General features: G+C 63.2%; 831 protein-coding genes, 6 tRNA genes, 36 pseudogenes and 3 riboswitches (2 of these 876 cut by a window edge). Of the genes and pseudogenes, 511 read left to right on the top strand and 362 right to left on the bottom strand.

Translation table 11 applies throughout. The features are described 5' to 3' along the window. Positions 1-529 carry the 5' portion of an HAD-IIA family hydrolase gene (locus ACVW1B_RS22765; RefSeq protein WP_245311788.1) on the bottom strand. The gene continues 281 nt to the left of window position 1, outside the view, so the window shows 529 of its 810 coding nt (coding positions 1-529); its start codon is at positions 527-529; its stop codon lies off the left edge, out of view. A gap of 341 nt (positions 530-870) precedes the next feature. Between ACVW1B_RS22765 and ACVW1B_RS22760 the strand changes: the two genes are divergently transcribed. From ACVW1B_RS22760 to ACVW1B_RS22745, 4 genes are all read left to right on the top strand, one after another. Beyond that, the gene (locus ACVW1B_RS22760) at positions 871-2433 is read left to right on the top strand and encodes an ABC transporter substrate-binding protein (protein WP_057020614.1); all 1563 of its coding nucleotides are present in this window, start codon (positions 871-873) and stop codon (positions 2431-2433) included. Positions 2434-2534: 101 nt separating this feature from the next. Further along, on the top strand, positions 2535-3515 hold the full coding sequence (locus ACVW1B_RS22755; RefSeq protein WP_092083050.1) for an ABC transporter permease: 981 nt from the start codon (positions 2535-2537) through the stop codon (positions 3513-3515). 2 nt (positions 3516-3517) lie between these two features. After that, positions 3518-4435, top strand: a complete 918-nt coding sequence (locus tag ACVW1B_RS22750; RefSeq protein ID WP_253607664.1) for an ABC transporter permease — start codon at positions 3518-3520, stop codon at positions 4433-4435. Between the two features lies 1 nt (position 4436). Next, positions 4437-6257, top strand: a complete 1821-nt coding sequence (locus ACVW1B_RS22745; RefSeq protein WP_229158481.1) for an ABC transporter ATP-binding protein — start codon at positions 4437-4439, stop codon at positions 6255-6257. Between the two features lie 4 nt (positions 6258-6261). On the opposite strand, the gene ACVW1B_RS22740 is transcribed toward ACVW1B_RS22745, so the two are convergent. Then, positions 6262-7668: an amidase gene (locus tag ACVW1B_RS22740; protein ID WP_253607665.1), complete on the bottom strand. Its 1407-nt coding sequence runs from the start codon at positions 7666-7668 to the stop codon at positions 6262-6264. A gap of 201 nt (positions 7669-7869) precedes the next feature. Between ACVW1B_RS22740 and ACVW1B_RS22735 the strand changes: the two genes are divergently transcribed. Both ACVW1B_RS22735 and ACVW1B_RS22730 read left to right on the top strand, forming a co-directional pair. After that, entirely contained in the window at positions 7870-8826 is a 957-nt protein-coding gene (locus ACVW1B_RS22735; protein ID WP_063790183.1) for a phosphotransferase family protein, read from the top strand. Then, the gene (locus ACVW1B_RS22730; RefSeq protein ID WP_168856098.1) at positions 8823-9779 is read left to right on the top strand and encodes a choline/ethanolamine kinase family protein; all 957 of its coding nucleotides are present in this window, start codon (positions 8823-8825) and stop codon (positions 9777-9779) included. The genes ACVW1B_RS22735 and ACVW1B_RS22730 overlap by 4 nt, the downstream gene beginning before the upstream one ends. 26 nt (positions 9780-9805) lie before the next feature. Here ACVW1B_RS22730 and ACVW1B_RS22725 read toward each other — a convergent pair whose 3' ends face one another. The 3 genes from ACVW1B_RS22725 to ACVW1B_RS22715 all read right to left on the bottom strand — a co-directional run bounded on the left by ACVW1B_RS22725 (position 9806) and on the right by ACVW1B_RS22715 (position 12531). Then, positions 9806-10597: an inositol monophosphatase family protein gene (locus tag ACVW1B_RS22725; protein WP_168856097.1), complete on the bottom strand. Its 792-nt coding sequence runs from the start codon at positions 10595-10597 to the stop codon at positions 9806-9808. Positions 10598-10664: 67 nt separating this feature from the next. Beyond that, positions 10665-11696, bottom strand: coding sequence for a helix-turn-helix domain-containing protein (locus ACVW1B_RS22720; RefSeq protein WP_253607666.1), 1032 nt, complete (start codon positions 11694-11696; stop codon positions 10665-10667). A 13-nt stretch (positions 11697-11709) separates the two neighbouring features. After that, on the bottom strand, positions 11710-12531 hold the full coding sequence (locus tag ACVW1B_RS22715) for a DeoR/GlpR family DNA-binding transcription regulator (RefSeq protein WP_092083044.1): 822 nt from the start codon (positions 12529-12531) through the stop codon (positions 11710-11712). Between the two features lie 352 nt (positions 12532-12883). Between ACVW1B_RS22715 and ACVW1B_RS22710 the strand changes: the two genes are divergently transcribed. The 6 genes from ACVW1B_RS22710 to ACVW1B_RS22685 are packed head-to-tail and all read left to right on the top strand — an operon-like array spanning position 12884 to position 20311. Then, the gene (locus tag ACVW1B_RS22710) at positions 12884-14227 is read left to right on the top strand and encodes an aspartate aminotransferase family protein (protein WP_253607667.1); all 1344 of its coding nucleotides are present in this window, start codon (positions 12884-12886) and stop codon (positions 14225-14227) included. Between the two features lie 50 nt (positions 14228-14277). Beyond that, positions 14278-15645, top strand: a complete 1368-nt coding sequence (locus ACVW1B_RS22705; RefSeq protein WP_456780073.1) for a glutamine synthetase family protein — start codon at positions 14278-14280, stop codon at positions 15643-15645. A 34-nt stretch (positions 15646-15679) separates the two neighbouring features. Further along, on the top strand, positions 15680-17065 hold the full coding sequence (locus ACVW1B_RS22700; RefSeq protein ID WP_076834237.1) for an aldehyde dehydrogenase family protein: 1386 nt from the start codon (positions 15680-15682) through the stop codon (positions 17063-17065). A 16-nt stretch (positions 17066-17081) separates the two neighbouring features. Beyond that, positions 17082-18254 carry an iron-containing alcohol dehydrogenase gene (locus ACVW1B_RS22695; RefSeq protein WP_168856093.1) on the top strand — a complete coding sequence of 391 codons (1173 nt, stop codon included), beginning with the start codon at positions 17082-17084 and terminating at the stop codon, positions 18252-18254. Between the two features lie 3 nt (positions 18255-18257). Beyond that, entirely contained in the window at positions 18258-19088 is an 831-nt protein-coding gene (locus ACVW1B_RS22690) for a type 1 glutamine amidotransferase (RefSeq protein WP_253607669.1), read from the top strand. Further along, on the top strand, positions 19085-20311 hold the full coding sequence (locus tag ACVW1B_RS22685; protein ID WP_456780075.1) for an allantoate amidohydrolase: 1227 nt from the start codon (positions 19085-19087) through the stop codon (positions 20309-20311). The genes ACVW1B_RS22690 and ACVW1B_RS22685 overlap by 4 nt, the downstream gene beginning before the upstream one ends. 1036 nt (positions 20312-21347) lie before the next feature. On the opposite strand, the gene ACVW1B_RS22680 is transcribed toward ACVW1B_RS22685, so the two are convergent. Next, on the bottom strand, positions 21348-21545 hold the full coding sequence (locus ACVW1B_RS22680; protein ID WP_253607671.1) for a hypothetical protein: 198 nt from the start codon (positions 21543-21545) through the stop codon (positions 21348-21350). Between the two features lie 85 nt (positions 21546-21630). Beyond that, positions 21631-22011 carry a hypothetical protein gene (locus ACVW1B_RS22675; protein WP_253607672.1) on the bottom strand — a complete coding sequence of 127 codons (381 nt, stop codon included), beginning with the start codon at positions 22009-22011 and terminating at the stop codon, positions 21631-21633. Positions 22012-22171: 160 nt separating this feature from the next. Between ACVW1B_RS22675 and ACVW1B_RS22670 the strand changes: the two genes are divergently transcribed. From ACVW1B_RS22670 to ACVW1B_RS22655, 4 genes are read left to right on the top strand one after another with little or no spacing between them, the layout of a single operon-like run. Then, positions 22172-22489 (top strand): DUF485 domain-containing protein, encoded by a 318-nt coding sequence (locus ACVW1B_RS22670; protein ID WP_083715219.1) that lies wholly within the window; start codon positions 22172-22174, stop codon positions 22487-22489. After that, on the top strand, positions 22486-24180 hold the full coding sequence (actP, locus tag ACVW1B_RS22665) for a cation/acetate symporter ActP (protein ID WP_256558674.1): 1695 nt from the start codon (positions 22486-22488) through the stop codon (positions 24178-24180). The genes ACVW1B_RS22670 and actP overlap by 4 nt, the downstream gene beginning before the upstream one ends. 23 nt (positions 24181-24203) lie before the next feature. Then, positions 24204-25559, top strand: a complete 1356-nt coding sequence (gene fahA, locus ACVW1B_RS22660) for a fumarylacetoacetase (protein WP_253607673.1) — start codon at positions 24204-24206, stop codon at positions 25557-25559. 15 nt (positions 25560-25574) lie between these two features. Next, the gene (locus ACVW1B_RS22655) at positions 25575-25727 is read left to right on the top strand and encodes a hypothetical protein (protein ID WP_456780077.1); all 153 of its coding nucleotides are present in this window, start codon (positions 25575-25577) and stop codon (positions 25725-25727) included. Here ACVW1B_RS22655 and ACVW1B_RS22650 read toward each other — a convergent pair. After that, positions 25690-26766, bottom strand: coding sequence for an AraC family transcriptional regulator (locus ACVW1B_RS22650; protein ID WP_253607674.1), 1077 nt, complete (start codon positions 26764-26766; stop codon positions 25690-25692). The two genes, ACVW1B_RS22655 and ACVW1B_RS22650, sit on opposite strands and share 38 nt — an antisense overlap. 249 nt (positions 26767-27015) lie before the next feature. Here ACVW1B_RS22650 and ACVW1B_RS22645 point away from each other — a divergent pair, with 249 nt between their 5' ends. The 8 genes and pseudogenes from ACVW1B_RS22645 to ACVW1B_RS22610 all read left to right on the top strand — a co-directional run bounded on the left by ACVW1B_RS22645 (position 27016) and on the right by ACVW1B_RS22610 (position 34819). Continuing rightward, positions 27016-27783, top strand: coding sequence for an enoyl-CoA hydratase/isomerase family protein (locus ACVW1B_RS22645; protein WP_092083035.1), 768 nt, complete (start codon positions 27016-27018; stop codon positions 27781-27783). A 2-nt stretch (positions 27784-27785) separates the two neighbouring features. Continuing rightward, the gene (locus ACVW1B_RS22640) at positions 27786-28997 is read left to right on the top strand and encodes a CaiB/BaiF CoA transferase family protein (RefSeq protein WP_225159570.1); all 1212 of its coding nucleotides are present in this window, start codon (positions 27786-27788) and stop codon (positions 28995-28997) included. An 803-nt stretch (positions 28998-29800) separates the two neighbouring features. Next, on the top strand, positions 29801-30208 hold the full coding sequence (locus ACVW1B_RS22635) for a hypothetical protein (protein ID WP_253607675.1): 408 nt from the start codon (positions 29801-29803) through the stop codon (positions 30206-30208). Positions 30209-30218: 10 nt separating this feature from the next. After that, positions 30219-30476 (top strand): annotated as a pseudogene (locus ACVW1B_RS22630) (helix-turn-helix domain-containing protein); the annotation flags it as partial. 221 nt (positions 30477-30697) lie between these two features. Next, complete coding sequence (locus ACVW1B_RS22625) at positions 30698-31948, top strand: acetyl-CoA C-acetyltransferase (protein WP_076834214.1); 1251 nt, start codon at positions 30698-30700, stop codon at positions 31946-31948. An 18-nt stretch (positions 31949-31966) separates the two neighbouring features. Further along, positions 31967-32749 carry an SDR family NAD(P)-dependent oxidoreductase gene (locus ACVW1B_RS22620; RefSeq protein ID WP_028336964.1) on the top strand — a complete coding sequence of 261 codons (783 nt, stop codon included), beginning with the start codon at positions 31967-31969 and terminating at the stop codon, positions 32747-32749. Positions 32750-32769: 20 nt separating this feature from the next. Beyond that, positions 32770-33537: a crotonase/enoyl-CoA hydratase family protein gene (locus ACVW1B_RS22615; protein ID WP_456822277.1), complete on the top strand. Its 768-nt coding sequence runs from the start codon at positions 32770-32772 to the stop codon at positions 33535-33537. Between the two features lie 121 nt (positions 33538-33658). Next, complete coding sequence (locus tag ACVW1B_RS22610) at positions 33659-34819, top strand: acyl-CoA dehydrogenase family protein (protein ID WP_253607676.1); 1161 nt, start codon at positions 33659-33661, stop codon at positions 34817-34819. 37 nt (positions 34820-34856) lie between these two features. Here ACVW1B_RS22610 and ACVW1B_RS22605 read toward each other — a convergent pair whose 3' ends face one another. Beyond that, the gene (locus ACVW1B_RS22605; RefSeq protein ID WP_253607677.1) at positions 34857-35534 is read right to left on the bottom strand and encodes a GntR family transcriptional regulator; all 678 of its coding nucleotides are present in this window, start codon (positions 35532-35534) and stop codon (positions 34857-34859) included. 145 nt (positions 35535-35679) lie between these two features. Between ACVW1B_RS22605 and ACVW1B_RS22600 the strand changes: the two genes are divergently transcribed. Next, positions 35680-39081: a molybdopterin-dependent oxidoreductase gene (locus ACVW1B_RS22600; protein ID WP_253607678.1), complete on the top strand. Its 3402-nt coding sequence runs from the start codon at positions 35680-35682 to the stop codon at positions 39079-39081. 53 nt (positions 39082-39134) lie between these two features. Then, positions 39135-40589 (top strand): short-chain fatty acid transporter, encoded by a 1455-nt coding sequence (locus ACVW1B_RS22595; protein WP_253607679.1) that lies wholly within the window; start codon positions 39135-39137, stop codon positions 40587-40589. Between the two features lie 42 nt (positions 40590-40631). On the opposite strand, the gene ACVW1B_RS22590 is transcribed toward ACVW1B_RS22595, so the two are convergent. Next, entirely contained in the window at positions 40632-40829 is a 198-nt protein-coding gene (locus tag ACVW1B_RS22590) for a hypothetical protein (RefSeq protein ID WP_253607680.1), read from the bottom strand. 120 nt (positions 40830-40949) lie between these two features. Here ACVW1B_RS22590 and ACVW1B_RS22585 point away from each other — a divergent pair, with 120 nt between their 5' ends. Then, positions 40950-41171: a hypothetical protein gene (locus tag ACVW1B_RS22585; protein WP_253607681.1), complete on the top strand. Its 222-nt coding sequence runs from the start codon at positions 40950-40952 to the stop codon at positions 41169-41171. Positions 41172-41180: 9 nt separating this feature from the next. Here the strand turns inward: ACVW1B_RS22585 and ACVW1B_RS22580 are convergent, their stop codons facing one another. The 3 genes from ACVW1B_RS22580 to ACVW1B_RS22570 are packed head-to-tail and all read right to left on the bottom strand — an operon-like array spanning position 41181 to position 45714. Beyond that, entirely contained in the window at positions 41181-41906 is a 726-nt protein-coding gene (locus ACVW1B_RS22580) for a formyltransferase family protein (protein WP_253609932.1), read from the bottom strand. A 38-nt stretch (positions 41907-41944) separates the two neighbouring features. Beyond that, positions 41945-43303, bottom strand: a complete 1359-nt coding sequence (locus ACVW1B_RS22575) for a hypothetical protein (protein ID WP_456822276.1) — start codon at positions 43301-43303, stop codon at positions 41945-41947. A gap of 59 nt (positions 43304-43362) precedes the next feature. Then, a complete protein-coding gene (locus ACVW1B_RS22570; protein WP_456822275.1) occupies positions 43363-45714 on the bottom strand; it encodes a hypothetical protein in 2352 nt (783 codons plus the stop codon). 464 nt (positions 45715-46178) lie between these two features. Between ACVW1B_RS22570 and ACVW1B_RS22565 the strand changes: the two genes are divergently transcribed. The 12 genes and pseudogenes from ACVW1B_RS22565 to ACVW1B_RS22510 all read left to right on the top strand — a co-directional run bounded on the left by ACVW1B_RS22565 (position 46179) and on the right by ACVW1B_RS22510 (position 56517). After that, positions 46179-46385: a hypothetical protein gene (locus tag ACVW1B_RS22565; protein ID WP_253607684.1), complete on the top strand. Its 207-nt coding sequence runs from the start codon at positions 46179-46181 to the stop codon at positions 46383-46385. Continuing rightward, positions 46382-47083: an RNA polymerase sigma factor gene (locus ACVW1B_RS22560; RefSeq protein ID WP_028336955.1), complete on the top strand. Its 702-nt coding sequence runs from the start codon at positions 46382-46384 to the stop codon at positions 47081-47083. Before ACVW1B_RS22565 ends, ACVW1B_RS22560 begins: the two co-directional genes overlap by 4 nt. Positions 47084-47223: 140 nt before the next feature. Next, positions 47224-48048 (top strand): flagellin, encoded by an 825-nt coding sequence (locus tag ACVW1B_RS22555; protein WP_028336954.1) that lies wholly within the window; start codon positions 47224-47226, stop codon positions 48046-48048. A gap of 63 nt (positions 48049-48111) precedes the next feature. After that, a pseudogene (fliD, locus tag ACVW1B_RS22550) lies at positions 48112-49810 on the top strand (flagellar filament capping protein FliD). After that, complete coding sequence (locus tag ACVW1B_RS22545) at positions 49810-50253, top strand: flagellar export chaperone FliS (protein WP_253607687.1); 444 nt, start codon at positions 49810-49812, stop codon at positions 50251-50253. The pseudogene fliD and the gene ACVW1B_RS22545 overlap by 1 nt, the downstream one beginning before the upstream one ends. Before the next feature lie 103 nt (positions 50254-50356). Beyond that, a complete protein-coding gene (locus ACVW1B_RS22540) occupies positions 50357-50863 on the top strand; it encodes a hypothetical protein (protein ID WP_456792591.1) in 507 nt (168 codons plus the stop codon). A gap of 231 nt (positions 50864-51094) precedes the next feature. Next, positions 51095-51754 (top strand): flagellar hook assembly protein FlgD, encoded by a 660-nt coding sequence (locus ACVW1B_RS22535; RefSeq protein WP_456822274.1) that lies wholly within the window; start codon positions 51095-51097, stop codon positions 51752-51754. Between the two features lie 19 nt (positions 51755-51773). After that, positions 51774-53063 carry a flagellar hook protein FlgE gene (gene flgE, locus ACVW1B_RS22530; protein WP_028340077.1) on the top strand — a complete coding sequence of 430 codons (1290 nt, stop codon included), beginning with the start codon at positions 51774-51776 and terminating at the stop codon, positions 53061-53063. Next, positions 53060-53314 carry a hypothetical protein gene (locus ACVW1B_RS22525; RefSeq protein WP_456780086.1) on the top strand — a complete coding sequence of 85 codons (255 nt, stop codon included), beginning with the start codon at positions 53060-53062 and terminating at the stop codon, positions 53312-53314. The genes flgE and ACVW1B_RS22525 overlap by 4 nt, the downstream gene beginning before the upstream one ends. Before the next feature lie 19 nt (positions 53315-53333). Continuing rightward, positions 53334-53789, top strand: a complete 456-nt coding sequence (locus ACVW1B_RS22520; RefSeq protein ID WP_038379117.1) for a hypothetical protein — start codon at positions 53334-53336, stop codon at positions 53787-53789. A 27-nt stretch (positions 53790-53816) separates the two neighbouring features. Further along, positions 53817-55592, top strand: coding sequence for a flagellar hook-associated protein FlgK (gene flgK, locus ACVW1B_RS22515; protein ID WP_456822273.1), 1776 nt, complete (start codon positions 53817-53819; stop codon positions 55590-55592). Positions 55593-55608: 16 nt separating this feature from the next. Continuing rightward, the gene (locus ACVW1B_RS22510; protein WP_456780088.1) at positions 55609-56517 is read left to right on the top strand and encodes a flagellin; all 909 of its coding nucleotides are present in this window, start codon (positions 55609-55611) and stop codon (positions 56515-56517) included. A 12-nt stretch (positions 56518-56529) separates the two neighbouring features. Here the strand turns inward: ACVW1B_RS22510 and ACVW1B_RS22505 are convergent, their stop codons facing one another. The 4 genes from ACVW1B_RS22505 to ACVW1B_RS22490 all read right to left on the bottom strand — a co-directional run bounded on the left by ACVW1B_RS22505 (position 56530) and on the right by ACVW1B_RS22490 (position 59964). Further along, complete coding sequence (locus tag ACVW1B_RS22505; RefSeq protein WP_253607692.1) at positions 56530-57468, bottom strand: substrate-binding periplasmic protein; 939 nt, start codon at positions 57466-57468, stop codon at positions 56530-56532. Next, a complete protein-coding gene (locus ACVW1B_RS22500; RefSeq protein ID WP_253609934.1) occupies positions 57465-57752 on the bottom strand; it encodes a c-type cytochrome in 288 nt (95 codons plus the stop codon). The genes ACVW1B_RS22505 and ACVW1B_RS22500 overlap by 4 nt, the downstream gene beginning before the upstream one ends. 76 nt (positions 57753-57828) lie before the next feature. After that, positions 57829-59493, bottom strand: coding sequence for a methanol/ethanol family PQQ-dependent dehydrogenase (locus ACVW1B_RS22495; protein WP_018272901.1), 1665 nt, complete (start codon positions 59491-59493; stop codon positions 57829-57831). Positions 59494-59718: 225 nt separating this feature from the next. Further along, positions 59719-59964, bottom strand: coding sequence for a hypothetical protein (locus ACVW1B_RS22490; protein WP_225647641.1), 246 nt, complete (start codon positions 59962-59964; stop codon positions 59719-59721). Positions 59965-60156: 192 nt separating this feature from the next. On the opposite strand from ACVW1B_RS22490, the gene ACVW1B_RS22485 reads away from it, so the two are divergent. The 4 genes from ACVW1B_RS22485 to ACVW1B_RS22470 all read left to right on the top strand — a co-directional run bounded on the left by ACVW1B_RS22485 (position 60157) and on the right by ACVW1B_RS22470 (position 62432). Next, complete coding sequence (locus ACVW1B_RS22485; RefSeq protein WP_456822272.1) at positions 60157-60555, top strand: EF-hand domain-containing protein; 399 nt, start codon at positions 60157-60159, stop codon at positions 60553-60555. A gap of 334 nt (positions 60556-60889) precedes the next feature. Then, a complete protein-coding gene (pqqA, locus tag ACVW1B_RS22480; protein WP_009031067.1) occupies positions 60890-60970 on the top strand; it encodes a pyrroloquinoline quinone precursor peptide PqqA in 81 nt (26 codons plus the stop codon). Positions 60971-61193: 223 nt separating this feature from the next. Continuing rightward, positions 61194-62078: a hypothetical protein gene (locus ACVW1B_RS22475; protein ID WP_375167067.1), complete on the top strand. Its 885-nt coding sequence runs from the start codon at positions 61194-61196 to the stop codon at positions 62076-62078. Between the two features lie 117 nt (positions 62079-62195). Further along, a complete protein-coding gene (locus tag ACVW1B_RS22470) occupies positions 62196-62432 on the top strand; it encodes a hypothetical protein (protein WP_168856069.1) in 237 nt (78 codons plus the stop codon). 5 nt (positions 62433-62437) lie between these two features. Here the strand turns inward: ACVW1B_RS22470 and ACVW1B_RS22465 are convergent, their stop codons facing one another. Genes ACVW1B_RS22465 through ACVW1B_RS22450 form a run of 4 tightly spaced genes read right to left on the bottom strand, consistent with a single transcriptional unit; the run spans position 62438 to position 65204 of the window. Beyond that, on the bottom strand, positions 62438-62791 hold the full coding sequence (locus ACVW1B_RS22465) for a hypothetical protein (protein ID WP_057020572.1): 354 nt from the start codon (positions 62789-62791) through the stop codon (positions 62438-62440). A 40-nt stretch (positions 62792-62831) separates the two neighbouring features. After that, positions 62832-63542, bottom strand: a complete 711-nt coding sequence (locus tag ACVW1B_RS22460) for an ABC transporter ATP-binding protein (RefSeq protein ID WP_016847784.1) — start codon at positions 63540-63542, stop codon at positions 62832-62834. Further along, the gene (locus tag ACVW1B_RS22455) at positions 63532-64269 is read right to left on the bottom strand and encodes an ABC transporter permease (protein ID WP_057020570.1); all 738 of its coding nucleotides are present in this window, start codon (positions 64267-64269) and stop codon (positions 63532-63534) included. Before ACVW1B_RS22455 ends, ACVW1B_RS22460 begins: the two co-directional genes overlap by 11 nt. A 2-nt stretch (positions 64270-64271) precedes the next feature. After that, entirely contained in the window at positions 64272-65204 is a 933-nt protein-coding gene (locus ACVW1B_RS22450; RefSeq protein WP_456781885.1) for an ABC transporter substrate-binding protein, read from the bottom strand. 149 nt (positions 65205-65353) lie between these two features. Between ACVW1B_RS22450 and ACVW1B_RS22445 the strand changes: the two genes are divergently transcribed. Then, positions 65354-65695, top strand: a complete 342-nt coding sequence (locus tag ACVW1B_RS22445; protein ID WP_371852187.1) for a hypothetical protein — start codon at positions 65354-65356, stop codon at positions 65693-65695. 124 nt (positions 65696-65819) lie between these two features. Here the strand turns inward: ACVW1B_RS22445 and ACVW1B_RS22440 are convergent, their stop codons facing one another. Both ACVW1B_RS22440 and ACVW1B_RS22435 read right to left on the bottom strand, forming a co-directional pair. Next, positions 65820-66644, bottom strand: coding sequence for a quinoprotein dehydrogenase-associated SoxYZ-like carrier (locus ACVW1B_RS22440; protein WP_456780090.1), 825 nt, complete (start codon positions 66642-66644; stop codon positions 65820-65822). A gap of 43 nt (positions 66645-66687) precedes the next feature. Beyond that, positions 66688-67614: a quinoprotein relay system zinc metallohydrolase 2 gene (locus ACVW1B_RS22435; RefSeq protein ID WP_456780091.1), complete on the bottom strand. Its 927-nt coding sequence runs from the start codon at positions 67612-67614 to the stop codon at positions 66688-66690. 167 nt (positions 67615-67781) lie between these two features. Here ACVW1B_RS22435 and ACVW1B_RS22430 point away from each other — a divergent pair. Continuing rightward, positions 67782-68664: pseudogene (locus ACVW1B_RS22430) on the top strand (substrate-binding domain-containing protein). Continuing rightward, positions 68661-69215 carry a PQQ-dependent catabolism-associated CXXCW motif protein gene (locus ACVW1B_RS22425; RefSeq protein WP_456822271.1) on the top strand — a complete coding sequence of 185 codons (555 nt, stop codon included), beginning with the start codon at positions 68661-68663 and terminating at the stop codon, positions 69213-69215. Before ACVW1B_RS22430 ends, ACVW1B_RS22425 begins: the two are co-directional and overlap by 4 nt. Positions 69216-69242: 27 nt before the next feature. Here the strand turns inward: ACVW1B_RS22425 and ACVW1B_RS22420 are convergent, their stop codons facing one another. The 6 genes from ACVW1B_RS22420 to ACVW1B_RS22395 form a co-directional block, all read right to left on the bottom strand. Then, entirely contained in the window at positions 69243-69539 is a 297-nt protein-coding gene (locus ACVW1B_RS22420) for a copper-binding protein (protein ID WP_456822270.1), read from the bottom strand. Positions 69540-69681: 142 nt separating this feature from the next. Then, positions 69682-70299 carry a hypothetical protein gene (locus ACVW1B_RS22415; RefSeq protein ID WP_076834158.1) on the bottom strand — a complete coding sequence of 206 codons (618 nt, stop codon included), beginning with the start codon at positions 70297-70299 and terminating at the stop codon, positions 69682-69684. After that, entirely contained in the window at positions 70296-71144 is an 849-nt protein-coding gene (locus ACVW1B_RS22410; RefSeq protein WP_253607697.1) for an ABC transporter permease, read from the bottom strand. The genes ACVW1B_RS22415 and ACVW1B_RS22410 overlap by 4 nt, the downstream gene beginning before the upstream one ends. Further along, positions 71141-71962, bottom strand: coding sequence for an ABC transporter ATP-binding protein (locus ACVW1B_RS22405; protein WP_253607698.1), 822 nt, complete (start codon positions 71960-71962; stop codon positions 71141-71143). Before ACVW1B_RS22405 ends, ACVW1B_RS22410 begins: the two co-directional genes overlap by 4 nt. Further along, complete coding sequence (locus ACVW1B_RS22400; RefSeq protein WP_253607699.1) at positions 71959-72936, bottom strand: YVTN family beta-propeller repeat protein; 978 nt, start codon at positions 72934-72936, stop codon at positions 71959-71961. Before ACVW1B_RS22400 ends, ACVW1B_RS22405 begins: the two co-directional genes overlap by 4 nt. A 5-nt stretch (positions 72937-72941) precedes the next feature. Continuing rightward, positions 72942-74123 carry an ABC transporter substrate-binding protein gene (locus ACVW1B_RS22395; RefSeq protein WP_456822269.1) on the bottom strand — a complete coding sequence of 394 codons (1182 nt, stop codon included), beginning with the start codon at positions 74121-74123 and terminating at the stop codon, positions 72942-72944. 146 nt (positions 74124-74269) lie between these two features. Between ACVW1B_RS22395 and ACVW1B_RS22390 the strand changes: the two genes are divergently transcribed. Next, complete coding sequence (locus tag ACVW1B_RS22390; RefSeq protein ID WP_456780093.1) at positions 74270-74788, top strand: DUF3280 domain-containing protein; 519 nt, start codon at positions 74270-74272, stop codon at positions 74786-74788. A gap of 179 nt (positions 74789-74967) precedes the next feature. Here the strand turns inward: ACVW1B_RS22390 and fghA are convergent, their stop codons facing one another. Continuing rightward, positions 74968-75807 (bottom strand): S-formylglutathione hydrolase, encoded by an 840-nt coding sequence (gene fghA, locus ACVW1B_RS22385; protein ID WP_141339819.1) that lies wholly within the window; start codon positions 75805-75807, stop codon positions 74968-74970. A 30-nt stretch (positions 75808-75837) separates the two neighbouring features. Further along, positions 75838-76458 carry a response regulator transcription factor gene (locus tag ACVW1B_RS22380; RefSeq protein ID WP_016847801.1) on the bottom strand — a complete coding sequence of 207 codons (621 nt, stop codon included), beginning with the start codon at positions 76456-76458 and terminating at the stop codon, positions 75838-75840. Positions 76459-76639: 181 nt separating this feature from the next. Between ACVW1B_RS22380 and ACVW1B_RS22375 the strand changes: the two genes are divergently transcribed. Continuing rightward, the gene (locus ACVW1B_RS22375) at positions 76640-78004 is read left to right on the top strand and encodes a histidine kinase (RefSeq protein WP_456822268.1); all 1365 of its coding nucleotides are present in this window, start codon (positions 76640-76642) and stop codon (positions 78002-78004) included. Here the strand turns inward: ACVW1B_RS22375 and ACVW1B_RS22370 are convergent. Both ACVW1B_RS22370 and ACVW1B_RS22365 read right to left on the bottom strand, forming a co-directional pair. Then, positions 78001-78435, bottom strand: coding sequence for a YkvA family protein (locus ACVW1B_RS22370; RefSeq protein WP_456822267.1), 435 nt, complete (start codon positions 78433-78435; stop codon positions 78001-78003). The genes ACVW1B_RS22375 and ACVW1B_RS22370 overlap by 4 nt on opposite strands. Positions 78436-78465: 30 nt before the next feature. Next, positions 78466-79440, bottom strand: coding sequence for a helix-turn-helix domain-containing protein (locus ACVW1B_RS22365; RefSeq protein ID WP_016847804.1), 975 nt, complete (start codon positions 79438-79440; stop codon positions 78466-78468). A gap of 420 nt (positions 79441-79860) precedes the next feature. On the opposite strand from ACVW1B_RS22365, the gene xoxF5 reads away from it, so the two are divergent. The 7 genes and pseudogenes from xoxF5 to ACVW1B_RS22330 all read left to right on the top strand — a co-directional run. Next, entirely contained in the window at positions 79861-81666 is a 1806-nt protein-coding gene (gene xoxF5 / locus ACVW1B_RS22360) for a lanthanide-dependent methanol dehydrogenase XoxF5 (RefSeq protein WP_092082995.1), read from the top strand. A 123-nt stretch (positions 81667-81789) separates the two neighbouring features. Further along, positions 81790-82272: a c-type cytochrome, methanol metabolism-related gene (locus tag ACVW1B_RS22355; RefSeq protein ID WP_456823061.1), complete on the top strand. Its 483-nt coding sequence runs from the start codon at positions 81790-81792 to the stop codon at positions 82270-82272. Between the two features lie 50 nt (positions 82273-82322). Next, positions 82323-83432, top strand: a complete 1110-nt coding sequence (locus ACVW1B_RS22350) for an S-(hydroxymethyl)glutathione dehydrogenase/class III alcohol dehydrogenase (RefSeq protein WP_026193090.1) — start codon at positions 82323-82325, stop codon at positions 83430-83432. Between the two features lie 33 nt (positions 83433-83465). Further along, entirely contained in the window at positions 83466-84029 is a 564-nt protein-coding gene (gene gfa, locus ACVW1B_RS22345) for an S-(hydroxymethyl)glutathione synthase (RefSeq protein WP_016847312.1), read from the top strand. A 137-nt stretch (positions 84030-84166) separates the two neighbouring features. Then, positions 84167-85120, top strand: coding sequence for a hypothetical protein (locus ACVW1B_RS22340; RefSeq protein WP_456822266.1), 954 nt, complete (start codon positions 84167-84169; stop codon positions 85118-85120). A 306-nt stretch (positions 85121-85426) separates the two neighbouring features. Next, complete coding sequence (locus ACVW1B_RS22335) at positions 85427-86566, top strand: epoxide hydrolase family protein (protein WP_456822265.1); 1140 nt, start codon at positions 85427-85429, stop codon at positions 86564-86566. Positions 86567-86605: 39 nt separating this feature from the next. Next, a pseudogene (locus ACVW1B_RS22330) lies at positions 86606-88171 on the top strand (metallophosphoesterase family protein); the annotation flags it as partial. 177 nt (positions 88172-88348) lie between these two features. On the opposite strand, the gene ACVW1B_RS22325 reads toward ACVW1B_RS22330, so the two are convergent. The 3 genes from ACVW1B_RS22325 to ACVW1B_RS22315 all read right to left on the bottom strand — a co-directional run bounded on the left by ACVW1B_RS22325 (position 88349) and on the right by ACVW1B_RS22315 (position 90126). Then, on the bottom strand, positions 88349-89383 hold the full coding sequence (locus ACVW1B_RS22325; RefSeq protein ID WP_253609936.1) for an AI-2E family transporter: 1035 nt from the start codon (positions 89381-89383) through the stop codon (positions 88349-88351). Positions 89384-89468: 85 nt separating this feature from the next. After that, positions 89469-89933, bottom strand: a complete 465-nt coding sequence (locus tag ACVW1B_RS22320; protein WP_253607707.1) for a GNAT family N-acetyltransferase — start codon at positions 89931-89933, stop codon at positions 89469-89471. A 67-nt stretch (positions 89934-90000) separates the two neighbouring features. Continuing rightward, entirely contained in the window at positions 90001-90126 is a 126-nt protein-coding gene (locus ACVW1B_RS22315; protein ID WP_456792579.1) for a hypothetical protein, read from the bottom strand. Between the two features lie 108 nt (positions 90127-90234). Here ACVW1B_RS22315 and ACVW1B_RS22310 point away from each other — a divergent pair, with 108 nt between their 5' ends. Beyond that, positions 90235-90867: an invasion associated locus B family protein gene (locus ACVW1B_RS22310; RefSeq protein WP_456792578.1), complete on the top strand. Its 633-nt coding sequence runs from the start codon at positions 90235-90237 to the stop codon at positions 90865-90867. A 418-nt stretch (positions 90868-91285) separates the two neighbouring features. Further along, positions 91286-92692, top strand: coding sequence for an adenylate/guanylate cyclase domain-containing protein (locus tag ACVW1B_RS22305; protein WP_253607709.1), 1407 nt, complete (start codon positions 91286-91288; stop codon positions 92690-92692). A gap of 227 nt (positions 92693-92919) precedes the next feature. Here ACVW1B_RS22305 and ACVW1B_RS22300 read toward each other — a convergent pair whose 3' ends face one another. Continuing rightward, positions 92920-93165 carry a hypothetical protein gene (locus ACVW1B_RS22300; RefSeq protein ID WP_253607710.1) on the bottom strand — a complete coding sequence of 82 codons (246 nt, stop codon included), beginning with the start codon at positions 93163-93165 and terminating at the stop codon, positions 92920-92922. Between the two features lie 437 nt (positions 93166-93602). Here ACVW1B_RS22300 and ACVW1B_RS22295 point away from each other — a divergent pair, with 437 nt between their 5' ends. Together ACVW1B_RS22295 and ACVW1B_RS22290 are read left to right on the top strand one after the other, a co-directional pair. Next, positions 93603-93950, top strand: a complete 348-nt coding sequence (locus ACVW1B_RS22295; protein ID WP_456792577.1) for a hypothetical protein — start codon at positions 93603-93605, stop codon at positions 93948-93950. A 1235-nt stretch (positions 93951-95185) separates the two neighbouring features. Further along, on the top strand, positions 95186-95821 hold the full coding sequence (locus ACVW1B_RS22290) for a hypothetical protein (protein ID WP_456822264.1): 636 nt from the start codon (positions 95186-95188) through the stop codon (positions 95819-95821). Here ACVW1B_RS22290 and ACVW1B_RS22285 read toward each other — a convergent pair. After that, the gene (locus ACVW1B_RS22285) at positions 95818-96165 is read right to left on the bottom strand and encodes a hypothetical protein (protein WP_253636027.1); all 348 of its coding nucleotides are present in this window, start codon (positions 96163-96165) and stop codon (positions 95818-95820) included. The two genes, ACVW1B_RS22290 and ACVW1B_RS22285, sit on opposite strands and share 4 nt — an antisense overlap. 576 nt (positions 96166-96741) lie before the next feature. Between ACVW1B_RS22285 and ACVW1B_RS22280 the strand changes: the two genes are divergently transcribed. Together ACVW1B_RS22280 and ACVW1B_RS22275 are read left to right on the top strand one after the other, a co-directional pair. Continuing rightward, a complete protein-coding gene (locus ACVW1B_RS22280) occupies positions 96742-97104 on the top strand; it encodes a hypothetical protein (protein WP_456822263.1) in 363 nt (120 codons plus the stop codon). Positions 97105-97202: 98 nt separating this feature from the next. Then, positions 97203-97397 carry a hypothetical protein gene (locus ACVW1B_RS22275; RefSeq protein WP_456792576.1) on the top strand — a complete coding sequence of 65 codons (195 nt, stop codon included), beginning with the start codon at positions 97203-97205 and terminating at the stop codon, positions 97395-97397. A 170-nt stretch (positions 97398-97567) separates the two neighbouring features. Here ACVW1B_RS22275 and ACVW1B_RS22270 read toward each other — a convergent pair. Further along, positions 97568-98006, bottom strand: a pseudogene (locus ACVW1B_RS22270) (PaaI family thioesterase). 614 nt (positions 98007-98620) lie between these two features. Here ACVW1B_RS22270 and ACVW1B_RS22265 point away from each other — a divergent pair. Both ACVW1B_RS22265 and ACVW1B_RS22260 read left to right on the top strand, forming a co-directional pair. Then, complete coding sequence (locus tag ACVW1B_RS22265; protein WP_229163156.1) at positions 98621-99037, top strand: helix-turn-helix transcriptional regulator; 417 nt, start codon at positions 98621-98623, stop codon at positions 99035-99037. A gap of 314 nt (positions 99038-99351) precedes the next feature. Then, positions 99352-100494, top strand: a complete 1143-nt coding sequence (locus tag ACVW1B_RS22260) for an MBL fold metallo-hydrolase (protein WP_229163158.1) — start codon at positions 99352-99354, stop codon at positions 100492-100494. A gap of 277 nt (positions 100495-100771) precedes the next feature. Here the strand turns inward: ACVW1B_RS22260 and ACVW1B_RS22255 are convergent. Further along, positions 100772-101535 (bottom strand): IS5 family transposase gene (locus tag ACVW1B_RS22255; RefSeq protein ID WP_092083899.1). Its coding sequence is split into 2 segments (ribosomal slippage): positions 100772-101197 and positions 101200-101535, totalling 762 coding nucleotides; the frame shifts between segments, so codons are not numbered across the junction. 529 nt (positions 101536-102064) lie between these two features. After that, positions 102065-102859, bottom strand: coding sequence for a class II aldolase/adducin family protein (locus tag ACVW1B_RS22250; protein WP_021080321.1), 795 nt, complete (start codon positions 102857-102859; stop codon positions 102065-102067). Positions 102860-103045: 186 nt separating this feature from the next. Between ACVW1B_RS22250 and ACVW1B_RS22245 the strand changes: the two genes are divergently transcribed. Further along, positions 103046-104542 carry a M81 family metallopeptidase gene (locus ACVW1B_RS22245; RefSeq protein ID WP_253607716.1) on the top strand — a complete coding sequence of 499 codons (1497 nt, stop codon included), beginning with the start codon at positions 103046-103048 and terminating at the stop codon, positions 104540-104542. Next, the gene (locus ACVW1B_RS22240) at positions 104539-105549 is read left to right on the top strand and encodes a glutathione S-transferase N-terminal domain-containing protein (RefSeq protein ID WP_253607717.1); all 1011 of its coding nucleotides are present in this window, start codon (positions 104539-104541) and stop codon (positions 105547-105549) included. The genes ACVW1B_RS22245 and ACVW1B_RS22240 overlap by 4 nt, the downstream gene beginning before the upstream one ends. Before the next feature lie 39 nt (positions 105550-105588). Here the strand turns inward: ACVW1B_RS22240 and ACVW1B_RS22235 are convergent, their stop codons facing one another. From ACVW1B_RS22235 to ACVW1B_RS22215, 5 genes are all read right to left on the bottom strand, one after another. Continuing rightward, positions 105589-106218, bottom strand: a complete 630-nt coding sequence (locus ACVW1B_RS22235; RefSeq protein ID WP_456780108.1) for a DsbA family protein — start codon at positions 106216-106218, stop codon at positions 105589-105591. 508 nt (positions 106219-106726) lie between these two features. Next, the gene (locus ACVW1B_RS22230; RefSeq protein ID WP_253607718.1) at positions 106727-108649 is read right to left on the bottom strand and encodes a flavin-containing monooxygenase; all 1923 of its coding nucleotides are present in this window, start codon (positions 108647-108649) and stop codon (positions 106727-106729) included. A 9-nt stretch (positions 108650-108658) separates the two neighbouring features. Next, a complete protein-coding gene (locus ACVW1B_RS22225) occupies positions 108659-109432 on the bottom strand; it encodes an SDR family NAD(P)-dependent oxidoreductase (RefSeq protein ID WP_225645907.1) in 774 nt (257 codons plus the stop codon). Further along, on the bottom strand, positions 109429-110073 hold the full coding sequence (locus ACVW1B_RS22220; RefSeq protein WP_157345231.1) for a TetR/AcrR family transcriptional regulator: 645 nt from the start codon (positions 110071-110073) through the stop codon (positions 109429-109431). Before ACVW1B_RS22220 ends, ACVW1B_RS22225 begins: the two co-directional genes overlap by 4 nt. Then, complete coding sequence (locus ACVW1B_RS22215; RefSeq protein ID WP_456822262.1) at positions 110070-111566, bottom strand: AMP-binding protein; 1497 nt, start codon at positions 111564-111566, stop codon at positions 110070-110072. Before ACVW1B_RS22215 ends, ACVW1B_RS22220 begins: the two co-directional genes overlap by 4 nt. A gap of 171 nt (positions 111567-111737) precedes the next feature. On the opposite strand from ACVW1B_RS22215, the gene ACVW1B_RS22210 reads away from it, so the two are divergent. The 10 genes from ACVW1B_RS22210 (at position 111738) to ACVW1B_RS22165 (ending at position 120672) form a co-directional block, all read left to right on the top strand. Beyond that, positions 111738-112997 carry an ABC transporter substrate-binding protein gene (locus tag ACVW1B_RS22210; RefSeq protein WP_038383532.1) on the top strand — a complete coding sequence of 420 codons (1260 nt, stop codon included), beginning with the start codon at positions 111738-111740 and terminating at the stop codon, positions 112995-112997. 98 nt (positions 112998-113095) lie between these two features. After that, positions 113096-113998, top strand: a complete 903-nt coding sequence (locus ACVW1B_RS22205) for a branched-chain amino acid ABC transporter permease (RefSeq protein WP_456822261.1) — start codon at positions 113096-113098, stop codon at positions 113996-113998. Further along, positions 113995-115023 carry a branched-chain amino acid ABC transporter permease gene (locus ACVW1B_RS22200; protein ID WP_456822260.1) on the top strand — a complete coding sequence of 343 codons (1029 nt, stop codon included), beginning with the start codon at positions 113995-113997 and terminating at the stop codon, positions 115021-115023. The genes ACVW1B_RS22205 and ACVW1B_RS22200 overlap by 4 nt, the downstream gene beginning before the upstream one ends. Beyond that, on the top strand, positions 115020-115799 hold the full coding sequence (locus ACVW1B_RS22195; RefSeq protein ID WP_456822259.1) for an SDR family NAD(P)-dependent oxidoreductase: 780 nt from the start codon (positions 115020-115022) through the stop codon (positions 115797-115799). Before ACVW1B_RS22200 ends, ACVW1B_RS22195 begins: the two co-directional genes overlap by 4 nt. Before the next feature lie 2 nt (positions 115800-115801). Continuing rightward, a complete protein-coding gene (locus ACVW1B_RS22190; RefSeq protein ID WP_076834112.1) occupies positions 115802-116560 on the top strand; it encodes an ABC transporter ATP-binding protein in 759 nt (252 codons plus the stop codon). Further along, positions 116557-117273, top strand: a complete 717-nt coding sequence (locus ACVW1B_RS22185) for an ABC transporter ATP-binding protein (protein ID WP_075968245.1) — start codon at positions 116557-116559, stop codon at positions 117271-117273. Before ACVW1B_RS22190 ends, ACVW1B_RS22185 begins: the two co-directional genes overlap by 4 nt. A gap of 92 nt (positions 117274-117365) precedes the next feature. Then, positions 117366-118565, top strand: coding sequence for a CaiB/BaiF CoA transferase family protein (locus ACVW1B_RS22180; RefSeq protein WP_456822258.1), 1200 nt, complete (start codon positions 117366-117368; stop codon positions 118563-118565). Positions 118566-118581: 16 nt separating this feature from the next. Continuing rightward, positions 118582-119358: an enoyl-CoA hydratase/isomerase family protein gene (locus ACVW1B_RS22175; protein WP_018272841.1), complete on the top strand. Its 777-nt coding sequence runs from the start codon at positions 118582-118584 to the stop codon at positions 119356-119358. After that, positions 119359-119814 (top strand): MaoC family dehydratase, encoded by a 456-nt coding sequence (locus tag ACVW1B_RS22170; protein ID WP_016847346.1) that lies wholly within the window; start codon positions 119359-119361, stop codon positions 119812-119814. A 3-nt stretch (positions 119815-119817) separates the two neighbouring features. Continuing rightward, positions 119818-120672: an HpcH/HpaI aldolase/citrate lyase family protein gene (locus tag ACVW1B_RS22165; RefSeq protein WP_028336895.1), complete on the top strand. Its 855-nt coding sequence runs from the start codon at positions 119818-119820 to the stop codon at positions 120670-120672. Positions 120673-120757: 85 nt separating this feature from the next. Here ACVW1B_RS22165 and ACVW1B_RS22160 read toward each other — a convergent pair whose 3' ends face one another. The 3 genes from ACVW1B_RS22160 to ACVW1B_RS22150 all read right to left on the bottom strand — a co-directional run bounded on the left by ACVW1B_RS22160 (position 120758) and on the right by ACVW1B_RS22150 (position 123150). Next, complete coding sequence (locus ACVW1B_RS22160; protein ID WP_456792566.1) at positions 120758-121909, bottom strand: OpgC domain-containing protein; 1152 nt, start codon at positions 121907-121909, stop codon at positions 120758-120760. Between the two features lie 164 nt (positions 121910-122073). Further along, positions 122074-122349 carry a hypothetical protein gene (locus ACVW1B_RS22155; RefSeq protein WP_076834102.1) on the bottom strand — a complete coding sequence of 92 codons (276 nt, stop codon included), beginning with the start codon at positions 122347-122349 and terminating at the stop codon, positions 122074-122076. Between the two features lie 162 nt (positions 122350-122511). Beyond that, complete coding sequence (locus ACVW1B_RS22150) at positions 122512-123150, bottom strand: LexA family transcriptional regulator (protein WP_141339796.1); 639 nt, start codon at positions 123148-123150, stop codon at positions 122512-122514. 129 nt (positions 123151-123279) lie between these two features. Here ACVW1B_RS22150 and ACVW1B_RS22145 point away from each other — a divergent pair, with 129 nt between their 5' ends. The 4 genes from ACVW1B_RS22145 (at position 123280) to ACVW1B_RS22130 (ending at position 126803) form a co-directional block, all read left to right on the top strand. After that, on the top strand, positions 123280-123516 hold the full coding sequence (locus ACVW1B_RS22145; RefSeq protein ID WP_456780113.1) for a GcrA family cell cycle regulator: 237 nt from the start codon (positions 123280-123282) through the stop codon (positions 123514-123516). 380 nt (positions 123517-123896) lie between these two features. Next, complete coding sequence (locus ACVW1B_RS22140; protein ID WP_253607725.1) at positions 123897-124472, top strand: hypothetical protein; 576 nt, start codon at positions 123897-123899, stop codon at positions 124470-124472. 354 nt (positions 124473-124826) lie between these two features. Continuing rightward, positions 124827-125249 (top strand): GFA family protein, encoded by a 423-nt coding sequence (locus tag ACVW1B_RS22135; RefSeq protein WP_026193083.1) that lies wholly within the window; start codon positions 124827-124829, stop codon positions 125247-125249. Positions 125250-125540: 291 nt separating this feature from the next. Beyond that, positions 125541-126803 carry a CaiB/BaiF CoA transferase family protein gene (locus tag ACVW1B_RS22130; RefSeq protein ID WP_253609938.1) on the top strand — a complete coding sequence of 421 codons (1263 nt, stop codon included), beginning with the start codon at positions 125541-125543 and terminating at the stop codon, positions 126801-126803. A gap of 248 nt (positions 126804-127051) precedes the next feature. Here ACVW1B_RS22130 and ACVW1B_RS22125 read toward each other — a convergent pair whose 3' ends face one another. Further along, a complete protein-coding gene (locus ACVW1B_RS22125) occupies positions 127052-127237 on the bottom strand; it encodes a hypothetical protein (protein ID WP_016847356.1) in 186 nt (61 codons plus the stop codon). Between the two features lie 25 nt (positions 127238-127262). Between ACVW1B_RS22125 and ACVW1B_RS22120 the strand changes: the two genes are divergently transcribed. Continuing rightward, positions 127263-127445 carry a hypothetical protein gene (locus ACVW1B_RS22120; RefSeq protein ID WP_168856031.1) on the top strand — a complete coding sequence of 61 codons (183 nt, stop codon included), beginning with the start codon at positions 127263-127265 and terminating at the stop codon, positions 127443-127445. A gap of 25 nt (positions 127446-127470) precedes the next feature. Here the strand turns inward: ACVW1B_RS22120 and ACVW1B_RS22115 are convergent, their stop codons facing one another. From ACVW1B_RS22115 to ACVW1B_RS22100, 4 genes are read right to left on the bottom strand one after another with little or no spacing between them, the layout of a single operon-like run. Further along, positions 127471-127791, bottom strand: coding sequence for a cupin domain-containing protein (locus ACVW1B_RS22115; RefSeq protein WP_253589728.1), 321 nt, complete (start codon positions 127789-127791; stop codon positions 127471-127473). Next, on the bottom strand, positions 127788-128528 hold the full coding sequence (locus ACVW1B_RS22110) for a YqcI/YcgG family protein (RefSeq protein WP_253607726.1): 741 nt from the start codon (positions 128526-128528) through the stop codon (positions 127788-127790). Before ACVW1B_RS22110 ends, ACVW1B_RS22115 begins: the two co-directional genes overlap by 4 nt. Before the next feature lie 40 nt (positions 128529-128568). Further along, positions 128569-129861, bottom strand: coding sequence for an MFS transporter (locus ACVW1B_RS22105; protein ID WP_225645893.1), 1293 nt, complete (start codon positions 129859-129861; stop codon positions 128569-128571). Continuing rightward, on the bottom strand, positions 129861-130595 hold the full coding sequence (locus ACVW1B_RS22100; protein WP_456780114.1) for a hypothetical protein: 735 nt from the start codon (positions 130593-130595) through the stop codon (positions 129861-129863). Before ACVW1B_RS22100 ends, ACVW1B_RS22105 begins: the two co-directional genes overlap by 1 nt. 42 nt (positions 130596-130637) lie before the next feature. Here ACVW1B_RS22100 and ACVW1B_RS22095 point away from each other — a divergent pair, with 42 nt between their 5' ends. From ACVW1B_RS22095 to ACVW1B_RS22085, 3 genes are all read left to right on the top strand, one after another. Beyond that, a complete protein-coding gene (locus tag ACVW1B_RS22095) occupies positions 130638-131663 on the top strand; it encodes a GlxA family transcriptional regulator (protein ID WP_456792564.1) in 1026 nt (341 codons plus the stop codon). Between the two features lie 165 nt (positions 131664-131828). Next, the gene (locus ACVW1B_RS22090; RefSeq protein WP_253607728.1) at positions 131829-132962 is read left to right on the top strand and encodes an alpha-hydroxy acid oxidase; all 1134 of its coding nucleotides are present in this window, start codon (positions 131829-131831) and stop codon (positions 132960-132962) included. Positions 132963-133105: 143 nt separating this feature from the next. Then, the gene (locus tag ACVW1B_RS22085; protein WP_253607729.1) at positions 133106-133309 is read left to right on the top strand and encodes a hypothetical protein; all 204 of its coding nucleotides are present in this window, start codon (positions 133106-133108) and stop codon (positions 133307-133309) included. A gap of 13 nt (positions 133310-133322) precedes the next feature. On the opposite strand, the gene ACVW1B_RS22080 is transcribed toward ACVW1B_RS22085, so the two are convergent. Continuing rightward, on the bottom strand, positions 133323-133508 hold the full coding sequence (locus ACVW1B_RS22080; RefSeq protein ID WP_018272817.1) for a hypothetical protein: 186 nt from the start codon (positions 133506-133508) through the stop codon (positions 133323-133325). A 210-nt stretch (positions 133509-133718) separates the two neighbouring features. On the opposite strand from ACVW1B_RS22080, the gene ACVW1B_RS22075 reads away from it, so the two are divergent. Continuing rightward, the gene (locus tag ACVW1B_RS22075; RefSeq protein ID WP_016847366.1) at positions 133719-134072 is read left to right on the top strand and encodes a phasin; all 354 of its coding nucleotides are present in this window, start codon (positions 133719-133721) and stop codon (positions 134070-134072) included. A gap of 27 nt (positions 134073-134099) precedes the next feature. Here the strand turns inward: ACVW1B_RS22075 and ACVW1B_RS22070 are convergent, their stop codons facing one another. Then, complete coding sequence (locus ACVW1B_RS22070; protein WP_050383887.1) at positions 134100-134360, bottom strand: hypothetical protein; 261 nt, start codon at positions 134358-134360, stop codon at positions 134100-134102. Positions 134361-134559: 199 nt separating this feature from the next. Here ACVW1B_RS22070 and ACVW1B_RS22065 point away from each other — a divergent pair, with 199 nt between their 5' ends. After that, positions 134560-134862, top strand: coding sequence for a hypothetical protein (locus ACVW1B_RS22065; RefSeq protein ID WP_057020638.1), 303 nt, complete (start codon positions 134560-134562; stop codon positions 134860-134862). A 100-nt stretch (positions 134863-134962) separates the two neighbouring features. On the opposite strand, the gene ACVW1B_RS22060 is transcribed toward ACVW1B_RS22065, so the two are convergent. Continuing rightward, positions 134963-135148 carry a hypothetical protein gene (locus ACVW1B_RS22060; protein WP_092082963.1) on the bottom strand — a complete coding sequence of 62 codons (186 nt, stop codon included), beginning with the start codon at positions 135146-135148 and terminating at the stop codon, positions 134963-134965. A gap of 838 nt (positions 135149-135986) precedes the next feature. Between ACVW1B_RS22060 and ACVW1B_RS22055 the strand changes: the two are divergent. The 4 genes and pseudogenes from ACVW1B_RS22055 to ACVW1B_RS22040 all read left to right on the top strand — a co-directional run. Then, positions 135987-136082: pseudogene (locus ACVW1B_RS22055) on the top strand (GNAT family N-acetyltransferase); the annotation flags it as partial. Between the two features lie 408 nt (positions 136083-136490). After that, a complete protein-coding gene (locus tag ACVW1B_RS22050; RefSeq protein WP_375167139.1) occupies positions 136491-137666 on the top strand; it encodes an acyl-CoA dehydrogenase family protein in 1176 nt (391 codons plus the stop codon). Positions 137667-137676: 10 nt separating this feature from the next. Then, positions 137677-138231, top strand: a complete 555-nt coding sequence (locus tag ACVW1B_RS22045) for a flavin reductase family protein (protein ID WP_076834073.1) — start codon at positions 137677-137679, stop codon at positions 138229-138231. Beyond that, positions 138228-138914: a TetR/AcrR family transcriptional regulator gene (locus ACVW1B_RS22040; protein WP_018272811.1), complete on the top strand. Its 687-nt coding sequence runs from the start codon at positions 138228-138230 to the stop codon at positions 138912-138914. The genes ACVW1B_RS22045 and ACVW1B_RS22040 overlap by 4 nt, the downstream gene beginning before the upstream one ends. Positions 138915-138920: 6 nt before the next feature. Here ACVW1B_RS22040 and ACVW1B_RS22035 read toward each other — a convergent pair whose 3' ends face one another. Continuing rightward, positions 138921-139796, bottom strand: coding sequence for a polysaccharide deacetylase family protein (locus ACVW1B_RS22035; RefSeq protein WP_253607731.1), 876 nt, complete (start codon positions 139794-139796; stop codon positions 138921-138923). 12 nt (positions 139797-139808) lie between these two features. Continuing rightward, positions 139809-140906, bottom strand: a complete 1098-nt coding sequence (locus ACVW1B_RS22030; protein ID WP_456792562.1) for an LLM class flavin-dependent oxidoreductase — start codon at positions 140904-140906, stop codon at positions 139809-139811. 169 nt (positions 140907-141075) lie between these two features. Here ACVW1B_RS22030 and ACVW1B_RS22025 point away from each other — a divergent pair, with 169 nt between their 5' ends. From ACVW1B_RS22025 to ACVW1B_RS21990, 8 genes are all read left to right on the top strand, one after another. Further along, the gene (locus tag ACVW1B_RS22025; protein WP_456822257.1) at positions 141076-141957 is read left to right on the top strand and encodes an FAD binding domain-containing protein; all 882 of its coding nucleotides are present in this window, start codon (positions 141076-141078) and stop codon (positions 141955-141957) included. Then, positions 141954-142439 carry a (2Fe-2S)-binding protein gene (locus tag ACVW1B_RS22020; protein ID WP_456822256.1) on the top strand — a complete coding sequence of 162 codons (486 nt, stop codon included), beginning with the start codon at positions 141954-141956 and terminating at the stop codon, positions 142437-142439. Before ACVW1B_RS22025 ends, ACVW1B_RS22020 begins: the two co-directional genes overlap by 4 nt. Next, positions 142436-144826, top strand: a complete 2391-nt coding sequence (locus ACVW1B_RS22015) for a xanthine dehydrogenase family protein molybdopterin-binding subunit (RefSeq protein ID WP_456822255.1) — start codon at positions 142436-142438, stop codon at positions 144824-144826. The genes ACVW1B_RS22020 and ACVW1B_RS22015 overlap by 4 nt, the downstream gene beginning before the upstream one ends. 68 nt (positions 144827-144894) lie before the next feature. Next, positions 144895-146148: an ABC transporter substrate-binding protein gene (locus ACVW1B_RS22010; protein ID WP_253607735.1), complete on the top strand. Its 1254-nt coding sequence runs from the start codon at positions 144895-144897 to the stop codon at positions 146146-146148. A gap of 52 nt (positions 146149-146200) precedes the next feature. Continuing rightward, positions 146201-147085 (top strand): branched-chain amino acid ABC transporter permease, encoded by an 885-nt coding sequence (locus ACVW1B_RS22005; RefSeq protein ID WP_076834052.1) that lies wholly within the window; start codon positions 146201-146203, stop codon positions 147083-147085. Positions 147086-147094: 9 nt separating this feature from the next. Beyond that, positions 147095-148081, top strand: a complete 987-nt coding sequence (locus ACVW1B_RS22000; RefSeq protein ID WP_253607737.1) for a branched-chain amino acid ABC transporter permease — start codon at positions 147095-147097, stop codon at positions 148079-148081. Beyond that, the gene (locus ACVW1B_RS21995; RefSeq protein ID WP_168856021.1) at positions 148078-148848 is read left to right on the top strand and encodes an ABC transporter ATP-binding protein; all 771 of its coding nucleotides are present in this window, start codon (positions 148078-148080) and stop codon (positions 148846-148848) included. Before ACVW1B_RS22000 ends, ACVW1B_RS21995 begins: the two co-directional genes overlap by 4 nt. A gap of 3 nt (positions 148849-148851) precedes the next feature. Continuing rightward, a complete protein-coding gene (locus tag ACVW1B_RS21990) occupies positions 148852-149556 on the top strand; it encodes an ABC transporter ATP-binding protein (RefSeq protein ID WP_253607738.1) in 705 nt (234 codons plus the stop codon). Positions 149557-149592: 36 nt separating this feature from the next. Here ACVW1B_RS21990 and ACVW1B_RS21985 read toward each other — a convergent pair whose 3' ends face one another. After that, positions 149593-150744, bottom strand: a complete 1152-nt coding sequence (locus tag ACVW1B_RS21985) for a zinc-dependent alcohol dehydrogenase (RefSeq protein ID WP_456822254.1) — start codon at positions 150742-150744, stop codon at positions 149593-149595. Between the two features lie 194 nt (positions 150745-150938). Here ACVW1B_RS21985 and ACVW1B_RS21980 point away from each other — a divergent pair, with 194 nt between their 5' ends. The 5 genes from ACVW1B_RS21980 to ACVW1B_RS21960 are packed head-to-tail and all read left to right on the top strand — an operon-like array spanning position 150939 to position 155491. Further along, positions 150939-151946, top strand: coding sequence for an ABC transporter substrate-binding protein (locus ACVW1B_RS21980; RefSeq protein ID WP_253607740.1), 1008 nt, complete (start codon positions 150939-150941; stop codon positions 151944-151946). 38 nt (positions 151947-151984) lie between these two features. Next, entirely contained in the window at positions 151985-152800 is an 816-nt protein-coding gene (locus ACVW1B_RS21975) for an ABC transporter permease (protein ID WP_076834043.1), read from the top strand. Positions 152801-152804: 4 nt separating this feature from the next. Then, positions 152805-153590 carry an ABC transporter permease gene (locus ACVW1B_RS21970; protein ID WP_253607741.1) on the top strand — a complete coding sequence of 262 codons (786 nt, stop codon included), beginning with the start codon at positions 152805-152807 and terminating at the stop codon, positions 153588-153590. After that, positions 153587-154651, top strand: coding sequence for an ABC transporter ATP-binding protein (locus ACVW1B_RS21965; RefSeq protein WP_456822253.1), 1065 nt, complete (start codon positions 153587-153589; stop codon positions 154649-154651). The genes ACVW1B_RS21970 and ACVW1B_RS21965 overlap by 4 nt, the downstream gene beginning before the upstream one ends. A 3-nt stretch (positions 154652-154654) precedes the next feature. Continuing rightward, a complete protein-coding gene (locus ACVW1B_RS21960; protein WP_456822252.1) occupies positions 154655-155491 on the top strand; it encodes a phosphodiesterase in 837 nt (278 codons plus the stop codon). Between the two features lie 219 nt (positions 155492-155710). On the opposite strand, the gene ACVW1B_RS21955 is transcribed toward ACVW1B_RS21960, so the two are convergent. Then, positions 155711-155863 carry a hypothetical protein gene (locus tag ACVW1B_RS21955; protein WP_225645868.1) on the bottom strand — a complete coding sequence of 51 codons (153 nt, stop codon included), beginning with the start codon at positions 155861-155863 and terminating at the stop codon, positions 155711-155713. Here ACVW1B_RS21955 and ACVW1B_RS21950 point away from each other — a divergent pair. Both ACVW1B_RS21950 and ACVW1B_RS21945 read left to right on the top strand, forming a co-directional pair. Beyond that, complete coding sequence (locus tag ACVW1B_RS21950; RefSeq protein ID WP_233442927.1) at positions 155853-156524, top strand: Crp/Fnr family transcriptional regulator; 672 nt, start codon at positions 155853-155855, stop codon at positions 156522-156524. The genes ACVW1B_RS21955 and ACVW1B_RS21950 overlap by 11 nt on opposite strands. 119 nt (positions 156525-156643) lie before the next feature. Next, positions 156644-156925: a hypothetical protein gene (locus ACVW1B_RS21945; RefSeq protein WP_253607744.1), complete on the top strand. Its 282-nt coding sequence runs from the start codon at positions 156644-156646 to the stop codon at positions 156923-156925. Positions 156926-156989: 64 nt separating this feature from the next. Here ACVW1B_RS21945 and ACVW1B_RS21940 read toward each other — a convergent pair whose 3' ends face one another. Then, a complete protein-coding gene (locus ACVW1B_RS21940) occupies positions 156990-157331 on the bottom strand; it encodes an amidohydrolase family protein (RefSeq protein ID WP_456823060.1) in 342 nt (113 codons plus the stop codon). Positions 157332-157407: 76 nt separating this feature from the next. Next, a pseudogene (locus tag ACVW1B_RS21935) lies at positions 157408-158085 on the bottom strand (amidohydrolase family protein); the annotation flags it as partial. A gap of 831 nt (positions 158086-158916) precedes the next feature. Here ACVW1B_RS21935 and ACVW1B_RS21930 point away from each other — a divergent pair. The 3 genes from ACVW1B_RS21930 (at position 158917) to ACVW1B_RS21920 (ending at position 160844) form a co-directional block, all read left to right on the top strand. Further along, positions 158917-159120 carry a hypothetical protein gene (locus ACVW1B_RS21930; protein WP_092082946.1) on the top strand — a complete coding sequence of 68 codons (204 nt, stop codon included), beginning with the start codon at positions 158917-158919 and terminating at the stop codon, positions 159118-159120. Between the two features lie 433 nt (positions 159121-159553). Further along, a complete protein-coding gene (locus tag ACVW1B_RS21925; protein ID WP_141342846.1) occupies positions 159554-159760 on the top strand; it encodes a hypothetical protein in 207 nt (68 codons plus the stop codon). A gap of 664 nt (positions 159761-160424) precedes the next feature. Continuing rightward, a complete protein-coding gene (locus tag ACVW1B_RS21920; RefSeq protein ID WP_456822251.1) occupies positions 160425-160844 on the top strand; it encodes a hypothetical protein in 420 nt (139 codons plus the stop codon). Between the two features lie 432 nt (positions 160845-161276). Here ACVW1B_RS21920 and ACVW1B_RS21915 read toward each other — a convergent pair. After that, positions 161277-161358: transfer RNA gene (locus ACVW1B_RS21915), tRNA-Arg, on the bottom strand. Here ACVW1B_RS21915 and ACVW1B_RS21910 point away from each other — a divergent pair. Then, positions 161326-161736, top strand: coding sequence for a hypothetical protein (locus tag ACVW1B_RS21910; RefSeq protein WP_456822250.1), 411 nt, complete (start codon positions 161326-161328; stop codon positions 161734-161736). The genes ACVW1B_RS21915 and ACVW1B_RS21910 overlap by 33 nt on opposite strands. 185 nt (positions 161737-161921) lie before the next feature. Here ACVW1B_RS21910 and ACVW1B_RS21905 read toward each other — a convergent pair whose 3' ends face one another. The 3 genes from ACVW1B_RS21905 to ACVW1B_RS21895 all read right to left on the bottom strand — a co-directional run bounded on the left by ACVW1B_RS21905 (position 161922) and on the right by ACVW1B_RS21895 (position 165790). Then, on the bottom strand, positions 161922-163361 hold the full coding sequence (locus ACVW1B_RS21905; protein ID WP_253607763.1) for an IS1182 family transposase: 1440 nt from the start codon (positions 163359-163361) through the stop codon (positions 161922-161924). Positions 163362-163500: 139 nt separating this feature from the next. Beyond that, positions 163501-163932, bottom strand: coding sequence for a nuclear transport factor 2 family protein (locus ACVW1B_RS21900; protein WP_168856011.1), 432 nt, complete (start codon positions 163930-163932; stop codon positions 163501-163503). A gap of 280 nt (positions 163933-164212) precedes the next feature. After that, a complete protein-coding gene (locus ACVW1B_RS21895) occupies positions 164213-165790 on the bottom strand; it encodes a winged helix-turn-helix domain-containing protein (RefSeq protein WP_168856010.1) in 1578 nt (525 codons plus the stop codon). A 284-nt stretch (positions 165791-166074) separates the two neighbouring features. Here ACVW1B_RS21895 and ACVW1B_RS21890 point away from each other — a divergent pair, with 284 nt between their 5' ends. From ACVW1B_RS21890 to ACVW1B_RS21880, 3 genes are read left to right on the top strand one after another with little or no spacing between them, the layout of a single operon-like run. Beyond that, positions 166075-167688: a calcium-binding protein gene (locus ACVW1B_RS21890; protein WP_456822249.1), complete on the top strand. Its 1614-nt coding sequence runs from the start codon at positions 166075-166077 to the stop codon at positions 167686-167688. 35 nt (positions 167689-167723) lie between these two features. After that, on the top strand, positions 167724-169859 hold the full coding sequence (locus tag ACVW1B_RS21885) for a type I secretion system permease/ATPase (protein ID WP_456823059.1): 2136 nt from the start codon (positions 167724-167726) through the stop codon (positions 169857-169859). Further along, positions 169846-171294 carry an HlyD family type I secretion periplasmic adaptor subunit gene (locus ACVW1B_RS21880; RefSeq protein WP_456822248.1) on the top strand — a complete coding sequence of 483 codons (1449 nt, stop codon included), beginning with the start codon at positions 169846-169848 and terminating at the stop codon, positions 171292-171294. Before ACVW1B_RS21885 ends, ACVW1B_RS21880 begins: the two co-directional genes overlap by 14 nt. Positions 171295-171901: 607 nt before the next feature. Here the strand turns inward: ACVW1B_RS21880 and ACVW1B_RS21875 are convergent. Both ACVW1B_RS21875 and ACVW1B_RS21870 read right to left on the bottom strand, forming a co-directional pair. Next, complete coding sequence (locus tag ACVW1B_RS21875; protein ID WP_456822247.1) at positions 171902-172201, bottom strand: hypothetical protein; 300 nt, start codon at positions 172199-172201, stop codon at positions 171902-171904. Positions 172202-172214: 13 nt separating this feature from the next. Next, positions 172215-172733, bottom strand: coding sequence for a class I SAM-dependent methyltransferase (locus ACVW1B_RS21870; protein WP_456822246.1), 519 nt, complete (start codon positions 172731-172733; stop codon positions 172215-172217). Positions 172734-173086: 353 nt separating this feature from the next. On the opposite strand from ACVW1B_RS21870, the gene ACVW1B_RS21865 reads away from it, so the two are divergent. The 11 genes and pseudogenes from ACVW1B_RS21865 to ACVW1B_RS21815 all read left to right on the top strand — a co-directional run bounded on the left by ACVW1B_RS21865 (position 173087) and on the right by ACVW1B_RS21815 (position 183215). Further along, the gene (locus ACVW1B_RS21865) at positions 173087-174022 is read left to right on the top strand and encodes a PAS domain S-box protein (protein ID WP_233475395.1); all 936 of its coding nucleotides are present in this window, start codon (positions 173087-173089) and stop codon (positions 174020-174022) included. Beyond that, a pseudogene (locus ACVW1B_RS21860) lies at positions 174019-174438 on the top strand (formyltetrahydrofolate deformylase); the annotation flags it as partial. The gene ACVW1B_RS21865 and the pseudogene ACVW1B_RS21860, both read left to right, overlap by 4 nt. Before the next feature lie 57 nt (positions 174439-174495). After that, a complete protein-coding gene (locus tag ACVW1B_RS21855; protein WP_456823058.1) occupies positions 174496-175395 on the top strand; it encodes a bifunctional methylenetetrahydrofolate dehydrogenase/methenyltetrahydrofolate cyclohydrolase in 900 nt (299 codons plus the stop codon). 31 nt (positions 175396-175426) lie between these two features. Continuing rightward, positions 175427-176182 carry a M24 family metallopeptidase gene (locus tag ACVW1B_RS21850; protein ID WP_456822245.1) on the top strand — a complete coding sequence of 252 codons (756 nt, stop codon included), beginning with the start codon at positions 175427-175429 and terminating at the stop codon, positions 176180-176182. 72 nt (positions 176183-176254) lie between these two features. Beyond that, positions 176255-176669: pseudogene (locus ACVW1B_RS21845) on the top strand (aminoacyl-tRNA deacylase). 107 nt (positions 176670-176776) lie between these two features. Then, the gene (locus ACVW1B_RS21840) at positions 176777-177721 is read left to right on the top strand and encodes an N-acyl homoserine lactonase family protein (protein ID WP_092090393.1); all 945 of its coding nucleotides are present in this window, start codon (positions 176777-176779) and stop codon (positions 177719-177721) included. A gap of 89 nt (positions 177722-177810) precedes the next feature. Next, complete coding sequence (locus ACVW1B_RS21835) at positions 177811-178776, top strand: ABC transporter ATP-binding protein (RefSeq protein ID WP_092090394.1); 966 nt, start codon at positions 177811-177813, stop codon at positions 178774-178776. After that, entirely contained in the window at positions 178773-179474 is a 702-nt protein-coding gene (locus tag ACVW1B_RS21830; protein WP_092090395.1) for an ABC transporter permease, read from the top strand. The genes ACVW1B_RS21835 and ACVW1B_RS21830 overlap by 4 nt, the downstream gene beginning before the upstream one ends. An 11-nt stretch (positions 179475-179485) precedes the next feature. Further along, entirely contained in the window at positions 179486-181069 is a 1584-nt protein-coding gene (locus ACVW1B_RS21825) for a Gldg family protein (protein ID WP_456822244.1), read from the top strand. 38 nt (positions 181070-181107) lie between these two features. Further along, entirely contained in the window at positions 181108-182127 is a 1020-nt protein-coding gene (locus tag ACVW1B_RS21820; RefSeq protein ID WP_456822243.1) for a DUF4340 domain-containing protein, read from the top strand. After that, positions 182124-183215: a HupE/UreJ family protein gene (locus ACVW1B_RS21815; protein ID WP_456822242.1), complete on the top strand. Its 1092-nt coding sequence runs from the start codon at positions 182124-182126 to the stop codon at positions 183213-183215. The genes ACVW1B_RS21820 and ACVW1B_RS21815 overlap by 4 nt, the downstream gene beginning before the upstream one ends. A 168-nt stretch (positions 183216-183383) precedes the next feature. On the opposite strand, the pseudogene ACVW1B_RS21810 reads toward ACVW1B_RS21815, so the two are convergent. From ACVW1B_RS21810 to ACVW1B_RS21790, 5 genes and pseudogenes are all read right to left on the bottom strand, one after another. After that, positions 183384-183836, bottom strand: a pseudogene (locus tag ACVW1B_RS21810) (DUF7146 domain-containing protein); the annotation flags it as partial. Between the two features lie 221 nt (positions 183837-184057). Further along, a complete protein-coding gene (locus ACVW1B_RS21805) occupies positions 184058-185305 on the bottom strand; it encodes a hypothetical protein (protein ID WP_456822241.1) in 1248 nt (415 codons plus the stop codon). Positions 185306-185410: 105 nt separating this feature from the next. Beyond that, positions 185411-185689 (bottom strand): hypothetical protein, encoded by a 279-nt coding sequence (locus ACVW1B_RS21800; RefSeq protein ID WP_456822240.1) that lies wholly within the window; start codon positions 185687-185689, stop codon positions 185411-185413. Next, positions 185686-187293, bottom strand: coding sequence for an amino acid adenylation domain-containing protein (locus ACVW1B_RS21795; RefSeq protein WP_456822239.1), 1608 nt, complete (start codon positions 187291-187293; stop codon positions 185686-185688). Before ACVW1B_RS21795 ends, ACVW1B_RS21800 begins: the two co-directional genes overlap by 4 nt. Positions 187294-187307: 14 nt before the next feature. Next, positions 187308-188378, bottom strand: a complete 1071-nt coding sequence (locus tag ACVW1B_RS21790; RefSeq protein WP_456822238.1) for an LLM class flavin-dependent oxidoreductase — start codon at positions 188376-188378, stop codon at positions 187308-187310. Positions 188379-188637: 259 nt separating this feature from the next. Here ACVW1B_RS21790 and ACVW1B_RS21785 point away from each other — a divergent pair, with 259 nt between their 5' ends. Beyond that, the gene (locus tag ACVW1B_RS21785; RefSeq protein WP_456822237.1) at positions 188638-190404 is read left to right on the top strand and encodes a carbamoyltransferase family protein; all 1767 of its coding nucleotides are present in this window, start codon (positions 188638-188640) and stop codon (positions 190402-190404) included. A gap of 301 nt (positions 190405-190705) precedes the next feature. On the opposite strand, the gene ACVW1B_RS21780 is transcribed toward ACVW1B_RS21785, so the two are convergent. Next, on the bottom strand, positions 190706-192145 hold the full coding sequence (locus ACVW1B_RS21780; protein ID WP_456823057.1) for an IS1182 family transposase: 1440 nt from the start codon (positions 192143-192145) through the stop codon (positions 190706-190708). A gap of 342 nt (positions 192146-192487) precedes the next feature. On the opposite strand from ACVW1B_RS21780, the gene ACVW1B_RS21775 reads away from it, so the two are divergent. From ACVW1B_RS21775 to ACVW1B_RS21765, 3 genes and pseudogenes are all read left to right on the top strand, one after another. After that, the gene (locus tag ACVW1B_RS21775; protein ID WP_456822236.1) at positions 192488-194368 is read left to right on the top strand and encodes a GAF domain-containing protein; all 1881 of its coding nucleotides are present in this window, start codon (positions 192488-192490) and stop codon (positions 194366-194368) included. Next, positions 194365-194753, top strand: a pseudogene (locus tag ACVW1B_RS21770) (response regulator). The gene ACVW1B_RS21775 and the pseudogene ACVW1B_RS21770 overlap by 4 nt, the downstream one beginning before the upstream one ends. Further along, positions 194750-196000 (top strand): adenylate/guanylate cyclase domain-containing protein, encoded by a 1251-nt coding sequence (locus tag ACVW1B_RS21765; RefSeq protein ID WP_456822235.1) that lies wholly within the window; start codon positions 194750-194752, stop codon positions 195998-196000. The pseudogene ACVW1B_RS21770 and the gene ACVW1B_RS21765 overlap by 4 nt, the downstream one beginning before the upstream one ends. 1345 nt (positions 196001-197345) lie before the next feature. Here the strand turns inward: ACVW1B_RS21765 and ACVW1B_RS21760 are convergent. Beyond that, the gene (locus tag ACVW1B_RS21760; protein ID WP_212059888.1) at positions 197346-197543 is read right to left on the bottom strand and encodes a DUF3606 domain-containing protein; all 198 of its coding nucleotides are present in this window, start codon (positions 197541-197543) and stop codon (positions 197346-197348) included. 87 nt (positions 197544-197630) lie between these two features. On the opposite strand from ACVW1B_RS21760, the gene ACVW1B_RS21755 reads away from it, so the two are divergent. Next, on the top strand, positions 197631-197912 hold the full coding sequence (locus tag ACVW1B_RS21755) for a hypothetical protein (protein ID WP_456822234.1): 282 nt from the start codon (positions 197631-197633) through the stop codon (positions 197910-197912). 199 nt (positions 197913-198111) lie between these two features. Here the strand turns inward: ACVW1B_RS21755 and ACVW1B_RS21750 are convergent, their stop codons facing one another. Continuing rightward, positions 198112-198396, bottom strand: coding sequence for a hypothetical protein (locus ACVW1B_RS21750; RefSeq protein ID WP_456822233.1), 285 nt, complete (start codon positions 198394-198396; stop codon positions 198112-198114). 93 nt (positions 198397-198489) lie between these two features. Here ACVW1B_RS21750 and ACVW1B_RS21745 point away from each other — a divergent pair, with 93 nt between their 5' ends. Together ACVW1B_RS21745 and ACVW1B_RS21740 are read left to right on the top strand one after the other, a co-directional pair. Beyond that, positions 198490-198855: a PRC-barrel domain-containing protein gene (locus ACVW1B_RS21745; protein ID WP_456822232.1), complete on the top strand. Its 366-nt coding sequence runs from the start codon at positions 198490-198492 to the stop codon at positions 198853-198855. Positions 198856-199019: 164 nt separating this feature from the next. Beyond that, positions 199020-199390, top strand: a pseudogene (locus tag ACVW1B_RS21740) (hypothetical protein). 332 nt (positions 199391-199722) lie between these two features. Here the strand turns inward: ACVW1B_RS21740 and ACVW1B_RS21735 are convergent. Beyond that, a pseudogene (locus tag ACVW1B_RS21735) lies at positions 199723-200663 on the bottom strand (transposase); the annotation flags it as partial. Between the two features lie 73 nt (positions 200664-200736). Here ACVW1B_RS21735 and ACVW1B_RS21730 point away from each other — a divergent pair. Then, positions 200737-200997 (top strand): annotated as a pseudogene (locus tag ACVW1B_RS21730) (tyrosine-type recombinase/integrase); the annotation flags it as partial. A gap of 910 nt (positions 200998-201907) precedes the next feature. Here ACVW1B_RS21730 and ACVW1B_RS21725 read toward each other — a convergent pair. From ACVW1B_RS21725 to ACVW1B_RS21715, 3 genes and pseudogenes are all read right to left on the bottom strand, one after another. After that, positions 201908-202195, bottom strand: a complete 288-nt coding sequence (locus ACVW1B_RS21725) for a hypothetical protein (protein WP_456822231.1) — start codon at positions 202193-202195, stop codon at positions 201908-201910. A gap of 163 nt (positions 202196-202358) precedes the next feature. Next, on the bottom strand, positions 202359-202583 hold the full coding sequence (locus ACVW1B_RS21720; RefSeq protein ID WP_456822230.1) for a hypothetical protein: 225 nt from the start codon (positions 202581-202583) through the stop codon (positions 202359-202361). A 235-nt stretch (positions 202584-202818) separates the two neighbouring features. Beyond that, positions 202819-203246, bottom strand: a pseudogene (locus tag ACVW1B_RS21715) (Mu transposase domain-containing protein); the annotation flags it as partial. A gap of 1027 nt (positions 203247-204273) precedes the next feature. Here ACVW1B_RS21715 and ACVW1B_RS21710 point away from each other — a divergent pair. From ACVW1B_RS21710 to ACVW1B_RS21700, 3 genes are all read left to right on the top strand, one after another. Further along, positions 204274-206061: a caspase family protein gene (locus ACVW1B_RS21710; RefSeq protein WP_456823056.1), complete on the top strand. Its 1788-nt coding sequence runs from the start codon at positions 204274-204276 to the stop codon at positions 206059-206061. After that, positions 206040-206672 (top strand): papain-like cysteine protease family protein, encoded by a 633-nt coding sequence (locus ACVW1B_RS21705; protein WP_253623547.1) that lies wholly within the window; start codon positions 206040-206042, stop codon positions 206670-206672. Before ACVW1B_RS21710 ends, ACVW1B_RS21705 begins: the two co-directional genes overlap by 22 nt. A gap of 324 nt (positions 206673-206996) precedes the next feature. Further along, positions 206997-208256, top strand: coding sequence for a serine hydrolase domain-containing protein (locus ACVW1B_RS21700; protein ID WP_456822229.1), 1260 nt, complete (start codon positions 206997-206999; stop codon positions 208254-208256). A 99-nt stretch (positions 208257-208355) separates the two neighbouring features. Here the strand turns inward: ACVW1B_RS21700 and ACVW1B_RS21695 are convergent, their stop codons facing one another. Together ACVW1B_RS21695 and ACVW1B_RS21690 are read right to left on the bottom strand one after the other, a co-directional pair. Beyond that, positions 208356-209873, bottom strand: coding sequence for a caspase family protein (locus ACVW1B_RS21695; protein WP_456822228.1), 1518 nt, complete (start codon positions 209871-209873; stop codon positions 208356-208358). Positions 209874-209956: 83 nt separating this feature from the next. Continuing rightward, positions 209957-212212, bottom strand: coding sequence for a caspase family protein (locus tag ACVW1B_RS21690; protein WP_456822227.1), 2256 nt, complete (start codon positions 212210-212212; stop codon positions 209957-209959). A 290-nt stretch (positions 212213-212502) separates the two neighbouring features. On the opposite strand from ACVW1B_RS21690, the gene ACVW1B_RS21685 reads away from it, so the two are divergent. From ACVW1B_RS21685 to ACVW1B_RS21670, 4 genes are all read left to right on the top strand, one after another. Beyond that, positions 212503-213141 carry an OmpA family protein gene (locus ACVW1B_RS21685; RefSeq protein WP_253623551.1) on the top strand — a complete coding sequence of 213 codons (639 nt, stop codon included), beginning with the start codon at positions 212503-212505 and terminating at the stop codon, positions 213139-213141. Between the two features lie 240 nt (positions 213142-213381). After that, the gene (locus tag ACVW1B_RS21680; RefSeq protein ID WP_456822226.1) at positions 213382-214476 is read left to right on the top strand and encodes an autotransporter outer membrane beta-barrel domain-containing protein; all 1095 of its coding nucleotides are present in this window, start codon (positions 213382-213384) and stop codon (positions 214474-214476) included. Positions 214477-214648: 172 nt separating this feature from the next. After that, the gene (locus ACVW1B_RS21675) at positions 214649-215203 is read left to right on the top strand and encodes a hypothetical protein (RefSeq protein ID WP_456822225.1); all 555 of its coding nucleotides are present in this window, start codon (positions 214649-214651) and stop codon (positions 215201-215203) included. A gap of 271 nt (positions 215204-215474) precedes the next feature. Further along, positions 215475-215975, top strand: a complete 501-nt coding sequence (locus ACVW1B_RS21670; RefSeq protein WP_456822224.1) for a hypothetical protein — start codon at positions 215475-215477, stop codon at positions 215973-215975. Between the two features lie 330 nt (positions 215976-216305). Here ACVW1B_RS21670 and ACVW1B_RS21665 read toward each other — a convergent pair. After that, a pseudogene (locus ACVW1B_RS21665) lies at positions 216306-216506 on the bottom strand (tripartite tricarboxylate transporter substrate-binding protein); the annotation flags it as partial. A 205-nt stretch (positions 216507-216711) separates the two neighbouring features. On the opposite strand from ACVW1B_RS21665, the gene ACVW1B_RS21660 reads away from it, so the two are divergent. The 3 genes from ACVW1B_RS21660 (at position 216712) to ACVW1B_RS21650 (ending at position 220867) form a co-directional block, all read left to right on the top strand. Then, positions 216712-217782: an extracellular solute-binding protein gene (locus ACVW1B_RS21660; RefSeq protein WP_456822223.1), complete on the top strand. Its 1071-nt coding sequence runs from the start codon at positions 216712-216714 to the stop codon at positions 217780-217782. Positions 217783-217907: 125 nt separating this feature from the next. Then, entirely contained in the window at positions 217908-220007 is a 2100-nt protein-coding gene (locus tag ACVW1B_RS21655) for a molybdopterin oxidoreductase family protein (RefSeq protein WP_456822222.1), read from the top strand. Between the two features lie 80 nt (positions 220008-220087). Beyond that, positions 220088-220867, top strand: coding sequence for an enoyl-CoA hydratase/isomerase family protein (locus tag ACVW1B_RS21650; protein WP_456822221.1), 780 nt, complete (start codon positions 220088-220090; stop codon positions 220865-220867). 58 nt (positions 220868-220925) lie between these two features. Here ACVW1B_RS21650 and ACVW1B_RS21645 read toward each other — a convergent pair whose 3' ends face one another. After that, positions 220926-222200, bottom strand: coding sequence for a hypothetical protein (locus tag ACVW1B_RS21645; protein ID WP_456822220.1), 1275 nt, complete (start codon positions 222198-222200; stop codon positions 220926-220928). Between ACVW1B_RS21645 and ACVW1B_RS21640 the strand changes: the two genes are divergently transcribed. Both ACVW1B_RS21640 and ACVW1B_RS21635 read left to right on the top strand, forming a co-directional pair. Beyond that, the gene (locus tag ACVW1B_RS21640) at positions 222183-223382 is read left to right on the top strand and encodes a YadA-like family protein (protein WP_456822219.1); all 1200 of its coding nucleotides are present in this window, start codon (positions 222183-222185) and stop codon (positions 223380-223382) included. The genes ACVW1B_RS21645 and ACVW1B_RS21640 overlap by 18 nt on opposite strands. 59 nt (positions 223383-223441) lie before the next feature. After that, the gene (locus ACVW1B_RS21635) at positions 223442-224179 is read left to right on the top strand and encodes an invasion associated locus B family protein (RefSeq protein WP_456822218.1); all 738 of its coding nucleotides are present in this window, start codon (positions 223442-223444) and stop codon (positions 224177-224179) included. A gap of 69 nt (positions 224180-224248) precedes the next feature. Here ACVW1B_RS21635 and ACVW1B_RS21630 read toward each other — a convergent pair whose 3' ends face one another. The 4 genes from ACVW1B_RS21630 to ACVW1B_RS21615 all read right to left on the bottom strand — a co-directional run bounded on the left by ACVW1B_RS21630 (position 224249) and on the right by ACVW1B_RS21615 (position 229661). Beyond that, positions 224249-225142, bottom strand: coding sequence for a 3'-5' exonuclease (locus ACVW1B_RS21630; protein WP_456822217.1), 894 nt, complete (start codon positions 225140-225142; stop codon positions 224249-224251). Positions 225143-225375: 233 nt separating this feature from the next. Continuing rightward, positions 225376-225804, bottom strand: a complete 429-nt coding sequence (locus ACVW1B_RS21625; RefSeq protein WP_076833912.1) for a GlcG/HbpS family heme-binding protein — start codon at positions 225802-225804, stop codon at positions 225376-225378. Continuing rightward, the gene (locus ACVW1B_RS21620; RefSeq protein WP_456822216.1) at positions 225797-228775 is read right to left on the bottom strand and encodes an FAD-binding and (Fe-S)-binding domain-containing protein; all 2979 of its coding nucleotides are present in this window, start codon (positions 228773-228775) and stop codon (positions 225797-225799) included. The genes ACVW1B_RS21625 and ACVW1B_RS21620 overlap by 8 nt, the downstream gene beginning before the upstream one ends. A gap of 133 nt (positions 228776-228908) precedes the next feature. Continuing rightward, positions 228909-229661, bottom strand: a complete 753-nt coding sequence (locus ACVW1B_RS21615) for a GntR family transcriptional regulator (RefSeq protein WP_092088147.1) — start codon at positions 229659-229661, stop codon at positions 228909-228911. Between the two features lie 132 nt (positions 229662-229793). Here ACVW1B_RS21615 and ACVW1B_RS21610 point away from each other — a divergent pair, with 132 nt between their 5' ends. The 9 genes from ACVW1B_RS21610 to ACVW1B_RS21570 all read left to right on the top strand — a co-directional run bounded on the left by ACVW1B_RS21610 (position 229794) and on the right by ACVW1B_RS21570 (position 240638). After that, entirely contained in the window at positions 229794-230996 is a 1203-nt protein-coding gene (locus ACVW1B_RS21610; protein WP_456822215.1) for a pyridoxal-phosphate-dependent aminotransferase family protein, read from the top strand. Between the two features lie 45 nt (positions 230997-231041). Beyond that, positions 231042-232325, top strand: a complete 1284-nt coding sequence (locus ACVW1B_RS21605) for an MFS transporter (RefSeq protein ID WP_168858736.1) — start codon at positions 231042-231044, stop codon at positions 232323-232325. Positions 232326-232453: 128 nt separating this feature from the next. Then, positions 232454-233647 (top strand): pyridoxal-phosphate-dependent aminotransferase family protein, encoded by a 1194-nt coding sequence (locus ACVW1B_RS21600; protein WP_456822214.1) that lies wholly within the window; start codon positions 232454-232456, stop codon positions 233645-233647. Positions 233648-233695: 48 nt separating this feature from the next. Then, positions 233696-234493, top strand: a complete 798-nt coding sequence (locus tag ACVW1B_RS21595; RefSeq protein WP_456822213.1) for an enoyl-CoA hydratase/isomerase family protein — start codon at positions 233696-233698, stop codon at positions 234491-234493. A gap of 737 nt (positions 234494-235230) precedes the next feature. Then, a complete protein-coding gene (locus ACVW1B_RS21590) occupies positions 235231-236208 on the top strand; it encodes a Bug family tripartite tricarboxylate transporter substrate binding protein (RefSeq protein ID WP_370144256.1) in 978 nt (325 codons plus the stop codon). 259 nt (positions 236209-236467) lie between these two features. After that, positions 236468-237343 (top strand): S-methyl-5'-thioadenosine phosphorylase, encoded by an 876-nt coding sequence (locus ACVW1B_RS21585; RefSeq protein ID WP_057020489.1) that lies wholly within the window; start codon positions 236468-236470, stop codon positions 237341-237343. Positions 237344-237384: 41 nt separating this feature from the next. Then, positions 237385-238485 carry an S-methyl-5-thioribose-1-phosphate isomerase gene (mtnA, locus tag ACVW1B_RS21580; protein ID WP_456822212.1) on the top strand — a complete coding sequence of 367 codons (1101 nt, stop codon included), beginning with the start codon at positions 237385-237387 and terminating at the stop codon, positions 238483-238485. Between the two features lie 76 nt (positions 238486-238561). Beyond that, positions 238562-239104 carry a tripartite tricarboxylate transporter TctB family protein gene (locus tag ACVW1B_RS21575; protein WP_229158109.1) on the top strand — a complete coding sequence of 181 codons (543 nt, stop codon included), beginning with the start codon at positions 238562-238564 and terminating at the stop codon, positions 239102-239104. A gap of 22 nt (positions 239105-239126) precedes the next feature. Then, positions 239127-240638, top strand: a complete 1512-nt coding sequence (locus ACVW1B_RS21570; RefSeq protein WP_038380818.1) for a tripartite tricarboxylate transporter permease — start codon at positions 239127-239129, stop codon at positions 240636-240638. A 56-nt stretch (positions 240639-240694) separates the two neighbouring features. Here ACVW1B_RS21570 and ACVW1B_RS21565 read toward each other — a convergent pair whose 3' ends face one another. After that, a complete protein-coding gene (locus ACVW1B_RS21565; RefSeq protein ID WP_038380817.1) occupies positions 240695-241888 on the bottom strand; it encodes a CaiB/BaiF CoA transferase family protein in 1194 nt (397 codons plus the stop codon). Positions 241889-242184: 296 nt separating this feature from the next. On the opposite strand from ACVW1B_RS21565, the gene ACVW1B_RS21560 reads away from it, so the two are divergent. The 7 genes from ACVW1B_RS21560 to ACVW1B_RS21530 all read left to right on the top strand — a co-directional run bounded on the left by ACVW1B_RS21560 (position 242185) and on the right by ACVW1B_RS21530 (position 250433). Next, entirely contained in the window at positions 242185-243738 is a 1554-nt protein-coding gene (locus ACVW1B_RS21560) for a lipopolysaccharide biosynthesis protein (RefSeq protein ID WP_456822211.1), read from the top strand. A 2-nt stretch (positions 243739-243740) separates the two neighbouring features. Then, on the top strand, positions 243741-245579 hold the full coding sequence (asnB, locus tag ACVW1B_RS21555; RefSeq protein WP_456822210.1) for an asparagine synthase (glutamine-hydrolyzing): 1839 nt from the start codon (positions 243741-243743) through the stop codon (positions 245577-245579). Positions 245580-245582: 3 nt separating this feature from the next. Continuing rightward, positions 245583-246677, top strand: a complete 1095-nt coding sequence (locus tag ACVW1B_RS21550; protein WP_456822209.1) for a glycosyltransferase family protein — start codon at positions 245583-245585, stop codon at positions 246675-246677. Positions 246678-246902: 225 nt separating this feature from the next. Further along, positions 246903-247472: an acyltransferase gene (locus tag ACVW1B_RS21545; RefSeq protein ID WP_456822208.1), complete on the top strand. Its 570-nt coding sequence runs from the start codon at positions 246903-246905 to the stop codon at positions 247470-247472. Then, positions 247462-248313 carry a class I SAM-dependent methyltransferase gene (locus ACVW1B_RS21540; protein WP_456822207.1) on the top strand — a complete coding sequence of 284 codons (852 nt, stop codon included), beginning with the start codon at positions 247462-247464 and terminating at the stop codon, positions 248311-248313. Before ACVW1B_RS21545 ends, ACVW1B_RS21540 begins: the two co-directional genes overlap by 11 nt. A 3-nt stretch (positions 248314-248316) precedes the next feature. After that, positions 248317-249246: an NAD-dependent epimerase/dehydratase family protein gene (locus tag ACVW1B_RS21535; protein ID WP_456822206.1), complete on the top strand. Its 930-nt coding sequence runs from the start codon at positions 248317-248319 to the stop codon at positions 249244-249246. Positions 249247-249257: 11 nt separating this feature from the next. Beyond that, positions 249258-250433 (top strand): glycosyltransferase family 4 protein, encoded by a 1176-nt coding sequence (locus tag ACVW1B_RS21530; RefSeq protein WP_456822205.1) that lies wholly within the window; start codon positions 249258-249260, stop codon positions 250431-250433. Between the two features lie 29 nt (positions 250434-250462). Here ACVW1B_RS21530 and ACVW1B_RS21525 read toward each other — a convergent pair whose 3' ends face one another. Further along, positions 250463-251689: a hypothetical protein gene (locus ACVW1B_RS21525; protein ID WP_456822204.1), complete on the bottom strand. Its 1227-nt coding sequence runs from the start codon at positions 251687-251689 to the stop codon at positions 250463-250465. Between the two features lie 376 nt (positions 251690-252065). Between ACVW1B_RS21525 and ACVW1B_RS21520 the strand changes: the two genes are divergently transcribed. Continuing rightward, positions 252066-252323: a hypothetical protein gene (locus ACVW1B_RS21520; RefSeq protein ID WP_456822203.1), complete on the top strand. Its 258-nt coding sequence runs from the start codon at positions 252066-252068 to the stop codon at positions 252321-252323. A gap of 338 nt (positions 252324-252661) precedes the next feature. On the opposite strand, the gene ACVW1B_RS21515 is transcribed toward ACVW1B_RS21520, so the two are convergent. Further along, the gene (locus ACVW1B_RS21515) at positions 252662-252901 is read right to left on the bottom strand and encodes a hypothetical protein (RefSeq protein ID WP_456823102.1); all 240 of its coding nucleotides are present in this window, start codon (positions 252899-252901) and stop codon (positions 252662-252664) included. Between ACVW1B_RS21515 and ACVW1B_RS21510 the strand changes: the two genes are divergently transcribed. The 3 genes from ACVW1B_RS21510 to ACVW1B_RS21500 are packed head-to-tail and all read left to right on the top strand — an operon-like array spanning position 252854 to position 255495. Next, positions 252854-253915: a Gfo/Idh/MocA family protein gene (locus ACVW1B_RS21510; RefSeq protein WP_456822202.1), complete on the top strand. Its 1062-nt coding sequence runs from the start codon at positions 252854-252856 to the stop codon at positions 253913-253915. The two genes, ACVW1B_RS21515 and ACVW1B_RS21510, sit on opposite strands and share 48 nt — an antisense overlap. Beyond that, a complete protein-coding gene (locus tag ACVW1B_RS21505; protein ID WP_429037121.1) occupies positions 253912-254379 on the top strand; it encodes an acyltransferase in 468 nt (155 codons plus the stop codon). The genes ACVW1B_RS21510 and ACVW1B_RS21505 overlap by 4 nt, the downstream gene beginning before the upstream one ends. Before the next feature lie 18 nt (positions 254380-254397). Then, positions 254398-255495, top strand: a complete 1098-nt coding sequence (locus tag ACVW1B_RS21500) for a DegT/DnrJ/EryC1/StrS family aminotransferase (RefSeq protein ID WP_456822201.1) — start codon at positions 254398-254400, stop codon at positions 255493-255495. A 29-nt stretch (positions 255496-255524) separates the two neighbouring features. Here the strand turns inward: ACVW1B_RS21500 and ACVW1B_RS21495 are convergent, their stop codons facing one another. Further along, on the bottom strand, positions 255525-256055 hold the full coding sequence (locus ACVW1B_RS21495) for an HAD-IIIA family hydrolase (RefSeq protein WP_456822200.1): 531 nt from the start codon (positions 256053-256055) through the stop codon (positions 255525-255527). Positions 256056-256239: 184 nt separating this feature from the next. Here ACVW1B_RS21495 and ACVW1B_RS21490 point away from each other — a divergent pair, with 184 nt between their 5' ends. After that, entirely contained in the window at positions 256240-257589 is a 1350-nt protein-coding gene (locus ACVW1B_RS21490) for a hypothetical protein (protein ID WP_456822199.1), read from the top strand. A 271-nt stretch (positions 257590-257860) separates the two neighbouring features. Continuing rightward, positions 257861-258793: a glycosyltransferase family 2 protein gene (locus ACVW1B_RS21485; RefSeq protein ID WP_456822198.1), complete on the top strand. Its 933-nt coding sequence runs from the start codon at positions 257861-257863 to the stop codon at positions 258791-258793. A gap of 242 nt (positions 258794-259035) precedes the next feature. On the opposite strand, the gene ACVW1B_RS21480 is transcribed toward ACVW1B_RS21485, so the two are convergent. From ACVW1B_RS21480 to ACVW1B_RS21455, 6 genes are all read right to left on the bottom strand, one after another. Beyond that, a complete protein-coding gene (locus ACVW1B_RS21480) occupies positions 259036-260496 on the bottom strand; it encodes a hypothetical protein (RefSeq protein ID WP_456822197.1) in 1461 nt (486 codons plus the stop codon). Positions 260497-260616: 120 nt separating this feature from the next. Continuing rightward, positions 260617-261666 (bottom strand): rhamnan synthesis F family protein, encoded by a 1050-nt coding sequence (locus tag ACVW1B_RS21475; RefSeq protein WP_456822196.1) that lies wholly within the window; start codon positions 261664-261666, stop codon positions 260617-260619. Positions 261667-261767: 101 nt separating this feature from the next. Beyond that, positions 261768-264200, bottom strand: coding sequence for a glycosyltransferase (locus ACVW1B_RS21470; RefSeq protein ID WP_456822195.1), 2433 nt, complete (start codon positions 264198-264200; stop codon positions 261768-261770). Between the two features lie 311 nt (positions 264201-264511). Beyond that, positions 264512-265951 carry a DUF2142 domain-containing protein gene (locus ACVW1B_RS21465; protein ID WP_456822194.1) on the bottom strand — a complete coding sequence of 480 codons (1440 nt, stop codon included), beginning with the start codon at positions 265949-265951 and terminating at the stop codon, positions 264512-264514. A 284-nt stretch (positions 265952-266235) separates the two neighbouring features. Beyond that, a complete protein-coding gene (locus tag ACVW1B_RS21460) occupies positions 266236-267513 on the bottom strand; it encodes a calcium-binding protein (protein WP_456822193.1) in 1278 nt (425 codons plus the stop codon). 202 nt (positions 267514-267715) lie between these two features. Next, positions 267716-268426 carry a hypothetical protein gene (locus ACVW1B_RS21455; RefSeq protein ID WP_456822192.1) on the bottom strand — a complete coding sequence of 237 codons (711 nt, stop codon included), beginning with the start codon at positions 268424-268426 and terminating at the stop codon, positions 267716-267718. A gap of 811 nt (positions 268427-269237) precedes the next feature. Between ACVW1B_RS21455 and ACVW1B_RS21450 the strand changes: the two genes are divergently transcribed. The 3 genes from ACVW1B_RS21450 to ACVW1B_RS21440 are packed head-to-tail and all read left to right on the top strand — an operon-like array spanning position 269238 to position 273328. Then, positions 269238-271001, top strand: coding sequence for a type I secretion system permease/ATPase (locus tag ACVW1B_RS21450; protein WP_456822191.1), 1764 nt, complete (start codon positions 269238-269240; stop codon positions 270999-271001). Beyond that, complete coding sequence (locus ACVW1B_RS21445; RefSeq protein WP_456822190.1) at positions 270998-272308, top strand: HlyD family type I secretion periplasmic adaptor subunit; 1311 nt, start codon at positions 270998-271000, stop codon at positions 272306-272308. Before ACVW1B_RS21450 ends, ACVW1B_RS21445 begins: the two co-directional genes overlap by 4 nt. A gap of 9 nt (positions 272309-272317) precedes the next feature. After that, the gene (locus ACVW1B_RS21440; RefSeq protein ID WP_456822189.1) at positions 272318-273328 is read left to right on the top strand and encodes a M23 family metallopeptidase; all 1011 of its coding nucleotides are present in this window, start codon (positions 272318-272320) and stop codon (positions 273326-273328) included. 166 nt (positions 273329-273494) lie between these two features. Here ACVW1B_RS21440 and ACVW1B_RS21435 read toward each other — a convergent pair whose 3' ends face one another. The 6 genes from ACVW1B_RS21435 to ACVW1B_RS21410 all read right to left on the bottom strand — a co-directional run bounded on the left by ACVW1B_RS21435 (position 273495) and on the right by ACVW1B_RS21410 (position 278942). Continuing rightward, a complete protein-coding gene (locus ACVW1B_RS21435; protein ID WP_456822188.1) occupies positions 273495-274580 on the bottom strand; it encodes a glycosyltransferase family 2 protein in 1086 nt (361 codons plus the stop codon). A gap of 10 nt (positions 274581-274590) precedes the next feature. Next, entirely contained in the window at positions 274591-275022 is a 432-nt protein-coding gene (locus ACVW1B_RS21430) for an EamA family transporter (protein WP_456822187.1), read from the bottom strand. Between the two features lie 323 nt (positions 275023-275345). Further along, positions 275346-276308: a glycosyltransferase gene (locus ACVW1B_RS21425; protein WP_456822186.1), complete on the bottom strand. Its 963-nt coding sequence runs from the start codon at positions 276306-276308 to the stop codon at positions 275346-275348. After that, positions 276283-277254 carry a hypothetical protein gene (locus tag ACVW1B_RS21420; RefSeq protein ID WP_456822185.1) on the bottom strand — a complete coding sequence of 324 codons (972 nt, stop codon included), beginning with the start codon at positions 277252-277254 and terminating at the stop codon, positions 276283-276285. Before ACVW1B_RS21420 ends, ACVW1B_RS21425 begins: the two co-directional genes overlap by 26 nt. 141 nt (positions 277255-277395) lie before the next feature. Beyond that, positions 277396-278178 (bottom strand): ABC transporter ATP-binding protein, encoded by a 783-nt coding sequence (locus ACVW1B_RS21415; RefSeq protein ID WP_456822184.1) that lies wholly within the window; start codon positions 278176-278178, stop codon positions 277396-277398. A gap of 5 nt (positions 278179-278183) precedes the next feature. After that, positions 278184-278942, bottom strand: coding sequence for an ABC transporter permease (locus ACVW1B_RS21410; protein ID WP_456823055.1), 759 nt, complete (start codon positions 278940-278942; stop codon positions 278184-278186). A 395-nt stretch (positions 278943-279337) separates the two neighbouring features. Here ACVW1B_RS21410 and rfbC point away from each other — a divergent pair, with 395 nt between their 5' ends. The 10 genes from rfbC to ACVW1B_RS21360 all read left to right on the top strand — a co-directional run bounded on the left by rfbC (position 279338) and on the right by ACVW1B_RS21360 (position 294057). After that, a complete protein-coding gene (rfbC, locus tag ACVW1B_RS21405) occupies positions 279338-279901 on the top strand; it encodes a dTDP-4-dehydrorhamnose 3,5-epimerase (protein ID WP_456822183.1) in 564 nt (187 codons plus the stop codon). 19 nt (positions 279902-279920) lie between these two features. After that, positions 279921-280982: a dTDP-glucose 4,6-dehydratase gene (gene rfbB / locus ACVW1B_RS21400; protein WP_456822182.1), complete on the top strand. Its 1062-nt coding sequence runs from the start codon at positions 279921-279923 to the stop codon at positions 280980-280982. Next, the gene (gene rfbD, locus ACVW1B_RS21395) at positions 280979-281884 is read left to right on the top strand and encodes a dTDP-4-dehydrorhamnose reductase (RefSeq protein ID WP_456822181.1); all 906 of its coding nucleotides are present in this window, start codon (positions 280979-280981) and stop codon (positions 281882-281884) included. The genes rfbB and rfbD overlap by 4 nt, the downstream gene beginning before the upstream one ends. Then, the gene (gene rfbA, locus ACVW1B_RS21390; protein WP_456822180.1) at positions 281881-282753 is read left to right on the top strand and encodes a glucose-1-phosphate thymidylyltransferase RfbA; all 873 of its coding nucleotides are present in this window, start codon (positions 281881-281883) and stop codon (positions 282751-282753) included. Before rfbD ends, rfbA begins: the two co-directional genes overlap by 4 nt. 334 nt (positions 282754-283087) lie before the next feature. Continuing rightward, positions 283088-283660: a D-sedoheptulose-7-phosphate isomerase gene (locus tag ACVW1B_RS21385; RefSeq protein WP_456822179.1), complete on the top strand. Its 573-nt coding sequence runs from the start codon at positions 283088-283090 to the stop codon at positions 283658-283660. Between the two features lie 24 nt (positions 283661-283684). Then, on the top strand, positions 283685-285520 hold the full coding sequence (locus ACVW1B_RS21380) for a glycosyltransferase family 2 protein (RefSeq protein ID WP_456822178.1): 1836 nt from the start codon (positions 283685-283687) through the stop codon (positions 285518-285520). Beyond that, positions 285514-290028, top strand: a complete 4515-nt coding sequence (locus ACVW1B_RS21375; RefSeq protein WP_456822177.1) for a class I SAM-dependent methyltransferase — start codon at positions 285514-285516, stop codon at positions 290026-290028. Before ACVW1B_RS21380 ends, ACVW1B_RS21375 begins: the two co-directional genes overlap by 7 nt. 163 nt (positions 290029-290191) lie before the next feature. Next, entirely contained in the window at positions 290192-291160 is a 969-nt protein-coding gene (locus tag ACVW1B_RS21370) for an NAD-dependent epimerase/dehydratase family protein (RefSeq protein ID WP_456822176.1), read from the top strand. After that, complete coding sequence (locus tag ACVW1B_RS21365) at positions 291157-293052, top strand: HAD-IIIA family hydrolase (RefSeq protein ID WP_456822175.1); 1896 nt, start codon at positions 291157-291159, stop codon at positions 293050-293052. The genes ACVW1B_RS21370 and ACVW1B_RS21365 overlap by 4 nt, the downstream gene beginning before the upstream one ends. A 21-nt stretch (positions 293053-293073) precedes the next feature. Beyond that, positions 293074-294057, top strand: a complete 984-nt coding sequence (locus ACVW1B_RS21360) for a GHMP family kinase ATP-binding protein (RefSeq protein WP_456822174.1) — start codon at positions 293074-293076, stop codon at positions 294055-294057. Between the two features lie 37 nt (positions 294058-294094). Here the strand turns inward: ACVW1B_RS21360 and ACVW1B_RS21355 are convergent, their stop codons facing one another. From ACVW1B_RS21355 to ACVW1B_RS21345, 3 genes and pseudogenes are all read right to left on the bottom strand, one after another. Continuing rightward, on the bottom strand, positions 294095-294841 hold the full coding sequence (locus tag ACVW1B_RS21355) for a methyltransferase domain-containing protein (RefSeq protein ID WP_456822173.1): 747 nt from the start codon (positions 294839-294841) through the stop codon (positions 294095-294097). Between the two features lie 138 nt (positions 294842-294979). After that, on the bottom strand, positions 294980-295270 hold the full coding sequence (locus tag ACVW1B_RS21350; protein WP_456822172.1) for a hypothetical protein: 291 nt from the start codon (positions 295268-295270) through the stop codon (positions 294980-294982). Between the two features lie 377 nt (positions 295271-295647). Then, positions 295648-295846 (bottom strand): annotated as a pseudogene (locus tag ACVW1B_RS21345) (hypothetical protein); the annotation flags it as partial. A gap of 122 nt (positions 295847-295968) precedes the next feature. On the opposite strand from ACVW1B_RS21345, the gene ACVW1B_RS21340 reads away from it, so the two are divergent. Next, the gene (locus ACVW1B_RS21340) at positions 295969-296622 is read left to right on the top strand and encodes a class I SAM-dependent methyltransferase (protein WP_456822171.1); all 654 of its coding nucleotides are present in this window, start codon (positions 295969-295971) and stop codon (positions 296620-296622) included. Between the two features lie 202 nt (positions 296623-296824). Here ACVW1B_RS21340 and ACVW1B_RS21335 read toward each other — a convergent pair. From ACVW1B_RS21335 to ACVW1B_RS21320, 4 genes and pseudogenes are all read right to left on the bottom strand, one after another. Then, positions 296825-297148, bottom strand: a pseudogene (locus ACVW1B_RS21335) (integrase core domain-containing protein); the annotation flags it as partial. Positions 297149-297217: 69 nt separating this feature from the next. Then, positions 297218-297844, bottom strand: coding sequence for a hypothetical protein (locus ACVW1B_RS21330; RefSeq protein WP_456822170.1), 627 nt, complete (start codon positions 297842-297844; stop codon positions 297218-297220). Beyond that, the gene (locus tag ACVW1B_RS21325; protein WP_456822169.1) at positions 297841-299019 is read right to left on the bottom strand and encodes an ERF family protein; all 1179 of its coding nucleotides are present in this window, start codon (positions 299017-299019) and stop codon (positions 297841-297843) included. Before ACVW1B_RS21325 ends, ACVW1B_RS21330 begins: the two co-directional genes overlap by 4 nt. Next, positions 299003-299818 (bottom strand): YqaJ viral recombinase family protein, encoded by an 816-nt coding sequence (locus tag ACVW1B_RS21320; RefSeq protein WP_456823054.1) that lies wholly within the window; start codon positions 299816-299818, stop codon positions 299003-299005. Before ACVW1B_RS21320 ends, ACVW1B_RS21325 begins: the two co-directional genes overlap by 17 nt. Before the next feature lie 284 nt (positions 299819-300102). On the opposite strand from ACVW1B_RS21320, the gene ACVW1B_RS21315 reads away from it, so the two are divergent. Together ACVW1B_RS21315 and ACVW1B_RS21310 are read left to right on the top strand one after the other, a co-directional pair. Beyond that, the gene (locus ACVW1B_RS21315) at positions 300103-300489 is read left to right on the top strand and encodes a hypothetical protein (RefSeq protein ID WP_456822168.1); all 387 of its coding nucleotides are present in this window, start codon (positions 300103-300105) and stop codon (positions 300487-300489) included. Positions 300490-300848: 359 nt separating this feature from the next. Then, on the top strand, positions 300849-301064 hold the full coding sequence (locus ACVW1B_RS21310) for a hypothetical protein (RefSeq protein WP_456822167.1): 216 nt from the start codon (positions 300849-300851) through the stop codon (positions 301062-301064). A gap of 851 nt (positions 301065-301915) precedes the next feature. Here the strand turns inward: ACVW1B_RS21310 and ACVW1B_RS21305 are convergent. Then, positions 301916-302242, bottom strand: a complete 327-nt coding sequence (locus tag ACVW1B_RS21305) for a hypothetical protein (RefSeq protein ID WP_456822166.1) — start codon at positions 302240-302242, stop codon at positions 301916-301918. Between the two features lie 368 nt (positions 302243-302610). Between ACVW1B_RS21305 and ACVW1B_RS21300 the strand changes: the two genes are divergently transcribed. From ACVW1B_RS21300 to ACVW1B_RS21280, 5 genes are all read left to right on the top strand, one after another. Continuing rightward, on the top strand, positions 302611-302754 hold the full coding sequence (locus tag ACVW1B_RS21300; protein ID WP_456822165.1) for a hypothetical protein: 144 nt from the start codon (positions 302611-302613) through the stop codon (positions 302752-302754). 477 nt (positions 302755-303231) lie between these two features. Next, the gene (locus tag ACVW1B_RS21295; protein ID WP_456822164.1) at positions 303232-304533 is read left to right on the top strand and encodes a hypothetical protein; all 1302 of its coding nucleotides are present in this window, start codon (positions 303232-303234) and stop codon (positions 304531-304533) included. A gap of 172 nt (positions 304534-304705) precedes the next feature. Continuing rightward, a complete protein-coding gene (locus ACVW1B_RS21290; RefSeq protein ID WP_456822163.1) occupies positions 304706-305200 on the top strand; it encodes a hypothetical protein in 495 nt (164 codons plus the stop codon). Between the two features lie 330 nt (positions 305201-305530). Beyond that, positions 305531-305974, top strand: coding sequence for a hypothetical protein (locus ACVW1B_RS21285; protein ID WP_456822162.1), 444 nt, complete (start codon positions 305531-305533; stop codon positions 305972-305974). A 399-nt stretch (positions 305975-306373) separates the two neighbouring features. Beyond that, a complete protein-coding gene (locus ACVW1B_RS21280; RefSeq protein WP_456822161.1) occupies positions 306374-306634 on the top strand; it encodes a hypothetical protein in 261 nt (86 codons plus the stop codon). A 597-nt stretch (positions 306635-307231) separates the two neighbouring features. On the opposite strand, the pseudogene tnpC reads toward ACVW1B_RS21280, so the two are convergent. Further along, positions 307232-308339: pseudogene (tnpC, locus tag ACVW1B_RS21275) on the bottom strand (IS66 family transposase); the annotation flags it as partial. Here tnpC and ACVW1B_RS21270 point away from each other — a divergent pair. From ACVW1B_RS21270 to ACVW1B_RS21260, 3 genes are all read left to right on the top strand, one after another. Continuing rightward, complete coding sequence (locus ACVW1B_RS21270; protein ID WP_456822160.1) at positions 308233-308892, top strand: DUF5372 family protein; 660 nt, start codon at positions 308233-308235, stop codon at positions 308890-308892. The pseudogene tnpC and the gene ACVW1B_RS21270 sit on opposite strands and share 107 nt — an antisense overlap. Positions 308893-309043: 151 nt before the next feature. Then, positions 309044-309505 (top strand): helix-turn-helix domain-containing protein, encoded by a 462-nt coding sequence (locus tag ACVW1B_RS21265; protein WP_229172375.1) that lies wholly within the window; start codon positions 309044-309046, stop codon positions 309503-309505. Between the two features lie 285 nt (positions 309506-309790). After that, entirely contained in the window at positions 309791-311908 is a 2118-nt protein-coding gene (locus ACVW1B_RS21260; RefSeq protein ID WP_456822159.1) for a recombinase family protein, read from the top strand. Here the strand turns inward: ACVW1B_RS21260 and tnpB are convergent. Beyond that, positions 311879-312124: an IS66 family insertion sequence element accessory protein TnpB gene (gene tnpB / locus ACVW1B_RS21255; RefSeq protein ID WP_456822158.1), complete on the bottom strand. Its 246-nt coding sequence runs from the start codon at positions 312122-312124 to the stop codon at positions 311879-311881. The two genes, ACVW1B_RS21260 and tnpB, sit on opposite strands and share 30 nt — an antisense overlap. A 1-nt stretch (position 312125) precedes the next feature. Between tnpB and ACVW1B_RS21250 the strand changes: the two are divergent. After that, positions 312126-312593, top strand: a pseudogene (locus ACVW1B_RS21250) (IS630 family transposase); the annotation flags it as partial. 391 nt (positions 312594-312984) lie between these two features. Here ACVW1B_RS21250 and ACVW1B_RS21245 read toward each other — a convergent pair. Further along, positions 312985-313596 carry an addiction module antidote protein gene (locus ACVW1B_RS21245; protein WP_456822157.1) on the bottom strand — a complete coding sequence of 204 codons (612 nt, stop codon included), beginning with the start codon at positions 313594-313596 and terminating at the stop codon, positions 312985-312987. 107 nt (positions 313597-313703) lie between these two features. Here ACVW1B_RS21245 and ACVW1B_RS21240 point away from each other — a divergent pair, with 107 nt between their 5' ends. After that, complete coding sequence (locus tag ACVW1B_RS21240) at positions 313704-314495, top strand: outer membrane protein (protein ID WP_456822156.1); 792 nt, start codon at positions 313704-313706, stop codon at positions 314493-314495. Positions 314496-314748: 253 nt separating this feature from the next. Here ACVW1B_RS21240 and ACVW1B_RS21235 read toward each other — a convergent pair whose 3' ends face one another. Beyond that, on the bottom strand, positions 314749-314934 hold the full coding sequence (locus tag ACVW1B_RS21235) for a hypothetical protein (RefSeq protein ID WP_429037017.1): 186 nt from the start codon (positions 314932-314934) through the stop codon (positions 314749-314751). 487 nt (positions 314935-315421) lie between these two features. After that, a complete protein-coding gene (locus tag ACVW1B_RS21230) occupies positions 315422-316645 on the bottom strand; it encodes a phenylacetate--CoA ligase family protein (RefSeq protein ID WP_456822155.1) in 1224 nt (407 codons plus the stop codon). Positions 316646-316740: 95 nt separating this feature from the next. On the opposite strand from ACVW1B_RS21230, the gene ACVW1B_RS21225 reads away from it, so the two are divergent. Beyond that, a complete protein-coding gene (locus tag ACVW1B_RS21225) occupies positions 316741-317892 on the top strand; it encodes an AGE family epimerase/isomerase (protein ID WP_456822154.1) in 1152 nt (383 codons plus the stop codon). Positions 317893-317956: 64 nt separating this feature from the next. Here ACVW1B_RS21225 and ACVW1B_RS21220 read toward each other — a convergent pair whose 3' ends face one another. The 6 genes from ACVW1B_RS21220 to ACVW1B_RS21195 form a co-directional block, all read right to left on the bottom strand. Then, on the bottom strand, positions 317957-318796 hold the full coding sequence (locus tag ACVW1B_RS21220) for an ABC transporter ATP-binding protein (RefSeq protein ID WP_456822153.1): 840 nt from the start codon (positions 318794-318796) through the stop codon (positions 317957-317959). Between the two features lie 167 nt (positions 318797-318963). Then, complete coding sequence (locus tag ACVW1B_RS21215) at positions 318964-320247, bottom strand: ABC transporter substrate-binding protein (protein WP_050383787.1); 1284 nt, start codon at positions 320245-320247, stop codon at positions 318964-318966. A 60-nt stretch (positions 320248-320307) separates the two neighbouring features. Next, on the bottom strand, positions 320308-321381 hold the full coding sequence (locus ACVW1B_RS21210) for a branched-chain amino acid ABC transporter permease (RefSeq protein ID WP_057020451.1): 1074 nt from the start codon (positions 321379-321381) through the stop codon (positions 320308-320310). A 3-nt stretch (positions 321382-321384) separates the two neighbouring features. After that, positions 321385-322278, bottom strand: coding sequence for a branched-chain amino acid ABC transporter permease (locus ACVW1B_RS21205; RefSeq protein WP_028343071.1), 894 nt, complete (start codon positions 322276-322278; stop codon positions 321385-321387). Positions 322279-322417: 139 nt separating this feature from the next. After that, complete coding sequence (locus ACVW1B_RS21200) at positions 322418-324346, bottom strand: AMP-binding protein (protein ID WP_456822152.1); 1929 nt, start codon at positions 324344-324346, stop codon at positions 322418-322420. Continuing rightward, the gene (locus ACVW1B_RS21195) at positions 324343-325164 is read right to left on the bottom strand and encodes an ABC transporter ATP-binding protein (protein ID WP_456822151.1); all 822 of its coding nucleotides are present in this window, start codon (positions 325162-325164) and stop codon (positions 324343-324345) included. Before ACVW1B_RS21195 ends, ACVW1B_RS21200 begins: the two co-directional genes overlap by 4 nt. 400 nt (positions 325165-325564) lie before the next feature. Between ACVW1B_RS21195 and ACVW1B_RS21190 the strand changes: the two genes are divergently transcribed. The 4 genes from ACVW1B_RS21190 (at position 325565) to ACVW1B_RS21175 (ending at position 329501) form a co-directional block, all read left to right on the top strand. Further along, entirely contained in the window at positions 325565-326239 is a 675-nt protein-coding gene (locus ACVW1B_RS21190) for a Crp/Fnr family transcriptional regulator (protein ID WP_456822150.1), read from the top strand. Between the two features lie 141 nt (positions 326240-326380). Then, positions 326381-327481, top strand: coding sequence for a GDP-mannose 4,6-dehydratase (gmd, locus tag ACVW1B_RS21185; RefSeq protein WP_304557736.1), 1101 nt, complete (start codon positions 326381-326383; stop codon positions 327479-327481). Continuing rightward, a complete protein-coding gene (gene fcl, locus ACVW1B_RS21180) occupies positions 327462-328406 on the top strand; it encodes a GDP-L-fucose synthase (protein ID WP_456822149.1) in 945 nt (314 codons plus the stop codon). The genes gmd and fcl overlap by 20 nt, the downstream gene beginning before the upstream one ends. Before the next feature lie 117 nt (positions 328407-328523). Beyond that, on the top strand, positions 328524-329501 hold the full coding sequence (locus ACVW1B_RS21175) for a tripartite tricarboxylate transporter substrate binding protein (RefSeq protein ID WP_456822148.1): 978 nt from the start codon (positions 328524-328526) through the stop codon (positions 329499-329501). Here the strand turns inward: ACVW1B_RS21175 and ACVW1B_RS21170 are convergent. After that, the gene (locus ACVW1B_RS21170; RefSeq protein WP_456822147.1) at positions 329498-330343 is read right to left on the bottom strand and encodes a uroporphyrinogen-III synthase; all 846 of its coding nucleotides are present in this window, start codon (positions 330341-330343) and stop codon (positions 329498-329500) included. The genes ACVW1B_RS21175 and ACVW1B_RS21170 overlap by 4 nt on opposite strands. Positions 330344-330477: 134 nt before the next feature. Here ACVW1B_RS21170 and purU point away from each other — a divergent pair, with 134 nt between their 5' ends. Continuing rightward, the gene (purU, locus tag ACVW1B_RS21165; protein WP_456822146.1) at positions 330478-331341 is read left to right on the top strand and encodes a formyltetrahydrofolate deformylase; all 864 of its coding nucleotides are present in this window, start codon (positions 330478-330480) and stop codon (positions 331339-331341) included. Positions 331342-331396: 55 nt separating this feature from the next. Here the strand turns inward: purU and ACVW1B_RS21160 are convergent, their stop codons facing one another. Then, positions 331397-331675 carry a hypothetical protein gene (locus ACVW1B_RS21160; RefSeq protein ID WP_456823053.1) on the bottom strand — a complete coding sequence of 93 codons (279 nt, stop codon included), beginning with the start codon at positions 331673-331675 and terminating at the stop codon, positions 331397-331399. 375 nt (positions 331676-332050) lie between these two features. Here ACVW1B_RS21160 and ACVW1B_RS21155 point away from each other — a divergent pair, with 375 nt between their 5' ends. The 6 genes and pseudogenes from ACVW1B_RS21155 to ACVW1B_RS21130 all read left to right on the top strand — a co-directional run bounded on the left by ACVW1B_RS21155 (position 332051) and on the right by ACVW1B_RS21130 (position 337948). Further along, the gene (locus ACVW1B_RS21155; protein ID WP_456822145.1) at positions 332051-333232 is read left to right on the top strand and encodes an ABC transporter substrate-binding protein; all 1182 of its coding nucleotides are present in this window, start codon (positions 332051-332053) and stop codon (positions 333230-333232) included. Positions 333233-333442: 210 nt separating this feature from the next. After that, the gene (locus ACVW1B_RS21150; RefSeq protein WP_168855056.1) at positions 333443-334312 is read left to right on the top strand and encodes a branched-chain amino acid ABC transporter permease; all 870 of its coding nucleotides are present in this window, start codon (positions 333443-333445) and stop codon (positions 334310-334312) included. 7 nt (positions 334313-334319) lie between these two features. Next, on the top strand, positions 334320-335351 hold the full coding sequence (locus tag ACVW1B_RS21145) for a branched-chain amino acid ABC transporter permease (RefSeq protein ID WP_456822144.1): 1032 nt from the start codon (positions 334320-334322) through the stop codon (positions 335349-335351). Next, positions 335348-336101 (top strand): annotated as a pseudogene (locus ACVW1B_RS21140) (ABC transporter ATP-binding protein). The gene ACVW1B_RS21145 and the pseudogene ACVW1B_RS21140 overlap by 4 nt, the downstream one beginning before the upstream one ends. Next, positions 336094-336810: an ABC transporter ATP-binding protein gene (locus tag ACVW1B_RS21135; RefSeq protein ID WP_229191356.1), complete on the top strand. Its 717-nt coding sequence runs from the start codon at positions 336094-336096 to the stop codon at positions 336808-336810. The pseudogene ACVW1B_RS21140 and the gene ACVW1B_RS21135 overlap by 8 nt, the downstream one beginning before the upstream one ends. A 19-nt stretch (positions 336811-336829) precedes the next feature. Then, positions 336830-337948, top strand: a complete 1119-nt coding sequence (locus ACVW1B_RS21130; RefSeq protein WP_456822143.1) for a cobalamin-independent methionine synthase II family protein — start codon at positions 336830-336832, stop codon at positions 337946-337948. A 111-nt stretch (positions 337949-338059) separates the two neighbouring features. On the opposite strand, the gene ACVW1B_RS21125 is transcribed toward ACVW1B_RS21130, so the two are convergent. After that, entirely contained in the window at positions 338060-339793 is a 1734-nt protein-coding gene (locus tag ACVW1B_RS21125) for a caspase family protein (protein ID WP_456822142.1), read from the bottom strand. A gap of 197 nt (positions 339794-339990) precedes the next feature. Between ACVW1B_RS21125 and ACVW1B_RS21120 the strand changes: the two genes are divergently transcribed. The 4 genes from ACVW1B_RS21120 to ACVW1B_RS21105 all read left to right on the top strand — a co-directional run bounded on the left by ACVW1B_RS21120 (position 339991) and on the right by ACVW1B_RS21105 (position 345580). After that, positions 339991-341346, top strand: coding sequence for a hypothetical protein (locus ACVW1B_RS21120; RefSeq protein WP_456822141.1), 1356 nt, complete (start codon positions 339991-339993; stop codon positions 341344-341346). Between the two features lie 60 nt (positions 341347-341406). Next, positions 341407-342603 (top strand): methionine adenosyltransferase, encoded by a 1197-nt coding sequence (metK, locus tag ACVW1B_RS21115; RefSeq protein WP_456822140.1) that lies wholly within the window; start codon positions 341407-341409, stop codon positions 342601-342603. Between the two features lie 126 nt (positions 342604-342729). Further along, on the top strand, positions 342730-344157 hold the full coding sequence (gene ahcY / locus ACVW1B_RS21110) for an adenosylhomocysteinase (RefSeq protein ID WP_456822139.1): 1428 nt from the start codon (positions 342730-342732) through the stop codon (positions 344155-344157). A 292-nt stretch (positions 344158-344449) separates the two neighbouring features. Then, a complete protein-coding gene (locus tag ACVW1B_RS21105; protein ID WP_456822138.1) occupies positions 344450-345580 on the top strand; it encodes an acyltransferase family protein in 1131 nt (376 codons plus the stop codon). A gap of 119 nt (positions 345581-345699) precedes the next feature. On the opposite strand, the gene ACVW1B_RS21100 is transcribed toward ACVW1B_RS21105, so the two are convergent. From ACVW1B_RS21100 to ACVW1B_RS21080, 5 genes are read right to left on the bottom strand one after another with little or no spacing between them, the layout of a single operon-like run. Continuing rightward, complete coding sequence (locus tag ACVW1B_RS21100) at positions 345700-345846, bottom strand: hypothetical protein (RefSeq protein ID WP_456822137.1); 147 nt, start codon at positions 345844-345846, stop codon at positions 345700-345702. Between the two features lie 9 nt (positions 345847-345855). Next, positions 345856-346650, bottom strand: a complete 795-nt coding sequence (locus ACVW1B_RS21095) for an IclR family transcriptional regulator (RefSeq protein ID WP_456822136.1) — start codon at positions 346648-346650, stop codon at positions 345856-345858. Positions 346651-346677: 27 nt separating this feature from the next. Continuing rightward, positions 346678-347442: an SDR family NAD(P)-dependent oxidoreductase gene (locus ACVW1B_RS21090; protein WP_456822135.1), complete on the bottom strand. Its 765-nt coding sequence runs from the start codon at positions 347440-347442 to the stop codon at positions 346678-346680. Then, the gene (locus ACVW1B_RS21085; RefSeq protein WP_456822134.1) at positions 347439-349157 is read right to left on the bottom strand and encodes an FAD-dependent oxidoreductase; all 1719 of its coding nucleotides are present in this window, start codon (positions 349155-349157) and stop codon (positions 347439-347441) included. The genes ACVW1B_RS21090 and ACVW1B_RS21085 overlap by 4 nt, the downstream gene beginning before the upstream one ends. 10 nt (positions 349158-349167) lie before the next feature. Next, positions 349168-350370: an ABC transporter substrate-binding protein gene (locus tag ACVW1B_RS21080; RefSeq protein ID WP_456822133.1), complete on the bottom strand. Its 1203-nt coding sequence runs from the start codon at positions 350368-350370 to the stop codon at positions 349168-349170. 353 nt (positions 350371-350723) lie between these two features. On the opposite strand from ACVW1B_RS21080, the gene ACVW1B_RS21075 reads away from it, so the two are divergent. Next, the gene (locus tag ACVW1B_RS21075; protein ID WP_456822132.1) at positions 350724-351653 is read left to right on the top strand and encodes an aspartyl/asparaginyl beta-hydroxylase domain-containing protein; all 930 of its coding nucleotides are present in this window, start codon (positions 350724-350726) and stop codon (positions 351651-351653) included. A gap of 90 nt (positions 351654-351743) precedes the next feature. Here the strand turns inward: ACVW1B_RS21075 and ACVW1B_RS21070 are convergent, their stop codons facing one another. Further along, the gene (locus ACVW1B_RS21070; protein ID WP_016843659.1) at positions 351744-351899 is read right to left on the bottom strand and encodes a hypothetical protein; all 156 of its coding nucleotides are present in this window, start codon (positions 351897-351899) and stop codon (positions 351744-351746) included. 325 nt (positions 351900-352224) lie between these two features. Between ACVW1B_RS21070 and ACVW1B_RS21065 the strand changes: the two genes are divergently transcribed. From ACVW1B_RS21065 to ACVW1B_RS21050, 4 genes are all read left to right on the top strand, one after another. Further along, positions 352225-353922: an NAD-dependent malic enzyme gene (locus ACVW1B_RS21065; protein WP_456822131.1), complete on the top strand. Its 1698-nt coding sequence runs from the start codon at positions 352225-352227 to the stop codon at positions 353920-353922. A gap of 254 nt (positions 353923-354176) precedes the next feature. Continuing rightward, a complete protein-coding gene (gene ggt, locus ACVW1B_RS21060) occupies positions 354177-355859 on the top strand; it encodes a gamma-glutamyltransferase (RefSeq protein WP_456822130.1) in 1683 nt (560 codons plus the stop codon). Positions 355860-356127: 268 nt separating this feature from the next. Further along, positions 356128-357492: an MFS transporter gene (locus ACVW1B_RS21055; protein ID WP_229191982.1), complete on the top strand. Its 1365-nt coding sequence runs from the start codon at positions 356128-356130 to the stop codon at positions 357490-357492. Between the two features lie 21 nt (positions 357493-357513). Beyond that, the gene (locus ACVW1B_RS21050) at positions 357514-357888 is read left to right on the top strand and encodes an SPW repeat protein (RefSeq protein ID WP_229191981.1); all 375 of its coding nucleotides are present in this window, start codon (positions 357514-357516) and stop codon (positions 357886-357888) included. Positions 357889-357979: 91 nt separating this feature from the next. Here the strand turns inward: ACVW1B_RS21050 and ACVW1B_RS21045 are convergent, their stop codons facing one another. Further along, a complete protein-coding gene (locus tag ACVW1B_RS21045) occupies positions 357980-358252 on the bottom strand; it encodes a hypothetical protein (protein WP_246786545.1) in 273 nt (90 codons plus the stop codon). Positions 358253-358460: 208 nt separating this feature from the next. Here ACVW1B_RS21045 and ACVW1B_RS21040 point away from each other — a divergent pair, with 208 nt between their 5' ends. After that, complete coding sequence (locus ACVW1B_RS21040; RefSeq protein ID WP_141342916.1) at positions 358461-358685, top strand: hypothetical protein; 225 nt, start codon at positions 358461-358463, stop codon at positions 358683-358685. A 67-nt stretch (positions 358686-358752) separates the two neighbouring features. Here the strand turns inward: ACVW1B_RS21040 and ACVW1B_RS21035 are convergent, their stop codons facing one another. Next, on the bottom strand, positions 358753-359454 hold the full coding sequence (locus ACVW1B_RS21035; RefSeq protein ID WP_076825777.1) for a fumarylacetoacetate hydrolase family protein: 702 nt from the start codon (positions 359452-359454) through the stop codon (positions 358753-358755). A 153-nt stretch (positions 359455-359607) separates the two neighbouring features. Between ACVW1B_RS21035 and ACVW1B_RS21030 the strand changes: the two genes are divergently transcribed. Beyond that, on the top strand, positions 359608-360786 hold the full coding sequence (locus tag ACVW1B_RS21030) for a dipeptidase (RefSeq protein ID WP_456822129.1): 1179 nt from the start codon (positions 359608-359610) through the stop codon (positions 360784-360786). A 6-nt stretch (positions 360787-360792) separates the two neighbouring features. On the opposite strand, the gene ACVW1B_RS21025 is transcribed toward ACVW1B_RS21030, so the two are convergent. After that, on the bottom strand, positions 360793-362604 hold the full coding sequence (locus tag ACVW1B_RS21025) for an ABC transporter ATP-binding protein (protein WP_456822128.1): 1812 nt from the start codon (positions 362602-362604) through the stop codon (positions 360793-360795). Between the two features lie 110 nt (positions 362605-362714). Further along, on the bottom strand, positions 362715-363728 hold the full coding sequence (gene galE / locus ACVW1B_RS21020) for a UDP-glucose 4-epimerase GalE (protein WP_456822127.1): 1014 nt from the start codon (positions 363726-363728) through the stop codon (positions 362715-362717). A 138-nt stretch (positions 363729-363866) separates the two neighbouring features. On the opposite strand from galE, the gene ACVW1B_RS21015 reads away from it, so the two are divergent. Next, complete coding sequence (locus tag ACVW1B_RS21015) at positions 363867-364907, top strand: glycosyltransferase family 4 protein (RefSeq protein ID WP_456823052.1); 1041 nt, start codon at positions 363867-363869, stop codon at positions 364905-364907. On the opposite strand, the gene waaF is transcribed toward ACVW1B_RS21015, so the two are convergent. Continuing rightward, positions 364889-365953 carry a lipopolysaccharide heptosyltransferase II gene (waaF, locus tag ACVW1B_RS21010; protein WP_456822126.1) on the bottom strand — a complete coding sequence of 355 codons (1065 nt, stop codon included), beginning with the start codon at positions 365951-365953 and terminating at the stop codon, positions 364889-364891. The two genes, ACVW1B_RS21015 and waaF, sit on opposite strands and share 19 nt — an antisense overlap. A gap of 135 nt (positions 365954-366088) precedes the next feature. On the opposite strand from waaF, the gene rfaD reads away from it, so the two are divergent. The 6 genes from rfaD to ACVW1B_RS20980 all read left to right on the top strand — a co-directional run bounded on the left by rfaD (position 366089) and on the right by ACVW1B_RS20980 (position 374048). Beyond that, positions 366089-367069, top strand: coding sequence for an ADP-glyceromanno-heptose 6-epimerase (rfaD, locus tag ACVW1B_RS21005; protein ID WP_456822125.1), 981 nt, complete (start codon positions 366089-366091; stop codon positions 367067-367069). An 18-nt stretch (positions 367070-367087) separates the two neighbouring features. Then, positions 367088-368560 (top strand): D-glycero-beta-D-manno-heptose-7-phosphate kinase, encoded by a 1473-nt coding sequence (gene rfaE1, locus ACVW1B_RS21000; RefSeq protein WP_456822124.1) that lies wholly within the window; start codon positions 367088-367090, stop codon positions 368558-368560. 8 nt (positions 368561-368568) lie between these two features. Further along, positions 368569-369849 carry an O-antigen ligase family protein gene (locus tag ACVW1B_RS20995; RefSeq protein ID WP_456822123.1) on the top strand — a complete coding sequence of 427 codons (1281 nt, stop codon included), beginning with the start codon at positions 368569-368571 and terminating at the stop codon, positions 369847-369849. Positions 369850-369933: 84 nt separating this feature from the next. Next, on the top strand, positions 369934-371847 hold the full coding sequence (locus ACVW1B_RS20990) for an SDR family NAD(P)-dependent oxidoreductase (protein ID WP_456822122.1): 1914 nt from the start codon (positions 369934-369936) through the stop codon (positions 371845-371847). Positions 371848-371895: 48 nt separating this feature from the next. Then, on the top strand, positions 371896-373110 hold the full coding sequence (locus ACVW1B_RS20985; RefSeq protein WP_456822121.1) for a glycosyltransferase family 4 protein: 1215 nt from the start codon (positions 371896-371898) through the stop codon (positions 373108-373110). Next, the gene (locus ACVW1B_RS20980) at positions 373107-374048 is read left to right on the top strand and encodes an NAD-dependent epimerase/dehydratase family protein (protein WP_456822120.1); all 942 of its coding nucleotides are present in this window, start codon (positions 373107-373109) and stop codon (positions 374046-374048) included. The genes ACVW1B_RS20985 and ACVW1B_RS20980 overlap by 4 nt, the downstream gene beginning before the upstream one ends. Positions 374049-374053: 5 nt before the next feature. Here ACVW1B_RS20980 and ACVW1B_RS20975 read toward each other — a convergent pair whose 3' ends face one another. After that, on the bottom strand, positions 374054-375064 hold the full coding sequence (locus ACVW1B_RS20975) for an MraY family glycosyltransferase (protein WP_456822119.1): 1011 nt from the start codon (positions 375062-375064) through the stop codon (positions 374054-374056). 10 nt (positions 375065-375074) lie between these two features. Continuing rightward, positions 375075-376082, bottom strand: coding sequence for a lysylphosphatidylglycerol synthase transmembrane domain-containing protein (locus ACVW1B_RS20970; protein ID WP_456822118.1), 1008 nt, complete (start codon positions 376080-376082; stop codon positions 375075-375077). A 353-nt stretch (positions 376083-376435) separates the two neighbouring features. Between ACVW1B_RS20970 and ACVW1B_RS20965 the strand changes: the two genes are divergently transcribed. From ACVW1B_RS20965 to ACVW1B_RS20940, 6 genes are all read left to right on the top strand, one after another. Then, positions 376436-377848, top strand: a complete 1413-nt coding sequence (locus ACVW1B_RS20965; RefSeq protein ID WP_456822117.1) for a mannose-1-phosphate guanylyltransferase/mannose-6-phosphate isomerase — start codon at positions 376436-376438, stop codon at positions 377846-377848. 251 nt (positions 377849-378099) lie between these two features. Then, a complete protein-coding gene (locus ACVW1B_RS20960) occupies positions 378100-379116 on the top strand; it encodes a Gfo/Idh/MocA family protein (protein WP_229159034.1) in 1017 nt (338 codons plus the stop codon). Positions 379117-379146: 30 nt separating this feature from the next. Then, complete coding sequence (locus tag ACVW1B_RS20955; RefSeq protein WP_456822116.1) at positions 379147-380298, top strand: DegT/DnrJ/EryC1/StrS family aminotransferase; 1152 nt, start codon at positions 379147-379149, stop codon at positions 380296-380298. A gap of 43 nt (positions 380299-380341) precedes the next feature. After that, the gene (murJ, locus tag ACVW1B_RS20950; protein WP_253607834.1) at positions 380342-381871 is read left to right on the top strand and encodes a murein biosynthesis integral membrane protein MurJ; all 1530 of its coding nucleotides are present in this window, start codon (positions 380342-380344) and stop codon (positions 381869-381871) included. 128 nt (positions 381872-381999) lie between these two features. After that, positions 382000-384309 (top strand): xanthine dehydrogenase family protein molybdopterin-binding subunit, encoded by a 2310-nt coding sequence (locus ACVW1B_RS20945; RefSeq protein ID WP_456822115.1) that lies wholly within the window; start codon positions 382000-382002, stop codon positions 384307-384309. 103 nt (positions 384310-384412) lie between these two features. After that, positions 384413-384859, top strand: a complete 447-nt coding sequence (locus ACVW1B_RS20940) for a c-type cytochrome (protein WP_141340701.1) — start codon at positions 384413-384415, stop codon at positions 384857-384859. Between the two features lie 106 nt (positions 384860-384965). On the opposite strand, the gene ACVW1B_RS20935 is transcribed toward ACVW1B_RS20940, so the two are convergent. Next, a complete protein-coding gene (locus ACVW1B_RS20935; RefSeq protein WP_057016700.1) occupies positions 384966-385388 on the bottom strand; it encodes a CHRD domain-containing protein in 423 nt (140 codons plus the stop codon). Between the two features lie 165 nt (positions 385389-385553). On the opposite strand from ACVW1B_RS20935, the gene ACVW1B_RS20930 reads away from it, so the two are divergent. Further along, positions 385554-386483, top strand: a complete 930-nt coding sequence (locus ACVW1B_RS20930; protein ID WP_225644532.1) for a c-type cytochrome — start codon at positions 385554-385556, stop codon at positions 386481-386483. 121 nt (positions 386484-386604) lie between these two features. Here the strand turns inward: ACVW1B_RS20930 and ACVW1B_RS20925 are convergent, their stop codons facing one another. Next, the gene (locus ACVW1B_RS20925; RefSeq protein ID WP_016845986.1) at positions 386605-386850 is read right to left on the bottom strand and encodes an Lrp/AsnC ligand binding domain-containing protein; all 246 of its coding nucleotides are present in this window, start codon (positions 386848-386850) and stop codon (positions 386605-386607) included. Positions 386851-387045: 195 nt separating this feature from the next. On the opposite strand from ACVW1B_RS20925, the gene thiD reads away from it, so the two are divergent. The 4 genes from thiD (at position 387046) to ACVW1B_RS20905 (ending at position 391108) form a co-directional block, all read left to right on the top strand. Continuing rightward, on the top strand, positions 387046-387843 hold the full coding sequence (gene thiD, locus ACVW1B_RS20920) for a bifunctional hydroxymethylpyrimidine kinase/phosphomethylpyrimidine kinase (RefSeq protein ID WP_456822114.1): 798 nt from the start codon (positions 387046-387048) through the stop codon (positions 387841-387843). A gap of 317 nt (positions 387844-388160) precedes the next feature. After that, positions 388161-388973 carry a UDP-2,3-diacylglucosamine diphosphatase gene (locus ACVW1B_RS20915; RefSeq protein ID WP_141340705.1) on the top strand — a complete coding sequence of 271 codons (813 nt, stop codon included), beginning with the start codon at positions 388161-388163 and terminating at the stop codon, positions 388971-388973. Next, positions 388970-390061: a glycosyltransferase family 4 protein gene (locus tag ACVW1B_RS20910; RefSeq protein ID WP_456822113.1), complete on the top strand. Its 1092-nt coding sequence runs from the start codon at positions 388970-388972 to the stop codon at positions 390059-390061. Before ACVW1B_RS20915 ends, ACVW1B_RS20910 begins: the two co-directional genes overlap by 4 nt. A gap of 57 nt (positions 390062-390118) precedes the next feature. Next, positions 390119-391108: a threonine/serine dehydratase gene (locus ACVW1B_RS20905; RefSeq protein WP_076825738.1), complete on the top strand. Its 990-nt coding sequence runs from the start codon at positions 390119-390121 to the stop codon at positions 391106-391108. Positions 391109-391247: 139 nt separating this feature from the next. Here the strand turns inward: ACVW1B_RS20905 and ACVW1B_RS20900 are convergent, their stop codons facing one another. After that, positions 391248-392558 (bottom strand): hypothetical protein, encoded by a 1311-nt coding sequence (locus tag ACVW1B_RS20900; RefSeq protein ID WP_456822112.1) that lies wholly within the window; start codon positions 392556-392558, stop codon positions 391248-391250. Positions 392559-392633: 75 nt separating this feature from the next. Here ACVW1B_RS20900 and ACVW1B_RS20895 point away from each other — a divergent pair, with 75 nt between their 5' ends. Next, the gene (locus ACVW1B_RS20895; protein ID WP_456822111.1) at positions 392634-393806 is read left to right on the top strand and encodes an MFS transporter; all 1173 of its coding nucleotides are present in this window, start codon (positions 392634-392636) and stop codon (positions 393804-393806) included. Here ACVW1B_RS20895 and dgcA read toward each other — a convergent pair. After that, positions 393803-394804 carry an N-acetyl-D-Glu racemase DgcA gene (gene dgcA, locus ACVW1B_RS20890; protein WP_456822110.1) on the bottom strand — a complete coding sequence of 334 codons (1002 nt, stop codon included), beginning with the start codon at positions 394802-394804 and terminating at the stop codon, positions 393803-393805. The two genes, ACVW1B_RS20895 and dgcA, sit on opposite strands and share 4 nt — an antisense overlap. A 141-nt stretch (positions 394805-394945) precedes the next feature. Here dgcA and ACVW1B_RS20885 point away from each other — a divergent pair, with 141 nt between their 5' ends. The 3 genes from ACVW1B_RS20885 (at position 394946) to ACVW1B_RS20875 (ending at position 397838) form a co-directional block, all read left to right on the top strand. Beyond that, entirely contained in the window at positions 394946-396079 is a 1134-nt protein-coding gene (locus ACVW1B_RS20885; RefSeq protein WP_253607843.1) for an MlaE family ABC transporter permease, read from the top strand. 2 nt (positions 396080-396081) lie between these two features. Further along, positions 396082-396852 carry an ABC transporter ATP-binding protein gene (locus tag ACVW1B_RS20880; RefSeq protein ID WP_028338275.1) on the top strand — a complete coding sequence of 257 codons (771 nt, stop codon included), beginning with the start codon at positions 396082-396084 and terminating at the stop codon, positions 396850-396852. Between the two features lie 119 nt (positions 396853-396971). After that, on the top strand, positions 396972-397838 hold the full coding sequence (locus tag ACVW1B_RS20875) for an MlaD family protein (RefSeq protein WP_018272595.1): 867 nt from the start codon (positions 396972-396974) through the stop codon (positions 397836-397838). A gap of 294 nt (positions 397839-398132) precedes the next feature. On the opposite strand, the gene ACVW1B_RS20870 is transcribed toward ACVW1B_RS20875, so the two are convergent. Beyond that, on the bottom strand, positions 398133-404150 hold the full coding sequence (locus ACVW1B_RS20870; RefSeq protein ID WP_456822109.1) for an apolipoprotein A-IV repeat region-like domain-containing protein: 6018 nt from the start codon (positions 404148-404150) through the stop codon (positions 398133-398135). A 382-nt stretch (positions 404151-404532) separates the two neighbouring features. Between ACVW1B_RS20870 and ACVW1B_RS20865 the strand changes: the two genes are divergently transcribed. Together ACVW1B_RS20865 and ACVW1B_RS20860 are read left to right on the top strand one after the other, a co-directional pair. Beyond that, positions 404533-404910, top strand: a complete 378-nt coding sequence (locus ACVW1B_RS20865) for an Hpt domain-containing protein (RefSeq protein ID WP_076825720.1) — start codon at positions 404533-404535, stop codon at positions 404908-404910. A gap of 161 nt (positions 404911-405071) precedes the next feature. Then, positions 405072-405392, top strand: coding sequence for a 2Fe-2S iron-sulfur cluster-binding protein (locus tag ACVW1B_RS20860; protein ID WP_016841525.1), 321 nt, complete (start codon positions 405072-405074; stop codon positions 405390-405392). 6 nt (positions 405393-405398) lie between these two features. Here the strand turns inward: ACVW1B_RS20860 and ACVW1B_RS20855 are convergent, their stop codons facing one another. Beyond that, on the bottom strand, positions 405399-405860 hold the full coding sequence (locus ACVW1B_RS20855) for an acyl-CoA thioesterase (protein ID WP_092085034.1): 462 nt from the start codon (positions 405858-405860) through the stop codon (positions 405399-405401). 164 nt (positions 405861-406024) lie between these two features. Between ACVW1B_RS20855 and ACVW1B_RS20850 the strand changes: the two genes are divergently transcribed. Beyond that, positions 406025-407053 carry an NAD(P)/FAD-dependent oxidoreductase gene (locus ACVW1B_RS20850; protein WP_168855018.1) on the top strand — a complete coding sequence of 343 codons (1029 nt, stop codon included), beginning with the start codon at positions 406025-406027 and terminating at the stop codon, positions 407051-407053. Positions 407054-407175: 122 nt separating this feature from the next. After that, entirely contained in the window at positions 407176-407742 is a 567-nt protein-coding gene (locus ACVW1B_RS20845; RefSeq protein WP_057016746.1) for a DUF2147 domain-containing protein, read from the top strand. A 166-nt stretch (positions 407743-407908) separates the two neighbouring features. On the opposite strand, the gene ACVW1B_RS20840 is transcribed toward ACVW1B_RS20845, so the two are convergent. Both ACVW1B_RS20840 and ACVW1B_RS20835 read right to left on the bottom strand, forming a co-directional pair. Next, the gene (locus ACVW1B_RS20840; protein WP_456822108.1) at positions 407909-409876 is read right to left on the bottom strand and encodes a hypothetical protein; all 1968 of its coding nucleotides are present in this window, start codon (positions 409874-409876) and stop codon (positions 407909-407911) included. Positions 409877-409981: 105 nt separating this feature from the next. Then, on the bottom strand, positions 409982-411058 hold the full coding sequence (locus ACVW1B_RS20835) for a lysylphosphatidylglycerol synthase transmembrane domain-containing protein (RefSeq protein ID WP_456792468.1): 1077 nt from the start codon (positions 411056-411058) through the stop codon (positions 409982-409984). Positions 411059-411675: 617 nt separating this feature from the next. Here ACVW1B_RS20835 and ACVW1B_RS20830 point away from each other — a divergent pair. Both ACVW1B_RS20830 and ACVW1B_RS20825 read left to right on the top strand, forming a co-directional pair. Further along, a complete protein-coding gene (locus tag ACVW1B_RS20830; RefSeq protein WP_456823051.1) occupies positions 411676-413064 on the top strand; it encodes an MFS transporter in 1389 nt (462 codons plus the stop codon). Between the two features lie 147 nt (positions 413065-413211). Continuing rightward, positions 413212-415614 carry an EAL domain-containing protein gene (locus ACVW1B_RS20825; RefSeq protein WP_076825716.1) on the top strand — a complete coding sequence of 801 codons (2403 nt, stop codon included), beginning with the start codon at positions 413212-413214 and terminating at the stop codon, positions 415612-415614. Between the two features lie 79 nt (positions 415615-415693). Here the strand turns inward: ACVW1B_RS20825 and ACVW1B_RS20820 are convergent, their stop codons facing one another. Next, entirely contained in the window at positions 415694-416128 is a 435-nt protein-coding gene (locus ACVW1B_RS20820; RefSeq protein ID WP_456780209.1) for a hypothetical protein, read from the bottom strand. Between the two features lie 82 nt (positions 416129-416210). Between ACVW1B_RS20820 and ACVW1B_RS20815 the strand changes: the two genes are divergently transcribed. Both ACVW1B_RS20815 and ACVW1B_RS20810 read left to right on the top strand, forming a co-directional pair. Next, a complete protein-coding gene (locus ACVW1B_RS20815) occupies positions 416211-416819 on the top strand; it encodes a hypothetical protein (protein ID WP_456823050.1) in 609 nt (202 codons plus the stop codon). A 74-nt stretch (positions 416820-416893) separates the two neighbouring features. Continuing rightward, positions 416894-417250: a hypothetical protein gene (locus ACVW1B_RS20810; protein WP_156436156.1), complete on the top strand. Its 357-nt coding sequence runs from the start codon at positions 416894-416896 to the stop codon at positions 417248-417250. Positions 417251-417340: 90 nt separating this feature from the next. Here ACVW1B_RS20810 and ACVW1B_RS20805 read toward each other — a convergent pair whose 3' ends face one another. Further along, positions 417341-418684: an aminotransferase-like domain-containing protein gene (locus ACVW1B_RS20805; RefSeq protein WP_229159674.1), complete on the bottom strand. Its 1344-nt coding sequence runs from the start codon at positions 418682-418684 to the stop codon at positions 417341-417343. Positions 418685-418866: 182 nt separating this feature from the next. Between ACVW1B_RS20805 and ACVW1B_RS20800 the strand changes: the two genes are divergently transcribed. After that, complete coding sequence (locus ACVW1B_RS20800) at positions 418867-419103, top strand: DUF1127 domain-containing protein (RefSeq protein WP_057016744.1); 237 nt, start codon at positions 418867-418869, stop codon at positions 419101-419103. Positions 419104-419370: 267 nt separating this feature from the next. Further along, positions 419371-421911 carry a sensor domain-containing protein gene (locus ACVW1B_RS20795; protein WP_456792467.1) on the top strand — a complete coding sequence of 847 codons (2541 nt, stop codon included), beginning with the start codon at positions 419371-419373 and terminating at the stop codon, positions 421909-421911. 237 nt (positions 421912-422148) lie between these two features. Here ACVW1B_RS20795 and ACVW1B_RS20790 read toward each other — a convergent pair whose 3' ends face one another. The 4 genes from ACVW1B_RS20790 to ACVW1B_RS20775 form a co-directional block, all read right to left on the bottom strand. Next, positions 422149-424575: an arylsulfatase gene (locus ACVW1B_RS20790; RefSeq protein WP_456822107.1), complete on the bottom strand. Its 2427-nt coding sequence runs from the start codon at positions 424573-424575 to the stop codon at positions 422149-422151. Positions 424576-425078: 503 nt separating this feature from the next. Further along, on the bottom strand, positions 425079-426719 hold the full coding sequence (locus ACVW1B_RS20785; RefSeq protein ID WP_456781892.1) for an arylsulfatase: 1641 nt from the start codon (positions 426717-426719) through the stop codon (positions 425079-425081). A gap of 13 nt (positions 426720-426732) precedes the next feature. After that, positions 426733-427731, bottom strand: a complete 999-nt coding sequence (locus ACVW1B_RS20780) for a formylglycine-generating enzyme family protein (protein ID WP_456780213.1) — start codon at positions 427729-427731, stop codon at positions 426733-426735. A 354-nt stretch (positions 427732-428085) separates the two neighbouring features. Continuing rightward, the gene (locus ACVW1B_RS20775) at positions 428086-428451 is read right to left on the bottom strand and encodes a hypothetical protein (protein WP_456792465.1); all 366 of its coding nucleotides are present in this window, start codon (positions 428449-428451) and stop codon (positions 428086-428088) included. A gap of 482 nt (positions 428452-428933) precedes the next feature. Between ACVW1B_RS20775 and ACVW1B_RS20770 the strand changes: the two genes are divergently transcribed. Further along, complete coding sequence (locus ACVW1B_RS20770; protein ID WP_456822106.1) at positions 428934-430025, top strand: SphA family protein; 1092 nt, start codon at positions 428934-428936, stop codon at positions 430023-430025. Between the two features lie 648 nt (positions 430026-430673). Then, positions 430674-430805: pseudogene (locus tag ACVW1B_RS20765) on the top strand (IS5/IS1182 family transposase); the annotation flags it as partial. A 247-nt stretch (positions 430806-431052) separates the two neighbouring features. Here ACVW1B_RS20765 and ACVW1B_RS20760 read toward each other — a convergent pair. Both ACVW1B_RS20760 and ACVW1B_RS20755 read right to left on the bottom strand, forming a co-directional pair. Continuing rightward, positions 431053-431478, bottom strand: a complete 426-nt coding sequence (locus ACVW1B_RS20760; protein ID WP_016840840.1) for a universal stress protein — start codon at positions 431476-431478, stop codon at positions 431053-431055. 157 nt (positions 431479-431635) lie between these two features. After that, the gene (locus ACVW1B_RS20755; protein ID WP_283070254.1) at positions 431636-432178 is read right to left on the bottom strand and encodes a SixA phosphatase family protein; all 543 of its coding nucleotides are present in this window, start codon (positions 432176-432178) and stop codon (positions 431636-431638) included. 95 nt (positions 432179-432273) lie between these two features. Here ACVW1B_RS20755 and ACVW1B_RS20750 point away from each other — a divergent pair, with 95 nt between their 5' ends. The 5 genes from ACVW1B_RS20750 (at position 432274) to ACVW1B_RS20730 (ending at position 440177) form a co-directional block, all read left to right on the top strand. Next, entirely contained in the window at positions 432274-433770 is a 1497-nt protein-coding gene (locus tag ACVW1B_RS20750) for an NAD(P)/FAD-dependent oxidoreductase (RefSeq protein ID WP_456822105.1), read from the top strand. Positions 433771-433845: 75 nt separating this feature from the next. Beyond that, complete coding sequence (msrB, locus tag ACVW1B_RS20745; protein ID WP_283070257.1) at positions 433846-434346, top strand: peptide-methionine (R)-S-oxide reductase MsrB; 501 nt, start codon at positions 433846-433848, stop codon at positions 434344-434346. Positions 434347-434529: 183 nt separating this feature from the next. Further along, on the top strand, positions 434530-436362 hold the full coding sequence (locus tag ACVW1B_RS20740; protein WP_456822104.1) for a flagellar hook-basal body complex protein: 1833 nt from the start codon (positions 434530-434532) through the stop codon (positions 436360-436362). A gap of 46 nt (positions 436363-436408) precedes the next feature. Continuing rightward, complete coding sequence (gene flgK, locus ACVW1B_RS20735; RefSeq protein WP_456822103.1) at positions 436409-438286, top strand: flagellar hook-associated protein FlgK; 1878 nt, start codon at positions 436409-436411, stop codon at positions 438284-438286. A 7-nt stretch (positions 438287-438293) separates the two neighbouring features. Continuing rightward, positions 438294-440177 carry a flagellar protein gene (locus ACVW1B_RS20730; protein ID WP_456822102.1) on the top strand — a complete coding sequence of 628 codons (1884 nt, stop codon included), beginning with the start codon at positions 438294-438296 and terminating at the stop codon, positions 440175-440177. A gap of 780 nt (positions 440178-440957) precedes the next feature. Here the strand turns inward: ACVW1B_RS20730 and flbT are convergent. Beyond that, on the bottom strand, positions 440958-441389 hold the full coding sequence (gene flbT, locus ACVW1B_RS20725; protein ID WP_076825678.1) for a flagellar biosynthesis repressor FlbT: 432 nt from the start codon (positions 441387-441389) through the stop codon (positions 440958-440960). A gap of 367 nt (positions 441390-441756) precedes the next feature. Here flbT and ACVW1B_RS20720 point away from each other — a divergent pair, with 367 nt between their 5' ends. From ACVW1B_RS20720 to ACVW1B_RS20710, 3 genes and pseudogenes are all read left to right on the top strand, one after another. Next, complete coding sequence (locus ACVW1B_RS20720) at positions 441757-442926, top strand: flagellin N-terminal helical domain-containing protein (protein WP_028337699.1); 1170 nt, start codon at positions 441757-441759, stop codon at positions 442924-442926. A gap of 207 nt (positions 442927-443133) precedes the next feature. Further along, positions 443134-443500: pseudogene (gene flaF / locus ACVW1B_RS20715) on the top strand (flagellar biosynthesis regulator FlaF). Positions 443501-443528: 28 nt separating this feature from the next. Further along, the gene (locus ACVW1B_RS20710; protein WP_016846761.1) at positions 443529-443894 is read left to right on the top strand and encodes a hypothetical protein; all 366 of its coding nucleotides are present in this window, start codon (positions 443529-443531) and stop codon (positions 443892-443894) included. A gap of 18 nt (positions 443895-443912) precedes the next feature. Here ACVW1B_RS20710 and ACVW1B_RS20705 read toward each other — a convergent pair whose 3' ends face one another. From ACVW1B_RS20705 to ACVW1B_RS20690, 4 genes are all read right to left on the bottom strand, one after another. Continuing rightward, positions 443913-444299, bottom strand: a complete 387-nt coding sequence (locus tag ACVW1B_RS20705) for a hypothetical protein (RefSeq protein WP_028337698.1) — start codon at positions 444297-444299, stop codon at positions 443913-443915. A 160-nt stretch (positions 444300-444459) separates the two neighbouring features. Continuing rightward, entirely contained in the window at positions 444460-444963 is a 504-nt protein-coding gene (locus ACVW1B_RS20700) for a hypothetical protein (protein ID WP_456822101.1), read from the bottom strand. Between the two features lie 19 nt (positions 444964-444982). Continuing rightward, positions 444983-445339: a flagellar assembly peptidoglycan hydrolase FlgJ gene (gene flgJ, locus ACVW1B_RS20695; RefSeq protein WP_168854999.1), complete on the bottom strand. Its 357-nt coding sequence runs from the start codon at positions 445337-445339 to the stop codon at positions 444983-444985. Beyond that, complete coding sequence (locus tag ACVW1B_RS20690; RefSeq protein WP_038385504.1) at positions 445339-446463, bottom strand: flagellar basal body P-ring protein FlgI; 1125 nt, start codon at positions 446461-446463, stop codon at positions 445339-445341. The genes flgJ and ACVW1B_RS20690 overlap by 1 nt, the downstream gene beginning before the upstream one ends. 268 nt (positions 446464-446731) lie before the next feature. On the opposite strand from ACVW1B_RS20690, the gene ACVW1B_RS20685 reads away from it, so the two are divergent. Beyond that, the gene (locus tag ACVW1B_RS20685; RefSeq protein WP_057016669.1) at positions 446732-447145 is read left to right on the top strand and encodes a flagellar assembly protein FliX; all 414 of its coding nucleotides are present in this window, start codon (positions 446732-446734) and stop codon (positions 447143-447145) included. A gap of 51 nt (positions 447146-447196) precedes the next feature. On the opposite strand, the gene ACVW1B_RS20680 is transcribed toward ACVW1B_RS20685, so the two are convergent. Further along, a complete protein-coding gene (locus tag ACVW1B_RS20680) occupies positions 447197-447583 on the bottom strand; it encodes a winged helix-turn-helix transcriptional regulator (protein ID WP_028337693.1) in 387 nt (128 codons plus the stop codon). 104 nt (positions 447584-447687) lie between these two features. On the opposite strand from ACVW1B_RS20680, the gene ACVW1B_RS20675 reads away from it, so the two are divergent. The 3 genes from ACVW1B_RS20675 (at position 447688) to ACVW1B_RS20665 (ending at position 449920) form a co-directional block, all read left to right on the top strand. Then, positions 447688-448299 (top strand): NAD(P)-dependent oxidoreductase, encoded by a 612-nt coding sequence (locus ACVW1B_RS20675; RefSeq protein ID WP_456822100.1) that lies wholly within the window; start codon positions 447688-447690, stop codon positions 448297-448299. Between the two features lie 210 nt (positions 448300-448509). Continuing rightward, positions 448510-448875, top strand: a complete 366-nt coding sequence (gene dksA, locus ACVW1B_RS20670; RefSeq protein WP_170991616.1) for an RNA polymerase-binding protein DksA — start codon at positions 448510-448512, stop codon at positions 448873-448875. 238 nt (positions 448876-449113) lie between these two features. Next, a complete protein-coding gene (locus ACVW1B_RS20665) occupies positions 449114-449920 on the top strand; it encodes a phytanoyl-CoA dioxygenase (RefSeq protein ID WP_456822099.1) in 807 nt (268 codons plus the stop codon). A 231-nt stretch (positions 449921-450151) separates the two neighbouring features. Here the strand turns inward: ACVW1B_RS20665 and ACVW1B_RS20660 are convergent. Next, positions 450152-450533 (bottom strand): annotated as a pseudogene (locus ACVW1B_RS20660) (winged helix-turn-helix transcriptional regulator). A 116-nt stretch (positions 450534-450649) separates the two neighbouring features. Here ACVW1B_RS20660 and ACVW1B_RS20655 point away from each other — a divergent pair. Further along, complete coding sequence (locus ACVW1B_RS20655) at positions 450650-451678, top strand: SDR family oxidoreductase (RefSeq protein ID WP_456780224.1); 1029 nt, start codon at positions 450650-450652, stop codon at positions 451676-451678. A 108-nt stretch (positions 451679-451786) separates the two neighbouring features. Beyond that, positions 451787-452575 carry a 2-keto-4-pentenoate hydratase gene (locus ACVW1B_RS20650; protein WP_456822098.1) on the top strand — a complete coding sequence of 263 codons (789 nt, stop codon included), beginning with the start codon at positions 451787-451789 and terminating at the stop codon, positions 452573-452575. Between the two features lie 216 nt (positions 452576-452791). On the opposite strand, the gene ACVW1B_RS20645 is transcribed toward ACVW1B_RS20650, so the two are convergent. Further along, entirely contained in the window at positions 452792-453544 is a 753-nt protein-coding gene (locus tag ACVW1B_RS20645; protein ID WP_253607866.1) for a carbonic anhydrase, read from the bottom strand. Positions 453545-454318: 774 nt separating this feature from the next. Here ACVW1B_RS20645 and ACVW1B_RS20640 point away from each other — a divergent pair. The 5 genes from ACVW1B_RS20640 (at position 454319) to ACVW1B_RS20620 (ending at position 456513) form a co-directional block, all read left to right on the top strand. Then, positions 454319-454642, top strand: coding sequence for an ArsR/SmtB family transcription factor (locus ACVW1B_RS20640; protein WP_016846748.1), 324 nt, complete (start codon positions 454319-454321; stop codon positions 454640-454642). Beyond that, on the top strand, positions 454639-455070 hold the full coding sequence (locus tag ACVW1B_RS20635) for an SRPBCC family protein (protein ID WP_057018633.1): 432 nt from the start codon (positions 454639-454641) through the stop codon (positions 455068-455070). The genes ACVW1B_RS20640 and ACVW1B_RS20635 overlap by 4 nt, the downstream gene beginning before the upstream one ends. A gap of 199 nt (positions 455071-455269) precedes the next feature. Next, positions 455270-455503 (top strand): hypothetical protein, encoded by a 234-nt coding sequence (locus ACVW1B_RS20630; protein ID WP_076825666.1) that lies wholly within the window; start codon positions 455270-455272, stop codon positions 455501-455503. 46 nt (positions 455504-455549) lie between these two features. After that, the gene (locus ACVW1B_RS20625) at positions 455550-455981 is read left to right on the top strand and encodes a DUF1801 domain-containing protein (protein WP_253607867.1); all 432 of its coding nucleotides are present in this window, start codon (positions 455550-455552) and stop codon (positions 455979-455981) included. Between the two features lie 34 nt (positions 455982-456015). Further along, a complete protein-coding gene (locus tag ACVW1B_RS20620; RefSeq protein WP_076825662.1) occupies positions 456016-456513 on the top strand; it encodes a GNAT family N-acetyltransferase in 498 nt (165 codons plus the stop codon). Positions 456514-456543: 30 nt separating this feature from the next. Here ACVW1B_RS20620 and ACVW1B_RS20615 read toward each other — a convergent pair whose 3' ends face one another. From ACVW1B_RS20615 to flgF, 7 genes are all read right to left on the bottom strand, one after another. Then, positions 456544-456864, bottom strand: coding sequence for a hypothetical protein (locus tag ACVW1B_RS20615; protein ID WP_253607868.1), 321 nt, complete (start codon positions 456862-456864; stop codon positions 456544-456546). A 153-nt stretch (positions 456865-457017) separates the two neighbouring features. Continuing rightward, positions 457018-457311: a hypothetical protein gene (locus ACVW1B_RS20610; protein WP_026193017.1), complete on the bottom strand. Its 294-nt coding sequence runs from the start codon at positions 457309-457311 to the stop codon at positions 457018-457020. Positions 457312-457407: 96 nt separating this feature from the next. After that, positions 457408-457740 carry a hypothetical protein gene (locus ACVW1B_RS20605; protein ID WP_371852101.1) on the bottom strand — a complete coding sequence of 111 codons (333 nt, stop codon included), beginning with the start codon at positions 457738-457740 and terminating at the stop codon, positions 457408-457410. Between the two features lie 428 nt (positions 457741-458168). Continuing rightward, entirely contained in the window at positions 458169-458921 is a 753-nt protein-coding gene (gene flgH, locus ACVW1B_RS20600; RefSeq protein ID WP_028337175.1) for a flagellar basal body L-ring protein FlgH, read from the bottom strand. A gap of 5 nt (positions 458922-458926) precedes the next feature. Beyond that, positions 458927-459982 (bottom strand): flagellar basal body P-ring formation chaperone FlgA, encoded by a 1056-nt coding sequence (gene flgA, locus ACVW1B_RS20595; protein ID WP_253589861.1) that lies wholly within the window; start codon positions 459980-459982, stop codon positions 458927-458929. A gap of 2 nt (positions 459983-459984) precedes the next feature. Next, a complete protein-coding gene (flgG, locus tag ACVW1B_RS20590; RefSeq protein WP_076825657.1) occupies positions 459985-460773 on the bottom strand; it encodes a flagellar basal-body rod protein FlgG in 789 nt (262 codons plus the stop codon). Between the two features lie 16 nt (positions 460774-460789). Next, positions 460790-461554, bottom strand: coding sequence for a flagellar basal-body rod protein FlgF (flgF, locus tag ACVW1B_RS20585; protein WP_016846737.1), 765 nt, complete (start codon positions 461552-461554; stop codon positions 460790-460792). Positions 461555-461935: 381 nt separating this feature from the next. On the opposite strand from flgF, the gene fliL reads away from it, so the two are divergent. From fliL to ACVW1B_RS20565, 4 genes are read left to right on the top strand one after another with little or no spacing between them, the layout of a single operon-like run. Next, on the top strand, positions 461936-462424 hold the full coding sequence (gene fliL, locus ACVW1B_RS20580; RefSeq protein WP_456792455.1) for a flagellar basal body-associated protein FliL: 489 nt from the start codon (positions 461936-461938) through the stop codon (positions 462422-462424). 18 nt (positions 462425-462442) lie between these two features. Then, positions 462443-463645, top strand: coding sequence for a flagellar motor switch protein FliM (gene fliM, locus ACVW1B_RS20575; protein ID WP_057018625.1), 1203 nt, complete (start codon positions 462443-462445; stop codon positions 463643-463645). Continuing rightward, positions 463642-464106, top strand: a complete 465-nt coding sequence (locus tag ACVW1B_RS20570) for a DUF6468 domain-containing protein (RefSeq protein WP_253623688.1) — start codon at positions 463642-463644, stop codon at positions 464104-464106. Before fliM ends, ACVW1B_RS20570 begins: the two co-directional genes overlap by 4 nt. After that, a complete protein-coding gene (locus ACVW1B_RS20565) occupies positions 464103-464915 on the top strand; it encodes a MotE family protein (RefSeq protein ID WP_057018623.1) in 813 nt (270 codons plus the stop codon). Before ACVW1B_RS20570 ends, ACVW1B_RS20565 begins: the two co-directional genes overlap by 4 nt. Positions 464916-464955: 40 nt before the next feature. Here ACVW1B_RS20565 and ACVW1B_RS20560 read toward each other — a convergent pair whose 3' ends face one another. Further along, complete coding sequence (locus ACVW1B_RS20560) at positions 464956-466161, bottom strand: glycosyltransferase family 87 protein (RefSeq protein WP_456822097.1); 1206 nt, start codon at positions 466159-466161, stop codon at positions 464956-464958. Positions 466162-466569: 408 nt separating this feature from the next. Here ACVW1B_RS20560 and ACVW1B_RS20555 point away from each other — a divergent pair, with 408 nt between their 5' ends. Next, positions 466570-467787 carry a glycosyltransferase family 87 protein gene (locus ACVW1B_RS20555; protein ID WP_316397389.1) on the top strand — a complete coding sequence of 406 codons (1218 nt, stop codon included), beginning with the start codon at positions 466570-466572 and terminating at the stop codon, positions 467785-467787. A 382-nt stretch (positions 467788-468169) separates the two neighbouring features. Continuing rightward, on the top strand, positions 468170-469012 hold the full coding sequence (locus tag ACVW1B_RS20550; protein ID WP_456780229.1) for a c-type cytochrome: 843 nt from the start codon (positions 468170-468172) through the stop codon (positions 469010-469012). Positions 469013-469111: 99 nt separating this feature from the next. On the opposite strand, the gene ACVW1B_RS20545 is transcribed toward ACVW1B_RS20550, so the two are convergent. Continuing rightward, complete coding sequence (locus tag ACVW1B_RS20545) at positions 469112-469402, bottom strand: addiction module antidote protein (RefSeq protein WP_028339801.1); 291 nt, start codon at positions 469400-469402, stop codon at positions 469112-469114. Between the two features lies 1 nt (position 469403). Next, complete coding sequence (locus ACVW1B_RS20540) at positions 469404-469694, bottom strand: type II toxin-antitoxin system RelE/ParE family toxin (RefSeq protein ID WP_456822096.1); 291 nt, start codon at positions 469692-469694, stop codon at positions 469404-469406. 186 nt (positions 469695-469880) lie between these two features. Here ACVW1B_RS20540 and ACVW1B_RS20535 point away from each other — a divergent pair, with 186 nt between their 5' ends. Further along, positions 469881-473693 (top strand): tetratricopeptide repeat protein, encoded by a 3813-nt coding sequence (locus ACVW1B_RS20535; protein ID WP_456822095.1) that lies wholly within the window; start codon positions 469881-469883, stop codon positions 473691-473693. A gap of 12 nt (positions 473694-473705) precedes the next feature. Here ACVW1B_RS20535 and ACVW1B_RS20530 read toward each other — a convergent pair whose 3' ends face one another. Beyond that, positions 473706-474542: a glyoxalase superfamily protein gene (locus ACVW1B_RS20530; protein WP_253607875.1), complete on the bottom strand. Its 837-nt coding sequence runs from the start codon at positions 474540-474542 to the stop codon at positions 473706-473708. Between the two features lie 274 nt (positions 474543-474816). On the opposite strand from ACVW1B_RS20530, the gene ACVW1B_RS20525 reads away from it, so the two are divergent. The 6 genes from ACVW1B_RS20525 (at position 474817) to ACVW1B_RS20500 (ending at position 479265) form a co-directional block, all read left to right on the top strand. After that, positions 474817-475056 carry a hypothetical protein gene (locus ACVW1B_RS20525; protein ID WP_253607876.1) on the top strand — a complete coding sequence of 80 codons (240 nt, stop codon included), beginning with the start codon at positions 474817-474819 and terminating at the stop codon, positions 475054-475056. A 193-nt stretch (positions 475057-475249) separates the two neighbouring features. Further along, positions 475250-475813 carry a histidine phosphatase family protein gene (locus ACVW1B_RS20520; protein WP_456822094.1) on the top strand — a complete coding sequence of 188 codons (564 nt, stop codon included), beginning with the start codon at positions 475250-475252 and terminating at the stop codon, positions 475811-475813. A gap of 48 nt (positions 475814-475861) precedes the next feature. Further along, a complete protein-coding gene (locus tag ACVW1B_RS20515) occupies positions 475862-476827 on the top strand; it encodes a LysR family transcriptional regulator (protein WP_253607878.1) in 966 nt (321 codons plus the stop codon). 87 nt (positions 476828-476914) lie between these two features. Beyond that, positions 476915-477625, top strand: a complete 711-nt coding sequence (locus ACVW1B_RS20510) for an SDR family NAD(P)-dependent oxidoreductase (protein ID WP_456780233.1) — start codon at positions 476915-476917, stop codon at positions 477623-477625. A gap of 22 nt (positions 477626-477647) precedes the next feature. Further along, positions 477648-477899: a tautomerase family protein gene (locus tag ACVW1B_RS20505; RefSeq protein WP_038385470.1), complete on the top strand. Its 252-nt coding sequence runs from the start codon at positions 477648-477650 to the stop codon at positions 477897-477899. Positions 477900-478020: 121 nt separating this feature from the next. Beyond that, positions 478021-479265, top strand: coding sequence for a YbfB/YjiJ family MFS transporter (locus tag ACVW1B_RS20500; protein WP_456780234.1), 1245 nt, complete (start codon positions 478021-478023; stop codon positions 479263-479265). On the opposite strand, the gene ACVW1B_RS20495 is transcribed toward ACVW1B_RS20500, so the two are convergent. From ACVW1B_RS20495 to ACVW1B_RS20480, 4 genes are all read right to left on the bottom strand, one after another. Beyond that, positions 479262-480413, bottom strand: coding sequence for an aminotransferase class V-fold PLP-dependent enzyme (locus ACVW1B_RS20495; RefSeq protein WP_456780235.1), 1152 nt, complete (start codon positions 480411-480413; stop codon positions 479262-479264). The two genes, ACVW1B_RS20500 and ACVW1B_RS20495, sit on opposite strands and share 4 nt — an antisense overlap. Before the next feature lie 55 nt (positions 480414-480468). Then, positions 480469-481356, bottom strand: a complete 888-nt coding sequence (locus tag ACVW1B_RS20490) for a hypothetical protein (RefSeq protein ID WP_456780236.1) — start codon at positions 481354-481356, stop codon at positions 480469-480471. Positions 481357-481443: 87 nt separating this feature from the next. After that, positions 481444-482196, bottom strand: a complete 753-nt coding sequence (gene fliP, locus ACVW1B_RS20485) for a flagellar type III secretion system pore protein FliP (RefSeq protein ID WP_063709685.1) — start codon at positions 482194-482196, stop codon at positions 481444-481446. After that, the gene (locus ACVW1B_RS20480) at positions 482193-483137 is read right to left on the bottom strand and encodes a flagellar biosynthetic protein FliO (protein WP_310880131.1); all 945 of its coding nucleotides are present in this window, start codon (positions 483135-483137) and stop codon (positions 482193-482195) included. Before ACVW1B_RS20480 ends, fliP begins: the two co-directional genes overlap by 4 nt. Positions 483138-483496: 359 nt before the next feature. On the opposite strand from ACVW1B_RS20480, the gene flgB reads away from it, so the two are divergent. The 9 genes and pseudogenes from flgB to ACVW1B_RS20435 all read left to right on the top strand — a co-directional run bounded on the left by flgB (position 483497) and on the right by ACVW1B_RS20435 (position 491741). Then, entirely contained in the window at positions 483497-483907 is a 411-nt protein-coding gene (gene flgB / locus ACVW1B_RS20475) for a flagellar basal body rod protein FlgB (RefSeq protein ID WP_028337153.1), read from the top strand. 38 nt (positions 483908-483945) lie between these two features. Beyond that, positions 483946-484371, top strand: a complete 426-nt coding sequence (flgC, locus tag ACVW1B_RS20470) for a flagellar basal body rod protein FlgC (RefSeq protein ID WP_018272466.1) — start codon at positions 483946-483948, stop codon at positions 484369-484371. Between the two features lie 26 nt (positions 484372-484397). Beyond that, on the top strand, positions 484398-484709 hold the full coding sequence (gene fliE, locus ACVW1B_RS20465) for a flagellar hook-basal body complex protein FliE (RefSeq protein ID WP_057018333.1): 312 nt from the start codon (positions 484398-484400) through the stop codon (positions 484707-484709). 145 nt (positions 484710-484854) lie between these two features. After that, entirely contained in the window at positions 484855-485118 is a 264-nt protein-coding gene (gene fliQ, locus ACVW1B_RS20460; RefSeq protein ID WP_016844766.1) for a flagellar biosynthesis protein FliQ, read from the top strand. A gap of 18 nt (positions 485119-485136) precedes the next feature. After that, a complete protein-coding gene (fliR, locus tag ACVW1B_RS20455; RefSeq protein WP_016844767.1) occupies positions 485137-485907 on the top strand; it encodes a flagellar biosynthetic protein FliR in 771 nt (256 codons plus the stop codon). Positions 485908-485918: 11 nt separating this feature from the next. Next, a complete protein-coding gene (gene flhB, locus ACVW1B_RS20450; RefSeq protein WP_057018335.1) occupies positions 485919-486992 on the top strand; it encodes a flagellar biosynthesis protein FlhB in 1074 nt (357 codons plus the stop codon). 143 nt (positions 486993-487135) lie between these two features. Beyond that, positions 487136-489707: pseudogene (gene cckA / locus ACVW1B_RS20445) on the top strand (cell cycle histidine kinase CckA). Between the two features lie 242 nt (positions 489708-489949). Next, positions 489950-490912, top strand: coding sequence for a Tim44 domain-containing protein (locus tag ACVW1B_RS20440; protein ID WP_028337150.1), 963 nt, complete (start codon positions 489950-489952; stop codon positions 490910-490912). 151 nt (positions 490913-491063) lie between these two features. After that, positions 491064-491741, top strand: coding sequence for a lectin (locus tag ACVW1B_RS20435; RefSeq protein WP_076825625.1), 678 nt, complete (start codon positions 491064-491066; stop codon positions 491739-491741). 119 nt (positions 491742-491860) lie between these two features. Here the strand turns inward: ACVW1B_RS20435 and ACVW1B_RS20430 are convergent, their stop codons facing one another. After that, a complete protein-coding gene (locus ACVW1B_RS20430; RefSeq protein WP_456822093.1) occupies positions 491861-492268 on the bottom strand; it encodes a DUF3606 domain-containing protein in 408 nt (135 codons plus the stop codon). 153 nt (positions 492269-492421) lie between these two features. Between ACVW1B_RS20430 and ACVW1B_RS20425 the strand changes: the two genes are divergently transcribed. Next, the gene (locus ACVW1B_RS20425; RefSeq protein WP_253607886.1) at positions 492422-493129 is read left to right on the top strand and encodes a glutathione S-transferase; all 708 of its coding nucleotides are present in this window, start codon (positions 492422-492424) and stop codon (positions 493127-493129) included. 101 nt (positions 493130-493230) lie between these two features. On the opposite strand, the gene ACVW1B_RS20420 is transcribed toward ACVW1B_RS20425, so the two are convergent. Both ACVW1B_RS20420 and ACVW1B_RS20415 read right to left on the bottom strand, forming a co-directional pair. After that, positions 493231-493590 (bottom strand): GFA family protein, encoded by a 360-nt coding sequence (locus tag ACVW1B_RS20420; RefSeq protein ID WP_253607887.1) that lies wholly within the window; start codon positions 493588-493590, stop codon positions 493231-493233. A 9-nt stretch (positions 493591-493599) separates the two neighbouring features. Beyond that, positions 493600-494274, bottom strand: a complete 675-nt coding sequence (locus tag ACVW1B_RS20415; RefSeq protein ID WP_253607888.1) for a methyltransferase family protein — start codon at positions 494272-494274, stop codon at positions 493600-493602. 146 nt (positions 494275-494420) lie between these two features. On the opposite strand from ACVW1B_RS20415, the gene ACVW1B_RS20410 reads away from it, so the two are divergent. After that, the gene (locus ACVW1B_RS20410) at positions 494421-494747 is read left to right on the top strand and encodes an ArsR/SmtB family transcription factor (protein WP_253607889.1); all 327 of its coding nucleotides are present in this window, start codon (positions 494421-494423) and stop codon (positions 494745-494747) included. Beyond that, positions 494747-495187, top strand: a complete 441-nt coding sequence (locus tag ACVW1B_RS20405) for an SRPBCC family protein (RefSeq protein WP_225647937.1) — start codon at positions 494747-494749, stop codon at positions 495185-495187. The genes ACVW1B_RS20410 and ACVW1B_RS20405 overlap by 1 nt, the downstream gene beginning before the upstream one ends. Here the strand turns inward: ACVW1B_RS20405 and ACVW1B_RS20400 are convergent, their stop codons facing one another. Further along, entirely contained in the window at positions 495188-495649 is a 462-nt protein-coding gene (locus tag ACVW1B_RS20400; RefSeq protein ID WP_225164254.1) for a hypothetical protein, read from the bottom strand. 103 nt (positions 495650-495752) lie between these two features. Further along, the gene (locus ACVW1B_RS20395) at positions 495753-496070 is read right to left on the bottom strand and encodes a Kazal-type serine protease inhibitor family protein (RefSeq protein WP_253607890.1); all 318 of its coding nucleotides are present in this window, start codon (positions 496068-496070) and stop codon (positions 495753-495755) included. A gap of 231 nt (positions 496071-496301) precedes the next feature. On the opposite strand from ACVW1B_RS20395, the gene ACVW1B_RS20390 reads away from it, so the two are divergent. Then, a complete protein-coding gene (locus ACVW1B_RS20390; RefSeq protein WP_038386003.1) occupies positions 496302-497957 on the top strand; it encodes a fumarate hydratase in 1656 nt (551 codons plus the stop codon). Between the two features lie 9 nt (positions 497958-497966). Next, the gene (locus ACVW1B_RS20385) at positions 497967-498638 is read left to right on the top strand and encodes a DUF429 domain-containing protein (protein WP_253607891.1); all 672 of its coding nucleotides are present in this window, start codon (positions 497967-497969) and stop codon (positions 498636-498638) included. On the opposite strand, the gene ACVW1B_RS20380 is transcribed toward ACVW1B_RS20385, so the two are convergent. The 5 genes from ACVW1B_RS20380 to ACVW1B_RS20360 form a co-directional block, all read right to left on the bottom strand. After that, entirely contained in the window at positions 498635-499579 is a 945-nt protein-coding gene (locus ACVW1B_RS20380; protein ID WP_456780242.1) for an SH3 domain-containing protein, read from the bottom strand. The two genes, ACVW1B_RS20385 and ACVW1B_RS20380, sit on opposite strands and share 4 nt — an antisense overlap. Before the next feature lie 19 nt (positions 499580-499598). Further along, positions 499599-499895: a hypothetical protein gene (locus tag ACVW1B_RS20375; RefSeq protein ID WP_021077922.1), complete on the bottom strand. Its 297-nt coding sequence runs from the start codon at positions 499893-499895 to the stop codon at positions 499599-499601. Positions 499896-500015: 120 nt separating this feature from the next. Continuing rightward, on the bottom strand, positions 500016-500570 hold the full coding sequence (locus ACVW1B_RS20370) for an inner membrane-spanning protein YciB (protein WP_028337137.1): 555 nt from the start codon (positions 500568-500570) through the stop codon (positions 500016-500018). A 54-nt stretch (positions 500571-500624) separates the two neighbouring features. Next, the gene (locus ACVW1B_RS20365; RefSeq protein WP_253609959.1) at positions 500625-501200 is read right to left on the bottom strand and encodes a hypothetical protein; all 576 of its coding nucleotides are present in this window, start codon (positions 501198-501200) and stop codon (positions 500625-500627) included. A gap of 242 nt (positions 501201-501442) precedes the next feature. Continuing rightward, the gene (locus ACVW1B_RS20360; RefSeq protein WP_253607893.1) at positions 501443-502846 is read right to left on the bottom strand and encodes a carotenoid oxygenase family protein; all 1404 of its coding nucleotides are present in this window, start codon (positions 502844-502846) and stop codon (positions 501443-501445) included. Positions 502847-502959: 113 nt separating this feature from the next. On the opposite strand from ACVW1B_RS20360, the gene ACVW1B_RS20355 reads away from it, so the two are divergent. Next, positions 502960-503685: a TetR/AcrR family transcriptional regulator gene (locus tag ACVW1B_RS20355; protein WP_253607894.1), complete on the top strand. Its 726-nt coding sequence runs from the start codon at positions 502960-502962 to the stop codon at positions 503683-503685. A gap of 178 nt (positions 503686-503863) precedes the next feature. On the opposite strand, the gene ACVW1B_RS20350 is transcribed toward ACVW1B_RS20355, so the two are convergent. Further along, complete coding sequence (locus ACVW1B_RS20350; protein ID WP_375167141.1) at positions 503864-504436, bottom strand: hypothetical protein; 573 nt, start codon at positions 504434-504436, stop codon at positions 503864-503866. Between the two features lie 194 nt (positions 504437-504630). On the opposite strand from ACVW1B_RS20350, the gene ACVW1B_RS20345 reads away from it, so the two are divergent. Continuing rightward, positions 504631-505302, top strand: a complete 672-nt coding sequence (locus ACVW1B_RS20345) for an SET domain-containing protein (protein ID WP_456780246.1) — start codon at positions 504631-504633, stop codon at positions 505300-505302. 22 nt (positions 505303-505324) lie between these two features. On the opposite strand, the gene ACVW1B_RS20340 is transcribed toward ACVW1B_RS20345, so the two are convergent. Next, positions 505325-505615: a DUF6522 family protein gene (locus ACVW1B_RS20340; RefSeq protein ID WP_057018349.1), complete on the bottom strand. Its 291-nt coding sequence runs from the start codon at positions 505613-505615 to the stop codon at positions 505325-505327. Next, positions 505612-506046, bottom strand: coding sequence for an RrF2 family transcriptional regulator (locus ACVW1B_RS20335; protein ID WP_057018350.1), 435 nt, complete (start codon positions 506044-506046; stop codon positions 505612-505614). The genes ACVW1B_RS20340 and ACVW1B_RS20335 overlap by 4 nt, the downstream gene beginning before the upstream one ends. A gap of 83 nt (positions 506047-506129) precedes the next feature. On the opposite strand from ACVW1B_RS20335, the gene ACVW1B_RS20330 reads away from it, so the two are divergent. Beyond that, the gene (locus tag ACVW1B_RS20330) at positions 506130-506591 is read left to right on the top strand and encodes a group III truncated hemoglobin (RefSeq protein WP_253607897.1); all 462 of its coding nucleotides are present in this window, start codon (positions 506130-506132) and stop codon (positions 506589-506591) included. Further along, positions 506588-506746 (top strand): hypothetical protein, encoded by a 159-nt coding sequence (locus tag ACVW1B_RS20325; protein ID WP_016844794.1) that lies wholly within the window; start codon positions 506588-506590, stop codon positions 506744-506746. Before ACVW1B_RS20330 ends, ACVW1B_RS20325 begins: the two co-directional genes overlap by 4 nt. A gap of 55 nt (positions 506747-506801) precedes the next feature. Here the strand turns inward: ACVW1B_RS20325 and ACVW1B_RS20320 are convergent, their stop codons facing one another. Both ACVW1B_RS20320 and ACVW1B_RS20315 read right to left on the bottom strand, forming a co-directional pair. After that, entirely contained in the window at positions 506802-507200 is a 399-nt protein-coding gene (locus ACVW1B_RS20320) for a hypothetical protein (RefSeq protein ID WP_157343192.1), read from the bottom strand. A gap of 32 nt (positions 507201-507232) precedes the next feature. Next, entirely contained in the window at positions 507233-507457 is a 225-nt protein-coding gene (locus tag ACVW1B_RS20315; RefSeq protein ID WP_253607898.1) for a hypothetical protein, read from the bottom strand. 94 nt (positions 507458-507551) lie between these two features. On the opposite strand from ACVW1B_RS20315, the gene ACVW1B_RS20310 reads away from it, so the two are divergent. From ACVW1B_RS20310 to ACVW1B_RS20300, 3 genes are all read left to right on the top strand, one after another. Further along, positions 507552-508376 (top strand): helix-turn-helix domain-containing protein, encoded by an 825-nt coding sequence (locus ACVW1B_RS20310; protein ID WP_038385984.1) that lies wholly within the window; start codon positions 507552-507554, stop codon positions 508374-508376. Between the two features lie 63 nt (positions 508377-508439). Continuing rightward, positions 508440-509105, top strand: coding sequence for a DsbA family oxidoreductase (locus ACVW1B_RS20305; RefSeq protein ID WP_253607899.1), 666 nt, complete (start codon positions 508440-508442; stop codon positions 509103-509105). Between the two features lie 86 nt (positions 509106-509191). Beyond that, positions 509192-509830: an NIPSNAP family protein gene (locus tag ACVW1B_RS20300; RefSeq protein WP_168854961.1), complete on the top strand. Its 639-nt coding sequence runs from the start codon at positions 509192-509194 to the stop codon at positions 509828-509830. A 278-nt stretch (positions 509831-510108) separates the two neighbouring features. Here ACVW1B_RS20300 and ACVW1B_RS20295 read toward each other — a convergent pair whose 3' ends face one another. Next, positions 510109-511293 (bottom strand): GNAT family N-acetyltransferase, encoded by a 1185-nt coding sequence (locus tag ACVW1B_RS20295; RefSeq protein ID WP_253607900.1) that lies wholly within the window; start codon positions 511291-511293, stop codon positions 510109-510111. Positions 511294-511464: 171 nt separating this feature from the next. Beyond that, complete coding sequence (locus ACVW1B_RS20290) at positions 511465-511917, bottom strand: hypothetical protein (protein WP_253607901.1); 453 nt, start codon at positions 511915-511917, stop codon at positions 511465-511467. Positions 511918-512075: 158 nt separating this feature from the next. On the opposite strand from ACVW1B_RS20290, the gene ACVW1B_RS20285 reads away from it, so the two are divergent. The 3 genes and pseudogenes from ACVW1B_RS20285 (at position 512076) to ACVW1B_RS20275 (ending at position 515978) form a co-directional block, all read left to right on the top strand. After that, positions 512076-512303 carry a hypothetical protein gene (locus ACVW1B_RS20285; protein ID WP_016848541.1) on the top strand — a complete coding sequence of 76 codons (228 nt, stop codon included), beginning with the start codon at positions 512076-512078 and terminating at the stop codon, positions 512301-512303. Positions 512304-512432: 129 nt separating this feature from the next. Further along, the gene (locus ACVW1B_RS20280) at positions 512433-513881 is read left to right on the top strand and encodes a caspase family protein (protein ID WP_253607902.1); all 1449 of its coding nucleotides are present in this window, start codon (positions 512433-512435) and stop codon (positions 513879-513881) included. Between the two features lie 71 nt (positions 513882-513952). After that, positions 513953-515978: pseudogene (locus ACVW1B_RS20275) on the top strand (pyrroloquinoline quinone-dependent dehydrogenase). Between the two features lie 281 nt (positions 515979-516259). Here ACVW1B_RS20275 and ACVW1B_RS20270 read toward each other — a convergent pair. Continuing rightward, positions 516260-518059 carry an adenylate/guanylate cyclase domain-containing protein gene (locus ACVW1B_RS20270; RefSeq protein WP_253609960.1) on the bottom strand — a complete coding sequence of 600 codons (1800 nt, stop codon included), beginning with the start codon at positions 518057-518059 and terminating at the stop codon, positions 516260-516262. A gap of 377 nt (positions 518060-518436) precedes the next feature. Here ACVW1B_RS20270 and ACVW1B_RS20265 point away from each other — a divergent pair, with 377 nt between their 5' ends. After that, on the top strand, positions 518437-518730 hold the full coding sequence (locus ACVW1B_RS20265) for an HdeA/HdeB family chaperone (RefSeq protein ID WP_456822092.1): 294 nt from the start codon (positions 518437-518439) through the stop codon (positions 518728-518730). Between the two features lie 273 nt (positions 518731-519003). Here the strand turns inward: ACVW1B_RS20265 and ACVW1B_RS20260 are convergent, their stop codons facing one another. Together ACVW1B_RS20260 and ACVW1B_RS20255 are read right to left on the bottom strand one after the other, a co-directional pair. Next, positions 519004-519465 (bottom strand): PaaI family thioesterase, encoded by a 462-nt coding sequence (locus ACVW1B_RS20260; protein ID WP_253607905.1) that lies wholly within the window; start codon positions 519463-519465, stop codon positions 519004-519006. A 38-nt stretch (positions 519466-519503) separates the two neighbouring features. Then, the gene (locus ACVW1B_RS20255) at positions 519504-520979 is read right to left on the bottom strand and encodes an amidase (protein ID WP_456822091.1); all 1476 of its coding nucleotides are present in this window, start codon (positions 520977-520979) and stop codon (positions 519504-519506) included. 218 nt (positions 520980-521197) lie between these two features. Between ACVW1B_RS20255 and ACVW1B_RS20250 the strand changes: the two genes are divergently transcribed. The 3 genes from ACVW1B_RS20250 (at position 521198) to ACVW1B_RS20240 (ending at position 522137) form a co-directional block, all read left to right on the top strand. Continuing rightward, the gene (locus ACVW1B_RS20250) at positions 521198-521329 is read left to right on the top strand and encodes a peptidylprolyl isomerase (RefSeq protein ID WP_253607907.1); all 132 of its coding nucleotides are present in this window, start codon (positions 521198-521200) and stop codon (positions 521327-521329) included. Positions 521330-521506: 177 nt separating this feature from the next. Beyond that, complete coding sequence (locus ACVW1B_RS20245; RefSeq protein WP_076828393.1) at positions 521507-521809, top strand: hypothetical protein; 303 nt, start codon at positions 521507-521509, stop codon at positions 521807-521809. Positions 521810-521906: 97 nt separating this feature from the next. After that, positions 521907-522137, top strand: coding sequence for a hypothetical protein (locus ACVW1B_RS20240; RefSeq protein WP_016848527.1), 231 nt, complete (start codon positions 521907-521909; stop codon positions 522135-522137). 110 nt (positions 522138-522247) lie between these two features. On the opposite strand, the gene ACVW1B_RS20235 is transcribed toward ACVW1B_RS20240, so the two are convergent. The 5 genes from ACVW1B_RS20235 to ACVW1B_RS20215 all read right to left on the bottom strand — a co-directional run bounded on the left by ACVW1B_RS20235 (position 522248) and on the right by ACVW1B_RS20215 (position 526351). Continuing rightward, positions 522248-522451 (bottom strand): hypothetical protein, encoded by a 204-nt coding sequence (locus ACVW1B_RS20235; protein WP_253609962.1) that lies wholly within the window; start codon positions 522449-522451, stop codon positions 522248-522250. A gap of 1023 nt (positions 522452-523474) precedes the next feature. After that, positions 523475-523714 carry a hypothetical protein gene (locus ACVW1B_RS20230; protein ID WP_253607908.1) on the bottom strand — a complete coding sequence of 80 codons (240 nt, stop codon included), beginning with the start codon at positions 523712-523714 and terminating at the stop codon, positions 523475-523477. Between the two features lie 704 nt (positions 523715-524418). After that, positions 524419-524655, bottom strand: coding sequence for a hypothetical protein (locus tag ACVW1B_RS20225; RefSeq protein ID WP_253607909.1), 237 nt, complete (start codon positions 524653-524655; stop codon positions 524419-524421). A gap of 585 nt (positions 524656-525240) precedes the next feature. Beyond that, positions 525241-525780: a hypothetical protein gene (locus ACVW1B_RS20220; protein WP_253607910.1), complete on the bottom strand. Its 540-nt coding sequence runs from the start codon at positions 525778-525780 to the stop codon at positions 525241-525243. Between the two features lie 349 nt (positions 525781-526129). Then, entirely contained in the window at positions 526130-526351 is a 222-nt protein-coding gene (locus ACVW1B_RS20215; protein WP_253607911.1) for a hypothetical protein, read from the bottom strand. Between ACVW1B_RS20215 and ACVW1B_RS20210 the strand changes: the two genes are divergently transcribed. The 3 genes from ACVW1B_RS20210 to ACVW1B_RS20200 all read left to right on the top strand — a co-directional run bounded on the left by ACVW1B_RS20210 (position 526340) and on the right by ACVW1B_RS20200 (position 529624). After that, complete coding sequence (locus ACVW1B_RS20210; RefSeq protein WP_456822090.1) at positions 526340-526630, top strand: hypothetical protein; 291 nt, start codon at positions 526340-526342, stop codon at positions 526628-526630. The genes ACVW1B_RS20215 and ACVW1B_RS20210 overlap by 12 nt on opposite strands. Before the next feature lie 691 nt (positions 526631-527321). Continuing rightward, positions 527322-528410 (top strand): recombinase RecA, encoded by a 1089-nt coding sequence (gene recA, locus ACVW1B_RS20205; RefSeq protein WP_092090369.1) that lies wholly within the window; start codon positions 527322-527324, stop codon positions 528408-528410. Between the two features lie 227 nt (positions 528411-528637). After that, positions 528638-529624 (top strand): hypothetical protein, encoded by a 987-nt coding sequence (locus ACVW1B_RS20200; protein WP_253607913.1) that lies wholly within the window; start codon positions 528638-528640, stop codon positions 529622-529624. 39 nt (positions 529625-529663) lie between these two features. Here ACVW1B_RS20200 and ACVW1B_RS20195 read toward each other — a convergent pair whose 3' ends face one another. The 4 genes from ACVW1B_RS20195 to gcvT form a co-directional block, all read right to left on the bottom strand. Next, complete coding sequence (locus ACVW1B_RS20195) at positions 529664-530095, bottom strand: acyl-CoA thioesterase (RefSeq protein WP_310883390.1); 432 nt, start codon at positions 530093-530095, stop codon at positions 529664-529666. A gap of 217 nt (positions 530096-530312) precedes the next feature. Beyond that, positions 530313-533186, bottom strand: coding sequence for an aminomethyl-transferring glycine dehydrogenase (gene gcvP, locus ACVW1B_RS20190; RefSeq protein WP_456822089.1), 2874 nt, complete (start codon positions 533184-533186; stop codon positions 530313-530315). 23 nt (positions 533187-533209) lie between these two features. Then, on the bottom strand, positions 533210-533575 hold the full coding sequence (gene gcvH, locus ACVW1B_RS20185; RefSeq protein WP_253607916.1) for a glycine cleavage system protein GcvH: 366 nt from the start codon (positions 533573-533575) through the stop codon (positions 533210-533212). Positions 533576-533594: 19 nt separating this feature from the next. Beyond that, entirely contained in the window at positions 533595-534740 is a 1146-nt protein-coding gene (gene gcvT, locus ACVW1B_RS20180; RefSeq protein ID WP_456780255.1) for a glycine cleavage system aminomethyltransferase GcvT, read from the bottom strand. Positions 534741-534881: 141 nt separating this feature from the next. Then, positions 534882-534970, bottom strand: a riboswitch (glycine riboswitch). A gap of 202 nt (positions 534971-535172) precedes the next feature. On the opposite strand from gcvT, the gene alaS reads away from it, so the two are divergent. Next, positions 535173-537860 carry an alanine--tRNA ligase gene (gene alaS, locus ACVW1B_RS20175; protein WP_438072633.1) on the top strand — a complete coding sequence of 896 codons (2688 nt, stop codon included), beginning with the start codon at positions 535173-535175 and terminating at the stop codon, positions 537858-537860. Positions 537861-537871: 11 nt separating this feature from the next. Further along, positions 537872-539121 (top strand): annotated as a pseudogene (locus tag ACVW1B_RS20170) (cyclic nucleotide-gated ion channel). Between the two features lie 93 nt (positions 539122-539214). On the opposite strand, the gene ACVW1B_RS20165 reads toward ACVW1B_RS20170, so the two are convergent. The 3 genes from ACVW1B_RS20165 to ACVW1B_RS20155 form a co-directional block, all read right to left on the bottom strand. Further along, a complete protein-coding gene (locus ACVW1B_RS20165; protein WP_456822088.1) occupies positions 539215-539715 on the bottom strand; it encodes a DUF3455 domain-containing protein in 501 nt (166 codons plus the stop codon). Positions 539716-539751: 36 nt separating this feature from the next. Continuing rightward, positions 539752-540966 carry an NADP-dependent isocitrate dehydrogenase gene (locus ACVW1B_RS20160; RefSeq protein WP_253607920.1) on the bottom strand — a complete coding sequence of 405 codons (1215 nt, stop codon included), beginning with the start codon at positions 540964-540966 and terminating at the stop codon, positions 539752-539754. A gap of 227 nt (positions 540967-541193) precedes the next feature. Further along, positions 541194-542921, bottom strand: coding sequence for an alpha/beta hydrolase family protein (locus tag ACVW1B_RS20155; RefSeq protein WP_456822087.1), 1728 nt, complete (start codon positions 542919-542921; stop codon positions 541194-541196). 315 nt (positions 542922-543236) lie between these two features. On the opposite strand from ACVW1B_RS20155, the gene ACVW1B_RS20150 reads away from it, so the two are divergent. Together ACVW1B_RS20150 and ACVW1B_RS20145 are read left to right on the top strand one after the other, a co-directional pair. Continuing rightward, the gene (locus ACVW1B_RS20150) at positions 543237-544436 is read left to right on the top strand and encodes a TrmJ/YjtD family RNA methyltransferase (protein WP_253607922.1); all 1200 of its coding nucleotides are present in this window, start codon (positions 543237-543239) and stop codon (positions 544434-544436) included. A gap of 211 nt (positions 544437-544647) precedes the next feature. Beyond that, positions 544648-545634: pseudogene (locus ACVW1B_RS20145) on the top strand (IS30 family transposase); the annotation flags it as partial. An 85-nt stretch (positions 545635-545719) separates the two neighbouring features. On the opposite strand, the gene ACVW1B_RS20140 reads toward ACVW1B_RS20145, so the two are convergent. From ACVW1B_RS20140 to ACVW1B_RS20125, 4 genes are all read right to left on the bottom strand, one after another. Continuing rightward, on the bottom strand, positions 545720-546565 hold the full coding sequence (locus tag ACVW1B_RS20140; protein WP_253607923.1) for a class I SAM-dependent methyltransferase: 846 nt from the start codon (positions 546563-546565) through the stop codon (positions 545720-545722). Between the two features lie 187 nt (positions 546566-546752). After that, complete coding sequence (locus ACVW1B_RS20135) at positions 546753-546989, bottom strand: hypothetical protein (protein ID WP_253607924.1); 237 nt, start codon at positions 546987-546989, stop codon at positions 546753-546755. A gap of 178 nt (positions 546990-547167) precedes the next feature. Beyond that, complete coding sequence (locus tag ACVW1B_RS20130) at positions 547168-547860, bottom strand: glutathione S-transferase C-terminal domain-containing protein (RefSeq protein WP_253607925.1); 693 nt, start codon at positions 547858-547860, stop codon at positions 547168-547170. A 215-nt stretch (positions 547861-548075) separates the two neighbouring features. Then, positions 548076-549314, bottom strand: a complete 1239-nt coding sequence (locus tag ACVW1B_RS20125; RefSeq protein ID WP_253607926.1) for an ABC transporter substrate-binding protein — start codon at positions 549312-549314, stop codon at positions 548076-548078. Between the two features lie 227 nt (positions 549315-549541). Here ACVW1B_RS20125 and ACVW1B_RS20120 point away from each other — a divergent pair, with 227 nt between their 5' ends. Then, positions 549542-550270, top strand: a complete 729-nt coding sequence (locus ACVW1B_RS20120) for an SDR family oxidoreductase (protein ID WP_253607927.1) — start codon at positions 549542-549544, stop codon at positions 550268-550270. 16 nt (positions 550271-550286) lie between these two features. Here ACVW1B_RS20120 and ACVW1B_RS20115 read toward each other — a convergent pair whose 3' ends face one another. Both ACVW1B_RS20115 and ACVW1B_RS20110 read right to left on the bottom strand, forming a co-directional pair. After that, positions 550287-551504, bottom strand: coding sequence for a GGDEF domain-containing protein (locus ACVW1B_RS20115; protein ID WP_253607928.1), 1218 nt, complete (start codon positions 551502-551504; stop codon positions 550287-550289). Between the two features lie 298 nt (positions 551505-551802). After that, complete coding sequence (locus ACVW1B_RS20110) at positions 551803-552468, bottom strand: TetR/AcrR family transcriptional regulator (protein WP_456781895.1); 666 nt, start codon at positions 552466-552468, stop codon at positions 551803-551805. A 267-nt stretch (positions 552469-552735) separates the two neighbouring features. Between ACVW1B_RS20110 and ACVW1B_RS20105 the strand changes: the two genes are divergently transcribed. From ACVW1B_RS20105 to cynS, 7 genes are all read left to right on the top strand, one after another. Next, on the top strand, positions 552736-553278 hold the full coding sequence (locus ACVW1B_RS20105; protein ID WP_225164216.1) for an OsmC family protein: 543 nt from the start codon (positions 552736-552738) through the stop codon (positions 553276-553278). 36 nt (positions 553279-553314) lie between these two features. Then, positions 553315-554490, top strand: coding sequence for an acyl-CoA dehydrogenase family protein (locus ACVW1B_RS20100; RefSeq protein WP_456780258.1), 1176 nt, complete (start codon positions 553315-553317; stop codon positions 554488-554490). A gap of 125 nt (positions 554491-554615) precedes the next feature. Continuing rightward, positions 554616-555494, top strand: coding sequence for a sulfurtransferase (locus tag ACVW1B_RS20095; protein WP_253607931.1), 879 nt, complete (start codon positions 554616-554618; stop codon positions 555492-555494). A 106-nt stretch (positions 555495-555600) separates the two neighbouring features. Beyond that, positions 555601-556992 (top strand): ABC transporter substrate-binding protein, encoded by a 1392-nt coding sequence (locus tag ACVW1B_RS20090; protein ID WP_438072609.1) that lies wholly within the window; start codon positions 555601-555603, stop codon positions 556990-556992. Positions 556993-557149: 157 nt separating this feature from the next. Continuing rightward, positions 557150-557989 (top strand): nitrate ABC transporter permease, encoded by an 840-nt coding sequence (gene ntrB, locus ACVW1B_RS20085; protein WP_253607933.1) that lies wholly within the window; start codon positions 557150-557152, stop codon positions 557987-557989. A gap of 196 nt (positions 557990-558185) precedes the next feature. Further along, positions 558186-559097, top strand: coding sequence for an ABC transporter ATP-binding protein (locus ACVW1B_RS20080; protein ID WP_456822086.1), 912 nt, complete (start codon positions 558186-558188; stop codon positions 559095-559097). Between the two features lie 19 nt (positions 559098-559116). Continuing rightward, complete coding sequence (gene cynS / locus ACVW1B_RS20075) at positions 559117-559605, top strand: cyanase (protein ID WP_050387665.1); 489 nt, start codon at positions 559117-559119, stop codon at positions 559603-559605. A 67-nt stretch (positions 559606-559672) separates the two neighbouring features. Here cynS and purB read toward each other — a convergent pair whose 3' ends face one another. The 3 genes from purB to ACVW1B_RS20060 all read right to left on the bottom strand — a co-directional run bounded on the left by purB (position 559673) and on the right by ACVW1B_RS20060 (position 563323). Continuing rightward, on the bottom strand, positions 559673-561103 hold the full coding sequence (gene purB / locus ACVW1B_RS20070) for an adenylosuccinate lyase (protein WP_076828436.1): 1431 nt from the start codon (positions 561101-561103) through the stop codon (positions 559673-559675). 166 nt (positions 561104-561269) lie between these two features. Then, positions 561270-562160 (bottom strand): hypothetical protein, encoded by an 891-nt coding sequence (locus ACVW1B_RS20065; RefSeq protein WP_456822085.1) that lies wholly within the window; start codon positions 562158-562160, stop codon positions 561270-561272. Positions 562161-562495: 335 nt separating this feature from the next. Next, positions 562496-563323: an isocitrate lyase/PEP mutase family protein gene (locus ACVW1B_RS20060; RefSeq protein ID WP_456822084.1), complete on the bottom strand. Its 828-nt coding sequence runs from the start codon at positions 563321-563323 to the stop codon at positions 562496-562498. A 112-nt stretch (positions 563324-563435) separates the two neighbouring features. Here ACVW1B_RS20060 and ACVW1B_RS20055 point away from each other — a divergent pair, with 112 nt between their 5' ends. Beyond that, complete coding sequence (locus ACVW1B_RS20055) at positions 563436-564380, top strand: LysR family transcriptional regulator (RefSeq protein WP_253589906.1); 945 nt, start codon at positions 563436-563438, stop codon at positions 564378-564380. A gap of 29 nt (positions 564381-564409) precedes the next feature. On the opposite strand, the gene ACVW1B_RS20050 is transcribed toward ACVW1B_RS20055, so the two are convergent. Next, positions 564410-564733, bottom strand: coding sequence for a DUF1476 domain-containing protein (locus tag ACVW1B_RS20050; RefSeq protein WP_057018385.1), 324 nt, complete (start codon positions 564731-564733; stop codon positions 564410-564412). 349 nt (positions 564734-565082) lie between these two features. Here ACVW1B_RS20050 and purC point away from each other — a divergent pair, with 349 nt between their 5' ends. From purC to ACVW1B_RS20015, 7 genes are all read left to right on the top strand, one after another. Then, entirely contained in the window at positions 565083-565850 is a 768-nt protein-coding gene (gene purC / locus ACVW1B_RS20045; protein WP_016843454.1) for a phosphoribosylaminoimidazolesuccinocarboxamide synthase, read from the top strand. A gap of 15 nt (positions 565851-565865) precedes the next feature. Then, on the top strand, positions 565866-566108 hold the full coding sequence (gene purS / locus ACVW1B_RS20040) for a phosphoribosylformylglycinamidine synthase subunit PurS (RefSeq protein WP_456822083.1): 243 nt from the start codon (positions 565866-565868) through the stop codon (positions 566106-566108). An 11-nt stretch (positions 566109-566119) separates the two neighbouring features. Further along, a complete protein-coding gene (locus ACVW1B_RS20035; protein WP_456822082.1) occupies positions 566120-566371 on the top strand; it encodes a hypothetical protein in 252 nt (83 codons plus the stop codon). Continuing rightward, positions 566368-567069, top strand: coding sequence for a phosphoribosylformylglycinamidine synthase subunit PurQ (gene purQ, locus ACVW1B_RS20030; protein ID WP_057018388.1), 702 nt, complete (start codon positions 566368-566370; stop codon positions 567067-567069). The genes ACVW1B_RS20035 and purQ overlap by 4 nt, the downstream gene beginning before the upstream one ends. A 63-nt stretch (positions 567070-567132) precedes the next feature. After that, the gene (locus ACVW1B_RS20025) at positions 567133-568095 is read left to right on the top strand and encodes a tripartite tricarboxylate transporter substrate-binding protein (RefSeq protein ID WP_253609965.1); all 963 of its coding nucleotides are present in this window, start codon (positions 567133-567135) and stop codon (positions 568093-568095) included. Positions 568096-568225: 130 nt separating this feature from the next. Next, the gene (locus ACVW1B_RS20020) at positions 568226-569830 is read left to right on the top strand and encodes an ABC transporter substrate-binding protein (protein WP_456822081.1); all 1605 of its coding nucleotides are present in this window, start codon (positions 568226-568228) and stop codon (positions 569828-569830) included. 248 nt (positions 569831-570078) lie between these two features. Further along, positions 570079-570675, top strand: coding sequence for an invasion associated locus B family protein (locus ACVW1B_RS20015; RefSeq protein ID WP_456780264.1), 597 nt, complete (start codon positions 570079-570081; stop codon positions 570673-570675). Between the two features lie 42 nt (positions 570676-570717). Here the strand turns inward: ACVW1B_RS20015 and ACVW1B_RS20010 are convergent, their stop codons facing one another. Further along, positions 570718-571695 (bottom strand): DMT family transporter, encoded by a 978-nt coding sequence (locus ACVW1B_RS20010; protein WP_456822080.1) that lies wholly within the window; start codon positions 571693-571695, stop codon positions 570718-570720. Between the two features lie 235 nt (positions 571696-571930). Here ACVW1B_RS20010 and pstS point away from each other — a divergent pair, with 235 nt between their 5' ends. Then, complete coding sequence (gene pstS / locus ACVW1B_RS20005) at positions 571931-572992, top strand: phosphate ABC transporter substrate-binding protein PstS (protein WP_253607942.1); 1062 nt, start codon at positions 571931-571933, stop codon at positions 572990-572992. Between the two features lie 14 nt (positions 572993-573006). Here pstS and ACVW1B_RS20000 read toward each other — a convergent pair whose 3' ends face one another. The 3 genes from ACVW1B_RS20000 to ACVW1B_RS19990 form a co-directional block, all read right to left on the bottom strand. After that, entirely contained in the window at positions 573007-574017 is a 1011-nt protein-coding gene (locus tag ACVW1B_RS20000) for a methyltransferase (RefSeq protein ID WP_456822079.1), read from the bottom strand. Positions 574018-574265: 248 nt separating this feature from the next. After that, a complete protein-coding gene (locus ACVW1B_RS19995) occupies positions 574266-576500 on the bottom strand; it encodes an alkaline phosphatase family protein (RefSeq protein WP_456780266.1) in 2235 nt (744 codons plus the stop codon). A gap of 250 nt (positions 576501-576750) precedes the next feature. Next, the gene (locus ACVW1B_RS19990) at positions 576751-577230 is read right to left on the bottom strand and encodes a PaaI family thioesterase (protein WP_092088532.1); all 480 of its coding nucleotides are present in this window, start codon (positions 577228-577230) and stop codon (positions 576751-576753) included. Positions 577231-577403: 173 nt separating this feature from the next. Between ACVW1B_RS19990 and purL the strand changes: the two genes are divergently transcribed. Beyond that, complete coding sequence (gene purL / locus ACVW1B_RS19985; RefSeq protein WP_456780267.1) at positions 577404-579635, top strand: phosphoribosylformylglycinamidine synthase subunit PurL; 2232 nt, start codon at positions 577404-577406, stop codon at positions 579633-579635. 97 nt (positions 579636-579732) lie between these two features. Here the strand turns inward: purL and ACVW1B_RS19980 are convergent, their stop codons facing one another. Together ACVW1B_RS19980 and soxR are read right to left on the bottom strand one after the other, a co-directional pair. Then, positions 579733-579993, bottom strand: a complete 261-nt coding sequence (locus tag ACVW1B_RS19980; protein WP_016843463.1) for a GlsB/YeaQ/YmgE family stress response membrane protein — start codon at positions 579991-579993, stop codon at positions 579733-579735. A gap of 107 nt (positions 579994-580100) precedes the next feature. Continuing rightward, positions 580101-580577: a redox-sensitive transcriptional activator SoxR gene (gene soxR, locus ACVW1B_RS19975; protein WP_057018397.1), complete on the bottom strand. Its 477-nt coding sequence runs from the start codon at positions 580575-580577 to the stop codon at positions 580101-580103. A gap of 131 nt (positions 580578-580708) precedes the next feature. On the opposite strand from soxR, the gene ACVW1B_RS19970 reads away from it, so the two are divergent. Next, a complete protein-coding gene (locus tag ACVW1B_RS19970; protein ID WP_456780268.1) occupies positions 580709-581824 on the top strand; it encodes an efflux RND transporter periplasmic adaptor subunit in 1116 nt (371 codons plus the stop codon). Positions 581825-581857: 33 nt separating this feature from the next. Beyond that, positions 581858-584938 (top strand): efflux RND transporter permease subunit, encoded by a 3081-nt coding sequence (locus ACVW1B_RS19965; RefSeq protein WP_456780269.1) that lies wholly within the window; start codon positions 581858-581860, stop codon positions 584936-584938. A gap of 99 nt (positions 584939-585037) precedes the next feature. Here ACVW1B_RS19965 and ACVW1B_RS19960 read toward each other — a convergent pair whose 3' ends face one another. Then, positions 585038-586222 carry an acyltransferase family protein gene (locus ACVW1B_RS19960; RefSeq protein ID WP_456780270.1) on the bottom strand — a complete coding sequence of 395 codons (1185 nt, stop codon included), beginning with the start codon at positions 586220-586222 and terminating at the stop codon, positions 585038-585040. Positions 586223-586409: 187 nt separating this feature from the next. Between ACVW1B_RS19960 and ACVW1B_RS19955 the strand changes: the two genes are divergently transcribed. Continuing rightward, positions 586410-586583, top strand: a complete 174-nt coding sequence (locus ACVW1B_RS19955; protein WP_024582607.1) for a DUF1328 domain-containing protein — start codon at positions 586410-586412, stop codon at positions 586581-586583. Between the two features lie 123 nt (positions 586584-586706). On the opposite strand, the gene ACVW1B_RS19950 is transcribed toward ACVW1B_RS19955, so the two are convergent. Beyond that, positions 586707-587066, bottom strand: a complete 360-nt coding sequence (locus ACVW1B_RS19950) for a DUF427 domain-containing protein (protein ID WP_057018401.1) — start codon at positions 587064-587066, stop codon at positions 586707-586709. Between the two features lie 187 nt (positions 587067-587253). Between ACVW1B_RS19950 and ACVW1B_RS19945 the strand changes: the two genes are divergently transcribed. Both ACVW1B_RS19945 and ACVW1B_RS19940 read left to right on the top strand, forming a co-directional pair. After that, on the top strand, positions 587254-587490 hold the full coding sequence (locus ACVW1B_RS19945) for a BolA family protein (protein ID WP_016843470.1): 237 nt from the start codon (positions 587254-587256) through the stop codon (positions 587488-587490). 33 nt (positions 587491-587523) lie between these two features. Beyond that, a complete protein-coding gene (locus tag ACVW1B_RS19940) occupies positions 587524-588705 on the top strand; it encodes a low temperature requirement protein A (protein ID WP_092088544.1) in 1182 nt (393 codons plus the stop codon). A 9-nt stretch (positions 588706-588714) separates the two neighbouring features. Here the strand turns inward: ACVW1B_RS19940 and ACVW1B_RS19935 are convergent, their stop codons facing one another. From ACVW1B_RS19935 to egtB, 3 genes are read right to left on the bottom strand one after another with little or no spacing between them, the layout of a single operon-like run. Continuing rightward, entirely contained in the window at positions 588715-589110 is a 396-nt protein-coding gene (locus ACVW1B_RS19935; protein WP_456822078.1) for a DUF4345 domain-containing protein, read from the bottom strand. A gap of 27 nt (positions 589111-589137) precedes the next feature. Then, complete coding sequence (gene egtD / locus ACVW1B_RS19930; RefSeq protein WP_092088546.1) at positions 589138-590106, bottom strand: L-histidine N(alpha)-methyltransferase; 969 nt, start codon at positions 590104-590106, stop codon at positions 589138-589140. 53 nt (positions 590107-590159) lie between these two features. Next, positions 590160-591413 (bottom strand): ergothioneine biosynthesis protein EgtB, encoded by a 1254-nt coding sequence (egtB, locus tag ACVW1B_RS19925; protein WP_456822077.1) that lies wholly within the window; start codon positions 591411-591413, stop codon positions 590160-590162. 292 nt (positions 591414-591705) lie between these two features. On the opposite strand from egtB, the gene grxD reads away from it, so the two are divergent. From grxD to ACVW1B_RS19900, 5 genes are all read left to right on the top strand, one after another. Beyond that, positions 591706-592038 carry a Grx4 family monothiol glutaredoxin gene (gene grxD, locus ACVW1B_RS19920; protein WP_016843475.1) on the top strand — a complete coding sequence of 111 codons (333 nt, stop codon included), beginning with the start codon at positions 591706-591708 and terminating at the stop codon, positions 592036-592038. Between the two features lie 2 nt (positions 592039-592040). Next, complete coding sequence (locus tag ACVW1B_RS19915) at positions 592041-592586, top strand: O-acetyl-ADP-ribose deacetylase (protein WP_456822076.1); 546 nt, start codon at positions 592041-592043, stop codon at positions 592584-592586. Between the two features lie 49 nt (positions 592587-592635). Further along, on the top strand, positions 592636-593919 hold the full coding sequence (locus ACVW1B_RS19910) for a serine hydrolase domain-containing protein (protein WP_456822075.1): 1284 nt from the start codon (positions 592636-592638) through the stop codon (positions 593917-593919). A gap of 103 nt (positions 593920-594022) precedes the next feature. Continuing rightward, positions 594023-595285 carry a serine hydrolase domain-containing protein gene (locus ACVW1B_RS19905; protein WP_456822074.1) on the top strand — a complete coding sequence of 421 codons (1263 nt, stop codon included), beginning with the start codon at positions 594023-594025 and terminating at the stop codon, positions 595283-595285. 21 nt (positions 595286-595306) lie between these two features. Continuing rightward, complete coding sequence (locus ACVW1B_RS19900; RefSeq protein WP_143029727.1) at positions 595307-596821, top strand: serine hydrolase; 1515 nt, start codon at positions 595307-595309, stop codon at positions 596819-596821. A gap of 44 nt (positions 596822-596865) precedes the next feature. Here ACVW1B_RS19900 and ACVW1B_RS19895 read toward each other — a convergent pair whose 3' ends face one another. The 8 genes from ACVW1B_RS19895 to murI form a co-directional block, all read right to left on the bottom strand. Continuing rightward, positions 596866-597933: a threonine aldolase family protein gene (locus tag ACVW1B_RS19895; RefSeq protein WP_456822073.1), complete on the bottom strand. Its 1068-nt coding sequence runs from the start codon at positions 597931-597933 to the stop codon at positions 596866-596868. Positions 597934-597972: 39 nt separating this feature from the next. Further along, entirely contained in the window at positions 597973-598251 is a 279-nt protein-coding gene (locus ACVW1B_RS19890) for a type II toxin-antitoxin system RelE/ParE family toxin (RefSeq protein WP_310881200.1), read from the bottom strand. Beyond that, positions 598248-598475, bottom strand: a complete 228-nt coding sequence (locus tag ACVW1B_RS19885) for a hypothetical protein (RefSeq protein WP_076828477.1) — start codon at positions 598473-598475, stop codon at positions 598248-598250. Before ACVW1B_RS19885 ends, ACVW1B_RS19890 begins: the two co-directional genes overlap by 4 nt. A 119-nt stretch (positions 598476-598594) precedes the next feature. Further along, entirely contained in the window at positions 598595-599212 is a 618-nt protein-coding gene (rpsD, locus tag ACVW1B_RS19880; protein ID WP_076828559.1) for a 30S ribosomal protein S4, read from the bottom strand. 268 nt (positions 599213-599480) lie between these two features. Then, positions 599481-600266: an acyltransferase gene (locus tag ACVW1B_RS19875; RefSeq protein ID WP_253607955.1), complete on the bottom strand. Its 786-nt coding sequence runs from the start codon at positions 600264-600266 to the stop codon at positions 599481-599483. Between the two features lie 119 nt (positions 600267-600385). Then, positions 600386-600775, bottom strand: coding sequence for a cupin domain-containing protein (locus tag ACVW1B_RS19870; protein WP_253607956.1), 390 nt, complete (start codon positions 600773-600775; stop codon positions 600386-600388). A 291-nt stretch (positions 600776-601066) separates the two neighbouring features. Next, a complete protein-coding gene (locus ACVW1B_RS19865; RefSeq protein ID WP_456822072.1) occupies positions 601067-601843 on the bottom strand; it encodes an HpcH/HpaI aldolase family protein in 777 nt (258 codons plus the stop codon). 59 nt (positions 601844-601902) lie between these two features. Further along, positions 601903-602700, bottom strand: coding sequence for a glutamate racemase (gene murI / locus ACVW1B_RS19860; RefSeq protein ID WP_057018411.1), 798 nt, complete (start codon positions 602698-602700; stop codon positions 601903-601905). A 184-nt stretch (positions 602701-602884) separates the two neighbouring features. On the opposite strand from murI, the gene ACVW1B_RS19855 reads away from it, so the two are divergent. Then, a complete protein-coding gene (locus tag ACVW1B_RS19855) occupies positions 602885-603448 on the top strand; it encodes a cytochrome b (RefSeq protein ID WP_456822071.1) in 564 nt (187 codons plus the stop codon). 138 nt (positions 603449-603586) lie between these two features. Next, a complete protein-coding gene (locus tag ACVW1B_RS19850; protein WP_057018413.1) occupies positions 603587-604609 on the top strand; it encodes an agmatine deiminase family protein in 1023 nt (340 codons plus the stop codon). Positions 604610-604664: 55 nt separating this feature from the next. Here the strand turns inward: ACVW1B_RS19850 and ACVW1B_RS19845 are convergent, their stop codons facing one another. From ACVW1B_RS19845 to ACVW1B_RS19835, 3 genes are all read right to left on the bottom strand, one after another. Further along, positions 604665-605837: a M20 aminoacylase family protein gene (locus tag ACVW1B_RS19845; protein WP_076828489.1), complete on the bottom strand. Its 1173-nt coding sequence runs from the start codon at positions 605835-605837 to the stop codon at positions 604665-604667. A 168-nt stretch (positions 605838-606005) separates the two neighbouring features. Next, on the bottom strand, positions 606006-606674 hold the full coding sequence (locus ACVW1B_RS19840) for a response regulator (RefSeq protein ID WP_253607959.1): 669 nt from the start codon (positions 606672-606674) through the stop codon (positions 606006-606008). 1 nt (position 606675) lies between these two features. Then, the gene (locus ACVW1B_RS19835; protein WP_076828560.1) at positions 606676-608046 is read right to left on the bottom strand and encodes a histidine kinase; all 1371 of its coding nucleotides are present in this window, start codon (positions 608044-608046) and stop codon (positions 606676-606678) included. A 244-nt stretch (positions 608047-608290) separates the two neighbouring features. On the opposite strand from ACVW1B_RS19835, the gene ACVW1B_RS19830 reads away from it, so the two are divergent. The 7 genes from ACVW1B_RS19830 (at position 608291) to ACVW1B_RS19800 (ending at position 614038) form a co-directional block, all read left to right on the top strand. Next, positions 608291-609073 carry a MotA/TolQ/ExbB proton channel family protein gene (locus ACVW1B_RS19830; protein WP_253607960.1) on the top strand — a complete coding sequence of 261 codons (783 nt, stop codon included), beginning with the start codon at positions 608291-608293 and terminating at the stop codon, positions 609071-609073. Then, the gene (locus ACVW1B_RS19825) at positions 609070-609759 is read left to right on the top strand and encodes a hypothetical protein (protein WP_076828495.1); all 690 of its coding nucleotides are present in this window, start codon (positions 609070-609072) and stop codon (positions 609757-609759) included. Before ACVW1B_RS19830 ends, ACVW1B_RS19825 begins: the two co-directional genes overlap by 4 nt. Beyond that, a complete protein-coding gene (locus tag ACVW1B_RS19820) occupies positions 609752-610360 on the top strand; it encodes a hypothetical protein (RefSeq protein WP_253607961.1) in 609 nt (202 codons plus the stop codon). The genes ACVW1B_RS19825 and ACVW1B_RS19820 overlap by 8 nt, the downstream gene beginning before the upstream one ends. Positions 610361-610981: 621 nt before the next feature. Next, a complete protein-coding gene (locus tag ACVW1B_RS19815; protein WP_016843141.1) occupies positions 610982-611116 on the top strand; it encodes a hypothetical protein in 135 nt (44 codons plus the stop codon). Continuing rightward, positions 611113-611706 (top strand): TetR family transcriptional regulator, encoded by a 594-nt coding sequence (locus tag ACVW1B_RS19810; protein WP_028336783.1) that lies wholly within the window; start codon positions 611113-611115, stop codon positions 611704-611706. The genes ACVW1B_RS19815 and ACVW1B_RS19810 overlap by 4 nt, the downstream gene beginning before the upstream one ends. Positions 611707-611813: 107 nt before the next feature. Continuing rightward, a complete protein-coding gene (locus tag ACVW1B_RS19805; protein ID WP_456780276.1) occupies positions 611814-612554 on the top strand; it encodes a metallophosphoesterase family protein in 741 nt (246 codons plus the stop codon). 5 nt (positions 612555-612559) lie between these two features. After that, positions 612560-614038 carry a serine/threonine protein kinase gene (locus tag ACVW1B_RS19800; RefSeq protein WP_456822070.1) on the top strand — a complete coding sequence of 493 codons (1479 nt, stop codon included), beginning with the start codon at positions 612560-612562 and terminating at the stop codon, positions 614036-614038. A gap of 13 nt (positions 614039-614051) precedes the next feature. Here the strand turns inward: ACVW1B_RS19800 and rpe are convergent, their stop codons facing one another. Then, entirely contained in the window at positions 614052-614753 is a 702-nt protein-coding gene (gene rpe / locus ACVW1B_RS19795) for a ribulose-phosphate 3-epimerase (RefSeq protein WP_028339914.1), read from the bottom strand. A gap of 252 nt (positions 614754-615005) precedes the next feature. On the opposite strand from rpe, the gene ACVW1B_RS19790 reads away from it, so the two are divergent. Continuing rightward, positions 615006-615797, top strand: coding sequence for an EF-hand domain-containing protein (locus ACVW1B_RS19790; protein WP_253607964.1), 792 nt, complete (start codon positions 615006-615008; stop codon positions 615795-615797). A 170-nt stretch (positions 615798-615967) separates the two neighbouring features. Here ACVW1B_RS19790 and ACVW1B_RS19785 read toward each other — a convergent pair whose 3' ends face one another. The 6 genes from ACVW1B_RS19785 to ACVW1B_RS19760 form a co-directional block, all read right to left on the bottom strand. Next, a complete protein-coding gene (locus ACVW1B_RS19785; RefSeq protein WP_253607965.1) occupies positions 615968-616963 on the bottom strand; it encodes a P1 family peptidase in 996 nt (331 codons plus the stop codon). 181 nt (positions 616964-617144) lie between these two features. Continuing rightward, the gene (locus tag ACVW1B_RS19780) at positions 617145-618263 is read right to left on the bottom strand and encodes a branched-chain amino acid ABC transporter substrate-binding protein (RefSeq protein WP_456822069.1); all 1119 of its coding nucleotides are present in this window, start codon (positions 618261-618263) and stop codon (positions 617145-617147) included. A 166-nt stretch (positions 618264-618429) separates the two neighbouring features. Continuing rightward, complete coding sequence (locus tag ACVW1B_RS19775) at positions 618430-619179, bottom strand: ABC transporter ATP-binding protein (RefSeq protein ID WP_456780277.1); 750 nt, start codon at positions 619177-619179, stop codon at positions 618430-618432. Then, a complete protein-coding gene (locus ACVW1B_RS19770) occupies positions 619176-620009 on the bottom strand; it encodes an ABC transporter ATP-binding protein (protein WP_028336791.1) in 834 nt (277 codons plus the stop codon). The genes ACVW1B_RS19775 and ACVW1B_RS19770 overlap by 4 nt, the downstream gene beginning before the upstream one ends. Then, positions 620006-621331: a high-affinity branched-chain amino acid ABC transporter permease LivM gene (gene livM / locus ACVW1B_RS19765; protein WP_309145024.1), complete on the bottom strand. Its 1326-nt coding sequence runs from the start codon at positions 621329-621331 to the stop codon at positions 620006-620008. Before livM ends, ACVW1B_RS19770 begins: the two co-directional genes overlap by 4 nt. 10 nt (positions 621332-621341) lie before the next feature. Continuing rightward, the gene (locus tag ACVW1B_RS19760; RefSeq protein WP_028339921.1) at positions 621342-622259 is read right to left on the bottom strand and encodes an ABC transporter permease subunit; all 918 of its coding nucleotides are present in this window, start codon (positions 622257-622259) and stop codon (positions 621342-621344) included. Between the two features lie 369 nt (positions 622260-622628). Between ACVW1B_RS19760 and ACVW1B_RS19755 the strand changes: the two genes are divergently transcribed. Further along, entirely contained in the window at positions 622629-622775 is a 147-nt protein-coding gene (locus tag ACVW1B_RS19755) for a hypothetical protein (protein ID WP_456822068.1), read from the top strand. 94 nt (positions 622776-622869) lie between these two features. On the opposite strand, the gene ACVW1B_RS19750 is transcribed toward ACVW1B_RS19755, so the two are convergent. After that, on the bottom strand, positions 622870-623358 hold the full coding sequence (locus ACVW1B_RS19750) for a hypothetical protein (protein ID WP_456822067.1): 489 nt from the start codon (positions 623356-623358) through the stop codon (positions 622870-622872). Between the two features lie 64 nt (positions 623359-623422). On the opposite strand from ACVW1B_RS19750, the gene ACVW1B_RS19745 reads away from it, so the two are divergent. Both ACVW1B_RS19745 and ACVW1B_RS19740 read left to right on the top strand, forming a co-directional pair. Then, the gene (locus ACVW1B_RS19745; protein ID WP_456822066.1) at positions 623423-623719 is read left to right on the top strand and encodes a hypothetical protein; all 297 of its coding nucleotides are present in this window, start codon (positions 623423-623425) and stop codon (positions 623717-623719) included. 101 nt (positions 623720-623820) lie between these two features. Further along, the gene (locus ACVW1B_RS19740; protein WP_310881185.1) at positions 623821-624354 is read left to right on the top strand and encodes a hypothetical protein; all 534 of its coding nucleotides are present in this window, start codon (positions 623821-623823) and stop codon (positions 624352-624354) included. Between the two features lie 74 nt (positions 624355-624428). On the opposite strand, the gene ACVW1B_RS19735 is transcribed toward ACVW1B_RS19740, so the two are convergent. From ACVW1B_RS19735 to ACVW1B_RS19725, 3 genes are all read right to left on the bottom strand, one after another. Beyond that, on the bottom strand, positions 624429-624812 hold the full coding sequence (locus ACVW1B_RS19735) for a carboxymuconolactone decarboxylase family protein (protein ID WP_028336796.1): 384 nt from the start codon (positions 624810-624812) through the stop codon (positions 624429-624431). Positions 624813-625066: 254 nt separating this feature from the next. Next, positions 625067-625849, bottom strand: a complete 783-nt coding sequence (pcaD, locus tag ACVW1B_RS19730; protein WP_456781897.1) for a 3-oxoadipate enol-lactonase — start codon at positions 625847-625849, stop codon at positions 625067-625069. Positions 625850-625932: 83 nt separating this feature from the next. Further along, positions 625933-627288, bottom strand: coding sequence for a 3-carboxy-cis,cis-muconate cycloisomerase (locus ACVW1B_RS19725; RefSeq protein WP_456822065.1), 1356 nt, complete (start codon positions 627286-627288; stop codon positions 625933-625935). Positions 627289-627499: 211 nt separating this feature from the next. Here ACVW1B_RS19725 and ACVW1B_RS19720 point away from each other — a divergent pair, with 211 nt between their 5' ends. The 9 genes and pseudogenes from ACVW1B_RS19720 (at position 627500) to ACVW1B_RS19680 (ending at position 634999) form a co-directional block, all read left to right on the top strand. After that, positions 627500-627946 carry an SRPBCC family protein gene (locus ACVW1B_RS19720; RefSeq protein WP_016840413.1) on the top strand — a complete coding sequence of 149 codons (447 nt, stop codon included), beginning with the start codon at positions 627500-627502 and terminating at the stop codon, positions 627944-627946. A gap of 155 nt (positions 627947-628101) precedes the next feature. Further along, complete coding sequence (locus ACVW1B_RS19715) at positions 628102-628587, top strand: (2Fe-2S)-binding protein (RefSeq protein ID WP_028336799.1); 486 nt, start codon at positions 628102-628104, stop codon at positions 628585-628587. Positions 628588-628623: 36 nt separating this feature from the next. After that, entirely contained in the window at positions 628624-629430 is an 807-nt protein-coding gene (locus tag ACVW1B_RS19710; protein ID WP_456822064.1) for an FAD binding domain-containing protein, read from the top strand. Between the two features lie 48 nt (positions 629431-629478). Next, on the top strand, positions 629479-630387 hold the full coding sequence (locus ACVW1B_RS19705; RefSeq protein ID WP_438072534.1) for an AAA family ATPase: 909 nt from the start codon (positions 629479-629481) through the stop codon (positions 630385-630387). A gap of 121 nt (positions 630388-630508) precedes the next feature. Further along, positions 630509-631711: a vWA domain-containing protein gene (locus tag ACVW1B_RS19700; RefSeq protein ID WP_456822063.1), complete on the top strand. Its 1203-nt coding sequence runs from the start codon at positions 630509-630511 to the stop codon at positions 631709-631711. Positions 631712-631740: 29 nt separating this feature from the next. Continuing rightward, on the top strand, positions 631741-632064 hold the full coding sequence (locus ACVW1B_RS19695) for an XdhC family protein (RefSeq protein WP_018272401.1): 324 nt from the start codon (positions 631741-631743) through the stop codon (positions 632062-632064). Positions 632065-632066: 2 nt separating this feature from the next. Beyond that, positions 632067-632768, top strand: a complete 702-nt coding sequence (locus tag ACVW1B_RS19690; RefSeq protein ID WP_057018431.1) for an XdhC family protein — start codon at positions 632067-632069, stop codon at positions 632766-632768. Continuing rightward, positions 632765-634370: pseudogene (locus tag ACVW1B_RS19685) on the top strand (NTP transferase domain-containing protein). The gene ACVW1B_RS19690 and the pseudogene ACVW1B_RS19685 overlap by 4 nt, the downstream one beginning before the upstream one ends. Before the next feature lie 278 nt (positions 634371-634648). Continuing rightward, positions 634649-634999, top strand: coding sequence for a DUF4189 domain-containing protein (locus ACVW1B_RS19680; protein WP_420888210.1), 351 nt, complete (start codon positions 634649-634651; stop codon positions 634997-634999). 60 nt (positions 635000-635059) lie between these two features. Here the strand turns inward: ACVW1B_RS19680 and ACVW1B_RS19675 are convergent, their stop codons facing one another. Beyond that, positions 635060-636277 (bottom strand): NAD(P)/FAD-dependent oxidoreductase, encoded by a 1218-nt coding sequence (locus ACVW1B_RS19675; RefSeq protein WP_456780282.1) that lies wholly within the window; start codon positions 636275-636277, stop codon positions 635060-635062. A gap of 311 nt (positions 636278-636588) precedes the next feature. Between ACVW1B_RS19675 and ACVW1B_RS19670 the strand changes: the two genes are divergently transcribed. Next, positions 636589-636999 carry a DUF2000 family protein gene (locus ACVW1B_RS19670; protein WP_438072525.1) on the top strand — a complete coding sequence of 137 codons (411 nt, stop codon included), beginning with the start codon at positions 636589-636591 and terminating at the stop codon, positions 636997-636999. A 29-nt stretch (positions 637000-637028) separates the two neighbouring features. Here the strand turns inward: ACVW1B_RS19670 and ACVW1B_RS19665 are convergent, their stop codons facing one another. Beyond that, positions 637029-637781 (bottom strand): bestrophin-like domain, encoded by a 753-nt coding sequence (locus ACVW1B_RS19665; RefSeq protein ID WP_456823049.1) that lies wholly within the window; start codon positions 637779-637781, stop codon positions 637029-637031. 381 nt (positions 637782-638162) lie between these two features. Next, complete coding sequence (locus tag ACVW1B_RS19660) at positions 638163-638369, bottom strand: hypothetical protein (RefSeq protein WP_253610085.1); 207 nt, start codon at positions 638367-638369, stop codon at positions 638163-638165. Here ACVW1B_RS19660 and ACVW1B_RS19655 point away from each other — a divergent pair. The 6 genes from ACVW1B_RS19655 to ACVW1B_RS19630 all read left to right on the top strand — a co-directional run bounded on the left by ACVW1B_RS19655 (position 638281) and on the right by ACVW1B_RS19630 (position 644344). Continuing rightward, a complete protein-coding gene (locus ACVW1B_RS19655; protein ID WP_253641422.1) occupies positions 638281-638904 on the top strand; it encodes a TetR/AcrR family transcriptional regulator in 624 nt (207 codons plus the stop codon). The genes ACVW1B_RS19660 and ACVW1B_RS19655 overlap by 89 nt on opposite strands. Continuing rightward, entirely contained in the window at positions 638901-639686 is a 786-nt protein-coding gene (locus ACVW1B_RS19650; protein ID WP_253607975.1) for an HlyD family secretion protein, read from the top strand. Before ACVW1B_RS19655 ends, ACVW1B_RS19650 begins: the two co-directional genes overlap by 4 nt. Next, complete coding sequence (locus ACVW1B_RS19645) at positions 639683-640642, top strand: ABC transporter ATP-binding protein (RefSeq protein ID WP_456822062.1); 960 nt, start codon at positions 639683-639685, stop codon at positions 640640-640642. Before ACVW1B_RS19650 ends, ACVW1B_RS19645 begins: the two co-directional genes overlap by 4 nt. Before the next feature lie 31 nt (positions 640643-640673). Next, positions 640674-641837: an ABC transporter permease gene (locus ACVW1B_RS19640; RefSeq protein WP_456822061.1), complete on the top strand. Its 1164-nt coding sequence runs from the start codon at positions 640674-640676 to the stop codon at positions 641835-641837. Between the two features lie 112 nt (positions 641838-641949). Further along, positions 641950-643263: an adenylate/guanylate cyclase domain-containing protein gene (locus ACVW1B_RS19635; RefSeq protein WP_456780285.1), complete on the top strand. Its 1314-nt coding sequence runs from the start codon at positions 641950-641952 to the stop codon at positions 643261-643263. Between the two features lie 163 nt (positions 643264-643426). Beyond that, a complete protein-coding gene (locus tag ACVW1B_RS19630) occupies positions 643427-644344 on the top strand; it encodes a PhzF family phenazine biosynthesis protein (protein WP_253607978.1) in 918 nt (305 codons plus the stop codon). Here the strand turns inward: ACVW1B_RS19630 and ACVW1B_RS19625 are convergent. Both ACVW1B_RS19625 and ACVW1B_RS19620 read right to left on the bottom strand, forming a co-directional pair. Next, the gene (locus tag ACVW1B_RS19625) at positions 644341-644802 is read right to left on the bottom strand and encodes a DUF488 domain-containing protein (protein ID WP_456822060.1); all 462 of its coding nucleotides are present in this window, start codon (positions 644800-644802) and stop codon (positions 644341-644343) included. The genes ACVW1B_RS19630 and ACVW1B_RS19625 overlap by 4 nt on opposite strands. Before the next feature lie 10 nt (positions 644803-644812). Continuing rightward, positions 644813-645661 (bottom strand): DUF72 domain-containing protein, encoded by an 849-nt coding sequence (locus ACVW1B_RS19620; RefSeq protein WP_057018468.1) that lies wholly within the window; start codon positions 645659-645661, stop codon positions 644813-644815. Between the two features lie 139 nt (positions 645662-645800). Between ACVW1B_RS19620 and ACVW1B_RS19615 the strand changes: the two genes are divergently transcribed. The 7 genes from ACVW1B_RS19615 to ACVW1B_RS19585 all read left to right on the top strand — a co-directional run bounded on the left by ACVW1B_RS19615 (position 645801) and on the right by ACVW1B_RS19585 (position 653300). Next, positions 645801-646172, top strand: a complete 372-nt coding sequence (locus ACVW1B_RS19615) for a hypothetical protein (RefSeq protein WP_028339943.1) — start codon at positions 645801-645803, stop codon at positions 646170-646172. 67 nt (positions 646173-646239) lie between these two features. Beyond that, positions 646240-646446 (top strand): hypothetical protein, encoded by a 207-nt coding sequence (locus ACVW1B_RS19610; RefSeq protein WP_456780287.1) that lies wholly within the window; start codon positions 646240-646242, stop codon positions 646444-646446. 248 nt (positions 646447-646694) lie between these two features. Further along, positions 646695-647828 (top strand): glycosyltransferase, encoded by a 1134-nt coding sequence (locus ACVW1B_RS19605; RefSeq protein WP_076828534.1) that lies wholly within the window; start codon positions 646695-646697, stop codon positions 647826-647828. Between the two features lie 7 nt (positions 647829-647835). Further along, positions 647836-649338, top strand: a complete 1503-nt coding sequence (locus ACVW1B_RS19600; protein WP_456822059.1) for a glycosyltransferase family 39 protein — start codon at positions 647836-647838, stop codon at positions 649336-649338. Between the two features lie 77 nt (positions 649339-649415). Continuing rightward, on the top strand, positions 649416-650111 hold the full coding sequence (locus tag ACVW1B_RS19595; RefSeq protein ID WP_253607983.1) for a DUF899 family protein: 696 nt from the start codon (positions 649416-649418) through the stop codon (positions 650109-650111). A gap of 426 nt (positions 650112-650537) precedes the next feature. Then, the gene (locus tag ACVW1B_RS19590) at positions 650538-651680 is read left to right on the top strand and encodes a tlde1 domain-containing protein (RefSeq protein WP_456822058.1); all 1143 of its coding nucleotides are present in this window, start codon (positions 650538-650540) and stop codon (positions 651678-651680) included. A 123-nt stretch (positions 651681-651803) separates the two neighbouring features. After that, on the top strand, positions 651804-653300 hold the full coding sequence (locus ACVW1B_RS19585) for an AMP nucleosidase (protein ID WP_456822057.1): 1497 nt from the start codon (positions 651804-651806) through the stop codon (positions 653298-653300). Positions 653301-653322: 22 nt separating this feature from the next. Here ACVW1B_RS19585 and ACVW1B_RS19580 read toward each other — a convergent pair whose 3' ends face one another. After that, complete coding sequence (locus ACVW1B_RS19580) at positions 653323-653916, bottom strand: cysteine hydrolase family protein (protein ID WP_028336826.1); 594 nt, start codon at positions 653914-653916, stop codon at positions 653323-653325. A gap of 123 nt (positions 653917-654039) precedes the next feature. On the opposite strand from ACVW1B_RS19580, the gene ACVW1B_RS19575 reads away from it, so the two are divergent. From ACVW1B_RS19575 to ACVW1B_RS19550, 6 genes are all read left to right on the top strand, one after another. Beyond that, positions 654040-654879, top strand: coding sequence for a LysR family transcriptional regulator (locus ACVW1B_RS19575; protein ID WP_310881168.1), 840 nt, complete (start codon positions 654040-654042; stop codon positions 654877-654879). A gap of 203 nt (positions 654880-655082) precedes the next feature. Then, positions 655083-655154: transfer RNA gene (locus ACVW1B_RS19570), tRNA-Phe, on the top strand. Positions 655155-655156: 2 nt separating this feature from the next. Continuing rightward, positions 655157-655223 (top strand) — tRNA-Ile (locus ACVW1B_RS19565). A 338-nt stretch (positions 655224-655561) separates the two neighbouring features. Beyond that, entirely contained in the window at positions 655562-656713 is a 1152-nt protein-coding gene (locus tag ACVW1B_RS19560; RefSeq protein WP_456780290.1) for an SPFH domain-containing protein, read from the top strand. A 225-nt stretch (positions 656714-656938) separates the two neighbouring features. Further along, complete coding sequence (locus tag ACVW1B_RS19555) at positions 656939-660301, top strand: adenylate/guanylate cyclase domain-containing protein (protein ID WP_456822056.1); 3363 nt, start codon at positions 656939-656941, stop codon at positions 660299-660301. Between the two features lie 336 nt (positions 660302-660637). Continuing rightward, positions 660638-661375: a Crp/Fnr family transcriptional regulator gene (locus ACVW1B_RS19550; protein WP_456823048.1), complete on the top strand. Its 738-nt coding sequence runs from the start codon at positions 660638-660640 to the stop codon at positions 661373-661375. A gap of 18 nt (positions 661376-661393) precedes the next feature. On the opposite strand, the gene ACVW1B_RS19545 is transcribed toward ACVW1B_RS19550, so the two are convergent. The 4 genes from ACVW1B_RS19545 to ACVW1B_RS19530 all read right to left on the bottom strand — a co-directional run bounded on the left by ACVW1B_RS19545 (position 661394) and on the right by ACVW1B_RS19530 (position 664557). Continuing rightward, the gene (locus ACVW1B_RS19545) at positions 661394-661591 is read right to left on the bottom strand and encodes a hypothetical protein (RefSeq protein WP_456822055.1); all 198 of its coding nucleotides are present in this window, start codon (positions 661589-661591) and stop codon (positions 661394-661396) included. Positions 661592-661631: 40 nt separating this feature from the next. After that, positions 661632-661847, bottom strand: a complete 216-nt coding sequence (locus tag ACVW1B_RS19540; RefSeq protein ID WP_028352345.1) for a hypothetical protein — start codon at positions 661845-661847, stop codon at positions 661632-661634. A gap of 711 nt (positions 661848-662558) precedes the next feature. Further along, on the bottom strand, positions 662559-664199 hold the full coding sequence (gene groL, locus ACVW1B_RS19535) for a chaperonin GroEL (RefSeq protein WP_244071133.1): 1641 nt from the start codon (positions 664197-664199) through the stop codon (positions 662559-662561). A gap of 43 nt (positions 664200-664242) precedes the next feature. Beyond that, positions 664243-664557, bottom strand: coding sequence for a co-chaperone GroES (locus ACVW1B_RS19530; RefSeq protein ID WP_038383333.1), 315 nt, complete (start codon positions 664555-664557; stop codon positions 664243-664245). A 392-nt stretch (positions 664558-664949) separates the two neighbouring features. Here ACVW1B_RS19530 and ACVW1B_RS19525 point away from each other — a divergent pair, with 392 nt between their 5' ends. Beyond that, positions 664950-665240 (top strand): usg protein, encoded by a 291-nt coding sequence (locus tag ACVW1B_RS19525; protein WP_026192965.1) that lies wholly within the window; start codon positions 664950-664952, stop codon positions 665238-665240. Between the two features lie 100 nt (positions 665241-665340). Next, positions 665341-665907 (top strand): cupin domain-containing protein, encoded by a 567-nt coding sequence (locus ACVW1B_RS19520; RefSeq protein WP_456822054.1) that lies wholly within the window; start codon positions 665341-665343, stop codon positions 665905-665907. Positions 665908-666054: 147 nt separating this feature from the next. Here the strand turns inward: ACVW1B_RS19520 and ACVW1B_RS19515 are convergent, their stop codons facing one another. Next, complete coding sequence (locus ACVW1B_RS19515; protein ID WP_253605578.1) at positions 666055-667404, bottom strand: IS701 family transposase; 1350 nt, start codon at positions 667402-667404, stop codon at positions 666055-666057. Between the two features lie 258 nt (positions 667405-667662). Further along, entirely contained in the window at positions 667663-668625 is a 963-nt protein-coding gene (locus tag ACVW1B_RS19510) for an HWE histidine kinase domain-containing protein (protein ID WP_456822053.1), read from the bottom strand. Between the two features lie 497 nt (positions 668626-669122). Here ACVW1B_RS19510 and ACVW1B_RS19505 point away from each other — a divergent pair. Together ACVW1B_RS19505 and ACVW1B_RS19500 are read left to right on the top strand one after the other, a co-directional pair. Next, positions 669123-669404, top strand: a pseudogene (locus tag ACVW1B_RS19505) (response regulator); the annotation flags it as partial. Positions 669405-669409: 5 nt separating this feature from the next. Beyond that, positions 669410-669820 (top strand): response regulator, encoded by a 411-nt coding sequence (locus ACVW1B_RS19500; RefSeq protein ID WP_456822052.1) that lies wholly within the window; start codon positions 669410-669412, stop codon positions 669818-669820. 49 nt (positions 669821-669869) lie between these two features. Here the strand turns inward: ACVW1B_RS19500 and ACVW1B_RS19495 are convergent, their stop codons facing one another. Then, a complete protein-coding gene (locus tag ACVW1B_RS19495; protein WP_456822051.1) occupies positions 669870-670181 on the bottom strand; it encodes a hypothetical protein in 312 nt (103 codons plus the stop codon). Positions 670182-670530: 349 nt separating this feature from the next. Between ACVW1B_RS19495 and ACVW1B_RS19490 the strand changes: the two genes are divergently transcribed. After that, positions 670531-670770 carry an MGMT family protein gene (locus ACVW1B_RS19490; protein ID WP_456822050.1) on the top strand — a complete coding sequence of 80 codons (240 nt, stop codon included), beginning with the start codon at positions 670531-670533 and terminating at the stop codon, positions 670768-670770. Positions 670771-670859: 89 nt separating this feature from the next. Here ACVW1B_RS19490 and ACVW1B_RS19485 read toward each other — a convergent pair whose 3' ends face one another. Continuing rightward, entirely contained in the window at positions 670860-672116 is a 1257-nt protein-coding gene (locus ACVW1B_RS19485) for a NupC/NupG family nucleoside CNT transporter (RefSeq protein ID WP_456822049.1), read from the bottom strand. A gap of 116 nt (positions 672117-672232) precedes the next feature. Between ACVW1B_RS19485 and ACVW1B_RS19480 the strand changes: the two genes are divergently transcribed. After that, positions 672233-673456, top strand: a complete 1224-nt coding sequence (locus ACVW1B_RS19480) for an MFS transporter (protein WP_456822048.1) — start codon at positions 672233-672235, stop codon at positions 673454-673456. Between the two features lie 238 nt (positions 673457-673694). After that, entirely contained in the window at positions 673695-674858 is a 1164-nt protein-coding gene (locus tag ACVW1B_RS19475) for an IS4 family transposase (RefSeq protein ID WP_057015126.1), read from the top strand. A 259-nt stretch (positions 674859-675117) separates the two neighbouring features. On the opposite strand, the gene ACVW1B_RS19470 is transcribed toward ACVW1B_RS19475, so the two are convergent. Both ACVW1B_RS19470 and ACVW1B_RS19465 read right to left on the bottom strand, forming a co-directional pair. Continuing rightward, positions 675118-675879: an SDR family oxidoreductase gene (locus tag ACVW1B_RS19470; RefSeq protein ID WP_456822047.1), complete on the bottom strand. Its 762-nt coding sequence runs from the start codon at positions 675877-675879 to the stop codon at positions 675118-675120. Between the two features lie 12 nt (positions 675880-675891). Continuing rightward, the gene (locus ACVW1B_RS19465) at positions 675892-676653 is read right to left on the bottom strand and encodes a peptidase (protein WP_456780294.1); all 762 of its coding nucleotides are present in this window, start codon (positions 676651-676653) and stop codon (positions 675892-675894) included. 298 nt (positions 676654-676951) lie between these two features. Here ACVW1B_RS19465 and ACVW1B_RS19460 point away from each other — a divergent pair, with 298 nt between their 5' ends. Beyond that, positions 676952-678562 carry an ABC transporter substrate-binding protein gene (locus tag ACVW1B_RS19460; protein ID WP_456822046.1) on the top strand — a complete coding sequence of 537 codons (1611 nt, stop codon included), beginning with the start codon at positions 676952-676954 and terminating at the stop codon, positions 678560-678562. Between the two features lie 188 nt (positions 678563-678750). Here ACVW1B_RS19460 and ACVW1B_RS19455 read toward each other — a convergent pair whose 3' ends face one another. Together ACVW1B_RS19455 and ACVW1B_RS19450 are read right to left on the bottom strand one after the other, a co-directional pair. Next, positions 678751-679044: a GYD domain-containing protein gene (locus tag ACVW1B_RS19455; protein WP_026192964.1), complete on the bottom strand. Its 294-nt coding sequence runs from the start codon at positions 679042-679044 to the stop codon at positions 678751-678753. A gap of 341 nt (positions 679045-679385) precedes the next feature. After that, on the bottom strand, positions 679386-679604 hold the full coding sequence (locus tag ACVW1B_RS19450; RefSeq protein ID WP_253607995.1) for a hypothetical protein: 219 nt from the start codon (positions 679602-679604) through the stop codon (positions 679386-679388). A gap of 170 nt (positions 679605-679774) precedes the next feature. Between ACVW1B_RS19450 and pdhA the strand changes: the two genes are divergently transcribed. From pdhA to ACVW1B_RS19435, 3 genes are read left to right on the top strand one after another with little or no spacing between them, the layout of a single operon-like run. Then, a complete protein-coding gene (gene pdhA / locus ACVW1B_RS19445; RefSeq protein ID WP_176937213.1) occupies positions 679775-680872 on the top strand; it encodes a pyruvate dehydrogenase (acetyl-transferring) E1 component subunit alpha in 1098 nt (365 codons plus the stop codon). After that, the gene (locus ACVW1B_RS19440; protein WP_456780296.1) at positions 680865-681845 is read left to right on the top strand and encodes an alpha-ketoacid dehydrogenase subunit beta; all 981 of its coding nucleotides are present in this window, start codon (positions 680865-680867) and stop codon (positions 681843-681845) included. Before pdhA ends, ACVW1B_RS19440 begins: the two co-directional genes overlap by 8 nt. A 20-nt stretch (positions 681846-681865) precedes the next feature. Next, on the top strand, positions 681866-682963 hold the full coding sequence (locus tag ACVW1B_RS19435) for a dihydrolipoamide acetyltransferase family protein (RefSeq protein WP_456780297.1): 1098 nt from the start codon (positions 681866-681868) through the stop codon (positions 682961-682963). Between the two features lie 30 nt (positions 682964-682993). On the opposite strand, the gene ACVW1B_RS19430 is transcribed toward ACVW1B_RS19435, so the two are convergent. The 4 genes from ACVW1B_RS19430 to ACVW1B_RS19415 form a co-directional block, all read right to left on the bottom strand. Continuing rightward, positions 682994-683419, bottom strand: coding sequence for a carboxymuconolactone decarboxylase family protein (locus ACVW1B_RS19430; protein ID WP_076830207.1), 426 nt, complete (start codon positions 683417-683419; stop codon positions 682994-682996). 187 nt (positions 683420-683606) lie between these two features. Beyond that, positions 683607-684449, bottom strand: coding sequence for a transglutaminase family protein (locus tag ACVW1B_RS19425; RefSeq protein WP_253607999.1), 843 nt, complete (start codon positions 684447-684449; stop codon positions 683607-683609). A 187-nt stretch (positions 684450-684636) separates the two neighbouring features. Further along, positions 684637-685581, bottom strand: coding sequence for an alpha-E domain-containing protein (locus ACVW1B_RS19420; RefSeq protein WP_456822045.1), 945 nt, complete (start codon positions 685579-685581; stop codon positions 684637-684639). A gap of 170 nt (positions 685582-685751) precedes the next feature. Beyond that, positions 685752-687170, bottom strand: coding sequence for a circularly permuted type 2 ATP-grasp protein (locus ACVW1B_RS19415; protein ID WP_168856780.1), 1419 nt, complete (start codon positions 687168-687170; stop codon positions 685752-685754). 225 nt (positions 687171-687395) lie between these two features. Here ACVW1B_RS19415 and ACVW1B_RS19410 point away from each other — a divergent pair, with 225 nt between their 5' ends. From ACVW1B_RS19410 to ACVW1B_RS19400, 3 genes are all read left to right on the top strand, one after another. After that, complete coding sequence (locus tag ACVW1B_RS19410; RefSeq protein WP_456822044.1) at positions 687396-688148, top strand: competence/damage-inducible protein A; 753 nt, start codon at positions 687396-687398, stop codon at positions 688146-688148. A gap of 6 nt (positions 688149-688154) precedes the next feature. Next, positions 688155-688682: a xanthine phosphoribosyltransferase gene (gene gpt / locus ACVW1B_RS19405; RefSeq protein ID WP_057019092.1), complete on the top strand. Its 528-nt coding sequence runs from the start codon at positions 688155-688157 to the stop codon at positions 688680-688682. A 153-nt stretch (positions 688683-688835) separates the two neighbouring features. Then, entirely contained in the window at positions 688836-689459 is a 624-nt protein-coding gene (locus tag ACVW1B_RS19400) for a hypothetical protein (RefSeq protein ID WP_456780299.1), read from the top strand. Between the two features lie 16 nt (positions 689460-689475). On the opposite strand, the gene ACVW1B_RS19395 is transcribed toward ACVW1B_RS19400, so the two are convergent. Further along, a complete protein-coding gene (locus ACVW1B_RS19395) occupies positions 689476-690498 on the bottom strand; it encodes a methionine synthase (RefSeq protein ID WP_253639494.1) in 1023 nt (340 codons plus the stop codon). A 98-nt stretch (positions 690499-690596) separates the two neighbouring features. Between ACVW1B_RS19395 and ACVW1B_RS19390 the strand changes: the two genes are divergently transcribed. The 4 genes from ACVW1B_RS19390 to ACVW1B_RS19375 all read left to right on the top strand — a co-directional run bounded on the left by ACVW1B_RS19390 (position 690597) and on the right by ACVW1B_RS19375 (position 694091). Continuing rightward, on the top strand, positions 690597-691301 hold the full coding sequence (locus ACVW1B_RS19390) for a glutathione binding-like protein (RefSeq protein ID WP_076830192.1): 705 nt from the start codon (positions 690597-690599) through the stop codon (positions 691299-691301). A gap of 99 nt (positions 691302-691400) precedes the next feature. After that, the gene (locus ACVW1B_RS19385) at positions 691401-692012 is read left to right on the top strand and encodes a 2-hydroxychromene-2-carboxylate isomerase (RefSeq protein ID WP_168856778.1); all 612 of its coding nucleotides are present in this window, start codon (positions 691401-691403) and stop codon (positions 692010-692012) included. Then, a complete protein-coding gene (locus tag ACVW1B_RS19380) occupies positions 692012-692989 on the top strand; it encodes an NADPH:quinone oxidoreductase family protein (RefSeq protein ID WP_456780300.1) in 978 nt (325 codons plus the stop codon). The genes ACVW1B_RS19385 and ACVW1B_RS19380 overlap by 1 nt, the downstream gene beginning before the upstream one ends. A 175-nt stretch (positions 692990-693164) precedes the next feature. After that, entirely contained in the window at positions 693165-694091 is a 927-nt protein-coding gene (locus tag ACVW1B_RS19375; protein WP_253608005.1) for a ketopantoate reductase family protein, read from the top strand. Here ACVW1B_RS19375 and ACVW1B_RS19370 read toward each other — a convergent pair. The 10 genes from ACVW1B_RS19370 to ACVW1B_RS19325 all read right to left on the bottom strand — a co-directional run bounded on the left by ACVW1B_RS19370 (position 694088) and on the right by ACVW1B_RS19325 (position 706772). Continuing rightward, positions 694088-694774 carry an alpha/beta fold hydrolase gene (locus ACVW1B_RS19370; RefSeq protein ID WP_253608006.1) on the bottom strand — a complete coding sequence of 229 codons (687 nt, stop codon included), beginning with the start codon at positions 694772-694774 and terminating at the stop codon, positions 694088-694090. The two genes, ACVW1B_RS19375 and ACVW1B_RS19370, sit on opposite strands and share 4 nt — an antisense overlap. Next, the gene (locus ACVW1B_RS19365; protein WP_057019086.1) at positions 694771-695661 is read right to left on the bottom strand and encodes a crotonase/enoyl-CoA hydratase family protein; all 891 of its coding nucleotides are present in this window, start codon (positions 695659-695661) and stop codon (positions 694771-694773) included. The genes ACVW1B_RS19370 and ACVW1B_RS19365 overlap by 4 nt, the downstream gene beginning before the upstream one ends. A 122-nt stretch (positions 695662-695783) precedes the next feature. Beyond that, positions 695784-697202 carry an amidase gene (locus tag ACVW1B_RS19360; protein ID WP_456780302.1) on the bottom strand — a complete coding sequence of 473 codons (1419 nt, stop codon included), beginning with the start codon at positions 697200-697202 and terminating at the stop codon, positions 695784-695786. Then, positions 697195-698367, bottom strand: a complete 1173-nt coding sequence (locus tag ACVW1B_RS19355; RefSeq protein WP_016846360.1) for a M20 aminoacylase family protein — start codon at positions 698365-698367, stop codon at positions 697195-697197. The genes ACVW1B_RS19360 and ACVW1B_RS19355 overlap by 8 nt, the downstream gene beginning before the upstream one ends. 6 nt (positions 698368-698373) lie before the next feature. Continuing rightward, complete coding sequence (locus ACVW1B_RS19350) at positions 698374-699894, bottom strand: M81 family metallopeptidase (RefSeq protein ID WP_253608009.1); 1521 nt, start codon at positions 699892-699894, stop codon at positions 698374-698376. Between the two features lie 222 nt (positions 699895-700116). Next, the gene (locus ACVW1B_RS19345; protein WP_253608010.1) at positions 700117-701766 is read right to left on the bottom strand and encodes an ABC transporter ATP-binding protein; all 1650 of its coding nucleotides are present in this window, start codon (positions 701764-701766) and stop codon (positions 700117-700119) included. Between the two features lie 141 nt (positions 701767-701907). Next, complete coding sequence (locus tag ACVW1B_RS19340; RefSeq protein WP_057019082.1) at positions 701908-702795, bottom strand: ABC transporter permease; 888 nt, start codon at positions 702793-702795, stop codon at positions 701908-701910. 3 nt (positions 702796-702798) lie between these two features. After that, the gene (locus ACVW1B_RS19335; protein ID WP_028336105.1) at positions 702799-703740 is read right to left on the bottom strand and encodes an ABC transporter permease; all 942 of its coding nucleotides are present in this window, start codon (positions 703738-703740) and stop codon (positions 702799-702801) included. Positions 703741-703900: 160 nt separating this feature from the next. After that, positions 703901-705259, bottom strand: coding sequence for a D-amino acid dehydrogenase (locus ACVW1B_RS19330; RefSeq protein WP_253608011.1), 1359 nt, complete (start codon positions 705257-705259; stop codon positions 703901-703903). Positions 705260-705325: 66 nt separating this feature from the next. Further along, positions 705326-705440, bottom strand: a riboswitch (glycine riboswitch). Between the two features lie 3 nt (positions 705441-705443). Next, positions 705444-705550, bottom strand: a riboswitch (glycine riboswitch). A gap of 91 nt (positions 705551-705641) precedes the next feature. After that, positions 705642-706772 (bottom strand): M20/M25/M40 family metallo-hydrolase, encoded by a 1131-nt coding sequence (locus tag ACVW1B_RS19325; RefSeq protein WP_456780304.1) that lies wholly within the window; start codon positions 706770-706772, stop codon positions 705642-705644. Positions 706773-707037: 265 nt separating this feature from the next. On the opposite strand from ACVW1B_RS19325, the gene ACVW1B_RS19320 reads away from it, so the two are divergent. After that, positions 707038-708657 (top strand): ABC transporter substrate-binding protein, encoded by a 1620-nt coding sequence (locus tag ACVW1B_RS19320; RefSeq protein ID WP_456780305.1) that lies wholly within the window; start codon positions 707038-707040, stop codon positions 708655-708657. A 278-nt stretch (positions 708658-708935) separates the two neighbouring features. Here the strand turns inward: ACVW1B_RS19320 and ACVW1B_RS19315 are convergent, their stop codons facing one another. Both ACVW1B_RS19315 and ACVW1B_RS19310 read right to left on the bottom strand, forming a co-directional pair. After that, positions 708936-709256: a hypothetical protein gene (locus ACVW1B_RS19315; protein WP_456780306.1), complete on the bottom strand. Its 321-nt coding sequence runs from the start codon at positions 709254-709256 to the stop codon at positions 708936-708938. A gap of 169 nt (positions 709257-709425) precedes the next feature. Beyond that, positions 709426-709512: transfer RNA gene (locus tag ACVW1B_RS19310), tRNA-Leu, on the bottom strand. A gap of 224 nt (positions 709513-709736) precedes the next feature. Between ACVW1B_RS19310 and ACVW1B_RS19305 the strand changes: the two genes are divergently transcribed. Continuing rightward, entirely contained in the window at positions 709737-710171 is a 435-nt protein-coding gene (locus tag ACVW1B_RS19305) for a twin-arginine translocation pathway signal (protein ID WP_456780307.1), read from the top strand. Between the two features lie 39 nt (positions 710172-710210). Here ACVW1B_RS19305 and ACVW1B_RS19300 read toward each other — a convergent pair whose 3' ends face one another. After that, positions 710211-711413: an FAD-dependent monooxygenase gene (locus ACVW1B_RS19300; RefSeq protein WP_456780308.1), complete on the bottom strand. Its 1203-nt coding sequence runs from the start codon at positions 711411-711413 to the stop codon at positions 710211-710213. Between the two features lie 7 nt (positions 711414-711420). Next, positions 711421-711666 carry a zinc-finger domain-containing protein gene (locus tag ACVW1B_RS19295; RefSeq protein WP_018272338.1) on the bottom strand — a complete coding sequence of 82 codons (246 nt, stop codon included), beginning with the start codon at positions 711664-711666 and terminating at the stop codon, positions 711421-711423. A gap of 234 nt (positions 711667-711900) precedes the next feature. On the opposite strand from ACVW1B_RS19295, the gene ACVW1B_RS19290 reads away from it, so the two are divergent. Then, positions 711901-713034 carry a hypothetical protein gene (locus tag ACVW1B_RS19290; RefSeq protein ID WP_456822043.1) on the top strand — a complete coding sequence of 378 codons (1134 nt, stop codon included), beginning with the start codon at positions 711901-711903 and terminating at the stop codon, positions 713032-713034. Between the two features lie 57 nt (positions 713035-713091). Next, positions 713092-713844 carry an alpha/beta fold hydrolase gene (locus tag ACVW1B_RS19285; RefSeq protein WP_456822042.1) on the top strand — a complete coding sequence of 251 codons (753 nt, stop codon included), beginning with the start codon at positions 713092-713094 and terminating at the stop codon, positions 713842-713844. 3 nt (positions 713845-713847) lie between these two features. Here ACVW1B_RS19285 and ACVW1B_RS19280 read toward each other — a convergent pair. After that, positions 713848-715239 (bottom strand): annotated as a pseudogene (locus ACVW1B_RS19280) (hypothetical protein); the annotation flags it as partial. Positions 715240-715421: 182 nt separating this feature from the next. Between ACVW1B_RS19280 and cysE the strand changes: the two are divergent. After that, positions 715422-716249, top strand: coding sequence for a serine O-acetyltransferase (gene cysE, locus ACVW1B_RS19275; protein ID WP_092089661.1), 828 nt, complete (start codon positions 715422-715424; stop codon positions 716247-716249). Positions 716250-716399: 150 nt separating this feature from the next. Further along, positions 716400-716612: a DUF3126 family protein gene (locus tag ACVW1B_RS19270; RefSeq protein WP_021077729.1), complete on the top strand. Its 213-nt coding sequence runs from the start codon at positions 716400-716402 to the stop codon at positions 716610-716612. Positions 716613-716730: 118 nt separating this feature from the next. Here ACVW1B_RS19270 and ACVW1B_RS19265 read toward each other — a convergent pair whose 3' ends face one another. Further along, complete coding sequence (locus tag ACVW1B_RS19265) at positions 716731-717441, bottom strand: hypothetical protein (protein WP_168856765.1); 711 nt, start codon at positions 717439-717441, stop codon at positions 716731-716733. Positions 717442-717660: 219 nt separating this feature from the next. Here ACVW1B_RS19265 and ACVW1B_RS19260 point away from each other — a divergent pair, with 219 nt between their 5' ends. Both ACVW1B_RS19260 and ACVW1B_RS19255 read left to right on the top strand, forming a co-directional pair. Further along, entirely contained in the window at positions 717661-717990 is a 330-nt protein-coding gene (locus ACVW1B_RS19260) for a DUF6949 family protein (RefSeq protein ID WP_028336117.1), read from the top strand. Between the two features lie 192 nt (positions 717991-718182). Then, positions 718183-718713: a gamma carbonic anhydrase family protein gene (locus tag ACVW1B_RS19255; protein WP_028336118.1), complete on the top strand. Its 531-nt coding sequence runs from the start codon at positions 718183-718185 to the stop codon at positions 718711-718713. A 4-nt stretch (positions 718714-718717) separates the two neighbouring features. Here the strand turns inward: ACVW1B_RS19255 and ACVW1B_RS19250 are convergent, their stop codons facing one another. Next, positions 718718-718972, bottom strand: coding sequence for a hypothetical protein (locus ACVW1B_RS19250; protein ID WP_456822041.1), 255 nt, complete (start codon positions 718970-718972; stop codon positions 718718-718720). An 87-nt stretch (positions 718973-719059) separates the two neighbouring features. Between ACVW1B_RS19250 and ACVW1B_RS19245 the strand changes: the two genes are divergently transcribed. From ACVW1B_RS19245 to ACVW1B_RS19235, 3 genes are all read left to right on the top strand, one after another. Continuing rightward, positions 719060-719374 (top strand): hypothetical protein, encoded by a 315-nt coding sequence (locus ACVW1B_RS19245; protein WP_057019070.1) that lies wholly within the window; start codon positions 719060-719062, stop codon positions 719372-719374. 155 nt (positions 719375-719529) lie between these two features. After that, entirely contained in the window at positions 719530-720042 is a 513-nt protein-coding gene (locus tag ACVW1B_RS19240; RefSeq protein ID WP_456780313.1) for a hypothetical protein, read from the top strand. A gap of 371 nt (positions 720043-720413) precedes the next feature. After that, entirely contained in the window at positions 720414-720563 is a 150-nt protein-coding gene (locus tag ACVW1B_RS19235; RefSeq protein ID WP_253608020.1) for a hypothetical protein, read from the top strand. 456 nt (positions 720564-721019) lie between these two features. Here the strand turns inward: ACVW1B_RS19235 and ACVW1B_RS19230 are convergent, their stop codons facing one another. The 3 genes from ACVW1B_RS19230 to ACVW1B_RS19220 all read right to left on the bottom strand — a co-directional run bounded on the left by ACVW1B_RS19230 (position 721020) and on the right by ACVW1B_RS19220 (position 722895). Then, positions 721020-721511, bottom strand: coding sequence for a hypothetical protein (locus tag ACVW1B_RS19230; RefSeq protein ID WP_076830140.1), 492 nt, complete (start codon positions 721509-721511; stop codon positions 721020-721022). A 190-nt stretch (positions 721512-721701) separates the two neighbouring features. After that, positions 721702-722232, bottom strand: a complete 531-nt coding sequence (gene fabA, locus ACVW1B_RS19225; protein ID WP_456781899.1) for a bifunctional 3-hydroxydecanoyl-ACP dehydratase/trans-2-decenoyl-ACP isomerase — start codon at positions 722230-722232, stop codon at positions 721702-721704. Between the two features lie 33 nt (positions 722233-722265). Then, complete coding sequence (locus ACVW1B_RS19220; RefSeq protein ID WP_253608021.1) at positions 722266-722895, bottom strand: TetR/AcrR family transcriptional regulator; 630 nt, start codon at positions 722893-722895, stop codon at positions 722266-722268. Between the two features lie 108 nt (positions 722896-723003). On the opposite strand from ACVW1B_RS19220, the gene ACVW1B_RS19215 reads away from it, so the two are divergent. Continuing rightward, positions 723004-723414 (top strand): hypothetical protein, encoded by a 411-nt coding sequence (locus ACVW1B_RS19215; protein WP_456780314.1) that lies wholly within the window; start codon positions 723004-723006, stop codon positions 723412-723414. A 290-nt stretch (positions 723415-723704) separates the two neighbouring features. Here ACVW1B_RS19215 and ACVW1B_RS19210 read toward each other — a convergent pair whose 3' ends face one another. From ACVW1B_RS19210 to ACVW1B_RS19190, 5 genes are all read right to left on the bottom strand, one after another. Next, complete coding sequence (locus tag ACVW1B_RS19210) at positions 723705-724319, bottom strand: transglutaminase-like cysteine peptidase (RefSeq protein ID WP_456822040.1); 615 nt, start codon at positions 724317-724319, stop codon at positions 723705-723707. Positions 724320-724652: 333 nt separating this feature from the next. Continuing rightward, positions 724653-725270 carry a PilZ domain-containing protein gene (locus ACVW1B_RS19205; RefSeq protein WP_028342942.1) on the bottom strand — a complete coding sequence of 206 codons (618 nt, stop codon included), beginning with the start codon at positions 725268-725270 and terminating at the stop codon, positions 724653-724655. A gap of 57 nt (positions 725271-725327) precedes the next feature. After that, positions 725328-726947 carry an FAD-dependent monooxygenase gene (locus ACVW1B_RS19200; RefSeq protein WP_456780315.1) on the bottom strand — a complete coding sequence of 540 codons (1620 nt, stop codon included), beginning with the start codon at positions 726945-726947 and terminating at the stop codon, positions 725328-725330. A gap of 255 nt (positions 726948-727202) precedes the next feature. Beyond that, complete coding sequence (locus ACVW1B_RS19195) at positions 727203-728162, bottom strand: acyl-CoA desaturase (RefSeq protein ID WP_225160270.1); 960 nt, start codon at positions 728160-728162, stop codon at positions 727203-727205. Between the two features lie 161 nt (positions 728163-728323). Next, entirely contained in the window at positions 728324-728920 is a 597-nt protein-coding gene (locus tag ACVW1B_RS19190) for a hypothetical protein (protein ID WP_456780316.1), read from the bottom strand. Between the two features lie 169 nt (positions 728921-729089). Here ACVW1B_RS19190 and ACVW1B_RS19185 point away from each other — a divergent pair, with 169 nt between their 5' ends. The 4 genes from ACVW1B_RS19185 (at position 729090) to plsY (ending at position 734191) form a co-directional block, all read left to right on the top strand. Then, positions 729090-730241 (top strand): zinc-binding dehydrogenase, encoded by a 1152-nt coding sequence (locus tag ACVW1B_RS19185; RefSeq protein WP_225160268.1) that lies wholly within the window; start codon positions 729090-729092, stop codon positions 730239-730241. A 119-nt stretch (positions 730242-730360) separates the two neighbouring features. Then, positions 730361-732304 (top strand): patatin-like phospholipase family protein, encoded by a 1944-nt coding sequence (locus ACVW1B_RS19180; RefSeq protein WP_456822039.1) that lies wholly within the window; start codon positions 730361-730363, stop codon positions 732302-732304. Between the two features lie 58 nt (positions 732305-732362). Continuing rightward, complete coding sequence (locus ACVW1B_RS19175) at positions 732363-733502, top strand: amidohydrolase/deacetylase family metallohydrolase (protein WP_456822038.1); 1140 nt, start codon at positions 732363-732365, stop codon at positions 733500-733502. Between the two features lie 35 nt (positions 733503-733537). Further along, on the top strand, positions 733538-734191 hold the full coding sequence (plsY, locus tag ACVW1B_RS19170; protein ID WP_456822037.1) for a glycerol-3-phosphate 1-O-acyltransferase PlsY: 654 nt from the start codon (positions 733538-733540) through the stop codon (positions 734189-734191). Between the two features lie 255 nt (positions 734192-734446). Here the strand turns inward: plsY and ACVW1B_RS19165 are convergent, their stop codons facing one another. The 4 genes from ACVW1B_RS19165 to ACVW1B_RS19150 form a co-directional block, all read right to left on the bottom strand. Continuing rightward, complete coding sequence (locus tag ACVW1B_RS19165; protein ID WP_456822036.1) at positions 734447-735667, bottom strand: ABC transporter substrate-binding protein; 1221 nt, start codon at positions 735665-735667, stop codon at positions 734447-734449. 227 nt (positions 735668-735894) lie between these two features. Beyond that, positions 735895-737088 (bottom strand): aspartate kinase, encoded by a 1194-nt coding sequence (locus ACVW1B_RS19160; protein WP_456822035.1) that lies wholly within the window; start codon positions 737086-737088, stop codon positions 735895-735897. Positions 737089-737127: 39 nt separating this feature from the next. Next, positions 737128-737745, bottom strand: a complete 618-nt coding sequence (locus ACVW1B_RS19155) for a hypothetical protein (RefSeq protein ID WP_456822034.1) — start codon at positions 737743-737745, stop codon at positions 737128-737130. Between the two features lie 896 nt (positions 737746-738641). Continuing rightward, positions 738642-740081 carry an IS1182 family transposase gene (locus tag ACVW1B_RS19150; RefSeq protein ID WP_253607763.1) on the bottom strand — a complete coding sequence of 480 codons (1440 nt, stop codon included), beginning with the start codon at positions 740079-740081 and terminating at the stop codon, positions 738642-738644. Positions 740082-740580: 499 nt separating this feature from the next. Between ACVW1B_RS19150 and ACVW1B_RS19145 the strand changes: the two genes are divergently transcribed. Continuing rightward, a complete protein-coding gene (locus ACVW1B_RS19145) occupies positions 740581-743079 on the top strand; it encodes a hypothetical protein (protein WP_456822033.1) in 2499 nt (832 codons plus the stop codon). Between the two features lie 199 nt (positions 743080-743278). Beyond that, positions 743279-744631 carry a transposase gene (locus ACVW1B_RS19140; protein ID WP_456822032.1) on the top strand — a complete coding sequence of 451 codons (1353 nt, stop codon included), beginning with the start codon at positions 743279-743281 and terminating at the stop codon, positions 744629-744631. A gap of 463 nt (positions 744632-745094) precedes the next feature. Here ACVW1B_RS19140 and ACVW1B_RS19135 read toward each other — a convergent pair whose 3' ends face one another. After that, positions 745095-746705: an ABC transporter substrate-binding protein gene (locus ACVW1B_RS19135; protein WP_456822031.1), complete on the bottom strand. Its 1611-nt coding sequence runs from the start codon at positions 746703-746705 to the stop codon at positions 745095-745097. Between the two features lie 317 nt (positions 746706-747022). On the opposite strand from ACVW1B_RS19135, the gene ACVW1B_RS19130 reads away from it, so the two are divergent. The 5 genes and pseudogenes from ACVW1B_RS19130 (at position 747023) to coaA (ending at position 752434) form a co-directional block, all read left to right on the top strand. Then, on the top strand, positions 747023-747481 hold the full coding sequence (locus tag ACVW1B_RS19130; protein WP_253608035.1) for a hypothetical protein: 459 nt from the start codon (positions 747023-747025) through the stop codon (positions 747479-747481). Between the two features lie 247 nt (positions 747482-747728). Further along, the gene (locus ACVW1B_RS19125; RefSeq protein ID WP_253609983.1) at positions 747729-748589 is read left to right on the top strand and encodes an FAD binding domain-containing protein; all 861 of its coding nucleotides are present in this window, start codon (positions 747729-747731) and stop codon (positions 748587-748589) included. A gap of 4 nt (positions 748590-748593) precedes the next feature. Further along, positions 748594-749088 (top strand): (2Fe-2S)-binding protein, encoded by a 495-nt coding sequence (locus ACVW1B_RS19120; RefSeq protein ID WP_253608036.1) that lies wholly within the window; start codon positions 748594-748596, stop codon positions 749086-749088. Beyond that, positions 749085-751343, top strand: a complete 2259-nt coding sequence (locus ACVW1B_RS19115; protein ID WP_456822030.1) for a xanthine dehydrogenase family protein molybdopterin-binding subunit — start codon at positions 749085-749087, stop codon at positions 751341-751343. The genes ACVW1B_RS19120 and ACVW1B_RS19115 overlap by 4 nt, the downstream gene beginning before the upstream one ends. A 159-nt stretch (positions 751344-751502) precedes the next feature. Next, a pseudogene (gene coaA / locus ACVW1B_RS19110) lies at positions 751503-752434 on the top strand (type I pantothenate kinase). Between the two features lie 120 nt (positions 752435-752554). On the opposite strand, the gene ACVW1B_RS19105 reads toward coaA, so the two are convergent. Beyond that, positions 752555-753499: an ornithine cyclodeaminase family protein gene (locus tag ACVW1B_RS19105; RefSeq protein WP_253608039.1), complete on the bottom strand. Its 945-nt coding sequence runs from the start codon at positions 753497-753499 to the stop codon at positions 752555-752557. 158 nt (positions 753500-753657) lie between these two features. Between ACVW1B_RS19105 and ACVW1B_RS19100 the strand changes: the two genes are divergently transcribed. Both ACVW1B_RS19100 and ACVW1B_RS19095 read left to right on the top strand, forming a co-directional pair. Beyond that, on the top strand, positions 753658-754398 hold the full coding sequence (locus ACVW1B_RS19100) for a bestrophin-like domain (RefSeq protein WP_253608040.1): 741 nt from the start codon (positions 753658-753660) through the stop codon (positions 754396-754398). Between the two features lie 259 nt (positions 754399-754657). Next, positions 754658-755044, top strand: a complete 387-nt coding sequence (locus tag ACVW1B_RS19095; RefSeq protein WP_210262721.1) for a COG4315 family predicted lipoprotein — start codon at positions 754658-754660, stop codon at positions 755042-755044. Positions 755045-755211: 167 nt separating this feature from the next. Here ACVW1B_RS19095 and ACVW1B_RS19090 read toward each other — a convergent pair whose 3' ends face one another. Further along, positions 755212-755793, bottom strand: coding sequence for an HdeD family acid-resistance protein (locus ACVW1B_RS19090; protein WP_057017581.1), 582 nt, complete (start codon positions 755791-755793; stop codon positions 755212-755214). Positions 755794-756038: 245 nt separating this feature from the next. Here ACVW1B_RS19090 and ACVW1B_RS19085 point away from each other — a divergent pair, with 245 nt between their 5' ends. Next, entirely contained in the window at positions 756039-756260 is a 222-nt protein-coding gene (locus ACVW1B_RS19085) for a dodecin (RefSeq protein WP_026192947.1), read from the top strand. A gap of 323 nt (positions 756261-756583) precedes the next feature. Here ACVW1B_RS19085 and ACVW1B_RS19080 read toward each other — a convergent pair whose 3' ends face one another. From ACVW1B_RS19080 to ACVW1B_RS19065, 4 genes are all read right to left on the bottom strand, one after another. Beyond that, complete coding sequence (locus ACVW1B_RS19080) at positions 756584-757144, bottom strand: N-acetyltransferase family protein (RefSeq protein WP_456822029.1); 561 nt, start codon at positions 757142-757144, stop codon at positions 756584-756586. Positions 757145-757162: 18 nt separating this feature from the next. After that, the gene (locus ACVW1B_RS19075) at positions 757163-759520 is read right to left on the bottom strand and encodes an Orn/Lys/Arg family decarboxylase (protein ID WP_456822028.1); all 2358 of its coding nucleotides are present in this window, start codon (positions 759518-759520) and stop codon (positions 757163-757165) included. Between the two features lie 106 nt (positions 759521-759626). Further along, entirely contained in the window at positions 759627-760778 is a 1152-nt protein-coding gene (locus tag ACVW1B_RS19070) for a DJ-1/PfpI family protein (protein ID WP_456822027.1), read from the bottom strand. A 201-nt stretch (positions 760779-760979) separates the two neighbouring features. Beyond that, entirely contained in the window at positions 760980-761576 is a 597-nt protein-coding gene (locus ACVW1B_RS19065) for a tetratricopeptide repeat protein (protein WP_375162608.1), read from the bottom strand. A gap of 257 nt (positions 761577-761833) precedes the next feature. Between ACVW1B_RS19065 and ACVW1B_RS19060 the strand changes: the two genes are divergently transcribed. After that, the gene (locus tag ACVW1B_RS19060; RefSeq protein ID WP_456822026.1) at positions 761834-762220 is read left to right on the top strand and encodes an ester cyclase; all 387 of its coding nucleotides are present in this window, start codon (positions 761834-761836) and stop codon (positions 762218-762220) included. A gap of 28 nt (positions 762221-762248) precedes the next feature. Here the strand turns inward: ACVW1B_RS19060 and ACVW1B_RS19055 are convergent, their stop codons facing one another. Both ACVW1B_RS19055 and ACVW1B_RS19050 read right to left on the bottom strand, forming a co-directional pair. Beyond that, a complete protein-coding gene (locus ACVW1B_RS19055; RefSeq protein WP_456822025.1) occupies positions 762249-763982 on the bottom strand; it encodes an adenylate/guanylate cyclase domain-containing protein in 1734 nt (577 codons plus the stop codon). Between the two features lie 129 nt (positions 763983-764111). Then, entirely contained in the window at positions 764112-764666 is a 555-nt protein-coding gene (locus ACVW1B_RS19050; RefSeq protein ID WP_057019672.1) for a PAS domain-containing protein, read from the bottom strand. Between the two features lie 486 nt (positions 764667-765152). Between ACVW1B_RS19050 and ACVW1B_RS19045 the strand changes: the two genes are divergently transcribed. Together ACVW1B_RS19045 and ACVW1B_RS19040 are read left to right on the top strand one after the other, a co-directional pair. Beyond that, positions 765153-765950, top strand: a complete 798-nt coding sequence (locus tag ACVW1B_RS19045; protein ID WP_057019671.1) for a rhomboid family intramembrane serine protease — start codon at positions 765153-765155, stop codon at positions 765948-765950. A 191-nt stretch (positions 765951-766141) separates the two neighbouring features. Beyond that, positions 766142-766570, top strand: a complete 429-nt coding sequence (locus ACVW1B_RS19040; RefSeq protein WP_057019670.1) for a CBS domain-containing protein — start codon at positions 766142-766144, stop codon at positions 766568-766570. 3 nt (positions 766571-766573) lie between these two features. On the opposite strand, the gene ACVW1B_RS19035 is transcribed toward ACVW1B_RS19040, so the two are convergent. Next, the gene (locus ACVW1B_RS19035; RefSeq protein ID WP_456822024.1) at positions 766574-767620 is read right to left on the bottom strand and encodes a patatin-like phospholipase family protein; all 1047 of its coding nucleotides are present in this window, start codon (positions 767618-767620) and stop codon (positions 766574-766576) included. A gap of 278 nt (positions 767621-767898) precedes the next feature. Here ACVW1B_RS19035 and ACVW1B_RS19030 point away from each other — a divergent pair, with 278 nt between their 5' ends. Together ACVW1B_RS19030 and ACVW1B_RS19025 are read left to right on the top strand one after the other, a co-directional pair. Continuing rightward, entirely contained in the window at positions 767899-768975 is a 1077-nt protein-coding gene (locus ACVW1B_RS19030) for a hypothetical protein (protein WP_253608046.1), read from the top strand. A 178-nt stretch (positions 768976-769153) separates the two neighbouring features. Beyond that, positions 769154-771637: a putative bifunctional diguanylate cyclase/phosphodiesterase gene (locus ACVW1B_RS19025; RefSeq protein ID WP_456822023.1), complete on the top strand. Its 2484-nt coding sequence runs from the start codon at positions 769154-769156 to the stop codon at positions 771635-771637. 109 nt (positions 771638-771746) lie between these two features. Here ACVW1B_RS19025 and ACVW1B_RS19020 read toward each other — a convergent pair whose 3' ends face one another. Both ACVW1B_RS19020 and thrS read right to left on the bottom strand, forming a co-directional pair. After that, a complete protein-coding gene (locus ACVW1B_RS19020; RefSeq protein WP_076831733.1) occupies positions 771747-772310 on the bottom strand; it encodes a nitroreductase family protein in 564 nt (187 codons plus the stop codon). Between the two features lie 84 nt (positions 772311-772394). After that, the gene (gene thrS, locus ACVW1B_RS19015) at positions 772395-774443 is read right to left on the bottom strand and encodes a threonine--tRNA ligase (protein ID WP_253608048.1); all 2049 of its coding nucleotides are present in this window, start codon (positions 774441-774443) and stop codon (positions 772395-772397) included. A gap of 227 nt (positions 774444-774670) precedes the next feature. On the opposite strand from thrS, the gene ACVW1B_RS19010 reads away from it, so the two are divergent. Continuing rightward, entirely contained in the window at positions 774671-775969 is a 1299-nt protein-coding gene (locus ACVW1B_RS19010) for an ATP-dependent Clp protease proteolytic subunit (RefSeq protein ID WP_456822022.1), read from the top strand. Between the two features lie 106 nt (positions 775970-776075). Next, positions 776076-777212 (top strand): MFS transporter, encoded by a 1137-nt coding sequence (locus ACVW1B_RS19005; RefSeq protein WP_253609985.1) that lies wholly within the window; start codon positions 776076-776078, stop codon positions 777210-777212. A gap of 81 nt (positions 777213-777293) precedes the next feature. Here the strand turns inward: ACVW1B_RS19005 and ACVW1B_RS19000 are convergent, their stop codons facing one another. Next, positions 777294-777461 carry a hypothetical protein gene (locus tag ACVW1B_RS19000; protein ID WP_016843922.1) on the bottom strand — a complete coding sequence of 56 codons (168 nt, stop codon included), beginning with the start codon at positions 777459-777461 and terminating at the stop codon, positions 777294-777296. A gap of 125 nt (positions 777462-777586) precedes the next feature. Beyond that, positions 777587-777898, bottom strand: coding sequence for a membrane protein insertion efficiency factor YidD (gene yidD, locus ACVW1B_RS18995; RefSeq protein ID WP_076831624.1), 312 nt, complete (start codon positions 777896-777898; stop codon positions 777587-777589). Positions 777899-778180: 282 nt separating this feature from the next. Between yidD and ACVW1B_RS18990 the strand changes: the two genes are divergently transcribed. Then, positions 778181-779104: a hypothetical protein gene (locus ACVW1B_RS18990; RefSeq protein ID WP_456822021.1), complete on the top strand. Its 924-nt coding sequence runs from the start codon at positions 778181-778183 to the stop codon at positions 779102-779104. Positions 779105-779230: 126 nt separating this feature from the next. Here ACVW1B_RS18990 and ACVW1B_RS18985 read toward each other — a convergent pair whose 3' ends face one another. Beyond that, entirely contained in the window at positions 779231-779677 is a 447-nt protein-coding gene (locus ACVW1B_RS18985; protein ID WP_057019663.1) for an iron-sulfur cluster assembly scaffold protein, read from the bottom strand. A 240-nt stretch (positions 779678-779917) separates the two neighbouring features. Between ACVW1B_RS18985 and folE the strand changes: the two genes are divergently transcribed. The 10 genes from folE (at position 779918) to ACVW1B_RS18935 (ending at position 788836) form a co-directional block, all read left to right on the top strand. Further along, complete coding sequence (gene folE / locus ACVW1B_RS18980) at positions 779918-780598, top strand: GTP cyclohydrolase I FolE (RefSeq protein ID WP_229189351.1); 681 nt, start codon at positions 779918-779920, stop codon at positions 780596-780598. A gap of 28 nt (positions 780599-780626) precedes the next feature. Continuing rightward, positions 780627-781055 (top strand): phosphoribosyl-AMP cyclohydrolase, encoded by a 429-nt coding sequence (gene hisI / locus ACVW1B_RS18975; protein WP_057019662.1) that lies wholly within the window; start codon positions 780627-780629, stop codon positions 781053-781055. A 202-nt stretch (positions 781056-781257) separates the two neighbouring features. Beyond that, a complete protein-coding gene (locus tag ACVW1B_RS18970; protein WP_253608052.1) occupies positions 781258-781869 on the top strand; it encodes a c-type cytochrome in 612 nt (203 codons plus the stop codon). 13 nt (positions 781870-781882) lie between these two features. Beyond that, a complete protein-coding gene (locus tag ACVW1B_RS18965; protein WP_375167078.1) occupies positions 781883-783133 on the top strand; it encodes a c-type cytochrome in 1251 nt (416 codons plus the stop codon). 115 nt (positions 783134-783248) lie between these two features. Continuing rightward, positions 783249-783428, top strand: coding sequence for a hypothetical protein (locus tag ACVW1B_RS18960; RefSeq protein WP_016843914.1), 180 nt, complete (start codon positions 783249-783251; stop codon positions 783426-783428). Then, positions 783428-783991 (top strand): cupredoxin domain-containing protein, encoded by a 564-nt coding sequence (locus ACVW1B_RS18955; RefSeq protein WP_057019660.1) that lies wholly within the window; start codon positions 783428-783430, stop codon positions 783989-783991. The genes ACVW1B_RS18960 and ACVW1B_RS18955 overlap by 1 nt, the downstream gene beginning before the upstream one ends. Then, positions 783981-785606 carry a b(o/a)3-type cytochrome-c oxidase subunit 1 gene (locus ACVW1B_RS18950; RefSeq protein WP_456822020.1) on the top strand — a complete coding sequence of 542 codons (1626 nt, stop codon included), beginning with the start codon at positions 783981-783983 and terminating at the stop codon, positions 785604-785606. The genes ACVW1B_RS18955 and ACVW1B_RS18950 overlap by 11 nt, the downstream gene beginning before the upstream one ends. After that, the gene (locus ACVW1B_RS18945; protein ID WP_456780332.1) at positions 785603-786394 is read left to right on the top strand and encodes a c-type cytochrome; all 792 of its coding nucleotides are present in this window, start codon (positions 785603-785605) and stop codon (positions 786392-786394) included. Before ACVW1B_RS18950 ends, ACVW1B_RS18945 begins: the two co-directional genes overlap by 4 nt. A gap of 92 nt (positions 786395-786486) precedes the next feature. After that, the gene (locus ACVW1B_RS18940; protein WP_253608055.1) at positions 786487-787491 is read left to right on the top strand and encodes a transglycosylase SLT domain-containing protein; all 1005 of its coding nucleotides are present in this window, start codon (positions 786487-786489) and stop codon (positions 787489-787491) included. 163 nt (positions 787492-787654) lie between these two features. Further along, positions 787655-788836: a DUF2336 domain-containing protein gene (locus tag ACVW1B_RS18935; protein ID WP_456822019.1), complete on the top strand. Its 1182-nt coding sequence runs from the start codon at positions 787655-787657 to the stop codon at positions 788834-788836. A 69-nt stretch (positions 788837-788905) separates the two neighbouring features. Here ACVW1B_RS18935 and ACVW1B_RS18930 read toward each other — a convergent pair whose 3' ends face one another. From ACVW1B_RS18930 to ACVW1B_RS18920, 3 genes are all read right to left on the bottom strand, one after another. Further along, positions 788906-789484, bottom strand: a complete 579-nt coding sequence (locus tag ACVW1B_RS18930) for an Hpt domain-containing protein (RefSeq protein WP_253608057.1) — start codon at positions 789482-789484, stop codon at positions 788906-788908. Positions 789485-789493: 9 nt separating this feature from the next. After that, a complete protein-coding gene (locus ACVW1B_RS18925) occupies positions 789494-790039 on the bottom strand; it encodes a response regulator (RefSeq protein ID WP_456822018.1) in 546 nt (181 codons plus the stop codon). Positions 790040-790144: 105 nt separating this feature from the next. Beyond that, positions 790145-790924, bottom strand: a complete 780-nt coding sequence (locus ACVW1B_RS18920) for an NAD kinase (protein ID WP_253608058.1) — start codon at positions 790922-790924, stop codon at positions 790145-790147. A 163-nt stretch (positions 790925-791087) separates the two neighbouring features. Here ACVW1B_RS18920 and ACVW1B_RS18915 point away from each other — a divergent pair, with 163 nt between their 5' ends. Then, entirely contained in the window at positions 791088-792689 is a 1602-nt protein-coding gene (locus ACVW1B_RS18915) for a S10 family peptidase (RefSeq protein ID WP_253608059.1), read from the top strand. A gap of 12 nt (positions 792690-792701) precedes the next feature. Next, positions 792702-793088, top strand: coding sequence for a hypothetical protein (locus ACVW1B_RS18910; protein ID WP_456822017.1), 387 nt, complete (start codon positions 792702-792704; stop codon positions 793086-793088). A 19-nt stretch (positions 793089-793107) separates the two neighbouring features. Here the strand turns inward: ACVW1B_RS18910 and ACVW1B_RS18905 are convergent, their stop codons facing one another. After that, complete coding sequence (locus tag ACVW1B_RS18905; protein WP_026192934.1) at positions 793108-794004, bottom strand: DUF2189 domain-containing protein; 897 nt, start codon at positions 794002-794004, stop codon at positions 793108-793110. Between the two features lie 546 nt (positions 794005-794550). Between ACVW1B_RS18905 and ACVW1B_RS18900 the strand changes: the two genes are divergently transcribed. The 8 genes from ACVW1B_RS18900 (at position 794551) to ACVW1B_RS18865 (ending at position 801351) form a co-directional block, all read left to right on the top strand. Next, the gene (locus tag ACVW1B_RS18900) at positions 794551-795384 is read left to right on the top strand and encodes a cytochrome c oxidase subunit II (RefSeq protein WP_076831602.1); all 834 of its coding nucleotides are present in this window, start codon (positions 794551-794553) and stop codon (positions 795382-795384) included. An 83-nt stretch (positions 795385-795467) separates the two neighbouring features. Next, entirely contained in the window at positions 795468-797243 is a 1776-nt protein-coding gene (gene ctaD / locus ACVW1B_RS18895; RefSeq protein ID WP_229159874.1) for a cytochrome c oxidase subunit I, read from the top strand. Then, positions 797240-797944 (top strand): cytochrome c oxidase subunit 3, encoded by a 705-nt coding sequence (locus tag ACVW1B_RS18890; protein ID WP_456822016.1) that lies wholly within the window; start codon positions 797240-797242, stop codon positions 797942-797944. The genes ctaD and ACVW1B_RS18890 overlap by 4 nt, the downstream gene beginning before the upstream one ends. Before the next feature lie 14 nt (positions 797945-797958). Then, positions 797959-798681, top strand: coding sequence for a heme-copper oxidase subunit III family protein (locus tag ACVW1B_RS18885; protein WP_057019651.1), 723 nt, complete (start codon positions 797959-797961; stop codon positions 798679-798681). Between the two features lie 8 nt (positions 798682-798689). Then, complete coding sequence (locus ACVW1B_RS18880; RefSeq protein ID WP_050384760.1) at positions 798690-799097, top strand: cytochrome C oxidase subunit IV family protein; 408 nt, start codon at positions 798690-798692, stop codon at positions 799095-799097. 140 nt (positions 799098-799237) lie between these two features. Then, on the top strand, positions 799238-800146 hold the full coding sequence (locus ACVW1B_RS18875) for a heme o synthase (RefSeq protein ID WP_253608061.1): 909 nt from the start codon (positions 799238-799240) through the stop codon (positions 800144-800146). 452 nt (positions 800147-800598) lie between these two features. Continuing rightward, positions 800599-800763 (top strand): hypothetical protein, encoded by a 165-nt coding sequence (locus ACVW1B_RS18870; protein ID WP_168856726.1) that lies wholly within the window; start codon positions 800599-800601, stop codon positions 800761-800763. A 150-nt stretch (positions 800764-800913) separates the two neighbouring features. Then, positions 800914-801351 carry a DUF5658 family protein gene (locus ACVW1B_RS18865; protein ID WP_057019648.1) on the top strand — a complete coding sequence of 146 codons (438 nt, stop codon included), beginning with the start codon at positions 800914-800916 and terminating at the stop codon, positions 801349-801351. A gap of 78 nt (positions 801352-801429) precedes the next feature. Here ACVW1B_RS18865 and ACVW1B_RS18860 read toward each other — a convergent pair whose 3' ends face one another. Continuing rightward, the gene (locus tag ACVW1B_RS18860) at positions 801430-801936 is read right to left on the bottom strand and encodes a hypothetical protein (RefSeq protein WP_225160228.1); all 507 of its coding nucleotides are present in this window, start codon (positions 801934-801936) and stop codon (positions 801430-801432) included. A 371-nt stretch (positions 801937-802307) separates the two neighbouring features. Further along, positions 802308-803189 carry a LysR substrate-binding domain-containing protein gene (locus ACVW1B_RS18855; RefSeq protein WP_253608062.1) on the bottom strand — a complete coding sequence of 294 codons (882 nt, stop codon included), beginning with the start codon at positions 803187-803189 and terminating at the stop codon, positions 802308-802310. Positions 803190-803370: 181 nt separating this feature from the next. On the opposite strand from ACVW1B_RS18855, the gene ACVW1B_RS18850 reads away from it, so the two are divergent. The 14 genes and pseudogenes from ACVW1B_RS18850 to ACVW1B_RS18785 all read left to right on the top strand — a co-directional run bounded on the left by ACVW1B_RS18850 (position 803371) and on the right by ACVW1B_RS18785 (position 817533). Further along, the gene (locus tag ACVW1B_RS18850; RefSeq protein WP_057019645.1) at positions 803371-803832 is read left to right on the top strand and encodes a (2Fe-2S)-binding protein; all 462 of its coding nucleotides are present in this window, start codon (positions 803371-803373) and stop codon (positions 803830-803832) included. A gap of 3 nt (positions 803833-803835) precedes the next feature. Further along, on the top strand, positions 803836-806013 hold the full coding sequence (locus ACVW1B_RS18845; protein WP_456822015.1) for a molybdopterin cofactor-binding domain-containing protein: 2178 nt from the start codon (positions 803836-803838) through the stop codon (positions 806011-806013). 87 nt (positions 806014-806100) lie between these two features. Beyond that, the gene (locus ACVW1B_RS18840) at positions 806101-806502 is read left to right on the top strand and encodes a hypothetical protein (protein ID WP_168856723.1); all 402 of its coding nucleotides are present in this window, start codon (positions 806101-806103) and stop codon (positions 806500-806502) included. A gap of 99 nt (positions 806503-806601) precedes the next feature. Beyond that, positions 806602-807003 (top strand): FixH family protein, encoded by a 402-nt coding sequence (locus ACVW1B_RS18835; RefSeq protein WP_168856722.1) that lies wholly within the window; start codon positions 806602-806604, stop codon positions 807001-807003. Positions 807004-807014: 11 nt separating this feature from the next. Next, the gene (locus tag ACVW1B_RS18830) at positions 807015-808448 is read left to right on the top strand and encodes an efflux RND transporter periplasmic adaptor subunit (RefSeq protein ID WP_253608064.1); all 1434 of its coding nucleotides are present in this window, start codon (positions 807015-807017) and stop codon (positions 808446-808448) included. Then, positions 808445-811621 carry an efflux RND transporter permease subunit gene (locus ACVW1B_RS18825; RefSeq protein ID WP_456822014.1) on the top strand — a complete coding sequence of 1059 codons (3177 nt, stop codon included), beginning with the start codon at positions 808445-808447 and terminating at the stop codon, positions 811619-811621. The genes ACVW1B_RS18830 and ACVW1B_RS18825 overlap by 4 nt, the downstream gene beginning before the upstream one ends. A 123-nt stretch (positions 811622-811744) precedes the next feature. Further along, positions 811745-812182, top strand: coding sequence for a hypothetical protein (locus ACVW1B_RS18820; RefSeq protein ID WP_309145025.1), 438 nt, complete (start codon positions 811745-811747; stop codon positions 812180-812182). 77 nt (positions 812183-812259) lie between these two features. After that, complete coding sequence (locus ACVW1B_RS18815) at positions 812260-812559, top strand: hypothetical protein (protein ID WP_456822013.1); 300 nt, start codon at positions 812260-812262, stop codon at positions 812557-812559. A gap of 9 nt (positions 812560-812568) precedes the next feature. Next, positions 812569-813994 (top strand): annotated as a pseudogene (locus ACVW1B_RS18810) (TolC family protein). 12 nt (positions 813995-814006) lie between these two features. After that, positions 814007-815362 carry a multicopper oxidase family protein gene (locus ACVW1B_RS18805; protein ID WP_253608069.1) on the top strand — a complete coding sequence of 452 codons (1356 nt, stop codon included), beginning with the start codon at positions 814007-814009 and terminating at the stop codon, positions 815360-815362. Positions 815363-815406: 44 nt separating this feature from the next. Then, positions 815407-815880 (top strand): cupredoxin domain-containing protein, encoded by a 474-nt coding sequence (locus tag ACVW1B_RS18800; protein ID WP_253608070.1) that lies wholly within the window; start codon positions 815407-815409, stop codon positions 815878-815880. 29 nt (positions 815881-815909) lie between these two features. After that, positions 815910-816212: a copper-binding protein gene (locus ACVW1B_RS18795; RefSeq protein WP_253609987.1), complete on the top strand. Its 303-nt coding sequence runs from the start codon at positions 815910-815912 to the stop codon at positions 816210-816212. A 151-nt stretch (positions 816213-816363) separates the two neighbouring features. After that, on the top strand, positions 816364-817113 hold the full coding sequence (locus tag ACVW1B_RS18790; protein ID WP_253608071.1) for a cation transporter: 750 nt from the start codon (positions 816364-816366) through the stop codon (positions 817111-817113). 141 nt (positions 817114-817254) lie between these two features. Then, positions 817255-817533 (top strand): hypothetical protein, encoded by a 279-nt coding sequence (locus ACVW1B_RS18785; RefSeq protein ID WP_038381721.1) that lies wholly within the window; start codon positions 817255-817257, stop codon positions 817531-817533. A gap of 177 nt (positions 817534-817710) precedes the next feature. Here the strand turns inward: ACVW1B_RS18785 and ACVW1B_RS18780 are convergent, their stop codons facing one another. Further along, the gene (locus ACVW1B_RS18780) at positions 817711-818259 is read right to left on the bottom strand and encodes a tetratricopeptide repeat protein (protein WP_253608072.1); all 549 of its coding nucleotides are present in this window, start codon (positions 818257-818259) and stop codon (positions 817711-817713) included. Between the two features lie 286 nt (positions 818260-818545). Between ACVW1B_RS18780 and ACVW1B_RS18775 the strand changes: the two genes are divergently transcribed. The 4 genes from ACVW1B_RS18775 (at position 818546) to ACVW1B_RS18760 (ending at position 821142) form a co-directional block, all read left to right on the top strand. Beyond that, positions 818546-818866: a His-rich protein BRANT gene (locus tag ACVW1B_RS18775; protein ID WP_063790156.1), complete on the top strand. Its 321-nt coding sequence runs from the start codon at positions 818546-818548 to the stop codon at positions 818864-818866. Between the two features lie 230 nt (positions 818867-819096). Then, entirely contained in the window at positions 819097-819522 is a 426-nt protein-coding gene (locus tag ACVW1B_RS18770; RefSeq protein WP_253608073.1) for a hypothetical protein, read from the top strand. A 358-nt stretch (positions 819523-819880) separates the two neighbouring features. After that, positions 819881-820597 carry an outer membrane protein gene (locus tag ACVW1B_RS18765; protein ID WP_057019633.1) on the top strand — a complete coding sequence of 239 codons (717 nt, stop codon included), beginning with the start codon at positions 819881-819883 and terminating at the stop codon, positions 820595-820597. Positions 820598-820902: 305 nt separating this feature from the next. Beyond that, positions 820903-821142 (top strand): DUF6719 family protein, encoded by a 240-nt coding sequence (locus ACVW1B_RS18760; protein WP_026192929.1) that lies wholly within the window; start codon positions 820903-820905, stop codon positions 821140-821142. Between the two features lie 69 nt (positions 821143-821211). Here the strand turns inward: ACVW1B_RS18760 and ACVW1B_RS18755 are convergent, their stop codons facing one another. Next, complete coding sequence (locus ACVW1B_RS18755; protein WP_016843366.1) at positions 821212-821460, bottom strand: hypothetical protein; 249 nt, start codon at positions 821458-821460, stop codon at positions 821212-821214. A gap of 492 nt (positions 821461-821952) precedes the next feature. On the opposite strand from ACVW1B_RS18755, the gene ACVW1B_RS18750 reads away from it, so the two are divergent. From ACVW1B_RS18750 to ACVW1B_RS18740, 3 genes are all read left to right on the top strand, one after another. After that, positions 821953-822321 carry a hypothetical protein gene (locus tag ACVW1B_RS18750; protein ID WP_229162601.1) on the top strand — a complete coding sequence of 123 codons (369 nt, stop codon included), beginning with the start codon at positions 821953-821955 and terminating at the stop codon, positions 822319-822321. After that, positions 822318-823166 carry an alpha/beta fold hydrolase gene (locus ACVW1B_RS18745; protein ID WP_456822012.1) on the top strand — a complete coding sequence of 283 codons (849 nt, stop codon included), beginning with the start codon at positions 822318-822320 and terminating at the stop codon, positions 823164-823166. Before ACVW1B_RS18750 ends, ACVW1B_RS18745 begins: the two co-directional genes overlap by 4 nt. A 101-nt stretch (positions 823167-823267) precedes the next feature. Then, positions 823268-824428: a DUF2652 domain-containing protein gene (locus ACVW1B_RS18740; protein WP_253608075.1), complete on the top strand. Its 1161-nt coding sequence runs from the start codon at positions 823268-823270 to the stop codon at positions 824426-824428. 36 nt (positions 824429-824464) lie between these two features. Here the strand turns inward: ACVW1B_RS18740 and ACVW1B_RS18735 are convergent, their stop codons facing one another. The 9 genes from ACVW1B_RS18735 to ACVW1B_RS18695 form a co-directional block, all read right to left on the bottom strand. Beyond that, entirely contained in the window at positions 824465-825004 is a 540-nt protein-coding gene (locus tag ACVW1B_RS18735) for a hypothetical protein (RefSeq protein ID WP_253608076.1), read from the bottom strand. Positions 825005-825138: 134 nt separating this feature from the next. Beyond that, positions 825139-825369 (bottom strand): hypothetical protein, encoded by a 231-nt coding sequence (locus ACVW1B_RS18730; protein WP_253608077.1) that lies wholly within the window; start codon positions 825367-825369, stop codon positions 825139-825141. 138 nt (positions 825370-825507) lie between these two features. Next, positions 825508-825687, bottom strand: a complete 180-nt coding sequence (locus tag ACVW1B_RS18725; protein WP_253608078.1) for a hypothetical protein — start codon at positions 825685-825687, stop codon at positions 825508-825510. A 55-nt stretch (positions 825688-825742) separates the two neighbouring features. After that, complete coding sequence (locus ACVW1B_RS18720; RefSeq protein ID WP_057019624.1) at positions 825743-825931, bottom strand: hypothetical protein; 189 nt, start codon at positions 825929-825931, stop codon at positions 825743-825745. 175 nt (positions 825932-826106) lie between these two features. Beyond that, positions 826107-826352, bottom strand: coding sequence for a hypothetical protein (locus tag ACVW1B_RS18715; protein ID WP_076831538.1), 246 nt, complete (start codon positions 826350-826352; stop codon positions 826107-826109). A 68-nt stretch (positions 826353-826420) separates the two neighbouring features. Further along, entirely contained in the window at positions 826421-826654 is a 234-nt protein-coding gene (locus tag ACVW1B_RS18710) for a hypothetical protein (RefSeq protein ID WP_168856709.1), read from the bottom strand. 14 nt (positions 826655-826668) lie between these two features. Beyond that, complete coding sequence (locus ACVW1B_RS18705) at positions 826669-826926, bottom strand: hypothetical protein (protein ID WP_253608079.1); 258 nt, start codon at positions 826924-826926, stop codon at positions 826669-826671. 577 nt (positions 826927-827503) lie between these two features. Continuing rightward, positions 827504-827578: transfer RNA gene (locus ACVW1B_RS18700), tRNA-Thr, on the bottom strand. Between the two features lie 162 nt (positions 827579-827740). After that, entirely contained in the window at positions 827741-828181 is a 441-nt protein-coding gene (locus tag ACVW1B_RS18695; RefSeq protein ID WP_253608095.1) for a hypothetical protein, read from the bottom strand. A 194-nt stretch (positions 828182-828375) separates the two neighbouring features. On the opposite strand from ACVW1B_RS18695, the gene ACVW1B_RS18690 reads away from it, so the two are divergent. The 3 genes from ACVW1B_RS18690 to ACVW1B_RS18680 all read left to right on the top strand — a co-directional run bounded on the left by ACVW1B_RS18690 (position 828376) and on the right by ACVW1B_RS18680 (position 830363). Beyond that, positions 828376-829116, top strand: coding sequence for a sulfite exporter TauE/SafE family protein (locus tag ACVW1B_RS18690; protein ID WP_057019619.1), 741 nt, complete (start codon positions 828376-828378; stop codon positions 829114-829116). Between the two features lie 255 nt (positions 829117-829371). Further along, positions 829372-829845, top strand: coding sequence for a hypothetical protein (locus tag ACVW1B_RS18685; protein ID WP_057019618.1), 474 nt, complete (start codon positions 829372-829374; stop codon positions 829843-829845). Between the two features lie 98 nt (positions 829846-829943). Beyond that, complete coding sequence (locus ACVW1B_RS18680; RefSeq protein ID WP_253608096.1) at positions 829944-830363, top strand: hypothetical protein; 420 nt, start codon at positions 829944-829946, stop codon at positions 830361-830363. A gap of 704 nt (positions 830364-831067) precedes the next feature. Here the strand turns inward: ACVW1B_RS18680 and rlmB are convergent. Continuing rightward, entirely contained in the window at positions 831068-831892 is an 825-nt protein-coding gene (gene rlmB, locus ACVW1B_RS18675; protein WP_253608097.1) for a 23S rRNA (guanosine(2251)-2'-O)-methyltransferase RlmB, read from the bottom strand. 308 nt (positions 831893-832200) lie between these two features. Here rlmB and ACVW1B_RS18670 point away from each other — a divergent pair. Further along, positions 832201-832286: transfer RNA gene (locus ACVW1B_RS18670), tRNA-Tyr, on the top strand. Between the two features lie 520 nt (positions 832287-832806). Next, complete coding sequence (locus ACVW1B_RS18665; RefSeq protein WP_456822011.1) at positions 832807-834444, top strand: reverse transcriptase domain-containing protein; 1638 nt, start codon at positions 832807-832809, stop codon at positions 834442-834444. A gap of 8 nt (positions 834445-834452) precedes the next feature. Here the strand turns inward: ACVW1B_RS18665 and ACVW1B_RS18660 are convergent, their stop codons facing one another. Then, positions 834453-836315, bottom strand: a complete 1863-nt coding sequence (locus tag ACVW1B_RS18660; RefSeq protein ID WP_456822010.1) for a hypothetical protein — start codon at positions 836313-836315, stop codon at positions 834453-834455. 105 nt (positions 836316-836420) lie between these two features. Between ACVW1B_RS18660 and ACVW1B_RS18655 the strand changes: the two genes are divergently transcribed. The 4 genes from ACVW1B_RS18655 to ACVW1B_RS18640 all read left to right on the top strand — a co-directional run bounded on the left by ACVW1B_RS18655 (position 836421) and on the right by ACVW1B_RS18640 (position 840884). Further along, positions 836421-837110, top strand: coding sequence for a hypothetical protein (locus tag ACVW1B_RS18655; protein ID WP_456822009.1), 690 nt, complete (start codon positions 836421-836423; stop codon positions 837108-837110). Beyond that, positions 837083-838183: an AAA family ATPase gene (locus ACVW1B_RS18650; RefSeq protein ID WP_456823047.1), complete on the top strand. Its 1101-nt coding sequence runs from the start codon at positions 837083-837085 to the stop codon at positions 838181-838183. Before ACVW1B_RS18655 ends, ACVW1B_RS18650 begins: the two co-directional genes overlap by 28 nt. Further along, positions 838180-839700: an ATP-dependent helicase gene (locus ACVW1B_RS18645; RefSeq protein ID WP_456822008.1), complete on the top strand. Its 1521-nt coding sequence runs from the start codon at positions 838180-838182 to the stop codon at positions 839698-839700. Before ACVW1B_RS18650 ends, ACVW1B_RS18645 begins: the two co-directional genes overlap by 4 nt. A 356-nt stretch (positions 839701-840056) precedes the next feature. Then, positions 840057-840884 carry a hypothetical protein gene (locus ACVW1B_RS18640; RefSeq protein WP_456822007.1) on the top strand — a complete coding sequence of 276 codons (828 nt, stop codon included), beginning with the start codon at positions 840057-840059 and terminating at the stop codon, positions 840882-840884. Positions 840885-840898: 14 nt separating this feature from the next. On the opposite strand, the gene ACVW1B_RS18635 is transcribed toward ACVW1B_RS18640, so the two are convergent. The 3 genes and pseudogenes from ACVW1B_RS18635 to ACVW1B_RS18625 form a co-directional block, all read right to left on the bottom strand. After that, positions 840899-841126: a type II toxin-antitoxin system YafQ family toxin gene (locus ACVW1B_RS18635; RefSeq protein ID WP_456822006.1), complete on the bottom strand. Its 228-nt coding sequence runs from the start codon at positions 841124-841126 to the stop codon at positions 840899-840901. Beyond that, positions 841044-842030 carry an RNA-guided endonuclease InsQ/TnpB family protein gene (locus ACVW1B_RS18630; protein ID WP_456822005.1) on the bottom strand — a complete coding sequence of 329 codons (987 nt, stop codon included), beginning with the start codon at positions 842028-842030 and terminating at the stop codon, positions 841044-841046. Before ACVW1B_RS18630 ends, ACVW1B_RS18635 begins: the two co-directional genes overlap by 83 nt. Next, positions 842030-842251, bottom strand: a pseudogene (locus ACVW1B_RS18625) (helix-turn-helix domain-containing protein); the annotation flags it as partial. The gene ACVW1B_RS18630 and the pseudogene ACVW1B_RS18625, both read right to left, overlap by 1 nt. Positions 842252-842318: 67 nt before the next feature. Here ACVW1B_RS18625 and tnpA point away from each other — a divergent pair. Both tnpA and ACVW1B_RS18615 read left to right on the top strand, forming a co-directional pair. Continuing rightward, positions 842319-842743 (top strand): annotated as a pseudogene (gene tnpA, locus ACVW1B_RS18620) (IS200/IS605 family transposase). Between the two features lie 500 nt (positions 842744-843243). After that, positions 843244-843696, top strand: a complete 453-nt coding sequence (locus ACVW1B_RS18615; RefSeq protein ID WP_456822004.1) for a hypothetical protein — start codon at positions 843244-843246, stop codon at positions 843694-843696. A gap of 208 nt (positions 843697-843904) precedes the next feature. Here the strand turns inward: ACVW1B_RS18615 and ACVW1B_RS18610 are convergent, their stop codons facing one another. The 4 genes from ACVW1B_RS18610 to ACVW1B_RS18595 form a co-directional block, all read right to left on the bottom strand. Further along, a complete protein-coding gene (locus ACVW1B_RS18610; protein WP_456822003.1) occupies positions 843905-844729 on the bottom strand; it encodes an HNH endonuclease in 825 nt (274 codons plus the stop codon). Next, complete coding sequence (locus ACVW1B_RS18605) at positions 844726-846429, bottom strand: AAA family ATPase (protein WP_456822002.1); 1704 nt, start codon at positions 846427-846429, stop codon at positions 844726-844728. The genes ACVW1B_RS18610 and ACVW1B_RS18605 overlap by 4 nt, the downstream gene beginning before the upstream one ends. A 221-nt stretch (positions 846430-846650) precedes the next feature. Continuing rightward, positions 846651-846866: a DNA-binding protein gene (locus tag ACVW1B_RS18600; RefSeq protein ID WP_456823046.1), complete on the bottom strand. Its 216-nt coding sequence runs from the start codon at positions 846864-846866 to the stop codon at positions 846651-846653. Between the two features lie 1527 nt (positions 846867-848393). Continuing rightward, positions 848394-849191 carry a hypothetical protein gene (locus tag ACVW1B_RS18595; RefSeq protein ID WP_456822001.1) on the bottom strand — a complete coding sequence of 266 codons (798 nt, stop codon included), beginning with the start codon at positions 849189-849191 and terminating at the stop codon, positions 848394-848396. Between the two features lie 80 nt (positions 849192-849271). Here ACVW1B_RS18595 and ACVW1B_RS18590 point away from each other — a divergent pair, with 80 nt between their 5' ends. Beyond that, entirely contained in the window at positions 849272-851647 is a 2376-nt protein-coding gene (locus ACVW1B_RS18590) for a recombinase family protein (protein ID WP_456822000.1), read from the top strand. Positions 851648-852029: 382 nt separating this feature from the next. On the opposite strand, the gene ACVW1B_RS18585 is transcribed toward ACVW1B_RS18590, so the two are convergent. Next, complete coding sequence (locus ACVW1B_RS18585; protein WP_456821999.1) at positions 852030-853931, bottom strand: AAA family ATPase; 1902 nt, start codon at positions 853929-853931, stop codon at positions 852030-852032. 1279 nt (positions 853932-855210) lie between these two features. Between ACVW1B_RS18585 and ACVW1B_RS18580 the strand changes: the two genes are divergently transcribed. Continuing rightward, positions 855211-855480 carry a helix-turn-helix domain-containing protein gene (locus ACVW1B_RS18580; protein WP_456821998.1) on the top strand — a complete coding sequence of 90 codons (270 nt, stop codon included), beginning with the start codon at positions 855211-855213 and terminating at the stop codon, positions 855478-855480. Positions 855481-855561: 81 nt separating this feature from the next. Here the strand turns inward: ACVW1B_RS18580 and ACVW1B_RS18575 are convergent, their stop codons facing one another. Further along, a complete protein-coding gene (locus ACVW1B_RS18575) occupies positions 855562-855834 on the bottom strand; it encodes a helix-turn-helix domain-containing protein (protein WP_456821997.1) in 273 nt (90 codons plus the stop codon). 937 nt (positions 855835-856771) lie between these two features. Between ACVW1B_RS18575 and ACVW1B_RS18570 the strand changes: the two genes are divergently transcribed. Then, on the top strand, positions 856772-857182 hold the full coding sequence (locus tag ACVW1B_RS18570) for an ACT domain-containing protein (RefSeq protein ID WP_456821996.1): 411 nt from the start codon (positions 856772-856774) through the stop codon (positions 857180-857182). Positions 857183-857404: 222 nt separating this feature from the next. Here the strand turns inward: ACVW1B_RS18570 and ACVW1B_RS18565 are convergent, their stop codons facing one another. The 3 genes from ACVW1B_RS18565 to ACVW1B_RS18555 all read right to left on the bottom strand — a co-directional run bounded on the left by ACVW1B_RS18565 (position 857405) and on the right by ACVW1B_RS18555 (position 860854). Continuing rightward, the gene (locus tag ACVW1B_RS18565) at positions 857405-857557 is read right to left on the bottom strand and encodes a hypothetical protein (protein ID WP_456821995.1); all 153 of its coding nucleotides are present in this window, start codon (positions 857555-857557) and stop codon (positions 857405-857407) included. A 235-nt stretch (positions 857558-857792) separates the two neighbouring features. After that, positions 857793-859472: a hypothetical protein gene (locus ACVW1B_RS18560; RefSeq protein WP_456821994.1), complete on the bottom strand. Its 1680-nt coding sequence runs from the start codon at positions 859470-859472 to the stop codon at positions 857793-857795. 89 nt (positions 859473-859561) lie between these two features. Continuing rightward, positions 859562-860854, bottom strand: coding sequence for a hypothetical protein (locus ACVW1B_RS18555; RefSeq protein ID WP_456821993.1), 1293 nt, complete (start codon positions 860852-860854; stop codon positions 859562-859564). A 565-nt stretch (positions 860855-861419) separates the two neighbouring features. Here ACVW1B_RS18555 and ACVW1B_RS18550 point away from each other — a divergent pair. The 3 genes from ACVW1B_RS18550 to ACVW1B_RS18540 all read left to right on the top strand — a co-directional run bounded on the left by ACVW1B_RS18550 (position 861420) and on the right by ACVW1B_RS18540 (position 865698). Continuing rightward, positions 861420-862658 carry a hypothetical protein gene (locus ACVW1B_RS18550; protein WP_456821992.1) on the top strand — a complete coding sequence of 413 codons (1239 nt, stop codon included), beginning with the start codon at positions 861420-861422 and terminating at the stop codon, positions 862656-862658. A gap of 9 nt (positions 862659-862667) precedes the next feature. Continuing rightward, complete coding sequence (locus ACVW1B_RS18545; RefSeq protein WP_456821991.1) at positions 862668-863894, top strand: phospholipase effector Tle1 domain-containing protein; 1227 nt, start codon at positions 862668-862670, stop codon at positions 863892-863894. Between the two features lie 316 nt (positions 863895-864210). Then, the gene (locus tag ACVW1B_RS18540; RefSeq protein ID WP_456821990.1) at positions 864211-865698 is read left to right on the top strand and encodes a hypothetical protein; all 1488 of its coding nucleotides are present in this window, start codon (positions 864211-864213) and stop codon (positions 865696-865698) included. A gap of 458 nt (positions 865699-866156) precedes the next feature. On the opposite strand, the gene ACVW1B_RS18535 is transcribed toward ACVW1B_RS18540, so the two are convergent. Beyond that, on the bottom strand, positions 866157-866861 hold the full coding sequence (locus ACVW1B_RS18535) for a hypothetical protein (RefSeq protein ID WP_456821989.1): 705 nt from the start codon (positions 866859-866861) through the stop codon (positions 866157-866159). A 306-nt stretch (positions 866862-867167) separates the two neighbouring features. On the opposite strand from ACVW1B_RS18535, the gene ACVW1B_RS18530 reads away from it, so the two are divergent. The 3 genes from ACVW1B_RS18530 to ACVW1B_RS18520 all read left to right on the top strand — a co-directional run bounded on the left by ACVW1B_RS18530 (position 867168) and on the right by ACVW1B_RS18520 (position 870658). Then, positions 867168-867884 (top strand): hypothetical protein, encoded by a 717-nt coding sequence (locus ACVW1B_RS18530; RefSeq protein WP_456821988.1) that lies wholly within the window; start codon positions 867168-867170, stop codon positions 867882-867884. 69 nt (positions 867885-867953) lie between these two features. Then, positions 867954-869582 carry a hypothetical protein gene (locus ACVW1B_RS18525; protein ID WP_456821987.1) on the top strand — a complete coding sequence of 543 codons (1629 nt, stop codon included), beginning with the start codon at positions 867954-867956 and terminating at the stop codon, positions 869580-869582. Between the two features lie 41 nt (positions 869583-869623). Beyond that, positions 869624-870658: a C1 family peptidase gene (locus tag ACVW1B_RS18520; RefSeq protein ID WP_456821986.1), complete on the top strand. Its 1035-nt coding sequence runs from the start codon at positions 869624-869626 to the stop codon at positions 870656-870658. A 135-nt stretch (positions 870659-870793) separates the two neighbouring features. Here ACVW1B_RS18520 and ACVW1B_RS18515 read toward each other — a convergent pair whose 3' ends face one another. Beyond that, positions 870794-871345, bottom strand: coding sequence for a carboxymuconolactone decarboxylase family protein (locus ACVW1B_RS18515; protein WP_456821985.1), 552 nt, complete (start codon positions 871343-871345; stop codon positions 870794-870796). Between the two features lie 25 nt (positions 871346-871370). Between ACVW1B_RS18515 and ACVW1B_RS18510 the strand changes: the two genes are divergently transcribed. Both ACVW1B_RS18510 and ACVW1B_RS18505 read left to right on the top strand, forming a co-directional pair. Continuing rightward, positions 871371-872066 carry a hypothetical protein gene (locus ACVW1B_RS18510; RefSeq protein ID WP_456821984.1) on the top strand — a complete coding sequence of 232 codons (696 nt, stop codon included), beginning with the start codon at positions 871371-871373 and terminating at the stop codon, positions 872064-872066. Further along, positions 872057-872668, top strand: a complete 612-nt coding sequence (locus ACVW1B_RS18505) for a hypothetical protein (protein WP_456821983.1) — start codon at positions 872057-872059, stop codon at positions 872666-872668. Before ACVW1B_RS18510 ends, ACVW1B_RS18505 begins: the two co-directional genes overlap by 10 nt. A 234-nt stretch (positions 872669-872902) precedes the next feature. Here ACVW1B_RS18505 and ACVW1B_RS18500 read toward each other — a convergent pair whose 3' ends face one another. Next, a complete protein-coding gene (locus ACVW1B_RS18500; protein WP_456821982.1) occupies positions 872903-873637 on the bottom strand; it encodes a GntR family transcriptional regulator in 735 nt (244 codons plus the stop codon). 130 nt (positions 873638-873767) lie between these two features. Next, positions 873768-873944 carry a hypothetical protein gene (locus tag ACVW1B_RS18495; RefSeq protein WP_456821981.1) on the bottom strand — a complete coding sequence of 59 codons (177 nt, stop codon included), beginning with the start codon at positions 873942-873944 and terminating at the stop codon, positions 873768-873770. Between the two features lie 286 nt (positions 873945-874230). Between ACVW1B_RS18495 and ACVW1B_RS18490 the strand changes: the two genes are divergently transcribed. Both ACVW1B_RS18490 and ACVW1B_RS18485 read left to right on the top strand, forming a co-directional pair. After that, positions 874231-874542: a hypothetical protein gene (locus ACVW1B_RS18490; protein ID WP_456821980.1), complete on the top strand. Its 312-nt coding sequence runs from the start codon at positions 874231-874233 to the stop codon at positions 874540-874542. Then, positions 874527-875456, top strand: coding sequence for a DMT family transporter (locus ACVW1B_RS18485; RefSeq protein WP_456821979.1), 930 nt, complete (start codon positions 874527-874529; stop codon positions 875454-875456). The genes ACVW1B_RS18490 and ACVW1B_RS18485 overlap by 16 nt, the downstream gene beginning before the upstream one ends. Before the next feature lie 489 nt (positions 875457-875945). Here the strand turns inward: ACVW1B_RS18485 and ACVW1B_RS18480 are convergent, their stop codons facing one another. From ACVW1B_RS18480 to ACVW1B_RS18470, 3 genes are all read right to left on the bottom strand, one after another. Continuing rightward, entirely contained in the window at positions 875946-876959 is a 1014-nt protein-coding gene (locus ACVW1B_RS18480) for a zinc-dependent alcohol dehydrogenase family protein (RefSeq protein ID WP_456821978.1), read from the bottom strand. A 123-nt stretch (positions 876960-877082) separates the two neighbouring features. After that, positions 877083-878183, bottom strand: a complete 1101-nt coding sequence (locus ACVW1B_RS18475; RefSeq protein WP_456821977.1) for an NADH:flavin oxidoreductase — start codon at positions 878181-878183, stop codon at positions 877083-877085. A 976-nt stretch (positions 878184-879159) separates the two neighbouring features. Further along, a complete protein-coding gene (locus ACVW1B_RS18470; RefSeq protein ID WP_456821976.1) occupies positions 879160-879825 on the bottom strand; it encodes a TetR/AcrR family transcriptional regulator in 666 nt (221 codons plus the stop codon). A gap of 213 nt (positions 879826-880038) precedes the next feature. On the opposite strand from ACVW1B_RS18470, the gene ACVW1B_RS18465 reads away from it, so the two are divergent. From ACVW1B_RS18465 to ACVW1B_RS18430, 8 genes are all read left to right on the top strand, one after another. Next, positions 880039-881271: an acyl-CoA dehydrogenase family protein gene (locus ACVW1B_RS18465; RefSeq protein WP_456823045.1), complete on the top strand. Its 1233-nt coding sequence runs from the start codon at positions 880039-880041 to the stop codon at positions 881269-881271. A 144-nt stretch (positions 881272-881415) separates the two neighbouring features. Next, positions 881416-882474: a phosphotransferase family protein gene (locus tag ACVW1B_RS18460; RefSeq protein WP_456823044.1), complete on the top strand. Its 1059-nt coding sequence runs from the start codon at positions 881416-881418 to the stop codon at positions 882472-882474. A gap of 724 nt (positions 882475-883198) precedes the next feature. Continuing rightward, positions 883199-884392 carry a CaiB/BaiF CoA transferase family protein gene (locus ACVW1B_RS18455; protein ID WP_456821975.1) on the top strand — a complete coding sequence of 398 codons (1194 nt, stop codon included), beginning with the start codon at positions 883199-883201 and terminating at the stop codon, positions 884390-884392. A 421-nt stretch (positions 884393-884813) separates the two neighbouring features. Further along, on the top strand, positions 884814-885806 hold the full coding sequence (locus ACVW1B_RS18450) for an ABC transporter permease (protein ID WP_456821974.1): 993 nt from the start codon (positions 884814-884816) through the stop codon (positions 885804-885806). Between the two features lie 82 nt (positions 885807-885888). Continuing rightward, positions 885889-886911: a sugar ABC transporter substrate-binding protein gene (locus ACVW1B_RS18445; RefSeq protein ID WP_456821973.1), complete on the top strand. Its 1023-nt coding sequence runs from the start codon at positions 885889-885891 to the stop codon at positions 886909-886911. A gap of 135 nt (positions 886912-887046) precedes the next feature. Further along, positions 887047-889182, top strand: a complete 2136-nt coding sequence (locus ACVW1B_RS18440) for an ABC transporter permease (RefSeq protein WP_456821972.1) — start codon at positions 887047-887049, stop codon at positions 889180-889182. A gap of 12 nt (positions 889183-889194) precedes the next feature. Beyond that, positions 889195-890316, top strand: a complete 1122-nt coding sequence (locus ACVW1B_RS18435) for an SMP-30/gluconolactonase/LRE family protein (RefSeq protein ID WP_456821971.1) — start codon at positions 889195-889197, stop codon at positions 890314-890316. Positions 890317-890327: 11 nt separating this feature from the next. Further along, the gene (locus tag ACVW1B_RS18430) at positions 890328-891863 is read left to right on the top strand and encodes a sugar ABC transporter ATP-binding protein (protein WP_456823043.1); all 1536 of its coding nucleotides are present in this window, start codon (positions 890328-890330) and stop codon (positions 891861-891863) included. A 99-nt stretch (positions 891864-891962) separates the two neighbouring features. Here ACVW1B_RS18430 and ACVW1B_RS18425 read toward each other — a convergent pair whose 3' ends face one another. After that, positions 891963-892538 (bottom strand): TetR/AcrR family transcriptional regulator, encoded by a 576-nt coding sequence (locus tag ACVW1B_RS18425; RefSeq protein ID WP_456821970.1) that lies wholly within the window; start codon positions 892536-892538, stop codon positions 891963-891965. 259 nt (positions 892539-892797) lie between these two features. Between ACVW1B_RS18425 and ACVW1B_RS18420 the strand changes: the two genes are divergently transcribed. Together ACVW1B_RS18420 and ACVW1B_RS18415 are read left to right on the top strand one after the other, a co-directional pair. Then, complete coding sequence (locus tag ACVW1B_RS18420; RefSeq protein ID WP_456821969.1) at positions 892798-894039, top strand: ABC transporter substrate-binding protein; 1242 nt, start codon at positions 892798-892800, stop codon at positions 894037-894039. A 151-nt stretch (positions 894040-894190) separates the two neighbouring features. Continuing rightward, positions 894191-894954 (top strand): annotated as a pseudogene (locus ACVW1B_RS18415) (SDR family NAD(P)-dependent oxidoreductase). A gap of 1064 nt (positions 894955-896018) precedes the next feature. On the opposite strand, the gene ACVW1B_RS18410 reads toward ACVW1B_RS18415, so the two are convergent. Next, positions 896019-897524, bottom strand: a complete 1506-nt coding sequence (locus tag ACVW1B_RS18410) for a flavin-containing monooxygenase (RefSeq protein WP_456821968.1) — start codon at positions 897522-897524, stop codon at positions 896019-896021. A gap of 58 nt (positions 897525-897582) precedes the next feature. Continuing rightward, positions 897583-898058 carry the 3' end of a cytochrome P450 gene (locus ACVW1B_RS18405; protein ID WP_456821967.1) on the bottom strand. It continues 781 nt past the right edge of the window, so only the last 476 of its 1257 coding nucleotides appear in the window; the start codon falls outside the window, past its right edge; it ends in the stop codon at positions 897583-897585.

The following is an 898058-nucleotide window of genomic DNA, read 5'->3' as shown; positions in this document are numbered from 1 at the left end:
CCGCGGCCGTGATCACGCCGACGCAGGGATCGTAGCCGTCATGAACCGGCGTCAGGACATCGGGATTGGTGGCGATGACGGTTGCGCCGGCGAGTGCGGCCCTGACCGCGGTGCGCAGCTTGGCGTAGTCGAGCGTGGCATCGAAGCCGAGCACGACGATCTTGGGCTTGACGTCGGTCAGGTGATAGCCAATGTCCTCGATCGCCTCGAGCAGTGGTCGTTCGCCGATCGCAAACACGGGCGTGGTGCGCGGCCAGCGCCGTTCGAGCAGGGACGTGACCGCCGAAATCGTCGTGAAGACCTGTGACGGTTCGGCCGGAATGCCGATGCGGCTCAGCTTGGCGGCAAATTGCGCGGCGGATTTCGTCGAATTGTTGGTGACGAACGCATAGGGCAGGCCCCGCTCGCTCCATCCGCGAAACGCCTTGACGGAGTCGTCGATCGGAGTGTCGCCGCGATAGGCGACGCCGTCGAGATCCGAGATGACGCCGCGAATGGGATGGTTGGCCGGAGCAATGCGCTGTTCCAATGCTGGGATTCCGTTCAGTTCCGCGAGCGTGATCATATGGTTGCCTGCATGGCGTTGCTGCTCTGTGCATCCATGATTTGTGTGCTGCACATTGGAAAGGCGTCCTTGCCTTGCCGGTGTGCGCCATGCTTCCGGGAGCGGAAAATCTCCGTGCGCGACTGCGGCGCCCCGGGAGTGTCAGCAACGGAATCGTGGAGCAGCAGGAATCGGGCGATTGCGGCCTTTGGTCTAGGCTTTGCAGGCGTGAAAGCCACGATTTGTGCAAGACGATCGAAACGGCTGAGTGCCTTGCGGCCTCGAGAGCAGTTTCAGCGTTGCCGAAATCATCGAGGGATTACCATATGATCAACCGCAGAGACTTGATGTTAGGGGGATTGGCCGGGGCCGCGGCGTTCGGCTTCGGGCGGGTCAATCCCGACTTTCTTGTGAATTCCGCCTTTGCCGCCGAAGGCAAGACACTGCGCTTTCTCGGCGCGGAAGCGCTGACCGGCAACTGGGACCCAACCACCCATACCAATCTCGGCCAGCTCATCGTCGAGGGCTTCGTGTTCGGCTACCTGACGCGGGCGCCGATGCGGCCGGAGAAGCCGGACGAGCTGATCTTCGAGCTGGCTGAATCGATGAAGCCCATCGACACCTATACAATGGAGGTGAAACTCAGAAAGGGCGTCAAATTTCACGACGGGACCCCGTTCACAGCGGCCGACGTCAAGGCGACCTATGAATATGGCTGCCAACCCGATCGTCCGGCGCAGTGGTACCCCGGTCTCGTCACCGTCGACGTCGTCGACGACTACACCTGCCACATCAACACGAAGGTGCAGGGCTATCCGGCGACGCTCTACTATTACCTGTCGTCCTTCCTGCCGATCATGTCGGCCAAGGACGTTGCCAATAAGGCGCAGCTCTCGGCGCGCATGAACGGCACGGGCCCCTACAAATATGTCGAGCAGAAAGGCGACACCACCGTTCTCGCCGCCAATCCCGACTTCTTCCTCGGCGCAGCGAAGATCCCGGGTGTCGAGTATCACTTCGTCGGTGACACCACGACGCGCACGCTGTCGCTGTTGAACGGCGAGGCCGACATCATCGAGCGGCTCGAGCAGGAGCAGGTCGAGACCATCTCGAAGGATGCCCGCTTCAGCATCCACAAGGCGGTTTCGGTCGAGAACAAATACCTGTTCTTCCGCTGCTCGAAGAAGCCGTTCGACGATCCGCGCATTCGCCTCGCCGCATGCTACTCGATCGACCGCAAGCAGGTGCTCGACGTGCTCGGCGTCTCCGGCATCTATTCCAAGGCGCACATCTCGCCGGTCAAGTTCGGCTATGCCGAGGTGGCCGACTATCCTGAATTCGATCCGGACAAGGCGCAGAAGCTGCTCGCGGAGGCCGGCTTCCCCAAAGGCCAGGGCCTGCCCGAGCTCACCTATTACACGTCGGTCGGCTTCTATCCGAAGACGAAGGAATATGCCGAGTTGATTACCGGCATGCTCCAGGAGCAGGGGTTCAAGGTCAATCTGCAGACGCTCGAAGTCGCGGCGTGGGGTAATTTGCTTTACGACAAGCCCGGCGGCGGTGAGGGCAACATGATCGACTGCGGCTGGTGCACCGGCTCGCCCGAGCCGGATCTCGTCCTGCGCACCCACTTCCACTCCTCCTCCAAGCGCATCACCGGCATCGTCGACAAGGACATCGACGCGGTGCTGGACAAGGAGCGCAACGCCACGACAATCGAGGAGCGCAAGAAGATCCTGCAGACCGAGACGCTGCCGACCATCGCCAAGAAGGCCCCGGCGCTCGCGTTGTTCACCTCGGTCTTCATCCATGCCTACAGCAAGAAGCTGGATGGTCTGTACATCTATCCGAACGGCATGCAGGACATGACCAAGGCAACATTGGCATGATGATTGCTCGGCCGGCCGGGTACGCCCGGCCTGCCGGTTCGCGAACGCAGGCCGGACTGGTCGGGTCTGGTCCTCATGAATTGCAAGGGTAGCTCTTCTCGATGTTGATCCTGGAATTCCTGGTCAAGCGGATCGCGCAGGGCATCCTGATCGTCTTCATCACGTCGTTGATCATCTTCACGCTGCTGCGCGTGGTGCCGGGCGATCCCGTGCGCCTGATCGTCGGCGGCATGGCGCCGGCCGACGTGGTCGAGAAGGTCGCGACCAAGATGGGGCTGCGCGACCCCATCATCGTGCAATATGGTCGGTACATGCGCGGGCTGGTACAGGGCGATCTCGGGCAATCCTATTTGCGGCCGCGCAGCGGCATGATCGCGACCGGCGGGCAGTATGTTGACCCGACCAAGTCGGATATGGCGCCGGTGATCGATCTCATCCTCGAACGCCTGCCGTTCACGCTGCAACTGGGCGGAATGGCGCTCGTGTTCGCGCTGCTGCTGTCGTTTCCGATCGGCATCGCGGGCGGGCTGCACCAGCATCGCTGGCAGAATGCGTTGGCGTTCGGAATGCAGTCGCTGTTCGTCTCGATTCCGAATTTCTGGCTCGCGATCGTTCTGATCCTGTTTCTGTCGGTGAAGCTGAAGCTGCTGCCGGCGCTCGGTTACCAGGGATTTTCCTATGTCATCCTGCCGGCCTTCGTGCTCGCGGTGGAGATCGCCCCCTTCATCATCCGCACGCTGACGACCTCGCTCGGCGAGGTCATGCAAGCGCCGTTCATCGATGAGGCGCGGGTGCGCGGCCTGTCTCGCCGCCGCATCGTCTATTCGCACGCCCTGCGCAACGCGGCAGTGCCGCTAGTCAACCTGCTCGGGATCCAGCTTTCGACGCTGATCGGCGGCGTTCTCGTGATCGAATACATTTTCGACTATCCTGGCCTCGGCAATCTGACCGTGGTCTCTGTCGTCGGGCGCGACTTTCCGGTCATCCAGGGCATCGCCATCACGACCAGCGCCGTCTTTGTCTTCATCAATATCATCGTGGATTTGGTCGCCTATCTGGTCGATCCCCGCGTGGAGATCTGAGCATGACGGCCACCACGATCATCGCCGAGGAGCCCGCCTTGCCGGCGGCCCCAATCCGTTCCGTCAACCGCCGCATCATGGCCGCCGCCTGGCGCATGCCGAGCTTCAAGATCGGTTTCTTCATCTTCATGGCGCTGGTGCTGGCCTCGGCCATCTATCCCGAGGTGTCCTCGATCAGTGCGACCAAGATGGTGGTGAAGGACAAGTTCATGTCGCCGGTCTTTCTCGGCGACAAATGGACCTGGGATCATCCGCTGGGTACGGATCAGCTCGGCCGCGACATGCTGATGCGCAGCCTGATCGGCCTGCGCTATTCGCTGCTGGTCGGCGTCGTCACGGTCCTGCTCATCTTTGTCATCGGCTGCGGCCTTGGCCTGTTCGCCGGCTTCAAGGGCAAATGGTGGGACACCGTCATCATGCGGATCACCGATGCCCAATTGTCGATTCCGATGATCATCCTGGCGATCACCATTCTCGGCGTATCGCGGCCGACGGTGCCGACCATCATAAGCGTGCTGGCGCTGTCCGGCTGGCCGCTCTACGCGCGCGTGGCGCGCAGCGCCGCGGTCACCGAGCGCGGCAAGGAATATGTCCGCGGCCTGCGCGTGCTCGGCGCCGGGGACTGGCGGATCCTGTTTCTGTTCGCCGCGCCGAACATCCTGCCGCCGATCGCATTCGTCGCCGTGCTCGACGTCGCACGCATGATGATCTTCGAAGCGATCCTCGGCTTCCTGGGGCTTGGCATCCAGCCGCCGACGCCGAGCTTCGGCAGCATCATCGCCGACTCCCGCAAATACCTGATCAATGCCTGGTGGATCGCGACCACGCCGGGCGTGTTCCTGGCTATCGCGCTTACCTCGATCAACCTGATGGGGTCGGCGCTCGAGAAGGCGCGCAACCGCATCTATGGGGGTCTCTGAGATGGATCTCTCGCTCATTCTGGAGGTCGACGACCTCACGGTCGGTGCTTCGGCGCCGGGCGCCGCACCGATCCTCGATCACATCTCCTTCCGCCTCAACACGTCGGAGATCTTCGGCATCTATGGCGAAAGCGGCGCCGGCAAGACCGTGCTCAGCCGCGCATTGGCGAACTGGCTGCCGGAAAGTCTGGCGTATCGCTCCGGACGGGTCACGTTCGCCGGCCACGACATTCTCGGCGCCGGGGCGCGCGAGGTGCGGATCGGCCGCGACATCGCCTATATCGGCTCCAAGCCGCAAAGCTCGCTCGATCCGACGATACCGGTCGGGACCCAGATCGCGGAAAAGCTGCACAGCGTCAGGCCCGAATGGAATCCGCGCGAATGCCGCGAGCGGGTCGTGCAGCTCCTCGGCGAGGTCCGGATTCCATCGCCGAAGGAGCGCTATTGGGACTACCCGGCAAAATTTTCCGGCGGCATGATGCAGCGCGCGATGATCGTGGACGCGATTTGCGCCGAGCCCGCCGTCCTGATCGCCGACAACATTACCCAGCCGCTCGATGTCACCATCGCGGCACAGATCGTGGCGCTGCTCCACGACCTGTGCCTCCGCCACAGGATGGCGACAATCTATCTGTCGTCTTCCTTGCCCACGCTTGGCCAGTTCGGCGACCGCACGGCCGTGCTCCATCAGGGCCGGTTCGTCGAGCAGCAAGCGTTTGCCGGCCTGCTCGCCTCGCCACAGACCGACTACACGCGCAAGGCCATTGCCAGTGTGCCGCGCATGTGGGCGACCACCGAGGGCCCGCTGGCCCGCCGCAAGGCGCAAGACGAAGTGCCGCTGATGAAGGTGGAGCACGTTGTTCGGACCTATCGCGCGCGCAAGCGGGGGACGTTCAATACCTACAGCAACGTGCAGGCGGTGCGCGGCGTAACGCTCGACATCATGCCGCGCGAGAATTTCGGCATCGTCGGGGAATCCGGCTGCGGCAAGTCGACCCTCACGCGCCTGCTGGCCTGGCTGGAGGTTCCCGACAACGGCAGCATCGTCCTCAACGGCACGTCGCTCGGGGCGTTGTCGCCGCGCGAGCTGATCCGCACCCGCAGCGAATTCCAGCTGCTGCTGCAGGATCCGTACAACGCGCTGCCGCCGCGCACCACCGTCGGCCGCATGATCGAGGAGAGCCTGCTGATCCGCGGCAATGTCGCCCGCGCGGACCTGCGCAGCCGGGTCATCGCAGCGATGGCCGAGGTCGGTCTTGCCGCCGAGCTCTATGACCAGCTCCCGAACACGCTCTCCACCGGCGAGCGCCAGCGCATCTCGATCGCGCGTGCCCTGATCCTCGATCCCAAGCTGCTGATCCTCGACGAAACCTTGTCCGCGCTGGATCAACGCGAGCAGTCAAGGCTGATCGACCTGTTCTCGAAGCTGCAGGAGAAGAACGACCTCACCTATGTCTTCATCTCCCATGATCTCGCAATGGTGCGCAGGGTCTGCACGCGCATTGCCGTGATGTATCTCGGTGAGATGGTCGAGATCGCCGACAACCGCGAGCTGTTCTTCGATCCCCAGCATCCCTACACCAAGGCATTGCTCTCGGCCGCCCCGACGCTGGAGGAGAAGCCGTTCAACCCGGCGGACTTCTTGCTGGAGGGCGAGCCGCCGAGCCCGATCGATATCCCGGCGGGATGCAGCTTTGCCTCGCGCTGCCCGAAGGCGTTCGGCCGCTGCCGGCTGGAGACGCCGAAGCTGGTCGAACACGCGCCGGGGCGCTTCGCCGCCTGCCACCTTCTCGACGGCGAGCCGGCGCAGGCCGCGGCCTGAGCGCTCAGGGCCGTGGCTTGAAGGGCCAGTCCATCGCGAACGAGCGCATGTCCTCCAGCGCCTTGGTCACCTGCAGCACGCCGAGATCGTCGAAGCGGTGCCCGGTCACTTGGACGCCGATCGGCAGATGGCGGGAATCGAATGCCATGCAGACGGTGGAGGCGGGCTGGCAGGTCTGGTTGAACATGGCGGTGAACAGCGTGTGCGCGAGCGGCATCTCACGCGACACGCCGGGCTCCTCGGCCGGGAAATTCACCACCGGCAGCGTCGGGGCGATGACATAGTCCCAGCCCTCGAAGGCCGCGAGCAGCGCCGCCTTCATCTTGGCGATCTGGCCCAGCGCCCGGTAGAGGTCGGCGCCCGAATGTTTCGCCCCGCCAAGGCACCATGCGCGAACGTAGGGATTGATGTCGCGTGCGGTGTCGCCATGCGGCGGCAGCGATGCATATTCGAGATAGCCGCGCACCTGGAGGAACAGGTCGATCGGCGCATAGGCGTCGTCGGTGAGCGGAGAGGTGAACGGCTCGACGATCGCGCCGGCGCCGGCGAGCAGCTTGCCGGCCGCATCGACCGCGCTGCGAACCGTAGCTTCGGCCTTCATGCCGAAGCCCATGTCGGTGAGGACGCCGATCTTCAGTCCCTTCACGTCGCGCTTCAGATGCTCGTGATAGCGCACGCCATCGGCGGGCAGGCTCCAGGTGTCGCGCTCGTCCTGCCGCGTCAGCACGGTCAGCAGGCGCGCGATATCATCCACGCTGCGACCCATCGGGCCTGCCATGCGCATGGTGTCGGCCGGCAAATGCGGCACACGGCCATGGGTCGGCTTCAGTCCGGCCAGTCCGCAATGGGCGGCCGGAAGGCGGACCGAGCCTGCGATATCCGTGCCGACGGAAACATAGCCGGCGCCAGCGGCGACGGAGGCGCCTGCGCCGGCCGACGAGCCGCCGGTATTCCAGGCGAGCCCCCAGGGGTTGCGGGTAACGCCGTGCAGCGAGCTGATGCCCGACGCCATCAGGCCGCAATCCGGCATCGTGGTCTTGGCAAAGATCACCGCGCCGGCCTCGCGGAGCGCGATCGCCGGCGGCGAATCGTAGTTGGACGGCGGCAGGGCACGGTTGGCGCCGATGCCGTGAAAATAGGGCCAGCCGATCATGGCGACGCTGTCCTTGACCGTCATGGGGACGCCGTCGAGCGGACCCAGCGCGGCTCCCGCCTTCCATCGCGCTTCCGAGCCTTGCGCGCTTGCGATGGCTTGCTCCGGACGGAAGCAGAACAGCGCATTGATCGCGGGATTGACCGCCTCGGCATGGCCGAGCACGGTTCGCAACACCTCCACCGGCGACAATGCGCGCGATGCGTAGGCCTCCGTCAGCCCCGCAAGGCTCATCCCGATCAGTTCCGCAGCAGACATCTTGGCCTCGACAAATGGCGTTCTGGATCAGTGTCCGGATAGCGAAAGTCGCCCCTGTCGGGGTAGTGCCGCTGCCGTAAGGGCATGATTTGGTGGAGTGCGAGGCATCCCTTTTGCATCTGTCTTGATCGAATTTGTCATCAAACCGGGAGGCCCGCGACAGGCGGGCCGAACGACACCCGCGAGAGATCAGAAGTCGTCATGAGCCAATCTGGAACGCAAATCGCCACGGTCCGGAACTACATTGCCGGGCTCCCGGGATGGGGGACGGGCGATATCGTGATCGAGCCCGCCATTCCGGTCCTCGCCTCGCCAAGCTGGCGCGGGGTCGACGGCGCTCCCTGGCGCGCCACCAGGAACGGAAGCGGCGAGAGCATCTTCATCAAGAACATGGATGTGGATGCCAAGCTCTACATCGACGTTGCCTGCGCGTTCGAAGCGGCCCGGCGCGCATCCGATCTCGGTATCGGTCCCAAGGTGCTTGCGGCGGATCCGGACGCGGGACTTCTGGTCATGGAAGATCTCAACCGTGGCTGGCGGGTCGGCACGCTGGAGCGGATGCTGGAGCCGAAGATCGTCGACGCGGTCATCGCGGCGCGGCGCCTGTTCCAGGCAGGGGCGCCTCTGCCGCGGCGCATGGGAGTCTTCGACGAGATCGAGCACTTCTACGAGGCGGCAAAGGCCGCGAAGGCGCAACTGCCGTCTGATGCGGAATGGCTGGTCAAGGAGCTGCGTTTTGCGGCCGATGCCTTGAGGAAACTCGACATCAAACCGGTGCCAATCCATGGCGATGGCAATGTCTCGAACATCCTGATCAGCGACACCGGCGAGGTTCGCCTGATCGATTGGGATCGCGCCACGACGGCCGACCCGCTGGAGGACCTCGGCAGCTTCCTCGTCGAAGCCTTCGCGCAGGAGCCGGAGGCGCGCGACGCCTTCAGCCGCAACGCCGGCGGATTCGACGAGCGCGCATTCAGCCGCGCCCGCATCTACGGCATGGCGGATGATCTGCGCTGGGGCCTGATCGGCGCCGTGCTCGCCGCGCGGTCGGCGCGCAACACCTTTGAGTTTTACAAGTTCGCCAGCTGGCGCTTCGTACGTTGCCGCATGACGGTCCGGGAGCCGCGCTTTGGCGAGATGCTTCGGAGGATCGCATGACTGTCCGCAGGAAGCTCGGCGAGGGAGCGACAGTCCACGAGCGCAATATCGAGGCAGCGATCGCCCGCGTGCCGCAATGGCACGGCAAGGGGGCGGCCTATACCCCGCTGGTCGGCGGCCTCATGAATCAGAACTGGCTGGTCGAGATATCCGGCGATGGACGGCGCTACTTCATCAAGGTGCCCGGCGAGGGCTCGGAGATGTTCATCGATCGCGTGACCGCCAACGAGGCTGCGCGCAATGCCCACGCCATGGGCGTTGCGCCCGAGGTGATCTTTTTCGACGCCACGGACGGGCTCGAGATCAGCGAGTTCCTCGAAGGCTATCGCGCCTGCACCAATGCCGATTTCGGCGATGCCGCCATCCAGGCCGACGTTCTCGACCTTTACCGCCGCCTGCATGCCGGCCCGAAGCTCGGCCAGACCAAGACCATCTTCGACATGATCGAGGAACATATCGAGCAGGGCAGGGAGCTCGGCGCGCATTTCCCGCAGGACATGCCCTGGCTGATGCATCGCTACAATCAGGCCAAGTCGGCGTTCCTGGCGTCGGGTCTCGATCTCGTGCCGTGCTTCAACGATCCGATGCCGGGCAATTTCCTGATCTCGGCGGAATCAGGCGCCCCAAGGCCGATGAAGCTGATCGACTATGAGTTCGCTTCCAACAACGAGCGTAGCTATGAGCTCGGCGTCCTGTTCGCCGAGATGTTCTTCGACGAGCATCTGACGGAGGCCCTGATCGAGCAATATCTGGGCGAGGTGCGGCCGCAGATGGTCGCGCGCGTGATACTCAACCGGGCGCTCGCCGACCTGAAATGGGCGTCATGGGCGGTCGTGAACAGGAAGCTCAAGGACTGGGATTTCGACTATCAGAAGTACGGCGTCTGGAAATACATGCGTGCCCGCGACGTGATGTACGATCCCCGCTGGGATGGCTGGTTGCGGCTCGTCTGAGCCGCGCGACAGGAGGGCTTCCGCAGTTATTGATTGAGGATCGCGAGCGCCTGCTCGAGCAGGCTGTCGTTCGCGGCCGCGATGATCCGGCCATCGGATTCCGGCGACAGCGGCCGCCCCTGCCAGTCGCGGACGATGCCGCCAGCGCCCTCGACCACCGGAATCAGCGGCATGAAGTCGAACGACTTGAGGGAGGTTTCGACCACGAGATCGCAGTGGCCGGATGCGAGCAGGCCATATTGGTAGCAGTCGCCGCCAAATCGCCGGAACATGGCCTTCTGGCTGAGCGCATCGTAGCGGGCCCAGTCGCTCGGCGTGAAGAAGTCCGGCGATGACGTGTAGATCTGCGCGTCTTCCAGTCGCGTGGTGCGGCTCACCCTTGCCAGCTTGCCGTTGAAGGTGGTGCCTTGCCGGGTGCCGTACCACCGCTCGGCCAGCGCGGGCATATCGATCATGCCGGCGGTGATCGATCCATCTCTCTCGTCGGCGAGCGCGACGAGCGTGCCGAACAGCGGCATGCCGGAGATAAAGCTCTTCGTTCCGTCGATCGGATCGAGATACCACGTGTAGCGGTCCCCGGCCGTCGATCCCATCTCCTCGCCGAGGATGCCGTGATCGGGGAAGCGCGAACCGATCAGCTGCCGTAGCTCCATTTCGATCGCACGATCGGCGATCGTGACCGGCGTCAGGTCCGGCTTGCGCTCGAAATCGACGCGGGAACGGAAGTGCGTCACGGCGATCCGTCCGGCCACGTCGGCAAGCTCGTTGAAGAACGAAGCGAGCTCGCTTGCGGATAATCTGTCTTGAATGTCGTCCAATGGTCGCTCCGGGCGGGAGGCGCGCCGACGTCGCGGGACGCACGACGCCTTGCCTTGGGATGGGGCGTTACGCGGTCTCGTGGACCGACTGCTTGTCGATCTCCCAATAGGGGGAGTCGAATCCGTTGCGCCGCGCCACTCGGGCGGCAGGGCTCCTCGGCTGCGGCGAGCGCACGCCAGCGGCCGGCTGCGGCGCCGACACGGGCGCCTGGCGAACGTCGCGCGGCGCCACCTTGAAGTGCCGGCTGAAGCAGCGGGAGAAATGCGACACGTTCTTGAAGCCGACTTCGTAGGCGACCTCCGAGACGGTCCGCCGGCCCTTCGGATCGGCGACTAGGATTTCATACGCCCGCTGCAGCCGCTTGGTCTGGACGAACTGGCTGACCGTGGTCTCGTTGTCGTTGAACAGGCTGTACAAATAACTGAGCGAGATGCGGCTCGACGCCGCGATCTTCTTCGGCGACAACGACTGGTCACCGAGATGGCCCTCGATGAAGTCGACGATCCGGCGGCGGAGGTGATAGCGCGCGTTGCGCACATCGGTTGCGGCGCCGCGATCCTCCGATCCGATGGTCAGCGCGACGAAGCTGATCATTTCGGTCGCGAGCGCCTGGGGGTTCGGCGGCGGCGAGGCGACGAACAGTTCGGCCACGCTGCGGATCATGCCCGCCAGCAGGTGCGTCATCTGTTCGTTTGGCTTGAAGCGGCGACTGATGTGATCTTCAACCGAGACGAGCCGGCCGCGCAGCTCGGCGGCCGGAATCCGCAACATCAGGAAGCGCGCGGTCTTGTCAGACGACAATTCGTAGAAGGCGAGCTCGCTGAGCAGGACATATTCGCCGGGACGTGCGATCCCGTTGCGGCTGTCCTGGCTGAATGCGACGCATCCTGTCTGCGGAAACACCAGCACATAGGCGGCATCGTGGATGCAGGCAACGCGTTCCCAGTTGCGGGCAAAGGCGTGGTCCGGCCCGACGAGTTCGAGATCGAGGCGTCCGATCCGGGTCCGCCAATCCTGCGTGGGACCGGGGCCCTTGTCGTTGCCAGCATGAAGGCCGGTGTGTTCCTCGCGGGAAGCAACAGATGTCAGGCGTGCCATGGCTGGGCCTTTCTCAGGGTTGCGCAACGATGATCTCCGTTCCGGCTTCACGGAGAGCGGTTGCCAGAGCTCCCTCTGGCTGCCGATCGGTAACCAGGCGATCGATATCGGTCCAATGTGCGAAGACGGTGAGCGCACGCTGGTCGAATTTGCCGTGATCGGCCACCAGGATGGCTTCTGCGGCGCGCTTGGCCATCGCGCCATAGATGGCACCGGCCTCATCGTCGGCATCATTCGCGCCGCGCGCGCTGATGCCGGTCGCGCTCACGATGGCGCGGTTGGCTTCATAACTGTTGATGTTCGCGATCGTCTGCGTGCCGAACACATAACCTTCGGTGGGGTGATAGCGGCCGGGACAGCAGAGCACGCGGATCGACGGATTGACGGCTAGCGCGGCCGCAATGGCGTAATCATGGGTGATCACGGTGATGTCGTGCGCGCGTGAGGCCAGCCGTCGCGCGATGTGAAACGTGGTCGCGCCGGCGCCGAGCATCAACACCTCGTTCGGCAGGATCAGGTCGGCGATCACCGCGGCCATCGCCTCGCGCTCGGCGATCATGATCGCCTTGCGATCGGTCAGCGCCGGCTCGAGCGCGAAGGGACGGGACGCTCCGCCATAGGTGCGGTTGATGAGCTTCTGCTCCTGAAGCTCCATCAGATCGCGCCGGATGGTCTCGCCGGAGACGCCGAGCACGGCGGCGAGCTCGGAAGCCCGCAGCGTCGGCGCGGCGGTGAGTTGCGAGATGATGTGCTTGTGGCGCGCGAGCTTCGAGAGGCGGTCGCCGTCGGCCTTTCGTGGCCGCTTGTCGGCCGCAGCAGGGGCGTCGCTCGTCATTCCGCTGTCTCTCCGGCTGCAAACCTCTCCAGCGTCCGTGCCATGATCGTTCCCCAAGTGATGTTGTGAGTCCACATCAATTGTGTGGCATATTCCTCATTTTTTGGGCGCCGTGCTGCCTATGGAATTCGCAAAGGAATCATGGCGATCACATAAGACACTGAAACATATGAAGTATGGCTTTGGAATGCGGAGCGCATGTCTGACGTTCTGGTGTCTCTTGCCTGCAATCTGCTTTTCAGTTGTGGGGATTCGCACATAGATCCAAGGTCGCGGTGGAACGGCTGGGGAATGATCGCCGCAGGGGACGGCTTTGGTCCGCGCAGGCCGCGGGCCAAAGGGAAGGCAGGCGATGCAGCAGGAGAAAGGGATTCTGGCGTTGAACGCCTTCGATCAGAGCCGGGTGTCGTCAATCGACCCAGCGCTCGGCGAGGCGGTGCAACGACGCCTGCGTTCGTTCGGAAAAGCCTCGGTGCTGTTCTATCAGGAGCCGATCAGGATGGCGCGCGCCGAAGGCGTCTATATGTTCGACGTCGATGGCCGGCGCTATCTCGATCTCTACAACAACGTCCCGTCGGTCGGGCATTCGCATCCGCGCGTTGTCGAGGCGATAAGCCGTCAGGCCGGCCTGCTCAGCACGCACACACGCTATCTCAACGACGTCGTCGATGGCTATGCGGAGCGTCTCCTGGCGACGTTTCCGCGCGGGATCGATCATCTGGTCCTGACTTGCACCGGCAGCGAGGCGAATGACCTTGCGCTACGGGTCGCGAAAGTGACAACCGGGCGGATGGGCTTCATTGTCACGGAGACCGCCTATCACGGCAATAGCGCCGCAGTGACCGATGTCTCGCCGTCCTCGCGTCCCGGTCAGCCGCTGCCGCCCCACGTGCGGGCAGTTCCCGCACCCGAGATGTATCGCAATCCGGTCGGCGATCCCGGCCAGCGCTTTGCCGACAGCGTTGCCGCAGCGATCACCGATCTCGAGCGAAGCGGCTTCGGCTTTGCTGCGCTGCTGGTGGACACCATCTTTTCGAGCGATGGCATCTATGCCGACCCTGCCGGCTTCCTGGCCCACACCGTGAAGCTCGTGCACGAACGTCAGGGACTGTTCATCGCCGACGAGGTGCAGCCAGGCTTCGGACGAACCGGGGCGGCGATGTGGGGCTTCGCGCGCCATGGCGTCGTCCCCGACATCGTCACGATGGGCAAGCCCATGGGCAACGGCTTTCCGATGGGAGGCGTCGCCATGCGCGCCGCGCTGCTCGATCGCTTTGCCGCGGAAGTGAAGTACTTCAACACCTTCGGCGGCAACCCGGTGGCCGCGGCCGCAGGCCTTGCCGTGCTCGACGTCATCGAGGACGAGGGCTTGATGCAGAGTGCGCGCGAGGTCAGCCGTCACCTGATGGATGGATTGCGCGAGATCGGCAATCGCCACATGACCATCGGAGACGTTCGTGGTGCCGGCCTGTTCATCGGGCTCGAGCTGGTGCGCGACCGCGACAGCAAGGAGCCCGCACCGGAGCTCGCTAGCCTGCTGATCAATCGCCTGCGCCGGCGCGGCATCCTGATCGGTGTTGCCGGTCCGTTCGGCAGCACGCTCAAGATTCGTCCGCCGCTGTGCTTCGGCAAGGACCACGCCGACATGTTCATCACCGCGTGCGACGAGGAGTTGAGCGAGGTGGCCGCGTCGTGACGCGATCGCCGATAGCCCGCGATGCCACAGAAGCCGAAGATTTGAAGATCATGGATGCAAGAAGCGTACGAACTATCGCCGAGGCGAAGGCCCTTGTCGAGGAGCGGGGCCTCTCCCACGTCAAGCTCGGCATCGTCGATCTCGACGGCGTCATTCGCGGAAAATATCTCGCGCGCGACAAGTTCGTCGGCGCGCTGGAGGCCGGCTTCAGCTTCTGTGACATCGTGTTCGGCTGGGACTCCAACGACCAGATGTACGACAATTGTGCATTCACCGGCTGGCATACGGCCTTTCCCGACGCGACCGCGCGCATCGATCCTTCGACCTGCCGCAATGTGCCGACGGAAGAGAACATGCTGTTCTTCCTCGGTGAATTCGAGGGCGCCGCGGCGGGGGTGTGTCCGCGCCGGCTGCTGCGGCGCGTCATTGACCGCGCCGAGGGCATGGGATTCTCGCCGTCCGTGGCCGCGGAGTTCGAGTTCTTCGTGTTCGACGAGACGCCGCACAGCGTGCGCGAGAAGGGCTTTCGCGGCTTGAGGAATCTCACGCCGGGCTGGTTCGGCTATTCCATGCTGCGCGCCTCCGTCGAGTCCGAATTTCATCGCTCGCTGCTCAAGCTCTGCAACGAGATGGACATGCCGGTCGAAGGCCTGCACACCGAGACCGGACCCGGCGTGCTGGAGGCCGCGATCCAATACACCGATGCGCTCGCGGCCGCCGACCGCGCCGTGCTGTTCAAGACCTTCTCCAAGGTCTGGGCCGAGCGTCAGGGCAAGATGCTCACCTTCATGGCCAAATGGTCGAACGCCTATCCCGGACAATCCGGGCATCTGCATCTGTCGCTGCGCGACCGAGACGGCAAGCCGGTGTTTCACCAGAGCGGCAGGCCCGGCGACATGTCCGACACCATGCGCTGGTTCGTCGGCGGCCAGCAGGCGCTGCTTCCGGAGCTGCTCGCGATGGTGGCCTCGACCGTGAACAGCTACTCGCGCCTGATCCCCGGCTTCTGGGCACCGACCGACGCGACCTGGGGAATCGAGAACCGGACCTGCGCGTTGCGCGTCATTCCCGGCAAGCCGGCCAGCCAGCGCGTCGAGTACCGCGTCGCTGCCGCCGACATCAATCCGTATCTGGCGATCGCGGCCGCGCTCGGATCGGGCCTCTGGGGAATCGAGCACAGGATCGAACCGGACGAGCCGATCATCGGCAACGCCTATGAGCGCAAGCATCCGCCCGAGCGCGCGTTTCCGCGCACGTTGTCGGAGGCGGCCGACCGGCTGGTCGCCTCGCAGGCGGCGCGCAATCTGTTTGGTGACGTCTTCGTCGATCACTACGCGATGACGCGGCAGTGGGAGGAGCGCGAGTTCCGCAAGGCCATCACCGACTGGGAGCTCGCTCGCTACTTCGAGATCATTTGAGACGGATCCTCCCTTCCAAAACGAGTGACATCACGTGAACGATATCGTCTGCATTTCGCCGGTCGACGGCAGCGAGGTTGCCCGGCGGCCCGTCGCAACGGGTGCCGAGGTCGCCGCGGCTCTCGCGCAAGCACGGAAAGCGCAGCAGGAATGGTCGAGCATATCGCTCGCCGAGCGCAAGGCCATGATGCTCGCCTTCCTGCACGAGATGCGGGCGCAGAACGACGAGGTCGTTCCGGAGCTCGCGATGCAGATGGGCCGGCCGGTGCGCTATGGCGGCGAACTGCGCAGCCTGGAGGAGCGGGTCCGCGTGCTGGTCGAGCTCAGCGATGAAGCGCTGGCGCCGATCGTGCCGACCGGGCAGCCCGGCTTCCGCCGCATGATCAAGCGCGTTCCTGCCGGCATCGTGCTGGTGATCGCGCCCTGGAACTATCCCTATCTCACCGCGGCCAACACCATCGTGCCGGCGCTGCTGGCCGGCAACGCCGTGATCCTGAAGCATGCCGCGCAGACCCTGCTGGTCGGTGAGCGCTTCCAGGCGGCACTGGACCGGGTCGGCCTGCCCAAGGGGGTGTTCAGGACGCTCACGCTCGACCATGTCATGACCAGTGAGCTGATCTCATCGCGCTCGGTCGACCATGTGAACTTCACCGGTTCGGTCGCCGGCGGCCGGGCCGTCGAGCGAGCGGCGGCCGGGACATTCATCAGCCTCGGGCTAGAGCTCGGCGGCAAGGATCCGGCCTATGTGCGGCCGGATGCCGATTTCGATTTCGCGGTCGAGCAGCTCGTGGACGGCGCCTTCTACAACTCCGGCCAATGCTGCTGCGGCATCGAGCGGATTTACGTGCATGAGCGGATCTATGACTCCTTTGTAGACGCCTTTGCCGGCCTGACCGCGCGCTACCGGCTCGGCAACCCGCTGTCGCAGGACACGACGCTCGGCCCGATGGCGGCGACACGCTTTGCCGATACCGTCCGCGCCCACATCGGCGAGGCCGTCGCAAAAGGCGCGCAGCCTCTGATCGATCCGGCCCGGTTCCCGGCGGACAAGATCGGTACGGCCTATCTGATGCCTCAGGTCCTGGTCGGCGTCGATCACTCCATGCAGGTGATGATGGAGGAGAGCTTCGGGCCTGCGGTCGGTCTCATGAAGGTCTCCTCCGATCAGGAGGCGGTTGGCCTAATGAACGACAGCCCCTATGGCCTGACTGCATCGGTCTGGACCGAGGACGCCGCCGCAGCCGAACGTATCGGTGACGGCATCGCAACGGGCACCGTATTCATGAACCGCTGCGATTATGTCGATCCCGCCCTGGCGTGGACCGGCCTCAAGGACACCGGACGTGGTGTCGGCATGTCGCGCCTCGGCTTCGAGGCGCTGACCCGCCCAAGATCATTCCACCTTCGCATCGAGCATTGAGCATTGAGAGCAGCACATGGACGTTCAGATCACCGGCGCCTGGAATTTTCCGACGCGCGTCGTCACCGGCGCGGGCCGCATTGCCGAGCTTCCCGAGGCGTGCCAGACCAACGGCCTCACCAGGCCATTGCTGGTCACCGATCACGGGCTTGCCAAGACCGATCTCATCGCCAGCATCGTCGACCGTGTGCGCGAGGCGGGCATTCCGCTCGCCGTGTTTTCCGACGTGAAGACCAATCCGACCGAAACCAACCTGACGGCCGGCGTCGAAGCCTTCAAGGCCGGCGGTCATGACGGCGTGATTGCGGTGGGCGGAGGTTCGGCGCTGGACGTCGGCAAATGCGTGGCGTTCATGGTGGCGCAGTCGCGCCCGGTCTGGGATTTCGAGGACGTCGGCGATTGGTGGACGCGCGCCAACACCAAGGGCATCGCGCCGATCATTGCGGTGCCGACGACGGCAGGCACGGGGTCCGAGGTCGGCCGCGCCGGTGTGATCACTCGTGAGGATACCCATGAGAAGAAGATCATCTTCCATCCCATGATGATGCCCAGGATCGCAATCGAGGATCCCGAGCTCGCGGTCGGTCTCTCGCCGTTTCTCACCATGGCAACCGGCATGGATGCGCTGTCGCACTGCTTCGAGGCCTACTGCGTCAAGGCATTTCACCCGCTTGCCGACGGCATCGCACTGGAGGGGATGAAGATCGTCGATAACTATCTGCCGCGCGCGGTCGAGAACGGTCGCGACCTCGAAGCGCGCGCCTACATGTTCGCCGCGGCCTCGATGGGAGCCACCGCGTTCCAGAAGGGGTTGGGCGCGATCCACTCGATATCCCATCCGGTCGGCGCCCGATACGATACCCATCACGGGCTGACCAATGGTGTGGTCTTCCCTTATGTCCTGGTCTGCAACAAGGCTGCGATCGCCGACAAGATTCCGCACATTGCCCGCGCGCTCAACCTGCCGAGCCAAGACTTCGATGCCGTGCTGTCCTGGCTGCTGGCCTTCCGCAAGAAGCTCGGCGTGCCGCATACGCTCGCCGAGCTCGGGGTGAAGGAGACCGACGCCGGAACGATCGCGGCCGATGCCGTCAAGGATCCGACTGCGGGTGCCAATCCGCGGCCGTTGACCGAGCCGGAGTTCAAGCAGCTGACGCTGGCCGCCATTCGAGGCGATCTTGGAAGCTGAGCCGTGCTGAGGCTGCTCGTTCTCGAGGGCAACACGCTGGCCGGCCGGCGACGGATCGCCGAGACGGCGGGCGCAATGCCTGCGGAGAGCTATGCGGCGGTCCTGCGGTCGCTTGCACCTCGCGTCGTCGTCGACATCGCGACACCGGCGGATGCGAGCTTCGCGCTGCCGCAACCGCTCGAAGCTTACCACGGCATCGCGATCACGGGGTCGGCCCTCAATATCTACCAGCGAGAGGTCGAAGCGCTGCGGCAGATCGACCTCGTGCGCGAGATCTTCGTTCGCGGAGTGCCAATGTTCGGCTCGTGCTGGGGCTTGCAGCTCGCCACGGTCGCAGCGGGCGGCGAGGTCGGTCTCAACCCGGCGGGGCGCGAGGTCGGGTTCGCGCGAAGGATCATGCTGACGGCTGACGGCCGCGCTCATCCCATGCATGCTGGCCGTGCGGCGGTGTTCGACGCGCCGGCCATCCACAGCGATATTGTCACCCGCCTTCCGCAGTCCGCAACCGTCACCGCCTGGAATACCATGTGCGAGGTTCAGGCGGCGGAGATCCGTTTCGGTCGCGGGCTATTCTGGGGCGTGCAGTATCATCCCGAATATCGCCTGCACGACGTCGTCGCCGTCATCCGGCGCTACGGACAGCTCCTGGTTGACGAGGGTTTCTTTGCCGATCTGGACGCGCTCGCGCGTTATGCCGGCGACCTCTCGGCGCTCGAGGCGGACGAACGGCGTGGCGATCTCGCCTGGAAACTGGCACTTCACCGCGACATTCTGAGCCATGATTGCCGGCAGACCGAGCTGAGGAACTGGATCGCATCGCTGGAGCAGACATGACCGCATTGCATGACCTCATCGCGCGCTTTGCCAGGATCGGTGCGACCGACGACGGTGGCGTGTGTCGGCTGGCTGGAACGGCGCGCGACAAGGAGGCGAGGGACCTCTTCTTGCACGAGATCGCCGATCGCGGCCTTGTTCCGAGGATCGATGCGATCGGCAATCTGTTTGGCGTGGCGATGCTGGCACCGGCGTCTACGGACGTCGTCATGACCGGCTCGCACCTCGATTCCCAGCCGACGGGAGGGCGATATGATGGGGTCTTCGGCGTGCTCGCCGGGATCCTCGCGGTCGAGGCCGTCAGGGAGCGTTGCCGTGCCAATCCCGGCGCCGCGCGACGCAACCTCGCCGTCGTGAACTGGACCAATGAGGAGGGTGCCCGCTTCCAGCCCAGCCTGACCGGCAGCTCGGTTTTCGCCGGCGCCCTGAGCCTGAAGGATGCATATGCGTGCAGCGACGCAGAGGGCGTCACCCTGGGCGAGGCGCTGGCCGCGATCGGCTATTGCGGGACGACGCCGCTCGAACACAATCCGGTGCGCTATGTCGAGTTGCATGTGGAGCAGGGCGATCGCCTGGAGCAGGCGGCTGGCGACATTGCCGCAGTGTCCGGCGCGTGGATGACGCGCAAGATATCGGTGATGTTCGAAGGCGACTACTCGCACACCGGACCGATGCCGATGGCGTTCCGCCGCGACGCCCTGCGCGCAGCGGCCCGGGCGATCGAGGCGCTGTACCAGGAGGTCGCGAGGGAGACTGCGGGCGCCCATGCCTCCGCGGGGCGCATCAGCGTTTATCCCAACTCGCCGAATGTCGTGGCGGGCCGTGTTCGGGTCTGGTTCGAGATCCGGCATGAGGCCGAAGCCGTGGTCTCGGCGATCAGCGATCGCTTTCTGAAGCGAATCGCGCGTGAGTCGGGCGAGATCGGCGTTGGTATCTCGATCGCTGCCGACGAGAGGCGAGCGGGGACCGTGCTTGATCCCGGCGGCGTGACACTGGTTCTTTCTGCCGCCGCGGATCTCGGTTTCAAGGCCATGACGTTCAAGACCATCACTGGCCACGACGCGCTGGCGATCCAGAAATCTGTTCCGTCCTCGCTGATCTTCGTCCCGAGCCAGGGCGGGCTCAGCCACAATCCGCGCGAGTTCACGGCGCCCGCGGCCCTCGACAAGGGCTACGCGGTGCTGACCGAGGTGCTGTGGAGAATGGTTACCGCGAAGGCGTGAGGCATTTCGGGTGGATGATCCTAAATGGGCGATGAAGGGACACCACCCGACAAGTAATTGATTTGCTGGTGGGTCCGGCGGGACTCGAATCTGCAACCAGACCGTATGAGCGACGATCGCGTTCGAAGCTCGTCTGCCGCATATCAAAGTAGACCGTTAGCTGATTTCCGCTTCTGGCCGATTGTGTTGCAAAAGTCGATTTTCGCCGATGACCAAAATTCTGCGGGCCGTGGGCGCGGCTTTCGCGTACAAGATGTGAGGGACCTTACGGCCTCACGCAAAATTCACAGGCGACTTCGGTAACGCGATTGAGGTCATCGATCGCTCGCTGCTCAGTGTTTTCGCGAAAAATCTTGAGGCCTGCAACTTTCGACTTCTGCAACGAAATCGGCCCAAAGCCGAACTTTGCAGAAGGTTGCAATGTCCGCCTTCGGGAGGAAAGCCGACCAAGGCGAAGCGGACCGCCGAGGTCGGCTTGGACCCATATGACGGACCTCGTGCGCATTGAGCCCAGTTACGGAACCAGTATCGCAATCGATAAACTTCGATTTGCTCTGCAAGCCTTTCTTTTGAACGAGCCGATAAACGCTTCGGGCACGAAGGATTATTTCGGGATGATGTTGAGCAGGAATTCGGCGATGGTCTGCTCTTTGGCTTCGCCGGCGTAGACTGCAACGGCCGGCCGCGGCGATGCCGCAGAAGAAGCCATAGCCGCGGCGGGCGGATAACGGTAGTCATCCCTTAATGATGAGGCGCCCTAGGAACGCATTGCAGGCCCGCTCGGCTTCAGCGAACGAACTGAAGGGAGACCCGGATACGTGAGCCGCTGGCATATTCAGAAAGTCAGGGCGATATGATGCAACAAAGCCCGGCTCTCCATGCAATCCAGGTCCACTCCGGCTCTCGTTGCTGATGACGAATGAATAGTCGTCGCTGCTTGCGATCCATATCTCCAGTTCAGTATCGACTCGGCGGAAGTGCAGGGCCATTTCACCCTCACAAACTTTGGTCCTCCGTGATCATCCACATGGGACGCTTAGTCTACTTTTGTGCGGTTGGCCGCTTCTGCCTCCCGCGCCAGCCGTTCGGCCTTTAGGCGCTCTCGATTATCATGGACCGCTTTTTGCGCTTTGGCGTAATCCGTCATAGCATCCTTCGGCCTGACAGTTTTGAATGCCTTGTTTGCTTCGCGTTCCGCAGCCGTCGGCGCCCGTCGGTCTCGCTCTTTAATCATTGTTGACCTCCCATTTGGGCTGATTAATTCAACGCGCGAAGCAAGCTTTCGATCCTATTATGGGGCAATGATCTTGAGGGTGTGATCATTTTAGATTTCTGTCGCGGCGCACCTTGTGAAACTCCTCCGGCCCTTTGATCAGCTTGCGCTTGCGGCTGGCCTGATCGTCTTGGCTGGCTGTACTGTCGGTCACCTTGTGGATTGCGTCGCCTGCCAATTCGCGGGCGCGCTCCCTGGGGCTGTGCCGTTCAGCGCGCAGCGCCGTGGGCGATACAGTTAGCTCGAACTCGATGAGCCGGCGGACGTCCTCAGAGCGGCCCGGAGTATCGTCCTGCTTTGCCGCCCAGGCATCGACGACGGCCCGTAGGTCGGCTGACAGGCGAATTACGACTCTCCGGCTTGTGCATCGTCCCGGGATGTCGAGACAGGCGATGGCGCGACAATCGCGGCGCACCCAGCATGGCATGAAATCACCCGGAGTTTGGCAGGATATCACCTTGCCGGATGTGGTCCGGATTCTAATGCTCGGAGCCTCGGAACAGAGACGCCCTGAGCCCCGAATCCCTGCGGCGCAACGCACGCGGAAGGACGCGACGGTCGGAAAATGTCTCTGAGGGAGGAATCGGATGCCACAACTGTCGCCCGAGCGCACGCGAAAAATCCTTGCCGATAGCGCGTTCAGAGAGCTCGTCTCAGGCCGCGCGAGGTTGCGATGGTGGCTCTCCATCCTGACGCTAGTCATGTTCTTCGGCTTCATCGCGCTGATCTCGACCGCGAAAGCCGCGCTCGGCGCGAGTTTCGCCGGCAGCGCGATGCCGCTCGGCTTCGCGCTCGCCCTTCTCATGGTTGCGGCGATCATCGCTTTCACCGCCTTCTATGTTCAGCGCTCGAACACGCGCTTCGACGAACTCGCGCGCAGAGTCAATCGGGAGCTCGGCCGATGATCGCCAGATGGCTGCTGATCGCACTTTGCGTGGTGTTTCCATTCGCGGCGATGGCCCAGGGCGCGCCCGCCGCGGCGGCGCGTGGGCCCGACTGGATCGCGATCGGAATGTTCCTGATTATCGTCGCCGTCACGCTCGTCATCACCTGGCGCTCGGCCGGCAGCACCGGATCGAAGGCGGGCTTCTACACCGCCGGACACGCGATCACGCCGGTGCAGAACGGTCTGGCGACCGCTGGCGATTTCCTGTCGGCGGCCGCATTTCTCGGCATATCCGCGCTGGTCTACGCCAATGGCTTCGACGGCTTCATTTACGCGCTCGGCTTTCTCACGGGATGGCCGATAGTGCTGTTCCTGATGTCGGAGCGCATGCGCAATCTGGGCAGCTACACCTTCGCGGATGCCGCCGCGTTTCGCCTGCAGCGGACGCCGGTCCGGCTCGTCGCCGCGACCGGAAGTCTCGTCGTTGTGCTGTTCTACCTGATCGCGCAGCTGATCGGCGCGGGCAAGGTGATCCAGCTGCTTTTCGGCATCAACTACATCTTCGCCGTGCTCGGCGTCGGCGTGCTGATGATCCTTTATGTGATCGTGGGCGGCATGCAGGCGACCACTTGGGTTCAGATCACCAAGGCGGTGCTGCTGCTGTGCGGCGGAACGCTGCTCGCGCTGGCTGCCCTGTGGCATTTCGAGTTCAGCCTCGGACGGCTGCTGGAGGCCGCAAGCCACGTCCATCCCAAGGGAGCCGCTATTCTGGTCCCCGGCGGACTGTTCGCCGAACCGGTGTCCGCCATCTCGCTCGGCCTCGCGCTGGTGTTCGGCACCGCCGGCCTGCCGCATATCCTTATGCGGTTCTTCACGGTGAAGGACGCCGCCGCGGCCCGCAAATCGGTGTTCTATGCGACGGCCTGCGTCGCGTATTTCTGCTGGATCATTCCGGTGCTGGGCTTTGCCGCCGCAGCGATCCTTATGACGGATCCGAGCTATTTCAATGTCGCGGCATCCGGGCAGTTCAACAAGATCGCCGATCTGGTCGGCGGGCCGAACATGGCGTCGATCCATCTCGCCCACGCGATGGGCGGTCCGCTGCTGCTCGGATTCATCTCCGCGGTGGCATTCGCGACCATCCTTGCCGTCGTCGCCGGCCTGACGCTCGCCGGCGCCTCCGCCGTCAGTCATGACATCTACGGCCAGGTGCTGGCCGGCGGCAAGGCATCCGAAGCGCGCGAACTGCTGGTCTCGAAGGTCTCGGCTGTGGCCATCGGCGTCGTTGCGGTTCTGCTGGCCTACGCCTTCGAGAACCAGAACGTGGCGTTCATGGCCGGACTTGCGTTGTCGGTGGCCGCGAGCTGCAATTTTCCGGTGCTGGCGATGGCGATGTTCTGGCGTGGCACCACGACGCGCGGCGCCGTCGCCGGCGGTCTCGCGGGCCTCGTCGCGTCGGTCGTGCTGGTCGTGCTGAGCAAGACGGTCTGGGTCGCCGTCCTCGGCTTTCCGACGGCGCTGTTCCCCTACGACAATCCGGCTCTGGTCTCGATGCCGCTCGCCTTCCTGTTCGTCTGGCTGTTCTCGGTAACGGATCGCAGCGAGCGCGCTGCGCGCGAACGCGAGGCGTTTGCGGCGCAGTTCATCCAATCCGAGATCGGAGCGGCTTTGGCCAGCGAGCGGCCGGCTCTCGCAGCCGCAGCCTCGTGACATCGAGGAACCTGGAAAACAGCATGACCAACGCAGTTCAACTCGACGAGACCCACGACCCGGCCCGGCGGAGTTTTGTCGAGACGGCAAACGGCGGCGCGACCGACTTCCCGATCCAGAATCTGCCGCTTGGCATCTTCAGCACCGCGGCCGATACGCAGCCGCGGATCGGCACCGCGATCGGAGATTTCGTCTTCGACCTGAAGCGAGCGCTCGGTTCCGATGAGCACCTCGCGGCGCCGATCCGCCAGGCGCTCCAGCAAGGCACGCTCAATGCGCTGTTCGCGCTCGGACCTATGGCGATGCGGGAGCTGCGCCGCCGCGCCGCCGATCTGCTGGGGCAGGGCAGCACGGCCAATGACACCAGGCGCCGCGCCTCCGAATTGCTGACGTCGATCGCGGATGCGACGCTGCATCTGCCCACACGCATCTCGAACTACACGGACTTCTACGCCGGCATCTATCATGCGCGGGCGGCGGGCGCGCTGCTGACGCCGGAAAATCCGCTTCCCGCGAACTACAAATGGGTGCCCATCGCCTATCACGGCCGTGCCTCGTCGGTGCAAGTGGGGCGCGGGATGGTGCGACGGCCACTCGGGCAACGCCCGCCCACGGTGGCGGGCGCAGCGCCGGGCTTTGGCCCGTGCGAACGGCTGGATTTCGAGCTCGAGATGGGCTTCTACCTCGCTGCCGGCAACCGGCTCGGCAATCCCGTCCCGATCGCCGAAGCATCGCAGCAGATCGTCGGCTATTCGCTGCTGAACGACTGGTCGGCGCGCGACATCCAGCGCTGGGAGATGTTTCCGCTCGGACCGTTCCTCAGCAAGAGTTTTGCTACCTCGGTGTCACCGTGGGTCGTCACGTCGGATGCGCTGGCGCCGTTCCGTGTCCCGGCGCTGGCGCGGTCGGACGGCGATCCGCGTCCGCTCGACTATCTGTTCGACGCGGCCGATCAATCGCACGGCGGACTCGATGTCCACCTCGAGGTCCTGCTCTCGACCGCGCAGATGCGCGCCGCGAACCAGCCCGCCGCGGCGATTCTCACATCCAATGCCAAATACCTGTATTGGACCCCGGCGCAGATGATCGCGCATCACAGCATCAACGGCTGCAATCTGCTGCCGGGCGACCTGATCGGCACTGGCACCATTTCGGGGCCTAGCCCGGCGCAGCTTTCGAGCATGCTCGAGTTCACCGCCGCCGGATCACGGCCGGCCGTGCTTCCGAGCGGCGAGCGCCGCAGTTTCCTCGAGGATGGCGATGAAGTCACCTTCCGCGGCCGCTGCAGCCTAGAAGGTTTTGCGAGCATCGGCTTCGGCTCATGCGTCGGCAGGATCGGGCCGGCGGACGCCGTCATTGCCGGAAACAACCATGCCTGATGGCGGGAGGGTGATATGGAGTGTCAATCGCTGCTAACCTACGCACAGCTCCAGAACGCGGCGCTCGATCCAGACGACTTCCGCTTCGGACAGCTCCTGACATTGGCGGTCGGGTTAGCGCTGCTGCTGATCACGCGTCTGGCGACACTGCTGGCCGCTGCGCTGTAGGGTGACGGAAGTCCGACGGCGAGCGGTTGGTCCACTTCTTGAACGCCTTGCGGAAGCTGGTAGCGTCGGCAAAGCCGACACGCTCGGCGACCTGATCGATTGCCAGATGGGTGTTCTCGAGCAACTCCGTCGCAATCGACTGCCGCATCCCGTCGACGATCGACTGGAACGACTGCCCGTCCTCCGCCAGCCTGCGGTGGAACGTTCGCAGCGACAGCCCGAGCTTGGATGCGATCTCCGGCGCGCCCGCAAATCGGCTGGGGCTGTTGAGGCAGGCGGCTCTGATCCGCCTTACTAGCTCGGATTCGCCGGGATGCTCGGTCAAGACGACGTCACAGAGCTGCTGGCAGATCTTCGCGGTGATCGGGTTTGCATTGGGGCAGGGTAGATCGAGCACCTTGGCATCGAAATGCCATTCCATGCGATCGGCGCCGAAGTCGATCGGGCAGTTGAACATCCGCTCGTAGTTGCGCCAGTGCACGGGTGCGGCAAACGGAAAGATCATCCTCTTGCTCGGGAACGGCGACTCGAGGATGCGGCTGAACACCGCGGTCATCGAGCTGCGCCAGAATTCCGCGGCGAACGGCAGCAGCTCGCCGAGCGGGTCGAGCCCATGGCTGCGAAGGATCGCGGTCGTCCCGTGCTCGATCCGGAAGCTGATCTGCCTTACCGCCGGCCCGGCCATGGTGATGTGATCGAGCGAGAACATCAGCGCTTCGCCGAATGTCCGGCTCGACACCAGCGCATAGCCGTAAATGCCGTAATCGCTGATGCGCTGCCGAGCGCCTGCGAGCAACCCTATATCGGAGCGCTTCGCCAATCGCATCGCGTTGCGGTAGATCGCCAGCCGCTGGCGGTGCGAGATGCGAGCGTGGGGATCCTCGAGCTGGGAGGCATCGAGACCGGTCCGTGCAAACAGCTCCCGAACCGACAGGCCCTGCGCCGCCAGCTCGGCGGCCAGCGCGCCGAGTCCGAGCAGGCTCTGCGTCGGCGCATCGGGGTCGCTCGAGATCGGCATCACGATCTTGATCGGCTTCATGGCACTTCCTCCACGTCCGGCTGGCACAGATTGACAGGCCGACGAACGGCTCTTCCGGCCGTTTGGCAATCTTCGACATCATAATTGGCAGAGCTTGACGTTGTCACGTTTGTTATGACGGACGACATTCAAATCATCAGAACAGCGGGATCTGCGCCGGGCAGGCCCGCAGCGAGGAGACGTCTGACCGCCGTGACGCTGCGTCGAAAGCGCTGCCGGCCGGCTTTTGCATCGAGCGGAGGGAACCTGATGACGACAGTACTTCACGAGATGGACGGCAAGGTTGGCGTGGTGACGCTGGCGAAGCCGCCGCACAATTTGCTCGACGACCAGCTCATCAACGATGTGGTCGGCGCCTACCACGCGGTGGTTGCGGCCGGCTGCCGCGCTATCCTGCTGCGTAGCTCGATGCGGCACTTCTGCGCCGGCGCGGAGATGGCGTCCTGGGGAATCGGCACCAAGCTGCACACCGATCAGGCCGGTCTCGAAAAAATCTGGCGTAGTCTCGAGGATGTACCGGTTCCCACGGTTGCCGCCGTCAATGGCGGCGTGCTTGGCGGCGGGCTTGAGCTCGCGCTGACCTGCGACATGATTATCGCAGCGAACACCGCGTTCCTCGGCCAGGTCGAGGTTGCGGTCGGGTTGCTGCCGCTGCTCGGCGGCACGCAGCGCATCGCGCAACGCGCCGGCATCGCGCGCGCCAAGGAGATCGCGATGCTCGGCCGCCGTCACACTCCCGAGGCGTTCGAACGCTGGGGCATCATCAACCTCGTCGTCCCGGAAGCCGAATTGGGCGCTTCATCGATGACCATGGCCCGACAGCTCGCCGCCGGCCCGACCAAGGTCATCGCGGGCATCAAGATGCAGGCGAACCTGCAGGCGCGCGGCGGCGTCGCCGCTGCCGACGCGCGACAGGTCGAGATCAACGACATGATCTGGAAGGCCAGGGACCGCCAGCGCGGCGCCGACGCCTTCTTCGCGTCGGGCCCGGCAACAGCTGTCTTCGAGGGAGACTGACGATGTCGGCTGCGCCTCTTCAGGGATTGCGGGTGGTCGATTTCACTCGCGTGCTGGCCGGTCCGCATTGCACCAAGGCGCTGCGCGACCTCGGCGCCGAGGTCACCAAGATCGAGCCGCCGTCCGGCGACATTGGCCGCGCCGGACTGCCTTACGTCGGTGGTATGGGTCTCTATTTCGTGCAGCAGAACGCCGGCAAGCGGAATCTCAGCATCGATCTGAACTATGTTGAGGGACGCGAGATAGTCACCCGCCTGTGTAGGGGGGCCGACGTCATCGTCGAGAATTTCCGTCCCGGCACCTTGGCGCGGTTCGGCTTCAGCTACGACGACGTCCGTGCCTTCAACCCCGGCATCATCTATGTCTCGCTGAGCGGCTACGGGCAGTCGACCTCCTGGCGCAACCGGCCGGCCTTTGCGCCTACGGTGCAGGCCGAGACCGGCCTGACCTCGATCGTGCAGGACCATTTCGGTGCGGCATTGTCGGAGCCACGCGGCGATTCATGCAGCCATGCCGATGTCTATACCGGGCTGCAGGGCGTGATCGCCGTGCTCGCCGCGCTCCAGCATCGCAACCGCACCGGCGAGGGACAGCACGTCGACGTGTCGATGGCTGCGACGATGCTGTCGGTCAACGAGCGCGCCGGCGCGATGATGTCGGGGATCGACACCGACGGCGAGCCTATCGCGCTGTCGGCTAATGAGTCGCACATCTTCGAGATGTCCGACGGCACCCGCCTGACGATCGCCGCCAGCCCGATCTATTCGCCGATGTTCACGCGCTACTGCGCGATGATGCGGCGAAGCGATTTGCTGGCCGATGCCCGCTACGCCACCGCCAGCCTGCGCCGGCAGAACCTCGCGCCGTTGCTCGCCGAAATCCGCGCCTGGATTACGACGTTCGAGAATCTCGAGCAGTTGCAGGCGCAAGTCAGTGAAGCCGGGCTCGCGGTTGGGCGCGTGCGCACCGTCAACGAGTTCGTGGAGACCGATTGGGCCAAGGAGTGGAATGCCGTGGTCGAGGTCGATGACCGGGCCGGCGGATTGGTCCGAATGCCGGGCAATCCCTGGATCTTCAGCCGCTCGGAACTGCCGTCGCCCGGCACGCCGGCCTATCAGGGCGAACACAATGAAGACGTCCTTGGCCAGCTCGACTTTGCGCCCGAGAGGATCAAGGATCTGCAGTACCGCAACATCCTGCTCAGCCGGCGATAGGCGGAGCTTGTCCGGGCATGGCAAAAAGATCGCTTCAATTGGATGGAGGAGGAATCCGACGACATCGAGCGATCCGCTCCGACCTTCTCGGCACTTTCCGCGACGGACATTTCGCGACGCGAGCCTCCCGAGGCCGGCACCTAACTGGTTCCAACCCTCTCGCAGTGGAATTGCGGGCGAAAGGAGGCCTTTGACGGGGTATCAGGAGGCGACCTCGCGAGTTTGCCTGCCCGTAGGTAGAAAAGAGGGCTTCGAGAATAGTGGGCTTAGCGATGCAGCGGACCAGTGCCTCGAATTCCCGACGCCTTATCGTTAGTTGGTCCGGGCTCGCTCGAAATTTGCCTTGCCCCATTCCGACAAGAGGAAATCAAACTGGAGGTTCAATGCACGCGAGCCCTGGTGCGCCCACCAAGCTTTCATAGCTTAAGTCCGCCCTCGTAACGGTCATCCCGGCCAGCGGTCGCGTCTGTTCCGGCAACCGCTATCGCCTGCTTCCTCACGCCGCTTCCTGATCTCCGCCCTCAATTGCTTGCGCCTGCGTTTCGCACCGGCCGGCAAATCGTCGGGGCATGTCCGCTATCGCGCGCGGAATTTCGATCGCCGTTCGGCAGCGGTCTGAATCTGACGAAGTTCATCACGACAGGTCCGCGATCACTGCGCTGACAGGCGTTGGGGTGAAGGTGCGGGCTGAGCGCGGGGCGCCCTGCAGCGAGGGCGGTTGACAGGGGAGAGCGCCCACTTTAATCACGTGACTAATTAATCAATTAATTAAAGCCCAAAACCCTAGGGAAAGAATCCGCCTGATGCTGGCCGGCCAGAGACATCCGAAGCTGCTTGCCCCGCGCGGCCGCAGCCTCACTTGGCTGGAAAACAAGGTGCTCGTGCATTCCGTGCGCAGCGGCCTCGAACAGGCTGAGAATGACCTTGCCGAGCCCGCCGCACGCTTTGCCGAGCGCAACGTCAGGGTGATCACCGCGGGCAGACCGAACGCCGGAGCGACCGGCCATCGCGTCAAACCGTCGATCCCGGAAAAACCCGTGCAGCACCGCTGCAATCGCCCACGCGGTGCACGCCGCCGATCACTGCCGCCGAATCCCGCACATCAGTTCGGGCGCGCGAGCGATGCGCGCCCCGGCAGTGATGTCGCGGATCGGCGTCTGCCGCCCGAAGCAGAGTGGGCTTCGTTCACCCGTATGGAAAATGAGGAGTGAGGCGTAAACGATGGGACGTCGATCTGAGGTACTGATGGCGCAAGAGACCGCCGGCACGGACAACCGGCGCGTGATCCAGGTGGTGTCGCGCGCATTCGACATCGTGCGTTGCTTCGAAGGTCGAAGCATACGCCTGGGAAATCGCGAAATCGCCGATCGCTGCGGTCTTCCGCGATCGACGGTCTCGCGTCTCACCTTGACGCTTACCCAGATCGGGCAGCTGATCTATCTGCCGCAAGAGCAGAAATATGCTCTCGGTCCCCACGCCGCCCCGGCCGGTGCGCCGTTGTTTGCGCAGGGTTGCGACAAGCCTGCCTGCGCCGACGAGCCGCAACTCCGCCAGGTGCCGCGCTTCGGGTACTTCGAAGATCAGCGCAACTCGATTGCCGAGCCGCTTGCGGTGACGCCACACCGTTGATGCCTCGCGGAAACGGCTGGGACCACCGGCACGAGCGCAACTAACGATACATTCGAAGCAAAGGGAAACGCATGTCTGAAGCATACATCATTGACGCTGTTCGCACGCCGCGGGGCATCGGCAAGCCGGGCAAGGGGGCGCTGTCGCACCTGCATCCGCAGCATCTGGCCGCGACGGTGCTCGGCGCGCTCAAGGAGCGCAACAAGCTCGACACGTCGACCGTCGATGACATCATCTGGTCGACATCGACTCAGGAAGGCAAGCAGGGCGGCGATCTCGGACGCATGTCGGCGCTCGCGGCAGGCTACGACATCAACGCCAGCGGCACGACGCTGGATCGTTTCTGCGGCGGCGGCATCACGTCGGTGAACCTCGCGGCAGCGTCGGTGATGTCGGGGATGGAAGATTGCGTCATCGCCGGCGGCACCGAGATGATGAGCTATCAACAGACTCTCGCAGCCGAGCGTTCCAAGGCCGGGCAGCCGGCGCGGATGATGGGTTCGGGCAATCCGGCGCTCGACGAGATTCACCCGCAGTCGCACCAGGGCGTGTGCGGCGACGCCATCGCGACGCGCGAGGGGATCAGCCGCGAGGCCTGCGATGCACTGGCACTGACGAGCCAGCAGCGCGCCAAGCGGGCCATCGATGAAGGCCGCTTCGCCAAGTCGGTGATCCCCGTCCTCAACGACGACGGCAGCGTTGCCCTCAATCGCGAAGAATTCCCGCGCCCGGAGACCACGGCTGAAGGCCTTGCTTCGCTGAAGCCGAGCTTCGAGCAGCTTGCCGATTTCGACCTCGGCAACGGCACGACGTTCAAGAAGCAGATCCAGCGCCGCTATCCGGACCTCGAGTGGAAGGGCGTGCACCATGCCGGCAACAGCTCGGGCGTGGTGGACGGCGCCGCCGCGGTGCTGATCACGTCGAAGGCATATGCCGAGAAGCACGGCCTCAAGCCGCGCGGCCGCATCGTGGCCTATGCCAACCAGGGTGACGATCCGACCCTGATGCTCAACGCGCCGGTTCCGGCGGCCAAGAAGGTACTCGCCAAGGCCGGCCTGACCAAGAACGACATCGACGTCTGGGAGATCAACGAGGCCTTCGCGGTCGTCGCCGAGAAGTTTATCCGCGACCTCGAGCTGGACCGCGAGAAGGTCAACATCAATGGCGGCTCGATCGCGCTCGGCCATCCGATCGGCGCGACCGGATCGATCCTGATCGGCACGGCGCTCGACGAGCTCGAGCGCAGCGGCGGACGCTATGGCCTGGTCACCATGTGTGCCGCCGGCGGCATGGCACCAGCCATCATCATCGAACGCATGTGATCGCGAAAGGATATTGCCATGAAACTCGATTCATCGGTCGCCGCCGTCGTCACCGGTGGGGCTTCCGGCCTTGGTGCTGCCACCTCGCGCGCGCTGGCTGCGCAAGGCGTGAAAGTCGCGATCTTCGACTTCAACGAAGAGAAGGGTGAAGCAATCGCCAAGGAAATCGGCGGTGTGTTCTGCAAGGTCGATGTCACCTCGGACGAGCAGGTCGATGCGGGCTTTGCCAAGGCCCGCGCGGCGCATGGCCAGGAGCGCATCCTGGTGAACTGTGCAGGCACCGGCAATGCGGTGAAGACCGCGGGCCGCGACAAGAAGACCGGCGAGCCCACCCACTTCCCGATCGACGCCTTCAACCGCATCATCCAGATCAACCTCGTCGGCACCTTCCGTTGCATCGCCAAGTCGGCGCAGGGCATGCTGTCGCTGGCTCCGCTGGAGCACGGCGAGCGTGGTGCGGTCGTCAATACAGCCTCCGTCGCGGCCGAGGATGGCCAGATGGGGCAGGCGGCTTATTCTGCCTCGAAGGCCGGCGTGGTCGGCATGACCCTGCCGATCGCGCGCGACCTGATGGCCGAAGGCATCCGCGTCAACACCATCCTGCCGGGCATCTTCAACACCCCGCTGCTGCAGGGCGCCCCGGAAAACGTCAAGGCCGCGCTCAGCGCGTCGGTGCCGTTCCCCAAGCGTCTCGGCATGCCGGAGGAATATGCGCATCTGGCGCTGACCATGATCACCAATGGCTACTTCAACGGTGAAGACGTCCGTCTCGACGGCGCCATCCGCATGGCTCCGCGTTAAGCGATCAGGAGACCAAAGCGATGTCCGAAGAAACCCCGGTCCTCACTGAAGTCCGCGGACCGATACTGATCATCACCCTGAACCGGCCGGAAGCCAAGAACGCGGCCAACCTCGCCCTCTCCAAGGGCGTGGCCGCGGCGATCGACCGGCTCGACGCCGACGATTCCCTGAGCGTCGGCATCATCACCGGCGCCGGCGGCACATTCTGCTCGGGCATGGACCTCAAGGGGTTCCTGAAAGGCGAGCGGCCGTCGATCGCCGGCCGCGGCTTCGCCGGCCTGACCGAGGCCCCGCCGAAGAAGCCGCTGATTGCGGCTGTCGACGGCTACGCGCTCGCCGGCGGGATGGAGATCGCGCTGTCGTGCGACATGATCGTCGCCAACCGCAACGCGAAGTTCGGGATCCCCGAGGTGAAGCGCGGACTTGCGGCAGCGGCCGGCGGGCTAATCCGCATGCCGCGCCAGATGCCGTTCCGTGTGGCGATGGAGTTCGCATTGACGGGCGAGTTCTTCGGCGCCGAGCGCGCCCATCAACTCGGCATCATCAATCGCGTAACCGATGGCCCGGCGCTCGACGCCGCGCTTGAGCTCGCGGCAGCGATCGGCGCCAACGGCCCGCTCGCCGTCAAGGCATCCAAGCAGGTGATCGTCGAATCCCGGCTCTGGCCGGAAGATGAGATGTGGAAGAGGCAGCAGGAGATCGTCGGTCCTGTCTTCGTATCCGAGGATGCCCGCGAGGGCGCGGCTGCCTTTGCCGAAAAGCGCGCGCCGAACTGGAAGGGCAAGTAGGGCATCGCCTGTTTCGATGACGGGGCGTCGGTTTTGATTGCAGCAGAACCGGCGCTCTAAACTTTTTACGATGCCTCGCCGTACGTCGGTGGGCTTCCACGAGAGCGCTATTGGGTGATTGATGCGCAGCTTTACCGAAGACCAGGTCATTTTCCGCGACTCCTACCGCAAGTTCCTCGCCAGCGAGATCACGCCTCACATGGAGGAGTGGCGGGAAGCCGGCATCGTCGACCGCAGCGCGTTCAAGAAGGCCGGTGACCTCGGCTTCCTGATGATCTGGCCCGAGGAAAAATACGGCGGAATGGGCGACGAGGACTTCCGTTACGAGCAGATCATCATCGAGGAGACCGCGCGCTCGGGCTGCAAGGGCTGGTTCAACACGCTGCACAGCCGACTGGTCGGATCCTACTTCAAGCGCTTCGGCACCGAGGAGCAGCGCGACCGATTCCTGCCGAAATGCGTCAACGGCGAGACCATCCTGGCCATCGCGATGACCGAGCCCGGCGCGGGCTCAGACCTCGCCGGCATGCGGTCGACCGCGGAAGACAAGGGCGATCATTTCCTGCTCAATGGCTCGAAGACCTATATTTCCAACGGCATCAATTCCGACGTGGTGATCGTGGCGGCCAAGCTCGCGGGCGCCGAGAAGAAGCATGCCATGGTGCTCCTGATCGTCGAGCGCGGCATGGAAGGTTTTGAGCGCGGCCGCAATCTCAAGAAGATGGGCATGCCGGCGCAGGACACTGCCGAACTCTTCTTCAACAATGTGAAGGTGCCCAAGGCCAACGTGCTGGGAGAACCCGGCAAGGGCTTTTACTATCTCATGGAAGGCCTTGCCGAGGAGCGGCTAATCTCCGCGGTCGGATCGATCGCCAATGGCCGCAAGGCGTTCGACATCACGCGCACTTACGTGATGGACCGCAAATTGTTTGGCCGGCCGCTTGCCGAACAGCAGAACACCCAGTTCCGCATGGCGGAGATGGATGCCGAAATCGATCTCGTGCAGGTCTATGTCGATCACTGCGTGGCCGAGCACAATGCCGGACGCCTGACCAGCAATATGGGCGCCAAGGCCAAGATGATGTCGTCGGAGGTCGAGTGGAAGATGCTCGATCTTGGCGTCCAGTTGCACGGCGGCGCAGGTTACATGGATGAATATCCGATCAGTCGCATGTTTACCGACGCGCGCGTCAATCGAATCCTCGCTGGAAGCTCTGAAGTGATGCGGCTGATCATCGGCCGCGATGTCTTCTCGGAGCACTACAAGAGCATTCTGGACTAGCCGGTCAGCACGACCGGCTAACTGCCTCCGTTCCGCATCAGCCGCGGGCCTGCCGCAGCGGCTCGCGCGCATGCTCCTTCGAGCGCAGCAATGCATCGACGAAGATCGGCTCCCAGGAGCGGATGTGAGTGCGGAGCAGGGCGGTCAGCGCCTCGGTCTCGCCGGCGAGCGCGAGCTCGATCAACCGGTAATGTTCGGGCACTGACGCTTGCTGCCGCTCGTGGCCCGCGCGGGAGCTGATGCCGTAGAGCCGCATCTTGTCGCGCAGCCCCATCACCGTGTCGGTCAGCAGGTCGTTGCCGGCGGCGGCGATGAACTCGCGATGATAGTTGCGGTCGGCTTCCAGATAGAGCTGGACGTCGTCGGTCTCGACTGCCCTGGCGATCTGGTCGGCCCAGCCGCGCACGATTGTTAGATCCTTCGGCGGATTGGTGGCGACCAGCACGGCGGCGTGCAGCTCGAGCACTTCGCGCATGTCGAACAGGTTGCGCAGTTCGGTCAGCGTCGGCTCGACCACCTTGAAGCCGCGGTTGCGTATCGGCTCGACCAGACCGCCGCGGCTGAGCTCGAGCAGCGCCTCGCGCACCGGCGTCGAGGAGACGCCGAGGCTCGCCGCGAGACTCGGCACCGAATACATCGTGCCCGGAAGGCTCTGCCCGGAAATGATCTCGGCCCGCACCCGCTGCAGCACCTGTTCTCGCAAATTCTGGTCCATCGGTGGTCGTGGCCGCCTCTCGCTGGGAACTCCGATTCGTCGCTGATTATTACTTAGCCTTGACGCGGCCGGTAGCGTATGACGTAAATGTGTAACGCATTACAAAAATGCGTCACATGGATTGACTGGGATAGGTGAGACGGCGGTGAAACAGCGGCTGCCCGGCTATTGCACGCTTTGTCGCTCGCGCTGCGGTGCCGTCACCGTGGTCGAGGATGGGCGTCTTGTCGGTGTAGAGGTATTAAATAACCACCCGACCGGCGGCGCGCTTTGCGCCAAGGGCAGGGCGGCGCCCGAAATCGTCGCCAGCCCGCGCCGGCTGACCGTCCCGCTCAAGCGGACCCAGCCGCGCGGCGCCGCCGATCCGGGCTGGGTCGAGGTGTCGTGGGACGAGGCCTTGACCGAGATCGCCGCCCGGCTCGGTACGATCCGCGCGGAGAGCGGCGCCGAGGCGGTGGCGTTCGGCGTCACCACGCCGAGCGGCACGCCGATGGTCGACAGTTTCGAGTGGGTCGAGCGCTTCATCCGCGGCTTCGGCAGCCCGAACCTGATCTATGCGGTCGAGATCTGCGGCTGGCACAAGGACTATGCGCACGCGCTGACCTTCGGCCGCGGCATCGGCTTTCCCGATTACGACAATGCCGATGCGATTATCCTGTGGGGCCACAATCCGGCGCGGACCTGGCTTGCCCAGGCAACGCGGATCGCCGATGCGCGGCGGCGCGGCGCCAAGGTCGTGGTGATCGATCCCAAGCCGAACGGCTCGGGGCAGCAGGCCGATCTGTGGCTGCGCGTTCGTCCGGGCGCCGACGGCGCGCTCGCGATGGGCGCGATCCGTCACCTCATCGCTACCGGCAGCTTCGATGCGGATTTCGTCAGCGCATGGACCAATGGATCGCTGCTGGTCGATCGTGCGACGGGACGCTTCCTGCGCGCCGACGCGTTGTGGCCGGATGGCGCGCCGGAGGCCTTCGTTCGTCTCGATGCGTCGGGCGCGCCCGTGCCTTGCGACACGCGTTACGTGCCGGAGAGCTGTGGCCAGTTGCGTGGCGCGCTGCAGGTCCGCACACGCGACGGCGGGCTGATAGCGGCGGCTACCGCGTTCGAACTGCTCGTCGAGCGAGCCGCGCCATACACGCCGGCGCGCGTCGCGGAGCTGACCTGGCTTCCTGTCGAGGACGTCGACGCGTTCAACACGCTGCTCGCTCGCCGGCCGCGGCTCGCCTACCATTCCTGGACCGGCGTCGGCCAGCACACCAACGCGACCGCGATCGAGCGCACGATTGCAACGTTGTATGCGCTGACCGGCGCTTGCGATCGGCCCGGCGGCAATCGCTGGCCGGTGCCGCCGCCGACCCGCGCCCTCAACGACTACAATATCCTGTCGCCGGAGCAGCAGGCGAAGGCGCTGGGCATTACTGAGCTGCCGCTCGGCCCGCCGGCCAAGGGCTGGATCACGGCGCGCGATTTCAGCAGGGCCGTGCTTGACGGCGAGCCCTACCGGGTGCGCGCGCTGGTCGCCTTCGGCACCAACTTCGTCGTCTCGCAGGGCCATTCCGAGCGTAACCGCGCCGCGCTGAACGCGCTGGAATTCCAGGTTCATATCGACATGTTCATGAATCCGACCGCGGAGAGCGCCGATTTCGTGCTGCCGGCCAGCACTCCGTGGGAGCGCGATGCGCTCAAGATCGGATTCGAGATCACGCAGGAAGCTGTCGAGACCGTGCAGTTTCGCCCGCGCATGGTCGAGCCGGTCGGTGAGGTGAAGGCCGATTACGAGATCGCCGCCGCGCTCGCGCTCAAGCTCGGGATGGGCGACTTGTTCTTCGGCGGCGACATCAAGGCCGGGTGGAATTACCAGTTGGCGCCGCTCGGCATCGGTGTCGAGGATCTGCGCGACCATCCGGAAGGCCGCCGTTTCCCGCAGATCTTCCGCGACGAAAAATACGCCGTGGCGCGCGAGGACCGCACGGTTGCCGGATTCTCGACGCCGACGCGCCGCGTCGAGATCTATTCGGAGCTGATGCTGGGGCACGGGTATGATCCCTTGCCCGACCATGTCGAGCCGGTCGGCAGCCCGCTCACGGCAGCGCCGGATGCACGCTTTCCGCTCGTGCTTTCCACCGCCAAGAGCGGCTGGTTCGTTCACTCCTCTTATCGGCACGTCGCCTCGCTGCGGCGCAAGTCACCCGATCCGGCCGTCGAGATCAGTCCGCAGCTCGCCGCGCGGCGCGGCCTTGCCGAAGGCGACTGGGCCGTGGTCGAGACGCATGGCGGTGACGTGCGCCTGAAGGTGCGCCTCAATGCGGCGCTCGACGATCGCGTCGTCGTCGCCGAATTCGGCTGGTGGGAAGACTGTCCGCCGCTCGGCCGCGAGCGTTCCGCGACGGCAGGCATCCACACCCGCAACATCAATGCCGTGCTGCACGATGATGCGCGCGATCCGGTCAGCGGCTCCGTCCCGCTGCGCGCGATCGTCTGCGACATCAGGCGCGACGGCGTTGCCAGTCGTGGCCTGTGGAGCGGTCAGCGGCGGTTCACGCTCGGTGCGCGCCGCGCCGAGGCGGATAATGTCATCGCGCTCAACCTGCTGCCGCTTGACGATGGTCCGCTGCCCGACTTCCTGCCGGGCCAGCACGTGATGGTCTCGCTGCCCGGCGCAACGCAGGCACGGGCCTATTCGCTGACCGGATCGGGCGATCGGCCGGATGTGCTCTCGATAGCGGTGAAGGGGCGCTTCTTCAATGAGGCGCCGAGTGGCGATGCGCCGTTCTTCATGCCGGATCGTCTGCACCGTCTTGCCGTCGGAGACGAGGTCGTGCTGGAGCCGCCGGGCGGCATCTTCACGCCGCCATTGAAGGGGCCGCGGCCGCTGATCTTCCTCGCCGCCGGCATCGGCATCACGCCGTTCATCAGCCATCTCGAAACGCTGCAACGGATTGCCCCACAAGATCGCGTTGGCGAAATCCTGTTGCTCCACGGCTGTCGTAGCAGTCGGGAGCATCCGTTTGCCGTGCGGCTTGCGGAGCTGGAAACCGGTATTCCAGAGCTGAAGCGTATGACGTTCTATTCCGCGCCGTTCGCGCAGGACCCGATTGACTTGCATTCGTCGCGCAAGGGGAGGGTTGATCTCGAGCAGGTCGAGCCGCTGTTGCCGCGTTGGCCGCTGGTCTACATCTGCGGCTCGCCGGAATTCGTTGCGGCGCAGATCGAGGCCGTGACGGCGCTCGGCGTGCCGCGCTTCGACATTTTCGCCGAAAGCTTCGTGTCGCCGCCGTCGGTACCGAGCGATCTTGCGCCGCGCACCGTCCGCCTTCTGGGCAGCAAGCAGAATTTTTCCTGGCGGCCGGAGCAGGGGACGCTGCTTGATGCGGCGAGTGCGGCGGGCGTCGCGCTGCCGAGCGGCTGCCGTGTCGGGCAATGCGAAAGCTGCGCGGTTCAGGTCGTCGATGGGGAGTTCACCCATCTTGGCGCTGTCGATGGCAGCGAGGGACAGTGCCTCGCCTGCCAGGCCGTGCCGCTGACCGATCTGACGCTCGCGCTTTGATGACCGAACACGATTGAAGGCTGTAACCGCATTACCGGAAGGGGATCAGATTGATGACGAATGCAACGCACGATCAAACCGTGAGCTTGCGAAAACCTGTCGCGGACAACATCATAGCGCGATTTTCGCAAGCCCTGGTGGCGTTTGCGGAGCGCTGGTTTCCGGATGCCTACGTCTTCGTCCTGATCGCGGTGATTGCGGTCGCGATCGGCGCGATCCTGCATGGCGGTTCGCCGCTCGCCGTCAGCCGCGCGTTCGGTGACGGGTTCTGGAACCTGATTCCCTTCACGATGCAGATGGCGCTGGTCGCGATCGGCGGCTATGTCGTGGCGATGTCGCCGCCGGTGGCGGCGGTGCTGGCACGGCTCGCCAGCGTGCCGAAGACCGGGCGCGGCGCCGTGGTCTTCGTCGGCGTGCTCAGCATCTTTCTGTCGCTGCTGAACTGGGGCCTGAGCCTGATCTTCTCGGGTCTTCTGGTGCGGGAGATCGCTCGGCGCACTGACATCAGGCTCGACTACCGGGCGGCCGGCGCCGCGGGCTATCTCGGGCTCGGCTGCGGCTTCACGCTCGGCATCACGTCATCAGCTGCGCAGCTGCAGGCCAATGCCGGCAGCATCCCGGCGTCGCTCCTGCCGATCACCGGCGTGATCGGTTTCTCGGAAACCATCCTGACCTGGCAGAACATGATCACCGTCGCGATGGTGACCGTGGTCTCTGCTGCGATCTGCTATTTCACGACGCCGGCGCCCGAGCAGGCCAAGACGGCGGAAGACCTCGGCGTTGCGCTCGGCAATGATCGCATCGAGGCCAGGAAGCCGGCGCGTCCGGGCGACTGGCTGGAGTTCAGCCCGCTGCTGACGATCCTGATCGCGCTCCTTGCCGCCGGCTGGTTGTGGCAGACGTTCCAGTCGGGCAATCCGTTGATCACGCTGTCGGGCCTCAACACCTATAATTTCGTCTTCCTCATCCTCGGCATCGTGCTGCACTGGCGTCCGCGCAGCCTCATCGAGTCGTTCTCGAAGGCGATGCCGAGTGTCTCCGGCGTGCTGTTGCAGTTTCCGTTCTACGCCGGCATTGCGCAGATTTTGACCAAGGTCCCGAACAGCAGCGGCACGACGCTGTCGGACACGATCGCGCACTGGTTCGTCGGCGCCTCCAGCAATTCCACCGTGTTTTCGTTCCTGGTCGGAATCTATTCGGCGCTGCTCGGCTTCTTCGTGCCGTCGGCCGGCGGAAAGTGGATCATCGAGGCGCCCTACATCATGAAGGCGGCCAACGACATCGGCGCGCATCTCGGCTGGACCGTGATGGTCTACAACATCGCCGAGACGCTGCCGAACTTCATCAACCCGTTCTGGATGCTGCCGCTGCTCGGCATCCTCGGCCTGAAGTCGAAGGACCTGATCGGCTACACCTCGGTGCAGTTCTTCATCCATTTCCCGATCGTGATGCTGTTGGCGGCGATCCTGATGGCGACCTTCACCTATCACCCGCCGATCCTGCCCTGAGCGACCTTGGCCGGGCGCCGGGATGCACGGTGCCCGGCCAATTCAGCGCTCCACGACCGTCACCACCAAAACTGTGCTGTTTTTCCGCTGGCCGCGAATGAGGCGTCGCGCCGGGCTCTTATCTTTGGTCAGCCATTTCATTGACTGCCGCGCGGTTCGGCCGGATATTGCTGCGCGATACCCCGCGTTGTTCAAGGCCACCGCAATGAGACACGACCACCGCAGCTTGATGTGCGACATGCGAAACCGCATGCAGCATCGCTGCGTCTCGGCGGCGACCGGCGTCTGTTGTTGATCGCTCCAACAAGTCAAGCACCCGACAATCAGACAGGAGCGCCGTCGTCCGGCGATCGAACACGCATGTCCCAAGCCCAAATGTCTCAAGCCTATGTCATCGAAGTATCGGATCGGACCGCTGGTATCGTCGTCAGCGACAAAAGCGGCTTCTGCTTCTTCTCCTCGGATCGCGCCTTTGACGGCCTCGACGGTGGCTATTTCGGCTCCGCGCGCGCCGCGGAGCGCGCGGTGAGGGCGCATTTGCAGCGGCACCGCGAGGTCCGGGGCCGTGCGACGCGCGGTTGAGGCCGTTTCTCAGGAGGCCGCGGCGAGCGGCGGCGAGACCACCTGTGGTGCCTCGGGCACCTGCATGGCAGTCGTTGCCAGCTGGAAGCGGATGCCGTGCAACGAGCAGGTCAGCGGGATGCCGCGAAAGTCGTCGTGGAAGGCACGGATCCGGCGCGCCAGCTCGCCGGCGCTGATGTCGGTGGGGAGCTCGCACATCTCGCGGTACATCCACCGCGTGCTCTTGATTCCGCACCAGGCGATCTCCAATTCCGCCAACGGCGTGGGATCGCAGGCGAGATCGCGTGACATCCGCCAGAACAGATGGGCAAGCCGCACATAGGCGATCTGTTCGAGCCCGCGCACGCTGATCTTGTCGGGAATGATGAAGGTCTCGACCCCGACGATCGGGCCGGAATCGACGCGCGCGGCCATCACATGGGCCGTCGCGCCGAAGGTGCGGGCACCGTCATAGAGCGCGAAATGCGCCGGCGCCCAGCCGGGATATTGCGGCGGGCCGGGATGGAAATTGTAGGCGCCGTGGCCGAGCGCCGCCAGAATGTGCTCCGGCACGATGACGCTGGTGGTGAAGGCCAACAGCCGGGCCTCGCGCAAGACCTCCGGCTCGATCGCGGCGAGCTCGTCGGCCGTTACCGCGCAGCTGAACGACAGCGCCGGATTGTGCGCCTTCAATAGTTCGGTGAGCGCGAATTGCTGGTTGGCGACACCGGTAAGAAGGATGATTGTCTTCATGATGTCGATGTCCTTCCCTTGCTCTGTCTTTCCGGCGTTCATCAGCCGCGCTGCCCGGCCATCACGACGACGCTGCCGGCATCGCGGGATTGACCCACGGTGCGGAACAGGTCGGCCGGCAGCGTCTGCCACGGCGCGATCTCGATTATGCGGTTGTTCGCGCTTTTCGCGGCCGATTTCGCCGCGCGGATATCGTCCTGCCAGGGGCAGAGTGCGAGCTCGAGCCGGCCGAACCCGCCGCAATCGGCTGCGAACGCGCCGGTGACCGCCTCGATGCTGGCAGCCATTTCGCGCGCGTCGCTGGCCGCGATATCGCGCATGATCACGGTGATCGCATCATTCGAGGCCGCCTGCGACCGGATCACGATCATGGCGTCACGGCCGCCGCTGCGGCTGGCGCGCCGCGCGGCCCGCATCGCGACGCCGAATTCGGCATCCGGTCCAAGATCGCTGCTGTCGGTGGGCAGGTCGTGAACGACCGTGGTGTGGCGGGGCGTGCCGGCGTCTTCGGCCGGAGCGTGGTATGAGCGCGGCAGCCAGACGGTGTCGAGCGCCATCTGTGACGATGTCAGGCTCCAGGCCTGGTCGAGCAGATAGCCTTCCCAGACCGCGGGATAGGCGCTCGCGATGTGATGCCAGTTGCGCAGCACCGCTTCGGCGGCGGGCGAACGGGCGAGATAGAGGGTGCGCGCCGACATTTCCCACCGGTTCCATTTGTGAAGCGCGATGTCGCATGCGAGGGACGACGGCAGCATTGGCGGCTCGCTGAGGACTGCGTCGGCCTCGATGAACAGCAGCGGCTCACGATGCTGCTCCCACATCCGCAGCAAGAAGGCGGATTTCTCTGCTGCGCGCATGTGCTCGCCGTCTGCGGTGTCGATCGGTGCGATATCGCAGGGGATCCGAAATTCGGCCAGCTTGTCGCGGAGAGCGCGGGCATGGTCGTCGCCGCAAGCGCGGGGATAGCAGGAGACCACGCGCAGCGATGCCTCGGACCTTGAGCCTTGCTCGGGCGCGATCGGGCGCCAATTGAGGCCGCCCCACCACATCTCATGCGGGCCATCGAAGCTCGGCCCGATCGTTCCGAAGTCGGTCAACTTGGACTTCAGGAAGTCGAAGGCGGGATTCTCGCCGAAGGGGACGACGACCGCGCAGTCGGCGCGAAGCGACCGGCAAAGCATCTCGGCGGCGGGGCCGCTCGGCGGCTCGACGAGGATGATGACGCCATGGTCCCTCGCCGGCGCCGAGCCGGCCTGATGGACGACCGCGGGTCCGAGCCGCTCCGACAACCATGCGAGCCGCCGGCGCTGCGCCGCGCTCATCCGGATGCCGTTCGCCGCCAGCAATTGGTCGAAGTTCGTCTGCAAGCCGTCCGCTTGCGCCGTGTCAACAGAAATCATGCCCGCACTACCCCTCGTTAACCTTCTACGTGCGGGGCGGGCCGGATCAGGCGGACAAATCAGCTGTCGTTGTTCGTTGTCGGCATGCCTCTGGCGCTGCGCCAGGTCAGTGTGGCCGAAGCGGCGCCGTTGCCGTCGCGGTCCGCGACCGCAAGGATGCGGTCATGGTCGAGGGCGGTCAGCGCGACCGTGTAGATGGCGACGTCGTCTTCGAAGCCGTCGACGGGGATGAGCAGCATGCCGTCGTCACTGGTGGCGCGGAAGTGACGGCCGCGCCGTTTGAGGCCGACATCGATGAGCCGTCCCTCGGCGATCGCTGTCACGTTCGAACCCTCGGCGGCTTTCGCGGCGCTCTCGCCATATTGGACCGTGATGCCGTGGAGCATCCCGTCGCGGGTGAGCTTGGCCAGCGGCAATGCGATGGTCGCGATTGCCATCCGGCGCGACAGCGGGATCCGCAGGCGAAGATCGCCGAGCCCGGTGTGATAGACGCTGATCGCCTCCAGCGACGCCTGGCCGTTCCGATCGAACAGACCGACCTGCAGCGTCCCGCACAGCGCTTCGCCGAACACGCTAGCGGGCAGGCGATTGGCGCCGAACAGCGTGTAGAGATAGGCATGCGACGGCGACAGGGCGGCAAAGCTGCCCGCCAGCCACATCGGGGGCGCCGGAGCCGTGCAGGCGGTCATGAGGCCGCGGGCGATGATGCTATCATTGACGAAGTCGGCATCGAGCAATGGCGCCAGCGCCGGGGTGCCGAGATTGACGTCATGCTTGATGCCGCCGAGCAGCGCGAGCTCATCATCGTCCGGCAGCAGCAGCAGGAGGCGGCCGAGCACGGCGGCCGTCCAGCGCGCCGCGACCGCGGGGGCGGCATCGGGCTGCAATCCGTAGCGTGGTGCCAGCTCGCGGGCGCGCGAAACATAGGCCAGCGTTCCGGATTGCACCTCGGTCGCCAGCGCCAGTTGGGCGGCCGGGCGCTGATCACCCTCGCGCAATACCTCACCGTCGCGATAATCCCGCGCCGATCCTTCCGTGGAACAGCACAGCTGCTCCAGCAATGCGACGTTGCGGATCAGCATGCGCTTGACGTGCGGCGTGACGACGCGATCAGAGACCAGGCCCTCCGCGGTGTCGTCATCGGAGATGCCGTCGAAGGCATCGTCAAGCGTCAGCAGATAGGCGCCGTGCAGGCGGATGCGGATGCCCTCGCGATCGAAAATTCGCCGCAACGACTTCTGCACGCTTGCGGAATAGCCGAGGTCGACCAGGATCAGATCGGTGCAGCCGTCGAAATCCCGGATATGCGCGCGAAGATAGGTCAGCAAACGGGTCCGGACACCGGCAGCGATATCGGTGATCTCGCGCGGGTCCATCAGATCGGGCAGGGCGTCGGCGAGTTCGCGGCCGCTGGCAATGCCGTCGGGATACTGCGCGAAGAACTTCATCACGGCGGGCGGCTGCACCTTGACGATGTCGATAAAGGTCGCCGCGTCGATCTTGACGACCCGGCTCAGCAGCTCACAGAGTGGTTCGAGCGTATCGGCAGACCCGACCAGGCTGACGCGACGATTGATCTCGATATAGGCGCCGGTCTCGCCGTGGTTTGCCTGCCAGACGCGATGCGGCAGCAGGCCGTCGCGGCCGAGGAAGCAGACCGCAACGCGCGCGCCCTCGCGAGCAAGCGCGCTGCGCCGCGCGGCAATGAATGCGTCGAACGCCGCCATCACGGGGCCGAGCACGGTCACGCCGAGGTTGAAGGCGGGAGAATGCTCCGCGCTCTTCGCCGTCACCGCGCGCCGCAGCGTGCGGGCGCCGCAATCGAGCCGCGACGGCTGATCGGGACACAGCAATTCGAAGATCGATGCTTCGCGTTGAAACTTGGAAGCCAGCGCCGCGCCGGCCTGCGGGTAGTAGCGCGGACGGATGCCGTGACGGCGCGCGCCGTTGACATCCGCGGTGTGGTTGTCGCCGACATGGAACGAGCTTGCCGCGTCGATGCCTTGCTCGGCGAGATAGGCTTCAAACAGTGCCTCGCTCTTGCTGCTGCCGTGATCGCAGGACGCATAGAGGAAATCCCAGCTCAGCCCGGGACTGCAGCAACGCAGCAGCTGCGCGAGTTGGTCTGTGCTCCAGTAGGTGTCGGAAATGAAACCGACGCGAAAACCGCCGCGCTTCATGTCCAGATATTGCTCGAGCATTTCGGGATTGGCGCGGCACAGCTCGAGCTCGGTCTCGAACTCGATCTGCGCAAGATCCTGCAACGCATCGCGGGTCAGGCCGAACAGCCTGAACGGAAAGTATTTGTAGATGTCGGCGATGCGCACTTCAGTTGAGCCGCACCGCTCCTGCGATACTTTGCGCGCCCGCGCCTCCGCCTGGATTCGATGCTGAACGAAACTGACGGACATGTTCGGAAATTTTTCAGCAATGCAGGAACGCTGAAAAACCCCTTCAAATACGCCATCCGCCGTCGTGCAGGCGCGCAACAGAAATGTATCGAAAACATCGAATGAACATGCAGAAACATTCTGCGCTCGACGCGTCGCGTCGACCGTCATGATTGTCATGCGCAAAATTCCCGCCAGTCCTCATGCGTTGAACGCGCGCGTGAGACAAATCAGGCGCGACAGTTCAAAAAAGTTGATGCGGGATTCGAAAACGCGCGCTTCGCGACTGACAGATTCAAAAAATCCGATAACGTCGAAACAGTGATTCGGAAAAAATTGCCTAGTCGCAATCGTCGAATGCAAGATGGCGACCAACGGCGGTGAGTCACTCGCATGCTCGGCGCATGCATGGGTTCGCGTGGCGTTAGTTGGTGTGACAACAGCGTTTTCCGACGCGACGATCTCTTCCGCGGAAATGCGAGGCGATGCTGAACGACTGCTCCAAACTCCGTCGCATTTTTCCCTGCGCCAAAGCGCAGCGGCAGCTTTTGCCGGGCGGTCGGCAAAAACATCCGGCTAAGCATTTGAAAAATAACAAAAAAAGTTCGCCTGGTTTGCTGACGCTCTCCGTTCAACGCTCAGAAGCCGCATGGAATGTGTGCCAGCGGCGTTGGTTGGAGAGCGGCGGATGAGTTACGCGCTTGATATGAGGGCACCGGCCGAAGTGGAGGCCACGCCGGCCGCGGTTGCGCCGGCCGAAGCGGCTGCTCCGTGGAGCAACGTTCCGACCGTTGCCGATGCGGGTCCGCTCGACACCGTCGAGATCCACGACGAAGACAAGGAATTGCTCGACCGTCTCGCCGCCGGCGACGAGACGGCGTTCCGTGCTCTGGTCGAACGTCACGTCGATCGCGCCTACGCGATCGCGCTGCGCATCGTCGGCAACGCCGCCGACGCCGAGGACGTGGTGCAGGACACGATGCTGAAGGTGTGGACGCATCGCGGCCGCTGGCAGCATGGCCGCGCCAAGTTCTCGACCTGGCTCTATCGTGTCGTCAGCAACCGCTGCATCGATCTGCGCCGCAAGCCGCGCACCGAGAATGTCGATGTCGTGCCCGAGGTCGCCGACACCCAGCTCGATGCCTCCGCCGTGATCGAGCGCAACGAGATCGGCAATCTGCTGGAGGTCGCGATGCAGCGGCTGCCCGAGCAGCAGCGCGTCGCGGTGATCCTCTCCTATCACGAGAACATGAGCAACGGCGAGATCGCCGAGGTCATGGATACGACCGTGGCCGCGGTGGAGTCGCTGTTGAAGCGAGGACGGCAGCAGCTGCGCGAGATGCTGAAGCGGCACGAGCGCGACCTGCGCGGCGCGTTTACCGACTGCTAACCATAAATTCCGGCTTCTGAAGATTTTGCGCCTGACCACCGGCGGCCGACCCGTTTGATCGGGCGGACGGGGGCTGGATCCGCGTCACCTCTCATTTTTCACGATGCGGCATGCCATGCCCATCAGCACAGGAGCTACTCATGCCGGCAATCTCCACCAACACCGCCGCGAACTCCGCGGTCCGTTACCTCAACATCAACTCGCAGCAGGAAACCAGCGCGCTGTCGAAGCTGTCGAGCGGCTCGCGCATCACCTCGGCTTCCGACGATGCGGCCGGCCTTGCGATCTCGACCCGCATCTCCTCCGACATCACGACGCTGCAGCAGGCCGCCACCAACGCGGCGCAGGCGACCTCGATCCTGCAGACCGCCGACGGCGGCGCCTCCAATATCTCGGACATCCTGGCCCGCATGAAGTCGCTGGCTTCCGAGTCCGCCTCCGGCACCGTGGCCGATTCCAGCCGCGCCTACATCAACTCGGAATTCACGCAGCTCAAGGGCGAAATCGACTCGATCGCCAGCGGCACCCGCTACAGCAGCCAGAGCTTGCTCGACGGTTCGAGCGTGTTCTCCTCGGGCGTCTCGGTGCTGGTCGGTTCGACCTCGGCCGACACCATCACGATCACGCTGACGAGCCTCACGGCCTCGTCGCTGTCCGTGACGTCGCTCGATGTGTCCAGTCTGTCGAGCGCCACCAGCGCGATGACGGCTCTCGACACCGCGATCGACAAGGTTTCGTCCGCACGCGCCGAGATCGGTGCTCAGGAATCCCGCTTCAACTTCAGCGCTGACTCGATCTCGACCCAGACCCAGAACCTGCAGTCGGCGAACTCGGCGATCAAGGACGTCGATATCGCTTCCGAGCAGGCGACGCTGTCCTCGGCCGAGGTGAAGACCCAGGCCGCGGTCTCGGCGGAAACCGCGGCGAACCAGATGCCGCAGTACCTGCTGAAGCTGCTCGGCTAATTCGAAAGATCGATCGGGCCGGCATGATGCCGGCCCGATTCCTATCGCGGCGGAAGTGTCGACATGACGGTTAGCAGCGCCACCTCGAGCACATCAGGCACGACGTCGACCAGTTCCGCCAGCACGGTGACAACGACCGGCACGACCAATTCGACCAGCATCGATTGGGATGCCCTGATCGAGGCCGAGGTCAACGCCAAGCTCGCATCGGCGACCTCGATCACCACGACGATCACCGCGAACCAGGCCAAGATCACGGCCTATCAATCGCTGCAGACCGAGCTGTCGACGCTGGCGGACCGGGTTGTCGTCGCTCAGCACGTCGATCATTAATTCGATTGCCACCAACGCGTTCGCCACCCGGGCGGCGACGATCTCGTCCACCGGTGACGTCAGCGCCTCGTCGGCGCTCAACATGAGCGTCAACAGCGGCTCGGCGACCGGCGATCACACGCTCCAGATCACCCAGCTCGCAACCGCGCAGAAGGTGATCGGCTCCTCGCAGCCGAGCAGCTCGACGGCGCTGGGCCTCTCCGGCACTTTCTCGCTCGGCCTGTCCGGCGGCACCAGCACGGCGATCTCGATCACCAGCGGCATGTCGATGCAGGATATCGTCGACACCATCAACGCCCAGACCTCGACCACCAATGTCCAGGCCTCCATCGTCCAGGTGTCGAGCGGGTCCTACGAGATGGTGCTGACGGGGACGCAGGACGCCGCTGACATCGCCTATTCGTCGACGTCGGGCGATGACATCCTGAACAAGCTCGGCGTCACCGACACGTCCGGGGCGTTCACCGACGTGCTGCAGAAGTCGCAGTCCGCGGAGTTCACCCTCGACGGCATCGCGCTCACGCGTAACACCAACGACATTTCCGACGTCCTGTCCGGCGTCACGTTCGACCTGCTGCAGCCGACGCCGAGCGGCACCAGCCTCAACATCAGCATCGAGACCGACACCAGCCAGATCACGTCAGCGCTGCAGACCTTCGTCACCAACTACAACGCATTTCGCGACCAGGTGATCGCGCAGTCGGCGCAGAATTCCGACGGCACGGCCGCGTCGAGCGCGGTGCTGTTCGGCGACAGCACGATGCGCGATCTCATGACCCAGCTGCAGCAGGTGCTCAGCGGGACGGTCGGCGGCATGACGATGGCCGATCTCGGCCTGTCCTTCAATGAGAACAACGAGCTCCAGCTCGATACCGGAACGCTGTCGACGGTGCTGACGCAAAATCTCGCCGGCGTCACCCAGCTGCTGTCGGCGCAGACCGCCACTTCGTCCAGCCAGCTCAGTGTGGTCAATACCGGCACATCGCCGCAATCCTTCACGCTCGACCTCACGGTGGACTCCACCGGTACGCTGACCGGAGCCTCGGTCGGCGGCGACAGCTCCCGCTTTTCGGTGGTCGGCAACACCATCATCGGCAATTCAGGAACGATCTACGCCGGTATGGCCTTCACCTATACGGGCTCGACCTCGCAATCGATCACGGTGACATCGTCGTCCGGTTTGGCGACGCAGCTCTACCAGCTCGCGCACACCAGTTCCGGCACCAGCGGTCAACTCCAGACCATGATCTCCAACTTGCAGTCGCGCGATACCGACCTGCAGTCCCAGGTCAGCGACATTCAGAGCAATGCGGCGACGTTCAAGGCTCAGCTGCAGGTTCAATACGCCAATTACCAGGCGGCCATCGAAAGCGCGAACAACACGCTGGGCTACCTGAAAGCACTCCTAGACGCATCATCGAGTAACTAATGACCCAAAACGCGACCGCCTACCACGCCAACAATGCCTATCGATCCGCCGCAGTGGCGGTGCCGCCGCTGAAGGCGGTGGTGATGCTGTGCGACGGCGCGATCACGCTGTTGCAGAAGGCGCTGGAAGCGCACGAGGCGAAGCGCTTCGAGGAAGGGCACATCTATCTGACGCGGGCGACCGCGATCCTGCGCGGGCTGAGCCACAATCTCGATTTCACCCGTGGCGGCGCGATGGCCGATCGTCTCTACCGCACCTATAGCGCCCTGATCATGGCGTGCCTGCGCTCCTATGGCCGGCCGCAGGCCAGGGAGAATTTCCGGCGCATCATCGCGAGCCTGGCGGAACTGCGCGACGCCTGGAAGTTCGTCGAGGCGACCGCCGGCAAGGCCGCCAAGGCCAGGGCACTCGACAAGACGCTCGAATCAGCCGCCGGCCGCTGAGCTTGGAGAGGGCCGCGAATCACCCGACGAGGGCGCTTAGCCGGCGCAGCAAAGGGCCTGAGCGGGCGCCCTGGTTGGGGAAAATAGCCGTGCGGCAAGCACCTTGCTGGACCTGATGCGGCAGCGGCGGAAATTGATTTCCGCCGTCCTGCGAATGCTTTATGACAGCCTTGGCGACGAGGCTGGATCTGCGCGCGCGATGGACGTTGCGACATTCGAAGACCTGATCGACCGGCTGGGGGAGGATCTGTCCCGCTGGCCCGACGATCAACGTCTTGCCGCCGTCCAGCTCCTGGCATCTTCGGCCGAGGCGCGGACGCTCTACGAAGAGGCGAGTGCGGTACGCGGCGGGCTCGCGGCGCCGCCGGTTCGCGCACCCAAGGGTCTTGCCGACCGCATCGTGACCGCGGCGGCGAAGTTGCCCCAGAAGCCCGCTTCGGGGCCGGCCTCGGCTGACGATCAGCCGAACGATGCACAAGCACCGGGCCAATCCGCACAGCAAGGCAAGGTGCTGCCTGCGCTGCTGCTGGCCCTCTGCCTGTTGCCCGCATTGACGCCGCCGGCATTGATGCTCGGCGAGCCGGATCTGCCGATCAGCCTTTCGCTCTAAAACGCTGCGCATTGCCGTTGCAGCTCTCCGCGGGCTCTCGCGGCGAGATGCACGCCTGCGAGCCATGAACCTGCCACGGACACGGCAAATTCTGCCGATTCATCAAGTGATTCCGGGTGGATGAATCCGCGCCTGAAATCGGCGCGTCATCCGTTCTATCTGCGAACGACATCACGACCCCAATGTTCCACCGCGTTCCGTCGCGCATTCCGCGGCGAAGAGAGCCTTGTCATGACCGTCTCCTCGGCAACCTCTGCTGCAACCTCCACCACGTCGAGCTCGTCGTCGAGCGCGTCGATGGGAATGAGCTCGACCGATTTCCTCAACCTTCTCGTCAGCGAGCTGCAAAACCAGGATCCGCTGAACGCCACCAGCACGACCGACTTCATCAACCAGCTCACCTCCTACGCCAACTTCACCGAGCAGCAGTCGACCAACGCCAGCATGACATCGCTGGCGAGCTCGTTCTCGAGCCTCGTGGCGCTCAACTCGGTCAACTATATCGGCCACACCGTCGAGGCGAAGACGAACACGGCGGAACTGACCAACGGCTCGGCGACCTTCGGCTACTCGCTCACATCGGCCGCGTCCAACGTCGCGATCACGATCCAGGACTCCTCGGGCAACACGGTGTGGAGCGGCAAGGGAACCGGAACCGCCGGCTCCAACACCTTCACCTGGAACGGCCAGACCTCCGACGGGACCCAGCTCAAGGACGGCGGCCAGTACACGATTCAGGTGACCGCGACCGACTCCGCCGGAAACTCGCTGCTCAGCTACACCACGATGACGGGAACGGTGACCGGCATCGATGCCTCCGGCTCGACGCCGTCGCTGCTCGTGAACGGCGTCCCCGTCAGCGCCGCCAACATCATCGGCGTCACGTCCTGATTGCTTCCGGAGTAATGTCATGAGTCTCACTGGTGCTCTTTCCTCGGCGATCTCGGCGCTCAATGCGCAGAGCCAGTCGTTGGCAATGATCTCCGACAACATTTCCAACGCCGATACCACGGGCTACAAGACCACGTCGGCGATGTTCCAGGATCTGGTGACCGCGTCGAACAGCGCCACCTCATATACGTCCGGCGGCGTCACGGTGTCCGGCCGCGCCAACATCACCCAGCAGGGCTTGCTGTCCGCGACCACCAACGCCACCGACGTCGCGATCCAGGGCAGCGGCTTCTTCGTCACCACCAACGCGACGTCCGGCGGCACCACCTCCTATACGCGCAACGGTGCGTTCACCACCGACAATCTGGGCTACCTCGTCAACAACGGCAATTACCTCGAGGGCTGGCGCACCGACGCTGACGGCAACATCATCGGCAATGCCTCCGCCGCGAGCCTTGGTCCGATCAATACGCAGGTGGCTTCCACCAGCGGCAGCGCCACCACCAAGACCACGGTCGCGGCGAACCTGCCGGCCGATGCCGCGGTCGGTGCGACCTTCAATAGCTCGATGACGGTCTACGATTCGCTTGGCACGGCAAGCACGATCCAGATCGATTGGAAGAAGACCGCCGACAACAGCTGGCAGGCCAGTTTCGAGACGCCAAAGCTCGCCTCGGACTCCACGACAGACAGCGCCAACGCGATCACCGATACGGTGGATATCACCTTCAACAGCGACGGCTCGCTCGCCTCGACCAGCCCCAGCCCTCCCGTCATATCGGTGACGGGTTGGAAGGATGGGGCGGCCGACAGTTCTGCCGCCAATGGCACGGCCATCACGCTCAATCTCGGCACGGCTGGCAAAACCGACGGCCTCACGCAGTATTCGTCAGGCGAGACCACGCCGGCCGTCGACCTTACGAGCATCACGTCGGACGGTCTGCCCTATGGCAAGCTGAGCAGCATTTCGATCGGCAAGGGAGGCGTGGTCGACGCCACCTACTCCAACGGGCAGACGATCGCGATCTACAAGATTGCGGTCGCGACCTTCAGCGATCCCAACGGATTGAGCGCGGCCAGCGACGGCATGTACTCCGCGACGGCAGCTTCCGGCAACGCCACGCTGCAGACCTCGGGCACCAACGGCGCCGGCACGATCTACGGCAGCGAGCTGGAGTCGAGCACCACCGATACCAGCGGCCAGTTCTCCAACATGATCTCGGCGCAGCAGGCCTATTCGGCGGCCTCGCAGGTGATCACCACAGTCGACAAGATGTTCGATACGCTGATCTCGGCGGTGTCGCGATGATGACCGACAAGCGGAATGACCGCTTGCTGGTCAGGCTTCAGCGGCTGAAGGCGAAGGCCGCTGCGGTTCGGCCGGACGACCGGGCGCAGCTCCGTGCGTTGCTCGACGATGTGGGAACGTTGCGGGACCAGCTGATGCGCGAATGCGCTCGGCTCGACCATGAACTCAACCGGGCCACGGTCCGGGTAACGGCGATCACCGCGTACGGGCGCAGCGCACAATCAGTTCGCGCCCTGCGTCGCGGACACTAGCTTGAACGGGAGCGATGACATGACACCGGAACGCAACATCAAGATCAATCCCGCGGGCAATGACGAGCGCGCCAGGTCGTTGATCGCGCTGATCGACAATCTGATCGCGATCGTGAACGAGGAGAATGTCGAGCTCGCCAAGGGGCTGCCGGCCTCGCGGCTGAAGCAGGTCGACGAGAAGCACCGCCTCGCCACCCTGTTCGAGCAGTGTGTGGCGGAGGCGGTCGGCAAGACCGCAAACCTCAACGTCCAGGATCGTGTGCTGCGGGAGCAACTGATGGATCGGATCCTGAAGCTTCGGATGGCGATGGACGAGAACGTGATGCGGTTGCGGGCGGCGATCGATGCGAGCAACCGCAGGATCGAGGCGATCATGCAGGCAATCCGCGAGCAGATCGCCAACGTATCGCCCTATGGTGCCGGCGGCCGTCGCGTCACGCCCGCGATGTCCTATGGCACCAACGTGCGGGCGTGATCGGGCCGGCGCCGGAGGGAGGTTGTCGTGTCGTCGCTCGATATTGCACGGAGCATCGCATTCAGCGGGCTGTCAGCCACGCAGGTGCAGATCAGCGTAGCCTCGGCCAACATCTCCAATGCCGACACCAAGGGCTATACCGCGAAGACCGCCAACCAGAGCAGCAGCGTCACCTCTGGTGTCGGGACCGGCGTCACGATCACGGGGATCAGCAGCGCGGTCGACAAGCTGCTGCTGAAGTCGCTGGTCGGAGCCGATTCCGATCTCGGCGCCGCCGACACCAACAACAACTATCTGACCGAGCTCCAGCAGCTCTATGGCAGCACCTCGAGCAGCGACAGCTCCACGACAGGCACCTCGCTGGCGAATACGATCGCGGCATTCGAGTCGGCGCTGTCGTCGTTGGCGAGCACGCCGAGCAGCGCGTCGCTGCAGTCGAACGCCGGCAGCGCGCTTGCGGCCGTGACGACGCTGCTGCAGCAGACCTCGAGCGGCATCCAGAAGCTGCGCTCCAATGCCGACCAGGACATCGCCTCGTCGGTCAGCGACATCAATTCCGATCTGCAGCAGATCTCCGACCTCAACAAGCAGATCAAGCAGGAAGCGGCCGCCGGCCAGTCGACCGCCGATCTGGAGGACCAGCGCAACAGCGCGCTGCAGGATCTCGCGTCGATGATGAATGTGAGCTATTTTACCACGTCGAGCGGCGATCTGCAGGTCTATACCGGATCGGGGCAGGCGCTGGTCGATAGCACGGCGCATCCGCTGAGCTATACGGCGCTGCCCAGCGTCACGGCGTCCACGACATATAGCGCGGGATCGTTGAGCGGTTTCAGCGGCATCACCGTCAATGGGGTCGACGTCACCTCGCAGATCTCCTCGGGCAAGGTCAGCGCGCTGATTACCTTGCGTGACCAGACGCTGCCGGCGGCGCAGTCGCAGCTCGACGAGCTGGCCCGGCAGCTGACCGCGACCGTCAACGCGGTATCGAACCAGGGCGCGTCGGTGCCGCCGCCGGCGAGCCTGACCGGGACCGGCACCGTGAGCAGCACGACGCCGCTGTCGGCGACCGGCACGGTGCGCATCGCGGTTGCGGACAAGAGCGGCAATCTGGTGTCCTACCAGGACCTCGATCTGTCGTCCTACGCAACGGTCGGTGATCTCGCCACCGCGATCAACGGTATCTCGGGGCTGTCAGCTTCGGTCGATGCCAACGGACACTTGTCGATCTCGACGACCACATCCGGCAACGGCGTTGCGATCAACGAGATGACGAGCTCGGTCGGCAGTTCGGGCGAGGGCTTTTCGGATTACTTCGGGTTCAACGACCTGATCACCGGGACCGGCGCGTCCGACATCGCCGTTCGCAGCGACATCCTCAACGGCACGGCGGCGCTGCCGACGGCGACGCTCGATGCGTCGTCCACGATGACGGCCGGAAACTCGGTGCTGTCACCGGGCTCGGCGACGGTGGTGAACGCGCTCTCGAGCGCGCTGACGGGGTCGACCAATTTCGGCATGGCCGGCGGCCTCGGGGCGACCACCGGCTCTTTCACGGACTACGCGGCCGCCATCGTCGCCAACGTCGCCGGCAAGGCGACCCAGGCGTCGGCGGCCTACACCGCCAAGCAAACCGCGCAGTCGACATATGCGAATTCGCTGTCGTCGCAGTCCGGCGTCAACATTGACGAGGAATCCGCAAATCTGAGTGCGTTGCAGAACAAATACGCCGCCGCGTCCCAGATCATTACGGCCATCAACGCCATGTTCTCGGCGCTGATGACTGCGATGAGCGCCAGCTGAGCCCGAGGCCGTCGTCATGATGATGCGTGTTGCCACCTTTGCTCAGTCGGACCAGATGATATCAAACGCGCTGCGGGTGCAGGCGGTCATGGCCAACGAGCAGGTGCAGGAGTCCTCCGGGCTGCAATCCGAGGATTTCGGCGGCTATGGTTCCGGCGCCGGGCGCGTCATCAATTTGCAGGTGTCGGTGACGCGCGCGCAGTCCTATATCGATGCCGGCCAACTGGCCGGTAACAAGGTGCAGGTGATGTATTCGGCGGTCGGTTCGGTGACCGACATCATCACGCAGCTGCGGACCCAGCTCAGCGCGGCCACCACCGGCAGCGGCACGGCGACGGCATCGGTGATCAACTATGCCCAGCAGGCCATGGCGCAGATGCAGGGGCTGCTCAACACCCAGTATGACGGCGAATATGTCTTCAGCGGCGCCCGCACCGACACCGCGCCGGCGGATTTGTCGAGCTTCGACACCGGCACCGGATCGCTGACGACATCAGACGCCAGCTATTACAAGGGCGACAGCGAGATCGCGTCCGTACGCGTGTCGGACAGCCAGTCGATTTCCTACGGCGTCACCGCCGACAATCCGGCGTTCGAGCAGGTCATGCGGCTCTTGAAATTCGTCGGCAACAGCACGACGCTGTCGTCGAGCGACATCACGCAGGCGCTCGACCTCGCGAGCAATGCGCTGGATGCCACATCCACCGTGCAGGCAAAGTTGTCGGCCGCGGCGTCGCAGATCGAGACCGCCAGCACAAACCAGAGTGACTATCAGAATTTTGCGAAGACGCTGTCGACGGACCTCACCAGCGTCGATGTCGCGGCCGTGACGGCACAGCTTTCGACCTATCAGGCGCAGCTGACGGCGTCCTATTCGGCGATCTCCAAGATCCAGAGCATGAATCTGGCGAGCTATTTGCGATAGCTATCGCCGGCATCACCGGTTCAGGATCTTCAGCCAGACATCGCCGAGGATGATCGGCTCACGCGGCGGAAGCCAGGTGAGGCCGGCGGCCTTGCCGAGCTCCGCGATGGTGCCCTTGGCCTGCAGATCGGCGAGGACCTTGTTGACGGCTTCCAGCAGCGCCTTGTCGGTTTCGAGCGCAACGTAACCGCGGTTGGCGCCGATCGGATAATAGTAGCCCGAGGCCGTGATCCTGGTGTCCGGATGTTCAGCGCGGTAGGCGTCGAAGCGGCGCAGGTCGAGCAGCGTGGCGTCGAATTCGCCGCGTTCCAGTTCTCCGAGCAGGTCGCTGCGCCCCGGAACGAGGTGCGTGATGTCGTCGATCAGCTTACCCTTGTCAAAGGTCATCAGGATGGCGTCGCCCAGCGTGCCGCTTTCGATCGTCAGGCGAAGGCCGGCGAGATCGCCGATGCCGGTGATCTTGCGCTCCTTGAGCTTGTCCTTGGCCTTGGGACCGAGGACGATGGTCATCGGCGAATAGATGTAGGGCTGGCTTGGCGCCAGCACGCCGATCGGGATCCGCCGGCGGCGATCCTCGCGGGTGGCGCCGTCGAAGTCCGGCAGCTTGGCCGTCGTGACGCCGGGCGCCTTCAGCGAGTCCGTGGTAAGCGCGTAGCCGCCGACCAGCGAGCAGCGCCCGTCCGACAGCAGCGCATTGGCTTCGAGCGCCGGGCTCGAATCTTCGTCGAGCTTGCTCTCGAACCACTGGATCTTGAGCGGCCGTCCAAGTCGCTCGGCAATGGCCTGCGCGAGCGCGACGTCGAAGCCGGCATCGGGCTTGCCGCGATGATGCGCCGATAGCGGCGGCAGATCCTCGTCGAGGCATACCTTGAGCGGTTCGTCGGCGGCATGCGCTGCCGACGACAAAGCGAGAAGCAGGGCTGTCGCGGCGCCCGCAAGAAGAGCCCTCATTGGGTCCTCCGGCTCGACACGAAGGCCCAGACGTCGGCGATCTCCTGCTCGTTCAGGATGTCGACCCAGGGCGGCATCTTGCCGTTCTTGCCTTGCTTCACGGTGGTCACGAAGCGCGTCTTGTCGTCGGGAAACGCGCGCAAGTCCGGCGTGATGGTGCCGGAATTGACCATGTTGGGCCCATGGCAATGCGAGCAGTTCTTGGCGTAGGTGACCTTGCCCTGGTCGGCCTGACCCTCAAGGTCGATTGCGGTGGTTTGCTGTGCGGCGGCCGGAATCAGCATGATCACCGCCGCCGCGACGGCGGCGAAGATCGCCGCCGTCAACAGGGTTACTCGTTCAGTCACGTGTGCTCCGCGCTCAGTTCTTGACCGCGAAAACCCATAGCGAGCCGCCGGGTGGGACCTTGGCAAGCCGCTCGTCGCCCGAGAACAGCGAATAGACGCCGCCATAGCCGGAGGTGACGGCGACATACTGCACGCCGTCCTGCTGCCACGTGACGGGTTGTCCTTCGATGCCCGAGCCGGTCTGGAACTGCCAGAGCTTCTTGCCGGTATCGGCGTCGAACGCCTCGAATTCACCGGTCAGCTGACCGGAGAACACCACGCCGCCACCGGTGGAGAGCACGCCGGAGAAGCGCGGAATATCGCTCGGCGCTTCCCACTTCGCCTTGCCGGTCATCGGATCGATCGCCTTCAGATGGCCGCGCGGTCCGGTGCCCCATTCCCAGGGATCGGTGAGATCCATGCCGAGATACCATTCGCCCTGCTTGAACGTCACCGGCTCGGCCTTGTACTTGCCGCCGAACGCGAGCGTGTTGGCGTAGGCGAGGCCGGTCTGCGGATTGAACGACATCGGCTCCCAGTTCTTGCCGCCGAGGATCGACGGGTAGACGGTGACCTTCTTGCCTTCACGCGCATCCTTGGTGATGTCGGTCTCGATCGGCCGTCCGGTCTTCATGTCGATGCCGGTGGCCCAGTTGACGTTCACATAAGGATTGGCCGCGAGCAGCTTCCCGTTGGTGCGATCGAGCACGTAGAAGAAGCCATTGCGGTTGGCGTCCATCAGCACCTTGGTCGGCTTGCCCTCGACATTCATGTCGGCGAGCACCATCTCGGCCACCGAGTCATAGTCGAACGGATTGTTCGGCGAGAACTGGTAGTGCCACTTGATCTTGCCGGTCTTCGGATCGAGCGCCAGCACTGAGCAGGTGTAGAGGTTGTCGCCGGGACGCACCGCCGAGTTGAACGGTCCAGGATTGCCGATGCCCCAATACACCGTGTTCAATTCGGGATCGTAGGAGCCGGTGATCCAGGTCGAGCCGCCACCGAGCTTCCAGGTGTCGCCCTTCCAGGTGTCGCCACCGGGTTCGTCCGGGGTCGGGATCGAGTAGGTACGCCAGAGCTTCTTGCCGGTGGCGGGATCCCAGCCGTCGATGAAGCCGCGGGTGCCGAACTCGGCGCCCGAGATGCCCGTGATCACGACGCCGTCGGCAACCAGCGGGGCCACCGTCATCGAGTAGCCTTCCTTGATATCCGCGGCCTTCTGGCGCCACAGCTCCTTGCCGGTCTTGGCATCGAGCGCGATCACATTGGCGTCGAGCGTGGTGCGGAACACCTTGCCGTCATACAGCGCAGCACCGCGATTGATGATGCCGCAGCAGACGATACGCGGCGTCTCGGCGGGATACTCGACCTTGGTCTTCCAGATCTGCTTGCCGGATTTGGCGTCGATCGCGATCGTGGCGTTGTGCGTGGTGACGTAAATGACGCCCTGGTAGACGAGCGGCTGCGATTCCTCGCTGCGATCGTCGTTCAAACTGTAATTCCAGACCGGCACCAGATTTTTGACGGTGTCCTTGTTGATCTGGTTCAGCGTCGAGAAGCGTTGAAGATTGTAACCCATGCCGTAATTGAGAACGTTCGAAGTATCAGTCGCCCCCTTGACCAACTGCTCGTTGGTCTGGGCGCTTGCACCATACGATGCAAGAATCACAAGGCTTGCGGCCAGCGCAATGCGTCTCATCCTATCCTCCCAATGAATCTTTTTTCCGCACGCCTATTCCTGACGTTGCGGACGGAACCATCCGCCTGAAACCAAAACGGGTCAATACGAAAACGTGAACGAGCGCCCGCTAACCGCAAGAGACTGATCGAAAGCGTCAGGTCTTTCGCAGATGCGTTCGTGGCTTGCCGTCGCGTGGAATACGCTACACCAGCGCGGCCCGCCGTGATGCCGCGGCACGAACGGTCAGCTGGACGGCGTCGGGGGACAGACACTCGGCCGCGGTTTCGCGCCCCGCTTGTCCGGCGGCACATTGCAATTATCGATACGCTGCTCGTCGGTCCATTTGCGGCCGAGCCGCTCCTTGCCGGTGAGCACGCGCTGCTGGACCGCCTCCGCCGATGGGGCAGGGTGCCGGGTCTGCGCGGACACGGGCGCGATAAGACCGAATGCAACAAGGCAGCCCAATGCGTTCTTGCAAATGCTGGTCATGGGTCACCTCGCTCGTTGTGATGCAATCGCGAGCGCCACAGATGACCCGTGAGGCAATCGCTTTCCACCCGAAACCCGACAGGATTTCGCCGCGTACACGAACCGTGGGAAGCTCCGCTGAAGCTGCTATGGTAGGGTCCGATCGCAGGCGCTCCGTGTCTTCGCCGGAGCGGCACTTACGGGAGACGAACGATGATTTCGCGCCGATCGCTTGCGCTGAGTTTGGCCATTGCCATCCTGTCGGGGCCCGCCCTGGCGGCATCCAACCGCAAGGGCGCGCTGAAGATGCTTGATCCTGATAATGACGGTACGGTCGATCTCGCCGAAGCCAAGAAGGCTGCTGCCGACCTGTTCGCGAAGCTCGATCCCGACCATGACGGCACGCTCGACGCGCGCGAATTGCGCGGACGGCTGACCGCGAAAGAACTGGCCGCGGCCGATCCGGATCACGACGGCACCCTGACGCTCGACGAATACCTTGCGGTCGTCGAGCAGCGCTTCAAGGCCGCCGATCCCGACAATGACGGAACGCTGGATGCGAAGGAGTTGAACTCGCGCGCCGGCCGGGCCTTGCTGCGCCTGCTCAAATAGCTTGCCTTTCCGGCGCATCTTGCTAGGCGGATTGCCGGATATTGACGCAGGAATCCGCGCATAACAAAAAAGTTGCGAGTTCGCTCTTGGGCAAGACGCGGCTGGATGAATCGGGTCTCCTTACCCACGCGTCGCCGCCCGGCAGCCGGAAAATGCCCGACGGATCAATGTCGGAGTTCCCGATGCCGGGCAGATGTCAGCGAGCCGTCGTCCGCTTCGGCATGTCCAGCAGCGAAGTCGGGTCCTTACCCGGCCGGCTTGCGCCCTGGAAAAGGCAGCCCTAGCTTGCCGCGCGGCGCGAGGCTTGCGCCAACTTATGACTTGGGAGAAGGAAATGGCCTGGAAAACACCGAAGATCGTCGAAGTGCCGGTGGGCATGGAAATCAACATGTACGCCTGCGCAGCGCGCAAGTAATCTTAAGACAAGTAACGCGAGACAGCCTGCCCGGCTCGTGCAGCGCGCTGCATCGAGCCGGGCAGGCGTCTTTTGTCGAACGTGTCTTTCTCGGGCGCTGCGGCCGCTCGGACAGCTTCTCTCATACCCTTCCCACAAGACCTTGAGACCGACACCACCTGCGCGATTGGCGGGCCTAGCTGCTTTGTCCTACAGTGTGGCCTGAGGCGGTGGTGCGGGGACGATGAATCCAAAACTCAAGACCGGGCGTTGGGCGGGGATGCTGTGCGCGGCGATTGCCGGCATCGCGGCGGTGTTGCCGCCTGGCGCATATGCCGAGGACTTTGATACCGAGCACATCTTCGGCTTCATGATCGGCTCCGACGTGGGCAATGTCGGTGAGCGCGAATTCCAGAGCCAGACCACAGGGCGCTTCGCCAAGGACGGCGGCCGGTATCGCACGCTCAATCAGGAAATGGAGCTCGAGCTCGTGCCCGCGCAGAATTTTCGTGTCGAGCTCGGAACGTCATTCGGCGCATACGACATCAACCGCGTTCCGGGTCTTGACGATCGGCGCCAGCTGTCGTGGCAGAGCGTCTCGGTCGATTTCCGCTATCGCTTTCTGAATCGCGAGACGGCGCCCTTTGGCATGACGGTCGCGCTGGAGACGCGTGCCGATCGCGTCGACGAGACGACGGCCGCAGCCGTCCGTAGTTATGGCACCGAACTCACGGTCGCGTTCGACCGCGAGGTGATCCCGAATTTTGTCATCGCGGCCCTCAACCTAAGCTATGAGCCGGAATGGACGCGCACGCCGCGCACCGGCGCTGCGGATCAGGATGCCACCATCGGTGCCGCATTCGGCCTCATGGCCAGGGTGAAGCCGGATATCCTGATCGGCGGCGAAGCGCGCTATTTCAGGAAGTACGAGGGAATCGGCCTGGATGAACTGTCCGGGCAGGCGCTGTTCATCGGACCGACCGCCTATTTCCAGCTCTCCGAACGTTCACGCCTGACCGCGACATGGAGCGTCCAGGCCTGGGGGCAGCGGGCCGGAAGCAATGCCGCCCTCGACCTCGTCAATTTCGAGCGCCATCAGGCGCGGCTGGTGTACGGTTTGAACTTCTAGAGCGTGAAGCCTCCCGGACCGGGTTCCCCAACCTCTCACGGGGCTGTGAAACCCGGACGTGGCTGATTACGTATTTCGCCGTGTTATCTATTGCATGAGCACGCTTAGGGATCGCGCATGAACCCGATTGATCTGATCGTCACGGTATGTGCCGTGCTGTCGCCCGCCACCTGCGAGGAGCAGCATCTGGTGTTCAACTGGAACGGCTCGCTGCAGCAATGCGCCATGGCCGCGCCGCCTTACATCGCGCGGTGGGTCGGCGAACATCCGAAATGGACTGCGGTGCGCTGGCGTTGCGAATATCCGCACAGCAACGATCGGGCCGGCACGGGCGGCGAGCTGCCGGCGGGTTAGCCTTCCTATTTGTTGCAGTCCTTCAAGTCCTTGTCGGATACCGAAAACACGGCGTCGGCCTTGATCTCGATGTCGCGAACGAAGCACTGCCTGGCGCCGCTGTAGCCGACCTTGGCGTCGTAGCGGCCGGGCTCGACGCCGGTGATCCGCAGGCGCTCGTCATGGTCGACTTCCTTGTCCTTGTCGTTGAGCGTCTGGTTCGGACCCCACTCGTTCTTGCCTGCCGGCGACAGCGCGAAGCTCGAAATCGTGGCGCTGGTCAGATTCCACAGCCGAATGCCTTTGCCCTTGCTTTGGGCGAGCACCGTCGCCGGCAGCACAAGCGACGCAACACCAACAGCGATCAACGCGCGCGACATCCAGCCTCTCCTTTATGCTTCGTCCAAGGATGACGGCGTCTCACATATTTGCAAGGTCCAACTGTGAGAGTTGCCGCTTGATTTCGTCGATCTCGGGTTCGCCGCGCGTCGCGCGTGGTGCGGCAATGGTCTCGACGTGGAGGATTCGGGCCGGCCGCGATGACAGGAAGAACAGGCGATCGCCGAGGCGAACGGCGTCGTCGAGATCGTGGGTGACGAGCAAGGTCATCATTTTCCGGCTCGCCACCAGCGTCGCGACCTGGTCGCGCAGCCGCCCCGCGAGCGCATTGTCGAGCGAGGCCAGCGGCTCATCGAGGATCAGGAAATCGGGCTCGATGGCGAAGGCGCGGGCCAGCGCGACGCGGCGGGCGAGGCCGAGCGACAGCTCCGCGGGAAAATGGTTGCGGTGCGCGCCCAGTTCGAGCACCTCGAACAGCGCAGAGAGCGTGCTGTCGTCGACATGCGGCGCGGCCAGCCGCACATTTTCCTCGACCGTGCGCCAGGGCAACAGCCGCGGCTCCTGGAAGACCATGCCAAGGCGCATGCCCGGCGACCGCGCGACATGGCCCCGGTAGTTGGCGTCGAGCCCGGCGAGGATCCGGAGCAAGGTGCTCTTGCCGCAGCCTGACGGGCCGAACAGCACGCCGACCTCGCCAGCGTTCAGCGTGAAGGTGACGTTGTCGAGCACGTCGTGCCGCTTCCCGGCCGCGCTCTCAAAACTCTTGCCGGTGATATTGACTTCAAGCTGCACGGAGCCGCCACCGCGTTAGCCTGGTTTCAAACGGCTGCACCAGCAGGGTTTCGATGATGAGCACGACACCCGCAAAGCTCAGCGAATAGGCAAGCAGCAAGGGGATGTCGAACAGCTGGAAGGCAACCCCGATCTCGAAGCCGACGCCGTTCGGCCGGCCGAGATATTCGGCGACCAGCACGATCTTCCAGACCAGCGAGAGCCCGGAGCGCGCAGCGGCCGCGATGTAGGGCGCAAGCTGCGGCAGGATCACATGACGGAAGGCGCGGCCGCGCGGAAAAGAAAACGCTGTCGCCATTTCGTCGAGCGCAGGATCGAGCGCGCGGGCGCCTTCGCGCAGGGTGACGACGGCGGTCGGCAGTTTGTTGATGGCGATGGCGGCGATCGCGGCGACCTCGGTCAGCCCGGCCCAGATGTAAGCGAGCACGATGACGACGAGCGCGGGCAGGTTGAGCAGCAGGATCAGCCAGGGATCGCCAAGGCGATTGGCAAGCGAGACGCGGCCCATCAAATAGCCGATCGCCGAGCCGAGCGCCATGGCAAGGGTGAAGGCCAGCGCGACCCGGGCCAGGGTTGCGCCGAGATTGACGAACAGCGCGCCCGATCGGGCTTCGGCGACGAGCACCGACAGCACCGCCGGCGGCGCCGGCAGCTTCGCATCGCCGATCAGGAGAGAGGCAATCCACCAGGTCGCGATGAACAGCGTGAATGAGAGGAGACGCAGCACCGCTAGTCTCCCGGGATCGCTTGGTAGAAGGTGCCGGGATCGAGCTCGGTTGCCGTGCCGACCAGATCGCGGCCGCCGAGCTGCGCCAGCACCCGGTAGAGCACGCGCGCATCGGCCTCTTCGTCCGCGATCGGACGGCGCGGGATGCCTTCGCGGTAGCGCTCACGATAGGCATGCAGGGTTGCGGGATCCTGCGCGCCGGTGAGCGGCGCGATCGCGTCCCATTCGGAATCCGAGGTCGCCAGAATCTCTTTCGCCGCGCGGGTCACCGCGATGAAGCGGGCCACCAGATCCTTGTTGGCATTGGCCCAGGCTTCGTCGAACACGTAGCCGATCATGGCGATGCGGCCCTTGCTGCCGAGCTTTTGCAGGATCTCTTCCATCCCGGCGAGCCGGCGAAAGCCCTTGGCTTCGAGCGCGGCGCAGAAATTCCAGTAATTGAGCGTCGCGTCCATCTCGCCGCCGAGCGTCTTGGCGGCGAGCAGCGGCGGCGCGCCGTAGACGATGGTCGCCTGCGACTTCAGGTCGATGCCGTCCTGCTTCGATGCGGCTTGCAGCAACAGCCAGTTCTTGTCGATCGCCCCGCCGGCAATAGCAAGCTTCCGCCCCTTGAGGTCCGCGAGCGTTTTGACCGGCGAGGAGGCCGGGACCATCACGGCGCCCAGCGCGCTCGAATAGGGATAGAATTGCAGCTTGGCGCCGAGCGACCGCTCGCGCGACACCCAGGGCCAGTCCGATACCATCACGTCGGCCGTGCCGGCGCGCAGCGCGATCTTGCCGGCCTCGGGGCTGGCCAACTCGACGACGTCGATCGACAGATTGGCCTTCTTGTCGAGACCATGGGAGCGAATGACGGCCAGTTCCCAGGCCAGCGTTCCGGTCTTCTGCGCTGCAACGCGGATGGTCTGCGCGTAGCACGAGGTGCCGAACTGCATGACCGCCAGAACTGCCGCAGCCAACACCGTGCGTACAGAGATGATCATCGTTTCTTGAGCCACTTCCCCGAATGTTTTCTTTTCTGATCAACATCCATAGCATAGCTTGCGGAAAGAGAAGAGGAAGCAGGACCATGGCAGGAGCTGGCATGCTACGACCGATTGTCGCCATCCTGGTGCTTGCCGGGACGGCCGTCAGCGTGCGGGCCCAGGAGATCAACGACTATCCGACCTCGGCGCGGGCGGAATATGTGTTCGGCTGCATGAAGGCCAATGGCGAATCCCGGCAGTCGATCGAGCAATGTTCCTGCTCGATCGACGTCGTCGCCTCGATCATCCCCTATGATCGCTATGTCACCGCCGAGACCGTGCTGAGCATGGCGCAGGTGCGGGGCAATCTGGGCGGCCAGTTCCGCTCGTCCGAGCAGGCCGCGAACGCGCTCAACGACCTCAGGCGCGCCCAGGCCGAAGCCGAAGTCAGGTGCTTCTAGAGCATGATCCGAAAAAGTGCGAAGCGGTTTTCCGGAAAGATCATGCTTAAATACCGGGCTAAGGCGCGATAGCGATCCAACCTGATCTCATTGCATTTTGCGTCCGTCGTGAGATCGCGAGGCGTCAGGTGCCGGGATTCTCGACCTTCCATTCGTGCTCGAAGATATGCCCTTCGGTGTCCTTGGCTTCGGCACGGAAGCGCTTGGCGCCATTCGAGACGTAGGTGAAGCGGATATTGGGATCCTCGGAAATCGAGATTCCGCCCTCCATCGCCAGCACCGGACTGTCGTCCTGCCAGATGTGCAGCTCGTTGACGAAGAAGGCCGGGATATAGAGCTGCGTGACCTGGTCCATCTGCAGGCCTGAATTATTCGGATGCCCGATCATGATCTGGGCTTCCCGCGTGCTGGTCGCAGGTCCCTGTTCGGACTTGGTGAATTGCCGGTAGCGCATCTGGCCGAGGCGGTTCCTGGCTTCCTCGACGTTCTTGCCGGCCGGCGCCGAGCAGCCGCCGGAGGCTTTGACATAGATCTTGCTCACATAGAGCTTGCCGTCGCTGAGCTCCGCGACGGCGTGCACATTGGTGTAGTTGTTGACGCGGACACGGGTCGAGATCTCGGTGACGTTGGCGGCCGGCCCCAGCGTGAACTTCGCGGCCATCGGCGCCGGATTCTCGTCGATCACAAGCGTGATCGCGACGACGCGGCGGCTGTCGCTCGGCTGCAGCTTGGTGCGCAGCGTCACTGGCACGATCGCGGCGTCTTCCGCGCGCATCGGCATCTCGATGCCGATGACATCATTGCCGTCATTCATCGGGCGGTTGCTGAAGATGTCCTGGACAAGACCCGGCCAGGGATCATAGGCCTCCGCGGCGGGCGCAGCCGGTGTGCCCAGCGCGATCGTGAGCAGGCTTGCGATGCAAAGCAGGCGGGCGCGATGTCCGGTCATGTTCGCGAAATCCTATGCAGCCGCGTAAGTATAGGACGAACAGCTATTCCCATTCAATTTCCGAGAATGCTGCAGTTGCGTTGCGGGCGTTGTAATCGTCGAACAATTGCCAGCGCGGCCGCTCGGCGGCTGCCGCGTGCTCCGCCGCGGCCGTGATCGGCTTGCCGCTTGCGACCAGTGCGCGCACATCCGCGGCCAGCACCCCAAGATAACGGCGCTCGTCGGCAAGCGCAGCCGGCCACGCGCTCACGGGTCCGTGACCGGGAACAACACGCTCGGCGGAGATCGCCGCGAGCTCGTCGAGCGCACGCAGCCAGCCCTTGAGGCTGCCGTCGACCACGGGAATATGGATGAGAAACACCATATCGCCGGAGAACAGGGTTCTGGTTTGCCCGTCGAGGACCGTGAGGTCGTTGTCGCTATGGGCGGGCGGCCACGCTTTCAGGGTGAGGGCCCGGCCGCCGAGGTCGAGCTTCAGCGTGTCCGCGACCAGCACAGTCGGGGGGATGATCTTCACTTCGTCGATCAGCTCATCGCCCATGGTCCGGCGAAACCCGTCGAGGTAGAATTGTCCGCGCGCGGCCAGCGCGCGTGGCAGAGACTTATGGCCGACGAAGCTGGTCCCGTCACCGACGAAAGCCGCATTGCCGAAGCTGTGATCCGGATGCGCGTGGGTGTTGATCACGTAGCGGATCGGCTTGTCGGTACGGCTGCGGACCGCGGCGAGCAGCTGTCGTCCTTCGCGGACGCTGCCGCCGGTGTCGATGACCGCAACGGCACTGTCGCCGATCACGAACCCCACATTGGCGATGGCGCCTTCGTTCTCGCGCGTCATCAACGCGGTGACCCCGGTGTGAACGAATATTCCGGGAGCGACTTCGCTTACAGGCAATTCCACCTCTTGCGCCCGCGCTATGGTCGGCGCCCAAAGCATCAGGAGCAGCGCAAGCACCGAACCGCCATGAGCCATGTTTCCGCCTCAGTTACTCCGGGACGCGCGATCGATGTCGTCGCGTTCCAGTTTGCGCTGCAGCAAGCAGCGCGGCGTGGTCGCGATCATTATTCCTGTTGCACGTCATGGTGCGCCGGGCAATTGCTGGATGGCGGCGATCGATCCGATCAAGAGGAGACCGCGTAATGAGAATTGTCGGATGCCGTCCTGTTCTGCTCGCGCTTGTCGGCTTCATCGCCTGTCTGGCCGGCCGCGACATCGCGCGCGCGCAGGTCAATGATCAGGGCGAGCTTTCCATCGAGCTCATCGATGCCCGCGTGCTGCGCATCTGTGCCGATCCCCGCAACCTGCCGTTCTCGAACGACAAGGGCGAGGGGTTTGAGAACAAGATCGGCGAACTGCTGGCCGGGAAGCTGCAAAAGAAGCTCGACTACATGTTCTTTCCGCAGGCGACCGGCTTCGTGCGGATGACGCTCGGTGCGCATCGCTGCGACGTGATCATGGGCTTTCCGCAAGGCGATGACCTCGCGCAGGGCACCAATCCCTATTACCGCACAGCCTATGCGATCGTCGCGAAGCCGGGCAGTGGGCTCGATGAGGTCACGACGCTCGAGGACCAGCGGCTGAAAGGCAAGCATATTGGCATCGTGGCGGGAACGCCGCCCGCGACCAACATGGCCATCAACGGTCTGATGACCAATGCGAAGCCTTATCCGCTGATGATCGATACGCGCTACGATTCGTCGGGCCGAGGCGATGATGAACGATCTCGCCAAGGGTGAGATCGACGCCGGCATCCTGTGGGGACCGATGGCGGGCTTCTACGCCAAGAAGGCCAACCCGCCGCTGCACATCACCCCGCTGGTCAAGGAGACCACGGGACCGAAGCTGATCTATCGCATCGGCATGGGCGTGCGGGCGTCCGACCAGAACTGGAAGCGCCAGCTCAATCGCCTGATCCAGGAGAACCAGCCCGAGATCAACAAGATCCTGCTCGACTACGGCGTCCCGCTGCTCGACGAGAACGACCGTCCAATCGGGCCGGAGACCGCGACCAAATCACCATGATCAGGCTCGCGGCCATGCTTGCGGTGATGCTCGTCGCCGCTTCGCCTGTCCGCGCGCAAGACCCACCCGCAGAGCCGGAGGGCTATCGCACCGAGGACTACCGCGCTCCGGTGCCGGTGACGCTTGCCGGCGCACGGGTGCTCACCACCGCGGAAGCGGAAGCGATCTGGCGCGACAAGTCCGCCGCCTTCGTCGACGTGCTGCCGCGTGCGCCGAAGCCAAATCTGCCCGCCGGCACGGTGTGGCGCGAACGGCCGCACCTCAACATTCCCGGCAGCATCTGGCTGCCTGACACCGGCTACGGCAAGCTCGCCGCGCCCACGGAGGACTACCTGCGACGCGGGCTGGTCCGCGCCTCAGGCGGCGACGCCACCAGATTGCTCGTGATCTACTGCCAGGAGAATTGCTGGATGTCGTGGAACGCGGCCAAGCGCGTGCTGTCCTACGGCTACCGCAACGTGGCGTGGTATCCGGAGGGAACTGACGGATGGGAGCGTGCCAAATTGCCGCTGGCGGATGCCGAGCCCGAGCCGCGCGAGGGAGAGCAGTAAGCCCGGCCTCGCGCGCCACGTGGGCCGTTACTTCAGCTTGTCGAGCTTGTTGATGGTCTTGCCGCCGTCGCTGTCCGTTGTGGTGAACGAGACCTTGTCACCGGCGTGGAAGGCCTCCAGCGATTGTCCCTTCGGCACCTTGTATTCCTGGATCGCGCCGCCGGACGCGCCCACTGTGCCGCCTTGCGTCTGCTGGATCGAGATGGTTCCACTCAGTCGGTCAATCTTGGTGACCATTCCCGACATGGATTGCTGGGCCAAAGCCGCTGTGGTGACCAGGCTTGCGGCGGCAAGGCTGGTCATGACGATCTTGGCTGCTTTCATGGAGGTCTCCCAAGTTCAGATATAGTTGGAGACAACGAGCGGGCAGTGCAGTTTGTTCCGGATCGGCGTGGCCCAACAGACTGTTACCCAAAAGACCGTCAAAACGGCGCGTTGACGATCCCGGGGCGTTTGGTCGCAGGCCTCAATCGAGCTCCTGCTGGATGGTGCGGCCGAGCGCGAACAGGCGCTGATCGATGGCGGTCGGCACCTCGCAGACGAATTTCACCACGCGCCCGCGGTCCTCGAAGATGCGGGTCTCCCAGACCAGCTGGTTGCCGAGCTCGTCGACCTTGGCCTGGTCCGGCGGTGTCGCGTCCTGCAGCGCCTGCAGCTTGAGCGTGTCGTCGCGGATCTTCTCCGCGGCTTCGCGCTGCTTGCGCATCACGCGCTCGAGCCCGTTCATGACCGAGGCGCGCTGTCCGTTCAGCGTATCGAACAGACCGGCAAACAGCAGTTTTCCCGCATTCGCCTTGTCGGCCGCGGCAGCTGACAGGAATTCGGTGATTTCCTTCTGCGCTTCTTCGAGCGGAACGCGGCGCGCCGCGAGCTTGATCGCGAGCGCGCTGACTTTCGGGTCGTCCTTCCACTTGGTCTCGGCATCGCCGAGCGGCGGCCCGGCCCAGACTGCGGCGAGCGAGATCTCGGGCACCTTGGCCTGTTGGCAGGGCCAGTCCGGATAGCGCGGGTCGGCAGCCGATGCGGCCTGGTTCGACAGAACCATCGCGAGCAGCGCGCCCAGTCCTGTTCGCCAGCCTGTCATGCCTCGCCTCCGCCGGGTCCGCGGCGCACCAGGCCGCGCGATGGATCGTAAGCCAGGATCGCGCCGATCATGAAGACGACGGTGCAGCCGCCGACCACCGCGAGCGAAACCCAGTTCATCTTGCCGTACAGTGCAAACCGGATCAGCTCCACCGCATGCGTGAACGGATTGCACTGGCAGATATAATACAGCATCGGGCTGCCTTCCTGCACGCGCCACAGCGGGTAGAGGGCCGACGATGCGAAGAACATCGGGAAGATCACAAAGTTCATCACGCCGGCGAAATTTTCCAGCTGCTTGATGCTGGCCGAGATCAGCATGCCCAGCGCGCCGAGCATCAGGCCCGACAGCACCAGCGCCGGAAGCACGGTGAGGTAGCCGATGGTCGGCGGCGAGATGTCCCAGAACCACGCGATGACAAGGAAGGCATAGACCTGGAGCAGCGACACCGCCGTGCCGGCAAGCAGCTTGCAGAACAAGAGATAGCTGCGCGGCAGCGGGCTGACCAGCAGCGTGCGCATGTTGCCCATCTCGCGGTCGTAGACCATCGACAGTGAGGATTGCATGCCGTTGAACAGCTGGATCATCGCCATCAGCCCGGGCGCGATATAGACCTCGTAGAGGATGTAGGTCTCGTAGGGCGGGATGATCGAGATGCCGAGCACCTGCCGGAAGCCGGCCGCGAAGATGAACAGCCAGACCAGCGGCCTGACCAGCGCCGACACGAAGCGCTCGCGCTGATGCAGGAAGCGCAGCGCTTCGCGCCACACGATGCCGTTCAGGCAGACGATGTATTCCGACAGCGAGAAGCCGCTTCGCTCAGGCGTAACCGTCGTGCTGGTCATGACGGCGGTCTCCCCGCGAGTGTTGCCGTTCCGGTCAGGCGCATGAACGCGGTGTTGACGTCCTGGGCGCCGGCGTCGGTGATCACCCGTGACATCGGGCCGTGCGCCAGCATTCGGCCCTGATGCAGCACGACGAGGTCGTCATTTGGCATGATCTCGTCGAACAGATGCGTCGCCCAGAGCACGCCGATGCCCTGTTCGGTGACGAGCTGCCGGACATGGTCGAGAATGTCGGCGCGCGCCTTGACGTCGAGCCCGACCGTGGCCTCGTCGAGCAGCAGCAGCCGGGGCCGGTGCAGCAGCGCGCGGGCGATCTCAAGCCTTCGCATCTGGCCGCCCGAGAGATCGCGCACCTTGCTGGCGGCGCGGTCGGCAAGCCCGATGCGGCCGAGCACCTCGGCGCTGCGCAGCCGCGCCTCGCGCCGCGAGATGCCGTGCAGCGCGGCGTGATACAGCAGGTTCTGCGTCAGCGAGAGGTCGAGATCGAGCGTGCGCGGCTGGAACACCACGCCCATCAGCCGCAGCGCTTCACCCGGCGTCCGGCTGATGTCGTGGCCGAAGATCTTGATCTGGCCGTTCTGGATGCCGAACAACCGCGTCACCAGCGAGAACAGCGTGCTCTTGCCGGCGCCATTGAGACCCAGCAGCGCGGTGAAGCTCGCAGGCTGGACCGTGAAACTGACATCGATCAAAGCGCGGCGCGGACCGTAGCTGTGGCTGACATTGCCGATCGACAGCGCCGGCTGCACGGCCGCGGCTGTTCCAGGGCCTGCATCCGGCGAGAGCTGGTTCGCGATATGGGCGTCGGTTGAGGTCATGGCTGCGCGATCGTGATCCCCCAGGGCAGTTCGCCGACCTGAATGGTCTTGATCACCTTCTGGGCCGCGACGTCGATCACCGAGACGTCGTTGGAGACGCCGTTGGTGACCAGCAGATATTTTTCGTCCGGGGTGAAATCCATGTGCCAGACCCGCTGGCCGACCAGGAGATATTTGAGAACCTTGTGGCTCGTGCCGTCGACCACGGCAACGCGGTTGGCGGGGCCGAGCGCAACGAATGCGGTCTTGCCGTCCTTGGTCATGCCGATGCCGACTGGCTGGATCGCCTCGTTGCGCAAGCCCGGAATTTCGAAGGTGATCTTGCCGGTCACCTCGCGCTTGACCGGATCGATGATCGACACCGTGCCGCCGATCTCGGAGGAGACCCACAATTCGGAACCGTCGCGCTTGAACTGGGCGAAACGCGGCCGCGAATCGACCAGCACATTGGCGACGATCTGGCGCGTCGACGTATCGATGAAATGCGCCATGTTGGTGGTCTCGGACGTGTTGATCAGGATCTTGCCGTCCGGGCTGATCGTCATGCCCTCAGGCTCGACGCCGACCTGGATGTCGCCGATCCGGGCGCGCTTTTCGAGATCGATCACGGTGACCGTGTTGTCGTTCTCGTTGGCGACATACATGGTCTTGCCGGCGGCATCCTGGGTGAACAATTCGGGGTCGGGACCGGAGGGCAGGGTGTCGACGATCTCCTGGGTCTTGGTATCGATCACCTGGATCGTGTCGTCGTCGCCGACCGCAACCATCACGAACTTGCCGTCACGCGAGAACTCGATGCCGCGCGGCCGCTGGCCGACCTTGATGGTTTTGGTCACCGTCCAGCTGTTGGTGTCGATCACCGTGACGGTGTTGCCCTTCTCGTTGGAGACGTAGGCAACGAAGGCGGACGCCGGTGTCGCGGCAAGCCAAACGAGCATCCCGGTCAACAGACAGCGGCGCCACATGCGTATCATCTCCCTCACTGCAGCTTGCACTTCGTTTCAGGCCGGTCAACTCCGAGCGTGTCGAGTTCGGAGACCTGATGCAGGAAACCTTCCTGCGGCGAGACCGAAACGACCATACGACCATCGGCCAGCAGGATCGGCTGGCGGAGTTGCAGATTCCAGTCTCGCAGGGTCAATCGCGTGCCCTTGAAGGCGGCAATCGAGAAATCCTTGCCCTTGAGGAAGGCGATAACCTTCTTGGGGTCTCCCGAATTGGTGCGCGATGTGGCTTCCCCGATCATGCGCGCGGCAGTCCAGGCCTGCATGTCGAGCGCCGTCATGCGGCGCATGTTCAGCTTGATGAAGCGGTTCTGGATCTGGACCGCGCCCCACTGGTCATGCGCCGCGTCCCAGCTGGTCGGCACGAGACCCGCCGAGCCCGCCACCGGACGCGGGTCCCAGGTGCGGTACGGCAGATAGTTCGCGAACACCTCGCTCTCGTCGGCGGCGACCAGCACGTCGTAAGCCGGCGCCTGCTGGGTGAACACCGGCATCTGGCGCTGGATCAAGGTCACGCCGCTGTCGGTGCGGCGCGCGCCGCCAGTGTCCTCGAAGGTCCGTTCCTGGACGATCTTGGCGCCGAAGCGGGTCGCGGCGCGGCGCAGCGCGTCGGCGTAAAGCTTGTCCTGATCATGCGAGCCGACCACCAGCAGCCAGCGTTTCCACTGCTTCCACACCAGATATTGGCCAAGCGCATCCGCCAGCATCGAGCGGGTGGGTGCGATGTGGATGACATTGGCGCGGCAGTCCTGCTCGCGCAGCCGATCGTCGATCGCGCCGGCATTGAGCAGCACGGTGCCGCGGTCGCGCAGCGCGTCGGCGACCTTGAGCAAGGCGTCGGCGGGCAGGTCGGTGATGATATAGTCGTTGCGTCCGGCGAGGTCGGTCGCGACCTTGGCGACATCGTCGCTATCCTTGACCTTGACCTCGTCGAGCACGAAGCGCTGGTTGACGAATTTGCCGGTCGTGTTGTTGTCCTCGATCGCAAGGCGCGCGCCTGCGATGCCGTCATTGTCGGCGGGCTGCTCGACCAGCGAGAGCGTCGATTTGACGCCGGCATGACCGAGATAGCCGATATGAACCTCGACGGGATCAGCCGCCAGCGCGCCGGTCGCCACCATGCTGAGCGCGATCGTGCCGATCAGCCATCGCAACATAACTCCTCCCGCAGTCTTTTTTCACTCGGCATGGCGTTCGGAAATCCGGCTTCCATGCTGTTGACTTGCAAGATGCCGGAATTGGCCTAGCTTGCAACCCCGCTTTTTGTCGTTGCGACGTTACAAACTACGATTGGTTCACAATCATGAGATCAGCGTTTGCCTTCGCCGTTTCTTTGCTGGTGGTGTCTTCGGCGGCAGCGCGCGCGGAGCCGCCCAAGCTCGCGGTGTTCGACCTCGAGATGATCGACACGAGCCTGCAGGGGGAAGTGAGCGGGCCACGCAGTGATGAGCAGGCGCGGCTGCTCCGGGCCGGCGATCAGGTGCGCAAGGAGCTCGCGGACTCCGGCAAGTTCCGCGTGCTCGACATCGCGCCGGTCAATGCTGCGGCGCATGGCAGCAATCTTCAGGCCTGCGGCGGCTGCGATGTGAAGCTGGCCGGCGAACTGGGCGCTGATCTCGTGATGACGGGCGTGGTGCAGAAGGTCTCCAACCTCATCCTCAACATCAATCTCTATTTGCGCGACGTCCACAGCGGGCAATTGCTGGCGGCGGCGAGCGCCGACATGCGCGGCAACACCGACGAATCCTGGTCGCGCGCCACCGACTACCTCGTGCGCAACCGCCTGCTCGCGCCGAACTACGGCGCGCCGCAAGCGCGGTAGCCTGCGCTCACGAATGGACTGCAGTCATCCTGAGGTGCGAGCCTTGCGGCGCAATTGCGCCGCTGGGCGAACTTCGAAGGATGAATCGGCCCGGTTACAGCCACACGTAGAAATTCGGGACGTGCATCCTTCGAGACGGCCGCTTCGCGGCCTCCTCAGGATGACGGACTGCGTGACGCTCAGGCCTTCAGCCGCGCGGCGTGCCAGCGCAGATGATCGGCCATGAAGGTCGAGATGAAGTAGTAGCTGTGGTCATAGCCCGGCTGACGCCGCAGGGTGAGGGGGATGTTGGCCTTCTCGCAGGCGGCCTTCAGGAGTTCGGGCCGCAGCTGCTCGGTGAGAAAGCCGTCGGCATCGCCGTAGTCGACCAGCAGATCGGAGAAGCGGGCACCGTCCTCGATCAGGGCGACGGCGTCATGCTTGCGCCACGCCTGCTTGTTGCTGCCGAGATAGCCGCCGAGCGCCTTGTTGCCCCATGGCACCTGCGACGGCGCCACGATCGGCGCAAACGCGCTCGCCGCGCGATAACGATCGGGATAGCGCAGCGCGACCGTCAGCGCGCCATGGCCGCCCATGGAATGACCAAGGATGGATTGCCGCGTTGTGTCGACCGGGAACTGCTCGGCGATCAGCTTCGGCAATTCCTCGGTGACGTAGCTCCACATCCGGTAATTGGTCGCGAACGGCTGCTCCGTCGCATCGACATAGAAGCCGGCGCCGAGACCGAAATCGTAGGAGTTGGCGGGATCGCCGGGGACGCCTTCGCCGCGCGGGCTGGTGTCGGGCGCGACGAAGATCAGGCCGAGCTCGGCGCATGCCTGGCGGAATTCGCCCTTCTCGGTGACGTTGGCGTGGGTGCAAGTCAGGCCCGACAGGTAGGTGACGACGGGCAGCTTGGCGCCGGCCGCATGTTCAGGGACGAACACCGAAAAGGTCATGTCGGTCTTGGTCTCGCGGCTTGGATGCCGATAGACGCCTTGCGTGCCGCCATGCGACTTGTTCTGGGAAACCGTCTGCATTGTCGTATTCCTCTTGGTTGGAGCGCTGCGTCAGGCGACGCCGCTCTCGATCGCCAGCCGCACCAGCTCTGCCGAAGTGCGCACGCCAAGCTTCTGGCGCATGATCGATGACGTGTTTGCGACCGTCTTGTATGATGAATGCACCAGCCAGGCGATCTCCGACAGGCTCTTGCCGGAGCTGAGCAGGCGCAGGATCTCCATCTCGCGTGAAGTGAGCTTGGAGAGCGGATTTTGCGCAAAGCCCGGCCGCGCAAACGCCACGTTGCGCGCGATCGCTGGCGGCAGATAGACGCCGCCATTGCCGACCTCGCGCACTGCTTCCACCAGATCGTTGGGATCGCCGGTCTTCGAAACGTAACCCTTGGCGCCGATGTCGATGGCGCGGGCGGCGAACACCGGGTCATCGTTCATGCTGAACATGATGAGGCGCGCAGACGCATCATGCGTCAGGATGCGGCGCGCCAGCTCGAAGCCGGAGACCGTCGGCAGGTTGATGTCGATCACGCAGAGATCGGGCTTCTCCGCGACGAACGCCCGTTCGCCGCTTTCGGCATCCGCCGCTTCCAGCAGCGTGATCTCGGGATCGTCGGCGAACACGGTGCGGCAACCGGAGGCAACGATGGGATGATCATCAACGATCAGAATGCGCATGGCGTTGTTCCGGCGACCTGCTTCGATTCACTCATCATCACGTCGGTTTGCGCGAAGGACAGGTCGGTTCCGACCGGTTGTGCACCTCGTGCGGGATTGCGATAGGGTGCGATTAGATAGCCGGGCAAATTTGGCTGTCAACGATCCTCTCGGAGGAGGGATCGCGGTCGGGGGCAACGTCATGTGGCAAAAGCTATCTTTGCGCGCGCGGATCAACCTGCTGCTGGCGCTGATCCTGGCGCTTGGCCTCGGCATCAATATTGCGCGGCTCGTGCTGGAAGCGGGGCCGCGTGTCCAGGCCGAGGACCAGAGCGTGATCCGTCTGGCGCGTGAATTCGTTGCGACGATCGTGGCCGGTCTCGACGAGGCGCCGGATCCCGATGCGCGGCTCGATCAGATCGTCCAGGACCTGAGCCGGCTGCGTCACGTCAGCATCACGCGGCAGGATGGCGCGACCGCAAGATCTCCTGATCGCCCCGAGGACGTCGGCGATCAACGCGCTCCGCCGCAGTGGTTCGTCGCGCTGGTTCATCCCGAGCAGACCTCGGTGCGGGTGCCGATCTCGGTGCACGGCAAGCCGCAATCGCTGGTCATCACCTCGCATCCCGACGACGAAGTCGCCGAGATCTGGGACGGCATCGTCACCCAGATCGAGGTCGGCTCCGCGATCACGGTCGCGCTGCTTCTGGTCACCATGCTGGTGGTCGGCCGCGCGCTGGCGCCACTGGAGGCACTGTCGCAGGCCATGACCGGCATCGAGGCCGGGGATTACGATGCCCGCGTCGAGCCCGGCGGATCGCCGGAATTGGCCGCCATCTGTGCCAAACTGAACCATCTGGCGGCGACCCTTGGCGATGCCGTCGAGGGCAAGCGGCAGCTCGCCGAGCGCGCGGTCTCGCTGCAGGATTCCGAGCGCAAGGAGATCGCGCGCGAATTGCACGATGAGTTCGGGCCCTATCTGTTTGCCTTGCGCGCGCATGCCGGCGCGCTGACCCGGCTGGCGGAAGTCGAAAAGCCGGACCCTGCGGCATTGCGCAAGCACGGCAACGCCATCCTCGAGCAGGTCAACGCGCTCCAGCAGTTCACGCGCCGGATTCTTGAGCGATTGCGGCCGGTCGGCCTGGCCGAGCTCGGGCTTGCGGAAGCGCTCGGCGCGCTGGTGCGGCTATGGAGCGAAACGCACCCGGAGGTGAAGATCGAGAGCCGCATCTCGCCGGCGCTCGGCGATACCGGCGAGATGGCCGACCTCACGATCTATCGCATCGTCCAGGAGGCGCTCACCAACGTGTTCCGCCATGCCGGCGCGACCGCGGTCGATATCACGGTCGAACCGGCGGAATGCCAGGCCGGCCTGCGCGGCAGCCGCGACTGCGCGCTCGTGCGGGTTCGCGACAATGGCCGCGGCCTGCTGAGGGATCACAGGCTTGGCCGCGGTTTGACCGGGATGCAGGAGCGGATCCTCGCGCTTGGCGGCACGCTTAACATCAATTCCAGCGATGATGGCGTGACGGTCGAGGCGCTCGTGCCAAAGGCCGCACGGTCCTAGACGATTGGCTGTCGCCAATATCTGAAAGCCGCCCAAGCCAGCGCCGCCGCGCCGGCGATCCAGAGCACGACGATCGCGATCATTCCCGCCCGGCTGGTCGGACGCTGCAAGACGGCGCCGGCCTTGGTACGGCATTCCGCCATCACCTCGTCCGGCACGAGCGAGATCGCAAGCCAGATGCCGAGCGGCAGCAGGATCAGATCGTCGAGATAGCCGATCACCGGAATGAAATCCGGGATCAGATCGATGGGAGACAGCGCATAGGCCGTGACGGCGACGGCAAGGGCCTTGGCATACCAGGGCACGCGCGGATCACGCGATGCGAGATACAGCGCAACGCTGTCCCGCTTGAGGTTGCGCGCCCAAACCTTGATCGAGGACAGCTTGATTGAGGACAACTTGGTTGGAGAAAGTCTGTCGGCGGACGGCATGGCGCAACGCCTGCACGTCGGATGGAACCGCTATTCCAGCACCACATCGGCCGGCATACCGCCGTGCAGGCCCTTGTGGACGGAGGAGGGCGCGATGCCGAAATACTTCCGGAAGACGCGGCTGAAATGCGACGAGCTCGAGAAGCCCCAGGAGAACGCGACGTCGGTGATGGTCTTGCCGTTCTGGGACTCCAGCTCCTGCCGGCAGTTCTGCAGCCGGGCCTTCCAGATGTAGTCGCTGACCGTCATGCCGCGATCGCTGAACAGCATGTGCAGATAGCGCTTCGAGCAGCCGAGCGCCGCGGAAATGCGGTCGATGCAGAGATCCGGATCGCGCAGATGCTCGCGGATGAAGCCCTGGGCCCGCACATAGGTGGCCTCGGCGCTGCCGCGGTCGAACATGGCGCCGGTCTCGCGCAGCGGCAACAGCAGCAAGTCGATCAGCGCATCAGCCACGCCGACGGCGTTGACCGGCGTCAGCGTCGGTGCCTCGCCGAAGGCGGCATGGACGAAATCATAGGCGATGCGGCCGGTGCCGTTGCGCGCCGACAGCTTGCACGGCGCCATCTTGGAGAGCTGGAAGCCGCGCTCCTTGAGCAGGTCCTTTGGAACGATGACGACCTCGTGCCGCGTCAGCGACGGGCTGATGATGGTGTGCGGACACGACACGTCGTAGGCGAAGCAGTCGCCCGGCATGATGTCGAAGTGCAGGCCGTCTTGCTCGAAATGCGAGACGCCGTGGGTCTGGAACACGATCTTGATATAGGGGTGCTCGCTCAGCTTGATGCGCGAGATGGTATGCGCGATCCGGTGCTGGCTTGCCTCGATCTGACACAGCTTCAGGCGCGATACCGTCGTGAAATTGACCCGGGCTTCGAGCGAGGATCCTTCCAGCGCATCGACGTCGAACTGGCCGCAAAGGTCAGTGAGCGCATCCGACCAGCGCTGAATCTGCCGCTTGGGCGTCAATCCGTTCGTGCTGAGAGAATGGACTGTATCGGACATCTTTCCAGCCACCGATTCGATCCCCACGTGACTGCTCACCGAGCTTAAGTCTGGCCCGAGATGATGCGCCTTCTCCCTGATTCTGAATAGCTTAGGGAGGCGGCGGGATTTCTTCCCGGTTAATGTCGGGTGATCCTCCGACTTAGTTCTAGGCTCGTCAAGCGCAACCTTAGCACGCGTCAATCTGGCATCCGGATCGCGCCGGCCGCGATTGATGCCCTGCAACATGAAGCAAGCTTTCCAGCCAAATCAGGGCCGGGCGACAAAAATCTGACGAAGCTTCGCTTTTGAGCAAACGGCTCTTCTCTTTTGGGCAAGTCAGCGCGCTTCGAGAGGACTACGACTGGGGCACCAAAATGGAAGAAGTGGGGCCGTTTCGGCGGAAACCCTTGAGCTCTTGAACCTGGGAGGAAATCCACGATGCGCAAGATGCTTTACGCGACCGGCCTTGGGGCAATGGCGGTATTTGCCGCCGGAGCGGCCAACGCCAATGACGAACTCCACAAGATGTCGCAGAACCCGAAAGACTGGGTGATGCCGGCCGGAGACTACGCCAATCAGCGTTACTCCAAGCTGAATCAGATCAACGCCTCGAACGTCGGAAAGTTGCAGGTCGCCTGGACGTTTTCGACCGGCGTGCTGCGCGGCCACGAGGGTGGCCCGCTGATCATCGGCAACATCATGTACGTCCACACCCCGTTCCCAAACAAGGTCTATGCTCTTGACCTTTCGCAGGACAACAAGATCGTCTGGAAGTACGAACCGAAGCAGGATCCGAACGTCATTCCGGTGATGTGCTGCGACACGGTCAACCGCGGCGTTGCCTATGGCGACGGCAAGATCTTCCTGCACCAGGCCGACACCACGCTGGTGGCGCTCGATGCCAAGACCGGCAAGGTGGAATGGACGGTGAAGAACGGCGATCCCAGCAAGGGCTCGACCGGTACCTCCGCGCCGCTGGTGGTCAAGGACAAGGTGCTGCTCGGCATCTCCGGCGGCGAGTTCGGCGTCCAGGCTCATGTGACCGCTTACGACATCAAGACCGGCAAGCAGGTCTGGCGCGGCTTCTCGGAAGGCCCGGATGACCAGCTCCTGGTCGACGACAAGACCACCGAGCTCGGCAAGCCGATCGGCAAGGATTCGAGCTTGAAGACCTGGCAGGGCGATCAGTGGAAGATCGGCGGCGGCGCGACCTGGGGCTGGATCTCCTACGATCCCGAACTGAACCTCGTCTATTACGGGTCGGGCAATCCCTCGACCTGGAATCCGAAGCAGCGTCCCGGCGACAACAAGTGGTCGATGACGATCTGGGCGCGTAACCCGGATACCGGCGTCGCCAAGTGGGTCTACCAGATGACGCCCCATGACGAATGGGACTATGACGGCGTCAACGAGATGATCCTCTCGGATCAGACGATCGACGGCAAGGCGCGCAAGCTGCTGACGCATTTCGATCGCAACGGCCTCGGCTACACGCTCGATCGCACCACCGGCGAACTGCTGGTCGCCGAGAAGTACGATCCGAAGGTGAACTGGACCTCCGGCGTCGACATGAAGAAGGACTCGCCGACCTATGGTCGTCCGAAGGTTCTTGACGCAGCGTCGACCGACAAGGCGGGCGAGGACGTCAACGTGAAGGGCATCTGCCCGGCAGCGCTCGGCTCGAAGGACGAGCAGCCGGCAGCCTACTCGCCGGACACGCAGCTGTTCTACGTGCCGACCAACCACGTCTGCATGGACTACGAGCCGTTCAAGGTGAGCTACACCGCAGGTCAGCCCTATGTCGGCGCGACGCTGTCGATGTATCCGCCTCCCGGTGAGACCAACATGGGCAACTTCATCGCCTGGGACGGCAAGACCGGCAAGATCGTGTGGTCGAACAAGGAGCAGTTCTCGGTCTGGTCGGGTGCGCTCGCGACCGCCGGTGGCGTGGTGTTCTACGGCACGCTGGAAGGCTACCTGAAGGCTGTCGACGCCAAGACGGGCAAGGAGCTCTACAAGTTCAAGACCCCGTCCGGCATCATCGGCAACGTCACCACCTATGAGCATGCCGGCAAGCAGTACGTCGCCATTCTGTCGGGTGTTGGCGGTTGGGCAGGCATCGGCCTCGCGGCTGGTCTGACTGATCCGACGGCCGGTCTCGGTGCAGTCGGCGGCTATGCCGCGCTGAGCAACTACACTGCGCTTGGCGGAACGCTCACTGTGTTCTCGCTGCCGCAGCAGTGAGCTGAGCAACCTCGTTCCGGCGCATGGAGCGATCTCCATGCGCCGGTCCGTCTTCAATCTGCACGCGAGGATATGCTTTTGCGTAAGATCTGGTTTGTGAGTGCTGCGATCTTTGTCGTGGCAATGGGTGGAGTTGCCTCCGCCGAGGACGCTGGCGACCCGACCGCCGTCAAGTCCGAGGACGGCAAGTATCTCGACAAGGATGGAAACCCGACGTTCAAGGTGACATCCGACGGCACGACGGACTGGTACACCTACTCCGGCTATCGCCGCTATCATTCGGAGTGCCATGTCTGCCACGGCCCCGACGGCATGGGATCGACCTATGCTCCGGCGCTGGCGAATTCGCTGAAGACCATGAGCTACGCGGATTTCATGGGCGTGGTCGCGAGCGGACGCAAGAACGTTTCCACGGCGCAGGAGAACGTGATGCCGGCGTTCGGCGATAACCCCAACGTTGCCTGCTACATGGACGACCTCTATGTCTACCTGCGCGCCCGCGCCAATGACGCGGTTGGGCGTGTTCGGCCGGCCAAGCACGAAGATAAGTCGGAAGCGTATGGAAAGGCGGAAGACGCCTGCATGGGTCACAACGACAAGAAGTGAGCCTGTCCGGTGCGAACGAGAAACCTGTTTGACGTTTTGTGGAGACCAAGATGAAGACCCGCGCCGCAGTCGCATTTGAAGCAAAGAAGCCGCTTGAGATCGTCGAGCTCGATCTGGAGGGCCCCAAGGCCGGCGAGGTCCTGGTCGAGATCAAGGCGACGGGCATCTGTCACACCGATGCCTACACGCTCGACGGCTTCGACAGCGAGGGCATCTTTCCCTCGATCCTCGGGCACGAAGGTGCGGGCATCGTTCGCGAGGTCGGCGCCGGCGTGACGTCGGTCAAGCCGGGCGATCATGTGATCCCGCTCTACACGCCGGAATGCCGGCAGTGCAAAAGCTGCCTGAGCCAGAAGACCAATCTCTGCACCGCGATCCGCGCCACCCAGGGCAAGGGCGTGATGCCCGACGGCACCTCGCGCTTCAGCTACAAGGGCAAGACGGTCTTCCACTATATGGGCTGCTCGACCTTCTCGAACTTCACCGTGCTGCCCGAGATCGCGGTGGCCAAGATTCGCGAGGACGCGCCGTTCGACAAGAGCTGCTACATCGGCTGCGGCGTCACCACCGGTGTCGGCGCGGTCGTCAACACCGCCAAGGTGACGCCGGGCTCCAACGTGGTGGTGTTCGGCCTCGGCGGCATCGGCCTCAACGTGATCCAGGGCGCCAAGATGGTCGGCGCCGACAAGATCATCGGCGTCGATATCAATGACTCCAAGGAAGCCTGGGGCAAGCAGTTCGGCATGACGCATTTCGTCAACCCGACCAAGGTTTCCGGCGACATCGTCCAGCACCTGGTGGGCCTGACCGATGGCGGTGCCGACTACACCTTCGACTGCACCGGCAACACCAACGTGATGCGGCAGGCGCTGGAAGCCTGCCATCGCGGCTGGGGCGTCTCGGTGGTGATCGGTGTCGCGGAGTCCGGCAAGGAGATCGCGACCCGGCCGTTCCAGCTCGTCACCGGACGGGTCTGGAAGGGCACGGCCTTCGGCGGCGCACGCGGCCGCACCGACGTGCCGAAGATCGTCGACTGGTACATGGGCGGAAAGATCCAGATCGATCCGATGATCACCCACGTGCTGAAACTCGACGAGATCAACAAGGGCTTCGACCTGATGCACGAGGGAAAATCGATCCGTTCGGTCGTCGTATTCTGAAATCACAACACCAAGCACTAGGAGGATAGGTCAATGACTGTTCATATCCACCCGTCGGTCGACAATGGCGTCAAGCAAGGCTCCGGCAGCTTTGCCGGCGGCACGCTGGTCTGCAAATGCGCGGACAAGCCGGTCAAGGTCGGCATCAAGGGCGACGTCGCCCACAACCATGCCTGCGGCTGCACCAAGTGCTGGAAGCCTTCGGGCGCCACCTTCTCGGTGGTCGCGGTGGTGCCGCGCGAGAATGTCACCGTGCTGGAGAACGGCGACAAGCTGAAGATCGTCGATGCCGCGGCGGTGATCCAGCGCCATGCCTGCACGGGATGCGGCACCCACATGTACGGCCGGATCGAGAACAAGGGCCATCCGTTCTATGGCCTCGACTTCATCCATCCCGAGCTGTTCCAGGAGTCCGGCTCGGCTGCGCCCGGATTTGCCGCCTTCGTGTCGTCGGTGATCGAGTCCGGCGTCAAGCCGGCCGATATGGCCGGGATCAGGTCGCGGCTCAAGGAGCTTGGGCTCGAGCCCTATGACTGCTTGTCGCCGCCGCTGATGGATGCGATCGCTACCCACGTGGCGAAGTCCAAGGCGGCCTGACGACGGCACCGTGACAAAGGCGGCCTGACTGACTCGCCTTGACGAGATCCTGCGCCGGCAGAGGGTCTGCCGGCGAGGGATATGCTGGTAGTACCCGTGACCTTGAACCTTGCATGCCCTGCGGACGACCACAGGGCATGCATTTTATCTTCCGCTTTGCCCTCGTCCTTTCCCCGATCCTGCTGCTTTCGCCGGCCCGCGCCGCGTCGCAGGAAGACCGCTATATCGCCGCGCGTGACGCCGCGATCGCCAAATTCGCCAAGCTGTCGAACGACAACAAGATCAATGAGGTCGTCGACAAGGCCGAGGCAGCCGCGCGCGACGAGCTGAAGGGGCAGCTGACGGCCATCCTGTCACAGCCCGCCCGGCCGGGCTTTGCTCCCGCCCAGCTCAACCTCGACACTCTATACAAGGGCGATACGGGGTTCGGCATGCTGGACGGCCTGCGCTTCGATGCCGACACCGGCAGGGACGGGGCAAAGATCGGAGAAAAACGCGCCGACGGCAGCTTCGTCGAGCCGAAAGCCCATATCATCGTCACCACCGAGCCTCTATTCACGCGCTGGCTGCACGAACACAAGACCTGGTGGGACAAGGGCAGCAAGAACGTGCCGCAGCAGGTCGATGCCGCCCTGAAGTTCGAGGGCCTCTACACCCAGGCGATCTCGACCGATGCCGCGGTGGTCAATTTCGACGACCTGCCGATCGCCAAGCCGGCGTCGGCCACCCTGGCTTACGGCTTCCTGGCCGGCCGCACCCAGGATTCGTTCCCCGACAAGGCCGACGAGGCGTTCGTGGCGGCGCTCGCCGGCGGCAAGATGTATGTCGCCTATGGCGAGATCGAGCCGGCGGTGGAAGTGCCGGCCTGCACCGCGATCCGCACAGACTACAACAAGAAGGCCGATGCGGCGGCCGAGAGGCTCGAGCGCAAGCAGATCACCCGGCAGGCCTATGACAAGCTCGGCGACCTGCGCCAGCAGGGCGAGGATGCGTTCAAGCGCTGCTTCACCGAGCGCGCGCCGCAACAGCCGGCCTTCGCCGCGGCCACCAGGCAGGCCCAGGCGCTGCTCGAGGCGGCGATCGGCAAATAGCTCAGCGAGCTATTGACCAGCGGCAATCCCGACTTCAACACGGCATCTTGTCTGTCATGGATGCCAATCAGATAGATTGTCACAACGAGCTCCGTCCTCTGCGACATCAGCGCTTCGATCGCCTGCGCGTGATGTCGATCTATTGTGGCCGATGTCTTAGCAAGATCGCGGTGCCGATGGTTCTTGTCGTCAGATTTCGCGGCTAGTCGTGCAGGGTTCGTGCAGGCGAGGTTTGCGGCGCGGGGTTTGATCGGCGACCCGCGCCAGCCTATCTTCCCCGAAAGTTCAGCATCCCGGGGAGACGCCATGACCGCCATCAGCCCGTTCCGCATCGCCGTCAGCGACGATGCCCTCGAGGATCTGCGTAGTCGGCTGCGCCGGACCCGCTGGCCGGAAGCCGAGCTGGTCGACGACTGGAGCCAGGGCGCGCCGCTGCAATGGATCAAGGACGTCTGCCATTATTGGGCCGAGACCTATGACTGGCGGCAGCGCGAGGCGCGGCTCAACCGCTTCAGCCAGTTCACCACCGAAATCGACGGGCTCGACATCCACTTCATTCATGTCCGCTCGAAGCATCCGGAGGCGCGGCCCTTGATCATCACCCATGGCTGGCCGGGATCGGTGGTCGAATTCCACAAGGTGATCGAGCCGCTGACCGATCCCGTGGCCCATGGCAGCCGCGCGGCCGATGCCTTCCACGTGGTGTGCCCGTCATTGCCGGGCTTCGGCTTCTCGGCCAAGCCTATCGCCACCGGCTGGGGCGTCGACCGGATCGCCAAATCCTGGGCCGTCCTGATGCAGCGGCTCGGCTACGCCAACTATTTCGCGCAAGGCGGCGACTGGGGCTCCGCGGTCACAACCGCGATCGGCGGACAGGATGCTGCGCATTGCGCCGGCATTCACATCACGCTTGCGATGTCGACCCGGCCCAATGTCGAGGGGCAGCCGACGCCGGAGGAGACGAGGGCGCTCAACGGCATCAAATATTATGCCGACTGGGATTCCGGCTATTCCAAGCAGCAGTCCACCCGGCCGCAGACGCTAGGCTATGGCCTGACGGATTCCCCGAGCGGGCAAGCGGCCTGGATCCTGGAAAAATTCTGGGCCTGGACCGATTGCGACGGCCATCCGGAAAACATCCTCAGCCGCGACGAACTGCTCGACAACGTCATGCTGTACTGGGTCACCGCGACGGCTGCGTCATCGGCGCGGCTCTATTGGGAAAGCTTTGGGCCGGGCAAGCGAACCCCGCACAAGGTGGGAGTGCCGACCGGCGTTGCCGTGTTTCCCAAGGAGATCGTCACGCCGGTTCGCAAATGGATGGAGACAAACTTCACCAACATCCAGCACTGGAGCGAGATGCCGAAAGGGGGACATTTCTCGGCATTCGAGCAGCCCGAGCTGTTCGTCGGCGAGGTGCGCGAGTTCTTCGGGAAGCTGCGCTAAGCCTGACGCGTATGTTGGTCTGAAGCGGTTTGTGACAGAATGCGCCGTGCAACGGAGGACGTCGGCGTGCTGCTTGATCCCCGCCGCGGCGACTTTGAGGACAATGCGGCCAGCCCGGAACAGCGTTCGTTGTTCGCGATCCTGGGTAGCCTTCTGGTTGAGATAAGCCCGGCGAAACTGTTGTTCGCCTGGACGGTTTCGCTTCTGCTTCCGGGCGTGCTGCTCGGCCTTGCGCCACTGGTCGCATCCGCCTGGATTTCGAGCCTTTCGCAACACGCTCTTGCCCTGTCCGAAGTGGGCGCCGTGCTGGCGCTGGTTGTGATCGCAGCGTTGGGATGGCTCGGCGGACGACCGCTGCTTCAAATCGCGGAAACAAGCTTCTGGTCGCTGAACGCGCTCGCGGTCCAACCGAGTTATGCCTTCACACGCGAGGCGCTGGGCCATCTGGCGGAGCTGCTTTGGCGCACCGGCGCGACTCCTGCCTCTCGCACGAGGCTGCGCCGCGGTTGCTCGGTCGGCGCCGGCATACTGCTCTCCGCGGGGGCGGCATTGATCGCGGCCCTGGCCTGGCCTGCCTCGCAATGGACTGCGACCGTCAATGACCTTGTTCTGGTCCATCGTCTGGTGTTGCCGACGTTCGCGAACGCCGCGGTGCTGGTGTCCTGCTATCTTGCGGTCGCGTCACTGGCCTGGAGCGTGGCCGACGCCAGTATGGAACAACCGGCCGACCTGGCCGGATTCGACGCGACTCCGTCCGGAGGCCGCTGCTGGCGCCTTGCGCATCTGTCCGATCTTCACGTGGTCGGCGAGCGGTACGGTTTCCGCATTGAAAGCGGGACCGGCGGTCCGCAGGGAAACGAGCACTTCAATCGCGTGTTGGCTCGCCTTGCCGAAATTCACAGCGTTGATCCGCTCGACCACGTGCTGATCAGCGGCGATATGACGGACGCTGGCCGGCCCGGCGAATGGGCGGAATTTCTCGATGCATTGGCAGGTCATCCCGAGCTTGCAGCACGCATCATCATGCTTCCGGGCAATCATGACGTTAACGTCGTGGATCGTGCCAATCCTGCGCGCCTCGACCTGCCGTTCAGCCCAGGCAAGCGGCTACGGCAGATGCGTACCCTGTCGGCGATCGCGGCCGTCCAGGGCGATCGCGTGCGTGTCATCGACGGTTCCGGCAAACCGTCGGCCACGCTGAACCAGGCGCTGGCCCCTTATCATGATCGGATAACACGATTTGCGCAGCACGGGGGCGTGCGCCGCGCAGCGGCGCTCCGTGGCCTGTTCGATGATCAATTCCCAATGATCCTGCCGCCGGACCAGGACGGTGGCCTCGGGATCGCCATTCTCAACTCCAACGCCGAAACCCACTTCTCCTTCACCAACGCGCTCGGTTTGGTTTCGGAAGCGCAAACGCGGCGGTTGGAGGCTGCGATCCGTCATTTTCCGACGGCATGCTGGACCATCGCGTTACATCATCACGTGATGGAATATCCCATGCCAGTGAAGACATTTGCCGAGCGCATTGGGACAGCCTTGATCAACGGCAGCTGGTTTGTACGCAGGTTGCAACGGTTTTCCGATCGCTCAGTGGTGATGCACGGTCACCGGCATATCGATTGGATCGGTACATGTGGTGCGTCGAGGATCGTCTCGGCCCCGTCGCCGGTGATGGGGGCCGACGATGAAGTCAGCTATTTCTATATCCACAAAATGATGGTCGGCCCGGACCGGAAGCTTTGCCTCACCGAGCCCGAGCGGGTTGAGATTGCCGCCAAGCTAGGACGCTTCCAGCTTATCTTCGTGCGATCCGCCACACAGATCGGCTATCCATGCGGCCGACGGACTCTCGGCACAGAAGGTCAGAATAGCGAGCGTGATCGGTACGCCGATGAAGGTCCCGAACAGGCCCCAAAGCGAGCTCCAGAAGAAGATCGCAAACAGCACCAGAAACGGCGAGATCGACAACGTCGAACCGGCCACCCGCGGTTCGATATAGCTGCCGACCACGAACTGGATGACGTTGAGACAGGCGAACACGCCGAACACCGCGGGCCAGCTCTCGAACTGTGTCATGGCCAGCAGCGTGGGGAACAGCGTCGCGATGAAAGGACCGACGAAAGGAATGTAGTTGAGGACAAAGGCGATCACGCCCCATTCGAATGCGAATGGCAGCCCGGTCACAGCGGCGAACAGGCCGACTAAGAGACCCGTCACCGCGCTCATCTGCGTCCGCACCAGCATATATTTACGAAACTTGGCGGCCGTCGCTTTGCTGCCCTTGAGCAGGACGCGCGCAGCTGTGCGATTCTCCAGCCGCTGGATTCGTCGACCAGCGTCTTCGACCTCGAGAAGTCCCAGCACGACATAGACCAGCGCGATGAGCCAGAAACTCAATGTGGTGTTGACGCGGCCCGTAACGTATTGCGTGGTACGCAGCAGCCAGCCGACATTGAAATGCTCCGCCCAGACGCCGGCGAACGAGACGCCATGGCCGTCGAGCCAGATCACCGCGGCATCGTAGAAGGCCTGATACCGCGCCGCATCCGCAATCAAGGAGCGCCCGACGCGGCCGAACCCCCATGCTGCCAGCGAGGCAAACGCGATGCAGGTGGCAACCGTAACAACGACGGTAATGGCGAGCGCGAGGAGTTTCGGCAGCCACGACTGCAGCCGTTGCTGAACGGGCCAGACGATCGCGATGATAAACAGGGCGGCCGCAAGCGGGGCGAGCACGCTGCGCGCCTGAGCCACCGCCGCAATGACCAGCACCGCGGCGATGATGCCGGTCGTGATCTTCAACCCGCCAGCCATCCTTGGGTTACCCGATCTCCGTGAACGCAGACATTGCCAGTCTGTCTCGTAGCGCGACAAGACCGGAAATGGACCTGCGGCGCAGCTACAGCAATCCTCGATAGATCCCCGGCGCGGAACCTTCGATGGCCACCGCGCCGACAGCTTTCGTATAGAAATCCGCCGGCCCGACGCCGCCGATGATGGCGTAGCCGAACCCCTGGTGCTTCATGTCCTCGAGGCAGGCGAACAGCAGCGCCTTGCCGATTCCGCCTTGCTGCGCCTTCGGCGCGACGCCGGTCGGACCGAAGAAGTTGCGACAGGCCGCGTCATGGCAGGCGAATCCGAGGATCTTCTTTTGCTGGATCGCGATGAAGCAGGAGACTGGTTGGCGGCTGAACGCGACCTCGGTTTCGCTGGCCCACGCCTCGCTGAATGTCTCCCGCACCCAGGCGACAACCTTGTGCTTTTCCGGGGCGAGCGCGCGGCGCATGATAATTCCGGCCTTGAGCAATCGATCGTAGGCGGGCCGGGAATCGGGCAGGGCGTAGAGCTTGACGAGCATGTCCATCCGGTGAGCTTAGTTGAAAACGCATCCCGCGGGCAAATCACGGGAGCAAGGTCGAGGCGCCGGACTACTATTTGCGTTGTTGCTTGTTCGCGGCCTTGTTCGAGGTCATGGCTTCACGTGCAATTGCCCAGAAATACCCGCCGCAGAATGCAACAATCGCGACAATCACGCCGGCGGCGATCAGCTCTTGCATATCAGCGGTTCTCCAAGTAGGTGCATCTCGTTCAGGTGGGAATTATGCCCACGAATACGCCGACGAAAAGGCAGATCGGTCGGGACGTAACGAGGCGGAGCGGATGCGATGGTGACGGTCAGCACAGCAGACAGGCGTCTTCGGGCGATCGTCGCTCTCGTCGTCATGGCCGGCGTCGGTTCGGCGCAAGCCGCCCGAACACCCGATGTGTCGGATGCCAGTGGGAGCGCCGTCTCCATGCCGATCGACACACGGAGCCAGACGTCCGCGATGGATGGCGTGGTCCGCGCCGTCCAGCTTCCCAAGGGCGCTTCCGCGATCAGCGAGACCTACGGAGACTGGATCGTCAAATGCCAGCTCGACGGCGGGGCCAAGCTGTGTACCCTCGGGCGGACACAGCTCGCCAAGGAAACCAATCAGCAAATCTTCGCCATCGAACTGATTCCCAGGGACGGAAAGGCCGAAGGCAACATCTTGATGCCGTTCGGGCTGAAGTTCGACGCCGGGGCCGTCCTCAAGCTTGACGGAAAGGATCTGGAGCAGACGCGCTTCTCCACCTGTACGACGCAAGGCTGCTTGCTGCCGGTATCCTTTCCCACGGTCGTGACCGACACCATCAGCAGGGCCAAAATGCTCACCGTTGCCGCACAGAGCATCAGCAACGGGCAGGCTGTCGTCTTTAACGTCCCCCTCAACGGCTTCGCCGCGGCGCCGGAGCGCACCATTCAGCTCGGAAGCTGAACGGCACGACGCTCCGCGCCCACCGCACGATGGCTGCGACAAATCACCCCGACGGGCAAAATCCCGCTTCCGTCGTCGGGCAAATCAGTGATCCAATTCCGCCCGTCTCACCCGATTGAGGGGCGCTTCGCGGTCGTCACGAACGTGGGTCGAGATGCGGTGGACGCCGATTGCGCAACTGACGAGTGCGCATGACGTGGACGGTGAAGTCGTGTGGTCCTGACGCAAGCTCTTTTTTCGTTATCCAAAGAACGAATAAAAGCCATATCTGTTAATGGTTTGAGCAGCCATTCTGGGTCAGCAGAAAGGTCCAGCCGATTGAGCTGGGCCCCAATAGGCCCTTAGAGCGTTCACCTTCAGGTGCCAGACCACAGCTTCGGCCCATCGCGTGACGGGCAATACCGGGTATCTACGGTGGATGACGTCCGTTGATGTCCGGCCTGATCTGGAAGATAGTTGGAAACGCGAACAAATGGTGGGGGCCGCGATGACGGAAGTAGCGTTGCCCGAGACGCAGTATGCGCAGAGCGGCGACTTCAACATCGCCTATCAAGTCATGGGCGACGGGCCTACCGACATTATCCTAGTTCCGGGCATTATATCCCACATCGATTTTCAGCACGAACTCCCGGGCTATACGCGCTTTCTTCGTCGCTTGGCGAAGTTCTCAAGGGTCGTCACGTTCGACAAGAGAGGTCAAGGACTATCAGATCGGTTGGCCGACGTACCGTCTCTTGAGGAACGTATCGACGATGTCCGCACGATCATGGACGCAATCAACTCCAAGCGTGCTGCGCTAGTTGGCTTCTCTGAAGGCGCGTCGATGAGCGTTCTATTCGCAACGACCTACCCAGAGCGCGTTTCCCACTTGGTCTTATTCGGAGGGCTGGCGCGGATATCAGACCTGCTCCCGCCCAACCTCACGCCATCCGAGGTTCAGGAACGGTTAGCTTACGTCGTAAAGAGTTGGGGAAACGGGGACTTCCTCAAGCGAGTTTTCGCGAGTGATGCTGGCAATTCGGAGATACTCGCTCGCATCGCAAAATTCGAAAAGTTGGGCAGCAGTCCTGGCGCACTAAAATCCTACATACTTTCGAACCGACGGATAGACATCAACCCCATCCTCCCAGTCGTCCGCACGCCAACTCTAGTGCTGCACCGAACAACCGACGCGCAGGTGCCTGTAACGTTAGGCCGCAAGCTCGCCGCCGGTATCCCGGGAGCGAAATACATTGAATATCCGTCGGGCGATCACGCGTTCTGGACGGGAGACATTGAGCGCGTTACCGGAGACATCGAAGAATTCATCACTGGACAACGCGCCAGCGAGGGAATTGATCTGGAGCGCATACTCGCTACCGTTCTCTTTACTGATATCGTTGGATCGACCAATCTCGCTTTGCAACTCGGCGATCACCGTTGGCGCGACCTCTTGGACAATCACGACGATCTTTCCGGCCGGATTGTCAGCAAGCATCGCGGCACTTTGGTGAAGAGCACAGGCGATGGCGTTCTGGCGACCTTTGACGGGCCGGGGCGGGCTGTGCGATGCGCCTTGGCGCTCAGTGAAGAGAGCAAGAGTATTGGCCTGCCCGTACGCGCAGGTCTTCATTGCGGCGAGGTCGAAATCAGAGGCAACGACATCGGTGGCATTGCCGTCCACGCAGCCGCGCGGGTGATGTCGCAGTCGGGAAGCAATGAGGTATTTGTCTCGCGGGTGGTCACCGACCTCGTAGCAGGCACCGATCTGAAGTTCTCCGAGCGAGGCTCATACGAATTAAAGGGGCTGCCCGGGAAATGGGACCTTTTCGCCGCGAGCAAATAGTATCCCGAGCGCTTGCGTCGTATTGTTCCTCCGCTATAAGCCGCGCAGGCCTCCGCATTTTGCGCTTCCGTTTCGTGTCGAGGCCGAGATCGCCGAGATGTCTATGCGTGTCTACTTTGCCCTCAACATCAACTTGACGGATAAGCAGCAAAGTACGTTCGAGGAACTCAACCTCAAGCCTGGCGCTGTTTGCAGACTGACAAAGTAAGGCGCCCGCATTGCGATGCCTACGTAGGCTTACGCCGTTCGCGCTCAGCCCTGTTCGCTGCTTTGAGCAGGTCTCCGATGTAGTCGGAGATGTCGCCGATCTCAGCTTGCAAGTCGGCCGCCGAGAAACCCTGCTCCTTGGCAGCCGCGACAAGACGGCGGGTCAGTTCGGCGATATCCTGCGACGCGCCGACAGTGCGAAACTGCTCGACAGCGTGAATGCTATTCTCGACCCAGAAATCGATAAACTCGCGGGCCTTGCTCACCGGATACCCCCCAACGCCAAACCAAGAACTAGCGTTAGCGCCGGTGCGTGAACACGGCAGGGCCGCCTCAGTTGTCCCTCTTCGTTTGCCATCGTAGCGATGGCCACGCCGCCGCCGCACCCCACAAGTCGAATTGCGCCCCGCTAGGCTTTATCCCAACGTCGGAGCACGCAGCCGACGGGGACGGCCTTTGCATCTATTGTTCCGACTATTGGTGGCGTCGGTTCTGTTGGGTTTTGCCGTTTGGCTGACGATGGGACCGCCGCCGAAGAATGCCCCGAAGCCAGGTCTGCTCGCGCATCGAGTGCCGTAAGCGCAGCTTTCCCGGGGGAGCAGGGTTGTCGTGGTAACCTCTGCCACCGGGCTGAGAGGGCAAAATATGTCCATCTATTCGCACTTACAAATCGACGCCATGGCGTCGAAAGACGCCAACCTTATTGAAAAAGCTGCACGCGCTCAGCGTCAAAGATCGCGATGACCCGCTGACGGAAATGATCGCGAAGACGATTATCAAGGTCGCGCAATCTGGTCTCAGGGACCCCGCCGAGATTTCGGCGCAGGCGATCAAGGCACTGGAAGTTCCGGTGACGCCGGGAGTTGATGTCTTCCCGCGCGCGCTCTGGAACGACCGCCTTATCCCAATTAGGAACGAGATACGCGAGCCAGCATTGGCGACAATGGACGACAAAAACCTGCAAGCGCACAGTGAACAAGCCCTTGTCGTGGTGGCCCTCAGCACGGCAACTCTGATCACGTCCGTCGCCCTCTTGGTATCCGCATGGTAAGGCCGTCTCAGGTTAGGGCCTCGATGCTGAGATCAGATCAGGCTCAATATTTGAACCGCGTTCCCGAGTGGAACCAGGACGACAGCACCGATCGCAACATCCGCTCCCGCGTTCGGGAACCGAAACATTCCGGCCCTCGGAGAATTAGCGCTTGGAGGCTTCGGGGCTTCGCAAGATGCGAGGCATATCATGATCCCACTGTCAGCGGGCAACGCCTTCCTCATAGTTGCGATTATGAGCGTCACTTTCCTGACTGAGGTCGCCTTTTTCATCGTGATCGGGCTGTTCTGAAAGGAACGCGCGCACTGGCACGGCGCAGCCGATGTGAGGACCCAGTCCTTCTCCCGGCTCAACGACGAGGCTTATCCCAGCGCTCACCCGCTGGAATGATTGAGGGCGACTGCTCTTCAAATTCGCGGAGTCGGTCGATTTGCATTTTGAGCCTCGGCGAGAGTTCCGTCTCTGGTTCCAGCGACGCTCGTCTCGCCGATCTCCCGGACAATGGCCCGGCTGTGAACGTGGTCGATGTCGATGCGGTTGCGCATTACACAGCCTCCGGTCGGAATGAACAACGCACCGGCAGGCCGAGAGTGCGCTCCCCCCGCAAACACATCGGGGCGCGGCTAGCGATTGTGACTAAACCGGAGACCGCCGCTTTTGGCTATCTTGCGCGAGCGCTGGTTTTTGACAACAGCGGGTCTTTGGTAACGACCTTTGGCTATCTGCGACATGCGCCGGGTTGTTCGCCAGCGAGCGGCGGCCTCATGGCTTCTAAGTCTTGGCTAGCCTCTTCGTTCCCCAATTCTGATCGCGAACGGAATGAGGAACCTACGGAGCACAGAGCCGAAGCATCGACCATGCAAAGCGCCGGGCAACGCCGGCGATACTCATAGGAAATCGCTCGCGCTCGGGAACCAATTCCAAAAGTGTCGGGTTAATTGATGGGGCCGATGCAAGGGACCATCGCCATGAGGATCGAATATCTCGCTGCAATTGCGATAGCTGTTTGGACCGCTGGTGCTGGATTGGCAGCGGTCCATTCCGTCGGCTCGCCGCTCGAAACGCAGTCCACGCCGACCGCCACTGAATTGGCGACCCGAATAGCCGCGTCCGTGGATGCATTCTCGCCTCGGCCTGGCGGTTAACAGCCGCCCCCACGCGAGTGCGTCTAGGCACCGGCCGCCACCCGTATTCGTCCGGGATGGAAGTTTTTCCCGCGCCGCAGCATATTCGCGGTGTTCATCGAGTTCATATTTCCTCTCCGCCCGGCCGTCTCATTGACGGCCGGGCTTTTGCATGCGCGCCACGCGTTTTTTCGGCAGTTAGTTCTTCTTGAGATCGCTCAGCCTGCGCATGTAATAGCCGTGGCTCTGAACCGCCTGCCTGATCTCCTCGCTAACCCTGACGACCCTCTTCTTGCTCTTGCGCCATTTGCCCTGAGCGCTGATGTCCGGCACTGGAAATCCGTTTTTCACAACGAGGAGATCGCGCCTGACGTTGAAATACACCTCGACCATATTGTCTCCCAAAAGGCTGAAAGTATCCGTTCAGAGCAGAGCGCGGCCCGCAGAAATGCAACCGGCTCTTTCGCGCCTGCCTGTGAATATCGAGGAGAAATGCTGCGCTCGTTGTTTCGACAAGACATTTTCTGGTTGGATGTTGTTCGCATGCCGCACCCAACGACCAACGATTATCTGGACGAGTATGACCGGGAGCTAGACGAGATCGTTGCCGCCTGTGACGGCGATGTGCGGAGCGCTCTCAGGGCGCTCTTGCTGGTCAATGAGCAGTTGGAGCACATCCTAAACTGTTTGAACGCGGAGCTCGTTGATCACGTGTCGCGGCATCACCGACGGCAGACGTTACATTAAACCGCAACTATCGCTTCACCGGCAGGGGTCAGCCTCACGAAAGTCCCGCTGCCATCGCGGTCCTCGATCCAGCCGAAGCTTTCGGCAAACTTGAGCCCGGCAGCTAGATCATCGCGCTTTGCACCAGCAGCGCTCCAAACCGCATCAATCGTCTCTCGGCGGATGACCTGTCCCGCGCCAAGTCCGGCGGCCTTCATGACGTCGATCAATTTGAGGCCGTGTTTCTCGATCTCGTCCATTTTGTCCTGGCGTGGTTTCAATCCTGCGGGCGAGCCAACCGGCTTCCAATTTACACGCCGGTTGTGGCACGATGAAGCTAGCTCAATCATAACGGCAGCAACCATGGCCGATTTCATCTTTCGGGCCAACATCGCTCACACAAAGAACTTTTGGAAACGGAAGCCAACGCTCGGAAGATCGAGACCTTGCACAAGCTTTTGGCCGAGGAGGAAGCCAAGCTAGCCGAATGGCAGGCGCAAAATCGACGGTCACGCGGTAAGGATTGAGGACGCCGTTGACAATAATCAATGAGCCGCGCCGGTTCGCCGGCTAGTCAGTGATGATGTGGATGCCGATTGAAACCGCCCCGTTCGATCGCGACTTGGAATTGGCCGTTATCGACGCTAAGGGGGACATATACTCTCTGATCTTCCCCTGTCGTCGTGACCACAATGGCTGGATCAAGACGGCAACGAACCGCGCCGTGGAGGTTCATCCCACTCACTGGCGCAATTGGGGCGAGCAGCAAGGCCGCTCGGCGTAGGGGCTACGCGAGCCCGATGCGCGACCGCTCACCTCAGGAATACCGCCGCAACATTCATGAGTATGCCGATGGTCGGGATGTTCCACACGAGCGAGCGCGCCAGCGGCAAGTCTGCTGCATACAAGATCGCGTAGGCGACACGTCGGCCGCGCCGCATGTGGTGCCGTTCGTCGCCGCCGCCGTGGCGCAGAGCAAGGAACGGTACAATAAGAGCATCGGCGAAGCGCGCCTGATGATCGGCAATGCCATCCGCATGATGGCGCCTGCACCGAAGTCGCGCGCGGGCTGCCATTTCGCGGCGGCCATCGGCTTGCGGTCATCGCTGGAGGATTTCGCCCCGACGATACCGGACTGGGCTCATGATCAGCACACGATCAAGGGCAAGGCGATGGGTCGCGGCCTCGATCACTTCCGCCGCGAAGGTGCCAAGCTGATCCCGCCGCCGACAGAGGATGATCCCTACGAGGACGAGGCCTACCGGCATTGGGCGCTCAAGCAGCGCGGCAATGGGCTGATCTAGGGCCGTGTACTCCTAAAGGCGAGTGGCCGCCGAGCCGCGCCCCTCCCCATTTTGGTGTACGAGACGAGCAGGTCCTCGTGTGCCATCGGAGATGGGCAATGACCGTAAGAACCTTCTGCACACTTGCCGCCGCCTTCTTTGCCCTGATCGCGCTTCTGCAGTTGATCCGGATTGTGATGGGTTGGTCCATCACGTTGAATGGCGTCGATGTACCGTTCTGGCCGAGCTGGATTGCCGTCATTGTGGCGGGCGCGTTGAGCTTCGTCGGCTTCCGCGCCGCCTTGCGCAGCTAAAGGCTGGCAGAGCGCCCGGCCAATCTGTCGCTGGGTAGCGGAGCCACTTTCCTACTCGCGGGCGTCGGGCCGTCGTGCTCTACCGCGACAGCGGTGTGGTGAACGTCCGGTACGGCCTAAGAGCCGACGTAGAACGCAAGTCGCGTTTTGACCCGGATCGGACGTAGACGCTAACGGGGATGAGTGTCACCCTCATGCTTCGGCACCACGCGAAACGTGGCGTTCGCACGCGCGATTACACTGTCGTCGGCCTTGATTAGGCTTTGTGCGAAGCAGATCGTTCTGCCGGTTTTGATCACCTCGCTGTCCACGGTGATCCATTGCCCGATCTGCGCGATGCCGGTGAAGTCGACCGCAAGAGTGATTGTCGCCAGCGACGATGCCCAGCCAATCGCCTGTGCGCAGCTATAGCCCATCGCGTTGTCAGCAAGCGCGGAGATCAGCCCGCCCATGAACGTTGCCACGCGCATTGGTGTGCGGCTTGGCCAGCCGTAATCCGATGATCACGGCTTTGTCCGTGCGCTTCGAATAGAGCGGTTCCCAAGGATCGGTGAAAGGGCTCTTGCGGAAGTGAGGCTCGAAACCTTCGGGGATACCGATGCTGTTCATGGTCATGCGCGAGCTCCGTTGTTGGCGAAGACCTGTTCGCAGACGATCTGCTCAAGAGTTACGACAAGTACGATAGGCGCGACGGCTGCACTGACGGCTCGGACTTCGACAATGTCGGACGACGGCATTGCGCCACATCGCGCACCGCCTTTTTGTGCCAGTTCGTACAAAAATAAAATCGAAAATGCGCGATGGCAAATATCCTCACACGTCGCCGTCGCGCGGTCCCCGCGCCAAGTTCCGGCCTCCACAGGACCCTGTCGACTGATTGCGGAGGGGCTGCCACCGCTCGACGGTCGCGCCGTAATACGTCGAGATCGAGCGCGGCATCGTCCTCGACCCCGGAGTTACGCTCACCGTGATGTGCTCGGTTGCAGGTCTGGCGGATGTCTCCCTTTGGGTGCATAGTTCCAGCGCCGATCCGACCGCGCGGACGCTGGGGCTGCTGGTGGGGTCGAGGAGGGCATGGTCATGCATCACCCATTCCAACCGCTGCCTCATCGCGAAATCGCGTTCACCATGGGCGTCATCGGCCTCGGGTTGCTCCCGATAGCGATGGCAATTGCGGCGCTGTTCGTGTCCTGACCCAATTCGACGGACAGCTAGGGCCGCCGATGCTTGAACGACCGCCGATCTTGAGCCCGCGCGAGAAGCAGCTATTGCGGCGTTTCGCCCAAGGCAAATCGGACAGGACAACTGGGCTGGAGATCGGCGGCACCGAGAAGCAGGTCGCCGCACAGCGCGCAATGCTGGTCAAGAAGCTGCAAATTTTTCGCAGGAGCATCTCTTGTCGGTCGCCAGCCAGTTTGCTGCTTGGCGTGTGCGGTCATCCGATTGATGTTCGCTTGCGCCGCGCGTCAAGCGCGGCTTGCAGGCCAACTCTCCGCACGATCAGTTCACGCCCTCCACGGTATCTCGGGCAGATCGATCACCTTGTCGTCCTCGACGCGACCGCGACACCACGGCGGCGGCAGACGGCGCGCATCGGGAGCGGACAGCATGCTGCTAACAGCGGCCATGTCCGCTTTTAGGGCTGGAGCAGACCTTCGGCGAGTAACTCCGGTATGCCGCCTTTTGACCGAACCGGACCAAGCACTGCGCTTGTATCCCCGATCACACGCGCGCACGGCCAGCTTCTACCTTGCCGTCGAAACTTGGCTCGGCCTCGCCCGTGCCGAATGACACTCGCCACGATGTCCAACGGGGGATAGGATGCAATGATCCTCGGTGTGCGGGCTGCCAGACGCTGGTGTGTTCGGCACTCCAACGCCTCCGCCCTTGGTTGGAGTGCGTTTCCGCGCGATGCCTTGCGGCAGCAAAGGCCGCGCAAAGGGAGGATTTGACTATGTTCATTTGCCAGTGCAACGCAATTCATCGACGCGATGTGGTGTGCGGCGGTGGTGCTGCCCTGTTCAGCGCCGTCGTGGCGTCGTTGATGGGCGGCGCGAAGCCGGTGCGGGCAGAAGCGATGGCGGGTAAGGTTCCGGAGATCGACCGCGTGGCAGTACGTGTAGTGGTCGACAGCTATCAATTCGCCGTGGCACCGAGCCGGAAGGTTGCCGATGTAGAGATCGAACACTTCGGCTGGGGCATCGGCGGAGGCAAGCCGCCCGGTAAAACGCTGATCAGTGAGTTCGGCCTGTCGATGCACGTCGAGACGCGGCGCGGCACCGAGGCACGTAATGTCTTGGTGGATTTCGGCTTCTCACCTGACGCGCTTGTCAACAATGCCAATCTCGTCGGCATCGATCCGGCCGCGCTTGACGCCCTTGTCTTGAGCCATGGTCACTACGATCATTTTGGCGGTCTTGCTGGCTTCCTAAAGCAAAACAGCAGCAAGCTGAAAGCCAAGCTGCCTATCTACATCGGCGGCGAGGAAGCATTCTGCTCGCGCGAATGGACCGCTCCGCCGGTGCGCGGCGACTTCGGAGCCTTGGATCGGAAAGCGCTGGAAGACGCCAATGTTGCAGTCACCTATGTAGAAGGACCGGCACTGGTCGCCGATCACGGCTTCACCACAGGACACATCGACCAGACAAGCTTTGAGAAGCTGCTGTCCCCCAGCGCCATGAGGATCGGCGTGGACCACGGCATTGGATGCTATGCCGACAAGCTTCCAGAGGACGAACGGACGAAGGCTGTCATCCCGGACCAGTTCCGGCACGAGATCGCCACCGCATTCAATTTAAGAGGCCGCGGGTTGATCGTATTGACCTCTTGCAGTCATCGCGGGGTGATCAACGCAATCAAACAGGCCCAAGCGGCTTCGGGCGTCAACAAGGTTCATGCGGTGATCGGCGGCTTCCACCTCGCGCCCTACAACGAAGGCTATGTGCGCGACACGATCACAGCGCTCAAGAGTATCGATATCGACTACGTTATTCCACTGCACTGCACTGGTGAGCCGTTCTACGAGATGGCCAAGGCCGAGGTGCCGAACAAGCTCCTGCGCTCCTACACGGGCACACGCTTCGTCTTCGCTTCCTGAGCAAGAAGGACACACGCAATCCGAGCGCTTACGGCCGCGATAGGAAGGCCAAACAGCGGCCCGGCGCGAGGGGGCTACAGGGCACCGGGCCAGCCGCGCTCGCGCATACGTGAAACTAGGGCCTATCGGGGCCCAGCGGGTCCGGACGGGCAACTCGCTCGCCCAACACAATGCGGGAAATGCCTTTATTTTCCGGCACTTCCACCGTTTTCAACAAGTCGAAAAAGTGGCTAGACATCAAGTCGTGTGGTCCTGACGCCCTAGGCGGTGTGGACAGTTATCGCAGCCATAGGACGATGGCTGCGAGAGTGATGACGGCAAGGTAATTTCGGGCGGTCTTTTCGAAGCGGGTTGCGACGCGGCGGAATTGCTTGAGCTTTGAGAAGCAGCATTCGACGAGATGGCGCTGGGCATAGAGATGCTTGTCGAGCGGATACTTGAGCGCGCGTGACGGGTTGTTGGGGATGACGGCGAGCGCGCCCTTGGCTGCAATGTCCTGGCGCAGGTGATCGGCGTCATAAGCCGTATCGGCCATGAAAACCTCGGCAGGCAATCCCTCGATCAATGTGGCGGCTTGCGGTGCATCGCCCTTCTGGCCTGCGGTGATCGTGAACCGTACCGGACATCCCAAGCCGCGAACGGCCATATGTATCTTGGTGCTCAGGCCGCCGCGCGAACGGCCAAGCGCCTGATCTTCAGACCCCCTTTTTTGGCCCCGGCAGCATGCTGATGGGCTCGAACAATGGTGGAATCGACAATCAGATATTCGAAGTCCGGATCGTCGGACATTGCCTCGAAGATCCGCCACCAGACGCCTTTGGCACTCCATCGGCTGAAGCGCCGGAACGCGCTGTTCCAATCCCCGAACGCTTCCGGAAGATCACGCCAGGGAGAGCCCGTGCGAACGATCCACAGCACACCTTCCACGAACATCCGATTGTCGCGCCCGGTCGAGCCCTTCTGGTCAGGCCGGCCTATGATCAGCGGCGCCATCCGCTCCCAAGCCGCATCGCTCAACACCAGACGATCCATCACACCCAAGACTGCCTCCCAAAAGCAGCCTTGAATCTGATTTGCTCCTAAAAGGGAATCCTTAGAGTCCACACCGCCTAGCGGTAGGTGTCTTTTCGAATTGCGCGATGCGCGTTGCGAAGACGGTGACAAGCAAGCCCAGTCTCGCCGGGGAGAGCACGAAATAAGCCGTAGCCCATCGCGCTGGGAAAGCCGGGTTGTTTCCGGTTACACCTGTGGTCCTACCCCCGAGCTTACTACCCATTGCTCGGGGCCCATGGGTGCGATCGGCACCCAGCTTTCCCTGCGCCCTCTCTTTCAGAGGGTGAAACGAACAGCAAAGCTCGGGCGAAAGGCGCCGCGAGAATGGGATGTGTGACTCACAGATCGTGCAACAATTTCAGCGTCGTCCCGGCGAAGGCCGGGACCCATTGCCACGAATGCGAATTGTGGCGCGACGCTGGGCCACGGCCTGTTTTTCAACAACGCTATTCTGTGGTTATGGGTCCCGGCCTTCGCCGGGACGACGAATGGAGAAGGCCTAAGCCGGCTTTCGCTCTCAATCCCGATACGACGGATCCGCCCGGTCGAGCTTGCGCAGCAGCGCGGGCCAGGCGAGTTCGCCGTTGCGGGCGGCGCGGCCCGGCTTCGGCAGCATCCGCTCATAAGTGTCTTCGAGGATGTTTTGCGGCGGATAGATCAGCTTGGTATTGCAGGACAGCGCCATCACCTGGGTCTGGCAGGCGCGCTCGAGGCGGAACAGCACGTTGAAGGCGGCGGGCACGGTACGGCCGACGACCAAGAGGCCATGATTGCGCAGGATCATCGCCTCGTTGTCACCGAGGTCGCGGACCAGGCGTTCGCGCTCGTCGACATTGTCGGCGATGCCCTCGAAGTCGTGATAGGCGATGTGCAGGAAGCGCATCGAGGTCTGCGCCAGCGGCAGCAGGCCGCATTCCATCGCCGAGACCGCCATGCCGGCCGGGGTATGGGTGTGCGCGACGCAATCCATGTCGTGCTTGGCCATGTGGATGGCGCTGTGAATGACGAAGCCGGCGACGTTGACGTCGTAGTCGGTGGCGTTGAGCAGCGTGTTGCCCTCGACGTCGACCTTGATCAGGCTGGAGGCGTCGATCTCCTCATACAGCATGCCGTAGGCGTTGATCAGGAACTGGTCGGTGGTGCCGGGCACGCGGCAGGAGATGTGGTTCGCGATCATCTCGGTCATGCCGTACATCGCCGTCAGCCGATAACAGGCGGCAAGATCGACGCGGGCCTGCCACTCCTCGGCGCTCACCTGCTCGCGAACCGATTTGACGACCTTGATCGCGGGCGAACTGACGGGGGGATTCATGGCGTTCTCTCCTTGAGATATCTGCGGGGCCGCGGCCCGATTGTTGCGGCGACCATAGCAGAATCCGCGCGGCGGCAAGCTGTGCTGCGCCTGCTTATTTGCAGGTCTGGCGGGCAAAAACCGAATGCGGATTGGCGCGCAGCGCCTTCAATGCCACAATGCGGAAAACAGCCGAGGCGCACCAAAATGAGCGATCGCAAGATACGTATCGCCGTCCTGCATTTCTCCCACGAAACCGTCTCGTTCCTGCCGAACGAGACCACGCTCGACGACTTCATCTATCCGGGCTCGCCGGCCAAAGGCGAGGCGCTGCTGCGGTTCGATCCCAAGAACTATATGGGCGGCTTCGTGCAGGTGGCGCGCGAGTTCTCCGAGGTCGAACTGGTCGGCATCGAATCCCCGCTGTGGCCGAAGACTTACACCGGATCCGGCTGGATTACCGAGGAAGCTTATCGCACCTTCACCGGCAAGATGATCGCCGGATTGAAGGAGGAGGGACCGTTCGACGGCGTCTATCTGTGCCTGCATGGCGCGATGGCCGTGCGCGGCGTGCCGCGTCCCGAAGCCGATCTGGCGCGGCAGGTGCGCGAAGTGGTCGGCCGCTCCGCCTTCATTGCGGCGACGTTTGATCCTCACGGCAATGAGGACGAGGCGTTCCTCGAGCAGGCGGACATGGCATTCGCGGTCAAATATTTCCCGCATTATGACGCGCATCTGCAGGGCGAACGCGCGGCGCGTATGCTGGTGCGGGCGATCCGAGGCGATTACAAGCCGGCGCACAGGACGATCAAGGTTCCCGTGATCTTGCCCACGGTGCTGCAATGGACCGGGGCGCGGCCTTGGATGGACCTCGTGCAGCGCGCGCTGGTCTGGGAGGCGCGCGAGGTCGACGTCTATGTCAACATCTTCTTCGGCTTCCCGTTCGCCGACGTTCCCGATCTCGGCATGACCGTGCAGGTTCTGACCAACGACAATCCAAAGCTCGCCGAGCAGGTCGCGCGCGATCTCGCCGGCACGATCTGGCGGCTGCGCGAAGCCTTGCTGCAATCGACTAGGCTGTACAGCATCACCGAGGGTGTTGCGCTGGCCAAGCAGGCCGTCGCCGCTGGCAATACACCGGTGGTGCTGGCCGATCACAGCGACCGGTCGGGGTCGGCGACCTGGCTGCTGCGTGAGATCATCGCGCAGGACCTCGCCAACACCGTGATCGCGACCATCGCCGACGCCAGGGCGACCGCAAGCCTGAAGGCCGCCGGCGCCAAGGCCGGCGATACCTTCGACATGGAGATCGGCGGCCGCGCCGACGAGTCGGCAGGCGATCCGGTTCGGATTCAGGGTACGGTTTCGGCGGCGGGCGAGGGCTACGGCCAATTCTGGGTCTGCGTGCGCTTCGGCCGCAACAATGTGCTGATCCTGTCCACTTATCTGGTGCAGATCATGGAGCCGTTTTCGCTGAAGGCGCTGGTGCCCGACATCGGCGCCTTTGACGTGATGGCGATCAAGTCGCGGGTCCATTTCCGGCGCGGCTTCGACGACAATGGATTTGCCAAGACGATCCTCCTGGTCGAACCCGACGAGCCGTTCCTCGGTACCACGCGTCTCGACAAGCTGCCGTACAAGAACGTCGATCTCGCGCAGTTCTATCCGTACGGCAATCCGGCATTTTCGGAGGCGTCGCCATGACGGAGAACCGCTATCGCCTGATCGGCTCGACCGCCTCGCCCTATGCGATCAAGTTGCGCGCGCTGATGCGCTACCGTCGGATCCCGCACGACTGGGTGATCATGACCAAGGCTTTGCGCGAGGCAACCGCGCATCTGAAGCCGATGCTGATCCCGGTGCTGCAATATCCCGACGGCAGCTACCGCGGCGAGACCACGACGCTGGCCTATGATCTGGAAGCGCGGCATCAGGGACGGTCGGTGATCCCCGAAGACAAGGCCATCGCTTTCATCTGCGATCTGCTCGAGGACCTCGCCGACGAATGGGCGGTGAAGCCGTTGTTTCTCTATCGTTGGTGGGATCCGGAAGACCAGGCCTATGTCTCGCGCTGGGCCGGCGAGGAGTGGTCGACATCGGAGGCCGAGGCCGGCAGCTGCGAGGAGATCGAGGAGTTCCGGCAGCGGCAGATTTCGCGCATGGTCATTCTCGGCGCAACGGATGAGAACAGGCCGCTGCTGGAGGAGAGCTACCGGCGTACGCTTGCCGCGTTCGAGCCTCAGGTCGGCATGAGGAGCTATCTGTTCGGCAGCCGGCCGTCGCTGGCGGATTTTGCCTGGTTCGGCCAGCTCAGCGAGATGGCGACCGACCCGACCCCGATGCGGATCATGCGCGAGCGCGCGCCGTTCACCGATCACTGGGTGCGGCGGCTCGACGATGCGTCAGGTGTCGAGGGTGACTGGTATCCTCGTGAGCAGGCGCTTGGCGGATTCGCGGAGGCGCTGCTGCGGATCGCCGGCGAACTTTATCTGCCGTTCCTGGCGGCCAACGCGGATGCCTTCGCGAAGGGCCTCGAACGGCTCGAGATCAACGTCTGGGGACTGCCCTACGCGCTGGCGCCGTTCAAATATCAGGTCAAATGCCTGCAGCAGCTGCGCGAGAAGTTTGCCGCGCTCGATGCCGGCGAGCGCGCGGCGTTGAAGCCGGTGCTGGAACGCACCAGGTGCTGGGCGATCCTGAACGGAGGCTGATCGATCAGCGACGATAGGCCGATTCGAAACGGTCGGCGCCTACGTCCGGTGCCGGCTGCCAAGCGCGATCGCAATCGTCTCAGGCTGCTTGATCCGCTCGATCAGCATGTCGATGCGGTCGCCGCCCCAGAACAACTCGCCGTTGAACACCATGCTGGGCACGCCGAACACGCCGAGGGCTTCGGCCTCGTCGATGATGCGATCATGTTCGGCGCGGGCAGGACCGCGAACATAGGCCTCGAAGGCGTCGGCGGAGCCGCCGACCGCGGTGATCACGTCGGCAATCTCGGGCAGTTCGTCGATCTCGAGCTCATGGTTCCAGAATCTCCGGAACACCGTGTCGTGATAGGGTCGGAACAGCCCGTGACGCTGCGCGAACAGCATCCCGGCGCTGGCGTAGAAGGCGTCGTAGATCCGGCGCGGGCCCTTCATGGTCAATCCCTGCGCGTTGGCGAACCGCCGCGCATCCATGTAGGCGTAGCGCACCTTGCGCCAGAAGTGCGGCGTGCGTTCCTCGACCGTGCCCATGAATTCGGGAATGCGAAGCGTGTAGGGCAGCCATTCCAAATCGACGCTGTAGATCTCCTCGAGTTCGAATAGCCGCTTGTTGGCGACGTAGGCATAGGGAGACTTGTAGTCGGTGTAGATGCGTACGCGCGGCTTTTCCATCATCGTTCCTCACCCGGTCGGGACAATTGTTTCCGATCCCGCGCGGGGGTGCAATGCGGCCTGATGAAGGGAGATGGCAGGCAAACGAATGGGCCCCGGTGCATTCAAGCATCTTGCGGGGCCCTGCTACTTCGTTTTAGCGAAGGATGTCTGGTAAAGACCAGTGGTGTTTCGGGACCTAAAAGCGCGTGGCCTTTGCGCTCTCGTCCTGCGGATATCTTCAGATTGTCGGCAGTGCACGCGGCTAGCAGCTGCTGTTCGCCTCAACGTGCACCGTGACCTTGCCGCTGAGCAAGGTCGCTGGCTTTCGCCGGTGGCGTCATGCTCCTCTCCGAGGGGTGGTCCAACGGACATCTGTCCGCTTCTGCTGCCTGGCGGCCGATCCCATAATCGTCCGTCAATTCCTGCGACGCGAGGAGCAAGCGCTCCAGCACCCCAACAGGTGCAGTCAGCGAAATGCTGCGGCAGTTATGGCCTTCTGTCAAGTTAACGAGCGAGGGAACTCAGGTCAGGAGTCCTGTCGCGCCTTGGTCTTTCGATATTGGGTGAAGTCCGGATCGTGCGTCATTTTCCAGTAGTCGACGAACCGCCACGGCATCGCCGAGAACACGCGGCCGCCGCTGTTGCGGTAGTAGGTCGTCATGCCCGGGTGCGTCCAGATCAGTTGCTCATGCTCGGCGTCGACGTTGCGGATATACGCGTCATGCGCGTCGGGATGCACGTCGATCGCGGCGATGTCGTTCTCGATCATCTCGACAAGGCAGGCGGAGATGTAGCGGCTCTGGCATTCCGACTGGAAGATCACGCTGCCGCCATGCGCGGGCCCCGAGTTGGGACCAAGCATCAGAAACAGGTTGGGGAAATCAGGCACGGTGAGGCCGAGATAGGCGGTCGGATTGTCGTCGTGCCAGGTCTGCTTGAGGTTCTTGCCGTCACGCCCGGTGATGTTGAGCCGCGCCGCCATCTCGGAGACCTTGAAGCCGGTCGAGATCACGACGACGTCGTGCTGCCGCGACGTGCCGTCGGCCGTGACGATTCCGTGCCGATCGAAATGGTCGATCTTGTCGGTGACCAGCTCGACATTCGGTTTGGTCAGCGTCTTGAACCAGTTGTTGTCGAGCAGGATGCGCTTGCCGTAGGGCGGATAGGTCGGCATGCATTTCTCGATCAGGTCGGGGCGATCCTTCAGCTCGGACAGGATGAAGTCGGCGAGCTCCTGGCGATGCCGGTCGTTGCCCTTGTTGACGGCGCGGTCCGGATGCGGCCAGGCCGGATCCTTGCGCAGGAACGGCAGCAATCCGTCGCCGTAACGCCAGAACATGTTGAAGCGATACCACTGCACATAGAACGGCAGATGCGCGAGCAGCCACTGCGCACCTTCGGTGATCGGATCGGAATAGCCCTTCACCGGCCGCGCCCATTGCGCGGTGCGCTGGTAGACGGTGACCGAGGCGACGCGGTCGGCGATCGACGGCACCAGCTGCATCGCGGTTGCGCCGGTGCCGATCACGGCGACATGCCTGTCGTCGAGCTTGATGTCGTCGGACCACAGCGCCGAATGGACCTTCAGGCCTGTGAAGGCCTCGTCTCCCTCAAAGCGGGCAGGCAGGGGATCATTGAGCTGGCCGATCGCGCTGACCAGCGCGGTGGATTCAAAGGTTTCTTCGCCGCGGGCAGTCTTCAGCGTCGAGATCCAGCGTCGCTTGCCTTCGTCCCAGCGCGAGGCGACGAGCTCGGTATTGAGGCGGACATGCTTGCGGATGTCGTATTCGCGCACGACCTTGAGCAGATAATCGAGCAGCTCCTGGCGCTGCGCGAAATAGCGGGTCCACGGATTGCGGGCGCCGAACGAGAAGGAATAGGAGTGGTTCGGCGTATCGACGCCGCAGCCGGGATAGCGGTTGACGTACCAGGTGCCGCCGATCTCGTCCTGCCTCTCGACAATCGTATAGGGGATGCCGAGCCGGCCGAGCGCGACGCCAAGCGCGATCGCGCAGACCCCGGCGCCGACGATCAGCACATGCTGCTGCGCCAGCTTCTCGCCAGAAGGGCGCTCGCGCCAGCGCGCGTCGCGTGGGATGAAGCCCATCTCCTCCCGCATCAGCGGCGCATATTCCGGCGCGACATTGTCGCCGAGCGTCGCGCGCATCATCCGCAGCATCAGCTCATTGCCGGGATCGGTGATGACGGGCTTCGGGGTGCCGTTCGCGAACAGGTTCAGGACCGCCGCGCGAATCTCGTCCTGGATCTCCTGAGGCACACCGGCGTCGGGATCCGGGATCAGGCGGACGTCGCGCTTCGGCTTGTAGGGCGGCTCGAGCCACTTCTCGTCGCCGGTCATGTGCACCAGCACCATCAGCAGCACGCGGATGTCACCCTCGGCGATGGCGGAGGACAGATCGAGGTGTTTGCGCGGAAGCTCGATATTCATGCGTTGTCCTCAGCTGCGTGGGGCTTCCGGCAGGCCGCCATAGGCGGCCCAGGTGGTGCCTGCGATGTAGCCGGCATCGACCGGCAGGTTGATGCCGGTGATGCCGCTGCTCTGCGGCGAGAGCAGCCATGCGATCGCCTGCGCGACTTCGATCGGCTCGACCAGCCGGTTCAGCGCGGTCGGCCGCGCCAGCAGGTCCTTGTTCAGGGCGCCCGATGCGATGCCGGCCTCGAGCGCTGCCGTGCGGGTGAAGCCGGGCGACACCGCGTTGACGCGGACGCCGGAACGGCCCCATTCGGCGGCGAGCGTCTGCGTGATCTGGATGACGCCGGCCTTCGCCGCGGTATAGGCGTGGATCGGGCCCGACGTCATGCCGGCCACCGAGGCGACGTTGACGATCGCGCCATGCCGCCGCTTCGCCATGGCGATGCCGACGCTGCGCGCGACCAGGAAGGTGCCGCGCAGATCGATATTGACCTCGCGGTCCCATTGCTCCATCCGCACCCGTTCGATCGTGTGCATCTTACCGAACACGCCGGCGGCGTTGACGAGGCCGCTGATCGGACCATGCGCGGTCTCGATATCGGCAATGCCCGCGACAACGGCGCTCTCGTTCGCGACGTCGAACGGCGCCGGCCACAGGACGGCGGCAGTTCCAACCAGCGGCTCGGGCGCGATGTCGACGATGACGACGCGATGCCCCTGATCGGCGAGCAGTGTCGCGGTCGCCGCACCAATGCCGCGGCTGCCGCCGGTGACGAGGATGGTGCCCTCAGCGCTCATGATTTTCTTCCCTTGTCGCTGGTGGTGAACAGGCCGCGGGTGACCAGTTTTTGATAGGCGGTGATCACATAGTCGGGCACCGCGGTGACGCCGCGCTCGGAATAGGAATAGCGGCGGCTGAGATAACCGCGCGCGCCCATCAGCACCTGGACGATGGCCTCGAATTCCTCGTCGCTGAACGCGTTGGTCGCACCGGCAGCCCGCGCGCGTTGCAGGATCCGCACATAGGCGCTCGAGATGTTGTCAAAATGCTTCTGGTAGCCGATCGGCGCGAAGAATTCGGCCTCGTTGAGGATGCGCAGGAATTCCGGCACCTCGCGGATGAAATCGAAGAAGGCGCTGAAGCGCTCGACCTCCTGCCGGGCTTCGCTTGCGGTGCCGGTGCGCGCATGGATGAAGCGGACCATGTCGAGGCCGATCTTCGGCAGCAGCTGGTCGAGCAGCTCCTGGCGGTTCTCGAAATGATTGTAGAAGGTGCCCTGCGCGACGCCGGCGGCCTCGGTGATGCGCGCGACCGAGGCTTCGGCATAGCCGTATTTGCCGACGACCTTGGTCGCGGCGTCGAAGATCTTCTGCTTGGTCCAGGCGTTGCGCTCGACCCGGTTGAGCTTTGTCACTTTGGCGGTTGTCGCTTGCGTCATGCGGTGGCCTCGAGTTCGGCGCGGAGCACGCGTTTGAGCACTTTGCCGGATGGATTGCGCGGCAGGCTGTCGCGGATGACGAGCTGCCGCGGCACCTTGAAGCCGGCGAGCCGTGTCCGGCAGTGGTCGGTGAGACCGGGCAGGTCGAGCTTGGCGTCGTCGGCCAGCACCACGATCGCGACCGGCTTCTCGCCCCAGCGCGCGTCCGGCAGGCCGATCACCGCGACCTCGCGCACTTCGGGCATTTCGTAGATGACGCGCTCGACCTCGGAGGAGGCGATGTTCTCGCCGCCGGAGATGATCATGTCCTTCTTGCGGTCGGTCAGATACAGGAAGCCGTCATCGTCGAGATAGCCGACATCGCCGGTGCGGAACCAGTCGCCGAAGAACGCGGATGCGGTCTTCTCCGGATCCTTCCAGTAGCCCTGCGTGACCTTCGGGCCGCGCAGGCAGATCTCGCCGTTCTGGCCGGCCGGCAGGCGCTTGCCGGCATCGTCGCGAATCTCGATCTCGACATGGGCGATGGCGCGGCCGGTCGAGCCGATCTTCTCGATCTCGCGGCCGGCGTCCATGAAGGTATCGCCGCCGCAGCTTTCGGTGAGGCCGTAGGCATCGATGTAGCGCGCGTTCTTGAAATAGTCAGAGAAGGCGCGGATGCGGACTTCCGGTGTCTTCTCGCCGCCGCCGATCGCCCATTGCAGGCTGGAGACGTCATAGCGCTCGCGGTTCGGGCAGGTGAGGAGCGCCGTGGTCATGACCGGCGCGAACCATGCCGCGTTCAGTTTCTCCCGCTCGATCGCGGCGAGTGCGGGTTCAGGCTCGAAGGTGCGGTGAATGCACAGCATGCCGCCATGCCAGAGCACCGCGATGCCGGGCAGGTCGAGCGCGCCGACGTGATAGAGCGGACCGACCACGAGCAACCGCGTGTCGGTATTGAGCCCGAGCACCAAGGTCTGGTCGGCGGACTTCCAGTAGACGTTCTCGTAAGTGAGCATCACCCCCTTGGGACGATCGGTCGTGCCCGAGGTGTACATCAGCCGCATCAGGTCGCGCGGCCCGCGCACATGGATCGGCGCCGGCGCGATGTCGGGCGCAAGGTTGGTGACGCTGGACTGCGCGACCTCATCGAGCAGCACGACCGGCGCGCCGCCGGTTTCGATCGCGGCAAACTCCTCGTCGGCGACCAAGAGGCGCGCGCCGGAATTGCCGACGATGTAGCCGACCTCATCGGCCGAGAGGCGATAGTTGATCGGCAGGAACACCGCGCCGATATGGCTGGTCGCGAACGCCAGCTCGAGAAAGGCCGTGCTGTTCTTCATCAGCACGGCGACGATGTCGCCGGGCGCGATCCCGCGCGCCGCGAGCCAGCCGCCGACCTGCCGGATCCGCAGATCAAAGTCGGCGTAGGAGACGTCCTCACCGCGATATTTCAGCGCACAGCGGTCCGGAGTCCGCCGGGCATGAAATGCGATGAAGCTGGAAAGGTTGATCATTTGCCGCCCGCGGGGCCGATTCCGGCGCCGTTTTCTCCCTGGATGAATTGTGAGTCGTAATTCATCTTTGGCTTGACGTCACCCCCCTTGCTCTGAAAACATCGTGGTCATGGAGACGGAACGATCTCCGGCAGGGATTTTGGGAACGCGAATCCGACAGGGAGGGGAATGATGAAGAGGACCCGGAAACCGGGCATCACCCGGCGCTCGACGCTTGCGCTGATGGGCGCCGGTGCGGTGAGCTTTGCCGCGCCATGGGTGGCGCGCGCACAGGCCAAGACGATCAAGATCGGCATGCCGACCATTCTGTCGGGCCGCGTCGCGCAGCTCGGAACGTCCTCGCGCAACGCAGTGCTGCTGGAGGTCGAGAAGGTCAATGCCGCCGGCGGCCTTGCCGGGCGGCAGATCGAGATGGTGATCCGCGACTCCAAGGGACAGCCGCAGGAAGCGGCGCGCATCGCGCGCGAGCTCGTCAACACCGACGGCTGCGAGATGCTGCTTGACGGCGAAGCGTCCTCGGGATCGTTCGCGGTTCACGAAGTGGCGCGCGATCTCGGCGTGCTGTGCATCCACACCTGCTCGGAAGCGTCATCGCTGACCGCCGATCCCAAGCAGCACATCCCGAACGCCTTCCGTTGTGTGCGGCAGGGCATTCATGATTCGATCGTCGGCGCCAGCTACGCTGCAGGGATCGCCAAGGCCAAGGGCCTGAAGAAATGGGCGACCTGTTCGCCCGACTATGCCTATGGCCGCGACACCACCGGCGAGTTCGTGCTCTACCTGAAGAAGTTCGCGCCTGACGTCGAGATCATCAGCGAGTCCTGGCCAAAGCTGTTCCAGCCCGATTACACCGAGGTGGTGACCAAGATCCTGCAGGCCAAGCCGCAGGCGCTTTATTCGTGCCTGTGGGGTGGCGATCTCACCTCCTACATCGACCAGGCCAACATCTACGCGATGTTCACCCAGATGGAGGTGTTCGCGGTCAACATGGCCGACTACACCGCACTCACGGTGGTGAAGAACTTGCCCAAGGGCATCCACTCCGGCGACCGCTACATCAAGACATTCCCGCCGACGCCGGAAAATGCGGCCTGGGGCGATGCCTACAAGGCCAAGTACAACGAGTACCCGACCAACTGGTCGTGGCAGAACGCCACGGCGGTCATGTTCCTCAACGAGGCCGTCAAGAAGGCGAACTCGACCGACGGCAAGAAGGTCGCGGAGGCGCTCACCGGCCTCACCATCAAGTGCCCGTTCGGCGCCGACGGCACCGTGACCATGCGCGCCGACGATCACACGCTGGTCGGCTACGCCATCGGCTGGGGCACCACGATCCCGCAGGAGCCCTACGTGCCTGACGTGAAGGCCGGAGACTGGAAGACCATCTTCGAGCTCGAAGCCGAGTGGAAGAAGAGCAAGGGCTACACCTGATCCGCATGTGCGGCGGAGGCTGCCGCCGGCTGCCTCCGCCTCGCATCTGATGTTTGTCGCGCGCCGACGTTGCGGCCCGCCGTGATGGATGATTTTCCGTGGACCTCGACGCGCTCGCCAGTTGCCTCGCCAGCCCTGCCTGTCTGGTGACGCAAACCACCAGCGGCCTGATCATCGGCATGCTGCTGTTCCTTGTCGCCGTTGGGCTGACGCTGATCTTCGGCGTGCTCAAGGTGGTCAATTTCAGCCACGGCGCCTTCTATATGTTCGGCGCCTATTTCGCGATGACGGCCTATCAGTTCACCGGCAGCTTCGCGCTGGCGATGCTGAGCGGCGCCGCCGGCACCGCGATCCTCGGCCTGATCTTCGAGCGCGTGTTCATGAGCCGGGTCTACGGCCGCGACGTCTTGATGCAGCTCCTGGTCTGCTACGCCTTCGTGCTGATCTTCGACGATGTCGTCCGCATGATCTGGGGGCCTGAGTTCAAGTCGATGGGCATGCCGGCTGCATTCCAGGTGCCGCCGCTGTTCATCGCCGGCGGCGTGGTGCCGCCGTACTATCTGCTCTTGATCGGGGTGGCGCTCGCCGCGGCGGTTGTTCTTGGCCTGGGGCTGGCGCGCTCCAGGATCGGCAAGGTAATCCGTGCGGCTGCGCATAATCCCGGAATGGTCTCGGCGCTGGGGATCAATACCGGGCTGATCTATGGCGGCGTATTCGCGCTCGGCGGCATGCTGGCGGGACTGGCGGGAGCGCTTGCCGCGCCGGTGCGCTCGCTGACGCCGGGCATGGGCTTCTCGGTACTGATCGAGTCCTTCATCGTGACCGTGATCGGCGGCATGGGCTCGATCCTCGGCGCGTTGATCGGCGCGCTTTTGATCGGCCTGATCCGCTCCTTCGGATCGCTCGGCTTCCCGCTGTTCACCGAGGGGCTGATGTATCTGTTTATGGTGATTGTGCTGGTCTCGCGCCCGACCGGGCTGTTCGGCAAGGAGGTCGCATGACCGAATTGCAGGCCGGGCAGAGCACGCAGCCCCTCGATGTTACCCGGATCGACGCCAGGCCGCAGCGGTACCGCGATGTGCTGATCGCGCTCGCGGCCTTTGTCCTGCTCGCGCTGCTGCCGTTTATCTTCGGCAGCAAGCAGCTGCTCGACTTCGTGATCCGCTGCGCCGCCTACGGATTGTTCGCGACGTCGCTCAACCTTCTGGTCGGCTATACCGGTTTGATCTCGTTCGGCCACGGCATGTTCTTCGGCCTCGGTGCCTATGGTTTCGGGCTGATGATGCAGAAGACCGGCGTGCCGATCCCGGTGGCCTTCGTCGCCACGCTGGCGATGACCCTGGTCGTCGCCGTCGTCATCGGTGCGATCTGCGTGCGGCTGAAGGAGATTTATTTCGCCTTCGTCACGCTGGCATTCCAGATGCTGATTCACTCGACCATCCTGTCGTGGCAGTCGCTGACCGGCGGCGACCAGGGCCTGCGCGGCGGGATTCCGCGACCGCCGTTTCTCGGCATCGATCTGTCGAACCATCTGCATCTCTACATCACGAGCTGTGCCCTGCTGGTGATCGGCCTGCTGCTCATGCGCCAGATCGCGCAATCGCCGTTCGGCTACACGCTGCGCATGATCCGCGACAACGCCACGCGGGCGAGCTTCATCGGCATCGATGTCTGGCGCGCCAAGCTGACGATCTTTGTGCTCGCCGCGCTGTTCGCCGCGACCGGCGGCATCATCATGGCGCTGTTCGTCTCCGGCGCCTATCCCGAGTTCGCCTATTGGACGATCTCGGGCGAGGGCATCTTCATCAACATGCTCGGGGGCGTGACAACCTTCCTCGGACCGATGGTCGGCACGGTGCTGCTGCTGATCCTCAACGATACCGTTACCCGCCTGACCGAGTATCACGGCATCGTGCTCGGCATTGTGATCCTGTTCTTTGCCATCGGCCTGCGAAAGGGCCTGATGGACTTTGTCGTCGAATGGTTCGCGCAGCGTCGCGGAGAAGCCGGGGAGCGCGCGCCATGAGTGCACAGACGCGGATCAGCGTCGTAACCGGCGGCGCCAGCGGCATCGGCGCGGCGTGCGTGCGTGAGCTCGCAGCGGCCGGCGATCTCGTCGCCGTTCTCGACCGCGATCTTGCCAAGGCGCAGACGATTGCGGCGGAAGTCGGTGGCAAGGCGTTTGCGGCCGACGTGGCGGACGAGCGCAGCGTCGAGGCCTGTGCGGCCGCGATCGAGCGCGACTGCGGCCCGGTCGCGGTGCTGGTCAACAGCGCCGGCATCATCCAGGTGCCGGTCCGGCCGCACGAGCTGCCGATGACCTCCTGGGACGACGTCGTGCGCGTCGACCAGCGCGGGACCTATGTCGCCTGCGTTGCCTTTGCGCGGCAGATGATCGCGCGCAAGCGCGGCAGCATCGTCAACATCGCCTCGATTGCCGGCATGCGCTCGATGCCGCTGCATGCCTATGCGCCCGCCAAGGCGGCGGTGATCGCCATCACCGAATGCCTCGCGGCCGAATGGGGGCCGTCCGGCATCCGCGTCAATGCCGTGTCCCCTGGCTATACGCTGACGCCGGCGCTGAAGAATGCCATCGATCGAGGGGAGCGGGATGTCTCGGCGTTGGCTGCCAATGCAGCACTTCGCCGCCTTGTTGACCCCTCGGAGATCGGCCGCGTCGTCGCATTCCTGGCCTCCGACGCGGCCTCCGCGATGACCGGCGCCAACGTGCCGGTCGATTGCGGCTGGCTTGCCGGCACATCGTGGAGCACGTATGGCGGTCTACGGGAGGCGAGTGGCTAGCCATGCTGGAGATTCGCGGACTCTCGAAATCCTTTGGCGGCGTCAAGGCGACCGACAACGTCTCGCTCGACTTCGCCGATGGTTCGCTCACCGCCGTGATCGGCCCCAACGGCGCCGGCAAGAGCACATTCTTCAACCTGATCACGGGCGCGCTGCAGCCTGATGCCGGGCAGATCTTGCTCAACGGCGTCGACATGGCGGGCAAGGCCCCGCCGGAGATCGTGCGCCATGGCATCGGCCGCGCCTTCCAGGTCGCGAGCATATTCCCGTCGCTGACGGTGGAGGAGACGATGCTCGCTGCAGTCTGCGCCGATCAGCGCCGCGCCGGCGTGATGCATCGCCGGTTTCCGCTGGCCGAGACGCGCGACCGCGCCGAGCATACGATGGAGCTGCTCGGCCTCGCCGGGAAGCGCAACCGGACCGCGGCGACGCTGTCGCATGGCGACCAGAAGCTGCTCGATATCGCGCTCGCGCTGGTGCTCGAGCCCAAGGTGCTGCTGCTCGACGAGCCGACCGCGGGCATGGGTACCGAGGAGCGCTGGCGCATGATCGACAAGGTGCGCGAGCTCTGGGAGAAGCAGAAGATCACCGTCGTGTTCATCGAGCACGACATGGACATCGTGTTCAAGATCGCGCCCCAAATCGTCGTGCTGTGCTACGGCCGGATCCTGGCGACCGGGACGCCGGACGCGATCCGCAGGAACGATGCCGTGATCGAGGCCTATCTCGGCAGCGACGACCACGCGGGAGCGGTGGCATGAGCGCGCAGCCGGTGGTGCAGGTCGAGGACCTCGACGTCTATTACGGTACCAGCCAGATCCTGTTCGGCGTCGGCCTGTCGGTGCGGCAGGGCGAGACCATGGCGCTGCTCGGCCGCAACGGCGCCGGCAAGTCGACCACCATGAAGGCCATCATGGGGCTGGCGCCGGCGCACCGCGGCAGGGTGACCCTGCGCGGCCAGGTGGTCTCGGGAATGCGGCCGCATCACATCGCGCGGGCCGGGCTCGGCTTCGTGCCGGAAGACCGCCAGATCTTTCCCGAGCATACCGTCGAGGACAATCTCGTCATCGGCCAGAAGAAGGGGCCCGATGGCGAGGACGAGTGGTCGATCCGCCGCGTCTATGATGTGTTCCCGCTGCTCGAGCCGCTGCGGCACCGGATCGCCGGAAGGCTGTCCGGCGGCGAGCAGCAAATGCTGGCGATCGCCCGCACGCTGATGGGCAATCCGGTTCTGCTGCTGCTGGATGAGCCGAGCGAGGGGCTGGCGCCGATCATCGTGCAGCGCATCGGCGAGCTGCTGCGGCAGCTCCGCGGAACCGGTGCCACAGTATTGATCGCCGAGCAGAACATGCATTTTTGCCTTGGCCTTGCGAGCCACGCGACGGTTATCGACAAGGGACAGATCGTCTACACATCCTCCATCGAAGAGCTGAAGGCCAACGACAACATCCGGCAGCGCTATCTGGCGCTGTAGGGCATGATCCGGAAAAAAGCGACAAGCGCGTAGCGGTTGCGCGGGGATCATGCCCAAAGGACAGGGCTCTTTCGACAGCGATGGGAGGACAAATGGCGGGCAAGCTGTCGCCGACGCATGAAGCGCCGTATCGCGGGCTGAAGGTCCTCGATTTCGGGCAGGGGATTGCCTCGCCCTATTGCGCGATGCTGCTTGGGGTCTACGGCGCCGACGTCATCAAGGTCGAACCGCCGGAGGGCGACTGGTCGCGCTATCTCGGCACGACCTACGGCAATCACACGACGCTGTCGGCGGTCTACAACCGCGGCAAGCGCAGCCTGTGCCTCGACATGAAGCACAAGGATGGGATCGCGATCGCGCAGCGGCTGTCGCGCGAGGCCGACGTGCTCATCGAAGGATTTCGTCCCGGCGTCGCGGAGCGGCTCGGGCTCGGCTACGAGGGCCTGTCGCGCGACAATCCCGCCCTGGTCTATCTGTCGGTCAGCGGCTTCGGGCAGAGCGGCCCGTACGCCAAGCGGCCCGGCTCGGATTCGGTGGCGCAGGCGTTCTCGGGGCTGGTCTCGGTCAATCTCGGCGCCGATGGCGTGCCGCATCGGGTCGGCACCACGATTTCCGACGTCGTCACCGGCGTCTATGCGTTCCAGGCCATCGCCACGACGCTATTCGCGCGTGCGACCGTCGGCACCGGCCGCTGGATCGACGTCAATCTCTGCCAGTCGACGTCGGCGCTGCTCGGCCACAAGGTGGCGGAGTTCATCCTCGAGGGCGGCGCGCCGCGCGCGCTGAACGTTCCGGCCGGCACCTACCAGACCCGGGACGGCTGGATGATGGTCACCCTGGTGAACGAGCCGCAATACAAGCGGCTGTGCGGTGCGATCGGCCGTGAGGATCTCGCCGCCGATCCGCGTTTTGCCGACTTCGCCCGGCGCGCCGACGCGGCCGACGCGCTGATCCCGCAATTGCGCGAGGTGTTCCTGACCCAGGCGACGGATGCCTGGCTGACCCGGCTGCATGCGGCAGATATCATCGCCGAGCGGATCCTCGATCCCGGCGAATGGCTGCGCAATGTCCATGTCGAGGCGACCAGGGCATCGGTGCGCCAGGACACACCCGGCGTCGGCGCGGTCTACACGCCACGCACGCCGGGGATCGCGAGCCTGTCCGAGGATCACCTTTGCCCCGCGCCTGACGTCGGGCAGGATAGCCGCGCCGTGCTGACGGAGGCCGGCTTCGGTTCCGCCGAGATCGATGGCCTGCTGCTCTCGGGCGCGGTGCGGCAGACCAAGAGCTAACGGGAGGCAATACATCATGAGCACCGACCTCGTTCGTTACTCGGTCACCGACCAGATTGCGGAGATCGTGCTGGATCGCGCGCCGGTCAACGCACTCAGCATTCCCCTGATCGACGCGCTGCTGGCGGCGCTGGCGAAAGCGCGCGACGACGACGCGGTGCGTGCCGTCATCATCAGCAGCGCTCACAAGGTGTTTTGCGCCGGCCTCGATCTCGACATCGTCAGGGGCAAGCCCGCGATCGAGACCAAGACGTTCCTCGAGCGGCTGTATTTCGCGCTGAACGATACGCAGTACCGCATGGGCAAGCCGACGATTGCGGCGATCGATGGCGCGGTGCGCGCCGGCGGCATGACGATCGCGATCTCCTGCGACATGATCGTCGCGGGCGACGGCTCGACCTTCGGCTATCCCGAGATCGATGTCGGCCTGATCCCGGCGATCCATTTTGTGCAGTTGCCGCGGCTGGTCGGTAAGCACCAGGCGTTCGGCCCGCTGTTCCTTGGCGAGCCCTTCGATGCCGCGACCGCCTTTCGCATGGGCCTGCTCAGCGAGGTGGTGCCGAAGGGCACTGCGCTCGCGCGCGCCCGCGAGATCGCACGCAAGCTCGCGGCGAAATCGCCGATCGTGATGAAGATCGGCCGCGACGCCTTCATGCGTGCGGTCGATGCCGATTTCCGCCGCTCGGTGGAGAACACGGCGGAAAGTTTCGTTGTGGTCGCATCGACGGAAGATTGCCAGGAAGGGCTGAATGCGTTCGTCGAGAAGCGGGCGCCCAACTACAAGGGACGGTAAATGGCTGGATTGTATTTCGAGGAGTTCGAGATCGGACAGGAATTCCATCACGAGTTCAGCCGCACCGTGACCGAGATGGACAACACCATGTTCAGCCTCCTGACCATGAACCCGCAGCCATTGCATATCGACGCGCATTTCTCCGAGAAGACCGAGTTCGGCCAGCGGCTGTTCAACAGCCTCTATACGCTCGGCATCATGATCGGCATGAGCGTGTACGATACGACGCTGGGAACGACCGTCGGCAATCTCGGCATGACCGACGTCAAGTTCCCGAAGCCGGTGTTCCATGGCGATACGCTGAAGGCGCACACCAGGATCATCGGCAAGCGCGCCAGCAAGTCGCGGCCGACCCAGGGCATCGTCGAGTTCGAGCACACCATGACCAACCAGCGCGGCGAGGTGGTGGCGAGCTGCCGCCGCACCGGCCTGATGCACTGCAAGCCGAAGGCGTAAGCGATGCGATCGTTCCTGTTCGTTCCCGGCGACAGCACCCGGAAATATGAAAGCGCGAAGAAGACCGCAGCCGATGCGCTGATCCTCGACCTCGAGGATTCCATCGCGCCGGACCAGAAGGTGGTTGCGCGGGGCATCACGCGCCAGATGCTCGATGCGCGCAATCCGGAGCAGAAGCTTTATATCCGCGTCAACGCGCTCGACACCGATCTGACGCTCGGCGATCTCGCCGCCGTGATGCCCGGCAAACCCGATGGAATCGTGCTGCCGAAATGCGCCGGTGCCGCCGACGTCAACCGGCTCGCACTCTATCTTGACGCATTCGAGGCGGCCTCTGATATCGCGCAGGGCACCACCCGGATCGTGACGGTCGCGACCGAGACGGCGCGGGCGGTGCTGAAAATCCTCGATTTCGAGAACATGAGCCCGCGGCTATGGGGCATGATGTGGGGCGCGGAGGATCTCGCAGCCTCGCTCGGGGCAACGCGCAATCGCAGCGATGGCCGCTATCACTCGCCCTTCATCCTGGCGCGCGATCTCTGCCTGATCGGCGCGGCCGCCGCCGGCGTCGTCGCGATTGATACCATCGCGACCGACATCAACGATCTCGATGCCTTGAAGGCCGAGGCGGTCGCCGCACGCCAGGATGGCTTCCTCGCCAAAGCCGTGATCCATCCCAAGCATGTCGACGTCGTCAACGCGGCCTTCATGCCGACGGATGAGGAGATTGCATGGTCGGAGCGGGTGATCGCCGCGTTCGCCAATAACCCGTCGGGGGTCGCCAAGATGGATGGCAAGATGCTGGACAAGCCGCATCTGCGCGCCGCCGAGAAGATCCTGGCGTCGCGCAAGAAATAGTCGGGGAGGCGGGCCGATACCGCCATGTTGCGCGATAGTGAGGCGCGGCTGCGGCGGTCGCTGGCGATCGACTAAACCGCTGGGATCAGGAATGAGCGACCGCCGACTTGCCGTCCTGCTGCTTCGACCATGAGACGTAGTAGGCGACGGCCGTCATCGCCGCGATACCGGCGATGCTGACCGCGACCTGCCTTGCCAGTGAGTATGGGCCCGTAATCAGGATCAGGTGCGCAGCGAAGGAGAGGAAGACGCCTGCACAGAACACGGCGAGCCATTCCTCGCCGCACTTGATGATCGGCTGCAAGGCGGGAGATCGCAGGTATTCCCAATCGCGCGGCACCAGCCAGCTGAACAGGAACGTCAGGACCAGGAAGTGCAGGATGCGATGAGGCGCGATCTCCTCCCGGTCGTTTGGCAGCAGCATATCGCTCAGCCCGCTCGGCATCATTTGCGCGAGCGCCGGGATATCGCTGCTCGAGATGATCGTCAGGGCGAACAGCAGATACAGCAACGCCATGGCGCGCAGCGCGGGAGCAGCCTGCATCGCGCGGATCGCGGGCGCATATCGCGCGCCGATCAGCGCGAGCCAGCCGCCCATCACGAACAGCAATTGCCAGCAGAACGGATTGAGGTACCAGTCTCCATACGGATATGACGACAGGTTCCAGTTGAGCAGCCGGCCGGCCGCATAGAGGGTCACGGATGCGACGACCGTCGCGTTCGGCACGTACAACAGCCCGAACACGATGATGGGCTGGAACGCCATCAAGGCAATGGTGAGTTGCAGCACGTCGAGATTGAGCGGCTTGGCCTGCAGGAACAGGCCGTAGATCAACGTCCGGATCGGGTGATCGATGAAGCCCGTGATGTTGAACTCGCTGATGATCTCCGGCGCCGCGGTCCGGGTAGCGACATAGCTGATCAACTCGACATAGATCACGAACAGAACGATATAGGCAGCATAGAGCTGCCATACGCGCTTGAAGATGCGGGTCGCGGCCACCAGGAATCCGCGTTCCAGCGTCATCCTGGCGTAGATGAGCGTCACTGCGTAGCCGCCGACGAATACAAAAAGGTCGGTTGCGCCGCTGAAGCCGAAGTTGCGCATGGTCAGCGCGCCGACGACGTTGTGCGGAATATGGTCCAGAAACAGAAACCAGTTTGCGATGCCAAGCAGCAGCGCGATCCTGAGATCGCCATCGGCTTTCGCGATCTCGGCGTTTGTTGTCGAAGTCATCTGAAGCTGAAATTTGCCGGCCCGAGAAACGAATCGCTAATCTAGAGGGAACCCGCGCCTGGTCCGAATAGACTTTGCGTGAACCCTATCTAGTCCGTTTCGGGTTCCGGCCAAGTGGCTGGCTCAAGAAAGATCACGTTTTCGCAATCAACTCGTGAGCGGTGTCAGACCGGTTCGTGTTTGCGCAGGTCGCGGGTGTGATCCAGCGTATTGGCTTGCAGGTTCGCGCCGGTCACGGGGAGCTCCGGCAGGGCGGCCTCGGCCAGCAGGTCGTCCGTCACATCCTCGACCGAACGCTCGGCAATCTCGTGAATGAAGCTGATGTTCGTATATTCGCCCGAGGCGATTCGTGAGACGACGTCGCGTCGTGTCATTCCGGGATCGACGATCGCCTCGCGGCCACGGCGGCCATAGTCGATCATCACGACGAAATACTGCATTGCCTGATCGTTCGATGTTCTGACTGTTATTGCGCATTATTTCCGATAATCGGAAGTATGTCAAGGGTGAATTGTTGAAAACCGAAATTCAGGCATGCATGGCCGGACCGATTCGGTCCGAAGGCGTCCGAATCGGTTCGGCCGGTCCCTGAAGCGGCGCGGTTACTTCTCGGACGATCGCCCGCCCTGCGTCCGGGCAGATTTGCGACTCTTCGCCCCCGACTTGCCGCGCAGCCTTTCGATCTGGCCGCGAGGCAGGGTGACGCAGATTTCGCCGATCCATTCGAGCTTTACGCCGTTGATCGGCTTGGCATTAAAGCTCTTGAGGTTGACGGTGCCCGACGAACTGCCGCGTTCGATCGTCTTCAGATATCGCTCGCCGCTCTTCAGCCGGACCGCAGCTTCCTCTCCGTAGAAGCTCGACAGCGGATAGCGCTGCTCGCGATACACCACGATGACGTCGCCGTTCTCGTATTTCGGCAGCATCGAATCGCCCGAGACCTCGAAAGCGACGGTCTCCTCCGTCATCGGGAACGGAAGCTCGATTTCGCCGAGACCCTCCGGCGGGACCTGCTCCAGCTCCGGCTGGATCGAGGCGCCGGCGCCGACCCGGCCCACGATCGGCACCGAATTCAGCTCCAAATACTCCATGATCGGGGCAATCTCGGATGCCTTGATCAACCTTATTCCCGACAGGATTTCGGAGACCGCCCCGGCCCGAACCCCCATCGCGCGGGCAAGCCCGCCTTTGCTCTTCCCAGTCTTTTCCAGTGCTCGTTCGATCAGTGCCGCGTCCAGCATGTTTCATCCTTTCCCAAACCCGAAGGCACTATATCCGTTACGATTATCAGAAACAAGCTTGGCTTTTTTTCTTCTGAATATCGAAAGGTGTGCGAGGCGCCGGCGGAATGACAGAAATGGGAATTTGGAATGGAAATGATGAACTGGCTGCCGGAGCATTCGGCAGCCCTGCAGGATCTCCGCGCCCGCGGCTTGTCCTATTCGGAAATCGCTGACACGATCAACGCTACCTTCAATACGGCCTATACGCGCAACGCGGCGCTCAGCCGAGCGCAGCGCATGGGGTTGGCGGGCCTCGAAAGGCCCGAGCCGTCCCTGCCGGGCTCCGAAGGATCAGGCGGCTGCGTGAAGGGCGCGCCGAACTGACGCCGGATCTGCTTCGCGAGCCAAAGATCTTCACTGAAACGGTGGAGATGCCGCAGCTTCGTTGCGCGGCGGTCGTGCCGCGGCATCTTTCGCTGCTCGACCTCAAGCCCGGAGACTGCCGCTATCCCTATGGCGGGATAGCGACGGCGAGACCATTACCTTCTGCGGTCATCCGTGCCGGTCGGGCTTGAGCTACTGCACACCGCATTTTCACCTGAGTCGCGATCCTGAGGCCACGAGGCCGGTATTGAGCGCCGACTAGCTTCAAGCCATCGGGGCCGGTTGAGGCAATTCATCACCTGACCGAAGGACATTGGTCCGCAACTGCGATCGCGCGGAAGCCTCCGCGCGCCCATCATCAGACATTTTGGAGGTTACCAATGCCGCGAGCCAAGCGCCGGAAGCCGTACGATCCCGCCGGAGCGCACGATCGACGTGCCCAGGATCTGCCGGTTAATGCCGAGGTGGCGACCGTCGACGTCGACGATCCCCTTGCGCTCGAGCCAGGCGAGAAGATCGTTGCTTTTCGCTCGATCCGCAACGATCCGCTCGGCCGGTTGCACGCGCACCGCCAGATCGACGATACGCAATATCGGAGTGGCCGGGCGTTCCAAAACGACTGGCAAAAGGCCGAGCGCGGGCCGCGCGCGGTGGATACGACGCGCGAATTCGTCGATCGCGGCCTGCGATGCAAGCCGATCACCGAGGGGCGGCGCCAGACGACGCTGCGCCTCAATCGCGCCGAGCATGAACTCGGCGCCGACGGTTCGGCGCCACTGCACGATGTCCTGATTCTCGGCATGACCATGGAGCAGGTTGGACAGCGGCGCCGACTGTGTACGCAGCGCTGGCAGGACTATTTTGCGCGGCGTCTCAAGGAATGCTTGGATCGGCTGGCGCTGATGTACGGGCTTGCGACGGCAAGCAGGGTTCCGCTGAAGGACCATCAACGCTGACCTGACGTGATTGCTGACGTGCCGGTTTGCCGCGCAGGAATCCGGCGCGGTAGCCCTCATCGCATGACTGTGCCTTGCCTCACACTGAACTCCTTCCTTGTGTGCGGTCGGGATTGGCCCGGCCAAGGCTGTGAAGATGGTCGACAGCGGCGCGGACTCTCATGTAACTTCCGTCGCGTCGACGACCTGCCTGCATTCGAGGCCTCGCGCGGGGAAGGGTCTGGTACGTCCACGCAAGGGAGTTCGCCGCGGCTACGCACTGTCTACATCTTCTCTGCATCACGAACACCACGAGCAACGTGGATCGATGCCGACGCTGAGCCCAATCAAAATAACCCAAGGGAGAACCGACCGATGAATCACACTGGAAACTGCTTTTGTGGCGCCGTCGAACTCAAGGTGAGCGGAGAGCCTGAGGCAATGGGCTATTGCCACTGCCGTTCATGCCGCTCCTGGTCCGGTGGTCCGGTGAATGCGTTCAGCCTCTGGAAGCCCGAGGCGGTCGAGGTCACCAAGGGCGCCGACCACATCGCGACGTTCGAGAAGACCGCGATGAGCCAGCGCAAATATTGCACAAAGTGCGGCGGTCACCTGATGACCAACCACCCGACGCTCGGGCTCGTCGACGTGTTCACCGCAACGATCCCGACGCTGAAATTCAGCCCAGGCGTTCACGTCAACTATTCCGAGGCAGTGCTGCAGATACGCGACGGCCTGCCGAAGTTGAAGGATTTTCCGGCTGAGTTCGGCGGCTCCGGCGAAATGATCGCCGAATAGCTCGAAGGCTCCCCATCACGAAAGCGGGCGGCGGCGTGCCGCCACCCGCCTGCGTATGGGCTCCGCGCCCCACAAATCGGTATCCGGCAGGCTTGCTTCGCATGCGAGGCGTCCGACCATGTCGGCGGCCGCCGGGTCGTCTTTGGCCATCGACAGCCATGTCGGACGAAGGTCCCGCCCTGCAAAATCCGGGTTTGGTTTTGCTGACGAGCTTCCGCTAAAAGGCGAGCAGTGCCGGTCTTGGCAGGGACCGTCGTATTTCGCCTGATAAAATAACAGAGGAAGCGTCAGATCATGACCAGACCAGAATTGCCGGGGCGCACGCCGCGCGGGGAGGGAGTTCCGACGGCGCTCGACGGCCTGCTGGTCGTCGACTTCACCCGCGTCGTGGCCGGCCCGGCCTGCACGCAAACGCTGGCCGACTTCGGGGCCGAAGTCATCAAGATCGAGAATCCGGACGGCGGTGATGACACGCGCGCCTATGAGCACGCCGAAATCGGCGGGGAGAGCGCGGCGTATCTGAGCCTCAACCGCAACAAGCGCGGCATTGCGCTCGATTTCAACAATCCGGCCGCGCTCGAGGTGGCGCGCGCGTTGATTGCCAAGGCCGACGTCGTGGTCGAGAATTTCTCCGGCGGCGTGATGAAGAAATTCGGTCTCGATTATGCGTCGGTGGCGCCGACCAACCCGCGGCTGATTTATTGCTCGATCTCCGCCTACGGCCGCAAAGGCGATTTCGCGCTGCGCCCGGGCTTCGACCCGATCACGCAGGCCGAAAGCGGCTTCATGTCGCTCAACGGCTTTCCGGATGGCGAGCCGGTGCGCACCGGGCCGCCGATCGTCGACATGGCGACGGGCATGTCGGCCTGCAACGCCATTCTGCTGGCGCTGATTGCGCGCGATCGGCTCGGTCGCGGTCAGCAGGTCGAGGTCGCATTGATCGACACAGCGGTGTCTATGACCGGCTTCTACGGCATGGCCTATCTCATCAATGGCAACAATCCCGGCCGTTTCGGCAACTCTCCGAACGGTTCGCCGACCGTCGGCGTCTACCGGGCCTCCGATGGTCCGCTCTACATGGCCTGCGCCAATGACCGACTGTATCGCCGGCTCGTCACCGACGTGCTGGATCGCCCGGATCTCATCACCGATCCCGAGTTTGCTCACCGCAAGGCGCGCACGGCTAACAAGGAGAAGCTGCGCGCGATCATTGCCAGCGTGTTTGCGGGCGACACGCTCGAGAACTGGATGGCGAAGATGAAGAAGGCCAACATTCCGGTTGGCTATCTGCGGACGGTCGAGGAGGGGTTCAACGCGCCCGAGGTGCGCGACCGGCATCGCCTGAGCAGGATTGCGCATCCAACCGCCGGCTTGGTTCCGAACATCGAGTCGCCGGTCAATATGAGCCTGACGCCGTCCGTTGATCCTGTTGCTGCCCCGCTGCTCGGTCAGCATACGAAGGACGTGTTGAGCAAGACGCTCGGCTACGACGATCGGCGCATCGCCGCGCTGGCCGAGGCCGGCGCGTTCGGCAAGGCAGGCAACACCGGCTAGGGCCTTTTCCGTTCCGATGGAATCGGAATGGGGCTCTGGCTTCTAGTTTGACGCGTTTCCTTGACACGAACCGGTATCCGCTTCGCTCGAAAACGCTCCAGCGTGCTCAGCCTGCACAAAAGATCAACTATTCGCAAAACAACCTGACAGCAGGCGAGAGGAAAGCCTCTCGCCTGGCGAGATGTCTTTCAGGCGTCGCAGGCCCCGGCGCGTCGCCGGCGGCCTTGAAGCTGGTCCGTTTCGGGAACTCAGTTCGGCTTGCTGCGCAAGTTGTTCCTTGGCATACTTTCAACTTCTTCGGGTTCCGCCCGATCAATCTCGAGGCGTGCCATCCGGAGGATGAGGGTTGCCGTGGTCAGGCCGAGGCGTTCGGCCTCTTGTGCTGCGGTGTCGACCTTCTGGGCCAAGCCTTCACGTTTACCTGGGTATGCCATTCGTAATCCTCACTTAAGGTGCGAGATGAAAAATCCCACATACGTTGCGGAGCTGCAGAAGAAGCTCGGAGCTCCATCGAGCGAAACACTGGAAAGCCTGCGACTGTTGAAGGCTTTCCTTCGACTTGCGCCCGACCAGCGTTCCGAGGTCATCGAGCTGATCGAACGTTTGGCGGTTGAGCCGCCGCGCGATCCCTCACTGTCCTGAGGTGCTCGCAAATCTTTCCTGTGCGTCAGCTGTTCATTGGCTTGGCGGGCGCTTGCGTCGCGATCACGTAGATCGCGCCGCCCTCGAGCGCTTCGGATTGGTGACGGGTGCCGGCTGGCAGCAGGATGGTGTCGCCGGCGCCGACCACCCGCTCGCCGCCATCCCAGATGAAGTTCAGCCGGCCGCTGACGATCATCAGGATCTCGTCGACCGGATGGGTATGGAACTGATGCACCTTGCCGGCCGCATCATGCTGCAGCTCGACCGAGCCCTGGGCCGGGAGCAGGTTCAGGATCTCCGGGGCGATGGCAAATTCAGTCTTCGTGCCTGCGATGATCTGGGTCATGCTGCCTGCTCCTTGTTCGCGATCGGTTGAGCCTTGTTCTGCGCGAGCTTGGCGAAGGGGCAGCCCGAGCTCGCATGGTTGTCGTCGTGCAGGAAGTACTGCAGATACTCGCGGCCGTCGGTTGCGCCGTAGCGGCCAAGAAGCGGAGAGGGGCTTGCGCTGTCGTACGGGATCAGGCGCTTGCGCACCTCCGCGAACGCGGCGTTCGCGGCCTTCTCCGTCCCGAGGATCTTGTCGAACACCCAGCGCGGCTGGAACGTGAGCATGAAGGCGCTGGACCGGCGGCTCTGCCGCATCACATGCGCGGGCGTCGTGCAGACCACGAAGATCGGCTCGCCCGCAAACGAGAACTCCCACATCGGATGGTCGATCTGTTCCGGAATCTCTGATGGCCACGGGTTCTTGTCCAGCCGCGCGAGCTGATCGAGCGTCAGCCACATCTTGCGATAATAGGCATCGAGCGTCTGCACCGGGCGGGGCCGCGTGAACACGATCAACGAGGTGTTGGGACCGAACGAGCGCGCCTGCGAGACATATTGCCCGAGTTGCTCGCCCAGCACCGCCACGTCATATGGATCGAGGAAAAGGTAGCGGAGCTGATCCTGGCGATGTCCGGTCACGCCGAACACGCAAGGGAACGGCCTTGCCTCGCTGCTCATCTGCGCTTCAAACTCGGAGAACATCACGCTCTGCCAGCTGCTGACCGGAAAGTTTGACGTGACTTCGCCTTTTCTCAAGAACAAGCGCTCCATAACACCCCCTACACTCATAACGACACTAACGAGCTATCAACTTGCTTCTCATCAAGAGCGGTCCGGCAATGCCCGGCAGCGACATGAGAAGCAGAATGACAATCAAGGCGCTGTAGCCGCCGTCGCCGATCGCGGCCGTGTTGTGTACGGCGTCGGTCCCCGAGGCGTTGCTGGCGGCGAGCATCGCGAAGCCGATGATGGGCTGCGAGATGCCGGCGAAGATACCGGCGGCTGTGGTGTTCACGGATGCGCCCACACCGATCAGATCGGCGGTGTAGAGCTTCTTGACGCATTTCAGCACCAGCGGGACGGTGCCGCCAGCGACGAGCCCCAAGGCAGTGAACACGACGGTGACGTAGGCGAGACCAAATGTCTGGGCGATCGGCGGCAGCAGCATCGCGATCAGCAGCATGCGCAGCACGCAAATGCCGATCAGCGCGCGCTCAAGCGCCGCCGCGGCGCGATCGGCGGCGTGACCCAGGAAGATCGAGCCGAGCGCATTGCCGATCATGAAGGCGAGCAGGGGCGTGCCGGCCGCCGTCGGGGAGATGTGGAAGAAGTGCGCGACCATCGGAATGCCCCAGACGCCCGACAGCGTCGTCACCACCGCGAAGTGCGACGCAAACGTCATTGCGCAACCCCAGTTCGCGACATGAGCCAGCGATTGCCGCGCGGCGATCACCACGCCCTTCAGCGTCTTGTTGCTGTGCGAGGCCGGATCTGGCTTGAGCGCGAGCTTGGCGAAAGCCAGGTTGGCCAACCCAATGCAGGCGATGAACAGGAAGCAGGCCCGCCAGCCGAACCCTGAGACCGCAGCTGCAAGCGGCGTGGTCGCGATCACGCCCCCGACATAGCCGGAGACCTGCGAGATGCCCGACATCATGCCGAACCGCTCATCCGCGAAGCTCTGTGCCACGAGCTTCAGGAGTGCGGTGAAGACCAGCGCATCGCCGCAGGCGACGATCAGGCGCGCAACAAAAACGTCGAGCAGGTTCGGTGCTAGCGCGAACGCGGCGCTGCCGAGCGAGGAGGCGATCATGCTGACGAGAACGACGCGCTTGACGCCGTAACGGTCGACCAGAAGGCCTGCCGGAATCTGCATCAAGGTGTAGCCCCAGAAGTAGCTTGAGGCGAGCATCGCAACGCCGGCCGCGTCGGTGTTGAAGTCGTGCATGAAGCTGAGGCTGACCGACTGCGGCGATACGCGCTGCAGGAAGGCGATGGCGTAGGCGATGGCCACCGCCGTCCACGCGAGATAGGCGCGATCGGTGAAGCGCGACGTCGGGGCATAAACAGCTTGTTGTCCGAGCATCGACATCACACCCTCGCGTAACCCACCGAGAAAAGGGCATCCGCTGAATTCGGAATCTTCCGCGATATCGCGGCATCGACCAGCGACGCGGTGCCATGATAGGCCTGCCGATGGTGCTTAATGTGGCCGTAAGCGCCACGCATGATCATGTCGGGCAGTTCGAGCGGCTTGCCCGGATAGAGCGAGGTGCACATCTCGATACAGGCCGCCTGCAGGGCGAGATCCTGCGTATCGTCGAGCAAAGATGGAGTCACTTTTTCGCAAATCTTAGCGTTCGCTGCCCAGACGATCGGGTTGCGGGTTCGCCAGCCGTAGAGCACGTTGCCCTCGGCTCTCGCGGCGGCGCCGGAGCATTTCAGGACTTCCGATGTGAAGAAGCCGTAGAAGCCGCGGCCCTGGTGCGCCGGGAGCACTTCCGTGCCGCTGCGATAGATTCCAAGTCCGGCCGACATCTCCAGGATGCGGTAGACCGAGAAGGCAATGAGGCCGGACCGATCGTAGACAAGGATCAGGCTATACTTCTTGTCGAAGGGCGAGGAGGTTGTTGTCCAGTGCGGCTCGGTGGCCTGCCAGTTGACGGCAATGATGCCGTTCATGGCGTCCATCAGCGGCTGACGGTCGCACGCTTCGACCCGGGAGGCATCGGGTAGACTGTAGATCGCGTAATCCGTCCAAGGCGATTTGATCGCCTCGTATCCGCTGCCCAGACTTCGCGGCATGGCAGAACTCCAGAATTCCAATGCGAGCTATACAGGGCAGCCTCGAATGGCTTAAAGGACAATATGCCCTCGAAAACTGCCAAAGCGCCCCGGCCCCGGCCTGAGCCGCGCGACAAGAAAGCGACGCGGCGGATCGCGATCGTTGCCTTTCCGGGTGTGACCTTGCTCGACATCTCGGGACCGGCGCAGGTGTTTGCAGAACTGGAAGCGATCGAGCTGCCGGGACCGGACTACTCGCTGTCCTACCTGTCGACCTCCGGCGGGTTGGTGCCAACCGATGTCGGCATGATGATCGACACGACGCCGATCGACAGTATTGCGCCGGCCGAGGTCGACACGCTGGTGATCCCCGGCGGGCCCGGTATCTGGAAGATTCGCAACGACGCGAAGTTGATGAACTGGATCGCGGAGGCGCTGCCGAAGGCGCGCCGTATCGCGTCGGTTTGCCTTGGCGCATTTGCGTTGGCCTGGACCGGGATTCTGGACGGCAAGCGGGCAGCAACGCACTGGCGTTATTGTCCCCGTCTGCAGGATAGCTTTCCCAATATCCGGGTTGAGCCCAACGCGATTTTCGTCAAGGACGGACGGGTCTGGTCATCGGCCGGGGTCAGCGCCGGCATCGATCTGGCGCTCGCCATGATCGAGGAGGATTTCGGCCACACCATCGCGCTCGATGTTGCGCGCAGACTTGTGGTGTTTCTGAAACGGCCGGGCGGTCAGAGCCAGTTCTCCACCGTCCTTGCCGCACAGGCATCGGACGTCGAGGGACGCTTCAGCGCGCTGCACGCCTGGATCATCGAGAACATCACGAGCGACCTCAAGGTCGAGACCCTCGCGGAAAAGGCGGGGATGACGCCACGCACCTTCGCCCGGACCTATGTCAGCCGCACCGGCATGACACCGGCAAGCGGCGTCGAGGCGCTGCGCGTGGAGACGGCCCGCTTGCTGCTCGAAAGCCGCCAGATCGGCGGTGTGGTCGAGGTCGCCAAGCGCGCGGGATTTGGCGATGACGAGCGAATGCGGCGGGCCTTTCTGCGCCACCTCGGCGTATCGCCGACCGAGTACCGAAACCGGTTTTCGGGCAGCTAGCTCGCCTCGGGCGAGGTCGTCTGGATACGAACCGCGTCGCGTCGAGAACCGATCTATCTCACGAGCGAATAGCTGGCCTTCGCTGGCCGGATTCGTGGCTCAAGGTGGTAGCTTTTCCGGTTTGTCTGCGGCTAATGTGCCGGCCAAATCGGGAGAAGAAACACCATGAATGACGGGACCCCCATTCGGCAGACGCGCAATGTCGAACTCGGCGCCAGCGGCGAGGAATTCCAGAACCTGCACGAATTCGCGCGAAAGGCCCGCGCCAAGCTGAATCAGAACGCCTGGGACTACATCGTCGGCGCCTCGGAGACCGAGACCACGATGCGCCGCAACAGAATGGCGCTCGACGAGATCGCGTTCCGGCCGCGCGTCCTGCGCAACGTCATCAACGTCGATCCTTCCATCGAGGTATTCGGACGCAAGCTCCGGCTTCCCGTGATGATCGCCCCGGTCGGCGCGCTCGAGATCTTCGATCCGAATGCGGGCGCGGCCGTCGCGCGTGGAGCGGGAACGTTCGGCGCGGCGCACATGCTGAGTTCGGTTTCCGAGCCCGGGCTGGAGGACACCGCCAGGGCGGCACCGGATGCGCTTCGCATCTTCCAGCTCTATGTGCGCGGCGACGATGCCTTTGTCGAGGATGTGGTCAGCCGCACCATCGACAACGGTTACGCCGCGTTCTGCCTCACGGTCGACACCGCCCACTACAGCCGGCGCGAGCGCGACATAGCCAAGCGCTATGTCCGCGAGAGCCGCATCCGCGCCACCGGCGGCGATTTCCAGAAGGGGCTGGAATGGCGGACGGTGAAGCTGATCAAGGACAAGTTCAAGATTCCACTTATCCTCAAGGGGATCGCCACCGCCGAAGACGCCAAGATCGCCCTCGACCACGGGGTCGACTGGATTTACGTCTCAAATCATGGCGGCCGACAGCTCGACCATGGCCGTGGGTCCATGCATGTCCTGCCCGAGATCGTTCAGGCGGTCGCGGGCCGTGCCAAGATCATGGTCGACGGCTCGTTCTGCCGCGGCACCGATATTGTGAAGGCTATCATTTCGGGCGCTGATCTTGTCGGCATCGGCCGCCTGCAGTGCTGGGCGCTTGCCGCGGCCGGCGAGGCCGGCATTGTCCGGATGCTTGAACTGCTGGAGGACGAGGTGATCCGCTGCCTCGGTCTGCTCGGCGTCACCAGCTTTGCCGAACTGGACAAATCCTACCTGCATCCGGCGATGCCGACCAATCTGCCGAGCGTGTTCAGCGCATTCCCGCTTCTCGATATCGATCCCTACCGCTACTGAGCCGCTGCGAGCAATCTATGAAGCGTTGGCGTGGTCGAGGCATTGTGCGCCTCGATCGCGCCAGCGGCGATCAATCTGTGGTGTCCATGAAGCCGCCGCGGCAACGACAAAGTCTGATCCAAATGCCGCACTAGTCGAGGCGGATGGCAAATAATCCATTCGCGGAATTTTCACTCGAGCGCGCGATCGGCTTGCGCTGGACCTTGCGGGATATTCAGGCCGGCAGGCTCAAATTGTCACCGGTCAGCGACGAGGATCTGCACATCCTCGCTGAGCTCGGTCTCGTCGAACTGCATGACGACGAGCCCGGGCTGACGGAGACGGGAGCCGCCGTGGTGAGGGACTGAATAGGCGCGCAGCCTAGCGCGCGTTCAGGAAGCTTTCACCGGAATTGCAAGGCGTGCACTGATAGGTCAGCACGTCGTAGACTTGGTCGCGAGGCTCGATCAAGGCAAGCCGCATTTGCGTGCCGCACTTCATGCACGGCATCTCTATGCTGGTCTTGAACCGGGTGCAGGTCGGTGTCGGACGAACGGCGCGCAGCATCGGATCCCCTTATTCCCCAGAGACGCGAACGCGGCCGACGAAGAAGCCGAATCACTATGCCACAGTGCTGACATAATTGGAATCGGCTGTCGGTCGTGGCTAGGTAATTTTTCCTCAATTGGCCGGAGCGAGTCATTGCTCGCGATCCGGCGCTGACGCCGTCACAATCTATGCTAACCTCGCCAGACGCTTATTTCAGGGGGCGCGATCATGATTGAGCCTAAGCTTGAAGTTCCCGCCGAGTTGCGCGATCTCGCGGAAAAGACCATCGACCAGGCCGAACAGGCCTTCAGTCTGTTCTTTGATGCTGCGAGCAAGTCGATGACGTCGATGCCGGGCGCCGGTACCGAGATCTCCAAACAAGCGCTGTCGTTCACCGAGCAGAACATGAAGGCGGCGTTCGAGCATGCGCGCAAGCTCGTGCACGCAACGGATCTGCAGGAGGCGATGCGGATCCAGTCGGAATTCCTGCGCAGCCAGTTCACCAATGCCGGCGAACACATGCGGCAGATCAGCGGTAGCGTGATGTCGGCGACCAAGGACGCGACGAAGGGCAAGTTCTAGGACGGCGTTCGCGGCCCCATCGACGGTTTAGCGCCGGCGCGCGACGGCGACGCCGAGCAGAAACGCGACGAACAGGCTTGCGAGCGGCGCTTCGCGCGTGACCGCACTCACGGTGGCCAGGGCTCCGCCCGGTCGGCGCGAGGTCGCGATGGCATCGCTGAGGCGATCGGCGGCGGCTCGGAGTCCATCCGACACCTCCGTGATCGTACGCGAGACGTCCGTCGCGGTGTCGATCGCTCGTTCACCGAGTGTGGGTTGAAGCGGGAACTCGGGTGTTTCGGAGCTCATGTGCCGTGCCGCGATTTATTGAAAGTCAGGTGACCAACGCCTTTGCCATCCGCACGTATTGAACGGCGATGGCGGTCACATATCCCAGAAATTCCGCAGCGGCGGATTGGTTCCACCGACATGCCTCGCTTTCACATCGGGGAACCGGAAACTTACGCGCGGGTCGCGGCTTGTTTCCGTGGAGGAGACGATGATGACAATGCAGGCGCATGGCATTGCAGATGGCGGTTCGGTCAAGCATCGAAATCGGCATGGTGGCACGCCGCTGTTGGTCGCGGCCGTGGTTGCGATCCTCGGCGTGCTCGGCATGCTGATCGTGGATCACGGTCCGTGGAACAAGCCGAACGTGCAGCCGGCCGCTTCGGCTAACTACTCAACGACCGGCGAGGCGGCGCGCGCGGCTGGCGCAAAGGTCATACCGACCGAGCCCAAGGCACCGATCGAGCCTGATCCACCCGGCCCAAAGCCCGCTCATCCGGCAAACCCGAGCACGCCGCAATAGCTGCGGGCGTTCGTGGGATCACATCCCGACGCAGGGCGCGGGAATTGACACGTCGGGCAAATCAGCGGCACAAAATCATCGTCGGAATGTCGCGGGATGATCAGCGAATGCTGACCAGCATGCCCCACGCTGCTGCAAATCCTGCACCAACGAGAACCAGCACCGGGCTGTCGCAGAACATGCCGCCATACTGGCACATGGTGGCACCGAGAGAGCCGATCTGATGATGGCCCGCGGCGTAGAACAGGCCGGACAGGACCGCGAGCACGGCAGCAACGAAATACATCGACGCTTCCTCCTTGCAATCAAATGCGGCGCGGGTCAGTTCGACCGACGCAGGCCAAAAACTGCATTGATGTCGATCCAAATATTGTGAGATGTCCGCTTGACGCGTCGGGCACACATCATCGCAGCAAGCATAGGCGCTTGGCACCGGCCTGCGCTGCGATTCCGGATCAATGCCCAAACTTTCGCTCAAGGCGGTTTCTCACCATCGAAGCCGACGCATCGCATTTTACCGATCGCATTCAGCCCGAAATAGGTTTGACACGTCGGGCAACTCAGGGTCATAATCCGAAAATCAGAAATTGTTGAGCCCGCGCGGAGCAATCCGCGGCGGGCTTTTCCTTTGCCGTTTCACCAATCGGACGGCGACCGCACCGTCACGACGCCATATCCTCCCAGCCCGTCGCCTGAGTGTCGCAAGCGCGCCGCCGTCCGGCCCCCTTGAAAAGAGAACGAATTGGCTGGTGCGCGCGAACGCGCCGGTCCTGCGGCGCGGCGAAAGCCGGCGCCGCCCGCGGCCCCACTCGTCAGGGCTAAGGTTCGCGCCCCAAAGATCGCCGCCCGCTGCGCGATCTGCCGCACATTCATGCCATGGCCGCATCGCGCGCTGACGGCCGATCAACGAGGTTTGCATGACCGCCTATCTGATATCGCTCGCGCTCGCGGATCTGGTTGCCATCGCGTTGTGGGAGCTTGCATGAGCGCCGAGATCATCCAGTTCATTCAGCGCCCGCATTCCAAACGCGAGCAGACGGACGTTCCCACGGTCGCATTTTCGTGCGGTGTTGCCTGATCCTGATCCGGATTGCGACACGGCTCCGAGCGAGTACATCTTCTTGGCCAATGATTTTATCCGGCGAGGATATCGGCTCTTCGAACCTGTCTCGCCCTGGGCATGGCAGCACACGCTGTATTGGAGGAAGGAGCTCGTCTAGATCCTGCGACGTGGGTTCGGGTTGTCGCGAACAATTCGATGACGTTGAGCGCCCGGTGGCTTCGGCGATCGGGGTTTTTTGCGTTTCTGGCCATGGGTAACATCCTTTGGCAAGCCGCGGTCGTAGCCGGCATCGAATTTTGGGCGTGGGGATGCTAGAATGGGCCTCTGCAGTGCGAACGAAGCATCGCTGGAAGCGTTTCCTTAAATGGGCGCCCGGCGGCAGTCGTGGATCCTGAGCGCTGAATTCGCGGAATGCAGGCTTGCGCGCCTTGATCTCTGGTGATCGATCGATAAACTGAGTTGACGGCTCGATCGCGCGCGCAAATGTCTTGGAGATCGAACGAAGGAAGAGACCATGGTTGAGGTTGGCCGCGGGCTCGACACGAAGGTACAGCCAGGCCCGGATATGGATCGTTATTCGGTCATGGTCGCACGCGCCAGGGCGCTTGTTCCGGCATTGCGCGAACGGGCATCGCGGACCGAAGAGCTGCGCAGATTGCCGCCGGAGACCGAGCGGGATTTGCTTGACAGCGGCCTTTTCCGGATCCTGCAGCCCAAGCGCGTCGGAGGCAGCGAGCTCGACTATGTTGCCCTGGTCGACTGCGCCGATGCCCTCGGGCAGGGAGACGCCTCGGTCTCCTGGAATTTTGCCAACCTTGCAAGTCACCACTGGATGCTGGGTATGTTCGCGCCCGAAGCGCAGAGCGCGGTGTGGGGAGAGGATCCGGATGCGCTGATCGCGTCTTCCTTTGTCTTCCCGGCAGGTCGTGCGAGGAAGGCAAGTGGCGGATATGTTCTGAGTGGTCATTGGCCGTTTTCGTCCGGGGTGGAATCCTGCGGATGGAACATGCTCGCGAGCGTGGTCGCCTCGGATGATGAGGCCGATGGTGTCGAGTATCGGCTATTCCTGTTGAACAGGCGGGACTACAGCATCGACGACACTTGGAATGCGGCTGGCTTGCGCGGAACGGGATCGAACGACGTGCGGGTCACCGACGCATTCGTTCCCGAGCATATGACCGTTGCCGTCAGCGATCTTGCGGGAGGTGCGACGCCGGGCAGTATCGTCAATCCGAATGCGCTCTACATGCTTCCGGTCTTTTCGTTGTTTCCCTATGTGTTGTCCGGGGTTGGTTTGGGAAATGCGCAGGCTTGCCTTGATGACTATGTCGAGATCGCGCGACACCGCGCTTCGACATATAACCGGGCCAAGATTGGGGACCTGCAAAGCACACAGATCAAGATCGCCGAGGCGTCGGCGAAGATCGATGCCGCGCGGCTAATCATGCGCACGAGCTGCGTTGAGGCACTTGCGGAGGTCCGGCGTGGCGATATCCCGGGCATTGCAGCGAAGACGAAGCTTCGGCGCGACGGTGCGTTCGCGGTCAATTTGTGCACCGAGGCGGTGTCTCTTCTATTTGCGGCGGGCGGCGCACGCAGCCTGTTTACCTCTGGAGCGTTGCAGCGCCAATTCCGCGACGCGCACGCGGTGAATTCGCATCTCGCGTTCAATTTTGACGCGGCGGGCACCAATTACGGGCGGGTGGCTCTGGGGCTGCCGTCTGAAAACCTGACGCTTTGAGGTAAGCCGGATGTCCGACTCGCCCAAACATCCGCTGGATCCCGCCAGTGAGCTCGCAAGCGATAGTTCGGCGATCGATCCCCGTGATTTCCGCAATGCGCTCGGTACGTTCGCAACAGGTGTGACGATAGTCACCGCGATGGCGGCTGAAGGACGGCCCTATGGAATTACTTGTAATTCCTTTGCATCGGTGTCGCTCAATCCGCCACTTGTGTTGTGGAGCCTGGGCATGTTTTCGCAGGGACTGCCGATCTTCCAGAATGCCAGCCATTTTACGGTCAACGTTCTAGACGCGTCGCAACAGGCGCTGGCGGTGCAGTTTGCCAGATCGTCGGGTGACAAGTTCGCGGGTGTGAGCTGGACGCCGGGCCTCGGGAATGCTCCCGTGCTTGCCGATGTGGTCGCGAATTTCCAGTGCCGTGCCGCCAACCGCTACTATGGCGGGGATCACGTCATTTTCCTGGGCGCGGTGGAAGCCTACGCCTATAACCGGAACAATCCGCTGGTGTTCGCGCGCGGAGGTTTTGGCGGGTTTTTGGCTGAGGGTGGTGACAAGACATCATGAATCGAAAGACGCCCGTCAAGCGCGTTCGTGCCAAGCAGAGGCGACTATCAGCCGTCGATCGTCGCAGTGAATTCGTTACCAAGGCAACCGAGCTATTTGCGGAGGAGGGATTTGGCGGCGGCACGCGCGCCCTTGCTCACAAGCTCGGCGTAACGCAGCCGCTGCTTTACCGTTACTTTCCGAGCAAGGACGATCTCATCAAGGAGGTCTACCGCAAGGTATATCTCGAACCGCTTGAAATCGGCTGGGAGAAGTTGCTCTCGGATCGGTCACGTCCGCTCCGCGTGCGGCTTCAGGAATTTTACGAGATCTATACCGACGCGATTTTCAACCGAAGATGGCTCCGGATCTATCTCTACTCCGGCCTGAAGGGCCTCGATATCAATCGGTGGTATGTTGGCATGGTCAAGGACAAGATCCTGACACGCATTCTCCGGGAATGCCGCCACGACGCCGGCCTCGCGACGCAAGGCAGGCCCAGCGCCGCAGAACTCGAGCTGGCCTGGGTGTTTCACGGCGGCATCTTCTATTATGGCGTACGCAAGTACATCTACGAAGCGCCTGTCCTCGAGGACAAGGCGCAAATGATCAGTGACGCGCTGGATATCTTCCTCGCGGGATTTGAGAGGATGGCGGAGAGCGCGACCGATCGTCGACGGGCGCCGATCAAGGTCGTCGGCTGACCCGGGCTACATTGTCGCCATCTGACCCCGATACCAATCTCCGATCTCGCTTGCCGTCATGAGGGCGACGCCGTCATGGCCGATGACGTAATCGAGCAGGGCCTCCAGGTACTTGATACGATGCGGCACGCCCGTGATGTAGGGATGCACCGAGATGGCCATGATCCGCGCGTTCTCTGCGCCCTCAAGGTACAGCCGATCGAACTGGTCAGTGCAGCGGGTCAGGAACTGTTCCGACGGAAGGTGTTGCAGCGCGTGAATGACAATGTCGTTGGTCTCGACCGAATAGGGAATCGTCGTCACGGTGCCGTGCGGCGTGGCGATGTCCTGGGGGAGATCGTCGATCACCCAATCGGCCACGTATTCGATCCCGTTGAGGCGCAGGAGATCGAGCGTTTTTTCGGTTTCGGTCAGGCCCGGGCTTTCCCATGATCGCGGCGGCTTGCCGGTAAATCCAGCAATCGTGTCGACCGCGCGCTTGATTGCGTCCGCCTGGTTCTCGACCTTGTGCATCGGGCCCTGAACAAACCCGTGTCCCATGAATTCGAAGCCCGCCTCGCGCGCCGCCGACGCCACACGCGGATAGCTGTTGCAGACGTTGGCGTTCGCAGCCAGTGTCACCGGTATCTTTCGATCGGTCAGAGCTTTGAACTGCCGCCAGAAGCCGGCGCGCATGCCGTATTCATGCCACGACCAGTTCGGCACGTCGGGCAGCAAGGGCTGGCCCATCGGTGGGCTCAGCACGGTGCGTGGCATCGCATTCTCGATGCGCCATTCCTCGACATTGAGGATAACCCACACGGCAAGCTTCTTGCCGTCAGGTAATGTCAGTTTCGGTCGATCGACCTGCGCCTGGTACGGAATGCGATCAGTAAAGGCCATGTCGAACCTCCTTCACGTCGATGATCCGGCAGCAGTGGCATTGATCCGCGGCAGGACCTTCTCGGCCATCAGGATCATCGATTGACGGCCAAGCTCGCGATCTTTCCAGTCCTTGCCGGCGTAAAGCAGGGTTCCGAAGGTGCCAATCTCTTGCTCGAACGCCAGCAACTGGTCAGCCACGCTTTCGGGCGTGCCGTAGATGATCAATTTGTCGCAGATCGACTCCAGTGTGACCTCGGCGTCGGGTTGATCCCGTCGCGTCTTGAACAACTCGAGCCGGCCACTGCGCTTCAGCTTCGTGAACAGCTGGTGATAATAGTACACGTAGGGACTGTCGCGCGACGTGGCATAGGCCTTCGCGGTTGCTGCATCCTTTGCCACGAACACGCTCTTGGCGACACGCCAATTGGCAGGCTCGGCTGCCCGGTTCACGCGCGCACAACCCTCGACATATTTCGGCCAGTGGCTCTTCACCCATGCCGGCATCAGGAAGTTTGCCGAGATCGGATCCCAGCCGCGCGCCGCCGCCTCCGTCACGCCCTTTGAGAATGGCGCAACCGCGGTCACCACGATTGGCGGGTGAGGGGCCTGCAAGGGGCGAGCGACGATTCCCTGGCCGATATCCTCGATCAGAGTCCTTTTGACCGAAATGTTCCAATATTTGCCCTGCAAATCATAGGGCGGCTTACCGGCCCAGATATCAAGAACCTGATTGATGGCTTCGAGGAACATGGCATTGCGGTCGGCATCGAGATTGCCGAAAACCTCCGCGTCGGACAGCAATCCACCGGGGCTGATTCCAAGGATGAAACGGCCATCAAGCATGTGATCGAGCATGGCGACGGACGCTGCGATGGCTGCCGGATGCGTGTTTGGCATGTTGATCGTGCCGGTTCCGAGCTTGATGTGTTTGGTTGCGGCTGCGAGCCAGGCAATGAAGGCGATGCTGGAGGTGATGTTCTCGGCCTTGTCGGTGACGTGTTCGCCGACATACGCCTCGGTGAAGCCGAGCTCGTCCGCGAGCAGAAAAGCCTCGCGATCCTCCCGGAGCGATTGCCGCCAATCCTTGTCGAGAGGATGGATCGGCATCGTAAAGAAACCGAGCTTCATGATCCGCCTCCCCGCGATTTGAACTCTAGTTGGCAAGGAACCTGCGGCCTTCCCGAGGCGAAGACAAGCCCTGCTGCACAAATAATCACTCGATAAACAAACTTGACCTTTGAAGAGGGCGGCCCTCTAATCGGGCAAACCAAAATTGGGCCCGGGAGGCCACGCCCACATGAAAGCTGCGGCTTTCGCCTACGCCCGCGCGACCAGCGTCGTGAACGCGCTGGAGTTGCTCGCCATGCACGGCGACAAGGCGAAGGTTCTGTCGGGTGGTCAGAGCCTGATGCCGGCGATGAACCTGCGGCTCCTGTCTCCGGACATTCTGGTCGATATCGGCGGCCTCGCCGAGTTGCGCGGCATCACCGTGAGGGGAGACCTGCTGGTCATTGGCGCGCTGACCCGGCACGTCGATCTGCTCAGATCGCCGGAGGTTGCACTGCACGCGCGGCTGTTGCGCGATGCCGTTGCCCACGTTGCCCATCCCGCAATTCGCAATCGCGGAACGATCGGCGGCAGCCTCGCTCACGCCGATCCTGCGTCGGAGCTGCCGGCCTGTGTTGTGGCGCTTGACGCCACGATCGTTGTTCGGGGCTCGGCCGGCGAGCGCCGGATTGCTGCGACGGAGTTTTTCAGGGGAATTTACGAAACGGCACTGTTGCCCGACGAGTTGCTTGTCGCGGTCGAGGTGCCGGTCGCAGGCCAAGGCTCGACATTTTTCTTTCAGGAAAATGCCCGGCGGCATGGCGACTACGCTGTCGTTGGTCTCGCCGCCCGTGCCGTAGTTGCGGCCGGCAGGTTCTCAGCTCTTCGCCTCGGCTTCTTTGCTGTTGGCGACCGGCCATTGCTCGCGGCGGCCGCCGGCAAACTGATCGATGCCACGGTAACTCCCGCCTTGCTCGCAGAGGCGGCGGCCGCATTGGCCGATGAACTCGATCCACAGGAGGACCAGCAGGCGACCGCGGCCATGCGTCGACACCTCGCGACGGTCTTGCTCCGGCGCTGCGTGGCAGCATTGCTCGCACGGCCAGAACTGGAAACGGGAGTCGGCAAGTGAACGCTCCGGTACCGGTCTCGCTTCTGGTCAATGGCGAACCCATCGACGCCTTCGTCTTGCCGCGGCTCAATCTTGCTGATTTCCTCCGGGAGAATCTCAAGCTTACCGGAACTCACGTTGGGTGCGAGCACGGCGTTTGCGGTGCCTGCACGGTCCGACTCGATGGCGAGATCGTTCGCTCCTGTCTGATGCTGACGGTCCAGGCGCAGGGCGCGTCAGTCGAGACAATCGAGGGGCTGTCTGACAGCGGTGAGATAGCCGATCTTCAGGCGGCATTTCGCGAGCGCAATGCATTGCAGTGTGGCTTTTGCACGCCTGGGATGCTGATCACGGCGCAGGACTTGCTGAAGCAGGTGTCCGTGCCTGATCGTCGAGCAATCCGCGAGCATCTTTCCGGCAACTATTGCCGCTGCACCGGCTATCAGGCCATCGTGGATGCGGTGGAGGCGACAGCCATCACGCGCGCGGAGCGGGGCGTATGACGGTGACGCGGGCGCCAGCGGACACGCTTTCGGTGCTTGATCGCCCGAATTCCTACATCGGCAAGACCGTGCCGCGGCCGAACCTCGACAGGTTGCTGCAGGGGCGCGGCCAATATGTCAGTGATCTCGAATTGCCGCGGATGGCGCATGTGGTTTTTCTACGGTCGCCACATGCCCACGCCAAAATCGCAGCGATCGACGCCGACGCGGCAAGGCGCATGCCCGGTGTCGTTTCCATCGTCACGGGTCGTGAACTTGAAGCGGTCATCACGCCGTGGGTCGGGGTGCTCTCGCACCTGAAGGGACTGAAGTCAGCGCCGCAGCACGCGATCGCGGTCGACCGCGTGTGCTGGCAGGGCGAGGCCGTTGCAGCGATTGTGGCGACCAGCCGTGCTGCAGCCGAAGATGCCATGGAGCATATTTCAGTCGACTACGAGGAGCTCGAGGCGGTCACGGACATGCGTGCTGCGCTCGATCCGGCAGCTCCCGTCATTCATGCTGCGCTCGGCGACAATCTTGCCTTTGAGCGGACGCTCGACGCCGGCGACGTCGATCATGCATTGTCGGGGTCCGAACTCGTCGAGGCCGACTTCGTATTCGGGCGCCATACCGGCGTGACACTTGAACCGCGCGCCGTCGTTGCCGATTGGAATGCGGCCGAGGCACGGCTCACGATCTATCAGGGCACGCAAGCGCCCCATATGGTGCAGAACATCGCGGCGCTGCATCTTGGGTTAGGGGAAGCGCAGGTCCGAGTGGTCTGCAAGGATGTCGGCGGCTCGTTCGGCATCAAGGTCCATATCTACGCCGACGAAATGGCGACCTACGCGCTGTCCAAGCTGCTGCGGCGGCCGGTCAAGTTCGTGGCGGACCGCGTAGAGAGTTTCAACACGGACATCCACGCCCGCGATCATCGGTGCAGGGGAAGGATCGGCGTCAGGCCGGACGGCACCATCACAGCCTTCGAGATCGACGACCTGACGGGGATCGGCCCGTATTCGATGTATCCGCGCACCAGCGCCATCGAGGCCAATCAGGTGGTCAACCTGGTCGGTGGGCCCTATGTCACGGCGAACTATCGGGCGCGGGCGCGCGTCGTTTTCCAGAACAAGAACGTAATGTGCCAGTACCGGGCGGTCGGACACCCGATCGCCTGTTCGGTCACCGAAGGCCTGGTCGATCTGGCGGCAGCGAAGATCGGCATGGACCCCGTCGAAATCCGGCGGCGCAATCTGATCGCCGACGATGCCTATCCGTGTGCATCGCCCTCGGGCATGAAGTTCGAGCAGCTTTCGCATCACGCCTCGTTGACCAAGCTGCTTCAGATGATGGATTACGACGCGTTGCGGGCTGAGCAAGCGGCCTTGCGCGCCAGAAACGTCCATCGAGGCATCGGAATCGCGAGCTTCATCGAGGTGACCAATCCCAGCGCTGCCTTCTATGGCGTGGGCGGCGCGAAAATCTCATCGCAGGATGGCGTTGCGGTCCGGCTCGACGCGCAAGGGTCGGTGATCTGCCAGACCAGCATCACGGAACAGGGGCAAGGGTCGGAATCGCTGACGGCCCAGATCGTCGGCAGCGTGCTTGGCGTTTCGATGGAACGCGTCCGCGTCATCCTGGGCGACACCGACCACACGCCCTATGGCGGTGGTACCTGGGCCTCGCGCGGTGCCGGCATCGGCGGCGAAGCTGCATTGCAGGCAGCCAAGGGCCTGCGAGAGAACATCCTGAACGTCGCCGCGGCCATCCTGCAATCGACGCCGGACGGGCTCGATATCGTCAACAACACGATCGTCAACGCCGCCGACGGCGCGCTTCGCATCGAACTGAACGAGCTGGCGCGGATCGTCTATTTTCGACCGGACACCCTGCCGCCCGGTGTCCAGCCCGAATTGATGGCGACCCGGCATTTCGTTCCGCGCCAATATCCCTTTGCGTTCACCAACGGCGTTCAGGCCTCATGGCTCGAGGTCGATACCGAGACCGGGTTCGTCAAGCTGCTGAAGCATTGGGTTGTCGAAGACTGCGGCACCATCATCAACCCGCAACTGGTCGACGAGCAGATCCGGGGCGGGGTCGTGCAGGGGCTCGGCGCTGCGCTGTTCGAGAAGTGCATCTACGACGAACGCGGTCAGCTGACCAATGCCAATATGGCGGACTATCTGGTCCCGATGTCCGGCGAGATGCCCGACATCGAGGTCGGCCACGTGGTGTCTCCGACGCAGGAATCGGAACTGGGAGCCAAAGGGGCTGGGGAGGCGGGGACGGCCGGCGCGGCAGCAGCGGTTGCCAACGCGGTCAATGACGCGCTCCGGCCGCTTGGCGCAACAATTACCGAGATTCCGCTCACGCCTCAGGTTATCCTGACCGCCCTGGGACGGATCTGAGTGGAGACGTTCCGGGCAACGATAATACGATAAGCAAAAACGCAGACAGTTCTTGGGGAGGAATAGTCATGACGAAGAAGGTCACCAAAGCTGGATCGATATCACGGCGTCGTCTGCTGACGACGGCAAGCGCCGGCGCCGTTCTCGCCGTCTCGCCTTTTCGCATCAATCTGCTTCAGGCCCAGGAAGCGCCCATCAAGATCGGCTTCCCGGTTCCTTTGACCGGTCCATACGGTGCCGAGGCCCAGGACCAGGTGCGGGCGGGTCAGCTTGCTGTCACCCAGTTCAATGATGCCGGCGGTCTCAACGGCCGCAAGGCCGAGCTCGTCGTGCGTGACGACAAGCTGAATCCTGGTGAGGCGGCGACGCGGACCCTGGAATTGGTCGAGAAGGAGAAGGTGAATTTCGTCGTCGGCAGTCTATCGGCGGCGGTTCAGCTCGCGATCAACAACGTCACCAAGGAACGCGGCGTCATCTTCAATTCGATCAGCCAGTCCGACGCCATCAACGAGGCAGCAGATTTCAGCAAATACACGTTCCACGAAGCGCTGAACCCGCACATGACGTCAGGGGCGGTCGGGCGCTACGCCTTCACCAAATTCGGCAAGAAGGTTGCGTTTCTCACAGCGGACTATGCTTACGGTCACGAGATGGTTCGCGGCTTTCTCGAGGTCGGGAAGGAATTCAACATCGAGAATCTCGGTGACATCCGCCATCCGTTAGGGACGACTGATTTCTCGACCCTGCTGCCACGTCTCCAGGCGCTGAAGCCCGATATTCTCTGCATCAGCAATTTCGGCCGCGATCAGCAGATCGCGCTGAAGCAGGCAACCGACTTCGGCATCAAGAAATCGATCCAGATCATCGCGCCGCTGCTGTCGCATGCCAGTCGCGTTGCGGCGGGCCCCCAGGCATTCGAAGGCGTCGTCGGGGGCTGCTCGTTCTTCTGGGGCATCGAGGACAAGTTCGCCTCGACCAAGGCGTTCAACGACGCGTTCCGCAAGATGTATGACGGCAAGTTGCCTACCGACTACGGTGCGCTAGGCTATGGCGGTGTTCGGACGGTGCTCGAGGCGGTCAGGGGCGCGGGCAGCGTGGAGACCGACAAGGTCGTCGCGGCACTGGAGGCTCTGAAGTACGACTACTACAAGGGGCCGCAATACTATCGCAAATGCGATCACCAATCGGTGCAATCGGTGCTCGTGATCAAGTCGAAGTCCAAGGACATGAAGAACGAGTCAGATGTGTTCGAGGTTCTATCGACCGAAGAGCCTAACGAGAAGAACCTGCGTACCTGCGACACGCTTGGCCACAAGAGCTGAGCCATGCGCCGGCGCGCACCGCGGAGCGGTGCGCGTGCTGAGGGGGGGACAAATGGCGGGCCTGAGCTTTGATCTGATTGCACTGCAACTATTCGCTGGGCTGGCGCTCGGCGCGATCTACGTGCTGTTTGCGATCGGCCTCTCGCTGATCTTCGGGATGTTGACCGTCGTCAACTTCGCTCATGGCGCGTTCTACATGGTCGGCGCCTATGTCGGGCTGTACCTGATTTCGATCGGCGGCAATTTCTGGCTCTGCTTGCTGGCGGTACCGCTTCTGATCGGGCTGTTCGGCCTTGCCGTCGAGCGCGTGCTGATCCGGCCGCTTTACGGCCGCGGCATCGATTATCCGCTGCTGCTGACCTTCGGGCTGAGCTACGTCATGGTCGAATGCGTGCGCATTGCCTTCGGCAAGACCGGTTATCCCTTCGACACGCCTGAGCTTCTGCAGGGGGCTGTCGACATCGGTGTCGGATATTTTCCACTTTACCGCCTGTTCGTGATCGGCGCGACGGCCGTTGTCTTGTTGGCGCTCTGGCTGTTTCTGGAGAAGACCAGCTTCGGACTCATTATCCGCGCCGGCGCGCGCGATCCGCAAATCGTCCGCGTCCTCGGGGTCGACGTTTCCAGGGTCTGGTTGATCGTGTTCGGGATAGGCACCGCGATTGCGGGCTTTGCCGGGCTGCTGGCTGCCCCGCTTCAAGGCGTCATTCCCGAGATGGGCGGCACGATTCTCGCCGAGGCTTTCGTGGTTACGGTCGTAGGAGGCATGGGCTCGATCGGTGGCGCCGTACTGGCGGGCCTCCTCGTTGGTGTGGTGGTCAGCATGACGTCGCTGTTTGCGCCCGAGATGGCCAAGGTTTCGATCTTTGCCCTGATGGCGATCGTCCTGATCGTTCGTCCCCAAGGCTTCTTCGGCCGCGCCGGACTGATGAGCTGAGAGCCAGGGATGATCGGAGCCACCGAATCCGTCAAACAGTCTCGTGCCACGACGGGCAGTTGGTACGAATTCGCAACGCGGCATCGCGCCAGCATCGTGGCCGCGGTGATCCTGATTTTCCCGTTGGTGATGCCGTTCACGGCCCTCGCGGTGAACATCCTGATCTATGGATTGTATGCCGTCGGCTTCAACCTCGTGTTTGGTTATCTCGGTCTGCTGTCGTTTGGTCACGCGGCGCTGTTCGGAACCGGTGCCTACCTGTGTGGCATCGCCATCGTGCATTTTGGCTGGCCATGGTATGCGGCCATCGCAGCCGGGATCGCCGGCGGCCTGTTGATGGCATCGTTGATTGGCGTGCTCGCGATCAGGACCCGCGGCATCTACTTCGCGATGGTAACGATGGCGCTGTCGCAATGTGTCTACTACCTGTTCTATCAGGCGGTTGACCTGACCGGCGGCGAAAACGGCCTCCGCGGCATCAATGTCCGCACCATCGATCTGTTCGGCTTGCGGCTCGACTTCATCAATCCGATGATCCGTTACTATGTCATCGCGGCTTTTGTGATTGCCGCGTTTTTCGTGATGTCGCGCATTCTTGCCTCGCCATTTGGCGCCGTCATTGAGGCCGTGCGGGAGAATGAGATGCGCGCCCGCGCGTCAGGCTATGACGTCACCAAGACCCGATTGCTGACCTTCGTTTTGTCTGGCGGCTTCTGCGGTCTCGCGGGAGCCTTGCAGGCGCTGCATCTGTCGATCGTTCCGATCGAGATCCTGCACTACGAGACGTCGGGTCTGGTTGTGATGATCGCATTGCTGGGCGGTATGGGAACGTTCTTCGGGCCGATGATCGGCGCCGCCGTCTTCCTGGTCCTGGAGAACGTGGTCTCCGTGTGGACGGTTCACTGGCAACTGATCGTTGGCACCATTTTCATTGCATGCGTGCTATTCTTCCCCGCCGGCATCTGGGGCACGCTGATCGCGCGAGGCAGGCGATGAGCGCCGCGGAAGGCCAAACCAAGGAAATCATTCTGCGTACCAGGGGCGTCGGCAAGACGTTCGGGAAGTTTGTTGCGCTGAACAATATCTCGGCGGAGTTTTCCAGAGGAGCGATCACCTCCATTATTGGTCCGAACGGGGCCGGTAAGAGCACCTATTTCAATTTGCTGTGCGGCGCGTTTGCGCCCACCAAAGGCAGCGTTGAATTCGAGGGCAAGGATGTCACCGGGCTGCCGCAGCACCGCTTTGCGCATATGGGGATCGCAAAGTCCTTTCAGATCACCAGCGTGTTCCCGCAGCTCACGACCCGTGAAAACATCCGCGTCGGTCTGCAGGCGCTGGTGTCGAGATACGACATCTGGCGTCCCCGCGCGCGCCTGACCGAGCTGGTCGAGCGGGCGGACGAGCTGCTTGCGCTGGTCGGATTGTGGGAATCTCGCGAACGTGCCGCCAGGACGCTGGCCCATGGCGAGCAGCGGGCGCTGGAGATCGGCATGGCGCTTGCCAGCCAACCCCGGTTGCTGTTGCTGGACGAGCCGACGGCCGGCATGAGCCCGGAGGAGACCCGGACCATGATGGATCTGATCGTGAAGCTCGCAAAGGAGCGTACGGTCATCCTCGTCGAGCACAAGATGAAGCTGGTGCTCGGGATCAGCGATCGCATCCTCGTGCTGCATCACGGAGAACTTCTCGCCGAAGGAACGCCGCAGGAGGTCCGGCAGAACGAGGCGGTGAAGCGCGTCTATCTCGGCCAGCGGGAGCATTGACGAATGCTGCAGATCAGCAAGCTCAATGCCTGGTACGGCGCAAGTCACGCGCTGCAGGACATAACTCTCGAAGTGACCAAGGGCGAGATCGTCTGCCTGATCGGTCGCAATGGAGCCGGCAAGACGACGACGCTGAAATCGATCATGGGGTTGATGGGACGAACGCGCGGCTCGGTCACCTTCAAGGGCAAGGAGCTGCTGAGCCGGCCGGCGCATGTGCGCTTCGCGCTGGGACTTGCCTATGTTCCCGAAGAGCGGCGGATTGTGCAGGGATTGTCGGTCCGGGAAAATTTGCGGCTCGGGCTGGTGGCGTCGCCGGCGAAGAAGCGGGAGGCCGAGCTGATCGACGAGATCGCGGTGATATTCCCACGGCTGGCCGAGCGCATGGACCAGGAGGCGGTCACGATGTCCGGTGGCGAGCAGCAGATGCTGGCGATCGCGCGGGCGATGATCGCAAAGCCCGACCTGATCATGCTGGATGAGCCTTCGGAGGGCATCATGCCGGTCCTGGTCGACGAAATGTTCGAGCTATTCCGCAGTATGAAGGCGCAGGGAACGACGGTGCTGTTGGTTGAGCAGAATGTCGAGCTCGCGCTTGGCATCGCCGATCGTGCCTACGTCCTTGATCAGGGGGCGGTGGTGCACCAGGCGTCGGCGCAGGCCCTGCTGGCCGACGACGAGATCAAGGAACGATATTGTTCGGTGTGAGCGGGCTCTCCGGTCTCCCGCCGGCGCGAACGGACCTTACTCCGCAGCGCGCGCGATCGCGTCGGCCTTGCTTGTGGTGACGACGACCTTGATCGCGTCATCGACGCGATCCCGTGCATATCTGAGCGCCGTCGGCAGGTCTTCCAGCGGAAACGTATGCGTGTGGATTCTTGTCGCGTCGAACCGCTTCGCTGCCATCAATTCCATGGCGCGGCGCGTGGCGCTGCGGCCCTCGCCGCGGATCCCGTAAGCGTAGATGTTGTTTCGCACGAGATGCGCGATATCCAGCGTCGCGGCCTCGTGCGGGAAGGCGGCCAGACAAATCTTGCCGCCGCGATTGGTCATGTGAATGGCCTGGTTGAGTGTCGCTTCGGTGCCGGCACATTCGACGACATAGTCCGCGCCGATCTCCCCTGTTAGTTGCTTCACGACCTCAACGGCGTCTTCGTCGTTGATGTTGATGACGCGGTCGGCCCCCAGTTCCTGGCCGATCGCCAGCCGCTTGTTGCGCGTGCCGGTCAGAATCACCGGGCTTGCGCCAAGCGCCTTGGCCACGGCAACTGCGAGAAGTCCGATCGGCCCCGGGCCGATCACCACGACGCTCTCGCCCGCCACCAATCCCCCCAATTCCGTCAAGCCGTACATCGACGTGCCTGCGGTCACCACGAGCGTCGCCTCCGCATCGCTCATGCTATCCGGTACGCGCGCCAGCGTATTGATGTGGTTGACTGCGTACTCCGCGAATCCGCCGTCGGTCGTAAAGCCGTTGGCGCGGTGGCCCCTCTCCGGCTTTCCATAGTTGAGACAGGATGTGTACATGCCCTGGCGGCAGCGTTTGCATTGGCCGCAACCGGCATGGATTTCGACGCTGACCCGATCACCGATCCTGAATTCGTCAACGTCCGGCCCGAGTGCGGCGACCGTGCCCATGTATTCGTGGCCCGGCGTAAAGTTCTTGTTGAAGGGCAGGCCGCCCTGAATGCTTGCCGGCGACCCGGCATGGATGATTTCGAGATCGGTGGCGCAGATCGCAACCGCGTCGATGTGCACCAGCACCTCGGCACGCGAGGGGACCGGCGTCGGCTTTTCGCAAAGCAGGAGCCGGCCGGGGTCACCAAGGACCCAGGCCTGCATCAGGCCGGGAACGGGAAGATCGGGCGATGTGCTGACGCCGGGCGGCTGGTACATGGGCGCTTCCTCTTTTGGTTGACAGCCTAGCGCGAAACGACGGGCTGCCGCGAGCACCCGATGGTCGGCATCGGAGCCGTTGCATTTGCTGCACGGCAGCAAGCGCGTCGCAAAACATTCATACGCGGCCTATACTTGGTCGCCCGGTTGATGTTGAAATCCTCTTTGCATTCTCTCCCAGACCGGAGCCTCCCATGAAGACCGTCCGCCTTGTCCTTGCGTTGCTGGCGCTGACGCTGATCGCGCCGTGGCAATCCGCCAGGGCGGCCGACGTGATCTGCTACAATTGTCCGCCGGAATGGGCGGATTGGGCGTCGATGCTGAAGGCGATCAGGGCGGACCTCAACTACGATATTCCGCACGACAACAAGAATTCCGGTCAGGCATTGGCCCAGATCCTGGCCGAGAAGAGCAATCCGGTCGGCGATATCGGCTATTTCGGCGTGACCTTCGGCATGAAGGCCAAGGCCCAGGATGCGCTCGAGCCCTACAAGCCGGCGCATTGGGATCAGGTCCCGGCCGGCCTCAAGGACCCCGATGGCTACTGGACCACGATCCACTCCGGCACGCTCGGTTTGTTCGTGAACAAGGATGCGCTTGGCGGCAAGCCGGTGCCGGCCTGCTGGAAGGATCTCCTGAAGCCCGACTACAAGGGGATGGTCGGCTATCTCGATCCGTCGTCGGCGGCGGTCGGCTATGTCGGCGCGGTCGCCGTCAATCTGGCGCTCGGCGGCTCGCCAGGCAACTTCGATCCGGCGATCAGCTTCTTCAAGGAGCTGCGCAAGAACGATCCGATCGTACCCAAGCAGACGTCGTATGCCCGCGTCGTCTCCGGTGAGATGCCGATCCTGCTCGACTACGACTTCAATGCCTATCGCGCGAAATATTCGGAGAAGGGCAACTTCGAGTTTGTGATTCCCTGCGAGGGATCGGTGGTGTTTCCCTATGTCGTTGGTCTCGTGAAGAACGCACCCGACAAGGAGAAGGCCAAGAAGGTGATGGACTATCTCTTGTCCGACAAGGGGCAGGCGATCTGGACCAATGCCTATCTGCGTCCGGCCCGCCCGATCGAGCTGCCGGCTTCCGTGAAGGGGAAATTCCTCCCCGACAGCGACTACGCCCGCGCCAAGAGCGTCGACTGGGGCGAGATGGAAAACGTGCAAAAAGCCTTCGTCGACCGCTATCTCGCCGAGGTTCGCTGAGGCAATATGGTGCCCTTCGCCGGGGCACCATTCTTCCGATGTCGCAAAAATCCTTCGTTTGGCTCTGCCTGCTGCCGCTCGCGGTCGTGACCACGGCATTCTTCCTGCTGCCGATGGCACGGCTGGTTGTCGCAGGCGCCGAAGGGCCGCACGGGCTCGCCGGATATCTCGCCATCCTGACCGAATCTCGTTATCGCGCGACGCTGATCAATACCGTGCTCCTGGCGGCGGCAACGACCGTCGTCACGCTGATCGTGGCGACGATAGCCGGAATGTTTCTGCAGCGGCACCGCTTTCCAGGCCGGGCCGTGCTGATCGCGATGCTGACCTTTCCGCTGGCGTTTCCCGGCGTGGTGGTCGGCTTCATGATCATTCTGCTGGCGGGGCGGCAGGGGCTGATCGGCGATCTGTCGAACCGGATCTTCGGCGAGAAGTTCGTCTTCGCCTATTCGATCTACGGGCTGTTCCTCGGCTATCTCTACTTCTCGATCCCGCGCGTGATCCTGACCATCATGGCGGCCGTGCAAAAGCTCGATGTCGGTCTGGAAGAAGCCGCGCGTTCGCTCGGCGCCAGCCCCTGGGCGGTCCAGCGTGACGTCGTGCTGCCGGCGCTGGCGCCGGCCTTCGTTGCGTCCGGCGCGATCGCATTTGCGACGGCGATGGGGGCCTTCGGGACTGCGTTTACGCTGGCGACGAATATCGATGTGCTGCCGATGCTGATCTATACCGAGTTCACGCTGGCCGCCAATTTCGCGACCTCGGCCGCGCTGTCGGTGGGACTTGGCCTGATCACCTGGCTCATCCTCGCGCTCGCCCGCTCGTTCAGCGGCAGCGCGGTCGCGGCGGCCGGGTGAACGCATGCGTGATCGCTTGATCTTCACCGGCCAGTTCATCTTCACGCTGCTCGTTGCCGCCTTCCTGGTCGTCCCCGCGGGGTTGTCGATCTCCGCCGGCGTGACCGTGAACTACTTCCGGGGCATCCAGTCCGGCGTGACCCTGCAATGGGTCGCGCAGGTCTGGGAGCTCTATGCCGGCACCATCCTGCTCTCCTTCGTGATCGCATTCGCGACCCTTGCCGTCACGCTGCTCGCCGGCGTTCCCGCAGCCTATGCGCTGCATGCGCGGGGAGGCCGGCTTGCGCGCATCGTCGAGGAAATCATTACGCTGCCCTTGGCGATCCCCGGGCTTGCGATAGCGCTCGCACTGCTGCTCGCCTATGGCAGCTTCGGCGACTTTCGCCGTTCCTGGCTGTTCATCCTGGTTGGCCACGTGGTCTTCACCATGCCGTTCATGGTGCGGTCGGTGATGGCGGTGTTCGCGACCGTGGACATCAAGACGCTGGATGAGGGGGCGGCCTCGCTCGGGGCATCGCCATGGCGACGCTTCCGCGACGTCATCGTGCCGAACGCGCTACCCGGAATTCTCGCCGGCGCGCTAATGGTGGTCACGCTGTCGCTCGGTGAATTCAACCTGACCTGGATGCTGCATACGCCGTTGACGAAGACACTGCCGATCGGGCTCGCCGACAGCTACGCCTCGATGCGGCTCGAAGTGGCGTCGGCCTATACGTTGATCTTCTTCGTGATGATCATTCCGCTGCTGGTCGCAATGCAGCTATTGGCCGACAGGGATCACAAGCGATGAGCACGGTCGGGCATGGCGCAGCGGTGCGGATCGAGGCGTGCGGCAAGACCTTTGCCGACGGCACGCGCGCGCTCGATCCCGCGACCCTCGACATTGCGCGTGGCGAGACGCTGGTGCTGCTTGGGCCGTCCGGCTGCGGCAAGACGACGATGCTGCGCATCATCGCAGGCCTCGAGCTGCCGGATGTCGGCGGCAAGGTCCTGTTCGACGGCAAGGACATGACCTCGGTCCCGATCGAGCGGCGCAATGTCGGGATGGTGTTCCAGTCCTACGCCCTGTTCCCCAACATGACGGTGGCGGACAATATCGCCTACGGGCTGAAGATCCGCGGTGTTGCCAGGGGCGAGCGTGCCGCACGCGTCGCCGAGCTGGTTGCTCTGACGAACATCACGGGATTGGAGAATCGCCGCATCGACCAGCTTTCGGGCGGCCAGCGTCAGCGCGTCGCACTGGCGCGCGCCGTCGCGATCCGGCCCGGCATCTTGCTGCTCGACGAGCCCTTGACCGCGCTCGACGCCGCGTTGCGGGACCGGCTGCGCAGCGAGCTCAACCGGCTGTTGCGAGCGCTTGGGATCACGACGATCTATGTCACCCACGATCAGTCCGAAGCCATGGAATTGGGCGACCGGATTGTCGTGATGCGGAAAGGCGCAATCGCCCAGATCGGTACGCCCCGCGAGGTCTACTTCGCGCCGAAGGACCGGTTTGTGGCGGAGTTCATCGGAGCGGCGAACATTGTAGAGGCTCCGGTCGAGAACGGGGCATTGATCCTGCCCGGCGGGCGACTGCCGATCGAGGGTGCAGCTACGACCGCGAACGCGACCGTCATGATCCGCCCCGAAACCATTCGCGTGACGGAGGCGGGCGAGGGTTTGCTCTCGGGACTCGTCGATTCCGTCAGCTTCATCGGCGACCGGCAGCGGCTCGTCGTGAGTGATGCATCGGGCAAGCCGCTCAATGTCGACGCTCCCAACACGATTCAAGCCAGGATCGGCGATCGTGTCGGGCTTTCGATTGCGCCCGACGCTGTCCGTCTGCTTCCCTCCGAACCACGAGATTGATCGATGCCGTCGAAACCGGTCCTCATCGCCCAGATTTCCGACCTCCACATCAAGCCGCCGGGAGCCTTGGCCTATGGCCGGGTCGATACCGCGAAGGCGCTTGAACGCTGCGTGGCGGCGATCAATGGATTCGAGCCGGCGCCCGATTTCGTCGTCATCTCGGGCGACCTTGTCGATACGCCGTCGGTCGAGGAATACGACCATCTCAAACGACTGCTCGCGCCGTTGCGCGTTCCGTTTGCCGGAATTCCCGGCAATCACGACTCGCGTGCGTGGATGCGCGCCGCGTTTCCTGCCGCACCCTATGTTCACGCGACAGGCCCGCTCGACCAGGAGATCGAGGTGAATTGCCTCGATCTGCTGCTGCTTGATTCAAGCGTTGCCGGGAAGCCTCATGGCATGCTCGAGCCGTCGACGCTGCAATGGCTGGACGCGACACTGGCGGCAGCAGACCGGCCCGCGCTGCTTTTCCTGCATCACCCGCCGTTCAAGGGCGGCATCTGGCACATGGACCGTCAGGACCTTTTCGATGCCGCAGAACTGGCAGCAATCGTCAGGCGCCATCCGCGGGTGCGTTTGATCGGCTGCGGGCACGTCCATCGTGCCATGCTGACCTCCTTCGCCGGGATTCCCGCGACATTGTGCCCCGCGCCGAACCATGCGGTTGACCTGGACCTCGGACAGCTCCGCGAACCGTCGTTCAAGGTGGAACCGCCGGCATTTCACTTGCACACGTGGTTTCCCGGACCGGATTTTGGACAGTTGGTCACGCACCAGGTCCCGATCGGTCAGTTTGACGGGCCGCATCCGTTCTTTGGGCCAGACGGCAAGCTGCTGTGAGCTGGCCGCGTTGACCCCTCGCGCCGACGGGATCTTGCCAGGCGAGATTGTCGCGGATCGGCCGGGCATGTCAGATCAAGGGCAGCGCGCAGCTGCAATTGAGCGTTGCATCGACACAGATTTATTCCAAATTGTACCTTGGATGCCTTCCATCCCAACTGCGCCGGCCCGGACCTTTGTTGCTGTAGGGCCCCGGGGGGGCTATACTTCCGTCTGCTTTCATTGATCGATGGCTTTGTCGGCGTCCGCTGTGCTGGCGGGCCGATTGAACGCAACACAATCAGTCTGGATCACGATGACCGGTGCGTCGCCCATAGAACGAACTTCCGGCGCGCCGTTGTTTTCGAACAACAAGCTGTCGGTGTTGCGCAAGCATCCCTATTTCGCCGATCTCGAGCCCGAGGCATTCGATCAGCTCTGCCGCTACGCCAAGCACACCACGCTGAAGCGGGGCACGACGATCTTTTCCAAGGGCGATCCGGGCACCAGCCTGATTGCGGTGATCTCGGGCACGGTCAAGATCAGCATCTCGTCGCCGGATGGTCGCAACGCGATTTTGAACCTGATCGAGGCCGGCGAGATCTTCGGCGAGATCGCGCTGCTCGACGGCTTGTCGCGGACGGCCGATGCCACCGCCAACACCAATTGCGAGCTGTTCGTCATTGACCGGCGCGAGTTCATTCCGTTCGTGCGCAGCCAGCCGACGCTTGCGATGAAGTTCATCGAGCTGCTTTGCGAAAGACTGCGCCGGACCAGCGATCAGGTCGAGCAGGTCATCCTGCAGAACCTGCCCGGCCGTCTGGCCAGCGCGCTGCTGCGCCTGAGCGACAAGCACAAGCCGCAGGGGCGCACCATCTCGATCACTCAGCAGGAGATCAGCGAGATGGTCGGGATGACGCGCGAGAGCATCAACAAGCAGCTCCGGGCGTGGGCAATACGCGGTTGGGTCAGGCTCGAGCATGGCGCGATCGTCGTGTTGAAGCGCGAGACCCTCCAGGAGCTGGTCGACGCCGGGGCGAACGACGGCGAGTAGTCGCGCCGGCCGCCCGGTCGGTCGCGCATTTCACGAAACGGTGAGCTGAACAGGCCTGTGAAGCCATTCACATCGGCCTTGCACGCGCTGCGGTAAGTGACGCGTCAGGGGAGCACAATATGGACGAATCCATGCAGAGCTCTTTCGACAAGCGACGGCAGGACCCACAGCACAATTACCAGAGCTTTAGCATCAAGCTTGTCGCGCTGCCGGTGCTTGTCGTCGTTGCGCTGATCGGGATGCTGGTCAGTCATCCGGCGGCGGTCAGATGGATATCGGACGCGACGCAAGCGGAGTTCGTCGGAACCGACACCGTCTACACTGATCCGATACCCAATATCGCGCAGGTGGCACCAACGGTTCGGCCGGGCAGCGAGATCCGGACGGTGAAGGCCTACTGATCGTTGATACTGTCGTTGCGCGGCAAGGCGCGACGACAGCCGCTTGTCCAGCAGCAAGCCGCCTTCACGCGGCTACTCCAAGCAGCTTTGCTGCGGTCCGCCCGAGAATATTGGCCTTGTCATCGTCGCTTAGCGACGACGAGGCGAAGATGTGGTCGACCGCTGCCAGTTGCCATGGATAGGGATAGTCGCTTCCCAGCACGATCTGGCCGGCGCCAACCTGGGCGGCGAGGTGCCTGATCGCCTCCGGCGTGAAGATCAGAGAGTCGAAATAAATCTGCTTGAGATACTCCGCCGGCGCCTTCTGGAGCTTGATCTCCGGATTGCATCCCTTGGGTCCAACCAGACAGGCATGGTCCGAGCGGTCGGCGTACGAGCCGAGATAACCGCCGCCATGTGCGGCGATGATTTTCAGTCCCGGGGAAGCGGTCGAGCGTGCCTTCGAAGATCAAATGGGAGAGTGCGATCGTGGTCTCGAGCGGATTGCCGATCGTGTTGCCAAGCCACCCATTGCCGGAGAGCCGCTTGTTGAGCTCGGGCACGCCCTGCGGATGGATGAACAGGGGAACGCCGAGTTCCTCGGCCTTGGCCCATACCGGATGAAACTTCGGATTTGAGAATTCGGCGCCGTCGACGACACCGCCGATCGCAGCGCCCTTCAGCCCCTGCTTTTTCACCGCCGTTTCCAGCTCCTGCACCGCAAGGTCCGGTGCCTGCAGCGTCAGCGAGGCGAACGCCGCGAACCGGTCGGGCTTCGAGGCACAGAGTTCGGCGAGCTTTTCATTCTGGATTTTCACGATCTTTCCGGCCAGATCGCGGTCGCGGTCGTACCAGAACGGATTGATCGAAAGCACCTCCATGTCGATGGCCTGCGCGTCCATCGCAGCCAGCCGCTTGTCGATCTCGATGAAGGCTTCCGCGGCGCCGTTGACCGGCGGCAGTTGATATTTTCCGGCGTCCGCGCCGAGCAGCGCGCCCGCCTCGCGGAAATGGCAATGCGCGTGAATGTCGATCGTCTTGACACGTTTGCCGTTGACCGTGACCGGCAACTGCTGGCGCGATTGCTGCGCATTTGCGTTGTGGACGAGCCCGCAGCCGCAGAACACGATGCCTGCCGCCGCATTTGCTCCCGCCTTCAGGAAATCCCGCCTTGTAGTCATGACGATCGCCTCCCTGGTTGTTTTGTTATAGGGGGAGCGTAGGGATGCTGGCTCGTGCTCGCAAGATCACACGCTGTGCGTGTCGCGCAATGTTGATCTGCTCTGACCGGTTTGATTCCCGCCTTTGCGATGATGTCGCGCCATTTCGGCACTTCGTCTGCAATACGCCTGCGCATGCCATCGCGCTGTTTGCGGGCAAGTCGCCGTGTAATGGATAGCATTCAGTCAGATCGGCAATGCGTCACCCTCGCTCGACTTTGATCAGGCCGCGAACACGACAACGCCAATATCACGACCGCACCGTTCAGTATGCAAGTGAAGGCATTGATCACTATCGCCACTTTCGCGAGCGCTTTTCGAGCGGATTGGCGCCGCCAGCAATCTCGCTGGATCAAAGGCCACTTAGCCCTCTCGCGATTTCGCGCGGATGCCGGACATCAAAGGTTTTCTGGCGCCACCCCCAAAATCGTGAATTCCCCGTCGGACTGAAACCGCGACAGATCGCCGTCCGTCGCCATCCGCTTGTTCATCATCCACTAACCTTGCGCTTTCACCGCATTTGCTAGCTGCCAACGCTGTGAAAATGCCCGGCCAATCAAGACGAATCTCCTGGTAACGATAGCGGGATTTCCTCAAGAGCCGACGCGATCCAGCGGTGTGCGGCGGAGCCGCGTGCTCCGTTGGCGGAACGGAACGGCGATTTCATGCTAGAATGAAAGAAGCGAGGCCGAAATAGGGTCTGCTTACGCCGAAGCCGACCAGACGCGAGCACTGCCTCGTCTAAGCAACAAGGAAACGTCCTCGTGAGAGACGGGTTCGATGGGAGGGAAAATGGACCGAAACCTTGTGATCCTGAATGTGACTGGTTCGGAGACGATGTTGCGTTCCGACGGACATGCTGCCATTCGTCTGGAAACTAAGGAGATGGGCCCCGTCGCCTTCGAGGTGAGCCTTCAAGCAATTGCCGCACTTCGTCGCCACTTGGCGCGAGCCGAAATACACATTCTGCAGAGTCAGAATCAGACCAAAAACTGACTATCTTCGGCAGACGTGACTAAGGTGGCTATCAGATTACCCCCTGAGGCCCGAGGGCGGGAATCCAGTCGGAGGCGCCTGCAAGTCTACTGGTGGTGTTACCGACGCAAATAGACCGGTGCCGTCTTGAAGACGACGGTACGTTCGCCGTGCGACTTCTTATCGTTTGACGAACGGCGTTGACCGCAGCGGATTTTTGATTCCGCCATTCGGAGGTTCGATTCCTCCCGCTATCAGGCAAGCGCCTGAAAATGCATGAGAATAGGCCCAAAATGGCTGACTTCTACGGATCGCGTCGGTCTCCGTCATCTCGGCGTTTACTGCTTCCGAGCCCAGACGGCCGAAAGTCTCCCGCCGTGTCCCCGGAAGTTCCCATTTTGGCGAGCGACCCGGCGGAGACTGATTCGATCAAGACTGCCACCCGACCCGGCAGTTGGCCGATCAGGTTGACCGACAATCTAGGGATATGACTCTCGTCCCTCGCATCGTGGAGGCGGTCAACACGAACTTGCCTAGCTACTATCGGACGCTGCAGAATATTGCGACAAGAAATGGCTTTGCTTACTCTGGCGAGTTGCGACGCGAAAACTACGAAGCGATGTATGCCGTTGCAGAAAAATACGGCAAGCTGAATCGTTGATCCCGAGATATGGTGTGCCGCTCTGGGAGCAGGGAATGACGGCCTACCTTAAGACATCGCCGCCGAACGACCGGCGCATATGCGGCGCCGGCTGCGTCGCATTAAAGAATGGCGCAGAGCGCACTTCTGTCGGTTATTGGACGGGCCAGACCGCGATACGGCGATCAGTGCGGCGCGGCTCTACCTTGAAGTTGGTGCGCGGCGCATGGCGGTGAGCGGGGGCTTGTTTAGCGAACCTTGGTAGGTTTGCTCATCTCCGCAAGCCCACCAGCAGTAATGCGATAGCTGACCTTTCCGTTGGCCTCTCGGGCTTCAATCCATCCGTGGCGAAGTAGGGTCAGTTTTAACTTTGCCTGATCTGGCAGATCTGCAGCATGGACCCAATCACCGCTCCGAAGGTGCTCCAGAAATTGTCGATGGCGATGGTTGAACAACGTGGCCAAGCCAAGCCCAAATAGCAAAAATCGTTCGCGGATTGAGAGTGGACGAATCCAGCAGTCCAGACATCATGGGCCTCGAAGGCCAATCCGTCGTGATCTAAATGGGTTACAGATGCGGGTTCGCGCCATGAAAACACGGCGACAGACCATCCCTGACGCGACAGAGTGAGTTGTTGAACACAACCGAATGCGTCAAGCGGGCTCGTATATTTGGGAGAGCGTTCATGAGATTCTCTTTTCTCGGTATCGCAATGGTCGGAATCGTGGTCGGGACACAGGCAAAGGCAGGCGCTAGCGGGGATTACGAGGTCGACTATTACGCGGAGCGACAGCTTCTGACGCAGGTCGGAACGTTTTACAAGCCATGCGGAACCGGCGCCGCCACAATGACCGGGCAACGAACGCACTACTTCAAGAAGTCGCAATCATCATGTCTGGACACTGGGGGACATCCGCCGCCAGCGACGATAAGCTGCCGCTTCACCCAAGCGGGTTGCACAGACGCTCTCGCACATGCGTTTCCACTCATCCCTCACGCACCCGGCTTCAGCCTGAGCATGGGTGGTGCACCGGCGTTGTTTCAAGCCAGCGCCGCTGACCAGGAGCTTTATAAGAGAAACCAGCGCGATTCCGGTGTGAAGTAAAATCGCATGGCGGCGGGGCTCTGGTCCCGATCTCCGAATGAAGATTGAGTCAATCGATCCGGACGTGGAAACGTTCGTATAGCGACACCGAGACACCCAAAGCGCGTCCGCGACGGGCTTTGACGAATATCCACCGGTACGATCGTATCACGAGCTCACCGCTCGTGGCCGCGAGCCAAAGCAAGGGCAAGACCCATGATTTGGCTTTACGTTCTTGATGCTGCTTATAGCGTCGATCAAGAACTACCGTCGTTGATTGGGATGGGGTCGGAGAAATCCGGCCCCATTTTCTTTACCGGAGGTGATGACGAGGGCGCCGCCTGGAGGGGGATAAGCACCGATCAGTTACGGTATTGTTTACCCAGCCGTTTACCCAGCGCGAAAATCGCCATCTATGGGTAGATGCAGCGTCAGCTAAGTGATTGATTTCATTGGCGCGCTTGGAGAGATTCGAACTCCCGACCCTCGGAATCGAAATCCGATGCTCACGGATGTTCGCGTTCCACAAGGTCGCGGCGCGGAAACCGAAGCTCACATCAACGAGGCGCTTCGCCTTTCTCCGCGCGACACCCTCGCCAACCGATGGCTCGCATGGATCGGGATTGCCGAGGTGGCGCTTAATGCCGACACCGAAGCAATTGCCGGGCTGCGTCGGAGCCTTGAGGCAAACCGGAATTTCTCCATAGTGCACTTCCAGCTCGCGGCAGTGCTCGCGCGGCTGGGGACGATCGAAGAGGCGCGCGCCACAGCTCAGGCAGGACTTGCACTCGATCCACTATTTACCATTCGCCGCTTCCGTACTGCCAACACGTGGATCGACAATCCGGCGGTTCTTGCCGGACGCGAGCGTCAGTGCGAGGGTTTGCGGTTGGCAGGGGTTCCTGAAGGATGACAACGGCTGAAGCTGAAGCGCCGGATCTTGTCTGCCGTTGGCCCACAGCTGACCGCCTGTAAGACTATCGGGACCGTCGGCTCTTCGTGGTGAACCGGAAGTCACACGGCTTGGTCGCCGCGGGCGGCTTTTGACTTTGGTCGTGTAAAAACGCCAGTCCCGAGGCAGTCGGGACTGGATTGGTGTCATGCCGCGATCGCAGCCATCAGCGGCTTGATCCCGACGATGTTCATGACCCGTGTCAGATTGTAGGCCAGGACGGAGAGCGCCATTTCGGCCGCCACTTTCGGAAGCGTTTTGGTGAGGAAGTGTGTCGCTCCCATGCGGGCCTTCATGGTGCCGAACGGATGCTCGACAGTTTCGCGGCGCTGACGCATGGCGTGCGGGCTTGCATCAAGGCGCTGCTGCACAGCCTCGAGCAGATGCTCATGCTCCCATCGCGTAATCCGCCGTTCTGACCCAGGCGTGCATTGGGTCTTGAGCGAACAGCTTTGACAGGCCGTGGTCCAGTAGCGCCGCAGCACCTTGCTGTCTTCTTCATTCGTATAGCGATATGATAGCCGCTCCCCGGCCGGGCAGCGATAGACGTCCTCCTCTGGCAAATAGGCAAAGTCCTGTTTACCGAAGCGTCCGTCTGCCTTAGCGCCGGACGTTAGCGGTTTGGGCAGAGTTACCGTGATGCCCGCTTCGTGGCACGCAAGGATCTCTGGGCTGTTGAAGTAGCCGCGATCGGCTACAGCTTCGAGCGTCTCAGTCTTCAGAACAGCCTTCGCCCGCTTGGCCATATTGGCAAGTTGTGCCCGATCCGAGCCGCTGTTCGTCACCTCGTGCGTCACAATCAGATGGTGTTCGGTGTCTACGGCGACCTGTACGTTGTAGCCGACAACACCAGAGCCGCGCCCGCTCGTCGCCATCGAGCGGCTGTCGGGGTCGGTCAGGGAGATTTGCTGGTCGGGTGACGCAAGCATCTGCTTCTCGTAGACGGCAAGCTTGCCCATTTCCTCCTTCAGTTTCGTCAGCTTCTCGGTAAGCCTCGTCACCTTCGTGGCCAGGGCCTCGGTCGGCTCCTGGCGGTCGGCCGTGTCAAGTTGGCTCAGATAGCGCGCGACGCTCTCCTCCAACTGAGCACGCCGTCGCTCCATCTTCGCGCGCGTGAAGTTCCTGTCCCGGTTGTTCACGGCCTTGAACTTGCTGCCATCGATGGCGACGCTCGCCGTCGCCAGCAGACCCATCTCTCGGCAGAGTTCGACGAAGCGCGCACATACCCTGCGCAGCGCCAGGCCGTTGTCCTTGCGGAAGTCCGCAATCGTCTTGTGATCGGGAGCGAGCCGACCCAGCAGCCACATCACCTCGACGTTGCGCCCGGCCTCTCGTTCCAGCCGCCGGCTCGACTGTACCCGGTTCAGATAACCGTAAATGTAAAGCTTCAGGAGCACCGAGGGATGGTACGACGGCCGACCGGTGGCCGCCGGCTCCACACCCTCAAAGCCCATCTCAGCCAAACCGAGCGCATCGACAAATACGTCGATCACGCGAACAGGGTTGCTCTCGTCAATGAAGTCATCGAGGCATTCGGGCAACAGCGACCGCTGTCCACGATCCGCCTCTTCAACGAAGCGCCTCATCGATTCCCCCAAAGAATCACAGGAGAATCATAACAGCAGCCCAGCGTTTTCACACAGCCAGGACTCGGAGCGGACTCGTTGGCCTCCGTGGCTGGATCTTCGGCACAGTGGATGGCCTAAACGCGGCTTTGCCCATCGGTCAGCGTATGATCGGCTTGCGATACACGTCCTTCGTAGCGATTTTGCCACCTTCGAACGTGTAGTGCTCGATACCGTGTTGCTCCCGGCGCTCGCCGGTTGAGCGTACAATCTCGCTAACGCCGAATGTCATGAAGGAAACGACGGGAAGGTGATGATAGACGATCTCATGGAAGCGGCTTGTCGCGAAAAAGGTCTTCTTCTCCTCGAGGTGCTTGAGGATGGCCTCACGCCCCACGAGTACAACTTCCGGCGAAACCCCATCGTGATATCGCCAGACGAACTCCGGGGAGACAACTCTGTAAAGCGCCTCCATATCGTGTTTGAACAACGCGCGAGCAAACTCTTCAAACAGCGCGTCGCGCTCAGCAGGTGTTGGGATCTCCATAGGCTCATCCGATTTGTGGCCGGCGATTACTTCAAAATAGAACATCAGGACGGGGCTCTCCAGCGCTATGACTATCCTCTCAACCGGCTACCGGCCTCTCGGCTCTTGCTCCCGCGCAGCGGGCTGGAGCGCAGCGACTTTGTGCCGTGGCCCATCGCTTCCGTTGGCGCGTCGCAAGGAGATGTCCGGTGCCGTGGGTAAACCGGAAAAACCCGGGCGGTGGTCGAAACGGCGCTTTTGACCCATCTGCGACATTGCGGCTGGCGGGGAGGGGTTTTGTCGGTCATCCTGATTTGTGGTACTTTGAGCCCAGGAAGAGCACAAGCTAACTCAAGCCGGCCCGGCGGAAGGCTTCCAGATAGTGCTCGCGGTCGGCCTCGTATTTGAACGGCAAGTTCTTCCCGATCCAGGCTAGGGAGAAATCGGGCTGTCTGCGGAGCAGTTCCTGCAATGCAGCCGTGGCGATTTCGCCTCGTCCGGCCATCGCAGCCGCCGCAGTCAGCATGCGGTAGCCGGAGACATGATCGGTGCGAAGCCGAATGCTGGCTCCGGCCAGGCGCATCGCCTCCTCGTAATTTCGTCCGACCAACTGGGCATGGGCGGCGATGCCGTTGTAGATCGCCGCAAATGGATCGCGCGGGCTGAGGCGCAACGCCTTCGTGGTGGCGACGCCGGCTTCCTCCCAGTGGCCGCTGAACGTCAGCGCCAGGCCGTACACGCTAAGTGCCAGCGCAAAGCTTGGATTGAGCTTCAGCGCCAGCTCAAACTCGCCAAGCGCTTCGTCGAAACGTCGCAGCAGCACATGAACGCAACCCAGCGCATGATGCGCCCAGGGATCCTCGCTGTCGGCGCGGACTGCCGCCAGCGCCGCGCGTTCGGCAATCGGCACCGACGTCGCCATCTCGCTCCAGCCATTGTAGGCGCAAAAGGTGTGGCTGGCGGACAGAACGGCAAGCGCTTGTCCGTAGTACGGATCGATCGCAATAGCCTTCTCCAGCAGCTCCTGGGCTTTGACATAGTCGGCTGGCGTGATCCGCCAGAAATGCGACATCGCCCGCATCACCAGACCCCAGGCGTCCATGCTGTCCGGGGTCTTGCGTTTGGAGTGAAAATGCTCCGCCGCATAGAGCTGCGGCTCGATCGACGCAACGATCGCCTCGGTGATCTCGTCCTGCACGGCAAACACATCGGCGAGGCTGCGATCGTAACGTTCCGCCCACAGGTGGCTTCCGGTGGCGACGTCGTTGAGCTGCGCGGTGATGCGCACGCGATCGCCTTCCTTGCGCACGCTGCCTTCGATGACATAACCGACGCCGAGGGTCTCCCCGACCTCTTTGATGTTGACCGACTTGCCCTTGTAAGCGAACGACGAGTTGCGCGCGATCACGAAGAACCAGCGCAGCTTCGAGAGCGCGGTAATGAGGTCCTCGCTGATGCCGTCGGAGAAATAATCCTGGTCCGGATCGTCGCTCATGTTGGCAAAAGGCAGCACGGCGATGGCGGGACGGTCAGGCAGAGGTAATGCCGCAATTCGCTCGCTGGATTCGTTCAAGTCCGGCTCCGCGCAAAGCTCTCCGAGCTCGTCGTCCATCGGCGGCGTGCGCACTTCGCCGACGAAGCGCAGACCCTTGCGCGAAATGGTGCGGATCAGCTTCTGCTGCTGGCCGCTGTCGCCGACCGCCTTGCGCACGGCATAGACGCGGCTGGTCAGCGTCGCATCCGAGGTGACGCGGCCGCCCCACACCGAAGCAACTAGATCGTCCTTGGTGACGACGCGATCGCGATTCTCGATCAGGTAGAGCAGAAGGTCGTAGACCTGGGGCTCGACTGCAATCAGTTCAGACCTGAGCCGCAGCTCGCGGGCGCTGGTATCAAGCACGTAATCGGCGAAATGAAACTGCATGCTCGTATCCTGGACCGGACTGCCGCAACGGCCTGTCGCGATTTGGACCGCATCGACCGTGGTTGCAACCGTCTTTGGTGCGCCGCGGCGCGTGTTTGCCGCGTCCGGCTGGGGGCTCAGGCGATCACGGCCCGATCACGGCCCGATCACAATAGCACAATCAGGAAATCAGCAGGGCTTCTTCAGGCAAATCACGGCGTTCTCAAGACCGGCTTCAAGCCTGTCATCCTCTTCGCGGCTAAGTATCGGTCAAGGGGCATGAAACCTCTGGAAGGATGACGACCATGGCTATCAAAGCTGGCTTTTCTCCGACCACCGGCCTGCTGTCGGTGTTCGACGACAATCTCAACAACTCGATCACCGTGAGTCGCTCCGGGGCCGGAACGATCCTCGTGAATGGCGGCGCGGTCCCGGTCACGGGGGGCACCTCGACGGTCGCTAACACCTCCTTGATCCAGGTGTTCGGCACCGGCGGCAACGACACAATCGCGCTGGACGAGGCCAACGGTGCACTCCCGGCAGCTCAGCTGTTCGGCGGCGCCGGCAACGACGTCATCACCGGCGGCTCCGGCAACGATCAGCTGTTCGGCGGCGCGGGCGACGACACCCTGATCGGCAAGGGCGGCAACGACCTGCTGTTCGGCGGCGGAGGCAATGACACGCTGGTTGGCGGCGCGGGCGACGACCAGATGTTCGGCGGCGCCGGCAACGATCTCATGGTCTGGAATCCGGGCGATGGCACCGACCTGATGGAAGGTGGCGACGGCATCGACACCGCCCAGGTCAACGGCGGCAACGGCGCCGAAAGCTTCACCCTCACCGCCAACGGCTCCCGCGTACGATTCGATCGCATCAGCCCGGCGCCGTTCTCGCTCGATATCGGCACCACCGAGAACATCGTGCTCAACATGAATGGCGGCGACGACGTCTTCACCGCCGGAAACGGCCTTTCCAGCTTGATCAAGCTAACCGTAGACGGCGGTGCGGGCAACGACTCCATCACCGGTGGCGACGGCAACGACACGCTGCTCGGCGGTGACGGCAACGACACCATCATCGGCGGCCGCGGCAACGATCAGCTGTTCGGCGGCGCGGGCGACGACACCTTCGTCTGGAATCCGGGTGACGGCAGCGACAAAGTCGACGGCGGTGACGGCAACGACACCCTGGTGTTCAACGGCGCCAATGTGACCGAGAACATGACCGTCTCGGCCAAGGGCAGCGGCGCCACCCTAACCCGCGACGTCGGCACGGTCTCGATGAACCTCGCCGGCATCGAGACCATCGATGTCAATGCGCTAGCTGGTGCGGACACCATCACCGTCAACGACCTGACCGGCACCAGCGTCAGTCAGGTCAACATCGACCTCGGCGGTAATGACGCGCAGCCGGACACGGTTGTGCTCAACGCGACCAACGGTGACGACGCGATCAATGTCACCGAAAGCAACGGCGTCATCACGGTGACGGGTCTTGCGACGGACGTGACCATCTCCAATGTCGGCGCCGGCGACCGTCTCGTCATCAACGGCCTCGGCGGCGACGATGTGATCTCGGCTTCCGGACTGCGCAACGGCATCCTGCTCACTGCCAATGGCGGCGGCGGCGACGATGTCCTGATCGGCGGGAACGGCAGCGAGATCCTCAGTGGCGGCGCGGACGATGACATTCTGCTCGACGGCAGCCCGCAGAATGTCCTCGATGGCGGTGCGGGACACAACGTCGTGATCCCGGGCGCGGCGCCAGGCCTCGCGCATACGGCGGCGGCAAGCGCGAGCTTGCTCGGCCAGTTCATGGCGTCGAGCTTCGTCTCGGCGGGAGCGGATCACGGCGCGATGCCCGTCGCCGAGCCGCCGTTGAGCCAGCAGCCGCAGCTCGCTCAGCCGCACGCCGCCTGACGCCGACGGCGTCGTCCTGGAGAACAACCATGAGCATCGAAACCAATGGTGTGAGACCGACCGACCCGGGTCTCGAAATCCTCGTAACGCTGCTGCATCTCCAGGGCGTTGCGGCCGATGCCGGACAGATCGGGCATCGGCTGGGAACGGACAGGATCGGCGCAGCGGATATGCTCCGCTGCGCCAGGGATCTCGGCCTCAAGGCCCGTGCCTACCGAACCGATTGGTCACGGCTCGGCAGCACGCCCTTGCCCGCCATCGCGTCCCTGCGCGATGGCGGATTCCTTCTCCTTGCCAAGGCAGATGCGGACCGGGTGCTGGTGCAGTCGCCGCTTGCGCCTCGGCCAGCATTGATGTCACGGGACGAACTCCTCGCCATCTGGGATGGGCAGCTGATCCTGATGACCCGACGTGCCGGATTGTCCGACATGGCGCGGCGATTCGACATCAGCTGGTTCGTCGCCGCGATCCAGAAATACCGGCATCTGCTGGGTGAAGTGCTGGTCGCCTCATTCTTCCTGCAACTGCTCGGCCTGGCTTCGCCGCTGTTCTTCCAGGTGGTCATCGACAAGGTGCTGGTGCATCGATCGCTGAGCACGCTCGATGTCCTCGTGCTCGGGCTGGTGACGATCTCGGCTTTCGAGACCGTGCTGGGAATTCTGAGGACCTATTTGTTCGCGCACACCACCAACCGCATCGACGTCGAACTCGGCGCACGGCTGTTTCGGCAATTGCTGGCTTTGCCGATGGCCTATTTTCAGGCGCGTCGCGTCGGCGATTCGGTCGCCAGAGTTCGCGAGCTGGAAAACATCCGGAGCTTCCTCACCAGTTCGGCGCTGACGCTGCTCATCGACCTGTTCTTCACCTTCGTCTTCGTCGGCGTGATGTTCTTCTACTCGCCGCTGCTCAGCTGGATCGTGCTGGGCTCGTTCCCATTCTATATCGCGATCTCCGCCGGAGCGACGCCGCTGTTCCGGCAGCGGCTGGACGAGAAATTCCGCCGCGGCGCCGAGAACCAGGCCTTCCTGGTCGAGAGCGTCACCGGGATCGAGACGGTCAAGGCCATGGCGGTCGAGCCGCAGATGCAGCGGCGCTGGGAAGAGCAGCTGGCGGGCTATGTGGCTGCGAGTTTCCGGGTCCTGAGCCTCGGCAACAGTGTAAGCCAGACGGTGCAGCTCGTCAGCAAACTCGTCACCGCAAGTATCCTCTACTGTGGCGCAAGGCTCGTGATCGACGGCAGCCTTTCCGTGGGCGAGCTGGTCGCCTTCAATATCCTCACCGGCAGGGTGAGTACGCCGGTGCTGCGTCTTGCGCAGCTCTGGCAGGATTTCCACCAGGCGCGCCTGTCGATCGCACGGCTCGGTGATATTCTTAACACCGCCGCCGAGCCGACCTATTCGGCGGCGCGGGCGCGGCTGCCGGCGATTCGGGGGGACATCAAGTTCGACCACGTCTCGTTCCGCTATCGCGTGGACGGGCAGGAAGTCCTGCGCGACGTCTCGTTCGAGGTGCCGGCAGGCCAGATCGTCGGCGTTGTCGGACCTTCCGGGTCCGGCAAGAGCACGTTCGCCAAGCTGGTCCAGCGCCTTTACGTTCCGGAACGCGGACGCGTGCTGGTCGACGGAATGGATCTCGCGATGGCCGAGCCCACCTGGCTGCGCCGCCAGATCGGCGTCGTGCTGCAGGAAAACATGCTGTTCAACCGCTCGGTGCGCGACAACATCGCGCTTGCCGATCCGGCGATGCCGATGGAGCGCGTGATCGCGGCGGCGCGGCTTGCAGGCGCGCATGAATTCATCCTCGAACTCGCAGAAGGCTATGACACCATGGTGGGCGAACGCGGTTCGACTCTATCCGGCGGCCAGCGCCAGCGGATCGCCATTGCGCGGGCCCTCGTCACCGACCCGCGCATCCTAATCTTCGACGAAGCGACCAGCGCGCTGGACTATGAGAGCGAACGAATCATTCAACAGAACATGAAGGATATCGCCAACGGGCGGACCGTGCTTGTGATCGCGCACCGGCTGTCGACCGTGCGGACGGCGGACCGCATCGTGACGCTCGATCGCGGCCGCCTGGTCGAGGATGGCAGCCACGACACATTGATCAAGACCGGCGGCCGCTATGCGTCGCTGCATCGGCTGCAGGGAGGATTCCATGAGGTCGGCTGAACTCGCGGCGCCTAAACCGTCAACGCAACACGTGATCGCGTTCCGCAGTCCGCGAGGGAGGCGCCGCGAAGAGCTGGCGTTTCTCCCCGCCGCGCTTGAAATCGTGGAGACGCCGCCATCGCCGCTCGGTCGCACGATCGGCAGTACGATCGTCGTCTTGTTCTGCCTGGCTCTGGCTTGGGCCTGGTGGGGCACGATCGATATCGTCGCGTCGGCCACGGGAAAAGTCCTTCCCAGCAGTCGCGTCAAGATCATCCAGCCGTTCGAGACCGCCGTCGTGCGCTCCATTCGGGTACAGGACGGCCAGGTGGTCAGGGCCGGCGATGTCCTGATCGAGCTCGATCCGACCGCGAACGAGGCGGAGCGAGATCATCTGCGCAACGACCTCCTTGCCGAGCGGCTCAATATCGCACGTTTGCGCGCGGCGCTTTCGGAGAATCCAGCGGCCGATTTCATGCCGTCGGCCGGCGTAGATCCGGAGCTGATCAACACGCAGCGTCAGCTGCTGCTCAATCAGGTGACGGAGCATCGCGCCAAGATCGCCGCGCTCGCGCGACAGCAAGCTCAGAAGGAAGCCGAACTGGCCACGACAGGGGCGACGATCCACAAGCTGGAGACCATCATTCCGGTCATTCAATCACGCGTCGATATCCGCAAGATGCTTGTGGAGAAGGAACTGGGCTCGAAGCTGACCTATTTCGAGGTGTTCCAGCTCCTGGTCGAGCAGCAGGAGGAACTCGTGGTTCAGACCAGTCGCTTGCACGAGACGGAAGCGGCCATCGCAGCGATTCGCGAGACGCGCAGCCAAGTGGCAGCGGAGTATCGGCACACGATCTCCGACGACCTCGCCAAGGCCGAACAGAAAGCGAGCGGGCTCACCCAGGACCTGATCAAGGCCGAGCAAAGAACGAAGCTGCAGCAGTTGACGGCGCCGGTGGACGGCGTGGTGCAGCAGCTTGCGGTTCACACCGTTGGCGGCGTAGTGACGCCGGCGCAGCAGCTGCTTGTGGTGGTGCCGAGCGAGAGCCGGCTCGAGATCGAGGCCATGGTGTCGAACGGCGATATCGGCTTCATCCATGCCGGACAACAAGCCGAAATCAAGGTCGATACTTTCAATTTCACCCGCTACGGCCTGTTGCATGGCGAGGTGCTGTCGGTGTCACAGGACGCCGTGATCCACGACCGCCCGCAGGATCGCGCCGGCGATCGGGCGCTGGGTACGGCACGCGAGAGCAGCGAGCCGAAAGGCCAGGAACTGAACTACAGCGCGCGAATCTCGCTCGATTCTACCCAAATGCAGATCGACGACAGAATGGTCAATCTGTCGCCCGGCATGGCCGTCACGGTGGAGATCAAGACGGGATCGCGGACCATCCTGAGCTATCTGTTGTCGCCGCTCCGCCGCTATCGGCAGGAAACTTTGCGGGAGCGCTAGCAGGCAGGGCAATGTTCGCACTGATTTCGGCAAGGCCGTTCAAACGCTGGAATAGCTCGATCTGGTGTTGTCGGCGGCGCTGTTTGGCTAGACCAACCGGCTGATGCACGCGCTCGGCGAACCGCGGGCGTGACGACGGCCTGCTGGAGCATGATGAGGTCGGGTTGAATCGGTCTCTCGACCGCCGCGCTGCACTCCTTGCGAGCGGGAGCCCACCGACTTCGCTATGACCATTCAACCTGATCGCATCGCGCTCTACGCACGCACTCATAAATCCGGGATGTCCGCCCTTGAGGCAGAGCAGACTCGCAGCCCTGACCGAATGGGCTCGCCTTGTGGCCCTGGCCGTGTGAAAACGTCGATGCTTTTCTAAGATTCCCTGGTCATTGTGTGGGGGGAAGCTGATGAGGCGCTTCGTGAAGCAGGCGGATCGTGGACAGTGGACGCTAGCCGACCTTTCTTAGAATGCCCCCAATGTCCGCAGCCGGGAGGGAAGCCGACCAAAGTCGAGCGGGGCGTCGTGGTCGGCTTTTGACCATCCCGGACGTCGGCCCCAACCCGCAAGCGCCAGCGAAACCTTCATTTGAACATCGGCTATGTCCGACCACTATGCTCCCTTCACCGCACTGGCGAGGTGTGCCTTTATCGGAAACTTTAGCCCATCATCGGCGGCATGAGACGTCAGCGCGTCTTCTACCTCGCTGACCAAGACCCTACGGGTTTCATCCGAGACTTTGGCCACATGGCCTGAGAGCGGCGATCCGCGCACATAGTCCTGCACGAACCGCGAAACTGACGGAAAACGAACGGTTCCTGCAGCCGACTCAATCGTTATGTCGCTGAAACCTTCCGCAGCCACAAGCGCGCGTAGCTGTTTGGCATCGGCGAGCGCAAAAGGAGCGCGCATTATGCTCGCCGCCTCAGTGCTGACGTGCCGCGAAAGCGCACCGGCTAAGGCGCTGAACCCAGGACTGTATTGGATGTCCTGCCACACCATAAAGCCGAGGCGGCCGCCAGGTACCAGCACGCGATACATCTCGCGCAGTGCGGCGGGGTCGATCTGGAAAGAACTGGAGTCCCAATTGGCAGTACACGACATCGAATGTCCCCGCAGGCAGAGGCATGTTCGTCGCGCTGGCCTCTTGCCACGTGATCGGTGCGCTTGTGGTCGGGCGGGCAGCTGCGATTGAGGCGGCGACCGCCAGCATACCGGGATTCAGGTCGAGACCGGTCACGCTCCCGGCGGGGCCTACTCGCTGCGCGGCGAGCCGCGCCACAACGCCGGTACCGCATGCAACGTCCAATACGCGCTCACCTGCTCGCGGGTCTGCGAGTGCAACTACGAGCGGTGCCCAAGGTGCGAAGACAGCCGGAACAAGGGCGTCCTCGTATGTCTCAGCGGCATTTCCAGCTACTTGCCATTGTCCTTCGTCAACCATGGCCTATCCTTGATAGCCACGTCCCCCGCTCGCTTCCGTGTGAAGCTAGCACATCGAGGGGGGCAGCAGTCGCGGCCCTTTAGCGCACGTGAACATCGCAAAGTGCTCGATCTGAGGCGTGTACTCATAAACGTTGGCTTGCGGTCATAAAGCGGAAGTCGCCCGGTCTGACCGCCAAGGGCGGCTTTTGACCCAGCGGAAACGTCGCAGCTCTTTGCGTTTGGTGTTATGATTGGGCACCAACGGCGGTGCAGCATCTGGGTTTCGGGGAGCGGCCATTGGGGCCTAAAAACGAGTCGGGATTTCAACTCAAGCCGTTGGCCAGCGAGCGAGCTCTGGAGCGCGCTGAGCGATTGGCCAATCTTCTGGCCTCCATCGTCGAGTCCAGCGACGATGGAATTGTGAGCAAGAATCTAGATGGCATTATTACGAGTTGGAACAAGGCGGCCGAGCGCATTTTCGGTTACTCGGCCACGGAGGCTATTGGTCAGCCCATTACACTCGTGATTCCGCAAGACCGGCTCAGCGAAGAACGGGAGATTTTAACCCGCATCCGACGAGGTGAGCGCATCGACCATTTCGAGACTGTCCGGCGACGTCGGGATGGTAGCTCAATCATCGTTTCGCTAACTGTTTCTCCTGTCAAAGACGCCCACGGCAACATCGTCGGCGCATCAAAAATTGCTAGAGATATTACCCAGCAGAAGCGAACTCAGGAGCAGATTAGCATTCTGGCTCGCGAGGCGGAGCATCGAAGCAAGAACATCCTTTCTAACGTACAGGCAATTATCAACCTTTCTCAGTCCGACACCTCCGAGGGCCTCAAGGAAGTGATCAGCGGGCGCATCCAAGCGATGGCAAATGTTCACTCGCTGTTTGTTGAAACGCGGTGGATAGGAGCCGAAGTCTCGGCGATCGCCAAGCAGGAGTTTGCCCCTTACCTCGAAGAGAGTCACCAGAAGCGGATTGTGATGGAGGGGCTGCAGACGGTGTTAGAACCCATCGCTGCGCAGGCGATTGCTGTTGTCCTGCATGAGTTAGCAACCAATGCTATCAAGTATGGAGCGCTATCCAACACAAGAGGCCGGATAGAATTGGCCTGGTCGCGCGCCGAGGATGGACAGCTGGTGCTCCGCTGGACCGAACTGGGCGGACCGAGGGTAAAGGCGCCCCAACGCAAGGGATTTGGTAGTCGGCTCATCGAAGGGACGATCAATCCACTTGGCGGGAAGGTGCTGTTTGACTGGCGCGCGGAAGGGCTGGTTTGCGAAATCGCCGTTCCGACGTGAGATGCCAATCCAAGGACAACAAGCCGAAAGCGGAAGCTCAACTTATCGAGCTGGTTGACCAGACCGGGACCGAGCTCATCGTGTTGGCGCGGTACATGCAGGTGCTGTCCGATGGGCTCTGCAAGCGAATGGCCGGCAAGATCATCAACACCCATCATTCCTTTCTTCCGTCATTCAAGGGAGCCAGCCCTTATCGACAGGCTTATCAGCGCGGCGTGAAGCTCATCGGCGCTACGGCTCACTACGTTACGGCTGATCTGGATGAAGGGCCGATCATCGAACAAGACATCGTTCGGATCACCCACGCACAGAGCCCTGATGATTATGTGTCGCTCGGACGCGACGTCGAGAGCCAGGTCCTTGCGCGTGCCATCCACGCCCACATTCATCACCGCACGTTCATCAACGGCAGCCGAACGGTGGTATTTCCGGCCGGGCCCGGGAGTTACGCATCGGATCGAGTGGTTGACGCAATGGCAAACATCATCAACGGAAAAAGCGTCGCCGCGTCGGTTATCGATGCGGTCAAAGCCGATGCTGCGCGGCTTGTGACCGAGGCAGGAATTATGCCGGGTCTTGCTGTCATTATTGTTGGTGACGACCCGGCGAGCCATGCCTACGTCGGTGCAAAGAGCCGGATGGCCAAGGAGTGCGGCTTCCATTCAGTTCAGCACACTCTCCCGGCAGAGACGAGCCAGCAGGAACTGGCGGACTTGGTCGCGTCGCTCAATTCCGACTCTACGATCCATGGGATCCTCGTGCAGCTCCCGCTGCCCAAACCTCTGCAGTCCGATCCGATCATACAGGCGATCCGACCGGAGAAGGACGTGGACGGCCTTCACGTCGTCAACGCCGGCAAATTGGCGGTGGGGAATCTGCAGACCGGGTTGATTTCGTGCACGCCGGCGGGCGCGATGCTGCTGATACGCTCCGTACACGGCGACGACCTCTCGGGGCTAAATGCCATTGTCATCGGGCGTTCAAATCTGTTTGGAAAGCCGATGGGGCAGCTGCTGCTGAACGCCAATGCTACTGTCGTGATGGCGCATTCTCGCACTAGCCAGCTGGCGGCGATGACCGGCACAGCTGACATCGTTGTGGCAGCTGTCGGCCGGGCCGAAATGGTCAAGGCCGACTGGATCAAGCCTGGCGCGACCGTGATCGATGTCGGTATCAACAGAATTCCCGCACCTGAGAAGGGCCATGGAAAGAACAAGCTGGTGGGCGATGTGGCATTTCAGGAGGTCGCCCAGATCGCCGGCGCGATCACGCCGGTGCCGGGCGGAGTGGGGCCGATGACTATCGCCATGCTGATGGCCAACACGGTTATTGCGGCTGCACGCAGCGGCGGACTTAGCCCGCTCAAGTTGTAGAGCTAAGGCGTATGTCGGCTGTTTGGTCCAGATGAGGGGCAATCGGCTGGCTCTTGCGGCGGCGCAGGCGGTCGAACATTACGAAATCGCCCCGGAACTGACCAAGCTGCGCACGGCTTCCGATCTCGTGATCGCGTCCATGCTCGACGTCATCGCCCACCACGGCCCCGGCACCACCAAGCGGCAGCTGTTCGATGCGCTGAAGGTCGCGGAGGTCAAGCGCGGCTTGACGTTCGAATATTGCCTGCTGGCGGCAGGCACGAGCCACAACCGGGCGCCGTCGGAGCAGCGCTGGGAGCAGGGCGACGTGTTCTCGCTCGATTCCGGCGGCAATTATCACGGCTACATCGGTGATCTCGCCCGCATGGCCGTGCTTGGCGATCCCGACCAGGAACTGAAGGATCTGCTTGCCGAGATCGAAGCCGTGCAGCGCGCGGCCTTTGCCGTGATCAAGCCCGGCGCCATGGGCGGCGCGATTTACATCGCCGCGGAACGCGCGCTGAAGGAGACGAGCCAGCGCGACCACGCCGAGTTTCTCGCCCACGGCATGGGCCTCGTCAGCCACGAGGCGCCGCGGCTGAGGGCGACCGGCCCGGTTCGCTACGACGCCTATGATGCGGAGCGGCCGCTCGAGGCTGGCATGATGATCTCGGTGGAAACCACAATGAAGCATCCGAAGCGCGGCTTCATCAAGCTCGAGGACACGGTGGCCGTGACCGCAACCGGGCACGAAATCTTCGGCGAAGGCGGCCGCGGCTGGAATTTAGGTGGCACGGCGGTGCGGTAAAAACGCTGCTAGCGTGGCAGTGGTCCGGCCGCGAACTCGGTTTACCTCTCCCATAGGGCTACGGGAGCCGCCGTGCAGACATATGTTTATGACCCCGACGCCGAGAGCATCGGTCTGCAGGCCGCTTCCGCACTTGGCGAGGATCCGGCGCGCGTCCTGAAGATGCTGATGGCGCAGGCCGACGGCAAGCCGGTCTGCGTGATCGTGCCCTCCGACCAGGAAGTCTCGATGAAGAAGCTCGCCGCCGCTGTCGGCGGCAAGTCGGCGCAAATGATGAAGCCGCCGGAGGCCGAGCGCCTCACCGGCTACAAGGTCGGTGGGATCAGTCCGTTCGGGCAGCGCAAGCCAATGCGCACCGTGTCGAGCAGCGCGCGCTGGCGCATGATCAGGTCTATGTGAATGGCGGCCAACCTGGCTTGCAGGTGCGCCTCAGGCCACCGATGCGCGCGACGTCCTCAAGGCGGCCCTGGCCGATATCATCGCCTGACCACGCCAGCAGGCCACGCCAGTTGCGATGCACAAAGGTGGAACCGCCCCGCAGTCGAATTTGTCTGCAGGCTCGCGTGCATTGAGCCTGCACAGCCGCACCAGATTATGGTAGGGTACATTTATCCGCTTAAAAAAGTGCGTCGAAACAGGGAGGACGACATGCGGGTGATTGCGTCGAAGGTCCTTGGCTCGCTGGCCGCAGGACTTTTTTTTATGTCGGCTGCCGCCATGGCCGCTGATCCACCGAAGGAAATGAAGCTCTACGTCTTCTCCTCAGGGGCGCTCAATCTCGACAAGTCAATCATTCAGAACGGCAGTAGCGGCAAGGTCCAGATCCCCGTCGGCTTTTTCCTGATCCGGCATCCCAAGGGCGACGTTCTGTTCGACTGCGGCAACAACGACCGGATCATCAAGGACCCCGACTATTGGGGCCCGTTCGTGAAGGCGCTCGATCCGGGCCGCGATCCCGACATCGCCATCGACGCCCAGCTCGCCAAGATCAATGTCAAGCCGTCCGATATCAAATACGTCGTGCTCGGCCATTTCCATGTCGATCACGCCGGCAATATCGGCAAGTTCCTGGACTCGACCTTCGTGTTCCAGCGTGACGAGATCAGGAATGCATTTTGGCCGGCGCCGGGCTACGCTACCTTCTTCATCTCCGACGACTTCGCCATGCTGCGCAATAGCGTCGGCGGCGGCATGCCGGCCAAGTACAAGACCATTGAGCTCGACGGCGACCTCGACCTGTTCGGCGATAACAGCGTCTTCATCCATCGCACAGTGTCGCACACGCCGGGAAGCCAAATCCTAGTCGTGCGGCTGCCCAAGACCGGTACGGTGGTGCTGACCAGCGACGCAGTCTATCTTCAGGAGAATCTGGACAAGAACATCTTGCCGAGCATCGGCAGTGTTTATGATCCGGTCGGCATGCTTGATGCCTATGCCTGGGTGAAGCGGGTTCGCGACACCGAGAGTGCCGACATCATCTACGCCCACGATCCTGATACGTTCAAGGCGCACAAGCACTCGCCTGAATTCTACGAGTGATTGGCGGTGCCCGCATCGTCCTTTGACTAGTCATCCCGGGCCGTCGCGCCCGGGATTGTATTCGGTGCTCCCAAAGGAGCACTCGGCAGATGGGTGTCCAGAAAGCCATGCTTCCGGCTGTCTCTCCGGTCGTTCTGGTCGAGCGCGTCACGAAGTGGTACGGGCCGAGGCGTGCCGTCGCCGACGTCTCCTTCGCGATCGAGCCGGGCGAGATCGTTGGCCTGCTCGGACCTAACGGTTCCGGCAAGAGCACGATCTTCCGCATGCTTACGGGATATCTCGTGCCGACGAGCGGACGGATTACGGTCGCCGGCCATGACGTCGTCGAAAACGCCCTCAGCGTGCGTCAAGCCATCAGCTACGTGCCGGAAGACGCTCCCCTCTACGATCACATGCGCGTCCGCGAATTTCTGCATTTCATGGCCGGCATCAAGGGCGTCCACGGTGCGAAGGCGAGGGCGGCGGTTGATGAGGCCGCCACGCGCCTCGACCTTGGCCGCGTCATGAATCTCACGGCCGGCAAGCTGTCGCGCGGCTTCCGTCAGCGTGTCTCGATCGCACAGGCGCTGCTGGGCGATCCTCGGGTTCTAGTGCTGGATGAGCCGACCAGCGGCCTCGATCCGCATCAGGTGATTACCGTGCGCGACCTGATTCAGTCACTGGCCAGCCAGCACACCGTGCTGATGGCGTCGCACATCCTGCCCGAGATCGAAAAGATCGCCTCGCGCGTGATGATCCTGCTCGACGGGACGCTGCTGACTTCCGATGCGCTCAGGGATGCCGCGCCGGACCTCAGGCTAGGCTTGTCAGCAGATGCATCAGCCGACGTCATTCGCGGCGTCGCCGGCGCGGTCGCCGGCGTGCGCGGGGTCGTTGCCGATCCCGAAGTTGTCGGACGTTTCCTGGTGACCGCAGAGCGCCGACCTGCGCTTGCGGCGGACCTCATATCCACGCTGGTCGCAGCTGAGATTTCGGTGCGGGAGCTGACCGAACTGCGGCCCGACCTCGAGCGGGTGTTTCTCGACCTCACGCGGCGGCCGGAGGCGGCTGCATGAGAAGCTTTGGCGTGCTCTTGGGCAAGGAAGCGACGGCGCTGTTCTCCTCGCCGATCGCCTACGTGCTCATGACCGTGTTCCTGCTGATCATGGGCTACAGTTTCACGCTGACGCTGTTCCTCAGCCACCAGCCCAGCATGGTGCACGTCTTCTTCCAGACGTTCGTGCTGTTCATGTTAACCGCGCCGCTGATCACGATGCGTTTGTTCGCGGAGGAGCGGAAGCTCAGGACGCTCGAGGTGCTGCTGACCTCGCCGGTCTCCGAGGTCGCCATCGTGCTTGCGAAATTCCTCGCCGCGATGAGCCTGGTCGTGGTCATGCTGCTGCTCTCCGGCGCCTATGCGGCTGCGCTCGCCTGGTTCGGCGACCCCGATTTCGGCCCGATCTACAGCGGTTATCTGGGGCTGTTGCTGTTCGGCGCGGCACTGGTCGGGACCGGTTTGCTCGCCTCTGCGCTCACGGCCAATCAGGTGATCGCGGCACTAATCTCGCTCAGCGTGTTTCTCCTGCTCTGGATCATCGACAATTTCGGCTGGTTGCTGCCGAGCCCGTTCGACACGCTGGTGGTAAACCTATCTCTGTCGGTGCATTTCCGTCCCTTTGCTGTCGGCTCCATTTACCTGTCCGACGTGGGCTTCTTCCTCAGCGTCACGCTGTTGATGCTGTTGTTGACGGTCCGCGCGCTGGCGCGGCGGTGAGAGGGGACGAAATGCCCGGCCTCCTCAGATCAAACATTGTCCTTCTTGCCGTCGTCGCCGGCGCCCTTGTCTGCGTTGCGCTTGGCTTTGCGGGTCTTGGTGAGACGACCGCGAACAGCCTGCTGTTCTGCGCCTGCATTCTCGTGCTGCTCGCGCTCTTCATGCTTGCGGTTCGGCTTCCCCTGCGCGGCACGGGGGCGCTCAGGTCGGCCTGGTTTGCAAACGCGTCGATTGTTGCCGCCGCGATCGCCGTCGTGACCGGGGCGAACATCGCACTCTATCGGCACGACGTGCATCTCGACGTCAGCCGCGAGGGACGCAACACGCCGCCTCAGCAGCTCACCGACGTGATCGCGCAATTGCGCACGCCGCTGGCGCTGACCTATTTCTACAACGCCAGCGATGCCAATGCGGTCAATGTCAAGGAGCTGGTCCAGACCGCCGCACGAAATCATCCGCTGCTCGTGTTCCGTGCCATCGATCTCGACAAGGAGCCGGGCCTTGCCCGCGATCTCGGGGTGCGCGCCTACAACACGGCAGTGCTCCAGGCCGACGACCGCAAGGTCCTGGTCGAGAATCTGACCGACCCCGCGCGCCTCGGCTATGCAGCGCTGCGCGTGCTGCGCAAGCGGGTGGAGACGGTCTGCTTCGTCACAGGTCATGGGGAGACGTTCCGGCCGCTGCCCTCGCATTTCCATTTCAGCCATGTCGAGACCTTGAAGGGGCACGAGACGCTCGGCGCGGGCGACGTGCTGGAGGCGGCGCCCGAGCAGCTCGACCGGCTCCAGCTTGCCCTCGACCAGATCGGCTTCCAGATGCGCGAGATCGTCACGGCGACCGCCTCCGGCATTCCGCCGGACTGCTCGGTCGTCGCGGATGTCGGTCCGCGCACTGGGGTCGCCGCGAACGAGGCGATGCTGCTCGCGAATTACGCAAAGGGCGGCGGCAGGCTTCTGCTGTTGCTTGATCCGTTGTCCCAGATCGACGGTGATTTCGAGCAAATGCTGCTCAAGCCCGTCGGCCTATCGAGCGAGGCTGCCGTCGTGATCGATCCGCTCAATCATTTTCGCACCGATGCCGACAAGGTTGCGGTGCCCTACTATCCACCGCATCCGATCACCCGCCGCCTGGCGCTGACCGTGTTTCCGCAGGCACGACCGATCGTGGCGGCGCAACCGCCATCCGGTGTCAGTTCGATTGTGGTCGCGGCGAGCAGTCAGGACAGCTATCTGCGCTCGCCCAGGACTGTCGCCGCGGCGACGGACGCCCGCGGCGCCCGGCCGCTCGCGGTCGCCCTCGAAGGCGTCTGGCCGGGCGGTGCGCCGGACAAGCGGTTCCGCATGGTCGTGGCCGGCACCAGCAAGATCGCGAGCAACGAATATTTCCCCTACGTCTCCAATGGCGAGCTGGCGCTCGCCACGCTGCGCTGGCTCGCCGAGGACGATGCCACGCCGAGCGTGGCTCCGCAGAGCTTCAAGCTTCCGGAGATCGTGCTGACCAGCAGCCAGATGCGCGACACTTTCATCGTGCTGGAAGTGCTGCTGCCGCTCAGCACGGGATTGTTCGGCGTTGCAATGTGGTGGAGGCGACGGTGAGGGCGCAGCTTGCCGGCGCTGACGCGTCGCGATGGCTGATGACGCTCGTCACCGCAGTTCCGGTGACGCTTCTGACGCTGCTGGTCCTCAGCGGGCACTGGCCGGAGCTGCGCAGCAAGGTCGCATTTGTGCCAAAGGGCCTCGTCACCATCGCGCCGGCCGATGTGTGCAGAGTGGAGATCCGTTCGGGCGGCGATGGCGTCGTCCTCCTGCGCAAGGCCGGCGCATGGATGATCGAGGGGCAGGACGCCACCGTGCCCGCCGGGCTCGGCAGACATCTCGAAACCGCGCTGCGGCTCGTCACCGTCAGCGAGCCCGCGCGCGAAATCCCCGCAGCCGAGCTCAGCCCGGCAAGCTTCGCGACGTTCGGCCTGGATCCCCCGGCAACCGTTGCAGTGATCGAGGCCGCCGATGGTTCGATGACGTCTGTGAATGTCGGAGCACTCAATCCGGCGAGCACGTCCTATTACGTTCGCGTGGCCGGCCGCCCCGCAATATACTTGATGCCGCGCCATGTCGGGGAGGAGTGGCACGTCGCGTACGATATGACGCGCCGCCTGCGCGGCTCAGGCGGTGCAGATGCGCCAAGCCGCGGCAAAAGCCTGGTGCTGCCGGTGTCCATGGCGCAGGTGTGGGCGCTCGAAATCGTCTCCGCGGGCAAGCTCACCCGCTTCGAGCGCGATCCCGGCGGCAATTGGTTTCGTCACCTCGGCCAGCACAATCACGCTTCCGGCACCGTTGTGCATGTCGCCGATCCTGAGCAGGCGTGGATCATCGACGCAGCGCTGCGCGCATTCGATACGGCCGCCATCGAGACCCGCGTCGGGCAGGCTGATCCGTCGCAACTCGCGCGCTATGGGCTCAATCTGCCTAGTCTGATCGTGCTGGCCTTCGCGCGCGATGCAGCTGCGCCGCTGGCAAAGCTCGAATTCGGCGCCCCCGCCGACAGTCTCGAGCGCTACGCACGGCTTGCCCCCGACGGTGCGGTGGTGACCGTGGCCGAGTTCGAGATGCGCCGGTTGACGGAGCTGTTGCGCGCGGTCGGAGCGGGATCATGAGGTGGCAGCCTCTACTGTCGCTCGGCGTGATCCTTCTCGGCTTCTATGAACCGGCACGGGCGCATCAGGTCAATCTCTCGACGGCGCGACTAGCGCTAATGGCCGAGCGTTCCGTCAGCATCGAGGTGACGCTCAAGGGCAGCGATGTTGACCGGCTCGTCGGCACCAAGATCTATGACGTCAAGGAGGACGCCGTCGATCCGGCTGCGGTCGAGGCGGCTACTGCGTCGATCCTGGCCTATGTGAGATCGCATCTCTCCGTGACCGGCGCCGACGGAACGGTATGTTCGGCCGGGACAGCCGCGATCCTGGCGGACGGCGACGGCGTCATCTATCGCAACAATTTCAACTGCGCCAATGTCGCCGGCGAGATCGTCTACCGCTCCACGGTGCTCACCGAAAAGGATCCCAGCGCGCGCCAGGTGGTGTTGGTTGCGCAGCGCGGGACCGAGGCGCAGGCGCTGCTGGACGCGGGCAACACGACCATCACCCTGTCGGCGCCGACGCCGCCGCTGTGGTCGACGATGCGGCGCTATCTTCTCACCGGCATCGAGCACATCTTTCTCGGTTACGATCACATTGCCTTCCTCGTCGCAGTCGTTCTGTGGGCGCGCCGACTCATTCCCGTCATCAAGATCGTCACCGCCTTCACCATCGCTCATTCCATCACGTTGTCGCTGGCGGCACTCGGTATCCTCGTCATTCCCAGCCGGATCGTTGAGCCCGCGATCGCCGCCTCGATCGTGATCGTGGCGGTGGAGAACTTCTTCTCGCGCGACATCGAGAGGCGCTGGCGCGTCACCTTCCTGTTCGGCCTGATCCACGGCTTTGGCTTCGCCGGCGCGCTCCAGGAGGTCGGCCTGCCGCCCAATGCGGTGGTACCGGCGCTCGCCGCCTTCAACATCGGCGTCGAGATCGGTCAGGTCATGATCGTCGCGATCGTGCTGCCGCTGCTTGGCTTGGTCGATCGTCTGTTCGCTGCCGACCGCACCCACCCGGCGCGAGCGGCGAGCCTGGTCTATGCGGTGTCTGCAGTGATCAGCCTGTTCGGCGGCTATTGGCTGCTCACGCGCGTGTTCGAGGCCTGATCCGCTACTGCTTGATGCGCCTGAGGGCGTGCGGGTCGGGTCTGAAGCGGATTGGGCGGCAGCTGGGCTGCAGCCACGCACGGGAGAAGCCCGGCCGGGTGTCGACGGGCACTTGGCAGGACGTTCTTTCGATTGAAGGCGGATATGATCAGCACGAGCGGCGCGGAGTTTTTCGAGGGCCCGAGCACCGGCCCGATCGGCATCACCGAAGTATAGGACGGATCGGACGATCGGCGGCAGGGCGACAGCGGGCAGGCGTTCGGCGCTGGCAGCGGCCCAGTCCGGCACGGCGAACAGGGCGCGAGCCGACAGCCCACTTTCCAGACCTTCGGCCACGCGCATCGTCGCGGCGGCGGGACCGCAGCGGATCGCGGCGCCGAGCGCGGTGCCGATCATCCGGCGCCACCAGCTCGGCTTTGCGCGGGGGCGCGGCGGTAGATAGCCCAGCGTCGGCGGCAGCTGCGCGGCCGCGAGCCCGCGGGCCTCGAGATAGGCTTCGGCCGGCGTTGCGGCGAGCGGCTGGGCCTGCCGCCAGATTGCGCGGGCGAGATCGGCCGACGTGTTCGCACCTGGCCTGGTGGGCGGCTGAACGGCGCCGGGCGCCAGTGGGATGCGCGGCATGCAATCAGGTAGCCGCCACCCGTGGCGATCCCGCGCCGGCCGGCGACAATCGTTCGGGGCGGTCCAGTTGCGAACGATTCGCATAATCTTCATTAAGGTGATCATAAAGGCCGCGTTCGCTTTACCCTGAAAAGGCGACATAGAAGCGATCTGAATGCACGTCGGCCTTGGGCATCAGCACGCCGCTCGCCTCGTTCCGCCGCGCGGGTTGAAAGGAGTCGTCACGGCAGTAGCGTTGCGTCGCCGTCGAATGGGCCGGCGTACCAGGCGTTCTCGTCCGCGAGGGCGCGGGCCAGGGCCTCGTCCGTCGTCTTGTAGACGAGCGGATCGGTCGGGTAGCTCCTGACGTAGGGTTTCCATCTCATCATGATCCGCCTGATATGTCCGGCCACGCCGACCACCTCGAAGAGATGACCGCCCGAAGCGACCGCGTTCGAATACGCCGCATCAAGTAGCGCCTCGGTCACGTCCGGGTCGTCCTGCTCCACCAGAATGTCGGCAAGCATCGACCGTCGCAAGCCGGTCTTGCGGTCGACCGCATGAAGGACGACAGCATACCCCGCCAAGCGCTGGAATCGATGGCAGCAGAGCACGGCAACCGTCGAAGAGCTCCCTGGGAGCGTGAAGTGCCACCTGAGAGAGGCGGGGCTTCGGTCCGCCAGCAACCGAGGGGCCTCGCGCAATTTGCGCCGCCACAGTGCTTCGAATTCGTCCCCGATGTTCTTCACATCGATTTCCGTTATTTTGCTCATCAGACGGCCCCGCGGTCCGCGACGGAGCGAATCCAGCCGCAGTACCGACGAGGCAAGGAAAGTCCCGACCGCCTCCATTCCGCTCCCGCGGCCGAACTTCGCTGCAAGCGCCCGCGCGAACTGATGAACATCCAGGATCCAGAACAAAATCTTGTCATAGTCGGGGTCAGGCAACGACCTCGCATGAAGGGCTTTTGATTGATTGACCACGGATGCGGTCGAGTGCGTGATCACAAAGAGATCGACATCTCGCTGCCGGAAGAACGAAGCCAGCAGGCCGATGCAGCGAGTGCGGTACGAGGGGTCGATCACCAGGCCAGCGGCTGTCGCGGCGATTATCGTTCGGCTTTCGAGCTGGTAGAGGACCGGAATGTTTCCCTGGTACCCGACAATCCCCTGCTCGGTCTCCAGCACCCATCCCATGCTGGGCTGCGATTTTGCGGCGACCAATGCGGGATTCTGCTGCCAGAGCCGCTGCCAGTTCTCCAGGCTGTCTTTCGCAAGTCCCCCGCGTTCTTTCAGCTTCGCGACGCTTTCGAAATCCGCGAACCGGACCTCTCGCTGCTTGGCCGGCGCCAACGCGCTTCCGGTCAGCGGCGCCGATACGGTTTGACGGGACGCGGGACGCCGTCGGCTTTTTAGGAGCCGGAGCAGGATGTCGGCGGCATGATACTTGGAGCGCGTCAGAATTTGCGCCCGCGTACCGGTCTGCACCATCAACCTCTCCCTAACCCGAATTCACTTCCCATCCCGGCGCCCGTCCAATGTGCGAGCCCAGTCACCGGGATATCATGGTGGCGATGACCCGATCGCCCCTTGTCGCTACCGAGGCTGTGTCAATTGCTCCGACACGAACAAGCATAAGGGGCCGATCAGCGTCATCCGTTCGGGGTCGAGATTCTCGAAATCGATTTCCCTGTCGAAGTGCTCGCCCGCCGCCATCATCATCTCGACGAAGGCTAGGGAATCGAGGGCCCCCGACAGCAGCAGGTCGTAGTCGTCGGGAAGATCGCGCAGCGGACGCAGTCCGCGGTCCTCCAGCTTGCGGTTGAGGAAGGCTCCTAAGAACGAGCGGACGTCGTCCGGGGTCGGAAGGTTCATTGACCGTCCCCCAAAAGCGCCGGCATGGACTTGCGGTCGTATTTGCCGTTGGCGTTGCGGGGCAACCGACTGCGGACGTGCCATCGTCTGGGGACCATGTAGTCGGGCAGGCGGGCGGCGACCGCCTCGCGCAGCCGGTCGAGATCGACCGCCCCTCCTTCGATGAGCACTTCGATGCCGACATAGCCGCTCGACGTGATGGGCCAGCCGATCGCCACGACGCCGTCGACGCCTGAGGCCTCGCGCACCACCGCCTCGACCTCGCCGAGTTCGACCCTGTGCCCGAGGATCTTCACCTGGGAATCCATGCGGCCGAGATGGGTCAGGGGACCGTCGCCAGCGGGCCGGCGCACACGGTCACCGGTACGGTAGAATACGTCTTCCCGTCCAGGCGGGACAACGAAGGCCGCAGCGGTCTTCTCGGGATCTTTCCAGTAGCCGAGTGACATCTGCGGACCGCGCATCAGCAGTTCGCCATCCGCGCCCGGCTCGACCTCGTTCAGACGCTCGTCAACGACGAGCACGTCCATTCCCGGGAACGGAGCGCCGATCGGCACAATTCCCATCTCCGATTCGGCTAGCGCGCGGTTTGGATCACATCGATAGCCGGTGCATGCGATGGTCAACTCCGTGGGTCCATAGACGTTTTCCACGACACTGTTCGGCGCGGCCATCGTCCAAGCCTCGACGGAACTGACGGGAAGCGGCTCACCGCAGAACAAGCTCAGCCTGAGCGAGGGAAACCCTCCCGGCTTCAGGAGGCCGGACTGCTTCATTAGGGCGACCATCGAGGGCACCGAGAACCAGACCGTCAGCCCCTGCTCGCGGATGAATCGCCCCGGATTGATCAGGGTCTTCTGCGAGGGACAGCAGACGCACGCGCCGCGTTCCCACGCCACGAACATGTCGGAGGCCGACAGGTCGAACGTCATGTCAAACGTTTGCGAGACAACATCCAGCTCCGTGATGGTGAAGCGCACCGCGACATGATCGACATAGGCGACGACGTTGCGGTGCGCAACCATCACCCCCTTCGGGGTTCCGGTGCTGCCGGATGTGAACAGTAGATAGGCGATCGCGTCCTCGCACGCCTCCGGCTCGCGCCAGTCGGTGTATTCTTCGAGATCGGCCGCCCCGACGACGACGTGCCGTGGCCATCGTTCGCGATAGGGGTGCGGATCCTTGAGACCGAGCGCGATCACGAGCAGCCGTTCGTCCACGCCCTCCATGAGCGCGTCCATCTGCGGCAAGGATTCTGCGTCGACGATGATTGAGCGGCACTCCGAACGGACGAACATCGATTTGGTCCGCTCGACCGGGAACGTGCGGTTCAGCGGCACGTAGCCGTTCCCCGCAAGAAGCGATCCGAGCACGCCGGCGAACGCTGTTGCGCTGCGATGCGCGAACACGGCAGTCAGGGGCGTCCATGACACCTCGCGATGGGCCTGGATGCAAGCCGCGATGCGGACGGCAACCTCGCGAAGCTGCCGATACGACAGCGATGCGCCCTGCGCAACGACGGCAGGACGGTCGGGAAACAGCTCTGCCGAGCGCAGGAAGCCTGTCCACAGCCCTCGCCGTGATCGGTCCGTGCGCAACTCCATCGAGCGATCCTCGTTTAGCCTGCCAACCCCTGACGCGCCGAATCGCGAAGAACGGACGCTTTCCGACGCCGGGCTTTCGTCAGCGCCAATCCGAAGACCTCGCCCGTGTGGACTAGTTCCTCGCGTGTGGGCGGGATGTCCAGGATGAACGTTCCGTAGCCGGCCGCGGCGTAGCGCGCGAGTTCGTCGGAGACGACACTGTAGTTGCCGACGAGATACGGGCAGAAGGTCTTGTAGTTTTCGAACGGGACGAGCCAATAAGGCGTATCCTGAGCGGCCGTCTCGGCCGCAAGATCGGACATCTGCTTGTGCCACGCCGAATCCGAAACCTTCATGGCCAGCTTGTGCGCCAGTTGTCCCTTCTTGTCCGTGGGGAAGCGCTCGTGCGCGACCCGCCAGGCCTCGTCGGCGCTCGGGCGGGCGATGATGCCGACGCGCACGCCCGAACCCGTGCAGTCGGCGGCGTCCGCCGGTCCGTACTCTGCGGACGGCTTGGGATATCTCACCGGCGTCGCGCCCAGCGCTTTGGCGGCCGCGAGCCCCGCTTCCGAGGAGCCCGACACGAACACGCCGGGCAGCAGCTCCGGCGGCAGCGGCGGCGTCATCCTGAGATTCCGGACGACATTGAATTCCCCTTCGAGGGTCACCGGCTCGGCGTTCTCCAGCAGCAGCTTGATGATGCCGGTGTACTCGACGAGCCTAGCGTACCGCTTGTCGTGCGCCGTCGCGTCGCCGAGCGCCGTCAGCTCGGTCGTGTAGCCGCCCGCGACCATGTTCAGATAGAGCCGGCGTCCGTACATATGCGCCAGCGAACTCACCATCTTCGCGATGCTGTACGGATGCATGTAGACGGGCTGCACCGCCACCAGCGGACAGAGCTGCTTGGTGCCCTGCAAGATGACCTGCGAGACGAGCCAGGGATCGACCAGGGAATTCTCCGTGTAGACTAGGATCCCCTTGCAGCCTGCCTCTTCGCTCCAGCGGGCTATGGCCTGCACCCGTTCGACATAGTCAGCCGCCGGGACCGTGCCGGATTGCGGGCACGTGCTAAAGACTTCAAAGCGGATATCGGAAAGCGCATCCATCAGCCACCTCCATCCAAAAAGGCGCAGGAACGCTGTGGGTTGGTGGAGTACTGTGCGTCATATTGTAGCAGATGCTCGCGAGGTCCCCCGACGCAAAGGTGGTACTCCGTCGAGCGATGGGAACGGATGCGCGGCCGACTATTCCGGGGGCTACGGCACTGCACTTTTGTGGACCTTGAATTCTCCGGTTTCTCTGCAACGATGTCGCGGAACCTGCTCGAATTTCGCTTGCGCGTGATCCGTCGAGGGGTTGTTGAATATGGCGAAAGTAATCGGCATCAGTGGATTCGAGAGCTCGATCCCCTTCAAGAAGAAGCACTGGCCGGGGCTGGAGGAACGCGAATATCGGATCTCGCAAGGCCACGATTCGGCTGCGGTGCTGGTGGTCGACGGCAGGATCGTCGCCGGTGCCGCCGAAGAGCGCTTCAGCCGCAAGAAACATACCGGCGACTTCCCGATCGGCGCTATCAGCTACTGCCTGGAGACCGCTGGCCTGAAGCCGGCCGACATCGACGCGATCTCTCACGGCTTCGACTATTCCCCTTACAAAGCCGCCTTCATGCTCGATCCGACCTCCGCCCGACAATACAGGGAGGTCTTCTCGCGCGAAAAACTGCTGTCGCAAGTAGACGAGCACCTGCCCGGATTTCCCGCCAGCAAGGTCCACCACGTCAATCACCATCTGTCCCACGCCGCCAGCGCCTACTACACCTCCGGATGGGACGATTGCCTGGTGGTGGTCCTCGACGGCATGGGTGAGGTCCACGCCGTCAGCGTCTATCACGCGCACGACAGCGAGATCGACAAGCTCGCAGAGATCACCGCCCAGGATTCGATCGGCATCCTCTATTCCACCCTGACGCTGCATCTCGGCTTCGATTTCAACTCCGACGAATACAAGATCATGGGCCTCGCGCCCTACGGCGACCCCGCCCGCCACCGTCCTTTCTTCGAGCGCACCGTGGAGCTGCGCGACGACGGGCTGATCAGGATTCCTCTGCTTCGCCTCAATACCGAGCGCCACGATCGCGAAACCTACGGTGCGACGCGACGACATCTCGACGAGCACCTGATCCCGGCCCGCGCGCCCGACGGCGACGTCACCGACGACCACCGCGACGTCGCCGCGGCGCTGCAGGAATGCCTCGACAGAGTCATGCTCCACATCTGTGGCCATTTCGGCCGCAGCACCGGCCTGCGCAGGCTCGCGATGGCGGGCGGCGTCGCGCTCAACTGCACCGCCAACGGCCGCCTGCTGCAGTCCGGCCTGTTCGACGAGATCTACGTTCAACCGGCCGCCGGCGACGACGGCTCCGCGCTCGGTGCCGCGCTCTGGTCGGCGTCGCGCGACCGCGGCGTGGAGAACGTCCGGATGCCGGTCCCCTTCCTCGGCCCCGCACACTCGCAGAGCGAGATCGACAGGGCGCTCGCCGACACCGCCGGCCGCATCGAGATCACGCGCTTTCCGGATCTGGACGAGACCTGTGCGGTGGCGGCCAGGCTCATCGCGGCCGGGCGCGTGCTCGGCTGGTACCGCGGACGCATGGAATTCGGCCCCCGTGCCTTGGGACACCGCAGCATCCTGGCCGATCCTGGTCATCCGGAGATGCGGGATCGCATCAACGCTATGGTCAAGATGCGCGAAGCCTTCCGCCCGTTTGCGCCGGCGGTTACCCTCGAGCAGGTCGAGAACTGGTTCGAGGTGCCGAAAGGTCTCAAGCTTCCCTACATGATCATGACCGCCGACGTGCGCCCCGAGCATCGCGCCGCGCTGCCGGCGATCACCCACGTCAACGGCTCGGCCCGCGTGCAGACGGTCGACGCCGGGGACAATCCAGAGTTCCACACGCTGTTGCAGGCCGTCGGCCGGGCGACGGGCCGCGAAATGGTGCTGAACACGAGCTTCAACGTGAAGGGGCAGCCGATCGTCAACACCCCGCGCGAAGCCATCGACACCTTCCTTAGCACCGGCATCGAGTATCTCTTCCTCGAAAACGTGCTGGTCCGCCGCGCGGGACAGAAGTAGCCAGAGCAAACCAGCCGGCGACGGGGAAAGTCGTGCGTCCAGCGTGGAAGCGACGGCGAACGTCTCAGCCATTGCTCGACGTCTTAAACCGCAAATTCATCTGCTCTATTCCGAACGAACCCCACAGGAACGCGCTGAATGCAATTGCGTTTGCTATGAACTTCGATGTTCGCGTTTGGCGGTCTCGTTGAAAATCCGCCTCTGCTGCAGGATCGTCATACGTGAGCTTGAGCGAAGCTTTCGCAGTGGGTCTTGGTCGTGTAAAAACGCCAGTCCCGAGGCAGTCGGGACTGGATTGGTGTCATGCCGCGATCGCAGCCATCAGCGGCTTGATCCCGACGATGTTCATGACCCGTGTCAGATTGTAGGCCAGGACGGAGAGCGCCATTTCGGCCGCCACTTTCGGAAGCGTTTTGGTGAGGAAGTGTGTCGCTCCCATGCGGGCCTTCATGGTGCCGAACGGATGCTCGACAGTTTCGCGGCGCTGACGCATGGCGTGCGGGCTTGCATCAAGGCGCTGCTGCACAGCCTCGAGCAGATGCTCATGCTCCCATGGCGTAATCCGCCGTTCTGACCCAGGCGTGCATTGGGTCTTGAGCGAACAGCTTTGACAGGCCGTGGTCCAGTAGCGCCGCAGCACCTTGCTGTCTTCTTCATTCGTATAGCGATATGATAGCCGCTCCCCGGCCGGGCAGCGATAGACGTCCTCCTCTGGCAAATAGGCAAAGTCCTGTTTACCGAAGCGTCCGTCTGCCTTAGCGCCGGACGTTAGCGGTTTGGGCAGAGTTACCGTGATGCCCGCTTCGTGGCACGCAAGGATCTCTGGGCTGTTGAAGTAGCCGCGATCGGCTACAGCTTCGAGCGTCTCAGTCTTCAGAACAGCCTTCGCCCGCTTGGCCATATTGGCAAGTTGTGCCCGATCCGAGCCGCTGTTCGTCACCTCGTGCGTCACAATCAGATGGTGTTCGGTGTCTACGGCGACCTGTACGTTGTAGCCGACAACACCAGAGCCGCGCCCGCTCGTCGCCATCGAGCGGCTGTCGGGGTCGGTCAGGGAGATTTGCTGGTCGGGTGACGCAAGCATCTGCTTCTCGTAGACGGCAAGCTTGCCCATTTCCTCCTTCAGTTTCGTCAGCTTCTCGGTAAGCCTCGTCACCTTCGTGGCCAGGGCCTCGGTCGGCTCCTGGCGGTCGGCCGTGTCAAGTTGGCTCAGATAGCGCGCGACGCTCTCCTCCAACTGAGCACGCCGTCGCTCCATCTTCGCGCGCGTGAAGTTCCTGTCCCGGTTGTTCACGGCCTTGAACTTGCTGCCATCGATGGCGACGCTCGCCGTCGCCAGCAGACCCATCTCTCGGCAGAGTTCGACGAAGCGCGCACATACCCTGCGCAGCGCCAGGCCGTTGTCCTTGCGGAAGTCCGCAATCGTCTTGTGATCGGGAGCGAGCCGACCCAGCAGCCACATCACCTCGACGTTGCGCCCGGCCTCTCGTTCCAGCCGCCGGCTCGACTGTACCCGGTTCAGATAACCGTAAATGTAAAGCTTCAGGAGCACCGAGGGATGGTACGACGGCCGACCGGTGGCCGCCGGCTCCACACCCTCAAAGCCCATCTCAGCCAAACCGAGCGCATCGACAAATACGTCGATCACGCGAACAGGGTTGCTCTCGTCAATGAAGTCATCGAGGCATTCGGGCAACAGCGACCGCTGTCCACGATCCGCCTCTTCAACGAAGCGCCTCATCGATTCCCCCAAAGAATCACAGGAGAATCATAACAGCAGCCCAGCGTTTTCACACAGCCAGGGTCAAAAGGCGACATCGTTGGTCCGGCGAAGCGCTCTTTCGCCATGTTAGTATGGCTGAACCTGGTCGACTGGGCGGCCTTGATATAGATCAAATCGCGATGACCGGCTCAGGAGGCGGCCTTTTTATCGCGGCTACTTCGCTCCTTTTGAAGCAGCTCCAATGCATGCCACATCTCCCATGCCACATCTCCGGAGTGAAACTTCCCCCAAGCGCGAGCGAGGCAATCGTGATTTCCTCGGGTGTGCGCTCACGTAGTGCCTCAGACCGCGACCGCCGACGTGCTTAAGGTCATCAGCCGCTCGGCATTCGATCTGCAAACCGTACTCGATACCTTGACCGAATCGGCCGCACAGCTGTGTAACGCCGACATGGCGGCGATGACCCGGCAGGATGAAACCGGCGGCTACCACCACGTAACCAACTACAAATTCTCGATCGATTGGGTGAAGATCGCCGACGCCGTTCGTCTCCATCCGGGACGCGGCAGCTTGGTCGGAAGGGTGCTTCTGGCGCGCAAGGCGGTCCAGATCGCCGACGTCCTCGCCGATCCCGATTACTCCTATCCGGACATGCAGCAAGCAGCCGGATATCGCGCTCTGCTCGGCGTTCCACTTCTCCGCTCGGGAGAGCCCATCGGTGTCCTGTTTTTGGCCCGCAAGGTGGTTGAGCCCTTTACCGATAAGCAGATCGAACTCGTCTCGACCTTCGCCGACCAGGCCGTCATTGCCATCGAAAACGTCCGCTTGTTCGAAGAAGTGCAATCGAAGACGCGCGACCTCTCCGAGGCCCTGACCTATCAGACCGGAAGTGCCAACATCCTCAAGGTGATCGCCTCCTCGCCGACCGACGTTGAGCCGGTGTTGCGCACCATCGTCGAGAGCGCCTGTGAGCTCTGCGAGGCCTATGATTCGGTGCTGGTCCTGAAGGAGGGAGGCGATCTGGTCGTTCGTGCGCATCACGGGCCGATCGGAATGGGCACTCAGACATGGATCGACGACCGCACCTCCGTGTCGGGGCTCGCAATTGCCGAGCGGGTGCCGATACACTTGCACGACGTCCTCTCCGAAGAGGGCGGCAACTTTCCTATTGCGCAGGCAATGTCACGACGGGATGGTTGCCGTACCATTCTTGCCGTGCCGATGCTAAGCGAAGGTGAGAGCATTGGTGCGATCGTACTTCGCCGTGCCGAGGTACAGCCCTTCAGCGACAAGCAGGTCACGCTCCTGCAGACCTTTGCCGATCAGGCGGTGATCGCGCTCGGCAACGTCCGCTTGTTCGAGGAGGTTCAAGCTCGCACCCGCGAACTAGCCAAATCCCTCGATGAATTGCGCGCCGCCCAAGACCGCCTGGTGCAGACCGAGAAGCTCGCCTCCCTCGGCCAGCTCACGGCCGGCATCGCGCACGAGATCAAGAACCCACTCAATTTTGTCAACAATTTCTCTGCGCTATCCGCCGAATTGATCGGCGAACTCAACGAGCTGCTCGGAAATGCGGAGCTAGATGACAGGATCCGCACCGACGTAGACGAGCTTGCACAGATGCTGAAGGGCAACCTCGATAAGGTCGTCCAACACGGCAAACGCGCCGATTCCATCGTCAAGAACATGTTGCTGCATTCGCGCGAGGGGACGGGCGAACGTCGTCCGACCGACATCAATGCAATTGTCGAGGAAAGCCTCAACTTGGCCTATCACGGTGCGCGCGCGGAGAAATCCAGTTTTAACGTCACGCTCAAACGCGACCTCGACCCGAACGCCGGGATGGCGGAGCTCTATCCGCAGGAGATCACGCGGGTGTTCCTCAACCTGATCTCCAATGGCTTTTATGCGGCCCACAAGCGCAAGGAGGCTGCCGACCATGCCTTTGAGCCGACATTGAGCGCGACCACGAGAGCTCTGGCAAACGAAGTAGAGATTAGGATCCGCGACAATGGCGTCGGGATTCCGGAGGAAGTCAGAGCGAAGATCTTCAATCCCTTCTTTACGACCAAGCCCGCGGGCGAAGGCACCGGGCTGGGCCTTTCCATGAGCCACGACATCGTCGTGAAACAGCACGGCGGCAGGATAACCGTCGAGACTGAGCCGGGAGCATTTACCGAGTTCATTATCACCCTGCCGCGGATGGTGGCAGTACAAGGCAATACCGGAGGCACGAGTTGAGCGTTTACATTCTCGTCGTCGACGACGAGCCCGACGTGGAAGCATTGTATCGACAGTATTTTCGGCGCGAGCTGCGCGCCGGCCGCTTTCTGTTGGAGTTTGCCGCTTCCGCGCCGGCCGCGCTGCAGCGCGCCGCCGACATCCGGGACCCCTCGCTGATCCTGATCCTGTCGGACCCAACATGCCCGGAATGAGCGGGCTGGAGATGCTGCCGGAGGTGCGAGCCAGCCGGCCCGACGTCCCTGTGATCATGATTACCGCCTATGGCGACGCGGAAACCCGCAAGATAGCACTGGAGCGCGGCGCCGAGGGCCTGTTGACCAAGCCGATCGACTTCGGGCAGCTTCGCCAGGAGATCGACGCCAGGCTCGGACAGGTCGCATGAGCGCTACCATCCTCGTAGTCGACGACGAGCCGGATCTGGAGGTTCTCGTCCTGCAAAAATTCCGCCGGCAGATTCGCGACGGACAGGTTAGCTTCGTCTTCGCCCGTGACGGCCTCGAAGCCCTGCAGTCGATCGAGGCGCATCCCGACGTCGACTTGGTCGTCTCCGACATCAACATGCCGCGGATGGACGGCCTGTCGCTGTTGGCGAAGCTGCAGGAGGCCGAGGAAAAGAGGTCGACCATTATCGTTTCCGCCTACGGCGACATGAGCAACATCCGAACGGCGATGAACCGCGGCGCGTTTGATTTCCTGACCAAGCCGATCGATTTTACCGACCTGGAAACGACGATTCAGAAAACGATCCGCCACATCGACATGCTGCGCGAGGCGCGCCGCCGCCAGGTCGAAGCCGAGCGCGCCCACGCCTCGCTGTCCCGATATTTCTCGCCGGAGCTTGCCAAACGCCTTGCCACGGGCAGCGACGATAACGACATGCAGGTGCACTGGCGCGATGTCGCCGTCATCTTCACCGACATCACGGGTTTCACCTCGCTGGTCGAGACCGCCGCGCCCCAAGTGCTGGCCGAGTTGCTTAACGAGTATGTCGGCGGCCTGACTGACGTTGTCTTCGCTGCCGAGGGCACGGTGGCCAAGGTGATCGGCGATGCAATCCAGGTGCTGTTCAACGCGCCCGGCGAGCAGGCCGACTACGCCAACCGCGCGATAGCCTGCGCACAGGCGATCGAGCGATGGGCGGAGGCGTTCCGCGGACGCTGGAAGGAAAAGGGTGTCAATTTCGGCGCCACACGAATCGGCGTGCACGCTGGCCCCGCCCTGGTTGGCAATTTCGGCGGCAGCCGCTTCTTCGACTACACCGCCTATGGCGACACCATCAATACCGCTGCGCGGCTCGAGACCGCGAACAAGACGCTGGGAACGCGGGTCTGCGTTAGCGGCGCGGTTGCGGATGCAACGGCAGACTTTAAGGGACGGCCGGTCGGCGACCTCCTGCTGCGCGGGCGCAGCGAACCGTTGCGCGCCTATGAACCGCTTGCCCCGGCGGAATTCGAGGCGCCGGCGACCGCACAATACCTCCAGGCCTTCGCTAAGCTCGAAGCCGAAGACACTTCGGCCATGCCGGCCTTCGCCGCGCTGGTCGGAGTGCATGCCGATGACCCCCTTGCTGGCTTTCACCTCAAGCGGCTACTCAACGGAGGGAAGGGCGCCCCTATGCAACTCGGCTAGACTGTGGACTGTTCGTTGGTAAGCGGTGCCTGTTGTGCGCATAGGCATACGGGGACTGACTCGTATTCCATAATTCCCGAAATTCCCGATGGGCGAATCCGGACCGATGGAGTCCTGCGCCACCGGGCAATTCAATTTGCATACGGCCTCGGGTGGCCGGCGGTCGTAACGAAGTCGTAGACATGAAAGAGGCCGCAGATTGCTGCGACCTCTCTCTCTTTGATTTAAGCAGTCACCACCAGTGGCGGTGATGATGGCGCCAACCGTAGTGATGGCCCCGGTACCAGCCATAATGATGGCCGCGGCCCCAACCGTAGTGATGCCCGCGACCGCCGTGATGGCCCCACCCGTGTCCATGTCCGTGTCCATGGCCGCCTCTGACCTGAATGACTTCACCCGCGGTGCTACCCATTGCATGTGGCGTTGCGATCGGCATGGCCGATGCCGACAGCATGGACGTAAGCGAAAACGCACAACCAATAACTGCGATTGCCAAGAGCCGTTTCATCTTAAGATAGTCCTCCCTTTTTGAGCGATAACCCAGCAGACTATCAGTCGTGCATTGCAATGCTCGCTGAACGGTGCATTCACCTACGGTTCATCGATGCCGCGCTTCGGCGCTGCTTAGAACCCTCTAGGTCGATGAAATCTGATGAGCCGTATTCAAGGAACGTCGTTCGGATCGCGCGGTTGGTTGCCGGGGCTCACTCTGGAGGACAAAATGAAGCGCACGATTATCGCACTTTCTGCAGCCTGCCTTATGGCTTCGAGCAGCGCCGTGTTCGCGCAAGGCGTTTCGAGCAAATCTCCCGGTCATGAGATGCAGGACAGGGGCTCCAAGAAGGGTAGCCCCGGCGCCTCAGGCTATGCGCCCGGACAGGAAATGCAGGCAAAGGGCTCGAAGTCTGGCAGCCCCGGCGCATCGGGATATGCTCCTGGTCAGACGACAGGGTCCAGCACCGGAATGAAATCGGGTGGCTCGACCAGGTCCAAGTAGCCGGCGTGCGGGTCGTCCCAGCGTTCGGCCGGGGCGACCCGCGTTATCTTGGCCTCGGGCCCCGCGGCGCGGTGGCGAACGTTAGACCAAGAATCTCAGCTCTGAGCCGCACCGCAGCTTCGCTGCGGTTCATCTCAACGGCAATGTCGACAGCGTAAAGGCCTTCCGCGATGAGCTTTTGCAGGGTGCCGTCTTCAGCGGGATCCCAAGGGCGGTTCTTTAGGATTGTGATGCAAATCAGTCTTTGAGGCCAATTCGTACTGGTGAGCCTTCTCCAGCAGCGCGTCTCTGACCGGACCGGGCGGCAGAAGGGCGGCCTGTCTTCGCGCTTCCTGTGCGCACTCAGCGCTAAGTTCCTGTTCTTTCGTCACGGTTCGCCTCCAGCTCCTTGCGGACGGCCGCGGCAGAATTCCCGACTTTATCGACGACCTTGCGAAGCTCTTCCTTTGAGACACCGAGCTCATGAGCCCAGCATTTCATTTGGTCGGGCGCATGCAGATTGATCTTTGAGCGCTCGAACTGATCTTTTTTCGTAAGGCTTTCCATTCTCGAACAACTCCGGCTTGGCCGCTCCGTTCCTAACTAGGAACTGGCGGCCTGATTCGTGTGTTCATTCGATCAGGAGGTGCCGACATGGCAAAGGCAGCATGGAAACGACCGGGTTCACCCATCGGCAAAAAGGGCCCGCGAAAAGCTAACCCCCAATACAAGCGCCGTTCGCGTCAGCCCTGGACCGATAAGGAAGTCAAGCAGCTTCGAGCGCTGGCAAAGGCGAACACTCCGACAGGTGTCATCAGCCTCAAGATGGAGAGACCGAAAGGCTCGATCGCTAGCAAAGCGCAGCGAGAGGGCATCTCGCTGCGGCCGGTCAACCGCTCACCCTACAATCGTCGCAAGAAGACCGCGCGGCGCTAGTTTTTGGTGGGCGGGATCTCCTCGAACACCCCGCTCACATTGGGCTCCTCCACACCCTGATTAATGTCGTCGGAGCCGTTGCACGCGCATCTCATACCCGCGCCACACTGGCATCCATGCCGGTCTGTCGTCCAGGCCAAGCGCGGATGGTTTTCGCAAACCCAGCCGAGGCCGCCGCAGATCGGACAATTGGGATTGATCATGCCGCGAGCAGACGCTTATAGCGCCGGTAAGCGTCAATGGCGTTGTTCGCGAGCATCAGCGGCCGACGCTCACCAGCCCGCACCATGTCATCGATGTTTCTGAGAAGGAAGCGGCTCGCGTCGCCAGGATCTATGATCTCGCCGGAGCGCTCGAGGAAGTCCCAGGCGATTTGGATCGACTTTTCTACGAGGACTGGCAGGAGCTCACTCATGAGAGCAAAACCAATTTCGGTCGCGGCGGTTCCTTCTGCGACGGCATGGTAACCGCGAACGTCATCCATTTTCGATTGCCTAAATTTCCAGTCAGCATCTGCTCATCGCTAGGAACAGCCGATAGCAGGGGCAGTTGAACTGGAATCAAATGGAGGGATGACATGGCATACGAGGAACGAGAAACGAGAAGTCTTATAGGGAGTGACAAGGTCGAAGGGACTGCGGTGTACGGCTCCGACCGATCGCGTATCGGTTCGATCGAACGGGTCATGATCGACAAAGTAAGCGGGAAAGTCGCGTACGCTGTTTTGGGATTCGGCGGCTTTCTCGGGATCGGCGACGACCACTATCCGCTGCCTTGGCAATCATTGAAGTTCGACACTGGCCTCGGCGGCTACGCAACGGGCATTACTGAAGACCGGCTGAGCAGCGCGCCGAAATACAGCGACGAGCGCAGCTGGAATTGGTCGGATCCTGCGATGGCTCGCTCGGTCGACGACTATTACCGGGGAATACCCGCTCCTTAGCCAAGGCCGCGCACAACGAGGCCGCCATGAAATCGGATGCCCTCCAGTTTCGGAGGGCAGCCCCGTTAACATATTGAACTTCCGATTGAGGAACCACGCTGGGCTGCCGTCCTCAAGACGTGGGCGGGGCCGCGGTAAATTTTGAAGTCACTGCACTAAAGATAATGGTGAGCTATCCTGGCGGAGTCGCCGCTTTGGTCGACCTCAAGCGCGACATGGCTATCTTGGTGACCAGCGGCAGTGACTGGGGCGAGCGCACCAAGCGACTGGCCGCCCGTGTCCCCAATCTGAGTATCTTCTCGCAAGGCTCGTCGAGCGCGAAAATGGTGCCTGGCGGATTACGGATAAAGGACGCGAGGTGCTCTCAATCCATGGAGGCACCTCCGGTCGTCGAGCAGCCGATCTCAATGATATTGCTAGGAGAGGTCGACACGCAGGCTGCAGCCCCGCGTCCGCGAGCAGAGCGGCAAAACGACGGCGGGAACGTTGCGATCGGTGCCGCGAAGCCCGCGAACGGGCTCGTGCCGCATCCTAGTTGATCGGGCGCAGAGCCTGGCAGTTCGGCGGCAATCTCGCTTGGACCTCGGCATCTTCGCTTCGTCGGCGGGCGTCCTCTTGACGAGATAGAGCGCCTCTTGCTGGTCCCATTCAGCCGGGAGTGACTTAAGCAAACTCGAGAGATCGAGCCCAATAGGTTGTTGATCGTTGAGAATCGCTTCCGCGAGCGTTGCCGAGAGTAGCGTCAGCCGGAGCACCCGGCATAGGTAGGATTGGTTGATCTTTTCAGCGCTTGCCAAATCGCGGACTGAAGCAAATAGGTTCGACTCGAGCATGCCGCACCATCGGTGGGTGCGAACGAGCGCCTTGATCATAGGCGAAGTCCTCGCGCGAGAAGATCCCATCTGTGCGGGTCGACTTGTCGAACACAGTGACGTGTGGCTCGATGCCGTGCTCGTAAACCAACCAGCCGAGCATCTCGGCCGAGCCATAGCCGCTGTCGCCGAGGAGGCGGCTCGGATAAAGATCGAACCGTTCGAGCGAGCGCTCAATCATGCGCTTGGCGGCCAACACCTCCGCCTGTCGAATTGCCGTAGTCGCCTCGACATCGATGATGATCGCGTTCTCCACATCGATCAGGTAGTTCGTCGAGTAGGCGAAGGGAAGGCTTGGCCGCCGTGTGCCCCCGTCCAGCGCGCCGCCGGGCCGGAGGGCGACACGAACTTCGGGGTGACCTCGGTCGCTGCTCCGAAAGCGGCATCATCAAGGACAGCCAGGTACTCATCGATTGCACGGCCGGCGGCTTCGGGCGGAAGTCCCTTGTCGCCTTCGATGCTCTTCTGCCGATTGGCATCGGCCTTGATCAGACTCGCATCAACTGCAATTCCTTCACCGCCGACCAGTCGCTCCTCGATGCAGCGGCACAAGACGCTCTCGAACACGCGACGGAAGAGGTCGCTCTCCCGGAAGCGGCCATGCCTGTTCTTGGAGAATGTCGAGTGATCCGGCACCGCCCCATCCAGACCGAGCCGGCAGAACCACCGATAGGCCAGATTGAGGTGGACCTCATCGCACAGCCGCCGCTCCGATCGGATCCCGAAGCAGTAACCGATCAAGAGAATCCGGATCATCAGCTCGGGATCGATCGAAGGTCGGCCTATGCTGCTGTAGAAAGGCGCCAGCTCCTGCCTGACCCGTTCAAGGTTGACAAACCTGTCGATCGACCGGAGCAAGTGGTCGGCGGGGATATGCCTTTCGAGCGAGAACTCATAGAACAACGCAGCCTGGTCGACTTGCCGATGTCCCATCATGATCTTCAGTCTGCCAATTAGACAGACTGAATCACTGATACCTCTGCGTCGCAACAGCCGCCTTTTTCTTGTAGGCCGGCAAGGACCAAGTTTCAGTTTGACTACTCGGCAGTACGTCCGGTTGTTATCCGATTGGATTGCCAGTGCTGGGATCGTTCCGCAGTTGTTTGGAGCACATTCACTGCGCCGAACCAAGGCGACGCTGATTTATCGGCGCACTAGCAACCTAGGGCCGTTCAGCTACTGCTCGACCATACCAAGATCGAAAGCATTGTCAGACGCCTCAGCATCGAAGTAGATGACGCCTTGGCGATACCGACAGGTTGACGTCTAAAATCTCGCTGCCGGTCGTCTCCGCGAGGGGATGACCGGCGCGGGTGGATGTCGCGCGGATGAGCCGGAACATCTCGGCTGCGTCCTTTGCCTGCTCTGTCTTCGACACGATCGTCGCCCATCCGATTCGAGCATCACGAAGATAGGCGCGACCACGCGAATAACGCCATATAAGCGCGATGAGAACGCCCGCCTCGACAAGAGGCCGGAGATAACGATCTTCGTCAGCCATTGATCGGACACCCACTAAATATGATGCCAATGCAAACGCCTTAAAGCGACCCCGATCTGGGTAGTCTGGGAAGTTACCGAGGCCGCCCGCGAGCAAGGTCCGAGCCGCGGCCCGTGGTCGCCTGATAGACAGCTATGTGTGAAAGACACCGGTAGTGACAAAGGTCATGCCGGACGCGGCAACAATGCTCGGTCGTCGCTCGGAATATCCAACTCATCCCACAAGACCAGAGAGAGAGCGTGAGCAATGTAGTTGAAGCCGTAGATTGCCAAAATTGTTTGGATCATAGCAAGCCGTTCCCGCAAACCGGCGTGAAGTACGCGGTCCCTTGTATCCGGGGCTGGCGGAAGAAGCATCAGGGACCGCGCTCCGCGCTGGCGTATTCCCTAAGTCGTTGAATAGCGGAAATGGTCCACCCGGACACCACTGTTGGCCGGTTGCGCTCCACGGCAACATTAGCTCTGAGATGGGATGTGATCGGTGGAGACCTACGGGCGAAGTCGTGCGCCCCAATGCGCTGCAATATTCCTGCTGAAAATTAGAAAAAAGCGGCCCGGCCTTGGGGTAGCTCTGGGGTAGGCCGGGCCGTCAGGACATGCCGAAATGTGAGTTTCCGGCCGCGCCATGAGCGGTTCCGATTCGGGCAGCAAGAGGGCGCGCAATTCGTTGTCGGGGGCGATCATTTTGCCAACTCCGCCAGCTTTAATATTTCGGCGACGACTTTACGCCGCTCCGATGTGTCGTTTGATCGATTGAACTTTTCTTCCAGCACTTGGAAGGTTGTTCTGATCAGCATGTCATCGAGCACGACCGGCAATTTATCCACGGCATCGAATCCGGCAGCAGCTGCCTCCTCAAACCCAGCCACGAGTCCCTTCTTAAAGGCCTCGCGATCGTGCAGAAGATGCACGATCTTCGGCTCAATGGACGCGCTGAAGGCATGTCCGAAAACAAGAAACATACTCATGCCGCCACCGCCGTTTCAGCCTCGAACAACGCAAAGAACACGCGGGGAATTCCAGTGAGAGGTACGACGACTGATCCGGGCAGTACGAAGGCGCGATCTCGATCTTGGGGATAGGGGGCAACCAGACCGAGATCGCGCTGCCTCGCCGCCGCTGACATCGCGATCATTGTTCGCCTTCATGGCCGCGGTCTGGCCGGATGGTGGCTCGATCTTGGTTGTCCGCGATGTTCGCCGTGTCGGCCTTGTCGTCGGGAGCCTCGCGGCGATCCGCCATCGCCTCGACGGCTTCGATCACATGCCGTCGTACTGCCCGGTCCCGGATCGAGCGAAAGGCTCCCAAGAGCCGGAATATCTGCGCGGCTTCCTTCGCCTGCCGTTCCTTCGACACGATCAGCCCTCAACCCACGCGGTCAATCCTAGCTGTCACACGTACGGCTGCAATCCCGGAGAATTTCGGGCGGGGATGAGGCTGGGGGCAATGAGTGGCACCCCGGCGAAGTAAACGCGGTCCCGTCCGTGCTGTCTGAGGGGCACGGCCGGAACCGTGCTCCGCTCCGGCGGATTACATAAACCGAAGATGGCGGGAACGTTCCTACCGGCCGGAGCGTTTCAGGTGATTGCCTCAACTTGTGGACCGCAACCTGGTGCAGTCCATGGCGGATCCGCACTTCGCCGGCCGCGATCGTTACAGCCACGCGCTCGCCAATAAGGCGCCACGGTACCGAGTAGCTGTTTGTGTCGATCTCGACGGCGCAATCATTGCCGACGACGCGGGTCAGTTCACGCAAGGATCCGAACGACGGCTGCCCGCCGAGCGGCTTCAACCGATGTATCTCGTCACGCGCAAAGCGGAAGATCGGCGCCTCGCCGGTCGTGCCGTGGATGCGAACGTTCGCGACTTCACGCTCCCACCTGTCGAGATGCGCCTCGAATGCCTCCCAGCTCGGGAAGGAATGCCCCGCAATCGCGTTCTTCTTCACGTAGCCGACGCCGTTCTCAGTCTTGCCTTCGTGCGCGCCCGATATGGCGCGCAGGCGCGAGGGCGGAAGCCCTAATGTTTTGCGAAGGCAATCAGCTTGTGAGCGGCTTGCTCGGACTCGCGGCAGCTGATTCAGGAGAGACTAGGGTGCGCTTCGGTAACATTATCATCTGAGGCAATATGAGGGGGCAGTTTTCCATGGCGCACGACACCATATCGCACGAAATTATTTCGAAGTCATCTCTCACGCGGGTATCTCAAGATAGTTCGATCCCTGACAAAAGGCTTCGTCATCATCGAAACCCATGTAGACCTTCTCGACTGAATATTCCGGCTTGCGCCTACTATCCCGGCGACATGCTGAACGGGGACGGATCAATCTATTTTGGGCCCAATGAATGGGCCGTTCACGGCATGTGCAAGGATGCCGCATTCTCGTGCGTCGCAGTCTCACGTCTTCATGAAGACCAGGCGAGTATTTCACCCCTTCGTTTAGAAGCGGCCCTACCTGGCGTGGGCGCGCCCGGCCCGTGCTGTCGAGGCCCATTCCCGAAAGGGAGCCGGCTATTTCGGGCAGGACACCATCAATCCTTGGTCAACCGAACCCGGGCGGCGTCTGGCGGGGTAATCCGAGAGGTTCATCTCCTGCGCCATCTTTCCCCGGTAGCATGAAATTGCGCTCTTGGTGAAGCGCTCTTCGGGGAAGGGCTACGGCGCGTGCCATCATAGCCCCGTAAGGTGCGCCGGAGCCGTTCTTTGAAGGGGGCAGGTGGACAAGACAGCGAAGCGCCGTCTACTCGGTTTCCCTCACCGTTCGGGGGCCCGCAATTCCTTAGGCTCGTTCCTAGCGAACTCTCGACTATGGATTTCTCGAGGCGAAAGTATCGTTCGTCACCCGTAGTTATACGGGGATGAGCAGGTAGCAAACCGACCAAGCCCGCCTCAGTTGGCGACGTCATATTTGGCTTACAAGCCCGTGGAGGGCACGAGACCTCGATACAATCTGATGATGATGGCGGCCCATTATGGGATGCTTCCAGCACATTTGCTAATCCCTTTGAAGCTAATTCATAATGGATCGATTGTCCGAGGACGTACGATGAGCGCAATTCGTCTCTTGGCTCTGTTAGTTTTGTGCAGCTGTTTCGCCTTTAGCCCGGCGATTGCCGGAAAGCGGGTTGCCTTGGTTATCGGCAATTCTGGCTATCAGAACGCTCCTCGTCTTTCTAATCCCATGAATGACGCTATAGCAGTAGCTGCGATGTTTGAGGCGGCGAACTTCGACTCCGTTGAGTCGAAGTTTGATCTTTCTGCGACAAACCTTCGTAAAGCGCTACGCGAGTTTTCAGATAGAACGCGGGGCGCGGATGTTGCCGTCGTCTACTTTGGAGGTCACGGAATCGAGTTAGACGGCACGAATTATTTGGTGCCCGTCGATGCAGCTCTTGAGACCGATGGCGATGCACTGGACGAAACTGTATCGCTCGATCGAGTGCTGTTTGCTGTTGAGCCGGCTAAACAGCTTAGGCTTATCATCCTCGATGCGTGCCGGGTCAATCCCTTCGTCGATCGAATGAGGCGGAGTACCGCTGTCTCACGAACTACCTCGCGAGGACTTGCCAGAGTAGAGCCGACAACTGCGAACACTCTCATCGCATTCGCAGCAAAGGCGGGGTCGACGGCATCAGATGGAAACTCTAAGAACAGCCCATTTGTCAAAGCACTCATCGAGTATTTGCCAAGACCCGGCCTAGATATCCGGCGAGCGCTGGGCTTCGTCCGGGACGACGTGCTGAAGAGCACTGGCAACAAACAGGAGCCTTACGTCTACGGTTCGCTCGGTGGCGACGATGCTCCTCTGGTCCCTGCAGCTTCACCCATGGCTCCTCAAGCAGACCCACAAGCCGCAGTTCGGCGCGATTATGAGTTGGCTCTGCAGCTTGCTACGCGTGACGGATGGGAGGCGTTCCTCTCACTGTATCCTGATGGCTTTTACGCAAATCTTGCAAAAGGACAGCTAAACAAGATCGCTGCTGAAGAGGCGCGCGCGGTGGCAGCGGAGAAGGCCCGCCTAGCCGAGAAAGAGAGAGCCCATCTCGCCGAGCAAGGCGCGAAAGAGGCCGAATTAGCTAAGGCAGTTGCCGTTGCGAAGGCGACAGAGGAAGCTCGTATTCTGGCGGAGGAAGCAACGCGTTCCGCTCAGGAGAAGGCTGCGGCCGCAGAAGCTACGCGGGTCACGGAACAAGAGAAAGCGAAGAGGATCGACAAGGAGGTCGCCGCCTTATCTTCATCTTCCGAACCGGTCGATCTTAAGTTGCGGGTTGCACTCCAGGACGAACTTCGACGTGTCGGATGCAACACGGGTGCGGTAGATGGCGACTGGACCATAGCCTCCCAACTCGCCCTAGAACTCTTCAACAAATATACCGGCACTCGATTTGATGTGAAGGTTGCGAGCACCGAGGCGCTAAACGCTGTAAAGAGCAAAATGGGCCGAACTTGCCCGCTTATTTGCGAACGCGGTTTTCGCGCCGAGGGTAGCAGTTGCGTCAAGTCTAACTGCGGCGCGGGCCACGAGCTTAATGACGATGGCTCGTGTAAAAAGGTTCGAGGAAGGCCAACGGTTGTTGACAAAGAACGAGTTCGCGAGCGCTCTAGCCCCTCAGCCCGTAAGCGTCCGACTGATCAGCTAGAGCAGAGCCAGGAATCCAAGCCAGTCGGCTTGACCTGCACCAAATCGCTAGGCGTATGTAGAGTAAGATGTGTACAGCTGGGCGGCGGTCCAGATTGCGGGGCGACCATATGTGTGCGCCTCCACCAAGCCTGCCTGCGTTCAGGCTGCTGGTATGGGCGGACATTTAGTAGTTGTGGATTGATCAGACAATAGAGTTTCGGAACAAAGAATCGAACCACGGCAAGAAAGGTGAAGTGCTGAGCAGGTACCAGGAACGCAACATTTCAAGAACCAACTGGTGCATCATGACGAAATTCAATGGAATTTATGAAGTGCAAGGGGTCAAACTGATTGTCCAAGACAAGGACATGGCCTGTTGGTTTGCATCCGCCATGATGGTTCTGAACTGGAAGGAGCAGTACCGGCCCGGCAATGCTCACCAATGCTCTGCGAACGATCGCGTTACCATTGAGCTATACAAGGCAAATAATGGAATACAGAATCATCAAATTATTCCATTAGCGAGAAGATTGGGACTTGTTCACGTGCCACCGATGTCTCCGACGATTGACGCCTTAGCTGGTTGGCTGCGAAGCTATGGTCCTCTCTGGACGAACGGCACGCGTCATATCGTTGTTATTGCCGGGATTAGGAAAACTGTGCACGGCGACTATGAGGTGAAGGTATACGACCCTGGGCCCGGAATCGGTGTGGAGTGGCGCACTCTCTCAGGCTGGTACACGGGCTTCGACGCTGGTCGGAATTCGGTCAGCTCAAGAGACACAGGGCCTGACGTACAGACGGTATTTCTGCACGCTCCATAGATCATTTGGCGTATACCTCGAGAGAAGATCGAATGAGCTAAAGCTGGCACGCTTGCGTCTTAGTTCTGGCCAAGGGCGGAAGTCGGCTGCGTCGCGGCCAGACGTCACTAACACAAGAGGATATCTGAGGCGGCCATTAAGGGAAGTGGATCGGTACCTCGCTTAGGTCCGCCGCTCGTGGGTGAAGCGGACTTGGCCATCCAATTCCGAAGCCGACGTTTTTGACCAAGCTGACTTGCCGAGTCGCCTGAGTTCTTGCCCGGATTAGCAGATCAGGCATAGTTCCCCTAGTTAATGCAGTCGGTTGCTGACGTGGGAGAAAAAATGAAGACAATCGCGCTTGTCTTGCTCGCTAGCATGACCGCAGCTCTCGGTGGTGAAGCAACGGCGGAAGCACGAGGCCCGAATTTCCGACCTGATGGCCAAGACGCCGATGCCTACGGCAGAAGGGATGGATACCCGGCTTGCTCCAATTACGACTATGCCACCAAACAGCGTTGTCGTGTCGGGGCATTCAGCCATTTTGATACGCTCTTCCCCACACGCACTATTGCCGCCCCAAAGGTGCCGAGTCGCTTGATGCGCGCGCCCGCTGAACCGATTATTCGCTACAGTTACTTAGGGCAAACTTTAACGCTCGACGACTATCTCGAGCACCATCCAATCACCGGCTTTCTAATCGCGAAGGGCGACACTATTCTTTTGGAGCGATATCAGTACGCACGGACAGACAAGCATCGTATGACGTCGTTCTCAATGGCCAAGACGATCACGGCAATGCTGGTCGGAATTGCGGTAAAGGATGGGGTTATTCGATCTATCTACGACACGGCTGAGACTTACGTACCGGAGCTGAAGGGATCTGAATACGGACGCACCCCGATCAAGGCACTGTTGCAGATGTCGTCTGGAGTCGCCTGGAAAGAGGAAACAACCAATCTGACCGACCCAAAGAGCGACAGCGCTATTCTCTCTCGCTCCACCGTGGGACAGGGGCCTGGAGGAGTTATTGCTGGGCTGAAGCACTTCAATACGCGCGAGGCTCCTCCGAATGTACGGTGGAACTATTCTTCAGCAGAGACAGCAGTTTTGGGCCTCGTAGTTGCCGGTGCAACTGGCCGTAGCCTATCCGACTACGCAAGGGAGAAGCTGTGGGTGCCCTTGGGCGCAGAGGCCGACGCCAAGTGGTCGTTGGATGCGACGGGCCGCGAGGTTGCGTATGCCTACTTCAACGCGACGCTTCGGGATTGGGCGCGCCTCGGCTTGATGCTTGCTCATGACGGTAAATGGAACGATAAAGCCATTGTCCCCGAAAAATGGCTGCTCACGGGGACCACCATCGCACCGACCGATACCCATCTGAGTTTCTCCAATTCTTATTGGGCCGGGTACGGCTACCAAATGTGGCTTATCCCCGGAAATAACCGCATGTTCGCGTTTCAGGGTTTTCGCGGCCAATTCGTGATGATCGATCCGGAAAACAAACTGGTGCTTGTGCAGACCGGTGCGAGGTTCGCCAATGACTATGCCGCTGATAGGGAATTGATCGCAATTTTTCAGGCAGCGTCTGCACAGCTCCGCTAATGCCGATAGAGCCGCGACATCTGGCATCATAAGTGCGGTGCCATGGTGAGGTCGCGACGCGATGCGCGCAACTGATCTTTCCATTCGTCAATTGTGAGATTACCTTGCTTTTGATTTCCCCAATCGAACGAGCAACTCCTTGCCTGAAGGGCTTGCAGCAAGCGATGACTTCTCGAGCCAACGCCGCGCCTCGACTACATCCTTGCGCCCACCGATGCCATCGGCGAGGCATCTGGCCAAATTCAACATCGCGGCGCTATCACCCAGGTCCGCAGCTCTCTCATAGAGGCCACGTGCTTGAACAGCATCCCGCGCTGTCCCTAGGCCCTTTTCCGTGAGCTCGCCCATCAGATTGACTGCCCGTGGATTACCGAGATCGGCTGCACGCCGGTAGTAGCTGTAAGCCGTTCCCAAGTTCCTAGTGACGCTGATGCCTTGTTCGTATTGAATTCCCAGGCTCACAATGGCCGGAGAAAAGTTCATTTCGGCTACGGTCTCATAGTAGAAGCGCGCACGAGCAGGATCCTTATCGACGCCATCACCGTTCTCATACATTCCGCCGACAGCGTAGAGTGCTTGCAGATCACCGAGTTCAAATGCCCTCATATAACTTGCGAGGGCTGACGAGTAGTTCTTGGCGGCAAAGAATGCTCGTCCGAGTTCATAATGGAAGCGGGCAATTTGGGGGAATTGCTGGGCTGCTTCCGAGCAAGCAATTACCGCTTCGCCAGCTCTGATGTTTTCGACCTTGACCCCGTAGACAGAAGGGTCTCTTCCCGCATCCTCAGGCGACGCCGCAAGCAAGTCGCAGGCATGAACTTTTGGCGGATCAGACTTCAGGTCCTGGAGATTGCGTTGCGATACCGAGTTCAAAAAAATTCTCGCGCTTGAAAGTTGGCCATACGTATAGGGTGTTTGCTTTTGAGCTGTGGCCTTTCTCACTTCATCGCGAACGTTACGGAAAAAAAAGCTGACCTCAAGATTCGGCTGAAAAAGGTACCTCATTGTCGCTGCTGCGAATGGACTATTGCGTCCATTTCCCTCTTCTACCGTCTTGCCCGGCTCGGCAGAAAAAAAGAGTGTAACGCCTCGTGCCGCCGCTCTAGAGTCTGTGGAAAGCTCCAGCTTGTCTTCGTATTGTTGTAGCGTTGTCTCGAGAGAATTTTCACGCCTCCCATCCAAAATGACTAATCCGAGGGATCGCGCCCCAGCAACGGCATTCATCGCCGCACGGAGTGCAATTGGATCTTTTGCCGAAAGCTTTTGTTCCACGAAACCCGCGTCTACAGGTACGAGGTAGGTTTCGCCTCTCGCGGTGGTAGCATACCCGGCGTAGTAGATAATTGAAATGTCTGCCTTCGCGGACTTGTCCGCGAAATCACGCAGGACCAATCGCAAATCGTCGCTGCCAATGTCCCTCCGAAATACGACCTCGTAGCCGAGGGTAGTCAGGACACCCGCTATGTCCTTCGCATCATTAGCCGGAGTCCTCAGTCGTTCGAACTGCCTATAGTCCGAATTTCCAACGACAAGTGCGACTCGAACCTCGGAAGCTTCCACAAAGGAACTAGACTGGAGAAGGATAGCGATCAGTATTGGGAGCAGAACAATACGCATTCCGAGTTCGGAACAGTTAAATCGAAGGACGCTCCAATTGACTATGATTGAACCAAGCCAACGGACTTGCCGCATTGGATGTCTCACCTCGATGACGAGATGACCGAGTGCGCACGTTGGCGATGTGTCTTGGTCCATTCGGCGAGAGTCATGAAGTCCAGTCCAAGCATCGCATAGTCGACCTGTAGATAACCATCGGGCGCACGGCCAACGGCCGCCGGGATGCGTTTGGCCACGTCCTGCGCTATCACTCCTACGTAGTAGGTATTGTCCCCGAGATATTTGTAGCGATAGAGCCGCAAACCCCGTCGCACAACGTTCAGTTGGACGACATCACGCTTCAGTCGTATATCCGAGGGAATCCTGATGTTGCCTGCCGCCCTTGCTGCCGCCTGCGCCGCCGCGTCTGCTGCGGCCTTGCTCGCAGCGCTTGATGCCGCTCTGCTTGCAGCGCTCGATGCTGCTCTGGTTGCTGCACCCGATGCAGCGGACGATGCGGCATGGGCTGCTGCGGTCGAAGCCGCAGTAGATGCAGCACGGGCTGCCGCTGCTGATGCAGCAGCTGCAGCAGCCCTACCGGCGGCCGCGGAGACCGCGGCGCCGACAGCATTGCTTACGGAGGTGCTGACGGTATTGCTAATGACGTTGGAGACGACGTTTCCGACGTTCTCTTGTACGCGTGAGGCTACGCGACGATATTCTTTGTTGCGAGCCTTTTCCAGTTCTGAGCGGGTAAATCTAGAAACGAGCAGCCCTCGCTTACGAGCGTTCTCGACGGCTTGGGTCATACAACCCTTCGGATTTCCTTTTGCCCTGCACAGCTGGAATTTGAGCTGAACATAATCAGGGTATTTTTGAGTTGCCTTAGCGCAAGCTGCGGGGTGGCCGCCGAAGCATTGATTTACGTCTTCATCCTGAGCTGTCTTGATCATCAAGTCTGTGGGGTTGATTGACGACAACGACAGATCGCTGCCAGGCGATAGCCGATGGGACTTCAGGCTGGGATATGCTTGGGAGAAACGAGAAACCAATCGTTGATCGCGAGATGGCTTAAGCACCTCCCATGCCTTCTCTACCACCTCTGGGTTCTTCCCGTTTAAGTCGACCGACGCCGAGGCCGTTTGATACTTTGACGCGGGCGGTCGAGGCAGTTCTACCGCTGCAACCTTTTTTGATGAGGCTGCAGCCTCCAGCGATGCCAACGTCGCGCGCGCTTGGTCTACACGCGTACCGTAAGGATATAGATCAAGATAGGCACGATAAGCTGATATCGATTTTTGTCGCTCGACAATCGCCCAAGCCAAATTCTCTGCGCTTTCCAGCTGAGCAACACGTTCGCGAACCTCCTCAGCATGAGGACTGGTCGGAAACTGGTCTGAGAAGCGACGCAGCGTAGCTATATCATTTGTCGCGCGAACAAATTGCCATGCTAGTGCTTCTGCCTCGGGCCCAAGGTCGACGGTCGGTGTACTTGGCGCATCTCCCTGCTTGAAGTAGATTTCCTCTTTCGACAGCGTCCCGTATACTGCTGGCTCCTGGTATTTTGTTTCTTGGACGACATCGTCGTGCACGAGACGAAAGAGGTAGTTGATTTCAAGTCCAGGCGCTTCTACGTGCCGCAAAAGAGAACCCGAGTACGGGCTGTTTCGGCCTCTCCCGTCACGGGCGATCGTGCCCGCTGCCGCTGCGTATGCGACTAACACATTGTCGGATACTTCAACCGGAGCCAGGCCCCCCGGGGCCTCAGCTGCCGAGGTTTTGCGCGCGAATTTAGTCGAACTATCAGCCAACAGCCTTTTTGACTTCGAGCCAGACATGCTTTTTGAAGGAGGAGCCTTGCCTGACGCAAAAGGATTGTTCCGGCAGGCATCAAGGATCACTAAACCAATGGTCTTGGGCATGACGGATATGTCGATTAAGGTTTCGAGATTGATCGCCTCCGCATAAACGTCGATCTCCGACTTCACCTCGGCATCGACCGGAATTAGCCAGTTCTTCCCGTCGATCTCGACTCCATGGCCCGCGAAGAAAATCACAGCCTGATCGGCGGTGCGCGCGACATTAGCGAAGTCAACAAGCGCTCGTCTGAACCCGTCGAAGTCAAGATCGTTCAGATTTTTGACTGAAAAGCCAAGCCTTGTCAGCGAAGCCGTCATATCGGAAGCGTCGTTCACGGGGTTGGGCAACGGATTTACTTTGCGGTATTGGCTGTTGCCAATAACGAGTGCGACCCTTTCCTGGGCTGAAGCTTGGGTCACAAGCAAAGCCGTAAAAAGCACTAAGCCGAAGGTCGCCGTCCTGACATGCCAGCTTTTGCGATTGCCCCTGGCGTCTTGCATTACCAGCTCCCACAAACCCAGAGCCTCATTGATAAAATCCGAGTCTGATCGAAATAAATTACACTACGATCAAGTATGACGCACCAGAAACGAGGCGGACCCAAATGCTCAGACCAGACGTCCAGACCTCATCGAGCGTGTTTGGCTTGCGCTTGTTGTCAAACTTTGTAGTCGTTGACATTGATGCACGAAAGACCCATCATTTTCAACAATAGGGCTGGCGAGGATAAAGTAATCCCTCTTAGATCTAGTTATTGCATAGAAAAAGTACTGCGATTTAGGGTCTGACCATGTCAAACCTGCAGACACCAAATAGATTTCGGTCACTCTACTGGCTTCAGATCGCAAGCATTGCTCTGGCATCGAGTGCTGTTTCAGCGGCGGATCGCGTGACTGAGGATCAGATCATTCAGGCTTTGACGGCCAAAAAAGAGTTGGCTCGAAGTATAACGACGAACCCGCGCGTTGATCCTTCAGTTCAAGCTAGCTTCGTTGAGAGAATTCGTGGCCTAGAGCGCGTGCTTACGCCCGATGAGCGCGAACAGGTCGCGGTGATTACCGAGGACAAGCCTCAAATCGATTTGGAAATTACCTTCGACTACAACTCTGCAGAGATTAACTCCAAGGCTTTACCCTCGGTTCAGACGCTCGGCCGCGCGCTTGGGAGTCCTGATCTGAAGGGCGCGACGTTTGTGGTTGCAGGACATACTGATGCGGCTGGGCTTGAAGCTTACAACCAGGATCTGTCCCAGCGCAGAGCGGACTCGATCAAGCGCTACCTTATTCAGAACTTCGGAGTTCCCGGGGAAGACTTAGTCACAGTCGGATACGGCAAGACTAAACTTAAGGATCCCGGCCACCCCTTCGCCGAAGTCAACAGAAGGGTTCAGGTCTCCAACATTTCCAGTGCGAATAACTCGACGAAATAAGTCGGGCCCGTATTTTTACGGTGAGTGCCAGGAGTGCGAACGCTCTGCTCAACCTGTAAGCGAGCGGCATAGCGCCGAAATGCCGCAATGGTGGAGGGGGCTGTTGCGGATTTGCATCTGTGGGAATAAACCGGCAGTTGCAGGCTGAAATCCAGCAGACATATCGGCGAGTCACGATACAATTCTTTCATTGTATCGTTATTTCGGGGGCCGGTTGCTTCCGCCGTCATGGGGCTTGCGATGGCATTTAGCAATTTGAAATTTGGTGCGTGCGGCATTCTGCTCGGATCGGTATTCGCATCCCTCACTGGGATGCCTGCGAAAGCGGATCAGATATCCGACAGAATCGTTCAGAATACAGTTCAGAATATCTTGGAAAACGTCCGAGATCAGATCCAAGGCAGGCGTTTAGCTGCGCCAATTTCGCCGGGCAGGCTCCAGTTTACGGGCGACAACGACGAACGTTTATCAGCGGCCAACGATCCATTTGCAGCCCTCGCCTATGCGAAAGCGCCCGTCTACACTAAGGCGCCGCCGGTTATTGCGGCGCCTGCGCCGACCTATCTCTACGGCCTAAATCTTATTGGGTCGGGCGACTCTAGTCGCGCAGCGGGGATCACTGTGAGTTCGTTTGGCGTAACCGGCGCTGCTGATATCACGAAGATCGGCATCTTTTCGGCTTATGACGCGCTCACCTTTATTTTTACGGGAACTGGTGTTTGGTCTAATGCGCCCGGCATTGATACGAACACCGGCGTCGGCGCGGGTACAATCGCTTACATCAACGGAGGCTTCTCTGCGGACTTTACGTTGAGCGGCTCGTGGAGTTCGACTTCGGGCCCGCTTATCGCTCCCGTTCCTGGAGTCGCCGTCGCGGTTGGCGGTGATAGTACCGGCTTGAGCTATGCGCCGAACGTGCAATACAAATTCGACCTCGGGAACGGCTGGTACATTGAACCAACGGTTGGCGTAACATATTCACAGACCTTCACGGCCAATTTCGATACCCAGACCGGTGATAGCACCGAAGTCCACGGCGGAGCGCGCTTCGGCACCGAAACAACCTGGAATGGCGTTCGAGTCCAACCCTCTCTTAAGCTTGAGGCATTTTCGATGGTGTCACAAAGTGGGATCGGCGCCGTTCTGAATACTGCCGGGACCGCCTTTATCCCATCGGCGTCGCTATTTGCTACAGGGCAGGTCGGCGGAAGAGCTTCCGGCAAATTGAATATGCTCTGGACACCAACGTTTTCGAGCTTCGTAGAAGCGCACGGGACCGATATTTCAGGATTCTCGTCGTATGGTGCTCTAGGCGGCTTCCGTTGGACCTTCTGACTGCGGAACGTGGGGTCGCGCTTAGTTGCGCGACCCGACGTAGTTCAAGGATTTGTCGGCGTCCCGGCAGCGTGACCCGATGCCTGAGGCGAAGCTGCGCACGCAGCCTCCAGCTAGGCCGCGATTGCTGTCAAATAACCTAACAACTTGGGTGGTCCCGGCAGTCTGACCGATGGCGGGTTATCTTGGAAAAATCGAACTCACCCAGGACGAGCGTGCTCTATTAGAGCAAATTGATTTCGATCTTTCATCTCACGAAGACCAAAATTTGCTCACTAACGCCAAGCCCGTTGGCGCACTCATGGATTCGCTGATTAAGCGCGATGGGTTACCATACCATCGCATTAGTTGGTTTATTGATCCGGCCTATCATCGGAAGGGAGCTAAACATTCGAGGCAAGGCATGTTTGAGCGCAATGGCATAGTAGGTCGGAATATCTTCTACCACCCAAGTTTTCTGGAGCATTTGCACTACTTCATCTATGGGGCCAATCTTCCGACCGCCGTAATCGACCGGTTCTCATTTTTTGTAAGCCAGAATCAGCCAGTCAGTCGGAGGAACGTCCGCGATGTAGCAAACTTTGCAGACGACCTCGCCAGCAAGTTCAAGATCGATTTCTACGAGGCGGCTGACGAATTCTTTAAACTCGCGCTTGACTGCGGCGTGCACCTTGATTGGGCGCAATACATCCATGACCATGTCAGTAAAAATGAGCGAACACGATAGTTCATAAACATTTCAATAACATGCCTTCTTAGCTGATGGATAGCCGCCAGCCGGTCGTTCGCATGTCGCATCGGAAACACTGCGGACATTGGTCTGCGCAGGCTGCAACTCGGCTGTGACAATGATCGGATAGCGCATGCGCATCCCTGTCTACCGGCAATAATTGTTACAGCCCCTTTGCCTCTCCTGCGGAGCAATTCAAACATGGCTCCTCGTCAGCGGCGAGGTCGATGAGACGATCGCGTGTCGCAAGTCTTCCTTCGGACTTGACATGGCTCACCATGTCCGCAAACCTATCTACGATTTTGCCTTACCTTTTTCTCTACTTTTAACTGAGACTTCGCTCATGCCGATCTTATTTAAAGATGCGGCTCTCAGGCCGCAGTATTCGAAACTGCATCACTTTAATCCAAAACTGTGCGGGATATTACACAGGCTGCAGGACATGGTGCAAAGCAGGTACCATAAGGACATCGTGATTACGCAAATCGAAAGAGGGCAGGATGAGAACGACCGCATCTACAAAAACGACAAGACCAACAAGCACAGAAAGACGGCGCACGGTGTTTGGGCCGCTGTTGACATAAGGAGCAGCATTTTTAGCAACACTGAAATTTCCGAAGTGATTGCTTTCTTAAACAGCTACAACGACACGAATAGCAATCCGATCAAGGGTGGCAATACTGCTCTACATCACGCGGTGGAAGGCGGAGTGAAGCACATTCACATCCAATACGCACCACGATTGAAGCATAAATCTGCCGGGGTTTAGAAGGTTGTTCGGTTACTAGATCGGTTGGATCATTTCGATGATGAAGCCATTTATTCAACTTCGCAAAGGCGACTCGGTCAGAAACAAGAAACTCTTAACTGACGCGATCACCAAATTTTGGCGCTTTGGATCTGAATGTTCTTCGCTTGGCGGGGGGCTAATGCCCGCCACGGTTCTGTTGATTACCGAAATCTCCACCAGGATGGGCGATCAATGGGTGAAACTTGAAATACCAGGGCGGTCTCCCAAAGCTATGCTCAAGGTTGCAGGCGAAGAACTCCCAAACAACTTCGATTTAGCCTGAGGAGATATCGCGCGACGGCCAGTTTCTGCCTTTGCGATCTCGAGCGTGCCGATCACGCCGCCGGCGCCGGTGCGGTTTTCCACCACGAAGGGCTGGCCGAAGCTTTCCTGCAAGATGCCGTCGATTTGTCGCGCGACGCCGTCGGCCGAACCGCCGGGACCAAAGGGAACGATGATCCTGACCGGCCGCGCAGGATAGTCTTCGGCGTCGGCATATGAGCCTGACATGGACACGATCAGCAACGCCGCGACAAACACCAAGGCGTATCGCAGGCTCGCCATTGACTGAATCCCCCAACTTTAGTCTTGTTTCTTGATCAGAAGTCTAGCTGCAACCTGAAGCTTCTGTCGACGACAGACTCCGTTTTCGCGCATCGGAATAAGAGCGGGAGGACGGTGTGCTCAAACTTCGCCATCGCGTGCGGGGAATCATATGAGGAAACATCCTGGGCTATCGCGCCGCGACATGCTGAAGGGCTCGGGCGCGGTGCTGGCTGGGGCCGCCCTTTCAACGCGCGTGATGGCCGCCGCGCCGCCTGCGGAACCGGTGACGCCGACGTTGATCGAAGCGGCGAAGAAAGAGGGGCAGGTCGTCTACTACACGTCGACCGATCTGCCGGTTGCCGAGAAGCTGGCAAGGGCATTTGAAGCGAAGTATCCCGATATCACCGTGCGCGTCGAACGCACCGGCGCGGAGCGCGTGTTCCAGCGGGTCGGCCAGGAATATTCCAGCAACATTCATGCCGTCGACGTCGTCAATTCCTCCGACGCCGCGCATTTCATCGTGTGGAAGCGCGACGGCATTCTCGCGCCCTATGTTCCGGAAGAGGTCGCAAAATACTACCCCGAGGAGCATCGCGACGCGGACGGGCAATTCGCAAGCTTCCGGGTCTGGCTTTCGATCATTGCCTACAACACCAATCTCGTGAAGGCCGAGGAGGCGCCGAAGAGCTTTGCCGATCTGCTCGATCCGAAATGGAAGGGCAAAATCGTGAAGGCGCATCCCGGCTATAGCGGCACCATCATGACCGCGACCTACCAGATGCAGCGCGATCTCGGCTGGAGCTTTTTCGAGAAGCTCGCCAAGCAGAACATCATGCAGGTGCAGTCCTCGACCGATCCACCCAAGAAGCTCGATCTCGGCGAGCGTGCTGTGATGGCCGACGGCAACGAATACAACATCTTCCAGATGAAGGAGGCCGGCCGCCCGGTCGAGCCGGTCTATGCCACCGAGGGGTCGCCGATTATTGTCGGCCCGAACGGGATCTTCAAGGACTGTCCGCATCCGAATGCCGCCAGGCTGTTCCAGTCCTTCGCGCTCGGGCGTGAGGGGCAGCAGCTCAATGTCGAGATCGGCGGCCTCAGATCCGTCCACGCGCAGGCCAAGGAGAAGGCTGGACGCAGACCGCTAAAGGACATCAAGACGATGAAGGACGATCCGGTGGCGGTGGAACGGGAAGGGGAATCGATCAAATCGCACTACACCCGCATCTTCCGAGTCTGATGGGACTGCTCAGACCAATAACTGCCCGTCCGGGCGCCTGCCGCATGGCACGTGCCCGGATTTCGCGCTGGCTGGGTCAATAATGCCCCTCGGCGCGGGGGATATTTGATGTTACCAATTTGGCCATGAACCAGCATGCCAAGGTCGATATCCGCCATTCAACCTGTCCGCACGACTGCCCGTCGGCATGTGCGCTCGACGTCGAGGTGATCGAGGGACGCTCGATCGGCCGCGTCAGGGGCTCCAAACAGCAGACCTACACCGCCGGCGTGGTCTGCGCCAAGGTCGCGCGTTATGCCGAGCGGATTCATCATGCCGAGCGGCTGATGTATCCGCTGCGCCGGACCGGGCCGAAGGGCTCCGGCCAGTTCGCGCGGATCTCCTGGGATGAGGCGCTGGACGAGATCGCGGCGCGGTTCGATGCGGCCGAGCGGGAATTCGGCGCCGAGTCGGTCTGGCCCTATTACTACGCCGGCACCATGGGGCTCGTGATGCGCGACGGCCTCAACCGGCTGTCGCATGTGAAGAAGTATTCGCGCTTCTACGGCACTATCTGCGCAACCATCGCGCGTATCGGCTTTGCGGCCGGGACCGGCAAGATCGCCGGTGTCGATCCCCGCGAGATGGGCGTCTCGGACCTCGTCGTGATCTGGGGCACCAATCCGGTGAACACCCAGGTCAATGTAATGACGCATGCATCGCGCGCGCGGAAGGAGCGCGGCGCGAAGATCGCGGCGGTCGACGTCTACAACAACGAGACCATGAAGCAGGCCGACATCAAGATCCTGCTGCGGCCGGGCACCGATGGCGCGTTTGCCTGCGCCGTGATGCACGTGCTGTTCCGCGAGGGATTTGCCGATCGCGAATATCTCGCGCGCTATACCGATTGCCCCGACGAGCTGGAAGCGCATCTCAAGACCCGCACGCCGGAATGGGCCTCAGTGATCTCGGGCGTGCCAGTCGAGGAGATCGAGGCGTTCGCGCGGCTGGTCGGACAGACCAAGCGCTCGTTCTTCCGTCTTGGCTACGGCTTCACCCGCAGCCGCAACGGTGCCGCCCAGATGCACGCTGCCTCGTGCATCCCCGCGGTCACCGGCGCCTGGCAATATGAGGGCGGCGGCGCGTTCTTCAATAACGCCGCAATCTGGCGTTTCGACGAGTCGATCATCGAAGGCCACGACGCGATCGATCCCTCGACGCGGGTGCTCGATCAGTCCAAGATCGGCCGCATCCTGACCGGCGATGCCGAGGCGCTCCGCGGCGGCGGGCCGGTCAAGGCGATGCTGATCCAGAACACCAATCCGATGACGGTCGCGCCCGAGCAGGCGCTGGTGCGCCAGGGCTTTGCTCGCGAGGATCTGTTCGTCGCGGTGCACGAGCAGTTCATGACCGAGACGGCGCAGATGGCCGATATCGTGCTGCCGGCGACGATGTTCATGGAGCACGACGACCTCTATTACGGCGGCGGTCATCAGCACATCTCGGTCGGCCCGAAGCTGATCGATCCGCCCGGCGAGTGCCGTTCCAATCACGAGGTGATGCAGGGGCTCGGCCGCCGGCTCAACGCCGTGCATCCCGGCTTCGACATGACGCCGCGCCAGCTGATCGATGCGACGCTGAAGAAGAGCGGGCACGGCACGATCGAGGCCCTGGAGGCCGACATTTGGCGCGACCTGCAACCTGATTTCCGCACGTCGCATTATCTCGACGGCTTTGCCCATGCCGACAAGAAGTTCCACTTCAAGGTGGATTGGGGCAAGGTGCCCGTCGGCACCGGCGGGCTAATGGGGGCGTGGGACAAGATGCCCTCGCTGCCCGACCACTGGACCATCATCGAGGAGGCGGACGCACAGCATCCGTTCCGGCTCGCGACGTCACCCTCGCGCAGCTTCCTGAACACCAGCTTCAACGAAACGCCGTCGTCGCAGGCCCGCGAGGGCGCGCCGACCGTGATGATTCATCCCGACGATGCGGCAACGCTCTTGATCGCCGATGGCGACGCGGTGACGCTCGGCAACATGCGCGGCGAGACCACATTGACCGCAAAACTGTTCGATGGCGTTCGCCGCGGCGTGCTGATCGCCGAGTCGATCCATCCGAACAAGTCCCATATCGGCGGGCGCGGCATCAACATGCTGACTGGGGCGGAGGCCGTCGCGCCGCTCGGCGGCGCCGCGTTCCACGACAACAAGGTCTGGATCCGGAAGGTATCGATGGCCGCATAAATCCTGCTTGCAGTCGGCGCCGATCCCGCCGCAAATGTCGGCTGACAACGGCACATTGGCCAAGAAAACAGGCAGGAAACATGACCGACAACAGCGTTCTTCTCGAAAAGCGCGGGCAGGCGTTCTGGATCACCATCAACCGCCCGGACAAGCGCAACGCGCTCAATGCCGGCGTGATCGCCGGCATTGCGAAGGGCTATCGCGAGGCGCATGACGACAAGGACGTGCGCGTCATCGTGCTGACGGGCGCGGGCGACAAGGCGTTCTGCGCCGGTGCCGATCTGCAGAACAGCGGCGCGGCGTTCTCGATGGATTTCTCGCGCCCCAATGTCGACTACGCCGATCTGCTGCGGCAGTCGCAGAATGCGACCAAGCCCGCGATCGCGCGGGTCGGCGGCGTCTGCATGGCCGGCGGCATGGGACTGTTGTGTATGACCGACATGGCGGTCGCCGCCGATGGCGTGATCTTCGGTCTGCCTGAGGTGAAGGTCGGCGTGTTCCCGATGCAGGTGCTGAGCCTGTTGCAGGCGATCGCCCCCGCGCGCCTCGTCAACGAATGGGCGCTGACCGGCGAGCCGTTCGACGCCGCGACGGCCAAGGCTGCGGGTCTTCTCAACTACGTCGTGCCGGCAGCCGAGCTCGATGCCAAGGTCGATTGGCTGATCGGCCGCATCGTCGACAAGTCGCCGACGGCGATCCGCCGCGGCAAATACGCGATGCGGGCGATCGCCTCGATGTCGTTCGACGAGAGCATCGCCTACACCGAAAGCCAGATCGCGCTACTCGCGATGACCGAGGACGCCAAGGAGGGCCTCAAGGCCTTCGGCGAGAAGCGCAAACCGACTTGGACCGGGCGCTAAGTGGAAACCCAATCCTGGTCTTCCGCCCGGTATCTCGCGCCGGCGTGAATCATGAAAATCAAGCGTGTCGATTGCTCGAAACGATTGAAGAATGAGGAGCGAGCACGCCTTCTGACAGGAGGGGCGTTCTGGCTCGCTCCTCGCGACGTTTCTTGGCGGCCACGATCAGTTGCTTCCGCGTGCGTTTGGCGTAGGTGGGTAGTTGTAGTCTCGAGCGATGGCGGCCGGCAGCACGCAGTTCAGCGTCCGTAAGATCGCTGTCTGCGCCTTCGGTGAAGCCGCCGTGGCGAAAGGACGTAAATGAGAGCTCGTTCCGAAGTCCCGCTGCTATGATTATCTTTTTAACGACATGCCGAAGGTAGCGCAGATCCTTGCGCTCGGTGATCCACGGCAGAGGAGTAGGCGACCTGCGATGAGCATGATCACGGCGAAACGCCAGTCCTGAAGCGACTGAGTCTTTGAGAGCATCAAGCTCCGCCATCAGCTCGGGGAAGAGCAGCACACTGTTCTCATCGACCAAAGGCCACCAGGCTTCTTCGCCATTCTTTGGGTGCATAATCCTCACGCTGTTGGGGCGTTCTTTCGGTCGATAGTGCTCGATTTCGAAGACTCCAAATATATGTTCCTCGCGCTGCAGCCATTCCCAGGTCAGCAATGCAGCGGTTGCGATCGAGTGGTACCCCAGTCTCTTTGCGGCTTGCCTGAAGGCGGCAAGCTCGTCCCAGGTTGCGGTTGGCGTCTCTCGCAGGGCCTGACCAGGGGCACGCGATTTTAAGCCCATCCGCGAGAATGGGTTGATGGCTGGCACTTTCGTTTCCTGGGCGCGCTGACCAACGAACCAGGCGCGCCTGCATGCGGTCATGGCAGCGTTTGCGAAACGCCGACGCTCGCGCTTGACGATGTTTCCATCCGCGTCCTTGTATTGAACGACGAGCAGATTTGCATAAACCGCATCGACAAATGCTTTGGAAAAATCGGCAATCTGTTTCGAGCCCGCGCGGCTACCGTCGTTCAATTCGTGGTTGGCGAATAGCGACAGGCCTTGGTCGTATAAGCGTTGGGTCTTGAAATCGATTTCACGCCATCGGTGGTTGGCTTTGAAAACGCCAACAAGCCAATCAAAAGTGCCAGGCACGGGAGACGCCGGGACCATGTCGGTCAATCCGCCCGAACGCCAGCTGTCGAAGGCAGGCAGCAGAATATTCTTGGTTCTGTTGAGAGCGGTTGCATAGTCTTCTCCCAGTGCTTCAGCTGTGACAGGGCAGCCTTCATTGCGAGCCCACGTTGGTGGCTCGAAGAAATTTCTGCACCGGCAATGGCGCAGGTCCAACACGGCGTGGTAACACCGGCAGTGCAGAAATTTCGGCCGCCCGGCGGCTGCACAGACCAGCTCAGGCAGCAGTGGAAGGCGATGGGCGGCGAACTGGACTGCGCCGAACAGAAGCCGGTGCCGGTGCCGGCCCCACCCGCGACTGCACAATCGATCCCGGCCCCGCAGCCGGTGTCGACGCCGCAGCCGGTGATCCAACCTCCAAGTCCGAAGGACATTGTCACGTCCAATAATGATAATCTCGGCAGATCGACAGCTTCGACCTTCGGAGGAGGGGCCATCTTTGACCCCACGACCGGACAGGTTACTCACTTTTCGACACTCGTGAACGGAATGCCCTCCACCAATGTCGGCGGCGCGCTCGAAGCGATCGAGCAGCAGATTGCCACGATGAGCTCCTCCATGATCAACGACATCGGAAGCGGCGCGGTCGGGCTGGTCCGGCAGAGGGACCCAACAGCGGCCGTGACCATAGCTGCCAAGACGGGTGGCAAGCTCGTCGATCTGACCGGCAGCGACGGCCGTCGGACCTTGACGGGCATCACAAATGGCATTGTCTCAGCGCAATCGTCTGATGCGCTCACGGGGCAGCAGCTGTACCGGTCAGCCGATTCGGTCGCGACCTGGCTTGGCGGGGGCTCGCACGTCAATTCCGACGGAACCGTGTCGCAGCCCTCGTATACGATCCTCGGGAGCACCTATCATGACGTCGCCTCTGCCTTGAATGCTGCGTCTGTGAACAGCATCCGATATGACGTCGCAGCAGACGGTCATCGCCTGAATTCGGTAACTTTGCAGGGCGGCTCTCCCGGCGCTGTAGCACTGCACAATGTGGCCGCGGGTACCGCGGCGAACGATGCGACCAACCTGAAGCAACTGAATGATGGTCTCGCCGCGCTGGGCACTGAAGACCGGATGTATACAGATCGAAAGGTGGCCGCGGTGGACCGGCGCGCGCGAGCGGCTGGTTCGGCAGCGATGGCAGCGGCGGGACTTGCGTTCTCGGATGAGGCCAAAGGCGACCGCTCCGTAGCAATCGCGGTCGGTGCTTTCCGGGACTCAGTCTCATTGGCGGGAGGTCTTGCCTACCGCGCGAGTGATGCGGTGCGCCTCAAGGCAAGTGTGTCCTACACGCCGGACACGGGCGACGTTGGAGCTTCCGGCTCAATCGGCGTCAGATTCTGACCTCCTCGGCGCAGCACCATTGTCGCTCGAATCCGCCGCCATCAATCCGGAAACAAGCCATGCCCAGATCACGCTTGCCTCGTGTTGCTGCTTGGCTCTTGCCATTGGCCTTGGCCGGCTTGTCGGCGGCGATCGCGTCCGACCCTGCACCCCGGCCTTCGAGCCTGACTGGAGCGGCCCCTGCCAGCATTGTATCCGAGCCGACAAAGGCAACTTCGCTTGGATTCGAGTGGGCGAGCGTCTTCGCGCCAGGAAAATCGGCCGCGGCGGGCGACTACACCCGCACGATCAGGCCTTTCCTCGATTGGATCCAGGTTTGCGATGAGGTCCGCAACGCGCGGCGCATCTGTTATCTGGAAACGATCTCGCACGGTGATGCCGCGCGATTGAACTGGCGTATCGCGCTCACCAAGGATGGACGATCAATGGCGCTGATCATGCTGCCACGCGACAGCAGCGTGGAGGTCGGTGTCACGGTCTCCTTTGGCGGCTTCACGCGCGTCGTCAAGCCGCTGATCTGCGACCAGGCGCTATGTGCCGCAACGTTTCCCGCGGACGCCGCTTTGATCTCGTTGCTGGGACGTGAGGACCGCGCCACGATCGTGTTCGAGCGAGTTGGCAAGCCCATCACGATAATGGCGAGCTTGCGGGGCCTTATGTTGGCACTGACGGATCTTTCGCAGGCGGTGGCTGCTGCCACCCCGGCACGCCCTCCAGCGAAGCCCGTTGCGCGCCGGACATCGACCGAAGCCGTCGCTGCCACCCCAGGCGGCGGCCCCTGGAAGGGCATCCGATAACGCTTCGCCTGGTAACTCCCACATGGTCAACGTTCGGGCTGGAACGTTTTATTTGCGCTCGAAAGCGCCCTATGCCCTCGCTGAAAAGCGGTCGAATGCGGTGAGTGTCTGGATCCGCACCTCAACTTCCCTTTGATAGATCGTCCCCTGCAGATATTCGATTTCGGCTGTCTGATTGGGCTCATCGACGTCAATGTACCAGGACCGCGGCCGGCCATCGGCGCCGTCGCTCCAGCGATAGCCGCGGCGCTTGAGCTCGTCCTTGAGCTCGAACGGCGACTGCTCAGCCCAGATCCGGATCGTCTTGCGGCGGGCTCGCTCGAGCAGCACGGAGAGCACGGTGCGATCGAGCTGGGGCAGGGTCATGGCGAGGATTTCGAGCAGCGCCAGGCAATCGTCGACCGCCCGGTGCGCCTCGTGAAACAGCCCGGCTTTCATCAGGAGATAGGACAGGCGCGATCCCTCGAAGCCAAGGCCGCGCCATTCGACCTCGCTCACCGAGCAGGCCCAGGCCTTCTGCGTCAACAGGGGTGCATAGCGCTCCATGAACTTGCGATCGAAGCCGGCATTGTGGGCGATGACCACGACCGCATCGGAGACGAAGGCGTTGATTCGCTCCTCATCGAGGCCGTGGTCCTTGACCATCTCGTCGGTGATACCGGTCAGCGCCGTGATCTCGATGGGAATTGCGATCGACGGCTGATTGAAGCAACTGAAAGTATCGATGACCCGGCCGATCCTTCCGTCGGAAAGATAGGTGAACTTGACCATCCCGAGCTCGATGATCTCGTCTTTGGCCGTATCGAGTCCGGTGGTTTCGACATCGAGCAGGATTGCGATCTTGGTCGATTGCCCGTCGCTTGGAGCAAATTCGGAGCGCGGAACCAGCCGCCGCAGCACCCGGTAATCGGGTGACTGCTCCAGCATGCCGGCGATCTCGGCAAGAGTTGGTTGAACGGTCATATTGGGCCGTGTGAGAACATTGAGCTTGTTTGATAGCTCGCAAGTCTATCCGCCCGGATCGGGCCTCGCATCGCAGCCCCTGTGGATAGGTCATTGGTGCGCGGAGAGTTCCCGGCACCAGGAGGACTTCTCCCGTGGAACCGGATTGACGATCCGGTCGGTCATCGTCCTAAAATTGAAGCTGTACTTGTTTGAACCAAGCGGCGAGAGCGGCGAAGACCAAACAGTTGTTGTCATCCGATGTTGGCCTTCAGGCCGGCAGCTTCGATGCCGGCTACGGCGCAGATCTCGTCATTGTCCGAGGTGTCGCCGCTGACGCCGACGGCGCCGAGCAGGGAAGAACCGTCCATGATCAGCACGCCGCCGGGGACCGGCACCAGCCGGCCCTGCGCCAACGTGTTCACGGAATCGATGAAATAGGCCTGCTCCTGGGCGCGCTGAAACAGCGCCCGCGATCCCATCCCGAGCGCCAGCGCGCCATAGGCCTTGCCATGGGCGATCTCGGCCCGCATCAGGCTGGTGCCGTCCTGTGCCGCCGTCACCTTCACCGCGCCGCGCGCGTCGAGGATGGTGACGACCAGCGGCTTGAACTTCTTCTCGACCCCCTTGGCCAGCGCGGCATCCAGAATCTTGCGGGCAGTTTCGAGAGTGAGCTCAGCCATGGGCCTTTTCCTTTGTCGGCAATGATTGATCGGATTGCGATTTCGCACGTTTCAGGCTCATCGCCAATACGCTGGCGACATGCAGCGGCGTGCGCCCGCTGCCGTCCTTGATCTGGTGCCGACAGGAGGTGCCGTCGGCCACGATCAGGGTGTCCGGATCGGCGCTGCGAACCGTTGGCAGTAGCGACAGCTCGGCCATCTCGATCGAGGCCTGATAGGTGTCTGCGCCGTAGCCGAACGCGCCGGCCATGCCGCAGCAGCTCGACTCGATGGTCTTGACCTCGAGGCCCGGTACCAGGCGCAGCACCTTCTCCACCGGCTTGAACGCGCCGAAGGATTTTTGGTGGCAATGACCGTGCACCGCGGCCTTGCCGGCGACCGCGCCGAGCGGCAAAGCGAGCCGCCCGGCCTCGGCCTCGCGCACCAGAAATTCCTCGAACAGCAGCGCGTGCGCGCTGACGGTCTTGGCGGCCTCATCCGAACGCAGCGACAGCAGCTCGTCGCGCAGGGTCAGCAGGCAGCTTGGCTCGAGACCAATGATCGGCACGCCGCGGGCCGCGAACGGGACATAGGTCGCAACCAGCCGGTCGAGCTCGGCGCGAGCCTGCTCAACCAGTCCGGCCGACAGGAACGTTCGCCCGCAGCACGGCGGCCGCCCGCCGTCCGATGGCCTCGGCAGATGCACGCGATAGCCGCCGGCGACAAGCACCTCGATCGCGGCGTCGAGATTCTCGCGCTCGTAGCCGCGGTTGAACGTGTCGGCGAACAGCACCACTTCGCGGCCGTCGGCTGGACCCAGCACCTCGGCGTCCGGCCGGAAGGTGTCGCGGCGAAACGCCGGCAGCGCGCGCTTGGCGCTGATCCCGGCGAGCCTCTCGAACAGGCTGCGCAACAGTGGGCTGCGGTTGCGCCAGTTCGCGATCGGCGCAAAGCGCGAGGCGAGATCGACGTAGCGCGGCAGATAGCCGACCAGCCGGTCGCGCAGCGTTAGACCATGGGTCGCCGCGCGCGCCGCCAGCACCTCGATCTTCATCTTGGCCATGTCGACGCCGGTCGGGCATTCATGGCGGCACGCCTTGCAGGAAACGCAGAGTTTTAGCGTCTCCATCATCTCGTCGGAGGCGAGCGCGTCCGCACCCAGCTGGCCTGAGATCGCGAGCCGCAACGTATTGGCGCGGCCGCGGGTGACGTCCTTCTCATTGCGCGTGGCACGATACGACGGGCACATCACGCCGCCTTCGAGCTTCCGGCAGGCGCCGTTGTTGTTGCACATCTCGACGGCACCCTGGAAGCCGCCGCCGGCGCCGGGATAGGCCGACCAGTCCAGCACCGTCTTCAATTCGCCGACGCGATAATCCGGCGAAAAACGAAACAGCGAACGGTCGTCCATCCTGGGCGGATCGACGATCTTGCCCGGGTTGAGCGTGTTGGTCGGATCGAAGCGCTGCTTGACCTCGCGGAAATCGGCCACGATGCGCTGCCCGAACATCGCTTCGTGGAATTCCGAGCGCACCAGTCCGTCGCCGTGCTCGCCGGAATGCGAGCCCTTGTATTCGCGCACCATCGCGAAGGCTTCCTCGGCAATGGCGCGCATGGCCTTGACGTCCTTCTCGAGCTTGAGATTGAGCACCGGGCGCACATGCAGGCAGCCTTCGGAGGCATGCGCATACATCGTGCCGCGGGTGCCGTGCCTGGCGAACACGGCATTGAGCCGCTCGGTGTAGTCGGCGAGATGCGGCAGCGGCACCGCGCAATCCTCGACGAACGAGACCGGCTTGCCCTCCTGCTTCATCGACATCATGACGTTGAGGCCGGCGGCGCGGAAATCAGCGATGCCAGTCTGCAGCGCGGGCTCGACGATCTCGACCACGCCGCCCCATTTGCGCTGCGGCTTGTCCCAGCCGAAGCCGAGATCACCCATCAGCTCGCCGAGCTGCCTGAGGCGGGCGAGATTGTCGGCCTGGTCTTCCTCGGCGAACTCGACCACCAGGATGGCGTCCGGATCGCCGCGCACGGCTGCCGAGATGATCGGCTGGAACATCGCGATCTCGCGGCCGAGTGCGATCATGGTGCGGTCGACCAGCTCCACGGCAATGGGTCGCAGCTTGACCAGATGCTGGGCCGCGTCCATCGCCTCGTAGAAGCTGCCGAAATGGCAGACGCCGAGCGCCTTGTTGCGGATCGCAGGCCACAGCTTGAGTTCGACCTGCGTCGTGAAGGCGAGGGTGCCCTCCGAGCCGACCAACAGATGTGCCAGGTTGTTCGGCGCGTTGCGCGGCACCAGCGCGTCGAGGTTATAGCCGCCGACGCGGCGCTGCACCTTGGGGAATTTGTCGGCGATCTCGAGCGCCTCGCGCTCGCCGAGATCGAGCATGTCGCGAAACAGCTTCAGTCCGTTGTCGGACGAATTGACCCGCGTCAGGTCGCGCGGCACCTCGCCGAAATGCAGCAGCGTGCCGTCGGCGAGCGCGGCATCCATCGACAGCGTGTTGTCGCGCATCGTGCCGTAGCGCAGCGAACGGCCGCCGCAGGAATTGTTGCCGGCCATGCCGCCGATCGTGGCGCGCGATGCAGTCGAGACGTCGACCGGAAACCACAGCCCGTGCTTCCTGAGCTGGCGGTTGAGATCGTCGAGCACGATGCCGGGCTCGACCACGCAGGTCCGATGCTCGACGTCGAGCGAGAGGACCCGATTCAGGTGCTTGGACAGGTCGACCACGATGCCGTCATTGACGGTCTGGCCGCATTGCGAGGTGCCGCCGCCGCGCGGGGTGACGATCCGCCCGGCGTCGCGGACGATCGCAAGCGCCCGCAATGCCTCGTCGACGGTTCGCGGCACCACCACGCCGGCCGGCATGATCTGGTAGAACGAGGCGTCGGTCGCGTAGCGGCCGCGGTTGAAGGCGTCGAAAAAGACGTCGCCGGCCAGTTCGGACCGCAGGCGCTGTTCGAGCGAGGAGGCGTTCTTCATCCCAGATCCGATGTGATCCATGACGACCACGTTGATTGCTCATGGATTATGCATTCTCTCGACGTGAGAATTACATTATGAATTCATAATGGGCAAGGATGGCTGCCCTCCAACCATCCTTGAGCTGGCCCCTTTAGTCGTTCTGGGGCGTCGTCTCCAGGCCGCTGTCCGTCCCCTCCGCGAGGTGATCGATGGCGGCGGCCCGCTTGTTGCGCAGGTGCTGGAACAGGATGTCGCTGAGTTCGCTTGCCGCGCGCCGGCGCAGCGCATCGAGGATCGCCTCGTGCTCGCGCATCGCCTCGGCCCAGCGCTGCCGCTTGCGGGCGAAATTGGCGGAATAGCGGACGCGGCGGATCCGGCCGGCGAAGTTGGCGTAGGTCGCCTTCAGCGTCTCGTTGCGTGCGGCCGCAACGATGCTCTCGTGGATTTGCTGGTTGGTCTGGAAATAGCCGTGCATGTCGCGGTGCAGATAATGGCCGTACATCTCGTAATGCAGCCGCTCGATCGCGACGATTTCTTCGTCGGTGATGATCTCGCATGCCAGTCGTCCGGCGAGGCTCTCGAGCCCGGCCATGACGTCGAACAATTCCTCGAGGTCGCGCGGGCTGAGCCGGCGCACCCGCGCGCCGCGGTTGGGCAAGAGCTCGATCAGGCCCTCGGCAGCCAGCACCTTGAGCGCTTCGCGCAGCGGCGTCCTTGAGATCCCCAGCATCTCGCAGAGCTGCCGCTCTGGAACGCGGGCGCCCTCGGGAATGTTGCCTTCCACCACATAGTCGCGGAGCCGCAGCAGGATCTCGCCGTGAAGCGAGGCCTCCTGGCGGTCGCTGCCATTGCCGGCGGCTGGCGGGCTGATTGGAACCCCGGCTTCGGGAATCGCGGATTTCATATTCTGAACAATAATTTGCCGGCGCGGTCGCGTCGATGCTCTCAATCGAATACCAAAATTCGATTGAAAAGACAAAAAATGAATGCAAAATAGATCGCCGAGGGGCCGAAATCCGGCGATTGGGAGGTTCTCATGCATCAAGGGCGCCATTTTCTGCAGATTCCAGGGCCAAGCCCGGTCCCAGATCGCATCCTTCGGGCGATGGATATGCCGGTCATCGACCACCGCAGCGCCGAATTCGCCGCGCTCGGCCGTGCCGTGCTCGAGGGCAGCCAGAAGGTGTTTCAGACCAAATGGCCGGTGGTGATCTTCCCGTCGTCCGGGACCGGCGCCTGGGAGGCCGCGATCGTCAACACCCTGTCGCCGGGCGACACGGTCCTGATGGTCGAGACCGGCCACTTCGCCACACTGTGGCGGCAGATGGCCGGCCGCTTCGGCATCGAGGTGGATTTCATGCCCGGCGACTGGCGCCGCGGCGCGGACCCCGCCCAGATCGAAGCAAGGCTTGCCGCCGACACCGCGCACAGCATCAAGGCGGTGATGGTCGTCCACAACGAGACCTCGACCGGTGCGACCAGCCGGATCGCGGACATCCGTACTGCCATCGACCGCACCGCGCATCCGGCGCTCCTGATGGTCGACACCATTTCCTCACTCGGCTCGGTCGATTACCGGCACGACGAGTGGAAGGTCGACGTCAGCGTCAGCTGCTCGCAGAAGGGCTTCATGCTGCCGCCCGGCCTTGGCTTCAACGCCATCTCGGAGAAGGCGCGCGCCGCGTCGCGCACCAATAAGATGCCGCGCTCTTATTTCGACTGGGAGGAAATGCTGAAGCCGAACGCCAAGGGCTTCTTCCCCTATACGCCGGCGACGAATCTGCTCTACGGGCTGCGCGAGGCGATCGCGATGTTGCTGGAGGAGGGGCTCGACAACGTGTTCGCCCGCCATCTGCGGCTGGCCGCCGCCACGCGCGCCGCCGTCAATCAGTGGGGGCTCGAGGTGCTGTGCCAGGAGCCCTCGGAATTCTCGCCGGTGCTGACCGCGGTGATGATGCCGCCCGGACATGATGCCGATCAGTTCCGCAAGGTCGTGCTCGACAATTTCAACATGTCGCTCGGTGCCGGCCTGTCGAAGGTCGCGGGCAAGGTGTTCCGTATCGGTCATCTCGGCGAGTGCAACGAGCTGACGCTGCTTGGCGCGCTGACCGGCGTCGAGATGGGATTGTCGGTCGCCGGCGTGCCGCACCGCTCGGGCGGCGTCGAGGCGGCAATGAAGCTTCTCGAACAGCGCGACCAGCGCAATACACCGCCGCATCTGAAAGTCGTCGGCACCTAGCAGCCAGCGCCACAACAAACTCAAAAAAATCGCGGGGGAGGGGATATGAGGCTTCGGTTCAAGGCCACCCATGTCGTGTTGGCCATGCTCTGCGTGATGTATTTCATCACCTATGTGGACCGGGTGAACATCGGCACCGCGGCCGGCGAGATCCAGAAGGAGCTCGGCCTGTCCAACACCGAACTCGGCCTGGTGTTCTCGGCCTTTGCCTATCCATACCTGCTGTTCCAGGTGATCGGCGGCTGGGTCGGCGATCGCTTCGGGCCGCGCCAGACCTTGTTCTGGTGCGGCATGATCTGGGCCGCGGCGACCATCATGACCGGCTTTGTCCATGGCCTTGCCGCGCTGTTCGTCGCGCGTTTCGCGCTGGGGTTCGGCGAAGGCGCGACGTTTCCGACCGCGACGCGCGCGATGCAGTACTGGACGCCGGCGAACCGCCGCGGTTTCGCGCAAGGCCTGACGCATTCATTCGCGCGGCTCGGCAATGCCATCACTCCGCCGGTGGTCGCGCTGCTGATCCTCTGGCTGACCTGGCGCGGCGCGTTCGTCGTGCTTGGCTTTGTCAGTCTGATCTGGGGCGTTGCGTGGGTCTGGTACTTCCGCAACGAGCCGCGGGACCATGGCTCGATCACCGCGGCCGAGCTTGCGACCTTGCCGCCGCGGCCGAAAGGCGAGCGGCCGAAGGTGCCGTGGGGACCGCTGCTGCAGCGGATGTGGCCGGTGACGCTGACCTATTTCTGCTACGGCTGGTGCCTGTGGCTCTATCTCAACTGGCTGCCGCTGTTCTTCAAAAACAACTACAGCCTTGATCTGAAGAACTCGGCGCTGTTCGCATCCGGCGTGTTCTTTGCCGGCGTCGTCGGGGACAGCATCGGCGGCGTCATCTCCGATCGCATTCTCGAGCGCACCGGCAATGTGCGGCTGGCACGACTCAGCGTGACGGTCGTGGGCTTCGCCGGCGCGCTGCTGTCGCTGATGCCGATCCTGTTCGTCCACGACATCACGGTGGTGGCGCTCTGCCTGTCGGCCGGCTTCTTCTGCGCCGAACTCGTGATCGGGCCGATGTGGTCGATCCCGATGGACATCGCGGCGAAATATTCCGGCACCGCCGCCGGGATCATGAACACCGGCTCGGCTTTCGCGGCCATCGTCTCGCCGCTGGTCGCCGGCTTCGTCATCGACGCCACCGGAAACTGGTACCTGCCGTTCCTGATGTCGATGGGACTGCTGCTGGTCGGCGGCTTCTCGGCGTTTCTGATGCATCCCGAAAGGCCGTTCGAGGAGACGAACGAATCGGTGGTGCCGGGCAAGGTGGTAGCCGCCGAATGAGGCGCTGCCGGCCCGGCGGAGCGCCGTCAGATATGCATGACGGACCCCCGCCGGGCCTAGGACAAACCCGGCGAATAGTGATATGCGAGCGGCTCACCACGACCAAGACGAGACCGGGAAAGACGCTCATGACCGTGCATACTGGAAGGCATTTTCTGCAGATTCCGGGACCGACCAACGTGCCGGACCGGGTGCTGCGGGCCATGGATATGCCGACCATGGACCATCGCGGTCCCGAGTTTGCCGAGATCGGTTTCGCCGTGCTTTCTGCGATGCAGCGTGTGTTCCGCACCAAGCAGCCCGTGATCATCTACCCGTCGTCGGGGACCGGCGCCTGGGAGGCTGCGATCGTCAACACGCTGCAGCCCGGCGACAAGGTCCTGATGTGCGAGACCGGCCAGTTCGCGGTGCTGTGGCATGGCATTGCCGACAAGTTCAAGCTCGACGTCGATTTCATCTCGGGCGACTGGCGCCACGGCGCCGACCTCGAGCAGATCGAGGCCAGGCTGTCCGCCGACAAGGCGCACAAGATCAAGGCGGTCTGCGTGGTCCATAACGAGACCTCGACCGCCTGCGTCACCTATCCGCGCGACGTCCGCAAGATCCTCGACACGCTGAAGCATCCGGCACTCTTGATGGTCGACACCATCTCCGGCCTCGGCTCGCTGGAATATGAGCATGATGCCTGGGGCGTCGATGTCTCCATCGCCGGCTCCCAGAAGGGCCTGATGCTGCCGCCCGGCCTCGGCTTCAACGCCGTGTCGGAGAAGGCGCTCGCCGTGGCCAAGGCCAATCCGGGCATGCGCTCCTATTGGGATTGGCAGGAAGTCATCAACATCAACAAGGCCGGCACCTGGCCCTATACGCCCGCCACCAACCTCCTGTTCGGCCTGCGCGAGGCCGTGAAGATGCTGGAGGAAGAGGGCCTGGAGAACGTCTTCGCCCGCCACAAGCGCCACAGCGAGGCGACGCGCGCGGCGATCAAGGTCTGGGGCCTTGAGACACAGTGCCAGGAGCAGGGCGCACACTCGCCGGCGCTGACCGCGGTGCGGGTGCCTGACGGCCACGACGCCGACCACTTCCGCAAGGTCGTGCTGGAGAATTTCGACATGTCGCTCGGCACCGGCCTCAACAAGGTCAAGGGCAAGGTGTTCCGGATCGGCCATATCGGCCACTTCAACGATTTGATGCTGATGGGCACGCTGTCCGGCGTCGAGATGGGGCTTGATCTGGCCAAGGTGCCGCATCGCGGCGGCGGCGTGCTGGCGGCGATGGAGGTCCTGAAGGGCCACGACGCCGCGCAGTCGAAGGCTGTCGCTTAAAAAGGCTGTCGCCTGAAATCGAATCGCAAACAACAGAAAGAGCGAGACATGAACGCGCCCGTCAATTCGACCGAAGACCTGATCTATTCCGTCGAGGACGGGATCGCGCGCATCACGTTCAACCGGCCGCAGGCGCGCAATGCGCTGACCTTTGCGATGTACGAGCAGATGGCGGCGATCTGCGAGAACATCAACCAGGATCACTCCATCAAGGCGCTGATCATGACCGGTGCCGGCGACAAGGCGTTCGCCTCGGGCACCGACATCTCGCAGTTCCGCGCGTTCAAGACGGCGCAGGATGCGCTCGACTATGAGGCGCGGATCGACCGCGTGCTGGGTACGCTCGAGCAGTGCCGTGTGCCCGTGATCGCGGCGATCGCCGGCGCGTGCACCGGCGGTGGCGCCGGCATTGCCGCCTGCTGCGATATCCGGATCGGCACCGAGGCGACGCGGATCGGCTTCCCGATCGCCCGCACGCTCGGCAATTGCCTCTCGATGTCCAACATCTCGCGGCTGGTGTCGCTGATCGGTCCGGCGCGGACCAAGGATCTGATCTTCAAGGCGCGCCTCGTCGAGGCGCCCGAGGCGCTGGCGCTCGGGCTGTTGAACGAAGTCGTCCCCGATGTGGAGACGCTGCAGCGCCGCGCCAACGAGACGGCAAAGCTCGTCGCAGGCCACGCGCCGATCACGTTAGAGGTGACCAAGGAAGCGGTGCGCCGCATCCGCCGCACGCTGTCGCGCGAGGAGGGCGAGGACCTGATCCTGCGCGCCTATATGAGCGAGGATTTCCGCGAGGGCATGGACGCCTTCCTCAACAAGCGCGCGCCCAACTTCAAGGGCAAGTAACGGCGGCTGGGCGACGGAGGACCGCGGGCTCGCCGAACCGAGGTCTCCGTCGTCATTCCGGGCTCTCGCGGAGCCTGTCACCGGGCGGCGCTTTGCGCCGACCCTTTGGCGCACCCCGGAATGACGGATGGGCCAGGGGTTCGCGCGCGTGCCGCTGGGTTGCCCGACGGCGCAAGCCCCTTTGCAGAAAATATTTCGGTTTACCGGAAGGTCAACTCAGTGTTATGAATTGCCCGTCTCACCCGATCGAGGGGCGCTTCGCGGTCGTCACGAACGTGGGTTGAGATGCGGTGGACGCTGTGCGTGGCTGCGCCCTCTGTTCGAAGAGGGCGGAATGAGATGTAAAGCTCGGACAGATCATGTCGCGAGAGCGTGGATGTGTGATTCATCGATCGCGCAGCAAGCTCGACGTCGTCCCGGCGAAAGCCGGGACCCATAACCACCGATGTCAATCGTTAAGCGCTATTGCACGACGAGTCCCACTCACAACATCCGCCGCGGAGTATGGGTCCCGGCCTTCGCCGGGACGACGATTGGAGAAATCGCAAGTTCAACCATCCTGGTCACCGTGGCGCATCCGGTGGCTCGCAAACGACACCCGCCTCATTCCAAAGTCATAGGCCATGCGGCAGTTCGCGGCTTGAACTCACCTTCATTCTCGGCACAATGACCGCACCCGCCACCTCGCAGGTTTTGCCAAGCCGAACAAATAGATAGGGAAGAAACGCGTGGGACAGATTGTAAAAACCACGGCTGCAATCGCGGCCCTCTTGCTGAGCACGCCGGCCTTTGCCGGCTGGGAGCCGAGCAAGCCGGTCGAAATCGTGGTCGCGGCCGGTGCCGGCGGCGCCTCCGACCAGATGGCGCGCATGATGCAGGCGGCGATCCAGAAGAACAATCTGATGAAGCAGCCGATGGTGGTGTCGCTGAAGGGCGGCGCGTCGGGTGCGGAAGCGCTGATGTACATGAAGTCCAGCGAGGGTGATCCCAACAAGGTGCTGATCGCCTATTCGCTGATCTACATGCTGCCGCTGTCGGCCAAGATTCCGTTCAACTGGCGCGACCTCACCCCGGTGTCGGTGATCGCGCTCGACCAGTTCGTGTTGTGGGACAACGCCTCCGGTCCGAAGACCGTGAAGGAGTTCATCGCTGCCGCGAAAGCGGCGAGCGCGCCGTTCAAGATGGGCGGCACGGGCTCCAAGCGCGAGGATCACGTGCTGACCGTGTTCATGGAGCAGAAGACCGGCGCAAAGTTCTCCTACCTGCCGTACAAGTCCGGCGGCGAGGCCGCGACCCAGCTGGTCGGCGGCCACACCGAGTCCAACGTCAACAATCCCAGCGAGAACCTCGAAGTCTGGCGCGCCGGACAGGTTCGCGCGCTCTGCGTGTTCGACAAGGAGCGCATCTCCTACAAGACCAAGGTCACCGACACGCAATCCTGGAACGACATCCCGACCTGCAAGGAGGAGGGACTCGACGTGCAGTATCTGATGCTGCGTGCGATGTTCCTGCCGGGTAAGGTCACGCAGGAGCAGCAGGCGTTCTATGTCGACCTGTTTCAGAAGGTGACGCAGACGGCTGAATACAAGGACTACATGGAGAAGCAGGCGTTGAAGCCGATCTTCCTCACCGGCAAGGACATGGTCGAGTTCCTTGAGGATGACGACAAGCAGAATGCCTCGCTGATGAACGCGGCAGGGTTCGTCGCAAAATAGCGGATCCGCCGTCGTTCCGGGGCGATGCGAAGCAGCGAACCTCAGATGCGCAATTGCGCATCGGGGAATCTCGAGATTCCGGGTTCACCCTTCGGGTGCCCCGGAATGACTGGGCCGGCTGCTTTCCTGTTAGCTTGGAATTGCCTTGCAAGCGGCAGCGGCGCAGTGATTACTGCGCCGCAGTATGACCGAACGTCCGGCGAGCCCGATCGGGCTGGGTCACCCCTCCGGCGCCGTTGCGGGACCGTGAGGAGCGATCATGACCAAAGCCGTGTTGGGGATCATCGGAGGATCCGGCATCTACGATCTGCCGGGCCTGGAAAATGTCCGCGAGGAGGCGATCACAAGCCCCTGGGGCGAGCCGTCGGCGCCGCTCCGACGCGGCGAGATGGCGGGGCTGCCGATCGTGTTCCTGCCGCGCCACGGCCATGGACACGCCCTGTCGCCGTCCGACATCAACTATCGCGCCAATGTCGATGTGCTGAAGCGGGCAGGGGTCACCGACCTCGTCGCGCTGTCCGCGTGCGGCTCGTTCAAGGAAGAGCTGCCGCCGGGCACGTTTGTATTGGTCGACCAGTTCGTCGATCGCACCCACAAGCGCGAGAGCTCGTTCTTCGGCAAGGGCTGCGTCGCGCATGTCTCGATGGCGCATCCGGTTTCGCCGTTGCTGGCGAGGCATCTCGCCGCCGCTGCCGAGGCCGAAGACATCGCGTTCGCCCGCGGCGGCACCTACCTCTGCATGGAGGGGCCGCAGTTCTCCTCGCTCGCCGAAAGCCTGACCTACAAGGCGCAGGGCTATTCGGTGATCGGCATGACCAACATGCCGGAAGCCAAGCTCGCCCGCGAGGCCGAGATCTGCTACGCCAGCGTGGCGATGGTCACCGATTTCGATTGCTGGCATCCGGCGCATGATGCCGTGACGGTGCAGGATATCATCCGTGTGCTGAATTCGAACGCCGAGAAAGCAAAGGCGCTTGTCGCGCGGCTGGCGCGGGATTTCCCTCGCGAGCACGAGCCGTGCCCGGTCGGTTCGGATCGGGCACTTGATACCGCGCTGATCACGGCGCCCGCGGCCCGCGATCCGCAACTGCTGGCCAAGCTCGATGCCGTCGCCGGACGGGTGTTACGGTCGTGAGCAAGTCCTCTAGCGAGCGCGCGACGCGAAGGGCGTAGGACATGAAAGTCGATGGACGACATTTTCGCAGCATCTGGCTCGAGCCCGACGGCTGGTCGGTCGGCGCGATCGATCAGCGCCGGTTGCCGCATGAATTCATCGTCGCCAAACTCACCACCGCGGACGAGGCCGGCGAGGCGATCCGCTCGATGCTGGTCCGCGGCGCGCCGCTCATCGGCGCGACCGCAGCCTATGGCGTGGCGCTTGCGATGCGCGCCGATGCATCCAACGCAGCGCTCGAACGCGCCGGCAAGATGCTGCTTGCGACCCGGCCGACCGCGATCAATCTGAAATGGGCCGTTGACGAGATGCAGCGCGCGCTGGCGCCGCTCGCGGCTTCGGCCCGCGCCGAGGCGGCCTATGCCCGCGCGCGCGAGATCGCCGATGAGGATGTCGAGATCAACCGCGAGATCGGCCGCCACGGGTTCGGCCTGATCGAGACGATCGCCGCGACCAAGAAGCCGGGCGAGGTGGTGAACGTCCTGACGCATTGCAACGCCGGCTGGCTTGCAACCGTGGATTGGGGAACGGCGACATCGCCGATCTACCAGGCGCACGATCGCGGCATTCCGGTCCATGTCTGGGTCGACGAGACGCGTCCGCGCAATCAGGGCGCTTCGCTCACCGCCTGGGAACTCGGACACCACGGCGTGCCGCACACCGTGATCCCCGACAACACCGGCGGCCATCTGATGCAGCATCGAATGGTCGATCTCGCGATCGTCGGGACCGATCGCGTCGCCGCCAATGGCGACGTCTGCAACAAGATCGGCACCTATCTGAAAGCGCTCGCGGCCCACGACAACAGCGTGCCGTTCTATGTTGCGCTGCCGTCACCGACCATCGACTTTAGTATCGATGACGGTGTCAGGCAGATTCCGATCGAGCAGCGCGCGGCCGCCGAGGTGACGCATCTCACCGGGCGGACGGCGGATGGACGGATCGAGACCGTGCGCGTGGTTCCGGACGGCTCGTCGGTTGCCAATTTCGGCTTCGACGTCACGCCGGCGCGGCTGGTGACCGGATTGATCACCGAGCGCGGCGTTCTCAAGCCGGAGCGTGCTGCACTTGCGAGCGCCTTTCCCGAACGCTCCACCGTTTAGCTGAAGGCTGCATTGACGGTGGTTGCATCAGCACGCTATCCCAATCGTTGCCCTCGCAACCCAGACCGTCTCATCCATGTCCAATACCGAACTTGAGATCGTTGTCGACGATCCGACCGCACCTGAAGATAACTCGCCGGCGGTCGTCAGCACCGGCGTCGTTGACGTCGTCGTGTCGCTGCTGTTGCTTGCGCTCGCCGTGGTGCTCGGCTGGGACAATTGGCGCACCGGTGCGTCGTGGGACTCGACCGGGCCGCAGCCGGGCTATTTTCCGTTCTACCTCTCGGTCATCCTTGGCGGTGCCAGCCTCTATGGTCTCGGCGCGGCCTTTCTTTCGCGCCGGGAAGCTGCCGAGACCTTTGTCACCCGCGCCCAGCTTCGCCGGGTGATGGCGGTTTTCGTGCCGACATTGCTGTTTTGCCTCGCCACCCAATATCTCGGCCTCTATGTCGCGAGCTTTCTCTTGATCGCAGGCTTCATGCGCCTCGTCGGCAAGATCGCGCTGTGGAAGTCGCTGCTGACCGCCTTCGTCTTCACCGCCGCGATGTTCATAACGTTCGACGTCGCGTTCGACGTCATCATGCCGAAGGGGCCGCTCGAAGCGGCTCTCGGCCGCTAGCGAACCGACAGGATTTCGAAACATGGAAGCTTTCGGTCTCCTGCTGCACGGCTTTGCCGTCCTTCTAACGTGGAAGACGCTGCTCTTGATGATGGTCGGGCTGGTGCTCGGCATCTTCGTCGGCGTGCTGCCCGGGCTTGGCGGCCCCAACGGCGTCGCGATCCTGCTGCCGCTGACCTTCACGATGGATCCGACCTCCGCCATCGTGATGCTGTCGTGCATCTACTGGGGCGCGTTGTTCGGCGGCGCCATCACCTCGATCCTGTTCAATATTCCGGGCGAAGCCTGGTCGGTCGCGACCACCTTTGACGGCTATCCGATGGCGCAGCAGGGCAGGGCGGCCGAAGCGCTCACCGCGGCGTTCACCTCCTCCTTCGTCGGTTCGCTGGTCGCGGTGCTGCTGATCACCTTCCTGGCGCCGATGATCTCGTCGTTTGCGCTGAGGTTCGGCCCACCGGAATTCTTCGCCGTCTATCTCCTCACCTTCTGTTCCTTCGTCGGCCTCGGCCGCGAGGCCAAGCACAAGACTGTCATTTCGATGTCGCTCGGGCTGCTGCTCGCCGGCGTCGGCATGGATACGGTGTCCGGGCAGCTGCGCATGACGTTTGGCTCCGCGGAGCTCTTGCGCGGCATCAACTTCCTCGTCGCGGTCATCGGCCTGTTCGGCATCAGCGAGATCCTGCTCACGATGGAGGAGCGCCTCGCGCTGCGCGGACACGCCGCCGGCATCAGCCTGCGCGTCGTGCTCTCGGTGTGGAAGGACCTGCCGAAATACTGGGTGACGCTGCTGCGCTCGTCGGTGATCGGCTGCTGGCTCGGCATCACGCCGGGCGGCGCGATCGCGGCCTCCTTCATGGGCTACAACCTCGCCAAGCGCTTCGCCAAGGACCAGGAGAGCTTTGGCAAGGGCCGGATCGAGGGCGTGTTCGCGCCCGAGACAGCTGCGCATGCCTCAGGCACCTCGGCGCTGTTGCCGATGCTGGCGCTCGGCATTCCCGGCTCGGGGACTGCTGCGATCCTGCTCGGCGGCTTGATGGTGTGGGGCCTCAATCCCGGCCCGCTGCTGTTCGTCGAGCACAAGGATTTCGTCTGGGGCCTGATCGCCTCGATGTATCTCGGCAACGTCGTCGGCCTGGTGCTGGTGCTGACCACGGTGCCGATCTTCGCCTCGATCCTGCGCGTGCCGTTCGCGGCGGTCGCGCCGATGATCGTGGTGTCCTGCGCGATCGGCGCCTACGCGATCCAGAATGCGATGTTCGATATCTGGTTGATGCTGGGCTTCGGTGTCGTCGGCTACGTCTTCAAGAAGATCGGGATCCCGCTCGCGCCGTTCACCCTGGCATTGGTGCTCGGCAACCGCGCCGAGGATGCGTTCCGCCTCTCGATGATCGGCTCCGGCGGCGACATGAAGGTGTTCTGGTCGAACGGCCTGGTCGGCACCATCACGACGCTGGCGATCGTGCTGCTGTTCTGGCCGGTGATCGACAAGGCGTTCGTCGGGCTCGGACGAATGCTGCGGCCTGCACGGGCGTAGTCGCGGTCCGGGATCTGGCGATCTCGAACCGTTAGGGCGTTGGTGGTTTGATACCGTCAAACCACCTTGCGCTGACGGAGCTCGGCAATCTCGTCCTTGCCGAAGCCGAATTCGGCCAGCAGCTCTTCGGTCTGCTCGCCGAACTCCGGCGGGCGGGCGGCCATCCTGCTCGGCGTCCGCGACAGCGTCACCGGCTGGCTGACCAGCTGGATCTGCCGGTTCTCGTCATTGGGCACGTGCTGGGCCATGCCGAGATGCTTGACCTGGGCATCCTCGAACATCTGGTCGATCGAGTAGATCGGCCCGCACGGCACGCCGGCGGCGTTCAGCTCCTGCACCCAGGTCTCGGTCGATTTCTTCTCGGTCAGCGCGCCGATCCTCGCATTCAGCGCGTCGCGGTTCTTCGAGCGCGCCGGGGCCGTCGCGTAGTCGGGGTCGGTGATCAGCTCGGGCGCGCCGATCGCCTGCGCGCAGCGCTCCCAGATCCGCCCGCCTGTTGTGGCGATGTTGATGTAGCCGTCGGAGGTCTTGAACACGCCGGTCGGGATCGAGGTCGGATGGTTGTTGCCGGCCTGCTTGGCCACTTCCTTTTCCATCAGCCAGCGTGCGGCCTGGAAATCCAGCATGAAGATCTGGGCCTGCAGCAGCGAGGTCTGCACCCACTGGCCTTCGCCGGATACGTCGCGTTCCAGCAGCGCCGTGAGGATGCCGATCGCACAGAACAGGCCCGCGGTGAGGTCGGCCACGGGAATGCCGACCCGCATCGGTCCGCCGCCGGGTGCGCCGGTCACCGACATCAGCCCGCCCATGCCTTGGGCGATCTGATCGAAGCCCGGGCGCTTGTGATACGGGCCGTCCTGACCGAACCCGGAGATGCTGCCATAGACGATCCGCGGGTTGATCTTGCGGATGCTCTCGTAATCGATGCCGAGCTTGGCCTTGACGTCCGGCCGGAAGTTTTCGACCACGACATCAGCCTGTTCGGCCAGCCGCTTGAACACCTCGAGCCCCTTGGGGTCCTTGAGGTTCAGCGTCATGGCGCGCTTGTTGCGATGCAGGTTCTGGAAATCGGACCCGCCGCGCGGGCCGCCCGGCTGCTCGCCGCCGCCGTCCTCCAGAAGCGCATCGATCTTGACGACATTGGCGCCCCAATCGGCGAGCTGGCGCACGCAGGTCGGCCCAGACCGGACCCGGGTCAAATCCAGCACGGTGAAACGGGACAGGGCTTGGGATGCGCGGGGAAAGGGCATTGAGACACCTCTTGTTGGGCGGGCTGCCCGGGGGCTTGAGCCCATCTGCCATAGACAATTTGGCAGGCCTTTCCAACTGTTACCCGGATCACAAACAGGGCCGGAAACAACCAGCCATGGTTCCGTGAAGTTCGGCTCCTGTATTTTGCGGTCCTGGCCTGGCCCCACACCTCGCCGCCGTCCGCCAACTCTCGACAATCACCGCGCCGGCTGCTAGCCCGTCGCCATGCCGAATGGGTTTTGCCCTTACGGAAGAGGCACTTGAGGCGTATCGGAGCGATGGACCGAAAGCGGGCATGGCGGTGAAAAAGGGTCCATCCCATCTGCTCGGTAACTCGGCATGGAACGCGACCGCCTTCGCGGTCGCGGTGCTGCTGAACCTCGCGATCCTGCCGTTCGTGATTTTCCGGCTCGGTCTCGCCGCGTTCGGTGTTGCGGGTCTGGTGACGGCCTGTGTCGCGCCGGCACTCATGTTCAGCAATGCGCTCGGCCTTTCGACGGCGCGCGAGCTCGCACAGAGGTTGGAACCGCAAGATCGCGACGAGGCGCGGCGGTTTTTTGCGACCGCCTTGGCGCTTGCCATCGTCGTGGGCTGTCTGATCGCGGCCTTGCTCGGCGTTGCGGGAGCACCGCTCGCGCGATTGGGATTTCACCTCGGCGGCGCGGCTGCCGACGACCTCGCGCTTGCCTTCGCATTGGCCGGCACCGGTTGGCTGTTCCAATGCCTGTTCGCCGTCTTCCTCTCGCTGTTCACCGCGCGCCAGGACTATCGGCGGATCGCGTCGATCAGCATCACGGGTACGGTGGTGACGACGATGTCGATGCTGCTGCTGATCCCCTACGCGCCGCGGGCCTCCACCTTCCTCGGCTGTCAGGCCTTGGGCATTGCGACAAATCTCGTGATGGCCTTTGCCTGGTCGCGCCACGCCATCAGTGACTGGCTGGCGCGGCCGGCGCTCGATCGCGGCGCGTTGCGTGCGCTGGTCAAGCTTGGTGGTTGGCAGTTCGCAGCGCAAAGCGGCGCGCTGTTCGCCGGGCAGGCGGACCGCTATCTGCTCGGCGCGCTGCTGCAGCCGCAATTCGTCGGCTTCTACAGCGTCGCGCAGCGGCTGGAGGAGGCTGTCTATATCGGTGTGCTGAAGATCGGCGAGATCTTGTTCCCGTTCTTCAGCACCCTGCAGAGGGAGGATGACGATCGCAAGGTCGACCTCCTGCTTCGCTCGTCCTGGATTCTCAATGTGCTTGCCGCGAGCGCGCTGGGCGGCCTGATCCCGGTCGCAGGCGCATTGCTGCATCGATGGACCGGCGCCGAGGTCGCCGCCGAGGCCCAGCTGGTGCTGGTGGTACTCGCGATCAGCGGAATATTGGGGTCCAGCGCCAATGTGTTTGCGTTCTATCTGCTGTCGCAGGGGCGCTCCAGTTCCAACGCGCTGATCTCGCTCGTCACGGGCATCTTCACGCTGGCGACCAGCGCCGTCGCGTTGCCGTATTTCGGCTGGGAGGCGGCCGGTTGGAGCTCCTGCGTCGGGATGGTCGCCCAGATGGTGATCACCGTGCTGTTGCTGCGGCGAACCTTCCGCCTTTCAGGTATGTGGTCACGGATGTTGCATTTCGTATTGATTCCGCTCGGCACGGGAGTAGCCATCGCGCTGGCGCTGCGCTCGCAGCTCGGCCACGCGTCATTCGACCACGCGCCGTCATGGTGGTATGTGGTGTCGCTCTACGGCGTGTCGGCGGCGGCCATCTTTGTCGCCGCTGTTGCCGCGTCGCAGCTCGGTCCCTATCGCGCCGTGTGCTGGCGGGATCTCCGCGTCATTAGCAGTCGCTTCCTGCCCTTCAAGGCCATCTAGACATGTGCGGCATCGCAGGCATCGTCAATCTGCGCGGCGCTCCCGTGGAACCGGCCGACATCTCGCGGCTCACCAATTTGATCGCGCATCGCGGTCCGTTCGGCGAGGGCACCTGGTTCAATGCCAAGCGAAACGTCGCCTTCGGCCATCGCCGGCTCGCCATCATCGACCCCGGCGAGGGCGGCTATCAGCCGATGGTGTCGGGCGATGGCCGCCATGTGATCGTCTACAACGGCGAGATCTACAACTTCCTCGAATTGCGCCGCGAGCTCGAGGCGAAGGGCGCGGTTTTCCGCAGCCAGTCCGATACCGAAGTGATCCTTGCCGCCTGGCAGGCTTGGGGCGAGGACATGCTGCTGCGCTTCAACGGCATGTGGGCGCTGGCGATCTACGACACGGCCACGGATGATTTGTTCCTGGCGCGCGATCGCTTCGGCATCAAGCCGATGCTGTATGCGTTGTCATCCGAGCGCTTCGTGTTCGCGTCCGAGCAGCGCGCGCTGGCGCGGAGCGGGCTGGTCGAGACGTCGCTCGATGTCGACGTGGCGCGTCGGCTGTTGCTTGACCCGTTCGGGATCGAAGGCAGCGAGCGGACTCTGTTTGTGCAACTGCGCCGCCTGCAGGGCGGCCACTGCATGTGGTTGCGCCAGGGGCGTGTGCAGGTGCGCCGCTGGTGGCGAACCGTGGACCATCTGCCGGCAATCCCGGATACCGAGACCGCGCGCATCGAGCGCTTTCGCGACCTGTTTCAGGACTCCGTCGCGCTGCGGATGCGCAGCGACGTTCCGATCGGGACCTGCCTGTCCGGCGGCTTCGATTCGTCTGCGGTGATCTGCGCCATGGCGACCCATGAGAAGGCCGGCATGGGGCCGCGTGACTCCATGGCCTGGCGACACGCCTTTGTCGCGACCTTTCCCGGCGCCAGCAACGACGAGCGGCCGATGGCGGAGGAAGCGGCCGCGTGGGCCGAGGTGGCACCGAGCTTTCTCGAGATCGGGCGCTCCGACGCGCTCACCGACCTTGACCGCATCCTCGACGACAATGACGACGTCTATATCGGGCTGCCGAGCGCGCCGTGGTTGATCTATCGCGAGCTCCGGCGCCAGAACGTCACCGTGTCGCTGGACGGCCACGGCGCCGACGAATTGATGGGCGCCTACCTGCAGGAGGGACAGTCGGCCGCATTCCGGATCCGGAACGCAGCAGCCGCGCTCACCTCACGATCGCAGCTGGCGCAGCGCGGCATCGACTTCTTGCGCGCGCAGATGATCAGGCGCGAGGGGCACTACTTCCTGCGTGGAGGCGCTACGGCCGCGCCCGCGCCGCTGCCGCTGGTCGCCGAGGATGACGAATTGCCTGATACATGGGGCGCGTTGAACCGGCGCCTCTACCGCATGTTCCATTCGACCACGCTGCCCACCATCTTGCGCAATTTCGACCGGCTCTCGATGGCGCACGGGATCGAGGTCCGCATGCCGTTCATGGACTGGCGGCTGGTCACCTACACGATGGCGCTGCCGGAAACGAGCAAGTCGGCAGACGGCCTGACCAAGGTGGTGGCACGGCAGGCGATGGCGAACCTGATGCCCGAAAGCATCCGCACCGCGCGCCGCAAGGTAGGCTTCAACTCGCCGATGCCGGAATGGCTGAACGGGCCATTGGCGGGCTGGACGGCAGAGCTGCTCGAGCGGAATGTTCCAGCATTCGCCGAATTCGTCGATGAAACGCCGCTTCGAAAGGCGGTCGGCCGCTTGACGGCGTCGCAGAGCTGGGATTGGAAGAGTGTCGGCCGGATCTGGCCTTATTTGAACATGAAATGGATGTTGGCAAGGTCCGCGTAACCAATGCGTCTGTTCCAGAATAGCGGTCTCTATCCGTCCTATTTGCCGAGGCTGAACCAGCTCGCGGCAAAGGCGTCAAGTTTCGACGCGCGCCGCGACGTGTTCCTGCATGATCGGTTTGGCGCCGCGCATTTTCTCAAGCCCGTGCTCGACGGCGCAGCTGAAGCCTTCTTCACGAATGGCGACGATGAGGTGCTGCAGCGCCAGTGGGCACGTGAGCAGGGCATGAAGGAAGCGCCGACGCTCGAGGCCATTCTGCTCGCGCAGATCGAGCATCACAGAACCGAGGTGTTCTACAATCTCGATCCGGTGCGCTTTCCGAGTGCGTTTGTCGCCAAGCTTCCCGGCTGCGTGAAGAAGACGCTGTGCTGGCGCGCCGCGCCTTCCGGAAATGCTGATCTCACCGCCTATGGCGCGGTGCTTGGAAACTTCCCCTCGATCCTCGAGGCGTGGCGGAGCAAGGGGTGCCGGGCGGAGCTCTTCTTTCCCGCGATCGACCCTGTCATGGAGCAGTACGGCCACGGCGAACGGCCGATCGACGTGGCGTTTGTCGGTGGATATTCGCGGCATCATAGCGCGCGGGGCAGGACGCTCGAGCAGGTCGCCGCGCTGGCAGCTGATCGCAAGATCGTGTTCTGTCTCGATGCGTCGCGGCTGACACGGCTTGCCGAAAGCGCGGTCGGTCGATTGCTGCCGCTGCGCAAGCACCGCCGCCCCGACGCCATCGCGCGAATCGCGAGGTTGCCGCTGTTCGGCAGGGATCTGTACGAGCTGTTCGGATCGGCGAAGATCGTGCTCAATGGCGCGATCGACATGGCCGGCAACGATCGCGGCAATATGCGCTGCTTCGAGGCGATGGGTTGCGGGGCGCTGCTCGTATCGGATGCCGGCAACTATCCGGAGGCGATGCGGGACGGCGTCACGATGCGCACCTACGACGCTCCCGAGCGGGCCGCCGAGGCGATCTCACGCAGCCTGCAGGATTGGCTTCAATGGGCTGGGATCGCTGCCTCCGGCAGGAGCCGTGTGCAGGAGACCTACAGCAAGGCCTCGCAATGGGCGCAGTTTATCGATCTCGTCGCGCGGATTGGGCCGTGATAGACGGTGCACAGATCCGACCGGAGGGCGATGGGGCCGCGATGATGTCTGCAAGCAACTTGATCCATCAACTCAAATGGGGGCCGACGAATGTACCGTGCCGCGCTGTAGCGCTGAAAAAAGGAGGCGACGATGCGAATCTGTTCGCCCGGTACAGCGGCGGGTGCGACCGGTTCAACGAGCAAGCAGCTATGCTAACGCCATCGCCCAGATTGAGTTGAGCTGATGAATCTCGACTATTGCCTGCAACGACTCGTGGGACGGGCAACCTGCCGTCTTGAAGCTGGTGCAAAATTGATGCGGACAGCACGCATCCGCAACATTCGTGGCGACAGCGATCGAATCGTCGTCGGAGATAACAGTATTATCCGCGGGGAGTTGATGACCTTCGCGCATGGTGGAGAGATCAGGATCGGGAAGTGGTGCTACGTCGGCGAGGGAACCCGGATCTGGTCGGCCGGCTCGATCGAGATCGGCAACCGCGTCCTGATCTCGCATTCGGCCAATGTTTTCGACAATCTCACGCACCCGCTGCGGGCGGCCGAGCGGCACAGACAGGTCCAGCAGATTTTCACCCGTGGACATCCGAACGATATCTCGCTTGATGAGGGGCCGGTCAAAATCTGCGATGATGCCTGGATCGGCGCGGGTGCGATGGTCTTGCGCGGTGTGACGGTAGGTGTGGGCGCCATCGTCGCTGCCGGCGCTGTCGTGACCAGGGATGTCGCGGCGTTTTCGATCGTTGCGGGCAATCCGGCCGTATTGGTGAGGGAGCTTGGGCCCGATGAACGGTGAGCGCAAGTTTACCACCTGGGAGGACGCGGTGGTCTGGCTGCGCAATCAGCCGGACCAGCGCCAGCTTGTGCTCGATGCATTCTACGACGATCCGTTGGCCGGCGCTGCGGAACGCTATTTCCGGAGCTCCGAGTGGCAGGCGGTCGCTTCGCTGCTGGCCGGCCGGTCCGGCACCGCGCTCGACGTGGGCGCCGGTCGCGGCATCGCGAGCTACGCGCTCGCCCGAAGCGGCTTTGCCGTGAGAGCGCTTGAGCCGGATCCCAGCGCGATCGTCGGAGCGGCGGCGATCCGGGATCTGGCAGCGCGGACGCAACTGCCGATCCGGGTGGTCGAAGAGTTTTCCGAGCGGCTGCCGTTCAACAATGCGACGTTCGATCTCGTCTTTGCCCGCGCCGTGCTGCATCACACGCGCGATCTCGAGGGGGCGTGCCGGGAGATATTTCGCGTTCTGCGGCCCGGTGGCTTGCTGATCGCGGCGCGTGAGCATGTCATCAGCAAGGAAGCGGACCTTCCCCGGTTCCTCGCGCAGCATCCGTTGCACCACCTCTACGGGGGCGAGCATGCCTTCCTGCTCGATCGCTACACCGGCGCGCTGACCGCCGCAGGCTTTTCCGCGATCGACACGCTGGCGCCGCTGCAAAGCCCGATCAACCTGTTTCCCTATACACTGGAGACCCTGAAATCGGCGATCGTGACCAGGTTGACGCAAAAGGTTCCGGTCGCGCCACTGTGGCGAACCGCGTTTGCGTCACGTCTTGTGTTCGGTTCGCTGCTGTCGATGGCCGAACGTTTCGACAATCGACCGGGCCGGCTCTACTCCTTTGTCTGTCACAAGGCCTGAGCGATGATCGTCTGGGTCACAGGCGCGAATGGGTTCATCGGCCGCCATCTTGTGCATGAGCTGGCGGGAGCGGGCCATGTGGTGCACGGCGTCGGGCACGGCGCACTCGATGCAGCGGAATCCCGGCGGCTTGGTTTGCAGAGCTGGATCAACGGTGAAATCGACGCCGCCAATCTCAACGCGCTCGCGGCCGCGCACGGGCTACCGGCGCAGATCTTTCATCTGGCTGGCGGATCGTCGGTCGGCATCTCGATGGAGCGGCCGTTCGAGGACTTTTCGCGGACCGTGGCGAGCACCGCGCGGCTGCTCGAATGGCTGCGCGGATCCGCGCCGAACTGCGCCGTGATCGCGGCGTCCAGTGCGGCCGTCTATGGAGCCGACCATGTCGGCCCGATCGCTGAAAGCGCGATCGCAACTCCGATGTCGCCCTATGGGCAGCACAAGTTGATGATGGAGCAATTGTGCGGGAGCTACGCGCAGTCGTTTGGCATCCGCTGCACGATCGTGCGGCTGTTCTCGGTCTATGGACCCAATTTGCGCAAGCAACTGCTCTGGGACACCTGCTCGCGGCTGGCGGCCAAGGAGCAGGTGCTCACGCTTGGCGGGACGGGCAACGAAATCCGCGACTGGACCGACGTGCGTGATGTCGCAAGGCTGCTCGCAAGCGTCGCAACACCGTCGTCGCAGGCGGCCTTTCGGGTCATCAATGGCGGGTCGGGCCGCGGGACCAGCGTTGCCGATATCGCAGCCGGTCTCATCCGGCAGTGGGGCGGCCATACCGTTGTGCGGCACTCGGGCGTAAGCCGGCCTGGCGATCCCGTGAGCCTGTTGGCCGACGATGCCGTGCTGCGTCAGATCGGGTTCGATTGGCGCATTCCGCTCGATCAGGGCCTTGCCGATTACGTGGCCTGGTTCAAGGGGCAGGCTTCGTGACGCCCCGCCCATTGCGGTTCGCGTTCAGTCACATTTCGCGACGGCTCTGGGCCGGCGGCTACAATTATCAGCGCAATCTGTTTGCGGCGCTTGCCAGGTTTCTGCCCGGCGAATTCGTGCCGATTGTCTTTGCCGGGAACAGGGCCGAGGAGAATGAACTCGCGGAGCTTGCCGCGATACCGGGTGTCGAAGTCGTTCGATCGGAAGCATTCGATGGACAGCCAGGGTTGGCCGCGGCACTCGGGTTTGGTCTGGATCGCGGAGCCGCGGCGGCGTTTCGAGGCGCCGGGATTGATGTCGTCGTCGAATCGGCACGTTTCTTTGGTTGGCGGCTCCTTCATCCGGCCGTCGCATGGATTCCTGATCTGCAGCACCGCTCGCTGCCGAAACTGTTTCCAGCGACGGCGCGCTGGCGCCGCGAGCTTGGCTTTCGCATGCAAATTGCTTCGGGCCGAACCATCATGCTGAGTAGCGAGAGCGCGCTGCGTGATTTCAGGGCCTACTATCCAGGCGCAAGAAACCAGGTTTGCGTCGTTCGCTTCGCGACCCAGCCGCCGGCCGCGTTCCTGAACACCGACCCGTCGGAAGTGATCACGGCATATAATCTGCCGGCGAACTATTTCTACCTGCCCAATCAGTTCTATCGCCACAAGAACCACCAGCTCGTCGTCGACGCCTTGACGATCCTGAAGGAGCGGGCGGTCGACGTGGTGATCTGTGCATCCGGCAGCAAGGAAGATCGACGCGAGCCGGGTTATTATGGTCTGGTCAACTCCGAGATCCAGAAGCGCGGCCTTGAAGCGCAGTTCCGCCACCTCGGCGTTATCCCGCTGCCGCATGTCTACGCGCTGCTGCGCGCGTCAACCGCACTGATCAACCCATCGCGCTTCGAGGGCTGGAGCACGACCGTCGAGGAGGCGAAATCGTTTGGCGTTCCGATGATCCTGTCTGACATCGACGTGCATCGGGAGCAGACCGCGGGGTGCGCCCGCTATTTCGGCGTCGACGATCCGGTCGCGTTGGCGGACCACCTGATACAGGCCGCGCAGGAAGCCCACGGACCCATCATTCGGAACGTCGTCCCGCACCAGGACGACAATGTCAGCGCGTTCGCAGCAAGTTTTGCGGAGACAATACGACAGGCCGTTGCGGAGAATGTTGATAATCCACTCGCAACGCGGAAGTGAACGTTTGAGCTGCAATCGAATGAGGACCTTCAAGGTACCCTGGCAGCCGGCTCTGCGCTAGCACCAGATTCAATGCGCGCGACAATGCCTCTTGCGCTCGCTGCACATCCCAGTGCAGCGAAGAGACAAAGATCGCGACTAATCCGTCCATAAGACAACGAGAGTAGAAGCGAAAACGTGAGCGCGCAGACCGCGAATTGGATCTGCGGTGGCCTCCTTGTGAGAGGCAACGTGGGTGCAATGGCGAGGAATGCCAGCAGCACCAGGGCGAGTCCCGCGGGCCAGCCGAATTCGATCGTGGTCTGCAGGAAAGAATTGTGCACGGGATGGTTTTTGATGCAACTCAGTTCGGCGAAGCCGTCGAGCCCAATGCCCACTGCCCCGGCACCGAGCAACAACTGCAAGCCTTCCTTAAGGAGTTCTTTCCGGATCGCAATCGAGTTGTCGACGTCGACCGACTTGCAGTCGTCGGAGGACAAGGCAATCGCCGTGGCAGCCCGGCTGAGAAAGGTCTGCGCGGTCGAATGCCTTATTGCCGCACCGGCGAGCGTCGATAACATCAATATGGTCGCGATAAGTAGTAAAGGTACGCGCTGCTTCCACGCCCCAATACAATTAATTACTAGTGTCATCAGCATGGCCAGGAGAGCAAAGCGGACCATTGAGGCTGCGAATACTATCGTCAACGGGGCTGCAAGAGTTGATACGAGAAGCGCTCTTCGGACCGTGAGGGGTCGGCTGATGGCCGCAAAGAGACCGAAGGACATGGTAATCACGAACTGGAGGGGAGCGGCATCGAATTCACCGAATACGAATGGCTTTCCATGTGGGTCGTCCCACTGTTCGATAAGCGCTGGGATCGTCGCAATGGCGCCGATGGTCGCAATTGATAGAGCGACCATTGCAATGCCATTGATCCGAGTGGTGCTCGTACTAGCGAGACGAGCGGCTGGATAAGCGGCAAGGGAGAGTGCCAGCAGTGTCGCCTCTTTCCCGTCAGGCAAGCCGTTGATCGTAAGCGAGATAGCTATCCATACCGCTAGGAACCCGAAGGCTACATCGCAGACGTTTGGAGCCACACGGCGCCAAGCGCTTGTGGCAACGATGGCAATGAGCGGCGCGACTATCAGGAAGGCTGTGGTCTTCGCGCCTGTTTGAAACAGTCCGTGGGCAATTACAGCCAGTGATCCGGCTGATAAGAGCCATCCAAGTAACGCAGAGCAATCCAGAAATGCGTTGAATCTCGATAGCATCATTCCGCGTCGCAAACGTTGATCTCGCAGCACTCTGCTGATGTCGCAAAAACGCGAAGCCTTGGATAGAGCGCGTTCCCCCAATCACAGTCGAAATCGACCTTCGCGAGCGATAAGCGGCGGATCTCAGTAATGGCGTCAGACTTGGATTACGAAAACATCAAGACTATCAGCAGAAATGCTCTAAAGGCGAGTAGCACGGGGGCGGCTCCATCCCTTCGACTGCAAGCGGCGGCATAACTGATGGTCCATTACCAAATGTCAGAAGCGGCGCTATCATCGCAGGGGAACTGTTCCAAAAATTCAACATCGGGTTGAATTTGTCACCCTTGCCGCAGGCCTTGGAGCATATGGTGCCGCACCTTTTTTGACGTGTCACATGCCGGATTTCAGCGCCATTGATTTGGACAAGCTCGACTTTCACCCGACATGGCCGGATGCCGACGTTCTTGATCTTGATTCAGTTTTCGATTGGGCTGCGCGGAACGCATACGCGATGCTTCTAGACCAACGCAAGACCTTGGCGGGGACTGCCAGCCGAATCAAGACCGTACGAGTACACGCGTTTGAACTAGGACGAAGGATTGACAGGCAATCAAATTGGGTTCTCAATCAAAAAGAGGTGAACGCCGCTTGATGAGAGTGTGGTCAAGGGACGCAGAGTATGTCTTTCTTCGGTATAGCTTTTTTCGCGTTGTTATTTCTGAGCGTCAGCGTTTGGATAGCATTCCGCTTGGGTTATAGCAAAGGGTATGAGCAGGGGCAGTACTCAATCGGTTGCCTATACGCAAACCGGCCCAAACCTTCCGACCATGAATCGCGCTCGACCGCAGCAGCCAACTCTGCCGAGGTCGCTTGAGCGAGCACTGAATGTATCTTCAATACGAGGTGTCCAAATCTAAGCCTAAGCACTTCGCGCCCACCCGATCGCCCAAGACTGTGGGCCGTGCCGGTTCCTCGACGCCTCGTTGATGGCTAGCGTTCAATCCCAGCGCTCGTTTGCTTGGGATTTCCGCTGGCTAATTCGTGGCGAAAACGGTTCCCGATATTTCGTCTGGCTCCCGAAAGGCTTGATTCAAAACGAGTTTTACGAATATTGAGAGCTTGCAAGCTTTGGGTGCGCCATGTACCCAAGTCTTTTGTGGCACCGAGCGAAAAGGTGGTTTGATGATCAGATTTGGCCTGCTCGGCTGCGGGCGTATCGCCAAGCGCCATTCCGATCTCCTGGGTGGCGATCACATCGAAGGAGCAAGCCTAGTCGCAGTGTGCGATCCCATCTGCGCGCGCGCAGATGGGATCGCCGGGAAGCTCGGCGTTGCGGCCCATTACGACATGGACGAATTCCTCGCGCGCAAGGACATAGATGCGGTTGCCGTGTTGACCCCGAGCGGGCTGCACCCCGCGCATGTGATCGCCTGCGCCAGGGCTGGCAAGCACGTCGTGGTCGAGAAGCCGATGGCGCTGCGGCTGCAGGACGCCGACGACATGATCCGGGCCTGCGACGAGGCCGGCGTCAAGATGTTCATCGTCAAGCAGAACCGCTTCAACGTGCCGGTGGTCAAGGCCCGCGAGGCACTCGATGCCGGCCGCTTTGGCAAGCTCATCCTGGGGACGGTCCGGGTGCGCTGGTGTCGCGACCAGACCTATTATGACCAGGACGATTGGCGTGGCACCTGGGCCTATGACGGCGGCGTGCTGACCAATCAGGCGAGCCACCATGTCGACATGCTGGAGTGGTTCTTCGGCGACGTGGTGAGCGTGCACGCGCGCGCGACGACGGCGCTGGCCAGGATCGAAACCGAGGATACGGCCGTCGCAACGCTGAAGTTCCGTAGCGGCGCGCTCGGGATCATCGAGGCGACCACCGCGGCGCGCCCGACCGATCTCGAGGGCTCGTTGTCGATCCTGGGTGAGAAGGGCACGGTCGAGATTTCGGGCTTCGCGGTCAACCAGATCCGGCACTGGCGCTTTGTCGACGAGTTGCCGTCGGACAAGGACGTCGTGGAGAAGTTCTCGGTCAACCCGCCCAATGTCTACGGCTTTGGCCATCAGGCCTATTATCACCATGTGGTCGATTGCTTGGAGAACCAGCGCGCCGCGCTGGTCGATGGGCTCGAGGGGCGTAAGAGCCTGGAACTGATCTCGGCCCTCTACGAGTCGATCGAGACCGGCGAGGAGGTTGCGCTGCGCTTCACGCCGCGGCTGAGCCGGCTGGGTGTCGTTTCGTGAACCGGCCGAACGTCCATCAGGCCGGCGTGCGCGATGTCGCGTTCGGCGAACGCGTCAAGCTCGTTGAGCCCTGCAATCTCTACGGCTGCAAGCTCGGCGACGATTGCTTCGTCGGCCCCTTCACCGAAATCCAGAAGGGCGTGACCGTCGGCGCGCGCACCCGTGTGCAATCGCATGCCTTCGTTTGCGAGCTCGTCACCATCGGCGACGACTGTTTCATCGGACACGGCGTGATGTTCGTGAACGATACGTTCTCCACCGGCGGCCCGGCGCGCGGACGCAAGGAGCTGTGGCGCGAGACTGTGATCGGCAACCGGGTGTCGATCGGCTCCAATGCGACGATCATGCCGGTCAGGATCGTCGACGATGTCGTCATCGGCGCCGGATCGGTGGTGACCAAGGACATTACGACGTCTGGCACCTATGCCGGCAATCCGGCGCGCCGGCTGCTGACGAGCCAATAGGGCAATAGGGGAATATCGATGGCGGTGCCGTATGCCGACCTGCAACTGCAATACCAGTCCATCAAGGGTGAGGTCGACGCTGCGATTGCCGGCGTGATCCGCAACAACGCCTTCATTCGCGGCAGCTACGTCGATGCCTTCGAGCGCGAATTCGCCGCGGCGGCCGAGGTCGCTCATTGTGTGTCCTGCGCCAACGGCACCGACGCGCTTTATCTTGCCATGCGGGCGCTGAAGGTGAAGCCGGGCGACGAGGTGATCACGACGGCGCATTCCTGGATCTCGACCGCGGCGATGATCACCCATTCCGGTGCCACCGTCGTATTCTGCGACACCGATGACGCGACGTTTACGATCGATCCGGCGGCGATCGAGGCCGCGATCACGCCGCGCACGGTCGGCATCATCCCGGTGCATCTCTATGGCCAACCCGCGGATATGGACGCGATCATGGCGATCGCGCAAAAGCACAAGCTGTGGGTGATCGAGGACTGCGCCCAGGCCCATCTCTCGCGCTATAAGGGCCGCATGGTCGGCACGTTCGGCGAGGCGGCGACCTATTCGTTCTATCCCGGCAAGAATCTCGGCGCGATGGGCGATGCCGGCGCCGTCGTCACCAACGACGCGCTGCTCGCCGAGCAGATGGCCATGCTGGCGCGTCACGGCGGGCTGGTGAAGCACCAGCACCATATCGAGGGCATCAACAGCCGGCTCGACGGCGTGCAGGCCGCGATCCTTTCGGCGAAGCTGCCGCATCTCGCCGCATGGACCGAGGCCCGACGGGCCGCCGCCGAGGTCTACGACGCCGGCCTCAACCAGATCGAGGATGTCGTGGTGCCGGAGGTCGCGTCGGCGCGCAGCCACGTCTACCACCTCTACACGATCAAGCATCCGCGCCGCGACGCGCTCGCCGCGCACCTCAATGCAAATGGCGTCCAGACCGCGATCAACTATCCCAATGCGCTGCCGTTCCTGCCGGCTTACGCGCGGTTCAATCACCGGCCGGAGCAATTCCCCAATGCGCATCGCGATCAGGGCCGCATTCTCTCGCTGCCGATGTTCGCCGAGATCACGCGCCGGCAGCAGGACGAGGTGATCGAGCTGATCCGGAAGTTCTGATCGCGATCGCGGCCTCGCGCCTGCATTTTTCAGCTCCCGAACAGCAGAGGCTTCAGGAACAGCTCCAGATTGGGGCCTGAGAACAGGTATCCCTTCAGACCAGCCGTGCGAGCCGCCTCGAGATCCCTCGGCTGGTCACCGACCAGGAAGCTTCGCTCAAGATCGACCGGAAAGCGCTCCAGCAAATCATTGATCATGCCCGGCGCGGGTTTGCGGCGATGGCTGTCCTGCCGATACTGCTCTACGATCCCGTCAGGATGGAAAGGGCAGTATTCGAAGGCGTCGATATGGGCGCCGATCTTGCCGAGCTCAGCCGCCATCCAGTCATGGAGCCGCCGGACGTGCGCTTCTTCATAAAGACCTCTCGCGACGCCTGACTGGTTGGTCACGACAAACGCAAAGTAGCCCATGTCGTTGGCAGCCTTCACGGCCTCGCGCGCGCCTTCGATCCAAACCAGTCTATGGCTTTCGAAAAGAAAACCGATGTCTTCGTTCAGGACGCCGTCCCGATCGAAGAAAACGGCGGGTCGTCGTGCTTGGCCAATAAGAGAGCTGCTCATCGGGCTTGAGGCATTCGTTTGATCGAACGGCGAACAGGCATTCCGCCGGTATTCAATCGCACAATCCGCCGCGCCGCAACACGGTTGCGGGCAGCCCGGTCCGTTCCCGATGGGGATACTCTCCTTCCGACCCGGGATTGAAATAGCGTGATCTCTGAATTAACAGATTTGGGTCGCGCAGGCTGTGTCTGCGGTTGTCGTCTCCCACACGTCAGGTCTGCCCTTGCTGGAAGAACATTCGTTCCGTTTCCGTGGTACCTGTATCGTTCTGCTCATCGCGCTTGTCGCGACCTGCTGCGTTTCCCTGATCGTGTTCGCGACCACCGCGGCGGCAATCCCGTTCGATCCCGCGGTCTTTCATGTATTTTTCACCCCTCAACGGCTGGCGAATGCCGCCCTGGTCGTTTCGGGATTTGCGCTGATCGGAGTCGGCTTCATTTTTGCACCCGCGACAATCGGCTACTATGTGGGCATTTATCTCTACGCGATGGTTTTGAGCTTTCTCTGGCTCAATTGCTTTAGCGATCTTGACTACAACCATACGCTCGCCGGCATATCGGCCTTCTTGTCCGGCGTCCTGTTCCTGCTGCCGGTGTTGTTTTGGACGCGTCCGCTTTCAATCGACTTTCGCCTTTCCTTGGTGGCGTTTGACAAGCTGCTCGTCGTATTGCTCTGCTTCGCATCAGTGGTCATCGTTGCGGGAGCGCGTTACAGTTTTAGTTTTGTTGCGATCGACGAAATGGCTGCGGCCCGAGAGAATTTGGCTACGCCCAGGGTACTTAACTATCTCCTCGCGATGATGATCAGCAGCCTCCTTCCGTTTGCTTTCGCGGGCCTTGTAGCACGCAGAAAGCATATGCTCGCTGCGCTCGCAATCGTCTTGCAATTCTTGCTATACCCCATAACGCTCAGCAAGCTTGCGCTATTTGCGCCATTCTGGTTGATCTTTCTTCTGTTACTCATCAAGATCTTCGAGTTTCGGCTGGCCGCGATAATATCGCTTCTGTTGCCTATGCTGGTTGGGCTTCTCGCAGTTCTCTTGATCGGAGGCAGAGCAGGGCTGCCGTTCTCAATCATCAATTTTCGTATGATCGCTGTTCCGGCCGTCGCGCTTGATGTCTACAATCATTTTTTTTCCAGAAACGACCTAACATATTTTTGTCAGATCTCGGTCGTCAAAGCCGTCCTAAGTTGTGCTTACGATGCGCAGCTGTCCGTCATAATGCAGCAGCACTATCGGCTCGGTAACTTCAACGCCTCGCTATTCGCTACCGAAGGTATCGCGTCCGTCGGGCCATGGCTCGCTCCGCTTGTTGTCCTGGGATGCGGATTTGTCGTTGCTATCGGAAATCGGGTATCGGCGGGGCTTTCTCCAAGATTCGTATTGCTCTCCGGAGCTATGCTTCCCCAGGTATTTCTCAATGTTCCACTTACGGTAGCATTCGTTACGCACGGCGTGGCGCTGCTCTATCTGCTATGGCTCGTTACGCCGCGCGCGCTTCTCGAAGCTGAACCTGGAGCCGCTCACTCTTAAAAGGCTGCCGGCCCATCGCGCTTAGGTCAGCGACGTATTTGTCGAGAAGCAGATTGATCGGTGGAGCACACTGGGTGCGGTGAGGTGGATGTCGCAAGTAGGCGCCCTGCTAGAAAGGAACCCCAATTCGGCAAGATATTGCTCGCGTGAGCCGAGAGGGGAATGCTATATCGGGGAGGATTGTAGACCACTCAACCTCCGCTCGTCTCAATCTCCAATACCGCGGCGGCTCGCCGCGGTCGTCGTTGGGAATACTGGTTATTGATGCACGATGCCGCCCGGAAATCAGAAGATCGTCATACTGCTCGCTGCGTTCAACGGGGCAGCGCACATTAAAGAGCAACTGGCGTCCTTTGCTGCCCAGTCGCACCACGACTGGGAGCTCATTGTCTCCGATGATGGTTCAACTGATCGGACCGCGGATATCGTGCGAGAGTTTGCCCATTCGGTGCCGCAGCGAACAGATCTCATCAAAGGACCCCAAAAAGGGTTTTGGCAGAATTTTGTTTCGTTAGCTAAACGAGCGGAGATCTCCGGCGCGGAGTTATTCGCATTTAGCGACCAGGACGACATCTGGTTTCCCGACAAGCTCGAGAGGGCGGCCAAATGGTTTGCCACGGGCTCCTCCGACATACCGCGCCTTTATTTTACCAGAACCGAGCTTATTGACGAGGACGGCCGGCCCGCCGGGCTCTCGCCGTTGTTTCGGCGAAAGCCAAGTTTTCAAAATGCACTGGTGCAAAACATGGGCGGCGGAAACACAATGGTCATGAACAAGGCAGCCAAACGTCTGCTTGCCCAGGCGCCGGACGATGTTGATTTGATCTCCCATGATTGGTGGGCGTACCAGGTTGTGACCGGCGCAGGGGGGATAGCGTTTTACGACCCTGTGCCAAGCCTTCAATATCGGCAGCATGGAAATAACTTGATTGGCTCGAACAGAGGCTTTTGGCAACGGTATCTCAGAGCAACCGCGTTCGCGAACCGCCGCATGAAACGTTGGAACGAGGTCAATATTGCTACCCTGAACAAGATGCGCGGCTCGCTCTCGCCATCGGCCTTGTCGACCTTGGATGATTTCGCTGCGGCGCGACAGAGCGCGCTGCCGAACCGCATCTTTCTCTTGTGGCGGACAGGGGTATACCGTCAAAACATCCAGGAGACGATTGGACTTTATCTTGGAGCTATGTTGGGATTGATTTAGTAGGCGATTGATCGAAGTCGACGCTGCCGAGGGTATTTTGTTAATCACACGCACTACTCGGACGCGGTCGACAAGCCCGAGCAGCGGCACCGGTTCGCATTACGCGCGGATGGCTGCTGCCGGGCCCTCGGTGTAGAGCTGGATTTGAACTCTGGCCGGCGCGTGCGCGATTGTTGTCTACCCGGTGACTGTCCTGGCTGAACGACGCTCCGGACCTATTCTTCGAATCTCAAGCCGAAAGGTCAAATTAGCCGGCCCTCGTCCGCGCCAAATTGCAAGAAATGCTGCAACGGATCGACGTGCGCTGCCGCAACATCAAAATTTGCCGCCTCATAGTCATTTGTATTGAAGAATGTTGACGGATTGCGTCCTTCTTTCCAGCCAAACGTATCGTAGTGGCTTAACGGGTCGATGCCTGCCTTCGCGACGTCGGCATAAGTCGAGAGATACCACGTTACATCAAAGTAGGCGTTGGGATCGCGGCCTTCATGCCAGCCGTTCGTCTCGTAGTGCTCATATGCGAATGCAACCGGATCAGAGACGGTCAGAGCGGTCTTAGCCACGTCTGGATTGGATAAGAGATAGAACTCGGCGTCGAAGCTGCCGTGAGTAAAACTTGCGGATTGTCCAATTGCAGCAAAAGCCTGCCTTCCCTCGAATTGACCGTATTCTAGATAATGCTGTAGCGGGTCTATCCCCGCCGCTTTTACGTCAGGGTTACGCTGCAGATACAGCTCATTATCGAATCTCGCTGTTGCATCGCGTCCTTCTTTCCATCCAAAATTTTCAAAATGCTGGAGCGGGTTGATCCCGGCTTTAGCAACGTCGGGATTGGATGCGAGATAGCCTACGGTGGAGAAGAAGGCACTGGGGTCTCTACCCTCCTTCCACCCGAACTGGTTGTAATGTTGCACCGATGATACATGGGCGATCGATACGTCGGGGTTGTGTGCCGCATAATAGAATGGGTCGAGGAGGGGATCTCCATTAACACCAGAAACGACTGTTAGTCCCATGTCTTTAAAGATTGCAAGGTCAAGGTCGGAGATCGAGTAACGGGTACCAAAATAATATGCGATGCCATTCATCAAGTCCTGGCCGTCTCTTTCGGAAGCGTCGTTCCCGAGATGATAGTACTGCTCTCCGTTCTGAACGGTGGTAACCGAAACGGCTCCTCCATAGATCGCCTCAGCGTAATATCCGGTGAATGAAGCACTGCTCCCGCTAACCATCACCAGACGGTCCCAAGACGTTTCGTATGCGGGTAAGGCGCCCGACGAAGGGTCACGATACCCCACAATGCCTAAGCCATGGCCGATTTCGTGTGCGAGGACCGACAGCCCATCCGTATAGTTAGATGCTGGACTGGAGTTTGGATCCAACCAGAGCGTGGTTAGATAGACCGGATCGATATTGATAATCAGATCTGGAGAAGAACCGTTGTAATCGACCCCAGTTTGAAGCTCGTACGCCGTGCCAGCTTCATAAACGTCGCGAGCTCCATCAGCCCCAGCATATACGACGACACCAACGCCACCATTTGCACGCGTAGTGGGCGTGACGTTGACTTGGACATCAATTGTCCCGAGGCCCTGGATAAACTGTGACCATTCCGCGATCGCGGCGTTAGTGACAGCGATCAAGCTAGCGTCTTGAGACAGATGGCCTGAATCGCTCAACGTGACGGAGTATTTGAAGGTCATCAAAATCTCCTACACCTCGCCGCATCTCGGTGGAGGCCGCGTTCAAAACTCGGAACAAACGAAAACAGTCGTACCTGCAGTTGATATCCAAACGCAACGCCGAATAGAAATCAATATACTTCAGGTCTGTGAACGTGCCTGACGCGCATTTGCGCTTTGTCTCGGCTCGAGCGTGAGATGTCGTTGGATTATGGAAACATCGTGCGGAGTGTTCGACGTAACGAGTTCCGCCCATTGCGCGGTGCTCGGGATACTTGCGGGATTGGCTTTGAGAAGTTCCCGCTTGATGAATGGGCATTTGTAGTCCGTGATCAAAACGTCCCAGAAAAAGTGCATCGGGTTGAGGGGTCTACCCATCAACAAGAGCCTTCGCAGGCGCGTCTGGAATGCTTCAGTCGAAGGCACTGACGTTGTTGATCCAAACGCGCCCAAGCGATCCTTCACCGCCTCGGCAACGGACCAATATGTTGCGAGCGCTCCCGCGCGCATTTGTCGGCGCGACAAGGCCTGGGTCAACTCGATCTCACCATTTCGAATGACCCATCGTTTGTTGTTGACGTACGGGTATCTGCTCCAAAACGACTTGAACGTGCTTGATCGAAGGGCTTTGGAAAAGAACACTATAAAGAACGTCTGGAGATGGTAGCGCTGTTGCTCCCAAGAATCGACGATTCCCCAAAAGTCATATTTCGAGTCGTCAATCGCCGAGAGCGTTTCCGTCAACTTCCAAAGTGGCCCATAGATGCTGTCGTTCATCAGCGCCAGGGTGTCGATCTGATCGAGATCTCCAAGCGATGCTACGCCATCCTTGTAGGCGCCAAAATCGTAACCGATATTGTGTCGCCAGATAATGTCCTTGCAATAAGGCCGCACGATCTCCCGGCTTGCTTCCGGCAAATTGGGTGCGTTTGATACGAAAGTAACGCGAAAACCCGCCTCCACGAGCTCGCGAAGTTGATGGATATTGTAGTCGTGGATGGTGCCTTGTGGATCGAAATGAACGTAAATTGCCGCCCTCCGGGAATTGCAAAGAGGATCGTCTCCTCGGAGAGATTCTCGTACTGGTGATCTTCTGCGCACCAAGCGCGCCGTTGCTCCGATGGCTACATCTTGGATAACGATCAAGGGGGCCTGGACCAACCGCGCGAACGATTTCAGCTCCGCTGCCAAGGACTCTGTCGGTAGATACTTACGGGTTGATTGTGTCGCCAAAGGCGGTTTCCGGTGCCGGTTGTCTCAGCGCGGTGCGCGTTTGAGAATGATCTTGCACGCTACCCGAAAGGTCGATCGAACTCTTCTGTTTGATCAGCGTTGATTTGGTCGATGTGTCGTGCCGAGGCTTGATCGCGTTCTGGAATCTTTGCTTTCGGGTCGCTGGCCGGTTTGAACGTGGAGCTTGGAGCTTCGGCCGTACGATAGTAGCCGGCTGGCCGTTGTGCGCTCGCGCTCTTTAGAAAGGCGTGAAGTTCTTCGGCTTGATCATCGAAGTTTCGAATGCGAGCCTTGTATTTGTTGACGTACCCGATCACCTTTTGAGGGTTGGCAACTAACTTGGCAATAGCGGCTCTCAGATTCGAATGGTCGCCGTCCAACGGAATGATGGTTCCGTTTTTACCGTCAACAATGTCTTCAACGGTCCCGCCGGAGTCCGTTGCGATCACCCATTTGTCGCGAACCAGCGCTTCCCTGACTGTAAGACCAAAGCTCTCCTTCCATTGCGATGGAAACAGAAGAACGTCGATGGTTGAAAAGAACTCATCTATGGTTTCTTGTGTGTAGGCGGGAACGATCCTGATTGCACCCTTGAGCCGCAAATGTTTGGGCATCGAACTGAAGCCGAGGTTGAGCGTATTGTCGACCAGAACCAGTTCATAATTTGCGCTGTCGAGTTCCTGAAATGCGCGGATGATGAGGTCAAGGCCTTTAATGGGACCGGCGCCGCCGACAAAGCCGAACCTTAACTTTGTGTCGATCCGCGATGCCGCACCACCGATCGCGCGGGGCGCCTTGATGCCGTTCTTATTGACCGCTACGAGATCGGATGGCAGACCATTGGCTACATAGATGTCCTTCCAAAACTTGCTCGGCGCGAGCAGCTTGGACGCTTGGCGCAACGCGCCCTTTAGGAAGTTCAAACGCAGTTCGGTCCACGAGATGTTTGGGACGCAGGTCTCGCAAACGTTCATGTCAATGGTCACTTGGCCACAATAGCGGTGATTTGGCTTTATCATGAACTGCCGTTCGCACAGCCACCACGCATCGTGCAGAGTAACAACGTAAGGTACCGACGCCTCTATGCAGGCCTCGGCTATTGAAGCTGTGAGGCCCTGAACCGCGTGAAGATGAACGACGTCCGGCCGGTACGATAACAGGATATCCTCAAAGATGTTCTTCATTTTCCGATTGAGGAAATCGAGCTCGCGGGGATTGGGCGGGGGCGTCTTGACCGATACGATCGGGATACTTTTCTGCTCATGGCGAACCATGTCGTAAGGCTTCATTGCCGGATCGTGGGCGCCGCTGAAGACGAGGACTGACGTATCCCGCCGTGCGTTGAGCCGGACGGCCATCTCTTCGGCAATAATCGTTCCTCCACCGAAGCTGTCGGGGCTGAAGTATATGTTCGCAACTAAGATTCTCAGTGCCTTGTCTTCGTCACTTCCATATGCGTCGAGCAGCGGTTGAATATCTCGTATCGCAAGCTGAGCAGGACTGTAGCGCTCGATCGCAGCCTGCCTTGATTGCTGTCCCATTGTCGCTCTGAGTTCGCGAGCATCGACTAGACTCGTCAATGCCGCCGTCCATTGCTCTCCCGTCTCGGCAAGCATCCCGGATCGTCCGTGGCTTATGATATGCCGGAATGCACTTCGTGGAGAGCACACGGACGGAATTCCAAATAATGCCGCTTCGATGAATTTTATGTTGCTCTTGCAATCATTAAATACGGTCGCTTCAAGCGGCGCTAAGTTGATGTCGCACTCGGCCAGGAGTTTGAGGTAACTCAGGTAGTCCGTCAAAGGATAGCGTTCGATCTGAGAGGAGATCAGATCGAATTCGGGCGGTAACGTCAGCTCGCCCACGATTCTGACTCGAAGGTTTGGATAGTTTTGCGCGACGGATAAAATCGATCGAGCGGCGCAGTCGAAATCAGCGTCATGCGCTTTGGAGCCGGAGCCGTAGAACAGGCGGATTAGGTTCGGGTCACGAAGGCAGGCAACCTCAGCCTGCTCGACAAACTCTAACGTCTGCTCGTCGATCCCGTTTTCAATGACATGAACTGTCTTCAGCCCTGCTTCCGACATTTTTGCCGCTAAGTCTATCGTGCTTGCGATGCCGATGTCGCATGAAGTCAGCGCTTTACGGAAGAGCGGGACGCCAGCGAGAACACTCGAGCGTAGATCCTCGGAAAGTCGTTCGAGGTTGCGATTTTCTAAGTAACTCGAAAGATCGAAGATGAGATCGTCGGTCTCGTAGATCGTAGTGACGCCGAGCCGCTTAGCTTCGCGGATCAGAGACAAGACCGAGTCGTAGCCGGGGACGCGATAGAAAATGGCAATCGTGTGGGTTTGCAGCGCGTTCATGCAGTTGGCAAAATCCCAGGCCGACACGACGGTGCACTCGACGCCCTGGAGCTTGAACAGCACCTGCTTTTGTTGAACGCGGTACTTCTCGCATTGCGGGATGTCGAGGGTTGCAACAATCAAGACGCGCGTCCTGAGGATGGATCGCGCGGGTCGACTTGGGACCGGATGGGCACTCCTATCGAACGGTGGAACCGGTCCCTTCAGCTTTTCTCGGGTCCGCTGATACAGGATCGTGCCGAGTTCCAAGAGTCCACGAGATCCGTTGGTTCGAATAATCGAGAGGGCCGTCCGAGATCGACGCTGAATATCAGCCAAAGCGAAGCCAATTTGTTTCAACTGAGTTCTCATAACGCGCAAGTAAGGTGCTGAGCCTTATACAGTCTCGGCGAGAACAAGTCGATTTCCCGTTCGCCTGGCCTAGACCCGTATTCCTACGGTGGGTTGGGAATCCAATAGCGAACAAGCAAGGAAAAGCAGGCTAAGGCCAGCATCGCGCGGGCTGCGGACAACTGCAATTCAAGAAAGGAAATCGGAATGGACCCAGAGCGGTGAATAATCGCACGGGGGAGAATTGCGAAAACGCAAGCGAGAAAAGGGGCCAATGGAATAAAATACCTACCTTGTGGCCCATCGACCAAAGGTGCACCTACTCCAGCGGGCTGCTTCGATGTCCAGATGACGTAAAGCGCTAGCATCATCATTATTATAGAAGCAGCACAGCCCAAAAATATGACGAGTCGATCGACCAAATGCATATCATGAGGCTTTAACTGCATTGCGTCAACCGCTATAGCGGCCAGAAAAAGTCCCGAAAGAAGGGCGATTGCCGGAAGCGGCAGGTTAGTGTCAAGCCAACCGAAATCACCGAAAAACGAGACCAAGTAAAAATCGAAGCGAGTGACCAACGTGTTCCAGATCAGCCTGGGGACGGCGAGCGGATGAGTCGCCAAATAAGTTTGCTGTGCCCTTAGGAGGGGGGCGTCCATCGGATCGGAGGTAAATCCGAAAAGAAAGAGCGCGGAAGCCGCTCCCATCAGACCTGCGAGTAGAACAAGGAAACTATAAACGATGAACTCCCTCTTGCGCATAACATGACGCAGCAAGATGATTGTGAGCAGAACAGGCAAATAGACGGCTTTCGCATGTCCCAAGAAGAATGCCGCGACGACTATTGCAACCTTCAACCTATTTGAAGGCGGCTTTCCCAAGCCTGATCCCACGACAGTTAGCGCAAAAAAACCGATCGCAGAAAGAATGACTGTGGTGTCATAGCTAGCTGTCGACGCGAGAAATACTGACATCGGCATCGTAGCGACAAAGGTAATGATACTTCGAAAGGATAAGAGCCATTGAAGCGCAATGGTCACACCAACCGCGAATGCGATAAGATTTCCTAACCGCGCAAAATAAAGCGCGGCTGACCAATTAAAGCGGATGTTTGCAGATGGAGCAATTCGATAAAGAGCTTTTCCTGCGAGCAAGCCGGCGATTTGCGGAAGATAGAGCAGTGGAGAAGCGGATTGCGAGGGGTAAGTGTAGTGCACCGACGGCTCGCGGGAGATCGCTGCGTAAGAATCAACATACCACGATCGGTAAGAATATTTCGTTTCCGGGTGACCACTCATATATTTATGAGCGGCAACATAGTCGCGGAGTGACTGGGGAATTCGTTGCCCCCAACGTCCTTCCTCGTAAGTCGGAAAAATGGATCCCGCGGATAGCATCGCGATTCGGACAAAATGACTGTCCTCGTCTGGGCTCTGAATGGGCGGGGTAATGAATACTAAGACGATGCCGAAGAAAATAATCGTGCTAAATACCTTGCGCGCGAACGCGCTTCGGATTGTAGGCGGTATCATCAGAATATCCATCAAGACATGGGACGCGCATTAAAGTGACTACCAGCTGCGCGGGCCCTCAAGCAAATTCAACTACGTTTGTTCCCGCATTTGTTCGGGGTCCCTCGGCTTCTGAATTGATTAGCATGTTCCCGTCGTATTCGCCCAAGTTAATGTCGGCCAACACAACGTTTCTCCTCGAAAACCAGCTGGCAGAGCCACGACGCTAGGCGAAGGTGACGGGTGACCTACCCCCGTCAAAGCAGCACGGCGCCCGGGAACCGAGCGCCGTGTCGACGGATCGTCTATCTATTTTATTAGAACACTGCGAAATCCGACAGCACCGGAGCCGACGTATTCTGCAGCGTTAGGGTGTTGCCGCCACCGAAGTCGATGAAGTATTCGCCGGTTGGCAGGTGCTGGACTAGGGCAAGAACATCGGCGGCCGAGTTCACACCGAGGGAGCTGGATACCCGGATGCCGTCACCTTGAGCGTGGCTGAAGTCCTCAATGCGATCCTTGCCCATATTGGCTTCAAACACGAAGATGTCGGCGCCGGCCTCGCCCGTGAGGTAGTCGTCTCCGGTGCCCCCGTTGATGATGTCATTGCCGTCCTGTCCATTTAGGCGGTCATCGCCGGCATCACCAAACATCGTATCATTACCCGAACCACCATATAGGCCGCCGGGCGCGCCAGCCAGGCCGCTGCCGCCGTCATTGCCGGCCCCACCATGAATGAGGTCGTCACCTTCCTCGCCAAATACGGAATCGCTACCGTCGCCACCGTCAAGGGTGTCATTTCCGGTTGAACCGGAGATCGCATCGTCACCGGCGCCGCCGAACACCTGATCGTTCCCCGCGTCACCCGTGACGATATCAGGTCCGTCACCGCCACGCACGATATCGTCGCCGTTATCGCCCTTGACGATATCGCTAGCCCCACCGCCGTCGATGGTGTCGTTGCCGTCGCCGCCGAGGATCAAATCTAGCCCCGCACCGCCGTTGAGGATGTCGGCGCCATCATGACCGGCGATCGAATCGTTCCCGTCACCACCATCCACAACATCGTTGCCGCTTCCTCCGATTATTGTGTCATTACCGGCATCACCGCTCAATGTGTCGTTGCCAGGGCCGCCCTGAAGAACGTCGTCGCCATCGCCACCACTTAAGTTATCGTTGCCGTCACCTCCGAATAACGTGTCGTTGCCAGCGTCGCCGGTCACCGTGTCATCCCCGGCGCCAGCGCCAATGACGTCATTGCCTGCCAGGCCGTGGATCGTCTCTGAAAGGCCATAGGTTTGGAAGCTATCATCGCCAGCGGTGCCATTGACTATATCAGTCTGAAGGGCAAAGGCTTGTCCTTGGATTCCGCTTGGTGTGGCATCGGAGGTATTGGTCGTATCAGAGTTATCGTAGGTGACCACGAAGGTGCCGTCGCTGTGGCTCGCGATGCTATTGTTGTCCTCAACGCTGGTGCTCGGCAAGGCGTTGACGAGGAAAGCGTCGCCGACAGCATGACCGCTTCCGTCGAAGCGACGCCCAAATACACCGTCGGTATTGTCGGGCGAGGTTCCCGCGAAATCATCCCAAGTCACGACGAACCCGCCGTCTGGGGAGGCTGCGACCTTGGCGTCTTGTTGAGAACCTCCGGTGACTGCGATGTCGAACGGAGCCGATGCGGTACCTGTGGCATCGACGATGACGCCCCTGACATCGGTAAAAAATCCTTGCGTTTCGCTATAGACGACAACAAACCTGCCGTCTGACAGCGCCGCTACGTCCGGTTGAATTAGAGGGTTAGCTGTGTCGGCAATCGTAAATGCGGCGCTCGTACTGCCGGTCGGGGTTACGAATTCGCCGCGAATATCGAGCGCGGTCGTCGAGCTGTTGTTGTCGACCCAGACGACAAGTCCTTGGGTGGCATTGGCCCGCGACGGCTGGTGCCGTTTCGGCGCCCGCTAAGGTCGTTAGGTTAGTTGGTAGGGTGGTAAAGGTGTCTGTAGAAGAATCGTAAACCTCGAAGCGGATGTTGCTGTTTGTACCGGTTACGTCAGCTTGTTGCGCGATCAGATACTTGGTCGAGGCCGAACCAAATTCGGCGATATCAGGATGGCTGATGTTGACTGCGGCGTTAAAGTCAAAAAACGACGTGTGCTCGATTACTCCCGTTGAGCTGACGCTGGCATAGCGAACGTAAGTAGCCGGAAAACCATTATTATCATCGTAGACGACAATCGCTCCATTGTCCGGGCGCGCTGCTACCGCAGAGTCATTTTGCTCTGCATTAGGCAGCGTAGAAATGAGTACCGCGGACCCGATTGGGGTGCCGTCCGAAGCCAGGCGTTGAAAGAAGATATCATCGCCGTTGGCGCCACCGGTGAAACTTGTATAGGTCGTCACGTACCCGCCATTTAGCAGGGCTGCAGTATCCGAATTGAACTGACCATTGGCGGTGACCAGATTTATCTGCTTTTCTCCGGCTGGGTTAAAAAGCACGTTGTCTGCCATAATAATACTCCTCGCCTGCTATGATTGAATTTGTGATAATTCATTGAGCTTCGCGATGTGGATTGAAGCGCCGGCCCGAAGCCCAAACTACGACCAACGCATAGGCTCTCAAATTCTGATGTCTTCTTTGCAACCGGTTCGCTGTCTCGTTGTCATGGCGCGCGCAATTTTGTCGCCCTAACCGCAAGCACCAAGAACCAGCGACCCGACGCATTGCTCGTGTATGCCGTTCTAATGATGGACTGGTTACTTAGATCGTGAGCGAAGCTGTACGCTACAATCGACAATTAGCCATGATCGCCTCCGTGTTTTGCTGTGGCACTGCGCCACCTTCTGCATAAACTGAGCGCTAGCCGGATCTTGCCTCCACGACGGGCGCCGCGGAGTTTCTCGAAAACTGAGTGAAGTTGCGCCTTGGATGGCGCTTAAAATACGAAGCGTTGCCTCGCCTTAGTGTGGGTCGTCGGCCCATCGAAATAAGAATGCGTGGAGCTAAATATTGGTCGTTGCGTCCGAAGAAATGGTTCGTTTCGTCAATCAACCTGTCATTGCACAGCTTAGCAGCCGAATTCGCTAGCTGTCAAAGGAGAATAATTTCCGGAAAAGGATTAGCAACGAGGCATAATAAATGCTACTCGGTTCAGCGTGGTTTTTTCAAGTGATTGTGGACCTTTAGTAAGCCTATTGCCGCGGAGTTCAATCAACTCATCGAACATCCTTTGTGTCTGGGCACTTGTTGAGGCCCTCGCGACGTTTGCACCGCGGTCAAAGTCGCTGCGGCCCGCCTGCCCAATAAACAGCGGGGCCACGCGTGAATATACCTTGGAAACCCGAGAGCTCGGGTAGGCCGCAAGGGGGGCTTAATGCTGCGTTGCGCAGATGTAATGCTGCGTTTGTCGGCATTGGTCTCATGAGTGGTTTGCTAAATGTGCTGGCTCTTACGAGCTCACTTTTCATGCTCGAGATTTATGATCGTGTTCTGCCCAGTCGCAGCTTGCCAACGCTGATCGGTCTCGCAATCGTGACGCTAGTCCTGTTCGGCTTCGCTGCCATTCTCGATCTCATTCGCAGCCGAATGTTCACTCGCATCGGGGCTTGGCTCGGTCAATCCGCCTCAGACAATGTATTTCACGCGCTGGCAGCCCTCCCACTCAATCGTTCTGCCGAAGGGGATCCATTGCAACCCGTGCGGGATCTGGATCAGATCAGAGCTTTCTTGGCTGGTGGCGGTCCGGCGGCTTTCTTTGATTTGCCTTGGATACCGCTCTACCTCGGGGTTTGCTTCTACTTTCATGCCTTAATCGGAACAGCGGCTCTGGTCGGGAGCGTGGTATTGTTGTCGCTTACCCTGATGACCGAGGTGTGGACCAAGGGACCTACGAGGATGGCCATAAGTGATGGCGTCTTGCGCAATGCCGTCGCGTCTGCCGCATCGCGCAACGCCGAGGTCGTGCGCTCGATGGGCATGGAGGCACGCTTGAGGCAGCGTTGGAGTGCGATCAATGACCGCTTCATTGGCGTCCAGCTGGCGACCGCGGACGTCGTCGCAAGCCTTGGCGCTGTCTCTCGGACGCTTCGGATCATACTGCAATCTACCGTTCTTGGGATCGGCGCGTATTTGGTGATCATTGGTGAGGCGACAGCGGGCGTGGTGTTTGCCAGCTCCATGCTGGTATCGCGTGCGATGGCGCCGGTGGATCTCGCGATCTCGCGGTGGCAGTCTTTCGCGGCTGCCCGACAAAGCTGGGTACGCCTCGAAGCCTTGCTGAAGCGGTTTCCAGATCAAGTGCGCGGCCTCGAGCTACCGCCGCCGAGCCATGATCTTGCCGTTGAGAATATTCATGTCGCTCCGCCAGGGAGCGAACGCTCGGTCGTTCAAGGCGTCAGCTTCCTCGTCCGGGCAGGGAGTGCTGTAGGCGTAGTCGGACCTAGCGGATCTGGAAAATCTACGTTGGTACGTACGATCGTTGGTGCATGGGCTTCCCGTGCCGGAAAGGTTCGCATCGACGGCGCGGCACTCGAACAGTGGGCGTCCGAAGACCTTGGCCGGCATATTGGCTATTTGCCACAAGATGTCGACTTGTTCGCTGGTACCGTCGCAGAAAATATCTCCCGATTCGATGCAAGGTGCGCGTCGCGCGATATCATCGCAGCAGCACAAGCGGCCGGCGTGCACGAGCTGATCCTCAAACTTCCAGATGGCTATGAGAGTCAGATTGGCGAGGGTGGGGTAGCGCTTTCTGCGGGGCAGCGGCAGCGGATTGCATTGGCTCGCGCCCTGTTTCGCGATCCTTTTCTTGTGGTTTTAGATGAGCCGAACTCAAACCTAGACCATGCCGGCGACCAGGCGTTGCAACGGGCGATCTTGGGTGTGCGGGCACGCGGCGGCATCGCTGTCATCGTAGCTCACCGACCGAGTGCGCTCGAAAACGTCGACCTGATGTTGGCAGTGGCCGAGGGAAAGGCTGTGGCGTTCGGCCCGAAAGACGAGGTGACAGCGAAAGTTACCAGATCGGCGGTACGAACGGTCTCAAAGGAACTTCGCACCGTGGCAGATAATAGGAATACGCCATGACTGAGCGATCGCGGCCGAACATACTCATCTCCTTGCAATGGTACCTGCGCGGTGCGGTCGCCGTGATCATCACGTTCGGAGTGGGCGTTTGCGGGCTTGCCGCGAAAACGCAGATCGCGGGAGCAGTAATAGCAAGTGGCACTCTGGTCGTAGACAGCAACGTGAAAAAGGTCCAGCATCCGACAGGCGGCGTAATCGGTGAACTTCGAGTTCGGGATGGCGTGCGAGTGAGAGCTGGTGACGTGGTAATGCGCCTCGATGAAACAGTGGTGCGTGCCAATCTGGCGATTGTTACCAAGAGTATCGACGAGCTGCTCGCCCGAAGGGCCCGTGAGGAGGCCGAGCGAGACGGGATGAAGACGATTGAGTTTCCGCCGGAGCTGCTTTCGCGAGCGAATGACGACGATTTGGCGCGCATTCTAGCCGGCGAGCAAAGACTGTTTCAAATTCGACGCGAGAGCGTGGAAGGGCAGAAGGCTCAGCTGCGCGAGCGGATCGCGCAATCCAGCGAGGAAATCCGCGGTTATGCTACTCAGGAAGAGGCGAAGGCCCGGCAGAGCGAGTGGATTGATCAGGAGCTCGTCGGGGTCCGCGATCTCTGGAAGTCACATCTCGTTCAGTTCACTCGCGTCACAACGCTCGAGCGAAGCAAGGCCGCGCTCGACGGGGAACGTGGCGCGCTTATTTCCTCTATAGCTCAAACCAAGGGAAAGATTTCAGAGATCGAGCTTCAAATTCTGCAGCTCGATCAGAATACACGGACTGAAGTGGGTAAGGATCTAGCCGATATACGTGCAAAATTGTCGGAGCTGGGTGAGCGGCGTGTTACCGCCGAGGATCAGCTTAAGCGCATCGACGTTCGGGCACCGCAGGATGGGGTCGTCCATCAGCTTAGCGTTTTTACGGTGGGCGGCGTTGTCGGTCCGGGTGATGTATTAATGATGATCGTGCCGGAAGGAGACGCGTTGGCTGTCGAGGCGAAGTTGTCTCCGCAGGATATCGACCAGGTTCGAGTAGGCCAGGCGGCGGTACTCCGGTTTGCCGCGTTCAATGCGCGGACGACGCCGGAAATCAACGGCAAAGTGGGGGTTGTTTCAGCTGACCTGCTGCAGGATCAGCGGACCGGCGCTTATTATTACACGGTTCGGATCACGCTGCCTGCTGACGAAGTCGGAAAGCTCGGATCTAAGAAGTTGGTACCTGGCATGCCGGTCGACGCGTACATTCAGACCTCGGAGCGATCAATGCTTTCGTATCTGCTGAAGCCCGTTGTTGACCGCGGATTTAATGCCTTCCGTGAACAGTAGGCCCGAGGAATGCGTGCGGCGGTGATTCGCAGACTCATTTTTGGTCTCGTCGTCATGTCCGCGATGGCACGGGGTGCGCATGGCGCCGAAGATTTCCCCAAATTTAAGGTGCCGCTTAATTGTCGCGTCGGCCTCACCTGCTTTATTCAGAATTACGTAGATCACGACCCTACCGCGGAGACCCGCGATTTTCACTGCGGCACCCGAACCTATGATGGTCACGACGGGACAGATTTTCGTATTCCGAGCATGGCCAGCCAACGGAACGGCGTTGAGGTTATGCCGGTCGCCGACGGAATTATATTGCGGGCGCGTGATGGGATTGAGGATGTTTCAATCCGAAAAAAAGATAACAACGATATCAAAGGAGGACAGTGCGGGAACGGCTTGGTGATTGAACATGCGGGGGGATGGAGCTCCCAGTATTGCCACTTGGCAAACGGCAGCCTGCGGGCGGCACCAGGCCAACGGGTAAGCGCCGGACAGGTTCTTGGCTTGGTCGGACTATCCGGCGAGACCGAGTTTCCGCACTTGCATCTTACGATCCGCAAGGACGATGTTGTCGTCGATCCGTTCGCGTATGGAGCTGAGGCGGGGGCGTGCGTCGGAGGAGTTTCGCTCTGGGATCTGACCGACGCGGTCGAATATCACCAGCGCGAGATCTTGAATTTCGGCTTCACCTCCATCCCGGTTACCATGGACGCGATCGAATCCGGTGAAGCGGAGCGCAACCCCGTCAAGAAAGTCAGCTCATTAATCGCTTATGTCAGAGCAATTGGTCTTCGGGCAGGAGACGAGCAACTGCTTCAGATATATTCTCCCGACGGTTCGTTGCTTGTCGAGCACCTGTCTCCACCCCTTGAGCATGACAAGGCTCAAGCCTTCGTTTTTGTCGGCAGAAAGGAGCGAGGTACGGGCTGGCCTGCGGGAAATTACAACGCCACATATATCATCAAGAAATCCGGCGTCGAGCTTTTGCGTAAGTCATTCCAGGCGCCGATCGATCGTGGGCGACTGTAAGTCGTTCGAATCGCGCCGGCGAAAGCGTTGCCGGGTGTGATATCGGGTGAAGAAACAGATGCATGACTGACAACCGTCTATGCCGAGGGTCTCGCGGCTGAGTGTTGCCGCAACGGGCGCTCGGCGTTATTGGGCATTGGGAGGAAAGCAACGGCGTTGCCGTGAGCTACGGTGGTCCATGTCGTCCGTCGTCAGACACTATGAGGCTGATCGGTGTTGCAGGACTTCCGCGGCCGTTATTCTTTGGGTCGCACTCAGTTCCTGTCTTGATGGCTGGTGGGGAAAGGACAGGATCAAGTGTCGGATGCAGAGCCGCTCGGGGAACAGAAGCTACATCGTAGTTGAGCGCAGCCAAGAAAAATTGGGTACCGGTGATGATAGGCAAGGCTGCGAGCATGACTGTTCCGGCGGTCGCCGGCTCCCTTTGGGCGCTTTCGACGATCCACTTATAAGAGCCGAATGTGCCTCCAAAAAGGATCAGCGCTATCGAGGCACAGAGCTCTACGGATGCGACGTTAAAATCGCGGATGAAGTAATTGTAGGCGATCCGCTTCCATGTATTTCGCAGATGTCCTATCAAAAATGGACCGAGGATCTTGCGCACGTGGAGACCACTAACCTCATCGCTGTAGACGGCGTCCATGGCGACGTCGATGACCCGGGCCCGGACCGTGCTGAGTCGAAAAAGGATATCAGTCTCAAAAAAATAGCGCTCAGCGAGCTTCTCTAAGGGTAGCAAAGTAAGTACACGAGTGCTGATAGCGGTATATCCATTGGTCGGATCGAACAGGTTCCAATAACCCGTCGAGAGCTTAGAAAAGAACGATAGGATCGCATTTCCGAAAACACGCACGTTCGGCATACCCTGCAAAGAGGCTGGGCTATAGAAGCGGTTGCCTTTCGAGTAGTCGGCTTCACCATTGATGATAGGAATGCAAAAGCGCGATGCGATACGAGGATCCATCTGGCCATCGCCATCGATCTTGACCGCTATGTCCATTCCGTCCGCCACAGCCTGACGATAGCCACGGATGACTGCGCTTCCTACGCCGCGATTTCGGTCATTTCTCAGCACCGTCACTCGCGGATCCGTTGAATTAGATTGGATGTAATCCCCGGATCTCTCGGGACAGGCGTCGTCAATGCAGTAGATGGCGTCGAACTCCGGTCCGATCTTTGCTATGACGCCAAGGACATGCCGTTTCACTTTGTAGCAGGGAATAACCGCGCAAATCCGATAAGACTTGATCATGTTGATCTGTTCATAGAGTCGTTACGAATAAGCCGGCGATGACAAGTGCCATTCCGACCACATAATTCAATCCAACAGTTTCTCCTAAGAATAGGACAGCTGCTAGAGGAACAAGTATAAAAGATAGTGCCATAAACGGATAGGCGCTGCTGAGTGGCACGTTCTGCAGGATATAGATGTAGAGCACCGTCGTGCCGCCATAAAGAGTGAGGGCTGCGATAACGACTGGATTGAGCATTAGCCAAATTGCGGATGATAGATCCGTAACTGGTTCGGCTTGCTGGGCTCCTATTCGGAACAGGGTTTGCCCGATCGCAAGAAGAACTGCTACGCAAGCCAACAGTGCAATATAATAGTTTCGCATATGAGCCCCACAAACGGTGTGGCGATCTATATGACTTTCGCCGTAAGCTCGCAACTCTAAGCTGCGGATTCCAAGCATTCGACTGAACCATCCATTCGGGCGGCGCGAGGTGGAGTCTACCTGCTTGGCCGCCGGCTCCCCACCTTTCGCAAAGTCAGTCCGAACCTGTGTGCACGGGCATAAACTGCTGCAACGTACGGTCTAGCTGACCGGCTATTTTCTCGGCGCTCCACCCTGCCATCACCATTGACCTGAAACACGCATCCTCTTCCGCCGTCCACTGCTTCGGCAACCGGGATGATCCCTGGCTCTGTTGATTTGGTGCGCTCGCTCTATCTCCTGTAGGCATCACCGGCCCGCCTGCAAACGGAACGCCTAATCGATGGGCTCTTGCCCCCAATTTATCTCGTTATAAAATGGTTCCCTGCCGCATTCGCTCTTGCGGCGCGTCGAATGATCGTGTCAAGGGAAAAGAGGTTCGTGTGCTCGTCTGGACGATCGTTGGTCGCGGCGAGCACAATGTGAGATTCCGATAGTCCGTGACTTAAGTAGAGCTGTCGGAGGTTCTCGTTTAGGGCGAGTAGCAGCGAAGCGTTCAGCAGGCTCTCTCGCAGTTCAAAATAGCGATGGTAAGTTAGCAAAGGATTGTCTGCTTCGGCCGCTCGATGGCGTAAATCGTTGGCAAATGGCAGGCAGGGGTCTTTTGCCTGGCGGTGGTTCGACTCACATAGCCACCAATCATTATGCAGAGAAACCAAATAGGGCGTTTGATTGGAGGTACAGGCGGGCAAGACGGAGAAACTCATCTCACGAACGTCGAAGATGCAGACTAGATCAGGCTGCCAGATATCGAGTACCTCTTTAAATTTTCGTGCGACATCGTCGTTCCAGTACTGATTCGTCGGCAGGATGTTATGAGTGAGGCCAACTAAGGTGAGGTTGTTCACGCGGTTGACGTGCAGGGCATGCAAGGGAAGTTCCGGGCTCTGGAAACCGTGAAGGAATACGACTTCGTAATCTTTGCTTTCCATCAGCTGCGAAGCAAATTGCGCGGCGGCATGGCCTACCGCATTGGGCAATAAGTCGTTCACTATCATGATGCGTAACCTGCCGGCTGACGACGGTGGCAATGCTTGCAACAGAGGCTTGACTTGAAGATCCGCTAATCGGTCGGGATGAAAGCGTTCATGCGCGCTACGCGATGCGTGCTCACCAATCTCGTTGCGAAGCGTCTTGCTTTGAACCAAAGCGGAGAGGTGTCGTATCCAATCCTGTGTTGAGCTAGCTAAGAAGCCATTTTTTTCATCGTCGATGACGTTTGCATATGGATCGAGCGCGCTACAGACGCTCGGTACCTTGACCAATGCGGCTTCTATAAATTTGACTGGACTCTTCGCCCGGTTTAAGCGGGGTATCCTCCAGGCAAGCTATACTGACGTCCCACGAGGCCAATGAACGCAAATAGTCGTCCATGTCCATCAGCGGAAGGCGTACGATTCGGTTGGAAAAGCTTGTCAACTCGGACGGGAGCAGCAGCGGGCCCTGGATCGCCAGTTCAACGCTCGGATAGTGTTCAAGAACATAAGCGAGGGCAGGTGCTGCCTGGGCAAAGTCATTGTCGTGGGTGGCGGTGCCGCTGCCATATCCGATCGTTACCGTGTCGGGTGAACGGGGTAATGGATGGCTGAGAATCTGGCTGGACAGCCGCAGCTGATGAGCGCTTAGACCATTTTGGACCACGAAGCATTGGCCGCGGTTGATCTCGCGCATGTGTGCCGCAAGCGCATCTGTGCTCGCGATGGCATGATCACAGGCGGCCAATGCTGCACGATAGAATTGAACGCCCTCCAGGAGATGCTGCTGTTGCTCTGCAGAGCTTGATCGAAAGCTATGCAAAGTAGAAAATATCTCCTGATCGAAGACGATATCGTCGACGTCAAAGAATGTGGGTATGCCAAGCCTGGCGGCCTCTGAAAACAGCCGTGCGGTAGCCGGTTGCAAACCAACACGATAAAAGATCACAACTTCCGCCAGTTGAATGGCTTCTCTGCATTCCTCGAAATTCCACCAGTTAGCTATGGTCACGCTGCAGCCCAGACGTTCGAGACTTTCGGTCTTGTGGTAGACACGGTAAAGCCGACAGGCCGGGATCGACATTTCGGCGATAATTGCGACGCGCCGGCGTGGACCTTGCGGGTTTGCAGCAGATGTTTCTGACGTTGAGACTAATCGCTTAATCGAGCGTGCCAGCCGCGCGAGTTTGCGCTTCGCTTTAACGTGAGACGCCGTAATGAAGCTGCTCTCTGTCATAGAACCATGTTGATGGACGGACGAGGGGACATCGCCAGCTATTTGGCGTAACTTTCATTCCAGGCTTGCACATTGCTTGCTCGAGACGCGGCGTCTGCTGGGCGGGCCGGTTGGCTTAATAAAAAGTTGCGACGTCGACAATTATCCAGGAGTCCCAACCGCTGCCGCGTAAGCGTCGAGGATTTCATCGATTGGACCTGCGGATTTGATCCTGCCCTGATCCATCCAGATGCCTTGGTTACAAAACTGGCGGCATGTCTCAACGTTATGTGATGCGAGCACTAAAATGCTGGCTTTCGAGACGAACGACTCGACGCGTTGCTTCGCTTTGGTCAGAAAGGACGCGTCGCCGGCCATAATCCACTCGTCCATTAGAAGAATCTCCGGCGCGAAACAGGTCGCGACCGCGAATGTCAGACGCGTCATCATGCCCGACGAGTAGGTTCGCACCGGGATATCGAGATAGTCGCCAAGCTGGGTGAACTCGACGATGTCGGGCATGAGCCGTTCAATTTCATCTACCGATAAGCCCAGGATCATGCCGCGCAGGCGTATGTTGTCGTAGCCGGAGATGTCACCGTCAATGCCCAGGCCGATGTCGAACATAGGAGATATCCGGCCGCGCGTCCTCATGGTGCCTGATACCGGCTCATAGATTCCTGCCATGACCCGCAACAAGGTGGTCTTTCCAGCTCCGTTATACCCAATGAGGGCTACCCGGTCACCGGCACGCAATTGCAGCGAGACATCGCGAAGCGCTTCAACAACGATCTGGTGGTTCGCGTCGGTAGCGATGCGACCACCCGAACCGTGGAAAAGCAGACTCTTCTTCAGCGAGCGCGACCCGCTTTGGTAAATTGGAAAAGATACGCTCACGTTCGTGAGCGTTAGCTCGGCGTTGCCGGTGGGGAACGGTGCATTCATGGAAGCTAGACCCAGTACGCGATGCGGGCGCGATAGCGCGCAAAGAAGGCTGCGGCCACTGCTATGTTGATGAGCGTGATCAGCAGGACGGCCAGATAATTTTGTTCGGTCGGTATTGTCCCTAGCAGTGGAGCGCGAACGATTTCCAGGAGGTGAAAGAAGGGGTTGAAATCGGTAATGTAGGTCTTGCTCTTCAGCAATTCGGGCTTCCAAAAGATCGGCGTGACAAAGAATACGATCTGAATAGCAGAGTTGATGACCTGGGGAACGTCGCGGTATCGCGCGGATATGATTCCGATGCAAAGATTGGCAAGCGCGCCGTTGAAGATCACAAGCATCAGGCCGGGGATCGCAAGCAGCGCCGTCGCGCCCGGCCATATCCCAAAATAGGCAATGACGCCGAAGTAAATAACGAAGTTATGGGCGAATATGACAAGCTTGCTCCAGCTCGATCGATAGACGTAGACCGAATAGGGCAGCCTAATTTGTTTGATGTAGGATTCGGCGCCCGTAAACAGGGTGCCTGCCTCGGTGATGAAGCTGGAAATCAGATTCCAGACCAGCAGGCCGACACACAGGAATGGCAGGAAGTCGTCGATCGGTGTATTGAATAGCTGCGCATATAGAACACCCAAAGACACGACCATGATGGCCATGCTGGCGGTTAGCCAAAACGGCCCCAAAAGAGAGCGGCGGTAACGTTGCCGAATATCGTTCCACCCAAGACGGACCCACAGTGGCCAAAGGCCAAGGCCCGAGATCATGTCGGACAACGCTATTTTGAGAGCCAGAGGCTGGCGCTCGGGACCATCATGTCCGGCGGAAAAGAGAGGTTGAAGGCTAGCTTTCAAGGTCGCGGTCCGTATCTGGGGCACCTGCTTGGAAATAGGCCGGTGGTCGCAGTTGGCCCCGTTTGCGCGAAGGAACACCCCATCTGGTCCGCCCTGTCAACGGCATCGACGCTTTCGCCGCCCGGCACACGGTCCTTTTTCGAGTTTGGGCTGGCCGGACCATCTGGTTCCCTGCTCGGACCGACGTCTGTGAAGGCAAAACCGGTGCATTGTGCCCCTAAATCCCTGTAAAAATTGACCTTGGAAAGGATTTGTAGTTTTGATGGCTAATTGACGGCAAATTGCTACCTTAGACTGGTTGGGGGACGATGCGGGTTGAGGTTCTAACAATTCCGGAAGTGCTGCTGGTGACGCCGATTAAGCACGGCGACGAGCGAGGTTTCTTTTCCGAAACGTTTCGCGCGGATGTTTTGGCGGCGCGCGGCGTTCGGGAAAGCTTCGTCCAAGACAACCACGTGCGTTCTACGCAAAGGGGTGTGCTCCGTGGCCTCCACTTTCAAACGCCGCCGCATGCGCAGGGCAAACTTGTCAGGTGCATGCGAGGGGCCATCCTCGATGTCGCCGTCGATATCCGGGCTGGCTCGCCCACCTACGGTCGGCATGTTGCGGCCGAGCTATCGGCGGCGAATTGGCGGCAGCTGTGGGTGCCGCCTGGCTTTGCTCACGGCTATGTCACCTTGGAGAGCGATTGCGAAGTCGCCTACAAGACCACCGACTATTACGCGCCGGATTGCGATCGGGGCGTTGCCTGGGATGATCCTGCGTTAGCAATCGATTGGCGGATTACGCCCGCCGATGCGGTCCTCTCCGAGAAGGACCGAAAGCAACCGCGTCTGCAAGATATGCAGCCGGTTTTTCAGTATCAAAACTAGATCACTATTAGGGGCCAGGATGAAAGTTCTTGTGACCGGTGGCGCCGGCTTCATCGGATCCGCGGTATGCCGTCACTTCATCGCCGATTTGAACCACGATGTGGTCGTGATCGACAAGCTTACCTATGCGGGCAACATGGCCTCACTGGCTGAGGTTGCATCGAGCGCGCGTTATGTCTTCGAGAAGCACGACATTTGTGATGCCGAGGCGATTCAATCGATCTTCGTCAAGCACCAGCCCGATGCCGTGGTTCATCTCGCGGCGGAGAGCCACGTTGATCGCTCGATTTCCGGCTCGGATGTTTTCGTCAAAACAAATGTGTTGGGCACCTTCACGCTGCTCGAGACTGCGCGCCGGTATGTGGCATCGGGCCGGAACAGCAACGCGAACGACTTCCGTTTCGTGCATGTCTCGACGGATGAAGTCTACGGTTCGCTCGGGGATCTTGGACTGTTTACCGAGACTACGGCGTATGATCCGAGTTCGCCCTACTCAGCGACCAAGGCTGCCTCTGACCATCTGGCGAAGGCGTGGCAGCGAACATATGGGCTGCCGGTGATCGTCTCGAACTGCTCGAACAATTACGGGCCATATCATTTTCCTGAAAAGCTCATTCCGCTCATCATTCTCAATGCGCTCGAAGGAAAGCCGCTGCCCGTCTATGGCGACGGTTCGAACGTCCGCGATTGGCTATATGTGGAAGATCACGCGCGTGCGCTCGGCATCATCCTGGCAAAGGGGCGACCTGGCGAGACTTACAATATTGGCGGCCGTAACGAACGAAAAAATATCGAGGTTGTCAGGCAGATCTGTACATGGATGGATCGGCTCCATCCCGGCGATCGCTCGTGCCACGATTTGATTTCATTTGTGACCGATCGCCCGGGCCATGATCACCGCTACGCCATTGATGCTAGCAAACTTGAGACGGAGCTCGGCTGGCGCGCGCAAGAGACGTTCGAGACCGGAGTTGAAAAGACGGTTCGCTGGTATCTCGAGCGATCGGACTGGTGGAAGCCTTTGCGTGATCGCGTTTACAGCGGCGAGCGCCTCGGCCTTGTGAAGGCAGAGCGTCAATGAGACTTTACGTGATCGGTGGCGAAGGCCAAATTGCCAGATCGCTGCGCGAGGCCGCAGCGCTCGAGAATGACGTTGTATTCGGCTACGGCGCGCGTCCTGAGGTAGATCTTCTGCAGCACTCCTCGGTCGAAAGAGCCGTTGCGGATTTTCGTCCTGACGTAATCATAAACCCTGCAGCCTATACCGCGGTCGACAAAGCCGAGTCCGAACCAGACTTAGCTTTTGCCGTCAATCGGGACGGCGCTCGAGCGGTGGCGCTGGTGGCAGCAAAGCGAGGGCTGCCGATCATCCATATTTCCACGGACTATGTATTCGATGGAAAGAAAAACGGCACCTATATCGAAGACGATGCGGTTAATCCCCAGGGCGTCTATGGCCGATCGAAGCTCGAGGGAGAACGGGTCGTTGCGGAGGTGAATCCGAAACACATCGTGCTTCGCACGTCATGGGTCTACTCCCCATTTGGCAACAATTTCGTGCGGACCATGCTGCGCCTCTCAGAGCAGCGTGATCGGCTGCGAGTGGTCGATGACCAGGTGGGATGTCCCACCTACGCGCCGGATATTGCGCGCGCGATTATTTCTATCGGCCGCCAAGTCACCGGCTCTTCATGGAACTCAAAATTTTCAGGTGTGACCCACGTCGCTGGACCGGACGCTATGAGCTGGCGCGCCTTTGCGCAGCAGATCGTTCGTGGTGCGGCAAAACGAGGAGGGCGCTCGGTTCCTGTTGACTCGATCGCAACGTCCGATTATCCGACCGCGGCCTTGCGGCCAGCAAATTCAGCTTTATCCATTTCGAGGCTGAGGGAGACGTTCGGAATTGATCTTCCCTCGATGAGCGACTCTCTATCGGCCTGTCTTGATTATTTACTAGTGCATAATGGGGGGAAGGCATCATGAAGGGCATCATTCTTGCGGGCGGCAGCGGGACGCGGCTTTACCCGATGACCTTGGTAACGTCGAAGCAGCTGTTGCCGGTCTACGACAAACCAATGATCTATTATCCGTTGTCGACCTTTATGTTGGCAGGGATCCGTGAAGTTCTGATTATCTCGACGCCGCATGACCTTCCGCTGTTCCAATCCTTGTTGGGAGACGGAAATCAATGGGGGCTGTCGCTGTCCTATGCCCCTCAACCAAAACCTGAAGGCCTCGCCCAGGCTTTTATCATCGGCGCCAAGTTCGTCGAAGGCGGCCCGTCCGCTCTCATTCTGGGTGACAACATTTTTTTCGGGCACGGCCTGCCGGCCTTGCTTGCCAGCGCCCGGTCGCGCGCATCGGGGGCTACCGTCTTTGCTTACCAGGTGGCCGACCCCGAGCGTTATGGCGTCGTCTCCTTCGACGACAGCGGCCGCGCGCAGTCGATCGAAGAAAAGCCGAAACAACCGAGGTCGCACTTCGCGGTTACGGGTTTGTATTTCTACGATAACCAAGTCGTCGATATTGCTGCCGACCTACGGCCCTCCGCGCGCGGTGAATTGGAAATCACCGACTTGAATCGGGTCTATCTCGATCGTGCCCAACTGGCAGTCGAACGCATGGGGCGAGGCTTTGCGTGGCTGGACACCGGAACGCCGGATAGCCTTTTGGAGGCTGGAGAGTTCGTAGCAACACTAGAGCGACGCCAAGGGGTGCGGATCGCCTGCCCCGAGGAAATCGCGTTTCGGGAAGGATTTATCGATCGAGACCAACTCGTAAAGCTAGCTGAGGCGTTGGGTAAGAGTGGCTATGGCCGCTATATCATGAGCATCGCCGCGAATGAGCATTGAGTTAGTGACTGATCCGGCATTGGTGCCGTAACACGTCTGTGTGGATCTGCCCTGTCAGTTGCGGGGAGGGGGCAGTTGTGAGCGTTGGCGCACTTGGCAGACCTCATCTCGGTGGGGGCCATCGTCGGGTTAGAGACTTTCTTTGGATCGCGGTCGCGGCGGGTAGCAGGACTGACCGAAAAAAGGGCGTTCAAGTTCCAGAACTCGATTGTTGTGACCTGGGACGTTTGTGGCGGTCATTAGCGCACAGACATTCGAGGTTGCAATTCTTCGTTGCGCAGTAGAAGTTCTGCAATAGATCGGCTAAGCCATTGCAACATAGGGGTAAGCTACCATGGTCGGGACGAGTTTCCTTGGAAAATCTGAGCAATATTTAGAACGTCTTGGACGCGTTCTTGCTTCGCTTGATCGTTCAGAACTCGACGCTGGGGTAGCCGAGGTTGCGAAGGCTTGCGAGCGAGGGGCTCAAATCATTACGCTGGGCAACGGTGGCAGCGCAATGACTGCACTTCACTTCGTGACGGATTGGGGTAAGATGGTGCCTCTGGCTACTGGCCGCCCGCTGTCTGCGCGTTCTTTGGTCGACAACATGGGGCTGATCACCGCCTACGCCAACGACATTTCTTTCCCAGAGGTCTTTGTCCATCAGCTGCGCAATATCATGCGTCCCGGAGATCTGATTGTCGCCATCTCGGGCAGCGGAAATTCGGAGAACGTCATTCAGGCGGTAGATTTTGCGAATGCCAATGGTGGAATTACGCTTGGGCTGATGGGCTTCTCGGGCGGTCGGCTAAGGGAGCGCGTCACGACGCCTGTTTGGGTCCGCTCAAACGACATGCAGCTCTGCGAAGATGCGCACGCGATTTTTGGCCATATCGTGATGCAGTCATTGTGTGGCATCGGTTGATTTGACGACCCGATGAATAGTGAGATGGCGATATTGGATTACGAGCAATCTCCAACCGCGGATGTGGGTCTGCGGTACGACACATTGCGCCTTGCGCTATGGTCAATTGCGACGACCTTATCCGGTTTCGAGACTGACAGTTACCGGAAATGGGCCGCGGAGGAGGCTTTCACTATTTCAAATGTCGGGTCAGATCGTCCCGATGATTTGCCGTGGCTCACATTGATTGTTGCGCATTGCGATGATCGAAATGCATTATCTGACACCCTAAAGTCAGTCTCAACGCAGATCGGGTCTGGTGTCGAGATTATCGTAGCGTGCTCCAGCCTTTCCATCGCGGATCTCGTGCCTTTTGTGGAATCGCTGGAGTGCCCTAGCGTCTCCAGGATCGTGCAGTGTGACGGAGGTTTAGCCAAAGCAGAGGCGGACGCCGTTAACCTAGCGCGCGGCCAATTCATTGCATTTCTGTCGGAGGGCGACTTGTTGGCGCGAGGTGCACTTGCGTGCATCGTCGGCCAGCTCAGGAGTCAGCCCAAGCTCGACATGATCTATTCCGATGAGGATTGGATCGATGGAGAAGGACAGCGTTTGCTCCCTCGGTTCAAAACTGGCTGGGATCCCTACGCTCAACTGGGGTTCGATCTGCCTGGACGCTTGTGTGTGATGCGATTGAATCGGGTGAAAGAAGTTGGTGGAATGCGCGCGGAGCACGCTCCAGCGCACCACTATGATCTGCATTCCCGGCTTGGAAGGCATCTTCGCTCGTACCGGATCTCCCATCTTCCACATATTCTTTGTCATCGTCGCGCCCCCGGCGATGACATTCCTAAGCACGTGCTGGACAAGGCGCTCGCGAAATATGAGCGGGCGGCACGACATGTGGCGGGGTTGGTTGCAGGTGCGCGAGTCGAGCCTTCTTCCCTCGCTCCGTTCATCAACAAGATCGTATTTCCGGTGCCGGACCCAGCGCCACTTGTCTCGGTCATGATTCCAACCCGCGATAGGGCGGACCTTCTACGCAGTTGCGTGAGGGGCGTTCTTACAAATACAAGCTACCCCAACATAGAGCTCTTGATTCTCGACAACGATAGCTGCGAACCGGAGACTACCGAGCTGTTTGTGTCACTTTTGACGGATCCTCGAGTTCGGGTCCTGCGCGTATCCGGTCCGTTCAACTACTCTCGAATCAATAATGTCGGGGCGTCGCGGGCTCGTGGCACAATTCTCTTGCTGTTGAACAACGATATTGAGGTCATCGGCCCTGAATGGTTGGCCGAAATGGTTCGTCTCGTCGTTCGTGAGGATGTCGGCTGTGTCGGCTCCAAGTTACTCTATGCTGACAGATGCATTCAGCATGCCGGAGTTGTCCTCGATAGTAGCCCATTGGCCATGCATGCTTTCCGCAGGTTGCCGGCCGACGCCATGGGCTACGATGCGCAATTGGCCGGCTTGCGCAGCTACAGCGCAGTGACGGGGGCCTGCCTTGCGATTCGACGTGACTTGTTCATGAAAGTCGGGGGCTTCGACGATGAAGGCCTAAAGATCGCCTACAACGATCTTGACCTATGCTTAAAGTCAGAAGAGTTAGGCTACATCAATCTTTGCACGCCGTTCGAGCCTTTGTTTCACCTTGAAGGCGCTTCCCGTAGCAAGAGTGTCTCTCCTGAAAAGGAAGAACAGGATCGAAGAGAACTCAGACATCTGCTGGGTCGCTGGCCGGATCGCTTTCGAAATGACATCGCTGATCATCCAAACCTCAAGTGGGATTGGAATGAAGCAATAAGACTCGTTCGGTTAAGTGAGACGTACGCTGGCGCGATGTCGCGCAGCTTAAATTTCCAAGGACTACTATCATGTTGAAATTTTCAAGCTCAGACAAGGCAGGTCTGCCGCTTGATGGAGCCTTGTCGGCACTTTCGTCGGCAACACTTGATTCTCTCTTTTATGTGCCCGAGCTCGTTGGAACTCCGAGCGCTTGGTGGACGCACGTCCCATTTGCATTCTGGGTGGCCAATGTCTGTCATCCGACGGTGTTCGTGGAGCTGGGAACTCACTACGGCGTATCTTATACGGCGTTTTGCGAGGCGTTTCAGCGCGGCGGGTTTGATACTCGTTGTGTTGCGGTTGATACTTGGAAGGGAGATGAGCACGCGGGCTTCTACGGGGACGAGGTCTATTTCCAGCTCAAAGAAATTCATGATCGTCGATATGGCGCATTCTCGACTCTAATACGCTCCACATTTGACGAGGCGTTGTTTCACTTTTCTGATCATTCCATTGATCTTCTGCACATCGACGGAAGACATCGCTATGAGGATGTGAAGCACGATTTCGAAACCTGGCTTCCAAAGCTTTCACCGCGTGCCGTAGTGTTGTTTCACGATACGAACGTGCATGAGAATGATTTTGGAGTCAGACGTTTTTTTGGTGAGCTCGCTGGCCGGTATTCGGCGTTCGAATTTCTGCACGGTTCGGGCTTAGGTGTCCTTGTCGTCGGAGATGAGGCTCCGGACGCGGTGCGCGCGCTGTGTGATCTAGATGATGCCCGTATCGTCAGTGCGCTGCGGGCGCGCTTTTCCCATCTCGGTTCGCTTTGGCACGCTTTGACGCGGGAGCAGCTGAGCGTTGCTGCCCATGCTCAAGAACGTCTGGAGTTGCAAGCTCGCCTAAAGGCAGAGTTCGAATTGGCAAGCGTACAATTCGGAGAAGAGCGACGAGGGCTGGAAGAGCGGTTGGCTCATGCCGAAGCCAGTTTGCATCAGGCACAGCGTTCTCACGAAAGAGCGTATGCCGATGCGCAAGCCTCTGCGGAAGCAGAGGTTGCGTCCGTAGTCGCGCAGTTCGATGGAGAGCGACGCGAACTTAGAGAAGACTTGGCTCGCGCGAAGGCTGATGTGGAGCGAGGCCGTATCGTTCGCGATCGTGCCGTGAAGCGCATCGTCGACATGAGGCGGACGATCGAAGAAATGAGTCGTGTTTTGCATGCTTCGAAGGAAGTCACTGCCGAGGCGTCCCAAGTAAATGTCCCAGTCGCTGCTTTGCACGCTTCGGTAAAAGCGGTTGAACAGTCCCAAAGCGAACTGTCGGTCGACGCTGTCGCCCCTCAGGCCGCCGAGGCTCACTACACCCCCAAGACCCAACCCTACCGCGTAACGTTAAAGATGCAGCTGAAGAGTTACGTGCGGCCGCTCTTTGGCTTGCTAAATCCTAGAGAAGTAGCTTACGTCAAAATGGTTCGTAAGTCCGCTTACTTCGATCGACAGTGGTATTTGAAGGCTTATCCCGATGTGCTCGCGAGCGGGATGGACCCCGTTACGCATTACGTGTTGCACGGTGCAAAAGAAGGTAGGGAGCCAGGTCCACTCTTCTCCGGCCGAGAATACCTTGAGAAGAATCCTGACGTCGCGGCGGCGGGATATAATCCTTTAGTCCATTTCATTCGCCATGGCTTAAAGGAAGGCAGAAGTTTCCTCGACCTTCACGACCGGCCTTCCAAAGTGGAGTACGCTGTACCTGCTGTCGCGAAGCTTGGACGCGGTGACGATGCGCAATTGACGCTGCTCTATATTTCCGGCGAGGCAAACTCCCCGGGCAACTTTTACCGTGTTGTGCGCTACGTTGAAGCAGCGCGAGCTAACGGCGTTGATGCGAGCTGGGTGGACGTCGCCGATGTAACTGCAAATTCACCCACGCTTAGACCTAATCAAGTTCTTGTCCTATGGCGCGTGCCCTGGAACCAGGCCATCGCCGATCTCATCGATCGGGCGCGCGAGCTTGGAGCGCAAGTTGTTTTTGATGTTGACGATCTTATGACCGAGCCCGATCTCGCTAAGGTATCGGTGATTGACGGTATTCGATCACAATCGCTGCCTGAGGACGGAGTTCGAGCGCACTACGCCAGCATACGACAGACGATGTTAGCAGCCGACCGCTGCTTTACAACCACGCAAGAATTGGCATTTCATTTGAGGTGGGCCGGAAAGGTGGTGCACGTTCTCCCAAACGGATTTGACCAACAAACGCATGATATCTCGCGTTGGTCAGCCCGCAATTGGCTTTCAAGGAAGGACGACTTGATCCGGATCGGTTATGCGGGAGGCTCTCGCACGCATCAGCGCGATTTTGGATTGCTGGCAGAGGCCATCGCTAAAATCCTCCGGGAGCATCCTAAATGTCGTCTCGTCTTGTTCCAGACCGTCGACAGGACAGCAAAGCTAGTTGATGTCGAGGAGTTTCCGGTACTCGAAACCGTTCTCGATCAGATTGAGTGGCGTCCGCTTCAACCTTTGTGTGATTTGCCAAACGAACTAGCTCGCTTTGACATCAACCTCGCACCGCTAGAGTTTGGAAATGATTTCTGTGAGGCGAAAAGTGAATTGAAGTTCTTCGAAGCGGCGCTGGTCGAAGTTCCGACTGTGGCTTCGCCGACCGGGCCTTTCCGGCGCGTGATCGATCATGGTGTTACCGGTTTTCTAGCCGCAAGCGCGGATGACTGGTACCATTCACTCGATCTTCTCGTTCGTGATCCAAGCTTGCGCGCAAAGGTGGGGCGCTCGGCCTACTACAAAGCGCTTGCTCTTTACGGCCCACGACAACGCGGCTTGCAGATGGGGCGCGTCGTTGAGCAGCTTCACGGCGGCGTCCGTGCAGCGCGTGGGTTCGCGCTTGATGCGCAGCTTGCATCCAAGCCCTTTACGGCACCGAAGGTTTACCCTTCGGAGACCGTCTTCGAAAGTAACAAAGGAGGTTGGGCGAACGTTTCGGTCGTCGTTCCACTCTACAATTATGAGGACTACATCGTCGAGGCGCTTAATTCGGTCGCGGCGCAGACTTTGGTGGATATTGACCTCGTTATTGTCGATGGCGATTCTACAGATCGCTCGCTAAAAGTCGCGAAGGCTTGGGCGGAAAAGAATGCCAAACGTTTCAATCGTCTAGTATTGCTGCGTAATCAGGCGAATTATGGCCTAGGGCCGTGTCGCAACTCCGGTTTCGATGCCGCCGACACCCCTTACGTGCTGTTGCTTGACGCCGATAATCGTCTCTTGCCGACCTGCTGTGAGAATCTGTTGCGGAGTATCAAAGCCAGCGGGGCTGCCTACGTCTATCCGACGATACAGCACTTCGGAGCATCCCAGGCTTTAATATCGAACGTCCCCTACGAGCCTCATCGTTTTGTGGCCGGCAATTACATCGATGCGATGGCTCTAGTCGCGAAAGAGGCATGGGCCATGATCGGCGGTTTCGAGCATGTGCGTCATGGTTGGGAAGATTACGACTTCTGGTGCCGACTTGCAGAAATCGGACTCGTAGGCGAATGGCACCCGGAAATTCTGGCAGAGTATCGGGTCCATGCGAATTCAATGATGAAGGCGGAAACGACGATACCCGAGAACTACCGAAATCTGATGTCGAAATTTGAGCAAAAGCATCCTTGGGTATCATTGGTTGATCGTCAGACCTCGCTCTGGAAGACAATAGCTGTGGGTACGTTAAGTGAGAAACCTAGCCGGCTGGATGAACTCTTACCTATCATGAGATGTCCTTTGACAGGACAAAAGCTGATGTACTCGGAGGACCGCAAAAGTCTGCTCAGTCAGGACCGTACACAGAAATGGCCCATTGTTGATGGCCGACCGGCGCTGGCACGTGAACTGACAACGCCGGAGATTCGTCCTCCTGACCTTATCAGTAACGAGGTTCCTGAGGGCGCGATGGACATCATTCGCGAAACAAAAGGTCGCGTTCTGAATCTTAGCGCTGGTGGTTCCGCTAGAAAGTTCAATCACGTGGTGGAAGTCGAATACGCGATCTTCCGGCACACGGACGTTCTGGCCGATGCTCACCAGCTGCCCTTCGATGACGAGAGTTTTGATGCCGTTATCTCAATGAACGCATTCGAGCACTACCGCGATCCCGGTCGTGTTGCGGCTGAACTGTTTCGAGTGCTGAAGCCAGGTGGTAAACTGCACGTACGAACTGCTTTCTTGCAACCACTCCATGAAAAGCCTTGGCATTTCTACAACTGTACCCGATACGGTATGGCTGAATGGTTTAAGGCATTCGAGGTGACAAAGCTTGACGTGTCCAGCAACTTCTGTCCCAACCATTCTATTGCATGGCTGGCTTCCGAGTGCGAGGGCGCGCTGCAATCCGATGTATCGGCCAAGTCAGCGGAAACCTTTGCCAACGCGCGGGTGCGCGAAATTGTTGACCTATGGCGAAACCCCGCGCTTAGATCATCGTCGTTGTGGGGTGATTTCGAAAAAATTTCACAAGATAAGCAGGAGATAATTGCCGCCGGATTCGAGTTGATTGGTCGTAAGCCCGATAGGCGGACGGTGGGGAATAACGCAATGAAATCGTAAAAAGTCGTGACGTCCCGATTGCTATGAGCGTCAATTTCAAAACCGAGGCTGGACGAAATGATAGCGGCGCGAGAGTTCGTTATCATCTTTCTTGCCGGAACAGCAAGAAATTAAGTCGGCGCTCCGGCAAGCCGGCGCGAACAGAAAATACCTTGAGGACGTGATGGCCGCGCGTAACATCCATATTGTGACTGGTGGAGCTGGCTTTGTCGGCTGCCACTTGGTGAGAGCGTTGATCGCTCAGGGGCACGATGTGCTTGCCCTGGACAATCTGTCCCGGGGTCGCGAAAGTTATATTACTGCGTCTCGAGCAAGTGGGCACTGTGACTTTGTTGCGGTTGATTGTTCAGATGTGCAGAGCCTTCAAGCTGTGATCGGAAGGGCGTTGAGCGGACGGCGGGCCGCAGCGATCTGGCATATGGCTGCCAATTCAGACATCCCGGCAGGAACGATGGATCCATATGTCGATCTGCGCAACACGTTCATGACTACCTTTTCATCGCTTGAAGTCATGAAGGTGTTCGGGATTCCTGAATTTCATTTCGCGTCGAGTTCGGCTATCTACGGCGATTTTGGTGACGCGCTGATCCGTGAGGATAGTGCTCCTTGCAAGCCGATCTCGAACTATGGCGCGATGAAGTTGGCATCCGAAGCTCAAATATGCGCCAGGTTAGAAGCCTTCGGGCACAAAGCGACTATTTTTCGTTTCCCAAATGTCGTCGGCGCTCCTGCGACGCACGGCGTGATCTATGATTTCATAAATAAGCTCAAGGTCAATCCGCGATCTCTAGCTGTCCTCGGTGATGGCACTCAACAGAAAGCTTATCTTCACGTTACGGATCTCATCCAAGCCATGTTGTTTGTCGCAGCGAATTCAAAGGAGAAAGTTGGGATATACAATATTGGCCCGCGCGATGAAGGGGTAACTGTTCGCTTCATTGCCGAATGCGTGCGTGATCAAATATCGCCGCGGGCTGAGATCGTCTATGGTGTCGGTAACAAAGGTTGGGTCGGGGACGTTCCACGTTTCCGATATTCGATCGACCGTCTCGTCGGCTTGGGATGGCAACCTGTTAGAGATTCACGACAGGCTGTACGGGCGGCCGTTCGCGATATTTTGGCGACCGCATGAATTATCGGCAAGCTGTCATCCTTGCTGGAGGTAAGGGAACGCGCTTACGTGAGCGCCTTGATGGGCGTCCGAAACCCCTGGTTGAGATCGCTGGAATGCCGCTGCTTGGACGGCAATTGGCAACCCTACGCCAGAAAGGCTTCACTAACGTTATTGTATTGGTCAATCACGCGGCCGGTCTGATCGAGGAATATTGTGCAAGCGCAGCATTCGCCGATCTCCGCATTACTACGCTGGATGATGGAGAGCCTCGTGGGACAGCAGGCGCGTTATTGCACGCGTTTGATCATCTCGAAGAGCGATTTCTGGTGATCTATGGTGATACGTTATTTGACGTCGATCTGGAACGCTTTTGGCAGGAACATTTGAAACGACAAGCGGTCGCAACGCTGTTTTTGCATCCGAATGATCATCCCTTTGATTCTGATCTTGTAGAGATTGATGAGGAACGGCGTGTCACCAGATTCCACCCAGCGCCTCACCCAATAGACGGCTGCTTGCGCAACCTAGTCAACGCAGCGTTGTATGTGATTGAGAAAAGCTCGATTGCATTCTGGCGCGACGTTCCGGCACCGTCCGATATCGCTCGCGATCTGTTTCCCGCGATGCTCGACGCAGGCGCGCCGTTACGGGGTTATGTGAGCTACGAATACATCAAGGATATTGGTACGCCAAAACGTCTTGATAAGGCGGTTAGTCACCTGAAGACTGGGGTCGTCGCGCGGGCGCGGCGAGACCAGCGTCAAAAGGCTGTTTTTCTGGATCGTGATGGTACGATCAACCAATTGCGTGGTTATCTGTCGCGCCCTGACGAAATATTTTTATTGGATGGCGTTGGGCAGGCTGTGAAGTGGTTGAACGATAACGAATACCGCACAGTGGTGATAACCAATCAGCCAGTCCTCGCCAGAGGTGAGGCAAGTTTTGACGATATGAGGCGTATTCATGGAAGGATGGAAACTCTACTCGGTCAGGATGGTGCATTTCTCGATGCGATATACCTCTGCCCCCACCACCCAGATAAGGGATTTCCGGGCGAGGTGCCCATTCTTAAAACGAACTGCCTCTGTCGTAAGCCTGAAATCGGGCTAATCGAATGCGCACAATCGGATTTGAATATCGACTTAGGTAAGTCTTGGTTCGTTGGCGATACGACCGCTGACGTGTTGGCTGCATCGAAGGCTGGTCTGCTATCGATTTTGGTTGGAACCGGAGAGGGCGGCCGCGACAACAGATATCCTGTACGCCCAGATTTTACTGCCGATGATCTTCTCGGTGCGATTCGAATAATTGAGAAAATCTTTCCAACCTTGCACGATCACGCATCAGGAATAGCCGAGCAATTGCTGCCCGGCGCTTTTGTGATGGTTGGGGGGCTTGCGAGGCAGGGAAAATCTTCGTTCGCGTCGGCTTTAAAGTATGTGTTACAAGCCCGCGATAAAAGCGCTGAGATCCTTTCTCTGGATGGGTTTCTGCGTGAGGAACGCGCGAGGCTCCCCGGCGTTTTGGGCCGGTATGACCTTTTAGCGGTTCAATCGCTCCTCAGGCCTTGGCTGTTGGGAAGTGCGCAGGCAGCTATCCCGGTCCCAATTTACGATCGTTTCGTGCGCGGTCCATCGACTGTGCACCTTCAACTATCCTTGCAGCCCAATACGATACTCATCGTAGAGGGGGTCCCAGCGTTGCATATGTCCGTGACGACGGATCGCCCTGTTTTGCGGATATTTGTCGATGGAGCCGAGGAAGAGCGAAAAGAACGCGTCATTAGAGACCTCATGTGGCGCGGCCACAGTTTCTCTGCTGCGGAGACCATTTACCGCAACCGTCTGGACGACGAAATCCCAATCATACTGTCTGAGCGCGACCGAGCTAACTTTGTCGTGCAACTCTGAATTCAAGAAGAGTGATTCAAAATGATCATCAGTCGAACTCCGCTTCGAATGAGCTTCGTGGGCGGCGGGAGCGATCTGCCGAGCTTCTACGAACGATTCGGAGGAGCCGTGCTGAGCACTGCAATCGATAAGTATGTCTTTGTCACTTGTAATCCAAAATTCGACAACGGAATCCGCGTTGCCTACTCTAAAACGGAGGAGGTCGAATCGGTTGATAACATAGAACATCGTCTCGTTAGAGAAGCAATGAAACTCCTGAAAATCGACGGTGGAGTTGAAATAACCACTATCGCAGATGTCCCATCCAGAGGGACTGGATTGGGCTCTTCGAGTTCGTTTACGGTCGGTCTACTCAACGTGCTCTACGCCTTTCGAGGCAGCTACGCTTCGGCGGGCACACTTGGAGCGCAAAGTTGTGAGGTGGAGATAGATCTGTGCGGCGAGCCAATCGGGAAACAGGACCAATATGCTGCGGCCTTCGGCGGAATGAACCTAATTGAGTTTCATCCGCATGGCAACGTTGATGTGACACCCATCGTCATGCCTTCGCAACATCGTAAGATATTGTCGCGCCGCATTTTAGCGTTTTACACCGGCGTCACGCGTTCTGCATCTGGTGTCCTTCAGAGTCAGTCAGACAATATCACGAACGATCAAGACAAGCAGAAAACTCTGCGGCGCATGGTTGAGCTTACCTACGAACTTAAGCGGGAGCTAGAGACCGGAAACCTCGATAGCTTCGGCGAGATACTTCACGAAAATTGGATATTGAAGCGTTCGCTCGCTTCCGGCATTTCAACTAGCGATATCGACGCTTGGTACGAAACCGCTGTGAGGCACGGAGCCACGGGCGGAAAGTTACTTGGCGCTGGAGCCGGCGGATTTATGATTTTTTACGCGGATGAAGACAAACACGAAAGGATCGTAAATTCGTTGCGTGGGTTGCGGCGCGTATTCTTTAATTTCGAACCGTTGGGAAGCCGAATTATATTCTATAATCCATGACCCATTCCGCAAACCGGCCGTCCGATGGTGAGATGTTTCAAAAACAAGACGCGGATTGTCTTACGCAACTTCGCAGAATCGCAAAGAACTCGGTCGAATTTCTCTCTGTCTCGTGAATGCTCTCCACGACGAATGATGTCAGGCCGATCGTCCGTAGAATTTCGATATTCTTACGGAAACTGCGCGGCGTGAACTGCCAGGCGTGGACATCGATGTAGCCGCCCTTGGCGTCCTTCCACGCCGCAAACACCGCTTCGAATCGCGCTTTGGTTAGAGGCACCATTTCGCCATGGTCTGCACGCCAATGCCGCGCTGGCTCGTTGTGGGCAATCTGCGTCCAGTGCTCCATGATCGAGCCAAAGGTGTGGACATGGCGCTCCGTCGCATACGCATCAAGAATATCGGCGATCGACGATTCCGGCAGGAAATGATCAAAACAGTAGCGTTTATCCGGTATGATTAGGAAGTATCGTCCGCCTGGCTTGAGAATTCTCTCGACATGTTGGAGATGACGAACGAGGTCGGGCTGATGCTCGATGCAGTGACTGCTCAAAGCGGATTCAAAATGCCTGTCGACAATGGACAGATCGCCGGTTGGTGAAACAAAATCGATGTGCGGTGTTCTGCTGGTGTCTTGGTTTAGCCCACTAGCCCGCGCGATTAGCTGGTCGCGGTTCAGAACTTCGAAATATGAAACGCCTTCGCCGACAATTTGTGGATTGTGAAATGGTCCAATCTCAAGTGCCGGCCTAGCTATTGAGCTCACGAATTGGGCCCGATTCATTTGCATATTCTTTGTGCTTGTTTAGGTGTGGACCAAGCTAATTACAGGCAGATAGATTGCCTCGCAAGCCTCCTTCGGTAACGTTTGGCACGCGATCATTCGGGATGGATGTTACCTGCCCTTGGTCGGCCGGTTATTTCAGTTGTCGCGGATATCGTTGAGGTGCACTTCAAATCCTGGGAGCGGCCTGCGCGTGAGCGCCTTCATGAGGTCGCTTGCTGCTTTGATATTCTTGGTTGCGATGCGCTTGATAAGGCCGATGTCCAGCTCTCCCTTTGATAGGATTAGCTGGCACTCGGACATTTCAAAAGAGTGGTTATCGTAGGTGTGCGCGACCCTGATGGTCGTATCGTTCCAGCCTTGCCTTTGCCATCGGTCAACCCACCACTGCCGATTGAAGAGCAGCCGATGTGGCGGGTCCGTACGCATCCGACGGGCGCCGTCTTGCGTGACGCGAGGTAATTCGCGAAGCGTGTAGCCTTAAGTGTATCGCTCCGGTGAAAGCCGCCTTGCAGAGTGAGATGGATGGTGAAGACATAGGCGTATGACTGACCATATGCCTATGCCGAAGGTTTCCCGACTTGAAGTCGTCTCGACGGGCGCCCGACGCCGTTGGACTTTGGAGGAGAAGCAGCGGATCGTTGCCGAGAGCTACAGCGGACCACGATTGGCGTCGGTACCCGATCACCCCGTCAACAGCGTAGCCGACCGGCTCCCCGTGGAATTGGAGGGCGATCCTCCAAAGCGGCTACTGCCTGAGCGCCGCGACAGAGCGGCGCTGCCCAGGGGGCACGCCGGACATATACCTCGTGGCGCGAGCTGATGAGTTCGAACAGCCAGGCTGGTCTCGGTCTGGTGTCCTTGGTGACACAGGCAAGATCATCGATCGAAGCGATCGAGACGATTGATGGCGGCCTCGAGATCTGAGCTCGCGGCCAGCCGTTGGAGCTTGTGCACGAGGTCGGTGGTTCGGGCGAAGAAGACGCGCAATCCGTTCTCGATCAGAGTGTGAGACTCCACGCCGCGGTCTGTCCGGCTCTCGTGTCGCTGTCGGCGAGTTGCTTTTCTATTCCGGCTCGACCAGTGTCGCTAGGACCGCTCCCGTGACAACTTGGATGGAGAACGAAATGAGTCAGTTATGGTCCGACTTCCTCACGAACGATCAGCGGGTGATTCACAAGTGGAAACACTATTTTCCAATATATGAGAACCACTTCAGGCGGTTCGTAAATACCGACGTGGTATTTCTTGAAATCGGTTGTGGCCAAGGAGGTTCGCTACAGATGTGGAAGCGCTATCTAGGTCCACATGCACGGATCATTGGGCTCGATATCGAGCCCAATTGTGCCGCGTTTGCCGAGGATCAGATTGACATCCGGATTGGTGATCAATCGGACGAGACGTTCCTAGGCGGTATTCTGGATGAATTCGGACCGCCCGATATTGTGCTCGACGACGGAAGTCATGTCATGACCCACGTCAACGCTTCATTCTCATACCTTTACCCGAAAATGAGTCGAACAGGTGTGTATATGGTTGAAGATCTTCACACGGCCTACTGGGATGAATTTGAGGGCGGATTGCGACGCAAAGGCAGCTTCGTCGAACGATGCAAAGATCTGATCGACGAATTGAATGCGGATCATGCTCGTGGGACTATTGATCAGACCGCATTCACTCGGTCGACATTATCTATGCATTTCTACGATAGTGTGACGGTTTTCGAGCGCGGGCGACACACGGTCAAACACGCTCCGCAGATCGGCCGCTCAATATCTTGATGTAAATTGTACCAAGTGGTTAAGCGGCGTAGTCGCGAGCGTTGAAGCGTATCCATCCGCCGGTTCTCACCGAAGCGGATACGAGAACTCGCCTCTGCTCGGGCAAAAGGAAATCGCGTAAGGCTCTCCGTTGTTCCGTCCTCGTGTATTACATCGCCCCGGCTGCAACGGGATAGAAGGTGACCTACCCCTAAGTTTTCATCTAGCGGTAGTTAGAGTCTCGGGGGTTTGTACGCCTTGCGACGCGGTGGAAGCAACGGGCGATCGGCGGAGTTGGTTCGGGGTTGCGCAGCCGAACATCCGTTGCGGTGAGAGAGGCGGCGTAGGCCGCGGGCGTGAGGTATTGCAGCGAGGAATGGGGCGTTTCGCCATTGTAGTCGGCAACACATGCCGCGAGTTTGGTCCTGGCATCGTCGAGACCGAAGAACAGCGTCTCATTCAGGAGCTCGTCGCGCATCTGGCCGTTAAAGCCCTCGACGAAGCCGTTCTGCATTGGTTTGCCCGGTGCGATGGAGTGCCAGTCGATGCCGGTTACCACTCGCTCGCGAGCAGCAGTAGCGAGGACATGGGCGTGGCGGGTGGACCGATGGGAAGCTCATGGTCGTTTTCGACAGTCTGCAGACACCTCGGTCGATCTCGGCGCGGCGACGTTCGGATGCTTACAACCATGCACACGTTGTCGGCAGAGATCTATTTCTCTGAACAGATACGCCCGACGCTTTTCCGCAGCGACTAACATCCCCTCGAACATCAGAAGGTTCGCTCGCGCTTGGATAAAGACCTCAAGGTTCAGCGCTTGCTGATCAAACCTGTAAGCCGCCAGACGGACCTCGATTTCGCGCGCGGAGTCATGATCGAAACGCCAGCTCAATGCGTTTTGACGCGTATGGCGCTTGGCATCCTCGGCGAACTCGGGCGCAATTCCCGCAAGGTCGATGCGCCGCAGTGCGGCCTCGATCGCGTGCTGGCGGTGATCCTCCATCAGCGCGTGGCGCAGCAGTCGGTAGCGGCGAATCTCCCACGAGAGCTCCGCGATATCGATGGCGAGCAGCCATTCGAGGGCCGATCGCGGCGCGATGTCGGCGAAGACGGCCTGCTGCAGCGCATTATATGCTTCGACGCTCTCGCCGGGCAGCAGCAGCGGCGCGGGCTTTAAGGGCTCAAGCTCCAGCGGCAGTGCGGTGACCTCCAGTTGTCGGGCGGCGGGGATAGGCCCGTTCATGACGCGGCAGCCTCCCGGCCGACTGGGGGGGCACCGTTGTCAACCGTCGTGCGGGTTTCCTGGACGGGACTCGCCAGCCAAAGCTCCTTGGCGAATGGGAGCGGCGCGATCTGCAGATTGGCCCACCAAGCCCTTTCGTTCCCGTGACGATGCAGATCCTGGTGGTGAGTGCGGCAGAGCGGCACGGTGAACTCATCGCTGACCTTGCGGCCGAGCGCCCGCGGCTGAGCGAACTTGACGTGGTGGGCGTCGGTCGGAGTCTGTTTGCAGACGAGACAGGGTTGTCCGCGGACAAAGAGGAGGTGCGCCTTGCTGCGCCTTCGGGGGCTATCCTTGGGGAAGGCAAGCCCGGGCTCGGGGGCGTCGGGCAAAGCTTGGGCCTGGCCGACTTCGGCGTTTGCCGCAGCTTTCGGCTGAGGCTGCGGCGCAGGGATTGGCAGCACCGATGCGGAGAGCTCGCTGATAGTTTCGCTGGGCGCGGGGGGCGGGGTCTCAAGCCGCCGTTCGTAGGCCGCCTCCACGCGCCGGGCATCGTCCTCGAGGAGAGTGTTCTTGAGCGGCAGGCTCGCTTTGGCCCAGGCCAGCAGGGCCTCGGTGGAATGTGCGGCCTCGAGCTGGATTAGCAGCCGCGCGCAGAGCTCGGCCGAATGCTCGGGCCCAAGCACTGCCGGGCGGTTGAGGACCCGCTTGGCGGGGCGCTCCTTCGGTCTAGGGATGCTCTGGGGCTCGGCGAGCGGCGAGCCGGCCACCGCGTCGGGGGCGTCGAGATCGTCCTCGCCGGCAATCCCGACCAAAGCAAACAGCGCGTAGCGCCGGGCATAGGTCAAGGCCGCGCCCATTCGGTGCGGCGTCTCGGTGTCCTTGGCGGCGCAGACCGGAAGGTCGGAGGAGATCCACTCCCCGGAGGAATGGGCGAGCAGGGTGGTCAGGTGAATCTGCCCGCTGGCCGCCTCCAGGCGGGTGGTTTGGACGGTGGCGATTTCCTGCTGGCTTAGGCTTTTGCGGACGATGTCGAGGCCAGAGGCGAGCGAGGCGTAGCGGAAGGTCCGGTCATCCTCCCGGGGGAAGGGCGAGCGGATCATGGCGATCAGCGTCTTTTCGGGGTTGACGAGATCGGCCTGGGCCCGCGCAAGGGCGCCCGCGATGGTGCCGATCCGTTCACTGGACTGCAGCATGGGTCGTCTCCACCTCGATGGCATCGAAGCTGATGGCGCCGGATTTGGACCGCTTGGCGCGCACGCCGTGGCCGGCTGCCTCCTTGGCATCCTCGGGCACGAGCGCCTTCAGCTCGGCTTTCGCAGCTTCGTGGTCGCCATGGGCGAGGCGGGTGCGCAGATAGGTTGCTGCCAATTCGGCCCAGAGATTGGATTCGCTCATGTCGACGATCTTGACCGCGTCCAGCCGCGGCCGTGGTGCCTCGATGTTGAACGGGACGGGAGGCTCGCCGGTCTTGACGCAGCGCCAGAATTTCTTCTCCGCGGTGAGCAGAAGATGCTGATAGAGCGGATCGGCATGGATGTTAATCTCGATCCATTTGCCGCCGCCGGTGATGATGGACAGCACGGCCGAGCGCGCGGCCACCACCCACATGTTGTGCTGCAGCTGCGCCATGTGCTTGTCGGCGGCGCCCTCCTCGGTGAAGGCCCAGGGCAGCATGAACTTGGCTTCGAACACCGCGCTGGTCGGTTCGACGATGCCGTCGAGCGTTGCCGCCATCCATGAATGGACGGGGTGACGGACGCGTCTCTGGATGTCTCTGACGGTCTGGCCGCTGTTGCGCTGGTACCAGCAGCGATTGAGCTCTTCGGTGGCGGTACCGAGCTGGACGATCAGATTGCCTGACAGGTCCTCAGGCTCGCTCTCGCCGCGCTTTTCCTGCCACAGGCGGATAAGGTCCGCCTCATCGTTGCCCATGATGATGCGGGCATCCGAGCCGCCGATGAAATGGCGACGATCGGAAGGGCTGAACTTGATTAGCTGGAAATGTGGCTCCGTTGCGCCACGGGTCTCAATGGTACTCACCGGTCTCTCCTGATGTGAACAGCGCGGCGATGGTTGCCGCACTGCCCAAACCCCGCGGGATGCGAGGTGAGAAACCGGGGCCGTTTTGTGCCCGGCCGACTCAGTAACGCTCCGTTTGCCGCACTTTTCCAGTCCTTTCTGCAGCAACAATCTTGCTCTTTTGCCCGGCCAAGCTTGATGCGGATAGCGGATCGAGCGAGGTGGCGGGCGTGGCCGGCTATTGGGGAGAATGGGGTATGGCGTCAGATCGACAAATCGAAGCCAATCGGCGAAATGCAAAGCACAGCACGGGCCCGAAGACAGACCAAGGAAAAGTTCGGTCAAGCCGGAATGCGCGCCGTCACGGGCTGTCGCGGGTGACGGCCTATGACAGCGCGCAGATGGACGCGTCAACGCGTGCGATTCTCGATCGGCTGGAGCAAGAGACGTTGGCGATCGAGCCGGCTGTCATCGTGGGCGTCCAGCAGGAGCTCGCCCGCGTTCGCGCCGTTCGTTATGAATTGCTCGCCGCATTCCTCTTAGCTCCGAACACGGCGCTGACAAAACGCATTGGCGGCCTTGCGCGTTACGAACGTGCGGCCTTTGCGCGGCAGAGGCGGGCCATGCGATGGGACAAGCTATGAGGACGCTGCGCGAGAAAACCCATGCGCATCACCCGAGAGCAAATCACCTCAAGGCCGCGTTCTCGAAGACGGCCACTCACCGTCAATCGGAGCTCGTCGTCTGAGCGGCGGTCCCTGAAAATCGGTAAATCGGTCCATTGTTACACGACCGGGGCCCGTGAATTGTGCACGCCGCCGATAAAGCCGCTCGGAGCGGCTGACAAGACCTTGGCATTACTGAGCTTGTAAGGCTGTATTGTCGAGTGACACCTCCGGATCGGCCTCGGGAGTTCACGACGGTTCAGAACGGTGAAACTTGACCTTGGCAACGCCGCTTAGATTGCTAAGCTTTCTGCCTGCGACAGGCAGGGGCTATGCCAATGAGCGAACGTAAAGTCAGCTCAACGACTTTGACCGTAACCTACTCTGAAACGCTCATCCGTCCTGATGGGCGCGCGGCCATTATGCTGGAGACCCGGGAACGCGGTCCCATTGCGTTCGAGGTTGACCTTGAAGCCATTGCTGCGCTTCGACGGCACTTGACGGTCGCAGAACAGCATAGCCGGCAAAGTAGCCAGAATCAGACCCGCAACTAAGCGCCCTTCGTTCATAGCGCATCCCGCTTCGGTGGGGCGGCCTGCGTTAGGATCCTGCAAAATTTCATGGCTCAAATGAGCCTTCGAAAAATACGTAATCGACGTAAGGCAAGTGCAGGCATCTGCTTGCAGTAACATCGTCAAAGCGGACGAGTGGCCTTCGCGCGACAGAGCCGCAAGACAGAATCCGCCCGACATCGGCACACAGAATGTTTCCGTGGTTCTCCTCGCGTGAACAGAGTTCCGACCTTGTTTGGTTTCAGGGCCTGGACTGAAACCCGCGGACGCATCCTCAAACGCTAATTATTCGTGAATTGCTCCGCCGATGCCCGGCAGGAATACTGCCTCCTGCGATGATGGCGATGTTTTTGATTACCGGGTGTATCGGCGTTTTGGCAGTCGGAGCCACATTAGCCGTCATCGTCTATTTCGATGCTCGGGCTGAGCGAAGAAACCAATAATACGCTCGCCTTGTAGGGCGCGCGGCGGTCGGCGAACACGGGGCCGAACCTCCGCGCCCATGGTATCACCGCCCTAGACGGCGGGCGATGTGCCGCCGGCTTCTGCCGGCTGCGCTTTCCGCAGACCTAACGTAGCGCCTTCTCTCGCGCGGCATTCAGGTCTGCTTTCGCGCGCGCGATTTCATCGTCGGTAGATGTTCGCCCCGGAGGCGGCTCACCGAGGTTTCGTGCCCACGGCTCGCCAGCGAGCGGTGTAGCGGTTTGCTGGTGGGAGCTGGCGCAAGACACGAGAAGGCTTAGGAGAGCAACTGCCCCCGAGTACGCGAAGACCTAGTGAGCCGTCTTCATTGGTCTGCATCAGGCTCCCTTAGGCGCACGGCGTCAAGCGCTTCAATGATCGGGGATCGTCGCTGTCCAGGGCTTTACCGGCTCCGTGATTGGCCGACCTTGCGCTTTGGCAGCAGCCGACTGGCGTTCACGCGCGGCGCTCAGTTCATTCAGGAGCTTTGATTGCTGGTCGGCCGTCATCGCGGGGTGTTTGCGCGGCTTCGGCAAATCCTCAACAGGAAGATAGCTGCCCGGTTCGGCGGTCATTTCAGCTCGGGCATCCATCAACGATGAGTCAGTAAATGTCGCACAACCGCAGAGCGACGCACTCAATAACAGCATTCCTGCGGCAATTACTGTCCTCGGCAGGTGGAGATACACAACAAACATACATGGCCGTTTCGGCAGCCATTGCGGGTCAATTATGTCCGTTGACAGTCTTCCGAGAACCGGTTTGTCGCGCGTTAAGCGAGAGTTACGACCAGCTATCCGACAGATGCTGAGCGCCACACCCTTACCGCTGCGGCGCTGCGAGAAATGCACTGGGGCAGTATGGTCGGGAATCTGGAAATGGCTTCATTCGCGCGAAAGTCGAGGACGTCTTTGGCGGTTGATTCTGCGCTGCAAGAGTAGTCATTGTGATGCTTTCTCAAGTATAAGTCGGAACAGGTGTTGTCCAGGATACCATTTTACGACATTATAAATTTATGACGTCAAAAATAAATAGCGTTAGAAATTCTAAGCGCGGCAGGCCATCTGTGGATAGCGAGGCCATCACCGTTCGGATGACGGTAGATGCGCTGCGCGTTCTGGACGGCTGGCGCCGTCAACAGGAAGACCTGCCCGGACGGCCAGAGGCAATCCGCAAGCTGGTCGAGATCGGGCTTAAGGCGAAGAAGTAAGTGGATTTGATCAAGGCCACGCTGGGATCATTGCAACTGCCACATTGCCTCATCGCGGCAGGCGTGTTGCTGGTGATCGTCGGCCTAATCGGGCGAGCGAGCCGTAGGCAACGGAAGGCAAAGGACGACGATGCCGAAAGTGCGGGGACCCCTGAACCACGTCCTCGGGCACCACCGCTGCCGGATCTTCTTGACTCCAGACCGCGGAGGGACCGGCGCGAGTCCTGACTGACTTCGCTCGATAATCGGCTAGTGACACGACAGTCTCCCGAAGCTTTCGCTCCGGGACCTTACCATCCGCTGTTTGCCACGGTACATAACAGACAGCATTCAAACGTAATCTACGCCTCATCAACTGGAAGGTGACTAAAGGCTAACGGCCGGCCCTTAAGCTTGCCAAAGGCTAGCTGCTCCACCCCGCCGCCCGCGATCTGTTGAGGCGTCCTAATCCTCACGGGCGAAAGATTTGAAGTTGACTTGTCGGTTCGCAAGAGCGGTGCACGTGAAATCCGAATTGGCTCGAACTCCGCCGCCGGGCGTCGTCGCCTTTGCCGTCTGTTTCAGCGTCTTGGCGTGGCGCTGCAGGGCGCGCCTTGTTCGTCCGCACCTTTGGGCAGGGATGGTTCGCTCTTCTTTCCAGATGCGCTCCAGCGAGGCTACGGCGCCACATTTGAGCAGTACGGTGGATATTTTCACGCGCTACCTCGGCTGCTCTCTGCGACCTTCGTGCATTTGCCTTTAGAGCAATATGCGCTCCTTATCAACTTGAGCTGCCTTGCAATCTACGCTGCCGCAGCGTCTCTGCTCGCGCGGCGCTCTCATAGATCTCTCCTGCCGAGCGACGGTTTGCGCGTGACCGGTGCCGTTGCTCTGTGCTTCCTGCCAGGACTCTGTGAAGTCTTGGGCAACGTTGCCAATTTGCACTCCGCTGTTTTTCTCGCTGCCATGCTGCTGAGTCTAAAGGACCTGGACAGTCCATTGCGTAAGTGGGAGGTGGCGCTATTGCTCTTTATCGGCGCAACGGCCGGGGAGGTGATGGTGCTCTTGCCGGTGTTCATTCTGAGAAGCTATCTGCGCTGGCATCGGAACGACGGTCTTCAGGTGCAGGCAATGGAATGGAGCGCGGTTACTATCATGCTCGGCTGGGCGCTGCTCAATAGTTATATGGCAAGCGCTAACAACTTACAGTCGGACGCTGACGTACAATTATATGCTCTTACGGCTGTCAGCACACTCTCGGCCCGCTTTCTTCTCCAGCCGCTGTTGGGAGACAAGCAGACGCTCTGGATGTATTCTCACTTGGCCATAATGACCTCGGTATCCTTGGCGCTTTTCGCCGTGCTGGCCTGGAGGCTCCTCGCCTCGCGCAACCGTATGGTGCCGGTCCTGGTGCTCGCTGCCTTCTGTGCCTGGGCTATATTGCCCCTGACTTGGATCGTGCGACCTGGAAGCATTACGCTCCACCCCTTCCTGCGCCCTCCTAATCTTTCGGTTTTCGAGCATCGCTACGCATGGACGGGCACGCCTCTGGCTGTCGTGCTCTGGTTGGTCGTCGTGCAGCATTGGGAGCCACCGCGCAGACGGCCATCGTTGGCCACAGGGCTTACTCTGCTAATGATCGTATTCATATGGCATCGTGGAGAGCTAACCCCTTTTGGGACCGAACAGGACTGGAGAGCCACGCTTGCGAAGCTTAGGAGCGTTCATCCAGGACAGTTCGGCGAGGCACCGGAGAACCCTGAAGGTTGGAAGATTGTGGTGAAGGGCCCGGTGCCTTGAGGTCGGGCGGCTCGCTAATCCCCGCAGCGATGGTGGAAAGATCGATGTTTGGCAAAACGAAGCCAAAAGGGGCGGACGAGATACTGCTTTACGCGCGCCGTGGAATGGTCTGCTGGATCCCTTGACGGGGGCGAAGGCTGATCTGGTATGATGCGATTTTGAGGAATTTCTGTTGGTCGAAATTGCCATCCAACGTCAGGGGGCCTCGGTTCGTTTGTCGATCTTGATGGTCGCCCTCATCCTAGCGGGATGCGCAACTAGCCAAACCGAATATGCATCTTCGCCAACAACAGGAAGATGGAGTCCACCCCTCTCCGTGCCGGCATCTAGCTCTGCCATGCGAGAGCTGACGCTCTCCGAGCGCGCTATCCTGGCAGATGCCTTCTCCGCGAGCTTGAACGAGCCGCAAAGCGTCAAATTTAAATGGACGAAGATCCCGGCGATCGCAGGAAGGGATCGTCGATCGATCGACTACTGCGCGCAGCTGGATGCTAAGAATGATAGCGGCGCGTATCGAGGAATGCAGCCCTTCTTAGCCACGGTAGTCATTGAAAACGGCATCGTAAGGGGCGGTGCGATTGCGGCACTATCGAGTGAAGTCTCATCTCAGAACCGAGCAATCATCCCAAGGCTGTGTGAGCAAAAGGGCCTTGACCCGTTCGGCTAAGTTCTTTTGTAACCGTCGCGCCGTCCACGGACTTTCGGCCGCGCCGCGTACCCTCGCGGTTACATCCATAGCGCCGAGGCACAGCTAGGACATGCAGCGCTCGCGTCCATCAATAAGGCGCCCTCAACGGAGGGATACGCAACAGCATCCGGGTCACTCACTCTATGTGGCCAACCATCACGCCGAGTGCCAGCTGCAGGGTGGGGCGCGGCCCGTCAACACGAACCGATCAGCCGGCATTGCAGGTGCGCTGCACCGCGTGTTTTGTGCGGAACCAACCCTGCTTTGTCCAGTTAGGTTGTTTACGTATCAGTCGGGGATTCGAACACCATGGCTAACCCAGCAGACGATAAAGATTCGGAAGGTCGCCGCCACCGATCGATGGTTCCGTGGTTAGTCGTGGCCCTCGTTGTCGTCATCGCGGCCGGCGGCTTCCTCTGGATGAAACGTGACACCGAGCCGAAAGCGGTGACCAGCGCGTCGCAAACGTCGGTATCCTCGCCGCAAGACCAAGCGCTCGAACAGACGAAGCAGGCCTTGTCGTCGCTGCAGCAAACGGTGCAAGACCTTCAGGCGAGCCAACAGAAACTTGCCGATCAGATCGGTAGCGTGCAGCAAAACGTCTCTGCCCAACGGGGCGAGCAGAAACTGTTGTCTGATCAGTTGGGCGCGCTCAGCGCGCGGGTGGACAACCTCGTCTCAACAAAGGCCGAGAGCCAACCTGCAGCAGCGCCGCAAGCTGCTCCACAGCCGGCCAAGCGCACCAAGCGATAGTCGCTGCTTTCTGCAAGGCTGGCGGTGAGGATTGCACCGCCAATACCACCGCCGACAGCCTGCGTCACGATTGATCCGATGTCGAAATTTCCGTCCTGGAGATATGCGGCAACCGAAGGCCAAACGAGCGTGATGGATCTGACCTAGCACGCCGCCGCCCGCGAGGTCGGCGATCGTATTGTCCAATGCGCCGAGATCAAATGACGGGAAGGTTTGCCGGCAGCATTCCCGCCGAGTGCGCCTTGCGACGAGCCGGGGGAACTCGTACGGCCAGAGAGGGGGTACGGAAAGACCGGGCGTCCGCAATTGCAGCTCAGGCACAACGTTCACCGAAAGTGCCGAAAGTCATACGCTTGGCGCCGCGGTTTCGGCTGGACTTCCGACGCAAACGGAGCGTTCGTGCAGCAACACATTGAGGTAAACAGTGGAGCGTGTGCGGTGGATGTCCAATGGATCGAGCCGGCCATTACGGCCTGCCTTAAGAACGTTCACGCCAAGCTCAAGGAGGCCGAGCAGATTGCCAGAGCCGCAGCCGCTTGCGCAGAGATGGGTAGCGTCAGCGAGGGCGTGCGCGTTTCCATGGAAATCGAGCAATTAATCTATGACGCCGGGCGGCTGCAGGATGCGGCGTCCCTGTTCCGAACGTTGCTGCGAACATGAAATGCGCAAGTCGCCGCCGTGCGGCTCGGGACAAGTCGCCTTTCGCTGATTGCGGCCGCAAGACTTTGATCGGGGCTTCGACGATGACCTCGATGACGTCGCGCCGCCGTTCCCCACTCTCATACCGGGCGACAAAGGATTGCGGCCAGACAAGGGTGTCGGCGAGTGCTTGCTGGCGGATGCCGGCCTTCTATCGTGTCGCAATAAGATGCGCGATCGTGCGATGATATTCGGCGACTGGAGGATTTTTACATCGCCCCGCATTCGGGCGGCTAGCAATTTGATCCGATATTGGGATTATCCTGGAAAAGGATAGTCATTGACCGTGATCGCGTAGTCTTGCGCCACCCCGCTCGACTTCGTGCGCCCCGCAAGCGAACTGTTCGGATGAGGCGGGAGGCAGCGGGCATGACCCAAATGGTCCAGCGAGATGACGTCCTTGGATTCGCGCCGACACACTCGGCGGATTCGAGCGCGCGCGAGAAGCTGGTCGAGCATCTGTTTCTGGGCGAATTGTTGCGTACGCACACGACGAGGGCCGCCCGATTGACGCATGCGCGCGGGTCTCGAGAGCGCTATGATGGCGTTGGGTGAAGATCAGGCGGCCCGCTGATCGGAGGGCTCTGCAGCCTGGCGCAGAAGCTTCCATTCCCAGGGCAGCAGTTCGTGCAGACGCGAAGTGGGAAGATCGGCGATACGGGTGAGGACGTCGGCAAGCCAGGCCTTTGGATCGACGTCATTGAGACGACACGTCGTGATCATCGTCAGCATGATGGCGGCACGGTTGGCCCCACGCTGGCTGCCGGCGAAGGTCCAGTTACGCCGTCCCAAGGCGATGCCTCTCAATGCGCGTTCAGCGCAATTGTTGGTCAAGCAGATCCTGCCGTCGTCGAGGAAGCGGGCGAAGCCCTCCCAGCGCCTGAGCATGTAGTTGATCGGCTTCAGGACCTCGGACGAGCGCGAGAGGGTTTCGCGCTCGCGCAGCAGCCAGGCGTGCATGTCGTCGAGAAGCGGCTTGCTCTGTTCCTGGCGGACGGCGCGCCGGTCGTCAGCGTCACAGCCGTTGATGGCGCGCTCGATCTCGAACAAACAGCGGCTCGAAGCCGTTGTAGCAATCGGCTTGCAGGATGCCGGCGAAGGCGGCCAGATGCTTCTGGGGATGCTCGCCTCGTCGGTCACCCGAGGCGTAATAGACCGCCGCAGGCGGCGCAGGCCCGGCAAAGGGCCGATCATCCCGTACATACGTCCAGATCCGTCCGGTCGTGCACTTGCCCTTCGCCAGGATCCGGATGGTAGTGTCATCGCCATGAAGGCGCTCGGCAGCGAGCACATGGCGTTCGATCAGGTAGAAGAGCGGCATGACCGCGAAGGTCCCGTGGCCGACCTGGTCCGCCAGCGTCGACAACGACAGGTCGATCCTCTCGCTCTTGAAGCGCGCGCTTTGGCGGTTGAGCGGGATATGCATGCCGAACTTGTCGAACAGGATGGTCGCCAGCAATTGTGGACCGATGAAGCCGCGCGGCGTGGCATGGAACGGCGCAGGCGCCTGACTGATCGTCTCGCAATCGCGGCAGGTGAACTTCTCGCGTACCGTCTCTATGACCTTGAAGCGGCGCGGGATCTCCTCCAGCGTCTTGGTCACATCCTCGCCGACCTTCGCCAGCCGTGATCCACCGCAGCAGGCGCAGGTCGTTGGAGCTTCAACGTTCGATGTCATGAAGCCATTGAATCAGATCGAGCAGCAGATTCAAATCGTAAAAGCGGCTATCCGACCCGCGTCGGCCGATGGGTTTCTTGAGGGTTACGCCAATCGATTCCGGACAACAGGTAGCTCATCTGAGCCGGCGAGATCGTCACAGCTTCACCCGCAACCGATGGCCAGACGAACTTTCCTCTCTCGAGTCTCTTGTACCTCAACTGAGAATGCAGACTCTTCGGATGCAGCGCGGCAGTTTGTGCGGGTGATGCATCCATTCCACCCATTGTTTGGGCGGCAGCTTCTCTGCGTCGGCAAACGATACAACCGGTATGGCGAACGCCTCTTGCTGCAGGGCGACGGCGCGACCGTATGGTCGGTTCCTCCGCAATGGACGGACCTTGTGAGCCCGGACGCAGAGATCGTCATGGGTCATGGACGGGCACTTTTGCGTACTTTCGACCTGATGGAGCTGGCCAGCCTGGTGAAGCGCCTTTCCGACGGGGCAGCGTTGCGATCGCGCGCAAACCGTAAGGATGATTATGCCGCAGATGTAAGGTGATTAATGCCGCATCAGCCCTCTTTTGTCCGCATCGCTTCATCAAATACGGGTTATAAATGCGCTATAGGCTACTTTCGCGACCTTGACAGCGATGCATTTAGCGGCGTAAATATATTTACGTTAACGCCTTCTTGTACGCTCGGAGCCGACGGTGCCGGCGAAGCACGACAGCAAGCGCTCAAAGATCGACGCCCTCCTCGAGGAGGGCACGCTCAATCCGACGCCCGAGAAGGTGCGCGATCCAAAGTTTCAGGGAAGCGAGTTCTTCGATCCGCACGACGCCGTGCAGGTCAAGTACGAGATGCTGCGCCGTGTCTCGATCGACAACGCTTCGGTGACGGAGGCTTCCGACGAGTATGGCGTCTCCAGGCCGACCTACTACCAAGCGAAGGCGAGCTTCGATGCCGCCGGGATTGCGGGACTGGTCCCAAAGAAGCCGGGCCCCCGCGGCCCCCACAAGGTCCAGGGCGAGGTCCTCGCCTTCCTGCAGGCGCGGCTGGTCCCGGGCGAGCCGGTTCGCGCTCGGGAGCTGGCGAGCTTGATCCGCGCCGAGCTCGGCATCGAGGTTCATCCCAGGACGATCGAGCGAGCATTAAAAAAAACTGCCGGATGAACACCCCACGACACCGGCGTGTTCGATCCTCTCGACCGCCATTGCGGCCCAGTATGAGGTGCTGCGTATGGCAGCTCTCGGCGAAGCGCTGCCGCCTACGGCCCGCAGTGGCCTCATGCTTTTTCTGCGCCGGGGCATGTGGGGGTGGGCGCAGACGCTGGCCGCCGCAGCCCCCGTTCAACAGTTAGTTGCCTCGTATACTCCACCAGTGCCGCGTAACGAGCACACAGCTGTCGTTTACGTGCTCGCGACAATGGCGATGAGCACACCCGAGCGGAGAACGCCATGAAGGAGTCCCTCAAAGTCCAGCCTCACCACCTCGAACGGGGTGCCTACCTCTACATTCGCCAGTCCTCGATGCGACAAGTCATCGAGAACGTCGAGAGCGCGAAGCGGCAATATGCACTTCGTGGACGCGCAATTGCCCTTGGCTGGCGCGACGAGAAAATAATCGTCATCGACAGCGATCAGGGCGAGTCCGGTGCATCGGCTGTCTGGCGCGAGGGCTTTCAGCGCCTGGTCAGCGACGTCGGCATGGGGCACGCCGGCATCGTGATGGGCCTGGAGGTCTCCCGCCTGGCGCGGAACAATGCTGACTGGCAGCGTTTGCTGGAGATCTGCGCACTAGCCGACACCCTGATCCTCGATGAGGATGGCGTCTACGATCCGTCAAGCTTCAATGACCGCCTCCTGCTCGGGCTCAAGGGCACAATGAGTGAGGCCGAGTTGCATGTGATCAAAGCAAGGCTGCGCGGCGGAATCCTCAACAAGGTCAGGCGCGGCGAGTACCGCTGCGTCTTGCCAACCGGGCTGATCTATGACCACTCCGGCAACGTGACGTTCGATCCCGACACTCAGATCAGGGAGACAATCGTCCATTTCTTCGACACGTTCTCTCGCGTGGGCTCCGCATGCCAGACCGTCAAGGCCTTTCGCAAGGAGGGCCTTCTGTTTCCCTCGCGTCTGCGCAACAGCGAGACCACGGTGTTTCGGACACTGACCGCGTCAACGGCGATACGCGTCTTGAACAATCCGCGGTATGCCGGCGCCTACGCCTATGGACGCCGGCGCTATCGACGAACCATCGACGGTAAGAAGACTCTGCAGCGGCGTGACCACGATGACTGGCTGGCTTGTATCCCGGATGCCCATCCCGGCTACATCACGTGGGAGCAGTTCCAGGAGAATCTCAAAATTCTCAAGACCAACGGTCGAGGATATGAAGTGGCGCGCGCATCGCCTCCTCGGGAGGGGACGGCACTGCTGCAAGGACGGGCGGTGTGCGGGCAATGCGGTAAACATTTTCGCATCCGCTACACTGCCCGGCGCGGACGGCTGGATGCCTGGTACGTCTGTGATCGCGCTCACGGTTATCGTGGCGAGCCAAACTGCCAGTCAATCGCCGGGCCTCAGATCGATAAAGCCATCGGCATGCTGATTGCCGAACAGATGACGCCGGCCGCCGTCGAGTTGACGCTCGACATCCGCAAGGAGATCGAAGCCAGGTATGAGGAAGCAGACCGGCTGCGCTGTCGGGCGATCGAACGGGCCAAAATCGAAGCGGATCTCGCTCAGCGCCGCTTCATGTTGGTCGACCCCAATAATCGTCTCGTCGCCGACACGCTCGAAGGCGAATGGAATGACAAGCTCCGCGTGCTGGCCAAAGCCCGCGACGATCGCGAGCGCGCGCGAGAGCAGGATCAGCTTTTCCTCGATGAAGCTGTTCGCGAGCGGCTGACCGCGATGACCGTCGACTTCAAAAAGCTTTGGGCAGATCCAGACACGCCGGATCGTGAACGCAAACGGCTGCTCGCCCACATCATCGAAGATGTCACCCTCATCAAGATGCCGGCGGAACGAACCACCAAAATTCATGTTCGCTTCAAGGGCGGCAAAATCCAAACGCTCACCACCATGAGCCCAAAATCTTCCGCGCAGCAGGTCAAGACGCAACCCGGTATCGTCGAGTTGGTCGACAAGCTCCTCGACAAACACATCTGTTCAGGGATTGCCGAACTTCTCAACCAGCAAGGATATCGCCCGGGTGGATCAGCGCGCCCTGGCCGCCACGAGACCCGCTTCACGGCCTTGCGGGTCGCATATCTCGTCCATCGCTATGGCTTGCGCTCGCGCTATGACCGACTGCGAGATCGCGGAATGCTGACAAAACGGGAAGCCGCGGCGCGCCTTAACATCCACGAAACGACCCTCGCAAGGTGGGCTGAACATGGACTCGTTACCAGGCATGCCTACAATGCACACTATTGCCTATACGAGATTCCCACATCGAACCTGCCCCGCAAGCAATGCAGCCGATGGAATCGTCTTGTCGATCGAGCCGCCGCCCTCACGACGTCACTGGTGCTAAAACCCTCAACTGAAGCTGAAGGAGGTGTAGTATGAATGCACGTAGTTGGTGAACAGGCATGCTCCCTGGCCATCGTGCCAGATCACCTTCACAAGATCGCTTCGGCGACCGCGGAAGACGAACAGATGACCGCTGAGCGGGTCCTTGCGCAGCACCTCCTGCACCTGGAGTGCCAACGACGGAAAGCCTCGGCGCATGTCCGTGTAGCCTGTCGCGAGCCACACTCGCGCGCCCGTGGGAACTGGGATCATCTGCCAGCGCGGAGAACGTCTGCGGGCCAGCGTTCCTCACGGCCACTGGAAAACAACTACCTGCGTAGCCGCTCTAACCACACGCGGCATCATCGCGCCCTGGGTGCTCGATGGCCCCATCAACCGCGACGCCTTTGAGACCTATGTCGAAAAGGTGCTCATTCCTGAGCTGCCAGACCACGCCATCGTCATCATGGACAACCTCTCCAGCCACAAAAGGCCCCGCATACGTGAGATGATCGAGGCGGCCGGCGCTACGCTTCTCTATCTTCCGCCCTACAGTCCCGACCTCAATCCGATCGAGAATGCCTTCGCCAAGCTCAAAGCAAATCTGCGGAAGGCCGCCGAACGCACCGTCGGCGGCCTTTGGGATGCTGTCGGGCGCATCATCGACACCTACACGCCCACGGAATCCACAAACTACTTCATCGCCGCGGGCTACTTGCAACCTGATCGGCTAACGCTCTAAGCGCGCCGATGAGGAGGCCGAGGCCGTCATGAGACATTCGCCGCTGATCGCGATAGGCTCTGTAACGAGCAGGGAAGGCCGTGGGTGAGTTTGGCACCGTCGGGGCAGCCGGACAGGGCCGGAATCCTTTATATTTCAACGTCGAGCAAAGTGTTGCGCGCACCGAGCCTCGATCATTTTTTTTCGCATCGGCTCATCACGGCCAAAACGCAACGTCGGATTTCCCGCCGCCGCTCGACCGATGTGATGACCTCTGCTCGCGACATCGTCGGAGCGCTCTTCCCAGGATTACCCCCATGACCTGCAGCGCTGCGTCCGTCAAACCAGGCAGGCCCCCAATGGAGGGTACATTCGCCGGTCGGCTTTGCCTCGCCGACGGAGGTTGCGCTTGTCACCTGGCCTTCCTCGGCCGGCCAAGTTTTGGCCGAGCTGACCGCCTTCTGGGTGGCAGCGCTGCGACTGTGAAAGAGACGCCAAACGCCGCAAAAAGTTTAACGATACGGCCGAGCTGCGGATCAACTTTCCCTCCGAAGGACTTATACAGGGTTTCCCGAGGAATCCCCGAAGCTCGTGCCAGCGCCGACATGTTTTGCGCACGGGTTACGGTTTTGAGCGCGCAGACGGCCTCGTTTAAATTGTTCCGTTCGAAGGATCGGTCCAAATAATGAGCGATCGATGTTGGGTGATGCATTCCAAAGTCGTTCTTATCCCCGGCCGCAGCGCAAAAAGCATTTGATTCGGACACGGCGGCAACCACGAAGCGTATATTCAACGCCTCGAAAAGCATGAGCACGCGGCTCAAATCGGGATCTACTTTGCCGCCAAAAGTGCGATAGAGGCTGTCGCGGCGCAGTCCCGCATCTCGTCCTAGAATCTGAACATTTTGTGCCCGCACGACCACGCTGAGGGAGGTCAGAATCTCGGAAAGCTCATTTTTCTCAAACTTATCTGATAGATAGGCGGCAATCGCTTGCGGATCATCGCGCAGCGGTTCGAACAACACTGAGCTTCCCATTTTTCAAATGTTGGCCACTGTGTCGGTTGAGATACAGCATTTGTTCCGGCCAGCAGTATTATGGCCTTGAGACATTTATAGCTTGGGGATCAGAAATGAAGAAGGTCATCGCAGCGCTTGCCGTGCTCGGCGCTTTTACCTCAGCGGCATCGGCTGCCGACCTGGCGGCTCGGCCCTACACCAAGGCTCCCGCTCCGATCGCGGTGGCGCCAAGCTGGACCGGCTTCTACATCTTCGGCGGCGGCGGCGGCGGCATCTGGGACGCTGACACGGGCGTCCAGTCGACCGTCACGGGTGCGCCGATCCTCGGCTTCAACCAGCGCCAGGGCGGCGATGGCTGGTACGGCACCGTCGGTGCCGGTTACGACTGGCAGACCGCCAACAGCTGGGTCATCGGCGTGTTCGCCGATGGTCAGTTCGGCAGCCTGAAGGGCACCATCCAGGATCAGGATCTGGGCATCGCAGGCAATATCAAGAACGACTACAGCTGGGCCGTCGGTGCGCGCCTCGGCTATCTGATCGCCCCGAACGTTCTGTCCTACGTCAACGCCGGCTACTCCAACTCGCACTGGAAGGGCACCACGCTGTTCGACACCGCGACCGCTCTTCCGGTCGGCGGACATACCAACAGCTTCGATCGCAACGGTTGGTTCGTCGGCGGCGGCGTCGAGAACAACCTGAACATCTTCGGCATCACCGCGCCGGGCTGGTTCATGAAGACCGAGTATCGCGCCGCTTACTACGACAACAAGAACATCTCGGAGCTGGTCGACGGCACCAACATCTCGAACGGCCGCGACATTACCTTCAAGCCGTTCGTCCAGACCATCAGCACCTCGCTGGTCTACCGCTTCAACTGGACCGGCCCGGTCGTCGCTAAGTACTGATAGTGACGCCTTCACCAACGTCGAAGCCCCGGGCAACGCCCGGGGTTTTTTAATCGTAGTGGACCGTAAACATCCGCATTCATCTTCTCGCGGTACATGCGATCGGCGAGTTTAACGATCTGTTCCAAGAGGGGATCGGGTTGTGTCTATGCTTGACCGTAGGCTTAAGTCGGACGTGGCCGCGCGCATCTCGCCCCGGAGAGCCGTCGAACGGCACTTGCTCTTCGGCGACCCGTCGCGCGCTGCGGTAAGCCTAGCAGCCCGAATAGCGCCGGTCGGGATTATGAAGTTGATCCAGATAGGCGATGCCGAACACGGTCAAATCGTCCCGCTTGCCCACGGAGAGTAACGTCTCCAGGTAGGCCCTCGTTTTGGCGAGAGACTCTGCGTCCACCTCCCGGCCATACCCGGCAATAACGTCGGCCAAAATCTCACTCAAGAGGCACGCTCCCGCGCTGCAACCCGTGCAGTGCAGCACCCGACCGAAAGACTGTCAATCCCAGCATTGAGACAAGCCCTTTCTCGCGAGCGCCTTGGGTTCGATGTGGGCGGTTATGGCCTGCTTCCAAAATGACCGTAAATCCGGGCAGTACTGGGAGTGTAGACGATGGCGGGACAGTTTTTTGGGACACAGCGCAGTGATCCGCGCGATTATCTTACGAGCTGGCGCGAGGTAATGGATCAGATCCAAGGATTTTTTGCAGGCTGTTATCTCCCTGTTCGATACCTGTTAGGTACCTGTTCGGGACCTGTTTGCTTCCTGATGGGCGCCTGTTTCACTGCCTGTTTCTTGCGCGTCAGGACCGCTTGGTCTCCTCATAAGGCCCCAAAATCCCTCAGGAAATAGCTCTATCTCGCTCCTTGAGCGATCTAGTTTTCAGAAATAACAGGGCCGGCCTCGTAAGATTGGAGAAGCGCGTCTCCCGTTATCGCTCGTCCACAATCACCTTGCCGTCGTTCGGCAGCGAGCCGATACCGACGAGCTCGACGGAGCCCCCCAGCTTGGTGACCGCACGCAGCGTCGCAGCAACTTTACTCAACAGGGCATCCGACGCCGAGGCACATTCGGCTCTCAGCGTCATCGCGTCGGCCTCGCCGGCGCGCGTGACGACGAGGCGCAGCCGTCCAAGCTCGGGATGGCGCTTGCCGATCTCCGCGATCTGCTCGGGGCGCACGAACATGCCCTTCACCTTGGTGGTCTGGTCGGCGCGCCCCATCCAGCCCTTGATGCGCGTGTTGGTGCGTCCGCAGCGGCTGGCGCCGGGCAGGGCGGCGGTCAGATCGCCGAGCGCGAGGCGGATCCAGGGATGATGCGGATCGAGCGAGGTCACCACGATCTCACCGACGTCACCCGGCGTAACCGGATCGCCGGTGCCGGGCTTGACGATCTCCAGGATCAGGTCCTCATTGACCGTCATTCCCTCGCGCGCCGCAGTCTCGAACGCGATCAGGCCGAGATCGGCGGTGCCGAAGGCCTGGTAGGCCTCGACGCCGCGCGACTTCATCTCTTCCTGCAGCGATTTCGGAAATGCCGCGCCTGAAACCAGCGCGCGCTTGATCGAGGATACGTCGCGGCCGGCGGTGGCGGCGGCGTCGAGCAGGATCTTCAGGAAGTCCGGGGTGCCGCTATAGCCGAGCGGGCGATAGGCTTCGATCAGCTCGAATTGCTGCTCGGTGTTGCCGGGGCCCGCCGGGATCACCGCACAGCCGAGCGCCCGCGCCGAGGCGTCGAAGATGAAGCCGCCGGGGGTGAGGTGATAGCTGAAGGTGTTCAGCACCACATCCCCCTCGCGGAAGCCCGCCGCAAACAGCGCCCGGGCGCCGCGCCAAGGGTCCGCCTGGCGGCCCTCCGGCTCGAAGATCGGTCCGGGCGAGGTGAACAGCCGGGCGAACGAGCCGGGCGTGTCGGCCACGAAGCCGCCGAACGGCGGAGCGGCTGTGTGCAGGGCCGGCAGTTCCGACTTGCGGAGCACCGGCAGCCCGGCCAGCGCCTCCCGGCTGGTGATGGAGGCGGGATCGGTGCCCCTCAGCAAATTGGCATAGGCGGGCGCCGCCATCGCCTTGCGCAGCACCTCGGGCAGCCGGGCGAACAATCCGGCCTCGCGCTCGGCCGGATCGCGCGTTTCAAGGGCGTCGTAATGGTCGGTCATGGCAGGTCCTTGAGAGGATGTGCGCGGGTTGCGTGCCGGTCCGCCCGTGCTATCAGACGGTGACCGCTGACATTGGGACGGTTCCAGGGAGCACGATGGCTGAGGCAGAAAGCGTTGCGGCGGACGGGGCCGCCGATGTCGTCGCGAGGCTGAAGCGCCGCGTCGTCGACCAGGCCCTGCCGCTGTGGTCGACCGCAGGCTGGGACAGCATCGCCGGCGGCTTTGTCGACCGGCTGCACCAGGACGGGACAGCGGACCGCGCGGCCCCGCGCCGGATCATGGTGCAGGCCCGCCAGATCTATTGCTACGCCAAGGCGGCCCAGCTCGGCTGGTACCCGGAAGGACGCGCGGTCGCGCTGAAGGGGCTGGACTACCTGCTGGCCAAAGCCAAGGCGCCGGACGGCCGGCCCGGCTTCGTCTACAGTCTGACGGCCGAGGGCGGCGTGCACGATCCGCTGCGCGACACCTACGGCCACGCCTTCATGCTGCTCGCGCTCGCGACCGCCTACGGCCTCGACCAGGACGCCCAGATCCGCGCCGAGATCGACGCGCTGCTGTCGTTCCTCGATACCCAGCTGCGCTCGCCCCATGGCGGCTTCCACGAGGGCCTGCCGCCCTCGATGCCGCGCCGGCAGAACCCGCAGATGCATCTGTTCGAGGCGATGATCGCCTGCTTCGACGCGACCCACGATTTGTCGTTCCAGAACCGCGCCGGCGATTTCTTCGCGCTGTTCCTCGCCAGCCTCTACGAGAAGCAGACGCGCACCCTCGGCGAATATTTCGAGGAGGACTGGTCGAAGATCCCGCCGGTCAGCGTCGAGCCCGGGCACCTCGCGGAATGGGTCTGGCTGCTGAGGGGATTTGAGCGGATCACCGGCTGTCCGACCGGGCGACCGCGCGGCGAGCTGCTGGCGTCGGCGCTGCGCTATCGCGACGCGGCCACCGGCTGCCTGGTCGACGAGGGCGACGCCGAGGGCAACATCCGCCGCCACACACGTCGGCTGTGGCCGCAGAGCGAGCTGGCGAAGGCCTGGATCGCGCAGGCCGAGTCGGGCGAAGCCGGCGCGGCGGACGAGGCGCGTGCGGCGCTGGTGCTGCTCGAGCGGCACTATCTCGGCCATGCCGTGGCCGGCGGCTGGTACGACCAGTTCGACCGCGACGGCAATTCGCTGGTCGACACGATCCCGGCGTCGTCGTTCTATCATGTGCTCTGCGCGGTTACTGAAGCCGAGCAAGTGCTCGGATAGAACCGCCTTCCTGGTCTGACGCGTTTTCTGCACACGCAACTCCGCCCGAAAACGCTCGCTATCCTCACAGCCAGCGCTTGCGCCGCTTGAAGCTCTTCAGGTTCTTGAAGCTCTTGCGCTGGTCGCCGGCACCGCCGAGGTAGAATTCCTTGACGTCCTCGTTGTCGCGCAGCTCGTCGGCGGAGCCGTCGAGCACGACCTTGCCCTGTTCCATGATGTAGCCATGGCTCGCGACCGAGAGCGCTGCGCGCGCATTCTGCTCGACCAGGAGGATCGTGACGCCGAGATCGCGGTTGATCTCCTTGATGATCGCGAACACTTCCTTGACGAGCAGAGGCGATAGCCCCATCGACGGCTCGTCCATCAGGATCATCTTCGGGCGGGCCATCAGCGCGCGGCCGATCGCCAGCATCTGCTGCTCGCCGCCGGAGAGATAGCCGGCGAGGCCGGTGCGCTCCTTCAGGCGCGGGAAATACTTGAACACCATGTCGATGTCATCGGAAACCTCGCCGTCGCGCCGGGTGAAGGCGCCGAGCCGCAGGTTCTCCAGCGACGTCATGTCGGCGACGATGCGGCGGCCTTCCATCACCTGGAAGATGCCGCGGCGGACGATCTTGTCCGGATCGATGCCGTTGATGCGCTGGCCCTCGAACAGGATCTCGCCGCGGGTGACCTCGCCGTCCTCGGTCTTGAGCAGGCCGGAGATCGCCTTCAGCGTGGTGGACTTGCCGGCGCCGTTGGCGCCGAGCAGCGCCACGATCGCGCCCTTCGGCACCTCGAGGCTGAGGCCGCGCAGCACCAGGATGACGTCGTCATAGACGACCTCGATGTTGTTGACGCTGAGCAGCGGCGGCGGCGGGACTGCCGTCGGCTCCGGGCGGGTGGCTTCGAGGGTTTCGTTCATGGTCCGTGTTACCCTTCGACGTCATTGCCGGGCATAGCCGTCCGAAGGACGGCGTCGCTTCCGCTCGCCTTTGACCCGGCAATCCATCGATCGGAATACGTCTTCGCTTGATGGATGCGCGGGTCGAGCCCGCGCATGACGATGTGTGGACGTGATCGGCTGTCGCCTCACCACCCAAACCATTCCGGCTTGCGCGGCAGGTCGACGGTCTTCACCTTCTCGAGCTTGATCGTGCCCTTGCCCATCAGGTCGTTGATGTCGCCATCGGTCGCGCCCGAGACCTTCGAGCGATACAGGTCGACCTTCGTGGTCGGGCGGTGATCCTTCTCGGTCCAGGTCGACGGATTGCAGACGCCGTCCATGCCGGCCGGCACCCAATCCTTCTTCTGGTAGAAGCCCTTGGCGACGTTCTCGCCGGTGGCGCCGCCGTTCTTGGCGGCCCAGTCGAGCGCTTCCTTCAGATAGAGCGCGCTGCAGACCGCGGCGATGTAATGCACCGGCCGATAGACCTTGCCGGACGGGTCGGACATCTTGGAGATTTCCATTACCGTCTTCATGCCGGGGGCGTTGCCGCCCCAGCTCACCGCGGTGCGGAGCGGAAAGATCACGCCGTCGGCTGCATCGCCGGCAGTCTTGGCCGCGTTCTCGTCCATGCCCCAGACATTGCCGAGGAACTGGACGTCGACGCCGGCGGTCTTGCAGGCCTTCAGCACCGAGATGTTCGAGGCCGCCGTGTTGCCGAGATAGGCATAGTTCGCGCCGGAGCTTTTCAGGCTCAGACACTGCGCCGAGTAGTCGCCGGGGGAGAGCGCGAATACCAGCGGCGGCAACACTTCGAAGCCGAGCTCGGTCGCCAGCGCTTCACCGGCCGCCTTCGGCGCGTTCGGATACGGATGGTTGGCGCCCATGTGGACGAATTTCGGCTTGCCGGGCTTGCCCTTGGCCTTCCAGTCCTCCGCAGCCCAGGTCAGCATCGCGCGCATCGAGTCCGAATAGCTCGGGCCGTAGAAGAAATTGTACGGCGCGGGCTTGGCCTTGCCGCTGGTGCCTTCCGGATCGGTCAGCGCCGCGGCGTAGGAGCCGGAGATGTCCGGGATCTTGTCCTGCGCCAGGAAGCCGGTGAGGGCTTCGGTATCCGCCGTGCCCCAGCCCATGATCGCCGCGACCTTGCCGTCGGGCGCCGACCACTTCTTGTACAGCGCGATGGCGCGCGGCACCTGGTAGCCATAGTCGTTGCTGTCGACATTGAGCTGCTTGCCGCCGATGCCGCCATTCTTGTTGACCCAGGCGAAGGTGTCGGCGACGCCCTGGCCATAGGGGGTGCCGACGTCGGACGTGCCGCCCGAGAGGTCCTGCAGATGGCCGATGGCGATCTGCGCCTGCGCGGTGGCGGCCGCGCTGCTGATCAGCAGCGCAACGGAGACCGAGCTCAAAAGGGATCTAATCGTCATTTTTGCTTTCCTCCTGCTTATTCGTTGAACCGAATTTTGAGTTGCGTTCCGTGCCTTGCGTCAATGCGAGAACGGGTAGAGCTTCCAGTAAGCCTTGATCTGCCGCCAGCGATGCGCGAGGCCGTCGGGCTCGAACATCAGGAAGCCGATGATGATCAGGCCGATCGCGATCTCGCGCAGAAAGGTGATGTTGTTGTTGAGCTGCAGCGCCTTGTCGATGGCGCCTCCCTTCAGCCAGGCGCTCAGCCATTCCATCGATTCCGGCAGCAGCACCACGAAGGCCGTGCCCATCAGCGTGCCCATCACCGAGCCGGTGCCGCCGATGATGACCATGGCGAGGAACAGCACCGAGCGCTCGATGCCAAAGCCTTCCTGCGAGACCACGAGCTGATAGTGCGCGTAAAGCGCGCCGGCGATGCCGGCAAAGAAGGCGGCAAGCCCGAATGATAGCGTCCGGTACTTGGTGAGGTTGATCCCCATGATCTCGGCCGAGAGATAGTGATCGCGGATCGCGACCAGCGCGCGGCCGTCGCGGGTGCGCATCAGATTTGTCACGAGCAGGTAGCTGATCACCATATAGGCGAGCACGACGTAGAAATACTGGCGGTCGCCGCGCAGGGTGTAGCCGAAGATCGAGAACGGGTTGGCGCTGGCCGGCACCGAGCCCCCCGAGAACCATTCGGCGCGCGAGAAGAAGTCGAGCAGGATGTACTGCGCCGCGAGCGTCGCGATCACAAGATAGAGTCCCTTCAGCCGCGCCGCCGGCACGCCGAAGATCAGGCCGACCAGCGCCGTGACGACGCCGGCGAGGGGGATGGCGAAGAACACCGGGATCGGCGCGTTGTTGGAGATGTAGGCCGAGGTGAACGCGCCGAACAGGAAGAACGCGGCGTGGCCGATCGAGATCTGGCCGGTGAAGCCGACCAGGACGTTGAGGCCGAGGGCCGCGATCGCGAAGATGCCGATCTGGATCGCGATCGAGAGCAGGTAATTGGACAGCAGCATCGGCGCGAAGCAGGCGAGCACGATGCCGAGGATCGCGAAATTGCGGCTGGTCGCGGTCGGGAAGATCGTGGTGTCGGCCGCATAGCTGGTGCGGAAATCGCCCGAGGGGATGAGTGTGCTTGTCGCCATTGATCAGACCCGCTCAATATCCTTGGTGCCGAACAGGCCGTACGGCTTGATCATCAGGATGATGATCAGGACGTAGAACGGCGCGATCTCGTAGAGATTGCCCCAGTGCAGGTACTGGCTGTCGACATACTGGGCGACGTTTTCCAACAGCCCGATGATGATGCCGCCGAGCACGGCGCCGCCGACCGAGTCGAGCCCGCCCAGGATCGCGGCCGGAAACACCTTGATGCCGTAGGCGGAGAGGCCGGACGACACGCCGTTGACCACGGCGACCACGACACCGGCGACCGCCGAGACGGTGGCCGAGATCGCCCACGCCATCGCGAACACGTTCTTGACGGAAATGCCGAGCGACTGCGCGACCTGCTGGTTGAAGGCGGTGGCGCGCATCGCAAGGCCATATTTGGAGGCGCGGAAGAACCAGGCCATGCCGACCATCATGGCGAGCGAGACCACGAGGCTCATGACATAGACGGTCTGGATCTGCAGCCCGAACAGGCTGACCGACTGGCTCTGGAACACGCGCGGGAACGGCTGCGGGTTGACGCCGAAGATCCACTTCAGCGCGGCCTGGAACACCGTCGACAGGCCGATCGTCACCATGATCACGGAAATGATCGGCTCGCCGATCATCGGACGCAGGATCACGACCTGGATCGCGATGCCGAAGATGAACATGAAGACCAGCGTGATCGGCATGCCGACCCAGAACGGCACCTGATACTTCGTCAGCAGCGCCCAGCACACCCAGGCGCCGACCAGCAGCAATTCGCCCTGCGCGAAGTTCACGACCTGTGTCGCCTTGTAGATCAGCACGAACGACATCGCGACCACGCCATACAGCGTGCCGACCACGAGGCCATTGACGATCAGCTGGATCAGGAACTGGGTGTTCATGGGGTCTCGCCGAATTTGTGGCTCGTCATCGCCGGGCTTGACCCGGCGATCCATCGCGCAAGAAAGCCGTCCTTGCGAAGAGGATGGATGCGCGGGTCAAGCCCGCGCATGACGATCGAGCTTGCTATCATCGACGGTCTCATTCCGCGGCCTCCGCGAGCACGGCGCGGCCGAGATCGACGACCTCGAGCGTGGTGCGGACGCGCTGGGTCGAGCCGTCCTGGAAGCGGATCACGGTGTCGACGGGGATGCTGGCCTTGCCGCGGTAGATCGCATCGATGATGTCGGCGTATTTCTCATTGATGACGCCGCGGCGGACTTTTCGGGTACGGGTCAGCTCGCCGTCGTCGGCATCGAGCTCCTTGTAGAGCAGCAGGAAGCGCGAGATGCGTTGCGCCGGCGGCAGGGTGGCATTGACCGTCTCGACCTCTTTCTTGAGCAGCGCATAGACTTCGGGCCGCGAGGACAGGTCGGTGTAGGTCGTGAACGAGATCCGGTTCTTCTCCGCCCATTTCGAGATGATCGAGTAGCGGATGCAGATCATCGCGGCGAGCGCGTCGCGGCCGGCGCCGAGCACCACCGCCTCGGCGACATAGGGCGAGAACTTCAGCTTGTTCTCGATATATTGCGGCGAGAAGCGCTCGCCGCGCGAGGTCTCTGCGAGATCCTTGATGCGGTCGATCACGACAAGCTGCCGGTTGTCGTTGTAGTAGCCGGCATCGCCCGAATGCATCCAGCCGTCCTTAATGTCGGCGACCGATGCTTCGAGGTTCTTGTAATAGCCATGGAACATGTTGGGATGCCGCACCACGATCTCGCCGACGCCGTTGACGTCGGCATTGTCGATGCGGATCTCGATGTTTTCGGCCATCGGCACGCCGGTGGTGTCGGGATCGACCTTGCCTTCGGGATGCAGCGTGTAGGCGCCGAGCAGCTCGGTCTGGCCGTACAGCGTGCGCAGCGGCACGCCCATCGCCTGGAAGAACTTGAAGGTATCCGGTCCGAGCGCCGCGCCGCCGGTCGCCGCCGAGCGCAGCCGCGTGAAGCCGAGCCGGTCGCGCAGCGCACGGAACAAGAGCTGGTCGGCGAACACAGAACGCTTGCCCTCGGCAAGCGCCGCCAGCCCGGTCTTCATGCCGAGGTCATAGAGCCGCTGCTTGAACGGCGAGGCCTCCATCACCCCGGCGCGGACGTCGGCCGCGATCGATTCCCAAACCCGCGGCGCGAACAGCACGAAGGTCGGCGCGATTTCGCGGAAATCGTGCATCATGGTGTCGGGCTCTTCGACGAAGTTGACCTTCATCCGGGAGAGCAGCCCTTTGCCCAGCGCGTAGATCTGTTCCATGATCCAGGGCAGCGGCAGCACCGAGACATATTCGTCGTCCGGTCCCTTCGGATCGAAGGCGAGATAGGTCGCGCAGTGCCGCAGCACGCGCCCGGCCGAGAGCATCGCAAGCTTCGGGTTGGCCGTCGTGCCCGAGGTGGTGCAGAGGATCGCGACGTCCTCGCCCTTCGTAGTGTCGACCAGTCGCTCGTAGAGCCCAGGCTCGCGCGCGGCGCGGTCGCGGCCCAGCGCAACGAGCTTGCTCGCCTCCATCAATCGCGGATCGTCGTATTTGCGCATGCCGCGCGGGTCGGAATAGACGATGTGCTTGAGGTGGGGCACGCGATCGGCCAGGCCGAGCAGCTTGTCGACCTGTTCCTCGTCCTCGGCGAAGACCAGCTTGGCCTCGCCATAGGTCAGGAGATAGGCGGCTTCCTCGTCCAGCACGTCGCGATAAAGACCGAGGCTCATCGCGCCGATCGCGTGGGCCGCGATCTCGGCGGCGACCCAGTCCGGACGGTTGTCGCCGATAATGCCGATCACGTCGCCGCGGCCAAGCCCGAGCTCGACCATGCCGAGCGCGAAATCATGGGTGCGGGTCTGGTAGTTGTTCCAGGTGAATTCGCGCCACAGCCCGAAATCCTTCCCGCGCAGCGCGATCTCTTGGCCGTGCTCCCTCGCGTTCAGGCGCAGCATCTTGGGAAAGGTGTCGGCCTGCGCGGCGCGACCGGCATAGTCCATCATGCGGCGCTCTCCCGCACCGCCGGCTTGTCGTCGGGATCGACCAGCGCCTCGTCCTCTTCGCCGAGATAGGCGCGCTTGACATGGGGATCGGCGAGCACGGTGGCCGGATCGCCCTCGGCGATCTTGCGGCCGAAGTCGAGCACCATGACGCGGTGGGAGATGTCCATCACGACGCCCATGTCGTGCTCGATCATCATCACCGTCATGCCGAACTCTTCGTTGAGATCGACGATGTAGCGCGCCATGTCTTCCTTCTCTTCGAAGTTCATGCCGGCCATCGGCTCGTCGAGCAGGATCAGTTGCGGCTCGAGCGCCATCGCGCGGGCGAGCTCGACGCGCTTGCGCAGGCCGTAGGGCAGGGTGCCGGCGGTCGCCTTGCGCACCGATTGCAGATCGAGGAAGTCGATGATCTCCTCGACCTTGCGCCGGTGCTCGAGCTCCTCGCGGCGCGCGCCGGTCAGCCAGTACAGCGATCCCGTGATGAAGTTGTTCTTCAGGAGGTGATGGCGGCCGACCATGATGTTGTCGAGCACGCTCATGTGGTGGAACAGCGCGAGATTCTGGAAGGTCCGGCCGATGCCGAGCCGGGGCCGCGCGTTCGGGTTGAGGCCGGTAATGTCCTGGCCGCGATAGAACAGCTGGCCTTCGGTCGGCCGGTAGCGGCCGGAGATACAGTTGACGATCGAGGTCTTGCCGGCGCCGTTCGGGCCGATGATGGAGAACAGCTCGCCCTCGTTGACGCCGAAGTTCACCTCGGTCAGCGCGCGGACCCCGCCAAAGCGCAATGAGACTCCGCGCACCTCGAGACTATTAGCCACCCTGTTCCCTCCAGATACGGGCGCTTTGGCGCGCTCTTTATCTTCGCTTCGATCTTACTCTTCGATCTTACATGGGCCGCCGAAGGGAGACCATCCGACTAATGATGCCGGCGTTCGGGAGCATCGCTTGACCCGATCGCCTGCGTCATGCGCGGTAACGCCGCACCCGCCTGCAAGCCCGTCCCTCGCGTCGTCCGCCTTCAGCGATCCATCAAGGAGCTGCGCGACGTTACGCGAGGTGGCTCTGAATACGAGAAAGCGATAGGTTGAATTGTCATGTGCCCGACATTTGGTCAGGAATTTTCGCTGGCATTCCAGGCCTCGGGTCCCTGGCTTCGCGCACGGCGTTGCTGCGGTGCAATATCGTTGCAGTCTCTTGGGGTAGGACGCCGTCGCTAGAATGATTGCTGCTGATTACCTGAGGCGCATCGCGGCCTGGTCGCGCGAACTGAGCGAGCAAGAAATCGAAATCGCACGCGCCGGCATTACCGAGAAATCCTATCGCGCCAACGAATTCATCTTCATGCGCGGCGACTACTTCCAGTATTGGACCGGCATCGTCACCGGGCTGGCGCGCATGGGCATCGTCTCGCGCGGCGGCAAGGCGGCGAGTTTCGCGGGCCTCACCGCAGGCGCGTGGTTCGGCGAGGGGACCGTGCTCAAGAATGAGCCCCGGCGCTACGATGTGGTCGCGCTGCGCGACACGCGACTGGCGATGATGGATCGCCGGACCTTCGTCTGGCTGTTCGAGAACAGTGTCGGCTTCAACCGATTCCTGGTCGGCTCGCTCAATGAGCGGCTCGGCCAGTTCATCGCGCTGCTCGAATATGGCCGCACGCTGGACGCCACGGCGCGGCTGGCGCGCTCGATCGCCTCGCTGTTCAATCCGATTCTCTATCCCGACCTGACGCTGCACCTTGAGATCACCCAGGAGGAGATCGGGGCGCTGTCGGGAATCTCCCGGCAGAATGCCAACCAGTGCCTGAAGCGGCTCGAGCGGGAAGGGCTGTTGCGGCTCGAATATGGCGGGGTGACCATCCTCAACCTCGACCGGCTGCGGCACTACGGCGAGTGACGGGTTCCGGGCGCATTGAGCCGTTTTCGCAGACCTAAAGTCCTGATTTCAAACGATTAAGCCATTAGACTTGGGGCAGGCTGGATGCTACAGACCGGCCTCGTCGGGATTCGCGCGGTTTTCGCGCTCTCTGGAGATGACATGGCGGTTAAGGATTCGGCGGCTCAGGACTCAAAGCGGCGCGTTGCGCTGATCACCGGCGTTACCGGGCAGGACGGCGCGTATCTCGCCGAGTATCTGCTCGGTCTCGGCTACACCGTGCACGGGATCAAGCGCCGGTCGTCCTCGTTCAACACCGCGCGCGTCGACCATCTCTACCAGGATCCGCATGCCGGCAACGTGCCGTTCCTGATGCACTATGGCGACATGACGGATTCGACCAATCTGATCCGCCTGGTGCAGCAGATCCGGCCGACCGAGATCTATAACCTCGCCGCCCAGAGCCACGTCCAGGTCAGTTTCGAGAGCCCGGAATACACTGCCAACGCCGATGCGATCGGCGTGCTGCGGCTCTTGGAGGCGATTCGCATCCTCGGCATGGAAAAGGAAACGCGGTTCTACCAGGCCTCGACCTCGGAGCTTTACGGGCTCGTGCAGGAGGTGCCGCAGAAGGAAACCACGCCGTTCTATCCGCGCTCGCCCTATGGCGTCGCCAAGCTCTACGGCTACTGGATCACGGTGAACTACCGCGAGGCCTATGGCATGTTCGCCAGCAACGGCATCTTGTTCAACCATGAGAGCCCGATCCGCGGCGAGACCTTCGTGACGCGCAAGATCACCCGCGCCGTCGCCCGCATCGAGGTCGGCCTCGAGAACAAGCTCTATCTCGGCAATCTCGACGCCAAGCGCGACTGGGGCCACGCCCGCGACTATGTCGAGGGCATGCACAGGATCCTGCAGGTCGACGAGCCCGGCGACTTCGTGCTCGCGACCGGCGAGACGCGGTCGGTCCGCGAGTTCGTCGAGCTGGCGTTTGCCGAGGTCGGCCGCAGCATCGAATGGCGCGGCAAGGGCGTCGAGGAGGTCGGTGTCGACAAGGCGTCCGGCAACACCCTGGTGCAGATCGATCCGACCTATTTCCGCCCGACCGAGGTCGATCTTCTGATTGGCGACGCCAGCAAGGCGCGCGCCAAGCTCGGCTGGGCGCCGAAGACGCCGTTCGCGCAGCTGGTGAAGGAAATGGTCGCCAGCGATCTCGTCGAGGCCAGGCAGGACGCGGCCAATGGCAAGCACGGCGTTTGAGCTGAAGGGCAAGACGGTCTTCGTTGCCGGCCATCGCGGCATGGTCGGCTCGGCGCTGATGCGCCGGCTGGCGCGCGAGGAGGCCGATCTCCTGACGGTGTCGCGCAGCGAGGTCGATTTGCGCGACCAAACCGCGGTTAACGCCTGGTTTGCCGCGAAGCGGCCGCAGGCCGTGTTCCTCGCCGCAGCCAAGGTCGGCGGCATCGTCGCCAACAACACGCTGCGGGCCGAATTTCTCTACGATAATCTGGCGATCTCGAGCAACGTGATCCAGGCAGCGCACGCCAATGGCTGCGAGAAGCTGATGTTCTTCGGCTCGTCCTGCATCTATCCGCGCCTGGCGCCGCAGCCGCTGCGCGAGGATTCGATGCTGACCGGCCCGCTGGAGCCAACCAACGAGCCCTATGCCATCGCCAAGATCGCCGGCATCAAGATGGCCGAGGCCTATCGCAGCCAGTACGGCGCCGATTTCATCAGCGTGATGCCGACCAATCTCTACGGTCCCGGCGACAACTATCACCCCGAATACAGCCACGTCGTCGCCGCGCTGATCCGCCGCTTCCACGAGGCCAAGGTTTCGGACGCCGGCAACGTCGCGGTGTGGGGCACCGGCACGCCGCGCCGCGAATTCCTCTATGTCGACGATCTCGCCGACGCCTGCATCCATCTGATGAAGACCTATTCATCGCCCGAACTGGTCAATATCGGCACCGGCGAGGACATCACCATCGCCGAGTTCGCGCGCGTCGTCGCGGCCGCCGTCGGCTATCGCGGCGAGATCAGCTTCGACACATCGCGCCCGGACGGCACGCCGCGCAAGCTGCTCGACGTCGGTCGGCTGGCGAGGCTCGGGTGGCGCGCCACCACCTCGCTCGAGGATGGCATCGCCCTCGCGTACCAGGCCTATCTGCGCGAGACGAAGTGACGCGGTAAACCTCCCGCCCTCCGACTGAGAATATCTGTCGGCTTGGCGACGCCGCGCGGCTAGGATGTGCGTGCCCAAGCGTGCCGCAAGAGCCGCCAGTGCGTCGGAGGAGACATCATGAAGGTTCTACGCCGCCAGTTCCTGCAACTTGCAGCCGCTACGGCGGCGCTTCCGCTCACATTTGGAAAAGCGATTGCCGAGGCCTATCCGGCGCGGCCGGTTCGCCTCGTGATCGGCTATACCCCTGGCGGTTCGGCGGACCTGACGGCGCGCCTGATGGGGCAGTGGCTGTCGGAAAAGCTCGGGCAATCCTTCATTGTCGAGAACCGGCCGGGCGGCGGGACCAACATCGCCACCGAGCAGGCGCTGCGCGCGGCGCCCGACGGCTACACCCTGCTGCTGGTCGCCCCGGCCAATGCGATCAATGCGACACTCTACCAGAAGCTGCCCTTCGATTTCATACGCGAGATGGAGCCGATCGCAGGCATCATTCGCTTTCCCAACGTCGTGGTGGTGCACCCCTCGCTGCCGATCAAGTCGATTCCCGAGTTGATCGCCTATGCAAAGGCCAATCCCGGCAAGCTCAACATGGCGTCCTCAGGCAACGGTTCGACGATCCACATGTCGGGCGAACTGTTCAAGATGCTGACCGGCATCAACATGCAGCACGTGCCTTACCGGGGCGGCGCGCCGGCGCTCACCGATATGCTGTCCGGCGTGATGCAGGTGATGTTTGACAATCTTCCGACCTGCGCCGAGCACGTCAAATCCGGCAAGCTGCGCGGCCTTGCGGTCACCAGCACGACCCGTTCGGACGTGCTTCCGGACCTGCCGCCGGTCGCCGACTTCCTGCCGGGTTACGAGGCGAGCGCCTGGTACGGCCTTGCGGCGCCGAAGAGCACGCCGCCTGAAATCGTCGACAGGCTCAACAAGGCCGTCAATGAAATCCTCGCCGATCCCAAGGCCAAGGCGCGCTTTACCGAGATCGGCGCGATCATGCTGCCGGGCTCGGCTGCCGACTTCGGCAGACTGGTGGCCGACGAGACCGAGAAATGGGGCAAGGTGGTCAAGTTCGCCGGCGCCAAGGTTGATTAGCTTCGCGCCGCCGCGCGCGGCGGCGCCTTCGACAGCGCCGTCGCCATTGCCGAGATCAGCGGTTTCATGAAGAACGCATCGTTCGCCGGGTAGATGTCGGTGGATAGGCCATAGGTCTTCAATTCGTCGGACACCACGGGCCCGACCGAGGCGATCGGCGTTTGTTGCAGGCCCTCGCGCAATTGCGCCTCGCATCGATGCGCCTGCGCCACCTCGAGCAGGCGGCGAACCTGTCCCGAACTCGTGAGCGCGATCGCGTCGATGCGGCCCTGCGCCATCTCCTCGATCGCGGTGACGATGTTGGCGTCGGCGGCCTGCGCATCATAGACATAGGGCAGCACCGTATCGACCTCGGCGCCCTGCGCCTTGATCGCGCCGATCAGGGTGGCGTGATCCTTGTCCGGATAGAGCTGCAGGCCGAGCCGATGGCCGCTCAGGTTGAGCTTCGACATCATCTCGGCGACGCCTTCGGACGTCGGCTTTTCGGTGGTCATTTGCGGTTCCAGGCCGATCTCGCGCAGCGCCCGGCCGGGCTTGGGGCCGCGGGCGAATTTGCGCGCCTTGGCGAGGCCATCGACGAACTCCCGCTCGACGCCGATCCGGCGCACGACCTTCATCAGCCGGCGCAGGCCTTCGCCGGTCATCAGCACGAGGTCGTCGAGCGGCCGTTCGATGGCGCGGTGAATCCAGGCCTCGATCGGCGCTGCGTCAGGCGCATCGTGTATGGTGAACATCGGACATTGCAGCACGTCGGCGCCCTGTTCGGCGAGCAGGCGGGAAAACTGCGCCTCCTCGCGCGTTTCGAGGATCAGGATGCGGTAGCCGTTCAGCCGTTCAGCCATGATGGTCCCTAACAAACATTGTCGTCATTTGTTCGATTTGACCCCCGCACCGGGATTGGCGCAAGGCCGCCTGCGGTGTAGACGGGGGCCGAAATGACCGTTCCACCAATCTGCTCAAGCTTTGGTCAATTGGCATGCCCGATCATCAATTCGTTTTGACCCTGTCCTGTCCGGACCGTCCGGGGATCGTCTCGGCGGTCTCGACGTTTCTCGCCCATAACGGCCAGAACATCCTGGACGCCCAGCAGTTCGATGACGTGGAGACCGGCAAGTTCTTCATGCGCGTGGTGTTCACCGCGGCCGACCTCGCGGTCGAGCTCGCGGCGCTGCAGACCGGCTTTGCCGCGATCGCCGAACGTTTCGGCATGGAATGGCAGATGCGCGATCGCGCCAGCCGCCGCCGGGTGATGCTGTTGGTGTCGAAGTCCGATCATTGCCTGGTCGACATCCTCTACCGCTGGCGCACCGGCGAGCTCGAGATGATCCCGACCGCTGTTGTCTCCAACCATCCGCGCGAGACCTACGGCTCGCTCGATTTCGGCGATATCCCGTTCCATCATCTGCCGGTGACGAAAGAGACCAAGCGGCAGCAGGAAGACGCGGTGTGGCAGCTGGCCCAGGATACCAAGACCGACCTCGTGGTGCTGGCCCGCTACATGCAGATCCTGTCGGACGAGATGTCGGCACGGCTGTCGGGCCGCTGCATCAACATCCATCATTCCTTCCTGCCGGGCTTTAAGGGCGCCAGGCCCTACCATCAGGCGCATGAGCGCGGCGTCAAGCTGATCGGCGCCACGGCGCATTACGTCACCAGCGATCTCGACGAGGGGCCGATCATCGACCAGGACGTCGAGCGTATCAGCCATCGCGACACGCCTGAGGATCTTGTGCGCAAGGGGCGCGACATCGAGCGCCGGGTGCTGGCGCGCGCGATCCGCTACCATCTCGCCGATCGCGTCATCCTCAACGGACGCAAGGCCGTGGTGTTCGTGGACTGATCCGCGCTTCACTCGGCCCGCACAAGGCCGGCTCTGCGGCCGGCCGACCGTGCGCTCACCGGGCCGCGTCCTGCGGTGCGGTTGCCGGCTTCGCTTCGTCGCCGCGCTGGGCCGCAGGCATCAGCCGCTTGCGTTCCCGATCCTGCATGAACTTGTCGTATTCGGGGGTGCCCGGCCGAGGCGGCGCATCCGCCGGCAGGCCGCCGGCCCAGGATGGAATGGTATCGGCCATGCCGGCCGAGAGCTTCTGGTTCATGGAGCTGCATCCCCCGAGCGCGCCGGCCGCGAGCGCGAGGGCAATCAGGACAGCGATGGGACGCGAGACGATTGGCATGGGAAGCAGGATACAGCCCTGGTCTTTATGGATGATGATCTCGGGCGCGACCGTTCGGCTGCAATTGTGCTTGTTTGTTGGCATTGCCGCTGCGTTTGTACGATCGTACAAATGAATCGAACCGGCGGCGGCCTTGAATGCGCGAGACCGCTTCTAGCGGAGGCATTGAGTCTTGTGGAGCGCTGTTGGTACCATGATACCTGTCTCTGCAACCCGATCGCGTCGCGCGCGGCACAACGTCCATCGTCCGATTGACAGAGGGCACGGGGAGACGCCTTGTCGCGTTGCGGCTTGGCCGTGCATGCTTGAGTTGAAACAAGGCAAGAGCCGGGGACCAAGGCTCGATGCAGAAGAACGGAAGGGGGAGGGACGTCGATGTTCAATCGTCGCAAAATGTTGCTGTGGGGCGCCGCTTCGGCCGTGCTTCCGGGGTTGTGCGCCAGCCTGCCGGCGTGGGCGGACGACGTCGTCAAGATCGGGCTGATCCTGCCGATGACCGGCGGTCAGGCATCGACCGGCAAGCAGATCGATAACGCCATCAAGCTCTACATGCAGCAGAAGGGCGACACCGTCGCCGGCAAGAAGATCGAGATCATCCTGAAGGACGACGCCGCGGTGCCGGACAACACCAAGCGGCTCGCGCAGGAACTGATCGTCAATGACAAGGTCAATTTCATCGCCGGCTTCGGCGTGACGCCCGCGGCGCTCGCCGCGGCGCCGCTGGCGACGCAGGCCAAGATCCCGGAAGTCGTGATGGCGGCCGGCACCTCCATCATCACCGAGCGTTCGCCCTATATCGTGCGTACCAGCTTCACGCTGGCGCAGTCCTCCACCATCATCGGCGACTGGGCGGTGAAGAACGGCATCAAGAAGGTCGCGACGCTGACCTCCGACTACGCGCCCGGCAACGATGCGCTGACCTTCTTCAAGCAGCACTTCACCGCCGGCGGCGGCGAGATCGTCGAAGAGGTCAAGGTCCCGCTCGCCAATCCGGACTTCGCGCCGTTCCTGCAGCGCATGAAGGATTCCAAGCCCGACGCGATGTTCGTATTCGTGCCGGCCGGGCAGGGCGGCAACTTCATGAAGCAATATGCCGAGCGCGGGCTCGACAAGAGCGGCATCAGGGTGATCGGACCCGGCGACGTCATGGACGACGATCTGCTCAACAATATGGGCGATGCCGCGCTCGGCGCGGTGACGGCGCATCTCTATTCGGCCGCCCATCCGTCCGCGATGAACAAGGAGTTCGTCGCCGCCTACAAGAAGGCGTTCGGCAACCGCCCGGGCTTCATGGCGGTCAGCGGCTATGACGGCATCCATCTGATCTACGAGGCGCTGAAGAAGACCAATGGTGCGACCGACGGCGACAAGCTGATCGAGGCGATGAAGGGCATGAAGTGGGAGAGCCCGCGCGGCCCGATCTCGATCGATCCGGAAACCCGCGACATCGTGCAGAACATCTATATCCGCAAGGTCGAGAAGGTCGACGGCGAGCTCTACAATGTCGAGTTCGCGACCTTCGAGGCCGTCAAGGATTCCGGCAAGACCAAGAAATAGCATCGTCATCGGCGGCGTGCGCTCCGGCCCTCACCACGTCATGCCCGGCCAAAAGCGCGAAGCGCGTCTTCGCGCAGGTGTGCCGGGCATCCACGTCTTTTCTTCCCGGCGAGCAGAAAGACGGGGATGGCCGGGACAGGCCCGGCCATGACGATGACCTTGACGTTCGAGCTGTTGTTCTTGTTGCGTCCTCACGGCTAAGCTGACTCCATGGCCTCTATCCTCACCAACCTGTTCGACGGCGTCGCTTACGGCATGCTGCTGTTCGTGCTCGCCTGCGGGCTTGCGGTGACGCTCGGGCTGATGAATTTCGTCAACCTCGCGCATGGCGCCTTCGCGATGGCCGGCGGCTATATCTGTGCCGTGCTGGTGAATAATTCCGGCTGGCCGTTCTTCGCAGGCCTGCCGCTCGCCTTTGTCGGCAGCGCGGTGATCGGCATCGCGCTGGAGCGCACGCTGTACCGCCATCTCTATAGCCGCAGCCATCTCGACCAGGTGCTGTTCTCGATCGGCCTGGTGTTCATGTCGGTCGCGGCGGTCGATTACATCATGGGATCGTCGCGGGTCTTCATCAAGCTGCCGGCGGCGCTGGAAGGTCAGATCGACCTGTTCGGCGTCGGCATCGGCCGTTACCGGCTGATGATCGTGGCGATCTGCGGCCTCCTCACGCTGGCGCTGCAATTGATCCTCGCCAAGACCCGGTTCGGCAGCCGGCTGCGCGCCGCGGTCGACGATCCGCGCGCCGCGATCGGGCTCGGCATCAACGTGCCGCAGGTGTTCGCCTTCACCTTTGCCTTCGGCTGCGGCCTCGCTGGCCTCGGCGGTGCGCTGAGCGCGGAGATCCTCGGGCTCGATCCGTATTTCCCGCTGAAATTCATGATCTACTTCCTGATCGTCGTCACCGTCGGCGGCTCGTCCTCGATCACCGGACCGTTCCTGGCGTCGCTGCTGCTCGGCATCGCCGACGTCGCCGGCAAGTATTACGTGCCGAAGCTCGGCCCCTTCGTGATCTACACTGTTATGATCGTGATCCTGCTCTGGCGTCCGAACGGCCTGTTCGGCCGTACCGCGGCGCGGTGAGGCTGATATGACCGCGCTGTCCGACGTCTCCACTCACGCGATGGCCAGCGCGCGCTGGCGGGTCAGCGAGGTCGCGTTCTGGGCGCTGGCGCTCGCCTGCGCCTTCCTGTTCCCGTCGCGCTATTTGATCATGACCGACATCGTGCGGCTCGGCCTGTTCGCGCTGTCGCTCGACCTGATCCTCGGCTACGCCGGCATCGTGTCGCTCGGCCACGCGGCCTTTTTCGGCGTCGGCGCCTATTCGGCCGGCTTGCTGGCGCTGCACGGCATCATCAACGAGCCCGTCATAGCGCTGGTCGCCGCCGGTCTGGTCGCGGCGGTGCTCGGCTTCCTGACCAGCTTCCTGGTCATCCGCGGCGTCGACCTGACGCGGTTGATGGTGACGCTCGGCATCGCGTTGCTGCTGGAAGCGCTTGCCGAGCGCTTCTCCAACATCACCGGCGGCACCGATGGGCTGCAGGGCATCGAGATGCAGCCGATCCTTGGTCTGTTCACCTTCGACATGTTCGGCAAGACCGGGTTCTTCTACTCGCTGATCGTGCTGTTCATCCTGTTCCTGCTGGCCCGAAGCATTGTGCATTCGCCGTTCGGCCTGTCGCTGCGCGCGATCAAGAACAATCCGCTGCGCGCGGCCGCCATCGGCGTGCCGGTCAACCGTCGCCTGATCGCGGTCTATACGCTCGCGGCCTTCTATGCCGGGATCGCCGGCGCGCTGTTCACCCAGACCACGGCGCTCGCCTCGCTCGACGTGTTTTCCTTCGAGCGCTCCGCCGACCTGATGCTTGTGCTCGTGATCGGCGGCACCGGCTATCTCTATGGCGGCCTGATCGGCGCCGTCGTGTTCAAGATGCTGCAGGAGCTGTTTCAGAGCATCACCCCGCAATACTGGCTGTTCTGGATCGGCCTCGTGCTGGTCGTGATCGTGCTGGTCGGCCGCGCGCGCATCCATCGCTGGGTGCTGTTCGTGCCCAACCTGATCATCCGCCAGTTCGCCGGCCGCAAGGCCGCCGTTGCCGTGCCGGAGAACGACGCGTCATGACGATCGCGCTGGAAACACGTGGCCTCGAAAAATCCTTCGGCGCCCTTCGCGTCACCCGCGATCTTTCGCTGAAGGTGATGCAGGGCGCGCGCCACGCGCTGATCGGGCCGAATGGCGCGGGCAAGACCACCGTCATCAATCAGCTGACCGGCGTGCTAACGCCGAACAGCGGGCGCATCCTGCTCGAAGGCAGCGACATCACCGGCCTTTCCGTCCACAAGCGGGTGCTGCGCGGGCTGTCGCGCACGTTCCAGATCAACCAGCTCTATCCCGACCTGACCCCGCTCGAAACCATCGGGCTTGCGGTCTCCGAACGGATGGGGCGCGGCGGCGACTGGTGGCGACGGATGGGAACGCGGAGCGACGTCAATGCCGAGATCGCCGAGATACTGTCGCGCTTCCATCTGCTCGACGTGATGACGGAGCCCACCTCGACCTTGCCCTATGGCAAGCAGCGCCTGCTCGAGATCGCGGTCGCGATCGCCGCCAAGCCGCGGGGTGCTGCTGCTCGACGAGCCCGCGGCCGGCGTGCCCGAGAGCGAGCGTCACGACATCCTGGCGGCGGTGGCGGCACTGCCGCGCGACGTCACCGTGCTGCTGATCGAGCACGACATGGACCTCGTGTTTTCCTTCGCCGACCGCATCTCGGTGCTGGTCAATGGCGGCCTGCTCACCGAGGGCGCCCCCGATGAGGTCGCGCGCGATCCGCAGGTGAGGGCGGTCTATCTCGGCGAGGCCGCCGATGCCTGAGCTTCTTTCCATCCAGGGCCTGCGTGCCGGATACGGCGAGGCGGTGGTGCTGCCCGACATGTCGCTGGCGCTTGCCGAGGGCCAGGTGCTCGCGCTGCTCGGCCGCAACGGTACCGGCAAGACCACGCTGATCAATTCGATCGTCGGCATCGTCAGGCGCCTCAGTGGCAGCGTTGCGCTCGCAGGCCGCGACATCACGGCGATGCGGCCCGACCAGCGCGCCCGCGCCGGGATCGGCTGGGTGCCGCAGGAGCGCAACATCTTCCGCTCGCTGACGGTGGAAGAGAACATGACCGCGGTGGCGCAGCCCGGGCCGTGGACGGTCGAGCGGGTATACGAGATGTTTCCGCGGCTGCAGGAGCGGCGGCGCAATTTCGGCAACCAGCTGTCCGGCGGCGAGCAGCAGATGCTGGCGATCGGCCGCGCGCTGACCCTGAATCCGAAAGTGCTGCTGCTCGACGAGCCGACCGAAGGCCTCGCGCCGATCATCGTTGAGGAATTGTTAAAGGCGATCGGAACCATCACGCGCTCGGGTGGCATCTGCTCGATCATCGTCGAGCAGAACGCGCAAAAGATTCTGGGGCTGGCCGACCGCGTTGTGATATTGGAACGCGGCACGATCGTGCACGATGCCGCAAGCAGCGCGCTGAAAGCCGATCCCTCCGTCCTCGAGCGCCACCTCGGCGTCTCCGGGGCCAAGGCACATTAGAAACGTCCGGGAGTTGACCATGCAGCGAACCAAGCCTCCGTTCCGCGCCGACGAGGTCGGTAGCTTGTTGCGGCCGCCGAAGATCAAGGAGGCCCGCGCCAGATTGGAGAAGGGCGAGATCTCGGCCGACGAACTGCGCAAGGTCGAGGACATGGAGATCGAGAAGGTCGTGCACAAGCAGGCCTCGGTCGGCCTGAAGCTTGCGACCGACGGCGAGTTCCGCCGCTCCTGGTGGCACTTCGATTTCCTCAGCCATCTGACCGGTTGCGAGCTGTTCCATCCCGACATGGGTATCCAGTTCGCCGGCGTGCAGACCCGGCACGACGCCATCAGGGTGATCGGCAAGCTGGATTTCTCCGATCATCACCCGATGCTCGATCACTTCAGGTTCCTGAAGAAGTACGCCGACCAGGCGCATGTCACGCCGAAGATGATGATCCCCTCGCCGGCGGTGCTGCATTTCCGCGGCGGCCGCAAGCTGATCTCGAAGGAGGTCTATCCGGACCTCGAGGAATTCTATCAGGACCTCGGCAAGACCTATCGCAAGGCGGTGAAGGCGTTCTACGACGCCGGTTGCCGCTATTTGCAATTCGACGACACGGTGTGGGCCTATCTGTGCTCGCAGGAGGAATTGCAGAAGTCGCGCGACCGCGGCGACAATCCCGATGGCCTGCAGGAGATCTACGCCCGGGTCATCAACTACGCGATCGCCGACCGTCCGTCCGACATGGTGATCACGACCCATGTCTGCCGTGGCAATTTCCGCTCGACCTGGATCTCCTCCGGCGGCTACGAGCCGGTCGCCGAGACCCTGCTGGCCGGCACCAATTACGACGGCTACTTCCTCGAATATGATTCCGACCGCGCCGGCGGCTTCGAGCCGCTGCGCTTCCTGCCCAAGGGCAACAAGGTCGTGGTGGTCGGCGTGATCACCTCGAAGTTCGGCGAGCTCGAGAAGAAGGACGACATCAAGCGGCGGCTGGAAGAGGCATCGAAGTTCGCTCCGATCGAGCAGCTCGCAGTGTCCCCGCAATGCGGCTTCGCCTCAACCGAGGAGGGCAATATCCTCTCCGAGGAAGAGCAGTGGGCGAAGCTCAGGCTCGCGGTCGAGGTCGCGAACGAGGTGTGGGGGAAGTAAGGCCGCATTCTCCGTCATTGCGAGGAGCGAAGCGACGAAGCAATCCATCTTTTCCCTGCATGGAGGCATGGATTGCTTCGCTGCGCTCGCAATGACGTGGAGAGCGCTGTGTCACTGCTCCGCCAGATAGACCTCGCCGAGCAGCGACGAATTCGACCACGGCACCTGCTTGCCCTTGGTCGCGGCGACGACTTCGGCGCGGACCCGGGTCAGCATCTGCTGCACCTCGAGGCCGGGCGTGCCGACATGGCGCGACAGCGCCGCCGAGAACGGACTGTTGGCGCCTTCGCCGTCGAGCGCGACCTGGCCCGGCGCGGTCGCAAACGCGATCAGCGTGCCGGCGCCGAGCGTCGAGCCCGATCCGAGCGAGGCGGGCGCGGCAAGGCCGGAGCCCGCTTCGATGCCGCGGCTTGGACCTGCGGAGGCCAGCTGCGGTGCCATCGGATTGTTGCGGCAGGCATCGAGGATCAGGATGTTGGTGCGGATCTGGTCGTCGAGCCCGGCCATGATCGTGTCCATGTCGACCATCGCGTCGGTCATGCGCGCGCCCGCCCTGAACTCGATGTCGACCGGCACGAGATAGTTGCGGCCGTCGACCTGCACGCCGTGACCGGCATAGTAGACCACGGCGATCTGCGACCGCGCCGCCTCGCGCAGGAAATCATTGATCGTCTTCCGCATCGTGTCGCGATCGAGATCGTGTCCCTCGGAGACGGTGAAGCCGATGTCGCGCAGGCTCCTGGCGATGGCGCGCGCATCGTTGGCCGGATTGGGCAGCACCTTGACATGCGCATAGGCGCCGTTGCCGATCACCAGCGCGAGGCGTCGGCCGGTTGCTGCCGCCGGGGCCGCCGCGGCGGGCGGCGCTGGTGCCGGTGTCTTGACGGAAGCGGCCGGTGGCGCGGCCGGGCTGCTCTCGGCGGCCGGCGCTGCCGCGGTCTTGCGCGGTGCCGCGTCGGTCTCCTTGAGCAGCGCGAGCCGAACTTTCGCGGTGGCCTGGTTGGCCTTGCTGCCGGCATCGGATGCCACGCCTTCGAGCACCGAGGCGTAATCTTCCTTGGCATGCGCAGCATCACCCTTCGCTTCGTAGCTGAGGCCGCGCTGGGTATAGGCTGAGATCAGCACGCTGCCGGGCGGCGTCATGATGTTGACGGGCGCTTTGGCCTTGGCGAGCCGGATCGCCTCCGTCGTGTCCGCGATCGCGCGCTCGATCTCGCCCTTGGCGCGCCAGATCACGGCGCGGCTGATCAGCGGCTGCGGCAGCGACGGGTCGATCCTGACCGCCTCATTGATGTCGGCGAGCGCGCCGTCGAGATCGCCGAGCGCCCGCTTCGAGGCGCCGCGGTTCTGATAGGAGAAGGCTGACTTCGGACCGGCCTTGATCGCGGCGTCATAGTCGGCGATCGCCTTGGCATAGTCGCCCTTGCTGCGATAGGCGTTGCCGCGGTTGTGAAAAATGATGCCGCTCGGCGGCCCCATGCGCAGCGCATCGTTGAAGTCGGCGATCGCGATGTCGTACTCGCCTTTGTCGAAATAGGCTGAGCCGCGCAAATTGTAGACGGCGGTGCTGGGCTTGAGGCGCAGCGCCTCGGTGGCGTCGGATATCACCTGGGCGTAGTTGCCCTTCTTGTTCCAACCGACCGCGCGCCAGAAATAGATGGTCGCGAGCTTCTCGCCGGAAAACACCTTCAGCGCGATGATCTTGGTGCAGGCGTCGATCATCTGGTCGGCCGGCGTGGTCTCGGTCGTGCAGAGCGGACCGAGCTGGGAGCGGGCCTGGGCGAAACAGGGCGCCGACCAGAGCAAGGCGGCAAGGAGGGCGGGGATCAGGAGCAGGCGGCGCATCGGTCATCCGGGGTAAGGCCGTCATGGCGATCGACGACGGCAGGGCGGTCCAAGAGACCGGTCCAGGGGGCAGTCCATGACTGTTTGGTGATCGGGCGGCAGAGGGGGTTCAACTGGTGGGAAAATGGTGATAAGATGCCGCCAGTCATCATTTCTGCCCACTCCCGTCCCACTCGCCGCTGCCCACCCAAGGCGCCATGAAGAACGACGAAATCCTCAGCCAGATCACGGATTTCTGCCGTCGCTCCGACATGGCGGAGACGACGTTCGGCCGCCGCGCCGTCAATGACGGCAAGCTGGTGTACCGGCTGCGGGAGGGCAAGCGCATCACGATCGATACGCTCGACCGCATCAACGCCTTCATCGCGACCTCGACGCCGGGCGGCGTGGCGCCGCCGCGCGGTCTCGTGGTGCCTCCGGAAAAGCGCGATCCGCGGGGCAATTTCCGGTTTTTCGAGAACCGCCAGCGCTATTTGCTGTTCGTCCACACCTGCAGCGAGAAGCGGGTGATCGCCGACCGGGTTGCGCTGGAATTGGCCGCCATCCATCCGCGGCCGCCGGCGCTGCGGGTGTTCGATGCCGGGATGGGCGACGGCACGGTTCTGGCGCGGGTCCTGCGCGCGATGCATGGCCGCTTCCCACATATGCCGTTCTATGTCGCCGGCAAGGAACTGAGCCTGGAGGACGTCCGCCTCACCCTCGACAAGGTCCCCGACCGCCTGTTCGAGCACCCGGCCAGCGTCTTCGTGTTCACCAACATGTATTACGCCGAGGCGCCGTGGCTGACGCCCAAGAACTCCGCGGCGGCTGCCAGCATGATCTGGCACGAGGTGGCCCTGCGGGGCGCGTCCTCGGGTGAGTTCGAGGCCCAGATCGCCGAACTCGGTCCGTTCCTGGAGCAGAACTGGCGCGCCAATCTCAGCCCCGGCAGTGCGATGCCGATCTATGAGCGGCCGGTGGCGCTGGTCCTGTACCGGGACGATCACCGGTTCCTGCTCGATTCCATCATTCCGCGGGCCGGCCGCACCGAAGCCAATTTCGATCTTGTGATCGCCTCGCAGCCCTACCGTGCGAAATCCTCGGTGAACTTCCGCGCCAAGCGGATCATCGCGCCATTGGCCCGCGCGCTGCGCGGCGGCGGACGGCTGATAGGAATCCACTCCCACGGCGGTGATCCCGGGCTTGAAATGATTCAAGCCGTCTGGCCCGGAGAAAATCCTTTCGCCGTCAGCCGCCATGAGATACTGCGCGCGGTGAAATACGAACTGGGCTCCGCCGGCCGCGAGCTGAACTTCAACGCCTACGCCGATAACCGTTCGATCTTCCGATATGATATGGAAGCGCTGCCCAATGAGGTAACCGGCTCGATCGGAACCTCGACGGCCTTTGCTGCGTGGAATGCGGCGGTGTATGTCGCGCAGATCGAAGATGAGCGGTTGACCGAAACGACCGAAAACGGACGAGCTCTCGAGGCCACGCGCGAAATTCTCCGCAAACACAACGGGCTGTGGTTCTACGACGAATCCTACGTCATCTCGCGGCGACGAGACTGACATGCCGGGGACATATTCACCAACCAACGTCGGACTTCGACTTAACAAGGGGTTTGCTTGATGCGCGCGTCTTACCTGTTCACCAGCGAGTCGGTCTCGGAAGGCCATCCGGACAAGGTCTGTGACCGTATCTCGGATGAGATCGTCGATCTGTTCTATCGCGAGGGACCGAAAGCGGGCATCGACCCGTGGCAGATCCGCGCGGCGTGCGAGACGCTCGCGACCACCAACAAGGTGGTGATCGCCGGCGAAACGCGCGGCCCGAGCTCGGTCACCAACGACCACATCGAGAGCGTCGTTCGCTCTGCAATCAAGGACATCGGTTACGAGCAGGACGGCTTCCACTGGAAGAACTGCGACATCGAGATCCTGCTGCATCCGCAGTCGGCCGACATCGCGCAGGGCGTCGACGCGCTGCAGCCAGGCGAGGTCAAGGAAGAGGGTGCCGGCGACCAGGGCATCATGTTCGGTTACGCCACCAACGAGACGCCGGACCTGATGCCGGCGCCGATTTTCTACGCCCACAAGATCCTGCGGCTGATCTCCGAAGCGCGCCACTCCGGCCGCGAGAAGGTGCTGGGTCCGGACTCCAAGAGCCAGGTCACGGTGCAGTACGAGAACGGCAAGCCGGTCGGCGTCCGCGAGATCGTGGTCTCGCACCAGCATCTGGTCGAGGACCTGTCGTCCAAGCAGATCCGCGACATCGTCGAGCCCTATGTCCGCGAGGCGCTGCCGAAGGAGTGGATCAGCGAGAAGACGATCTGGCACATCAATCCGACCGGCAAGTTCTTCATCGGCGGTCCCGACGGCGACTCCGGCCTGACCGGCCGCAAGATCATCGTCGACACCTATGGCGGCGCGGCTCCGCATGGCGGCGGCGCGTTCTCCGGCAAGGATCCGACCAAGGTCGACCGCTCGGCCGCCTATGCCGCGCGTTATGTCGCCAAGAACATCGTCGCGGCCGGTCTCGCCGACCGCTGCACGCTGCAGCTCGCCTATGCGATCGGCGTGGCGCGTCCGCTGTCGATCTACATCGACACCCACGGCACCGGTAAGGTGTCGGAGGATCAGCTCGAGAAGGCGGCGGCCAAGGCGATGGATCTGACGCCGCGCGGCATCCGCAGCCATCTCGATCTCAACCGCCCGATCTACGCGCGCACCTCGGCCTACGGTCATTTCGGCCGCACGCCCGACAATGAGGGCGGCTTCTCCTGGGAGAAGACCGATCTCGTCGAGCAGCTGAAGCGCGCGCTCTGATACTTGCGTCATTCCGGGGCGCTCGCGGGAGCGAGCGAACCCGAAATCCCTAATCATCACCTCGAGATTCCGGGTTCGCCTCTTCGAGGCGCCCCGGAATGACCAGTTCAACAACAGGACGCTCAAATGAACGCCCCCACGAAGCCCGGCTTCATCGACTACATCGTCAAGGACATTGCGCTCGCCGATTTCGGCCGCAAGGAAATCTCGCTGGCCGAGACCGAGATGCCCGGCCTGATGGCCACCCGCGAGGAGTTCGGCCCCAAGCAGCCGCTGAAGGGCGCGCGCATCGCGGGCTCGCTGCACATGACGATCCAGACCGCGGTCCTGATCGAGACGCTGGCCGCGCTCGGCGCCGACATCCGCTGGGTCTCCTGCAACATCTATTCGACCCAGGATCACGCCGCGGCCGCGATCGCCGCCGCCGGCATTCCGGTGTTCGCCGTGAAGGGCGAGACGCTGACCGAGTACTGGGACTACACCGCAAAGCTGTTCGACTGGCACGGCGGCGGCACCCCGAACATGATCCTCGATGACGGCGGCGACGCCACCATGCTGGTGCATGCCGGCTACCGCGCCGAGCAGGGCGACACCGCCTTCCTCGACAAGCCGGGTTCCGAGGAAGAGGAGATCTTCTACGCGCTGGTCAAGCGCCTCCTGAAGGAGAAGCCGAAGGGCTGGTTCGCCGAGATCGCCAAGAACATCAAGGGCGTCTCGGAAGAGACCACCACGGGCGTGCATCGCCTTTACGAGATGGCCAACAAGGGCACGCTCCTGTTCCCGGCGATCAACGTCAACGACAGCGTCACCAAGTCGAAGTTCGACAACCTCTATGGCTGCCGCGAGTCGCTGGTCGACGGCATCCGCCGCGGCACCGACGTGATGCTGTCGGGTAAAGTCGCGATGGTCGCCGGCTTCGGCGACGTCGGCAAGGGCTCGGCCGCCTCGCTGCGCCAGGCCGGCTGCCGCGTCATGGTCTCCGAGGTCGATCCGATCTGCGCGCTGCAGGCGGCGATGGAAGGCTATGAGGTCGTGACCATGGAAGACGCGGCGCCGCGCGCCGACATCTTCGTCACCGCCACCGGTAACAAGGACATCATCACCATCGAGCACATGCGCGCGATGAAGGATCGCGCCATCGTCTGCAACATCGGTCACTTCGACAACGAGATCCAGATCGCGAGCCTTCGCAATCTGAAGTGGACCAACATCAAGCCGCAGGTCGACGAGATCGAGTTCCCCGACAAGCACCGCATCATCATGCTGTCGGAAGGCCGGCTCGTGAACCTCGGCAATGCGATGGGCCACCCGTCGTTCGTGATGTCGGCCTCCTTCACGAACCAGACGCTGGCGCAGATCGAGCTGTTCGCCAACAACAAGGACGGCAAGTACGCCAAGAAGGTCTACGTGCTGCCGAAGACGCTGGACGAGAAGGTCGCCCGCCTGCACCTCGCCAAGATCGGCGTCAAGCTGACCGAGCTGCGCAAGGACCAGGCCGACTACATCGGCGTCAAGCAGGAAGGTCCGTACAAGTCGGATCACTACCGCTACTGATCCGCGCCCGCAGCGATCGATCACGTGAAGAGCCCCGGCATCGCCCGGGGCTTTTTGCTGGGGTGACGCGGGTGGCGGAGGGCTGTCGCCGCGGCGGAACGACGCTCTGACGTCGCCAAATACCCGTCGTCGTGTAGCGCGCAAAAACGAATGGCACCGCGCGCAAGATCAAATGACACCCCCAAAATAGCCGCCGGGAAGGGTGGATACCCAGGTATTAGCCGGGGGCTACTTGCACGGGATGGTTGCGTCAGGCTACAGCAACTCCACCAGGGTGGGGAGCTATGGCCAAGTGAAGAGAATCCCGGAATTTGATGGATTGCGTGCAATCGCCGTTGCGTTAGTCGTCGTATTTCATGCGTCGAGAGGACAAATAGTTCCGGGCGGGGCAATCGGTGTCGATATCTTCTTTGTGCTGAGCGGCTACCTCATCACAACGCTACTCGTCAGTGAGTACCGGGAGACCGGCAGGATTTCTCTTTACCGCTTCTACGTGCGTCGCGCGCTCCGCTTGATGCCGGCTCTCTGGTTGATGCTCGCACTAGTCAGCGTTGGGTGGCTGGTCGCATTTCGCACGGAGCCATCTTGGACTGCCGTGAGCGCCTCTGCGCTCTACTACATGAATTGTCTTCGCGCTTTCGGGCATCCCGGCCAGGATTGGGTTCTCGGTCATACGTGGTCACTGGCCATCGAAGAGCAATTTTATCTAGTCTGGCCGTTGGTCCTGTCGATTGTGATATCGGCGAGGATGCGGATGACACGTTGGGTCGCTTGGGTCTTCCTCATCGCGTCCGTCGCGGCTTGGCCGATCCTGCTTTGGCAGGACAGTACCGTGCAGCGAATCTACAATGGATTTGACACTCGTTGCTTCGAACTCTTCATCGGTTGCTTGCTAGCGATTTGCCCCATTCCAGCGAGCGTCTCGATCTGGGCGAAGCGTTTGTGGTTTGCGCCAATTGTCGCTCTGACCGTGATAGCTTTGACGCTGAATTGGTACAGCCCAATTCTGTTTCATGGCGGCTATCATGCCGTAGCTGCACTTTCCGCCTGGATGTTGATCTCTGTATCGGCTAACGCGCCGTTCAACGCAGTCCTGCGCACTCCTGCTTTGGTCTACATCGGTCGAATTTCGTATGGAATTTATTTGTTCCACTACCCGATGATCGACCCTTTGCTCCGGCAAGGATTTGGCACTTTAGCCACTGTCGCGATTGTCGGCGCCGCTTCGGTCATCTTGGCCGGTGCGTCTTATAGCCTCATGGAGCGCTGGTTTTTGCGCTACTCGGCAAAGAACTTTTCTGCGGATCGCTCTTCCCAACTCGGCGCCGGGATCAGCCAGCCTGGCGGATTGATAGCATACACAGTTAATGGCCAACCCGCAGTACTAGATGTGAAGATCACATCGCATACGTCCCATTCATAATGACGCGGGACCCAGACGCGGTGTCGTTGCCAATCGACGGGATGCTGGGCTGGTAGGATGCCGCGCCGGGCTGATCTGGCCACGACAGATAGTTCCCTGGGTGCCGATCTCTCCGCCCATTACATGCTGATATAGGCCGGCGCCGTCGTGTATTGCCAGCCCTGGGTCGGATCGGGATAGCGCGCCTGCACGCCGTTGACGCTGTCAGCAAGCGCGAAGAACGGCCGGAACGTCTGCGGCTCGCTCGAGAGGATGTTCTGTCGCACCTCTTGGCGTCACCCCAACGCCCGCACCGTGCCGTGCCCCAGTTGCCGTGAGATCTCGCCCGCACAATCGCGCAGCGCGGCGGCGATCGCGCTGTCCCAGCTGACGTCGAAGGTGCCTTCCGGCCCCATCGCGGTGATGACCAGCGCGACGTGGCCGGTGTGATCGAACGCCGGCGCGGCGAAGGCGTTGACGCCGGGCAGCGGATCGCCGATCGCCCGCGCCAGTCCGCGGCTGCGGACCTCGGCGAGGATCTCGGCCGTCTTCGCGTCCGCCGGCGAACGTTTCGGATTGTAGCCGACGCCGAGGCGATCAAGGCCGCTCTCGAGCGCGGTCCTGATCGCGTTCGGCGGCATGAAGGCGGCGAAGGCGCGGCCGGTCGCGGTCTCGAGCAGCGCCACCACCGATCCGACGCGCATCGCGATATGCACCGGATGGCACGGCTCCTCGAGCCGCACCACCGTCGCGCCGTGGGTGCCCCAGACCGACAGCGACACCGCGTGATTGATGCTGTCGGCGAGCGCTGCGATCCGCGGCGTTGCGATCCGTACGACCGACTGCCGGCGCAGGCTGATGAGGCCGAGCTCGAGCGCCAGCGCCCCGATCTCGTAACGTCCGGTGGTCTCGTCCTGCTCGATCAGGCCGATGCGGGAAAAGCTGACGAGATAGGGATGCGCCTTGGCCGGCGGCATGCCGGCTTCGCGGGCGAGATCGCGCAGCATCATCGGTTCGCCGCTGCGGGCTAGCGCGCGGAGCAATTCTCCGCCGACCTCGATCGACTGTATGCCGCGGCTCTCTCTCGTCATGTGGCCCTGCCAGCTCCCACAATGTGCTTATACGGCGAGAAACCCTCCGTCGACCGGCATGGTCACGCCGTTCACATAAGATGCCAGCTCCGATGCGAGGAACACCACCGGGCCGACCAGCTCCTCCGGCTGCCCGACGCGGCCGAGCGGTGTGCGGCCCAGAAATACGGCGAGCCGGCCAGGGTCATTGCGGGTCGCTTCGGTCATCGCCGTTTCGATCACGCCGGGCGCGATCGCATTGACACGAATGCCGTCGGCGGCAAGCTCGCGGGCGAGCGCCTGGGTGAGGAGCTTGACGCCCCCCTTGGACGGCGCATAGCCCAGCGTATTGGCAACGCCGAGGAAGGACGCGATCGAGCCGAGATTGATGATCGTGCCGCGCGTCTCGCGCAATGCCGGCAGGAAGGCGTGGGTGACGTTGAACGTGCCGGTCAGGTTGACGTCGAGCACCCGCCGCCAATTCTCGCGTGCACGGGGCGAGTCGATGCCCTCACGGATGATGATGCCGGCATTGTTGACCAGGATCGCGATCGGCCCGACCTCGCGCGCCGCACGCTGCGCCAGCGCGGAGCACGCCTCCGCATCGGTGACATCGAGCTCGAACGGCCATGCCGCGCGGCCGTGCTGGCGAATGTCGGCCGCGGTTTGCTCGGCGCCGGCGCGATCGATGTCGGTCACAACAACGTCCGCGCCATGCGCCGCGAGGCCAAGCGCGATGGCGCGACCGTTGCCGTGCGCAGCGCCGGTCATCAGCGCGCGCTTGCCTGCGAGCAGGGTCGCCATTGCGCTCATGGCGCGCTTCCTTCCGCCGCCACGCCGGCGATGTGCTTGCCCGCGATGTAGCCGAAGGTCAGCGCGGGCCCGAGCGTGATGCCGGCGCCGGGATAGTTGCCGCCCATGATGCTTGCCATGTCGTTGCCGGCGGCATAGAGGCCGGCAATCGGCTGGCCGTCGGCGTCGAGCGCACGGGCATTGGCATCGGTCCTTATGCCGGCATAGGTGCCGAGATCGCCGATCACCATCTTGATGGCGTAGAACGGCCCGTGCTGGATCGGCGCGATGCAGGGATTGGGTCCGTGCAGCGCATCGCCCTGGTAGCGGTTATAGGCGCGCGAGCCCTTGCCGAAGGCGGGATCGCGTCCCTCCGCCGCGGTCGTGTTGAACTCCGCGACGGTCGCCTCGAGTGCCTTGGCGTCGATGCCGGCCTGCGCGGCGAGCTCCGCCAGCGTCGCGCCGCGCTTGAGATAGCCGGTCTTCAGATGATGGCCGAGCGGCATCGGGCGCGGCGGCACGCAGCCGAGGCCGTATCTGCGCAGCGTCTCGTGATCGCAGATGAGATGCGCCGCGATCTCCTCGTCGGGCTTCGCCGCCTTGATCATCGCCTGCACGAAGTCGTGGTAGGAATTGCCTTCGTTGGCAAAGCGCCTGCCGTCGGCCATCACCGCGATCACGCCCGGCTTGGCGCGATCGATGAAATGCGGCATCACGCCGTTCGAGCCGTCCTTGCGCGTCGTGACCGAGACCGGCACCCAGGCCGCGGCGTTCGGCAGCGAGTCGTCGACGCGGCCGCCGGCGGATTCCGCAAGGCGCAAGCCGTCGCCGGTGTTGCCGGTCGGGCCCGGCGAATAATGTTCTTTTCCAGTGGGGGCGTGCGGAAACATCTTCTGCCGTCGCGCGACGTCGTGCGGAAAACCGCCGCAGGCGAGCACCACGCCACGCTTGGCGTTGACGCGGATCGGGCGCCCTTCATGCACGACGACCGCGCCGCGCACCGCGCCGTTCTCGACGATCAATTCGCGCACCGGCGAGTTGAGCCAGAGCGGGATCTTGAGGTCGAAGGCGGATTTCGCCAGCCGTCCGGCGAGCGCGTTGCCGTTGGTCAGCGTCATGCCGCGGCCGTTGCGCATCACGTCGATGGCGTGCTTCGACAGCCGTTTGGCGACATAGGCCGCCGAGGTCAGCGATCTCGTCGCGCGCATGAAATGCACGATCTCCTTGCCGGAGCCGAGCATCATGCCGAACACGGTGAGCTCGGGCAGGGGGCTGCCGAGATTCTTGAGGGCGTCGCCGAGCTCGTGGGCGTCGAACGGCCGCGTCACCATCGAGCGGCCGCCCTGCGCGCCGCCCGGCGCTTCCGCATGATAGTCCGGGAAGGTCAGCGGCATGTCGAAGCGTACCGCGGTGCTGGTGGTGAAGAAGTCGACCGCCTTCGGCCCCTCGGTCAGGAACGCATCGACGCGGGCGGCGTCAAAGCTGTTGCCGGCCTCGTGGCGCAGATAGGTTTTGGCCTGATCGGGGCTCTCCTCGATGCCCCAGGCCTTGGCCAGCGAGGTGCCGGGGATCCACAGCCAGCCGCCGGAGCGCGCGGTGGTGCCGCCGAACCGCGGCTCCTTCTCGACCACTAGGACCTTGAGGCCGTGATGGCCGGCGGTGACCGCCGCCGACAGCCCGGCGCAGCCGGAGCCGACGACCAGCGCGTCGCAATCATAAGCTTCTTCGTTGGCCACGCGATCGATCCTATTTCTTGAGCAGCGGGCACTTCGACTCGGAGACCGGACGATAGGCGTCCTCGCCCTTCACCGTCTTGACGATGTCGAGATAGTCCCACGGTTCCTTGGATTCCGAAGGCTTCTTCACCTTCGCCAGATACATGTCGCGGATCACGCGGCCGTCCTCGCGCAGCTTGCCGCCATGCACGAAGGTGTCCTCGATCGGCAGCTCGCGCATCTTGGCCATCACCGCCTTCGGATCGTCGGTGCCGGCGGCCTGGATCGCCTTGAGATAATGCAGCACCGAGCCGTAGACGCCGGTCTGGATCATGGTCGGCATCACATTGGCGCGGGCGTAGAACTTCTTCGACCAGGCGCGCGTCTTCTCGTCCATGTTCCAGTACGACGCCGTCGTCATGTAGGTGCCTTGCGCGGCGTTGAGGCCGATCGCATGCACGTCGGTGTCGAACATCAAGAGCCCGACCAGCTTCTGGCCGCCCTGCACGAGGCCGAACTCGCCGGACTGCTTGATCGAATTGTCGGTGTCCTGGCCGGCATTGGCGAACGCCACCACGTCGGCCTTCGAGCTCTGCGCCTGCAGCGCAAAGGAGGAGAAGTCGGCGGTGTTGGTCGGATGCTTGACGCTGCCGAGCACCTTGCCGCCCATCTCGTTGATGAAGCGCGTAGCGTCCTTCTCGAGCTGCTGGCCGAAGGCGTAATCCGCGGTGACGAAGAACCAGGACTTACCGCCTTCCTTGATCACGGCCGAGGCCGTCACCTTGGACAGCGCGTAGGTGTCGTAGGCGAAATGCACCGTGTTGGGGCTGCACAGTTCGTCTGTCAGCGAGCTCGCGCCGGGACCGGACAAGAGCGCGATCTTGTTGCGCTCGCGCACCATGTTGTGCACGGCGATCGCGATGCCGGAATTCGGGATGTCGACGACCGCGTCGACCTTGCCGTTGTCGAACCAGCCGCGCACGACCTGCACGCCGACATCGGTCTTCATCTGGTGGTCGGCGGAGATGATCTCGATCGGCTTACCGAGCACGGTGGGGCCGAATTCCTCGACCGCCATCTTGGCCGCCTCGACCGAGCCCGGGCCCGAATTGTCGCGTCCCCAGCTCGACAGGTCGGTCAGCACACCGATGCGCACGACGTCGTCGGAAACCTGGGCGTGAGCGGCCGTGGTGATCACCGCGACAATGGCTGCCGCCAGAAACTGTCTCATCATTCCTCCCTTTGGATGTCCGCGCTCTTCGGCGGGTCCCCTCAGAATTAGGAATTGTCTAATCAGTTTGTCAATGGCGAATTTGGCATGTGAACAGTGTCACAAAGTTGGCACCCGTGCGGCGCGACGCTTCACATTTGGTGAGCGAACGCTTACATGGCGCGTCCGGGGACGGCACCGCGGCAACGATTCCGGCTCATTTGCCAGACCGCGCCGCAGTGCCAAGTCACTATGAAACAGGGGAATTTTCGCGGACGGCGACGCGTTTCGCCGCCCGGACTGGGCCGCCCGTCAGGGGAACGGCTCCTGCTGGGCGGGCATGAAGAGCGTCGGCGGGCAGCGATCATAGACGGATCATGTTGAGACAGCTCTTCGCGCCGCAGCTCGTCATTCTTTACGTGCTGGTGGCCTCTACGCTCTACGTCCACTTCCGCGGCAAGCAGCGGTTGCGCTTCGCCCGCCAGCTCGGCGATCACTCGACCTACCTCGCGCCCTACAATGTGCTGATGTATGCCGGCTCCGCCGTGCCCAACACGCCGGTGATTCCGGTCGAGCAGTTTCCCGAGCTCAAGAAGCTCTCCGACAATTGGGAGACGATCCGCGACGAGGCCACGCGCCTGTTCGACGAAGGCTTCATCCGCGCCGCGGCCAAGAACAACGACTGGGGCTTCTATTCCTTCTTCAAGAGCGGCTGGAAGCGCTTCTATCTGAAATGGTACGACGACTTCCTGCCGTCGGCGCGGACGCTGTGCCCGAAGACGGTGGAGCTGCTCAACTCGATTCCGAACGTGCATGGCGCGATGTTCGCGATGCTGCCGCCGGGCGGTAAGCTCGGGGCGCACCGCGATCCCTTCGCCGGCTCGCTGCGCTATCACCTCGGCCTCGTGACGCCGAACTCGAACCAGTGCCGCATCCTCGTCGACGGCGTCGAATGCGTCTGGCGCGACGGCGAGGCCTTCATGTTCGACGAAACGTTCATCCACAGCGCCGAGAACAAGACCGACGTCAACCGCATCATCCTGTTCTGCGACGTCGAGCGCCCGATGAAGTTCGGCTTCATGACGGCAATGAACCGCTGGGTCAGCCACAACATCGTCAAGGCGTCGGCGACCCAGAACGTCGACGGCGAGCATGTTGGCGCGCTGAACAAGGTGTTCGGCAAGCTCTACGAGATCCATCTCGCCAGCCGCAAGGTCAAGGAGTGGAATCGGAACGTGTATTACACGCTCAAATATTCCGCGACCGCGCTGATCCTCGGCCTGATCGTGATGTCGGCGCTGCACTGATTGCAGAGGCGTTGCCGCGTTGAAAGCAAAAGCCCCGGAGCATGCTCCGGGGCTTTCTGTCTGGGACGAGAGCTGTGAGGCGGAACAGCGTCAGTCGCGCTCGAAAACCTTGGCGCCGGGGTAGATTCGTCTGGCGTAGGCGACGACCCACTCGCGGTCCTGGGTCTCCAGGAACGGAGTTCGGATCTTGCACGACCCGACGATAAGGTGCCACAGGCCGTTCAGCTTCTGAATGTTGACGATCATCTGAGTGTTCCTCGAAACCCGCGTTCCAGTCGACACCTGCTACCCGTGACAGTCTTGCGATTGACGGCTCGGAGCAGTGATCCTGATCACGCTGGAGTAGCCGCGAGTGTAAAAATCTCTCGCCATCGCTCAACTGTACGGGCGTAAGCACGGGCCATCACAAGGAATCAGGCGGGCTATACCAAGGTATGTTGGTGTCGGTCCGCAGCTGCAGCCGCAGCGTCGGGGCCGTTCAACTTTGCGCGGCGGCGCGCCTTCGCACTCCGATCCGTTACATGGGCGTGATAACGTCCGATCTGGCGTTTCGCATTGAGGGGACCTTGCCATGTCGGAGTCATCAGGAGCTTTTGCGACCACTGCGCTGAGCGGCTACGAGCTGCTGGCCGATCCGCAGCTGAACAAGGGCACGGCGTTCTCCGAGGCCGAGCGCGAGGCGTTCGACCTGCACGGCTTGCTGCCGCCCAATATTTTGACGCTGGACGAGCAAGTCTCGCGCCGCCTCGAGGCGCTCCGCGGCTTTGAGACCGACATCGAGCGCTATGCCTTTCTGCGCGAGCTGCAGGACACCAACGAGACGCTGTTCTACGCGCTCCTGGTCGGCAACCTGGAAGAGCTGTTGCCGATCGTCTACACGCCGACCGTCGGCGAGGGCTGCCAAAAATTCAGTCGGCTGTTCCGCAAGCCTCGCGGGCTGTTCCTCAGCATCCCACATCAGCACCGGATCGACCGCATTTTCGCCCATCCGCGCTTCGATCACGTCGAGGCGATCGTGGTGACCGACGGCGAGCGCATCCTCGGCCTCGGCGACCAGGGCGCCGGCGGCATGGGCATCCCGATCGGCAAGCTCGCGCTCTATACCGGCTGCGGCGGCCTGCATCCGGCAACGACGCTGCCGATCATGCTCGACGTCGGCACCGACAATCCCGATTGCCTCGCCGATCCGCTCTATGTCGGCTGGCGCAACGAGCGCGTCCGCGGCCAGGCCTATGACGACCTCATCGAGGCGTTCGTCGCGGCGGTGGTGAAGCGCTGGCCGCGCGTCCTGCTGCAATGGGAGGACTTCGCCAAGAACAACGCGACGCGCATGCTCGAGCGCTATCGCGACCGGCTCCTGACCTTCAACGACGACATTCAGGGCACCGCGGCGGTGGCGACCGGCGCCTTGCTCTCCGCGATCAACGTCACCGGCGTGCCGCTCACCGAGCAGCGCGTCGCCGTGCTCGGCGCGGGCTCGGCCGGCTGCGGCATCGCCAGCCTGATCCGCGCCGCGATGGTCGATGCCGGCCTGTCCGAGAGCGAGGCGGCGAAGCGCTTCTTCATGGTCGACCGCGACGGGCTGCTGCTCGAGGGCATGAGCGGGCTCGCCCCGTTCCAGCTTCCGTTCGTGCAGAACAGGCAGGCGATCGCGGGCTGGCAGCTCAGCCATCCCGACAAGATCGCGCTGCTCGACGTCGTGCGCAACGCCCGGCCGACCGTGCTGATCGGCGTCTCCGGCCAGGCCGGCGCATTCTCCGAACCGATCGTCCGCGCGATGGCCGAGTGCAACAAGCGGCCGGTGATCTTCCCGCTGTCCAACCCGACCTCGCGCGAGGAGGCGACGCCGGTCGATATCGAGGCGTGGACCGAGGGGCGGGCGCTGATCGGCGTCGGCAGCCCCTTCCCGCCGATCATGCGCGACGGCGCGCGCTTCAAGGTCGACCAGACCAACAACTCCTACATCTTCCCGGGGGTCGGCGTCGGCGCGCTCGCGGTCGGTGCCAGCCGGGTCAGCGACGGCATGTTCATGGCCGCCGCCAAGGCGCTGGCCAGCGTCTCGCCGGCGCGCGACAACCCGAAGCACAATCTGCTGCCGCCGGTCAGCGCGTTGCGTGACGTCTCGCAGACCGTGGCGCTTGCGGTCGCGCTGCAGGCGCACAAGGAGGGATTGGCGAGAGACGTTCCGATCGACCAGGTCGAGGCGCGGATTCACGCCAAGGTCTGGACGCCGCGCTACGTGCCGTACCGCCGCAGCGATCGGGCTTAGAGCTCGGCGCGTCGGCGCGGCGCGATCCTCCGGGCCGCGCGCGGCCCCGCATCGATTTTATGACCATCATGATCGGGTCAGGATGGGCTCGACCTCGCTTACGCCTTCTCAACGGGCTTGACCGAAGTAAGAATTTTCTTCAATCTTGGTATGCCAAATGCCAGTGGCGGTCCTTCGGGGATTTGGACGTCGCGGTGTCCGCAGCCCGCGATCGCACAACATCGACACAACGAGGAAACGGGGAGGGAAGTCGAATGGCCAATCTTGGCATGTCGCGCAGGGAGTTGCTGATCGGGTCCATGCTCACGGCGGTCGCCGCGGCGGTGCCGCGACCGCTCCGGGCCCTCGACAATACGGGCGCGCTGGCGCGATCGAAGACTGGCATGGTGACGAGCCCGCACGAACTTGCCACGCAGGCAGGGCTCGAGGTGCTGCGCAAGGGCGGCAATGCGATCGAGGCGGTCATCGCCATCGGTGCCACGCTGTGCGTGACCTATCCGCATTTCAGCGGCCTCGGCGGCGACAGCTTCATGGTGATCAGTGACCGCAAGGGAAATGTCCGGACGCTGTCCGGCGCAGGTCAGGCTGCGCTCAACCTGCCGAACTACAGCGGCTCGGTCCCGATCAGGGGGCCGGGGTCGGCGCTGACCGCGGCCACGACCGTCGACGTCTGGGACCAGGCGTTCGATTTCAGCCGCAAATCCTGGGCCGGAAAGCAGAGCTGGGCGTCGCTGTTCGCGCGCCCGATCGAATACGCCAGCAAGGGCTTCCCGGTCACGCCGTCGCAGCGCTTCTGGCAGGACATGGAGGCGAAGAACCTGAAGGACTGGCCCGACATCCAGCGCATCTTCATGCCCGCCGGCCGGATGCCTGAAATCGGCGAGCCGCTGGTCCAGCCTGAACTCGCGAAATCGCTGGAGATGCTGGCGGCAAATGGCGGGCGTGATTTCTACGAAGGAAAGCTCGCCGCGCGCATTGCGGCCGGACTGAAGCAGATCGGCTCGCCGCTGACCGCCGACGATCTGGCACGCTGCCGCGCGCGCGACGAGACGCCGTTGCGCGTCGGCTATCGCGGCGGCGAGCTGCTCGGGCTGCGCCCGCCGACGCAGGGTCTCACGACACTCGAGATCATGGGTATCCTCGACCGCTTCGAGCTCGCGAAATATCCGGAAGGGAGCGCGGACTACTATCACCTGCTGGTCGAAGCGGTGAAGCAGGCCTTCATCGACCGCAGCCGCTACATCGGCGATCCGGAATTCGTCGACGTTCCGGTCAATCAGCTGCTCTCGGCGAGCTACCTCGACGCGCGCGCGAAGGCGATCAACCTCGAGAAGGCGATGCCGTGGCCGCACGTGTTCAAGAAGGGCGACACGGTTTATCTCGCCGCGACCGACCGGGACGGCAATTGCGTCAGCATGCTGCAAACCGTCTACTACGATTGGGGAAGCGGCATGGTGGCCGGCGACACCGGCATCATCTGGCACAACCGCGGTGCGTCGTTCAACCTCGACCCGGCGAGCCCCAACTGCCTCAAGCCGGGCAAGCGGCCGTTCCACACGCTCAATCCGGGAATCTACCTCAAGAGCGGACGGCCGCATCTGCTGTACGGCACGCAGGGAGCCGACGGGCAGCCGCAGACGCTCGCGGCGGTGCTGACCAGGCTGATCGACTACAACATGGATCCGCTTACCGCGCTGTCGCGACCGCGCTTCCTGCTCGGCAAGACGTTCTCCGATGCGCGCGACAGCCTGAAGCTGGAGAAGGATGCCGGTGAAGAGGTCTTCAAGGCGCTCGCCGGGCGAGGCCACGAAATCAGTCCGATACCGGCCCAGAGCCCGCTCGCGGGACATCCGGGTGCGATCCGGATCGACGCCGACGGAAGCATCACCGGGGCGCATGATCCGCGCAGCGACGGGCGGGCGCTCGGGCTGTCATGAGACGAAGCGCGGCAGATTGACGAAGCCGCCCGGCGGCTGCCGAATCCGGCAGCCATCTGCGAAGCATGGTCCCCCCGGTGGGCGAGCGGTGGCGGACGACGCCCTCGACGCGTTGCGATCTGTCGCTCGCCATGGCCGACTGAAGGCCGACTAAAGTTCAAGCCTCGACGGTCCGTTCCGGTGGAACTTTCCGGCGCGCCTTATCGTTTGTGCTCAAACAAACCACAGTCAATATCCGTCCGGGGGCCTGTGCGAGGGAGACACCTCCATGGCAAGATTTGGCCCAATGCTTGGTCTGACCCCCGGCCTCGACGCCAACCGGCTCACACCATCCGAGCATCAGCTGCAGATGCGCCGTGCGGTGATCGCCTCCACCGTCGGGACCGCGATCGAGTGGTATGACTTCTTTCTCTACAGCACCGTCACCGGCCTGGTTTTCGCAAAACTGTTCTTTCCGCATTCCGATCCCTGGGTCGGCACGCTCGAGGCCTTCGCCATCTATGCGGTCGGCTTCGTCGCGCGGCCGATCGGGGCTGCGATCTTCGGGCACTATGGCGACCGCATCGGCCGCAAGTCGACGCTGATCGCGACGCTGCTGTTGATGGGACTGGCGACCGCGGCGGTCGCATTGGTGCCGACCTATTCCAGCATCGGCATCTGGGGCGCGGTGATCCTGACCGTGTTGCGCTTCATCCAGGGCGTCGGCGTCGGCGGCGAATGGGGCGGCTCGGTGCTGATGTCGATGGAATGGGCGCGCAACGATCGCTCCCGCGGCCTGATCGCGTCATGGCCGCAATTCGGCGTGCCCTGCGGACTGTTCCTCGCCAATCTCGCGGTGCTGGCTTTCAGCCAGATGTCGGGCGACCAGTTCCTGTCGTGGGGCTGGCGCATTCCGTTCGCGCTCAGCATCGTCCTGGTCGGTGTCGGCCTCTACATCCGGCTCGGCATTCTGGAAACGCCTGTGTTCAGCAAGCTGCTGGCCGAGCGTCAGCTCGACCGCACGCCGATGCTGACGGTGATCCGCGACCATCCGAAGGAGATCCTGCTGTCCGCCTTCGCGCGGATGTCCGAGCAGGCGCCGTTCTACATCTTCACCGCCTTCGTGTTCTCCTACGGCGTCGGAACGCTGCACGTGTCGCGTGACTTCCTGCTGACCGCGGTGCTCGCGGCCTCGGTGCTGTCGTTCGTCTCGATCCCGCTGTGCGGGCACATCTCCGATCAGATCGGCCGCAAGAACATGTACATGATCGGCGCTGCCGTGACCGGCGTGTTCGGCTTCATCTATTTCGCGATGCTTAACACCGGATCGGAAACGATCATCTTCCTTGCGATCTTCCTGTCGCTGATTCCGCACGACATGCAGTACGGCCCGCAGGCGGCCCTGATCGCAGAGAGCTTTACTGGTCGCCTGCGCTACAGCGGCGCCTCGCTCGGCTATCAGCTTGCTTCCGTGATCGCCGGCGGTCCGGCACCGCTGATCGCGACCTGGCTGTTCGGCACGTTCCATTCGGCGACCGCGATCGCGGCCTATATCGCGGCTTGCGCAATCATCACGCTGGTCGCGACCGCGATGATGACCGACTACACGGGCAGGGACATCAATGCGCCCGAGGCGCATCAGCAGCGGGTTTGAGTAGCAAGGGAGCAATCGATGATGAAGTGGCGAAAAGAATCCGCGCTCGATCTCTATAACCTCATCGCAGCGATTTTCCTGCTCGCTGCGCCGTGGCTGTTCGTGCGGGCCAATCCGACGGCGGCGATCGATCTCAGGATTAGCGGCGCGGCGATCGCGATCATGTCGCTGGCGGCGATCGTCGCGTTCTCGATCTGGGAAGAATGGATCAACCTGGTCGTCGGCTGCTGGCTGATCGTCTCGCCCTGGCTGCTCGGCTTCACGCATACCCGCGCGATGCATTTTGCCATCGCCGCCGGCGCGGTGGTGGCGTTCATGGCGCTGCTCGAGCTGTGGCTCGAATACGAGAAGACGCATTTCGGCCCGGCGGCGCCGCAGGCCGCCGAAAGGCAGTAGGATCCGCCGCCGGCGAGACCGAGGGGTGTGGCTCCTTGCCTTTGAGCATGACCTCCTCGGAAAACCGCTTCGCGCTTTTCCGGATCATGCTCTAGCAGCCGCGGCAAATCCCCTTGATCTTGCGGTCGACGATCGCGTCCTCCTGATCGATGATCTGCTGCGATGTCGATGTCGTCGCCGGAATATCGGCGGCGCGCGGCTGGCGATGGCCGACCGGCGCCGACCACGGCCTGCTCGCGGTTTCGTTTGACGCGTAGGCGCGGGGCTGCTGGACCGCCGCCTGTGCGAAGCAAGCGGTCGCCATTGCCGCGGACATAATCGCAGCCAAGCCAAGTCGTACGCCGGGTCGTCGAAGATCGATCATGAAAACCTCCATACCGTCGTCGCCGCGTTTTGCGCGCGGCCTTGATGACATGGAGTGCCGCGGTCGCTCCGGTATTCCCCGCTCCATCCGATGCGATCGGGCGCTCGCGACGCGGTGATCGCGCGTGATGAAATAATTTCCGGGCGCGCGCGGTCCTGAACACAGGAGCCGAGCTAGGTCGGCTTCATCCACCGTACGGAGAAATCCCATGACCAAAGTGACCCTCGCGGCGCTTGCGCTGGTTGCCGCAGCCGCCTGTTCGGCGCAGGCGTCGGCCGCCGGCAACAACGCTGCGGTGCGGCGCGCCAATGCTTCGATGACGACAACGACGGTCAGCAGCAAGACCACCGATTGCGTGCGCGCGCCGAAGGTCGGATCGTTCGCGACCGCTCCCTTCACCGAGCCGCCCTGCATGCCCGGCACGATGCGCTGACCGCGCACAGCAAAAAGCCCCGGATCTGAGGTCCGGGGCTTTGGGCCTTGCCTCGTTCCCGAGGCGGTTATTCCGGCTTGCCGATCGTCACCGCGAGCTTGCCGACGCCGTCGACACCGCATTCGAGCTTGTCGCCCACCTGCAGCTGCGAGACGCCCGCGGGCGTGCCGGTCATGATGATGTCGCCGGCGGCGAGCTTCACCTGCTGCGAGAGCTGCCAGATGATTTCAGGCACGTTCCAGATCAGCTCGGTGAGGTCGCCCTTCTGGGCTTCCTTGCCGTTGACGGTGAGCCAGATCTTGCCCGCGGTCGGGTGGCCGATCTTCGCGGCCGGCTGGATCGCCGAGCAGGGCGCGGAATAGTCGAACGACTTGCCGATCTCCCAGGGCCGCTCCTTCTTGCGCGAGGCGATCTGCAGGTCGCGGCGGGTCAGGTCGATGCCGACGGCATAGCCGTAGACATGCTCGAGCGCCTTGTCGGCGGGAATGTTCAGCCCGCCGCTCTTCATCGCCACCACCAGCTCGACCTCGTGATGCAGGTCCTTGGTCAGCGGCGGATAGGGGATGATCGCGCCATCGGGCACCAGCATGTCGGCATGCTTGCCGAAGAAGAACGGCGGCGCGCGCTCGTCATTGCCCATCTCCCTGATATGCTCGAGATAGTTGCGGCCAACGCACCAGATGCGGCGGACCGGATAGGTGCCGGATTCGCCGACGACGGGAAGCGAGGGCTGCGGGGGAAGCGGAATGACGGTGGATGCGGCGTTCATGAACGGGTCCCGGAGGGTTGAAGGAGGGAGCGCGGGCGGTATTTACGCGCTTACGCCGCTCAGGGCTAGTGGCCGCGGCTGCATCCGGCGCAGAGGTGAGGCCAGCTTTCCGCCGAGCGCGGCCGCCTTTGGTCGACAAAGGCGGTGGTGCCCATGAGGAAATGGCTTTCGATCGGCCTGGCGCTGGTCGCCGTGGTCCTGATCGCCGCCGCCGTTCGCTTTTTCGCGGTCGTTCCGGAGCGGATCGATCGGGCGCAGAACAGGGTCCAGCGCGTGGCGCTGGATATCACGCCCGCCGCAACGGCCCTGCAGGCGACGCTCGACGTGGCGGACATGCATGCGGACAGCCTGCTGTGGAAGCGTGACCTGATCGCGCGATCCGATCGCGGCCATATCGACCTGCCGCGCCTGATCGAGGGACACTACGCGCTGCAGGTGTTCTCGTCGGTCACCAAGTCGCCCAAGGGCCAGAACTATGATGCCAACGGCGCCGATACCGACACCATCACGAACCTCGCCATCATCGATCTGCAGCCGCCGCGGACGTGGTTCTCGTTGCTGCAGCGCTCGCTGTGGCATGCCGAGAAATTGCACAGCTTCGCCGAACTGTCCGCGGGACGGCTGCGCCTGATCGCAACGCCGGCCGACCTCGACCGCCTGCTCGCCGACCGCAAGAGCGGCGCGACGGTGGTCGGCGGCATGCTGTCGATCGAGGGCCTGCAGAATATAGAGGGCAATATCGCCAATCTCGACGTGCTCTACGCCGCCGGATTCAGAATGGCCGGTCTCGCGCATTTCTTCGATAATGATGTCGCAGGCTCAATGCACGGCGTCGCAAAGGGCGGGCTGACGCCGCTCGGCCGGCAGGTGGTGCAGCGGATGGAGGCGATGGGCATGATCGTCGACCTCGCGCATGCGAGCCACGCGGCGGTCACCGAGGTGGTGGCGATGGCGACGCGCCCGGTGGTCTCGAGCCATGGCGGCGTTCAGGCGACCTGCAAGGTCAACCGCAACCTCACCGACGACGAAGTCCGGGGTGTCGCGCGGACCGGCGGCGTGGTCGGCATCGGTTTCTGGCAAGGCGCGGTCTGCTCGCTCGATCCGAACAATGTCGCGCGGGCGATCGCCCATGTCCGCGACCTGGTCGGGATCGACCATGTCGGCCTCGGCTCGGATTTCGACGGCTCGACCACGACGGGCTTCGATGCCAGCGAGATCGTCGCCGTGACCCAGGCGCTGATGTCGCGCGGGTTCTCGGAGGACGACATCCGCAAGGTCATGGGCGGCAATGTCCTGCGCGTGCTGCGCGCAGGCATTGCCCCGAGGGGATGACAGGCCCTAGCCGGTGGCGCTGATCGGCGCCAGCGCCAGCGGCGACGGGTCGTGGTGGTGCTGCAGGCGGAAGAACGAGGCGTAACGGCCGCCGCGGCGCAGCAGCTCCTCGTGCCGTCCGCGCTCGACGATCTCGCCGCCCTCGACCACCAGGATCGCATCGGCATGCATGATGGTGTGCAGGCGGTGCGCAATCACGATTGTGGTGCGGCCCTGGCAGAGATGCTCGATCGCTTCTTGCACCTGCTTCTCGGACTCCGAGTCGAGCGCGGCGGTGGCCTCGTCGAGCAGGATGATCGGCGCGTTCTTGATCAGCGCGCGGGCGACCGCGATGCGCTGGCGTTGCCCGCCGGACAGCTGGGTGCCGTGCTCGCCGACCGGCGTGTCGTAGCCGAGCGGGAAGCTCATGATGAAGTCGTGCGCGCAGGCGGCCTTGGCGGCGTCGACGATCTCTTGCTCGGTGGCGCCCTGCTTGCCGAAGGCGATGTTGGCACGGATGGTATCGCGGAACAGATAGACGTCCTGTCCGACATAGGCGGTCTGCTGCCGCAGCGACTTGCGCGACACTGACGAGATCGGCTGTCCGTCGATCAGGATGTCGCCCTCGCGCGTCTCGTAGAAGCGAAGCAGCAAGGCCAGCACGGTCGATTTGCCGCCGCCGGAGGGGCCGACCAGCGCAGTCACTTTGCCGGGCTCGGCCACGAAGCTCATGCGGTTCAGCACCGGCTCGCCCGGCCGATAGGCGAAGCTGACGTCGCGCAGTTCGATCCGCGCGTCGGAGAGTTTCAGGGCCGGCTTGCCGTCATCGGACTGTTCGCTCGCGGGGCTATCGACCACCTCGAGCAGCATCCGCGCGCCGACCAGCTGGCTGTTGAGGTCGATGTTGAGCCGCGCCAGCCGCTTGGCCGGCTCGGTCGCCATCAGGAAGGCGGTCAGGAACGTGAAGAACTGGCCCGGCGTGGAACCGAGCGCCACCACGCTGTAGCCGCCATACATCAGGCAGCCGGCGACCGCGAAGCCGCCGAGCATTTCCATCAGCGGATTGGAACGGTTGGCGACGCGCGCCATCTTGTTGGCATTGCTCTCGACGGTTGCGATGTGCTCGTCGATCCGCTGCTGCATGGCGCCTTCCAGCGTGAACGCCTTCACGGTGCGGATGCCCTGCAGCGATTCCTGCATCGTCTCCATGATGTCGGCGGTGCCGGTGAACTGGTTGTAGGCGAGCCCCTTGATCCGCTTCACCAGCCTGCGCAGCATCAGCATCGCCGGCGGCACCGCCACGAGCCCGATGAACGACATCAGCGGGTCCTGCCAGACCATGACGGCGACCATGCTGATCAGCATCAGGAAGTCGCGGCCGATCGCATTGACCAGCATGTTGAGTACGTCGGTGATCGACTTGGCGCCGGCGGTCAGCCGCGCCAGGAATTCCGACGAGTGCCGCAGCGAGAAGAAGCCGATGCTCTCGCTCATCAGCTTGGCGAATAGTTGCCGCTGGTTGCTGGCGAGGATGGCGTTGGAGATCTTGTTCAGGATCACCATGTGGCCGTAGGTCGCCACGCCCTTGATGAACAGCAGCACCACCGTGATCCCGGCGAACATGGCGATGCCGGGGATGTTCTTGTCGACATAGGCCTGGTTGATCACCTGGCCGAGCACGTAGGTGGCGCCGGCCGTCGAGCCGGCCGCAACGGCCATCAGGGCGAACGCCGTCAGATAGCGCCGCCAATAGGTAATCCCTTGTTCCATGACCAGGCGGCGAATCAGGATCGCCGCGCCATAGGGATCGTCGGTAATTTTCTTTGGAAACTGGGCCATCCGCGTTCCATTGACGGCGGGGCAGCGCCGGCCGTCAGGGTTGCGGGACCTCCTTGCCCGCTTGGCGGGGCTTTTTCAAGCACAATAACTGCTTGATAACGGTTTGTTTTTTAGGCCGATTCCGCTTGTCGTGCGGAGCCGGCGCGCTCCCGGAACAGCTTCTCCTCCCAGGCCAGTGCGTGGCTCGCGATGGTCTCGAGATCATCGTAGCGCGGCGTCCAGTCGAGCAGTGAGCGGATCCTTGTCGCGTCGGCCACCATGGTCATGATGTCGCCGGGCCGGCGCGCGGCGTAGGCGACCGCGAAATTGCGCATCGAGACCCGGCGCACCGCCTCGATGGTTTCGAGCACGGAATAGCCGCGGCCATAACCGCAATTCATCGTCACCGATTGCCCGCCGGCGCGCAGATAGGACAGCGCCGAGCGATGCGCCTCGACGAGGTCGCTGACATGGATGAAATCCCTGATGCAGCTGCCGTCCTGGGTCGGATAGTCGGTGCCGAACACGTCGATCTTGGCGCGCTGGCCGGTCGCGGCCTCGACCGCGATCTTGAGCAGATGGGTGGCGCCGATGGTGGCAAGGCCGGCGCGGCCCTTCGGGTCGGCGCCGGCGACGTTGAAGTAGCGCAGCGCGACGTAGCTCATGCCGTGAGCGGACGCGACGTCGTGCAGCATGATCTCGGTCATCAGCTTCGACGAGCCGTAGGGCGACAGCGGACGGGTCGGTGCGATCTCCGGCACCGGCACCTGGTCCGGATTGCCGTAGACGGCCGCGGTCGAGGAGAAGATGAAGCGGCCGACGCCGCCCTTCACCGCCGCGTTGAGCAGGCTGCGGGTCGTCATGGTGTTGTTGCGGTAGTAGCCGAGCGGATCGCGCATCGAGTCCGGCACCACGACGGAGCCCGCGAAATGGATGATGCTGTCGATGCCGTGCTGGGCGATCACGCCCTCGACGAGATTTTCGTCGCCGGCATCGCCGATGAACAGCGGCACGCCTTCGGGCAGGAACGCGGAGAAGCCGGTGGAAAGGTTGTCGACCACGACGACGCTCTCGCCGGCATCGACCAGCGCATGAACCATGTGACTTCCGATATAGCCGGCGCCGCCGGTCACGAGCACGGTCATGGATAGAGCTCTCCCGATGTTCTTTAACCGGTGATGCTAGCGGGAGTGCGGTGAAGAGGGGGTTTCGCCGCGGCCGAACTGGCCACTATGCTTAATGTTGCGTATAGGAACTGGCACGAAACGGAGACTTGAGTGCCGATCGAGAACACACCTGCCGGCGAGCTCGAGCTCATCGTGCCCAATCTGCACCGACGCTATTCGGGTGTTACCGCGACCAACCGCATGGTCGCGCCGAAGCTCGCCAAAATGTTTCGCGCAGCCTGGCTCGGCCCGCATCGGCCCGACGGCATCGACGCGATCGGATTTGCCGATCTCCTGCACCTGTGGCGGCGCGCATCGCCGCTGATCTGGCATGCGCGGCGCAACGACGAGATGATCGTCGGGCTCGCGCTGCGCGCGCTCGGTTGGCCGCTGAAACTGATCTTCACCTCGGCCGCGCAGCGCCATCACACCTGGCTGACGCGCTGGCTGATCCGCAACATGGATGCGATCATCGCCACCAGTCCGCTGTCGGCCTCCTATCTGAAGCGTGACGCGACAGTGGTGATGCACGGCGTCGACACCGATCGTTATGCGCCGCCGGCCGATCGCGCGGCAGCCTTCGCCGAGAGCGGACTGCCGGGACGCTATGCGATCGGCTGCTTCGGGCGGGTGCGCGCGCAGAAGGGCAGCGACGTCTTCGTCGAGGCGATGTGCAGGCTGCTGCCGCGCTATCCCGATTTCACCGCCGTCATCGTCGGCGCCGTGGTGCCGGAGCAACTGGCCTTTGCCAACGAGTTGAAGCGCAAGATCGCGGCCGCCGGCCTGCAATCGCGCATCATCATCACGGGCGAACTGCCGATCGAGGATGTCGTGCGCTGGTACCAGCGGCTGACGATCTACGCCTTCACCTCGCGCAATGAAGGTTTCGGCCTGACCCTGATCGAGGCGATGTCGGCGGGCGCGGCGCTGGTGGCCACGCGCGCCGGCGCGGCCGAGTTCGTCGTCGAGGACGGCGTCACCGGCGTGCTGACGCCGCCTGGCGATGCCGACGCGCTGGTGGCCGCGCTGGAGCCCTTGATGCGCGATCCGGCAGCGGCCGCGGCGATGGGGGCGCGGTCGCGGCAACGAGTTGTGGATAAGTTTAGCCTCGATGCCGAGGCGAATGCGATCGCCAAGGTCTACCGCGCGCTGACCTGAGCCAGCACGCGCTGCGCAATCTCCACGACCTCTTCGGGGGCGATGTCGCGCATGCAGCGATGATCGTTCATGGTGCAGACCGTGCGCTGGCACGGCTGGCACGACAGCTTGCTCCTGGTCTGCCGCACCGTCGCGGCGAGGCCGTTGAGGGGCGCCCAGAGATAAGGATCGGTCGGGCCGAAGATGCCCATGGTCGGCGTGCCGATTGCGGCGGCGATGTGCATCAGCCCGGAGTCGTTGGTCACAGCGACGCTGGCCGCGGCCATCGCAACGATGCCGTTGCGCAGATCGGTGCCGGTGAGGTCGCGGACCCGCGCGCCGCCGGCTGCCGTGATCTCCTGCGCCAGCGCCTTCTCGCCGGGGCCGCCGACCACCCAGACGTCGAAGCCGCGTTCGGCGAACAGGCGCGCGGCCTCCGGATAATAGGTCCAGCGTTTCGAGGCGCCGACCGAGCCGGGGCCGAGCGCGATGGCGGGACCGCGGCCGAGGCCGTTAGCCTGCCGCCAGCGTTCGATTTCGTCCGCGGGAACCCGAAGCTGCGGCACCGGCCACTCCGGCGGGCGGGCGGCGCCGTCGGGCAGCGCCAGGATCGCGTTCTTGTCGATGAAGCGCGGCTGCTGCTTTTCTCCCCATCGCATCGCGTTGATCAGGCCGAACCGCACCTCGCCAAAGAAGCCCACCCGCTCCGGGATGCCCGCCAGCGCCGGTGCGAGAGCGGCCTTCCAGGTCCGCGGCAGCACCAGCGCGGTGGCGTAGTTCCGTCGGCGGAGCTCGGCCCCGAGCGCCTGCTGCTGGGCCAGCGCCAGCCGGCTGCGCGGCAGGTCGGACACGATCCCGGCGCGAACATCGGGCATATAATCGACCAAAGGGGCGCAAAGCCTGGATGTCAGAATGTCGATCGGCCGGTTCGGCCAGCGCTTGCGGAGCACCCTGACCACGGTGTGGCCGCGCACGAAATCGCCGATCCAAACATAGGGCACCACGAGGATAGGTCTGGTATCCCCGGTATCCTGTGTTTCGATATCAGATATTGAATCAATATTCATTTCTAAATAGGCCAGGGCCGATCGGGCGCGGCCAAGTCGGTAACCGGTTCGCGATGAGAGGTAAAGCCGTCGTTGCTTGCGACGCGGGAGTGGGGCAAAGCTGACGGCTGCAAAGGAATCTGGCGGGATTTCATCATGTTTCTGGTAACCGGGGGCGCCGGTTTTATCGGATCGAACGTCGTGGCCGCGTTGAACGACGCCGGCCACAGCGACGTCGCGGTCTGCGATCTGCTTGGGCAGGACGGCAAGTGGCGGAACCTGGCCAAGCGCCAGCTTGCCGATGTCGTTCCGCCGGCCGAGCTTGGCGACTGGCTGAAGGGGCGGCGGCTTACCGCCGTGATCCATCTCGGCGCCATTTCCGAGACCACGGCGACCGATGGCGACCTGGTGATCGAGACCAATTTCCGTCTCTCGATGCGGCTGCTCGACTGGTGCACGGCGAATGCCACGCCGTTCATCTATGCCTCCTCGGCCGCGACCTATGGCGACGGCGAACAGGGGTTTGACGACGACGCGTCGGTCGAGGCGCTGAAGCGGCTGCGGCCGATGAACCTGTACGGCTGGAGCAAAAACCTGTTCGACCTTGCGGTCGCAGAGCGCGCGGCGAAGGGCGAGCCTCTGCCGCCGCAATGGGCCGGGCTGAAATTCTTCAACGTGTTCGGCCCCAATGAATATCACAAGGGCCCGATGATGAGCGTGCTGGCGCGCCGCTTCGACGACATCAAGGCGGGCCGCGTCGTGCAGCTGTTCAAGTCGCATCGCGAGGGTATCGCCGATGGCGATCAGCGCCGCGACTTCATCTATGTCGACGACGTCGTGCGGGTGATGATGTGGCTGATCGCGACACCGCGGGTCTCCGGGTTGTTCAATGTCGGTACCGGCAACGCGCGCAGCTTCAAGGACCTGATCGTCTCGGCCTATGGCGCGCTCGGGCTGGCGCCGAACATCCAGTATGTCGACATGCCCGAGCAGATTCGCGGCAGCTACCAGTACTTCACCCAGAGCGCTGTCGATCGTCTCGGACGCGCAGGATACAATGGCGGTTTCACCCGCCTGGAAGACGCAGTCGGGGCCTATGTGAAGGGCTTTCTCGATCGCGCGGATCGCTATCGCTAGAGCGGATGACAGTGACTGATGTTCGATTTTGAAGCGATCTCGCGTGCAATGTCCGGCCAGACCGTGCTGTGCGTCGGCGACCTCATGCTCGACGAGTTCGTCTATGGCGAGGTGTCGCGAATCTCGCCGGAGGCGCCGGCGCCGGTGATCGCGGTCAGGCGCAGCGAGACCAATATCGGCGGCGCCGGTAACGTCGCGCGAAACATCGCCGCGCTTGGCGGGCGCTGCATCTTCGTCGGCCTGATCGGCGAGGACACCGCCGGCGCGATGCTGGCCGAGGCGCTGGCGAAGGAGCCCGCTATCGAGACCGTGCTGGTGCGCGACGCCGCCCGTCCGACCACGCGCAAGGTGCGCTTTGTCTCCGAGCAATTCTCGACCCACATGCTGCGCTCCGACTGGGAACTCGCCGCGCCGGCCGCGCCGGCCATCGAGCAGCAGCTGATCGATGCGATCCTGCCGCGTCTTGCGCGGGCCGACATCGTGCTGCTGTCGGACTACGCCAAGGGCGTGCTCACCGCGCGCGTAATCCGCAACGTGATCGACGCGGCGCGCCAAGCGCAAAAGCGCGTCATCGTCGACCCCAAGAGCGCCAATCTCGCGATCTATCGCGGCGCGACCGTGCTGACGCCGAACCGCAAGGAATTCGCCGAGGCGACCCGCAGCCGCGCCGACAGCCAGGACAGCATCGCGCAGGCCGCGCCCGATGCGATGTACCTCGCGGATTGCGAGGCGATGCTGGTGACGCAGGGCGAGCGCGGCATGACGCTGGTGACGCGGGGCGGTGAGTCGATCCATGTGCCGGCGCTGCCGGTCAAGGTGCGCGACGTCTCCGGCGCCGGCGATACCGTTGCCGCGGCGCTGGCGCTGGCGCTGGCGGGCGGCGCCGACTGGGAAGGCGCGCTGCGGATCGCGAGCGCGGCGGCCGCGGTTGCGGTCGGCAAGACCGGTACCGCGATCGTCAAGTCCGCCGAATTGCGCCGAAGGATTCTGCCGCACGCTTCGCTGGCGGCCGAGGAGAAGATCGTCGCGGCCGGCGGCGACATCGATGCATGCCTCGAGGAGTGGCGCAGGCAGGATCTGCGCATCGGCTTCACCAATGGCTGCTTCGACATCCTGCACCCCGGCCACGTCAAGGTGCTGACCGCGGCACGCGGCGCCTGTGACCGCCTGGTCGTCGGGCTGAACAGCGACGCCTCGGTGAAGCGGCTGAAGGGCGAGGGGCGTCCGGTGCAGAACGAGCGCGCCCGCGCCGAGGTGCTGGCGGCGCTGGAAGCCGTCGACCTCGTCGCGATCTTCGAGGAGGACACGCCGATCAATCTGATCACGCAGGTGCGGCCGAGCGTGCTGGTCAAGGGCGGCGACTATACCCGCGAGCAGGTGGTTGGCCACGAGATCGTCGAAGCCGCCGGCGGCGAGGTGATGCTGGTCGAGATCCTGCCCGGCCATAGCACGACGTCGCTGGTTGCGCGGGCCCGTGAGGGCAAGGCGTGAGCGCAAGCATGGCATCCCCGGCAGGCGCCGCGGCGTGTCCGGCCTGGCGCGATCCGGCGCGCTGGCAGACCACGACCGATGTGGTCGCAGTCCTGATCGCGCTGTCGCTGCCGTGGTCGACCTCGCTGGTCGGCATCTTCGGCGTGGTGCTGCTGATCGCGATTGCGCCGACGGTCGATCTGAAGGCGTTCTGGGCGCTGCTGAAGCGGCCGATCTGCCTGGCACCGATCGCGTTGTTTTGCCTCGCGCTTGTCGGCACGCTCTGGTCGGACGCGGCCTGGGGGGCGCGACTCTACGCGGTTGGGCCGACCGCAAAGCTCCTCGTGCTGCCGGTCCTGCTCTATCATTTTCAGCGCTCGACCCGCGGGACCTGGGTGTTCGTCGCCTTCCTGGTCTCCTGCACGCTGTTGATGCTGATGTCCTGGCTGGTGCTTGCCTATCCGCACCTCGCGCTGCGGGCGCCTGCTCCGGGCGAGCAGGGAGTCTTCGTCAAGAACTACATCGACCAGAGCCAGGAATTCACCTTGTGCGCGGTCGCGCTGGCCTATTCTATTGTTATGCTATTGAGGGAAAGGCGTTTCGCACTGGCCACGCTGCTGATTGTAATCGTGCTAAGCTTCTTCGCCAATTTGGCGTTCGTAGTAGTATCGCGGACCGCACTAGCGACTGTTCCGATCATGTTCGCGGTTTTTGCGTTGGTTCATCTACGCGGACGCAGCATAGTTGCAATCCTGTGTGCTGTCGCGGTGCTAGCCACAATGGCTTGGTATTCTTCTCCGCAACTACGACGAACAGCTGAAAGGTTCGGCAGCGAATACGAACTGTACAAGCAGCAGAATGCTCCGACCTCGATCGGGCTACGCCTCGAGTTCTGGCGCAAATCGCTCGGCTTCTTCGCCGAAGCTCCGGTGATCGGTCACGGCACCGGAGCAACGCGGGGCCTGTTCGAGCGAGTGGCGACCGGCGGCGTGACCCAGGCTTCCGGCGAAGTGATTGGAAACCCCCACAATCAAACGTTGAACGTCGCCGTGCAATGGGGCATTCTGGGCGTGGCGATGCTGTACGCGATGTGGCTGTTGCATCTCTTGCTGTTCCGCGGCGACGACCTTGTCAGCTGGATCGGGCTTCTCGTCGTGGTACAGAATATTTCCAGTTCGTTGTTTAATTCACACATCTTCGACTTTCATGAGGGCTGGATGTATGTGCTCGGCGTCGGAGTTGCGGGCGGCATGGCTTTGAAGGGGCAATTGGGGGCCAATATGGAACCCAAACCTCCTGCTCGTCCGTGATCTCTGGCAAGGGCTCTGCAGATACGCTATCAGCCTGCCAATGTCTCATCGCGAACTTCCAGTTGCCGGCAACCCGTCCCTTAGATGACGCGCCTTTCACAATTCACCCTGCGCAATTTCCTGATTTTGCTGCATGACGCGCTCGCGACGACGTTCGCGTTGCTGGCGAGCTTCTATCTGCGTTTCGAGGGCAGCCTCCTTACCGATCGACTCCCGCATCTGCTGCTCATCCTGCCCTGGTTCGTGCTGTTCAGCGTTTTCGTCAGCTATTTCTCCAATCTCACCACGGCGAAATGGCGCTTCACCTCGCTGCCCGATGCGCTGAATATCCTGCGGGTCGCAGCCGTGCTGACGCTGGCGCTGGTCGTGCTGGACTACGTCTACTTCTTCACCGGAACGAATTTGCAGAGCCCGGTGTTCCTCGGCAGGGTCACGATCATCCTGTTCTTCTTCCTCGAGGTGTTCGCGCTGAGTGCGTTGCGCCTCGGCTACCGCTATTTCCGCTATTCGCGCACGCGGCTGCATGCTCGATCCGACAATGCCGCGCCGGCGCTGCTGGTTGGGCGTACGGCGGATGCAGAAGTCGTGCTGCGTGGCATCGAGAACGGTGCCATCAAGCGCCTCTGGCCGGTTGGCGTACTCTCGCCGTCGGATGCGGACCGCGGCCAGATGATCCGCAACGTTCCCGTAGTCGGCGGCGTTGACGACATTGAGGCCGTGATTCGGGATTTCGAGAGCCGTCAGCGGCCGATCAAGCGCGTCATCATGACACCCTCGGCCTTCGAGCCAGACGCGCATCCCGAGAGCGTGCTGATGCGGGCCAAGCGGCTCGGCCTAATCGTCAGTCGGCTGCCGTCGCTGGAGGGCGGCGACGCGCCGCGGCTCACCAAGGTCGCGGTCGAGGACCTGCTGCTGCGTCCGAGCCAGAAGATCGACTACGCGCGGCTCGAGACGCTGGTGAGGGGCAAGTCCGTCATCGTGACCGGCGGCGGCGGCTCAATCGGCGCGGAAATCTGCGATCGGATCGCGACCTTCGGCGCGGCACGTCTGCTAGTTGTGGAGAACTCGGAGCCGGCGCTCTATGCTGTCACCGAGGCGCTATCCGCGCGCGACACCGGCCCTGAGATCGAAGGCCGGATCGCCGATATCAGGGATCGCGAGCGCATCATGCGGCTGATGGGCGAGTTCAAGCCCGATATTGTGTTCCATGCCGCGGCGCTCAAGCATGTGCCGATCCTGGAGCGCGACTGGAGCGAAGGGGTCAAGACCAACATCTTCGGGTCGGTGAACGTGGCCGACGCCGCCCATGCCGCGGGCGCAAGCGCGATGGTCATGATCTCGACCGACAAGGCGATCGAGCCAGTGTCGATGCTGGGTCTGACCAAGCGGTTCGCCGAAATGTATTGCCAGGCGCTGGACCATGACCTGATGACCGAGGCAAAGGGCAGGCCGCACATGCGGCTGATCTCGGTGCGGTTCGGCAATGTGCTTGCGTCCAACGGATCGGTGGTGCCGAAATTCAAGGCGCAGATCGAGGCCGGCGGACCGATCACGGTGACCCATCCGGACATGGTTCGCTACTTCATGACGATCCGCGAAGCCTGCGATCTCGTGATCACCGCAGCGACGCACGCCGTGACGCCGGCGCGGCCCGACGTCTCGGTCTATGTGCTGAACATGGGGCAACCGGTCAAGATCGTCGATCTCGCCGAGCGGATGATCCGTCTGTCGGGCCTGCAACCCGGCGTCGACGTCGAGATCGTGTTCAGCGGCATCCGTCCCGGCGAGCGGCTGAACGAGATCCTGTTCGCAAGCCAGGAGCCGACGCTCGAGATCGGTGTTGCCGGCGTCATGGCGGCCAAGCCGAACCAGCCTCCGATGTCGACGCTGCGCAAGTGGCTCGCGGCGCTGGAGGATGCGATCGAGAGAGATGACCGTGTGACCATCCGCGCCGTCCTTCAGGACGCCGTGCCCGAGTTCGGATCGAATGCCGCCTGACCGCGCCGTTCTGCGGACGCCGAGACAGGACCGTTTCGAAAGCCATTGATGCGTAGTTCTCGAAAAGTCGTGGTCGTCAGCCAGCACTATCCGCCGGACCACAGCACGACCGCCGCGATCATGTCCGCGATCGCCGAACGGATCGCGCAGGAGTCGGAGGTGATGGTGGTCTCCGGGATGCCAGGCTCGGCGCGGGCGCCGGCGCCCGGGCGGCCCGCCGTCGTCGAGATCAGGAACTGGCTGCCGGGAAAGGCGGCGCTGATCAAGCGCGCGCTGGCCGAGGCGCTGTTCACCGGCCGGATCTTCTTTGCGCTGTTGTCGCGCCTGAAGCGGGGCGACGTTGCGCTGACGGTGACCGCTCCCTTCGCGCTGCCCTATGCGGTTGCCGCCGCGGCAAGGTTGAAGGGGGCCAAGTCGGCGCTGATCCTGCACGACCTGTTTCCCGACGTGCTCGTGATGGCCGGGCTGCTGCGGCCGTCCTCGCTGGTCGCGCGGGCGATGCGCGCGATCAACGCGCTGATGTTCCGGGCCCTGAACGCTGTCATCGTGATCGGCCGCGACGCCGAGAAGCTGCTGCTGCGCTATGGCGGAATGACACAGGACAAGATCAGGTTCATCCCGAACTGGGCCACGCTCGCGCCCGGCAACCGTCCCGTGAGCCCCGACAATCCGTTTCGCAAGGCCATCGACGCCCGCTTCGTCGTCGGGCTGTCCGGCAATCTCGGCTTCACCCACGATCCGGACATCGTCTTCCAGGCCGCGCGGCTGCTGCGTGACGAAGGCGAGATCCATTTCCTTCTCTCGGGATGGGGCATCGGCTTCGCGCGGCTCAAGGAGCTGCAGGCCACCGCGCGGCTTGCCAACGTCACGCTGGTCGACCGCGTCGCGGACAGCGAGCTCGATGCGCTGCTCTCCAGCGCGGACGTCTGGCTCATTCCCTATCGCAAGGACGTCGCCGGTGTGTCGGTGCCGAGCCGGTTCTACAATCTGCTCGCAGCCGGCCGCTCCGTCATTCTCGTCTCCGAGCCCGAGGCCGAGGCCGCGCTCACCGTCAGCGAAAACCGGCTGGGCTGGGTCGTCACGCCGGGAAGGCCCGATCAACTCGCCGATGCCATCCGCCAGGCGTCGCGATCGCAGGACGCCGCGATGGCCGAGCGCGCGGTCGCGACCGCGCGGAACTTCAGTCCCGAGCGGGCGCTCGCGAGCTACGCTGCGCTGGTCCGGGAGCTGCTATCCAATCGCGATGTGGAGCGGACGGTATGAATGATGGTCGCCGGACGGTTCTGGTGACGGGCGCCAGCGGCTTTGTCGGCCGCCACGTGGTGCCGGTATTGGCGCGCAACGGCTGGGTGGTGCGACGCGCGGTGCGAACGGCGCCGCAGGATGCGAACGACGTGACGATCGGCTCGCTCAGCCCGGTCACCGATTGGAGCGCCGCGCTCGATGGCGTGGACGCGGTGGTTCATCTTGCGGCCCGCGTTCACCAGCAGTCCGACGAACAGGCGATCGAGCTCTACCGCAACGTCAATATCGAGGGCACGCTGCATCTGGCGCGTTCCGCGGCCGCCGCCGGCGTGCGCGATTTCATTTTCGTCAGCACGATCCTGGTGCATGGGCGCAGCAATTACGGGCGTCCTCCGTTTCGCGAGGACGATGTCCTGACGCCGCGCGGCCTCTACGGAAACTCGAAGGCGGCCGCCGAGGTTGGCTTGAAGGAAATTGTGCCGGGCAGCGGCATGAGGGTGACCGTCATCAGACCGCCGCTGATCTACGGCGCCGGCGCGAAGGGAAATTTCGCGTTGCTCAAGCGTGCCGTGATCAATCGCATGCCGCTACCGCTCGCGTATGTGAAGAATCGCCGCGCGTTCGTGTCGGCGGAAAACCTCGCGTCGTTCATCTTGCACCGGTTGTCGTACCCGGGAGATGATTTCGACGTGTTCCTGGTGGCTGACCGCGAGCAGGTCTCGACGCGGGAATTCGTCGAGCGGCTGGCCCGGGCGGCGGACACCTCGCCGCGTCTGTTCTGGCTGCCGGCGCCGCTGTTGAAGATGGCGCTCGGCATCAGCGGCCGCAAGGAAGCCTATGACAGCCTGTTCGCCTCGCTCGAGCTTGATCTTTCCAAGATCGCGGGCACCGGATGGCAGCAGCCGATCAGCCTTGACGAGGGGCTGCGGCGCGCGCTGCGTCGGACGGACAGCTGAGGCGATCAGAGCGGTCGCGAGAACCGCCGCAACTGCCAGGCGACGGCGAGCGCGCCCGTCAGCAGCAGCGCGATGTCTGCGGTGCGCGAATTGAGGGCGACCGATGCGAATGCGAGCAGCGCCAGCACCGCGTTCAGCGCAAACACCTCGCCGACGACGCGCCACACCGTGAATCCGTTGTCGGTCGCGCGCTGGTAGAAGTGCGAGCGATGCGCGGCCCAGAAAGGCTCGCGCCGCGCCATGCGGCGAAACAGCGTGACCGTTGCGTCCGTCAAATAGTACAGCGGCAGCAGCAGCGTGGCGGCGAATTGCCGGTGCAGGGCGAGCTCGAGCAGGCACCAGCCGAGCAGCAGGCCGATCGGCAGGCTGCCGACATCGCCGAGGAATATCCTTGCGACCGGTCGGTTGAACGGCGCGAAGCCGAGCAGCGCGCCGCACAGCGCCGCCGCGACCAGCGCGGGAGCTGCGGGGAGATAGCCGAAGCTGCCGAGCAGCGCGATCGCCACGGTGATCGGCACCGCCTCGGCCGCGGTCATCAGGTCGAGCCCGTCCATGAAGTTGACGAGGTTCACGAACCAGAGGCCGGCGATCAGCAGCAGGCCGCGTTCGAGCCAGAGCGGGCCGGCCGGAACCAGCCTGAGACCGTCAGGCGCGGAAAACACCACGGCCGCAACGGCGGCGGCCTGCAGCAGCAGCCGCGGGACGACGGGCAGCGAGCGGATGTCGTCGGCAAAACCCACCACCGCGATGAACAGGCATGCCGCGAAGACGATGAAGGGAATCGTCAGGTCCTGCGATCCGGCCAGGACGATGACGATCCCACCCGCCAGCAGCGTCGCCGCCGTGACCGCGATGCCGGCACCCTGCGGCGTCGGAATACGGTGCGACGAGCGTGCATTCGGCTTCGCCAGCGCCACACGCAGCAGCAGCGGCCGCGTCGCCCGAATCAGGACAGCCGAGATCGACGCAGCCAGAACCGCCGCGATCAATGACAGGAGGATTTCGAAAGCGCTCATTCTGGTCCGGCTATTGCGATCCCGGGACTCGCGATTGCGATCCCGGGATTCGCGATTGCGATCCGGGGACTTCGATCGGTTCTGTGCCCTTGGCGGCCTTTTCTGGGCTCAGGATCCAGACCAGGCCGCCAAACACGCCAACCACGAACGATACCGCGCCGAACAACAGCGAGACGTTGACGCCCTCATTGGCGATCAATCCGGCGTAGCCGAAGGCCAGCGCCATCGTGGCCTCGCGCACGCCCCAGCCCGCGATCGAGATCGGCATCATCGTGATCAGCATCACCGGGGGCAACAACTGGAAGATCTGGCCGAAGGTGACGGGGGCGGTGATCGACTTCACCACGCACCAGGCGATCACGACGGTCACCACGTGAATGGCGATCGAGAGGATCGCGACCCTCAATCCGCGCTTGCGGCTGAACAACACCCGGTTCGCGATGACCGCGCAGGCGTGGATGTGATGCGTCGCCCACCATTGCTTCAGCCAGGCCCACGGCAACACGCCGATCAGCAGGAAGCCAAATCCGGCCGCGAGTGCGGCGAGGTCGAGCAGCAGCAACGCCATCCAGCCGTGGGAATCGGAAATCAGCCGATAACTCCAGGGCAGGCTGGCGGCGATGACGACGGCGAGGGCGATCAGTCCGATCGCGCGGTCGACGAAAATCGAATAGGTGGCTGCGCGCCAGCCCGCACCGGCGCGCGCGACGAGCCAAAGCCGGACCGCGTCGCCGCCGATCGAGGATGGCAGTGTCTGGTTGAAGAAGGTGCCGATCACGTTGAAGCGCATGGCCTGACCGGTCTCCAGCGGGGCGCCGCACTCCACGCTGATCTCCCGCCAGCGCAATACCCCGAGGAAGATCTGCAGGAACGTGACCGCGATCGCGAGGCCGAGCCAGCCCAGGCTCTCGACCTGGATACGGGAGGCAAGGTCGTACAGATTGACCTTGCGCAGCGAGAGATACAGCAGCGCTGCCGAGATCAGGATCTTGACGGTCGAAAGCAGGATTCGGCGCATTTCCGTTCGCGCTGCCAGGTTTCAGAATGTGTCAAAAACAGCGCAAAACGCTTTCGCGCGCCCAAATTCGCCGCCTTGGTATGGTTTCCGCGCCGATCTGGCAATACCCGTACTGGTCCCTATTGCGGCAGGCGCGAAGGGGTGGCTAAAGGGGCCGGAACGGGGGACGGCCGGCCACTCACCGGGGGTTTACGTTACCGGTAAAATCCGACCAGACGCGCGGGGGGCGCGTGCTACTGCTTGGATAGTGCTTCCGAGGCAACAGGGCCGCCGGCCGCGACGGCCCGGGCCGATTTGGTGTGTCGTCCGCAGGCGGATACGACAGGACTTGCACGACAGGATTTGAGGCATCGATGGATCGACGAATTATTCCCCTGATCATGTGCGGCGGCGCAGGCACGCGATTGTGGCCGGCGTCACGCGAGGTGCATCCGAAACAGTTCCTGTCGCTGTTCGGGGCCCGCTCGACCTTCCAGGAAACGCTGCTGCGGGTTTCCGACGCCGGTCTGTTCGAGCGTCCGATCGTGATCACCAACGAGGCCTATCGCTTCATGGTGCTGGAGCAGCTGGCCGAGATCGGCCGCGAGGCCGATGTGCTGCTGGAGCCGATGCGCCGCGACTCGGGGCCGGCGATCGCGGCCGGTGCGGCGTTCGCGCAGAGCCGCGACAGCGAAGCGATCGTGCTGGCGCTGGCCGCCGACCATCTGGTGCGGGACACTGCGGCCTTCGTTGCCGCCTGCCGCGGCGGATTGGTGGCTGCGGACGCCGGCCGCATCGTGACGTTCGGCGTCAAGCCGGAGCGGCCTGCCACCGAATACGGCTACATCAATCCGGGTGAGGCGGTCGCCGGCGAGGTGCGCACGGTGGCGAAATTCGTCGAGAAGCCGGATGCCGCGACGGCGGCGGGCTATATCGATGCAGGTTATCTCTGGAACAGCGGCAACTTCATGTTCCGCGCCGGCGTGCTGCTCGACGAGTACCGCAATGTCGATGCGGACAGCGTGGCCTCGGTGGAGCAGTCGGTTGCGTCGGCGGCGCGCGATCTCGGCTTCGTCAAGCTCGATGCGCAGGCCTTCGGCGCGGCGAAGGCGATCTCGATCGATTACGCCGTCATGGAGAAGACATCGCATGCCGCGGTGGTGCCGGTGGCGTGCGGCTGGTCCGACATCGGCTCGTGGCGTCAGGTCTGGGAGCTGTCGGACAAGGACAGCCTCGGCAACGCTGCGCGCGGCACTGCGGTGTTCGAGGACTCCCGCAATTGCAACGTCTCGACCGACCGGGCGCTGGTTGCGCTCGAAGGCGTCGACGATCTCGTCGTGGTCGCGACCCAGGACGCCGTGCTGGTGTCACGCCAGAAGGACGCCAACGGGCTGAAGCGGCTGGTCGCGAAATTGAAAGTGGCGGCGCCGGAGGTGACCGAGAACCACATCAAGGTGCATCGCCCCTGGGGCTCCTATCAGTCGGTCGACAATGGCGATCGCCACCAGGTCAAGCGTATCGTCGTCAAGCCGGGCGGACGGCTGTCCCTGCAGAAGCACCATCACCGCTCCGAGCACTGGATCGTGGTGCGCGGCACCGCGCAGGTCACCGTCAACGAGCTGATCAAGACGGTGCACGAGAACGAATCGATCTACATCCCGATCGGCGCGGTGCACCGGCTGGAGAACCCGGGCAAGATCCAGCTCGAGCTGATCGAGGTGCAGACCGGCAGCTATCTCGGCGAGGACGACATCATCCGCATCGAGGATGACTATCGGCGCACCTGAGGCGAACGGGCCCCGCGCTCAAGATCGAGTCGCGGGCGATGTAACTCTTTGAATCAAAACGTGTCCGGATTTCGCCGTTGGCATTCGCCACATTTGTGACGCCGTGCTATAGCGGCTGCCAACGAAGCGGGTCGTGATTTGCGCCAAAGGCGCGGATCGGGCAGAGGGGCCTTGGTGCTGATTCCCTCGGAGCCGGGATGGCTCCCTGAGAAGCCGGGACAACCGCCAGAACGTTACTTGGGGTCTACGATATGAATGCAAAAGTGTCCGCAGCCGGCGCGAAGGCCGATATTGGCCGCGCATTGCGCGTCGGCGTGATCGGCGCCGGCGTGATGGGCAGCAACCATGCCCGCGTGCTGGCCGGACTGCCCGGGGTGCTGTTGATCGGCATCGTCGATCCGCTGCCGGAACATCGCACCCGCGCCATCGACCTGGTCGGCTGCCGCGCCTTCGAAAGCCTCGATCAGCTGTTCGCCGAGGGCATCGATGCGGTGACGATCGCAGCTCCCACCCATCTGCATCACGAGATCGCGCTCGCCTGCATCGCGCGCAACATTCACATCCTGGTCGAGAAGCCGGTCGCATCCACGGTCGAAGAGGGCCGCGAGATCGTCGCGGCCGCCGAGCGGGCCGGCGTCACGCTGATGGTCGGCCATGTCGAGCGCTTTAATCCTGCGGTCGCCGCGATCAAGAAGGCGATCTCGGGCGAGGACATCCTGTCGATCGGCATCACCCGGGTCGGTCCGTTCCCGCCGCGAATGTCCAATGTCGGCGTCGTGATCGATCTGGCCGTGCATGACATCGACCTGATCCGCTGGTTCACCGAGTCCGATATCGTCGAGGTACAGCCGCAGCTTTCGAGCGCCGTCGCCGAGCGCGAGGATATCGCGCTGCTGCAATTCCGCACCGCTTCCGGCGTGCTCGCCCACATCAACACCAACTGGCTGACGCCGTTCAAGGCGCGCAACGTGACGGTCGCAACCCGCGGCAAGTATGTGATGGGCGACCTGCTCACGCGTCAGGTCACCGAATGCTTCGGCTTCAAGCCGGACGGCAGCTATTCGATGCGTCACCTGCCGGTCGGGCATGACGAGCCGCTGCGCGCCGAACTGATCGCCTTCCTCGACGCCGTACGCGGCGGCAAGCTGCCGGCGGTGTCCGGCGACGAGGGCGTGGCGAGCCTCGAGATCGCGATCCGCTGCCTGGAATCGCCCGCGCGGCCCGCCGCCTCGACGATGCGCAAGGGGCCGCGCCGCATCGCCAGCTAATTGCAACTTGAAAACACGCGCGAAAGCTTCATGAACCAACACATGCGTCCAGAGCCTGTTCCCTTCATAGACATTGCCGCGCAGCGCCAGCGGCTCGGCAAATCGGTCGATGATGCAGTCGCCCGCGTGCTCAGCCATTGCCAATTCGTCAATGGCCCGGAAGTGACCGCGCTGGAGAAGGCGCTGGCGGACTATAGCGGCGCAAAGCATGTGGTGAGCTGTTCCAGCGGCACTGACGCGCTCTTGATGGTCCTGATGGCGAAGAATGTCGGGCCGGGTGACGCCGTGCTGTGCCCGTCTTTCACGTTCTGCGCGACCGGCGAAGCGGTGGCGCTCACCGGCGCGACACCCCTCTTCGTCGATGTGGACGAGACGACATTCAATATCGATATCAATTCGCTCAAGCGCGGGATCGCCACCGCGATGTCGCGTGGCCTAAAGCCGGTTGGTGTCATTCCAGTGGATTTGTTCGGCCAGAGCGCCGATCATGACGCGGTGGCTGCGGTTGCCGAAGCCGAAGGCCTGTTCGTGCTCGACGACGCCGCCCAGGGCTTTGGCGCGAGTTACAAGGGCCGCAAGCTCGGCACCTTCGGGCTTGCGACCGCGACCAGTTTCTTCCCGGCAAAGCCGCTCGGCTGTTTCGGCGATGGCGGCGCGATCTTTACCAATGACGACGAACTTGCGAACGCGCTACGCAGCATCCGTGTGCACGGGCAAGGCTCGGACAAATATGACAATGTCCGCCTCGGCCTCACCGGGCGGCTCGATACCATGCAGGCCGCGATCCTGCTCGAGAAGCTGAAGATTTTTGACGACGAGATCGTGGCACGCAACCAAGTGGCGGAGCGCTACGCGCGCGGACTCGGCAATATCGTGACCGTGCCTCGCCTTGCGCCAGGTTGCACCTCGGTGTGGGCGCAATACACAATCCGCCTGCCGAAAGGGGCCGACCGCGATGCCTTTGCCTCGACGCTGAAGACCCAAGGCATTCCGACGGCGATCTACTACACGAAGTCGATGCACCAGCAGACCGCTTACCGTGATTTCCCGGTCGCCGACGGCGGCCTAGCGATCAGCGAAAGCCTCTCCGACGACGTCATCAGCCTGCCGATGCACGCCTATCTCGACGAGGCGGCCCAGGACCGCGTCATCGCGGCTGTGCGCAGCGCGCTTTCAGCCTGATAGGAAACTTTTTCAGACCGCAATCATGCGCTAGAAGCAGCGCATGCTTGGACGCATCTTCACCGTCGGCGGCTATACCCTGCTATCGCGGGTCACCGGGTTCGCGCGCGACATCATGCTCGCGGCGATCCTCGGTGCCGGGCCGGTTGCCGACGCCTTCTTCGTGGCGCTGCGGCTGCCCAACCATTTCCGCGCGATCTTCGCCGAAGGCGCCTTCAACGCCGCCTTCGTGCCGGCCTATGCCCATGTCCATGGCGAGAAGGGCGAAGCGTCGGCGCGGCTGTTCGCCGACCGCATCTTCACGCTGCTGTTCGCCTCGCAGGTGATCCTGCTGGCGGTGGCGATGGCGTTCATGCCGCAGGCGATGAGCATCCTCGCGCCGGGCTTCACCGAGGACGCGGCGCAGCGCAAGCTCGCGATCGAGCTGACGCGGATCACGTTTCCCTATCTGCTGCTGATCACGCTGGTGACGCTTTATGGCGGCATGCTCAACGTGATGCATCGCTTCGCCAGCGCCGCCGCGGCGCCGATCTTCCTCAACCTCGCCATGATGATGACGCTGGCGCTCGCGGCGTTCTTCCCGAGCGCGGGCCACGCCGCGGCCTGGGGCGTCCTGATCTCGGGCTTCCTGCAATTCTTCCTGCTCGCCGGCGACCTCGCGCGCCATGGCGGCCTGCCGCGGTTCGCGCCCTTGAGGCTCGACGAGGACGTCCGCGGCTTCTTCCGCGCGCTGGGACCGGCGACGCTGGGCTCGATGGGCACCCAGGTGGCGCTGTTCGCCGACACCATCATCGCGACCTTCCTGCCCGCCGGCGCGCTGTCGGCGCTGTATTATGCCGACCGCCTCAATCAATTGCCGATCGGCGTGATCGGGATCGCGATCGGCACCGTGCTGCTGCCGGAGATGTCGCGGCGCCTGAGCGCCGACGATCACGCCGGCGCGATGGCCGCGCAGCGCCGCGCCTTCGATTTCACGCTGCTGTTCTCGGTGCCGTTCGTGGCGGCGTTCCTGACGGTCGCCGATCCGATCATGCGCGCGATGTTCGCCCGCGGCGCGTTCTCCAAGGCCGATGCGGCAAGCGCCGGGGCCACGCTCGCGGCCTATGCGGTGGGGCTCATTCCCTTCGTGATGATCCGCAGCGCGGTCGCGACCTTCTACGCTCGCAAGGACACCGCAACGCCGGTGAAAGCGGCGCTGACCGGGGTCGCGGTCAACGTCGCGCTGAAGATCGCGCTGGTCGGCACGCTGGCGCAGGTCGGCCTCGCGCTCGCGACCGCGGTCGGGGCCTGGGTCAATCTGCTGCTGGTGCTGACGTTTGCCGTGCGCCGCGGCTACCTCGCGCTCGATCGCGCGCTGATCCGCTCGTTCGGCACCTTCGCGCTGTGCGGCGTGCTGCTCGCGGTCGCACTGTGGCTGACCTCGCATTTCGCTTATGTGTGGTTCGCGCCGATGCAGATCTTTCGCGACGAGCTGATCCTGCTGCTGCTGATTGCGGTCGGCGTCTTCGTCTACGCCCTCCTGATCCTCATGCTGTTCGGCCGCGGCTGGCTGTTCGCGCTCCGCCGCGTATAGTTTTACCTGTCAAATCAAATGCATAGGAGGCCGCTGTGTGATAGCGCCGCGCGCGGCGGAAAGCGGTTTGCGCTTCGGCGACAACCACGCCAATATGCGCAAAACACACCAAGGCAATTGGAGAGACGATGGCAGCTCCCATCAAATTCGGCGTCGGACAAAGTGTGCGGCGCAAGGAGGACGACGCTCTGATTCGCGGCAAGGGCCGCTACACCGACGACGTTGCACCGTCTCCCGCATTGCACGCGCTGATGCTGCGCTCGCCGCACGCGCACGCGACCTACACGATCGATGCCGGCAAGGCCCGCGGCATGCCCGGCGTGGCGCTGATCCTGACCGCCGCCGACGTCGCCGAACTCGGCGGCCTGCCGTGCCTGTTCAATCTCGAAACCGATCCGTTCACCGCACCGCCTTATCCGATCCTCGCCAAGGACGAGGTGCGCCATGTCGGCGACGCGGTGGCCTTTGTGGTCGCCGACACCGTCGATCATGCCCGTGACGCGATCGAGGCGATCGACGTCAAATGGACGCCGCTGCCGGCGGCGGTCGGCCTCGTCAATGCGGTGAAGAAGGACGCGCCGCAGGTGTGGCCGGACAAGCCCGGCAATGTGCTGTTCGACGTCTCGATCGGCGATAAGAAGGCCGCCGAGGACGCGTTCGCCAAGGCGCATGCGGTGGCCGAGATCACCATCGTCAATCCGCGCGTCATCACAAATTTTATGGAGACGCGCGCCGCGGTCGCGGAATACGACGCCAAGAAGGATCATCTGACGCTGACGATCGGCAGCCAGGGCAGCCACCGCCTGCGCGAGATCCTCTGCGACATGGTCCTGAAGATGCCGAAGGACAACATGCGGGTGATCTGCCCGGATGTCGGCGGCGGCTTCGGCACCAAGCTGTTTCCCTATCGCGAATATGCGCTGATCTCGGTGGCCGCGCGCAAGCTCAAGAAGAGCATCAAATGGACGGCCGAGCGCTCCGACCATTTCATGGGCGACGCGCAGGGCCGCGACAATCTCACCACCGCGAAGATGGCGCTCGCCGAGGACGGCAAATTCCTCGGCATGGATGTCGACCTGATGGGCGACATGGGCGCCTACCTCTCGACCTTCGCGCCCTACATCCCGCATGGCGGCGCCGGCATGCTGCCGGGCCTCTATGACATCCAGGCCTTCCACTGCCGGGTCCGCACCGTGTTCACCAACACGGTGCCGGTCGATGCCTATCGCGGCGCCGGCCGCCCGGAGGCCGCCTATGTCATCGAGCGCCTCGTCGATGCCGCTGCGCGCAAGCTCGGCATGACGCCGGACGCCATCCGGCGGAAGAACTTCATTCCGCCGAAGTCGCTGCCCTACACGACCGCGACCGGCAAGGTCTACGACTCCGGCGACTTCGTCGCGCATATGAAGCGCGCGATGGAGATTGCCAACTGGAAGGAATTTCCGAAGCGCGCCAAGGCCGCCAGGAAAGAGGGCCTGGTGCGGGGCATTGGCATGGCGAGCTATGTCGAGGTCTGCGGCACGATGGGCGAGGAGACCGCCAACGTGGCGCTCGATCCCAATGGCGATATCTCGGTCCTGATCGGCACGCAGTCGAGCGGGCAGGGCCACCAGACCGCCTATGCGCAGATCGTCGCCGAGCAGTTCGGCGTGCCGCCCGAGCGCGTCCATGTGCTGCAGGGTGATACCGACAAGATCGCGACCGGCCTCGGCACCGGTGGCTCGGCATCGATTCCGTCCGGCGGCGTCAGCGTGCAGCGGGCAACGCATGATCTCGGCAACAAGCTGAAGGAGCTCGCGGCGCAGGCGCTGGAAGCCGGCGCCGGCGACCTCGAGATCGCCGACGGCCGCATCCGCATCGCCGGCACCGACCGCTCGATCAGCTTTGCCGATCTCGCCAAACGACCGGGCGGCGACACGTCGAAGATGAATGCCAGCGCGACCTTCGCCAGCGTCGACGGCACCTATCCGAACGGCACCCATCTCGCCGAGGTCGAGATCGATCCCGCCACCGGCATCATCAAGATCATCAACTACGTCATCGTCGACGATTTCGGCGTCACGCTCAATCCGCTGATGCTGGCGGGCCAGGTTCACGGCGGCGCGATGCAGGGCATCGGGCAGGCGCTGATGGAGCAGGCGGTGTACAGCCCGACCGACGGTCAGCTCGTCACCGGCACCTTCATGGACTATGCGCTGCCGCGCGCCTCCGACGGGCCGTCCTTCGTGTTCGAGACCCATAACGTGCCTTGCACGACCAACCCAATGGGCGTGAAGGGCGCGGGCGAGGCCGGCGCGATCGGCTCGTGCCCGGCGGTCGTCAACGCGATCGTCGAGGGGCTGCATCGCGAGTACAAGATCGACCACATCGACATGCCCGCCACGCCGGAACGGGTCTGGATCGCGATCCGCGAGGCGCAGCGCCGCCATAATCTCTGATAAATTGTCGCAGGCGGAATGAAGATTCCGCCTGCGGTGTTTTGCAAACCAGGCCGGCCGCAGATCGCGGACCGGGACAGAGCGGAATTGAGGGGTTTTGCCGATGAAGCGGATTGTCGTCGTTGCTGCGGTGCTGGCGTTCGGTGCCGGTGCAGTCGTTGCACAGCAGGATCAAGTCAAGAAGACCCAGGCCATGATGAAGGACAATGGCAAGAATGCGGGTGCGCTGTCGGCGATCATCAAGGGCGAAAAGCCCTACGACCAGGCGACCGTCAATGCCGCGCTGGCCCAGTTCGAGGATACCGCCAAGCAGCTTCCGACGCTGTTCCCCGAGAGCATGAAAGGCGTCAAGCTGGAAGGCGATTACGCCCCTTCGCCGAAAATCTGGGAAGACAAGGCGGGCTTCGCGCAGCAGTCCGCGAGCTTCGCGAAGGTCGTCACCGATGCCAAGGGCAAGATCAAGGACGTCGATACGCTGAAGGCCGAGCTGGGCGTGATCGGCAAGCAGTGCGGCGGCTGCCACGAGACCTATCGCGTCAAGAAGGGCTGATCGCCATTCCATCAACGAAAAGGGCGGACGCTTTAGGGCGTCCGCCCTTTTTTGTGTCGGCCGTTTCTTGTTGGCGTTGCGTCGCGAACGATTACTTCGTCACTTGTTATTTGGTCACCTGGCCGCGGATCTCGCCGCCCGGATTGGCCGCAGTGTGAACGTTGACATAGTACTTGCCGGCGAGCAGATCGGCGGCCTGCGCGTCGGTCAGCGTGGCGCTGCCTTCGACCGGGCTCGACGTCGCGTTCGGGATCGCGACTGCGACACCGGAATTCTTGCCGGCCTCGGCGGGGCCGTGGAAATGCGCGGCAGTGGCCGGACCCGAGAGGCCGGAATAGGTCAGCTTCCAGCTCAGCTTCTTGCTGGCGGCATCGTAGTCGATGTCGGCGGTGCCGGTGGCGGTGCTGGTATTCGGCGGCACTTCGCTCTTGCTATCCAGCTTCGCCGTGAACTTCTCGGCAAAGGCCGGACCGGCGAAGGCGATGGCGGCGCCGAGCGTCAGCGTGGCAAGCAAGGTCTTGTTCGACATGGTTCTCTCCCCTTTGACGGCACAGGATGGTTGCAATCTTCAAACAGCAGCTTTTCGGATTTATTCCCCAAATGATCGTGGGTGCGGCAAATTTGATGCGAGCTTGTCCGACTGGTTGCCATCATACTGGTCCATGAACTGACGCGACCAATGACGGATCGGTGAATGCTGCGACGAATTTTCCTCCTGGCGATTCTGGCCGGCGTAATCGGCTTTGGCGTGTTCTGGTGGCTGACGATCCCCGCGACCGTTGCCGCCGACGCGCTGCCTGCCTATCAGCCTGACCTGGCCAACGGCCTCACAACGTTCAATGCCGGGGGATGTTCCTCCTGCCATGCCGTGCCGAAGCAGGACGACCGCACGAGGCTCGGCGGCGGGCTCGCGATCACCTCGCCGTTCGGTACCTTCTATGCGCCGAACATCTCGCCCGACCCGAACGACGGCATCGGCCGCTGGAGCGAGGCCGATTTCGTCACCGCAGTCATGAAGGGCACTTCGCCATCGGGCGCGCACTATTTCCCGGCGTTTCCGTACCCGTCCTATCAGCACGCCAAGGTCAGCGATGTGCGCGACCTGTTCGCCTATCTGAAGACCTTGCCGCCGGTCGCCGGCAAGGTGCGCGACCACGATTTGCCGTTTCCGTTCAACATCAGGCGCAACGTCGGGGTCTGGAAATTCCTGTTCATGAACGGCAAGCCGTTCATCGCGGATGCAAGCCGCTCGGCGCATTGGTACCGCGGCGCCTATCTCGTCAACAGCTTCGGCCATTGCGCCGAGTGCCACAGCCCGCGCAACGTCCTCGGCGGCATCGTCACCGCGCAGCGCTTCGCCGGTGGTCCGAATCCGGAGGGCGAAGGCTGGGTGCCCAACATCACGCCGAGGGGGATCTCGGACTGGAGTGTGAAGGATATCGCCTATTTTCTCGAGAGCGGCCAGATGCCGGACGGCGATAGCGCCGGTGGGTCGATGGTGCGCGTGATCCGCAACACCTCGCAACTGTCGTCGTCCGACCGCGACGCGATCGCCGAGTACATCAAGTCGCTGCCGCCGGTCGAGGGACCGCCGAAGCCGGTCAAGAAGGAGAAGGAATCGTAAAGCGGGATGGGTTTGGTTGAATCGGCTCGCCGCGGTTTCGGTTCACCTCTCCCAAGGGAGAGGTGAACTTTCGACGCCGTTCAAGCTCGACCTAATCTCATCATGCTCTCGCGGGCGCGTCCTACTTCGCGCCGAACGCCTTGAAGGTGATGATCGTGAGGGTGTCCTGGATGCCCGGGATCACCTGAACCTTCTCGTTGATGAAATGGCCGATGTCGGTGTCGTGGTCGACGTAGAACTTGACCAGGAGGTCGTAGTTGCCCGCGGTGGAATAGATCTCGGACGCAATCTCGGCCTCCGCCAGCGCGTTGGCGACGGTGTAGGACTGGCCGAGCTTGCATTTGATCTGGACGAAGAAAGGAACCATCAAAGTCGTCTCCGGGGATTTCCGCGACTATAGGCCCAAAACGGGCGGCCAAGGCAAGGGGGCGAGGCAAGGGGTCAAGGCGAGGCCAACTTGCGGTAAAGTCAGGCGAACTTGCTGCCGATCGGCGGCCGGGCTAGGACAGGCCATGGTCTTGTTCGTGATGGTCTCATTCGTATCAACCACTGGCGCTGCAAGATGACGCCGGTCGCGCTCACCATTGCCGGCTCGGACTCCTCGGGCGGGGCGGGCATCCAGGCCGACCTCAAGAGCTTTGCCGCGCTCGGGGTCTATGGCGCCTCCGCGATCACGGCGCTGACCGCGCAGAACACCACGGGGGTCAGCGGCATCCATCCGGTGCCCGCGTCATTCGTCACCGCCCAGATTGATGCGGTGTTCTCCGACCTCGAGGTCGGCGCGGTCAAGATCGGCATGGTGGCGCAGGCCGACACGATCGCTGCGATCGCCGATGGGCTGAGGCGCTGGGCGCCGCGCCATGTCGTGCTCGATCCGGTGATGGTCGCTACCTCGGGTGATCGGCTGCTTGCCGCCGAGGCGGTCGACGCGCTGAAGGTCCTGCTGTTTCCGCTGGCCTCGCTGATCACGCCGAACCTGCCGGAAGCGGCGGCGCTCTTGAACGAGCCGGTCGCCTCAAGCGAGGCCGACGTCGAGCGACAAGGCAGGCGATTGCTGGCGATGGGATGTCGCGCGGTGCTGGTCAAGGGCGGCCACGGCCACGGCGCCGAGAGCATCGACTATCTGATCGACGCCGAGCGCAGCATCGCGCTGGCTGCGCCGCGGATTGCGACCGCGAATACGCATGGCACCGGCTGCTCGCTGTCCTCGGCAATCGCAGCAGGGCTCGCGAAGGGCGAGAGCATGGAGACCTCCGTGCGCAACGCCAAGGCCTGGATCACCGAAGCAATCGCCGAAGCCGATCGCTTCGCCGTCGGACACGGTCACGGACCGGTGCATCACTTCCACAAGTACTATTGACGCTAGTAGCCTCGTAGCCCGGATGTAGCGCAGCGCAATCCGGGGCGCTCCATCCGCTGATGCGACACCCGGATTGCGCTTCGCTGCATCCGGGCTACGTTCTTCGCTGCTTCGGCTGCGCGCAGGTTCCGCCGCAATATGTTGGCAACACAACGCCTCTTCCACACAGCCTCGACCGCCGATGTCGCCAGATTGTCGCACGCTGCTGTTATCCGCAGGGAAGGGGGCGTGCTGCTGATTCTCGTTAACTGTTTGTGGGGCCTTGGGTCGCGGGGGTCGTCATCGCCTTGTCACAGGAATCTGTTAGGTGCACAGGCATGGGAAGTGACTCCTTGAGTGAAGAAAGTCCCGAGCGGCACTTTCGCACTTTGTTTATCTCCGATGTCCATCTCGGAGCCCGCGGTTCGCAAGCCGACCGCCTGCTGGACTTCCTCCGCGCTCACGATGCCGACACGATCTACCTCGTTGGTGATATCGTCGACGGCTGGGCGCTGAAGTCGAACTGGTACTGGCCGCAGACCCATAACGATTTCGTGCAGAAGATGCTGCGCAAGGCGCGCAAGGGCGCCAAGGTGATCTACGTCCCGGGCAACCACGACGAGTTCCTGCGCAAATATTACGGCACGCATTTCGGCGGCATCGACGTGGTGGAGAACACCGTTCACACCGGCGCCGACGGCAAGCGCTACCTCGTGATCCACGGCGACATTTTCGATCTCGTGGTGCAGAACGCGCGCTGGCTCGCCCATCTCGGCGACAAGGCCTACGATTTCGCGATCCAGATGAATCGCTTCGTCAACTTCTTCCGCAAGATGTTCGGCGTGCCGTACTGGTCGCTGTCGCAATGGGCCAAGCTGAAGGTCAAGAAGGCGGTGAACTATATCGGCGCGTTCGAGGCGACGCTCGCCGGCGAGGCGCGGCGCCACGGCTGCGACGGCGTGATCTGCGGCCACATCCACTACGCGACGATCCATGACGAGCACGGCATCCGCTACATGAATTGCGGCGACTGGGTGGAGAGCTGCACCGCGCTCGCCGAGCATGAGGACGGCCATTTCGAGATCATCACCTGGACCGACCCGGTGCGCCGGATCGCGCCAGTTCCGCGAGTGACGGCACGCGCTGCATGACGCATATCCTGGTCGCGACCGATGCGTGGCATCCCCAGGTCAACGGGGTTGTCCGCACGCTGACCATGATGGCACCGGCGGCGAAATCGCTCGGCGTCGAGGTGAGCTTTCTCACGCCGGACGAATTCCGCACCTTCGCGATGCCGAGCTACCGCGATCTCCGGCTGGCGCTGCCGTACCGGGCGAAGGTCGCAAGTCTGATCGAGGCGGCGCGGCCCGACAGCATCCATATCGCGACCGAGGGCCCGATCGGGCTTGCGGTTCGCCGCTACTGCCGCAAGCGCGGCCTGCCGTTCACGACGAGCTTCCACACCCGCTTCCCCGAATACGTCTCGGCGCGGACGCCCGTCCCGGAAGCCTGGGTGTGGCGGGCGCTGCGCTGGTTCCACAGGCCGAGCCGGGCGGTGATGGCGGCGACCCCGGCGCTGGCGGCCGAGTTGCGTCAACGCGGCTTCCGCAACGTGGTGTTGTGGTCGCGCGGCGTCGATACCTCACTGTTCCATCCGCGCGACGTCGATCTCTGCCTGCCGCAGCCGGTCTATCTCAGCGTCGGCCGGGTGGCGGTGGAAAAGAACCTCGAGGCGTTCCTCGATCTCGATCTGCCCGGCACCAAGGTCGTGGTCGGCGACGGCCCGGCGCGGGCGGCGCTGGAGCGGAAATATCCGGACGCCGTGTTCCTCGGTGCTCGTCATGGGGAAGAATTGGCTGAGATCTACGCCGCGGCCGATGTGTTCGTTTTCCCGAGCCGTACCGATACGTTTGGTCTGGTGCTGCTTGAAGCATTGGCGAGCGGCCTGCCGGTTGCCGCTTTTCCGGTCACCGGTCCCCGCGACGTGATCGGCGCGGCGCCGGTCGGCGTGCTCGACGAGGATCTGCGCCATGCCTGCCTGGAGGCGCTCAGCATCCCGCGGCAGGCCTGCGTCGATTTTGCCGCGCTCCACACCTGGCAGGCGTCGGCCCGGGTGTTCATCGATCGCTGCATGAACGTCCGCCCCGCGCCGCCGGACGGCGAGGGGGAGGCGCTCGAATTCGGTGCCGAGGAGCACCATTTTGTGGCCCTGCCGGCCAGCCAGCCGATCTCGCACTAGACAAACTCACGCTAAATCGTCTTGCCGGGCTGCGCCCCGCCGCGATACAAATCGCGAATGACGGACACCGTTCTCAATCCACCCGTCGCTGCCGCGGACATCGATGCCGCCGCAAGGGTGGTCGCGCCGTTCGCGGTGCGCACGCCGCTCCTGACCTTCCCCGTTCTCAACGAACGCGTCGGCAGCCAGGTTTTCCTCAAGCCCGAAATGCTGCAGCGGACCGGATCGTTCAAGTTTCGCGGCGCTTTCAACAAGCTCGCCTCGATCCCGCAGGACAAGCGGAGCGGCGGCGTCGTCGCGTTCTCCTCGGGCAACCACGCCCAGGGCGTCGCCGCGGCGGCCAAGATCCTCAACATGCAGGCGACCATCGTGATGCCCGCGGACTCGCCGATCACCAAGCGCGAGCGCACCAAATCCTATGGCGCCGAAGTCGTGCTCTACGACCGCGATCGCGACGACCGCGAGGCGATCGCCAACGGCATTGCCGGCAAGCGCGGCGCGACCTTGGTGCGCCCCTACGACGATCCCTTCGTGATCGCGGGCCAGGGCACCGCCGGCCGCGAGATCGCCGAGGACATGGCTGCGCTCGGACTGACGCCCGACATCGTGGTCGCGCCGGCTTCGGGTGGCGGATTGATCGCGGGCGTTGCGACCGCGGTGAAGGCGAAATATCCGCAGGCCCAGGTGATCGTCGCCGAGCCCGCGGGCTATGACGATCATGCCCTTTCGCTCAAGGTCGGCCATCGCGAGGCGCATGCGGTTGCGCCGCGCACCATCTGCGATGCGCTGATGGCGATGATGCCGGGCGAACTGACCTTCGCCATCAACAGCAAGCTGCTCGCGAATGGCGTCAGCGCCTCCGACGACGAGGTCGGCGCCGCCGTCGCCTTTGCCTACCGCGAGCTCAAGCTCGTGGTCGAGCCCGGCGGCGCGGTCGGACTCGCGGCGCTGCTCGCCGGGCGGATCGATGCCAAGGGCAAGAACGTCGTCATCGTGCTGTCGGGCGGCAATGTCGACGCCGACCTGTTCGCGAAACTGGTTGCCTGACACCGGGTTAGGCACAGATGCTGCCGCGGTACATGAGCTGGTTCACGTGCGTGCGCAGGTCCATGGGACATGAATGCTTCGCGCGCCAGTCGTCGTGCGCGGGTCAAGCCCGGCAATGACAGGATATGAACAGTCGAGGTTACGAGAAGAACGCGATCTTCTCAGCCTGGCTCATGCGGCGGATCGGCGCGAGTGGATCGTTGGCCGCGACGCTTGGCCTTTTCAGCAGGCCGCTGGCGATGATGGTCGAACCGAGTGAGATCTCTGCTGCGGGAGCAGGGGCAGGCTCAACGGCGGGCCGGAGAGGCGGCGGCATCACCAGAGTTTCGGCAATCGGCGCCACAGCCACCGGCGGCGGCTTGATCTTGACTTCTGCCCTGACCTCGACCTTCGGCGCCGGTGCAGGCTCGGGCTGAATGGCCGGCGCAACCATTTCGGGCTCGGCCGCCATCGCCTCAGCGACGTCCATCGCTTCGGCGACGCGCATCTCCTCGGCGGCACGCATTTCCTCGGCGATAGCCTCCTCGTCGATCGGATCGGGCGCACCCATCTCCATCGCGATCAGGTCGAGCACCGCCTCGTCATGGGCGTCGGCCGTCGCTTCGTCGGTGACGCGGGCGAGTTCCGCGGCTTCGGCTTCGGCCAGCGCGGCTTCAGCTTTGATCCAGGCTTCGCTCGGCTGCGGCATCACGGCCGTAGCGGCCTCAGTGCCGGGCACGGCGGCGGGAATCGCGGCTTCGACGATCGGCGCCGCAGCGGCCTCCCGAGGCGGCGCTGGCCGCGTAGCGGCCATATCGGGAGCTGCACTTTCGGCCACCGGTGGCGGCGCGGAGGCCGCTGCCGGCGGCTCCGCAACCGGCGCCTCGGCCACGTCAGGCTCGGCCGCAGGCGTCGCCGCCTTGTCCGGATCGAACTCGCTGAGCCGGCGCGCCAGCGCCGCGAAGGCGGCATCCAGCACAGCCTTGGCGTCGTTCATCGACACCTCGGCGGCGCCGGCCTCGATCGCGCTGACCTGCGAATCGATGATGTCGCAGATCCGGCCGTCATTGCCGATCTCGCGCAGCCGCCAGGAGATCTCCCTGATCACCCGCACGCCCTTGCGCACCGGCGCGAGGCTCTGCTCGAAGCTGATGCCGTCGAGCGCGGCGATAGAGGAGGCCTGGGCCGCCTCGATCGCGCCGCGCAGGGCGGCCAGCGCCTGCGCCAGTTGCTCGTCCCTGATCGCCGCGGCGGCGGCTTGCCGCTGCGCGCTGAGGCTTTCCTCGATCCGCGCCACGGCATCGAGCACCATGCGGGTATCGGCATTGCGGTTGCGCTTGGCGTATTCGCCGAGGAACCAGCGGCCCCGCGAGGTCTCCATGAAGGCCGCGCTGATCGCGGCATAGTCCTCCTCGCTCGGCAGGGCCGCGCGGGCGGATATCGGCGACAGGGCGAATGCTTCTTCGGCCATCACAATCTCTCCGCGCAAATCACTGCGCGTTACGCTAACGATCACCACGATATCGCGCGAATCGCAATTGAATTGATGTCTTCCGAATCACAAATCCCCATTGCAGCAAGGATTGCATCGCGGCGATTCGCGCGCAGCCTAGCGGCATTCTATGCCACGCTGTTCGGCATGACCGGGGTTCATCTGCCGTTTTTCACGGTGTGGCTGAAGGCGGTCGGCATCGACGCCACCTGGATCGGCATCATCACCGCGGTGCCGCCGGTGACGCGCTTCACGGTGCTGCCGCTGGTCACCGCAGCGGCGGAGCGGCGTCAGATGCTGCGCGGGGCGATCATCGCCACCGGATTCGCCACGGCGTTCGGCTTTGCCGTGATCGGCACCCAGCATCAGCCGTTCGTGCTGCTGGCGATCTATGCGCTGACCTGCTGCGTCTGGACCCCGATGGTGCCGCTGACCGATGCCTATGCACTGCGCGGCGTCAGGCAGTTCGGCCTCAGCTACGGACCGCTGCGGCTCTGGGGCTCGGCCGCCTTCGCGGTCTGCGCGCTGCTGAGCGGCTTCCTGCTCCGCTATGTCGCGGAGGTCGACCTGATCTGGATCATCACCGCCGTGACAGTGCTCGGCGCGCTGGTCGGGCTGACGCTGCGGCCGCTGGGCCGTCCAGTGGCGGCCGCCGCGCCGGCGGCCGGCGCGCCAAAACTGCTGCGCAATCCCTCCTTCCTCGCCATCATCGTCTCCTCGGCGCTGATCCAGGGCAGCCACGGCGCCTATTACATCTTCGCATCGATTGCCTGGCAGCAGGCCGGTTTCAGCGGCCTGACGATCGCTTGTCTCTGGGTGCTCGGCGTGATCGCCGAGATCGTGCTGTTTGCGGCCTCGCCGCGCTTCACGCTGCCGTCGGCTGTGCTGGTGATGATCGCGGCCTCCAGTGCCGCGGCGCGCTGGGCGATCACCGCGCAGGACCCGCCGCTTGCGGTGCTTGCCGTGGTCCAGCTCGGACATGGACTGAGCTTCGGCCTGACCCAGGTCGGCATCATGGGCCTGATGGTGCATCACGTGCCGGTTCACGTGATGGCGCGCGCGCAGGGCTATCTCACCGCCTGCGGCGGCATTGTCGCGAGCACCACGGCGATCGTCAGCGGCATGGTCTATGCGCGCTTCGGGCTCGGCGTCTACGACATGATGGCCGCGATGGCGGCCACGGGCGGGCTCGTGATGTGGCTGGCGCGTAAGCGTCTTACCGATTAGCCCCAGAGCGCGGCGTCGGGCGGATAGACCAGGCTGCCCTCGTAGCGCAGGCCGTGATCGCGGTCCTTCGCCAGCAGCAGCGGGCCGTCGAGATCGACGAAGCGCGCGGCTTGCGCGATCAGCATCGCCGGCGCCATCGCGAGCGAGGTCGCGACCATGCAGCCGATCATGATCTCGAAGCCGAGCGCGCGGGCGGCATCCGCCATCGCCAGCGCTTCGGTCAATCCGCCGGTCTTGTCGAGCTTGATGTTGACGGCGTCATAGCGGCCGCGCAGGCCGGCGAGCGAGGCGCGGTCATGCACGCTCTCGTCGGCGCAGACCGCAACCGGCCGCCTGATCCGCGCCAGCGCCGCGTCCTTGCCCGCCGGCAGCGGCTGCTCGATCAGGGTGACGCCGGCATCGGCGCAGGCCGCGAGATTGGCGGCGAGGTTGTCCTCGGTCCACGCTTCGTTGGCGTCGACGATCAGCTCGGATCCAGGCGCCGCCTTGCGCACGGCGGCGATCCGTGCGCCGTCGCCATCGCCGCCAAGCTTGATCTTGAGCAACTGACGATGCGCGGCCTTCGCGGTGGCCTCCGCCATCGCCTCTGATGTCCCGAGCGAGATCGTATAGGCGGTGGTCCGCGGCTCCGGCGCGGGCCGGCCGAGCAGGTTCCAGATCCGTTTGCCGGCCCGTTTGGCCTCAAGGTCCGCCAGCGCGCAATCCAGCGCATTGCGGGCGGCGCCGGCAGCCATCCCGGCCTGCAAGGCGATCCGGTCCATGCCATTGGCGAGTGGCGCCTGTAGGGCCTGGATCGCCTGCAGTGTCGCCTCGGGCGTTTCGCCATAGCGCGGGTAGGGTACGCATTCGCCGCGGCCGGTGAGGCCGCCCTGGCTCACCTCGGCCACCACGACGACAGCCTCGGTCTTGGTGCCGCGGCTGATCGTGAAGGTCCCCGCGATCGGCCAGCGCTCGATCCGACTGCTCAGGGAAATCGCTCCGGGAGGGGTGGAAGTCATTTTAAAGTCTACTATTTCCTGAACCGTAGCTTGCGACGCGCAACCAACTATGGCTGTTTAGCGACAGATTCGACAAGCCGATCCGGCAGCGCCGGAGATCAGCGTTAGCGGCAGCCAGCCGGCTTGAGGGGTGGGTTAGAGGTGAGCGGCGACCCGACACTGGAGCGGATAGCCCAAGGCGAAGGACTGGCGTTGTGCGCGGCAGGCAACTGGACGGCCCGCTTTGCTCCTGCGCTTGAGCGGATCGTCTCCGACGCGGAGAAGCTGCGCGGCAGCCGGCCGCACATCTTCATCGACGTGTCGCAGGTCGCGAGCCTCGACACGTTCGGCGCCTGGCTGATCGAGCGGCTGCGCCGCAGCCTGAGCGACGCCACCGCCGAAGCCGAGATCGCGGGCCTGTCGGCCAATTATTCCAGCCTGGTCGACGAGGTCCGCCGCGTCGGCCCCGCGCCCGGGGTCGTCAGCGACCGGCTGTCGATCTCAGGCATGCTCGAGCAGATCGGGCGCACCGTGGCCGGGATCGGCAGCACCATCATCGGCCTCGTCGACATGCTCGGCGCGGTGCTGGCGGCCGCCGGGAAGGTGCTGATCCATCCGCGCAGCTTCCGCCTGACCTCGACGGTGCATCACCTCGAGCAGGTATGCTGGCGCGCGGTGCCGATCGTGGTGCTGATCACCTTCCTGATCGGCTGCATCATCTCGCAGCAGGGCATCTTCCATTTCCGCAGGTTCGGCGCCGACATCTTCGTCGTCGACATGCTGGGCGTCTTGGTGCTGCGCGAGATCGGCGTGCTGCTGGTCGCGATCATGGTCGCGGGCCGTTCAGGCTCGGCCTATACCGCCGAGCTCGGCTCGATGAAGATGCGCGAGGAGATCGACGCGCTGCGCACCATGGGCTTCGATCCGATCGAGGTTCTGATCCTGCCGCGCATGCTGGCGCTGGTGCTGGCGCTGCCGATCCTGGCCTTTCTTGGCGCGATGGCCGCGCTCTATGGCGGCGGCCTGGTGGCCTGGCTCTATGGCGGCGTCGATCCGGAAGCCTTCCTGCTCCGCCTTCGTGATGCCATATCGATCGACCATTTCATCGTCGGCATGGTCAAGGCGCCGGTCATGGCGGCGGTGATCGGTATCGTCGCCTGCGTCGAAGGCCTGGCGGTACAGGGTTCGGCGGAGTCGCTCGGACAGCACACCACCGCATCGGTGGTGAAAGGGATCTTCTTCGTGATCGTGATGGACGGCGTGTTCGCGATCTTCTTCGCCTCGATCGGGATGTGATCATGGCGGAAGAGGACAACGACGCCATCATCCGGGTCCGCGACATTACCGTCCAATTCGGCAACACGCGGGTGCTCGACGGCCTCAACCTCGACGTCAGGCGCGGCGAGATCCTCGGCTTCGTCGGGCCCTCGGGCGCCGGCAAGTCGGTGCTGACGCGCACCATCATCGGGCTCGTGCCGAAAGTCGCCGGCCGCATCGAGGTATTCGGTGTCGATCTCGACGCCGCAAGCACCTCGCAGCGCCGCGCCGTCGAGCGCCGCTGGGGCATCCTGTTCCAGCAGGGCGCGCTGTTCTCCTCGCTCACGGTGCGCCAGAACATCCAGTTTCCGGCGCGCGAGTATCTGCGCGTCTCGCAGCGGCTGCTCGACGAGATCATGGTGGCGAAACTCGTGATGGTCGGGCTGAAGCCGGAAGTCGCCGATCGTTATCCGTCGGAATTGTCGGGCGGCATGATCAAGCGCGTCGCGCTGGCGCGGGCACTCGCGCTCGATCCCGAGCTCGTGTTTCTCGACGAGCCGACCTCGGGTCTCGATCCGATCGGCGCCGGCGAGTTTGACGAGCTGGTGCGCACCCTGCAACGCACTTTGGGGCTGACCGTTTTCATGGTAACCCACGATCTCGACAGTCTTTACACCGCGTGCGACCGTATCGCCGTTTTAGGGAACGGTAAGATCATTGCTGCAGGATCGATCGCCGACATGAAGGCGTCGCAGCATCCATGGCTGCAGCAATATTTCAACGGCAAGCGCGCCCGTGCCGTTGTGGCCTAGCCCATGATCCCGAAACCTGATGCCGACTTTCGGACGAGATCATGCGCCAACAGGGAATTCGATGGGCTCGAGCGCAGCCGGCTGCGCGAGGGCCCGAGAGTGATTAACGCGAGCAATTGATGGAAACGCGGGCGAACTACGTCTTGATCGGGGCTTTCACGCTGGCGGTGATCGCCGCCGCATTCGGCTTCGTGCTGTGGTTCCAGAGCCTGCACACGACCAAGCAGCGCAGCCCCCTGCGGGTGATCTTCGAAGGGCCAGCGTCAGGCCTGCGCAACGGCGGCAACGTCAATTTCAATGGTATTCGGATAGGGGAAGTGGTTTCGGTGAAGCTCGACAACCCGCGACGCGTGGTTGCGCTGGCGATGATCGAGAACAACGCACCGCTCCGCAAGGACACCCTGGTCGGTCTCGAGTTCCAGGGCCTCACCGGCGTCGCCGCGATTTCGCTCAAGGGCGGCGAGGAGGCAGCCCCGCCGGTGCCGCTGGACGAGGACGGCATCCCGGTTCTGACCGCCGACCCGAATGCGCTGCAGGACGTCACCGAGGCGATCCGCGCCACCCTGCAAAACGTCAACCGCATCGTCGCCGACAATCAGCAGTCGGTGAAGAATTCGCTGAAGAATCTCGAGGTCTTCACCCAGGCCTTAGCGCGCAATTCCGAGAAGATCGACAACGTCATGCTCAAGGTCGACGGCGTGATGGGCAAGGCCGACAGCCTGATGCTGGGCCTCAATGCGATCGCGGGCGGCAACAATGGCAGCGAGCTGAACCTGATGGTGAAGTCGATCCGCGAACTCGCCGAGGACCTCGACAAGCGCTCCAATCTCCTGATCAACGACGGTCGCCGGACGCTGTCCGACATCAGCCGCGCGGTGAACAATTTCGACCGCAACCCGAGCCGGGTGATCTTCGGCGGCAGCAACAATGCCGCACCCGAGCCCGCGCCGGCTCCGGCCGCACCGGGGCCGCGGCGGCGGCAATGACGTGAGAATGGTGAGTGGCGAATAGCGAGTAGGGTTCGCCGTCGGCCGCATCCGTCATTGCGAGCCAACGGGTCGCGCGAACGCGCGCCCGATGACAGGCTCCGCGAAGCAATCCATCGTTCCGCATGCTCGGCGCGATGGATTGCTTCGTCGCTTGCGCTCCTCGCAATGACAGCGGTTAGTTACTGGCACGCCGGTGCCACAGCGAGACTCTGCGGCGTCGCCCCAAACAAAAACGGAGGCCCTTCGGCCTCCGTTTCCATTTGCTATTCGCTACTCGCTTACTTCGCCAGCTTACCCCAGCCGTCCCGCGGCGTGCGCGAGCAGGGTGTAGACCAGCCCGGTCTCCGAGGTGAGGTGGCTGCTCAGCTCCTGCTGGCCGCGGCCGTCGCGGGCGACTTCGTCGAGCAGGCGCTCGAACTCCGCGATATAGCGGTCGACCGTCTGCTTGAAGCCGCGGTCGGCGCGATACTTGCGGGCCACCTCATCGAAGGCCTTCTGGCCGGCCGGCGTGTAGAGGCGCTTGGAGAACGCCTTGTTCTCGCCGCGCTGGTAGCGATCCCACATCTCGGCCGCAAGCGTGCGGTCCATCAGCCGGCCGATGTCGAGCGACAGCGACTCCAGCGGATTGACCGGCTGTTGCTGCGGACGCGGGCGCTGCTGGGCGTCGCGGCTCTGCGGGGCGGGCGGCGGTGCGTCGCTGCGGTTGAGCAGGTCGGACAGCCAGCCGTCGCCGTTGTTGTTGGAGCCTGCCGGGCTGACCGGCGGGGCCTCGGTGCGGCGCGAGCTCGTCATGCCGAGATCCGGCGGCGGCAGCGTCGAGGCGCTGTTGCCGTTGTCCCGCATGCGCACGTCGCCGCGGCCGCCGGCGGCAGCCACCACCGGCTCCTCGTGGCGAACGCTGGCGCGGTTGGTCGAGACCACGTCGAGTCCGCGGCCGTGATGAGCGACGATGCGGTTCAGCTCGGCCAGCGCCTCGATCTGGTCGACGATCACCTTGCGCATCTGCGCGGTGTTCTCGGCGGCCTCCTGCGGCATCTCGAGCACGCCGCGGCGCAGCTCGTTGCGGGTGGCCTCGAGCTCGCTCTGCATCTCGCTCGCCATCTGCTTCATCGCCGTGACCATCGCGGAGAACTTCTCCGTCGATTCCTTGAACATCGCATCGGTCTCGGCGTTGCTCTGCTGGTAGAGGTCGTTCATGGCGTCGACGGTCTGCTGACGCTCGTTCTCGGCCGCCTGGCGCACCGCCTCGAACTGCCTGCTGATCGCAGCCGAACCGGCGCCTGCGGTCTCCGCCACCACACGGGCGATGTCGCGGGCGCGTTCCTCGGCCGCTCCGAGCGATTCATCGAGCAGCCCGGTGAAGCGCGACAGCCGCTGGTCGAGATCGGTGGTGCGCAGGTCGATGGTCGTGACCAGCGCTTCCAGCGCCGACTTGCGCTCGCTGACGGAGGCCGTCGTCGAGCGGTTGGCCTGCTCGACCACGGCAGCCGCATCGATCAGCGCCTTGCCATGGGTCTCGAACTGGCTCGACAGCTCGCCGAGATCTTCCAGCGCCTTGCCGGTCTTGCTGTTGAACACCGTGAGCTGGTCTTCCAGCGTCTGGGTTGCCACGCCGTTGCGCGAGGTGACGTCGTTCATGGCGGACACAAAGTCGGCCACGCGGGTCACCAGCGCGCGCTCCAGCGAGTTGAGGTTGTCGTGGGCGCCGGTCAACACTTCCTGCAAGAGGATGTTGCCTTCGCGCAGCCGCTCGAACAGCGCGACCGTATCGGTGCGCAGGATCTTGCTGGTCTCCTGCATCTCCGTGACGGCCGAGATCGAGACCTGGCGCGACTGGTCGATCGCCGTGCGCGAGGCCTGCTCGAGCTCCTTGAGCGACTTCGCCACCGCGCCGGTCGCCTGATCGCCGGCCGACGTGATGTTGCGCGCGACATCGCTGCCATGGGCCGCCATCGACTGCGAGAAGGCGAGGCCGCGGGTTTCGATCGCCTTCAGCGCATCCGCGGTGGCGCGATCCATGTCGCTCGACAGCTGCGTGGTCTTGGCGGTCAGCGCCTCAACCAGCGAGCCGCGGCGGCCGTCGACCATCTGCGACAGACGCTCGGTCTGCTGCTGCACATAGGTGACGATCTCGTCGGTCTTGCCGGTCATCGCCGAGCCGAAGGCGCTGGAGGCCGACAGCACCGAACGTTCGATGTCGGCGGAGGTCGTCTTGACCTTGGTCGAGACCTCGTTGGACATGGTGATCAGCGCGGCCTGCGCGTTCTGCGCCGAGGTCTGGATGTTGTCGGTGGTCTTGACCGTGACCGCACCCAGCGCGCGCTCGATATCGGTCGAGAGCGTGCGGATCTGGGCGGCGGCATCGGCGGAGGTCGCCGCAAACGAGCTCTGGGCCTCGCGGGCGCTGCCGAGGATGGTCTGCGCGGTCTCCGCGCTGGCCGTGGTCAGCGACCGCTCGATCTCGGCGGAGATCTCGCGGATCTGGCTTGCGGCCTCGCTGGAGGTCGCCACGAACGAGCTCTGGGCATCGCGGGCGCTGCCGAGGATCGCCTGCGCGGTGTTGGTGCCGACCGAGGTCAGGGTGCGCTCGACATCGACGGCCAGCGACTTGACGTGGTTGGCTGCTTCCGTCGACGCGGTGACGAGGGTGTTCTGCGCCTCGCGGGCGCCGGCCGTCAGCATCTCGACGGTGCCGGAGCCGGCCATCGACAGTGCACGCTGGATGTCGGCGGCAAGCGCCGACACCTTGGTCGCAGCCTCGGTCGACGCGTTGACCAGGGTGCTCTGGGCCTCACGCGCGCCTGACGTGATCGATTCCGCGGTGGCGGAGCCGGCCATCGACAGCGAACGCTCCATATCGGCCGCCAGCGAGCGGACCAGATCGGTGGCCTCGGTGGATGCGCCGGCCAGCGTGCTCTGGGCCTCGCGGGCGGAGGCGACGACGGCTTCCGCGGTGGCGGAGCCTGCCATCGACAGCGAGCGCTCGATGTCGGCCGACAGTGTTCGGACCAGGTTGGTCGCGTCGGTGGATGCGCCGGCGAGCGTGCTCTGGGCCTCGCGGGCGGAAGCGACGACGGCTTCCGCGGTCGCGGTGCCGGCCATCGAGAGCGAGCGCTCGACGTCGCTGGCGAGCGACTTGACCTGGCCGGTGACGTCGGTCGACGTCGAGATCAGCGTGGTCTGGGCCTCGCGGGCGCCGGTCATGATTGCCTCGGCGGTGGCGGTGCCGGCGGTCGAGAGCGAGTGCTGCACGTCGGCCGCGAGCGTGCGGACCAGGTTGGCGGCTTCGGTGGATGCACCGGCAAGCGTGCTCTGGGCCTCGCGAGCGGAGGCGACGACGGCTTCCGCGGTCGCGGTGCCGGCCATCGAGAGCGAGCGCTCGACGTCGCTGGCGAGCGACTTGACCTGGCCGGTGACGTCGGTCGACGTCGAGATCAGCGTGGTCTGGGCCTCGCGCGCGCCGGTCATGATCGCCTCGGCGGCGGCAGAGCCGGCCATCGACAGCGACTGCTCGACATCGGTGGCCAGCGACTTGACCTGGCTTGCAGCCTCGACCGAGGCGCTGACCAGCGTGGTCTGCGCGTCGCGGGCGCCGGACAGCACGGAGGCTGCGGTGGCGCTGCCGGCCGCCTGCAGCGTGCGCTCGACATCCTCGGACAGCGCCTTGATCTGCGAGGCGACGTCGCCGGAGGCCGAGACCAGCGACACCTGGGCATCGCGGGCACTGGTGAGGATCGAGTTGGCGGCGCTGGTGCCGACGGCGGTCAGCACGCTCTCGACCTCGGCCGAGCTCAGCTTGAGCTGGTTGCCGACGTCCGCGGATACGGTGAGCAGCGCCTGCTGCGCGGTGCGCGCGCCGGTCTGGATGGTTTCGCTGGTGTTGACCACGAGGTTGGTCAGCGAACGCTCGGCGTCCTCGACATGGGACTTGATGCTCGACGACAACAGCTCGGCGCGGGACATCAGGTCCTCGCTCGCCTGGCGGCCGCTGCTCTCGATGCGGCCGGCGACGGCCTCGACGCGCGAGCCCAGCAGGTCCTCGAACTGCGCGACGCGGGTATCGATGTCGCCGGCGATGACGCCGACGCGGCTCTCGATGCCCTGCTGGATGTCGGCGAACCGCGCCGAAATGGTGTCGGTCAGGTTCGCGCTGTGACCATTGATGGTGTCGGCGAGGCGGGTGCTGTGGCCGTTGAGGGTGTCGACCAGGCGGATGCTGTGGCCGTCGATGGTCTCGGTGACGCCGTTGATGCGATAGTCGACCGCGGCGATCGCCTGCACGGTGCCTTCGGTCAGGGTGGTGGTGAGCAGGCCAAGCCGCGAGTCGATCGACTGGATCGCCTGGGAGGCGCCGTCGGTCAGCTGGGTCGCGAGCGTGCCGAGATGGCCGTCGATGGTCTCGGTGACCGACTTGGCGCGGCTCTCGAAGGTGACTTCGAGGGACTTCATGCGGCCGTCGATCGCGTCATCGAGCGATTGCAGACGGCCGTCGAACGAGCCGATCTTGCTGGCGAGCGAACTGTCGAACGACGACAGCTTGTCGGTCAGCGAGGCATCGAGATTGGTGACGCGGCTGCCGAGCGTGGTCTCGAACTGCAGCAGGCGCTGGTCGAGCGAGGCGGTGATCTCGCCGCTGTTGGTGGTGACACGATGGTCGAAAGTGTCGACATAGGTCTTCAGGCTGTCGGCAATGTCCTGGGTCCGCTGGCCCATGCGTTCGACGATGTCGCCGCCGAAGGTCTTCACTGTGCGGTCGAATTCCGAGATGTGGCGGGTGATCAGCGCGCCGAGCGTGCCGGAGTCGCGGGCGAATTTCTCGGCGAGCTCGCTGCCGTGGTTCTTCACCAGGTCGTCGAACGCGCTCATCTGCAGCGACAGCGAGTCGTGCGCGGTCTCGGTCTGGCCCACCACCTTGGCGACCAGCGAATTGACGGTGACGTCGAGCGCCTCGCTTGCCTTGTCGCCCGACGTCAGGATCTGGCCGGCGAGGCGGTTGCCGGCGTCGTCGATCTTGCTGACGAGGTCGTTGCTGCGCAGCTCGAGCTCGAGCAGCAGCGAGTCTGCAGAGTTCTTCAGGGAGTCGTGGACCTCTTCGGTGCGATCGGAGATGCCGTCGACGATGACGGACGAGCGCTGCTCGAACTCGCCGGTGATGCGGTCGATGCGCTCGTTCAGCAACTCGTGAACTCGATCGGCCAGATCGACGAACTCGTCATGGACATGGCCGGTCTTGAAGTTGAGGCTGGTGGTCAGCCGTTCGGAGGCGTCCATCACCGCGCGCGTGGTCTCGGCGCTGGCTTCCTCGAGACGGTCGAGCAGGTCGCCGCCGCGCTCGCCGAGCGCGAGGATCATGTTGTCGCCGGCATGGCTCAGCGCGGTCGTGATGTGCTGGCCGCGCTCTTCCAGCGCGCCGGTGATGCTCTTGGCGACCTCGTCGACGCGCGAGGCGATCGCGTCCGAGATCAGCGCGATGTCGTGGCGCAGGTCGATCTGCACGCCGGAGATCGCGCTGCGCACCTGCTCGGCCTGGCCGACCAGGTTGTCGCGCTGGTGGGCGATGTCCTGCAGCAGCGCGCGGATGCGCACCTCGTTGTCGGAATAGGCGCGTTCCAGCGCCGCGACCTCGTTGGCGACGAGGGTCTCGAGTTCGCCGGCGCGCGCGATCGCGCGCTCGACGCCGTCGCCCATCGCCGCGACTTCGCGGCGGATCGCCTGGCCGACCGTCACCATGGAATCGGCGGCGGCGTTTTCCGGCTCGGAGAATCGCATCGCGACCTGCGCCATCGATTGCGCGATCATCTGCATGCGCTGACCGTGCGCGGCGAGGCTTGCGAGATAGTAGAACAGCAGGATCGGCACGGCGAACAGCGCGGCAAGGCCGGCGAGCACCAGGACGCCGGTGCCCTGGGCCATCGAGGCCTGCAGGGCCGGCCAGAACGCGATGGTGAGGATGACGCCGCCCAGCAGCCAGGCGCCGGAGCAGACAAAGAACAGCGTGAAGGCGTTGCGCGCGCGTCCTCCCTGCAGCGTCTGCAGCATCTGGCCGATGGTTTCGCGATCATCATTGGCGGCGCGGCGCGGCGCGCGCGGTTCTTCGATCGGCTCGAACGCCGAACGATCGGAATTACTCGGACGCGACTCGAACGATGTGGCTGAAAAATCGGCAGCGGGCGGCAGGTTCGGCGGCGCGGCGCCTTCGTTGAGGGGGCTGCCATTCTCCGCGCCCTGTTCGCTGATGTTGAGGGCTTCCTGGATGGCAGAAAGCGCGACTTCGGTGGGATCTTTGACCTTCTTGGGAGTGTTCGCCATGTTCAGTCTGAGCCCTCTCACTATTTTACGCGTCGGCGAGCCTGCGATCGTCCCCACGCAAGCTCGAAGCCGGTGCCCACAAGCGGAGCGCAAGCCGGCCCCCTCGGCGGCTTGTCCGCTACATCCGCAAACATCCTATTGGGAGAGCGATGCGAATGAAATGCTTGCGATTAATACTTTCTTAATCATCGTTAACAGCTTTGCCCCATAAGGCCTTATGGGCACTCGAAATTCCCGCTCTAGAGCACCGATTGTGTCCGGAAATTGTCCAGAATCGGGCGGTTTTGCCGATCATCCCAACAACAATCCGTTAACCAGTTTCGTGATTGGCTGGGCCAACGATCCGCCGGCGAGGGCCCGGCGGAGACGACAGGGACAGGCCATGCCGCTTCACCTCGAACGGGTCGAATGGACGCAATCGCCGCCGCTGGCGCCCGGCGCCGGGCCGATCGACGTCGATCATCTTCAGCGCATGACGCTGGGTGATCCGGGCCTCGAGCGGGAAGTGCTGGCCATGTTCTCGACCCAGTCGGCCCGGATCCTCGGGGAACTGGCCGCCTTGCCGCCCGAGGCGGCGACCCATGCCCATACCCTGAAAGGATCGGCGCGGGCGATCGGCGCCTTCGGCGTCGCCGAGGCTGCTGCCCAGCTGGAGACCGCGCTGAGCGGCGGTTCCGATGCGGCCCAGCCGCTTGCCGCGCTCGGCGCCGCGATTGCCGAGGCGCGCACGGCGATCGAGCTGATCCTGGGCCGCTCCTAGGCGTCCGGCGTCTCGGCGGTCCGCCGCCACAGCTTGGGCGGCATCCCAACCGGCGGGCAGGTTTTCGGTCTCCGCGCTAGCGCTGTGCGGACCGACCCGTTATACGACTGCCCGGGACCTTTCCATCCATCGTCCGGCGCATTCCGGCAGCACGAGCAATCATGGCCAAAATCCACTTTATCGACCATTCCGGCGAGAAACGCACAGTTGACATCGAGAACGGCGCGACGGTGATGGAAGGCGCGATCCGCAACGCCATTCCCGGCATTGAAGCCGAATGCGGCGGCGCCTGCGCCTGTGCGACCTGCCATGTCTATGTCGATGAAGCCTGGCGCGAGAAGGTCGGCGCGCCGTCACCGATGGAAGAGGACATGCTGGATTTCGGCTTCGACGTGCGTCCGAATTCGCGGCTGTCCTGCCAGATCAAGGTGACCGACGATCTCGACGGACTGGTCGTGTCGACGCCGGAGCGGCAGGCCTAGGATCCCTTATTCGCCGTCCGGATTCACTCCGCGACGGACCCAGCGGCGGAAGTTCTGCTTGACCTCCGCCGGCAGCGGCGCCGGCCTGCGCGTGGCCTCATCGATCATCACCGTGACCGCCTTCGCCGACGCCACGCATCTGCCTTCCGAAAACACCACCTGGTCGAAGGTGGTCGACGTGCGTCCAAACTTGACGAGACCGAGCCCGAGCTCGATCTGACCCGGCCAGTGCAACTCGGCACGGAAATGGATGTCGAGGCGCACCATGATCCAGCCGAGCCCCGCCGGCATCAGCCCCATGCTGCGATCCTTCACCAGCGTGACGCGGCCGGTTTCAAAATAGCTCGCATAGACGGCGTTGTTGACGTGCCCGTTGGGGTCAAGATCGGCAAAGCGCACATTGTCGGACAGGCGATAGGGAAAGTCTTCCAGGCGCGGCGCATCGTCAGCACGGACAGGGGCATTCACGAGGGGGATCTCCGTCGGTTTCCCGCCCATACAGCCGAGTTGCGCAGGCTCGGCAAGGGGTTGCCGCGCCAGCCGCTGTCCCTATTATGCATGTCGCGATCCGGCCCACTTGGCTGGACAGGCGAAAAAGCCGTCCAGTCGATTTCAACTGAAAAGAAGCGGACATGAGCGAAGCGATCAAGACCGATGTGCTGATTATTGGCGCGGGCCCCTGCGGACTGTTCGCCGTGTTCGAACTGGGCCTGCTCGACATGAAGGTGCATCTGGTCGACATCCTCGACAAGATCGGCGGGCAATGCGCCGAGCTCTATCCGGAGAAGCCGATCTACGACATTCCCGGAATTCCCTTCGTCACCGGTCAGGGCCTCACCGAACAGCTGCTGGAGCAGATCAAGCCGTTCGGCCCGACCTTCCATCTCAACGAGATGGTGGAGAGCATCGAGAAGATCGGCGATCCCCTGTTCCGGGTGAAGACCGATGCCGGCAAGGAGTTCGAGTGCAAGGTCGTCGTGATCTCGGCCGGCGGCGGCTCGTTCCAGCCGAAGCGCCCGCCGGTGCCGGGCATCGAGGCCTATGAAGGCACGTCGGTGTTTTATGCCGTGCGCAAGATGGAGCAATTCCGAGACAAGAACATCCTGATCGTCGGCGGCGGCGACTCCGCGCTCGACTGGACGCTCAATCTGCATCCGATCGCCAAGCGCATCACGCTGCTGCACCGGCGCGACGATTTCCGCGCGGCGCCGCACAGCGTCGAGCAGATGCGTGCGCTCGTTGCCGACGGCAGGATGGATCTGAAGATCGGCCAGGTCACGGGGCTCGAAGGCGCCAACGGCCAGCTCTCGGGCGCGGCGCTCAAGGGCAACGACAATGCGGTCTCGACGATCGCCTGCGATACGATGCTGCCGTTCTTCGGACTCACCATGAAGCTCGGCCCGGTCGCGAACTGGGGCGTGGCGCTGGAGAACAATCTGGTGCCAGTCGACACCGCGGCGTTCGAGACCAACGTGTCAGGCATCTTCGCGATCGGCGACATCAACACCTATCCGGGCAAGCTCAAGCTCATTCTCTCCGGCTTCCACGAGGGTGCGCTGATGGCGCAGAAGGCGCACCGCTACGTGTATCCGGACAAGCGGCTGGTGTTCCAGTACACAACCTCGTCATCGAGTCTGCAGAAGAAGCTCGGGGTGAACTGATTTCACTCGAGCGGAGACCAGTGCCAGGGGCATGGGCCATTTCCTGCGCGGCGCCTGGAACACTCCGTGAAATGGCCGTAGTCTGCTTGTAGTCGAGTTGGTCGATTGATCAGGTGATGATGATGCGGAACACGCTATCCAGACTTCGGCTGATCCTCGCGATCGCCACGGCCTTTGCGCTAGCTGCTCCGCTTGCGGCCTCGGCGGCCGATCCGTCGGCTGCCGGCCTGTGGCAAAAGATCGAAGACGGCAAGCCCGAGGGCTGGTTCCTGGTGATCGAGCGCAATGGCCTGTTCGAAGGCATGATCGCAAAGATGTTCTCATCGCCCGGCGATCCGCCCAATCCGGTCTGCTCGAAATGCACCGACGATCGCAAGGACATGCCGTGGCTCGGCATTCCCCTCATCCGCGACATGAAGCGCAACGGGCTCGCCTATGAAGGCGGCAACGTGCTCGATCCGCGCAACGGCAAGGTCTACAAGGCCAAGATGACGTTGAGCGCCGATGGTCAGACGCTGACGATGCGCGGCTTTCTCGGCATCTCGCTGTTCGGCAAGGATGAGGTCTGGACCCGGCTGCCTGACACCGCGGTGGCCCAGCTCGATCCCGCGATCGTTGCCAAATATCTGCCGGCGCAAGCCGCGGTGGCGAAGCCGGCGGCGCCAGTGCCCGCGACGAAGCGGCACTAAGGCGCGATGAGATTAGGTTGAATCGTCATCGCGCTTTAGTTCTTTGTTTGAGCATGATCTTTTCGGAAAACCGCTTCGCACTTTTCCGGATCATGCTTTAGCACTTCTCTCTAACGCTCCGATCTGCGCACGCTCACGCTCCGCTCTTGCGTGGCAACGTGAGCGTTCAGCGCTGTCCCGTCGGTGCAATCGGCATCGGCAGTGGCGCGACCGGCTCGGTAATCACCTCGGGCACCGCGGTGTTCAGCTGCAGCACGGTGGCGGCCGCGGGGACCGCGGCATCGGCCATCGCGGCATGGCCTTCGGCGCTCGGATGCACCGCGCCGCCATACACCGCCGACAGGATGCCCCATGTCGCGTCGTGGATGTCGCTTGGCTGCATCGAGGACGGCAGGCCCTGCGGGTAGGTCATCGCCGTGAAGTAGCTGTCATTGGCGTCGCGGATCCAGCGCGCGCGCGGCAGATAGGCGCGGTATTCGCCGGCGCTGCGGCCGCATTTCAGCGGCTGGTTGGCCGCGGCGACGATGTCCGAGACGAAGCTGTCGCCGTTGGCGGCGAAGCAATCGCGGTCGAATTCCGGATCGGTCGAGGCGCGTGCGCAGAAGCCATGGCTCGCAAACGCGTCCTGATGCGCATCGACGAAGGTCATGCGATCGGCCTGCGGATTGCGGCAGATGATGCCGGACTGGCACTGCGCGATCGCCTTGAGTTGCGGCAGGAACTCGTTCTGCACGAAGCTCGACACCGACGCGAGGCGGTTGGGATCCGCGTTGAACGAGGGATGGATCTCGAAGCCGGCGCGGCCGCCGGGGCAGGGCGCGCCGCCATTGGCCAGCGCCGGATTGGCATAGGCCGTGTAGATCACGTGCGAGAGATCGCCGCCGACCAGCGGCTTCAGCGCATCGCGCAGCTTGGCAAAATCGGCCGGCAGGTCGCGCGCCAGCGCCGAACGGGCATCCTCGACGCTGGCCATCGAGCCGCCGCGGCTGAACAACGTGCGCTCGGTCGGCGTATCGACGATCACGTTGGCGACGAGGCCGGAGAAGTAGATGTCGTTGGCGCCGATCGACAGCAGCACGAGGTCGAGGGTGCGGTCGGGCTGACGGCGCTTGGCGGCGGCGAGTGCCGTGCGCAGCTCCGCGATCTGGCCGTTGACGGTGCCCGAGCAGGTGTTGGCTGTCTTCGTCGGCAGGCATTCCCGCGCCTGCTGCGAGCCGAGCAGGCCGTCGGCGATGCTGGCGCCGGTGCAGGCCAGCGGCAGATAGGTCACCGCGATGTGCGGATATTGCACGGCGAGCGCGAGCGCCGTGCGGGTCTGGTAGCTGTACAGCGACCGGTGACAGGCCGAGTTGAGCCACAGCGCGCTCTGGCGTTGCCAGTTGGTCAGGGTATCCGGTGCTTCGCAGGCGCGGCCGCCTTTGTAGCCGGCGCGGCTCGGCCGGTAATATTGCGCCCCGCCGAGATAGGAGCGGAAGCAGAACCCCTCGTCGGAGAGCGCAATCGCGCGGTCGGGATTGCCCTCGCCGGATGCGATGCTGTCGCCGAGGCCCGCGATCAGCAAGTCGCGCACCTCGATCTGCGTCGCCACACGCTGGTTGGCGTCCGAGCCGCTTGCGACGTCGACGGTCGCGACCGTGGTGCGGCCGTAGCGGACGCGCAGGTTGATCGGCTCGGCGCAATCGAATGTCGAGGATTGCGGCCCGTCGCCGTCGTCGAACGACCAGGCACAGGTCGCGCCGACCGGAACCGGGCCGGTGAGCCGCACGACGATCGGATGATCGATCGGCGTCAGATAGCTTTCCTTGACGTTGTCGCGCGTGCAGGGCTCGCTGACGCGGCCCTGCAGGTCGATGCAGAGCCGGTTCACGGTGTTGCGCGCCCAGCCGCGGCCATCGCTTTGCAGTTCCAGCGTCTGTTCCGAGGCCAGCACGCTGCGGCCAAGCCCGCTTTCGACATGCAGGCGGAAGTCGCGTTCCTCGCGGAACAGGCGGAAGCGGTTGCGGACCTCCCATGAGATCTGCAGCTGGTTGTCCTGCGCCTCCGCGGCCGATGCGAAGACCGCGGCCAGCGCGCTGCCGAGCAGCACGCTGCAGACCGTCACCCGAAACGAAAATCGAACCAAAAAGCCAATCATGGCGCGGTTTGACGCGAGCGGTACGGCGAAAATAAGAGAAGCGGCCGCGAGGATCGAAAATCCGGGATCGAGGGGGGCCCGCACGAGGGCCGATAACGTTGTCCGTTACCGTTTCAGCTGCCTGACCCGCTGCTGCCGGCTTTCGATCGGTTGCCGCACGGTCGCCGAAGCCGTGCAGGCTTGGCTTAGTCGTTTCCGCTCTTGCCAGGGCTGCACCACGTTGAGCCAGAGCTCGCGCATGCCCATGATCGAGATCGAAATCCCGAACGGGATCAGGAAGTAGAGGATGCGGAACACGACCAGCGTCGCCAGCAATTGTTCCTTGCTGAACTCCGGCAGCGCCACCAGCATCGCGGCGTCGAACACGCCGATCGAGCCGGGGGCGTGGCTGGCGAAGCCGAGCAGCGTCGCCAGGATGAACACGACCGCCAGCGAGACGAAGTCGATATGCGGCTCGGTCGGCATCAGCAGGTACATTGCGAGCGCGCAGAAACCGAGATCGACCACGCCGATCAGGATCTGCAACAGCGTCAGCTTGGCCGAGGGCAGCACCACCTTCCAGCCGTTCTGGCCGAGCTCGCGGCGCGTCTCGCCGGTCAGGAGCCAGACGAAATAGGCGCCGATGCCGGCAAGGCAGCCGAGCGCGATCAGCCGGTTCATCGCCGGCGGCAGCAGGTCCATCGCCGACGCCGCCGCCGGGTGCCAGGCCATGCCGAAGCCGAGCACGAACAAATTGCCGAGCCAGAAGGTCAGGCCCGACAGAAAGCAGATCTTGGCGACGTCGATCGCGGAGAGGCCATAATCGGAATAGATCCGGAAGCGGATCGCGCCGCCGGTAAACACCGTGGCGCCGATATTGTGGCCGATCGTGTAGCTCGTGAAGCTCGACAGCGCTGCGATGCGGTAGGGGACATGGATCTTGCCGATCGTGCGCAGCGCGAAGAAGTCGTAGAAGGTCAGCGTGCAGAACGCCCCGACCACACAGAGCGCCGCCAGCGCGATCCGATGCGGCGCGATGTTGGTGAGCGCGGTGAGAATGATGCCGGTATCGACGCCCTTCAGGGTGTGAACGAGCGACGTGATCGCGAACGCGATGATCAACACACTCGCGGCGATCCCGAGCCGTTTCCAGCCGATCTTTTCCTTGAAACCACGCCCGAGCGTGGTCAGCAGCCGAAGCATTCATCCTCCCGGCGGGGCGGCAAATTTCAGTGGGACCCGATCACGGACGGCGACGGGTGACGGGCAAACGCACCGTACGCGATGACCCATAAGGCAAAACCGATGCGTTGTGCAGCCCTTGACAAGCCAACCTTCGGCCCTCGTCCAGCGTCATTGTCATATTGGCTACATATGTTCTCGCTCTGCGGAATGTGAGTCGCAGGACCGCGATGGGGCCACTGCATGTTCCGCCGTTTCAGGCGGTTTCGCCGGCTTTTTTGCCGATTTTGCGGCCGTCCCGGCGTCGATGCGGGTTAGCTGGCGCGAGGCGAATGGACGATATGCGTCAGCATGGGGACGGCTGAGCCGGCTGTGACGTTTACCAAAGTGTGAAGTCGACGCGCGCATGCGCATGATGCGCCCTGCGCTCGGGCCAGTGAGCCGCGCGAGGGCGGTCCGTAGGTCTATTGAGGCAAAACGCCGCGCAAGCGGGCCGCCGTCGGACAGATCGGCCGGGTACGAGATTTCACACTTCGATCCGTGGCGAAGTGTTGCGGCGAAACGAAGGCCTATGTCTCGCATTGGTTGCCGAGAGCAAGGACGAGACCATGCAACAGACCTCCCTGAACGTCCGGCACATGCCGGACCGCCGCGCAACGTCGCATCGGCAAACGAGCGGGCTCGCGGCGACGTTGACGCTCGCCGCGATGAGTCTCGGCTATGGCGTCGTGCAGCTCGACGTCACCATCGTCAACACGGCGCTCAACGCGATCGGCGCCTCGCTCGGCGGCGGCGTCGCCGAACTGCAATGGGTGGTCAGCGCCTACACGATCGCCTTTGCGGCCTTCATCCTGATCGCGGGCGCGCTCGGCGACCGGATCGGCGCCAAGCGCATCTTCATGGCTGGGTTTGCGATCTTCACCGCGGCATCGGTTGCCTGCGCGGTCGCGCCTGATGCGACGACGCTGATCGCCGCCCGCTGCGTTCAGGGGCTGGCCGCCGCCATCCTGGTGCCGAACTCGCTGGCGCTGCTCCGCCATGCCTATGAAGACGAGAAGGCGCGGGGACGGGCGGTCGGTGTCTGGGCCGCGGGCGCGAGCCTTGCGCTGACCGCCGGCCCGTTCGTCGGCGGCGGACTGATCGCGCTGGTCGGCTGGCGCGCGATCTTTCTGGTCAACCTGCCGATCGGCCTCGCCGGCTTGTGGCTCGCCTGGCGCTTTGCCAGCGAAACCACGCGTCATCAGCAACACCGGCTCGATCTGCCGGGGCAGGTCGCGGCGATCGCCGCGCTCGGCACGTTGGCCGGCGCGCTGATCGAAGGCGGCGCGCTCGGCTGGGGCAACCCGTTCGTGATCGCAGGCTTCGCTCTCGCCGCCGTCTTCTCCGTGCTGTTCGTCTGGCGTGAGGCGCGCGCGCCGCAGCCGATGCTGCCGCTCTCGCTGTTCCGCCACCGGATGTTTGCCCTGACCACGCTGGTCGGCCTCCTGGTCAATGTCGCGTTCTACGGCCTGATCTTCGTGCTCAGCCTCTACTTCCAGCAGGTCAACGGGCTGTCGGCGTTCGCCACTGGCCTCGCGTTCGTGCCGATGCTCGGCGCCGTGCTGCCCGCCAACCTGATCGCACCGCATGTCGCGGAGCGGATCGGCGCGCCGGCGACAATCGCGCTCGGCGCCGCTCTCTCCGCCACCGGATGTCTTGCGATGCTGTTCATCGGCCCCGGCACCAGCTACCTCGCGATCTGCCTGCAATTGCTGGCCATGAGCGGCGGCCTCGGCCTGCTGGTGCCGCCCCTGACATCGGCGCTGCTCGGCAGTGCCGGGCCGCAGCATGCCGGCATCGCGGCCGGGGTGTTGAACGCGACCCGGCAGACCGGCAGCGTGCTCGGTGTCGCGCTGTTCGGCTCGATGGTCAGCCGGTCCGCGGCCTTCATCACCGGCCTGCATGCGGCCCTCGTCATCTCCGCCGGCGTGTTGCTGGCGGCGGCTGCGCTGATCTGGATCGGCGCATGGTCACAGGCTCGGCGCTGAGACGAACCGCAGCGAGGCATCTCCGCGTTGCCCTGACCCGATCGCCTGCATTCAAGGCTTCTTCACCATGCGTGGAACCTTGCTGCGGTGCGGTTACCGTTCCTACACGAATGCGTCTGTTCTTATAGGTTCATAAAGGGGGCCTATATGTATCGCGTTCTGACCTGTCTCACTTTGGAACATGACTGGCGGTTGGTCGTCCTCGGCGGGGTGATCTGCCTGCTCGCCAGCGCCGTCGCGATCAGCCTGTTTCACCGTGCCCGCGCTGCGCAGGGGCGGGCCCGCGAGATCTGGATCGGCCTCGATGCGGCGGTCGGCGGTTGCGGTATCTGGGCCACCCATTTCGTTGCCATGCTGGCGTACGATCCCGGCATCGAGGCCGGGTACAACATTCCCATCACGCTGCTGTCGCTGGTGCTCGCGGTTGCGATCCTGGCGGTCGGATTGGCCGTCGCCACGCTCGATGGACGCTGGCAGACGGTTGCGGCCGGTGGCGCGATCGTCGGCGCCGGTGTCGCGGCGATGCATTACACCGGCATGCTCGGGCTGGAGCTGCCCGCGCGCATCGTCTGGTCGCCCGGCATCGTCGCCTCGTCGATCGCGTTCGGAAGCCTGTTCGGCGCGCTCGCGCTCGTCGTTGCCACCCGTGGCGAACGTTTCGGCACCACCGCCGCCGCGACCGGTCTTCTGACCGTCGCGATCGTCTCGCATCATTTCACCGCGATGGGCGCGGTGACGCTCGTCCCGGATCCGACGATCGTTTCCGGCGGACTTACGGTCTCGCCGCGCGTGCTCTCGTTCATGACCGCCGTTGCGGCCTTCGCGATCCTCGGCCTCTCGCTGATCGCCTCGATCCTCGACCGTCGCGCCAAGACCGAACTTCACAAGCAGAAGGTGGTGCTCGATACCGCGCTCGAGAACATGTCGCAGGGGCTGTGCATGTTCGATGCCGACGGCCGCATCATGCTGTTCAACGAGCGCTACAGCGAGATGATGGGGCGCAGTCGCATACCGCTGCAGGGACGCCTGCTGATCGATGTCCTGCAGGACCTCCATTCCATCGGCGAGTGGGACGGCGATCCCGAGGAGTTCTGCAATGCTCTCGTCGCCGAGGCAAAGGCCGGCCACAGCGCGACGCGGATCGTCAGCCGCAACGAGCGCGCGATCCGTGTCGTCGACCAGCCGATGAAGGGCGGCGGCTGGGTTGCGACCTTCGAGGACATCACCGAATGGCAGCAGGCCCAGGAACAGATTTCACACATGGCGCGGCATGACGCGCTGACCAATTTGCCGAACCGGACGCTGTTCCGCGAGCAGCTCGAGAAGGCCTCGAGACTGGCCAAGCGCTCCGACCAACTGGCCGTGCTCTGTCTCGATCTCGATCATTTCAAGGAAATCAACGACACGCTCGGACATCCGATCGGCGACGCGCTGCTCCGCGAAGTGGCGCGCCGGCTGGGCGAATGCGTCACCGAGCACGACACCGTGGCGCGGCTTGGCGGCGACGAATTCGCCATCGTGCAGTTCTGCAGCAATTGCGAGCCGTCCGTCGTGTCGTCGCTGGCAAGTCTCGTGGTCGAGCGGATCGCCGCGCCCTACGAGATCGGCGGCCATCAGCTCGTGATCGGCGTCAGCATCGGCATCTCGCTCGCGCCCGAAGACGGCAAGGATCCCGACGAATTGCTGCAAAAGGCCGATCTCGCGCTGTACCGCGCCAAGGCCGACGGCCGCGGCACCTATCGCTTCTTCGAGACCGGGATGGATGCGCGTGCGCAGGCGCGCCGCCTGCTGGAGCGCGACCTGCGGCTCGCGCTCGAGCATGACGAGTTCGAGGTCTACTACCAGCCGATCCGCGATGTCGCGGGCGATCGGATCGTCGCCTTCGAGGCGCTGGCGCGCTGGAACCATTCGCTGCGTGGCCTGATCGCGCCGAACAATTTTATTCCTGTCGCCGAGGAAACCGGGCTGATCGTTCCGCTTGGCGAGATCGTGTTGCGCAAGGCCTGCGCGGATGCCGCGGGCTGGCCCGAGGCCGTCGCGGTTGCCGTCAATCTCTCGCCGGTGCAGTTCAAGAACCCGAATTTGGTGTCGTCGGTGAAGGCGGCGCTGCAAGCATCGGGCCTGTCGGCGGATCGGCTTGAGCTCGAGATCACCGAATCGGTGCTGCTGCAGAACAGCGAGGCGACGCTCGCGGTGCTGCATGAGCTGCGCGGCTTCGGCGTCCGCATCTCGCTGGACGATTTCGGCACCGGCTATTCCTCGCTGAGCTATCTGCGCAGCTTCCCGTTCGACAAGATCAAGATCGACCGGTCCTTCGTCACCGACCTTGCGACACGCGAGGACTCGATGGCGATCGTGCGCGCGGTCACCGGCCTCGGCAAGAGCCTCGGCATCGTCACGACAGCCGAAGGGGTCGAGACCGATACCCAGTTCGATCTGCTGCGTCGGGAGGGCTGCACGCAGGCGCAGGGCTATCTGTTCAGCCCGCCGCGACCGGCAGCCGACGTCGCCAAGATGTTGCGCAGGGTGCCGGAACGGTCGGTCGCCTGAGTTGGAAGGCCGGAGAGCCGGATTCTGGTTTGGACGCGTTCTCTTCACGCGAACCGCGTCCACTTCGCTCGAAAACGCTCTAGCTCTTGCGCAGGGCAAAATAGGCGCCGCAGAACGCCATCACTGCGCCGAGGCACAGGGCGGCAAGGCCTGCAAGCACGGCGGATATGGTCGAGACCGTGCTCGGCGCCGACGCGGCCTGGCCGGCGCCGGCCAGCATCAGCACGCCGACGACGATCAGGAAGTTACGCATCCGCTGCGGGATCTGGCCGGCCACCGCGCTGTGCATCAGATTGGCGGTGAAGTAGCCGCCCGAAAATGCGACGGTCGCGATCAGCCACCACGCAATCGCGGCGCCCGCCGGCATGAACTCGTGGCTATCGGAGCGCCACAGGCCGCCGAGATCGAGCCCGTAGCGCGCGCCGAGCATGTGCACGGCAAGCGCCAGCAGCACGCCGGATATCATCGCGCCGCCGAGGATGAGGTAGCGCGGAAAATAGGTCGTCTCGGGCATGGCTCGCTTGTAGGATAGGCGCGACAGGCTGCGCAAGCTGCGTGTGCGTTTGAACAGGTGGAACGGCGGATTGCCAACAACGTTGCAGGACCGGTCGGAGGCAGGCGAGGGCACGGCAGTGCGCTACGCCTACAAGGCCTCCTTGATCGGCTCGGCGCACCAGTTCGAGCTGACCGAGGACGGGCTGTCGTGGCGGATCGCCGGCAGGTCGGGCGTGTGGGACTATGCCGACATCTCCGCGGTGAAACTGTCCTATCGCCCGGTCTCGATGCAGCAGCAGCGGTTTCGCGCCGACATCGACAACGCCAGGGGCGGGCGGATCGCGATCCTCTCGACCACCTGGCAGACCGCGACGCTGGTGGCGCCGCAGGGACATCTCTACCGCGACTTCATCGTCGAGCTGCATCGCCGGATGCAGGCGGCGGGCAGCAACGCCAGGCTGGTCGGAGGTCTCGGACCGAAGACGTATACCGCCGCGCTGGCGCTGCTGGCCTGCCTTGCGGTGGCAATGATCGGATTGCTGCTGACGGCGCTGCTGACCTCGAACTGGATGGGGGCGCTGTTCCTGGTCGGCTTTGCCGCGCTGTTCACCTGGCAGGTCGGCGGTTTCGTCACGCGCAACCGGCCGCGGCGCTACAGCTTCGATCAATTGCCCGATGCGCTGCTGCCGAAGGCGGTTCGCAATCGGTGAGGCAGCGGTTCGCGCGGGTTGTAAGCAACGCGCTGTAAACTCGGCGACGGATTTGCTTTTGGCTGGAGCGTCAGATGACAATCCGGACCCCATTTTTGGCTCTGTGCCTTGTGCTCCTGAGCATCCCGCCGGCTCTTTCCAAGGGCAGCGTGGGCAACAAACATGATCCGCTTGATCACAATCACGTCGACAATCTGCCGCCCGACGTGCGGCGATACGTTGCCGGAATTTGCAAGGGAACGCCGGTCGCGCAGCACGACTTTGCGACTTACTCGCCGCAAGAAAAGCGCTGGCGGATAAACCTCGAATATCTGCAGTGCGGCGTGATCGGGGAGTATCGCAAAGGCAACCAGTGCATGGATGTGGACTTCGTAGCCGAGGGCGCGCATTTTCGTCTCGTGAGAAAGACGTATGCGGCCTGTGGCTTTTGATGCCCTGGCGCTCACTGGAAATGGGCCGCTGCGAGTGCCACTCCTATCCAATTCTGGACTGCGGCGCTGCTTCGGAGTGAACGTGCGATGTCACTCCGTCGAGTCAAAATCCTCTTCGGTCGCGCTCAGCATTCCCGCCAGTGTCCGCAGGCCGAGGTCGAGTTGCTCCATCGGCGGTGCAGCCAGTGCGAGCCGCACCGCATTGGGCGCGTGCCCCGGCGTGGCGGCAAAGGTCGTCGACGGCGTCAGCGCGATGTCGCGGCGCGCCGCGGCCGCGACCAGTGTCTGCGAGCGCCAATGCGGCGGCAAGGTCAGCCAGAGATGATACGACTTCGGATTGGTCTGGATTTCGAAATCGGCCAGATGCTTGGCCGCCAGAAGCTGGCGGCGGCCGGCATCGATCCGTTTCAGCCGTGACAATTCGGCGGCGGTGCCGTCGGCCATCAGCCGCTGCCCCGCGGCGAAGGCGTAGCCCGACGCGGTCCAGCCGCCCGAGCGCACCGCGGCCATGATGCTCTCGCGCAGCCGCGGCGGCGACACGATGAAGCCGAGCGCGAGGCCCGGCGCGACCTTCTTCGACAGGCTGTCGAGCACGATGCAGCTGTCGGGCGCGAGCGCGGCGAGCGGCGCCTCATCGTCGAGGAATCCGTAGACGCCGTCCTCGATGACGATGAGGCCGAGCTTCTCCACCACGCGCAACAGCTCGGCGCGGCGCTCGGCCGGCATGGTGATGCTGAGCGGGTTCTGGATCGTGGGCTGGACGTAGATCGCGGACAGGTGCGCCTCGCGATGCGCCTTCTGCACCGCATCCGGTCGCACGCCGTGTTCGTCCATCGCGAGCGGCACCAGCGAGATGCCGAGCCGCGCCGCGATGCCCTTGACGAACGGGTAGGTCAGCGCCTCGACGCCGCAGCGTCCGCCGGGCGGCACCACGGCGGCGAGCGCGGCGGCGATGCATTGCCGGCCATTGGCGGTGAACACGATCTGGTCGGGATTTGGCGTCCAGCTTTTGCGCGCCAGAAATTCCGAGGAGATGGTGCGTGCCGCCCGCGTGCCAAAGCTGGTCGCCGGCCGCAGCGCGCCCTCGAGCACCTCGGGCCGCTCCAGTCCTTCGAGGCTCTTGGCGATCATCGTCGCCTGGTGCGGCAGCAGCGGATAGTTGAACTCGAGGTCGATGCGGGCGCCGCGCGGCTCGGTCGGGGCCGTGATGCCGCGGCGTGCCTCGCCGGACACGAAAGTGCCGCGGCCGACTTCACCGACTACCAACCCGCGCCGCAACAGTTCGGTGTAGACCCGGCTCGCCGTCGAGACGGCGATGTTGCGGTCATAGGCGAAATGACGCTGCGGCGGCAGCCGGTCGCCCGCCTTCAGCGCGCCGCTGGCGATCTCGGCGGCCACCGCATCCGCCAGCTTCAGATATTCGAACCTCGACATTATTGCACCGAGAGCAATGTTTTACTTGCTCCGAGCAATGTACCGGATCATTTAAGAGGGAACAAGCCCATGATTGCACCGAGGAGTGCGCAAGCAGTCCGAGGTCCCGGCGGCGAAGGCGCTGAAACAGCATTTGCGTCAACGGCGTAGCTTTGTCTATGGGCAGCGAAGGAGAGATGACAATGTCAGCGATATCCTCAGCCGCCGCAGCGCCCGCGCGGCCTAGTACATTGGGCGGATTGCTCCGATTGCTCCGAGTGTGGGGCGATGCGCTCGCGACCTATTGGGTGCGCCGCGAGGCGATCAAGACGCTGCGCCAGCTCGATGACCGGGCGTTGCGCGATATCGGACTCTCGCGCTGCCAGATCGAGACCGCCGTCACCGGCGACTTCGACCTGGAGCTGGTGCGGATCCGTTAAGATGCCGGTGCTGCGCTAATGCATGATCCGGAAAAGTGCGAAGCGGTTTTCCAAAAAGGTCATGCTCAAACAAAGAGCTAAAGCGCGATGACGATTCAACCCAATCACGTCGCGCCTTAGGGCCGGGCGCCGACTGCCGGTTGCAGAATTCACCGAAACTACACCAAAGAAGCGGAAGAGCCCCATCTCGTCACCGCCGTCGCTCCAAGGTTGTGACGCTCTATGCTAGCCTGTTAGCTGCGTACGCTAGCGTTGAGTTGGGGACCGATGGCCGCTCGCAAATTGTCGCAAGGGCAGGCCCCGACCCGGGAAGCGCGTCGCCGCTGGCATGAGGAGCGATCGCTGCGCTGTGCGATCCGGTTGGCCCGCATGGGCTACTGGGAGTCGCAGAGTGCCGCCGCGACCGATCTCTGGATATCGCCCGAGCTCGCCGCCTTCTACGAATTCGACACCGCCGACGGCTACATCCCCATCGCCACGGTGCGCGAGCGCTATTTGCCTGAAAGCCGGAAGCTCCTGGAGGCGCATTACGCGGCCTGCTGGGCGGAGGGGCGGCCCTATGCGGTGCGCGCGAGACTCCGCAGTTTCGATGGCAGCCTGCTCGACTGCGTGGTGCATGGCGAGCCGGAATTCGACGCGGACGGCCAGGTTCGACGCGTGTCCGGCATCGTCCGCGACGTCACGGAGGAGACCTCCGCGCTGCGGCGCCTCGCGGAGAGCGAGCAACGGCTGGCCGATTTTGTCTCGACCGCCTCGGACTGGTGCTGGGAGAGCGACGCCGAGCATCGGCTGCTGCCCTATCCCAAATCGCTTGCCGGCAATGCGGCGTTCCAGACGGTGGCCGCTGGCAGGAAGGCGCGCTGGGAGCTGACTTATGCACCCGAGGACGGCGAGGCGATGGCGCGGCACCGGGCCGATATGGAGGCCCATCGCCCTTTTCGCGACTTCACCTATACGCTGATCGGCAAGGACGGCTCGCGCGTCAGTATCTGCACCAGCGGCAAGCCCATCTTCGGCGATGACGGCAGCTTTCTCGGCTATCGCGGCACCTCCAGCGACATCACCCAGCTCAGGGCGGCCAAGGCGCTGCTCGACCAGCGCACGCGGGCGCTGGAGGAAGCCCACCGTCTCGGCAAGATCGGCACCTGGAGCCACCGGCTGGACAGCGGCCGCACGATCTGGGCGCCCGAACTCTACCAGCTCCTCGGCTTGCCCGACACGTTCGAGCCGACCGATGAGAACATGAGGCCCTATTTCCTGGACGGCGACGCCGACCGCTTCCGGGATGTGCAGAAACGGGTGCTGCGCACCCGCCGGACCGAGGCCACCGACCTGCGCATCCTGCACGCGCACGGTATGCCCCGCGATCTGGCTGTGATCTGCAAGGCGGAGGTTGCCCACGACAAGGTCATCGGCATCATCGGCACCGTGCAGGACGTCACCGAGCGCAAGGAAGCCGAGCGCCAGCTCGAGCAGCTCGCCTACAGCGATCCGTTGACCGGCCTTGCCAATCGCGCGCTGTTCACGCGCCAGCTCGCCGCCCTGACCGAAGGCTGCGCCCGGGGAGGCCGGACTGGTGCGCTGCTGCTCATCGACCTCGATCGCTTCAAGGAGGTCAATGATTCCCTCGGCCATGCCGCCGGTGACGAATTGCTGATCAAGGTGGCGGCTGCGTTGCGGCAGGACTTGGGGCCGCGCGCCTTCATCGCCCGGCTCGGCGGCGACGAATTCGCCGTGCTGGCGGATGGATGCGACACGTCCGACGCCGCGCTGACCGGGCTTGCCGATCGGCTCGTCGGCAAACTGTCCGGCCCCGTCGATCTTGCCGAGGGCGAGGCCTCGGTCGGCGCCACCATCGGCATCGCCCGCCTGCCGGAGCACGGTGCGACGGCGGAGACCGCCGTGCGCAACGCGGACCTCGCGCTCTACATGGCCAAGGAGGCCGGACGCGGCCGGGCGCAACTGTTCGAGCCGGTCTACGCGCAGGCCGTCGATGAAAGGCTCGATCTCGGCCGCCATCTGCGCCACGCCGTGGAGGCCGGCGCCCTCGAGGCCCATTACCAGCCGCAGGTGGACCTGAAGACCGGCCGCGTCACCGGCTTCGAGGCGCTGCTGCGCTGGACCCATCCCGAGCGCGGGCCGATCTCGCCGGCGGAGTTCATCCCGATCGCCGAAAGCTCCGGCCTCATCGTCGACCTCGGCCTGTGGGTGCTGCGCGAGGCCTGCCGGCAGGGCCGCGCCTGGCTGGATGCCGGGCTGCCGCCGCGCTCCATCTCGGTCAATGTCTCGCCGGCGCAGATCTGGAGCGTGGATTTCGAGACCGCGGTCTCGGCCATCCTGGCAGAGACCGGCTTTCCGGCGGAGCTGCTCTGCCTGGAGCTGACCGAAAGCCTGTTCGTGGATCATACCGAGCAACGGATCAGTCGCACGCTGACGGCGCTGTCCGGCTTGGGCGCCCGGCTGGCGCTGGACGATTTCGGCTCGGGCTATTCCTCGCTCGGCTACCTGACGCGCCTGCCTTTCGACTGCCTGAAAGTGGACCGGGCCTTCGTGGATGGCATTTCCACCGCGCCGGAGAAGCGCAAGCTGCTCGGCGGCATCATCGCCCTGTCGCACGGGCTCGGCATGACGGTCGTGGCGGAGGGCGCCGAATTGTCCGCCGAGCTGGACGTGCTCGGCGGGCTCGATTGCGATTTGGTGCAGGGCTTCGTGTTTTCCCCGCCGATCGCCGCCGACAAGGCGCCGCTGGTCGCCGCCAGCATCGAGCGCGAGGCACGCCGGATGCAGCCGCAACGGAATCGCCTCTAGCCGAACACCGCTTTGGCAGCGTTCTTTTGCCCGTGGCTTTGCCTCGATGGTGGCAGCTGACCAATCAGCTGGGCCGTGTACTCATAAAGCGGAGCTGGATGAGGGACGCTTGATGTCCGCTCTCACCCTGACAGCCGCGAGAAAGCGGACGTCGCCGGAGGTTCGAGAAGGGCCACGAACCGATACTTGGCCGCGAGCCAACGGGCCTCCTGACTTGCACCTCGATCTCATCGATCCCTATTCGATGGCCGATTGTGCAGCCAGTTCGGCCTTGCGTAGCGTCTTGATGTCGTTTTCGGTGTGGTTCACCGGGGCGAGGTGAATCTCCACTTTTAAGAGCTTGCCTGTATGGGGATTGGGCGACGCGTAATCATCGCTGACCGGCGATCCCGTATCCATCCCGATGTCGAAAGTTTCATCGGCCGAGAACCGGCCCAAGACGCTCTTTTCGACCCGCCCCTCTCCAACCTTCGTGTCATTGACGAAAAGCGTGACTACGCCACCCTTTCCGAGCCCACCGCCGTCGTACTTGAAGTCCACGCGAATGATTGCCGGACCCGGTGCGAGCTTCTCCGAACTGGCGACCTTGTATCGTTGCAAGGAAAACCAGTTGTATTCGTAAGTCGGCTTACCGTCCTTGATGTAGAGAGCGTAGCCGGCAACGGTGCCGCCAGCCGCGATCAACACACCATCACCGCCTGCTTGCGGAACATCGATATACGCCGCGATGCTGTGCGAGCGGTTTTTCACGTTGGGCGATGAGCTTTCGGGGATCCGCGTGGCGCCGGGGTAATAAGTAAAATCGGTGCGTCCCGCGATCAGGCTCGGACGCAAGCTTGGGTCGGCGCGCTCGATGAACCGGTCGTCCAGCGGGAGCACGTCGTATTTTGCTGCCTCGACCCAGAACAGGTCCTGCATGTCGCGCAGACGCTTGGGCTCTTGAGCCGCCAAGTCGTTGGCCTCGCTGAAGTCGCTCTCAATCCGGTAAAGCTCCCACTTGTCGTTGGCGAAATCATACGAGCCGATGTTTTGCCAAGGCAGCCGTCCATGGCGGACGCACGCAACCCATCCGTCGCTGTAGATCGCACGGTTGCCGAACATCTCGAAATATTGAACGCGACGCTGCTCTTCAGCCTTCGGGTTGTCGAAGGTGTAAACCATGCTGACGCCTTCGATCGGCTTTTGGGCAACCCCGTTGACCGACGAGGGCTGCTCGATTTGAGCAGCCTCCAGGATCGTCGGAACGATGTCGATCGCGTGATGGAATTGAGTGCGAATGCCGCCTTTGTCCTTGATCCTGTTGGGCCATGAGATGACGAGCGGATTGCGCGTACCGCCGAAATGCGAGGCGACCTGCTTGCCCCATTGGAACGGTGTGTCCATGGCCCACGCCCATCCCACGGGAAAATGATTGTAGGACTTGGGACCGCCGATCTCGTCGAGATGCGCCAGGATATAGCTCGGGTCCTCGTGCTGACCGTTAACGCCGACCATCTCGTTAAAGGTGCCATTGAGGGTACCTTCCATCGAGGAGCCGTTGTCGCCAATCTCCCAAAAGATCAGCGTGTTGTCCGTTTGGCCGACTGCTTCCAGAGCATCGAGGACGCGCCCAACATGAAAGTCGGTTTGGGCCGTGTAGGCGGCGAAGGTCTCCATCAGCCGCGAGGCGATGCGCTTCTGATCAGCGGAAAGGGAATCCCAGGCAGGAATCTCCGCCGGCCGCGGGGTCAGCTTGGTGTCGGCAGGGATCACGCCCAGGCGCAATTGTCGCTGGTATGTTTCTTCCCGATATCTATCCCACCCCTGATCGAACTGCCCCTTGAACTTGTCGATCCATTCCTTCGGCACGTGATGAGGCGCGTGCGTGGCACCGGGCGCGTAATAGATGAAGAATGGCCGGTCCGGTGTCACCGACTTTTGCTTGTTGATGTGACTGATCACCTCGTCGGCGAGGGCTTCATTCAGGGTGTAATCGGCTTTCCGGCCGCTCGGGACCTCCATCTCGATTGGCGTATTGTCGCGATAGAGCGCCGGCACCCACTGGTTCGCTTCGCCCCCCAAGAAACCGTAGAAGTGATCAAATCCCTGCCGGGTTGGCCAGCGGTCATAGGGACCCGACACACTGGTCTCCCAATCCGCAATATTGTGGTTCTTGCCGAACCAGGCTGTGCTGTAGCCATGCTGGCGCAACGGCTCTGCCACCATGGCGGCGCTGTTCGGAATCTGTCCGCTGTAGCCGGGATAGCCGTCGCCCAATTCGGTAATGTTGCCTGTTGCGGCGGAATGATGATTGCGGCCCGTGAGCAGCGCGGCCCGCGTTGGAGAACATAGCGCCGTGGTATGGAAGCGCGTGTAGCGCAATCCGGCCTTTGCGAGCCGGTCCAGGTTCGGGGTAGGGATTTGGCCGCCGAAAGTCCCCCATTGTCCGAAGCCGCAATCGTCGATCAGAACGAGCAGGACGTTCGGCGCGCCGCTTGGTGCACTAATGATCGGTATCTTGTCCGGAAACGAGTCCTTATAGGTGGTGCCGATTTTTCCCTTGAATGGCGGCTGCGGAAGCGGCAGCACTTCTTGAGCCTGCGCCGACTCGCGAAGCCAGGACCAACCGAGTGCCGACGCAAGCGCGCCCTTTGCGGTGGAAAGAAAAAGCTGACGGCGATTCATCGATGCCTCTCCTTCTGTTACCCGCTTGGGCTTTCGGACGCCTCCGCTAACGTGTGGTACGGAGAGGTGTCACCCCGCTCACCCGACGCTGTACAACCATTGGGGGATCGAAATGGAAGCGCCGCTTTGTTCCCTTGATCTAGATCAACGGAGGGCCCCTTGGTACTTCGGGCCAAAACCGGGTCTCGCGACCGCTTTGGTCAGAAGCTGAAGAACTCGATGTGAACACAATGCATCCGCTTTCGGGGGTATAGTGACCAATCGCCGTCGGTCAGCGCCTGATTGAGCCGGACTGCCGAGCCGATGCTGCCCAACAAGCCGCGCGGCGTGCGACGAGCGAATGACCGCCGCGTCCTCAATGGCATCTTCGTGCGCAATTTCGGAATATTAGAAGAATGTCCCTGGGTTGCCCGACGTGTCAAGTCGCCTGGTCGAACGCCGGCCGAAAGGCCGGAGGAGACGGTGTTGGGCGGCATGGACGCCGCCCAACACGATCATGAATCTCATTTTGCCATTGCCGTCCTGGCGGCCTCGATTTTAGCCTTCACGGAATCGAGGTTGAAGCTCGCGCCCTTCTGCATCGGCGGAAACTCGATTGCGGTCATGGCCAGCTTCTCGACCTCCTGTTGAACGAACACGAAGCGCCAGAACTCATATTTGAACCAGTCGAAGTACTGTTGGGCGCCGTATTTGGTCCCGCTGTCGGGCCAGCCCGTTCGCTCGAACGGATCTAGGCGGAGGTTGATCAGGTAGGGGACGTCAACCTTGGCTTTTTCGCCCAGCCAGCCACCGGGCTGGTCGATGAAACGATACTTGTAGTCGTCGATGCGCACGGCCCCCAGTTCGCTCTCGCCGAAGTACCAGATTTCGTGTCGATTCGACGGCCCCTTGCCGGTGATCATGTCCATCTGATTATAGCCATCCAGATGGCACTTGTAGTTGCGATCCCCGATTTGCTTGCCCTTCTTCAGTTCCTCGGCAATGTTCGGGTTGCCGGCAGCCGCCAGCAAGGTCGGGAACCAGTCCAGCCCGGAGATGATGCCGTTCTCGACCTTGCCCGCCGGCACCTTGCCCGGCCAGCGGATCATCGCCGGCGCGCGGAAGCCGCCTTCCATCACCGTACCTTTGCTCTGCGCGAAAGGCGTCTGTCCGCCATCCGGCCAAGTGAAGACCTCGGTGCCGTTGTCCGTGGTGAAGATGACAATGGTGTTGTCATCCACGCCCATGTCCTTGAGCTTTTTCATGACGAGGCCGACATCGTCGTCGAGCTGCGCCATGCCGGCTTCATGAATCGACCAGCCGTTCTTGGAGTTGCGCATCGCCTCGTACTTCGGCGACAAATGCGTGACGATGTGCATGCGGGTCGGATTGAGCCACAAGAAGAACGGCTTGTTATCGGCCTTGGCCCTTTCAATGAACGACAAGGCGAAGTCTCGGATTTCATCGTCCACCGTTTCCATCCGCTTGGGATAGAGCGTTCCGGCGTCTTCAATCCTCTGCTTGCCGACCTTGCCCCAGCGGGGATCCACGGTGGCGTCGTCCACATTGGTTGCCCACGAATGGATCATGTTGCGCGGGCCGACCTTGTTCAACAGCTCCTGCGGATAGGCAGGGTGAGCCGGATCTTCCATCGCGTCGAGGTGATACAAATAGCCGAAGAACTCGTCGAAGCCGTGCACGGTCGGCAGAAAGTCGTTCTTGTCGCCAAGGTGGTTCTTGCCGAATTGGCCGGTGGCATAGCCCATGCCCTTGAGCGCGGTGGCAATGGTCACAGCCTCCGCCGGCAAGCCTGTGGGGGCGCCGGCCTGGCCGACCGTTGTCATGCCGGTGCGGATCGGCAGCTCGCCGGTGATGAAGTTGGCGCGGCCTGCGGTGCAGCTCGCCTCGGCGTAATAATCGGTAAACAGCATGCCTTCTGCGGCGATCTTGTCGAGGTTCGGCGTCCGGCCGGCCATCATGCCACGATGGTAAGCACCGATATTCCAGATGCCGATATCGTCCCCCATGATGACGACGATATTGGGCCGCTGGCCGCTCGGTGCCTGCTGCGCCTGGGCCAGTGCCTTTTCGACCGATGCGGCGGCGCCTAATGCGGATGCCGCCGCCAGGCTTGTCGTCGCGAGCAAAACATTTCGACGGCTCATATCGCGTGAGGCGTTATCCTTGTCGTCGCTCATCACTTGCTCCCTTCCTTATGATGCATCGAAGGCCAACATGGCTCGTGGACGTATCCACCGCTTCCGCATGGCGCGCAGCCGGGCGATAGCGACGGCAGTAGTTCGGCGCGCAGAGATGCGAGCCGCCTTTGAGAACCTTGCGGGGAATCTTGATCTTGGGCAGAGACGGATCGTGGCTGTCTTGCTCTCGCCCGCCGCGTGGATCCTGAGGAACGCAGCACGCCTTGGCCGCGTCGGGCGCATGCCTGGTGGACCACCAATCGGTGGTCCACTCCCAGACGTTGCCGATCATGTCATGAAGGCCGTAGCCATTCGGTGGGAACGCCATCACCGGCGAGGTGCGCGCGTGACCATCGTCGCCAAGATTCTGGTATGGAAAAACACCTTGCCAGGTATTCGCCATTGGCCTGCCGCCGGGCATCAGCTCGTCGCCCCAGGCGAACTCGGCTCCGTCGAGGCCGCCGCGCGCGGCAAACTCCCATTCGGCTTCGGTCGGCAAGTCCTTGCCAGCCCATGTCGCGTAGGCCTCGGCATCGCGATAGGCAATGTGGACCACGGGATGATCGTCGAGGCCGCTGATCGAACTGCGGGGGCCATATGGCCGGCGCCAGTTGGCGCCAAATTTGAAATTCCACCATTGCGACCAGTCGCGCAAATCGACCGGACGCTTCGGTGGCGTGAAAACCAGCGAGCCTGCCTTGAGCATGTGCGGCAGTGCGCCCGGATAGTCCTTTGCGTCAGGCCGCGTCTCCGCTGACGTCACGTAGCCGGTTGCGTTGACGAACTTGCGAAAATCGCGATTGGTGACCGGCGTCCGGTCCATCCAGAAGCCGCTCACCGAGACGCGATGGACCGGCGCCTCTTCGGCATAGTGCCTGTCTGAGCCCATGCGGAACGTGCCGCCCGGAATCCAGACCATGCCCCTCTCACTGGGCCCATCCGACAAAGGTACGCCTGCCGCAACGCCAACGTCGTGCATGGGCTACTCGCAGTGAACGAGTTTCAAAGTTACGATCGCCGCCCCGAGCAATTTCGAGAATCTCTCGGCAGCTTTCTAGCTCGCCGATTCGTCGGGGGAGCGTTTAACGCCTTGGTCAGTCAGAAAAGACGATCGAGTATCTGGAGCGCGAGGCCGACTACGCCGTTCGCAGCGGCACAACCTAGAGTATCACGTTGTAGCCGGGCAGCAAAGGTTTGCAATCCGGGCAGCAAAGGCAATCATGCTTGTAACAACTAAGTGTGAAGGCGCGACTACAACCCAGAACATCCTGGATCAAGTCATGAGGACGTCCGATCTATCCCCCGGCTGCAGGCGCCGCGGCGACAGTGCGGGTTAGTTTGGAGCCTTTTTCTTTTTGCTCGCGCCCCGCAAAGCTGCTGCCGAGGTCGTGACTGATCCATCAGTCATTTGAAGACAGGTCAAGAGATCGACATAGCTCGCTTCGCCTATCGTCGCCTCGGCCTCACACTGGGTCCTGACTGCCGGGGAGTACGAAGACCAAATCGGGCTCAGCTGTTCACGCGCTGAGTTCTCATCGCTCAAACACTTGCCTAAACTTTGAGGCAAGCTCAAATTCATCGCCTTGTCGGCTTCTACCGACGCTCTGCAAGTAGCCTCGACGTTGAATTTTGGGACAGCATCGGAAATGGGCGTCAGCAATTGGGTAGCCGCCGCCATGGCCATGATTGCTGGGTGCATGGGATATCCTCTCCAATACCGGGCTGCCCAATGCGAGCCGCCCGTCATCCAAGCCGATCCGCGCCGTGATGCGGCGGATCCAGCAGAAGATTTTCAGCCGTGGCCATAACGACTGGCCCGTCGTTCAAGAGAAAGCGAATCTTGGGCAACGTCCGAGAAGATGGTCGATAGAAATGGAAGGCGCAGGTCCAAGTCACAACGCCGCGCCTACGAACCTAGCAAGATGAGATGCTTCCAGTAACGCATCCTTCATTTATTGATCTAGATCAATCGAGCCAGGCCGCCTCGTCTTTGCCGAGAGCCCCTGACGGCTATGCAAAAAGTGCCAGGGTTGTGGCGTCAAGGACACAACCTTCCAATAAACCTCCAGCTGAACTCAAGTGTGCCGAATTCGCGTGGACGAACGGCGGCGTCAGCTTATTCTTTCCGAGTTTCTACCTCGCCGGAGCAATGGTGGGATCGCGAGAGTCGGGGAATCGGCGATGCGGTACTTTAAACCGAATTTGGGACGCAGATTTTTTTCGCAGTGGCATTTGAGTGTCGGGGCGCTTGCCGCTTTGCTGGCGCTTTTCACCCAAGCGGCTCGCGCCGATGAAAATGGCATCAGCTTTTGGATACCCGGATTTTTTGGCAGCCTCGCGGCCGTTCCTCAGCAGGCGCCGGGCTGGTCGGTAACCACGGTTTATTATCACACCTCCGTTTCCGCCGGCGGCGACGTGGCACGGTCGCGCGAAATCACGCTTGGTCGCTTTCCCGCGAATCTAACGGCCAACGTCAACGCGAACGTCAATGCGAATGTGAACCTTGGCCTTGTGGCCGGGACCTACACCTTTGCAACACCCGTGCTGGGCGGTCAGGCTTCTGCCAGCCTGTTGGCGACCTACGGCTCCAACTCCACGTCGCTGGCGGGATCGCTCGTTGGGACATTGACGGGACCAGGCGGCGGCACGTTCCCCTTCTCCCGGTTTGACAGCATCGACAGCTCGCTCATTGCATTCGGCGACCTGATCCCGCAGTTCGCGCTGCGCTGGAATGCCGGTGTCAACAATTACATGACGTACGTTACCGCCGACCTTCCGGTCGGCGCCTACCAGTCGGGCCGCCTGGCGAATCTGGGGCTTGGGCACTGGACAGTCGACGCAGGCGGCGGCTACACCTATTTCGATCCAAAGACCGGGCATGAATTTTCGACGGTGCTGGGATTCACCTACAACTTCGTCAACCCCTCCACCCAATATCAAAGCGGCGTCGACATGCACCTCGACTGGGGCGCATCGCAATTCCTGACCAAGCAGTGGCAGGTCGGCCTCGTCGGTTACCTCTATCAGCAGCTCGGCTGCGACAGCGGCTCCGGCGATCGCGTCGGCTGCTTCCGGTCGCGCGTGGCCGGTGTCGGCCCGCAGGTCGGCTACATTTTCCCGGTCGGAGACATGCAGGGATATCTGAACCTGAAGGGCTATGGCGAATTCGCCAATGAAAATCGTCCAGCAGGCTGGAACGTCTGGCTGACGTTCAATCTTCAGCCCACGGCGCCAACGCCGCCGACATCCACAAGGCCCAGATTCACGAAATAGCAGCGCCGGTAACGTTGCCACCGGTGTCGTGCCGAAGGCTCAATCTCGCGCGGCGGTAGCGACGCAATCAGCCAATGGACACTCCGCGAGCGTGCGGACATGTCCGGGTTGGGGCCAAAACAGGGACATCAACAGGACGATGCCAAAGCCACGGCAGCTTGTCGGCGGCCATAGCCTGATGCGCTTTTCGCTTGCCTTGATCGCGGCGCTTCAAACCCGATTCACTGTCCCGGCCATAAAGCCGATAAACGATCCGGTGAAGAAAGAGGCACTAAGCATCATTAGACTGCCCGTCACGGAGAGAACAAGCTTGTCTTGAACAAAATGAAGTACGATCCACCCCAGCAGCATGCAGATTAGCCCGCAGCCTGCCGGCCACATCGCACGCCGCCGAACTGCGAGCCGCTGGGCCGGGCCAAGCAGCTCGGAGTTCCGTGATAGATTCCAGGATCGGCGAAACGACACCTCGAAACTCAAGGCTACCACGATCAGACAGGCCGTGAGGAAGTAACCAGACATTACCCTTGGTGCCAACCGTTACCATCTTGAAGGACACGGGCGAGACAATAGCGTGGCTTGATTGCCTCAACCTTAAGGAGATAGCGAACAAACAGCTGTATCGGACCACTATTCCAAACTCGTCAGCGAAGTCCGCTCAAGCACTGCCGGCGTGTGGCAACGCGCTACGACAAACGCGCTGCCAACTACCTCGGGTTCGTCCAACTCGCGTCAATCCGGCTGTGGCTACGCGCTAATGAGTCCACGTCCTGGTTGGATTAAAGCAGGCTGAGATTAGGCTGCGCCCGCAAATTGGGCGCGTTCCCTTTTCCCGCCTGCGACGTGTAGGGCGAAGGGACGTGGGCGCAATTTCGGAATATTAGAAGAATATTCCTGAGTTGCCCGACGTGTCAAGTCGCCCTGGCCGAGTCGCCCTGGCCGAACGCCGGCCGCCGCCGGCTACTTTGCATGGGGTTGTTTTCGATATTTTGGCAGCGCCGCCTGCGACGGCCCCATAACTCAACCCGCTTTAGTGCCGCACCACCAGCACCGAGCATTTGGCGTAGCGCACTACGTGTCCGGCATTGGAGCCGAGGAAATAGGTGCGCATCGCCGGCCGGTGCGAGGTCATCACGATGAGGTCGGCCTTCATGGTCGCGGCCTCCTCGAGGATCTCGTGATAGATGCCGCCCTGACGGACTACGCCCGAGATGCGGGAGGGCGCGATGCCGGATTCGCGCGCCACGATCGCAAGCGCTTCTTCCGACGTTTCGCGCTGCTGGCTGTCGAAATCCGCCGGCACATATTCGGCGAGCATCACCGGCGTCATCGGCAGCACGTTGAGCAGACGAACCGTCCCGTTCCATGTTTGCGACAATGTTGCAGCGGTTGCGATCGCCGGTTTCGCCAGGTCGGTATCGGCGAGGTCGATCGGAACGAGAATGGACTTGTACATCTGCGCCTCCTGTCCGCGATTGGTCTGGAGCCGTTTGGTCCCTGTGCCCGGGACGCGCGCCTTCTTTTTCTTGAAGTCGGTCTGGTATCGACGCGAACCGGTCCCCCTGTCGCGCAGACGTCAATATAGCATGGCGGCGCGGCGCTGTCCGCTTGCGTCAGCTGCGCGAGGCCTGCTTCAACAGTTTAGGGCTGACGAACAGGACGAGCTTGCCGCGCCGGAACGAGACGTCGTTCCAGTCGTCGGTCGCGAAGTCGAAGACGGCGAGCCCCGAGGTCGGCAGATTGTCGCCGAGCGCGCGCTTTGCGGCCTCGTCGCCGCTGCCGGTCAAGGTCAGCGCGAGCTCGTGCATGCCGGGGTTATGGCCGATCAGCATCAGCCGCTTCGGATCGGTGACCGAAGCCATCCGGATCGCGGTCAGCAATTGCGCCGGATCGGCGCCGTAGAGGTCCGGCACGAATTCGACTTTCGGCGCAGGCCCGGCGCCCTTCAGCGCCTCGCGCACGATCTCCCAGGTCTGCCTGGTGCGGGCTGCCGGCGAGACCAGCGCCAGATTGGGCAGGGGCGGATGACGGGCGATCCAGCCGCCGATCTCCGCTGCGTCGCGGTGGCCGCGCTCGTCGAGACGGCGGTCCTGGTCGTGCCCCGAAGGCGCGTCGTGTTCGGTTTTGGCGTGACGCAGCAGCAGCAAACGGCGCATGGACTTCCATTCTCGATTCGGTCAGGTCGAATTAATTCTACAGGCTCATGCCCTGGACAAGGTGACAAGCGCCGCAGCGGTCCGTAAGAAACGCCATGAGCGAGAGTTCCACAAGTGCGGCGGACGGCCCCGATCAGGCGGCCTCGCCGTTCCGCGACCGTCTGGCGTTCGACCTCGACGTCGACATTTGCGTGGTCGGGGCCGGGCTGGCCGGCCTGACCGTGGCGCGTGAGGCGGCGCGGCTCGGTGCGAGCGTTGCGGTGCTCGAGGGCCGCCAGATCGGCTGGAACGCCTCCGGTCATCATCTCGGCACCGTGATGCCGGGATTCGGCCTGCCGATATCAGATGTGATCGAGCGCGTCGGCCTCGACGATGCCCGCGAATTGTGGGCGCTATCGAAGGAGGGCGCCGATTATGTCCGCGCCACCGCTACCGAGGATTTGATCCCGGGCATCAAGCCGAGCGATGGCGCGCTGGAAGTCTCCAATGTCGATGTCGGCGAGGCGCTGATCGGCCGTCTGCAGATGCTGGGCGAGGATTTCGCGACCGAGGTCGAGGGCTGGCAGGTCGATCGCGTGCGCAGCGTGCTCAGGACCGGCCGCTATTTCCACGGCATCTATTATCCGAAGGCGTTCCAGATCGATGGCCGCAAATATGTGCACGGCCTCGCCGCGCTGGCGATGCGGGCGGGCGTGCGGATCTTCGAGGAGACGCCAGTCGTCAGCATCGATTTTTCGGGCATCCGCAAACGCATCGTGACGCCGACGGCGCGGCTGCGGGCCAACCATATTGTCCTCGCCGGCAATATCCATCTCGGTGCGCCGTTGAAGCGGTTGTCCGATACGCTGCTGCCGGTGTGGCGCTACGCGGCATTGACCGAGCCGCTCGGGGAGCGGCTGGCGGAGTCCATCGCCTTTCCCGGCTCGGTCGTCGACAGCGACGGCATCGACCATTTCCGTGTCGTCGATGGCGATCGGCTGTTGTGGGCCAGCCCCGAAACCACCTGGAACGCACGGCCGGAGCGCCTCGGCGCCGCAGTGCAGCGTCGCGTCGCCACGGTGTTTCCGCAACTCGGCAAGGTTCCGGTCGCGGAGATGTTCGGCGGCGCGGTCGGCGTTACCGTGCACGGCATGCCGCAGATCGGCCAGTTGCGCCGAGGCCTGTGGGTGGCGAGCGGCTTCGGCCGGCAGGGACTCAACACCTCGGCGCTCGCCGGGCAGCTGATCGCGCGCAGCATCCTGTGGGGCGACGATCGCTGGCGGCTGTTTTCGCCGTTCGAGCTGGTCTGGGCCGGCGGCGCCACCGGCCGCGTCGCCGGTCATTTCGTCAGCCTGTGGGCGAGGGGGGCCTCGTCCGTGGCGGGTGTTCTGGCGCGCTACCGCGAGGGTGCACGTGCGAAGGAACGCCTGCGCGAGGCGCGGCTCGCCGAGGCCAATCTCAGGGCGGGAACCAGGGGACCCGCACCCCGCCGTCCACCCCCGTCGGCTGTGCGGCCGGCGCGTCCGTCCGCGCCCAGGCCGATCGAGGACGGCGAGGCGCCGTATCCGGATGCCTCGCAAGAAAGTGAGCGGATCTCCGACGGGCGGATGTAACGTCCGGCGGCGGGGTTCGTATCTGTTGACGAACCTCGGGCGCGCCCCCTGAGCCGTCCGCACCGGAGATGATTGATGATCGATCGCCGCATCCTGCTTGCTTCCGCCGCCGGCCTGTTCGGCTTCGCCGCCTTCCGCTGGCTGCGCGCCTCGCCGGCGCAGGCCGCCGAGAAATTCGAGATCGAGAAGACCGACGCCGAATGGCGCGCGCAGCTGACGCCGCAGCAGTACGAGATCCTGCGCAACCAGGGCACCGAGCGGCCGGGATCGAGCCCGCTGCTCAAGGAGCACCGCAAGGGCACCTTCGCCTGCGCCGGCTGCGACCTGCCGCTGTTCTCGTCCGAGACCAAGTATGAGAGCGGCACCGGCTGGCCGAGCTTCTACAAGCCGCTGGACAATGCGGTCGGCACGACGTCGGACCGCACCTTCGGGATGGTGCGCACCGAGGTGCATTGCCGCCGCTGCGGCGGCCATCTCGGCCACGTCTTCGACGACGGCCCGAAACCGACCGGGCTGCGCTACTGCATGGACGGTTTCGCGCTGGTGTTTCACCCGGCGGCGCCATCCGCGACCTGACATTCCTTCCCGGCAATTGTTGCCGCTCCCGGCAAATGTGCCCCGGTCGAACGACCGGGGCATTTTTTTCAAGCGGATGATTTTGTTACGTTTTGTTTCGTGGCACGACCTTTGCGACATGCTCCGCCGATGCGGCCATTCCTGTGATTGCCAGCCGCCGGGAATCGAATTGGAGAACATGTCATGGGTATCTTCGGCGCTCTCACGACGGCTGTCGGTGGCTTGCGCGCGGGGTCGTACGCGCTCGAAAACATCTCCGGCAACATCGCCAACTCTCAGACCACCGCCTTCAAGCGCATCGATACCTCATTCCTTGACCTCGTCCCGCAGACCGCGCTGACCGCGCAACTTGCCGGCGGCGTCACCGCGCAGTCCCGTTCGACCAACTCGGTGCAGGGCGACGTCCAGTCGGCATCGGTCGCGACCTTCATGGCGATCAACGGCAACGGTTTCTTCGCGGTGCAGAAGCCCGGCAGCTTCACCGACGGCGCCCCGGTGTTCGACGGCGTCGACCGCTATACCCGCCGCGGCGATTTCCAGCTCAACAAGGACGGCTATCTCGTCAACGGTGCCGGCTACTATCTCGAGGGCGTGCCGATCGACCCGACCACCGGCAACCCGGCAGGCTCATCGCCGCAGGTGCTGCAATTCAAGAACGACTTCCTGCCGGCGCAGCAGACCACCAAGATCGACTATCGCGCCAACCTCGCGTCCTATCCCTTGACCACCGCGCACGACACCTCGGTTCCCGGTTCCGAGCTGATCCGGCCGGGCGCGTTCAGCAGTGGAAACAATCCGTTGGTGCTGGGCACGCCGGCTGCGCCGTATACCGATTCCGCGATCACCGGCACCGCGCAAAACAACAAGGCGACGCCGTCGGTGGCCATTACCGCCGCGACCCTGCTTTCAGGCGCAGCCGGCACCGATTCGATCAATACCAACTTCAGCGCCGGCTCTGCGGGCCCGCCCGTCGTGCCCGCCGACACGATCACGGTCAACGGCACCGTCATCACCTTCGTGGCGTCGGGGGCGACCGGCAACCAGCTCAACGTCACCGACAGCATCGGAACGCTGCTTGCGAAGATCGACTCGATTACCGGTACCACGACGTCATCGACGATCAGCGGCGGCAAGATCACCTTGCACTCCGGCAAATTGGCCGATCTCAACGTGACGAGCTCGAACGCGACCGCCTTTGCGGCGCTCGGCTTCACCGGGTCGGCGGTTGCGGTTCGCGGCGGCGGCGGCACGGTCGGCACCGGTCAGGTTATCGGCAACGACAACTCGACCTTCCTGAACGAATCCGTCTCGGGCGGCGCCGTCACGGCCTACGACGTGTCGGGCGCGCCGGTGAACCTGCAATTCCGCTGGGCCAAGACCGACAGCTCCTCGCTGGGCAGCGGACATACCGACACCTGGAACCTGTTCTATCAGGTCAATCCCAATGCGACCGGCACGCAGGTCTCCTGGCAGAACGTCAACGTCAACTTCACCTTCGCCTCGAACGGCCAGATGTCGCCGGCGATCTCCTCGGTGGCGCTCACCAATGCCGTCGTCAACGGCGTGTCGCTCGGCAGCCCGGTGATCAATTTCGGCTCCGGCGGCGTGACCCAGTTTGCCGACGCCAACGGCAACGTTCAGGTGAACCAGATCCAGCAGGACGGTTTCCCCGCCGGCCAGCTGCAGTCGGTCAGCGTCTCCACCAACGGCCGCATCGTCGGCAACTACACCAACGGCCGCAACATCGACCTCGCCGAAATCTCGGTGGCGACCTTCAACGGCACCAACTTCCTCAAGCGCATCGACGGCGGTGCGTTCGAGGCGACCGACGAGTCCGGTGCGGCGCTGTTCGGCAAGGCCGGCACCATCGTCGGTTCCTCGCTCGAGAGCTCGAACACCGATATCGCCGACGAATTCACCAAGCTGATCGTGACCCAGCAGGCCTATTCGGCGAACACCAAGGTGATCACCACAACCAATTCGATGGTGCAGGATCTCCTGAACGTGGTGCGCTGATCGCATCGTTGTTGCACGTGTGAAGAAGTAAAGGCGAGTACACATCATGGGTTTGAGCCAAGCCCTCTCCACCGCGATGTCGGGCCTGCGCGCCACGCAGGCCTCGCTCTCGCTCGTGTCGTCGAACGTCGCCAACGCGGAGACGCCCGGCTACGTCAGGAAGACGCTCAACCAGGTCACCGGCACCACCGGCCAGTACGGATCGAGCGTCCTCATCACCGGCGTCAACCGCCAGCTCGACGAATTCCTGCAGACCCAACTCCGAACCGAGACGTCGGGCGCGGCCTATGCCGACGTCCGCTCGGATTTTCTGGCCAATTTGCAGGGCGTGTATGGCAATCCCGACTCCACCGGCACGATCGAGGACGCCTACAACAAGTTCCTGACCGCGCTGCAGGGGCTGTCGACCAGCCCGGAATCGCAGTCGGCCCGCATCGGCGTGATCAATGCCGCGCAATCGATGGCGCAGCAGCTCAACGCGACTTCGCAGGGAATCCAGACGCTGCGCGCCAACGCCGAGGCCGGCATCAGCGACTCCATCAACAGCGCCAACAATGCGTTGCAGCAGATTGCGCGCCTCAATGTCCAGCTGGCGGCCAATGGCGGCACGACCGACGCCTCGACCGCGGCATTGCTCGATCAGCGCGACCGCTACGTCACGCAGCTCTCGCAGCTGATGGACATCCGCACGGTCACCAACAGCCAGAACCAGGTGAGCGTGTTCACCAATTCCGGCGTGCAACTGGTCGGCACCGAGGCCGCGACGCTCAGCTTCAACGCCCAGGGCACGATGACGCCCAACACGTTGTACAATACCGACCCGACCAAGAGCACCGTCGGCACCATCACCATCACGTTCCCGCATGGCGGCACCTATGACATGGTGTCGACCAACTCGATCCGCTCCGGCAAGATCGCCGCCTATCTCGAGTTGCGCGACAACACGCTGGCGCAGGCCCAGACACAGATCGATCAGTTCGCCGCCGCGATGTCGAGCGCGCTGTCGGACAAGACGACCGCAGGCACCGCGGCGACGGCGGGGGCGCAGTCCGGCTTCGACCTCGACCTCTCGGGGCTGCAGAACGGCAACACCATCCACGTCTCCTACAAGGACAACACCACCGGCCTGACGCATAATCTGTCGATCATCCGCGTCGACGATCCGAGCGTGCTGCCACTGAGCAATACCGCGACCGTCGATCCGAACGACGAGGTGCTGGGCATCGATTTCTCAGGTGGCATGAGCTCGGTGCTGTCGCAGCTCAACGGCGCACTCGGCGGAACCGGCCTGCAATTCTCCAATCCGTCGGGGTCGACGCTGCGCGTGCTCGACGACGGCGCCGCCAACAAGGCCGATGTGACCGCGGCGTCGGTCACGTCGACGGTTTCGTCGCTGACCTCGGGCGATCCGCACCTTCCGCTGTTTACCGACAATGGCGGGCTCTACACCGGCGCGATCACCGCGAACGGCTCGCAGACCACCGGCCTTGCCGCGCGCATCAGCGTCAACACCGGCCTGATCGGCGATCCCTCGCGCATGGTGGTGTACTCGACCAATCCGCAGACGCCGGCCGGCGACACCACGCGCGCCAACCTCGTCCTGAACCAGCTGTCGAACGCCTCGTACAGCTATTCGCCGCAGACCGGCCTTGGCACGTCAGGCGCGCCGTTCACCGGCACGCTGCTCAACTTTGCCAAGCAGTTCATCAGCCAGCAGGGCGAGTCCGCGACCGTCGCCAAGCAACTGGCTGACGGCCAGGACGTCGTGCTGAACACGCTGCAGACCAAGATGGACTCGACCTCCGGCGTCAACATGGACGAGGAGATGGCGCATCTGCTTTCGCTGCAGAACGCCTATTCCGCCAATGCGCGCGTGATGTCGTCGATCAAGCAGATGTACGACGCGCTGCTGCAGCTCACGTGAGGGTAACATGTCGATCGACGGCGTAAGCGGCAGAACTTCCTATATCGGCACCACGATCCTCAACCTGCGGAATCAGCTCAATGACCTGACGACGCAGCTTGCGACCGGCAAGGTATCGACGACCTATGCGGGGCAGGGGCTCGATCGCGGTTTCGCGCTCAGCCTGCGCGCGCAGATCAGCGGCATCAACGCGTTCTCCGATACCGCCACCAACCTCAACACGCGCCTGAGTGTCGCGAACCTCACCTTGCAGGGCCTGTCCGACGTCGGGACCCAGGTGAAAAACGCCGCGACGACGGCGACGCTGACGCTCAACGACAGCGGCCAGACCTCGGGCCAGATCACGGCGCAGGCGGCCTTCGCCAACGCAGTCGCGATGCTGAACAGCCAGTCGGGCGACCGCTATCTGTTCTCCGGCCGCGCGATGGATACGCCGGCCACGGTGTCCGCCGATACCATGCTCAAGGGCACGGCAACCCAGGCCGGCCTGACGCAGCTCATCAATGAGCGCAAGCAGGCCGATCAGGGCGCCGGCATGATGGGACGCCTGAGCGTCTCGTCGCCGCCGGCGACCACGACGGTCACGAGTATCGCCGAGGACGGCTCGCCGTTCGGCCTGAAGCTCTTGTCGGTGCAGTCGTCGTTGACGGGTGGCGCCACGGTGACGCAGCCGGCCGGCACGCCGAAGACCGCGTCGGTCGATCTCGGCGCCGTCAATCCGAAGGACGGCGACAAGATCAAGTTCAACTTCACGCTGCCCGACGGCACCACCGAAGCGATCGAACTCACGGCGACCACGACGAACCCGCCGCCCGCCGGTTCGTTCCTGATCGGCACCGACACCGCGGCGACGACGGCAAACCTGCAGTCGACGCTGACCTCGTCGATCAAGACGTTGAGCGACACGTCGCTGGTCGCGGCGTCCGCGGTCGCAGCGTCGAACAATTTCTTCAATCCGGTCGCGACCGTCTCGGGCGCCGCGGTCAACAACCAGAACACGCCGCCGGCGCCGATCAGCGGCGCCACGGCGCTGTCGGGGGCGACGGGCACCGACTCGCTGTCGACGAGCTTTGCCGCCGGCGATACCATCACGGTGAACGGCACGCCGATCACCTTCGTGGCCTCGGGCGCCACCGGCAACCAGGTCAACGTCACCGACAGCGTGCAGACGCTGATGGCCAAGATCGACCAGATCAGCGGCACCAAGAACCCGTCGACCATCAGCAACGGCGCGATCACCCTGCACGGCGCCGACGGCGAGAGCCTGTCGATCTCGAGCTCCAATACCGCCGCACTCGGCGCGCTCGGCATCGCCAACAACACCACCGCAGCGCCGGCGCCGCTCAGGGTAGGGGGACCGCCGTTCGACACCGCGACCCACCTGGTCGCGGGCACGCCCGGCAACACCGTCTACTGGTACACCGGCGAGAATGGCCCGGGGTCGGCGCGCGGCACCGCGGTCGCGCAGGTCGATCAGTCCATCACCGTGCAGTATGGCGCGCGCGCCAACGAGCAGGCCTTCCGCTATTTGCTGCAGAACGTCGCGGTGTACGCAGCCGTCACCACCAATGCCAGCAACCCGAATGCGAGCGCGCAGGTGACGGCGCTCGCGCAGCGCGTGAGCGCCAACCTTGCCCCGCAAAACGGTCAGCAGCAGATCCAGGACGTGCAGGCCGAATTCGCCGGTGCGCAGACCGCGACCAAGGCGGCCACCGATCGGCAGACCCAGCTGAAGGGGATGGCGGAAACGATGCTCGACTCGGTCGAGGGCGTCAATCAGGACGAGGTCGCGACCAAGATCCTGGCGCTGCAAACCAGCTTGCAGGCGTCGTACCAGACCACGTCGATGCTGTATCAGACGACGCTGCTGAAATATCTGCCGATCAGCTGATCACGCGCCCCTGAACTCCAGCCAGCAAAAAGGCCTCCGCGCGGAGGCCTTTTTCGTGTGTGCCGAGCATGACCGGCAGCTTGGAGGTGGAAGTCCTCTATCCAGCCTGATGACGGTGAAGGATTAGCGAAGCGCAAGGGCGTCATCGCGAGGTGGGGTCTGAAGGAAGCGTGGAGCAAAGCCGCGGCCCGATGGACAAAAACCGGATAACGAGGCCTACCCGGCCGGACGAGCGAGCACGTGATCGCGAAGTCCACGGTCATCAAGGGCCGGGGTGGTAAATCCGGCGGGCGTGCGGCGAAGGCGGTCGATCTTATCTCGGGAGATCTGCGCTGCGTCTCGGCAACGAGACTGAGGTCGTCGTAAGGCGATCTGACCGCAGTGCAGAAGTCAGCAGAGGGCATAGTAGGCGGAACGAGTTTCGCCGAAGGCCTGAACGCTGGAAGTGACGAGTAGATGCAGCGATATCGCATCGGCCATGCGACTGAATTCCGGGCAACTGGCCTCGGAACGGCGGGAAGGGGTGAAACCCTGACTGACGCTGATCAGAGGAGTCGAAGCTGGCGCGACGATTGCTGACACCCAAACTACGGCGGCAACAGAACAACTCTTGCCGCTTAATCCAGCGAACCGCCGTATACGGACCCGTATGTACGGTGGTGTGGGAGGGGAGGGGCTGCGAGGCTCCCCCCTATCCCGATTGAGGCGAGTGGTGCTAGTGCGTTTTCAAGCGAAGCGGACGCCGGTTCGCGTGAAGAAAACGCGTCCGAACAAGAAGCTCTACGCGCTCTTGCGTGTGTCGTCCCGCTCGGCGTTCTGCTGGTCGCGCGCGGCTTCCAGCAGCTTCTCTTCGTGCGCGATCAGCTTCTTGGATTCCTTCAGCGCGTGATAGAGGTCGCCGTTGAGGATGAAGTTGTTGACGCTTTCGATGAAGGGCCAGGCGCTCGGCATCGCGGTGATGATGTCGCGCACCAGACTGAAATAGGTCGGGTGGTGCGCCATCGGGTCCGGCGATAGATACATCAGCTGCACGGCGAGATAGATCAGCTTTGCCGGCGTGTCCGCGGTCTCGGGCGTCAGGATATCCTTCTCGCGCAGGATCGGGATGCGGTCGCCGTCGATCAGCAGGCGGGCGCGCTGGTCGGTGTTGGTGATCACGCAATTGCCGACGATGATGCGTTCGTTCGGTTTGAGTTCGACCTTCAGGGCCATGACCGTTCTCCTTTGCCTGCAGTCGCGCGATGTCTTCGCTGGCGGAGCGAAGTGGTTCGGCACTGCTTAGCAGCCGCCGTTGCGGGCAGGGGCCGATGCGACAGCGATCCTTTCCCATGATGGTTAATGCTTGGTGAACGAGGGGCGGGCGCTGGCGTCGTTATCTGGCCGGAATTGTCAATCGTCTCAGTAGTTTTCGGGACGAACCTCGCCCGATGGCGATAATTTTATTCTTCGGCCTTTGTCTCAAATGCCGTGCTGGAGATTTCTTTTTCCTTCGCGGCTTGACCGCAGGATCCGGCCATCCGCCCGATCAGAAAGGATTGGAGCGGCTTTTTCCTCAGTTTCACACCAGAAAGGTATGAAAATGTCCGATATCATTCTCTCCTCCTCCGTTCGTCAGAACCTCCTCTCCCTCCAGTCCACCGCCGATCTGCTCTCCACGACGCAGAACCGCCTTGCCACCGGCAAGAAGGTCAACACGGCGCTCGACAACCCGACCAACTTCTTCACCGCGCAGTCGCTCGACAACCGCGCCAGCGACATCAACAACCTGCTCGATGGCATCGGCAACGGCGTGCAGGTGCTGCAGGCCGCCAACACCGGCATCACCTCGCTGCAGAAGCTGGTCGATACCGCGAAGTCGATCGCCAACCAGGTGCTGCAGAGCCCGACCGGCTACACCACCAGGTCGCAGGTCACCTCGACCGCGGCGCTCGGCGGCACGTCTGCCAACCTCGTCGACGGCACCACGATCAAGAGCGGTGACGTGCTGGCGATCGCGGCTTCGGCCGGCCAACCCGCCTTCAGCTTCACCTTCGGGGCCAGCACGTCGCTGGCGCAGCTGAACACGTCGCTGGCGGCCAGCAACCTGACGGCGAGCCTCGACAGCTCCAACAAGCTTGTCATCACCACGACCAATGACGCGGCGTCCTCGACGATCGGTGCGGTGACCTTCACCAACACCGGCGGCGGCACCGCGACGTTCAGCGCGGCCGGCACGGCGCCGGTCGCCGACCAGGCCTCGCAGTCGGCGCGCGCCGCTCTGGTGACGCAGTACAACAACACCATCGCGCAGATCACGACCACGGCGCAGGACGCCTCGTTCAACGGCATCAACCTGTTGAACGGCGACAGCCTGAAGCTGACCTTCAACGAGACCGGCAAGTCGACGCTCAGCATCACCGGCGTCACCTTCAATGCCAGCGGCCTCGGACTGAAGGCGCTGACCGCCGGCACCGACTTCCTCGACAACAACTCGGCGAACAGCGTCATCTCGTCGCTGAGCTCGGCGAGCTCCGCGTTGCGCAGCGAAGCCTCGACGCTGGGTTCGAACCTGTCGATCGTGCAGATCCGTCAGGACTTCTCGAAGAACCTGATCAACGTGCTGCAGACCGGTTCGTCCAACCTGACGCTGGCCGACACCAACGAGGAAGCGGCCAACAGCCAGGCGCTGTCGACCCGCCAGTCGATCGCGGTCTCCGCGCTGGCGCTCGCCAACCAGAGCCAGCAGAGCGTGCTGCAGCTGCTCCGCTAAGCGCGCCGGCAAGTGCTTCGAGAACGGCGGGGGAAACCCCGCCGTTTTCTTTTGTCTCCGGGATATTACGGTGTCTGTCCATGCCGTCAGAACGACGCATTTCGTAACGGCTGCTAACCATATTTAAAGGCGCCGGATGCATAAATATCGGGCGCTAGAATTGCGTCTTCGCGGCTCGAGAAATCCGCATCCCATCGAGGTCATTGAATGTCGAATGCAGCCCAGGCCTACGCTCGTACCTCCACGACGACGGCGTCCCCACGTGAAATCGAAGCGCAGGCGCTGTTGAAGGCCGCGCGGCAGCTGCAGGAAGTCCAGACGAACTGGAACGGTCCCGACAAGGCGCTCGATCACGCGTTGCTGTTCAACCGCCGGCTGTGGTCGATCTTTCTCAGCGCCGCGCAGGGCGACGACAATCCGCAGCCCGCTCGAGATTCGCCAGAACATCGCCAATATCGGCGTGTTCGTGATGAAGCAGACCGTCGACATCCAGATGAATCCGGATCCGGCGAAACTGAAGTCGCTGATCGATATCAACTGCAATATCGCCGCCGGCCTCTCGGGTCGCGGCTGATCGATCGATTCCTGACGGAGCCCTCGGCATGGCCGACGTGTTGAGCATCCTGTCGGCCAACTACAAGGCCGCCGGCCTGACGGTCCCGTCGAAGACGCCCTATGTGGCCGTCGATCCGAACCTCTATGAGGGCAGCTGGAGCGGCAAGTACGCCAACAACAAGTCGTTCAACATCTCGGTGTCGAACGTCGATGGCTTCCGCGCCAAGGTCCACTACCAGAGCGACGGCACCAGCAAGTATCAGGACGTGCTGATCAAGGATGGCGGGTTCCGGATCGGCGATACCAAGTTCGCGCTGGTGCAGCAGGGGACGGCGTTGATCGCCAATGTCGTCACCGATCCGGCTACTGGAGCGACCTATCTCGACAAGGCCTACGCCACGCAGAAGACCTGAGCGGTCGTTGCTCCGCGCCTAGGCGCGGCGATCGGTGGCGCGCACCCGCGTCGGCGCGTCCTTGCTGAGATCGAGCGCGTGGAAATAGGCGCGGCGGCGCAATACGGCTTCTTCCGGAAACTGCCTCACCACCAAATTCGTGCGATTGTCGACCACCTGATAGACCACGGCGCGCGCGTCGCGGTCGATGATGACCTGGTCGCTGACCGACGGAGCCTGATTTGAAATCGATGCGTTGACGGCGTTGGGATCGATGGTGACGCGCACGCTCGGCTCCGGAGCGGTGACGCTCTGGCTCGCCGGCAGTTCAGTCTTGACCGCCTTCTGCGCCGTATCGCTCGTGGGAGAGACCATCGGCGCCGCGACCGGTGCCCCCACCGGCTTGATGTTGAAATCTGTACTCATGGCAGCCTCGTAGTGCACAGGCACTAGTTTGCTTGAGTCAAATCCCAACCCCTCACGGTCCGCAACTCTACGGGGAACCTCTCAACAGGCTGTTAGAAAACACGCTGAATGCCGCGCTGCCGGGGCGGCGTCGAATTGAGCTAAATTGTAGGCGTAGGCGTCAGAGTGTGCGGCTGATCGCGATCGGCGTCATGTTGCGCGGGCCCGGCGTGGCGCGCTGTCCGCTTGCGGTATAGGTGTTCGGAATGTTGCGGCGCTGCACCTCGGCATTGACGCCGCGCACGATGCCTTCGGAGACGGCGTGCGCCGTTGCAAGCACGGTCAAATTGACCTGCAGCATGGCGCGGAACGTCTCGTGATGACGGCGCAGTGTCGCGAGCAGCTCGGGATCGGTCTGCGACAGCATCTTCTGCATCGATTTCAGATGCTCCACCGCGAGCATGTAGCGCCGCGACAGCTCGGACTTCTGCGGCTCGAGCCGCATGCCCTCGCGGATCTTGCCGGCGCGGACGAACTCGGTCTCCTGCTCGATCACGGCAAGCAGGCCGCCCATCACCTCGGTCAGCTCGTTGGCGAGACGCGCGACGTCCGGCGGCGTCGACGTCGCGGACCGCGCGGCGGAGGCGGATGCTACTGGCCGCGGCTGCTGTGGACGCTGGTTCATCGCGCTGCTCCTTGAAACCCTAGCCCTTGTTCGCCTGCTGCAGGATCAGCGAGCGGAACACTTCGTTGGAAATGCCGACGCCGCCGGCCTTGGCGAAATTCTTCGAGTATTCGTCGGTCAGCATCGACCGCCACGCGCCGGTGCCGACGGTGTCGCCGTACGGGCCATCGCCCTTCAGGCCGGTCGTCATCTGCGAGAACATCGAATTGAGGAACATCGATTCGAAATCGGTCGCGGTCGCCTTCGCCTTGGCGGCCTGCTGCGGCGTCACCTTCTTCAGCGCGTCCTGCAGCACGGGATCGGGGCGGCCGTTGAACATCGGCATCAACGCCTTGTTCGGCATGCTGCCGGTGGTGCTGTTGATCAGGCTCGCCATCACATCACCTCGATGTCGGCTTCGATCGCGCCGGCGGCCTTGATCGCCTGCAGGATGCTGATGAGGTCGCGCGGTCCGATGCCGAGGCCATTGAGGCCGTCGACCAGCTGCTGCAGCGAGACGCCGTCCTTGACCACTGCGAACTTCTTGCCGTCCTCGCTGACGCCGACGCTGGTGCGCGGCGTCACGACTGTCCGGCCGCGCGACAGCGGATTGGGCTGGCTGACCTGCGGACTCTCGGAGATCGAGACGGTGAGATTGCCCTGCGCGACGGCGACGGTGGCGACGCGAACGTCGCGGCCCATCACGATGATGCCGGAGCGCTCGTCGATCACGATCTTGGCCACCAGATCGGGATCGACCTGCAGCTGCTCGATCTCGGTCAGGAAGGCGACGACGTTGCCCTTGAACTCCGTCGGGATCGCAAGCTGCACCGTGGAGGGATCGATCGGCTCGGCGGTCTTGACGCCGAGATAGTCGTTGACCGCGGCGGCGATCCGCTTGGCGGTGGTGAAGTCGGCGTTGCGCAGCGCGAGGCGCACATTGGGCAGGCGGTTGAGTGCGAATTCGATTTCGCGCTCGATGATGGCGCCGTTGGCGATCCGGCCGACGGTCGGCACGCCGCGCACGACGCTGGCGGCGGCACCTTCGGCCGCGAAGCCGGCGACCGCCACCGATCCCTGCGCCACCGCATAGACATTGCCGTCGGCGCCGAGCAGGGGGGTGACGAGCAGGGTGCCGCCCTGCAGGTTCTTGGCATCGCCGAGCGCCGAGACGGTGACGTCCATGCGCGTGCCCTGGGTGCCGAACGCCGGCAGATTGCCGGTCACCATCACGGCGGCGACGTTGCCGGTGCGGATGGTGGCGCCGCGGATGTTGACGCCCATGCGCTCGAGCATCGCCTGCAGCGATTGCTTGGTGAAGGGGATGTTGTTGAGCGTATCGCCGGTGCCGTTGAGGCCGACCACGAGGCCGTAGCCGATCAGCTGGTTCTGACGCACGCCCTCGATATTGGCGAGATCCTTGATCCGCGACGTCGCGGCCGCCGGCATGACGGAGGCCGCCAGCGCCAGCAGCGCGGCGCAGGCCACTCCGAACAGATTTGCGATGCGGATGCCGGGCATCCCGATGCTCCCCTCGAACTGAACTCGCGGATCAAACGACACTCCCATGACGGCGATCCGCCATTAACCATGCGAGCTGCGTGCCACTCCGCTTCGCTTGGGCAATGCGTTGATATATTTATCGAAATTGTCTGGCCGTCATTTTGCTCCGGTTCGCCAGGGAGCGCGAAACTGCCGCGCGGCGGCAGAAATTGCCGGGTCGTTTACGCGCCGTTAACCATAAAACAGCGATGCTCGGCCCATTCAGGCCTGCGGGATCATCACGACGATGCGCATCTACGGACCGAACGGCACCACGCTTGGCACGTCCACCAGCGCCACGCGGCGCACGTCATCGAGCGGCTTCTCGCTGCCGGATGCGACGACCGCGCAGGAGGAGGTCCGCTCCACCGCGGCGCCGAAGGCCGCCGCCAGCCTCGATGCGCTACTCGCATTGCAGGGCGTCGAGGACCCGACCGAGCGCCGCAAGCGCTCGGTGGCCCGCGGCAAGGGCGCGCTCGACGTGCTCGATGCGCTCAAGCTCGGTCTGCTGTCCGGCAATTTCGATTCCTCCACGGTGAACCGGCTGCGTGACGCCGCGGCGAGCCTGAAGGAATCTTCCGGCGATCCCGGTCTCGATGCCGTGCTCGGTGAGATCGAACTGCGCGTCGAGGTCGAGCTCGCCAAGGCCGGGCAATACTAGGCTCCTCCCGATCAACTCACCTGTCCGACGCCGCCGGTGCCTGCAGGTGCCTCAGGCCGCCAGCGCCTTGCGCTGCGCGTCGTAGCGGCGCTGCGCGGCCAGCACGTCCTTCAGATTCCGTTCGGCCCAGTCGCGCAGCGGGTCGACGGCTTCGGCGAGCGTCGATCCGAGCGGCGTGATTGAATACTCCACCGTCACCGGCACCGTTGCGATCGCCCGGCGGCGCAGCAGCCCGTCGCGCTCCAGGCTTTTCAGCACCTGCGACAGCATCTTCTGCGAGATGCCTTCGATGGCGCGTCGGAGTTGGTTGAAGCGCATCGGCTCGCTGCGCAGCAGCAGCAGGATCAGCACCGCCCATTTGTCGCCGACCCGGTCGAGGATCTGGCGCGTCGGGCAATTGGCGGCATAGGCGTCCGGCTTGAGGCTCGTGGCTTTCATCGCGGTTACTCCGGCGTGATCAGGTGAGGCGAGAGTGCCTTCTTCACACCTACATCCTTTTCGCTATCTAGTCACCATTGGAAACCATCAATCGGAGACTTGAGATGAAGATCGCCATCGCCGGCGCGTCCGGCCAGGCCGGCTCGCGCATCACCGCGGAACTCGCCCGCCGCGGCCACGCCGTCACCGCCATCGCCCGCAACCCGGAGAAGATCGCCAGCCTGCCCAATGTCACCGCCCGCAAGGGTGACGCGAACGACCAGGCCGCCTTGGCCGCGCTGTGGGCCGGCCACGATGCCGCGGTCAGTTCGATCCATTTCCTGGCCAGCGACCCCGCCAAGCTGATCGGGGCGGCCAAGGCATCCGGGGTCGGCCGCTATCTCGTGGTCGGCGGCGCCGGCAGCCTTGAGGTGGCGCCGGGCGTCCGCCTGGTGACCACCCCCAACTTTCCGCCCCAATACAAGGCCGAGGCCTCCAAGGGGGCTGAATTCCTCGACCTGCTGCGCCAGGAGAAGGACCTGTACTGGACCTTCTTGTCGCCCTCGGCGCTGTTCGTGGCCGGCGAGCGGACCGGCAAGTTCCGCCTCGGAACCGACCAGCTCCTGACCGCCGCCGACGGCAAAAGCTCGATCTCCTTCGAGGATTTCGCAGTTGCACTCGCCGATGAAATCGAGCGTCCGGCCCATATCCGCCGGCGTTTCACGGTCGGTTATTGAAGGGGCAGGGCTGTCCCCGGGCAGGGCGGATAAGTTTGCCTGTGCAAGGCCTTGGGGGCGGCCCGCCTTTCGCGGTGGCAGATATTGTCTGTCACATGACGTGGCTATATAAGGCGCCGCGCGGAGGAGTTGTGTTCCCTCCGCCTGACAGGGACATGGCTGCCTTTGGAAAAGCTGAAGAACTACCGGCCGACTGAAAAAGAGCCTTTCATGAATGAGCGGCAGCGCGATTATTTCCGCGCCAAGCTGCTGGCCTGGAAGGATGAAATCCTCCGCGAATCGAAGGTCACGTTGCAGACGTTGCAGGAAGAGAACGTCAATCATCCCGACCTCGCGGACCGAGCGTCCTCGGAAACCGACCGCGCGATCGAACTTCGTGCCCGCGACCGTCAGCGCAAGCTGATCTCCAAGATCGACGCGGCGCTCCAGCGCATCGAAGACAACACCTACGGCTATTGCGAAGAGACCGGTGAACCGATCTCGCTGAAGCGGCTCGAAGCCCGCCCGATCGCAACGCTGTCGGTGGAGGCGCAGGAACGCCACGAGAAGCGCGAGAAGGTCTATCGCGACGAATAGTGGCGACGGATCGCCACGGATTGCTGCCGGCGCGTACCGGTTGTACGTTCGCGCCGCCATGATGACACGCACTCTCAGCATCGCTTCGGTGTTTTTGCTGGGCTGATCCCGCTTCCTCCTGGAAGCGCTGAGCGGCCCCACGAGCTTTCGCTCCTGGGATTCCAGTGAAACCGAATGAGCCGGTCAGGTTCCGCGCATCGCGGAGCATCGATGGCTGGCGACAGTTTGAGAGACAATCATGACCCATCGAAACGACGCGCGTGCGCTTGACGGCGCGCAGATCGAGCAATTCATCCAACAGGGCTTTGTCCGGATCGACAGCGCCTTTCCCCGGGAACTCGCCGACCAGGGACGCGCCATCATGTGGCGTGACCTGCCGTGCAGCGAGCACGACCCTGCGACCTGGACGCGCCCGGTGATCCGGCTGCCCGGCTACGGCGGCGCGCCGTTCCGGCAGGCGATCAACACGCCGCTGCTGCACCGGGCGTTCGATCAGATCGCCGGTCCCGGCCGCTGGCGCCCGCGCGACGACATCGGAACCTTTCCGGTGCGCTTCCCGCATCCGGACGATCCCGGCGATGCCGGCTGGCACATCGACGTCAGCTTCCCCGGCGAGGATTGCGACCCCAACGAGCGCAGCGACTTCTCCGCCTGGCGGGCCAATGTCGTCTCGCGCGGCCGGGCGCTGTTGCTGCTGTTCCTGTTCTCCGACGTCGGCGAGGACGACGCGCCGACCCGGATCAGGGTCGGCTCGCATTGGCCGATGGCCCGCTACCTCGCGCCGGCGGGCGAGGCCGGGCGCGCACGCATGGTGCTCGACGATGTCGGCGCCGACTGCGAGGTCGCGCTCGCGACCGGGGAGGCCGGCACGGTCTATCTGTGCCATCCGTTGCTGGTGCATGCCGCGCAGAAGCATCGGGGCACGACACCGCGCTTCATGGCCCAGCCGTCGCTCGCTGCCGGCGAACCGTACCGGCTGGAACGTGCGGACGGCGCGTATTCGCCGGTCGAGATCGCGATCCGGCGCGCACTTGGCATGGGGTGAGGCGCGATGACGCGTGCTCAAGCCTTGCCACGCATTCGCTGCACCTCTCCCGCTTGCGGGGGAGGTCGCATTGCATCGACAGATGCAGTGCGGGTGGGGGCTCTTTCCGCGATGTGATTCGTGGAGATACCCCCACCCTAGGCTCGAGAGCGAGCTTCGCTCGCCTCGGACCCCGCAAGCGGGAGAGGGAATGTAATTCCTATGCCGAAACGGTTTATGGCGAGACGACGTTCAGCTTGCCGCGCTATTGCGGCGCGGGCCGAACGTCTTCGACCATGCCAGCAATTCGCGGAAAGCCGGCGTCAGGCTCCAGGCCGAATCCGTCAGCTCGTATTCGACCTGCAGCGGCTTCTCGGCGAGCACCCTGCGCGCCACCAGGCCGTCGCGCTCGAGCTCGCGCAGCTGCGCAGTCAGCATGCTGGGTGATCGGCGCGAGCGCGCGGCGCAGCGCGCCGAACCGCACACCGCCATTCATCAGCGTGAACAGGATCTCGAGCTTCCATTTCCCCCCGAGCGCATGGATCGCGTGCTTGAATTCGATCAGCACATTGGGGTCGGTGGGGCAGCTCTCGCATTCACCGCCGTCACACATATCGCTGGTATTGTTTTCCATACCGGTCTCGAATTTCATCCTACTTGTCCAAGGTCAGATAGTGACCAGATGCGGCCTGTGCAGGGCGGGCAGTGCAATGTTGGGCCCATCCGCCGAACCATGAAGAGGGCAGGGACATGAGCACGGTTTTGGTCACAGGCGGATCGGGATTCATCGGCGTGCATACGATTCTGCAGCTGCTCGCCGACGGGCACGCGGTGCGAACGACGGTGCGCAATCCGGGTCGCAGCAACGACGTGATCGCGATGCTGCGCGAGGGTGGCGCGCTGGCGCCCGACCAGGTCGGCTTCGTCACCGCCGACCTGCTGCGCGACGATGGCTGGCGCGAGGCGGCCACCGGGTGCGACTACGTGCTGCATGTCGCATCACCGCTCGGCGCCTATGTGCCCGAGGACGAGAATGAGCTGATCGTCCCGGCGCGGGAAGGCACGCTGCGGGTGTTGCGCGCCGCGCGTGACGCAGGCGTCAAGCGCGTGGTCGTGACGTCGTCGTTCGCGGCAATCGGCTACGGCCATCCGCCTCAGGCGGCGCCGTTCAACGAGACCGTGTGGTCCAATCTCGATGGCGAGGGCGTGCAGGCCTATCCGAAATCCAAGACGCTGGCCGAGCGCGCCGCCTGGGATTTCGTGGGGCGCGAAGGCAATGGCCTCGAGCTTGCCGTGGTCAACCCCACCGCGGTGTTCGGCCCGGCGCTCGGTGCCGATTTCTCCGAGTCGATCGGCATCATCAAGGCGCTGCTCGACGGCGCGATGCCGGTGGTGCCGCGGATCCATTTCGGGCTCGTCGACGTGCGCGATGTCGCCGACCTGCATCTGCGCGCCATGATGTCGCCCGAGGCCCGCGGTGAGCGCTTCCTGGCGGTCGCCGGCGAGACCATGTCGATCCTCGGGGTCGCCCGGGTGCTGCGCGCAAAGCTCGGCAGCAAGGCGCGGCGCGTGCCGCGGTTCCAGGCGCCGGACTGGATGATGCGGCTCGCCGCACGGCGCAACCCGATGGCCCGTGCCGCGCTGCCGCTGCTCGGCAAGGTGCGCCGCGCGACCAGCGCCAAGGCGCAGCACCTGCTCGGCTGGCGCCCGCGCGGCAATGAGGAGATGATCGTCGCGACCGCCGAGAGCCTGATCCGGCTCGGCCTCGTCAAGGCCTGACGGCGGCTCCCGTGCAGCGTGCTTGCCAGACGCGTCGGCGAGTGCTGAATTGCAGCGAGCAGACGGAGGCGCCACCGCGCCGCCGAGAACACCAGGGAGGCTGCGCAGATGGATCGGGTCCTCGCGGCCGCAAAGGCGATTGCCAGCGCGCGCCGCAGCCGGGCGCCGCTCAAGGCGCTTCCGAAGGACGTGGTGCCGCGCGACGAGGCCGAAGGCTATCAGGTGCAGTACGCGCTGCACGCTCTGATGCAGCCACACGTCGGCAGCCTCGTCGGCTACAAGATCGGCTGCACCAGCGCGGTGATGCAGGAATATATCAACATCCCGCACCCCTGCGTCGGTGGCGTGTTCGAGAAGGTCGTGCATGACAGTGGCGTGCGGCTGCCGGCGGCCGAGTTCGTCCATGTCGGCGTCGAGTGCGAGATCGCGGTGCGGCTCGCCCGCAATCTCGCTCCCAGCGAGGCGCCGTTTACCGCCGAATGGGTCGCGGAAGCGATCGATGCCTACTATCCCGCGATCGAGATCGTCGACGACCGCTACGTCAAATGGGAGACATTGGGCGCGCCGACGCTGATTGCCGACGACTTCTTCGCCGCCGGTTGTGTGCTCGGGGAGGAGGTGCCGCGCATCACCGTGCCCGATCTGCGCGCGGTCGCGGGACGCGCGATCGTCAACAACGGCAAGGAAGAAGGCCGCGGCACCGGCGCCGACGTGCTCGGGCATCCCCACAACGCGCTCGCCTGGCTCGCCAATCATCTCGCCACTGAGGGCCGTGGCCTGCATGCCGGCCAGATCGTGCTGACCGGCAGCCTGGTCAAGACGGTGTGGCTGAACGCGGGCGACACGGTCGTGATGGAGCTCGACGGTCTCGGCAACGTGGAAGCGGCGTTTACGTGAGGTGACGTTGTGCGAGCCTGCCTCCACATAAGGACGTCGTCCCTGCGAAAGCAGGGACCCATAACCACAAATGCTGATTGTTGCGCGGCGCGGGAGCGACGAGCGCGGTTCGCGACAGCCGCTGCGGGGTATGGGTCCCTGCTTTCGCAGGGACGACACCGAGTGTGCAGCGCGACCTTGCGACCTTGACCTGACTTTACTGAATTCACCTGACTTTCAAGTCGTCGGCCGCTTGGCGTCCGTGACGAGCTCGACCTTGCCGTCGGTCAGCCGATAGACCGCGCCGACCACCCTGAGCTTGCCCTGATCGACCGCGGCGCTAAGGATCGGCGTCGCCGATTTCAGCTTCGCGACGTTGTCGATGACGTTCTGCCTGATGGCGTTGGCGAGCCGGTCGCCTCCCTTGCCCTCGGTCGCCTTCACCGCCGGTGCGATCGCATTGACCAGCGAGGGCAGATGGCCGGGCAGGGTGGTGTTGTCCTTCAGCGACTTGATGGCGGCGTCGACCGCCCCACAACTGTCGTGGCCGAGCACCATGAATAGCGGCACGTTCAGCACGGCCGATGCATATTCAAGGCTCGCGATGGTCTCGTCGCTGGCGAAATTGCCGGCGATGCGGCAGACGAACAGATCGCCGCGGCCGGTGTCGAAGGCGTATTCCGGTGCGATGCGGGAGTCCGCGCAACTCAGGATGCCGGCGAACGGATTCTGTCCGCCGGCCAGCGCCTCGCGCTCGTGCTTGAAATCATGCCGCCGCGAGACGCCTTCGACATAGCGGAGATTGCCCTTCACCAGCCGCTCCAGCGCCGCGTCCGGCGCCAGCACATTCTGCGGCTTCGGCGGCGATTTGGTTTCCTTGGCGGAAACCGGCGGTGCAAGGGCGAGACTGGCTGCGGTGCAGGCCGCGGCAGCGAGGAAGCGGCGCCGGGAGGTCTGGGTGGGAGCTGTGATTTCGCAAAGCTGGCACATCAAAAATCTCCGTAAAATTATCCGGGAATAGCAATCGCGTCCGTGCAAAGGTTGTAGATCATGCGCAGTGCTACCGCAACGACACGGTTTCATGCTCGGTCCCTGCTCCCATGTGCAATTGCGCACTAGGTAGGGATGACGGTGAGGACGAGTCGCAATTCAAGATGTCAAACAGCGCGGTGTGATGACCCGCTAAAGCGAAAGCGGGTGATCCAGTATTGCAGAGACGGCTGTGCTTGATCCGAGAGGCCGCGGCGTACTGGATCGCCCGGTCCCGTCTTCGCCAAGGCTTCGACGAGGCCACGCATCCTTGGCGCGCCGAAGCTTCAGCGGAGGCGGCGAGCCGGGTGATAACAGAGCGGATTCCACACACACGATCGTCGTCCTGGCGAATGCCAGGACCCACCACCGCACCTGATGATGAACGGGATCGTGGCCCCAGCATCGCGCAACAACTCTCATTTGGGGTAATGGGTCCTGGCTTTCGCCAGGACGACATTGAATGTGTTGCGCGCGTTGTGAGTCAAACTTCCGCGTTCTCGCGACATGATTTGCCCGAGCTTTGCTCTTCGTTCCGCCCGGATTTGCCCGACGGGCCGATCGCCGCCACCGGATAACCTGCGGGTTATGAAAGGCGCGGGCGGTCTTGTTGTGCCATCGAGCCGGAAAGCCTCAGGTGGCGCGGCCGCTGTAGAGCCGCCGAAGTTTGCGGTTGACTTATCCATAGCTGGATGGTTATACGTTAATCCATAACCAATGGGTTATTGATCGCAAATGCCAGACGCTCACGACATCCTGTTTCGAACCCTCGCAGACCCGACCCGCCGGGCCATCTTCGAGCGCCTGTGCCGCGAGGGCGAGCAGACCGTCGGCGCGCTGACGGCCCGCGCCAGGATCTCGCAGCCGGCGGTGTCGAAGCATCTCGGCGTGCTGAAGCAGGCCGGGCTGGTGCGCGACCGCCATGAAGGCAGGCAGACCCATTACAGCGCGCAACTCGGCGCGCTGGCGCCGCTGATCGACTGGACCAGCCAGATGGCGGGCTTCTGGCAGAACCGGTTCGACCACCTCGAAGATCTCCTCAAAAGGATGGACCAATGAACAAGACCACCGCTGAAACGCGTTCCGCGATCGTCGAGCGTGAATTTCCTCATCCGCCGGAAAAGCTCTGGCGCGCGCTGACCCAACCGCATCTGATGGAGGAGTGGCTGATGAAGAACGACTTCAAGCCCGAGGTCGGGCACAGCTTCAACCTGCGCGGCGAGTGGGGCGGCGTGCTGGACTGCAAGGTGCTCGCTGTGGAGCCGCACAGGACGCTGTCCTACACCTGGAATTTCGTGCATGCGGATGCCGCCTACAATCTCGAGAGCGTTGTGGTCTTCACGCTGACGCCGACGGCGACCGGCACCCATCTGCGCGTCGAGCAGTCCGGCTTCCAGCCGCATCAGAAGCAGGCCTATGGCGGCGCTCATGCCGGATGGAAGCAGTTCCTCGAGAATCTCGATCAGCTGATGGCGCGGCAAGGTTGACGGCCTCTCTCTCTCGTCATTGCGAGCTAACGGGTCGGCGCATAGCGCCGCCCGATGACAGGCTCCGCGAAGCAATCCATCGTGCCGCATACACGGATAGATGGATTGCTTCGTCGCTTCAGCGCAAAATTGCTCTGCAATTTTGTCGGGAGCTCCTCGCAATGACGCTGGATCATTCACTCACCAACAGGAGGTCACATTGAACTGGAACAACTGGATCCGGCAATCGCACCGCTGGCTCTCGATCGCCTTCACGGTCGCCGTCATCATCAACATCGTCGCCATGGTCCTGCAGCAGCAGGCGGTCTGGATCGGCTTGCTAGCGCTGTTCCCGCTGATCTTCATGCTGCTCAGCGGCCTTTATCTGTTCGCGTTGCCATATCTGTCGCCGCGGCGTCAGCATGGGGGATCGACGTCCGCGTCCCAAGTGTGATTGCATGACGTGACGACTTGGGGCGGATGAGGCGCGAGAGACAGCAATGACGGCATCGGAACGTATCGACCAGATGATCGAGGACCTCACCGACTGGCGCGGCAAGACGCTCGCCAGCCTGCGCAAGAGCATCCTCGCCGCCGATCCTGAGATCATCGAGGAGTGGAAGTGGATGGGCAGCCCGGTGTGGTCGCGCGACGGCATCATTGCGGTCGGCAACGCCCACAAGGGCAAGGTCAAGCTGACCTTCATGTATGGCGCGCAGCTGCCCGACCCCGACAAGCTGTTCAACACCGGCTTCGAGGGCAATGCGCGGCGCGCGATCGATCTGTTCGAGGGCGACAAGATCAACGCCCCTGCGCTGAAGACGCTCATTCGTGCTGCGATCGAACTCAACCAGGCCAAATCCAGGAAATCTGCGAAGAAGCCGGCAAAGAAGGCCGCGGGTACCCGCGCGACCGCAAAGAAGAAGGCGTGAGCTGCGCCGCCATGGTGCTCGCGATCCATCCGCGATGATCAAGACCAGGCTCGCCACATTGTCCGATGCGGACGCCATCTCCGCGCTGTTGACGGCCAACAACGGGGAGCACGGTGGCATGCTGCTCGGGCAATGGCCGCGCGACGTGATCGAGACGCGCATTGCAAGCGGGCAATCGATCGTCGTCGCGACCGACGATGAGGGCAGACTGCTCGGCGCGCTCCTGACGTCGGAGAAGGGATATGGCGAGGCGCCGCCGGTGCAGGCCATGCTGAAGGCCTGGCCGGGGCGGGCAGATGCGTATGTTTATGGTCCGGTGTGCGTCTCGCGGGACGCGCGCGGCCTTGGCGTGCTGGATGCGTTGTACGCGAAGCTTCAGGCGACGTTCCCCGGCCGCGAGGCAATCCTGTTCATCAGGGAAGACAACCCGCGTTCGCTCAAGGCGCATCTGCGGCTCGGCATGCGCGAGGTCGCGCGATACGACTTCGGCGGCAAGGTCTTCATTGTCCTGAGCGACAGGCCCGACGCGTGAATGCGGCCGTCGCGCTCCCGCGCAGGCAAGCTAGGCCGAGATGTCGACCGCCTGGCCGGCCTTGCCGGCGTTCTTCTGGAACGCCTGCTCGATCAGCTCCTTGATCTTCTGCTCGACCGCGGCGCGCTGATCCGGCGTCATGTTCTTGAGATCTTCTTCCGACATGCCCATGCTTTTGAGGATGTTCGCGCGCATCCGGTCCATCGGGCTGATCTGCGCATATTTGAGAAACTTCTGCTCGACGGTGTCGCCGAGCGAGCTGCCGCCGGTGGCGTCGGCGGTCAGCGGTTTCTTCAATGTGCCAGTCGTCATGCTGGCGGTGACCGATCCAAGGGCCGAGATCGACGTCATCTGCGCGCGCAGTCCCCATTGCAATGCTGCAATCGTGGAGCAAATGGCGTGCCATCCGTTGCAGCCGTGATTTCAACGGGATCGCGACGCCGCCACGCGCGCACGACGCGCAGCCGGCAGCTTCTGCCGGGCGAAGTTTGCCGGTTGCGGCCTTCAGGCTATGGTATGCACGATCACTGGACCCGCAACCGCGGTGGCCTGGCCGACCAGCAATGGGCCGAGATTGTCATCGATCCAGGCCAGCGCGCGGCGGTTGGCCTCTTCGGCGCCGGCATGGTTGTTGAAGACGCTGATCGCGGTGACGGTATCGTCGCCGGCATAGACCACGTAATAGGCCATGAAGCCTTCAACGTCGCTGATGATCGGGATTGCGCCTTCCTTGATCCGGCGCGCGAGTTCCTCGGCGCTACCGGTCTTCGCCTTGGCGTGACGGATGGCGGCATACATGCGTTCCTCCTTCCGGCTGCATCGATCGGGCTGCGCTTCGCGCATGCGCGATCGTACGCCGGACCGGGTGGCGACGCCATCGGGATTGCGGACGGATTAGCTGAAACGCCTGCTCACGACCGTCGTGCGCCGGCCGGGGAGCTTCGGCAGCCTCGCCACATCCGCGCGCGTAGTCGTGGTCCTTGGGCCGGGGGCGGGCTCCGGCTCCTGTTGCTGCAGAAACAGCGTGGCTTCGAACAGCACGCCGGGGGCCTGCTTGGCCGTGCCCGAGCACACCGCCCGGTTGCCGTTGAACGAGCCGGTCAGCTGCGCCTCGACCTCGTCACATCCGAACACGGTGGTGAACGGGCCGTCGGCATAGCGATGCGTCGTCAGCGTCGCCGTGAAGCGGTCCTGATCGAGCTGGTAGGTGCCGCCATAAATGAACATGGCGTCACCGCCCGAGATCCTGCCATTTGCAAGCTGGACTATTCCGGTGCCTTCGCCCCGCGGCGTCCGGAACCACGCCGCATATCGTCCGTCTCTTTGCATGACCGTCATACAAACAGAAAACCCTGCGTTGTCGTCTCCCTACGTTGCAAGCGCCGGGACTTCTACTGTGCGCTGCTGCGAGGGTTAACGAACCGACAAGGCGATGGCGCGACTTTCGTGAAGCGGTATCGGACTGCGCGCGGCGACCGCGCCGGCGCACGCCACCGGTCACAAAAAGCCACGGCCCTCGCCAGGGGAGCTAGCGAGGGCCGTGTTGGTACACCGCGCCGCGCCTAGGTTCGCGACGAGATGTGGGAGCTCGTAAAAGTCCTACTCAGGCATGATCCGTTTCCGAAAACCGGTTTCCACTCTTCGGGATCATGCCGTCAGAAGGGCAGCAGCACGTCGAGAACCTGCTGGCCGTAGCGCGGCTGTTGCACGTCGGTGATCTGGCCGCGGCCGCCATAGGCGATGCGGGCCTGCGCGATCTTCGAGGAATCGATGGTGTTGTCGCTCTGGATGTCCTCCGGGCGCACGATGCCGGCCACGATCAGCTCGCGGATTTCGAAGTTGACGCGAATCTCCTGCTTGCCTTCGACCACGAGGTTGCCGTTCGGCAGCACCTGGGTGACGACCGCGGCGACGTTGGTCTGCAACGCTTCCTGGCGGTTCACCGAGCCCTTGCCGTCGCTGGAGGCCGTGGAGTCGGCGGTCAGGATGCGGCCGGGCAGGATCTTGTTCGGCTGCGTGATGGTCTGCGAGCCCAGGAAGTTGGTGACGCCCGAATCCTCGGAGTTGGTACGGCTGCGCTGGGTCTCGTTGGCGATCGCGGCCTTGTCAGTGAAGTTCACCGTGATGGTCAGGATGTCGCCGACGCGCGCGGCGCGCTGGTCCTTGAAGAAGGCGCGGGAGCCGCTGCGCCACAGCGAGTTCGGACTGTAGGAGGCGACCTCGGGCTTCGGCATCGGCATCTGCACCGGCTTGTAGCCGGGCTGGGTGGTCGGATTGTCGATCGACGACAGCTTCGGCTGCTCGCCGATCTGCGAGAGACGGTCGATCGACGAGCAACCGCTGGCGATCGTTCCGAGCGCGAGCAGCGCACCGGTCAGGACGAGGCGGTTGATGCGGTACTGGGACATGAACTTTACTCGGCGTTTGGTGCGACTGAACTCAGCTTGACGGAAGCGGAATTGGATTCGGTGGCGTCGGCGGTCGGCGCCGGGCGCGGGGTCGCGACCGAGATCGAGACCTCGCCGCGGCCGGTGACGACGCCGGAAACGGCGCGCTTGGACTGCAGATTCATCACGCTGACGGTGTCGCCCTCGGCGCCGCCATCCATCGCCTTGCCGCGGATCGTCAGGTAGAGGCCGGCAGTGCGATAGATCAGCGTGACATTCTGGTCGCGGGTGACGAGATCGGGCTTCGCGAGGTCGGCGACGCGCAGCGCCTGGCCGGGGCGGAGCTGGCGGCGGACCTGCATGCCGACGGCGCTGTCGCGCACCGCCGCGTCGTTGCCGATTTCGGCTTTCGGACGGCGTTCGACGATCACGTCGGAGGCCTTCAACACGTCGCCGCGCTCGACATTGCGCGTCAGCACGGCGGCCTCGATAGTTTCGATCGCGGTTCCGGTGAAGCGCAGCTTCGACGGCGCGGCGCCGGCGTCGTTGCCGATCTCGAAGGTCAGGTCGAAACGCGTCGAGCGCGGGTCGTAGCGCACGGCGATCGGCTGCATCGCGCCGGTATTGGTGGCCTCGAGGCGGATGTCGCCGGGATCGCGGTCGAAGGTCAGCGCGATGTTGCCGGCCCTGCCGAGCCCGTGGCGGCCCTCCAGCGCGCGCGACACCTGCTGCTCGATCTCCTTGCTGTCGATGGTGCGTGCCAGCCGGGTGACGGTGATCTCCTTCAGCTCGCGGGTATCGACGCCGATCACCTGGTGCGAGCGCAACACGTTCAGCACCTGCGCGACCGGCAGCGTGCCTGTCGTGCCGAGGTCCGGAGCGCGGTAGACCGCGACGCTGCCGGCGCTGCCGGCGTTGTCGATGAGGTCGCCGACCCGCACGATGTCGTCGGCGACCGTGATGCTGGCGCGCAGCGTCGGCACCGCGATGGTCTCGCGGCGGCTTTGCGCGGCGGACGGTGCCACGGTGACGGCGAGGAGCGCGGCTGCGATCAGGAGTGAGCGGGCGATCATCGACATCATCCTCAGCGGAACAGGTTGGAGGTCGACTGCATCATCTGGTCGGCGGCGGAGACCACCTTCGAGTTCATCTCATAGGCGCGCTGTGCGGCGATCAGGTCGGAGATTTCCGAGACCACCTCGACATTGGCCTGTTCGAGGTTGCTCTGCTGCATGTCGCCATAGCCGTCGGTGTTGGCGGTGCCGTCCTGCGGCTGGCCGGAGGCCGGCGTTTCCTGGAACAGATTGTCGCCGATCGGCATCAGGCCGGCCTTGTTGATGAATCGGGTCAGGCCGATCTGGCCGATGTTGGTCGATGCGGTCTGGCCCGGCAGCGTCACCGAGACCTGGCCTTGCGCATTGATGGTGAGGCCGGATGCGTTCTGCGGGATCGTGATCGTCGGCTGCAGCAAATTGCCCTGCGCGTTGACGATGCGGCCCTGATTGTCCATCTGGAACGAGCCGTCGCGGGTGTAGGTGAAGGTGCCGTCCGGCATCAGGATCTTGAAGAAGCCTTCACCGCGGATCGCGATGTCGAGATCGTTGCCGGTCGGCGACAGCGTGCCCTGGGTCATCATGCGCGGCGTGCCGACGGTCTTGACGCCGCCGCCGAGGTCGATGCCCATCGGTATGATGGTGTTCTGATCGGAGGCCTGCGCGCCGACCCGGCGCACATGATCGTAGATCAGGTCCTGGAACGCGGCGCGCTGCTTCTTGTAGCCGGTGGTGCGCAGGTTCGCGATGTTGTTGGAGATCACCTGAACGCTGAGTTCCTGTGCCGCCATTCCGGTCGCAGCTGTATAAAGTGCGCGCATCGGTCAATCCCCCCGATCAGTTCGGCACGTCGGCGAGTTTCTCGATCGCCGATTTGTGCAGGTCGCTCTGCTGCTGCAGCAGCGAGGCGATTTGGGTGTAGGTCCGCGTGATCTCGATCATGCGGCTCATCTCGACGACGGAATTGACGTTCGACTTCTCGATGAAGCCCTGGCGGATCTGGGCCTTGGTGTCCGGCAGCGCCTGCGTGCCTTCGCCCGGCGCGTAGAGGTTGGAGCCTTCCTTCAGCAGGCGCTGGGCCTGCGCGAACGAGACGAGGCGCAGCTTGCCGCGGATCGAGTCGAGGCGGGAGGTGCCCTCGAGCACGGTGATGTTGCCGTCGGCGGCGATCGAGACGTCGTGGTCGGTCTGCTGGAAGGTGATCGGGCCGGCGGTGCCGAGCACCTGATAGCCCGAGGCGGTGACCAGCTGGCCGCGATTGTTGATCTGCAGGCTGCCTTCGCGGGTATAGCGCTCGCCACCCGGCGTCTGCACCACCAGGAAGGCATTGCCGTCGATCGCGACGTCGAGCGGGTTCTTGGTCTCTTCGGTCGGACCCTGCGAGAAATCGTGGAAGGTCGCGCGGTCCTGCACGAAGGAGACGCGGCGGTCGGAGGAGGCGAAATTGTCCTCATGTGCGTTCGAGGACAGATATTCCTGGAACAGCGACCGGTCGGCCTTGTAGCCGTTGGTGTTCATGTTCGCGATGTTGTTGGAGACGACATCCATCTGCCGTTCCAGCACCATCTGCTTCGATAGGCCGACCAGAAGCGTATTCTGCATCGGTGGTTCTCCCCTGTGAGGTGATCCGAATGCAGGTTCTCCCAAACCTTCACGCCGGACCGTCGGTAACCATTGGGTTCTCCCAAACCCGCGGGTTACGCCGTCCTCTCAGCGAAAGCCGTGCCAACTTAGAATATTCAAATATTTGAATGACTTAGGTGTTTGTCTGGAGGCCCGGTAGGGCGGCAGAAAGGTCTTGTTGACCATGTTTGCCCGGCAGTTTTTTCCTAGTGGAAGGTAAATCCTAAGCTTCCGTTAACCATTATGACCCCAGTGTTGCCGGCATTGGGGCGCGTGTGCGCCGGCGGCATTTGTATCGCGTCTTCAGGCCAAGGCTGGGGCAAATCGCGTTCGCATCCTTCAGAGTGAAGCGGGCGGACGATGGCGGACGAGGAAAAGACGGACAGCGGCGAGGGCGCGGCCGCTCCGACGAAGGGCAAGCTCAAGCTGATCATTGCCGTCGTCGGCTTCCTGGTCGTGCTCGGCGCGGGCGCCGGCGGCTGGTTCTTCTTCATGCGCGGCCACGGCGAGGAGCAGCACGCCGAAGCGCCGCCGCCGAAGCCGCCGAGCTTCGTCGACGTGCCGGACATGCTGGTCAATCTGGTCGGCGCGCCCGGCGAGCGCGTGCAATATCTCAAGCTGAAGCTCGTGCTCGAGGTCAAGGAAGAGAAACAGGTCGAGGCGATCAAGCCGGCGCTGCCGCGCGTCACCGACCTGTTCCAGACCTACATGCGCGAGCTGCGCCCGAGCGACCTCAACGGCTCGGCCGGCCTGTTCCGCCTCAAGGAAGAGCTGACCAAGCGCGTCAATCTCGCGCTGGCACCCAACCAGGTCAACGCGGTGCTGTTCAAGGAAGTCGTGATCCAGTGACGGGGTGGATGTAAAGCCATGGCCGGCAACGACCAGATGGACCAGGACGCCATTGCGGCGCAGTGGGAAGCCTCGCTCGATTCCGAGGATCCCGCGGCGGCCGCGGCGGAAGCGGCCAAGAACGAGCTCACCGAAAACATGGCGCTGCAATGGGCCGCCATGGTCGAGGACGGCAGCCGCGACTTCGGCAGCAAGAGCACCAATGGCGAGCGCGTGCTGTCGCAGGAGGAGATCGACAATCTCCTCGGCTTTACGGTCGGCGATGTCAGCCTCGACGACCATTCCGGCATTCGCGCCATCATCGATTCCGCGATGGTGTCCTACGAGCGTCTGCCGATGCTCGAAATCGTGTTCGACCGCCTGGTGCGGTTGATGACGACCAGCTTGCGCAATTTCACCTCCGACAACGTCGAGGTCTCGCTCGACCGCATCACCTCGGTGCGCTTCGGCGACTACATGAACTCGATCCCGCTGCCGGCGGTGCTCTCGGTGTTCAAGGCGGAGGAGTGGGAGAACTTCGGGCTCGCTACCGTCGATTCCAGCCTGATCTATTCGATGATCGACGTGCTGCTCGGCGGCCGCCGCGGCCAGACCCAGCTGCGCATCGAGGGCCGGCCCTACACCACGATCGAGACCAACCTCGTCAAGCGCCTGGTCGAGGTGGTGCTGTCGGATGCCGAGCAGGCGTTCCGGCCGCTGTCGCCGGTGACCTTCACGATCGACCGGCTCGAGACCAACCCGCGCTTTGCCGCGATCAGCCGCCCGGCCAATGCCGCGATCCTGGTGCGTCTGCGCATCGACATGGAAGACCGCGGCGGCAATGTCGAATTGCTGCTGCCCTACGCCACCATCGAACCGATCCGCAACGTGCTGTTGCAGATGTTCATGGGCGAAAAATTCGGTCGCGACCCGATCTGGGAAGGCCATTTCGCCACCGAAGTGGCGCAGGCCGAGATCTCGGTCGACGCGGTGCTCTATGAAGCGGACATTCCGCTGAAGGAGCTGATGAAGCTCAAGGTCGGAGACACCCTTCCGCTGGATATCCGCTCCGACGCGCTGGTCTCGGTGCGCTGCGGCAACGTCACCCTGACGGAAGGGCGCATGGGCCGGGTCGGCGACCGTGTCGCGATCCGCGTCACCAAGAATTTGCGTAAACCCCAAACCACCTTCGCGATGTTCGAGAAGGCGGACGAGCGGACCAAGATGATGGAGGCACCATGAGTCATGTGCTTGGACTAGCAATCGAGAGTCTGGTAGCCGTGCTGCTGATGCTGACGATCGGCTATTGCTGGCTGCTCAACAAGCGGCTGCAGCGGCTGAAGGCCGACGAACATTCGCTGAAGGCGACGATCGCCGAACTGATCACCGCGACCGAGATCGCCGAGCGGGCGATCGGCGGGTTGAAGCACGCGGTGCGCGACGTCAACGAGAACCTCGGCAATCAGCTCGATGCGGCGACGCAGATGTCGGCGCTGCTGAAGAACCAGCTGGCGGAGGGTGACCACGTGGTGCGCCGCCTGTCCAAGATCGCGATGGCCGCGCGGCCGTCCGAGCCCGCGCAGGCACCGGCGCAAGCAGCCGCGCCAGTGGCGCCGGCGCCCAGGGTCTCGGCCGCGCACGCGGTTGCCGCGGCGGCTGAAGCCTTCACCGAGCGCAGGAGGGCCGGCGGTCTCGCTGCATGAAGTTGCTTCGTGACATCAGAGTGATGCCCGTGGTGCTGGTCGCGATCTTCGGCCTGATGGTGCTGAAGGTCGCCGGCCTCGTGCTCGATGGCGGTTACGTGTTCGCCGACGATACGCCGCCGGCCGGCCCGGCTGGCCCATCTTGGGCGCAACAGAATTTCAACTTCCCCGGCGCCGGCAAGGCGGTGGTTGACAGCAAGATCAAGGCCGATCCCGGCGACATCACGGGATCGGTCGAGCACAAGGACGCCAAGAAGGACGAGGCGCCGAAGCCGGCCGCACCGGCCGCGGAGCCGTCCAAGCCCGATGGCGTCGTCGTCAACCTGGATGCGCCGCCGCAAGTGTCGGCATCCGAGCGCGCGATCCTGGAGCGGCTGCAGGCGCGCCGCCAGGAGCTCGAGACGCGTGCGCGCGAGGTCGAGATCCGCGAAAGCCTGCTGAAGGCCGCCGAGAAGCGCATCGAGGCCAAGGTCGAGGAGGCCAAGGCCAATGATGCCAAGACGAATGCCGATGCCGCGGCAAAGGCGGAAGCCGATGCCGCGCGCTTCAAGGGCATCGTCACCATGTACGAGAACATGAAGCCGAAGGACGCCGCGAAGGTGTTCGATCGCCTGGAAATGAATGTGCTCTACCAGATCGCCTCGCAGATCCAGCCGCGCAAGATGTCCGACATCCTCGGCCTGATGCAGCCGGAAGCCGCCGAACGGCTCACGGTCGAACTCGCCCGCCGTGCCGGCGGCGACAAGTCGGCCTCGACCGACGATCTTCCCAAGATCGAAGGCAAGATGCTCACGCCGAAGACGAATTGATGGGAGCTATCGGAAAGTCCGCCAATTGGCGGTGGCCTGGTCAGCCGTAAGCCAGATCCGACTTAACACCGGGTTGCCTGCATCGCATCCATATCATCGCGACGAGGGTCGCGCACATGAACGGACCGACGGGCACGAGCGCGACCGGGTAGGTAAACCCCGCCAGGACAAGCACGCCGAACCCGATCCGTAGTTCGGAGCGATTCGAGAGAAGCGCGCCATGTTCGGCCATGGGCGCGTTCATGAGAAAGATGATCGCGAGAGCCAGTAGCGCCGTATCGTAGATCGCGAAGTAGGGAGAGACGAGCAGGGTCGCGACGAGCAGACACGCGGCCTTGACGGCGAAGCTGACGTTGCGGCGCCATATGATCAGCGTCCACGTCGCGGCTGCCGCAGCGACCGCGACGTGCAGTGCCATGGCCGATCCATAGCCAAAACCGGCAAACCGAAGCACGCCGTAGACGCTCTGCAGTTTGTACCAAGCCAGCGTGCCGGTGAGATGGAACTGCGTCGTTGCGAAGACGGCGGCCTCACGGAACCCCTCAAAAGTGTCCCAGCCGAAGGTAAGCCCGGTAAGCAGCAAGAGCACCGGTGTCACCAAACTGGCTGTGATGAAGACGGTCCAGCGTCCAGTAGCTATCAAAACGAGGGGAAGCAGGACGCCATATTGCGGCTTGAAGATCAGCAGCGCGATCAGGAAGCCGCTGACGATCGGACGCCGGTCCAGCGTCAGCAGAATCGCGCCGAGCAGCGATGCCGCCAGCAAGGAGCTTTGGCCGACGATGAAATCGTACAGGACGGCCGGCACGGCGAATGCCAGCAGCAGTACGGCGAAGCGCGGCCGGATGGCGGAAACAACGAGCGCCCAGCACAGCAGCTTTGCGGTGCTCCAGATCCAGAACGCGGTCGGAAACGGCAATAGTGCCAGCAGTGCCGCCGCAAAGAGAAAAAACGGCGGGTAGAAAAACGGTATCGGTACTTCGTAAACGGGGAACGGAGCGTCGTTCAAGCTGGGATGTATTTGAATGATCGCTTGCCGCAACCGCGGCCAATCGTAGGCGGTGGCGGCATGGCCATTGAGGGCCATTTTCCCCGCGCTCCAAAAGCACGAAAAGTCGAGCCCGGTCGCGCCGGTACCGTCAACGACTTTCGGTAACACGCAGTACAGCGTAAAGCCCAACACGATGAGGCAGGCAATGGCCAATGCACGGTCGTATCCGCTGCGCTCCGCACGGGCGCGCACCATTCCAAATCCGTTCATGAAACTGCCAGAAACTAAGAATTGCTTGAAATGCAAGCGGTTGTATACCGCAACTGGCGGTGGCGCAAGCGAGTGGCCGATCTCCCTGCGGCGTTGGGTTAATCGCTGGAAGTTCCGCGGATGCCCGGTGGATCGAGGTTAATCCTCTCGTGCAAAGGCCGAAGCCGGCGCCGTCCGGAGGCGCTGCAGCGCCATGTGCCGGCTGGCAGACGCGGATGTTCGCCTCCTCCGATGGTGTGGGCTCGACGAGGTCTCCGCGAAGCCAAACGCCTATCGACGCCGAGAAGTGTACGCCGGTTATGGTAGTCTTAAACGGTAGCGTTAAGTTGCAACCGATTTGTCATTCTGGAATTGAAGTCGCTATGTCTCAAGGTGGTGTTTTGGGAATTGCCAATGCTGAAAGACATGCCATGGCTCACCGCGCCGCGCGCCCGATTATACGTGAGTGGCATCGCAATTGTGCTGGTGCTGACCCTTGCGAGGTCGCTTTTGCTGTTTTACCGCGATGGCGGCTATGGCGCGAATAACTTTCTGCTCGGCTCGGACTTTTTGACCTTCTGGGCCGCGTCGCTCCAGGTGTTGGCCGGGCATCCCGCCGAGGTTTATGTGCCCGAATTGCATCTGCTCGCGGAAGCTCCATACCTGCGAGAGGGCTACGAGGCGTTCTTCTATCCGCCGACGATGCTGCTTTTGTGCGTGCCGCTCGCGCTCGCGCCGTATTTCGCCTCGCTGTTCGTGTTCATTGGTATGACGGCGGCGTCGTTCGCCGCGGTGATCTGGCGTATCTTGCGAACGCCTTGGTGCCTGGTCGCGATCCTTGCCTATGCGCCGGTCTATCTTAATGCCGTGGCGGGGCAGAACGCCTTTCTGACGGCATCGATCCTTGGGTGCGGTCTCAACATCATGGACCGGAGGCCGAAGCTCGCGGGCGCGATCCTCGGGCTGATGGTGATCAAGCCGCATTTGGCGCTGGCCGTGCCGATCGCCCTGATCGTCACAGGTCGCTGGCGCACGCTGATCTGGGCAGGCCTGTCGTCGATTTCGCTCGTCGTGCTGTCCGCGCTGCTGTTCGGCCTCGATACATGGCTCAACTTCCTCGACGTCTCTCACTCGGCCCGTCAGGCTCTGGAGAACGGCGACGTCGAGTTTTCATTGCTGCAGAGCGTGTACGCGACAGCGCGCCTGCTCGGCGCCGGCGTCAACACGGCCTTTATCATTCACGGCCTCGTGGCGCTGGGCATGACGTGTGTGCTGGTCTGGATGTTGCGTCAGAAGATCAGTGCTGCGACTGAACGCTCGATCATCGTGCTCACCTGCCTCCTGATTACGCCGTTCTGCCTGTTCTACGACATGCTCATCATGGCGCTGCCGCTGGCCTGGATGCTCAGCGAATGGTTGAGGGTCGGCTTTCCGGCCTGGTCGAAAATGGTCCTTGGCGTGACGTTTCTCGCGCCGATGGTCTTCTACCTACCTGTCCTCTATCAGCTGTCGGTCGTGAAGCCGCTGCCTTTTGGTTCTCCGGTCATCATCCTGTTCTGCTGGTTGCTGGTCCGGGAGAGCATGCAGACGCGGCAAGCGGCGCATGGCGAGCGAGAGGTCGCGACGGTCTGAGTTCGGAGCACCTCACGCGGACCTCCGTAACATCGCGGGGAGTGTCCAGTGCTGGGCTGCTGGGCTTTGATTCGGCGGAGCATCCACCGCCGCGATAAATCAGTCGCGTTGCCATTGGCGCGGGAGCAAGGGCGCAGAACAACGCTGGCGGCGCCAAGGCCATTGCAACCGAGCCATCGCGGACATTGCCAAAGTGCTTGATGCGGGTCTAGCATTGGCGTGAGGAAGGCCAGCGTGACTTCGCTGTTTTGGAGCCTTCCGCGATTGCGATCGCATGGACCGCCGCTTGAGTTGATTGATTGAATGCTCTTGTGCCGGGCGCGAAGCTGCGCCCGATCAGAAATTGAATTTTTCATCACCAAGAAATTTCGAGGAAACCGATATGCGTAGCCTGTTCATGATGCTTGTCGTCATCGCCACCACCAATCTGGCATGGGCCCAATTCGAACTCGTCAAGCGGGGCGATTACCTTGTCAACGGCATTCTGGCTTGCGGCAATTGCCACACGCCCAAGGGACCGAACGGCGATGTTTTGGAGAAGGCGTTCTCGGGCGGAGGATACTGGGACGAGCCGCCGTTCACAGTGCATGCCGCCAACATCACGCCAGACAAGGAAACAGGCATCGGAAACTGGAGCGATGCCGATATCAAGAAACTGCTGCGGACCGGGCAGACCCCAAAGGGTGTGCATACCGCGATGGTCATGCCGACCAGCTTCTATCACATCCTGACGGAAAATGATCTCGACGCGGTCGTCGCGTATTTGCGTACGGTCACGCCGGTCCACAACAAGGTGCCCGATCCGATCTACAAGGTGCCTCAAGTCGAGAACGTTCCGCCGGGCGGCGAGAACCCATTCGCCGAACCGATGATGAGCGACAAGGTGCAGAAGGGATTCTATCTTGTCACGATCGCGCATTGCATGGCGTGCCATACGCCGATTGGACCGAGGGGACGAGAATACAAGAGCAGTCTTGGCGCGGGTGGCGTCAAATTCTCCGGGCCGTGGGGTATCTCGGTCTCACGCAACATCACGCAGAACAAGACCAATGGGATCGGCACATGGAGCGACGACGAGATCAAGCGTGCGATCACCGACGGTGTCAGCCGCGATGGCAGCCGTCTCGGTCGACCGATGGGATACCACTACTACGCCCGGATCAGTTCCGATGACCTCGATGCCATCGTGGCGTATTTGCGCACGGTACCCGGCAGCGCGGAGTAAGGCTCGTTGCAAGGCCAAATCCTGTCCGGTCACAGCCGCGCAGCGGGCCCCTGGCTGACTCCAATTCTGCGAGGATAGCGCGCACCGCTATCTGCGCAGCTAGGCGGCGCTCGGAACAAGCTTCAGCTTCAAACCGAGCGCTTTTGTCGCCTTGTTCAGGGTTTCAATAGTCGGATTGCCGCCGGGCCGGAATGACTTGTAGATCACTTCGCGGCTCAAGCCAGTTTCGCGCGAAAACTGCGATACGCCGCGAGCTCTGGCGATGTCGCCGATAGCTGTCGCGATGAACGAGGGATCGTCCTCTTCCAGCGCCGCTTCGAGATAGGCGATCTGCTGCTCTAGCGTCTTCAGATGATCCTTGATGTCGAACTTGGTCGTCTTGAGCGGCATCTCAAATCTCCTTCACCATCGTCTGGGCCGCCTTGACGTCCTTGCTTTGGGTTCGCTTGTCGCCACCGCAGAGCAGGAGCACGATGGTTTTGCCTCGACGCGTGAAATATACCCGGTAGCCGGGGCCGTAATCGATCCGCATCTCGCTCACGCCTTCGCCCACCGATTTCACATCGCCTGGATTTCCGAGTTCGAGACGCCGGATGCGTGCGCCGATCCGGGCGACCGCTTTTATGTCGGCTAGCGAGTTGAGCCAGTGCGCAAAAGCGTCGGTCTGAACGACCTGGATCATGTGTATTATCATACACAACGCGGTCGATTTGTCAACTATAGTACACAGTCATTCCGTGGCAGGGGCCGGTCCGAAACAATCCGTTGACGTTAACAGCTCCTTAACGCCGCCCGATCCAAGATCGGGAAGCGTGGGCGAGGGCGCTTCGCGCTTGGTATGGCTGGGGTCCCGAGAAAACGTTTCGAGATGGCGCGAACGGCTGCCGCTGGAACATGGTCGCTAGGCCGCGCCTGGGCGCGGACCGCGCGTCTGTGCCTGCTTGCCACCGCCCTTGCGCTTACAACCCTTACCTATCCGACTGCGGCGCGGGCCGAAGACGCGGTGCCAGGTGAGGCGACATTCTCTGCCGCGAACGGCTATGCCCGGCTGGTGCTGAAGCTGAAGGAGGATGTCGAGTCGGAGGTCACGACCGCCGGCTCGATCATCGTGATCCGCTTCAAACGTCCGGTCGATATCCCCGTCGAGAAACTGCAGGATGCGGTGCCCGATTATGTCGGCGCCGCGCGCCGCGATCCCGACGGCTCGGCGATCCGTCTGTCGCTGGCGCGCCGCGTCTCCATCAACACCATGACCGCCGGCGAGCGCATCTTCATCGACTTCCTGCCCGACAGCTGGACCGGCCCGCCGCCGTCGCTGCCGCAGGAGGTGATCCGCGAGCTTGCCGAGCGCGCCCGCGCCGCCGAGCGCCTGCTGCGCATGCAGCGTGCCGCCGACGCCGCCAAGAAGAAGCCGCCGGTGCGGGTTCGCGCGCTGGTGCAACCCACCTTCGTCCGTTTCGTGTTCGAGGTGCCCGACGGGGTCAGTGTCTCCTCGGTGCTGAACGAGCAGAAGTTGACACTGTCCTTCAACTCGGTCCTGACCTTCGACCTTGCCGATGCCAAGGTCGCCGCCCCACCGAATGTCGCGTCGATCAGCGCGCGCGCCGACACGGACACGTCGGCAGTCGACGTGTCGCTGATGGGCGATGTCGACGTGCATTCGTTCCGCGACGAGAAGAACTACATCGTCGACGTCGCCTTCCAGCAGAACGAGCAGCAGGCGGCAAAGCCCTCGCTGAGCTCATTGTTGCCGACGCCGCGCGCCAAACCGAAAGGCGCCGCGGCGATCGCGCCGGTGACGTCGGAAAGCATCGCCCAGCAGGCCAAGATCGAGATCAAGCCTGAACAGTCCAAAACCGAACCGCCGAAGTCCGAGCCTGCCAAGTCCGAACCGCTGCGCTCCGAGCCGCTCAAGCCGGAGCAAGCCACGAGCGAGCAACCGGCGGCCGCGCCCGCCAAAACGGAGCAGCCCCGATCGGAACCGTCCGATCCCGAGCTGCCGAAAATCGCGGCGGCACCTGCGGCCAACGCCGAGAACGCTGCTGCGCCGACCCCGCCGCACGACGGTGGTGCCGGCTCTGCGGCGGAACAGAACACGGCGCCCGTGACCGACGCACCACGGCCGGTGCCTGCTGTCGCCGCCGCGCCGGCGATGGAAGCGCCGGAGGCGGCTGCGGCGCCATCGCCGCCCGCTGCGGAGGCCCGTGCCGGCGGCAAGCCCGCGGTCGAGGCCCAGCGCGACAGCGACGGCCTGCGCGTGACGTTCTCATTCCCCGGCGCGACGCCGGCGGCGCTGTTCCGCCGCGCCGACACGGTTTGGATGGTGTTCGACACGGCTGAGGCAATCGACGTCGATCCGGTCCGCGCCAAGGCCGGCTCGCTGATATCAGATGTCAGCCGGATCGCGCTGGAGAAAGGCCAGGCGGTGCGCTTCCGCCTCAACCGGCCGCAGATGCCGTCGCTCGAAAGCGACGACCGCTCGCGCGGCGTGAGCTGGACGCTGACCTTTGCCGACCGCGTGCAGAAGCCGCCATTGCCGCTCACCGTGGTGCGCAACATCTCGGAGCCCTCGCTCGCCAATGTCAGCGTACCGCTCGCCAATCCCGGCCAGCTGCACAGACTGGTCGATCCCGACGCCGGCGATACGCTCTGGGTGGTGACCGCGCCGCCGCCGACCCGCGGCATCATCAAGCGGCAGGATTTCGTCGAGCTCTCGCTGCTGGAATCGATCCACGGCGTCGTGGTTCATCCGAACGCGGACGACGTCAAGGCCGAGGTCGGCGCCGACAAGGTGATGCTGGGCCGGCCGGGCGGCCTGACGCTGTCATCGGCCGACGTCGCCGCCGAGCGCGCGACCGCGGCGGTGAAGCCGTTGTTCGATCCGGACGAGTGGCGCAAGAACCAGTCAGACACGTTCCTCAAGCAGCTCGACGGCCTGATTGCGGCGACCGCGTCGGCCAATGCCGAGCAGCTGCCGCAGGCGCGGCTCGATCTCGCCGACTTCTACATGGCGCGCGGCATGTACCAGGAAGCCCATGGTGTCGCCAATCTGATCCTGTCCGAGAGCAAGCGCGGCAGCGAGACGGCGTCGGTGGTGATGGTGCACGCGGTCGCCAGCATCCTGATCGGCCACCCGGCGCAGGGCCTCAAGGATCTCGCCAATCCCGTGATCGGCAACGGCTACGATTCCCAATTGTGGAAGGGGCTCGCCTTCGCCCGCGAGGGCAAATGGGCCGAGGCGCGCGAGAAGTTCAAAAACGCCGAATTCGCGGTGGCGACGCTGCCGCCCGATTTGCAGCGCATCGTCACCATGGACTCGATGAAGGCCTCGCTCGAGGTCAAGGACTATGCCGGCGCCGCGCGGCGCAAGAGCGATCTCGACGTAGTCGGCGTTCCCGGCGAACTGAAGCCCGCGGTTGCGGTGCTGCGCGGCCGGCTGGCCGAGGCGCTCGGCCAGGAGAAGGATGCGCTCGACGCCTATCGCTTCGCCGCCAATTCGGCCGATCGCCAGGCTGCCGCCGAAGGCAGGTTGCTGGAGACGCTGCTCAAGCAGAAGCGCGGCGAGATCGGCCGCGACGATGTGCTGAAGGAGCTCGAGCTGCTGTCGATGCTGTGGCGCGGCGACAATATCGAGCTGAAGACGCTGTATGTGCTGTCGAAGATCTACGCCGAGACGGCGCGCTATGCCGACGCCTTCGCGGTGACGCGTGCGGCGACCCGGCTGCAGCCGAATGCGCCGGAATCGCGCCAGGCGCAGGATGGCGCCTCGGCCTTGTTCGTGCAGCTCTACCTCGGCCCCAGGGGCGACGAGATGTCGCCGATCGATGCGCTCGGCACCTTCTACGAATATCGCGAACTGACGCCGATCGGCCGCCGCGGCGACGAGATGATCCGCCGTCTCGCCGACCGCCTGGTCGGCGTCGATCTGCTCGACCAGGCCGCCGACCTCCTGCAATACCAGGTCGACAAGCGGCTTGAAGGCGCGGCCCGCGCCCAGGTCGCGGCGCGCCTTGCGATGGTCTATCTGATGAACCGCAAGCCCGACCGCGCCATTGCCGCGCTGCGCTCGACGCGGATCGCGGATCTCTCCGGCGAGCTGCGCCAGCAGCGGCTGCTGCTCGAGGCGCGCGCGCAGAGCGACGTTGGCCGGCACGATCTCGCGCTCGACATCATCTCGAACATCACCGGCCGCGAGGCAATCCGGCTGCGCTCCGACATCTATTGGGCGTCGCGGCGCTGGCGCGAGGCGTCCGAGCAGATCGAGCTCTATTATGGCGACCGCTGGCGCGACTTCACCCCGCTCAATCCGGGCGAGAAGGCCGATATCATCCGCGCCGTGGTCGGCTACGCGCTTGCCGAGGACGCCATCGGGCTGTCCCGGTTCCGCGAGAAATACGCGCCGCTGATGTCCGGCGATCCCGACAAGCTCGCCTTCGACTCGGCCAGCAAGCCGGTGGCGACGTCCAGCGCCGAATTCGCCCAGATCGCGCGAATGGCCGCCAGCGTCGACACGCTCGACGGCTTCATCCGCGAGATGAAGACCCGCTTCCCCGACGCCACCGCCCGCGCGCCATTGCCCGATCCGGTCGCGACCGGATCGGTGACTGACAAGCCAAAGGTCGCGCCGGTGAGCGCGCTGCCGGCGATCAAGGGCGAGCGCCGCGCCAGCGCGGCGCCGTAGCCGCGCTGGGTCTCACGGCCCGGCAGACACCCACGCGGTCGAAATGATCCCGGTGGCGTCGAGCGCGATCCGCCAATGCGAGGCGCCGTTGGCGTGCCGCACACTGTAGACATCCTCGCCCTGCGCGCCGACGCCGAGGAAGCGGGTGGCTTCGATCGCGCCGAGGTCGGCGAGGAAAGGCTGCAGGTGTGGCAATTGCTCGCGGGTCGCCGCGGCGAGCGCAGGGGTCATGTCCGCATAGTCGGGCTGTCCCGATGCGACCCCCTCGATCAGGCGGCGGACCGCAGCCTCGGTTCCTGGAGCCGGCGACTGTTTCTTCACACGCTCTGCGGTGCGATCCGCAATCTGTTTCGCACTTGCAGCGTCAATGCGCGGCATCGGCTTGTCGCCATTTTGATGCAGGATCAGTGACGTCGCCTGACCGTCAGCCGCGATGACAAAGCTGATCTGCGCGTCGACCTCCCTGGCGAAAAACTCGGTCTGGCTCTCCGCAAAGAACGGTACGGCACGCTGCCCGGTGAGCTGTACAGCCAAGTGGTGATCCTCGCGCATCACACTGAGGACGGCCTGCTCGCTGAGCTGGTAGAAGCCGGCATAGCGGTCGAGCACCGCCACAGCGACTGCGATCTCTTGCCGCATGACGTCCGGCGGCGATTGCTGAGCGGAAGGCAGCACATCGGCGGATCCGCCGGCGGCCCGTATCCGTGCCGCCAGCGTGTTCCAGTCGCGCTGGCCGAATAGTTTGGCGATCAGTTCCAGGCTGTCGCTGTGGGTGAGGGGGATCGATTTGGCGCCGAGCGCTTCGCGCAGCGTCTGAGCCATGGCCTTGGCATCACGAAAGTCGCGCATGGGATCAACCTTTGCATCGACGAACGGAAAGCGTCAGGGGCTTGCGTTGCTGACCCGTTCGTGCGGGCAAAGGAAGCCTGAAGCATGGCTTGATACCTTCACCGTCCCCGGGCGGGGTGCAAGCGGCGGGTGGTATCGACCCTGCCAAATGTTCGCCGGGGACGAGTATTTTGTCAATTGCAACTGGTTGTGATCGCACGCGATGCTCTCGACATCGTGCCGTCAAATCGGCAACCATGGCGTCCGTTGCACAGCGCCGGGAGGACGTCGTTACATGAGCAAGCCGATCAAGACCGAAGCCGAACTGATCGCGATGGCGCGGGCCGAGTTGAAGGCCCATGCCGACTGCCCCGACGGCATCGACATCTCCGTGCTGCGCGACGGCGACAGCTGGGAGTTTCGCGCCAGCGCCGATGACGCCACGGTGGCGAGGCCTGGCTATCCCGAATGCGTCGCGATGCTGGTGCAGATCGGCGACCATCTCAGCAAGCAGTATGACGTGGAGGCCGACTAAGGCCTGCATCGACGAATGCCTGTGGCCGCTTGCCCCGAGAGCGGCGCCAGGCAGCCACGCCTATGTTGACGCCATGGGCCAACCGGCGACATTCCCGATCTCGATCATTCAACCGAATCCATGGTATCGCTAAGGGCTCGTTGAACCCAAGCATTCCCGACCAATGCTTTCAGTCTTGAGCAGCAGAATAGCAATGGTCCTCCTCGCTTTGGCATGTTCGCTGGCGATCTCGGCCGGTCACGCCTTTGGCGATGACGAACAGGCCTGGGTGGCATTGAAGCGAGGCGGCATGGTTGTCCTGCTGCGCCATACCCACGTCGATATGCGAGAAGGGATCGGGCACCTCGCGCCCGGAAACTGCTCCGAGGAAGTAAACCTTTCCGCCCGCGGCATTGAGCAAGCCAAGCGGATCGGCGAAGCGTTCCGTGCCCACGGGATTGCGGTCGGAGAGGTCCTGACCAGCCCGTATTGCCGTTGCATCGACACTGGGAAGCTTGCATTCGGTCGCGCGACGCCTGTCCAATATCTGATGCCTCCAGGTGTGTTGTCCGAAAGCCAGGCGAATTCGGATCAGGAGCGGGTCTTGCAAGACATCCTTGAGTATCGGTCTTCCGCAAACCTGGTGATGATTACCCACGATCTCAACATCTCAAACATCGTTCTTGAACCATCGATCGCCATGGGAGATTTCTTTGTACTTCGGCCCAATGGGACGAATTTCGATGTCATCGGCAAGATACAGTTCGGCGACAAGTGAGAGATCGACGTCAATGTCGTCCAAGGTGTCTCCAGCGAAGGAGCCGTCATGGACCGCATCGACGCCATGAAAGTTTTCGTTGCGGCGGTCGACGAGGGCAGCCTCGCCGGTGCCGGCCGGAAACTGCGGCGCTCGCCGGCGGCGGTCAGCCGGGCGATCGCTTTCCTTGAGCACTATGTCGGCGCCGAGCTGCTACATCGCACGACGCGCTCGCTGAAGCTGAGCGATGCCGGCCAGCGCTATGCAGCCGCATGCCGTCGTATCCTCAGCGAGCTCGAGGAAGCCGACATCTCGGCGGGTGGCGAGCGGTCGGTGCCGCGCGGCACGCTGACCGTCACCGCGCCCGTCGTGGTCGGCGAGGATTTGCTGCGGCCGGTGCTCGATGCCTTCATGACGGACTATCCGGCGGTGTCGGTGCGGCTCGTGATGCTCGATCGCACCGTCAATCTGATCGACGAGGGGATCGACGTCGCGCTGCGCATCGCCCATCTCGCCGATTCCAGTTTCATCGCGATCAAGCTCGGCGAGGTGCGCCGCGTGGTGGCGGCATCGCCCGGCTATCTCGCGCAGCATCCGCTGATCAGCGAGCCGGGTGATCTGACGAAGCACCAGATCATCGCCATGACGCATTTCGGGCTCGACTCCTGGAGCTTCCCGCCGGCCGCGAAGTCGAAGATCGCGCGCGCGGTCCAGTTCACGCCGCGGCTGGTCGTCAACACGGTGCGCGCGGCGGTGGCCTCCGCCAGCGAAGGACACGGCGTCACCCGGTTGTTCTCGTATCACATCGCCGACGAAATCCGTGACGGGCGGTTGCAGATCCTGCTCCCCGGCGACGAGCATCCGCCGCTGCCGGTGCATCTTTTGGCGCCGCAGGGCCGCTTCGACGTGCCCAAGGTGCGCGCCTTCGTCGATTTCGCGACGCCGCGGCTGAAACGCTATTTCGAGCGGCTGTCGCGCGAGGCCAGCAAGGCTGGCGCCATTCGTTCGCGCCGCGGAAGAGTGTCTGCCGAATAGCGGACATTCGCGCGGAAAGCGGATGTATCTAGCTTCTTCTCCATCGAAGCGGCGCTGGGTCGCTTCAGCAACAGATGGAGAGAGATCATGGGTGCAGAGCAGAAGGTTGCCATCATCACCGGTGCGTCGCAGGGCCTCGGCGAGGCCATCGTCAAGGGCTATCGCGACCGCAATTGGCGCGTCGTCGCCAATTCCCGCAGCATCAAGCCGTCGACCGACAGCGACGTTCTGACCGTCGCCGGCGACATCGGCGATCCCGAAGTTGCCGACCGCATCGTCAAGCAGGCGCTCGGGCGCTTCGGCCGCATCGACACGCTGGTCAACAATGCCGGCATCTTCCTGGCCAAGCCGTTCACCGACTACACCGACCAGGACTACGCGCAGGTGCTGGCGACCAATCTCAACGGCTTCTTCTACATCACCCGGCGCGCCGCCGGGGAGATGGAGAAGCAGGGCTCCGGACACATCGTGCAGATCACGACCAGCCTCGTCGATCACGCCAACAGCAACGTTCCCTCGGTGCTGGCCTCGCTGACCAAGGGCGGCCTGAACGCCGCCACCAAGTCGCTCGCCATCGAATATGCCGCCAAGGGCATCCGCGTGAACGCGGTCTCGCCCGGTGTGATCAGGACACCGATGCACGCGCCGGCAACGCACGACTTCCTCGCCAAGCAGCATCCGGTCGGACGCATGGGTGAAGCCAAGGACATCGTCGACGCCGTGCTGTTCCTGGAAGGCGCGGGCTTCGTCACCGGCGAGATCCTGCATGTCGACGGTGGCCAGAGCGCCGGTCATTAACGAGCACGATCCGGAGAGTGCCATGCCTATCGTCACCATCCAGGTCACGCGTGAGGGGACGGCGCCGGGGGCGTCGTCCACCACGCCGGAGCAGAAGGCTGCATTGATCAAGGGCGCCAGCGAGTTGCTGCGTGACGTGCTTGGCAAGCCGATGGAGTCGACCTTCGTCATCATCGAAGAAGTCGATACCGATAATTGGGGCTGGGGCGGGCTGCCCGCGCTGGACTATCGCAAGAAGCTCGCTGCAGCTGCGGCGTCCAAATCTTCCCGCTGAAGGCTTCCCCCAAACCGAATGTGCACCTCTCCCGATCGGGAGAGGTGAGCCGTGATCGCTGCGAGCGATTGCTGCGATCGCAACTAATCATTTTTCACGAACGGCCGGAGGGCCTACTGCGATGTCCATGTCAGCCAACGTCAATCATCAGCCGCGCCATCATCACGCCGCGCCGTATCGCGATGCAGGCGGGCCGTTTTGGCTGTCCGCGGCCGCGGGGCTGTGCGCCTCGCTGGTCGGGCTCGGACTGGCGCGCTTCGCCTACACGCCGCTGATCCCGGCTTTGATCGCCGCAAAGTGGTTCACGCCGGCGGAAGCGGTCTATCTCGGTGCGGCCAACCTTGCCGGCTATCTCGCCGGCGCGCTGATCGCCGGCGATCTCGGAGCGCGCATCGGCTCGGTGTGGGCGCTGCGCGGCATGATGGTGCTCGCCGCGATCACCTGCTTTGCCTGCGCGGTGCCGATCTCCTTCGTGTGGTTCTTCGGCTTCCGCTTTCTCGCCGGCGTCAGTGGCGGCGTGATCATGGTGCTGGCGGCAACCGCGATCCTGCCGCATACCGCGCCGAGCAAGCGCGGCCTGATCGGCGGCGTGATCTTCGCCGGCGTTGGCCTCGGCGTCGCCGCATCCGGCACACTGGTGCCGCTGTTGCTGCAGCAGGGCGTCAAGCAGGCCTGGTACGGCCTTGGCGTGCTGTCGGCGGTGCTGACACTGATCAGCTGGAGGGCGTGGCCCGCCGAAGCTCCTGCCGCGCGTGGCGTGGTCGAGCAGCCCGTCGCGTCGCATGGCCTGCGCTCGCCGCTGGTGATCGCGCTGTGCCTGGAATATGGCCTCAACGCGCTGGCGCTGGTGCCGCACATGGTGTTCCTGGTCGACTTCGTCGCGCGCGGCCTCGGGCAGGGCATCGCGGCGGGATCGCATTACTGGGTGCTGTACGGTATCGGCGCCGTGATCGGACCGTTGCTCACGGGACACCTCGCCGATCGCGCCGGCTTTGCCGCGGCGCTGCGCGCGGCGTTCCTGATCGAGGCCGTTGCGGTTGCGCTGCCCGCCGTGACGAATTCGCCTGCTGCGCTGATCGCGTCGAGCCTGATCGTCGGCGGCTTCACGCCCGGCATCGTGCCGCTGGTGATCGGCCGCATCCACGAGCTGATCCCGCATTCCGCGGCGAGCCAGCGTTCAGCCTGGGCGCAGGCCACCACGACCTTCGCGCTGTTCCAGGCGGCGGGCGCTTACGGCCTGTCCTGGCTGTTCGCACGCAGCGGCGGCGACTATGCGCTGCTGTTCGCGATCGGCGCGGCCGGAGTGGTCGTCGCGCTGGCGATCGAACTGTTCGGCGTCGTCGGACTGCGGCACAAGTCCGGCTAACCGCGCAGCGCTTTGGTCAAGACCGCGACGAGGCGATCGACATCGGCCTCGTCGTTGAAAACGTGCGGCGAGATCCGCATCCGGCCGAGCCGCAGCGCGACATGGATGTTCTCGGCGGCGAGCCGCGCGATCAGCTCCTTCGGGATGCCGCCGGCCATGCCGAGGCTCAGGATGTGCGGCGCACGTAGGTCGCGCGCCAGCATATCGAGCTTGAGATCACGCACGCCGCCCGCGATCCGCTCGTTCAGCATCGCGAGCCGCGCGCTGACGGCCGCGGCGCCCCATTCCGCCATCATCTCGATGCCGATCGAGGCCATCTCCAGGGTGATGAAATGATCGCGCTCGCCCATGTCGTAACGCGTGGCGTTGTCGACATAGGCGAGATCGCCGAAATAGACCGGATTCTCGGAGTTCACGTTGCGGCGGCCGCTGGAGGTCTGCTCCAGCGGCACGCCGTTCTGGTGGCGTTTTGCAATGTAGAGGAAGGCGCGCCCGTAGGGGCCGATCAGCCATTTGTAGGTCGGAAACATCACGGCGTCGGGGTCGAGCCTCGTCACGTCCATCGCCACGACACCCGCGCTCTGCGTCGCGTCGATCACGAACATTGCGCCGTGCTGCCGAAGCGCGGCCTGCACCTTGTCGACGTCGATCATGCCGCCGTCCGACCAGTGCACCGAGGAGATCGAGGCGAGGCCGACCGGCGGCGCGCCCGGCCGCTCGATCGTTGCAAGCACTGCCGATGTCCAGTCGCCGTCGGCGGGCTGGCGCACGGTGTCGACGACGAACCCTTGCGCCTCGGCGCGGGCGTGCCATTCGAGGACCGGCGAGGAATGGTCGTTCTCCAGCACGATGACGCGGGTGCCGCGCGGAATGCTCAGCGCCTTCGCCACCGTCGCGACGCCGTAGCTGATCGCGGGGATCAGCGCGACATCGTCGGGCGCGGCCTTGATCAGGCGGGCCGCCGCGCTACGGGCGCGCTCATGCTGCCGGCCGGCGAAGCCGGGATCGATGGTCCATGGCTGGCCTTTGCGTCCCACCGCCGCGCGGCCGGCATCGAGCGTCTTCAGCGGCAGCGGGCTGTAGGACGCCGAATTCAGGTAGCAGACCTCGCGTGGAATCTCGAACAGATGGCGCTGGGAGGGAAGCATGTCGTCTCGTTTGCTGGAATTTGCGGATCATGACGTGACGCCGAAGAGCGCGCGCTCATCCGTCATACTGGTCCGGCCCCATCGCCCAAGGCGCCTGGTCATAGCCGTTGGCGAAGGTGCGGTTGGTCTGCGCCGGATTGCGATTGACCAGCGGCCGCAGATACATCGGGTGGGTAGCGCTGCGCACCTCGTGCTCGACGGTGAACAGATGTCGGCCGTCGGCTGGATCGACGATATCGCAGAAGCGGTACTGGTATTGATTGTCTTCGCGGGAGACCAGATTGCGTTCGCGCAGTCGCTGGTAGGGGCCCGAGAAGTCCGTGATGTAGATCTGGATGTGATGGCCGTCGAATTCGCCCTGCGCCGCGTCGCTCTCGCGGAATTGCAGATACTGATCCTTGCCGACTTTTGCGCGCGCGACGACGTCGTCGCCGTTCACAACGCTGGCGGGGATGCCCATGATCTCAGGATAGAACCGGCTGATCGCCTCAGCCGTGCCGCGCGGCACCTCGAACTCGACATAGGGCATGCCGAGCGCGATGCGCCCGAACCGTTCGGCGTCCGGTTCAAAGCAGCGCAGGCGGTTGCCCCAGGGGCAGGTGGCCTCGACGTGATCGTTGCGCTCGCGATAGCTGAACGCGGTGCCCTCGAGCTTGGGCGCGACCGCGGCGAGCCGCTGCAGCAGGGCCTGCCGCCCGGCGATCACGATGCCGGTGTGGCCGCGCAGCACCTGCTGGCGGCCGCTCGGCAGGTGAAACTGGCTGCGGCCGACATTCACCCACATGTTGCTGTCGGAGACCATCAGATAGGGATCGCGCGTCAGCCCGATGCCGGCGACGTAGAACAGCGTGGCGAGGCGCTGGTCCGGCACCTGCACGTTGACATGTTCGAGATGGATGGCGTTGCCGAGATCTTCTGCGGCGCGGTCGAATGGTTGCTGCACGGCGCGGCTCCCTGGATGCGGTGCCGCGCATGATAGTGCAACGGTGTGGCCGATCCAGCTGACGGGCCATGAATGTTTCGCAGGGCGCTACCCGCCGTAACTCTGCACCAGGCTGCCGGCGACCAGGGCCCAGCCGTCGACCAGCACGAAGAAGATCAGCTTGAACGGCAGCGAGACCACCACCGGCGGCAGCATCATCATGCCCATCGACATCAGGACCGAGGCGACCACGAGGTCGATGATCAGGAACGGCAGGAACAAGAGGAAGCCGATCTCGAAGGCGCGTTTCAGCTCGGAGATCATGAAGGCCGGCACCAGGATGCGCAGCGACATCTCCTCCGGCGTCGCCGGCGGCGGCTCGCCCGAGAGGTCCATGAATAGCTTCAAATCCTTCTCGCGGACGTTCTTCTGCATGAAGCCGCGCAAGGGGACCGAGGCGCGCTGCAACGCGTCCTCAACGCCGATCTGGTTGGCGACCAGCGGCTTGATGCCGTCGTCATAGGATTTCTGCAGCACCGGCCCCATCACGAAGGCGGTGAGGAACATCGCAAGCGCGATCATCACCGAGTTCGGCGGCGCGGTGGCGGTGCCGAGCGCGGTGCGCAGCAGCGACAGCACGACCACGATGCGCGTGAACGACGTCATCATGATCAGGATCGACGGCGCGATCGACAGCACCGTCAGTAGCGCAATCAGCTGGATCGCGCGCTCGGTCACGCCGCCATTGCCGCCGCCGAGATTGATGCTGATATCCTGCGCCATCGCCGGATCAGCGAGGGATCCGGCGGCGATCAGGACAGCGATGAAAAAAACTCTACGCGGGACTGCCCCTGGCCTCACGAAGGATTCTTCGGTCGGCCGAGCAGCGAGGCCATCTCGTCCTCGAGATTCTCGAACCCGCTCTTCTGTCCGCCGGCGGGCGGGGCGGGCGGCTCGCTGCGCTGCGGGCGCGCCGGCGGCGCCTCGGGCGCAACCGGCGGCGCGACGGTCTCGCCGGCGCCGGTCGGGCGGCGCAGCGCCGCTTCGAGCCGTTGCGCCATCTCGGCGAGATTGGCGTCGGCGTTCGATGGTGGCGGCGGAGCCGGAGGCGCCTGCGTTGCAGCCGGCGGCGGTGCCTGGGGAGGCGGTGGCGGCGGCGTCACGGCGCGCTCGGTTGTGCGCAGCGGTGGCGGCGCCTTCGGCGGCTCGGCGGCGCCGCGCGGCGGACGCGGGACGACCGGCTCGGAGCGCGGCGGCAGGCGTGGCGGCATCGGATCGGGCCGCGGCTCGCCGCGTTCGGGCGTGAAGCCCGCTAGCGGATCGCTGCGACGCTCGGCGATCGGCGACGGGGGCCGGCGCAGCTCGTCGGCGAAGGAGGGCCGCGTCTGACGCGGCGGCAGCTCCGGCTCGGGAAGGTCGAAATTGTCGGAGCGGGCGGCTTCGCTCTCGTTCCAGGCTGCATCCGGAAGCGGCGCCACGCGCGGCGGCGCGGCATCGGCTGCGACAGCGGGGCGGGTCGACATTTGATCGCGCGCGGGCATCGCGCGGACGATATTCGGCTCGACAACGATATCGGTGGGGCCGCCGATCATCAGGAGATGCTCGATATTGTCGCGGCGGACCAGCACCAGGCGGCGCCGCCCGTCGACGGCGGCAGCGTCGATCACCGCCAGGCGCGGCATGCGTCCTCGGTTGGCGTTGGCCCCGAGGCGGTTTCCGGCGAAGCGGCGGACGAGCCATGCGGTCACGCCGATCAGCGCCAGCACGACAACGAATGCCAAGACGAATGTAATGACCTGCATATTGGAGTCCCCGGCCATCTTGGCCTTCCTCAGCTTTCGCCATCAACGGGCGCGGATTGATAGGTGCGGTTTGCGCAGCGAATCGCGCCCGAGATTCGCCTTATTTCTTAATTCCCAGCGGCTTGCAGCCCACTGTTCTATTAATAAACCAAGAATCGCTTGTCCCAAAACGACTTCTCAGTGCCCCACACTGTCTTGGTTTGTGCTGGTTAACGCAGCATTCGTGGCGAAAATGCGCTCGCAGGCTGCAGTTGCGGCGTTCTCCACGGATCCGTCCGGCATTTTAACCACCCGTTAACCATACACCGGGCAAATTCTGCCTACCTCGGAAGAGCCCAGAGGTTAACGGAGCCGCGGCGATGGCCATGAACGATCTCCCGATCCTGTCGGCGTTGCGCACCAAGATGCAGTGGCACCAGGAGCGCCAGCGGGTGCTCGCCGAGAACATTTCCAATTCCGACACGCCGAACTTCCGGCCGCGCGACCTGGTCGAGCCGAAGTTCGACCGGGCCGGCGCCACGGTTGGCGGCGGCGTGGGGACGCTGCCGATGATGCAGACCAGCGCTACCCACATGGCGGCGTCCGGCGCGCCCGACAGCTTCGACAACGATCGCGGCAAGAGCGGGTTCCAGACCCGTCCGGCCGGCAACGCGGTCAATCTCGAGGAGCAGATGCTGAAAGTGTCGGCCAACCAGATGGACTATGCGGCCGTCACCTCGCTCTACAGCCGCAGCCTGCATCTGCTGAAGACTGCGATCGGCAAGGGCTAGAGCAAGGGTAGCCCGCCTGACGGCGGCAGGAGGATCCCATGGCAGATGGAACAAGCGATTTCGCCCGCTCGATGAGCATCGCGACCTCAGGCCTGCGGGCGCAGGCGGGGCGCATGCGGGTGATCTCGGAAAATATCGCCAATGCCGATTCGACGGCGCAGACCGCGGGCGGCGACCCTTACCGCCGCAAGGTGCCGACCTTCTCCTCCACGCTCGATCGCACGCTCGACGCCCAGGTCGTGGCGCTGGGCCGGATCCGCCCCGACCAGTCTTCGTTCCGTGTCAAGCACGAGCCGGGCAATCCGGCGGCGGACGCCTCGGGCAACGTCAAATATCCGAACGTCAATGCGATGGTCGAAATGACCGACATGCGCGACGCCCAGCGCTCCTACGAGGCCAACCTCAACATCATCAGCGCGACGCGGCGGATGATCCAGCGCACGCTCGACATCCTCAAGTCCTGACGCAACAAGAACAGGGAACGTAAATCATGGCTTCACCGACAGTCGCCGCCAACGCCTACGCCAACCTCGCCAAGATGATGGAGCGCGGCGGCGCCGAGAAGGCCGGGCAGGCCGTCGCCGGCCCATCCTTCAGCGCGCTGCTGAAGGACTCCGTCGGCAGCGTCCTGGAGGCGGGCAAGAAGTCCGACGCGCAGACCATGGCGATGACCTCGGGCAAGGCGAACGTGATGGATGTGGTGACGGCGGTCGCCGACACCGACGTTGCGGTGTCGACGCTGGTCTCGGTGCGCGACCGCGTGATCCAGGCCTATGAAGACATCATGAAGATGCCGATCTGACGTCGCTTGCGACGCCATCCCGGGGCGATGCGCAGCATCGAGCCTCAGATGTGCAATTGCACATCAAAGATCTCGAGGTTCCGGGTTCGATGCGTTGCATCGCCCCGGAACGACGGTGCAAACAACTGACAGCGAGAACTCAACAATGACCGGCCCCGAAACCCTCGACGTGGCGCGCGATGCGATCTGGACCATCGTGGTGGTGTCGTCGCCCCTGATGGTGGTCGGCCTCGTGGTCGGCGTCGTGGTGTCGCTGTTCCAGGCGCTGACGCAGATCCAGGAACAGACCCTGATTTTTGTGCCGAAGATCCTCGCGATCTTCGTCACATTGCTGCTGGCGCTGCCGTTCATGGCGGACTCGCTCAGTAGCCACATGATGCGGATTTCGTCGCGAATCATCGGCGGTTGATGCACTAATGCCGCGGTCATGCGCATCGATGTCTCCCTGCTGCCGGCGCTGGCCGCGATCTTCGTGCTGGTCTTCGCGCGCGTGGGCGCGATGGTGATGCTGCTGCCCGGTTTCGGCGAGAGCAACATCCCGGCGCGGGTCAAGCTGTCGATCGCGCTGTTGCTGACGCTGATCATCCTTCCCCTGCATCGCAACGCCTATCATGTCGACCTGACGTCGATCTCCTCGCTCGGCGTCCTGATGGTGCATGAGCTCATCATCGGCATCGTGCTCGGCGCGACCGCGCGGGTGACGTTGTCGGCGCTCAACGTCGCGGGCTCAGTGATCGCGCAGCAGCTCGGCCTCGGCTTCGTCACCGCCGTCGATCCGACCCAGGGGCAGCAGGGCCAGATCATCGGCAACTTCCTCACCATCCTCGGCCTCACGCTGCTGTTTGCGACCGACAGCCACTATCTCGTCATTGCGGCGCTGAGCGAGAGCTACCGCATCTTCTCGCCCGGCGAGATCATGCCAACCGGCGATGTCGCCGCGCTTGCGACCTCGGCCTTCTCGGCCGCCTTCAAGATCGGCCTGCAGCTGTCCGCGCCGTTCCTGGTGTTTGGCCTAGTCTTCAACATCGGGCTTGGCGTGCTGGCGCGGCTGATGCCGCAGATGCAGGTCTACTTCGTCGGCGTGCCGCTCTCGATCATGGTCGGGTTCCTGATCTTCGGCGTCGTGCTCGCCGCGATGATGAACACCTATCTCGACTATTTCCTCGGCGTCATGCGCCAGCTCGCTCCGATGAATTAGGGGGAGAAGAAGTGGCGGACGATACCGAAGACAAAACAGAAGACCCTACGCAAAAACGTCTCGATGAAGCCCTCGAGAAAGGTGACGTTGCCAAGAGCCAGGAGGTCAATACCTGGTTCGTGATCGCCGGCGGCACCTTGGTGTTGTCGACCTTCTCGGGTTCGATCGGCAGCGGCATCTTGATGCCGCTGCGTAACCTGATTGCCAATTCATGGATGATCCGCACCGACGGCGCCGGCCTGCTGGCGCTGACCCAGTCGCTCGGCTACGCGGTGGTCGCCGCGATCGGCGTGCCGTTCCTGTTGCTGGCGCTGGCCGCGATCGCGGGCAACATGGTGCAGCATCAGCTGGTGTGGTCGGGCGAGCAGCTGAAGCCGAAATTCTCCAAGATCTCGCCGGCTGCCGGCTTCAAGCGGCTGTTCGGCAAACAGGCGGTGGCGAATTTCCTGAAGGGCCTGTTCAAGCTGATTGCGCTCGGCGCCGTGATGGTCGCGGTGCTGTGGCCCGACCGGATGCGGATGGAATCCTTCCTGCGGGTCGATCCGGCCGAGCTGCTGCCCGCTATCACCGGCATGACGGTGCATCTGCTGGCGGCGGTGGTGGCCATCCTCGCTGCGGTCGCGATCGCCGATTACTTCTTCCAGTACCGGACCTGGTACGAGCGTCACAAGATGTCGCTGCAGGAGATGAAGGAGGAGTTCAAGCAGTCGGAAGGCGACCCGCACGTCAAGGGCAGGATCAAGCAATTGCGGGTCCAGCGCGCCAAGAAGCGTATGATGGCGCAGGTTCCGAAGGCCTCGGTGATCATCACCAACCCGACCCACTATTCGGTGGCGCTGGCCTACGACCGCAGCATGTCGGCGCCGATCTGCGTCGCCAAGGGCGTCGACAATCTTGCCTTCAAGATCCGGGAGATCGCCAAGGAGCACGACATTCCGATCGTGGAGAACGTGGCGCTGGCCCGGGCGCTCTATGCGACGGTCGAGCTCGACCGGGAGATCCCGGTCGAGCACTATCACGCGGTTGCCGAAATCATCGGCTACGTGATGCGGCTGAGGCGCGGCCTGTCCGGCCTGCGGCAGTAAGGGGCGGAAAAACCCGCTTGAAATGCGCGTAACTTGCGAAATTGCCGCCTGTTGGACTTGCGTTTTCGGGTCCGATTCAGGCACTCAAGGGCGAGGTGGCCGGCCGGTCGCCTTCGTGATGCAGACGAGCCATGTCTCTCCAGATGACCGCCGATAGCAACGATCCTTCCGTGACCGAGCCGTTCGTGGCCCACGGGCCAGCGCGGCGGAACGGCAGCATCCTGCTGGTGGTCCTGATCGCCGCCGGCATCGTCGCGGTGGCGGTCTGGCTGATGACCATCGGCCGCACCGAGGCGCAGCCCTATATCCTCGGCGTGCTGGCGCTGCTCGCCACAGTCGGGCTGTTCAACCTGTTCGCCCTTGCCGCCGGCATCATCCGCTTCTCCGACCGTGCCACCGATGATCCGGTGATGGCGCGGATCGCCGACCAGGCCCAGGAAGGGCTCGTCGTCACCGACTCCCGCGGCCACGTGGTCTATTCCAACGCCGCCTATCTCACGCTGACCGGCGCGGCCGGGCCGCAGGACGTCCGTCCGGTCGAGCGCGTCTTCATCGGCAACCCCGACGTCTCCGAGGCCGTGTTCCGCCTTTTGAAGGCTGCCCGCGAGGGCAAGCGGCAGCAGGAGGAGGTCCGCGTCGCCGGCCAGGAGGCCGGCCAGGGCCGCTGGCTGCGCCTGCGGGTACGCCCACTCGGCGAGGGCAAGCGCGATGCGAAATATGCGGTTTGGTCGATCGCCGACGTCACCCGCGACCGCGAGCGCCAGGAAGACGTGTTCCAGGAGCTGCGGCACGCGATCGAATATCTCGATCACGCGCCATGCGGCTTCTTCTCGGTCAATCCGGCCGGCGAGATCGCCTATGTCAACGCCACGCTGGCCAACTGGCTGGACTACGATCTGGCCGAGATCGGCTCGGGCGGCCTGAAACTGACCGACATCGTCTCGGGCGACGGCGCGGCGCTGTTGACCTCGATTGCGGCGGTGCCGGGCGAGGTCAAGACCGAGGTGTTCGACATCGACCTGCGGATGCGCGGCGGCAAGACCGTGCCGGTGCGGCTCTATCACAAGCTCGCTTTCGGCTCCGACGGCGCGGCGGGCGCCTCGCGCACGCTGGTGATCAGCCGCGCCCGCGACGAGCATTCCGATCCGGAGCGCGCCGCCGAGGTGCGCTTCATGCGCTTCTTCGACCATACGCCGATGGCGATCGCGACCGTCGATCGCGGCGGCAATGTGGTCGGCGCCAATGCGCGCTATGCCAAGCTGGCGCAGGGCCTGAACGGCGACGGCGGCGCCGCCAAGTCGATCTTCCGCGCCGTCAATCCGCGCGACCGCGGCCTGCTGATCGCCGCGATCAACCAGGCGGCCGAGGGCCAGGGCGACATCGCGCCGGTCGAGGTGATGCTCGACGGGCCCAAGGAGCGCTTTGCCCAGTTCTTCGTCACCACCGTCGAGAAGGACGAGCGCGACGCCGAGACCGCGATCGTCTACATGCTCGAAACCACCGAGCGGCGCGCGCTGGAAAACCAGATCAACCAGTCGCAGAAGATGGAGATGGTCGGCCAGCTCGCCGGCGGCATCGCGCACGACTTCAACAACGTGCTGTCGGCCATCATGATGGCCAACGACTTCCTGCTGAACGCGCACAAGCCGACCGACCCGTCGTTCCAGGACATCATGCAGATCAAGCAGAACGCCACCCGCGCCGCGACGCTGGTGCGGCAGCTGCTTGCATTCTCGCGCCGCCAGACGCTGCGGCCGCAGGTGCTCGATCTCGGCGATGCATTGAGCGACCTCACCATGCTGCTGCGCCGGCTGATCGGCGAGAAGGTCAAGCTCGACCTCGTGCATGGCCGCGACCTGTGGGCCGGTGAAGGTCGACGTCTCGCAGTTCGAGCAGGTGGTGGTCAATCTCGCGGTCAACGCGCGCGATGCGATGCCCGACGGTGGCAAGCTGATCATCCGCACCGCCAATGTGCCGACCGAGGAAGCCGCCCAACTCGCCAACAAGGGCATGCCGGCGGCGGACTATGTGAAGATCGAGATCGCCGACACCGGCACCGGCATTCCGGCCGAGATCATCGACAAGATCTTCGAGCCGTTCTTCTCGACCAAGGAAGTCGGCAAGGGGACCGGTCTCGGCCTGTCCACGGTCTACGGCATCGTCAAGCAGACCGGCGGCTTCGTCTATGTCGATTCCGTGCCGGGCGGCGGCACCACGTTCCGGATCTATCTGCCGCGGCATCGCCAGCAGCAGGAGGTCGCACCGGAGGCCCATGCCGGCAACGGTGCGGCCAAGGAAACCGCCGCCGTCACGGAAGCCGCCAAGCCGAAGCCGGACCTGACCGGGCAGGGCACCATCCTGCTGGTCGAGGACGAGGACGGTTTGCGCTCGCTCAATGCGCGCGGCCTGCGTTCGCGCGGCTACAGCGTGATCGAGGCGGCGAACGGCGTCGAGGCGCTGGAGGCGTTCGAGGAGAAGAACGGCGCCGTCGATCTCGTCGTCTCCGACGTCGTGATGCCGGAGATGGACGGCCCGACGCTGCTGAAGGAAATGCGCAGCCGCAACGCGGAGCTGAAGATCATCTTCGTCTCAGGCTATGCCGAGGACGCCTTCGAGAAGAGCCTGCCGGAGAACCAGCAGTTCGCGTTCCTGCCGAAACCCTTCACGTTGACGCAGCTGGTCGCCGCGGTGAAGGAAACCATGACGGCGAACTAGCCGGTTGCCGCGGCAACCGGCTTTACTTCTCGCAAGTGCGAGGCGAAATTCCGCGGTAACTGTGGTTGAAACCGGGCCTCATCCCGCGGTAGGACGCGCCGTCGCATCCACAAGGACCATAGTGTCACATCTCCGCGACCGAGGGCCGCAGCCGCGGTTCCCGTTTCCCGCTTCACTTTTAACCGTCCCTGCCCATCTTAGGGGCGTTTCCCCATGCCGGGGAATCCTTTGAGGAAACCAACATGAATTTCTCGCAACGCACGCGTGGAATTGTTCGGGCGATCGCCGTCGCGATGGCACTGGCGCTGCCCGTGATGATGACCGTTTCGGCGGCCGACGCCCGCGTTGGCGGCGGCGGCTCGCGCGGCTCGCGGACATTCTCCGCGCCGCCCTCGACCAACACGGCGCCGGGCTCGGTTGCGCCGATGAACCGCACCTTCAGCCAGCCTGGTAGCCCGAACATGGGCTCGCCGGCGGCGGCAAATTCCGGCGGCCTGTTTGGTCGCGGCGGAATGGGCCGCGGCCTGCTCGGCGGCCTGGCCGCGGGCTTCCTTGGCGCCGGCCTGTTCGGCATGCTGTTCGGCGGCGGGTTGTTCTCGGGTCTCGGCGGCTTGTCGTCGATGCTCGGCCTCTTGCTGCAGATCGGTCTGATCGTGCTCGTGGTTCGCCTTGCGATGTCGTGGTGGCAGCGCCGCAACACGCCGGCGGCCGCCTATGCCGGTGGCCCCGACGTCGGCCCCGGTCCGCAGGCGAACGCCCGCTCGGGCTTCGGCTTCGGCCTTGGCGGCGGATCGAATGCGCCGGTCGAGATCGCGCCTGGCGACTATGAGACGTTCGAACGGCTGCTCGGCGACATCCAGACCGCGTGGTCGAACGAGGACATCGCGAAGCTGCACACGCTCGCGACGCCGGAGATGGTGTCGTACTTCTCGAAGGATCTCGAGGAGAACAAGGCGCGCAACGTCACCAACAAGGTGACCAATGTGAAGCTGCTGCAGGGCGATCTGGCGGAAGCCTGGCGCGAAGGCGACAGCGAGTATGCGACGGTCGCGATGCGCTACTCGCTGGTCGACACCGTGCTCGAGCGCGGCACCGGCCGTCAGGTCGGCGGCGGCACGCAGCCGGAGGAGGTCACTGAGGTCTGGACCTTCGTACGCCAGCGCGGCGGCAATTGGGAGCTTTCGGCGATCCAGCAGACCAACTGATCGGTTGCCGGAGAATGGCAGATACAAGGCGCCGCGGCCTCGTCCGCGGCGCCTTTGTTTTGTGCCTTCATTCACATGTCGCGGCGCCGGAATATCCGGAGGGCCTGCGGGTTGATCTCAGCGGACCATAACAACCATCGGGAGGATTGAGATGAAGATCGTTGCGCATATTGCGGTTCCGGCCTGTCTTGCGTTCGTCGTCGTGGCGGCGCCGCCGGCGGCGGCGCAGACCGCCGACACCAGCTTCTTCCTGACCAGCAACGGCATCGGCAACGGCGGCAATCTCGGCGGGCTCGCCGGCGCCGACAATCATTGCCAGACGCTGGCGCAGGCCGCCGGCTTCGGTGCGCCGAAGACCTGGCGCGCCTATCTCTCGACCCAGGCGGCCGACGGCAAGGCAGCGGAGAATGCGCGCGATCGTATCGGCAAGGGACCGTGGAAGAATGTAAAGGGCGTCGTGGTCGCCAAGGACGTCGCCGACCTGCACAGCGCCGGCAACAATCTCACCAAGCAGACCGCGCTGTCCGAGAAGGGCGAGGTCGTCAACGGTGCCGGCGACACGCCGAACCGCCACGACGTGCTGACGGGGTCGCAAGCAGACGGTACAGCGTTTGCGGCCGGCGAGGACCGCACCTGCAAGAACTGGACAAGCAGCACACAAGGCGCCGCCATGCTCGGGCACTTCGACCGCAAGGGCCTGCGCGACGACGAGCCGTCAAAATCCTGGAACACGTCGCATCCCTCGCGCGGTCCCGACGGCGGCTGCTCGCAGGCTGACCTGAAGAGCACCGGCGGCGACGGCCTGCTGTACTGCTTCGCGGCGAACTGAGAGAGCGCATCTGCTTCGTCATTGCGAGTGCAGCGAAGCAATCCATCCTACCATAGGCCCGGAGCGATGGATTGCTTCGTCGCCTCGCGCCTCGCAATGACGGGATAGCACGATCGCGCTCAGCTCTTCCTGCGCTTGACGGTCTTCTTTGCGGTCCTCTTCGCGGCCTTCTTTTTCTTCGCGGTTTTTTTCTTCGCCGCGAAATAGGCTTCGACCTTCTTCGAGGAATGTCCGACCGCGGCGACCGCGGTCTTGAGCCGGGCAGGGGTCACCTTGAACTTCTTCGACCAGTAGCGGACCTCGTAGGGCTCGCTGATCGCGATCCGCGCGCGGTCGGCGGCCTTGTGGCGCTGCTCCTCGAAATGGGCTTCCACCTTCTTGGCGGAATGCCCGACCTTCTTGACGGCAGCTTTCAGCTTCGCCGGCGTGACCTTGAACTTCTTGGACCAGTACGCAACTTCGTAGGACTCGCTCAACGCGATCAGAGCGCGATCTGCCGCGCCCCGCTTCTTCTTGCTGTCCGCCATAAGATGATCCCTCATCGAAAGATTCGACGTTGGAACCTTAGCAGCCTCTGTGCGGTTCGCACAGGCAGCGGTGCGCGATGGACGATCTGACCGCGGCGTGGCTACGATCGAGGTGAAGCGAAGCGATGCGGCGAAGTTTTCGGAGGTAAGTGCATGCACTATCAACTTTACTACTGGCCGATGATCCAGGGCCGCGGCGAATATGTCCGCCTCGCGCTCGAGGATGCGGGCGCCGGCTACACCGATGTCGCGCGCGCCAAGAGCGGCATGGGTGCCATGACGAAGATGATGGAGGCACACAAGGGCACGCCGCCCTTCGCGCCGCCGTTCCTCAAGGCCGGCAGTCTCGTGATCGGGCAGACCGCCAACATCCTGCTCTATCTCGGCGCGCGCCACGGCCTCGCGCCGAAGGCGGAGGGCGGAAAGCTCTGGGTGCACCAGCTGCAGCTGACGATCGCGGACTTCGTGGTGGAGATCCACGACACCCATCATCCGCTCGGGCCATCGCTGTATTACGAAGACCAGAAGGCTCCGGCGAAGAAGCGCACCGCGGAGTTCTGGGATTCGCGGGTGCCGAAATATCTCGGCTATTTCGAGGATCTCGTGCAAGCCAACCGCGGTGCGTTCGTCACCGGACGCCGGCTGACCTACGCCGACCTCTCGCTGTTCCAGATCGTGGAGGGCCTGCGCTACGCGTTTCCGAAGCGGATGGCGGCGTTCGAGAAGAAGATCCCGCGCCTGATCGCGCTGCGCGATCGCGTCGCCGAGCGGCCGAACATCAAGGCGTATCTGGCGAGCGAGCGGCGGATTCCATTCAACGAAGAGGGCATTTTCCGGCGCTACAAGGCACTGGATTTGTGATCGCCGTCATTCCGGGGCGCGAAGCGAACCCGGAATCTCGCGCCACAATCTCTGGATTCCGGGTTCACGCTCCGCGTGCCCCGGAATGACGGCGTGGAAGGCTACCGGCTCCGCCCATCCACCGGCGTCATCGCGATCCTCGACAGATCGATGCCATCGATGCAGCTGACATTCAGCGCCACGATGTCGGTGCCGTCGGGCTTCTTGCCGCGCGCGAACACGTCGACGCCGCAATCGACGCAAAGCTGATGGCGGATCGCATGGCGGTTGAAGAGATATTCCTTGAGGTTCTCGGCGCCGGCGCGAAGCTGGAAGCTCGACGGCGGCATGAACACGAAGTGCAGGCCCTTCTTGGTGCAGATCGAGCAGTTGCAGGCCGTCACCATGGCCATATCGGTGGTGCATTCGAAGCGGACCTGTCCGCAATGGCAACCGCCGGTGTAGGTCTTGCTCTCTGCCATGATGATCCCTCACCACAGCCCGGGTACGAGGCGGTAGCGCACCCGTGCCGCATAATCGGCGTAGCCTGACAACCCCGTCACCAGCGCGCGCTCCTCGATCCCTGTGCGGATCGCAAACATCACGAAGAACACCGGCACGAAGGCGAGGCCCCACCAGGAGCCGAGCGTCAGCGGCACGCCGATGAAGAACAGCATCACGCTCGTATACATCGGATGGCGGACCAGCGCGTAGGGACCGGTCGAGATGACGTGATGGTCGCGCTCGGTCTGCACCTTCACGACCGGCGCGGCGAACGAGTTGGTGCGGAACACCCACAGGATCGCCACGGTCGAGACCAGATACAGCACAAGGCCGAGCACGATCAGCGGCACGCCGTCATTGACGTCGCCAAAGCGCCGCTCGAGCCCCATCGCGACGAACCACAGCACGGCAACGACCAGGAACACCAGCATGAACCGCTTGTCCTCGGTGGGCTGGCCTTCACGCGCGGTGAGGCGCATGCGCTCGGCCAGCAGCCCGGGATCGACCTTGGCGAGCCACAGCCCGCAGGCCGGGCCGATCACGGCCGAGGCGATCAGATAGGCCCATGCGCCGGGCCAGTGCAGCGTACCTGCGAAGGCAAACAGCAGCACGGCCATGGCGATGACGAAGAAGGTATTCTGCAGAAGGAGCTTTGCGATCATGAGCGGCTCCGCGCGATTCCAGTTGATATTATCGCACCGTTTTCCCGGCAAACATGCGACCGCAGCGATCAACTTTCGGAGCAGGCGAGACGTTCCAGCGTCGCGACTGTCTTGACAATCATATAAGCAATTGCTTATATATTTTCATGCCTGTCGCCACGCAGCTGACCGATGTGTTGAAGACCCTCGCGGACCCGACGCGGCGAGCGGTGTTCGAGCGGATCGCGCGGGAAGGCGAGATCGCCGCGACCGGCCTGGTGCAGGGTTCAAAGGTGTCGCAGCCGGCGGTGTCGCAACATCTGCGCGCGCTGCGCGATGCCGGGCTGGTCGCCGAGCGGCGCGAGGGCCGCCATATCCATTATCGCATCGCGCCGAAGGGGCTCGGTCCGCTGATCGACTGGCTCGGCCACTACGAGACGTTCTGGACCGAGCGCTTCGCAAATCTGGAACGGCTGTTGAAGGAGAGTGAGTGATGGGTGAGACGCACGCGATCACGGTCGAGAAGGTGCTGCCCTACGCGGCCGAGAAGATCTGGCGGACGCTGACGACGAGCGATCGGATCACGAAATGGCTGATGCCGAACGATTTCGTGCCGGCCGTTGGCCATCGCTTCAATTTCCACACCAAGCCGATGGGCGACTGGGACGGTGTCGTGCATTGTGAGGTGCTGGATTGCGATCCGCCGCGCCTGTTGCGCTACTCCTGGAAGGGCGGCGCTGATACCAATCCGGAATACGGCTCGAAGCTCGACACGATCGTCACCTGGACGCTGACGCCGGTCGAGGGCGGCACCCATCTGCGGATGGTGCATGACGGCTTCGTGCTGCCGGGCAACCGCTTCGCCTTCGACATGATGAGCCCGGGATGGGGCCGGGTGCTCGACGCCATCGCGCGCATCACCAGCGAAGGCTGATCACTCGTTGTTGCCGCGGCGAACCGTGATCGAGGCGTCGGTCTTGTTGCGGGTGCATTCGAGGTTGAGGCGGCGATAGCGCATCGTGATGGTGTTGCCGCGCAAGATGCCCATGCGCTTCAGGCAGCGCGAGGTGCCGGTGACGGCGTCGTCCTTCGGCACGGTGAAGATCAGCGCGGTGGCGGAGCCGACCAGGTTGAAGAACTCCGGCTTCATCTTGCGATCGGTCTTGGCGTAGAGCTCGATCGAATAATCCTTGCCGCGGCAGCCGAGCGACAATTCCTTTGCCGCCGGATGCGTGAGGTAGGTGATGTTGGCGGCGCTGAAATTGACCTTCAGTCCGTCGATCTGGCCGGCGAGCTGCTTGGCGATATCAACGCAGGGATCGGCATGCGCAGGCGCTGCGACGAAAACCGTCGCCAGCGCGATCAGCGCGGCCGGCAGAGTGGAGCGGATGCCCAAAGGCAAGCGTCGGCGCAACGATGCTGTCACGAAATACCCCCCGCGGTATGAAAGTACGCGAAGCTACATGCAGGCTCCCGCGGAGCGCGTCAATACGGCCACGTCAGGACGCGCACCTGCCGTCCTGCGCTTTGGAAGCCCCGGCGGCCCGGCGCTCGCAATCATTGCCGTAGGTCTTGCCGTCGCAGCCGCATACGGGCTTGAAGATCTTGTTGCAGATCGTCGGGCGGAACGCGCAGGTGCCGGTCTGGTCGAAGCGGCCGCAGGTCCCGGGCTTGAACTGGCAGAACTGGCCGCGACTGCCGCATTGCAGTCCGGCAAGGCCGCCGCAGGGCCTGCCGAGGCGGGCGGCATCGGCGCCGGTCGGGATCGCGATCAACAAGGCCAGCGCCGCGAACCGGACGAAAAGCGCTGTCTTCATGAAGGTCTCCTGATGGCTTCCTGATGGTTTCCTTGGCCGTTCCGCGGCTTGCCGGCGTTGTGGCAACTTGGGATTACGATGGCATGAAACATAGCACGTGGATTGCCAGTCCCGCGCATGGCTGGAAGGCGGCCCGCTTCCCTTTCCTTTGTCGGAAAAAGGCTTAGAACGGCTCTACATTGCCGGCGGCCCCGCGGCCGGCACCGGCCTTTCGAAACCGACGAGCAGCTCATGAACGCCCCCTCAGCCTTTCCCGACCAGCAAAAGCCTGTTCCGCCCTACAAGCACACGCCTCTGTTCCCGCTTGGTGCCGACACCACGCCCTACAAGAAGGTCACGAGCGAGGGCGTCCGGGTCGAGAAGGTGTTGGGCAAGGACATGCTTGTGGTGTCGCGGGAGGCGCTGCGCGCGCTCTCCGAGGCCGCCTTCGGCGACATCAACCACTATCTGCGGCCGGGTCATCTGAAGCAGCTCCGCTCGATCCTCGAGGACAAGGAAGCCAGCGACAACGACAAGTTCGTCGCCTTCGACTTCCTGAAGAATGCCAACATCGCGGCCGGCGGCGTGCTGCCGATGTGCCAGGACACCGGTACCGCAATCATCATGGGCAAGAAGGGATGCAACGTCATCACCGACGGTGACGACGAGGCTGCGCTGTCCGAAGGCGCGCGCGATGCCTATCTGCGCCGCAATCTGCGCTACTCGCAGGTCGCTCCCTTGTCGATGTACGAGGAGAAGAACACCGCCAACAACATGCCGGCGCAGTGCGAGATCTACGCCGAGGGCGATGATGCCTACAAGTTCATGTTCATGGCCAAGGGCGGCGGAAGCGCCAACAAGAGCTTCCTGTTCCAGGCGACGCCCTCGGTGCTGACCAAGGACCGGCTGCTCGCCTTCCTGAAGGAGAAGGTGCTGACGCTCGGCACCGCGGCGTGTCCCCCGTACCACCTTGCGATCGTGATCGGCGGCACCTCGGCCGAGCTCTGCATGAAGACCGTGAAGCTTGCCTCGGCCCGCTATCTCGACGCGCTGCCGACCCACGGCTCGGCCGACGGCAATGCGTTCCGCGACCTCGAGATGGAGCAGGAAATCCTCAAGATGACGCAAAGCTTGGGGGTGGGCGCGCAGTTCGGCGGCAAGTATTTCTGCCATGACGTGCGCGTGATCCGCATGCCGCGCCACGGCGCCTCGCTGCCGATTGGGCTCGGCGTCTCCTGTTCGGCGGACCGCCAGGTGCTCGGCAAGATCACCAGGGACGGCGTCTATCTCGAGGAGCTCGAGCACAACCCGGCGCAGTATCTGCCTGCGGTGGAGCAGTCGCTTGGCGGTGAGGTCGTCAAGATCGACCTCAACAAGCCGATGAAGGAGATCCTGGCGACGCTGTCGCAATATCCGATCAAGACCCGCGTCTCGATGACCGGCACCATGATCGTGGCGCGCGACTCGGCGCACGCCAAGCTGCGCGAGCGGCTGGAGAAGGGCGAGCCGTTGCCGGATTATTTCAAGAACCATCCGGTCTATTACGCCGGTCCCGCCAAGACGCCCGACGGCTACGCCTCCGGTGCATTCGGCCCGACCACGGCGGGACGCATGGATTCCTTCGTCGACCAGTTCCAGGCGGCCGGCGGCTCGATGGTGATGGTCGCCAAGGGCAACCGCGCGGTCGCGGTGCGCGAGGCCTGCAAGAAGCATGGCGGCTTCTACCTCGGCTCGATCGGCGGCGCCGCGGCGAACCTCGCCGAGCACTGCATCAAGAAGGTCGAGGTGGTCGAGTATCCCGAGCTCGGCATGGAAGCGATCTGGCGCATCGAGGTGGTCGATTTCCCGGCCTTCATCATCATCGACGACAAGGGCAACGACTTCTTCAAGGAATTGAATCTCGGTTGAGGATCGGGGTTGATTGCGGTCGGCCTCGACGGGTTCTCCAAGGGCTGGGTCGCCGTCACCATCGACGGCGACCAGCGTACGATTTCCTTTCACAGCGATATTGCGGACGCGCTTTCGCGTCCGTTCGATCGGGCCGGGATCGATATCCCGATCGGTCTGACCGATAACGGCGAGCGCGATTGCGACCTTCTCGCGCGCGTAAGATTGCGCCCGCACACCTCGCGCGTCTTCACCGGCGCGCGGCGCTGGCTGTGGCAGCAGTTTGACGATCCCGATCTCGCGAATGCGGAAGCACTGCGCCGCGGCCAGACCCGTGTGTCGCGCCAGCTCTGGCATCTCGGCAAGAAGATCATGGAGGTCGACGGGTTCGTGCGCGCGAACGCCACGCGCGATATCCGCGAGGTGCATCCCGAGCTGGTGTTCCTGCAATTGAACGGCGGCGAGCCGTTGCCGCGCAAAAAATCGGAGGAGGGCGATGCGCTGCGCTGCAGGCTGCTGAAGCGATCAGGCTTCCGCGAGATCGATCGCTGGCTCATCGAGGTGCGCATCGGCACCGGCGCGAAGCGCGACGATGTGCTGGATGCGTGTGCAGTGGCGCTGGCTGCGCGCGAACCATGCGGAAGCGTTCCCGAAGCGCCGCCGCGAGACGCGCACGATCTGCCGATGCAGATCTGGTTCTAGCTGCAGTTCGTCACCTGGTTGGAGCACAGGCTGCGCCACCAGCCGCGCACGCCGTCATGGCTCTCCACCAGCGCCCAGTGCCCGCTGCAGGCGAGGATGCGTTTCGGACCATCGTCGGTATCGAACTCACCGCCGAGCTTGCGCAGCGCCGGCGTCCATTTGGCATCGACGAAGGGCGCCTGGAACAGCCCGCCCATCCGGGTGTAGCCGTTGGCGTAGCTCGCGCCGACCTTGTTGGCGGCAACCCATCCGCGTCCGGCATAAGGCTTTGGCGCGTTGCGCGGATAGCGCTTGTCATCTTCATAGGCCTTGCCCGGCGGCATCGCGCCCTCGATCAGGAACCAGCCGTCCTTGAAGCCGATGATACGAAACTCGGTGAGCCAGCCGCCCTCCGGCGTGTTCTCGGCCCCGCCCATCTTGAGATGGTAGGGTGGCGGCAGCTTGCCGAGCACGCGTGCCTTCACCGACGGCTCCGCGCGCACGTTGAGGCCCGCGAGGTCCTTGTCCTCCGACCAGGCGCCGAGGTCGCATGGCTCGGTGCCAGCGGGCAGTGCGTTTCGGTTCGCGTCAAGCTCGGCCTGGCGTGCGGCAAAGTCATTGTCCGACCCGTCGGCATGTCCGGTCGCGATGTCGCCGGGACCGCGCGGCTTCAATTCGGCCGACAGCGCCGTCGTGCCATCCTTGCTTAGGGTCACAACCATCATCTGACGCGGCGCGAAGACGCTTGCCGGCGTCTTCGGGTCGTCTGCGCTCGCGGCATAGACCGCGAGGTAGCCGGTGGTGCCGGCGGTATCCGTGCTGGAAGAGCTGCCCGCAACATATCCGGCCGGCACCAGCGCGACCGCGCTCGCGCGCCACGCCGGTTCGGCTTCGCTTGCTTGCTGTGCGGAAGCCGTCGTGGCTGACAACGCCAGGACGGTAACGGATGCCAGGATGCGCATGCGTGTGCGTGTGCCGCGGTTATGCCCGCGTGCCGGTGAAGGGGAAGCTGCCCATCGGGCCGATGCCCATCTCGCCGGAGATGCCGTCGCCTGCGACCTTGCCGGTGAATTCGAGCGTCAGCGGCATCGGGTTGGTGATGGAAACCTTCCAGGCGACGTCGTCGCCGTTCACGGTGCCGTCGAAGATTTCGGTGGAGTTGCCCTCGGCGCCCTGCGTGCCGGTGAGCGTGCCGCCCGAGCTTGCCAGCGACAGCGTCGCCTTGCGCTCGCCCATCGGCGTCGTCATCGTGAGATTCCAGTTTCCGTCCACCGCCATTGATGTCTCCCCTCCAGGTGAAGCGCCTTCAAGCGAAATGGCTACCGGTTCGCGTGAAGAAAACGCTTGCGCGGGTATAGCCCATCTTGCCGCGCGCGCCTAGTTCGCGGCTTGCTGCGATCAGGCGCGGGCGGCGGCGCGCAGCCGGCTTCCGACCAGGACGCGGAAGGCGACATACTGGATCGCGAAGGCGGCGATCTTGGCGCCGACCAGCACCACCGACACGTAGAACGCCCACAGCTTCATGTCGCCGGTCGCCGCGATCGCAATGGTGCCGGCGGCGAGAATGAACATCAGCCCGGCCCAGGCGTAGCCGGCGAGGGTGGCGTATTCCGGAATTGTCTCGGTCACGATCGGCGGCAGATAGCGCAGCATCCAGCCGCGCTTGAGCATGATCGCGCCGATCGCGATGTGGCCGATGGCCGGCTTCGCCAGCACGAAGCGCGGATCGTTGGTGAAAAGCGTCGCGCCGCCGAGCACGATCACCAGCCCAAGGCTCGCCCAGGTCATGTAGCCGAGCGACTGTCCCTTGACCCGCGCATAGACCACTTGCGCGATTGCGCCCGCGATCGCAACGCCGGTGGCGATCAGGACATTGTCGGTGGCGAAATAGACCACCAGGAAGACGATGGTGGAGAGGAAGTCGCTCGCAAGCCTGGCAAATACGCTCTTCATCGTCGTGGTTTCCGTTTCCTCGGGATGATCGTGGTGATGTCGTTATGGCAGCGTCTAGCGTGAGGGCAGCGCGCCGGCCGGCGGCGTCGCGTCCTTGACCGCGCGATAGTGCGGATACCAGTGGGTAAAGCCGACCGCGGCATTGCGTGCGGCGAAGGCGATCAAGAGGCCGGTCCACAGCGGCAGCGCCGGCACGTATAGCACCGCAACGTTGCCAATCAGCATGAGCAGCATCGCGGCGGTCCAGGCGCCGGTGATCAGGTAGTTGGCATGGAGGAAGCCGGGCAGCTTCGCGGTCTCGGCATCGACCTGCTCCAGCGCATATTGCCGCGTGAAGGGACGGCCGATCATGATCGAGCCGAGCGACACCAGCAGGATGCCGGCATCGACCGCGATCTTCACCGCGGTGTTGCTCGGCGTCGCATCGACGAAGGTGAGGTAGAAGCCGATCGCGGCGAAGATGACGACCGAACCGACGCCGAGGATCTTGATGCTGCGGCCGCGCGCGACATCGAACGCGATCACGGCAAGGCAGATCAGTGCAGCACTGAGCAGGCTCACCGTGGCCGAGGTCACCAGCATCAGCATGGCGAAGGCGCCGTAGGGAGCGAGGATCAGGAAGATCGTCATGGTGAGCCTCATCGGCTTATCTTTACAATGTAAAGATACCCTAACGGTGAGCAACGGAGGCGTCAAGCGAAATCTTTACAGTGTCAAAATCGTGAGGTGGCGGAAAAATAAAAGATTTGCCAATGACATAAAGTGGCGACCGCTCGTTTTCGGTCGGCGGCGGCAAAGACGTGGATGCCCGGGACAAGCCCGGGCACGACGCGTGGAGAGGTTGGCGCACTGACGTCCGGGGTGATCGTTGGCTACTCCGCCCCCACCCAATTGCCGTGGAATCCATCGGGCACGCGGTGGCCGAGATGGACCAGCGCGGTCGGGCCCGCTTCGACATCTTGCGCGTTGAACACGGCGAGGTCGCTGCGGTTTTCGCGGGCGCGCCAGACCACCGCGAGCAGCCAGCCGTCGCCTTCCGCGGCGTCAGCGCCGCGCTCGACGAACACAGGCTCGGAGATCGTATCGCCGGCGGGCAGCAGATAGTGGCCGAGCCGCTTGCCACGGCCGTCGACATGCACGATGCCCGACAGCGCGCCGAACATCGGCAGATCGGGGTTGGCGCAGGCGTACCAGCCGTGATTGCTGGCAAATCCGGCGCGGCGATCGTCGACGCGGGGAAATTCGCCGGTGAGGTCGTCGAGATAGGTTTGCGTGAAGCGGTCGGTGTTGCCGGAGAGGTCAAAGGTCCAGCGACAATAGCGCGCGCGGTTCTTCCGAGGGTCCGTCGGCGAGCCGTCGGGATGATTGAACAGCGGCGCTTCCTCGAACTGCATCACGTCGGCGATGATGCGGTTGCCGTCTTCCCATGCGTTCATCACGTGGAAAACGTAGCAGGTCTCGGCGCGGAACCAGACGATGTCCTTTGACGCGCCGCTGCGCTTCATCACGCCGACATAGGCGCCTTTCTCCGGCTCCCAGGCGTAGGGCGCCTGTCCGCGCATCGCGCGCTGCATGCTGCCGGTGATCGGCAGGATCGGAAACAGCACATGATTCTCGGTGACGATGAAGTCGTGCACCATGCTGGCATAGGGCGCCTCGAAGCGTTCGAACCGCGTCACCACGCCGGACGAGCTCACCGCGCCGAACGACAGCGCCGGCGTCAGCGGGCCCGCGGCGTTGTAGCCGAAGAACACCATTTCGCCGGTCGCCGGATCGATCTTGGGATGCGCGGTGAAGGGGCCGGAGATCGCACCCTTGTAGTCGCAATAGCCGAGGCGATTGAGCGTGCCGGGCTCGATCTCGGTCGGCAGATGGCCTTCCTCCAGCGCGAGCAGCCGGCCGCCATGGAAGATGATGTTGGTGTTGGCGACGCCGCCGTCCGTCGTCGTGGTGGCCGGCGCATCCGGCATCTTGCGGCCGAAGCCGCCGAACAGCGCGCGGCCGGCATCGTGCTCGGCCTGCCATTTCGGCGTACGGACCCAGCGGTTGCGGTAGCTGGCGCGGCCGTTCTCGAGATGGAAGGCGTGCAGCATGCCGTCGCCGACGAACCAGTGCGCACCCGGCGCCTCGAACTGCGGATTGGGGCCGTTGCGATAGAGCGTGCCGTTCAGCTCGCGCGGCAATTCGCCCGAGATCTTCAGGAACGGCGCGTCGGCTTCGAATGGGATCGGCGCCAGATTGGTGCGCGCAGCGTTGGATGTGACCTGGTCGAGCATTCCGCATCTCCCTGCATTATGATCTTTACATCGTAAAGATATCAGTAAGGATGACGCCGCCGATCGTCAAGCAAAATCTTTACAGTGTAAAAATTGCGACCTATAAGGGCCCGATGGCAAGAATCTCCAAAGAAAACAAGGCGACTCGCCCGGCACGGGCTCCGACCCGCCGGGTTGGACGGACTGTGGCAGCTCGTCCGGTCCAACGGCGCCGCGCCAACGACACGCCGTATCATCACGGCGATCTGCATGAGGCACTGTTGAAGGCCGCCGAGCGCGTGCTCGAGCGTGATGGATTGGCGGGGCTGACATTGCGTGCGGTGGCGCGCGAGGCCGGCGTATCGCACGCCGCCCCGACGCATCATTTCGGCGATCTCACCGGTTTGCTCAGCGAACTCGCGGCGATCGGTTTCCGGCAATTTGGCCTCGCGATGGCGGCTGCGGACGCTTCGGCGGCCACGACGCCCGAGAAGGGCGTGGCGAGCGCCAAGGCTTATGTTGCCTATGCGCAGGCACATCCCGGCATGTACGGGCTGATGTTCCGCAGCGAGCGGCTCGATCATTCGCGCCCGTCGCTGCACGAGGCATCCGAGGCTTCGTTCGCAGGGCTGACCCGCGGCGTCGGCGCCAGCCGGCACGAGCAGATTTCCAAGGAGCAGCTTACGCTGGATCAGGCCGCCGCGATCGCGTCGGCCTGGTCGCTGGTGCATGGTTTCACCATGCTGCTGCTCGACGGACGCCTCAAGACGATCCTGGATCGGTCGCCCGAGGGCACATCCGCGGAAACGCTGTTGACCGCAATGCTGCGATTGTCGGCGGGCCGCTCGGCGCGGCAATAACCGGTGCTGCCCGTGGACTAGTGTCCCGAATCCGAAGTTCGCATCATTTGCCGCACCTTCGGAGCGAAGTTCGGATTCGATAAGGACACTAGCAAACTTATGATTCTAGTGTGCTTTATGAATGCGAAGTTCGTGAAAGTGGCTGCCGCGAAATCGCACGAACTTCGCATTCAGCACACTAGCGCCTCACAAGCGACGTGGTCCGGCCGCTCTGTCCGATCGTCTTCACCGTATCCGTGCCGCATTTGAAATCGCGGGCGAAATCGTCGGCGGCCTGCCGCGCCAGCGCGTTGGCGTTGGGATTGGCCGCGACGTCGACAAAGGCGACATGGCAGACATCGCCCGGCGGCAGCCGGGTCACGGCGAGCATTGCCCGCGAGACAGGACCGCCGCGCTTGTCCTGTTCGCTGTTGTCGGCGATCTGCCAGCGCTGGATAATCGCAAACGGCCTGCCGCCGGCTGCACGCCATTCGACCCTGTCGCCGGTCGAACTGAACGGGCCGAACCAGGCCTGCGCGGCCGGTTCCCTGGCGGCTGCCTCGCCGTTTCGGCCCACCGAGACCACTTCACGCAGGTCGCCCTCGTTGATCAGCACCACAAGCCCGGATTTTCCCGGACAGACCCTGGTGGTGCTGCCGTCCTCTTCGCTGGGCTTGCCGATCATGCGGCAGGCCTTCGGCGCGGTCGATGTGTAGCTGCTGCTGATCGTCTCGGAGCCGGCATGACCGGGATTTGCGCTGGCAGCCGCCATAAAGACTGTTGCAAAAGCAAGGTATTTCATCGGGGGAAACCTGCGATCCGGACGTTACTTTGTGTCTGACATATGCAATCTGGGGAAGGTTCAATAGACACGCGGGAAACACCTGACAGGCGCGCGGAATCGTCCTAGAAGGGCGGCTTCGCAACTTCTGTCGCGTGCACCTGCGTGCCGTAACCTCGATCGTCATGCCCACGATATCATCCAACAAGCCCTATCGCGTCGGCCGTTCCCGTACCGGTCTTGGCCTTTTCGCCACCAAGCCGATCAAGAAAGGCACCAAGATCATCCGTTATTTCGGGCCGTTGCTCGACTCGAAGAAGAAGGATGAGGACGAGATCGAGAACAAATATCTGTTCGAGCTCACCAACCGCTGGACCATCGACGGCTCGATCCGCGAAAACGTCGCCCGCTACATCAACCATGCCTGCAGGCCGAACGCGGAATCCGACGTTCGCCCACGCAAGCGCAAGGTGTTCATCCGCGCCATCAAGGACATCGAGCCGGGCGACGAAATCAATTACGACTACGGAACCGACTATTTCAAAGCCTATCTGAAGCCGATCGGCTGCAAGTGCGATGCCTGCGAGAAGAAGCGCAAGAAGAAGCGCGCGGAGGCGAGGGCGGAGCGGGTGCGGCTGAAGGAAAGAGCCGAGCGGAAGGCACAGCGCAAGGCCGAGAAGCTCGCCGAGGAGCGGGCCAGGCAGCGCAAGGCGAAGAAGGCTGCCAAAGCAAACGGCAAGCTCGCCAACGGCACGGCGCTGAACGGCAGTCACCTCAATGGTCACAGCCTGATCAACACGGCGGGCAAGAAGGCTGCCTCGTCGAAGCGCGGCACCGCTCGGGCGCTGAACGCCTGATACCACGTCGCCCGAAAACGCTCTAGCCGCTCGGCCGGTGCGCCGCGCGTGGCAACGGGGAATTGCCGAAATCCAGCGTCGAGCGCTGGATGATCGTGCCGTGCTCGTCGATAACGAGACGGAAACGCTTGCTCCCCGAGAAGAATGTGAGGCGATGGCGCCCCTGATCGGCGTCGAGCCCGCGCTCCGAGCGCGTCGTGATTGCGCCCGAGCGCATCCCGGCCTGCAGCAGCGGAACCGCGATGCCGAGGCCTTCGGCGACGATGTTGGCGTCGACCTCGAACGCGCCGTCCGAGAATGTGATCGTCGTCATGATGCCCTCGCGGGATGGCGGACGGGACGCGGCAGGTAGGCGCATTCGGCGAGCGTCGTTCCGTCGAGCTCGCGCATGAAGGCCTCGCGTGCCGCCGCAAGCTTCGCCTTCAGCCGGCAGCGCGGCAGCAGCAGACAATCTCCGCCATCATCCCTGAAACATTCGACCAGCGCGCTGTCGCCTTCCAGCGCACGGACAACCTGGCCGAGGGTGATGGTCTCCGCCGGCCGTGCCAGCGAAAACCCGCCACCGGCGCCGCGCTGGGTGGCAATGAAGCCGGCGTCGGCAAGGTCGCGCACCACCTTGGCGAGGTGATTGCGGGAAATGTCGAACTCGGCCGCGATCTCGCTGGTCGCAAACGACCGGTCCGGCTCGCCGGCCAGCCGCATCAGGGCGCGGAGCGCAAAATCCGTGAACGATGTCAGGCGCATGGAAGCCCTTCGAAATCAGCACTTGGCGGATCAGCTATAGCAGGCTAAATAGGCATTTGAAATACCTATTTAGGATGTAAGCCATGACAGGAGCAGAGCGCCGCGAGCAGATCACCGCCGGGATTGTCGCGCGGACCGGGATCACCGAGGCCATGATCGAGCAGCTGGTGCACGCCTTCTACGCCAAGGTCCGCAAGGACCCGATGATCGGGCCGGTGTTCGAGACCAGGATCAGCAATTGGGAGCCGCATCTGGCGCAGATGTGCGCGTTCTGGTCCTCGGTCGCGCTGATGACCGGGCGCTATCACGGCACGCCGATGATCAAGCATATGCCACTGCCGATCGACGCCGCGCATTTCGACCGCTGGCTCGAACTGTTCGAAGCGACCGCGGCCGAGCTGTGCCCGCCTGACGCGGCGGCGCATTTCATCGATCGCGCGCGGCGCATCGCCTCGAGCCTCGAGATGGGCGTCGCCAGCGGACAGGGCGTGATGCTGGCGGTCGGCGAGCGTTACAGGCGAAGCGAAGCAGGAGCAGTGCAATGAGGAACAGGGCGAAGGCAATTGCGCGCGCCATCGACGGCGCGTGGTTTCATCAGGATCAGGCCGATCCGTTTTCCGGCAGCAGTCTGGTGCCGATGCTGATCATCGGCCTGGCGCTGACCTTTGCCGGCATGATCGTCGCGGTCGTGCTGAGCTGACGGAAACGGCCGCCGCGTTTGCCGCGACGGCCGCTCGTCACGTCCGGTATTCGATTTACGCCGCGACCGCCTCACCGCTGCGGCGCAGCCCGACATATTGCAGCTCGGCGAAAACGCCGGTGGCGATCGCCTGGGCCAGGATCACGATGGTCCCGAAGAGGTTCGGCGACACCGCGCCCGACAGCAGCAGCGCGATGCTGGCGAGCGTCCAGGCCGCGTTGCCGACGACCACCAGCATCACCAGCGGCTTCGGCACCGACATGCGCGTGCCGAGCCAGCCGACCAGCGCGGTATAAGCGATCAGGAACAGGCCGGTCTCGCGCAGCAGCGCTTCCGGCAGGCCGAGCAGCGATGCCAGCGCGCCGGCGTCGAGCACCATGGCTATGGCGGATACGCCGCTGAAGACGGCGTCGGCAAGCAAGGCGCGGCGCAGCAGCTGGGACGAATGGATCATGGCAGTGTCTCCTCTGGTTGGGATGGGGGTGGTCAGCGGAACTGCGACTGCAGCTGACGCCACAGCCGGAGCGGACACAGCGCCTTGCCGACCCTCATCTCGACCGCATAGACCTGCGCGAAGACGAACACGCCGGTCGCGTGCACGAGCGGCTGCGGCATGTTGAGCGAGCGCGCCAGCAGCCAGGTGGCCAGATGCACCAGCCACGGGAGCAGGACGGCGAGGACGCGGACAAGGGACAGCATCAGCATGGTCATCTCCTGTGTCGTCGAAGATGATCCGGCCGGCGCGCCAATTCGATTACCTCAGGCGTAATGGAACGGGCGAATTCCGCATGGTAGGTTTTGCACCATGAACGCACATGCATCCATGGCGCGGGCCGAGCCCGCCAAACCCGTCCCGATCGGCGAGCACCTGCGCGAGTGGCGGCAGCGCCGTCATCTCAGCCAGCTCGACCTTGCCGTCGATGCCGAGATCTCGGCGCGGCATTTGAGCTTCGTCGAGACCGGCCGCTCGGCGCCGTCGCGCGACATGGTCCTCAAACTGGCGGAGCGCCTCGACGTGCCCCTACGCGAACGCAACGTACTGCTGGTCGCCGCGGGTTTCGCGCCCGCATTCCCGCAACGCTCGCTGGATGATCCGGCGCTGAAATCGGCGCGCGAGGCCATCAACCTGGTGCTGAAGGCGCACGAGCCGAATCCGGCGCTGGCCTATGACCGGCACTGGAATCTGGTCTCCGCCAACCGCATGGTGGCGCCGCTGCTCGAGGGCGTGCCGCAGCGGCTGCTCGGCCAGCCCTTCAACATCCTGCGGCTTGCCTTCCACCCCGAGGGCCTCGCCCCGCGCACCGTGAACCTCGCGGAATGGGCCGCGCATCTTCTGGAGCGGCTGCATCGGCAATGCGAGGCAACGGCCGATCCGGAGCTGCTCAAGCTCTACCAGGACCTGAAGTCCTATCCGATCCCGGCGCGGTCGGCCCCGATCACCACCGACAACAACGTCGCGCTTCCCTTCAAGCTCCGCCTCAATGGCGAGATCCTGAGCTTCATCTCGACCACCATGGTGTTCGGCACGCCGGTCGACATCACGCTGCAGGAACTGGCGCTGGAGACCTTCTTCCCGGCCGATGAGCTGACCGCCGAGCGGATGCGGCAGATGGCAGCCAGTATGAAATAGCGGCTTGTCTTGGGGCGCGTTCGGCCTAACCTTGGGGTTCCATTTTCCGCCGGGAACCCCGCCATGAGCGATCTGAAGCCGCTTCGCCTCGACATCGTCTCCGACGTCGTTTGCCCCTGGTGCTATATCGGCAAGCATCGGATCGAGGATGCGCTCAAGCTGGTGCCCGATGTGCCGGTCGAGGTGCATTGGCGGCCGTTCTTCCTCAACAATTGGGTGCCGCGCGAGGGCATCAGCCGCGAGGAATATCTCACCGCCAAGTTCGGCTCGGTCGATGCCTATAAGGGCATCGCCGGCCGCGTGGTCGCGGCCGCCAATGAGGAGGGGCTCACCTACCATCCCGAGCTCGTCAAGCGGCAGCCCAACACGATCGACTGCCATCGCCTGATCCATTGGGCCGAGGCCAAGGGCAAGGCGGCCGAGATGAAGCAGCGGCTGATGGAGCTGTATTTCCGCGACGGCGGCGATCTCACCGACAGCAACGTGCTGGTGCAGGCGGCAAGCGATGTCGGGCTCGATGCCGACGACGTGCGCAAGCGTCTTGCCACCGACGAGGATGTCGCCCTGGTCTCGGCGCAGGCCCAGGAGGCCGCCGAGAAGGGTATTTCCGGCGTGCCGACCTTCGTGTTCGCGCAGAAATACGCGGTGTCCGGCGCCCAGCCGGCCGAGCAGCTCGCCCGCGCCATCCGCCAGGTCTCGGCCGAGATCAACACAGAGGCTGCGGAGTAGTCCGCAATCCCTATCGAAAGCCCGGCTCATGCCGGGCTTTTTCGTTTGCCCACATCATCCATCGGAAACAATCAGGGGAGACCACCATGATCTATGAGCTGCGCACCTATACGGTCCGTCCAGGCGCCGTCGGCGAGATGGTGAAGGCGGCGAGCACGATCTCGCGCGATATCCGCGCCGACAATTTCGGCAAGCTGGAAGGCTACTGGATCACCGAGATCGGTCCGCTCAATCAGGTCATGCACATGTGGAGCTACGCCGATCTCAACGAGCGGACGCGGCTGCGCGCCGAGCTCGCCAAGAACCCGCGCTGGACCGGCGAGTATATTCCGGTGATCCGTCCGCTGCTGGTGCGGCAGGAGGTGCGGCTGCTCAATGCAATCATCCCGCCGGTGGCGCCGGCGACATCAGGCAACATCTACGAATTCCGCAACTACCGCGCCAAGCCGGTCGGCGGCGCCAAGCAATGGCTCGATCTGATCACCGGCGTGATGCCGGAGCGCGAGAAATACTCCAAGATCGTCGGTCTCTGGACCACCGAAGCCGGGCAGCCCAACGAGGTCTGCCACATCTGGGCCTATCCCGATCTCAACGCCCGCGCCGCCGCACGCGGCAATGCGATGAAGGATCCGGCCTGGCTGGAATTTTTGAGCAAGGGCACGCAGGTGCTCGAGGAGATGCACTCGACCATCATGCTGCCGGCACCGCACTCGCCGTTGCAGTAAGGGCAGGCGCTGGTCGCGCCGCGTTTCCCAATGATGCGCCGAGCGCGAGACAGAGAGGCCGCCGGTTGAGGCGGCCTTTTCGTTTGCCGTCAGGACGTCGCGAGCGCCGGCAAAAAGCCCCATCCGATGTTTCCATCAGATGAGGCTTTCGAAGCAAGGGCGCGCGCCGTCTGAGAACCAGCGCGCCGCAACGCTAGTCGGGCCAGCTGACACCAACCTGACGGCAGCAGTCACTTGTTTCCCGATGTGTCTGCATGCCTACGAAAGGGTAAACCGCATTATTCGGGCTTGCCGCGCCGGCTGCGGATGAAGCGGACGGCGCCGCGCGCCCCTTCGTAGGCGAAGTTGTTCAGGGTCAGCGCGGCGTGAATGGCCGGCACCAGCGGATCGCGGCGCCGCAGCGGCAGCAAGACGTCGCCGATCGCGAAGCGGCCGCGCCAGATCGGGTCGATCATGGGGTGGCCGGGCGCCGCGGTGGAATCGGCCGAATTGATCGCGGGATCGGCGCAGAGATGGCGCGTCAGCTCCAGCGTCAACTGCGTGCCGGGCGAATGTTTCGCAAAGCGCTCGTCGACGCCGATCTTGAAGAAGAAGGCGCGGTCCTGGTGGCGCACCACGATGCCGCCCGCGACCGGCGTGTCGCCCGCATGCAGCGTGATGATCTCGCAGCGGCCGGCTTCGGCCATTGCCGACGTCGCGCGGCGGATGAAGGCCGCATCGCCGGCATGCTGGCTCAGCGCCGTGCCGCGCTTTCCCTTCCAGCCACCGGCTTCGAGGACAAGGAAAGTCTCGAGCGCCGTCGCAACCTCGCGCGGCGTGCAGGCGACATCGAAGCGCACCGCGCCGTGGTCGGACAGGCGATGATGCTGGCGGCGCAGCTCCTTCAGCTTCTTGGGCCCGAGCGCGTCGCGCAACAATTCGTCGGCATCGCGCGTCGCATCCAACTGGGCGCGCTGATAGGCGCTCACTATGCGCGGCTGCAACCCGTCTCGGGCCAGCACCGCGCGGATCGCCGCCATGGCCGGGCCCTCGAGCGACATGGTGCGCAGGATCAGCGCATGCGCGCCCGCATTGCGCGCCTGCCGCAGCATCTTGCCCACCGCTTCCTCGGCGGCGTCGCGGTCGAGCAGCGGCGTGCACAGCGTGCCATAAGGTTCGGCGCCGACCAAAGCGGGCAGGGGAATCCGGTAGATCCGCCGCATCGGAACGACCGGCAACAGCCCGATCAGTTGCCCGGCATCGCCGGCGGCGCTGAGCAGCGCCGCGCCGGTGCGGCCGCGCGCGGAGGCATCGACCGCCAATTCCCAGTCCGCCTGATAGTAGCCATTGGCCTCGATCGCGCGCGCGGCAAGCGCGCGCCATGCATTGAGCGGCGTGGCCGACAACGGCGGCAAGGTGCGATCGTCCGTGGCATCCTTGCGCGATGCACGGTGGATCATTGCCTGGTCAGCAATATCGGCCACGTCCCTGTTTCCCCAGTCCGCGAGGCTGATTGGCCTTGCGTTCGTCAGGGCAACGCTAGTGGAAAGAAATGGAAAATGCCGTTGAGGCCACCGCGCAATTTGAACGGTCGTGTTAACGGGCCGTTCAGCATACCGGTGCGCGGCGGCCCGGCCGGGTCGCCGGCTCAAGCGCTAGGGTTTGGCGCTCCGTTGCGCTTCCGCCGCAACGGTGCTCTCGACCGGTTCGTAAGTCTCCGTCACGCAATTGTCGTCGGCCCCGACCTGCCGGCGATCGAAGATCGAGCCTTCATTGATGAAGACGCGATAGGTCTGCGTCCCCAGCGGCTTGCCGATCACCGATGTCAGTTCGGCGCGCACGCAGGCGGTCCAGCCGGTGCCGCGCGGGTCGTGCAGCGGGGCGGAGACCCGCACATGGGTCGGCTGTGAACCGGCCGTGAACACCGAATCCAGCTTGCCCGCGACCAGCCGTTTGACGTCCGGAGGCATCTCGAGCGGCGCCGGCTCGGCGGCCTTGACCTTCAAGGCCTCCGGCCACACGGCGTGGCTGTCCGCCAGCCCGCAGCCACTCAATATTAAGGCGACGCCGGCCAGCAGCGCCGCCAGATGTACTTGTCCCTGTCCCATTCAGCGCATTTAATGTGCCGCCGTCAGGATTGCGCCCCCTGGTGGCGCTGAATTCGCATCAGGCGGCGCTTTGTCGATCAACAAATGTCGAGCGACAAGTTATCGTTGGGGTAGAGGTATTACCGGATGTTGCTGCGGCGGCGGGGAGACAGACTGACATGAAACGCTTCACGGTTGCTGCCGTCATTCTGGCGCTGCTCGCGACACCCACCCTGGCCCAGGGCCGGCGCGGGGGCGGTGGAGGCGATACGAAGACGGAGCAGAAGCCCAAGGTCGACGAGAAGGCCTACAAGGCCGCGCTCGATCGGATCCCCGAGCCCAAGGAGAAATACGATCCCTGGGGTGTCACCAAGCCGGCAGCGGATCCGGCCAAGAAGCCGAAATAGCCGGCCTCACCAGGTCTCGGCGGCCATTCGACATTCGACCGGCGTCGGTCGGCAGCACATTTGCCGCAAGGCATGAACCTTGGCCTGACGGCCTCCGACCCATCTTCGATGTCATTGTCGGAGGTCGCCATGCTTCGCCGTTCGCTCCTCAGCCTGATCGTTCCGGCAGCGATCCTGCTCGGCGCCGTGCCGGCGTCGGCGGAAAACCGGCTGGCGCTGGTGATCGGGCAGTCGGCCTACAAGTCGGTGCCCGCGCTGCCGAATCCGGCCAACGACGCCAAGGCTGTGTCGCAAATGCTGACCGATGCCGGATTTGCGGTGACGGCCGCATCGGACCTGTCGCAGGACGAGATGCGCGCACGGCTCAGCGATTTCGCTGGCCAGGTGGCGGCGAAAGGCGCCGATACCGTGGCGCTGGTGTTCTATGCCGGGCATGGCCTGCAGATCGACGGCGAGAACTATCTGGTGCCGGTCGATGTCGATCCGAAGCGCGAGGCTGATATCCCGATCCAGGCGGTTCGGCTCAACGACGTCCTGAATACGCTCACCTCAGTTCCGAGTCGGATGCGCATCGTGCTGCTCGATGCCTGCCGCAACAATCCATTCCCGGAACTCAGCAAGACCGCGGGGCATGGGCTCGCCATCGTCGATGCCAGGGTCGGCGCGCCCGGCACGTTTGTCTCGTTCTCGACCTCGCCGGGAGCGGAAGCCGAGGACGGCAGCGGCGCCAACAGCCCCTACACCACCGCGTTGCTGGCCTCGGCCAAGGAGCCGGGTATCCCGATCGAGGACACCTTCAAGCGCGTTCGCCTGGCGGTGAACAAGGCAACTGACGGCCGCCAGACGCCGTGGGACTCGTCCTCGCTCACCGACGACTTCCGTTTCATGGCGGGTGCTGCGGCGTCGCCCGCAGTGACGCCGCCGCCGGCCGCGGCCAAACGCACCGTCGACGAATGGAAGCGCGAATTGCAGGGCAAGCCGATCGAGGCCGCGAATGAACTGATGGTGATCGATGGCTCCGACGAATCCTATGAGGCCTTCGCCGCGATCTTCGCCGGCACGCCGCGCGGCCTGCAGGCGCGCGACTGGCTCGACCGGCATCGCCGCATGCTAGCGTGGAATAACGCGATCCTCATCAACACGGCGGCGGCCTATCGCGGCTTCCTCGCGCAATATCCTGACACCGACCTGACAGCGACCGCGCGCAAGATGATCGAACGGCTGCGCTACCGTCCCGATCCGGCGCCCGCCGTCGCGCTCAGCGTGCCCGCGACCAGCGTCGCGCTGGCGGCACCGACCTGTCCCTGCAACGCGGCGCCGCCGCAACAGCCGCTGCAGCAGAGGGCCAACGTGCCGGTGAAAAAGCGTGCCGATCCCGATCCGCCGCGGCGCGCGGGCAAGCGCCCGCAGCGCGTCGTCGTTGAGGACGACGTCGTGGTGGTGCGCCGTCCGCCTCCAACCGTGGTCTACGAGCCTGCCGGACCGCCGATCGGAATCGGAATCGGGATCGGCATCGGCGGCGGCGGTGGTGGTTATCGCGGTAACTACGGCGGCGGCTATCGCCGGGGTGGATACTGACGCGACGATCGCGTAAATGCTTTCCCGCATGAGATGCGGCGCCCGGTGATCGCATCCTGGGGGAGGACGCGATGCGGTCGCTGTTTTGCCTGCTTGCCGCGCTGCTGCTGTGTGGTCAGCCGGCGCGCGCCTGGGAGTATTGGGGCGGCGACCGCGGCGGACAACGCTTCTCGCCGCTGACGCAGATCACATCAGACAATGTCGGCAAGCTGCTGCGCGGCTGGGAATTCCGCACCGGCGATCTCGATACTCGCCCGCCCGAGGTCATGAAGCGCACCAAGTTCGAGGTGACGCCGCTGTTCGTCGAGGACAGCCTGATCCTCTGCACGCCGTTCAACGAAGTGATCGCGCTCGATCCCGGCACCGGTGCGCAGAAATGGCGTTTCGATCCGAAGATCAGCATGGCGCAACGGCCGGCCAATCGCTTTGTCTGCCGCGGCGTCGCGTACTGGACGGATGATCGCGCGGCGGAAGGCGCCGCCTGCAAGTCACGCATCTTCACCGGCACCAACGACAGGCGCCTGATCGCGCTCGACGCCAGAACCGGCAAGCCTTGCGCCGATTTCGGCAACGGTGGCGAGATCAAGATCGACGTTGGCATGAAGCTGGAATGGCCGGGCGAGTTTCAGATCACGTCGGCGCCGGTGACGGGACGCGGCGTGGTCGTGGTGGGGTCCGCGATCGGCGACAACCGGCGGGTCGACGCGCCGCTCGGCGCGGTGCGCGCCTTCGATGCGCGAACCGGCCAGCCGCGCTGGAGCTTCGATCCGCTCGTGCATAATGGCGTCGAGGCCGGCCACAGCAATGTCTGGGCGCCGATGTCGGTCGACGAGGAGCGCGGCCTGGTGTTCCTGCCGACGACATCGCCCAGTCCGGACTTCTGGGGCGGCAAGCGCGCCGGCAATGACGAGCACGCCAATTCCGTGGTCGCGCTGCGGATCGAGACCGGCGAACTCGCATGGGCATTCCAGACCGTGCATCACGACGTCTGGGACTACGACCTGCCGGCGCAGCCGACGCTGGCGCGGATCGACACCGGCGATGGTCAGCGCGACGTCGTGATCCAGCCGACCAAGCAGGGCTTTGTGTTCGTGCTCGATCGCGACACCGGCAAGCCGGTGTGGCCGGTCGAGGAGCGCGCGGTGCCGCAGAACGGTGCCGAGGGCGAGAGGCTGTCGCCGACGCAGCCGTTCCCGACCCATGTGCCGCCGCTGCTGACGCAGCGGATGACGGCCGACGATGTCGACGGCCTGCTGCCGGGCACCGGGAGCTCGGCTTGCGAGACGCTGCTCGCGCAATCCCGTAATGAGGGCCTTTACACGCCGCCGTCGACGCAAGGCACCGTGATCTATCCGATGACAGGCGGCGGGGTGAACTGGGGCGGCGCGGCGTTCGATCCGGTCAATCAGCTCCTCTACGCCAATGTCAGTCATGCGGCGCACATCGTCACACTGATTCCGCGCGACCAGGCCAAGGGCTTCAATCCGCCGCCGGGTCATGAATTCGGCCAGCAGGAAGGGGCGCCGTTCGCGATGTCGCGGGCGCTGGCGAAGTCGGCGGTCGGGTCGCCCTGCAACAAGCCGCCATGGGGCGAGACGGTGGCGGTCGATCTCAAGGCCGGCAAGATCCTCTGGCATTCGTCGGTCGGCACCAGCGAGGATCTCGCGCCGCTCGGCATCGCGCTCAATACCGGCACGCCGCTGGTCAACGGCGTCGCGATCACCGCGGGCGGCCTGGTGTTCACCGGCGCGATGGATGCCTATCTGCGCGCGTTCGATGCCAGGTCGGGAAAGCAGCTGTGGCTCGGCCGGCTTCCGGTGCCGGGCGTCGCCAATCCGATGACCTATCTCTGGAAGGGCGAGCAGTACGTCGTGATCGGCGCCGGCGGCCATTCCGAAGCCGGCACCTCAATCGGCGATAGCGTGGTGGCGTTTCGCCTGCCGCGCCAGGGCGAGGATGCTTCGCTGTGGACCCCGCCTGATCGATCGTCCCGGCGGGCGGTTCACCGCCAAGGCTGTGGCCGGCGGTCTTGTGCTCGTCGCCATCGTCGCGCTGTTGTGGCGCTGGCGGCGGAGCCGTCGCTCGCGATCCGCTTAGGTGCGGCCTGCCGCAGGCGCGCCGCCAAAATATCGAAAACAACCCCATGCAAAGGAGCCAGCGGCTGCCGGCGTTCGAAACGCAACGTTCGAAACGCAACTTGACACGTCGGGCAAATCAGGGCTATATTTCCACTATTCCGAAATTGTGCAAGCATCGCCTCGCTCCGCTAAAGCGCGATGAATTCAGGTTCTTCGCCGCCTCTGACTGGTCCGGTATTGGGTGCAGTCCGGACTTCTCATCAACGATCCTCGACCGCCGCATTTGACCCATCTCCGACATCATCCCTCCGGCACCCCGGCTACGCGCATGCCCTCGCAAAGGCGCTCTTGTCCCGCGAGATAAATAGGATTGTCGCTTATCTTGGCGGCGCGCAAGCGGCGGATCGTAAAGCCTGGGTTGAGCGCAAATCCCGCTTTCGCAGCAGTTCGCGCCTCATCCAGCGCGCCGAGCAAGCCCAAGGCAGCGGCGAGCGAAAAATGGGCAAGAGGATGAGTGCGGTTGGCCTCAATGCTTCGTCGCAGCCAACTGACCGCTTCGGCATCCGCACCGAGCTGTAGCTTTGCAGTGCCCACAAAACGCATCAACCGGTTGGCAACGAGATCGCGAGGGGACAGACGGAGAGCCTCGAGTACATGGCCTTCAGTCTCGGTAGGACAACCCATATAGAGTTTGGCTAAACCGATAACGCCATGAGCATAAGCCAAATTGCGATCAAGTGCTAATGCCTGCTCGCATTCGGTAATCCCTTGCGCGGCGCGGTTTGTGTTAATGTAGACGAGTGCGAGTATCAGACGGGCCGCGGCAATGTTGGGAGCTAGTGAAAGTGCTTTGATCGCGTTCGCTTCGGCTGCCGAAAGAAGCGCGGCTCGCTCGTCCGTTAGCAGGTCGGCTCCCACTGTCAGATCGACGTTTGCCATGCCGATCAACGCCCAAATCGCTCCGGCCCCTCGGGGATCGATCACCAAAGCACGCTCAAAAAAGCCGCGCGCCCGGGTCGCGTGTTCAAGGGTCGGCCCGTTGTAGAAGCAGGCAGTACCCTGAAAGAACAGGTCTATTGCGTCGGGGTGCAGCAACCGCTCCGCCTTTCGTGCCTCGACTACAAAGAGCTGGACACCTAACGAGTTGGCGAGCCTTGATACGATTTCGTCCTGCATATCGAAAAGATCGGCGACAGGTTTTTCGAAGCGCTCGGCCCAAAGATGTTTGCGGCTTTCTGCATCGGTGAGCTGCACGTTCACTCGAAGCCGCTTGCCGCTGAGCTGCATGGAACCTCCAAGCACGTACCGGACGTTCAACTCGCGGCCGACTTGCCGTACGTCGATTGCTTTGCCCTTGTACGAGAACGCGCTGTTCCGGGCGATTACGAACAAGCCACTGATGCGCGACAAGTCTGTCGTTAAGTTCTCGGTTACACCGTCGACGAAATAGTCCTGTTCAGGATCGCCGCTGAGGTTGGCGAATGGCAGCACAACGATGGAAAGACGAGGCGGTGAAAGCGCGCTCGATTCCGTGCGGTGAGATCGTGTCGTTGGGCCGGATTCATCCCACGTCACGGCATAGGTCCGGACCGGGCGGGTGATGTTTTTGAAGTTTTGATCGCCCAAATCGACGAACTCAACGCCGACCTTGCCTCGCACTTGATCGTAGGCAGAAGACGAGATGCAGATGCCGCCCGGCTCTGCGAAACCTTCAAGCCGCGCCGCGATGTTAACGCCGTCCCCGAATATGTCATGGGCCTCGACGATTACGTCGCCGATGTTGACTCCCACGCGGAAGGCAACGCGCCTTTCTTTCTTCTCTTGGATTGTTAGTTCCTTGATGTGGGTCTGAAACTGTATGGCGGCTCGGACAGCCTCAACTGAGCTTGTAAACTCCGCCAAGAACCCATCGCCAGTGTTCTTCACGATACGTCCGCCGTGTTCAGCGATTGCTGGCACAACAGCGTCCGCCAGGAGCGCTGTCAATTTGGCGTGTGTCGTCTCCTCGTCATCGTGCATGAGCCGCGAATAGCCAGCCACATCGGCGGCTAATATCGCCGACAACCTCCGCTCGACAGGGAATGGCCGCTCCTGCACCATGGCTCTCAACCCAACCGACGAGATATTGTACGACGGATCGGGAGATCGGGCTACACTGCTAATATCGCCTGATGGCCTCGAGCGGACATTCACCGCAGCATCGCCGATGTCGGCTTTTGAGAGCGACACCGACCTCGCTATCCCCGCTCGCATACACTGGATTCTCGACTACACGCCCTGTTCTCATCACGCTTTAGCGCGGCGCCGTCACAAATCAGAAACACGAATTCTCAATCCGTGCACTGAAGCGACGTGCAGGCAAACTTGCGCGATGCCGTGCTTGCGTTCGATGTAACGCATCGCTTACGGGTCGCGGGCGGACACGCTGGCTTTCCCAGCGACCGGTTCATTCCAGATCATTGCCCATGGAGATTGCGATGAAGATCACTGCCTCGATCATGCTTGCCGCCGCGCTCGCGCTGTCGTCGACACCGGCCAGCGCGGCCGTGCTCGATCTCTCGACCATGACCTGCAAGCAGTTCGTCGACGGCGGCGACGACACCATCAAGATGGTGCTGGTGTGGATGGACGGCTGGTACAAGGGCGATTCCGACGAAGCGATCATCGACACCGACGTGTTCACCGAGAACGCCAAGAAGTTCGGCACCTATTGCGGAAAGAACCCGACGATCAGCATCGTTAATGCGGCGGAGGCCGTGCTCGGCAAGTAAATCTTGCAGCGTGATTAGCCTGAACCCTCATGGTGAGGAGCGCGGAACGCGCGTCTCGACGGAATTGGTTTACTCAGCTTGCTCAGTGTCATCACCCGCGCATGCGGGTGATCCAGTATTCCAGAGACGGTCGTGCTTGAGCCGATAGGCCGCGGCGTACTGGGTCGCCCGGTCGAGCCGGGCGACGACAACAGTAGATGCGGACAAAGCCTCACATCTCTCAGGATGACGGTGAGGCAGCGTAGTTCATTCCACGCGCGTCGCCTCAGCGTCCTATCCCGGCAGCATCGCGAACGCGCTCGACACCATCGCCACCGGCTTGTTGTCGGTGGCGGAAGATAGCGTGACGCGACCGAAGCTCATGGTGCGGCCGAGCCGGACCACGCGAGCGTCGGCCAGCACGTCGGACGCCGTCACCGCGCGCATGAAATGCGTGGTCTGGTCGACCGTCGTCATCGGCCGGTAGCCCTTGTTGGCCGCGAGGTTGGCGAGCACCATCGCGGTGTCGGCGAACGCCATCAGCGCCTGGCCGCAGACGATGCCGCCATTGCGGCACAACCGCTCGGAAAACGGCATGCGCAGGATGGCGCCGGGCTGCCAGTCGGCATCGCCGGCAGGCGGCGTGATGTCGAACTGCTCGATCGACAGATTGAGGTCCTGCACCCATGGCGCAAAGACGTCGCCGAGCACGCGTTTCGCGTCGTCGATCCCGAATTCCTCGGCTTGCTGCTGCATGACGTCCCGTTCCCTCTGTTGATGCTATCTATCTTGTTCTAGTTGCGCGTGACATGCACGGCCGGCGTGTTGCCCGCATTCCACTTGCCGTCGATCGCCCGTTCGATCTGGGCGGCGAGCTGCAGCAACAGCCCGTCACTCGCTTGCTTTCCGATCGCCTGAATGCCGAGCGGCAGGCCGTGCTCGTTGGTCGCGAGCGGCAGCGAGATCGCGGGGATGCCGCAGAGATTGGCGAGCGGCGTGAAGGCGAAGTTGCGCCAGAGATTGCCGAACCAGTCCAGCACCGACGGATTGTCGCTGATGGTGAGATATTCCGTGGTGCCGACCTTCGGCGTCGGCAGTGCCGTGATCGGCGTCAGGATGATGTCCCAGTCCTCGAAGAAGGCGCCGAAGCCGCGCGAGGTGGTGTTGAAGACGGCCTGCATGCGTGCGCGATCGGCGAAGCTGAAGTCGCGGCCATGCTCCCAGATGCGGATGTTGATCGGCTCGATCAGCTCCGCCGGCGGCCGCTCGAGGCCGCGCGCGGCGAGCATGTTGCCGATCACGACGGCGAAATTGCTGATGTAGCAGGTGGTCTGCGCCGCGAAGGCTTCCCGATAGTCGATCGCCGGCAGTGCGTAATCGACCTGATGGCCGAGGCCTTCGAGGAAACGTCCGACCCGCTCGAGCTCGGCTGTGATGTGCGGCGTCGCGCGATAGTCGCCCCATGTGTGCGACAGCGCGATTCTGAGCCGGCCGGGATCACGCGCGATCATCGCGGCATATGGCTCGGGCGAGGTCCAGAACGGCATGAACTCGCCGGGCGCAGGTCCCCGGCAGGCATCGACGAAGCCAGCGGTGTCGCGCACCGTGCGCGACTGGCAGCCCTGGATCGAGACCAGCCCGGTGAGATCGGACAGATGCGGCGCGAGCGAGAACACGCCGCGCGAGACTTTCAGGCCGATATTGCCGTTGACCCCGGCGGGAATGCGGATCGAGCCGCCGCCGTCGGTCGCATGCGCGATCGGCACCGCACCGGCGGCGACCATCGCCGCGCTGCCTGCCGACGAGCCGCAGGTGGTGTAGTCGGTGTTCCAGGGATTGCGCGTGACATAGACCGCGGGATTTTCCGCCGAGCTGCAGACCCCGAACTCCGGCGTCGTGGTGCGGCCGATCAGATTGAGGCCGGCCTTGCGCATCTTCGCCGTCAGGAAGGTATCCGCCGCGGCGCGATTGCCGCGCATCATCAGCGAGCCCATCTCCTGCAGCCGTCCCTTCAAGGTCGGGCCGAGGTCCTTCATCAGGAAGGGCAGGCCGGCGAACGGGCCGTCGAGGTCGGCGCCGTCGCGTGCCGGATCGGCGATCACATCGTCGAACAGCTCGACGACGCCGCAGAGCGCGGGATCGACCTTGGCGACGGTGCTGGCTGCCTGCGACGCCAGCTCACGGGGCGTCAGCTCGCCGTTCCGGACGCGCTCCGCGAGCGCCGTCCCGTCGTGCTGCGTCCACTCGTCCCAGCTCATCGCCAAAGTCATTTGATCGATTCCTTTTCTGCTTTGTTGCGCAGTGTAATTTGCGCGGCCGCCCGGTCAAACCAGTGCGCGCCGGCAGCCCGTCCGACGCGCGCTTGCGCTCCGACGCGCACTGCGCTGCGCTCCGACGCGCACTGCGCTGCGCTGCAAGCGCCGTGCCCGGCTTGAAAATGCCCCAGTTTCGGCGCCCAGTCGCCTGCTCGCGAGTGGTGGGGGCGTACATGTTCCGCAGGTTGGTGGTGCTCGGCGGCGTGGTTGCGATCGGACTTGCGCTCAGCGGTTGCACGCGCTGCGGTCCGATCTGGGACGACTGGATGCAGTCGCCGAAATCCTGCAAGTCAGACCATCTCTAGGGGCATGATCCGGAAAAGTGGAAACCGGTTTTCCGAAAAAGATCATGCTCAAACAAAGAGATGAGATCATGATGCGATTCCGTGGAAACGCATCATGATCCAGGGCCGGGGCGGGCGCGCTTGGCGGCGGCTTTCTTGCGGTGATATACCGCCGACGAAAACGCAGGGAGTGTTCTTATGAGAGTTTTGAGCGCAGTTGCGGTTGCGGTGCTGCTGTCGGCGCCGGCCTATGCGCAGATGCCGAACGTCAACCTGATGCCTGAGGTCAAGACCAGGACCCAGGAGGAGAAGGAGCAGGACGCGGTCAGGGACAAGGCCTACAAGGACTCGCTCAGCAAGATTCCCGATGCCAAGGGATCGTCCGATCCCTGGGGCGTCGTGCGCAGCGATCCGCCGAAAGCGGCCGCCCATCCCGCCAAGCCGAAGACCAAGACCGGAAGCTCGGCGCAGCCGGGAAGCGCCGCGCCGCGCAGCCAGTAACGCCCATTCGGAGCGACGTCGTCCGTCTCCCGCAGACTCGGATTCTCCCGCCGCCGCCCCTATATTGGGGTGTCGTCAGTTGGTCCGGAGTTGCGGAATGGTGTCTCGTCCGCGCGATCTCGCCAGCCGGATGGCCGAGCGGCGAAAGCCGGACGACGGCTATCTGCGCGAGACCTTCAGCCTGCCACGCGATCAGGCCCGCGTGAGGGCGCGTGACTTTCTCAAGCGCTACCCGAAGGCGGCCTATATGAGCGCCGTCGAGAGCTGGCGCGAGCTTCCCGGCGGCGACATCGAGTTCACGATGCGGCGGCTGGCCAGCGCGGATTGAAGCGTTTTCGAGCGAAGCGGGCGCCGGTTCGTGTGTTCTAATTTTAATTAGAACCGAAGCTCTGCAGGCCAGCGCGTCAGGGCACCGGGGCGTGCACGATAGACTGTGCCTCAGTCCCCATTGCTGCCGCGGGTCCGTTTCCGCCCCAGATTGTTCAGCTCGCGATCAATCCGCAGTTGCACGCGGCGGATTGCCAGAAGATCGAGCTTTGCTTCGGTCTTGCCCGTGAAGACGCGATCGCCGATCTGGAAGCGCCATTTCCAGACGCCGGCCATCAGCTGAGTGACGCTGAACTCGATGCCCCTGTGGATCATCTGTAACGGTTCCGCGAATGAAGGGCGGTCGTCGATATTTAAACCATTAGTTGTAGTAATGATCAGCACCCGTGAAAAGATCGTGTGAAAGGCCGCGCCCGTTCGAGCCGTTGTTGTGGATTCCGGAAAGGATTCGTCCGCCGGCAGCGTCGCCACGGAACGGTCGCCAGCAATGTTGGCTGCCCAGCGCCGCGCAATTCGCGTTGGTTGGGCAGGCCAATCTTACGAACACTGGCGGAACCTGAGTCTTCCGTCGAACGCTACGGAGTTTTTCCAGGGCTCAGGAGGGGTACGAAGGTAGTATGCAGATTGTGCCAGCCGTTATCGGACGCCGTCGAGCCTGTCAGGTTAACCTGTTGATTATCAGGGGAACTTCGGGCGCGAAGCATGTCGCATGGCCCGGAACTTTGTTCTTGGCCGGAGAACTACGGAATTTTAAACGGCCCCGACAGGGGGCCGCCAACCCGTCCCGGAGGCGGGTTTTCCTCCAGCAGTCGGGGGGCTACCTGTCTGGCTGGGGGCCCTGAAATAAGGGCACTGCCGGGTCGATTGTTCCAGTAAACATTCCGCGAGAACAGATCGCGACCCGCAGGAAATTATAGGGCCAGAACATCTGAGGGCCTTCTCAGTAGTCCTACCGAGAACATCGGCTAACCCTTGGTTACGACGGGGTTAAACCCAAACCGGGCCACTCGAAAAATCAAACTGTGAATGGAAACAGGCCGGCACCGGTCCGTTGGTGCTGGCCTAGTTAGGACGCTCGCTTGGGGAAATCAGGACACTCATTCACTTATGCAAATGCCCTTCCGCGCCATGGAGGTTCTAGCTTGAGGTGGGGGTGTCCAGAATCTTTCCCTACCCCACGGGCGCTCCTCGGCCTCAGCCTCCCTGTCGGGGTGGTGGGGCCGTTTGTTTATGTAGAATCCAGTTCAGCTGGGGCCGCAACACTCGGAGCGGTCCCTGCCCAGTAGCGGCGCGGTGAGGCGGCCTCAGCGTTCGTTCCAACGCGCTGGGGCCGTTTCTTCAGGACGCCTGATGCCGGCGAACTTCTCCGACCGCCATGTTGAGAATTGGGATGTGATCGGCGGCCACCTGTCGCTGAATGAGGCTAACAGCCCATCCCTCCGGGATTGCATCCAGCACTCGGTCAACGGCTTCTTCGCGCGAGGTCGCGGCGAGCCAGATTTGGACCTCGCCGTCATCGGTCGTCACGCGGACTAGATGAACCTCGGTCGCCTGTTGCATGAGCAATAAAAGCGGCATCGTGGGAATCGTTTCAAAAATCTTCGCTTAAGTTAAGGCTGGAACCGCAATTAGGGCGCTGACGCTGACATGCCTACTTTAATGCGGACACGAAGGCCGTGGCGCAAGCTCCCTGTGTGTTCAGGCTCAGTCACCACGACGGCGTCGAGTACAGCTTCAGGGCGTTGGCGGCGATATCGTTCGTAGCGCTCATCGTAGGCATAGGCGCCCTGTTGATCGGGTGAGCCTGTCATCTCATGGATGATCCAACCGCCTTGGCCTCAGCGTGTACCCCCTCGCTGGGGCCATTCTTTGGACTAAGAAAAAAGCCCGGCTCGCGCCGGGCTTCATAGTTCAAGCTGACCTGCGAGATAGCGCCGCTTCTCGACTGCCGCGATGTCGAGAGCCTTTCAGCACCTCATTCACGCGACCGGGATTCACGTCATATGTCGCAGCGATTCGACGGGAAGGGCCTGTAATGAAAGAGGCCGCCAAGGTGGGGCGGCCTCTTTCTCACATGAGTATTGCAATCGCAGCGATAGCAATGGGGCACAGCCCCAGCACCACAATGCTCGCTCTAAAAAGTAGGTCACTGGTCATGACACAACCTCTGCGTGAGGTTGGAATCTAACTCGGGATGACCACCAAAACAAAGTGCAGTTTGTGCCACGCTAGGAAATTAATCGTGCGCTAGATGAGAATAGGCCGTCAACTGAGGTGGCCCTTTACTCTCCCAGCTCTCTGCGGATTCGGTCGCGGTGCTGAACGTGCAAAACCTGGCATGAGTAGAAGTTATCCAGAAGCTTCTTCGCTTCCGCTAGATCATGCCCGTGATTGGCAAGGTGCTCGATCAGTTCCTCTTGCTCGGCGATGTGTCGCTCGCCTTGGGCAATATGCTGCTCGGCTTGCTCCAAATGGCGAAGCTGCATCTCGCGGTGCGCTATTGTGGAATGGTTCGGCATGGCCGCGCTCCCTTCCTATGCAGGCGGGAGCGCTGTTGGTCTCTCAGCCACCGACGCCTACGGGCAAAGCCTTGGCCGGTGATGGTGATATCGTATCACGTTCCGTTGCCCCCGGTTCGTTCTCTCAAGATTAAATTCCCTGATCTCGGTCAAAGGCGGGACGGGGATAGAACATCCGATGGGGTGCCTCGGTAGTCCTACTGAGAACACCGGCCAAGCTACGGTTTCCGTTCGCTTAATCCGAACTAGGACACTCCAAAAATCAAATTAGGGTACGGGGGCTTAAAGACGGACAGCACTTGGTCTGCTGGTGCTGTCCTAATTAGGACACCCGCTGCCGGGAACTAGGACACCTTCCGATCCGTTACAGAAGTCGATCCCTTATCGCTGGGAGGGATGATTTCAATGCGGCTGTATTCTGATCGGATAGACGGTGTGGAGATTGCTCTCGTCGGTCTCGTGGCGGTCTCGTTCATCTCGCTTCTTGCCAGCATAGTGTGGCTTCTGTTCGCGTGATTAACCCTCCGCTCGCTGGGGCCGTTTCTTTGGGGCCCCAAAAAGCCCGGCTCGCGCCGGGCTCTCGGATCATGCGGCTACTGCATGAATCTCTTGCAATAGCTTACGACCGTATCGGGACTGCTCTAGCCGGCCACCTGTTTCTGAGACGGCGCGGTTGACCTGCCTTACCATCTTCGCGCGGATTACGCTTTCTAACGTCAGCGATCCGCGCTTGTACATCCATCGAGCCACATGGAACCAGTCCCATAGCGGGCTCTCACTTGTGATGCGCGAAACAGGGGCAGGGAAGTCCTGACCGCGCTCGCCCTTCGCAAATAGAGAGATGGCGGCCCGCGACATGTTGGTCCTGTCGGCGATGTCTGACAGGCTCACAAGATAGTCCGGCTCAATGTGCTCAACGACCGCGCCAGTCTTTTGTACGTCCACAATGGCTGAGACAAGGGCGTGGATAAAATTCCGAGCCTCGCGCTCGAACTCAACAAGAATGCGGCCCTTCACAAATGCAATAGTGGCGTCGTCGCATCCAGCTTCGAAAAACTTATCCTCGAAATCAGGAGAGTTTGGATCGAGACCCGAAGCGATGATGGTGAACTCATACTTTTTCATCTTCATCTCCCGCACGTACAACGATCAACTGATCTCTTCAAAGACCTTGCATGCCCCTCTGCATTTTTTGGAGTTGACCAAATACTGACTTGGCATCCTTCGCGTGTATGATGGGCGCAATACATTCGGCCCCACGCGTGCCCATTAGAGATTGTAACCGTCCAACCTGCTGCTTCTGCATATTGAACGGCCCCCTCGATTTCCTTGTTTGGATGCCTTGGCCTACCGGCCATCGACACACCCAGAACTTAGGCATGTGTAAACAGTTGTCAACACCTAAATGTTCCTGAAAAATTACGGTTTCTTCAATAGTTAATGAGTTGTGTTCAATTCGTCACACAACTCCAATCTAGCTTTGGCCTTTGCCCCCATCAATTACCCGGAAGTTCCGCTGTACGCGAACCGGCCGGTTGGGCTCCAACGGCAGCACGGCGTCCAGCAAATCACCAATCGTCCAGACCCGCTCAGCAATGCCCAGCGCGACCGCCGGCGTGGTCCGCAGTGCCTCATGTACGCGGCACAGATTGTAGTGGGCCACGTACAGGCTCACCGTTGCGGCATGGTGAACCATGTCTATTATCCACTTGCTCAGAGCAGCGGGAAAATCTTCGAACTTCTCAAGGCGCATAAGACGCGCGGAGGAGATCGAGCGAAGAAGCTATTTCAGCTTTTGAATATCATCGGAGCGCGCGCGCTGGGCAGGCACCTAGGGCGAGTGCTGGAAATGGCAGAGTCCTCCGAGGATAAACAGGAATACGAAAACAAAATCGCCAAACGATTTGGTTTCGAACATCAGCTTGAGTTGCCAATCCCGTTGCCGCCTGATGCACCGAAAGAGGCCGCCAACTGAGGCGGCCTCCGTTTTTCACATCAATAGGACGATAGCCACTATTGCGATGGGGCTCAGCCCGAGCGCCACAATGAGCGCATTGAAAGGTAGGTCACTGCCCATGACACAACCCCTGCGGTTGGGGTTGAAATCCTATTCCTGAATGCCGGATAGCCGCTAGTGCAATTTGTGCCACGGCAACGCGCCATGGGGTGGTAAAATGCCTGGTTCTCGGAGCATACTAGCCTTTATGAGACAGTGGCTAAAAACGGCGCTGATGGTTCTCGGCTTATGCGCAGGCTGGATGGTCGTCGGTTTACTGACCGTCGATGACGACGACGAATTCCGCCAAGTCATTGCGATTTACAAACCGCGCTAACAGACGCCGGCTGTTCCGCTCGTTGAGCTAAATCAAGAACAGATAGCGTCCCACGGAAATTGATGGAGCCAGAACATCCAATGGCGCTCTCGGTAGTCCTACTGAGAACAACCGCCAAGCTACGGTTTCCGTTCGCTTAATCCGAACTAGGACACTCTGAAATTCAATTTAGGACACGGGGGCTTAAATACGGACAGCACCGGTCTGCTCGAAGAACATATTGCGAACATAGAACAAACGTGGTACGTAGGTTCCCATCAACAATGCATTCCGCCTGATCTCATCGCCCGTTTGTCCCGCTAGCGAATCCCCGCAATAAGGAGCACATCCCAAATGTCCGCCACTGCACTGCGTATCGTCGAAGGATCCTCCATGGACAAGTCCAAGGCCCTCTCAGCCGCGCTCTCCCAGATCGAGCGCCAGTTCGGCAAGGGCTCGGTGATGAAGCTCGGCAAGAACGACCGTTCGATGGATGTCGAGACGGTGTCGTCGGGATCACTCGGGCTCGATATCGCGCTCGGCGTCGGCGGTCTGCCGAAGGGACGCGTCGTTGAGATCTACGGGCCGGAATCCTCGGGCAAGACCACGCTGGCGCTGCACACCGTGGCGGAAGGGCAGAAGAAGGGCGGCATCTGCGCCTTCATCGACGCCGAACACGCGCTCGACCCGGTCTATGCACGCAAGCTCGGCGTCAACATCGATGAGCTCTTGATCTCGCAGCCGGACACCGGCGAACAGGCGCTGGAAATCTGCGACACGTTGGTGCGTTCCGGCGCAGTCGACGTGCTGGTGGTCGATTCGGTTGCGGCGCTGGTGCCGAAGGCCGAGCTCGAGGGCGAGATGGGCGATGCGCTGCCGGGCCTGCAGGCCCGCCTGATGAGCCAGGCGCTGCGCAAGCTGACCGCCTCGATCAACAAGTCCCATACCATGGTGATCTTCATCAACCAGATCCGCATGAAGATCGGCGTGATGTACGGCTCGCCGGAGACCACCACCGGCGGCAACGCGCTGAAGTTTTATGCCTCGGTTCGTCTCGACATCCGCCGCATCGGCGCGATCAAGGAGCGCGACGAAGTCGTCGGCAACACCACCCGCGTCAAGGTGGTGAAGAACAAGCTGGCGCCGCCCTTCAAGCAGGTCGAGTTCGACATCATGTATGGCGAGGGCGTTTCCAAGATGGGCGAGATCCTCGACCTCGGCGTCAAGGCCGGCATCGTCGAGAAGTCCGGCGCCTGGTTCTCCTATGACAGCCAGCGGCTCGGCCAGGGTCGCGAGAATTCCAAGGCGTTCCTGAAGTCGAATCCCGACATCACCGCCAAGATCGAAGCCGCGATCCGGCAGAACTCCGGCCTGATCTCCGAGCAGATCCTCGCCGGCACGCCCGAGCGCGACGCCGAGGGCGAGGAGCCGACGGAAGAGTAAGCCTCCAGCATGATCCGGAAAAGTGCGAAGCGGTTTTCCCTCGCGACAAACGCGAAGCGTTTGCGCGGAGATCATGCTCAAGCGATCACATGACTTCCCTGCAAGCGGGCGCTGAGGACGTTGAGTTGCCGACGTCCTCGGCGCCCGTTTGGTTTTGTGTGTCTTTTGTAAAGCAGTTGATCCTCAGCTTGCGGTGCTGATGCCATCCCGCGTAGCCGGAGAGCATCGTGACAAGTCTGATCCTGGCGACAAGTGAACTCGCGAGCTATCGCCTGAGGCAGGCGGGAAGGGCGGACATCGTCGTCGGGTTGAGGCCGCGCTTCGTTTGGGGGAAAATGCCCTCGTCGGATGACCTCACGACCCTGCTGGAACCGCGTTCCGCAAAGCACGTCGATTTCGACACGCACTGGCTCGACTTCGCCAGTTCAAGATGGACCGGCTCGATCGGTCGGGACATTGGGCTTGTCGAGTTGTGCGAGCGTTGCGATAGCGTCGAGCTATGGGCTGATCCCCAGCCGAATGACCAGTTGGTGCTGGCCTGGTTGCTCGACGTGCTCCGCCCGCACCGCCACATCGTAGCGAAGCTCAAGCTGGTCCAGACCGATGTCGAGATCGGCAGGTACCGAGGCGAGAGCTTGGCGAAATGGCGATTGCCTGCACTTGCGGTGACCGATGATCGGCTGGAATTGGCCGGTCGCGCCTGGACTGCCTATCGCGCTCCGACGCCCGAGCCCTGTTTCGACCTTCTCATGCAGGATCTGTCGGCCATCCCGCAGCTCCGCGCGGCACTGATTGCGTTGCTCGAGGAGCTACCCGGGCAAGACACCGGCCTCGGCGCGTCCGAACTGCGGATGCTGGATCTCGTCGCCGACGGCGAGACAAGCCCACAGGTCCTTTCAAGCGAGCTGAACAGGGAACGCGGCGTGTTCGATTTTCAGGAAGCGGAGCTGATCCTGGACCGGCTCGCCTATTGTCCATCACCGGTCCTGACCGGATTCCCCGCGGAGATCGAAGCGCCCGACGATCTGAAGGCCCGAAACAACCGACTCCTGCACAGTCGGCTGTCGCTCACCGATTTCGGCCAGGAAGTGTCGGATCGCGAGCTCGACTTCAGCCAATACAACACGATCCATCGCTGGTGGGGCGGCACCGAACTGACCAATGAGCGGCTGTGGCGCTGGGACGCCGAGAGCCGAGCCTTGGTTGCCCCGTAAGCCTGATCCGCACAACGTGTGTGCGCAATCAGCCTATGCCTATGCCAGCGTCTTCTCCCGGCTTGCGATCAGTGCCCGCAAATCCTCGGCCACCGCGACCGACTGATGGGTCTTCTGATCGGTCGCGACCCAGATGATCTCGCCGGTGGCGCGCAGTTCATCGGAGCCCTTGGCGAAGATCGCGAGCGCAAGATTGATCGAGGAGCGGCCGATCCGCGCGACGCGGACGCAGACCTCGATGTCCTCGTCGAACCGGATCGGCGCCTTGTATTCGACGACCGATTTCACAGTGTGGAAGTCGATGCCAGTCCGCGCCACCTCGCCGAGATAGTCGTAGCCGAGCGCGCGGAAATATTCGGTGATGGCGGTGTCGAAATAGGTGAGGTAGTGGGCGTTGAACACCACCGCCTGTGCGTCGACCTCCGAATAGCGGACGCGAAACGGGAAATGGAACCAGAATTCCTCGCGCATGTTTCCTCCTGCCGCGGGCGGGCCAGTCCGTCATTCCGGGGCGCGACGAAGTCGCGAACCGCAGATGCGCAATGGGCGCATCGGGGAATCCAGAGGTCGTGGATCGAGATTCCCCGGTGCGCAGTTGCGCACCTGAGGTTCTCGCTTCGCGAGCCCCGGAATGACACCGAGTGAATCAGGCGTCAGAGACGCAACGCCACATAGCTGCAGTAGCTCCTTACTCCGCCGCCTGCGCGTAATCCTCGACCGGCGGGCACGAGCACACCAGATTGCGGTCGCCATAGACGTTGTCGACGCGGCCGACCGGGCTCCAGTATTTGTCGGACCGTGACACGCTGGCCGGGAAGCAGCCCTCGGCGCGGGTGTAGGCCCGGTTCCAGACATCGTCGGCGATGTCGTGCACGGTATGCGGCGCGTGGCGCAGGGGCGAGGCCTCGACCTTCCAGCGGCCCTTCTCGATCTCCGCGATTTCGTCGCGGATCGCGATCATGGCGTCGCAGAAGCGGTCGATCTCGAACTTCGATTCCGATTCCGTCGGTTCGATCATCAGCGTGCCCGCCACCGGGAAGCTCATGGTCGGCGCGTGGAAGCCGTAGTCGATCAGGCGTTTTGCGATGTCGTCGACGGTGACGCCGCTGGTCGTCTTCAGCGGCCGCGGATCGACGATGCACTCATGCGCAACGCGGCCGCGCTCGTTGCGGTACAGCACCGGAAAGTGCGGCTGCAGCCGTGCGGCGATGTAGTTGGCGTTGAGGATCGCGATCTCGGTGGCGCGCGTCAGACCTTCGCCGCCCATCATCAGGATGTAGATGTAGGAGATGGTCAGGATCGACGCCGAGCCAAACGGCGCGGCCGACACCGGGCCGATGGCGTGCGCAGTTGCCCCGTCGGTTGCGGGATGGCCCGGCAGATAGGGCGCAAGATGCGCCTTCACGCCGATCGGGCCCATGCCGGGGCCGCCGCCGCCATGCGGAATGCAGAAGGTCTTGTGCAGGTTGAGATGGCTGACATCGGCGCCGTAATCGCCGGGCCGCGACAGTCCGACCTGCGCGTTCATGTTGGCGCCGTCGAGATAGACCTGGCCGCCATGGGCATGCACGATGTCGCAGATCTCGCGGATATGCTCCTCGAACACGCCGTGGGTCGACGGATAGGTGATCATGACCGCGGCAAGGTTGGCGGAGTGCTTCTCCGCCTTGGCGCGAAGATCATTGACGTCGACGTCGCCGCGCGCATCGCACGCGACGACCACGACCTCCATGCCGACCATCGCAGCCGAGGCCGGATTGGTGCCGTGCGCGGAGGAGGGGATCAGGCACACCTTGCGGTGCGGCTCGCCGCGCGCGAGGTGATAGCAGCGGATCGCCAGCAGCCCGGCATATTCGCCCTGCGCGCCGGAATTCGGCTGCAGCGAGACCGCGTCATAGCCGGTGATGTCGCACAGCCATTGCTCCAGCCGCTTGAACAGCGCGTGATAGCCCTTGGCCTGATCCGCCGGCGCGAACGGATGCAGATTGCCGAACGCCGGCCAGGTCAGCGGGATCATCTCGGTGGTGGCGTTGAGCTTCATCGTGCAAGAGCCGAGCGGGATCATCGCGCGGTCGAGCGCGAGGTCACGATCGCTGAGCTTGCGCATGTAGCGCAGCAGCTCGGTCTCGGAACGATGCGTATTGAACACCGGATGGCTGAGGAAGGCGCTGGTGCGCCGCAGCTCCTTCGGCAGCGCCTCGTGCGCGCCGGCCTCGATCTCGGCATAGCTGAGCTTGCCGCCGAACACGCGCCACACCGCCTCGACCGTCTCCGGCGTCGAGGTCTCGTCGAGCGCGATGCCGAGCGTGGTCGCGCCGATCCGCAGATTGATCCGTTCGGCCTGCGCGCGGGTGACGAGCTCGATCTGCTTGCTACCTGCCTCGACGGTCACGGTATCGAAGAACGCTTCGCTGGTCGGCGCAAAGCCGAGCTTGCGCAGGCCGGCGGCGAGCACGGTGGCGCGACGATGCACGCTGCGTGCGATATGGGTCAGGCCCTCGGGACCGTGATAGACCGCATACATCGAGGCGATCACGGCGAGCAGCACCTGCGCGGTGCAGATGTTCGAGGTCGCCTTCTCGCGGCGGATATGCTGCTCGCGGGTTTGCAGCGCGAGGCGGTAGGCCGGCGCACCGCGCGAATCGACCGAGAGGCCGACGATGCGGCCGGGCAGCGAGCGCTTCAGCGTGTCGCGCACCGCCATGTAGGCGGCGTGCGGTCCGCCATACCCCGTCGGCACGCCGAACCGCTGCGCCGAACCGATCGCGATGTCGGCGCCGAGCTCGCCGGGCGAGGCGAGCAGCGTCAGCGACAGCAGGTCCGCCGCGACGATCGCAAGCGCGCCCTTGGCGCGCAGCGACGCGATCGCAGGCTTAAGGTCGCGTACCGCGCCCGATGTGCCCGGATATTGCAACAGCGCGCCGAGCACATCGGCGTTGTCGAGCTCGGTCAGGGGATCGCCGACCACCAGCGCCCAGCCCAGCGGCGCGGCGCGCGTGCGCATCACCGCCAGCGTCTGCGGATGCACCTCCTTGTCGACGAAGAACACCTTCGCTTTGACCTGCGAGTGGCGCTCGGCGAGCGCCATCGCTTCCGCCGCGGCGGTCGCCTCGTCGAGCAGCGAGGCGTTGGCGACGTCGAGCCCGGTGAGATCGCAGATCATGGTCTGGAAGTTGAACAGCGCCTCGAGCCGGCCCTGGCTGATCTCCGGCTGGTACGGCGTATAGGCGGTGTACCAGGCCGGGTTCTCCAGAATGTTGCGCTGGATCACCGCGGGCAGGATGGTGCCGGAATAGCCCTGGCCGATCAGCGAGGTGAACACCTGGTTCTGCGCGGCGAGCTCGCTCATATGCGCGAGCGCCTCGGTCTCGCTCAGCGCCCGGCCGAGATCGAGCGGCGCCTTCTGCCGGATCGACGCCGGCAGCGTCTCGTTCATCAGCGCCTGCAGGCTCGCGGCGCCGACCGTCTCCAGCATCGCGTTGACGTCGCGCGGCGACGGTCCGATGTGGCGGCGCACGAAATCGGTGGCGGCTTCGTTGATCGGCTTGAAGGGCGCGTTCATGACGTGATCCTCGGGGTGATCCTTTAGGCGGTGTGCGCGGCGTAGGCGGCCTCGTCCATCAGGCCGCCGAGCTCGCCCTTGTCGGCAATCTTCAGCTTGAAGAACCAGGCCTTGCCGCCGGCGTCGGAATTGACCAGCGCGGGCTCGGCGGCGAGCGCGTCGTTGACCTCGACCACCTCGCCGGCGATCGGCGCGTAGACGTCGGAAGCGGCCTTGACGGATTCGACGACAGCGGCGGCCTCGGCCTTCTTCAGGCTGCGGCCGACCTTGGGCAGTTCGACGAACACGACGTCGCCGAGCTGCGACTGCGCATAGTCGGTGATCCCGATCGTGGCGACGTCGCCCTCGATGCGGAGCCATTCGTGGTCGGACGTGTACAGCGTCGTCATGGGGTCGATCCTTTGGCGTTCAGCGTTTGTAGGTATTGGGGACGAAGGGCGTAGCGGCGACTTTCAGCGGCAGCCGCTGGCCGCGCACTTCGGCGAAAACGGTGGTGCCGACGGCGGAAAGGGCCGTGGGCAGGTAGCCCATCGCAACCGGCGCATTGAGGCTCGGGCCGAAGCCGCCCGAGGTCACCTTGCCGATCTGCTCGGTCGAGCCGGCATCGGCGAACAGCGCGGCGCCTTCGCGCACCGGTGCGCGGCCGTCAGGCTTCAGGCCGACCCGTCGGCGCGCAGCGCCATCTGCGAATTGCGCGAGAATTTTGTCGGCGCCGGGGAAGCCGCCGGCGCGGGCGCCGCCGCTGCGGCGAACCTTCTGCACCGACCATTCCAGCGCGCCTTCGACCGGCGTCGTCGTGGTGTCGATGTCATGGCCATAGAGGCACAGCCCGGCTTCGAGCCGCAGGCTGTCGCGCGCGCCGAGCCCGATCGGCAACACGTCGGGATTGTCGAGCAGCGCGGTGACCAGGGCTTCCACCTTGTCTGCGGGCACCGAGATCTCAAAGCCGTCCTCGCCGGTATAGCCGGAGCGCGAGACGAAGCAGTCGACGTCGCCGACGCCGCGCGGACCGGCATCCATGAATTTCATCGAACTGACATCCGCACAAAGATTCGCCAGCGCCGATTCGGCTTTCGGGCCCTGCAGCGCGATCAGCGCGCGGTCGGCCAGCGAGATGATCTCGCAGGCGTCGGAGAGATGCGCGCGGAGATGCGCCTCGTCCTCGGCCTTGCAGGCGGCGTTGACCACCAGGAACAGGTGATCGCCGAAATTCGCCACCATCAGGTCGTCGAGCAGGCCACCGTCATTGTTAGTGAATTGCGCGTAGCGCTGCCGTCCCGGCGCGATACCGACGATGTCCTGCGGCACCAGTTTTTCCAGCGCGAGCGCGGCATCCGCGACCTTGCCAGATTTGGCCCTCAGCACGAGCTGGCCCATGTGCGACACATCGAACAGGCCGGCTTCCTTGCGGGTGTGCAGGTGCTCCTTCAGCACGCCGGCCGCGTATTGCACCGGCATGTCATAGCCGGCGAACGGCACCATCTTGGCGCCGCGCGCAAGGTGCAGCGCGTGCAGCGGGGTCTGTTTCAGCGGGGAGGTTTCGCGCGCAAGCATCACAGGGCCCTCGCGGTTCCCGCCGGGGACCTATTTCCCCTTGAGAAACCTGCAGAAAGCCCCATCTGTCGCTGTGCCTGAGAGTATTATCCCGTCGGCGGACGCATCGGGGCGAACCCCAGCGTCTCTTTCCAGATGTCAGACGTCACGCGGTCCTTTTGCCTGAGAGTTTCCGGGGCGGTTGCTCCTTCGGCGCCGGCGGTAAGGCCGGTCTCTCCCGACGTGACTAGGTATAGGTAGGTAGAAAACACGGCGCCACCAAGACTGTCAACGCAGCTGCAGCAACTATCCAATGGGCTTTGTGCTGCCGCGGCAAGCCCATGATCCGCCTGCACAGTTTCTGGACACCGCAGCTGGCAATGTCTAAAAGCGTTCGGCCGGAAAATGACGCCTTTTTGCGGCTGGCCGGCCCCTTTTTCCGATTGGATGAACATGAGCAGCGTCAACGACATCAGGTCGACATTTCTGAACTTCTTCAAGGAGAACGGGCACGAGATCGTGGCCTCGTCGCCGCTGGTTCCGCGCAACGACCCGACCTTGATGTTCACCAATGCCGGCATGGTGCAGTTCAAGAACGTCTTCACCGGCGTCGAGAAGCGCGGCTACCAGCGCGCCACGACGTCGCAGAAGTGCGTGCGCGCCGGCGGCAAGCATAACGACCTCGACAATGTCGGCTACACCGCGCGCCATCTCACCTTCTTCGAGATGCTCGGCAACTTCTCGTTCGGCGATTACTTCAAGGAGCGCGCGATCGAGCTCGCCTGGAATCTGATCACCAAGGATTTCGGGCTGAAGAAGGACAAGCTGCTGGTCACCGTCTACCACACCGACGACGAGGCGGCCGGCTACTGGAAGAAGATCGCGGGCTTCTCGGACGACCGCATCATCCGCATCCCGACCTCGGACAATTTCTGGGCGATGGGCGACACCGGCCCGTGCGGACCGTGCTCCGAAATCTTCATCGACCGCGGCGAGCACATCTGGGGCGGCCCTCCGGGCAGCCCGGATGAGGATGGCGATCGCTTCCTCGAATTCTGGAACCTGGTGTTCATGCAGTACGAGCAGGTGACGAAGGAGGAGCGCGTAGCGCTGCCGCGTCCCTCGATCGACACCGGCATGGGGCTCGAGCGCATGGCCTGCATCCTGCAGGGCGTCGAGAGCGTGTTCGAGACCGATCTGTTCCGCAATCTGATCGATGCCGCCGCGTCTACCCTCGGGCACGGTCCGAACGAGCAGAACGTTGGGTCGTATCGGGTGATCGCGGACCATCTGCGCTCGTCCGCGTTCCTGATCACCGACGGCGTGCTGCCGTCGAACGAGGGCCGCGGCTACGTGCTGCGCCGGATCATGCGCCGCGCGATGCGCCATGCACAGCTCTTGGGCGCGAGCGAGCCGCTGATGCATCGCCTGGTCTGGGCGCTGGTCCGCGAGATGGGCCAGGCCTATCCGGATCTGGTCCGTGCGGAGAAGCTGATCGAGGAGACGCTGCGGCTGGAGGAGACGCGCTTCCGCAAGACGCTGGCGCGCGGCCTGTCGATCCTCGACGAGAAGAGCGCCGGCCTCAAGAAGGGCGACATGTTCGACGGCGACACCGCGTTCACGCTGTACGACACCTACGGCTTCCCGCTCGATCTGACGCAGGACGCGCTGAAGTCGCGCGGCATCAGCGTCGACCAGGCGTCGTTCACCGACGCGATGGAGCGGCAGCGCGTCAAGGCGCGTGCCTCGTGGGCGGGCTCGGGCGAGGCGGCGAGCGAGGCGATCTGGTTCCCGCTGCGCGAGAAGCTCGGTGCGACCGAATTCCTCGGCTACGAGACCGAGAGCGCGGAAGGCGCGGTGACGGCGCTGATCAAGGACGGCGCCGAGGTCGAGAGCCTGAAGGCCGGCGAGAGCGGCGCGATCGTGCTGAACCAGACCCCGTTCTACGGCGAGTCCGGCGGCCAGGTCGGCGACACCGGCGTGCTGACCGGGGAGGGCGTCAAGTTCCGCGTCACCGACACGCAGAAGAAGGCCGGCGATCTGTTCGTGCATCTCGGCACGGTGGAGCAGGGCACGCTCGGCGTCGGCACCACATTGCAGCTCGAGGTCGATCACACCAGGCGCTCGTCGATCCGCGCCAACCATTCGGCGACGCATCTGCTGCACGAGGCGCTGCGCCAGGTGCTCGGCGATCACATCGCGCAGCGCGGCTCGCTGGTCACGCCGGACCGGCTGCGCTTCGACTTCGTGCATCCGAAGCAGATCACGCCGGAAGAGCTCGCCCGGATCGAGGACATCGCCAACGATGTCGTGCTGGAGAATGACGAGGTCACGACCCGGGTCATGGGCGTCGACGATGCCCGCGAGGCCGGCGCCCGCGCGCTGTTCGGCGAGAAATACGGCGACGAGGTTCGCGTCGTGTCGATGGGCAAGGGCGCCCGCGATCACGGCCAGAACGCGCTTGGCTGGTCGGTCGAGCTCTGCGGCGGCACCCATGTCCGCCGCACCGGTGACATCGGCATGATTTCCGTGACCAGCGAGGGCGCGGTCGCGTCCGGCGTGCGCCGTATCGAGGCGCTGACCGGGCATCATGCGCGCAAGCACGCCAACGACACCATCGCGCTGGCCAAGACCGCGGCGCTGGAGCTGCGCACCACGATCGACGACGTGCCGGCGCGCATCACAGCTCTGATGGAAGAGCGCAAGAAGCTCGAGCGCGATTTGTCCGACGCCCGCAAGAAGCTCGCGATGGGCGGCGGCGGTGCGTCGAACGGCGCCGCCTCAGCCGTTCGCGAGGTCGGCAATGTCAAGCTGCTGGCGCGCGCGGTCGAGGGCGTCGAGACCAAGGATCTCAAGAGTCTCGTCGACGACGGCAAGAAGCAGATCGGCTCGGGCGTGGTCGCGATCGTTGGCGTCACCGAGGACGGCAAGGCCGGCATCGTGGTCGGCGTCACCGCCGATCTGACCGCGCGGTTCAACGCGGTCGAGCTCGTGCGCAAGGGCTCCGAGGTGCTCGGCGGCAAGGGCGGCGGCGGCCGGCCCGACATGGCGCAGGCCGGCGGGCCCGACGGCGCCAAGGCCGACGCCGCGCTGTCGGCGATCGAACAGGCCATGACTCAACAGGCATCGGCCGGCGCCTGACGGAGAGGTTGATCGTGGCGACGGCTCCGCTCAAGCCCACGATCAGCGATCCCGGGCTGCGCGACCGTCTCTACGAGCTGCTCGAACGCGATGATCTGCCGCATTCGGGCGGCTTGCGCTTTGCCCGGGTCATCGTCGCCATCATCGCCGTCGATGTGCTGGCGGCGATCCTGGCCTCCGTGCCCGAGATCGACGCGCAGTTCGGCTGGCTGCTGACGACCATCGAGATCGCGGCGGTCATCGCCTTCGCGCTGGAATATGCCGCGCGGCTCTGGAGCGTGGTCGGCCACTCGCTGCGCGACATGACGCCGGCGCGGGCGCGGCTGGAATACGCCTTCTCGGCGCTCGGCGTGATCGACCTGCTGGCCTTCCTGCCGTCGGCCGTCGCGCTTGCGACCGGCGACAAGACCGCGCTGGTGCTGTTCGGCATGCTGCCGTTCCTCAAGCTGGTGCGCTATTCGACCGCGATGCGCTCGCTGCTGGCGGCGCTACATGCCGAGCGGCGCACGCTGTTCGGCTGCGTGGTGATCCTGACCGGCGCCGTGCTGCTGTTTGCCTCGCTGCTCTATGCCATCGAGCACAGGGTGCAGCCGGACAAGTTCGGCACCATGCCGCAGGCGATGTGGTGGGCGATCGTGACGCTCGGCACCGTCGGTTACGGCGACGTCGTCCCGATTACGCCGCTCGGCCGGACCGTCACGGTGGTCGCGATCGTGGTCGGCTTCGCGATGATCGCGCTGCCGGTCGCGATCATCTCGACCGCGACCGACGAGGTCCGGCGCCGCGACTTCGTCGTGACCTGGGGCATGCTGGCGCGGGTGCCGCTGTTCTCACATCTTGGCGCTGCCGATATTTCCGACATCATGCGCTTGCTGCGGTCGCAGACCATCGAGGCCGGCGAGGTCTTGGTGCGGCGCGGCGATGCGGCGTCATCGATGTATTTCATCACCGCGGGCGAGGTCGAGATCGACCTGCCGAGCCAGCTTGTGCGGCTTTCTCCGACGGCGCGTTCTTCGGCGAGATCGCGCTGCTGCGGCGGACCAGCCGCTCCGGCACGGTGACGGCGACGCGCAAGACCAAGCTCCTGGTGCTCGATGCGCAGGACTTCCATGCCCTGATCGAGCGCATGCCGGCGCTCGCCGCGCATGTCCGGGAGACCGCGGAGGCGCGGCTTGCCGATCCGCTCGCGGCCGGCGGCGACCTGGCCGCCGCGGAGATCGCCCAGGCGCCGCGCGAGACCGACGGCGGCATCCGCGACTAGAACCTCATTCCGATTGAATCGGAACGAGGCTCTCGATTCTTCGTTTGGCGCGTTTTCTCCACGCGAACCGGTATCCACTTCGCTTGAAAACGCTTAGTCCCGTCGCAGGAACACGTAATCCGCCGAATACGCCGCGCTCTTCAGCGCGCCTGATTTGTCGCAGGCGCCGCTGAGCTCGCCGCCCGAGGTGTTGATCCGCTGCACGGTTGCGACGCCGGAGAGCAGGCCGTTGCCGCGGTGGGCGATCACCTCGAGCTTCAGCCAGGGAATATCGGCGGCGTTGGTGCCGGGTGCGCTGCCGGCGGTGCGGGCGGTCACGACACTGCCGTCGACATGCTCCCAGTTCGGACCCGCATAATGCCGGCCGACCGTGCGACCGTCGGCGATCAGGGTGGCGATCGGTTCGCGGAACGACCAGGCGAGCTTGCCGTCGCTGACCGGCTTGCACTCATAGACCTGCACGCCCTCGGCATGGACGGTGAGGATCTTGGACTCGCCAGGCGCCGCGATGGCGTCGGGCAGGGGATCGGCAGCGAATGCCGCCGACCCGGTTAGCGAGAACGATGCGAGCACGACGGCTCTGACAAGGGCCATGGTCATGCTCGCACCTGTCTTCCCAGGATGACGGCCTCAGGCCGCGATCGCCTTCACGAGGTTGTCGGACACCTTGTCGAGGAATCCGGTGGTCGAGAGCCAGCGCTGGTCGGCGCCGACCAGGAGCGCGAGGTCCTTGGTCATGTAGCCCTCTTCGACGGTCGCGACGCAGACCTTCTCCAGGGTGGTGGCGAACTTGGCCAGCGCCTCGTTGTTGTCGAGCTTGGCGCGATGGGCGAGGCCACGGGTCCAGGCGAAGATCGACGCGATCGAGTTGGTCGAGGTCTCCTTGCCCTTCTGGTGCTCGCGGTAGTGGCGGGTCACGGTGCCGTGGGCGGCCTCGGCTTCCACGGTCTTGCCGTCCGGGGTGAGCAGCACCGAGGTCATCAGGCCGAGCGAGCCGTAACCCTGGGCCACGGTGTCGGACTGCACGTCGCCGTCATAGTTCTTGCAGGCCCAGACATAACCGCCGGACCATTTCAGCGCCGAGGCCACCATGTCGTCGATCAGGCGGTGCTCGTAGGTCAGGCCCTTGGCCTCGAATTCCTTCTTGAACTCGCGGTCGAAGACGTCCTGGAAGATGTCCTTGAAGCGGCCGTCATAGACCTTCAGAATCGTGTTCTTGGTCGACAGATAGACCGGGTAGTTGCGCATCAGGCCGTAGTTGAACGAGGCGCGGGCGAAATCGGTGATGGAGTCGTCGAGATTGTACATCTCCATCGCGACGCCGGCGCCGGGCGCCTTGAACACTTCCTTCTCGATCACGGTGCCGTCCTCGCCGACGAACTTCAGCGACAGCGTGCCCTTGCCGGGGAACTTGATGTCGGTGGCGCGGTACTGGTCGCCATAGGCATGGCGGCCGATGATGATCGGCTTGGTCCAGCCGGGAACCAGGCGCGGCACGTTCTTGCAGATGATCGGCTCGCGGAAGATGCAGCCGCCGAGGATGTTACGGATGGTGCCGTTCGGCGACTTCCACATCTGCTTCAGGCCGAACTCCTTCACCCGGGCCTCGTCGGGGGTGATGGTGGCGCATTTGACGCCGACGCCGACCTTCTTGATGGCTTCGGCGGCGTCGATGGTCACCTGGTCGTTGGTCTCATCGCGGTATTCCATGCCCAGATCGAAATAGAGCAGTTCAACATCCAGGAACGGATTGATCAGCTTGTCCTTGATGTACTGCCAGATGATCCGGGTCATCTCGTCGCCATCGAGTTCGACGACGGGGTTGGATACCTTGATTTTTGCCATGACGGGGAGGCCCTCTTGGGAACGGCGCGCTTTTGACGGCGGGGGTGGAAAATACGCCTGCGCTATAGCACCGCCCGGGGGCGGGCGGAAGCGGAGGGGTTATGCACTTTCAGCCCATCTTTTCACCGAGAACCGCCATTCTGGACGGACCAGAATAGCGCCTCTCGGCCCTTGTTCTTGACGGGTTTTCTTCACGCGAACCGGTGCCCACTTCGCTTGAAAACCCTCTAGAACGCCGCCTGCGTCGCCGTCCCGGCCACGATGTACCAGGTCACGAACAGGCCCGCGATCAGGGCCCCCGGCAGGCTCGATCCGGTCCGCCGCCAGGTGAAGGTCGCGATCACGGCGACGATCGCGAGCAGGGGCACGAACTGGATCGCGACGATGGTCGAGAGCGGCACGAAACCGGGGTCCGGGACCGGGTTGAACAGCTTCCCCGTCAGCCACAGCGTGCCGTATTGCAGCACCAGCAACACGATGAAACCGAACGTCAGCGCCAGGATGTTGGTCAGGTACAGCGCCCCGCGCGGCGCATCCATGGTCGAGAAATTCCGGTGCAGCACGTGCAGCGCCACGACGAAAAACGTCGTGAACGGAATCAGATAGATCAGGAAGATGAGGAATTGCTTCGCGCTCATCAACTTGAGTGCGACGATCCAGAAGCGGAAGTCGATCTTGAAGGCGAGGTCGGCGAGCCACAGCGCGGCGTAGCCGACCGCGACCGAAGCCACCGCGATCACGACGGATTGACCGACGAGGCCGGTCCGGCTGGCGCGGTTCGGGGCGAACCGCATCAGGGCGAGCGTGATCAGGCCGTTGATGATGGCCCAGACCAGGATCTGGTTGGTGATGCCCTGCGGCAGGAGCGCGCTGGGGGTGACGAAGGTGCCGCCCAGTGCGAAGGCCGGGTAATAGGTCAGCGCCGGGATGAAGGCGGACAGGATGAACGCCGCGGTCCAGCGCCGGCCGCTCGCGGCCGCATGCGGCGGCATGGTGCCGTCGGCAACCGCCGGCAGCCGCAGGCGGGAGAACATCGGCGCCTCCAGCAGCCCGTCGAACGTCCCGATGACCAGGGCAATGAAACCGATCAGCGCGACCAGCGTGCCGATCTCCTTGCGGAACCAGATCTGGTCGTCGACCGGCCGCGCCGTGCCGCCCTTCAATGTCTTGGCGAACCAGTCGAGGCTGTAGCCGATCGCCTCATGTGAGATGTGCTCGGCCGGATGGGTCATCGCCGGGGTGTACAGCACCCGGGCCGTGCCGTTGGCCGGATCGCCATAGACCTTGCCCGGCTCGACCGCGCCTTGTGTGCCGAACAGCGCCCAGAGCTTCGGGCTCGTGGTGACGTCACGCGCCAGCTGGACACCCCACATCAGGTCGGGGAATTCCTCGTACTGCGCGAACACGAGCGCGGTATTGCGCGGCCAGCTCGCAGTGCCCTCGGCAGCGAACGGCTTGCCGGTGGACGAGCCCTCCAGCACCACCGATTTGTAGTCGTTGGGCATCGCGGCGGCAGCCGCCAGCACGGTCCAGCCGCCCATCGAATGGCCCTCGAGCCCGATATTCTCCTTGTCGACGAATTGGAGGCTGCGGAGATAGGCAAGGCCGTCAGGTCCGCCAAAACCGTTGGCGAAGGAGGGCGGGTCGCTATAGCCGTGACCGGTCTGGTCGAGCGCGAGCACCACGTAGCCGCGGCGGGCGAACTCGATGGCGAAGCCGTCCTGGGTCTCGCGCGAATTGATATAGCCGTGGACGGCGAGGATGCCGGGCGCCGGGATCTGCGGCGTGGCATTCGGCGGGATGTAGAGCAGGGCGCTCATCGTATTGCCCTTGGCGCCCTTGAAGCGGACATCCTCGATCCGGATGCCGCCGGCGGTCTGCGTGAGGTGGGCGAGCAGGCCCCCCGCCACGACCAAGATCAAGCCCACAATCGCCAGCGTCCATCTGCCCCGCATCGTCGTCCCCCCAAGGTGCCTCGCCGTTGAACCCGGCGTCTCAAGCGTGCCTTTACAGCTTCGCTTTGGTTGTGGTTGATAGCCTATCCGAAGGCCAAGTGCGCGCAAGCGGCAGCCTTCGCTTCGTGCGATTGGGACTCCGATTGAGGATTCGCAAACGCCGCTAACCCTGTTATCCCCTTGGAGAAAATGGTCTCGCGCAAAACCGGTGCAAAGCTGGTCGGTGCGGTCTTGGGCCCCTGCATGAGATTTTGAATCAGCCTCCTCGGAAGCTGATTCAAAATCTTCAGACGTTGAATCAGAAAGTGAAGTGAGATGTCCGGCACCGACAAGACCAAGGCAGGGCACGACCTTGCCGGTCCCGTCGTCATCCTGGTCGAACCGCAGCTTGGCGAGAACATCGGCATGGCCGCGCGCGCGATGGGCAACTTCGCGCTGTCGAGGATGCGCATCGTCAACCCGCGCGACGGCTGGCCGAACATTGCCGCCCAGCGCGCGGCCGCCGGTGCTGACCACATCATCGGTTCCGTCGAGCTGTTCGACACCGTCGAGCAGGCGATCGCCGATCTCACGCTGGTGTTTGCGACCACCGCCCGGGCCCACGACCAGGCCAAGCCGGTGGTCGGGCCGGAAGGCGCGGCGAGTGAGATCGTCGATCATGTCGCATCCGGCGGCGGCGCCGGCATTCTGTTCGGGCGCGAGCGCGCCGGCCTGACCAATGAGGAGGTCGCGCTCGCCAACCGCATCATCACCTTCCCGGTCAATCCGGGCTTCGCCTCGCTCAATCTGGCGCAGGCGGTGCTGTTGATGGGCTACGAGTGGTTCAAGCTCTCGACCGCGGGCGCGCTGCCGTTCGCGATGCCCGAGCGGTCCGAGCCGGCCTCCCAGCACCAGATGCAGGCGTTCTTCGACAATCTCGTCGCCGAGCTCGACAAGGTCGAGTTCCTGCGGCCGGCGGAGAAGCGCGACACCATGCTGGTAAACCTGCGCAACATCTTCACGAGGATGGATCCGACCAAGCAGGACATGCACACGCTGCACGGCGTGGTGATGGCGATCGCCGAGGGCCGCAAGGGCCCGGCCAAGGGCGGCGTGCTCGACGGCGCCCAGGCGACGCGCTTGCGGGCGCTGCTTGCCGAGCAGGGGCAGGGCGGCGCGACCGCCGACAGCAGCAGCACCGTGCGCGGGCTCGCCCGGCTGCTCCGCCGCAACCCGACCGACGCCGAACGGACCCTGTGGCAGGCGCTGACGCGGGACCGCCGCTTCGCCGGCCAGTTCAAGCGCCAGACCCCGGTCGGCCGCCACATCCCCGACTTCGTCTCCTTCGTGCACCGGCTTGCAATCGAGCTGGTCAACCCGAACGAGAGCGAGGCCATCGGTGCCGACCGTGCCAAGCGCAGAGCCTGGCTCGAGGCGCGCGACTATCGGGTGGTCGACATGCGGGTGGCCGATGTCGAGCGCGACCTCGACGCCGAGCTCGCCCGGCTGGAGGCGGGGCTGCGGCAGGAGCGGTAGCTTACGCAATTGCTCTGTCCGCGGAGCAAGAACGGGATTCGAGTAAGCGACTCTTTCCACACGTCGTCCTGGCGAAAGCCAGGACCCATAACCACCGCATTGGATTGTGAAAGGGATCGAGGCCGCAGCGTCGCGCAACAATTGAGATTTGGGGTAATGGGTCCCCTGAGTTCACAAACGAAGTGCAACACTTCCTTGAGGAGGTGTTGCCATGGGGCGGACTTACAAGCAGCTCTCTCTGGACGACCGATGCGAGATTGCCTGCCTATCGGCCAATGGCAGCTCGGTCCGGCAAATCGCGGCAGCTCTGGATCGCTCGCCATCAACGATCTCTCGGGAACTGAGGCGCAATCGGGGGAGCCAGGTCGGCTACAAGCCGAGCTATGCCCAGCACCAGATGCGAGCGCGGCGCTGGACGGGCGGACGCCTCGAACGGGAGCCCGGCCTGCGCCGCGCGGTGTTGCAACGCCTTCGCCGCGGCTGGTCGCCCGAGCAGGTCGCTGGCCGGCTGGCCCGCGAGTACGGGCGCAAGGTGATCTCCCACGAGACCATCTACCGCTTCATCTATGGCCAACTCAGGCGCACCACGGACTTCAACTGGCGGCGCTATCTGCCGCGCGCCAAGAGCAAGCGCGGCTGCCGCGGCAAGCGGGGCGGCAGCCCCGCAAGCTTCATCGAAGGCCGTGTACCCTTGGCAAATCGGCCGCTCGAAGCGGCCGACCGCAGCGTGCCCGGACACTGGGAGGCCGACCTGATGATGTTCTCGAAATACGGTCAGGCCGTGCTGACCGTGCACGAGCGCACCTCGCGGCTGCTGCTCGGCATCCGCCTTGCCAGCAAGGTCGCGCGCGGTGTCGCCCGCCATCTCGTGGGCTTCTTCGCGCCCCTTCCACAAGAGCTGCGCCAGAGCGTTACCTTCGACAACGGCACCGAGTTCGCCGGTCACCTGGCGCTGCACCGCCTCTCGATCGCGACCTTCTTCTGCGATCCCCATGCCCCCTGGCAGAAGGGTGGCATCGAGAACGCCATCGGCAGGATGCGCCGCTTGATTCCCCGCAAGACGGATCTTCTAACCCTCTCGACCGCCAGGTTCCGCCAGTTCATCGCCGCCTACAACAACACCCCGCGCAAATGCCTTGACTACCGCACGCCTGCCGAGTCCTTTGCTCAAGTGTTGCACTTCGAATGTGAATCCACCTCCTGGCCTTCGCCAGGACGACACCGTGTTGGTGCGCCGCAGATGGCACGATTTCTGCCGTCACAATCCCGAAGGCAGCATCTCGCTAGGCTAGTGCCGACACGAGCCACAGACCCACATGCAGGTCGCGGCCATCAGCTCCGAGGCTTGCGGCGAGCGCGTTGCGTACCGCTTCCATGGCGCGATGACGTTGATCGTCCGTGGCATTCTCGAGCAGCGCAGGCAGCGGGCCGGCCTGCGTGATGAAGGCCATGCTTTGCGCGATGTCGCCGCCATGGATCGGTACGTCGGTGGCCTTGAGCGCAATCTCGTGAAACCCGGCCTCGGTCAGGATACCGCGAACGCGATCCTCGCGCGCGAACGAAAACATCCCGGGCGCCAATGGATCGAGCGGCGGCTGTGGCGGCACGTGCGGTCGGGCCGCCTCGATGGGTACGCGAAACCACGGCGACTCCGGCATGGTGCGAAAACAGACGAACACCAGCCGCCCGCCCGCTTTCATGCCGCCGCGGATGTTGGTGAAGGCCTTGACCGGGTCATCGAAGAACATCAGGCCAAAACGCGAATACATCAGATCCGCCCAGCGCGGTTCGAAGCCGTAGATCGTTGCGTCGGCCAGCGCACAGGTCACGTTGCCAAATCCCGCCTCGGCGACACGATGCTTGGCCAGATCCAGCATCGGGACCGAGATATCGACACCCACCACAGCACCCGACGGACCAACAGCCTTGGCGAACGCCAACACTGTGTCACCGGTGCCGCATCCGATATCGATGACACGCTCACCCGGCTTTGCCGCCGCGGCACCCAGGCTGACGTTGGTGACCGACGTGAAGACTTCGCTGATCACGGCTTGCTGCGAAACCCATGAGTGCCCCATGGTGCTGTTCCAGAACTCTGCTCCTCGGGGGTTTGGCGTGGGCGTCTGCATTTGATCAATCTCCTGGTGCTGAAAATGGAGTGTCGTCTGAAACAAACTGCACAAAATTCCAGATCGAACGCGAAGCTGAATCTCCGTACCGGGCATTAGCGAATTGCAGCCGACGTGCTTTGCATCTCGGCTCTAGGCCATCAGGACGTCTTCGCGCGATCCGCATCTGATCGATGCTGGACGGCGCTCAGGTGGTGGATTCATTGCCGCCGCCCTTCGGCTTGGAAATCGGAGGGATGCAGCTACCGAAGCGTGGATCGAGCGGATCGTAGCGCGACCTCATTCTCGCAAAAATATAGAGCGCCGCCAGTGCGAAGGCGCCGAGCAACAGCAGGCCCCATGCAGGTGGCGGACCTGCAACCAAAAGCACTGCTGCTCCAACGAGGACTAACGCGATAATGCCCGAAGACAGTTTTGAAGCCATGACCGGCTCCGCAGTTAGCGCAAGGACGGGATACTACCCCCGAAATCGATCTATTGGCGAGAGGCCGGCTGCGACACGCCAGCGCAGATATTTCCACCTGCGCCGTGGACGGAGCAACGGCCTGTTCGCTCACCGCCGCGAAGGTAACTATCGAGTTAGAGGTTGAGTTCGCCCGGGCTCACGTACTCACTGCCGCGTGGATGGCGCAGCAATGTTGTACCAGGGCGTCGTGCGAGACCACGAATTGCTTCAACGGCGTCTCGATGTCGTAGAAGTAGATATTGGCCACGAAGCCATAGATGCCGGCGTCGATAGTCGTCGGCCTGTCGCCATGCACATAGCCTTGGCTCGGGATCAGGCTCGCCAGTGCGGCGAGATCGGCGAGGCCGCGGGCCATCGCGGCGTCGGGCTCGAAGCGGCCGATGCCCTGGTAATAATAGCGCTGCGCGTTGAACTCCTTGGCCTTCATCAAGCCGTCGTCGGTGAGGGCTGGATGCTCGCGCTTGAGCGCGTCGCGGAATTGGGGCCAATAGCGCGCGTCCTGCCAGCGCGAATAGGACATCACCCAGTAGAGATCGTCGAGCGTCCGCGTGACGAGGAGGTTGGTCGTGCGCTGCGCCGGCGTCAGCGCGGCATCCAGCGTCACGTCATATTTTCCGGTGACATAGGCGAGGATGGTCTCGCTGTCGCCGACAGTGTCGTCGCCGTCGACGACATAGGGCAATTGCTTGCGCGGTGCCTTCGATGCATCGAAAATATGTTCGTGCCGGAACGGTACGCCGGCGAGCTTCAGAAAAGCGAACACCTTCAGACCATAGCCATTGTTGTCGGCGACGCCGAACAGCGGCGGATAGGAATAGAGCGTGAGCATGATGGCTCGCCACGTTCGAGGTCGCTACACGCTACCTCAGAATCCGTCGGTTGGATACGTCAGGCAGGCAAGGCCGCCTGTTGCGTCGCAGCGCCTGAAACGATTGCCTACAATCCGTAGTTGACGTCTTATTGTCGTCCTTGTCCCGGGTCGGGCGCGCGGTTTCGACAAAGCCTACGGGCGCATTTTGCGTCGGCGGTGCACGCCCCGGACGATCAAGCCTTCGAGATGCCGCCGTCGATCACCGGTCCCATCGGCTCGTAGCGCTCGCCGCTGAAGCGCACCAGTTGCAACTGCTCGAGCGGATAATGGTCTGATGGCGAGGTGTTGATCCGGATGCCGGGCAGCAGCATGTCGGATTCGAAATCCTTCAGGTTGGCCGCCTGCTTGATGATGCTTTCGGACGAGACGTCGTCGCCGCACTGCTTGAGCACCTGGACCAGGATCTGGCTGGTGAGATAGCCGGTGACCGCGTAGATGTCGTTCTTGGCGGCGGCCGGATCATATTTGTCGAGGAACGCGCGCCATTTCTGGATGGCGGGATCGCTGTCCCAGGCGGCGTCGACGGGATCCTTCAGGTAGGCGCTCGAAATGATTCCCTTGGAGACGTCGAAGCCCGCGGCTTTCAGCGTCGAGCCGGCGGAGGAGGCGTTGTTGCCGATGTAATGTGCCGGCTGCCAGCCGAGCTCGGCGATCTTCTTGATGCCTTGGGCGGCGAATTTCGGCGTGGTCATGCTCATGAACACGTTGGCGCCGGCGGATTTGCAGCGGACCACCTGGCTGTCGATGGTCGGGTCGGCGGTCTCATAGGACAGCTCCGCCACGATTGCGGACGTCCTGGCGCCAAGTCCGTCCTTGAAGCCCTTCAGCACGTCGCGGCCGAAATCGTCGTTCTGGTAGACGATGCCGATTTTGGGATCGTTCTGTGTCGACAGCACATGCTGCGCGAAGGCGCGGCCCTCGATCTGGTAGCAGGGCTGGAAACCCATGGTGTAGGGGAAATTCTTGTAGTCGCCGAACTTGGTCGCGCCCGAGGCAATGAAGAGGTGCGGGACCTTCTTCTGGTTCATGTACTTCATGATCGCCGCATTGGTCGGCGCGCCGAGCGGCGCAAACAGCACGTCGATCTCGTCGCCTTCGACCAGCTTGCGCGCCTGCTCGACGGTCTTGGCCGGGCTGTAGGCATCGTCATAGGTGATGTACTTGATCATGCGGCCGTTGATGCCGCCTTGCTCATTGATCATCTTGAAATAGCCGCCGGGGGTGCGGCCGATCGACGAATAGACCGCGGCCGGTCCCGAATAGGCGTCGATGTTGCCGATGACGATCTCGGTCTTGCCCTCCGTCTTGCCTCTGGCGATCGCGGGCCTGCCGAGCAGCAGCGCGGCTGACGTGGCCGCGGCGCCCTTGATGAGATGACGGCGCGATAGCCGGGGCGAACGGTTCCTTGTCATTGTAGTCCTCCGCTTCTTCTTGTTGGCCGTTTGGCAGCCTCTGACGGGCATGTCGGCGCGCAGCATTCCACAGCGGTGCTTTGGGACTTGTGTGCAGTCGCTACCATCTGAAATTTTCGCACGATGTCAGCCGCGGAGGCCGCGTTCCACCATCCTCGGTTACCGACATGCCGTCCGGGATTGCTATACTGCGGCGACTGTCGTGGTGATCTCAGCAGGGTGGACCGATGGCGAAAGTGTTGGAAGGCAAGGTGGCGGCCGTGACCGGGGCGGCGTCGGGGATTGGACTGGCGAGCAGCGAGGCGATGCTGGCCGCGGGCGCGCGCGTGGTGATGGTCGACCGCGATGCCACCGCGCTGCAAGCGCTCGCCCGCAAGCACGGCGATGCGGTGGTCCCGCTGGTGATCGACCTGCTCGATCCCGCGCAGTGTGCAACCTTGCTGCCCAAGGTGCTCGAGAAGACCGGCCAGCTCGACATCCTGCACGCCAATGCCGGCATTTATGTCGGCGGCGACCTCGTCGATGCGGATACGATTGCGATCGACCGGATGCTGAACCTCAACGTCAACGTCGTGATGAAGAACGTGCACGACGTGCTGCCGCACATGATCACGCGCGGCACCGGCGACATCATCGTGACGAGCTCGCTCGCCGCGCATTTCCCGACGCCGTGGGAGCCGGTCTATGCGTCGTCGAAATGGGCGGTCAACTGCTTCGTGCAGACGGTGCGGCGCCAGGTGTTCAAGCACGGCATCCGTGTCGGCTCGATCTCGCCAGGACCCGTGATCAGCGCGCTGCTGGCGGACTGGCCGCCCGAGAAGCTTGCGGAGGCCAAGGCGGCCGGAAGCCTGCTGGAGGCCAGCGAAGTCGCCGAGGTCGTGATGTTCATGCTGACCCGGCCGCGCGGCATGACCATCCGCGACGTCGTGATGCTGCCGACGAATTTCGACCTGTAACGGCGAGCGCCGCGCCTCAGGCGGCGCTGCGATCGGTGGCGGGCGCGTGGCCGTGCTGCGTGAGGCGGCGCAGCGCGGCGACATTGGTCGCGACGGAAGCCATCCGGCACCGCGCCTTGCCTTCGGATTTCGCCTCGTACAGCGCGGCGTCGGCGGACGCCAGCAGCTGTTCGGCCTCGGTGCCGTGCTCAGGCGACACCGCGATGCCGACGCTGACACCGACCTCGGCCGAGATGCCGCCCGCGAGCTGATAGGGCATCGTGACGGTCTGGATGATGCGCTGGCCGGCCGTGAGCGCCTGTTCCGCCGTGACGCCGTTGACCAGCACCACGAACTCGTCGCCGCCGAGCCGTGCGATTACCGCGGTTTCGGGCAGCGCACGCCGCAGCCGCTCCGCGGTCAGCATCAGCACCTGATCGCCGGCGGCGTGGCCATAGGTGTCGTTGACCGGCTTGAAATTGTCGAGGTCGAAGAACAGCAGCGCAAAGGGCCCGCCATTCTCGGCGGGGGCCGCCAGCTTTGCGTTCAGCGCCGCGACGAAGCCGGCGCGATTGCGCAGGCCGGTCAGGGTGTCGTGATGGGCAAGATGGCCGTTCTCGCGCTCGGCGCGCATCGTGGCGATCAGCATCTTGTTGAGGCGGAAGGCTGCCACCGTCATCGCCGTGAGATACAGCGGCACCTGCATGACGACGATGAAGAGCAGCGGCTCGCCGGCAAGGGCCGCGCCCGGAACGATCGGGCCGAGGCTGAGCAGGATCATGGTGCCGGCAAGGCGCGGGGCGCTGAAATTTCGGAAGCAGATGCCGCCGACCATCGCCGCCGCCGATAGCGAAGCCAGCAGCGCAACCACCCAGTCGCCGCTCGCGAGGCTGATCAGGATGCCGAAGCCGACGCTGGCGCTCCAGGCGACTGCAAGCACGAGATGCAGATCGGTCGGGGTCGGCCGCTGCTCGCGCGCGGCGCGATGCGCAACCACGAGCACGGCGAGGCGCGAGAGGCAGATGACGAGTTCGAGGACGACCCAGGTGATGAACAGCGCGGTCGGCTCGCGGATCGCGATCACGGCTGCGACTGCGACCGTATTGACCGCGCCAGCCGCAAACACCGGCAGCGAGCCGTAGAGATCCCCGATCAGCGCCGCGCGGATGTCGTCAGGTACGCCCGGTCCGGCGTCGGCGAGCCAGCGCGTCACGCCCCAGCGCGGCTGGCTGTATCGTCCTTTTTCGGACTGCATTGTTCTTGCCTCGTACTTTCACCGCGCAACTGACCCGGCCCGACCTAACAGGCGTTTAAGGCCGGCGCCGATCGCGCGGCGTGATTGACGGCAGGTAAACCCGGCGGGCGATCGCGCCGCAGAAATACCGACGCCGGAGGTCGCGACGATCGGTTCGGCCGGCGGCGAGAAGGATGAAGTCTGCGCCAATGCCGGCCTTGCCAGGGTGGCGGACGCGCCGAAACAGCGCGGACGCCGCGTCGGCAGACTACGATATGTGAGAAGGGCAGGACTGCCGCGGATTGCGGCGGCCGTTGCGTTACACGGCGAGGAGCTGTTGTTCCGCCGCGCCGCCGGCGCGCTTCGGCTTCTTCGCCTTGGCGGGCGCGAACAGATTGCTCGCGGCAAGGCCCGCGGTGTCGGCGACGGTCGGATCACACGACACCATGGCCGCGACGATGGCGCCGTCGATCAGCAGCGCGAGCTGGTGCGCCAGCACGGCCGGCTCGGCCGCGCCCATCTCGCCGGCGAGCTTCTCGATATGCGCCAGCACCACCTTCTTGTGCTTCAGCGCGATGTTGCGGAACTGCTTGGCGTCCTTGTCGTGCTCGGCGACCGCGTTGATGAAGGGGCAGCCGTAGAAGCGCTCCTCGGCGAACCAGGTCTTCAGGGCAGGGAAGATCCGCGACAGCTTGGTCTGCGGATCGCCGCCGCCGGCCTCGATCGCGCCGATGAACCATTCGCGCCACTGGCGGCCTTCGCTCTCCAGCACCGCATGCACGAGGTTGGTCTTCGAGCCGAACAGCTTGTAGAGCGTGGTCTTCGCGGTTCCGGCCTCGTCGATGATCGCATCGATGCCGGTGGCGTTGATGCCGTTCTTGCAGAACAGATGGGTTGCGGCGTTCAGCAGGCGCCCGCGCGCCGATTCATTGTCGCCGGCGGTGAACGCCGCGGCAGGTTTTTTCTTCGCAAGCGATTTGGCCATGCGCGGCAGTAAATCGGAGCGCGCCGAAATCATCAAGCCGCATCTTCACGGGGGCGGGCATGTGCGCCGTCCTGCGCTCAAAATAATCGCGGCGGCGCCGCAGATGCACCGCGTTTGAGCAGCCGCGCGCTGATCAATCCGCAGGCAGGCCCGCTTAAGCGCCTGCAGGATTTCGCCTTTTGATTTGCGGCGGGACTGGCACGCTTCGTGCAGGAAACAGACCGTTCGGTATCCTGACCAAATCCATCGCTCCCAGGGAGAAAACTGATGACCGCTGTCGCCCAGAAAACCGCACTGACCGGCTGCCTCGCGCCGATCGACAAAGGCGGGCTCGAGCAGCTGATTGCCAATGGCAAGGCCAACCCGAAGGTGATCAAGACCTTGAAGTGCAAGACGGTGGCCGAGGGCAAGTTCCGTCACGCCAACTACATCCGCAACCTCGCGCCCTACATCGTCGACGAGCCGCCGGGCCTGCTCGGCGACGACACCGCGCCCAATCCCTCCGAGGCCTCGCTCGCCGCGCTCGGCTCCTGCCTTGCGGTCGGCCTGCACGCCAACGCCGTGCATCGCGGCTGGATCGTCAACAAGCTCGAGCTCGAGCTCGAGGGCGATCTCAATATCACCGCGGTGTGGGGCACCGGCGACGTCAGCGAGAAGCCGGTCGGCTTCACCGACGTCCGCGTCAAGGTCGACATGGAGTGCGAGGGGGTCTCGCAGGCCGAGATCGACGCGCTGGTGGCGCATGTGAAGAAGTGGTCGCCGGTCGCCAACACCTTCACCCGTCCCGTCAATCTCGAGGTCAGCGCGTAAACGCCCGACCGGCAATTCAAGGTGCGGAGATCATCCATGGGTTCACTGGCTTTATCGCGGGTCGCAGCTCAAGATCCCGCACCGACCATTGCGGACGAGGTTGCCCGCCTTGCCCGTCAGGAGCTGGCGCCGATCGCAGCCGCGATCGATGCCGGCTCGGTCTATCCCGGCGAATTCCTGCGCCGGCTCGGCAAGGTCGGCGCCTGGAGCAGCCATGTGCCGCAGGAGGGGCCTGCCGACCTGCGCTGGGCCATCCAGTCGATGGCGGCGCTCGGCGAGGTCTGCGGCGCCACCGCCTTCATGGCGTGGTGCCAGAACACGCTGGTCTGGTACGTCGCCAATTCCACCAACATGAAGCTCGCCGCGCGCTTCGGTGACTGCTTCGCCCGCGGGCGCGCGCTCGGCGGCACCGGGCTCTCGAACCCGATGAAGAGCTTCTTCGGCATCGAGCGGCTGAAGCTGAAGGGCCGCAAGGTCGATGGCGGCTACATCGTCCGCGGTGCGCTGCCCTGGGTGTCGAACCTCGGGCCCGGCCACTACTTTGGCACGATCTTCGAGCGCGAGGACGAGGGCACCAAGGGCGAGCCGGGCGGCATCGCAAGCGGCGAGCCGGGCAGCATCGCAAGCGGCGAGCTGGGCAGCACCGTGATGTTCCTCGCCGACTGCTCCGATCCCGCGATCACGCTGACGCCCTGCAAGCCGTTCCTGGCGATGGACGGCACCGGCACCTATGGCGTCCAGTTTCGCGACGTGTTCGTGCCTGACGAACTGATCCTGGCCGAGCCGGCCGCGCCGTTCGTCAAGAAAATCCGCGCCGGCTTCATCCTGTTGCAGGCCGGCATGGGTCTTGGGCTGATGAAGGATTGCATCAATATCATGGACGAGGTCCATGCGCCGCTCGGACACGTCAACCGCTATCTGCCGCAACAGCCGCTGCAATTCCGCGAGCTCCATGCCGAGTTCGAGAAGGAGGCAATGGCGCTGGCAAGCGATCCCTACAATGCCGATGACAGTTACTGGCGCCGCGTCGTCGCACTGCGACTGCGGATCGGCGATGCCAGCGTCGCATTCGCACATGCCGCGATGCTCCATTGCGGCGCGCGCGGCTACCTGATGAGCCACCGCGCCCAGCGCAGGCTGCGCGAGGCCTATTTTGTCGCCATCGTCACGCCCGCCACCAAGCAGCTGCGCAAGATGCTGGCGGACGGCTGAAGCATGATCCGGAAAAGTGGAAACCGGTTTTCCCTCGCGACAAACGCGGAACGCGTTTGCGCGGAGATCATGCTCAAACAAGTTCGGGACCACCACAACTGCAACCACAGACAGGAGAGGCTGCCATGACGGACGTTCTGATCACCGCCGGCGAACTTGCCGAGCTCGTCAAGAAAGACCCGTGTGTCATCATCGACACGCGAAATCCGGATGCCTATGCGGCCGGCCATTTGCCCGGTGCCGTCAATGTGCATGACATCTTCACCTTCCTCGCGACCTCGACGCCGGAAGGCATCCACGAGCTCAAGACAAAATTCGCCGACGCGTTCGGTGCCGCCGGTCTCTCCGGCAAGGAGACCGCGGTGATCTACGAGCAGTCGATGAATTCCGGCTTCGGCCAGTCCTGCCGCGGCTACTACCTGCTCACGATGCTGGGCTATCCCAGGATCAAGGTGCTGCATGGCGGCTTCGATGCCTGGAAGGCGGCCGACCTGCCGGTGACCACCGACGTGGCGGTGCCGGCGAAGGCCTCCTTTGCGATCGTACCGGAGGCCGGCGATATCATGATCGACGCCAAGGCGATGCTGGCGGCGGTCGGCAAGCCCGGTGTTGCGATCCTCGACGTGCGCGACGTCGACGAGTGGATCGGCGAAAGCTCCTCGCCCTACGGCAAGGATTTCTGCCCGCGCAAGGGCCGCATCCCCGGTGCGGTGTGGCTGGAATGGTACCGCATGATGAAGCCGACCGCCGAGGGCCCGCGTTTCAAGTCGAAGGACGAGATCCTGGCGGAGTGCGCCACCGTCGGCATCTCGCAGACCACGCCGGTCTATCTCTACTGCTTCAAGGGCGCACGCGCCTCGAACACCTTCCTGGCGCTGAAGAACGCCGGCGTGAAGGACGTGCGGATGTACTTCGGCTCCTGGAACGAGTGGTCGCGCGACCCGTCGCTGCCGATCGACGAGGGCTTGCCGACCGCGGCCGTCGTCACCGGCAAGGCGGCATAGAACCTGCATGTTTGTTGGTGTCCGGCGGCGCAAAACGCGGCCGGACGCCGATCAATGAACCGGATCGCGGAGTTCTCCGCGTTTCGGTGCGACAATGGGGCGCAGTATGTCCATGTCAGATGATCCCTTCGACGCCGACCGCGTGCTCACGCGATCGGGTTGCGCCTGCGGCTGGCATCGCTCAGCCGCCGAGCATGAGCAGGCCGCGCGCACGTTGCGCTGCGAGCCGGTCGCCGACCTCAGCGAACAGAAGCGTTACGAAGGCATCGTCGCGTCGGCGGTGATGCGGGCGGTGTTTCCGCAGGATGTCGCGCGCCGCGCTTTCCTGAAATCGGTTGGCGCCGCGACGGCGCTCGCCGCGCTGTCACAGTTCTTCCCGCTGAAGACGGCGACAGAGGCGTTCGCCGACGCCGGACCGCCGGAGAAGAAGGACCTCAAGGTCGGCTTCATCCCGATCACCTGCGCGACCCCGATCATCATGGCGGCGCCGCTCGGCTTCTATGCCAAGCAGGGCCTCAACGTCGAGGTGGTGAAGACCGCCGGCTGGGCGGTCATTCGCGACAAGACCATCAACAAGGAATACGACGCCGCCCACATGCTGGCGCCGATGCCGATCGCGATCTCGCTCGGCCTTGGCGCCAACGCCATCCCGTTCACGGTCCCTGCGATCGAGAACATCAACGGGCAGGGCATCACGCTGGCGATGAAGCACAAGGACAGGCGCGATCCGAAGGACTGGAAGGGCATGAAGTTCGCCATTCCGTTCGACTACTCCATGCACAATTACCTGCTGCGCTATTACCTCGCCGAGCACGGGCTCGATCCGGATACCGACGTGCAGCTTCGCTCGGTGCCGCCGCCTGAGATGGTCGCCAATCTGCGCGCCGACAACATCGACGGTTTCCTCGCGCCCGACAATATCTGCCAGCGCGCGATCTATGACGGGGTCGGCTTCCTGCACATCCTCTCCAAGGAGATCTGGGACGGCCATCCCTGCTGCAGCTTTGCCGCCAGCCGCGAGTTCATCACGACGGCGCCGAATTCCTTCGCGGCGCTGACCCGCGCGATCGTGGATGCCACCGGCTACGCGGCGAAGGCCGAGAACCGCAAGCAGATCGCGGAAGCGATTGCGCCGGCCAACTACATCAACGCGCCGGTGACGGTGCTGGAGCAGGTGCTGACCGGCACCTATGCCGACGGGCTCGGTGGCGTGAAAACCGATCCGAAGCGCGTCGATTTCGATCCGTTCCCCTGGCAGTCCTTTGCGGTGTGGATGCTGACGCAGATGAAGCGCTGGGGCCAGATCAAGGGCGACGTCGACTACAAGGCGGTCGCCGAGCAGGTCTATCTCGCCACCGATACCAGGAAGGTGATGGCCGAGATGGGCCTCGCGCCACCCGCCACCTCGTACAAGTCGTTCTCGGTGATGGGCAAGAGCTTCGATCCGGCCAAGCCCGACGATTATCTCGCGAGCTTCAAGATCAGGAAATCGTCGTGACGGGCGAGGCTTTCTCCACGGCGTCGTCCCTGCGAAAGCAGGGACACATACGCCGTGCTCTCTCGGTTAGGCGCGCGGGGAGACACTTAGCGCAACAATTGGGGCCGGTGGTTATGGGTCCCTGCTTTCGCAGGGACGACGCGGGGAGGGAGTGCGCGTGACCTTCTCCCTCCGTCTCCGCGCCGCCATCGTCTCGATCGCGCTGCTTGCCGGCTTCCTCGGCGCCTGGCACCTCGCCACCCGCAGCAGCGGCACGACGGCGGCGATGAGCCCCGAATACGCCAGGCTGATGGGGCTGACCGCGACGCAGGGCAAGTCGGCGATGCCCGGGCCGCTCGATGTCGGTGCCAAGCTGTGGGAGCATCTGAAGCGGCCGTTCTACGACAATGGCCCGAACGACAAGGGGCTCGGCATCCAGCTCGCCTATTCGATCGGGCGCGTCGGGCTCGGCTATCTGATCGCGGTCGTCGTCGCGATTCCGCTCGGCTTCATGATCGGCATGTCGCCGCTGATCAGCAGGGCGCTCGATCCCTTCATCCAGGTGCTGAAGCCGATCTCGCCGCTGGCCTGGATGCCGCTCGCGCTCTACACGATCAAGGATTCCTCGATCTCGGCGATCTTTGTCATTTTCATCTGCTCGGTGTGGCCGATGCTGCTCAACACCGCGTTCGGGGTCGCCGGTGTGCGCAAGGAGTGGATCAACGTTGCGCGCACGCTCGAGGTCGGCACCGTCAGGCGCGCCTTCACGGTGATCCTGCCGGCGGCGGCGCCGACGATCCTGACGGGCATGCGGATCTCGATCGGGATCGCCTGGCTCGTGATCGTCGCCGCCGAGATGCTCGTCGGTGGTACCGGCATCGGCTACTTCGTCTGGAACGAGTGGAATAACCTGTCGATCACCAACGTGATCATCGCGATCCTCTTGATCGGCCTTGTCGGCATGCTGCTCGACCAGGTGCTGGCGCGGTTCACGCGCATGGTAACGTTTCCGGAGTAGCGATGACCGACAGCCGCATTGCAGCCCCTTCACCTCGCCCCGCCTGCGGGGAGAGGTCGATCGCAAAGCGATCGGGTGAGGGGGAGTTTCCGCGGGTCTATCTGCCGCCGTGCTCGCGGAGGAAGCCCCTCACCCCAACCCTCTCCCCGCGAAGAGCGGGGCGAGGGAGCGCAGTCCATTCGTGGAGCTACCGCGGATGACCGACAAGTTCATCTCGATCGAGGGCATTGCGCGGCGCTATCCCGGCGCCGGCGGCGGCGTCACCACGGTGTTCGAGAATTTCTGGCTGTCGATGGCGCGCGGCGAGTTCGGCTGCGTGATCGGCCATTCCGGCTGCGGCAAGACCACCGTGCTGAACATCCTCGCCGGCCTCGACGAACCGAGCGAGGGCACGGTGATCGTCGACGGGCAGGGGATCGAGGGCACCAGCCTCGACCGCGCCGTGATCTTCCAAAGCCATGCGCTACTGCCGTGGCGCACCGTGTCGGGCAATGTCGCCTATGCTGTCAGCTCGAAATGGCGCAAATGGGACCGTGCGCGGGTGAAGGCGCATGCGCAGAAGTTCATCGATCTCGTCGGGCTCACCGGCTCCGAGCACAAGCATCCGTCCGAGCTCTCCGGCGGCATGAAACAGCGCGTCGGCATCGCGCGGGCGCTGTCGATCACCCCGAAGATCATGCTGATGGACGAGCCGTTCTCGGCGCTGGATGCGTTGACCCGCGGCACGCTGCAGGACGAGGTGCGGCGGATCTGCCTGGAGACCGGGCAGACCACCTTCATGATCACGCATGACGTCGATGAGGCGATCTTCCTCGCCGACAGGATATTCCTGATGACCAACGGTCCCGGTGCCGTGCTGGCCGAGATCGTCGAGAACCCGCTGCCGAAGGAGCGCGGCCGCGTCGACCTGCACCGCCATCCCTATTACTATGCGCTGCGCAACCATATCGTCGATTTCCTGGTCAGCCGCAGCAAGAGCTTTGCCGCCGAGATGACCGGTCACGATCCGCGCCACGTGCCGACGGTGCGGCCCGGCGTCGGCGAGCCGGTGATCGTCTCGCCGCCACGCGCCGTCGAACTCAATCCCGCGCAGAGCGCTGCGCGCTGAAGCCCAAGGAGGAAACCTGATGAAACGCGAAGACCTCACCGAGAAGTTGCTCGACATCAAGCGCGAGAAGGGCTGGAGCTGGAAATACATCTGCGAGAAGATCGGCGGCTATTCCGATGTGCTGATCACGGGCGCGATCCTCGGCCAGATGAAATTGACAAAGCCGCAGGCGGCGAATGCCGGCGAATTGTTCGGGCTGTCGAAGGCCGAGATCGCGATGCTCAACGAGGTGCCGATGCGCGGCACCGGCACGCCGATGCCGCCGACCGATCCGCTGATCTACCGCTTCTACGAGATGGTGATGGTCAACGGTCCGGCCTGGAAGGCGCTGATCGAAGAAGAATTCGGCGACGGCATCATGTCGGCGATCGACTTCGACATGGCGCTGGAGCGCGTCGCCAATCCGAAGGGCGACCGCGTCAAGATCACCATGAGCGGCAAGTTCCTGCCGTACAAATATTACGGCGCCAGCGGCAACGTGCCGGAATACGGCTTCAAGGAAGAGTGAGGCGAGGGGGCGAATGGCGAGTAGCGAATGGATTCCTGCCCATTCGCTACTCGCACCTCACCATTCGCTACAGGATCGTGCCCGGGTTGTAGCGAGCCGCCTCAGGCTTGGCCTTGGCCAGAGCCTCGACCTGCTCGGCGAAGAAATCGACCTGGGCGCCGGCGTCGCCGGAGTTGGCGCGACCCTGGTCGAGCACGTGCTGCAATTCGGCTGCGCTCAAGCCAAGACGCTTGTCGGCGGCGAGGCGCTGCAGCAGATCGTTCTGCACGATCTTGCCGGTGCGCAGGTCGCCGATGGCCGCGACGGCATGCTCCTTGATCGCCTCGTGGGCGCCTTCACGGCCCGCACCCTTCTTGACCGCTTCCATCATCACCGTGGTGGTCAGCAGGAAGGGCAGATAGCGGTTGAGCTCGGTCTCGACGACGGCTTCGAACACCTCCATCTGGTCGAGCACCGTGAGCAAGGTTTCGAGCAGGCCATCCATGGCGAGGAAGGCATCGGGCAGCATGACGCGGCGGACGACCGAGCAGGAGACGTCGCCTTCGTTCCACTGATCGCCGGCAAGGCCTGCGGCCATCGCGAGATAGCCCTTCAGGATCACATGCAGGCCGTTGATGCGCTCGCAGGAGCGGCTGTTCATCTTGTGCGGCATCGCGGAGGAGCCGACCTGGCCCTTGGCAAAACCTTCGCTGGCGAGTTCGTGGCCTGCCATCAGGCGGATGGTCTTGGCGAAATTGCCGGGCCCGCTGGCGAGCTCGGTGAGCACGCTGACCGCACGGAAGTCGAGGCTGCGCGGATAGACCTGGCCGACGGCATCGAGGGCCTTCGGCAGGCCGAGGTGAACGAGGACGCGCTGCTCGAGCGCGCGCGCCTTGCCGGCATCTCCGTTGAACAGGGTGATCTGATCGAGACGGGTGCCGACCGCGCCCTTCAGGCCGCGGGCGGGATAGGTCTGCAGCACATTGACCAGGCTCTGATGCGCCAGCAGCATCTCCTCGCCGGACATGGCGATGCGCTTGCCGAGCGTCGTGACCTGCGCGGCCACGTTATGGGTGCGCGCGGTGAACGGGATGTCGCGCAATTGCTTCGCGCGCGTGGCAAAGCGGATGAGTGCGGCGATGCTCTTGGTCTCGATGAGCTGCAGCGCGCGGTAGACCTGCAATTGCTCGACGTTCTCGGTGAGGTCGCGGCTGGTCATGCCCTTGTGCAGGTGCTCGTGACCGGCGAGCTCGCAGAACTCCTCGATGCGCGCCTTGACGTCGTGGCGGGTGACGCGCTCCCGCTTCATGATGGAGGCCAGGTTGATCTGGTCCTTGACGCGCTCGTAGCTTTCGATCACGCCATCCGGCACCGCGATGCCGAGATCGCGCTGGGCCTTCAGCACGGCGATCCAGTAGTCGCGTTCGAGGCGGACCTTGCCTTCGCCACTCCAGATGGCGCGCATGGCGGGCGAAGCGTAACGTTCGGCGAGGACGTTGGAAATGTGATCTTGGGACATCCCGCTCTCTTGGCATTGCCTGAGGCTGGCTGCAAGCCGCGACCTGCGATGAATCGTCAGGTCTGGTAACGCTCGGCCGGGCTTGCGGTGCTGGCGCCAGCATACCAGATTCAGGAAGGCGCCGCCTCGGGCAATCCGGGGCGGCGCAGGCATGCTTCGCCCCGCGTCAGAGCGAGAAGGTCACTGCGGCGGGTCCGCAGCTCAGGCCGGCCGTGTTCGGCACGGCCGTGTCGCTGGTCCAGTTGTCCTCGCCGTCAGTGGTCTTGTACAGGAACTGGCCGTCGGGTCCCTGGTGCAGGACGTACAATGTGTCGTTGAACACGACCGGCGCGGCATTGCCGAAATTGCCCGGCGTGTCGGGGACCTGGCGGTCGGCTCCCCAGCTGCCAATGCCGTCGAACCGCTTGAAGAAGAAGAGACCCGTGGGGTCGTTGAAGAACAGGTAGATCCAGTCCTTGTAGGACGCCGCGCCCGGACCGTTGCTGAGGCCTTCCGTGCCGGCAACCGGATTGCTTCGCCAGGTGCTGCGGTCGAAGGTCGCGTACCAGAAGCGGTTCATGTTGCCGGGTTCGCTATAGCCGGGCCCGCGGCCGAACACGTAGAGCGTGTCGCCGCGCACGACCGCGGCCGGGGAGTCGACGTTCTGGTAGGCGACGGAGATGAGGTGGTTGGTTCCGGATGTGTTGATCTCGGGTCCGAAGCTGGTGCCGTCGTAGGTCTTGTACATCAGGTCGGACTGGCCGGGATTCGAGTACAGTAGATAGATCAGGCCGTCATACACGGCGGCCGCCACTCCGCCGCCGACGCCGGCCATGTTGGGCACCTGGGCTGCCGCCGTCCACAGCTCGCCGTCATAGACCCTGTAATAGAGGGACTGGTTGATCGGATAGAACACATACAGGTTGGTGTTGAAGACGACGGCTGCCGGCGTGTTGCTGATCCAGGTGTTCCCCGGCATCGGGACATCGCCGCTCCAGGCCTCGCCGTTGAAGACGTTCGTAAAAAATTGCGGACTGTTTCCAACGCCCTTGTGCAGGGAAAACAACCAGCTCTTCATTTTGGAAATCCCCCATGGCGACGAGACGCCGCCTCTGACCATCGGTGTAGATTGATCGACGTGCGCAGGATCGAACGGAATGAACTGATCGTACGCCTGCGCCCGTCGTGTTCTACGTCCGATTCACCGATGGTTGTGTGAAGCCGTTCACTCACCCTGGAGGAGGAGACCATATATGTCGTGCGCAGACTGAATATGTCGTGCGCAGACTGAGAATCGCGGCCGCGCAAGGCACGCCGCGACGTGAGTGGCGACTTGTCGGAAGACGGATTTCGAGGAGATGAGAGAAGCGCGAATAGCGAATGGATGCTTTCCGATTAGCTATTCGCTGCTTCCTATTCGCCTTTAGCTGCGGCGAATGCCGCGCGGACCTCCTTCACCGGCGCCATGTCGCGGACGAAGCTGAATGCGCCGTTGTCCTTCATCTCGCGGGCACAGCGCAGGAACGCAGCCAGCGCGTGGCGCTGCATCGCGCCGCCGACGCTGATGCGCTTGACGCCGGCGGCCGACAGCTGCTCGACCGTCAGGGTCGGATCGGCATAGCCCATCACCAGGTTGAAGGGCTTGTTGACCGACGACACCACGGCCTTGATGGTGGCGAGATCGTAGAGGCCCGGCGAATACAGCACGTCGGCACCGGCGGCCTCGAACGCCTGCAGCCGCTTGATGGTGTCGTCGAGGTCCTTGCGGCCGTGCAGGAAGTTTTCCGCCCGCGCCGTCAGCGTGAACGGGAAGGGCAGCGCCCGTGCGGCCTCGACCGCGGCCTGGACCCGCTCCACGGCGAGCGTGAAATCGTAGATCGGGCGCTGCGGGTCGCCGGTCGAGTCCTCGATCGAGCCGCCGACCGTGCCGGCCTCGGCGGCGAAGCGGATCGCCTCGGCCGCGAGCTTCGGCATGTCGGCGCCGCATTTTTCCAGATCGGCATTGACGGGCAGGTCGGTGGCCTCGGCGATCACCCGGCAATTCTCGATGATCTCGTCGAGGCTGACGGTCGAACGGCCGAGCGTGTTGGCGAGCCCGAGGCTGGTGGTTGCGAGCGCCTCGAAGCCCATGGATGCGAGCAGCTTCGCCGTTCCGGCGTCCCACGGATTTGGAATGATGAAGGCGCCGGGCCGCTGATGCAGCTCGCGAAACCGTGCTGCCTTGTCCGCCTGGGTGCGCATGTGAACTCCTGCTGTTGTCAAAAGCGACTGAAAGCAGCGATAGGGCGGTTTCGCCCATCAGACAAATTTGTTATTTCTCTCGATATCATCAGCTTTTTGCATGAGGAGAGCGATGGACAGCGACGCGCTCAACACGTTCCTGGTGGTGCATCGGCGCGGCGGGATCTCGCATGCCGCCAAGGCGCTGCATCGCTCGCAGCCGGCGATTTCGCGGCGCATAGCGCTGCTCGAGCAGGAGCTCGGCGTGCCCCTGTTCGAGCGGATCGCGGGCAAGACGCGGCTGAGCGATGCCGGGCGGGTGATGGTGCCCTATGCCGAACGCGCGGTGGCGGCGGCGCAGGATGCCGAGAACGCGGTGCGCGCGCTGCTGCGCGACAATTCCGGCCCGGTGGCGCTGGCGGTGACCGGCACGCTCGCCGGCGAGCGGCTCTCGAACGTGTTGAAGCGCTTTGCCCGCCGGCATCCGGACGTTGCGCTGACGCTGCGCACCGCGACCAGCGCCGAGGTCAGCGACCTGATCCGGCGCGGCGAGGCGACGATCGGGTTGCGTTACGACCGCGATCGCTCGCGCGACCTCGATTGTGAGGTGCTGTTTGCCGAGCCGCTCGGGGTGGTCTGCGCGCCGGACCATCCGCTGGCGGGACGCCGGGTCGGCAAGCTTGCCGATCTCAGGGATGAGCGGTGGATCGCCTTCCCGGAAGTGCCGGGACGTCGCGAAATCACCGCCTCGCACGTCTTCGCGCTGTTCCTGACGCATGGGCTCGGCGAGGTCGCCTGGACGCCGGTCGACAGCCTCACGGCGCAGAAGCGGCTGGTCGAGGCCGGGCTCGGGATCGCGCTGCTGTCACAAAGCAATGCGGCGGAGGAATTGGGGAGCTCCAGGATCGCGACGATCCGCGTCGGCGATCTCGCCGCAAGTCACGAGGTCGTCGCCGTGACGCGGCATGGCGGCTTCCTTAGCGCCGCCTCACGCCGTCTGTTCGACATCCTCCGTGCCGACTTCACCAAGGCGAGGGGCACAAATACGTCGCGCCGGAACGGTGTCCGGCGCGCGTAAAAGTCGACTTGGTAGGGTGTACCGGGAACTCAGCTTCCCGCCTTGACCTGGGCCGCGGCCACCGCCAGCAGCTCGTCCATCTTGGCGCGGATATCGCGCTCGGTGACGGCCTGGTCCTTGGCGGAGAGGTCCTTCAGAACCTTGTGCAGCACGTCGTTGTCGCCGGCTTCCTCGAAGTCGGCGGCGACCACTTCCTTGGCATAGGCGCTGGCGGCATCGCCCGTGATGCCGAGCTTCTCGGCGGCCCACAGGCCAAGCAGCTTGTTCCGGCGGGCTTCAGCCTTGAACTTCTGCTCTTCGTCGAGGGCGAACTTCTTCTCGAAACCTTCCTCGCGCTTGTTGAATTCGCTCATGGCTGAAGTTCCAATTCCCTTGCTGAATGAGGGCCGCCGCGCGTTGCGGCAGCCCCTGTGCCTGCCTAGATAGGTGGGAGGAATCGGCAAGACAACGAGCCGTTAAGCCGCAGGCAAAACTGGCGGAATCGGCCCTTTATGATAGGGCGGTATAAGTGCCCTCAAGGGGGCACTATCGATTGTGCTGGATGGGCCAATCGGATAGGTTGCCAACAGGCATGGTTCTTGTTCTGTTTCCAGTTGGATTGCCCAGGTTCCAGGCCTCCGCGGCAGCTCCGTCGTGGGTCGTAACCCCAAGTCATCCGGAGCACCCAAATCCATGGATTTCAACAAAACACGGTACATCCCAATGAGCCGTCGACGCCGTATTTATGAAGGCAAGGCCAAGGTGCTTTACGAAGGCCCCGAGCCGGGAACCCTGATCCAGCACTTCAAGGACGACGCGACCGCGTTCAACGCCAAGAAACACCAGGTGATCGAGGGCAAGGGCGTCCTCAACAACCGGATTTCGGAGTACCTGTTTCAGCACCTCAACGACATCGGGGTGCCGACCCACTTCATCCGCCGCCTCAACATGCGCGAGCAGCTGATTCGCGAGGTCGAGATCGTGCCGCTCGAGGTGGTGGTGCGGAACGTCGCCGCCGGCTCGCTGTCGCAGCGGCTCGGGATCGAGGAGGGCACCCAGCTGCCGCGCTCGATCATCGAGTTCTATTACAAGAACGACCAGCTCAACGACCCCATGGTGTCGGAAGAGCACATCACCGCCTTCGGCTGGGCGACGCCGCAGGAGATCGACGACATCATGGCGCTGGCCATCCGCGTCAACGACTTCCTGACCGGCCTCTTCCTCGGCATCGGCATCCGCCTCGTCGACTTCAAGATGGAGTGCGGACGGCTGTTCGAGAACGAGATGATGCGGATCATCGTCGCCGACGAGATCTCGCCGGACTCCTGCCGGCTGTGGGACATCAAGTCGAACGAGAAGCTCGACAAGGACCGTTTCCGCAGGGATCTGGGCGGCCTGCTCGAGGCCTATACCGAGGTCGCCAAGCGGCTCGGCATTCTGATTGAGAACGAGCGGCCGGCCGGCAGCGGCCCGGTGCTGGTGAAGAGCTAAGCTGAAGGGACGACCGTGAAGGCACGTGTGACTGTGACATTGAAGTCGGGCATCCTCGATCCGCAAGGCAAGGCGATCGAGGGTGCGCTGAAATCGCTCGGCGTCGACAGCGTCGCCAGCGTTCGCCAGGGCAAGGTGTTCGACATCGAGCTCGCCGCGACCGACAAGACCAAGGCGGAAGCGGCGCTGAAGGCCGCCGCCGACAAGTTGTTGGCGAATACCGTGATCGAGAATTATGCCATCGAACTGAAGGCGTAAGGGGCGAGCAAATGGCCGACGTGACGATGGAGCTGATGTTCGAAGTGATGAAATCGGTCCAGGCGCGTTTGGCTCAGGTCGACGGCAAGATCGATGAGTTGAAGCAAATGCAGGCATCGCGAACGTCTCAGAATGGTATCCGCCAGGAAATTACCGGCGTGTTCCAGGAGATTTCCGGTATTCACGCGACGCTGGTTCGCCACGAAGGGCGTCTTGACCGCATAGAGACACGTCTCGAATTGAACGAAGTACCAACTCCATGAAATCAGCCGTCCTCGTCTTCCCCGGCATCAACCGCGAGCGCGACATGGCGCGCGCGCTCAAGCTCGCATCCGGCAATGAGACCGCGATGGTCTGGCACGCCGAGACCGCGCTGCCCAAAGGCACGGACCTCGTGGTGGTGCCCGGCGGCTTCTCCTATGGCGATTACCTGCGCTGCGGCGCGATCGCAGCGCGCGCGCCGGTGATGGACGCGGTGCGCGACTTCGCCGCCAAGGGCGGGCTCGTGCTCGGCGTCTGCAATGGCTTCCAGATCCTCTGCGAGTCGGGGCTGCTACCGGGCGTGCTGATGCGCAATGCCGGGCTGAAGTTCATCTGCCGCGACGTGCATATGCGCGTCGAGCGTTCCGACACGCCGTTCACCCGCGGCTACAATGCCGGCCAGGTGATCCGCGTGCCGGTGGCTCACGGCGAAGGCAATTACGAGGCGGACGAAGAGACGCTGAAGCGGCTCGAAGGCGACGGGCGGGTGCTGTACCGCTACTGCTCGCCGGAGGGCGTGGTCGACGAGGCCTCCAATCTGAACGGCGCCGCGCATTCGATCGCCGGCATCGTCAATGAGCGCGGCAACGTGCTCGGCATGATGCCGCATCCCGAAAACCACGTCGAAGAGATCATGGGCTGCACCGACGGCCGCGGCCTGTTCGCAGGCCTGGTCCAGCAGTTCGAAAAGGCGGCGTAATCACCATAGCGTTTTTGAGCGAAGTGGGGACCGGTTCGCGTGAAGAAAACGCGTCAGAATAAAATGCTGCGGCGGTGGTGCGTTGCCGCGGCTGCGGCGCTTGTGCTTGCGACGTCGGCCTACGCCCAGGACTTCCCGAAGCGTCCGATCACGATGATCGTGCCGTTCACGGCCGGCGGCACCTCCGACGTGATCGCCCGCGCGGTCGCCGACCAGATGAGCGCTGCGCTCGGCCAGAGCATCATCATCGAGAATGTCGGCGGCGCCGGCGGCTCGACCGCGCTCGCCCGCGCCGCGCGCGCCGAGCCGGACGGCTACACCATCGCGATCGGCAATGCCGGCACCAACGCCGCGACCTACACGATCTATCCGAAGCTGCCGTTTATGCCTGACTCCTTCGCGCCGATCGCCGTGGTCGCCAAGACCTTCGGCATCGTCGCGCTGCGCAAGGATTTTCCGGCCAAGGACCTCAAGGAATTCATCGACTACGCCAGGAACAATCCGGGCAAGGTCAATCTCGGCCATGCCGGCGTGGGCTCCTCGAATTACCTGATCTGCAAGAGCTTTGTTCATGCCGCCGGCATCGACGTGCAGCTGGTCGGCTATCGCGGCGCAGCGCTTGCGCTGACGGACGCGATCGGCAGCCAGATCGACGGCGTCTGCGATGCCGCGGCCTCGGTGTCGCAGGCGATCGACGACAAGCTGGTGAAAGCGGTCGTCGTTGGCTCGACCGTGCGGCTGGCCTCGCTGCCGGAACTGCCGACCTCGGCCGAGGCCGGACTGCCCGAGTTCGAGGCGCAGGGCTGGAACGGCCTGTTCGCGCCGAAGGGCACACCGCCCGAGATCATCGCCAAGCTCAACGCCGCCGCGCGCACCGCGGTTGCGAGCGAGGCGGTGAAGAAGCGCTTCGCCGACCTGTCGACCGTCGCCCCCGACGCCAATGAGCTCGCGCCCGAGGCGCTGCAGCAGCTCGTGACCCGCGACGTCGCGAAATACCGCACGCTGCTGGCGGACGATAAGAAGTAGAGGGTCATCGTCGCTGCGTTGGCTCTGCCCTCGACGCGGTCGCCGAGGCGGCGAGCCTTGCGTCAGCCGCTCGCCAGACTGGCCTGAAATTTGCTGGTGATCTCCCGATCGATCAGGACGGGAGCGCATCATGCTCATTCGCAAGGCTCACTGCACGATTGCGTTCCTATGCGCGCTGCTGTGGTCGCATTGGGCGATGGCCGAGACCACGTTGCGCATCGCCATGACGGCGTCCGATATCCCGACGGCCACCGGGCTGCCGAATAACGGCTTCGAAGGCATGCGCTTTCTCGGTTATCCGATCTTTGAAGGTTTGGTGCTGTGGAATCTGAGCGGAACCGACCGCTTGGCGACTTTGCGTCCCGGACTCGCGGAGAAATGGGAACAGGACCCCGTCGACAACAAGACCTGGATTTTCCATCTGCGCCAGGACGTCAAATTCCACGATGGTACCGATTTCAATGCCGATGCCGTGATCTGGAATCTCGATCGCTACTTCAACAGCGAGAGCCCGCAATTTGAGCCGCCGAGTTCGGCGATGTCGCGGGCGCGGGTCCCGGTGATGGGCAGTTACCGGAAGATCGATGACGCAACGGTGGCGATCTCGACGACGAAGCCGGCATCCTATTTTCCCTATATGGCGGTCTATCTTCTGTTCACCTCGCCCGCCTCATTCGAAAAGGCCGGCCGCGACTGGGCCAAGGTCGCGACGTTGCCGGCTGCCGGCACCGGGCCGTTCCGCATCACCAGGATTGTGCCGCGGCAAGAGGCAGATCTGGCGCGTTGGGACAAGTATTGGGACACGAGCAAGACAGCGAAGGTCGACAATGTCGTGTTGCTGCCGATCCCCGAGGCCAATTCGCGGCTGGCCGCCTTGCGTGCCGGCCAGGTCGACTGGATCGAAGTGCCGCCGGCCGATGGCGTCGACTCGCTGAAATCCGCCGGCTTCACCATTACCACCGGCTCCTATCCGCATGTCTGGCCGTGGTTCTACAACATCGGCGCCGCCAACAGCCCGTTCAAGGACGTCAGGGTTCGCCAGGCCCTGAACTACTGCATCGATCGGGACGGGCTGGTGTCCCTGCTCAACGGGACCGCAGAGCCGTCGGTCGGCTGGCTCAAGGCCAGCGATCCCGATTTCGGCGCGCCGGTCAATCACTACAAGTTCGATCCGACCAAGGGCAAGGCGCTGCTTGCCGAGGCGGGTTACACGTCGGCGAAGCCATTGGCGTTCAAGGTGCTGATCTCGAATTCAGGCTCGGGGCAGATGCTGCCCCTGCCGATGAACGAATTCCTGCAGCAGAACCTGAAGGAAGCCTGCGGGGTCGATGTGGAATTCGACGTCATCGAGTGGCAGGTGCTTCTGACGGCGGCCCGGGCCACGCCCGACAGCCCAACTTTGCGCGGCGCCATGGCGCTCAATATCAGCTCGCCTTCGTCGGACGCCGGCGTGATGGCGCGCTATTTCCTGGCCGCCAATTTTTCACCGAACGGTTTCAATTTCGAGCAATGGAAGGACGACGAGTTCGAAGCCGCACTCAAGACGATTTCGGAAGCGACCGATCCGAAAGTGATCTCGGCGGCTTACCGCAAGGCGCATGAGCGCCTCGTCGACGATCCGCCCTGGCTCTATATTGTCCACGATCTGAACCCTCGCGCGATGAGTCCGAAGGTGAAGGGTTTTGTGTCGCCCCAATCGTGGTTCGTCGACCTCACGCTGGTCAGCGTGCAATAAGCCGGGATCCAGCATCGTCGCCCGCATGGCTGCGCCCGAGTGCGAGCGAAGCGGTGAAGAAGCGATTCGTCGACCTGTCGACGGTCGTACCCGACGCCAATGAACTCGCGCGCCGAGGTGCTGCAGCAACTCGTGACCCGCGACGTTGCGAAGGACGACAAGAAGTAGCATTTCTGCGGCGTGCAACGCCCTGATGCGGACACAGTCCGCGACGAGCCTGAGTTCAGGTCTGATCGGGGAAAGCGGCCATGCGCCGTGTGATCTTGCGTTGCTGCGCCGGCATGGCGCTTGCTTGGCTGGTTGCCGGCCCAGCAGCCGGCGAACAGGCTACGTTGACTTATCCCCCCTGGACGAAGTTCTGCATAGCCGACACCTGCATTGTCGGGCGAGAGGGGCGATCGAAGATAGAGAACATAGACTGCGGGGCAGTCGTGGCAGCCGCGCTGATCGCGCGCACCGGAGATTCAAGGAAGACGTTGCGCGTTTTCTTGCCGACCCGGGTGATAGTCGAACGTGGTGTTCGGATCATTATCGATCAGGGACAAGCGATTGAGCGGCCCTACGCGGGCTGCTTTGCCTACGGTTGCACGGCTGACTACGACGCCGGACCGGAAATGGTCGACCAGCTCAAGCAAGCGCATGCGCTCACTCTGGAAGCCTTCGATAAGGCCAATTCGCCGATCAGCCTGACCGTGCCGCTCGCCGGATTCGCTGATGCCTACGATGGACCCGCACAAGAGACGAAGGTCATCGAGGAGGTGCTTTCGGCGGAGGAAAAGCAGGCGAGATCGGAGCGTGCGAAGCGCGCCGAAGAGGAGCGCAAAGCGCGCTGTGAAGCGAGATAGGCGACCGCAAATAGCGGGTCTGTCAGATTCGATGAGCAGCAGCTAAAGCCTGCGCAGCCACCGTTTGACTGCTTCGCCCGGCACCGTCATCGCGGCGACGCCGGCCATGACCAGCACGAGGCCGAGCGCGAGATTCGACGGCACGGATTCCCCGAGCAGGATCACCGACAGCGCGACGCCGATCGGAATGCGAAGATAACCTTGCGCATTCGTCGTCAGCGTGCCGAGCCGCGTCAGGCACATGTAGAACAGCATCAGGCCGAACGCGCTGGAGAAGATGCCCATCACGACGGTGGCGACCAGCGCCTGCGGCGTCGGGTGCAGGGTCCAGGGATGGTCGACGATCAGGGCGACCGGCAGCAGCACGGTGCCGCCGAACAACAGCGAGCCGGCCGCCACGACCATCGGATCATAGTCCGACAGCCGAAGCCCGAAGATCGTGGCGCAGGCGAACGAGACGGTGGCGAGCAGGATCGCGATCTCGGCGAAGATCTCCTTGCCGAAGCCTGAGAGTGCGTCGAGGCCGATGATCGCGACCGTGCCGGCGAGGCCGAGCATCGCGCCGACCAGCTTGAGCAGAGAGGCCGGCTCGTGTCGCGTGATCGCCCAGGTGATGAGGAAGGCGAAGATCGGCGTCGTCGAGGCCAGCACCACGGTGTTGGATGCCGGCACGTAAAGCTGCGCCCAGGTGATCACCAAAAACGGGATCGTGGAGTTGATGGTCTGCTGGAAGGCGAACAGCTTCCAGGCCTTGAGGTCGGTCGGGATGCGGATGCCGCGAATGCGCAGCACGATGAGCAGGAAGGCGGCGGCCACCAGCGAGCGCGCGGAAATGAAGGTCACCGGCGGGATCGAGCCGAGCCCGATCTTGGTCAATGGATAGGTAGAGCTCCAGCAGCAGGCGAGCGCCAGCAGCAGCGCATAGTCGCGCCAGCCGCGCGCGCCCGGCGCTGACGTGGACGAGGTGGGCACTTTCTCGGGAGCCGTCACGCCGCCCGTTTTCGCTGTGCTCTTCGGCACCTTGATTTGGCTCCCTTCGCGCATTGGCGCGCGAAGCAGCAATCTAGCGCGGCGGCGCGATGCAAGGCTAGGGTATTGAATTTACGCCGATATCCCGCTTGGAGGAATTGGCGGGCTGCGTCTGTGGGACTGAGGCTGGCGTCGTCCGGGTGCCAATCCGACGCCTCCGGCGTATGCTACCGTTTTGTGACTTGGCCCACACGGGCGTCTGGCTCGTCCTGCTAGGCTCAACAGCATGACGAAGCATTTCAAATTACCGATCATTTTCACTGCACTCGTCGTCGCAACGCAATGCTTTGCTGCGGAGACCAAGGGCGCGGGCTCAACCTTCGTGTCGCCTGTGATGGCGAAATGGATCGATGCCTACAAGGCCAAGACCGGCAACACGGTCAGCTATCAATCGGTGGGCTCGAGCATCGGCGTCGGCCTGATCAAGAAGGCCGCCGTCGATTTCGGGACGAGCGATATGCCGCTCGATCCGAAAGAGCTGGACAGGCTCGGCATGGTGCAATTCCCGATCGTGATCGGAGGCGTCGTGCCGGTGGTCAACATCGCGGGCGTCAAGCCCGGCCAGATCCAGTTCACCGGACAGCTGCTCGCCGACATCTATCTCGGCAAGGTCAAATCGTGGAACGATCCGGCCATCCAGGCGGTCAATCCCGATCTGAAGCTGCCGCGCACGGCGATCACCGTCGTGCATCGCCTCGATGGGTCGGGGACGACGTTCAATTGGTCGAACTATCTTGCGAAGGTCAGTGCGCAGTGGAAGGCAAGCGTCGGAGAGGGCTCGTCGGTCGAGTGGCCGGTAGGGCTCGGCGGCAAGGGTAATGATGGCGTCGCCTCGCTCGTCAGTTTGATTCCCGGGGCGATCGGCTATCTCGAATATGCCTACGCGCTGCAACGGCTTGACCGGATTTCCTTCGGTCTGGTGCAGAACAGTGCCGGCAATTTCGTCACTCCGGACGCCGCATCGTTCCAGGCTGCGGCGTCGAGTGCGGACTGGACGACGACGCAGGATTTTTACCAGGTCCTCACCAACGCTCCCGGCGAGGACGCATACCCGATCACGGCCACGACCTTCGTCCTGATGCACAAGCAGCCGAAATCGCCCGACGGGTCGGCAACCGCGATCGACTTCCTGCGCTGGTCATTGCAGAGCGGCAAGCCGCAGGCTCAATTGCTCAACTACGTTCCCCTGCCGGCCACGCTGGTCGAGCAGATCGAGCAGTATTGGCAGCATAATTTCGAGGCGCTTACGGCGTCGGCAGCGGCGTCCGGAAAGCGGACTGATCGGTAGACCACGCGGATACGCTACTTAAATCCGATCACCATCGAATCCGGGCCAACGAGCGGTTCGACCCGCGTTCGGGAAAATCCGACGTCGCGCATCCAAGTCTGACAGTCTTCGCCTGTGTAGTCAAACCCACCGGCGGTTTCGATCAGCATATTCAAGCTCATCAGAAGCCCGAAAGCGTTTTCGCGGCGATCGTCATCGATGATGGCGTCATAAACAATGATTGCGCCACCTTTCGGAAGCGCATCGAATGCCTTGCCGAGAAGCGCCCGTTTCTTGGCAAGGTCCCAATCATGAAGGATGTGACCCATGATGATGACGTCAACCTCCGGCAGCGGGTCCTCGAAGAAGTTTCCTCCCCGAAACCGCACCCGATCCTCCAGCCCGCGCTGAGCGATAAATTCCTCGAACACCGGCTTGACCGCGGGAAGGTCGAAGCCGATGCCGGTGAGGTGCGGATGGTCGTGTGCGAGCGTGGCAGGCACCATGCCCTGAGCCGAACCGAGATCCATGAAAGTCTTGTACTCGCTCCAAGGGAACTTGCCGGCAATAGCATGCGCCGCACCCGCGCTTATTGCGCTCATCGCGGTCAGAAATCCCCGCAACCGATCCGGATCGGCATACAATGCCGCAAATAAGTCTTCTCCTCCGCCCTTGCCCTCGTTCTGCAATTCGCCGCTGCGCAGGGCCTCCGTGAGCGATCCCCAAAAGCCATAGAGCCGGGCATTCGCCATCTCCAGAATGCCTCCGATGTAGGATGGCTTGGCGCGATCGAGATACAGGTCCGTGTCCGGGGTGTTGCTGTAGATGCCGTTCTCGCGCTCAAGCAATCTGAGCGCCACCAGCGAATCGAGGAAGTCGCGGGCCGATCGCTGATGCAACGCAAGCGTCCTTTGCAGCGTCGGCAGGTCAGCGGGGCCATCGGCCAACGTACTGAACACGCCCAGTTCGACGGCGCTCAAGAGCGTTTTGGACGCCCAAAAGCCCAGACCAATCTGCATAATATGTTCCGGTGTTGCCGCGCTCATGACTTGATCCCAATTGGTTGTCACTGCTGGTGCAGCCGGGTGAACATGTCGCCCCTGGTTCGGGCCTGGTGCGCCGGGAGGGTGGCAGGGGTTCACCACGGCGTCATTTCAAATAACGGCGAATAAATTTGATTTTGACACTTCCGTTCGGTGAACGCCAGTGGCGCAGGATTGGCGAGAACGAATCAGCGATGGACGCCGCTCCGGCGTCCATCGCGTGAGCTGTGCCTGAAATGCCGGACCATGCTCTAGCGCAGGACCTGGCCCAGCACCTCGCCGTCGACCTGCTGCGGTGCCGAACCGAGGATCCGCATGATGGTCGGCGCCACGTCGATATTGCGCATGTGCCGCACCACGGAGTCCTTGCGGATCTGCGGGCCCGCGGCGATGAACGTCGCGCTCATCACCGGAAGCTCGGGGTCGTGACCGTGGGCGCCATAGAAGTTCGGCATCGACAGCATGGTGGTTGCCGCGTTGAACGGCGCGTCGCCCTGGCGCGCGACGCCAGGGTTCTGGATGCCGTCGAAATTGTAGCCGGGCGCCATCAGCGCGAACACGTCGCCATAGTCCTGGCCGATGGTCTTGCTCATGCATTGTCCGGTTCCGGCGTCGCATTGCAGCGGCCGGGTCTCGACGACGGTGAAGATGCGCTGGTCCTTGAGTGAGTAGTTGAAGCGGGCATTGGGGTCGACCGCGTTCTTCACCGCGTCAGTGATCTGCGCCACCAGGGTGCGGTAGGTCGCCAGATCAACGGTGCCGCCGAGCTCGCGGTTCTGCAGGTTGATGTAGATGTCGGCGGCGGGGCCGGAGGTGCGGATCCCGACCTTGCTGGTGTCGATCCCGGCGTTGCGCAGGATGTTGGTGAGATTGACCGAGGTGTGGAACGGCGCGAAGCCGTGGTCCGACACCACGATCACGTTGCTGTCGCGGCCCGCCGCATCGGCGATCTGCTTCACCGCCTTGTCGGCCGTCTGGTAGGCGAAACGGATGTAGGACGCGTAGCGCTTGACCTTGGCAGCATCCTGGTTGGCGCCGATCGAATTCGGATCGGTCGGGTTGGTGCCCTGGCGGGGATCGGTCAGCAGGAACTGGTGCTCGGAGCCGTCGGGCTGCTCGATATAGACCATGACGAGGTCGGCGTCCGGATGGGTCTTGATCGCGCGCTCGCCGATATTGGCCTGGTAGCGCACGAAGGTCTTCACCATGTCCTCGAACATCGTCTCGATCTCGACGTCGGAGAAGCTGGTGAAGCCGGGGCTCAGGCGCTCCGGAATGCGGAAGTCGGCCTGCGGACGCCAGAACCCGATGTTGTTGTTGATGTCGTCGACGTCGGCGAGCACAGGCGTATTGCGCGGGATGTAATTGGCGCCGTAGCGGGCGAAGCGCACCACCGAGAGATCGGGAGACAGCGCAGAGACGAAGTACGCGGCACCAACCTTCGCCCCGCTGCCTTCAAAGAAGAACGGTGCGTTCTCGCCGCCGAACTTGACATAGGCCGGTCCGGTCGACGGCGCGTGGAACGGTCCTGCGGTGATGCCGCGGTTGGCGTCGAAGAACACCAGCGTGTCGTAGTTCACCTTGCGATCGTTGGTGGTGTCGATCGCGGCGACGCGGATCGAATATTTGACATCGAGCGTCGAGGCATTGGTGCAGGTCGCGGTTGCCGCGGCCGAGCAGGAGAACGTCTCGATCGGTGCCGAGGTCACCAGCACCGGGCTGAACGAGAAATGGCCGGCAGCCTGCAGCGCCGTCACGATGCTCGGGTCGGCCGTGAAGTCGCCTCGCGACAGCGAGAAGCCCTGGGCCCCGATGCCGCCGAACGCGCCGAACGGGACCGTGAAGTCGGTGATGCGGGTCGGCTGGGCCGGCTGCACCACGGTCTTGTTGATGGAGATGTCGGCGCCGTCGCCGCCGGGCCAGGTCGCCGTGACAACCTTCTTGCCCTGCTGGCGCAGCTGCACCCACAACGGCACCGCGGTCGGGTGCGGCGACGGCCCGAGCGGATTCTCGCTGTAGCCGCCGATCGGCGCCGCAAAGCCGCTGATGCTGCCGGAGATCGGCCCGACGATCGGCTCGAACGTGTTCGAGGGGATGTCGTTGTGGACCGCCGTCGAACCGGTCGCGATGGCAATATGCGACACCGCGGTGAGCGACGGTGACGCCGTCACGTTCTGCAACGCCACTGCGCCGCGTCGGCTGAGCCGGGCGAGGCCGCCGTCGCGCGGCAGTACGCCTTCCTCGATGAATTTCTGGATGAAATCGGGCTTGGCACCGTCAAGCGAGATCATCACCACGCGCGGCTCGCGGCCGTGATGACCGCCGTCATGATCCTGGTCTTGATCCTGATCATGACCGCGAGCATCGCCAACGCCGCGATCACCATTATCGCCGTCTTGACCGGCGCGCACCGGAGTTGCAGTCCACACCAGCGATGCGACAAGCGACATCGCCGTCGTAACGGAAACGAACGTCTTCAATTTCATGAGAATGCCCCAACTTCGCTGCGCGAACGCACAAACGGAAACCGTTCAGCAATCTTCGGGGGCTTGCCTGACGCGCATGTGACGCGCGCGCGACGACGCAACGACAGTGCGTCGATGCGTCACAACCGCAGTTCGTATTGCCTCACGCGAAGAACGCGCGTGAACACAACGCGCTAGAGCTGTGCTGTCGATTCAATCCGTGGCGATGTAACGGCTGGATGACGGCGTGCGTCCACAGACGTCACACGCTTTACGCCGTTGCCTGCGCCGGCGTCCTGCGCTTCACCCGCTTGATGGTGCCGGAGAAGGTGAACAGCGGCCGCTCCGCCGATGTCAGCATGCCCCGCACGAAGATCAGCGACATGCCGGCGCGGGTGACCTCGCCGGTGCACTCGATCAGGTCGCCCTCGCGGGCGGCGTCGAGGAATTCCGAGGCGAACGACACCGTGACGCCGGGGCCCTGCAGCACCGAGCCGGCGAGCGCGAACAGGCAGTAATCCGCGAAGGTCATGAAGCAGCCGCCGTGGACGTTGCCGGAGCCGTTGAGATGCTTCTTGCCGACCCGGAACGCGCAGGTGATGCGGCCGTTCTCGTCCATGCGGTGGTAAAACGGGCCGGTATGGGTCTCGAAATTGTCCCGGGTCCAGGTTCGCCAGCCGGCGAATTCGCCCTCGGTTTCGACGTGCAGGTCGGGGCGGCGGTTGAATGCAGTTTTGGCGAGCTCGTTCACGAAATATGGCCTTCAATTATCGGGTTCGGGTCCTTAAATCCGATCCATCCCCATTGTGCAAATCCCGGGAGCAGATCCCGGGCCGCGGTCAGCTGCCGCAAAGCTCTGGACAGGCCGGAAATGGGCCCTAAAAGGCCTTTTCGCCCCCGTTCTATCTACCTATTAAGGGTCCCATGAACGCGCCCAAGAACGACCCCAAGAACGAGCCCCAAATCACCCCCGAACTCGTCGCCGCCCACGGGCTGAAGCCGGACGAGTACGAGCGCATCCTGAAGCTGATCGGGCGGGTTCCGACCTTCACAGAACTCGGCATCTTCTCGGCGATGTGGAACGAGCATTGCTCGTACAAGTCGTCGCGCATCCATCTGCGCGGGCTGCCGACCAAGGCCCCCTGGGTGATCCAGGGCCCCGGCGAGAATGCCGGCGTGATCGACATCGGCGACGGGCAGGCCGTGGTCTTCAAGATGGAGAGCCACAATCACCCGAGCTACATCGAGCCCTACCAGGGCGCGACCACCGGCGTCGGTGGCATCCTGCGCGACGTCTTCACCATGGGCGCGCGGCCGATCGCCTGCCTGAACGCGCTGAGCTTCGGTGCGCCCGAGCATCCCAAGACCCGGCATCTGGTGTCCGGCGTGGTCGCGGGCGTCGGCGGCTATGGCAATTCCTTCGGCGTGCCGACGGTCGGCGGCCAGGTGCGTTTCCACACCCGCTATGACGGCAACATCCTGGTCAACGCCATGGCGGTCGGCCTCGCCGACGCCGACAAGATCTTCTACGCGGCGGCCTCCGGCGTGAACATGCCGATCGTCTATCTCGGCTCCAAGACCGGCCGCGACGGCATCCACGGCGCCTCGATGGCCTCGGCCGAATTCGACGACGCCTCCGAGGAGAAGCGCCCGACCGTGCAGGTCGGCGATCCCTTCGCCGAGAAGCTCTTGCTGGAAGCCTGCCTCGAGATCATGGAAAAGGGTTGCGTGATCGCGATCCAGGACATGGGCGCGGCGGGCCTGACCTGCTCGGCGGTCGAGATGGGCGCCAAGGGCGATCTCGGCGTCGAGCTCGACCTCAGCGCGGTGCCGACCCGCGAGACCGGCATGAGCGCCTACGAGATGATGCTCTCGGAGAGCCAGGAGCGCATGCTCATGGTGCTGAAGCCTGAGAAGGAAAAAGAGGCCGAGGCGATCTTCCGCAAATGGGGGCTCGATTTCGCCATCGTCGGCTACACGACGCCGACCAAGCGCTTCGTCGTCAAGCATGCTGGCGACGTGATGGCCGATCTGCCGATCAAGGAGCTCGGTGACGAGGCGCCGGTCTACGACCGTCCGCACGTCGCCTCGAATGCGCTGCCGGTGATCCGCGGGCAGGACGTCAAGCCGCCGCTCGGCATCGCGGAGGCGCTGGAAAAGCTGATCGGCACGCCCGAGCTGTGCTCGAAGCGCTGGGTGTGGGAGCAGTACGACCACGTCATCCTCGGCAATACCATGCAGCGCCCCGGCGGCGATGCCGCGGTGGTTCGCGTCGAGGACGGACCGAAGGGCCTTGCGCTCACCGTCGACGTCACGCCGCGCTATTGCGAGGCCGATCCGTTCGAGGGCGGCAAGCAGGCGGTCGCGGAAGCCTGGCGCAACATCACTGCGGTCGGCGGCCGGCCGCTCGCGATCACCGACAATCTCAACTTCGGCAATCCGGAGCGGCCCGAGATCATGGGCCAGTTCGTCGGCTGCCTGAAGGGCATTTCGGAGGCCTGCCGCGCGCTGGACTTCCCGGTCGTGTCCGGCAACGTCTCGCTCTACAACGAGACCAACGGCCGCGGCATCCTGCCGACGCCCTCGATCGGCGGCGTCGGCCTGCTCGACGACTTCACCAAGTCCGCGACCCTGGCGTTCAAGGCGGCCGGCGAGGCGATCCTTCTGGTTGGCGACACGCAGGGCTGGCTCGGCCAGTCGGTCTATCTGCGCGACGTCTGCGGCCGCGAGGAGGGCGCTCCGCCGCCGGTCGATCTCGCCGCCGAGAAGCGCAATGGCGACGTGGTGCGCGGCATGATCCATGCCGGCACCGCGACCGCGGTGCACGACGTCTCCGACGGCGGTCTTTTGATCGCGCTCGCCGAGATGGCGATCGCCAGCGGCATCGGCGCGCAGCTCATGGCGGCGCCATCCTCGATCGTGCCGCATGCCTACTGGTACGGCGAGGATCAGGCCCGCTACATCGTCACCGTGCCGGCCGCCGACGCAGGCCTCGTGCTGGCCAAGATGAAGGGCGCCGGCGTGCCCTGCGCGCGCATCGGCACCACCGGCGGCGACGCGATTGCGGTGGCTGGGGAGTCGCCGGTTGCGGTCGAAAGCCTGTCGCGCGCCTTCGAGCACTGGCTGCCGAACTACATGCACGGCACTGCCGCCTGATCCGGCTGGATCAGGCGCCGCGAGCAACGATTCAATGGCGCGATGAACCCATCATCGCGCCATTTCTATTCCGAACGTGATCCCTTCGGATCATGCCTTATGTCGCGCCGCGGACCGCGCGCCAGGCAAAGATGATGATGCAGGCGCCGATGAAGCCGGCGACGAGATAGCTGAGCCAGCCTCCGCCGAGCGATACGCCGAGCAGACCCAACAGCCAGTTCGCCAGCGCGGCGCCGACAATGCCGAGGATGATATTCATGAAGATGCCGGTTCCGGATTTCATGAACATCTCGGCGAGCCAGCCCGCCAGTCCGCCGACGATGATGGCGGCGATCCATCCAACTTGAGGGTCGTTCATCTCAGGACTCCCTAGGGTCAAGCAGTCCGGCCAGCATACCTGAGAATCACCTGGCGGGATGTGACCAAAGGCAGGTTGTGCGCAACTTGTCGGCCGCGAAAATGCCGTCAGCCCCGCCGCTTGCGCCGTGCCCGGCGTTCGGCTGCGGTGATCAGGATGCGCGGGCCCGGCCCCTGGGCGCCGAGCTTGTCGTCGCAGTTGCGCAGCGGGCAATCGGTCACCGACAGGCAGCCGCAGCCGATGCAGTTGAACAGCTTGTCGCGGAGGTCGGTGAGATCGTTGATGCGCTGCTCCAGCGTCTCGGTCCAGGCCCGCATCGCGCGCTCCCATTCGCGCACGGTCGGCGCGCGATCGAGCGGGATCGCGGCGAAGGTCTGCCTGATCTCTTCCAGCGGGATCCCGGCGCGCTGCGCGATCCTGATCACCGCGATCCGCCGCAGCACCCCGCGCATGTAGCGGCGCTGGTTGCCGCCGGTGCGGCGGCTCGCGATCAGTCCCTTGCTCTCGTAGAAGTGAAGGGTGGAGACGGCAAGTCCGCTGCGCCGCGCCACCTCGCCGACTGAAAGCTCCTGCGCAAGCGTCATTGCAAATCCTGGATTAGAAGTCCTGCAAGCTCCCAGCCTTGACCTCAACCATACTTGAGGTTCTATATCAGTTGCGGGCTTGCAGGGGTAAGCTTCCGGCCGACACGCCGGGGTTCGTTCTTGGAAGCAATATGCCGTCCGCATCATTTTCGTCGCGCCGCTGGCTCGGGCTTCGTGCCAGGCCGTTCGGCATCACCGTTCTGTTGCTCGCCTGTGCCGCGGCCGGCTTGTTTGCCTGGCGCGCAGGCGGATCCAGCGCCTCGGCCAAGCCCACCGCCGAAGCCCCGCCGACGCCGGTCGCGGCGATGGTGGTGCGGACCGAAACCTTGCCGCGCTCGATCGAGGCGATCGGTTCGCTGCAGGCGGTGCGTCAGGTGATTCTGGCGCCCGAGGTTGCCGGCCGCGTCACCGCGATCAATTTCGATGCCGGCATCGATGTCGCCGAGGGCGCGCCGCTGGTGCAGCTCTATGACGCGCCGCTGCGCTCCGCGCGTGCGGTTGCGGTCTCCAAGGGACGTTTCGCGCAATTGCAGGAGAAGCGTTCGCAGGGCCTCGCTCCGTCCGGCTTCGTGACCCAGGAGACGCTGCAGCAGCGGCAGGAGGATCTGAAGCAGGCCGACGCCTCGCTCGATCAGCTCGATGCCCAGATCGCGCAGATGACGATCCGCGCGCCGTTCGCGGGCCAGGTCGGTCTGCGCAAGGTCAATCTCGGCCAATACGTCAATGCCGGCGATGCGCTCGCGACGCTGACCGCGCTCGACCAGCTCTATGCCAATTTCACCGTTCCGCAGCAGCGCCTGTCAAATCTGAAGGTCGGAGGCGCGGTGACGATCCGTACCGATGCTTTCCCCGATCGGGTGTTCGAGGCCAAGATCAACGCCATCGAACCGCAGGTCGCCGAGGACACCCGCAATGTCCTCGTGCAAGCCCTGTTTCCTAATCCCGACCGGCTGCTGCGGCCGGGCCTCTTCGTGATGGTGAACGTCGTGCTGCCGCCGCAGGCCGACGCCATCGTGGTGCCGGTCACCGCGATCCAGACCAGCGCATCCGGCGAGAGCGTGCTTGTGGTGCGCGACAACAAGGCGGTCGGCGTCGCCGTGAAGACCGGGCAACGGATCGGCGAGCGTGTCGTGGTGGAGCAGGGGCTTGCGCCCGGCGATCACATCGTCACCGCGGGCCAGCTCCGCGTCATGCCCGGCGCGGCCGTCCAGACGACCATGGCGGAGACGCCGGAGAAGGGGCGCTGACCCGCGAGCGGTAGGCGACCAAAGGCAAGCATCATGCATTTCACCGACATCTTCATCCGCCGGCCGATTCTGGCGACGGTCGTCAGCCTGCTGATCCTGTTGATCGGCACCGCAGCGATGGTCTCGCTGCCGGTGCGGCAATATCCCAACATGGAGAGCGCGACGATCCAGGTCGACGTCTCGTTCCCCGGTGCGACCCAGGACGTGATGCAGGGCTTCGTCACGTCCGTCATCGCGCAGTCGATCGCGACCGCCAACGGCATCGAGTACATGACCTCGAACTCGACGCTTGGCCTCAGCCAGATCAAGGCCAAGCTGGTGCTCAACGCCAATGCCGACCGCGCCATGACCGAGGTGCTCGCCAAGGTGCAGCAGGTCAAGTACCGGATGCCGACCGGCGTGTTCGACCCTGTCATCACCAAGATCACCGACGGCGCCTCGGCGGTGCAGTACATCGCCTTCACCAGCGACACGCTGACGCCGGCGCAGATCACCGACTTCGCGACCCGCGTGGCGCAGCCGCTGCTCACCTCGGTGCCCGGCGTGGCGTCGGCCGACACCTCGGGCGGATCGTCGCTGGCGATGCGGGTGTGGATCGATCCGTTCAAGCTCGCGGCACGCGGGCTGACCGCGGCCGATATCTCCGCCGCGCTGCGGTCCAACAACGTGCAGGCGGCGCCGGGGCGGCTGCGCGGCGAGATGACCGTCACCAACATCACCGCGGCGACCGATCTGCGCAATCTCGACGATTTCCGCAAGATGGTGATCAAGACCGGCGCCGGCGGCGGAGGCCTGGTGCGGCTCGGCGACGTCGCCACCCTCGAGATCGGCGGCGAGAACTACGATTCCAACGCACGCGACAGCGGCAGGCCCACCGTCTACATCGCGGTGCAGCCGACCCCCGACGGCAATCCCCTGGAGATCGTCGCCGCCACCGCCAAGGTGATCGAGGACCTCAACCGCGTGGCGCCGCCCGGATTGAAGGTCGCCGACGTCTTCAACATCGTGCACTTCGTCAAGGCCTCGATATCGGAGGTGCAGCATTCGCTGGCCGAGGCCATCGCGATCGTGGTGGTGGTGATCCTGCTGTTCCTGGGCTCGTTCCGCTCCGTGCTGATCCCGGTGGTCACCGTGCCGCTGTCGCTGGTCGGCACCGCCGCGATGATGCTGGCGCTCGGCTTCTCGATCAATCTGCTGACCCTGCTCGCGATGGTGCTGGCGATCGGGCTCGTGGTCGACGACGCCATCGTGGTGGTGGAGAACATCCATCGTCACATCGAGGAAGGGCGGAGCCCCGGCGACGCCGCCTTGATTGGCGCGCGCGAGATCATCGGTCCCGTGATCGCGATGACGATCACGCTCGCCGCGGTCTATGCGCCGATCGGCCTCATGGGTGGCCTGACCGGCAGCCTGTTCCGCGAGTTCGCCTTCACACTGGCGGGCTCGGTGGTGGTCTCGGGCGTCATCGCCCTGACCTTGTCGCCGATGATGAGCGCGCAGCTGCTCGGCGAAGCCACCTCGCACGGCCGATTTGCCCGTTTTGTCGAGCATCAGTTCTCAAGGCTGTCGCGTGGCTATGGCCGGCTGCTGGCCGCGACGCTCAAGATGCGCGCAGCGGTGCTGCTGGTGGCATTCGGCGTGCTGGCGGCGATCGTGGTGCTGTTCCTCGGCAGCCAGCGCGAGCTCGCGCCCTCCGAGGACCAGGGCTATGTGTTCACCGTGCTCCGCGCGCCGCAATATGCCAGCGTCGATTACACCACGCGCTCCTCCGACCAGATCGAGCAGCTGTTTCGCTCGTTTCCCGAATACCATGCGAGCTGGTTCATCAACGGTACCGACGGGCAGAACCATGCCTTCGGCGGCATCACCCTGACCGATTGGGACAAGCGCAAGCGCTCGGCCAACGACATCCAGAACCAGCTCTACGGCATGTCCTACGGCGTGCTCGGCGCCAGCGTGACGCCGTTCCAGCCGGCGGCGCTGCCGGCGGCGACCGGCGGCCTGCCGTTTCAGATGGTGGTGCGCTCGGCCGGCGATTTCGCCACCATCTATCAGGAGGTCGAGACGCTGAAGGGGGCCGCATGGAAGAGCGGGCTGTTCGCCTTCGTCGACAGCGATCTTGCCTTCGACAGCCCGACCGCGCGGATCACCATCGATCACGCCAAGGCGGCCGAGGCCGGCGTCAGCATGCAGACCATCGCCGACACTCTCGCGGTGCTGGTCGGCGAGAATTATGTCAACCGCTTCAATTTCTTTGAACGCTCCTACGAGGTGATCCCGCAGGTGCGCCAGGCCGACCGGGTCACGCCGGAAGGGCTCGGAAACTTCAACGTCCGTTCGAGCTCGGGGCAGATGTTTCCGCTGTCGACGGTGATCAAGGTCAACGTCAAGCCGGAGCCGAACCGGCTGCCGCAGTTCAATCAGATGAACGCGGCGACGATCTCGGCGGTGCTGAGGCCCGGCGTCACCATGGGGCAGGCGGTGTCGTTCATGCAGGCGCAGAAGCTGTCGCCGGGGATGACCGTCGACTGGCTGTCGGACAGCCGGCAATATGTCCAGGAGGGCAACCGTCTCATCGTCACCTTCGGCATGGCGCTGATCGTGATCTTCCTGGTGCTGGCGGCGCAGTTCGAAAGTTTTCGCGATCCGCTGGTGATCATGGTCACGGTGCCGCTGGCGGTCTGCGGCGCACTGCTGCCGCTGTATTTCGGCTTCACCACGCTGAACATCTACACCCAGATCGGCCTCGTCACCCTGATCGGGCTGATCTCCAAGCACGGCATCCTGATGGTGAGCTTTGCCAACGAGATCCAGCACCACGAAGGGCTCGACCGGGTCGCCGCGATCCAGAAGGCGGCCGCGGTGCGGATGCGGCCGGTGCTGATGACGACAGCCGCGATGGTCGCGGGCCTTGCCCCGCTGCTCTATGCCGACGGCGCCGGCGCCGCGAGCCGCTTCGCCATCGGCATCGTCGTGGTGATGGGCATGCTGATCGGCACGCTGTTCACGCTGTTCGTGCTGCCGACCTTCTACATCCTGATCGCCCGCGACCATCGCGCCGCGGCCGCCCCGCGGCTGGAAAGCGTGGCGGCGAGGGGCGAGATCGCTGCGTAGGCGTAGGGTGGGTAGAGCGCAGCGAAACCCACCATCTCGATGCACGGCACGAAAGTGATGGGTTTCGCTGCGCTCTACCCATCCTACGGCTTCATCGAACTAAAGCACGTATCTCGAGCCGGGAATCTTGCGCAACACGGCCGTGACCGCCCAGCTCAGCGCCACGGTGGCGAAGAACGCGATCGCGGCCTTGGCGAAGGCCGGCAGATCCATATCGAACAGCCAGTATTGCAGCCACAGCACGATCGGATAGTGCACCAGGAACATGCCGTAGGCGTCGCCCTGCATCCGGTCGAGCAGCGTCGGGCCCGACGATTTCGATTGCAGGAAGTAGGCCAGGATCGCGAACAGGATCGAGGCGCTGAACAGCACATAGAAGGTACCGTAGATCCCGAGATACCAGCCGGGCAGCGGATCGGGGTTACCGATGATCATGCGCTTGATGTAGATCATCACCCACATCAAACAGTACGGGATCAGCGTGATGCCGGTCCAGAACCAGCGGCGCTCGGTCAGCCGTCCGTGCGCGCTGAGCACGCCACCCTCGAGGTTCGCCGCCCCGATTCCCGCGCCGATGAAGAAATAGGACGCGTACAGCAGCACGCGACTCGCCTGCACCGAAAACGGCCCGAACTCGAACCAGTAGTTCTGGCCGTAATGGACCAGCATCGGAAGGTAGGCGGCGACACTGACGATGACGAGGAACAGCCAGAACTTCGAGGGACGTTGAAATCCCTTGATCGACAGACGGTTGATCGGATCGAGCAGACGCGGCGACACCCGGTACAGCATGCTCGCCGTCAGGTCGAAGGCCATCAGGACATAGACGAACCAGATCGGGCCGCTTGGCCACGGCCCGACCGTCATGGTTTTCCACCAGAATTCGGAGAAGCTCAGCCCCGGCGTCGCGCGCAGCGCGATCGCGTAATAGGCGATCGGAATGATCGTGACAGCGCAGATCACGAACGGCAGGCCGAGCCGCAGCAGCCGGTCGCGCAGGAAGATCAGCCATGGCTTGTTGCCGAGCCCCGGCCAGACGAACAGCCCCGACAGGAAAAAGAACATCGCCATGAAGAAGCTGTCGGTGGCGAGCACCACGCAGTCGAAGCCGATCCACGATGTCGGGTCGGTGTGCCCGAAATAGGTGTAGGGGATCACCGCGTGGTGCAGCAGCACGACGAGGGTCAGGAAGGTGCGCGCGCGGTCCAGCGCGACATTGCGCTTGTGGAGCTTCGGTGCTGCCTGGATGTCGACGGCCGGAGCCGCGTGAGCAATCGATTTCATGGTGCCACCAGCCGGGTCTGCACCCTGATGTTGCAGTCGGGAACCTGATTCAGCAAGGCCCAATCGGCCGGACGGGGGAGTATCGAGGTCGGTCATCTCGGCGAAGCTGTTTCGTCTTTGGAACTGCGGTCGGGTGCGGGCGTTCTCGTCCGACCTGGCGGACACGCGCGGTGATGAGGAGCGGGTAATGACAATTCTGAAATGGGCGCTGATCTTCCTTGTCGTATCGATCATCGCGGGTTTGCTTGGCTTCACCGGCATTTCCGCCGCCTCCGCCGACATCGCGCGCTTTCTGTTCTATGTGTTCGTCGTGATCTTCCTGGTGCTCCTGATCCTCGGGCTCACGATATTCAGGGTATAGCTGGGATCGGGGCCAAGCGCTCCCGACGTCATGCCCGGGCCTCGCCCGGGCATTGCCGTTCTGCAGGCTGGGTCAGCGCGCGACCAAAGGCCGGGCGAGGCCCGGCGCTTGCGGCAGGCGACCCTAGGCGACTTCCTCGATCTTCACCTTGTCCGGATAGAAGGCGAGGTGGCCGGCGATCTCGGTCATCGCCGGGAAGGGCTCCTCATAGGTCCAGATCGCGTTGTCCAGCGTCTTGCCGTTGGCCTTGATGCTGAAGTAGTTCGCGTCCCCCTTGTACGGGCAATGCGTGGTCCGCTCGGTGCGGGTCAACAGCTCCATGTTGGCGTCCTGCCGGGGGACGTATTGCACGGCCGGATAACTCGCTTCCTTCAAGGTCAGCGCATGGGTGGTCTCGGCGATCACGACGCCGTCGGCGATGACGCGGACGCGCTTGGCATTGGGCGTGATCGTGATGGGATGATCGGGGCCGGGGAGCTTCATGATTCTGCGCCTCTTCTGGTCATTTCGGTGTGATGGCTTGTGACCGATTGATGCAGGTTTAAATCGCTGGGAATGGGAATATAGTGTGCCCGGGATGACCTAGAAGACCCCAAGGGCTAGGTTTTATCCTTAGGTTTATCTGGCCGATCTGGCCCTGATTCGAACGACCTGACGGAGGTGGACTGGGATGCCGATGGACGCCCGTGATATCGAATCGATGATCAAGGCAGCGATTCCCGATGCCGAGGTGACGATCCGCGATCTGGCCGGCGACGGCGACCACTACGCCGCCACTGTTATTTCCGAGTCATTCCGCGGCAAGTCCCGCGTCCAGCAGCACCAGATCGTCTACCAGTCGCTGAAGGGCCAGATGGGCGGCGTGCTGCACGCGCTGGCCCTGCAGACCGGCGTGCCGGAAGGCTAGGGCCCGGCAGAGCTGCGGGCGGGGGCCTCAAGCATGGTGGACAATCCGCGTGGCGCGATGTTTCGCGTCATCGTGCCGAACCAGCACAGCCGCGTCACCAATGCCGAGCTGTTCTTCGACCTCGTCTTCGTCTTCGCCGTCACGCAGCTGTCGCATACGCTGCTGCACCACTTCACCCTGCTTGGGGCGGTGCAGGTCACGCTGCTGTTCCTCGCGGTGTGGTGGGTGTGGGTCTACACCACTTGGGTCACCAACTGGCTCAATCCCGAGCTGACGCCGGTCCGCCTGCTGCTGTTCGTGCTGATGCTGGGCGGGCTGTTGCTGTCGACCTCCATACCGACCGCCTTCGAGGGCCGCGGGCTGTGGTTCGCCGGGACCTATGCGGCAATGCAGGTCGGCCGCACCACGTTCTGGCTGCTGGCGACGCCGCGGCGCCGGACGGCGGTGCGCCACAACGCCATCCGCATCCTGACCTGGCTGTCCTGCTCGGCCGTGCTGTGGATTCTCGGCGGATTCGCCGAACATGAGACGCGGATGTGGCTCTGGATTGCGGCGCTGACCATCGAATATATCGCGCCGGCCGCGCGATTCTGGACCCCTGGGCTCGGCTTTTCCTCGATCGAGGCGTGGTCGGTCGAGGGTGGCCACATGGCCGAGCGCTGCGCCGGCTTCATCATCATTGCGCTCGGCGAGGCCATCGTGGTCGATGGCGCGACCTTTGCCGAGCTGACCTGGACGCCGGAGAATGTCACCGCGTTCATCTCGGCGCTGGTCGGCAGCATCGCGATGTGGTGGATCTATTTCCACAAGGGCGCCGAGGCTGGCTCGGATATGATCTCCAGGTCAGAGGAATCCGGCCGCGTAGCACGGATCGCCTATACCTATCTGCACATGCCGATCGTCGGCGGCATCATCCTCACCGCGGTGGCCGACGAACTGGTGCTGAAGCACCCGTCCGGTCATTCCGATCTGAACACGATCGTCAGCTCGGTGGGCGGGCCCATGCTGTTCCTGGTCGGGACCATCCTGTTCAAATATGTGATCCGCAACTTCCTGCAGCTGTCGCACGGCGTCGGCATCGTCGCGCTGGCGATCACGGCCTATTTCGCGCGCGAGATGTCGCCGCTGGTGCTCTCGATCGTCACCACCGCGATCATGATCGTGGTCGCCGCGTGGGAGTCGATCTCGCTGCGATCAACGGGGGAAGAGGAATAGCGGCCGCCGTTACTTGCGGCCGGCCTTTGCTACCAGGTGCTGCCAATAGACGAACAGCGGTGCGCCGATCACTTCGAGCGCGGTGAAGCCCACGAAGGGCAGCGACGGCAGGCCGACCATCAGCATCGACAAAAGCCTGCCGATACCGCCGAGGAAGATGCCGCCCCAGACCACCCGAAACAGCACGCTCTCGCTTTCGATCCGCGGCACCAGCCAGAGCAGCGCGAGGCCGAGACCGAGCCAGACCCCGCCGAAGAAGCGCAGATTGCTGTCGAGCACCGGCAGTGCCGGGACGCCCGCGGAGGCGTAGAGCGGATCGCTGACGCCCAGCATGGTGATGATGCCGGTCAGGATCGGGACCAGGGCGAGCAACGCCGTCGCGATCTGCAGCGGACGCCTGCCCATGATTTGCCCCGTCTCTTGGTTTGGGCGCTAGTCCGCGACCAGCGCGTGCACCGAGAACATCGTGTTGGCGTCGGTCCAGCTCTCGCGCACCGTCCAGCCCGCGCTGCGGGCGAGCGCGGTGAAGCGCTCGATCGAGTATTTGTAGCTGTTCTCGGTGTGGATGCTCTCGCCGGGACGGAACGCAAAGGTATTGCCGAGGATGCGCACGGTCTGCGCCTTGCGGCTGATCAGGTGCATCTCGATGCGATGGCGATCGCGGTTGTAGATCGAGCGGTGCGTGAAGCCCGACAGATCGAAATTGCCGCCGAGCTCGCGGTTGATGCGAACCAGCACATTGAGGTTGAACCGCGCGGTGACGCCGGCCGCGTCGTTATAGGCGTCGTACAGCACGCGCTCGTCCTTCTCGAGGTCGACGCCGATGATCATCTGCGCGCCGTGGCCGAGGATTTTTCGCGCGCTCCGCAAGAAGGCCAAGGCCTCGCTCGGCTCGAAATTGCCGAGCGTCGAGCCGGGAAAGAAGCCGACCTTCGGCATCGCGGCGACGGCCTCGGGCAGCGTGAACGGCGTGGTGAAATCGGCCGCGACCGGGTAGATGCCGAGGCCGGGGAAATCCTTCCGCAGCCCGTCGGCCTGGGCTTTGAGGAAATCGCCTGAGATATCGACCGGCACATAGGCTCCGAATTCGCAATGCTCGAGCAGCAGGCGCACCTTGGTGGTCGCGCCGGCGCCGAACTCGACCAGCGCCGCGCCGTCAGGGATGATCGCGGCGATCTCGTCACCGCGGTCGCGCAGGATGCCAAGCTCGGTGCGCGTCGGATAATATTCCGGCAGCACCGTGATCTGCTCGAACAGCTCGGAGCCGGTGGCGTCGTAGAAATATTTCGGTGACAGCCGTTTCGGGTGACGGGCGAGATCGCCAATCACGTCGCCGGCAAACATCGATGTCGCTTCGTCGAACGGATACGCTTTGGCCAAAGCGGCGGCATGCACATTCATGATACTCTCCCGAACGCGCTTACCGACGCGTTATTGATGTCGACAGGACTCAATCAGGCATAGTCTGCGAGGCGTAACCCCGTGAATTGCCAGCGATGGTGTGGATAGAAGAAGTTGCGATAGGTGACGCGGCTGTGACCTGAAGGCGTCGCCAGCGACGAGCCGCGCAGCACGAGCTGGTTGACCATGAACTTGCCGTTGTACTCACCGAGCGCGCCTTCGATCGCGCGGTAGCCCGGATAGGGCGAATAGGAGCTACGGGTCCATTGCCAGACGATGCCGTAGGCGTCGTTGAGCAGGCCGGCGCGCGCGGCGACCTCCCATTCCATCTCGGTCGGCAGGTGCCTGCCGGCCCATCGGGCGAAGGCGTCGGCCTCGTAATAGCTGACGTGGCAAACCGGCGCGGACGGATCGATCGGCTGCAGGCCGCCGAGCGTCATGATCCTCCATTCGCCGTCGATCTCGCGCCAATGGCCGGGTGCCTGCCAGCCCTCGTTGCTCACGGTGCCGAAGCCATCCATCAGCCACAGCGTGGCGGTGGAATAACCGCCGTCCTTCATGAAGGCGAGCCACTCTGCATTGGTGACGAGGTTCTTCGCGAGCTTGACCGGGCCGACCAAGGCGCGATGCGCGGGCTTCTCATTGTCGAAATGGAAGCTGTCGTCGCCATGGCCGACGGTGTGGATGCCTTCGTTGAGCGTCACCCATTCCTCAGGCCCGTGCTGCGACGCCGGGAAGCGCCACGTCGGATCGTAGGCCGGCGGGATCGGGTTCTGCGCGAAGGCATGCAGGATGTCGGTGTACATCAGCTCCTGATGCTGCTGCTCGTGATTGAGCCCGACCTCGACCAGCGGCACCAGCGCCTCGAGCGTGTCGGCTCCGGCAGTCTGGAAGAATTTCACCACCTCGGCGTCGACATGGCGGCGGTAGGCGGTGACTTCGTCGGCGGTCGGGCGGGTCAAATGGCCGCGCTGGTGGCGGGCGTGCCGCGGACCGGCGCTGACGTAATAAGAATTGAACAGATAAGCGTAGTCGGGATGGAATGGCGTGTAGCCCTTGACGTGCTCGCCGAGCAGGAACTGCTCGAAGAACCAGGTGGTATGGGCGCGGTGCCATTTGGCTGGGCTCGCGTCCGGCATCGACTGGATCAGCTGGTCTTCGGGCGACAGCGGCGCGGCCCGCCGTTCGGTCTCGTCGCGGACGGCGCGATAGGCGTCCACCAAGCGCTGGGCGAGCGGGCCGGATTCGGAGGACAGTGACGGGGGGACGGCGGGAAGGGCGGCCGCGGCAGAGGCTGGTTTCGTCACAGGGGTCTCCGATTCAATGGAGAGAACGTTGCTTCGGCAAACTGGTTCCCAACGGACAGTTCGTCCTAGATAGGGGCTCCGTTACGGGAAAAAAGCCTCCCCCCGCGATGATATTGGGGCCGTCAGATAATCCCGGCCCATTTTGGGCGCCCGCAGCGCCCGGCGCATGCCAGATTTCCGCCATTTTGCTTTGGATGCACAATGGTTTGAGCTACATATATAGTCAGTCACGGGTTAGAAGGGTGGGCCGGCCCGTCAAGGCCTGAGAGCGCCGCCCCCGAAGGAAGCGAAAATGAGCATCGAGCAATTCATCGACAACGAAGTGAAGTCGAACGACGTCGTCCTGTTCATGAAGGGCACGCCGCAATTCCCGCAGTGCGGGTTTTCCGGTCAGGTCGTGCAGATCCTCGACCACATCGGCGTCGGCTACAAAGGCCTCAACGTTCTCGAATCCGCCGAGCTGCGCAACGGCATCAAGGTCTATTCGAACTGGCCGACGATTCCGCAGCTCTATGTGAAGGGCGAGTTCGTCGGCGGTTGCGACATCATCCGCGAGATGTTCCAGGCCGGCGAATTGCAGCAGCTGTTTGCCGACAAGGGCATCCCGGTCGACGTGGCTGCCTGACCTTGACGGCGCGCCAGATCGGCAAGGCGCGGCTCGAAGTCATCGTTACCGACATCACGACCCTGCGCGTTGACGCCATCGTCAACGCGGCCAATTCATCGCTGCTCGGCGGCGGCGGCGTCGACGGAGCGATCCATCGTGCCGCGGGCCCCGAGCTGCTCGCCGAGTGCCGCACCCTGCACGGCTGCAAGGCCGGCGACGCCAAGATCACCAAAGGCTATCGGCTCCCGGCCAAGCACGTGATCCACGCCGTCGGCCCGATCTGGCACGGCGGCACCCAAAACGAGGGGGCGCTGCTCGCATCCTGCTATCGCCGCGGCATCGAGCTGTGCCACGCCAATCAGCTTGGCTCCATTGCATTTCCCGCCATCTCGACCGGCGTCTATCACTTCCCGCCGGACCGCGCCGCCGACATCGCGGTCAAGGCCGTCGTCGATGCCCTGGCCGCCGCACCCGGCCTCGCGCAGGTGATCTTTTGCTGCTTTTCTGCCCAAAGCGGCGAGCTTCATCAGAAGGCCCTGGGGGCCTTTGGCAGCCCTTGTGCCTGATGATACCGCCGCTACACTTCCCCGTGATTTCCGGGGAGGGATAATCCAAATGCATTCATTTCGTTTGACGTGCGCGGCCGCGGCCGCCGCGGTGGTGCTGGCGGCGCCGGCGTACCCGCGCACCGAGGGCACCTACGAGATTCCGGCGGGTGCGCATTTCAACCGCGACAAGCTCGCCAAGATCAGCGAGTTCTTCAAGAACGAGGTCGCGACCGGGAAGATTCCCGGCGCCATCGTCTTGATCCAGCAGCACGGCAAGCCGGTCTATCACGAGGCCTTCGGCGTGCAGGATGTGGTCAGCAAGGTGCCGATCACGGACAAGACCATCTTCCGGCTGGCTTCGATGTCCAAGTCGATCACCGCCGTCGTCTCAATGCAGCTGCTGCAGGAGGGCAAATACAAGCTCGACGATCCGGTCTCGAAGTACATCCCGTCCTTTGCCAACGTGAAGGTCGGCGTCGAGAAGAAGGCCGAGGACGGCACCAAGACGCTGGAGCTGGTGCCGCCAAAGCGGCCGCTCACGATCCTCGATCTGATGACGCATACGTCGGGTATCACTTACGGCTTCTATGGCGACAGCCTGGTCCGCAAAGCCTACAAGGAAGCCAATATCTACGGCGGAGATTTTGATCTCGCCGAATTCGCCGAGCGGATCGCCAAGCTGCCGTTGCACAACCAGCCCGGCGCGCTCTGGCAATACGGCCATTCCACCGACATTCTGGCGCGCGTGATGGAGGTGGCCACCGGCGAGAAGCTCTCGGCGATCGAGTACGAAAGGCTACTCGATCCGCTCGGCATGAAGGACACCGGCTTCTTCGTCACCGATCCCGAGAAGCAGAAGCTGATGGCCGAGCCGATGCCGAACGACAGCGACTTCCGGGTCGGCCGGGTCAACGATCCGACCAAGGTCAAGAAATGGGAGTCCGCCAGCGGCGGCATGGTCTCGACCATGGCGGATTATTCGCGCTTCGCGCAGATGCTGCTCAATGGCGGCACCCTCGACGGCAAGACCATCCTGAAGCCCGAGACGTTCAAGGAGCTGACGACCGACCGCGTCGGACCGGGCTCCGGCGTCGAGCGCGACTTTTTCTACTTCCCCGGCGACGGCTTCGGCTTCGGGCTTGGGATCGCGGTGCGCACCGATCCCGGCACTGCGAAGCCGCCGCCGCCCGGCGATCTCGGCGAGCTGAAATGGGACGGCGCCAGCGGCTGCTATTATGTCATCGACCGCAAGCAGGACTTCTTCTTCGTCCTGCTGGAGCAGACGCCGACCGAGCGTCAGCGCATCCAGCGGACGCTGAAGCAGCTCGTCTATGAAGCCATGGAAAACTAGAGCGTTTTCGAGCGAAGTGGATACCGGTTCGCGTGAAGAAACGCGTTGAAAAGAAGGGAATGACGGCATGATCCGATTCAGGCGGATCGGCTCATGCGCTTGCATGCGTGGGCGCCGCGCGTTCGTCGCGGTACTCGCGTTCGCGTTGGTCGCAACGGTTGCGAAGGCCGGCTCCGCGGGGCCGGCCGCGCACAGCTTCTCGGCGGAAGGCCTCGCCAAGGTTTCCGACTATGTCAGAAACGAGGTCGCGACCGGAAAGATTCCGGGCGCGATCCTGCTGCTGCAGCAGCATGGCAAGCCGGTCTACTACGAGAAGTTCGGGGTTCGCGATGTCGCCACTGAATTCTCGATGAGCGCCGATACCATCTTCCGCCTCTATTCGATGTCGAAGCCGATCACCACGGTCATCGCGATGATGCTGGTCGAGGAAGGCAAGCTCGCCCTCGGCGATCCGGTGTCGAAATATATCCCGGCCTTTGCCGATATGAAGGTCGGGGTGGAAAAGCGCGGCGATGAGGGCAAGATGGCGATGACGCTGGAGCCGCTGAGGCGCCCCATCACCATCGAAGACCTGATGCGCCACACCGCCGGCCTGCCTTACGGCTATTACGGCGGTGGTGTCGTGAACAAGACCTACGCCGATGCCGGCCTGTTCAACAACGATCCCGACAATGCCGAATTCGTGGCGCGGCTTACGGCATTGCCGCTCGCCGAACAACCCGGCACGCAATGGGACTACGGCCATTCCACCGACGTGCTCGGCCGCATCATCGAGGTGATCACGGGGAAATCGCTGTTTCAGGTCGAGAAGGAGCGGCTGCTCGGCCCGCTCGGGATGAACGAGACCGCGTTCTATGTCGCCGACCGGGCGAAATGGCCGCTGATCGCCGAGCCGATGCCGAAGGATCGCACTATCAGTCCGGTCGCCGACGTCCGCAATCCGCGCAAGCCGCTGCGATGGGAATCCGGCGGCGGCGGCATGGTCGGCACCATCGGCGACTATGCGCGCTTCTCGCAGATGCTGCTGAATGGCGGCAGCTATGAGGGCAGGCGCTATCTGAAGCCGGAGACCATCGCGCTGATGGCGAGGGACCATATCGGTCCGGAGACCGGCGTCGTGCGCGACCAGAACTACTATCCCGGTCCGAATTCCGGCTTCGGCCTCGGCTTCGCGGTCCGCACCTCGGTGCCGGCGAACACAGACTGGCCGCTGGGCGAGTATCGCTGGGACGGCGTCGGCGGTACCTTCTTCTTCATCGATCCCGCGGATGACCTGTTCGGGATCTTCATGGTGCAGACGCCGTCGCAGCGCGGCCGAATCCAGCAGGAGCTGAAGACGCTGATCTACCGGGCGATGGGGCGGTAGACGTGGCGCGCGGAGGTGGTCATGCAGGCGATGACATTCACTTTCCGCAAGCTCATCCTCGCGGCCGTCACGTCTGCAGCCATGACTGCGTGCTGGCCTGTTCTGGCCGAAGAACCTCGCCGCCCCAGTGATGCCGACGTCATGCAGCGGATCGACCATGTCTTGAACGGCCTGAGGACGGCGATCGTCGTCGACGGCGATGCGCCAATGACGCTTGCCGATCGCATGAACGAGCTGCACGTTCCCGGTGTCAGCATCGCGGTGATTCACGGCGGCGCCATCGAATGGGTGCGCGGCTTTGGCTCGGTCGCCATCGGCGGTCCGCCCGTGGTGCCGGAAACGCTGTTCCAGGCGGCCTCGATCAGCAAGCCGGTGACCGCCATTGCTGCTCTGGCGCTGGCCCAGGCTGGCAAGCTCGATCTCGATGCGGACGTCAACACTGCGCTCAAGAGCTGGAAGATTCCGGACTATCCGTATCCCCAATCTCGGGTGACAGTTCGGCGGTTGCTGAGCCATACGGCCGGGACCAACGTGCCGTTCTACCCGGGCTATCAGGCGGGCCAGCCGGTCCCCTCGCTCCTCCAGATTCTCGACGGCACGCCGCCTGCGAACAGCGCGCCTGTCCGGGTCGAGCACGAGCCCGGCAAGCAGGACCGCTATTCCGGCAGCGGCTACACGATCGTTCAGCAACTGCTCGTCGATGTGACGGGACGGCCGTTTCCCGCGCTGCTCGACGACGTCGTCCTCAAGCCTTTCGGGATGACGCATTCCAGCTTTGCGCAACCATTGCCTGCGGATCGTTTGACGATGGCCGCCACACCGTACCGGTCGGACGGCGCGCCGGTGCCTGGCGGCCCGCATGTCTATCCCGAACTGGCCGCCGCGGGATTATGGACGACGCCGACCGATCTCGCCCGTCTCTTGCTCGGCGTGTTGGATTCGTTAGCCGGTCGGAGCAATCCCGTTCTGTCGCAATCGATGACGGCCGCGATGCTCTCGCCGGTACTCGGTAGTGCCGACGGGCTACCCCCTGGGATCGGACGACGCGGGCTGGGCTGGCTGGTTCGCGGCTCGGCGCCGAACCGGCAATTCTGGCACAACGGGGTGAACGAGGGCTTCATCGACACCATGGTCATTTTCGAGAACGGCGATGGTGCCGTCGTGATGACGAATGGTTGGGGCGGTCGGATCCTCGTCGACGAGATCCTGCGCAGCATCGCGGCCGAGTACCGCTGGCCGGATCGCCAGGCCAAGGTCGGCAAGTTCATTGCAGTGAGCCCGCAGGCGCTGGATCGTCTGGTCGGAACCTATCGGTTCACGCCGGAATTTTCGATCCGCGTCACGAGGGAGGGCAATCGCCTGTTCAGCGAGGCGACAGGGCAGGAGCGGCGTGAAATCTTCGCCACCAGCGATCGCAAGTTCTTTTTCAAAGTCGTCGATGCCGTGCTGTCATTCGACACGGACGGTCGGAACGCGGCAATGCAAGTGACCCTTCACCAGGAAGGAACTGACCATGTCGGAAAGCGGCTGCCGTAGTTTGGCAGCCCGGATTTCGTGCAGTTCCATCCGGGCTACGGGAGTTACGCCGCGCGCACGATGTCCCTGACGTGTCCGATCGCTTCCTCGATCATCGCTGCCGTGACATCGAGATGCGTGCAGGCCCTGATCCGGCCGTCCATCATCGCCAGCGTCACGCCGCGCTTGCGCAGCTCGGCGACCATCTTGTCGCCTGATACCCCGGCACCGTCGGGCTTGAAGAACACAAGGTTGGTCTCCGGCGCCTGCACCGCGATGCCGTTGATCTGCGACAGGCCGCGCGCCAGCGCCCGGGCATTGGCGTGGTCGTCGGCGAGGCGGTCGACATGGTGATCGAGCGCATGGATGCAGGCGGCGGCGCAGACGCCGGACTGCCGCATCGAGCCGCCGAGCCGCTGCTTCCAGCGCCAGACATAGTCGATGAAGGCCCGGGTGCCGGCGATCACGCCGCCGATCGGCGCGCCGAGGCCCTTGGAGAAATCGATCCAGGCGGAATCCCAGCCCGCCGTCATTTCGCGCGGCGTGATGCCGGACGCCACGGTCGCATTGAGCAGCCGCGCGCCGTCCATGTGGGTGACAAGGCCGTGGGCCTTGGCGATGCGCACGACCTCGTCGAGCACCGCCTTCTTCCAGATCGTGCCGCCACCGATATTGGCGGTCTGCTCGACGCTGACGAGCACCTGCGGCGGCTGGTAGCGGGTGCGCGGATGCAGCGCGGCCTGGAAGGTCTCAGGCGTGAACTGGCCGTCATCACCCGGCAGCTGCGTGATCTGGAAACCGCCGAGCGCGGCATGGGCGCCGCCCTCGCGCGCGATGATATGCGCGGTCGCATGCGCCAAAATCTCGTCGCCGGGGCGGCAATAGGCCAGCGTCGCCGCGACGTTGCACATCGTGCCCGACGGCATGAACACGGCGGCCTCCTTGCCGAGCAGATCGGCGACGCGGGCGCAGAGCTCATTGGTGGTCGGATCGTCGCCGACCTGCTCGTCGCCGACCTCCGCCTTCGCCATCGCCTCGCGCATCGCCGGCGTCGGCCTGGTCTGCGTATCGGACAGAAGGTTGATGCGGACGGGCGGGGCCTTGGGATCGGGCCGGGCAGGGGTGTAGTGCATGGGCTTTCCTCATCGCTCCGCTGGCGTGCGGAATCGCCGCTAGCGTATAGGCCTCCGGGCAGCGTGACGAAACCGCATAATTATGATCTCGGTGGGCGTCACGCGATAGTCGATCAGGTAGGGATAAGGTGTCGCCGAAAGCCGGCGGACGCCTGAGCGGCTTGTCGGGCGCCCTGCACGCGGCTGCTCTTGCAGCAGCGTGACAAGTGCCAAGATGCGGTCCCGCACGTCGACCGCCCCCTGGGGCGATCGTGTCTCGATATAGGAGAGTGCCTGATCAATCTGAACAAGAGCGCGTCGCGTGTAACGGACGTTCACAGCCCGTGCTTTGCCCACATCGCACGGACTTCCTCGGCCGTTGCCAGCTCGCCGCGTGCAATCTCGGAGTCGGCTTCAGCCAGATCGGCGTCTTCTTCCGGCGCGAGCTGAAGCGGTGGTTGGTCGACGCCGGCAAGCTGCAGCATGATGCGCGCGAGCTCGTCCTGCTCTGTGTCAGGCAAGTTTGAAACTGTCTCGAAGGCCTGTTCCAGTAACCGGGTCATCGGCAAGAAACCTCAACGGGCAGTCATCTGCCAAGTCCCGAATATCATAGTCGTCTTGTGGGCAAACAAAAAGGCCCCGGCAAAACCGGGGCCTTTCGGATATCGCAATGCTGCAGTGATCAGCGCGAATAGAATTCGACGATCAGATGCGGCTCCATCTGCACCGGGAATGGCACGTCCGAGAGGCCGGGGGTGCGCGCGAACGTCGCGGTCATCTTGGAGTGATCGACCTCGATGAAGTCGGGCACGTCACGCTCAGGGAGCTGGGCCGCTTCCAGCACCGGCGTCAGCTGCTTGGAGGAGTCCTTGACCTCGATGAGGTCGCCGACCTTCAGCTTGTAGCTGCCGATGTTGACCTTGCGGCCGTTCACCTTGATGTGGCCGTGGTTGATGAACTGGCGCGCGGCGAACATCGTGGAGACGAACTTGGCGCGGTAGACCACGGTGTCGAGACGGCGCTCCAGGAGGCCGATCAGGTTCTCGCCGGTGTCGCCCTTCAGGCGGCTGGCTTCGACATAGATGCCGTGGAACTGGCGCTCGGAAATGTTGGCGTAGTAGCCCTTGAGCTTCTGCTTGGCGCGCAGCTGCACGCCGAAGTCGGAGAGCTTGCCCTTGCGGCGCTGGCCGTGCTGGCCGGGGCCGTATTCGCGGCGGTTCACGGGGCTCTTCGGGCGGCCCCAGATATTCTGGCCCATGCGGCGATCGATCTTGTACTTCGCCTCACTGCGCTTTGTCATCGCGTCCTCTTTGTACAGCCGTCGCACCCAGCGCCCGGCGTTTTGTCAGTCTAGGGTTTGAGGAGACGCGCCCTCCTGTGTACCGGCCAAAAGGCCTGTACCGACAGGTCCGCCTCGAAAGCTCGGGGAGGACCACGGGTCGCGAAACGCATCGCGGGCCAAAACCGGCCCGCGAGCAAGGTGGTCTTAAGGAGAAAGTCCGGTTCTGTCAAACAAAACGCAGGGCATTTTGGGCCGAATCGGCGTCAAAATTGGCCAATTTCGTCCGTTAGAGGCGGCTTCCGGCCGCCCGGACCAGCCGGGCATCGGCTTGCGGCCGGCCCGCGCCCAGTTCGGCGGCGATTTCGCCGCCCAGCACCTGCTCGAGGCGGATCAAGGTCTGCGCGATCAGGGCGGCGTCGCAGACCAGATGGTCCCAGCGCACCACCACGTCGACGGTGTGGTCCGGCCTGATCACGCCATAGCTCAACAGGAATGGCCCGGGGCTCAGCGCGTGCAATTCGCCGGGGCCATAGGCCGCGACCGAGGTCACGCCAAAGCTGCCGCAGAAATTGGCGCGCTGCCGGCCAAAATTCATCCCGATCGCCCACGCCAGGCGGCGCAGCGGAAGCGGCAGGCGGGTCACGCAGAGCATTTTGCGGAACGAGGGAATTTCGTGCAGCGGCGCGGTCTTGGCGCGGCGGATGAGCGCGTCGACCTCGGCGAGCGGCATCTCGTCGGCGGCACAGACGCGCTCGAACAGCACACAGTCCTCGCCCTTCTCGACGCGGGCAATCGCCACCATGCCGACGCTGCGCGGCAACTCGTAGAGGCAAGGCCAGGGCCATTTGACGTGCAGCGTGCGCAAGGTTGGCTCGGTCCTGGCGACCAGCGCGAATGCCTTGACGAAGATGGCGGCCCAGCCCGGTGCCTGCGCCGCACGTGCACGAGCCTCGACGATTGCCCGCACGTTCAGGGTGCGCTTCAGGGAGACCAGCGGCACGCCGGCCGATGCATGCATCAGATCGGCGACGAGACGGCGCGGCAATGAAATTTGACGAAATTTACCGCGCATCCGTTCGGTTCAGTTCCTTAGCAAACAGGCAAAAAATCAAAGGCCCGGCGAGCTCAAATGGTTGCTCGCCGCACCTGAAGCTCAGATGAACCAACTGGTCGGAGACCAAGGGGTTCTGCTCACGGCGCTGGTTTTGCCAACGGCTCGCCGGCCTTGACCACATAGACGCCGAGCACCTTGAGCGGCTGGTCGCCGGACGTCTTGGCGTCGTGCACCGCGCCTTCCGGGATCTGGTAGGAATCGCCCGCCTTCAGCTTCAGCGGCGGCTTGCCGTCGATCAGAAGCTCGAGCTCGCCTTCGAGCAAATAGCCGGTTTCAGCGCCGGGACGGGTGTGACGTCCCGACGCACCCCCGGCCGGAACCTCGGCGATCGCGGTGACCGTGTTGTAGCCCGGCGGAAAATCGACCTTCTGCAGCGCCGTCCGCTTGATGCCGCTCTGCTGCGCCAGCGCAGCGCCGGCACCGGCAAGGGCAATCACGGTGAGACCAAGCAGTAATTTCCTGAACATGGATTTTCTTCCCAACCCGCGAATCTCTAGCAGCGCGGAATCGCGGCGGAAAGCGGGCGATGTGTGATGTGCACTTGCGACGTTGGGATTAGTCGGTTCATCCAATAGCGCAGGTTTGCGCAGCTTATTCATGAGCTACTCAGGCGAACGAGCTGTATCGGCGACACGCATCGTTCACTCCGTCGCAGGCGCGATGCCGGAAGTTGCACCCGCGGTTCCTTCACGACGTGACTGGAACCTGCTCGCCGGCAGCTGTGAACAAGCGGAGCGCCGCGCGGCCGCGTTCGACGCCTACCGCTTGATCCCCGCGAACGCGGCCGCAATGCCGCGCTGGAACAGCGACCAGTCGAAGCCGAGCGCGAGCGCGAGGTAGCCGCGCTCGATCATCGCATTGGCCTGTTCGGCGGTGCGTGCGACGCCGCCGATCGGCACGCCGCTCTTCATGATGCCTTGTTCGGCGCGCTGCATCAGCGCGACCACTTCGGGATCGTCGGGCAGACCGCGCTTGTCGATCGAGGTGGCGAGATCGCCGGGTCCAATCACCGCGAGGTCGATGCCCGGTGTCGCCATGATCTCGTCGATGCGGTTCACGGCATCGACGTGCTCGATCGTGATCATGCAGATCATGTCGTCGTCAGCGGTCGCCATGTAGTCGTTCATCGAGACGCCCCAGCGGAACGGCGCATGGAACGGTCCCCAGAGCCGGTCGCCTTGCGGCGGATAGCGCACGCTGCGCACCGCCTTCACCGCATCGCTTGCGTTGCAGATCATCGGAAAATTGATGCCGAGCGCACCGATGTCCATCGGTGCCTTGGCGAGATGCGGCTCGTTGGCGGCGATCCGCACCATCGGCACGCAGGGCGTGCCCGAGGTCGCCACGATCATCGCATGGGCGGTGCCGAGATCGATCGGCCCGTGCTCGAGATCGACGATGATCCAGTCCAGCGACTGCGCCATGATCTGCACGGTCTGGATGCTCGGAATGGTCGCGATCGCGCCGAAGGTCGGGCGCTTGTCGCGCCACGCCTCGCGCAGGCGATTGAGCGGCGTCAGCGGGGCTGCGGTCAAATTCGGTCCTCCTTCGAAGGAGAGCAGAGGCTAGCAGCGCGTTGTGACGGCGAAAAGGATCAGGCCGGGACGCGGCCGCCGAAGAATGGCGTCAAGGCTTCCGTCAGCGCGTGCGGGCGCTTCGAGGTGAAGATCATCTCGGCGCCGGCCTGGTCGCTCTCGTGGCCGGCAGGGCCGAGCAGGTCGGCGACGCGGCGTGCGATCGCCGGCGCCGGATCGATCCAGTCGACCGGCCAGGGCGCGAGCCTCCTGAGGCGTTCCAGCAGCAGCGGATAATGCGTGCAGGCGAGCACGACGGTGTCGGTGCGGGTGGGGTCGTGGGCGCCATCGCCGACGAAGCAGGGCGCGAGCTCGGCCGCGATATCCTCGTCACGCACGCTCGCGCCGCTGAGGGCGGCCTCCGCCAGCGAGGCGAGCTCGCCGGAGCCGACCAGCGTCACCTCGCAGCCCTGCGCAAAGTCCGAGATCAGCTTGCGGGTATATTCGCGCTTCACGGTGCCCCTTGTGCCGAGCACCGACACGCGCTTCGTTTTCGACGAGGCGCAGGCCGGCTTGATCGCCGGCACGGTGCCGACGAAGGGCAAAGGATAGGCGTCGCGCAGATGCGACATGACCAGGGTGGATGCCGTATTGCAGGCGATCACGACGAGGTCGGGCGCGTGGGCCGCGATCAGCTCACCGACCAGCGGCACCACACGGGCGATGATCTCGTCCTCGCCGTGGTGGCCATAGGGGAAAAAGGCGTCGTCGGCGACATAGACGTAATGCGCGTCGGGCCGGGCGCGGACGATCTCGCGCAGCACGGTGAGGCCGCCGAGGCCGGAATCGAACACAAGGATGGTCGGGGGAGTGGACACGCGAAAACTCTATCCGAAGCAGGGTTACCATTCAGTTGTTTTTGGCTATCCGGCCGCTTCGGCCGACAAAAGGCGGTGAAGCCGGGAATTTCACATGGCCTTGACCGATAGCTGCAAGTATCACGGCAAACTATTGCTGCGACGTGTGAAATCCAAAAATGCGGCCGCAAGGGGGCCACGCGACATGATCCGCAATACCGCCGCGAGCTGGGGCTCGCTCGCCCGCGCGTTCCACTGGGTGCTCGGCATCGCCATCATCGGCATGCTGGCCTATGGCTGGTGGATGAACCACGTCCCGGCGCGGGCGGACAAGTTCTTCTACCGCTCGATCCACGCCGATATCGGCTACCTGGTGCTGCTGCTCACCGTGCTGCGGCTGGTCTGGCGCGGCGTCAACCCGACGCCGGCGCTGCCGGCCGAGATGCCCTCCTGGCAGCGGATCGCCGCCCGGGTCAGCCACGGCGCGCTCTACGCCGTCACCCTCCTGGTGGCGATGCTGGGGTGGTCGCATTCCGGCGCCCGCGCCCAGGATTATTCGAGCTTCTTCGGCCTGTTTCACGTTCCCCAGATCACCTCGCCCGACAAGGCGGCGGCGGATGCCTTTGAGGATCGCCACATCTTCTTCGCCTATGTCTTGCTGGCGCTGATCGTGCTGCACCTCGCCGCGGTCGCCCTCCACCACTTCGTCAAGCGCGACCGTGTCGCCGCGCGGATGGTGGGGACAAGCGAGGTCGACCCCGCCCGCTAGGCGGGGGCGGCCGGCTCTGTGCGTTCCAAAAATGGTCGCCCGCGCGGGGACACCTGCGCTACCCTGTGACGAACGGGGGCGGCCATCGCGGTTCGAATGCTCATGAACGATTCTGCACGACATCAAACGAACTGGCGCATGCCGGACGAGGGCGCCCCGCATGCCGCCACCTGGATGGCCTTTGGCGCCGACGTGGAGCTCTGGGGCACGAAGCTGCTTCCCGTCATCAGAAATAATCTCGCCAGCGTTGCCAAGACAATCGCGGTCTATGAGCCGGTGAAGATGCTCGTGCGCGAGGAGGACTACGACATCGCCGCGCGGCTGTGCGGTCCCTCGGTCAGCCTCGTCGTTCAACCGCTCGATGATGTGTGGCTGCGCGATACCGGACCGGTCTTCGTGACCAATCCGGCCGGGCAGCTCGGCGCCGTCGGGTTCAATTTCAACGGCTGGGGCAACAAGCCGCAACCGTATGCACGCAAGCAGCATCTATATGCACGCGATGCCAAGGTGGCAGAGCATCTGGCCGGAGCCGCGCAGGCAATCTTCTTGAAGGCCGATCTGGTGCTGGAAGGCGGCGGGATCGAGGTCGACGGCGAGGGGACGGCCATCATCACCGAGAGCTGCGTCCTCAACCCAAATCGCAATCCCGACGTCCCCAAGGCGAAATGCGAAGACGAATTGTCTCGCCTGCTCGGACTGGACAAGATCATCTGGCTACCCGGCTGTCACAACAAAGACGACATTACCGACGGCCATACCGATTTCTACGCGCGCTTCACCAGCCCGGGCGTCGTTGTCGCGGGCCTGGAGATGGATACGTCGTTCGACGATTACGAGGTGACGAGAGAACACCTGGCAATCCTGCGCAAGTCGACAGACGCAAGAGGTCGACACCTGAAGGTCGTGGAGTTGCAGGGACCGTCGACGGTCCGTCCAAAGTACGGAAACGACGACGGCTTCGCCGCCGGCTACATCAATTTCTACGTTTGCAACGGTGCCGTGATCGCGCCGGAATTCGGTGATGCGGCAGCGGACCGCAACGCGCGCGACAAGCTGCGCGACCTGTACCCGGACCGGGAAATCATCCAGCTCGATATCGACGGCATCGCCGCCGGTGGCGGCGGCATCCACTGCGTGACGCAGCAGCAGCCGCGCTTGTGAAAGCTGGCGGCCCGGTCGCGAAGCGGGCGACCGGGCCGTGGCTGCACGAGCGGCGCTAGCCCGCCGGCATCTGCTTCTCGACCAGCCGCACCCAGTAGGAGGCGCCGTGGCCGAGGATGTTGTCGTTGAACTTGTAGGCGGGGTGGTGGCACATCGGACCGTCGCCCATGCCGAGGAAGACGAACGCGCCGGGTCGCGCTTCCAGCATGAAGGCGAAATCCTCGGCGCCCATCACCGGCACCAGATTGTCGTTGACGCGGTCGGCGCCGACCACATCGCGGGCGACCTCGGCGGCGACGCCGGCCTCGCGCGCGTGGTTCAACGTCACCGGATACATGCGTCCATAATCCGTCTCGGCCGAGCCGCCATAGGCCTTGGCGATGCTGGAGGCGACCTCGCCGATCCGGCGCTCGACCAGGTCGCGCACACCGGGATCGAGCGTGCGCACGGTGCCGCCCAGCGTCACGGTCTCCGGGATCACGTTGAACGCGGTGCCGGCCTCGAACATGGTGATCGAGATGACCGCCGATTTCAGCGGGTCGACATTGCGCGATACGATCGACTGCAGCGCATTGATGATCTGGGCGCCGATCAGCACGCTGTCGACCGCCTCGTGCGGGGCGGCGCCGGCGTGGCCGCCCTTGCCGTGGACCACGATCTTCAACGTGTCTGACGAGGCCAGCATCGGGCCCGGCGTCGTCGCGAAGTAACCCTCGGGCAGGCCGGGCATGTTGTGCAGGCCGTAGACCTCCTGGATGCCCCACCGGGTCATCAGCCCGTCGTCGACCATCGCCTTGCCGCCGGCGCCGCCTTCCTCGGCGGGCTGGAAGATCACGACCGCGGTGCCGTCGAAATTGCGCGTCTCGGTGAGATATTTGGCGGCGCCGAGCAGCATTGCGGTGTGGCCGTCATGGCCGCACGCGTGCATCTTGCCGGGAATCTTCGAGGCGTAGGCGACGCCCGAGGCCTCCGCGATCGGCAGCGCGTCCATGTCGGCGCGCAGGCCGATGGTCTTTCCCGAAGTGGACTTGCGGCCGCGGATCACGCCGACCACGCCGGTGCGCCCGATCCCCGTCACCACCTCGTCGCAGCCGAACTCGCGCAGTCTGTCGGCGACGATGCCGGCGGTGCGGTGGACTTCGTAGAGCAGTTCGGGATTCTCATGGAAGTCATGGCGCCAGGCGGCCATTTCATCCGAGAGGGCGGCAACGCGATTGACGATGGGCATGGGGAGCGTCCGTTTCTTGTGAACTTTGGTGGGCGGGTCAGCGTAGCGTAACCCGCCGACTTGTCACGCGGGAATGGCGTCAGTATCCCGGATGAGCGCAAGCGATATCCGGGGATATGCACAACCAGCCCCGGGTGTCGCTGCGCTCACCCGGGCTACGGGAACGGGCTACAAATTCGCCAGCCCGCATTCGACGGCGAGGCGGACCAGCTGGGCGTCGGTCCGCATGCCGGTCTTGGCCTTGATGAGGTAGTGATAGTTCTGCACGGTCTTGGTGCTGAGGTTGAGGTTGGCGGCGATCTGCTCCTTGGTGCTGCCGGCGGCCAGCTGCCGGAGGATTTCGATCTCGCGCTCGCCGAGCTGGTCGAGCGCCGATCGGGTCGGCACCAGGCTTTCCATCGCCAGCACGCGGGCGACGTCGTCGCTCATCGCATGCTCGCCGCGCGCCACCGAGCGGATCGCCGCGATCAGCTCGGCCGGTTCGCTGCCCTTGGTGACGAAGCCACTGGCGCCGGAGCCGAATGCCGCTTTCACCTGGGCCGCCTCGCTGTGCATGCTGAAGACGAGGATGCGCGCGTCGGCGTCGCGGGCGCGGATGTTGCGGATCGCTTCCAGTCCGCTCGCACCCGGCATCGAGATATCCATCACCACCACGTCCGGCTGGTGCGACTTGAACGCGCGATAGGCACTGGCGGCGTTGTCGGCTTCGGCGACCACGTGGAAATCGTCCTGATGCTCGAGCACGCGCCGGTAGCCCTGGCGGACCACCGGATGATCGTCCACCAGCAGGATCGAGATGCCCCGAATCTTCGCCGTTGTCGTCGTCACGGTTGTCATCTCAGGCGGCGAGCGGGATCGTGGCGGCGACCGACAGGCCGCGGCTGGCGCGCGCGATCGACAGCGAGCCGCCGAGGGCGGTGACGCGTTCGCTGACGCCGGTGAGGCCGAAGCCCGCGGATTGCGCCACCTTGGCCGCATCGCCGCCGCCGTCGTCCTCGACGCGCACCAGCAGGGCGTTCTCGCTTCCGGTGCGCCGCTCGATCCGCAGCACGATCTCGCGCGCCGAGCTGTGGCGCAGCGCATTGGTCAGGCATTCCTGCGCGACGCGATAGGCGGTGGCGGCGACCGTGCCGCTGATGTCGGCAAGGTCGCCCTGCAGATCGAGCTGGATCATCGGCTGCGCCGTGCGCGACCGCCAGCTGTCGACGAGATCGACGAGGCTTGCCTCCAGCCCGAGCTCTTCGGCCGGCGGATGGCGCAGCCGGTTCAGTGTATCGCGCAGGCACGCCATGATGCGGCGCGTCGCCTGCGAGATCATCCGTGCATCCTGCGCAATTTCGGTGCCGGCGGCGTACTTGTCTCCGGCGCTTGCCTCGATCGTGTTGGCGAAGGCGAGGATCGCGGTGAGATTCTGGCCGAACTCATCGTGCAGCTCGCGCGCCAGCGTGCGGCGTTCGTCGTTGCGGATTTCGAGCAGCCGCCTGGTCAGCACCGTGCGTTCCTCCTCGGCAAGCGCGAGGCGGTCGCCGAGATCGCTGACGGCGCGCCCGATCATCGCGAGCTCCATCGAGCGGACGCGCGGCAGCGGCGTACGGTACTCGCCGTCGGCCATCCGCCGCAGCGCCGACACGATCGAGTGGGCGGGCGCCAGCGTGTGCGCGATCGCAAGCGAAGCGAGCAGCGCGATGGCGAGGGCCATCAACAGCGCGACATGGATGTTGTCGAGAATGTGCTGCCAGGCGAGCGCGATCGCGGCGTCCGGATCGGCGATGGCGCGGACGGTTCCCGCGGTCGCGGCGCGGGCGCTGATCGGCCGCTCCACGGTGGCGTGATCGCCGAGTATCATCTGCACGGTGGCCGCGAACCAGCGCGGCGGCGCCTTGCCGATCCCCTTGCTCTGGCCGCAGAGCGGCTTCTCGAAGGCGCCGGCCGGTTCGAACTGCACGCAGATCCCGGGCGCGATCAGGCCCATGGTTTCGATGGTGCGCCAGTCCGGTGCCGGCAGCAATTGCTCGCGCATCCGGTTGCTGCGCAGCAGCAATTCGCGCCAGTACAGCGCCTCGAGCGATTGCGAAACCCGCTCGGCGGATGCCTGCGTGGCACGATCGACACTGCGATAGGCGTCGATCGTGGCCCAGACGGTGGCCGCGCCGAGGCATAGCGCGACGATCACGAGCAGGCGGGCGACCAGTTGAAGCACAAGGCGCATGCGATCACTCCACGGCCAGAGCATGATCCGGAACGGAGAGAAGCGGCTGGTCATGCTCAAACGAGAGGTGCGATGCTAACAGCACCGCTGTTCCCCGCCAATCGCAAGCATGCGAAGCTATGCAGGTCGGGAAATTTGCCTGACGGAATCTGGGCAGATGTCTTTGGACGGCGCAGGCCGGCTCTGCTCTAACGGAAGGTGAGGCCCGCGCCGCGCCTCACGGAACACAGGGAGCTCACGCAGCATGGATGCCAAGGTCGACGTCGCGGCCGCATCGGCCGGCACGGACGCGGCGGAGCGCAGCGCCCTGCTGCTCTGGATGATCTTCACCGGCCTTTCGGTGTTCGCCGCATTCCTGCTGTGGCGCTACGGGCTGATCCGCCTCATGATCAGTTCCGACCGCACCTACATTTCCAGCGTCATCGCCGTCCTTTACATCGTCACCTGCATCCATTGCTTCTGGCGGACGCGGGCGATCGCGCGGGAAGGCGAGGTCGCGCGCTCCTGCCGCACCATCCTCGCCGCGCCAGATGGCGCCAAGATCCTTGCATCAGGGGCGCTCGCATCAAATGCCCGCGGCCTGCCCGGCGGGCTCGTCACCGATCACATCAAGAGCCTGGTGCAGAAGGCCGAGGCGCAGGCCAAGGGGCGCATCGACCAGACCCTGCTGCTGCGGACGCTGGCGGACCGGCTGCGCGGGTCCAACGGCTTCGGCGCCTTCGTCTCCGACACGCTGATGAAGCTCGGCCTGCTCGGCACCATCATCGGCTTCATCATCATGCTGGCGCCGATCGCTTCGCTGGATGCCGCCGACAAGGTCGCGATGAAATCGTCGATGGGCCTGATGAGCGACGGCATGGCGGTCGCGATGTACACGACGCTGGCCGGGCTGATCGGATCGATCCTGGTCCGGATCCAGTACTACATGCTCGATTCCGCGACCCAGCGGGTGTTTTCCGACGCCGTCGTGCTGACCGAGACGCACGTCACGCCGGCCCTGGAACGTCGCCTCGGTACGCCGTCATGATGGATGAGTTCGGGCTCTATCCGCGTGAGGAGCCGTTCGATCCGCTCGGCGTGATGCTGTTCAAGGCGCTGCAGGTCATCGCCTTCCTGTTCTTCCTGGCGCTGCTTGCGGTGTCGCCGGACTCCAAGGAAGGCAAGATCGAATCCAAGGCGGAGTTCATCATCACGATGGACTGGCCGGACAACCATCCTGACGATCTCGACCTGTTCGTGCAGGATCCGGCCGGCAACATCGCCTGGTACCGGCATCGCGAGGCCGGCTTCCTGACGCTCGATCGCGACGACCGCGGCGGCGCCAACGACTTCATCGTGGTCAACGGCAAAAAGATCGCATCGCCGATCCGCGAGGAGATCGTCACGCTGCGCGGCGTCGTCGCCGGCGAATACACCGTCAACGTCTCGCATTTCCAGGCGACGACCGGCCAGCCAGTGCAGGCCAATGTGAAGGTGCAGAAGCTCAATCCGACCGCGCAGGTGATCTTCGACGACAAGCTGACCGTCGATCACACCGGCGACGAGAAGACCGCGGTCAGGTTTCGTCTCGATGCCGAGGGCAAGGTGATCAACGTCGACCGGCGGCCGAAATCGCTGCTCGAGACCTTCCGCAGCAGTTGGCGCAACGGCGGCGACCTCGATCCGAACACCGGCGTCCCGAAATCCGGCGTCAGGGTGCTCCGCAATGATTAGCTTGCAGTCGGTGATCCTCACGCTTGCGGTCGCATACGCGGTGGTCGGTGCGCTGCTCTTGATCGTGCTGGTCTATGCGCGGCTGCACTGGTCGCTGAAGGCTGTCGTCATCGTCGTGACCAGCGCGTTCTATTTCGTCAGCTTCGGCGGCATGCGCGATCTGCTCGGCTGGGCGTCCGCGGAAAAATTGCCGGCGAATTTCAAGCTGCTGTCGACGCGGATCGTGGAGCCGCATTCGCTGGAGGGCGACCCCGGCTCGATCTATCTCTGGGTCGAGGAGCTTGACGAGGACAACCGGCCGAGCGCGATCCCGCGCGCTTTCCGCATTCCCTATAGCGACGCGCTGGCGGAGCAGACCCACACCGCCGAGAACGAGATCAAGGCCGGGCACCCGCAAGGCGGACGGGCGGCGGATTTCGGCGGCGGCGACGGCACCATCATGGACTTCGTCAGGGAGTACATCACGCCGAAGACGATCCTGGAGACGACCGGCGGTGATTCCACGACGGGGACGTTCGTGGCCCCGCCGGCCGGCGCGCAAGGGTCGGTGTTCACGCCGCTGCCGCCGCCCCGGATGCCGCCCAAGGACGAGCAGCGATAGCGGGATGCCTCCCCGGGAGGGTGGCACAAAAATAGGGATCGGGAATAATCAGTCAGCGGGATGGACAGTAATCATCCGGAATTCCTCAATTGCCTGAAGCGTGTACTCTTGGAGCTAACCGGGGCTAGATTTTATCCCCAAGCCATTTTTCCCGGCAAAGGGGCCGCTGCGTGAAGCGGCCCCTTTCGATTCCGGTGGCAAGGTACGGCGAGGGGCCGGCGCGTCGAGGCGGGCTCACAGCACCGTCAGGAATGCGATCGCAAGAACCATCAGCCACCCGACAATGACAAGCGAGACCACCGCGCCCGCGGTGATCTTGGCGATCTCCTTCAAGGTCACTGGCCGGTCCATGCAAGTCTCTCCCAAGTAGCCCCGAGCGAGACATAGGCGCGGATTGGCAGATCGCCCCCGCTGCTCACGGAACGTTGTAGCGCCCATCAGCCGGGGGCTTGCCCGGGAGGATCGCTGTCATTTCACAAAATATTGTCTGACAGATATTGAAATCTGTCAGCGGGATGGTGTATATACTCATCAGCCCAAGGGAGGAGGGCGCCCAGTGGCTGTTCCGGCGTTTGGCCGGCGGAGCCGGACTTAATTTGACTACCTCGAAGGACTACCTCCATGACCATAGAAATCTTTCAATTGACCGCCCAGATTCAACAGTGGCTCAATCTTCGCGTCGCCCGCCACTTGGCCGCCCAGGCCGCCAAGTTCACCCGCGGGCAGGACAGCGATAACCAGACGGTAAACGCATGAACGAGGCGGTGGTTTTGACACCCGAGCGGATCCTTGAGGCAACTGAGGATGTCTTGAGGCGCTTCGGGCTGACCAAGGCCACCGTTGTCGACGTTGCCCGCGCGCTGGATGTCAGCCACGGCAGCGTCTACCGTCACTTCCCCAGCAAAGCCTCACTGCGCGATGCCGTCGCCAAGCGCTGGCTCGACCGCGCCAACGAGCCGCTGTGCAAGATCGCAGCCGGCGATGGCCCGGCGCCGGAGCGGCTGGAGCAATGGCTGCGCACCGCCTTCACGATCAAGCAGAAGAAGGTCTGTGACGATCCCGAGATGTTCGCGACCTACCTGGCGCTGGCGCAGGACGCGCGCGAGGTGGTGGAAGCCTACAAGGACAAGCAGGTCGATCTGATCGCGAAAATCCTGTCCGACGGTGTCGCGCAGGGCGTGTTCGAGATCGACAATGTGAAGGCGACCGCGCGCGCTGTGTTCGACGCCACCGTCCGCTACCATCACCCGGCGCATGCTGAGGAATGGGCCAAGCCGGAATGCCCGGGGCGGATCGATGCGCTGCTGGCCCTGCTGCTGAAGGGCCTGCGGGTCTGCAAGCCCTAGCTGAGCTTTCTGCCGACATCCCCTGACCACCTGATGCCTTTGGCCCGATTGCCGGCCCGGGGCCGCGTGTGCTTGATATCGGATAGGGATCAGCAACGCGGATCACGATGCGGCTTGCACTGTTCGCCGATATTCACGCCAACCGGCAGGGCTTCGCCGCCTGCCTCGACGCTGCGCATGCGCGCGGCGCCGAGCGGCTGATCTGCCTCGGCGATATCGTCGGCTACGGCGCCGATCCCGAATGGGCCGTCGACACGGTGATGGACCTCGTCGCGAAGGGCGCGGTCGCGGTGCGCGGCAATCATGACAATGCGATCGGCGTACCGAGCGACAGCATGAATGCCGAGGCGCAGGCCGCGATCGACTGGACCCGCGGCCGGCTCAGCGGCGAGCAGAAGGCGTTCCTCGCCGAGCTTCCGATGTCGCGGGAGGAGGACAATCGGCTCTACGTGCACTCCGAAGCTTCGGAGCCTGCGAGGTGGCGCTACGTGCGCGACACCGCCGACGCCGCGCGCAGCATGATGGCCACCGAGCTGCAGATCACGTTCTGCGGCCACATCCATCGTCCCGGCCTCTATTCGATGTCCTCGACCGCCAAGATGACGAGCTTCGTTCCGACTTCGGGCATCGCCGTTCAGTTGCTGCCGGGGCGGCGCTGGCTTGCGGTGCTCGGCTCGGTCGGCCAGCCACGCGACGGCGATCCCGCGGCGTCGTTTGCGATGTTCGATACCATAAGCCGCGAGATTACCTTTCATCGCGTGCCCTACGACGTCGCAACCGCGGCGGCGCGGATCAAGGCGAACGGCCTGCCGCACTGGCTCGCCGACCGCCTGCCGCTCGGCCGGTGACGCCGATGGCGGCGCTGGCGATGCAGGCGGGCGCCGAGATCGATGGCTTCACCATCGGCGAACGCGTGCACCGCGGCGGCATGGCGACGCTGTGGAGCGTCACCCATCCCGGCATCACCGTGCCGCTGCTGATGAAGGTGCCGCTCACCTCGGAGGGCGAGGATCCGGCCGCGATCGTCAGCTTCGAGATGGAGCAGATGATCCTGCCGCGGCTGTCGGGGCCGCACGTGCCGGCCTGTTTCGGCACCGGCGACTTCGAACGCCAGGCCTATGTCGTGATGGAGCGCATCCCCGGGCAGACGCTCTACAAGCGGCTCGGCGAGCTGCCGATGCCGTATGAGGAGGTGAGGGTGATCGGCGGCAAGGTCGCCACCGCGCTCGCCAGCCTGCACCGGCAGAACGTCATCCATCACGACATCAAGCCGAGCAGCATCATGTTCCGCGAGCGCGGCTCGGCGGTGCTGATCGATTTCGGCCTCTCGCATCACCGGCATCTGCCCGATTTGTTGCAGGAGGAGTTTCGGCTGCCTTACGGTACCGCGCCCTACATGGCGCCGGAGCGCCTGCTCGGCGTCCGCGACGATCCGCGCAGCGATCTGTTTTCGCTCGGCGTGCTGCTCTATTTCTTCACCACCGGCGTGCGCCCGTTCGGCGAGACCGAAAGCCTGCGCGGCATGCGCCGGCGGCTGTGGCGTGACCCCTATCCGCCGCGCGAGCTGAAGCCCGACTATCCGCCTTGGCTGCAGGAGATCGTGCTGCGCTGCCTGGAGATCGACCCCGCCGCGCGCTATCCGACCGCGGCGCAGCTTGCCTTCGATCTCGGCCATCCCGATCAGGTGAAGCTGACGGCGCGGGCGCAGCGGCTGCGCCGCGATCCGCTCAGCACGGTCTGGCGCCGCCGCTTCAATCTCGGCGCGGTGCCGCCGCGGCCGAAGTCCGATGTCGCGGCCCAGCTCGCCTCGAGCCCGATCGTGGCCGTCGCGCTCGATATCGGCGAGGGTGCCGAGGCACTGAACGACACCATCCGCGTCACCGCCGAGCGGGTGCTGTCGACCTCGCCGTCGGCGCGGCTCGCCTGCGTGAATGTGCTGAAGCTCAATCGCCTGGCGATCGACCGCACCCATGACGAGCAGGGCCAGAACAAGCATGTCGACCGCCTGGTGGCGCTGCAGCACTGGGCGCGGCCGTTCGGGCTCGAGGAGGGGCGGCTGACCGTGCATGTGCTGGAGGCGATCGATCCCGCCGCCGCGATCCTGGAATTCGCCGCGGTCAACCTGGTCGACCACATCATCATCGGCGCGCGGCAGAACTCGCTGCGGCGCGCGCTGCTCGGCAGCGTGTCCGCCAGGGTCGCGGGGGAAGCGCCGTGCACGGTGACCGTGGTGCGGCCGTCGCGGCTGGCGTCGCAAGCGGACGACGGCGAGGGCGATGAGGCGGCGGAGCAAGCGGCGAATGCCGCGGCCACGCCGGCCGCAGTGTTCTAGCTCCCCCGGATCATCAGATCGCTTCGCCGCGTGCCTCGGCCGCCGCATGGCGGATCGCGGCGATGTTGGTCTTGTAAGCCTCGACCGTGCCGCCCTTGAACACGGCGGATCCCGCGACAAAGGCGTTGGCGCCGGCGGCCGCGAGCTGGCCCGCGACGTCGGGTGCAACGCCGCCGTCGACCTCGATGTCGATCGGGCGGCCCGCGACCATCGCCCTGACATCGCTGATCTTGCCGATCGCCGAGCGGATGAAGGCCTGGCCGCCGAAGCCGGGATTGACCGACATGACCAGCACGAGGTCGATCAGGTCGAGCACATATTCGATCGCGCTCGCCGGCGTTGCCGGATTGAGCGAGACGCCGGCCTTCTTGCCGAGCGCGCGGATCGCCTGCAGCGAGCGGTGCAAATGCGGGCCGGCCTCGGCATGCACCGTGATGTGGTCGCAGCCCGCCTTGGCGAACGCTTCCAGGTAGGGATCGCAGGGCGAGATCATCAAATGGGCGTCGAAGATCTTTTTGGTGTGCGGCCGCATCGCCTTGATGACGTCGGGGCCGTAGGAGATGTTCGGCACAAAGTGTCCGTCCATCACGTCGAGATGGATCCAGTCGGCGCCGGCCTGGTCGACGGCGCGGACCTCCTCGCCGAGCTTTGAGAAATCCGACGCCAGGATCGACGGAGCGATAACGAGGGGACGCGGGGTGAATGACTGAGTCATGTCAGCTGTTCCGGAAGACTTCAGGGGGCGACGGGTGAGTCCGCCTAACATGCGGACGCGTGGCGGGCAATGCGAGCGGACGGCGCTCTGCGACCGGAAAATTCTTCCGCCGGCGGCAGCTCTTGCCGGGTGCGCGGAACCCGCTTCGAAGTGGGAACGCCTGGTTTTACTGGGTTTTTGCCATGGCACGCCCTTTGCTCAGCCACTGACCAGCGTTAGAGCCGCCAGGCGCGGCCCTGTTGGAGTATTGCCATGCTGTTCGCCCTTGGCGCTGCGTCGTCGGCCATTGACCTCTTGAGCTCGCTGATGTCGTCGAAGTCGACGACCCAGACCGGCGGCTCCAGTCAGGGGACTAAGACCACCGGCCTGTTCGCCCCCTCGACCGGTACATCGACGTCGACAGGCAGCAGCACCGGTACCGGCTCGGGCAGCGGCTCTCCGCAGATCTCGCCGCTGACGATGGGCGCGCTGATTTCCGCGCAAAGCCAGTCCCAGACCGCGGTTTCAAACAGCCCGACGGCGGCCAGCCGCTCGGATGCGCTCAAGGACCTGTTCTCGCAGATCGATGCCGACGGCAACGGCAAGATCACCCAGTCGGAATTCGAGAACGCGCTCGGCGCCGGCGGCACCAACACGGCGCAGGCCGACGACGTGTTCTCCAAGCTCGACAGCAATGGCGACGGTAACGTCAGCCTCGACGAGATGTCCCAGGCCTTGCAGGGCCACAAGGGCGGCGGCCATCATCGCCATCACATGGCCAGCGGCTCGACCGACGGATCCGGCTCCGGCGCGGGCGGATCGAGCTCCGATCCCTTGATGCAGGCGCTCGACGGTGCGACCTCGACGTCGGTGACCAACAGCGACGGCTCGACCACGACGACGACGACCTATGCCGACGGCTCGAAGGTGGCGATGACGACGCCGGCCGCATCCTCCGCGACCCTCAACGCGGCCTCGTCCTACAATATCGTCGAGCAGCTGATCCAGCGCCAGGCGAAGGCGATCTCGGCGCAGGACTTCGCTGCGATTTCGGTCAGGGCCTAAGGCGAATTTGCTACTAGCCGTCATTGCGAGGAGCTCGGCGACAAAATTGCAAAGCAATTTTGCGCTGAAGCGACGAAGCAATCCATGTCTCCGCAAGCGGCGAGATGGATTTGGATTGCTTCGCTTCGCTCGCAATGACGAAGGCGGCGCCGGGCTGTAAAACCCTTCGCCTAACCGAACCGATCGTGCCAGCTCGGCAGCGCGCCGGCGAATGGCAACGCGGTCGCTGAATGGACGCCGCGGGCGATGGCGCGCGCCACGGTGTTGGCGGCGAGCGCACCGAGCCTGGTGAGGCCGAACAGCGGATCGATCGGCTTGGCGCCGGTCGCGGCGGCAAACACCACGTCGCCATCGAGCGGGGCGTGCACCGGATAGATCGCGCGCGCCATGCCGGTCTGCGCGATCATCGCAAGCCGCCGCGCCTGCGGCTTCGTCAGCTGCGCATCGGTCACCACGACGACGAGGGTGGTGTTCTCGGCGGCGCTGGCGTCGGCGCCGCCCTTCAGCCGCGCCTTCAGCATGTCCGGCGTGAACGAGGGCGGCAGGCCGCGCCCGCCGAATTCGCCGCCGACCTCGAACGGCGCCGCCCAGAACCAGGGGCCGCTGCCGACCGTGACGCTGCCGACCGCGTTGACCACCGCGAGCGCCGCGACCGTCACGCCGTCGTCGGTCATATCGGACGCCGAGCCGAGGCCGCCCTTCAGGTTGGCCGTGGTCGCGCCCATGCCGGCGCCGACGCTGCCGAGCTCGAAGTCATCGGAGGCGGCATTGGCCGCCGCGTAGCCGAGGTCGCGATAGGGCGGAAAGCGTCCCCACGCCTTGTTGCCGCCGTTGAGCAGGTCGAAGCAGATCGCGCCCGGCACGATCGGGATCACCGCGTCGCGGATGCGGAAGCCGCGGCCGCGCTCGGCGAGCCAGGCCTGCACGCCGCCGGCGGCGTCGAGCCCGTGCGCCGAGCCGCCGGACAGCGCGATGGCGTCGATTGCCTCGACGACGTTGTGCGGCGAAAGCAGCGCTTCCTCGCGGGTGCCCGGACCCCCGCCGCGGACATCGATCGAGGCGACCGCCGGCCGCTCGAACAGGATGGCGGTGACGCCGGAGGCGACTGTGGGATCGTCGGCATGGCCGACGGCAACGCCGGCAATATCGGTGAGAAGGTTTTTCACGATGGGTCCATCCGCCTGCTGTCCGATCGATCCGGTATAGCAGCCGCGACGGATGCATCAACCGTCGGGCACGGGCGGGCGGAGACGTGCGGTAAGACTTGCAGGCATCCGGCAAACAGAAAAACGCCCCGGCGGATCGGGGCGTTCTCGTATCTCTGATTGGATCAGACGCGCGAGAGGCTCAGGAGCCCTTCGGATTGATCTCGGTGTAGTTGCCCTTGGCGTCCCACTTGTAGACGACGTAATCGATCGCCTTGATGTCGCCCTTGGCGTCGAAGGCCATCTTGCCGAGCACGGTGTCCCACTCGCCGGCCTTGATGGTGTCCATCACCTTCTTGGCGTTGGTCGAACCGGCCTTGGCGACGGCCTGCGTCCAGACCTGCATCGCGGCGTAGGTGTAGAGCGTGTAGCCCTCGGGGTCGATGTTCTTGGCCTTGAACTTCTCGACGATCGCCTTCGCGGTCGGCTTGTTGCGCGGGTCGGGGCCGAAGGTGAACAGCGTGCCTTCGGCGGCGGGGCCGGTGATCGAGGCGAATTCCTTGTCGTTCATGGCATCGCCGGCCATCAGCACGGTCTGCAGGCCCTGGTCGCGCATCTGGCGCAGGATCAGGCCGGCTTCCTGATGGTAGCCGCCGACATAGACCAGATCGATGTTGTCGCGCTTCAGGCGGGAGACGATCGAGTTGAAGTCCTTGTCGCCCTTGTTGTAGGACTCGAACATCTTCTCCTGGAAGCCGGCCTTGTTCAGCGCCTTCTTGGTCTCGTCGGCGAGGCCTTTGCCGTAGGTGGTCTTGTCGTTCAGGATCGCGACGTTCTTGCCCTTGTAGTTCTTCATGATGTAGTCGGCGGCGACCAGGCCCTGCTGGTCGTCACGGCCACAGACGCGCGCCACGTTCCAGAGCTTGCGCTCGGTGAACAGCGGGTTGGTCGAGGCCGGGGTGATCTGCAGCACGTTGGCGTCGGCATAGGCCTCGGAGGCCGGGATCGAGGACGACGAGCAGAAATGGCCGGCCACGAACGGGATCTTCGAAGAGCCGATCTTTTCCGCGATCGAGCGCGCCTGCTTCGGATCGCAGGCATCGTCGTCGGCTTCCAGCGCGAGCTTCTTGCCGAGCACGCCGCCGGCGGCGTTGATGTCGGCGACCGCTTGCTCGGCGCCGTTCTTCATCTGCCGGCCGAAAGCGGATTCGGAGCCCGTCATCGGGCCCGCGACGGCGATGGTGATGTCTTGCGCGAACGCGCTCGCCGATAATGCGAACGAAGCGCCAAGTGCCAGGCCGATCAGCTTCAGTGATTTCATGAGACGTCCCTCGTGGTCGTTGCCTCTTGCGGAAGGGCCCGGCACGCCGGGCCCCAAAACCGCGGGCATTCTCAGCTGATTTCGCGGCGAAGTCACCGGCAATTTTCAGGCAAATCGACGCTGCATCCGCCGCGTCTTGCTTGCGGGGGCGGCACGGAACGTCAAGCTAGCCGCGGCGGCCGCCTTCCAGATAGGCGGCGCGGATTTCCGGGCGCTGCAGCAATTCGGCGCCGGTTCCGGCCAGCGTGATCAGCCCGTTGACCATGACATAGCCGCGATGGGCGAGCTTCAGCGCATGGTTGGCGTTCTGCTCCACGATCAGGACGGTGAGGCCGTCCTGCCGGTTCAGCGTGCGGATGGCGTCGAAGATCTGGCGCGCGATCAGCGGCGCGAGCCCGAGCGAGGGCTCGTCCAGCATCAACAGCCGCGGCCGGCTCATCAAGGCGCGGCCGATCGCCAGCATCTGCTGCTCGCCGCCCGACAGCGTGCCGCCGCGTTGTGCGACGCGTTCCTTCAGGCGCGGGAACAGCGCGAACACCCGCTCCAGCCCGGCTGCACGTTCGGCCTCGCTGCATTCGGTGGCATCGGCGCCCATCTGCAGGTTTTCCGCGACGCTCATGCGCGGAAAGATCCGCCGGCCCTCCGGCGATTGTGCGATGCGCAGCCGCGCGATCTCGTGGGTCGGCACGCCGGTGATGTCACGGCCGTCGAACTCGATGGCGCCGGCGCGGGCGCACGGCCTGCCGAAAATCGTCATCATCAGCGTCGACTTGCCGGCGCCGTTGGCGCCGATCAGGGCGACGATCTCCCCGCGATTGATCTCGATATCGACGCCCTTCAGCGCCTCGATCTTGCCATACGCCGCGCGCACGCCGCGCACCGCGAGCAGGGGTGTCGTTGCCTGTGCCGCGCTCACGTGCCGCTCTCCATCACGGCGATCGCCTCTTCCTCGTCGGCGCCGAGATAGGCGGCGATCACCTTGGGGTCGTCGCGCACCGTCTGCGGCGTGCCTTCGGCGATCTTGACGCCGTAATCCATGACCACGACGTGATCGGAGATCTCCATCACGACCGACATGTCGTGCTCGATCAGGAGGATCGAGGTGCCCTGTTCGTTGCGGATCGACAGCAGCAGCTCGTTGAGCCCGCCGCTCTCGCGCGCGTTCAGACCGGCCGCCGGCTCGTCGAGACAGAGCAGCACCGGTTCAGTGCACATCGCGCGCGCGATCTCGAGCCTGCGCTGGTCGCCATAGGGCAGGTTGCCCGCGGCATCGTCGGCGCGGTCGAGCAGGCCGACGCGCGCGAGCCAGGTCCGCGCCAGATCGATGGCGCGCTGCTCGGCCTCGCGCCAGGACGGCAGGCCGAGCAGCCCGAGCAGGGTCAGGCCCGAGGCGCGCATCAGCGCGTTGTGCTGGGCGACCATCAGATTTTCCAGCGCCGTCATGCCGGGAAACAGCCGGATGTTCTGGAAGGTCCGCGCCACCTTGGCCTGCTTGGAGATGCGGAAATCGTTCAGCCGCTCGAGCTGGATGGTGCGTCCGTCGTCATGGGCGAGGCGGATCGCGCCCCCGCTCGGCCGGTAGAACCCGGTGATGCAGTTGAACACAGTGGTCTTGCCGGCGCCGTTCGGCCCGATCAGCGCGGTGATCTTGCGCCGTTCGGCCGCAAAGGACAGCTCGTTGACCGCGACGATGCCGCCGAAGCGCATCATCAGGCGGTCGACGGTGAGGATAGGGTCGCCGCTCATCCGTGGCCCTCCTTGACGAGGTCGGACGAGATCGCCTGGTTGCGTTCCAGGAACACGGTCGGCGCGCGATGGCCGATCAGCCCGCGCGGCCGCCAGATCATCAGCAGCACCATCGCCATGCCGAACACCAGCATGCGGTATTGATCGAGGCCGCGGAACAGCTCGAAGCCGCCGATCATGGTCAGCGCGGCGAGCGCCACGCCAAGCTGCGAGCCCATGCCGCCGAGCACCACGATCGCCAGCACCAGCGCCGATTCCTGGAAGGTGAAGGATTCCGGGCTGATGAAGCCCTGCCGGGTGGCGAAGAACGCGCCGGCGAGGCCGCCGAACATCGCACCCGTCGCGAACGCCGTCAGCTTGGTCGTCGTGGTGTTGATGCCGAGCGCGCGGCAGGCGACCTCGTCCTCGCGCAGCGCCTCCCAGGCGCGGCCGATCGGCAGCCGCCGTAGCCGGATCGTCACCCAGTTGGTGATCAGCGCCATCGCCAGGATCAGATAGAACAGGAAGACGAGGCGGTGGGTCGGCGAGAATTCGATGCCGAGCTTGGCGGCGAGCCCGTCTTCACCCGCCGTCAGCGGAATGCCGAACATGGTCGGGCGGGGAATTCCCGAGACGCCGTTGGGGCCGCCAGTCAGGCTCTGCCAGTTGATGATGACGAGGCGGATGATCTCGCCGAAGGCGAGCGTCACGATCGCAAGATAGTCGCCGCGCAGCCGCAGCACCGGGAAGCCGAGCAGCACGCCCCAGAACGCCGCCAGGATGCCGGCAAGCGGCAGGCAGACCCAGAACGACAATCCGAAATTGGTCGCAAGCAACGCATAGGAATAGGCGCCGACCGCGTAGAACGCGACATAGCCGAGGTCGAGCAGGCCGGCGAGGCCGACCACGACGTTCAATCCCCATCCCAGCATCACATAGGTCAGGACCAGGATCGACAGGTCGAGAATGTAGCGCTGGTTGTAGAAGATGACAGGCACGAGGAAGGTGAACACCAGGAGCGCCGGCGCCAGCCAGCGGCCGGCGAACGACATCGCCGATTGCACCGGCTTCGGCACGATGCGGTCCTTGTCGACCGGTCCCCACCATTGCCGCAGCAACTCGACGACGATGCTGCCGCCGAACACGGTAGCGACAAGGGCTGCGAGGTCGCCGAACCGCGTCCAGTAGATCAAGCCGCCCTGCGGCCCGGCCTCGGTGCGAATGCCGATCATCAGCGAGAACAGCACCAGCGCGACAAGGGCGCTGATCAGGGCCTTCTTGAGAATGAAGGCGCTGCCCGAGGGCTGCGCGGCGTGCGAGGGGCGGGCTGAGGTCGCGCTCACGAAGTGCCTGTCAGACTTTTTCGACTTCGGGACGGCCGAGCAGGCCGGTCGGCATGAAGATCAGCACCACGATCAGGATCGAGAACGCGGCGACGTCCTTGTACTCAACCGAGAAATAGGCCGACCAGAACGTCTCGATCAGGCCGATTGCGAGCCCGCCGAGCATCGCGCCCGGCAGCGAGCCGATGCCGCCGAGCACGGCGGCGGTGAACGCCTTGATGCCGGCGACGAAGCCCATGAAGAAATCGACCAGGCCGTAATACAGGAGATACATCATGCCTGCGACGGCGGCGAGCGCGGCGCCGATCACGAAGGTCATCGAGATGGTGCGGTCGACGTCGACGCCGAGCAGCGCGGCCATGGTCTGGTCCTGCTCGCAGGCGCGCATGTCGCGTCCGAGCCGGGTGCGCGAGACCAGCCAGGTGAACAGCGCCAGCACGACGATGGTGGCGAGCACGACCATGATCTGGATGTTGGAGAGCTGCACGGCGAAGCCCGACGAGCCTTCATGCAGCGTGTAGCCGCCGGTGATGATCGGCGGCACCGGCTTCACTCGCGCGCCCTGCGACACCTGTGAGAAATTGGTCAGCACGAATGACATGCCGATCGCGGACAGCATCGGCGCCAGGCGGAACGAATGCCTTAAGGGTCGGTAGGCGATGCGCTCGATGGTCCAGCCGTAGAGCGCCGTGATCGCCATCGAGACCAGCAGCACGATCAGCAGGATCAGGGGGATCGCGGTGAGGCCGAGCGACACCAGCACCAGGAACGAGATCAGCGCGATGAAGCCGCCGATCATGAAGATGTCGCCATGGGCGAAGTTGATCATGCCGACGATGCCGTAGACCATCGTGTAGCCGATGGCGATCAGGCCGTAGATCGAACCGAGCACGAGGCCGTTGATCAATTGCTGGGCGAAATAATCCATACGCTGCCGTCAGAGCCTGTTCGGTTGAGAACCGACCAGGCTCTCGTGTTGATCTGGACGCGCTTTCTTCACGCGAACCGGTTCCCACTTCGCTCGAAAACGCTACGTCGAGGGTGACGCGGCGAGGGCCCCGGCAGCCTGATCCGTCGCGTCGTGTCGTTTTCTAACAGTGGAACCCCGGCCGCGGCAACAGCGTGGCAGCAGCAGAAAGGGCTTGTACATAACTAGTTTGGCGGATGCGGTTCCGATGTCACAGGGCCGACATGGCCTTGCCTTGCAATGATCACGCCGGAACCCGTGTTCCCCGAGCAACCGCGCTTCCGACGCGCGCGTTGTCCCCAGCTTGATGAAAGCAAAGGGAGTAGCTGAATGAGCAACCCAAATCAGAATCCGGGACAGCCGAACCAGAACCCCAATCAGAAGCCCGGCCAGCAGCAGCAGGGCGGCGGCCAGAGGCCCGGCCAGCAACAGCAGGATCCGGGCCGGCAGGGCCAGAAGCCCAATCCGGAGCGCTAATTCGGACAATTGAGCCGAGCTAGCACGGAGGCCTCGCCGAAAGGCGAGGCCTTCCTTGTTCAGGCTTAGACCCTTTTCGCTTGGGCTGTCTTGTTCAGGCCAACTGGTCGGCGAAGCGGCCGCGGAAGGCGTACGAACCGAAATGCGTGAGCTCGCTTCGAAGGTCGAGCCAGATTTCGCCGCCGAGATCGATCCAGCGCCGGCAGAACGCGTAATCTTCGGATAGATACTCGCCGATTGTCTTGTCGATCATGCATTCGAACAGCGAGACGCGGTCGAGGTCGGCGCGAACCAGGCCGCCGGTGTTCAAGTCGTTGGACTTGTGGTTCGCCCGATATTTGAGTTCGGGATGGGCGTCGCACAGCCTGACGAGGGCGGATCGCTTCATCATGAGAAAGCCGGTTCCGGCATATCGGACCTTGGCGAAGCCGTCGCCGCGAGATGTGATCTGGTTGCCCTCCCATGTGACGACATAGTCCAGCGAGGATGACGCGAGGTTGTTGCGCTTGGCGTCCGCAGCCCGCTGCACCTTTGCCCAATCGATGTGCTTGAGCGGATAGGCCGCGGCGGAAAACGTCGGCACCGCAATCCAGCAGCCGGAAGACGGACTCGGGTTCGAACCCGATATCGGCATCGATGAACAGGAGATGGCTGGCGCCGGATGCAAGGAATTGGTCGGCCAGTTCATTCCGGGCGCGCACGATCAGCGATTCGTTTCCGATCAGATGGAACTGGATGTCGATGCCCCGGGCGGCGGCGGCAGCCTGAAGCTTCAAGGCGGACAACACATAGGCCATCTTCAGATCGCCGCCGAAGCAGGGCGTTGCGACGAAAACGCGCGTTCTTTCGGTCGTTTTACCCCCTTTATCCCCGGCCGGCGCCGATCTTGCGCAGATCCCGGCCGGGCCCGATCGCATCGATCCGGAACCATCGCATCGCATTAACCTTAACAAAGGGTTTAAATTGCTGCCGGCAATTGATCGGCGTTAGCTCGCGCCCTGAACCGTCGCCGGTCTGAAAGGCGCGGGATGCACGGGAAGCGGCAATGTCGAACAACTGGCGGATCAGCTCCTTCAACGGCGCGCTGCTTGCGGCCTATTTCATTCCGGTCTGGACCATCATCGCCTTCAGCATCATGGTGTCGCCGATCCACGGCCTCTATGAGCGGCCGAGCGTGTCGATCGCGTTCTATGCCAGCGACTATCTGCACCTCGGCAAGATCGCGACGGTGCGCCTCGCGTGGCTGCTCGCGCTGGCGCGGATCACCGTGGTGGCGTTCTTCACAGTCTTCCTCGCGATGGCCGCTTTCTCGCCGCTGCGCAAGAGCAGCAGTGGCGCCGACGAGGCGCTCGCGGTGGCTCTCTGCCTTGGCAGCGTGCTGAGCTTCGCCAGCATGATGATGGCTTCCAAGGTCGGCGAGGTCGAAGCGATGCGCATGCATGCGTCCGAGCTTCTGATGCTGCTCGGGACCGCGATCGTGATGCTGTTCGAGACCTCGCCGAAGCGAGCTCAAGCGTCTGCCAATGCAGCAACGACCACCGAAACGCCCGCAGGCCAGCTATCCCTTCAGCAGCCCTAAAGCGCGATAGTCTTCGCGCTTTAGTCGTTTTTTGCGCATGATCTTTTCGGAAAACCGCTTCGCACTTTTCCGGATCATGCTCCTAGCTCGGCAATGATCGCGCCGGCTTCCTTGACGGCGTGGTTGGCCGCTGGCACGCCGCAATAGATCGCCTGCTGCAGCAGGATCTCCTTGATGTCCTCGGGCGTGAAGCCGCCCTCGGCGAGCGCGGCGCGCACATGCAGGCGGAATTCGTCCCACTGGCCGAGCGCGACCATGGTGCCGATCACAAGCACGCGCCGGGTGCGGTGATCGAAATGCGGCCGGGTCCAGATGTCGCCCCACGCATAGCGCGTGATCAGGTCCTGGAAGTCGGTGTTGAACGCGTTGCGGTTCTTGATCGACTTGTCGACCCATTCATTGCCGAGCACCTTGCGGCGCTGCGTCATGCCGTCGTCGCGGCGCTGATTGTCGTCCATGGATGTCTCCTCATGAAATCGTAGCCCGGATGGAGCGCAGCGCAATCCGGGGCTTCAGCGTTGGCCGAAGGACTTGTCCCGGATTTCGCTTCGCTGCATCCGGGCTACGTGCTGATTGTCGCCCATAGAGCATCTTTCCCGGTTACGTCATTCCGGGGCGGTCCGCAGGACCGAACCCGGAATCTCGAAGTTATGGATGCGGATCGAGATTCCGGGTTCGATGCTTCGCATCGCCCCGGAAATGACGATGACCGTTACCGTTGCGTCAGGAAGCCGACCACGGCCTCGGTGAAGGCGTGCGACTGCTCGACGTTGGAAATGTGCGCGGCATCGAGCAGCGTCATGCTGGCGCCGGGAATGCCGCTGCGGATCATTTCGCCTGCCGACACCGGCGTCGCCATGTCCTGCTTTCCTGCAATCACCAGGGTCGGGCTCTTGATCTTCGGCAGCAGCGCGCGCTGGTCGAGTGTCGACAGCGCCTCGCAGCAGGCGAGATAGCCTTCGACCGGCGAGGCAACCAGCATCGCCTTCATGCGCGCCGCGGTCTCCGGCTCGCGCTCGCGGAAATCTGCGGTCAGCCAGCCCGCGATCACGGTATCGGCGACCGCGGCGATGCCGCCTTCCTTCACCGCCTTGATGCGGTTCAGCCAGTTGGTCGGATCGGGATAGTAGCAGGCGGTGTTGGCGAGGATGATCTTGCCGAATCTTTCCGGGGCATTCGCTCCCAGCCACTGTCCGACCATGCCGCCCATCGACAGGCCGCACCAGTGCACCTTCTCGATGTTGAGGTCGTCGAGGATCGCCAGCACGTCGCGGCCGAAGCGCTCCATGGAGTAGGGGCCCGCCGGCACGCCGGACTTGCCGTGACCGCGGCGGTCGTAGCGGATGACGCGGAACAGCTGCGTCAGCGCCCGCATCTGCGGCTCCCACATCTGCAAGGTGCAGCCGAGCGAGTTCGACAGCATCAAGGTCGGTCCGCCGTCGCGGCCGTCCACCTGGACGTTGAGCAGGCACCCGTCGGCGTTGATCATCGGCATCGTCTTGTCCCTCTCGTCATGCGCTTGCTGGGTCATCTGCGCGAACATGCGCTTCGCGCTGTTGCCCGGCAATGACATCGTCGCTATTTTTCATCCAGTGAAGCCAGCAGGCGGTCGATCAGCGCTTGCGAGGCGCCCTGATAGGCCATCGGCTCGAACAATTCCGCGATTCGTTTCGCGTCGAGATGCGCGGTGACCTTGGCGTCCGCCGACAGTACCTCGCGCAGGTGCTTCTTCTCCGCGACCGCGCGCTTGCTGGCGGCCTCGATCAGATGATGGGCGTCGCTCTTTCCGATCTTGTCGGCGAGCGCAAAGGTGACGGCTTCCGCCATGATCAACCCTTGAGTCGCATCGAGATTGACGCGCATCCGCGCCGCATCGACCTCAAGCCCTTCGGCGAGATCGACGATGGCAGCAAGCGCGCCCGAGGTCACCAGCATCAGGCCCGGTAAGGTCGGCCATTCCGCATGCCACGGACCGGCGCTGCGCTCATGATCCTGCACCTGCGCGGCGAAGATCGTCGCGGCGAGATTCGGCGCCATGGTCGCAGCCCCCAGCGCGCTCGCGGCAGCGACCGGATTGCGCTTGTGCGGCATGGTCGAGGAGCCGCCGCGGCCGGCGCCGGCACGCTCGAAGGCCTCGCCGACATCGGTCTGCATCATCAGCGACACGTCGCGCGCGATCTTGCCGCAGCTGCCGGCGAGGATCGCGAACACCGACGCGGCCTCGGCGATGCGGTCGCGATGGGTATGCCAGGGCGCATCCGGCAGCGGCAGATCAAGCTCTTGCGCAAGGGCGGCGGCGACCGCCAGCCCCTTGTCGCCGAGCGCTGCGAGCGTCCCGGCGGCGCCGCCGAATTGCAGCGCCAGCGTCTCGCGGCGCAGGCGCAGCAAGCGCTTGCGGGAGCGATGCAGCGCCGCGGCATATTCGGCGAGTTTGAGGGCGAACGGCATCGGCAGCGCATGCTGCAGCCAGGTCCGCGCCACCACGGCGGTGTTGCGATGGGCGCGCGCAAGCCCGGCGAAGCCGGCGACGGCGCGGTCGAGGTCGGCCAGCAGCGCGTCGATCCCCGCACGCAACGACAGCATGGTCGCGGTGTCGATGACGTCCTGGCTGGTCGCGCCCCAATGCACGTAGCGCGCCGCCTCAGCGTCCGCCCTGGCGACATTGGCGGTCAGGGCCTTCACCAGCGGGATCGCCAGATTGCCGGACCGCGTCGCGGCGTCGGCCAGCGCGGCCAGGTCGAATGATTCGGCCTTGCAGGCGGCGCCGATTGGTCCTGCGCCAGCTGCGGGAATCACGCCGCAGGCCACCTCGGCGCGGGCCAGCGCGGCCTCGAAATCCAGCATGTTCTGCAGCGTGGCGGCGTCGTCGCACACCGTGCGCATCGCGGCGCTCGACAGCATCGGCGCAAGCAGGGGAGAGAGGGCTGTGCTCATGGCCGGCGACCTAACCACTCCCGCGCGTCGATGCCAATGCCCCGGGGCTGCCTGCATTTTCAACACCGGGGATTGCGCGATTTCGTGAACGATCGGCTTGGCTTGCTGCGGTTGCGAATATGCATCGCTCATCCTCCGAAGGTGCCCTTTCCTTTGCGCCCCGGCTGCTTTACTTGGGGGATAAAGGTTCTAGCGATCGAGGAGATCCCCCATGGCCATGACAATGACCGGCGAAGTCCAGCTTGCAGCGCCGCGCCAGGCTGTGTGGGACAAGCTCAACGATCCCGAAGTGTTGAAAGCCTGCATTCCCGGCTGCGAAGAGCTGGAGAAGACCGACGAGGGCGGCTTCCGCGCTACCGCCAAGATGAAGGTCGGCCCGGTCTCCGCCCGCTTCAAGGGCAAGGTCACCTTGAGCGATCTCGACCCGCCGAACGGCTACAAGATCTCAGGCGAAGGCGAGGGCGGGGTCGCCGGCTTTGCCAAGGGCGGCGCCACCGTGGGCCTTGCAGACAAGGATGGCGGTACGCTTCTGAGCTACAATGTGGAGGCGCAGATCGGCGGCAAGCTCGCCCAGCTCGGCCAGCGCCTGATCAACGGCGCCGCCAAGAAGCTGGCCGATGAATTCTTTGCAAATTTCGCCAAGGCGGTGCAGGGTTAGCCCCGCCTTTCGGCTGGATTATTCAGGTCCGGCCATGTCCTGGAGGGGTGGCTCGAAAGGTTGCCCATCGCGGGGCGCGCCCATATTATGCCGTCTGGAATGATTTAAAACCGCCTGCTTCGCCGATATGCGGTGGCGCAGATAAGAGAGTGCTGATGGCCAAGATTTCAATGATCGTGAACGGCAACCCCGTGAACGCGAATGTCGACCCCCGTACCCTTCTGGTCCAGTTTCTGCGCGAAAACCTGCGGCTGACAGGCACTCATGTCGGCTGCGACACCTCGCAGTGCGGCGCCTGCGTCGTGCATCTGGACGGCAGGGCGGTGAAGTCCTGCACGACGCTTGCGGTGATGGCCGACGGTCACGAGGTCAAGACCATCGAGGGGCTTGCAGCCGATGGTGCGCCGCTGCATCCAATGCAGGAGGCCTTCCGCGAGCATCACGGCCTGCAGTGCGGCTTCTGCACGCCGGGCATGATCATGACCGCGGTCGACCTGGTCCATCGCAAGGGCCACGAGCTCTCCGACGAGGTGATCCGCGAGGAGCTGGAAGGCAATCTGTGCCGCTGCACCGGCTACCAGAACATCGTTGCTTCGATCGCCGCCGGCGCCAAGGCGATGGCGAAGTCGGACCTCGCCTAGTCAGCAATTCATCGCGAGCGCGATCAGGACATTCCAATGTACGAATTCAAATATCACCGTCCCGGCACCGTGCGGCAGGCCGCCAATCTGCTGGTGAAGAACGAGGACGCCAAGCTGATCGCCGGCGGCCACACGCTGGTGCCGGTCATGAAGCAGCGGCTCGCCAGCCCGCCGCATCTGGTCGATCTCTCCCACATCGAAGGTCTCGACACGATCGAGATGAAGGGCCGCTCGCTGGTCATCGGCGCCACCGCCAAGCATGCCGAAGTCGCGAACTCCGCGGTCGTGGGCGAGGCGATCCCGGCGCTGGCCGAGCTTGCCGGCCTGATCGGCGATCCCGCCGTGCGCCACCGCGGCACCATCGGCGGCTCGCTCGCCAACAACGACCCGACCGCCGACTATCCGGCCGCGGTACTGGCGCTGGGCGCGACCATCGTCACCAACAAGCGCCGCCTCAAGGCCGAGGAGTATTTCAAGGGCCTATTCTCGACCGCGCTGGAGGCCGACGAGATCATCACCAAGGTGATGTTCCCGGTGCCGAAGAAGGCGGCCTACGTCAAGTTCCGCAACCAGGCCTCGCGTTATGCGTTGGTTGGCGTGTTCGTGGCCAAGCGTCCGTCCGACGTGCGCGTCGCGGTCACCGGTGCGGGCTCCGACGGCGTCTTCCGCGTCACTGCGTTCGAGGACGCGCTGAAGAAGCGCTTCTCGCACAAAGTGCTCGACGGCATCGCGGTTTCGGCCGACGGGCTGAACAGCGACCTGCACGGCAGTGCCGAATACCGCGCGCATCTGATCGGCGTTTTGACGCGCAGGGCGGTGGAAGCCGCGAACGCCAAGGACTAAGTACCAAGGCGTGACTTTGCTGACCTCTGTTCGAAGACTGGCTATTCCATGAGTGCATCGGCGTTACCCACTTCCGTCGATGCGCTCGAGGATCTCCTGACCTCGCGCGGCTACCTCGCCGAGCGGTCGCTCGCGACCGTGACCTATCTCGCGCTGCGGATGGGCCGGCCGCTGTTCCTCGAAGGCGAGGCCGGTGTCGGCAAGACCGAGATCGCAAAAGTGCTGTCGGCGGCGCTCGGGCGCAAGCTGATCCGCCTGCAATGCTATGAAGGCCTCGACGTCGCCTCCGCGGTCTACGAGTGGAGCAGTGCGGCGCAGATGATCGCGATCCGCCTTGCGGAGGCTTCCGGCGATACCGATCGCGACCAGCTCGCCAGCGACATTTTCGCCGAACGCTTCCTGATCAAGCGGCCGCTGCTGCAGGCGCTCGAGCCCGATGTCGCGGGTCCTCCGGTGCTGCTGATCGACGAGCTCGACCGCGCCGACGAGGCGTTCGAGGCGTATCTGCTGGAAATCCTCAGCGACTTCCAGGTCACGATTCCCGAGCTCGGCACCGTGAAGGCGCCGGCGCCGCCGATCGTGATCATCACCTCGAACCGCACCCGCGAGATTCATGACGCGCTGAAGCGGCGCTGTCTCTATCACTGGGTGGATTATCCCACAGCCGAGCGCGAGCTTGCGATCGTCAAGTCGCGGGTGCCGAACATCTCCGCCAAGCTGTCGCAGCAGGTCGTCCGCTTCGTGCAGGCGCTGCGCAACCAGGATTTCTACAAGTCGCCGGGCGTCGCCGAGACCATCGACTGGGCCACCGCGCTGTCCGAGCTCGACGCCCGCTCTCTGACCCCGCAGGTCGTCGGCGACACGCTGGGCGCGCTCTTGAAGTATCAGGACGACATCGCGCGCATGCAGGGCGATGCGTTGCAGAAGACATTGAAGGAAGCGACGAGCGAGACGTAAGTCGCGCGTCATAACAACGTCCGTCATTCCGGGGCGATGCGTCAGCATCGAACCCGGAATCTCGAGGTTCCGGGTTCGCTCGCTTCGCGCGCGCCCCCGGAACGACGGGAAATGGATCACGATGGCGATTAACCACCTCGCGCCTCCGACCGGCCACATGGCCGACAACGTGATCGGCTTCGCCCGCGCGCTGCGGGCGGCCGGGCTCCCGGTCGGGCCGGGCTCGGTGATCGATGCGCTCGACGCGCTGCAGCTGATCGAGGTCGGCCATCGCTCCGATTTCTACGCCACGCTGGAAGCGATCTTCGTCAAGCGCCACGAGCACGCGCTGATCTTCCGCCAGGCCTTTATGCTGTTCTTCCGCGCCGCCGAGGAGTGGAAGAGCATGCTGGATTCGGTGCCGCTGCCGGACCACGCCAGGAAGAAGCCGCCGCCGGCCTCGCGCCGCGTCCAGGAGGCGATGGCGCAGCCGGCGCGGAGCGAGGAGCGGCCGCAGGCCCAGGAGCAGGAGCTGAAGCTCTCGGTCTCCGACAAGGAGATCCTGCAGAAGAAGGATTTTGCGCAGATGACCGCGGCGGAGATCGCCGAGGTGACGCGCGAGATCGCCAAGATGCGGCTGCCGCAGGCCGAGCTCGTGACCCGCCGCTACCAGCCGGACGCGCGGGGCTTGCGGCTCGACATGCGCCGCACCGTGCGCAACTCGCTGCGCACCGGCGGCGAGATCATCGACATCCGCAAGCTCGGCCGAATCGAGAAGCCGGCGCCGATCGTGGCGCTGCTCGATATCTCCGGCTCGATGAGCGAGTACACCCGCCTGTTCCTGCACTTCCTGCATGCCATCACCGATGCCCGCAAGCGGGTCTCGGTGTTCCTGTTCGGCACCCGCCTGACCAATGTGACGCGGGCGTTACGGGCGCGTGACCCCGACGAGGCGCTGGCGAGCTGCTCCTCCTCGGTCGAGGACTGGGCCGGAGGGACGCGGATCGCGACCTCGCTGCACAGCTTCAACCAGCACTGGGCCCGCCGGGTGCTCGGGCAGGGCGCCATCGTCCTCCTTATATCCGATGGACTAGAACGGGAGGCTGATGCCAAACTGGCCTTCGAGATGGATCGATTGCACCGTTCCTGCCGCCGCCTGATCTGGCTCAATCCGCTGCTGCGCTACTCCGGCTTCGAGGCCAAGGCGCAGGGCATCAAAATGATGTTGCCCCACGTTGACGAATTTCGCCCGGTGCATAACTTGACGTCCATCAAGGGCTTGATCGGGGCGCTGTCATCCCCGCCGCCGGCGCACCACCGCAGCCTGATCCGCTCTGTAGCCTAAGAAGCCTGACCCGATAGCAGGAGGCCACCATGCTGAACCGCGACGAAGACATCCTGCAGGCCGCCGAGACCTGGCAGAAGGAGGGCCATGGCGTGGCGCTTGCCACCGTGGTCGAGACCTGGGGCTCGGCGCCGCGCCCGGCCGGCTCGAGCCTGGTCATCAATGACGACGGCACCTTCCTCGGCTCGGTCTCCGGCGGCTGCGTCGAGGGCGCCGTCGTGACGGAAGCGCTCGACGTCATCGCGAGCGGCCAGCCAAAGATGCTCGAATTCGGCGTTGCCGACGAGACCGCCTGGAATGTCGGCCTGTCGTGCGGCGGCACCATCCGCGTCTTCGTTGAGAAGGTTGGTTAGCCGTGAAACTCGAGATCCTGAAAGAGCTGAACGCCGAGCGCGCCGCGCGCCGCCCGGTCATCATTGTCACCGACACCGCCAATGGCGATCAGCGCCTGGTCAAGGCCGCGGACATCGCCGCCGATCCGCTGCGCGCCGAGCTTTCAAAGCAGCTGCGGATGGGCAAGAGTGGCAATGTCGAGGTCGGGACCAAGAAGCTGTTCCTCAACGTCTACGCGCCGACCGCAAAGCTCGTGATCATCGGCGCGGTCCATATCAGCCAGGCGCTGGCGCCGCTGGCGCGCTCGCTCGACTATGACGTCACGGTGGTCGATCCGCGCACCGCGTTTGCGAGCCCGGAGCGCTTCCCCGACGTGCCGCTGGTCGCCGAATGGCCCGACGTCGCGCTGCCGCCGCTCAACGTCGATCACTACACCGCCTTCGTCGCGGTGACGCATGATCCGAAGATCGACGATCCGGCGCTGCTGCACGCCTTCGACCGCAACTGCTTCTATATCGGCGCGCTCGGATCGCGAAAGACCCACGCCAAGCGCGCCGAGCGGCTGCGTGCGCAGGGCGCCAGGGACAGCGACATCGCGCGCATCCACGCGCCGATCGGCCTCGATATCGGCGCGGTGTCGCCGTCGGAGATCGCGGTCGCGATCATGGCCGAGATCACCGCGCAGCTGCGCTTGCCCCCCAAAGAAAAAGAAGAAGCGGCATGAAATTCGGTCCCGCCAGTCCAGCCGACGCGATTGGCGGCGTCACCGTGCATACCCTCCGCCAGGGCGCGCTGGTGCTCAAGAAGGGCACCACGATCGGCCCCGCCGAGGTCGAGGCGCTGACCAAGGCCGGCGTCGACGAGATCGTCGTGGTGCGGCTCGACGAGGGCGACGTCTCCGAGGACGCCGCCGCGGCCAGCATCGCGCAGGCTGTGGCGGGCGAGGGCGTCAATGTCGAGCGCGCCTTCACCGGCCGCGCCAATCTGTTCGCGGCGCGCCCCGGCGTGCTGGTGATCGATCGCGCCGCGGTCGACCGTATCAACGACGTCGACGAGGCCATCACCTTCGCAACCCTCGCCGCGTTCAAGCCGGTGGTCGAGGGCGAGATGATCGCGACCGTCAAGCTGATCCCGTTCGGCGTCGAGGGGCGCTTACGCGATGCCGCCGTCGCGGTCGCCGGCAAGGATACGCTGCGGATCGCGCCCTATGTGATCCAGAAGGTCGGCGTGGTCTCGACGCTGCTGCCGGGTCTTGCGCCGAAGGTGATCGACAAGACGCTGCGCGTCACCGCCGAACGGCTCGCGCCGGCCGGGCGCCACCATCATCGCCGAGCGCCGCGTGCCGCATGACGAGACGGTGCTGGCGGCCTCGATCAAGGAATTGCTCGAGCTCGGCGCCGAGCTCGTCATCGTGTTCGGCGCGTCCGCGATCGCCGATCGCCGCGATGTCATTCCTGCTGCAATCACTGAGATCGGCGGCGCGGTCGAGCATTTCGGCATGCCCGTCGATCCCGGCAATCTGCTGCTGATCGGCAGCGCCGGCGGCGTGCCGGTGCTGGGCGCGCCGGGCTGCGCGCGCTCGCCGATCGAGAACGGCTTTGACTGGGTCTTGATGCGGCTGCTCGCCGGCATCAAGGTGACGCGATCGGATCTCACCGGCATGGGCGTCGGCGGCCTGTTGATGGAGATCGTGACGCGGCCGCAGCCGCGCACCGTGCCGGACACCGAAGGCAACCGCAACGTCGCCGCGATCGTGCTTGCCGCCGGCCGCTCGACCCGGATGGGCGGCCCGAACAAGCTGCTCGCCGAGCTCGACGGCAAGAAGCTCGCGCGCATCGTCGCCGAGCAAGCGCTGGCCTCGAAGGCTTCCGAGGTCATCGTCGTCACCGGGCATCAGGCCGAGCTGGTCGAGCAGGCGCTCGATGGCCTCAAGGTCAAATTCGTCCGCAACCCGGATTTCGCCGGCGGCCTCGCCAGCTCGGTGAAGGCGGGAATTGCGGCGGTGTCCGACAGCGCCGACGGCGCGATCGTCTGCCTCGGCGACATGCCACTGATCGATGCGAAGCTGATCGATCGCCTGATCGAGACCTTCGCGCCGGACCGCGGCCATCTGATCGCGGTCCCCGTCAGCGAGGGCCGCCGCGGCAATCCGGTGCTGTGGTCAAGGCGCTTCTTCAAGGAGCTGATGACGCTCGACGGCGACATCGGCGCCCGTCACTTGATCACCAAGCATGCCGAGGTGGTCGCCGAGGTCCCGGTCGACGGCGACAGCGCCTTCCTCGACATCGACACCCCGCAGGCGCTGGAAGCCGCAAGACAGGGCTGAACATTCTCCGCGCCGTCCCGGCGAAGGCCGGGACCCATTACCACCAATCGTTGTTGTTGGTGGGACAGCGGCCAGAGCCTCGCGCAATCATCACCATCGGTGGCTATGGGTCCCGGCCTTCGCCGGGACGACGAGTGGATAGAACTCGCTCTCAACCCGTCATTCACCATCTGGAAACGACCCCTGCGTACAGTCCGCGCCGGGCTTTGGGGGATTTCCGCTTGATCATTTCGACCGCCGTCGCGCAGCGTCGCGCGTTGACGATTCTCGTCCTGACATTGCTGCTCGGCGCCACGCGTTTCTCCGTGGAAACCTTCGTGCCCAAGGCGCGCGCGGCCGGTGCGTTCGCGGTCGGCAAGTGCGGGGCCTATGGCCAGGCCTACGACTATCCGGCGGAAGGCGCGGCGCGTGCCGCCGCGTTGAAGCAGTGCAAGGGCGATTGCACCACCGTGACCATGAAGCGGGCCTGCGCCGCGCTCTCGATCGACATGAAGAATCCCTGCGGCGCCCATGGCTATGCCGTGGCGCCGAAGATCTCGAGCTCGCTCAATGCCGCGACCAAGAAGTGCTACGACTATGGCGGCAAGGAATGCGTGATCCGCGCCTGGGCCTGCGACGCCAAGGGGTAGGGCGGCCGCCACAATCCGCCTGGCGGGCAAAGCGCTGATGGCCTGCACTCCGAGCCGCGCTCAGACGGCGCCATAGAAGTGTCGGTATTGCCAGGCGGCGTCGCGCTCCAATTGATCTTCAGACCACGATTGGTCTTTGAACCGCATGACCGACATCGGCGATAGATCGACGGGCGGCTTGCCGTCCACGATCCAGGCCGCAAGCGCCTCGCCGACGGTCGGCGAGATCGACAGACCGGCGACGTTGCACCCGCTTGCAAAATAGAAGCCGGCCACGCCAATGGCTGGGCCGAGAATATGATGGCCGTCGGCAGTCATCGTCGGAATGCCGCCGCGAAACTCCCGCACCTTGGCGGTTTGCAGGAACGGGAGCTGGTCCTTGACCTCATCGGCGGCTGCATGAAGCACGCCGATGTCGAGCGGCATGTCCTTGACGTCGAAGCCGGCCCCAAGCGACTGCATATCGAAGAAGCGCGGCGTTTCCTCGTAGACACCCCACAGGAAACCGCCCTGACACGGACGGGCATACACCGCGGCATCCATGATGCGGATCATCGGCAGGTCGGCCCGCGCGCCATCCAAAGGCTCGGTCACGATCAACTGCTGCCGGGTCGGCACCAGCGGCACGCGGATCCCGCTCGCCTCCGCGACCTGCCGTGTCCACGCGCCGGCCGCATCGACGACAACCGGACTTTCAATGACGCCGTTCGCGGTGGTCAGGCCGATCACGGTGCCGCCGACGATGTTGACGGCGCGCACGTCGGTCTTCGGCAGCAAGATTGCACCGTTGGCCGCCGCGGCTGTGGCGAAACCGACGGCAACCTGCGCCGGGTCGAAATACCGGTCGTCGCCGATCCGCATCGCCGCAACGACGCCCGCCGGCTGCAAGAACGGATTGAGACTGCTCGCCTCTTGCGGAGAGATCAGCTCGACGTCGAGGCCGGTGCGGCGTCCGCGCTCGAAATCGTCCTCGATCACTTCGGCGTCCTGCGGCCGGCGCGCAATCTTGAGGCTGCCCGAATGCACCCAGTCGAGCGGCTGGCCGGTTTCTTCCGTGAACGCCTCGATCTTGCGGCATGCGTCCTTGATGAGGCCAATCATCAAGTCGCTCTTGCGCGCACAACTCACCATGCCTGCCGCGCGGGGCGAGGTTTGCGATCCGATCTCATGCTTGTCGACAAGGGCGACGCTGAGACCTCCACGCTTGCTCAGGTAATAGGCTGTGGCCGCGCCCAATCCGCCCGAACCAATAACAACAACATCGGCCTTGCTGATCATGATGCAATGCCCTGAAATATGCTGATGGTCATCGAACGCCCGAAGCCTACTACGCGGCGCAGGAGCTGACTATCGCTTTCCGTCCCGGCAGGGATCGGGCCCTTGCGACGTCGCACGGCTAGCGGTCGACGTGTGGGTTGAGCTTCTTCGCCGCAGCGATATCAGCTTCGCCAGCCGCGACGTCGCCCTTCAGGCGGGCAGGGTCCGCCCGTGGGTTGCTCAAGAAAACTAACGTCAGCGCCTGGCGGGCAGATGAGGGATGCGCGGTCAGAACTGGCGTTTGTCGTCAACCTGCGGATAGAATTATCGCCATGCAGTTCGACACCAAGATCGCGGTCGTGATCCGCACCGACCTGGAAGTCTGGCAGAAGCTCAACGTGGCGTCGTTTCTTGCCGGCGGCATCGCGGCTTCCTTCCCCGAATGTATCGGCGAGAATTACCAGGACGGCTCGGGGACCAGATATCTCTCCCTGATAGGCCAGCCGATTCTGATCTACGGCGCCGACGGGCCTGCGCTATCGCGAGCGCTGGAGCGCGCGCTGGCGCGCAACGTGCAGCCGGCGCTCTACACCGAGGACATGTTCAAGACCACGCATGACGCCGCCAACCGCGAGGTGGTGAAGGCGGTCGTGCGCAGCGAGCTCAACCTGGTCGGCCTCGCCATTCGCGCCGAGCGCAAGGTGGTCGACAAGATCCTCGACGGGCTGAAGTTTCACACGTAGCGGACAGCGCGCGTAGTGCGGTCCGGCGCTTATCGGCTCGCCTCCTTGTCCGGCATGATCTGCAGCAACGGCGTCGGCGCAATCGATATCTGGCCGGTGAATGGTCGATCATGCGCGGCAATCAGCAGAACCGATGTGGCCACGCCGGTCGCGAACAGGCCCATCGCGATGGCGGATCCCAACCGGTTGTCGCAGTGAACAAGGGCAATGACCAATAGCTCGCAGATGGCCTGAAGGTAGAGGCACCACCATTTGATCGAGTCGACTTCGGTCTGGCTGACGATGATCCGTTGTCGTCGCGCATCGAGTGCCGAATTCAGATTGGTGATGATCTCGTGCTGGGTCGTCTGCTGGCCCGGGTTTTGCGCGGGCGTTGACACGACAAGGCGCAACGCCGCGGTCAGCGCGGGAGGCGCTGCCTTGAGCGATGCAGCCTGGCGCGCCATCATCGGCCATTCCACGGCGACCGTTTCCTCGACGTAGTCGCGAACGAGGCCGCGCAGGCGCGCCTCCTGCTCCGGCGGCAGACCGCCGGCGAGCAAGATGACCGCCCGCAACGAGCTGGCTTCGCGGCTCACCGCCGCGGTGGCGCGATCGCTGTCACTCCAGACCTGTGCCGCGGTGAACGCGACAAACAGGCCGAAAAGGATGCCGAGCACCGGCAACATGCCGGGAGAGATCGATTTGAAAGACGTTGCGCGCTCCTTGGTCGACAGGATCGCAACGCCTGCGAAAATGAGAACGGCAACAAGATAGGTGAAGCCGAAGACGATGAAGGCCATCCACGGCACAGAAAGGTTGTGTAACCAATCGCTCATAGGTGTTTCCCCCAGCCGATCACTTGTATCAAAATCCCCCCAATCCCGCCGGGGAGAGCACGAGGTGAGCCGTAGCCGATCGCGCAGGGAAAGCCGGATTGCTCCGGTTACACCTGTGGTGCCACCCCTGTGCCTTTTTGTTGCACAGGGCCCGCGGGTGCGATCGCCACCCGGCTTTCCCTGCGCCCACTGTTCCCAGAAGGGCGGAAATAAGCAGCAAATTCGGGCATTTGCGCCGCGAGATCGCGAATCTATGCGCATCCTGAGGACCCGGAAAGGCCGACAGGAACGCTTCCGGCCGGCAGGCGTTTTCTCTGAACGCATTGACAATGACTGACTGGTCAGTCATATTATGGCCATGACAAAGCGCATCGAAGAAACGAGCCGCTCCCGGCCTGCCAGGCGCCGGACCACCGCGATCCGGGCTGCCGCGGCGAAGATCCCGAAGGTGGCCTCGGCAAAGCTGCCTGAGCCGAAGCCCGCCGCGAACCGCGCCGAGAAATCGGCGGAGCGGCGCGCTGCGATCGTCGAGGCGGCGATGGACGAGTTCATTGCGCGCGGCTTCGCCGCGACGCGGCTCGACGATGTCGCTAAGCGGGCGGGCGTCGCCAAGGGCACGCTCTATCTGTACTTCAAGGACAAGGAGTCGATGTTCGAGGAGTTGATCCGCACCGCAGTCGTGCCCTTGGTCAATCGCATGGCCGCGCCGCCCACCATCACCGGTCCGGTGCGCGATGCGGTGGAGAGGTTTGCCGAGACCTTCATCCGCGAGATCGTGTCGACCCGGCGCGGCGACATCGTCCGCCTGATCGTCTCCGAAGGGCCGCGCTTCCCGACGATCGCCGACTTCTATTTCCGCGAGGTGGTGTCGAAGGGGATGGCCGCGATGCAGGCGCTGATCCAGCTTGCGATCACGCGCGGCGAGATCAGGCAGCGCCAGCTCGCGCAGTTTCCCCAACTCGTCGTGGCGCCCGCGATCGTCGCGGTGATCTGGCAGAGCCTGTTTGCCCGGCACGCGCCGCTCGATGCTCTCGCGATGTTCAAGGTTCATCTCGATCTGATCTTCGGCGAACGGAGCAAGTCATGACCGTCTCGCGCATGATGAAGCTCGTGACCGCAGTCGTGCTGGCGGCGGCGCTGGCCGGTTGCCAGGAGAAGCGTGATCCCGGCTTCCAGGGCTGGGTCGAGGCCGATATGATCTTCGTCAGCCCCGATGAATCCGGCCGCGTCATCAAGCTCAATGTGCGCGAGGGCGACGAGGTCAAGCCCGGCGATCTGCTCTATTCGGTCGACGACGATTTGCAGCGCGCCGATCTCAACCAGAACAACGCGACCCTTGCCAACGCGCGGCAGAGCTATGACCGCGCGGCCTCGCTGCGCGGCACCGGCGCCGGCACCCAGGCCAATCTGGATTCCGCGGTCTCGGCGCTGCGCGTCGCGGAGGCGCGGGTCAACACCTCGCAGACCCGGCTCGACCGCCGCAAGGGCTTTGCGCCGATCGCGGGCTCGATCCAGCAGATCTATTTCCGCGAGGGCGAGATGGTGCAGGCGCAGCGCCCGGTGCTGTCGATCATGCCGCCCGGCAACATGAAGCTGCGCTTCTTCGTGCCGGAGGCCGAGCTGCCGAAGCTCGCGCTCGGCGACGAGGTGAGGGTGACCTGCGACAATTGCGCCGCCGACCTCACGGCAAAGATCTACTTCATCGCCACCACGGCGGAATACACGCCGCCGGTCATCTACAGCCTCGATGAACGCAACAAGCTGGTCTATCTGATCCAGGCGCGGCCGAGCCGGCCCGATGTGCTGCGCGTCGGTCAGCCGATCAGCATCTACCTCAATCCCAAGACGCCGGTGGCGGAGCGCAGATGAACGGCGGCTCCACCAGCGCGCGGTCCAACGCACCCTCCATCGCGATCGATGTGAAGGGCCTGACCAAGTCGTTTGGCGGACGCGAGGTCGTCCATGACCTGTCGATGCAGGTCAAGCGCGGCTCGATCTACGGCTTCCTCGGTCCCAACGGCAGCGGCAAGACCACGACCATCCGCATCCTGTGCGGCCTGCTGACGCCCGACAGCGGCGAGGGCACCTGCCTCGGCTACGACATCCGGCGCGATGCCGACAAGATCAAGCGCAAGGTCGGCTACATGACGCAGCGCTTCAGCCTCTACCAGGATCTGTCGGTGCGCGAGAATCTCGAATTCGTGGCGCGGCTCTATGGCATGCCGGACGCGCGCGGCGCCGCGGCCGACATGATCGCGCGGATCGGGCTGAAGGGCCGCGAGGAGCAGCTCGCCGCCAATCTCTCCGGCGGCTGGAAGCAGCGGCTCGCGCTCGGCGCCTGCACGCTGCCCAATCCGCAATTGCTGCTGCTCGACGAGCCGACCGCCGGCGTCGATCCCAAGGCGCGGCGCGATTTCTGGAACGAGATCCACGCGCTCGCCGCCGAAGGCCTCACCGTGCTGGTCTCGACCCATTACATGGACGAGGCCGAGCGCTGTCACGAGATCGCCTACATCGCCTACGGCCATCTGTTGGCCCACGGCACGGTGGACGAGGTGATCGCCGCCTCCGCGTTATCGACCTGGACGGTGACGGGCGAGGATTTCAACGGCCTGATGGCCGAGCTCACGGACAAGCCCGGCGTCGACATGGTGGCGCCGTTCGGCACCAGCCTGCACGTCTCCGGCCGCGACAAGGCGGCGCTCGAGGCCGCGATTGCGCCCTATCGGGACAATTCGAAATGGCAATGGCAGGCCAGCGAGCCGTCGCTCGAAGACGTCTTCATCGATTTGATGGGGCGCTCCAAGGATAATTTCCAAGGATAACTTTCAAGGATAATTTCCAGGGATAATTGCGATGAGCGCAACGGAAACGATCCAGAAGAGCGAGGCGAGGGAGCCGGCATTCGGCTTCTGGCGGCGCAGCTACGCGATGCTGGTCAAGGAGTTCATCCAGCTCCGCCGCGACCGCGTCTCGTTCGCCATGATCATCATGCTGCCGGTGATGCAGCTGACGTTGTTCGGCTACGCCATCAACACCACGCCGCGCAATCTGCCGACCGCCGTGCTGACCCAGGAGGACAGCGATCTCGGCCGTTCGATCCTGAAGGCGATGGAGAACACCGCCTATTTCCATTTTGTCCGCGAGGTCCACACCGTCGAGGAGTTCGACGAGCTGCTGCAATCCGGCAAGGTGCTGTTCGGCGTCGAGATCCCGCGCGGCTTCGAGCGCGCGGTGCGGCGCGGCGACAGGCCGGCGCTGCTGGTCGCGGCGGATGCCACCGACCCGGTGGCGTCGGGCTCGGCGCTCGGCGCGCTCGGGCCGCTGGTGCAATCGGCGCTGGCGCATGATCTGCACGTCGGCGATCCCCCGGACATGCCGTTCGAGATCCGCGCTCACGCCCGTTACAACCCGGCGGCGGACTCGCGTCTCAATATCGTGCCCGGCCTGGTCGGAACCATCCTGACCATGACCATGCTGATCTTCACCGCGCTCTCGGTGACGCGCGAGATCGAGCGCGGCACCATGGAGAGCCTGCTGTCGATGCCGATCAAGCCGGTCGAGGTGATGTTCGGCAAGATCATCCCCTATGTGCTGGTCGGCTTCATCCAGGCCACGCTGATCATCGCCATCGGCATTTTGCTGTTCGGCGTGCCGGTCCTCGGCAGCCTCACGCTGTTGGCGCTGCTCACCACGCTGTTCATCACCACCAATCTGTCGATCGGCTACACCTTCTCGACCATCGTCCAGAACCAGCTGCAGGCGATGCAGCTTTCGATGATGTTCTTCCTGCCGAGCATCCTGCTGTCCGGCTTCATGTTTCCGTTCGCGGGCATGCCGGTCTGGGCGCAATATATCGGCGAGGGGCTGCCGCTGACCCACTTCGTGCGCATCGTCCGGGCAATCATGCTGAAGGGGGCGGCGATGCAGAACCTGCAATACGACACCGTCGCATTGGTCGCCCTGATGCTGTTCGCCATGACGATCGCGGTGACGCGCTTCCGCCGCACGCTCGATTGAGGCTATGATGGATGCCATCAATGATCGTCATTCCGGGGCGATGCGAAGCATCGAACCCGGAATCTCGAGATTCCGGGTTCGCTTCGCGCCCCGGGATGACGGGGTGGGAGGCATGGCGGAATCTTCGGACAAAAGCGGCGCAGCGGCAGACACAACCGTATCCGCCGATTTCCATCACGCCCTGATGCGCGAGGTGATGACCACCGAGCTGCTCCGCATCAAGGTGCTGATCGCTACCGCCGCTGCTCTCGCGGCGATCAGTCTGCTGGTGTATTTCTTTGCGCCCGACGCGGTCAGCCGCGTCTGGCACGGCAACCTCAGCCCCGTCTACGTCTTCTACGTCACCATTCCGCTGATCCTGTTCGAGCTCTGGGTGCACGGGGCAATCAGCTGGCACATGCGCAAGGGGCGCGACCTGCCGGTGGTCCGGCGCTACATCGGCGTGCTGGTCGAGACGTCGCTGCCGACCGTCGTGCTGGCGCTGCACATGAATAGCATGGGGCCGCAAGAGGCGCTCGGCTTCGTGGCGCCGCTGATCTATTTCGTCTTCATCATCCTGTCGACGCTACGGCTCGACTTCTGGCTCTCGACCTTCACCGGCTTCGTCGCGGCGGTCGAGCTGTTCTACATGGCGGTGTTCTTCCATCCCTCGGGCGGCGGCGCGGCCGAGACCAGCATCTACTATCACGCCGCGCGGAGCTCGATCATCCTGATCTGCGGCATGTTGGCCGGCGCGGTCGGCATGCAGCTGCGCCGGCAGTTCGCGGCTAGCATCGCGGCCGCCACCGCGCGCGATCGCATCACCAATCTGTTTGGCCAGCACGTCTCGCCGCAGGTGGTCGAACGTCTGATGACGGAGGGTGCCGGCACCGGCAGCGACATCCGCCGTGTTGCGGTGATGTTCGTGGATTTCCGTAGCTTCACGGCCGGTGCGCGCACCCGCTCGCCGCAAGAGGTGGTCGACAGGCTCGATGGCGCCTTTGCCGTGCTGGTCGATATCCTCGATCGCCATGGCGGCATCGTGAACAAGTTTTTGGGCGACGGCTTTCTCGCGCTGTTCGGTGCCCCGTTCGAGACCGGCGACGCCGCGCATCAGGCGGTCGCCGCCGCGCGTGAAATGCTCGCCGCGAACGAGCGCACCAACGCGGCGACGAGCTGGCCGCTGCGCATCGGCATCGGCATCCACATCGGCGAGGTCGTCGCCGGCAATATCGGCTCGCCCCGGCGCAAGGAGTACACCGTGATCGGCGACACCGTGAATTTTGCCGCGCGGCTCGAGGCGCTGAACAAGGAGCTCGGCTCGCAGTTTTTAATTTCCTCCGCGGTGCGCGAGGCGCTCGGCGATGACTGCAAGGACGCGGTGTCGCGCGGCGAGATCCCGGTGCGGGGCTACGAGCACCCGGTGCACGTCTGGCAGTTGGGGTAGGCGGCGACGCTCACATGATCCGAGGCAATCACGCACGGCTCCTCAAGCCGCGCGAGCTGCCTGCATGTGACTACCCGCGATTGCACCGAGTGCTCTGAAGGGCATCGCGCGCGCCGTGCTACGATGACGTCATCGGAATGACCGGAGCACGAGGACAAGCAAGATGCAGCGGCGCTATATCACCGTCGACGTTTTCACCGACCGCGCCTTCGGCGGCAACCCGCTCGGCGTGGTGCTCGACGCCGAAGGGCTGTCGACCGAAGCGATGCAGGCGATCGCGACCGAGTTCAACTATTCCGAGACGACCTTCGTGCTGCCGCCGCAGGACAAGGCCAACGACGCCCAGGTTCGCATCTTCACGGTGCGCTCGGAAATTCCGTTCGCCGGCCATCCCAATGTCGGCACCGCCTTCGTGCTGGCAAGCCGGGCCGCGAAGGCGCCGGCGCGCTTGAGGTTCGAGGAGAAGGCGGGGCTGGTGCCGGTCGAGATCCTGTCCGACGGCGGCAATGTGATCGGGGCCGAGCTGACCGCGCCGCAGGCGTTGCAGCGGACCAACGAGGTGAGCGCGGCCGCGGCCGCCGCGTGCCTGTCGCTGACGGCGGCTGATGTGAAGACCGATCGGCATGCCCCGCAGGTCGTCTCGGTCGGGCTGCCGTTCCTGGTGGTCGAGATCGCCTCGCGCGAGGCGCTGAGGCGCGCCAGGCCCGATGCTGCGGCGTTCGCCAGGACGCTGGCCGAGATCGGCCGCGACGTCGTCTATTTCTACACAAGCGACGTGCCGGCGAGCGAGCAGCCGCTCGACCTGCAGGCGCGCATGTTCCATCCGGGCGCCAGCGGCCTGTCCGAGGATCCCGCCACCGGCAGCGCGACCGCGGCTTGCGCGGCGCTGCTCGCCGATATCGATCCCGCGCGCGATGGCGAATTGCGGCTGCGGATCGGGCAGGGCGTCGACATGGGCCGGCCGAGCCTGTTGCTGACGCGCGTGCGCAAGCAAGGCGGCGCGATCACTTCGGTGCATGTCGGCGGCGGCTGCGTGACGATGATGGAGGGAACGCTGAACGTGCCGGGCGAGGCAGGCTAGAGCTGCGGTGCCGCCAGGTCCTCGATCCTGACGCCGTCGCGCTCTTCGATGATCTCGGCGATCCATCGACGGTGGCAGTGCTGGTGGTCGCGCTCGTAGCAGAGGATGCAGACCGGGCCGGACTGCTTGACCAGCGCCGACAGCTCGTCGAGCTCTTCCTTGGCCTGCGCCGTCTTCAGGTGCGCCGAATAGATCTTGTGCAGCAGCGCATATTGCCCGCTGCGTGCCGCTTCCCGTCCGCTTTTCGGGGTGCCGAGACCGCGCAGATGGACGTAGCCGATGCCGCGCTCGTCGAGACCGGCGGCGAGCTGGGTCTTGGAGAAGCCGGGCCGGCGCGAGGAGGCGATGGCGCGGACGTCGACCAGCAGCTTGACGCCGGCCTGCTCGAGCTCGTCGAGCACCGCCTTCGACGGCGTCTGCTCGTAGCCGATGGTGAACAGCTTCCTGGCCTTCGCCATCGGTTCTCGCTCACTTCACCCGTTCGATCAGCTCCATCGCGCCGGCCGGCGCGCGGACCTTGCCCTCGTGGATCACATAGGCGAACACGTCGCGGGGCGCCTTCTTGGGCGCGGCCTTGTCGACCTTCGGCAGGTCGTCGGGCTCGCTGCCGCCGGCCCAGTCCTGAAACCGCTTGGCCCAGGCGTCGAGCTGCTTCGGCGGATAGCAGGTCTTCAATTCGTCATCGCCCTTCTGCAGCCGGGCATAGACGAAGTCGCTCGCGACGTCGGCGATCGCCGGATATTTGCCGTGCTCGGCGAACACCACCGGCACCTCGTGTTCGCGAATCAGGGCGACGAATTCGGGCACGCAAAAACTGTCATGGCGGACCTCGACGACGTGGCGCAGCGCGCGGCCGTCGAGCTTGCGCGGCAGCAGCTCGAGGAACTTGCCGAAATCGGCGCCGTCGAACTTCTTGGTCGGCGCGAACTGCCAGAGCACCGGCCCGAGCCGGTCCTTCAGCTCCAGCACGCCCGAATCATAGAACCTCTTCACCGAATCGCCGGCCTCGGCGAGCACGCGGCGGTTGGTGGCGAAGCGTGGTCCCTTCAGCGAGAAGATGAAGCCGTCGGGCACTTCGCTGGCCCATTTGCGAAAGCTCTCCGGCTTCTGCGAGCCGTAATAGGTGCCGTTGATCTCGATCGAGGTCAGCTTGGAGGCGGCGTAGGACAGCTCCTTCGCTTGCGCGAGCTTCTCCGGATAGAACACCCCGCGCCACGGCTCGAAGGTCCAGCCGCCGATGCCGATATAGATGTTGCCTGCGTCGGTCTTGGTTGCCTTGGTGTCTGTCTTGGTCGCCTTGGTGGGAGCTTTGGCCACGACTGCACTCATCGTGAGGGAGGGAACAGGAAGCAAGACTAATCAAAATAATCGTGATTGGCCAGTTTGCCAGATCGGCACGGCGGCGCTTATCGTCGCTGTCGCTCTTCGCTACGATGCGCCAAAATGGAGAACAACAATGCGCATGCTGGTTGCGGCCGCCCTCTTGATCATGTCCTCCGCCGCCATATCCTCCGCTGCAATGGCCGATGAGGTCGACGATGCGCACAAGCTCGCGATCACCGGCCGCGACGCCTACTGGAATTGTCTCGCCCGCGAATATCCCCGCGACAGCAACAAGGCGATGTCCGACCAGGAGTTCACCTCGCTGATCGCCAATGTCTGTCCGTCGGAGCGGCAGAACTTCCGTGTGTCGCTGATCGACTTCCTGTCGCTGCAATTTCCGAAGCAGGACGCCGACGCGAATCTGACGACCGCCAACCGTGCGATCGAGCTCGCGCAGAAGGACATCGTGACCGCCTTCACCCGGCGCAGGGCCGCGGCCAAATAGGTTCCCAAATCCTGTTGCGGCCGGCCGATTTTTGATATCAATCCGCGCAGGCGAGGGGATCATCGGCATGAGATCACAATCGACGGCAGGTTTCTTGGGCGCACTGGTCGCGGCCGTCGCGCTGGCGGCGGCGTTCATCTACGGGCCGTCGCCGAGCCAGCTCCGTAACCCGAGCCGGTCCGCCGCACAGCCGCAGGCGGCTCCAGCTGCCGAGGCCGCGCCGGCAGCCCCGGCGCCACGCGGCCCGGTGATCCGGGAAGTCCCGAACAACTAGCGCCTCCCGCGCCCCTTGCGGACCGCCTGGGGCCTTCCTATCTTGCTTGCAACGGCGACGTTGCAGCTTCAGGGCTCCGGCGCCGGACGACCACGACATTGATTGGCTGCGCCGGATGTACGCGCGCCCCTTGTTCGTGGTCGTTGGCATTTTCAGGGGTGTTTTGCCCCGTTTTCCCGTTTTCCGAGCGTGCGTTTGGGTCGGCCTGCCTTGGCAGCGGGAGAGGCTGCGGCTATACGCTGGCGCTCATGAACCAAGCCATCAAGCCGAGCCCCGAAACCTCATCGCAGGCAGCAAGCTTGCCGCTGCTTTCGGTGGTCGTCCCGACCTTCAACGAACGCGACAATGTCACGGTGCTGTACCGCCGGCTCGACGCGATCCTGAAGGACGTGTCCTGGGAAGTCATCTTCGTCGACGACAATTCGCCCGACGGAACCTGGGACGTGGTGCGCGCGCTGGCGCGGAAGGATTCCCGCGTGCGCTGCATCCGCCGGATCGGCCGGCGCGGCCTGTCCGGCGCCTGCATCGAGGGCATCCTGGCCTCGAGCGCGCCCTATGCCGCGGTGATGGACGCCGACCTGCAGCATGACGAGACCCAGCTGCCGAAGATGGTGGCGCTGCTGCAGAGCGGCGAGGCCGAGCTCGTGGTCGGCAGCCGCTATATCGAGGGCTACAAGGCCGACGGCTTCAACAAGCAGCGCGCCGGTGCCAGCGCGTTCGCCACCGAGATCGCGCGCCGCGCGCTGAAGGTCGAGATCGCCGACCCCATGAGCGGCTTCTTCATGATCCGCCGCGACCGTTTCGAGCAGCTCGCGCCGCAGCTGTCGACGCAGGGCTTCAAGATTCTGCTCGACGTCGTGGCGACTGCGGAGGGCAAGCTGCGCGCGGTCGAGATTCCCTACACCTTCGGTGCCCGCCAGCATGGCGAGAGCAAGCTCGACTCGATGGTCGCGCTCGACTTCCTCGGCCTGGTGCTGGCGAAGCTGACCAATGATCTGATCTCGCTGCGCTTCATTCTGTTCGCGGCGGTCGGCGGGCTCGGCCTGGTGGTGCACCTCACCGTGCTGTTCATCGCGCTCGAACTGTTCAAGGCGCCATTCCCGGAGGCCCAGGCCACCGGTGCGATCGTCGCCATGACCAGCAATTTCATCCTCAACAATTTCCTGACCTATCGCGATCAGCGGCTGAAGGGCTTTGGCATCCTGCGCGGCCTGCTGCTGTTCTATCTGGTCTGCAGCGTCGGCCTGCTCGCCAATGTCGGCGTCGCGTTCTCGGTCTACGATCAGGAGCCGATCTGGTGGCTGGCGGGCGCAGCCGGCGCGCTGATGGGCGTGGTTTGGAACTACGCGATGTCCGGGCTGTTCGTCTGGCGCAAGCGATGACGGCGGCATGAACGCGAGCGAGGCGCGGCTGGCCCGAAACACCGCGCTTGCGGTGTGCGCGCTGGTCGTGTTGCGGCTGGCCGCCGCGGCATGGACGCCGCTGACTTTCGACGAAGCCTATTACTGGATGTGGTCGAAGTCGCTCGCCGGCGGCTATTACGACCATCCGCCGATGGTGGCGGTGGTGATCCGGCTCGGCACCATGATCGCGGGCGATACGCCGTTCGGCGTGCGGCTGGTGTCGATCCTGCTCGCACTGCCGATGAGCTGGGCGATCTACCGGGCGGCCGGCCTCCTGTTCGGCGGCCGGCGCATCGCCGCGAGCGCAACGATCCTGCTCAATGTCACGCTGATGGCCGCCGTCGGCACGCTGATCGTGACGCCGGATGCGCCGCTGCTGGTCGCTGCCAGCCTCCTGCTGTACGCGCTGGCAAAGGTGCTGGAGAGCGGTCGCGGCGAATGGTGGCTTGCGGTCGGCGCCAGCGCCGGCGCGGCGCTGCTGTCGAAATACTCGGCGCTGTTCTTTGGTCCGGCGATCCTGATCTGGCTTGCGATGGTGCCGAAGCTGCGGCGCTGGTTTCTGTCGCCCTGGCTCTATCTCGGCGGCCTGGTCGCGCTCGGCCTGTTCAGCCCGGTCATCCGCTGGAATGCCGACCATCACTGGGTGTCCTTCATCAAGCAGATGGGCCGCGCGCGGATCGAGGATTTCCGCCCGACCTACATCGCCGAGTTGATCCCGACCCAGTTTGCGTTCGCAACGCCATTGGTCTTCATCCTCGGCGTGATGGGCCTCTACGCGCTCTATCGGCGCCGCGCCGGCGCGCTGGAGGCGCGCGTGCTGGTCAACACGATGTTCTGGACCATCGTGGTCTACTTCACCTGGCACGCATTGCATGCGCGGGTCGAGGCCAACTGGTTCGCGCCGGTCTATCCCGCCTTTGCCGTAGCGGCCGCGGTCGCGGCAGTCCAGGTGCAGTGGGCGTCGCGCGAGCAGCGCACGGTCGATTTCTGCCGCCGCTGGGCCGCACCCGTCGGCGTCGTGCTGTTCGCGCTGCTGATCGTGCAGGCCAACACCGGTTTGCTCTCGGGCTACCGCCGCGACGCCACCGTGCGCAGCGTCGGTGTCGGCTGGCAGGAGCTTACGGACGAGATCGAGGCGACCCGCGTCCGGACCGGCGCGAGCTGCGTGCTGGCGGCGGACTACGGCACCACCGGCTGGCTCGCCTTCTATCTCCCCAAGGGCACCTGCGTCGCCCAGCAGGGCCAGCGCATTCGCTGGGTCAACATGCAAGAGCCGAGCCCGGCGCAACTGGCTGGCAAGCTGCTCTATGTGCATGAGGTCGAGCAGGCGATGCCGGCCTCGCTGCGCGACAATTTCGCCCGTGTCGAAACGGTGGCCGAGGCCAAACGCATGCGGGGGCCGTTGACCATCGAGACCTACGCGCTCGACCTGCTGGAAGGCGCAAAGGGCGAGATCCTCGACCGTTCCCCGCCGCCGGAACTGCAATAAATCCTCGCCGTTGAGTGTCGGATCGTCCGGGTCCGGGTCGTCTTCCAGACAGCCCGTCAACCACGCGAGGTTCCAACATGACCAGTTCCGTCCTCAAGCCTGCTGCCGAACTCGCCACGACCAATGTCAGGCGCTTTCCCAATGAGAGCGCCGAGTATCGAAGCGCCCGCCAGGAATTGCTCGTCGAAGAGATCGAGCTGCGCCGGCATATCGAGCGCGTCGCCGCGCTACGCCGCGCATTGCCGCCGGGCGGCGAGGTGACCAAGTCCTATGAGTTCATCGGAGAGGCCGGTGCGGCATCGCTCGCCGATCTGTTCGGCAGCAAGCCGACCCTCATCATCTACAGCTACATGTACGGCCCGCAGCGCGAGAAGCCGTGTCCGATGTGCACGTCGTTCATGAGCACGTGGGAGGAGAAGCTGCCCGATATCGAGCAGCGCGTGTCGTTCGTGTTCGTGGCGCGCTCGCCGATCGCTCGGCTGATCGAGGCGAAGAAGGCGCGCGGCTGGACGCGTCACAGGATCTACTCGGATGCGTCGGGTGATTACACGCGCGACTATGTCAGCAAGGATGACAGCGACCTGCCGGGCTACAATGTCTTCACGCGCCACAACGGCACGATCCGTCATTTCTGGGCAGGCGAAATGGGTGCGGGCACGATGGACCCCGGCCAGGACCCGCGCGGCGCACCGGACATGGATCCGCTGTGGACCTTGCTCGACACGACGCCTGAAGGACGCGGCAAGGACTGGTATCCGAAGCTCAGCTACTGAGAGATGGTTTTTGCTCGATCCCCGCGCGATTACGGGGCGATCGGCAAGGAAATTCTCCCCTGAATATATTCCGGTATGCCGCGCTGGAGCGGCATACCGGAATGTCCCATGATGGGACAGAAAAGCCGCTTTGGCGGTCCAATGTCATCTTAAAAAAGCCCTACGCCACAGGCACTTCCCGCGCTGCAGGGGATCGCATCCGGTTAAGTCGCATTTAACTAAAAGTCGCCTTAATGGCCGTCTGTGCCCCCGCGCGACGTTGAGCCGAACACCCGTTCGACCCCGCGTCGAGTGAGGGACAAAGGTGGACCTGTTTTGAGCGCCGGGCGTATGGGTACGAGTGCGAGTGCGTATGTTCTTGGGGCGCCAAGCCGCAAGAAATCCTCCCGAAAAATTCTCCCACAGCATTTCCTCGGCAGCGCCGCGGTGGCGGGGCTGGTGCTTGGCTGCGCCTGGACCGTCTACGCCAACATTTTTGCGGCGAGCGTCTATCCCTCCGTGGGCGATGCGTCGTTCGATGCGCCGGTGGTGAAGCGGCCCGTCGCGGTCGCTGCGCGGCCGACGCCGGCCTTCAACGAGGTGTTCGCGTCCTTGACGCCCGCACCGGCGGCGCCCGCGAAGACCGAGGTCGCGAAGTCGGAAGTCCCGGCATCGTCGCTTATGTTTAACGATCGGTTTGCGGCCGCCTCGCCCGAGGGCGTCGCGTCCAGCGTCGTGGCTGACGCCGCATCGCAGATCGACCCGATCAAGCAGGCCGCTGCTCCCAAGGTCGCCGAAGCGGCGAGGGCGGTCGCCTCCGCGGAGCTTGCCGAGACATCGAAGCCGTTGCCGGCGCCGAAGTCGGTCGAGACCGCGAAGAAGCAGGCCGCCGCCAATCTGAAGGTGGCGCTCAACGATCCCACCGCGGACGTTCAGCCCAAGGGGGCCGAGAAGGCGTCCGAGGCGAAGCCTGCCGAGGCCAAGCAGGCTGCGAAGTCCGGCGGCGTTCGCGACATGGCCGCGCGCGCCAAGGCCGCGGTGATGTCGATCGCATCGAACGAGCGGCAGACCATGGTCGAAAAACTGTGGGGCAAGCGGGAGTCGAGCGGCGGACTGCTCTCCTTCGCTTCAGCCGACGCGAACGTGACCGGCAGCATCCCCTCGACGTTGGACCAGAACCCGATGCTCGGCGGCTCGCCGCCCTATGACCGTCAGACCGCGGTCTACGACATCTCAGCCAAGACCGTGTACCTGCCCGACGGCACGCGCCTCGAGGCGCATTCGGGCCTCGGCTCCAGGCTCGACGACCCCAGGTCCTCGCATCTGAAGATGGTCGGCGTGACGCCGCCGCACATTTACGAGCTCAAGCCGCGCGAGGCGCTGTTCCACGGCGTGCCGGCGCTGCGGCTCAATCCAATCGGCGGCGAAGGCAAGATCTTCAACCGCGACGGCCTGCTCGCGCACACCTTCATGCTCGGTCCGAACGGCGACTCCAACGGCTGCGTCTCGTTCAAGGATTATTACGCGTTCCTCGACGCCTACCGTAACAAGGGCATCCGCCGTCTCGCGGTGCTCGCGCGGATTCAGTAGTCAGAGCGGGCAGCGGCCCACCGCTGCGGCCTGATCGACGTCTGGAACTGGATGCCATAGTCGCTATACTGCACTGATCCAGAGCGAGTCCAAGCTCGGCAACGGATCTGGTGCAACGCGAACATGTCTCCCACACCCTCCATCGAAATCCCGCCGCCGATCACGACCGAAGCGTTCGTCGATGCCGCAGCCGCCGTTGTCCGTCTCGAAGAGATCTACGAGCGCAACACCGGCTTCCTTCGCAATCGCTTTGAGGCCTATGTCAACGGCGTGCCGTTCACGACGCGGGTGCGGGCACATTACCCGTTCGTCCGTATCACGACCTCGTCACATGCGCGGCTCGACTCGCGGCTTGCCTACGGCTTCGTCGCAGGACCCGGCGTCCACGAGACCAGCATCACGCGCCCCGATATCTTCCGGACCTATCTCACCGAGCAGATCGGGCTCCTGATCAAGAACCATGGCGTGGCGGTCGAGATCGGCGAGTCGAACGAACCGATCCCGATCCATTTCGCCTACCGCCGCGACATCAATATCGAGGCGGCGCTGACCATCGCCGACAGTTCGGCGTTCACAAGGTCGCTGCGCGACATCTTCGATACGCCCGATCTCGCCGCGATGGACGATGCGATCGCCGACGGCACCTTTGAGCTGACGCCGGGCACACCGGAGCCGCTGGCGCTGTTCCGCGCGGCGCGGGTCGATTACTCGCTGCGCCGGCTCTACCACTACACCGGCACCGACCCGGAGCACTTCCAGAATTTCGTGATCTTCACGAACTACCAGTTCTATGTCGATGCCTTCGTGCAGCTCTCCCAGCAGCGGCTTGCGTCGGGCGAGGCCGGTCTCGAGGCCTTCGTCGCGCCCGGCAATGTGATCATGCACAATGCGCGGCTCGGCGGCGGCACCACCGGGACCCCGTCCGAACGCGTCCCGCAGATGCCGGCCTTTCATCTGGTCCGGCCCGGCTATCGCGGCATTACCTTGATCAATATCGGAATCGGTCCGTCCAATGCGCGCAACATCACCGATCACGTCGCGGTGCTGCGGCCGCATGCCTGGCTGATGATCGGGCACTGCGCCGGACTGCGCAACACGCAGCGGCTCGGCGATTATGTGCTCGCCCATGGCTATGTGCGCGGGGACCACGTGCTCGATCACGAGCTGCCGCTCTGGGTGCCGATCCCGGCGCTTGCGGAGATGCAGGTCGCGCTTGAGGAAGCCGTCGGCGAGGTGACCGGGCTCACCGGCTTCGAGCTCAAGCGGCTGATGCGCACCGGCACGGTCGCCAGCGTCGACAACCGCAACTGGGAGATCAGCGGGCCGCAGGTGATCCGGCGCATGTCGCAGTCGCGCGCGGTCGCGCTCGACATGGAATCGGCGGCGATCGCCGCCAACGGCTATCGCTTCCGCGTACCCTACGGCACGCTGCTATGCGTCTCCGACAAGCCGCTGCACGGCGAGATCAAACTCGCAGGCATGGCCAGCGAATTCTACCGCCAGCGCGTCGGCCAGCACCTTGAGATCGGTCTCAGGGCGCTGGAGCGGCTCAAGCAGCAGGAATCCGAACGCCTGCATTCGCGCAAGCTGCGCAGCTTTGCCGAGGTCGCGTTTCAGTAGCGAACGCAGAGCGGAGCGGCCCTCAGGCGAGCGCGTTGCCGCGGGCGATGATCGCGAAGCGGTCGGACAGTTCGGCGAGCGCGACGTCGTGAATCAGCCTTGCGGCAATCGTGCCGCCGACGCCGTCGGGCAGGTCGCGGGTGGCGCAGCTGTCGGCGTCGATCGTGGTGCGGAAGCCGAGATCGAGCGCGGCGCGGGCCGTCGAGCTCACGCACATATGCGTCATGAAGCCGGCCAGCACCAGCTCCTTGCGGCCGGTCGCGGCAAGCTGCGCGTTGAGGTCGGTGCCGGCGAACGCGTTCGGCAATTGCTTCTCGATCACGATCTCGCCCGGCCGCGGCGCCAGCGGCGCGACGATCGCGCCACGCTCCGCGCTGCGGTCGAACAGGCTGCCCGGCTGGCCCTTGTGCGCGATGTGGATGATCGCGGCGCCGCTTTCCCGGGCGCGCGCGAGCAATGCGGTGGCGCGCGCAATCGCCGGGTTGGCGTCGGGCAGCGCCAGCGGACCGGCCAGATATTCGTTCTGGATATCGATCAGCACCAGGCAGCTGTCGCCGAGGCGGGGCGGGGTGAGGTCGATACCGGCAAGCTGCATCAATGTCTTGGCTGACGTCATGGTCGTTCTCCAGCGGATGTGTCGCCGAAAACATAGCCCGAGATCGGCCTGCTGTTATGCAGGGATATTGCAGCCAGTGGCTGCGTTATTGCAGGCGGCAGCCGCGCGATGTAGCCTGCCGCCATGAACTGGGACGATCTTCGCATCATCGCGGCCGTCAGGGACGAGGGCACCTACGCGGGCGCCAGCGCGCGGCTGCGCATCGACGAGACCACGGTCGGGCGCAGGCTGGCGCGGATCGAGCGCGCGCTCGGCCTGCGCCTGTTCGAGGCCGTCGATGGCGTCCGCAAGCCGACTCGGCAGTGCGACATGGTGCTCGCGCATATCGAGGCGATGGCGGCGCATGCCGAGGAGATCGGCCGGATCGGCGAAAGCCTGCCTGGTCCGGTCGGGCGGCTGCGCATCGCCTCCACCAGCGCGATCGCCGAGGAGGTGCTGGCGCCGCGCACAAGTGAATTCCTGCGCGCCCATCCAGGCCTGACGCTGCAGTTTCTGACGTCGAGCGACAATGTAAAATTCTCGCGCTGGGAGGCCGATCTCGCGATCCGCTTGCGCAAGCCGGACAAGGGCGACTTTGCGATCTCGAAGCTTGCCGAGGTCAGGTCGTATTTCTTCGAGCCGGCCGCGACGACAGCGGGCGAAGCGATGCTGTGCGCCTATCCCGACGAGCTTGGAGGGATTCCGGAAATGCAGTTCCTGCGCACGAAGCGACTTCGCGCGCGCTGCGTCACCGACAATGTCCGGATCATCCACACGCTGATTCAGTCGCATCACGCGGTCGGCGTGTTGCCGGAGCACAGCTGTGCCGACCTGCTGACCGACCGACGTTTGCGCGCCACGCTGCTGCCGAAGCGACGCGACGTCTGGCTCCTGGTGCAGAACCATCTCAAGCGCGACGCGGCGACGCGCGTCACCATCGACTGGCTGCGCGCCTGCTTCCAGGATGCCACGCAGAGGGGGTGAGGTGCCTCGCAATGACGGGACGTGCCGCGACGCGTGGGTCACAGCAGCGCCCCGTCATGAAAAAATCACACGCAGCCCTCTTGCAACCCGGACGTGCTTCGTCTATTAGCCCGCTCCTTCGCTTCGGCCACGGGTTCGGGCTCGTTGAGATCCCGACTGGCGCGAGCCGCTTTGCGGTGTCGTGTTCCGCCGAAATGAAGATCGCGAGATGAAGCTCATGGTCGAGCGTCGGGGATGAAATCCCGAAGGCATCGGTTCGAATCCGGTCTCTCACAAAGGATAGCTCAGTTGGTTAGAGCAGGTGAATGATACTCATCGGGTCGCGGGTTCGATTCCCGCTCCAAGCGCTCCGTTTCAGCCTGTAAAGCTGATACCTCTGAAGGGGACCGGACGCGCGCTTCAGTCGCAGTCCGGCCGTCCTGCCGCAAGGCATTTCGTCCGAACATCGACACTGTGAGACCGGCTTTGCGCCGCGGTGGATACCGCTTGCGCTGATGCCGGGTGGCTCCGCTCGGCCGCGCGACATTCGTCGCGCGAACGCGCGCGTGCGCCCGTCATCGCGCAAGCCTTAAGCCACGGCCCGCTTGGCTGACAGGAAGCCGCGTTCGCGTCCTCACGTCCTTTGCCAAATGCAACCCGCTCTCAGGCCCATGGGCCTGAAGGCAAACGATGGAGGCGTGTCATGACCTGGCACTTCTTGACGACCAATTTGACGGTGAAGGATGGCGAGCGCGCGTTGCTGACGCGCAACGGCCGGCTCGAGCAGGTGCTCGCGCCCGGACGTCACCGCCTGTTCGATCCCCTGCATCAGCTCAAGGCCGAGCTGTTCAGCGTCGTGCGGACCGAATTCCCCGCGGATCGCTTCGCGGTGATCAAGGCCGCGCGGCCTGATCTCGCCGACGAGCTGTTCGAGGCGGTGGAAACCCGCGCGAACGAGATCGCGATCGTCAGCCTCGACGGCCGTCCCGTGCAACTGATGACGCCTTGGCAGACGCGCGTGTACTGGAAGGTCGCGACGTCGGTCGAGGTCGAGCGCATCGACGTCACCAGCGATCCCAGGGTCACGGCACGCCACCTCGCGATGATCCAGCCCAACCGGGCCGGCGTCATCACCGAGGCGGTGGTCGAGAACCACGAGGCCGGTCTGCTCACGGTCGAGGGCAAGCTGGTCGAGCGGCTCGCGCCCGGTCGGCACGCGTTCTGGATCGCGGGCCGCAAGATCGAGGTCAAGCGCCTCGATCTGCGTCCCCAGGCGGTCGAGATCACGGCGCAGGAGATGCTGACCAAGGATCGCATCGCGCTGCGCGTGACGCTGACCGCGTTCCGCCGGATCATCGATCCCGAGCGGGTCGTGGCAACGGTGCCCGACGTGGATGCGTGGCTGTACCGCCTGGTGCAGTTCGCGATCCGCGAGGCGGTGGCCGGCCGCACGCTGGACGAGGTGCTGTCCGCGAAGACGGCGCTCGACACGGAGCTTCGCGACTTCGTCCGCGATCGTGTCGCGGACAGCGGTGTCGAGGTCACCGAGCTCGGCGTGAAGGACGTGATCCTGCCCGGCGAGATCCGCGAGCTGGTCAACAAGGTGGTGGAGGCGGAGCGGGTGGCGAAGGCCAACCTGATCCGCCGCCAGGAGGAGACCGCGGCGACGCGTTCTCTCCTGAACACCGCCAGGCTGATGGAGGAGAACCCTCTGCTGCTGCGGCTCAAGGAGCTGGAGTCGCTCGAGCGTCTGGTCGAGAAGGTCGGCCGCATCGACCTGCATGCGGGCGAGGGCCAGGGCCTCGATGCGCTGCTGACCAAGCTGGTGCGTCTCAAGGCGCCCGAGAGCGCGTAAGACAGGAAGGGCCGCCCACGGGCGGCCCTTCGATTTTTTAGCCGGGACGGACCGACGGCAATCGTACGAATGTTAGCGTGCAGACGGCTGTAACGGGGCACCGCCACGGCCCAATTCGCATATCCGGCTCCGGGCCGCAAAACAGAGGTGCCACTCCGGTCAGATTGCGATAACGTTCATGCACCGTGGTCCATTCGGCCAGCCGTCAACCCGTCGGTGAAGCCAGTGCAGCAGATTGCGGAATGGCTCGAGAAGCTGGGACTTGGGCAATACGCGCTGCGTTTTGCCGAGAACGGGATCGACCTCGGCGTTCTTCCCGAATTGACGGATGAAGACTTCGACAGGCTCGGCGTCCTGCTCGGCCATCGCCGCAAGATGCTGCGCGCGATCGCCGATCTCAATCAAGCCGAACTGATCGCCGCGCCGGTTTCACCGCACGATGCCGAGCGCCGCCACCTCACCGTGATGTTCTGCGATCTGGTCGGCTCGACGGCGTTATCGGCACGTCTCGATCCCGAGGACATGTGGGAGGTGATCCGCGCCTATCGCGCAGCCTGTGCGCAGGTGATCACGACATATGACGGCGCCGTAGCCAGATTTATCGGCGATGGGATCCTTGCTTATTTCGGCTATCCCCGCGCCCACGAGGATGATGCGGAGCGCGCGGTGCGCGCCGGCCTCGATGTCATCGCCGCAATCGGCAAGCTCGAGACCCGCGCGGACGAGGGCGTTGCGGTGCGGATCGCGATCGCGAGCGGGCTTGTCGTGGTCGGCGACCTCGTCTCCGGCGGCGCGTCTGAGGAGCAGGCGCTGGTCGGCGATGCGCCGAACATCGCCGCCCGGCTGCAAAGCCTGGCGGAGCCGGGCGTGGTCGTCGTGGCGGCCTCGACCCGGCGGCTGCTCGGCAATCTGTTCACGCTGCGCAACCTCGGCCGCCGCGAGGTCAAGGGTATCTCCGAGCCGATCGCGGTGTGGGCCGTCGAAGGCGAGCCGGCATCGGAAAGCCGTTTCGAGGCGGTGCGCACCGCGCGCTCGATCGGCTTCGTCGGCCGCAAGGCGGAGATCGAATTTGCGCTGTCGCGCCAGCAACTGGCGTGGCAGGGCCAGGGCCAGGCGGTGCTGATATCGGGCGAAGCGGGTATCGGCAAATCGCGCATCGTGGCGATGCTCTCCGACAGCCTGGCGGCCGGAACACACCGCCGTGTGCGGTATCAATGCTCGCCCTATCACACCAACAGCGCGCTGCATCCCTTTGTCGGCCAGCTCGAGCGCGCCGCCGGCATCAGGTCGGAGGATGCGCCGGAGCAGAAGCTGGACAAGCTCGAAGCCATGCTGGCGCTCGGCACGCAGCACGTGCCCAGCGTGACACCGCTGATCGCAGCGCTGCTGTCGATCGCGACCGGAGACCGCTATCCACCGCTCGGCCTCAGCCCGGCGCAGCAGCGGCGGCAGACATTCGCAGCGCTGCTCGACCAGCTCGAGGGCCTCGCCCGGCAGCAGCCGGTGCTTGTCGTCTGCGAAGACGTGCATTGGGCCGATGCCACGTCGCTCGAACTGCTCGACCTCGCGGTCGACCGGATCAGGGGACTGCCGATCCTGATGCTCATGACGTTCAGGCCCGAGTTCGAGCCGCCATGGGCAGGGCTCGCCAATGTCAGCCTGCTGCGGCTCGATCGGCTCGACCGGCAGGATACGCGGGCGCTGATCGAGCAGGTGACCGTCGGCCGGTTGCTGCCCGGCGAGATGATGGCGCAGATCGTCGAGCGGACGGATGGTGTCCCGCTGTTCGTCGAGGAGCTGACCAAGATGGTCATGGAGTCGGGGCTGCTGGTCGAGAATGCCGGGCGCTATCGCCTCGACAATCCGCTGCCGCCGCTGGCGATCCCGGCAACGCTGCAGGACTCGCTGATGGCACGGCTCGACCGGCTGGCGCCGGTCAAGGAGGTGGCGCAGATCGGTGCCGCGATCGGCCGTGAGTTCTCATATGCGCTGCTGCGCAGCGTGGCCGGGCGCGATGATCTGACGCTTGCCGCGGCGCTTGCCCAGCTCGAAGAGGCCGAGTTGCTGCTGCGCCGGGGCGTGCCGCCGGACGCAAGCTACAGCTTCAAGCACGCGCTGGTCCAGGAAGCGGCTTACGAGAGCCTGCTCAAGAGCCGCCGGCAATTGCTTCACAAGCATATTGGCGATGTGTTGCGCGACAAGTTTGCCGAGATGGCCGAGATCGAGCCGGAAGTCGTCGCCTTCCATTTCACCGAGGCTGGGCTCGGCGAGACCGCGCTGGCGTGGTGGCGCAAGGCCGGTCAGCAGGCGCTGAAGCGCTCGGCCTATTGCGAGGCGATCGCGCATCTCGGCAAGGCGGTCGCCATCGCCGATGAACTGCCCGACGAGCCGGATCGGATGATCGGCCGGCTCCATCTGCAAATCGCCTACGGCCGCGCGCTGCGGGGCAGTCTCGGGCACAGCGCCCCCGAGACGGTCGCCGCCTGGACCCGCGCCCGGCAGTTCGCCTCCGATATCGATGATCCGATCGAAATGGCGCCGATCCAGTCGGGCCTCTTCAACGCCTGCTTGACCCACGGCGAGCTCGCGCCGATGCGGGAGTTGGCGGAGGCGATCATGGGCGCAGCGGAGCGGCACCCGCAGTCGCCGGTGGCGACCATCGTCGCGCGCTGGACCAGCGGGGTGACCTCCTGGTTCGCGGGCGAGTACGTGAACGCGGGCATCCATCTCGAGCAGGCCTTCGCGGCCTATGCGACCGAGCCGGATCCGGCAACCTTCAAGGCGTCGACGCTCGACTTGCCGTTCGTCATCATGAGATTTCTCGCCCTGGTGCTTTGGCCGCGCGGCGAGATCGATCGGGCCCGGCAGCTCGCGGGCGCGGCAGTGGACGTCGCGGGGAAGCAGCGCGCGCTCGCGCGCGCCAATGCGCTGGTTCACAAGGCCGTCTTCGACGGGCTGTGCGGCAGCAGGTTGCGCCAGACCGACACGATCCTGGCCCTCGGCCTGGCGCGCGACCACACGATGCCGTTGTACGTCGCCGCCGGCACCTATCTCAATGGTCTGGAGAAGTGGCGTGCCGGCGACCGCGCCGCAGGTCTCGCGGAGATGCAACGTGGCTGGTCGTTGCTTCACGAGAACGACTGCTACCTCTGTGAACCGTTCTGGGGATTGCAGATTGCCGTGGCGAATGCGGAGGCCGGGCATGTCGATGCCGGGCTCGACATCATCAATGAGTTGATCGAGGCGACGGAGCAGTCCGGGCAGCACTGGCTGGATGCCGAGCTGTACCGCGTGCAGGCTGGGCTGCTGTCGCATCGTCACAGCCCCGACATGTCCGGCGCCGAGGATGCCTTCCGCCGTGCCCTCGAGATTGCTCGAAGGCAGCAGACCAGGACGTTCGAGCTGCGCAGCGCGCTGGGACTTGCACGTCTTTACAGCCGCAGCGGCCGGGCAGAGGAGATATCGCAATTGCTGGCGCCGGTGCTCGCCGGTTTCGATCCGGCGCTCGACCTTGCCGAGATCAAGGACGCGCAGGAACTGCTCGCGCAGGCGCGTCGGTGGCCGGACCGGCACTCGCGCGCGTCTTGACGGGTGCCGCAGCGAGCGGTCACACCGCGTCGCCACCTTCCTGCGCCCGCGCAGATAGTGAAAGAGCAGGTTCGGATGTCGCGCGCGGCGCGAGCGATGCGAAACTGGAACTGTTGGGTTCCCGAAGTTCTACGGTGCGACGATGCGCATTTTGCTATTGCGTCCGGCGGCGCATTTGCATCTAACTTTAAGGACGCCGCCGCGGAGAATTCCGCCTTGCGGTCAAACGTTTGGAATATGTTTTTGATCCCGTGTTTGAGTGAGTATGCTGTGCGACCCTTGACGTTCCCGCAGGTGAGCATTTCCGGTGGAACTTGTAATCGCCTTCTCGCGACATTGTCGCCGGCGGATCTGGACCTCCTGAGACCCGAACTTGAGACCGTTGCGCTCGAACAGGATGCAGTCCTGGCGCGCGCCGGTGACGAGATCGACTACGTCTTCTTTCCTCACAGCGGCGCGATCCTGTTGATGATCGACATGGCGGATGGGCAGACGGTCGCAACCGGCGTGGTCGGATGCGAAGGGGCCGTGGGCAGTCTTTCGGTTCTCGGAGCCTCGCCGTCAGGCATTACCGCCGTCGTTCGTGCGGCTGGTACCGCCTCGCGGGTTCCGGCGGTGCGCTTTCACGCCGCTTTCGGGCGCAGTCCGGGGATTCGGCAGGCAATCCAGAAGCACGTCAGATCGATGCTGATCCAGTTTCAGCTCGGCTCCGCTTGCAATGCGCTCCACCCGGTCGAGGCGCGGATGGCGCGCTGGCTGCTTCAGCTTCGCGACCGCGTCGACAGCGACGTCCTCCCGCTGACCCAGCAAGCGCTGTCGCAAATCCTCGGCGTGCGACGAACGACGGTGACCTTGCTGATGGGCAATCTGCGCAAGCGCGGTGCGATCAGGTCAGATCAACGAGGCCAGATCGAGATCGACCGGGCGCGGCTATTGGCGGCGGCGTGCGAATGCCATCGCGTCATGCGTATCGAGGCCGAGGAGATCTTCTCGGGCGACAGGGTTCGAACGCGAGGAATGGCGCCGGCTAACGATCCGGGTATCCCGGAAATCGAGGCTGACGACGCCGTGTGAGCGCGTTCCCTGCTGCGATCAGCTTCCCGGCCGCCGATCAAGCTCCCGTGTCGGGGAGGATACCTTTTCGAGCTCCGCAATCTCACGCAGCACCTTTGCGGTCTCGCGCAACTCATTGCGCTTCGGACCGGGCTTCAGCCGTCGTGCTTCATCGAGAAAGTCCTTGGCCTGCAGCAGCCAGGCAGACGTTTCGGTCGAGATCTGTACCTGCGCCATGGTGTCCCTCCATCGCGGTCGTCAAAAGTGGTGGCCACTTTCAGGCCGGTGAACCGCCGCCGCGGCGTCGCCGCACGCGGATGCTCGGCTCGTCGACCCAGGCGTCCCGCGCAAACCAGGCGTGATCCGCGCGGCAAAATGGACAGGGCGTGCGCGAGAAGAACACGGTACTGCGTCGAAAGCTCTCGCGATCGGTCTTGATTCCGGTGGAAATCGCGTGCCCGGTTTGCGGACATCTGACCATCACCATGCCCATGAGCGCCTCCCTCCCATATTGCCTTTTGCTTTTTGCCTGTTGCCTTGCAGAATAGTCCGGCCGGTTGGATTGGCCTGATCGGTGCGCGGGGTAGTTGGGGGGGCATCGCGCACCTGCGGCGGTTGACGGAGCATCGGGCAGTGGGGGCTGCATGCTCTCGTCACTGGGCTTCTTCCAACCGGCCAGGTCCCTCCTTGAACGAATCCTCGATGTGACTTCAACGCCGCTTCTTCAGGCGGCTCGGCTGAAAACCTTGTCGCTTTCGCTCACTGCACTGCCTCCCTCGCAAGTGAAAGCATTCTCCGCAACGCTTGCTCGCGTCACGGGAGCTGACGCTCCGTGCTCAGTTCAGATTTTTGAGTGAACTTCTATCTTGTCCCGAGCCTACTGTGCGGGACGAAGATGACGCTGTCGGTTCGGTTTGCGACTCTCGCACGAATTTTTTTTGAAATTGTCAACTCAGACCAACGTATGTTTACGGAGAGTGTTGTGCATAACCTGCATGCCGTGAGCAGCGTGAGGCGCCTGCATCAGCGCGAGGTTGTGGAAGTATTCGCATTGGCCGCGCTGCGGTAAGTCGCCCGGCGAGCCTGCCCCAAACAAAAACCCCGGCATCGCTGCCGGGGTTTTGCATTTCGTTGTCGCTGAGCGAGATCCCGGCTCCGCGGTGCACCGCTTTGCGCTGCACCGCGTCCGGGACGACTTCGTCGCTTAGAAGTCCATGCCGCCCATGCCGCCGCCCGGAGGCATCGCGGGGCCGCCGGCGTTCTTCTTCGGCAGCTCGGCAACCATCGCTTCCGTGGTGATCAGGAGCGCGGCAACCGAGGCAGCGTTCTGGATCGCGGTGCGCACGACCTTGGTCGGGTCGATGATGCCCTTCTTGACGAGGTCGGCATAGTCGCCGGTCTGGGAGTCGAAGCCGTAGTTGTAGGTCTTGTTCTCCAGGATCTTGCCGACGATGACCGAACCGTCTTCACCGGCGTTGATCGCGATCTGGCGAGCGGGAGCCGACAGCGCCTTGCGCACGATCTCGACGCCGGTCTTCTGGTCGTCGTTCTTGGTGCGCAGGCCCTTGAGCTGCTCGGAGGCACGGAGCAGGGCGACGCCGCCGCCCGGGACGATGCCTTCCTCGACAGCCGCGCGGGTCGCATGCATCGCGTCATCAACGCGATCCTTGCGCTCCTTCACCTCGACCTCAGTCGCGCCGCCGACGCGGATCACCGCGACGCCGCCCGCGAGCTTGGCGAGACGCTCCTGCAGCTTCTCACGGTCGTAGTCCGAGGTGGTCTCCTCGATCTGCGCCTTGATCTGGGCAACGCGGGCGTCGATGTCGGCCTTCTTGCCGGCGCCGTTGACGATCGTGGTGTTCTCCTTGTCGATCATCACCTTCTTGGCGCGACCGAGCATCTGCAGCGTGACGTTCTCGAGCTTGATGCCGAGGTCTTCCGAGATGGCCTGGCCGCCGGTCAGGATCGCGATGTCCTGCAGCATGGCCTTGCGGCGATCGCCGAAGCCCGGAGCCTTGACGGCCGCGACCTTCAGGCCGCCACGCAGGCGGTTGACGACGAGGGTGGCGAGGGCTTCGCCTTCGACGTCCTCGGCGACGATCACCAGCGGCTTGCCGGTCTGCACCACGGCCTCCAGCAGCGGCAGCAGCTCGTTCAGCGAGGAGAGCTTCTTCTCGTTGATGAGGATGTAGGCGTCGTCCATCTCAACGCGCATCTTGTCGGCGTTGGTGACGAAGTAGGGCGAGATGTAGCCGCGGTCGAACTGCATGCCCTCGACGACGTCGAGTTCGGTCTCGAGCGACTTGGCTTCCTCGACCGTGATCACGCCCTCATTGCCGACCTTCTTCATGGCGTCGGCGAGGAACTTGCCGATTTCGGCATCGCCGTTGGCCGAAATGGTACCGACCTGGGCGATCTCCTCGTTCGAGGTGACCTTCTTCGAGTTCTTCTGGAGGTCCGCAACGACGGCTTCGACCGCGAGGTCGATACCGCGCTTCAGGTCCATCGGGTTCATGCCGGCGGCGACCGACTTGGCGCCTTCCCGCACGATCGCCTGGGCGAGCACGGTCGCCGTGGTGGTGCCGTCGCCGGCCGCGTCAGCGGACTTGGAGGCGACTTCGCGCACCATCTGCGCGCCCATGTTCTCGAACTTGTCCTCGAGCTCGATCTCCTTGGCGACGGTGACGCCGTCCTTGGTGATGCGGGGAGCGCCGAACGACTTCTCGAGCACCACGTTGCGGCCCTTGGGGCCGAGGGTGACCTTCACCGCGTTGGCGAGGATGTCGACGCCGCGCAGCATCTTGTCGCGCGCGTCAACGGAGAATTTGACTTCTTTAGCTGCCATCTGGGTTTTCCTTGGAATGATTTATTGGGAGGGAAAGAGGCGCTTAGGCGGCCTTCTTCTTGGAAGCGGGGACGTCGAGCACGCCCATGATGTCGCTTTCCTTCATGATCAGCAGGTCTTCGCCGTCGATCTTGACCTCGGTGCCGGACCACTTGCCGAACAGGACGCGGTCGCCGACCTTAAGGTCGATCGGGATCAGCTTGCCAGCTTCGTCGCGGCCGCCCGGGCCGACGGCGGTGACTTCGCCCTGCGAGGGCTTTTCCTTGGCACTGTCCGGAATGATGATGCCGCCAGCGGTCTTCTCTTCGGCGTCGATACGCTTGACCACGACGCGGTCGTGAAGCGGACGGAATTTCATGCAGTCCTCCTAAACATTTGTAGATGCTGTAGATTTTTGGAGAGTTAGCAGTCCAGTCCAGCGAGTGCCAGACTGGCTGGGCAGGAGATAGGCCAAGCCTTGGCGGCGGGCAAGTGCCTCTAGCAGAAAAATTGGCACTCGTAAGTGTCGGCTGCCAAAAGGATACCGAGATCATTTCGGCATCCTTAATACCGCCCCGTGGGGCGCTGCGGCTATTAGCAGATGCGGTAAGCTGCTGCCAACGCAAGAAATTTCAACAACCTATTAAACATTTAGGCTTGAGATGGGTTAGTCGCGTGCGTCACATTTCTCTCATGTGAGCGCATCCATTGCCGGTGGTCCGGCGGGGAGGTCGGCCACCACGTGAATGCGCTCCGTCACAGGAGGTTGGCATGGTCTCGCGAGTTGGTGGGGTTGTTTCCGACGATTTCCGGAAGCAGTTGCTGGGGTACGGGCTGACGACGGCGCAAATCCTCTATCGGATGCCGGATCACCCCTCGTTGCTGCAGACCTATGTCTGGCAGAACTACGACCTGTTTCCGAAATTCCCGGCGCTGCAGGATTTCCTCGCGTTCTGGCAGGCGAAGCTCGAAGGCCCGCTGTTTTCGGTGACGGTGGCGCATTCCAAGCTGGTCAAGCCGGCCGAGCTGCGTGCCGTCGACGGCGTGTTCCGGCTGCATTGATCCGCAAACGTGGCAGGGCGCGGCTCTGCGCCTTTGCTCGCCTCGCGGCGCGCGACTTGTGTTAGCCTGTCTCCGTCACAAAAAGACGGGAGGCGAAACAATGGCCAAGAAGGCGGCATCAAGATCGGCAGCCAAGACCGCGGTGAAGAAGAAATGGTCGGGGCTTGGCGCAGGCGCCAAGAAGACGTCCGCGAAATCGTCCGCGCGCAAGACCATCAAGTCGAAAGGCCGCGTCTCGGCGGCCAAGACGAGCGCGCCGAAAGCTGCGACCAAGGCGCGGCCGAAGCAGCGCGTGGCGATCAGCCATCACCGCGAAGAGGACTTCAAGGCCGACGGGCTGCGCGCCTACGCCAAGTACCGCGACCTCGGCATATCAGCCGCCTCGCATGGCCTGGCGCAGGCGCACGTCATCCGGCTGCAGGGACCGTGCAATCCCGATGAAGTGTCGAAGCTGCACTTCCACGATGTCGACTTCCAGATGGTCTATGTGCTCAAGGGCTGGGTGAAGACCTACATGGAAGGCGAGGGCGAGACGCTGATGCAGCAAGGCAGTGCCTGGACCCAGCCGCCGCGCATCCGGCACATGATCCTGGACTATTCCGACGGCGTCGAACTGCTGGAAGTGATCCTGCCGGCCGAGTTCAAGACGGTGGAGCTGAAGGCGTAGGCCTTTCGCGGTCGTCATGGCCGGGCTTGACCCGGCCATCCATCCTGCTTCGCAAGACTCTTTCAGTTTTGATGGATGCCCGGGTCAAGCCCGGGCATGACGATTTTCTAGCACTACTTTGGCAGATTGTGTTTTCGCCGCTGTTTTTCACGGATCTGCTTTCGGCAATATGGGCACTGCTGAGACGGCGGCCGAAGGATGAGATCGACGATGGCGTGACGTACGGCTGGCATGGTTGGCTGAGGCGGAGGCCCGTTGATTCTTTTTTTTCCGCCCCGCGTATGCGAGGCGACGATGTTGCAGGAAGGCGTAGGCAATCATTGTCATCAAGGCGTGGCGATGAAGACCTTGCCATGATCGCCCTTCGAAGTGATCAAGTCCAAGTTCCTCCTTCAACTGCTGATGCGCCTGCTCACAAATCCACCGTGCCTTGATGGTGGCGGCCAGCGTGCGCAGATCCGTCGCCGCCGGAAGGTTGGCCAGATAGTATTTCTTCTCCCCGGACGCACGTTGCTCGCCAATGAGCCAGGCTTCGTCGCCTGGGAGATGCTGCTGACCTTTATCCCATATCCGCTGCGGAGGGCCGTCGGCGGTCCGGACACGGAGAGCAGCAAATTGGGCTTTCAGCCGACCTTTCGTCCCGCTACGCCAACTCACGGTTTTCCATTTGGCGCTGGCGAGCATTTGTTCTGCGGCAATCGATAAGATATCGGGCACGTGGTGCTTTCGTGGTTTTCCGCGGACTTTGGTAATCGGCCAAATGAGCTTCACATCGACCGGATACACTTTCTGGTGCCGAGGGATGCCGACAGCCCAGGTCAGCCCGCGCTCTGTTAGCCCTTGTCGAAACGGTGCGCTGAGGCCGTATCCTGCATCCGCCAGCACACATCCAAAGCGCACGTTGGCTGCCATCGCGCGGTCAATCTCGGCTAGAGCAATCTCGGGCTTGGACCGTGCCGTTCGATGTTCGACTGGCACGCGAGCGCGCTTCAAACGAGATATGTCGCTTGTCCAACTGTCAGGCAGAAAGAGACGTAACGCGACCATCACGGGCACTTCGCCGCGAGCAAGCGTCAAAGACACCAGCGTTTGGCAATTTGCCGTTTTACCGAGAGCCGACGCGTATTGAGCCGCAACACCGACCGAGCGCTCACCCTTCTTGGGAAGTGAGGTGTCATCAATAACCAGCACCGCATCCCTGCCGCCGACAAGTCGGTCCGCCTGGTTGAGCAGCTCTGTCTCCAGCGGCGTCGCGTCCCAGACACCGTCCGCAATGAAATGGTGCAACTGGTCGTAGTTGCTCGTGGCAAGGCGTTCCGCCATCGGCTGAACGCTCTTGCGATCGCCCGGACCGATCAATCCCGCAACATACAGAGGACACATCCGCTGCCGGGTCTTATGACCCAGCCGGTCCAAGAACGGCATCAGCCAGCGTTCGAGTTCGTCTTCCCATCCGGGCATGGTCAGCCCTCCCAGAGCCGACCACCCATGAATCATTGAAAAATTGATTCGGGAATCCTATAAAACGCGGCAAAATCAACAATCTGCCAAAGTAGTGCTAGGCCATGTACCCATAAAACCGTCGGCGTGACTCTACGTCCGTTGCCCCGATAGCGACCAAGTTCGTGCGGCAATGCAAGATGTCGCGATGGGCCAACTGCCGACGTTCCAAAGTGAATGAGACCACCAACAGTTATTCTGTCGGCGCTATTGGAGGAGCGGCGTCAAGTAGCCCGAAACAGACTATCCCCGCAATCAGACTGCAAGACGATCCAAAGGAATCGAAACCCTTAACCTGAGCCCGCTCGGTAACCAATCATATTCCACCTTGCCGCCCAGTTGAGCGGCAATGCTGCGCTCCGCAAGCACACTCCCAAAACCCTTTGCCGAAGGCGCAGCAACAATCACTGGGCCGCCTGTCTCCTCCCATTCAAGATGCAAGTCCCCGCCTTGCGTGTCCCATGCGATGTTTATTGAACCGGTTGGTTCCGACAACGCCCCATACTTGGCCGCATTCGTAGTGGTTTCATGCAGCGCGAGTGCGAGGCTTGTAACGGCCATAGCACCCACGGGGACAGTTGGTCCTCTTACCATGATGCGTTCGCTGGACGCGTCATCTTCATACGGCCGCAAGACCGTTCGCACCACGTCTCCCACCGTCGTTCGCTCGCTATGCGCCTCCGTACCCATGATTCCAGGACGGATTAGGTCCTTGGCCTGCATTAGAGCGTCGAGACGGCCTCGTAACGATTGAGCCATCTCTTGCGGAGTTCCGGCTGACCGAGCGCTCAGACTTATGATGCCGTGGAAAACGGCAAACATGTTCTTTACGCGATGGTTTGCTTCCCGAGCGAGCAACCGTTGGCGTTCTTGCGCAATTACACGTTCGGTCGTCTCACTAACGATGCAGAGTACACCGCCAGTTTCGCCAGCCTCGTTCTGAACTGGAGAATACGAGATGTCGAAATAAACTGTCTCTGGGTAGCCGTGCCGCTCAATGTAGAAGGGGCGGTCCTTCGCGAAGACTGTTTCGCCGGTGTCGAGGACGCGCCTGAGAAGCGGTCCTAAATCGTCCCACAGCTCGGCCCAATTATCGCGTGCTGGTCGCCCAAGTGCCTTTGGATGCTTCTGACCTATCGTAGGAGCATAGGCGTCGTTGTAGAGAGCGACAAATTCGGCTCCCCAAAACAGCACGATTTGTGCTTTGGCCGGCAGCATAAGGCTCACCGCGCTCCTGAGGTGCGTTGGCCACCCAACGATTGGTCCCAAGCTGGTGGTGGACCAGTCGAAAGACCGGATGAGTGCGGCAGCTTCGCCCTCAGCCCGCGGAAAATCGCCTTTTACTTCTCGAACAGTGCCCATGGCGATCAACAAAGCAAACATTGGAATCGGGAACAATGGCCCACGAAACCCTGATGTCAACAGAGCAACGACGAGATGGGCATAACGAGCTGTCGCAACGGGCCATAAGCAGTCATCAACCGCCGCTGTAGGTCGGCGGTCGGCCGAGAATGTTCCCGCCACGACGCCAAATTAGCAAAAGAACTCAATGGCTTGGAACGTTGTACCCCTCTGTAGGTTGGCTGACCAGCATCCGAGGAGCCAACGATGGTCCCCCAAGCGCAGCAAAAGAGCGAACGGATCAGAGTTTTGTTCGTGGAGGACGAATGGTTCATCCGATTTGACGTAGCTGAGCAGCTTCGAGGCGCGGGTTTGAGGTTATTGAGGCGAGGACCGCCGATGACGCGATGGACTACATCTCATCAGGCGAGCGGATTGACGCGCTGATAACCGATATCCGGATGCCCGGAACCCTTGATGGTCTGGAGTTGGCTGGGAAGGTCCGCGTCATGCAACCGATGCTCCTTATCCTCGTTGCCTCTGGAAGCACAGAATTGGAGAGCGCAGCGAGCCGCGTAGGTAGGTTCATCAGCAAGCCCTACGATCCCAAGCAGATCGCGATGCTGATCGCGGAGATGCTCGGCCCGGCGCTGTAGTAAGCATGCAAGCAACAACTGTATTGATCGTCGAGCAGGACGTGCTCGTGCGCCATCCGCTGGCGGAGTACCTTCGTGAGTGCGGCTATCGCGTGGTGGAAGCAACTCAACACGATGAGGCACGTGAATGCCTCGAAGGCGGGAAACACTGTATCGAAGTCGCCCTGATCGACGTAGGCGGCCCCACCGGCTCTGGGTTTGCTCTTTCTGCGTGGATACGGAGCAACTACCCAACTGTGAAGACAATGCTGGGCGCGACGGTCGGCAAGGTCCTCGCGCTCGCGGGTGACCTTTGCGAGGAAGGCCCGCAGGCAGCGAAGAAGCTGAATTATCGCCCCGTGTTGGATCGCATTCGCCAACTGCTCGCGACCCGGAAGCCGCCGAAAATCACCAGCCGCGATACCCGCGCAGGATAGGTGGCTGCAAACAGTGCGCTCATCGCGCTGCCTTCGGAATTCCCCATGATCACCGCTTGTGATGCGCCAATTGTTGTATCCATGATGGCGCGAACGTCGTCCATGCGTTGCTCAAGGGAAGGAGCATCGGAATCCGGTCGGATAGTCCGTCGCCCCTTTTGTCGAATGTAGTGACACGCGCAAAGGCTGAAAGCCGCTGCAAGAATGCCGTATATCCGGACGTTTCGTGCTGAAAATCGACGTGCGAGAACCCGCCAAGAACCATGATGATGTCGATAGGTCCTTCACCCATCACTTGACAGGCGATATTGACCTCGCCGCTCAGAGCATATCTGGTTTCGGCTAAGGCGAACTCTGACATCCATTCCGGTCCTCGCGAGACCCGACAATTCTCCTCGGCTGAACTATGGGGGTCAGCGGATAAAGTCACCTCAGAAGTATGGCAATGTCCACAGCGGGTCATTCACGTCGAATCGCATCGGGCGGAGCCGCCGGTCGATGTCCGCAATGCTCCGTTTGCGTCCACGCCGGCACTGCGCGGCAAACGACGCTAGGGGCCAATAGCTGCCCCGCAATGTTAAGACGGCGGCGCGCACTTCGAAACTAAACACCGGCACGTCCGGTCGAATCTTCCGTGCCAACGCGACGCGCTCGTTCCAACCGCAAGTAAAAAGGCGAAAACCCTCTGAGAAATCTGCTACACTCGGCCTATGAAAACCTTTTCAGATAAGGTCCGCGACATCGTGCGCAAGATCCCAAAGGGGAAGGCCATGACGTACAAAGCTGTCGCTGCTAAAGCCGGCAATCCGAAGGCTGCACGCGCGGTTGGTGCCATAATGCGCACGAATGACGACCCATCGATCCCCTGTCATCGCGTTATTGCAAGCGACGGCTCAATGCGCAGCTACGTGCGTCCGCGCCGTCGGCCGGCCCAACAACGATCCGCTTGACAGGAAGCTTCACCGCGTCAGCACCGCCCCGGATTGCGCGGAGCCTGTCATCGGGCGCGCGTTCGCGCGACCCGTTGGCTCCATCCGGGCTACGGCTGCGTCAGCATCCCCACGATCGCGCCCATCAGGCAGGTCGTCAGCGTGCCTGAGACGATGGACTTCAGTCCGAGCGCGTTGATCTCGTCGCGCCGCTCGGGCGCCATGATGCCGAGGCCGCCGATCATGATGCCGAGGCTCGCGAAATTGGCGAAGCCGCACATCGCGTAGAGCATGATCAGCCGCGAGCGCGGATCGAGCGCGTCGGGGCCGAGCTTCGACAGATCGACATAGGCGATCAACTCGTTCAGCACGGTCTTGGTGCCCATCAGGCTTCCCGCCGTGATCGCCTGCGGCCAGGGCAGGCCCATCAACCAGCACACCGGCGCCATGACGTAACCAAGCAGGCGCTGCAGCGAAATCTTCGCGCCGCCGATCTCCGGCAGCAGGCCGATGATCGCGTTCGCCAGATACACCAGCGCGACCAGCACCAAGAGCATCGCGATGATGTTCATCAAGAGCTCGAGCCCGGCTGCCGTGCCCTTCACGATGGCGTCCATCGTCGACGACACCTGGATATCGGGATTGTCGAGCGATCCGCCGGTGCGCTTGCCGGACGTTTCCGGCACCATGATCAGGCTCACTAAAATTGCGGCCGGCGCGCCGAGCACCGAGGCAATGACGAAATGCGCGGCCGCATCCGGGATCAGCGGCGCCAGCAGCGTCGCGTACAGCACCAGCACCGTGCCGGCGATTCCGGCCATGCCGCCGGTCATCACCAGAAACAATTCGCTGCGGGTGAGCTGCGCCAGATAGGGGCGGATGAAGAGCGGGGCTTCGACCATGCCGAGGAAGATATTGGCCGCGGTCGAGAGCCCGACCGCGCCGCCGACGCCGAGCGTGCGCTCGAGCAGCCAGGCCATGCCGTGCACAACAGGCGGCAGCACGCGCCAATAGAACAACAGCGTCGTCAGCACGCTCATGACCAGCACGATCGGCAGCGCCTGGAAGGCGAGGATGAAATCCGAGCCGGGCGCCTTGGGATCGAACGGCGCGGGGCCGCCGCCGACATAGCCGAACACGAAGGCGGTGCCGGCGCGCGTCGCGGCCGCGATCGTGCCGACCGCGTCATTGATCGCGCCGAAGGCCTGCGTCACCAGCGGCACCTTGATCAGCACCAGAGCCGTGACGATCGTGACGACAAGCCCGATCGACGCCTGGCGCAGCGACACCTTCAGGCGATTCTCGCTCAGCGCCCAGGCGATCAAGAGCAACGCCACCACGCCGAACGCCGATTGCAACTGCAGCATCACGCCCCCAAGAAACTTCGCGGGATTATGGGCAGGGGCCTCGCGCAGCGCAATGCTGTTGCGCGTTCATCTCGTATCCATTGACAAGTTGCAGGCGCTCGGCCACGCAATCATCCATGTCCTCCGCCACGCCGGCCAGCGCCCGCGATCTGCTCGGCCACAGACCGTTCCTGTTCTTCTTGTCGTCGCGCAGCCTGTCGCGCTTCTCCAGCCAGATCGGCGCGGTGGCGATCGGCTGGCAGATCTACGATCTGACCGGCAGCGCGTTCGACCTCGGCATGGTCGGACTGGTACAGTTCCTGCCGACGGCGCTCTTGGTGTTCGTCGCCGGCCACGCCGCCGACCGCTTCGAGCGCAAGCGCGTCGTGCAGGCCTGCCAGATCGCGGAGGCGCTGACCGCATTGTTTCTCGCCGGAAGCACTTTTGCCGGCACCATCTCCGAGATCCAGATCTTCGTCGCGACCTTCGTGCTCGGGATCGCCGGCGCGTTCGAGAGTCCGGCGACCGCCGCGCTGTTGCCGCTGATCGCGCCGCAAGGCTCGCTGCAGCGGGCGACCGCGATCTCGAGCGGCGCGGCGCAAGTCGCGACCATCACCGGACCCGCGCTCGGCGGCTTCGCCTATGCCCTGATGCCGGGCGCGCCCTACGGCATCATGATGGTGTTCTGGCTGTTCGGCGCGCTGCTCACCGGCGGCATCGGCCGGCTGCAGCAGGCGCCGGTGAAGAACGGCGGGTCGTCGGACGACCTGTTTGCCGGCGTCACCTTCGTTCGCAGCAACCCGGCGATCCTCGGCACCATCTCGCTCGACCTTTTCGCGGTGCTGTTCGGCGGCGTCACCGCGCTGCTGCCGATCTATGCGCGCGATATCCTGCAAGCCGGCCCGCTCGGCCTCGGCATCCTGCGCGCCGCGCCCGCGGTCGGTGCGCTCTTGATGACGATGGTGCTGGCGCGGCACACCATCAACCGCCGCGTCGGCATGCGCATGTTCCAGGCGGTGATCGTGTTCGGCGTCGCGACGGTGGTGTTCGCGCTGTCGCACTGGATGTGGCTGTCGGCGCTGGCGCTCGCGGTGCTCGGCGCCGCGGACACGATCAGCGTCGTGATCCGCTTCTCGCTGGTGCAGCTCGCCACCCCCGACGAGATGCGCGGCCGTGTCGGCGCGGTGAACTTCCTGTTCATCAACGCGTCGAACCAGCTCGGCCAGTTCGAAAGCGGCGTCACCGCGGCGCTGCTCGGCACCGTGCCGTCGGCCGTGCTCGGCGGCGTCGCCACAGTCGCGGTCGCGCTGCTCTGGATGAAGCTGTTTCCGACGCTGCGGGACGTCGAGAAGCTTGAGTAGGGCGCTTCCCTTGCCTCGCCCCGCTTGCGGGGAGAGGTCGGATTGCGCAGCAATCCGGGTGAGGGCGACTCTCCGCGCGTTTGTCTCTCACCGTCCTTGTGGAGACTCCCCCTCATCCCGACCTTCTCCCCGCGCGCGGCAGGGGTGTCCGGGGAATGATTCACTGTGTCGCGGTGCATGCTCGGCAGGACCGAGGCAAATCGGTCTTTTCTGGTTGTCGAGACACAGAGGGCCGAGCATGCGATATCGCGGTAGCATTTTTGGAAGGCTGCTTGAACCGATCAATCGACGGCAGTTTCAGACGGTTGTGGATCGTCTGGACGGGGATGCCTACGACAAGTCGTTCAGGAGCTGGGATCATCTGGTGGCGCTGATCTATGCCCAGCTTAGCGGCAACAGCAGTCTGCGCGGGGTGGTGACTGGCTTCAACGCCAATTCGCAGCATCACTATCACTTGGGAACCGGCAAGCTGTCGCGCTCGACGTTGTCCGATGCCAATGCCCGCCGTCCGATCGGCATTTTCGCGCAAACCTTTGCGGCGCTGTCGGCGATGGCGCGTCGCCAGCTGCGGAGTGAAGGCATGGAGATGGTGCGTCTGATCGACGCCAGTCCGATCCCGCTCGGCAAGGTCTGCAGTTGGGCGACGTGGAACGGCCGCATCCGCGGCATGAAGCTGCATGTCGTCTACGACCCAAGGAGCGATGTCCCGACCTGCGTCGAGATGACGGCCGCGAACGTCAATGACATCGAGATCGGCCGACAGACCCCAATCCAGCCCGCCACCACCTATGTGTTTGACAAGGGCTATTGCCGTTTCGACTGGTGGCAGAAGATCAATGATAGCAAGGCTTTCTTCGTTACCCGGGCGAAGACGAGCATCCGTCTTCGCTCGCTCAGGCATCGCGCCATCCGCAAGCGTAACGGGGATGGCTTCGAAATCCTTGCCGATGACGAGGTGAAGCTCACCAGCAAGGGCGATTCGCGCCTTCCAATCCCGCTCCGCCGCATCAAGATCAGACGCGAGAAAGGCGGCAAGATCACACTCCTGACCAACGACCTTGCCCGTAGCGCCGTCGAGATCGCCGCCCTCTACAAGAGCCGATGGCAAATCGAGCTGCTGTTCCGCTGGATCAAGCAGCATCTCGATATTCGCAAGTTCCTCGGCGCCAACGACAACGCGATCCGCCTTCAGGTGCTCGCTGCGATGATTGCCTACCTGCTGCTGCGCATCGCCGCTCACACCAACTGCATCAAAATGCTCCCGCTCAGGTTCGCCGAACTCGTCGGCCAGCTCCTGCTCACGCGTCGATCCCTCGCTGCCATCGACAAACCTCCGCCCATCAACCCCAGCCGTCGGAAATCAACCATCTCACCTGACCAGATGGAGCTCCGCTATGCCTGAATTTCCCCGGACACCCCTGCGCGCGCGGGGAGAAGGGGAAGATGAGCCCCGGGGCAAGCTTTTCATGATTTCGGAATAATGGAAAAGTATCGCTGATTTGCCCGACGTGTCAAGTCGCCGTGTCGAACGCCGGCAGCTGCCGGTTCCTTTGCATGGGGTTGTTTTCGATATTTTGGCAGCGCGCCCCGGCGACGGCCGGCCGGGACAGGCCCGGCCGGGCGTCGTGATGGTCCTGCCGCAAGCAGGGAGAAGGCGAAGATCAGCCCCGGCCGACGAACGGCATCTTGGTCGCCATGACCGTCATGAACAGCACATTGGCGTCGAGCGGCAGGCCGGCCATGTAGGCGACGGCGTCGCCGACCGCCTTGGCGTCCATGCGCGGCTCGTGCTTGTTGGTGCCGTCCGGCTGCAGCACGCCGGGGCCGTTGACCATGCGGTCGGTCATCGGGGTCGCAGCATTGCCGATATCGACCTGGCCGACCGCGATGTCATACATGCGGCCGTCGAGGTTGGACGACTTGGTGAGGCCGGTGATGGCGTGCTTGGTCGAGGTGTAGGCGGCCGAGAACGGTCGCGGCGCATGCGCCGAGATCGAGCCGTTGTTGATGATGCGGCCGCCGCGCGGCGTCTGGTCCTTCATGATGCGGAAGGCGTGCTGGGTGCACAGGAACGGCGCGGTCAGGTTGGTGTTGACGACGGCCTGCCACTGCTCGAGCGGCAGGTCCTCGAAGTTCACCGGCGGCGCGCCCATGCCGGCATTGTTGAACAGCACATCGAGCCGGCCATAGGTCGCCTTCACCTTGTCGAACAGCGCCGCGATCGCGGCCGGGTTGGCCATGTCCGCCGACACGCACAGGCTCTTGCCGGCGGGACCGAGCTTGGCGGTCTCTTCCAGCATCTCCATGCGGCGCCCGGCGAGCACCACGGTGTAGCCCTTGTCCATCAAAGCGAGCGACGCCGCGCGGCCGACGCCGGTGCCGGCGCCGGTCACGAGTGCGATCTTGCTGGTTGCCTCAGTCATCCGAGTTTCCTCTTACTTGGTTTTTGCTTCGGTTTCGTTCTTGTAGGGTGGGCGTGGAATGTTCTGGTGCGCCGCACGGAGCGCCGCCGACCAGCGCGAGCGCAGGTCGTGGAAATAGGGCTCGCCGGCCTCGATGCGGTGATTGAGATCGGCCTCGCAGGCGTCCGTGCGCACCACCAGCACGTCGATCGGCAGGCCGACGCCGAGGTTGGAGCGCATCGTCGAATCCATCGAGATCAGCCCGGTCTTCAGCGCCTCGTAGAGCTCGACGTCGTAATGCATGGCGCGGTCGAGCACCGGCTTGCCGTATTTGTGCTCGCCGATCTGCAGGTACGGCGTGTCGGTGGTGCATTCGATGAAGTTGCCGGCGGTGTAGACCATGAACAGGCGCATCCGCGAGCCCTTGATCTGGCCGCCGAACAGGAACGAGACGTCGAAGGAGACATCCTCGGCACGCAGCGCGTCGCCCTCGGTGGCGTGCACCGAGCGGATGGCGCGGCCGATCCGCTGCGCCGCCTGGAACATGGTCGGGGCGTTCATCAGCGTCTCGAGCTCGCCGGTGTCCGGATTTTCCATACCCTCGGTCAGGGTCGACAGCACCGACTGGCTGATCGCCAGATTGCCGGCGCTGGCGATCGCCATGATGCGCTCGCCGGGCTTTTCGAAGATGTGCAGCTTGCGGAAGGTCGAGACATTGTCGAGGCCGGCATTGGTGCGGGTATCGGCGATCATGACGAGCCCGTCGCGCACCAGAATTCCGCAGCAATAGGTCATTTAAAGCCCTCAGACGGTCCGAGTTTCTCGGCGGGAAACTAGTAGCCAATTTCGAGGATGCATCCAACCCCAATTCCCCGTGACGGGACGTGCGATGGCCGGTCACGTGGGCCGGGCGCCGGTCCTGGCGATGGTCCGTCCGGGTGCCCTGTTCCGGCCATCGAGGTCGCGAGCATTCCGGTCTCGCTCTGCGTGGCGCGCAGCCGGCAATGATCTTGGCCTCGCGTCGTTGCGAGGGGCGGGGTGTTGTGCTCGACTGCCTGCAACCGACGACAACAAGAAATTTCGGGAGGCGGGAATGTCGTTCAAACTGGCCGCGTGCATTGTGGCATTGGGTATCGCGGCGATGGCCGCGAGCCCTGCATCGGCGCAGAAGCAGGGCGGCACGCTGCGGCTCTATCACAACGACAATCCGCCCTCGACCTCGCTGCTCGAGGAATCCACCATCGCCTCGGTGATGCCGTTCGCGGCCGTCTTCAACAACCTCGTGGTATTCGATCCGGCCAAGGTGCACGAAAGCATCGACACCGTGATCCCCGATCTCGCCGAGAGCTGGTCGTGGGATCAGACCAACACAAAGCTTACCTTCAAGCTGCGGCACGGCGTGAAGTGGCATGACGGTCAGCCGTTCACGGCCAAGGACGTGCAGTGCACCTGGCGGATGCTGATCGGCAAGAGCGAGACCCAAGACGTCAAAACACCGGACTTCAAGCGCAACCCGCGCAAGGTCTGGTACTCGAAGCTCAAGGATGTCAGCATCAATGGCGACGATGAGGCCACTTTCGAGCTGACCGAGCCGCAGCCCGGTCTCTTGGCGCTGCTCGCCAGCGCCTTCTCGGTGGTCTATCCCTGCCACGTGCCGCAGCAGGTGATGCGCACCAAGCCGGTCGGCACCGGGCCGTTCAAGTTCGTCGAGTTCCGACGCGGCGATTCTATCCGACTGGTCCGTAACCCCGATTACTTCAAGAAGGACCGGCCATATCTCGACGAGATCACGGTGCGCTCGATCGACAGCCGCGCCACGCGGATGCTGGCATTCGCGACCGGCGACTATGACATCACCTTTCCGTCCGACGTCAGCATTCCCCTGATGAAGGACGTCAAGGCGCGGGCGCCGAACGCGATCTGCGAGATGACCTCGACCAATTTGCAGATCAATCTTCTGGTCAACCGCGTCAATCCGCCGTTCGACAATCCGGAGATCCGTAAGGCGATGTCGCTGGCGCTGGATCGCAAGGCCTTCAACGGTATCCTGTTCGAGGGCAGCGGGCGGCTTGGCGGCGCGATGCAGGCCAAGCCCGAAGGCGAGTGGGGCATGCCGCCGGAGATCCTGTCGACGCTGATGGGATACGGCCCCGATACCGGAAAGAACCTCGCCGAGGCACAGGCGATCATGCAGAAGCTCGGCTACAGCGACGCCAAGCCGCTGTCGATCAAGATCCAGACCCGCAATCTGCCGACCTATCGCGACCCGGCGGTGATCCTCGGCGACCAGCTCAAGAAGATCTACATCACAGCCGAGCTCGACATTCTGGACACGCCGCGCTGGTACTCGCGGCTGCAGCGCAAGGACTACACCATCGGCCTCAACGTCACCGGCGTCAGCGTCGACGATCCCGACGGCAATCTGGTCGAGAACTATTCCTGCAACTCCGAGCGCAACTACACCCAGTATTGCAACGCCGAAGTCGACAAGCTGCTGGCGGCGCAGTCGCGCGAGGTCGACAAGGACAAGCGCCGCAAGATCGTATTCGACATCGAGCACCTCTTGGTCGACGACGCCGCGCGGCCGGTCATCCTGCACTCATCGGCCGGCAATTGCTGGCAGCCCTACGTGAAGAATTTCCATCCGCACGACAACAGCCAGTACAACAATCTGCGCTTCGAGGATGTCTGGCTGGATAAGTAGCGCGTGGTGGCCCGCCGGCGACGACGTGTGCCGTTGCCCTCGTGCGCTTCGTATCCTTATTTATTCACACGACCAAAGCCGCGGCTGGTCCTGCGCATGCGCGCACTCCCGCGCCGATCGCCGGGGCAAGTCTGCGACGGCGCCCGTCAGTCAGGCCGCGCAGAGATCCATCGGGATATCCGACGTAGCTACGGGAGCTCGGATATCAGCTTGGTCCACTCCGCCTCCGGCCAGGCCCGTGAGGTGCAAGTGCGTATGTTTCCCAGAGAGCTGAGGGCAAGCGCGAGCTTTGTGATGTTGTCGCCGAGCGGTGCTTCGGCGAGGAGAAGGATGTCATGCTCGCCGGAGGTGAGATAGACCTCCTTGATTTCGACACCGAGAGTCTTGGCGAGTTCTTTCGCCGCTCGGCTGCGCTTGGGAGCTTCCTTGACATTACGAATTCCCTGGTCGGTCCAGTCGATCCTCAATATGAATGTCGCCATGTCGTCCTCCAAGGGTTAAGCACTGCCCTTGTCTGCCGCGCGCGCGGCAGGCCAACCTGCTTCATGTTGAAGTTGAGGGAGCGCCACATAAGGCAGGCGCTGCTTTCAGACTGCGATGCCTGCCGACGGCCTGACCGCTGCCCGTTACTTCAAACGGCGACGTCGGCCCGTCCCGTCCAAGGGCAGCTCGCTGCAGATTACGCCATGTCCCTTGCTCGAGAAAGAGGGCTCCCCGCGTTGTGATCGGGACCGCGTAAGCGAGGGTGCCGCGTCAAGATCACACCCTCTGCGCAAGGATGCGGCCGCAGACCATCGCGCGCCGGACAGCTATCCGATGCAAGTCAGGTGTGGGTGTAGTCACCGGGTTTCAACCCGAGCGCCTTCACAGCCGCTTCGGGAAGCGGCCCCAACGCTTCGACCGTTTCATTGGGGGCCATCACGTCCGCAATGATCGCCGTAGCCTTTGCCGCGTCTCCTTCGGCTACGAAGAAGACCGAGCGGACCGGCGGGCCGCCGTCCAACGGTGCAGTTGTTACGAGGACAACCTGACCATTTGCCATGCTCTCTTATACCGCAGTCGCGGCGCTGTTCCACGGATCCTGTCGATCGATCCTCACGACCCGGCCGCTGACGCGTGCGCCAAGAGCGATGCTGCCACGGTATTGCATCGTCGCGGCCCTAACACCAAATAACTGAATGTGGGAGGCAGAACCGCTCCAGGAATGAGCGCGTGGCCAGCAAAAGAGCAAACGAAGAGCTCCCCGTCATTGCGCGCTTTGAGGTGCGCCGCCGCAATTACCTCGCGCCCGACGGCTCGATAGAGCGGCCGCTTCCTGCCTTCGCCACCGATGCCAAGCTGCTGGTCGAACTTTACCGGTCGATGGTGCTCTTGCGTCTGTTCGACCGAAAGGCTGTTGCATTGCAGCGCACCGGTCGGCTGGGAACCTATGCCATTTCGCTCGGCCAGGAGGCGGTGTCGGTCGGCATCGCGAGTGCGATGCGGGAGGATGACGTTCTGTTGCCCTCCTATCGCGACAACGGCGCGTTGCTCTGGCGTGGCGTCGCGCTGGAGGAGATCCTGCTGTTCTGGGGCGGCGATGAACGCGGCAATCAATTCTCCGGTCCGGTGCACGATTTCCCGTTCTGCGTTCCCGTCGGATCACAGGCGCCGCATGCCGCCGGCGTTGCCTACGCCCTGAAGTTGCGCAAGGAGCCGCGCGTGGCCGTCTGCATGTTCGGCGACGGCGCCACCTCGAAAGGCGATGTCTACGAGGCCATGAATTTCGCCGGCGTTCACAAATTGCCGCTCGTGTTCGTCGCCACCAACAATCAATGGGCCATATCGGTGCCGTTGCGTCTGCAGACGGGTTCCGAGACGCTGGCGCAGAAGGCTATCGGCGCCGGGTTCAGCGGCGAGCAGGTGGACGGGAGTGACGTGGTGGCGATGCGTGCAGCGGCCGAGGAGGCCATTGCCGCTGCCCGCGACGGCAAGGGCCCTCACTTCATCGAAGCGGTCACCTATCGGCTCGGCGATCACACGACGTCAGATGATGCATTGCGCTATCGTTCGGCCGAAGAAGTCCAGGCGCATTGGAAGGAAGAGCCGATCGCGCGCCTCCGGTCCTATCTTGTGGGTCAGAAGATGTGGACCAAGGCGGATGAGGAGCGGCTTGCCGCCGAGTGCCATGAGCGCATCGAGGCGGCGGTGGAGCGCTATCTGAAGACGCCGCCACGCCGAGCAGAAACCATGTTCGACAACCTCTATGCCGATCTGCCCGAGGCGTATGCCGCGCAGCGTCGCGAACTCGCGGGAGAGGACGATGCCTGAACTCACGTTGGTCGAAGCCATCAATCAGGCGCTCGGCCGCGCGATGGCGGATGATCCCGATGTGGTCGTGCTCGGCGAGGATGTCGGCGTCAACGGCGGCGTCTTCCGCGCGACCGTCGGCTTGCAGGAGCGCTTCGGTCCGGAGCGCGTCCTCGATACGCCGCTTGCCGAACTCCTGATCAGCGGGCTTTGCGTCGGCATGGCCGCGCAGGGACTGAAGCCGGTCGGCGAAATCCAGTTCATGGGATTTATCTATCCCTGTCTCGATCAGCTGGTGAACCACGCATCACGGATGCGCAACCGTACCCAGGGACGGCTCACTTGTCCGATGGTTCTGCGCACGCCGCATGGTGCCGGCATTCGCGCACCCGAGCATCATTCCGAGAGCACTGAGGCGATGCTGGCCCACATTCCGGGCTTGCGTGTCGTGATGCCTTCGTCGCCGGAGCGCGCCTATGGACTTCTCCTCGCCGCGATCCGCGATCCCGATCCGGTGGTGTTCCTGGAGCCGACGCGGTTGTACCGCGCCGTGAAAGGCGAGGTCGAGGACAACGGCGAAGCCTTGCCGATGGATCGCGCCTTTGTCGAGAGGGAAGGTCGCGACGTCACGCTGATCAGCTGGGGTGCGATGCTGAAGGAAACGATGGCCGCAGCGGACGCGCTCGCCGACGAGAGCATCGCTGCCGAGGTTATCGACCTCGCCACGCTCAAGCCCTACGATGAAAACACCGTGCTCAGGTCGGTCGCAAAGACCGGGCGCTGCGTCATCGTGCACGAGGCCGCGCACACCGGCGGATTTGGCGCGGAGATCGCAGCCATGATCGCCGAGCGCGGACTATCCTCGCTGCTCGCACCCGTGACCCGCGTCACCGGCTACGACACGATCGTCCCGATGGCCCGCCTCGAGCAACGCTACATGCCGTCGGTCGGACGCATCGTGACCGCAGCCCGAAAGGCGCATCAGTACAACTGAACACCAACGGACCTTGTGCCATGCGCCAGTTCACGTTGCCGGACCTTGGTGAAGGTCTTGAAGAAGCCGAGATCGTCACCTGGTACGTCAACGAGGGCGATCACGTCGTAACCGATCAGCCGCTCGTTTCGGTCGAGACCGACAAGGCGGTGGTCGAGATACCGGCGCCGTCGAGCGGACGCATCGCGCGCCTGTTCGGTGCCAAGGGCGATATCGTGAAGGTCGGCGCGCCGCTCGTCGAGTTTGCCGAGGACGCAGGGCAGGACACCGGCACGATTGTGGGCGAACTCGACACCGGCGAGCAGCGGCCGGCGCCAGTAACTGCTTCGCCGCCCAGCGGGCAGGGAGCCCAAGTGTTTCCGGCAGTGCGCGCCCTTGCGCGCAAGCTTGACGTCGCGCTCGATCTCGTCGAGGCGACCGGGCCCGGCGGCACCATCACGCGGGCCGATGTTGAGAGGGCGGCGAAGCGGATGTCTCACAGCGGACCCGCCGAGCCGCTGCGCGGCTTGCGCCGCGCGATGGCCCAACGCATGACGGCAGCGCATGCGGAAATCGTCCCCGCGACGGTCACCGATGAGGCCGACATCGACGATTGGCGGCAGGGCGAGGACGTGACAATCCGCCTGGCGCGGGCGATCGCCGCTGCCTGCAAGGCAGAGCCCGCGCTCAATGCCTGGTATCATTCCGGTACAGGAGAACGGCGCCTGATCGAGCGCATCGATCTCGGCATCGCCGTCGACACCGGCGGCGGCCTGATCGTTCCCGTGCTGCGCAATGTCGCGGAGCGGAGTGTATCGGACCTGCGGGCCGGACTCGACCGTCTGCGAGCCGACGCAATCGCGCGCGCGATACCCCCGGAGGAACTGCGCGGTGCGACGATCACGTTGTCGAACTTCGGCATGATCGGAGGCCGGTTTGCTAATCTCATTATCGTGCCGCCACAGACGGCGATCGTCGGCGCCGGGCGGATTTCGGAGCGCGTGGTCGCGCTTCGGGGGCAGGTTGCGGTCCGACGCACGCTGCCGCTATCGCTGACCTTCGATCATCGGGTGGTGACGGGCGGCGAAGCTGCCCGTTTCCTGGTTGTCCTCAAATCCGACGTTGAGCGCATTTCGTGACATCACTCATCCGCGAGACAGGCAGGAGCGTCACGGCTCCTGGCTTCGTCCCGCAGGTGCATCGACGAGGAAGGCCTCGTCGACCGGCACGCCAAGCGCCGTGACCAGCCGGTTGGTCTCGGCGGCCATGCCGACGATTGCCAGCATTTCCTGATATTCGGCGTCGGTCATGCCCTTGGCGCGGGCGCTCGCGGTGTGCGAGTGAATGCAATAGCTGCAGCCGTGGGCCACCGAGACGGCGACGTAGAGCATCTCCTTGACCTTCGGGTCGAGCGCGCCGGGTGCCATCACCTCCTTGATGCTCTCCCAGGTCCGCCGCAGGGTCTTCGGATCATGCGCCAGCGCGCGCCAGAAATTGTTGACGAAGTCCGAGTTCCGCGTCTTGCGGATGTCGTCGAAGACGGCGCGTGCTTCCGCCGAGAGCTCGTCGTCGGAAAGCAGTTTTACGGTGGCCATGGCTTGTCCCGCTGGTGTGGTTTGAAGCAGCGATCATAGCACCCCTGCGGACATTGCGAGGAGCGAAGCGGCGAAGCAATCCATGCCTCCGCAAGCGATCAGATGGATTGCTTCCCGGAGCCTGTCATCGGGCGCGCGTTCGCGCGACCCGTTGGCTCGCAATGACGGACGCGGAGAGGGATCAGCCCTACGACTGCGTCTGGCTCTGCCACTGTCCTGGACGGCCGGCCTGGTCGACCTTGACCGCGACCGTCAGCGTCTCGTTGCCGCCGCCATAGCGGGTGCCGCGGACCGGGGCGGCGCCGAGATAGTCGAGGCCGATCGCGACGCGGGCATGGGCGTCGGTGGTGCAGATGCCGTTGGCGGCGTCGAAGCCGATCCAGCCAAGATCGGGCACGAAGGCCTCGGCCCAGGCATGGCCGGCCTGCTGGTTAACCATGCCATCGGAGCGCAGGAAGTGGCCGGAGACGAACCGCGCCGGAACGCCGCCGGCGCGCGCGCAGGCGATCAGGATGTGCGCGTAGTCCTGGCAGACGCCGCGCTTCAGCGCGAACGCCTCGGCGGCCGAGGTGGCGCTGTTGGTCGGGTCCTCGTCGAAGGTCATGTGCTCGTAGATCTGCACCATCAGCGCGTGCAGGAAACCGAGCACGTCGGCGCCGGCTTCCGCGCGCAGCTCGCGCACGACGGCCGTCATTGCCGGGTTGAGGTCGGTCAGCGGTGTGGGACGCAGGAACAGGCTCGGCGGAAACCGCTCGTCGCTGCCGCGCAGCACGCCGCCGGTATCCTGGGTCTCGATCAGGCCCTCGCAATGGATCGTGAGGTCACTGATCGAACCATGCGTCAGCACATGGGTGACGTTGCCGAAGGCGTCCTCATGGGTGTCGAGCCGGGAATCGGTCGAGACGTCGATCTGCCAATCCGCGACATACTGGCCGTCATGGCTGCCGGGCGTCATCCGCAGAATCTGGATCACGCCCGAGGCCGCCGGCTCGTAGCGATAGGTGGTGGTGTGGGCTATCCGCAGGCGCATGGCTCAACCGGTGTTCAATCGGTCTTTTCAGGGCAGGAGGGTCATGCCCGGACCCTTCCCGGGCACCCACGTCTTTCTTCCTAATCGGCCGCGAAATCAAGATGTCGATGGCCGGGGGTCACCTATGTCACGAAAGACGCGCTTCGCGCTTTTGCCCGGCCATGACGAGATTTTGCCTCAAAACCGGTCAGATCAGATATTGCTTGGTGATGATCTCACCCAGCCGTGAGTTGTCCGCGATGAACTCCTGGATGAATTCGTGCACGCCGTGCTGGAAGATATCGTCCATGTTGCTGTGCTCGAGCCGGTTCCTGATGCCGCGGGCATGGCGTTGCGAGGCGCCCTGGCGGCCATAGGCGACGCCGATCTGGTCGAGGTTGCGCACTAGGTTGCTGTAGCAGCTGGCAAGCGAGCGCGGCAGCGTATCGTTGAGGATCAACAGGTCGGCGATCAGCCAGGGCTTCAGGGTTTCCCGGTAGACCCAGTGATAGGCGGTCGTTGCCGACACCGAGCGCAGAATCGAGGTCCACTGGTAGTAATCCAGCGGGCCGCCGACATGCTCCTCCTCGGGTAACAGCATGTGATACTTCACGTCGAGAATCCGCGCCGTGTTGTCGGCGCGCTCGAGATGCACCCCGAGCCGCGAGAACCAGTAGGCGTCGTTGCGCAGCATGGTGCGGTAGGCCGAGCCGTCGAAACGCAGCGAGGTCTCCTGCACGAAGCGCAGGAATTTGGCCAGCTCCTCGCGGTTGGCGGGACCCTTGTTCCAGACCGCCTGCAGCTCGATCCACGCCGAATTGATGGTGTCCCACATCTCCGACGTCAGTGCTGTCCGTACCGAGCGTGAATTGAGCCGCGCCGCCTCGATGCAATTCTTGATCGAGGACGGATTGTCCGACGAGAAGGAGAGATATTCGATGACGTTCCGCTCGTCGGCTTCCTCATAGTGATCGTAGAAGCTCGCGCCGACGCCGGCGGTGAGCAGTGCGGAATCCCACTCATTGGTCTTGCCGATATAGGCCGCGGGCAGCGCGGTGACGCGCAAGGTCGCATCGATGGTGCGCGCCAGATATTCGGCGCGTTCGACATAACGGGCCAGCCAGAACAGGTTTTCGGCGGTGCGCGACAGCATGCGATAGTCCCTACAAGGCGAAACGTGTTTCACCTCCCCCTGAAAGGGGGAGGTCGACGCGCAGCGGCGGGTGGGGGTTTTCTCTCCATTCGGCGTATGCGGCCGACCCCCACCCCGACCCTCCCCCTTTCAGGGGGAGGGAGGGCTCGCGCAGCGCGTTTGGCTTCAAATCACTCACTCAGTATCCAGGTGTCTTTGGTGCCGCCGCCCTGGCTCGAATTGACGACGAGCGAGCCTTCCTTCAGCGCGACGCGGGTCAGCCCGCCGGGCACGATGGTGGTGTGGCTGGAGCCGGTCAGCACGAACGGGCGGAGGTCGACATGACGCGGCGCCAGCCCCTTGTCGGTGCAGGTCGGGCAGGTCGACAGCGCCAGCGTCGGCTGGGCGATGAAGCCCTCCGGCTCGCGCTTGAGCTTGTCGCGGAATGCCTCGATCGTCGCCTTGGTTGCGGCGGGGCCGATCAGCATGCCGTAGCCGCCCGAGCCGTGCACCTCCTTGACGACGAGGTCGGCGAGGTTGTCGAGCACGTAGGACAGATCCTGCGGTTCGCGGCAGCGCCAGGTCTGCACGTTCTTCAGGATCGGCTCCTCGCTGAGATAGAATTTTACGATGTCCGGCATGTAGGAATAGATCGCCTTGTCGTCGGCGATGCCGGTGCCGACTGCATTGGCGAGCGTGATGTTGCCGGCGGCGTAGGCCGACATCAGTCCGGGGACGCCGAGCGCGGAGTCCGGCCGGAAGGTGAGGGGATCGAGGAAATCGTCGTCGACGCGGCGGTAGATCACGTCGACCCGCTTCAGCCCCTCGGTGGTGCGCATGAACACCTCGTCGTTCTTGACGATGAGGTCGCGCCCCTCGACCAGCTCGATGCCGAGCTTGTCGGCGAGGAAGGAGTGCTCGTAATAGGCCGAGTTGTAGACGCCCGGCGTCATCAGCGCGACTGTCGGCTCGGCGGAGGCGCTGTGCGGCGCGACCGACCGCAGCGCCGACAGCAGCTCGTCCGGATAACGGTCCACCGGCGCGACGCGGTGCCGCGCGAACAGGTCCGGAAACAGCCGCATCATGATCTCGCGGTTTTCCAGCATGTAGGACACGCCGGATGGCGTGCGCGCATTGTCCTCCAGCACAATGAAATTGTCGGGATCGGTGCGGATGATGTCGATGCCGGCGATGTGGACGTAGATGTCGTGCGGCACGTCCTGGCCGTTCATCTCCGGCCGGAACACCGGGTTCTGGAAGATCAGGTCCTCGGGGATGACGTTGGCGCGCAGGATGTCGCGGCCGTGATAGATGTCCTTCAAGAACATGTTGAGCGCGAGCACGCGCTGCTTGAGGCCCTTCTCCAGCAGCGTCCACTCGGTCGCCGACATGATGCGGGGGATGACGTCGAAGGGGATCAGCCGCTCCTGGGCCTCGGCGTCGCCATAGACCGCGAAGGTGATGCCGATCCGGCGGAACAAGAGCTCCGCTTCCTGGCGTCGATATTCGAGCGCATCCGGCGGCGTCTCTTTGAGCCAGCGGGAGAGCTCCTGGTAGGCCGGGCGGAGATCCTCGCCGAGGCCATTCATCTCATCGAACGCGACTGCCATATAGCCCGACTGCCCTCCCAAGCCATGTGACACAGTGCATGACTTGATGGGATGGTAGCAAGGGGCGGGCCAGCGCGATATGCATTGGCTTGCGGCATTTGCTATGGGTGAAGTGGAAGGCCTGCCCGAAAAACCGGCTGAGGTCTGCTTAATTCGGCGGCAAAACCCCGTGACATCAAGGCATTGGATCGGCAATGTCAGGGGATCAAGTTAGGGAATGAGACCATGAGCGAGATCGTCACGGCGGGGATATTGGTGATCGGCGACGAGATCCTGTCCGGCCGGACCAAGGACAAGAACATCGGCTTCATCGCCGAATACCTGACCAACATCGGCATCGACCTGAAGGAGGTCCGCGTCGTCGCCGATGACGAGGCCGACATCGTCTCCGCCCTTGATGCGCTGCGGCATAGGTACACCTACGTGTTCACCACCGGCGGCATCGGGCCGACCCATGACGACATCACCGCCGACAGCGTGGCGAAGGCGTTCGGGGTCGATATCCATCATCACCCCGAGGTGGTGGCGCGGTTCAGGGAGCGCTGGAGCGAGCAGGACCTCAACGAGGCGCGACTGCGGATGGCCCGGGTGCCTGACGGCGCCGAGCTGATTCAGAGCGCGACGATCCTGGCGCCGGGCTTCAAGCTCGGCAATGTCATCGTGATGGCCGGCATCCCCACCATCATGCAGGCGATGATGGACATCGTGGCGCCGACGCTGAAATCCGGCGTGCGGATGCTGTCGGACTCGGTCAGGGCCGACGCGCGGGAAGGCGACATCGGCGGCCCGCTGCGGGCGATCGCGGAAGCCAATCCGGACACCATCATCGGCAGCTATCCGTTCCAGGACGAGAACCAGAAGCCGAACACCAATCTCGTGGTCCGCTCGCGCGATCCGGAAAAGCTCGCCGCGGTGATGATCGCGGTGAAGGAGATGCTGAAGCAAGTGCAGGCCGCGCAGAAGAAGCCGGCGGGTTGAGACGATATGGCTGAACGAAATTCCGAACCGAGTGCACAGGAGCGAGCCGGCAGGCCGTTTCCGGTCTCGTGGGATCAATTCCATCGGGACTGCCGGGCGCTGACCTGGCGGCTCAATGAGGTCGGCCCGTTCCAAGCGGTGATCGCGATCACCCGCGGCGGGCTGGTGCCCGCAGCGATCGTGGCGCGCGAGCTCGGCTTGCGGGTGATCGATACCGTCTGCGTCGCCAGCTACGACCACGACAAGCAGGGCGACCTGAAAGTGCTCAAGGGCATTTCGGAGCAGACTGCCAAGCTCGGCGGCGGCACCGGCAAGGGGCTCTTGATCGTCGACGACCTCGTCGATACCGGCAAGACCGGCAGGCTGGTGCGCCAATTGCTGCCCGATGCGCATTTCGCGACCGTGTACGCCAAGCCGAAGGGCCGGCCGCTGGTCGACACCTACATCACCGAGGTGTCGCAGGACACCTGGATCTACTTTCCCTGGGATACCGCGCTGTCGTTCCAGCCGCCGATCCGCGACGGGGCGGCGTGAGGAGTCACCTCGCCCCGCTTGCGGGGAGAGGTCGATCGCGGAGCGATCGGGTGAGGGGGAGTCACCGCGAGTTCATCTCTCACTATCTTTGCGGACAAGCCCCTCACCCCAACCCTCTCCCCGCAAGAGCGGGGCGAGGGGGAAGTAAGAAACATGCCCCTGCAAAACCGCGTCACGCCCACCGGCGACATCGTCGCCTCAGACCATCGCGGCACCTTCACCGGCAATCGCGGCATCATCCACGATCCGGCGACGCGCACGCTTCTGAACAAGCGCTGGTCGAGCCCGGCCTGGCTCACCTGCGTCTGCGAGTTCAGGGGACGGCGGCGCAAGGTGATGAGCCGTCAGAGCTGGACCGAGCTGTTCTTCCTCGATGAGGCCACCGCGTTTGCGGCCGGACACCGGCCCTGCTTCTACTGCCGCCGTGACGATGCCAAGCGGTTTCGCAGCTGCTGGGAGCAGGGCAACGGCGTGAGCGATCTCAGCGCCAAGGCGATGGATGCGGTGCTGCATGCCGAGCGGCTCGACCGCGGCAAGAAGCGGCTGCATCCGCTGCCGACGCGATTGCGCGACTTGCCCGACGGGACGATGGTGCAGGCGAGCGGGGACAGCTACCTCGTCGCCGACGGCGCCATGTTGCGCTGGTCGTTTGCCGGTTACGGCCGGGCCGACGTACCGGAGCCGGCAATGCTGCTGACGCCGCCATCGACGTTGCGCGCCTTCCAGGCCGGCTACCGGCCGGTGTTGCATCCGAGCGCGATGGCCGTTCTGGGTTGATCGGCCGGCGTCATCCTTACGCCAGCCGCTGCCGAGCCAGCTTGGCACCGGCGCCCAGCGCGATCAGCTTGGCTTCCGCGATGTCCCGCCGCATCGGCGCCATGCCGCAATTGGTGGTCGCGATGATGTTGCCCTTCGGCACGTGCCTCGCGACCGCCTCGATCACCTTGACGACGTCCTCAGCGGTCTCGATCTCGTCGCTGGCGACGTCGATCACGCCGGCCTGCACGATCTTGCCGGGAAGCGCCGCGAGCAGTTCGATCGGCACCTTCGAGTTGCGGCATTCGATCGCGACCTGCTGGATCGTGCTCTTGTCGATGACGGGGAAGGTCTCCTCGTATTGCCGCCACTCGCCGCCAAGCGTCTGCTTCCAGTCGGTGTTGGCCTTGATGCCGTAGCCGTAACAGATGTGCACGGCGGTGGCGCAGGTCAGGCCTTCGGCGGCGCGCTCCAGCGCCTTGATGCCCCAGTCGCGCACTTGGTCCATGTAGACGTTGAAGGCGGGCTCGTCGAACTGGATCATGTCGACGCCGTCGGCCTGCAACGCCTTCGCCTCCTGATTCAAAAGCTCGGCGAAAGCGAAGGCCATCTTCACACGGTCGCCGTAATACTTGTCGGCGATGGTATCGATGATCGTCATCGGGCCGGGCATGGTGAATTTCAGCCGGTTCCTGGTGTGCGCGCGGGCCGCACGGGCCTCGCTCTCGTGGACGCGTCCCTTGAGCTGCAGCGGTGCGACCACCTGCGGCACCATCGCCTTATAGCGGTCCTTGCGGATGCCCATCTCGACCTTGTGGGCGAAATCGATGCCCTCGATCCGCTCCAGGAAGCCGTGCACGAAGTGCTGGCGCGCCTGCTCGCCCTCGGTGACGATGTCGACGCCGGCATCTTCCTGCAGCTTGACCGCCAGCACCGTGGCATCGCGCTTGGCGCGGGCGAGCTCGGCGCCCTCCGACTTCCAGGGTGCCCACAGCATGTTCGGCTCCGCCAGCCATTCCGGCTTCGGCAGCGAGCCTGCGATCGTCGTTGGAAACAGCATGGGTGCCTCCCGTTGGGTTCTGATTGAGGGCCTGTGTGCCATGTCCTAAGGTGGAGGTACAGAACAACAAAAGTCTTTGTGATGGGAATAGAACGCCGATGATCGATCTGCACTACGCGCCGACGCCGAACGGCTGGAAGATCTCGATCATGCTGGAGGAACTGGGGCTGCCCTACAAGGTGATCCCGGTGAACATCCGCGCCGGCGAGCAGTTTCGGCCCGAATTCCTGGCGATCAGCCCGAACAACCGGATCCCCGCCATCGTCGACCATCAACCGGCCGACGGCGGCGGGCCGTTCTCGGTGTTCGAGACCGGCGCGATCCTGATCTATCTCGCCGACAAGACCGGCCGTTTCCTGTCGCGGGAGTTGCGTGCGCGGTCGAACGTCATCCAATGGGTGATGTGGCAGATGGGCGGCCTCGGGCCGATGCTCGGCCAGCACGGCCATTTCGCGCTCTATGCGGCCGAGAAGATTCCCTACGCGATCGAGCGCTACCGCGACGAGACCGCGCGGCTCTATGGTGTGCTCGACCGCCAGCTCGGCAGGACCGGCGCCTATATCGCCGGCGACGACTATTCGATCGCCGACATCGCCTGCTTCCCCTGGACCATGACCCACAAGGCGCAGGGTTTTACCCTCGACGATTTCCCGAACATCAAGCGCTGGTACGCCACCGTGCGCGCCCGCCCGCAGGTGCAGGCGGGGCTTGCGATCGGAAAATTCGTCAAGGAGCCGTTTGACGAGGAATCACGCAAGAACATGTTCGGCCAGCGTGCGAAGGAATTGGTCGAGAAGAAATGATGCCCGTTATTCCGCGGCGCGACACAGTCGCGAGCCCTGCGCCTTGCGGTGCATCCCGGAATGACGAGAATGAATGTGGAAAAGACAAAGGGAAACGCCATGATCGAATTCTTCTTCGACTGCTCCAGCCCGTGGACCTATCTCGCCTGGCACAACATCCAGCCGCTCGCGAAGGAGTTCGACGCTCCGATCACCTGGCGGCCGATCCTGGTCGGCGGCATCTTCAACACCGTCAACCCGTCGGTCTACGCGCAGCGCGAGAAGCCGGTGCCGCTGAAGGCGCGCTACATGAAGAAGGATCTCACCGACTGGGCGCGCTCGGCCGGCCTTGCGATCAAGATGCCGCCGACCGTGTTCCCGGTGAACAGCGTCAAGGCGATGCGCGGCTGCATCCTTCTCGGCAACGAGAAGATGGTGCCGTTCGCCCGCGCGGTGTTCGAGGCCTATTGGGGTGACGACAAGGACATTTCGCAGGATGCGGTGCTGACCGAGATCTGCACTAAACTCGGGATCGATCCGGCGCAATTCCTTGCCGGCATCGGCGACCAGGCGATCAAGGATCAACTCAAGGCCAACACCGAGGAGGTGATGGCGCGCGGCGGCTTCGGCTCGCCGACGATCTATCTCGACAAGACCGACATGTATTTCGGCAACGACCGCTTGCCGCTGATCCGCGAGGCGCTGGCACGCCTCAAGGCGCGGGCCGCCTGATGCCGAAAGCCGTCGTTTGCCGCGAGCTCGGCCCGCCCGAGCGTCTGCAGCTCGAGAACTTTGCCTCGGTGCCCTTGCAGCCGGGCCAGGTGCGGGTTGCGATCCGGGCCGCCGGGATCAACTTTCCCGACATCCTGATGGCCGCGGGCGAGTACCAGCTCAAGCCGCCGCTGCCGTTCACGCCGGGGTCGGAAGCCGCCGGCGATGTCGTCGAGGTCAATGGAGCATCCGGTGTCGCCGTCGGCGACAAGGTGATCGTCAAGATGCGCTTCGGCGCCTATTGCGACGAGACGGTTGCAACGCCGTCGCAGCTCGTGCCGGTGCCGTCGACTTTCGACTACGCGGAAGGCGCGACCTTCCTGGCCGCGCACGGCACCGCCTATCATGCGCTGATCGATCGCGGGCAGATCAGGCCGGGCGAGGTGCTGCTGGTGCATGGCGCCGGCGGCGGCGTCGGACTTGCCGCGGTCGAGATCGGCAAGCTGCTCGGCGCCACCGTGATCGCCGCGGCTTCGAGCGAGGAGAAGCTTGCGATCGCCAAGGCGCGTGGCGCGGACCATCTCGTGCTCTATGCGCGCGAGCCGTTCCGCGATGCGGTCAAGCGCCTCACCGACGGTCGCGGCGCCGATGTCGTGTTCGATCCTGTCGGCGGCGAGGTGTTCGAGAACTCGATGCGCTGCATCAACTGGGGCGCGCGGATTCTCGTCGTCGGCTTCACCGGCGGCATCGGTCTTGCCCGCACCAATCTGTTGATGATCAAGGGCGCGAGCGTGCTCGGCGTTCGCGCCGGCGAGGCGGTGCGCAAGGATCCCGCGCTCGGCGAGGTCAGGTTCAAGGCGCTGAGCGAATGGGCCGAGGCCGGCCGGGTGCGGCCGAATATCTCGCACCGGCTGCCGCTGGAAGACTATGCGAAGGCGATGCGGCTGTTGATCGAGCGCAAGGCGATCGGGCGTGTGGCGCTGCTGACGAGGCCGTGAAGCCATAGATCCGTCGGGCAGGCGGCTTGCCAGCGTCCGCCATGCACCGATAGCAGACCAAATTCTGCAGTGCAGCCAAATGACGCGATGGGCCCGGCGTTCAAGGAATCGAACCCAGGTCCGTCGCGTGATATCCTCTGCCGGCTGAGTGTCGTTGCAGGGGGGAGGATATGACATGCGTATCGCTGTGATGGCGGCCGGTGCCCTCGGCGGTTATTTCGGAGCACGTATGGCCGCGGCAGGGCACGACGTGTTCTTTATCGCACGCGGCTCCAACCTCGAGGCGATCAGAAAGAACGGTCTCAAGGTCGAGAGTGTGCTCGGCAATCTTCATTTGCCCGAACCCAACGTGACCGATGATCCTGCCACGGTCGGTCCGGTCGATATCGTGCTGTTCGCGGTCAAGCTTTGGGACAGCGAGACGGCAGCCAGGTTGTCTCTCCCCCTGGTCGGACCGCGCACCCGGGTGATCCCGCTGCAAAACGGGGTCGATAGCGCCGAGAGGATCGCCCCGATTCTCGGCGCCGACAATGTGGTCGCCGGAAGTGCCTACATTGCTACAGTGCTGTCCGCGCCTGGCGTCGTCACCCACACGAGCCAGTTCGCGCGCATGGTCTGCGGCAGAACCGACGGTAAGCCCGATGACGGCCTCAAGGCCTTTGCCGACGCCGCTCAAGCGGCCGGCATCGACATCTCGGTGTCCGACGGGATTGACCGCGAGCGCTGGCAGAAATTTGTATTCCTCGTCGGACTATCAGGCGCGACCGCAACGACTCGCCAGCCGCTGGGGCCGATCCTGGCCGACCCGGATACGCGAGCGTTCTTTTACAGCCTGATGAGCGAGGTGGTGGCGGTCGGCCGTGCCAGGGGCGTTCCCATTCCGGAGAATTTTGCCGAGGACCGAATGAAATTCGCGGAAGCCTCGCCGCCCACCTTCAAGGCTTCCATGCTGCACGATCTCGAACGCGGCAACCGGCTCGAACTCGACTGGCTCGCCGGAAAGGTGGTGGAGTTCGCCCGCCCGCTTGGCATTCCTACGCCAGCCAACAATGCGGTCTATGCCATGCTCAAGCTGCACAGGATGGGTAACGCCCACGCCTAGTCCACCTGACGATTTGTGCTGAATTGCCCCTCTCGCAAGAACGCGATGGTCTGCGCGATCGCATCGGCGTTGCGCACCAGCCAGGGATGCGAGGTCCGGATCACGATGTGATCGGCCATACCCTCGAGCCTGGTGTTGGCGACCGACACCCGGCCGTCATGCGGCCGCGGCAGGGCCATGGAGGTGATCGGATAGACCGAACGGTTGCCGGCAATGATGCCGGCGGAATAATCGATCGGCGGCAGCAGCGCGCTGGTCGCGGCATCGCGGCGGGTGACGAGCTGCTGCCCGGCCGGACCGAAATAGGCGCGATAAGCCGCGAGGTTCTTCAGGCGGTCGGCGATCTCGCTGCCGCCGTTCGGCGTGCCCAGCATCACGACGCGGCCGAGCCGCGCCGGGCGATGCCTTGCCAGATAGACGCGCGCCAGAAGCCCGCCCATGGAATGGCAGACGAAGTTCACGGAGCCGTCGAGGCTCTCTGCGAATCGATCGAGCGAGGGGCGGATGTCCTCGGCCAACACGTCGAGTGGCTTGCGCCGGCTATCATAGTCGAGATTGAGGGTGGCAAAGCCGGCAGCCTTCAGTGCCAGCTCCATCCTGCGAAACGAGCGCGCCGTCCTGCTGATGCCGTGCAGCAGGACGACGCCGTCAAGTGTGGACGCCGCTTGACGCCGTTCGTTCACTTATAGTCGCGCTCTTGCCACCACGGGAAATAGTCGGGCATGTCCGACGACACCTTGTTCTTGAACTGCGCGGGGCGCTTTTCCAGGAACGACACCACGCCTTCCTTGACGTCGTCGGAGCGGCCGCGGGCATAGATGCCGCGGCTGTCCACCTTGTGCGCCTCCATCGGATCGTCGGCGCCCATCATGCGCCACATCATCTGGCGGATCAGCGCCACCGACACCGGCGCGGTCTTGGCCGCGAACTCCTTGGCGAGTGCACGCGCGGTCGGCAGCAGATCGGCCGGCGGCACCACCTTGCTGACGAGCCGGCCGGCGAGCGCTTCCTGCGCCGGGAAGACGCGGCCGGAATAGCACCATTCCAGCGCCTGCGAGATGCCGACGATGCGCGGCAGGAACCAGCTCGATGCGGCTTCCGGCACGATGCCGCGCTGGGAGAACACGAAGCCGAAGCGCGCGGCGTCGGAGGCGATGCGGATATCCATCGCAAGCTGCATGGTGACGCCGATGCCGACCGCCGGGCCGTTCACCGCAGCGATGACAGGCTTCAGGCACTTGAAGATGCGCAGCGTCACTTGTCCGCCGCCGTCGCGCACCTGCGGATCGCTGTAGTCGACGCTGCCGTCAGCATTGCGCTTGACCGGGCCGCGCCGCGCATCGCGGTCGAACGTGTTGGCGCCGGATGAGAGATCGGCGCCGGCGCAGAAGCCGCGGCCCGCACCGGTCACGATGATGGCCCTGACGTCGTCGTCCTTGTCGGCTTTGTCGAACGCGTCGATCAGCTCCTGCTGCATCGTGGCGTTGAAGGCGTTGAGCTTGTCGGGCCGGTTCAGCGTGATGGTCAGGATCTGCTCGGCGACCTCGTACTTGATCGTCTCATACGCCATGGGGATGATTTCCTTCCTTTTATTTGTCATTGCCGGGCTCGACCCGGCAATCCATCTCTTCTTTATGAAGAAGATGGATGCGCGGGTCGAGCCCGCGCATGACAATTTGGAAGGCCGAGGCGCTACTTCTTCGGCGGCGTCGGCCACGGCTTCTGCGGGCCGCGCAGGCTTTCGAACGCCTTGCCCATGCCGAGCACGCCGATGTCGTCGAAGCGGCGGCCGATGATCTGGACGCCGATCGGAAAGCCCTTCTTGTCGTAGCCGCCGTTGATCGACAGCGCGGGGTTCTCCGACATATTCCACGGCACGGTAAAGCAGATGTGCTCGAACGGCTTTGCGGGGTCGTTGAGCGGCGCTGCGAACTCCGCCGGGAAGTTCACCACCGGCGACACCGGCGAGATCACGTAGTCGACCTCGCAGAACAATTTCGCGGCGGCCGCGCGGATCGCCATCGTCATGTTGAAGCCGCGCACCACATCGACGCCGGAGAGCTTTGCACCGGCCTCTGCCCAGTTGAGGATGTAGGGCAGGGTCTTGCCGCGGTCGGCCTGCGACAGTTTTGACAGCTCATCCCAGGTCCGGGCGCGCCAGAAATTGTCGAGCCCTTCGAGCATCTCGGGCGTCAGGATGCCGTCGATCTCGGTGATGACGGCGCCGGCGGATTCGAACGCCTTCGCAGCCTTCACGACGACCTCGCGAACCTCCTTCTCGACCTTCTGGCCGGAGCCGGCGTCGAGCATCAGCCCGATGCGCAGCTTGCGCGGCGACTTCTCCAGCGCCTTCCAGTTCACCTCGAGCGCCGGCAGGCTCATGCCGTCGCGGCGGTCGGGACGCGACAGCACGCTCATCATCAGCGCGGCGTCATCGACGGTGCGGGTCATCGGACCGGCGACGCGGCCGACATAGGGCGGGTCGATCGGCACGCGGCCGAGGCTCGGCTTCAATGCGACGAGGCCGCACCAGTTGGCCGGCAGCCGCACCGAGCCGCCGATATCGGTGCCGAGATGCAAGGGACCATAGCCGGCGGCACCTGCCGCGCCAGCGCCGGCGCTCGAGCCGCCGGGGTTCTTGCTGACATCCCAGGGATTGCGGGTCAGCGGATGGAACGACGACAGGCCCGACGACAGCATGCCGTAGTCCGGCATCGTGGTCTTGGAGAAGATCACGCAGCCGGCCTCGCGCAACCGCGCCGCGGGCGGTGCATCCTTCTCCACGGGCGCCAGCTTGACGCTCGCCGCGCCCAGCGGCACCGGCTGCCCCTTGGTCGCGACATTGTCCTTGATGGTGGCGGGAACGCCATCGAGCGTGCCGGCCGGCTCGGCCTGCTGCCAGCGCTCGGTCGAGGTCCTGGCGACCTTCCGCGCCCCTTCCGGGTCGTACAGATACAGCGCCTTGATGTGCGGCTCCCAGGTCGCGACCTGGGAGATGATTTCCTCCAGCACCTCGGACGGCGAGAACTGCTTGGCACGATAGCCGGCGAGCAGGTCGACGGCGGAGAGATCGTGCAGCGACGTGATGGCGTCCCCTTTGGGCTTATGCATGCGCACCTGCCGGCATGCGTTTCTCGATGATGCGGGCGAACATGCTGGCGCCGATCGGCAGGATCTTGTCGTCGAGAACGTAACCGGGATTGTGAACGGGCACGGAGCCGTCATGGCCGACCCAGAAATACGCGCCGGGAATGGCCTGCATCATGTCGGCGAAATCCTCGCTGCCCATCTTCGGCGTCGAGCGCGTGATGACCTTGGCGGGGTCGACGACGGTGCGCGCGACTTCCTCGACGACGCGGGACTGCTCTTCCTGATTCACCAGCACGCTGAAGCCGTCGCGGATCTCGACCGAGATTTCGGCGCCATATGCCGCCGCAAAGCCGGCGGAGATTTCGCGCATGCGCTTGCGGATCAGCTCACGAATCTCGTCGGAGAAGCAGCGCACCGTGCCGCACATCCAGGCTTCGCCGGGAATGACGTTGTACGCCGACCCGGAATGGATCTGCGTGATCGACAGCACCGCAGCCTGCAGCGGATCGACGTTGCGGCTGACGATCGACTGCAACGCCTGTCCGAGCGTCATTGCGATCACGACCGCGTCCTTGGAACGCTCCGGCATCGCGCCATGGGCGCCATAGCCCTGGATCCTGATGTCGAAGAAGTCGGCTGCGGCCATTGCCGGGCCCGGCAGGATCGCGATCTCGCCATGGTTGAGGTCCGGCGCGTTGTGCAGGCCATAGACCTCGTCGCAGGGGAACTGCTTGAACAGGCCGTCCTTGATCATGGCGCGGGCGCCGCCGAGGCCTTCCTCGGCCGGCTGGAAGATGAAATGCACGGTGCCGTCGAAATTGCGGGTCTCGGCGAGATAGCGCGCCGAGCCGAGCAGCATCGTGGTGTGGCCGTCATGGCCGCAGCCGTGGAAGCGGCCGGGAATGGTCGAACGCCACTTCAGATTGGTGTTCTCTTCCATCGGCAGCGCGTCCATGTCGGCGCGCAGGCCGATCTTCTTGGTGCCGTTGCCCTTGCCCTTGAGCACACCGACCACGCCGGTGCCGCCGAGGCCGCGATGCACCTCGATGCCCCAGCTCGTCAGCTTGTCGGCGACGATGCCCGAGGTGCGGACCTCCTCGAAGCCGATCTCGGGATGTGCATGCAGATCCCGTCTGATGGCGGTGAGTTCGTCGGCAAAACTGTCGATGCGCTCAATGGTCGGCATGGCTCTCTATCCGTTTGTGCGTGATGGGGAGGTGGGTGTGAAAGTAGGGCCGTTCGGCTTGATACGAATGCCGGGACGCAAATGTCTCCACGGCAGCGTGGCGGTATCGGCGGGCATCGCGCCGGGAGCGGCGCAGATCAAGAGCTTCTCGGCGATCGGCTCGAAATCGGCGCGGAAGTGCACCGAGCTCTTGTTGACCAAAATCTTCTGTGCCGTCGGCTCGATGCCGACATAGCGGTACATCGCCTGGTCGGCAAGCTGGGCCTTGTAGGAGCCGACCACGACGCGGACGTCGCCGACCCGCAGGCAGGCCGAGGGGCCCATGTCCATGTCGCGGCCGCCGAAATAGGGACCGGGAGCCACGAATTTTCCATCCGAGAGCTGTTCGACGACAAAAGTCTCCCGGTATGGCGCGTCGCCGGGAATGCCGGACTTGCCGCCGAGCTCGAGCGTGACTGATGCCCCGACACCGGCGCTGTGCGCGGCCTTCGCGGATTGCGGGTCGTAGATCACGCCGGTTGCGGCACTCGCCTTGTTGCGCACCAGCGCGCGCAGCATGCCGGTGGTGTCGGAATCGCCGCCGGCGCCGGGATTGTCCTGGGTGTCGGCGATGATGATCGGCTTGCTGGCCGATTTCGCCAGTTCCATCGCCAGCCGCACGCCTTCGTCGGGCGAATAGATCCGGCCGTCGAAATCGTCCTCATGGCTCTCGACCAGGGCGACGACCTTGTCGGCGGCGGCATCCGCATCGGCCTGGGTCCGGCCGTAAGCGAATACGCTCGGCCCGCAATCCCTGAAATCGGCGGCCGGGAAGCCCGGCGCAAACGACAGCGTCGGCACCGCGTCGCTCTCGAGTGCGGCGAGCTTCTGATAGATGCCCTTGGTCGGCTGGTCGTTGGTGCATTGCCAGCTGATCGGGATCAGGAACGGCAGTTGCCGGAATGCCTTTGCGAAGCGCTGCCTGGACTTGAGCATCAGCGCCAGATGCCGGGCGCAGGCGCGGCCGGTTTCGGCCATGTCGACATGCGGATAGGTGCGGTAGGCAATCAGCGCATCGGCATGCTCGATCATCTTTGGCGAGACGTTCGCATGCAGATCGAGGCTCGCCACCAGCGGCAGGTCGTTGCCGATCGCCTTGCGCACGCGGGCCAGCGTTTCGCCTTCACCGTCGTCATAATGCTCGGTGACCATGGCGCCGTGCAGGTCGAGATAGACGGCATCGATCGGTCCGGCCGCGGCGATGCCGTCGACCATTTCCGTCACGATCCGCTCGAACGCATCCTTGCTGACATGCGCCGACGGGCTCGCCGCGGCGAAGATCGTCGGCACCAGCTCCCAGCCATTGGCTTCCGCCGCCTCGACAAAGCCGGCGAGGCCGACATTGATCTTGCGCATGACCTTGAGCACGTCGGCGCCATGCGTCATCGACGGCCAGCCACCGCCATGCACGAAATCGTCATAGGTTGCCTTCGTCGGTGCGAAGGTATTGGTCTCGTGCAGGAAGCCGCCAACGGCAATGCGGGTCATCAAGTCGGTCTCGATACGTTTCTTCGATCATGATGCGATCATAACGACGCGCGTCATGATCTCATCTCGTTGGTTGGAGCGTGATCTCCGGGGAAGACCGGCGTCCACCTTCAGGGCCACGCTCTAGCGCGCGACGTTAAGCGTGTCGTCGCGCCCAGCGCAAGCCGGGGAGCACCAGCGGATTTGCATGCCCTGTGGGCGGAAAGGCTTGAGGCTAAAGACCTAGGCCGTCGCCACAATGCCTTCCGAAACCGGGCGGAAATTCGCAAAATCCCAGCCGCGTCCGGGCGCCGCATCGAGCAGCGCGCGGGTATAGGCCTGCTGCGGATTGGTCAGCACCTCGGCGGCCGGTCCCTGTTCCACAACGCGGCCATGTTGCATCACGGCGACGTCGTCGCAGATTTGTGCGGCGACGCGCAAATCATGCGTGATGAACAGCAGCGCGATGCCCAGCCGGCGCTGGATTTCGTCAAGCAGATCCAGAACCTGCGCCTGCACCGAGACGTCGAGCGCGGACACCGCCTCATCCGCGACGAGCACGTCGGGATCGAGCGCCAGCGCGCGCGCGATCGCGATGCGCTGGCGTTGGCCGCCGGAGAACTGGTGCGGATATCGCGAGATCGCGTCGGGCGGCAAATGGACGAGCTCGAGCAGCTCGCGCGCGCGCGCCAGCGCATCCTTGCGCGGCATGCCGTAATTGACCGGGCCTTCCGCGATGCTCTCGCCGACGGTGACGCGCGGATTGAGCGAGCGGTAGGGATCCTGGAAGATGATCTGGATCTTCTGGCGATGCGGCTGCAACAGCCGGCGCGACAGGTCGGAGATCTCGCGGCCGGCGAGGCGCACCCCGCCGGAGGTCGGATCGATCAGGCGGACGATGCATCGCGCGACCGTCGACTTGCCGGAACCGCTTTCGCCGACGATGCCGAGGGTGCGGCCCTTGCGCAGAGTGAGCGTGACGTTGCTGGCGGCGGCGACCTCGCGGGCTTTGCCGTACAGCGACCGCTCCCGGTAGACCTTACTGAGCTCGTTGGCTTCCAGCACCACGGGCTCGGTCGTCTCCGGGCGCGGCGCGCGCGGCACCAGGCTCGGCACCGAGGACAAGAGGTTGCGGGTGTACTCCATCTTCGGATTGCGCAGCACGTCCTGCAGCGGGCCGGTTTCGACCAGGCGGCCGTGCCGCATCACCGCGACGCGGTCGGCGATCTCGGCCACCACGCCCATGTCGTGGGTGATAAACAGAACCGCGGTGCCGTGATCGCGTTGCAGGTCGCGGATCAAGGTGAGGATCTGCTTCTGGGTGGTGACGTCGAGCGCGGTGGTCGGCTCATCCGCGATCAGGAGCTTCGGCTCCAGCACCAGCGCCATCGCGATCATGATGCGCTGGCGCTGGCCGCCCGACAGGCGGTGCGGGTAGGAGGAGAAGATGCGCTCCACGTCCGGCAGCCGCACATGCTCCATCATCGCCAAAATCTTCTGGCGCCGCGCGCGGGCATCGAGATCTGTGTGGGCGCGCAGCACCTCGTCGATCTGGCGGCCTACCGGCACCACGGGATTGAGCGCGGTCATCGGCTCCTGGAAGATCATCGCCATCCGCGTGGCGCGGAGTTGCCGCAGCCGCCGGTCGCTGGCGGTGAGCAGTTCCTCGCCGACCAGTTTGACGCTGCCGCCAGACGGCACCAGCGTGCCCTTCTGCTGCAGGCCCATCACGGTGAGCGATGTCACCGACTTGCCCGAGCCGCTTTCGCCGACCAGGCACAGCGTCTCGCTTTCACGTACCTGCAGCGAGAGGTCGTCGATGATGCGATGCGCATCCGCCTTGCGGCCGAGGCCGACGACGAGATTGCTGATGTCGAGGACGACGTTGGTCATGTCAGGGTCTCTTGGCGCTGTGAAGGAATTTACCCACTGTCATTCCGGGATGGTGCGCCAGCACCAGACCCGGAATCTCGAGATTCCGGGTTCGATGCTTCGCATCGCCCCGGAATGACGGCTTCAGAAGAGCTGAAGCCGTCACTTGCCCTCACGCTGCTTCATGCGGGGATCGAGCGCGTCGCGGGCGGCGTCGCCGATCAGGTTGACGCTGAGAATGGCGATCGAGAGCAGCAGCCCCGGCCAGAAGATCAGCGACGGCTTGACCTGGAAATAGGCGCGGCCCTCGGCCATGATGTTGCCCCAGGTCGGCGTTTCCGGCGAGATGCCGGCGCCGAGGAACGACAGGATCGCCTCGGTCAGGATCGCGGACGCGCAGACATAGGTGCCTTGCACGATCAGCGGCGCGATCGTGTTCGGCATCAAATGCCGCCACATGATCTTCGGCAGGCTGGTGCCGAGCGAGATCGCGGCCTCGACATAAGGTTCCTCGCGTGCGGTCAGCACCACCGAGCGCACCAGCCGCGCCACGCGCGGGATCTCGGGGATGGTGATCGCGACCATCACGGTCCAGATGCTGGCGCCCGACAGCGACACCACGGCGATCGCGAGCAGGATGGCGGGGATCGCCATCAAGCCGTCCATCACGCGCATCAGCACCGCATCGACCCAGCGGAAGAAGCCGGCGACGAGGCCGATCAGAAGGCCGATGGCGATCGAGCAGACGGCGGCGCCGAGCCCGATCACCAGCGAGATCCGTGCGCCGTAGATGATGCGCGACAACAGGTCGCGGCCATAAGCGTCGGTGCCGAGCAGATATTGCGCGCTCGACGGCTTCAGCCGCTGCGACGGCGTCAGCAGCAGAGGATCGTGCGGCGCAAGCAGCGGCGCGAAGATCGCCATCAGGATGATGAGGGCGAGGCTGATCGTCGCAACCGCGATGATCGGCGTCGACGTCAGGAAGCCGAACTTGACGCGGAACGGCCGGGTGACGGGAAGCGAGGATTCGGGAAGGGTTTCGATCGCCATTGCTCAGTACCGGATACGAGGATCGAGCAGGGTGTAGGCGAGGTCGATCAACAGATTGACCGCGACGTAGATACCCGACGTCAACAGGATCATCGCCTGGATCACCGGATAGTCGCGCGCCAGCACCGCATCGACGGTGAGGCGGCCGATGCCGGGCAGATTGAACACGCTCTCGGTGACGACGACGCCGGAGATCAGCAGCGCGAAGCCGGAACCGATCACCGTGATGACCGGCACGGCGGCGTTGCGCAGCGCATGGCGCAGCAGCACGCCGGTCTCGCCGATGCCCTTGGCCCGCGCCGTGCGCACGTAATCCTCGCCGAGCACATCGAGCATCGAGGCCCGCGTCATGCGTGCGATCAGCGCGACATAGATGAAGGAGAGTGTGCAGGTCGGCAGGATGAGGCGCTGGAAGAACGGACCGAAGCCGGCCGAGATGCTCTTGAAGCCCTGTACCGGAACCCAGCGCAGATCAATCGCAAAGATCTGGATCAGCACATAGCCGATGACGAACACCGGCACCGAGAAGCCGAGCACGGAAAGCCCCATCACGAAGCGGTCGATCCAGGTGCCGTGCTTCCACGCCGCGATCACGCCGAGGGGCACCGCCACCAGGATCGAGAGGATGATGGTGGCCAGCGCGACCGAGATCGAGGGCTCGAGGCGCGGGACGATCATTTCGAGGATCGGCTTGTTCGAGATCAGGGAGACGCCGAGGTCGCCGTGCAGCAACTTGGCGATCCAGGTGTAGAACTGGATGTAGATCGGCTCGTTCAGACCAAGCGAGGTCCGAATGCGTTCGAGCTGTTCGGGCGTCGCGTTGTCGCCGGCGAGGATGGCGGCCGGGTCGCCCGGCGTCAGCCGCAGCAACAGGAACACGAACAGAGCCACCACGCCCATCACGGGAATGGCGGCGAGGATGCGGCGAAGCAGATATCCGAGCAAATTTGATCCGTTGGGTTGTGGTCGATGAAGTCCCCAGCGGGACCGTTGCACACCAGACCGTAGCACAGATGGTAGCAGACTCACGGTAGAACTTGAGCAAGTCCCATGCCATCGGTGCTGCGGATTTTGCGGTGCAGCTAATCAGTCCTGTTGGCCGCGATTATTCCTCCGGTGAAGTTCGAAGCAGTCCACTGGAAGGTGGATTGATTTCAGCTTTGCGCGCGTCGGCGGGCACATCGAGCCCGGCGCCGAACGACGGCGCCATCGGCGGCGTGTCGAGGTCGCGCCAATCGTCGATCGCCTGGGCCACCATCTGCGCCGTCGCCGCCGACAGCGTCCAGCCGAGATGACCGTGGCCCGTATTGTAGAACACGCCCGGAATCCGTCCGGCGCGAACCACCGGCATCATGTTCGGCATCATCGGGCGCAGGCCCGCCCATGGCACGACTTTCGACGTATCGATCTCCGGGAAATGATGCCGCACCCAGTCCACCAGCGGTTGAATGCGATCGGCGCGAATGTCGCGGTTGAAGCCGTTGAACTCGGCGGTGCCGGCGACGCGGAAGCGGTCGGCGCCGAGCCGGCTGGTGACGATCTTCGCAGCTTCATCGAGCAGGCTGACGGTTGGGGCGGCATTCCGGCTTTGCGGCGCATCGAGCTGCACAGTGATCGAATAGCCCTTCACCGGATAGACATTGACGCGGTCGTTGAGCAGGCTGGCGAAGTGGCGGCTCGCCACGCCGGCGCAAATCACGATCCCGTCCGCCTGTAGCTGCTGTCGCGTCGCGACCGCAGCATCATGTGAAGCAGCTTCGTTCCAGCCGATGCGGAAGCCGTCATCGCCGTGTGCGATCGTGTCGACGTCGGCTTCATGGACGAAGCTCGCGCCACGGCGGATGCAGGCGTCGGCAAGCCCACGCGTGAATTTGTGAATATCGCCGGTCGCGTCGGACGGCGTGAAGAAGCCGCCATAGCAGGTTGTCTGCAGCGCGGGTTCGATGACGCGGATCTCGTCCGGGGTCACCGGCCGGCGGTCGAGCCCGCCTTGCTGCAGCAGCGTGTTGACCTTGAGGCCGGCTTCGAAGCCGGCCCTGTCGTGATAGACGTGCAGGATGCCGCGGCGTTCGAGATCGAAGGCGATGTTTTCGCGCTCTGCGATCGAGAACAGATGCTTGCGCGCTTCGATGGCGAGCTTCGTGGTCTCGATGGTGTTGCCGCGATAGCGCGTGATGTGGCCGACGAACTCGCTGATCCAGGAATATTTGTGCCAGCTCGGCTTCGGGTTCATCAGCAGCGGGGCGTCGCTTCTGAGCATCCAGCGCAGCCCCTTCAGGATGGTCGCAGCACTGTTCCAGACTTCGGCGTTGCTGGCGGAAAGCTGTCCGCCATTGGCGAACGAAGTTTCCATCGCGGCGTAGCGATGCCTGTCAAGGACAGTCACCTTGTAGCCGCGTTCAAGCAGGGCATAGGCCGTCGTTACGCCGGTGATGCCGGCGCCGATAATCGCGATATGTGGCATGATGGTTGTCAGGCTCCCGTGGGTTAGAGTCGCCGAACCACCGGTCAAACCGGCATTCGGCGCCCCATCTGTCACGGTACCTGAGAGCTTGATCCGCATCGGGCTGTGGCCAGAAGCGAACTATCCCCTTCGGTGGACGTCATGGCCCTTGATGTGCGGCCATGTTCGTCTCTCTCCAGATCGTCCTGACGATACAGTCCTTTTGCCTGAGAGTTTCCGGGGCGGTTGCTCCGTCGGCGCCGAAGCCAACAACACGAATGTTGTCGCTTCGATCTCTCCCGCATCGTCGCGTTGGACGGCCGGACCGTAGGCGAAGCCTTAAAAATGGACAAGGCTAAATTTCGATCCGGCAGTGCCAACGTGTTGTGCAGTGCAATCGATGTCAGTCCAGCGTCGCCAGCAGTGCCGCCATCAGGCGGCCGCGTTCGGCGAGGCTGTCGACCTCGATGTGCTCGTTGAGCGTATGTGCATCGGCGCCGCGAACGCCGAGGCCGTCGAGCGTGGGGATGCCCATCGCGCCGGTGAAGTTGCCGTCCGAGCCGCCGCCGGCGCTGCCGTGCGGCAGATCGAGACCCATCGCTGCAGCAAGGCCTTTTGCCTTTTCATAGAGCGCCATGGTGCCCGCATCGGGCTCCCACACCGGGCGGGTGACGCCGCGCGTCACCTTGAAGGTCACGTCGTTGGCGGTGCCCGACAGTGCCAGCATGCGCTCGACGCCACGGTCGAGATCGGCCTGGCGCTTGGCCATGCTGAGCGCTTCGCCGGTGCAGGTCGTTGCGACGCAATTGACCCACTGGCCGCCATGCACGATGCCGACCGAGAAGGTGCAGTCCTCGGTGGTCATGCCGTCGATGGCGATGATCTGCCGCGCCATCTCGCGGATCGCGGAGCGGCCGGAAGACAGCGTTGCGCCGGCATGGCTGGGCTTGCCGGTGGCTTCCAGGTTGAAGCGCGCGATCGCATAGCGGCCGGTGACGACGCCGTTGTTTGGACGGCCGGGCTCCGGCACCAACACATATTTGTTGCGCGCGGCTTCCGCCTCGATGATGTCGCGCGTCGACGGCGTGCCCACCTCTTCGTCGGGGGTGAACAGCACGGTGATCGGCAGCGGAGTCGTGAAAGAGGCGCGCGCCAATTGCCTGATCGCCTCGATCGACAGGTAGTTGCCGCCCTTCATGTCGAAGATGCCCGGCCCGAAGCACTTGTTGCCTTCGCGCCGCCACTTCAGGTTCTCGATGGTGCCGACGGGGTGAACGGTGTCCAGATGGCCGGCGATCAGGATGCCGGGCTGGCCTTGTTTCGGATGGGGAAAACGGGCGCGGACGCAGCCCGCGAAGCCCTGGCGTCCGGCGATGCGCTCGATCGTCGCACCCATGATCGCCATCTCGCGGGCGGCGAGATCGAGCATGCGTTCGACCGCGGCGGCGTCCCAGGTCGGGCTTTCGCATTCCACCCAGCTGCGCAGGCCCTGCAGCATCGTTTCGGAATCAAAGGGGAGATTGGCGGGGTTCATCGTTGTTCTCTCTTGTTGTTCTGACGGCGCCGGCATCGCGCGCGCGTTACGAAAATCTCAGCCGACGATTTTGTAAAGCCAAAATCTGGCGCGCGGCCTCATTCGTTTGTGTACGTCCGATGCGACCTGAAACCGATTGACGCGCTTGGCGCTTGGTGCAAGTCTCGATTTCACAAGCCATACAGCATGTTAGTTCGCCTAAATAGCGAACCACATGCATAACGAATAAGCCGGCTTTGACCAGTTACACGTCAGGAGAGATTGCATGTTCCCTATCTCGCGTTGGAAACACCGCACGCTAGCGGCCGCGTTGACGGCGCTCGCGCTGTCGTTCGCGCCGCAGGAATTGTCATTCGCGCCGCAGGCGATGGCCGCGGGCAAGACCATCACCGCGGTGATGCACTCGGATCTGCGCGTCATCGATCCGATCATGACCACGGCCTACATCACCCGCGATCATGGCTACATGATCTATGACACGCTGCTGGCGACGGATTCCAATTTCAAGATCCAGCCGCAGATGGCGGACTGGAAGGTTTCCGACGACAAGCTGACCTACACGTTCACACTGCGCGACGGTCTGAAGTGGCACGACGGCGCGCCGGTCACCGCGGAAGACTGCGTCGCCTCGCTGCAGCGTTGGGGCAAGGTCGACGGCATGGGCCAGAAGCTGATGGACTTCGTCGCGAGCCTGGAGGCGACCGACGCCAAGACCATCACGCTGAAGCTGAAGGAACCCTACGGCCTCGTGCTGGAATCGATCGGCAAGCCGTCATCGCGCGTGCCGTTCATGATGCCGAAGCGTCTGGCCGAGACGCCGCCGGACAAGCCGATCCCGGAACAGATCGGCTCCGGACCGTTCAAATTCGTGCAGGCGGAATTCCAGCCGGGCGTGAAGGCGGTCTATGAGAAGAACAAGGACTACGTGCCGCGCAAGGAGCCGGCGAGCTGGACCGCGGGCGGCAAGGTCGTCAAGGTCGACCGCGTCGAGTGGGTCACGATGGCCGATGCGCAGACCGCGGTGAACGCGTTGCAATCCGGCGACATCGATTTCATGGAGAACCTTCCGTTCGACATGCTGCCGGTGCTCGAAGCCAATCCGGATCTCAAGATCGACGTCCTCAACAAGTTCGGCTTCCAGACCCTCGGACGCATGAACTTTCTCTATCCGCCGTTCGACAATCCGAAGGTGCGCCGGGCTGCGTTCCTGGCGATGAACCAGAAGGACGTGCTCGACGCGCTGGTCGGCAACGCCAAGTACCAGAGGGTCTGCGGCGCCTTCTTCGTCTGCGGCACGCCGCTCGAGACCGACGTCGGGGCCGAAACGCTGGTGAAGGGCAACGGCCTGGCGGAAGCCAAGAAGGCGCTTGCCGCATCCGGCTATGACGGCACCCCCGTGGTGATTATGGCGCCGGGCGACGTCACGACGCTGAAGGCGCAGCCGGTCGTGGCTGCGCAGCAGTTGCGCGAGGCCGGCTTCAAGGTCGACCTGCAGGCCACCGACTGGCAGACCGTGGTGACCCGCCGCGCCAGCCAGAAGCCGCCGAAGGAAGGCGGCTGGAACATGTTCTTCACCAACTGGGTCGCGGCCGACGTCTCCGATCCGATCGTCAACGCGTCGATCACCGGTCGCGGCAAGAATGGCGGCTGGTTCGGCTGGGCCGAAGACCCGAAGATCGAGGAGCTGCGTGACAAGTTCGCGCGCGCCGGCTCGGCTGAGGAAAAGAAGAAGATCGCCGCGGAAATCCAGACCGAGGCCTACGATCAGGTGATCTACGTTCCGCTCGGCCAGTACACCATTCCGAGCGCATGGCGGAAGTCGCTGACCGGTGTGCTCGACGGCCCGGCAACGCCGATCTTCTGGAATATCGACAAGTCCGAGTAAGCTTGCGGCTTGACGCAAAACAAATGGCCGGGACTTGTCCCGGCCATTTTTCTTTTTCGCGCTGTCGCGTGTCAGGTGTGGCTGTCGCGGAGCTGCTCCAGTCCGTCGCTGAGCGGTGGTCCGCCTTGTGGTGCGTGCTGCGGCGGGGAGGGGCGCTCCTTGCGCTGATCGGGTTGGTCGGTTGCGCGCTGCGCGGATGGATCGTCGTTCGGCATCGTCATGCTCCAATTGCGGCATGACAACGAATACGCAGGGTGCGAGTTCCGAACCGGCGACCGCTAATCGCCGTGGTCTGGTCTCATGCTGCTCGGGCTCGACAAGCTCGTGAGCTGTGTCTGTCCGATGCCGGTTCCGCTCATCCAGACCACCGCTCCAGCGGCAAACGCGAGCAGTCCGTACACCATGATCGCGCCGCGGATCCATCGCCGGTAGATCGCGCGGTCGTCGGGCGCAGCGTCGCGGAAATTCTGGGCATCGAGCCCGTTGCTGCAATGAGCCGCATCGTCGCAGTGTTCGAGAGTAAAGGCACCATGATCGCGCGCCGTTTCGCTGGTAATCCGATTGCAGTTTGCAATCCGATTGCGCTTCGCAATCTCCATCGCCGATCTCCGACAAAAATTGATTTCGAAATGCAACAGCCGCGAAAATGCGCGGCCGGAATTTCCAATGCGGGCAAGACTACGACAGACAGCGACCGCGGCGTGTGAACTGCGCCACAGCCGGAAAACACGACGCTGGCCCGCTCGGGTGCGCGTGGCATGCGAAGGTTGGTGCGGGCGGTGGGACTCGAACCCACACGACGTTGCCATCGAGGGATTTTAAGTCCCTTGCGTCTACCAGTTCCGCCACGTCCGCGTTGCGCCAGGCGCGCCGATTTCTAGCGCGTTTGGGCGCCGAGTGGAATTGTCATTATCCGGTGCTAACAGGTGAGCTTTCAAAGGCTTAAGCGGCGGCCCGCAATTCCATTTGCCTCGGCGGCCGGGCATTGGGATAAGCAGCGCGCCGCCGCGATTGAGCCTCAATCCGGACACCGGTGGCTGCTTTAGGCAATCTCAACACTGTCCGGTTAAGAAAGCTGAATGTCCGTTCGTTTCCCACGCCGCCTGAAGCTGTCGCGCGCGGCGGCCGTCATCGCGCTGTTCGCCTCGGCCGCGGGCGTTTCCGGCTGCGCGCAGATCGGCGACACCGTGCCGTCGGCATTCGCCGATCCCGCCAAGTACGAGCTTTATGATTGCAAGCAGCTCGAGAACGAGCGCAGCAATCTCAAGACCCGCGCGGCGGATCAGGAAAAATTGATGGCCAAGGCGGAGACCGGCGTCGGCGGTACTGTCGTCTCCGAGATGGTCTATCGCAACGAGCTGATCTCGATCCACTCCCAGCAGAAGCTGGCGGATGAGGCCTGGCGCAAGGGCAAGTGCCATGAAAGCCCGCCGGACACGCCTGCGGCCGCTGCCCCCGCTACCCCCACGCCGGCGGCGAAGGGCCCGCGCGCGCCACGGGGCCTCGTCCACTAAGCCGGCGTTTCCAGACGGGTCGGTCGTGATTGGCCGAGCTCAGGCGCGCCAGTCGTAAATCCAGTCCTGCCGCGCCAGCATGCGCTCCGGACCGATGGCGCGGATCGCCAGATCGCGCGCGATCGCCGCGGGCCCACGCAAATGATAGATGCGGCCCTGCTGTCGCGCCAGGCGCTGCACTTTCAGCACGCGCCCGCGCCGCACCCGTGCGTAGCGCTTCAACGCGGCGGGAATGCCCGCGGTGTTTTCCCCGGTGCTGTCGCTCAAGGCCTTGGCGAGCACGGCCGCATCCTCGATCGCCATGCCGGCGCCTTGGGCGGCAAACGGCAGCATCGCATGCGCGGCATCGCCGAGCAGCGTCACCGCGCCTTCGCTCCAGCGGCCGATGTCGGGCAGGGTGAACAGCGCCCATTTGCGCCAGCCGTCGACCGCGCCGATCAGCATCCGCGCTGTAGTGGGCCAGCGCGCGGTGGCGAATGCAGCCTTGATCTCGTCGATGTCGCCGGGCTCGCTCCAGCCCGGCCGGTTCCAGGTGCCCGATACGATCGCGACCACGTTGATCTGGCGTCCGGCCGAGATGGGATAGGCGACGAGATGCGCGTCCGGTCCCATCCAGAGCTGCACGCGCGGTGCGGTGTATTCACGCGGCAGGGCGGTGGCGTCCAGCGTGCCGCGCCAGGCGATCAGGCCGGAGAATTGCGGCTGCACATCCGGAAACAAATGCCCGCGCACCGACGACCAGATGCCGTCGGCGCCGATCAGCGCGACGGCCAATTCCTCCTGCCGTGAATTGCCGCGGCGTTGGACGACGGTGAGGCCTCGCGCATGCTTGGTCACATCCTCGAACTGGCAGCCGAGCCGCAGATCGATATCGGGATGGTCGCTCGCGGCGGCCTGCAGCGCGGCCTGCAAGTCGGCGCGGTGGATTACCCAATAGGGTGCGCCGGCGCGGAACTCGGCGGCCTGGCCAAGCGGCATCCGTGCGATCTCGCCACCGGCCCGCGCGCTCAGGATGTTGACGGATTCAGGCGTGACCGCGCGCCGCGCAAGCGGTTCCTTGAGCCCGAGCTCGACCAGGATGCGGCTGGCATTGGGAGAGAGCTGGATGCCGGCGCCGGCTTCCTCGAGCCGTTCGGCCTTCTCCAGCACGACGACGCGAAAGCCCTGTGCCGCCAGTGTCAGCGACGCCGTCAGTCCTCCGATCCCGGCGCCTGCAACGATGACGGTTCGCGTCAGCGCCACGGAGCGGTCAGGCGACCTTGTCTTTCAGCACGCATTCCGGCGGCCGCGCTTCGCCGGCCGCGAGGTCGGATGCGAAGCGATAAAGCGTCGAGCAGTACGGGCAGATAATCTCGTTGTCATTGCCGAGGTCGAGGAACACGTGCGGATGGTCGAACGGCGGGTTGGCGCCGACGCACATGAACTCCTGCGATCCGATTTCGATCACCGAGACACCGGCATCGTTATGGAAGTGCGGGACGACGTGGTCGGACATATTCTCACCTTGATGGCAACGATGGGCAGACGCAATCAACAGCATGCGGCATCGCGAAATGCCGCGCACCATACTGGCGGGAACAGTTGATTCCTAGAGCCCCGATGGCTCATTTGCTCATGCAAATTCGACACAATCTTGTCGTCCCAGAGAAGCCCTCCTTTGGTCGGAGCCGTTGTGTCGCAAAAACGGCACACTATCTCCAAGGCGAATAAAACTAGAGGTTTTATCGGGATGAATCGGGTGCGCGTCAGCTTGGCGGTGGTCGGCGTGGCAGCAAGTGCTGCCGTGGGCGCGGCTATTTGGCCGCACGCCCGTGACGCCGGCACCGTGCTGGCGGCGCGGGACGATCCCGCTGCGCTCGCCGACATCAGGCTCAATTCCGTGCTGCGCAACAACCCGGCGTTGATCTCGGACAATATCGAGGCGGCGCTGGCCTCCGGCGATGCCGACCTTGCGGCCAGCTTTGTCGAACTCGCCGGCGAGAAGAACATCGCGCTCAGTGATGACCTCACCAAGCGCGTCGATGACGCGCGCGCCGAGCAATCATCCAGCATGCATTTCGCCAAGGGCTTCGCCACGGGCTTGGTGACCGGCAATGCCGACGATGTCGCAAGCCTGTCCGGCACGGTCGCCGGCGACCTGTTCGTATTCGGCGATGTCAGGGATGTCGTGCGCGAGGGCAAGCACCTCGTGATGGGCGAGGACACCGACCAGCTGGTGCTCGGCCTCGCGGCCGCCGGGCTCGCGGTGACCGCGGCCACCTATGTGTCGGTCGGCGGCGCCGGGCCGCTGCGCGCCGGGCTGACGCTGGTCAAGGATACGCGCAAGGCCGGACGGCTGAGCGAGGGGATGATCGAATGGGCCGGACGCTCGACCCGCGAGGTCGTCAATCAGCCGGCGCTGCGCGAGGCGGTCGTATCCGGCTCGGTGCTGCGGCCGGTGCAAACCGCAACCGCGATCCGCGCGGCCTTCCGCGCCGAGAAGGCCGGCGCGCTGGTGCGCGTCGCCAAGGACGTCGGGCGCATCGGCGAGGCGGCCGGGGTTCGCGCTGCGCGGGATACGCTGAAGGTCGCCGAGAATCCGAGGGAGATCGCGCGGGCGGCGCGGATCGCCGAGGTCAAGGGCGGCCAGACCCGCGCGATCCTGAAGCTGCTCGGCCGCGGCGCGCTGCTGCTGGCGGCCGGCGCATTCAATCTCACCATGTGGCTGTTCGGCGCGCTGCTGGCGCTGTTCGGCTTCCTGTCGTCGATCAAGGCCACCACCGAACGGGCCACCGCCTGGTGGCTCAGACGAAGCAAGGTGCTGCGCCTGAAGCGGCAGATGGCCGCTCAGGCTACCTTGGCGAGTATGCCCGCCCAGGGTTAGGCTTGCGGTCGCCTGTCGATCGCCAATCGCAAATCCCAAGAACAAACGGAATGGATGATGCCGAGTTTCCATCACGGCGATGTTGAAATTGCCTTTATCGACGAAGGCGCGGGCGAACCGATCGTGCTGGTGCACGGCTTTGCCTCGAGCAAGAACGTCAACTGGATCTACCCGACCTGGGTGTCCGATCTCGTCAAGGCCGGCCGTCGGGTGATCGCGCTCGACAATCGCGGCCACGGCGAATCCGCCAAGCTCTACGATGCCGCGCAGTACGAGATCGCGACCATGGCCGGCGACGTGATCGCGCTGATGGACCATCTCGGAATCGCGCGCGCCGACATCATGGGCTATTCGCTGGGCTCGCGGATGACCGCGATCCTGGCGCGAGAGAATCCCGATCGGGTGCGCTCGGCGATCCTTGGCGGGATCGGCATCGGACTGATCGAGGGCGGCGGCCCCGGCGAGGCGGTCGCGCTGGCGCTGGAGGCGCCGTCGCTCGACGATGTCACCGACCCGGTCGGCCGTACCTTCCGCGCCTTTGCCGATCAGACCCGCTCCGACCGCCGCGCGCTCGCCGCCTGCCTGCGCGGCTCGCGCCGCCTGATGACGCGCGAGGAGGCGGCCGGCATCCGCGTGCCGGTTTTGATCGCGGTCGGCAGCAAGGACGAGATAGCGGGCTCGGCGTCAGCGCTCGGCCGGATCATTCCGGGTTCGGAGGTGCTCGACATTCCGAACCGCGATCACATGCGGGCGGTCGGCGACAAGGTCTACAAGACCGGGGTCACCGACTTCCTGTCGCGGCGAAAATAGATCGTCGGCTTCATCCCTGGCGAAGGCGCGCGCGGCCGCGATCAGCACCACGAAGGTCGCGACCCACACCATGCGCGCGCCGTAGCGGTCGTGCGGTCCCGAGATCACGCCGCAGACAAAGGCATTGCCGAGCAAGGCGAGCGTGACCGTGCCCGCCAGCAACGTCAGATCGTCGAGCCGCCGCTGCCACAGTCCGCGGCCGAACAGGATGACGACCAGGAGCATCGAGCCCAGCGCGACCGGCACGTGGATGCGGTTGATCGCGGTGAAGTCGAGATGCCAGCGTTGCTGCCGCGCCGCGCGCATCGGCCGGACCTGTTTGGGAATGTAGCGCTCGATGATGCCGTAGGTATGCGGGATCCAGCCATTGGTGCCTTCACCGGTCGCGACGTGCATGAGCTGGTCGGCGGTTGCCGTCAGCGCCGCCTTTGCCTGCCATTCCGGATATTCGGCCAGCGAGCGCAGCACGATGGTGCCCATCTCGTCATTCAGTCCCTTGAAGCGGCCGAGCGTGTTGAACATGCTGTGGCCCCACAGGAAGTCGTCCGCGGTCGGCGGCAACTCGTTGCGATAGGGGCAGAGCTTCAGCTTCTCCGTCGCGCAATGATCGTGCAGGTATTGCGCGACGATGCCATCCTGCAGCATGCGGCCGAAGGCGACGCCATAGCCGCCGGGCGTCCAGGCCAGCTGTCCGGACAGCGCAAAGTTCGCCGCCAGCAGCATCGCCGCGCCGGCGACGGTGGTCAGGCTGCCTTGTACCAGGCCCGCGACCGGAATGCGGCGGCCGAGCCACGGACGCAGCATCCAGCCGACGCAGCACAGGCCGAGCAGCACCGCCAGCGTCGCGCTGTGCGTGGCGGCCGAGAACGCGATGAACCCGAACAGCACCGCCTTCTCCAGCGTCGAGATCCGTTCGCCGTGCAGGACGAGGATGAAGAGCGCGAGCACCGAAAGGCCGGCGAAGATGTCGGTCAGCAGCATGCTGGCCAGCCAGGGCAAAGCGGTGGTTGCGATCAGCGCGAGGCTGATCGCGATCAGCCGGACCGGCCGGGCGAGGCCGAGCACGCGCAGCGTCAGCTGCAGGATCCACAGCGTCGCCAGGGTCTGGATGCCGAGGTTGAGCCAGAAATCCGATGTCTCGCCGACATGGAGGTAGATGCCGAATACCGTGGACCGGCTCGGCACCAGGTAGCCCTCATACCAGCGCGCCAGATAGCCGCCGGTATCCCATTGGAGCAGCGGATAGCCGTTCCAGAAGGCAGGGGCGAGCAGCAGGAGGGGGATGGCAATGGTCGCGATCCAGACCGACCGTGCATCGGTCAGGCGGGCACCTAAACTCCGGGTATTGATGATGTTTCCCCCTTTTATTGGGGCCGACCATGCCCAAAACCACACGGGGGACGAAATCCGCCAATAGTTGCAGAAGCACGGCTTGATTTCGGCAAAATCCCGACCAATTCCCCTAGACGCCGGCCCGGGGGTGTTCGGCTGGGGTTTACCGTACTGAGCCATCCCGGGACGCGCTGGGTCCATCGTGCTATAACGCACATCAGAACAACCGAATTGCGAGAGCAGCTATGGCAGTTCATCAGGTCAATCCGCAGGGAGGCAAGCTTGCGGCGCTCGATCCGATCTGGGATCGAATCCGCGGGGAGGCGGAGGACATCCTGCGGCGGGAGCCGGAACTCGCATCCTTCATCTATGCGACCGTGCTGCATCATGAGCGGCTGGAAGATTCGGTGGTCCATCGCATTGCCGAGCGGCTCGATCACGCCGCGCTGTCGGGCGACTTGATCCGCCAGACCTATGGCGAGGCACTGCGCGATGAGCCCGATATCGGCAACGCGTTCCGCGCCGATCTCGTCGCCGTCTATGACCGCGATCCGGCGACCTCGCGCTTCATCGATCCCTTGCTCTACTTCAAGGGCTTTCACGCGCTGCAGACCCACCGTCTCGCGCACTGGCTCTATCAGAAGGGCCGCAAGGATTTTGCCTTCTACCTGCAGAGCCGCTCCTCGGCCGTGTTCCAGACCGACATCAACCCGGCCGCCAGGATCGGCCGCGGCATCTTCCTCGATCATGCCACCGGTTTCGTCTGCGGCGAGACGGCGGTCATCGAGGACGATGTCTCGATCCTGCATGGCGTCACGCTCGGCGGCACCGGCAAGGAGAACGAGGATCGCCATCCGAAGATCCGCCACGGCGTGCTGATCGGCGCCGGCGCCAAGATCCTCGGCAATATCGAGATCGGTCATTGCGCGCGCATCGCGGCCGGCTCGGTCGTGGTCAAGCCGGTGCCGCACAACGTCACGGTCGCGGGCGTGCCGGCGAAAATCGTCGGCGAGGCCGGCTGTGCCGAGCCGTCGCGTACCATGGACCAGATGCTCAGCGCGATCGGGCTTTGATTTCACTCGCTTTCTGATCGCGGCGAAAAAGCGCCCAAGCAAGAGTCGTGTGCGCAACATCACGTCGCCAAAGCCTGAAAAGGCTCTGGCGATCTTTGCCGTCTCGTCCTAAAACTCCCCCGAAAATCATCGACCCGATTGGAGACGGCCGTGGACGTTCAGGAAGTCAGGAAGCTCGACGCGTATCTCAAACGCGTGTTCAGCAATCCCAAGATCCGCGTGGTGCCGCGGCCCAAGAAGGACGACTCGGCCGAGGTCTATATCGGCGAGGAGTTCATCGGCGTGTTGTTCGTCGACGACGAGGACGATGATCGCTCGTTCCAGTTCCAGATGGCGATCCTGGAAGAGGATCTGGCCGAGTAAGGCGGAACAGCCTCGCCTTCACACGTCGTTACGACGAACTCGCGACAAAATTGCAGAGCGATTTTGCGCTGGAGCGACCGTCCTTCGCGGACACGTCGCTCCGCTTGCAATGACTGTGTCATCCCTTCGCGCTGTGCATCTGCGCGGAGAGGCGGTTCATCGCGGTGGCGATGTCGCGCCACTGCGCGAGCCAGCTGCGCGGAAAGCGAAAGATCAGGTCGGCGCCGTCGATGCGCCGCTCACTCAGGCACATGCCGGGCGTCGAGGTGTCGCGCGTGCAGCGCGCGGTCAGCTGCGGCTCGCTCGCGGTGAACAGGTCCTCGCCGCCATAGGGCGTGCCGTCGCGGAACGCGCGCGCCGTCAGGCCGTCATCAATGTTTGCGCGCTCGTCGAGATAGCGCGGATAGATCGTGCGCAGGCGCATGTCCGGCGCGAGTGAATCGTGGTGCGCCGCGATCGATACGAAGATCCTGTCGATCGGCTGCACCTTGTCATCGACCGTATCGGCGCTGTAGTGCTTCGGCGCGGCGGGCGCGTCCAGCGACGGATAGAGGAAGCTCAAATCGACGCGCTCCTGCGGCCCGGAGTGGCGCTGGATCTTCATGCGCACCGCCATCGTCGGCACGTTGAACAGCGTGCCGCCGACGCTCACCGGCAGCCGCGACGGATCGCTCGGCGGGATGGTCGTGTAGGTCGGCCACAGCAGATAGGCGACAAGCGCGACCGCGCCCGCCGCGATCACCGCCGAGGCGATGATCGGAACGAGATGCGCGCGCGGGTTGCGGCGGGTGTCGCGGGCGAGATGTTGGGCGGTCGAGAGAAGCGTCATGAGCGAGGCTGAGATCAGGTCGGGAGTGGCCGAATCATCTGCCGAATATGCCACGTAGCGGGGAATTTCCGTACGATTCCAATGGAATCCGGGACCGAATGGCCATGCGCAAACGCCGCGCCTAATGTGTCCGGTTAACCTTTCCTTAAGGATGATGTGGCGGCAGGCTGCCAATTCTGCGAAGCAGGGCGGGTGGCCTGTTGCGTAGCGGAAGTTCCGATGTCGCCCGATACCTTGAATTCCCTGTTCTCGCTCTTGATCGGTTTCGCGCTCGCGGGCGCGCTGGCCAACGGTTACCAGGCGATGGCGGAGCGCCCGGCCGGTTTCGGTCTGCTGCAGGAGGGCGCGGCGCCGAAGACCTTCGCCGCGGTCCCGTTCCTCGTCTTCGCCGCACCGTTCATCATCATGCGCAACACGCTGCGCGGGGCGCGCATCGAGCGCCGCCGCTTCGAATTCGTGATGATGGCAACCGTCATCTCCGGCTTCTGGAGCCTGATGTCGGGCACCTTCTTCGTGATGACGCTGCGCGCTGCGGGCGTGCTGGCCTGATCCGATCATGATCCGCGGCCGATCACGGTCGCGCTTGCTTGAAACCATGTCGGCCGTCGTGCCAAGGTCTCCTGCGATCAGGGCTTCGGTTCTGATTGAATCAGAAACCGAAGCTCTGGATTTTCGTTTCGACGCGTTTTCTTCACGCGAACCGGTGTCCACTTCGCTCGAAAACGCTCCAGGGAGACCTCAATGGCGATCTACGAACTCGACGGGCAGGCGCCCGATCTTCCCGCCGACGGCAGCTACTTCATCGCCGACAATGCCGTTGTAATCGGCAAGGTCCGCCTCAAGTCCGCCGCGAGCGTCTGGTTCGGCGCCGTGCTGCGCGGCGACAATGAGTGGATCGAGATCGGCGAGGGCTCCAACGTCCAGGACAATTCCACCCTGCACGTCGATCCCGGTTTTCCCCTCAGCATCGGCAACAACGTCACCATCGGGCACAATGCGATCGTGCACGGCTGCACGCTGGAAGACGGCGTGCTGATCGGGATGGGATCGATCGTGATGAACGGCGCGCGGATCCGGCGCGGCAGCGTGGTCGGTGCCGGCTCCGTCATCACCGAGGGCAAGGAGTTTCCGGAAAATTCCCTGATCATCGGTGCGCCCGCGCGTGTGGTGCGTACGCTTGACGCTGCGCAGGCCGAGGCGTTGTCGCGGCCGGCGAAGTCCTACGCGATCAGGGGTCCGCAATACAAAGCGGGACTGAAGAAGATCGGCTGAGGCCTCAGCGCTTGCGGCCGCGCTTGCGCGCGGCGTTCGCTGCCGTGGTGCGAGGCTTCGCTGCGTCTTGCGGTCTCGTTGCCTCCTGAAGTCTTGCGCTCTTGCGCAGTGCATCCTTCAGGTCGATCGGAATGCCGTGCTTCTTGAGCAGGTCGGCGAAAGCTTCGTCGGCGAGCTCCTGCCAGGTCGCCATCCGGTCGCGCCCCAGCTGTTTCAGCTTGTCGAAAGTGTCGTCGTCAAACTCGATCAGCTTGCGCAAATTGCATTGCTCCCAAACTGTATTGCTCCAACGCCTGCGGGAACCGGCCTTTTGCGGACTCGTTGACGTCCGCAAGGGAGAATTGCCATGCGCAAATTATCTGTCACCACCGCGCTCGCGACAATCGCGATTGTGCTGACGCCCGCGGTTACCGTCGCCCAAGGTACCGGGAGCGGCGCCGGGACCGGCAGCCCTTCGTCAGCCAGCCCGACATCGCCGCAAGCCACGTCGCCGCCGGCCGGGACCAACAGCGCCGGGACCGCGCAATCCTCCGGCGGCCCCAATACCGGCAGAGGCGTTACCACCGGATCGGCAACGACGACCGAGAGCGTCGACAAGGCCATCGCCGACGAGAACGAAAAAGTCGAGCGCCGTACGAAAGGCATCTGCCGCGGCTGTTAACTTCTGACGGCCGTGCTTTGATGAACGCGGGTCGCGCAGATGTGAGCGCGACATAGGCGCGCGGTAGAAGCCGCGGTCCTAGATTGAGCTAGCATACGCAGGACGCGGCGGAGGAGGCTTGAAAACAAAGCCTTTGAAAAGAGGAGTAACGGGTAATGTTGCGTAAAACGATGATTGCCTTGCTGGCGACGGCCTCGGTCGGTCTGTTCACCGTCGATGCTGCGTCGGCACGCGGTGGCTTCGGTGGCGGCGGCTTTCATGGTGGTGGCGGCTTCCGCGGCGGCGGATTTGGCGGCTTCCACGGCGGCGGCGCTGCATTCCGGGCGATGGGCGGAGGCGGTGGCTTCCGGTCGGCTGCGATCGGCGGCGGCGGTTGGGCCGGCCGCGGCTGGCACGGTGGAGGCTGGCGTGGTGGCGGCTGGAACGGTGGCTACTATCGGCGCGGCTGGGGCGGCGGCTGGGGCTATCCGCTCGCGGCGGCAGCGGTCGGCTTCGGGCTGGGCTATGGCGCCTACGATTACTATGACGGCTACTATGGCAATCCATACTACGCGGGCTACGGCTATGACGACGGCTACGGCTACGGTTACGGCGGTTGTTACGTCGTGCGCCGCGGCGTGATGACACCGTATGGCTGGCGCGTTCGGCCGGTGCAGGTTTGCAATTGAGCCATTCGCTCATGCATGGCCGGTCCATTCGCTCGCCATGCTGATGGTCTTGCAATGATCGGCGCGGCCGGCGTTTCGATGCCCGGCCGCCGCGTTCTCTGTCGCGCACTAGTGTGCTGAATGCGAAGTTCGTGCGATTTCGCGGCAACCACTTTCACGAACTTCGCATTCATAAAGCACACTAGAATCATAAGTTTGCTAGTGTCCTTATCGAATCCGAAGTTCGCTCCGAAGGTGCGGCAAATGATGCGAACTTCGGATTCGGGACACTGGTATGCAGCTTGCACCGCCTTGCAGAAGTCCGTGCGTGAGCGCGCCGCGAAAACAGATGGCCCGGCCGCGATTGAAGCCGGGCCCAGAGGACATCAAAGATGCTGACCATTCCGGACCTGACATTGCTGCTCATGGTGGTTGTTGCGAGCCTTGCCGTTGCGCTGATCTACATGCTGCGCGAGCTCGAGCCGAAGCTTGCGCGGCTGCGACTGCGAGGTGGTCGCGTCTCGCGCGATCGCACCGAATAGGGCGGCAATTCCGTTCGCCGCGGCTTTGGCCGCGGTGACGCTGCGCATCCAGAGTTGTCAGCCGAGCACGCCGTATTTCTTCAGGCGGTCTGCATCTTTCGCGCGGCGAGGGCCGCCTTCGGGATCTCGAGCCGGAGCTTTCCTGCCGGGCGGTCGCGAGCGGGATTCAAGGACCCCAAAAAACAAGGCCGTCGACGTAGTATACCGTCAACGACCTTGCCAGCCCCGGATATTGAAATCGGCTCACGCCATCCGGTCATTCGAAGATGACTCGGATTCGAAGGCCGATATGTGAACCAGTTCACAAAGTCAGGATTAATTCACGGTAACGGGCACTCATGATCGGCCGCCGCCGGCAGCCCTCGAGCGCGAAAGTTCCCGTTAGATGATGATCTTGCTCGGGATTTGGCGCATTTTTATGGCTGGTCACCTGGGTGGGCGGGGTCTGCGGGGGCGTCAACCGCGCGACCTGTGGCGCTTCCGGTTGGCGCTACGGGTGGCCTTCGAGCGCTTGCGGGGCGCGGGCTCGGCGGCCGGCTCGTTGGCCTGCGCACTCGCCAGCGACTGGCGCAAACCCTCGACCTGTTCGGTCAGCGCGGCGACCTGGTCGGAGAGCCTCTTGGCATCGGCCGCCTGCAAGGCGAGCTGCTTGCGCATGGTCTGCAGCTGGTCCTGCACCTCCTGCAGCTGGTCGATGGATTCCTGCTGGGTCGCCTCCATGCCCTTGGTCTTTTCCACCAGGGCCTCGGAGACCTGCGCGGTCCGCGCCTGCAACTGCCGCGCGGCGACCATGCGGTCGGTCTCCGGCACGTTGCCGGTGTAGGCGCGCCACAGCGCGATCGAGCCGATCCCGAACAGCACGAGCACCAGCGCCACGGCGCCGATCGCAATCGGCTGCACGCCAATCAGGCTGCTGGCTTGTGAATTCCGGGGGGCAAGTTCGACCATGCGACCAACAACCGGACATCAATTGAAAGGTTCGAAATAGCACAAACCCCGGCGCGGGCAAAACCGGGGGGGTGTGTAGACCACTGCGGCAGCAGCGAAATTTGTATCATATGTTAGTTTTCGGCCGTGCTGCCCGGCCTGCTCGAGGCACGATCGGTCTCTGGCCGACCCGAACTCAACCTCCCCGAATTCAGCCTCTGGGCGCGATCAGGCCGACCCGCATGTCCTTTGCCAGATAGACGCAAGCGCCGTCTGCGAGCACCCGGCCGTCGGCGATGCCCAGCACCAGCCGGCCGCGCCTGGCCTGGCGTATGTCGACCTCATAGCGCACCAGCCTGACATCCGGCGTGATGTGCCCCCTGAACTTGACCTCGCCGACCCCGAGCGCGCGGCCCTTGCCGGGCGAGCCCGACCAGCCGAGCCAGAAGCCGATGATCTGCCACATGGCGTCGAGGCCGAGGCATCCGGGCATCACGGGGTCGGCGGCAAAGTGACAGGCGAAGAACCAGTGGTCCGGCGCAATCTCGAGTTCGCCGGCGACGTGGCCCTTGCCGAACGCGCCGCCGTCCAGGCTGATCTCGGTAATGTGGTCCATCATCAGCATCGGCGGTGCCGGCAGCTGCGCATTGCCCGGGCCGAAATAGCCGCCTTCGCTCGAGCGCAGCAGATCGTGCTTGCTGTAGGACGATTGCGGTGCGTGAAAATCGTGCGGATTGAACAAGATGGCCATCGATGTTTGGGTTCTGGGTGAAGCTTAGCTGCGGCTGCGCCGCGTGGCTCCTGGCCGCGCGGACAGGGGTTTGGCAGGCAAGCGCAGCGCGGCGGCCATGAAGGCCCAGATGTCGCCGGTCAGCCTTGCCGGATCAGGCCGTCTTTCGCTCATGAGCGCGCCGATCAGCGCCTGGCGGATGCCGCCGATCATCAGCGCAATGGTGAGGTGAGGGTCGATGCCGCCGGGCACGATCCCGTCGCGCTGGGCCGCCTCGAGCATGCGGGCGCCGGCTGCAAGCTGCCGGCCGGTGAAGGCGGTCTCGACATCGAGCACCTCGGGCGCGGGGCTGAGCGGTCCGATCACGAGGGGCGCAAACGGGTGGTCATAGTGAAAGGCGACATAGGCGCCGATCCGCTCCTTCTCCCGGTCCGCCCAGTCCGTGGCGGACAGCTTGGCACCGCCGAACGCCGCTGCATCAAGTTGTTCATAGAAGCCTTCGACCACGGCGGCGATCAGGCCCGCCTTCGATCCGAAGTGGTGGTAGGCGAGCCCGACCGAGACCTGCGCCCGCCTTGCGACGGCCTGCATCTCGAGGTGCCCATGGCCCTCGATGAGCTCGGCCTGCGCTGCCGAGAGCAATCGTTCCCGTGTCCCGAGGCTCGCCGCGTCCATCGTGGGCCCTTCGCTGAATTGAATTCAATTCAATTCAATTCAATCGCTCCGATGCTAGGATGTCAAGCCGCCGACGCGGATGACAAAGCGAGCCGGTGAAAGGATGCGATGGCGTTTGCGATCAAGACCGAGATCCGAAATGCGCGGGCGAAGGTGTTCACCTTCACCGCGCAGAAGACCATGTATGGCGGCAAGCACATCGCGGCCGATGACATCGTGTTCGTGTTCGCGAGCGAGAACGAGGGCGGCAACGGCCTGATCGCCCGCGCGATCGTCGCGTCGGCCGACGCGACACCGCGCAAGGTCGGCATCATCAGGCAGACGCCGCGCGTCAGCATCACGGTCAGACGCACCGCATCCGCGGCGCGGCTGCTCGGGCGCGACCAACTCAGGCGCTTCAAGGATTGGGGCGACGGCCGGCCCGAGACCGAACTGAATTTCAAATTCTATCGCCAGGCCACCAACAAGATCGTCGGCATCTCAGACGAGACCGCGGCGTTTCTCGAGCGGTTCTTCTAGTGTCCCGAATCCGAAGTTCGCATCATTTGCCGCACCTTCGGAGCGAACTTCGGATTCGATAAGGACACTAGCAAACTTATGATTCTAGTGTGCTTTATGAATGCGAAGTTCGTGAAAGTGGCTGCCGCGAAATCGCACGAACTTCGCATTCAGCACACTAGGCGTCGGTCGACGCCGCTCAAAAAAGGTGCGGCCACCCTTTGGGGGAAGGGTGGCCGCGCGCGAACCGGTCTGGGACGGGGAGGGGTGGGGATGTGACCGGGTCGCGAACTCGAAATTTCCTGTTCTGCTCAGCGCGAGCTTGCCGTTGCAACTGCCGGGCGGTTGTCACCGAGCGAGACCCACACATTGGGATCGCCCTGCGACTGCCGCTTGACGAAGCGGTAGCCAGTGTCGGTCCAGGCGACGATGCTCTCGTTCTGGTTATCGAGCACGAACTCGCCCTTGTCGGTCTTCACCGTCAGCACCGCGTGGCCTTCGCCCTTCTTGTCGCGGACCACCGTGATCAACAGCGCCTCGCGGGGCCAGCCGGCGTCCATCAGCATCTTGCGCTTCAGGAGCACGTAGTCCTCGCAGTCGCCGTAACCGTCGGATGGCAACGACCATTTCTCGATCAGGCCCCAATGATCCATGTCGGTCATCGGCTTGATGGATTCGTTGACCCACTTGTTGACCCGTACGAGGTCCCGCCAAGCGGTCTGCGACAACACGATGTCGCGTGGTTGCGTCGCGCCGCCGCGGCATTCGCCCGGATTGTCGGCACAGAATTCGACCCAGCCGATCGGCGAACGCGCAACGTCACCCAGGCTGGCGTAGACCACGTCGCCGGCCTTGGCCGACACGCACGTCGCAAACAGAATGGCGGCAACCGCCAAACCTTTCCCCTGTCCCCTGAACCCAAACATCGTGGCCCCCGTTCTTCTTGTTGGGACCACGTTTCGCACAAAGCTTTTGCGCCGCCGCTAAGTACGCAAAGTAGATTTGACGCGAATACTGGTAAAACCTGCGGCGAATTCGAACTGTACTTGAATCGAATTCGCGTAAAATTTGAAACAACTGCAATTGATTCAAATTTTATGCATTAACGCCGCGCGCGCTGCGCCAGCGCGGTTTGTTGCGCCAAACGCTGCGGCCGTTAACCGCCGATTTTCACCGGGCCAAACGCGCCGACGGCGGCCACCGGTGCACCGGTGGCCGCCTTCGCGGGCAAAAAAAGCGGTTTTGAGCGGTTTTTCGCTTTACCTCGCGGTAACGCTCTCTTCGAGCGTTTCCGCCGATTGCTCGTGGACGAACTCGAGCGCGAAGCCTTCCTCGAGATTTCGCACCACGCGGGACTGTACCCGCCCGAGCATCACGAGCGATTTCAGCGGCGGGCGGTTCTCGGCAGCAATCGCAGCACCGGACAAGGAAAGGTCGATGATGCGGCAGGTCATCCGCGTGCCGTCTTCCTGGGTCAGCAGGGCGATCGGGTTGCGCGGCACGATACGGTCGTGGCGGCGATCCTCGGGCAGATTGAGGATGTCGCGGTTGGCGAGCCAGGTCAGCTGCGCGGCGAGCTTGTCGCGCTTGCGCGCGGTGGCGCCGATCGTCATCGCAAAGCCGTTGTCGATGATGCGGGTGATGCGTCCCTCGACCCGGCCGATATGGTCGAGATAGGCGATCACACGGTCGCCGACATTGCCGATGCCCGGCGCCAGCAAAGCGAGGCCGCCCGGCGACATGTTGATAATCTGGCAGGGAAACTCGCGCCGGTCGGGCAGCATGTAGCGGCCGAGCAGGTGCACCTTGACGCGCTGGAAGCGCCGCCGCTCCTCGGCTACGGGGACGACGGTAGTTTTCTTCTGTGCAAACGACATCACGACAAACCCGGCCACCGTCCATTCGGAGCCCCGACGACCCTAAGGCTGATAGGGTTAACGGGGCGTTACGGTTGAGGCAGGGAACTCGCACACGGTGCAAGAGAAGTGTGAGTGGAAGGGGCAGGGCCGCACATCAGGTTCGCCGAACCACCGCGACATGACCTGAGCGGCTTCATCGATGTGGGGGGCGGTGTCGGCGGCCCATGCGACGAAGCCGTCGGGGCGTACGAGCACGGCATTAAGGCCCAGCCGATCCCGCGCGTCGCTTGCGACATAGCCGATCCGCCCATGCCAGCGATCGGCAAGCGTTTGCAGGGGCGCGCGCCGATCAAAGTCCAGCAGCAGGCCGCGACCATCTCTGAGCAGCTCGCCGAGCTTAGCCCCGCAAACGAACTCGAAGTCGGGGGCGCTGCGGCCCGCCAGCGGATGGTTGCTGCCAAGATCGTAGCGCAGCGTAACGCCCCACACGCGCTCGGCAAAGTAGGTCGCGCCGTCTGATGTCGCGATCAGGTCGCGGATGATGGCTTCGAGCGCGCGCGAACTTCGGCTTGGCCGCATCAGCGCGACCTGGGCGCGCGACCAGTCCAGCACCTGCGCGCCCAGCGGATGCCGCTCACGCGAGTAGCTGTCGAGCAGGTCCACCGGTGTGTCGCCGCGGATCGTGGCCGCGAGCTTCCAGCCGAGGTTCATCGCATCGCCAAGCCCGAGATTGAGCCCCTGGCCGCCGAGCGGAGAATGAATGTGCGCGGCATCGCCCGCGAGCAGCACGCGCCCCTTGCGGTAATCCGTCGCCTGGCAGGCGCGATCGGTCCAGGTGGTGGCAAGCCGGAGCGCCGTCAACGTGACGTCTGTGCCGGAGACGCGGCGCAGCACCGCCTGCACGTGCTCGCGCGTGATCGGCCGGGTTCGGTGGAAGGCGCCGCCGTCGAACTCCACCATCGCGATCGTGCCGGGCCGTGCGTAGGTATACATGCCCGTCGGCGTGTAGTGACGGCCGGTGCGGAGCTTGTCCGGATCTGATATATCGACCTCGACCGAATAGCCGGTGAACTCGGGATCGGTGCCGACGAATTCAAAGCCGCCGGCCTTGCGCACCATGCTGCGGCCGCCGTCACAGCCGACCAGCCAGCGTCCGTGGAACGTCTCGGCACCGTCGCGAACGATCACGCCATCATCCGATTGTTCGAACGCCTCGACGCCTGTGCCGCGCCTGATCTCAACCCCCATCGCGGTTGCGCGCGCGGCGAGGGCGGATTCGAGCGCCTCCATCTCGACCGCCATGCTGGTGCCTGCCGGGCTCGGCAGACGAAACAGCCACTTCGACGTGTCGAGATCATCGTGAAAGAACTGGATGCCGGCAAAATGGCCGGCCGGGCGGCGCGGCTGTTGCATCCAATGCGCGCCATTCGATGCGCTGCTGCCCGAGCCATCCTTTGCGTGCTGTCGTGCCGCGATGTCATCCAGCATCCCGCGACGATAGAACGCCTCGATGCTGGGCGCCGAAAGGCCGCGCATCCCGAAGGGGAGCCGTTTCAGCGGCGAATGCGGGTCGGCGGCCTGCTCCAGCACCAGCACCGAGCACCCTGCGAGCCGCAGCTCGCAGGCAAGCAGCAGGCCGACCGGGCCGGCACCGGCAATCACGACATCATGGGGAAGGGGGCGGCTGGCGTGCATGAACTGCTCCTTTGTCGGTGTTCGACCGGAGCGGTTCGTCGGGTTGAGAACCACACGGACGAACATTGGGCGCCTGGATGGCGTCCGGTGTTCGTCGTGGGGATCTCATGCATGAGGCAGAAGACCAGAGCTTTCGTTCTCGAAAGGACTTCGATCCGAAAGGACTTGGGCTTACCAAACCAAGTCTGCCTTTTCCGACGCGGCGTATATAGCTGCGTGGCGTTCGATCCGCAACGGAAGATGCGCGGCTGCGGATTACTGGAACAATGCGCGGCCGCGATGTCGCGGCGCGACTGCATCGGCGTTGCCTGGTTCGTCGACGCGGCGCGCGCCCGGGCGGGGCGCAAGATTGTCCGGCGTCTTGATGTTGCTCGCGAGTCCTGCGGCTTCGAATGCCTTGATCAACCACCAGCCGAGGTCGATCTGACCCGGCAGCAGCCCGAGCTTCGCGGAGCCGGGATAGGCGTGGTGATTGTTGTGCCAGCTTTCGCCCATGCTGATCAGGCCCGCGATGCCGACATTGTAGCCCTGGGCCGCGACGCCTTCGATGATCCAGGTCTGTCCGCCCTTGCGATGCGAGTAATGACCGATCAGCCAGTGACCGGTGACGCAGACGGCGACGCGGACGCAGATGCCCCAGACCAGCCAGCTCCACGAGCCGATCGCGAGGAACAGGATCGCCCAGGGCAATTGCTGCCACATCCAGGTTCGCTCGACGAAGGCGTAGAAGGGGTCATCGGCGAGCCGCCGTTCGAGCCGGAATTCGGGCGGGTGTTTCAGCACCAGCGTGCAGTGCAGTTGCCACCACGCGTCGCGCCAGAAACCGGCGCGGTGGCAGGAGTAGTCGTGGCACGCCGTCTGGCGCTGCGCCCAGTCGCGGAAATCGTGCAGCCGCACCATGCCGTAGGGGCCGGCCATCCCGACCAGCGTGCCGAGATAGACGCAGAGCCGCTCCAGCCACAGCGGACAGTCGAAGCTCGCATGGATCAGGCGGCGGTGCATGCCGACCGAATGCCCGAAGCACAGCGTGATCGCGCTGGTGACGATGAATAATGCGAACGCGCTCCACGTGAACAGCAGCGGCCCGAGGATGATCGCGACCGCGGTCATGCTGCCAAGCCACAGCGATTTCGCCGGCGCCCATCGCACGCGCCCGTCCAGTGGATCGGTGCTGGCGTCCACGAAGATTCGCTCCGAGCCGGGTTGCGGCTTCATTCCGTCACCTGAGGTTGCATCGCAGGTTGCGGTGAAGCGATCGTCGCTGTCAATCGGCCGCGCACGTCCGTCATGTCGCAGCCCGTATTGGCGTCTGCGGCGGCTTCAGCCGGGTGGCGGCACCCGGCGGATCCGGGGTGTGCGGAAGCGGCGCGGTGAGGTTATTTGGCCTCGGCGTCCATTTCCGGTTCGACACCCGTTTCCGGTTCGACTGCCGCCGCTGGTGGTTCAACAGCCACGGCTTTCAGCACCTTTCGCTTCGCCGCGCGGACCTCAATCTGCAGCGGCGGCTGATAGGATCCGCTTGGCGGCACGAAGACGAAGGCATGGTGTCCATCGCCCTTGTTGAGCTTGAGAAGATCGTTGCGGAACTGATCGGCGACGACCTCGCCAACGAGGTTGCCGTTGAAGTAGATATCGATCGCGACCCTCTTGTCGGGGTGTTGGTTGTACAGCGCCCAGCCGGAAATCCTTTTTTCGTTGATGACGTCGACATGGCCGATGATCTCGCCATACAGGCTCTCGATGCCCGCCTCGATCACCTCGAGGTCGCTCCTGTAGATCGATCTCGTCACATCGAAGCTGAAATTCGCCGTATCGACGCATTGGTCGAGCAAGCCCTGTCGATGCTCCTTCATCCGTTGCAGCGTGTCCAGTTCGCCCAACTTGACGTACATGCCGACGATGCCTTCGATACCAGGATTCATGGTGTCGTTCCCCGCAATGCTACCAGCCAATTCGCCCTCGGCTGCTTTCACAATCGATGCCTCCTTGCGGAAATTACTCCGCCAGGACTAGAAGCGCCTCGTTCCGCCAAGGTCTGTCATGAAGACCTTCATGACAGGCCTTCATGACATCCCAATCGTCCTGACCTAAAGTCGGCTCGGCCGAACCCGGCCCAACGACAAGGACAGGGAGAGCGAACCGATGGAGCAGATCCGCGTCTGCACGCATGATGGACCTGGAGCCAAGCCGGTAATACGGACAGTGCCATGGCCGGAAATCGGCAAAAAGGCGGCCTTGATCAAGGTGGGCGCCTGTGGCGTTTGCGGAACCGATCTGCACATCCTGAAGGGACATTGGCCGAAGCCGTTGCCGTGGCCGTTCACGCTCGGCCACGAGCTCGGCGGCGTGATCGTGGAGTGCGGCGCGGAGTTCACCGAGGATTTCATGAGCAAGCCGCTGCAGGTGGGATCGAAGGTGATGATCCCGCCCTTGATGCCGTGCGGCCGCTGCTACTACTGCATCCATTATCCCGAGAGCGCCAACAAGTGTCTGACGCCGGTCTATTACGGCCGCTATCTCGGCTTCGACAAGGCGCCGCACATGTGGGGCGGCTGGGCTGAATATGTCTATGTCGATCTCGACATGCTGCCCGGCACCAAGATCTACAAATTGCCTGACGACATGTCGCTGCGGCTCGGTGCGCTTTCCGAGCCTCTGACCTCTTGCATCCGCGCCTTCAACCGCGCCACCCGCGCCGGCGGTTTCAGCTGGGGCGACACGGTGGTGATCCAGGGCTCGGGGCCGATCGGTATCCTCGCGGTCGCCGCCGCGCAGGAAATGGGCGCGGGGCGCGTGATCTGCGTCGGCGCGCCGGAGGCGCCGCGCCTTGCGCTGGCGCGCAAGTTCGGCGCCGAGGCGACCGTCGATATCGAGCAGCTCAAGACGCCGGAGCAGCGCATCAAGGCGGTGCGTGACATCGTCGGCGGTTTCGGCGCCGACCTCGTCATGGACTGCTCGGGCCATCCGACCGCCGGCCCCGAGGGCATCGAGATGCTGCGCGACGGCGGCACCTATGTCGAGATGGGGCAGTTCACCGATGCCGGCTCGATCAACACCTCGTGGCACCGCATCTGCACCAAGGATCTCAACGTGCTCGGCTCCTGGGGCTTTACCGGCAACGACCTGCCGCTCGGCGTCGACATGCTCTACCGCACGCGCAACAAATATCCCTGGCTCGACATGCAGACGATCTATCCGTTCACCGAGGACGGCGTCGCCCGCGCGGTCGCCGACGCAATGGCGATGAAGACGGTGAAGTCGACCATCGTGCCGTGGCCGGAATTGGTCGGGTGAAGCAGATCGCGGATGCTGCAAATCCTGCTGCAGTGCTCCCAAGGATTTGTGTTCAGGGTGCGGCCGTTTGGGCCCTGATATCGCTCGCCGGGACGATGGCCCGGCGCTAACATCGGATCATGCATTCGAACCGTGTGCCGCCGAGCGCGACGTTTGCGTGGGGAAACGTATCCGAGGACTTCGCGCTGTTCAGAACCCTCAGCGCGGAGCAGCGGCTGATCGCCTTTGGCGCAATGACCCGGCGCGACCTCGTGCGCGGCGAGCTGCTGGTCGAGCAGGGCGGCGCCTCCGACGCGCTGTTCCTGGTGCTGCATGGCGCGCTCGCGGTGTACCGGACCAGTCATCCCGAACCGATCGCGGAACTTCGCGCCGGCGAGTTGGTCGGCGAGATCGGGTTCTTTGCCAATATCCCGCGCACGGCCAATGTGATTGCGATCCGCGACACCAGCGTGCTGGTGTTGACGCGCGCCGCCTATACGACGCTGGCGCGGGAAACGCCCGAGATCGTCGAGGCGCTGTTGGCTGCGCTCGCGCGGCGATTTGCCACCGAGACCGCGCGTCTGTTGCCGCTCCGGGCGTCGCCGAAGGCGCGCACGGTCGCGCTGATCCCGGGCGGACGGGAACCGGTGCCTGCCGCCTTTGAGCGCAGGCTGCGCGAAGGCCTTGCCGCTGCGGGTGCCGAAATCGTCGACCTCGCGCGGGTCCAGGCGATGTTTCCCGGCCGCGCGCTCGACGCATCCGAGGTCGCCGACTGGCTCAACAGGATCGAGTACGACGCGCCGCTGGTGGCTTATTTCGGTGGTCCCGACGCATCGGAGTGGGCGCGCAAAACCATCCGCCAGGCCGATCTTGTCGTGTTCGCCTGCCGTGGCCATGCGCCGACGCCCGATCTGACGGAGATCGAACGCTTCGCCTGCGCCGTGCATCCGGCGTCGACGCGGCGCCTCGTCCGGGTTCATGACGTCAGGCGCCACGAAGTCAGCGGCACCGCGGCGTGGCTGGCGCGGCTGCCCTGCTTCATGCATCATCATGTCGCGCTCGAGGACCAGCTCGACATCGACAGCCTGGTTCGCTTCCTGTGCGGTCGCGCCGTCGGATTTGTCGCCGGCGGCGGCGGCAGCCTCGGCACCGCGCATGTCGGCGTCTACAAGGCGTTTCGTGAGCGCGGCGCGATGTTCGACATCTTTGTCGGCACCAGCGTCGGCTCGGCGATGGCGGCGGGCTTTGCCAAGAACTACGACGCCGAGCATCTCGAGCGCGGCACACATGAGATCTTCGTCTCCAGTCGCAGCTTCCGCCGCCCGACCTGGCCGCGCTACGCCTTGCTGGACCACAAGGCGTTCGATGCCGCGCTCGCCGATCAGTACGGCCACAATTGCCGGATCGAGGACTGCTGGCGGCCGTTCGCGGCGGTCGCGACCAATCTGTCGACGCACAGTCTCGAATTGATCCGCACCGGTCTGCTGTGGCACGCGGTGCGGGCGTCGAGCGCCATCCCCGGTCTGCTGCCGCCGTTCTATACAAGGGACGGCTCGATGCTGGTCGACGGATGCCTCGTCGACAACGTTCCGCTGGCGCAGATGCACCAGATGAAGAGCGGACCGAATCTGGTGGTCCATTTCGGAGACCCGGCAACCGAGATGTTCGACGTCGACTATGCCGCGCTGCCGGGGCGGCTTGAGCTGCTTGCATCGCTGCTGACGCCGTTCCGCAAGAAATTGCTTCCGGCCGCGCCGAGCGCCGTCAACGTGCTGTGGCGAAGCCTCGTTGCGCATCAGCGCTATGATACGCTGCCGACCACGCCGCTCGACATGGTGATGCGTCCGCCGACGCCCGACGGCATCGACGTCACCGATTTCGACCGTCATCAGGAAATCTTCGAATCCTCGTACCGCTGGGCCCGCGAGACCATTGCTGCCTCGGAGGCGGTGCATAATCCCGCCATTGCGGCCATCGTCGCGTCGGCCAACGGAGCGGACAAGGGATCGGACATGGTCGCCGACGAGGGCGCGGATCGCGCGACAACGACCGCGCCGGTTTCCCAACAGGCCCGGGTCGGTTGAGCGGCTTGCAGGCGCCGGCGAAGTCGACCATCGTGCCGGACCGAATCCGGAGAACACGATGCCTTTCGATTTGATCCTGCGCGGCGGACGGGTGATCGACCCGTCGCAGAAACTCGATGCCGTGACCGATGTCGGCTTTGCCGCGGGCAAGGTCGCTGCGCACGGCCGCGAATTGCAAGCCGATCCCGCCACCGAGGTCCGCGACGTCTCCGGGCTGATCGTCTCACCGGGCATCATCGACCTGCACACCCATGTCTATTGGGGCGGCACCTCGCTCGGCATCGACGCGGAGGAGTTCTGCCGCAACTCCGGCGTCACCACCTCGGTCGACACCGGCAGCGCCGGCCCCGGCAACTTTGCCGGCTTCCGCAAGCATGTGATCGAGCCGAGCCAGGTCCGCATCCTCGCCTATCTGCACGTCTCGCATGCCGGCATCTTCGGCTTCTCGGATCGCGTGATGGTCGGCGAAAGCGAGGAGCTGCGGCTGATGAATCCAATCGACGCGGCGCGCGTCGCCGACGAGAACCGCGACCTGATCGTCGGCATCAAGGTGCGGGTCGGCCTGTTCGCCTCGGGCACCTCGGGGCTGGTGCCGCTCGAGATCGCGCTCGAGGTTGCCGAGCAGGTCGGCATGCCCCTGATGGCGCATATCGACCATCCGCCGCCGAGCTATGAGGAGGTGCTCGCGCGCCTGCGTCCGGGCGACGTGCTGACCCATGCGTTCCGTCCGTTCCCCAACACGCCCGCGACCGCGCAGGGCACGGTGAAGAAGGTCGTCCTGGAGGCGCGCGAGCGCGGCGTGCTGTTCGACATCGGCCATGGCAAGGGCTCGTTCGCCTTCAGGACGGCGCGCGCGATGCTCGCCAACGGCTTCTATCCCGACACCATCTCCTCCGACATCCATCAGCTCTGCATCGACGGCCCGGCATTCGACCAGGTGACGACGATGTCGAAATTCCTCTGCATGGGGATGCCGCTGCCGGACGTGATCGCGGCGTCCACCGTCAATGCCGCGATGGCGTTGCGGCGGCCGGAGCTCGGCAGCCTCAAGCCGGGCAGCGTCGGCGACGCCACGCTCATCTCCGTCAGGGAAGGGCAGTTCGACTATGTCGATGTGGTCGGCGAGCATTTGACGGGCGATCGCAAGATCGCATCCGAAGGCGTCGTGATCGGCGGACGCTGGTGGCATCCGCGTTAGGATTGATCGCCGCCGCGGGCATCGAGGTGACTGGCATGATCTTCTGGATCGCGAGTGTGGCTGGACTGGCGATCGCCTATCTGCTCGGTTCGACGCCGACGGGGTATCTGGCGGGGAAGTTGCTGAGGGGCATCGATATCCGCCAGCATGGCTCCAAATCCACCGGGGCAACGAACGTATTGCGAACCCTGGGGAAGTGGCCCGCATTGGCTGTGCTCCTTGTCGACGTGCTGAAAGGCGTAGCGGCAATCCTGTTCGCCCGCTGGTTTTATCCCTGGTTGTACACCTTGCCATCCGTCACGCCGCCGGCAGCGCTTGATCCGCAAACCTGCGTGTCCTGGGCTGTCTGCCTGGCCGGGCTTGCCGTGTTGCTAGGGCACGGCCGTTCGATCTGGCTGAATTTCACTGGCGGCAAATCCGCTGCGACCGGGCTCGGCGTGTTGCTGGCGATGTCCTGGCCCGTAGGCCTCGGCGCTGCGGCGGCCTTTGGCGCTGTGGTGGCTGTCTTTCGGATTGTCTCCCTCGGCTCGATGCTGGCGGCATTGACGGCGATCGTCCTCGTCTGCGGCCTGGAGCAACCGTTGCCCTATCGCTTGCTGGTGATCGCAGGCGGCATCTACGTGATCGTGCGCCATCGTGCCAACATTCAGCGGCTGCTGGCCGGCACGGAGGCGCGGCTCGGGCATTGATAAAAGGTTCGGATTTCCTCAGGGAAGGCTGGTCGATCAATCCGATGATCCGACCTTGAGCGCTCCTGAGCGAAGTCGGTACCGGTGTGCGTGAAGAAAACGCGTTTGAACCATGGATATGGAATCCCGTTCCGATTCCATCGGAACGGCGCTCTAGAGCGTTTTCGAGCGAAGTGGATACCGGTTCGCGTTAAGAAAACGCGTCAAAACAAGAGCCTAGAGCCCCGTTCCGATTCAATCGGAACGGGGAAGGCTCTAGTCGGCGACGACCGGCCCGAAGGGCTGCCATCGCTCACCGGTGAAGCGCATCATCCGGAACTCCTTCACCACGCGATAGTCGGCGCGGCTGGTATTGATGGCGAGGCCGGGCAACAGCAGATCGAGTCTGACATCCTTCAGGCTCGCGGCCTGGCGCACGATGTTGTCGCGCGAGAGATCGTCGCCGCATTGGTGCAGCACGCGCACCAGCAGCTCGGCGGCGCTGTAGCCGTAGGTCGTGAAGAGGCTGTTCCGGTCGCCTTCCGGGTAGTAGGAGGCCATGAAGGCGCTCCATCGTTTCATGCCGGCATCGTCGGCCCAGGTCGGGTCGGTGGCTTCCTTGAACGAGCTCGCCGAAATCAGCCCGCGAGCGTGCTCGATCCCCGCCGGCACAAGCACCGCGTCGATCGAGGACGAGCCGACACCCAGCAAATGCAGCGGCTTCCAACCGAGCTCGGCGGTCTTGCGGATGGCCTGCGCGGCGAATTTCGGCGCGGCCATGTCGATCAGCACGTCGACCGCCGCAGCCTTGAGCCGGACCACCTGCGAGTCGATGGTCGGGTCCGTCATGTCATAGGGGGCTTCGGACGCCAGCACGGCCGGCGCCCGCGCGCCGAGCGCGTCCTTCAGCCCCGCGAGATATTCCTTTCCGCTCTCGTCATTCTGGTAGAGCAGGCCGATCCTGGCGTTCGGGTAATTGTCGAGAATGAAACGCGCATAGACGCGGATCTCGGTCCGCAGGTTCGGCGCGAATCCCATGGTCCAGGGAAAGTTGACGGGATCCTCGAACCGCATCGACCGCCCGCCCGCGAAGAGCTGGGGAACGTGGCGGTCGTTGAGATATTTCTGGATCGCGATGTTGGGGGCGTTGCCCACCGACTGGAACATGAACAGGACTTCGTCACTTTCGACGAGCTTGCGGACCTGCTCAACCGTCTTCGCCGGCGTCGCGGCATCGTCGTAGGAGATCAGGTTGATCCGGCGGCCGTTGATGCCGCCCCGCTCGTTGATCATCCGGAAGTAGGCGGCCTGCACCTTGCCGATGACGGAGAATACCGACACCGGGCCGCTATAGGGCATCGTCTGTCCTATCCTGATCTCGGTATCGCTGGCACCGGGATCGTATTTGCGGCCTTCGGCAAACAGGTCGGCCGCAGCAAGCAGACCGAGGCTGATGATCGCCACTCCGATTGTCGGCCTGAACCAGCCCTTGCGCATCGCGCGGCTCCACGGTCGGCAGTCATGATGGCGAGTCATCCGCGCACCGGGTTGTGGCAGGCGTGGTACGACCGTCGAGGAGGCGCCGGCGCTTGGCTGCCTGCTGCCGCGCAAGCATTCCCTCGTAACAGACTCCTAGCATTCGCGCGTGCAGGCGGTCTCGCAATGTCATCGGGCGTTTTGCCCGAAGCGGCGTGGAAATACTCCCGACCCTTGCCAAATTTCAACTAGATCAGCGAATGCAAGGCCATGACCGCGGCCTCACGGCTCTCCACCGGAACAAAGAAGCTTACTGAATGCGATGACAAAACATACTTGTCGGCGATGATTCCGTGACGTTGCAGAATCTGAACAGCCTTGTATGGCAGGTCCGAGGAAATGCCGCCGAAGCAAGTGAGGCTCACCGAACTCAGCGTCTCGCGCTGTTTGCGCAGGTCTTTGCTCCGATCCAGTGTGCGCAGCAACGCGTCGAGTGTTTCCGAATCGCAAGTCATCATGATGCGGGTTTTTTCGGCGGTGAAAGCCGAGGCGAGGAGTTGCGGCCAAGGCAAGCCATTTTGCTGGAGATGCTGCGCGAACTTCTCAAAGCCTTGATTGAGGTCCGCCGAATCGATCTCCACATGCTCGATGCGAGCCATCGAGTTGACGGCCAGGACTCTTCCGTTCTCCATGTCTGCGACCTCCTTCATCACTTGCGTGCTGTGTCGCGCGCCGCCCCACTTTCTCAGGACCAAAGGCACGTTTTGGCTGTGGGCCAGCTCCACGCTGCGAAAGTGCAGGACCTTGGCGCCCCAGAAGCACATTTCGGATAGGGATGCGAAATCCAGCTGACGCAAGGGTTTTGCGTCCGCGACGATGCGCGGGTCAGCCGAGCAAACTCCGTCGACCTCCTTGATGATCTCGCAGCACTCCGCCTTGAGCGCCGCAGCCATGGCGACCGCGGTGGTATCGCTGCCACCTCGGCCAAGCGTCGTGATTTCCTTGGTCAGCGGGTTCACGCCCTGAAAGCCCGCCAAAACCACGATGCGTCCACGATCGAGTTCTTCGCGCACGCGAATGGGCCGCACGTCCAGAATGCGTGCGGAGGAATGGGACCCGTCGGTCATGACACCGGCCTGACTGCCGGTAAAGCTGATCGCCGGCACGCCGAGATCAGACAGCGCCATGCTCATCAAGGACATGCTGATGCGCTCGCCGGTGGTCAACAGCATATCGAGTTCGCGGCGATTGGGATACGGGCTGACCTGATAGGCCATCCTGACGAGTTCATCGGTGGTCTTGCCCATCGCGGAAACGATCGCCACGACACGATGACCACGGCCATGCAAATCGGCGACACTGCTCGCGGCCGCGCGGATTCTTGCCGGTGTTTCGAGACAGACGCCGCCGTATTTTTGCACGATGATGGAATTGCTAGGCATTGTTGCCCGCGTCGTGTTGGAAGGCGCAGCTGAACCCGATCAGATCGTTCTCCCCTTCGACGCCTTTGCGGTCTTTGATCGTTTCGCCATGACCCGCACAGCGCCCCGGTCGCGCTTCTTGCGATCCGCTTCCGCGTGCTGAGCTTTCGTCCCGCCGCGGTGAGCGGCGTATTCCTTGCCGTCGATCGGCGCGACATGCGGTGGATCTCGATCGAGATACGGTCGCCCGATTCCAAAATCCGGTCCACGCGCATCGATCCATTTCCAAAGGGCCTCGGTGGAGACCCAACGCTCCGCCCGCGTCGCGCCTTTGACGCTCACGACATCGACGGCAAGCCCGTGGCCATAGCCGCCGCGGAAGCTCCCTCCATGGTATGACTTGTCGGACGCCGCCTTCAGGCCGCTCGCGATCGATTGACGGTAGTCATCGCGGAACGCGCTGGTGATGCCGGGCGCCAACCCGGCCTGCTCCGCCGCGTAAAGTGCGTGAAACAGCTTGAGTTTGAAGTTTCGATCCACCCCTCCAATCACGTAGTCGATCATCGGCATGCCCACTCGTTCCGCCGCCTTCGGATCTTTCCACGTGAAATCGTTATCGACGCGCCTGGTGAACGTCCTGGTGACAGTCACCGTCTTGCGCTTCTTCTTGACGGTCACTTTCCGCTGCTCTTGTACGCTGATGGTGTCTTGCTTCGGCGTCCGCTGGTAGAGCGCCCACAGGTACCGGTCGATGCAGACATCGACGACGAGGCACTCCTCGAAAATATCCCAGGGGTCTCGCGGCCTCCTCGGTGTCACCAGACACTGGAGGCGGGCTCGCCGTCGCCGCTTGCACCGGCGATGTTTCGACCGGCAGCGTCTGCGACGAATCCGGCAAGGCAGCCACGACGATTGACTTCGGCTCGCTCGAGGTTGCTGTCGCATCAGGGGGCGTCGCCGGCACCGATTCAACCGCCATCGCCGCATCGGCGTTGGCGACAGCGTTACCCATGACGCCTGCCTGCGGCGGGGCCATCGTGTCGGACGCCGGCCCCGTTAGGGGTTCTGCAGCCATCGCTGCTTCAGCATTCACTTTGGTGACGTTGTCGACTGCCGTGGCCTGTCGCGTATCAGCCAGTTCGGCGTTGGCGGCGAGAGATGGTGCGAGGTCCTCGATGGACACTGCGCCGCTGTTCCCGATGCCGGCAGAGCCGGCAAGCCAGGCAAAAAGCCAACCTGCGAGAACGACCGTCCCGCACAACTCCGGAGTCGCAATTCGCCGCGGGTTCATCACCCCGTAGCCTCCAAAGGCTCGATCCGAGCCCTGTTGCACCGCCCAGCACGCGACGGCATCGATCATTCGGATCAAAATGGAAATGCGCAATGGGCGGAAGCCGTAGGCGCTACGCTTTTCCAGAAAGTGTTGCCCGACCGCAACGCGCGGCCGCGAGCAACCCGACACGGCGCGTGCTGCTGCGTTCGGTGATTTTCACCAGCGATCGAGCTCTGATTTCCGCTCTGGGTCTTGGTCGTGTAAAAACGCCAGTCCCGAGGCAGTCGGGACTGGATTGGTGTCATGCCGCGATCGCAGCCATCAGCGGCTTGATCCCGACGATGTTCATGACCCGTGTCAGATTGTAGGCCAGGACGGAGAGCGCCATTTCGGCCGCCACTTTCGGAAGCGTTTTGGTGAGGAAGTGTGTCGCTCCCATGCGGGCCTTCATGGTGCCGAACGGATGCTCGACAGTTTCGCGGCGCTGACGCATGGCGTGCGGGCTTGCATCAAGGCGCTGCTGCACAGCCTCGAGCAGATGCTCATGCTCCCATCGCGTAATCCGCCGTTCTGACCCAGGCGTGCATTGGGTCTTGAGCGAACAGCTTTGACAGGCCGTGGTCCAGTAGCGCCGCAGCACCTTGCTGTCTTCTTCATTCGTATAGCGATATGATAGCCGCTCCCCGGCCGGGCAGCGATAGACGTCCTCCTCTGGCAAATAGGCAAAGTCCTGTTTACCGAAGCGTCCGTCTGCCTTAGCGCCGGACGTTAGCGGTTTGGGCAGAGTTACCGTGATGCCCGCTTCGTGGCACGCAAGGATCTCTGGGCTGTTGAAGTAGCCGCGATCGGCTACAGCTTCGAGCGTCTCAGTCTTCAGAACAGCCTTCGCCCGCTTGGCCATATTGGCAAGTTGTGCCCGATCCGAGCCGCTGTTCGTCACCTCGTGCGTCACAATCAGATGGTGTTCGGTGTCTACGGCGACCTGTACGTTGTAGCCGACAACACCAGAGCCGCGCCCGCTCGTCGCCATCGAGCGGCTGTCGGGGTCGGTCAGGGAGATTTGCTGGTCGGGTGACGCAAGCATCTGCTTCTCGTAGACGGCAAGCTTGCCCATTTCCTCCTTCAGTTTCGTCAGCTTCTCGGTAAGCCTCGTCACCTTCGTGGCCAGGGCCTCGGTCGGCTCCTGGCGGTCGGCCGTGTCAAGTTGGCTCAGATAGCGCGCGACGCTCTCCTCCAACTGAGCACGCCGTCGCTCCATCTTCGCGCGCGTGAAGTTCCTGTCCCGGTTGTTCACGGCCTTGAACTTGCTGCCATCGATGGCGACGCTCGCCGTCGCCAGCAGACCCATCTCTCGGCAGAGTTCGACGAAGCGCGCACATACCCTGCGCAGCGCCAGGCCGTTGTCCTTGCGGAAGTCCGCAATCGTCTTGTGATCGGGAGCGAGCCGACCCAGCAGCCACATCACCTCGACGTTGCGCCCGGCCTCTCGTTCCAGCCGCCGGCTCGACTGTACCCGGTTCAGATAACCGTAAATGTAAAGCTTCAGGAGCACCGAGGGATGGTACGACGGCCGACCGGTGGCCGCCGGCTCCACACCCTCAAAGCCCATCTCAGCCAAACCGAGCGCATCGACAAATACGTCGATCACGCGAACAGGGTTGCTCTCGTCAATGAAGTCATCGAGGCATTCGGGCAACAGCGACCGCTGTCCACGATCCGCCTCTTCAACGAAGCGCCTCATCGATTCCCCCAAAGAATCACAGGAGAATCATAACAGCAGCCCAGCGTTTTCACACAGCCAGGGTCAAAGGCGCCGTTTTAGCAATCAGTCGGGTACTTCCGGTCTACCCCAATGAACGGACATCTTCAGAGCCGGTCGCCATATCTCAAAGGTGCTACTTCCAGGATTCGCAGCACGCCTCAGAAGTAGACGTTCGCGTTACGCGGACCGGCCGCGACACCACCTGTTATCAGGCCCTGCGCAGGACATCGCCGCTGGTGGCAGATATGCGCCACTCACGATGAACATGCTGCCGCTCGGCGCCCGCGCTTGAACTCCTAAGCCGTCCCTGCCGGCCAGGCTGGAGACCCAGCTTGCGTACTTTCAAGATTCCGCTCTACACTCTTGGAGTGTATCTACACGCTAAAGTATTCACAAGTTGTGTCTCGCAATTAACGGGACATTAACCTGCGGGTCAAGCGCGTACCGTGGCCTTGTCGGACAGGAGTGGACCAGCCCCATGTGGAAAGACCCCATCAAGAGCACGCCTTCGATCATCCAGACCGATTTCGGGCCCTTCGGGCAGAGCCTGCCGGGGGACGGTGAAGCCTATTGCGGCCCGACGTCGATGGTCATGGGCCTTTACTGGCTGTCGGCAAACGGCTTCACGCAGGTTGCTCCTGTGGTCTACGATGGCGAAGACGACCCCGTGGCGATCAACCTTGAAAGGGTGGTCGCGGGCTTGGTGCGGACGTCGAGCGAGAGCGGCAGCTTCGTGGACGGCATGACGAGCGGGATGGCCGACTATCTGTCGGCCTGCGGAATCGGGCCTGATCTCTATAATTTGACGAGCACTTCTAATCCGGACCTCGCGTGGCTTGCCGATCAGTTGGCCACGAACGTGTCCGAGAGTCCGCAGACGATCGTCTTGGCCAATTTCGCGGTTGGCTGGTATTCCGTTTCCCAGACGACGAAGGGATACATGGAAAATAACGGCGGCCACGTCCTCGCGCCGCTCACGGTGAACCTGACGGGCGGCACGATCACCATCAACAACGCTTTCCCCGCCTCGTTCGAGAACGTACCCAACCTCCCGTCTAGCAATCCGCAGACCGTCCAGATCGCGCAAATGCCCAGCGGATGGACGCTGGAAAATCTGCCGCTACCCTCCGAAGACTACAGCCAGGTCGTCACCGACGCGCTCACCGGGTGGGGCGTCTACGCCGTGCTCTGGCAGGGGCAAGCTTGGGCGATCTCGCCGTCGGCGCTGCCCTCGACATCCGGATATGAACCCAGCACTTGGACGATCAACCAGCCTAAGGTCATCAATACGAACGGCGGCACGCTGACCGTCGTCGCGCCGATCTCCGGGCTGGGCGGCCTCCACAAATACGGCGAAGGCACGCTCCTGCTCACCAACACGAACCAGCTGATAGGACACAACACCGTAGGCGCTGGGACGCTGGCAAGTACCCGGACATCCGGCACACCATTTGGCAGCTTCAGGGTGACGGTGACGAACGGCGGAATACTCGAGCTTCGTTCGGACGGCGCGACGGTCGATGTGCAGATCGCCTCGGGATCTCTGGCGACGTTCGTCATCGGCTCTACGGGAGGCGCCTTGCAGCTTTTCGGAAGCGGCAACTATCGCGTCGTAATCGGGGGCAATGACGACGGTACCCTGACGAACATTGTCCGCAACTCCGGCGGAACTCTTGTTATCGTGCCGGGCGGCGGCATGGCCCAGCTTGGGCTGACGCAACAGGTGTTCGTGGCAGGAACGGGAGCAAACCTGCCCGTCGTCATGAACGGGATCGTCGCTCCCTACATTCTCGGAGAGGACGACGACGCGGCCAGCTCGGGCAAGTTCCTGACCTATTCGCCCTCCGAGGGCTTCGCGAGCGCGGCGACCGTGTCGTCGACCAATGTCAGCATCAACGATGTTCCGGCCGATGCCGTCTACGAGGTCGTCGACAGCCAGGCGGTCGAGAGCGGCGGTGTGCCGCAGGTGGCGGCGCTCGAAGTGAACGGCGGGGCGATTACGGGCGGCGATGCGAGCATTCTGGTCGGAAGCCAGGCGAGCGGCGACGCCGCGGGCCTCATCATGAACGGCGGCAGCATCGCTACTGCGAGCCTTTCGTTCGGCGCGGCAGAAGGCCTGATCTACACCAATGCTACCGGCGGTAGTTCGCAGATCGCAGCCGCCATCGAGGGATCGGCGGGCCTGACGATGTTCGGTCCCGGCACGCTGACCCTGAGTGCAGACAGCAGCGGCATGCTTTCCGGTCTGATCAGGGTCAATGGGGGTACGCTGATTGCCGGCGGTACCGGTGGATCAGCAACGGGTGCCGGCGAGGTGCTGGTATCCTACGCGGCGACGCTGGAGGTCGCCGGCACGGTGACCGGCGCGGTTGTTGTCGGCGAGTCGGGCACACTGTTCATGAACGGTGGGACGGTCTCGGGCCCGGTCACCATTGCAGCGACCGGCACCGATTCGCCTGCTCCCGGCGGCACACTACAAGGGAGCGGAACAATCAGCGGGACCACCTCAATCAGCGGCATCATCCAGGCAGGCCCGCAGGCTGGCCTAATCACGTTCACCGGCGAGACCACTATGACCGGCGACGCGAGCTTCTATTGGCGGCTGCAGAAGCTCGTGGACGATGCTGATCCCGGAGCCGGACCTGGGATCTACTGGAACGCGCTGCAGTTCAACTCGCCGGATACGAACCTCGGCACCAAGAATGCACCTCTCTGGCTCTTCCTCGATTTCAGCGCTCTCGACGGGGACCCGGACGGCGGCAACGCGTTCTGGAAGAAGCCCCATACCTGGACGCTCTTTACCTACGCAGCCGAGGCCGGCTACTTTTGGCCGGCGGGCGAGAACTTCTCGTACCAGTCCGGGAGCTTCAACACGGTCTTCGACAACTGGGTCGTGTCCCTGCAGTGGAAACCGGCCGCCTCGCCGCAGAGCCTCCCGGAGCGATGGCGCGCGAACGCTCGTGCGAGAAGCCGGTAACCGACCCGCGGCAACTGGATAGCCGTGCCAGTCTGTGCCCAAAATTGCGCGCGCCGGGGGACTTCCGCTTTCCCCCGATGGCGGCCACAGAGCGGATATCGCTGGATGTCTCGAACGGGCGGATTCCGTTGAAAAAGACGGCTGTTGCGACGCAGTGATATCAGTGATTCAGTCTGTCTAGTTGGCAGGACTGAAGATCATGATGGGGCATCGACAAGTCGACCAGGCTGCTTTGTTCTATGAGTTCTCGCTCGAAAGACATATCCTCGCCGACCACTTGCTCCGGTCGATCGACAGGTTTGTCAACCTTGAACGGGTCAGGCAGGAGCTGGCGCCTTTCTACAGCAGGATCGGCCGACCTTCGATCGATCCCGAGCTGATGATCCGGATGCTCCTGATCGGTTACTGCTTCGGCATCCGATCGGAGCGGCGGCTGTGCGATGAGGTCCACCTCAATCTGGCCTATCGGTGGTTCTGCCGGCTCGGTCTGGATGGGGCGGTGCCGGATCACTCGACATTCTCCAAGAACAGGCATGGCCGCTTCCGGGAGAGCGACCTCTTCCGTCACGTGTTCGAGAGCGTCTTGTGCCGCTGCATCGAGGAGCGACTGGTCGGCGGTGAAGGATTTGCAGTTGATGCGAGCCTGATCAAGGCCGATGCCAATCGGCAGAAGGGGATCGAAGGCGACAAGGGACTTCCGCCGGAGGCTGCCGGCCGAGCAATCGATGAGTATCTGGCTGTCCTCGATGATGCCGCTTTCGGAGCCGCGACCGAGGTTACCCCGAAGTTCGTGTCGCCCTCCGACCCGGCGGCGCGCTGGACGGGGGCGCACGGCGGCCAAGCGTTTTTCGCCTACTCGACGAACTACCTGATCGACATCGAGAATGCGATCATCGTCGATGTTGAGGCAACGACGGCAATCCGGCAGGCGGAGGTGTTGGCCGCCAAGCGCATGATTGAGCGCTCGCTCGAACGGTTCGATCTTTATCCGAGCCGGCTCCTCGGCGACAGCGGCTATGGCTCGGCCGAGATGCTCGGCTGGCTGGTCTATGAGCACGGCATCGAGCCGCACGTTACAGTCTTCGACAAGTCGGCCCGCACAGATGGGATCTTCTCGCGCGACGACTTCGCCTATGACCATGCTGGGGACATCCATCGTTGCCCTGGTGGCAAAGTTCTTACCACGACCGGAACGTTGGTGAATGATGGTGCCACCATGCTTTACCTCGCCAGCAAGCGCGATTGTGATCGATGCGCATTGAAGGCTCGGTGTTGCCCCAAGCAGGCTTCACGGAGAGTGCCGCGCTCGATCTATGAGGGCGCTCGCGACATGGCGCGCCAGATCGCAAGGTCGTGGGAGGGAGGCACCTCGCGCCGGCTCCGCAAGAAAATCGAGATGCTGTTCGCGCACCTCAAGCGCATTCTCAAGCTCGACCGTTTGCGTTTACGAGGCCCAAACGGCGCGCGCGACGAGTTCATCCTCGCAGCCACCGCCCAGAACCTTCGAAAGATGGCCAAGCTGATCCCGATGCCCAGCCCGAGGCTCGCATAGGGTCGGTAGAGCAGTTCGGCCACGTCGCGACGGAGCTATTACAACGAAAACTGCCGGCCTTTTTCAACGGAATCGGTCAAAAGCAGTGGACGACGATCCAGCATGGCAATTGCTGCGTCGCCGTCGGAAGCGGACTTTTGTGAGCCCACGCCCTCGTTATCGGCAAGGCTGGGGTGCTGCGAATGATGCGCAGTAGCAGCCAATGGTTCGGCTGGAGGGGGAGGCTGATTTCGGAATATTGGAAATATATTCCTGATTTGCCCGACGTGTCAAGTTGCCCGGTCGAACGTGCCCGGTCGAACGCCGGCAGCCGCCGGCTACTTTGCATGGGGTTGTTTTCGATATTTTGCGGCGCCCGCAAGGGGGAGCAGTGAAGCGCCTCGGCGGTGAAACGATGAACCTTCCGACGTGCCTCGGCTGGTCCAACGTTGATCAGCGGCGCGTGTCGCTTGCGCCGCCGATCCTATTCGGTCTTGTCGACGTTCCAGAACACCGGCGGCGCCGGGCCTTCCAGCACGCCGGTGAGCGATTTGCGCCAGGCGCTCGGCAAGCGGAACTGGCCGAGCGGGATATAGATCACCTGCTCGTAGGCTTGCTTTTGAATCTCGACCGCGACCTTCTTCTGCTCCTCGGGCGAGGTGGCGCGCGCATAGGCGTCGCGCATCTGCTCGAGCTTGGCGTCTTCGGGCCAGCCGAACCAGGCCCGCTTGCCGTTGGCGGCGATCTGGTTGTTGACGATCGGGTTCATCACCTCGGTCGCGCCGGTGAAGGTGAAGAACAGGTTCCAGCCGCCTTCCTTGGGCGGCTTCTGGCTGGCGCGGCGGCTCACTACGGTCTGCCAGTCCGTCACCTGCGCGTCGACGTTGAAGCCGGCCGCGCGCAACAGCTGCGCCGCGACCGTCGGCGGCCCCTTCAGCGTCTGCACGTCGCCGGGGATCATGATCACGACGGGCGTGCCGTCATAGCCCGAGGCGGCCAGCGCCTTCTTCGCCTCGGCCATGCCGTTGCCCTTGATCAGCGTCTCGGCGCCGGCGTCGCTGGCGAGCGGCGTGTCGCAGGCGAAATAGGAGCCGCAGATCTCGTAATATTTCGCGTTGCCGACGGTGGCGTCGAGCACGTCCTTCTGGTTCATCGCCAGGAATGCGGCGCGGCGGACCTTGGCGTTGTCGAATGGCGGGTGCAGGAAATTCATCCGGCCCTCGATCTGGAAGCCGAACTTGTTCAGCACGGCCACGGTGAGGTCGGAGTTCGCCTCGAGCACCGGCAGCAGGTCGACCGACGGCTGTTCCAGGAAGTCGATCTCGCCGGATTGCAGCGCGTTGATCGCGGTCTGCGCGTCGGGCATCGTGACCCATTCGACGCGATCGACCTTCGCGACCTTGCCGCCCGACAGCCAATCCGGCTTGTCCTTGCGCGGCACGTAGTCGGCGTTGCGCTCATAGACGGCCTTCACGCCCGGCTGGAATTCCGCCTGTATGAATTTAAACGGCCCGCAACCGATCTGCTCGGCGATCTGCTTGCCCGGCGCCGTCTCCGCGAGCCGCTTCGGCATCATGAAGGCGACATAGGAGGAAGGCTTTGCCAGCGACTCCAGCACGAGGCCGTACGGCTCCTTGAGCTTGAGCACGATCGTCTTCGGCCCGCTCGCCTCGAGGGAAGCGGTGAATTCGGCCAGCTTCTGCGCCATGCCGTCGACGGCGGTCCAGCGCTTCAGCGAGGCGATGCAGTCCTCCGCGGTGACGGGCGCGCCGTCATGCCATTTCAGGCCGTCGCGCAGCGTGAAGGTGTAGGTGAGCTTGTCGTCCGCGATCGTCCAGTCCGCCATTTGCGGGCGGACCTTGAAACTCGAATCGATGCCGAGCAGTGTGTCGTAGACCATGTAGCCATGGTCGCGGGTGATGTAGGCGGTGGTGAAACCGGGATCGATGATGCGCAGGTCCGAATGCATCACGGCGGTGATGGTCTTGCCCTTGCCCGCGGCAAGGGCGCGCGATGACAGGATGGCCGGCGCCGCGATGGCCGGCGGTACGCCGGCCGCAAGCTTGAGGAGCGTTCTGCGCGAGAATTCGACCATTCGCCGTCTCCCGATCTGTCATTGCGCCGGCATGCTTCACCAATCCGTTGTTGAAAGCAAGCAAGAGCCGCGCCATCGCGTTTGGTCCGGTTGCGAGGTTGCGCAGCCGTGTGCGCTCACTGCTTGAGCAGGTCGCCGAGCAGGCGTTGGTTCCGGGCTTCGCCGCGAGCAGCACGCGCCGACGAGGTTGAGGAGGACTTAACCGGCTGCTGACACTTGTATCGCCTGGGTTAGCCGGGGTTGGACACCTTTCCGGTAGCTTGCCTGATGAGTATTAGGCGGTCGAACCGCCGCGTCCCTTTGAGAGGCAAGACGCCATGCGCCGCGGTCTGCTCGTTCTTCTCATGTTCATCGGCATGGCAGTGTCCGGTCAGGACGTACGCGCCGCGGAGTTCGGCACGCGATACAGCTATCAGCAGCTGCAGGACCTGACCGAGAAGGGTCCCAAGGGCGAAGCCCTCGCGCTAGGCTATGTGAGCCTCACGCACTCCTTCATCCTGCCCTACAAGATGACGGGCTACTATGCCCTGATGGTCAAGGGCTCCGGCAGAGACCTCAACGGCCGCCCGCTCAACGTTTACCACGAGCTCTCGCAGGAGAAGATCGAGCAGATGCAGCGTGCCGGCGCGCTGCCCAATCCGCTTCCCCCTTACCGGCGCACGATCTTCGAATACATGTTCGGCTATGTGTTGTGGTGGTGCATTCCGGCGGCGCTGCTCATCATCGGGATGTTCTCGATGCTTGGTATCGGCTCCGGCAAACGCGGTCAGGCCTGACCGATCTGGTTGGCGGCCTCGTCGCGGCCGGTCGCGAGCGCCACGAAGCATAGGCCGCGCGCCGCCGCCGGCACGCACAAGTCCGCATCCTGCATAGGAGCCTGCGCTTCCTGCCGCACCTCGCAGGCTGTTCGGACCCCGATCCGCCGTGTAGGCTCGCGGTCTGCCGGCCAGCAATAAGGCCACATCCCGCAAATCCTAAGGGAACAAGCAGTCGAGGGAGACCGAAAGAACCGTCATGACCGATATCCGATACGTAGCACCGCGCACGCTTGACGAAGCGATTGGCGCATTTGCTGCCGCCGGGAGTGCCGCCCGCGTTATGGCAGGGGGCACCGACTTATTGGTGCAAATGCGCTCCGGCCTGGTGCGGCCGGGACTGATCGTCGACATCAAGAAGATCGGCGAGATGACCGAAATCAGCGAAACCGCCGATGGCGGTTTCCGCGTGGGTGCCGCCGTCTCCGGCATGGAGCTCGCCGAGCATGCGCGCTTTGGCAAGGTATGGCCCGGCGTGCTCGAGGCCGTGAACCTGATCGGCTCCAAGCAGGTGCAAGGCCGCGCTTCCGCCGGCGGCAATCTCTGCAACGGCTCACCGGCCGGCGACAGCGTGCCGGCGATGATCGCGGCGGGTGCCGTCGTCACCGTGCAGGGTCCGAACGGCCGGCGGGACATGAAGGTTGAGGATGTGCCGGCCGGACCTGGCCGTACCAACCTCAAGCCGGGCGAGATCCTGGTCAGCTTCACTTTACCGCCGCGGCCGAAAGGCTCGGGTGACGCGTACCTGCGGATGATCCCGCGCACCGAGATGGACATCGCGGTGGTCGGCATCGGCGTCAGCCTGACCTTGAAGGATCGCGTCTGTACCGCGGCCCGCGTTGGCCTCGGTGCAGTGGCACCGACCGCGCTGCTGGTTGAGCCTGCCGCCCAGGCGCTGATCGGCTCGAAGCTCGACGATGCCGCGCTCGAAGCCGCCGCTGCCGCGTGCCGCGCCGCCTGTCGTCCGATCGACGACAAGCGCGGCACCATCGCCTACAGGACCAAAACCGCCGGCGTGCTGCTCAAGCGCACCGCCGCGATCGCCGCCCAGCGCGCGGGAGGACACTAGCACCATGGCGAAACTGCACGTCACCACCTCAGTCAACGGCGAGCCGGTCGAGTTCCTGTGCGAGCCGTACGAGACCATGCTCGACGCGCTGCGCGGGCAATTGGGGCTCACCGGCTCCAAGGAGGGCTGCGCGTCCGGCGATTGCGGCGCCTGCTCGATCACGCTCGACGGCCGCCTGGTCTGCTCCTGCCTGATGCTCGCGGCTGAGGCCGAGGGCCACGAGATCGGGACCATCGAGGGCATGGCCAAGGGCGATCGGCTGCATCCGCTGCAGCAGAAGTTCCTCGAGCATGCCGCGCTCCAGTGCGGCATCTGCACCTCGGGCATGCTGGTCGCCTCCGAGGCGCTGCTCGCCAAAAATTCCAACCCGACCGAAGAGGAAGTCCGCTTCTGGCTCGCCGGCAATCTCTGCCGGTGCACCGGTTACGACAAGATTGTCCGCGCGGTGATGGAGACCGCGGCTGAAATGCGGCAAGGAATGGTGGAGACCCGCCCATGAACGTCGTCAACAACAAATGGATCGGCCAGCGCACCATCCGGCCCGATGGCGTCGACAAGGTGACCGGCCGCGCGGCGTTTGCCGCCGACACCACCATGCCCGGCATGATCTGGGGCAAGGTGCTGCGCAGCCCGCATCCGCACGCCCGCATCAGGTCGATCAACACCGCCAAGGCCGAGGCGCTGCCCGGCGTCAAGGCGGTGGTCACCTCGCGCGACATCGTCGACTTCACGATCGAGAAGGGCGCCGTCATGCTCGGCATCCAGGACATGCGCTGGATGTGCCGCAACGTGATGGCGCGCGACAAGGCGCTGTTCCCCGGCCATCCCGTCGCCGCCGTCGCCGCGACCACGGAGGCGATCGCGGCGGAAGCCTGCAAGCTGATCGAGGTCGACTACGAGGTGCTGCCCTGGGCGATCGAGATCGACGACGCGCTGAAGGCGGATGCGCCGATCCTGCACGAGTTCAACAGATTCGAGGGCAAGCCCTCGAACATCATGGGCCGCCTCGAATCCAAGAAGGGCGACATCGCGCAGGGCTTCAAGGATGCCGAAGTCGTCATCGAGCGCTCCTTCACCACGCGCCCGGTGCACCAGGGCTATATCGAGCCGCATGCCTGCCTGATCTCGGTCGCGGCCGACGGCAAGACCACGATCTGGTCGTCGAGCCAGGGCCAGTTCATGGTGCGCGCGATGACCTCGATGCTGACCGGCATCCCGCAGAGTGACATCCGCGCCATCCCCGCCGAGATCGGCGGCGGCTTTGGCGGCAAGACCATCGTCTATCTCGAGCCGCTCGCGACCTTGCTCGCCAAGAAATCCGGTCGCCCGGTCAAGATGGTGATGACGCGCGAGGAGGTGATGCGCGCCACGGGGCCGACCTCGGGCTCGAAGAGCACGGTGAAGATCGGCGCCAAGAAGGACGGCACCATCGTCGCCGCCCATGGCAGCTTCTATCTGCAGGCCGGCGCCTTCCCGGGTTCGCCGATCCGCGGTGCGGTCGGCTGCAGCTTCGCGCCCTACGACATTCCGCATGTGCTGTCGGAGGGGTTCGACGTCTGCTCCAATCGCTCCAAGGTCGCGGCCTATCGCGCGCCCGGCGCGCCGATCGGCGCCTATGCGGTGGAATGCGTGCTCGACGAGCTTGCCGAGGCGCTCAAGATGGACCCCTTAGCGCTGCGGCTGAAGAACGCGGCGAAGGAAGGCACCAAAGCGGCGCACGGCCCGGTGTTCCCGCGCATCGGCTATATCGAGACGCTGGAAGCCGCCAGGAACCATCCGCATTATGCCGCGCCGCTCGGCAAGCTGCAGGGCAGGGGCGTCGCCTCCGGCTTCTGGTTCAACGCCGGCGGTGAATCCTCCGCGCAGGTCAACATCACCGAGGACGGCAACGTGGTCGTCACGACAGGGCATCCCGACATCGGCGGTTCGCGCGCCGGCATCGCCAATATCTGCGCCGAGCTGCTCGGCATCGACTACAAGCGCGTCTCCGTCATCATCGGCGACACCCAGACCGTCGGCTTCTCCAACCTGACCGGCGGCAGCCGCGTGCTGTTCGCCTCCTCGATGGTGGTGACGCAGGCGGCCGACAAGGTGATCGCGACCTTGCGCGAGCGCGCGGCGAAGGTCTGGGAGATCGACCCTGAAGCCGTGAAGTGGGAGAACGGCGCCGCGCATCCGGTGAGCCCGAATGCCGGCCAGTTCGAGCCGCTGACGCTCGCCGATCTCGCCGAGAAGGCGCCGTCGCAGGGCGGTCCGATCGGCGCCAGCGTGCAGCTCAACACCCAAGGCGCCGAGGGCGGCTTCGGCACCCATATCTGCGACGTCGAGGTCGATGTCGATCTCGGCATCGTCCGCGTCGTTCGCTACACCGCCGTGCAGGATGTCGGCCGCGCCGTGCATCCGAGCTATGTCGAGGGCCAGCTGCAGGGCGGCGTCGCGCAGGGCATCGGCTGGGCGCTGAACGAGGAGTACATCTACAACAAGGACGGCAAGGTCGATAATCCCGGCTTCCTCGATTATCGCATGCCGGTCTGCTCCGACCTGCCGATGCTCGACTGCGCGCTGGTCGAGGTGCCGAACCCGAAGCATCCGCAGGGCGTCAAGGGCGTCGGCGAGGTGCCGCTGGTGCCTGTGATGGCCGCGGTCGCCAACGCCGTCCACAACGCGCTCGGCAAACGCTTCTACAGTCTGCCGATGTCTCCGCCGAAAGTGTCGGAGGTGCTGGACGCACCGACGCAGCAGGCCGCGGAGTAGGGAACGTAGGGCGGGTTGCGGTTCGCAAGCCGCCCTGCGGTTCTACAGCGGTTACCGTGTAGCCCGGATGAGCGAAGCGATATCCGGGGGAGAGCTTCCCGCATGTCGGTTCGCTCATGCGGGCTACTCGCCGCATCAGGCTCACCGTGAACGGCTAAGATGACCCACCCCGACGAGCTGTCCGCCTACATGATCTTCGGCCGCAGCGATTGGGCGGCCTTGCGCGCCAGCACGTCGCTGACGCTCTCGGACGCCGATCTCGCGGCGTTGCGCGGCTTGAACGAGCCGATCAATTCCGCCGAAGTCAGCGACGTGTATCTGCCGCTGACGCGCTTGTTGAACCTGCATTTCGCGGCGGCGCGCAACCTCGCGCACGTCAAGGCGGAGTTTCTCGGCCGCCCGGCACGCCGTTCGCCCTACATCGTTGCATTGGCCGGCAGCGTCGGCGTCAGCAAGAGCACCTTTGCCCGCGTGCTGTGCGCGCTGCTGGCCCGCTGGGCCGATCATCCGCGGGTCGAGTTGGTGACGACCGACGGCTTTCTGCATGCCAACGGTGTTCTCGAAGAGCGCGGGCTGATGCGGCGCAAGGGCTTTCCCGAGAGCTACGACCTGCCGCGCATGCTGCGATTTCTCGCGGCGGCGAAGGCGGGCGAACGCGAGCTCGAGCTGCCGGTCTATTCGCATCTGATCGGCGATATCGTGCCGTCGGAACGCCAGGTCATCCGGCAGCCGGACATCCTGGTCTTCGAGGGCCTCAACGTGCTGCTGGCGCGCGGCACGGCGCCGGTGGTGGTGTCGGATTTCTTCGACTTCTCGATCTATCTCGATGCCGATGAGGCCGACATCCAGTCCTGGTATGTCGAACGCTTCCTCAGGTTGCAGCCGACAGCGTCCGGAATCCCGCCTCCTATTTCCACCACTACAGGGACCTGCCGCCGGGTGACGCGCGCGAGGTCGCGGAGCGGCTGTGGCGCGAGCATCATCGCGCCAATCTCAGGGAGAACATCTTGCCGACGCGGACGCGGGCCGACGTCGTGCTGCGCAAGCGCGCCGATCACTCGATCGGCGAGGTCTGGCTGCGCGAGATGTAGATGTAGCCCGGATGAGCGAAGCGATATCCGGGGGAGGCTGATCCCGCATGTTGCGGAGCCCGTCATCGGGCGCGCATTCGTGCGACCCGTTGGCTCATGCGGGCTACAGAACAGTTCCGCTTACCGCAGCTCCTTCCCCAGCTGCGCAAGCACCGTCTCGCAGGTCATCAGATCCAGATGCCCGCCGCCGGCGTTCTTGAAGAAGGTGATGTCGCTATCCGACAGCCGCCCGGCGACCTTGCCGCCGGCGAGATCGTAGTGATCGCCGAGCACGTCGCTCTCGGTGATCGCACCGCTCGCGATCGGTTGCAGGATGTCGCCGACGCCATCGAAGGCGGATTCGCGGCGGTCGACGAAGATGCGCGAACGCCGCGCCGCCTCGTCGTCGGACTCGCGGGTCTCCGGGGTGAAGCCGCCGACCAGATCGAGATGGGTGCCGGGCTTAAGGTTGGCGCCCTTGACCAGCGGCTCGCGCGAGCGGGTGCAGGTGGTGATGATGTCGGCCTCGCGTGTCGCGGCGTCGAGATCGGAGACGGCCTCGGCCGCGATGCCGTCGCCTTCCAGCAGCGCGGCGAGCTCCTGGGCGCGTTCAACTGTCCGGTTCCAGACCCGCACCCGCTTCAGCCGCGGCCGCACGGTGCGGTGGCCGCGCACCAGCCAGCGCGCCATCTCGCCGGCGCCGACCACCAGCAGCGTCTCGGCATCCGGCCGCGCCAGGTGTTTTGCGCCGAGGGCGGAGTCCGCGGCGGTCTTCCAATGGGTGATCTCGGCGGCGTCCATCACCGCGAGCGGACGCCCGTCATTGCCGTCGAACAGCACGCAGACCGCCTGAACCGCCGGCAGCTTGCCGTGGGCGAGGTTGCCGGGAAAGCTGGTGTAGAGCTTGGTCATCATGAAGCGGCCGGCATCGACCGCGCTGCGCGTCACCAGCTGCTGGCCCTTGTCGTCGCCGAGATAGCCGTCGTGCACCGCGATCTTCGGCCGTCGGTGCGCGGCCTCGATCGCCTCGATCAGGATCGGAAAGCTCAGGACGCGGTTGACCTCGCTGTCGTCGACGATATGCACGTGGTATCTCCTCTGGAGCGCCCCTCGCGCTCTCGCCGGGCGTCCCCCAAACTGTCCGGACTGGATAGCGCGTGGGGGCGGCTAGTCAACCGGACATGCACCATTGGGCGTCCCTTGCTATCCTGCGGACCTGATTCTCTCGCAGGTTTTCGCAAGCCGTGGTTGCATTCATCGTCGCCGTCCTGATCTTCACCCTGCTCGGCGGCGCCGCGCTTGCGACCATGGCGATCCATGCCCGGCTCGCCGATCATCACCGCAGCGACGAGACCAACACCTCGGTACGCCTGGTCGCGACGCTGTTCGTCACCATGCCGTCGCTGCTGCTCGGCCTGATGATGAATAGTGCCGCCAACACCTATGTGGCGGTCGACCGCAATTTGCATGTCTTCGCCACCGACCTCATCCTGCTCGATCGCGGCCTGCGGCCGCTCGGTCCGAGCGCCGACGAGCCGCGCAAGCGGCTGCTCGCCTATGTCGAGCAGGTGCTCAAGGATGTTCCGATCTCCAGGGCAAGCGCGGTGTCCGAGCGCCTGCTCGACGAGGTCGGCACCAGCCTGCGCGAGCTGCGGTTCGACGACGAGCAGAAGGTCGCGCTGTGGAACGACGCGCGCTCGGTCTATCGGCAGGCGGTGCAGCAGCGCTGGACCTTTGTCGAGCAGTCCGACGGCTCGTTTCCGTCGCCGCTGATCTGCATCCTGGTCGGGTGGCTGACGCTGATGTTCGCAACCCTCGGCTTTCGCGCGCCGCGCAACGCAGTGGTGATCTCGACCACCGTCGCCGCCGCGGCGCTGATCTCGGCCGCGATTTACCTGATCCTCGAAATGAGCACGCCGTTCTCCGGCCCGATCCAGCTCTCCGACCGCCCGCTGGTGCGCGCGGTCGAGGAAATCAGGCGGTAGCATATTCGGTGTTGTAGCCCGGATGAGCCAACGGGTCGCGCGAACGCGCGCCCGATGACAGGCTCCGCGATATCCGGGGCGGCTCCCGCATGTCGCTCCGCTCATGCGGGCTACGGGACGGTATCGGCACGCGCCTGCGGCTTTATTCCCCTCGCATTGATCGCCGTCCCGAAAATTCTTCGCGCGCCGTCAGCGGAATAGTGCGCGCCCTTCGGCGTCCTTACGCATGCAAGCCATTTGCATTCGAACAGGAGACATCATGAAGACATCGATCTCGCTCGCGCTCGCCACCGCCGTGTCGCTTGCGTTCGCCTCGGCGGCCTTTGCCGCGCCGCCGACCAAGACCGGAACCACCGCGAAGGGCTCCGTCCTCACCGACGCCAAGGGCATGACGCTCTACACCTTCGACAAGGATTCCGAAGGCAAGTCGGCCTGCAACGGCCCGTGCGCGACGAACTGGCCGGTCTTGAAGGCGGACGCCAGCGACAAGGCCGAAGGCGGCTACACCATCATCTCGCGTGACGACGGCTCCAAGCAGTGGGCCTACAAGGGCAAGCCGCTCTATACCTTCGCCAAGGACCAGAAGGCCGGCGACATCACCGGCGACGGTTTTCTCAACGGCGCCTGGCACCTCGCGCAGCCCTGAGGCTTGCAGGTGGATTGAGGGTATGGCGGGTTAGCGCAAGCGTAACCCGCCATCTCTCCGCGCATGAAACGTGCGGCGCGTCACGCGGAGCTTGCCATCGGGCCGCCCTGCGAGCGGACCCGTTGGCTAACCCACCCGTCGATCGTGCCTGAGGCGACGATCGCGCCTCACGCCCTGCGCTTCAGCGCCATGCCCATGCTGATCCAGCTCACGCCGGCGCAGATCAGGTCGACGCTGAGGAAGATGCCGAGCACGTAGAGGCTCGAGACCGGCCAGCGCGCCAGGATCATGGCGCCGAGCACCAGCGTGATCAGGCCGGAGATCGCGACCATTCCCCAGGGCGCTTCCGAGTTCATGCCGAACGCGAGGAAGATGCGGACGATGCCCGACACCACCAGCGCGATGCCGAGGAACAGCGTCAGCGTCGCCGCGGCGAGCAGCGGGTTCTCGAAGGTGATGAAGCCCGCCACGACATAGAGCGCGCCGAGCAGCAGCCAGAACAGGAATTTGCCCCAGGTCTTGAACTGGAACGCGTTGATGATCTCGGCGACGCCGGCGACGATCATCATGGCGCCGACGAACAGCACGCTGACGACGGTGGCGAAGAAGACGCTGCCGAAGGCGAGCACGCCGGCGATCAGGTAGATCACCCCGAGGGCGACGATCCAGCCCCACTTGGCGCGGAGGTTGGAAAGCCCGGATCCGAGGCTGTGAGGAGGTGTGGCGGGTGAGCTGGACGCAGTGGACATCGTATCGCTCCCGAATACTTGATGAAACCATGCTACCATAGGTCAAGGCACGGACAAGGGCGGGTGCGCAGCTGGCACGAAATGCATGCTGGCACCAAAGGCGCCGCGACACGTTGATTCAATTCGTCCGGCGTGTTGCCGCGCAGCATTCGTCGGTTTTGACGATGGCCGGCCCGCATCGGACGATGGACTGTCCGAACCGCAGCGCAAGCGGTCCGGATCGCGCATCCACAGAGGAGGTCGACATGCCCGCCACGCACGACAAGGATCACGTCTACAAAATCCTGGAACTGGTCGGATCATCGGACAAGAGCATCGAGGCGGCGATCGAGAACGCCGTGAGCCGCGCGTCAAAGACGATCCGGGAAATGAAGTGGTTCGAGGTGGTGCAGACGCGGGGCCATATCGAGGACGGCAAGATCCGGCACTATCAGGTGGCGCTGCGGGTCGGCTTTACGCTGGAGTAGGGCGTTCAGGTCGCTTGCGCCTTGCAGCCTGCAGGATTACTCGGGACCCATGGGTGCGATCGGCATCCGGCTTTCCCTGCGCCCTCTGTCATCAGAGCGGCGAAACGAAATGCAAAACTCGCGCTGCAGAGGCCGCGAGAATGCCGGTGTATGACTCACCGGCCGCGCAACACATTCGCTGTCGTCCCGGCGAAGGCCGGGACCCATAACCACCGAAGGTGATTATTGCGCGACGCTGGGGCCACAGCCTTCCTTGCCAATCCAATCCTGTGGTTATGGGTCCCGGCCTTCGCCGGGACGACGAATGGAAAGTGTCGTGCCCATCACCGTCGCGACAGCGGCGCGGGGGGCGGCGGGGCGGTGGCGCCGGCGGCGAGCGAGCGCTGCACCATCATGGTGTCGGACCAGCGGCCATAGCGATAGGCGACGCCGGGCAAATGCCCGACGCGGGCGAAGCCGAAGCGGTCGTGCAGCGCGAGCGAGGCGGCGTTGTCGCTGTCGATGTAGCCGATCATCTGGCGGAAGCCGGCGGCGGCGCAGGTGTCGATTAACTCCTGCAGCAGCCGGCCGCCAACCCGCTGGCCGGTGAAGCGGTGATGCACATAGATCGAATGCTTCACCGTGTAGCGGTAGGCCGGACGCTTGCGGAACAGCACGACATAGGCATAGCCGACCACCTCGCCGTCAGAGATCGCGACGAGGTGGGGCAGGCGGGTGTTGCGCAGATTCTTGCGGCGGTCGCGCAGATCGTCGGGCTCCGGCGTGCCGCTGTCGTCGACGCTCTCCTCGACGCCGCGGCGGATATGGTGGCGGTAGATCGACAGCATGGCGTCGACGTCGCTGTCGCGGGATGGGCGGACGGTGATCTTGTGATCATTCTCCATTGTGTTGCGCCCGTTCGCCTATTCGGACACGACATAGGTGTAGAAGCGGACGCGGCCGGAGTCGTCGATCTCCTTGTAGATGCCCTGGACCTCGACCTCAAAGCCGGGGAACGCATTGAAGCTCGCCTCGAACATCTTGAGATAATCGATCATCGGCTTGCTGCGTTCCGACAGCCGCTCGCCGGGCACGATGGTGGCGATGCCGGGCGGGTAGACCACGAATGGCGTCGCGGCGACGCGGCCGAAGATCTGGTCGATCGGCAGGTAGTCGACATCGTTGCGGATGAGATATTGTGCGGCCTGGCGCGGCGACATCGCGATCTCGGGCAGGTGCTCGGGCAGGAATTGCCTGGCCTGCAGCGTGCTGACGCCGCCGTCGCGGAAGAAGCGGTGCATGTCGCCGCAGAGGTCGCGCAGCCGCACCCCGCTATAGCGTTGCGGGCGGCGGCGGAAGAATTCGGGGATGACGTCCTCGATCAGCGCGTTGTCGTCGTGCAGCTTCTTGAAGGCGACGAGCCCCGACACCAGCGTGCCGGCCTTGCTGGCCTCGACACCGGGCGTCAGCAGGAACAGCAGGGAGTTGAGGTCGTTCTTCTCGGCGACGATCTGGTTCTCGCGGAGATATTGCGCCACCACCGGCGCGGGGATGCCGTGATCGGTGTAGGCGCCGGTGGCGTGATCGAAGCCCGGCGTCAGCAATGTGAGCTTGTTCGGGTCGGTCATGGCGAAGCCCGCGGTCAGCTCGGGAAAGCCGTGCCAGGTCTCGCCGGGACTGAGCTGCCAGTAGGACGGATTGGTCGCGAGCTGATCGGTCGAGATCGTCTCCCAGGCGACATTGTGCACGCCGTTCTCGCGCGCGACGTCGGGGATCTTCACGCGGTCCGGCACGAACGGCTCGAAGAACCAGCGCCGCTCGGGGCGCGTCTCCTTCTCCTCGAACTCGCGCTTCACGGCGCGGATCTTCTTGCGCAGCTCGATGCCGAGCCGGATCGTGTCGTCCCACAAGACTTCGCCGGAGCGGCCCTTCATCATCTGCGCGCCGACATCGAGCGAGGCGAACAGCGGGTAGAACGGCGACGTCGAGGCGTGCTGCATGAAGCTTTCGTTGAAGCGGCGATGCTCGACCCGGCGCTTCTGGCCCTTGATGTGGCGGTCGCGGATGTGGATCTGCGAGGCCTGCGAGAAGCTCGCGAGCTGCTTGTGGGTCGATTGGGTCGCAATGATGCCGGGCGCCTCGGGGCCGAGATCGGACAGTCCCATGGCGAAGCGGCCGGCATAGATCGGGTGGAATTTCATGAAGCCGGCCCAGGCCTCGTCGAACAGGATGTAGTCGCAGAGATGGCCGATCCGCTTGAGGATCATCTCGGCCGAGTGGATGGTGCCGTCATAGGTGCACTGCTCGACCACGGCGACGCGGAACGGACGCTCCTTCTTCCAGGCGTTCTCGTCCTTGACCAGCGGGTGCTTGCGGATGTGGTCGCGCAGCGTGCCCTCGTCGAGCAGGTCCCAGCGCATCGGCCCGATCAGGCCCCAGGCGTTGCGCACCGTCGGCACGTAGACCGGGATGCCGCCGCCGATCAGCAGCGCGCCGTGATGCGCGGCCTTGTGGTTGTTGCGGTCGAACAGCACGAGGTCGCCGTCGGTGACCAGCGAGCCGAGCGCGACCTTGTTGGAGGTCGAGGTGCCGTTGAGCACGAAGTAGGTCTTCTCGGCGCCGAAGATCCGGGCCGCCTCCTTCTGCGCCCGCAGCGCCGGCCCTTCGTGGGTGAGGAGGTCGCCGAGGTCGAGCACGGAATTGTCGAGGTCGTCGCGGAACACCGCTTCGCCAAGGTGTTCGACGAACACCCGTCCGATTGGGCTGCGGCTGTAGAACACGCCGCCATTGTGGCCCGGGCAGGTCCAGAGCTGGTTGCCTTCCTCGGCATAGTCGACCAGCGCGCCGAAGAACGGCGTCTTCAAATTCTCGGCATATTGCTTCAGCCTGGAGATCAGGTTCTTGGCGATGAAGGGCGGGGTTTCCTCGGACAGGAACACGTAGCCGTCGATGAAATCGAGCACCTCGACCGGCAGGTCCTCGAACCGCTTGCGCCGGATCAACAGGATGATCGGGAAGTCGAGGCCGCGCCGGCGCATCAGGTTGATCAGCGCCGCGGTCTTGCCCTCAAGGCCCTTCTTGCCCCAATCGACCACCATGCAGCCGATCGCGGCGTCGGTCTGCACCGCGATCTCGGCATCTTCCAGCTTGCGGGCACGAACCACCTCGAAGCCGGAGCGCTCGATCTCGGCGATGATCTGGTTGAAGCGGATGCCCTCGAGGTCGTCGGCCTCGAACACCGGCGCAGCGAACAGGAAGTTGAAGCGTTTGAAATAGTCCATGCGTGTCCCCGAACTGGTCCGACGCTGACGTGTCGGCACAATTCATGACAGGCAGATGACAATGGGGTCGATGGAGGATCGAATAGGCTGTTGGGGACGCAATCCCTCACTGCACGGCGTCAGCCCGTGGATATTCGAGCTGCATGGCGACGAAGTCCGCCGTATCACGGCCATAGCGTGTCTCGATCCCGGCGAGCGCCCGGTCGAGCGCCTGCGCGGGCGACGCGGTGCCGACCGCGGGCAGCAGACGATCTGCGGACCAATCCGGCGCCACGACTTGCGGATAAATACGCAGGCCGTTGCGGGTCGTCACCGCGTCGCCGGTCGCGGCGAACGTCACGGCATGCGAGCGGTAGGTGCGCGACCAGCTGTCGGCGACCAGCGCCAGCGAGACCTCGTCGACGCCGGGAGCCAGCGCGAGGCCGAGCTGTTCCCGGTTCCAGAACGCCAGCGTGTTCCGGATGGCGGTCAGCGCGAAGGGACGCGTGAACTTGAAGGCGTTGCTGTCATGCCGCGCGTCCCAGCCGGGCAGGCCGATCTCGCGCGCGACGGCCTCAGCCCTGGTACGGCCGGCGATCGCCTCGATCAGGGTCAGCGACATCGGCATCGAGGCCGAAATCCCGGTCGTCGTCGCGACGCCGCGATCGACCACGATGCGGCGGTCGGCGACGTATTGGATGGCGGGATGTTTGCTGCGCCAGTTCTTCAGGTAGAACCAGTGCGTGGTGGCGCGCCGGCCGTCGAGCAGGCCGGTCGAGGCGAGCACCTTGGCGCCGGCGCAGACGGCGACGATCACAGCGCCTTTCTCCGCCTGCTGCCGGACCCATTGCATGACCGCCGGATCGTCGTCGCGGCTCATCGCCGGCACGATGACGTAGTCGGCGCCGTCGCCATGTGCGGCGTCGAATGCGGCGATGGTCGCATCAGGCTCGACCTTCAGCACCGGGAATAGCGCGACCGGACCGGGTCCCGTCGCCAGCGTGACGACATCGGCAACATCGGCGCGCTTGAGGATGCCGTAGGGCATCAGATAGTCGGTGGTCTCGGTCATGTCGTTGATGCCGAGCATCGCGATCAGCGGGCGCGACCGCTTCGGCGGCTTCAGCGCCGCGAGCGTTGCATCCTGCTCGGCCTTGGCGATCGGAGGCGGAACGCGGAACGCCGATGCGGCGGGCAGGGTGAAGAGCCAGATGCCGCCGATGATTGGAACCAGCGCGGCAACGGCGATGCCGCTCCACGCGAGAAGCCGCCAGGTCATGATGATCGATCTCAACGTATCCGCGTGCGTCGCCCGGCACGCAAGCTACTCGCCGGCCACGTCGACCAAAACGGCGAAATTCCCGCAAAAACGGACACGCGAACAATGCGGCTCACAGGCATAGCCCGGACGAGCGACAGCGACATCCGGGGCCGGTCCTTCCCCGCATGTCGCTCCGCTCATGCGGGCTACGCGACGCGCTCAGTAGACGAGGTTCGTACCCGGCGGCTTTTCCAGTGCCGCCGCCAGCGTCCGATACTCCTCGCAGTCGGTGCCACAGATCTCGGCGATCCGCTGCAGATGATACTGCGCCTGGTCGCGGTTTCCCTGTTCGATCTGCCACAGGCCGTAGTAGTTCCACGTCAGGACGTGGTTCGGATCGGCCTTGAGCGCACGTTCGTACCAGACCTGCGATTGCTTGTAGTCGCCGAGCTTGCGATAGGAGTAGCCGATCAGGTTCGCGACGTTCGGCTGATCATCGCGGCCGAGTGCGTGCAACTGATCGATCGCGGCGGTGTAGTCGTTGCGTTCGTAGATTGTCGCATAGGCTGCGCGATAGCCGTCGCGGAACGCCGGGTCTTCGAAGCCGGACTGCTTGACGGGCTTCTTGATCTTGTGCGTGGTCTTTCTGTCCTTTTGCTGGGGATAGGACGGCGCGGGAGTGCCGTAGCTCGACCCGTATGGGTCGCCACCACCACCACCGCCGCCACCTCCGCCAGCCGCGACGGCGGTCTGCGGTGGGAACAGAATGATCGGCGCTGTCAGGAATGCCGCAAGCATCATCGGTGACTTGATCATGTACGCCTCCGATTTGACAAGGACAGTTATTGACCTGAAGCACTAACTCCCGATCGCGGGAGACATTCCGCGCGTTTTGAGAAATTGTTTGCCGAAGCGGCAATCGCACTGTCTCTTCGGGACGTCGCGCTTTCACGTGCACGCCGGCTGAGTGTTTTGTTCGCGCCATCGGACATCGGAGTCGAAACTAACATCGGTGTTAGAATCACACTCCCATGCTCAATAGTCATCTGGACCCGCGGCAAGGAGGACGATCGATGATGAAAACGGACCTCGCCGAGATCTACCGGAACTACATTGCCTGTTTGAATCGCCAGGACTGGCTGCAACTCGGTCAGTTCGTTGACGAGGATGTGTGCCACAACGGCCGGCGGCTCGGGTTATCCGGCTATCGCGCGATGCTGGAAGGGGACTTTCGCGACATCCCGGACCTTCGCTTCAACATCGTTCTGCTGGTGTCGGATGGGTCCCATGTCGCGAGCCGGCTGGCGTTCGACTGTTCGCCGAAGGGCGCGTTCCTCGGTCTCGGCGTCAACGGCAAGCGCGTCTCCTTCGCCGAGAACGTGTTCTACGACTTCCGCGACGGGAGGATCGTGCAGGTCTGGTCGGTGATCGACAAGGTTGCGATCGAGGCCCAGTTGTAGCGGCGGAGCCTGGATGCGGGTGACGCGGTTACTTCCGCTCCAGATGCCAGGCGCCGTCCCAGTCGGCCGCTGGCGGATCTTGCCTGAACGCTGCGACGCGCGCCTTCATGGCGATCGACGGGCCGTCGCCGGGCGCCGCAGCCAGCGCGGCGGCGAAGGCTTGCTCGGCGTCATCCCAGCGGCGCTCGCGATAGGCGGCGAGACCGTCCGCGTAACGCTGCCGTAACTCGATCTGCGCCGGCGTCAGTTCGTCCTTCTTGCCGAGGATCTCGAACACCGCGACCGGCTGGGTCTGCCCCATCACGACGAGGCGGTCGATCTCGCGGAGCTCGATGGTTGCGGCGCAGGCCGCGGCGATGGCCTCCGAGATCAGGCTGCGGCTGCCGTAGAACTTGTTGGCGCCTTCCAGCCGCGAGGCGAGGTTCACCGTGTCGCCGAGCACGGTGTAGCTCATCATGAACTCGGAGCCGATGCTGCCGACCAGGGCCTCGCCGGTGGCGATCCCGATCCGGATGTCGCAATCGGCCGGGATCACGCGCACGCCGAGCAGTTCCGGCAGATCCTTGCGCAGCTGGTTGACCTGGCCGATCATGTCGATGGCGGCAAGCGCGGCCAGATGGGTCTGCTCGGCCTCCTCGACGAAGGGCGCGCCCCAATAGGCCATGATGGCGTCGCCGATATATTTGTCGATGATGCCGCGATGCGCATGGACCGGCGCCGACATCGTCGACAGGTAGAGGTTCATGATCTTGACGAGGCCGCTCGGCGTCACGCCCTCGCTCAGGCTGGTAAAGCCCTTCATGTCGCAGAACATCACCGTCATGACGCGGCGCTGTCCTTCGGTCGCGGCGATCGCCGGCTGTTCGAGCAGGCCCTCGGCGATCCGCGGATTGATGTAGCGGCCAAACGTCTCGCGGATGCGCTGGTTGTGGCGCAGCGTCTCGATCATGCGGTTGAAGGCGGCCGACAGCTGGCCGATCTCGTCCTGGGTCGTGATGGTGATGGCGCCGTCGAGGCGGCCGGCCTCGACCTCGCGGGTGCTCTCGAGCAGGCGCATCACCGGACGCGTGATGCCGCTGCCGACCAGCATCGCGAACACGAAGCCGAGGATCGCGGCAATCGCGGTCACGACGCCGGAGATGATGATCGCCCGCTGCTGCGCACTCATCACCTTCGCGGCGGCCGAAGCGACCTGCGCCAGCATGTCGGCACGGATGCCCTCGATCCTGGTGTTGAAGTCGTCGCGCAGGGTGTCGGCGCGCAGCGTGGTCGCTTTCGCCGCCGCAAAGTCCTTGGCGTCGATTTGCTCGAGCAGCGTCTTGTTCTCTGCGTTCAGGCGCATCAAGAGGTCGTTGACGGCATTGTCGATGCGGTCATCGAGGCGTCCGAGCGCGGCGTTGTCGGATGGCGTCGAGGGATCGGCGATGATCGCATCGATCAGCACGCGTGCGGCGTCGGCCTCGCGCTTGATCAGGGGCTCGATCTCGTCGAAGGCCTTGCGCGCGCTTTCGTAGCCGGAGTCTTCGCCCGGCGCCTGCATCTTCGCCATCATCATCCGGCGCATGGCGAGCGACCGCTCCAGCGCGCGGATGTTGACGCGGGCGAGGTGGCCATAGGCGGGGATGTAGCGGTTGGTGAGCTCGTCGAGGAGATGGCCGACCTGGCCCGCCATCACCATCGACAGCAGCGACGTGATCACCGCGAGGATGATGAGTCCCGCGGCAATGCCGACGATCTTCTGCCTGATCGAATTCCGAAACATGCCCAGCCCGGCCGCAGCTGCAATGAGCGGGTCCACCCCGCCGTGACGGCCAGACAGCTAATAGAGTTCCGCGGGGCGGGGTGCAAGCGACCGGCGCCTGCCATCCCGTCCCAAGGCGGGCGCCGGCAGCTAGCGGAGGCCTTCGTAGACCATCAGGCCGCGCGCGATGGCCAGCTTGCGCAGGGTCCGCGGCACGAACCGCTCCTGGGGATGCAGGTAACGCCACGAGGTCAGCACCAGGTCGTGCAGCCGGCCGACGTCGTCCTCGAACGGGGCGAGCAGGCCGGTGAGGCTCGCCGGCATATGAACGCGGCTCGTGAAGGGCAGCAGCAGCAGTTCGAGATGCGCCTTGGCGCCGCTCTCGGTCGTGGCGGTGATGCCGGCGATGGCCGGCAGGGTCTCTTCGACGACGCAGGTGATGATGTCTTCGATCTCGCCGCGGCTCGCACCGGTGAACAGGGCGGAAAAGCTCCGGTTCTTGAGGTCGCAGCCGAGCAGGGCGGAGGTGCGGGTGCCGGCCACGCGGAACGGAAAGCGGGTCTCGCCGTCATAGGACAGCACGAAGATGTCGGACAGCAGTTCGCGTACCGCGGACGGCTCGAACTCACTCCGGTCAGGTGCACGTGCGGTGCCGCGCTTCGCATTCCAATATGCGAAGAACTCGCGGCTCGAGCTGTGTTTCATCTAAACCTTGCCCGGCACCTGTCTCGGCGGGACACATCTGTCCCGGTTTTGCTCAGGCGCCTTCCCTTCTCTGTTGTGCAGGGAAGGCTGTGCAGCGTCCATGCCGTGGCCGCGCTTTGGGCGGCTTATCGGCAGCTTTGTGTTGTTAACGTAAATTTAACTATGTCCTTGGCCCCCGCGGAACCAGTGGGTAGGGTCCGCGCGTTCTCGTTCGCGCCGGCTGCCCCAAGCGCCGGCGCCGTTGGTACACAGGTGGCGTCAAACAGTTTGGTCACCGTGCGGGGAGGGGTGGGGATTTTCTCCCGATCCCTCCGGGGCACGAGAAGACCAGCCGATCAGGGAGGGCGTTCTCAGCGCCCTCCCTTTTCTTTTGTCCCGATTCCGCACTGCGCGACACCCGGTGTCCGATTTTGGGATTGTGCACTTGCACAGGGGTGCGAAAGCCGCCTATCTCTGATCCACCGCCGCATCGAGGTCGCCGACCCCTTGGACTCCCATCCCGAATCCCCGCTCGCGCCGCCGCCGGAGGCGCCGCGCGAGCCGATCCTGACCTTGCCGCCGGCGCTCACCGCCTACATCCTCCTGATCGCGGTGATCCATCTGCGGGTGCTGCTGCCGCCGGAGCTGGAGAACTGGACCATCGACGTCTTCGGCTTCATCCCGAAGCGCTACGATTCAACGCTGCTCGACATCACCTTTCCGGGCGGCGAAGGCGCCAAGGTCTGGACCTTCGTCACCTATTCGCTGCTGCACGCCAACCTCACCCATATCGGCTTCAACGTGCTGTGGCTGCTGCCGTTCGGCAGCGCGCTGGCGCGGCGGTTCGGCGCGCTGCGTTTCTTCGTCTTCATGGCGGTGACGGCCGCCGCCGGCGCGCTTGCACATCTGTTAACCCATGAGCACGCGATCGCGCCGATGATCGGAGCGTCGGCTTCGGTGTCGGGCACGATGGCGGCGGCGATCCGCTTTGCCTTTGTGAAGGGCAGCTTCCTGTCGTTCAGCCGTGGCGATGCCGAGGCGGCGGCCAAGGTGCCTGCGCTGTCGCTGTGGCGGGCGCTGCGCAACGGACGGGTGCTCGCCTTCCTGGCGATATGGTTCGGCGTCAACATCCTGTTCGGCGCCACCTCGCTGTCGCTCGGCGGCGAGGGCGCGAGCGTCGCCTGGCAGGCGCATATCGGCGGCTTCCTTGCCGGACTGCTGCTGTTCTCGTTGTTCGATCCGGTGCCGCGCACGCGGGACGATGCTGCAGATGCGTCGTCGGTGGATCAGTCGGGGCGCGTCTGATCGCCGCTTGCGGCCTGGATCGAATTCCTCCATCATCTTTGTGACGCAGAAACAAAGCGGGCCGACAAATCGAGCCCTGCTACTCACCGCGCCTCGGAACCGAAATCGGCGCGGAACTGTTGATTGAAGACTCTGGCGAACAGGCTCGGCTCCGCTCAAGCGGGGCACGAGCGGATTCAGGGAGGCCGACAATGACGGTACGTTCCATTCTCGATGCAAAAGGCCATCAGGTCATGAGCGTCGCGCCCGGCGCGAAGCTCTCGGCCGCGGTCAAGCTGCTCGGCGAGCGTAGGATCGGCGCGGTGCTGGTGATGGAGCAGAGCCGCATGGAGGGCATCCTGTCGGAGCGCGACATCGTGCGCGTGCTCTCTGAGCGCGGCGCGGGCGCGCTGGACGAACCGGTCAGCGCGGTCATGACCAAGAAGGTCGTGAGCTGCCGCGAGTCCGATACGGTCAGCGGCATCATGGAGATGATGACCACGGGAAAATTCCGCCATCTTCCTGTCGTCGAGGACGGCAAGGTGGTCGGGCTGATCTCGATCGGCGACATCGTCAAGCGGCGCGTCGAGGAATATGAGCGCGAGCAGGAGGCGCTGCGCGACTACATCAAGACCGCCTGAGCGCTACTTCCCGGTGCTGCCCGCGCCGCTCGACGGCGGCGCCAGGATGTCGATTGCCTCCTCGATTGCGCTGATGGAGCGTTCGGCGGCGCGTATCCCGTGCGCGATCAGGTCGTCGGCGCGGTGGAAGTCGAACCAGCCGATCTGACCGACCCGCGGCGAGATCAGCATGTCAGGCGGATCGCCGGCAAGGCGTGCGCGGGTGATGCGGTCCTGCATGATGTTGAAGGCGTCGACCATGACGCTCGAGATGCCGGGCCGGCTGGCGCTGCCGAAAAACTCCCGCTTCACGGTACGTTCGGCGGAGAAGAAGCGGCCAAACCGGCGCTTCGGCGGCTCCGGCTCGAGCTCGGCCTCGGCGGTCATCGCAACCGTCACTTCGGGCGCGGCGGACGGGCCGTGATTGTAGATCGTGGTCGAGTGCGCGAACACGTCGCTGGAGAGGTTCGCCGCAATGACGATTTCGGCGCCGAGCGCGCGCGCGGCCGAGACCGGCACCGGATTGACCAGCGCGCCGTCGACCAGCCAGCGGTCGCCGATCAGGACCGGCGCGAAGATGCCGGGCAGGGCGTAGGAGGCGCGCATGGCGTCGACCACGCGGCCCTGGGTCAGCCAGATCTCGTGCCCGGTGCGCACTTCGGTGGCGACGCTGGCGAACTTGACCGTGAGGTCCTCGATCATGACCTGGCCAAGCGCCGCCTCGATCTCGGCGGCCAGCTTGGCTCCGCGGATCAGGCCGGAGCCGTTGAGGCGGATATCGAGGTAGCCGAGCACGCTGCGCGGCTGCAGGCCGCGCGCCCATTGCTCCAGCGTCTCGATATGGCCGGCCGCATAGGCGCCACCGACCACGGAGCCGATCGAGGTGCCGACCACCACATTGGGGACGATGCCGTGGGCCAGCAGGGTCTTGATGATGCCGATATGGGCAAAGCCACGCGCGGCGCCGCCGCCGAGCGCAAGCCCGATGACCGGCCGGCGAACCGTTCCCAGGCCTACCTTGTCGGGGCCGTCGGAGCTCTTGTGGCCTCGGCCCATCCAGCTATCCAACACGACAAATCTCCTGCCAGCGCGAGACTAGGCTGCGCAGCATGGCTGCGCCAGCGTCGTCCGTCTTCATGGTTATTCCCACAGGCATGATTCATGCCCCGGGTAGTCCGCGGTAGGCAGGGAATGTGACTGGACCGCGACGGTAGAGCTAACATCGGCTTGATCGCGCGGTTCCAAATGGCGGACGCCGCCCGCCCGGACTGTGACAAAGCCTTGGACGCCCCTTGGATCCCCTTGGACGAAGGCTTGAATTTGCCGCGTTTTCGTTGAAAAGCATGGAGATGACTTCGAGGGGCAACGGCATCGGCGGATGCGGGCGGGGCATGCGGCTCCTTCCGCTGCTGACGCTTGCGGCATTTTTGCTGGCTCTGATCCCCGGTTCCGTATCTGCACAGTTCTTCAGCGACCGGCCGCCGCCGATTCCGCCCGCTTCTGTCCCGGAGGTGCCGTCCGGTCCGGCACTCAACCTGGCGCCGCCATCGGGCGGCGGTTCAGGGCCCGTTCTGCCCGGTCCGCTGAACCAGCCGACCATCGTCCAGCCCTCGATTGCGACCGTGCCGCCGGTGGTAGCTGTGCCGCCGGCCGGCTCGCCGGCCGCGGGGCAGGCGGTGCTGTCGCTGACGGCGCGGTACGGCAAGGACCTGCCGGTCATCAATGCCGGGCTGGTGTGGCGGGTGTTCGCCGACAAGCCTGACGACAACGGCACCTACAAGCTGGTCCGCGAAGAGCGCGGGGCGACGCCCAACGTGGTGCTGCCGCCCGGCAACTATGTCGTCCATGTCGCGCTCGGCCTCGTCAGCGCGGTGCGCGCCGTCAGTCTGAAGTCGGAGACCGACCGCGAGTCCTTCGTGCTCCCGGCCGGGGGCCTGCGGATCGAGGGTCGGGTCGGCAGCAGCAAGATCCCCGCCAACCAGATCTCGTTCGCGATCTACAAGGGCAGCCAGTTCGACGGTTCGGACCGTGGACCAATGGTGCCGAACGTTGCAGCCGGCGACGTCGCGCTGCTGCCCGAGGGCACCTACTACATCGTCTCCAACTATGGCGACGCCAACTCGGTGGTGCGCTCCGACATTCGCGTCGCGGCGGGCAAGCTGACCGACGTCACCGTCACCCATCGCGCCGCCGTCATCACGCTCAAGCTGGTCAGCGAGCGGGGCGGCGAGGCGCTCGCCAACACCGCCTGGTCGGTGATCACGCCGGGCGGCGACGTGATCAAGGAATCGATCGGCGCGTTCCCGCGCGTCGTGCTCTCCGAGGGTGAGTATCGCGCGATCGCCAAGAACGAAGGCAAGGTGTTCGAGCGTCCCTTCAATGTCGTCAACGGTGTCGATGGCGAAGTCGAGGTCGTGGCGCGCTGACGTCCGGCCGGCCCTGCATTTCATGCAGCTGTCATAGTCTCTAATGTGAACTAACCATCGCGCGAATTTGAGCCGTCATAATCGCTCGCGGCGAAGCCGGGCCTGCCTATTTTTACATGACGTTAAGCCGCGGCATGACTTGGATGTCGCGGGGACTAGTGTTTGCGTGGGGCGCGCCATGGTCATGGCCAACAAGAAATCAGCAAAAGCATCGGCCAAATTCAATTCCGAGATGTTCGCCGACGTACCGGTTCTGCAACGCAAGTGGCAGGCCGCGGTCCGTCCCGGCGAAAAGCTGCCGCACTATGAAGACGTGATGCTCGGCAGTCTCGGCCGGCTCGCGGATCATATCGTGCTGCTGCGGAGCGTAGATGGCATGCTCAGCGTCTCGCACGCCGGCCGCTATGTCCAGACATGGCTGAACGACGAGCGCTGGGACATTCCGCTCAGCGCCCTGCCGCCGGATTGCGCCACCGCGTTGACCGAAGCCGCCGCAAACGCGCGCGAGAACTGCCGGCCCTATCTGGCGTCGGCGCATTGCGTCCGCGACGGGTTGGTGCGGACCTTCGACGTGCTGGCGCTGCCGACGCGGTCGCGCTGGGGCGGTATCCTGGTCGGCGTCTATGTCAACGAGCGCAATGCGCAGTACAATCTGCTCGATACGATTTTCTCGGCCACCGACGAGGGCGTGCTGTCGCTCGCCGCGATCCGCGATGCGCGCGGCGAGCCGGCCGACTTCCAGATCGTGCATCTCAACCAGGGCGCCGCAAGGCTGCTGATGCAGCCTGCGACCGAATTGCTGTGGCGCCGGCTCAGCGCCGGCGGCAACCCGCTTGCGGCGTCATCGGTGATGAGCCGTCTGCGTGGATTTGTCGGCGGCGGCCCGGGCGGGCAGTTCGAGATCGACAGCGGTGATCGCTGCCTGCGGCTCGGCGTCACGGCGTTCGGCGACATGCTGTCGCTGACCGTCTCCGACGTCACCGCGCTGAAGCAGCGCGAGCTGTCGTTCCGCCTGCTGTTCGAGAACAACCCGATGCCGATGTGGGTGTTCGACGCCGGCACGATGGAATTCCTCAGCGTCAACGACGCCGCCGTTCAGCACTATGGATACAGCCGGGAAAAGTTTCTCGGCATGACGCTGCGCCAGATCTGGCCGGTGGATGAGTGGAGCGTGCACAGCGCCGCCTTGCGCGAGATCGGCGACGTCTATCAATCGAGCCGCGACTGGCGGCACATCAGGGCCGATGGCAGCGAGATCCATGTGCTGACGTTCGGACGCAAGGTGGCGTTCGAGGGCCGCGACGGCTATCTGGTCGCGGTGGTCGACATCACCGAGCGCCGCGCCGCCGAAGCGCGGATCGCACATATGGCGCACCATGACGGGCTCACCAATCTGCCGAACCGCGATTTCTACCAGGAGCGCCTGCGCGAGGCGCTGGAGCGCGGCCGCAGCGGCAACAAGCGCGTCGCGGTGATGTGCATCGACCTCGACCTGTTCAAGAACGTCAACGACTCCTTCGGGCATCCGATGGGCGACCGGCTGCTCAAGCTGGTGGCGGAGCGGCTGCGCGAGGTGGTCCGCGACGACAATGTGGCGGCCCGCCTCGGCGGCGACGAATTCGCGATCGTGCTTGCGGCCGACGTTTCGCCGAACGAGGCGAGCGCTTTCGCCGAACGGCTGATCGAAGCGCTGAGCGCGCCCTACAACATCGACGGGCTCGAGGTCGTGGTCGGCGCCAGCGTCGGCATCGCGCTGTCACCGGGCGACGGCACGACGTCGGAAGAATTGATGCGCAATGCCGACATGGCGCTGTACCGCGCCAAGTCCGAGGGGGGCGGCGTGCATCATTTCTTCGAACCGGAGATGGATCAGCAGGCGCAGAAGCGCCGCGACATGGAGCGCGATCTGCGCGCGGCCTTCAGCAACGGCGAGTTCGAGCTGCACTACCAGCCGCTGGTCGACATCGCGGCCGACCGCATCTCTGGCTTCGAGTCGCTGCTGCGCTGGCGGCACCCGCAGAAGGGCATGGTCTCGCCTGCGGAGTTCATCCCGGTTGCCGAAGACATCGGCCTGATCGTCGCGCTCGGCGAATGGGTGCTGCGCGAAGCCTGCTCGGAGGCGATCAAGTGGCCCGCCGACGTCAAGGTCGCCGTCAATCTGTCGCCGGTGCAGTTCCGCAGCCGCAATCTGGTCCAGGCCGTGATCTCGGCGCTGGCGCATTCCGGCCTGTCGGCGCGGCGGCTCGAGCTCGAGATCACCGAGTCGGTGTTTCTGGCGGAGACCGAGGCCAACCTCGCGATCCTGCATCAGCTGCGCGAGCTGGGCGTCAGCATCTCGATGGACGATTTCGGCACCGGCTATTCCAGCCTGAGCTATCTGCGCAGCTTCCCGTTCGACAAGATCAAGATCGACCGCTCCTTCGTGAAGGATCTGGCGCGGCGCTCCGATTGCCTCGCGATCGTGCGCGCGATCTCGGGCCTTGGCCGCAGCCTCAGGATCACCACGACCGCGGAAGGGGTCGAGACGACAGACCAGCTCGACTGGTTGCGCGCCGAAGGTTGCAACGAGGTGCAGGGATTTCTGTTCAGCGCGGCGAGACCGGCCGGCGAGATCGCGGCCTTGCTGAGCGGCTTTGGGGAGCGTGCGTCGAAGGCGGCGTAGTCGTCATGCCCGACAATGGCGAGGGCTTTTGTAGCCCGGGTGAGCGAAGCGACACCCGGGACGAGTGTCCCGCATATCGCTCCGCTCATGCGGGCTACAAGGCTATACCCTAGAACCGCGTCACGATATCGGACAGGGCCGGGCGCGGGCGGTCCTCGCTCGGCCTGGTCGGGGTGCCGATGTGAATGAGTCCGGCGAGCTTCTCGTCCGGCTTCAGGCCGAGGCCGTCGAGCACGTCGCGGTCGAAGACAAACCAGCCGGTCAGCCAGCAGGCGCCGTAGCCGAGCGCGGTCGCCGCGGTAACGATGTTCATCGCGCTGGCGCCCGCCGACAATTCCTGCTCCCACGGCGGCACCTTCGGGTGCGGCTTGGTGAAGGAGACCACGCCGATCACCAGCGGCGCGTCGGTCAGGCGTTTCTTCTCGACCTCGATGTCGGAGGCCGGCGCCCCGGGATTCTTCCGGGCGAAGACCTTTGCGATCACGTCGCCGGCCCGCGCGCGGGCATCGCCCTCGAACACGATGAAGCGCCAGGGCGCGAGCTTGCCGTGGTCGGGTACGCGTGCGCCGATCGTCAAAATGGTCTCGAGCTCGGCCGCGGACGGGCCCGGGCCGGTCATCTCGCGCGGTTTCATCGAGCGGCGCGTCTTCAGGAGTTCAATGGCATCGGGCACGGAGATGTCCTTCAAGGGGAGTCGTGCCCCCAAGATGGGGGCACGACCGAGCCAATGAAAGCCAGTTTAGACCGATTGTGAAGATCAGGCGACGGATCGCGCCCGCTTCACGTCGGGCGGCGTCGCCTCATCGACCAGCGCGGCGATCGCCTCATCGGTCGGCATCACCGTCTGCCGCTCGCTGCCGAGACGGCGGACCGAGACCGAGTGGGTCTCGGCTTCCTTCTTGCCGACGACGAGCAGGGCCGGGATCTTGGCCAGCGAGTGCTCGCGGACCTTGTAGTTGATCTTCTCGTTGCGCAGGTCGATCTCGACCCGCAGCCCGGCGCGGCGCGCGGTCGCCGCCACCACCTTGGCGTACTCGTCGCCTTCGGAGGTGATGGTCGTGACCACGAGCTGGGTCGGCGCCAGCCAGAGCGGGAAGTTGCCGGCATAGTGCTCGATCAGGATGCCGATGAAGCGCTCCATCGAACCGCAGATCGCGCGGTGCACCATGACAGGTGCCTTCTTCGAGCCGTCATGATCGATGTAGAACGCGCCGAACCGCTCCGGCAGGTTGAAGTCGACCTGGGTCGTGCCGCACTGCCAGTCGCGGCCGATGGCGTCGCGCAGCACATACTCGAACTTCGGTCCGTAGAACGCGCCTTCGCCCGGATTGATCTCGGTCCGGATGCGGTTGCTGCCCTTGGCCTTGATCTCCGACAGGACCGTCGCCATCACGCGCTCGGCGTGATCCCACATCTCGTCGGTGCCGACGCGCTTCTCCGGCCGCGTCGAGAGCTTGACGGTGAGCTCGCCGTCGAAGCCGAAATCGGCGTAGGTCGACAGGATCAGGTCGTTGATCTTGAGGCACTCGTCGGCGAGCTGCTGCTCGGTGCAGAACACATGGGCGTCGTCCTGGGTGAAGCCGCGCACCCGCATCAGGCCGTGCATCGCGCCCGACGGCTCGTAGCGATGCACGACGCCGAACTCGGCGAGCCGCAACGGCAGGTCGCGGTAGCTCTTCAGCCCGTGCTTGAAGATCTGCACATGGCCCGGACAGTTCATCGGCTTCAGCGCGAACCAACGCTTGTCCTCGGCCTCGTCGCCGGCGGACTGCGCCGCGAACATGTTCTCGCGGTACCAGTCCCAATGGCCCGAGGTTTCCCACAGCGCCTTGTCGAGGATCTGCGGAGCGTTGACCTCGTCGTAGTCGCCGAGCAGCCGGCGCCGCATATAGGCGATCAACTGCTGGAAGATGGTCCAGCCCTTGGGGTGCCAGAACACCACGCCCGGGCCTTCCTCCTGGAAGTGGAACAGGTCGAGCTCGCGGCCGAGCTTGCGGTGGTCGCGCTTCTCGGCTTCCTCGATCTGCTTGAGATAGGCGTCGAGGTCTTCCTGCCTGGCGAATGCCGTGCCGTAGATGCGGGTCAACATCGGATTGTTGGAATCGCCGCGCCAATACGCGCCCGCCACCTTCATCAGCTTGAACGCGTTGCCGATCTTGCCGGTCGAGGTCATGTGCGGGCCGCGGCAGAGATCGAACCAGTCGCCCTGGAAGTAGATCTTGATCGGCTCGTTGCCGGGAATGGCGTCGACCAGCTCGACCTTGAACGCCTCGCCCTTGTCGCGGAACACCTGCTTGGTCTTCTCGCGATCCCAGACTTCCTTGGTGAACGGCTTGTCGCGCGCGACGATCTCGCGCATCCGCTTCTCGATCGCGGCAAAATCTTCCGGGGTGAACGGCTCGTTGCGGAAGAAGTCGTAGTAGAAGCCGTTCTCGATCACCGGGCCGATCGTGACCTGGGTGCCCGGCCACAGCGACTGCACGGCCTCCGCCAGCACATGCGCGGCATCGTGCCGGATCAGTTCCAGCGCGCGCGGATCTTCGCGGCCGATCAGCTCGATTTTGGCGTCGGCCTCGATCGGATCATTGAGGTCGGCAAGCGTGCCGTCGAGCGCCATCGCGACGGTGCGCTTGGCGAGCGAGGGCGAAATGCCTTTGGCGATGTCGAGACCGGTGGTCCCTTTCGGGAAATCGCGCCTCGCTCCGTCAGGGAAGGTGAGGACGATCTTGTTCACGGGTTCTGCGGGTTTGAGGTTAGAGAGGCTGTACTGGAATCCGGATTCGGATTTGGGTGGCGTATCGGCCATGGTGTCTCCTGTAGCTCACTCCTGCGAACGAGCGCAGGTAAGCGGAAAGCAGCGGTATAGCAGGGGATTTGACGCCTGCAATCCGGCAATATCAAGAAAATGGGCCTCCGGCCGCGCGGATTTGAACAAGGCTCGGCTGCAGGCGACGCCACGGATCGTTGCGACGCTGCCGATCATCGTCTAACGTCCGGCCTCCATTTTCCGCCATCGCGCGATCCGCAAGGTTCATGTTTTCCCGTCTCCTGTTTTTCGTGGCGTTGCTTCTGATCCCGGGCGTGTTGCGGGCGGAAGAGACACCGGTCCAGAAGGCCGGATTTGCGAAGAAGCTGACCATCTATCTCGCCCATGGGCCGGCGAACGCCTGCGGCGCCGGCTGCGATCGCTGGATCGCGATCGAAGGCGAGATCGATCGGGAAGCCGCGCAGCGGATTCGCACCTTCCTGTTTGCCAACAAGGACAGGCAGCTTCCGATCTACCTTCATTCGCCGGGCGGAAACGTCGAGCAGTCCTATGGGATCGCGCGGTTCCTGCGCGCGCACAAGGCAATCGCCCGGGTCGGCCGTACCATCGTGCCGGCCTGTTCCACCGGCACGCAGATCGACGCCGCCTGCCTGAAGATCAAGGCTGCCAAGGGGGAGGTCGAGGCCGAGCTCACCACGCGCAACGCGATGTGCGTGTCGGCCTGCGCCTATCTGTTCCTGGGCGCGACCAGCCGCGAAGTGGCGCCCGATTCGGTGCTCGCGGTGCATAACTCCAAGCTGATGTTCGTCGTGCACGGACATCCGCCTGCGCAGGTCGTCGCGGACTTCAGGCGGCGCGAGATGGTGAGCGCCGATCGCGACCGCAATGTATTCCTCGCGGCGATGGGCATCAGCCATGAGCTCAGCGACCTCATCAAGTCCGTGAAGTTCGAGGACCTGCACGTGCTGACGCGGCCGGAGCTTTATCGATTCGGCATCGATACGCGGCCGCTGCCGGAAACCCTGTGGGCGGTGGATAAGGAAACACGGCCCTATGTTCGCAAGATCGTGCAGCAGAAAAGGGCCGACGGCAGTGCGTTCCGCATGATGGAGTGGCGGCTGTTCTGCGAGAGCAAGGATCGCGGGCGGCTGATGTTCGTGCGCGAGTTCGAGGAGGGGGCAGCCGGCAAGAGCACGGTGCTGATGATGGCCGGCGCGACCAGGACCGTTGCATTCGGCCGGTCGGCGCGGTTCGGCAAATACGAGGTCTGGAGCGAGGCGGTGACCTCGGACATCGTCAAGGCGATGCTCGCGGCCCCGCATCTGCAGATCGGCGAAAGCCCGCCGGCAACCGACGCCAAGCTCGACGCCAAGTCTGACGTCAAGTCAGACACCAAGTCCGGCCTTGCGACATTCGATATCGGCACCACCGGGCTGGAGCAGGGGTGGACGCAGCTTCTGGCATCATGCCCGGCGGCGACCGCCGGCCCGAAGCCTGCGAGCCCGTTGCCGGCCGCCGCGTCGCCGAGCGTCAGCGCCGTGCCGGCGGCATCGCCGTCGCCATGAGCGCAAGAGGCGCCGTTCGATCAGGTGCCATGCATTTAGATGCAGTTGCATCGATCTCGGCGTCTGCTAACAACGCGGCGTGAAACGCTTCGCTCCCACCGCATTGATGCTCGGCAACATCGTCACCGGCTGCTCGGTGCTGGCGCCGGCCGGCATGCTGGCGGAGTTGTCCGACGGACTCGGCGTCACGATCCACACCGCGGGTCTCCTGATCACCTTCGGCGCGATCGTGCTGTGCGTGGGCTCGCCGGCGACGGCGTGGCTGACCAGCCGGATCGAGCGGCGGGCCTTGCTGACGGCGACGCTGCTGGTGCTGACGCTGACCAATGCGGCATCCGCCTTTGTGCCGAACTACGACAGCCTCCTGATCATTCGGCTGGTGATGCTCGCGGTCGGCGTGCTCTACACGCCGCAGGCGGCGGGCACCGCGGCACTGATCGTGCCGGTGGAGAAGCGCGGCAGCACGATTGCCTACATCTTCCTCGGCTGGTCGCTTGCTGCCGCGATCGGGCTGCCGCTGATCACCTTCATCGCAAGCCGCTACGGCTTTCGCGCGACCTATGGCGCGATCGCGCTGACCGGGCTCGTCAGCTCCCTGCTGCTGTGGTGGCGGCTGCCAGGCGGACTGCACAGCGCGCCGGTTGACCTCAGAACCTGGGTCGATCTCGGCCGCAATCCGATGGTCATTCTGCTGCTGTCGATCACGACGCTGCAGATGTCCGGCCAGTTCGTGGTGTTCACCTTCATGGGACCGCTGCTCGCCAAACTGACCGGCGCCAATGCGGACGCCGTCGGGATCGTGTTCGCGCTCTACGGCATCTTCGGGTTCGTCGGCATCGTGATCGCAACGCGCGTGGTGGACTCGTGGGGCGCCTGGAAAACCTCGGTCCTGTTCACCGTGCTGCTGCTCGCAGGCGTCGCCGGCTGGGCGCTGAGCGCCGGCGCCTACGCCCTGATGGCCGCCTCCGTCGCTGTGTGGGGCCTCGGCTTTGCATCGACCAATTCGATGCAGCAGGTACGCCTGGTCGGTGCGGCGCCGGCGCTCGCTTCGGCGTCGGTCTCGCTCAATACCTCGGTGCTGTATATCGGCCAGGCCATCGGCTCCGCGATCGGCGGCTTGCTGTTCGCCCGCGAATGGCTGCACAGCGCAGGCTACGTGGCTACAGCCTTCGTCGCGGCGGCGCTCGCGGTCGTGGTCGTCACGCGGCCGCGACGGACGGCCGCCACCGCCGCAGCCGAGTGAACGGTTGGCTTTCACGTTTGTGTTCGCGAGAGCATCCCAACAACGATCCGCGTGCGGAACATCAGGGAGCTCGACTGCGCGTCACCACCTCACGCTTTGGCTGGGCACGATGAACGCCGTCGTGCTCGGCTTGTTCGGATTGTGGGTGAAGTAGCCGTAGGCGGCGACGATCACGACGAGCAAGGCAAGCACGGCCAGCAAGTCGATCTGCCGGGGATCATGACCGTTGTGGCTGATTTTCCAGCGCATTGTTGTTTCCTCCCCAAAGGGGGCAATGAAACAATGCGCCAACTATCGCCACAGTTCCGCCGGGCAGCAATGCGCGCTGCGCTTGGACGTGCCGCAGCAACCGATCAATTGTGGTTGGCGCCGCGTCAGCCTTCGTTGACGCCGCGCCAGCGGCCATAGCGCCAGGGCAGGTACCAGCGTGCCCCGGGCGGCTTCGTCAGCGGGACATTATCGATCCCGGATGTTCCCCAGGGCTGGCAGCGCAGCAGCCGCGCCAGCGTCATCCAGCCGCCGCCCCACAGGCCGAAGCGTTCGATCGCCTCGTCGCCATAGACCGAGCAGGTCGGCAGATGCCGGCAGTTGTAGCCGACCAGCGGCGACAGCGTGTGCCGGTAGATCCAGATCAGGGCGCGGCCGAGGTTGCGCGGCAAGCGGCGCATGGTGCTGGCACAGTCCATGCATCGTGGATGGTGTGTCGTTGAATGGTTTGTCGGCGGCATACGCAAGTATGTACGTAGTCTTGCGGGGGTTCCAAGCCAAGGAACTGTTTTGTTGCAGATATTTACGCCACAGTTCGTTATTATTGCACAGCACCGATGGCGCTGCAGCAAGGGCTCTATGGACGGTCCGGGTCAGCAACGCTACCGTTCCCATAACGCGCCGCTGACAGAATCGTGGCGCACTGCCATGGGGCCATTGCCACCGCTCGCATCACCAAGGGCTTGGGGGAAGGAACCAAATTGAGGCTCGTCAAGTCGCTCTCGTTGCGCAGTTGGGCGCTTACCGGCGCCGTTGCTCTTTGCTTCGCAGCTTCCGGCACCGCCGCCATGGCGGGCGGTTCTGCGCAGGCCAATTCGACCCTCGAAGAGCGCAAGCTGCCGATGAAGTTCAGCTGGATCGCCTGCCAGCCGAATTGCCGCGGCTGGGTGTCCGCGGTCGGCATCATCACGGCCGATAGTCCGAGGGAATTCGACGAGTTCGCGCGCGGCCGCCAGCTCAACGGCGCCACCATCGTGCTCGACTCCAGCGGCGGCTCGGTCAACGACGCGATCGCGCTCGGCCGCCGCTTCCGCGGTCTCGGCGTGCTGACCACGGTCGGCACCAGCGTCGTCAATCAGGCCGCGCAAGGCGGCCGCGCGAGCGTTCTGCCCGATGCTTATTGCGAGTCGATGTGCGTGTTCCTGCTGTTGTCGGGCAAGACGCGCTACGTTCCGCCGGCCGCCCATGTCCGCGTGCATCAGATCTGGATGGGCGATCGCGCCGACGACGCCAAGGCCGCGAGCTACACCGCGCAGGACCTGATGATCGTCGAGCGCGATATCGGCCGTCTTGCCAAGTACACCTTCGATATGGGCGGCGCGGGTGATCTGCTAGCGCTCTCGCTCAGCGTGCCGCCGTGGGAAGACCTGCACGAATTGTCGGCGGCCGAATTGCGGCTGACCAATCTCATCACCACCGATGCGGTTGCCGACGTGCTGCCGCGGCAGGACAACAGCAAGGACAACGCAATTCCCGTCGCCGAGGCGAAGCCGAAGAACAACGATCGCTTCGTGAGCAGCGCGATGGAGGGCGAGGCGTCGCAGGCGAGAGCGACCAAGACCGCCGAGGTCGTGGTGCCGACCGGCGGCAGCGCGGCGCCGGCGCCGGTCCAGCCCGCGCAGTAAGAACGCACATTGTCGCGTCGTTCCGGGACGCGTAAGCGGACCACAGATGCGCAATTGCGCATCGGGGAACCTCGAGATTCCGGGTTCGATGCTGCGCATCGCCCCGGAATGACCTGACATGCAATTTTACGCCGGCTGCTTCGCCTTGGCCTCGATCTGACCGATCGCATCGACCACGGCATCGAAGGTCAGCAGGGTCGAGGCATGGCGGGCCTTGTAGTCGCGCACCGGCTCGAGCAGCGCGATATCGGCCCATTTGCCGCCCTGCGGGGGCTGGCCGTTTTCCTTCAGCATCTTGCGGACCGTCTCGCGCAATTCGCGCAGCTCGTCCGCGGTCGAGCCCACCACCCGGCTCGCCATGATCGAGGAGGAGGCCTGGCCGAGCGCACAGGCCTTCACGTCATGGGCGAAATCCGTCACCACGGGACCGTCCATCTTGAGGTCGACCTTGACGGTCGAACCGCACAATTTGGAGTGGGCGGTGGCGCTGGCGTCCGGGTCGGCCAGCCGTCCGAGGCGCGGAATATTGCCGGCCAACTCGATGATCCGCTTGTTGTAAATGTCGTTCAGCATGGGGACAGATGCCTGGTTCCGGCGGTGCCGGGCGCTCTTGGCGGCTGGGTTGCACCGTCCTATATATGGACGGCAACGCCGGAAACATAGCCCGGCCATGCAGCCACCGCGGCCCACCTCCGCCGCGGCGGTGCTACAATTATGGGACTCAGGCGCCCGGCGGTCGAACCATCCGCCCCGTCTGCCCGGTGACACATCCGGACCAAGGTCAAATCCGAGGGCCGGTCGAACGGAGAAGACATGGACGCCTTGATCAAATCGATTCGCCCCAGCAAGCCGACCGACGCGAAGCCCGGCGAGCTCGACCCCTCAGAATTCATGACGGCGGCCGTCCGTGCCGACCAGCCGCGCCCGTCGCGGGCGGAGGCGGAGGACGCCGTGAAGACGCTGCTCGCCTATATCGGCGAGAACACCGGCCGCGAGGGCCTGCTCGACACGCCGCGCCGGGTCGTCGAGGCCTATGACGAGCTCTATCAGGGCTACCACCAGTGCCCGGCCGAGGTGCTGAACCGCACCTTCGGCGAGACCGCCGGCTACGACGATTTCGTCCTCGTCCGCGACATAGAGTTCACCTCGCAGTGCGAGCATCACATGATGCCGTTCTACGGCAAGGCGCATATTGCCTATACGCCGGTGGAGCGCGTCGTCGGCCTCTCCAAGCTGGCGCGGCTGACCGATATCTTCGCCCGCCGTCTGCAGACCCAGGAGCATCTCACCGCGCAGGTCGCGGCTGCGATCGACGAGGTGCTGAAGCCCCGCGGCGTTGCAGTGCTGATCGAGGCGGAGCATACCTGCATGTCGGTGCGCGGCGTTGCCAAGCATGGTGCATCGACCTTCACCAGCCGCTTCACCGGCATGTTCCGCGACAATCCGGCGGAGCAGCAGCGTTTCCTGTCCCTGGTGCGAGGACCGAACCGGTAACCTCGCATTTTCCTGAGCGAGGTTTTCCGTGTCCGCAGCGACCCACGATCACGACCGCGAGGAGGGGCTGGCCTTCCAGCCCAAATTCGACGCGGCAGGCCTTGTGACCTGCGTCGCGACCGATGCCGCGACCGGCGATGTGCTGATGGTCGCGCACATGAATGACGAGGCCCTGCGCAAGACGATCGCGACCGGCGAAGGCTGGTACTTCAGCCGCTCGCGCAATGCGCTGTGGCGCAAGGGCGAGAGCTCGGGCCAGACCCAGCGCGTGGTCGAGATCCGGATGGATTGCGATCAGGACGCGGTGTGGATCAAGGTCGAGCAGATCGGCGCCGCCTGCCACACCGGACGGCGCTCCTGCTTCTATCGCGCGGTGAAGGACGAGGGCGGGCATGTCAGCCTGTCCTTTGTCGACGCCGAGAAGCTGTTCGATCCGGCGCAGGTCTATCGCAAATAGATCATTGATCTGAATCAAGTACAGCGCGGCGAAGTCGTGTACTTCGTGGCCCCTGTTACGCCATGCGCAAGCCGTTGCGCATGGTCGTCACTGGGGGTGAACTGTGGCGCATCGCCTGATACCGCTTGTTGGGTTTTTTGCCTGGGCTGTGTGGCCGATCGGCGAGGCGCAATCGCAAACGACCGAGCGTGCGCCCGATACCATGGCCGCGCGCGTCCTTGCCTGTGCGCCTTGTCACGGCGCCGAAGGCGAGGGCACCAGCGACGCCTATTTCCCGCGGCTGGCCGGCAAGCCGGCGGGCTATCTCTACAACCAGCTCATCGCATTCCGGGATGGACGGCGGAAATATCCGCCGATGAACTACCTGCTGGAGTTTCAGACCGACGATTACCTGAAGAAGATCGCCGAATATTTCGCCTCGCTCAGGCCGGCATTTCCGCCGCTGGTCCCGCCGGTCGACAGCAAGGAGATCCTGGCGCGCGGCGAGACGATCGTGAAGAACGGCGATCCGCAGCACGGCATTCCGCCCTGTTCAGCCTGCCATGGTCCCACATTGGGCGGCATGGAGCCCGGCATTCCCGGCCTGCTTGGCCTGCGCGCCGCCTATATCAGCGGCCAGCTCGGCGGCTGGCGCTACGGCACGCGGACCGCGTTCGCTCCCGATTGCATGCAGATCGTCGCGAGCCTGCTGACGGAGGACGACGTGAAGGCGGTGGCCGCCTATCTGTCCTCGCGTCCGGCGCCGGCGGATCCATCCTTCGCGCCGCGAGGCAGCCTTCCGATGCCGCTCGAATGCGGCAGCGAACCGCATTGAAGGGATCGTGCCGATGTCGCGAACCTTAACAGGACTGCTTGTCGGACTGATGCTGGCACTGTCGCCGATTGGGGCATCGGCGCAGCAGAAGGCGGCCGATCCGGCCGTCCTCGCCAAGGGCGAGTATCTCGCACGCGCCGGCGATTGCATCGCCTGCCACACCGCGCGCGAAGGCAAGACCTTCGCCGGCGGCCTCCCGATGAAGACGCCATTCGGCACGCTCTACACGTCGAACATCACGCCCGACCCGCAGACCGGGATCGGCACGTGGACCTCCGATCAGTTCTACCAGATGATGCACAATGGCCGCTTTCCCGATGGCGGCCTGGTCTATCCGGCGATGCCGTTCGCCTCCTATACCAAGGTGACGCGCGAGGACAGCGACGCGATCTACGCCTATTTGCGCACGGTGCCGCCGGTCAGGCAGCTCAACAAGCCGCACGACCTGACATTCCCGTTCAACAACCGCTCGCTGATCCTCGGCTGGCGCACGCTGTTCTTCAGGGAAGGCGAGTTCAAGCCTGATCCGACGAAGTCGGCGGAGTGGAATAGAGGTAACTACCTGGTCGAGGGGCTGGGTCATTGCGGGATGTGTCACACCCCGATCAATGCGCTCGGCGGCAGCAAGCAGTCGCAGGCCTTCGAGGGCGGCCTGATCCCGATGCAGAACTGGTACGCGCCGTCGCTGACCTCCAACAAGGAGACGGGGCTCGGCGACTGGACGATCGAGGAGATCGTCGACTATCTGCGCAAGGGCGTGTCCGCCAAGGGCGCCGTGTACGGACCGATGGCCGAGGTCGTCTACAACAGCCTGCAATATCTCAATGATGATGATGCGCGCGCGATGGCGGTCTACCTGAAGGGCCTTGCGCAGGGCGGTCCTCCGGAGAAGGCGTCGACTTCGCTGCCGTCGGCCGAGAGCAGTCTGCTGCTGTCCTTCGGCAAGTCGATCTATGACCGCGACTGCGCAAGCTGTCATGGCGCGATCGGGCAGGGCATGCCGCCGGATTATCCGCCGCTTGCCGGCAATCAGTCGATCCAGATGGTCTCCGCAGTGAACCCGATCCGGATGGTGCTCAATGGCGGGTATCCGCCGGGCACGTCGGGCAATCCGATGCCCCACGGCATGCCGCCGTTCGCGCAGAAACTGTCGGATGACGAGGTCGCGGCTGTCGTGACCTACATTCGAACGGCCTGGGGCAATCGCGGCGAGCCGGTGTCGGCGCGGCAGGCCAACGAACTGCGGGCAGCAACGCTGAACTAAAGCATGATCCGGAAAAGTGCGAAGCGGTTTTCCGAAACGATCATGCTCAAACAAAGGAGCTAAAGCGCGATGACTAGTCAACCTCGTCTCGTCTCGCGTTAAGGGGAGCGCGATCATGATCAACTCGTCTTCGCCGCAACCGCCGGCATCGGGCTCGGAAGACGATGATGTCGAGACCATCGTACGCGCCGGTCCAGGTGGCGCGGTCGCGGTCGCGGGCATTGCGACGGCCGTCGTGGTCGGGTTGTGGTTTGCGTTCTATCTGCTGGTCTTCCTGCCGCGGAGCGTTCCCTGATGGCGAGCGAGACTGACCACAGCCTCGGCGAGGCCGTTGCCGCACGGATCGAGCGGCGCTGGGCGACGCTGTCGATCGTCATTGTCGGCGTCCTGGTCGGCATGGCGACCTATATCGGCATCCATCAGGCGACGATGCCGCAGGGCCGGGTCGAAACCGCCGATCCCAAGACGCTGCATCTGTCGGGCGAATTCGTCGAGAGCAATCTCGGCAGCGAAATGCTGGCCGACGGATCGGTCACCGTGCGTGCGATTGGCCAGCAATATTCCTTCACACCGCAATGCATCGTGGTGCCCGCGGAGACGCCGATCACCTTCCGCGCCACCAGCGCCGATGTCGTCCACGGTTTCCTGATCGAGGGCACCAACATCAACACGATGCTGGTGCCGGGCTACGTCACCGACCTGCCGGTGCGCTTCAAGGCGCCGGGCGATCACGTGATGCCGTGCCAGGAATTCTGTGGCATCGGCCACCAGGGCATGTGGGGCAAGGTCAAGGTGGTCGACAAGGCTGCGTTCCGTGACATGGCGGCAGCGAAGCGGAGGCTGACCTGTGTTGATTAACAAGCGGCTGATCGCGGTGCATTTCTGGCTTGCCTTCATCGTGTTCGGCGTCGCGCTGGTGCTCGGCGCCTGGCAGATGTTCGTGCGCAGCCCGTTGAACGCCTGGCATTTCAATCCGGAATTCTACTATCGCTCGGTCACCGCCCATGGCTCGGCGATGGGATACGTATTCCCGACACTGATCGCGATGGGATTCGGTTACGCGATCACCGAAGCCTCGCTCGAGAAAGAGCTGGTTGGACGGCGCTGGGCCTGGGTGGGCTTCTTCCTGGTCGCCGTCGGCGCCGTTGTCGCGATGATCCCGGTGTCGCTCGGGCTCGCCTCGGTGCTCTACACCTTCTATCCGCCGATGGTCGGCAATCCCTTCTATTACATCGGCGTCGTCATGGTCGTGGTCGGCTCATGGATCTGGGTCGCGCTGATGGTGACCAATTTCGCGATCTGGAAGCGCGAGAACCCGGGCAAGCCGGTGCCGCTTGCGATGTATGCCAATGTTGCGGGCTCACTGCTCTGGGGCTGGACCGCGGTCGGCGCGGCGCTTGAGATCCTGTTCCAGATCCTGCCCGTGGCGCTTGGGCTGAAGTCGACGATCGATGCGGGGCTGGCCCGCGTCTTCTTCTCCTGGACGCTGCACGCCATCGTCTATTTCTGGCTGATCCCGACCTACATCGCCTATTACACGATCTTCCCGCGGGCGATCGGCGGCCGGCTCTTTAGCGACCCGATGGCGCGGATTTCGTTCATCCTGTTCGTCGTGGTGGCGATGCCGATCGGCGTGCATCACCTGTTTGCCGATCCGCAGGTCGGCGCCGGATTCAAGTTCATGCACTCCGTGTTCACCGGCCTCGTCGCGCTGCCGACGCTGCTCACGGTGTTCACGATCTGCGCGTCGGCGGAGATTGCCAGCCGCCTGCGTGGCGGCCGCGGCGCATTCGGCTGGATCGGCGCGCTGCCATGGTCCAATCCGATCATGCTGGCGACGGCGCTGTCGCTGGTCATGCTCGGCTTCGGCGGCGCCGGCGGTCTGATCAACATGAGCTATCAGCTCGATGCCACCGTGCACAACACGCAGTGGATCACCGGCCATTTCCACCTGATCTTCGGTGGCGCCATCGTCATCATGTATTTCGCCATCGCCTATGATCTGTGGCCGCATCTGACCGACCGGGCGCTGGACAGTTTTGGCCTGATGCGCACGCAGCTCTGGCTGTGGTTCATCGGCATGATCGTGACCACCTTCCCGTGGCACTATGTCGGTATTCTCGGCATGCCGCGCCGCATGGCCTATTATGACTATGCCAACCCGGCGATCTCGCCGCAGGCCTTGTCGGTCACGATGTCGGCAATCGGCGGGTTCATTCTTCTGATATCGGGCCTGCTGTTCCTGCTGGTGCTGATCCGCGGGCAGTTCGGCGCGCGAGGCGAGGCGGGTGCGTACCGCTTCGCGGTGCCGCTGCACATGCCCGCGCGGATTCCGGTCGCGCTCAACTCATTCGGCCTGTGGCTCGCGTTGATGGTCGGTCTCACCGTGGTGAATTATGGTTTCCCGATCGCGCAGCTGATGGCGCTGAACGAGACCAGCGTGCCCGCGGTCTATGTCGGAGCCGGCCGATGAGCGACCAGCCGCTGTTCTCGCTTCGCAATCCGTGGTTCGGCGCCAGCGTCGGCATCACGGTTGCCATCGCTGTGTTGTCGGCCGTCGCAGGCCTGATCTGGTTGCCGCTGGCGCAACCCAATTTGAAGCTTGCCGGCGTCTGGGATGCGATCTGCAGCGCTGCCGGCGTTCCGCGTGCCGCCGTGCAGGAGGCCGGCATCAAGCCGGATTTCAAGACGTCCAAAGTCGTCATGACATCGGAGATGCTGACCAAGGCAGATCAGGTCTCGATCGGGCGGGGCGCAACGCTGGCGCAGCGCTGCGCGATCTGCCACGGACCGCAGGGCGTCAGCGACGCCCATTCACCGAACCTCGCCGGGCAATTTGCTGCGGTGACCTACAAGGAGCTGAACGACTTCAAGACCGGCGCGCGGGTCAGCGTGGTGATGAGCCCGTTCGCGGCGGCGATGAGCGATCAGGACATGAAGGATGTCGCGGCCTATTACGCCTATCTGCCGCGGGTGCCTTCGAACAATCTGGATACCGGGCGTCCCGCGCCGGCGATCGTGGTGACGGGCGCCCCGATGCGCAACATCGCGCCTTGCGGCTCCTGCCACGGCGATGTCGACAACAAGGCGGGAAGCCCCTGGCTCGGCGGCCAGTCGGCGGTCTACATCAAGGCGCAGCTCGAGGCCTTTGCATCCGGGGCCCGCCGCAACGATATCAGTCAGCAGATGCGCAACATCGCGCGCCAGATGACGGCCGAGGAGATCGACCAGGTCGCGCATTACTACGAGGCCCAGCCCTGAACCGGCGCTATTAACGCGCCATTAACTATAATTACGGCACCTTGACGGGACATGGGTGCCGATTGCCGGCGCCCGGCAAGGCACCCGGACAGATGGCGGTCGACCTCTTCAATGCGACGGCTTCGGCAGGTGTCGATTCCTCGCGCCTGAAGGTCGCAAGCTCGATCAAGCAGGCGGCCGCGACCACCGGCACGAGCTTCGAATATCTGCTCACGACCGCGAAGATGGAATCCAATTTCAACCCGCGGGCCGGCGCCACGACCTCGTCGGCGCATGGACTTTATCAATTCATCGACCAGACCTGGCTCGGCACCGTCAAGGAGGCTGGAAGCCAGCTCGGTTATGGCCAGTATGCCGACGCCATCAGCAGGAATTCCGACGGCAGCTATTCGGTCAGCGATCCCTCGGCGCGCGCCGCGGTCATGAAGCTGCGCGACGATCCGGACGCGGCGTCCTCGATGGCGGCGGTGCTGACGCAGTCCAACAGCTTCAAGCTTACCGGCAAGCTCGGCCGCCGTCCGGCCGATGCCGAACTCTACATGGCCCACTTCATGGGCGTCGGCGGCGCCGGCAAGCTGATCTCGAGCGCCGAGGACAGCCCGAGCGCCAATGCGGCCACGATGTTCCCGAAGGCGGCGGCCGCCAACCAGTCGATCTTCTACGACAAGTCGGGCAGCGCACGCAGCGTCAGCCAGGTCTATTCGGTGCTGACCACGCGCTACGCGGCGGCCGCGAACTCCAAGGACACGCGCACCGCCTTCGCGGCGGCGGGTGGCGACACCATGTCGCCTTACGCGATCGCAAGCGCCGCGCCGACGACAGCGCTGACCATGGATACCGCATCCTATCTCTCGACCTTCCCGGACTCCCGGTCGGCCGCGCCCGTCGCTGCGACCTCGGCTGTGGCATCGGCACAGCCGGCGCCGACCTTCCGCTCGCTCTACCAGGCCGGCGACCGCTCGGAGCCGATCTCGCCGGCGGTGCAGGAGCTGTGGGGCAATTCCGCCTCGCTGACGTCATCGGCGACGCCGAAGGTCCGCGCGCCCGGACGGCTCGACCTGTTCAGCGATCCGAGCGGCACCTACAGCAACGGCTAGCGCTGTCTTGCTGCGCGCGCGAAGCCGCGCGCCGTTGCGGCTTTAACGAAACGTCAATAATCCCAAACGTTTATGGTGAACCCTTTGTTAAGCGTCATGGTTTATTTTTCCTTGCAGTGGCGTCGTATGTCGATGCCGTTTCGTTGCGTAAGCCGGAAGGACCATGATCGTTCGGCAGTTTATTAGTTGGATTAGGACCGCTCCAGCAGGTGAGCGAGCAGAGGCAACACGGGCGTTGGCCCGGGCCTGGCTCATCTCGGATCTCACCGAGGACGACCGCATCGCAGCCGAAGGCGCGCTGCTGATGCTGCTCGACGACCCGTCGCCGCTGGTACGGCAGGCGATGGCCGAGGTGTTCGCGCGCAGCGTGGACGCGCCTGCCGCAATCGTGCAGGCGCTGTCGGCCGACCAGCCGGCGATCGCGCTGCCGGTGCTGGAGCATTCACCGCTCTTGATCGATGCCGACCTCGTCGACATCGTTGCCACCGGTTCCGACGAGATGCAGTGCGCGATCGCGCGCCGCACCAATCTGCCGGCCTCCGTCGGCGCCGCGATTGCCGAGGTCGGCTCGGCGGCGGCCGCGCTCGAGCTGATCGAGAATCCTTGCGCCGGCCTCGCGCCGTTCTCCTGGGATCGCATCGTCGAACGCCACGGCCATCTCGCCGCCATCAGGGAATCGATGCTACAGCTGGAGGACCTGCCGTCGGCAACGCGGCTGGCGCTGGTCGCAAAGCTCTCCGACACGCTGGCGCAGTTCGTCGTCGCGCGAAACTGGCTCGGCGCCGATCGGGCCGACCGCATCGCCGGCGAGGCCAGGGAACGCTCGACGGTGAACATCGCCGCGCGCGCCTTCGGCGACGACATGCAGAACCTGATCACGCATCTGCGCGCCACCGGGCAATTGACCGCCGGGCTGATCCTGCGCGCGCTGCTGTCGGGCAATCTCGATCTGTTCGGGGCGGCGCTCGCCGAACTGTCCGGACTGCCCTATGGCCGCGTCACCGCGCTGTTGAACGACCGCGGCGGCAACGGCCTGCAGGCGCTGCTGCGCCGCGCCGGCCTGCCGGAATCCACCTACGCCGCGTTCCGCGTCGCGCTCGAGGCCAGCCACGAGGTCGGCTATGTCGACAGCGGTGACGGCGCGGCGCGGCTGCATCGCAGCATGGTGGAGCGGGTGCTGACGCATTGCGAGACCGATCATTCGGCGGCCGAGCCGCTCCTGGTCCTGCTGCGCCGCTTCGCGACCGAATCGGCCCGCGAGGACGCACGGATGTTCTGCGAGGAGCTCGCCGCGGAAGACGCGATCGCGGTGCTGCCCTACGACGACGATCTCATCGCGGCCTGAGGGCCGCGTTTCCTTCCCATCGATGGATGCTTGAGTGGGCTGTCGCAACGCGAGCAGCCGGCCGCGCGGCTATTCGCCGGGCACGATGCTCGGCGCGAGGATCGCCTCGAGGTGCTCGGGACGGTCGCGGTTGGCGTGGGTCAGGAATTCGTCGGCGATGCCGCGGAGCTGCTTGCTCAGCACGCCGGCGACGACCGCGGTGTCGAGCTTGGTGCGGTTGCGCACGATCGCCTGCACGGCGTTGATGTGGTGCGCAATCAGCTGCGGCGGCACGGCGCCGAGATCCGGCGCGTGCTCGATGATGCGGCACAGGCTCTCCGCGGCTGCGGCCGCCGACGGATAGCCGAATGTCGCGGCATCACCCTTGATGTCATGCGCGGCGCGGAACAGCTCCTCGCGCGTCTTGTCGCTGAAGCCCTCGCGCAGCACGGTGGCGTGTGCGGCGGAGAGGCGGTCGGCCTCGATCGTCATCCACTCCTTGAACTCGCCCGACAGCCCGGCGAGCGCCTTTTCGGCGCGGCCGACAGGATCGTCGAGATCGCTCTCGGGGACGCGCAGCAGCATCTTGCGCAGCGGATTGGGCTGCGTGATGACGTGGTGCGTGCTGAAACTCTTGACCTCGATCGTCCCGGGTTTGTCTTTCGCCATGGCGATGTCCTAGATGGCCGAGCGCGCCTTTTCGAGCAGCGACGGTTGTTGCAGCACCTCGACCTCGCCGCTGCCGCGGCGTTCGGGGCCGATATAGGTGTTGGTGGTGTTCCGGCGGCGGTCAGGGCCGAAATAGGTCTTGGTCTTGATGAACGGGCGCGGGTTGGCGACCACGTTCATGATGCGCTGGTAGAGGCCCTTGGCCGAGATCGGCTTGGCCAAGAATTCGGTGACGCCGGCATCGCGCGCCACGGTGACACGGCGCTTCTCGGAATGCCCGGTCAGCATGATGATCGGCGCGTAGGGGTTGCCCTTGGATTCCGGCTGCCGGATCATCTGCGCAAGCTCGAGCCCGTCGAAGATCGGCATCGACCAGTCGGTGATGACGATGTCGGGCACGTAGTGCGTATTCATCTCGAGCGCGGTGGCGCCGTCCTCGGCCTCATACACCTCGCGCGCGCCGAACGAATGCAGCAGCGTCCGCAGGATGCGGCGCATGTGCGGATTGTCGTCGCAAATCAAAAATCGCAGCTTGTTGAAATCGATGCGATACATGGTCCGGCCCTGATAGGGCATACCGGGCCAATGCGGTATTACCCGACGTTAACCATATCCCGCCCGGGGTTAATGATTGGTTGCCGGGCAAGGAGGCAGACGCCGTCAGTAGCCGAACTGCTCGCGCAGGATGCGTTCTTCCAGCGAGTGGCCGGGGTCGAACAGCATCCGCATCGCGATCGTCTTGTCGGACAACACCTCGACCCGGCGGACGTCGCGGACCTCGTCATGATCGGCGACCGCGGCGACCGGGCGCTTCTCGCCCTCGATCACCTCGATCACCACGAAGGCGGAATTCGGCAGCAGCGCGCCGCGCCAGCGCCGCGGCCGGAACGCGCTGATCGGGGTCAGCGCCAACAGCGCCGCGTTGATCGGCAGGATCGGCCCCTGGGCGGAGAGGTTGTAGGCGGTCGATCCGGCCGGCGTCGCCACCAGGATGCCGTCGGCCATCAGCTCGGGCATCCGCTCGTGCTCGTCGATCAGGATGCGCAGCTTGGCGACCTGGTAGGTCTGCCGGAACAGCGCGACCTCGTTGATGGCGTGATGCAGATGCACGGCGCCGTGGATGTCGGTCGCGCGCATCAACAGCGGATTGATCAGCGACTCCCGCGCGGCGGCAAGCCGGGCGCGCAGATCATGCGTCGAATATTCGTTCATCAGGAAGCCGACCGTGCCGCGGTGCATGCCGTAGATCGGCTTGCCGCTGCGCATGTTGGCGTGCAGCGTCTGCAGCATCAAACCGTCGCCGCCGAGCGCGACCACGACGTCGGCATCCGCGGGTAGATGGTTGCCGTACATTTCCGTCAGCTGCTCGAGCGCCGACTGCGCTTCCACGCTCGCGCTGGCGACGAAGGCGATCTTGTCATACCGCTTGGAGCTGGCCATTCGCTCACGAACTCGTTTGGCACGGAACACGCCGCGCTCGTCTATACATCCCGGGCGGCCTTGTCGAGATGGTCCGGGAACGGACCGCATGCCACGCCGGCGCCGCCAAACTAGCGCAGTTTGCTGCTCGATTGCGTAAATCGGGGCGCAGGGAGTGAACGATATGGCTAACAGTCTTGCGACACGGCTCGCCGCGGCGTTGCTGGTGGCCTGCCTTGCGACCGCGGCGCGAGCCGACGATGACGTCCCGCAGCCATCGCCGTCGCCGAGCGCGCAGGCCCCAAGCGGCCAGAACCCAGGTGGTCAGAACCCGAGCGGCCAGAAGGGGCGGGCAGGGCGCGGCAGCGAGGCCGGCTCCGGCGCCAACGCTGCGGCCAGCGGCTCGACCGCCGAGCAGCACCGCCTGCCGCCGGACTCCACGACCAAGCAATCGGTCGCGCTGCCTACCCGCACGCTGAACTTCAGCGCGACCGCGGGCTCGATCCGCGTGTTCGACGACAAGGGCGAGCCGCTCGCCGACATCGCTTATACATCCTACCAACTCGACGGCGCCGAGAAGGCGAACCGGCCGGTGACCTTCCTGTTCAACGGCGGTCCGGGCTCCGCGTCGGCTTGGCTGCAATTGGGCAATGTCGGGCCATGGCGGCTGCCGTTCGACGGCGCGGTGTCCTCGGCCGCGCCCGAGCTGCAGGCCAATGCCGACACCTGGCTCGATTTCACCGATCTCGTCTTCATCGACCCGGTCGGCACCGGCTACAGTCGCTTTGTCACGACGTCGGAGGAGGCGCGCAAGCGTTTCTTCACCGTCGACGGCGACGCCAATTCGGTCGCGCTGGTGATCCGCCGCTGGCTGGAGAAATACGACCGGCTGACCTCGCCGAAATATCTCGTCGGCGAAAGCTATGGCGGCATTCGCGGGCCCAAGGTGGTGCGCAATCTGCAAATGCAGCAGGGCGTCGGCGTCCGCGGCCTGGTGCTGATCTCGCCGGTGCTCGATTTCCGCGAATATACCGGCTCCAGCCTCCTGCAATATGTCGCAAGCCTGCCGACCATGGCGGCGGTGGCGCGACAGGCAAAGGGCCCGGTGACGCGCGAGGATCTCGCCGACGTCGAGAGCTACGCGCGCGGCGATTTCCTGCTCGACCTCGTCAAGGGGCAGGCCGACACCGAGGCCACCACGCGGCTCGCCGACAAGGTCGCAAGCCTGACCGGGATCGATCAGGTGGTGAGCCGCAGGCTGGCCGGCCGCTTCGACATCGGCGAATTCCGCCGCGAGTTCGATCGCAAGAGCGGCAAGGTGACCGGCCGCTACGACGCCTCCATCGAGGGCTTCGATCCCTATCCGGATTCCAGCTATTTCCGCTTCAACGATCCGTCCGGCGATCCGCTGATGGCGCCTTTGACCAGCGCCGCCGTCGACCTCACCACGCGCAAGCTGAACTGGCGGCCGGACGGCTCCTATCATCTGCTCAGCGAAAGCGTGAACAAGGCCTGGGAGTTCGGTCACGGCATCAGTCCGGCGGAGTCGGTGACGCAGCTTCGCCAGGCGCTGGCGCTCGACCCCAACCTGAAACTCCTGGTCGGCCACGGCCTGTTCGATCTCGCCACGCCGTACTTCGCCTCGAAGATCATCCTCGATCAGTTGCCGGCCTTCGCGGGCCCGAGCCGCACCAGGCTCGCGGTCTATCCCGGCGGCCACATGTTCTACTCCCGCGACGGCTCGCGCCAGGCGTTCCGCAAGGAGGTCGAGGCGCTGATGAGGTAAGGGGATGTGGCGGTGTGGATTGCGCCGTCGCTGCAAATACGGTCGTCGTCCTGGCGAAAGCCAGGACCTATAACCACCAAATTCGATTGTGAACGGGATCGCGGCCCCGGCGTCGCGCAACAAATTCCGCTTGGGGTAATGGGTCCTGGCTTTCGCCAGGACGACATCGATAGTGTGACACGGCCGACATCCACCTTCGTCGTCCCGGCGAAAGTCCGCAGCGGAAGTTGGGAGCGGACCTCGTCGTTCCAACATCGCGCAATGGTTCGCGGAATGTCGGGGTTCGTCGCCGGCCAGGCCGCGGCGCGGCGCGACAATAAATTACGTCCGCTTGCCGCGGGAGCGATCAAGCTCGCGCCGGTTCTTGTTTTGACGCGTTTTCTTCACGCGAACCGGTAGCCGCTTCGCGCGAAAACGCTTAGCGCTCACGGCTCCACGGGAAGAGGGAGGCCGGGAAATCGGCCGCGTAGCGGTGACCGATCGGCGGGCGGGGCTCTTCTTGCGGGGGATTCCGGTCAGGCTCGACCACCTTCCTGTAAAGATGCCAGGTCGCATGACCAAGCACCGGCAGAACGACGCAGAGACCGACGAAGAATGGCAGTGAGCCCACGGCCAGCAATACCGCAACGATCAATCCCCACGCGGCCATCTCAATTGGATTCATCATCACGGCCCGTATCGAGGTGCGGATCGCATCGATCGCGGTCGCATGACGGTCGAGCATCAGTGGAAAGGAGACGACGCTGACGCATAGGGCAACCAAGGCGAAAAGGAAGCCGACGCCGCATCCGACGATGATGAGCGACCAGCCTTCGGGCGTCGTCAACACACGCTTTGCGAAATCAGGGATGCTCGCAGCCGGCGCATAACCGAACGTCATGATGTAGATCGCGTCCGCGGTGGCGATCCAGACCCCGAACAGAACGAACAGAAGAACGCCAAGTTCGAACATGGCGCCGAACGACGGCGCGCGCAGCACCTGCATCGCATCCCAGGCTCCTGGCTCCTCTCCGCGTTCGCGCCGTCGGCTCAGTTCGTAGAGGCCGAGGCCGGCGAAAGGACCGATCAGGGCGAAGCCGGCGGCGAGCGGAAACAGCAGCGGCAGCACCGAATAGCCAAGCACAAGTCTGAACAGGACAAGTCCGAGCACGGGATACATCACGCACAGGACGATTGCGTGGGTCGGGATGGCCTTGAAGTCTTCCCAGCCGAGGCGCAACGCGTCGCCCAGGTCGGAAAGGCTGATCTTGCGAACGACGAAGGCGGTAGAGACGCCAAACAATTGCAGCTTGGGTCGTGCGAACACCGTGGTCATGGTTCCGGTCTCCTTGCTTGTGGCCGCAGGGGAACGGAGCGCCATCAACACACGCACATCCGCCTCATGCGCGAAAATCGCGACTGAGTCCGGCAAATCAGATTCAACCAGAAGGAGCTTGCCGGACGACGCCTGTCGCAACCGGTCAAGTAAAACTAGTCCGATGCGCGGCAGAAGCAAGGTGGCGAATGCGGTCGGGAGAATTGTGCAGATGCACAAACGAGGTCTTGCGATGCACCATGCGATTGGGGAGGGCCGATCAGTGTTCGCGGCATCCAATGCATTCCCGCCAACACGCGCCGGACAGCGGTGGGCATTACTCCTCTATTGACGTCTGGCTCGATGGGTACCATGTTGATGCTTGACGCCCCCAGCTCCGATGAGGTTGCGGCCGTGACGTTGAGTTTTTGTCATGTCCCAGCATCGCGACCGGCAGAATGGGCGAGGCAAAAGCCACGGTGATGGTGAACGTGAGACCATCCCTCTGACGTGAGCTCCGCCCTTTCGTTCGTCTCCGCAGCCTTCAATGGCAAGGAGGAATGAGGGATGGCTGTAGCGATTTTACTGCTCCTGGTTGCCGTCGCCTCGGTGCTGTTCCACCTCTACAGCCCCTGGTGGTGGACCCCGATTGCCTCGAACTGGAGCTATATCGACCACACGATCAACCTGACATTCTGGATCACCGGAGCGGTGTTCTGCGCGGTGATCGTGTTCATGGCCTATTGCGTCCTGCGCTTTCACCACACCGAGGGACGGCGCGCCCACTACAATCCCGAGAACAAGAAGCTCGAATGGTGGCTCAGCATCGGCACCGCGATCGGCGTCGTCGCCATGCTGGCGCCGGGCCTCATCGTCTGGCACCAGTTCGTCACCGTTCCCGCCGACGCGACCGACGTTGAGGTCGTTGGACAACAGTGGATGTGGAGTTATCGGCTTCCGGGAAAGGACGGCCGGCTCGGCACGTCAGATGCGCGCCTGATCAGCTCCGACAATCCACTCGGGTTGAATCCCAATGATCCGAACGGGCAGGACGACATCGTCGTGCAAAACGAGGATCTGCATCTGCCGGTCGGGAAGCCGGTGAAGGTGCTGCTCCGCTCGATCGACGTCCTGCATGATTTCTACGTGCCCGAGTTCCGGGCGAAGATGGATATGATCCCTGGCTCGGTGACCTACTACTGGCTCACGCCGACCCGGACCGGAACCTTCGACGTCCTCTGCGCGGAGCTTTGCGGTGCCGCGCACGCACAGATGCGCAGCAAGGTCGTCGTGGAAGAAGAGAAGGAATATCACGCGTGGCTGGACAAGCAGCACACGTTCGCCGCCTTGTCCGGCCAGCGCAACGTCGCGAAGGCCGCGTACAAGACTGGCAGCGAATGAACATGCCGACGAGGATCGGCCGGATGTTCGGCCGGATATGAAGTGAACTCGTCGCTGAGCGGAAGACCAAGGAGGGTATTCCGATGGTCGATATCCCGTTTGATGAGGTCGCAGGCATCCCGCCCGCCGAAGTAGGTGAGGTCGAGCTCTATCATCCGCACAGCTGGTGGACGAGGTACGTCTTTTCGCAAGACGCCAAGGTGATCGCCGTCCAGTACTCGATCACGGCGATGTCGATCGGAATGGTTGCGCTGGTGCTGTCGTGGATGATGCGGCTGCAACTGGGATTTCCCGGCACATTCTCCTTCATCGACGCCAACCAGTACCTTCAGTTCATCACCATGCACGGCATGATCATGGTGATCTACCTGCTCACGGCGTTGTTCCTCGGCGGCTTCGGCAACTACCTCATCCCGCTGATGGTCGGCGCGCGGGACATGGTCTTCCCCTACGTGAACATGCTGAGCTATTGGGTCTACCTGCTCGCGGTGCTGGTGCTGGCCGCGACGTTCTTCGTGCCGGGCGGGCCGACCGGCGCCGGTTGGACGCTTTATCCACCCCAGGCGATTCTCTCCGGTACCCCCGGGCAGGACTGGGGCATCGTTCTCATGCTGGCCTCGCTGATCCTGTTCATCATCGGCTTCACGATGGGCGGGCTCAATTACGTGGTAACAGTATTGCAGGCCCGCACACGCGGCATGACCTTGATGCGCATGCCCTTGACGGTGTGGGGCATCTTCACCGCGACCGTGATGGCCCTCCTGGCGTTCCCGGCGCTGTTCGTGGCCTCGGTGATGCTGCTGCTGGACCGCCTCCTTGGAACCAGCTTCTTCATGCCGACACTGGTCGAGATGGGCCAGCTGACCAAGTATGGCGGCGGCAGCCCGATCCTGTTCCAGCATTTGTTCTGGTTCTTCGGCCATCCCGAGGTCTACATCGTCGCGCTGCCGGCGTTCGGCATCATCTCGGATCTGATCAGTACGCACGCGCGCAAGAACATCTTCGGCTATCGCATGATGGTCTGGGCGATCGTGGCGATCGGGGCGCTGAGCTTCGTCGTGTGGGCGCACCACATGTATGTCAGCGGCATGCACCCGTATTTCGGGTTCTTCTTCGCCACCACGACGCTCATCATCGCGATCCCGACCGCGATCAAGGTCTACAACTGGGTGCTGACGCTTTGGCGCGGCGACATCCATCTCACGGTGCCGATGCTGTTTGCGCTCGGCTTCATCGTCACCTTCGTCAATGGCGGCCTGACGGGGCTGTTCCTCGGCAACGTTGTCGTCGACGTTCCACTGTCGGATACGATGTTCGTCGTCGCGCACTTCCACATGGTGATGGGGATTGCGCCGATCATGGCCGTGTTCGGCGGGATCTATCATTGGTATCCAAAGGTCACCGGGCGGATGCTCAATGACGCGCTCGGACGCTTCCACTTCTGGGTGACGTTCATCGGGGCCTATGCGGTGTTCTTCCCGATGCACTATCTCGGCCTGCTCGGGATGCCGCGCCGCTATCACGACATCGGCGAGACCTCGTTCGTCCCGGCCTCCGCCCATGACCTCAATGCGTTCATGAGCGTGGCGGCGCTGATTGTCGGCTTCGCCCAGCTCGTCTTCCTGTTCAATCTGGTCTGGAGCCTGTTCAAGGGGAGAGAGGCGGGCGGCAATCCCTGGGGTGCCACCTCGCTGGAATGGCAGACGCCGGAGACCCCGCCGGGGCACGGCAACTGGGGCAAGGAGCTCCCCGTCGTCTATCGCTGGGCCTATGATTACAGCGTGCCCGGTTCCGCGAGAGACTTCATCCCGCAGAATGAACCGCCGGCCAAGGTGCTGGCTCAGGGAGCCCATCCGTGAGTGCCATCGTCCTGTTCATTGCTACGATTGCAGCGATCGCGGGATGGTGGCTCTCGCAGCAACGGCTGGCCGCCAAGCCGTGGCTGGAGCAGGGCATTGCCGTGGATCTTCGCGGCGATCTCGGCTCTTCGGTGCCGGCGGCGAAAATCGGCCTCGGTGTCTTTCTCGCGGTGGTCGGCTCGCTGTTCGCGCTCCTGATCAGCGCCTACTCGATGCGCACCACCATGGTGGACTGGCGCGAGCTGCCGCTGCCGAGGCTGGTGTGGTTCAACACCGGCGTCCTCGTCATCAGCAGCGTGGCGCTGCAATGGGCGCTGATGGCCGCGCGCCGCGACGACCGTGAGGGCCTGATCGCGGGTCTGTTGGCCGGCGGTGCATCGGCCGTGATGTTCCTGATCGGGCAGCTCGTGGTGTGGCAGCAGCTCAACATCGCCGGCTATGTCATGGCGTCGAATCCGGCCAATTCCTTTTTCTATCTGATCACCGCGCTCCACGGGCTGCACGTGACCGGCGGCCTGGTGGCGCTCGGCAGGGCGACCGTAAAACTGTGGCGCGGCGCGCCGATGACGCAGATGCGCCTGAGCGTCGAGCTTTGTACCATCTACTGGCATTTCCTGTTGCTAGTGTGGCTGGTCCTGCTCGGTCTGCTGACGGGCTGGACCGAGAATTTCGTCGACATCTGTCGCCAGTTGCTCACCTAGCGAGGCAGGAAGCGATGACAGAAACCACACTCGCAACCCCCAAGGCGCTGCCCGGAACGATACCCGGATTGCGCGGCATCGCCGCCGACTGGGCCTCGGACCAGCGCGCGTTCAAGAACGTGTCCTGGGGGAAGGCCATGATGTGGATCTTCCTTCTGAGCGACACCTTCATCTTCAGCTGCTTCCTGCTGTCGTACATGACGGCGCGAATGTCGACGACCGTGCCGTGGCCCAACCCCAGCGAAGTATTCGCGCTCAATATCGGCGGTCAGCACATCCCGCTCATCCTGATCGCGATCATGACCTTCATCCTGATCAGCAGCAGCGGGACGATGGCGATGGCCGTCAACTTCGGTTACCGCCGGGATCGCGTCAAAACGGCCGCCTTGATGCTGGCCACCGCGGCATTCGGCGCGACGTTCGTCGGAATGCAGGCCTTCGAATGGACCAAGCTGATCATGGAGGGCGTGCGGCCCTGGGGCAACCCGTGGGGCGCACCGCAATTTGGCGCTTCCTTCTTCATGATCACCGGCTTCCACGGCACCCACGTGACCATCGGCGTGATCTTCCTGATCGCCATCGCGCGAAAGGTTTGGCGGGGAGACTTCGACGTCGAGCGGCGCGGCTTTTTCACGAGCCGCAAGGGCTACTACGAGATCGTCGAAATCATGGGCCTGTACTGGCATTTCGTCGATCTGGTCTGGGTGTTCATCTTTGCCTTCTTTTATCTCTGGTGAGGTCGCGCATGACAGAAGCAGCGGTACATGTGGAAGGGCAGGCAGCACAGCATGCGCTACACAGCTATGTGCATGGTGCGGTGGCATCGGGCGCCGCGCATGCAGAGGGCCAGCAGCACCCGATCAAGCTCTATCTCGTGGTCTGGGGATGGTTGTTCGTGCTCAGCACTTGCTCCTATCTCGTCGACTATTTTGGTATCCACGGCCACCTGCGATGGTCGCTGATCCTGCTGTTCATGGTGCTGAAGGCCGGCCTGATCGTCGCTGTATTCATGCACATGGCCTGGGAGCGGTTGGCGTTGGCCTACGCCATCCTGTTGCCGCCGGTGCTGGTGCTGGTTTTTGTCGGGATCATGATGTTCGAATCCGACTATACGCATCTGCTTCGGGTGATGTTCTTCGCGTCAGCAAGCTAAGAATGGGACGGCCATGACCGCGTGGGTCATGCTGGACAAGGCAAGGCGTCCTGAAGGCGGAGGACTCGCCAGATCGTCCGGAACCCTGCGATGCAGGCCTTTGGCCGATGGTTTTTTCGAACCGACGAGGAATTAGTCTCGTGCAAATCAATCGTTCAATTCTTCGCCGGAGCTATGCCAACATCGGAGACTACGTCGCACTGACGAAACCGCGCGTGATGTCGCTGGTCGTCTTTACCGCACTGGTCGGTCTCATGGTCGCACCAGGCGGCATCGATCCCTTCACCGGGTTCGCCGCTCTTCTTTGCATAGCCGCGGGAGCTGGCGCCGCAGCTGCGCTCAATATGTGGTACGACGCCGACATCGATGCGGTGATGGCGCGCACCGCCATCCGTCCAATTCCCAGCGGCCGCATATCGCGCCCGGAAGCATTGGTCTTCGGATTGATGCTCGGCACGTGCGCGGTCCTCGCCCTCGGCACCTTGCTGAACATGGCCGCTGCTGCGCTGCTTGCTTTCACAATCTTCTTCTACGTCGTCGTCTACACGATGTGGCTCAAACGCCGAACGCCGCAGAATATCGTTATTGGCGGTGCCGCCGGCGCGCTCCCTCCGGTGATTGGCTGGGCTGCGGTCACGGGACATGTTGGGCTCGAGCCGCTCATCCTGTTTCTGATCATCTTCCTCTGGACGCCACCCCACTTCTGGGCACTGTCGCTCAATCTTGCTGGAGAATACGCCCGTGCCGGTGTGCCGATGTTGCCGGTCGTGGCTGGCAAGACAGAAACAAAGCGCCAGATCCTTCTCTATTGCGTGCTTTTGGTTCCGATCTCACTGCTGCCTTGTGCGCTGGGGTTCGCGGGAGCCGTCTACGGCGCGGCCGCGGCGACGCTGGGAGCGATCATGATTTTTCTCGCATGGCAGTTGCGCCGGAGCGACGACAAGAAGAGGCGGCCTGCTCGTCGCTTGTTCGTGTTTTCGATGCTCTATCTGGTCCTGCTTTTTGGGGGGCTGCTGATGAATGCTGCACCCTACGCTCAGTCCCACTGACTGGACGCATTCGAATCGACAGCCGCGCTGGGCGTTATTCGGAAAAATCGAATATTGTTGCCGAGCGGGCTTGCGCCGCCGGGCAGCTCGGTGATTGAAGTTCGCAGGCACCCGCCAGGGACGGCCCTAGCGCTCGTCCCGCATATATGGACTTCGCTGGGAGACGAGCCTCAAGTCTTGATCTGCCGACATCGTCTGGAGCCCGTGCATATGTGGCCCGCTCGCCGGGTTGCCCAACAGGATCCAGGCGATGGCGCCCGTGGCCAGCATTCCGCCGCAAATAACCAAAAGGTCCCGCCTCATCGCGCGTCCTCCGTATGCGGCCATTTCCAAGCATAAATCAGGCCAATCCATTCGGACACGGACAGGTGCGGCGCACGGGATAGCGTTGGACAAGTAGGACAGGCTCGCCCTAAGCTTCGGCCGTTGCAGCAACCAGGCGCGGTTCAAGAATGGACTGGTCCTACTATCTCGGGGGCACTGCCATTGTCCTGCTCCTTCTTGCCTATCGGCTGCATGGCGGGCTGTTTAGGAAGAATTCACGGCGGGACGAGAAACTAAATCGACTGATTGATGAACGCATCGGACGCTTGGACCTGAAGCGCCGCAACGATTGAACCGCCCTGAAGCGGCACCTCGAGGCCAACGCAACGCCACTCTCCGGAATTATCCTCACGGCGACGGCAGAGCTACCTTGGTCTCCCGAGATGACCATCTCGGCAGATGATACTTTTTTGTGATTTGAAAAGAGATATTTGAGCAATCGAATGAAAGTCTGGGTCTATACCGACACAAGCAAGCCCGTTGGCGAGCCGGAGCATCTGAAGATTTTCGCGACCAATGACGCCGCGCAGTCGTGGTTCAAGCGAAACGTCCCGGGGGGCGCCGCATTTGCTTACGAGATTATTCTGGGGCCACGTTACCTCGCCAAGACGCTCCTCGTGCTGTCCGTCCTGCTTCTTGGCATCGCCGATCTCTACACCACCAACACGATCCTGAATCTCGGCCTCGGCGAGTTGAACCCGTTCATGCATGTCGCTCAGACATGGCTCGGCCCCTGGTGGCTTATCCCGAAGCTCGGTTTGACCTATTTCATGATGTGGCTGCTCTGGCGCAGCAACAACCCCTACAATATCGCGATCGTGGCGGCGTTTTGCTCCACGCCCGTACTCAACAATCTTCTGATCATAGCAAGCACGAAGTAGCGAGGAACACCAGTGGTGCCTCCGCCAGGGCAGGCGCGAGACATCACTGGCTTCGCATCGGCTCGCCCGCTGCGGCGATTACTGGCAGTAGTCCCAGAATCCTTGCGTGCGAGACGGATCGGTATAGTACCAGCACATGCCGGGCGCCGGCGCAGCACCGGCCCACGCCGCGGCCGTTGCCGCCGTCACGACCCCGATGGCTGCGCCGGCCGCGATTGCGCCGCCCCTTGGCCAGTAATACCGGCCCGGACGCGCCCATCCGCCGCCTCCCACCACCGTCCGGCCGCGAACCGCGACGTTGCCGCGCGGCCCGACGACTGCGGTGCGGCCGCGATAGGCGCCACCGCGCGGCCCAACGGCTGCGCCGCCACGGTGAACGACGGCACCTCCGCGCGGACCGACCGCTGCGCCGCCACGGCGACCGGCCGCGCGGACTGCAACGACGTCGGATGATTGCGCGGCGTGATTACCGATCGGCATCGCGCCGAGCAGCGTTGCAGACGCCGATTCAACCGGCATCGCCGCAATGATCGAGGCGGTGAGGATGGACGCTGCAAGCCTCGTTGTACGCATCAAGTCAAGCATCGATGTATCTCCTGTTGAATTCGGTTACGTCCACCGATCGATCCGGTGGGCGCGGCACTGTCCTCCGTCGATCAATCCGCTGCTGCACTCGATGCCGTCCGAGCTCGAAAAGACGAGACTGCCCGAGAGATGACCGCTGGACATCTGGGTCGCGTCAAGGCCCGCGCCGCGAACGGCGTCGCTCAGATCTTCAATTCTCGAGATGGGAAGGCGCGTCCAAACCTCGGCAGGCAGCATGTCGCGCCTCACTTGAACGGAAGCCGCCCGGCATCGGCGCGACGGCCTCATTGCACGTTCTCATCCTACGCGCTCCGTCGCGACGTTACAACCTTGGCCAGTCGCGTTGAGCGGTTTGGCCGCGGCGATCTGTCTCAGCCGTAGGTCTCCACGATGAAGTCGATCAGCGCGCGCAGCTTCGGCGTCATCTTGCGATGCTTCGGCCACAAGATCTGGCGCGCGCGGCTCTGCGTCGCGTAGTCCGGCAGCAGGACCTGCAGCCGTCCCGCGGCGATATCCTCGGCCAGCAGCTCGTCGCGCATCAGCACGATGCCGGCGCCCGCCAGCGCCGCGTAACGGATGCCGAACGCGCTGTTGATGAAGAGGCGGCTCGCGACATCGACATGCACTTCGCCCTCCGGCCCGGAGAAGGTCCATCGTTGCCCGTCCGACCAGCCGGGGTAGCGTAGGCATTCATGGCGGGCGAGATCTGCCGGATGGGTCGGCGTGCCGCGTTCGGCGAGATAGCTCGGCGCTGCGCAAACCACGCCGGTATAGGGCGACAGCGAGCGCGACATCATGGTGGAGTCGGTCAGCGTGCCGACCCGGATCGCCGCATCCAGCCCTTCCTCGAGCAGATCGACCATCCTGTCGCTGAGGATGAGGTCGACCGAGACTTCCGGATATTTCTTCATGAAGCGGACCAGTGCAGGCGCCAGGCTGTACGACCCGAAGGCGACCGAGGTCGCGATGCGGAGCTTGCCGCGCGGCGCGCTCAGGGCCTCCTCGACCAGCGCATCGCCGGCCTCGGCCTGTTCAAGCAATTGCTTGCAGTGATCGAGATAGCTGCGGCCGAGCTCGGTGAGGCCCTGCCGCCGGGTCGACCGGTTGATCAATTGCGAGCCGAGCCGGTCCTCGAGAAAGCGGATATGCTTGCCGATCATGGTCGGCGACATCCGCAACTCCTTGGCCGCCGCGGTGAAGGAGCCGAGATCGGCGACGCGGGCAAACACGGACATGCTGGTCAGTCGATCCATGATTATAAACCAATGGTTATTTCACTGCGCATCAAGGCGCTACTTATGGGGTGCTGGAACTATATTTATTACTATAAGTGAGCAATCGGCGCGATGATGCGTCCGATTGCTTCGAAATGCTGCCGATTTCGCCCGGAGGGACGCAATCTCGCCGGAGCCTGAACCAGACAGGAGTGTCACGATGCCCTTCCAGATCACGATCAATGGGACCAGTCATTCGGTCGATGCCGATGGCGACACGCCGCTGCTCTGGGTGCTGCGCGACGTGCTCGGCATGACCGGCACCAAGTTCGGCTGCGGCATGGCGCTGTGCGGCGCCTGCACGGTGCATCTCGACGACACGGCGGTGCGCTCCTGCATCACGACCATCGACAGCATCGGCGACTCCAGGATCACGACCATCGAGGCGGTCGGCATGACGCCGGCGGGCAAGAAGATCCAGGACGCCTGGCTCGCGCATGAGGTGCCGCAATGCGGTTACTGCCAGTCGGGGCAGATCATGTCGGCCTCCGCGCTGCTCGCGGGCAAGCCGAAGCCGACCGATGCCGATATCGATGAAGCGATGTCGGGCAATATCTGCCGCTGCGGCACCTATGTGCGCATTCGCGAAGCCATCAAGCAAGCCGCGCAGTCGGGAGGTTGAGCCATGACGCTGATCGACAATCTGTCTGAGCGCGCTGCCGACCTGTCGCGGCGCAATTTCCTCCGCGCCGGCGCGATCGCGGGCGGCGGTCTGCTGCTCAGCGTGAGCCTGCCGTTCGCGGGCCGCGAGAGCGAGGCGGCGGCCTCCGACGGCTTCGCGCCGAACGCCTTCGTCCGGATTGGCGGCGACGGCAAGGTCGTGCTGACCATGCCCTATGTCGAGATGGGGCAGGGCACCTACACCTCGATCCCGATGCTGATCGCCGAGGAGCTCGAGATCGGCCTGACGCAGGTCCGGCTCGAACACGCGCCGCCGAGCGACAAGCTCTACGCCAACCCGCTGCTCGGCGTGCAGGCCACCGGCAATTCGAACGCAATGCGCGGCGCCTGGCAGCCGATGCGCAAAGCCGGCGCCACCGCGAAAGCGATGCTGGTCGCGGCCGCGGCGAAGCGCTGGAACGTCGAGCCTGGGACATGCCGCGCCGAGAACGGCGAGGTGCATCACGCGGCCTCTGGACGCAAGCTGGGTTACGGTGAACTCGCGACTGACGCGGCGCAGATGCCGGTGCCGGAGAATGTCACGCTGAAGAGCCCGGCCGAGTTCAAGCTGATCGGCACGCCGGCCAAGCGGCTCGATACGCCCTCCAAGATCAACGGCACGGCGGTCTACGGCATTGACGCAAGGCCGCCCGGGGTGAAGGTCGCGACGCTGGCGCAGTCGCCGGTGTTCGGCGGGCGGGTGAAGCGCGTCGACGATGCGGCGGCAAAAGCCGTCAAGGGCGTGCGTCAGATCGTGACGCTCGACGACGCAGTCGCGGTGGTGGCCGACCACATGGGGGCGGCGAAGAAAGGTCTGGCGGCGCTCACGATCGAGTGGGACGAGGGCCCTCACGCCAAGCTCGCCACATCGGATATCGCGCGCGAGCTCGAAGCCGCCACCACCAAGCCGGGCACGGTCGCGCAAAATATCGGCGACGCCGACAAGGCGATGGCGGGCGCAGCGACGAAAGTCGAGGCGACCTATCAACTGCCATTCCTCGCCCATGCGACGATGGAGCCGATGAACTGCACCGTGCATGTGCGTTCCGACGGTTGCGAGATCTGGGTCGGCAGCCAGGCGCTCTCTCGTGCCCAGGCGGTAGCCGCAAAGGTGCTGAACATGCCGCCGGAGAAGGTGGTGGTGCACAATCATCTGCTCGGCGGCGGCTTCGGCCGCAGGCTCGAGGTCGATGGTGTCATTCGCGCGGTGCAGATCGCCAAGCAGGTCGATACGCCGGTCAAGGTGGTGTGGAGCCGCGAGGAGGACATCCAGCACGACATGTACCGGCCCTACTGGTGCGACCGGATTGCGGTCGGCCTCGATGCATCTGGCAAGCCGGTTGCCTGGAACAACCGCTTCGCCGGCTCGTCGGTGCTGGCGCGATGGGCGCCGCCGGCGTTCCGCAACGGGCTCGATCCCGACACGACCGAGGGCGCGATCGATCTCGTCTACGACATTCCGAACTTCCATGTCGAATATGTCCGGGTCGAACCGCCGGGCATTCCGACCGCGTTCTGGCGCAGCGTCGGGCCCTCGCACAACGTGTTCGTCACCGAAAGCGTGATCGACGAGCTGGCGGCGGCGGCGAAGCAGGATCCGGTCGATTATCGCCGCGCGCTGCTCGGCAAATCGCCGCGCGCCAAGGCGGCGCTCGAGCTCGCGGCGGCCAAGGCAGGCTGGGGCGGCAAGCTGCCGGCCGGGCGCGGACGCGGCGTGTCGCTGCAATTCGTGTTCGGCAGCTACCTCGCGCAGGTCGCCGAGGTCGAGGTCGCCAAGGACGGCTCGGTCCGTGTCCACCGCGTCGTCTGTGCGATGGATTGCGGCACCGTGGTCAATCCCGACACGGTGCAGGCGCAGCTCCAGAGTGGCATCAATTTCGGCGTCACGGCGGCGCTCTACGGCGAGATCACGCTCAAGGACGGCCGCGTCGAGCAGAGCAATTTCGACAGCTACCAGATGCTGCGCATCGATCAGGCGCCGGCGATCGAGGTCCATATCGTGCCGAGCACTGAGCCGCCGGGCGGCATGGGCGAGACCGGAACCTCGGGCATCGTGCCGGCGATCAGCAACGCGATCTTCGCGGCGACCGGCAAGCGGCTGCGCAAGATGCCGGTCGATCCGGCGGTATTGAAGCAGACCTAGGGGCGAGTGAGAGCCTCCCCCGGGTGCTGGCGCGATCGTGAAGCCGGACGGATTTGCGCCGTGCACTGATCCGTGCGAGAAGCGGGCATGCATCTGAGGCGGCTCGCCAATCTCTGGATTCTGCTGCTCGTCGCAGCCGGGCTGTTGCTCGCGCCCGTGGCGCCGGCATTTGCCCGGATGATGCCGGATGCCTCGGCCGCTGCGATGCAGGCGATGCCGGACGATCACGCCATGTCTGGACAGGCGATGTCCGAGCAGGCGCTGGCCGACGACATGCCGTGCTGTCCGGACCAGGGCAAGAGCAAGGGCTGCGACGACTGTCCGTTCCTCGCGCTCTGCATGTTGAGCGTTTCGCTGCCGGTGCCCGCCGGCGCCATGTCGCTGATCGAGCGCGATCCGTTGCGCAGCCGGATCGCCGCCCATGACGACCGTCTGCTCGACGGCCTTGGCGCCAAACCTCCCGACCATCCGCCTCGAACCACCGTCTGACGGGCGCGCCAGCGCCTGATCGCTGACGCGTGCGCCAATGGCGCGCGTGCCTTTGCATGCCGCTCACGCGGCTCATCAGACGTATCGAGGATTATCACGATGAAGTCTTTCCACCTGGCGCGCGCCACCGCCGCCGCGCTGATCGGCGTTGCCGTGACGGGCATGTCTGCCCACGCCGAGATCAAGAACTACGAATTCCAGCTCGTGCAGCCGACCGTCAAGGCGGGTGCCGATCGCATCGTCACAGTGCGGCTGGTCGACAAGACGAGCGGGAAAGCCGTGCCCGACGCGGTCATCTTCTCGACCCGGCTCGACATGGCGCCCGACGGCATGCAGGAGATGGCCACCAAGGTGACGCCGATGCCGGGCACCGAACCCGGCACCTACCGGTTCAAGGCGACCTTCGGCATGGCCGGCCGCTGGCAATTGTCGCTCGGCGCCAAGGTGCAGGGCGAGACCGGCGCGGTCGAGAACAAGCTCGTCGTCACGGCCGAGCAATGAGCCGCCGAGCAATGGGCGCCTTAACATGGGCCGGCGCTGCCGCTGCGATCACGGCAGCGGCAGGCGCCGCATGGATCGGCCGCGACCTGCCGCCGCGGCCGGCAACCGCTGCGGTCGTCTCCGTCGCGCGGGCGGCGGAGACTGCTGCGCCGATCTACTACCGCGATCCCGACGGCAAGTCGCTCTATTCGGCGACACCGAAGAAGACGCCTGACGGGCGCGACTATCTGCCGGTGTTTGCCGATGACGAGGGCGGGGCCGGGCAATCGGCAGACGCGAGCGCGCCCGCCGCGAAAGGCGAGCGCAAGGTCAAATATTATCGCAATCCCATGGGACTTCCCGACACCTCGCCGGTGCCGAAGAAGGATTCCATGGGAATGGATTACATCGCCGTCTATGACGGCGATGACAGCGACGACGGTTCGATCACGCTGTCGCCCGGCAGGATCCAGCGCAGCGGCGTCAAGTCCGAGCCCGCGCAGATGCGCCGCATCCGTACGCTGGTCCGCGCACCCGGCACGATCCAGCTCGACGAACGGCGCGTCTCCGTCATCGCGATGCGCGCCGAGAGCTATGTGCAGAAAGTCGCCGACGTCACGACCGGCAGCCGCGTGACGAAGGGCCAGCCGTTGATGGAGATCTACAGCCCGGCAATATCGTCCGCTGCGGCCGAATATGTCGCGACCATCACGTCGAAGGCGACTGCGAACATCGAGCCCTACGGGCGCGGCTCCAAGCAGCGGCTGACCAATCTCGACGTTCCCGAACCCGTCATCGCCGAGATGGAGAAGAGCCGGACGGTTCCGATCGCGATCCAGTGGCTGTCGCCGCGTGACGGCATCGTGCTGCAGCGCGCCGCCATCGAGGGCATGCGCGCGCAGCCCGGCGACGTGCTGTTTCGGATTGCCGACGTCTCTGTCGTGTGGGCATTGGTCGACGTTGCCGAGCGCGATCTCGGCAATATCGTGGTCGGGCAGAACGTGTCCGTGCGGGCGCGCAGCTATCCGGGCCGCAGTTTCGTCGGCCGGATCAGCGTGATCTATCCGCAGGTCAACAAGGAGACGCGCACCGCGCGGGTGCGGATCGAATTGCAGAATGCCGACCTCGCACTGCTGCCGGACATGTATGTCGACGCGGAGATCGACACCGGCAGCCCGGCGCCGGTGCTCGCGGTGGCGGAGAACTCCATCCTCGATACCGGGAGCCGCCAGACCGTGCTGATCGACCGCGGCAACGGGCGGTTCGAGCCGCGCGAGGTCAAGCTCGGGCGGCGCGGCGACGGCTATGTCGAAATCCGCGACGGCATCGCCGAGGGCGATGCGGTCGTGACATCAGCGACGTTTCTGATCGATGCCGAAAGCAACCTGAAGGCGGCGATCAAGGGCTTCGCCGAGGCCGGTGCTGCGCAGGCGGGCGAGGGCGACAGGACGGGGGACCGGCGATGATTGCCCGTGTCATCGCCTGGTCGGCGCGCAACCTGCTGCTGGTGCTGTTCGGCACCGGCTTTGCGGCAGCCGCGGGCCTTTACGCGCTGCTGCATCTGCCGCTCGATGCGATCCCCGATCTCTCCGACACCCAGGTCATCGTCTACACCGAATATCCCGGCCAGGCGCCGCAGGTGATCGAGGACCAGGTCACCTATCCCCTGACCACGGCGATGCTGACGGTGCCGAAGTCGAAGGTCGTGCGCGGCTTCTCGTTCTTCGGCGTGTCCTTTGTTTATGTCATCTTCGAGGACGGCACGGACATCTACTGGGCGCGCTCGCGCGTGCTCGAATTCCTCAACGGCGCGGCGTCGCGGCTGCCGGCCGGCGTCTCACCGACCATCGGGCCCGACGCGACCGGGGTCGGCTGGGTCTACCAGTATGCCGTGATGTCGAAAGAGCTGAACCTTGCGGACACCCGCACGATCCAGGATTGGAACCTGAAATTCGCGCTTGCCAGGGCGGAAGGCGTGGCCGAGGTCGCAAGCGTCGGCGGCTTCGTCAAGCAGTACAACGTGATCCTCGATCCGCAGCGGATGCGCGACCGCGGCATCACCATGCAGCGAATGCGCGACGCGATTCGTGCCAGCAACGCCGATGTCGGCGGCCGCACCGTCGAACTCTCCGAGTTCGAATATGTCATCCGCGGCAAGGGCTATCTGAAGGACATCAACGATCTCGGCAACATCGTGCTGAAGACCGACAGCGGCACGCCGGTGCTGCTGCGCGACGTCGCCCGCGTCGAGCTCGGCCCCGACGAGCGGCGCGGCATCGCCGAACTGAACGGCGAGGGCGAGGTCGCGAGCGGCATCGTGCTGCAGCGCTTCGGTGTCAACGCGCTCGATGTGATCGAGAACGTCAAGAAGCGTTTCACGGAGATCGCGACCAGCCTGCCGAAGTCGGTCGAGATTGTGCCGGTCTATGACCGCTCCAATTTGATCTATGCGGCGATCGACACGTTGAAGCGCACATTGCTGGAGGAGAGCGCGGTGGTCGCGCTGGTCTGCATCCTGTTCCTGCTGCATGTCCGCAGCGCGCTGGTCGCGATCCTGATGCTGCCGGTCGGCGTCTTGATGGCGTTCGGCGCAATGAAGCTGCTCGGCATCGGCTCCAACATCATGAGCCTCGGCGGCATCGCGATCGCGATCGGCGCCATGATCGATGCGGCGATCGTAATGATCGAGAACGCGCACAAGCACCTGGAGCGCGCCGAGCCCGGCAGGTCGCGGGTCGCGATCCTGATCGAGGCCGCGGCGGAGGTGGGACCGGCGCTGTTCTTCAGCTTGCTGATCATCACCGTGTCCTTCATGCCGATCTTCACGCTGGAATCGCAGGAGGGGCGGCTGTTCTCGCCGCTTGCGTTCACCAAGACGTTCGCGATGGCGGCGGCGGCGCTGTTGTCGGTGACGCTGGTGCCGGCGCTGATGGTGATCTTCGTCCGCGGCAGGATCGTCCCCGAGCACAGAAATCCGATCAACCGTTTCCTGATCTGGATCTACCGTCCGGTCATCCACGCCGTGTTGCGGGCGAAAACGCTGGTGATCCTGCTGGCGCTCGGCGCCGTCGCCGTCTCGATCTGGCCGGCCCGGCAGCTCGGCACCGAGTTCATGCCCGACCTCAATGAGGGCACGCTGCTCTACATGCCGACCACGCTGCCGGGGATTTCGGTGACCAAGGCGGCCGAGCTGTTGCAGATGCAGGACCGCATCATCCGCAGCTTTCCGGAGGTCGCTTCGGTCTACGGCAAGGCCGGCCGCGCCGCGACCGCAACCGATCCGGCGCCGTCGGAGATGTTCGAGACCATCATCAATCTGAAGCCGAAAGTGCAATGGCGCGCCGGCCTCACGCTCGACCGCCTGATCGCCGAGATGGACAAGGCGCTGCAATTCCCCGGTGTCTCCAACGCCTGGACCATGCCGATCAAGGCGCGCATCGACATGCTCTCGACCGGGATTAGGACGCCGGTCGGCGTCAAGGTGATCGGTCCCGATCTTGCCGTGATCGACAAGCTCGCCCGCCAGGTCGAGCAGGTCGTGCGGGGGGTGCCCGGCACCTCGTCGGCCTATGCCGAGCGCAGCCTCGGCGGCTACTATCTCGAGGTCACGCCGAATCGTGAGGCCTTGTCGCGCTACGGCATCGCGGTGCAGGACGTGCAGGACACCATCGCGACCGCGCTCGGCGGCCAGAGCGTGACCACAACGGTCGAGGGACGCCAGCGCTTCACCGTCAACATGCGCTATCCGCGCGATTTGCGCGACAATCCGGGCGCGATTGCCAGCGACATCCTGGTGCCGATGCCGGCGGGCGGCGCGGTGCCGCTCGGCGAGGTCGCCGACATCGCGCCGGCGCGCGGGCCGACCACGATCCGGACCGAGAACGGCCAACTCGCGACCTACATCTATGTCGACATCCGCGATCGCGATCTCGGCGGCTATGTCGCGGACGCGCAACGCGCGGTGCAGGCCGGCGTGCAGTTTCCGCCCGGAACCTACGTGGTCTGGAGCGGGCAGTACGAATATCTCGAGCGCGCCGCCGCGCGGCTCAGGATCGTGGTGCCGGTGACGCTGTCGATCATCTTCCTGCTGCTCTACCTCAATTTCCGATCGGTGGCGGAGACGATGATCGTGATGCTGTCGCTGCCGTTCGCGCTGGTCGGCGGCTTCTGGCTGATGTGGGCGCTCGGCTTCAACCTGTCGGTTGCGGTCGCCGTCGGCTTCATCGCGCTCGCCGGCGTTGCCGCCGAGACCGGCGTCGTGATGCTGATGTATCTCAACCAGGCGCTGGGCGAGGTCGCGGCGCGCCGCGCCGCCGAGGGACGCGCGATCGATCGTGACGACCTCAATCGCGCGATCATCACGGGCGCGGTCGAGCGCGTCCGGCCGAAGATGATGACGGTGGTCGCCATCATGGCCGGGCTGTTGCCGATCATGTGGAGCACCGGCACCGGCTCCGAGATCATGCAGCGCATCGCGGTGCCCATGATCGGCGGCATGATCTCGTCGACATTGCTGACGCTGATCGTGATTCCCGCGATCTTCGCCGTCGTGAAGGGCATCGAGATCAAAGCGAGAGTGTCGGCGCGCGAAGTTGCTTCCTGTGCCGCGCCAGCAGGCAAGGATGTGATGGAAACATGACGCCTGTTGGTGGTTTCAAATCGGATTGAATGATACCCCAAGGGGGTATATAGCTGATGGCGGTTTGCGGCAGGCTGATTTGCGGTCAGCTTGCAGGTGGTTGGAGACGCGAGGCGGGTGTTGGTGCGGTTGACGAGGTCGGGGCGGGTGCGGGCGGGATGTTCCATCATCCTGGCCTATCTGTTCTGCGTGCTCGCGCCGTCCTTTGCGCTCGCGTTCGGGGCGCCGTTTCCGTGCCTCACCGATGAGGTCCAGCCGGCTGTGATGACGCATGTGCATGATGGCGCGATGCCGGTGACACACGCCGATGCTGCCGCGCGCGATCATGGCGGCACGCATTTGCACCACGCCGCCGATGCCGCCGAACCGCCGGCCAAGCACAGCCACGACGGCAAGAACGCGCCGGGGCCGTGCTGCGCCTTGATGTGCGTGTCGGCGCTGCCGGCCGATCTTCCTTTCGTCGCCAGTCCCTTGCACCCGATCGCGACCCGTCTCGCCGAGCCCACCCGGGGCCTGTGGAGCGAGGCTCCGGCGCGGCTCTATCGTCCCCCCATCGCCTGATCTCTCGCTGACATCGTGGCTGCGCCGCGCGCTCGCGTGCGCATGCCTGTTGCTCATCTGATGATCGGGACAGATCCATGTTTTCGCATCTCGGGGCGAGGCTCGCCGCCGTGGCCACCAGGCTTGGCCAGCGCGTGCCATCGATAGTTTTATCGCGGATGGCCGCCGCCATCCTCGCATCTGCGCCGCTCGCCGGCTGCATGACCGACGGCCGGCCGGTCGCCGTCGCAGGCGATCCGGCAAACCCGGCGGCGGGGACGGCCGCTGTCGGCTACCGCTCGACGATCGCGCCCTACAGCAGCCTGCGTCCGGCGACGCCGCTGCCCTGGCACGAGCGCAACGACGGCGTGACGCCGCCGGCCAAGTCAGAACACTAGGAGGGCGCCATGCGACATCTGGCCATCGCGCCGCTTTTGCTGCTGACGTCAGCGCTCGCGGGATGCGCGTCGTTCTCGTCCGACAGCGGCATGGGCGTGGTCTCCGAGGTCACCGGGCAGGCGATCGGCAAGGACGTCGCCTTTGTTCGCGGCGGAGATGGGGCCGCGACCGTCGACGCGGCGGTGAAGCAGTTGCTCGCGCGCAATTTGACGGCGGATGCCGCCGTGCAGGTCGCGCTCTTGAACAACAAGGGCCTGCAGGCCGCCTATAACGAGCTGGCGCTGGCGGAGACCGATTACGTCGCCGACAGCCTGCCGCCGAACCCGACCTTCTCGGTCTCGCGCATCACCGGCAATGGCGCCAGCGAGGTCGAGCGGCAGGTCGTCGGCGACATCCTGGCGCTGGCGACCCTTCCGGCCCGCTCCGAGATCGCGCGCGAGCGCTTCCGCCAGGCGCAGCTCAAGGCCGCGCTCGCCACCTTGCGGCTTGCCGCCGAGGTGCGGCGCAGCCATGTCGCGGCCGTCGCGGCAAATGAGATGGTCGGGCTGCTGACGGATGCGAAGGCGACCGCGGAGTCCACCGCGCAGCTCGCGAAAAAGCTCGGCGAGACCGGCGGCATGAACAAGCTCGACCAGGCCCGCGAGCAGGTGTTCTACGCCGAGATCACCGCTGACCTCGCCAGCGCGCGGCAGAATGCGACGAGTTCGCGCGAGCGGCTGGCGCGCCTGCTCGGATTGTGGGACGGCGATCTCGGCTTCCGGATTCCCGGCAAGTTGCCATTGCTGCCGAAGCGGCCCATTGGAACAGCCGTCGATCGAGGTCGCGGCGGTTGGCCATCGCGTCGACCTGCAGATCGCGCGGATGGAAATCGTGGCGCTCGCCAAGGCGCTCGATCTCACCGAGGCGACGCGCTTCGTCACACTGCTCGACGTCGCCGGCATCGACAAGCGCACCCACGATCCCGAAGCTCCGCCGTTCAGGGAGCGCGGCTTCGACGTCCAGTTCCAGATTCCGATCTTCGACGGCGGCGAGGTGAGGGTGCGCCAGGCGGCGGAGACCTACCGCCAGGCGATGAACCGCCTGACCGAGAAGGCGATCAACATCCGCTCCGAGGCGCGCGACGCCTACCGCGTCTACCGCTCGACCTACGACATCGCGCGTCATTACCAGCGCGAGGTGCTGCCGTTGCGCCAGATCATCACCGAGGAGATGCAGCTGCGCTTCTCCAGCATGCAGGTCGACGTGTTCGCGCTGCTCACCGAAGCGCGGCAGCGGCTCGCCTCGCTGCGCGCGGCGATCGACGCCAAGCGCGACTTCCTTCTGGCGCAATCCGAGCTGCAGACCGCGATCAACGGCGGCGGCTCGGCCGGCGCAGCATCGACACCGTCTTCCATCGCCTCGGCCGCGCAGCCCGCGGCCGGTGGCGGTCATTGAATGGAGCAGCACATGTTTTCACGACGAGGATTTCTGGGCAGCGCGGCGCTGGTGACGGCAAGCGCGGTCAGCGGCCGCGTCCAGGCCGCCGCCATTCCCGAAGCGCCGACCATGGACAAGGCGGTGATGCAGCCGCCGCTACATCCCGCCAGCGGGCCGGACTACCGGCCGGTCGTCACGCTCAATGGCTGGTCGCTGCCGTGGCGGATGAACGGCGACTGGAAGGAATTCCATCTCGTCGCCGAGCCCGTGGTGCGCGAATTCGCCGACGGCATGAAGGCCAATCTCTGGGGCTACAACGGCCAGGCTCCGGGACCGACCATCGAGGCGGTCGAGGGCGACAAGGTCCGCATCTTCGTCACCAACAAACTGCCGGAGCACACCACGGTGCACTGGCACGGCATGATCGTGCCGTCAGGCATGGACGGCGTCGGCGGGCTCAACCAGCCGCACATCAAGCCGGGCAAGACCTTCGTCTACGAGTTCGAGATGAAGCACAGCGGGACCTTCATGTACCACCCGCATTCCGACGAGATGGTGCAGATGGCGATGGGCATGATGGGCATGTTCATCGTGCACCCGCGCGATCCGGCGTTCCGGCCCGTCGACCGCGACTTCGTCTTCATCATGAGCAGCTACCTCATCGACCCCGGCACCTATCTGCCGAAGGTCAATGAGATGACCGACTTCAACATGTGGACCTGGAACAGCCGCGTCTATCCCGGCATCGATCCGATGCCGATCCGGCTCGGCGACAGGATCCGCGTGCGGATCGGCAACCTGACCATGACCAACCATCCGATCCATGTGCACGGGCACAATTTCGCGGTGACCTGCACCGACGGCGGCTGGGTGCCCGACAGCGCGCAGTATCCGGAGACCACGACCGACGTGCCGGTCGGCGCGGTCAGGGCGTTCGACATGCTCGCCGACAATCCGGGCGACTGGGCGTTCCACTGCCACAAGTCGCACCACACCATGAACGCGATGGGCCACGACGTCAGAAATTTCATCGGCGTGTCGCGCCAGGATCTGGCCAAGGCGGTCGGCAAGCTCGCGCCCGACGCGATGGCGATGGGATCGACCGGGATGGCGATGGGCAACATGGAGATGCCCGCGCCCGACAACACGCTGCCGATGATGACCGGCACCGGACAATTCGGGCCGATCGAGATGGGCGGCATGTTCACGGTGATGAAGATCCGCGAAGGGCTCGGCCGCGACGATTACGCCGATCCCGGACCGTACAAATATCCGCCGGGCACGGTTGCCTATGAGGTCGAGGCGCCCGCCGCCGAGCCCGCGCGCCAGCCGCCGGCGGCGCCCGGGCGAAAAGCCAAGCCATCGATGAAGGGGATGAAGATGTAGCGGATCAAAGCGCCATCCGACGACCAGCAAGCATCAAATACAGAATGGAGAATCCAGTGAAGCAACTCACCAGCATCGGCATCGTGCTGATTGCGCTGTCCGTCACCGCCGCGCCGTCGCGCGGCCACGAGAAGCACGGCCATGAATCCTATTCGGCCGGCGAGCCCGGCGATCCGAGCAAGCCCTCGCGCACGGTTGAGGTCGAGATGAAGGAGATGGAGTTCACGCCGTTCCGCATCGAGGTCAAGCGCGGCGAGCAGATCCGCTTCGTGATCCGCAATGCCGGCACCGAGGATCATGAATTCCTGCTCGCGACCACCGAAGAGAATCTGAAGCATGCCGAAGTGATGAAGAAGCATCCGCACATGGAGCATGACGATCCGAACGGCGTTCGCCTCGCACCGAAGAAGAGTGCGGAGATCGTCTGGAAATTCACCAAGGCCGGAACGTTTGAATATTCCTGCCTGATCCCGGATCACCGCGACTACGGGATGACCGGCCGCGTCATCGTGAAATGAAACCAGCAATGAAAGAAAGCACAACAATGATGAACAGGATGATCCAACTTGCCGGCGCCGGCGCGTTCGCGCTGGCTCTGACCCTGGGCGCGGCGCTCGCGCAGGCCGCCGCGATCAATGGCGAGGTCAAGAAGATCGACGAGGGTGCGGGCAAGATCACGCTCAAGCACGGCCCGGCCAAGACCCTTGGCATGGACGAGCCGATGACGATGGTTTACCGGGTCAAGGATCCGGCGCTGCTGAAGCAGGTCAAGGTCGGCGACAAGGTCCGGTTCGAGGCCCAGGAGGGCGACAGCGGCTACACCGTCACCGCGATTCAGAAGGCGAAATGAGGCGACGGCCCGCATCAGCAGGTTGGGCTGTCGGCCAAACGCAGCCGGCAGCCCTTGAACCCGCGACGCATGATCGCCGGAGCTGTTCCAGATGGATCGGCTTGAATGCGTTACGTGGCTGGCCTTATCCTGTCGTCTGGAAGGACGAGCGATGAACGATTGCTGCGGGCAGAAGACGACCGAATGCTGCGCGCCACCGCCGCTGACGCTGCCGATCAAGGCTCGCGTGCGGGCAGGGGACCGCGATGGCGCGGCCGCTTCGTGCGGCTGCTCAGGCGGCGTTCCGGTCTTTGACGGTCTCGATCCGCGCTACAAGCGCGTGCTCTGGACGGTCATCGGCATCAATGGTGCGATGTTCCTGACCGAGATGATCGCGGGTCAGCTTGCCGGATCGCAGGCGCTCAAGGCCGATGCGCTCGACTTCCTTGCCGATACGGTCACCTATGGACTGAGCCTTGCGGTGATCGGCGCCAGCCTGCGTGTGCGCGCCTCCGCAGCGCTGTTGAAGGGCGCGTCGCTGAGCTTGATGGCGCTGTGGGTGTTCGGCTCGACCGTCTACCAGACGTTCGTGCTCGGCGTGCCGAAAGCCGAGGTGATGGGCGCCATCGGCGCGTTGGCACTCGCGGCCAATCTAGGATCGGTTCTGCTTCTGCTGCCGTACAAGGACGGCGACGCCAATGTCCGCTCGGTCTGGCTCTGCTCGCGCAACGACGCGATCGGAAACCTCATCGTGATGGCGGCCGCCCTCGGCGTGTGGGGATCGGTCTCGGCCTGGCCTGACCTTGCCGTCGCCACCGTGATGGCGACGATATTCCTCACCTCGTCGGTGCAAATCCTGCGGCAGGCATGGGCCGAATATCGCGAGGCTGCGCAGCGCGACCCGGCGGCGGCGCATGGCTGACTGAGCTGGAAGCGCCTGCGCACTCCCGCCGGAGGTGGGCGCGGACATTCGCCTTGCATTTACCTTAAATCATGGCACCGGGGGAACGTCTGCGGCAGCGGCGCGTTGCTGTGCATCATTCGAGTGCAGAAGGCCCCCTCCATGACAATCAACGCGGCAATACTGATGGCGGCATTGGTGCTATCGGGAACCGTGTTGGCGCAAAGCTCCGGCCCTTCGGCCGGCTCGGCGGGGGCCGGGCAGGCCGCCAACGTGACCACCACCGGCGAGGCGCTGAACAGCGCCAAGAAGACCGGCGACAGCGGGCCGCCGGTGGAGAAGGCCGCGCGTCCGGCCAAGCCGGATGCCGGCGCTGCGGGCAACACGGTGGGGGCGAGCCGCCCGCAAAAGCCCGATCGTCGCCTCGAGCATTATCCGTAATCTTCATCCGTAACGTTTATGCTGATCCGTGGGATGGGTGGAGCGAAGCGATACCCATCACCTCCGATCCGCGCGGAAGCATGATGGGTTTCGCTGTGCGCTACGCAGCTACGCAGCAAAAAGCCGGCGCGGTCGTCGTGGCCACGCCGGCTCGATGTAGGAAGCGGTTGCCTTAACTCAGTAAACCAGGCCGGTGCCCGGGGGCTTCTCCAGCGCTGCGGCGAGCGAGCGATATTCGTCGCTGCTGGTGCCGGCGAGCTGGGCGATGCGGTTCAGATGGTATTGCGCCTGATCGCGGTTGCCCTGTTCGACCTGCCAGAGGCCGTAATACTGCCAGGTGCGGACATGGGCCGGGTCGGCCTTGAGCGCGCGCTCGTACCAGATTTGCGAGACCTTGTAGTCGCCGAGCTTGCGATAGGAGTAGCCGATCAGGTTGGCGACGTCGGCGCGATCATCCTGGCCGAGCGCCTTCAGCTGCTCGATCGCGGCGGTATAGTCGTGCTTGTCGTAGATCGTGGTGTAGGCGGCGCGATAGCCGGCCAGGAACTTCTGATCGTCGATCGCGGAGCTCTTGTCCTTCTTCGCCTTCTTGCCCTTGCTGCTGCCGCTGTCGGAAGCCGGCGGCGAGGGATTGTCGCTGCCCGCGGCGTAGGCCGAGATGACCGGCCCGGAGGCGAGCGTCATCGAGAGCACTGCGAGGCCCAAAAACTTCGTCTTCCTGCTCATTCCTGGTTGCTCCTGATCGTTCCTGATCGTGCTCGGTAATCCTACACCGAAGCCTGATGACTTGAACACCCAGGGGTGCAGAACATTCCCGGCCGATCCCACGATTGCGTGATCCTGCTTTTCCGGCCGTAGAGGAGAAAACATGACAGAGATGTCATGCACATGAATGAAGTCCGTCAGGGTCCTTCAGAACGGGTTCAGTGCGCGGCCCATAAGGTCACGTGCATTGATCGGTGAGGCCGACCATCCGGCCGGAGACCTCTCGATCCCGACGAGGAGGACCATCATGCTGAAGACGATTTCCGCCGCGCTGCTCGCCATGTCCGTGATCGCAGCGCCCGCGCTCGCCGTCGAGACCGGCAAGGCCGCAACGCCCGCGCCGGCGACCACGACTGCCCCGGCGACCAAGGCCGCTCCCGTGATCAAGAGCGAGCAGCTGCCGTCGAAGGTGCGCAACGCCAACGCCAAGATGCACCACAAGCACTATCGCCATCACCGCCACCACAAGCACATGGGCATGCTGAAGGTGAAGTCGCCGAAGCATGCGACCAAGCACGTCCACGCGAAGGTCGCGACCAAGCACGTCGCGCCGGCCAAACGCGGCTGACCCAAGCGCGGTTGAATCTGATCCGAGGGGCGTAGTTTCGATCCACATTGCCCCGCTGCGCCTTTTGGATGCAGAACCGGCCCGTCCGTCCATTGCTTCCCCAATGGCGACGGGCCGGAGTGCGTCTGGCTCCGGTTGTGAACCCGGGCGAGGAATAACCGAGTTGCGAATTCCCTTCGGCCGCCCGGCAGTTTATGAGACGCCTCCGGGGACTCAGGGAACAGCGTCGTTTGCGGATTTCATCACAACTGGCAGCCATCCTGCTGCTCTCGCTTCCGCTCGCCGGCTGCCTCACCAGCGATGACGGCGGCGGGCCGACCACCTTCACCGACGATCGCGGCGTCGCCAACCAGCCGTTCCCGGACCGCTACCGCGACCAGATCGTAGCCTTCATGCGGACCTACCTGAACAATCCGGTCGGGGTCCGCGAGGCTGCTATCGCCGAGCCGGCGCAGCGCACGGTCGGCGGCCGGCTGCGTTACGTCGTGTGCCTGCGCTACAGCGCGAAGGATACCGACGGCAGTTACCGCGCCGCCCGGGAGCGCGGTGTCCTGTTTGTCGACGGCCGGCTCGACCGCATCCTCGACAACCCCGCCGAGCCCTGCGCCGGCGCGACCTACGCGGCATTTCCGGAACTGGAAAAGATGTCGCGCTAAGACATGATCCGGAAAAGTGAAGCGGTTTTTCCGAAAAGATCATGCCCGAACAAGACGCAGAAGCGCGATCTGATCGCGCTTCTGCGCGGCGGCTTGTCGCAAGCCTGATCGAAACGTTAGCGAACTCCGATCACTTTTCGGGGAGCGTTGAACTTCAACTTAGCCGTCTGCGACCTACATCCAGCCGAGATGCGGTTGCTTAACCGGCGAAAAATCTTGCTGTGCCAGGGAACAAACGGGCGTTGTTGCGACCCTGTCACAACTCGGAAACATCACGGGTGCGGCATTGCCCCAAAGCAACCTAATTGAGGTCACGTTGTTTGGCTTAACAGCGCAGCGTTAGTAACGGGGATCAGAAATGAAGAAGTTTTTGCTCGGCACAGTCGCGCTGGCCGCCCTTGCGGGCCCTGCGTTTGCGGCTGACATGCCGGCCCGCACCTATACCAAGGCACCGCCGCCCTATACCGCCCCCGCCGTCGTCTACAACTGGACCGGTTTCTATATCGGCGGCCATGTCGGCGGCGCGTTCACCGACGGCAACAACCTGATGGGCAGCGACGCGCGCTTCATGGGTGGCGTGCAGGGCGGCTTCGACTATCAGTTCGCCCCGAACTGGGTGATGGGCGCCGAGGCGCAGTATTCCTGGCTGCCCAGCTCCTCGAACAATGGCGTGCTGCTCCCGGGCGGAACGCTGGTGACCGGCAATACCGACCAGATCGGTTCGGTGACCGGCCGCCTCGGCTACACCTGGGGTCCGGCGCTGCTCTACGCCAAGGGCGGTTATGCTTGGCGCGACAACAACAACATCACTGCGTCGGTCGGCGGCGTGCCGGCGTCCTTCACCACCGATGGCGGCCACAAGGACGGCTATACGGTCGGCGCGGGCCTCGAATACATGTTCGCCCCGAACTGGTCGGCGAAGGCCGAATACCAGTACTACAATTTCGGCAAGACCAACTTCACCAGCGGCCCGGCCGACCTCGTCGGCACGAGCTTCCGGAACGACGAGCACACCGTCAAGCTCGGGGTCAACTACCGCTTCGGCTGGGGTGGCCCGGTCGGCTCCCGCTACTGATCGCGGCTTCATCGCATCAATGAAAAGGCCGGCCTTCGGGTCGGCCTTTTTTGTTGGCCAGCCGCTCGCCCCGGAATGACGGCGGATGCGGTATAGCCGTAGCCCGGATCGAGCGCAGCGTAATCCGGGGCAGCCGATCCGACGAGCGAAGTCCCCGGATTTCGCTCCGCTCCACCGGAGCTACGACCCCACATTCACCTGATGTTCAGGCCTGATCGTGCAATGCAAAAAATAATTCCTGCATTGCACGGAACTTTCATCGTGCTGCGCTATTATGCGATCGCCGGGCTGGTGGACAAACGAACATGCGTAGTTTTGCGTTAGGGCTGATCCTCTCTGCGGTCTCCGTGCCGTGCCTTGCCCAGACCATCCTCAAATCCGAACCCCTGGCGCTCGCGCCCTATGAGGTCGTGTTCGTGCAGGATGCGTCCTGCTCGGCTGGCAAGGTGCTCAAGGTGACCGGCGCGATCCGGGGTCTGCATCGGCGGAAGATTTGCGTTTCGCTCGCCGCCGAACAGGCCTCGCTGGCGACGGCAACGCCATAGGCGCGGGGCGACCGCACCCATCGCATTCCCGGCCCGCCGCTGCGCGCCGCCGGCCAGCCTAACGTCTGATCAGTTCAACCGCGGCTCCAGGCGCGCTTCGCGATCGGCATCGGCCTTGTTCTTGGCCGGATCCTCGTTCGGCTCGAGCTGACAGGGCCGGATCTCGTAGTCGTTATCCAGCACCGGGCGGGGCGCGGACTTCTCCTCGGAGATGGCATCCACCACCAGGCCGGATTTCCTGGCCAGCGTCCAGACATCCGCCTCGGTCGGGTAGGCCTTGCTCAGCTTGGCGTCCTGATAAAACAGCGCGTACGGCATTCGTCGTTCCCCAAACAACCGACAACGCCAGCCTCCGTTTTGGGTTTCAGGCAATATCGCCGTTCCGATCACGGAACCGTGAGCGAGCATTTGCGGCAAGTATCTGAAAATATGAGTCATTTCGGCCCTTTCACGGAATGGCCCTGAGTCCTTAACGGGTGGTAAACCCCCGAAAAAAGAATCCCCGGGACTCTCCGGGTAGAATCGCCGGATGCTCCGGCCATGAGAGCGATCCACCAGCCCCCTTACGAACGCGTGCAGCTCACGCTTGCGGTTGCGCTGCTTGCGGCCTGCGCCGCCAACGTGGCGCTGGTCTGGTCCTGGCTTTAGATCTCCCGGCTCCCGCCAAAATTCGTATGTGGTGGCCACCCGAAAACGCGAGGGCCGCGCGGCGCCGCTGGCGATTGACGGCACCGGCATTGCTCCCATCATTGTCGGCAGAACAAGCGCCCGCTGCGCCCTGCGCGGACGGGCCGCGATCGGGGAGCTGACATGATCGACACGCTGAAGGAACGGGTCAACGGCGACGCCGGCCTGGTGCGGCGCGGCCGCTATCTCACCACGACATTCCTGCTCGAGATCGGCGCGGCCGCCTGGCTGATCGCGATCCATGAGGGCCGGATCGTCGCGGTGACGAAGGGGCCGTTCGTGATGCCCTCGTCGTCGTTCGCGCTGCGCACCTCGGACGAGGAGTGGGACCGGTTCTGCGAACGGCGGCCGCCGCCGGGCTCGAACGACCTGATGGCGCTGATCAAGCGCCGTGTGCTGAAGGCCGAGGGCGAGCTGCAGATCTTCATGGCGAACCTGCGCTACTTCAAGGAGGCGCTCGGCAAGCTGCGCCGCGAGGGAGTCGCCGCATGAGCGCCAGGTTCGAACCGATCGTCGGTCGCTACATGCATCTGGAGCTGTTCGGCCGGGCCCACCGCGTCTATGTCGAGGAGGCGGGCGAGGGCACGCCGCTGCTCTGCCTGCACACCGCGGGCGCGGACGGGCGGCAATATCGCGGCCTGATGAACGATGCGCGCGTCACGCGCAACCATTGCGTCATCGCCTTCGACATGCCCTGGCACGGCAAGTCGTCGCCGCCGCAGGGCTGGCACGACGAGGAGTACCAGCTCACCTCCGCGCAATATACGACCATGATCCTGGCGGTGATGGACGCGCTCGACCTCGACAGGCCGATCGTGATCGGCTGCTCGATCGGCGGCCGGATCGCGCTGCATCTCGCGCTCGAGCATCCCGAACGCTTCCGCGCCATCATCGGCCTGCAGGCCGGCGCGCATGTCGATCCCTATTACGACCTGAATTTCCTGCACCGGCCGGACGTGCATGGCGGCGAGGTCGCCGCCGCCATCGTCTCGGGCCTCGTCGGCCCCGACGCGCCCGACAAGGAGCGGTGGGAGACGCTGTGGCATTACATGCAGAGCGGGCCCGGCGTGTTCAAGGGCGACCTCTATTTCTACAAGGTCGACGGCGACATCCGCGCCCGCATCGCCGAGATCGACACCAGACGTTGCCCGCTGTTTCTGTTGTCGGGCGAGTACGACTATTCCTGCACGCCGGAAGAGACGCTGGCGGTGGCGAACAGCATTGCCGGGGCTGAGGCCACCATCATGAAGGGCCTCGGCCATTTCCCGATGAGCGAGAATCCGGGCGAGTTTCTCAAGCACCTGCTGCCGGTGCTGGAGAAGATCGGCGGCCGCTAGCGCACGCCCAGGGTTGCTTTGGTCCTCGACCTCGGGCGGCGCGGTATGACAGACTGCGCATCCGCACGATTGGGCGTGAACCGGTTGCGCAGGAGGTCCCCATGCTTCCGAAGGCTGAAGCGGCCTATTTCGCGATTGCCGATATCTCCGGCTATACCAATTTCCTTGCGGCGGTCGAGCTCGACCATGCGCAGGACATCATCGCCGATTTCATGGATACGGTGGTGAAAGCGCTGCGCCCGCCATTCCGCCTCGCCAAGTTCGAAGGCGACGCCGCGTTCGTCTACACCACCGCCGAAAAGATCGACGGCTCGCTGCTGCAGGACGCGATCGAGGGCGCCTATTTCAAATTCCGCCGGCGCCTGCGCAACGTGCGCCAGGCCTCGACTTGCGAGTGTCAGGCCTGCGTCGCGATGGGCGATCTCGATTTCAAGTTCGTGGTCCATCATGGCGAGATGGTGAAGCAGAAGATGGGCGGCAGGGAGGAGCTCGCCGGGCGCGACGTCATTCTGGTCCACCGGCTGCTCAAGAACACGGTTGGTGAGAAGGTCGGCGGACGCGCCTACGCGCTCTACAGCGACGCGGCCATCCGCGCGATGGGTGTCGATCCGGTCGCCCAGGGTCTCATCGCCCATCGCGAAACCATCGACGTCATCGGCGACGTCACGCTGTGGGCGCGCGATCTGGAAGCGGCGTGGCGGCAGGAAGACGCGCAAACCCGGATGCAGGTGACGCGCGACGATGCCTACGTCATGCTGGAATTCGACATCGCCGCGCCGCGGCAGACTGTTTGGGAGTTTTTCACCGTGCCCGGGCAATGGCAGAAATGGTGGGACGCCGACACCATCGTCGAGGATTCCGGCAAGGGACGACGCGGTCCCGGCACCAGGAACCACTGTATGCACGGCAACCATACCGTCGTTGAGGAGATGCTCGATTGGCGTCCGACCGATTATTTCACGGTGGGCATCACGCTTCCGATTCCCGGCGCGCCGCGGATCGTGATGACTCGCGCCGTTCTGGACGGTCCAAACGGAATGACGCATCTGGAGCTGCGGGTCGCCAAACCGAAACCAAAGGATCGAGAGTTCGTCGACGGCGCCGCGGTGAAATATGCCGAACGCATGACCAAGGCGATCGCCGGATTGCGATCCATGCTGGAAGGGGAGCAGCCCGCCCTCGATGCAGTGGAGGAGCCGGCATTGACGCGATCGAGCGGACGCTTCCTGACCGAGCCGGTGAAATCGGGCGCGCGCGGCTGATGCCCAACGCACAGTCCGGGGTCTAATGGGGCTGCGTTACTTGCCCGAGCGCGGCAGCTCGTTGATCGCGGCGCGGACCTTGGCCATGGTCGTGGTGCAATATTCCTCGCGCTCCTTCAGGAAGCGCTGCTGCTGTGCGCGGAAATTGGCAACCCGCTCCCGCACCTCGGATCCGAAGTCGCCGCTGATGTCGAGCCTGGCAAAGTGCGGCAGCTGCGCCGGTTGAGGCGGGATTTCGACGACCGTCACCGCCAAAGGCGACGGAGCGGGGGGCAGGCCCTCGATCACGGTCGGCGCCGGAAGCGGAGGCGGCACGACCGCAGCCCGCACCTCAGCCTTGACGCTGAGCGTGGCGACCGCCTCGGCCAAGGCCTGTTCAGCGGCGATCGGCAACGCGGCGGCGGGGGCAGGTGTAGCGGAGGGCGGCGTGGCGGCCGGCTGGACTGCAGGCGCCGTCGCCGTCGCCGTCCGTGGGGCAGGCGCCGGCAGCTCGGCGTCGGGCAGCTTGCCCTTCACCGACTGTACGAAAGCCATTGTCTGCGCGATCAGGAGATCGCGTTCTTTCATCCACTTCATGGCGCACCCTGAGCGCGCGGATTCCAGCAAAGCAACCGCGCGGAATCAAGCGCTCGCCATCATGATGGTTGACGAAGACGCCTGTTTGGTAGGCGCGGTGACATAATTGTGACACGCCGCGCGGGCGTGGACGGTCAGCGTTGACGGGGATTGGTGTTCGGGACGAACGGGGTACCGACGATCCGGACCGGGGTCTGGGCCAATCCCTGATCCGATGCCGACGCGTGATTCGCGGGCGGCCGGGGCGTGGGGTTCGCCGGCGCGGGTGCCGGATCGAGCAGGGCGACGAGGCCGGCCGCGGCCACGCTGAGCAGCGTGAACGTGCCCAGAAGCAGCAGATTGCGGTCGGATTCGCGGACCCTCATGCGAGGAAAATCGCGTGAAAGGGCATAATGTTCCGAACAAATCCTCAGGGCGTTGTCGAGCGGATTTGGCCTCACCTTGAGGACGAGCATCAGGAGAGGACGAACCGGTGAGCCGTCCGGAACGGGGCGGGGGCCAGCCTAATGAGCCGCTATCGCGGCGGGCACCTGCTCGATGCTGCGGGCCTCGATCAGGTCGGCGTAGCGGCCATATTCCTCGGCCATTTCGAGCAACTTGTCGCGCACCGCGGCGTCGGTCACCTGCCGGGCCAGCCGTCGCGCCTGATCGGATTGGAAGCGGTAATGTGCTGTGTCGGACATCGTGGCGGCTCCTCACATATCTGTAAGGGCCACCCGGCAAAGGTTCATCAAAGCGTCATTGCAGCGTCGGTGGACGATCCGCCGGGGGAGCCGACGTGACCGGCGCCGTCTTGTCCTCGCGGACCTCGACTTCGAACCAGCCCATCTCCTTCAGCTCGCGAGCCTTCTTCTCGGCCGCGTCTTCGCTGTCGCGCTTCAGCACGATTCGGCTGGTGCCATCTCGGGCAAGGATCAAATAGGTCATTGGCAGAGTCCCACCCCGCATTCTGCATACCCCGTTTGGGGCCGCAAGAACAGAAGCAAGGCGAGGGATGGGTGATCTTACGGGAAGGATCCCACGATTCCTGCCAGGGGAGTGTCGCAGCGGCTTTCCGAACCGGCCCTGCGGCGCAGCGCCGGTTCGGAAAGGGCGAACTGCCTCAGCGCTTCACCACCACGTCGATGTGGCGGTTTCTGTCGTCCCATCGGCCGCTCTGCAGGCAGCTCTCGCGGTAGCTGTCGCAGATGGCGAGGTCGCCGCCATGGGTGCGATTCCAGGTCTTGCAGGTCGACGCGATGTAGGTGCAGGTGCATTTGCCCGACGCGCATTGGCGCTCGACAGCGGTTTCGGCGGTGGCCGCCGAAATGGTGGCGGCGAAGGTTGCGAGCAAGATCAGCAATCTCATGGTGATTCCTCAAAATGGTGAAGTCTGGTCGGCGATAATTTCAGGCCGATCAGGATTGGCGGTGTGCCTTAGCGTTGGGTGCAGACGAAGCGGGTGCCGATCTTCGTCGTGCCGGTGGCCCGGCTGCCCTTCTTCGCGACAGGATAGTTGTTGCCGTTCGGGAAGCCGGTGAGATGGATGTAGGCGCTATCGCCGCCATCATACGACCCGGAGATCAGACCCGGGGCGGAGCAGGTCCAGCCTGCGGCGCTTGCCGGGATGCAGCCGATGGCAAGGAAGGCAAGGGCGAGTCCGATTTTCATCTCACCCTCGAGGCTCATCGATAGCCCGCGCTGAAGTTATGGTCGCGAATGCCGATCGCCTTGGCCTGTGCTGCGGACACCCGATCCCGACACTGGATGTACCTCAGGACCTGCGCGTCGGTGCCCGCGGAGTGAGCGCGCCACATGTCGAGATTGAAGCCGTTCTTGGCCATGCAGGCCTGGGAGTGAGGGCTGTCATTGCGCTCCCTGGCGTTCGCCGGAGCGACGGCGAGTGTGGACAGGACAATCGCGGTGCAGAAAACAATCTTCATTTTGAAATTCCCAAAGGTGAAAGTGCCGGAACAATAGCCAGCGGGAACAAAATCACAAGTAGTCGTCGCGAGAGTGCTCAACGTTATCGCTAGCGTTTCCTGCAAAACATTGCGAAGCGCAGGGTCGTTGTATTGGCTAGCGGTGAGTGCGATCGACGATGTGGCACTCCCGACAACCGGAATACTACGGCTCGCTTTGTACATTGTGGGCAATCAGGCGAAGCGCTTTGATTGAATCGCGACGACGTGTTCGAATCGCAGCCGGGAACGACGCGGCGTAGGCCGCGCATATCTGATGGAGGACGCGATGCCCAGGCACTTCGGTTTGAAGGCAGCATCGGCCGCAGGACGGTCGGCGTTCACGGGGTCATCAAGGGATTTGCAGCAGCGGACTGCTTCGGCGTCGGCATCGAAGAAGCATGCTCAGGACGGCTCTGCAGCGTCGAAGCACGCTTCCCCATGCTCGGAACTGCCGTATTCGCCTGCGAGCTGGCGCGGCTGCTGCGGTCGACGGTCGATCTCGGCAGACTGAAGCTATCTCGCCATGGCCAAGACAGCACCGGAAATCCAAGCCAATTGGTGCCGGCTGAGGGGATTGAACCCCCGACCTTCAGTTTACAAAACTGCTGCTCTACCGCTGAGCTAAGCCGGCGAATTGGGAATGATTTGCGCGCTCGCATAGCAGACTTGGCGCGCCAGAGCCAGAACCAAGGCTTGAACCGAGCAGGCGAGAAGCGATCGCGCCCCCGTATCGGCCCGACAGCAAAAGGCGGCCCGCGGGCCGCCTTTTGCGCCGTCGGCCTAATCAGCTGAGCTACTGGCAGGGATGCTGGCGGCCGTCGCTGCCGCGGAACCAGGTGCCGGGGGTGCAGACAAAGCCGTTCTGCCGCGCATATTCGGCGCCGCCGATCGGGGCGCGGGCATAGTCGGGGCCGCCGAACGGGGCGGTGGCGACCGCAGCCGCCGTGCCGACCGCGCCGCCGACGACGCCACCGGCCACGCGGGCCGCGGCGTCGACGGGCGCGAACGGGCCGGGGTCATAGCGGTTGTAGCTGCCCTGCCAGCCTTGGTCCCGCCGACCGATGCGCTGGTGATAGGCGGTGCGGGTGGTGCCCGGTGCCATCGCCTGGCATCGGGCGTCCGGCCAGGCATTCGAGCAGCGCGCGGGGGTGCCGATCGTCTGTTGCGCCATCGCCGGGCTCGCCAGCGCCGAGGCGAGCAGGGCTGCTGCGCCGAGGATTTTGAATTGTGTCATGCGAAATCTCCTCTCGTCGTCGAGAGCTAATCTCGCGGTGCCGTGCCTGTTCCAGCGCGGCCTTGCCCTGTGTTCAAAGCAGTGTGAAGTTCACCAGGTTCGTGCGCATGATGCGTTCCGGAGCATGCTGCCTTTGACGAGAATTGCGTGTACAGCGGTGAACGGACTGATGTCGGTGCCGACGCGGGGGATTGATGTTCGGAATTTTGAGTCTTGGCTTTCTGCTCGGCATGCAGCATGCGCTGGAGCCGGATCATATCGCGGCGGTATCGAGCATCGCGGCCCGCCGCAGCCATGTCGGTGACATCGTCAAGCACGGGCTGACCTGGGGACTTGGCCACACGCTCACTTTGTTCATCTTTGCCGGCGCCGCGATCCTGCTCGGGCGCGCGATCCCGGAAACGGTCGCACAGCCGATCGAGACCGCGGTCGGTATCATGCTGGTCGGCCTCGGCGCGCATGTGTGGTGGCGGCTGTGGCGCGACCGCGTGCACTTCCACACCCATTCGCACGGCGACGGCACGACGCACTTCCACGCCCACAGCCATGCCGGTGAAGCCGCATCCACCGTGGCGCTTGCGTCCACCGTGGCGCGTGCGTCCACCGTGCCGCACGTCCGCGCCGCGCACAGCCATGCGCACGGCTTCCGCTGGCGCACGCTCCTGGTCGGCCTGATGCACGGCATGGCCGGCTCGGCGGCGCTCCTGGTGCTGACGGTGTCGCAGGCCCCAAGTCCGGTGATCGGGCTCGGCTATGTCGCGCTGTTCGGCATCGGCTCCATGATCGGCATGGGCGTGCTGTCCAGCGTGATCGCGGTGCCGCTGGCAGCTTCGGCGCGCTGGCTGACCTGGGCCAATCGCGGCCTGCAAATGGCGGTCGGCGCGGTCACGATCGCGATCGGCGTCCACGCGATCGTCGAGAACGCCTTCACCTGACGGGTAGGCGGCTCTTTGTTTGAGCATGATCTCCGCGCAAACGCGTCCCGCGTTTGTCGCGAGGGAAATCCGCTTCGCACTTTTCCGGCTCATGCTCCCGGGCGCCCGTTAACGATTTCTGATTCCGCACGGCCGCATTGACCGGATGCCGATGCTTACGCGTTAGGCTTACCGGCAGTTTGGCCGGCGTCCTTAACCCTTCCGCCAAGCCGTTGGATTAGGTTGTGGTGGAACAATTCGGGACGCTGGGTGAACATGCGCGCAAGTCTTGCGCTGGCGATATTGGCTGCGATGAGCTCGACGGCGCTGGCCGGCGGCGGCTTCGACATTGTCGTGCCGGTGCGGCCCGGCGTGCCGATCATCATTAACGGCGTCGACGCCTCCTACGCCGTGGTCGAAAGCGCGATGGGGCTCGCTCGCAACGAGTCGATGGTGCCGACCGTCTATGGCGGCCGCCCGATCGATCCCCAGCCGAATGTCGGCCACTATTATCCGAGCCTCGGCCGCATGCCGGGTTACGGCCGCCTCGAGATCGAGCCGCCGGCCAACCGCCGCCTGCCCAAGCCGGCCGAGAGCTACCATCAATCGTGGGGCGCGGAATCGGCTCCGCTGCCGGCACAGTCCAACGTGCCGGTCGATCCGCCGCCGGTGATCTACGCGCCGGAGTTCAACGGGCCGCGGCCGCTGCCGCGCCCGTTCCCGCGGCCACCGCGACCCCGAGGATTCTGAAATCGACTGCCCGAAATCAAGAGCCCCGCGAAACGGGGATCCTGAATAGCCATCAAGAGCTACGCGACGACGAACAGAGAGACCTACAGGAGAGAGTAATGCGTCAAATGATCAAAGGACTGATTGCGGCGGTGGCCGTCATGGTGGCCGCGCCCGCAATGGCGTGCGGTTTCAACCCTTGCGGCTATTCCGCGCCCGTCGTGAATTACGGCTGCGGTGGTTGCGGTGGCTATGGCTACGGTTACGGTTACGGCGCCGTCGAACGTCTGCCCGACCCGGATGCCGCTTATCCCAGCGCGGCGCAGCAATACTATTACGTCAACCAGGGACCGACCTACACCGGTCCGGGCAACTGGGCACCGCGTCCGTACTACCGCGAAGGCTATGGTCGCCCGTATTACGGCTATCGCCGCTATGGTTACCGTCACTACGGCTACCGCCATCACTACGGCTATCGTTCGCACTACGGCTATCGCTACGGCCGCTACGGCCATCCGGTGCTGCGCCGCTACTATTGATCCGATCGTCAGTTCGAGACATCAGCGCCCGTTCGCGTCACGCGAGCGGGCGTTTGTCGTGTGTGCCGAGCATGACCGGCAGCTTGGAGGTGGAAGTCCTCTATCCAGCCTGATGACGGTGAAGGATTAGCGAAGCGCAAGGGCGTCATCGCGAGGTGGGGTCTGAAGGAAGCGTGGAGCAAAGCCGCGGCCCGATGGACAAAAACCGGATAACGAGGCCTACCCGGCCGGACGAGCGAGCACGTGATCGCGAAGTCCATGGTCATCAAGGGCCGGGGTGGTAAATCCGGCGGGCGTGCGGCGAAGGCGGTCGATCTTACCTCGGGAGATCTGCGCTGCGTCTCGGCAACGAGACTGAGGTCGTCGTAAGGCGATCTGACCGCAGTGCAGAAGTCAGCAGAGGGCATAGTAGGCGGAACGAGTTTCGCCGAAGGCCTGAACGCTGGAAGTGACGAGTAGATGCAGCGATATCGCATCGGCCATGCGACTGAATTCCGGGCAACTGGCCTCGGAACGGCGGGAAGGGGTGAAACCCTGACTGACGCTGATCAGAGGAGTCGAAGCTGGCGCGACGATTGCTGACACCCAAACTACGGCGGCAACAGAACAACTCTTGCCGCTTAATCCAGCGAACCGCCGTATACGGACCCGTATGTACGGTGGTGTGGGAGGGGAGGGGCTGCGAGGCTCCCCCCTATCCCGATTCACATCAGCCCGAGCCGGCTGGCGCCGATATAGAGCGCGAGCACACAGGCGTTCGACACGTTGAGGCTCTTGATCTCGCCGGGCATGTCGAGGCGGGCGACGAGGCGGCAGGTCTCGCGCGTCAATTGCCGCAAGCCCTTGCCTTCGGCGCCGAGCACCAGCGCGAGCGGCGCTTGCAGCGCGGCCTTGCCGAGATCCTCGGTGCCCTCGCTGTCGAGGCCGACGGTCTGGAAGCCGCGCTCGTTCAACTCGTTCAGCGCGCGCGCCAGGTTCTGCACGGTGACAACAGGCACCAACTCGAGCGCGCCGGAGGCGGACTTCGCCAGCACGCCGGTCGCCTCCGGGCTGTGACGGGCGGTGGTGACGATCGCCTTCACCGCGAACGCCGCGGCCGAGCGCAGGATGGCGCCGACATTGTGCGGATCGGTGATCTGGTCGAGCACCAGCACGATGCCCTCCAGCGCCAGCGTGTCGATGCCGGGCGAGGCCAGGGGATCGGCCTCCGCCAGGAGGCCCTGATGCACCGCATCGGGGGTGAGGCGCCGGTCGATCTCGCTGGGCCGGACGATCTCGGGGGTGACGCGGGTCGCGATGTCTTCGTCGGCGAGGCGCTTGGCCGCGTTCTCGGTGAGGTAAAGCTTGCGGATATGGCGGTCGGGGTTGGCAAGCGCCGCCGACACGGTGTGCCAGCCGTACAGAATCACCGGCCCGTCGGAACCGGATTCGCGTTCCCGCCGGGCCGGCGGGCGGCCGAATTTCGGCCCTTTTTGGAAGGGTTTACCGCCCTTGCCTCGGAAATTGGGTTTGCGGTCGCGATCGCTCATGTGAGGCTTGTGTCACGGCTCCTGAATATTGGCAATTTTACACAGCGTTTTCGAGCGAAGTGGGGTCCGGTTCGCGTGAAGAAAACGCGACAAAACAAGAATCTAGCCGCAAGACTCACTACTTTGGAACAGAGATCGCCCGAGCCTGCAAAAGTATCCCAATTAGATGGCTGGCTTGGTTGACTTTGGGGACCGCCTTCCCCCATAAACGCGCCCGACCGCGCACCCGCTTCGGGTCGGCCGGTTATCAGCGTCATTTCGATGACCGGTCCGCCGCCACTCGCGCGGCCGGTCTGATGCTGTTGGACGGGGGAGTGTCCCGAGTGGCAAAGGGAGCTGACTGTAAATCAGCCGCCTCATGGCTTCGCAGGTTCGAGTCCTGCCTCCCCCACCATTATCTATATGACATGCTTCGTGTTTTTCTTGGCCGCGATGACGCAAAAGGCACAGGCGCTTGACCCAATGGGGCCAGGTCAGCGCTGGGTCAGAATTTGCATCGGTGTTATCGAATCCTTGCTGAGGGCAGCAGTTATCCACTGCGTATTCGAGTCCTTGAACGATGGCTGCGGAGATGAGGGCTCTCGCTTCTGGGCCGGTACGCCCTAGGAGGACCTGGTCATCGCGCAACGACGCCGAGCTCAAATCGGCCCGTCGATGTAATCTTAGTCCTTGGGGGGGCAGCGATCCGCCGCATTCTAATCCTTGGACCAACCGCGATACGGCCCGCCCAATCGGTAGTCACGCACCCGCATTTGGCTCGCTCTACTCCCATTTCCATCGAGCATTGGACGTCCGGCGGCGGGTTGCTTCGACCATGGCAGCGGTGAGAACCTCGCCCGGCCGGCGCAGTTACGATGCGAGGTCTGCCGGACGGACCTGTATGATGAATACACGCGAAGCAGCGAGGGATCGCAGTGGCTGAACTGAAGATACCTTTCGGCCTGGACGGCGCCGCGATGTCCAAGATCGATTGGAAGTTGGCTCTTGCGCGGGTCACCCACGATCTCCGGTCGGATTTCATCTACGCCCCCCACATCGGTTTCATTTATGCCAAGGCTGGCGAGGAGCTGATCCAAGAGGTCCAAGGCGCGTTGGCGAGTGGCAAATACAGTCCGGGCGTGCCGATCACCATCGAGGTTCCGAAGTCGTTTCGGATCCGGGTTGCGGTCAAGCCCGAACGATTGGGTCCGAGTTTCTCTCGCCCGGGCAGCATCCTGCTTCCACATGACCGGCTGCTCTATCAGGCCCTGGCGGATCAGGCGGCGCCTATCGTTGCTCAGAAAACCGATCACTCACGATCCTTCAGCCATCAGCTTGCAAGTCCAGAGAGCGTGTCCATGTTCTTGGCCACCCGCACGTGCTGGAATGCCTTGCAAACAGCGCTGCTGAAGCATTCAAGGGCGGAGGAAGTCAAATACATCCTGAAGATCGACGTCGCGAATTATTTTGGTTCGATGAACCTGCATACCTTGATCAATGTGTTGAACGACTCTGGATATGTCGGTGAGCTATCTGGCCGTCTTGAAGCGGTTTTGACCTGCTATACGAGCCAACGGAGTTCTCGGGGAATCCTTCAAGGCATGTTCCCGTCGGATTTGTTTGGAAATTTCTATATGGAGCCGATCGATCGCTTCCTCAAGGAATACGGGGTGAGGGCTGCGCGATATGTCGACGACATCTACGTCTTCCTCGACTCCGTGGAAGCCGCCGACAGGCTGCTCGGCCAGCTGATTGCCAAGCTACGCTACTACGATCTCGTTCTGAACGAGGCGAAGTGCATGATTATCCCGAAACGGCAGCTTCACACTGAGGAACCCGATCTCCAGGCGCTGTTCGACGACGCCGTCGAAGAGATCAGGGATCAAATGAGCGATGAAGACTTTGACGCGGACTACGGGTTTCAGTCCGAATGGGAAGACGGTGACGACGACGATGATGATGACCAGACCGAAGATGACGACGAAGACGATCTCGATTTGAAGGCGACAAAGCTATTGTTCAATTCGATCGGAAAGTACCTGGGTCAGGAAGAAAACATCGAGCGCTTCTGTCTGCCACTCTTCGCGAAAGCGGAATCTGATTACGCGTTGCAACATGTCCTTGAGTCGTTCAAGAAGCGGCCGTCGATGGCTCAGATCTATGCATCATATGTCGCCAAGTTCCTACGCTCCACAAACGTTCTCGACGCCTTGCTGGCACTGCTCGTCGACATCGAGCTGTCAGACTGGCAGAAAATGTGGATCCTTGCGGCGCTATCCCAAGCAGAGAAGCATAGGGATGCGTCGGTCAAGATCGCGCTGGATATTCTGCAGGACCCCTCCCGGCACGAGACGTTAAGGGCTGTCGCTGCGATCTTCGTTGGTCGGTTTGGAGATCATTCGCGACGTCATGCGCTGCTGGGCGTCTATACCGCCTCTTCGTCCTACATGCAGAGTGCAATTTACTTCTCGTCGCGAAAATGGCCGAAGGCGGAGCGGCTGACCGCAAAGAACAATTGGGGAAGCCATGGCGACCTCAATCGGCTCCTCACGTTGGCGATGAACAAGAAGTGACAATGAATTTAGCGTCGTGATCGCTTCTTTGGCAGGTAGTTCGCGCACCGGTCGCGGGTTGCATCGTCGCAAGTGAATTCTGAAGGTGATTTCCCACCGAGTTCGGGCCGCGAACTTCGCATCCACAACGCCGCCAACTCTTGATCATAGTAGCGTGAGAGCGCCAATTCCTCCAATTCCGCGACGGCTTTCTGCTTGCGTTGCAGCGCCCTTTTTTCGAGGGCGAGCTCGCGTGCTCTTCGATTGAGCGCCTCGATCGCGGCGTCGAAACCCGTCGCGTTCGATGCTGCCTCGAGTGGCGAAAGGCCGTTCAGCGCCGGATGACCCGTGTTCAGCCAAGTCGCAGCGAGATCGCCGATATCGCGTAGCGCACAAGCATTGAGTTTAGCCAATCGTGCGTCCGCCTCTGCCTGCTCCTTTTCCCGCCTGGCCTGTTCGCGTTGCTCGGTTTCCTCAGCCTTCCGCTTGAGCATTCTGCCTAGCTCGCCGGCGCAGGGCAGGCCAAAGAGTTGCAGGTCGCTTCGCGGGGAAAATCGGATGTCGGTCCGGATGTGCGAGATGCTGCGACACAGGGCCGTCCACGCGGCTTCTTCGCCACGAATGGCATCAGCGACCGATCCATGGCGGCCGGGCAATGGGCTTGCGATCCACGCGTCGAAGTCGAACGATGTCGTTTCGCTTTCTGGGAGATCCTCGATTTGCTCTTTCACGATGGCTTCGATCTCAGCTCTGCGCCTGGCAGGCTTCTCGCGAAGCTCCTTGGCCGCTTGAAGTTTGCTCCACAGGAGCTTGGCGGGCTTCCAGGTCTCGGTCTTTCCGGAATGTACCAAGCCGAGATTTTCAAGCTGCTTGAGATAAAGCTCGACCGCTCTCACGGGCGGTTCAAACGGTAGCCCTGTGTCTTTGAGCGCTTGCACCTGGTCATCCCGCAACGAAGCATACCGGGGGCTGAGCCAACCCCGACGGGCCAAGCCCGCCAAGCCGTCGCGGGTCCTGAACGGCTGTCGCGATTTGATCAGATCGAGCATGACTGCGGCCTGCCATTCGGCGACACGAATAAGGAAACAGCCGGCACCGTTGACCTTCAGATTGATGGCCTCGCCGAGGCCATTCCTACGGATGGTCGTCTCGCAGGTCCCGTTTCCCGGCTCACTTGCGGGCAGAAGGTGGTGATAATTCATATGAAGACGCGCAATCTCGCGCTTGAATTCTGCATGACGCTGCTGGGCCCGCTGTTCGAGGCGAGCTAGCGCTTCGCTTTGTCGCGGATTGTGAAGCCAGACCCGTGGCGCGTTGTAGAGAATGTCGTCGCCGATCTCATCCAGTGGGCGATCTCGATATTGCGACAGGTCGATCTCAATCGCGCCAACATCCATCGCGCGAATGTAGTCGATCTTTGCCTCTTCGCAGGAATGCGTCACCTTGAACTCGACAAGGAGCCTGCGGTCGGATAGCTCCAGCACCACGTCGGGCACAATCGGGCCGCTCCTCAGTTCGAGCGTCGCTCTGTCAAACCCCAGTGTCATTGCGGAGACGACCAATTCGCGGTCGTCGTCGGACGACACGTAAAGTTCGGGAAGGGCGATTTCCAGTCTCTGATCGAGAGTCTTCTTCGCAAACTTATGAAGGGCGGTCTCTCCCGCTGACGAACAGGAGCTGCCGTCGCGCGCAGAGTGATGAGCGAAGTGATGGGCTTGGATAGCTCCCTTCTTGGCCACCATTTGCCGTTCGCAGCCAACGCAGTAACAGTCGCAGGCCAGACCAGACGGCACGTCATCGACGTGCAGCAGCACCCCATCAGCTGACTCGGCGATCAAGGCGCCGCCACCCTCGGTGCAATCGAAGAGTTGGCCGAGCCGTACGATTGTCATTTTGCGCGTCCTGTCGAGACCAATGCTCCTGGCGGCTGCCAGAAGCTTTGCGCCTTACCTCGAACAGCTTAAGATTGTTGTCGTGTATGAGGATTCGGATGGGGCATGACGAAACAACCGCGCATCAAGAGCCTGGCGATCAGGAGATTTCGGGGCGTCGAGGCTCTGGATTGGCGCCCAAGTGCCGGTATCAATGTTCTGCTTGGTGGCGGGGATTCTGGCAAGAGCACGGTGCTTCACGCCATCGCCCTGCTGTTCAGTCCGACCAACGCGGTCCAGGTGCTCGAGACCGACTATTTCAATCGATCGACCGGCGAGGGCTTCTCCATCGAAGCCGTGGTGGACATCCCGCCTGAGGTGGGGATAGCGGACTTTTCTTCGCTGTGGCCGTGGGAATGGAACGGCAGCGTGGCGGTTCTCCCCGACCCGGACGCGGAAAAGGAGCCAAATCACCCGGTTTTTCGGTTCCGTGTCCGTGGGACCGAGGAACTCGAATTGGTGTGGGAGGTAGTGCAGCCGAATGCGGAAATCGCCGCCTTGTCCACCGGCTTGCGCCGCCGGATCGGCGTCGTGCGGCTGGCGAACGATGACCGGAACGATCGCGATCTCCGGCTGGTAACAGGTTCTGCCCTGGATCGATTGCTGTCCAAGGGGAATCTCAAATCGCGGCTGAACAGCCAGGTCGCCGAAACCGATCTTTCCGGCGCGCTGCTCGAGGAAGAAACGATAGCCCTCGAGGCTCTGGGCACAACGTTTGAAAGGCAGGGCTGCCGCACGACCTCGAGCTTGGGCTGACCAGCAGCCAAGGACTCTCGATCGGAGCACTCATCGGACTTCTTGCAGATAGGGGTGGCGTCAAGCTGCCACTCTCCAGCTGGGGGGCCGGTACGCGACGCATGTCCGCATTGGAGGTGGCCGGCGTCACGGAGGCCTCATCACGGCTGACAGTCATCGACGAGATCGAACGAGGGCTGGAGCCGTATAGGCTTCGGCAACTGCTTGCGAAACTGGTCAAGGACGATGGCCAATGTTTCGTCACGACGCACAGCCCTGTCGCGATCAAGGCGGCAACCCAGGCCGCACTCTGGTTCATCGATGCAAAGGGGGCGATCGGCGCCCTGCCGTCCGTTGCCATCGCCCAGCAGCAAGCGCGTGATCCCGAGACGTTCCTTGCGAAGCTCCCTATCATAGCAGAGGGGGTGACAGAGGTTGGTTTCCTGCGATTCCTGCTGCGGAATGCTTTCACCGCCGCGCATGAAGATCATGGGATTCGTCTATGCGACGGCGGTGGCAACGAAGCCATGCTTGGCTTGTTGGTGGCCCTACGTGACGCGGGGCTCATGCTCGGGGCCTTCTGCGACAACGAGGGCAAGTCGACCGGACGATGGAAAAACGTAGCCGAGGGGCTCGGGTCGAGGTGCTTTCAGTGGCGCACCGGTTGTCTGGAAGCGAATGTCATCGCGCACGTGGAAGACACTTCATTGTTCTTGCTGGCCCGCGATTCCGACGGAGCCTCTGGTGAAAGACTGCGGACATTGGCGGATCGCCTCGGTCTGCAAGCCAAGGACGAAGCCAGCATCCTGGCTGCGTGCGGAGCGCCCGAGCAGCGCTTCTCGAAACTTCGCTCGCTCATCGTTGCTGCGGCGACCGGCAACAAGGAGGGGGCGCCGGACGTCGATACTGGAAAGGACTGGGCCAAACACAGCCGGCGCTGGTTCAAATCCGAGGAGGGCGGTCGCGAGCTCGGTCGGAAGATGGTGGAGCTTGGCGTCTGGCCAAAGCTCGAGCCCGAGCTGCTGGCGTTTGTCAACGCGCTGCGTGCTGCGCTTGGACAGCCTGCGCTGGCTACCGGAAGGCTCGAGCTGTGAGCGACAAGGCCGTCGCAGAGCTGTTGCGATCCGACCTGTCACTCGTGACCGTGGAGGCCGCTGCAGGGTGCGGGAAAACCCATCAGGGAGCTCTGTATGCGACTGATGCCGCCTCGCACCTCGACGTCGGGCGGGTCCTGATCCTGACGCATACGCACGCCGCGCGGTCAGTCTTCGCGCAGCGGACGCAAGCGGTATCTGGCCGCGTCGCGATTAGGACGATCGATAGTTTTCTGACGGAGATCGCAAGCATCTACCATCGGGCCGTTGACCTTCCCTCTGATGTCGGAACGTGGGCGCGCGAGAATAATCGATACGATGAGGTGGCAAGCCGGTCTCGTCACCTTCTGGAAGGCTCCTCCCTGGTCGCCGAAGCGGCAGCACAGCGCTATCCCGTCATTCTTTGCGATGAACATCAGGATGCGAGCTCTGATCAGCACCAAGCGATCATGGCGATACACAAGGCTGGGGCCCGCCTGCGTGTCTTCGGTGATCCGATGCAGGTGATTTTTGGGGGCAACGATTCCGGCGTTCGGACAACGCTCAGACGTTGGGACGATCTGAAGGGCAGTGGCGCATCGGGCGAGCTCCTCACGCCGCACCGTTGGTCGAGTTCATCGGATCTTGGCGCGTGGATTTTGGCGGCTCGCAAGGCGCTGAAGGATGGGGGGAAGGTCGATTTGACAGGGCGATTGCCGAAGGGCCTTTCGGTCCATTTCGCCGAGAACTCCGCGCGTGTTCCACACAAATCGTTCAGCATGACGAGCGCGCACAGAAGGCCGATTGACGATCTCCGGCGCCGCGGCGGCCAGCTGCTCGTCTTGACCGAAAGCAATGATCGAGTGGCGCATCTCAACGCGTTTTTTGATCGCTCGATGAGAATTTGGGAAGGACACGCGCGCGAAAACCTGGCTCGCCTGATCACATGCGTTCGACAGAGTGCTGGCAACATTGATGCGATCGTCGACGGATTTCTTACGTTCGTCGAGGCGACAGGAAAAGGCTTCACGCCGTACTCCCACGGAAACCGGCTGAGGACCGAGGTGAAAGAGCGCTGTTCCAAGACCACGAGCGGCGTGAAGCCGGCCCACCTCCAGGCAGTTGCGAGGCTCCTGATCGCAGAGCCGGATCATTGCGGCGTCGCTCGCGCGCTTGCCTATTTGGTTGACGTGGTGGATCGACGGGAAACCGGCTTCGGCGAGGTCGAGTTAGACCTGAAGAGCGAGATCCGTGACGCCATTCGTCTTGGCCAGTTCCCGACTGTCGACGATGGGTTTGCGGAAATCACCCGGCGAAGAACCTTTTCGCATCCCCAACCCCCGCGCCGTTGCTTGAGCACGATTCATAAGTCGAAGGGCCTTGAGTGTGATAACGCGCTGATGGTGCTGTGTGATCGCGCCGCTTTTTCGGGCACGTTGTACAAGCGGCGATTGTTCTATGTCGGCATGAGCCGCGCCAAGAAAGAACTGACCCTCGTGCTTTCCAAGGATAATCCGTCGCCTCTGCTGAGATTCTGAAAGCGTTTGTTGCTGCTCTGCGGGGCCGCGGCGGGCAGAATTTCGAACGCTGTAGATGCTGCGGCCCCGATCTATTCCACTACCCGGCCCTTCGTTCTTGCGGCGGGCAGCTTTCTAATAGCGGCATATCAAGACAGCCTCACGCCGTAGCCGTGGCACCAATGCTTGCGTGAATGCGGCCTGATGACGGCACTTGTCAAGAATGTACGACTCAGCGACGCTTGATGCCTAAGGGTAGGGCACCTTCGACCTGTCGCCGGGTCAAACGCTCGTTTCAAGACTACATCGCAAACCGCATCTCACCCCGTGGGCTGCTGCGTAATCGGCGAACAGCTGGGCCCATAAGGAGGATGCACATGTTTGTGCTTCGCATTTCCGTGACCTTGCCTGTTGTTGAGAAGATCAAGGCGACACTCACCACCACTCTTCCAAACGTTAAGTCATCCCATCGGGTCGAAGCGCTGGGGCGCGGGCTTGGGTTTCGCACTTATGCTGCGTTGCGAGCGGCCGTCGAAGCCCCGGCGCCCCTGTCTGTCGCTGTGACCGGGGCCTCCTTTTCGGTTTACCTCAAAGCCCATGGTTTTGAGGTGGATCCAGTGCATCTCTACCGGGCGACGGCACAAGTGGCGATTCAAGGTGTGCTCGATAAGGCGCCGAGATTGAATATTCGCGGCATAGGCTTCGGCCGGCCCGGGCGCAATGCCGATGGTTCGCGGCAGACCCCGCAACAACACTATGCGGAATTCTTGGAGTGCCGCGGGGAATGTCTCGACACCTACGCGGCGGAAGCTTTCTTGCGGGCGTTGGCGCTGCTCGCTCGGGTCAAGGAAACCAAGACCGTCCGCTCCGGCACCGGCAGCTATCGGCTCAAGCACATCGCCGAAAACTATGCCTGCACCTATCCCGAAGGTGGAAAGCTTGGGCCAGCCTATGTGCCAAACGGTATGCTCATTGCAGCTGCCTTGCATTTGGGTTTCAAGCACAAGACGTTTATCGATGATCTCGGTTACGACACGCCGAATGCGGACTTCAACATGTCGAAAGCGGTCATCGAAGACCTCGATGCCGAGATTCGTCCCCAGAGCGGCTTTGCGCAAGACCGGGCGCGCAAGCGGGAAAGTAGGAGGCAACTCGAGGAAGCGCGCAAGCAGTCCGCCGCGATAAGGGCTTCACTTCGAAGCTAGTGCGATGGGACGATTTATTCCCCGAATAGATCGGAGTGCGTGCCTGTGCGGACTAGGACGAGTTCTTTGGCGCTGTTCTGATAAATCAAACACCAATCGCCCTGTACATGGCAGCCGCGATAATCCTCCCACGGCCCTTTTAGAGGATGATCGTCGTGACTACTCTCGGCCCTGAGGGGCCGAGCTTCCGCCCTCGCGGGCGTCTTCTTCCTGCTTCCGGCCGGTAGTCCGGCTCGATTCACAGGCCATCCCCGGAGGTCCTCCGGTTGAGTTGATTCCGAGTGCGAGGATGTTCCTTGCCGCATTGATGTCGGCATCGGACATCGCTCCGCAATTGGTACAAACAAAGTGGGAACGACTGATCCGGCTGGCCGCATCGACCGCCTGACAGCAGCTGCAGCGCCGCGAGGTCTCGGCTGGGTCAATGACGATGAGCCTCGAACCATACCACTGGCATTTGTATTCCAGCATGGTCCGGATCGTCCGCGGCGAGACCTCAAGCAGTACCCGGTTCTCGTTGGCCCGTTTCCTGACCAACGTCCCCGGGGCCTCGACCGTGCCGCGCCCGGTGTTGGTCATTTGCTTGACCTTCAGATCCTCGATGACGACCACACCGTGGTTCTTGGCGATGGTCGTGGTTGCCTTATGCGCCGCGTCCCTCCTGCGACGGGCACATCTGGCCTGCAACCTGGCCACTCTGCATTTGGCTTTCTCGCGATTGCGCGAAGCCTTCTGCCTTCGGGCGACCGTGCGCTGCGCGGTCGCTAGCCGCCGCCGGTCGGTGGGCGTCGTGCGCGGCAGGTCGATGACCGTCCGGTCGGACAAAACGATCGGCTGAGCGCTTCCGAGGTCGATCCCGATCGCTGGCCCCCGATTGGTAGGGATCTCCGCCTCGAGCTCCGTCTGCACCGAGGCGAACCACTCGCCGGCCACCGTCGAGATCGTGACATTCTTGACCTTGCCTCGGATAGGCCGGTGCATCACGCCCCCCGTCCAGCCCGCCTTCGGCAGGAAGATGCGCCTTTCCTCGAACTTGATCTGCTTCGGGTCCGGATAGCGGAAGCTGTCGTTCTGGCCTTTCCTGCGAAAAGTGGGGAAACCAGCGCGACCCCCGAAGAAATTGGCAAATGCCTTGTGCAGATCCATCACCGCCTGAGCCAGGGGATGATGGGCACCTCACGGAGGAAGCCGCATTGCTCCTTCAGGCCGGTCAGTTCCTTGATCTGATCGAACTGCGAGAGCCGTCTGGCATCGCTGCGCTCACGCTCGAGGATCTTCTGGTCGAGGCACAGATTGTAAACCAACCGGCAACAGCCGATCGTCCGCCGGAAGAGCTCTTCCTGGGAGGCGTCGGGGTAGATCCTGAAGCGATCGGCCTTGCGCTACAACATGGGCGGACCATGTTGGGCGGACTAGCAAGGGGCAAGCGAGACGATGCTCGAAACTGTGGAGTACCGAAAAGGCCGCAGTGCCGTGACGTCGCTGCACGTTCATCTCGTGTTTGTGACGAAGTATCGACGGAAGGTATTGAGCGACCGAGCCCTTTCTATACTTCGGAAGGACTTCGAAGAGGCCTGCGCAACTTCACGAGCGAAGCTGATCGAGGTTAACGGCGAAGAAGACCATGTCCATCTTCTTGTCAAATATGCTCCGACGCTACAACTCAGCCACTTCGTCAGCCGCCTCAAAGGATCTTCGTCGCGACGCCTGCGCGCACATCGTCTGTTAGAGGCGACCTCCAAGCTTTGGGGAGCCATCTCTGGAGTCCGAGCTAATTTGCCGCCTCCTGCGGAGGCCCGCCAATCGCCATCGTTCGGCAATATATCGAGAGCCAACGGCGCGCCTTGACCCGGCCCTGAAGGGCCAGGTTTGCGACGCGCAAGGGGATCAATACTGATATGACCAGCTCTTCGACGTCGACATGCTCGATCAGGAAGCGTCCTCAGGCGTCCTGTAGACGTTGAGGGTATCGATTTCGCCAAAAGTCTCGAGGCCACGCACGCCAGCTAGAGAGAACCTCATGCCAGTCATTCGAGGCATCGTCATTGTCGACAGCTTCGCGATGCCATTCCGGCGCGTTGCACCTTGAAAGCTTGCCGTTTTCAAGTTTGTAGAGCCTATCCAGATTGGACATTTGCTTAGCCTCACCGTTCCTGCCCGCTGATTCGGGAGTGACTGTTGGAGGTGAGGAATTTTCCCCGCAAGCCCTTCGTCTCCTTCTCGACAGCTTTTTGAAGTGCTTAAGCGCTGATTTCGCTGGCGATTTGGCAACCGCGGATTCAGGCTGTCCACTGGTTATCGAATCACTTGTCCAACGTGTCGTTGAGTTTGGCGTATCCAACCTACTTGGAGCCGCTCGATGCCGATTTATGCCGACGTTTTAAGGCGGGCCAAAGATCCCGACGTCTTTCTGTCGATCGCCAGGGAGCTCTACGATCTACCTGACGCAGGCTGGAAGCCATGGGAGGAGTGGAGGTTTCTGCCTAGCATGCTACGCAAACCGCAGGGGTACGTTTTCTCGGAAAACGAGCGACGAAAACTCGCAGAATTGTGCTGGTACGCAGAGGAAATCTACGGGCACGACGGCGTGACCGTTGAGCAGATGCTAGCAGTTTGTGCACAATACAGCGCCGATCTCGGGCCCAGCGAGGATTGGATCGTTCGCCTCACCAAGCGCAACGTCTTGTTCGTCAGGAGACGGCAGCTGCGTGACCTTGTCGCGCTATATCGGTTCTGCGGGATGCAGATTGCAAGCGTTGATCAATCTTTCGATCGCAGGGACAATGACGACAACGAACGCTCGGCAGCATAGCTGTGCAGCGGAGCGCTAGGTTGCGATACGCTTCGTAGTGGGAGGTGCCGCGGTCCTTCGATCGAATTGCTTTTGATCGACGCATCAGGCAATCGCCATCCGTCTTGCCGAATGGGCGCGGAGCTAGCGTGACACTGCGGCGAACGAGCCGAAGACGGCAGGACGCAACGACACCGCCCTAGGATGATAGTTGGCGTCATTTCTCCGGCTAAGATTTAGTCAGCACCGAGGCCTGTGACGCGATGAATACATGCGCTGCTGAATCTCCGAGGATGCCTCGATAGAAAGCAGTTTGCCATGCGTTCACCCCCATAGAGACTTGGCTGATCTTCAGAAGCGTCGCAACACCCGAATAAACGTCTAGCCTGGAAACCGGACCATGCATGTCCGTGAGATTTCGAATGATCTGGGGCAGCGTAACCCAGAGATTGGTGCACGCCCTGGTAAACTGAGGACCAAGAACGAAGCCTAAGTGGAACGTTAGACGTTTGAGAACAGCCGGCGGGTGAGTTGAATAGGGAATCGCCTCGAACGTAGCTGCTTGGTACGGAGAAACGACGCGTACCTGCCAGATGGCGGACTGAGCCAACGTATCGAAATAGGGGTGTAGGGGCCACTCGTCCGAACTCGCTCCTCGGTATTTGCGACCTTTTGCCCCGGAATTGCAGTGCGTGCATGCAGGCACCAAGTTGGCTGCCATGACCGAAAATTCGGGGAATGTTTCCTTGGGAAGAAAGTGGTCGAGAGTCCCAGTACCCGGAGATCCGCACATTGGACAGCTTGCCAGTTGCTGCTGACGGAGATCCTTGAGGCGCTTTCCGGCCTTCCGGTTCTCATAGAGCAACCGCTGCTCGTTGCCGATGTTTGGAGCAAACTTTGATTGATCAAGTGACCACGGATTCCCGCCGTGCGTACGGTACTCCTGATAGCATTGGGTCCATAAGGAATGCAGCGCGGACCAAGGTGGTTCTTTGCAAATGCTGAGCAAATAACTGTCGTCCTCGACAGAGGAGGGGGCACCCAAGGCAATCATTGCAAGCGATTTCGGAGCAGGTGAGCCACATAAGATAGAGTTTCCGGATTCAACTTCTCTCCATAGTTTTGAATGACGCTCTCAAGAGTGGCCCCAGGATCAAGCCGGCTTACCCAGGTTTTGAGCAAATCTTCATAGCGATGCGAAATATCACTATCGCCAAAAATGAACTGAGAGATGGAATCGATACTAGCGCCAAAGGTCTGGAGCCGAGGTTGATCAACTTCGACGGTCCGGCCATGGAGTGACAAAATCCGCACGCGCTGGCGCGGAACTTCCCTGACGATATAGGCTGAATGCGTGACGACAATCGCAACAGACCGCGTTGCCGCTAGCAGCGTGTGTAGAATTGACATGAAATCCGAAATGAAATTGGGGTGCAGATGCGTTTCTGGCTCATCGAACAGCAATAAGCAGCCCATCTCGATTGATCCAGCCGCTTGCGCTGCAAATCTCAGCATAGCGAGCTCGCCGCTACTTAGCGTTCTCGGAGCTTCCCCTAAGCCAAACGTTACTGGAGGTTTGGACCAATCAACGTTCCGTACCAAAAGCAGGCTGCGCTGTTCGTTCAGAGATTGAAACAGCGGGAAGTATTCTCGGCCATCCCAATATCTCGTTCCAGGCAAGTCATGACGGTCTGATTGAATCTTCAGAGGCAGATGGATTGACGATGACATCGGAAGCCGTGCGAGAGCGTGTTGCAATAAAGTCATCCGCGTGGATGCGGCAAACGGCGCGTTGATCTCGAGCGAGCCGAACCGCGTATCATCGCGGAGGCAGTCAATCAGAGCTCCCGTTAGCGCATCTTCTTCAATGTCGGTATTCCCGATCGTCGAGAAGTACTGGTAGTCAACGCCTTGCCAGGGCGGAATTGATTTGGGGTACGAATCGGAGGCGACTGACGAAAATACGAGCAGTCGATTGAAGGTCGGCGGTGGAGATAAAATTGCTTGGACGATCTGCCCATCGATCGATCGCTGAGACTCGATCAACTTCAGCAAAAGCTGAGTCTTGCCGGTACCATTGCGACCGATCAAAACAGAGACGCGATCGCGATGCAATTCGTCGGGATGAAAGTCGAATTCGACGAGGTACGGATTATCTGCTGAAAGTAGATTGGCGGACAGGGAAAAGCTGCTCGCCGCATCGATCACCTCAGGACGCGGCTCGCGCCGCAAATAGCGGCTACCATGACGAAACGCGATGTAGCTCGCACTGGATCGCAGTACGCCGAGATGGAAATTGTCACTATCGATGAGCTTCAGGCGCTCCGTGTCAGAGCCCTCGAGGCGCAGCACGACAGCGTCGCCAAGTTGCCTCAGTGCCGAGACGGCTCGCTCAAATCCTAGCAGGTCGACGATCCTCCGGTAATAACGGTCCTTGTCGAGGATGCTTACGTAGGGAATAAGGACAGACGAGCTCGGTAGCCATAGGTAATTGGCAAGTAGTTGGTCGAGAACGGCCGCAGTGTTGGACGCACCCGAGAACATGAAGTGCATCCCAATCTGCTCGGGGGCTTGCTGAGGAAGAAGCACGACGAGGCGGGCATAATGGTAGTTGCCGAAGTTGTTGAACGTGTTGTGATCAGGGATCACTGCAACCGCGGGACATTGAATCTGCGCTGCGATAGCTTCATTTGCGTTGCGAGCAAAAATGATCGGGATCGGAGCGTTGGCGGGGATAGGTTGAGAAAGGCTCATGCGAATTTGCTAAATGCGCTGCCCAGAAGCGTTACGGTCGGCGAGGAAATTGCCACTCCCACGGTGCGCGGTGAGATCTTCAGTTTCGATCTGCTCGCGTCGCTTGGCAATGGTCATTTTCACCTTCCTTTCGGCTTCAGCGAGGCCACACGTAGGCTGGCCGCGAGCGCATCCTTCGCTGCTTCCTGCGGCTGGCGCGCTCTGTGTAGAGCCCAAAAGGCTCAGTTCTTCTCCGAATCGGAGAACTTCGAACCTTCCCGGGCCTTGGCTAGGTCTCCGATAGCGACAGCAATGAACGAAGGGTCATCGCTCTGAAGCGCTGCTGCTAGATAGGCGGCCTGCTGATCCGGCGTTTTCAGGTAGTCTTGGACGTCGAACTTGGTTGTCTTAAGGGGCATATCAAACCTCCTTCGCAATCCGGCTTGGCCGTCCTGCATCACAACCACGCTGACTTCCTGAAGTCCAGGAGGGCATCATGTCGGCCAAGCTGTTGCACCGCAATGCCGCCGGGAAAGGCGACCTCCGGGATCCGAGGCGGCAAGGCCTGGGGTGCGGGCGGCGAGCGCTAATCCTCGCTGCTTGATGGCCTGGTGGACGTCCTCCCAAGCTCCGGCTTCGGCGAGCGCGAGATCCTTCCGCAGGCCGTCACGCCGGCAGTCGTTCAGGAATGCGCGGTCCTCGACGGAGCACCGGTATGGCAGGGTGACAGTCTGCATGCTCCTGCCGATTTGAAGGTCGACGCACGGTGAGACCTGATGCGCTAGACTTCATGCAAAAGTCATGATATGATAAAACATATAAAGTTTTGAAAAGCACGTGCTTTGCGAGCGAGAGGAGGGGGCCGAGAGCTGTCTCTCCTTACCGCATTGCTTCTGTCGCAGAGGCGTCGACGCCGGCGACGCGAAGGATCAAATCGCGAGCCTGTCCCGTTTCATCGGCAGAGTAGACGGTTGCCGCGGGCAATTGCGTCAGCTGAGCCTAGTCTAAGAGCCCGGCAGATTTGAGGGACGCTACCTCTTCGTCCGTGAGCTCACGCCGAGACCCGAGTGCAATACGTGTACCCTGGAGCCCGAGGCTGTTGTGGGCTGGATCTTCTGCTCCGCGCTGGTCAACCAGGATTGGTAGTCGTCGACCTGAACTATCGTCGGCAGCAACACGCAAACATGATCGTAGAACAACGAGAAGCCAAGGGCCTTCAGTAGCCAGTCTCGCCGCCGCTTTTCGTAGACCAGAGGATCTTGATGGGGGGCCAAACACTACGGCTGCATGGTTTCAAAGCGCTTGTCTGCGTCGCGACGATCGTAGCGGAAGTCGACGGAGCCTCGGCTGGATTTGAAGGATTCGGCTGAATTGGCCCCGCGTCGCCTTGGAAGACTTCACGGCTGTCCCAGGCTCCGCGCCTAGGCCTTGGTTTTGATCGCGCGTGCCCCTTCCGCCGGCTCCAGTCAAATCCTTGGTCGGCTCGCCGGTGGTACAAGCTCAAGTGGCAATCCGTCTGTGCGTGGCAGGTATCATCGACGCGATACGATGCTGTCATCGCGTCAGCCTCAATGCGCGGCCGGCATATTTCATAGGCGCGCGAGAGAGAGGTGTCTTTCGTCCTAAGAGGATTCGGCGTTCATGCTCACACGAGAAAAAACGATTCTTCCGTCGGCCCAGATCATTCGCGAGTTCCCTCCGCTCTTGCCAGGTCCGCCATAGTGGATGCCTTCTCGCTGACGTTTGGAAAATAGAGGTGTGTTATGTTCAATCACTACAATGTTCGAATCGAGTTCAGATGCTACGATCCGATGCCCGAGCAGAGCGTCGATCTCACAAAGCCTACGCCGGAGGAGCTTCTAAATGCCTTCGCGAAAGCTCTAGGCGAGTATATGGCTTATCTCGATGCATAGAAGGCTGTGCAGTTCGGCTACGCAAGCGAGGAGCAATCCGGGGTAAAGGGGCCGTGGGTTTGATCAACGTAGTCAGGTCGCTGAGGCTGGCGCCAGTTTTCCAACTGCAACATTCAGTAGTTCGACTTGATCCAGATCGACAGGGCTTCTTTTCTTGAGTTTAAGGAGAGAAGTCCGATCGACGCGAGATGCGTTCGACTTCCAGCGGGAATAATCCTTGGCAGCGTCGGGATCAGGCACCACTACAAACACCAAGTTATAGAAGTAAGTTAGGCCTACCGCCTTTAGCATCCAGTCTTGCCGCCGCTTTTGGTAGATCGTTCGGTTCTGATATGGGCCGACAACAAGCACAGCAATTTTGCCGTGTTCAGGATGCGTATATCGAAAGTCTACATGCAAGTCGTCCTTGATGCCCTTGTCCTTCGTTGAAAGACCCGGGCCGATTCGTCTCTCTATTTCTAACCTGGCGAAAGGCTCTACGCGTTCTTTGAAAGAACGAGCCAAGGATTCGCCTTTTGCGAGTTTTGGCGCGGCTCGTTTGCTGCTTCGCATCTCCTGCGCAAGCTGGCGAGCGCTTAGCTTTCCTAGGCGCCACTCGTCGAGAGCGGCCGTTGCGCGCATCGGGCTGAACGACCACCAACGCGCAACTGTCTCGACTACTGTCATAGGCGAGTCCTTGAGCACCTCATAGATGTTCGGATGCAACTGTTCGGCCCATTCTAGAAACTCAAGAGCTACAATCGCTCGACGAACCGTGTTCACGTCCACGCTTCTTCCGGCTCGCCGGAGGGCCGTTTCAATATCGCCGTGCCGCGCCGAGCGAAGGTTTTGCCTCGCCCGGACCGCCACCTTCTTCCAGTCCCAGACCATTTGGATCACGCTCCTGGCGCCGAATGTACGCAAATCAGGGGGTGGCGGAGCTACTTTTATTGAGTTAGTATTCACAAATCATGGCTTATGCGATTACGATAAACGCGCCCGTGGGGTTCGGTGCGGTCGACATGTCGGCCATATCGAAGCCTGGAGAGACGCGCGTAGTTCCTCGTGCGAAGCCGGAACCGATACGGCCCGACTTGCCGCAAACAGCTCCGCAAATCAAAGATTTGCATGCAAGGCGCGGAAGAGAGGAAAACTTCAAGCAAAAGACACTTGCCAGAATGCCTGCTGGTTGGCTGGGCGATGTGCCGGATGATCCCCAGCCCGCCGAAATGGCAGGCCCAGAGCCGATGGCGCTATACCGCCGGTACTCCACGCTAGATCAGAAAGAGAGTTCGTTCGACCGGCAGGCGGGCGGCGTAGAGAACTACGCCCGAAATAACAATGGTTACATCCGCTTCCTTTACGAGGACAAAGGGAAGAGTGGTGCATACAAAGCCGGGCGGGACGGCTTGCTGCGTATGATGAGGGACGCAAAACAGGGACTATTCAAGAAGCTGATACTCGAGTTCGGCAACCGGCTTGCGCGTGACCTTGGCCTGACAAGTTCGGTGTTTAGGGAGTTGCGAAGCTATGGCGTTGAAATTCACACGCCCCAGGAAGGAAAGTGGCATCTGCTTCATGCGGCATTCAATGGTGTCATGGGGGAGGAGGCCAGAGAGCAACTCAAGATGTGGACGCGGGCGGGAATTGAGCGCTGCGTTCTCGACGCAAAGTGGCCCGGCCGCCCAGCATACGCCTTCAAGAAGGTCCTTGGCTTTCCGGGGGAAATGGAGGTTGTCGACGAAGAAGCTGATGTTGTCAGAGATATGTTTGGCTGGAACTACGTTGGAATTCCCCCGGCTGAAATTCAGAGGATTCTGAATTCGAAGGGAATTCCTTCGCCTGAAGGAAAGCTTTGGTCGATTACTCAGGTGTGCGCAATCTTGCGCAATCCGATCTACATCGGACTGATATTTTACTTCCGGACGAAGACCGAGACGATTGAAACCGACACGTATCGCCTTCTGAGGAAGGTTGAAAAGACTGCAATCTCAAAATGGCGAATTGCGGAACGAGTGGACTGGCGTATCGTCGACGTCGAAGTTTGGAATACCGTTCAGCGCCACCTGCGACCTCGGAGCAAAGGCCGAAGACGAGTCGCCAAGCGAATCTTGTCGGGTCTCCTATACTGCGGTCATTGCGACAGTCCTCTGCATTTTCACGCACGACGTACTGAACACGTGAGAATGTATTGCTCCGATCGCGCGCGGAGCCGGGATGAAAACTACAAGAAGAAAGCGAAGGGCTGTAGTTCTAGTACGACCGTTCTTCTGCAGTGTATTGAGATCGTCGTCCTTAACGCTGCCGCAGAAAGGTTAGCTGTTGGTGGGGTACATGCGATCGTTGAGCAGGCTCACAAGGAATCGCTTGGACGACGTTTCAAGGATTCCAACGCAGAGCGCATTCGCCTTGAAAAGGCGAGGGACGAGATTGTTGAAAAGCTTAAAGCGACATTCGAGGCCGCATACACCAAGTCGATGCCGGAGTTCGCAATTGGATCGCTTCGCGAGGATCTGAACGCGAAGTTCGAGCGGAACGCTTTTGAACTCGCCGCGGTGCCGGTCGCTGAGGTCCACGATCACCCACTGCTAAAGGCTGACTTCGGAAAGATCCGGCACTTCCTTGAGCAGTTCCCCTATTGCAAAGATTTTGACGGCACAGACCTCGAGGAAGCGACCCTCGTCGCGCAATTCCAGGCGCTGATCGAGCGCGTTGAAGTAAAGCCGATCAGTTCCAGGAGTTTTGATCTAACGATACGTGGGCCACTCGCTCACATCGGCAGCAAGGAATCCAATCCGACCCTCCGAATTTCAGCGCGCGACGTGGAGCTTAAGGTACCTCGGGGGCGGGCCGAACTTGAGAAAGAGCGCTTTCGAAAGGAAGTGAGATTTGCTGATTTGGCCATCACCGATGATGAATGGCGGGCGATGGCGCCCCATCTTCCTCGCGAACCAATTTGGATCGAAGGGCATCCTGAGCCCATCGAGCTGCGCACCGTTTTGAACCTGCATCTTTTTAGGAAAAGGAAGAACGTCGACTTTTCCGATATGCTTGCGAGCCGGCGGGCCTCTGTGTTCATGGGGGTGTCGATTCGCCTGCTTCGTTTCGCGATCGAGGTAGCCAACTATTGGCACGTCATTGATCTTTTTGCTGACGTGGCTGGCGAGCGCGCACCTCGATTGTTGGAAGGCATCAACGTTCGGATGAGAGGCCGTCGGAGCGGAAAATTCGAGAATATTCCCAGTGCTTTTGATCGGCGAAATCTTCTAAAGAAGCCGCGCGCCCTCGACCCGACGGCCATCTGCCGCGTACCCACCCGCTTCGACTTGGACACTGTTCTCGACTGAGGATAGCTCCCATTGGGCCGTAGTAAGCTCGAACTCGTCGAGACCGGCGTCCGCGCCGTATTCCTCCTCCCATAAACAGAGCGGCTAGGGCTGCGCGCACCCTGGAATTTTGCTGATTCAGCTGTTCGAAAACGGCAAGGTACGTTGGAGGACCTTGGGCTTTTCGAACAAACAAATTCTGCAAGAAAGATGCGTAATACTGCCAAATGCCCGTGGTTGGGGACGGTGCTGGTAGCATTTAGTGTGTTTGTGGGGTTTTTCTGATGTCGACCCAGGGATTCGGGAGCAGGTGTTCGCCTGCACGGAGTAGTCCGTGGGCGTTGTCCAGAGGGACGTCTCCGCTTGACGGATTGGCTTCGCTCTGTTGGGGGCTCGCCGATATTTATGCTCGTCCCCGCGGTTCGGCGGCTGCCGCAATGAGAGCGGCAGCTGCGTGGCCGTCGATCCGCCCATTGCTCCGTAGATGATCAGCGATGCCGGAGAGCGCCTGTCGATGCCTCTTCAATAGAGCCTTACAGGACCTGGAAGCCAACTGGAGTTCACGAGCGATTGCGGTACGGACTTCAGGGTATTGCAGGAAGAAGCGGGCGGTTGCGCTCGATCCGAGATAAGTGAGATGTCCAGCTAGCCCAAGCGATCCGACCATGGTGGCTGCGAGCCTGGTTGCCAGATCGAGGTCACAGTCGGTTGCGCCACCGGCGCCGTGCCCTGCAGCGCCCAGTAAAGTTTCTTCCGCCAGACGTCCGGCCAACGTTATCTCGAGCTGCTGCACATAATCCGCCCGGGTACCATCAGGTTCGGCTGCTCGCCGGCGCAGAGTGTTGCCGCCGCGCCCGCCCGCAGCCGCGGAGGTTGCAAGGATTCCCTCGGGTCCGCAACGAAGGACGTCGACAAGAATGTGTCCGGCTTCGTGAATGCAGTGGCGCCAGAGTATCTGCGGGGTACGATCGTCGCCAACGAGCGCTCGTCGGAGATCGTCCACGGTCAGAGCGCGTTTGGTCAGCCGCGCAATGCGCCGCGAGTCCTTCACGACGCGTTCAATGTCGGCGCCGGTGAGGCCGGCGGCCGCTTCGGCCAGGGGCTTCAGGTCGGCGGCATGCAGGTCTTCACGCAGTCGTACTCGCAGCATCTGTTCGAGTTCGTTGGTGTCCGGGAGCCCGATACGGATAATCTTGTCGCAGCGCCCGGCGCGCAGGAGGGCAGGGTCGCACTGATCAAGCGCGTTGCTTGCCGAGATGAGAATTAGTCCTTCACGGCCGGCGATTCCGTCAATTTCGGCAAGCAGCCCGTTTATGACGTTTCTTAGATACCGATGCCCGTGGCGGTCATCGCTATTTCTGTCGGTAAATGAATCAATCTCGTCGATGAAGACGAGAGAGGGGATCTGGGCTCGGGCTGCTGCGAAGTCGGCCTGCATGGCGCGCATGAAATGACCCAGGTGCCCTTCGTCGGTGCCCTGCCATTTTGCGTAGGAGCAGGCGATTAGCCGCAAATTTGCGGCGCGGGCGAATGCGTTGGCAAAGAGCGTCTTTCCCGTACCGGGTGGACCCCATAGGGCCACCGACGAAGCAACTTCACTCCAGGGAATGTCCCCGTTTCGCCACGCGGTCAGGTCCGCGATAGCAGCCTCGGCCCAGGTGCGCGCTTCCCCAAGGCCGTGTATCTCGGAGAGTGCGATGTCGCGCGACGCTCGCGTCGTATCCTTGAGGGCGATGACCCGGCCAAGCTCCTCGATGCATTGCTCCGGCGTTCGGCCAAACCGGAGCGCGACGACGAGATCCTCGATGCCAATCCGCTCTGCTAGATCGGCATCCAAGGTCGCTTTGCACGGCTTTCCAGTCACGATACTGATCGTCCGGCTGATTGTAAGAGGATCAAGCTGAGGAAGTGCGATCCGCTCACGCGCCGCCCTGACAATAACGGCCGGCAAATGCGTGGTTGCAAGCGGCGTGATTGCGATGAAAGGGAGCCCCATGGAGAGCGCGCGAGCGGATCTCTGTTCGATCATACGTTTGGTCAAGGGCGCTGGAGGCTCATTGATGATCAGGAAGACAGCATCGACCTGCTGACGGGATGGCGCATCTGTCATGACATTCAGGAGGGGGCGTGATCCGGCAAAGAGGATGTCCTGCCAAACGGATGCTACACAATCGAAGGTTTGTAGATCGGCGACGTCGATCGTGATCACCGGCGCGGCAGTGCGCAAGGCGTCCGTGAGGCCGGCCCTGCTGTCGATCGCGCGAGCAAGCAACAAACCGGCCGCGATCCTGCCGGGGGCGACCATTGTCCAATCGGCCCTCGGGTCGGGATTGGTGGAACCCGCGCTACGCCTAAAGCGTGCGGCATCATACCAGAACTTTCGGTATGCAAGTTCGACGCACGTCCCACTTGCCGCGCCGTCAGGAGGGATGCTGCCGGCATCTGAGAAGCGTTGCGTCTGACAAATGTGCTTTGACCGCTGGCGTGACATTTTCCGACCTCGACAACGACTGAACCCGATGACTTCATCTGCTTGCAGCGCGCATTTGCCGCGTTCGTTGACCGCAGCTCCAAGTTCGCGACGTACGCGACCATCACTCCCCGAATTTGAACGAAGCCGGCAGCAAAAGCCGGCTGTGTCCAAACTCCAGTAGGAGCACGGGACTCTTCCGTCAGGTGGAGTTCGCGATTATGCGACGTGGCTCATTTTGACCTGCTGGAGAGATCAAGAGAGGGAAGGTTGGCCTGATCCTGAGGAAGAGCTTTCTGGCACTGAAGTCAATTTCGATTGACGAGTGAGCCAACTGTCCGAGATCACCTGGCTGGAAAAGGACCCTACGCCGACTTGCGGTACAACGGCTGCGATTAGCAACGCAGCCGCCGCGTTGCCCTCAATCGCAGTGCAGAGGACTGCAGTCATCGCAAGGTCCATTAACAAGGGCGACATCCCACGCCTGCGGATGCGGAGCGCTACTCCGAGGGCCACTGCTGGATCGCCGGAGGCTGCGAGGTGCCAGTGCGGTTCACCGATGACACCTGTCCGGCTCAGGAAGTGTCGTGCGATGGTGACGTCGACCTTTTTGAAGTCGCTCGCAACTCGAGTTCGCCACCAACTGAGAGGGTGGGGAAGAGACTTGCGATCCGGCATGCGCCTTCCGGTGCCTCCGGATTTCCGGGGACTAAGTGTGTGCCAACGCGAGGGCTTGTTCGGGAGTTTTGATGCATTCGGCAGAAGTAGGCGACGCATGACGGTGTCCCTTCAGATGTGATAAATCATATGGGTCGCAACGCAGTTGACCTTCGAATGCAATCAAGCATTCGCAGTCCTTCATCAAGTTGTGGATTCCCAGGTGGGTAGGATCAGAGCGATTGCGCCAGAGCTTCATCGTACAGCCGCGCGGGGGATTTCTTCCAGCTACTCCGAGCCGGATAACGTCCCTTTCAAGGATTCGAATGTATCCTCGAAAAATGCGGTTCTGATCTTGGTATCCGCTCCAGGCCGCCCCGCGGCACCGGAAGGGTATGGTTTACGATTTCCTTAAATTTAGCACGGAAATCCGAAATGTCCTGTTCTACAGTGAGTTATGGTTAACGCGCCGGAAATCACGGCGGCCCAGGTGCGGGCGGCGCGGGGCTGGCTCGGCTGGACCCAGGACGAACTCGCTCGAAGATCCCAGGTCAGCCAGCGATCGCTTGCTCGGTTCGAGCTTGGTGTCTCTGTGCCGCACTCTGGCACGCTAGCGAAGATCCGCGCGGCTTTCGAAGCCGAAGGCGTCGGCTTTGAGTTCAATGAACGCAAGGCGAGTGGCATCTCTTTTCAGCCGGCGGACAGGATCGTCCTGCCAAACGGCTAGGTCGGCTCGGCATCGACCTGTCCGCAGAAAGGCCTGGCGGCCCATCACAATGTGTAGGTGCTCGCTCCAGAAGGACAGGTGCTACTCGTCGCCTGCCTTTGGGGGGCGTGGATCAAACAGGTCGATGAAGCGCACGCCCAGGCAGCCGGCGATAGTCTCGAGGGTTTGAAGGGTAGGGTTGGCGCGGGTGTTCTCAATCAGGCTAATCGCCATCTGCTCAATCTGAGCTTTGGCGGCCAACTCGTCCTGGGTCCAGCCTTTGGCTTTACGCAGACGCCTGACGTTGCGACCCAGCGCCTTGGCGACAGGCGAGCTATTTGCCGGGAATCGCTGATCGAATCCTGATCGTGCCATCGTTGGGCACGGTCGGAACTCCAAGTTGGTTAGTCCATATGATGTATCACATATTGCGATTTCGCTGAGCTCGGTTGAACCGGACTATCCGTTGCGTTGGTCCGCGGGCGTGGCGATCAGCAGCACATTTGGGCTCGAGGGCTCGCCGAGACGACTTGATCGGCGGCCGGCGTCTCCGAGTCGTTAAGCACTGGTAAATCGACCGAAAGATTTGGCGCGCGGATGATTTCGCGACTCGGGGTATGTCTTGAGGGTCGGTTTGAAGAGAGGAACTGCCATGTCGGTCGTCAGTAGGACGAACAGCGACTCAAAGTGCGCACAGTGCCTTGTCTACATCGTCGTCGCTGGTTCGACGCTGGCAAGCATGGCGGTCCTGCTTGCAGAGACACTTCCAGCTCTATTTCAGAACTGTGGCTGATCAAACACCGGAGCTCGGCCGGGATTGCTCGATCTGAAAGACTCATCCAAAGCAGATCGAGGTCCAACGGGACGAAGACCTTCTCTCACCAATCGGGGCGCAAAATGCGGAAAGCAGTTCGAGACCTTCCTGCAAATGGTTACGCAATTCTGATCGATGGCTGTGTGAAGACTGAATTTGCGACGAGAGATGGCGTCGAGAACGGTGCAAGGGACCTAAAGCGACGTTTTCCGCGGCTTCAGGTCAAGATCTATGACGCGCAGGCGAGGGCAGATCACGAGGTCAGCGCCTGCTGAGGCGACAGCGCTAATCTGCCTTCGAGACTATGCTGACTTGGTATGGCGGTGTACCCATAAGCTCGTCGGTGTGATGCGACGAAGGCTACGTCCGCTTTGTCCTCAAAGCGACTAGGTTTTTACGACATCGCAGTATGTCGCAATGGGCCAGCTGCAGATATCCTGTTGTATGGGGTTAGTTGGGCTGTAAACTCGAAAACGAACAGCGGCGGCTCAATTGCAAATGGCGAGCGAACTCGATCTTCAAGCGCTCTTGATCGACATGAAGCCGGAAATGCAGCCGGGCATTTTCGTATTTTGTACGGTTTTGAAAGAGAGGGAAATTCCAGCGACGACCAGGCCGCTCCTTACTTTCCGTGAGCGCGAGGGAATGACACTTATCGTCCGGCAGGAGGAAGCCGAAAGCCTGGGTCTCGCTTACCAGTTTGTATCGCGTCTAATCACTCTGACCGTTCATTCCTCGCTTGAGGCGGTCGGTTTTCTGGCAGCGATCACCGCGCGGCTTGCTGAAGCCGGAATAAGCGTGAATGCGGTATCGGCGTTTTACCACGATCACCTGTTTGTACCCCATAACAGGGCCGATGAAGCTCTGGCTCGGCTGCAAGAGATGACGCGAAAGCCCGCCGCCCACTGATACGGCATCTTTGGGCATTTTCGGGAGTTGTCGGCAAGTTAATGTCTGCGTCTGCCCGTATGGCTATCCGCGCCTGGCTTTTCGCAATGAAGCCGCGAATTTCGTGGCTACCGCCGGAACGCAAATCTGATCGAGCACGAACTCAAGACGCTTCTTCACGCTTCTTCAAAGCGAGCGCTGATTGTCTCGCGTGTTACTCAGTCTTTAGGGCCAGCCGCGCAATCAGTCGGCGAGCCTCCGAATCTCGACGATGCGCCAGCGAGCACCGTCAAAGCACTTCTCTGCAACAATACGGGCCGAATCCTCATTGGCCGCTTTCAGATCAGTCTTGAGGCGCTTTTCGCCATCAGCGAGCTGAACTCGGAACGTTGCCATAGGGGCTCCCATTCATGATTGGCCCATTGGGCAGCATCACAGGTTCCGGAACATTATCCTGATTCCACGGCTCGCGATACGGGACGCCGAGCCGTCACTAAATTGCTCAGCCTCGCCAGCGCATCGCCTGGTTCTTCTTCGTAAAGGCGAGCCACATCGAAGCAGATACGCCTCGTGCGTTAGGCTCAGCGCAGAGCAGGGCGATGCTCTTCGGCGTTCACCACCGATCAGTGCGTTATCGATGGCTCCGCGGGGGCAGCTTGCGTGGCTTGTTAGTCTTGGCCGGCGGGCCGAACTTTATTCTGCTTCCGTGTGGTGTGGTCTCCTCGACGGGCCAGGAAAAGACGATCGTGGTATCGGATCCCGATTCGGCTTCACGCACTTCGAAAGCTCCACCGTTCGTTTCTACGATCGCGCGGCAATAGCCCAGACCTGAGTTCGTCACCGCCTCGACGGGGTCGAGATATGGATGTTCATCAGGAGCCTTGACGCGTACCGTTGTGACCAGGTTGGATCCCTTCACTGCGCCGTGAAAATCGTACGCGCCATGACGGGCGCCTATGATCACTATATAATTGAGGACAGTACGCAGCGGGGATACGGCACCGCGAACTCTGGGAACACCGGCGAACGATGCCGTCACATGGATACCCGGGTCGAGATCTCTCGCTGTGTTTATGGCCTCCGTCACGATTCGGTTCGGGTCGATCCAAACTGACGCGGTCTTTCCATGTGTCGCGACGTCGACGGGGTACATGAGGTTGCGCACTGCGAGCTGCATTGCGCCTAGGTCTTTCTCCACGGCGTGTAACTCGTGCGGCACAATCTGACCTACTGCGGCGTGTCCCCAAACGTTTATAGTATCGCGCACACGCTGGTTCGACCGCGCGGCGACGCTCATGATCTCGTCTCTGATGTGCGAGTTCGCGGACTGGTAGGCGACCAGGCGGTTCATTGTCTCTGCGAACTCGTGCCGGGCCCGAGCCTCGGCCTCCCTTGCGATCTTCAGCGCATTTTCGACGTCACTCATCGCTCTCATGACGACCGACACGTCCGATCCCAAGAGACACAAACGACCGTCCGACATCACGGCTTCAGCGAATTGTATCCAAGTCGCGTCGTCGATTTGCAGCCGCCAAGTATCGTTTGACGTCATCTGATCGTCGCGCGCCCCCTTCGTCATTATCAGCTTCCAGTCGGACAGGGACGGAAGGACGTACGGATCCCGCGAACGAGTCAGTTGGTGGAACGCAGCATTCGCGCCGACGGGCTCGCCGTTTGCTTTCCAGATCGCCAGCGGATAGGGCGCGTCATGCCACCATTCGCGATCCGCGCCTGGATCGTTGATGAAAATGTCGAGTTTCTTAGCCACCCGACGGCCCAAGTCGGTTAGCGCGAAACTCGCTTCCTTTCCCGACGACGATCGTTCGATCAATCCCGTTCCCTGGAGCGCACCGGTCACCCTCGACAGGTTCGACTCCCGAAGACCTAGAATGCTCATCAGTGCAATATTGCTTACGGCCTTGCCGGCACCCGCGATTGCGCTCAGGAGCGACTTTGTGTGCTTTCGATTGAGTACCTCTTCCAACGGTTGGAGCTCGGCGAACCTGGCCGACTGGGAGATGAGGTCCGCGAAGGCTCGCATCTTCTCGGAGATGCTGGCAGCATTCTTGCTACCAGTGAGCGCCGCGGCGTGCCGCATGACTTCGAACCACTGCGAGAGTTCGTCGCCGAAGGATCGGGACGTCAGTGTTCGCCATGTAACGTCGCGCAGCGCGTCATAGACCCGCTCAGCGAGCGACGGCTCGGCCGTCAGCGCTTTTCGGATGGTGGTTGCCGCCTCGGCTGGCGTCGCATCGCCGCGCCCAATCCGATCGAGCGAGGCTTCGAGGGTTTTGCGATCTGCGGAGGACATGGGGCCCGGTGGTTGAAGATCCGGCGGAACTCAATTTAGGACACTTTACATTGGTGTGAGTTAACGCCGAGTCAATGGTTGTGCAACGTTTAGCCGCGGAAAACACTCCAGGGGACCTTGATAAGGAGCTGATCTACCGCCCAGCTTGATGTGTTCCCGTCCGGGTTGAGGACGTAGCCCGCGCCCTGCCGCAGCGGCGGATAGGCCTGCTGGACCACGAAACTGCGGGTATTTCGCTCATTGCGCAGATCTTTTGCCGTACGGATGTGCCCATCCATGGTCGCGTCGTTGCCGCAGGACGGCACGATTGCGAAATCCACGTCGAGCCATCCGTAAGGGGTATGATAGCACCTATTACAAAAATCGAGGCAGATACCGAAACCGAAAAGAGCTTCTTCCAGGACCAGGACGACGAACTCGGTCCCGTGCTGAATGTCTTCCACGCGTCCTTCGGGATCCTTGTAAGCCATCCGCTTCTTATGGCGAGCGAGCTCGACGCCGTGCCCATCGTAGATCGTCGCGATATTGTACCTCTGTCCGTCTTCCACTTCATGCCACGAGCCCGCGACCACAATGCCCGGTGCCTCTGGCATCTCACCTTCCGGCAGCCAAGGCTTCTCGGCGAGTTCGGATTGAATAAGTCGACGCGACTGCGGGTCGATCATGAGCTCCGGAAAAACAGTTGTCAGACAGACTTCGATGTGAGCGGCCTTGCATGCTTCGGAGATGATCGTCTCGCCATTCGGAATGCCGACTGCCCGCACGAAAAACTTCGTCGGCGTTTCGTCGCAATCGAAGGTCGAATCGGGAAACAACACGGCGCCGAATGTTGCCAACTTTTGCTTGGCTACCCGGTCCGCCTTGACGATTTGGACCGTCGCGCCGTCGACGACGGCGGGCACGAACCGAAGGCGTAGCAATCCCCGCTGGTCGAAGTTGCGCATGTCTTGAGCAGGGTCTCTCGGCTCTCTCCAAGCCACGCGTCCCATCGGGATGAGATACGCGCGATGCCCAGAATGCTCGACGAGCCATGCGGTCAAATCGGAAGGTCTCGAGCCCAGATCCTGCTCGGTATATTCGCGCTCCATGGCGCGAAGACATCCGCCGAGCCGCTTTACGACTTCCTGGTATGCCTCCGTGCCGTTGAACGAAAGTCCGTAGTCGGGCGCCTGCATGTCGAGCGTCGCGGCGAATCCGAGAATCGCCGATTCTCGGACGAGCGAGTATAGATGCTTGATTGTCCCCGACGCCTTCGCGAGAGCCGCCCATACGATCAGCATTGCTTGTCGCAAGCCGTCGTCGTCCTCCGTACGAGGCACAGCCCGGAGTTCGGCAGGAATGCCATAGGCATTCTCCCTCCACTGTTCGTCGGTGATTTCCAAACCCGTCCTACCGAAAGTGATTCTGCGTTTTTGAGTTTCACCTGATAGCCGACGCACAAGCTTGGCGCTACTCTTCTGCGCGATACTCTCGTGACGAGTAACGATTGGCGCTCGGCCGCAGCCGAGGTTTACTCTGGAGCAAGGAGGTTTACTCTGGATCAAGTGCTGGCATCGTTTTTCTCACCGATCGCCACGATCTACGGGCCCTCGTCCAGACCTCTCCGTCCGTCACGCCGCATAATATCTCGTTCCGGGAACGTAGAGCCGGGGACAAGCGGACGGTTGGCTTGCTAGCCAGATACAACCCTTGGTAAACTAGGTCGATGGTCCGGGCTTTGGGGGCAGGCGAATGCTTAGATTGGGTTTCGTTGTCCTTTGCACCGCTGCACTAACAAGTGCCGCCTTCTGCTCCCCGGCGAGAGCCCAACAGCACGCCGCTCCGGCAAATGGCCCGGTTGCGGATCATACCCCGACGCTCGAGCAACCGCGCGCTGACCAGCAGGCTCAGAAGCCCGTAGCTGGGCCCGAAGCCGCGGCCACGCCGAGCGACCCTCAGAAGCAGTGCGTGAAGCTCGGCGAATTTGCCGTGGAGCTCCGGTCTGGCCGCAATCCGGTCGGCGCGCCCATTGTGCTCGCCACAAATTTCCTGCCGACAAACCAACGCGTGGATGTCGGCGTGCGTGCACCGTTCGTCGATGGCATCCGGTACTTTGCCGGGATCGACTACGGGGACGAAACGTACCTCTTCAAGAGACAAGACGTCGTCACGCACCGCGCGACGGAGTCCGATCCGTTAGTTCAGAAGCGTCTACTCGAGGCTGATCAGACCATTGTTACACTGAACATGGGCGACGATCTGGCTTGGTTTTGGAGCAGAGCTGATCTTTATCTCTACACGTGCAACAGCCCGGTTGGCCAATCTCCCTGGCGGGTTTCGTCCATGAGTGTCAGGCTAAGCCCCTACTGGTTCAGCATCATTTCTGTCGTCGTGGAAGTCTTCGTGCTCTATTTTTGGATTGCGTTTGCGCTTCGCAAACGGGATCACACGTTTGGTTCGTTTCTCCGAGCATTGAATCCCGCGCAGGTTTCCGCGGGGCCGGACGGAAAAGGCAGTCTTTCGACATTCCAGACACTTGCCTTCTCACTGGCCGTGGCCGCCCTGATAACGCTCCTGCTGCTGCAGACAGGGACATTGGTAGATCTTTCTGGCTCGATCTTGACGCTGCTTGGCATCAGCGGAATCGGAGCAACGATCGCAAAGGGGACCGACAACCAGCGAAACACGCTTTCAGCTGACAACCGGGCGTGGCTCCTGAGGCGTGGCTGGATCCCGATGGCCAAGGCCGTAGTCGACCCGTCGAACGCAACGTGGCGGGACTTCTTCACCACGGACGGCGTTTTCGACGTGTACCGGTACCAAAGCTTCATATTCGGGTTGGTCGTGATCGGCGGTTTGGTCGCCGCAGGCGGCAATCAATTGTCGACATTCGTAGTTCCAAACACGATCCTGGGCATCGTCGGCCTTAGCCAGGTGGTCTATATCGGCGGCAAGCTGGTGACGCCCACCAATATCTCCGACCTCAATACCGCCATCGCAGGCCTTCGCTCCGACGAGCAAAAACTCAAGGCTGCCGTCGTTGCGAAAATGCAGGGACAGCCCGCAAGTGTCGCCGAAGCTATTCCGTTGATGGGGCACGACGCCTACGACGCGTTCAAGCAGAAGGCGAGAGACGTCGCCGCGATCTTCACAGATGCGACTGGCATCGCTATCGCAGACGCGTCGCTCGAGCCTCTCGTGACCTAAGGGGGGAATGTGGCCAAGAATATCCTGCTATTCGCGGATGGCACCGGAAACGAGGGTGGCCTTCTGCCGGACGAGAGTCGCACCAACGTCTATAAGCTGTACCGCGCGACGCGGACCGGTCCTGACTCGATCATCGACCCCAAGAAACAATTGGCGCTCTACGTTCCCGGCATCGGAACGCCGGCGCCTGGACACTACAGTGGTAGCGACCGGCTCAAGGAAACGGTCCAGCAGATGTTCGGGTTCGGCATCACCAAGAAGATCATCGACTGCTACGTGGCGATCATAGGGGTGTGGGAGCCAGGGGACCGCATCTATCTGTTCGGCTTCAGCCGAGGTGCCTACACCGCGAGGTGCCTCGCTCATGTGCTCGAGCTCTGCGGCATTCCGCGAAACGAGCGAGGGGGCGAATCCATCAGCCTCGATCCGAAATCATTGCGGCGGGTCGCTGGCGAGGCGGCCGACTGCGTGTACTGGTTCGGTATGCCGCGGGATAGGGACGAGGCGAGCAAGCGAGCAGAGCAGTTCCGATCGGCGTACAAATCAGACCTTGGACGCGCTACAGGTGCTTCCGCCTATTTCATCGGGATCTGGGATGCCGTTGCGGCGATCGGCTGGCAACGCGTCTTCCCCGATTGGTTGTACGACCGACATTTCGCTTCGGACGTGCAGTATGCCCGGCATCTCCAATCGATCGACGAAGGCCGGAAGGACTTCAAGCGAGTCCCGTGGGGAGGGAGCGGAACCGTGACGTGGCCTGACAGGCAAAACGAGCCCGAGCAATTCGACCAAATCTGGTTCGCCGGCAACCACGCTGATATCGGTGGAAGCTATCCCGAAAATGAATCCCGCTTGTCGGACATTACTCTCGCCTGGATGGTGGAGTTCATCACCGACAAGATTCCAGTGCCTTACCGCGTCGTTGTCGATACGGATCTGCTGCGGCTTTATCCATCGGCCGACGGAATGATGCATGACGAATGTATGGTTGGTATGGGAGGGACCGTGCTTCATTGGTCGAAGGCGGTTCGCGAAGTTCCCATAACAGCGCAACTTCATGAGACAGTCTACGAACGTCTCGCCATGAAATCGGTACGGAACTACACGAGCTTCGGCCCCTACAGACCAGTCGCCTTGCAGAACCATCTCAAGGCGAAAAAATACTTCGAAGATAGTTCGAGCGATGATGCAAATTCAGCCGGATCACCTAGCCCGCGGCATCCAGCCTCGGAATGATCGGACGATCTAGATGCTTGGTCGAAACGTCAGTTCGATGAGCTCTTGACCATTCGGGCTCGGCGACCTCAGACGCTGCATTTTGCGCCGATGAGAGAACTGATAGCGCGGTCGGGTAACCGCGTCGCAGGAGAATCTAAGTTGCGCGACGACCAACAAGACGAGCGATGTTGGCAGTATGGTTTGCGATCTCTGACTAGATGCGTCTGCGTCGTCAGTGTGCGCTGAGGTGTTTATTCAAAGTTTTGCGCCACGACGTGCGGGTGCGAAGGAGCTAAGCGGAGGTAGAATGCGAGCCGTAGTCCTAGCCGCGACCTTGGCGTTGCCTGCGATGCTATGGGGCGCATTTGCGCTCGGCCAGACACCGGGCGCCACTCCTTCACCTGAGCAACGCGCCGCTTGTGCCCTTGAATCGGTTCAGACGCAAGATGAGTTCGTTGTTGCGTTCGCCCCGAGCGGCGAGACGCTTGCGAATGTCCTGCTTTCTGAAGATATCCCTAGCTCTATTTTGTATGTGGAGGTCGCCGCCGGTCAAAAGCCGATCGACGTCTTTCTGATTACGACTTCCCCGACGATATTTGACTTTACCGGGGACGTGGAGCGAGTTCGGCGCGTTGTGGTTGGACCTAATACCGCAGCCGTACGCGGGATCGCAGCGGCCCGTGTCGAATTTCCCAATTTTCGTGATTGCCATCTCCCGTATTCGCGAGGGCACTACGGCGGTGAGACGCGCGAGGAGCGCTGGTCCGCGCTTGCCGTTATGTTCGGTCGAGCTCCGGATCGAGAAATCGACGACGTCAGGGCTGATCAGTTGGGGTTACCGGAAGGAACCGTCACATCAAGGAGAGCCGAGGCGGATCAAGCTCGCCGGCGCCGGACGGGAGCCGAGCGGGCGCTATACGACCGGCATCCAGCTGGATTTCGCGAACTCGATCCAGCGTCCCTTGTATCACCCGTCAAGGTTCTGCGTCCCGCGACATTCCCGGCGGAAGCAGGCCTCATCCAGCTCCTGCAACGGGGTGACATTCGACCGGCTACGACGGAGGAGATAACACGCTGGATCGACGGTGCCAGCCAGGCCTATCGAAACAAGTTCTCGCCCGACTTCCGTCTCACAATCGGTTTTGATTATTCCGTTCTCCGTCCGGTCGAGCTGCCGGCTGGAATCGGCAGGAATTATCTATTTCTCGCTGGGGTGACAAACCCGGCTGGCGATGCCAAGCCACATTCTGGCTGCATCGCTTACATGGATGGCTTTCGCATCAGCGACGATCAGTTTTGCTTTCGCGAAAACCACGAAATACGCGAGTTGCGTAACCTTATGAAGGTCGACGCTCGAGGAGCGTGCCGCCTTCTTCCTGCTCCAGCTGACGCCGTCATTGAGGCAGTCTCGATACACAATGCGACTGGCGGACAAATTCTTGGCGGCCACGACCGCACGGACTTGCCTGTCGATGTGCGCGTTCACAGCTCCGGTTACGTAGTGCTCGTATTGCACACGTATGACTCTGTGGTTTGGCGTATTTCTCCCGGGCCGAAGACGCGGATCGCTGGCGTTCTTTTGATCGGGTGGGATGAGGGAAGCAAAGTAGAAGGCGTGCCAGCAGACACGCCAATCGTCGCTATCGGGAGCGGCTCACGTCAAAAGCTCCGAGACTGTGAGCCATTTGCCGCCGACGTCGGTGCAGCCTATCGTGGTGGCCCGGCAGCGATGGCGCTCGATCGTGAGGTGCGCGCCTGGACTGGGCGCGGTCTCGATGGCGTTCGTGGGGCCCCCAGTTTGAGCGAGATTGATATCCCCTGAGGCAAGACCACAAGCCCGATGGGTCAATGTCCGATAGAAGCCTCTCTCGACGTTCGATGATCTTACTTGGTCGCTTCCCTTTTCGCGGTTCCGCTTCAATAACTCCGCCGCGAGAGCGCACTGCTAATGGAAACGCTGTGCTTGGCGGCGTAGCCTTGCTTCCAGCAGCGGCGGTTGAGCAGCTCGTCGCTGGCATGCAAGACTGTTGAGCTCGCTTGACCAGAGCTAGCTAAGTGCATGAATGTCGGCCGCTGGCAGCACGGCCGGCGCTTCGCTTCCGACGTTGGTCCTCACTACTCGACACCCTTGTTCATCCTGTATGTCGGTCCAGAATGAGATGGTGCTCGCATAGTGCGGCTGTCGGCCGCAACCGGCGTGCAGTTGAGGAAGCGGTCGCACGCTTAAACGCGGCGAAGAGCGTCGTCAATCGCGTCCGATTGTCGAAGTGCAAAGCGGACTCAGTTCACGACGGTCGTCGGGGTTCGCAGCCAAGCCTCGTGAGTAATGGCCAAGAGCGATGGCACATCGATGATCCCAGTGCTATTCCACGTGAATACGGCATAGGCGGGTAGGGTCCCATCGAGGCCTCCGGGCACCTGACCTTGGAGCTGTTCGGCTAGCCATGCCAGCGATCCGTAGCCGCATAGACTGACGCAATGGTCCTCGTTGCTGTCGGCGTGAAAGCCGGTCGCGACCCAGCCCGTTGTGCCATTGTAGGCGTTCCACGCATCGTTGAGCTGGTCTCCAGCAATTCCCAGTTTTACAGGGCCTTGAAAAATTGCATTCTGTAGAACGCCAGCGTTGGTCCAATCGACCGAGCGCGCGCCGCCGTCGCAATACATGTGCTCGTCTTGCTGGAAACCGCTCCGAAGCATCACGTTCAGCGCATCGCTGATGACGGCGCCGTTCAGAAAGTTATTTTGCGTCGCCCAAGCGACCGCTTGCTGCTCCGCTATGAATATTTCCGGGCGGTAGCACGCCTTGGCGAACGCTTCCTCGGCGGTGACGCAATCGCCGTCGGTCTCGTTGCCCCAATAGGATATTTGCTGGGGAATATAGATATAGTTTGGCGGGGTTATGCCGATTGTCTGGTGGGGTACGGCGGCGGCGAGCACATGCCTTGGACTTGCGAGGGCGCCGCGTGGCATCTTCCTGGGGGCCATGAATTACTCCTGAAATGCTGCAACACGAAATTTGAAAGAGCAGATCTTGCCAATCGCAATTGATCGACCTGTCGGAAACGAATTGAGACGCAACTTGTCAGCTGCTTGTAAGCTTACTCGTCGTCAATAACAGCGCGACGGAAGATCAATAATCCCCGGATCACGGTCGCTGCCGCTTCTAAGCGCGCGTGCAGATCATTCCTCAACTCCGGGCTGCCGACAACAAGATTCTACCTTGACGCGCATTTGATCTTTAGTTACGCCTTCAAAATTTGAAGTTGTAGTGTGCGGTTTAGGGGTGTGGCCGTGCGTTGGTTTTTTCTTTTGTGTTTATTTCCTCTCGGCGCTTGCACAGCATTGCTGGGCGATGCTCCCGACATCGACTACGACAAGGTCATCGTTCCTGTCGTTACCGAATGCTACCAACCTTCCTTCACGGCGGATCAAAACAAGCAGTACGCTATCTCCGTCATGGAGGTTGGCTTCACGAAGGTCAGGGCTGCATGTGAAAGCTTCTTCGTGGGCGCGACGCGCGTTCTGCAAAACCAGATCATGACAGACAACACGTTGAACGCCGGGCTTGCCGGCGCTCAATCGATCTTCCTGGCCACGAGCTCGGCCGCTTCCGCCGCAAAGGCGATAGCGGTGACTACGGCGGGCGTCACTTTCGGGAAGGCCCTCGCGGATCAGATTGCAAGTGTCTATGCGTTCGGCACCCACTTGCCCAAGATAAGGCAAATCGCCAACGACTCGATGGACCAATACGTCAATTTGGCACGGCAGTCGCCGCCATCGAATGCCTGTTACGCATACAGCCTTGTCCAGCAGCTTGCCTTGAAATGCACGCTGGCCGCGCTCGCTGACATCGATAATCAGCAAAACAATATTCCATCCAAGCCGGCGCTGCCCGCAGATCTCGTCGTCAGTAATGCGGTCCGCGGCATGCCAAATGGCTCAAACAAATCCCTCGTGCCTCGTTCGTCGCCCTCGGTGGGCGTGACCGTGGTCCCCTACAATTATTGAGTTTGCTTTTCTCGACCCGCCTTCATTTTACGCCGTCCTGATGTTTCCTTTGAGCGATAGGAGCTGCACATGCTGACCGGCCGCGCCATGTATATCTGGGAGCTGCAGCCGTCGTTGAAGGGAGGGACGGTGGCCCAGCTGGTGGCCAAGGCTCAGTCGGCCAAGCTATCGAGCCTGTGGGTTAAGATTGGCGATGGCGCCAGTCCGTTTGCAAATATCCAGGACGCCAACATTGCCATCTTGCACGATCTGGTCGCGCAATGTAGCGCCACCAATATCGTGGTCCTCGGCTATCACGTCCCACACTGCCCGACAGCCGCCTCCGTCCAGGGCGAAGTCACTCTTTGCGCCAACGCGGTCGACACCTTCGGGCTTGCCGGCATCGTGGTGGACAATGAAGACGGGGCCGGCTTTTTCACCGGCAATGCGCAAACGGCGGCAGCTTACGGCCAAGCCCTTCAGGCGGCCATGCGCGCCAGGAGCAAGATTGTTGTGATGTCGAGCAATGACATCCTCTCTGCGCATCCCAATTCTTATGGCTCTGTCATCGGTCAACATATCGATCTCAATGGTCCGCAGGTCTACTACGGGCGATCGCCGACCGTTCAAAACCGGCTTGGTCGTGCCATCAGCTCGAATGCCGGCATCAACGCGCCTTTCTTTCCTGTCGGAGCCGCCTTTGTCAGTCCTGTGGCCGCCGGTGACGGAGGGTGCGCGAGCGACACCGATTGCGCGCAACGGGCCGCCCAGTTTATCGATCTGGTGTCGCAGCTGCATCATGGTAATCCGAACAAGTATCCCGGCTATGGCTTCTGGGATTGGCAGGAAGCTCCCGACGAATTTTGGGAGGTCTTGTCGTCAACGGAGGTTTTTACCGGCGCCGAGGTTGCCGCCGCCGGAGTCGAAGTTCTCGCAAGGCAGAATCCTGCCCCAGCGCTGCAGGGGATTCTGCAGACTCTTGGGCAGCGCGCGAACGCCGTGGCGTACGAAGGCGTGAGCTCGCGCGATCTCAATTTGCCGGGCAACATGCTGCTCGTCGTCAGCGCAGACGAGTTCTATTCCTTTCAGGCGTCCGATATCGTCGACCAGGAGGCGCTTGGCGGCAGCAGAGTTCGGCTATGGGTCAGGCGAGGGGCGCGCGCATGGCAGGCTGGCGCAATAGCGATTGGCGGGGCGCTCCGCCTTCGGGAAACCGTGATCGGTATGGAGGATCTGCCGGAGCCGCCGACAGTGATTGTGCCCGGCATGCCGGTGCAGGCGTCGGATCTCCACCGGCAACGGCTGCAGGCACTTGCTCCAGGAGCAAGCTCGATCGCGGCTGCCGCGGCCGCCTATAACGGCGCTTGCGTCGGTGGTGACCACTACGCGAACAACTGCGCCCATTTCCTGTCTGATGCTTTCATTCGCTCGGGCACCAACGAGCTGGTGGCGGGACAGTCGGCCGACGGCTACTTCCACGCCCGTTGCGGGACCCATGCCGAGCGGCCCATTCGGGCTCGCGACATGTGGCAATGGTTTCAGTCGAAGGCCACGACCACATCGCGCGCGCTCGCTCATAACACGGGGATATGGGCAGTCTTCCAGCTCGATGAATCCGTCTATTGGGGCGGGCATGTGGTGATCGTTGACACCGACGCTTGGGCTTTCCATGGCACCGGCTGTCACTGGAACTGGGATCAATACGCCTACAAGTGGTGAGGCTGCGAGCAATCCGAGCGTTCGATGACGGGAGCTGACCTATGTCCGCAAGATCACCGAGCCGGCGAAAGGTCCTGACCGGGCTTGCGGCGAGCATTCTGACCGCGCCTGCCTTGGCGCAGCAACGACCGGTCGCCGCAAGGTACCCGCGCGGTGCACAAGTCCCGCCACGCATCAAGGCGCTGATCCAGGCACAGACGGAGGCCGCCCAATCACTCAACAGGCTGCTTGCGACAAGTCCAGAATTTCTCAAGACCAAGCCACGGCTTGCGCAGTCTCCGGCCAGACTGGAGAGCCGTTGGGACTGGCGTGAGCAGGGATGCGTCACGCCCGTCAAGAATCAGGGATCATGCGGAAGTTGCTGGGCGTTTGCGGCGGCGGCAGCCTTTGAATCGTCTTACGCGATCACGAACAACAAGCAGATGATCGACATATCCGAGCAGGAGCTGCTCGACTGCACGTTCGGCGACGTCAACTGTGTCGGAGGCGGCTGGCACCAGGCCGCCTTCATGTATCTCCAATATGCGGGCCTCGTGGATTCCTACAGATACTACTATACGGCGGCAAAGGGGGCGTGCACGGCGAACTTCCAGCGCACCTATTTCGCGTTGAACTGGGGCTATGTCGGTGAACAGGACAATCGGGTGCCGCAACTTATTCCCAGCGATCAAGCCCTGAAGACCGCTATCCGCCAATATGGACCGCTCGCGACTGGCGTTGGCACGCGCTATTGGGAAAGCTATTGGAAGACAAGCGAGGCGGGCGCTGAGAATCCGTCCTGGTATACCGATTTTCCAAAGGGGGTCTTCCAGGGCACCCGCTCCGACAATGATCCCAACAATGTCGACCACGAAGTGACCATGATCGGCTGGGACGACGGCCTCGGCGCCTGGATCCTGAAGAATTCGTGGGGAACGTCTTGGGGCGATGGCGGCTACATGCTGCTGCCGTACGGATGCAACAACATAGGCTTCGGCGCGTCCTGGGTCGCAACCTATCCATCGTCCCTTCCTGGCCTGGCCGACTCCCTGCAGCTGTCCGGTCCTGCTCAAGAGTCCGTGCCACCACCGCGTTGATAGCTGGAAACACGTCGCTCCTCGCGGCCGCCTGTTCGGCAGCAACGTCGTGGATGGCAATAGCGGACGTGAAGCAGAGGGCCAAGGCTTCACGCCGCTAGAGCGAAACTTCCAGCAGGAAGCAACCGTCCTTGCTCAGGGAAAGCGACGTGCCCAGCTTTCGAGAGGCATGCGAATGGCGTTCGTGAGATAGGACACAACCCGGTAACGCCCCGCCAGCATCAGGATCTCCATGATCGCGGTTTCTTCAAAGTGATCCGAGAGCCTTGCCCAGGCGACATCACTGAGATTGCAGGTATCGTGAAGTTCATCACAGGCTGCAATCAGGGCGCTTTCTTTCGGATTCCAGCAGGGGTCATCGGCATTCCCTCGCGCGGTCGAGACGATTTGCTCTTCGGTCAACTCTGCCTGCTTGGCAAAAATCGAGACATGCACGCCCCATTCGTACTCAGAGCCGGACCGCGCGGATATGCGGTCGATGACCATCTCGCGGTAGTGCAGGCTTAGTGTGCTGGCAGGATCAAGCAAGCTACCCGCGAAGAACATGCGAAACAGCCGTTCATCCCGTGCAAGCGTTGTAAACAACGTTAGGTGCGGTCGAGCATCATCGCTCCGCTTCCGTTGGCTCAGTCGCTCTTGAATGACTTGAGGAAAGGGTTCGGTCGCGGGCAGAATTCGAGCGGACATGAGGAAACTCCGTGCTATGAGATGCATGACAGCGATACAAGATTACTGCGAAAAATGCAGCACGGACAGCCGTTCGTGGATCGGCAAGCCCGTCGTAGCGATCAGCCGCTCCGGCAACCTGTTGCTGTTGCTTCCCAGCCTTCCGGGCAACTTCACGGAGCTTGTCGACCTGGGACTTTTCGCAGTCCGATCGGGGGACTTCGTCATGATCCAGAAACCTAGTGATCTCAATCCGCAGAAGATATTTGAGCACGCGGGGAAGTTTCAATGGACCGATGAGCGTCTACGCAAGACAGACATAGCCAAGTCCGAAACAGAGATCTGGTATTTGGGTGATCCGTGCCTTGTGATTTCGGCACTCGCCTCCGAGCTCTACTTTAAGTGCCTTCTCGTCATATTCGGTACGCCGTTTGCCGAACTGCGGAGATTGCACAATCTGTTTGACCTGTACCAAAAACTGCCTCCCCAGGATCGCATCAAGGCACTTTGGGACCATGAAATCTGGGAACAAGGACCCCGCGAGATGTTGGACCAATTTCAAGCAAAGATCGGGAAGGACACGATACCGCGAAATTTCACCACGCTTCTTAAGTTTGGAGCCAATACCTTCGTCGATCTTCGATACGTTTACGAGAAGCCGCGCAACGTCAACAACGTTATTGTCACGCTGCCGTCCATCTTGAGAAAGGTTATCGCGGAGATTCATCCTGAATGGCTTTGAATGGTTACTCAATCCACATGCCGGAGCAGCAGAAGCTGGATGCACTTGAAGACCAGCTCGAGAAGCTCAACGCCGAGGCCGAGCAGGACGATCCGGGCGAGGCGAGGCTTCCGAGATTGATCGCCTCGAACAGGAGATCGCCGCGCCGACCGAGGAGGTGTTCGCACTTGAGGACATCGCCCGGGCGGGCGTGTTCGTCGCGCTCGGACACGGGTGGAGATGCCCGCATCGAACGCGGCCATCTGCGGCTTGAAGACGTACTGCCGAAACGAGGTGAGGGTGGCAGCTCCGGGAAGGCGGAGAGCGTGACCGCAGCAAGCCAGAACAGGTTTGCGGCGGCTCAGGTCGCGGAACTGAGCGCACACCGGACGATGGCCCTGCGCAATGGTCTCGTGCAAGCGCCTGAACTGGCGCTGATCGCGGTCACGCATGCGCTGGCGGCGCGCGCGTTCTATCGCTTTGCCAACCGTCCTGCCTTGAGATCACGCTCAATATCTCCTCGCTCTCATGCGGGGCAGGGTGTTGCCGCGCGGCACGAGGCATCGTCTTGCGCTTGCCCTAGGACGCCGACGGGCTCTGGCGATTCATCGCTCACCTCGTAATGGAAGGCGGCTGTTCCTGCTGGCGCACGGGCGGGCATTTCCGCGAGGCTGCCCTCTGTTCCGCGGACACCGTCGTCAGGGCGATGCCGCACGATATGCTTCGCTATTGGCAGCCGACCGCCGAGGGCTATCTCGAGCGAAGCAGCAAGGACGGGATTCTCAAGGCTGTGCGCGAGGGTGTTTCTCCGGAGGCCGCCGCGCATCTTGCCGGGAAGGGGTGGCTGCCATCGCTGGTCAAGTCTGCCCCCTAGCCAATGGCTGGGATGGAAACCATGATGATCCCAAACGTGAGAGCCGATTGCCGGGCGCGCGGTCGCGTGCCTCGGCGCTCGCCGAGTTCAGTCGAGCAAGCGCTTGCGGAATGACATCGTCGAGTGCCTTGGTCTGGACTCGAACGTTTTGATCGACTACGCCGAGCGCCCCTTCAAGGTCCCGATCGAGAAGGAGCTGTTCCAGGCGGCTCACGTAATCCTTGATTTGCGCTGCGCCGCTAGCGGAACTGGCATACACCATCCAGATGTAGTGGAGCTTGTCGGTCACATTTTGGTAAATGCGCAGAATCTCCCGGTTTCCAACCGCCTGCAGAACCAACCGGCAAACCGGGATGCACAGGCTGGCATCCGTAACATTGATACGCCGGCTCTCAGCGACAATCTCGTCGACCCGATGACGAAGCGCGGTTCGCAGCATGAAATGCAGCGAACTGATCGCCAACGATCCTCGCAGGAAAAGCAGGTCCTCCAATTCTGCCCGATCAATCGCCCGATTTTGAAATCCGCGGCTGCCTGTCTGAAGAATCAAACCTTCGTGGAGAAGCCGGTTCAGCGCCTCACGTACCGGCGTCACACTGACGTTAAGCGTGTTCGAAACCCCTTCAATGAATATTTGCTGCTCGGGAAGAATTTCGTAGTTGATCACCATCGACTTGAGCTTCAGATACGTCCGATCGACGACCTTGAGCGTATGCATTGTTTCGTGCCTCCAGCGCCATAGTCTCAGCCGATTTCCAGACCTCAAAGGCAGCGAGGCCCAAACAAGAGCAGTCGGCTATTTCACGTCGATAGCGCATTGATCGAAGGTCGCTAACCGTATGGCGACCTTATTTTGCGAAGGCCGAGCTATGTCTGCTTTGTATTTTGATTGCAAGATCGTCGTCACGCAACCATGGAGAAAAAGCTTCCATGCCGGGTTCTTTTCGCGAGCCGGAAAAGCGCGCCTCGACAATTTGTATCGGATGCAGAACGGCTTCGCCCTTGACGACGCCAGAGGCCGGCAAGGGCGGTGCTCTCTCGACCGCGTGAGATCAGGGCGATGCCCGGTGGCGTTCCAGTCCGGCCAGGAAGCACAGGGCCGATCATTGCCACTCATCTAGCCGACCTGCGGGCTTGCCCCGCGATCGATTCCGCCCTTTTTTGTGCACTTGATGTTGTCAATCGTTGGGGCTCACGGATATCTGCAGCGCTGGAAACGGCTTTGCTGCACTTGCGAAATATATGTCGAGATATACGGGACTTCCTCGGCTCCGCTCGGCACATTGACCTCGTCAATCACGAGGTTAGGCGATGAGCCAAACGGAAATCTCCAAGGTCATTTCGGAGTTCGGGTCCGCTCCCATCGTTATCTGGAACGACCACACAATCAACTACGACGATTTTGCCGCACGCGTCGATGACAAGCGCAAGTCGTCCTGCTCGGCCGATGGCGACCACATCTCCGATCTGCCGATGCTTGAGGAGGTCGTCGGCCATCCGCATATAGTCTCGTCCGACCCTGCGATGGTGGCCTTCGCGAGGGCGCGCGGCGGGGAGATGATCGACCCTGACAGCCCTCGACTCTCGCCAGGGCAGGGACACTCGCCATGCGTCATCTGCTGATCTACCTGGAACTGACCTGTTCTGCCCTGTTCTGGGGCCTCACCTTCAACGCCGCCCATCTGACGGTTAGTTCGCTGCCGCCGATGACCGCCGCTGCGCTGCGCTTCGCGATCGCGGCAGTTCTGATGATCGTCATCCTGTTGACGATGCAGACGGGCTGGCTTGCTCCGTTGCAGCGCAACTTCCTCGCTTTCCTGGCCATGGCGGTCGCAGGCGTGGTCGGCTTCAACACCTTCTTCTTCTTCGGCATGCAATATACGTCGCCGACCAATGGTGCGCTGATCATGGCGACCAATCCGCTGCTCACCGCGCTGATCGCTCGCCTCTTCCTCGGCGAGCCGATCAGCGGCAACCACAAGGTCGGCACGACCATCAGCTTCATCGGGGTTACCGCGCTCGTCATGTTCGGCTCCCGCGGTGTGATCACCGAGGTGAATATCGGTGACCTGCTGATCATCGGCGGCAATATCGCGATGGCTCTGTACGGCATCATCAACAAGCGTTGGGTCAAGGACAGTACGCCGCTCACGACGACCGGCATCACGACCATTGTCGGCGCGGCGATCCTGCTCGTCATCGCCGCGTGGATCGAGCCCGGCGCGATGACGCTCAATCTGTCCTGGCAGGCGTGGGCCGCCTTGATCTTCATGGGCGTCTTCGGCTCGGTGCTTGCGTATATCTTCTGGAACCGCGGCTTCCGCGCCATCGGCGTCGCCGATACCGCGCTGTTCTTCCATCTGGTGCCGGTTTTTGCCGTGCTCGGATCCTTTGCCTTTGGCCAGATGGTGACAATCGAGCAGATCAGCGCGGGGATCGTCGTGATCACCGGGGTCATGATCTCGTCCGGCGCACTCAAGAAGCTCCTGGCGGGAAACGCGCGACAGCCGGCCAAGGCCACAGGTCCGGCGGAATAGCGGCATTCAAGGAGGGAAGACACATGTTGTGGGCTGTTTGGTGTGAAGATGGTACCGATGTCGCTGAGCTGCGCCGCCAACACGGCGCAGCTCATTCGGAGCACCTCAATACCGCGCCGTTTCGGATCGTTCTGGCCGGCCCCCTGAGCTTCGTCAACGGACAGCAACGTACCGGCAGCCTGCTGATCTTCGAGACCGAAGCACGTCCCGCCGTCGAGGCCTTCATGCAGGCGATCCCTTCGTGCGATCCGGCGTTTGGGCTAGGTTCACGATCGCCGCCTTCAAGTTGTCGCGCGAAACGCTGTCGCGGGCGCAGACCGCCTGAGGGATCAGGTGCGGAGAGAGCAAGCCTGCGATCAATCAATCAATCGATCGGAATTTCGTCGTCACGCCGTCCCAATCTGTCAGATGTGCAACCGGGCGAACTCATGTCCAAAAGGCGACGGATACCGATGCTGGAAGCGATCGCCGCACCATTGACGGCACTGCCTACGCGATTGCGATTGCAACCTTCCCGAAATGTGTTCCGCTCGCTAGGTGCGCGAAAGCCTGCTTCGCGTCGGCGAATGCAAACGTCTTGTCGATCACCGGCTTCACCTGATTGAGGGTGATCGCGTCGGCCATGGTGCGCAGGTCTTCGACTGATCCCACGGTGACGCCCTGCAGGCGCTGCTGCTGCATCACCATCAACGGAATCCGCAGGTCCGATGTGGGCTGCCCGGCCAGCACGCCGATGAAGGCGATGGTTCCCCCGATGCGTGTGGCCCGGATCGACTCGTTCAGCGTGCCGACGCCTCCCACTTCGACGACGAGATCAACACCGCTACCGGTCAATTCCCGAACTTTCTTGCCCCAATCCGGCGTGGTCTTGTAGTTCAGGGTGACGTCGGCGCCGAGCGTCTTCAGGCGCTCGATCTTGGCGTCGCTGGACGAAGTCGCAATGACTCGCCCGCCGCACATCTTGGCGAACTGCAGTGCAAACAGCGAGACGCCGCCAGTACCCTGCGTCACCACCGTCTGCCCTGGCTTGAGGCCGCCAAGCTTGACCACCGCGCTCCAAGCGGTGACGCCGGCGCAAGGGAGCGCGGCCGCCTCCACATCAATCAGGTGCTCCGGCGTCTTCACCAACGCATGGGCAGGAAACACCCGGTATTCGGTCAGCACGCCATCGACACCGCCACCGAGCGCGGCACGCATCTTGGTTTCACTTGGTTCGCCGGAAAGCCAATTCTCGAAGAAGCTGCCGACCACCCGGTCGCCAACGCCGAAGTCCTGCACGTTCGGGCCGATCGCCGCAACCAGGCCGGCCCCATCGGAGGCGGGCACGAGAGGAAATCTTTGCCGCGCACCGTAGCGGCCGTTGATGGTGAGCAAATCACGGTAGTTGAGCGTTGCGGCGGTCAGCCGCACCAGCACTTCACCATGCCCCGGCTGCGGCACAGCCCTCTCGACCAACGCCAGATCGTCAATCCCGCCTGGTCCCTGCAATTCATAGCATTTCACGGCATTTCTCCCTCGGCGCTGCGACAAGATCGCGTCCGAAGTGGTGTTCAGGACACGAAGTGCTGTTCAGGACACCATCTGCAGCGGCCGCTTCGGCTGTCCGGCGGGCGATCAGAAGACGGATCAGAGCGTTGCAAAGACGGTCGGTGAAAACGCCGCAAGTTTGTCGAACTGTTTATCGCGGATTTTCGCGGGCCATTGCGCATCGGTCAGAAGGGCGCGTCCGACCGCGACCAGGTCGAATTCGCCGCCTGTGAGGCGAGCTTCCAGTTCAGCCAGATCGCCGACTTCGGCGCCCTTGCCCTCGAACGCTTCCTTGAAATCAGGGCCCTTCAAGCCGACAGATCCGACGGTGATGGTGGGCTTGCCTGTGAGCTTCTTGCTCCATCCGGACAGGTTGAGGTCAGAGCCGGGAAACTCCGGCTCCCAGAACCGCCGCGTCGAGCCGTGGAAAACGTCCACGCCGGCATCAACCAGCGGTGCCAGGAAGGCGGCGAGTTCGTCGGGCGTGTGGGCGAGCTTCGCGTTGTAGTCCGATCCCTTCCACTGCGAGAAGCGCTGGATGATGACGAAGTCCGGCCCGACGCGGGTTCGCATTGCGCGGATGATGTCGGCGGCAAAGCGCGTCCGCCGCACCATATCGCCACCAAAGCTGTCCTCACGCCGGTTGGTGAACGACCAGAAGAACTGATCGACCAGATACCCGTGGGCGCCGTGCAGTTCGACGGCGTCGAACCCAATCTCCTTTGCAACGCCGGCGGCGCGCCCGAAGGCGTCGATCGTGTCCGCGATGTCGGCATCGGTCATCGGTTCGCCGATCGGCTTGCCCGTTGCCGACAAGCCTGACGGTCCGTCCGACTTGCCTTCGGGGCGAGGGCCGGTGCCCGCCTTGCGCATCATGCCCTGATGCCAGATCTGAGCCGCAATCTTTCCGCCCGCGGCGTGGACGCCTGCCACGACCTTGCGCCAGCCCTCGATGCTGTCCGGCGAATACAGGTTTGGAATATTGGAATTGTTGGAACTGCCGGCGCGGTCGATGGCCACACCTTCCGTGATGATCAGGCCGACGCCGCCTTCCGCGCGCCGGCTGTAATAGTCGGCGACGTCTTCTCCAGGTGTTTCGTTCGGGCTCTTCGCGCGCGTCATCGGAGCCATCACGACGCGGTTTCGAAGGCTAAGCGATTTCAAGGTGAAGGGTTCAAAGAGAGGACTTGTCGACGTCATGCCTGGCTCCTCGGGCAGTGGTCAGCTTTGGATTCAGCATCGCCCCGCATCAGGGCACTGCCGCTGACCGTAATCAGACGCAGCCTCGACCGCCAATTCAAATCTGAATAGGCCTGGCGACAGAAATGTTGTGTGACGGCCGTGGGCGTTGCGTTCCGCATGACGGAGAGCATCTGGTCGATCGTTAGGGCCGCGCCGCGAGGCTCGATGCTCTTCACCGCCGGACTGCGGCTACTCGATTGGAAGTGCTGCACCCACACAGGCGAGGAACGAGCAGCATACCTGCGCACGGCTCCAAAAGTTGCGCTTCTAAGGAGTTGCGCATTTGTGAGTTGCGCCTTCGATGTGCCAATTCGCGCACCAGGCCAGGACGAAGCCCACAGCCGGACTCACAATACCGAATACCCCGATCATTTATCTCCTTGGTCCAAACTGTTGAGCGTTGAAAATTGGTTTTGACGAAATGAGAATGTCATCAAACACACGGTCATCGTGTGCGCGCCGGGAAAAAGTCTGCCGGTAACAGCGGCACGGCTCTGCCTCTCCGACACGGCTCTTCCTCACCGACACGGCTCTTCCTCTCTGAAAGGAGTCGCGAGTCGTACTTTTGCGGAGATGCGATTGTCGACGGATTGACGAACGTAAGTCAGGCTGGCTGCGGTGCCCTGTGTTGAACATCAGTGTTGGTGCCTTGAGCATCAATCAAGTCAGTCGTGAAAATGCGGATTGTCAGAGCTGATGTGACTGCATGGGCCTATGCGACGCACGCAGGGGAGGATGATCAAGAACGTCGCGAACCGGCGCTCATCGAATGCGTTCGTCGGCAGTCGCGGCAGCATGGTGGGCTGCGGGTCCAAGACTGTGATCCGAGGAGAGGCACCCGAGGGGAAGTTCGGGCGTCCTTCCAATCAAATCGAGTCTCTCAGGTGGGCCTCTTGATCTCTCGGCCGGCATCGCACGATGGAAGGTGCAATCGTCAGCAAGTAATGCGTCCTGCTGACGGCTTGCCGGCCCGCGTGTTCTTCATCATCGCCGTCGTTGCGGCGCTTACCACGCGTTCGATGACGTCGCTGATATCATCGAGTTTGCATTTGCCTTCCGACAGCTTTGTCAGACGTTCGGAGTCGCGGATGGTGTGGTGAGCCATCGCCAGCGCAAAATGCAGACCCCAATAGATCTCCTCGTCGGTGCTGTCAGGCAAGGCTCGGCGCATCGCAGCGGCGAATTTGCGCAGGTGATCAAATTCGCGGTTTCTTACCCGGCGGATCGGCGGCACCGATTCAATCGACGCACGGATCATGAAGCGCGCCGCGTTGGAGCATTCGTTCTCGGGGCCCAGGCAACCACGCAGGTGAGGACCGACCAGCGCGCGCAAGATGACCTCGACGGATACGAGGCCGCCGCCGTCTTCTTCCGCCGCTTTCAGCTCGCGCAGACGGTCACGATTTGTTTGAACGCTGCGGCTGACAAACAGCTCAACGATCAAGTCGTCCTTCGAACCGAAGTGATAATTCACGGCAGCAAGGTTGACTTTTGCCTCGGCAACAATGTCGCGCAAGGTGACGTCTGCGAAACTGCGAGCGGCGTAGAGCCGTTCTGCAGCCGCGAGGATAGCGGACCTGGTGGTTTGATCGCGCGCCATGAAGCCCTCAGGCAGTGAGAGTTGCATTTCGAAAAGTTGTATGAAACTTTCATTTGCGGGTCGAGAAAAGTCAATTCGTGCGATGGAGTTCTCGTGCTGCTCCGATCAGCGTCCTAATCGGACAGCGCAATGGGCAGCCTTGCTTGCAGCTCGCGCAAGGTGGAAAGACAAGACCGGCAAAAAGGTTATTCAGGTAGAAGCGAGGAGCGTCCGATGAACTTCGATATGTCGCCAAAGCAGAAGGAATGGCTCGAACGTGTGCAGTCGTTCATGACCAAGCACGTGCGCCCGGCGGTGCCGGTCTACAAGGCGCAGGACGCAGCGGGCGAGCGCTGGAAGGTCATTCCGGTCGTCGAGGACCTCAAGAAGAAGGCGAAAGCCGAGGGACTCTGGAACATGTTCATGCCGCCGTCCTCGCATGAGGATGATGAATTTCGTGGTGCGGGATTGACCAACCTCGAATATGCCGTGCTCGCGGAGGAGATGGGCCGCATCGGGTGGTCCTCGGAGGTTTTCAACTGCTCCGCACCCGATACTGGCAACATGGAAGTCTTCATCCGCTACGGCACCAAGGAGCAGAAGCGCAAATGGCTGCGCCCGCTGATGGACGGCGAGATCCGCTCCGCCTTCCTGATGACCGAGCCTGATGTCGCCTCGTCCGACGCCACCAACATCGAGACCCGGATCGAGCGCGACGGCGATCACTATGTGATCAACGGCCGCAAATGGTGGTCGTCAGGCGTCGGCGATCCCCGCTGCAAGATCGCGATCCTGATGGGCAAGACTGATCCGAAGGCCGCGACGCATCAACAACAGTCGCAAATCCTGGTGCCGCTCGACACTCCCGGCGTCAAGGTCGAGAAGATGCTGCCGGTGTTTGGCTTCGATGATGCACCTCACGGCCATGCCCAGGTGTTGCTCGAGAACGTCCGCGTTCCCGCATCGAATCTCCTGCTAGGCGAGGGCCGCGGCTTCGAGATCGCGCAGGGCCGGCTTGGTCCGGGCCGCATCCATCACTGCATGCGTACCATCGGCAAGGCCGAGGAGGCGCTGGAGAAAATGGTGAAGCGGCTGATGTCGCGCACTGCCTTCGGCAAGAGGATCATCGAGCAGTCGGTATGGGAGCAGCGCATTGGCGAGGCCCGCACCAACATCGAGATGACGCGCCTGCTGTGCCTCAAGGCCGCCGACATGATGGACAAGGTTGGCAACAAGGTTGCGCAGGCTGAAATCGCCATGATCAAGGTGGCCGGCCCCAACATGGCGTTGAAGATCATCGACGACGCCATCCAGGCCTATGGCGGCGGCGGTGTCTCCGATGAGGCGGGGCTGGCGAAGGAGTATTCCCACATCCGCTCGCTTCGCCTGGCGGACGGTCCCGACGAGGTGCACAATCGCGCCATTGCCAAACTCGAAATCCGGAAATATGCAAACGCCGCGCGTTAAGTGCGGGGGAGGACCGCGCGGCGCGGCGGCCACGCGGTCGTTTCGGGACGGTCCGAAGGACCTGCTTCCGATTGAAGGGATTTCTTGGGTTGAGGCTCCGTGCTGCACGTCGCGGTTCGGATAGCAGGATTGGCGGGCGTCATCGTGACTGAAGGTGTGAAGAAAGACGAAGAGTTCTCGGGCACCAAACCGGTCGAGGAGCGGCATCGCTTCAACGAGCTGCGTCTCGATGCCTGGATGCGCGAGAACGTCGAAGACTATCAGGGACCGCTGGTCGTGCTGCAGTTCAAGGGCGGGCAGTCCAACCCGACCTACCGGCTCGATACACCCCGCCGCTCCTACGTGATGCGCCGAAAGCCGTTCGGCAAGTTGCTGCCGTCGGCGCATGCGGTCGACCGCGAATATCGGGTGATCGCAGCGCTTGGCAAGCAGGGCTTTCCGGTCGCCAAGGCCTATGCGCTTTGCCAGGACGACAGTATCGTCGGCGCGGCCTTCTACATCATGTCGATGGAGGAAGGCCGGGTGTTCTGGGATCCGACGCTACCGAGCCAGACCGCGGATGCGCGCCGACAAATCTTCATAAGCAAGATCGAGACGCTGGCGAAACTCCACATGTTCGATCCAGCCGCGATCGGCCTTGGCGATTTCGGCAAGCCCGGCAATTATTTTGCGCGGCAGATCGACCGCTGGACCAAGCAGTATCGTGCCTCGGAGACCCAACATATCCCGGAGTTCGAGAGGGTCGCTGAATGGCTGCCGAAGACCGTGCCGGAACAAGCGCGCATTTCGATCGTCCATGGTGACTATCGCCTCGACAACATGATCTTTCACGCCACCGAGCCGCGGGTGCAGGCCGTGCTGGATTGGGAGCTGTCGACACTCGGCGACCCGATGGCCGATTTCACCTATCTGTTGATGCAGTGGACCATGCCGGGTCTGCAGGGCGCAGACTTCCGGGCCCTCAATATTCCGAGCCTGGAAGAGGCGGCGGAGATTTATTGCAACGCAACCGGAATGAGCGTGCCCGATCTTAACTGGTACTTCTCTTACAACCTCTTTCGCCTCGCGGGCATTATGCAAGGCATAGCGGGCCGGATCCGCGACGGCACCGCCGCGAGCGCCAAGGCGCTTGAATCCGCCAAACGCAACGTACCGCTGTCAAAGGCGTCGTGGGAATTCGCGCAGAAGGCGGGCGCAGTGTAGACCAAGCGAAGGCGCGATCCGATCGAGGTCGCGCCTTGCGCTGTCGAGTCCCCAACCTGGAACGTTGGCTGCTTGGTCGCGCGGAGCGACGGGGTGTCGCAAGAGCCCGAAGCCTGACTGCCGGGTCGGGTTTTGGGGGCTGAGGTCGCGGACTATGGTGCGCTCGCTCGGCTTATGTGCTGCGCACGCCGCACACCGGGGGCATCGCAGTTTGTCACCGAAGCCGTGCAGTGGCTGCGCGACGGCGTTGAGTTGAGCTTTCATCAGGATCCAGAAGCCTCAATTGACTTAGACTCAAGGCGTCTGCCGTATTCCTCAATTGCAGCGCTCCGCGACCGATTGTAAGGAATGAAAATCGGCAGGTTCGGGCAAGCGACAGCCGAACAAGCGTCGCTCGACCGTTCATCGCTGTGTATTGCAGGAATACAGCGGCGTGGGCTCCATGGGAGTTGAGTGGAGGGGGCGCGCCGCTGCGAAACCGCCGCGTTGACCGTTTGGGGGAATCGTATCGTGGCGGTCCTGTATGTGCCAGGTCCCGGCTCCAAGCATCCAACCAGGAGAACATCCAGATACGCTCGCGTGCGTTGACTTTCGATCGGTCCCGCCCGCGCGAGGGGTGGGCCGTGCATGCATAAACCTGTCTGCGCGACGCGTCGAAGGCCGGCTTCGGATTGAGCCATTGGCGATCGCAGCCGCGCGGAGGAAAAAAAGGGAGAAAGGTTCGATGGGGGGAGTTCTCGAGGGCGTGCGGGTGCTGGATTTCGGGCGCTATATCGCAGGGCCCTATTGCGCGACACTGCTGGCCGAATTCGGCGCGGAGGTTATTCGTGTTGAAAAGCGCGACGGCAGCGAGGATCGGTTCGTTGCGCCAGTCGGCGAGGGTGGCGAAGGTGCCCTTTTTCTGCAGATCAACCGCAACAAGAAGTGCATCACGCTCGATCCGATGAAACCGGAAGGGCAGGACGTGATGCGTCGCCTGGTTGCGACAGCGGATGTGGTCGTTGCCAACCTGCCGCCGCAGACCCTGCGCGCAATGAAGCTCGACTATGAGTCGCTGAAGGCGATCAAGCCTGACATTATCCTGACGACGGCGACCGCTTTCGGCGGACCGGGGCCGTGGTCCGATCGCGTCGGCTTCGACGGCGTCGGGCAGGTCATGTCGGGTTCGGTGTACATGACCGGCGCGGGCGATCCACCGTACCGAGCCGCGGTGAACTGGGTTGATTTCGGAACGGCTTTGCACTGCGCGTTCGGGACACTCGCCGCGCTGATCGAGCGCGGCAAATCCGGACGCGGGCAGATCGTCGAAGGCGCGCTGCTTGCAACCGCGCTGTCCTTCACAAATGCGACGCTGATCGAGCAGGCCGTGATCAACGTCAATCGCGTTCCGACCGGCAATCTCGGCCAGACCTCAGCGCCGTCGGACATCTATCGCACCAAAGATGGCTGGGTACTGTGCCAGGTCACCGGTCATCCACTATTCATTCGCTGGGCCAGGCTGATGGGTGAGGAGGACCAGTGGGTGAAGGATCCGCGCTTTGCGGACGATACCAGGCGCGGCGACAACGGCCCGATCGTCAGCGAGCGAATGGCGCGCTGGTGCGCCGAGCGCACCACGCAGGAGGCCGTCGACGCGCTGGGCAAGGCGATGATCCCCGCAGGACCCGTTCTGAGCCCCCAACAGGCGCTGGATCATCCGCATATTCGCTCGACCGGCTTCATGCAGGACATCGATTACCCGGGCTTGCCCAAGCCTGCGCCGGTGGCGCGAGCTGCCGTGCGATTGTCGGAGACGCCGGGAGAAATCGCGCGGCGTCCGCCGATCCTCGGCGAGCATACCGATCTTGTGTTGGCCGAACTCGGCTATGACGCGACCTCGATTGCGAGGCTGCGCCAGACCGCGATCATCGGCGATTAGCGCCAAGGAAGACGGACTGCTCGTTGAGTTTCGTTTGAAGATGCTCGCGTTGAGCCGTGTGACGTTCTTGAAAAAGAGGCCGCTCGTGGCTCAACGCATCGGCCACGATCAAGTCAAACACCGTTTGAAACAAGCGATGCCGTAGCCCCCGCGATCAATCTGCTGCCCGGGAGAGATGATCGAAGCACGATTTGAAAGCAGTGTGCGGCCGAAGCAATCGCCGCGCGAACTGCGGATGAAGTTAATTCCGTTCGATGGAAGGTGGCGGCATGTCTCCGACAAGAAGCACGGTTGTTGCGCCACTCGCGCGAAATGCATTTGACGAAAACTTCTCGACGTACCTAAACTCGGACCAAACATTCTGGAGGAAGTGATGCGTTCGCCGTTGCCGTCACGTGGCGTTGAGCAGTACGCAGATTCGATGTCCGGCCGAACATCTCTTCCCCGCTTTCGCATCGCGAAGCCGAGCCAGGAGCAGATCGTTCTTCTCATAACGGTCATTCTGCTGATCGTGTTCAGCCTCTCGCTGAACGGCTTTGCGACCCTCTCCAATCTGCTGAATCTGTTGCGCAGCATTTCCATCCTCGGTGTGCTCGGCCTCGGCATGGGGTTGATCGTGATCAGCCGCGGTATCGATCTGAGCGCAGTCGCGATCCTGGCCGGGCCCTGGATTATCGGCTTGATCGAGATGCAGCGTGGCGTACCGATCGGTGTTGCCGTGATGCTCGCGCTTGCGATCGCTCTTCTGATCGGAGCGACCAACGGCATCATGGTGGCGTTTGTCGAGGCGCCGCCCTTGTTCGTGACGCTGGCTGCGGGCTTTGTCATTTACGGCTTGGCGTATTGGCTGGCACCCGCCTGGGTGGTCTACGCGCCGAAAGACGCGCCGGGTCTGATGTTCGCCGGCGCCGGACGGCTGTTCGGTATTCCGGTTCCGATCCTGGTGTTCGCAGTCGCGGCGATCGCGATGCATCTGTTCCTGTCGCGCACCTCGATCGGCCGCTTCATCTATGCGCAGGGCGACAACCCGGAAGCGGCGCGGCTAACCGGCATTCCGCTGCGCCCGCTGATCGTGCTCGAATATATGATTGTTGCCTTTCTCTCCTGGCTTGCAGGCCTGGTCTGGGTCGGCACCACGGGCAGCCTGCAGATGGCGATCACGCAGGGCACCATGATCTTCGACGTCGTCCTCGTCGTCGTGATCGGCGGCATCAGCCTGATTGGCGGCCGCGGCAGCGTGTTCAGCGTCGTGGTCGGCTGCATCCTGATCGGTACGCTGCTCAACGCGTTCACCATCATGGACGTCAATAGCGAGGTGCAGAACATCGTCAAGGGCGTGGTGCTGCTGGCCGCAATCGTGCTCGACAACTGGCTGCATCCCCGCGACGAGGAGACTGCACGCCAAGGCGATTGAAACAGGGCGACTGAAACAAGGCGCCTGAGCGCGCCGATATGATCGATCAAGACCAATCAAAACAGGGAGCGTGGAGGAGATGATGAGGATAACGAAGTTTTGGACGATCCTGCTTGTCGGCGCGACGCTGGCTGGAATGCCGTTTGCGTCATCGGCGCAGGAGGAAGGCACCAGGACTGCGCGCGAACTGCGCGCCGTCTACGACAAGGCGCTGCAGGGCAAGACCATCGCCTATCTGCCGATCGCGCTCGGTGTACCGCTGTCGGACGAATGGGGCCGCGTGGTGCGGGAAGGGGCCGAGTGGCGCGGCATGAAGTACATCGTGCGCGATCCCAACAACAATCCCTCGGCGATGCAGCAGGCGCTGACCGCGCTGGTCGACCAGAAGCCCGACGTGCTGATCGTGCAGAATCCGAGCGTGACCTTGCTGATGAAGGACCTCAAGCGCGCCGAGGCTCAGGGCACCCATGTGATCCAGATCAACATGTCCTCGAACTACAAGTCCGGGGCCTTTGTCGGCGCCGACTGGCGCGAGATCGGCAGGATGCTCGCGAGCGAAGCCGTCAAGGCCTGCGGCACCGGTTCCGGCAAGTCCGGCAAGGTGCAGATCGTGCAGGGCGAATTGACCGCGGCCGCCAGCGTCGATCAGGTCGGCGGCATCATGGAGGTCCTGAACAAGGATCCCAACATCAAGGTGGTGTCGAACCAGGCGGCGAACTGGGATGCCAACACCGCGCTCAACGTCACCGCCACCGTGATCCAGCAGCATCCCGATCTCTGCGCATCGATCGGCTTCTGGGGCATCATGGAGTCGGGCGCCGCGCAGGCAATCCGCAACGCCGGCAAGATCGACGACGTCAAGGTGTACGCCTCCGGCGAGGGTTCGCAGCTCGATTGCGACCAGGTCAATTCCGGCAATTTCTACAAGTTCCTGAGCTACAAGGCGACCGAGCAAGGCCACGACCTGATGTTTGCGGCCGAGACCCTGCTGGTATCAGGTGAGAAGGCGGGCTCCCGCAATCTCGTCTATTACACGCAGCCGATCTGGCTCGATAAATCCAACGCCTCAGGCGCCAACTGCTTCGCACTACCCAAGAAAAATTAGCAGGGGCCAACCGGCCGTATCAACGGCATGATCCGGAAGGGTGGAATCCAGCCTTCCGGAAGATCGTGCCCGCTCGAAGGGGCGTGAGGCGATGTCTCGTCGCATCACGATCAAGGGAGTTCTTTGGCGATGTCGATGGCTGTCGATTCCTTTGCCGCATCGGTGCGGCGGTTCTCACCCCGGCTCCTGCTGTCGGAGCTGTTGCTGAAACAGTGGTTCGAGCCGGTCGTGCCGTTCACCGTGATGATCGGGTTGTGGGCGTATTTCGCGCTCACCAATCCCGACTATGCCTCGGTGCAGAACTCGGTGTCGCTGCTGCGGCTGTTCGCCGAATTCGGCTTCGTCGCGCTGGCGATGGGCTTCTGCCTCGTCACCGGCGGCATCGACCTGTCGGTTGGCGCGATCTTCGCGCTGTGCAATTTCGCGGCGCTCTACTTCCTGCTGGTGCGCGAATGGCCGGTCGGCCTCGCCATTCCGGCGACGCTGCTGGTCGGGGCGCTGCTCGGCAGCATCAACGGCTTCCTGATCGGCTTCCTGAAGACGCGGCCGTTCCTCACCACGCTGGTGACGCTGATCATCCTGCGCGCCTCGGTCAATCTGCTCAACACCTCTTACGCCCAGGTGTTCGCGACCAACTCGATCGACAGCGATGCCTGGGACTTCGTCGGCGGCGGCAGCGTGCTCGGCATTCCCGTCAATGCGGCGACGCTGTTCGTGGTGCTGCTGATCTGCCACATCTTCCTGTCGCGCTCGCGCTATGGCTGGCATCTCACCGCGATCGGCGCCAGCCGCAAGGCGGCGCGCCATGCCGGCATCCGCGTCCGCTTGATGCTGTTCATGACCTATGTGCTGTCGGGCACGCTGTGTGCGGCGAGCGGCATCTTCTACGCGGCACGTCAGGCCTCGACTGATTCCACCACCGGCATGGGTTGGGAATTCCAGGCGCTCACCGCCGTGGTGCTCGGCGGCGTCTCGCTGGCCGGCGGCAAGGGCACGGTGTGGCGGGCGATGATCGGTGCGCTGATCATCTTCCTCCTGATCAACGGCCTCGTGCGGATGGGCATCCCGGGCTACGTCACCTCGGCGGTGACGGGCATGATCCTGCTCGCGGCGGTCGGCATCGACGTCAAATGGTCGAAGAACCGCGGCAAGGCAATCCAGAAGATCTACGTCAACCCGGCCTATGTGGCCTTGTCGCCGGCGCCGTCGGTGCAGCGGGCGTCCGGCTCGGCTTACGCCCAGAACGACCGGCTGATCAAGGCGCAGGCGATCGGCCTCGATCAGGTCGAGGGACCGGAGGATGTCATCGTCGACCGCCAGGGCCGCGTCTACGGCTCGACCCGCGACGGCAACGTGATCCGCTTCTCCGGGCCGAATTTCGAGACCCGCGAGGTGTTCGCCCATATCGGCGGCCGGCCGCTCGGCATGCAGTTCGATCGCGACGAGAACCTGATCGTGGCGGTCGCCGGCATGGGCGTCTACGGCATCGCGCCCGATGGCCGCATCTTCAAGGTCACCGACGAGACCAATCGCACCTGGTACAAGCTGAACGACGACAGTCGCCTGCGCATGGCCGACGACCTCGACATCGCGCCCGACGGCAAGATCTATTTCAGCGACTGCACCACGCGCTACGAGATGACCACCAACACGCTCGACCTCCTCGAGGCGCGGCCGAACGGCCGGCTGGTCTGCTACGATCCGGCGACCAAGACCACGCGCACCGTAATCAATCATTTCTATTTCCCGAACGGCGTCTGCGTCTCGCATGACGGCAAATCGATCCTGATCGCGTCGACCTCGCTGTGCAAGATCTTCCGCTACTGGATCGAGGGACCGAAGAAGGGACGTACCGAGGTCTTGATCGACGAGTTGCCGGGTAACCCCGACAACATCAACCGCGCCTCCGACGGCACTTACTGGCTGGCGCTGGTCGGCATCCGCACGCCCACGTTCGACCTCTCGGTGCGCAAGCCCGGCTTCCGGCTGCGCATGGTCAAGCAGGTGCCGACTGACGAGTGGCTGGCGCCGGGGCTCAATCATGGCTGCGTGCTGAAGTTCAACGAGCAGGGCGAGGCGCTGGAGTCGTGGTGGGATCCGACCGGCACCTCGCATTCTGTGCTGACGTCGATGCGCGAGCACAAGGGCTATCTCTATCTCGGCGGCCTCGAGAACAACCGGATCGGCCGCATCAAGCTCGACGGCGTCGACGAGGACTGGAGCGGATACGACGCCTATTGGGGCGCCAAGAGTCGTGTAACCAAGGGATGACGAGGTAGCGCTGTGGGAATGTTCGATCATCTGTTGCGCGATATCAGGAGCGTCGTCGATCGCGACGGCGGCCAGAACGCGATTCCGCCGCTCGATGGCGCGCTGAGCCCGAACGACCGGCTCGATTCCGCCGTGCCGATCGGCGAGCCGCTACCCGGCGTCGACGATGTGATCGCCGCCGGCGACGGCTCGATCTACGTCTCCGCCGGCCGCCAGGTGCTGAAGCTCAGCGGCGCGGATTTCGCGACCCGCGCGGTTGTTGCCGAGTTCGAGGACGATGCCGGCGGGCTTGCGCTGCATCCGGACGGCCGCCTCCTGGTCTGTGTTGCAGGCAGGGGGCTTGCCGCGATCAATCCGGCGAAGCCCGCGCCGCGCTGGCTGGAGGCTGCCGGCGGCAGTGCGCTCACCGGGCTGCTGTCGGTCATGGCGGCGCCCGATGGCCGCATCTATGCCGTCGAAGGCAGCGCCGGCCGCGGCCCGAGCGAGTGGCGGCACGATCTGATGGAGAAGCGCGCGAGCGGCCGCCTCATCGGCTGCGGCGCCGGACTCGACAATCCCCAGGTCTTGCTGCGTGACCTGCCATATCCCTACGGCGTGATGGTCTCGGCCGACGGCAACAGCTTGTGGCTCACCGAGAGCTGGGCGCACCGCCTCAGCCGCTTCGCGCTCAGTGCCAACGGGCTTGGCCCGCGAGAAACCATCGCCGCCAACATGCCGGGCTATCCGGCGCGGTTGCATCCGGACGGCCATGGCGGGCTCCTGCTCGGCATGTTCGCGCGCCGCACCCATCTGATCGAGTTCGTGCTCAAGGAAGACGATTTCCGCGAGGAGATGATGGCGACGATGCCGGCCGACTATTGGGTGGCACCGGCGCTGGTCGGCGGCAGCGATTGCCTGGAGCCGATGCAGATCGGCAGCGTCAAGGCGCTCGGCATTCAGAAGCCCTGGGCGCCGCCGCGCTCCTATGGCCTGCTGTTGCATCTCGGTGCCGAAGGGGAGGTCAGCGACAGCCTGCACAGCCGCGCCGGCGGCCGCTTCCACGGCATCACCGCCGCCTGCGCGACGCCTTCGGGCATTGTGGTCGCCGCGCGTGGCGCCGGACGCCTGTTGCTCACCACGGGAGACCTGCGATGAATGACGGTGTGATGCAGGCTGCGACCGCGACTAAAGGCGCTGAGGCGTCCGCAAACCGCGAGCCGGTGCTGCGGATCAGCAACGGCTCCAAGATCTATGGCGGCGTCCACGCCATCGAGGGCGTCAATTTCGACCTCTATCCCGGCGAGGTGCATGCGCTGGTCGGCGAGAACGGCGCCGGCAAGTCGACGCTGTGCAAGGCGATCGCCGGCGCGATCAATCTTACCTCGGGCGACTATCTGCTCGACGGCAAGCCTGCCAATTTCGAGCAACCGCGCGACGCGCTCGATGCCGGTATCTGCATGGTCTATCAGGAGACCAGCCTGGTGCCGACCATGACCGCGGCGCAGAACATCGAGCTCGGCAACGAAAAGCTGCTGACGCGCTTCCGCACCCTGAACATCCAGGCGCAGCAACTGTTGCAGTCGCTCAACTTCCACGTCGATCCGGCTACTCCCGTGGCGCTGCTCGGCACCGCCAAGAAGCAGATGGTGGAGATCGCGCGCGCGATCTACAACAAGGCGCGCATCATCATCTTCGACGAGCCGACCGCATCGCTGACGCCCGAGGAGATCGTCCACTTCTTCCATCTGGTGCGCGATCTGCGCGCCCGCGGCGTCTCTATCATCTACATCTCGCATGCGCTGGAGGAATCGCTGCAGATCGCCGACCGCATCACCGTGCTGCGCGACGGCAAGCTGGTGATCACGGCGCCCGCCAAGCAGTTCACGCGCGACGCGCTGGTGCAGCACATGGTCGGCCGCGAGGTGGCGCAGGCGGTCTATGGCGGCAAGGCCAAGACCCATCAGCGCCGCGAGAAGGTGCTGACGGTCGAGAACGTCACCATGGGCATGGCGGTCAAGAACATGTCGTTCTCGGTCTATGCCGGCGAGGTGGTCGGCATCGCCGGCTTGATCGGCTCCGGCCGTACCGAGATCGCCAAGATCATTTACGGCGCACTGAAGCGCAATCTGGTCAATGGCGGCACCATCCGACTGCGGGGAAAACCGATCCGCTATCGCGTGCCGCGCCAGGCGATCAATGACGGCATCGCCTACATCACCGAGGACCGCAAGGCCAACGGCTTCTTCGAGACCATGGTGGTCGACGACAACGTCTACATCGGCAGTCTCGCGACAAGGAAGGGCTGGAGCTTCCTGTTGTCGCGCGCCAGGCGCAGCAAGCTCGCCAACTACTGGGTCGACCGGCTCAAGATCAGCGCATTGCAGCGCAAGGCGCGGATCATCGAACTGTCCGGCGGCAACCAGCAGAAGGTGGTACTGGCCAAGACGCTGGTGCAGGAGCCCTCGATCATCTTCTTCGACGAGCCCACGCGAGGCGTCGATGTCGGCACGATCCCGCACATCCACGGCGAAATCCGCCGGCTCGCCGACGAAGGCAAGGCGGTGGTGGTGATCTCGTCCTATCTGCCGGAGATCCTTGCCGTCTCCGACCGCATCCTGGTCGCCCGCACCGGCCGCATCGTCGCCGAGTTCGACGCGGCGGATGCGACCCAGGACAAGATCCTGTACGCCGCGGTGCATTGAGGGCCAGGAAATCGGCCGAAGCCGCAACCGCAGCAAGCCGCGCCGCCACGGGCCAGCACAGGCGATCGATATCGGATCGCCGGCCCCCCGCATCGCAGATCACGCGTCGTCGGGCGCGTGTACCTTGACAAATGTGTCGATGACGAGATGTGCCCCCGCAACAAGACGGCTTTCGAAGTCCGGTCGCGATCGGAGAGCCGGTGGCCAACGTGTGGCGGAGTTGATAAGGCCGATGGCGCCGTAGATCGCGACATCGAGGTTGACTAGGTCCTCGTCGGGATGGAGGCCGGCAAGCGCCGATTTCCAACGCTTGAGATGCGCTCGCTGGCGCCGCTCAATCGTGGCGCGCCAGGGTTCTTCGAGAGCGCGTCCCTCAAACATCGTCACTAACAGTAGTTTCGGGTGTTGAACGACGAAATGGACCTGGCCACGGATCAGTGCGCGCAGTTCATCGCGCGGATCTTCTCGTCGCGGACCGGTGCATTCGGTCAATCTGTCGAGCGTCATCTCGCACAGCAGCCCCAGCACGTCGCCCTTCGATCGGAAATGCCGATAGAGAGCGGCGCCTGTCACCCCCACGGCTGCTCCAATGTCGTAGATTGTCACCGACTGGAAGCCGCGCTCGTGAAACAATTTCAGGGCAGTCTCAAGGAGAGCGACTTTGTCGGTTTTCATCGGACAATCTGGACAGAAGGAACGGGCAGGTCGGGTCCACAGTTGATGGCTGGCAAAATAGGCTGCGCGCACCGGCCATGCAAGCAGGTGGCCCGGAAGCTCTAAAAGCGCAGGGCAGGCGAACAACGGTCGGACATATTCAGTGCGTTGCGGATGGCCTGATCTCCTCGGCATTGACTCGATTGTTATCCGTAAATAACATTTTGGCAGGATAGGGGCCGGGTCCGTTCGGGCTCGGTGGACAGGGGAGAAAAGATCAATGCTCACGGCACGTGCGAAGCAAGGCAGCATCGTTGCGATCGTCGCGGCGTTTTCCTTCATGTCGGCGATTGTGCCGGCGCGGTCCGAACCGAAGTATGATCCCGGCGCGACCGACACGGAGATCGTCATCGGCCAGACGATGGCATTCAGCGGACCGGCATCGGCCTATGCGACCATCGGGAAGACCGAGGCGGCTTACTTCCGCATGATCAACGAGAAGGGGGGCGTCAACGGCCGGAAACTGAGGTTGATCGCCTATGACGACGCGTACTCGCCGCCGAAATCGGTGGAACAGGTGCGCAAGCTCGTCGAGAGCGACAATGTCCTCTTCCTGTTTTCGGTGCTCGGCACGCCGCCAAACGCCGCCGTGCAGAAGTATTTGAACGCAAAGAAGATACCCCAGGTTTTCTCATCCACCGGCGCGAGCCGATTCCAGGACCCGAAGAACTACCCGTGGACCATAGGCTACAATCCGAACTATCGGAGCGAAGCCCGGATCTATGCAAAATATATCCTGGAGCACTATCCAGATGCCAAGGTTGGCATTCTGTATGCGAATGACGACCTCGGCAAAGACTATCTCGCGGGGCTGAAGGAAGGATTGGGCGACAAGGCGAAGCAACTCGTCGGCGCCCTCTCTTATGAGTCGTCCGACCCGACGGTGGATTCGCAGGTGCTGCTGCTGAAATCAATGGGCGTCGACGTGTTCGTCAATATCAGCACGCCGAAGTTTGCCGCGCAGGCGATCAAGCGCGCGGCCGAACTCGACTGGAAGCCTGTCCAATTCTTGACGTTGAACTCGATCTCGGTGAACGGCGTCCTGGTTCCGGCCGGCCTCGAGGCGTCCAAGGACATCATGAGCATCAGCTACCTGAAGGAGCCTCTGGATCCGGCGCTGAAGGATGACGCCGGATTGAAGAACTACGTTGACTTCATGACGAAATACTATCCCGAGGGCGACAAGGGTAGCACGTTCAATACCTACGGCTACAGCATCGCGTCCCTGATGGTCCAGGTGCTGGAAAAATGCGGTGACGATCTGACGCGCGAGCACATCATGCACGTTGCGACGTCACTGAACAATCTGACGACCGATATGCATCTGCCGGGAATAACGATCAGCACGTCGGCGACCGACTACCGTGTCAACAAGCAGTTCTACATGATCAGGTTCAACGGTGAGCGCTGGGAGAAGTTCGGCGACAAGATCGAAGACGTACTGCCTCCTGCGTCGAATTGAACTGCTGGGACGCAGATGAGCAAGCTCGGTCAGCGTCACGGTGCAGGACTGCACCGCGCCGGTGATGTTCGGATGCTGAGATCGGCTAAAGCGCTCTCGCTCAAAAAGCGATCGGCGCGCCGCTCATGAAAATGACCTTGGAGCATAGTCAATGTCGGCAATATTCGATCTCAACGGCAAGGTCGCGGTCATCACGGGGTCCACTCGCGGTATCGGCTGGCAATCGCTGAGGAAATGGGGGCCGCCGGTGCAAAGATCGTTGTGTCGAGCGAGCGCCCAGCAGATGTGGCGGACGTCGCCGATCAGCTGAAGGCGAAAGGGATCGGGGCGCATGGGGTGCCTTGTCATATCGGCGATCGCGCACAGCTTCGGGCGCTGGTCGACGCCACAATAGCGCGGTGGGGCCGCCTCGACATCCTCGTTTGCAACGCTGCGATCAATCCGGTTTATGGGCCGCTGGAACATCTATCGGATGAAACGTTCTGCAAGGTCATCGACACCAATGTCAACAGCGCCTTCACGTTGTGCCGCATTGCGCTGCCCCATATGGCGCAGAACGGTGCTGGATCAGTGATCCTGATTTCGAGCATCGGCGCGTTCCGCGGCAGTGCCAGTCTGGGCGTCTACGGCGTATCAAAAACCGCGGAGCTCGGACTTATGCGCAGCCTTGCCGTTGAATGGGGACCTCGCAACATTCGGGTGAACGCGATTGCGCCGGGGCTGATCCGTACCCGCTTTTCTGAAGTGCTGACCAGGGATCCTGAGCGGTTGCGCCGGGCCGAGGAAAGAACGCCTCTGCGGCGTATCGGCGAGCCAATAGACATCGCGGGCGTCGCTGTCTTTCTCGCGTCGCCGGCAAGCAATTACGTTACGGGGCAAACGATCGTGGCCGATGGCGGCGAGCTCGTGAGTTGATGTTCGCAGCGAGCGCTGATTGCCGGAATGGCTCCCGCTTACGGGGGAGCCGGGCGCTCTCTGTCAAAGGACCAGTTGAACCGGTTTGAGGGGCGGCTATTCCAGCACCAGGAAGGATGGGGAGCGAAACATTGTCCCTCCGGGGCGTCCATCTTGCTTGATCCAATTCGAAGATCATGACGGCACGCCGATCTTCGTCTGTCTGTTCTTGCGCGGGAAATGAATGCCCACTTTTCGGAGCACGCCAAAGATGGGCGGTTTGGTGACGGATGGCTGTCTCTGCCCGTGACAAAGGTCGATGACCTGATAACGATCCTGAGCAGGACAGTTTAGCTGCCCCATTTGTCGGTAGCTCGTGTCGTCACGGTCGGCTGTGCCGCGTGCGCCGAATGCGGGCGGATTGGCGGGCGCTTGGTCGATGGGGCACGGCCTCTGCGACGCGTGCACTGCCGAATACTGCGGCGAAACGGATTTGGTTCGGTTCGCTTGTCGTAATGTCTCTTGGCCCCTTGGCGGCGGAGAACGACGGCGCTATTCGGAAGCGGTGTTGGTCGCGGTCACAGCTCGACCGTGGATTGACCTTGACGTCATCTGCCATGGTGGAAGGATGGCGGTTCTCAGTGGCCCGGGTCGTGCAAACTGACTTGCAACTTGGTCGAGTAGCGAGCTGTTGACAGCTTCGGCCGGCGCCGCGCCGAATCCGGATCGGCCGATCGCTTCTGATGCGATACAACACCGACGGGGATGATCTGGGTGACGTTATGAAAAAGGCCGATGTGACGTGCCCGCATTGCAGGGCGTGGTTTCGGCGGTTGGAGCTATGGTCTCAGCCTGGCACCAAGGGCGAGTATCGTTGTCCAGCCTGCGGCACCACGCTTGAAGTCATGGACGGCAACAGGCTTGTTGCCTATCGGCTCACCGTCCAGCCACTGCCCCCGGAGGCCCGCAAGCGAGGCCACTCGCCGGTGTAGCCGGAACGCCCCCATCGTTCCTGCGCGGGCGATCACCCGCCTGGAAGCGAGCGGCGCCCCGCAATCCGTTCGTGAAAAGCTCCTGCTGCGCCCTTACCGATAAACAAAGGCGGGATCGTCGAGCTTGATCGCCGGGAAGTCGTCCTTTTCTGCCCAGTAATCCTGCGTATGCTGCCATTCGCGCTTGTCGCCGCGCTTCGGCAGCAGGTGCATGTCGCGCATCAGGTAGCCGGGGTTGAAGTTCTCAGGATCGATCCAGGACAGGATCGGCATGTCCTTGTCCTCGGGCCGCAGCGCGACCGTGACCGATGCGGCCTGCTTGTCCTTCATGTGCGGCAAGAGGCGGCAGACGAAGTCCGCCACGATGTCGGTGCGCAGCGTCCAGCTCGCGCGAAGATAGCCGAACACCCATACGAGGTTCGGAACGCCCGTGAACATCATCCCGCGGTAGGTGACGGTTTCAGCCCAGTCGAGCGGCTTGTTGTCGATGGTGAACGCGATCTCTCCCATGATGCTGAGGTGAAAGCCGGTTGCCGTGACGATGATGTCGGCGGTCAGTTCCTCGCCCGATTTCAGCAGGATGCCGGTTTCGGTGAAACGATCGATCTCGTCGGTGACGACGGAGGCATTGCCGCCCTTGATCGCCTCGAACAGGTCGGCATCGGGAACGAAGGCAATGCGCTGGCGCCACGGCCGATATCTCGGCGTGAAGTGCTTGTCGACGTCGTAATCGGGGCCGAGCAGGCTGCGAATGTTGTCAAGCAGGTCTTGCTTCACCTTCTCCGGCTTCTCGAACGAGGCACGGGTGAAGGCATCCTGCTCGTAGAGGATCTTGCGACGCACGATCTCGTGGATCCATTCCTCGTTGATCTCCAACCTGCGCAGCTCCTCTGCGAGCTCGATGGCGTTGCGGCCCGTGCGGAAGTAAGTCGGCGAGCGCTGCAGCATGGTGACGTGGCGGCACTTGCCGGCGATCGCGGGCACCAGCGTTGCCGCCGTCGCGCCGGAACCGATCACGATAATGGACTTGCCGGCGGTCTCGATATCGTCGGGCCAGGTTTGGGGATGAACGATCTGGCCCCTGAACTTGTCCATGTCCGCCCATACAGGCGTATAGCCCTGGTCGTGACGGTAGTAGCCCTGACACATCCAGAGGAAGTTGCAGGTGAAGTACAGCGTCTCGCCGGTGTCGCTGCGTTGTGCCTCAACGCTCCAGAGATTTTTGTCGCTTGACCAGTTCGCCGACAGGATCTTGTGTCCGTAACGGATATGCCCGGCGAGGCCGTTCTCCGCGATCACCTCGCCCATATAGGATTTGATCTCGGCCGCGGTCGCGATTGGCGGCCCAACCCAGGGCTTGAAGCTGTAGCCGAAGGTGTGCAGATCGCTATCGGAACGGATACCCGGATATCGATGCGTCAGCCAGGTGCCGCCGAAGCTGTCTTGGGCCTCGAGGACGACGTAGGACAGCTCCGGAAGCTGCTTGGTCAGCTGATAAGCGCTGCCTACGCCCGAGATGCCTGCTCCGACGATGACGACGTCAAGATGCTCGGCCGTCACAGCCTTGGAAAGGGCTGGCTTGTTGAAGGGTAGATTCATAGGTCCGCTCGCAGCTCTCTTGCCAGGTCGGTCTGTCCAGGTGGCTTTGGTTCAAAACTCAGTGTCGAGATGGAATGACCACTTCCATCGACTCGTAACCCTTCACGAAGGACGAAAACGTGCGGCGTGGTTCGGCGAGAACCACGATCTCGGGGAACCGGGCAAGGATCTCCTCCCAAACGATCTTCAGCTGCAGTTCGGCCAGGCGATTGCCCACGCAGCGGTGGATCCCGAAACCGAATGACAGATGCTGGCGCGCCCGCGGTCGATCGATGATGTATTCATCGGGGCGCTCGATAACCTCGTCGTCGCGATTGCCCGAAACATACCAGAGCACGACTTTGTCGCCCTTCCTGATCGTCCGGTCCCGAAACTCGACATCCCGGGTCGCCGTACGCCTCATATGGGCGAGGGGCGTTTGCCATCGGATTGTTTCCGACACCATTGACGGAAGCAGGTCGCGGTTGTGCTTGAGCTTCCGGTACTGATCGGGGTTCTGACTCAAGGCGTAGACACTGCCGGTGATCGTGTTCC

It is taken from the genome of Bradyrhizobium sp. USDA 4502 (assembly GCF_054063355.1).
This window is presented reverse-complemented; position numbering and strand designations above follow the sequence as displayed.

Excerpts from the sequence above, each read along its gene's own strand:
- ACVW1B_RS22760 (WP_057020614.1), top strand. The coding sequence starts at position 871 with ATGATCAACCGCAGAGACTTGATGTTAGGGGGATTGGCCGGGGCCGCG.
- ACVW1B_RS22755 (WP_092083050.1), top strand. The coding sequence starts at position 2,535 with ATGTTGATCCTGGAATTCCTGGTCAAGCGGATCGCGCAGGGCATCCTG.
- ACVW1B_RS22750 (WP_253607664.1), top strand. The coding sequence starts at position 3,518 with ATGACGGCCACCACGATCATCGCCGAGGAGCCCGCCTTGCCGGCGGCC.
- ACVW1B_RS22745 (WP_229158481.1), top strand. The coding sequence starts at position 4,437 with ATGGATCTCTCGCTCATTCTGGAGGTCGACGACCTCACGGTCGGTGCT.
- ACVW1B_RS22740 (WP_253607665.1), bottom strand. The coding sequence starts at position 7,668 with ATGTCTGCTGCGGAACTGATCGGGATGAGCCTTGCGGGGCTGACGGAG.
- ACVW1B_RS22735 (WP_063790183.1), top strand. The coding sequence starts at position 7,870 with ATGAGCCAATCTGGAACGCAAATCGCCACGGTCCGGAACTACATTGCC.
- ACVW1B_RS22730 (WP_168856098.1), top strand. The coding sequence starts at position 8,823 with ATGACTGTCCGCAGGAAGCTCGGCGAGGGAGCGACAGTCCACGAGCGC.
- ACVW1B_RS22720 (WP_253607666.1), bottom strand. The coding sequence starts at position 11,696 with ATGGCACGCCTGACATCTGTTGCTTCCCGCGAGGAACACACCGGCCTT.
- ACVW1B_RS22715 (WP_092083044.1), bottom strand. The coding sequence starts at position 12,531 with ATGACGAGCGACGCCCCTGCTGCGGCCGACAAGCGGCCACGAAAGGCC.
- ACVW1B_RS22710 (WP_253607667.1), top strand. The coding sequence starts at position 12,884 with ATGCAGCAGGAGAAAGGGATTCTGGCGTTGAACGCCTTCGATCAGAGC.
- ACVW1B_RS22705 (WP_456780073.1), top strand. The coding sequence starts at position 14,278 with ATGGATGCAAGAAGCGTACGAACTATCGCCGAGGCGAAGGCCCTTGTC.
- ACVW1B_RS22695 (WP_168856093.1), top strand. The coding sequence starts at position 17,082 with ATGGACGTTCAGATCACCGGCGCCTGGAATTTTCCGACGCGCGTCGTC.
- ACVW1B_RS22685 (WP_456780075.1), top strand. The coding sequence starts at position 19,085 with ATGACCGCATTGCATGACCTCATCGCGCGCTTTGCCAGGATCGGTGCG.
- ACVW1B_RS22680 (WP_253607671.1), bottom strand. The coding sequence starts at position 21,545 with ATGATTAAAGAGCGAGACCGACGGGCGCCGACGGCTGCGGAACGCGAA.
- ACVW1B_RS22675 (WP_253607672.1), bottom strand. The coding sequence starts at position 22,011 with ATGCCATGCTGGGTGCGCCGCGATTGTCGCGCCATCGCCTGTCTCGAC.
- ACVW1B_RS22670 (WP_083715219.1), top strand. The coding sequence starts at position 22,172 with ATGCCACAACTGTCGCCCGAGCGCACGCGAAAAATCCTTGCCGATAGC.
- actP (WP_256558674.1), top strand. The coding sequence starts at position 22,486 with ATGATCGCCAGATGGCTGCTGATCGCACTTTGCGTGGTGTTTCCATTC.
- fahA (WP_253607673.1), top strand. The coding sequence starts at position 24,204 with ATGACCAACGCAGTTCAACTCGACGAGACCCACGACCCGGCCCGGCGG.
- ACVW1B_RS22655 (WP_456780077.1), top strand. The coding sequence starts at position 25,575 with ATGGAGTGTCAATCGCTGCTAACCTACGCACAGCTCCAGAACGCGGCG.
- ACVW1B_RS22650 (WP_253607674.1), bottom strand. The coding sequence starts at position 26,766 with ATGAAGCCGATCAAGATCGTGATGCCGATCTCGAGCGACCCCGATGCG.
- ACVW1B_RS22645 (WP_092083035.1), top strand. The coding sequence starts at position 27,016 with ATGACGACAGTACTTCACGAGATGGACGGCAAGGTTGGCGTGGTGACG.
- ACVW1B_RS22640 (WP_225159570.1), top strand. The coding sequence starts at position 27,786 with ATGTCGGCTGCGCCTCTTCAGGGATTGCGGGTGGTCGATTTCACTCGC.
- ACVW1B_RS22635 (WP_253607675.1), top strand. The coding sequence starts at position 29,801 with ATGCTGGCCGGCCAGAGACATCCGAAGCTGCTTGCCCCGCGCGGCCGC.
- ACVW1B_RS22625 (WP_076834214.1), top strand. The coding sequence starts at position 30,698 with ATGTCTGAAGCATACATCATTGACGCTGTTCGCACGCCGCGGGGCATC.
- ACVW1B_RS22620 (WP_028336964.1), top strand. The coding sequence starts at position 31,967 with ATGAAACTCGATTCATCGGTCGCCGCCGTCGTCACCGGTGGGGCTTCC.
- ACVW1B_RS22615 (WP_456822277.1), top strand. The coding sequence starts at position 32,770 with ATGTCCGAAGAAACCCCGGTCCTCACTGAAGTCCGCGGACCGATACTG.
- ACVW1B_RS22610 (WP_253607676.1), top strand. The coding sequence starts at position 33,659 with ATGCGCAGCTTTACCGAAGACCAGGTCATTTTCCGCGACTCCTACCGC.
- ACVW1B_RS22605 (WP_253607677.1), bottom strand. The coding sequence starts at position 35,534 with ATGGACCAGAATTTGCGAGAACAGGTGCTGCAGCGGGTGCGGGCCGAG.
- ACVW1B_RS22595 (WP_253607679.1), top strand. The coding sequence starts at position 39,135 with ATGACGAATGCAACGCACGATCAAACCGTGAGCTTGCGAAAACCTGTC.
- ACVW1B_RS22590 (WP_253607680.1), bottom strand. The coding sequence starts at position 40,829 with ATGTCGCACATCAAGCTGCGGTGGTCGTGTCTCATTGCGGTGGCCTTG.
- ACVW1B_RS22585 (WP_253607681.1), top strand. The coding sequence starts at position 40,950 with ATGTCCCAAGCCCAAATGTCTCAAGCCTATGTCATCGAAGTATCGGAT.
- ACVW1B_RS22575 (WP_456822276.1), bottom strand. The coding sequence starts at position 43,303 with ATGATTTCTGTTGACACGGCGCAAGCGGACGGCTTGCAGACGAACTTC.
- ACVW1B_RS22570 (WP_456822275.1), bottom strand. The coding sequence starts at position 45,714 with ATGTCCGTCAGTTTCGTTCAGCATCGAATCCAGGCGGAGGCGCGGGCG.
- ACVW1B_RS22565 (WP_253607684.1), top strand. The coding sequence starts at position 46,179 with ATGCTGAACGACTGCTCCAAACTCCGTCGCATTTTTCCCTGCGCCAAA.
- ACVW1B_RS22560 (WP_028336955.1), top strand. The coding sequence starts at position 46,382 with ATGAGTTACGCGCTTGATATGAGGGCACCGGCCGAAGTGGAGGCCACG.
- ACVW1B_RS22555 (WP_028336954.1), top strand. The coding sequence starts at position 47,224 with ATGCCGGCAATCTCCACCAACACCGCCGCGAACTCCGCGGTCCGTTAC.
- ACVW1B_RS22545 (WP_253607687.1), top strand. The coding sequence starts at position 49,810 with ATGACCCAAAACGCGACCGCCTACCACGCCAACAATGCCTATCGATCC.
- ACVW1B_RS22535 (WP_456822274.1), top strand. The coding sequence starts at position 51,095 with ATGACCGTCTCCTCGGCAACCTCTGCTGCAACCTCCACCACGTCGAGC.
- flgE (WP_028340077.1), top strand. The coding sequence starts at position 51,774 with ATGAGTCTCACTGGTGCTCTTTCCTCGGCGATCTCGGCGCTCAATGCG.
- ACVW1B_RS22525 (WP_456780086.1), top strand. The coding sequence starts at position 53,060 with ATGATGACCGACAAGCGGAATGACCGCTTGCTGGTCAGGCTTCAGCGG.
- ACVW1B_RS22520 (WP_038379117.1), top strand. The coding sequence starts at position 53,334 with ATGACACCGGAACGCAACATCAAGATCAATCCCGCGGGCAATGACGAG.
- ACVW1B_RS22510 (WP_456780088.1), top strand. The coding sequence starts at position 55,609 with ATGATGATGCGTGTTGCCACCTTTGCTCAGTCGGACCAGATGATATCA.
- ACVW1B_RS22505 (WP_253607692.1), bottom strand. The coding sequence starts at position 57,468 with ATGAGGGCTCTTCTTGCGGGCGCCGCGACAGCCCTGCTTCTCGCTTTG.
- ACVW1B_RS22500 (WP_253609934.1), bottom strand. The coding sequence starts at position 57,752 with ATGCTGATTCCGGCCGCCGCACAGCAAACCACCGCAATCGACCTTGAG.
- ACVW1B_RS22495 (WP_018272901.1), bottom strand. The coding sequence starts at position 59,493 with ATGAGACGCATTGCGCTGGCCGCAAGCCTTGTGATTCTTGCATCGTAT.
- ACVW1B_RS22490 (WP_225647641.1), bottom strand. The coding sequence starts at position 59,964 with ATGACCAGCATTTGCAAGAACGCATTGGGCTGCCTTGTTGCATTCGGT.
- ACVW1B_RS22485 (WP_456822272.1), top strand. The coding sequence starts at position 60,157 with ATGATTTCGCGCCGATCGCTTGCGCTGAGTTTGGCCATTGCCATCCTG.
- pqqA (WP_009031067.1), top strand. The coding sequence starts at position 60,890 with ATGGCCTGGAAAACACCGAAGATCGTCGAAGTGCCGGTGGGCATGGAA.
- ACVW1B_RS22475 (WP_375167067.1), top strand. The coding sequence starts at position 61,194 with ATGAATCCAAAACTCAAGACCGGGCGTTGGGCGGGGATGCTGTGCGCG.
- ACVW1B_RS22470 (WP_168856069.1), top strand. The coding sequence starts at position 62,196 with ATGAACCCGATTGATCTGATCGTCACGGTATGTGCCGTGCTGTCGCCC.
- ACVW1B_RS22465 (WP_057020572.1), bottom strand. The coding sequence starts at position 62,791 with ATGTCGCGCGCGTTGATCGCTGTTGGTGTTGCGTCGCTTGTGCTGCCG.
- ACVW1B_RS22450 (WP_456781885.1), bottom strand. The coding sequence starts at position 65,204 with ATGCAGTTCGGCACCTCGTGCTACGCGCAGACCATCCGCGTTGCAGCG.
- ACVW1B_RS22445 (WP_371852187.1), top strand. The coding sequence starts at position 65,354 with ATGCTACGACCGATTGTCGCCATCCTGGTGCTTGCCGGGACGGCCGTC.
- ACVW1B_RS22440 (WP_456780090.1), bottom strand. The coding sequence starts at position 66,644 with ATGACCGGACATCGCGCCCGCCTGCTTTGCATCGCAAGCCTGCTCACG.
- ACVW1B_RS22435 (WP_456780091.1), bottom strand. The coding sequence starts at position 67,614 with ATGGCTCATGGCGGTTCGGTGCTTGCGCTGCTCCTGATGCTTTGGGCG.
- ACVW1B_RS22425 (WP_456822271.1), top strand. The coding sequence starts at position 68,661 with ATGATCAGGCTCGCGGCCATGCTTGCGGTGATGCTCGTCGCCGCTTCG.
- ACVW1B_RS22420 (WP_456822270.1), bottom strand. The coding sequence starts at position 69,539 with ATGAAAGCAGCCAAGATCGTCATGACCAGCCTTGCCGCCGCAAGCCTG.
- ACVW1B_RS22415 (WP_076834158.1), bottom strand. The coding sequence starts at position 70,299 with ATGACAGGCTGGCGAACAGGACTGGGCGCGCTGCTCGCGATGGTTCTG.
- ACVW1B_RS22410 (WP_253607697.1), bottom strand. The coding sequence starts at position 71,144 with ATGACCAGCACGACGGTTACGCCTGAGCGAAGCGGCTTCTCGCTGTCG.
- ACVW1B_RS22405 (WP_253607698.1), bottom strand. The coding sequence starts at position 71,962 with ATGACCTCAACCGACGCCCATATCGCGAACCAGCTCTCGCCGGATGCA.
- ACVW1B_RS22400 (WP_253607699.1), bottom strand. The coding sequence starts at position 72,936 with ATGATACGCATGTGGCGCCGCTGTCTGTTGACCGGGATGCTCGTTTGG.
- ACVW1B_RS22395 (WP_456822269.1), bottom strand. The coding sequence starts at position 74,123 with ATGTTGCGATGGCTGATCGGCACGATCGCGCTCAGCATGGTGGCGACC.
- ACVW1B_RS22390 (WP_456780093.1), top strand. The coding sequence starts at position 74,270 with ATGAGATCAGCGTTTGCCTTCGCCGTTTCTTTGCTGGTGGTGTCTTCG.
- fghA (WP_141339819.1), bottom strand. The coding sequence starts at position 75,807 with ATGCAGACGGTTTCCCAGAACAAGTCGCATGGCGGCACGCAAGGCGTC.
- ACVW1B_RS22380 (WP_016847801.1), bottom strand. The coding sequence starts at position 76,458 with ATGCGCATTCTGATCGTTGATGATCATCCCATCGTTGCCTCCGGTTGC.
- ACVW1B_RS22375 (WP_456822268.1), top strand. The coding sequence starts at position 76,640 with ATGTGGCAAAAGCTATCTTTGCGCGCGCGGATCAACCTGCTGCTGGCG.
- ACVW1B_RS22370 (WP_456822267.1), bottom strand. The coding sequence starts at position 78,435 with ATGCCGTCCGCCGACAGACTTTCTCCAACCAAGTTGTCCTCAATCAAG.
- ACVW1B_RS22365 (WP_016847804.1), bottom strand. The coding sequence starts at position 79,440 with ATGTCCGATACAGTCCATTCTCTCAGCACGAACGGATTGACGCCCAAG.
- xoxF5 (WP_092082995.1), top strand. The coding sequence starts at position 79,861 with ATGCGCAAGATGCTTTACGCGACCGGCCTTGGGGCAATGGCGGTATTT.
- ACVW1B_RS22355 (WP_456823061.1), top strand. The coding sequence starts at position 81,790 with ATGGGTGGAGTTGCCTCCGCCGAGGACGCTGGCGACCCGACCGCCGTC.
- ACVW1B_RS22350 (WP_026193090.1), top strand. The coding sequence starts at position 82,323 with ATGAAGACCCGCGCCGCAGTCGCATTTGAAGCAAAGAAGCCGCTTGAG.
- gfa (WP_016847312.1), top strand. The coding sequence starts at position 83,466 with ATGACTGTTCATATCCACCCGTCGGTCGACAATGGCGTCAAGCAAGGC.
- ACVW1B_RS22340 (WP_456822266.1), top strand. The coding sequence starts at position 84,167 with ATGCATTTTATCTTCCGCTTTGCCCTCGTCCTTTCCCCGATCCTGCTG.
- ACVW1B_RS22335 (WP_456822265.1), top strand. The coding sequence starts at position 85,427 with ATGACCGCCATCAGCCCGTTCCGCATCGCCGTCAGCGACGATGCCCTC.
- ACVW1B_RS22325 (WP_253609936.1), bottom strand. The coding sequence starts at position 89,383 with ATGGCTGGCGGGTTGAAGATCACGACCGGCATCATCGCCGCGGTGCTG.
- ACVW1B_RS22320 (WP_253607707.1), bottom strand. The coding sequence starts at position 89,933 with ATGGACATGCTCGTCAAGCTCTACGCCCTGCCCGATTCCCGGCCCGCC.
- ACVW1B_RS22315 (WP_456792579.1), bottom strand. The coding sequence starts at position 90,126 with ATGCAAGAGCTGATCGCCGCCGGCGTGATTGTCGCGATTGTTGCATTC.
- ACVW1B_RS22310 (WP_456792578.1), top strand. The coding sequence starts at position 90,235 with ATGGTGACGGTCAGCACAGCAGACAGGCGTCTTCGGGCGATCGTCGCT.
- ACVW1B_RS22305 (WP_253607709.1), top strand. The coding sequence starts at position 91,286 with ATGACGTCCGTTGATGTCCGGCCTGATCTGGAAGATAGTTGGAAACGC.
- ACVW1B_RS22285 (WP_253636027.1), bottom strand. The coding sequence starts at position 96,165 with ATGGTTGCTGCCGTTATGATTGAGCTAGCTTCATCGTGCCACAACCGG.
- ACVW1B_RS22275 (WP_456792576.1), top strand. The coding sequence starts at position 97,203 with ATGACCGTAAGAACCTTCTGCACACTTGCCGCCGCCTTCTTTGCCCTG.
- ACVW1B_RS22265 (WP_229163156.1), top strand. The coding sequence starts at position 98,621 with ATGCTTGAACGACCGCCGATCTTGAGCCCGCGCGAGAAGCAGCTATTG.
- ACVW1B_RS22260 (WP_229163158.1), top strand. The coding sequence starts at position 99,352 with ATGTTCATTTGCCAGTGCAACGCAATTCATCGACGCGATGTGGTGTGC.
- ACVW1B_RS22250 (WP_021080321.1), bottom strand. The coding sequence starts at position 102,859 with ATGAATCCCCCCGTCAGTTCGCCCGCGATCAAGGTCGTCAAATCGGTT.
- ACVW1B_RS22245 (WP_253607716.1), top strand. The coding sequence starts at position 103,046 with ATGAGCGATCGCAAGATACGTATCGCCGTCCTGCATTTCTCCCACGAA.
- ACVW1B_RS22240 (WP_253607717.1), top strand. The coding sequence starts at position 104,539 with ATGACGGAGAACCGCTATCGCCTGATCGGCTCGACCGCCTCGCCCTAT.
- ACVW1B_RS22235 (WP_456780108.1), bottom strand. The coding sequence starts at position 106,218 with ATGGAAAAGCCGCGCGTACGCATCTACACCGACTACAAGTCTCCCTAT.
- ACVW1B_RS22230 (WP_253607718.1), bottom strand. The coding sequence starts at position 108,649 with ATGAATATCGAGCTTCCGCGCAAACACCTCGATCTGTCCTCCGCCATC.
- ACVW1B_RS22225 (WP_225645907.1), bottom strand. The coding sequence starts at position 109,432 with ATGAGCGCTGAGGGCACCATCCTCGTCACCGGCGGCAGCCGCGGCATT.
- ACVW1B_RS22220 (WP_157345231.1), bottom strand. The coding sequence starts at position 110,073 with ATGACGCAAGCGACAACCGCCAAAGTGACAAAGCTCAACCGGGTCGAG.
- ACVW1B_RS22215 (WP_456822262.1), bottom strand. The coding sequence starts at position 111,566 with ATGATCAACCTTTCCAGCTTCATCGCATTTCATGCCCGGCGGACTCCG.
- ACVW1B_RS22210 (WP_038383532.1), top strand. The coding sequence starts at position 111,738 with ATGAAGAGGACCCGGAAACCGGGCATCACCCGGCGCTCGACGCTTGCG.
- ACVW1B_RS22200 (WP_456822260.1), top strand. The coding sequence starts at position 113,995 with ATGACCGAATTGCAGGCCGGGCAGAGCACGCAGCCCCTCGATGTTACC.
- ACVW1B_RS22195 (WP_456822259.1), top strand. The coding sequence starts at position 115,020 with ATGAGTGCACAGACGCGGATCAGCGTCGTAACCGGCGGCGCCAGCGGC.
- ACVW1B_RS22190 (WP_076834112.1), top strand. The coding sequence starts at position 115,802 with ATGCTGGAGATTCGCGGACTCTCGAAATCCTTTGGCGGCGTCAAGGCG.
- ACVW1B_RS22185 (WP_075968245.1), top strand. The coding sequence starts at position 116,557 with ATGAGCGCGCAGCCGGTGGTGCAGGTCGAGGACCTCGACGTCTATTAC.
- ACVW1B_RS22180 (WP_456822258.1), top strand. The coding sequence starts at position 117,366 with ATGGCGGGCAAGCTGTCGCCGACGCATGAAGCGCCGTATCGCGGGCTG.
- ACVW1B_RS22175 (WP_018272841.1), top strand. The coding sequence starts at position 118,582 with ATGAGCACCGACCTCGTTCGTTACTCGGTCACCGACCAGATTGCGGAG.
- ACVW1B_RS22170 (WP_016847346.1), top strand. The coding sequence starts at position 119,359 with ATGGCTGGATTGTATTTCGAGGAGTTCGAGATCGGACAGGAATTCCAT.
- ACVW1B_RS22165 (WP_028336895.1), top strand. The coding sequence starts at position 119,818 with ATGCGATCGTTCCTGTTCGTTCCCGGCGACAGCACCCGGAAATATGAA.
- ACVW1B_RS22160 (WP_456792566.1), bottom strand. The coding sequence starts at position 121,909 with ATGACTTCGACAACAAACGCCGAGATCGCGAAAGCCGATGGCGATCTC.
- ACVW1B_RS22155 (WP_076834102.1), bottom strand. The coding sequence starts at position 122,349 with ATGCAGTATTTCGTCGTGATGATCGACTATGGCCGCCGTGGCCGCGAG.
- ACVW1B_RS22150 (WP_141339796.1), bottom strand. The coding sequence starts at position 123,150 with ATGCTGGACGCGGCACTGATCGAACGAGCACTGGAAAAGACTGGGAAG.
- ACVW1B_RS22145 (WP_456780113.1), top strand. The coding sequence starts at position 123,280 with ATGGAAATGATGAACTGGCTGCCGGAGCATTCGGCAGCCCTGCAGGAT.
- ACVW1B_RS22140 (WP_253607725.1), top strand. The coding sequence starts at position 123,897 with ATGCCGCGAGCCAAGCGCCGGAAGCCGTACGATCCCGCCGGAGCGCAC.
- ACVW1B_RS22135 (WP_026193083.1), top strand. The coding sequence starts at position 124,827 with ATGAATCACACTGGAAACTGCTTTTGTGGCGCCGTCGAACTCAAGGTG.
- ACVW1B_RS22125 (WP_016847356.1), bottom strand. The coding sequence starts at position 127,237 with ATGGCATACCCAGGTAAACGTGAAGGCTTGGCCCAGAAGGTCGACACC.
- ACVW1B_RS22120 (WP_168856031.1), top strand. The coding sequence starts at position 127,263 with ATGAAAAATCCCACATACGTTGCGGAGCTGCAGAAGAAGCTCGGAGCT.
- ACVW1B_RS22115 (WP_253589728.1), bottom strand. The coding sequence starts at position 127,791 with ATGACCCAGATCATCGCAGGCACGAAGACTGAATTTGCCATCGCCCCG.
- ACVW1B_RS22105 (WP_225645893.1), bottom strand. The coding sequence starts at position 129,861 with ATGTCGATGCTCGGACAACAAGCTGTTTATGCCCCGACGTCGCGCTTC.
- ACVW1B_RS22095 (WP_456792564.1), top strand. The coding sequence starts at position 130,638 with ATGCCCTCGAAAACTGCCAAAGCGCCCCGGCCCCGGCCTGAGCCGCGC.
- ACVW1B_RS22090 (WP_253607728.1), top strand. The coding sequence starts at position 131,829 with ATGAATGACGGGACCCCCATTCGGCAGACGCGCAATGTCGAACTCGGC.
- ACVW1B_RS22085 (WP_253607729.1), top strand. The coding sequence starts at position 133,106 with ATGGCAAATAATCCATTCGCGGAATTTTCACTCGAGCGCGCGATCGGC.
- ACVW1B_RS22080 (WP_018272817.1), bottom strand. The coding sequence starts at position 133,508 with ATGCTGCGCGCCGTTCGTCCGACACCGACCTGCACCCGGTTCAAGACC.
- ACVW1B_RS22075 (WP_016847366.1), top strand. The coding sequence starts at position 133,719 with ATGATTGAGCCTAAGCTTGAAGTTCCCGCCGAGTTGCGCGATCTCGCG.
- ACVW1B_RS22070 (WP_050383887.1), bottom strand. The coding sequence starts at position 134,360 with ATGAGCTCCGAAACACCCGAGTTCCCGCTTCAACCCACACTCGGTGAA.
- ACVW1B_RS22065 (WP_057020638.1), top strand. The coding sequence starts at position 134,560 with ATGCAGGCGCATGGCATTGCAGATGGCGGTTCGGTCAAGCATCGAAAT.
- ACVW1B_RS22060 (WP_092082963.1), bottom strand. The coding sequence starts at position 135,148 with ATGTATTTCGTTGCTGCCGTGCTCGCGGTCCTGTCCGGCCTGTTCTAC.
- ACVW1B_RS22050 (WP_375167139.1), top strand. The coding sequence starts at position 136,491 with ATGGATCGTTATTCGGTCATGGTCGCACGCGCCAGGGCGCTTGTTCCG.
- ACVW1B_RS22045 (WP_076834073.1), top strand. The coding sequence starts at position 137,677 with ATGTCCGACTCGCCCAAACATCCGCTGGATCCCGCCAGTGAGCTCGCA.
- ACVW1B_RS22040 (WP_018272811.1), top strand. The coding sequence starts at position 138,228 with ATGAATCGAAAGACGCCCGTCAAGCGCGTTCGTGCCAAGCAGAGGCGA.
- ACVW1B_RS22035 (WP_253607731.1), bottom strand. The coding sequence starts at position 139,796 with ATGGCCTTTACTGATCGCATTCCGTACCAGGCGCAGGTCGATCGACCG.
- ACVW1B_RS22030 (WP_456792562.1), bottom strand. The coding sequence starts at position 140,906 with ATGAAGCTCGGTTTCTTTACGATGCCGATCCATCCTCTCGACAAGGAT.
- ACVW1B_RS22025 (WP_456822257.1), top strand. The coding sequence starts at position 141,076 with ATGAAAGCTGCGGCTTTCGCCTACGCCCGCGCGACCAGCGTCGTGAAC.
- ACVW1B_RS22015 (WP_456822255.1), top strand. The coding sequence starts at position 142,436 with ATGACGGTGACGCGGGCGCCAGCGGACACGCTTTCGGTGCTTGATCGC.
- ACVW1B_RS22010 (WP_253607735.1), top strand. The coding sequence starts at position 144,895 with ATGACGAAGAAGGTCACCAAAGCTGGATCGATATCACGGCGTCGTCTG.
- ACVW1B_RS22005 (WP_076834052.1), top strand. The coding sequence starts at position 146,201 with ATGGCGGGCCTGAGCTTTGATCTGATTGCACTGCAACTATTCGCTGGG.
- ACVW1B_RS22000 (WP_253607737.1), top strand. The coding sequence starts at position 147,095 with ATGATCGGAGCCACCGAATCCGTCAAACAGTCTCGTGCCACGACGGGC.
- ACVW1B_RS21995 (WP_168856021.1), top strand. The coding sequence starts at position 148,078 with ATGAGCGCCGCGGAAGGCCAAACCAAGGAAATCATTCTGCGTACCAGG.
- ACVW1B_RS21990 (WP_253607738.1), top strand. The coding sequence starts at position 148,852 with ATGCTGCAGATCAGCAAGCTCAATGCCTGGTACGGCGCAAGTCACGCG.
- ACVW1B_RS21985 (WP_456822254.1), bottom strand. The coding sequence starts at position 150,744 with ATGTACCAGCCGCCCGGCGTCAGCACATCGCCCGATCTTCCCGTTCCC.
- ACVW1B_RS21980 (WP_253607740.1), top strand. The coding sequence starts at position 150,939 with ATGAAGACCGTCCGCCTTGTCCTTGCGTTGCTGGCGCTGACGCTGATC.
- ACVW1B_RS21975 (WP_076834043.1), top strand. The coding sequence starts at position 151,985 with ATGTCGCAAAAATCCTTCGTTTGGCTCTGCCTGCTGCCGCTCGCGGTC.
- ACVW1B_RS21970 (WP_253607741.1), top strand. The coding sequence starts at position 152,805 with ATGCGTGATCGCTTGATCTTCACCGGCCAGTTCATCTTCACGCTGCTC.
- ACVW1B_RS21965 (WP_456822253.1), top strand. The coding sequence starts at position 153,587 with ATGAGCACGGTCGGGCATGGCGCAGCGGTGCGGATCGAGGCGTGCGGC.
- ACVW1B_RS21960 (WP_456822252.1), top strand. The coding sequence starts at position 154,655 with ATGCCGTCGAAACCGGTCCTCATCGCCCAGATTTCCGACCTCCACATC.
- ACVW1B_RS21945 (WP_253607744.1), top strand. The coding sequence starts at position 156,644 with ATGGACGAATCCATGCAGAGCTCTTTCGACAAGCGACGGCAGGACCCA.
- ACVW1B_RS21930 (WP_092082946.1), top strand. The coding sequence starts at position 158,917 with ATGGACCGAAACCTTGTGATCCTGAATGTGACTGGTTCGGAGACGATG.
- ACVW1B_RS21920 (WP_456822251.1), top strand. The coding sequence starts at position 160,425 with ATGAGATTCTCTTTTCTCGGTATCGCAATGGTCGGAATCGTGGTCGGG.
- ACVW1B_RS21910 (WP_456822250.1), top strand. The coding sequence starts at position 161,326 with ATGCTCACGGATGTTCGCGTTCCACAAGGTCGCGGCGCGGAAACCGAA.
- ACVW1B_RS21905 (WP_253607763.1), bottom strand. The coding sequence starts at position 163,361 with ATGAGGCGCTTCGTTGAAGAGGCGGATCGTGGACAGCGGTCGCTGTTG.
- ACVW1B_RS21900 (WP_168856011.1), bottom strand. The coding sequence starts at position 163,932 with ATGTTCTATTTTGAAGTAATCGCCGGCCACAAATCGGATGAGCCTATG.
- ACVW1B_RS21895 (WP_168856010.1), bottom strand. The coding sequence starts at position 165,790 with ATGCAGTTTCATTTCGCCGATTACGTGCTTGATACCAGCGCCCGCGAG.
- ACVW1B_RS21890 (WP_456822249.1), top strand. The coding sequence starts at position 166,075 with ATGGCTATCAAAGCTGGCTTTTCTCCGACCACCGGCCTGCTGTCGGTG.
- ACVW1B_RS21880 (WP_456822248.1), top strand. The coding sequence starts at position 169,846 with ATGAGGTCGGCTGAACTCGCGGCGCCTAAACCGTCAACGCAACACGTG.
- ACVW1B_RS21875 (WP_456822247.1), bottom strand. The coding sequence starts at position 172,201 with ATGCGCGCTCCTTTTGCGCTCGCCGATGCCAAACAGCTACGCGCGCTT.
- ACVW1B_RS21870 (WP_456822246.1), bottom strand. The coding sequence starts at position 172,733 with ATGGTTGACGAAGGACAATGGCAAGTAGCTGGAAATGCCGCTGAGACA.
- ACVW1B_RS21855 (WP_456823058.1), top strand. The coding sequence starts at position 174,496 with ATGGCAAACATCATCAACGGAAAAAGCGTCGCCGCGTCGGTTATCGAT.
- ACVW1B_RS21850 (WP_456822245.1), top strand. The coding sequence starts at position 175,427 with ATGAGGGGCAATCGGCTGGCTCTTGCGGCGGCGCAGGCGGTCGAACAT.
- ACVW1B_RS21840 (WP_092090393.1), top strand. The coding sequence starts at position 176,777 with ATGGTAGGGTACATTTATCCGCTTAAAAAAGTGCGTCGAAACAGGGAG.
- ACVW1B_RS21835 (WP_092090394.1), top strand. The coding sequence starts at position 177,811 with ATGGGTGTCCAGAAAGCCATGCTTCCGGCTGTCTCTCCGGTCGTTCTG.
- ACVW1B_RS21830 (WP_092090395.1), top strand. The coding sequence starts at position 178,773 with ATGAGAAGCTTTGGCGTGCTCTTGGGCAAGGAAGCGACGGCGCTGTTC.
- ACVW1B_RS21825 (WP_456822244.1), top strand. The coding sequence starts at position 179,486 with ATGCCCGGCCTCCTCAGATCAAACATTGTCCTTCTTGCCGTCGTCGCC.
- ACVW1B_RS21820 (WP_456822243.1), top strand. The coding sequence starts at position 181,108 with ATGACGCTCGTCACCGCAGTTCCGGTGACGCTTCTGACGCTGCTGGTC.
- ACVW1B_RS21815 (WP_456822242.1), top strand. The coding sequence starts at position 182,124 with ATGAGGTGGCAGCCTCTACTGTCGCTCGGCGTGATCCTTCTCGGCTTC.
- ACVW1B_RS21805 (WP_456822241.1), bottom strand. The coding sequence starts at position 185,305 with ATGGTGCAGACCGGTACGCGGGCGCAAATTCTGACGCGCTCCAAGTAT.
- ACVW1B_RS21800 (WP_456822240.1), bottom strand. The coding sequence starts at position 185,689 with ATGAACCTTCCGACCCCGGACGACGTCCGCTCGTTCTTAGGAGCCTTC.
- ACVW1B_RS21795 (WP_456822239.1), bottom strand. The coding sequence starts at position 187,293 with ATGGAGTTGCGCACGGACCGATCACGGCGAGGGCTGTGGACAGGCTTC.
- ACVW1B_RS21790 (WP_456822238.1), bottom strand. The coding sequence starts at position 188,378 with ATGGATGCGCTTTCCGATATCCGCTTTGAAGTCTTTAGCACGTGCCCG.
- ACVW1B_RS21785 (WP_456822237.1), top strand. The coding sequence starts at position 188,638 with ATGGCGAAAGTAATCGGCATCAGTGGATTCGAGAGCTCGATCCCCTTC.
- ACVW1B_RS21780 (WP_456823057.1), bottom strand. The coding sequence starts at position 192,145 with ATGAGGCGCTTCGTTGAAGAGGCGGATCGTGGACAGCGGTCGCTGTTG.
- ACVW1B_RS21765 (WP_456822235.1), top strand. The coding sequence starts at position 194,750 with ATGAGCGCTACCATCCTCGTAGTCGACGACGAGCCGGATCTGGAGGTT.
- ACVW1B_RS21760 (WP_212059888.1), bottom strand. The coding sequence starts at position 197,543 with ATGGAAAGCCTTACGAAAAAAGATCAGTTCGAGCGCTCAAAGATCAAT.
- ACVW1B_RS21755 (WP_456822234.1), top strand. The coding sequence starts at position 197,631 with ATGGCAAAGGCAGCATGGAAACGACCGGGTTCACCCATCGGCAAAAAG.
- ACVW1B_RS21750 (WP_456822233.1), bottom strand. The coding sequence starts at position 198,396 with ATGGATGACGTTCGCGGTTACCATGCCGTCGCAGAAGGAACCGCCGCG.
- ACVW1B_RS21745 (WP_456822232.1), top strand. The coding sequence starts at position 198,490 with ATGGCATACGAGGAACGAGAAACGAGAAGTCTTATAGGGAGTGACAAG.
- ACVW1B_RS21725 (WP_456822231.1), bottom strand. The coding sequence starts at position 202,195 with ATGAGTATGTTTCTTGTTTTCGGACATGCCTTCAGCGCGTCCATTGAG.
- ACVW1B_RS21710 (WP_456823056.1), top strand. The coding sequence starts at position 204,274 with ATGAGCGCAATTCGTCTCTTGGCTCTGTTAGTTTTGTGCAGCTGTTTC.
- ACVW1B_RS21700 (WP_456822229.1), top strand. The coding sequence starts at position 206,997 with ATGAAGACAATCGCGCTTGTCTTGCTCGCTAGCATGACCGCAGCTCTC.
- ACVW1B_RS21695 (WP_456822228.1), bottom strand. The coding sequence starts at position 209,873 with ATGCGTATTGTTCTGCTCCCAATACTGATCGCTATCCTTCTCCAGTCT.
- ACVW1B_RS21690 (WP_456822227.1), bottom strand. The coding sequence starts at position 212,212 with ATGCAAGACGCCAGGGGCAATCGCAAAAGCTGGCATGTCAGGACGGCG.
- ACVW1B_RS21685 (WP_253623551.1), top strand. The coding sequence starts at position 212,503 with ATGTCAAACCTGCAGACACCAAATAGATTTCGGTCACTCTACTGGCTT.
- ACVW1B_RS21680 (WP_456822226.1), top strand. The coding sequence starts at position 213,382 with ATGGCATTTAGCAATTTGAAATTTGGTGCGTGCGGCATTCTGCTCGGA.
- ACVW1B_RS21675 (WP_456822225.1), top strand. The coding sequence starts at position 214,649 with ATGGCGGGTTATCTTGGAAAAATCGAACTCACCCAGGACGAGCGTGCT.
- ACVW1B_RS21670 (WP_456822224.1), top strand. The coding sequence starts at position 215,475 with ATGGCTCACCATGTCCGCAAACCTATCTACGATTTTGCCTTACCTTTT.
- ACVW1B_RS21660 (WP_456822223.1), top strand. The coding sequence starts at position 216,712 with ATGAGGAAACATCCTGGGCTATCGCGCCGCGACATGCTGAAGGGCTCG.
- ACVW1B_RS21655 (WP_456822222.1), top strand. The coding sequence starts at position 217,908 with ATGAACCAGCATGCCAAGGTCGATATCCGCCATTCAACCTGTCCGCAC.
- ACVW1B_RS21650 (WP_456822221.1), top strand. The coding sequence starts at position 220,088 with ATGACCGACAACAGCGTTCTTCTCGAAAAGCGCGGGCAGGCGTTCTGG.
- ACVW1B_RS21640 (WP_456822219.1), top strand. The coding sequence starts at position 222,183 with ATGGCGCAGGTCCAACACGGCGTGGTAACACCGGCAGTGCAGAAATTT.
- ACVW1B_RS21635 (WP_456822218.1), top strand. The coding sequence starts at position 223,442 with ATGCCCAGATCACGCTTGCCTCGTGTTGCTGCTTGGCTCTTGCCATTG.
- ACVW1B_RS21630 (WP_456822217.1), bottom strand. The coding sequence starts at position 225,142 with ATGACCGTTCAACCAACTCTTGCCGAGATCGCCGGCATGCTGGAGCAG.
- ACVW1B_RS21625 (WP_076833912.1), bottom strand. The coding sequence starts at position 225,804 with ATGGCTGAGCTCACTCTCGAAACTGCCCGCAAGATTCTGGATGCCGCG.
- ACVW1B_RS21620 (WP_456822216.1), bottom strand. The coding sequence starts at position 228,775 with ATGAAGAACGCCTCCTCGCTCGAACAGCGCCTGCGGTCCGAACTGGCC.
- ACVW1B_RS21615 (WP_092088147.1), bottom strand. The coding sequence starts at position 229,661 with ATGAAATCCGCGATTCCCGAAGCCGGGGTTCCAATCAGCCCGCCAGCC.
- ACVW1B_RS21610 (WP_456822215.1), top strand. The coding sequence starts at position 229,794 with ATGCATCAAGGGCGCCATTTTCTGCAGATTCCAGGGCCAAGCCCGGTC.
- ACVW1B_RS21605 (WP_168858736.1), top strand. The coding sequence starts at position 231,042 with ATGAGGCTTCGGTTCAAGGCCACCCATGTCGTGTTGGCCATGCTCTGC.
- ACVW1B_RS21600 (WP_456822214.1), top strand. The coding sequence starts at position 232,454 with ATGACCGTGCATACTGGAAGGCATTTTCTGCAGATTCCGGGACCGACC.
- ACVW1B_RS21595 (WP_456822213.1), top strand. The coding sequence starts at position 233,696 with ATGAACGCGCCCGTCAATTCGACCGAAGACCTGATCTATTCCGTCGAG.
- ACVW1B_RS21585 (WP_057020489.1), top strand. The coding sequence starts at position 236,468 with ATGACCAAAGCCGTGTTGGGGATCATCGGAGGATCCGGCATCTACGAT.
- mtnA (WP_456822212.1), top strand. The coding sequence starts at position 237,385 with ATGAAAGTCGATGGACGACATTTTCGCAGCATCTGGCTCGAGCCCGAC.
- ACVW1B_RS21575 (WP_229158109.1), top strand. The coding sequence starts at position 238,562 with ATGTCCAATACCGAACTTGAGATCGTTGTCGACGATCCGACCGCACCT.
- ACVW1B_RS21570 (WP_038380818.1), top strand. The coding sequence starts at position 239,127 with ATGGAAGCTTTCGGTCTCCTGCTGCACGGCTTTGCCGTCCTTCTAACG.
- ACVW1B_RS21565 (WP_038380817.1), bottom strand. The coding sequence starts at position 241,888 with ATGCCCTTTCCCCGCGCATCCCAAGCCCTGTCCCGTTTCACCGTGCTG.
- ACVW1B_RS21560 (WP_456822211.1), top strand. The coding sequence starts at position 242,185 with ATGGCGGTGAAAAAGGGTCCATCCCATCTGCTCGGTAACTCGGCATGG.
- asnB (WP_456822210.1), top strand. The coding sequence starts at position 243,741 with ATGTGCGGCATCGCAGGCATCGTCAATCTGCGCGGCGCTCCCGTGGAA.
- ACVW1B_RS21550 (WP_456822209.1), top strand. The coding sequence starts at position 245,583 with ATGCGTCTGTTCCAGAATAGCGGTCTCTATCCGTCCTATTTGCCGAGG.
- ACVW1B_RS21545 (WP_456822208.1), top strand. The coding sequence starts at position 246,903 with ATGAATCTCGACTATTGCCTGCAACGACTCGTGGGACGGGCAACCTGC.
- ACVW1B_RS21540 (WP_456822207.1), top strand. The coding sequence starts at position 247,462 with ATGAACGGTGAGCGCAAGTTTACCACCTGGGAGGACGCGGTGGTCTGG.
- ACVW1B_RS21535 (WP_456822206.1), top strand. The coding sequence starts at position 248,317 with ATGATCGTCTGGGTCACAGGCGCGAATGGGTTCATCGGCCGCCATCTT.
- ACVW1B_RS21525 (WP_456822204.1), bottom strand. The coding sequence starts at position 251,689 with ATGATGCTATCGAGATTCAACGCATTTCTGGATTGCTCTGCGTTACTT.
- ACVW1B_RS21520 (WP_456822203.1), top strand. The coding sequence starts at position 252,066 with ATGCCGGATTTCAGCGCCATTGATTTGGACAAGCTCGACTTTCACCCG.
- ACVW1B_RS21510 (WP_456822202.1), top strand. The coding sequence starts at position 252,854 with ATGATCAGATTTGGCCTGCTCGGCTGCGGGCGTATCGCCAAGCGCCAT.
- ACVW1B_RS21515 (WP_456823102.1), bottom strand. The coding sequence starts at position 252,901 with ATGGCGCTTGGCGATACGCCCGCAGCCGAGCAGGCCAAATCTGATCAT.
- ACVW1B_RS21500 (WP_456822201.1), top strand. The coding sequence starts at position 254,398 with ATGGCGGTGCCGTATGCCGACCTGCAACTGCAATACCAGTCCATCAAG.
- ACVW1B_RS21495 (WP_456822200.1), bottom strand. The coding sequence starts at position 256,055 with ATGAGCAGCTCTCTTATTGGCCAAGCACGACGACCCGCCGTTTTCTTC.
- ACVW1B_RS21485 (WP_456822198.1), top strand. The coding sequence starts at position 257,861 with ATGCCGCCCGGAAATCAGAAGATCGTCATACTGCTCGCTGCGTTCAAC.
- ACVW1B_RS21480 (WP_456822197.1), bottom strand. The coding sequence starts at position 260,496 with ATGACCTTCAAATACTCCGTCACGTTGAGCGATTCAGGCCATCTGTCT.
- ACVW1B_RS21465 (WP_456822194.1), bottom strand. The coding sequence starts at position 265,951 with ATGGATATTCTGATGATACCGCCTACAATCCGAAGCGCGTTCGCGCGC.
- ACVW1B_RS21455 (WP_456822192.1), bottom strand. The coding sequence starts at position 268,426 with ATGGCAGACAACGTGCTTTTTAACCCAGCCGGAGAAAAGCAGATAAAT.
- ACVW1B_RS21445 (WP_456822190.1), top strand. The coding sequence starts at position 270,998 with ATGACTGAGCGATCGCGGCCGAACATACTCATCTCCTTGCAATGGTAC.
- ACVW1B_RS21440 (WP_456822189.1), top strand. The coding sequence starts at position 272,318 with ATGCGTGCGGCGGTGATTCGCAGACTCATTTTTGGTCTCGTCGTCATG.
- ACVW1B_RS21435 (WP_456822188.1), bottom strand. The coding sequence starts at position 274,580 with ATGATCAAGTCTTATCGGATTTGCGCGGTTATTCCCTGCTACAAAGTG.
- ACVW1B_RS21430 (WP_456822187.1), bottom strand. The coding sequence starts at position 275,022 with ATGCTTGGAATCCGCAGCTTAGAGTTGCGAGCTTACGGCGAAAGTCAT.
- ACVW1B_RS21420 (WP_456822185.1), bottom strand. The coding sequence starts at position 277,254 with ATGACAGAGAGCAGCTTCATTACGGCGTCTCACGTTAAAGCGAAGCGC.
- ACVW1B_RS21415 (WP_456822184.1), bottom strand. The coding sequence starts at position 278,178 with ATGAATGCACCGTTCCCCACCGGCAACGCCGAGCTAACGCTCACGAAC.
- ACVW1B_RS21410 (WP_456823055.1), bottom strand. The coding sequence starts at position 278,942 with ATGATCTCGGGCCTTGGCCTTTGGCCACTGTGGGTCCGTCTTGGGTGG.
- rfbC (WP_456822183.1), top strand. The coding sequence starts at position 279,338 with ATGCGGGTTGAGGTTCTAACAATTCCGGAAGTGCTGCTGGTGACGCCG.
- rfbB (WP_456822182.1), top strand. The coding sequence starts at position 279,921 with ATGAAAGTTCTTGTGACCGGTGGCGCCGGCTTCATCGGATCCGCGGTA.
- rfbD (WP_456822181.1), top strand. The coding sequence starts at position 280,979 with ATGAGACTTTACGTGATCGGTGGCGAAGGCCAAATTGCCAGATCGCTG.
- rfbA (WP_456822180.1), top strand. The coding sequence starts at position 281,881 with ATGAAGGGCATCATTCTTGCGGGCGGCAGCGGGACGCGGCTTTACCCG.
- ACVW1B_RS21385 (WP_456822179.1), top strand. The coding sequence starts at position 283,088 with ATGGTCGGGACGAGTTTCCTTGGAAAATCTGAGCAATATTTAGAACGT.
- ACVW1B_RS21380 (WP_456822178.1), top strand. The coding sequence starts at position 283,685 with ATGGCGATATTGGATTACGAGCAATCTCCAACCGCGGATGTGGGTCTG.
- ACVW1B_RS21375 (WP_456822177.1), top strand. The coding sequence starts at position 285,514 with ATGTTGAAATTTTCAAGCTCAGACAAGGCAGGTCTGCCGCTTGATGGA.
- ACVW1B_RS21370 (WP_456822176.1), top strand. The coding sequence starts at position 290,192 with ATGGCCGCGCGTAACATCCATATTGTGACTGGTGGAGCTGGCTTTGTC.
- ACVW1B_RS21365 (WP_456822175.1), top strand. The coding sequence starts at position 291,157 with ATGAATTATCGGCAAGCTGTCATCCTTGCTGGAGGTAAGGGAACGCGC.
- ACVW1B_RS21360 (WP_456822174.1), top strand. The coding sequence starts at position 293,074 with ATGATCATCAGTCGAACTCCGCTTCGAATGAGCTTCGTGGGCGGCGGG.
- ACVW1B_RS21355 (WP_456822173.1), bottom strand. The coding sequence starts at position 294,841 with ATGAATCGGGCCCAATTCGTGAGCTCAATAGCTAGGCCGGCACTTGAG.
- ACVW1B_RS21350 (WP_456822172.1), bottom strand. The coding sequence starts at position 295,270 with ATGCGTACGGACCCGCCACATCGGCTGCTCTTCAATCGGCAGTGGTGG.
- ACVW1B_RS21340 (WP_456822171.1), top strand. The coding sequence starts at position 295,969 with ATGAGTCAGTTATGGTCCGACTTCCTCACGAACGATCAGCGGGTGATT.
- ACVW1B_RS21330 (WP_456822170.1), bottom strand. The coding sequence starts at position 297,844 with ATGAACGGGCCTATCCCCGCCGCCCGACAACTGGAGGTCACCGCACTG.
- ACVW1B_RS21325 (WP_456822169.1), bottom strand. The coding sequence starts at position 299,019 with ATGCTGCAGTCCAGTGAACGGATCGGCACCATCGCGGGCGCCCTTGCG.
- ACVW1B_RS21315 (WP_456822168.1), top strand. The coding sequence starts at position 300,103 with ATGGCGTCAGATCGACAAATCGAAGCCAATCGGCGAAATGCAAAGCAC.
- ACVW1B_RS21310 (WP_456822167.1), top strand. The coding sequence starts at position 300,849 with ATGAGCGAACGTAAAGTCAGCTCAACGACTTTGACCGTAACCTACTCT.
- ACVW1B_RS21305 (WP_456822166.1), bottom strand. The coding sequence starts at position 302,242 with ATGTTTGTTGTGTATCTCCACCTGCCGAGGACAGTAATTGCCGCAGGA.
- ACVW1B_RS21285 (WP_456822162.1), top strand. The coding sequence starts at position 305,531 with ATGGCTAACCCAGCAGACGATAAAGATTCGGAAGGTCGCCGCCACCGA.
- ACVW1B_RS21270 (WP_456822160.1), top strand. The coding sequence starts at position 308,233 with ATGACCTTGAAGCGGCGCGGGATCTCCTCCAGCGTCTTGGTCACATCC.
- ACVW1B_RS21260 (WP_456822159.1), top strand. The coding sequence starts at position 309,791 with ATGAAGGAGTCCCTCAAAGTCCAGCCTCACCACCTCGAACGGGGTGCC.
- tnpB (WP_456822158.1), bottom strand. The coding sequence starts at position 312,124 with ATGATCCCAGTTCCCACGGGCGCGCGAGTGTGGCTCGCGACAGGCTAC.
- ACVW1B_RS21240 (WP_456822156.1), top strand. The coding sequence starts at position 313,704 with ATGAAGAAGGTCATCGCAGCGCTTGCCGTGCTCGGCGCTTTTACCTCA.
- ACVW1B_RS21230 (WP_456822155.1), bottom strand. The coding sequence starts at position 316,645 with ATGACCGACCATTACGACGCCCTTGAAACGCGCGATCCGGCCGAGCGC.
- ACVW1B_RS21225 (WP_456822154.1), top strand. The coding sequence starts at position 316,741 with ATGGCTGAGGCAGAAAGCGTTGCGGCGGACGGGGCCGCCGATGTCGTC.
- ACVW1B_RS21220 (WP_456822153.1), bottom strand. The coding sequence starts at position 318,796 with ATGAACGAAACCCTCGAAGCCACCCGCCCGGAGCCGACGGCAGTCCCG.
- ACVW1B_RS21215 (WP_050383787.1), bottom strand. The coding sequence starts at position 320,247 with ATGACGATTAGATCCCTTTTGAGCTCGGTCTCCGTTGCGCTGCTGATC.
- ACVW1B_RS21210 (WP_057020451.1), bottom strand. The coding sequence starts at position 321,381 with ATGGCGACAAGCACACTCATCCCCTCGGGCGATTTCCGCACCAGCTAT.
- ACVW1B_RS21205 (WP_028343071.1), bottom strand. The coding sequence starts at position 322,278 with ATGAACACCCAGTTCCTGATCCAGCTGATCGTCAATGGCCTCGTGGTC.
- ACVW1B_RS21200 (WP_456822152.1), bottom strand. The coding sequence starts at position 324,346 with ATGATGGACTATGCCGGTCGCGCCGCGCAGGCCGACACCTTTCCCAAG.
- ACVW1B_RS21190 (WP_456822150.1), top strand. The coding sequence starts at position 325,565 with ATGATTGCTGCTGATTACCTGAGGCGCATCGCGGCCTGGTCGCGCGAA.
- gmd (WP_304557736.1), top strand. The coding sequence starts at position 326,381 with ATGGCGGTTAAGGATTCGGCGGCTCAGGACTCAAAGCGGCGCGTTGCG.
- fcl (WP_456822149.1), top strand. The coding sequence starts at position 327,462 with ATGGCAAGCACGGCGTTTGAGCTGAAGGGCAAGACGGTCTTCGTTGCC.
- ACVW1B_RS21175 (WP_456822148.1), top strand. The coding sequence starts at position 328,524 with ATGAAGGTTCTACGCCGCCAGTTCCTGCAACTTGCAGCCGCTACGGCG.
- ACVW1B_RS21170 (WP_456822147.1), bottom strand. The coding sequence starts at position 330,343 with ATGGCTGAACGGCTGAACGGCTACCGCATCCTGATCCTCGAAACGCGC.
- purU (WP_456822146.1), top strand. The coding sequence starts at position 330,478 with ATGCCCGATCATCAATTCGTTTTGACCCTGTCCTGTCCGGACCGTCCG.
- ACVW1B_RS21160 (WP_456823053.1), bottom strand. The coding sequence starts at position 331,675 with ATGCCAATCGTCTCGCGTCCCATCGCTGTCCTGATTGCCCTCGCGCTC.
- ACVW1B_RS21155 (WP_456822145.1), top strand. The coding sequence starts at position 332,051 with ATGTTCAATCGTCGCAAAATGTTGCTGTGGGGCGCCGCTTCGGCCGTG.
- ACVW1B_RS21150 (WP_168855056.1), top strand. The coding sequence starts at position 333,443 with ATGGCCTCTATCCTCACCAACCTGTTCGACGGCGTCGCTTACGGCATG.
- ACVW1B_RS21145 (WP_456822144.1), top strand. The coding sequence starts at position 334,320 with ATGACCGCGCTGTCCGACGTCTCCACTCACGCGATGGCCAGCGCGCGC.
- ACVW1B_RS21135 (WP_229191356.1), top strand. The coding sequence starts at position 336,094 with ATGCCTGAGCTTCTTTCCATCCAGGGCCTGCGTGCCGGATACGGCGAG.
- ACVW1B_RS21130 (WP_456822143.1), top strand. The coding sequence starts at position 336,830 with ATGCAGCGAACCAAGCCTCCGTTCCGCGCCGACGAGGTCGGTAGCTTG.
- ACVW1B_RS21125 (WP_456822142.1), bottom strand. The coding sequence starts at position 339,793 with ATGCGCCGCCTGCTCCTGATCCCCGCCCTCCTTGCCGCCTTGCTCTGG.
- ACVW1B_RS21120 (WP_456822141.1), top strand. The coding sequence starts at position 339,991 with ATGAAGAACGACGAAATCCTCAGCCAGATCACGGATTTCTGCCGTCGC.
- metK (WP_456822140.1), top strand. The coding sequence starts at position 341,407 with ATGCGCGCGTCTTACCTGTTCACCAGCGAGTCGGTCTCGGAAGGCCAT.
- ahcY (WP_456822139.1), top strand. The coding sequence starts at position 342,730 with ATGAACGCCCCCACGAAGCCCGGCTTCATCGACTACATCGTCAAGGAC.
- ACVW1B_RS21095 (WP_456822136.1), bottom strand. The coding sequence starts at position 346,650 with ATGACGAGAGAGAGCCGCGGCATACAGTCGATCGAGGTCGGCGGAGAA.
- ACVW1B_RS21090 (WP_456822135.1), bottom strand. The coding sequence starts at position 347,442 with ATGAGCGCAATGGCGACCCTGCTCGCAGGCAAGCGCGCGCTGATGACC.
- ACVW1B_RS21080 (WP_456822133.1), bottom strand. The coding sequence starts at position 350,370 with ATGATGAGACAGTTTCTGGCGGCAGCCATTGTCGCGGTGATCACCACG.
- ACVW1B_RS21075 (WP_456822132.1), top strand. The coding sequence starts at position 350,724 with ATGTTGAGACAGCTCTTCGCGCCGCAGCTCGTCATTCTTTACGTGCTG.
- ACVW1B_RS21070 (WP_016843659.1), bottom strand. The coding sequence starts at position 351,899 with ATGATCGTCAACATTCAGAAGCTGAACGGCCTGTGGCACCTTATCGTC.
- ACVW1B_RS21065 (WP_456822131.1), top strand. The coding sequence starts at position 352,225 with ATGTCGGAGTCATCAGGAGCTTTTGCGACCACTGCGCTGAGCGGCTAC.
- ggt (WP_456822130.1), top strand. The coding sequence starts at position 354,177 with ATGGCCAATCTTGGCATGTCGCGCAGGGAGTTGCTGATCGGGTCCATG.
- ACVW1B_RS21055 (WP_229191982.1), top strand. The coding sequence starts at position 356,128 with ATGGCAAGATTTGGCCCAATGCTTGGTCTGACCCCCGGCCTCGACGCC.
- ACVW1B_RS21050 (WP_229191981.1), top strand. The coding sequence starts at position 357,514 with ATGAAGTGGCGAAAAGAATCCGCGCTCGATCTCTATAACCTCATCGCA.
- ACVW1B_RS21045 (WP_246786545.1), bottom strand. The coding sequence starts at position 358,252 with ATGATCGATCTTCGACGACCCGGCGTACGACTTGGCTTGGCTGCGATT.
- ACVW1B_RS21040 (WP_141342916.1), top strand. The coding sequence starts at position 358,461 with ATGACCAAAGTGACCCTCGCGGCGCTTGCGCTGGTTGCCGCAGCCGCC.
- ACVW1B_RS21035 (WP_076825777.1), bottom strand. The coding sequence starts at position 359,454 with ATGAACGCCGCATCCACCGTCATTCCGCTTCCCCCGCAGCCCTCGCTT.
- ACVW1B_RS21030 (WP_456822129.1), top strand. The coding sequence starts at position 359,608 with ATGAGGAAATGGCTTTCGATCGGCCTGGCGCTGGTCGCCGTGGTCCTG.
- ACVW1B_RS21025 (WP_456822128.1), bottom strand. The coding sequence starts at position 362,604 with ATGGCCCAGTTTCCAAAGAAAATTACCGACGATCCCTATGGCGCGGCG.
- galE (WP_456822127.1), bottom strand. The coding sequence starts at position 363,728 with ATGACCGTGCTCGTGACCGGCGGCGCCGGCTATATCGGAAGTCACATG.
- waaF (WP_456822126.1), bottom strand. The coding sequence starts at position 365,953 with ATGAATATTGATTCAATATCTGATATCGAAACACAGGATACCGGGGAT.
- rfaD (WP_456822125.1), top strand. The coding sequence starts at position 366,089 with ATGTTTCTGGTAACCGGGGGCGCCGGTTTTATCGGATCGAACGTCGTG.
- rfaE1 (WP_456822124.1), top strand. The coding sequence starts at position 367,088 with ATGTTCGATTTTGAAGCGATCTCGCGTGCAATGTCCGGCCAGACCGTG.
- ACVW1B_RS20995 (WP_456822123.1), top strand. The coding sequence starts at position 368,569 with ATGGCATCCCCGGCAGGCGCCGCGGCGTGTCCGGCCTGGCGCGATCCG.
- ACVW1B_RS20990 (WP_456822122.1), top strand. The coding sequence starts at position 369,934 with ATGACGCGCCTTTCACAATTCACCCTGCGCAATTTCCTGATTTTGCTG.
- ACVW1B_RS20985 (WP_456822121.1), top strand. The coding sequence starts at position 371,896 with ATGCGTAGTTCTCGAAAAGTCGTGGTCGTCAGCCAGCACTATCCGCCG.
- ACVW1B_RS20980 (WP_456822120.1), top strand. The coding sequence starts at position 373,107 with ATGAATGATGGTCGCCGGACGGTTCTGGTGACGGGCGCCAGCGGCTTT.
- ACVW1B_RS20975 (WP_456822119.1), bottom strand. The coding sequence starts at position 375,064 with ATGAGCGCTTTCGAAATCCTCCTGTCATTGATCGCGGCGGTTCTGGCT.
- ACVW1B_RS20970 (WP_456822118.1), bottom strand. The coding sequence starts at position 376,082 with ATGCGCCGAATCCTGCTTTCGACCGTCAAGATCCTGATCTCGGCAGCG.
- ACVW1B_RS20965 (WP_456822117.1), top strand. The coding sequence starts at position 376,436 with ATGGATCGACGAATTATTCCCCTGATCATGTGCGGCGGCGCAGGCACG.
- ACVW1B_RS20960 (WP_229159034.1), top strand. The coding sequence starts at position 378,100 with ATGAATGCAAAAGTGTCCGCAGCCGGCGCGAAGGCCGATATTGGCCGC.
- ACVW1B_RS20955 (WP_456822116.1), top strand. The coding sequence starts at position 379,147 with ATGAACCAACACATGCGTCCAGAGCCTGTTCCCTTCATAGACATTGCC.
- murJ (WP_253607834.1), top strand. The coding sequence starts at position 380,342 with ATGCTTGGACGCATCTTCACCGTCGGCGGCTATACCCTGCTATCGCGG.
- ACVW1B_RS20945 (WP_456822115.1), top strand. The coding sequence starts at position 382,000 with ATGGCAGCTCCCATCAAATTCGGCGTCGGACAAAGTGTGCGGCGCAAG.
- ACVW1B_RS20940 (WP_141340701.1), top strand. The coding sequence starts at position 384,413 with ATGAAGCGGATTGTCGTCGTTGCTGCGGTGCTGGCGTTCGGTGCCGGT.
- ACVW1B_RS20935 (WP_057016700.1), bottom strand. The coding sequence starts at position 385,388 with ATGTCGAACAAGACCTTGCTTGCCACGCTGACGCTCGGCGCCGCCATC.
- ACVW1B_RS20930 (WP_225644532.1), top strand. The coding sequence starts at position 385,554 with ATGCTGCGACGAATTTTCCTCCTGGCGATTCTGGCCGGCGTAATCGGC.
- ACVW1B_RS20925 (WP_016845986.1), bottom strand. The coding sequence starts at position 386,850 with ATGGTTCCTTTCTTCGTCCAGATCAAATGCAAGCTCGGCCAGTCCTAC.
- thiD (WP_456822114.1), top strand. The coding sequence starts at position 387,046 with ATGACGCCGGTCGCGCTCACCATTGCCGGCTCGGACTCCTCGGGCGGG.
- ACVW1B_RS20915 (WP_141340705.1), top strand. The coding sequence starts at position 388,161 with ATGGGAAGTGACTCCTTGAGTGAAGAAAGTCCCGAGCGGCACTTTCGC.
- ACVW1B_RS20910 (WP_456822113.1), top strand. The coding sequence starts at position 388,970 with ATGACGCATATCCTGGTCGCGACCGATGCGTGGCATCCCCAGGTCAAC.
- ACVW1B_RS20905 (WP_076825738.1), top strand. The coding sequence starts at position 390,119 with ATGACGGACACCGTTCTCAATCCACCCGTCGCTGCCGCGGACATCGAT.
- ACVW1B_RS20900 (WP_456822112.1), bottom strand. The coding sequence starts at position 392,558 with ATGGCCGAAGAAGCATTCGCCCTGTCGCCGATATCCGCCCGCGCGGCC.
- ACVW1B_RS20895 (WP_456822111.1), top strand. The coding sequence starts at position 392,634 with ATGTCTTCCGAATCACAAATCCCCATTGCAGCAAGGATTGCATCGCGG.
- dgcA (WP_456822110.1), bottom strand. The coding sequence starts at position 394,804 with ATGACTTCCACCCCTCCCGGAGCGATTTCCCTGAGCAGTCGGATCGAG.
- ACVW1B_RS20880 (WP_028338275.1), top strand. The coding sequence starts at position 396,082 with ATGGCGGAAGAGGACAACGACGCCATCATCCGGGTCCGCGACATTACC.
- ACVW1B_RS20875 (WP_018272595.1), top strand. The coding sequence starts at position 396,972 with ATGGAAACGCGGGCGAACTACGTCTTGATCGGGGCTTTCACGCTGGCG.
- ACVW1B_RS20870 (WP_456822109.1), bottom strand. The coding sequence starts at position 404,150 with ATGGCGAACACTCCCAAGAAGGTCAAAGATCCCACCGAAGTCGCGCTT.
- ACVW1B_RS20865 (WP_076825720.1), top strand. The coding sequence starts at position 404,533 with ATGCCGCTTCACCTCGAACGGGTCGAATGGACGCAATCGCCGCCGCTG.
- ACVW1B_RS20860 (WP_016841525.1), top strand. The coding sequence starts at position 405,072 with ATGGCCAAAATCCACTTTATCGACCATTCCGGCGAGAAACGCACAGTT.
- ACVW1B_RS20850 (WP_168855018.1), top strand. The coding sequence starts at position 406,025 with ATGAGCGAAGCGATCAAGACCGATGTGCTGATTATTGGCGCGGGCCCC.
- ACVW1B_RS20845 (WP_057016746.1), top strand. The coding sequence starts at position 407,176 with ATGCGGAACACGCTATCCAGACTTCGGCTGATCCTCGCGATCGCCACG.
- ACVW1B_RS20840 (WP_456822108.1), bottom strand. The coding sequence starts at position 409,876 with ATGATTGGCTTTTTGGTTCGATTTTCGTTTCGGGTGACGGTCTGCAGC.
- ACVW1B_RS20835 (WP_456792468.1), bottom strand. The coding sequence starts at position 411,058 with ATGCTTCGGCTGCTGACCACGCTCGGGCGTGGTTTCAAGGAAAAGATC.
- ACVW1B_RS20830 (WP_456823051.1), top strand. The coding sequence starts at position 411,676 with ATGCCGGACCGCCGCGCAACGTCGCATCGGCAAACGAGCGGGCTCGCG.
- ACVW1B_RS20825 (WP_076825716.1), top strand. The coding sequence starts at position 413,212 with ATGTATCGCGTTCTGACCTGTCTCACTTTGGAACATGACTGGCGGTTG.
- ACVW1B_RS20820 (WP_456780209.1), bottom strand. The coding sequence starts at position 416,128 with ATGCCCGAGACGACCTATTTTCCGCGCTACCTCATCCTCGGCGGCGCG.
- ACVW1B_RS20810 (WP_156436156.1), top strand. The coding sequence starts at position 416,894 with ATGACAATCCGGACCCCATTTTTGGCTCTGTGCCTTGTGCTCCTGAGC.
- ACVW1B_RS20805 (WP_229159674.1), bottom strand. The coding sequence starts at position 418,684 with ATGTCGAGGTTCGAATATCTGAAGCTGGCGGATGCGGTGGCCGCCGAG.
- ACVW1B_RS20800 (WP_057016744.1), top strand. The coding sequence starts at position 418,867 with ATGTCAGCGATATCCTCAGCCGCCGCAGCGCCCGCGCGGCCTAGTACA.
- ACVW1B_RS20795 (WP_456792467.1), top strand. The coding sequence starts at position 419,371 with ATGGCCGCTCGCAAATTGTCGCAAGGGCAGGCCCCGACCCGGGAAGCG.
- ACVW1B_RS20790 (WP_456822107.1), bottom strand. The coding sequence starts at position 424,575 with ATGAATCGCCGTCAGCTTTTTCTTTCCACCGCAAAGGGCGCGCTTGCG.
- ACVW1B_RS20785 (WP_456781892.1), bottom strand. The coding sequence starts at position 426,719 with ATGAGCCGTCGAAATGTTTTGCTCGCGACGACAAGCCTGGCGGCGGCA.
- ACVW1B_RS20780 (WP_456780213.1), bottom strand. The coding sequence starts at position 427,731 with ATGCACGACGTTGGCGTTGCGGCAGGCGTACCTTTGTCGGATGGGCCC.
- ACVW1B_RS20775 (WP_456792465.1), bottom strand. The coding sequence starts at position 428,451 with ATGCACCCAGCAATCATGGCCATGGCGGCGGCTACCCAATTGCTGACG.
- ACVW1B_RS20770 (WP_456822106.1), top strand. The coding sequence starts at position 428,934 with ATGCGGTACTTTAAACCGAATTTGGGACGCAGATTTTTTTCGCAGTGG.
- ACVW1B_RS20760 (WP_016840840.1), bottom strand. The coding sequence starts at position 431,478 with ATGTACAAGTCCATTCTCGTTCCGATCGACCTCGCCGATACCGACCTG.
- ACVW1B_RS20755 (WP_283070254.1), bottom strand. The coding sequence starts at position 432,178 with ATGCGCCGTTTGCTGCTGCTGCGTCACGCCAAAACCGAACACGACGCG.
- ACVW1B_RS20750 (WP_456822105.1), top strand. The coding sequence starts at position 432,274 with ATGAGCGAGAGTTCCACAAGTGCGGCGGACGGCCCCGATCAGGCGGCC.
- msrB (WP_283070257.1), top strand. The coding sequence starts at position 433,846 with ATGATCGATCGCCGCATCCTGCTTGCTTCCGCCGCCGGCCTGTTCGGC.
- ACVW1B_RS20740 (WP_456822104.1), top strand. The coding sequence starts at position 434,530 with ATGGGTATCTTCGGCGCTCTCACGACGGCTGTCGGTGGCTTGCGCGCG.
- flgK (WP_456822103.1), top strand. The coding sequence starts at position 436,409 with ATGGGTTTGAGCCAAGCCCTCTCCACCGCGATGTCGGGCCTGCGCGCC.
- ACVW1B_RS20730 (WP_456822102.1), top strand. The coding sequence starts at position 438,294 with ATGTCGATCGACGGCGTAAGCGGCAGAACTTCCTATATCGGCACCACG.
- flbT (WP_076825678.1), bottom strand. The coding sequence starts at position 441,389 with ATGGCCCTGAAGGTCGAACTCAAACCGAACGAACGCATCATCGTCGGC.
- ACVW1B_RS20720 (WP_028337699.1), top strand. The coding sequence starts at position 441,757 with ATGTCCGATATCATTCTCTCCTCCTCCGTTCGTCAGAACCTCCTCTCC.
- ACVW1B_RS20710 (WP_016846761.1), top strand. The coding sequence starts at position 443,529 with ATGGCCGACGTGTTGAGCATCCTGTCGGCCAACTACAAGGCCGCCGGC.
- ACVW1B_RS20705 (WP_028337698.1), bottom strand. The coding sequence starts at position 444,299 with ATGAGTACAGATTTCAACATCAAGCCGGTGGGGGCACCGGTCGCGGCG.
- ACVW1B_RS20700 (WP_456822101.1), bottom strand. The coding sequence starts at position 444,963 with ATGAACCAGCGTCCACAGCAGCCGCGGCCAGTAGCATCCGCCTCCGCC.
- flgJ (WP_168854999.1), bottom strand. The coding sequence starts at position 445,339 with ATGGCGAGCCTGATCAACAGCACCACCGGCAGCATGCCGAACAAGGCG.
- ACVW1B_RS20690 (WP_038385504.1), bottom strand. The coding sequence starts at position 446,463 with ATGCCCGGCATCCGCATCGCAAATCTGTTCGGAGTGGCCTGCGCCGCG.
- ACVW1B_RS20685 (WP_057016669.1), top strand. The coding sequence starts at position 446,732 with ATGCGCATCTACGGACCGAACGGCACCACGCTTGGCACGTCCACCAGC.
- ACVW1B_RS20680 (WP_028337693.1), bottom strand. The coding sequence starts at position 447,583 with ATGAAAGCCACGAGCCTCAAGCCGGACGCCTATGCCGCCAATTGCCCG.
- ACVW1B_RS20675 (WP_456822100.1), top strand. The coding sequence starts at position 447,688 with ATGAAGATCGCCATCGCCGGCGCGTCCGGCCAGGCCGGCTCGCGCATC.
- dksA (WP_170991616.1), top strand. The coding sequence starts at position 448,510 with ATGAATGAGCGGCAGCGCGATTATTTCCGCGCCAAGCTGCTGGCCTGG.
- ACVW1B_RS20665 (WP_456822099.1), top strand. The coding sequence starts at position 449,114 with ATGACCCATCGAAACGACGCGCGTGCGCTTGACGGCGCGCAGATCGAG.
- ACVW1B_RS20655 (WP_456780224.1), top strand. The coding sequence starts at position 450,650 with ATGAGCACGGTTTTGGTCACAGGCGGATCGGGATTCATCGGCGTGCAT.
- ACVW1B_RS20650 (WP_456822098.1), top strand. The coding sequence starts at position 451,787 with ATGGATCGGGTCCTCGCGGCCGCAAAGGCGATTGCCAGCGCGCGCCGC.
- ACVW1B_RS20645 (WP_253607866.1), bottom strand. The coding sequence starts at position 453,544 with ATGTGCCAGCTTTGCGAAATCACAGCTCCCACCCAGACCTCCCGGCGC.
- ACVW1B_RS20640 (WP_016846748.1), top strand. The coding sequence starts at position 454,319 with ATGCCAGACGCTCACGACATCCTGTTTCGAACCCTCGCAGACCCGACC.
- ACVW1B_RS20635 (WP_057018633.1), top strand. The coding sequence starts at position 454,639 with ATGAACAAGACCACCGCTGAAACGCGTTCCGCGATCGTCGAGCGTGAA.
- ACVW1B_RS20625 (WP_253607867.1), top strand. The coding sequence starts at position 455,550 with ATGACGGCATCGGAACGTATCGACCAGATGATCGAGGACCTCACCGAC.
- ACVW1B_RS20620 (WP_076825662.1), top strand. The coding sequence starts at position 456,016 with ATGATCAAGACCAGGCTCGCCACATTGTCCGATGCGGACGCCATCTCC.
- ACVW1B_RS20615 (WP_253607868.1), bottom strand. The coding sequence starts at position 456,864 with ATGACGTCGATCTCGGCCCTTGGATCGGTCACCGCCAGCATGACGACT.
- ACVW1B_RS20610 (WP_026193017.1), bottom strand. The coding sequence starts at position 457,311 with ATGTATGCCGCCATCCGTCACGCCAAGGCGAAGACCGGTAGCGCCGAG.
- ACVW1B_RS20605 (WP_371852101.1), bottom strand. The coding sequence starts at position 457,740 with ATGTTCATTTATGGCGGCACCTACCAGCTCGATCAGGACCGCTTCACG.
- flgH (WP_028337175.1), bottom strand. The coding sequence starts at position 458,921 with ATGTCCCAGTACCGCATCAACCGCCTCGTCCTGACCGGTGCGCTGCTC.
- flgA (WP_253589861.1), bottom strand. The coding sequence starts at position 459,982 with ATGATGTCGATGATCGCCCGCTCACTCCTGATCGCAGCCGCGCTCCTC.
- flgG (WP_076825657.1), bottom strand. The coding sequence starts at position 460,773 with ATGCGCGCACTTTATACAGCTGCGACCGGAATGGCGGCACAGGAACTC.
- flgF (WP_016846737.1), bottom strand. The coding sequence starts at position 461,554 with ATGCAGAATACGCTTCTGGTCGGCCTATCGAAGCAGATGGTGCTGGAA.
- fliL (WP_456792455.1), top strand. The coding sequence starts at position 461,936 with ATGGCGGACGAGGAAAAGACGGACAGCGGCGAGGGCGCGGCCGCTCCG.
- fliM (WP_057018625.1), top strand. The coding sequence starts at position 462,443 with ATGGCCGGCAACGACCAGATGGACCAGGACGCCATTGCGGCGCAGTGG.
- ACVW1B_RS20570 (WP_253623688.1), top strand. The coding sequence starts at position 463,642 with ATGAGTCATGTGCTTGGACTAGCAATCGAGAGTCTGGTAGCCGTGCTG.
- ACVW1B_RS20565 (WP_057018623.1), top strand. The coding sequence starts at position 464,103 with ATGAAGTTGCTTCGTGACATCAGAGTGATGCCCGTGGTGCTGGTCGCG.
- ACVW1B_RS20560 (WP_456822097.1), bottom strand. The coding sequence starts at position 466,161 with ATGGTGCGCGCCCGTGCGGAGCGCAGCGGATACGACCGTGCATTGGCC.
- ACVW1B_RS20555 (WP_316397389.1), top strand. The coding sequence starts at position 466,570 with ATGCTGAAAGACATGCCATGGCTCACCGCGCCGCGCGCCCGATTATAC.
- ACVW1B_RS20550 (WP_456780229.1), top strand. The coding sequence starts at position 468,170 with ATGCGTAGCCTGTTCATGATGCTTGTCGTCATCGCCACCACCAATCTG.
- ACVW1B_RS20545 (WP_028339801.1), bottom strand. The coding sequence starts at position 469,402 with ATGCCGCTCAAGACGACCAAGTTCGACATCAAGGATCATCTGAAGACG.
- ACVW1B_RS20540 (WP_456822096.1), bottom strand. The coding sequence starts at position 469,694 with ATGATCCAGGTCGTTCAGACCGACGCTTTTGCGCACTGGCTCAACTCG.
- ACVW1B_RS20535 (WP_456822095.1), top strand. The coding sequence starts at position 469,881 with ATGGCGCGAACGGCTGCCGCTGGAACATGGTCGCTAGGCCGCGCCTGG.
- ACVW1B_RS20530 (WP_253607875.1), bottom strand. The coding sequence starts at position 474,542 with ATGCGCGACTTTCGTGATGCCAAGGCCATGGCTCAGACGCTGCGCGAA.
- ACVW1B_RS20525 (WP_253607876.1), top strand. The coding sequence starts at position 474,817 with ATGAGCAAGCCGATCAAGACCGAAGCCGAACTGATCGCGATGGCGCGG.
- ACVW1B_RS20520 (WP_456822094.1), top strand. The coding sequence starts at position 475,250 with ATGGTCCTCCTCGCTTTGGCATGTTCGCTGGCGATCTCGGCCGGTCAC.
- ACVW1B_RS20515 (WP_253607878.1), top strand. The coding sequence starts at position 475,862 with ATGGACCGCATCGACGCCATGAAAGTTTTCGTTGCGGCGGTCGACGAG.
- ACVW1B_RS20510 (WP_456780233.1), top strand. The coding sequence starts at position 476,915 with ATGGGTGCAGAGCAGAAGGTTGCCATCATCACCGGTGCGTCGCAGGGC.
- ACVW1B_RS20505 (WP_038385470.1), top strand. The coding sequence starts at position 477,648 with ATGCCTATCGTCACCATCCAGGTCACGCGTGAGGGGACGGCGCCGGGG.
- ACVW1B_RS20500 (WP_456780234.1), top strand. The coding sequence starts at position 478,021 with ATGTCCATGTCAGCCAACGTCAATCATCAGCCGCGCCATCATCACGCC.
- ACVW1B_RS20495 (WP_456780235.1), bottom strand. The coding sequence starts at position 480,413 with ATGCTTCCCTCCCAGCGCCATCTGTTCGAGATTCCACGCGAGGTCTGC.
- ACVW1B_RS20480 (WP_310880131.1), bottom strand. The coding sequence starts at position 483,137 with ATGCAGGTCATTACATTCGTCTTGGCATTCGTTGTCGTGCTGGCGCTG.
- flgB (WP_028337153.1), top strand. The coding sequence starts at position 483,497 with ATGGCCATGAACGATCTCCCGATCCTGTCGGCGTTGCGCACCAAGATG.
- flgC (WP_018272466.1), top strand. The coding sequence starts at position 483,946 with ATGGCAGATGGAACAAGCGATTTCGCCCGCTCGATGAGCATCGCGACC.
- fliE (WP_057018333.1), top strand. The coding sequence starts at position 484,398 with ATGGCTTCACCGACAGTCGCCGCCAACGCCTACGCCAACCTCGCCAAG.
- fliQ (WP_016844766.1), top strand. The coding sequence starts at position 484,855 with ATGACCGGCCCCGAAACCCTCGACGTGGCGCGCGATGCGATCTGGACC.
- fliR (WP_016844767.1), top strand. The coding sequence starts at position 485,137 with ATGCGCATCGATGTCTCCCTGCTGCCGGCGCTGGCCGCGATCTTCGTG.
- ACVW1B_RS20440 (WP_028337150.1), top strand. The coding sequence starts at position 489,950 with ATGAATTTCTCGCAACGCACGCGTGGAATTGTTCGGGCGATCGCCGTC.
- ACVW1B_RS20435 (WP_076825625.1), top strand. The coding sequence starts at position 491,064 with ATGAAGATCGTTGCGCATATTGCGGTTCCGGCCTGTCTTGCGTTCGTC.
- ACVW1B_RS20430 (WP_456822093.1), bottom strand. The coding sequence starts at position 492,268 with ATGGCGGACAGCAAGAAGAAGCGGGGCGCGGCAGATCGCGCTCTGATC.
- ACVW1B_RS20425 (WP_253607886.1), top strand. The coding sequence starts at position 492,422 with ATGCACTATCAACTTTACTACTGGCCGATGATCCAGGGCCGCGGCGAA.
- ACVW1B_RS20420 (WP_253607887.1), bottom strand. The coding sequence starts at position 493,590 with ATGGCAGAGAGCAAGACCTACACCGGCGGTTGCCATTGCGGACAGGTC.
- ACVW1B_RS20415 (WP_253607888.1), bottom strand. The coding sequence starts at position 494,274 with ATGATCGCAAAGCTCCTTCTGCAGAATACCTTCTTCGTCATCGCCATG.
- ACVW1B_RS20410 (WP_253607889.1), top strand. The coding sequence starts at position 494,421 with ATGCCTGTCGCCACGCAGCTGACCGATGTGTTGAAGACCCTCGCGGAC.
- ACVW1B_RS20405 (WP_225647937.1), top strand. The coding sequence starts at position 494,747 with ATGGGTGAGACGCACGCGATCACGGTCGAGAAGGTGCTGCCCTACGCG.
- ACVW1B_RS20395 (WP_253607890.1), bottom strand. The coding sequence starts at position 496,070 with ATGAAGACAGCGCTTTTCGTCCGGTTCGCGGCGCTGGCCTTGTTGATC.
- ACVW1B_RS20390 (WP_038386003.1), top strand. The coding sequence starts at position 496,302 with ATGAACGCCCCCTCAGCCTTTCCCGACCAGCAAAAGCCTGTTCCGCCC.
- ACVW1B_RS20380 (WP_456780242.1), bottom strand. The coding sequence starts at position 499,579 with ATGCGCATCCTGGCATCCGTTACCGTCCTGGCGTTGTCAGCCACGACG.
- ACVW1B_RS20375 (WP_021077922.1), bottom strand. The coding sequence starts at position 499,895 with ATGGCGGTGGACGGAAACTGGAATCTCACGATGACGACGCCGATGGGC.
- ACVW1B_RS20370 (WP_028337137.1), bottom strand. The coding sequence starts at position 500,570 with ATGAAGAGCGTATTTGCCAGGCTTGCGAGCGACTTCCTCTCCACCATC.
- ACVW1B_RS20365 (WP_253609959.1), bottom strand. The coding sequence starts at position 501,200 with ATGACGATCTTCCTGATCCTCGCTCCCTACGGCGCCTTCGCCATGCTG.
- ACVW1B_RS20360 (WP_253607893.1), bottom strand. The coding sequence starts at position 502,846 with ATGCTCGACCAGGTCACATCCAACGCTGCGCGCACCAATCTGGCGCCG.
- ACVW1B_RS20355 (WP_253607894.1), top strand. The coding sequence starts at position 502,960 with ATGGCAAGAATCTCCAAAGAAAACAAGGCGACTCGCCCGGCACGGGCT.
- ACVW1B_RS20350 (WP_375167141.1), bottom strand. The coding sequence starts at position 504,436 with ATGGCGGCTGCCAGCGCAAATCCCGGTCATGCCGGCTCCGAGACGATC.
- ACVW1B_RS20345 (WP_456780246.1), top strand. The coding sequence starts at position 504,631 with ATGCCCACGATATCATCCAACAAGCCCTATCGCGTCGGCCGTTCCCGT.
- ACVW1B_RS20340 (WP_057018349.1), bottom strand. The coding sequence starts at position 505,615 with ATGACGACGATCACATTCTCGGACGGCGCGTTCGAGGTCGACGCCAAC.
- ACVW1B_RS20335 (WP_057018350.1), bottom strand. The coding sequence starts at position 506,046 with ATGCGCCTGACATCGTTCACGGATTTTGCGCTCCGCGCCCTGATGCGG.
- ACVW1B_RS20330 (WP_253607897.1), top strand. The coding sequence starts at position 506,130 with ATGACAGGAGCAGAGCGCCGCGAGCAGATCACCGCCGGGATTGTCGCG.
- ACVW1B_RS20325 (WP_016844794.1), top strand. The coding sequence starts at position 506,588 with ATGAGGAACAGGGCGAAGGCAATTGCGCGCGCCATCGACGGCGCGTGG.
- ACVW1B_RS20320 (WP_157343192.1), bottom strand. The coding sequence starts at position 507,200 with ATGATCCATTCGTCCCAGCTGCTGCGCCGCGCCTTGCTTGCCGACGCC.
- ACVW1B_RS20315 (WP_253607898.1), bottom strand. The coding sequence starts at position 507,457 with ATGACCATGCTGATGCTGTCCCTTGTCCGCGTCCTCGCCGTCCTGCTC.
- ACVW1B_RS20310 (WP_038385984.1), top strand. The coding sequence starts at position 507,552 with ATGAACGCACATGCATCCATGGCGCGGGCCGAGCCCGCCAAACCCGTC.
- ACVW1B_RS20305 (WP_253607899.1), top strand. The coding sequence starts at position 508,440 with ATGAGCGATCTGAAGCCGCTTCGCCTCGACATCGTCTCCGACGTCGTT.
- ACVW1B_RS20300 (WP_168854961.1), top strand. The coding sequence starts at position 509,192 with ATGATCTATGAGCTGCGCACCTATACGGTCCGTCCAGGCGCCGTCGGC.
- ACVW1B_RS20290 (WP_253607901.1), bottom strand. The coding sequence starts at position 511,917 with ATGGGACAGGGACAAGTACATCTGGCGGCGCTGCTGGCCGGCGTCGCC.
- ACVW1B_RS20285 (WP_016848541.1), top strand. The coding sequence starts at position 512,076 with ATGAAACGCTTCACGGTTGCTGCCGTCATTCTGGCGCTGCTCGCGACA.
- ACVW1B_RS20280 (WP_253607902.1), top strand. The coding sequence starts at position 512,433 with ATGCTTCGCCGTTCGCTCCTCAGCCTGATCGTTCCGGCAGCGATCCTG.
- ACVW1B_RS20270 (WP_253609960.1), bottom strand. The coding sequence starts at position 518,059 with ATGGTGCAGGAGCGGCCATTCCCTGTCGAGCGGAGGTTGTCGGCGATA.
- ACVW1B_RS20265 (WP_456822092.1), top strand. The coding sequence starts at position 518,437 with ATGAAGATCACTGCCTCGATCATGCTTGCCGCCGCGCTCGCGCTGTCG.
- ACVW1B_RS20260 (WP_253607905.1), bottom strand. The coding sequence starts at position 519,465 with ATGCAGCAGCAAGCCGAGGAATTCGGGATCGACGACGCGAAACGCGTG.
- ACVW1B_RS20255 (WP_456822091.1), bottom strand. The coding sequence starts at position 520,979 with ATGACTTTGGCGATGAGCTGGGACGAGTGGACGCAGCACGACGGGACG.
- ACVW1B_RS20250 (WP_253607907.1), top strand. The coding sequence starts at position 521,198 with ATGTTCCGCAGGTTGGTGGTGCTCGGCGGCGTGGTTGCGATCGGACTT.
- ACVW1B_RS20245 (WP_076828393.1), top strand. The coding sequence starts at position 521,507 with ATGAGAGTTTTGAGCGCAGTTGCGGTTGCGGTGCTGCTGTCGGCGCCG.
- ACVW1B_RS20240 (WP_016848527.1), top strand. The coding sequence starts at position 521,907 with ATGGTGTCTCGTCCGCGCGATCTCGCCAGCCGGATGGCCGAGCGGCGA.
- ACVW1B_RS20235 (WP_253609962.1), bottom strand. The coding sequence starts at position 522,451 with ATGATCCACAGGGGCATCGAGTTCAGCGTCACTCAGCTGATGGCCGGC.
- ACVW1B_RS20230 (WP_253607908.1), bottom strand. The coding sequence starts at position 523,714 with ATGCCGCTTTTATTGCTCATGCAACAGGCGACCGAGGTTCATCTAGTC.
- ACVW1B_RS20225 (WP_253607909.1), bottom strand. The coding sequence starts at position 524,655 with ATGCCGAACCATTCCACAATAGCGCACCGCGAGATGCAGCTTCGCCAT.
- ACVW1B_RS20220 (WP_253607910.1), bottom strand. The coding sequence starts at position 525,780 with ATGAAAAAGTATGAGTTCACCATCATCGCTTCGGGTCTCGATCCAAAC.
- ACVW1B_RS20210 (WP_456822090.1), top strand. The coding sequence starts at position 526,340 with ATGGTGAACCATGTCTATTATCCACTTGCTCAGAGCAGCGGGAAAATC.
- ACVW1B_RS20215 (WP_253607911.1), bottom strand. The coding sequence starts at position 526,351 with ATGGTTCACCATGCCGCAACGGTGAGCCTGTACGTGGCCCACTACAAT.
- recA (WP_092090369.1), top strand. The coding sequence starts at position 527,322 with ATGTCCGCCACTGCACTGCGTATCGTCGAAGGATCCTCCATGGACAAG.
- ACVW1B_RS20195 (WP_310883390.1), bottom strand. The coding sequence starts at position 530,095 with ATGCGCGAGGAATTCTGGTTCCATTTCCCGTTTCGCGTCCGCTATTCG.
- gcvP (WP_456822089.1), bottom strand. The coding sequence starts at position 533,186 with ATGAACGCGCCCTTCAAGCCGATCAACGAAGCCGCCACCGATTTCGTG.
- gcvH (WP_253607916.1), bottom strand. The coding sequence starts at position 533,575 with ATGACGACGCTGTACACGTCCGACCACGAATGGCTCCGCATCGAGGGC.
- gcvT (WP_456780255.1), bottom strand. The coding sequence starts at position 534,740 with ATGCTTGCGCGCGAAACCTCCCCGCTGAAACAGACCCCGCTGCACGCG.
- alaS (WP_438072633.1), top strand. The coding sequence starts at position 535,173 with ATGAGCAGCGTCAACGACATCAGGTCGACATTTCTGAACTTCTTCAAG.
- ACVW1B_RS20165 (WP_456822088.1), bottom strand. The coding sequence starts at position 539,715 with ATGGCCCTTGTCAGAGCCGTCGTGCTCGCATCGTTCTCGCTAACCGGG.
- ACVW1B_RS20160 (WP_253607920.1), bottom strand. The coding sequence starts at position 540,966 with ATGGCAAAAATCAAGGTATCCAACCCCGTCGTCGAACTCGATGGCGAC.
- ACVW1B_RS20155 (WP_456822087.1), bottom strand. The coding sequence starts at position 542,921 with ATGCGGGGCAGATGGACGCTGGCGATTGTGGGCTTGATCTTGGTCGTG.
- ACVW1B_RS20150 (WP_253607922.1), top strand. The coding sequence starts at position 543,237 with ATGTCCGGCACCGACAAGACCAAGGCAGGGCACGACCTTGCCGGTCCC.
- ACVW1B_RS20140 (WP_253607923.1), bottom strand. The coding sequence starts at position 546,565 with ATGCAGACGCCCACGCCAAACCCCCGAGGAGCAGAGTTCTGGAACAGC.
- ACVW1B_RS20135 (WP_253607924.1), bottom strand. The coding sequence starts at position 546,989 with ATGGCTTCAAAACTGTCTTCGGGCATTATCGCGTTAGTCCTCGTTGGA.
- ACVW1B_RS20130 (WP_253607925.1), bottom strand. The coding sequence starts at position 547,860 with ATGCTCACGCTCTATTCCTATCCGCCGCTGTTCGGCGTCGCCGACAAC.
- ACVW1B_RS20125 (WP_253607926.1), bottom strand. The coding sequence starts at position 549,314 with ATGACAAGGAACCGTTCGCCCCGGCTATCGCGCCGTCATCTCATCAAG.
- ACVW1B_RS20120 (WP_253607927.1), top strand. The coding sequence starts at position 549,542 with ATGGCGAAAGTGTTGGAAGGCAAGGTGGCGGCCGTGACCGGGGCGGCG.
- ACVW1B_RS20115 (WP_253607928.1), bottom strand. The coding sequence starts at position 551,504 with ATGCAGTCCGAAAAAGGACGATACAGCCAGCCGCGCTGGGGCGTGACG.
- ACVW1B_RS20110 (WP_456781895.1), bottom strand. The coding sequence starts at position 552,468 with ATGGCCAAATCGCTTGCGAAGAAAAAACCTGCCGCGGCGTTCACCGCC.
- ACVW1B_RS20105 (WP_225164216.1), top strand. The coding sequence starts at position 552,736 with ATGACCGCTGTCGCCCAGAAAACCGCACTGACCGGCTGCCTCGCGCCG.
- ACVW1B_RS20100 (WP_456780258.1), top strand. The coding sequence starts at position 553,315 with ATGGGTTCACTGGCTTTATCGCGGGTCGCAGCTCAAGATCCCGCACCG.
- ACVW1B_RS20095 (WP_253607931.1), top strand. The coding sequence starts at position 554,616 with ATGACGGACGTTCTGATCACCGCCGGCGAACTTGCCGAGCTCGTCAAG.
- ACVW1B_RS20090 (WP_438072609.1), top strand. The coding sequence starts at position 555,601 with ATGTCCATGTCAGATGATCCCTTCGACGCCGACCGCGTGCTCACGCGA.
- ACVW1B_RS20080 (WP_456822086.1), top strand. The coding sequence starts at position 558,186 with ATGACCGACAAGTTCATCTCGATCGAGGGCATTGCGCGGCGCTATCCC.
- cynS (WP_050387665.1), top strand. The coding sequence starts at position 559,117 with ATGAAACGCGAAGACCTCACCGAGAAGTTGCTCGACATCAAGCGCGAG.
- purB (WP_076828436.1), bottom strand. The coding sequence starts at position 561,103 with ATGTCCCAAGATCACATTTCCAACGTCCTCGCCGAACGTTACGCTTCG.
- ACVW1B_RS20065 (WP_456822085.1), bottom strand. The coding sequence starts at position 562,160 with ATGAAGAGCTGGTTGTTTTCCCTGCACAAGGGCGTTGGAAACAGTCCG.
- ACVW1B_RS20060 (WP_456822084.1), bottom strand. The coding sequence starts at position 563,323 with ATGCGCACCCAGGCGGACAAGGCAGCACGGTTTCGCGAGCTGCATCAG.
- ACVW1B_RS20055 (WP_253589906.1), top strand. The coding sequence starts at position 563,436 with ATGGACAGCGACGCGCTCAACACGTTCCTGGTGGTGCATCGGCGCGGC.
- ACVW1B_RS20050 (WP_057018385.1), bottom strand. The coding sequence starts at position 564,733 with ATGAGCGAATTCAACAAGCGCGAGGAAGGTTTCGAGAAGAAGTTCGCC.
- purC (WP_016843454.1), top strand. The coding sequence starts at position 565,083 with ATGAGCCGTCGACGCCGTATTTATGAAGGCAAGGCCAAGGTGCTTTAC.
- ACVW1B_RS20035 (WP_456822082.1), top strand. The coding sequence starts at position 566,120 with ATGGCCGACGTGACGATGGAGCTGATGTTCGAAGTGATGAAATCGGTC.
- purQ (WP_057018388.1), top strand. The coding sequence starts at position 566,368 with ATGAAATCAGCCGTCCTCGTCTTCCCCGGCATCAACCGCGAGCGCGAC.
- ACVW1B_RS20025 (WP_253609965.1), top strand. The coding sequence starts at position 567,133 with ATGCTGCGGCGGTGGTGCGTTGCCGCGGCTGCGGCGCTTGTGCTTGCG.
- ACVW1B_RS20020 (WP_456822081.1), top strand. The coding sequence starts at position 568,226 with ATGCTCATTCGCAAGGCTCACTGCACGATTGCGTTCCTATGCGCGCTG.
- ACVW1B_RS20015 (WP_456780264.1), top strand. The coding sequence starts at position 570,079 with ATGCGCCGTGTGATCTTGCGTTGCTGCGCCGGCATGGCGCTTGCTTGG.
- pstS (WP_253607942.1), top strand. The coding sequence starts at position 571,931 with ATGACGAAGCATTTCAAATTACCGATCATTTTCACTGCACTCGTCGTC.
- ACVW1B_RS20000 (WP_456822079.1), bottom strand. The coding sequence starts at position 574,017 with ATGAGCGCGGCAACACCGGAACATATTATGCAGATTGGTCTGGGCTTT.
- ACVW1B_RS19995 (WP_456780266.1), bottom strand. The coding sequence starts at position 576,500 with ATGAAATTGAAGACGTTCGTTTCCGTTACGACGGCGATGTCGCTTGTC.
- purL (WP_456780267.1), top strand. The coding sequence starts at position 577,404 with ATGAACGCGCCCAAGAACGACCCCAAGAACGAGCCCCAAATCACCCCC.
- ACVW1B_RS19980 (WP_016843463.1), bottom strand. The coding sequence starts at position 579,993 with ATGAACGACCCTCAAGTTGGATGGATCGCCGCCATCATCGTCGGCGGA.
- soxR (WP_057018397.1), bottom strand. The coding sequence starts at position 580,577 with ATGACGCTTGCGCAGGAGCTTTCAGTCGGCGAGGTGGCGCGGCGCAGC.
- ACVW1B_RS19970 (WP_456780268.1), top strand. The coding sequence starts at position 580,709 with ATGCCGTCCGCATCATTTTCGTCGCGCCGCTGGCTCGGGCTTCGTGCC.
- ACVW1B_RS19965 (WP_456780269.1), top strand. The coding sequence starts at position 581,858 with ATGCATTTCACCGACATCTTCATCCGCCGGCCGATTCTGGCGACGGTC.
- ACVW1B_RS19960 (WP_456780270.1), bottom strand. The coding sequence starts at position 586,222 with ATGAAATCGATTGCTCACGCGGCTCCGGCCGTCGACATCCAGGCAGCA.
- ACVW1B_RS19955 (WP_024582607.1), top strand. The coding sequence starts at position 586,410 with ATGACAATTCTGAAATGGGCGCTGATCTTCCTTGTCGTATCGATCATC.
- ACVW1B_RS19950 (WP_057018401.1), bottom strand. The coding sequence starts at position 587,066 with ATGAAGCTCCCCGGCCCCGATCATCCCATCACGATCACGCCCAATGCC.
- ACVW1B_RS19945 (WP_016843470.1), top strand. The coding sequence starts at position 587,254 with ATGCCGATGGACGCCCGTGATATCGAATCGATGATCAAGGCAGCGATT.
- ACVW1B_RS19940 (WP_092088544.1), top strand. The coding sequence starts at position 587,524 with ATGGTGGACAATCCGCGTGGCGCGATGTTTCGCGTCATCGTGCCGAAC.
- ACVW1B_RS19935 (WP_456822078.1), bottom strand. The coding sequence starts at position 589,110 with ATGGGCAGGCGTCCGCTGCAGATCGCGACGGCGTTGCTCGCCCTGGTC.
- egtD (WP_092088546.1), bottom strand. The coding sequence starts at position 590,106 with ATGAATGTGCATGCCGCCGCTTTGGCCAAAGCGTATCCGTTCGACGAA.
- grxD (WP_016843475.1), top strand. The coding sequence starts at position 591,706 with ATGAGCATCGAGCAATTCATCGACAACGAAGTGAAGTCGAACGACGTC.
- ACVW1B_RS19910 (WP_456822075.1), top strand. The coding sequence starts at position 592,636 with ATGCATTCATTTCGTTTGACGTGCGCGGCCGCGGCCGCCGCGGTGGTG.
- ACVW1B_RS19905 (WP_456822074.1), top strand. The coding sequence starts at position 594,023 with ATGCGTGGGCGCCGCGCGTTCGTCGCGGTACTCGCGTTCGCGTTGGTC.
- ACVW1B_RS19900 (WP_143029727.1), top strand. The coding sequence starts at position 595,307 with ATGCAGGCGATGACATTCACTTTCCGCAAGCTCATCCTCGCGGCCGTC.
- ACVW1B_RS19895 (WP_456822073.1), bottom strand. The coding sequence starts at position 597,933 with ATGCACTACACCCCTGCCCGGCCCGATCCCAAGGCCCCGCCCGTCCGC.
- ACVW1B_RS19885 (WP_076828477.1), bottom strand. The coding sequence starts at position 598,475 with ATGACCCGGTTACTGGAACAGGCCTTCGAGACAGTTTCAAACTTGCCT.
- rpsD (WP_076828559.1), bottom strand. The coding sequence starts at position 599,212 with ATGACAAAGCGCAGTGAGGCGAAGTACAAGATCGATCGCCGCATGGGC.
- ACVW1B_RS19875 (WP_253607955.1), bottom strand. The coding sequence starts at position 600,266 with ATGCGCGGTAAATTTCGTCAAATTTCATTGCCGCGCCGTCTCGTCGCC.
- ACVW1B_RS19870 (WP_253607956.1), bottom strand. The coding sequence starts at position 600,775 with ATGTTCAGGAAATTACTGCTTGGTCTCACCGTGATTGCCCTTGCCGGT.
- ACVW1B_RS19855 (WP_456822071.1), top strand. The coding sequence starts at position 602,885 with ATGATCCGCAATACCGCCGCGAGCTGGGGCTCGCTCGCCCGCGCGTTC.
- ACVW1B_RS19850 (WP_057018413.1), top strand. The coding sequence starts at position 603,587 with ATGCCGGACGAGGGCGCCCCGCATGCCGCCACCTGGATGGCCTTTGGC.
- ACVW1B_RS19845 (WP_076828489.1), bottom strand. The coding sequence starts at position 605,837 with ATGCCCATCGTCAATCGCGTTGCCGCCCTCTCGGATGAAATGGCCGCC.
- ACVW1B_RS19840 (WP_253607959.1), bottom strand. The coding sequence starts at position 606,674 with ATGACAACCGTGACGACGACAACGGCGAAGATTCGGGGCATCTCGATC.
- ACVW1B_RS19835 (WP_076828560.1), bottom strand. The coding sequence starts at position 608,046 with ATGCGCCTTGTGCTTCAACTGGTCGCCCGCCTGCTCGTGATCGTCGCG.
- ACVW1B_RS19830 (WP_253607960.1), top strand. The coding sequence starts at position 608,291 with ATGGATGCCAAGGTCGACGTCGCGGCCGCATCGGCCGGCACGGACGCG.
- ACVW1B_RS19825 (WP_076828495.1), top strand. The coding sequence starts at position 609,070 with ATGATGGATGAGTTCGGGCTCTATCCGCGTGAGGAGCCGTTCGATCCG.
- ACVW1B_RS19820 (WP_253607961.1), top strand. The coding sequence starts at position 609,752 with ATGATTAGCTTGCAGTCGGTGATCCTCACGCTTGCGGTCGCATACGCG.
- ACVW1B_RS19815 (WP_016843141.1), top strand. The coding sequence starts at position 610,982 with ATGACCATAGAAATCTTTCAATTGACCGCCCAGATTCAACAGTGGCTC.
- ACVW1B_RS19810 (WP_028336783.1), top strand. The coding sequence starts at position 611,113 with ATGAACGAGGCGGTGGTTTTGACACCCGAGCGGATCCTTGAGGCAACT.
- ACVW1B_RS19805 (WP_456780276.1), top strand. The coding sequence starts at position 611,814 with ATGCGGCTTGCACTGTTCGCCGATATTCACGCCAACCGGCAGGGCTTC.
- ACVW1B_RS19800 (WP_456822070.1), top strand. The coding sequence starts at position 612,560 with ATGGCGGCGCTGGCGATGCAGGCGGGCGCCGAGATCGATGGCTTCACC.
- rpe (WP_028339914.1), bottom strand. The coding sequence starts at position 614,753 with ATGACTCAGTCATTCACCCCGCGTCCCCTCGTTATCGCTCCGTCGATC.
- ACVW1B_RS19790 (WP_253607964.1), top strand. The coding sequence starts at position 615,006 with ATGCTGTTCGCCCTTGGCGCTGCGTCGTCGGCCATTGACCTCTTGAGC.
- ACVW1B_RS19780 (WP_456822069.1), bottom strand. The coding sequence starts at position 618,263 with ATGAAATCACTGAAGCTGATCGGCCTGGCACTTGGCGCTTCGTTCGCA.
- ACVW1B_RS19770 (WP_028336791.1), bottom strand. The coding sequence starts at position 620,009 with ATGAGCGGCGACCCTATCCTCACCGTCGACCGCCTGATGATGCGCTTC.
- ACVW1B_RS19760 (WP_028339921.1), bottom strand. The coding sequence starts at position 622,259 with ATGGATTATTTCGCCCAGCAATTGATCAACGGCCTCGTGCTCGGTTCG.
- ACVW1B_RS19755 (WP_456822068.1), top strand. The coding sequence starts at position 622,629 with ATGAGCAACCCAAATCAGAATCCGGGACAGCCGAACCAGAACCCCAAT.
- ACVW1B_RS19745 (WP_456822066.1), top strand. The coding sequence starts at position 623,423 with ATGGCTGGCGCCGGATGCAAGGAATTGGTCGGCCAGTTCATTCCGGGC.
- ACVW1B_RS19740 (WP_310881185.1), top strand. The coding sequence starts at position 623,821 with ATGTCGAACAACTGGCGGATCAGCTCCTTCAACGGCGCGCTGCTTGCG.
- ACVW1B_RS19735 (WP_028336796.1), bottom strand. The coding sequence starts at position 624,812 with ATGGACGACAATCAGCGCCGCGACGACGGCATGACGCAGCGCCGCAAG.
- pcaD (WP_456781897.1), bottom strand. The coding sequence starts at position 625,849 with ATGCCGATGATCAACGCCGACGGGTGCCTGCTCAACGTCCAGGTGGAC.
- ACVW1B_RS19725 (WP_456822065.1), bottom strand. The coding sequence starts at position 627,288 with ATGAGCACAGCCCTCTCTCCCCTGCTTGCGCCGATGCTGTCGAGCGCC.
- ACVW1B_RS19720 (WP_016840413.1), top strand. The coding sequence starts at position 627,500 with ATGGCCATGACAATGACCGGCGAAGTCCAGCTTGCAGCGCCGCGCCAG.
- ACVW1B_RS19715 (WP_028336799.1), top strand. The coding sequence starts at position 628,102 with ATGGCCAAGATTTCAATGATCGTGAACGGCAACCCCGTGAACGCGAAT.
- ACVW1B_RS19710 (WP_456822064.1), top strand. The coding sequence starts at position 628,624 with ATGTACGAATTCAAATATCACCGTCCCGGCACCGTGCGGCAGGCCGCC.
- ACVW1B_RS19705 (WP_438072534.1), top strand. The coding sequence starts at position 629,479 with ATGAGTGCATCGGCGTTACCCACTTCCGTCGATGCGCTCGAGGATCTC.
- ACVW1B_RS19700 (WP_456822063.1), top strand. The coding sequence starts at position 630,509 with ATGGCGATTAACCACCTCGCGCCTCCGACCGGCCACATGGCCGACAAC.
- ACVW1B_RS19695 (WP_018272401.1), top strand. The coding sequence starts at position 631,741 with ATGCTGAACCGCGACGAAGACATCCTGCAGGCCGCCGAGACCTGGCAG.
- ACVW1B_RS19675 (WP_456780282.1), bottom strand. The coding sequence starts at position 636,277 with ATGATCAGCAAGGCCGATGTTGTTGTTATTGGTTCGGGCGGATTGGGC.
- ACVW1B_RS19670 (WP_438072525.1), top strand. The coding sequence starts at position 636,589 with ATGCAGTTCGACACCAAGATCGCGGTCGTGATCCGCACCGACCTGGAA.
- ACVW1B_RS19665 (WP_456823049.1), bottom strand. The coding sequence starts at position 637,781 with ATGGCCTTCATCGTCTTCGGCTTCACCTATCTTGTTGCCGTTCTCATT.
- ACVW1B_RS19660 (WP_253610085.1), bottom strand. The coding sequence starts at position 638,369 with ATGAACTCGTCCATCGCCGCCTCGACGATCGCAGCGCGCCGCTCCGCC.
- ACVW1B_RS19650 (WP_253607975.1), top strand. The coding sequence starts at position 638,901 with ATGACCGTCTCGCGCATGATGAAGCTCGTGACCGCAGTCGTGCTGGCG.
- ACVW1B_RS19645 (WP_456822062.1), top strand. The coding sequence starts at position 639,683 with ATGAACGGCGGCTCCACCAGCGCGCGGTCCAACGCACCCTCCATCGCG.
- ACVW1B_RS19640 (WP_456822061.1), top strand. The coding sequence starts at position 640,674 with ATGAGCGCAACGGAAACGATCCAGAAGAGCGAGGCGAGGGAGCCGGCA.
- ACVW1B_RS19635 (WP_456780285.1), top strand. The coding sequence starts at position 641,950 with ATGGCGGAATCTTCGGACAAAAGCGGCGCAGCGGCAGACACAACCGTA.
- ACVW1B_RS19630 (WP_253607978.1), top strand. The coding sequence starts at position 643,427 with ATGCAGCGGCGCTATATCACCGTCGACGTTTTCACCGACCGCGCCTTC.
- ACVW1B_RS19625 (WP_456822060.1), bottom strand. The coding sequence starts at position 644,802 with ATGGCGAAGGCCAGGAAGCTGTTCACCATCGGCTACGAGCAGACGCCG.
- ACVW1B_RS19615 (WP_028339943.1), top strand. The coding sequence starts at position 645,801 with ATGCGCATGCTGGTTGCGGCCGCCCTCTTGATCATGTCCTCCGCCGCC.
- ACVW1B_RS19610 (WP_456780287.1), top strand. The coding sequence starts at position 646,240 with ATGAGATCACAATCGACGGCAGGTTTCTTGGGCGCACTGGTCGCGGCC.
- ACVW1B_RS19605 (WP_076828534.1), top strand. The coding sequence starts at position 646,695 with ATGAACCAAGCCATCAAGCCGAGCCCCGAAACCTCATCGCAGGCAGCA.
- ACVW1B_RS19600 (WP_456822059.1), top strand. The coding sequence starts at position 647,836 with ATGAACGCGAGCGAGGCGCGGCTGGCCCGAAACACCGCGCTTGCGGTG.
- ACVW1B_RS19595 (WP_253607983.1), top strand. The coding sequence starts at position 649,416 with ATGACCAGTTCCGTCCTCAAGCCTGCTGCCGAACTCGCCACGACCAAT.
- ACVW1B_RS19585 (WP_456822057.1), top strand. The coding sequence starts at position 651,804 with ATGTCTCCCACACCCTCCATCGAAATCCCGCCGCCGATCACGACCGAA.
- ACVW1B_RS19580 (WP_028336826.1), bottom strand. The coding sequence starts at position 653,916 with ATGACGTCAGCCAAGACATTGATGCAGCTTGCCGGTATCGACCTCACC.
- ACVW1B_RS19575 (WP_310881168.1), top strand. The coding sequence starts at position 654,040 with ATGAACTGGGACGATCTTCGCATCATCGCGGCCGTCAGGGACGAGGGC.
- ACVW1B_RS19560 (WP_456780290.1), top strand. The coding sequence starts at position 655,562 with ATGACCTGGCACTTCTTGACGACCAATTTGACGGTGAAGGATGGCGAG.
- ACVW1B_RS19545 (WP_456822055.1), bottom strand. The coding sequence starts at position 661,591 with ATGGCGCAGGTACAGATCTCGACCGAAACGTCTGCCTGGCTGCTGCAG.
- ACVW1B_RS19540 (WP_028352345.1), bottom strand. The coding sequence starts at position 661,847 with ATGGGCATGGTGATGGTCAGATGTCCGCAAACCGGGCACGCGATTTCC.
- groL (WP_244071133.1), bottom strand. The coding sequence starts at position 664,199 with ATGGCAGCTAAAGAAGTCAAATTCTCCGTTGACGCGCGCGACAAGATG.
- ACVW1B_RS19530 (WP_038383333.1), bottom strand. The coding sequence starts at position 664,557 with ATGAAATTCCGTCCGCTTCACGACCGCGTCGTGGTCAAGCGTATCGAC.
- ACVW1B_RS19525 (WP_026192965.1), top strand. The coding sequence starts at position 664,950 with ATGGTCTCGCGAGTTGGTGGGGTTGTTTCCGACGATTTCCGGAAGCAG.
- ACVW1B_RS19520 (WP_456822054.1), top strand. The coding sequence starts at position 665,341 with ATGGCCAAGAAGGCGGCATCAAGATCGGCAGCCAAGACCGCGGTGAAG.
- ACVW1B_RS19515 (WP_253605578.1), bottom strand. The coding sequence starts at position 667,404 with ATGATTCATGGGTGGTCGGCTCTGGGAGGGCTGACCATGCCCGGATGG.
- ACVW1B_RS19510 (WP_456822053.1), bottom strand. The coding sequence starts at position 668,625 with ATGCTGCCGGCCAAAGCACAAATCGTGCTGTTTTGGGGAGCCGAATTT.
- ACVW1B_RS19500 (WP_456822052.1), top strand. The coding sequence starts at position 669,410 with ATGCAAGCAACAACTGTATTGATCGTCGAGCAGGACGTGCTCGTGCGC.
- ACVW1B_RS19495 (WP_456822051.1), bottom strand. The coding sequence starts at position 670,181 with ATGTCAGAGTTCGCCTTAGCCGAAACCAGATATGCTCTGAGCGGCGAG.
- ACVW1B_RS19490 (WP_456822050.1), top strand. The coding sequence starts at position 670,531 with ATGAAAACCTTTTCAGATAAGGTCCGCGACATCGTGCGCAAGATCCCA.
- ACVW1B_RS19485 (WP_456822049.1), bottom strand. The coding sequence starts at position 672,116 with ATGCTGCAGTTGCAATCGGCGTTCGGCGTGGTGGCGTTGCTCTTGATC.
- ACVW1B_RS19480 (WP_456822048.1), top strand. The coding sequence starts at position 672,233 with ATGTCCTCCGCCACGCCGGCCAGCGCCCGCGATCTGCTCGGCCACAGA.
- ACVW1B_RS19475 (WP_057015126.1), top strand. The coding sequence starts at position 673,695 with ATGCGATATCGCGGTAGCATTTTTGGAAGGCTGCTTGAACCGATCAAT.
- ACVW1B_RS19470 (WP_456822047.1), bottom strand. The coding sequence starts at position 675,879 with ATGACTGAGGCAACCAGCAAGATCGCACTCGTGACCGGCGCCGGCACC.
- ACVW1B_RS19465 (WP_456780294.1), bottom strand. The coding sequence starts at position 676,653 with ATGACCTATTGCTGCGGAATTCTGGTGCGCGACGGGCTCGTCATGATC.
- ACVW1B_RS19460 (WP_456822046.1), top strand. The coding sequence starts at position 676,952 with ATGTCGTTCAAACTGGCCGCGTGCATTGTGGCATTGGGTATCGCGGCG.
- ACVW1B_RS19455 (WP_026192964.1), bottom strand. The coding sequence starts at position 679,044 with ATGGCGACATTCATATTGAGGATCGACTGGACCGACCAGGGAATTCGT.
- ACVW1B_RS19450 (WP_253607995.1), bottom strand. The coding sequence starts at position 679,604 with ATGGCAAATGGTCAGGTTGTCCTCGTAACAACTGCACCGTTGGACGGC.
- ACVW1B_RS19440 (WP_456780296.1), top strand. The coding sequence starts at position 680,865 with ATGCCTGAACTCACGTTGGTCGAAGCCATCAATCAGGCGCTCGGCCGC.
- ACVW1B_RS19435 (WP_456780297.1), top strand. The coding sequence starts at position 681,866 with ATGCGCCAGTTCACGTTGCCGGACCTTGGTGAAGGTCTTGAAGAAGCC.
- ACVW1B_RS19430 (WP_076830207.1), bottom strand. The coding sequence starts at position 683,419 with ATGGCCACCGTAAAACTGCTTTCCGACGACGAGCTCTCGGCGGAAGCA.
- ACVW1B_RS19425 (WP_253607999.1), bottom strand. The coding sequence starts at position 684,449 with ATGCGCCTGCGGATAGCCCACACCACCACCTATCGCTACGAGCCGGCG.
- ACVW1B_RS19420 (WP_456822045.1), bottom strand. The coding sequence starts at position 685,581 with ATGCTGTCGCGCACCGCCGAAAACCTGTTCTGGCTGGCCCGTTATGTC.
- ACVW1B_RS19415 (WP_168856780.1), bottom strand. The coding sequence starts at position 687,170 with ATGGCAGTCGCGTTCGATGAGATGAATGGCCTCGGCGAGGATCTCCGC.
- ACVW1B_RS19410 (WP_456822044.1), top strand. The coding sequence starts at position 687,396 with ATGAGCGAGATCGTCACGGCGGGGATATTGGTGATCGGCGACGAGATC.
- gpt (WP_057019092.1), top strand. The coding sequence starts at position 688,155 with ATGGCTGAACGAAATTCCGAACCGAGTGCACAGGAGCGAGCCGGCAGG.
- ACVW1B_RS19400 (WP_456780299.1), top strand. The coding sequence starts at position 688,836 with ATGCCCCTGCAAAACCGCGTCACGCCCACCGGCGACATCGTCGCCTCA.
- ACVW1B_RS19395 (WP_253639494.1), bottom strand. The coding sequence starts at position 690,498 with ATGCTGTTTCCAACGACGATCGCAGGCTCGCTGCCGAAGCCGGAATGG.
- ACVW1B_RS19390 (WP_076830192.1), top strand. The coding sequence starts at position 690,597 with ATGATCGATCTGCACTACGCGCCGACGCCGAACGGCTGGAAGATCTCG.
- ACVW1B_RS19385 (WP_168856778.1), top strand. The coding sequence starts at position 691,401 with ATGATCGAATTCTTCTTCGACTGCTCCAGCCCGTGGACCTATCTCGCC.
- ACVW1B_RS19380 (WP_456780300.1), top strand. The coding sequence starts at position 692,012 with ATGCCGAAAGCCGTCGTTTGCCGCGAGCTCGGCCCGCCCGAGCGTCTG.
- ACVW1B_RS19375 (WP_253608005.1), top strand. The coding sequence starts at position 693,165 with ATGCGTATCGCTGTGATGGCGGCCGGTGCCCTCGGCGGTTATTTCGGA.
- ACVW1B_RS19365 (WP_057019086.1), bottom strand. The coding sequence starts at position 695,661 with ATGGCGTATGAGACGATCAAGTACGAGGTCGCCGAGCAGATCCTGACC.
- ACVW1B_RS19360 (WP_456780302.1), bottom strand. The coding sequence starts at position 697,202 with ATGCATAAGCCCAAAGGGGACGCCATCACGTCGCTGCACGATCTCTCC.
- ACVW1B_RS19355 (WP_016846360.1), bottom strand. The coding sequence starts at position 698,367 with ATGCCGACCATTGAGCGCATCGACAGTTTTGCCGACGAACTCACCGCC.
- ACVW1B_RS19350 (WP_253608009.1), bottom strand. The coding sequence starts at position 699,894 with ATGACCCGCATTGCCGTTGGCGGCTTCCTGCACGAGACCAATACCTTC.
- ACVW1B_RS19345 (WP_253608010.1), bottom strand. The coding sequence starts at position 701,766 with ATGACCAACGTCGTCCTCGACATCAGCAATCTCGTCGTCGGCCTCGGC.
- ACVW1B_RS19340 (WP_057019082.1), bottom strand. The coding sequence starts at position 702,795 with ATGGCGATCGAAACCCTTCCCGAATCCTCGCTTCCCGTCACCCGGCCG.
- ACVW1B_RS19330 (WP_253608011.1), bottom strand. The coding sequence starts at position 705,259 with ATGCCACATATCGCGATTATCGGCGCCGGCATCACCGGCGTAACGACG.
- ACVW1B_RS19325 (WP_456780304.1), bottom strand. The coding sequence starts at position 706,772 with ATGAACCCCGCCAATCTCCCCTTTGATTCCGAAACGATGCTGCAGGGC.
- ACVW1B_RS19320 (WP_456780305.1), top strand. The coding sequence starts at position 707,038 with ATGTTCCCTATCTCGCGTTGGAAACACCGCACGCTAGCGGCCGCGTTG.
- ACVW1B_RS19315 (WP_456780306.1), bottom strand. The coding sequence starts at position 709,256 with ATGGAGATTGCGAAGCGCAATCGGATTGCAAACTGCAATCGGATTACC.
- ACVW1B_RS19305 (WP_456780307.1), top strand. The coding sequence starts at position 709,737 with ATGTCCGTTCGTTTCCCACGCCGCCTGAAGCTGTCGCGCGCGGCGGCC.
- ACVW1B_RS19295 (WP_018272338.1), bottom strand. The coding sequence starts at position 711,666 with ATGTCCGACCACGTCGTCCCGCACTTCCATAACGATGCCGGTGTCTCG.
- ACVW1B_RS19290 (WP_456822043.1), top strand. The coding sequence starts at position 711,901 with ATGAATCGGGTGCGCGTCAGCTTGGCGGTGGTCGGCGTGGCAGCAAGT.
- ACVW1B_RS19285 (WP_456822042.1), top strand. The coding sequence starts at position 713,092 with ATGCCGAGTTTCCATCACGGCGATGTTGAAATTGCCTTTATCGACGAA.
- cysE (WP_092089661.1), top strand. The coding sequence starts at position 715,422 with ATGGCAGTTCATCAGGTCAATCCGCAGGGAGGCAAGCTTGCGGCGCTC.
- ACVW1B_RS19265 (WP_168856765.1), bottom strand. The coding sequence starts at position 717,441 with ATGACGCTTCTCTCGACCGCCCAACATCTCGCCCGCGACACCCGCCGC.
- ACVW1B_RS19260 (WP_028336117.1), top strand. The coding sequence starts at position 717,661 with ATGTCGCCCGATACCTTGAATTCCCTGTTCTCGCTCTTGATCGGTTTC.
- ACVW1B_RS19255 (WP_028336118.1), top strand. The coding sequence starts at position 718,183 with ATGGCGATCTACGAACTCGACGGGCAGGCGCCCGATCTTCCCGCCGAC.
- ACVW1B_RS19245 (WP_057019070.1), top strand. The coding sequence starts at position 719,060 with ATGCGCAAATTATCTGTCACCACCGCGCTCGCGACAATCGCGATTGTG.
- ACVW1B_RS19240 (WP_456780313.1), top strand. The coding sequence starts at position 719,530 with ATGTTGCGTAAAACGATGATTGCCTTGCTGGCGACGGCCTCGGTCGGT.
- ACVW1B_RS19235 (WP_253608020.1), top strand. The coding sequence starts at position 720,414 with ATGCTGACCATTCCGGACCTGACATTGCTGCTCATGGTGGTTGTTGCG.
- ACVW1B_RS19230 (WP_076830140.1), bottom strand. The coding sequence starts at position 721,511 with ATGGTCGAACTTGCCCCCCGGAATTCACAAGCCAGCAGCCTGATTGGC.
- ACVW1B_RS19220 (WP_253608021.1), bottom strand. The coding sequence starts at position 722,895 with ATGGACGCGGCGAGCCTCGGGACACGGGAACGATTGCTCTCGGCAGCG.
- ACVW1B_RS19215 (WP_456780314.1), top strand. The coding sequence starts at position 723,004 with ATGGCGTTTGCGATCAAGACCGAGATCCGAAATGCGCGGGCGAAGGTG.
- ACVW1B_RS19210 (WP_456822040.1), bottom strand. The coding sequence starts at position 724,319 with ATGTTTGGGTTCAGGGGACAGGGGAAAGGTTTGGCGGTTGCCGCCATT.
- ACVW1B_RS19205 (WP_028342942.1), bottom strand. The coding sequence starts at position 725,270 with ATGTCGTTTGCACAGAAGAAAACTACCGTCGTCCCCGTAGCCGAGGAG.
- ACVW1B_RS19200 (WP_456780315.1), bottom strand. The coding sequence starts at position 726,947 with ATGCACGCCAGCCGCCCCCTTCCCCATGATGTCGTGATTGCCGGTGCC.
- ACVW1B_RS19195 (WP_225160270.1), bottom strand. The coding sequence starts at position 728,162 with ATGAAGCCGCAACCCGGCTCGGAGCGAATCTTCGTGGACGCCAGCACC.
- ACVW1B_RS19185 (WP_225160268.1), top strand. The coding sequence starts at position 729,090 with ATGGAGCAGATCCGCGTCTGCACGCATGATGGACCTGGAGCCAAGCCG.
- ACVW1B_RS19180 (WP_456822039.1), top strand. The coding sequence starts at position 730,361 with ATGCATTCGAACCGTGTGCCGCCGAGCGCGACGTTTGCGTGGGGAAAC.
- ACVW1B_RS19175 (WP_456822038.1), top strand. The coding sequence starts at position 732,363 with ATGCCTTTCGATTTGATCCTGCGCGGCGGACGGGTGATCGACCCGTCG.
- plsY (WP_456822037.1), top strand. The coding sequence starts at position 733,538 with ATGATCTTCTGGATCGCGAGTGTGGCTGGACTGGCGATCGCCTATCTG.
- ACVW1B_RS19165 (WP_456822036.1), bottom strand. The coding sequence starts at position 735,667 with ATGCGCAAGGGCTGGTTCAGGCCGACAATCGGAGTGGCGATCATCAGC.
- ACVW1B_RS19160 (WP_456822035.1), bottom strand. The coding sequence starts at position 737,088 with ATGCCTAGCAATTCCATCATCGTGCAAAAATACGGCGGCGTCTGTCTC.
- ACVW1B_RS19150 (WP_253607763.1), bottom strand. The coding sequence starts at position 740,081 with ATGAGGCGCTTCGTTGAAGAGGCGGATCGTGGACAGCGGTCGCTGTTG.
- ACVW1B_RS19145 (WP_456822033.1), top strand. The coding sequence starts at position 740,581 with ATGTGGAAAGACCCCATCAAGAGCACGCCTTCGATCATCCAGACCGAT.
- ACVW1B_RS19140 (WP_456822032.1), top strand. The coding sequence starts at position 743,279 with ATGATGGGGCATCGACAAGTCGACCAGGCTGCTTTGTTCTATGAGTTC.
- ACVW1B_RS19135 (WP_456822031.1), bottom strand. The coding sequence starts at position 746,705 with ATGGTCGAATTCTCGCGCAGAACGCTCCTCAAGCTTGCGGCCGGCGTA.
- ACVW1B_RS19130 (WP_253608035.1), top strand. The coding sequence starts at position 747,023 with ATGCGCCGCGGTCTGCTCGTTCTTCTCATGTTCATCGGCATGGCAGTG.
- ACVW1B_RS19120 (WP_253608036.1), top strand. The coding sequence starts at position 748,594 with ATGGCGAAACTGCACGTCACCACCTCAGTCAACGGCGAGCCGGTCGAG.
- ACVW1B_RS19115 (WP_456822030.1), top strand. The coding sequence starts at position 749,085 with ATGAACGTCGTCAACAACAAATGGATCGGCCAGCGCACCATCCGGCCC.
- ACVW1B_RS19095 (WP_210262721.1), top strand. The coding sequence starts at position 754,658 with ATGAAGACATCGATCTCGCTCGCGCTCGCCACCGCCGTGTCGCTTGCG.
- ACVW1B_RS19090 (WP_057017581.1), bottom strand. The coding sequence starts at position 755,793 with ATGTCCACTGCGTCCAGCTCACCCGCCACACCTCCTCACAGCCTCGGA.
- ACVW1B_RS19085 (WP_026192947.1), top strand. The coding sequence starts at position 756,039 with ATGCCCGCCACGCACGACAAGGATCACGTCTACAAAATCCTGGAACTG.
- ACVW1B_RS19080 (WP_456822029.1), bottom strand. The coding sequence starts at position 757,144 with ATGGAGAATGATCACAAGATCACCGTCCGCCCATCCCGCGACAGCGAC.
- ACVW1B_RS19075 (WP_456822028.1), bottom strand. The coding sequence starts at position 759,520 with ATGGACTATTTCAAACGCTTCAACTTCCTGTTCGCTGCGCCGGTGTTC.
- ACVW1B_RS19070 (WP_456822027.1), bottom strand. The coding sequence starts at position 760,778 with ATGACCTGGCGGCTTCTCGCGTGGAGCGGCATCGCCGTTGCCGCGCTG.
- ACVW1B_RS19065 (WP_375162608.1), bottom strand. The coding sequence starts at position 761,576 with ATGATCAAGTCACCGATGATGCTTGCGGCATTCCTGACAGCGCCGATC.
- ACVW1B_RS19060 (WP_456822026.1), top strand. The coding sequence starts at position 761,834 with ATGATGAAAACGGACCTCGCCGAGATCTACCGGAACTACATTGCCTGT.
- ACVW1B_RS19055 (WP_456822025.1), bottom strand. The coding sequence starts at position 763,982 with ATGTTTCGGAATTCGATCAGGCAGAAGATCGTCGGCATTGCCGCGGGA.
- ACVW1B_RS19050 (WP_057019672.1), bottom strand. The coding sequence starts at position 764,666 with ATGAAACACAGCTCGAGCCGCGAGTTCTTCGCATATTGGAATGCGAAG.
- ACVW1B_RS19040 (WP_057019670.1), top strand. The coding sequence starts at position 766,142 with ATGACGGTACGTTCCATTCTCGATGCAAAAGGCCATCAGGTCATGAGC.
- ACVW1B_RS19030 (WP_253608046.1), top strand. The coding sequence starts at position 767,899 with ATGACTTCGAGGGGCAACGGCATCGGCGGATGCGGGCGGGGCATGCGG.
- ACVW1B_RS19025 (WP_456822023.1), top strand. The coding sequence starts at position 769,154 with ATGGTCATGGCCAACAAGAAATCAGCAAAAGCATCGGCCAAATTCAAT.
- thrS (WP_253608048.1), bottom strand. The coding sequence starts at position 774,443 with ATGGCCGATACGCCACCCAAATCCGAATCCGGATTCCAGTACAGCCTC.
- ACVW1B_RS19010 (WP_456822022.1), top strand. The coding sequence starts at position 774,671 with ATGTTTTCCCGTCTCCTGTTTTTCGTGGCGTTGCTTCTGATCCCGGGC.
- ACVW1B_RS19005 (WP_253609985.1), top strand. The coding sequence starts at position 776,076 with ATGCTCGGCAACATCGTCACCGGCTGCTCGGTGCTGGCGCCGGCCGGC.
- ACVW1B_RS19000 (WP_016843922.1), bottom strand. The coding sequence starts at position 777,461 with ATGCGCTGGAAAATCAGCCACAACGGTCATGATCCCCGGCAGATCGAC.
- yidD (WP_076831624.1), bottom strand. The coding sequence starts at position 777,898 with ATGGACTGTGCCAGCACCATGCGCCGCTTGCCGCGCAACCTCGGCCGC.
- ACVW1B_RS18985 (WP_057019663.1), bottom strand. The coding sequence starts at position 779,677 with ATGCTGAACGACATTTACAACAAGCGGATCATCGAGTTGGCCGGCAAT.
- folE (WP_229189351.1), top strand. The coding sequence starts at position 779,918 with ATGGACGCCTTGATCAAATCGATTCGCCCCAGCAAGCCGACCGACGCG.
- ACVW1B_RS18970 (WP_253608052.1), top strand. The coding sequence starts at position 781,258 with ATGGCCGCGCGCGTCCTTGCCTGTGCGCCTTGTCACGGCGCCGAAGGC.
- ACVW1B_RS18965 (WP_375167078.1), top strand. The coding sequence starts at position 781,883 with ATGTCGCGAACCTTAACAGGACTGCTTGTCGGACTGATGCTGGCACTG.
- ACVW1B_RS18960 (WP_016843914.1), top strand. The coding sequence starts at position 783,249 with ATGATCAACTCGTCTTCGCCGCAACCGCCGGCATCGGGCTCGGAAGAC.
- ACVW1B_RS18955 (WP_057019660.1), top strand. The coding sequence starts at position 783,428 with ATGGCGAGCGAGACTGACCACAGCCTCGGCGAGGCCGTTGCCGCACGG.
- ACVW1B_RS18945 (WP_456780332.1), top strand. The coding sequence starts at position 785,603 with ATGAGCGACCAGCCGCTGTTCTCGCTTCGCAATCCGTGGTTCGGCGCC.
- ACVW1B_RS18940 (WP_253608055.1), top strand. The coding sequence starts at position 786,487 with ATGGCGGTCGACCTCTTCAATGCGACGGCTTCGGCAGGTGTCGATTCC.
- ACVW1B_RS18935 (WP_456822019.1), top strand. The coding sequence starts at position 787,655 with ATGATCGTTCGGCAGTTTATTAGTTGGATTAGGACCGCTCCAGCAGGT.
- ACVW1B_RS18930 (WP_253608057.1), bottom strand. The coding sequence starts at position 789,484 with ATGGCGAAAGACAAACCCGGGACGATCGAGGTCAAGAGTTTCAGCACG.
- ACVW1B_RS18925 (WP_456822018.1), bottom strand. The coding sequence starts at position 790,039 with ATGTATCGCATCGATTTCAACAAGCTGCGATTTTTGATTTGCGACGAC.
- ACVW1B_RS18920 (WP_253608058.1), bottom strand. The coding sequence starts at position 790,924 with ATGGCCAGCTCCAAGCGGTATGACAAGATCGCCTTCGTCGCCAGCGCG.
- ACVW1B_RS18915 (WP_253608059.1), top strand. The coding sequence starts at position 791,088 with ATGGCTAACAGTCTTGCGACACGGCTCGCCGCGGCGTTGCTGGTGGCC.
- ACVW1B_RS18905 (WP_026192934.1), bottom strand. The coding sequence starts at position 794,004 with ATGACCACGGTGTTCGCACGACCCAAGCTGCAATTGTTTGGCGTCTCT.
- ACVW1B_RS18900 (WP_076831602.1), top strand. The coding sequence starts at position 794,551 with ATGGCTGTAGCGATTTTACTGCTCCTGGTTGCCGTCGCCTCGGTGCTG.
- ctaD (WP_229159874.1), top strand. The coding sequence starts at position 795,468 with ATGGTCGATATCCCGTTTGATGAGGTCGCAGGCATCCCGCCCGCCGAA.
- ACVW1B_RS18885 (WP_057019651.1), top strand. The coding sequence starts at position 797,959 with ATGACAGAAACCACACTCGCAACCCCCAAGGCGCTGCCCGGAACGATA.
- ACVW1B_RS18880 (WP_050384760.1), top strand. The coding sequence starts at position 798,690 with ATGACAGAAGCAGCGGTACATGTGGAAGGGCAGGCAGCACAGCATGCG.
- ACVW1B_RS18870 (WP_168856726.1), top strand. The coding sequence starts at position 800,599 with ATGGACTGGTCCTACTATCTCGGGGGCACTGCCATTGTCCTGCTCCTT.
- ACVW1B_RS18865 (WP_057019648.1), top strand. The coding sequence starts at position 800,914 with ATGAAAGTCTGGGTCTATACCGACACAAGCAAGCCCGTTGGCGAGCCG.
- ACVW1B_RS18860 (WP_225160228.1), bottom strand. The coding sequence starts at position 801,936 with ATGCTTGACTTGATGCGTACAACGAGGCTTGCAGCGTCCATCCTCACC.
- ACVW1B_RS18855 (WP_253608062.1), bottom strand. The coding sequence starts at position 803,189 with ATGGATCGACTGACCAGCATGTCCGTGTTTGCCCGCGTCGCCGATCTC.
- ACVW1B_RS18850 (WP_057019645.1), top strand. The coding sequence starts at position 803,371 with ATGCCCTTCCAGATCACGATCAATGGGACCAGTCATTCGGTCGATGCC.
- ACVW1B_RS18845 (WP_456822015.1), top strand. The coding sequence starts at position 803,836 with ATGACGCTGATCGACAATCTGTCTGAGCGCGCTGCCGACCTGTCGCGG.
- ACVW1B_RS18840 (WP_168856723.1), top strand. The coding sequence starts at position 806,101 with ATGCATCTGAGGCGGCTCGCCAATCTCTGGATTCTGCTGCTCGTCGCA.
- ACVW1B_RS18835 (WP_168856722.1), top strand. The coding sequence starts at position 806,602 with ATGAAGTCTTTCCACCTGGCGCGCGCCACCGCCGCCGCGCTGATCGGC.
- ACVW1B_RS18830 (WP_253608064.1), top strand. The coding sequence starts at position 807,015 with ATGGGCGCCTTAACATGGGCCGGCGCTGCCGCTGCGATCACGGCAGCG.
- ACVW1B_RS18825 (WP_456822014.1), top strand. The coding sequence starts at position 808,445 with ATGATTGCCCGTGTCATCGCCTGGTCGGCGCGCAACCTGCTGCTGGTG.
- ACVW1B_RS18815 (WP_456822013.1), top strand. The coding sequence starts at position 812,260 with ATGTTTTCGCATCTCGGGGCGAGGCTCGCCGCCGTGGCCACCAGGCTT.
- ACVW1B_RS18805 (WP_253608069.1), top strand. The coding sequence starts at position 814,007 with ATGTTTTCACGACGAGGATTTCTGGGCAGCGCGGCGCTGGTGACGGCA.
- ACVW1B_RS18800 (WP_253608070.1), top strand. The coding sequence starts at position 815,407 with ATGGAGAATCCAGTGAAGCAACTCACCAGCATCGGCATCGTGCTGATT.
- ACVW1B_RS18795 (WP_253609987.1), top strand. The coding sequence starts at position 815,910 with ATGAACAGGATGATCCAACTTGCCGGCGCCGGCGCGTTCGCGCTGGCT.
- ACVW1B_RS18790 (WP_253608071.1), top strand. The coding sequence starts at position 816,364 with ATGAACGATTGCTGCGGGCAGAAGACGACCGAATGCTGCGCGCCACCG.
- ACVW1B_RS18785 (WP_038381721.1), top strand. The coding sequence starts at position 817,255 with ATGACAATCAACGCGGCAATACTGATGGCGGCATTGGTGCTATCGGGA.
- ACVW1B_RS18780 (WP_253608072.1), bottom strand. The coding sequence starts at position 818,259 with ATGAGCAGGAAGACGAAGTTTTTGGGCCTCGCAGTGCTCTCGATGACG.
- ACVW1B_RS18775 (WP_063790156.1), top strand. The coding sequence starts at position 818,546 with ATGCTGAAGACGATTTCCGCCGCGCTGCTCGCCATGTCCGTGATCGCA.
- ACVW1B_RS18765 (WP_057019633.1), top strand. The coding sequence starts at position 819,881 with ATGAAGAAGTTTTTGCTCGGCACAGTCGCGCTGGCCGCCCTTGCGGGC.
- ACVW1B_RS18760 (WP_026192929.1), top strand. The coding sequence starts at position 820,903 with ATGCGTAGTTTTGCGTTAGGGCTGATCCTCTCTGCGGTCTCCGTGCCG.
- ACVW1B_RS18755 (WP_016843366.1), bottom strand. The coding sequence starts at position 821,460 with ATGCCGTACGCGCTGTTTTATCAGGACGCCAAGCTGAGCAAGGCCTAC.
- ACVW1B_RS18750 (WP_229162601.1), top strand. The coding sequence starts at position 821,953 with ATGATCGACACGCTGAAGGAACGGGTCAACGGCGACGCCGGCCTGGTG.
- ACVW1B_RS18745 (WP_456822012.1), top strand. The coding sequence starts at position 822,318 with ATGAGCGCCAGGTTCGAACCGATCGTCGGTCGCTACATGCATCTGGAG.
- ACVW1B_RS18740 (WP_253608075.1), top strand. The coding sequence starts at position 823,268 with ATGCTTCCGAAGGCTGAAGCGGCCTATTTCGCGATTGCCGATATCTCC.
- ACVW1B_RS18735 (WP_253608076.1), bottom strand. The coding sequence starts at position 825,004 with ATGAAGTGGATGAAAGAACGCGATCTCCTGATCGCGCAGACAATGGCT.
- ACVW1B_RS18730 (WP_253608077.1), bottom strand. The coding sequence starts at position 825,369 with ATGAGGGTCCGCGAATCCGACCGCAATCTGCTGCTTCTGGGCACGTTC.
- ACVW1B_RS18725 (WP_253608078.1), bottom strand. The coding sequence starts at position 825,687 with ATGTCCGACACAGCACATTACCGCTTCCAATCCGATCAGGCGCGACGG.
- ACVW1B_RS18720 (WP_057019624.1), bottom strand. The coding sequence starts at position 825,931 with ATGACCTATTTGATCCTTGCCCGAGATGGCACCAGCCGAATCGTGCTG.
- ACVW1B_RS18715 (WP_076831538.1), bottom strand. The coding sequence starts at position 826,352 with ATGAGATTGCTGATCTTGCTCGCAACCTTCGCCGCCACCATTTCGGCG.
- ACVW1B_RS18710 (WP_168856709.1), bottom strand. The coding sequence starts at position 826,654 with ATGAAAATCGGACTCGCCCTTGCCTTCCTTGCCATCGGCTGCATCCCG.
- ACVW1B_RS18705 (WP_253608079.1), bottom strand. The coding sequence starts at position 826,926 with ATGAAGATTGTTTTCTGCACCGCGATTGTCCTGTCCACACTCGCCGTC.
- ACVW1B_RS18695 (WP_253608095.1), bottom strand. The coding sequence starts at position 828,181 with ATGACACAATTCAAAATCCTCGGCGCAGCAGCCCTGCTCGCCTCGGCG.
- ACVW1B_RS18690 (WP_057019619.1), top strand. The coding sequence starts at position 828,376 with ATGTTCGGAATTTTGAGTCTTGGCTTTCTGCTCGGCATGCAGCATGCG.
- ACVW1B_RS18685 (WP_057019618.1), top strand. The coding sequence starts at position 829,372 with ATGCGCGCAAGTCTTGCGCTGGCGATATTGGCTGCGATGAGCTCGACG.
- ACVW1B_RS18680 (WP_253608096.1), top strand. The coding sequence starts at position 829,944 with ATGCGTCAAATGATCAAAGGACTGATTGCGGCGGTGGCCGTCATGGTG.
- rlmB (WP_253608097.1), bottom strand. The coding sequence starts at position 831,892 with ATGAGCGATCGCGACCGCAAACCCAATTTCCGAGGCAAGGGCGGTAAA.
- ACVW1B_RS18660 (WP_456822010.1), bottom strand. The coding sequence starts at position 836,315 with ATGACAATCGTACGGCTCGGCCAACTCTTCGATTGCACCGAGGGTGGC.
- ACVW1B_RS18655 (WP_456822009.1), top strand. The coding sequence starts at position 836,421 with ATGACGAAACAACCGCGCATCAAGAGCCTGGCGATCAGGAGATTTCGG.
- ACVW1B_RS18640 (WP_456822007.1), top strand. The coding sequence starts at position 840,057 with ATGTTTGTGCTTCGCATTTCCGTGACCTTGCCTGTTGTTGAGAAGATC.
- ACVW1B_RS18630 (WP_456822005.1), bottom strand. The coding sequence starts at position 842,030 with ATGGATCTGCACAAGGCATTTGCCAATTTCTTCGGGGGTCGCGCTGGT.
- ACVW1B_RS18615 (WP_456822004.1), top strand. The coding sequence starts at position 843,244 with ATGCCGATTTATGCCGACGTTTTAAGGCGGGCCAAAGATCCCGACGTC.
- ACVW1B_RS18610 (WP_456822003.1), bottom strand. The coding sequence starts at position 844,729 with ATGATTGCCTTGGGTGCCCCCTCCTCTGTCGAGGACGACAGTTATTTG.
- ACVW1B_RS18605 (WP_456822002.1), bottom strand. The coding sequence starts at position 846,429 with ATGAGCCTTTCTCAACCTATCCCCGCCAACGCTCCGATCCCGATCATT.
- ACVW1B_RS18600 (WP_456823046.1), bottom strand. The coding sequence starts at position 846,866 with ATGCAGGACGGCCAAGCCGGATTGCGAAGGAGGTTTGATATGCCCCTT.
- ACVW1B_RS18595 (WP_456822001.1), bottom strand. The coding sequence starts at position 849,191 with ATGGTCTGGGACTGGAAGAAGGTGGCGGTCCGGGCGAGGCAAAACCTT.
- ACVW1B_RS18590 (WP_456822000.1), top strand. The coding sequence starts at position 849,272 with ATGGCTTATGCGATTACGATAAACGCGCCCGTGGGGTTCGGTGCGGTC.
- ACVW1B_RS18585 (WP_456821999.1), bottom strand. The coding sequence starts at position 853,931 with ATGGTCGCCCCCGGCAGGATCGCGGCCGGTTTGTTGCTTGCTCGCGCG.
- ACVW1B_RS18580 (WP_456821998.1), top strand. The coding sequence starts at position 855,211 with ATGGTTAACGCGCCGGAAATCACGGCGGCCCAGGTGCGGGCGGCGCGG.
- ACVW1B_RS18575 (WP_456821997.1), bottom strand. The coding sequence starts at position 855,834 with ATGGCACGATCAGGATTCGATCAGCGATTCCCGGCAAATAGCTCGCCT.
- ACVW1B_RS18570 (WP_456821996.1), top strand. The coding sequence starts at position 856,772 with ATGGCGAGCGAACTCGATCTTCAAGCGCTCTTGATCGACATGAAGCCG.
- ACVW1B_RS18565 (WP_456821995.1), bottom strand. The coding sequence starts at position 857,557 with ATGGCAACGTTCCGAGTTCAGCTCGCTGATGGCGAAAAGCGCCTCAAG.
- ACVW1B_RS18560 (WP_456821994.1), bottom strand. The coding sequence starts at position 859,472 with ATGTCCTCCGCAGATCGCAAAACCCTCGAAGCCTCGCTCGATCGGATT.
- ACVW1B_RS18535 (WP_456821989.1), bottom strand. The coding sequence starts at position 866,861 with ATGGCCCCCAGGAAGATGCCACGCGGCGCCCTCGCAAGTCCAAGGCAT.
- ACVW1B_RS18525 (WP_456821987.1), top strand. The coding sequence starts at position 867,954 with ATGCTGACCGGCCGCGCCATGTATATCTGGGAGCTGCAGCCGTCGTTG.
- ACVW1B_RS18520 (WP_456821986.1), top strand. The coding sequence starts at position 869,624 with ATGTCCGCAAGATCACCGAGCCGGCGAAAGGTCCTGACCGGGCTTGCG.
- ACVW1B_RS18515 (WP_456821985.1), bottom strand. The coding sequence starts at position 871,345 with ATGTCCGCTCGAATTCTGCCCGCGACCGAACCCTTTCCTCAAGTCATT.
- ACVW1B_RS18510 (WP_456821984.1), top strand. The coding sequence starts at position 871,371 with ATGACAGCGATACAAGATTACTGCGAAAAATGCAGCACGGACAGCCGT.
- ACVW1B_RS18505 (WP_456821983.1), top strand. The coding sequence starts at position 872,057 with ATGGCTTTGAATGGTTACTCAATCCACATGCCGGAGCAGCAGAAGCTG.
- ACVW1B_RS18500 (WP_456821982.1), bottom strand. The coding sequence starts at position 873,637 with ATGCATACGCTCAAGGTCGTCGATCGGACGTATCTGAAGCTCAAGTCG.
- ACVW1B_RS18490 (WP_456821980.1), top strand. The coding sequence starts at position 874,231 with ATGAGCCAAACGGAAATCTCCAAGGTCATTTCGGAGTTCGGGTCCGCT.
- ACVW1B_RS18485 (WP_456821979.1), top strand. The coding sequence starts at position 874,527 with ATGCGTCATCTGCTGATCTACCTGGAACTGACCTGTTCTGCCCTGTTC.
- ACVW1B_RS18475 (WP_456821977.1), bottom strand. The coding sequence starts at position 878,183 with ATGACGTCGACAAGTCCTCTCTTTGAACCCTTCACCTTGAAATCGCTT.
- ACVW1B_RS18470 (WP_456821976.1), bottom strand. The coding sequence starts at position 879,825 with ATGGCGCGCGATCAAACCACCAGGTCCGCTATCCTCGCGGCTGCAGAA.
- ACVW1B_RS18465 (WP_456823045.1), top strand. The coding sequence starts at position 880,039 with ATGAACTTCGATATGTCGCCAAAGCAGAAGGAATGGCTCGAACGTGTG.
- ACVW1B_RS18455 (WP_456821975.1), top strand. The coding sequence starts at position 883,199 with ATGGGGGGAGTTCTCGAGGGCGTGCGGGTGCTGGATTTCGGGCGCTAT.
- ACVW1B_RS18450 (WP_456821974.1), top strand. The coding sequence starts at position 884,814 with ATGTCCGGCCGAACATCTCTTCCCCGCTTTCGCATCGCGAAGCCGAGC.
- ACVW1B_RS18445 (WP_456821973.1), top strand. The coding sequence starts at position 885,889 with ATGAGGATAACGAAGTTTTGGACGATCCTGCTTGTCGGCGCGACGCTG.
- ACVW1B_RS18440 (WP_456821972.1), top strand. The coding sequence starts at position 887,047 with ATGGCTGTCGATTCCTTTGCCGCATCGGTGCGGCGGTTCTCACCCCGG.
- ACVW1B_RS18430 (WP_456823043.1), top strand. The coding sequence starts at position 890,328 with ATGCAGGCTGCGACCGCGACTAAAGGCGCTGAGGCGTCCGCAAACCGC.
- ACVW1B_RS18425 (WP_456821970.1), bottom strand. The coding sequence starts at position 892,538 with ATGAAAACCGACAAAGTCGCTCTCCTTGAGACTGCCCTGAAATTGTTT.
- ACVW1B_RS18420 (WP_456821969.1), top strand. The coding sequence starts at position 892,798 with ATGCTCACGGCACGTGCGAAGCAAGGCAGCATCGTTGCGATCGTCGCG.
- ACVW1B_RS18410 (WP_456821968.1), bottom strand. The coding sequence starts at position 897,524 with ATGAATCTACCCTTCAACAAGCCAGCCCTTTCCAAGGCTGTGACGGCC.